The 917,009-nt window shown below is 66.0% G+C and carries 861 protein-coding genes, 11 tRNA genes, 1 other RNA gene, 11 pseudogenes and 2 riboswitches (2 of these 886 only partly in view); of the genes and pseudogenes, 497 read left to right on the forward strand and 387 right to left on the reverse strand.

Annotated elements, in window-relative coordinates; translation table 11 throughout:
* The 5 genes from guaA to LQ955_RS00885 form a co-directional block, all read left to right on the forward strand.
* Positions 1–374, forward strand: partial view of a glutamine-hydrolyzing GMP synthase gene (guaA, locus tag LQ955_RS00865; RefSeq protein ID WP_449342980.1) — the 3' portion only. Its footprint begins 1,234 nt before the window's first position; only the last 374 of its 1,608 coding nucleotides appear in the window; its start codon lies off the left edge, out of view; the stop codon is at positions 372–374.
* Between the two features lie 145 nt (positions 375–519).
* Positions 520–828, forward strand: coding sequence for a ribbon-helix-helix domain-containing protein (locus LQ955_RS00870; RefSeq protein ID WP_313788372.1), 309 nt, complete (start codon positions 520–522; stop codon positions 826–828).
* 138 nt (positions 829–966) lie between these two features.
* Positions 967–1,668: a TetR family transcriptional regulator gene (locus LQ955_RS00875; RefSeq protein WP_231026364.1), complete on the forward strand. Its 702-nt coding sequence runs from the start codon at positions 967–969 to the stop codon at positions 1,666–1,668.
* Positions 1,665–3,401 carry an ABC transporter ATP-binding protein gene (locus LQ955_RS00880; RefSeq protein WP_231026365.1) on the forward strand — a complete coding sequence of 579 codons (1,737 nt, stop codon included), beginning with the start codon at positions 1,665–1,667 and terminating at the stop codon, positions 3,399–3,401. The genes LQ955_RS00875 and LQ955_RS00880 overlap by 4 nt, the downstream gene beginning before the upstream one ends.
* Complete coding sequence (locus LQ955_RS00885; RefSeq protein ID WP_304961263.1) at positions 3,398–5,383, forward strand: ABC transporter ATP-binding protein; 1,986 nt, start codon at positions 3,398–3,400, stop codon at positions 5,381–5,383. The genes LQ955_RS00880 and LQ955_RS00885 overlap by 4 nt, the downstream gene beginning before the upstream one ends.
* A gap of 219 nt (positions 5,384–5,602) precedes the next feature.
* On the opposite strand, the gene LQ955_RS00890 is transcribed toward LQ955_RS00885, so the two are convergent.
* On the reverse strand, positions 5,603–6,397 hold the full coding sequence (locus LQ955_RS00890; protein ID WP_231026366.1) for a Bax inhibitor-1/YccA family protein: 795 nt from the start codon (positions 6,395–6,397) through the stop codon (positions 5,603–5,605).
* Between the two features lie 141 nt (positions 6,398–6,538).
* On the opposite strand from LQ955_RS00890, the gene LQ955_RS00895 reads away from it, so the two are divergent.
* Positions 6,539–7,552 (forward strand): glycerophosphodiester phosphodiesterase family protein, encoded by a 1,014-nt coding sequence (locus LQ955_RS00895; RefSeq protein ID WP_231026367.1) that lies wholly within the window; start codon positions 6,539–6,541, stop codon positions 7,550–7,552.
* A gap of 77 nt (positions 7,553–7,629) precedes the next feature.
* Positions 7,630–10,161: an ATP-dependent helicase gene (locus LQ955_RS00900; protein ID WP_231026368.1), complete on the forward strand. Its 2,532-nt coding sequence runs from the start codon at positions 7,630–7,632 to the stop codon at positions 10,159–10,161.
* A 131-nt stretch (positions 10,162–10,292) separates the two neighbouring features.
* Here the strand turns inward: LQ955_RS00900 and LQ955_RS00905 are convergent, their stop codons facing one another.
* Together LQ955_RS00905 and LQ955_RS00910 are read right to left on the reverse strand one after the other, a co-directional pair.
* Complete coding sequence (locus tag LQ955_RS00905) at positions 10,293–11,102, reverse strand: oxygenase MpaB family protein (protein ID WP_231026369.1); 810 nt, start codon at positions 11,100–11,102, stop codon at positions 10,293–10,295.
* Positions 11,074–13,086, reverse strand: coding sequence for a hypothetical protein (locus LQ955_RS00910; RefSeq protein ID WP_231026370.1), 2,013 nt, complete (start codon positions 13,084–13,086; stop codon positions 11,074–11,076). The genes LQ955_RS00905 and LQ955_RS00910 overlap by 29 nt, the downstream gene beginning before the upstream one ends.
* 235 nt (positions 13,087–13,321) lie before the next feature.
* Here LQ955_RS00910 and sucC point away from each other — a divergent pair, with 235 nt between their 5' ends.
* From sucC to LQ955_RS00955, 9 genes are all read left to right on the forward strand, one after another.
* Positions 13,322–14,491 (forward strand): ADP-forming succinate--CoA ligase subunit beta, encoded by a 1,170-nt coding sequence (sucC, locus tag LQ955_RS00915; protein WP_231026371.1) that lies wholly within the window; start codon positions 13,322–13,324, stop codon positions 14,489–14,491.
* Between the two features lie 12 nt (positions 14,492–14,503).
* Positions 14,504–15,406, forward strand: a complete 903-nt coding sequence (sucD, locus tag LQ955_RS00920) for a succinate--CoA ligase subunit alpha (protein WP_231026372.1) — start codon at positions 14,504–14,506, stop codon at positions 15,404–15,406.
* A 144-nt stretch (positions 15,407–15,550) separates the two neighbouring features.
* A complete protein-coding gene (locus LQ955_RS00925) occupies positions 15,551–16,111 on the forward strand; it encodes a hypothetical protein (RefSeq protein WP_231026373.1) in 561 nt (186 codons plus the stop codon).
* 13 nt (positions 16,112–16,124) lie between these two features.
* The gene (locus tag LQ955_RS00930; RefSeq protein ID WP_231026374.1) at positions 16,125–17,465 is read left to right on the forward strand and encodes a cell division protein PerM; all 1,341 of its coding nucleotides are present in this window, start codon (positions 16,125–16,127) and stop codon (positions 17,463–17,465) included.
* A gap of 9 nt (positions 17,466–17,474) precedes the next feature.
* Positions 17,475–18,071 carry a phosphoribosylglycinamide formyltransferase gene (gene purN / locus LQ955_RS00935; RefSeq protein ID WP_231026375.1) on the forward strand — a complete coding sequence of 199 codons (597 nt, stop codon included), beginning with the start codon at positions 17,475–17,477 and terminating at the stop codon, positions 18,069–18,071.
* On the forward strand, positions 18,068–19,711 hold the full coding sequence (gene purH, locus LQ955_RS00940; RefSeq protein WP_231026376.1) for a bifunctional phosphoribosylaminoimidazolecarboxamide formyltransferase/IMP cyclohydrolase: 1,644 nt from the start codon (positions 18,068–18,070) through the stop codon (positions 19,709–19,711). Before purN ends, purH begins: the two co-directional genes overlap by 4 nt.
* A 62-nt stretch (positions 19,712–19,773) precedes the next feature.
* Positions 19,774–20,982, forward strand: a complete 1,209-nt coding sequence (gene ddaH, locus LQ955_RS00945; RefSeq protein WP_304961264.1) for a dimethylargininase — start codon at positions 19,774–19,776, stop codon at positions 20,980–20,982.
* Positions 20,983–21,172: 190 nt separating this feature from the next.
* The gene (locus LQ955_RS00950; protein WP_231026377.1) at positions 21,173–22,945 is read left to right on the forward strand and encodes an ABC transporter ATP-binding protein; all 1,773 of its coding nucleotides are present in this window, start codon (positions 21,173–21,175) and stop codon (positions 22,943–22,945) included.
* Positions 22,942–24,756 (forward strand): ABC transporter ATP-binding protein, encoded by a 1,815-nt coding sequence (locus tag LQ955_RS00955; RefSeq protein ID WP_231026378.1) that lies wholly within the window; start codon positions 22,942–22,944, stop codon positions 24,754–24,756. The genes LQ955_RS00950 and LQ955_RS00955 overlap by 4 nt, the downstream gene beginning before the upstream one ends.
* Positions 24,757–24,804: 48 nt before the next feature.
* On the opposite strand, the gene LQ955_RS00960 is transcribed toward LQ955_RS00955, so the two are convergent.
* Genes LQ955_RS00960 through LQ955_RS00970 form a run of 3 tightly spaced genes read right to left on the reverse strand, consistent with a single transcriptional unit; the run spans position 24,805 to position 26,026 of the window.
* On the reverse strand, positions 24,805–25,215 hold the full coding sequence (locus LQ955_RS00960; RefSeq protein WP_231026379.1) for a hypothetical protein: 411 nt from the start codon (positions 25,213–25,215) through the stop codon (positions 24,805–24,807).
* 8 nt (positions 25,216–25,223) lie between these two features.
* Positions 25,224–25,550 (reverse strand): MGMT family protein, encoded by a 327-nt coding sequence (locus LQ955_RS00965; protein WP_231026380.1) that lies wholly within the window; start codon positions 25,548–25,550, stop codon positions 25,224–25,226.
* Positions 25,551–25,573: 23 nt separating this feature from the next.
* Positions 25,574–26,026, reverse strand: a complete 453-nt coding sequence (locus LQ955_RS00970; protein ID WP_231026381.1) for a GNAT family N-acetyltransferase — start codon at positions 26,024–26,026, stop codon at positions 25,574–25,576.
* Positions 26,027–26,204: 178 nt separating this feature from the next.
* Here LQ955_RS00970 and LQ955_RS00975 point away from each other — a divergent pair, with 178 nt between their 5' ends.
* Complete coding sequence (locus LQ955_RS00975; RefSeq protein WP_231026382.1) at positions 26,205–27,425, forward strand: NADP-dependent isocitrate dehydrogenase; 1,221 nt, start codon at positions 26,205–26,207, stop codon at positions 27,423–27,425.
* Between the two features lie 22 nt (positions 27,426–27,447).
* Here the strand turns inward: LQ955_RS00975 and nagA are convergent, their stop codons facing one another.
* The gene (gene nagA, locus LQ955_RS00980; RefSeq protein ID WP_231026383.1) at positions 27,448–28,623 is read right to left on the reverse strand and encodes an N-acetylglucosamine-6-phosphate deacetylase; all 1,176 of its coding nucleotides are present in this window, start codon (positions 28,621–28,623) and stop codon (positions 27,448–27,450) included.
* Entirely contained in the window at positions 28,620–28,976 is a 357-nt protein-coding gene (locus LQ955_RS00985) for a YrdB family protein (protein ID WP_231026384.1), read from the reverse strand. The genes nagA and LQ955_RS00985 overlap by 4 nt, the downstream gene beginning before the upstream one ends.
* A 135-nt stretch (positions 28,977–29,111) precedes the next feature.
* Here LQ955_RS00985 and LQ955_RS00990 point away from each other — a divergent pair, with 135 nt between their 5' ends.
* Positions 29,112–30,566 (forward strand): MFS transporter, encoded by a 1,455-nt coding sequence (locus tag LQ955_RS00990; RefSeq protein WP_231026385.1) that lies wholly within the window; start codon positions 29,112–29,114, stop codon positions 30,564–30,566.
* Here LQ955_RS00990 and LQ955_RS00995 read toward each other — a convergent pair.
* Positions 30,494–33,127 carry a sigma-70 family RNA polymerase sigma factor gene (locus LQ955_RS00995; RefSeq protein ID WP_231026386.1) on the reverse strand — a complete coding sequence of 878 codons (2,634 nt, stop codon included), beginning with the start codon at positions 33,125–33,127 and terminating at the stop codon, positions 30,494–30,496. The two genes, LQ955_RS00990 and LQ955_RS00995, sit on opposite strands and share 73 nt — an antisense overlap.
* A gap of 122 nt (positions 33,128–33,249) precedes the next feature.
* Positions 33,250–33,331: riboswitch (ZMP/ZTP riboswitch) on the forward strand.
* A gap of 43 nt (positions 33,332–33,374) precedes the next feature.
* Here LQ955_RS00995 and glyA point away from each other — a divergent pair.
* Positions 33,375–34,682 carry a serine hydroxymethyltransferase gene (gene glyA / locus LQ955_RS01000; RefSeq protein WP_390623412.1) on the forward strand — a complete coding sequence of 436 codons (1,308 nt, stop codon included), beginning with the start codon at positions 33,375–33,377 and terminating at the stop codon, positions 34,680–34,682.
* A gap of 8 nt (positions 34,683–34,690) precedes the next feature.
* On the forward strand, positions 34,691–35,632 hold the full coding sequence (locus LQ955_RS01005; RefSeq protein ID WP_231026387.1) for an aldose 1-epimerase family protein: 942 nt from the start codon (positions 34,691–34,693) through the stop codon (positions 35,630–35,632).
* A 170-nt stretch (positions 35,633–35,802) separates the two neighbouring features.
* Here the strand turns inward: LQ955_RS01005 and LQ955_RS01010 are convergent, their stop codons facing one another.
* Positions 35,803–36,039, reverse strand: coding sequence for a hypothetical protein (locus LQ955_RS01010; protein WP_231026388.1), 237 nt, complete (start codon positions 36,037–36,039; stop codon positions 35,803–35,805).
* Between the two features lie 173 nt (positions 36,040–36,212).
* Between LQ955_RS01010 and LQ955_RS01015 the strand changes: the two genes are divergently transcribed.
* Together LQ955_RS01015 and LQ955_RS01020 are read left to right on the forward strand one after the other, a co-directional pair.
* Positions 36,213–36,707, forward strand: a complete 495-nt coding sequence (locus LQ955_RS01015) for a glutathione peroxidase (RefSeq protein ID WP_231026389.1) — start codon at positions 36,213–36,215, stop codon at positions 36,705–36,707.
* Between the two features lie 25 nt (positions 36,708–36,732).
* Positions 36,733–38,370 carry an MFS transporter gene (locus LQ955_RS01020; protein WP_231026390.1) on the forward strand — a complete coding sequence of 546 codons (1,638 nt, stop codon included), beginning with the start codon at positions 36,733–36,735 and terminating at the stop codon, positions 38,368–38,370.
* Between the two features lie 29 nt (positions 38,371–38,399).
* On the opposite strand, the gene LQ955_RS01025 is transcribed toward LQ955_RS01020, so the two are convergent.
* The gene (locus LQ955_RS01025) at positions 38,400–38,681 is read right to left on the reverse strand and encodes a hypothetical protein (protein WP_231026391.1); all 282 of its coding nucleotides are present in this window, start codon (positions 38,679–38,681) and stop codon (positions 38,400–38,402) included.
* A gap of 29 nt (positions 38,682–38,710) precedes the next feature.
* Positions 38,711–38,971 carry a DUF3892 domain-containing protein gene (locus tag LQ955_RS01030; protein ID WP_231026392.1) on the reverse strand — a complete coding sequence of 87 codons (261 nt, stop codon included), beginning with the start codon at positions 38,969–38,971 and terminating at the stop codon, positions 38,711–38,713.
* 180 nt (positions 38,972–39,151) lie between these two features.
* Between LQ955_RS01030 and LQ955_RS01035 the strand changes: the two genes are divergently transcribed.
* Positions 39,152–40,213 (forward strand): SDR family oxidoreductase, encoded by a 1,062-nt coding sequence (locus LQ955_RS01035; RefSeq protein ID WP_231026393.1) that lies wholly within the window; start codon positions 39,152–39,154, stop codon positions 40,211–40,213.
* Positions 40,214–40,258: 45 nt separating this feature from the next.
* Here the strand turns inward: LQ955_RS01035 and LQ955_RS01040 are convergent, their stop codons facing one another.
* Positions 40,259–41,218, reverse strand: a complete 960-nt coding sequence (locus LQ955_RS01040; RefSeq protein ID WP_231026394.1) for a quinone oxidoreductase family protein — start codon at positions 41,216–41,218, stop codon at positions 40,259–40,261.
* An 82-nt stretch (positions 41,219–41,300) separates the two neighbouring features.
* On the opposite strand from LQ955_RS01040, the gene LQ955_RS01045 reads away from it, so the two are divergent.
* From LQ955_RS01045 to LQ955_RS01060, 4 genes are all read left to right on the forward strand, one after another.
* A complete protein-coding gene (locus LQ955_RS01045; protein WP_231026395.1) occupies positions 41,301–41,735 on the forward strand; it encodes a MarR family winged helix-turn-helix transcriptional regulator in 435 nt (144 codons plus the stop codon).
* Positions 41,736–42,014: 279 nt separating this feature from the next.
* A complete protein-coding gene (locus LQ955_RS01050; RefSeq protein WP_231026396.1) occupies positions 42,015–42,566 on the forward strand; it encodes a GNAT family N-acetyltransferase in 552 nt (183 codons plus the stop codon).
* A gap of 37 nt (positions 42,567–42,603) precedes the next feature.
* Entirely contained in the window at positions 42,604–43,713 is a 1,110-nt protein-coding gene (locus tag LQ955_RS01055; RefSeq protein ID WP_231026397.1) for a hypothetical protein, read from the forward strand.
* Positions 43,714–43,793: 80 nt separating this feature from the next.
* On the forward strand, positions 43,794–44,945 hold the full coding sequence (locus LQ955_RS01060; protein WP_231026398.1) for a hypothetical protein: 1,152 nt from the start codon (positions 43,794–43,796) through the stop codon (positions 44,943–44,945).
* Between the two features lie 693 nt (positions 44,946–45,638).
* Here LQ955_RS01060 and LQ955_RS01065 read toward each other — a convergent pair.
* Positions 45,639–46,415 (reverse strand): IclR family transcriptional regulator, encoded by a 777-nt coding sequence (locus tag LQ955_RS01065; RefSeq protein ID WP_231026399.1) that lies wholly within the window; start codon positions 46,413–46,415, stop codon positions 45,639–45,641.
* Between the two features lie 131 nt (positions 46,416–46,546).
* On the opposite strand from LQ955_RS01065, the gene hutH reads away from it, so the two are divergent.
* The 5 genes from hutH (at position 46,547) to hutI (ending at position 53,865) form a co-directional block, all read left to right on the forward strand.
* Positions 46,547–48,100, forward strand: coding sequence for a histidine ammonia-lyase (gene hutH, locus LQ955_RS01070; RefSeq protein ID WP_231026400.1), 1,554 nt, complete (start codon positions 46,547–46,549; stop codon positions 48,098–48,100).
* A gap of 99 nt (positions 48,101–48,199) precedes the next feature.
* The gene (gene hutU, locus LQ955_RS01075) at positions 48,200–49,945 is read left to right on the forward strand and encodes a urocanate hydratase (RefSeq protein WP_231026401.1); all 1,746 of its coding nucleotides are present in this window, start codon (positions 48,200–48,202) and stop codon (positions 49,943–49,945) included.
* The gene (locus LQ955_RS01080; protein WP_231026402.1) at positions 49,945–51,216 is read left to right on the forward strand and encodes an allantoate amidohydrolase; all 1,272 of its coding nucleotides are present in this window, start codon (positions 49,945–49,947) and stop codon (positions 51,214–51,216) included. Before hutU ends, LQ955_RS01080 begins: the two co-directional genes overlap by 1 nt.
* The gene (locus tag LQ955_RS01085) at positions 51,213–52,733 is read left to right on the forward strand and encodes a formimidoylglutamate deiminase (RefSeq protein ID WP_231026403.1); all 1,521 of its coding nucleotides are present in this window, start codon (positions 51,213–51,215) and stop codon (positions 52,731–52,733) included. Before LQ955_RS01080 ends, LQ955_RS01085 begins: the two co-directional genes overlap by 4 nt.
* The gene (gene hutI / locus LQ955_RS01090) at positions 52,723–53,865 is read left to right on the forward strand and encodes an imidazolonepropionase (protein WP_231026404.1); all 1,143 of its coding nucleotides are present in this window, start codon (positions 52,723–52,725) and stop codon (positions 53,863–53,865) included. Before LQ955_RS01085 ends, hutI begins: the two co-directional genes overlap by 11 nt.
* A gap of 180 nt (positions 53,866–54,045) precedes the next feature.
* Here the strand turns inward: hutI and LQ955_RS01095 are convergent, their stop codons facing one another.
* Positions 54,046–54,888: an SDR family oxidoreductase gene (locus LQ955_RS01095; RefSeq protein WP_231026405.1), complete on the reverse strand. Its 843-nt coding sequence runs from the start codon at positions 54,886–54,888 to the stop codon at positions 54,046–54,048.
* Between the two features lie 156 nt (positions 54,889–55,044).
* Here LQ955_RS01095 and LQ955_RS01100 point away from each other — a divergent pair, with 156 nt between their 5' ends.
* Together LQ955_RS01100 and LQ955_RS01105 are read left to right on the forward strand one after the other, a co-directional pair.
* Complete coding sequence (locus LQ955_RS01100; RefSeq protein WP_231026406.1) at positions 55,045–55,923, forward strand: helix-turn-helix transcriptional regulator; 879 nt, start codon at positions 55,045–55,047, stop codon at positions 55,921–55,923.
* A gap of 43 nt (positions 55,924–55,966) precedes the next feature.
* Positions 55,967–56,770, forward strand: a complete 804-nt coding sequence (locus LQ955_RS01105; RefSeq protein ID WP_231026407.1) for a MerR family transcriptional regulator — start codon at positions 55,967–55,969, stop codon at positions 56,768–56,770.
* Between the two features lie 27 nt (positions 56,771–56,797).
* On the opposite strand, the gene LQ955_RS01110 is transcribed toward LQ955_RS01105, so the two are convergent.
* Complete coding sequence (locus LQ955_RS01110) at positions 56,798–57,778, reverse strand: SDR family NAD(P)-dependent oxidoreductase (RefSeq protein WP_231026408.1); 981 nt, start codon at positions 57,776–57,778, stop codon at positions 56,798–56,800.
* Positions 57,779–57,827: 49 nt separating this feature from the next.
* A complete protein-coding gene (locus tag LQ955_RS01115; protein ID WP_231026409.1) occupies positions 57,828–58,736 on the reverse strand; it encodes an alpha/beta hydrolase family protein in 909 nt (302 codons plus the stop codon).
* 126 nt (positions 58,737–58,862) lie between these two features.
* Here LQ955_RS01115 and LQ955_RS01120 point away from each other — a divergent pair, with 126 nt between their 5' ends.
* On the forward strand, positions 58,863–59,498 hold the full coding sequence (locus tag LQ955_RS01120) for a TetR/AcrR family transcriptional regulator (RefSeq protein ID WP_231026410.1): 636 nt from the start codon (positions 58,863–58,865) through the stop codon (positions 59,496–59,498).
* Here LQ955_RS01120 and LQ955_RS01125 read toward each other — a convergent pair whose 3' ends face one another.
* Positions 59,499–60,458 (reverse strand): aldo/keto reductase, encoded by a 960-nt coding sequence (locus tag LQ955_RS01125; RefSeq protein WP_231026411.1) that lies wholly within the window; start codon positions 60,456–60,458, stop codon positions 59,499–59,501.
* A 77-nt stretch (positions 60,459–60,535) separates the two neighbouring features.
* Between LQ955_RS01125 and LQ955_RS01130 the strand changes: the two genes are divergently transcribed.
* Positions 60,536–61,096 carry a TetR family transcriptional regulator gene (locus LQ955_RS01130; RefSeq protein ID WP_231026412.1) on the forward strand — a complete coding sequence of 187 codons (561 nt, stop codon included), beginning with the start codon at positions 60,536–60,538 and terminating at the stop codon, positions 61,094–61,096.
* Between the two features lie 73 nt (positions 61,097–61,169).
* Here the strand turns inward: LQ955_RS01130 and LQ955_RS01135 are convergent, their stop codons facing one another.
* Together LQ955_RS01135 and LQ955_RS01140 are read right to left on the reverse strand one after the other, a co-directional pair.
* Positions 61,170–62,009 (reverse strand): SDR family NAD(P)-dependent oxidoreductase, encoded by an 840-nt coding sequence (locus LQ955_RS01135; RefSeq protein WP_231026413.1) that lies wholly within the window; start codon positions 62,007–62,009, stop codon positions 61,170–61,172.
* A gap of 67 nt (positions 62,010–62,076) precedes the next feature.
* Positions 62,077–62,787: a helix-turn-helix transcriptional regulator gene (locus LQ955_RS01140; RefSeq protein WP_231026414.1), complete on the reverse strand. Its 711-nt coding sequence runs from the start codon at positions 62,785–62,787 to the stop codon at positions 62,077–62,079.
* 173 nt (positions 62,788–62,960) lie between these two features.
* Here LQ955_RS01140 and LQ955_RS01145 point away from each other — a divergent pair, with 173 nt between their 5' ends.
* Genes LQ955_RS01145 through LQ955_RS01155 form a run of 3 tightly spaced genes read left to right on the forward strand, consistent with a single transcriptional unit; the run spans position 62,961 to position 65,528 of the window.
* The gene (locus LQ955_RS01145) at positions 62,961–63,884 is read left to right on the forward strand and encodes an RNA polymerase sigma-70 factor (RefSeq protein ID WP_231026415.1); all 924 of its coding nucleotides are present in this window, start codon (positions 62,961–62,963) and stop codon (positions 63,882–63,884) included.
* Positions 63,881–64,282, forward strand: a complete 402-nt coding sequence (locus LQ955_RS01150) for a sigma-70 family RNA polymerase sigma factor family protein (protein WP_231026416.1) — start codon at positions 63,881–63,883, stop codon at positions 64,280–64,282. Before LQ955_RS01145 ends, LQ955_RS01150 begins: the two co-directional genes overlap by 4 nt.
* A complete protein-coding gene (locus LQ955_RS01155; RefSeq protein WP_231026417.1) occupies positions 64,275–65,528 on the forward strand; it encodes a low temperature requirement protein A in 1,254 nt (417 codons plus the stop codon). Before LQ955_RS01150 ends, LQ955_RS01155 begins: the two co-directional genes overlap by 8 nt.
* Here the strand turns inward: LQ955_RS01155 and LQ955_RS01160 are convergent.
* Together LQ955_RS01160 and LQ955_RS01165 are read right to left on the reverse strand one after the other, a co-directional pair.
* Entirely contained in the window at positions 65,518–66,279 is a 762-nt protein-coding gene (locus LQ955_RS01160) for an SDR family oxidoreductase (RefSeq protein ID WP_231026418.1), read from the reverse strand. The genes LQ955_RS01155 and LQ955_RS01160 overlap by 11 nt on opposite strands.
* Positions 66,276–67,052, reverse strand: coding sequence for an SDR family oxidoreductase (locus LQ955_RS01165; RefSeq protein ID WP_231026419.1), 777 nt, complete (start codon positions 67,050–67,052; stop codon positions 66,276–66,278). Before LQ955_RS01165 ends, LQ955_RS01160 begins: the two co-directional genes overlap by 4 nt.
* A gap of 168 nt (positions 67,053–67,220) precedes the next feature.
* On the opposite strand from LQ955_RS01165, the gene LQ955_RS01170 reads away from it, so the two are divergent.
* Positions 67,221–67,772, forward strand: a complete 552-nt coding sequence (locus LQ955_RS01170) for a hypothetical protein (RefSeq protein WP_231026420.1) — start codon at positions 67,221–67,223, stop codon at positions 67,770–67,772.
* 105 nt (positions 67,773–67,877) lie between these two features.
* Here LQ955_RS01170 and LQ955_RS01175 read toward each other — a convergent pair whose 3' ends face one another.
* Positions 67,878–68,174 carry a GNAT family N-acetyltransferase gene (locus LQ955_RS01175; protein ID WP_231026421.1) on the reverse strand — a complete coding sequence of 99 codons (297 nt, stop codon included), beginning with the start codon at positions 68,172–68,174 and terminating at the stop codon, positions 67,878–67,880.
* A gap of 232 nt (positions 68,175–68,406) precedes the next feature.
* Positions 68,407–68,682 carry a type II toxin-antitoxin system TacA family antitoxin gene (locus tag LQ955_RS01180; protein WP_231026422.1) on the reverse strand — a complete coding sequence of 92 codons (276 nt, stop codon included), beginning with the start codon at positions 68,680–68,682 and terminating at the stop codon, positions 68,407–68,409.
* 126 nt (positions 68,683–68,808) lie between these two features.
* Here LQ955_RS01180 and LQ955_RS01185 point away from each other — a divergent pair, with 126 nt between their 5' ends.
* The 3 genes from LQ955_RS01185 (at position 68,809) to LQ955_RS01195 (ending at position 70,247) form a co-directional block, all read left to right on the forward strand.
* Positions 68,809–69,390 carry a uridine kinase family protein gene (locus LQ955_RS01185; RefSeq protein ID WP_231026423.1) on the forward strand — a complete coding sequence of 194 codons (582 nt, stop codon included), beginning with the start codon at positions 68,809–68,811 and terminating at the stop codon, positions 69,388–69,390.
* A 270-nt stretch (positions 69,391–69,660) separates the two neighbouring features.
* On the forward strand, positions 69,661–69,906 hold the full coding sequence (locus LQ955_RS01190) for a CopG family transcriptional regulator (protein ID WP_231026424.1): 246 nt from the start codon (positions 69,661–69,663) through the stop codon (positions 69,904–69,906).
* On the forward strand, positions 69,900–70,247 hold the full coding sequence (locus LQ955_RS01195; protein ID WP_231026425.1) for a type II toxin-antitoxin system PemK/MazF family toxin: 348 nt from the start codon (positions 69,900–69,902) through the stop codon (positions 70,245–70,247). The genes LQ955_RS01190 and LQ955_RS01195 overlap by 7 nt, the downstream gene beginning before the upstream one ends.
* Before the next feature lie 598 nt (positions 70,248–70,845).
* Here the strand turns inward: LQ955_RS01195 and LQ955_RS01200 are convergent.
* Positions 70,846–70,918, reverse strand: a tRNA-Lys gene (locus LQ955_RS01200).
* Between the two features lie 84 nt (positions 70,919–71,002).
* Positions 71,003–71,407 carry a phage holin family protein gene (locus tag LQ955_RS01205; RefSeq protein ID WP_231026426.1) on the reverse strand — a complete coding sequence of 135 codons (405 nt, stop codon included), beginning with the start codon at positions 71,405–71,407 and terminating at the stop codon, positions 71,003–71,005.
* Positions 71,408–71,520: 113 nt separating this feature from the next.
* On the opposite strand from LQ955_RS01205, the gene LQ955_RS01210 reads away from it, so the two are divergent.
* The 4 genes from LQ955_RS01210 to LQ955_RS01225 all read left to right on the forward strand — a co-directional run bounded on the left by LQ955_RS01210 (position 71,521) and on the right by LQ955_RS01225 (position 74,281).
* Positions 71,521–72,150, forward strand: a complete 630-nt coding sequence (locus LQ955_RS01210) for a DNA-directed RNA polymerase subunit beta (RefSeq protein WP_231026427.1) — start codon at positions 71,521–71,523, stop codon at positions 72,148–72,150.
* 157 nt (positions 72,151–72,307) lie between these two features.
* A complete protein-coding gene (locus tag LQ955_RS01215; RefSeq protein ID WP_231026428.1) occupies positions 72,308–72,703 on the forward strand; it encodes a hypothetical protein in 396 nt (131 codons plus the stop codon).
* A 97-nt stretch (positions 72,704–72,800) separates the two neighbouring features.
* Positions 72,801–73,394: a sigma-70 family RNA polymerase sigma factor gene (locus LQ955_RS01220; RefSeq protein ID WP_231026429.1), complete on the forward strand. Its 594-nt coding sequence runs from the start codon at positions 72,801–72,803 to the stop codon at positions 73,392–73,394.
* A complete protein-coding gene (locus LQ955_RS01225) occupies positions 73,391–74,281 on the forward strand; it encodes an anti-sigma factor (protein ID WP_231026430.1) in 891 nt (296 codons plus the stop codon). The genes LQ955_RS01220 and LQ955_RS01225 overlap by 4 nt, the downstream gene beginning before the upstream one ends.
* Here the strand turns inward: LQ955_RS01225 and LQ955_RS01230 are convergent.
* The 5 genes from LQ955_RS01230 to LQ955_RS01250 all read right to left on the reverse strand — a co-directional run bounded on the left by LQ955_RS01230 (position 74,278) and on the right by LQ955_RS01250 (position 79,868).
* Entirely contained in the window at positions 74,278–75,291 is a 1,014-nt protein-coding gene (locus tag LQ955_RS01230; RefSeq protein ID WP_231026431.1) for an endonuclease domain-containing protein, read from the reverse strand. The two genes, LQ955_RS01225 and LQ955_RS01230, sit on opposite strands and share 4 nt — an antisense overlap.
* 206 nt (positions 75,292–75,497) lie before the next feature.
* Positions 75,498–76,277, reverse strand: coding sequence for a phosphate ABC transporter ATP-binding protein PstB (gene pstB, locus LQ955_RS01235; protein WP_231026432.1), 780 nt, complete (start codon positions 76,275–76,277; stop codon positions 75,498–75,500).
* Between the two features lie 49 nt (positions 76,278–76,326).
* Positions 76,327–77,427 carry a phosphate ABC transporter permease PstA gene (gene pstA, locus LQ955_RS01240; RefSeq protein WP_231026433.1) on the reverse strand — a complete coding sequence of 367 codons (1,101 nt, stop codon included), beginning with the start codon at positions 77,425–77,427 and terminating at the stop codon, positions 76,327–76,329.
* Positions 77,424–78,617, reverse strand: a complete 1,194-nt coding sequence (gene pstC / locus LQ955_RS01245) for a phosphate ABC transporter permease subunit PstC (RefSeq protein ID WP_390623413.1) — start codon at positions 78,615–78,617, stop codon at positions 77,424–77,426. The genes pstA and pstC overlap by 4 nt, the downstream gene beginning before the upstream one ends.
* 126 nt (positions 78,618–78,743) lie before the next feature.
* Complete coding sequence (locus LQ955_RS01250) at positions 78,744–79,868, reverse strand: phosphate ABC transporter substrate-binding protein PstS (protein ID WP_231026434.1); 1,125 nt, start codon at positions 79,866–79,868, stop codon at positions 78,744–78,746.
* A 421-nt stretch (positions 79,869–80,289) separates the two neighbouring features.
* On the opposite strand from LQ955_RS01250, the gene LQ955_RS01255 reads away from it, so the two are divergent.
* A complete protein-coding gene (locus tag LQ955_RS01255) occupies positions 80,290–81,084 on the forward strand; it encodes a tyrosine-type recombinase/integrase (protein ID WP_231026435.1) in 795 nt (264 codons plus the stop codon).
* A gap of 35 nt (positions 81,085–81,119) precedes the next feature.
* On the forward strand, positions 81,120–81,647 hold the full coding sequence (locus tag LQ955_RS01260) for a DUF2510 domain-containing protein (protein WP_231026436.1): 528 nt from the start codon (positions 81,120–81,122) through the stop codon (positions 81,645–81,647).
* A gap of 61 nt (positions 81,648–81,708) precedes the next feature.
* Here the strand turns inward: LQ955_RS01260 and LQ955_RS01265 are convergent, their stop codons facing one another.
* Entirely contained in the window at positions 81,709–81,939 is a 231-nt protein-coding gene (locus LQ955_RS01265) for an AsnC family protein (protein ID WP_231026437.1), read from the reverse strand.
* Positions 81,940–82,640: 701 nt separating this feature from the next.
* On the opposite strand from LQ955_RS01265, the gene LQ955_RS01270 reads away from it, so the two are divergent.
* A complete protein-coding gene (locus LQ955_RS01270) occupies positions 82,641–82,808 on the forward strand; it encodes a hypothetical protein (RefSeq protein ID WP_231026438.1) in 168 nt (55 codons plus the stop codon).
* A 46-nt stretch (positions 82,809–82,854) separates the two neighbouring features.
* Here LQ955_RS01270 and LQ955_RS01275 read toward each other — a convergent pair whose 3' ends face one another.
* From LQ955_RS01275 to LQ955_RS01375, 21 genes are all read right to left on the reverse strand, one after another.
* Positions 82,855–83,328: a hypothetical protein gene (locus LQ955_RS01275; RefSeq protein WP_231026439.1), complete on the reverse strand. Its 474-nt coding sequence runs from the start codon at positions 83,326–83,328 to the stop codon at positions 82,855–82,857.
* A gap of 248 nt (positions 83,329–83,576) precedes the next feature.
* Complete coding sequence (locus LQ955_RS01280; RefSeq protein ID WP_231026440.1) at positions 83,577–85,613, reverse strand: SGNH/GDSL hydrolase family protein; 2,037 nt, start codon at positions 85,611–85,613, stop codon at positions 83,577–83,579.
* A gap of 65 nt (positions 85,614–85,678) precedes the next feature.
* Positions 85,679–86,251 (reverse strand): hypothetical protein, encoded by a 573-nt coding sequence (locus tag LQ955_RS01285; protein ID WP_231026441.1) that lies wholly within the window; start codon positions 86,249–86,251, stop codon positions 85,679–85,681.
* A 13-nt stretch (positions 86,252–86,264) separates the two neighbouring features.
* The gene (locus LQ955_RS01290; RefSeq protein WP_231026442.1) at positions 86,265–86,606 is read right to left on the reverse strand and encodes a hypothetical protein; all 342 of its coding nucleotides are present in this window, start codon (positions 86,604–86,606) and stop codon (positions 86,265–86,267) included.
* 9 nt (positions 86,607–86,615) lie between these two features.
* Entirely contained in the window at positions 86,616–87,107 is a 492-nt protein-coding gene (locus tag LQ955_RS01295; protein ID WP_231026443.1) for a hypothetical protein, read from the reverse strand.
* 32 nt (positions 87,108–87,139) lie between these two features.
* A complete protein-coding gene (locus tag LQ955_RS01300) occupies positions 87,140–87,940 on the reverse strand; it encodes a hypothetical protein (RefSeq protein WP_231026444.1) in 801 nt (266 codons plus the stop codon).
* Between the two features lie 65 nt (positions 87,941–88,005).
* Positions 88,006–88,641, reverse strand: coding sequence for a hypothetical protein (locus LQ955_RS01305; protein ID WP_231026445.1), 636 nt, complete (start codon positions 88,639–88,641; stop codon positions 88,006–88,008).
* Between the two features lie 15 nt (positions 88,642–88,656).
* Positions 88,657–89,547, reverse strand: a complete 891-nt coding sequence (locus LQ955_RS01310) for a hypothetical protein (RefSeq protein ID WP_231026446.1) — start codon at positions 89,545–89,547, stop codon at positions 88,657–88,659.
* Positions 89,540–90,676 carry a hypothetical protein gene (locus tag LQ955_RS01315; RefSeq protein ID WP_231026447.1) on the reverse strand — a complete coding sequence of 379 codons (1,137 nt, stop codon included), beginning with the start codon at positions 90,674–90,676 and terminating at the stop codon, positions 89,540–89,542. The genes LQ955_RS01310 and LQ955_RS01315 overlap by 8 nt, the downstream gene beginning before the upstream one ends.
* Before the next feature lie 160 nt (positions 90,677–90,836).
* Positions 90,837–91,664 carry a hypothetical protein gene (locus tag LQ955_RS01320; protein ID WP_231026448.1) on the reverse strand — a complete coding sequence of 276 codons (828 nt, stop codon included), beginning with the start codon at positions 91,662–91,664 and terminating at the stop codon, positions 90,837–90,839.
* Positions 91,664–94,066: a hypothetical protein gene (locus tag LQ955_RS01325; RefSeq protein WP_231026449.1), complete on the reverse strand. Its 2,403-nt coding sequence runs from the start codon at positions 94,064–94,066 to the stop codon at positions 91,664–91,666. The genes LQ955_RS01320 and LQ955_RS01325 overlap by 1 nt, the downstream gene beginning before the upstream one ends.
* 205 nt (positions 94,067–94,271) lie before the next feature.
* Positions 94,272–94,682 carry a DUF7426 family protein gene (locus LQ955_RS01330; protein WP_231026450.1) on the reverse strand — a complete coding sequence of 137 codons (411 nt, stop codon included), beginning with the start codon at positions 94,680–94,682 and terminating at the stop codon, positions 94,272–94,274.
* A gap of 78 nt (positions 94,683–94,760) precedes the next feature.
* On the reverse strand, positions 94,761–95,465 hold the full coding sequence (locus tag LQ955_RS01335) for a phage tail tube protein (RefSeq protein WP_231026451.1): 705 nt from the start codon (positions 95,463–95,465) through the stop codon (positions 94,761–94,763).
* 97 nt (positions 95,466–95,562) lie between these two features.
* Positions 95,563–96,006 (reverse strand): minor capsid protein, encoded by a 444-nt coding sequence (locus tag LQ955_RS01340; RefSeq protein WP_231026452.1) that lies wholly within the window; start codon positions 96,004–96,006, stop codon positions 95,563–95,565.
* On the reverse strand, positions 96,003–96,368 hold the full coding sequence (locus LQ955_RS01345; RefSeq protein WP_231026453.1) for a minor capsid protein: 366 nt from the start codon (positions 96,366–96,368) through the stop codon (positions 96,003–96,005). Before LQ955_RS01345 ends, LQ955_RS01340 begins: the two co-directional genes overlap by 4 nt.
* A gap of 9 nt (positions 96,369–96,377) precedes the next feature.
* The gene (locus LQ955_RS01350) at positions 96,378–96,701 is read right to left on the reverse strand and encodes a hypothetical protein (RefSeq protein WP_231026454.1); all 324 of its coding nucleotides are present in this window, start codon (positions 96,699–96,701) and stop codon (positions 96,378–96,380) included.
* Positions 96,698–97,150: a hypothetical protein gene (locus tag LQ955_RS01355; protein ID WP_231026455.1), complete on the reverse strand. Its 453-nt coding sequence runs from the start codon at positions 97,148–97,150 to the stop codon at positions 96,698–96,700. Before LQ955_RS01355 ends, LQ955_RS01350 begins: the two co-directional genes overlap by 4 nt.
* Before the next feature lie 63 nt (positions 97,151–97,213).
* Positions 97,214–97,633 (reverse strand): hypothetical protein, encoded by a 420-nt coding sequence (locus LQ955_RS01360; protein WP_231026456.1) that lies wholly within the window; start codon positions 97,631–97,633, stop codon positions 97,214–97,216.
* Positions 97,630–97,998 carry a hypothetical protein gene (locus LQ955_RS01365; protein ID WP_231026457.1) on the reverse strand — a complete coding sequence of 123 codons (369 nt, stop codon included), beginning with the start codon at positions 97,996–97,998 and terminating at the stop codon, positions 97,630–97,632. The genes LQ955_RS01360 and LQ955_RS01365 overlap by 4 nt, the downstream gene beginning before the upstream one ends.
* Positions 97,999–98,018: 20 nt before the next feature.
* On the reverse strand, positions 98,019–98,867 hold the full coding sequence (locus LQ955_RS01370; RefSeq protein WP_231026458.1) for a P22 phage major capsid protein family protein: 849 nt from the start codon (positions 98,865–98,867) through the stop codon (positions 98,019–98,021).
* 18 nt (positions 98,868–98,885) lie between these two features.
* Entirely contained in the window at positions 98,886–99,548 is a 663-nt protein-coding gene (locus LQ955_RS01375) for a hypothetical protein (protein ID WP_231026459.1), read from the reverse strand.
* 86 nt (positions 99,549–99,634) lie between these two features.
* Here LQ955_RS01375 and LQ955_RS01380 point away from each other — a divergent pair, with 86 nt between their 5' ends.
* The gene (locus tag LQ955_RS01380; protein WP_231026460.1) at positions 99,635–100,423 is read left to right on the forward strand and encodes a hypothetical protein; all 789 of its coding nucleotides are present in this window, start codon (positions 99,635–99,637) and stop codon (positions 100,421–100,423) included.
* On the forward strand, positions 100,423–100,635 hold the full coding sequence (locus LQ955_RS20140) for a helix-turn-helix domain-containing protein (RefSeq protein WP_390623414.1): 213 nt from the start codon (positions 100,423–100,425) through the stop codon (positions 100,633–100,635). Before LQ955_RS01380 ends, LQ955_RS20140 begins: the two co-directional genes overlap by 1 nt.
* On the opposite strand, the gene LQ955_RS01385 is transcribed toward LQ955_RS20140, so the two are convergent.
* From LQ955_RS01385 to LQ955_RS20155, 33 genes are all read right to left on the reverse strand, one after another.
* Positions 100,591–100,806 carry a hypothetical protein gene (locus LQ955_RS01385; RefSeq protein WP_231026461.1) on the reverse strand — a complete coding sequence of 72 codons (216 nt, stop codon included), beginning with the start codon at positions 100,804–100,806 and terminating at the stop codon, positions 100,591–100,593. The genes LQ955_RS20140 and LQ955_RS01385 overlap by 45 nt on opposite strands.
* Before the next feature lie 11 nt (positions 100,807–100,817).
* On the reverse strand, positions 100,818–101,984 hold the full coding sequence (locus LQ955_RS01390) for a phage minor capsid protein (RefSeq protein ID WP_231026462.1): 1,167 nt from the start codon (positions 101,982–101,984) through the stop codon (positions 100,818–100,820).
* A complete protein-coding gene (locus LQ955_RS20145) occupies positions 101,947–102,480 on the reverse strand; it encodes an HNH endonuclease signature motif containing protein (RefSeq protein ID WP_390623415.1) in 534 nt (177 codons plus the stop codon). The genes LQ955_RS01390 and LQ955_RS20145 overlap by 38 nt, the downstream gene beginning before the upstream one ends.
* A gap of 20 nt (positions 102,481–102,500) precedes the next feature.
* The gene (locus LQ955_RS01395) at positions 102,501–104,084 is read right to left on the reverse strand and encodes a phage portal protein (RefSeq protein WP_231026463.1); all 1,584 of its coding nucleotides are present in this window, start codon (positions 104,082–104,084) and stop codon (positions 102,501–102,503) included.
* A gap of 16 nt (positions 104,085–104,100) precedes the next feature.
* Positions 104,101–105,372 (reverse strand): PBSX family phage terminase large subunit, encoded by a 1,272-nt coding sequence (locus LQ955_RS01400; protein WP_231026464.1) that lies wholly within the window; start codon positions 105,370–105,372, stop codon positions 104,101–104,103.
* On the reverse strand, positions 105,365–105,808 hold the full coding sequence (locus LQ955_RS01405; RefSeq protein WP_231026465.1) for a hypothetical protein: 444 nt from the start codon (positions 105,806–105,808) through the stop codon (positions 105,365–105,367). The genes LQ955_RS01400 and LQ955_RS01405 overlap by 8 nt, the downstream gene beginning before the upstream one ends.
* 70 nt (positions 105,809–105,878) lie before the next feature.
* On the reverse strand, positions 105,879–106,382 hold the full coding sequence (locus tag LQ955_RS01410) for a hypothetical protein (protein WP_231026466.1): 504 nt from the start codon (positions 106,380–106,382) through the stop codon (positions 105,879–105,881).
* A 33-nt stretch (positions 106,383–106,415) separates the two neighbouring features.
* Entirely contained in the window at positions 106,416–106,586 is a 171-nt protein-coding gene (locus LQ955_RS01415) for a hypothetical protein (protein ID WP_231026467.1), read from the reverse strand.
* A 141-nt stretch (positions 106,587–106,727) separates the two neighbouring features.
* Entirely contained in the window at positions 106,728–107,237 is a 510-nt protein-coding gene (locus LQ955_RS01420) for an HNH endonuclease signature motif containing protein (RefSeq protein WP_231026468.1), read from the reverse strand.
* Between the two features lie 184 nt (positions 107,238–107,421).
* On the reverse strand, positions 107,422–108,078 hold the full coding sequence (locus LQ955_RS01425; RefSeq protein WP_231026469.1) for a DUF7341 domain-containing protein: 657 nt from the start codon (positions 108,076–108,078) through the stop codon (positions 107,422–107,424).
* On the reverse strand, positions 108,075–108,524 hold the full coding sequence (locus LQ955_RS01430) for a DUF4326 domain-containing protein (protein WP_231026470.1): 450 nt from the start codon (positions 108,522–108,524) through the stop codon (positions 108,075–108,077). Before LQ955_RS01430 ends, LQ955_RS01425 begins: the two co-directional genes overlap by 4 nt.
* 494 nt (positions 108,525–109,018) lie before the next feature.
* Complete coding sequence (locus LQ955_RS01435; RefSeq protein ID WP_231026471.1) at positions 109,019–109,675, reverse strand: DNA cytosine methyltransferase; 657 nt, start codon at positions 109,673–109,675, stop codon at positions 109,019–109,021.
* Positions 109,672–110,082 (reverse strand): hypothetical protein, encoded by a 411-nt coding sequence (locus tag LQ955_RS01440; RefSeq protein ID WP_231026472.1) that lies wholly within the window; start codon positions 110,080–110,082, stop codon positions 109,672–109,674. Before LQ955_RS01440 ends, LQ955_RS01435 begins: the two co-directional genes overlap by 4 nt.
* Positions 110,082–110,342 (reverse strand): hypothetical protein, encoded by a 261-nt coding sequence (locus LQ955_RS01445; protein ID WP_231026473.1) that lies wholly within the window; start codon positions 110,340–110,342, stop codon positions 110,082–110,084. The genes LQ955_RS01440 and LQ955_RS01445 overlap by 1 nt, the downstream gene beginning before the upstream one ends.
* Complete coding sequence (locus LQ955_RS01450) at positions 110,339–110,725, reverse strand: DUF3850 domain-containing protein (protein WP_231028225.1); 387 nt, start codon at positions 110,723–110,725, stop codon at positions 110,339–110,341. Before LQ955_RS01450 ends, LQ955_RS01445 begins: the two co-directional genes overlap by 4 nt.
* Positions 110,725–110,934: a hypothetical protein gene (locus LQ955_RS01455; RefSeq protein ID WP_231026474.1), complete on the reverse strand. Its 210-nt coding sequence runs from the start codon at positions 110,932–110,934 to the stop codon at positions 110,725–110,727. The genes LQ955_RS01450 and LQ955_RS01455 overlap by 1 nt, the downstream gene beginning before the upstream one ends.
* A complete protein-coding gene (locus LQ955_RS01460) occupies positions 110,931–111,215 on the reverse strand; it encodes a hypothetical protein (RefSeq protein ID WP_231026475.1) in 285 nt (94 codons plus the stop codon). The genes LQ955_RS01455 and LQ955_RS01460 overlap by 4 nt, the downstream gene beginning before the upstream one ends.
* On the reverse strand, positions 111,212–111,379 hold the full coding sequence (locus LQ955_RS01465) for a hypothetical protein (protein WP_231026476.1): 168 nt from the start codon (positions 111,377–111,379) through the stop codon (positions 111,212–111,214). The genes LQ955_RS01460 and LQ955_RS01465 overlap by 4 nt, the downstream gene beginning before the upstream one ends.
* 202 nt (positions 111,380–111,581) lie before the next feature.
* Positions 111,582–112,151, reverse strand: coding sequence for a hypothetical protein (locus tag LQ955_RS01470; protein WP_231026477.1), 570 nt, complete (start codon positions 112,149–112,151; stop codon positions 111,582–111,584).
* Between the two features lie 369 nt (positions 112,152–112,520).
* Positions 112,521–113,033: a hypothetical protein gene (locus LQ955_RS01475; protein ID WP_231026478.1), complete on the reverse strand. Its 513-nt coding sequence runs from the start codon at positions 113,031–113,033 to the stop codon at positions 112,521–112,523.
* Positions 113,026–113,892, reverse strand: a complete 867-nt coding sequence (locus LQ955_RS01480; RefSeq protein ID WP_231026479.1) for an acetate and sugar kinases/Hsc70/actin family protein — start codon at positions 113,890–113,892, stop codon at positions 113,026–113,028. Before LQ955_RS01480 ends, LQ955_RS01475 begins: the two co-directional genes overlap by 8 nt.
* Positions 113,889–114,368 (reverse strand): NUMOD4 domain-containing protein, encoded by a 480-nt coding sequence (locus tag LQ955_RS20150; protein WP_390623416.1) that lies wholly within the window; start codon positions 114,366–114,368, stop codon positions 113,889–113,891. The genes LQ955_RS01480 and LQ955_RS20150 overlap by 4 nt, the downstream gene beginning before the upstream one ends.
* The gene (locus LQ955_RS01485) at positions 114,365–115,174 is read right to left on the reverse strand and encodes a PD-(D/E)XK nuclease-like domain-containing protein (RefSeq protein WP_231026480.1); all 810 of its coding nucleotides are present in this window, start codon (positions 115,172–115,174) and stop codon (positions 114,365–114,367) included. Before LQ955_RS01485 ends, LQ955_RS20150 begins: the two co-directional genes overlap by 4 nt.
* Before the next feature lie 112 nt (positions 115,175–115,286).
* A complete protein-coding gene (locus LQ955_RS01490) occupies positions 115,287–116,252 on the reverse strand; it encodes a DUF7666 domain-containing protein (RefSeq protein ID WP_231026481.1) in 966 nt (321 codons plus the stop codon).
* Positions 116,253–116,394: 142 nt separating this feature from the next.
* Complete coding sequence (locus LQ955_RS01495) at positions 116,395–116,559, reverse strand: hypothetical protein (RefSeq protein ID WP_231026482.1); 165 nt, start codon at positions 116,557–116,559, stop codon at positions 116,395–116,397.
* Positions 116,556–116,927, reverse strand: coding sequence for a hypothetical protein (locus LQ955_RS01500; RefSeq protein ID WP_231026483.1), 372 nt, complete (start codon positions 116,925–116,927; stop codon positions 116,556–116,558). The genes LQ955_RS01495 and LQ955_RS01500 overlap by 4 nt, the downstream gene beginning before the upstream one ends.
* A gap of 297 nt (positions 116,928–117,224) precedes the next feature.
* On the reverse strand, positions 117,225–117,419 hold the full coding sequence (locus LQ955_RS01505; protein WP_231026484.1) for a hypothetical protein: 195 nt from the start codon (positions 117,417–117,419) through the stop codon (positions 117,225–117,227).
* Positions 117,416–117,616, reverse strand: a complete 201-nt coding sequence (locus LQ955_RS01510; RefSeq protein ID WP_231026485.1) for a hypothetical protein — start codon at positions 117,614–117,616, stop codon at positions 117,416–117,418. The genes LQ955_RS01505 and LQ955_RS01510 overlap by 4 nt, the downstream gene beginning before the upstream one ends.
* Positions 117,617–118,081: 465 nt before the next feature.
* Positions 118,082–118,348: a helix-turn-helix transcriptional regulator gene (locus LQ955_RS01515; RefSeq protein ID WP_231026486.1), complete on the reverse strand. Its 267-nt coding sequence runs from the start codon at positions 118,346–118,348 to the stop codon at positions 118,082–118,084.
* A gap of 5 nt (positions 118,349–118,353) precedes the next feature.
* On the reverse strand, positions 118,354–118,638 hold the full coding sequence (locus tag LQ955_RS01520) for a hypothetical protein (RefSeq protein ID WP_231026487.1): 285 nt from the start codon (positions 118,636–118,638) through the stop codon (positions 118,354–118,356).
* 190 nt (positions 118,639–118,828) lie between these two features.
* On the reverse strand, positions 118,829–119,143 hold the full coding sequence (locus LQ955_RS01525) for a helix-turn-helix domain-containing protein (protein WP_231026488.1): 315 nt from the start codon (positions 119,141–119,143) through the stop codon (positions 118,829–118,831).
* The gene (locus LQ955_RS01530) at positions 119,143–119,988 is read right to left on the reverse strand and encodes a phage antirepressor KilAC domain-containing protein (RefSeq protein WP_313788373.1); all 846 of its coding nucleotides are present in this window, start codon (positions 119,986–119,988) and stop codon (positions 119,143–119,145) included. Before LQ955_RS01530 ends, LQ955_RS01525 begins: the two co-directional genes overlap by 1 nt.
* A gap of 9 nt (positions 119,989–119,997) precedes the next feature.
* Positions 119,998–120,279 carry a helix-turn-helix domain-containing protein gene (locus tag LQ955_RS20155; RefSeq protein WP_390623417.1) on the reverse strand — a complete coding sequence of 94 codons (282 nt, stop codon included), beginning with the start codon at positions 120,277–120,279 and terminating at the stop codon, positions 119,998–120,000.
* Between the two features lie 127 nt (positions 120,280–120,406).
* On the opposite strand from LQ955_RS20155, the gene LQ955_RS01535 reads away from it, so the two are divergent.
* Positions 120,407–120,850 carry a hypothetical protein gene (locus tag LQ955_RS01535; protein ID WP_231026489.1) on the forward strand — a complete coding sequence of 148 codons (444 nt, stop codon included), beginning with the start codon at positions 120,407–120,409 and terminating at the stop codon, positions 120,848–120,850.
* Positions 120,851–120,870: 20 nt separating this feature from the next.
* Here LQ955_RS01535 and LQ955_RS01540 read toward each other — a convergent pair whose 3' ends face one another.
* The 4 genes from LQ955_RS01540 to LQ955_RS01555 all read right to left on the reverse strand — a co-directional run bounded on the left by LQ955_RS01540 (position 120,871) and on the right by LQ955_RS01555 (position 125,708).
* The gene (locus LQ955_RS01540) at positions 120,871–121,806 is read right to left on the reverse strand and encodes an NUDIX hydrolase (RefSeq protein WP_231026490.1); all 936 of its coding nucleotides are present in this window, start codon (positions 121,804–121,806) and stop codon (positions 120,871–120,873) included.
* The gene (locus LQ955_RS01545) at positions 121,803–123,983 is read right to left on the reverse strand and encodes an RNA degradosome polyphosphate kinase (RefSeq protein WP_231026491.1); all 2,181 of its coding nucleotides are present in this window, start codon (positions 123,981–123,983) and stop codon (positions 121,803–121,805) included. The genes LQ955_RS01540 and LQ955_RS01545 overlap by 4 nt, the downstream gene beginning before the upstream one ends.
* 68 nt (positions 123,984–124,051) lie before the next feature.
* Positions 124,052–125,047, reverse strand: coding sequence for a mycothiol synthase (gene mshD / locus LQ955_RS01550; protein ID WP_231026492.1), 996 nt, complete (start codon positions 125,045–125,047; stop codon positions 124,052–124,054).
* Positions 125,016–125,708, reverse strand: a complete 693-nt coding sequence (locus tag LQ955_RS01555) for a response regulator transcription factor (RefSeq protein WP_231026493.1) — start codon at positions 125,706–125,708, stop codon at positions 125,016–125,018. Before LQ955_RS01555 ends, mshD begins: the two co-directional genes overlap by 32 nt.
* 76 nt (positions 125,709–125,784) lie before the next feature.
* Here LQ955_RS01555 and LQ955_RS01560 point away from each other — a divergent pair, with 76 nt between their 5' ends.
* The 4 genes from LQ955_RS01560 to LQ955_RS01575 all read left to right on the forward strand — a co-directional run bounded on the left by LQ955_RS01560 (position 125,785) and on the right by LQ955_RS01575 (position 129,602).
* Positions 125,785–126,033: a hypothetical protein gene (locus LQ955_RS01560; RefSeq protein WP_231026494.1), complete on the forward strand. Its 249-nt coding sequence runs from the start codon at positions 125,785–125,787 to the stop codon at positions 126,031–126,033.
* 164 nt (positions 126,034–126,197) lie between these two features.
* Positions 126,198–126,794, forward strand: coding sequence for an FABP family protein (locus LQ955_RS01565; RefSeq protein ID WP_231026495.1), 597 nt, complete (start codon positions 126,198–126,200; stop codon positions 126,792–126,794).
* A 53-nt stretch (positions 126,795–126,847) separates the two neighbouring features.
* Complete coding sequence (gene ygfZ, locus LQ955_RS01570; protein ID WP_231026496.1) at positions 126,848–128,125, forward strand: CAF17-like 4Fe-4S cluster assembly/insertion protein YgfZ; 1,278 nt, start codon at positions 126,848–126,850, stop codon at positions 128,123–128,125.
* 373 nt (positions 128,126–128,498) lie between these two features.
* Positions 128,499–129,602: an FUSC family protein gene (locus LQ955_RS01575; protein ID WP_231026497.1), complete on the forward strand. Its 1,104-nt coding sequence runs from the start codon at positions 128,499–128,501 to the stop codon at positions 129,600–129,602.
* Between the two features lie 124 nt (positions 129,603–129,726).
* On the opposite strand, the gene LQ955_RS01580 is transcribed toward LQ955_RS01575, so the two are convergent.
* Positions 129,727–130,683, reverse strand: a complete 957-nt coding sequence (locus tag LQ955_RS01580) for a class I SAM-dependent methyltransferase (RefSeq protein ID WP_231026498.1) — start codon at positions 130,681–130,683, stop codon at positions 129,727–129,729.
* An 81-nt stretch (positions 130,684–130,764) separates the two neighbouring features.
* Here LQ955_RS01580 and LQ955_RS01585 point away from each other — a divergent pair, with 81 nt between their 5' ends.
* Positions 130,765–131,517: a phosphoglyceromutase gene (locus LQ955_RS01585; RefSeq protein WP_231026499.1), complete on the forward strand. Its 753-nt coding sequence runs from the start codon at positions 130,765–130,767 to the stop codon at positions 131,515–131,517.
* Positions 131,518–131,602: 85 nt separating this feature from the next.
* On the opposite strand, the gene phoU is transcribed toward LQ955_RS01585, so the two are convergent.
* On the reverse strand, positions 131,603–132,259 hold the full coding sequence (gene phoU, locus LQ955_RS01590) for a phosphate signaling complex protein PhoU (protein WP_231026500.1): 657 nt from the start codon (positions 132,257–132,259) through the stop codon (positions 131,603–131,605).
* Positions 132,260–132,471: 212 nt separating this feature from the next.
* Here phoU and LQ955_RS01595 point away from each other — a divergent pair, with 212 nt between their 5' ends.
* Together LQ955_RS01595 and LQ955_RS01600 are read left to right on the forward strand one after the other, a co-directional pair.
* Positions 132,472–133,623 carry a sensor histidine kinase gene (locus LQ955_RS01595; RefSeq protein WP_231026501.1) on the forward strand — a complete coding sequence of 384 codons (1,152 nt, stop codon included), beginning with the start codon at positions 132,472–132,474 and terminating at the stop codon, positions 133,621–133,623.
* A 22-nt stretch (positions 133,624–133,645) separates the two neighbouring features.
* Complete coding sequence (locus tag LQ955_RS01600) at positions 133,646–134,326, forward strand: response regulator transcription factor (RefSeq protein ID WP_231026502.1); 681 nt, start codon at positions 133,646–133,648, stop codon at positions 134,324–134,326.
* Positions 134,327–134,366: 40 nt separating this feature from the next.
* Here the strand turns inward: LQ955_RS01600 and LQ955_RS01605 are convergent, their stop codons facing one another.
* Positions 134,367–134,900, reverse strand: a complete 534-nt coding sequence (locus LQ955_RS01605) for a hypothetical protein (RefSeq protein WP_231026503.1) — start codon at positions 134,898–134,900, stop codon at positions 134,367–134,369.
* Positions 134,901–135,077: 177 nt separating this feature from the next.
* Between LQ955_RS01605 and LQ955_RS01610 the strand changes: the two genes are divergently transcribed.
* The 4 genes from LQ955_RS01610 (at position 135,078) to rlmB (ending at position 139,371) form a co-directional block, all read left to right on the forward strand.
* Positions 135,078–135,560 (forward strand): CarD family transcriptional regulator, encoded by a 483-nt coding sequence (locus LQ955_RS01610; protein ID WP_188674974.1) that lies wholly within the window; start codon positions 135,078–135,080, stop codon positions 135,558–135,560.
* 71 nt (positions 135,561–135,631) lie between these two features.
* Positions 135,632–136,828: a 2-C-methyl-D-erythritol 4-phosphate cytidylyltransferase gene (gene ispD / locus LQ955_RS01615; RefSeq protein WP_231026504.1), complete on the forward strand. Its 1,197-nt coding sequence runs from the start codon at positions 135,632–135,634 to the stop codon at positions 136,826–136,828.
* A gap of 43 nt (positions 136,829–136,871) precedes the next feature.
* On the forward strand, positions 136,872–138,290 hold the full coding sequence (cysS, locus tag LQ955_RS01620) for a cysteine--tRNA ligase (protein ID WP_231026505.1): 1,419 nt from the start codon (positions 136,872–136,874) through the stop codon (positions 138,288–138,290).
* Positions 138,283–139,371 (forward strand): 23S rRNA (guanosine(2251)-2'-O)-methyltransferase RlmB, encoded by a 1,089-nt coding sequence (rlmB, locus tag LQ955_RS01625; protein ID WP_231026506.1) that lies wholly within the window; start codon positions 138,283–138,285, stop codon positions 139,369–139,371. The genes cysS and rlmB overlap by 8 nt, the downstream gene beginning before the upstream one ends.
* Before the next feature lie 83 nt (positions 139,372–139,454).
* Here the strand turns inward: rlmB and LQ955_RS01630 are convergent, their stop codons facing one another.
* The 4 genes from LQ955_RS01630 to LQ955_RS01645 all read right to left on the reverse strand — a co-directional run bounded on the left by LQ955_RS01630 (position 139,455) and on the right by LQ955_RS01645 (position 143,029).
* Positions 139,455–139,895, reverse strand: a complete 441-nt coding sequence (locus tag LQ955_RS01630) for an OsmC family peroxiredoxin (RefSeq protein WP_231026507.1) — start codon at positions 139,893–139,895, stop codon at positions 139,455–139,457.
* 70 nt (positions 139,896–139,965) lie between these two features.
* Positions 139,966–140,424 carry a MarR family winged helix-turn-helix transcriptional regulator gene (locus LQ955_RS01635; RefSeq protein ID WP_231026508.1) on the reverse strand — a complete coding sequence of 153 codons (459 nt, stop codon included), beginning with the start codon at positions 140,422–140,424 and terminating at the stop codon, positions 139,966–139,968.
* 76 nt (positions 140,425–140,500) lie between these two features.
* Complete coding sequence (locus tag LQ955_RS01640) at positions 140,501–141,793, reverse strand: DUF4032 domain-containing protein (protein WP_231026509.1); 1,293 nt, start codon at positions 141,791–141,793, stop codon at positions 140,501–140,503.
* A 132-nt stretch (positions 141,794–141,925) separates the two neighbouring features.
* Positions 141,926–143,029, reverse strand: a complete 1,104-nt coding sequence (locus LQ955_RS01645; RefSeq protein ID WP_231026510.1) for an ABC transporter ATP-binding protein — start codon at positions 143,027–143,029, stop codon at positions 141,926–141,928.
* A 207-nt stretch (positions 143,030–143,236) separates the two neighbouring features.
* Between LQ955_RS01645 and LQ955_RS01650 the strand changes: the two genes are divergently transcribed.
* The 3 genes from LQ955_RS01650 (at position 143,237) to LQ955_RS01660 (ending at position 145,358) form a co-directional block, all read left to right on the forward strand.
* Positions 143,237–144,133: a DsbA family protein gene (locus LQ955_RS01650; RefSeq protein ID WP_231026511.1), complete on the forward strand. Its 897-nt coding sequence runs from the start codon at positions 143,237–143,239 to the stop codon at positions 144,131–144,133.
* An 89-nt stretch (positions 144,134–144,222) separates the two neighbouring features.
* Positions 144,223–145,179, forward strand: coding sequence for an SGNH/GDSL hydrolase family protein (locus tag LQ955_RS01655; RefSeq protein WP_231026512.1), 957 nt, complete (start codon positions 144,223–144,225; stop codon positions 145,177–145,179).
* A gap of 103 nt (positions 145,180–145,282) precedes the next feature.
* Positions 145,283–145,358, forward strand: a tRNA-Thr gene (locus LQ955_RS01660).
* A 68-nt stretch (positions 145,359–145,426) separates the two neighbouring features.
* Here LQ955_RS01660 and LQ955_RS01665 read toward each other — a convergent pair.
* A complete protein-coding gene (locus LQ955_RS01665) occupies positions 145,427–146,002 on the reverse strand; it encodes a TetR/AcrR family transcriptional regulator (protein WP_231026513.1) in 576 nt (191 codons plus the stop codon).
* A 27-nt stretch (positions 146,003–146,029) separates the two neighbouring features.
* Between LQ955_RS01665 and LQ955_RS01670 the strand changes: the two genes are divergently transcribed.
* Positions 146,030–146,995 carry a ketopantoate reductase family protein gene (locus tag LQ955_RS01670; protein ID WP_231026514.1) on the forward strand — a complete coding sequence of 322 codons (966 nt, stop codon included), beginning with the start codon at positions 146,030–146,032 and terminating at the stop codon, positions 146,993–146,995.
* 60 nt (positions 146,996–147,055) lie between these two features.
* On the opposite strand, the gene LQ955_RS01675 is transcribed toward LQ955_RS01670, so the two are convergent.
* Entirely contained in the window at positions 147,056–147,880 is an 825-nt protein-coding gene (locus tag LQ955_RS01675) for an SDR family NAD(P)-dependent oxidoreductase (RefSeq protein ID WP_231026515.1), read from the reverse strand.
* 86 nt (positions 147,881–147,966) lie between these two features.
* Between LQ955_RS01675 and LQ955_RS01680 the strand changes: the two genes are divergently transcribed.
* Positions 147,967–148,557 (forward strand): TetR/AcrR family transcriptional regulator, encoded by a 591-nt coding sequence (locus tag LQ955_RS01680; RefSeq protein WP_231026516.1) that lies wholly within the window; start codon positions 147,967–147,969, stop codon positions 148,555–148,557.
* 205 nt (positions 148,558–148,762) lie between these two features.
* A complete protein-coding gene (locus tag LQ955_RS01685; protein ID WP_231026517.1) occupies positions 148,763–149,440 on the forward strand; it encodes an endonuclease/exonuclease/phosphatase family protein in 678 nt (225 codons plus the stop codon).
* Positions 149,441–149,578: 138 nt separating this feature from the next.
* On the opposite strand, the gene LQ955_RS01690 is transcribed toward LQ955_RS01685, so the two are convergent.
* From LQ955_RS01690 to LQ955_RS01705, 6 genes are all read right to left on the reverse strand, one after another.
* A complete protein-coding gene (locus LQ955_RS01690; RefSeq protein ID WP_231026518.1) occupies positions 149,579–150,187 on the reverse strand; it encodes a class I SAM-dependent methyltransferase in 609 nt (202 codons plus the stop codon).
* A gap of 210 nt (positions 150,188–150,397) precedes the next feature.
* Positions 150,398–150,973 carry a hypothetical protein gene (locus LQ955_RS01695; RefSeq protein WP_231026519.1) on the reverse strand — a complete coding sequence of 192 codons (576 nt, stop codon included), beginning with the start codon at positions 150,971–150,973 and terminating at the stop codon, positions 150,398–150,400.
* 170 nt (positions 150,974–151,143) lie between these two features.
* Positions 151,144–151,443, reverse strand: a complete 300-nt coding sequence (locus LQ955_RS20160) for a DUF732 domain-containing protein (RefSeq protein WP_390623504.1) — start codon at positions 151,441–151,443, stop codon at positions 151,144–151,146.
* Positions 151,444–151,706: 263 nt separating this feature from the next.
* Positions 151,707–152,135, reverse strand: coding sequence for a putative quinol monooxygenase (locus LQ955_RS20165; protein WP_390623418.1), 429 nt, complete (start codon positions 152,133–152,135; stop codon positions 151,707–151,709).
* 134 nt (positions 152,136–152,269) lie between these two features.
* Positions 152,270–153,100 (reverse strand): class II glutamine amidotransferase, encoded by an 831-nt coding sequence (locus tag LQ955_RS01700; protein ID WP_231026520.1) that lies wholly within the window; start codon positions 153,098–153,100, stop codon positions 152,270–152,272.
* Positions 153,101–153,238: 138 nt separating this feature from the next.
* Positions 153,239–153,772: an alpha/beta fold hydrolase gene (locus LQ955_RS01705; RefSeq protein WP_231026521.1), complete on the reverse strand. Its 534-nt coding sequence runs from the start codon at positions 153,770–153,772 to the stop codon at positions 153,239–153,241.
* Between the two features lie 142 nt (positions 153,773–153,914).
* On the opposite strand from LQ955_RS01705, the gene LQ955_RS01710 reads away from it, so the two are divergent.
* Positions 153,915–155,174: a serine hydrolase domain-containing protein gene (locus tag LQ955_RS01710; RefSeq protein WP_231026522.1), complete on the forward strand. Its 1,260-nt coding sequence runs from the start codon at positions 153,915–153,917 to the stop codon at positions 155,172–155,174.
* Between the two features lie 18 nt (positions 155,175–155,192).
* Here LQ955_RS01710 and LQ955_RS01715 read toward each other — a convergent pair whose 3' ends face one another.
* Entirely contained in the window at positions 155,193–155,759 is a 567-nt protein-coding gene (locus tag LQ955_RS01715) for a GrpB family protein (protein WP_231026523.1), read from the reverse strand.
* A gap of 83 nt (positions 155,760–155,842) precedes the next feature.
* On the opposite strand from LQ955_RS01715, the gene LQ955_RS01720 reads away from it, so the two are divergent.
* On the forward strand, positions 155,843–156,184 hold the full coding sequence (locus LQ955_RS01720; RefSeq protein ID WP_231026524.1) for a YciI family protein: 342 nt from the start codon (positions 155,843–155,845) through the stop codon (positions 156,182–156,184).
* Between the two features lie 104 nt (positions 156,185–156,288).
* Here LQ955_RS01720 and LQ955_RS01725 read toward each other — a convergent pair whose 3' ends face one another.
* A complete protein-coding gene (locus LQ955_RS01725; protein WP_231026525.1) occupies positions 156,289–157,749 on the reverse strand; it encodes an ATP-binding protein in 1,461 nt (486 codons plus the stop codon).
* Positions 157,742–158,422, reverse strand: coding sequence for a response regulator transcription factor (locus LQ955_RS01730; protein WP_231026526.1), 681 nt, complete (start codon positions 158,420–158,422; stop codon positions 157,742–157,744). The genes LQ955_RS01725 and LQ955_RS01730 overlap by 8 nt, the downstream gene beginning before the upstream one ends.
* Positions 158,423–158,734: 312 nt before the next feature.
* On the opposite strand from LQ955_RS01730, the pseudogene LQ955_RS01735 reads away from it, so the two are divergent.
* Positions 158,735–159,442: pseudogene (locus LQ955_RS01735) on the forward strand (glycosyltransferase family 87 protein); the annotation flags it as partial.
* Positions 159,443–159,701: 259 nt separating this feature from the next.
* On the opposite strand, the gene dinB reads toward LQ955_RS01735, so the two are convergent.
* A complete protein-coding gene (dinB, locus tag LQ955_RS01740) occupies positions 159,702–160,898 on the reverse strand; it encodes a DNA polymerase IV (protein WP_231028227.1) in 1,197 nt (398 codons plus the stop codon).
* A gap of 244 nt (positions 160,899–161,142) precedes the next feature.
* Here dinB and LQ955_RS01745 point away from each other — a divergent pair, with 244 nt between their 5' ends.
* Entirely contained in the window at positions 161,143–161,361 is a 219-nt protein-coding gene (locus tag LQ955_RS01745) for a hypothetical protein (protein WP_231026527.1), read from the forward strand.
* Between the two features lie 28 nt (positions 161,362–161,389).
* On the opposite strand, the gene LQ955_RS01750 is transcribed toward LQ955_RS01745, so the two are convergent.
* From LQ955_RS01750 to LQ955_RS01810, 13 genes are all read right to left on the reverse strand, one after another.
* Positions 161,390–161,890, reverse strand: a complete 501-nt coding sequence (locus LQ955_RS01750; RefSeq protein ID WP_231026528.1) for a DUF1801 domain-containing protein — start codon at positions 161,888–161,890, stop codon at positions 161,390–161,392.
* A gap of 80 nt (positions 161,891–161,970) precedes the next feature.
* A complete protein-coding gene (locus LQ955_RS01755) occupies positions 161,971–163,155 on the reverse strand; it encodes a variant leucine-rich repeat-containing protein (protein WP_231026529.1) in 1,185 nt (394 codons plus the stop codon).
* Positions 163,152–165,095, reverse strand: coding sequence for a cation:proton antiporter (locus tag LQ955_RS01760; protein WP_231026530.1), 1,944 nt, complete (start codon positions 165,093–165,095; stop codon positions 163,152–163,154). Before LQ955_RS01760 ends, LQ955_RS01755 begins: the two co-directional genes overlap by 4 nt.
* A 53-nt stretch (positions 165,096–165,148) precedes the next feature.
* Complete coding sequence (locus LQ955_RS01765) at positions 165,149–166,336, reverse strand: AI-2E family transporter (RefSeq protein WP_231026531.1); 1,188 nt, start codon at positions 166,334–166,336, stop codon at positions 165,149–165,151.
* A 34-nt stretch (positions 166,337–166,370) separates the two neighbouring features.
* Positions 166,371–167,768, reverse strand: coding sequence for a DUF2252 domain-containing protein (locus tag LQ955_RS01770; RefSeq protein ID WP_231026532.1), 1,398 nt, complete (start codon positions 167,766–167,768; stop codon positions 166,371–166,373).
* Positions 167,768–168,196: an SRPBCC family protein gene (locus tag LQ955_RS01775; RefSeq protein ID WP_231026533.1), complete on the reverse strand. Its 429-nt coding sequence runs from the start codon at positions 168,194–168,196 to the stop codon at positions 167,768–167,770. Before LQ955_RS01775 ends, LQ955_RS01770 begins: the two co-directional genes overlap by 1 nt.
* Before the next feature lie 53 nt (positions 168,197–168,249).
* Entirely contained in the window at positions 168,250–169,095 is an 846-nt protein-coding gene (locus tag LQ955_RS01780) for an MIP/aquaporin family protein (RefSeq protein ID WP_231026534.1), read from the reverse strand.
* A gap of 16 nt (positions 169,096–169,111) precedes the next feature.
* The gene (locus tag LQ955_RS01785) at positions 169,112–169,777 is read right to left on the reverse strand and encodes a GAP family protein (RefSeq protein ID WP_231026535.1); all 666 of its coding nucleotides are present in this window, start codon (positions 169,775–169,777) and stop codon (positions 169,112–169,114) included.
* 28 nt (positions 169,778–169,805) lie between these two features.
* Positions 169,806–170,207: an SHOCT domain-containing protein gene (locus LQ955_RS01790; RefSeq protein ID WP_313788374.1), complete on the reverse strand. Its 402-nt coding sequence runs from the start codon at positions 170,205–170,207 to the stop codon at positions 169,806–169,808.
* An 81-nt stretch (positions 170,208–170,288) separates the two neighbouring features.
* A complete protein-coding gene (locus tag LQ955_RS01795; protein ID WP_231026536.1) occupies positions 170,289–171,215 on the reverse strand; it encodes a formylglycine-generating enzyme family protein in 927 nt (308 codons plus the stop codon).
* The gene (locus LQ955_RS01800) at positions 171,205–172,719 is read right to left on the reverse strand and encodes an arylsulfatase (RefSeq protein ID WP_231026537.1); all 1,515 of its coding nucleotides are present in this window, start codon (positions 172,717–172,719) and stop codon (positions 171,205–171,207) included. The genes LQ955_RS01795 and LQ955_RS01800 overlap by 11 nt, the downstream gene beginning before the upstream one ends.
* Positions 172,720–172,768: 49 nt before the next feature.
* Positions 172,769–175,120 (reverse strand): arylsulfatase, encoded by a 2,352-nt coding sequence (locus LQ955_RS01805; RefSeq protein WP_231026538.1) that lies wholly within the window; start codon positions 175,118–175,120, stop codon positions 172,769–172,771.
* Positions 175,121–175,122: 2 nt separating this feature from the next.
* The gene (locus tag LQ955_RS01810; RefSeq protein ID WP_231026539.1) at positions 175,123–175,380 is read right to left on the reverse strand and encodes a hypothetical protein; all 258 of its coding nucleotides are present in this window, start codon (positions 175,378–175,380) and stop codon (positions 175,123–175,125) included.
* Positions 175,381–175,622: 242 nt separating this feature from the next.
* Here LQ955_RS01810 and LQ955_RS01815 point away from each other — a divergent pair, with 242 nt between their 5' ends.
* The 3 genes from LQ955_RS01815 to LQ955_RS01825 all read left to right on the forward strand — a co-directional run bounded on the left by LQ955_RS01815 (position 175,623) and on the right by LQ955_RS01825 (position 178,869).
* Positions 175,623–178,142 (forward strand): LuxR C-terminal-related transcriptional regulator, encoded by a 2,520-nt coding sequence (locus tag LQ955_RS01815; protein WP_231026540.1) that lies wholly within the window; start codon positions 175,623–175,625, stop codon positions 178,140–178,142.
* 105 nt (positions 178,143–178,247) lie between these two features.
* Positions 178,248–178,706, forward strand: coding sequence for a DUF6325 family protein (locus LQ955_RS01820; protein WP_231026541.1), 459 nt, complete (start codon positions 178,248–178,250; stop codon positions 178,704–178,706).
* Position 178,707: 1 nt separating this feature from the next.
* Positions 178,708–178,869 (forward strand): hypothetical protein, encoded by a 162-nt coding sequence (locus tag LQ955_RS01825; protein WP_231026542.1) that lies wholly within the window; start codon positions 178,708–178,710, stop codon positions 178,867–178,869.
* Positions 178,870–178,976: 107 nt separating this feature from the next.
* On the opposite strand, the gene LQ955_RS01830 is transcribed toward LQ955_RS01825, so the two are convergent.
* Positions 178,977–179,885: an alpha/beta fold hydrolase gene (locus LQ955_RS01830; protein WP_231026543.1), complete on the reverse strand. Its 909-nt coding sequence runs from the start codon at positions 179,883–179,885 to the stop codon at positions 178,977–178,979.
* A gap of 154 nt (positions 179,886–180,039) precedes the next feature.
* On the opposite strand from LQ955_RS01830, the gene LQ955_RS01835 reads away from it, so the two are divergent.
* Positions 180,040–180,588: a GNAT family N-acetyltransferase gene (locus tag LQ955_RS01835; RefSeq protein ID WP_231026544.1), complete on the forward strand. Its 549-nt coding sequence runs from the start codon at positions 180,040–180,042 to the stop codon at positions 180,586–180,588.
* Complete coding sequence (locus tag LQ955_RS01840) at positions 180,585–180,797, forward strand: hypothetical protein (RefSeq protein WP_231026545.1); 213 nt, start codon at positions 180,585–180,587, stop codon at positions 180,795–180,797. The genes LQ955_RS01835 and LQ955_RS01840 overlap by 4 nt, the downstream gene beginning before the upstream one ends.
* Here the strand turns inward: LQ955_RS01840 and LQ955_RS01845 are convergent.
* A complete protein-coding gene (locus LQ955_RS01845; protein ID WP_231026546.1) occupies positions 180,708–181,490 on the reverse strand; it encodes a lipase family protein in 783 nt (260 codons plus the stop codon). The genes LQ955_RS01840 and LQ955_RS01845 overlap by 90 nt on opposite strands.
* A gap of 222 nt (positions 181,491–181,712) precedes the next feature.
* On the opposite strand from LQ955_RS01845, the gene LQ955_RS01850 reads away from it, so the two are divergent.
* Complete coding sequence (locus LQ955_RS01850; RefSeq protein WP_231026547.1) at positions 181,713–182,663, forward strand: AraC family transcriptional regulator; 951 nt, start codon at positions 181,713–181,715, stop codon at positions 182,661–182,663.
* A gap of 76 nt (positions 182,664–182,739) precedes the next feature.
* On the opposite strand, the gene LQ955_RS01855 is transcribed toward LQ955_RS01850, so the two are convergent.
* On the reverse strand, positions 182,740–183,042 hold the full coding sequence (locus LQ955_RS01855; protein ID WP_231026548.1) for a DUF7882 family protein: 303 nt from the start codon (positions 183,040–183,042) through the stop codon (positions 182,740–182,742).
* 223 nt (positions 183,043–183,265) lie between these two features.
* Here LQ955_RS01855 and LQ955_RS01860 point away from each other — a divergent pair, with 223 nt between their 5' ends.
* Entirely contained in the window at positions 183,266–183,583 is a 318-nt protein-coding gene (locus tag LQ955_RS01860; protein ID WP_231026549.1) for a hypothetical protein, read from the forward strand.
* Between the two features lie 513 nt (positions 183,584–184,096).
* A complete protein-coding gene (locus LQ955_RS01865) occupies positions 184,097–185,713 on the forward strand; it encodes an HNH endonuclease signature motif containing protein (protein ID WP_231026550.1) in 1,617 nt (538 codons plus the stop codon).
* 59 nt (positions 185,714–185,772) lie between these two features.
* Here LQ955_RS01865 and LQ955_RS01870 read toward each other — a convergent pair whose 3' ends face one another.
* Both LQ955_RS01870 and LQ955_RS01875 read right to left on the reverse strand, forming a co-directional pair.
* Entirely contained in the window at positions 185,773–186,378 is a 606-nt protein-coding gene (locus tag LQ955_RS01870; RefSeq protein ID WP_231026551.1) for a hypothetical protein, read from the reverse strand.
* 111 nt (positions 186,379–186,489) lie between these two features.
* On the reverse strand, positions 186,490–187,062 hold the full coding sequence (locus tag LQ955_RS01875) for a TetR family transcriptional regulator (RefSeq protein ID WP_231026552.1): 573 nt from the start codon (positions 187,060–187,062) through the stop codon (positions 186,490–186,492).
* Positions 187,063–187,195: 133 nt separating this feature from the next.
* Between LQ955_RS01875 and LQ955_RS01880 the strand changes: the two genes are divergently transcribed.
* The 3 genes from LQ955_RS01880 (at position 187,196) to LQ955_RS01890 (ending at position 189,160) form a co-directional block, all read left to right on the forward strand.
* The gene (locus LQ955_RS01880) at positions 187,196–188,092 is read left to right on the forward strand and encodes an SDR family oxidoreductase (protein ID WP_231026553.1); all 897 of its coding nucleotides are present in this window, start codon (positions 187,196–187,198) and stop codon (positions 188,090–188,092) included.
* A gap of 129 nt (positions 188,093–188,221) precedes the next feature.
* Complete coding sequence (locus LQ955_RS01885) at positions 188,222–188,755, forward strand: metallophosphoesterase family protein (RefSeq protein ID WP_231026554.1); 534 nt, start codon at positions 188,222–188,224, stop codon at positions 188,753–188,755.
* Between the two features lie 9 nt (positions 188,756–188,764).
* Positions 188,765–189,160 carry a hypothetical protein gene (locus LQ955_RS01890; protein ID WP_231026555.1) on the forward strand — a complete coding sequence of 132 codons (396 nt, stop codon included), beginning with the start codon at positions 188,765–188,767 and terminating at the stop codon, positions 189,158–189,160.
* A gap of 4 nt (positions 189,161–189,164) precedes the next feature.
* On the opposite strand, the gene LQ955_RS01895 is transcribed toward LQ955_RS01890, so the two are convergent.
* Positions 189,165–190,247: a helix-turn-helix domain-containing protein gene (locus tag LQ955_RS01895; RefSeq protein ID WP_231026556.1), complete on the reverse strand. Its 1,083-nt coding sequence runs from the start codon at positions 190,245–190,247 to the stop codon at positions 189,165–189,167.
* 78 nt (positions 190,248–190,325) lie between these two features.
* The gene (locus LQ955_RS01900) at positions 190,326–191,330 is read right to left on the reverse strand and encodes an alpha/beta hydrolase (protein WP_231026557.1); all 1,005 of its coding nucleotides are present in this window, start codon (positions 191,328–191,330) and stop codon (positions 190,326–190,328) included.
* Positions 191,331–191,487: 157 nt separating this feature from the next.
* Here LQ955_RS01900 and LQ955_RS01905 point away from each other — a divergent pair, with 157 nt between their 5' ends.
* Positions 191,488–191,853: a DoxX family protein gene (locus LQ955_RS01905; protein ID WP_231026558.1), complete on the forward strand. Its 366-nt coding sequence runs from the start codon at positions 191,488–191,490 to the stop codon at positions 191,851–191,853.
* Between the two features lie 13 nt (positions 191,854–191,866).
* Here the strand turns inward: LQ955_RS01905 and LQ955_RS01910 are convergent, their stop codons facing one another.
* From LQ955_RS01910 to LQ955_RS01920, 3 genes are all read right to left on the reverse strand, one after another.
* Positions 191,867–192,343 (reverse strand): DUF805 domain-containing protein, encoded by a 477-nt coding sequence (locus LQ955_RS01910; RefSeq protein ID WP_231028229.1) that lies wholly within the window; start codon positions 192,341–192,343, stop codon positions 191,867–191,869.
* Positions 192,344–192,496: 153 nt separating this feature from the next.
* Positions 192,497–194,383 (reverse strand): DEAD/DEAH box helicase, encoded by a 1,887-nt coding sequence (locus LQ955_RS01915; protein ID WP_231026559.1) that lies wholly within the window; start codon positions 194,381–194,383, stop codon positions 192,497–192,499.
* Positions 194,380–194,955 carry a sigma-70 family RNA polymerase sigma factor gene (locus LQ955_RS01920; RefSeq protein ID WP_231026560.1) on the reverse strand — a complete coding sequence of 192 codons (576 nt, stop codon included), beginning with the start codon at positions 194,953–194,955 and terminating at the stop codon, positions 194,380–194,382. The genes LQ955_RS01915 and LQ955_RS01920 overlap by 4 nt, the downstream gene beginning before the upstream one ends.
* 132 nt (positions 194,956–195,087) lie before the next feature.
* Between LQ955_RS01920 and LQ955_RS01925 the strand changes: the two genes are divergently transcribed.
* The 9 genes from LQ955_RS01925 (at position 195,088) to LQ955_RS01965 (ending at position 204,874) form a co-directional block, all read left to right on the forward strand.
* Positions 195,088–195,801 carry a response regulator transcription factor gene (locus LQ955_RS01925; RefSeq protein ID WP_231028230.1) on the forward strand — a complete coding sequence of 238 codons (714 nt, stop codon included), beginning with the start codon at positions 195,088–195,090 and terminating at the stop codon, positions 195,799–195,801.
* On the forward strand, positions 195,788–196,909 hold the full coding sequence (locus LQ955_RS01930; protein WP_231026561.1) for a sensor histidine kinase: 1,122 nt from the start codon (positions 195,788–195,790) through the stop codon (positions 196,907–196,909). The genes LQ955_RS01925 and LQ955_RS01930 overlap by 14 nt, the downstream gene beginning before the upstream one ends.
* A 264-nt stretch (positions 196,910–197,173) precedes the next feature.
* The gene (locus LQ955_RS01935; protein ID WP_231026562.1) at positions 197,174–197,425 is read left to right on the forward strand and encodes a hypothetical protein; all 252 of its coding nucleotides are present in this window, start codon (positions 197,174–197,176) and stop codon (positions 197,423–197,425) included.
* 291 nt (positions 197,426–197,716) lie between these two features.
* Positions 197,717–198,886 (forward strand): inorganic phosphate transporter, encoded by a 1,170-nt coding sequence (locus LQ955_RS01940; RefSeq protein ID WP_231026563.1) that lies wholly within the window; start codon positions 197,717–197,719, stop codon positions 198,884–198,886.
* 2 nt (positions 198,887–198,888) lie between these two features.
* Positions 198,889–199,152 (forward strand): hypothetical protein, encoded by a 264-nt coding sequence (locus LQ955_RS01945; RefSeq protein WP_231026564.1) that lies wholly within the window; start codon positions 198,889–198,891, stop codon positions 199,150–199,152.
* 139 nt (positions 199,153–199,291) lie between these two features.
* A complete protein-coding gene (locus tag LQ955_RS01950) occupies positions 199,292–201,604 on the forward strand; it encodes a glycoside hydrolase domain-containing protein (RefSeq protein ID WP_231026565.1) in 2,313 nt (770 codons plus the stop codon).
* Complete coding sequence (locus LQ955_RS01955) at positions 201,601–202,899, forward strand: glycosyltransferase (protein ID WP_231026566.1); 1,299 nt, start codon at positions 201,601–201,603, stop codon at positions 202,897–202,899. Before LQ955_RS01950 ends, LQ955_RS01955 begins: the two co-directional genes overlap by 4 nt.
* 152 nt (positions 202,900–203,051) lie before the next feature.
* Positions 203,052–204,206: a MarR family winged helix-turn-helix transcriptional regulator gene (locus LQ955_RS01960; protein WP_231026567.1), complete on the forward strand. Its 1,155-nt coding sequence runs from the start codon at positions 203,052–203,054 to the stop codon at positions 204,204–204,206.
* A gap of 227 nt (positions 204,207–204,433) precedes the next feature.
* Complete coding sequence (locus LQ955_RS01965; RefSeq protein ID WP_231026568.1) at positions 204,434–204,874, forward strand: hypothetical protein; 441 nt, start codon at positions 204,434–204,436, stop codon at positions 204,872–204,874.
* Between the two features lie 84 nt (positions 204,875–204,958).
* Here the strand turns inward: LQ955_RS01965 and LQ955_RS01970 are convergent, their stop codons facing one another.
* Positions 204,959–205,891, reverse strand: a complete 933-nt coding sequence (locus LQ955_RS01970; protein ID WP_231026569.1) for a Ppx/GppA phosphatase family protein — start codon at positions 205,889–205,891, stop codon at positions 204,959–204,961.
* A 129-nt stretch (positions 205,892–206,020) separates the two neighbouring features.
* On the opposite strand from LQ955_RS01970, the gene LQ955_RS01975 reads away from it, so the two are divergent.
* The 3 genes from LQ955_RS01975 (at position 206,021) to LQ955_RS01985 (ending at position 207,829) form a co-directional block, all read left to right on the forward strand.
* Entirely contained in the window at positions 206,021–206,755 is a 735-nt protein-coding gene (locus LQ955_RS01975) for an alpha/beta fold hydrolase (protein WP_231026570.1), read from the forward strand.
* Positions 206,756–206,851: 96 nt separating this feature from the next.
* Positions 206,852–207,352 carry a GNAT family N-acetyltransferase gene (locus tag LQ955_RS01980; RefSeq protein ID WP_231026571.1) on the forward strand — a complete coding sequence of 167 codons (501 nt, stop codon included), beginning with the start codon at positions 206,852–206,854 and terminating at the stop codon, positions 207,350–207,352.
* Positions 207,353–207,496: 144 nt separating this feature from the next.
* Positions 207,497–207,829 (forward strand): hypothetical protein, encoded by a 333-nt coding sequence (locus LQ955_RS01985; protein WP_231026572.1) that lies wholly within the window; start codon positions 207,497–207,499, stop codon positions 207,827–207,829.
* A gap of 34 nt (positions 207,830–207,863) precedes the next feature.
* Here the strand turns inward: LQ955_RS01985 and LQ955_RS01990 are convergent, their stop codons facing one another.
* The 3 genes from LQ955_RS01990 to msrB are packed head-to-tail and all read right to left on the reverse strand — an operon-like array spanning position 207,864 to position 209,305.
* A complete protein-coding gene (locus LQ955_RS01990; protein WP_231026573.1) occupies positions 207,864–208,328 on the reverse strand; it encodes a GNAT family N-acetyltransferase in 465 nt (154 codons plus the stop codon).
* A gap of 29 nt (positions 208,329–208,357) precedes the next feature.
* The gene (locus LQ955_RS01995; protein WP_255713674.1) at positions 208,358–208,894 is read right to left on the reverse strand and encodes a nitroreductase family protein; all 537 of its coding nucleotides are present in this window, start codon (positions 208,892–208,894) and stop codon (positions 208,358–208,360) included.
* 9 nt (positions 208,895–208,903) lie between these two features.
* The gene (gene msrB, locus LQ955_RS02000; protein WP_231026575.1) at positions 208,904–209,305 is read right to left on the reverse strand and encodes a peptide-methionine (R)-S-oxide reductase MsrB; all 402 of its coding nucleotides are present in this window, start codon (positions 209,303–209,305) and stop codon (positions 208,904–208,906) included.
* A gap of 91 nt (positions 209,306–209,396) precedes the next feature.
* Between msrB and LQ955_RS02005 the strand changes: the two genes are divergently transcribed.
* From LQ955_RS02005 to LQ955_RS02030, 6 genes are all read left to right on the forward strand, one after another.
* Positions 209,397–209,879 (forward strand): GNAT family N-acetyltransferase, encoded by a 483-nt coding sequence (locus tag LQ955_RS02005; protein WP_231026576.1) that lies wholly within the window; start codon positions 209,397–209,399, stop codon positions 209,877–209,879.
* Between the two features lie 85 nt (positions 209,880–209,964).
* A complete protein-coding gene (locus tag LQ955_RS02010) occupies positions 209,965–210,252 on the forward strand; it encodes a DUF3263 domain-containing protein (protein WP_231026577.1) in 288 nt (95 codons plus the stop codon).
* Positions 210,253–210,312: 60 nt separating this feature from the next.
* Positions 210,313–210,831 carry a LytR C-terminal domain-containing protein gene (locus LQ955_RS02015; protein WP_231026578.1) on the forward strand — a complete coding sequence of 173 codons (519 nt, stop codon included), beginning with the start codon at positions 210,313–210,315 and terminating at the stop codon, positions 210,829–210,831.
* 176 nt (positions 210,832–211,007) lie between these two features.
* A complete protein-coding gene (locus LQ955_RS02020) occupies positions 211,008–211,211 on the forward strand; it encodes a cold-shock protein (protein ID WP_104242705.1) in 204 nt (67 codons plus the stop codon).
* A gap of 140 nt (positions 211,212–211,351) precedes the next feature.
* Positions 211,352–212,971 (forward strand): chaperonin GroEL, encoded by a 1,620-nt coding sequence (gene groL, locus LQ955_RS02025; protein WP_231026579.1) that lies wholly within the window; start codon positions 211,352–211,354, stop codon positions 212,969–212,971.
* Positions 212,972–213,425: 454 nt separating this feature from the next.
* Positions 213,426–213,923 carry a hypothetical protein gene (locus LQ955_RS02030; RefSeq protein ID WP_231026580.1) on the forward strand — a complete coding sequence of 166 codons (498 nt, stop codon included), beginning with the start codon at positions 213,426–213,428 and terminating at the stop codon, positions 213,921–213,923.
* Positions 213,924–214,023: 100 nt separating this feature from the next.
* Here LQ955_RS02030 and LQ955_RS02035 read toward each other — a convergent pair whose 3' ends face one another.
* From LQ955_RS02035 to LQ955_RS02055, 5 genes are all read right to left on the reverse strand, one after another.
* Entirely contained in the window at positions 214,024–215,817 is a 1,794-nt protein-coding gene (locus tag LQ955_RS02035; protein WP_231026581.1) for an ATP-binding protein, read from the reverse strand.
* 28 nt (positions 215,818–215,845) lie between these two features.
* Positions 215,846–216,535, reverse strand: coding sequence for a response regulator transcription factor (locus LQ955_RS02040; RefSeq protein WP_116419165.1), 690 nt, complete (start codon positions 216,533–216,535; stop codon positions 215,846–215,848).
* 51 nt (positions 216,536–216,586) lie between these two features.
* Entirely contained in the window at positions 216,587–218,227 is a 1,641-nt protein-coding gene (locus LQ955_RS02045) for a DNA repair helicase XPB (RefSeq protein WP_231026582.1), read from the reverse strand.
* A gap of 63 nt (positions 218,228–218,290) precedes the next feature.
* Positions 218,291–220,117, reverse strand: a complete 1,827-nt coding sequence (locus tag LQ955_RS02050; RefSeq protein ID WP_231026583.1) for a helicase-associated domain-containing protein — start codon at positions 220,115–220,117, stop codon at positions 218,291–218,293.
* Positions 220,114–220,362 (reverse strand): hypothetical protein, encoded by a 249-nt coding sequence (locus tag LQ955_RS02055; protein WP_231026584.1) that lies wholly within the window; start codon positions 220,360–220,362, stop codon positions 220,114–220,116. The genes LQ955_RS02050 and LQ955_RS02055 overlap by 4 nt, the downstream gene beginning before the upstream one ends.
* A 91-nt stretch (positions 220,363–220,453) precedes the next feature.
* Between LQ955_RS02055 and LQ955_RS02060 the strand changes: the two genes are divergently transcribed.
* Together LQ955_RS02060 and LQ955_RS02065 are read left to right on the forward strand one after the other, a co-directional pair.
* Positions 220,454–220,834, forward strand: a complete 381-nt coding sequence (locus LQ955_RS02060; RefSeq protein WP_231026585.1) for a cold-shock protein — start codon at positions 220,454–220,456, stop codon at positions 220,832–220,834.
* A gap of 4 nt (positions 220,835–220,838) precedes the next feature.
* The gene (locus tag LQ955_RS02065; protein ID WP_231026586.1) at positions 220,839–222,074 is read left to right on the forward strand and encodes a DUF3027 domain-containing protein; all 1,236 of its coding nucleotides are present in this window, start codon (positions 220,839–220,841) and stop codon (positions 222,072–222,074) included.
* Between the two features lie 123 nt (positions 222,075–222,197).
* Here the strand turns inward: LQ955_RS02065 and serC are convergent, their stop codons facing one another.
* Positions 222,198–223,316 carry a phosphoserine transaminase gene (serC, locus tag LQ955_RS02070; protein WP_231026587.1) on the reverse strand — a complete coding sequence of 373 codons (1,119 nt, stop codon included), beginning with the start codon at positions 223,314–223,316 and terminating at the stop codon, positions 222,198–222,200.
* Positions 223,317–223,439: 123 nt separating this feature from the next.
* On the opposite strand from serC, the gene LQ955_RS02075 reads away from it, so the two are divergent.
* The 5 genes from LQ955_RS02075 to LQ955_RS02095 all read left to right on the forward strand — a co-directional run bounded on the left by LQ955_RS02075 (position 223,440) and on the right by LQ955_RS02095 (position 228,289).
* The gene (locus LQ955_RS02075; RefSeq protein WP_231026588.1) at positions 223,440–224,132 is read left to right on the forward strand and encodes a metal-dependent transcriptional regulator; all 693 of its coding nucleotides are present in this window, start codon (positions 223,440–223,442) and stop codon (positions 224,130–224,132) included.
* 314 nt (positions 224,133–224,446) lie between these two features.
* Entirely contained in the window at positions 224,447–225,529 is a 1,083-nt protein-coding gene (locus LQ955_RS02080; RefSeq protein WP_231026589.1) for a C40 family peptidase, read from the forward strand.
* A 118-nt stretch (positions 225,530–225,647) separates the two neighbouring features.
* On the forward strand, positions 225,648–226,400 hold the full coding sequence (locus tag LQ955_RS02085; RefSeq protein WP_231026590.1) for a C40 family peptidase: 753 nt from the start codon (positions 225,648–225,650) through the stop codon (positions 226,398–226,400).
* 178 nt (positions 226,401–226,578) lie between these two features.
* Positions 226,579–227,385 (forward strand): hypothetical protein, encoded by an 807-nt coding sequence (locus LQ955_RS02090; RefSeq protein WP_231026591.1) that lies wholly within the window; start codon positions 226,579–226,581, stop codon positions 227,383–227,385.
* 406 nt (positions 227,386–227,791) lie between these two features.
* Positions 227,792–228,289, forward strand: coding sequence for an HNH endonuclease (locus LQ955_RS02095; protein ID WP_231026592.1), 498 nt, complete (start codon positions 227,792–227,794; stop codon positions 228,287–228,289).
* A 103-nt stretch (positions 228,290–228,392) separates the two neighbouring features.
* Here LQ955_RS02095 and LQ955_RS02100 read toward each other — a convergent pair whose 3' ends face one another.
* A complete protein-coding gene (locus LQ955_RS02100) occupies positions 228,393–229,769 on the reverse strand; it encodes a C40 family peptidase (protein ID WP_231026593.1) in 1,377 nt (458 codons plus the stop codon).
* A 303-nt stretch (positions 229,770–230,072) separates the two neighbouring features.
* Positions 230,073–231,428 carry a coiled-coil domain-containing protein gene (locus tag LQ955_RS02105; protein WP_231026594.1) on the reverse strand — a complete coding sequence of 452 codons (1,356 nt, stop codon included), beginning with the start codon at positions 231,426–231,428 and terminating at the stop codon, positions 230,073–230,075.
* Positions 231,429–231,667: 239 nt separating this feature from the next.
* Here LQ955_RS02105 and LQ955_RS02110 point away from each other — a divergent pair.
* The 5 genes from LQ955_RS02110 (at position 231,668) to LQ955_RS02130 (ending at position 234,682) form a co-directional block, all read left to right on the forward strand.
* Positions 231,668–231,739 (forward strand) — tRNA-Arg (locus LQ955_RS02110).
* A 247-nt stretch (positions 231,740–231,986) separates the two neighbouring features.
* Positions 231,987–232,868, forward strand: a complete 882-nt coding sequence (locus tag LQ955_RS02115) for a ZIP family metal transporter (protein ID WP_231026595.1) — start codon at positions 231,987–231,989, stop codon at positions 232,866–232,868.
* Positions 232,869–232,872: 4 nt separating this feature from the next.
* Positions 232,873–233,034: a hypothetical protein gene (locus tag LQ955_RS02120; protein WP_231026596.1), complete on the forward strand. Its 162-nt coding sequence runs from the start codon at positions 232,873–232,875 to the stop codon at positions 233,032–233,034.
* Positions 233,015–233,443: an MmcQ/YjbR family DNA-binding protein gene (locus tag LQ955_RS02125; RefSeq protein WP_231026597.1), complete on the forward strand. Its 429-nt coding sequence runs from the start codon at positions 233,015–233,017 to the stop codon at positions 233,441–233,443. Before LQ955_RS02120 ends, LQ955_RS02125 begins: the two co-directional genes overlap by 20 nt.
* Before the next feature lie 186 nt (positions 233,444–233,629).
* Positions 233,630–234,682, forward strand: a complete 1,053-nt coding sequence (locus tag LQ955_RS02130; protein WP_231026598.1) for a helix-turn-helix transcriptional regulator — start codon at positions 233,630–233,632, stop codon at positions 234,680–234,682.
* 44 nt (positions 234,683–234,726) lie between these two features.
* On the opposite strand, the gene LQ955_RS02135 is transcribed toward LQ955_RS02130, so the two are convergent.
* On the reverse strand, positions 234,727–236,280 hold the full coding sequence (locus tag LQ955_RS02135; protein WP_313788375.1) for an MFS transporter: 1,554 nt from the start codon (positions 236,278–236,280) through the stop codon (positions 234,727–234,729).
* Between the two features lie 51 nt (positions 236,281–236,331).
* Here LQ955_RS02135 and LQ955_RS02140 point away from each other — a divergent pair, with 51 nt between their 5' ends.
* The 6 genes from LQ955_RS02140 (at position 236,332) to LQ955_RS02165 (ending at position 245,880) form a co-directional block, all read left to right on the forward strand.
* On the forward strand, positions 236,332–237,054 hold the full coding sequence (locus tag LQ955_RS02140; protein WP_231026599.1) for a TetR/AcrR family transcriptional regulator: 723 nt from the start codon (positions 236,332–236,334) through the stop codon (positions 237,052–237,054).
* Positions 237,055–237,206: 152 nt separating this feature from the next.
* Positions 237,207–239,555 (forward strand): FUSC family protein, encoded by a 2,349-nt coding sequence (locus tag LQ955_RS02145; RefSeq protein WP_231026600.1) that lies wholly within the window; start codon positions 237,207–237,209, stop codon positions 239,553–239,555.
* A gap of 223 nt (positions 239,556–239,778) precedes the next feature.
* Positions 239,779–242,097, forward strand: coding sequence for an NHL repeat-containing protein (locus LQ955_RS02150; RefSeq protein WP_231026601.1), 2,319 nt, complete (start codon positions 239,779–239,781; stop codon positions 242,095–242,097).
* 47 nt (positions 242,098–242,144) lie between these two features.
* A complete protein-coding gene (locus LQ955_RS02155) occupies positions 242,145–242,429 on the forward strand; it encodes a GNAT family N-acetyltransferase (protein WP_231026602.1) in 285 nt (94 codons plus the stop codon).
* A gap of 111 nt (positions 242,430–242,540) precedes the next feature.
* Positions 242,541–243,299 (forward strand): HAD family hydrolase, encoded by a 759-nt coding sequence (locus LQ955_RS02160; protein WP_231026603.1) that lies wholly within the window; start codon positions 242,541–242,543, stop codon positions 243,297–243,299.
* A 73-nt stretch (positions 243,300–243,372) separates the two neighbouring features.
* A complete protein-coding gene (locus LQ955_RS02165; RefSeq protein ID WP_231026604.1) occupies positions 243,373–245,880 on the forward strand; it encodes a glycoside hydrolase family 65 protein in 2,508 nt (835 codons plus the stop codon).
* Positions 245,881–245,923: 43 nt separating this feature from the next.
* Here LQ955_RS02165 and LQ955_RS02170 read toward each other — a convergent pair whose 3' ends face one another.
* The 3 genes from LQ955_RS02170 to LQ955_RS02180 form a co-directional block, all read right to left on the reverse strand.
* Positions 245,924–246,796: a hypothetical protein gene (locus LQ955_RS02170; protein WP_231026605.1), complete on the reverse strand. Its 873-nt coding sequence runs from the start codon at positions 246,794–246,796 to the stop codon at positions 245,924–245,926.
* 81 nt (positions 246,797–246,877) lie between these two features.
* The gene (locus tag LQ955_RS02175; RefSeq protein WP_231026606.1) at positions 246,878–247,438 is read right to left on the reverse strand and encodes a dihydrofolate reductase family protein; all 561 of its coding nucleotides are present in this window, start codon (positions 247,436–247,438) and stop codon (positions 246,878–246,880) included.
* A 51-nt stretch (positions 247,439–247,489) separates the two neighbouring features.
* Positions 247,490–247,978, reverse strand: a complete 489-nt coding sequence (locus LQ955_RS02180; RefSeq protein ID WP_231026607.1) for a MarR family transcriptional regulator — start codon at positions 247,976–247,978, stop codon at positions 247,490–247,492.
* A 26-nt stretch (positions 247,979–248,004) separates the two neighbouring features.
* Here LQ955_RS02180 and LQ955_RS02185 point away from each other — a divergent pair, with 26 nt between their 5' ends.
* The 3 genes from LQ955_RS02185 to LQ955_RS02195 all read left to right on the forward strand — a co-directional run bounded on the left by LQ955_RS02185 (position 248,005) and on the right by LQ955_RS02195 (position 252,549).
* On the forward strand, positions 248,005–248,781 hold the full coding sequence (locus LQ955_RS02185; protein ID WP_231026608.1) for an NAD(P)-dependent oxidoreductase: 777 nt from the start codon (positions 248,005–248,007) through the stop codon (positions 248,779–248,781).
* Between the two features lie 230 nt (positions 248,782–249,011).
* Complete coding sequence (locus LQ955_RS02190) at positions 249,012–251,117, forward strand: adenylate/guanylate cyclase domain-containing protein (RefSeq protein WP_231026609.1); 2,106 nt, start codon at positions 249,012–249,014, stop codon at positions 251,115–251,117.
* A gap of 10 nt (positions 251,118–251,127) precedes the next feature.
* Entirely contained in the window at positions 251,128–252,549 is a 1,422-nt protein-coding gene (locus tag LQ955_RS02195; protein WP_231026610.1) for a mechanosensitive ion channel domain-containing protein, read from the forward strand.
* Positions 252,550–252,663: 114 nt separating this feature from the next.
* Here LQ955_RS02195 and LQ955_RS02200 read toward each other — a convergent pair whose 3' ends face one another.
* The gene (locus tag LQ955_RS02200) at positions 252,664–253,323 is read right to left on the reverse strand and encodes a nucleoside/nucleotide kinase family protein (protein WP_231026611.1); all 660 of its coding nucleotides are present in this window, start codon (positions 253,321–253,323) and stop codon (positions 252,664–252,666) included.
* A 74-nt stretch (positions 253,324–253,397) separates the two neighbouring features.
* Between LQ955_RS02200 and LQ955_RS02205 the strand changes: the two genes are divergently transcribed.
* Complete coding sequence (locus tag LQ955_RS02205) at positions 253,398–253,589, forward strand: hypothetical protein (RefSeq protein WP_231026612.1); 192 nt, start codon at positions 253,398–253,400, stop codon at positions 253,587–253,589.
* A gap of 105 nt (positions 253,590–253,694) precedes the next feature.
* Here LQ955_RS02205 and LQ955_RS02210 read toward each other — a convergent pair whose 3' ends face one another.
* Together LQ955_RS02210 and LQ955_RS02215 are read right to left on the reverse strand one after the other, a co-directional pair.
* Positions 253,695–254,249 (reverse strand): NUDIX domain-containing protein, encoded by a 555-nt coding sequence (locus LQ955_RS02210; protein ID WP_313788376.1) that lies wholly within the window; start codon positions 254,247–254,249, stop codon positions 253,695–253,697.
* A 221-nt stretch (positions 254,250–254,470) separates the two neighbouring features.
* The gene (locus LQ955_RS02215) at positions 254,471–254,863 is read right to left on the reverse strand and encodes a DUF1304 domain-containing protein (RefSeq protein ID WP_231026613.1); all 393 of its coding nucleotides are present in this window, start codon (positions 254,861–254,863) and stop codon (positions 254,471–254,473) included.
* A 156-nt stretch (positions 254,864–255,019) separates the two neighbouring features.
* Here LQ955_RS02215 and LQ955_RS20065 point away from each other — a divergent pair, with 156 nt between their 5' ends.
* Positions 255,020–257,437 carry a hypothetical protein gene (locus LQ955_RS20065; protein WP_304961288.1) on the forward strand — a complete coding sequence of 806 codons (2,418 nt, stop codon included), beginning with the start codon at positions 255,020–255,022 and terminating at the stop codon, positions 257,435–257,437.
* A gap of 192 nt (positions 257,438–257,629) precedes the next feature.
* Here the strand turns inward: LQ955_RS20065 and LQ955_RS02235 are convergent, their stop codons facing one another.
* Positions 257,630–258,415 (reverse strand): alpha/beta fold hydrolase, encoded by a 786-nt coding sequence (locus tag LQ955_RS02235; RefSeq protein WP_231026616.1) that lies wholly within the window; start codon positions 258,413–258,415, stop codon positions 257,630–257,632.
* A gap of 175 nt (positions 258,416–258,590) precedes the next feature.
* Between LQ955_RS02235 and LQ955_RS02240 the strand changes: the two genes are divergently transcribed.
* Genes LQ955_RS02240 through LQ955_RS02255 form a run of 4 tightly spaced genes read left to right on the forward strand, consistent with a single transcriptional unit; the run spans position 258,591 to position 261,364 of the window.
* Positions 258,591–258,842, forward strand: a complete 252-nt coding sequence (locus LQ955_RS02240; RefSeq protein WP_231026617.1) for a BatC protein — start codon at positions 258,591–258,593, stop codon at positions 258,840–258,842.
* Complete coding sequence (locus tag LQ955_RS02245; protein ID WP_231026618.1) at positions 258,842–260,101, forward strand: cupin domain-containing protein; 1,260 nt, start codon at positions 258,842–258,844, stop codon at positions 260,099–260,101. The genes LQ955_RS02240 and LQ955_RS02245 overlap by 1 nt, the downstream gene beginning before the upstream one ends.
* A 19-nt stretch (positions 260,102–260,120) precedes the next feature.
* Complete coding sequence (locus tag LQ955_RS02250; RefSeq protein ID WP_231026619.1) at positions 260,121–260,279, forward strand: hypothetical protein; 159 nt, start codon at positions 260,121–260,123, stop codon at positions 260,277–260,279.
* The gene (locus LQ955_RS02255; RefSeq protein ID WP_231026620.1) at positions 260,276–261,364 is read left to right on the forward strand and encodes a sucrase ferredoxin; all 1,089 of its coding nucleotides are present in this window, start codon (positions 260,276–260,278) and stop codon (positions 261,362–261,364) included. Before LQ955_RS02250 ends, LQ955_RS02255 begins: the two co-directional genes overlap by 4 nt.
* Positions 261,365–261,473: 109 nt before the next feature.
* Here LQ955_RS02255 and LQ955_RS02260 read toward each other — a convergent pair whose 3' ends face one another.
* Positions 261,474–262,586 carry an NUDIX domain-containing protein gene (locus tag LQ955_RS02260; protein ID WP_231026621.1) on the reverse strand — a complete coding sequence of 371 codons (1,113 nt, stop codon included), beginning with the start codon at positions 262,584–262,586 and terminating at the stop codon, positions 261,474–261,476.
* A gap of 97 nt (positions 262,587–262,683) precedes the next feature.
* On the opposite strand from LQ955_RS02260, the gene LQ955_RS02265 reads away from it, so the two are divergent.
* Positions 262,684–266,436, forward strand: a complete 3,753-nt coding sequence (locus tag LQ955_RS02265; RefSeq protein ID WP_390623420.1) for an AAA family ATPase — start codon at positions 262,684–262,686, stop codon at positions 266,434–266,436.
* A gap of 81 nt (positions 266,437–266,517) precedes the next feature.
* On the opposite strand, the gene LQ955_RS02270 is transcribed toward LQ955_RS02265, so the two are convergent.
* From LQ955_RS02270 to LQ955_RS02285, 4 genes are read right to left on the reverse strand one after another with little or no spacing between them, the layout of a single operon-like run.
* On the reverse strand, positions 266,518–266,760 hold the full coding sequence (locus LQ955_RS02270) for a hypothetical protein (RefSeq protein ID WP_231026623.1): 243 nt from the start codon (positions 266,758–266,760) through the stop codon (positions 266,518–266,520).
* A gap of 45 nt (positions 266,761–266,805) precedes the next feature.
* Complete coding sequence (gene mscL / locus LQ955_RS02275) at positions 266,806–267,288, reverse strand: large conductance mechanosensitive channel protein MscL (protein WP_313788377.1); 483 nt, start codon at positions 267,286–267,288, stop codon at positions 266,806–266,808.
* 22 nt (positions 267,289–267,310) lie between these two features.
* Positions 267,311–267,682, reverse strand: a complete 372-nt coding sequence (locus tag LQ955_RS02280; RefSeq protein WP_231026624.1) for an FmdB family zinc ribbon protein — start codon at positions 267,680–267,682, stop codon at positions 267,311–267,313.
* A 37-nt stretch (positions 267,683–267,719) separates the two neighbouring features.
* Positions 267,720–268,298: a 5-formyltetrahydrofolate cyclo-ligase gene (locus LQ955_RS02285; protein ID WP_231026625.1), complete on the reverse strand. Its 579-nt coding sequence runs from the start codon at positions 268,296–268,298 to the stop codon at positions 267,720–267,722.
* 83 nt (positions 268,299–268,381) lie between these two features.
* On the opposite strand from LQ955_RS02285, the gene galU reads away from it, so the two are divergent.
* From galU to LQ955_RS02315, 6 genes are all read left to right on the forward strand, one after another.
* A complete protein-coding gene (galU, locus tag LQ955_RS02290; protein ID WP_231026626.1) occupies positions 268,382–269,269 on the forward strand; it encodes a UTP--glucose-1-phosphate uridylyltransferase GalU in 888 nt (295 codons plus the stop codon).
* Between the two features lie 42 nt (positions 269,270–269,311).
* A complete protein-coding gene (locus LQ955_RS02295) occupies positions 269,312–269,965 on the forward strand; it encodes a GNAT family N-acetyltransferase (protein ID WP_231026627.1) in 654 nt (217 codons plus the stop codon).
* Between the two features lie 151 nt (positions 269,966–270,116).
* Positions 270,117–271,145 (forward strand): hypothetical protein, encoded by a 1,029-nt coding sequence (locus LQ955_RS02300; RefSeq protein ID WP_231026628.1) that lies wholly within the window; start codon positions 270,117–270,119, stop codon positions 271,143–271,145.
* Between the two features lie 87 nt (positions 271,146–271,232).
* Complete coding sequence (locus LQ955_RS02305; RefSeq protein WP_231026629.1) at positions 271,233–272,237, forward strand: aldo/keto reductase family protein; 1,005 nt, start codon at positions 271,233–271,235, stop codon at positions 272,235–272,237.
* A gap of 142 nt (positions 272,238–272,379) precedes the next feature.
* Positions 272,380–272,452 (forward strand) — tRNA-Ala (locus tag LQ955_RS02310).
* 178 nt (positions 272,453–272,630) lie between these two features.
* The gene (locus LQ955_RS02315; protein ID WP_231026630.1) at positions 272,631–273,836 is read left to right on the forward strand and encodes an MFS transporter; all 1,206 of its coding nucleotides are present in this window, start codon (positions 272,631–272,633) and stop codon (positions 273,834–273,836) included.
* A 10-nt stretch (positions 273,837–273,846) separates the two neighbouring features.
* On the opposite strand, the gene LQ955_RS02320 is transcribed toward LQ955_RS02315, so the two are convergent.
* Positions 273,847–274,341, reverse strand: a complete 495-nt coding sequence (locus LQ955_RS02320) for a MarR family winged helix-turn-helix transcriptional regulator (protein ID WP_231026631.1) — start codon at positions 274,339–274,341, stop codon at positions 273,847–273,849.
* 83 nt (positions 274,342–274,424) lie between these two features.
* Between LQ955_RS02320 and LQ955_RS02325 the strand changes: the two genes are divergently transcribed.
* On the forward strand, positions 274,425–275,216 hold the full coding sequence (locus LQ955_RS02325) for an SDR family NAD(P)-dependent oxidoreductase (protein ID WP_231026632.1): 792 nt from the start codon (positions 274,425–274,427) through the stop codon (positions 275,214–275,216).
* Positions 275,217–275,296: 80 nt separating this feature from the next.
* Complete coding sequence (locus tag LQ955_RS02330; protein WP_231028234.1) at positions 275,297–276,055, forward strand: MerR family transcriptional regulator; 759 nt, start codon at positions 275,297–275,299, stop codon at positions 276,053–276,055.
* A 167-nt stretch (positions 276,056–276,222) separates the two neighbouring features.
* Here the strand turns inward: LQ955_RS02330 and LQ955_RS02335 are convergent, their stop codons facing one another.
* Positions 276,223–276,603 (reverse strand): nitroreductase/quinone reductase family protein, encoded by a 381-nt coding sequence (locus LQ955_RS02335; RefSeq protein ID WP_231026633.1) that lies wholly within the window; start codon positions 276,601–276,603, stop codon positions 276,223–276,225.
* Between the two features lie 139 nt (positions 276,604–276,742).
* On the opposite strand from LQ955_RS02335, the gene LQ955_RS02340 reads away from it, so the two are divergent.
* The 3 genes from LQ955_RS02340 (at position 276,743) to dacB (ending at position 280,706) form a co-directional block, all read left to right on the forward strand.
* The gene (locus tag LQ955_RS02340; RefSeq protein ID WP_231026634.1) at positions 276,743–277,294 is read left to right on the forward strand and encodes a PadR family transcriptional regulator; all 552 of its coding nucleotides are present in this window, start codon (positions 276,743–276,745) and stop codon (positions 277,292–277,294) included.
* 110 nt (positions 277,295–277,404) lie between these two features.
* Positions 277,405–279,084: an ABC1 kinase family protein gene (locus LQ955_RS02345; protein WP_231026635.1), complete on the forward strand. Its 1,680-nt coding sequence runs from the start codon at positions 277,405–277,407 to the stop codon at positions 279,082–279,084.
* A gap of 41 nt (positions 279,085–279,125) precedes the next feature.
* Entirely contained in the window at positions 279,126–280,706 is a 1,581-nt protein-coding gene (gene dacB / locus LQ955_RS02350; protein WP_231026636.1) for a D-alanyl-D-alanine carboxypeptidase/D-alanyl-D-alanine endopeptidase, read from the forward strand.
* Between the two features lie 18 nt (positions 280,707–280,724).
* Here dacB and LQ955_RS02355 read toward each other — a convergent pair whose 3' ends face one another.
* Genes LQ955_RS02355 through LQ955_RS02365 form a run of 3 tightly spaced genes read right to left on the reverse strand, consistent with a single transcriptional unit; the run spans position 280,725 to position 283,101 of the window.
* Positions 280,725–281,591 (reverse strand): mycofactocin-coupled SDR family oxidoreductase, encoded by an 867-nt coding sequence (locus LQ955_RS02355; RefSeq protein WP_231026637.1) that lies wholly within the window; start codon positions 281,589–281,591, stop codon positions 280,725–280,727.
* A gap of 45 nt (positions 281,592–281,636) precedes the next feature.
* On the reverse strand, positions 281,637–282,446 hold the full coding sequence (locus tag LQ955_RS02360; RefSeq protein WP_231026638.1) for an alpha/beta fold hydrolase: 810 nt from the start codon (positions 282,444–282,446) through the stop codon (positions 281,637–281,639).
* Positions 282,447–282,489: 43 nt separating this feature from the next.
* Positions 282,490–283,101: a TetR/AcrR family transcriptional regulator gene (locus tag LQ955_RS02365; RefSeq protein WP_231026639.1), complete on the reverse strand. Its 612-nt coding sequence runs from the start codon at positions 283,099–283,101 to the stop codon at positions 282,490–282,492.
* Positions 283,102–283,221: 120 nt separating this feature from the next.
* Between LQ955_RS02365 and LQ955_RS02370 the strand changes: the two genes are divergently transcribed.
* The 4 genes from LQ955_RS02370 to LQ955_RS02385 are packed head-to-tail and all read left to right on the forward strand — an operon-like array spanning position 283,222 to position 286,268.
* Entirely contained in the window at positions 283,222–283,968 is a 747-nt protein-coding gene (locus LQ955_RS02370) for an SDR family NAD(P)-dependent oxidoreductase (protein WP_231026640.1), read from the forward strand.
* A complete protein-coding gene (locus LQ955_RS02375; protein ID WP_231026641.1) occupies positions 283,965–284,486 on the forward strand; it encodes a MarR family winged helix-turn-helix transcriptional regulator in 522 nt (173 codons plus the stop codon). The genes LQ955_RS02370 and LQ955_RS02375 overlap by 4 nt, the downstream gene beginning before the upstream one ends.
* Complete coding sequence (locus LQ955_RS02380; RefSeq protein ID WP_231026642.1) at positions 284,479–285,228, forward strand: SDR family NAD(P)-dependent oxidoreductase; 750 nt, start codon at positions 284,479–284,481, stop codon at positions 285,226–285,228. Before LQ955_RS02375 ends, LQ955_RS02380 begins: the two co-directional genes overlap by 8 nt.
* Complete coding sequence (locus LQ955_RS02385) at positions 285,225–286,268, forward strand: zinc-binding dehydrogenase (protein ID WP_231026643.1); 1,044 nt, start codon at positions 285,225–285,227, stop codon at positions 286,266–286,268. Before LQ955_RS02380 ends, LQ955_RS02385 begins: the two co-directional genes overlap by 4 nt.
* A gap of 278 nt (positions 286,269–286,546) precedes the next feature.
* Here the strand turns inward: LQ955_RS02385 and LQ955_RS02390 are convergent, their stop codons facing one another.
* Together LQ955_RS02390 and LQ955_RS02395 are read right to left on the reverse strand one after the other, a co-directional pair.
* Complete coding sequence (locus LQ955_RS02390) at positions 286,547–286,993, reverse strand: hypothetical protein (RefSeq protein ID WP_231026644.1); 447 nt, start codon at positions 286,991–286,993, stop codon at positions 286,547–286,549.
* Between the two features lie 9 nt (positions 286,994–287,002).
* A complete protein-coding gene (locus tag LQ955_RS02395) occupies positions 287,003–287,839 on the reverse strand; it encodes a diiron oxygenase (protein ID WP_231026645.1) in 837 nt (278 codons plus the stop codon).
* A gap of 133 nt (positions 287,840–287,972) precedes the next feature.
* Between LQ955_RS02395 and LQ955_RS02400 the strand changes: the two genes are divergently transcribed.
* Both LQ955_RS02400 and LQ955_RS02405 read left to right on the forward strand, forming a co-directional pair.
* Positions 287,973–288,452, forward strand: a complete 480-nt coding sequence (locus tag LQ955_RS02400; RefSeq protein ID WP_231026646.1) for a DUF2975 domain-containing protein — start codon at positions 287,973–287,975, stop codon at positions 288,450–288,452.
* Complete coding sequence (locus tag LQ955_RS02405) at positions 288,452–288,658, forward strand: helix-turn-helix domain-containing protein (protein WP_231026647.1); 207 nt, start codon at positions 288,452–288,454, stop codon at positions 288,656–288,658. The genes LQ955_RS02400 and LQ955_RS02405 overlap by 1 nt, the downstream gene beginning before the upstream one ends.
* Before the next feature lie 144 nt (positions 288,659–288,802).
* On the opposite strand, the gene LQ955_RS02410 is transcribed toward LQ955_RS02405, so the two are convergent.
* From LQ955_RS02410 to LQ955_RS02420, 3 genes are all read right to left on the reverse strand, one after another.
* Positions 288,803–289,099 carry a putative quinol monooxygenase gene (locus LQ955_RS02410; protein ID WP_231026648.1) on the reverse strand — a complete coding sequence of 99 codons (297 nt, stop codon included), beginning with the start codon at positions 289,097–289,099 and terminating at the stop codon, positions 288,803–288,805.
* Positions 289,100–289,165: 66 nt separating this feature from the next.
* A complete protein-coding gene (locus LQ955_RS02415; RefSeq protein ID WP_231026649.1) occupies positions 289,166–290,149 on the reverse strand; it encodes a bacteriorhodopsin in 984 nt (327 codons plus the stop codon).
* Entirely contained in the window at positions 290,136–290,459 is a 324-nt protein-coding gene (locus LQ955_RS02420) for a DUF7882 family protein (RefSeq protein ID WP_231026650.1), read from the reverse strand. Before LQ955_RS02420 ends, LQ955_RS02415 begins: the two co-directional genes overlap by 14 nt.
* A gap of 47 nt (positions 290,460–290,506) precedes the next feature.
* Here LQ955_RS02420 and LQ955_RS02425 point away from each other — a divergent pair, with 47 nt between their 5' ends.
* Positions 290,507–291,520 carry a hypothetical protein gene (locus LQ955_RS02425; RefSeq protein WP_231026651.1) on the forward strand — a complete coding sequence of 338 codons (1,014 nt, stop codon included), beginning with the start codon at positions 290,507–290,509 and terminating at the stop codon, positions 291,518–291,520.
* Positions 291,521–291,688: 168 nt separating this feature from the next.
* On the opposite strand, the gene LQ955_RS02430 is transcribed toward LQ955_RS02425, so the two are convergent.
* Positions 291,689–292,981 (reverse strand): wax ester/triacylglycerol synthase domain-containing protein, encoded by a 1,293-nt coding sequence (locus LQ955_RS02430; RefSeq protein ID WP_231026652.1) that lies wholly within the window; start codon positions 292,979–292,981, stop codon positions 291,689–291,691.
* A 106-nt stretch (positions 292,982–293,087) separates the two neighbouring features.
* Between LQ955_RS02430 and LQ955_RS02435 the strand changes: the two genes are divergently transcribed.
* The 3 genes from LQ955_RS02435 to LQ955_RS02445 all read left to right on the forward strand — a co-directional run bounded on the left by LQ955_RS02435 (position 293,088) and on the right by LQ955_RS02445 (position 294,819).
* Positions 293,088–293,417, forward strand: a complete 330-nt coding sequence (locus tag LQ955_RS02435; protein WP_231026653.1) for a DUF7882 family protein — start codon at positions 293,088–293,090, stop codon at positions 293,415–293,417.
* Entirely contained in the window at positions 293,414–293,674 is a 261-nt protein-coding gene (locus tag LQ955_RS02440) for a hypothetical protein (RefSeq protein ID WP_231026654.1), read from the forward strand. The genes LQ955_RS02435 and LQ955_RS02440 overlap by 4 nt, the downstream gene beginning before the upstream one ends.
* A gap of 92 nt (positions 293,675–293,766) precedes the next feature.
* Positions 293,767–294,819: a PLP-dependent cysteine synthase family protein gene (locus tag LQ955_RS02445; RefSeq protein ID WP_231026655.1), complete on the forward strand. Its 1,053-nt coding sequence runs from the start codon at positions 293,767–293,769 to the stop codon at positions 294,817–294,819.
* Positions 294,820–294,885: 66 nt separating this feature from the next.
* On the opposite strand, the gene LQ955_RS02450 is transcribed toward LQ955_RS02445, so the two are convergent.
* Entirely contained in the window at positions 294,886–295,527 is a 642-nt protein-coding gene (locus tag LQ955_RS02450) for a TetR/AcrR family transcriptional regulator (RefSeq protein WP_231026656.1), read from the reverse strand.
* 183 nt (positions 295,528–295,710) lie between these two features.
* On the opposite strand from LQ955_RS02450, the gene LQ955_RS02455 reads away from it, so the two are divergent.
* The 3 genes from LQ955_RS02455 to LQ955_RS02465 are packed head-to-tail and all read left to right on the forward strand — an operon-like array spanning position 295,711 to position 297,832.
* Positions 295,711–296,304, forward strand: a complete 594-nt coding sequence (locus tag LQ955_RS02455) for a DUF6230 family protein (protein WP_231026657.1) — start codon at positions 295,711–295,713, stop codon at positions 296,302–296,304.
* Positions 296,304–296,978: a DUF6114 domain-containing protein gene (locus tag LQ955_RS02460; protein ID WP_231026658.1), complete on the forward strand. Its 675-nt coding sequence runs from the start codon at positions 296,304–296,306 to the stop codon at positions 296,976–296,978. The genes LQ955_RS02455 and LQ955_RS02460 overlap by 1 nt, the downstream gene beginning before the upstream one ends.
* Complete coding sequence (locus LQ955_RS02465; protein WP_231026659.1) at positions 296,975–297,832, forward strand: hypothetical protein; 858 nt, start codon at positions 296,975–296,977, stop codon at positions 297,830–297,832. Before LQ955_RS02460 ends, LQ955_RS02465 begins: the two co-directional genes overlap by 4 nt.
* 238 nt (positions 297,833–298,070) lie before the next feature.
* On the opposite strand, the gene LQ955_RS02470 is transcribed toward LQ955_RS02465, so the two are convergent.
* Complete coding sequence (locus LQ955_RS02470; protein ID WP_231026660.1) at positions 298,071–299,312, reverse strand: zinc-binding alcohol dehydrogenase family protein; 1,242 nt, start codon at positions 299,310–299,312, stop codon at positions 298,071–298,073.
* A gap of 10 nt (positions 299,313–299,322) precedes the next feature.
* Positions 299,323–300,456, reverse strand: coding sequence for a saccharopine dehydrogenase family protein (locus LQ955_RS02475; RefSeq protein ID WP_231026661.1), 1,134 nt, complete (start codon positions 300,454–300,456; stop codon positions 299,323–299,325).
* A 145-nt stretch (positions 300,457–300,601) separates the two neighbouring features.
* On the opposite strand from LQ955_RS02475, the gene LQ955_RS02480 reads away from it, so the two are divergent.
* Complete coding sequence (locus LQ955_RS02480; protein ID WP_231026662.1) at positions 300,602–301,225, forward strand: TetR/AcrR family transcriptional regulator; 624 nt, start codon at positions 300,602–300,604, stop codon at positions 301,223–301,225.
* A 198-nt stretch (positions 301,226–301,423) separates the two neighbouring features.
* Here the strand turns inward: LQ955_RS02480 and LQ955_RS02485 are convergent, their stop codons facing one another.
* The 3 genes from LQ955_RS02485 to LQ955_RS02495 form a co-directional block, all read right to left on the reverse strand.
* Positions 301,424–301,783 carry a hypothetical protein gene (locus LQ955_RS02485; protein WP_231026663.1) on the reverse strand — a complete coding sequence of 120 codons (360 nt, stop codon included), beginning with the start codon at positions 301,781–301,783 and terminating at the stop codon, positions 301,424–301,426.
* 86 nt (positions 301,784–301,869) lie between these two features.
* Complete coding sequence (locus LQ955_RS02490) at positions 301,870–302,352, reverse strand: response regulator transcription factor (protein ID WP_231026664.1); 483 nt, start codon at positions 302,350–302,352, stop codon at positions 301,870–301,872.
* Positions 302,353–302,430: 78 nt separating this feature from the next.
* On the reverse strand, positions 302,431–303,495 hold the full coding sequence (locus LQ955_RS02495; protein WP_231026665.1) for an alpha/beta hydrolase: 1,065 nt from the start codon (positions 303,493–303,495) through the stop codon (positions 302,431–302,433).
* Between the two features lie 143 nt (positions 303,496–303,638).
* Between LQ955_RS02495 and LQ955_RS02500 the strand changes: the two genes are divergently transcribed.
* Entirely contained in the window at positions 303,639–304,658 is a 1,020-nt protein-coding gene (locus LQ955_RS02500; RefSeq protein ID WP_231026666.1) for a GGDEF domain-containing protein, read from the forward strand.
* A 16-nt stretch (positions 304,659–304,674) separates the two neighbouring features.
* Here LQ955_RS02500 and LQ955_RS02505 read toward each other — a convergent pair whose 3' ends face one another.
* Positions 304,675–305,418, reverse strand: a complete 744-nt coding sequence (locus tag LQ955_RS02505) for a 4'-phosphopantetheinyl transferase family protein (protein WP_231026667.1) — start codon at positions 305,416–305,418, stop codon at positions 304,675–304,677.
* 430 nt (positions 305,419–305,848) lie between these two features.
* On the opposite strand from LQ955_RS02505, the gene LQ955_RS02510 reads away from it, so the two are divergent.
* Entirely contained in the window at positions 305,849–306,748 is a 900-nt protein-coding gene (locus tag LQ955_RS02510) for a hypothetical protein (RefSeq protein ID WP_231026668.1), read from the forward strand.
* 130 nt (positions 306,749–306,878) lie between these two features.
* Here LQ955_RS02510 and LQ955_RS02515 read toward each other — a convergent pair whose 3' ends face one another.
* Positions 306,879–307,937 carry an LLM class F420-dependent oxidoreductase gene (locus LQ955_RS02515; protein WP_231026669.1) on the reverse strand — a complete coding sequence of 353 codons (1,059 nt, stop codon included), beginning with the start codon at positions 307,935–307,937 and terminating at the stop codon, positions 306,879–306,881.
* A 237-nt stretch (positions 307,938–308,174) separates the two neighbouring features.
* Between LQ955_RS02515 and LQ955_RS02520 the strand changes: the two genes are divergently transcribed.
* The gene (locus LQ955_RS02520) at positions 308,175–308,693 is read left to right on the forward strand and encodes a hypothetical protein (RefSeq protein WP_231026670.1); all 519 of its coding nucleotides are present in this window, start codon (positions 308,175–308,177) and stop codon (positions 308,691–308,693) included.
* 64 nt (positions 308,694–308,757) lie between these two features.
* Here LQ955_RS02520 and LQ955_RS02525 read toward each other — a convergent pair whose 3' ends face one another.
* Positions 308,758–309,678, reverse strand: a complete 921-nt coding sequence (locus tag LQ955_RS02525) for an Fpg/Nei family DNA glycosylase (protein ID WP_231026671.1) — start codon at positions 309,676–309,678, stop codon at positions 308,758–308,760.
* A gap of 146 nt (positions 309,679–309,824) precedes the next feature.
* On the opposite strand from LQ955_RS02525, the gene LQ955_RS02530 reads away from it, so the two are divergent.
* Positions 309,825–310,115, forward strand: coding sequence for a hypothetical protein (locus LQ955_RS02530; protein WP_231026672.1), 291 nt, complete (start codon positions 309,825–309,827; stop codon positions 310,113–310,115).
* A complete protein-coding gene (locus tag LQ955_RS02535; protein ID WP_231026673.1) occupies positions 310,099–310,449 on the forward strand; it encodes a ribbon-helix-helix domain-containing protein in 351 nt (116 codons plus the stop codon). The genes LQ955_RS02530 and LQ955_RS02535 overlap by 17 nt, the downstream gene beginning before the upstream one ends.
* Positions 310,450–310,514: 65 nt before the next feature.
* On the opposite strand, the gene LQ955_RS02540 is transcribed toward LQ955_RS02535, so the two are convergent.
* Positions 310,515–311,528 (reverse strand): LLM class flavin-dependent oxidoreductase, encoded by a 1,014-nt coding sequence (locus LQ955_RS02540; RefSeq protein WP_231028235.1) that lies wholly within the window; start codon positions 311,526–311,528, stop codon positions 310,515–310,517.
* Between the two features lie 84 nt (positions 311,529–311,612).
* On the opposite strand from LQ955_RS02540, the gene LQ955_RS02545 reads away from it, so the two are divergent.
* A complete protein-coding gene (locus LQ955_RS02545) occupies positions 311,613–312,611 on the forward strand; it encodes an alpha/beta hydrolase (RefSeq protein WP_231026674.1) in 999 nt (332 codons plus the stop codon).
* A 49-nt stretch (positions 312,612–312,660) separates the two neighbouring features.
* Entirely contained in the window at positions 312,661–312,843 is a 183-nt protein-coding gene (locus tag LQ955_RS02550) for a hypothetical protein (protein WP_231026675.1), read from the forward strand.
* Between the two features lie 23 nt (positions 312,844–312,866).
* Here the strand turns inward: LQ955_RS02550 and zwf are convergent, their stop codons facing one another.
* A complete protein-coding gene (gene zwf / locus LQ955_RS02555) occupies positions 312,867–314,333 on the reverse strand; it encodes a glucose-6-phosphate dehydrogenase (protein WP_231028236.1) in 1,467 nt (488 codons plus the stop codon).
* 194 nt (positions 314,334–314,527) lie between these two features.
* Between zwf and LQ955_RS02560 the strand changes: the two genes are divergently transcribed.
* On the forward strand, positions 314,528–316,030 hold the full coding sequence (locus tag LQ955_RS02560) for an ABC transporter permease (protein WP_231026676.1): 1,503 nt from the start codon (positions 314,528–314,530) through the stop codon (positions 316,028–316,030).
* 46 nt (positions 316,031–316,076) lie between these two features.
* Positions 316,077–316,799 (forward strand): ABC transporter ATP-binding protein, encoded by a 723-nt coding sequence (locus tag LQ955_RS02565; RefSeq protein WP_231026677.1) that lies wholly within the window; start codon positions 316,077–316,079, stop codon positions 316,797–316,799.
* A gap of 144 nt (positions 316,800–316,943) precedes the next feature.
* On the opposite strand, the gene LQ955_RS02570 is transcribed toward LQ955_RS02565, so the two are convergent.
* Positions 316,944–317,240, reverse strand: coding sequence for a DUF1905 domain-containing protein (locus tag LQ955_RS02570; protein ID WP_231026678.1), 297 nt, complete (start codon positions 317,238–317,240; stop codon positions 316,944–316,946).
* Positions 317,241–317,242: 2 nt separating this feature from the next.
* The gene (locus tag LQ955_RS02575; protein ID WP_231026679.1) at positions 317,243–317,662 is read right to left on the reverse strand and encodes a DUF3052 domain-containing protein; all 420 of its coding nucleotides are present in this window, start codon (positions 317,660–317,662) and stop codon (positions 317,243–317,245) included.
* 140 nt (positions 317,663–317,802) lie between these two features.
* Here LQ955_RS02575 and LQ955_RS02580 point away from each other — a divergent pair, with 140 nt between their 5' ends.
* From LQ955_RS02580 to LQ955_RS20300, 6 genes and pseudogenes are all read left to right on the forward strand, one after another.
* Positions 317,803–318,363 (forward strand): hypothetical protein, encoded by a 561-nt coding sequence (locus tag LQ955_RS02580; protein ID WP_231026680.1) that lies wholly within the window; start codon positions 317,803–317,805, stop codon positions 318,361–318,363.
* Between the two features lie 63 nt (positions 318,364–318,426).
* Entirely contained in the window at positions 318,427–319,167 is a 741-nt protein-coding gene (locus tag LQ955_RS02585; protein ID WP_231026681.1) for a helix-turn-helix domain-containing protein, read from the forward strand.
* The gene (locus LQ955_RS02590; protein WP_231026682.1) at positions 319,164–320,066 is read left to right on the forward strand and encodes a Fic family protein; all 903 of its coding nucleotides are present in this window, start codon (positions 319,164–319,166) and stop codon (positions 320,064–320,066) included. Before LQ955_RS02585 ends, LQ955_RS02590 begins: the two co-directional genes overlap by 4 nt.
* A gap of 103 nt (positions 320,067–320,169) precedes the next feature.
* Positions 320,170–320,466, forward strand: a pseudogene (locus tag LQ955_RS20290) (DUF7059 domain-containing protein); the annotation flags it as partial.
* Positions 320,467–320,988: 522 nt separating this feature from the next.
* A pseudogene (locus LQ955_RS20295) lies at positions 320,989–321,540 on the forward strand (methyltransferase); the annotation flags it as partial.
* Between the two features lie 555 nt (positions 321,541–322,095).
* Positions 322,096–322,407: pseudogene (locus tag LQ955_RS20300) on the forward strand (DUF7782 domain-containing protein); the annotation flags it as partial.
* A 128-nt stretch (positions 322,408–322,535) separates the two neighbouring features.
* Here the strand turns inward: LQ955_RS20300 and LQ955_RS02600 are convergent.
* On the reverse strand, positions 322,536–323,975 hold the full coding sequence (locus tag LQ955_RS02600; RefSeq protein ID WP_231026684.1) for a threonine/serine exporter family protein: 1,440 nt from the start codon (positions 323,973–323,975) through the stop codon (positions 322,536–322,538).
* Between the two features lie 133 nt (positions 323,976–324,108).
* Between LQ955_RS02600 and LQ955_RS02605 the strand changes: the two genes are divergently transcribed.
* Entirely contained in the window at positions 324,109–324,321 is a 213-nt protein-coding gene (locus LQ955_RS02605; RefSeq protein WP_231026685.1) for a hypothetical protein, read from the forward strand.
* Between the two features lie 466 nt (positions 324,322–324,787).
* Here LQ955_RS02605 and LQ955_RS02610 read toward each other — a convergent pair whose 3' ends face one another.
* The 7 genes from LQ955_RS02610 to LQ955_RS02640 all read right to left on the reverse strand — a co-directional run bounded on the left by LQ955_RS02610 (position 324,788) and on the right by LQ955_RS02640 (position 333,843).
* Positions 324,788–326,467 carry a dipeptide ABC transporter ATP-binding protein gene (locus LQ955_RS02610; protein ID WP_231028237.1) on the reverse strand — a complete coding sequence of 560 codons (1,680 nt, stop codon included), beginning with the start codon at positions 326,465–326,467 and terminating at the stop codon, positions 324,788–324,790.
* A 109-nt stretch (positions 326,468–326,576) separates the two neighbouring features.
* Positions 326,577–327,653, reverse strand: a complete 1,077-nt coding sequence (locus LQ955_RS02615; protein WP_231026686.1) for an ABC transporter permease — start codon at positions 327,651–327,653, stop codon at positions 326,577–326,579.
* A 2-nt stretch (positions 327,654–327,655) separates the two neighbouring features.
* Positions 327,656–328,753 (reverse strand): ABC transporter permease, encoded by a 1,098-nt coding sequence (locus LQ955_RS02620; protein ID WP_231026687.1) that lies wholly within the window; start codon positions 328,751–328,753, stop codon positions 327,656–327,658.
* Complete coding sequence (locus LQ955_RS02625; RefSeq protein WP_231026688.1) at positions 328,750–330,405, reverse strand: ABC transporter substrate-binding protein; 1,656 nt, start codon at positions 330,403–330,405, stop codon at positions 328,750–328,752. Before LQ955_RS02625 ends, LQ955_RS02620 begins: the two co-directional genes overlap by 4 nt.
* A gap of 210 nt (positions 330,406–330,615) precedes the next feature.
* Positions 330,616–331,404 (reverse strand): dienelactone hydrolase family protein, encoded by a 789-nt coding sequence (locus LQ955_RS02630; RefSeq protein ID WP_231026689.1) that lies wholly within the window; start codon positions 331,402–331,404, stop codon positions 330,616–330,618.
* 89 nt (positions 331,405–331,493) lie between these two features.
* Complete coding sequence (locus LQ955_RS02635; protein ID WP_231026690.1) at positions 331,494–332,165, reverse strand: hypothetical protein; 672 nt, start codon at positions 332,163–332,165, stop codon at positions 331,494–331,496.
* 130 nt (positions 332,166–332,295) lie between these two features.
* Positions 332,296–333,843 (reverse strand): glycosyltransferase 87 family protein, encoded by a 1,548-nt coding sequence (locus LQ955_RS02640; protein ID WP_231026691.1) that lies wholly within the window; start codon positions 333,841–333,843, stop codon positions 332,296–332,298.
* 39 nt (positions 333,844–333,882) lie between these two features.
* Between LQ955_RS02640 and LQ955_RS02645 the strand changes: the two genes are divergently transcribed.
* Positions 333,883–335,319: a molybdopterin-dependent oxidoreductase gene (locus tag LQ955_RS02645; RefSeq protein WP_231026692.1), complete on the forward strand. Its 1,437-nt coding sequence runs from the start codon at positions 333,883–333,885 to the stop codon at positions 335,317–335,319.
* Positions 335,316–335,795 carry a hypothetical protein gene (locus tag LQ955_RS02650; protein WP_231026693.1) on the forward strand — a complete coding sequence of 160 codons (480 nt, stop codon included), beginning with the start codon at positions 335,316–335,318 and terminating at the stop codon, positions 335,793–335,795. Before LQ955_RS02645 ends, LQ955_RS02650 begins: the two co-directional genes overlap by 4 nt.
* 83 nt (positions 335,796–335,878) lie before the next feature.
* Here LQ955_RS02650 and LQ955_RS02655 read toward each other — a convergent pair whose 3' ends face one another.
* The 3 genes from LQ955_RS02655 to LQ955_RS02665 all read right to left on the reverse strand — a co-directional run bounded on the left by LQ955_RS02655 (position 335,879) and on the right by LQ955_RS02665 (position 338,699).
* Positions 335,879–337,162 (reverse strand): LCP family protein, encoded by a 1,284-nt coding sequence (locus LQ955_RS02655; RefSeq protein ID WP_231026694.1) that lies wholly within the window; start codon positions 337,160–337,162, stop codon positions 335,879–335,881.
* Positions 337,163–337,290: 128 nt separating this feature from the next.
* Complete coding sequence (locus LQ955_RS02660; protein WP_231026695.1) at positions 337,291–337,998, reverse strand: methyltransferase domain-containing protein; 708 nt, start codon at positions 337,996–337,998, stop codon at positions 337,291–337,293.
* Positions 337,995–338,699, reverse strand: a complete 705-nt coding sequence (locus LQ955_RS02665; RefSeq protein ID WP_231026696.1) for a TIGR04282 family arsenosugar biosynthesis glycosyltransferase — start codon at positions 338,697–338,699, stop codon at positions 337,995–337,997. The genes LQ955_RS02660 and LQ955_RS02665 overlap by 4 nt, the downstream gene beginning before the upstream one ends.
* A gap of 396 nt (positions 338,700–339,095) precedes the next feature.
* Here LQ955_RS02665 and LQ955_RS02670 point away from each other — a divergent pair, with 396 nt between their 5' ends.
* Positions 339,096–340,709, forward strand: a complete 1,614-nt coding sequence (locus tag LQ955_RS02670; RefSeq protein ID WP_231026697.1) for an HNH endonuclease signature motif containing protein — start codon at positions 339,096–339,098, stop codon at positions 340,707–340,709.
* 45 nt (positions 340,710–340,754) lie between these two features.
* On the opposite strand, the gene LQ955_RS02675 is transcribed toward LQ955_RS02670, so the two are convergent.
* Both LQ955_RS02675 and LQ955_RS02680 read right to left on the reverse strand, forming a co-directional pair.
* Positions 340,755–341,465, reverse strand: coding sequence for a glycosyltransferase family 2 protein (locus tag LQ955_RS02675; RefSeq protein ID WP_231026698.1), 711 nt, complete (start codon positions 341,463–341,465; stop codon positions 340,755–340,757).
* Positions 341,462–342,766, reverse strand: coding sequence for an NAD-dependent epimerase/dehydratase family protein (locus LQ955_RS02680; protein WP_231026699.1), 1,305 nt, complete (start codon positions 342,764–342,766; stop codon positions 341,462–341,464). Before LQ955_RS02680 ends, LQ955_RS02675 begins: the two co-directional genes overlap by 4 nt.
* A gap of 268 nt (positions 342,767–343,034) precedes the next feature.
* Between LQ955_RS02680 and LQ955_RS02685 the strand changes: the two genes are divergently transcribed.
* Together LQ955_RS02685 and LQ955_RS02690 are read left to right on the forward strand one after the other, a co-directional pair.
* The gene (locus tag LQ955_RS02685) at positions 343,035–343,418 is read left to right on the forward strand and encodes a YidH family protein (RefSeq protein WP_231028238.1); all 384 of its coding nucleotides are present in this window, start codon (positions 343,035–343,037) and stop codon (positions 343,416–343,418) included.
* On the forward strand, positions 343,415–343,786 hold the full coding sequence (locus LQ955_RS02690; protein ID WP_231026700.1) for a DUF202 domain-containing protein: 372 nt from the start codon (positions 343,415–343,417) through the stop codon (positions 343,784–343,786). The genes LQ955_RS02685 and LQ955_RS02690 overlap by 4 nt, the downstream gene beginning before the upstream one ends.
* Before the next feature lie 24 nt (positions 343,787–343,810).
* On the opposite strand, the gene LQ955_RS02695 is transcribed toward LQ955_RS02690, so the two are convergent.
* Both LQ955_RS02695 and LQ955_RS02700 read right to left on the reverse strand, forming a co-directional pair.
* Positions 343,811–344,794 carry a bacteriorhodopsin gene (locus tag LQ955_RS02695; protein WP_231026701.1) on the reverse strand — a complete coding sequence of 328 codons (984 nt, stop codon included), beginning with the start codon at positions 344,792–344,794 and terminating at the stop codon, positions 343,811–343,813.
* Positions 344,795–344,802: 8 nt separating this feature from the next.
* On the reverse strand, positions 344,803–345,144 hold the full coding sequence (locus tag LQ955_RS02700) for a DUF7882 family protein (protein ID WP_231026702.1): 342 nt from the start codon (positions 345,142–345,144) through the stop codon (positions 344,803–344,805).
* Positions 345,145–345,323: 179 nt separating this feature from the next.
* Between LQ955_RS02700 and LQ955_RS02705 the strand changes: the two genes are divergently transcribed.
* From LQ955_RS02705 to LQ955_RS02725, 5 genes are all read left to right on the forward strand, one after another.
* Positions 345,324–346,403 (forward strand): AAA family ATPase, encoded by a 1,080-nt coding sequence (locus LQ955_RS02705; protein ID WP_390623424.1) that lies wholly within the window; start codon positions 345,324–345,326, stop codon positions 346,401–346,403.
* Between the two features lies 1 nt (position 346,404).
* Positions 346,405–347,787, forward strand: coding sequence for a DUF58 domain-containing protein (locus LQ955_RS02710; RefSeq protein ID WP_231026703.1), 1,383 nt, complete (start codon positions 346,405–346,407; stop codon positions 347,785–347,787).
* Complete coding sequence (locus tag LQ955_RS02715; RefSeq protein ID WP_231026704.1) at positions 347,784–350,183, forward strand: transglutaminase TgpA family protein; 2,400 nt, start codon at positions 347,784–347,786, stop codon at positions 350,181–350,183. The genes LQ955_RS02710 and LQ955_RS02715 overlap by 4 nt, the downstream gene beginning before the upstream one ends.
* A gap of 184 nt (positions 350,184–350,367) precedes the next feature.
* Complete coding sequence (locus LQ955_RS02720; RefSeq protein ID WP_231026705.1) at positions 350,368–352,137, forward strand: APC family permease; 1,770 nt, start codon at positions 350,368–350,370, stop codon at positions 352,135–352,137.
* 10 nt (positions 352,138–352,147) lie between these two features.
* Complete coding sequence (locus LQ955_RS02725) at positions 352,148–352,633, forward strand: peroxiredoxin (RefSeq protein WP_231026706.1); 486 nt, start codon at positions 352,148–352,150, stop codon at positions 352,631–352,633.
* Between the two features lie 116 nt (positions 352,634–352,749).
* Here the strand turns inward: LQ955_RS02725 and LQ955_RS02730 are convergent, their stop codons facing one another.
* On the reverse strand, positions 352,750–354,531 hold the full coding sequence (locus tag LQ955_RS02730; protein WP_231026707.1) for a glycoside hydrolase family 15 protein: 1,782 nt from the start codon (positions 354,529–354,531) through the stop codon (positions 352,750–352,752).
* Between the two features lie 58 nt (positions 354,532–354,589).
* Here LQ955_RS02730 and LQ955_RS02735 point away from each other — a divergent pair, with 58 nt between their 5' ends.
* The 4 genes and pseudogenes from LQ955_RS02735 (at position 354,590) to LQ955_RS02750 (ending at position 358,543) form a co-directional block, all read left to right on the forward strand.
* Positions 354,590–355,762 (forward strand): acyl-CoA dehydrogenase family protein, encoded by a 1,173-nt coding sequence (locus LQ955_RS02735; RefSeq protein WP_231026708.1) that lies wholly within the window; start codon positions 354,590–354,592, stop codon positions 355,760–355,762.
* Positions 355,759–356,265: pseudogene (locus LQ955_RS02740) on the forward strand (gamma carbonic anhydrase family protein); the annotation flags it as partial. The gene LQ955_RS02735 and the pseudogene LQ955_RS02740, both read left to right, overlap by 4 nt.
* A gap of 137 nt (positions 356,266–356,402) precedes the next feature.
* A complete protein-coding gene (locus tag LQ955_RS02745; protein WP_231026709.1) occupies positions 356,403–357,686 on the forward strand; it encodes a glycoside hydrolase family 3 N-terminal domain-containing protein in 1,284 nt (427 codons plus the stop codon).
* A gap of 50 nt (positions 357,687–357,736) precedes the next feature.
* Positions 357,737–358,543, forward strand: coding sequence for an SOS response-associated peptidase (locus LQ955_RS02750; protein ID WP_255713675.1), 807 nt, complete (start codon positions 357,737–357,739; stop codon positions 358,541–358,543).
* Between the two features lie 164 nt (positions 358,544–358,707).
* On the opposite strand, the gene LQ955_RS02755 is transcribed toward LQ955_RS02750, so the two are convergent.
* The 5 genes from LQ955_RS02755 to LQ955_RS02775 all read right to left on the reverse strand — a co-directional run bounded on the left by LQ955_RS02755 (position 358,708) and on the right by LQ955_RS02775 (position 362,566).
* Positions 358,708–359,163: a MarR family winged helix-turn-helix transcriptional regulator gene (locus LQ955_RS02755; protein ID WP_231026711.1), complete on the reverse strand. Its 456-nt coding sequence runs from the start codon at positions 359,161–359,163 to the stop codon at positions 358,708–358,710.
* Positions 359,156–359,959: a response regulator transcription factor gene (locus LQ955_RS02760; RefSeq protein WP_231026712.1), complete on the reverse strand. Its 804-nt coding sequence runs from the start codon at positions 359,957–359,959 to the stop codon at positions 359,156–359,158. The genes LQ955_RS02755 and LQ955_RS02760 overlap by 8 nt, the downstream gene beginning before the upstream one ends.
* Complete coding sequence (locus LQ955_RS02765; protein WP_231026713.1) at positions 359,956–361,230, reverse strand: sensor histidine kinase; 1,275 nt, start codon at positions 361,228–361,230, stop codon at positions 359,956–359,958. Before LQ955_RS02765 ends, LQ955_RS02760 begins: the two co-directional genes overlap by 4 nt.
* 85 nt (positions 361,231–361,315) lie before the next feature.
* Positions 361,316–361,834 (reverse strand): hypothetical protein, encoded by a 519-nt coding sequence (locus tag LQ955_RS02770; RefSeq protein WP_231026714.1) that lies wholly within the window; start codon positions 361,832–361,834, stop codon positions 361,316–361,318.
* Positions 361,835–361,891: 57 nt separating this feature from the next.
* A complete protein-coding gene (locus tag LQ955_RS02775; protein ID WP_231026715.1) occupies positions 361,892–362,566 on the reverse strand; it encodes a Pr6Pr family membrane protein in 675 nt (224 codons plus the stop codon).
* A gap of 77 nt (positions 362,567–362,643) precedes the next feature.
* Between LQ955_RS02775 and LQ955_RS02780 the strand changes: the two genes are divergently transcribed.
* Positions 362,644–364,413 (forward strand): pyruvate dehydrogenase, encoded by a 1,770-nt coding sequence (locus LQ955_RS02780; protein WP_231026716.1) that lies wholly within the window; start codon positions 362,644–362,646, stop codon positions 364,411–364,413.
* Between the two features lie 6 nt (positions 364,414–364,419).
* Here LQ955_RS02780 and LQ955_RS02785 read toward each other — a convergent pair whose 3' ends face one another.
* Positions 364,420–364,896 carry a hypothetical protein gene (locus LQ955_RS02785; RefSeq protein ID WP_231026717.1) on the reverse strand — a complete coding sequence of 159 codons (477 nt, stop codon included), beginning with the start codon at positions 364,894–364,896 and terminating at the stop codon, positions 364,420–364,422.
* 146 nt (positions 364,897–365,042) lie between these two features.
* On the opposite strand from LQ955_RS02785, the gene LQ955_RS02790 reads away from it, so the two are divergent.
* Positions 365,043–366,038 carry an aldo/keto reductase gene (locus LQ955_RS02790; RefSeq protein WP_231026718.1) on the forward strand — a complete coding sequence of 332 codons (996 nt, stop codon included), beginning with the start codon at positions 365,043–365,045 and terminating at the stop codon, positions 366,036–366,038.
* Positions 366,039–366,111: 73 nt separating this feature from the next.
* Here the strand turns inward: LQ955_RS02790 and LQ955_RS02795 are convergent, their stop codons facing one another.
* The 3 genes from LQ955_RS02795 to hrpA form a co-directional block, all read right to left on the reverse strand.
* Positions 366,112–366,936 (reverse strand): aldo/keto reductase, encoded by an 825-nt coding sequence (locus tag LQ955_RS02795; protein ID WP_231026719.1) that lies wholly within the window; start codon positions 366,934–366,936, stop codon positions 366,112–366,114.
* A 115-nt stretch (positions 366,937–367,051) separates the two neighbouring features.
* Positions 367,052–368,257 (reverse strand): MFS transporter, encoded by a 1,206-nt coding sequence (locus tag LQ955_RS02800; RefSeq protein WP_231026720.1) that lies wholly within the window; start codon positions 368,255–368,257, stop codon positions 367,052–367,054.
* Between the two features lie 61 nt (positions 368,258–368,318).
* Positions 368,319–372,317 carry an ATP-dependent RNA helicase HrpA gene (gene hrpA, locus LQ955_RS02805; RefSeq protein ID WP_231026721.1) on the reverse strand — a complete coding sequence of 1,333 codons (3,999 nt, stop codon included), beginning with the start codon at positions 372,315–372,317 and terminating at the stop codon, positions 368,319–368,321.
* A 27-nt stretch (positions 372,318–372,344) separates the two neighbouring features.
* Between hrpA and LQ955_RS02810 the strand changes: the two genes are divergently transcribed.
* Entirely contained in the window at positions 372,345–374,102 is a 1,758-nt protein-coding gene (locus LQ955_RS02810) for a thioredoxin domain-containing protein (RefSeq protein WP_231026722.1), read from the forward strand.
* Here LQ955_RS02810 and LQ955_RS02815 read toward each other — a convergent pair.
* The gene (locus LQ955_RS02815; protein ID WP_231026723.1) at positions 374,033–374,980 is read right to left on the reverse strand and encodes a sulfurtransferase; all 948 of its coding nucleotides are present in this window, start codon (positions 374,978–374,980) and stop codon (positions 374,033–374,035) included. The genes LQ955_RS02810 and LQ955_RS02815 overlap by 70 nt on opposite strands.
* Positions 374,981–375,162: 182 nt before the next feature.
* Between LQ955_RS02815 and LQ955_RS02820 the strand changes: the two genes are divergently transcribed.
* Positions 375,163–376,305, forward strand: coding sequence for an ATP-binding cassette domain-containing protein (locus LQ955_RS02820; protein WP_231026724.1), 1,143 nt, complete (start codon positions 375,163–375,165; stop codon positions 376,303–376,305).
* Positions 376,302–377,129: an ABC transporter permease gene (locus tag LQ955_RS02825; RefSeq protein WP_231026725.1), complete on the forward strand. Its 828-nt coding sequence runs from the start codon at positions 376,302–376,304 to the stop codon at positions 377,127–377,129. Before LQ955_RS02820 ends, LQ955_RS02825 begins: the two co-directional genes overlap by 4 nt.
* 4 nt (positions 377,130–377,133) lie before the next feature.
* Here the strand turns inward: LQ955_RS02825 and LQ955_RS02830 are convergent, their stop codons facing one another.
* From LQ955_RS02830 to LQ955_RS02840, 3 genes are all read right to left on the reverse strand, one after another.
* Entirely contained in the window at positions 377,134–380,646 is a 3,513-nt protein-coding gene (locus tag LQ955_RS02830; protein ID WP_231026726.1) for an AfsR/SARP family transcriptional regulator, read from the reverse strand.
* Between the two features lie 114 nt (positions 380,647–380,760).
* Positions 380,761–381,360 carry a CoA-binding protein gene (locus LQ955_RS02835; protein WP_313788378.1) on the reverse strand — a complete coding sequence of 200 codons (600 nt, stop codon included), beginning with the start codon at positions 381,358–381,360 and terminating at the stop codon, positions 380,761–380,763.
* Positions 381,361–382,653, reverse strand: coding sequence for an O-acetylhomoserine aminocarboxypropyltransferase/cysteine synthase family protein (locus tag LQ955_RS02840; RefSeq protein ID WP_231026727.1), 1,293 nt, complete (start codon positions 382,651–382,653; stop codon positions 381,361–381,363).
* A gap of 108 nt (positions 382,654–382,761) precedes the next feature.
* On the opposite strand from LQ955_RS02840, the gene LQ955_RS02845 reads away from it, so the two are divergent.
* Positions 382,762–384,333, forward strand: coding sequence for a long-chain-fatty-acid--CoA ligase (locus LQ955_RS02845; protein ID WP_231026728.1), 1,572 nt, complete (start codon positions 382,762–382,764; stop codon positions 384,331–384,333).
* 119 nt (positions 384,334–384,452) lie between these two features.
* Here LQ955_RS02845 and LQ955_RS02850 read toward each other — a convergent pair whose 3' ends face one another.
* Positions 384,453–385,541: a YeiH family protein gene (locus tag LQ955_RS02850; protein ID WP_231026729.1), complete on the reverse strand. Its 1,089-nt coding sequence runs from the start codon at positions 385,539–385,541 to the stop codon at positions 384,453–384,455.
* Complete coding sequence (locus LQ955_RS02855; protein WP_231026730.1) at positions 385,532–387,301, reverse strand: dolichyl-phosphate-mannose--protein mannosyltransferase; 1,770 nt, start codon at positions 387,299–387,301, stop codon at positions 385,532–385,534. The genes LQ955_RS02850 and LQ955_RS02855 overlap by 10 nt, the downstream gene beginning before the upstream one ends.
* Before the next feature lie 252 nt (positions 387,302–387,553).
* Between LQ955_RS02855 and rsmI the strand changes: the two genes are divergently transcribed.
* Positions 387,554–388,414: a 16S rRNA (cytidine(1402)-2'-O)-methyltransferase gene (gene rsmI / locus LQ955_RS02860; RefSeq protein ID WP_231026731.1), complete on the forward strand. Its 861-nt coding sequence runs from the start codon at positions 387,554–387,556 to the stop codon at positions 388,412–388,414.
* A gap of 20 nt (positions 388,415–388,434) precedes the next feature.
* On the opposite strand, the gene LQ955_RS02865 is transcribed toward rsmI, so the two are convergent.
* Positions 388,435–388,917 (reverse strand): DUF3885 domain-containing protein, encoded by a 483-nt coding sequence (locus LQ955_RS02865; protein ID WP_231026732.1) that lies wholly within the window; start codon positions 388,915–388,917, stop codon positions 388,435–388,437.
* A gap of 211 nt (positions 388,918–389,128) precedes the next feature.
* On the opposite strand from LQ955_RS02865, the gene metG reads away from it, so the two are divergent.
* From metG to LQ955_RS02885, 4 genes are all read left to right on the forward strand, one after another.
* On the forward strand, positions 389,129–390,883 hold the full coding sequence (gene metG / locus LQ955_RS02870) for a methionine--tRNA ligase (protein WP_231026733.1): 1,755 nt from the start codon (positions 389,129–389,131) through the stop codon (positions 390,881–390,883).
* A 69-nt stretch (positions 390,884–390,952) separates the two neighbouring features.
* Positions 390,953–391,870 carry a TatD family hydrolase gene (locus tag LQ955_RS02875; protein ID WP_231026734.1) on the forward strand — a complete coding sequence of 306 codons (918 nt, stop codon included), beginning with the start codon at positions 390,953–390,955 and terminating at the stop codon, positions 391,868–391,870.
* A 362-nt stretch (positions 391,871–392,232) separates the two neighbouring features.
* A complete protein-coding gene (gene rsmA, locus LQ955_RS02880; RefSeq protein ID WP_231028241.1) occupies positions 392,233–393,069 on the forward strand; it encodes a 16S rRNA (adenine(1518)-N(6)/adenine(1519)-N(6))-dimethyltransferase RsmA in 837 nt (278 codons plus the stop codon).
* A 142-nt stretch (positions 393,070–393,211) separates the two neighbouring features.
* Positions 393,212–394,147, forward strand: a complete 936-nt coding sequence (locus LQ955_RS02885; protein WP_231026735.1) for a 4-(cytidine 5'-diphospho)-2-C-methyl-D-erythritol kinase — start codon at positions 393,212–393,214, stop codon at positions 394,145–394,147.
* 179 nt (positions 394,148–394,326) lie between these two features.
* Here LQ955_RS02885 and LQ955_RS02890 read toward each other — a convergent pair whose 3' ends face one another.
* Entirely contained in the window at positions 394,327–394,860 is a 534-nt protein-coding gene (locus LQ955_RS02890) for an adenine phosphoribosyltransferase (RefSeq protein ID WP_255713676.1), read from the reverse strand.
* A gap of 38 nt (positions 394,861–394,898) precedes the next feature.
* On the opposite strand from LQ955_RS02890, the gene LQ955_RS02895 reads away from it, so the two are divergent.
* The gene (locus tag LQ955_RS02895; protein ID WP_231026736.1) at positions 394,899–396,725 is read left to right on the forward strand and encodes an ABC-F family ATP-binding cassette domain-containing protein; all 1,827 of its coding nucleotides are present in this window, start codon (positions 394,899–394,901) and stop codon (positions 396,723–396,725) included.
* Positions 396,726–396,802: 77 nt separating this feature from the next.
* On the opposite strand, the gene LQ955_RS02900 is transcribed toward LQ955_RS02895, so the two are convergent.
* The gene (locus LQ955_RS02900) at positions 396,803–397,303 is read right to left on the reverse strand and encodes a MarR family winged helix-turn-helix transcriptional regulator (protein ID WP_231026737.1); all 501 of its coding nucleotides are present in this window, start codon (positions 397,301–397,303) and stop codon (positions 396,803–396,805) included.
* 117 nt (positions 397,304–397,420) lie between these two features.
* On the opposite strand from LQ955_RS02900, the gene LQ955_RS02905 reads away from it, so the two are divergent.
* The 4 genes from LQ955_RS02905 to LQ955_RS02920 all read left to right on the forward strand — a co-directional run bounded on the left by LQ955_RS02905 (position 397,421) and on the right by LQ955_RS02920 (position 400,374).
* A tRNA-Gln gene (locus LQ955_RS02905) sits at positions 397,421–397,492 on the forward strand.
* A gap of 29 nt (positions 397,493–397,521) precedes the next feature.
* The gene (locus LQ955_RS02910; protein ID WP_231026738.1) at positions 397,522–399,081 is read left to right on the forward strand and encodes a bifunctional UDP-N-acetylglucosamine diphosphorylase/glucosamine-1-phosphate N-acetyltransferase GlmU; all 1,560 of its coding nucleotides are present in this window, start codon (positions 397,522–397,524) and stop codon (positions 399,079–399,081) included.
* Entirely contained in the window at positions 399,082–400,059 is a 978-nt protein-coding gene (locus LQ955_RS02915) for a ribose-phosphate diphosphokinase (protein ID WP_231026739.1), read from the forward strand.
* 45 nt (positions 400,060–400,104) lie between these two features.
* Positions 400,105–400,374: a mycoredoxin gene (locus LQ955_RS02920; RefSeq protein WP_231026740.1), complete on the forward strand. Its 270-nt coding sequence runs from the start codon at positions 400,105–400,107 to the stop codon at positions 400,372–400,374.
* 130 nt (positions 400,375–400,504) lie between these two features.
* On the opposite strand, the gene LQ955_RS02925 is transcribed toward LQ955_RS02920, so the two are convergent.
* From LQ955_RS02925 to gndA, 3 genes are read right to left on the reverse strand one after another with little or no spacing between them, the layout of a single operon-like run.
* Complete coding sequence (locus tag LQ955_RS02925; RefSeq protein ID WP_231026741.1) at positions 400,505–400,942, reverse strand: hypothetical protein; 438 nt, start codon at positions 400,940–400,942, stop codon at positions 400,505–400,507.
* A 52-nt stretch (positions 400,943–400,994) separates the two neighbouring features.
* A complete protein-coding gene (locus LQ955_RS02930) occupies positions 400,995–401,927 on the reverse strand; it encodes an SDR family NAD(P)-dependent oxidoreductase (RefSeq protein ID WP_231026742.1) in 933 nt (310 codons plus the stop codon).
* On the reverse strand, positions 401,927–403,330 hold the full coding sequence (gene gndA, locus LQ955_RS02935; protein WP_231028243.1) for an NADP-dependent phosphogluconate dehydrogenase: 1,404 nt from the start codon (positions 403,328–403,330) through the stop codon (positions 401,927–401,929). Before gndA ends, LQ955_RS02930 begins: the two co-directional genes overlap by 1 nt.
* A 263-nt stretch (positions 403,331–403,593) precedes the next feature.
* Between gndA and guaD the strand changes: the two genes are divergently transcribed.
* From guaD to LQ955_RS02965, 6 genes are all read left to right on the forward strand, one after another.
* Positions 403,594–405,021: a guanine deaminase gene (gene guaD / locus LQ955_RS02940; RefSeq protein WP_231026743.1), complete on the forward strand. Its 1,428-nt coding sequence runs from the start codon at positions 403,594–403,596 to the stop codon at positions 405,019–405,021.
* 15 nt (positions 405,022–405,036) lie between these two features.
* Entirely contained in the window at positions 405,037–405,987 is a 951-nt protein-coding gene (locus LQ955_RS02945) for an antibiotic biosynthesis monooxygenase (RefSeq protein WP_231028244.1), read from the forward strand.
* 139 nt (positions 405,988–406,126) lie between these two features.
* On the forward strand, positions 406,127–406,735 hold the full coding sequence (locus LQ955_RS02950) for a 50S ribosomal protein L25/general stress protein Ctc (protein ID WP_231026744.1): 609 nt from the start codon (positions 406,127–406,129) through the stop codon (positions 406,733–406,735).
* Between the two features lie 81 nt (positions 406,736–406,816).
* The gene (gene pth, locus LQ955_RS02955; protein ID WP_231026745.1) at positions 406,817–407,443 is read left to right on the forward strand and encodes an aminoacyl-tRNA hydrolase; all 627 of its coding nucleotides are present in this window, start codon (positions 406,817–406,819) and stop codon (positions 407,441–407,443) included.
* Between the two features lie 217 nt (positions 407,444–407,660).
* Positions 407,661–411,527 (forward strand): transcription-repair coupling factor, encoded by a 3,867-nt coding sequence (gene mfd / locus LQ955_RS02960; protein WP_231026746.1) that lies wholly within the window; start codon positions 407,661–407,663, stop codon positions 411,525–411,527.
* Between the two features lie 112 nt (positions 411,528–411,639).
* Positions 411,640–412,479, forward strand: a complete 840-nt coding sequence (locus LQ955_RS02965; RefSeq protein WP_231026747.1) for an LbetaH domain-containing protein — start codon at positions 411,640–411,642, stop codon at positions 412,477–412,479.
* Between the two features lie 9 nt (positions 412,480–412,488).
* Here LQ955_RS02965 and LQ955_RS02970 read toward each other — a convergent pair whose 3' ends face one another.
* The gene (locus tag LQ955_RS02970) at positions 412,489–413,331 is read right to left on the reverse strand and encodes an EamA family transporter (RefSeq protein ID WP_231028245.1); all 843 of its coding nucleotides are present in this window, start codon (positions 413,329–413,331) and stop codon (positions 412,489–412,491) included.
* Positions 413,332–413,555: 224 nt separating this feature from the next.
* Here LQ955_RS02970 and LQ955_RS02975 point away from each other — a divergent pair, with 224 nt between their 5' ends.
* Positions 413,556–413,975: a YciI family protein gene (locus LQ955_RS02975; RefSeq protein WP_231026748.1), complete on the forward strand. Its 420-nt coding sequence runs from the start codon at positions 413,556–413,558 to the stop codon at positions 413,973–413,975.
* Complete coding sequence (locus LQ955_RS02980; RefSeq protein ID WP_231026749.1) at positions 413,953–415,218, forward strand: RNA polymerase sigma factor; 1,266 nt, start codon at positions 413,953–413,955, stop codon at positions 415,216–415,218. The genes LQ955_RS02975 and LQ955_RS02980 overlap by 23 nt, the downstream gene beginning before the upstream one ends.
* Positions 415,219–415,306: 88 nt before the next feature.
* On the opposite strand, the gene LQ955_RS02985 is transcribed toward LQ955_RS02980, so the two are convergent.
* Positions 415,307–416,671, reverse strand: coding sequence for a Na+/H+ antiporter NhaA (locus LQ955_RS02985; RefSeq protein WP_231026750.1), 1,365 nt, complete (start codon positions 416,669–416,671; stop codon positions 415,307–415,309).
* A gap of 153 nt (positions 416,672–416,824) precedes the next feature.
* On the opposite strand from LQ955_RS02985, the gene LQ955_RS02990 reads away from it, so the two are divergent.
* Both LQ955_RS02990 and hisS read left to right on the forward strand, forming a co-directional pair.
* Positions 416,825–417,649, forward strand: a complete 825-nt coding sequence (locus tag LQ955_RS02990) for a MazG family protein (protein WP_231026751.1) — start codon at positions 416,825–416,827, stop codon at positions 417,647–417,649.
* A 241-nt stretch (positions 417,650–417,890) separates the two neighbouring features.
* Positions 417,891–419,165, forward strand: coding sequence for a histidine--tRNA ligase (gene hisS / locus LQ955_RS02995; RefSeq protein WP_231026752.1), 1,275 nt, complete (start codon positions 417,891–417,893; stop codon positions 419,163–419,165).
* A gap of 722 nt (positions 419,166–419,887) precedes the next feature.
* Here hisS and LQ955_RS03000 read toward each other — a convergent pair.
* Both LQ955_RS03000 and LQ955_RS03005 read right to left on the reverse strand, forming a co-directional pair.
* Positions 419,888–420,448 carry an SHOCT domain-containing protein gene (locus tag LQ955_RS03000; RefSeq protein ID WP_231026753.1) on the reverse strand — a complete coding sequence of 187 codons (561 nt, stop codon included), beginning with the start codon at positions 420,446–420,448 and terminating at the stop codon, positions 419,888–419,890.
* Positions 420,449–420,479: 31 nt separating this feature from the next.
* Positions 420,480–420,656, reverse strand: coding sequence for a hypothetical protein (locus LQ955_RS03005; RefSeq protein ID WP_231026754.1), 177 nt, complete (start codon positions 420,654–420,656; stop codon positions 420,480–420,482).
* Positions 420,657–420,911: 255 nt separating this feature from the next.
* Here LQ955_RS03005 and LQ955_RS03010 point away from each other — a divergent pair, with 255 nt between their 5' ends.
* The 9 genes from LQ955_RS03010 (at position 420,912) to LQ955_RS03050 (ending at position 428,896) form a co-directional block, all read left to right on the forward strand.
* Positions 420,912–421,349, forward strand: a complete 438-nt coding sequence (locus LQ955_RS03010) for a MarR family winged helix-turn-helix transcriptional regulator (RefSeq protein WP_231026755.1) — start codon at positions 420,912–420,914, stop codon at positions 421,347–421,349.
* A gap of 2 nt (positions 421,350–421,351) precedes the next feature.
* Positions 421,352–422,749: an MFS transporter gene (locus LQ955_RS03015; RefSeq protein WP_231026756.1), complete on the forward strand. Its 1,398-nt coding sequence runs from the start codon at positions 421,352–421,354 to the stop codon at positions 422,747–422,749.
* A gap of 154 nt (positions 422,750–422,903) precedes the next feature.
* Positions 422,904–424,184, forward strand: a complete 1,281-nt coding sequence (gene eno, locus LQ955_RS03020) for a phosphopyruvate hydratase (protein WP_231026757.1) — start codon at positions 422,904–422,906, stop codon at positions 424,182–424,184.
* Positions 424,185–424,260: 76 nt separating this feature from the next.
* Positions 424,261–424,833, forward strand: a complete 573-nt coding sequence (locus LQ955_RS03025; protein WP_231026758.1) for an FtsB family cell division protein — start codon at positions 424,261–424,263, stop codon at positions 424,831–424,833.
* A gap of 6 nt (positions 424,834–424,839) precedes the next feature.
* Positions 424,840–425,349, forward strand: a complete 510-nt coding sequence (locus LQ955_RS03030; RefSeq protein ID WP_231026759.1) for a DUF501 domain-containing protein — start codon at positions 424,840–424,842, stop codon at positions 425,347–425,349.
* 170 nt (positions 425,350–425,519) lie between these two features.
* Complete coding sequence (locus tag LQ955_RS03035) at positions 425,520–426,938, forward strand: NAD(P)/FAD-dependent oxidoreductase (protein WP_231026760.1); 1,419 nt, start codon at positions 425,520–425,522, stop codon at positions 426,936–426,938.
* A 79-nt stretch (positions 426,939–427,017) separates the two neighbouring features.
* Positions 427,018–427,091 (forward strand) — tRNA-Leu (locus tag LQ955_RS03040).
* Between the two features lie 267 nt (positions 427,092–427,358).
* Positions 427,359–427,595, forward strand: a complete 237-nt coding sequence (locus tag LQ955_RS03045; RefSeq protein ID WP_231026761.1) for a hypothetical protein — start codon at positions 427,359–427,361, stop codon at positions 427,593–427,595.
* Positions 427,596–428,194: 599 nt separating this feature from the next.
* Positions 428,195–428,896, forward strand: a complete 702-nt coding sequence (locus LQ955_RS03050) for an SMI1/KNR4 family protein (protein ID WP_231026762.1) — start codon at positions 428,195–428,197, stop codon at positions 428,894–428,896.
* 37 nt (positions 428,897–428,933) lie between these two features.
* On the opposite strand, the gene LQ955_RS03055 is transcribed toward LQ955_RS03050, so the two are convergent.
* Positions 428,934–429,545 carry a hypothetical protein gene (locus LQ955_RS03055; protein ID WP_231026763.1) on the reverse strand — a complete coding sequence of 204 codons (612 nt, stop codon included), beginning with the start codon at positions 429,543–429,545 and terminating at the stop codon, positions 428,934–428,936.
* A gap of 268 nt (positions 429,546–429,813) precedes the next feature.
* On the opposite strand from LQ955_RS03055, the gene LQ955_RS03060 reads away from it, so the two are divergent.
* On the forward strand, positions 429,814–430,518 hold the full coding sequence (locus tag LQ955_RS03060) for a hypothetical protein (protein ID WP_231026764.1): 705 nt from the start codon (positions 429,814–429,816) through the stop codon (positions 430,516–430,518).
* Positions 430,519–430,591: 73 nt separating this feature from the next.
* Here LQ955_RS03060 and LQ955_RS03065 read toward each other — a convergent pair whose 3' ends face one another.
* Entirely contained in the window at positions 430,592–431,416 is an 825-nt protein-coding gene (locus LQ955_RS03065; RefSeq protein ID WP_313788379.1) for a tyrosine-type recombinase/integrase, read from the reverse strand.
* Between the two features lie 102 nt (positions 431,417–431,518).
* On the opposite strand from LQ955_RS03065, the gene LQ955_RS20110 reads away from it, so the two are divergent.
* Positions 431,519–431,905, forward strand: coding sequence for an IS3 family transposase (locus tag LQ955_RS20110; RefSeq protein ID WP_313788380.1), 387 nt, complete (start codon positions 431,519–431,521; stop codon positions 431,903–431,905).
* An 84-nt stretch (positions 431,906–431,989) separates the two neighbouring features.
* On the opposite strand, the gene LQ955_RS03075 is transcribed toward LQ955_RS20110, so the two are convergent.
* The 4 genes and pseudogenes from LQ955_RS03075 to LQ955_RS03090 all read right to left on the reverse strand — a co-directional run bounded on the left by LQ955_RS03075 (position 431,990) and on the right by LQ955_RS03090 (position 437,073).
* Positions 431,990–432,925 carry an MBL fold metallo-hydrolase gene (locus LQ955_RS03075; RefSeq protein ID WP_231026767.1) on the reverse strand — a complete coding sequence of 312 codons (936 nt, stop codon included), beginning with the start codon at positions 432,923–432,925 and terminating at the stop codon, positions 431,990–431,992.
* Between the two features lie 210 nt (positions 432,926–433,135).
* Positions 433,136–434,104, reverse strand: a complete 969-nt coding sequence (locus tag LQ955_RS03080) for an IS481 family transposase (protein WP_231026768.1) — start codon at positions 434,102–434,104, stop codon at positions 433,136–433,138.
* Between the two features lie 219 nt (positions 434,105–434,323).
* Positions 434,324–435,772: pseudogene (locus LQ955_RS03085) on the reverse strand (carotenoid oxygenase family protein); the annotation flags it as partial.
* Between the two features lie 35 nt (positions 435,773–435,807).
* Positions 435,808–437,073 (reverse strand): PucR family transcriptional regulator, encoded by a 1,266-nt coding sequence (locus tag LQ955_RS03090; protein ID WP_231026770.1) that lies wholly within the window; start codon positions 437,071–437,073, stop codon positions 435,808–435,810.
* 127 nt (positions 437,074–437,200) lie between these two features.
* On the opposite strand from LQ955_RS03090, the gene LQ955_RS03095 reads away from it, so the two are divergent.
* Positions 437,201–438,829, forward strand: a complete 1,629-nt coding sequence (locus LQ955_RS03095) for an aldehyde dehydrogenase family protein (RefSeq protein WP_255713679.1) — start codon at positions 437,201–437,203, stop codon at positions 438,827–438,829.
* A 148-nt stretch (positions 438,830–438,977) separates the two neighbouring features.
* Complete coding sequence (locus tag LQ955_RS03100; RefSeq protein ID WP_231026772.1) at positions 438,978–440,435, forward strand: benzaldehyde dehydrogenase; 1,458 nt, start codon at positions 438,978–438,980, stop codon at positions 440,433–440,435.
* A gap of 82 nt (positions 440,436–440,517) precedes the next feature.
* Here LQ955_RS03100 and LQ955_RS03105 read toward each other — a convergent pair whose 3' ends face one another.
* Both LQ955_RS03105 and LQ955_RS03110 read right to left on the reverse strand, forming a co-directional pair.
* The gene (locus tag LQ955_RS03105) at positions 440,518–441,339 is read right to left on the reverse strand and encodes a fumarylacetoacetate hydrolase family protein (RefSeq protein ID WP_231026773.1); all 822 of its coding nucleotides are present in this window, start codon (positions 441,337–441,339) and stop codon (positions 440,518–440,520) included.
* 2 nt (positions 441,340–441,341) lie between these two features.
* The gene (locus LQ955_RS03110; RefSeq protein ID WP_231026774.1) at positions 441,342–442,271 is read right to left on the reverse strand and encodes a VOC family protein; all 930 of its coding nucleotides are present in this window, start codon (positions 442,269–442,271) and stop codon (positions 441,342–441,344) included.
* Between the two features lie 190 nt (positions 442,272–442,461).
* Here LQ955_RS03110 and LQ955_RS03115 point away from each other — a divergent pair, with 190 nt between their 5' ends.
* The 12 genes from LQ955_RS03115 to LQ955_RS03170 all read left to right on the forward strand — a co-directional run bounded on the left by LQ955_RS03115 (position 442,462) and on the right by LQ955_RS03170 (position 455,796).
* The gene (locus tag LQ955_RS03115) at positions 442,462–443,250 is read left to right on the forward strand and encodes an IclR family transcriptional regulator (protein WP_231026775.1); all 789 of its coding nucleotides are present in this window, start codon (positions 442,462–442,464) and stop codon (positions 443,248–443,250) included.
* Between the two features lie 195 nt (positions 443,251–443,445).
* On the forward strand, positions 443,446–443,946 hold the full coding sequence (locus LQ955_RS03120; RefSeq protein WP_231026776.1) for a DUF3237 domain-containing protein: 501 nt from the start codon (positions 443,446–443,448) through the stop codon (positions 443,944–443,946).
* Positions 443,947–444,024: 78 nt separating this feature from the next.
* Positions 444,025–445,332 (forward strand): ABC transporter substrate-binding protein, encoded by a 1,308-nt coding sequence (locus tag LQ955_RS03125; protein ID WP_255713680.1) that lies wholly within the window; start codon positions 444,025–444,027, stop codon positions 445,330–445,332.
* Between the two features lie 68 nt (positions 445,333–445,400).
* A complete protein-coding gene (locus tag LQ955_RS03130) occupies positions 445,401–447,413 on the forward strand; it encodes an ABC transporter permease (RefSeq protein WP_231026778.1) in 2,013 nt (670 codons plus the stop codon).
* Positions 447,406–448,227 carry an ABC transporter ATP-binding protein gene (locus LQ955_RS03135; RefSeq protein ID WP_231026779.1) on the forward strand — a complete coding sequence of 274 codons (822 nt, stop codon included), beginning with the start codon at positions 447,406–447,408 and terminating at the stop codon, positions 448,225–448,227. Before LQ955_RS03130 ends, LQ955_RS03135 begins: the two co-directional genes overlap by 8 nt.
* Positions 448,224–448,955 carry an ABC transporter ATP-binding protein gene (locus LQ955_RS03140; protein WP_231026780.1) on the forward strand — a complete coding sequence of 244 codons (732 nt, stop codon included), beginning with the start codon at positions 448,224–448,226 and terminating at the stop codon, positions 448,953–448,955. The genes LQ955_RS03135 and LQ955_RS03140 overlap by 4 nt, the downstream gene beginning before the upstream one ends.
* Positions 448,948–450,570 (forward strand): FAD-dependent monooxygenase, encoded by a 1,623-nt coding sequence (locus LQ955_RS03145; RefSeq protein ID WP_231026781.1) that lies wholly within the window; start codon positions 448,948–448,950, stop codon positions 450,568–450,570. Before LQ955_RS03140 ends, LQ955_RS03145 begins: the two co-directional genes overlap by 8 nt.
* Before the next feature lie 5 nt (positions 450,571–450,575).
* Complete coding sequence (locus tag LQ955_RS03150) at positions 450,576–451,964, forward strand: FAD-binding oxidoreductase (protein WP_449342978.1); 1,389 nt, start codon at positions 450,576–450,578, stop codon at positions 451,962–451,964.
* Positions 451,961–452,833, forward strand: a complete 873-nt coding sequence (locus LQ955_RS03155) for an SDR family oxidoreductase (protein ID WP_231026783.1) — start codon at positions 451,961–451,963, stop codon at positions 452,831–452,833. Before LQ955_RS03150 ends, LQ955_RS03155 begins: the two co-directional genes overlap by 4 nt.
* Positions 452,830–453,588, forward strand: a complete 759-nt coding sequence (locus LQ955_RS03160) for an SDR family NAD(P)-dependent oxidoreductase (RefSeq protein ID WP_231026784.1) — start codon at positions 452,830–452,832, stop codon at positions 453,586–453,588. The genes LQ955_RS03155 and LQ955_RS03160 overlap by 4 nt, the downstream gene beginning before the upstream one ends.
* A gap of 28 nt (positions 453,589–453,616) precedes the next feature.
* Positions 453,617–455,290, forward strand: coding sequence for a thiamine pyrophosphate-binding protein (locus LQ955_RS03165; RefSeq protein WP_231026785.1), 1,674 nt, complete (start codon positions 453,617–453,619; stop codon positions 455,288–455,290).
* Positions 455,291–455,292: 2 nt separating this feature from the next.
* On the forward strand, positions 455,293–455,796 hold the full coding sequence (locus LQ955_RS03170) for a VOC family protein (RefSeq protein WP_231026786.1): 504 nt from the start codon (positions 455,293–455,295) through the stop codon (positions 455,794–455,796).
* Between the two features lie 78 nt (positions 455,797–455,874).
* Here the strand turns inward: LQ955_RS03170 and LQ955_RS03175 are convergent, their stop codons facing one another.
* Positions 455,875–456,780, reverse strand: coding sequence for an HAD family hydrolase (locus tag LQ955_RS03175; RefSeq protein ID WP_231026787.1), 906 nt, complete (start codon positions 456,778–456,780; stop codon positions 455,875–455,877).
* A gap of 247 nt (positions 456,781–457,027) precedes the next feature.
* Here LQ955_RS03175 and LQ955_RS03180 point away from each other — a divergent pair, with 247 nt between their 5' ends.
* Entirely contained in the window at positions 457,028–458,599 is a 1,572-nt protein-coding gene (locus LQ955_RS03180; RefSeq protein WP_231026788.1) for an HNH endonuclease signature motif containing protein, read from the forward strand.
* A 218-nt stretch (positions 458,600–458,817) separates the two neighbouring features.
* The gene (locus LQ955_RS03185; RefSeq protein WP_231026789.1) at positions 458,818–459,069 is read left to right on the forward strand and encodes a CBU_0592 family membrane protein; all 252 of its coding nucleotides are present in this window, start codon (positions 458,818–458,820) and stop codon (positions 459,067–459,069) included.
* An 11-nt stretch (positions 459,070–459,080) separates the two neighbouring features.
* Here the strand turns inward: LQ955_RS03185 and LQ955_RS03190 are convergent, their stop codons facing one another.
* Complete coding sequence (locus tag LQ955_RS03190; RefSeq protein ID WP_231028032.1) at positions 459,081–460,073, reverse strand: IS481 family transposase; 993 nt, start codon at positions 460,071–460,073, stop codon at positions 459,081–459,083.
* 287 nt (positions 460,074–460,360) lie between these two features.
* Between LQ955_RS03190 and LQ955_RS03195 the strand changes: the two genes are divergently transcribed.
* The 4 genes from LQ955_RS03195 to LQ955_RS03210 all read left to right on the forward strand — a co-directional run bounded on the left by LQ955_RS03195 (position 460,361) and on the right by LQ955_RS03210 (position 463,285).
* Positions 460,361–460,741, forward strand: a complete 381-nt coding sequence (locus tag LQ955_RS03195; RefSeq protein WP_231026790.1) for a VOC family protein — start codon at positions 460,361–460,363, stop codon at positions 460,739–460,741.
* A 158-nt stretch (positions 460,742–460,899) separates the two neighbouring features.
* Positions 460,900–461,109, forward strand: a complete 210-nt coding sequence (locus LQ955_RS03200) for a dihydrofolate reductase family protein (RefSeq protein WP_304961761.1) — start codon at positions 460,900–460,902, stop codon at positions 461,107–461,109.
* Positions 461,110–461,165: 56 nt separating this feature from the next.
* Complete coding sequence (locus LQ955_RS03205; RefSeq protein WP_231026792.1) at positions 461,166–462,005, forward strand: hypothetical protein; 840 nt, start codon at positions 461,166–461,168, stop codon at positions 462,003–462,005.
* 50 nt (positions 462,006–462,055) lie between these two features.
* Entirely contained in the window at positions 462,056–463,285 is a 1,230-nt protein-coding gene (locus LQ955_RS03210; protein ID WP_231026793.1) for a toxic anion resistance protein, read from the forward strand.
* Positions 463,286–463,301: 16 nt separating this feature from the next.
* Here LQ955_RS03210 and LQ955_RS03215 read toward each other — a convergent pair whose 3' ends face one another.
* The 4 genes from LQ955_RS03215 to LQ955_RS03230 all read right to left on the reverse strand — a co-directional run bounded on the left by LQ955_RS03215 (position 463,302) and on the right by LQ955_RS03230 (position 466,917).
* A complete protein-coding gene (locus LQ955_RS03215; protein WP_231026794.1) occupies positions 463,302–464,156 on the reverse strand; it encodes a hypothetical protein in 855 nt (284 codons plus the stop codon).
* Positions 464,157–464,230: 74 nt separating this feature from the next.
* Entirely contained in the window at positions 464,231–465,055 is an 825-nt protein-coding gene (locus tag LQ955_RS03220) for a heavy metal-binding domain-containing protein (RefSeq protein WP_231026795.1), read from the reverse strand.
* Between the two features lie 49 nt (positions 465,056–465,104).
* The gene (locus tag LQ955_RS03225; protein ID WP_231026796.1) at positions 465,105–466,043 is read right to left on the reverse strand and encodes a heavy metal-binding domain-containing protein; all 939 of its coding nucleotides are present in this window, start codon (positions 466,041–466,043) and stop codon (positions 465,105–465,107) included.
* A 4-nt stretch (positions 466,044–466,047) separates the two neighbouring features.
* Positions 466,048–466,917 (reverse strand): SGNH/GDSL hydrolase family protein, encoded by an 870-nt coding sequence (locus tag LQ955_RS03230; RefSeq protein ID WP_231026797.1) that lies wholly within the window; start codon positions 466,915–466,917, stop codon positions 466,048–466,050.
* A gap of 141 nt (positions 466,918–467,058) precedes the next feature.
* Between LQ955_RS03230 and LQ955_RS03235 the strand changes: the two genes are divergently transcribed.
* Positions 467,059–468,273, forward strand: coding sequence for an FAD-dependent monooxygenase (locus LQ955_RS03235; RefSeq protein WP_231026798.1), 1,215 nt, complete (start codon positions 467,059–467,061; stop codon positions 468,271–468,273).
* Positions 468,274–468,301: 28 nt separating this feature from the next.
* Positions 468,302–468,688 carry a nuclear transport factor 2 family protein gene (locus LQ955_RS03240; protein ID WP_231026799.1) on the forward strand — a complete coding sequence of 129 codons (387 nt, stop codon included), beginning with the start codon at positions 468,302–468,304 and terminating at the stop codon, positions 468,686–468,688.
* Between the two features lie 15 nt (positions 468,689–468,703).
* Here the strand turns inward: LQ955_RS03240 and LQ955_RS03245 are convergent, their stop codons facing one another.
* A complete protein-coding gene (locus LQ955_RS03245; RefSeq protein WP_231026800.1) occupies positions 468,704–469,303 on the reverse strand; it encodes an SRPBCC family protein in 600 nt (199 codons plus the stop codon).
* Positions 469,304–469,441: 138 nt separating this feature from the next.
* Here LQ955_RS03245 and LQ955_RS03250 point away from each other — a divergent pair, with 138 nt between their 5' ends.
* Genes LQ955_RS03250 through LQ955_RS03260 form a run of 3 tightly spaced genes read left to right on the forward strand, consistent with a single transcriptional unit; the run spans position 469,442 to position 472,451 of the window.
* Positions 469,442–470,395 carry a DMT family transporter gene (locus tag LQ955_RS03250; RefSeq protein WP_231026801.1) on the forward strand — a complete coding sequence of 318 codons (954 nt, stop codon included), beginning with the start codon at positions 469,442–469,444 and terminating at the stop codon, positions 470,393–470,395.
* Between the two features lie 23 nt (positions 470,396–470,418).
* A complete protein-coding gene (locus LQ955_RS03255) occupies positions 470,419–470,688 on the forward strand; it encodes a hypothetical protein (RefSeq protein WP_231026802.1) in 270 nt (89 codons plus the stop codon).
* Between the two features lie 23 nt (positions 470,689–470,711).
* The gene (locus tag LQ955_RS03260; RefSeq protein ID WP_231026803.1) at positions 470,712–472,451 is read left to right on the forward strand and encodes a SulP family inorganic anion transporter; all 1,740 of its coding nucleotides are present in this window, start codon (positions 470,712–470,714) and stop codon (positions 472,449–472,451) included.
* Positions 472,452–472,567: 116 nt separating this feature from the next.
* On the opposite strand, the gene LQ955_RS03265 is transcribed toward LQ955_RS03260, so the two are convergent.
* On the reverse strand, positions 472,568–473,848 hold the full coding sequence (locus tag LQ955_RS03265; protein WP_231026804.1) for a 5'-3' exonuclease: 1,281 nt from the start codon (positions 473,846–473,848) through the stop codon (positions 472,568–472,570).
* A 215-nt stretch (positions 473,849–474,063) separates the two neighbouring features.
* Complete coding sequence (locus tag LQ955_RS03270; protein WP_231026805.1) at positions 474,064–475,518, reverse strand: ATP-binding protein; 1,455 nt, start codon at positions 475,516–475,518, stop codon at positions 474,064–474,066.
* Between the two features lie 102 nt (positions 475,519–475,620).
* Here LQ955_RS03270 and LQ955_RS03275 point away from each other — a divergent pair, with 102 nt between their 5' ends.
* Both LQ955_RS03275 and LQ955_RS03280 read left to right on the forward strand, forming a co-directional pair.
* Positions 475,621–477,633 (forward strand): ABC1 kinase family protein, encoded by a 2,013-nt coding sequence (locus tag LQ955_RS03275; RefSeq protein ID WP_231026806.1) that lies wholly within the window; start codon positions 475,621–475,623, stop codon positions 477,631–477,633.
* A complete protein-coding gene (locus LQ955_RS03280; protein WP_231026807.1) occupies positions 477,630–478,094 on the forward strand; it encodes a hypothetical protein in 465 nt (154 codons plus the stop codon). Before LQ955_RS03275 ends, LQ955_RS03280 begins: the two co-directional genes overlap by 4 nt.
* Here LQ955_RS03280 and LQ955_RS03285 read toward each other — a convergent pair.
* Both LQ955_RS03285 and LQ955_RS03290 read right to left on the reverse strand, forming a co-directional pair.
* A complete protein-coding gene (locus tag LQ955_RS03285; RefSeq protein ID WP_231026808.1) occupies positions 478,064–480,469 on the reverse strand; it encodes an HAD-IC family P-type ATPase in 2,406 nt (801 codons plus the stop codon). The two genes, LQ955_RS03280 and LQ955_RS03285, sit on opposite strands and share 31 nt — an antisense overlap.
* 61 nt (positions 480,470–480,530) lie before the next feature.
* Complete coding sequence (locus LQ955_RS03290; protein WP_231026809.1) at positions 480,531–482,009, reverse strand: protein kinase domain-containing protein; 1,479 nt, start codon at positions 482,007–482,009, stop codon at positions 480,531–480,533.
* 177 nt (positions 482,010–482,186) lie between these two features.
* On the opposite strand from LQ955_RS03290, the gene LQ955_RS03295 reads away from it, so the two are divergent.
* Together LQ955_RS03295 and LQ955_RS03300 are read left to right on the forward strand one after the other, a co-directional pair.
* Positions 482,187–482,588 carry a hypothetical protein gene (locus LQ955_RS03295; RefSeq protein ID WP_231026810.1) on the forward strand — a complete coding sequence of 134 codons (402 nt, stop codon included), beginning with the start codon at positions 482,187–482,189 and terminating at the stop codon, positions 482,586–482,588.
* A 31-nt stretch (positions 482,589–482,619) separates the two neighbouring features.
* Positions 482,620–483,387: an SDR family NAD(P)-dependent oxidoreductase gene (locus tag LQ955_RS03300; protein ID WP_231026811.1), complete on the forward strand. Its 768-nt coding sequence runs from the start codon at positions 482,620–482,622 to the stop codon at positions 483,385–483,387.
* Between the two features lie 115 nt (positions 483,388–483,502).
* On the opposite strand, the gene LQ955_RS03305 is transcribed toward LQ955_RS03300, so the two are convergent.
* Positions 483,503–484,003, reverse strand: coding sequence for an NUDIX domain-containing protein (locus tag LQ955_RS03305; RefSeq protein ID WP_231026812.1), 501 nt, complete (start codon positions 484,001–484,003; stop codon positions 483,503–483,505).
* 55 nt (positions 484,004–484,058) lie between these two features.
* A complete protein-coding gene (gene lpdA, locus LQ955_RS03310) occupies positions 484,059–485,459 on the reverse strand; it encodes a dihydrolipoyl dehydrogenase (protein WP_231026813.1) in 1,401 nt (466 codons plus the stop codon).
* A 142-nt stretch (positions 485,460–485,601) separates the two neighbouring features.
* Here lpdA and LQ955_RS03315 point away from each other — a divergent pair, with 142 nt between their 5' ends.
* Positions 485,602–486,510, forward strand: a complete 909-nt coding sequence (locus tag LQ955_RS03315; protein WP_231026814.1) for a cation diffusion facilitator family transporter — start codon at positions 485,602–485,604, stop codon at positions 486,508–486,510.
* A 4-nt stretch (positions 486,511–486,514) separates the two neighbouring features.
* Here the strand turns inward: LQ955_RS03315 and LQ955_RS03320 are convergent, their stop codons facing one another.
* Positions 486,515–487,132, reverse strand: a complete 618-nt coding sequence (locus LQ955_RS03320) for a nucleoside deaminase (protein ID WP_231026815.1) — start codon at positions 487,130–487,132, stop codon at positions 486,515–486,517.
* A 105-nt stretch (positions 487,133–487,237) separates the two neighbouring features.
* Between LQ955_RS03320 and LQ955_RS03325 the strand changes: the two genes are divergently transcribed.
* On the forward strand, positions 487,238–487,879 hold the full coding sequence (locus LQ955_RS03325; RefSeq protein WP_231026816.1) for a hypothetical protein: 642 nt from the start codon (positions 487,238–487,240) through the stop codon (positions 487,877–487,879).
* Between the two features lie 92 nt (positions 487,880–487,971).
* On the opposite strand, the gene LQ955_RS03330 is transcribed toward LQ955_RS03325, so the two are convergent.
* A complete protein-coding gene (locus LQ955_RS03330) occupies positions 487,972–488,991 on the reverse strand; it encodes an FKBP-type peptidyl-prolyl cis-trans isomerase (RefSeq protein ID WP_231026817.1) in 1,020 nt (339 codons plus the stop codon).
* A 165-nt stretch (positions 488,992–489,156) separates the two neighbouring features.
* On the reverse strand, positions 489,157–489,483 hold the full coding sequence (locus tag LQ955_RS03335) for a hypothetical protein (RefSeq protein ID WP_231026818.1): 327 nt from the start codon (positions 489,481–489,483) through the stop codon (positions 489,157–489,159).
* Between the two features lie 133 nt (positions 489,484–489,616).
* Between LQ955_RS03335 and LQ955_RS03340 the strand changes: the two genes are divergently transcribed.
* On the forward strand, positions 489,617–490,381 hold the full coding sequence (locus LQ955_RS03340; RefSeq protein WP_231026819.1) for an SOS response-associated peptidase: 765 nt from the start codon (positions 489,617–489,619) through the stop codon (positions 490,379–490,381).
* A 101-nt stretch (positions 490,382–490,482) separates the two neighbouring features.
* Here the strand turns inward: LQ955_RS03340 and LQ955_RS03345 are convergent, their stop codons facing one another.
* From LQ955_RS03345 to LQ955_RS03360, 4 genes are all read right to left on the reverse strand, one after another.
* Positions 490,483–491,739 (reverse strand): sugar ABC transporter permease, encoded by a 1,257-nt coding sequence (locus LQ955_RS03345; protein ID WP_231026820.1) that lies wholly within the window; start codon positions 491,737–491,739, stop codon positions 490,483–490,485.
* Positions 491,739–492,707 carry an ATP-binding cassette domain-containing protein gene (locus LQ955_RS03350; RefSeq protein ID WP_231028246.1) on the reverse strand — a complete coding sequence of 323 codons (969 nt, stop codon included), beginning with the start codon at positions 492,705–492,707 and terminating at the stop codon, positions 491,739–491,741. Before LQ955_RS03350 ends, LQ955_RS03345 begins: the two co-directional genes overlap by 1 nt.
* A 143-nt stretch (positions 492,708–492,850) precedes the next feature.
* Positions 492,851–493,957 (reverse strand): sugar ABC transporter substrate-binding protein, encoded by a 1,107-nt coding sequence (locus LQ955_RS03355; protein WP_231026821.1) that lies wholly within the window; start codon positions 493,955–493,957, stop codon positions 492,851–492,853.
* Positions 493,958–494,059: 102 nt separating this feature from the next.
* On the reverse strand, positions 494,060–495,241 hold the full coding sequence (locus LQ955_RS03360; protein WP_231026822.1) for an ROK family transcriptional regulator: 1,182 nt from the start codon (positions 495,239–495,241) through the stop codon (positions 494,060–494,062).
* A 120-nt stretch (positions 495,242–495,361) separates the two neighbouring features.
* On the opposite strand from LQ955_RS03360, the gene LQ955_RS03365 reads away from it, so the two are divergent.
* A complete protein-coding gene (locus LQ955_RS03365; RefSeq protein ID WP_231026823.1) occupies positions 495,362–495,793 on the forward strand; it encodes a hypothetical protein in 432 nt (143 codons plus the stop codon).
* Positions 495,794–495,820: 27 nt separating this feature from the next.
* Positions 495,821–496,582: an alpha/beta fold hydrolase gene (locus LQ955_RS03370; RefSeq protein ID WP_231026824.1), complete on the forward strand. Its 762-nt coding sequence runs from the start codon at positions 495,821–495,823 to the stop codon at positions 496,580–496,582.
* Here LQ955_RS03370 and LQ955_RS03375 read toward each other — a convergent pair.
* Both LQ955_RS03375 and LQ955_RS03380 read right to left on the reverse strand, forming a co-directional pair.
* Complete coding sequence (locus LQ955_RS03375; RefSeq protein ID WP_231026825.1) at positions 496,515–497,657, reverse strand: glycoside hydrolase family 76 protein; 1,143 nt, start codon at positions 497,655–497,657, stop codon at positions 496,515–496,517. The genes LQ955_RS03370 and LQ955_RS03375 overlap by 68 nt on opposite strands.
* Entirely contained in the window at positions 497,654–500,299 is a 2,646-nt protein-coding gene (locus tag LQ955_RS03380) for a hypothetical protein (RefSeq protein ID WP_231026826.1), read from the reverse strand. Before LQ955_RS03380 ends, LQ955_RS03375 begins: the two co-directional genes overlap by 4 nt.
* A 177-nt stretch (positions 500,300–500,476) precedes the next feature.
* Between LQ955_RS03380 and LQ955_RS03385 the strand changes: the two genes are divergently transcribed.
* The 8 genes from LQ955_RS03385 (at position 500,477) to LQ955_RS03420 (ending at position 510,443) form a co-directional block, all read left to right on the forward strand.
* Positions 500,477–501,073 (forward strand): TetR/AcrR family transcriptional regulator, encoded by a 597-nt coding sequence (locus LQ955_RS03385; RefSeq protein WP_231026827.1) that lies wholly within the window; start codon positions 500,477–500,479, stop codon positions 501,071–501,073.
* On the forward strand, positions 501,070–502,401 hold the full coding sequence (locus LQ955_RS03390) for an MFS transporter (RefSeq protein WP_231026828.1): 1,332 nt from the start codon (positions 501,070–501,072) through the stop codon (positions 502,399–502,401). Before LQ955_RS03385 ends, LQ955_RS03390 begins: the two co-directional genes overlap by 4 nt.
* Before the next feature lie 41 nt (positions 502,402–502,442).
* The gene (locus LQ955_RS03395; protein WP_390623505.1) at positions 502,443–503,714 is read left to right on the forward strand and encodes an alanine racemase; all 1,272 of its coding nucleotides are present in this window, start codon (positions 502,443–502,445) and stop codon (positions 503,712–503,714) included.
* Entirely contained in the window at positions 503,711–505,033 is a 1,323-nt protein-coding gene (locus tag LQ955_RS03400; RefSeq protein WP_231026829.1) for a D-arabinono-1,4-lactone oxidase, read from the forward strand. The genes LQ955_RS03395 and LQ955_RS03400 overlap by 4 nt, the downstream gene beginning before the upstream one ends.
* 52 nt (positions 505,034–505,085) lie before the next feature.
* The gene (locus tag LQ955_RS03405; RefSeq protein WP_231026830.1) at positions 505,086–506,525 is read left to right on the forward strand and encodes a glycoside hydrolase family 1 protein; all 1,440 of its coding nucleotides are present in this window, start codon (positions 505,086–505,088) and stop codon (positions 506,523–506,525) included.
* Positions 506,526–506,643: 118 nt separating this feature from the next.
* A complete protein-coding gene (locus LQ955_RS03410) occupies positions 506,644–507,210 on the forward strand; it encodes a LemA family protein (protein WP_231026831.1) in 567 nt (188 codons plus the stop codon).
* Between the two features lie 60 nt (positions 507,211–507,270).
* On the forward strand, positions 507,271–508,143 hold the full coding sequence (locus LQ955_RS03415) for a M48 family metalloprotease (protein ID WP_231026832.1): 873 nt from the start codon (positions 507,271–507,273) through the stop codon (positions 508,141–508,143).
* A gap of 1,232 nt (positions 508,144–509,375) precedes the next feature.
* A complete protein-coding gene (locus tag LQ955_RS03420) occupies positions 509,376–510,443 on the forward strand; it encodes an endonuclease domain-containing protein (RefSeq protein WP_231026833.1) in 1,068 nt (355 codons plus the stop codon).
* A 194-nt stretch (positions 510,444–510,637) separates the two neighbouring features.
* Here LQ955_RS03420 and LQ955_RS03425 read toward each other — a convergent pair whose 3' ends face one another.
* Positions 510,638–511,927, reverse strand: a complete 1,290-nt coding sequence (locus LQ955_RS03425; protein WP_231026834.1) for a winged helix-turn-helix domain-containing protein — start codon at positions 511,925–511,927, stop codon at positions 510,638–510,640.
* A gap of 104 nt (positions 511,928–512,031) precedes the next feature.
* On the opposite strand from LQ955_RS03425, the gene LQ955_RS03430 reads away from it, so the two are divergent.
* Positions 512,032–513,273 carry an AI-2E family transporter gene (locus tag LQ955_RS03430; protein WP_231026835.1) on the forward strand — a complete coding sequence of 414 codons (1,242 nt, stop codon included), beginning with the start codon at positions 512,032–512,034 and terminating at the stop codon, positions 513,271–513,273.
* Positions 513,266–514,519 carry a threonine ammonia-lyase gene (gene ilvA / locus LQ955_RS03435; protein WP_231026836.1) on the forward strand — a complete coding sequence of 418 codons (1,254 nt, stop codon included), beginning with the start codon at positions 513,266–513,268 and terminating at the stop codon, positions 514,517–514,519. The genes LQ955_RS03430 and ilvA overlap by 8 nt, the downstream gene beginning before the upstream one ends.
* A gap of 187 nt (positions 514,520–514,706) precedes the next feature.
* On the opposite strand, the gene greA is transcribed toward ilvA, so the two are convergent.
* Positions 514,707–515,195: a transcription elongation factor GreA gene (gene greA / locus LQ955_RS03440; protein WP_231026837.1), complete on the reverse strand. Its 489-nt coding sequence runs from the start codon at positions 515,193–515,195 to the stop codon at positions 514,707–514,709.
* Between the two features lie 66 nt (positions 515,196–515,261).
* Positions 515,262–515,738, reverse strand: a complete 477-nt coding sequence (locus tag LQ955_RS03445; protein ID WP_231026838.1) for a DUF4307 domain-containing protein — start codon at positions 515,736–515,738, stop codon at positions 515,262–515,264.
* Between the two features lie 120 nt (positions 515,739–515,858).
* Between LQ955_RS03445 and mca the strand changes: the two genes are divergently transcribed.
* Both mca and LQ955_RS03455 read left to right on the forward strand, forming a co-directional pair.
* Complete coding sequence (mca, locus tag LQ955_RS03450) at positions 515,859–516,794, forward strand: mycothiol conjugate amidase Mca (RefSeq protein ID WP_231026839.1); 936 nt, start codon at positions 515,859–515,861, stop codon at positions 516,792–516,794.
* Positions 516,791–517,171, forward strand: coding sequence for a hypothetical protein (locus LQ955_RS03455; protein WP_231026840.1), 381 nt, complete (start codon positions 516,791–516,793; stop codon positions 517,169–517,171). Before mca ends, LQ955_RS03455 begins: the two co-directional genes overlap by 4 nt.
* Here LQ955_RS03455 and LQ955_RS03460 read toward each other — a convergent pair.
* A complete protein-coding gene (locus tag LQ955_RS03460; protein WP_231026841.1) occupies positions 517,168–517,860 on the reverse strand; it encodes a DJ-1/PfpI family protein in 693 nt (230 codons plus the stop codon). The genes LQ955_RS03455 and LQ955_RS03460 overlap by 4 nt on opposite strands.
* A gap of 33 nt (positions 517,861–517,893) precedes the next feature.
* The gene (gene trhA / locus LQ955_RS03465) at positions 517,894–518,595 is read right to left on the reverse strand and encodes a PAQR family membrane homeostasis protein TrhA (RefSeq protein WP_231026842.1); all 702 of its coding nucleotides are present in this window, start codon (positions 518,593–518,595) and stop codon (positions 517,894–517,896) included.
* A gap of 70 nt (positions 518,596–518,665) precedes the next feature.
* On the opposite strand from trhA, the gene LQ955_RS03470 reads away from it, so the two are divergent.
* From LQ955_RS03470 to LQ955_RS03480, 3 genes are all read left to right on the forward strand, one after another.
* Entirely contained in the window at positions 518,666–519,451 is a 786-nt protein-coding gene (locus LQ955_RS03470; RefSeq protein WP_231026843.1) for an isoprenyl transferase, read from the forward strand.
* Between the two features lie 40 nt (positions 519,452–519,491).
* The gene (locus tag LQ955_RS03475) at positions 519,492–519,725 is read left to right on the forward strand and encodes a hypothetical protein (protein ID WP_231026844.1); all 234 of its coding nucleotides are present in this window, start codon (positions 519,492–519,494) and stop codon (positions 519,723–519,725) included.
* Between the two features lie 199 nt (positions 519,726–519,924).
* Positions 519,925–521,265 carry a PhoH family protein gene (locus LQ955_RS03480; protein ID WP_231026845.1) on the forward strand — a complete coding sequence of 447 codons (1,341 nt, stop codon included), beginning with the start codon at positions 519,925–519,927 and terminating at the stop codon, positions 521,263–521,265.
* Positions 521,266–521,318: 53 nt separating this feature from the next.
* Here LQ955_RS03480 and LQ955_RS03485 read toward each other — a convergent pair whose 3' ends face one another.
* From LQ955_RS03485 to xseA, 6 genes are all read right to left on the reverse strand, one after another.
* Positions 521,319–521,756, reverse strand: coding sequence for a prepilin peptidase (locus tag LQ955_RS03485; RefSeq protein WP_231026846.1), 438 nt, complete (start codon positions 521,754–521,756; stop codon positions 521,319–521,321).
* A gap of 67 nt (positions 521,757–521,823) precedes the next feature.
* Positions 521,824–523,230 carry a class II fumarate hydratase gene (locus tag LQ955_RS03490; RefSeq protein WP_255713797.1) on the reverse strand — a complete coding sequence of 469 codons (1,407 nt, stop codon included), beginning with the start codon at positions 523,228–523,230 and terminating at the stop codon, positions 521,824–521,826.
* Between the two features lie 65 nt (positions 523,231–523,295).
* On the reverse strand, positions 523,296–523,916 hold the full coding sequence (locus LQ955_RS03495) for a carbonic anhydrase (protein ID WP_231028249.1): 621 nt from the start codon (positions 523,914–523,916) through the stop codon (positions 523,296–523,298).
* Positions 523,917–523,957: 41 nt separating this feature from the next.
* Entirely contained in the window at positions 523,958–524,662 is a 705-nt protein-coding gene (locus LQ955_RS03500) for a DUF4245 family protein (protein WP_231026847.1), read from the reverse strand.
* Positions 524,655–524,909, reverse strand: a complete 255-nt coding sequence (locus LQ955_RS03505; RefSeq protein WP_231026848.1) for an exodeoxyribonuclease VII small subunit — start codon at positions 524,907–524,909, stop codon at positions 524,655–524,657. Before LQ955_RS03505 ends, LQ955_RS03500 begins: the two co-directional genes overlap by 8 nt.
* Before the next feature lie 101 nt (positions 524,910–525,010).
* The gene (xseA, locus tag LQ955_RS03510; protein WP_231026849.1) at positions 525,011–526,294 is read right to left on the reverse strand and encodes an exodeoxyribonuclease VII large subunit; all 1,284 of its coding nucleotides are present in this window, start codon (positions 526,292–526,294) and stop codon (positions 525,011–525,013) included.
* Positions 526,295–526,352: 58 nt separating this feature from the next.
* Between xseA and LQ955_RS03515 the strand changes: the two genes are divergently transcribed.
* The 3 genes from LQ955_RS03515 to LQ955_RS03525 are packed head-to-tail and all read left to right on the forward strand — an operon-like array spanning position 526,353 to position 529,757.
* Entirely contained in the window at positions 526,353–527,384 is a 1,032-nt protein-coding gene (locus LQ955_RS03515) for a 4-hydroxy-3-methylbut-2-enyl diphosphate reductase (RefSeq protein WP_231028250.1), read from the forward strand.
* Between the two features lie 43 nt (positions 527,385–527,427).
* Positions 527,428–528,198, forward strand: a complete 771-nt coding sequence (locus LQ955_RS03520; protein ID WP_231026850.1) for an ABC transporter ATP-binding protein — start codon at positions 527,428–527,430, stop codon at positions 528,196–528,198.
* On the forward strand, positions 528,180–529,757 hold the full coding sequence (locus LQ955_RS03525) for a transporter (protein ID WP_231026851.1): 1,578 nt from the start codon (positions 528,180–528,182) through the stop codon (positions 529,755–529,757). Before LQ955_RS03520 ends, LQ955_RS03525 begins: the two co-directional genes overlap by 19 nt.
* Positions 529,758–529,778: 21 nt before the next feature.
* Here LQ955_RS03525 and LQ955_RS03530 read toward each other — a convergent pair whose 3' ends face one another.
* On the reverse strand, positions 529,779–530,456 hold the full coding sequence (locus LQ955_RS03530; RefSeq protein WP_231026852.1) for a DUF6264 family protein: 678 nt from the start codon (positions 530,454–530,456) through the stop codon (positions 529,779–529,781).
* Positions 530,457–530,546: 90 nt separating this feature from the next.
* Positions 530,547–531,599: a class II fructose-bisphosphate aldolase gene (gene fbaA / locus LQ955_RS03535; protein WP_231026853.1), complete on the reverse strand. Its 1,053-nt coding sequence runs from the start codon at positions 531,597–531,599 to the stop codon at positions 530,547–530,549.
* 99 nt (positions 531,600–531,698) lie between these two features.
* On the opposite strand from fbaA, the gene glpX reads away from it, so the two are divergent.
* Complete coding sequence (gene glpX / locus LQ955_RS03540; RefSeq protein WP_231026854.1) at positions 531,699–532,682, forward strand: class II fructose-bisphosphatase; 984 nt, start codon at positions 531,699–531,701, stop codon at positions 532,680–532,682.
* Positions 532,683–532,741: 59 nt separating this feature from the next.
* Here the strand turns inward: glpX and rmuC are convergent, their stop codons facing one another.
* Entirely contained in the window at positions 532,742–534,295 is a 1,554-nt protein-coding gene (rmuC, locus tag LQ955_RS03545; protein ID WP_231026855.1) for a DNA recombination protein RmuC, read from the reverse strand.
* A gap of 110 nt (positions 534,296–534,405) precedes the next feature.
* Between rmuC and LQ955_RS03550 the strand changes: the two genes are divergently transcribed.
* From LQ955_RS03550 to LQ955_RS03580, 7 genes are all read left to right on the forward strand, one after another.
* Positions 534,406–535,908 carry a CoA-acylating methylmalonate-semialdehyde dehydrogenase gene (locus LQ955_RS03550; protein WP_304961348.1) on the forward strand — a complete coding sequence of 501 codons (1,503 nt, stop codon included), beginning with the start codon at positions 534,406–534,408 and terminating at the stop codon, positions 535,906–535,908.
* Between the two features lie 454 nt (positions 535,909–536,362).
* Positions 536,363–537,439, forward strand: a complete 1,077-nt coding sequence (gene ychF / locus LQ955_RS03555) for a redox-regulated ATPase YchF (RefSeq protein ID WP_231026856.1) — start codon at positions 536,363–536,365, stop codon at positions 537,437–537,439.
* 106 nt (positions 537,440–537,545) lie between these two features.
* The gene (locus LQ955_RS03560) at positions 537,546–538,007 is read left to right on the forward strand and encodes an aromatic ring-opening dioxygenase LigA (RefSeq protein ID WP_231026857.1); all 462 of its coding nucleotides are present in this window, start codon (positions 537,546–537,548) and stop codon (positions 538,005–538,007) included.
* Between the two features lie 230 nt (positions 538,008–538,237).
* Positions 538,238–538,699: a phage tail protein gene (locus LQ955_RS03565; RefSeq protein WP_231026858.1), complete on the forward strand. Its 462-nt coding sequence runs from the start codon at positions 538,238–538,240 to the stop codon at positions 538,697–538,699.
* A gap of 196 nt (positions 538,700–538,895) precedes the next feature.
* Positions 538,896–540,554: a ribosomal protection-like ABC-F family protein gene (gene abc-f / locus LQ955_RS03570; protein WP_231026859.1), complete on the forward strand. Its 1,659-nt coding sequence runs from the start codon at positions 538,896–538,898 to the stop codon at positions 540,552–540,554.
* 82 nt (positions 540,555–540,636) lie between these two features.
* Positions 540,637–540,831, forward strand: a complete 195-nt coding sequence (locus tag LQ955_RS03575) for a type II toxin-antitoxin system VapB family antitoxin (protein WP_231026860.1) — start codon at positions 540,637–540,639, stop codon at positions 540,829–540,831.
* A gap of 3 nt (positions 540,832–540,834) precedes the next feature.
* Positions 540,835–541,203: a type II toxin-antitoxin system VapC family toxin gene (locus LQ955_RS03580; protein WP_231026861.1), complete on the forward strand. Its 369-nt coding sequence runs from the start codon at positions 540,835–540,837 to the stop codon at positions 541,201–541,203.
* Between the two features lie 38 nt (positions 541,204–541,241).
* Here LQ955_RS03580 and LQ955_RS03585 read toward each other — a convergent pair whose 3' ends face one another.
* Positions 541,242–541,433: a hypothetical protein gene (locus tag LQ955_RS03585; protein WP_231026862.1), complete on the reverse strand. Its 192-nt coding sequence runs from the start codon at positions 541,431–541,433 to the stop codon at positions 541,242–541,244.
* A gap of 51 nt (positions 541,434–541,484) precedes the next feature.
* Between LQ955_RS03585 and LQ955_RS03590 the strand changes: the two genes are divergently transcribed.
* Complete coding sequence (locus LQ955_RS03590; RefSeq protein WP_231026863.1) at positions 541,485–542,879, forward strand: FAD-binding oxidoreductase; 1,395 nt, start codon at positions 541,485–541,487, stop codon at positions 542,877–542,879.
* A gap of 24 nt (positions 542,880–542,903) precedes the next feature.
* Here the strand turns inward: LQ955_RS03590 and LQ955_RS03595 are convergent, their stop codons facing one another.
* On the reverse strand, positions 542,904–543,095 hold the full coding sequence (locus LQ955_RS03595; protein WP_231026864.1) for a hypothetical protein: 192 nt from the start codon (positions 543,093–543,095) through the stop codon (positions 542,904–542,906).
* Between the two features lie 53 nt (positions 543,096–543,148).
* Here LQ955_RS03595 and LQ955_RS03600 point away from each other — a divergent pair, with 53 nt between their 5' ends.
* The 6 genes and pseudogenes from LQ955_RS03600 to LQ955_RS03625 all read left to right on the forward strand — a co-directional run bounded on the left by LQ955_RS03600 (position 543,149) and on the right by LQ955_RS03625 (position 550,296).
* The gene (locus LQ955_RS03600) at positions 543,149–543,403 is read left to right on the forward strand and encodes a DUF4190 domain-containing protein (protein ID WP_231026865.1); all 255 of its coding nucleotides are present in this window, start codon (positions 543,149–543,151) and stop codon (positions 543,401–543,403) included.
* 147 nt (positions 543,404–543,550) lie between these two features.
* Positions 543,551–544,324 carry a copper resistance CopC family protein gene (locus LQ955_RS03605; protein ID WP_231026866.1) on the forward strand — a complete coding sequence of 258 codons (774 nt, stop codon included), beginning with the start codon at positions 543,551–543,553 and terminating at the stop codon, positions 544,322–544,324.
* Between the two features lie 154 nt (positions 544,325–544,478).
* Positions 544,479–544,584, forward strand: a riboswitch (glycine riboswitch).
* A 203-nt stretch (positions 544,585–544,787) separates the two neighbouring features.
* Positions 544,788–546,038, forward strand: coding sequence for a glycine cleavage system aminomethyltransferase GcvT (gcvT, locus tag LQ955_RS03610; protein WP_390623436.1), 1,251 nt, complete (start codon positions 544,788–544,790; stop codon positions 546,036–546,038).
* A gap of 2 nt (positions 546,039–546,040) precedes the next feature.
* A pseudogene (gcvH, locus tag LQ955_RS03615) lies at positions 546,041–546,427 on the forward strand (glycine cleavage system protein GcvH); the annotation flags it as partial.
* 90 nt (positions 546,428–546,517) lie between these two features.
* A complete protein-coding gene (gcvP, locus tag LQ955_RS03620; protein ID WP_231026867.1) occupies positions 546,518–549,391 on the forward strand; it encodes an aminomethyl-transferring glycine dehydrogenase in 2,874 nt (957 codons plus the stop codon).
* A gap of 56 nt (positions 549,392–549,447) precedes the next feature.
* Complete coding sequence (locus LQ955_RS03625; RefSeq protein ID WP_231026868.1) at positions 549,448–550,296, forward strand: pentapeptide repeat-containing protein; 849 nt, start codon at positions 549,448–549,450, stop codon at positions 550,294–550,296.
* 17 nt (positions 550,297–550,313) lie between these two features.
* Here the strand turns inward: LQ955_RS03625 and LQ955_RS03630 are convergent, their stop codons facing one another.
* Positions 550,314–551,120 (reverse strand): CPBP family intramembrane glutamic endopeptidase, encoded by an 807-nt coding sequence (locus LQ955_RS03630; protein ID WP_231026869.1) that lies wholly within the window; start codon positions 551,118–551,120, stop codon positions 550,314–550,316.
* A 277-nt stretch (positions 551,121–551,397) separates the two neighbouring features.
* Between LQ955_RS03630 and LQ955_RS03635 the strand changes: the two genes are divergently transcribed.
* From LQ955_RS03635 to LQ955_RS03660, 6 genes are all read left to right on the forward strand, one after another.
* Positions 551,398–553,020 (forward strand): peptide ABC transporter substrate-binding protein, encoded by a 1,623-nt coding sequence (locus tag LQ955_RS03635; RefSeq protein WP_313788381.1) that lies wholly within the window; start codon positions 551,398–551,400, stop codon positions 553,018–553,020.
* A gap of 120 nt (positions 553,021–553,140) precedes the next feature.
* Positions 553,141–554,070 (forward strand): ABC transporter permease, encoded by a 930-nt coding sequence (locus tag LQ955_RS03640; protein ID WP_231026870.1) that lies wholly within the window; start codon positions 553,141–553,143, stop codon positions 554,068–554,070.
* Positions 554,060–555,040 carry an ABC transporter permease gene (locus tag LQ955_RS03645; RefSeq protein WP_231026871.1) on the forward strand — a complete coding sequence of 327 codons (981 nt, stop codon included), beginning with the start codon at positions 554,060–554,062 and terminating at the stop codon, positions 555,038–555,040. Before LQ955_RS03640 ends, LQ955_RS03645 begins: the two co-directional genes overlap by 11 nt.
* A gap of 8 nt (positions 555,041–555,048) precedes the next feature.
* Positions 555,049–556,791, forward strand: a complete 1,743-nt coding sequence (locus LQ955_RS03650; RefSeq protein ID WP_231026872.1) for a dipeptide ABC transporter ATP-binding protein — start codon at positions 555,049–555,051, stop codon at positions 556,789–556,791.
* A 96-nt stretch (positions 556,792–556,887) separates the two neighbouring features.
* On the forward strand, positions 556,888–558,801 hold the full coding sequence (gene typA, locus LQ955_RS03655) for a translational GTPase TypA (RefSeq protein ID WP_231026873.1): 1,914 nt from the start codon (positions 556,888–556,890) through the stop codon (positions 558,799–558,801).
* Between the two features lie 111 nt (positions 558,802–558,912).
* Complete coding sequence (locus tag LQ955_RS03660) at positions 558,913–559,476, forward strand: hypothetical protein (protein WP_231026874.1); 564 nt, start codon at positions 558,913–558,915, stop codon at positions 559,474–559,476.
* Positions 559,477–559,676: 200 nt separating this feature from the next.
* On the opposite strand, the gene LQ955_RS03665 is transcribed toward LQ955_RS03660, so the two are convergent.
* Positions 559,677–561,731, reverse strand: a complete 2,055-nt coding sequence (locus tag LQ955_RS03665; protein WP_390623437.1) for a bifunctional 3'-5' exonuclease/DNA polymerase — start codon at positions 561,729–561,731, stop codon at positions 559,677–559,679.
* Positions 561,732–561,921: 190 nt separating this feature from the next.
* On the opposite strand from LQ955_RS03665, the gene efeU reads away from it, so the two are divergent.
* The 3 genes from efeU to efeB are packed head-to-tail and all read left to right on the forward strand — an operon-like array spanning position 561,922 to position 566,177.
* Complete coding sequence (gene efeU / locus LQ955_RS03670) at positions 561,922–563,589, forward strand: iron uptake transporter permease EfeU (RefSeq protein WP_231026875.1); 1,668 nt, start codon at positions 561,922–561,924, stop codon at positions 563,587–563,589.
* A gap of 14 nt (positions 563,590–563,603) precedes the next feature.
* Positions 563,604–564,803 (forward strand): iron uptake system protein EfeO, encoded by a 1,200-nt coding sequence (gene efeO / locus LQ955_RS03675; RefSeq protein ID WP_231026876.1) that lies wholly within the window; start codon positions 563,604–563,606, stop codon positions 564,801–564,803.
* A gap of 3 nt (positions 564,804–564,806) precedes the next feature.
* Positions 564,807–566,177 carry an iron uptake transporter deferrochelatase/peroxidase subunit gene (gene efeB, locus LQ955_RS03680; protein WP_231026877.1) on the forward strand — a complete coding sequence of 457 codons (1,371 nt, stop codon included), beginning with the start codon at positions 564,807–564,809 and terminating at the stop codon, positions 566,175–566,177.
* Positions 566,178–566,296: 119 nt separating this feature from the next.
* On the opposite strand, the gene LQ955_RS03685 is transcribed toward efeB, so the two are convergent.
* Positions 566,297–567,217 (reverse strand): EfeM/EfeO family lipoprotein, encoded by a 921-nt coding sequence (locus LQ955_RS03685; protein ID WP_231026878.1) that lies wholly within the window; start codon positions 567,215–567,217, stop codon positions 566,297–566,299.
* 138 nt (positions 567,218–567,355) lie between these two features.
* On the opposite strand from LQ955_RS03685, the gene LQ955_RS03690 reads away from it, so the two are divergent.
* The 4 genes from LQ955_RS03690 to LQ955_RS03705 are packed head-to-tail and all read left to right on the forward strand — an operon-like array spanning position 567,356 to position 570,738.
* Positions 567,356–567,874: a hypothetical protein gene (locus LQ955_RS03690; protein ID WP_231026879.1), complete on the forward strand. Its 519-nt coding sequence runs from the start codon at positions 567,356–567,358 to the stop codon at positions 567,872–567,874.
* 37 nt (positions 567,875–567,911) lie between these two features.
* Positions 567,912–568,238 (forward strand): ferredoxin, encoded by a 327-nt coding sequence (fdxA, locus tag LQ955_RS03695; protein WP_231026880.1) that lies wholly within the window; start codon positions 567,912–567,914, stop codon positions 568,236–568,238.
* A 14-nt stretch (positions 568,239–568,252) separates the two neighbouring features.
* Positions 568,253–569,389 (forward strand): succinyldiaminopimelate transaminase, encoded by a 1,137-nt coding sequence (dapC, locus tag LQ955_RS03700; protein WP_231026881.1) that lies wholly within the window; start codon positions 568,253–568,255, stop codon positions 569,387–569,389.
* A gap of 53 nt (positions 569,390–569,442) precedes the next feature.
* Complete coding sequence (locus tag LQ955_RS03705; RefSeq protein WP_231026882.1) at positions 569,443–570,738, forward strand: citrate synthase; 1,296 nt, start codon at positions 569,443–569,445, stop codon at positions 570,736–570,738.
* 140 nt (positions 570,739–570,878) lie between these two features.
* Here LQ955_RS03705 and dapD read toward each other — a convergent pair whose 3' ends face one another.
* Positions 570,879–571,850, reverse strand: a complete 972-nt coding sequence (dapD, locus tag LQ955_RS03710) for a 2,3,4,5-tetrahydropyridine-2,6-dicarboxylate N-succinyltransferase (protein ID WP_231026883.1) — start codon at positions 571,848–571,850, stop codon at positions 570,879–570,881.
* A gap of 80 nt (positions 571,851–571,930) precedes the next feature.
* Between dapD and dapE the strand changes: the two genes are divergently transcribed.
* From dapE to LQ955_RS03725, 3 genes are all read left to right on the forward strand, one after another.
* Entirely contained in the window at positions 571,931–573,028 is a 1,098-nt protein-coding gene (dapE, locus tag LQ955_RS03715) for a succinyl-diaminopimelate desuccinylase (protein WP_231026884.1), read from the forward strand.
* Between the two features lie 27 nt (positions 573,029–573,055).
* Complete coding sequence (locus LQ955_RS03720) at positions 573,056–574,372, forward strand: hypothetical protein (protein ID WP_231026885.1); 1,317 nt, start codon at positions 573,056–573,058, stop codon at positions 574,370–574,372.
* A gap of 71 nt (positions 574,373–574,443) precedes the next feature.
* The gene (locus tag LQ955_RS03725; RefSeq protein ID WP_104244821.1) at positions 574,444–574,617 is read left to right on the forward strand and encodes a DUF3117 domain-containing protein; all 174 of its coding nucleotides are present in this window, start codon (positions 574,444–574,446) and stop codon (positions 574,615–574,617) included.
* A 132-nt stretch (positions 574,618–574,749) separates the two neighbouring features.
* Here the strand turns inward: LQ955_RS03725 and LQ955_RS03730 are convergent, their stop codons facing one another.
* Positions 574,750–575,379, reverse strand: coding sequence for an O-methyltransferase (locus LQ955_RS03730; RefSeq protein WP_231026886.1), 630 nt, complete (start codon positions 575,377–575,379; stop codon positions 574,750–574,752).
* A gap of 85 nt (positions 575,380–575,464) precedes the next feature.
* Here LQ955_RS03730 and LQ955_RS03735 point away from each other — a divergent pair, with 85 nt between their 5' ends.
* The gene (locus LQ955_RS03735) at positions 575,465–575,953 is read left to right on the forward strand and encodes a Sec-independent protein translocase family protein (protein WP_231026887.1); all 489 of its coding nucleotides are present in this window, start codon (positions 575,465–575,467) and stop codon (positions 575,951–575,953) included.
* 200 nt (positions 575,954–576,153) lie between these two features.
* A complete protein-coding gene (locus LQ955_RS03740; RefSeq protein ID WP_231026888.1) occupies positions 576,154–577,890 on the forward strand; it encodes a cation:proton antiporter in 1,737 nt (578 codons plus the stop codon).
* A 9-nt stretch (positions 577,891–577,899) separates the two neighbouring features.
* Here the strand turns inward: LQ955_RS03740 and LQ955_RS03745 are convergent, their stop codons facing one another.
* The 3 genes from LQ955_RS03745 to LQ955_RS03755 all read right to left on the reverse strand — a co-directional run bounded on the left by LQ955_RS03745 (position 577,900) and on the right by LQ955_RS03755 (position 580,904).
* Positions 577,900–579,042 carry a P-loop NTPase gene (locus tag LQ955_RS03745; RefSeq protein ID WP_231028020.1) on the reverse strand — a complete coding sequence of 381 codons (1,143 nt, stop codon included), beginning with the start codon at positions 579,040–579,042 and terminating at the stop codon, positions 577,900–577,902.
* A 61-nt stretch (positions 579,043–579,103) separates the two neighbouring features.
* The gene (locus LQ955_RS03750) at positions 579,104–579,631 is read right to left on the reverse strand and encodes a DUF1003 domain-containing protein (protein ID WP_231026889.1); all 528 of its coding nucleotides are present in this window, start codon (positions 579,629–579,631) and stop codon (positions 579,104–579,106) included.
* Positions 579,600–580,904 (reverse strand): magnesium transporter MgtE N-terminal domain-containing protein, encoded by a 1,305-nt coding sequence (locus LQ955_RS03755; RefSeq protein WP_231026890.1) that lies wholly within the window; start codon positions 580,902–580,904, stop codon positions 579,600–579,602. Before LQ955_RS03755 ends, LQ955_RS03750 begins: the two co-directional genes overlap by 32 nt.
* A gap of 82 nt (positions 580,905–580,986) precedes the next feature.
* Here LQ955_RS03755 and LQ955_RS03760 point away from each other — a divergent pair, with 82 nt between their 5' ends.
* Positions 580,987–581,598: a general stress protein gene (locus LQ955_RS03760; RefSeq protein ID WP_231026891.1), complete on the forward strand. Its 612-nt coding sequence runs from the start codon at positions 580,987–580,989 to the stop codon at positions 581,596–581,598.
* Between the two features lie 159 nt (positions 581,599–581,757).
* Here LQ955_RS03760 and LQ955_RS03765 read toward each other — a convergent pair whose 3' ends face one another.
* Entirely contained in the window at positions 581,758–583,353 is a 1,596-nt protein-coding gene (locus LQ955_RS03765) for an aminopeptidase P family protein (RefSeq protein WP_231026892.1), read from the reverse strand.
* Between the two features lie 61 nt (positions 583,354–583,414).
* Between LQ955_RS03765 and LQ955_RS03770 the strand changes: the two genes are divergently transcribed.
* Entirely contained in the window at positions 583,415–584,338 is a 924-nt protein-coding gene (locus tag LQ955_RS03770) for a PHP domain-containing protein (protein WP_231026893.1), read from the forward strand.
* 175 nt (positions 584,339–584,513) lie between these two features.
* On the opposite strand, the gene LQ955_RS03775 is transcribed toward LQ955_RS03770, so the two are convergent.
* Both LQ955_RS03775 and LQ955_RS03780 read right to left on the reverse strand, forming a co-directional pair.
* Entirely contained in the window at positions 584,514–585,836 is a 1,323-nt protein-coding gene (locus tag LQ955_RS03775; RefSeq protein WP_231026894.1) for a DUF445 domain-containing protein, read from the reverse strand.
* A gap of 44 nt (positions 585,837–585,880) precedes the next feature.
* Positions 585,881–587,620, reverse strand: coding sequence for a DEAD/DEAH box helicase (locus LQ955_RS03780; RefSeq protein ID WP_390623466.1), 1,740 nt, complete (start codon positions 587,618–587,620; stop codon positions 585,881–585,883).
* 343 nt (positions 587,621–587,963) lie between these two features.
* On the opposite strand from LQ955_RS03780, the gene LQ955_RS03785 reads away from it, so the two are divergent.
* Positions 587,964–588,680, forward strand: a complete 717-nt coding sequence (locus tag LQ955_RS03785) for a ferritin-like fold-containing protein (protein WP_231026895.1) — start codon at positions 587,964–587,966, stop codon at positions 588,678–588,680.
* Between the two features lie 3 nt (positions 588,681–588,683).
* Here the strand turns inward: LQ955_RS03785 and LQ955_RS03790 are convergent, their stop codons facing one another.
* The 3 genes from LQ955_RS03790 to LQ955_RS03800 are packed head-to-tail and all read right to left on the reverse strand — an operon-like array spanning position 588,684 to position 590,506.
* Complete coding sequence (locus LQ955_RS03790; protein WP_231028022.1) at positions 588,684–589,958, reverse strand: kynureninase; 1,275 nt, start codon at positions 589,956–589,958, stop codon at positions 588,684–588,686.
* Positions 589,955–590,257: a hypothetical protein gene (locus LQ955_RS03795; RefSeq protein WP_231026896.1), complete on the reverse strand. Its 303-nt coding sequence runs from the start codon at positions 590,255–590,257 to the stop codon at positions 589,955–589,957. Before LQ955_RS03795 ends, LQ955_RS03790 begins: the two co-directional genes overlap by 4 nt.
* A 24-nt stretch (positions 590,258–590,281) precedes the next feature.
* Complete coding sequence (locus tag LQ955_RS03800) at positions 590,282–590,506, reverse strand: DUF3107 domain-containing protein (protein WP_231026897.1); 225 nt, start codon at positions 590,504–590,506, stop codon at positions 590,282–590,284.
* 171 nt (positions 590,507–590,677) lie between these two features.
* Here LQ955_RS03800 and LQ955_RS03805 point away from each other — a divergent pair, with 171 nt between their 5' ends.
* Positions 590,678–594,361, forward strand: a complete 3,684-nt coding sequence (locus LQ955_RS03805) for an ATP-dependent DNA helicase (protein ID WP_231026898.1) — start codon at positions 590,678–590,680, stop codon at positions 594,359–594,361.
* Between the two features lie 56 nt (positions 594,362–594,417).
* On the forward strand, positions 594,418–597,726 hold the full coding sequence (locus LQ955_RS03810) for an ATP-dependent DNA helicase (RefSeq protein WP_231028023.1): 3,309 nt from the start codon (positions 594,418–594,420) through the stop codon (positions 597,724–597,726).
* Positions 597,727–597,742: 16 nt separating this feature from the next.
* Here the strand turns inward: LQ955_RS03810 and LQ955_RS03815 are convergent, their stop codons facing one another.
* Positions 597,743–598,795, reverse strand: coding sequence for a phosphotransferase (locus LQ955_RS03815; RefSeq protein WP_231026899.1), 1,053 nt, complete (start codon positions 598,793–598,795; stop codon positions 597,743–597,745).
* Between the two features lie 62 nt (positions 598,796–598,857).
* Between LQ955_RS03815 and nudC the strand changes: the two genes are divergently transcribed.
* The gene (gene nudC, locus LQ955_RS03820; RefSeq protein ID WP_231026900.1) at positions 598,858–599,868 is read left to right on the forward strand and encodes an NAD(+) diphosphatase; all 1,011 of its coding nucleotides are present in this window, start codon (positions 598,858–598,860) and stop codon (positions 599,866–599,868) included.
* A gap of 98 nt (positions 599,869–599,966) precedes the next feature.
* Positions 599,967–601,667, forward strand: a complete 1,701-nt coding sequence (locus LQ955_RS03825; RefSeq protein ID WP_231028024.1) for an ATP-dependent helicase — start codon at positions 599,967–599,969, stop codon at positions 601,665–601,667.
* Positions 601,668–601,671: 4 nt separating this feature from the next.
* On the opposite strand, the pseudogene LQ955_RS03830 reads toward LQ955_RS03825, so the two are convergent.
* Positions 601,672–602,424 (reverse strand): annotated as a pseudogene (locus LQ955_RS03830) (TOMM precursor leader peptide-binding protein); the annotation flags it as partial.
* Positions 602,425–602,500: 76 nt separating this feature from the next.
* Positions 602,501–603,862, reverse strand: a complete 1,362-nt coding sequence (locus tag LQ955_RS03835) for a zinc-dependent metalloprotease (RefSeq protein WP_231026901.1) — start codon at positions 603,860–603,862, stop codon at positions 602,501–602,503.
* A gap of 178 nt (positions 603,863–604,040) precedes the next feature.
* On the opposite strand from LQ955_RS03835, the gene LQ955_RS03840 reads away from it, so the two are divergent.
* From LQ955_RS03840 to LQ955_RS03850, 3 genes are all read left to right on the forward strand, one after another.
* Positions 604,041–605,099: a YlbL family protein gene (locus LQ955_RS03840; RefSeq protein WP_231026902.1), complete on the forward strand. Its 1,059-nt coding sequence runs from the start codon at positions 604,041–604,043 to the stop codon at positions 605,097–605,099.
* 316 nt (positions 605,100–605,415) lie between these two features.
* The gene (locus LQ955_RS03845; RefSeq protein WP_255713767.1) at positions 605,416–608,310 is read left to right on the forward strand and encodes a UPF0182 family membrane protein; all 2,895 of its coding nucleotides are present in this window, start codon (positions 605,416–605,418) and stop codon (positions 608,308–608,310) included.
* A gap of 152 nt (positions 608,311–608,462) precedes the next feature.
* Positions 608,463–608,536, forward strand: a tRNA-Met gene (locus LQ955_RS03850).
* A gap of 163 nt (positions 608,537–608,699) precedes the next feature.
* Here LQ955_RS03850 and LQ955_RS03855 read toward each other — a convergent pair.
* Both LQ955_RS03855 and LQ955_RS03860 read right to left on the reverse strand, forming a co-directional pair.
* Entirely contained in the window at positions 608,700–610,049 is a 1,350-nt protein-coding gene (locus LQ955_RS03855; protein ID WP_231026903.1) for an LLM class flavin-dependent oxidoreductase, read from the reverse strand.
* 404 nt (positions 610,050–610,453) lie between these two features.
* Positions 610,454–610,951, reverse strand: a complete 498-nt coding sequence (locus LQ955_RS03860; RefSeq protein WP_231026904.1) for a GNAT family N-acetyltransferase — start codon at positions 610,949–610,951, stop codon at positions 610,454–610,456.
* A 135-nt stretch (positions 610,952–611,086) separates the two neighbouring features.
* Here LQ955_RS03860 and LQ955_RS03865 point away from each other — a divergent pair, with 135 nt between their 5' ends.
* The gene (locus LQ955_RS03865; RefSeq protein ID WP_231026905.1) at positions 611,087–611,641 is read left to right on the forward strand and encodes an AAA family ATPase; all 555 of its coding nucleotides are present in this window, start codon (positions 611,087–611,089) and stop codon (positions 611,639–611,641) included.
* Between the two features lie 64 nt (positions 611,642–611,705).
* On the opposite strand, the gene LQ955_RS03870 is transcribed toward LQ955_RS03865, so the two are convergent.
* Positions 611,706–612,281: a TetR/AcrR family transcriptional regulator gene (locus LQ955_RS03870; protein WP_231026906.1), complete on the reverse strand. Its 576-nt coding sequence runs from the start codon at positions 612,279–612,281 to the stop codon at positions 611,706–611,708.
* A 104-nt stretch (positions 612,282–612,385) separates the two neighbouring features.
* Here LQ955_RS03870 and LQ955_RS03875 point away from each other — a divergent pair, with 104 nt between their 5' ends.
* The 3 genes from LQ955_RS03875 (at position 612,386) to LQ955_RS03885 (ending at position 617,064) form a co-directional block, all read left to right on the forward strand.
* Positions 612,386–612,844, forward strand: a complete 459-nt coding sequence (locus LQ955_RS03875) for a nuclear transport factor 2 family protein (RefSeq protein WP_231026907.1) — start codon at positions 612,386–612,388, stop codon at positions 612,842–612,844.
* A 353-nt stretch (positions 612,845–613,197) separates the two neighbouring features.
* A complete protein-coding gene (locus LQ955_RS03880) occupies positions 613,198–614,133 on the forward strand; it encodes a hypothetical protein (RefSeq protein WP_231026908.1) in 936 nt (311 codons plus the stop codon).
* A gap of 129 nt (positions 614,134–614,262) precedes the next feature.
* Entirely contained in the window at positions 614,263–617,064 is a 2,802-nt protein-coding gene (locus LQ955_RS03885; protein WP_231026909.1) for a LamG domain-containing protein, read from the forward strand.
* 128 nt (positions 617,065–617,192) lie between these two features.
* On the opposite strand, the gene arfA is transcribed toward LQ955_RS03885, so the two are convergent.
* From arfA to LQ955_RS03915, 6 genes are all read right to left on the reverse strand, one after another.
* On the reverse strand, positions 617,193–618,719 hold the full coding sequence (gene arfA / locus LQ955_RS03890; protein ID WP_231026910.1) for an arabinosylfuranosidase ArfA: 1,527 nt from the start codon (positions 618,717–618,719) through the stop codon (positions 617,193–617,195).
* A gap of 30 nt (positions 618,720–618,749) precedes the next feature.
* Positions 618,750–619,775: a glycoside hydrolase family 43 protein gene (locus LQ955_RS03895; protein ID WP_231026911.1), complete on the reverse strand. Its 1,026-nt coding sequence runs from the start codon at positions 619,773–619,775 to the stop codon at positions 618,750–618,752.
* Positions 619,772–620,593 carry a carbohydrate ABC transporter permease gene (locus LQ955_RS03900; protein WP_231026912.1) on the reverse strand — a complete coding sequence of 274 codons (822 nt, stop codon included), beginning with the start codon at positions 620,591–620,593 and terminating at the stop codon, positions 619,772–619,774. The genes LQ955_RS03895 and LQ955_RS03900 overlap by 4 nt, the downstream gene beginning before the upstream one ends.
* Entirely contained in the window at positions 620,590–621,543 is a 954-nt protein-coding gene (locus LQ955_RS03905) for a carbohydrate ABC transporter permease (RefSeq protein ID WP_231026913.1), read from the reverse strand. The genes LQ955_RS03900 and LQ955_RS03905 overlap by 4 nt, the downstream gene beginning before the upstream one ends.
* Positions 621,544–621,630: 87 nt before the next feature.
* Complete coding sequence (locus LQ955_RS03910; RefSeq protein ID WP_231026914.1) at positions 621,631–622,872, reverse strand: ABC transporter substrate-binding protein; 1,242 nt, start codon at positions 622,870–622,872, stop codon at positions 621,631–621,633.
* 94 nt (positions 622,873–622,966) lie between these two features.
* Positions 622,967–623,878 (reverse strand): family 43 glycosylhydrolase, encoded by a 912-nt coding sequence (locus LQ955_RS03915; protein ID WP_231026915.1) that lies wholly within the window; start codon positions 623,876–623,878, stop codon positions 622,967–622,969.
* A gap of 50 nt (positions 623,879–623,928) precedes the next feature.
* On the opposite strand from LQ955_RS03915, the gene LQ955_RS03920 reads away from it, so the two are divergent.
* The 3 genes from LQ955_RS03920 (at position 623,929) to LQ955_RS03930 (ending at position 627,091) form a co-directional block, all read left to right on the forward strand.
* Entirely contained in the window at positions 623,929–624,936 is a 1,008-nt protein-coding gene (locus tag LQ955_RS03920; RefSeq protein WP_255713682.1) for a LacI family DNA-binding transcriptional regulator, read from the forward strand.
* Positions 624,937–625,200: 264 nt separating this feature from the next.
* Positions 625,201–626,016 carry a hypothetical protein gene (locus tag LQ955_RS03925; RefSeq protein WP_231026917.1) on the forward strand — a complete coding sequence of 272 codons (816 nt, stop codon included), beginning with the start codon at positions 625,201–625,203 and terminating at the stop codon, positions 626,014–626,016.
* Positions 626,017–626,122: 106 nt separating this feature from the next.
* Positions 626,123–627,091, forward strand: a complete 969-nt coding sequence (locus LQ955_RS03930; protein ID WP_231026918.1) for a hypothetical protein — start codon at positions 626,123–626,125, stop codon at positions 627,089–627,091.
* Here the strand turns inward: LQ955_RS03930 and LQ955_RS03935 are convergent.
* The 5 genes from LQ955_RS03935 to ku form a co-directional block, all read right to left on the reverse strand.
* Positions 626,991–628,670 (reverse strand): MFS transporter, encoded by a 1,680-nt coding sequence (locus LQ955_RS03935; protein WP_231026919.1) that lies wholly within the window; start codon positions 628,668–628,670, stop codon positions 626,991–626,993. The two genes, LQ955_RS03930 and LQ955_RS03935, sit on opposite strands and share 101 nt — an antisense overlap.
* 109 nt (positions 628,671–628,779) lie before the next feature.
* Positions 628,780–631,050 carry a leucine-rich repeat domain-containing protein gene (locus LQ955_RS03940; RefSeq protein WP_231026920.1) on the reverse strand — a complete coding sequence of 757 codons (2,271 nt, stop codon included), beginning with the start codon at positions 631,048–631,050 and terminating at the stop codon, positions 628,780–628,782.
* A 62-nt stretch (positions 631,051–631,112) separates the two neighbouring features.
* On the reverse strand, positions 631,113–631,880 hold the full coding sequence (locus LQ955_RS03945; protein ID WP_231026921.1) for a DUF305 domain-containing protein: 768 nt from the start codon (positions 631,878–631,880) through the stop codon (positions 631,113–631,115).
* The gene (locus LQ955_RS03950; RefSeq protein ID WP_231026922.1) at positions 631,877–632,554 is read right to left on the reverse strand and encodes a DUF3105 domain-containing protein; all 678 of its coding nucleotides are present in this window, start codon (positions 632,552–632,554) and stop codon (positions 631,877–631,879) included. The genes LQ955_RS03945 and LQ955_RS03950 overlap by 4 nt, the downstream gene beginning before the upstream one ends.
* A 133-nt stretch (positions 632,555–632,687) precedes the next feature.
* Complete coding sequence (gene ku / locus LQ955_RS03955; RefSeq protein ID WP_231026923.1) at positions 632,688–633,545, reverse strand: non-homologous end joining protein Ku; 858 nt, start codon at positions 633,543–633,545, stop codon at positions 632,688–632,690.
* A 71-nt stretch (positions 633,546–633,616) separates the two neighbouring features.
* Here ku and LQ955_RS03960 point away from each other — a divergent pair, with 71 nt between their 5' ends.
* Both LQ955_RS03960 and LQ955_RS03965 read left to right on the forward strand, forming a co-directional pair.
* Positions 633,617–636,196 carry an ATP-dependent DNA ligase gene (locus LQ955_RS03960; protein ID WP_231026924.1) on the forward strand — a complete coding sequence of 860 codons (2,580 nt, stop codon included), beginning with the start codon at positions 633,617–633,619 and terminating at the stop codon, positions 636,194–636,196.
* A gap of 38 nt (positions 636,197–636,234) precedes the next feature.
* Entirely contained in the window at positions 636,235–636,465 is a 231-nt protein-coding gene (locus tag LQ955_RS03965; RefSeq protein ID WP_231026925.1) for a hypothetical protein, read from the forward strand.
* A 90-nt stretch (positions 636,466–636,555) separates the two neighbouring features.
* On the opposite strand, the gene trxA is transcribed toward LQ955_RS03965, so the two are convergent.
* Together trxA and LQ955_RS03975 are read right to left on the reverse strand one after the other, a co-directional pair.
* Positions 636,556–636,954, reverse strand: coding sequence for a thioredoxin (gene trxA, locus LQ955_RS03970; protein WP_231026926.1), 399 nt, complete (start codon positions 636,952–636,954; stop codon positions 636,556–636,558).
* Positions 636,955–636,968: 14 nt separating this feature from the next.
* On the reverse strand, positions 636,969–637,469 hold the full coding sequence (locus LQ955_RS03975; RefSeq protein WP_231026927.1) for a hypothetical protein: 501 nt from the start codon (positions 637,467–637,469) through the stop codon (positions 636,969–636,971).
* Between the two features lie 69 nt (positions 637,470–637,538).
* Between LQ955_RS03975 and LQ955_RS03980 the strand changes: the two genes are divergently transcribed.
* Positions 637,539–638,378 (forward strand): carbon-nitrogen hydrolase family protein, encoded by an 840-nt coding sequence (locus tag LQ955_RS03980; RefSeq protein ID WP_231026928.1) that lies wholly within the window; start codon positions 637,539–637,541, stop codon positions 638,376–638,378.
* Between the two features lie 28 nt (positions 638,379–638,406).
* Here the strand turns inward: LQ955_RS03980 and LQ955_RS03985 are convergent, their stop codons facing one another.
* Complete coding sequence (locus LQ955_RS03985) at positions 638,407–639,603, reverse strand: pyridoxal phosphate-dependent aminotransferase (protein ID WP_231026929.1); 1,197 nt, start codon at positions 639,601–639,603, stop codon at positions 638,407–638,409.
* Between the two features lie 166 nt (positions 639,604–639,769).
* Here LQ955_RS03985 and LQ955_RS03990 point away from each other — a divergent pair, with 166 nt between their 5' ends.
* Both LQ955_RS03990 and LQ955_RS03995 read left to right on the forward strand, forming a co-directional pair.
* Positions 639,770–641,554: a S1C family serine protease gene (locus LQ955_RS03990; RefSeq protein WP_231026930.1), complete on the forward strand. Its 1,785-nt coding sequence runs from the start codon at positions 639,770–639,772 to the stop codon at positions 641,552–641,554.
* A 188-nt stretch (positions 641,555–641,742) separates the two neighbouring features.
* Positions 641,743–642,819 carry a glycosyltransferase gene (locus LQ955_RS03995; RefSeq protein ID WP_231026931.1) on the forward strand — a complete coding sequence of 359 codons (1,077 nt, stop codon included), beginning with the start codon at positions 641,743–641,745 and terminating at the stop codon, positions 642,817–642,819.
* Positions 642,820–642,827: 8 nt separating this feature from the next.
* Here the strand turns inward: LQ955_RS03995 and LQ955_RS04000 are convergent, their stop codons facing one another.
* From LQ955_RS04000 to LQ955_RS04010, 3 genes are all read right to left on the reverse strand, one after another.
* Positions 642,828–643,184: a hypothetical protein gene (locus LQ955_RS04000; RefSeq protein ID WP_231026932.1), complete on the reverse strand. Its 357-nt coding sequence runs from the start codon at positions 643,182–643,184 to the stop codon at positions 642,828–642,830.
* A gap of 53 nt (positions 643,185–643,237) precedes the next feature.
* The gene (locus LQ955_RS04005) at positions 643,238–643,564 is read right to left on the reverse strand and encodes a hypothetical protein (protein ID WP_231026933.1); all 327 of its coding nucleotides are present in this window, start codon (positions 643,562–643,564) and stop codon (positions 643,238–643,240) included.
* Positions 643,565–643,634: 70 nt separating this feature from the next.
* Positions 643,635–644,579, reverse strand: coding sequence for a hypothetical protein (locus LQ955_RS04010; RefSeq protein WP_231026934.1), 945 nt, complete (start codon positions 644,577–644,579; stop codon positions 643,635–643,637).
* 167 nt (positions 644,580–644,746) lie between these two features.
* Here LQ955_RS04010 and LQ955_RS04015 point away from each other — a divergent pair, with 167 nt between their 5' ends.
* The 4 genes from LQ955_RS04015 to LQ955_RS04030 all read left to right on the forward strand — a co-directional run bounded on the left by LQ955_RS04015 (position 644,747) and on the right by LQ955_RS04030 (position 650,300).
* The gene (locus LQ955_RS04015) at positions 644,747–646,498 is read left to right on the forward strand and encodes an ABC transporter ATP-binding protein (protein ID WP_231026935.1); all 1,752 of its coding nucleotides are present in this window, start codon (positions 644,747–644,749) and stop codon (positions 646,496–646,498) included.
* Positions 646,474–648,045 carry an ABC transporter permease gene (locus LQ955_RS04020; protein ID WP_231026936.1) on the forward strand — a complete coding sequence of 524 codons (1,572 nt, stop codon included), beginning with the start codon at positions 646,474–646,476 and terminating at the stop codon, positions 648,043–648,045. Before LQ955_RS04015 ends, LQ955_RS04020 begins: the two co-directional genes overlap by 25 nt.
* Positions 648,046–648,067: 22 nt before the next feature.
* On the forward strand, positions 648,068–648,370 hold the full coding sequence (locus LQ955_RS04025; RefSeq protein WP_231026937.1) for a DUF3039 domain-containing protein: 303 nt from the start codon (positions 648,068–648,070) through the stop codon (positions 648,368–648,370).
* Between the two features lie 334 nt (positions 648,371–648,704).
* Entirely contained in the window at positions 648,705–650,300 is a 1,596-nt protein-coding gene (locus tag LQ955_RS04030) for an HNH endonuclease signature motif containing protein (RefSeq protein ID WP_231026938.1), read from the forward strand.
* 157 nt (positions 650,301–650,457) lie between these two features.
* On the opposite strand, the gene LQ955_RS04035 is transcribed toward LQ955_RS04030, so the two are convergent.
* The gene (locus tag LQ955_RS04035; RefSeq protein ID WP_231026939.1) at positions 650,458–651,768 is read right to left on the reverse strand and encodes a nicotinate phosphoribosyltransferase; all 1,311 of its coding nucleotides are present in this window, start codon (positions 651,766–651,768) and stop codon (positions 650,458–650,460) included.
* 52 nt (positions 651,769–651,820) lie between these two features.
* Here LQ955_RS04035 and murI point away from each other — a divergent pair, with 52 nt between their 5' ends.
* From murI to LQ955_RS04055, 4 genes are all read left to right on the forward strand, one after another.
* A complete protein-coding gene (gene murI / locus LQ955_RS04040) occupies positions 651,821–652,645 on the forward strand; it encodes a glutamate racemase (protein WP_231026940.1) in 825 nt (274 codons plus the stop codon).
* An 8-nt stretch (positions 652,646–652,653) separates the two neighbouring features.
* On the forward strand, positions 652,654–653,460 hold the full coding sequence (rph, locus tag LQ955_RS04045) for a ribonuclease PH (RefSeq protein ID WP_231026941.1): 807 nt from the start codon (positions 652,654–652,656) through the stop codon (positions 653,458–653,460).
* Between the two features lie 12 nt (positions 653,461–653,472).
* Positions 653,473–654,162 carry a non-canonical purine NTP pyrophosphatase gene (locus tag LQ955_RS04050; RefSeq protein ID WP_231026942.1) on the forward strand — a complete coding sequence of 230 codons (690 nt, stop codon included), beginning with the start codon at positions 653,473–653,475 and terminating at the stop codon, positions 654,160–654,162.
* 66 nt (positions 654,163–654,228) lie between these two features.
* On the forward strand, positions 654,229–655,152 hold the full coding sequence (locus LQ955_RS04055) for a cation diffusion facilitator family transporter (protein ID WP_231026943.1): 924 nt from the start codon (positions 654,229–654,231) through the stop codon (positions 655,150–655,152).
* A 115-nt stretch (positions 655,153–655,267) separates the two neighbouring features.
* Here the strand turns inward: LQ955_RS04055 and LQ955_RS04060 are convergent.
* From LQ955_RS04060 to LQ955_RS04075, 4 genes and pseudogenes are all read right to left on the reverse strand, one after another.
* Positions 655,268–656,383, reverse strand: a pseudogene (locus tag LQ955_RS04060) (cation:proton antiporter); the annotation flags it as partial.
* 6 nt (positions 656,384–656,389) lie between these two features.
* On the reverse strand, positions 656,390–657,181 hold the full coding sequence (locus LQ955_RS04065; RefSeq protein WP_231026944.1) for a DedA family protein: 792 nt from the start codon (positions 657,179–657,181) through the stop codon (positions 656,390–656,392).
* 94 nt (positions 657,182–657,275) lie between these two features.
* Positions 657,276–657,357: transfer RNA gene (locus tag LQ955_RS04070), tRNA-Leu, on the reverse strand.
* Between the two features lie 41 nt (positions 657,358–657,398).
* On the reverse strand, positions 657,399–658,628 hold the full coding sequence (locus tag LQ955_RS04075) for an MFS transporter (RefSeq protein ID WP_231026945.1): 1,230 nt from the start codon (positions 658,626–658,628) through the stop codon (positions 657,399–657,401).
* A gap of 57 nt (positions 658,629–658,685) precedes the next feature.
* Between LQ955_RS04075 and prfB the strand changes: the two genes are divergently transcribed.
* From prfB to ftsX, 3 genes are all read left to right on the forward strand, one after another.
* The gene (gene prfB, locus LQ955_RS04080; RefSeq protein WP_231028026.1) at positions 658,686–659,792 is read left to right on the forward strand and encodes a peptide chain release factor 2; all 1,107 of its coding nucleotides are present in this window, start codon (positions 658,686–658,688) and stop codon (positions 659,790–659,792) included.
* 95 nt (positions 659,793–659,887) lie between these two features.
* Positions 659,888–661,126 carry a cell division ATP-binding protein FtsE gene (gene ftsE, locus LQ955_RS04085; RefSeq protein ID WP_231026946.1) on the forward strand — a complete coding sequence of 413 codons (1,239 nt, stop codon included), beginning with the start codon at positions 659,888–659,890 and terminating at the stop codon, positions 661,124–661,126.
* Positions 661,123–662,040: a permease-like cell division protein FtsX gene (ftsX, locus tag LQ955_RS04090; protein WP_231026947.1), complete on the forward strand. Its 918-nt coding sequence runs from the start codon at positions 661,123–661,125 to the stop codon at positions 662,038–662,040. Before ftsE ends, ftsX begins: the two co-directional genes overlap by 4 nt.
* 85 nt (positions 662,041–662,125) lie before the next feature.
* Here ftsX and LQ955_RS04095 read toward each other — a convergent pair whose 3' ends face one another.
* The gene (locus tag LQ955_RS04095) at positions 662,126–662,281 is read right to left on the reverse strand and encodes a hypothetical protein (protein WP_231026948.1); all 156 of its coding nucleotides are present in this window, start codon (positions 662,279–662,281) and stop codon (positions 662,126–662,128) included.
* Between the two features lie 243 nt (positions 662,282–662,524).
* Here LQ955_RS04095 and LQ955_RS04100 point away from each other — a divergent pair, with 243 nt between their 5' ends.
* On the forward strand, positions 662,525–663,016 hold the full coding sequence (locus LQ955_RS04100; protein ID WP_231026949.1) for a DUF4190 domain-containing protein: 492 nt from the start codon (positions 662,525–662,527) through the stop codon (positions 663,014–663,016).
* 54 nt (positions 663,017–663,070) lie between these two features.
* Here LQ955_RS04100 and LQ955_RS04105 read toward each other — a convergent pair whose 3' ends face one another.
* Positions 663,071–664,285 carry a S1C family serine protease gene (locus LQ955_RS04105; protein ID WP_231026950.1) on the reverse strand — a complete coding sequence of 405 codons (1,215 nt, stop codon included), beginning with the start codon at positions 664,283–664,285 and terminating at the stop codon, positions 663,071–663,073.
* A gap of 96 nt (positions 664,286–664,381) precedes the next feature.
* On the opposite strand from LQ955_RS04105, the gene smpB reads away from it, so the two are divergent.
* Entirely contained in the window at positions 664,382–664,858 is a 477-nt protein-coding gene (gene smpB, locus LQ955_RS04110) for an SsrA-binding protein SmpB (RefSeq protein ID WP_231026951.1), read from the forward strand.
* A gap of 109 nt (positions 664,859–664,967) precedes the next feature.
* On the opposite strand, the gene LQ955_RS04115 is transcribed toward smpB, so the two are convergent.
* Complete coding sequence (locus tag LQ955_RS04115; protein WP_231026952.1) at positions 664,968–665,897, reverse strand: oxidoreductase; 930 nt, start codon at positions 665,895–665,897, stop codon at positions 664,968–664,970.
* A gap of 119 nt (positions 665,898–666,016) precedes the next feature.
* Between LQ955_RS04115 and ssrA the strand changes: the two genes are divergently transcribed.
* Positions 666,017–666,419, forward strand: a transfer-messenger RNA (tmRNA) gene (gene ssrA, locus LQ955_RS04120).
* Positions 666,420–666,431: 12 nt separating this feature from the next.
* Here ssrA and LQ955_RS04125 read toward each other — a convergent pair.
* Entirely contained in the window at positions 666,432–666,815 is a 384-nt protein-coding gene (locus LQ955_RS04125) for a hypothetical protein (RefSeq protein ID WP_231026953.1), read from the reverse strand.
* Positions 666,816–666,864: 49 nt separating this feature from the next.
* Between LQ955_RS04125 and LQ955_RS04130 the strand changes: the two genes are divergently transcribed.
* A complete protein-coding gene (locus tag LQ955_RS04130; protein ID WP_231026954.1) occupies positions 666,865–667,011 on the forward strand; it encodes a hypothetical protein in 147 nt (48 codons plus the stop codon).
* A gap of 41 nt (positions 667,012–667,052) precedes the next feature.
* Here LQ955_RS04130 and LQ955_RS04135 read toward each other — a convergent pair whose 3' ends face one another.
* Together LQ955_RS04135 and LQ955_RS04140 are read right to left on the reverse strand one after the other, a co-directional pair.
* Positions 667,053–668,288 (reverse strand): IS256 family transposase, encoded by a 1,236-nt coding sequence (locus LQ955_RS04135; RefSeq protein WP_231028027.1) that lies wholly within the window; start codon positions 668,286–668,288, stop codon positions 667,053–667,055.
* Positions 668,289–668,566: 278 nt separating this feature from the next.
* Positions 668,567–669,721, reverse strand: coding sequence for an FUSC family protein (locus LQ955_RS04140; protein ID WP_231026955.1), 1,155 nt, complete (start codon positions 669,719–669,721; stop codon positions 668,567–668,569).
* A gap of 29 nt (positions 669,722–669,750) precedes the next feature.
* Between LQ955_RS04140 and LQ955_RS04145 the strand changes: the two genes are divergently transcribed.
* Both LQ955_RS04145 and LQ955_RS04150 read left to right on the forward strand, forming a co-directional pair.
* Entirely contained in the window at positions 669,751–670,281 is a 531-nt protein-coding gene (locus tag LQ955_RS04145) for a MarR family winged helix-turn-helix transcriptional regulator (RefSeq protein ID WP_231026956.1), read from the forward strand.
* A gap of 35 nt (positions 670,282–670,316) precedes the next feature.
* The gene (locus tag LQ955_RS04150; RefSeq protein ID WP_231026957.1) at positions 670,317–671,786 is read left to right on the forward strand and encodes an amidohydrolase family protein; all 1,470 of its coding nucleotides are present in this window, start codon (positions 670,317–670,319) and stop codon (positions 671,784–671,786) included.
* 74 nt (positions 671,787–671,860) lie between these two features.
* Here LQ955_RS04150 and LQ955_RS04155 read toward each other — a convergent pair whose 3' ends face one another.
* Positions 671,861–672,538 carry a phosphonatase-like hydrolase gene (locus tag LQ955_RS04155; protein WP_231026958.1) on the reverse strand — a complete coding sequence of 226 codons (678 nt, stop codon included), beginning with the start codon at positions 672,536–672,538 and terminating at the stop codon, positions 671,861–671,863.
* Positions 672,539–672,650: 112 nt separating this feature from the next.
* Here LQ955_RS04155 and LQ955_RS04160 point away from each other — a divergent pair, with 112 nt between their 5' ends.
* From LQ955_RS04160 to LQ955_RS04180, 5 genes are all read left to right on the forward strand, one after another.
* Positions 672,651–673,796, forward strand: a complete 1,146-nt coding sequence (locus LQ955_RS04160) for a TIGR03364 family FAD-dependent oxidoreductase (RefSeq protein ID WP_231026959.1) — start codon at positions 672,651–672,653, stop codon at positions 673,794–673,796.
* A gap of 134 nt (positions 673,797–673,930) precedes the next feature.
* The gene (locus LQ955_RS04165) at positions 673,931–675,073 is read left to right on the forward strand and encodes an ABC transporter substrate-binding protein (RefSeq protein WP_231026960.1); all 1,143 of its coding nucleotides are present in this window, start codon (positions 673,931–673,933) and stop codon (positions 675,071–675,073) included.
* Positions 675,073–676,005 (forward strand): ABC transporter permease, encoded by a 933-nt coding sequence (locus tag LQ955_RS04170; protein ID WP_390623467.1) that lies wholly within the window; start codon positions 675,073–675,075, stop codon positions 676,003–676,005. The genes LQ955_RS04165 and LQ955_RS04170 overlap by 1 nt, the downstream gene beginning before the upstream one ends.
* A complete protein-coding gene (locus tag LQ955_RS04175; protein ID WP_231026961.1) occupies positions 676,002–676,871 on the forward strand; it encodes an ABC transporter permease in 870 nt (289 codons plus the stop codon). Before LQ955_RS04170 ends, LQ955_RS04175 begins: the two co-directional genes overlap by 4 nt.
* Before the next feature lie 38 nt (positions 676,872–676,909).
* Positions 676,910–677,995 (forward strand): ABC transporter ATP-binding protein, encoded by a 1,086-nt coding sequence (locus LQ955_RS04180; RefSeq protein ID WP_231028029.1) that lies wholly within the window; start codon positions 676,910–676,912, stop codon positions 677,993–677,995.
* A 5-nt stretch (positions 677,996–678,000) separates the two neighbouring features.
* Here the strand turns inward: LQ955_RS04180 and LQ955_RS04185 are convergent, their stop codons facing one another.
* Positions 678,001–679,197 carry a MarP family serine protease gene (locus LQ955_RS04185; RefSeq protein ID WP_231026962.1) on the reverse strand — a complete coding sequence of 399 codons (1,197 nt, stop codon included), beginning with the start codon at positions 679,195–679,197 and terminating at the stop codon, positions 678,001–678,003.
* Between the two features lie 105 nt (positions 679,198–679,302).
* Between LQ955_RS04185 and LQ955_RS04190 the strand changes: the two genes are divergently transcribed.
* The gene (locus LQ955_RS04190) at positions 679,303–681,999 is read left to right on the forward strand and encodes a phosphoenolpyruvate carboxylase (RefSeq protein ID WP_390623438.1); all 2,697 of its coding nucleotides are present in this window, start codon (positions 679,303–679,305) and stop codon (positions 681,997–681,999) included.
* A 62-nt stretch (positions 682,000–682,061) separates the two neighbouring features.
* Here LQ955_RS04190 and LQ955_RS04195 read toward each other — a convergent pair whose 3' ends face one another.
* The gene (locus LQ955_RS04195) at positions 682,062–682,427 is read right to left on the reverse strand and encodes a UBP-type zinc finger domain-containing protein (RefSeq protein WP_231026963.1); all 366 of its coding nucleotides are present in this window, start codon (positions 682,425–682,427) and stop codon (positions 682,062–682,064) included.
* Between LQ955_RS04195 and LQ955_RS04200 the strand changes: the two genes are divergently transcribed.
* Entirely contained in the window at positions 682,426–684,201 is a 1,776-nt protein-coding gene (locus tag LQ955_RS04200) for an FAD-dependent oxidoreductase (protein WP_231026964.1), read from the forward strand. The genes LQ955_RS04195 and LQ955_RS04200 overlap by 2 nt on opposite strands.
* On the opposite strand, the gene LQ955_RS04205 is transcribed toward LQ955_RS04200, so the two are convergent.
* Positions 684,202–684,534 (reverse strand): DUF7882 family protein, encoded by a 333-nt coding sequence (locus LQ955_RS04205; RefSeq protein ID WP_231026965.1) that lies wholly within the window; start codon positions 684,532–684,534, stop codon positions 684,202–684,204.
* Positions 684,535–684,931: 397 nt separating this feature from the next.
* Here LQ955_RS04205 and LQ955_RS04210 point away from each other — a divergent pair, with 397 nt between their 5' ends.
* The 6 genes from LQ955_RS04210 (at position 684,932) to LQ955_RS04235 (ending at position 691,180) form a co-directional block, all read left to right on the forward strand.
* Complete coding sequence (locus LQ955_RS04210; protein WP_231026966.1) at positions 684,932–685,621, forward strand: NUDIX hydrolase; 690 nt, start codon at positions 684,932–684,934, stop codon at positions 685,619–685,621.
* Between the two features lie 55 nt (positions 685,622–685,676).
* On the forward strand, positions 685,677–686,948 hold the full coding sequence (gene nadA, locus LQ955_RS04215) for a quinolinate synthase NadA (RefSeq protein WP_231026967.1): 1,272 nt from the start codon (positions 685,677–685,679) through the stop codon (positions 686,946–686,948).
* Positions 686,945–688,681, forward strand: coding sequence for an L-aspartate oxidase (nadB, locus tag LQ955_RS04220; protein WP_231026968.1), 1,737 nt, complete (start codon positions 686,945–686,947; stop codon positions 688,679–688,681). The genes nadA and nadB overlap by 4 nt, the downstream gene beginning before the upstream one ends.
* Positions 688,682–688,794: 113 nt before the next feature.
* Positions 688,795–689,721: a carboxylating nicotinate-nucleotide diphosphorylase gene (gene nadC / locus LQ955_RS04225; protein ID WP_390623468.1), complete on the forward strand. Its 927-nt coding sequence runs from the start codon at positions 688,795–688,797 to the stop codon at positions 689,719–689,721.
* The gene (locus LQ955_RS04230) at positions 689,718–690,860 is read left to right on the forward strand and encodes a cysteine desulfurase family protein (RefSeq protein ID WP_231026969.1); all 1,143 of its coding nucleotides are present in this window, start codon (positions 689,718–689,720) and stop codon (positions 690,858–690,860) included. The genes nadC and LQ955_RS04230 overlap by 4 nt, the downstream gene beginning before the upstream one ends.
* A 158-nt stretch (positions 690,861–691,018) precedes the next feature.
* Positions 691,019–691,180, forward strand: a complete 162-nt coding sequence (locus LQ955_RS04235; RefSeq protein ID WP_231026970.1) for a hypothetical protein — start codon at positions 691,019–691,021, stop codon at positions 691,178–691,180.
* A gap of 115 nt (positions 691,181–691,295) precedes the next feature.
* Here LQ955_RS04235 and epsC read toward each other — a convergent pair whose 3' ends face one another.
* The 5 genes from epsC to aroA all read right to left on the reverse strand — a co-directional run bounded on the left by epsC (position 691,296) and on the right by aroA (position 696,273).
* Entirely contained in the window at positions 691,296–691,838 is a 543-nt protein-coding gene (epsC, locus tag LQ955_RS04240) for a serine O-acetyltransferase EpsC (protein WP_231026971.1), read from the reverse strand.
* Positions 691,839–691,852: 14 nt separating this feature from the next.
* Positions 691,853–692,788 (reverse strand): cysteine synthase A, encoded by a 936-nt coding sequence (gene cysK, locus LQ955_RS04245; protein ID WP_231026972.1) that lies wholly within the window; start codon positions 692,786–692,788, stop codon positions 691,853–691,855.
* Positions 692,789–692,841: 53 nt separating this feature from the next.
* Positions 692,842–693,675 (reverse strand): inositol monophosphatase family protein, encoded by an 834-nt coding sequence (locus LQ955_RS04250; RefSeq protein ID WP_231026973.1) that lies wholly within the window; start codon positions 693,673–693,675, stop codon positions 692,842–692,844.
* Between the two features lie 119 nt (positions 693,676–693,794).
* Positions 693,795–694,847: a ribosome small subunit-dependent GTPase A gene (rsgA, locus tag LQ955_RS04255; protein ID WP_231026974.1), complete on the reverse strand. Its 1,053-nt coding sequence runs from the start codon at positions 694,845–694,847 to the stop codon at positions 693,795–693,797.
* Positions 694,848–694,875: 28 nt separating this feature from the next.
* Positions 694,876–696,273 (reverse strand): 3-phosphoshikimate 1-carboxyvinyltransferase, encoded by a 1,398-nt coding sequence (aroA, locus tag LQ955_RS04260; protein WP_231026975.1) that lies wholly within the window; start codon positions 696,271–696,273, stop codon positions 694,876–694,878.
* A gap of 136 nt (positions 696,274–696,409) precedes the next feature.
* Here aroA and LQ955_RS04265 point away from each other — a divergent pair.
* The 3 genes and pseudogenes from LQ955_RS04265 to LQ955_RS04275 all read left to right on the forward strand — a co-directional run.
* A pseudogene (locus LQ955_RS04265) lies at positions 696,410–697,000 on the forward strand (sigma-70 family RNA polymerase sigma factor); the annotation flags it as partial.
* Between the two features lie 191 nt (positions 697,001–697,191).
* The gene (locus tag LQ955_RS04270; RefSeq protein ID WP_231026976.1) at positions 697,192–697,434 is read left to right on the forward strand and encodes a zf-HC2 domain-containing protein; all 243 of its coding nucleotides are present in this window, start codon (positions 697,192–697,194) and stop codon (positions 697,432–697,434) included.
* A 315-nt stretch (positions 697,435–697,749) separates the two neighbouring features.
* Complete coding sequence (locus LQ955_RS04275; protein WP_231028032.1) at positions 697,750–698,742, forward strand: IS481 family transposase; 993 nt, start codon at positions 697,750–697,752, stop codon at positions 698,740–698,742.
* Here the strand turns inward: LQ955_RS04275 and LQ955_RS04280 are convergent.
* Entirely contained in the window at positions 698,739–702,590 is a 3,852-nt protein-coding gene (locus LQ955_RS04280) for a multifunctional oxoglutarate decarboxylase/oxoglutarate dehydrogenase thiamine pyrophosphate-binding subunit/dihydrolipoyllysine-residue succinyltransferase subunit (protein ID WP_231028033.1), read from the reverse strand. The two genes, LQ955_RS04275 and LQ955_RS04280, sit on opposite strands and share 4 nt — an antisense overlap.
* 149 nt (positions 702,591–702,739) lie before the next feature.
* Between LQ955_RS04280 and guaB1 the strand changes: the two genes are divergently transcribed.
* The 3 genes from guaB1 (at position 702,740) to LQ955_RS04295 (ending at position 706,753) form a co-directional block, all read left to right on the forward strand.
* Complete coding sequence (gene guaB1, locus LQ955_RS04285) at positions 702,740–704,179, forward strand: GMP reductase (protein WP_231026977.1); 1,440 nt, start codon at positions 702,740–702,742, stop codon at positions 704,177–704,179.
* A gap of 145 nt (positions 704,180–704,324) precedes the next feature.
* Positions 704,325–705,719: a hemolysin family protein gene (locus LQ955_RS04290; protein ID WP_231026978.1), complete on the forward strand. Its 1,395-nt coding sequence runs from the start codon at positions 704,325–704,327 to the stop codon at positions 705,717–705,719.
* Positions 705,716–706,753: a hemolysin family protein gene (locus LQ955_RS04295; RefSeq protein WP_231026979.1), complete on the forward strand. Its 1,038-nt coding sequence runs from the start codon at positions 705,716–705,718 to the stop codon at positions 706,751–706,753. The genes LQ955_RS04290 and LQ955_RS04295 overlap by 4 nt, the downstream gene beginning before the upstream one ends.
* 127 nt (positions 706,754–706,880) lie before the next feature.
* Here LQ955_RS04295 and LQ955_RS04300 read toward each other — a convergent pair whose 3' ends face one another.
* Positions 706,881–707,984 (reverse strand): NADH:flavin oxidoreductase/NADH oxidase, encoded by a 1,104-nt coding sequence (locus LQ955_RS04300; protein ID WP_231026980.1) that lies wholly within the window; start codon positions 707,982–707,984, stop codon positions 706,881–706,883.
* A 61-nt stretch (positions 707,985–708,045) separates the two neighbouring features.
* On the opposite strand from LQ955_RS04300, the gene LQ955_RS04305 reads away from it, so the two are divergent.
* Positions 708,046–709,086 carry an ADP-dependent NAD(P)H-hydrate dehydratase gene (locus tag LQ955_RS04305; RefSeq protein WP_231026981.1) on the forward strand — a complete coding sequence of 347 codons (1,041 nt, stop codon included), beginning with the start codon at positions 708,046–708,048 and terminating at the stop codon, positions 709,084–709,086.
* Here the strand turns inward: LQ955_RS04305 and LQ955_RS04310 are convergent.
* Positions 709,076–709,765 carry a YceI family protein gene (locus tag LQ955_RS04310; protein WP_231026982.1) on the reverse strand — a complete coding sequence of 230 codons (690 nt, stop codon included), beginning with the start codon at positions 709,763–709,765 and terminating at the stop codon, positions 709,076–709,078. The two genes, LQ955_RS04305 and LQ955_RS04310, sit on opposite strands and share 11 nt — an antisense overlap.
* 158 nt (positions 709,766–709,923) lie before the next feature.
* Here LQ955_RS04310 and LQ955_RS04315 point away from each other — a divergent pair, with 158 nt between their 5' ends.
* From LQ955_RS04315 to LQ955_RS04325, 3 genes are all read left to right on the forward strand, one after another.
* Positions 709,924–711,171 carry a glycosyltransferase 87 family protein gene (locus LQ955_RS04315; protein ID WP_231026983.1) on the forward strand — a complete coding sequence of 416 codons (1,248 nt, stop codon included), beginning with the start codon at positions 709,924–709,926 and terminating at the stop codon, positions 711,169–711,171.
* Positions 711,172–711,286: 115 nt separating this feature from the next.
* On the forward strand, positions 711,287–711,589 hold the full coding sequence (locus LQ955_RS04320) for a thiamine-binding protein (protein ID WP_231026984.1): 303 nt from the start codon (positions 711,287–711,289) through the stop codon (positions 711,587–711,589).
* Positions 711,590–712,009: 420 nt separating this feature from the next.
* Entirely contained in the window at positions 712,010–713,236 is a 1,227-nt protein-coding gene (locus LQ955_RS04325) for an MFS transporter (RefSeq protein ID WP_231028034.1), read from the forward strand.
* Here the strand turns inward: LQ955_RS04325 and LQ955_RS04330 are convergent, their stop codons facing one another.
* The 5 genes from LQ955_RS04330 to LQ955_RS04350 form a co-directional block, all read right to left on the reverse strand.
* Positions 713,237–713,941, reverse strand: a complete 705-nt coding sequence (locus LQ955_RS04330) for a response regulator transcription factor (RefSeq protein ID WP_231026985.1) — start codon at positions 713,939–713,941, stop codon at positions 713,237–713,239.
* 54 nt (positions 713,942–713,995) lie between these two features.
* Complete coding sequence (locus LQ955_RS04335; RefSeq protein WP_231026986.1) at positions 713,996–715,261, reverse strand: hypothetical protein; 1,266 nt, start codon at positions 715,259–715,261, stop codon at positions 713,996–713,998.
* Positions 715,258–716,397: a sensor histidine kinase gene (locus LQ955_RS04340; RefSeq protein ID WP_231026987.1), complete on the reverse strand. Its 1,140-nt coding sequence runs from the start codon at positions 716,395–716,397 to the stop codon at positions 715,258–715,260. Before LQ955_RS04340 ends, LQ955_RS04335 begins: the two co-directional genes overlap by 4 nt.
* Before the next feature lie 46 nt (positions 716,398–716,443).
* Entirely contained in the window at positions 716,444–717,649 is a 1,206-nt protein-coding gene (gene metX, locus LQ955_RS04345) for a homoserine O-acetyltransferase MetX (RefSeq protein WP_231026988.1), read from the reverse strand.
* A gap of 105 nt (positions 717,650–717,754) precedes the next feature.
* The gene (locus tag LQ955_RS04350) at positions 717,755–719,080 is read right to left on the reverse strand and encodes a bifunctional o-acetylhomoserine/o-acetylserine sulfhydrylase (protein ID WP_231026989.1); all 1,326 of its coding nucleotides are present in this window, start codon (positions 719,078–719,080) and stop codon (positions 717,755–717,757) included.
* A 135-nt stretch (positions 719,081–719,215) separates the two neighbouring features.
* On the opposite strand from LQ955_RS04350, the gene LQ955_RS04355 reads away from it, so the two are divergent.
* The 5 genes from LQ955_RS04355 to LQ955_RS04375 all read left to right on the forward strand — a co-directional run bounded on the left by LQ955_RS04355 (position 719,216) and on the right by LQ955_RS04375 (position 722,732).
* Complete coding sequence (locus LQ955_RS04355) at positions 719,216–720,010, forward strand: SDR family oxidoreductase (RefSeq protein WP_231026990.1); 795 nt, start codon at positions 719,216–719,218, stop codon at positions 720,008–720,010.
* Positions 720,011–720,045: 35 nt separating this feature from the next.
* Positions 720,046–720,558 carry a phosphoribosyltransferase gene (locus LQ955_RS04360; protein ID WP_231026991.1) on the forward strand — a complete coding sequence of 171 codons (513 nt, stop codon included), beginning with the start codon at positions 720,046–720,048 and terminating at the stop codon, positions 720,556–720,558.
* 15 nt (positions 720,559–720,573) lie between these two features.
* Positions 720,574–721,323, forward strand: a complete 750-nt coding sequence (locus LQ955_RS04365; protein WP_231026992.1) for a Type 1 glutamine amidotransferase-like domain-containing protein — start codon at positions 720,574–720,576, stop codon at positions 721,321–721,323.
* 100 nt (positions 721,324–721,423) lie between these two features.
* Positions 721,424–722,074 carry a uracil-DNA glycosylase gene (locus tag LQ955_RS04370; protein ID WP_231028035.1) on the forward strand — a complete coding sequence of 217 codons (651 nt, stop codon included), beginning with the start codon at positions 721,424–721,426 and terminating at the stop codon, positions 722,072–722,074.
* A 79-nt stretch (positions 722,075–722,153) separates the two neighbouring features.
* A complete protein-coding gene (locus LQ955_RS04375) occupies positions 722,154–722,732 on the forward strand; it encodes a GNAT family N-acetyltransferase (RefSeq protein WP_231026993.1) in 579 nt (192 codons plus the stop codon).
* Between the two features lie 2 nt (positions 722,733–722,734).
* Here the strand turns inward: LQ955_RS04375 and LQ955_RS04380 are convergent, their stop codons facing one another.
* Positions 722,735–723,235, reverse strand: coding sequence for a DinB family protein (locus tag LQ955_RS04380; protein WP_231026994.1), 501 nt, complete (start codon positions 723,233–723,235; stop codon positions 722,735–722,737).
* Between the two features lie 47 nt (positions 723,236–723,282).
* Between LQ955_RS04380 and LQ955_RS04385 the strand changes: the two genes are divergently transcribed.
* The 3 genes from LQ955_RS04385 to LQ955_RS04395 all read left to right on the forward strand — a co-directional run bounded on the left by LQ955_RS04385 (position 723,283) and on the right by LQ955_RS04395 (position 726,819).
* On the forward strand, positions 723,283–724,734 hold the full coding sequence (locus LQ955_RS04385; RefSeq protein WP_231026995.1) for an amidase: 1,452 nt from the start codon (positions 723,283–723,285) through the stop codon (positions 724,732–724,734).
* A gap of 90 nt (positions 724,735–724,824) precedes the next feature.
* Entirely contained in the window at positions 724,825–725,322 is a 498-nt protein-coding gene (locus LQ955_RS04390) for an SIP domain-containing protein (protein WP_231026996.1), read from the forward strand.
* A 99-nt stretch (positions 725,323–725,421) separates the two neighbouring features.
* A complete protein-coding gene (locus tag LQ955_RS04395) occupies positions 725,422–726,819 on the forward strand; it encodes an HNH endonuclease signature motif containing protein (RefSeq protein WP_231026997.1) in 1,398 nt (465 codons plus the stop codon).
* Between the two features lie 154 nt (positions 726,820–726,973).
* Here the strand turns inward: LQ955_RS04395 and LQ955_RS04400 are convergent, their stop codons facing one another.
* The 6 genes from LQ955_RS04400 to LQ955_RS04425 all read right to left on the reverse strand — a co-directional run bounded on the left by LQ955_RS04400 (position 726,974) and on the right by LQ955_RS04425 (position 732,351).
* A complete protein-coding gene (locus LQ955_RS04400) occupies positions 726,974–727,801 on the reverse strand; it encodes an SDR family NAD(P)-dependent oxidoreductase (RefSeq protein WP_231026998.1) in 828 nt (275 codons plus the stop codon).
* Positions 727,798–728,190: a Fe-S oxidoreductase gene (locus tag LQ955_RS04405; protein WP_231028036.1), complete on the reverse strand. Its 393-nt coding sequence runs from the start codon at positions 728,188–728,190 to the stop codon at positions 727,798–727,800. The genes LQ955_RS04400 and LQ955_RS04405 overlap by 4 nt, the downstream gene beginning before the upstream one ends.
* A gap of 7 nt (positions 728,191–728,197) precedes the next feature.
* Positions 728,198–729,658, reverse strand: a complete 1,461-nt coding sequence (locus LQ955_RS04410) for a dihydrolipoyl dehydrogenase family protein (protein WP_231026999.1) — start codon at positions 729,656–729,658, stop codon at positions 728,198–728,200.
* A 9-nt stretch (positions 729,659–729,667) separates the two neighbouring features.
* On the reverse strand, positions 729,668–730,501 hold the full coding sequence (locus tag LQ955_RS04415; RefSeq protein WP_231027000.1) for a crotonase/enoyl-CoA hydratase family protein: 834 nt from the start codon (positions 730,499–730,501) through the stop codon (positions 729,668–729,670).
* A 119-nt stretch (positions 730,502–730,620) separates the two neighbouring features.
* Positions 730,621–731,526, reverse strand: a complete 906-nt coding sequence (locus LQ955_RS04420; RefSeq protein WP_231027001.1) for an arginase family protein — start codon at positions 731,524–731,526, stop codon at positions 730,621–730,623.
* Between the two features lie 147 nt (positions 731,527–731,673).
* A complete protein-coding gene (locus tag LQ955_RS04425) occupies positions 731,674–732,351 on the reverse strand; it encodes an NADPH-dependent F420 reductase (protein ID WP_231027002.1) in 678 nt (225 codons plus the stop codon).
* A 105-nt stretch (positions 732,352–732,456) separates the two neighbouring features.
* Here LQ955_RS04425 and LQ955_RS04430 point away from each other — a divergent pair, with 105 nt between their 5' ends.
* Positions 732,457–733,254 (forward strand): gamma-glutamyl-gamma-aminobutyrate hydrolase family protein, encoded by a 798-nt coding sequence (locus tag LQ955_RS04430; RefSeq protein ID WP_231027003.1) that lies wholly within the window; start codon positions 732,457–732,459, stop codon positions 733,252–733,254.
* A gap of 28 nt (positions 733,255–733,282) precedes the next feature.
* Here LQ955_RS04430 and LQ955_RS04435 read toward each other — a convergent pair whose 3' ends face one another.
* Complete coding sequence (locus LQ955_RS04435) at positions 733,283–733,441, reverse strand: hypothetical protein (RefSeq protein ID WP_231027004.1); 159 nt, start codon at positions 733,439–733,441, stop codon at positions 733,283–733,285.
* A gap of 328 nt (positions 733,442–733,769) precedes the next feature.
* Here LQ955_RS04435 and LQ955_RS04440 point away from each other — a divergent pair, with 328 nt between their 5' ends.
* The 4 genes from LQ955_RS04440 (at position 733,770) to LQ955_RS04455 (ending at position 737,443) form a co-directional block, all read left to right on the forward strand.
* Positions 733,770–734,252, forward strand: a complete 483-nt coding sequence (locus LQ955_RS04440) for a MarR family winged helix-turn-helix transcriptional regulator (protein WP_231027005.1) — start codon at positions 733,770–733,772, stop codon at positions 734,250–734,252.
* Between the two features lie 151 nt (positions 734,253–734,403).
* On the forward strand, positions 734,404–735,855 hold the full coding sequence (locus tag LQ955_RS04445; protein WP_231027006.1) for an MATE family efflux transporter: 1,452 nt from the start codon (positions 734,404–734,406) through the stop codon (positions 735,853–735,855).
* Positions 735,856–735,890: 35 nt separating this feature from the next.
* Positions 735,891–736,745 (forward strand): thioesterase family protein, encoded by an 855-nt coding sequence (locus LQ955_RS04450; protein WP_231027007.1) that lies wholly within the window; start codon positions 735,891–735,893, stop codon positions 736,743–736,745.
* Complete coding sequence (locus LQ955_RS04455; protein ID WP_231027008.1) at positions 736,742–737,443, forward strand: RraA family protein; 702 nt, start codon at positions 736,742–736,744, stop codon at positions 737,441–737,443. The genes LQ955_RS04450 and LQ955_RS04455 overlap by 4 nt, the downstream gene beginning before the upstream one ends.
* A 35-nt stretch (positions 737,444–737,478) precedes the next feature.
* Here LQ955_RS04455 and LQ955_RS04460 read toward each other — a convergent pair whose 3' ends face one another.
* Together LQ955_RS04460 and LQ955_RS04465 are read right to left on the reverse strand one after the other, a co-directional pair.
* Entirely contained in the window at positions 737,479–737,919 is a 441-nt protein-coding gene (locus tag LQ955_RS04460) for an SRPBCC family protein (RefSeq protein ID WP_231027009.1), read from the reverse strand.
* Between the two features lie 326 nt (positions 737,920–738,245).
* A tRNA-Arg gene (locus LQ955_RS04465) sits at positions 738,246–738,320 on the reverse strand.
* An 86-nt stretch (positions 738,321–738,406) separates the two neighbouring features.
* Between LQ955_RS04465 and LQ955_RS04470 the strand changes: the two genes are divergently transcribed.
* The 4 genes from LQ955_RS04470 (at position 738,407) to LQ955_RS04485 (ending at position 742,986) form a co-directional block, all read left to right on the forward strand.
* Complete coding sequence (locus LQ955_RS04470) at positions 738,407–739,201, forward strand: transglutaminase-like domain-containing protein (RefSeq protein WP_231027010.1); 795 nt, start codon at positions 738,407–738,409, stop codon at positions 739,199–739,201.
* Positions 739,202–739,277: 76 nt separating this feature from the next.
* Positions 739,278–740,957, forward strand: coding sequence for an arginine--tRNA ligase (gene argS, locus LQ955_RS04475; RefSeq protein ID WP_231027011.1), 1,680 nt, complete (start codon positions 739,278–739,280; stop codon positions 740,955–740,957).
* A gap of 321 nt (positions 740,958–741,278) precedes the next feature.
* The gene (locus tag LQ955_RS04480) at positions 741,279–742,040 is read left to right on the forward strand and encodes an LmeA family phospholipid-binding protein (protein WP_231027012.1); all 762 of its coding nucleotides are present in this window, start codon (positions 741,279–741,281) and stop codon (positions 742,038–742,040) included.
* Positions 742,041–742,140: 100 nt separating this feature from the next.
* A complete protein-coding gene (locus tag LQ955_RS04485; RefSeq protein WP_231027013.1) occupies positions 742,141–742,986 on the forward strand; it encodes an LmeA family phospholipid-binding protein in 846 nt (281 codons plus the stop codon).
* A 149-nt stretch (positions 742,987–743,135) separates the two neighbouring features.
* Here LQ955_RS04485 and LQ955_RS04490 read toward each other — a convergent pair whose 3' ends face one another.
* Positions 743,136–743,585, reverse strand: a complete 450-nt coding sequence (locus tag LQ955_RS04490; RefSeq protein ID WP_231027014.1) for a hypothetical protein — start codon at positions 743,583–743,585, stop codon at positions 743,136–743,138.
* Between the two features lie 253 nt (positions 743,586–743,838).
* Here LQ955_RS04490 and lysA point away from each other — a divergent pair, with 253 nt between their 5' ends.
* The 20 genes from lysA to LQ955_RS04590 all read left to right on the forward strand — a co-directional run bounded on the left by lysA (position 743,839) and on the right by LQ955_RS04590 (position 765,535).
* Complete coding sequence (gene lysA, locus LQ955_RS04495; RefSeq protein WP_231027015.1) at positions 743,839–745,257, forward strand: diaminopimelate decarboxylase; 1,419 nt, start codon at positions 743,839–743,841, stop codon at positions 745,255–745,257.
* A 57-nt stretch (positions 745,258–745,314) separates the two neighbouring features.
* Positions 745,315–746,655: a homoserine dehydrogenase gene (locus LQ955_RS04500; RefSeq protein ID WP_231027016.1), complete on the forward strand. Its 1,341-nt coding sequence runs from the start codon at positions 745,315–745,317 to the stop codon at positions 746,653–746,655.
* Entirely contained in the window at positions 746,655–747,761 is a 1,107-nt protein-coding gene (thrC, locus tag LQ955_RS04505) for a threonine synthase (RefSeq protein ID WP_390623439.1), read from the forward strand. Before LQ955_RS04500 ends, thrC begins: the two co-directional genes overlap by 1 nt.
* 38 nt (positions 747,762–747,799) lie before the next feature.
* Positions 747,800–748,756: a homoserine kinase gene (gene thrB, locus LQ955_RS04510; protein ID WP_231028038.1), complete on the forward strand. Its 957-nt coding sequence runs from the start codon at positions 747,800–747,802 to the stop codon at positions 748,754–748,756.
* A gap of 207 nt (positions 748,757–748,963) precedes the next feature.
* Positions 748,964–751,672, forward strand: coding sequence for a transcription termination factor Rho (gene rho, locus LQ955_RS04515; RefSeq protein ID WP_231027017.1), 2,709 nt, complete (start codon positions 748,964–748,966; stop codon positions 751,670–751,672).
* 6 nt (positions 751,673–751,678) lie between these two features.
* Positions 751,679–752,761 carry a peptide chain release factor 1 gene (gene prfA / locus LQ955_RS04520; protein ID WP_231027018.1) on the forward strand — a complete coding sequence of 361 codons (1,083 nt, stop codon included), beginning with the start codon at positions 751,679–751,681 and terminating at the stop codon, positions 752,759–752,761.
* A 61-nt stretch (positions 752,762–752,822) separates the two neighbouring features.
* Positions 752,823–753,698, forward strand: a complete 876-nt coding sequence (gene prmC, locus LQ955_RS04525) for a peptide chain release factor N(5)-glutamine methyltransferase (protein WP_231028039.1) — start codon at positions 752,823–752,825, stop codon at positions 753,696–753,698.
* A gap of 593 nt (positions 753,699–754,291) precedes the next feature.
* Positions 754,292–754,885, forward strand: a complete 594-nt coding sequence (locus tag LQ955_RS04530) for a hypothetical protein (protein ID WP_231027019.1) — start codon at positions 754,292–754,294, stop codon at positions 754,883–754,885.
* Between the two features lie 115 nt (positions 754,886–755,000).
* On the forward strand, positions 755,001–755,831 hold the full coding sequence (locus LQ955_RS04535) for an L-threonylcarbamoyladenylate synthase (RefSeq protein ID WP_231027020.1): 831 nt from the start codon (positions 755,001–755,003) through the stop codon (positions 755,829–755,831).
* A gap of 1 nt (position 755,832) precedes the next feature.
* Positions 755,833–757,026, forward strand: a complete 1,194-nt coding sequence (locus LQ955_RS04540) for an MraY family glycosyltransferase (RefSeq protein ID WP_231027021.1) — start codon at positions 755,833–755,835, stop codon at positions 757,024–757,026.
* A 2-nt stretch (positions 757,027–757,028) separates the two neighbouring features.
* Positions 757,029–757,538 (forward strand): hypothetical protein, encoded by a 510-nt coding sequence (locus LQ955_RS04545; RefSeq protein ID WP_231027022.1) that lies wholly within the window; start codon positions 757,029–757,031, stop codon positions 757,536–757,538.
* 206 nt (positions 757,539–757,744) lie between these two features.
* Positions 757,745–758,557, forward strand: a complete 813-nt coding sequence (gene atpB / locus LQ955_RS04550) for a F0F1 ATP synthase subunit A (protein WP_390623469.1) — start codon at positions 757,745–757,747, stop codon at positions 758,555–758,557.
* Between the two features lie 121 nt (positions 758,558–758,678).
* Positions 758,679–758,903: a F0F1 ATP synthase subunit C gene (atpE, locus tag LQ955_RS04555; protein ID WP_229715247.1), complete on the forward strand. Its 225-nt coding sequence runs from the start codon at positions 758,679–758,681 to the stop codon at positions 758,901–758,903.
* Between the two features lie 41 nt (positions 758,904–758,944).
* Entirely contained in the window at positions 758,945–759,547 is a 603-nt protein-coding gene (locus tag LQ955_RS04560; protein WP_231027024.1) for a F0F1 ATP synthase subunit B, read from the forward strand.
* Between the two features lie 2 nt (positions 759,548–759,549).
* Positions 759,550–760,350 carry a F0F1 ATP synthase subunit delta gene (locus LQ955_RS04565; protein ID WP_231027025.1) on the forward strand — a complete coding sequence of 267 codons (801 nt, stop codon included), beginning with the start codon at positions 759,550–759,552 and terminating at the stop codon, positions 760,348–760,350.
* Positions 760,351–760,407: 57 nt separating this feature from the next.
* Positions 760,408–762,045, forward strand: coding sequence for a F0F1 ATP synthase subunit alpha (gene atpA / locus LQ955_RS04570; protein WP_231027026.1), 1,638 nt, complete (start codon positions 760,408–760,410; stop codon positions 762,043–762,045).
* Positions 762,046–762,048: 3 nt separating this feature from the next.
* Positions 762,049–762,948: a F0F1 ATP synthase subunit gamma gene (locus LQ955_RS04575; protein WP_231027027.1), complete on the forward strand. Its 900-nt coding sequence runs from the start codon at positions 762,049–762,051 to the stop codon at positions 762,946–762,948.
* 54 nt (positions 762,949–763,002) lie between these two features.
* Positions 763,003–764,487: a F0F1 ATP synthase subunit beta gene (gene atpD, locus LQ955_RS04580; protein ID WP_231027028.1), complete on the forward strand. Its 1,485-nt coding sequence runs from the start codon at positions 763,003–763,005 to the stop codon at positions 764,485–764,487.
* Positions 764,488–764,489: 2 nt separating this feature from the next.
* On the forward strand, positions 764,490–764,771 hold the full coding sequence (locus LQ955_RS04585) for a F0F1 ATP synthase subunit epsilon (protein WP_231027029.1): 282 nt from the start codon (positions 764,490–764,492) through the stop codon (positions 764,769–764,771).
* Positions 764,772–764,776: 5 nt separating this feature from the next.
* Positions 764,777–765,535 (forward strand): YaaA family protein, encoded by a 759-nt coding sequence (locus tag LQ955_RS04590; RefSeq protein ID WP_231027030.1) that lies wholly within the window; start codon positions 764,777–764,779, stop codon positions 765,533–765,535.
* A gap of 139 nt (positions 765,536–765,674) precedes the next feature.
* On the opposite strand, the gene LQ955_RS04595 is transcribed toward LQ955_RS04590, so the two are convergent.
* Positions 765,675–766,265, reverse strand: a complete 591-nt coding sequence (locus LQ955_RS04595) for a DNA-3-methyladenine glycosylase I (RefSeq protein WP_231027031.1) — start codon at positions 766,263–766,265, stop codon at positions 765,675–765,677.
* 122 nt (positions 766,266–766,387) lie between these two features.
* Positions 766,388–766,984, reverse strand: coding sequence for a methylated-DNA--[protein]-cysteine S-methyltransferase (locus LQ955_RS04600; RefSeq protein ID WP_231027032.1), 597 nt, complete (start codon positions 766,982–766,984; stop codon positions 766,388–766,390).
* 126 nt (positions 766,985–767,110) lie between these two features.
* Between LQ955_RS04600 and pdxH the strand changes: the two genes are divergently transcribed.
* Positions 767,111–767,833, forward strand: a complete 723-nt coding sequence (gene pdxH / locus LQ955_RS04605; RefSeq protein WP_231027033.1) for a pyridoxamine 5'-phosphate oxidase — start codon at positions 767,111–767,113, stop codon at positions 767,831–767,833.
* A 4-nt stretch (positions 767,834–767,837) separates the two neighbouring features.
* Here the strand turns inward: pdxH and LQ955_RS04610 are convergent, their stop codons facing one another.
* From LQ955_RS04610 to LQ955_RS04620, 3 genes are read right to left on the reverse strand one after another with little or no spacing between them, the layout of a single operon-like run.
* Entirely contained in the window at positions 767,838–769,424 is a 1,587-nt protein-coding gene (locus LQ955_RS04610) for an NAD(P)/FAD-dependent oxidoreductase (protein WP_231027034.1), read from the reverse strand.
* A gap of 25 nt (positions 769,425–769,449) precedes the next feature.
* A complete protein-coding gene (locus tag LQ955_RS04615) occupies positions 769,450–770,910 on the reverse strand; it encodes an aspartate aminotransferase family protein (RefSeq protein ID WP_255713684.1) in 1,461 nt (486 codons plus the stop codon).
* Between the two features lie 3 nt (positions 770,911–770,913).
* Positions 770,914–771,381, reverse strand: a complete 468-nt coding sequence (locus LQ955_RS04620; RefSeq protein ID WP_231027035.1) for an Lrp/AsnC family transcriptional regulator — start codon at positions 771,379–771,381, stop codon at positions 770,914–770,916.
* Positions 771,382–771,597: 216 nt separating this feature from the next.
* Between LQ955_RS04620 and LQ955_RS04625 the strand changes: the two genes are divergently transcribed.
* The 5 genes from LQ955_RS04625 (at position 771,598) to LQ955_RS04645 (ending at position 776,864) form a co-directional block, all read left to right on the forward strand.
* Positions 771,598–772,404 (forward strand): PP2C family protein-serine/threonine phosphatase, encoded by an 807-nt coding sequence (locus LQ955_RS04625; RefSeq protein ID WP_231027036.1) that lies wholly within the window; start codon positions 771,598–771,600, stop codon positions 772,402–772,404.
* 209 nt (positions 772,405–772,613) lie between these two features.
* Entirely contained in the window at positions 772,614–773,846 is a 1,233-nt protein-coding gene (locus LQ955_RS04630; protein WP_231027037.1) for an ABC transporter substrate-binding protein, read from the forward strand.
* Positions 773,846–775,030 (forward strand): ABC transporter ATP-binding protein, encoded by a 1,185-nt coding sequence (locus tag LQ955_RS04635; RefSeq protein ID WP_231027038.1) that lies wholly within the window; start codon positions 773,846–773,848, stop codon positions 775,028–775,030. Before LQ955_RS04630 ends, LQ955_RS04635 begins: the two co-directional genes overlap by 1 nt.
* Positions 775,031–775,035: 5 nt before the next feature.
* Positions 775,036–775,968 carry an ABC transporter permease gene (locus LQ955_RS04640; protein WP_231027039.1) on the forward strand — a complete coding sequence of 311 codons (933 nt, stop codon included), beginning with the start codon at positions 775,036–775,038 and terminating at the stop codon, positions 775,966–775,968.
* Positions 775,965–776,864, forward strand: a complete 900-nt coding sequence (locus tag LQ955_RS04645) for an ABC transporter permease (RefSeq protein WP_231027040.1) — start codon at positions 775,965–775,967, stop codon at positions 776,862–776,864. The genes LQ955_RS04640 and LQ955_RS04645 overlap by 4 nt, the downstream gene beginning before the upstream one ends.
* A gap of 14 nt (positions 776,865–776,878) precedes the next feature.
* Here LQ955_RS04645 and LQ955_RS04650 read toward each other — a convergent pair whose 3' ends face one another.
* On the reverse strand, positions 776,879–777,961 hold the full coding sequence (locus tag LQ955_RS04650; protein ID WP_231027041.1) for an asparaginase: 1,083 nt from the start codon (positions 777,959–777,961) through the stop codon (positions 776,879–776,881).
* 115 nt (positions 777,962–778,076) lie between these two features.
* Positions 778,077–779,465: a 4-aminobutyrate--2-oxoglutarate transaminase gene (gene gabT / locus LQ955_RS04655; protein WP_231027042.1), complete on the reverse strand. Its 1,389-nt coding sequence runs from the start codon at positions 779,463–779,465 to the stop codon at positions 778,077–778,079.
* A 127-nt stretch (positions 779,466–779,592) separates the two neighbouring features.
* Here gabT and LQ955_RS04660 point away from each other — a divergent pair, with 127 nt between their 5' ends.
* Both LQ955_RS04660 and LQ955_RS04665 read left to right on the forward strand, forming a co-directional pair.
* A complete protein-coding gene (locus tag LQ955_RS04660; protein ID WP_231027043.1) occupies positions 779,593–780,072 on the forward strand; it encodes an OsmC family protein in 480 nt (159 codons plus the stop codon).
* Positions 780,069–781,427, forward strand: coding sequence for an MFS transporter (locus LQ955_RS04665; RefSeq protein ID WP_231027044.1), 1,359 nt, complete (start codon positions 780,069–780,071; stop codon positions 781,425–781,427). The genes LQ955_RS04660 and LQ955_RS04665 overlap by 4 nt, the downstream gene beginning before the upstream one ends.
* Here LQ955_RS04665 and LQ955_RS04670 read toward each other — a convergent pair.
* Entirely contained in the window at positions 781,424–782,776 is a 1,353-nt protein-coding gene (locus LQ955_RS04670) for a M1 family metallopeptidase (protein WP_231027045.1), read from the reverse strand. The genes LQ955_RS04665 and LQ955_RS04670 overlap by 4 nt on opposite strands.
* Positions 782,776–786,957 (reverse strand): Pls/PosA family non-ribosomal peptide synthetase, encoded by a 4,182-nt coding sequence (locus tag LQ955_RS04675; protein ID WP_231028041.1) that lies wholly within the window; start codon positions 786,955–786,957, stop codon positions 782,776–782,778. Before LQ955_RS04675 ends, LQ955_RS04670 begins: the two co-directional genes overlap by 1 nt.
* A 304-nt stretch (positions 786,958–787,261) precedes the next feature.
* Between LQ955_RS04675 and LQ955_RS04680 the strand changes: the two genes are divergently transcribed.
* The 9 genes from LQ955_RS04680 to LQ955_RS04715 all read left to right on the forward strand — a co-directional run bounded on the left by LQ955_RS04680 (position 787,262) and on the right by LQ955_RS04715 (position 796,074).
* Complete coding sequence (locus LQ955_RS04680; RefSeq protein ID WP_231027046.1) at positions 787,262–788,272, forward strand: FKBP-type peptidyl-prolyl cis-trans isomerase; 1,011 nt, start codon at positions 787,262–787,264, stop codon at positions 788,270–788,272.
* A 34-nt stretch (positions 788,273–788,306) separates the two neighbouring features.
* Entirely contained in the window at positions 788,307–789,431 is a 1,125-nt protein-coding gene (dxr, locus tag LQ955_RS04685; protein WP_231027047.1) for a 1-deoxy-D-xylulose-5-phosphate reductoisomerase, read from the forward strand.
* 119 nt (positions 789,432–789,550) lie between these two features.
* The gene (locus LQ955_RS04690; RefSeq protein WP_231027048.1) at positions 789,551–790,897 is read left to right on the forward strand and encodes a M50 family metallopeptidase; all 1,347 of its coding nucleotides are present in this window, start codon (positions 789,551–789,553) and stop codon (positions 790,895–790,897) included.
* 140 nt (positions 790,898–791,037) lie between these two features.
* On the forward strand, positions 791,038–792,426 hold the full coding sequence (locus tag LQ955_RS04695) for a sensor histidine kinase (RefSeq protein WP_231027049.1): 1,389 nt from the start codon (positions 791,038–791,040) through the stop codon (positions 792,424–792,426).
* A gap of 92 nt (positions 792,427–792,518) precedes the next feature.
* Positions 792,519–793,229: a response regulator transcription factor gene (locus tag LQ955_RS04700; RefSeq protein ID WP_231027050.1), complete on the forward strand. Its 711-nt coding sequence runs from the start codon at positions 792,519–792,521 to the stop codon at positions 793,227–793,229.
* 286 nt (positions 793,230–793,515) lie between these two features.
* A complete protein-coding gene (locus LQ955_RS04705; protein ID WP_231027051.1) occupies positions 793,516–793,929 on the forward strand; it encodes an SHOCT domain-containing protein in 414 nt (137 codons plus the stop codon).
* A gap of 21 nt (positions 793,930–793,950) precedes the next feature.
* The gene (locus tag LQ955_RS20010; protein WP_255713700.1) at positions 793,951–794,079 is read left to right on the forward strand and encodes a hypothetical protein; all 129 of its coding nucleotides are present in this window, start codon (positions 793,951–793,953) and stop codon (positions 794,077–794,079) included.
* A gap of 9 nt (positions 794,080–794,088) precedes the next feature.
* Positions 794,089–795,240: a flavodoxin-dependent (E)-4-hydroxy-3-methylbut-2-enyl-diphosphate synthase gene (ispG, locus tag LQ955_RS04710; RefSeq protein WP_231027052.1), complete on the forward strand. Its 1,152-nt coding sequence runs from the start codon at positions 794,089–794,091 to the stop codon at positions 795,238–795,240.
* A gap of 159 nt (positions 795,241–795,399) precedes the next feature.
* Positions 795,400–796,074, forward strand: a complete 675-nt coding sequence (locus LQ955_RS04715) for a GNAT family N-acetyltransferase (RefSeq protein WP_231027053.1) — start codon at positions 795,400–795,402, stop codon at positions 796,072–796,074.
* A gap of 233 nt (positions 796,075–796,307) precedes the next feature.
* Here the strand turns inward: LQ955_RS04715 and LQ955_RS04720 are convergent, their stop codons facing one another.
* On the reverse strand, positions 796,308–797,897 hold the full coding sequence (locus LQ955_RS04720; protein WP_231027054.1) for an HNH endonuclease signature motif containing protein: 1,590 nt from the start codon (positions 797,895–797,897) through the stop codon (positions 796,308–796,310).
* Between the two features lie 105 nt (positions 797,898–798,002).
* On the opposite strand from LQ955_RS04720, the gene LQ955_RS04725 reads away from it, so the two are divergent.
* The 11 genes from LQ955_RS04725 to rbfA all read left to right on the forward strand — a co-directional run bounded on the left by LQ955_RS04725 (position 798,003) and on the right by rbfA (position 814,388).
* On the forward strand, positions 798,003–798,464 hold the full coding sequence (locus LQ955_RS04725; protein WP_231027055.1) for a MarR family winged helix-turn-helix transcriptional regulator: 462 nt from the start codon (positions 798,003–798,005) through the stop codon (positions 798,462–798,464).
* Between the two features lie 85 nt (positions 798,465–798,549).
* Positions 798,550–799,920 carry an MFS transporter gene (locus LQ955_RS04730; RefSeq protein WP_231027056.1) on the forward strand — a complete coding sequence of 457 codons (1,371 nt, stop codon included), beginning with the start codon at positions 798,550–798,552 and terminating at the stop codon, positions 799,918–799,920.
* Between the two features lie 70 nt (positions 799,921–799,990).
* On the forward strand, positions 799,991–801,688 hold the full coding sequence (locus LQ955_RS04735) for a trypsin-like peptidase domain-containing protein (protein ID WP_231027057.1): 1,698 nt from the start codon (positions 799,991–799,993) through the stop codon (positions 801,686–801,688).
* 153 nt (positions 801,689–801,841) lie between these two features.
* On the forward strand, positions 801,842–803,611 hold the full coding sequence (locus LQ955_RS04740) for a proline--tRNA ligase (RefSeq protein WP_231028042.1): 1,770 nt from the start codon (positions 801,842–801,844) through the stop codon (positions 803,609–803,611).
* A 118-nt stretch (positions 803,612–803,729) separates the two neighbouring features.
* On the forward strand, positions 803,730–804,770 hold the full coding sequence (locus tag LQ955_RS04745) for a 3-oxoacyl-ACP synthase III (RefSeq protein ID WP_231027058.1): 1,041 nt from the start codon (positions 803,730–803,732) through the stop codon (positions 804,768–804,770).
* Positions 804,770–807,868, forward strand: coding sequence for an alpha/beta fold hydrolase (locus tag LQ955_RS04750; RefSeq protein ID WP_390623440.1), 3,099 nt, complete (start codon positions 804,770–804,772; stop codon positions 807,866–807,868). Before LQ955_RS04745 ends, LQ955_RS04750 begins: the two co-directional genes overlap by 1 nt.
* Positions 807,865–808,914 (forward strand): NAD-dependent epimerase/dehydratase family protein, encoded by a 1,050-nt coding sequence (locus tag LQ955_RS04755; protein ID WP_231027059.1) that lies wholly within the window; start codon positions 807,865–807,867, stop codon positions 808,912–808,914. The genes LQ955_RS04750 and LQ955_RS04755 overlap by 4 nt, the downstream gene beginning before the upstream one ends.
* A gap of 155 nt (positions 808,915–809,069) precedes the next feature.
* A complete protein-coding gene (gene nusA / locus LQ955_RS04760; protein WP_231027060.1) occupies positions 809,070–810,227 on the forward strand; it encodes a transcription termination factor NusA in 1,158 nt (385 codons plus the stop codon).
* A gap of 65 nt (positions 810,228–810,292) precedes the next feature.
* A complete protein-coding gene (locus LQ955_RS04765) occupies positions 810,293–810,562 on the forward strand; it encodes a YlxR family protein (protein ID WP_231027061.1) in 270 nt (89 codons plus the stop codon).
* An 89-nt stretch (positions 810,563–810,651) separates the two neighbouring features.
* Positions 810,652–813,720 carry a translation initiation factor IF-2 gene (infB, locus tag LQ955_RS04770; RefSeq protein ID WP_231027062.1) on the forward strand — a complete coding sequence of 1,023 codons (3,069 nt, stop codon included), beginning with the start codon at positions 810,652–810,654 and terminating at the stop codon, positions 813,718–813,720.
* 149 nt (positions 813,721–813,869) lie between these two features.
* On the forward strand, positions 813,870–814,388 hold the full coding sequence (gene rbfA, locus LQ955_RS04775; RefSeq protein WP_231027063.1) for a 30S ribosome-binding factor RbfA: 519 nt from the start codon (positions 813,870–813,872) through the stop codon (positions 814,386–814,388).
* Between the two features lie 96 nt (positions 814,389–814,484).
* Here rbfA and LQ955_RS04780 read toward each other — a convergent pair whose 3' ends face one another.
* The gene (locus LQ955_RS04780) at positions 814,485–815,501 is read right to left on the reverse strand and encodes a ketopantoate reductase family protein (protein ID WP_231027064.1); all 1,017 of its coding nucleotides are present in this window, start codon (positions 815,499–815,501) and stop codon (positions 814,485–814,487) included.
* A gap of 99 nt (positions 815,502–815,600) precedes the next feature.
* A complete protein-coding gene (locus tag LQ955_RS04785; RefSeq protein WP_231028044.1) occupies positions 815,601–816,500 on the reverse strand; it encodes an HhH-GPD family protein in 900 nt (299 codons plus the stop codon).
* A gap of 74 nt (positions 816,501–816,574) precedes the next feature.
* Between LQ955_RS04785 and LQ955_RS04790 the strand changes: the two genes are divergently transcribed.
* From LQ955_RS04790 to LQ955_RS04845, 12 genes are all read left to right on the forward strand, one after another.
* Entirely contained in the window at positions 816,575–817,216 is a 642-nt protein-coding gene (locus LQ955_RS04790) for a nucleoside/nucleotide kinase family protein (RefSeq protein WP_231027065.1), read from the forward strand.
* 53 nt (positions 817,217–817,269) lie between these two features.
* On the forward strand, positions 817,270–818,193 hold the full coding sequence (gene truB / locus LQ955_RS04795; protein ID WP_231027066.1) for a tRNA pseudouridine(55) synthase TruB: 924 nt from the start codon (positions 817,270–817,272) through the stop codon (positions 818,191–818,193).
* Entirely contained in the window at positions 818,190–818,558 is a 369-nt protein-coding gene (locus LQ955_RS04800) for a hypothetical protein (RefSeq protein WP_231027067.1), read from the forward strand. The genes truB and LQ955_RS04800 overlap by 4 nt, the downstream gene beginning before the upstream one ends.
* A gap of 67 nt (positions 818,559–818,625) precedes the next feature.
* Positions 818,626–819,147: a hypothetical protein gene (locus tag LQ955_RS04805; protein WP_313788384.1), complete on the forward strand. Its 522-nt coding sequence runs from the start codon at positions 818,626–818,628 to the stop codon at positions 819,145–819,147.
* Positions 819,144–820,073, forward strand: coding sequence for a bifunctional riboflavin kinase/FAD synthetase (locus LQ955_RS04810; RefSeq protein ID WP_231027068.1), 930 nt, complete (start codon positions 819,144–819,146; stop codon positions 820,071–820,073). Before LQ955_RS04805 ends, LQ955_RS04810 begins: the two co-directional genes overlap by 4 nt.
* Positions 820,070–821,422 carry an MFS transporter gene (locus tag LQ955_RS04815; RefSeq protein WP_231027069.1) on the forward strand — a complete coding sequence of 451 codons (1,353 nt, stop codon included), beginning with the start codon at positions 820,070–820,072 and terminating at the stop codon, positions 821,420–821,422. The genes LQ955_RS04810 and LQ955_RS04815 overlap by 4 nt, the downstream gene beginning before the upstream one ends.
* Positions 821,419–822,426, forward strand: a complete 1,008-nt coding sequence (gene deoC, locus LQ955_RS04820; protein ID WP_231027070.1) for a deoxyribose-phosphate aldolase — start codon at positions 821,419–821,421, stop codon at positions 822,424–822,426. The genes LQ955_RS04815 and deoC overlap by 4 nt, the downstream gene beginning before the upstream one ends.
* 12 nt (positions 822,427–822,438) lie before the next feature.
* Positions 822,439–823,896 carry an aldehyde dehydrogenase family protein gene (locus LQ955_RS04825; protein WP_231027071.1) on the forward strand — a complete coding sequence of 486 codons (1,458 nt, stop codon included), beginning with the start codon at positions 822,439–822,441 and terminating at the stop codon, positions 823,894–823,896.
* Entirely contained in the window at positions 823,893–824,753 is an 861-nt protein-coding gene (locus LQ955_RS04830; protein WP_231027072.1) for an aldehyde dehydrogenase family protein, read from the forward strand. Before LQ955_RS04825 ends, LQ955_RS04830 begins: the two co-directional genes overlap by 4 nt.
* 29 nt (positions 824,754–824,782) lie before the next feature.
* Positions 824,783–825,739, forward strand: a complete 957-nt coding sequence (locus LQ955_RS04835) for a spermidine synthase (RefSeq protein ID WP_231027073.1) — start codon at positions 824,783–824,785, stop codon at positions 825,737–825,739.
* 258 nt (positions 825,740–825,997) lie between these two features.
* Positions 825,998–827,563, forward strand: a complete 1,566-nt coding sequence (locus tag LQ955_RS04840; protein WP_231027074.1) for an SDR family oxidoreductase — start codon at positions 825,998–826,000, stop codon at positions 827,561–827,563.
* Positions 827,564–827,612: 49 nt separating this feature from the next.
* Entirely contained in the window at positions 827,613–828,191 is a 579-nt protein-coding gene (locus LQ955_RS04845; protein ID WP_231027075.1) for an SGNH/GDSL hydrolase family protein, read from the forward strand.
* A 25-nt stretch (positions 828,192–828,216) separates the two neighbouring features.
* Here LQ955_RS04845 and LQ955_RS04850 read toward each other — a convergent pair whose 3' ends face one another.
* Positions 828,217–829,404, reverse strand: a complete 1,188-nt coding sequence (locus tag LQ955_RS04850; protein ID WP_231027076.1) for a citrate/2-methylcitrate synthase — start codon at positions 829,402–829,404, stop codon at positions 828,217–828,219.
* Positions 829,405–829,504: 100 nt separating this feature from the next.
* On the opposite strand from LQ955_RS04850, the gene LQ955_RS04855 reads away from it, so the two are divergent.
* A complete protein-coding gene (locus LQ955_RS04855) occupies positions 829,505–830,812 on the forward strand; it encodes a citrate/2-methylcitrate synthase (protein WP_231027077.1) in 1,308 nt (435 codons plus the stop codon).
* 48 nt (positions 830,813–830,860) lie between these two features.
* On the opposite strand, the gene LQ955_RS04860 is transcribed toward LQ955_RS04855, so the two are convergent.
* Positions 830,861–831,943, reverse strand: a complete 1,083-nt coding sequence (locus LQ955_RS04860; protein ID WP_231027078.1) for a carbohydrate kinase family protein — start codon at positions 831,941–831,943, stop codon at positions 830,861–830,863.
* A gap of 1 nt (position 831,944) precedes the next feature.
* The gene (locus LQ955_RS04865) at positions 831,945–832,880 is read right to left on the reverse strand and encodes a pseudouridine-5'-phosphate glycosidase (RefSeq protein WP_231027079.1); all 936 of its coding nucleotides are present in this window, start codon (positions 832,878–832,880) and stop codon (positions 831,945–831,947) included.
* An 18-nt stretch (positions 832,881–832,898) separates the two neighbouring features.
* Here LQ955_RS04865 and LQ955_RS04870 point away from each other — a divergent pair, with 18 nt between their 5' ends.
* The 3 genes from LQ955_RS04870 (at position 832,899) to LQ955_RS04880 (ending at position 837,357) form a co-directional block, all read left to right on the forward strand.
* The gene (locus LQ955_RS04870; protein WP_231027080.1) at positions 832,899–833,390 is read left to right on the forward strand and encodes a DUF6804 family protein; all 492 of its coding nucleotides are present in this window, start codon (positions 832,899–832,901) and stop codon (positions 833,388–833,390) included.
* Between the two features lie 197 nt (positions 833,391–833,587).
* Positions 833,588–835,708, forward strand: coding sequence for a DEAD/DEAH box helicase (locus LQ955_RS04875; protein ID WP_231027081.1), 2,121 nt, complete (start codon positions 833,588–833,590; stop codon positions 835,706–835,708).
* A 104-nt stretch (positions 835,709–835,812) separates the two neighbouring features.
* Positions 835,813–837,357, forward strand: coding sequence for a stealth family protein (locus LQ955_RS04880; protein ID WP_231028046.1), 1,545 nt, complete (start codon positions 835,813–835,815; stop codon positions 837,355–837,357).
* A 10-nt stretch (positions 837,358–837,367) separates the two neighbouring features.
* Here the strand turns inward: LQ955_RS04880 and LQ955_RS04885 are convergent, their stop codons facing one another.
* Entirely contained in the window at positions 837,368–838,321 is a 954-nt protein-coding gene (locus tag LQ955_RS04885) for a phosphodiesterase (RefSeq protein ID WP_231027082.1), read from the reverse strand.
* A gap of 211 nt (positions 838,322–838,532) precedes the next feature.
* On the opposite strand from LQ955_RS04885, the gene LQ955_RS04890 reads away from it, so the two are divergent.
* Together LQ955_RS04890 and LQ955_RS04895 are read left to right on the forward strand one after the other, a co-directional pair.
* Positions 838,533–839,666, forward strand: a complete 1,134-nt coding sequence (locus LQ955_RS04890) for a magnesium and cobalt transport protein CorA (RefSeq protein WP_390623441.1) — start codon at positions 838,533–838,535, stop codon at positions 839,664–839,666.
* Between the two features lie 72 nt (positions 839,667–839,738).
* Entirely contained in the window at positions 839,739–841,235 is a 1,497-nt protein-coding gene (locus LQ955_RS04895; RefSeq protein WP_231027083.1) for an FAD-dependent oxidoreductase, read from the forward strand.
* 115 nt (positions 841,236–841,350) lie between these two features.
* Here LQ955_RS04895 and LQ955_RS04900 read toward each other — a convergent pair whose 3' ends face one another.
* Both LQ955_RS04900 and LQ955_RS04905 read right to left on the reverse strand, forming a co-directional pair.
* A complete protein-coding gene (locus LQ955_RS04900; protein ID WP_231027084.1) occupies positions 841,351–842,790 on the reverse strand; it encodes a maltokinase N-terminal cap-like domain-containing protein in 1,440 nt (479 codons plus the stop codon).
* Positions 842,791–842,893: 103 nt separating this feature from the next.
* The gene (locus LQ955_RS04905) at positions 842,894–845,107 is read right to left on the reverse strand and encodes a S9 family peptidase (protein ID WP_231027085.1); all 2,214 of its coding nucleotides are present in this window, start codon (positions 845,105–845,107) and stop codon (positions 842,894–842,896) included.
* Positions 845,108–845,180: 73 nt separating this feature from the next.
* Here LQ955_RS04905 and LQ955_RS04910 point away from each other — a divergent pair, with 73 nt between their 5' ends.
* Together LQ955_RS04910 and LQ955_RS04915 are read left to right on the forward strand one after the other, a co-directional pair.
* Positions 845,181–846,731 carry a CYTH and CHAD domain-containing protein gene (locus LQ955_RS04910; protein WP_231027086.1) on the forward strand — a complete coding sequence of 517 codons (1,551 nt, stop codon included), beginning with the start codon at positions 845,181–845,183 and terminating at the stop codon, positions 846,729–846,731.
* A 476-nt stretch (positions 846,732–847,207) separates the two neighbouring features.
* Positions 847,208–848,830, forward strand: a complete 1,623-nt coding sequence (locus tag LQ955_RS04915) for an HNH endonuclease signature motif containing protein (RefSeq protein ID WP_231027087.1) — start codon at positions 847,208–847,210, stop codon at positions 848,828–848,830.
* A gap of 96 nt (positions 848,831–848,926) precedes the next feature.
* Here the strand turns inward: LQ955_RS04915 and LQ955_RS04920 are convergent, their stop codons facing one another.
* Positions 848,927–849,121, reverse strand: coding sequence for a hypothetical protein (locus LQ955_RS04920; protein WP_231027088.1), 195 nt, complete (start codon positions 849,119–849,121; stop codon positions 848,927–848,929).
* 158 nt (positions 849,122–849,279) lie between these two features.
* Here LQ955_RS04920 and LQ955_RS04925 point away from each other — a divergent pair, with 158 nt between their 5' ends.
* The gene (locus LQ955_RS04925) at positions 849,280–850,431 is read left to right on the forward strand and encodes a potassium channel family protein (RefSeq protein ID WP_231027089.1); all 1,152 of its coding nucleotides are present in this window, start codon (positions 849,280–849,282) and stop codon (positions 850,429–850,431) included.
* Here LQ955_RS04925 and LQ955_RS04930 read toward each other — a convergent pair.
* The 4 genes from LQ955_RS04930 to LQ955_RS04945 form a co-directional block, all read right to left on the reverse strand.
* Positions 850,364–852,424, reverse strand: coding sequence for an APC family permease (locus tag LQ955_RS04930; RefSeq protein ID WP_231027090.1), 2,061 nt, complete (start codon positions 852,422–852,424; stop codon positions 850,364–850,366). The genes LQ955_RS04925 and LQ955_RS04930 overlap by 68 nt on opposite strands.
* Positions 852,425–852,536: 112 nt before the next feature.
* A complete protein-coding gene (locus tag LQ955_RS04935) occupies positions 852,537–853,574 on the reverse strand; it encodes an alpha/beta hydrolase family protein (RefSeq protein ID WP_231027091.1) in 1,038 nt (345 codons plus the stop codon).
* Positions 853,558–855,303, reverse strand: coding sequence for a cation:proton antiporter (locus LQ955_RS04940; protein WP_231027092.1), 1,746 nt, complete (start codon positions 855,301–855,303; stop codon positions 853,558–853,560). Before LQ955_RS04940 ends, LQ955_RS04935 begins: the two co-directional genes overlap by 17 nt.
* Before the next feature lie 129 nt (positions 855,304–855,432).
* Positions 855,433–856,932, reverse strand: a complete 1,500-nt coding sequence (locus LQ955_RS04945; RefSeq protein ID WP_231027093.1) for an MFS transporter — start codon at positions 856,930–856,932, stop codon at positions 855,433–855,435.
* Positions 856,933–857,012: 80 nt separating this feature from the next.
* Between LQ955_RS04945 and LQ955_RS04950 the strand changes: the two genes are divergently transcribed.
* From LQ955_RS04950 to LQ955_RS04970, 5 genes are all read left to right on the forward strand, one after another.
* Positions 857,013–858,059 (forward strand): Gfo/Idh/MocA family protein, encoded by a 1,047-nt coding sequence (locus LQ955_RS04950; protein ID WP_231027094.1) that lies wholly within the window; start codon positions 857,013–857,015, stop codon positions 858,057–858,059.
* The gene (locus LQ955_RS04955) at positions 858,056–858,943 is read left to right on the forward strand and encodes an SDR family oxidoreductase (protein WP_231027095.1); all 888 of its coding nucleotides are present in this window, start codon (positions 858,056–858,058) and stop codon (positions 858,941–858,943) included. The genes LQ955_RS04950 and LQ955_RS04955 overlap by 4 nt, the downstream gene beginning before the upstream one ends.
* A 33-nt stretch (positions 858,944–858,976) precedes the next feature.
* Positions 858,977–860,395, forward strand: coding sequence for a carboxylesterase/lipase family protein (locus LQ955_RS04960; RefSeq protein ID WP_231027096.1), 1,419 nt, complete (start codon positions 858,977–858,979; stop codon positions 860,393–860,395).
* A 30-nt stretch (positions 860,396–860,425) separates the two neighbouring features.
* On the forward strand, positions 860,426–861,874 hold the full coding sequence (locus tag LQ955_RS04965) for an aldehyde dehydrogenase family protein (RefSeq protein ID WP_231027097.1): 1,449 nt from the start codon (positions 860,426–860,428) through the stop codon (positions 861,872–861,874).
* Between the two features lie 104 nt (positions 861,875–861,978).
* On the forward strand, positions 861,979–863,532 hold the full coding sequence (locus LQ955_RS04970) for an aspartate ammonia-lyase (protein WP_231028048.1): 1,554 nt from the start codon (positions 861,979–861,981) through the stop codon (positions 863,530–863,532).
* On the opposite strand, the gene LQ955_RS04975 is transcribed toward LQ955_RS04970, so the two are convergent.
* A complete protein-coding gene (locus tag LQ955_RS04975; protein WP_231027098.1) occupies positions 863,471–864,562 on the reverse strand; it encodes a YihY/virulence factor BrkB family protein in 1,092 nt (363 codons plus the stop codon). The two genes, LQ955_RS04970 and LQ955_RS04975, sit on opposite strands and share 62 nt — an antisense overlap.
* Positions 864,559–865,044 (reverse strand): DUF6328 family protein, encoded by a 486-nt coding sequence (locus tag LQ955_RS04980; RefSeq protein WP_231027099.1) that lies wholly within the window; start codon positions 865,042–865,044, stop codon positions 864,559–864,561. Before LQ955_RS04980 ends, LQ955_RS04975 begins: the two co-directional genes overlap by 4 nt.
* A gap of 78 nt (positions 865,045–865,122) precedes the next feature.
* On the opposite strand from LQ955_RS04980, the gene LQ955_RS04985 reads away from it, so the two are divergent.
* Together LQ955_RS04985 and LQ955_RS04990 are read left to right on the forward strand one after the other, a co-directional pair.
* Positions 865,123–867,435, forward strand: a complete 2,313-nt coding sequence (locus LQ955_RS04985) for a HelD family protein (protein ID WP_231027100.1) — start codon at positions 865,123–865,125, stop codon at positions 867,433–867,435.
* Between the two features lie 41 nt (positions 867,436–867,476).
* Positions 867,477–867,848, forward strand: coding sequence for an FKBP-type peptidyl-prolyl cis-trans isomerase (locus LQ955_RS04990; protein ID WP_231027101.1), 372 nt, complete (start codon positions 867,477–867,479; stop codon positions 867,846–867,848).
* A 144-nt stretch (positions 867,849–867,992) separates the two neighbouring features.
* On the opposite strand, the gene LQ955_RS04995 is transcribed toward LQ955_RS04990, so the two are convergent.
* Complete coding sequence (locus LQ955_RS04995; RefSeq protein WP_390623442.1) at positions 867,993–869,435, reverse strand: MFS transporter; 1,443 nt, start codon at positions 869,433–869,435, stop codon at positions 867,993–867,995.
* 163 nt (positions 869,436–869,598) lie between these two features.
* Between LQ955_RS04995 and LQ955_RS05000 the strand changes: the two genes are divergently transcribed.
* Positions 869,599–870,048 carry a PaaI family thioesterase gene (locus tag LQ955_RS05000; RefSeq protein ID WP_231027102.1) on the forward strand — a complete coding sequence of 150 codons (450 nt, stop codon included), beginning with the start codon at positions 869,599–869,601 and terminating at the stop codon, positions 870,046–870,048.
* A 6-nt stretch (positions 870,049–870,054) separates the two neighbouring features.
* Here LQ955_RS05000 and LQ955_RS05005 read toward each other — a convergent pair whose 3' ends face one another.
* Complete coding sequence (locus LQ955_RS05005) at positions 870,055–870,294, reverse strand: hypothetical protein (RefSeq protein WP_231027103.1); 240 nt, start codon at positions 870,292–870,294, stop codon at positions 870,055–870,057.
* Positions 870,295–870,335: 41 nt separating this feature from the next.
* Between LQ955_RS05005 and LQ955_RS05010 the strand changes: the two genes are divergently transcribed.
* From LQ955_RS05010 to LQ955_RS05035, 6 genes are all read left to right on the forward strand, one after another.
* On the forward strand, positions 870,336–870,827 hold the full coding sequence (locus LQ955_RS05010) for a fluoride efflux transporter FluC (protein WP_231027104.1): 492 nt from the start codon (positions 870,336–870,338) through the stop codon (positions 870,825–870,827).
* A complete protein-coding gene (crcB, locus tag LQ955_RS05015) occupies positions 870,824–871,210 on the forward strand; it encodes a fluoride efflux transporter CrcB (protein ID WP_231027105.1) in 387 nt (128 codons plus the stop codon). Before LQ955_RS05010 ends, crcB begins: the two co-directional genes overlap by 4 nt.
* A gap of 163 nt (positions 871,211–871,373) precedes the next feature.
* Positions 871,374–872,702 carry an FAD:protein FMN transferase gene (locus LQ955_RS05020; protein WP_231027106.1) on the forward strand — a complete coding sequence of 443 codons (1,329 nt, stop codon included), beginning with the start codon at positions 871,374–871,376 and terminating at the stop codon, positions 872,700–872,702.
* Positions 872,703–872,704: 2 nt separating this feature from the next.
* Entirely contained in the window at positions 872,705–873,262 is a 558-nt protein-coding gene (locus LQ955_RS05025; RefSeq protein ID WP_231027107.1) for a ferric reductase-like transmembrane domain-containing protein, read from the forward strand.
* Between the two features lie 5 nt (positions 873,263–873,267).
* Positions 873,268–874,608, forward strand: a complete 1,341-nt coding sequence (locus LQ955_RS05030; RefSeq protein ID WP_231028050.1) for an NADH-ubiquinone oxidoreductase-F iron-sulfur binding region domain-containing protein — start codon at positions 873,268–873,270, stop codon at positions 874,606–874,608.
* Positions 874,608–874,886, forward strand: coding sequence for a ferredoxin (locus LQ955_RS05035; RefSeq protein WP_231027108.1), 279 nt, complete (start codon positions 874,608–874,610; stop codon positions 874,884–874,886). Before LQ955_RS05030 ends, LQ955_RS05035 begins: the two co-directional genes overlap by 1 nt.
* 51 nt (positions 874,887–874,937) lie before the next feature.
* Here the strand turns inward: LQ955_RS05035 and LQ955_RS05040 are convergent, their stop codons facing one another.
* Positions 874,938–876,176, reverse strand: a complete 1,239-nt coding sequence (locus tag LQ955_RS05040) for a sensor domain-containing phosphodiesterase (protein WP_231027109.1) — start codon at positions 876,174–876,176, stop codon at positions 874,938–874,940.
* 169 nt (positions 876,177–876,345) lie between these two features.
* On the opposite strand from LQ955_RS05040, the gene rpsO reads away from it, so the two are divergent.
* The 9 genes from rpsO to LQ955_RS05085 all read left to right on the forward strand — a co-directional run bounded on the left by rpsO (position 876,346) and on the right by LQ955_RS05085 (position 884,825).
* Positions 876,346–876,615, forward strand: a complete 270-nt coding sequence (rpsO, locus tag LQ955_RS05045; RefSeq protein ID WP_104243121.1) for a 30S ribosomal protein S15 — start codon at positions 876,346–876,348, stop codon at positions 876,613–876,615.
* Positions 876,616–876,703: 88 nt separating this feature from the next.
* Positions 876,704–877,315 carry a hypothetical protein gene (locus LQ955_RS05050; protein ID WP_231027110.1) on the forward strand — a complete coding sequence of 204 codons (612 nt, stop codon included), beginning with the start codon at positions 876,704–876,706 and terminating at the stop codon, positions 877,313–877,315.
* Positions 877,316–877,460: 145 nt separating this feature from the next.
* Positions 877,461–879,773 (forward strand): polyribonucleotide nucleotidyltransferase, encoded by a 2,313-nt coding sequence (locus LQ955_RS05055; protein WP_231027111.1) that lies wholly within the window; start codon positions 877,461–877,463, stop codon positions 879,771–879,773.
* A gap of 161 nt (positions 879,774–879,934) precedes the next feature.
* Positions 879,935–880,927 carry an NADP-dependent oxidoreductase gene (locus LQ955_RS05060; protein WP_231027112.1) on the forward strand — a complete coding sequence of 331 codons (993 nt, stop codon included), beginning with the start codon at positions 879,935–879,937 and terminating at the stop codon, positions 880,925–880,927.
* Positions 880,928–880,976: 49 nt separating this feature from the next.
* Positions 880,977–882,368 carry a M16 family metallopeptidase gene (locus tag LQ955_RS05065; protein ID WP_231027113.1) on the forward strand — a complete coding sequence of 464 codons (1,392 nt, stop codon included), beginning with the start codon at positions 880,977–880,979 and terminating at the stop codon, positions 882,366–882,368.
* Positions 882,369–882,370: 2 nt separating this feature from the next.
* Complete coding sequence (locus tag LQ955_RS05070; RefSeq protein ID WP_231028051.1) at positions 882,371–882,973, forward strand: histidine phosphatase family protein; 603 nt, start codon at positions 882,371–882,373, stop codon at positions 882,971–882,973.
* A gap of 8 nt (positions 882,974–882,981) precedes the next feature.
* Positions 882,982–883,455: a GNAT family N-acetyltransferase gene (locus LQ955_RS05075; RefSeq protein ID WP_231027114.1), complete on the forward strand. Its 474-nt coding sequence runs from the start codon at positions 882,982–882,984 to the stop codon at positions 883,453–883,455.
* A 49-nt stretch (positions 883,456–883,504) separates the two neighbouring features.
* Complete coding sequence (gene dapB / locus LQ955_RS05080; RefSeq protein WP_313788385.1) at positions 883,505–884,344, forward strand: 4-hydroxy-tetrahydrodipicolinate reductase; 840 nt, start codon at positions 883,505–883,507, stop codon at positions 884,342–884,344.
* A 28-nt stretch (positions 884,345–884,372) separates the two neighbouring features.
* Entirely contained in the window at positions 884,373–884,825 is a 453-nt protein-coding gene (locus tag LQ955_RS05085; RefSeq protein WP_231027115.1) for a tetratricopeptide repeat protein, read from the forward strand.
* 66 nt (positions 884,826–884,891) lie between these two features.
* On the opposite strand, the gene LQ955_RS05090 is transcribed toward LQ955_RS05085, so the two are convergent.
* The 3 genes from LQ955_RS05090 to LQ955_RS05100 all read right to left on the reverse strand — a co-directional run bounded on the left by LQ955_RS05090 (position 884,892) and on the right by LQ955_RS05100 (position 886,936).
* Positions 884,892–885,824: a TIGR01777 family oxidoreductase gene (locus tag LQ955_RS05090; RefSeq protein ID WP_231027116.1), complete on the reverse strand. Its 933-nt coding sequence runs from the start codon at positions 885,822–885,824 to the stop codon at positions 884,892–884,894.
* A gap of 84 nt (positions 885,825–885,908) precedes the next feature.
* Positions 885,909–886,454 (reverse strand): DUF4395 domain-containing protein, encoded by a 546-nt coding sequence (locus LQ955_RS05095; protein WP_231027117.1) that lies wholly within the window; start codon positions 886,452–886,454, stop codon positions 885,909–885,911.
* Positions 886,451–886,936, reverse strand: coding sequence for a TlpA family protein disulfide reductase (locus tag LQ955_RS05100; protein ID WP_231027118.1), 486 nt, complete (start codon positions 886,934–886,936; stop codon positions 886,451–886,453). Before LQ955_RS05100 ends, LQ955_RS05095 begins: the two co-directional genes overlap by 4 nt.
* A gap of 107 nt (positions 886,937–887,043) precedes the next feature.
* Here LQ955_RS05100 and LQ955_RS05105 point away from each other — a divergent pair, with 107 nt between their 5' ends.
* From LQ955_RS05105 to LQ955_RS05125, 5 genes and pseudogenes are all read left to right on the forward strand, one after another.
* On the forward strand, positions 887,044–888,360 hold the full coding sequence (locus tag LQ955_RS05105; RefSeq protein ID WP_231027119.1) for an alpha/beta hydrolase: 1,317 nt from the start codon (positions 887,044–887,046) through the stop codon (positions 888,358–888,360).
* Positions 888,357–891,089: a bifunctional lysylphosphatidylglycerol flippase/synthetase MprF gene (locus LQ955_RS05110; RefSeq protein WP_231027120.1), complete on the forward strand. Its 2,733-nt coding sequence runs from the start codon at positions 888,357–888,359 to the stop codon at positions 891,087–891,089. Before LQ955_RS05105 ends, LQ955_RS05110 begins: the two co-directional genes overlap by 4 nt.
* A gap of 157 nt (positions 891,090–891,246) precedes the next feature.
* Positions 891,247–892,986: a 2-isopropylmalate synthase gene (gene leuA / locus LQ955_RS05115; RefSeq protein ID WP_390623471.1), complete on the forward strand. Its 1,740-nt coding sequence runs from the start codon at positions 891,247–891,249 to the stop codon at positions 892,984–892,986.
* A 263-nt stretch (positions 892,987–893,249) separates the two neighbouring features.
* A pseudogene (recO, locus tag LQ955_RS05120) lies at positions 893,250–893,972 on the forward strand (DNA repair protein RecO); the annotation flags it as partial.
* A 254-nt stretch (positions 893,973–894,226) separates the two neighbouring features.
* Entirely contained in the window at positions 894,227–895,030 is an 804-nt protein-coding gene (locus tag LQ955_RS05125) for an isoprenyl transferase (protein ID WP_231027122.1), read from the forward strand.
* Between the two features lie 146 nt (positions 895,031–895,176).
* On the opposite strand, the gene LQ955_RS05130 is transcribed toward LQ955_RS05125, so the two are convergent.
* Positions 895,177–895,662 carry an aminoacyl-tRNA deacylase gene (locus LQ955_RS05130; protein WP_231027123.1) on the reverse strand — a complete coding sequence of 162 codons (486 nt, stop codon included), beginning with the start codon at positions 895,660–895,662 and terminating at the stop codon, positions 895,177–895,179.
* A 90-nt stretch (positions 895,663–895,752) separates the two neighbouring features.
* Here LQ955_RS05130 and LQ955_RS05135 point away from each other — a divergent pair, with 90 nt between their 5' ends.
* From LQ955_RS05135 to LQ955_RS20115, 8 genes are all read left to right on the forward strand, one after another.
* Positions 895,753–896,442 carry a DsbA family oxidoreductase gene (locus LQ955_RS05135; protein ID WP_231027124.1) on the forward strand — a complete coding sequence of 230 codons (690 nt, stop codon included), beginning with the start codon at positions 895,753–895,755 and terminating at the stop codon, positions 896,440–896,442.
* A 17-nt stretch (positions 896,443–896,459) separates the two neighbouring features.
* Complete coding sequence (locus LQ955_RS05140) at positions 896,460–896,609, forward strand: hypothetical protein (protein ID WP_231027125.1); 150 nt, start codon at positions 896,460–896,462, stop codon at positions 896,607–896,609.
* Between the two features lie 61 nt (positions 896,610–896,670).
* Positions 896,671–897,861 (forward strand): tRNA dihydrouridine synthase DusB, encoded by a 1,191-nt coding sequence (gene dusB / locus LQ955_RS05145; RefSeq protein WP_231027126.1) that lies wholly within the window; start codon positions 896,671–896,673, stop codon positions 897,859–897,861.
* A 19-nt stretch (positions 897,862–897,880) separates the two neighbouring features.
* Entirely contained in the window at positions 897,881–899,179 is a 1,299-nt protein-coding gene (locus LQ955_RS05150) for a deoxyguanosinetriphosphate triphosphohydrolase (RefSeq protein ID WP_231027127.1), read from the forward strand.
* A gap of 8 nt (positions 899,180–899,187) precedes the next feature.
* Entirely contained in the window at positions 899,188–901,338 is a 2,151-nt protein-coding gene (gene dnaG, locus LQ955_RS05155) for a DNA primase (protein ID WP_231027128.1), read from the forward strand.
* A gap of 194 nt (positions 901,339–901,532) precedes the next feature.
* A complete protein-coding gene (locus tag LQ955_RS05160) occupies positions 901,533–902,342 on the forward strand; it encodes an ATP-binding cassette domain-containing protein (RefSeq protein WP_231027129.1) in 810 nt (269 codons plus the stop codon).
* A gap of 83 nt (positions 902,343–902,425) precedes the next feature.
* Positions 902,426–902,498: transfer RNA gene (locus LQ955_RS05165), tRNA-Asn, on the forward strand.
* 136 nt (positions 902,499–902,634) lie between these two features.
* The gene (locus tag LQ955_RS20115; RefSeq protein ID WP_313788386.1) at positions 902,635–902,853 is read left to right on the forward strand and encodes a hypothetical protein; all 219 of its coding nucleotides are present in this window, start codon (positions 902,635–902,637) and stop codon (positions 902,851–902,853) included.
* A gap of 259 nt (positions 902,854–903,112) precedes the next feature.
* On the opposite strand, the gene def is transcribed toward LQ955_RS20115, so the two are convergent.
* Positions 903,113–903,682 (reverse strand): peptide deformylase, encoded by a 570-nt coding sequence (gene def, locus LQ955_RS05175; protein WP_231027130.1) that lies wholly within the window; start codon positions 903,680–903,682, stop codon positions 903,113–903,115.
* An 85-nt stretch (positions 903,683–903,767) separates the two neighbouring features.
* Here def and LQ955_RS05180 point away from each other — a divergent pair, with 85 nt between their 5' ends.
* Both LQ955_RS05180 and LQ955_RS05185 read left to right on the forward strand, forming a co-directional pair.
* On the forward strand, positions 903,768–904,685 hold the full coding sequence (locus tag LQ955_RS05180) for a DMT family transporter (protein ID WP_231027131.1): 918 nt from the start codon (positions 903,768–903,770) through the stop codon (positions 904,683–904,685).
* A gap of 66 nt (positions 904,686–904,751) precedes the next feature.
* Positions 904,752–906,083, forward strand: a complete 1,332-nt coding sequence (locus LQ955_RS05185) for a glycosyltransferase (RefSeq protein WP_231028052.1) — start codon at positions 904,752–904,754, stop codon at positions 906,081–906,083.
* A gap of 85 nt (positions 906,084–906,168) precedes the next feature.
* On the opposite strand, the gene LQ955_RS05190 is transcribed toward LQ955_RS05185, so the two are convergent.
* Both LQ955_RS05190 and LQ955_RS05195 read right to left on the reverse strand, forming a co-directional pair.
* On the reverse strand, positions 906,169–907,428 hold the full coding sequence (locus LQ955_RS05190; protein WP_231027132.1) for a flagellar basal body-associated FliL family protein: 1,260 nt from the start codon (positions 907,426–907,428) through the stop codon (positions 906,169–906,171).
* Positions 907,429–907,432: 4 nt separating this feature from the next.
* A tRNA-Ile gene (locus LQ955_RS05195) sits at positions 907,433–907,506 on the reverse strand.
* A gap of 258 nt (positions 907,507–907,764) precedes the next feature.
* Here LQ955_RS05195 and LQ955_RS05200 point away from each other — a divergent pair.
* A complete protein-coding gene (locus LQ955_RS05200) occupies positions 907,765–908,718 on the forward strand; it encodes an alpha/beta fold hydrolase (protein WP_231027133.1) in 954 nt (317 codons plus the stop codon).
* Positions 908,719–908,778: 60 nt separating this feature from the next.
* Here the strand turns inward: LQ955_RS05200 and LQ955_RS05205 are convergent, their stop codons facing one another.
* Both LQ955_RS05205 and LQ955_RS05210 read right to left on the reverse strand, forming a co-directional pair.
* Positions 908,779–909,363, reverse strand: coding sequence for a septum formation family protein (locus tag LQ955_RS05205; protein ID WP_231028053.1), 585 nt, complete (start codon positions 909,361–909,363; stop codon positions 908,779–908,781).
* 151 nt (positions 909,364–909,514) lie between these two features.
* On the reverse strand, positions 909,515–910,081 hold the full coding sequence (locus LQ955_RS05210; protein ID WP_231027134.1) for a PadR family transcriptional regulator: 567 nt from the start codon (positions 910,079–910,081) through the stop codon (positions 909,515–909,517).
* 222 nt (positions 910,082–910,303) lie between these two features.
* Here LQ955_RS05210 and LQ955_RS05215 point away from each other — a divergent pair, with 222 nt between their 5' ends.
* Positions 910,304–910,807, forward strand: a complete 504-nt coding sequence (locus LQ955_RS05215) for a DUF3145 domain-containing protein (RefSeq protein WP_231027135.1) — start codon at positions 910,304–910,306, stop codon at positions 910,805–910,807.
* Positions 910,808–910,985: 178 nt separating this feature from the next.
* Here LQ955_RS05215 and LQ955_RS05220 read toward each other — a convergent pair whose 3' ends face one another.
* The 6 genes from LQ955_RS05220 to aceE form a co-directional block, all read right to left on the reverse strand.
* Positions 910,986–912,221 carry a beta-ketoacyl-[acyl-carrier-protein] synthase family protein gene (locus LQ955_RS05220; protein ID WP_231027136.1) on the reverse strand — a complete coding sequence of 412 codons (1,236 nt, stop codon included), beginning with the start codon at positions 912,219–912,221 and terminating at the stop codon, positions 910,986–910,988.
* A gap of 161 nt (positions 912,222–912,382) precedes the next feature.
* Positions 912,383–912,631 (reverse strand): acyl carrier protein, encoded by a 249-nt coding sequence (locus tag LQ955_RS05225; RefSeq protein ID WP_231027137.1) that lies wholly within the window; start codon positions 912,629–912,631, stop codon positions 912,383–912,385.
* An 88-nt stretch (positions 912,632–912,719) separates the two neighbouring features.
* The gene (locus LQ955_RS05230) at positions 912,720–913,724 is read right to left on the reverse strand and encodes a beta-ketoacyl-ACP synthase III (protein ID WP_231027138.1); all 1,005 of its coding nucleotides are present in this window, start codon (positions 913,722–913,724) and stop codon (positions 912,720–912,722) included.
* Between the two features lie 87 nt (positions 913,725–913,811).
* The gene (locus LQ955_RS05235) at positions 913,812–914,726 is read right to left on the reverse strand and encodes an ACP S-malonyltransferase (RefSeq protein WP_231027139.1); all 915 of its coding nucleotides are present in this window, start codon (positions 914,724–914,726) and stop codon (positions 913,812–913,814) included.
* 108 nt (positions 914,727–914,834) lie between these two features.
* Positions 914,835–916,046, reverse strand: a complete 1,212-nt coding sequence (locus LQ955_RS05240) for a PucR family transcriptional regulator (RefSeq protein ID WP_231027140.1) — start codon at positions 916,044–916,046, stop codon at positions 914,835–914,837.
* A 14-nt stretch (positions 916,047–916,060) separates the two neighbouring features.
* Positions 916,061–917,009, reverse strand: partial view of a pyruvate dehydrogenase (acetyl-transferring), homodimeric type gene (gene aceE / locus LQ955_RS05245; RefSeq protein ID WP_231028054.1) — the final stretch only. The gene runs 1,781 nt beyond the window's last position; 949 of the gene's 2,730 nt are visible here — the last part of the coding sequence; the start codon falls outside the window, past its right edge; it ends in the stop codon at positions 916,061–916,063.

Here is a 917,009-nt window from a genome sequence, read left to right on the forward strand (position 1 = left end):
TCCCCGGCCCCGGGCTCGGCATTCGCATCGTGGGCGAGGTGACGTTCGAGCGCCTGGAGCTGCTGCGAGCGGCCGATTCCATCGTGCGTGCGGAACTCACCGCGGCCGGCCTCGACGGCGAGATCTGGCAGTGTCCTGTGGTGCTGCTGGCCGATGTGCGGTCGGTCGGCGTTCAGGGCGATGGGCGTACCTACGGGCATCCGATCGTCTTGCGGCCCGTCTCGTCTGAAGACGCGATGACGGCAGACTGGACCCGCCTGCCGTACGATCTGCTCGCGCGCATCTCCAACCGCATTACGAACGAGGTCGCCGGTGTCAACCGCGTTGTGCTCGACGTCACGTCGAAGCCGCCGGGCACTATCGAGTGGGAGTAAGCGAGGGCGGGGCGCCGCGGGCCGCCTGAACGGCGGCTCGCTCTATGCGCCGCGCATTGATTTGGGCGTGCGGAGTGGCCTGGGGCATTCTTGTTGACTCGGCTGTGACTGAGAGACGTGCGTGAAGTCGTGATATCCTCATTTTATGACACTTCTCGACAGCGCTGCAATTTCGTATTACGGTATTGATATGAATGCTGACGAAACCATTCGCGGGGCGCCGGTCACCGAAGAGCAGATTGCAGCGTGGGCGGCCGAAGCAGAGGCAGGCTATGACGTCGATGCTCTGAAAAAGCGGGGCCGCGGGCGCCCTGGTCGCGGCGCCGAAGCCTCGCAAGTGGTGACGCTACGACTTACGCTGAACGAGCTCGCCGCGATCGACGCCAAGGCGCAACGAGAAGGCAAGACGCGCTCTCAGGTCATCCGCGAGGCGCTGGTGGCTTCTGCTGCGTGAATGAAACGAGCTGGTGATCCACGCGATGAAAGCACGTCTGCAAATGGAACGACTCCTGCCGTAGAGAACCCGGCAAGCACCTTGATCCGACAACCAATATGATTGTGAGTGAGCGCTCACTCAGGTACGCTCGAACGCATGACGCAGACAGACCTCGATCGAGCGGCCGAGAGGCTGCGAACGGAGGCGCGATCCCGCCGAGCCCCTGCGATGGCGCTTGAGGATCGCCGAGCATCCATCATCGCCGCCGTCACGCCATTGCTCATCGAGCACGGCCGGCAGGTCACGAGCGCACAGATCGCAGCAGCGGCGGGCATCGCCGAGGGAACCATCTTTCGGGCGTTCGGCGACAAAGAGACGCTCATCGACGCGGCGATCGCAGCCCACCTCGACCCCGAGCCGTTTCGCGGTGACATGCGGGCCATCGATCGCACGCTTCCGCTCGAGGCGAAGGTGCACCGGCTCATCGAGCTGATGCGCAAGAGGTTCGTCACCGTGTTCCAGATGATGAACTCACTCGGGCTCGCCGGGCAACGACCCCAGCACAGCGCGCAGAGCGACTTCGTGCGCCGTATTGCGGACCTGCTCGACGGCGAGGAGGGGCAGCTGCGGTTTTCTGCCGACCGCATCGCCCAGCTCATCCGCATGGTGGCGCTCTCTGCGTCGCTGCCGCACGTCATCGGCGACTCTCCCATCGACAACGACACCCTGACCGAGTTCGTGCTGCACGGAATCACCACGAACCCGCCGACGGCCACGCGCTCAACGCGCGGCGACGCCATTGTCAGTGGTCTGCGCGAAGATAAACGAGAAGAAATCACGAAAGAAGGCACGGAATGAAACTCGTCCGGCTCATCGGCACCTACGTCAGGCCGCACTGGCGGCTCGTCGTCGGCGTCTTCGTCTTTCAGCTGGCGCAGGCCATCGCCTCGCTCTACCTGCCCACGCTCAACGCCGACATCATCGACAACGGTGTGGCCACGGGCAATACCGGCTACATCTTGAGCATCGGCGGGCTCATGCTAATGATCACCCTCGCCCAGGTGATCTGCGCGATCGTGGCGGTGTACTTCGGCGCCAAACTCGCCATGGCCCTCGGCCGCGACCTGCGCCTCTCGGTGTTCACCCGGGTGGGCGAATTCTCCGAGCGAGAGGTGTCGCACTTCGGGGCGCCGTCGCTCATCACCCGCACCACGAACGACGTGCAGCAGGTGCAGATGCTCGTGCTGCTGACCTGCACCATTCTGGTCAGCGCGCCGATCCTCGCAGTGGGTGGCATCATCATGGCGCTCTCGCTCGATGTGCCACTGTCGGCGATCATCGCGGTCGCGGTTCCGGTGCTGCTCATCGTTCTGGCCCTGATCATCGTGCGCATGGTGCCGCTGTTCCGCCTGATGCAGCAACGCATCGACAAGGTGAACGGTGTTCTGCGTGAGCAGTTGACGGGCATCCGAGTCGTTCGGGCATTCGTGCGAGAGCGTATCGAGACCGAACGTTTCGCGGTGGCCAACCGCGACGTCACCGACACCGCGCTGAGGGCGGGGCGGCTGTTCGCGCTGATGTTCCCGATCGTGCTGCTGGTGATGAACGTTTCAAGTGTTGCGGTGCTCTGGTTCGGGGCGTTCCAAATCGACAACGGGGCTATTCAAATCGGTACCCTGACGGCGTTCTTGACCTACCTCGTGCAGATTCTGATGGCGGTCATGATGGCGACCTTCATGGCGATTCTGATTCCGCGGGCATCCGTTTGCGCCGACCGTATCACCGAGGTGCTGCAGACGCCGCCGTCGGTCATCATGCCTGCCGTGGGCGTCACCGAACTCAGCGAGCACGGTCTGATCGAGCTCGACGATGCGAGCTTCGCCTACCCGGGCGCGGCCGAGCCGGTGCTGCGCCACCTGACGTTTGTTGCCGAGCCGGGTCAGACCACCGCCATCATCGGCAGCACGGGGTCGGGCAAGACCACGCTGGTCAACCTGCTTCCGCGCCTGTTCGACGCGACAGCCGGCGAGGTTCGCATCGATGGGGTGAACGTGAAAGACCTCGACCCTGACGTGCTGTGGGGGCGCATCGGTCTCGTGCCGCAGAAACCGTACCTGTTCTCGGGAACCATCGCGAGCAACCTGCGCTACGGCAAGCCCGACGCCACCGACGAAGAACTCTGGCAGGCGCTCGAGACCGCGCAGGCGCGCGACTTCGTGTCTGAGATGACCGAGGGCCTCGAGTCGCCCATCGCGCAGGGCGGCACGAACGTGTCGGGCGGCCAGCGTCAGCGACTGGCCATCGCACGGGCGCTCGTGAAGCGGCCCGAGATCTACGTGTTCGACGACTCGTTCTCGGCGCTCGACCTGGCGACGGATGCCCGGCTCAGGCGCGCGCTTCGAAGAGACGTGAGCGGCGCGACCATGGTGGTGGTGGCGCAACGCGTCTCGACTATCATCGACGCCGACCAGATTCTGGTACTCGAAGACGGCGTCATCGTCGGCCGCGGCACCCACAGCGAACTGCTCGAATCGAGCGAGACGTACCGCGAGATCGTTCACTCGCAGATGACGGCGGAGGAGGCAGCATGAGCGACGAAGCGCAGCCCATCGAGAAGGCGCCGGCCGTTCCGCGGCCGCCCGTGCGCCGCGGCCCGGGCGGGGGAGGCGGTCCGTTCGGCGGCGCCGGTATGCCCGCCGAGAAGTCCAAGGCCTTCGGGCCCAGCGCCAAACGACTGGCGGGCCGACTGCGGCCCGAGCGCATGCTCATCGGCCTGATCACGCTGCTCGCCGTGGTGAGTGTGACGCTGTCGGTGCTCGGGCCGAAGATGCTCGGAAATGCCACCAACGTGATCTTCGCGGGTATTTTGTCGAACCAGTTTCCGGCCGGAACCACGCAGGCTCAGGCCATCGCGGGCCTCGACGCGGCCGGCCAGTCGCAGCAGGCCGATCTGCTCAAGAGCGTGACGTTCACCCCGGGCCAGGGTATCGACTTCACCCAGCTCGGCATGATCCTGCTCACGGTGCTGGCGATCTACGTCTTCGCGTCGGTGTTCAGCTGGATGCAGTCGTACTTGCTCAACGGTGTCGTGCAGCGCACCGTGTACCGCCTGCGCGAAGACGTCGAAGAGAAGATCAACCGGCTGCCGCTGGGGTACTTCGACCGCATGCCGCGCGGTGAGCTGCTGAGCCGGGTCACTAACGACATCGACAACATCTCCCAGAGCCTGCAGCAGTCGCTCTCGCAGATCATGACGTCGCTGCTGACAGTGATCGGCGTCATCACGATGATGTTCATCATCTCGCCGCTGCTGGCGCTGATCGCGCTGGTGACGATTCCGCTCACCCTGCTCATCACCACTGTCGTGGCGAAGCGCTCGCAGAAGCTCTTCGTCGCTCAGTGGAAGCACACCGGCGAACTGAACGCGCGAATCGAGGAAGGCTACAGCGGCCACGCGCTCGTGAAGGTGTTCGGCCGTCACCGCGAGATCAACGAGGTCTTCCGGCAGAAGAACGACGAACTCTACCGGGCGAGCTTCGGCGCGCAGTTCGTCTCGGGCATCATCATGCCGTCGATGATGTTCATCGGAAACCTGGTCTACGTCGCCATCGCGGTGGTCGGCGGGTTGATGGTGGCGAGCGGGTCGCTCAGTCTCGGTGATGTGCAGGCGTTCATCCAGTACTCGCGTCAGTTCACGCAGCCGCTCACGCAGCTCGGTTCGATGGCCAACGTGCTGCAGTCGGGTGTCGCTTCTGCCGAGCGGGTGTTCGAGTTGCTCGACGCCGACGACCAGAGCCCGGATCCGGTGCCCGCGGCGACCCCGTCGAACGACGAGGGCCGACTCGTCTTCGAGAACGTGTCGTTCAGCTACAGCCCCGCTAAGCCGCTCATCGAGAACCTCTCGCTCACGGCGCTGCCGGGGCAGACAGTGGCGATCGTCGGGCCGACCGGTGCGGGCAAGACCACCCTGGTGAACCTCATCATGCGGTTCTACGAGCTCGACGGCGGGCGCATCACGCTCGACGGCACCGATATCGCTACGATGACGCGGGATGACCTGCGGGGCCGCACCGGTATGGTGCTGCAAGACACCTGGCTGTTCGGCGGCACGATCCACGACAACATCGCGTACGGAAACCCCTCTGCGTCAGAGGAGGAGATTCTCGCCGCAGCCCAGGCGACCTACGTCGACCGTTTCGTGCACTCGCTGCCCGACGGCTATGACACCGTGCTGAACGACGAGGCCGACAACGTGTCGGCCGGAGAGAAGCAGCTGATCACCATCGCGCGGGCGTTCTTGGCGAAGCCGTCGGTGCTCATTCTCGACGAGGCCACGTCGTCGGTCGACACACGCACCGAGGTGTTGGTGCAGCGCGCCATGTCGGCGCTGCGAGCCGATCGCACGAGCTTCGTGATCGCGCATCGTCTCTCGACGATTCGGGATGCCCACCTCATCCTCGTCATGGAGGCGGGCCACATCGTGGAGCAGGGAACCCACGAGTCGCTGCTCGCCGCCGACGGTGCCTATGCCAACCTCTACAACGCCCAGTTCGCGGCGGCGATCACGGACTGATCCCGCGGCTGAACTCCTGACCCGTCGACAAAAAAGGAAATACGCCCCGCCGAACCACATGGAGGTTCGGCGGGGCGTATTTCCTTATGTAGTGACGCCAACCGAGATCAGTCGAAAGCGGCGGCGTGTACGTCGCTTTCGGCGTTGGTAGCGGCCCATACTTCAGTGCGATGAGGCAGTCGCACTGTGCGCCGCAGAGGCGGCGGCGCAGCAGACCATTCAGTTCCTTGCGATGGCGAAGAAGCGCAGCAGCTCGAGGTAGAGCCAGACGACGGTGACGACCAGGCCGAAGGCGGCCGACCAGCTCTGGTTGCGCGGGGCGCCGGCCTTGACCGCACGCTGAATCTGGTCGAAGTCGAGCACCAGCGAGTAGGCGGCGAGCAGCGTGACCAGCACACCGAGAATCAGGCCGATCGGAATGCCGAAGATGGTCGCGCTCGAGAGCCCGAACGCGTTCTGGTTGACGCCGGTGACGATGAGCACCACGTTCACGAGCGAGAACACCAGGTAGCCGATCATGGCGATCAAGAAGATCTTCGTGGCTCGCTTCGACGCCCGCACCTTACCGAAGGCGAAGAGCACGAGCGTCACGGCGAACACGCAGATGGTCGCGATGACGGCCTGCACGACGACACCCGGATAGCGCGCTTCGAAGACGCTCGACACGGCACCGATGAAGAGACCTTCGACCGCGGAGTAGAGCAGGATCAGCGGCGGTGACGGCTGCTTCTTGAAGATGTTCACCATGGCGAGCCCGAAGCCGATGAGCGCGGCGGGCAGGGCCAGCACGGGCACGTTCCACCCGATGGCGGCGAACGCCACCAGCACAACGAAGTTCAGCGCGGTCTTGACGATGACGTCGTCGTAGCTGATACGCCCGGTCTGCGCCGGCGTGGCCGACGGGGCGTCGTACATCGTCTCAAGGCCCTCGGCCGAGATCGGAGTGACAGGGGCAGCGGGCGCCTTGCCGTTGAAGGCAGGGTTGCGCGAAAAGGCGGGATTGTTGGAAGCCATGGTTTCCTCGAGTCGGTGATGCTCGCAGCTGAATGGATGCACATCAAACCTACCGGCGAAATCCAGATGTTGGCTGGATGTTCGCGAACGTTAACAAAAAGGCGCCCACCGCGGCGGGCGGCCTCGTTCTAGGCTCTTTCCGTGGTGATTTCTGCTGTTCAGCGACTGGATGCCCGCCCCCTCGTCATCGGCCACCGAGGTGCGAGCGGGTACCGCCCCGAGCACTCCGCCGCGGCCTACGAGCTGGCGTTCGAACTGGGCGCAGACTGCGTGGAGCCCGACGTCGTGGCCACGCGCGACGGGGTACTGGTGATCCGCCACGAGAACGAGATTTCGGGCACCACAGATGTGGCCGGGCATCCGGAGTTCGCCGGCCGGCGCCGCACGGCCTCGGTCGACGGCGTGACCCACACCGGCTGGTTCACCGAAGACTTCACGTGGGCTGAACTGCAGACGTTGCGCTGCGTCGAACGGCTGCCGGCCCTGCGCCCCGGCAGCGCTGCGTACGACGGTCACTTCGGCATTCTGCGGTTGAGCGACCTCTTCTCGCTCGTAGAAAGGGCAGCGGATGCCCAGCAGCGCCCGCTCGGGATCGTCGCCGAGATCAAGCACGCCACCCACTTCGCTCGGCTTGGTCTGCCCCTCGACGAGCTCTTCGCGGCCGAGGTGGAGGCGGCTGGATGGAACTCCGGCGACGGGCGACTCGTGGTGGAGAGCTTCGAGCCGACGGTGCTCGAGCGTGTTCGTGCCCGCGGAGTGCTCGCCCCTTCGGTGCTGTTGGTCGAGGCCGAGGGGGTCCCGGCCGACCTGGTGGCCGCACGGGGTGCCTCTGCTGCCGACTATGCGTCGTTCCTGACCCCAGACGGCCTGCGCGGTTTGAGCGTCGAGGGAATCAGTGTGCCGAAGCAGCTGCTGCTCCATCCCGGGAGCAGGCTGGTCGACTCTGCGCACGGCGCGGGGCTCGAGGTGTTCACGTGGACCCTGCGCCCCGAGAACGAGTTTCTCGACACGCGGTTTCGGGTCGGCGCCGACGAGGCGGCGTGGGGTGCGTGGCGCGACGAGTTTTCGCGCGTGATGGCCAGCGGGGTCGACGGGGTGTTCGCCGATCATCCTGATCTCGCGGTGGCGGTGCGAGCGGAGTTCGCGGGGCGCTGAAACACCGGATCGTGTGTCTTCGCTGTCGGCGCAGTTCGGAGCCGATGTCAGAGGCGGGCGGGTAGAATTGAAGCCACATGACCACGCTCAACGAATCGCAGGATCGAACCGCCGTGCGCCCCGGCAAAACCGGCGCAGACCGGCCGTCGAGCGTGCCGATTATCTTGGACGGGCGCGAGCCGGGGCATCCGGGGGCGGGGCCGGGTGCTGCCGGCGAGACCGAAGATCCGCTGCTCGTCGGGCTGAATCCCGAGCAGCGCACCGCCGTCGAATACCGCGGGCCGGCCCTGCTCATCGTGGCGGGGGCGGGTTCGGGCAAGACTCGGGTGCTCACGCATCGCATTGCCAGCCTCATTCAGAGCCGAGAGGCGTGGCCCAGCCAGATTCTGGCCATCACGTTCACGAACAAGGCCGCCGCCGAGATGCGCGAGCGGGTCGGCGCGCTGCTCGGGCAGGTGGCCGACGGCATGTGGATCTCGACGTTCCACTCTGCGTGCGTGCGTATTCTGCGGCGCGAGGCCGAGAACTTCGGTTTCACGAAGAGCTTCACCATCTACGACTCGCACGACTCGCGCACGCTCATCAAGCGCATCATCAAAGACCTCTCGGCCGACACCTACGGGTTCACCGTTGCGGGTGTCGCGGGCAAGATCTCCAAGCTCAAGAACGAACTCGCCGACGCCGACAGTTATGCGCGCACGGCGAACTTCAACGACCCGCAAGAAGAGATGTTCGTCGAGATCTTTCGGCAGTACACCCGCAGCCTGAACGCTGCGAACGCCTTCGACTTCGACGACCTCATCGGGCAGACCGTGTTTCTGTTCCGGGCCTTTCCGCACGTGGCGGAGCACTACCGGCGGCGGTTCCGGCACATTCTGGTCGACGAATACCAAGACACCAACCACGCGCAGTACGCGCTGATTCACGAGCTGACTCGTCCGGTGGGCGAGGGTGATGAGGCGAGCATCCAGGCGTCTGGTCAGCAGTCGGGCCAGCGCACCGCCGGGCTGCCGGGTGCCTCGCTCACCGTGGTCGGCGACAGCGATCAGTCGATCTACGCGTTTCGCGGGGCGGATGTTCGTAACATCGTGGAGTTCGAACGCGACTTTCCCGGTGCCACCGTCGTGCTGCTCGAGCAGAACTACCGGTCGACGCAGAACATTCTGGCGGCCGCGAACGCGGTGATTCAGAACAACTTCGACCGCAAAGACAAAAAGCTCTGGACCGACATCGGCGACGGCGACAAGATCACCGGATTCACGGGCTACAGCGGGCACGACGAGGCGCAGTTCGTGGCCGACGAGATCGGCAAGCTGCACGACGAGGGCACGGCATACAAAGATATTGCGGTGTTCTATCGCACCAACGCCCAGACGCGTGCGCTTGAAGAGATCTTCATCCGTTCGGCCGTGCCGTACCGGGTGCTCGGCGGTACGCGGTTCTACGAACGCGCGGAGATCAAGGATGTTCTGGCGTACCTGATCGCGGTCGCGAACCCGCGCGATGCCCTTGCTCTGCGGCGCATTCTGAACACGCCGAAGCGCGGAATCGGGCCCGCCACCGAGACGGCGCTCGCGGTGTTCGCCGAGAACAACGACGTCAGTTATCGCGAGGCGATGCGGCGATCATCCGATCTCGGCCTCGGGCCGAAGGTGACGGGAGCGATCCTCGACCTGGCGAACCTGCTTGACGAGGCTACGGAGATGCTCGACCCCGAGCGGCCCGAGGGTGCGGCGACGGTCTCAGAGATTCTCACGCTGCTGCTCGAACGCAGTAAATATGTGCAGACGTTGCGCGCGGGCCGTGATCCACAAGACGAAGCGCGCGCCGAGAACGTCGAAGAGCTCGTGGCGGTCACGAAGGAGTTTCAGAAGAACAACCCCGAGGGCGGGCTGATCGATTTTCTCACCGAGGTGTCTCTGGTGGCGGCAGTGGATGAACTCGACGACACGAGCGGAACCGTCTCTCTCATGACGCTGCACACGGCGAAGGGGCTCGAGTACGAAGCCGTTTTTCTCACCGGCGTCGAAGAAGACTTGTTGCCACACCGCATGTCCGCCTCGGAGCCGGGTGGCCCGGCCGAGGAACGGCGACTGTTCTATGTGGGAATCACTCGCGCCCGGCGGCGGCTCTACCTGTCGCTGGCCATGACGCGGGCGCAGTACGGCGAGACCGCCGTGGCGATGCCGAGCCGGTACCTGCAAGAGATTCCGGCCGATCTCATCGACTGGAAGCAGTCGCCGGGCATGGCGAATTCGCGTGGTGGCACGCAGCCGCGTGCGCTCAACTCGAGTCGGCCGGGCGGCGGGTACAACTCGCGCAGCGCAATTCGGGCGAGCGATTCGCTGTCGTTCCGCGATCGTGATCGTGGGGGTGAGTACGGCGAGCCCCGGGTCAAGGCCGAGTGGCCGAACCGCGTCACGGCGCAGGTGCGCGACAACGGCGACCTCGAGTTGCACGCGGGCGACCGCATCCGCCACGCCGACTTCGGCGAGGGCCGCGTGAGTGCGGTCACAGGCGAGGGCACCAAGAAGGTCGCCCACGTGGCCTTCGACGCGGCCGGCGCCAAGAAGCTCCTCATCAAGATCGCCCCCATCGAAAAAATCTGAGCCGCAGAACGCCTGAGCCGCTGAACGCCTGAGCCGCGCAATCGAGCTGCGAGTTTGTGCGGGTGGAGCACTTCGCCACCCGCACAAACTCGTAGCTCGATCGCACAAGTACGGGGTCGGGGGAGGGATGCTCAGGCTAAGGAGCGACGCAGGCGGGCCATGTAGCGGTCGCGCGGCAGGTGGCGGAGCATCTGCGGCAAGTGCGGATACACGACCGACGCCAGCGCGAAGACCCGGTCGAAGCGGCGCTGGCGGCGTTCGTTCCAGGGCAGCACGAAGGCCCGGCGCAGCTCGGGCGTCAGTAGTCCCGTGGTTACCAGCCTAACCAGGGGCATCACTACTCGCAGCCAGGGTGGAGCTGTACGGGGATGCAGGAGGTCGCTCGCGACACGACGCGCATCGTCGCTCACCGCCAGGGCAGCGACGGCATCTGCCCAGTAGACGTCGAAATCGGCGAGCGTGGCGGGCCAGAGCCGGCGGGGAACCTGCAGGGCGGTGCCCAGCACCGCGTACTGCTGATAGACGTCTTCTGCATCGTCGGCATCGAGTGCGCCGAACACCTTCTCGTACACCGTGGCGGCCGATTGATAGAGAGTTGCCGCCACCCACAGCTGCTTCGCCGCATCGAACGCGTCGTACGCCGCCGCCCCGGTGACAGGCGCGGCCCCGACGGTGGCCGTGCGGCGGGAGCGAGGGCTGTGCACGGGACCGTGAGCTCGGTTGACGCGGTCGATCACGGCGCGGAGTTCGGCGGGGGTGCCGAAGACGGTGGCGTAAGCGTACGTGACGGTGTTGGCGAAGCGGTCGAGCGGACGGTTCGCGAAGTCGCTGTGCCGAGCCACTCCCGCGCCGACGGCGGGATCAGCGATCTGTAGCAGAATCGCCCGCCCGCCGCCGGCCAGCAGAACAGCTTCAGCGGCGAGGTCGGTGAACACGCTCATGCTTCGAGCCTAAGCGGTGACGCCTGTGCATCCACCCGAGCGTGATGACCGTCGATCCGATCGCCGTTGCAAGGAGTGCCCAGATCGCCCAGGGCGCGCCGGCCGCCAGAGCGCGCCCGGTCTCGGCGAGCACTGCGGAGCCACCGGATGCCGCCGCCAGCGGTGTACTCGGCGGCACGACGGCGGGCGCGGGTGGGCTGAACGAAGGGCTGTTCGGAGGCGTCGGGCCCGGCGAGGCCGGAGCGGGGCTCGGGGTGGGGGTCGGAGTCGCCGGCGGTGGCGGAGGTACCTGACCGAGAGTCGACTCTGCCGCCTCCGCGAAGCTCGAGCTGAAGGCCGCGATGCGGTCTCCGCCCTGCGCCGTCGATGTCTTTGCCGGATCGATGGTGTCGACCCAGACGTAGTAGCCGGCAGCCGGCAGCACACAGTCTGGGCTCGAGTACCGGCCAGGGCCATGGTCGGCGACCCGGTCGACGGTGCACACGACGTGAGCACCGGCCGGAACGGTGGCAGAGGGGGAAGGCTGGTTCGCGAACGGCCCCAGCAGCGTGCTGGTGATCGTGACCGGTACCGGCTGCAACGACCCGTCGGGCGCCGAATACACTCCCCACTCGTTAAGCCACGGCCCGGCGACGCTCGGCGTCGAGAGCGATTGGTCGTCGCCGTCGTCTGTCGCCGTGTCTGTCGTCACTGTCGCGCCGGTTTGCGAGCTCTGCGGGGTAGCCCTGGAAGGCGCCGAACTGTCGGGTGCCGAGCTGGCGGACGGCTCCGAGCTCTCGGGGGCCGAGCTCTCGGGGACCGAGCCGGCCGAGGGAACCGCGCTCTCGGGCACCGCGCTCTCGGGCGCCGAACTGTCGGGTGCCGAGCTCGGCAGCGCCGCGCCGCTCGGTGGTGCCGAGCTCGTGGGGGCTGCGCCGCTCGGTGGCGCCGAGCTCGTGGGGGCCGCGCCGCTCGGTGCTGCCGAGCTGTCGGGCGACGCGGCGATCGATGCTGTCGCCTTGGGCGCTTTGACCGAACCCGGGTCGAGGCCGAGCTCGAGGTGGTCGTACACCGACGCACCGACGTCGGCGAGTTGCGTACTTGCCTGCGTCGTGACCATGGGCTTGAACGGCAGCGGCGAGACATCGCCTGCGTGCGCGTGAGCGCTCGCGTTCGTAACGGTTCGGCCGGGCACCAGCAGCACCTGGGCGTCGGGCGGGCCTTGCGCCACCGAGAAGTTGTCGCCGTACGGCAGGTTCGGGAAAGTGACGTCGGCCGAAACGTCGTTGAGGGCCGTGCCCGAGTCGGCCTCGACAGAAATGGTGACGCCGTTCAGAACGACCATGCGTGTGGAACCGTCGGCGAAATGAGCGCCCGTCAACGTGAGGGTTCCCCCGTTCTGGCCAGCCGGAATGGTGGTGGGCCCGCCGCCGATGAAGTCGACGACGAGCTCGGTCGAGACGGTCGACGGATGATCGGGGGCGAGGGAGAGCGAGACCTTCGCCGACACGGATCTCGACGCGCCGAACGGCTTGTCGAGGTCGACCAGCATCTGCCGGGCGGTCGCCAGCACCGCACCGCGATCTTCGTTCGCTCGCAGGGCGTAGTACCACTGATCGTGCGAGCCGAGCCCGCTGATGGTCCACACGGCCAGCTGTGCCGCCGCCATTCGCTCACGATCGGTCGTACCGGTTATGAAGTGCCGACCCACGAAGGCGAGTCGAGCCGAATCGTCGACGCCGAAGCGCCCCGTCTCGACTCCGTCGACGTAGCTGTAGTCGTGCCCCTCGGGGGGACTTTTGGTGACCTCCAGACACAGACCGGCATTCCCGTCAGCCAGGGTGTGAGAGCCGATCCAAGAGCGCCCGTCGGAGGCAGAGAGGTAACCGACCCCGTGGCCGAGAGCGGCGAGGGCGGAAGCGGAGCCGGCACTGAGGAACAGCGTGCCGACCATGGTCGCGCAGACAAGGCCGACGGTGAGGCAGCCCGTGAGACACGCAGACAAGAGAAGAAGTATTCGTTTCATGCCACCACCGTGGTGCCGCCGGGCATCCACTGCGTGAGAAAAACGTCACTCTGTGCACAGCTGTGAAGGGTCGTCAACTGTGGATAGTAGGCTGTATGACGGTTTGGATGTCTCGATCTCAAGACATATTGAGAGTCTCATCCGGCTACCTCTCTTTTCTAAAAACCAGGCAACGCGCGCGTGCTGCGGCGGCGCGCGGATGGGATGAGCAAGCGTGGATCTATTTGAATATCAGGCCAGAGACCTGTTCGAGAGCTACGGCGTACCGGTGCTACCAGGCATCATCGCCGACACACCCGAAGAGGTGAAGGCTGCCGCCGAGAAGCTCGGCGGTGTGACGGTCGTCAAGGCCCAGGTCAAGATCGGCGGCCGCGGCAAGGCCGGCGGCGTGAAGGTGGCGTTCTCACCCGAAGACGCCGAGGAGAAGGCGAAGAGCATTCTCGGCCTCGACATCAAGGGCCATGTCGTCAAGCGCGTCATGGTCGCGGGCGGCGCGAACATCGACAAGGAGTTCTACTTCTCGGTGCTGCTCGACCGGGCCAACCGCTCGTACCTCTCGCTCGCCAGCTACGAGGGCGGCATGGAGATCGAAGAGCTCGCCGTCGAGCGCCCCGAAGCATTGGCCCGCATCGAGGTGGATCCCATCGCGGGCATCGATCTCGAGACCGCCACGAAGATCGCGGTCGAGGCGAAATTCCCCGCCGAACTCGTCGACAAAGTCGCGCCGGTGTTCGTGAAGCTCTGGGACGTGTACAAGGGCGAAGACGCCACGCTGGTCGAGGTCAACCCGCTCGTGCTCACGAAGGAGGGCGACATCATCGCCCTCGACGGCAAGGTCTCGCTCGACGAGAACGCCGACTTCCGTCACCCGAACCATGAAGCGCTCGAAGACGCCGAGGCGGCCGATCCGCTCGAGGCGAAGGCCAAGAAGCTCAACCTGAACTACGTCAAGCTCGACGGCGAGGTCGGTGTCATCGGCAACGGCGCCGGTCTGGTGATGTCGACGCTCGACGTCGTGTCGTACGCCGGTGAGAAGCACGGCGGCGTGCGGCCGGCCAACTTTCTCGACATCGGCGGCGGAGCATCGGCTCAGGTCATGGCCAACGGTCTCGATGTGATTCTCGGCGACGCGCAGGTCAAGAGCGTGTTCGTCAACGTCTTCGGCGGCATCACGGCGTGCGACGCCGTCGCCAACGGAATCGTCGGTGCCCTCGAGGTGCTCGGCGACACCGCCACCAAGCCCCTGGTCGTGCGACTCGACGGCAACAAGGTCGAGGAGGGTCGCCGCATTCTTCAGGAGGCGGCGCACCCGCTCGTGACACTGGCCCTCACCATGGACGAAGGCGCCGACAAGGCCGCCGAGCTCGCCGCAGCGGCGAAGTAGAGGAAGAACAACATGTCGATTTTTCTGAACAAGGACTCCAAGGTCATCGTGCAGGGCATCACCGGCGGTGAGGGCAGCAAGCACACGGCCCTCATGCTGAAAGCCGGCACTCAGGTGCTGGGCGGTGTCAACGCCCGCAAGGCCGGCACCACCGTGAGCCACACCGCGGCAGACGGTTCTGCCGTCGAGCTGCCGGTGTTCGCAAGCGTGGCCGAGGCCATCGAGAAGACCGGTGCCGACGTTTCCATCGCGTTCGTGCCGCCGGCGTTCTCGAAAGACGCCATCATCGAGGCCATCGACGCCGAGATTCCGCTGCTGGTCATCATCACCGAGGGTATTCCGGTGCAGGATTCGGCCGAGGCCTGGGCCTACGCCAAGCAGAAGGGCAACAAGACCCGCATCATCGGACCGAACTGCCCCGGCATCATCACGCCCGGTGAGGCTCTCGTCGGCATCACGCCCGCGAACATCACCGGCAAGGGCCCCATCGGCCTCGTCTCGAAGTCGGGAACCCTGACCTACCAGATGATGTACGAGCTGCGCGACCTGGGCTTCTCGACCGCCATCGGCATCGGCGGCGACCCCATCATCGGCACCACGCACATCGACGCGCTCGCCGCCTTCGAGGCCGACCCCGAGACGAAGGCGATCGTCATGATCGGCGAGATCGGCGGCGACGCCGAAGAGCGTGCCGCGGACTTCATCAAGGCGAACGTCACCAAGCCGGTCGTCGGCTACGTGGCGGGCTTCACCGCTCCCGAAGGCAAGACCATGGGCCACGCCGGCGCCATCGTCTCGGCCGGTGCGGGCACCGCTCAGGGCAAAAAAGAGGCCCTCGAGGCAGCCGGAGTCAAGGTCGGCAAGACGCCGAGCGAGACCGCCGCGCTGTTGCGTGAGGTCTACGCCGCGCTGTAGTTCGGTCAGGCGAGAGCGGATGCCCGAGCATCCACTCTCGCCGCGAGAGCAATCGGGTGCCGCAGTTGCGCCACCCGCACGTAACGGCCCTCCATTCCGGTGGAGGGCCGTTACGTTTGTACTGATGATGATCGGAGCCACAGCGTGAGCGCAGATACGCCCTTCTCTGCCGAGGGCCAGCCCGACGGCGCGGTGGATGCCCGGGGCGAACACCTCTCGTCCTATCGAAGCACTCGTGCCCGCCTCGTCACTCCCCAGGCCATCTACGGCACCCTTCTCGTCAGCGCGATCATCGGCACAGCGGCCGATGACGAAAAAGACCTCGACATTCTCATCACCACCCTCGGCACAGTTATCGTGTTCTGGATCGCTCACGTGTTCGCCGAGGGCATCGCCCACTACGGCACTCCGAAATCGGTCGGCCTGCCGATGCTCGCCTCCCTGAAGCACAGTCTGAATTCGGCGGCAGGGCTCCTGTACTCCGCTATCGTGCCGTGTTTCTTTCTGTTGCTCGGCGCTCTCGGCGTCATGGACGAGGGCACCGCCTATCGCATTTCGCTCTGGATTCCCGTGGTCTTGCTAGCCGCACTCGGCTGGCTCGCCATAGCCGATCGCGGCGGCACCTGGTGGGCTCGCATCTTGGCATCGCTCGTCACCGGGCTGCTCGGCCTTTTCGTCATTCTGCTCAAGATCGTTTTCCATTGAATCGACCCACCACGTGAATCGCCCCACCACCGCCGTTCTCGCCGCACTCGACGCGCTGCTCTGCGTCGCCATCGGCGTCGGCATTCCGCTTGTGATGCTCACCATTCTCTGGGCCGCGCAATTCGATCTCGCCGTCGACTGGACCGCCTTCTGGCGCGCCTCGACGGACTTCTGGATGCTCGGCAACGGTGTCGACCTGCTGATCACCATCGACCCCCAGACCGCGGCCCAACTCGGTCTCGAACAGGCCGCCGTGCCGTTCGTCATCGGCATTGCGCCTCTCGGGTTCGCCCTGCTCACGGTGGTTCTCGGCCGCCGCTCGGGATTGCGCCTGGGGCAGTCGCCCTACCCGGTGTTCGGCGCGGTGGTGGGTGTCGTCACCGTGCTCGTGCTGGCCGCGCTCGTCTGGCAGAGCGCGCAGTCGACAACCGCCGCGGCGCCGTTCTGGCAGGCGATCGTGTTCGTTCCGGCGCTTTATGCGCTCGGCGCCGTCGCCGGTGCGTGGAGCACCCTGGTGCGTCTGCAGTCTCCTCTCGCCGAGCGGCTTCTCCGTGTCACCGATGTGCTCTCCGACGAGGTGCGCTCGCTCACCGCGCTGGCGCTGCGCGGGGGAGCGATCATCGCGACGGCGATGGTGGCGGTCGGCGGCCTGGTCGTGGCGCTGCTGCTGGTCATCCACTATTCCACGGTCGTCTCGCTCTACGAGTCGCTGCAGTCGGGCATCGCGGGCGGTGCCGCGCTCACCCTCGGCCAGATCGCCTTCATGCCGAACCTCGCCGTGTGGGCCGCGAGCTGGCTGCTCGGCCCCGGGTTCGCACTCGGCACGGGTTCGTCGATCTCGCCGCTGGGCACCCAGGTCGGCCTCATTCCGTCGTTGCCGGTCTTCGGCGCACTGCCGCAGAGCTCGGTGCTCGGTTACGCGGCGCTGATCGTGCCGGTGGTCATCGGGCTCGTGGTGTCGGCGGCGTTGCGCTCGCGGTTGAACGAGCCCGGCGAGTTCTCGCTGCGGCAAGCCGGCCGGATGCTCGGCGCAGGTGTCGGCATGGGCATCGTGGCGGCGGCCATTCTGGCCCTGCTCGCGGCCGTCTCGGGCGGTGAGCTCGGGCCGGGGCGCCTCGCCGACGTGGGGCCGAATCCTGGCGCCGTGTTCGTCTGGGCGCTGGTGATCTTCGCCGTCACCTCGTCGATCGGGCTCATCGCCAACGGCCTGCGGCGACGGGGGTCTGCCGACACGTCGGCGTCGGCATCGGCATCGGCGACAACGCCGTCGCCGGCCAAAGCTCGAGCCACCGAAGAGCCGACCACGCAAGCGCGAGCGAACGGCTCACAGGAGAAGGCGACAGAGCCCCGCTAAGCTTTCAGGGTGTTCTCGATTGTCGTTCTGATCTCGGGCGGAGGGTCGAACCTCCGCGCGCTTCTCGAGGCCGCTGCAGACGCCGATTTTCCGGCGCGCATCGTCGCCGTCGGCTCCGATACCGACGCACCCGGGCTCGAGCACGCCGAGGCGTTCGGCGTGCCCACGTTCACCGTCGTGCCGACCGCGTTCGCGGATCGAGCGACGTGGGGCGATGAACTGCTGACGCACGTTCAGAGCTGGTCGCCCGATCTGGTGGTGTGCGCCGGTTTCATGCGCATTTTGCCGCCCCGCTTCGTGGCCGCCCTCTCGCCGAACCTCATCAACACCCACCCGGCACTGCTGCCCGCCTTTCCGGGCGCGCACGCGGTTCGGGATGCCCTGGCCGCCGGTGTCAGCGAGACCGGTGTCACGGTGCACATCATCGACGAGGGCGTCGACACCGGACCGGTGCTGTTGCAGCGGGCGGTGCCCGTGTTGTCGGCAGACACCGAGCACGACCTGCACGAGCGCATCAAGATCGTCGAGCGGAGTCTGCTGGTCGAGGCCGTCGCCGACATCGCCACGGCTCACATCACTACCGAACAACAGGAGACAGTCTCATGAGCGGCCCCAAACACGATCCTTCGCTTTTTCACCACCGCGACCTCGTTCCCATCAAGCGCGCCCTCGTCTCGGTCAGCGACAAATCCGGTCTCGTCGAGCTCGCTGCCGCGCTCTCCGCCGCCGGCGTCGAGATCGTCTCGACCGGCTCGACCGCGAAGACCATCGCCGCCGCAGGCTTCGAGGTCACCGAGGTCAGCTCGATCACGGGCTTTCCCGAGTCGCTCGACGGCCGAGTGAAGACGCTGCACCCCTCGGTGCACGCGGGCATCCTCGCCGACCTCAGGCTCGAGTCGCACATCGCTCAGCTGCAGGAGCTTGAAATTCAGGCGTTCCAGCTCGTTGTGGTGAACCTGTACCCGTTCGCCGAGACCGTCGCGAGCGGCGCCGAGGGTGACGACGTCATCGAGCAGATCGACATCGGCGGCCCGGCGCTGGTGCGCGCATCGGCCAAGAATCACGCGAACGTGGCCATCGCGGTCTCGCCGAACACGTACCCGCAGATCTTCGAAGCCCTCGAGTCGGGCGGCACCTCGCTCGCCACGCGCCGCAAGCTCGCGGCAACCGCCTTCGCGCACACCGCCGCCTACGACACGGCCGTCGCGACCTGGTTCGCCGAGCAGCTCGGTGCAAGTTCGCTGCCGGTCGAGGGCGTCTTCGACCCGACCGCGCCGCTGCCTGCCTCCGGGTACCCGAAGCTCATCGAGCGTAGCGTCTCGCTCTCGCACACGCTGCGGTACGGCGAGAACTCGCACCAGTCGGCCGCCCTCTACCTCGAGCCCAACGGCCGCGGAATCGCTCAGGCCACCCAGCTGCACGGCAAAGAGATGTCGTACAACAACTTCGTCGATGCCGACGCCGCCCTTCGCGCCGCGTTCGACTTCAGAGCTCCGGCCGTCGCCATCATCAAGCACGCGAACCCCTGCGGAATCGCCGTCGCGTCACCCACCGCTCTCGACCCCATCGCGTCGGCCCACCTGCGGGCGCACGAGTGCGACCCGGTCTCGGCTTTCGGGGGCGTCATCGCGGCGAACCGCACGGTCACGCTCGGCATGGCCGAGGCCGTGAAAGACATCTTCACCGAGGTGCTGGTCGCGCCCGATTTCGAAGCGGACGCCCTGAAGCTGCTGCAGACGAAGAAGAACCTGCGTATTCTGCGCCTGCCGGCCGAATACGCCCGCCCCTCTGTCGAACTCAAGCAGATCAGCGGCGGCCTGCTGGCGCAGCAGGCCGACTCGTTCGTGGGCTACAGCACGGCGAACTGGAAGCTCGTCACCGGCCAGCCCGCCGACGCGGCAACCCTCGCCGACCTCGAGTTCGCCTGGAAGGCGTGCCGCTCGGTGAAGTCCAATGCGATTCTGCTGGCCTCGAACGGGGCGTCTGTCGGGGTCGGAATGGGGCAGGTCAACCGGGTCGACTCGTGTCACTTGGCCGTCACGCGGGCCGGCAGCCGGGCATCCGGTTCGGTCGCAGCCTCAGACGCTTTCTTTCCGTTCGCCGACGGGCTGCAGGTTCTGCTCGACGCCGGCGTCAAGGCCGTGGTGCAGCCTGGCGGTTCGGTGCGTGACGACGAGGTGATCGAGGCCGCGAACGCTGCCGGAATCACCATGTACTTCACGGGCGAGCGCCACTTCTTTCACTGATGAGTTTTCACTGATGAGTTTTCGCTGAGTAGTCATTGCAACCAAACAGAGAGTCGACCATCATGTTCAGGCCCCGCACCATTGTCGCGTCGATCGTCTCGGCGGTCGTCGTCGCCGCCATCGCGCACGTCGCGATGCTGCTGGCCTTCTTCATCGTGAAGGGCTTCGACGCATCGGTGTTCGGCGTCGTGAACTCGTTCTTCGTTCCGCAGACGCTGTTCGTGCTGCTGTTCTCGGCGATCTTCGCCTGGATCGGCGCCTATCGTCGCTGGTATCTGGCGCTCATCGCCGGCTTGGTCTCGGGTGTACTCGGCGCGTTGGTCGGCACGGGAATTCCGGTTCTCGCGGCCGGTAACGCCCTCGATGGCCCCGTGATCGACTACCTCATCGGCACGCTGGTCGGCATCAATCTCGTGTTCATTCTCGTGGTGATTCTCGCTTCGGTGACCATCGGGCGACGCGTCTACTTCGGCATCGACCGAGAGGATGCCCAGCAGCCCTTCGCCGCCGAACGCCGAGTCGCGATCATCCGCCGTCCGCCCGCCACTCTCGCCGACGGTCACGTCACCCACATCGAGAAGAGCGACATCGACTTCGATCTGGCCGAAGAGCAGTGGGAATCGTACGTTTCGGTGCTCGAGACGAACGGGTGGGAGACCGTCGAGGTCGATGTGGCTCACGATCTGTCTGATTCGGTGTTCGTCGAAGACGCCGTGGTGATATTCGGAGACGTCGCCGTCATCACGAGCCCCGGTAGTGAGCACCGCATCGCCGAAACCGAGGCGGTGGAGAAGACCGTGCGCGAGGTGGGGCTGCAGGTCGCCCGCATCGCGGTGCCCGGCACTCTCGACGGCGGCGATGTTCTGAAGGTGGGCAGCACGGTCTACGTCGGGCGCAGCGGGCGCACGAACGCCGAGGGCATCCATCAGCTTCGGCGCATTGTCGCAGCGCTCGGCTACACGGTCGTGGCGGTTCCGCTGACGAAGGTGCTGCACCTGAAGAGCGCCGTGACTGCGCTGCCCGACGGCACCGTGATCGGCTATCTGCCGCTTGTCGACGACCCGAAGATCTTCGACCGCTTCTTGAGCGTGCCCGAGGAGGGCGGCGCTCACGTGGTGAAGCTCACCGACGATACCGTGCTCATGGCGGCGTCGGCGCCGAAGACCGCCGAACTCATCGAGAACCTCGGCTACCGCGTGATCTCCGTCGACATCAGCGAGTACGAAAAGCTCGAGGGCTGCGTCACCTGCCTCTCTGTTCGCGTGCGCTGACCCGCCCTTCGACTTTGCGAAAAGGCCCCGAAGACGCGGGTTTTGGGGGCCTTTTCGCAAAGTGGATGCCCGCTCGAAACTTGCGCCACGGCGCACTCTGTGTGTAGCCTTCAAGGCTGCCCAGAAACTCTCAGCCCCACGAGGGCGAAACCCCACACGCATCCACCTTCTGTTGTTGAGGACCCCGTTTATGCCTGCCCCACAAGGCCAGTCGACGTTCCGTACGCTCGCTCGCTTGTACGTCTACGCCAAACCGGCGATGCCCCGCATCTACGGAGCCATGGCGGTTTCGCTCACCGCGAGCCTCGTCTCGCTGGCGATTCCGCAGGTTCTCGCGGTGCTGATCGACGGGCCGCTCGCCGACGGTGATTCCTCGCAGATCTGGCCGGTCGTGCTGCTGGTGCTCGCGCTCGGTGTGCTCGAGGCGATTCTCATCGCGCTGCGCCGAGTGCTCGTGCTCACGCCGGGAACGCACGTCGAAGCCAGCATGCGCAACGGCCTCTACACGCACCTGCAAGACCTCCCGGTGGCCTTTCACGACCGGTGGCCGAGCGGCCAGCTGCTCTCGCGGGCGGTCAGCGATCTCAACCTCATCAGGCGATGGATCTCGTTCGGCATCGTGATCATGGTCGTGAACGTGGTGACCATCTTCATCGGGTTCGCCATTCTCATCAGCATCAACTGGGTGCTCGGGCTCATCTTTCTCGTCGCCTCCATTCCGGTTCTGGCCTACAGCTATGTGTTCGAGGGCCGGTATTCCGAGGCCGCCCGGCGTAGTCAAGACCAGGTGGGCGACTTGGCGACCGCGGTCGAAGAGTCGGTGCACGGCATCCGTGTGCTCAAGGCGTTCGGCCGGGGGTCGTTCGCCCTCAAGAAGTTCGAACGGCAGGCCGAGCAGCTGCGCGGAACCGAGATCGAGAAGGCCAAGGCCGTGGCCAGCATCTGGCTGTGGCTGCTGCTCATCCCCGATGTGGCGTTCGCCGCGTGCCTGGTCGTCGGCGTCTGGCTCGCCTCGACCGGGCAGACCTCCGTGGGTGAGCTCGTGGCGTTCTTCGCCACGGGCACCGTACTGCTCTTTCCGGTCGAGTCGATGGGCTACTTTCTGGCGATGACCTTCGACGCGAAAACGGCGACGGCACGGTTCTTCGACGTGCTCGACTCGGTCAATACCATCACCGACCCCGAGAATCCCACGATCATCCCGAACCCGCGTGGTCAACTCACGTTCGACGACGTGCACTACCGCTATCAAGATGCGCCCGACCGGTTCACCGATCTGCTGAACGGAGTCGACCTGGTCATCGAGCCGGGAGAGACCATGGCTCTGGTCGGCCTCACGGGGTCGGGCAAGACGACGCTCACCGCCCTGACCACCCGGCTGTACGACGTGAGCTCGGGATCGGTCAAGCTCGACGGCGTCGACATTCGCGAACTGACGCGCACCGAACTGCGCACGAACATCGCGATGGCGTTCGAAGACGCGACGCTGTTCAGCGCGACCGTGCGGGAGAACGTCGTTCTCGGCCGGCCCGACGCCAGCGATGCCGATGTCGCCGAGGCGCTCGAGATCGCGCAGGCCGGGTTCGTGTACGAGCTGCCCGACGGTCTCGACACGCGCGTGGGCGAAGAGGGCCTCAGCCTGTCGGGCGGCCAGCGTCAACGGCTCGCGCTCGCGCGGGCCATCGCGGCCAAACCGAGGGTGCTGGTGCTCGACGACCCTCTCTCGGCGCTCGACGTCGATACCGAGGCCCGTGTCGAAGAGGCGCTGCGCCGCATCCTGGTGTCGACAACCGCTCTCATCGTGGCGCATCGCCCTTCCACGGTGTCGCTCGCCGACCGGGTGGCGCTTCTTGAAGACGGGCGCGTGACTGCTGTCGGCACCCACAGTGAACTGCTGGCGTCGAACGATCACTACCGGTTCGTCATTTCGAGTTTCGACCACGAGAAGGAGGTGCCCGCATGAGCCAGACGGCCGTTTCTGGTGTCGGGGGAGAAGAGCGCGACGACTTCACCCGCGCCGAGAGCAAGCAGATCAGGCAACGTTCGGTGCGCCTGCTGGGATCTCTGCTGCGCCCCGAGCGCTCGCGCCTCATCGTGAGCCTCGCGGTGGTCGTCATCAGCACGGCCGCGCAGGTCGCGGGCCCCGCCCTCATCGCCTACGGTATCGACAGCGGCCTGCCCGCCCTGCTCGCGAACGACTGGATGCCCGTGGCCTTCGCCGGCATCGCGTACCTGTTGGCAGGCATCGTCGGCGCGGTGCTCATCTCGTGGTTCACCGTGCTCACCGCGCGCATCTCGCAGGCCATTCTGTTCGATCTGCGCAAACGTGTCTTCGTGCAGACGCAGAAGCTCAGTCTCGAGTTTCACGAGACGTACACGTCGGGCCGCATCATCTCGCGCCAGACGAGCGACCTCGACGCCATCCGCGAGTTGCTCGATTCGGGCATCAACCAGCTCGTGCAGGGGCTGCTCTACATGCTGTTCATCGGCATCGCGCTGTTCGCGCTCGACTGGGCGAGCGGGGTCATTCTGGTCGTGTCGCTCGTGCCCTTGCTTGTGCTCACGCGGTGGTTCCAGTTGCGCTCGCAGGCGCTGTTCCGCCTCACGAGAACCGCCTCGGCGAAGCTGATCGTGAAGTTCGTCGAGACCATGACCGGAATTCGCGCCGTGCAGGCGTTTCGCACCGAGAAGAGCAACGAGGCCGAGTTCGCCGAGTTGACCGAGGATTACCGCTCGTCGAATGCCAAGGTCATCCGTCTGTTCGGCATCTTCGACCCGGGGCTGGTGCTCATCGGAAACGTGACGGTGGCCGTCGTGCTGTTGGTGGGCGCTTTCCGCGTTGTCGACGGCCAAGTCGCGGTCGGTGTGCTGCTCGCCGCGGTTCTGTACACACGACGTTTCTTCGACCCGATGGAGGAGATGGCGATGTTCTACAACTCCTACCAGTCGGCAGCTGCGGCGCTCGAAAAGATCTCGGGTGTGCTCGAAGAGCAGCCGAGCGTTCCCGATCCGGTGAAGCCCGTCGACCTCTATCACTCCAACGGCGAGATCGACTTCGACGAGGTCGAGTTCGGTTACCAGAACCGCCGTGTCATTCTGTCGAACTTCACCCTGCGCATTCCGCCGGGGCAGACGATCGCCCTCGTGGGTTCGACCGGAGCGGGCAAGTCGACCCTGGCGAAACTCATCTCACGGTTCTACGACCCGACGCATGGCCGAGTGCTGCTCGACGGCGTCGACCTTCGCGATCTGCACCCCAAAGACCTGCGGCGCGCCATCGTGATGGTGACCCAGGAGGCGTACCTCTTCTCGGGAACGGTGGCCGACAACATCGCCATCGGCAAGCCCGGCGCTTCTCTTGACGAGATCATCGCGGCGGCGAAAGCGGTGGGCGCGCATCCGTTCATCGAGGCCCTGCCGAACGGCTACGAGACCGACGTGAACAAGCGCGGCGGCCGGGTATCGGCCGGGCAGCGCCAGCTCATTTCGTTCGCGCGGGCCTTTCTCGCCGACCCCGCGGTGCTGATTCTCGACGAAGCCACGGCGTCACTCGACATTCCGAGTGAGCGGCTGGTTCAGGATGCCCTGCAGACCCTGCTCGCCGACCGCACCGCCATCATCATCGCCCACCGGCTCTCGACGGTGGCGATCGCCGACCGCGTGCTGGTCATGGAGCAGGGCCGAATCGTCGAAGACGGTACACCGGCCGAGCTGATCGGCGGAACGGGCCGGTTCGCGCAGCTGCACGCGTCGTGGCGGCAGTCGCTGGTGTGAACCGCTGGTGTGAGCGTTCGGGCTGAGTCGCCGGAGGCCTTCGCGGGCCTACGGCGTCCAGCCGTACCAGGCCCCGTTGAGGGGAAAGATGTGCCATGCCCCCGTGCACACCACGCCGGCAGGGTCGACCGATTGCGGCCACCACGTCTCGTCGAGCCCCGCCGTCGTGTTCTGTTTGACGGTCGGGTCACTGCCGGCAGCACAGGGGGTGTACTGAATCGGCGTGGCCCCGGGGCTGAACGTCAGAATGGTGGCGTTCTTCGTCTCGTCGGTCTTGATTCGAATGTTCGTGGCATCGGCGGGAACCCACGACGGAAGCGCCACGGCACCCGTGACGCCCGCCGCGTCGGCGGGTGAGGCGTAGATAGCCGCCTGGAACGGCGGAGCGACGACGTTCGCGATGGCGCAGCCCGAGAACAAAGACGATGCGGCAACGGCCAGCGACAGACTTACCAGCACACGTCGCTTCACAGATTCTCCGGTTTCCACATTGCCACAGCGTAGTCGACGCGGTAGCCCAAACCTGTAGACGAGCTTAGAAGCGGGGTGTGTTCGGCGTCGTAGTGCGGCCGGGCATCCGCTTCGAGGCCGCGGGGTGGATGCCCGCCGCTGCGTACCACGCGCCACCAGGGATGACCCCCACCCGAACGCGCCATGACGGTGCCCACGGCTCTGGCGGCGCGCGACCCGAGCAGCGCTGCGACATCGCCGTAGCTCAGCACCTGGCCCGGTGGAATCGCGTCGACGATCTCGAGGACGAGCGCTCCGAAGTCGTCGGCGGGGGCGTCGGACACGTGCGCGGGCTCAGGATCTCAGTTCAGAGGGTGAGTGCGGCGATCGTCTCGCCGAACTGGGTCTCGCCGATCGGAACGAAGCCGACCGCCAAGAAGAACGCCTCGGGGCCTTCGTCGCCGGGCTCGAACATCACGGTCAGCCGATCGAAGCCGCGCGAACGCGCTTCGTCGGCCAGTGCCGTCACCGCGAACCGGCCGATTCCGCGGCCCTGTGCGGTCGCGGCGACGTTCATGCGCCAGATGCAGCCGCGGAATTCGTCGTGCGGGCTGTCGGGGTCGAAGTTGCCCATGATGAAGCCGACGACCTCGTCGCCATCAAGAACGACCCGCGGCCATGCGGTCGACGGATTGACGTAGGCCTCGGCGATCGAATGCGACACGGGCGCGACGAACTGCTCTTGCCCGGGCTTCAACGTCAGCGTGTTGGCGGCAACGATATTGCTAGCCGACAATTCTTCAAGTCTCAACTCAGCCATGATCACAGGCTACTGGGCGGCGCTCGCAGGCGCCACAGGGTGAGCGTGTGCAACCTGTGGATCGGTGCAGAATCTGAGTGTCAAACTGTCTCTATGTCAAGATAGTTCTGAATGCGGGTAAGCTACTCCTTGGCTTTGTTTTCGGGCCCACGAGGCCCTTTCGCGGTAAGGAGATTGAATGTCGAAAATCCATGTTGAGGGAACCGTCGTCGAGCTCGACGGAGACGAGATGACTCGCATCATCTGGCAGTCGATCAAAGACACGCTCATCTACCCGTACCTCGACATCAACCTCGAATATTACGACCTCGGCATCGAGCACCGCGACGCGACCAACGACCAGGTCACCGTCGATGCAGCGCTCGCCATTCAGAAGCACGGTGTCGGCGTAAAGTGCGCCACCATCACTCCCGACGAGGCCCGCGTCGAAGAGTTCGGCCTGAAGAAGATGTGGAAGAGCCCGAACGGCACCATCCGCAACATTCTCGGCGGCACCATCTTTCGTGAGCCCATCATCATCTCGAACATCCCGCGCCTGGTGCCCGGCTGGAACAAGCCGATCATCGTCGGCCGTCACGCGTTCGGCGACCAGTACAAGGCCACCGACTTCCGCTTCGAAGGCAAAGGCACGCTGACCATCTCGTTCCAGCCCGAAGAAGGCAGTGACGCCGAGCCACAGTCGTTCGAGGTCTTCCAGTCGCCCGGTTCGGGTGTGGCCATGGCCATGTACAACCTCGACGACTCGATTCGCGACTTCGCCCGCGCCTCGCTGAGCTACGGCCTGAACCGCAAGTACCCGGTGTACCTGTCCACCAAGAACACCATCTTGAAGGCCTACGACGGCCGTTTCAAAGACCTCTTTCAGGAGGTCTTCGACGACGAGTTCGCTGCCGCTTTCGCCGAGGCGGGCATCACCTACGAGCACCGTCTCATCGACGACATGGTCGCTGCGGCGCTCAAGTGGGAGGGCGGCTACGTCTGGGCCGCGAAGAACTACGACGGCGACGTGCAGAGCGACACCGTGGCGCAGGGCTTCGGCTCGCTCGGCCTCATGACGAGCGTGCTCTTCACCCCCGACGGCAAGACCGTCGAGGCCGAGGCCGCTCACGGCACCGTGACCCGGCACTACCGCCAGCACCAGGCGGGCAAGCCCACGTCGACCAACCCGATCGCCTCGATCTACGCCTGGACCCGCGGGCTTGCCCACCGCGCGAAGCTCGACGACAACGCCGAGCTGGCGACCTTCGCCGAGACGCTCGAAGACGTCGTCATCAAGACGGTCGAGTCGGGTGCCATGACGAAAGACCTCGCGTTGCTCGTCGGGCCTGACCAGAAGTGGCAGACCACGGAGGAGTTCCTCGCGACGCTCACCGAGAACCTCGCGACGCGGCTGAGCTGATTCGCTAGCCGCGCTGGCATCGTCAGCGCGCAGGTACGAATTCCGTCTGGGTCACCGGTTCGCCGGCGGCCCAGACGCGTTTAACGGCCCAGTTCTCGTCGAGCAGAACGGCGTCAGAAGCGTATCCGGGTGCGAGGTAGCCGAAGCGGGCATCCAGTCTCAGGGCCCGGGCCGGTGACGCGGTGACCGCCCGTACCGCGAGCACGGGGTCGACGCCGGAGTCGACGATGGCCGAGCGCAGGGCAGCATCTTGCGTCAGCGTCGAGCCCGCGATGGTCGGCGTGCCGACAACCGTTGCTCGGCCGCCGACGACCGATACGCTCAGATCGCCGAGGGTGTACTCGCCATCCGGTGCCCCCGCGGCAGCCATGGCGTCGGTCACGAGAACAATCCGCTGGGGGGCGGCGTAGAACGCCAGGGCGGCGACCTGCGGATGCACGTGAACTCCGTCGAGAATGAGTTCGATGGCGACCCGAGGGTCGTCGAGCGCCGCGGTCACCGGCCCCGGTTCGCGATGGTGGATGCCCGGCATCGCGTTGAAGGCGTGCGTGAGCATCGTGGCACCGCGGTCGAACGCCTGCCTCGCGAGATCGAATCCCGCCTCGGTGTGGCCGATCGCGACGACGACGTCGGCGTCGGCCAGCTGTTCGATAGCGTCGAGCGCGCCGGGCAGCTCAGGAGCGATGGTCAGCTGCCGCAGGGTTCCTCGTGCAGAGTCGAGCAGGCTCGAGATCTCGCCCGGGTCGGGGGAGCGCAGGTACTCGGGGTTGTGAGCGCCTCGGCGCCCTGGCGCGAGAAAGGGGCCTTCGAGGTGCGAGCCGAGGATGAGCCCATCGGTCTCGGTCAGGTGAGCGATGATGCCGAGGTTCGTGCGCAAGACATCGTGCGGGCTCGCCACGAGACTGATCACCGACCGAGTGGTGCCGTGCGCCCGATGCACCGCAACCGCTCCGCGAATCGCGTCGGCACCGTCGTCGAAGGCGAACCCGCCTCCGCCGTGACCGTGCACGTCGATGAAGCCGGGGGTGAGCATCCCCCCGTCGGCGTCGAGCACGCTCGCACCGGGTGCTGTCGCCCAGCCCTGCCAGCCCCGCCCGGTACCCGCGGCGAGAACGGTGTGCTCGCCCAGGGCGACCCAGAAGTCGTCGACGATTCCGTCGGCGTCGACTTTCGTCGCGCTGTGGATGACGACGCTCACGCGAATTCCTTGCGGCCCGAGATGACGCCGGTCACCACGGCGAGCACACCGAACACGATCGCGACGAGCCACTGGCCCATCACGAGCCAGGCAAGCGCCGCGGATCCCATGATGACAATCTCGACGAGCGCCTTGCCGAACGGATCGATGCGGATCACGGCCTTAGGCGAACGGAAGAGGCCCCACAGCACGATGGCGAACAACGGTGCGCCGATTCCGAACACGACGTTCAAGAACGGCGGCCACGCCACGAAGCCCCAAAGCCCGAGAGTGAAGAAAGCGAACAGCTCCAGCAGAAACCGAAGAACGTCGAGGGGGCCGATTCGCACGGGTTGGGTGGCTTGCTCATTCACGAATGCAATGCTACTTGCACCCCTGCCGCTCGCGTCGCCGTTGCGGTACGATTGAGTTTGGCTGACGGATATCGTGCGGCCCCGGGCGTACTGACGAACCAGTGCCTGCCGCTTCGCCCAGAACTGGTTTCTCTCGTGACGACTACCGTCAAAGCCCCTTCGACCCCTGTTAAGCCCCGATTCCCCTACGCCGGACTCTTCATTCTCGCCATCGCTGTCTTCATCAGCGTGACAGCCGAGATGATGCCGACCGGCCTGCTTCCGCTCATGAGCGCTGAACTCGGCGTCGGCGAGGCTCAGATCGGCTTGCTGGTCACCTTCTTCGCCCTGTCGGTGGTGATCACGAGTGTTCCGCTCGTCGCCCTGACTCGCCGCTTCTCGAGACACAGCCTCATCGTGGTGGTGCTGTTGGTCGTTTCGGCGGCCGCACTGTTCTCGGCGCTCGCCCCGAGTTACCCGTGGCTTGTCGGTGCTCGTCTGCTGGGCGGAGTCGCGCACGGACTCTTCTGGGCCGTGGTCGGCGCGTACTCCGCACACTTGGTGCCCAAGGAGTACATCGGCCGTGCGGTCGCCGTCGTCACCTCGGGTGGCACGCTGGCGCTCGTTTTCGGTGTTCCGCTGGCGACCGTCGCGGGGCAGAACTTCGGGTGGCGCGCGCCCTTCGCCACCCTCGCTGTGCTCGGCGTCTGCGCGGCGTTTCTGATTCTGCGCTTTCTGCCGCGCGTCAACACCCCCGAGCTGTCGAAGCGAACCGCGGGGTCACCGGCGGATGCTCGCCCGGCGCAGCAGCGCGGCAAGCGCCGAATCGACCCGACGATCGCCGGTGTCGTACTGATCTGTGTCACGACGGCGGTCATCATGGTGGGCCACTACTCGCTCTACACCTATATCGCGCCCTTCTTGACGACGTGGGTCGGGGTGCCGGCCGACCACGTCGGCGCAGCGCTTTTCGCTAACGGACTGGGCGGAGCGCTGGGGCTCGTGCTCGTGGCCGTGTTCTTCGGCAAGCGCCCGATGCTCGGCATCGTGATCGGCGTGGTGACGACGGCGGTCGCCGTCACGGTGATGGCCTTCGTCTCTCCGACCGTCGAGATCGCGATTGGCGCGTTCGTGCTCTGGGGCGCTGCGGGCGGTCTGCTGCCGTCGCTGTTGCAGGCGCGCCTTCTGCATGTCGCTTCGGCGCGCATCCGCGACACCGCGACCGCGTTCTTCTCCACGTCGTTCAACGTCGGCATCGCGTCTGGCGCCGTGCTCGGCGGCGCTCTGCTCACAAACGTCGGGCTGTGGTCGCTGCCGCTGGCTTACCTCGTTCTGCTGGGTGTCGGCCTCGGACTGCTCGTCTGGTCGGCCCTGGGGGCTCACCGACGCCGCGGTGCGGGTGCTGTGCCCCTCGCCGACAGCCCAGCCCTCGCCGACAGCGACAACGCCGTGGCGCGTGGCGAATTCGTCGGAGTCGGTTTCGCCGCCGAGGGATTCACCGGGCTCGATGATGCTCCGGCTTCCGAGGCTTCCGAGTCTCACGTGGCAGGGGCGAAGGTCACGCTGACCGATTTCTCTGGCCCGAAGCGGCCCGCAGACGAATCGCTGTAACGAACCGAGATGGTCACCGGGCCGGCCGAGGTCGTATCGGGCAGCCTGAGCTGAACCGACGCGTTGCCGTCGGAATTCAGCGGCAGCCCGGTGGCTGCGCTGACACCATCGACGATCACGTCGAAGAACGATTGAGCGTCGCCAGACGCGGCCAAGACGTAATCCACGTCGTCGAGTGTCGCGCCTGCCGTCGGCGACAGGATTCTGATGTCGTCGAGCACGACGGCCGTGCTCGACGTCGCGGCTGAAGCCACGCCCGCGTCGGAGACCTGGCGTACCGCGAGCCGATGGGTTCCGAACCCGAGTCCGGGAAAATCGCGCAGGCCGAAAGACCCCGAACCGTCTGCCACGGTCTGAGCTACCACCTCGGCGCCGACCGCCGTCTGATCGACGACCTCGACAGTCGCGCCAGGATTCGCTGTGCCCGCGAGGATCGGGTACAGCTGATTGTTCTCATCGAGCGTGAATTGCGCCTGCGGAGGTTGCGGCGCCTCGTCTGTCGGCGGAGGGGTCGTGGGTGGCGCAGTCGGCGGCGCGGTCGGCGGTGGTGAAGTGGGTGGTGGAGATGTCGGCGGTGCCGTTGGCGGCACAGTCGGCGGCACTGACGGCGGTGGAGACGTCGGCGGTGGGGACGCTGGGGGTGACGCGGGCGGCGGTGATGCAGGCGGGGGAGACGTCGGCGGCGAGGTCGGCGTAGAGCCACCGCCCGGTTGAGTGCTCGCGCCTCCGTTCGTCGGTGACGACTGCGTCGGATCGCCTCCCGCAGTGCCTGTGCCGGAGCCCGATGACCCTGATCCGGACGACCCTGACCCGGACGACCCTGACCCGGACGACCCCGACTCGGACGACCCTGACCCGGACGTGCCCGCGCCCGAGTGCGCAGACTGGCCACCCGCGCCCGACCCGGCGCCGTCGGCTGTGGTGTTCGCGGCGGCCTGTGCGGCGGCGGCTGCGGCCTGCGCGGCTGTCGCGGCCGCCGCTTGCGCAGTTGCCTCGGCGGCGGCCTGTGCGGCAGCCGTGCGAGCCGCGGCACCGGGCTTAGGCGCACCGTACAGCGCATTCGCGTCGAACTGTCGTTCACCACCCGAGGATTGCGCGGCCGCCACCTCGGAGATCGGGGTCGTCGCGGTGTGACTCGCCAGCGGACCGAGCACAAACGCGGCACCGATGGCTGCCGCTACGGCGAGCCCGATGCCCGCCAGCACACCCGGCGACGGCATGATCGAGGGAACGTTCGCCGGGGTGGGCATGCGGCCAACCGCGCGGTCGACGGGCGCTGCGGTGGCGGCGTGGCTCCCAGCGCGGCTAGCCGCTCGGCCGGCAGCGTGGCTCGCGGAGTGGCCTGCGGCGTGACTCGCGGAGTGGCCCGCGGCGCGACTCGCAGTGTCTCCACCGACAGCATTCGCATCGTGGATGGGTTCAGGGCCGCTGCTGCCGAGGGAGTGCGAGGTGTTCGAGTGGGTGTTGAACGCCTGCTGCATCTTGGCGGCGGCGTCGGCGCCAACCGGAGCGGAGCCGCCGCTGACGACCGAAGCGGACCCCGCCGCACCCGACCCCGCCGCACCCGACCCCGCCGCACCCGATCCCGCCCCGCCGGTGCCGACCGAGGCCGACCCCGCCGCACCCGATCCCGCCCCGCCGGTGCCGACCGAGGCCGACCCCGCCCCACCCGCGACGACAGAGCCCGACCCGGCCCCACCGGGGCCCACTCCACTCGCCAACGCGCCCAGCGTCGCGGCCGAAGCGCTGCTGCCGCCCTGCAGCCACACCGTGTAGGCGAGCGCACCGGCGATACCGGCCGCGAGCGGCAGCATCACCAGAGCGAGCCGCGACCCGATGTCTTTGGCCTCTTCTTCGACAATGGTGCACGACGGGCACCCGGCCAGGTGCGCCTCGACACGTTTCGACTCGCGCGGGCCGAGACTGCCGCGGGTGTACGAACCGAGCTTTTCGATGACCGCCGCGCACTCGGTATCGGCCGAGCGAACCAGATGAGCCTGAATCCATGCCTGGCGCAGGCCCTCTCGAGCGCGGAAGGTCAGCGCCGACACCGCGTTCGACGTCATGCCGAGCAGCGGTGAGATCTCTTGCGACGAGAGCTGCTCGACCTCGCTGTACCAGAGTGCCTCTTGCCAGCGGGTCGGCAGCGAGCGAAAAGCCTGTGCGGTGAGGCTCTTGTCGAGGGCCAGCAGAGTCTCGGAGTCTTCTGACGAGGGGTCGGCCAGGGCATCCAGTTCGTCGCTCGCGTCGACGATGCTGGCCTTGCGCCACTGCATGGCCACGTTGCGGATGGTGCTGAACAGGTACGGCCGGAACGCCGCCGTGGGCCCGCCGCCGCCCTTGATGGCCTGCAGAACTTTTGCGAAGCTCTCGGCGACGACGTCGTCGGGGTCGAGGGCGTAGCTGCGGGCGACCGTGCGGCCGGCTCGAGAGTGCCGGTTCCACAGCTCGCCGAAGGCGCGCGAGTCGCCTTCGCGGGTGCGTTGCACCAGCTCGAGATCGCTCGGGCCGTTCTCGTCGCCGAGCACCGCGTGCGCGCCGACCGGCCCTTCGTTGGTCACGGGTGTACTGCCCTTCTAGAATCGGTCTTCGAGGTCTCGCTGCTCGCCGCTGACATTTCGAGAAATATTCGACGAATAGTGAATGATACTCACACCACGTGAGAAAAGCAACGCTGCTATGCTGGCCTGGTCGCAACTGGCGTTCAGATGGTTACCATCGGGAAGCGACTGACACGGATTCGGCCGCTCGCCTGGGTCGCTACGGAACCACCGCACCATTCCGTCCTGTCGAAACCAAGGAGTCACCGTGACCATCAACGCCCCGGCCGCCGCTACCAGCTCGCTGCCCTCGACCTTCAACGATTCGCTCTCGAGTGTCGACCCCGAGATCGCCGCCGTGCTGCAGCAAGAGCTCGGCCGTCAGCGCAACACCCTCGAGATGATCGCGAGCGAGAACTTCGTGCCGCGCGCGGTGCTGCAGGCGCAGGGCTCGGTGCTCACGAACAAGTACGCCGAGGGTTACCCGGGCCGCCGCTACTATGGCGGCTGCGAGTTCGTCGACATCGCCGAAGACCTCGCCCGCGACCGCGCAAAGGCGCTGTTCGGCGCCGAGCACGCCAACGTGCAGCCGCACGCCGGCGCGCAGGCGAACGCCGCCGCGCTCATGGCTCTGGCGACCATCGGCGACACCATTCTCGGCCAAGAGCTCTCGCACGGCGGTCACCTCACCCACGGCATGAAGCTCAACTTCTCGGGCAAGAACTACAACGCCACCGCCTACGGTGTCGACCCCCAGACCTACCGCGTCGACATGGATGTCGTGCGCGCCAAAGCCATCGAGTACCGGCCGACCGTGCTCATCGCGGGCTGGTCGGCCTACCCCCGCCAGCTCGACTTCGCGGCCTTCCGTTCCATCGCCGACGAGGTGGGCGCAAAGCTCTGGGTGGACATGGCGCACTTCGCCGGTCTTGTTGCGGCAGGTCTGCACCCGTCGCCCGTTCCGTTCGCCGACGTGGTGACCTCCACCGTTCACAAGACGCTCGCCGGCCCGCGCAGCGGTGTCGTGCTGAGCAAGGCCGAGTACGCGAAGAAGGTCGACTCGGCCGTGTTCCCCGGCCAGCAGGGTGGCCCGCTGATGCACGTGATCGCCGCCAAGGCCACGGCGTTCAAGCTCGCCGGCGAACCCGAGTTCAAAGACCGGATGCAGCGCACCATCGACGGCTCGAAGATCGTCGCCGAGCGCTTGATGGCCGCCGACTCGGTGGCAGCCGGCGTCAGCGTGCTGACGGGTGGCACCGACGTGCACCTGGTGCTCGTCGACCTGCGCAACGCCCCGATCGACGGCAAGCAGGCCGAAGACATTCTGCACGAGGTCGGCATCACCGTGAACCGCAACTCGATTCCGTTCGACCCGCGCCCGCCCATGGTCACCTCCGGCCTGCGCATCGGTACTGCGGCGCTCGCGACCCGCGGTTTCGGTGACGCCGAGTTCACCGAGGTCGCCGACATCATCGCGCAGGCGCTCAAGCCCTCACCCGATGTCGAGGCGCTGCGAGCCCGCGTGGTGAAGCTCACCGACGGTTACCCGCTCTACGACGGCCTCGAGAACTGGTAATCGAAAACGTGGCAGAAGCCGTCACCGGGCAGCAGTTCACGCTGCGGTATGCCTCCGCCGAGCATCCGCAGGCCGCCGAATCGACCGCCATCGTCACCGAACTGGCCGCGTCCCTTCGCCAGCTGGTGCTCGAGGGCGTCGAATCGGTCGAAACGCACTCGGCGGGGGTTCTGCCCCCCATGGGCGCCGGAATCGTGCTCGTGCCCTGGCCCAACAGAATCGCGGATGCCCGCTGGATTCTCGACGGAAAGCCCCAGCAACTCGACATCACCGAACCGGCGACGGGCAACGCGATTCACGGGCTGCTGCGCAACACGGCCTACCTGCTCACCGACTCGGCCGAGAACTCGGTGACGCTCAGTGCCACGGTGTTTCCGCAGCACGGTTACCCGTTTCTGCTCGACACGAGTGTGCAGTACCTGCTCGACGACAGCGGACTCACGGTGACGCACCGACTGCACAACCGAGGCACCGCAGCCGCCCCGGTGGCGGTCGGAGCGCATCCGTATCTGCGGGTCGGTGACGTGCCCATCGAAGACCTCGTGCTGACGGTCGACGCCGGTACGCAGTTCGAAGTGGATGCCCGGGCGATTCCCACCGCCGAAGTCAGCCTCGACGGGTCGGCCTTCGACCTGCGGGCAGGGCGCCCCATCGGCGGTCTCGCCATCGACCACGGATACGGCTCGGTCGGCTTCACTGACGGCATCGCGGTGCACTCGGTGACCGCCCCTGACGGTTCGGGCACCGAACTGTGGGGCGACGAGAGCTTCGCTTTTGTACAGGTGTATACGCCGCACAACTTTCCCCGCGAGTCGGGGCCGGGTTACGCGGTGGCGATCGAGCCGATGACGGCGCCCGCAAATGCGTTCAACACGGGGGAGGGCCTTCGCTGGCTCGAGCCCGGTGAGACGTTCACGGCGAGCTGGGGCATTCGGCACCGCTCGGCGTAGCCCCCACCCCACTCGGCAGCCCGCGAGAGCGACTCTCCCGGACGAGAGGAGCCGCCGCGCCCATCGCTTTCGACCGGAAACGTCGCGCTCACTCGACTAACGATGTTGCGCGGTCGGAGACAGCAAAGGGCCGGCCCCCTCGGGGAGCCGGCCCTCTTCTGTTCGAAAGGTCAGTTCTCGACGTTCGGCGGAGTCGCGTCGACCTCGCCCACGAAGTTGTACGGAATCGGTTCGACGGTGCCTTCGCCGAGGGCCCAGGTACGAACGGAGGTGGCGCCGTCGGCCTCGAAGGTGAGTTCGACGAGATCTTGGTAGGCCCCGTCGACGTACGGCAGTTCGATGACCTCGGCGTTGCCGACGGTTGTCGGGCCGATGAGTTCTGCTTTGTAGGTGCGTTCGTCGGTCATAGCTTCCTTGCTCTTCTCATGTGCTCTGTGCGCGTCGCTGCGTATTCCCAAGCGTAAGGGGCACGCGGCGGGCGCGTAAGGGGCCCCGGTTGCACGTTCTCTCAAAATATCGGTGCAGCACTTCGAATAAACTAGTGGTGTAGCGACCGCACCGGTCGCGGTGAGGGTGAACGATGACGTCGACGCTGTATGACATTGAATTCCAGACCGCCGAGGGTGAAACAACCACCCTCGACGCCTATCGCGACAAGGTGGTGCTGGTCGTGAACGTGGCATCGAAGTGCGGCCTCACGCCGCAGTACGCCGACCTGCAAGAACTGCAGCGCAGCTACGCCGACCGCGGTTTCAGCGTCGTCGGTTTTCCGTGCAATCAGTTCAATGGGCAGGAGCCGGGCACCGACGCCGAGATTCAGGAGTTCTGCTCCACGACCTTCGGCGTCGACTTTCCGGTCTTCTCGAAGATCGAGGTCAACGGCGAGGGCCGGCACCCGCTGTATTCCGAGCTCGCCGAGGCTCAGGATGCCGCGGGCGAGGCCGGTGACGTGCAGTGGAACTTCGAGAAGTTCTTGATTGCGCCCGGGGGAACGGTCGTCTCCCGGCTGCGGCCCCGCACCGCCCCGAGCGACCCGGAGTTCGTTGCTCTGATCGAAGAGAATCTACCCGCCTGACTTCGCGCGCTGCCATACTCTCTGCATGAGTAAGTGGGGCGCTGTCATCATTCTGGGTTTGGCGCAGTTCGTCATGGTGCTCGACAGCACCGTGATGAACGTGTCGATCTCGACGGTCGTGAAAGATCTCGACACGTCGGTCGCGGCCATGCAGGGTGCCATCACGTTCTACACCCTCACCATGGCCGCGATGATGCTGCTCGGCGCGAAGCTCGGCGACATCTGGGGTCGCCGCCGCGCCTTCGTCATCGGTGCGATCGTGTACGCGCTCGGATCGCTGATCACGGGGCTGGCGCCCAACATCGTGATGCTCTTTCTCGGCTGGTCGGTCATCGAGGGTTTGGGCGCGGTATTGGTCATCCCGGCCATCGCCGCGCTTGTCGCCAACAACTACCAGGGCCGTGATCGCGTCACCGCGTATGCAATCATCGGTGCCATCTCCGGTGGCGCCGTGGCTGCCGGGCCGCTGATCGGTGGATTCGTCACCACCTACTTCAGCTGGCGATACGTCTTCTTCGGCGAAGTGGCCATCATGGTCGTGGTGCTGCTGCTGTGCCGGCGCGTCACCGACAGCAGCGTGCCGCAGAAAATCCGAGTGGATGTTCTGAGCGTTCTGCTCTCGGCGCTCGGCCTCGTGGCGGTCGTCTTCGGAATGCTGCAGAGCAAGACGTGGGGCTGGATTCTGCCGAACCACCCGCCCGAGATCGGCGGAAACCCGGTCGAGCCGCTCGGGTTGTCGCTCGTTCCCTACTTCATCGTGGGCGGCGCGGCGTTGCTGTGGCTCTTCATTGTGCGCCAGCGGTACCTTGTGCGAACGAACCGGCCGCCACTGGTGCACGTCTCGATGTTCTCGATCGCGCAGCTTCGAGCGGGACTCTCGGTGCTTGCTGCGCAGTACGCCATCACCGCGGCCATCTTCTTCATGATTCCGGTCTACCTGCAGATGACGCTCGGGCTCGACGCGCTGAGCACTGGGCTGAAGATCTTTCCGCTCTCGATTTCGCTCATCGTGTTCTCGATTGTCGGAACCCGGCTGACGGCGATCTGGTCACCGCGCCGCATCGTGCGACTCGGTCAGATCATCTTGATCGGGGCGTCGCTCTTCTTGCTCTCGTCGGTGTCGCTCGACCTCAAATCGGTGCCGTTCGCCGTGGGGATGTTCTTCGCCGGCGCCGCCCTCGGCCTGCTGGCTTCGCAGCTGGGCAACGTGAACATGTCGGCGGTCACCGAAGAGCAGACCAGCGAGGTCGGCGGCCTGCAGGGAGTGTTTCAGAACCTCGGTTCGTCACTCGGAACCGCGCTGATCGGCTCGGTGCTGATCGGGTCGCTGGCCTCGGGATTTCTGGGTGCCGTCAGCTCGAGCGACCTGCCCAGCACGGTGAAGTCGCAGGTCAGCGACAGCACTCAATCGGGCGTGGAGATCGTGCCGGTGACGACGGTGACGGCCATCGCCGAAAAGGCTGGTGTGACGAGTGCTCAGGCCGCTCAAGTGGAATCGCTGTACGGCGACTCTCAAGTGTCGGCGCTGCGGCTGTCGTTTTTCGTGCTCACCGTGATCGCCATCGTCTCGCTGTTGTTCTCGAAGAACATTCCGACCCAGTTGGTCGGGGGAGAAGGCGGTGGCCGCTCGAAACGGCGCCGACCTGAAACCGCGACGACCTGAAACGGCGATGACCTGAAACGGCGATGACCTCAGACGGCGACGTCGGCGGAGGGCGCGGGCCGGTAGAACCGGCAGATCGCTGAAGCGGCGATGGCGAGTGCGAGAGGCAACGCGCAGAACACCAGCAGGTCGGAGGTCTGCAGCTCGCCTCGTGTCGTCGCGTTCAACAACAGGCCAAGCGCGCTGATGATCGCGGCGTCGAGGGCGAGCACGATGGCGATCCGGTTGCCGTCTCGAAAGCTGTAGACGGCGGCGCCGAGGCTCGCGAAGAAGATGACGAGCGACACCAAGAAAGACCAGAGCGAGATCACGAGGTCAGCCTAGCAACAGCGGCGCGTGGTCAGCAGTCCGGCAGGTCGAGCAGATTGTTGCGCGGGCTGTCGTCGAGGTCGGCTCGCAGATAGCCGCCGCCCGCGTCGACGGCGTGCAGTACGGTGGCGCGGCGGGTGGGCCACGACACCACATACGTGCATCCGCCCACCTCGATGTCGAGAATGGCGTCGGCCGCCGAGATCAGCACTCCGGGCTGGTCTTCGCAGCCGAAGTGGGTGACGTACCCGTTTGCGCTTTTTCGAGTTGCTGTGACACGACGAACAGTCATGGTGTGTGCTCCCGTTAGCCCGGGGCCCGCGTACTTCGCGCGGGCTCTCGTGAAACACCACAGTAGAACTTTCTCTGGCACCCGCAACCCGATCGGCAGCTGTCTGAGAGCTCACTCAGCCGCTCGTAACGTAAACCGACACAATGAGGTACGACGTCGATCGGCAGAACAGAGGTGCACATGCCCGGTGAACGAGTGCTGGTGACCGGAGGCACGGGGTTCATTGCCGCGCGCTGTATTGTGCAGCTGCTGGAGGCCGGGTACCGGGTTCGCACCACCGTTCGCGACGCGTCTCGCGAGCCGGCGGTGCGTGCGCTGGCGGCCGCGGCCGACGTGACGGGCGCCGCCGCCGGCGCCGACCGGCTCGAGATAGTCGAAGCGCACCTTCTGTCGAACTCGGGCTGGCCCGAAGCCGTCGCCGACTGCCGCTACGTGCTGCACGTGGCATCACCGTTTCCGCTCACCTCGCCCACGAACGAAAACGATCTTGTGGTTCCGGCCCGGCAGGGTGCTCTGCGTGTACTGCGGGCCTCGCGAGACGCCGGAGTCGAACGCGTGGTACTGACCTCCTCGTTCGCCGCCGTGGGGTACGGGCGAGCCGATCCGGGCCGCCCCTACACCGAAGACGACTGGAGCGATCTGAGCGCAACGTCGACGGGCGAGGTTACGCCCTACATGAAGTCGAAGACGCTCGCCGAGCGCGCGGCCTGGGCTTTCATGTCGAAAGAGGGCGGTGCGCTCGAACTGGCGGTTGTGAATCCGGTCGCCGTCTTCGGCCCACTGCTGGGGCCGAAGCTCTCGAGCTCGGTCGCCCTCGTGCTGAGCCTGCTGCGCGGCGACGTGCCTGCGGTTCCGCACATGTTCACCTCTGCCGTCGATGTGCGCGACGTCGCCGATCTGCATCTGCGGGCCATGACGCATCCGGATGCCCGGGGCGAACGATTTCTCGCCGTGACCGGTTCGCCGCTCAGCTATCTGCAGCTCGCGCACCTGCTTCGTTCGAGGCTGGGTGAAACGGCTTCTCGCGTGCCGAAGCGGCAGTTGCCCGATTGGATGGTGTCGCTCATGGCCCCGTTCACCCCGCAGCTCGAAGAAATCCGCCCGCTGCTCGGTTTGTCGAAGCCCGCAAGCAACGCCAAGGCGAAACGGATGCTCGGCTGGGCGCCGCGCCCGAACATCGAGGCCATTCTCGCTTCGGCCGAGAGTCTCGTCGAGCTCGGTCTCGTTCCGCGCAGGCCCTGACGCTCGCCCTCTCGAGACCCGGTGGGGGAGTCAGGCGTCAGGGGGTCAGGGCGTGAGTACGAGGCGTTGCGTCGCGGTTGTGGGCTCGGCCCAGACCGCCTCGACTTCGGAGAGCGGCCTCGCCACGACGGTGAGGGTGAACGCGCCTGCGACGATCTGCTCGACCAGCGAGGGGAGCGTGGCGAGAATTCCGCGCGCGCTCGCCGAACCCTGCCCGCTGCCGAGAAAGTGCACGTTCGCCTGGCGCAAGACGGCTGACGGCAGGGCGATCGATTCTCCCGCAACCGCCCCGATCTGCACCCACGAGAGCAGGCGGGCGCGATCGTCGCGCCCGCGCACCAGCGGCAGGATGGCCGCCTCGGCCGGCGCACCCCACAGGTAGTCGAGCACGACGTCGACGTTCGCCGCTTTCGCCTCGAGCTCTGCGGCGACCACGTCGGGCGCGGCAGCGATGTCGATGGTGATATCGGCACCGAGCGCCGGCAATGAAGCGAGCCGCGCCTCGCCACGCCCCGCCGCGATCACGGTGCTCGCCCCGAGGTGCTTGGCGACCTGAATCGCGAGCTGGCCGGCTGATCCGGTGGCCCCGAGAATCAGCACGGATTGGCCGGGCTCGAACGAGATTCTGTTCTTCAGCGCGACCCACGACGACATGGCGGGGTTCATCGCAGCCGCGAGCAGCAGCGGGTCGGCATCCGTCGGCAGGGCGACGCTGCGCCGCGCGTCGATCACCGTCTTCTCGGCCAGGGCGCCGTACAGCGTGTCGGGCAGGATGAAATAGGCCAGTGATCCGTCTGCCCGCCGCGCCACCCCGTCGATGCCCGGAATGAGCGGAAGCTCGTCTGTCGACGTGTAGTGCGACCCCGCCGCCTGAGAGCGCACTCGCGGATGCAGCCCCGATGCGATGACCGTGACCAGCTCTTCGTCTGCACTCGCCGGCACCGGTTCGGCGAACTCTTGGTACCGCGGTGGCTGACCGAAGGTGTTCACGACTGCGGCGTGCATGCTGGTCTTCTTTCGTCGAGACTAGTTGGTGATGCAAACTATATTACTTTGTGTCACCAACTAAATCAACTACGATGGGTGTATGCCAGCACCGGTCACCTCGCCCACGGTCGACGCCCTCGTGCAGTTGAGTTTCGCCGTGCATCTCGCTCTCACCCGCATCGCAGGGCAGTTCGACCTCTCGGTCACCCAACTCCGTCTGCTCGGAATTCTGCGCGATCGCACCCCGAGCATGGCGGCCATCGCCGACTTTCTCGAGCTCGATCGTTCGTCGATCTCGGGCCTCGTCGACCGTGCCGAACGCCGAGGCCTCGTGGCGCGGCGTGCGTCGACAGTGGATGCCCGGGTCATCCTCGTCGAAGCGACACCCGAGGGCCTGGCGGTCGGTGCGCAGATCGCTCAGGGCGTCTCATCGGCGCTCGAGCAGCTGATCGGCGACGCCACCCCCGCCGACATCGACGCCGTGGTGCGCCTCGCGGCCTCCCTTCAGGCCCGCGCCGACCGCGACATGACCTGAGCCGTCTGTAGCCGTTCGGAGCGACGCGCGTATCGTCAGTGGAATTGCTGAGAAAACCTTCGGTTAGGTTGCGGTGAGCTCGCCTTTCATGAATCATTGAAGACATGACTCCGATCGTTACGCTCGTTCGCCCAGGCGACACGTCTCGCGAAGTTGTCGGCAATGATGGTCTCACTGACACTGAACGCGAGGAATTCGCTACGGCGTATCGCGAAGGCGTCGGTAGCCGGGTGATCAGCGCGTCTGCCTTGCGCCGTGCTGCCGAGCTACGCACGAAGCGTGCCGAAGGCTGAGTCGTATAGCTGGGTAGACGCCGCGCCCGAACACGTCACTGCTCTGCAACACTTCATTTGTGCCGATCCGCCGAAGGCCGCTTACGGTGGCTCACGCGAAAAGTACCACCCTCGTCCCTGGGAACTCGAAGTGCAGTCTGGTCTACGCGACCTGCGGCTTCCGCTGCCCGACAGTGAGCGATTGGTCATCGCACTCGACAGCGCGCATGAGGTCGCCGGAGCAGTGCGCCTGTCGTTCGATGTCACTGGCGAGCAGATGATGATCCTGGCAATAGCGACGCGCCACGATCTTCAGCGGCAAGGCATCGCGACAAGGGCACTGGAAATCGCCGTGGACATCATCGAACGCACCAGGGTCGCGTATGAGTTAAATTGCGATATCTGGGCCAAAATCCATCGTGAGAACCTTCGCAGTCAAAAGGTTTTTGCGGCGGCCGGGTTTGAATGGATCGAGTCGGTCGACGAGTCAGGGCTCGACTACTGGGCCAAACTCTTCGTTGCTCCCGACCCGCTTGGGCGCAAGGTTGCAGGTGTATAAAGAGCAGAAGCCCACCGTACGAAGGAGTTCACTCGACATGTCTACCGATGAGGTTTCGTTGAGTTCTGCCGGCCCGCTGCTGTTCGCGCCCGAGGTCGCCGACGACGGCACGGCCGTACTCTTCGTCTCCGACGTGTCGGCCGCAACGGTGTACGCGTTCGAGCTCGCGCCCGAGACACCCAACGCAGGCGAGTCGGATGTTCGGGTCGACCAGCTCGACGCGAAGCTGGCGTCGCTGCTCGGTGTTGAGCGCGGCGATGCGGTCATCAGAGGGATGGCCGTGCATCCCGTGTCGCGCTCGGTGTACCTGTCGATTGCGCGCGGGCACGGTGCCGAGGCCGGGCCGGCGCTCGTGCGAGTGGATGCCGACGGTTCTGTGACGGTGGCCGAGGTCGACGGGCTGACGGTCACGTCGTTCGAGCTCGACGACGCGCCCGACGCCGACGACGAGCGTCAAGACGTGTGGCTCGACGGCAGCGACGCCTCGGCGGCACCCCGCGAGATCTACGGCGTAGAGCTGAGCATCGCCCAGGTTCCCGCCCGCCGGTCGACCATCACCGACCTGGCCTGGGTCGACGGTTCGCTGTTCGTCGCCGGGCTCAGCGACGAGGAGTTCTCGTCGCGACTGCGGCGCGTCTCGTACCCGTTCGACGGTTCGGCGCGCGAGACGTCGGTCGAGATCTTTCACGTCGACCACGGAAAGTACGAGACGCAGTCGCCGATCCGTGCGCTCACGTCGTTCGACGGGGGAGCGGGCATTCTCGCCAGCTACACGTGTACTCCCGTCGTGCATTTCGATCTCGACGACCTCACCGACGGCGCTCTGGTACGCGGGCGCACGGTGGCCGAACTCGGCCCGATGAACCAGCCCTTCAGCCTGCTTTCGTACGAGCGCGACGGCGAGGAGTTTCTGCTCGTGTCGAACACGCGGCATCCGCTGCTGAAGATCGCGGCGTCGTCGATCGCCGGTCAGGCAGCGCTGACCCAGCCGATGTCAGAAGACGGGGCGTCGATGGGTATTCCGCGCGAATCGCTGGATCACCCGGGCGTCACCTGGATGGCGAACCTCGACCGCAGCAACATCGTCGTGGTGCAGAACCTCGACGGCGAACTTCACCTGCGCACGCTCGAGGCGGCCGTTCTCTGAGGCACCCGAGCGAGTCGCGCGTCGACGGGCCGGGCTCCGCGCCCGCGCCTGCGCCGGCGCCCGCGCTTCGGGCCGAGTGGATGAACGGGGCCGCCGTCATCCGTGCCCCCGAGCTGCCCGCATTGCTCGCCGTCGTGCCGGCCGATACACCGCTGGGCGACGGCCTCGTTGCAACTGCCGGCACGTGGACGCGCGACGGTGCTCCCGATGGTGCACGCGGCGGTGCGCGCGATGCTGCGCTCGACGCTGCGCGCGGCGGTGCGCCCGACGGTGCAATCGATGGCTCGCGCGATGATGCTGTCGCACGCTTCACGCCCCGCTTCGCCGCGCCGCCGGGTACGGTCTACACGATCCTCGCGCGCGACGCAGCGACCGGCCCGTGGAGGCGTTTCGCCGAGGTGCAGGTGCCCCGAGCATCCGTCGACCGCAGCACGGTCGTCGAAACGATCGACCCCGGCGTCGACGAGATCCCTGCGAACCTGCTGCGCTTCTCGGTGACCTTCTCGGCGCCGATGAGCGAGGGCGGGGCGGCAGCGGGAATCCAGCTGCGTGACGCCGCCGGCGTCGACCTACCCGGGGCCCTGCTCGACATGCCGCCAGAACTCTGGGATCGCACGCACCGCCGCCTCACCCTGCTGCTCGAGCCCGGCCGCATTAAGCGCGGCCTGCAGCCGAATGTGCAGGCCGGGCCGCCGCTCATCGAGGGCTCCACAATCACCCTCGTCATCGACCCGCAGCTGCAGGATGCCCGGGGCCAACACCTCGCGGCCGGCGCCGAGCGCGTTTACCGAATCGGGCCGCCGCTGCGGTCACGCATCGACCCCGCGCTCTGGCACATCACCTGGCCTGTTCCGACGGCAGCCGCGTCGGGCGCTGCAGCGGTACCGGCCGCCGATGCCGACGGCGCGACAGCCGACATCGACGCTGTCCGAGGGGGCGCGGCAGCAACGCTGGTCGTGCGCTTCGACCGGTCGCTCGACCGTGCACTCTGCCGCCGCTACCTGCGCGTGCGAGACTCGGCCGGCCGAGTCGTCGAGGGCTTCGCAACCCTCAGCGCCGACGCGACGACGTGGACGTTCGTGGCCGCCGCCCCGGGCATCCACTGGTCTTTGCACGTCGACACCCGCCTCGAAGACCTCGCCGGAAACTCGGTGCGCCGGGTCTTCGACCGCGACCTCTCGAGCCCGGCCGACGACGGCATCACCGCGTCGCACGTGGTTCTGGAGCCGTAAGACACCGCGGCTCAATCTTTTCCATCGACCGGAATCGTGAGCGCTGATCAGCGGCGCGAATAGTCACTATTACCGAATTCGATCTGACGAAGTCGCTGCAGCATGCTGCCGATTTCCGGCACCACGAGCATCCACCACCTGCGGCAGAACCTGGCCGCTCAGCAGCTCCGCCTCGCGCCCGGCGAGGGCGAGGCGCTGGATGCCCTGGGCTAATCGCTCGGTCGAAGTACCCCGCGCGGTAGAAGGTGGTCGAGCCTTGCGAGGGGCGACAGGCCTTGGTCTGCTGATCGGGCATGCCCCGAAAACGGAGGAGATTTCGCAGGGGTGCCCGCATATGGCGCTTACCCCTCCGGAATCTCCTCCGGTTTTGCGCGGGCCGCGCCGAGCGGAGCTCTCGACGCGCGGTGGTTTGGCGCGGCCGCACTGGTTCGAACTACTGCGGATGCGCCAACACACCGCGCCCGCGCCCGAAGTACCGCGGGCGCGCCGAAGTACCGCGGGCGCGCCCGAAGTACCGCCGGAGCGCCGAAGTACCGCGGATGCGCCAAACGCCGCGCCCGCGCCCGAAGTGCCGAGGGCGCGCCAAGACACCGCGCGTGCCGGAGGGGCGCCGCCGGGAGCCGCCTGCCGGGAGCCGCCTGCCGGGACCACCTTCCGCGACGGCCGCCGTGCCGAGCCGAGGTGCGAGCGCGGTCAGGCCGTCGCGCCCCGAATGCGCCGCGAGAGCTCGTCGGCGTAGTGGCGTATCTCGGCGGCCAAGTCCGGCCAGCGCTCGGGGTCGATGTGGTCGCGCGCAAACGTGACGGCGATGCCCGCGGCCGGCCAGCCCGAGTGATCGCGCACGGCGACGGCGACGGATGCCAGCCCCTCGGTGACGTCTCCGTCTTCGGCAGCGAATCCGTTGCTGCGCACCCGGGCCAGAACTGCGCGCAGGTCGCGCAGCGAATACGCGTCTCGCGCGGTGCGCACCGTGAACGCCTCGGAGTTCGGAAAGAGGGCCCGCAGCTGCGCGGCCGGCAGCGTCGCGAGCAATGCCCGCCCGCTCGCCGTCACGTGGCTGGGCAAGCGCACTCCGACGTCAGTGATGAGCGCGGGCCGGTGCGGGGCTCGCTCTTCGACGAGGTAGACCACGTCGCGGCCGTTCAGCACGGCGAGGTGGGCGCTTTCGCCGATCTTGTCGACGAGGGCGGCCAAAATGGGCGCCCCCAAACGCGCCAACGGTTCCTGCCGCGTGAATCCCGAGCTGAGCTCAAAGGCGGCGATGCCGACGCCGTATCGCTGCGCCTCGGGGTAGTGGATCGCGTACCCGTGCTCCACGAGAACGCCGAGCAGCCGATAGACCGTCGAGCGAGGCAGCCCGAGCGCCGACGCGACCGACGCCGCGGCCGTCGGCCCGCGCTGGGTGGAGAGAAACGTGACGATCGAAAGAATCTGGTGCGCCGCGGGCGCTGCCGCGCGAGGGCTTGTCATCTGCATCCTCCCTCAGCGCGGGCCGCTGCTGCCGCCCCCGCCGTGTTGCGGTCGCGTTAACAGTCTCACATCTGAGACACCGGATGCCCGTGGGCCCACATTTCGCGGCCCCCGATGTATTTGATGGGCTCATGACCACCACGATTTCCCCCGCCGTCGTTCTCGGCGCGGGCGCCCCGTCGATCGACGAGGTCGTTCGCATCGCCCGGTTCGGTGCGGCAGTGACCCTCGCCGACGACGCGCTCAGCGGCATGGCGACAACGCGCTCGATCGTCGAGCATCTCGCCGACGACCCCGAACCGCACTACGGCATCTCCACCGGCTTCGGCGCCTTGGCGACCACGTTCATCACGGCGGAGCGACGGCGGCAGCTGCAGCAGAGCCTCGTGCGATCGCACGCCGCCGGCTCGGGGCGCGAGGTCGAAACCGAGGTGACGCGTGCGCTGATGACGCTGCGGCTCTGCACGCTGCTGACGGCTCGCACGGGCATCCGCCCGCTCGTCGCCGAGACCTACGCCGCGGTACTCAACGCGGGCATCACCCCCGTCGTCTTCGAATACGGCTCGCTGGGCTGCTCGGGCGACCTGGCGCCGCTGGCGCACTGCGCCCTGGCGCTGATGGGCGAGGGCACCGTTCGCACCCGCGACGGCGAGCTGGTCGACGCGTCAGCGGCACTTGCCGAGGCCGGCATCACGCCCGTGGTTCTCGCCGAGAAAGAGGGGCTCGCGCTCATCAATGGCACCGACGGCATGCTCGGCATGCTGGCCCTCGCGATCACCGCCCTCGACCGGCTGATGACCACCGCCGACATCTCAGCGGCCATGAGCGTCGAAGCGCTGCTCGGAACCGACGCGGTCTTCGCGGCCGATCTTCAGGCGCTGCGCCCGCAGTTCGGCCAGAGCGTGTCGGCACGAAACATCGCCCGGATGCTCGCTTACTCGCCTCTCGTCGCGAGTCACAAGGGCCCCGAATGCACGCGCGTGCAAGACGCGTACTCGCTGCGCTGCGCGCCCCAAGTGCACGGCGCCGCGCGCGACACCATCGCTCACGCCCGCCTCGTGGCCGAGCGCGAACTCGCGTCGGCCATCGACAATCCCGTCGTGACGCTCGACGGCCGGGTCGAATCGAACGGCAACTTTCACGGCGCTCCCGTCGCCTACGTGCTCGACTTTCTCGCCATTGTCGTAGCGGATGTCGCGAGCATGTCAGAACGCCGCATCGACCGGATGCTCGACCCTCGCCGCAACGAAGGCCTGCCGCCGTTTCTCGCCCACGAGATCGGGGTCGACTCCGGGCTGATGATCGCTCAGTACACCGCGGCCGGCATCGTCTCGGAGCTGAAACGACTCGCGGCACCGGCGTCGGTCGACTCGATTCCCTCGTCGGCGATGCAAGAAGACCACGTATCGATGGGCTGGGCGGCCGGCCGCAAGCTGCGGATCGCTATCGACGGTCTCGCCCAGGTGCTGGCGATCGAGGTCATGACCGCCTCGCGGGCGCTCGATCTGCGCGCCCCGCTGCTGGCAGGGCCCGCAACCGGAGCCGTTCGCGACCGGGTCAGAACCGTGGTGGCCGGGCCTGGTGCCGACCGGTATCTCGCGCCCGAGATCGCCGCGGTCGTCGAACTCGTCGCCGACGGCTCCGTGCTGGCGGCCGCGAGCACGGAGCTCGGCGCGCTCGAGTGAGTCCCGTGTCGCTGCCGCTGCCGCTTCCACATCACCTCACCGCATTCCACTGAGAAGCCTCCCCACCCCACACCTGTCACACCACCGATCGGACACCTCATGACCACCCTCGACCCCCGCCGGGCATCCGGCCCCCGTGTCGTTCACGCCGCCCACGGCACCCAGCTCTCGGCGAAGAGCTGGCAGACCGAGGCGCCGCTGCGAATGCTCATGAACAACCTCGACCCGGAGGTCGCTGAGCGCCCCGACGACCTCGTGGTGTACGGGGGCACCGGCAAGGCGGCGCGCAGTTGGGAGGCGTATGACGCGATCATCCGTACGCTCGAAGACCTCGACGACGACGAAACGCTGCTGGTGCAATCGGGCAAACCTGTCGGAGTCTTTCGCACTCATGTGTGGGCCCCGCGTGTGCTGATCGCCAACTCGAATCTCGTGGGCGACTGGGCGACGTGGCCCGAGTTCCGCCGGCTCGAGGCGCTCGGGCTCACGATGTACGGCCAGATGACGGCCGGTTCGTGGATCTACATCGGCACCCAGGGCATCTTGCAGGGCACCTACGAGACCTTCGCCGCCATCGCCGACAAGCGCTTCGGCGGCTCCCTCGCCGGAACCCTGACTCTTACGGGCGGCGCCGGTGGAATGGGCGGCGCCCAGCCCCTGGCGGTCACCATGAACGAGGGCGTCGTGCTCATCGTCGACGTCGACCCGGCGCGACTGCGGCGCCGCGTCGATCACCACTACCTCGACGAAATGACCGACGATCTCGACGACGCGCTCGCCCGCGTGCTCTCTGCGAAGGCCGAACGGCGGCCGTTGTCGGTCGGTCTCGTCGGCAACGCTGCCACCGTCTTCACCGAATTGCTCGAGCGAGGCGTCGCGATCGACATCGTCACCGATCAGACGTCGGCACACGATCCGCTGGCCTACCTGCCCGAGGGTGTCTCGGTGGCCGAGTGGCCGGCGCTCGCCGCCGCCGACCCCGAGACGTTCACCGAGCGCTCGCGCGCCTCGATGGCCAAACACGTCGCGGCGATGGTCGGGTTTCAGGATGCCGGTGCCGAAGTCTTCGACTACGGAAACTCGATTCGCCGCGAGGCCGAACTGGGCGGCTGCGAGCGGGCGTTCGACTTTCCCGGATTCGTTCCCGCGTACATCCGCCCGCTCTTCGCCGAAGGCAAGGGGCCGTTCCGCTGGGTGGCGCTGTCGGGTGACCCCGCCGACATCGCGGCCACCGACAGGGCGATTCTCGAGCTGTTTCCGAACGACACGAAGCTGCACCGCTGGATCACCCAGGCGGCGGAGAAGGTGTCGTTCGAGGGGCTGCCGGCACGAATCTGCTGGCTGGGGTACAAAGAGCGCCACCTCGCCGGGCTGAAGTTCAACCAGATGGTCGCGTCGGGCGAGCTGAGCGCACCGATCGTGATCGGGCGCGACCACCTCGACTCGGGATCGGTGGCGTCGCCGTACCGGGAGACCGAGGGCATGGCAGACGGCTCGGATGCGATCGCCGACTGGCCGCTGCTGAACGCGCTGCTGAACACCGCCTCGGGGGCGACGTGGGTGTCGATTCACCACGGCGGTGGGGTCGGCATCGGGCGCAGCATCCACGCCGGCCAAGTCTGTGTGGCCGACGGAACCGCGCTCGCGGCCGAGAAGATCGAGCGCGTGCTGGTCAACGACCCGGGCACCGGGGTCATGCGGCACGTCGACGCGGGGTACGAGCGGGCGCGCGAGGTCGCTCGCGAGCGAGGGCTGCGCATCCCGATGGAGGAGGCCGCCGGTCGTCACCCGGGCGCGGGCATCGATGAGGGCGCTGTGCTGGATCAGCGCGCGGGCGGCGCGTGATGCCGTCGACCGCGAGTGTCAGTGGTTCGGGCCTGTTGCCGGGTCTGCGCGAGATCGAGGATGTCGGCCGAGGCGGCTCGCGGACCGGCGGCGGCGCACGCGGCGGGTCGCTGGGCGGCTCGCGCGCTGGGTACCACCGTCACCTCTTCGATGACGCCGAACTCGACCTGCGCGCCTGGTTCATCGAGCGAGCCACCGCTGCAGGTCTCGCCGTCGAGACCGATCGCAACGCGAACATCTGGGCGTGGTGGGGCGTGCCAGGCCCCGACGCGGTGGTCACCGGCAGCCACCTCGACTCGGTGCCGGGCGGCGGAGCCTACGACGGGCCGCTCGGGGTGGTCTCGGCCCTCGACGCCGTCGCCGCGTTGCGCGCGGCCGGCTTCGCCCCGAGCCGACCCTTCGCCGTCGTGGTCTTCGCCGAAGAAGAAGGATCGCGGTTCGGGGTGGCGTGCCTCGGCTCCCGTCTCATGACCGGGCAGCTGAATCCCGAGCGCGCACGCGCCCTCCTCGACCCCGACGGCGTTTCGCTCGCCGAGGCGGGCTCGCGTGCGGGCTTCGACGTGGCTAACCTCGGCCACGACCCCGAGGCCCTCGCGCGGATCGGCCTCTTCATCGAGCTGCACGTCGAGCAAGGGCGCGGGCTCATCGACCTGGGTGCGCCCGTCGCCGTCGCGTCGTCGATTCTCGCGCACGGCCGCTGGCGTCTCACCTTCACGGGCCAGGCGAACCACGCCGGCGCCACGCTGATGCACGGTCGCCGCGATCCGGTGGTTGCGGCCTCCCGTGCGATCGTCGGGCTTCGCGATATCGCTGCCTCGCACGCGGCTCAGGATGCCCGGACGACCGTCGGGCGTTCGAACTGGGCTCCGGGCGGCACGAACGTCATCGCCGCCGAAGCGTCGGTGTGGCTCGATGCCCGGGCGGCGACGGATGCCGATACTCGCGCCCTCGTCGCCGAGATCGTCGAGGCATCCCGAGCATCGGCGGCGCTCGAGGGCTGCGAGCTCGACGTGGCCGAAGAGAGCTGGAGCGGCGCCGTGCGGTTCGACGTCGGCCTGCGCGAGCGGTTCGCTGCGGCGCTCGGCGATGTTCCCCGGCTCAGCACCGGCGCCGGTCACGATGCGGGTGTTCTTGCCGGCGTCGTTCCGACGGCGATGCTGTTCGTGCGCAACCCCACCGGCATCTCGCACGCGCCGGAGGAGTTCGCCGAGCACGCCGATACGCTGGCGGGCGTCGAGGCGCTGACGAGCATCCTGCGGTCGCTGCTGTGAGCGGCTCCGGTGGCGCCGAGCGCGAGGCCCGAGCCGACCGCGACGCTGGAGACGGCACCGGTGGCGCCGGCGACAGCGCCGCGTCGGCACGCGCGCAACGGCTCACGCGAGCAGACCCCACGGCCCCGGCGTTCTGGTGCGACACCGCCCTCGTGGCGGGTCGAGCCGTGCGATCGGTGCGGCTGGAGACCGACACGAGCGGCCGAATCGCCGCCGTGACCGGCGGAGTCGCGCCGCTCGGCGGCGACACACAGCTGGGAACCGTGGTTGCCGGAATGGCGAACGCTCACTCGCACGCCTTCCACCGGGTTCTGCGCGGGCGCACTAACGCCGGCAGCGGTGACTTCTGGGGTTGGCGCACCCGCATGTATGCGGCCGCGAACGCCCTCGATCCCGATCTCTACCGCGCACTCGCCATCGGCGTCTTCGGCGAGATGCTCGCTGCCGGATACACCGCGGTGGGGGAGTTCCACTACGTACACCACCGGCCGGATGCAACGCCCTACACGCCGCCGCACGCCATGGAACTCGCGCTCGCCGAGGCCGCCCACGCCGTTGGCATCCGGCTCGTGCTGCTCGACACGCTCTACCTCACGGGCGGAATCGATTCGCCCCTCGAGGCCGAGCAGCGACGCTTCGGCGATGGCTCCGCTGAGCGGTGGCTCGTCCGCTGGTTTTCGCTTCGTGACGAACTCGCGCGTTACGCGCCGCTTGTCACTCTGGGTGCGGCCGTGCATTCGGTGCGCGCCGTGCCACCGGATGCTCTCGCCGTCGTTGCGCGCCAGCTTGCCCCCGACGTGCCCCTGCACGTGCACGTCTCGGAGCAGCCGCGCGAGAACGACGAATGCCTCGCGCGTTATGGAGCCACGCCGACCAGGATGCTCGCCGACGCGGGCATGCTGAGCCCGCGCTTGAGCGTCGTTCACGCGACTCACCTCACCGACGGAGACGTGGCTCTGCTCGGCGCTGCCGGCGTCACTGTCGTCATGTGTCCGAGCACCGAGGCCGACCTGGGCGACGGAATCGGCCCCGCCCGACGCCTCGCCGATTCAGGATGCCGCATCGCTCTCGGCTCCGACCAGAACGCCGTCATCGACCCCTTTCTCGAAATGCGCGGTCTCGAAGCGGGGGAGCGGCTCGCCTCGGGCCGGCGCGGGCGGTTCTCGCCCGCCGACCTGCTCACCGCTGCGGGGCCCGACGGTTACGCCTCGCTCGGGCTCGGCGGCGGCCTGGCGGCGGGAGCCTGGGCCGACTGGGTCGAGGTCGAAACCATGTCGGTTCGCACCATCGGCGGCGACATCGAGCAGCTCGCCCTCACTGCGACGTCGGCCGACGTGCTCCGCGTTTTCGTGGGCGGTGTCTGCGTCGCCGGCAGCGGCAGCGGTGCACGCGTCAGTGCCGCCGACCGTGCCGCGCGCACGGCCCGCAGCGGCGCCCCAGACACCCCGGCCCACGCCCTCGGTCGGGCCATAGCCGAGATCGACCGACTTATCCAGAGGCAGCACCATGGCAACTGAGCTCATCACCAATATCGGCGAGCTGACGACGAACGTCGGGCCCCGTCTCATCGATGCGGCCGTCGTGCTCGACGGCGAGAGCATTGTCTGGGTGGGCAGCGCTCGCCGCGCCCCCGCCGCCGACACGGCGGTCGATGCGGGTGGCGCATCCGTTCTGCCCGGCTGGGTCGACTCGCACCTGCACCCGGTTTTCGCCGGCGACCGCGCAGCCGAATTCGAGGCGCGCATGCGCGGCGAGAAGTACAGTGCGGGCGGAATCGCCTCGACCGTCGCCGCGACGCGAGCCGCGACATCCGCCGCGCTCGAGCAGAACCTCGTGCGCCTGCTCGCCGAAGCCACCGCGCAAGGCAGCACGGCTTTCGAGGCCAAGACCGGCTACGGGCTCGACATCGCCACCGAAGCCCGTTCGGCCGAGATCGCCGCGCGGCACGTCGAGACCGTCACCTTTCTCGGTGCCCACCTCGTGCCGCCCGGGGTGGATGCCCGCGACTACCTCGACCTCGTCACCGGCCCCATGCTCGCCGCAGTTCTGCCCTGGGTTTCGGCCATCGACGTGTTCTGCGAGGCAGGCGCTTTCGACGTTGAGCAGAGTCGCGAGGTGCTCGCTGCAGGTGCGGCCGCAAAACTCGCCCTTCGGGTTCACGGCAACCAGCTCGGTCAGAGCGGCGGCGTAGCGCTCGCCGTCGAGGTCGGGGCTCTCAGCGTCGATCACTGCAACCATCTCTCGTCGGCCGACATCGACGCGCTGGCCGGCTCGCTGACGGTCGCCACGCTGCTGCCGGCCTGCGACCTCTCCACTCACGAGCCGTTCGCCCCTGCCCGCCGACTTCTCGACGCCGGCGCCACCATCGCTTTGGCGACGAACTGCAACCCGGGTTCGTCGTACACCACCTCGATGCCGTTCTGCGTGGCGACCGCCGTGCTGCAACTCGGGCTGACCGTCGACGAGGCCGTCTGGGCGGCGACCGCGGGGGGCGCTGCCGCGCTGGGTGTCGACGGCATCACCGGCACCATCGAGGTCGGCGCGCGAGCCGACCTGCAGCTTCTGGACGCGCCCTCCGTCGCGCACCTGGCGTACCGCCCCGGTGTGCCGCTGGTCGAGCGGGTGTGGCGCGCGGGCCGTCACCAATAGCCGACACCCTTCAGCCCCAACCAGGGTGCCGTTTTCACGTGTCGTCTCCCGCTGCAGCGGTTGCACCCCAACGCCATCAATGGCGCGGAATCAGCGGCTTCACCCTCGGCGACAACGTGACTATCGACGTCAAGCTCGACGTCGAACTTCACGAACAGGCAATCCGCGAAAGTGTCAGAATCATTCTCCAGCGGGGAAATCGGTGGCCGAAGCGGAGTCCTGCTGAGCCTGCACGTCTGCGAGGCGTGCGGTCAACGCGCCGGTGATCATGTTGAACGAGTCGGTTCCCAGCACGATGCGCTTCGGCGCCGGATTCTGGTCGGCGCTGGCAATGATCGCCTCAGCCATCTTCACCGGGTCACCGGGGGAGAGCTGGGTGCCGCTCTCGATCATCGTGCGTGCGAAGGAGGCGGGGGATGCGGCGTAGGCGTCGATTGCGGGGCCGAGTTTCGCGCTGCCGTACCGGAACGCGGTACGGGCGCCGCCCGGCTCGACGATCGTGACGCCGATTCCGAGTGGCGCGACCTCCTGGCCGACGGCATCGACGAATCCTTCGATACCCCACTTCGTAGCGTGGTACATCGACCCGCCCGGCAGCGCGGCCTGCCCGCCGAAGGTCGAGATCTGGATGATTCGGCCAGAGCCTTGCCCCCGGAGGTGCGGCAGCGCCGCGCGGATCACTTGGATGGAGCCGAGGAGGTTGGTGTCGAGTGCGTCTTCGACTTGCTCGTCGGTGAGTTCTTCGGCCGCACCGAAGAGGCCGTATCCAGCGTTGTTGACGATCACGTCGACGGTGCCGAGGTCGGTGAAGGCCTTGTCGACAAGGGGCCGGATGTCTGCGGTGTCGGTCAGGTCGAGCGTCTCGACCCAGAAGTTCTCGCCGTACGTCTCCGAAAGGTCGTTCACTGCGTCACGTTTGCGCACGGTGCCGGCGACGCGGTCGCCGCGTTCGAGGAGCTGCTCGGTCATTGCGCGGCCGAAGCCGCTGTTCACTCCGGTGATGAACCAGGTGCGCTGAGTCATGTCGTTTTCCCTTTACTTGCCTGTGAGCACTTGTCGCTGAGCGGTCGTTCCGCCATGAGCCCAGTGTTCAGCCGATCTGAGAAGTTAGCGATTGCCTGGTGAGACCCCTCCTGCCAGGGATACCCATGTCTTCGGTGGAGTGCTTACGGTTAGGTCATGACCCCGAACGTGATTGGCGACTATCTGCGCGCACGACGCGAACAAGTGCGCCCCGAAGACGTGGGCCTGGTCGACAACGGCCGCCGCCGCGTGCCCGGACTCCGCCGCGACGAACTGGCGATGCTCGCGGGAATCAGCACCGAGTATTACACCCGTCTCGAACAGGGCCGCGATCAGCATCCCTCGACCCAAGTGCTTGAGGCGGTGGCCCGTGCGCTTCATCTCGATGACGACGCCCGTGCGCATCTTCACCTGTTGGCCAGCCCCAGGCCCGGCACGTCTCGCGCGACACGACGCACCGAACGTGTGCGCCCCAGCGTGCAGCAACTGCTCGACTCGTGGACTGAAACACCGGCATACGTGCACGGGCCTCTGCTGGACGTCATCGCCTCGAACGCACTGGCCCGCGCCCTCTCGCGGATGTTCGAACCGGGCATGAATGTACTTCGATCCACCTTTCTCGATCCGGCCGTGCACGAATTGCTGCCCGATTGGGAAACCAAAGTCGTGACTCTCGTGGCAGCCCTCCGCGCCATGGTCGGGTTCGATGTCGAAGACGTCCGGCTGACCGAACTCGTGGGCGAGTTATCGGTCAAGAGTTCCGCATTCGCCCGCCTCTGGTCGCGCCACGACGTGCGCCCACAATCCGGCGGCGGACTTCACGTGATGCATCACCACAGTGTGGGAGAGCTGCAGCTCACTTACGACAAATTCGAGGTCGCCGGCAGCGACGGGCAGACACTCGTCATCTATCACGCAGACGCGGGCAGTGGCACGGCGCAGGCGCTTCGCCTTCTCTCGACGCTGGCCGCTGACGCTGCTGTGCCGACAATTCCCGAGGATCGCCCGGTCATTCAGAGGCAGGATCCGCGCTAGTCAGCGAGGATTCCCCTGCGGTTTAGAGAGTGACCGGCGTGTTGTGGATGATGACGAGACTCACGATCTTGCCATCCTGTCGCCGACAACCTCTTTCTCCACTCACTGTGTACTCCTACTCCATAGGCGCAGGCCTGTCGTGCGCCTCGACAACTACGTAGCCGCCGCTGCGCAGGTCATCCGCCGATTCCGAGACGTGAACATACCGCTCGACGAGATCGCCGCGGTCATTCGGGCACCAAATCTCGTCAGTCGCGATCGACTGATCAATGCGCATCTTCAGCGGCTGCAGAACGAGTTGACAGCGACGCAGGCGGCCGTCGCTTCGTTGAGCGATTTACTCCTAGCCCCCGTCGCGATCGCCCCGAACATCCGTCATCACAGCATCCCTCCCACGCGCGTGGCAGCCATCACCGCAACGGTAGGCATGGCAGAAGTAGGTCCCTGGTGGCAGGGTGCGCTCGGGGAGCTACGGGCGAGCCTGCGAGCACAGAACACATCGCTGGGGCTTGCAGGCGGAATGTTTGCGCACGAATTGTTTACCGACGAGCGCGGCCTCGCGACGATGTTCGTGCCTGTGGAGAAGTCGATCGCCGCGGTCGGCAGAATCACCGAAGTGGTATTGCCTGGGGTGGAGCTCGCGACGATCGTTCACGACGGCTCACCCTCAGAGATCGATCGATCGTACGGCGCGCTCGCCACATACGTTGCCGAACATGCCATTGGCGTCGAGGGCCCGATTCGCGAGTACTACCTGATCGGCGCCGATGAGACGAGCGATCGGTCTGCGTGGAGAACGGAGATCGGCTGGCCCATCTTCAGAACGCACGCCGATCAGAGCGACTGAACGGCGCGGTTCGCACGCAAGCCGCTTTCATCGGGTGAGGAGCTCCTCGCTGAGCATCCAGAGCCGGCGGGCGTCGTCGGCATTGAGCATGGCCGAGTTCGCATCGGACGGGATGCTGGTGGCCGTGAGGGGCCGCACTTCGTCGTCGAGCTTCGCGACGTCGCTGTCTTTCAGGTAGACCCCGCCGACCCCGTCGAGGAGTGGGCTCGCAGCACCGAACACCAGGTTCGCCGCCCCCTGCTCGACGGTTTTCTTACCTCCCTCGGGATCGATGATCGTGATGCCGTTCTCGTCGATGAGCCCTTGCTCGCGGTAAGACGCGACGCGGCTCGGGTCGTGGGGCCCGGGCCCGATGATCACTCCAGGGTGCGCGGCGAACGCGCGGATGCCCTCGCCTGCGTAACGGCGATCGAACTCGACCGTGAAGAGAACATTGGCGCGCTTGGACTGCCCGTAGGCGGCGCCGGCGTTGTAGCCGCGCGAGAAGGCGAGGTCGTCCCAGCGGATCTCGCCGCCTCGGGCTGCTCCCGACGTGACGGTCAGCACTCTCGCGCCGTTCGCTTGTCGGAGGGCCGGCAGGAGTGCCTGGCTGAGCTGGAAGTGGCCCAGGTGAGACGTCGAGAACGAGAGTTCATTGCCGCGGGAGTCGAGGCGCAGCTCGGGGGTGAAAAGCATGGCCGCGTTGTTCACGAGGGCGTGCAACGGTCGGCCGGAGGCCATCCATCGGTCAGCGAACGCCTCCACCGAAGCCGGGTCGGTGAGATCGAGCTCGTCGACGACTACGCCTCGGATGCCCGCTACCACCGCCCTGGCGCGTTCGACATCGCGCGAGGCGACGGTCACTGACGCCCCTGCAGAGGCGAGAGCCCGGGTTACTTCGCGCCCGAGACGACCGTGGCCGCCGGTGACGATCGTGTTCCGGCCGGTCAGGTCGATGCCGTCGAGTACATCGGCGGCGGTGGAGGCAGCGGTGAATCCGGTGCCGAGGGGATGCTGGTTGTCGATCACGGTGGTGCGACCTTTCAGTGTTCGATGGCGATGGCGATGGCGACGCCGACTACTTCGAGTCGATGTGCCCGACGGGTTCGGCCGCCGTGGCCGCCGTGGCGTCCCAGGCAGCGGCATCGATGCCGAGGGCCGTCTTCAGGAAGGCGGTCGTGCTGCGGCGCACGAGCTCGACGCGCTCCGGGCTCTCGTCGGTCGTGGCGGTGGAGGAGTAATCCTGGATCCCGCCGAGGCCGTGCTCGCCGCCGTAAAGCGTGACCAGGTGACGCGCTCCGGGGCTCAGGTAATAGACGTCGGTGAACCAGTCCGGGCCCCGTGTGGAGAGGGGCGACTGGTCGTGGTCGCCGGCGACGACGATGCTCGGTGTGTTGAGCTGCGTGAAGTCCGGGCTCATGAACGCGAAGTTCGCTTGTGCGAAGGGGCTGAGATCTCCTCGAGCGATGCCGGTCGTCGAAAGCAGCACGCCGGCCTTCACCCGCTTGTCGGTTCGATCCTCTCCGGGCTGCCCCTCGGAATCGAGCACCCGGGCACCGAGCAGCATGCCGACGGACTGGCCTCCCCATGAGTGCCCCGCGACGGCGAGGCGCTGCGTGTCGACCCGGCTCGGGAGGCCCGGAACGGCGGCGATGATGGTGTCTAGTTCGTCGATGACCTGCTCGAGATCGTCGATGCGGGTGCGCCAGATGGTCGGATACCGCGGGTCGGTGGGAAGCAGCCCGAGGGTCGCGGAATCGAGGAACGTGGGCTGCACGACCACGAATCCGTTCGCGACCCAGTAGTCGACGAGCGGATCGGCAGCCATCATGGACTGGCTGAACCCGTGCGCGAAGAGGATCACGGGTAGATCCGTGCCCTCGGTCGGTGCCGTGATGCGCACCTGCAGGTTCGTACCGCGATCCGGTGCGGCAAGCGTTACCGGCCGCACGCTGATGACTTGGGCGGATGTTTCGAGGGGAGACATGAGAGGCCTTTCGCGAATGACGGTCAAAACGGATCGCCGTTCCGTACGATACGGAACATTGGTTCGTTTCGCAAGTCAAAACGGATCTAGGTTCCGATAAATGATCCGCTGTGCGATGATCGAGGGATGACGGCTGCCGCCCCTCTCGACGACGCGCCTCGACGACGCGACGTGGAGCGCAACGAGCGGGCGCTCCTCGATGCGGCCGCTACGGTCTTCACCACGTCGGGCGTGAACGCTCCCGTACGTGAGGTCGCCGCTGCCGCCGGGGTCGGTGTGGCGACCCTCTACCGGCATTTCCCGACCAGATCCGATCTTGTGGTCGCCGTCTACCGTCACCAGATCGACGCGTGCGCCGAAGCCGGGCCCCTGCTGCTCGCCTCGGAGCCGACGCCGTTCGCGGCCACGTTGAGCTGGGTGCACGAATTCGTGGACTTCCTCGGCACCAAGCACGGCCTTGCGCGCGTCTGGGAGGGCGACGCGGCCGGCTTTACGGCGCTGCATGTGCTCTTCGTGGAGCGGCTCGTCCCGGTGCTTGCCGAACTGCTGCAGGCGGCCCGGACGTCGGGCGAGGTGGTCGCCGACGTGACACCCTATCAACTGATCCGCGCCATCGGCGATCTCGTGGCCTTCAGCCCCCGCGACCCCCACTACGACGTCAGACGGATGGTCACGCTTCTCGTCACCGGACTGAAACAGCAGCAACCTCTCGACGCATCCAGGGCGCCGACGGGCACGGCGAACCGACACGCCTCGGGGTGATCACCGCCAGGTGGGCATGTTCTCTGGGGTGTAGCGCGCGCCGAATCCACCGGCGGGCAGGATGTGTGCGATGCGTTCGAGCTGCGCCTGTGTGAGCTCGAGAGTCGCGGCGGCCGCGTTCTCGGCGACGCGCAGCGGGTCGCGGCTGCCGGGGATCGGAACGATGTGTTCGCCTTGGGCGAGCAGCCAGGCCAGCGCGAGTTGCCCGACGGTCGCGTTCATCGTTGCAGCCAGGCTCTGCAGTTGCTCGGTTGCGGCGAGGTTCTTCTCGAAGTTTCCGGGCTGCCACCGCGGGTCGGTGTTGCGCATGTCGCTGTCATCGTAGTCTCCGGCCGGCTTCGCGGTTCCGGTGAGGAATCCGCGGCCGAGAGGCGAATATGGCACGAGTCCGATTCCGAGTTCTGTGAGCAGCGGAAACAGCTGTTCGACGTCTCGTTCGAACAGCGAGTATTCGGTCTGCAGAACAGATACCGGATGCACGGCGTGAGCCCGACGGATGGTGTCTTCCCCTGCCTCGCTGAGGCCGAAATACGTCACGTCTCCCGCGTCGACGAGGGACTTCACGGTTTCGGCGACGTCTTCGATGGCAACGGTGGGGTCGAAGCGGTGCTGGTAGAGCACGTCGATGTGGTCGGTGCCCAAGAAGCGCAGGCTGCTGTGAACCACCTCACGGATGTGCTCGGGACGACTGTCGAAACCGTAGTCGTGGGTGAAACCGAACTTCGTTGCGATGAGCACCTCGTCACGGAAGGGTGCCACCGCGCGGCCGAGCGCTTTCTCGTTCTCGCCCCAGCCGTACAGTTCCGCGGTGTCGAAGAGGGTGATGCCGCTGTCGAACGCGGCCGTGATCGCGGCTGCGCCGGAGGTGTCACCGTCTCCGTAGGCCATGGAGATTCCCATGGCGCCGTATCCGATCGCTGATGTTTCGAGGCCTTGTGCGCCGAGGGTGCGTGTCTGCATGGTCTTGTCTCCTCATGTAAGTAATTACTTACTTCAATACTAACGCAGGTAAGTGAACGTTTCACTACGATGGGCGGATGGCACGAGACGCTGATGCAACGCGAGAACGGATCCTGGCCACCGCGGCCGACGAGTTCGCCGAACGGGGATTGGCCGGCGCCCGCATCGACCGCATCGCCTCCGGAGCGGCATCCAATGTGCGTCTGATTTACGCCTACTTCGGCAGCAAAGAGAACCTCTTCGGTGCGGTGCTGAACCGTGAGCTGACGGCGTTGGCTGAGGCCGTGCCCGTCGATGTCGACGATCTGCCGGAGTGGGTCGGGCGCCTCTTCGACTACCACCGGGCACACCCTGCCGCCGTGCGCATCAGCTTGTGGCGAGAGCTTGAGCGACCCGAACTCGGACCAGACCACTCACCGCTCTACGCCGTGAAAGTCGCTGCGATAGCCACGACCGTCAACACTGCTGACACGGCAGTCGATCTGCTCGTGCTGCTGTACGGCATGGCCCAAGCCTGGTTCTTCGCGCCCGTAGGACTCAAACGAGCAGACGGTTCTGACCCCGAAACCGACAAACGGATCAGCGCCCACCGTCGCACCCTCGTCGCCGCGGCCCGCGCACTGATCGAGCAGCTATAGACGAGACGGTGGCGGTGTCGCCAGCTGTCTGACCCGGTCGGTTCCGGCGGTGATGGATGCCCCGGGCATCGGGTCAGCTGACCTCTCCGAAGCCGACCATGGTGCTGCTCGCTTCCCACAATTCGCGCGCAAGTTCGACAGAGCCGGCTTGCGGGTTGGTTTTGCGGGCGGGGCGCCCCTTTTCGAAGTAACTGCCGGGCTGCCATGCGGTGCCGGGGTCGGTGGTCGCCAGCCAGACGAGTTGGGCTGCACCCTTGGCGGGCGTGGTGATGAGGCGACGGATGATCGGGTTGCCGTAGACGAACCGCATGGCCCTGCTCGGTGTGTCGGAGGCGAAGTTGGTCGCGACGGTGCCGGGATGGAAGGCGGCGGCGGCGATGCCCTGGTCTCCGTACCGACGCTGCAGTTCGGCAGTGAAGAGGATGTTCGCGAGTTTCGCATCGCCGTAAGCCCTCGTTGGTGTTCGGCCGGCGGTGTTGTTGAGGTCGTCGATGACCAGTTTGCCGGTGATGCGGGCGGCGTCGCTGGAGGTCTGGATGAGGGTGGCTCTGCTGGAGGTCAGGCGAGGCAGCAGCAGGTTGGTGAGCAGAAACGGGGCGAGGTGGTTGATCTGAAAAGTCTTCTCGAACCCGTCGGCGGTGGGCGCCTTGTCTCCGAAGACGCCGCCGGCGTTGTTGGCGAGCACGTCGATGCGGGGATAGTGCGCGGCGAGATCTGTGGCGAGGGTGCGAACATCGTCGAGACAGGCGAAGTCGGCGATGAAGTAGTCGCTTCCGAGCTCGCGGGCGATGGCCTCTGTCTTTGCGGCAGACCTGCCCACGATGACGACGGTGTGGCCGTCGAGCGAGAGGCGGCGGGCGGCAGCGGCACCGATTCCGTCGCTGGATCCGGTAATGACGATCGTTTTCGGCATGGGTGTAGCTCCAAAGGGGTTCGGGGAGAGAGTTCGGGGGGGGTCTGGGAACGTCGAGACGCGGGCTTCAGCGAGGCTGAGTGACGCCTTTCCCTGCGGCGGTTCGCGCTGCGGCGTCGGGCCGGCGCAGCGCGGCGAGCAGCAGCAGCGCCTGCTGCGACGGCGTTCCCGGCTCGGCGGTGTAGATGCACAGGCGTTGGTGGTCGCCCGGAATCTCGAGGGCTTCGCAGTGCACGGTGATCTCGCCCATCTGCGGGTGCCGGTAGGTCTTCGAGCCGTTCGAAAGCGAACGTACATCGTGGCCGGCCCACCAGCGGGCGAATTCGGGACTCTGCTGCGCAAGGTCGTGAATCAGCTCGGGCAGCTGCGGGTCGTTCGGGTGCTGCCCGGCATCGTGACGGAGGGTCGCGACCGCCTCTTCAGCGACGGCCGCCCAGTCGCTGTGGATGGTGCGCGCTTCGGGGTCGAGAAAGATGAACCGGGCGAGATTGCGGCCGTTGGCCGGGCGGGCGAGGTCGATGAGGTGCTGCCGCTCGGCGGGGTCGAGGCGCAGGGCTCGGGCGACGGCATCCAGCACCGAAAGCGACACGTTCGGCAGCCTGCCTTGCTCGAGGCGAGCGTAGTAGTCGACATTCACGCCGGCGAGCGAAGCGACCTCTTCGCGCCTCAGCCCGGCGACGCGGCGCATTCCACCGCCGATCAGCCCGACGTCAGCGGGCTGGAGCTTCGCGCGTCTTGTTCGGAGATAGTCGCGCAGAAGGTGGCGGGGATCGTCCATGATGGCAAGTATGCGCCCGATCGTGAGGGCCTGGCAGGGGCTGATCGGCCTCCCCAAAACCGGCCGGAACACTTTCTTCGACGGTGGTCACAAACCGGCCGGCTACTCGGTCTTACCTGACGAGAGCTCTGTTTGCAGGGCCGAAACGTACGCACAAGAGACAGGACGGCCTGATGGTGGAGAACACAGCAGACACAGGCGATGGCGTGGCGGGGCGGCCAGTATGGTCGACGATTTCGGAGGCGACCGACGTCTTCAGCGCCGCCCGGCCGCGGCTGTTCGGCATCGCGTACCGCATGCTCGGCAGTGTCTCTGAGGCCGAAGACATCGTGCAGGAGTCGTGGCTGAGGTGGCAGGCCACCGATCGCAGCGTGGTGGAGAACCCGAACGCGTTCCTGGCGACGATCACCACCCGACTGGCGATGAACCTGGCCCAATCCGCCCGCGCCCGGCACGAGACCTACATCGGGCCTTGGCTCCCCGACCCCGTCGACACCAGCGCGAACCCGGCGCTGGGAGCTGAGCGGGGCGAAGCGCTCGAGTACGCAGTGCTCATCTTGCTCGAGAAGCTCACACCGGCTGAGCGGGCCGCGTACGTGCTACGAGAGGCGTTCGACTACCCCTACGAGCTCATCGCCGACGTCGTGCAGGCGACGGAGCCGGCCACCCGCAAGCTTGTGAGCCGGGCGCGTAAACATCTGGCCGATGAACGCCGCAGACCCGCGCCGGCGGCAGAGCACAAGCGGCTGCTCAGCGCATTCTTGACGGCGGCGCAGTCCGGTGACGTCGCCGTGCTCGAGAAGCTGTTCGCCGATGATGTGGTGAGCTACTCCGACGGCGGCGGTGTGAAGCTCGCGGCGCGCATCCCCATCATCGGCCGTTCGCGCGTAGCGAAGTTCGTTGCAGCGTTCTCGTCGCATTTCTGGACGGGCGTCGACCTGCGCTGGGTCGAGGCGAACGGGCGGCCCTCGGTGGAGCTCTCGCGTGACGGCGTGCCGTTCACCATCGTGACGGCGACCACCTCTGCCGACGGCATCGATCAACTGCTGTGGTTGATGAACCCCGCGAAGCTGCGCCCGATGACCAGCGCGTCATGAGCTACAGCGACGAATGGCTGGGCGGTCGATCGGCCGTCGACGCAGACGAGCACCGTCGAGGGGTGCATGCGCTGTGCGTGGCGGCCGAGAGTGGTCAGCCGGGCATCCTGAACCGAGTGCTCGACCCGTCGGCTCGTATGCTGACCGACGCTGCGGGCTCTGTTGCGATCGACAGGCAGACAATCGTCGGCGCGTGTTCCGTTTCGGCGACGATCTGTGAGGTGCTCGCCCGTCACCCGATGCAGATCAGCGAGCACGAAGTCAACGGACAGACGGGGCTCGTGCTGCGGCGCCACGGCCGAGTCATCGGCATCGCGAGTGTCGACGTGCAGGGTGGCCTCGTCACCGACCTGTGGATCGTGCTGAACCCTGACAAGCTGCGGCACTGGAATGAGTAGCGCTGAAAGCACCGGGGTCGCCGCCGCCCGCGGCGGCCTTCGGGTCAGGATGCTCGCCCGCGACACCGACGAGAAAGGCCGTGCATCGACCTCGCTCGAGCTGTTGTTCGACCTCACGTTCGTCGTCGCGATCGCCAGCATCACCGCGCAGCTCGCGCACGGGATCGTGAGCGGTCACGCCGCCGAGACGCTCGTGCCGTTTCTCGAGGTGTTCTTCGCGATCTGGTGGGCGTGGATGAACTTCACCTGGTTCGCCTCCTCGTTCGACACCGATGATGTGCCCTACCGTCTGCTGACGATGCTGCAGATGGCCGGGGTGCTCGTTCTCGCCGCGGGAGTGCCGGCCGCGTTCAACGACGCAAACTTCACCGGCGTCACCCTCGGCTACCTGATCATGCGCATCGGACTGGTGGCGCAGTGGGTGCGGGCGGCCCGCGACGACGCGCAGAGCCGGCGCACGGCGAGCCGCTACGCGGTCGGAATCGTCATCGTGGAGGCGGGCTGGCTGCTGCGTCTCACGCTCGCCGACGGTGGAGTTCTGCCGACGGCATGGTTGTCGCCGGTCTTCCTGCTGCTCGTGGTCGCCGAGCTCTCGGTGCCGCTCTGGGCGGAGCGCACCGGCCACACGCGCTGGCACCCGCATCACATCGCAGAACGGTACGGGCTGTTCACGATCATCCTGCTCGGGGAGAGCGTGCTTGCCGCGTCGACCGGGCTGCAGGGCGCCCTGAACGGCGGCGGCGTGAGCGGCTCGCTGATCGTGGTGGCCGTCGCCGGGCTGATGCTGCTGTTCTCGTTCTGGTGGCTGTACTTTCTCGAACCGAGCGGTTCGGGTTTGGCCGCCCGGCCGAATCGCTCGTACCTGTGGGGGTACGGGCACTACGGCATTTTCGCTGCTCTCGCCGCGCTGGGCGCGGGCCTGGAGGTGGCGGTCTCTGCCGCAGAACACTCCGAGGTCTCGGTGACCATCGTGGCCTACGCAGTTGCGTTTCCTGCGGGTGCGTTTCTGGTGTTGTTGTGGGCTGTGCACGCGCCGATCGTGGCTCGCCCGGTCATTCGGCCCGCTGTCATTCTCGTGGCGGCAGCGGTGACCCTGGTGCTGCCGTTAGGCGCCGAGCTCGTCGGCCTGGTCGCCGTGGTGTGCTGCATTGCTTTCGTTTCGGCGTTCGTCGTAACGATCACCCTGGCGCTGGGGCGGTTGCGGGCAGCTGCCTCGCAGGCCGCCCCAGCATCACTCACACTGTGACGGGCTGGTGGTGGAGCCAGTCGGCGTAGCGGGTTGAGAACAGCCTCGCCTCCGGTGCGGGCAGCAGCTCGGTCTCGGTGAGGGAGCTGCCGAAGTACCGGGCCAGCGGGTCGGTGATGATGTCGCGCGGATCACCGCGGTAGGCGAGGTCTTGTCGCACGAATTCCGAGAGCCGGTACTGGTCGGGGCCCGCGATCTCTGTCGTGCGATTCGTCGGCTCTGCGGTCGCTGCGTCGGCCAGCGCTGTGGCTACGTCGTCGGCGGCGATCGGGCGAACCTGTGCCTCTGACAGCAGAACACGCTTCTCGACGGTTGCCGCGTCGGCGATGCTGCGCACGAATTCGTAGAACTGCGTCGAGTGCACGATCGAGAACGAAGACCCCGAGTCCCTGATCAGCCTCTCCTGTTCGTTCTTGGCGAAGAAGTACCCGCGTTCGGTTGCTGCCAGCCGGTCGGTGCCGACCACCGAGAGGGCGACATGGTTCTTCACGCCGGCCGCGGCCCCGTAGGTGAGCAGGTTGAGGGTCGACGCGTAGAAGAACTCGAGCGCCCCGGCCTCGTCGAAGTACGACGAGTTCGACACGTCGACGATCACGTCGGCACCGTCGAGTACGTCGGCCAGCCCGTCTGCGGTGAACGAGTTCACGCCCGTGCGACGGGATGCCGCGACAGCGGTCACACCGCGCTCGGTGAGTTTTTCGACCACACGTGAGCCGATGAGGCCGTGGCCGCCGATGACGACGATTCTCATGAGGCGGGAGTCGCTTGCGTCGTTTGCGCTGCTTGCGTCTCGAGCCACTCGTCGAACGTCGTCGAGAAAATGGTCGCATCCGGGCCGGGCACCAGGGTGCGCTCGGCGAGAATCGCACCGAAGTACGGGGCGTCAGCGTCGGCCACGACCTCGCGAGGGTCCCCGCGGCGGGCGAGAGCGCCACGCACCAGGTCGTCGAGGCTGATCTCGTCGGGGCCGGCGATGTCGAGGGTGCCGTTCAGCGGGGCACCGGCGGCGGTGCGAGCGACGGTGGTCGCGACATCCTCTGCGGCGATCGGGCGAACCAGGGCGTGCGAGAGCCGCACGGTGTTGCCATCGGTGGCGGCTGCGGCGATGCTCTGCACGAACTCGTAGAACTGGGTGGCGTGCACGAGCGAGAATGGGATGCCCGAATTCTTGATGAGCGTCTCTTGAGCGACTTTGGCGCGCATGTAACCCGAGTCGGGCAGCCGGTCGGTGCCGACCACAGAGAGAGCGACGTGGTGGGTGACGCCGGCGAGCTTCTCGGCTTTGAGCACATTTGTGGTGGAGGTGGTGAAGAAGTTCATCACGTCGTCGTCGGCGAACGAGGGAGAGTTCGACACATCGACGACGACCTGGGCGCCCTCGAGCACCTCGGCGAGGCCCTCGCCGGTGAGGGTGCTGACGCCGGAATTCGGTGACGCGGGGATGGCTTCGTGGCCGTGCTCGGTGAGCTTCGAGACGACCTTGGAGCCGATGAGGCCGGTTCCGCCGATGACAACGATTTTCATGGTGTGCCTTCCGTTTCGCCGCCGACTGATGCCGTGCGGTCACAAGCTAGGACAGAACTGCTGCCCGGTTTGTGACGCATTCGCGCAAAGTGTTCTCGGTTCGCTCGTGAATGCGCCGATCATCCCGTCGCGGTCACAGGATGCCGGGCTGCACGGTCTTTCTTGGTGATGAACATTAATTCGCTGCTCCCTGATGCCGGCTACCGCATCCACGCAGAGACGACCGTTCGCGCCCGCCCGCAACAGGTGTGGAACGAGTTGCTCGCCCTGACGATGCGTGATCTGCCATGCTCGTTCGCGTTGACGCTGCTGCGGCATGCCCCGGCGGTGCTCACCCGTCGCGAGAGGCTTCCCTCACGCGACGAGACCTTCCTCGCGGCCACGCCGATTCCGGTCGTCTTCACTGACGCCCCGCACCTCATCGTCTCCGCGGGCGTAAGTCAGCCCTGGAGACTTTTCGGCGGCGAGAGACCACCGGTCATCTCTGGCGACGAGTTCGCCGGCTGGCACGAGCCGGGCTGGGTGAAGGTGGCCATGCAATTTCGTATCGAGCCGCAGGGGCCGGATTCCCGGCTCATGACCGAAACGCGCATCAGCGCTACGGATGATCGTTCCGCGCGCTTGTTCGCACCCTACTGGTACACGATTCGTGCCGGGAGCGTCATGATTCGGCGTGAAGCAATCCACACCGTCGCGACGCGGGCGGGAGGGTGCTCGTGATGCGCGTCGCTCGCCGCATCATCGTCTGGTTTCTCTCGGCCGTCGCCCCGGCTAACGCGGGAATCGTCGCTGCAGGATCCCGGTGATCGTGGGCGACTTCTGGAGTTATCTCGAACGCTCGGCAGGTTGCACAGCGCCAATTGTCTCTTCGGCGTCTTTGACCAACAGGTACATTGCCGCATCATTTGCCATGGGCATAGATTCGAAGCCGGATTTTCGATAGAGGTTGGCCGCAGATTCGTTCAGCGCGTCGACAATGATCGCACGGATTCCTACGGAGACAGCTGCTTCAACACACTTGAGCAAGGCATCCTGAGGCAGGGACGCGCCCAACTCGAAACCATTGAATCGCTCGTCGACTGCGAGTCGGCCAATGAGCACGACCGGAATCGGCAATGGCATGTTTCGACGCGGCTTGCCTGGCGCGACGTCGAGCGAGAGCGAGTTGGCCGATACGGAGTAAAGCCGGCGATCACCCCGCTGTCGCGCTCGACAGTCACGAATGTTCGGCTTGCGCCGGTGGCTTCGTGCTTGATGGCGCGACCGGAGAGCCAGAAGTCGAGCGACGTATCGCCGCAATCGAAGCCCGCGACAGGGTCGGTTCCGTCGAGCCCTCGCAGCCTCGAGAACGTACTCAATCGGAGAAGACGCTCGGGCGCGAGAGAAGATCAGCGAGCCCGCTGACAGGCTTCGCGGGCTGGTCGAGGATCTTGTTGAATGCATCCCAGGAGCGCTTGGCGAGGTTCGGTTCACGATCGACTCGAATGACTTCGCTCGCCTCCCTGACGAGTACCGGCACCGAGAAGTCGGTAACTGACCGCCCAGAGAGCGCAGCGGCCTGCTCGATCGCTGCCTTCTGTTCTGGCGTGAGGAGGAGTTCGAGTCTATCCGACTTGGTTGCGATGCTCATGACTCGGTTGTACAGCAAATCTCTGTACATTGCGTACGGTCGAAGCGGGAGTTCAGCCCAGACGACCGACACAAAATCGTCGGTGTGTTGCACTTTAGCTCTGGTCGGCGCATAACTGGAGTTGATATGAAAACAGTCACCTTCGATGAACTCGTCACCACTATTCGCGAACTGACTGTGGAGGGTCGACCATCAATAGGTCGACCATCAATAGTGGGTGTCGATGGTTTCGGTGGATCTGGAAAAACAACACTTGTCGTGCGGCTCGTCAAAGAGCTTGGTGACTCCGCCATTGTCGCCATGGACGACTTTGTGGTCAAGAAGGCGATCGATGATTCGTCTTGGGAACACGTCTGGGACCGAAATCGCCTGGCTCGACAAGTACTCGAGCCTCTGGCTCATGGTCATCGATCGGCATATGAACCGCTCGATTGGGAGTCAGGTGGGTTCGGCGCCCCAATTGATCTGCCCGATGCTCGCTATGTGTTCATCGAAGGGATCACCTCGCTTCATCCGACATTGCGACACTTTTATGACTCTTCCGTCTGGGTGAATACTCCCATCGAGATTGCGATGAACCGTGGCCAGGCGCGGGACGCCGGAAATGAAAATGAGCGGGGTTGGAAGCAATGGGCGCAAAACGATCTGCACTACCTGAGCGAGACGCGCCCTGATCAGTTTGCCGATGCCGTCATCGAGAATGCGTAAACGTTCGGCCCCTGGATTTCGTGGAATCGAGCCGCGCGACTTTACGCTGTCATGGGTGGGCCCCGTCGGGCTCGAACCGACGACCCACGGATCAAAAGCTATCGGCAACCCGACGAAGGCCCCTGATTTCGAGGGGTCTTTCCAGTGATGGTGCGGACGTCGCGTCTTAGGTGATCACCTGAGATGTGCCTCGTTCATGCACGGTTGTGGGCATTTCGTGGGCGCGCCTATTTACTCGCGTCATCTGGTATGAATGGTTATACTCTGAGTATGAAGACGGCGATATCAGTTCCCAACGGTGACTTCGAGCGTTTCGAGCGTGTGGCCGACAAGCATGGTATGAACCGGTCGGAGTTCTACCGACTTGCTGCGCAACGGCTCGCCGACGAGTTGGAGGGCGCGTCGGAACTGACTGCGATTGCGAATGCGGTCCTGGCTCGTACGGGACAACCATCGGGTGACGGCTTGTTCCTGCGTGAGTCGGAGCGTGTGATGCGTGATGGAACCGAATGGTGACGGCGCGCGGCGATGTCGTCTGGGTCGACTTCGGCACGCCGAGGGGGTCGGAACCGGCGAAAGTTCGGCCGGCGGTCGTAATTCAGGAAGACTGGCTCTTGGCAACGAGCATCGCCACGGTGCAGGTCGTTCCACTGACCTCGAACACCGGACTTGAGGCGTTTCCCGGCAACGTTCTGCTTCCTGCAGAGGCGTCGGGGCTCGAGAAGGACTCCGTCGCCGTCGTCTCCCAGGTCGGGCCAGTCAGCCGCGAGTTCCTCGATCCCTATCCGGCGGGCCACGTTCCCTCGTATTTACTCTCCGAGATCAGTTCAGGAATTCGACTCGTTCTTGGACTGTAGACCGGGCAGCGAAGCAGGGGTCGAAAGGATGTCGATAGTTCTGGAACGGCCCTTCCCTGTCATCCCCAAGCTCCCACAGCCGTCCTGTCTTAGAAACCCCTAGAACAGGAGGGAGACAGGCGTGATTGTAAGATGAGTTCTTGAGACAAACCGCATCTGCGGATTCTCGGGACATTTCTCCACTGGTCACCGGCGGCGCATATGCCTCGTTAAGGTTTAGGTTTTCAACACACTGGAACGTGAACCGGCAGCTCTGAACCCCGTTGGTACCCTGGGGCTGGTCATCTTGGAGTCGATTATCTAGAGATGGCTGTAGGCATCGTCTCGTGAGCTCACGAGCGCGCTGAGCCCAGTGACGGTGAGAGACGCGATGTCACAGGGGCGGTGGGTAGCAGCAAGTTGAGCGCGCTGGTATCCGTCTAGGCCGTCGTCTGCGGTCCTCACCGCCGAGATTTACGGCCGCTCTCGGCGGCTGGCTCAACTTGGTCCAAAAGCAGGACGGTTTGGTTCGTATCTTTCAGTTGCGGGAAGAATGTGGGCAAATAAAATCGAGATTGAATCAATTTCGCGGAAAACTGCCACTGACCAGCCATTTGGGTGGGCCCCGTCGGGCTCGAACCGACGACCCACGGATTAAAAGTCCGATGCTCTACCAACTGAGCTAGAGGCCCTTGACGACTAATCTACCGGGTTCGCGGCCGAGGCCGAAATCACGAATCTGCCCGAGCCGCGATGAGCAGAAGCGCAGAAGCGCCCTACCGCGCCGCCTTCGGCCGCTGGCGGTCAACCGCGGGCAAGAAGAACCGGGCGAGCACGAAGCTGGCGATCGCGGTGATGAGCCAGAGCACCAGCGTCGCGAGCACCCACCCGGCCAGACCATTGATCTTGATGCCATTGGCGAACAGCGACGCGATGATCAGCGACACGAGCGTCGACACGATGCCGATGCCCCCGAGAAAGGCGGGCGCATTACGCGTCACGAGCTTCAGGATGATCGGCGACAAGATGCTCTGGGCGAGTGCAAACACCACCACCGTGATGAGAAAACCCTCCCAGGTCAGCGTCACGGCCGGCACCAGCAATGCCGCCACGACGAGCCCGACGCACGCCGCCGCGAGCGATACGCCCGCCCGAATCAGCAGCACTTTGATCTTGGTCACGGTGCGCCCCTCTCACTACTCTCGCCTAACAGTAGTGGCCGCACGGCAGCCCTGCAGCTTTGTGAAGTAGCGTGGTTTCGCACGATTACGAAGCAGTAAAGGGAGGATGTTCGGTGGCCGACGAGTTCCACAAGCCGACGCTGTTCGCCGGCTCGACCTTCGAAGCCTTCAAGGGCGGCGACGACCCGGCGCAGATCAGCCGTATGGCCCACGACACCGCCGCTGCGCTGCTGAGCCGCGTGCGGGCCGATCCTGACGCGGCCGTCATCGACAGGCTTCTCGCGTACACCGACGAGCACGGCATCGACGCTATCGCCGAACTGTGGTCTCGGGCATCCGCTCGGTCTCTGCCGGGGGCCCTGTGGCGTATCTACCTGCTGCGCGCGTTGACCCGGCAAGACCCCGAGCAGTCGAGTTATGTGTTTCAGCGCGGTGCCGAGTTGTCTGCGACGATCGACCCTGTGGTCGCGGGGGCGCAGACGCCCACTGGGCCCGAAGAGATCACCGCGCTCGCCGACCAGATTCTGCGAGGGTTGTTCGAGGGCGATTTCGCGGTTGCGCTCGACCGGGCGGCGGCGTTCTGCCGGTTGATGGCCACCGGATGCGCGAGCCTCGCCGACGACGCCGAAGTGCTCTCACCCGCGCGCGCCAGCGAGCTCACCACCCGCGCGCTGCGCTTTCAGACCATCGCGGGCGAACTGACCGCCTGCGCGAGCCTGTGGCGGCGAGAGAGCCTCGATTGACGTTCGACGAGTTGGCGGTGCCCGAACCGACCACCCAGAAACCCTTGGTAAAGTGTTCTAGCCGGGCCGCAGTAACCCCGGGCTCCAAATTTAGCCGCTCCGAGCGGCCTCGCGCCGAGAGGCGTTTCTGCGGCCTGGCTTTGCACGGGGCCGTCGCGTGAGGCCGTTTCGGTTTGCCGCCATATTGTGGACCATCATTGCGCTGCTGCTGAACGCGTACATCCACTTCTCTCTGGCGCCGGGCGTATCTGACGTCACCGGCAGCCTCATGAGCCTCAGCACCCTGTACTTCATCGAGGCGGCCGTCAACGTGCTGGCCGCGCTGTTTCTGCTCGTACGACCGCGCGTCTGGTCGGCCGTGTTCGCCATCGTGGTCGCGCTCGCCGGGCTGATCACGCTGGTGGCCTCGGTCTGGATGCCCCTGCATCTGCCTGGTGGCCTGCCCACCGTTCCGATGAGTTCGTGGACCACAGAGAAGGCCGTTTCGGCCGCCGCGCAGGTGTTCATCGTCATCAGCGGCTCGATGGTGGCCGCCACGGGCCGTCGCCGCTGAAGTTTTCAGCCAATCGGCAATCCGATTTCGAACGCTGCTTCGAATACCCGATGTCAAGACCAAACCCGGTCTCACGTCGAAGAGGTGGAAAACTGAGATGCTTAAGCTCGTGACTCCCCACATCGAACGTGACGACCCTGCGCCGGAGGTGAGTCTGGACTCCCTTCTCGAACGGGTGGCCACGGCCGACCAACGGGCGTTCTCCGAGCTGTACGACAGGGTCGCTCCTCGGGTTTTGGGCCTCGTCAGAAGGCTGCTCGTCGACCACGCTCAGTCTGAAGAAGTGACTCAAGAGGTTTTTCTCGAGATCTGGAAAACGGCGCCCAAGTTCGACACCGAACGTGGGGCGGCAATGTCGTGGATCCTCACCATGGCGCACCGCCGGGCAGTCGACCGGGTTCGTGCGTCGCAGGCAAATCACGTTCGCGACCTCAAGATCGGCATTCGAGACCTAGAGCGCGAGTACGACCAGACCTCTGAAACCGTAGAAATACGAATCGAACACGAGCGAGTGAAGAAGGCGATGGGGCAACTCACCGAGTTGCAACGTCAGGCCATCAGCCTCGCTTACTATGGCGGCTACAGCCACAGTGAAGTAGCAGAACTTCTTCATGTGCCAATCGGCACGGTGAAGACTCGATTACGCGACGGAATGATCCGCCTGAGAGATGAGATGGGGGTGACCAAATGACCCGCGATGATGAATACCTGTCGTCTGGTGCCTATGCCCTGAACGCGATGACGGCCGACGAACTGCGCGCTTTCGAGCGTGCGTTGGCTGAGTCGCCCGAGCTGCAGCGCGAAACCGACGAGCTGAGCGCCACGGCCACTCTGCTGGGATTGGCGACCGCGCCGGTCGAGCCGCCCGCGTCTCTGAAGGCCTCGCTGATGGCGAAGCTCGCCGAAACTGCTCAGGATGCTCCGGCCTCACCGCGGGCATCCACCCCGTCGAGCGTTGCCGACACCGAGCAGACCGAGACGCACGAAATCTCGGCGGGCGAGGGCGCGAGCGTGCCGGAGTACGACATTCCGTCGACGCCGGAGATCGCTCCCGCATCCGCCAACGGGTCGGGTTCTGCCGCCGCCAAGGCCAACGCCCGCTGGTTCACCAAGCCGATGGGCGTTCTCGTTGCCGCTGCTGCGGCCGTCGCCCTGTTCGTCGGCGGGGGAGTGGTGGGAAACGCGCTCACCTCGAGCCCTCCCGCGACCTCGCAAGACGCCTCGGCCAGCTCGCTCGCCCAGATCTTCTCGGCCGCCGACGTGCAGAGCACCCACACGTCGGTCGAAGGCGGCGGTCAGGCGACCGTCGTCTGGTCGAATTCGGTCGGATCCGCCGCCGTTGTAGCGCAGGGCATGCCCTCGCTGCCGGCAGACAAGACCTACGAGGCCTGGTACATCAGCGGCAGTTCGGGAGTCGCGACTCCCGCCGGAACGTTCGTTCCCGGCGGTGACGCCACGACCTGGCACGTGCTGAGCGGCAGCCTGACCGCCGGAGACACCATCGGCGTCACCGTCGAGCCCGCCGGCGGCTCTCAAACCCCCTCCACCACCCCCATCCTCGCCGTCAGCGCCGCCTAACCCTCTCCCTCCTCTTGCACCTCCGTCGAGTTTGCGAAAAGTGCTCCAACCTGGCGTGGTTGGGGCACTTCTCGCAAAGTGGATTGCGTCGCCACGGCTCGAGTGAGAGCATCCGTGATGTCACGAATAGTTCGTGAGGGGTGGGTGAAGAGCCCGTCGTCGTGAATGCGCAGTACGTCCCAACCCGCGCGCATGAACCGTTGCCAGCGAATCACGTCTTTGCGGTACTGGGCCTTCTTCGTGCGGTGCTGATCGCCGTCGTACTCGACGATCACGCGATGCTGCCGAAAGACGAGGTCCGCCCGGCCGATGCGGCCCGTGGCATCGTAGATCACAGGGTTCACCGCGGGTTCGGGCAGCCGAGCATCCCGAATGAGGAGTCGCAGTAGCGTCTCGGGCCGCGACTCGGCACCCTGCCTCACCAGTTCGAGGGCAGCGGATGCCCGTGCCTTACCCCGCCCGTGAAACTCAGCCGTTCGTGCGCGCAGCTCGGCCAAAGCGACATACGGACGGGGATCGGCGCGATCTTGAACCTCTGGCTCCAGAACCAGGTGGTCACCCGCAACCACCAACTCCTTCAACGAGAGTTGCGCGGCTAGGCCGAGCCAGGTGTCAGCAGCGTCGGAACAGGGGAGCCCGAAGCGCCGAACCACAGACCGTGGAGACGCGGTGTCTTTGCTCTGGTGCCCTCGAACCCCACGAACCCGTGACGCGGCTCCCGGAGCCGCGATGGTCACGTGCACCTGCTCCGCTCTTACTCGCCAGGGCGGCAGCGGAACGAGCCACAGTTGCGCCGCAGATTCATGACTGAACCATTCTCGGGGCCGAAGGCGTGGAGCGAAGGCCTGGATGGCCGTGGCGGTCGAACGCGGTGGCAGGCGTACCCCGGGGAACGGGCGCTTCAGATCGCGGCCGCGAAGCCGTGACCGCGAGAGCCCGCGCAGGCGGGCCTTCTTGACGCTGAACGGATCGCGCTGAAGAGGATGTGGCAGCAGTACATGTCGTGGCATGCCCCCATAGTGCCCATCCCCAGCCTCCACCCCCTCGACTTATCCACACCCCTCTCTGCCCTCCCCGCGTGCCTAACCTTCTCGTGCCCCTCCCGCCGAGCATCCACTTTGCGAAAAGGCCCCCAAGAACTCGATCTTGGGGGCCTTTTCGCAAACTCGACGGGATGGGGGAGGGGGAGGAGAGGGAGAGGGAGGGGGGCCCGGGGTTAGCCGAAGCGGCCCGAGACGTAGTCCTCGGTTTCTTTCATGGTGGGGCTGCCGAAGATGGTGGTGGTCTCGTTGAACTCGATGAGCTTGCCGGGCTTGCCCGTGCCGGCGATGTTGAAGAACGCGGTGCGGTCGGAGACGCGGCTGGCCTGCTGCATGTTGTGGGTCACGATGACGATCGTGTACTCCTCTTTCAGCTCCGTGATGAGGTCTTCGATCGCGAGCGTGGAGATGGGGTCGAGGGCCGAGCAGGGCTCGTCCATCAGCAGAACGTCGGGCGAGACCGTGATGGCGCGCGCGATGCAGAGACGCTGCTGTTGTCCGCCCGAGAGGCCGCCGCCGGGCAGGTTGAGGCGGTCTTTCACCTCGTTCCACAGGTTCGCGCCGCGCAGGCCCTTCTCGACCAGCTCGTCGGCGTCGCTCTTGGCCAGGCGGCGGTTGTTCAGCTTCAGACCGGCGAGCACGTTGTCGCGAATCGACATGGTGGGAAACGGATTCGCGCGCTGAAACACCATGCCGACCTGGCGGCGAACAAGCACGGGGTCGACTCCGGGTGCGTAGAGGTTGTTACCGTCGATCAGCACCTCGCCTTTGACGTGGGCACCGGGGATCACCTCGTGCATGCGGTTGAGCGTGCGCAAGAACGTGGACTTGCCGCATCCCGATGGCCCGATGAAGGCGGTGACGGTTCGGGGCTCGATGGTGATCGATACCCCTTCGACGGCGAGAAAGTCGCTGTAGTACACGTTGAGATCGTTGACTTCGATGCGCTTCGACACGGGTTTCCTTTGTACGTTGGTTCGTGAAAGTCGGGGAACGGATGCGCGTTTAGCGCATGCCCTTCGGAGCGAAGATCTTCGCGCAGACCCGCGCGATGAGGTTGAAGATAACCACGAGAATCACCAGCAGCAGAGCGGCACCCCACGCCGAAGCATTCGAGGCGGCGATGTCTTTGCCGGGAAAGGCGTAGCCGGTGTAGGCGAGCACAGGAAGGGTCTGCATGGGGCCCTCGAACGGATTCGCGTTGAAGTTGTCGGTGAAGCTCGCGGCGATGAAGATCGGCGCGGTCTCGCCGATGACGCGGGCGACAGCAAGCATGATGCCCGTGATGAGCCCGGCAATGGCCGTCGGCAGCACGATCTTCACGATGGTCGAGAACTTCGACACCCCCAGCGCGAAAGACGCTTCGCGCAGGTCGTTCGGAACCAGCTTCAGCATTTCTTCACACGAGCGCACCACGGTCGGAATCATCAGCACACACAACGCGATCGAGGCCGAGAAGCCGCTGAACGCTTTCGGGCCGACGATGATCGAGAACAGCGAGAACGCGAACAGACCGGCGACAATCGAGGGGATGCCCGTCATGACGTCGACCAAGAACGTGACGGCGCGAGCAAGCCCCTGTTTGGGCAGCGCGTATTCGACTAGATAGATCGAGGTCAGCAGCCCGATGGGAATCGAGATGAGGGCGGCGATACCCGTGATGATCAGGGTGCCCACGATGGCCTGCAGAGCGCCGGGCGTCTGGGTGACGGTCAGTGTGTTGGGGTCGAACGACGAGCTACCCACCGACGTGATGTAGCTCCAGCTGATCTCTCCGGCACCCTGAGCGATCACGGTAGCCAGTGTGGATACCAGCGGAATCAGTGCGAGCAGGAAGGCTACCGTGACCAACCCGCGAACGACGCGGTCGGTCGCCTTGCGACGGTTCTCGACGACGCTGGAAAGAATCGCCAGCGCGATGAGATAGATCACGGCCGTGAGTACGAGCCAGCCGACGATGCTGAAACCGACGAGCAGCAGCAGCAGGGCCGAGACGAGAAGCGAGCCGCCCAGAATGTAGAACTCGGCAAAACGGGGCAGCTGGCCGGTGGTCAGCGAGTTTGCGACGGGGCCGGTGGGCTTGGTGCGCGGGCTGAGAACGCTCATTTGCCTGCTCCTTCGACGTCGTCTTCAGAAATATGCGGTTCGGTGTCTACGTCGCTCGCGCGACCGTCGCGGTTGACATCATCGAGAGTGACAATCACAGCGGAATCGCCGGAAGGCAGCTGACTGAGCGGGCCGGGGCCGCTCGACTTGCTGCCGCCCTTCTTGCGTTTGCCCCTCTTGCCGCCGACGATCGCCCGGGCGATGGAGTTGACCGCGAGCGAGATCACGAACAGCATCAGACCGGTGCCGATGAGGGCGTCGCGCTGCAGTGTCGTGGCGATCGGAAAGTTCAGGGCGATGTTCGCGGCGATGGTCTGCGAGTTCTGGCCCTCGGTGATGAGCCGAACCGAAACCAGGATGGCCGGGGAGATGATCAGCGCAATGGCCATCGTCTCGCCGAGCGCTCGGCCCAGGCCGAGCAGAGTGGCGCTCACGATGCCCGACTTCGCGTAAGGAAAGACCGACAGGCGAATCATCTCCCAGCGCGTCGCTCCGAGAGCGAGTGCGGCCTCCTCGTGCAACCGAGGCGTCTGCAAGAAGATCTCGCGCGAGATCGAGGTGATGATCGGCAGAATCATGACCGCCAGCACCAGTGCGCCGGCGAGGATGGTCGAACCGGTCGTTGTGACGGGACCGCCGAACAGTGGAATCCAGCCCAGGTTCGCGCTCAGCCAGTCAGACAGCGGCAGCAGAAACGGGCGGATGACGATGATGCCCCAGAGACCGAACACGATCGAGGGCACCGCAGCCAGCAGGTCGACGAGGTAGCCCAGGAGGCTGGCCAGACGGCGCGGCGCGTAGTGCGAGATGAAGAGGGCGATGCCGATTCCCACCGGGGCCCCGAAGAGCAGCGCGATGGCCGCGGCCCAGAGTGTTCCCCAGATGAGCGGGCCCACGTAGGCCCAGAAGTTGGGGAAGGCGGCTGTGGGGCCGGTGTTCAGATCGCTGTTCGTCGACCAGTCGGCCGTGATCGCGGGGATAGCCGAGATGATGAGAAAGAGGGCGACACCGGCCAAGATGACCATGATGAGAATGGCCGAGCCGGTGCTGAGGCCCTTGAAGATGAAGTCGCCGAAGCGAAAGCTCCCGGTCGACCGGGTGGCGGAGCCGTCTTTCGGCGGCTCGCCACCCGGTCGGGTGGAACCAGGTGCTTTGGTCGACCCGGACGAGCTCGTGGGAGCAGATTGCACTGAAGTTTTGTCGCTCACAGCGTTCTTTCTTGAGAGTTCGTGCGGGTCGGTGGAGCCTAGGATAGCGGCGAAAATTCGTGCCGCGCTAGGGGAGGGGCGCCCGTTCAGGACGCCCCTCGCGCTCGCTTATTTGACGTTCGCCAGCGATGCCTGAATCTGCGTCAGCATCGAGTCGGGGATCGGAGCCGAGCCGGCGTTCTTCGCGGCGATCTGCTGGCCGATGGTCGACGCGACGTAGCCGACGTACGACTTGGTCAGCGAGGCCTGGGTGGCGTCTTTGAACGTGGAGCAGACGATCTGGTACGAGATCAGCGGGATCGGGTAGATGGTCGCGCCGGTCAGCTTGCTGTAGTCGAACTTCTGCGACAGGTCACCCGTGGTGGTGGGAACCGTGGTGGCGCCCGCGGTGAAGGCTGCGGTTGCGGCATCCTGGCTGAAAGCGACCTTGTTGATCGTCGCGGCGGTCGCGTTGCCGATCGCGCTGTGGTCGGCGTAACCGATGGTTCCTACACCGGCGCCGACGGCCTGGACAACGCCCGAGCCACCCTTCTGCGCGCTGGTGCCGGCGACGGGCCAGGTGTTGGCGGCCGGGTACGGCCAGTCGGTCGGGTCGACAGCGCTGAGGAAGTTGGTGAAGTTCTGCGTCGTACCCGATCCGTCTGAACGGGTCACCGTGGTGATGGCCGTCGTGGGAAGAGTCACGCCGGGGTTGTCAGCAGCGATCGCCGGGTCGTTCCAGGTCGTGATCTTGAGGTTGAAGATCTGGGCGATCGTGGCGTTCGAGAGGTTCAGCGTGCTCACGCCGGGAAGGTTGTAGATGAGCGCGACCCCGTCGAGGTAGACCGGGAAGTTGAGCCCGCCACCCGTGCCGCAGATGGCCTGCGAGCTGGTCTGCTGGGCGGCTTTGAGGGGGGAGTCGGAGCCGGCGAAGTCGTAGCTGCCAGCGAGCCAGTTGGTGACGCCACCGCCCGAGCCCTGCGACTTGTCGTAGTTGATGGTCACACCGGCGACCTGAGCCGTGTAAGCGGTGCTCCAGGCGTTCTCGGCGTTGGCCTGTGCGCTCGAGCCACCTGCGGTGATGGTGCCTTTGAGTGTGGAGTCGAGCGTGGACGTGACCGCCGCGCTCGTCGAGGTTGCGGTCGATGCTGCGGTGCTCGATCCGGTGCTGCTGGTCGATGACGAGCAGGCGGAGAGCGCGAGGGCGGCCGCTACGAAGACGGCTCCCGTCGCAGCTACATTCTTGAACTTCACTGTGTTCCCTTCAATTGGGTAGTCATCAGCACGCTGCTTGACGATTCGGGCGCAGGTGCTGGCAGGCCGGTGCAGGCCCTTGACGAAGGTAAACGCCGACCGTGACCACGTTCCCCCCACATGGTGAACAGGAGGTTACGAGTCTGCGAACAAGCGGGGCGGCAGTATGGATAACGTAACGTCGCTCGCTTCCCGCCGAAAGGTGTCGTGAAAAGTGACGAAACCAGTCGCATTCTTGTTTCCCCAGGATTTAGCCGAGGTTCCTCCCACAGTAGAGACTCTTGGCCCTCTAGAACTAGCTCCCAGTACTGGGAGTGTCCCCCAAACGCAGGACACAACAGACTCCGCATACGGCACTCCCACGAAGGGGAGCAATTTGCAGGGGGGAACAATGGTGTTCACGTCTTATCAGAATCACTTGATGGCAAAGAGGCAGTCGGAGCTCACAATCAAGCTGAGACTCTTCCACATGAGAGCGTTGGAACGGTCGCACAAGGATCTGTTCAAAGTCACCCCAGTGCAACTCGACCGGTACCTTGCTCAGCACCCGCAGTGGTCGGCTGAGTATTGCGGGTCGGTGATCGCGTCGTTCCGGTCGTTCTATCGGTGGGCGGTCATGGCGAAGAAGGTTCGAACGAATCCGGCCGAGTATCTGCAGAAGCCGCGCATCGACGAGAAAGAAGCCGTGGTCATTCCCGACGCGGTCATTGAGGCAGCGCTCGAGCGGTGCACCCTGGACGAGGCGGCCATGCTTTTGCTGGGTCGCCAGTGCGGGCTGCGGCGGTCGGAGATAGCTGGGCTCAAGCTCTCCGACCGGACGAGTCGTCAATTGATGGTGCTTGGCAAGGGAGGCAAGACGCGGTTCGTTTCCGTGGGTGGGGACCTCCTCGACTGCCTCGAAGCCATGGAGCGCCTTGACCCTGACCGGAAGTACTACTTTCCGGGCCGCTACGGCGGCCACGTGACCGGTGAGCACATCCGCCACCACGTGCTGACGCTCACTGGCTACAACCCGCACTCGCTCCGTCACGCGGCCGGCACGGCGTTCTACGAGCGTACGAAAGACCTCCGGCTGACGCAGGAATTCCTAGGACACTCATCGTCCCGGACGACGGAGAGGTACACGCACGTGAGTCGCGCCGCGCTCATCGAGGCCACCGAGATGGCCGGGGTGCGATCGATTGGAAGGTTCAAGCCCACCCAGCAAGCGGCGTAAGAGTATGCTTTCCCTCATTAATTCGAGGGGGAGTCATGGCGTGGTCGGCGGGCTGGTATCCGGAAGAAGGCGGCGGCGAACGGTACTGGGACGGTAACGGGTGGACGCAAGCCACTCGCGGCCCGGGGGTGCCGCCAGCGCCGAAGCCGCGGTTCAAGTGGTGGTACGCCCCGATCATCATTTTCGGGTTGATCGGTTTGGCATTCGGGGCGGCATGGATTGTGGGACAGTCGCACCACACGACCGCCACTGCGCCTCTCGCGGCCGCCCCGAACATTCCGACGGGATTCACGGACATGGGCGGCGGTGTCGCGATCGAGTGGGACAACAACCCCGACTGCAGCTACTACACCGCGTGTGTCGAGTTGACCGCGTACGCGTACCAAGACTGCTCGAACGGTCTCTACATTGAGGCGAACGTGCTCGACTCCGACAAGACAATCGTCGACACCACAAACGACCTCGTCTCGTCAGTACCGGAAGGGCAGAAGGCGAAGTCTGTTCTGGGGTGGATGAACGCTGCAGGGACGGGCGTTCACGTGACGAAGATCAACTGCTACTGACGCCCAGACGCCTGAAACGAACGAAACGAGCCCCTACTCTGCCGATGATGGCGGGTAGGGGCTACTTGTATTTTTCCCACGCGGACTGCTTGCTTGTGCCGAGCGCGGCACCGATGGACTCCCACGATTCGCCGAATGAGCGGGCGGCTTCGACTTCGTTCTTGGTGAGCTTGTCGAGTTCGGTTCGAATGAGGGTGAGGTGCTCGAGGCGCGTGGTGGTGGAGGCGTCGTCGGGGGCGAGAGTTTCGCTGATGGTTCCGAGGAGGTTGCGGAGTGACTGGTTGATGTCCATGCACTAAGTATCGTCAGGATTGCCTGACGTGTCAAGGTTTCCTGACGAGCGGTTTTCGTGATGTCGCCGCCCACTTGTACCCTGGGACTCACGCGCAGGCCGGTGCGCTCCGAACGATGGGAGCGAGCATGGCAGCAGAGAATGACAGGGGCGGATACCCGGCAGGCACGAACTGGGATTCGACAGACGACTTGTGGTTGGAGACGGGTTCGATCCCGCCGAGGTTCCGGCACTACGACGACGGCGTGTGCGTCTGGCCCGGTGCTGACGGAAAGACCCCCGAAGGCTGGGACGGGGAAGTATCCGCCCATTCAGGCGTTCGTTGTGCGGACCCGCAGGAGTGGCCGGAGTCGACGGCCGGTAACGACGAAAAGCCCCGCCCCCCACCTCGTGAGAAGTGAAGAGCGGAGCTACGTTTCAACTTTGTACCCCTTTAGTGGGGGGTGGGCTTTGAGTTCGGTTCACATTAATGTGAGTGGCCTACCATGGGGGAAATAATTGCTCACCACAACACGGCCCGAACCGAGCCACTACGAACAGGTCACCGCGAAGATACGGGCGCTCAAAGTTGAGCGACGCGCATCCGCACAGCAGTACCGGGCTGAGCTGCGAGCATTGAAAGATGAACGCAAGGCCGGCCCCGGAATGGCGGAGTAATGACTCTGGGGGCGTCTAGCACCACGCCGGCTAAGAAGTTGGTCGTGTGCTCGAAGTGCGGGCACGCCCCGACCGGACGAAAGACGAGCGGGCTGCGGGCATGGCTCACCCGCAGCCCGAGGTCGACGCGCTGCGATCATCTCGTGGTCGAACAGGATGCTCTCGCCGACCAGTGGGAGTACTGCGACTGCACCGACAAGTCGCACCACTGATATAGACAAAGGAACGCCCCACCTTTTCGGATTGGTGGGGCGTTCCTTAGAATCCGTACTCCGTTTTCAAGCTTGCTACCTGGGTTGTGCGGTCCGTGCTGGTCATCGCGAAGGGCCAGTAGATGACCTTCTTGATGTCGCAGTTCGAGAACGTGGTGCCGAATGCGCCCAGCGACAGCACTGAACCGAGCCCTGACCCTGCGTCGCCTGTAACCTCGGTGAGGTTGTCGAGACGCGACACTGAGGACGTGCCGTTGAACACGGACAGGTAGACGTGCCACGGTGAACCGATCGTCGCCGCGACGGTCAATGCCGTACCCGAATACGTGCGCATTCCAGTGTTGGCCGAGTTGCCTTGCACGTTCACTGCGGGAACACCTGAACCGGTCGCCGCCTCAAGCACGGTCGCGGATGCGGTGTGCCACCTGACGACGGTTGCGACCGTGTGGGGGGTGACGCGAGCGAGCGCGCCGCCTAACGAGTTCGAGTTCGCTTTCACGAAGTGGACGAAGAAGTTCACCCCATCATCTGACCCGAGGGTAGGCGCAGTCGCCCCGACAATCGTTGAACCGGATGCGGTCAACGCCACACCCGAACCCGCCGCGTCCACCCACGATGTAACTGGGTCGAGTGCGTTCCCGATCGGATACCGGGAATCGTAAACACGGGTCGACCCTGGAATAGCTACGGTCGGAATCCCAACAGGCAGAAGGCTCAGGTTCGAACCGGTGAAGGCGAGTGGTGACTGTTGCGAAATGCCTGTTGCCATTAGATGACCCTCGTTCCGAGATGGGCGGGAATGCCAAGCGCTTTGACGGCCTGACCCTTAGTGTTGAGGTGCACGTTGTTCGGGGTTTCGGTTGATGCGATGTAGCGGGTGTCGAGTGTTCCGCCCGCGGTGGCCTCTACTTGATGTCCTGTGTCGAACGCCTGCACGGCACCGCCTGCGAGGGCGCGGTTGGATTCGTTGAACGCCAACCTGACCGTTTCTCTGGCGCTGTCTGTTGCGGTGCCGTTCCGTGGGGAGACGGTGCCGTAGAAGATCGCGTTGGAGAAGTTCGCGCGGAGGATACCCATGACGACGTTCTGTGATGCCTGCACGGTCGCGAGGGAGTTGCCGTTGAAGATGTCATTCGAGCCGAGATCCTCAAACACGGCGTCTGGCAGGCTGAGACCGTAGTACTTGGCGTACTTCCACGCGGTCGAGTCGTTCCATGTCGCATACAGCGAGCCATGGTTGGCGAGGATCTGCGCGAAGCAGCCGTTGGCGAGTGCCCAACGGGTCGCATAGGAGTCGTATACCGGGATCGTGGACTCAGATGCTGCGGTGAGTGAATCGCCGTGGAACATGACGACATGCACCTTGGAGTCGATTTCGCATTCAATCCACACGTCGAGGGGTGTGTACTCCTGCAACGTCTGACCCGACACGGCACCGACCGTCGCAGCGTCAGTGGATGCGGCGGAAGTCCAACCCCCGCCGACGCCTTTCTGGTTGTTCTGCGCCGCGCACGTATACCCGAGGGAGATCATGTGTTCGGCGTAGGGCACGAACTGCGAACCCGCCGCGGTGACCCATCCTGAGACGTATTCGGCACCAGCGGCGTCAGTCGTGAATGCGCCTTGCACCTGGGTTGGTGCGGACGCCCACTGACCCGACAGCGACCCGTCAGAGTTCACAACTTGCGTACCGAACCAGATACCCGTCACGCTCAACGAACCCGTGTATGCGGTCGCTGCCCGGTCGCAGAAGTTCCGGATATGCACCCGCCACCGGTTCGTTTTGACCGCCAGCTTTTTCGGCCAACGGATCTGCACGTTCGTTTGCGTGTCGATAAACGGGGCGACGTTCGACGCGGAGCAGTTCAACGGTGTGCCTGCGAGACGGAAGGTTGAGCCGACGCTCGCCGGGTAGTAGCCGTTCGTGCCCGCGCGGGCGAACCACTCCTTCAGAACCTCGTTCGGGGTCATCCCGTCGACGCCAATTACATTCTGAGCCCACCGACGAGTTACGGGGTCGAATGTGCCGCCGAGGTACGGCGCATTGTTCGTGATCGGTGTGCCAGACCATGGCGCGATAAGCCCAGCCGGCGCGACGACTTCGCCTGTGATCAGGTCGTACAGGCTAATGCGTGCGCGAGCATCGGTCCACGAGTGCGGCGGCGTGCCGAGGTAGACGGGAACCCTCGGGTTCCCGTTGAGGCTGGTGTTGACTTGGCCGGGAATGTCCGCAGCAGTAACAGCTGCGGGGACTGCTGTGTTCACCGCGCTCGTGACGGCGGCGGTTGCGCCCGCGGCCGATGTTGCTGCCGCCGAGGCAGACGTTGCCGCCTGCGCTGCGGACACTGCCGCTGCACCAGCTCCCACGACGCCCGCTTGAGCCTCCGCCGCCGCATCCTGCGCGACCTGCACGGCGATAGCAGCCTGAGCGACGAGCGTTGAGGCGTCGCCAGGGACGTTGAGCGTCAGCACGGGCACCATGCCACCGAAGTACGGCACAGGGGTGCCCGCAGCACCCGCGGGGAACGTCTTCACGGTCGAGACGGTGCCGGCGAACTGCCCGAACGTATCCATCACGCCCATGGTCGTGACCCACTGCACTGGGTTGCCGGACGAGTCGGTGTCGTCCATGCCAGTGACGGTGAGGGTGCCGCCGTGGAACGTGTACGTCACGGGCAGGGGAAGGTGAATCTTCCCCGCCGAATCGACATACTCAGCCGCAGGCGCGATCGCCACGTTCGTGTTGTCGGCAATGGTCGACGACGGCCCGACGAGAGCAGAAATGGTCATGATACGAGCGGCCATCTTGACTCCTTTGGGCAAAGCGAAACGCCGCCCAGAATTGGACGGCGCGAGGGTGAAGCGGGGTGTTACTGGACGTTCGCCGGGTCGGCGGGAACCGCAGGCACGGGGTCGCTGGTGACGATCGCTGTGAGGGGCGCTGACGGGTCGGCAGGAGACTCCTGGACAACCGGGGCGAGTTCGGGTTCCGGTGCAGCCACAGGCTCTACGACGGGCGGAGCCGGGGCAACCTCGGGGACGGTCACGGCGCTCACGGTGTCGGTCGGCGTCAGATCAGCAGGCGGCGACGCAACGAGTGACTGTCCCACGGGATTCTCGACCGGCAGCGAGGTGATGACCGCGGGCGCGCTCGAGCTCGCAGTGCCCGCGTCGACCGGGGCGGTGTACGCATCCGGCAGCCCGTGAATGAGGATGTCACCCGCCGACAGTGCGCCAGCCAGCACCGACATGATGACCACCGCGGCGACGGTCAGGAGCACGAGGAACCAGTCGACGGTCAGTAGCGAGCCTGCGGTGACGACGACACCGCCGGTGACGAACAGGGCGATGCTGGCGCGGGCGGTCTGCCATGCGGTGCGGAGAAACGCGGTGAGCGCGGCCTGCCGGTTCGCGGCAGGGAACAGCGTGGTAGCGAGGGACATGGGGGGATTCTCCTTAGTTGGGGTTCTGTTCCCGGAGCTTGCTGCTCGGGGATGGTTCTTTGCGCTGCGGCCACGGCATCAGGCTGTCGATGGGCACACCCAACGACACGAGTTGCACACGGAGCGCCTGCGCGTACTCCGTCATTTGGCCGCGGAAGTCAGCCTCTGAGTCTGCGCGGGCGAGCGCCTCATCGCGTTGCTGGATGATGTCGACTTTGCGTTTCGTTTCACGCGCACTCATGCCACCACGGAGTTTCAGGAGCCCGTCGACGATGTCGCGGATGAACGCACCGAAACCGCCGACACCGATGACAGCGACGACAAGGCCGATGAAGTTGGGGTCAGTGAAATTCACGCCAGCCCCCTAGTGTTCGCGTGGGACGGCGTTCTCTGTCCTTCTCCGCAGTGCACTACGCACTCGGGTGAGGAAGGTGCCAGACCCGGGGTCGTATGTGAAAATTTGCAGTTCGATGTAACGGCGAACAAGGGTGAGTGTCGCGATGACCACGAGGATCACGGCAACGAAAATGGTGAAGTTGCTGAGCGCCACATAGCCGAGCACGAACGCGTAGATCAGACACCCGGAGATCGCAGCACCGGTGCCTGGCACTTCTATCGCCCACACCCGCGACAGGCGGCCCACAAACCCCAGCAGGCCGCCCAGCAGCAGCAGGATGCCCCAGAGGACGATCAACCATTCCAGGCCCGCGAGAGCCTTGGAAACTGTCGCTGGGGTGGCGAGTACAGCGAAGCTCCCGGAGCAGAAAACGCCGAAGTAGATCACCAAGTCGATGACCCGGATTACGGCTTCTTTCGTTTTCCGGGATTCGTTCATTCGAGGGTCAGTTGCGACCATCAGTGCGCCCCTTCCAAGGGATCGGAGAGGTGCTACTGCTTCGCGGCGAGTGCTTTGAGGATCTTGTTGATGTCGGCGCGCATGTCGTTCATGGCCCGCTGCATCTGCGCGAACACATCCGACGACCACGCAGGGGAGTCACCCGCGGGGGTGTTGTTCGGGTCACGCACGTACGCGGTCGTGCCGTGACCGACTGCGAGGGCTGCGACGCTGATCGCGAGGCGCTCCTGCAAGGAACTGAACCACTGCGCGGGGGTGCCTTCACCGTTCGCATTGTTGATCGGGGTGGTGAACACGGCTAGAGCGGCGGCGGCCGCGACCTTCTTCACGTCGTCATCTGAGAGTGGCATGTCGTCATCCGTTTCTTGATCGAGGTTCACTGAGGGGTTGCCGGTCACGGCTGCGTGCCACGACTCGGAAGAGATGGTGCGGGCGAGACCGACCTGCGCCATTACGGCGTCGCGGGCGGCCTCGTTGTTCGTGTTCGAGTCGATAGCGCCGATGTCCCACTCGCCGTGATTCGAGGTGCCGGGAGTCGCGGCCGATGGGGTCGAACCGTTGTCTTGGCGTCCGAGCTGGTACCACTGGTTGCCGTCGCCGGTCGAGGTGGTGTGCGCCAGAGCCTCATTCGTGGAGGTGTCCGCTTGACCAATCGCACGGTCTGCGGGAACGCCCAGGAACCGGTAGCCCTGGTTGATGGTGAACGCGACGCCCTGCGCGGCGAGAGTGTCGTCGACCCATTTCACGCGGGCGAACATGCTCGGCGAGAAGTACGAGCCCTTGTAGAACACCAGGGCCGATTTCGGTGCTAGACCGTTCGCGAACCAGACCATGAGACACCTTCCGGATGCACAAAAAAAGCCCGCACATGGCGAGCAACAACGAGATGAGCGAGGGGTCAGTACTGGCCTGCGTAGTAGACGTTCCCGACCGCCGTCACCCGGAAGTAGGTCGGGTCGCCGCCGACCTGGACGGTGTTGATGGCGATGGATGCGTTCGCGCCGGCCGCGATCGACACAATGCGTTCGAGCGAGTAGGAGTACCATTTCGTCGCGTTGATGACGTCGATGGTTTCGTCGAAGCTGACACCGGTACGGGAGATGGTGCAGTTCGTCGGAGACATCGCAATGCCCGAGCCCTGTGTCGAATGCGCAGTCGCACCCGTGGTACCCATCACCCGCAAGGTGATGAGGCGGGCGAGCGCAGACGTACCGAACGCCATCGTGATCAGGGTCGTGCCGTTCGCGGCGTTATCCTGCGACTTATCCGCGTAGAACAGCTGCTTGTCGCCAGGAACGGACGTGAGCACCCATGAGGTGCCGATGTAGATGAACTTCGCACCGAGAGTGGTGTCGAACCACTCCAGGCCGGGCTTGGCGTACGCGAAAGCGTTGCGCTGCGTGGTCGTGCCGATGAGGGTGTTGCCGCGGGTGCCCGCGTACGCCGTAGCCTCGCTGAGGTCAGCACCCGACGCAGGCGCGCCCGTGCCCGAGTAGACCGGGTCGCCGTTGCTGTTGTAGCCGTTGTTCGCCACGGGGGCTCCTTATTTTCAGTACGTGCTTGTGAGTCGGATGGCACCCGATTGGCCGTCTTGAGCGAGAGAAGACAGCGTTGAGTAGCCGCCGTGGTTTACGCCGACACCGAACTGTCCGCCGCCTGCTTGCAGTGAGGAGGCCCACGAGAGCGGCAGTTCGACCCACCCACCAGCGAGGGGGATGGTTTGTGATGACCCGTACGACGGTGCGCCGCCCGGTTTGGTTTGGTAGGCGTGCAACGCGAACAGCGGGTCAGCGCCATCCACGGACTGGATCGACACGTACAGCTCGAGCTTCGACGGCACCGCGGACGCGGGTACCGTGTCGGGGACTTTCGACCCGTAGAACCAGCACCCCTGCCAGTGATCGGCGGCGAGCACCTGCGACTGATTCCAGCCGCCGAACGACGACGAGTACGACCCTGCGTCGAGTGCCGTGAACACGTCCACATGCTGCGTGACAGCCGGTGCGGGCGGGTCGGGTGGTGTTGGCGGGGTGGGTGCGTACGAGAGGGGTGTGACGGCGTAGGGGCCGCCCTGCCACATGATCGCCCACACATCCCCGACCGTGGGGATGATGCCCGCCATGAACGGTGCCCGAACAGTACCGAACGTGGTCGTCAAATTCACGACGTTCCCGTCAACGGATGCGACGACACCTTGGCCTGCGTGTTGCTCGGCGGAGCCCCACATGAACGCGACCTCATCGATGAACAGAACATTCACCGACTCACCGATGATCGGCAAGTATCCGGTGCCTTTGCACGGCACACGCCCGGTGCCGTTGTTCGACACGTCGACCACGAAACCGGTGCCGTTGATGCCGACGACACGCCCCACCATGGGGGTGACTTTCGATTTCGCCTGGACGAGTTTGAGGATGAGCTGTTCAGCCTGGTCATCCATTGCCGACCGCCAAAGTGGTTTGCTGTGTCGCCGCAGATGTCCGGTTCAACGCCGTTACGCGCGCGGTCGCGGTGTCTTTCGTGCGCCCGTCAACCATCCGGTGAATCGTGAGGACATCCCCGACCATGCGGAGGGGGTTGAATATCTCGGTGACGGTGACTTTCACGGCTTTCATCTGCGACACCCGGGGGAGGTTCGTGGTCGCGTAGCGTTGCGCCTGCGCCGCCGTCGTGATGTATTGCGACGAGTAAAACAACGGCACCCTGCGGTAGGGACTGAGTGACCCGTCCGGGTTGGCTGCCCGCAACGGCCCGTCGGTGATCTCAGCGGACGCGAGCACGTTCTGGCTGCCCGTCGATGAGCGAACAACGATCTTGTTGTACACCTCGTCGTTGATCATCACACCCGCATACGACACGAGCGTTCCCTGGTCGCCGGACTGCAGAACATCCACCGGGTCAGGCCACGCGTTGGGGCGCATCGAGACAGTGCCGTCTGGGAGCATGCATGCGGTCGCATCGAGCACGGTGGCCAAATCGTAGACGGCCTGCAACTTGTCCTGCTGGTATGCGACAGCCGCCGTGATAGCCCCGTCCGTGATCGTGCGGGTGACGGGCAGGCCGGTGAGGCGTTGCACCTCCGCCCACACCGACACCAACGACGGGGGTGTGCCGGGAATGTCGAACCGGTCACGACTGACCCCGAAAAACAGGTCCTGCAAGTCCAGGTCGATGAGGTCACCGTTCGAGATGATCGTGTCGTCAAACAGAATCCAGCCCTGAGACAGAATCTTCGGCGTCTGAGTGATCTGGTACTTCCCCATCGGGATGCGTTCCATGAACCCGGGGCCCGCCGAAACGATCACGTCGAGGTTGATTTGCGCGCCGAACGGCGAGAGGTAATCGCCTATGCGAGAGGGTGCCAACGACTCCGCGAAATCGCCCTGGTACGCGACCGTCAACGACGCGGTGCCCTGAATCAGCGAACCGCCATCATCACTGATCTGCACATTCGTGACGGGGCAGTCTTTGACAACCCGGGTGCCGTCGTAGAACACGTCGATGACGTACCAGAAGTCGAACGACCCCAACCGGAGCACGTTCATGAGGTCTTCGGTGCCGTAGCGCATGACACCGTCCTCGGGTAGAATTGATGAAGATCCAGGGCGCGCAAGCGAGTCGTCGAGCTGTGCACGGCGGAACGGCTAGCTCGTCACATATCAAGGCAGGGAACCGACTAATTACCGGCTATCTGTTGGCCGATGTGACGAGCGGCCCTGGTGACTAACCTCATGAGGCCAGACCCGCCTTGCTGTAGTCCGAGTCCTGCTGGATGCGGGTGCTGTACGCCGCATCCATGGCCGCCCGGGTGGCGTAGGCGGCGTCGAGGTCATCCCGTGTCAGCGCGGGGATCACGAGCCCTGGTGCGGGCGGTAGGACCTCTGTGACGGTCATCTTGTAGACGAGCATCACGTTCACCCCGGAGATGACCTCGTGAGGGTCAAGAGTCGACGCGAACAACAGGCGCGGCAGCCTGAGCGGTGGTGGGGTGCGGATGCACAACACTGCTGGGTAGTCCTGCTGGTAGTCGCCGAGCATCTGCCGGAACGTATCCGCGTCGTCCGTCGAATACAGCCTGACGTTCAACTGCAGGCCGACGAGCCCCTGCCGTCGGCCGCCGATGACACGACCCACGGTCGCACCCTCGGTGAACACCACAGTGCCGGGGTTGGGGCGGGCGAAGTCGTTCGCGGAATCCATCATCACCCGACACCGCACACCCAAAGTCGGGTTCAACGGTTGCGTGATCCACGAGTCGGTGACGTACAGGCTCACCGATGTTGTGTCCGTGAAACCCAATGACACGTCGGACGAGTTGAACTGCTCCGCCTGATACGTGGCCGTGACACCAAAAGGGGCTTCGGAGTCCATCACGAACGCCCCACCGACCGCGAAGAGCTTCACACCGCCGCGGACCTGAAACTGGCGCCCCTCAGACACCCGATACACGTTGATGTACTGGGTGCCCGACGCGACAGTCGCAAACTGCACCAGCACGCGCGGGGCGAGATGGTTCGACGAGTCGATGAACGGGGTGAGGGTAGGGGCGAACGCCATCACGCACCTATTTTCTGGCTACCCGTCGACACTGAGGTCGCACGCGATCTTGCCGACTGGTTCACGACGAGCTGAGCTTGCCCGTTCGCGATTTCCTGCACCCACCCGAACAGCGTGCCGTCCTGCATCAGGATCGGGCGCGCTGACTGTGCAGCTTGTGGTGCCACGGCGGCTTGCGCGACCGCGTACGGGTCGATACCCGCGTTCATCATCTTCAACTGGGGCCGGAACTTCTGCGCGTACGGCTGCTGAATGACCTCTTCACCCACCGACAGCATCGCGGGCACCGAGTCGGACTTCGACGAGCCTTTGCCCCACACCGTGCCAGCCTCACCACCACCAGCGAAGTGCGATGCGATCGTGCCACCGTACGCGTCGTTCGCACGCGCGGCCGGAGCGCCTACCTCGTTCGTTTCGACGTAGTGGTACTCGGTCATGACAGTAGAGATGCTGCGCGGGACACTCGCGTACTGGCTGATCAGTTTCTGCACGTCAGCCTGCGCCGCGGCCGTGGTCGCATGGAATACCGTCGACACCTCAGGTTGCACCTGATCGTTGGTCTCGATGTACGCCTGCACCGCCGGGGTAAGAAGCCCCTGAGCCTGCAACGTCTGCTCGAGCGCGATACGTGACTGCGCGAGAGCTTCCGTGCCCGCCTGCGTTGACCCGGTCGCCTTCGCGGTCGCCTCAGCGGCAGCCTGGTCGGCCTGAATCTTCGCCTGAATAGCCTGTTGGTTCGCGACGGCCGCTTTCGAGTTCCCGTCGATCTCGGTACCGTTCTTCGCGAACGAATCCGAGAGCGAGTTCATCGCCGCAGCCTGCCCCGTCTGCGCCTGCGCGAGCGACAACGTCCCACCATTCAACAGCGTGAGTGCGTTGGTGAGCAGCCCAGCCGCGTCACCCTCGGCTTGCATTTGCGCTGTCGCCGCCTGAGATGAGGTCAGTTGAGCGACACCCGCATCAGCGGTCGCAGACACCGCACTCGCGAGCCCAGTTTGGGCGGCGGTGGCACCGTTCGTCGTGTCAGCCGTTGATGCTGTCGTGATACCGAGGGTGCCGAGAATACCGTTGAGTCCGCCGAATACCGACAAAAGATTCTGGATCGGGTTCAGAGCATTCTCGATGGGGGTGAGGATGTCGTTGATCCACTGGTTGCTGCTTTTCAGTCCAGTTTCGGCATCCTCAATCGAGTTCAGCCCTTTCGCGAGCAGGGCAGCGTCGTCTACGAGTTTCAACATGCTGTCGCCGGTAGGCGCAAGAGACTCGCCAAGCCCAACCGCGGCGTCTGTCAGGTCTCCGAGGGTCTGAACAACGACCGGCAGTTCTGCCTGGGCGTAAGACACGAACGACTGCAAGCCACCGTTATGCGTCCATTCGTCGAAAGATGACGCCATGTTGTCGACAACACCAGCGCCCTCCACGAACAAGGGGTTCAACACCTGCAGACCGGTGACTGCACCATCGACTACAGAGTTCAGGCCATCACCCAGCAGACCGGTGAATTCGGCGACCTCGGAGTTTAGAGCGGGCAGGCTCGCAGTGATGGTCTCCTCTGCCTTCGCGAAGCTGCCCAGGAATTCGGTAGCTGCTGTGCCCGAGAGTTCGTCGAGATCGTTCTTTAGATCGTGAAGCTCTGCCGTGTATTGCAGGCCGGTGGCAGAGCCCTCATCCATTGCGTTCTTGATGCCTACGACAGCGAGAATACCGGCCGCGCCCATTCCCGCCAGGCCACCACCGAGACCGACAGCCGCGGCGGTCAATGGCCCGATAGTTGATGCGAGTGCGACGACTCCGCCAGCCATACCCAGAATTTTGCCGTTGGTGATGTCAGCAGCTGCGCCTGCGGCGATAGTCGAAACCGAGTCCGCGTCGTGAGCGGCAGCCTCTTCCGCCGCGGTAGCTGCTGCCTGCTTCTGGGCCTCAGACAGCGCCTCAGATGCGGCGGTAGCTTTCACGGCTGCTGCTGCCGCACGGTTCGTGCTCTCCGTGACCGCGAGTTCTGCGGCCGCCAAACGCGAACCTGAACTCGCCCCGGATGAACGGACTTCATCGAGCCGCATTTGTGCGATGCTGGCGCGCGACGCCGCCGTCTCCGCAACGGTCAGTGCCGCGGCGAGACGCGCCTCGGCCGCGGTCTCGGCGTCCGTTTTAGACGTGTCCCCGCCCGACGTGACCGTGTTCACCCGAACCGTGGTGGTAGTTTCGCCGCCGAGCGACTTCTCAGCCGCCTTCACCGTCTCGATAGCCGCAATCGCCTCAGAAACGCCCGCGGTGTCCACCTTCACGGTGGGGTTGGTGGCGGCGAGTTCCTTCGCTTTCGCTTCGGCCTTGTCTAGTTCCGCGTTCCAATCAGACGGGTCGGCCTTGATGCGCGCGACAATGGAACCCTCTTCGACGGCCACAGTTACTCCGTCCGGGTTTTCGCGAAATGTCTAGCGAGTCGGGTGTTGGCGGTCAGCAGACCTGTGATGCGGGTATCGAACCAACGCCACGACTGTGTCGCCGTGATCGGTTCGAGCTCGACGCCGTACTCCGAATGAAAGTCGGACACAATCAGCGGCCACTGCTCAAGGATGTCGGGCCACTCAAGCGGTTCGCCCGGCGTTTCTACTTCTTCTGGGAGCTCGTACCACTCGTACCGGCCCGTCGCCTCGTTGAAGTCGCCTTGCCCGTACTGGGCGATGGCGTCGAAGCCGGTGAGGGTTCGGGTGCTTTTGGGCGGCCACCCTCATCCCACAGCAGTTCGGCTGCTGCACGGTTGGATCGGAAGTCGAGCATGGATGCCTGCGCGGCGAGAACGATCGCACCCTTCGGCACACCATCCTCGAGCATTTCGGCATATGCCGTACCGAGCATGAGCGTGAAGAACTCGTCATCCGACATGGGGTCGTCTTTGAGTTCACCGGCGAGCAACGCCGTGACCGTCTTACCGCCGTCGATGGACAGGCCCGGGATCGTGTATGTTCGATCGCCGACGGGGAGGCGGAGGAGGTCGGCGACTTCGTAGTAGTTCTTCAACTGGGGATTCTCCTACTGGGGATGTTGGGGATGAGCCTGGCCGCGCCGAATCCCCACTCGTACGCGGCCAGGGGTCTATCAGGTGCGGTTGTAGCCGAGCGAGTTCGAGGCACCAGCCGCCGTGGTGACGAGGATCGGGGCCGAACCGGCGGAGCCGGCAGGCACCTGGAAGGTGATCGCGTTATCGGAGACGACGTTCCATGACGTCGCATTCACGCCTCCGATCTTCACACCCGTCGTCACGACGGGGCCCGTCAGGTACTGGCCGATGACAGTGACGAGACCGTTGAGACCAGCGCCCGAGGGCGACGCCGAGACCAGCACCGGGAGGGGCTGCGCGGGGACGGTGATATTCGCGAGGTTCGTGAGCGCACCGTCCCCGGTGAACGTGATCGCGACGGAGTTCAGGTCGGGCACGCCCGTCTTGTCTTCGTTCCACTCGACGATCGCGCGACCCGACTGCGCCTCAGCGCCCGTGAACTTGTCGTAGGTGCGCACGTAGAGACGGATGTTGTCGCCGAACGTGCCCTGAGTGAGGCGGCACAGTTCCTGAGCGGGATCGAAGACGCCCGCGGTGGGCTGCCGCAGAACCTTCGTGACCAGCGACCATGACTGCAGGGTGACTTCGGTGTTCGTCCACCCGTTCGAGTCGAACGTGGTCGAGTCGATCTTGTTCGGGCTGACCTGCTTGTTGCGGTCGGTGACGGCTGCGAGACGCAACCATGTGGTGTTGTCGGACGAAACATCGACCGCGTAACGGCGGGCAAGAGCGGTGCTGGGCATGCGTGCCTCCTAAGGCATCAGGGCATAGAGAAAAGCCCCAAGACGGACGCCGAGGGGTTGAGATGCCACGGATGTGGCGACCTGTGGGGGAGGTGGTCTAAGAGGGCCGGTACACCGTCGCTGGGTAGTCGACGTCGAGCCAGTACTTGTCGGCGCGTTCGTTGCGGATGTTCTCGTCTTGACCCATCGGGACAGCGGAGTCGCGGTTCATCTGGATCACGTGCGCGGTACCAAAGGTGAGATCGGTGCGACCGTGGAGTACACCGAACACGGCGTCCATGAGGCTGTCGACGTCGAGCGCGTTGTTGCGCAGCCCGCGGCCGGCGACTTGCAGCAACACACGCCCAACAGCGACAGTGATGTAGTCCGACATCGGGATGATGTTCAACACCAGCAGCCGGTCGGGGGCGGCAGGCATCGTGAGGAAGAACACGCCCGTCTCGCCCGCTGTGTAGGGCGCGTTCGCCCGATAGGTGACGCCGATACCCGCGTTGTCGAGCAGACCTGCGATGCCGGTCAGGAGGTCGGTTGTGACGCTCACAATGCCTCATTCACGGTGTCGGCGATGATCTGGATCACCGCGTCTTTCTCGGTGACCATCGGCTGCTGCAGGAAGAACGATTGCCCGTGTGTGTGACGCAGCGGCGCACCAGTGCGCCCGTGCCGGTAGTAGACGCCTTCGTGCTGGTACAGGGCGTAAGGGCCCGGATATGTGATCGTGCCGTCTTCACCGTTGACGACGATGGACGCTGAACCCACTAGATGCCCGGACTCGACGGGCACCAGAGGCGCGGACACTGCGCGGATGTGCTCGAGCGCACGCCCTACCGCGATGGGTAGCGCGTCAGCCATGGCTTTGCGGGCGCCGTCGAAGTCGACGTTGATCTCCCACTCGATCGACATCAGAGCCTCCTACGTGAGTGCCACAGCCAAATGATCGGGGAGCCCGAGACCACCGGAGTCGTTGAGGTTCGCTTTGATCACCGTGGAAACCGACCCGTCAGGGCATGTGACCAACGAATCCGGGAGAAACAAGGCCGCGTTCGCGGGCGGGCAGTAGAACGTCGACTCCGACACCACCTGCTCACCCGTCGCCGAGCGCACCAGTTTGCGGGACCCGTCGAGGAACCCGAGCACGGGCACAGGGTCGGCCTTGACTGCACCGTTCGCGCCGTTGCCCTGCAGCGTTGCGACCGTCACGGTGTGCTGCCAGAAGTCTTCGAGTTCGTCGGTCATCCGAACATCCACACCGATGTGCCGAGCAGGTTATTCGCTTGCAGGATGCGGATAGCCGAGGGGACGAGCTCGTTGGCCGCGGCAGCTTTCGACGCCGCAACATCCGCGGTGCCCACATACGTGATGCGGGCTGTCGCGATGCCTTTCGACTCGACCTCTTTCGCGGTCACGACACCGCCGGACAGCGGGTCGTAGCCGATGATGTTCCACGCGGCGGCCTGCGCGCACGTGGCGTCAGCGAGAGCCTTCGCGGCCTGCGTATCAGTCGCGAGCCCCGTTGCAGTGTCGACGTCGTAGTAGGCGCCCTCCGAGGCTTCAAGAACAAGCCGTGTCGCCTCGCGGAGGAGCACGTCAGCATTCGTCGGCAGCGTTGCGCTTTCACCGAGGAACGTCTGGAACTGGGCAGAGGTCGCGAGTGTCGACGGGACAACGAAGTCGGGGAAGTACACGACGCCTCCAAGGTGTTGGGCTGGTGGGGTGCGTGAGCGGGTGTCTGCGCACCCCACCGGGTCTTACTGTGCGGTGCCAGCCTCAACCGACTGGATAGCCAGATCGGGGGCAGCATCGATGGCGACCTGCGCCTCAGCCTCAGGCTGCGACAGGGTCTCGGATGCCTGATCGACACCGAACTTCTCGATGAGATCCTGCTTCGTAGCCGCCTCAGCGAGATCGGGGGTCATGCCGTTCACGACAGCCCAGCCCACCCATGTCGCCTTGTCGGCGTTCAGTGGCGGGCGTTTCGTCGGCGGCCCGGGGATCACACCGTCATCAGCGGTCTCGACGGCGATGGGGCTGCCGTCTTCCTCAACACGGGTGAGGTAGCCCTTGCGGAGCCGGTCTTCGATGCTTTCGTGGAGGGGGAGGTCCAGCTTGAACACTGAACCTCCCTCGCCACGCACGAAGACGTGTGGGGCGTCTTCGGTGTCGGTCATGCGGAGCGGCGTCCGTCGATGATGAACGCGGTGACCGTCATGATCACCGACGTTTCGATCGCGTACGAACCGTCAGCCTGGGCGTGACGGGCGGACTCGAACGGGCCGACCCACTGGGTGCCCGAGTTCGCGACCGTGATCAGGATCGGGCCCTGGCCTGCCGAGATAGCCGCGGTACCTGCGCCGGCGAGCAGCGACACGGTGCCGGAGCCGCCCGACGCGTTCGCGACGCGGAGGAACACGACAGAGGAGCCCTGCGACGGCAACGTGAAGCCGTTGCCCGCGCCAGCGACCGATGCGGTACCAGCCGGGTCGGCGATACCAGCCGCCGTGAGGGCGGTGGGGGTGAGTGTTACACGAGCCATGAGGGTTACCTCTTCCTGGCTTAGGAGACGGTGACGAGAGCACTCGCCAGCGAGTCGGGGCGGACGTTCTTCGCTCCGTACAGGAGCAGACCCTTCACGGCGTCAGAGAAGCTCGACTGCGGCCGGTAGGCCTCGGTCTTGCTGATCTGCTCCGCGAAGGTGATCGCACGGTCGTTGCCCGCGATGGTGGCGAACTCGTTGCCGGTCGTGTTCGGGGCGTTGTTGCTGAGCAGGATGTCGAACCCTGCCGCGCGCCCAACCATGCCGTTGCGGAGACCGTCCGACGTGCCGGACTCGTTGACCTTCACGAAGCGTGCGTCGCGGAGGAGGCAGCCGTGGAGGTCGGGGGTGATGACCACCGAACGGGACGGGGTTGCCACGTTGGCCTTGTCGAGCTTCACCTTGAGCGGCACGAGCACCTTGTCGTACGCGTCCGTCGGGGTCGTGGCCGAGTTGACCGTGATCGAACCGAGCTGGTTCGCGGCCTGGATCGACGTGTAGAACGACGAAATGTACTGGTCGACGACGTCGGCGAGACCGAACGCGGCCTCATCCTTCAGCTGATCCATGATCCCGCCGAGCGCCTGACGCTTGTCGACGTCATCGACCTGCACAGCGAAGTACTTCGCCTGGTCGACGACGAGGGTGCGCTGCGTGTCCGCGACGGTTTCCGGCGAGATGGTGGTGACGCCGGGAACGTAGTTCGCGATCGTGGGGCGACCAACGGAGGTGATGCGAACGGTGTCGCCTGCCTCCGCGATCTCGCCCTCGTAGTCACGGTTCGTGAAAGCCGTGTACACGAGAGCTTTGCGCAGGGCGACCAGGAGCAGAGGGCTCCAGATCTCCGGCTTGAACTTTTGGAAGGCCATGATGGCTTCTCCTTTGGGTTAGGAGAGCAGGTTCTTCAGAAGCCCCTTGTCGTAGGCTTCGGAGATCTGCTCGGGTGTCATTTGCGCGAGCTGCGCTTCGGTGATTTGGCCGACTTCTCCGCTCCCGGCGGGGGTGTCGATCGCACTCGCGCCAGCCGCCCGGGCTGCCTTGAGAGTTGAGTCAGCGTTCACGGCGGCCTCGATGGCGGTCTTGAGCGCTGCCCCATCAGACGGGTCGATCCCGTTGATGGAAGTCAGGAACGAAGCCCGGTCGAGGAGCTTCGTGGGGTCCGCGCCAATAGCGGCGGCGGATTTGAACACGGCGAGTTCGCGGCGCGCGGCGGCGGCCTCCGCCTTCGAGGTCTTCGCGACCTCTACCGGGTCTGCCTCATCTGCCTTGATGCCGGCGGCGACGAGAATGGCCTGCTTCTGCTGTTCGAGCGTGGTTGCTTTCGTGCGGTGTGAGGCGGCTTCGGCGCGTGTGTCGGTGATGATCTTCTGTGCCCACACGGGGAGGTCTTCGACCTTCTCCACCACCGGCGCGGTCTGCGTGGCCGCCTGTGAGCCGTTCGCGGCGTCACCTGTGGCGGTCGTGGCTACCTGCTGCTGATCGGCGGTCTGTGCGGCCGTGGTTGCTTCTGTGGTTGTCGTACCGGTCGCGGTGTCTGCTTCGGGGGGCATGATGTTGTTCTCCTTTGAGCGCCTGGCTCAGTCGGGGGATGGGGATTAGATCGTCAACGGAAAGCGACGAGATGGTACAATTTGGTATGGAATCACACGGAATTCAGAAGGCATGGCGTGATGATGAGTACGGCTTCATGGAGGAACATCCGACGTGGACGGCGCAACAAATTGCCGAAGAACTCGGGCGGTCTCTCTCGTCCGTGAACTCGAAACGGGCCCAACTACGCAAGGGATGGGTGCCTGTCGTGGAGAAAGGCGACACGTGGTCATCATGGGAGGATGAACAGATATTGGCTGATCCGACCGCTACGGCTGGCGAGATCGGCGCGCGTATCGACCGGTCTGCGAAGGCAGTCGCGCGTAGGCGTTTCCGTCTAAGGCACGATTCGGGGATTCATGTGGTTTTCTCGGCCGGTTTGAACCGAGACCCTAACTCGCTTGGGAGTCGCCCGCTGATCGCGAAGACCTGCCGAAAGTGTGGCCTGCTGCTGCAAGCGGGATGGTTTCGTCTGAACACCAAGTCCGGAAGTTGGACGGCTGTTTGCGGTCGCTGTCGGGATAGAACCCACGACCGGCAAAATAACAGCGACCGAAGCAAGACCATGCGGAGAAAGAGTGTCGAGAAATTTCAGTCGCTCACTCTGCCCGGGGCGACGAATGCCGGACAGCCATGGTCTGAGTCCGAGATGCTGGTACTCGCAGACCCAGACCTTACCGTGCTCCAGAAGGCACTCAAATGCCACCGTTCATACAAGGCCACGCTCGTGGCCTGCTCCCGATTCGATTTCCGCTCTAAGGTGGGGCTCGGTGATCCTGAACGCGACCAGTGGCATATCGACAACCCGAACGCACCGGAAATGCTGGCAAGCTGATGAATGTGAACTTGCCACCCGAATTAGAAGGCCGCTTGACCATCAGCGTTACAGAGGCCGCGAAGGTGCTCGGCGTCAGCCGTGATCAGGCGTACCTCGGTGTGCGAACAGGCGAGATACCCAGCCTGAAGATCGGGGCCCGAATCGTTGTGCCGGTCGCTCCGCTCTTACGCCTGCTCGGCGTTGAACCGCCGGAGCAGGGCGCGGAATGACCCTTTGGCTCTCAGCGGCATAACAGTCTCTCCTTGCGTGAGAACTGTTTGACGCGATTGGGCCATCCGAATGATGTAGTCGGCCTCAGCCTGGCTCAACTCGGCGCCGCGCAGACTGTCGCCGATGGCCTTGTACTGCGGTCGAATGTCGTTGCGGTCGTTCACGATCATGGCGGGGACTCCTATCGGATCGGGGTGGGGAGTTTGATGCTGTGGTCGGTCATGTTCAGCTGTTCTCGCCGTGACTGGCGCAGTAGACCGTTCGCGGCGACGAACTCGCGCACCTTCGCCTGAGCGAGACGCACGTCGGCCTGGGCTTTCCGCTGCGAGTCTGGGTCGATGGCGTACTCGAGCGCCCGCTTCGCCTTCCGAACCTGCAACTCAAGGTGTCGCTGCCTCTGTGTGAGCGCATACCCGGCCTGCAACTCCGGTGTCCACTCGCGCGGCTCCGGCAGCACCGTCACGCCAGGGAACACGGGGATGAGAACATGCCGACACTGGGGGTGAAAAAGTCCCGCAGCGGTCGCCTCAGCGATCGTGCCGTCAACAGGCATCTCCGGATCAGCGACAACCCCATCCGTGAGCACCTTGCCCTGCCACGGGAAACACAGCGGGCACGGGTGGCCATCGTCAGGCACCGAGAAGTAGTCGACGTTGAGCGCGTGCATGCGCTGCAGGTGACTGTCGTTGTACGCCCGCGTTGATGCGGTGCGAACAGCCATCTCCACGTAGGACGAGAGCGCCCAGTCCCGGCCACTTCGGTCGGTGAACCCGGTGATACCCTGCGACGTGAACACCCGCCACGCCATCGCCTGCGCCTGAGCGGGTGTCACATCGTTCGCGAGCACCTGCCGGATCGCACCATGCGGGGCAATCCACTTGTAGATGTCGTCCGGTAGGCGGGTGATGCGGAACCGCACATCTTCGAGCTCGGACGTGATGTCGTCTCGGATGGCTTGCGCGGCACGCTCACCGTGAGGCATCGACAGATCGAACGGCTCATCAGGCAACGCCAGCCCAGTGCCAGGCGGCATCCGGTCACCACCACGCCCGCCGAGCGCGCGTTCGACAGACTTCTCAGCGTCGTTCGCACCCTCAGTGACAGCGGCGGTGATCATCCGGTCAGCGAGCGGATTCGACTGATACGCCAACCGTGCAGCGACCTGACGAGCCAGACGGCGCAGCTTCGGCACCATGGCCTGCTGCCCATCCAACGTCGCCTGTGTGCGACGCAGAATCGACGACGCCCCCGACAACAGCTGCTGCTCAGCGAGCACATACAGTGCCGCCAGCTGGGCTGCGAGTGAGTCGCTAGACGGATGCTCCTGCGAGGGTTGCGTGTCCGACACGGTCCCTCGCTCTCTGCTCCTTGAGTCGGCTGCATTCGCGGCAGAACCGCGCACCCCGCCAGACATAAGTGTTCGCGTCGGTGTATTCGTGACCGCGTGGGCAATGAGTAATAAGCGCCGTGCGACGCTGATTGTTCTCGGCGTTCGTGACTGGTTCGAGGTGCGCCGGGTTCACGCACGACCGAACGCGACATAAATGATCGATCTGCAGGCCATCGGGGATCGGGCCGATGTTGATCTCGTACGAGACACGGTGTGCGTAGTACTGAAACGACGCGACCGCAGGGCCGATGCCGAACGTGCCGTAACCGTTCTCTTTGATGGCCGCCGACCAGAGCCAGCATCCCGACTCATCGACACGGTATTTCGTGGAGAATCGGGCAATCACGCGCTCATCGATAGGCGGGTGACTTGGACGAGTTCGGGTACCATTCACGGTAACCCTCCAATCAACTTCTACTTGATTCAGGGCGAGGCCTCGGGAGTGTTCCACCACTCTTTGAGGCCGTCTTCATTCTACTCCGCAGGGTCAGGATCGAACGGCGACATCTGGGGGCTCGGCATCGGATGCCCGAACTCTTCTTTGATGCGCGCAACCTCAGTGGCGACATCATCCTCGTCGAAGTCGGGGTGGAGGATCGTGACACGCTCATGCACCGACGCGGACTCTGCCGTGTACAGCGCCTGCACGGTCTGCGCGAGTGCGAGCTGAGTTTCCTGCACCCCATCGGTGAACTCGACAGCGAGATCAGTCGTCACGTTGTGGGCGCTGAACAGGGCGTTATCGACGTCGAGAAGTTTCGTGAGCAGAACCTCCAACTGGGGGCGCCACTCACGGATCTTCCGCGATCTGGTCATGAGCGAGCGGCGTTCTTTCGACTCGATCTCCGTAGCGGTACGCACCGTGCCCGTGTCGCCGACACCGAACGTCTGCATCGAGTAGCCGGCCATCTGCAGGATCTGCTCAATGAGGGTCTCCGCGGTGGCCTGGTACTGCTCGTACTCGACCTTCGCCTGCACGTATTCGATGCTGTCCGACATGGGAGTGTCTTTGCCAGCGAGCGAACCGGGGAGTGCTGTGTACGCTTCCTGCTCGAGGTTCCCGATGACACCCTGCCCGGGGCCCGCAGTGTTGAGCAGGCTCTTCGCGATGAAGATGCGGGCCTTCGCGAGCCGGATGGCGCGCACCCACGCGGTCATGACCTCGGCGAGCTGATCCATGAGGTGCTCGACACCGTCAAGGTCGGAGCGGCCCAGGTTGCGGCCGATGGGGTCGGTGCGCCATGACCGGTTCGGGGTCTGGTTCGGGACGTACACGACAGCGAGTCCCGGTGAGAGCGTCGAGATGGTGCCCTCGTCGTTCAGGTCGATGCTCGCGGCGAGCGGCGCTGTTTCCGGCAGAGTGGTGAGGCTCACCCGAATGCCGAGGGTGTCGTTCGTGCCCTCGTACAGGCCGTGACGGATCACACCAACACCGGTGCCGTCGAGTTCGTGACGTTCCAGATGCCGGTACGTCAGCTTCCCGACCGTCGACACGACCGACCAGAACGTCACCGCAACGAGACGACCCCACTTGAACTCGGGGATCGCAGTGTCAGCGTCGATCGAGGTGAGGAACGGGCCATCCGGCATGACCGAGGTGTCCCACGTGACCCGCAGATACACGCCACCAAGCGCAGCGCACACCTCAGCAGCCTCAGCGAGAGTCGCATGCAGGTTGTCGTCCGCGAGCTCGTTCACACGCTCCTGCGTGTCGTCGTCATCGATGATGATCGTCACCGGGTCAGCGAACAGCAGATCAGCGGACACCTGGCACATCTCCGACGCGATCGGCACCGGCAGTTTCGTGTTCCGTTCCGGGCCGACAGTCGGCTGACCAACGAAGAAGCGTTGCAGAGTGCGCCCAACGGTCGCACGAATACCGCCCTTGTCGGATGCGAAGAACCCGGTACTGTCAGCGGTCGTCCCGCCGCCGTACGCGGCCTGCAGTTTCTCCAGGTCACCGGAGTACCACGCCGACCACTGCCCCATCTTCGCGAGGATCGGGGTGAGATTCGCGGGCGGCCATACAGCTTTCGGGTCTGATTGGGGCAAAGGCACGTTTGCCCCTTTCGGTTTAGAAGCTGACTGCTGTGGGGGCGAGTTCTTCGCGCCAGAGTGATTCGGTCGTGCAGATGGCGTAACGCATGGCGTCGAGGCTGTCGTCGTTCGACTTGACCGGTTCGTCTTTGCCGAGGAGCGCTTTCTTGTCGTCCCATGAGTACCCGGGCGCCTCAGCGATAACGCCTTGACAGTGGTCGGAGACCAGTAGTTGACCGGAGCCGAGGAGTGAGGCGATGAGGCTGATGCCGTACTTCACGTCTTTGTCGGCACCCATCGTGTTGATGCCGTCTTCGAGGAGCTGCGACCGGAGAGACGCGCCGGCCTGGTCTGCGATGACGTACTCGGGTCGCATGCCCGTCGCTTCGGGTGCGTGCTGTTGCGGCAACCATTCCTTGATGCGAGCAGATTGCTTCGCGTCGGTGAGGCGTTCCTTCATGACCTTCGGGTCAAGCCTTAGCTCGTCGACCAGATACAGCTTCCGGTCATACCCGAGGCATAACGCGACCGCCGACGTCGCATGCTGTGTGCCGTAGTCGATCGCGATCGCAAGCATGCGACGCATCGGCGGCAGATCATCCCACTTGACCACGTGGCGGGCTGGGTCCCACATGTCGTACACGGCGCCCTCAGCAGCGACCCACTCGCCGAGCACGTTGCGGCGGTAGTACAGGCCCGTGTTCTCACGCCGGATGCCCTCTTTACGAGCCTCTGACAGTGCCGGGTTGTCGTCGAGGAAGAACTTCCAGACCTTCCAGTCGGGGAGTTCGCCGCTGTTCCACCGGTCGATGAACTTGACCTTGAGCCAGTGCGCCGGGTTGTCGGGGTTGGTGGTTGCGAATATCTTCGCGCCTTCCCAACGACGGTTCAGGAGTTGGGTGAAGAAGTCCTCTTGCAGCAGCGTCGCTTCATCGACATACGCGCCAGCACAGGTGAGGCCCCGGAGCGTGTTCTCCGACCGAACATCCGATGAGCCGAGAACCCACACCTTGCGGCCGAGGATTGTCGCAGCCTCGGCCCCCGGGGTGTAGGAGACGTACTGTGACCACTCACCGAACATCGTCGGGTCCATCAGTGGGGCGAACACATTCCGGGCCGCTGAGCCACGTGTGCGGCTGATGACGACCAGTTCACCGCGCACCGTCGAATTCGCGATGTACAGCAGGAACCGCATCAGCGACGCGATCGTCTTACCCGACCTGACCGAGCCTTCCCACAGGTTGATCGATGCCGTGGAATCCTTGATCGAATGGAGCTGCTTCGGAGACGGCTCGAGACCGTCACTCATCAGCGAGGCCCAACGCCTCAGCCATCTTCTCCATCATCGACCGCACTTTCGCCAAGCCAGGGTCAGCGAACTGAGACTCGATCTTCTGAGCCGACACCAGATACGTACTGATCGACGACGACAGGTTTCGTTCAGCGTCCGCTGGCGGATCGTCATCGTGCACCAACTCGGAACCGAACTCAGTCGGCATCCGGTAGGTGTACGTGTCCGCCTCAAGCCGATCGAGGATCTTCTCCGACCGTGCATACAACCGCTCGACGATAGCGAGCTTCCGTGCCTTCAGATCAGTGACGCGCGCCGACGTCGCAGCCTTCGTAGCCGAACGATCGAACGACAACCCCATGTCGACACACAGCTTGGTTACCGTGCCAGCAGAAACACCAACAGCGGCCGCGATCTGATTCCGGCCCAGACCCTCACCGAACAGTCGTTTCACGTGCGCGCGTTGCTCGTCGCTGACCGGTCGTGTCATTGGTCATTCACCTCATCGGCAGCGCCTGGCTGCGTTAGGGGGAGACTGTGGGTGTCTCGGGTGGGTTCGGGAAGTAGTTGGGCTCGTTCAGCCGTCTGAGGTGCTCTCGGTGAATGTTGGCGGCTGCTTTAGGGATGATGTAGCCGTTGTCCAGCGGTGCGGGGATCATCGAACCGTTGCCTGTGTTCACGACCAGACCGCCGCTGGCGACACTGGGAATGGTGACAGTCAACTCGGCTGGTTTGTAGTCCGGGTCATAGTCGGGGTTCTCTTGGCGGACGTATGTGTGGTCGGCGGTGTTTACTCCGAGGCATCCGTCTTCGTCGTATTCGAGGAACCCTGCGCCGATGAGCTTGTCTGTGAGTTCCTGCCACTCGGCTGTGTAGAGATCTCGTGATGCGATCCATTCGGGCGAACGGGGCACCTTGACGTTGATGGTCTTCGGGTTCGGGTCTTTCAGGAATGGCGCCATGACCGTGCTGCTGCGGATCGAGTCGAGGGCGCCTTCTGACCATATTTCGGGGATGAACGGTTGCACGGTGGTGTTGCCTCCAGTGGGGATGGAAGAGGTTCAGCGTGGGCCGTCTGGGCCTGTGGTGGTCACGATCAACTCGTCGTCGATGATGCGGCATTCGTGGCCGAGGGCTTCGTACTGGTCGCGGGCCTGCTCGAGGCGGGCTAGCGAGGTTGCCCGGATGGTGATCATCACGGCTTCGGGCGGTGTTGGCCCTGGGTGGGGCATCCGGGGTGGTTCGGCATCGTTGCCTCCGGGGGTGTCTGGCAGGGTGCGCAGGGGTGCTCTCGCCGGAAAGGTGCGGGTCTTCGAACACGAACCCTTCGACGTGCAGTGGGGCGTCGTTGACGCACCCTGCCAAGATGTGGGTCAGGCGGCCAGTGCTCGCCTGCGCAGATACGCTTCGTGTCGAGATATCTTCAAGCACGCCTTGCATCGGCGGTGATCTTTGCCGTCTACGATCTGGGTCTGCGTATTCTCAGGCGTGTACTCGTGACCGTGTGGGCAATGAGTTTTGGCGCCATTCACACCGCGACGAATGTTTTCTTCGCGCGTGACGGGTTCCATGTGCGTTGGGTTCATACAAGCCGTGGTTCGGCATAGATGGTCGATTTGGAGCCCGTCAGGGATGATGAGGCCGAAGTCTCGGTACGCGACGCGGTGAGCCGGGTATTGCGTGCCGCCGACCTTGAATGTCGCGTAGCCATCCACGAAATCGCCTGACCCGTATATCCAACACTCCTCATCGTCGGTTATGAGGCGAGACAGCGGATCGTTGAGGTATGGTCGGCCACCATGACGATTGACTCGGCCCCAGAAGCGTTCGGCGTCGAACTCGTCTAGCAGCCATTGGGCGTCGTCGGGAATAGTATTGGTCATATCAGCACTCCAATGCTGGTCACGCCCGGGCTGTTGGTAGCAGCGCCGGGACTTTTTGGCACAAAAAAAGGCCGCCCCTGTGGAGGAGACGGCCTTTCTTGAAATCAAGAAGCCCCGGAAATTGACATGAATCACCGAGGCACTTCAAGATACCACGTTTTGAACTACACGCGTGTAATTCGTTCTATCCGTGCGCGTCGGCGTGTTGCTTCAACTCCTCTGCGAGCTCGGCGACCGCGTCGTACCCTTTCCACACGGTCTGGCATGCCCTGCACAGCGCTTGCGGGGCGATCGCGTCGCCTTCGTCTTTCGGCGCCCGGTACTCGACGATGACGGGGAACAGGAGTTCGTTGCCGTCCTGGTCGGTGTACGCGCGTTTCCCGCACACCGGGCAGGGTTCGGTGATCTCGATTCTCTTGGGGGGTTCGAGAATGTTGCGGATGAGGGTCGCCCAATGCCGGAGTTCGTCGATGTACCACTGGGGTTCGTTGTCGTACTGCTGGAACGCGACATACCAGCGCCGCAAATCGGTGATGGGGTTCCGGGTGCGGTCGGCTTTGAACGCGTTGCACCATGAACCGATCGCGGATGCCATTTTCGAGTACTCGTACAGGGCGTCGGAGTCGATGAGGTTCCGGGTGGAGGCGAGTGCGGAAGAGCCGGCGGCGGTATTTTTCGACGGATTCACGGCCTCACGGAGGCGTTCGAGGAGGGGCGGGTGGGTGACGGTGTGTGTTCGGACGTAGATCGGCGCCCGGTAGACGCCGTAGTCGGACATGATGACGTGATGCTCGGACTCCGGTTTCGTCAGCGCGTCAACGGCGGAAAGCAGGTCGGTCACGGGTGATCTCCGTTCACTGGCGATACTGAGATTTTAACAGAGACACCCGATACGGGGCTCATTAGTTGTTTCTCCTTCACACGCTCAACAAGGGGTGACGGGTTCGCGAGTTCGAGCAGCACGTCGGCATGGCACGGCTGATCGGCTGGGCACCAGCAGCAGAGATCTCGACCGCGAATGAGTGGCAGATAGGGTCGCGGCCAGTCGTCCACGTCGACAACGCCATTCATCCAGTCGCGGAAGTATGCGACGGCCTGTTCGTTAGTTTCCGTTTCGATATTCCCGCGCTGGATGCGATCTCGGCCTCTCCACCACACGGGCACACGCACCCCGATCGCAAACGGGTTACCGAACTGGCCGGGTCGGGAGACCGAAATTGCGCCCTCTGGCTTCCGCCAGCCCTTCTTGCGGCTCAACTGAATTCGTTTCGGTGTCTCGTCAGTCATGAGGGGTCACCGCTGGGCGAATGCCAAGGCCAGACAAGTTGCCGTACTTCCCAGTGAGGGTCGCGTGAGGGTCGATTCAGTTCGACATACTTCTCTGCGTCGGTCTGCGACGGAAATGGGCCGATGATCCCGAACGGCGAGATGATGACGCACTCTGCGGGGAACGGTTCGCTCATTTGTTCTGCTCTCCCGGTAACTGAGATGAAGGGGTGGAAGCGGTCACCTGATAGCGAATGTTGATCGAAAAACAGTTGGGGCACACTTCCGATTTCGAAGACCTACCCGTCGCCCAGCCCTCACCGCAATCGCGGCACTCGAACTCGTAGATCATTGCTCTGTCCTTTGTTCGTCGGTCTTACCCGGTAACCCGATACGAGAAGGCGGAGCGGGGATGTGTGTGTCCATGTCTTCCTGGCTGTTCGGACGAAAGCCGCACTCGCATTCGATGTAGCTGGCGAAGCTGAAGCCCACCTCGAACCATTTATGCATCCCGCTCATGCTGCGACCGCCAATTGAGTGATCAGCGCCGAGCCGATGTGTTGCGTGTACGCCGGCGGTATCGATTCTGCGAGTTCGTGCCGGTCAGATGTCCAGTCGATCCCCAACGCGTCCTGCCACTGCTTCACGCTGCCCTTACCGCCACCGTTCCCGTACGGGGCGACATATGGGCCGTCGAAGTACTCTCCATGCCGCCAGCCAGCCACACGGCCCCGATGAGGCACATGTGCCGGTGCGGGCATCGACCAGTTGCCCAGCTCGAAGTACCGGTGACGGATCACACCAAGCCCGAACATCTCCCCACACAACGTCAGGTCACGTCGGACAGGTGAACCCTGCACATTCTCAATGACATACGGGCCGCCCCACGCGTCGAGAGCTTCGCGTACCGGCTCGATCAGCTTCGGCCATTCGTTGCCGTGCACAGCCGCCAGAGCCGTATAACCCTGGCATGGTGGTGAAGCATGGATCGCATCAAACTTGTCGAGATAGTACAAGTCCTTCAGAACCATCATCGCGTTCGCCTCAAAGAACGAGAACGGGTAGTTCGGTTGCGGCTCAATGTCGACTCCGACAACCTCGAACCCCGCCCGCGCATACCCTGTACCGGCACCGCCGGCGCAGCAGAACAGATCCAGAATTCGCGGCTTCACGACTCGTCTCCTTGTTCTTCCCCACCAGGGGTGACAGAAGGGGCAAAGAGGAGCGTCACGGGTAGATACGCCCACACGTCGGAATCGTTACACCCGACCATCGTCCATTCATCCTCGAACTTGACCCACACCTCGCGATCGCGGTCTCGCACGACGCTACCCACGGGCAGCGCATCCAACTCTTCGACCGTTGTCACTCCCCTTGGGAGTGCGGCCTCCAACTCGGCAATGACGGCGTTTTTCTCCGCGACGATTCGTTGCATGTACGCCGATGATGCGATCCGTCCATGCTCGGCCTCAAGGGCGTCAGCGAGACGCTCAATCAGGTATGCCGTCGAGTAGCCGTACTTCGGCAGCGCCTTTCGGGCTTCGGCGATCAGTTTCGTTGTGTCGTACTCAGTAGTCATCAGGAGGTCTCCGGCGTTTTTTCGATTGTGGCGGCGCGTTCCCACAGCCACCTGTTTATGTTGTGGCGACCGGGCATCCAGTTCGGCAGATCGTTCGCGGCCGATTTCAGAGTCTCGGCTTTGATACGCCGGTCATGGTCAGCAAGAAAAGTGGATTCGAGAATCGCCTGCGCCATCCAGACGTCCTGAATTTTCGGGATGCCATCACGCCCGGGTAGGCGGTCAGCGATGATCTTCGTCAGTTCTTCGCTCTCGGTCATTTCGTTTCTTCTTTCGTTTGGTCATACCCCGGGACAGCAGGGCCGGAGACGTATGGGTTCTTGAACCAACGCGGGTTCTCGTACGAGTGTCGAGATGCTTGAATGGCCGCTTCCCACCCCTCGGCCTTGTCCGCCTCAGCTTTCGCATCGGTTCGGTCGGCGATCGACAGAGCTACCCAGTTTTCCCGCAGGCCGTTGTAGGCCAGTACGTGAGTGACGACCCGTCGCAGTTCTTCACCTGTGTAGATGCCGTCCTCTGTCTCCTTGAGCAGGAGAACGTCGCCCACCTGGTAGTCGCGGTCGTTGAACCTGATTTCGACCGTCTTGCGGCCTTCTGCGACCGCTGGGAACCATTCACGGTCGAGCTTCAATTCGTGAACCATCACGGTTTGTTCTCCTGTTCGGGCTCTAGTTCCGCCTCTTCGCGCGTACGTTGCAGAAGCGCCTGCCAAAAGTTGGCCTCTGCCCGCAATTCCACGAGGCTCATCGAATCGGGGACGAACAGCCGCCCGTCGCAATGCCAGACGCCACCGTCGAGCGTGACCGCCGGCAGATCGGCGACTGGTGTGACCACGAACTGTGCAGATTTCACGGTGTTGTCTCCTCAGTAGGGGTGGGGGTGGGAATTGATGCACCCTCTAAAATCCGTACAAGAATCAAGACTTCCGGGGCCGTTATTGACCAACCGATCTTGAGCGACCTCTCGATGTAGTCCGAGTCGAGGACCCGCCTGATCCGATCGGCCAACAACTCTGCCTCATGAACCAACCGCCATACCATCGATAGTTCGGTGACGCCGGTCTCCCGGGCGAACCGTTCGAGGGTTTTCTTCTGCTCCGGGGTGAAGTCCTCGAGCGGGTAGATCTGGGTCATGCTGATTTCCTTTCGTGGTTCGCTGCCCGCATCTGTGCACGCAGCATTTCGGTTTCTTCGTCGTAGATCTGTTGGCCGAGGTAGGGGCTCACGATGAACCTTTCGTGAATGACGGCACGGGTGCGGGTGCGGAGGAACTCTTCGAACTCGATATCGACCGACAAGACCCGTTCACCACCCATCGCCGTGGAAGGTGTGAGTAACTAATTTGGGGTTATCCACAGGGGTCGGTGCATCAGAGTTCAAAGCGGGGTGTGAATAACTTTGAATCTCGACAACCGCATCTTCTTTAGAAGATGGTGTTAGGTGTCTGGTGTTAGGTGTTAGGTGCAAGGTGTTTGCGACCCCTAAAGTGACCTCGTTCATCTACCTGTTTGCTACCTCTCTAGGCACCCCTAAAGGCACCCCTAAAGTGACGGGTAACTCGACCCCTAAAGGCCATTCGAGTTCGGTGTCGATCTCTTTCGCGTTGACCGGGTTCTGTCGGAGAACGGTCTTCATTTGCGGTGAATCCCATGCCGTCAAATCGGGCTGTTCCGAACGGAGCTTCATCAGTTCGTGAACGAGCACGCCGCGGAGTTTGTTCGACCCGATCGAACCGAATGCGTTAGCTACAGCGACTCCCATACGGGGCTGTTTCAGGATGCCGTCGTGTCTGACGAATGACCGCACCAGCACCTCCTCCGTGTCTTGATCGAACACGAGGAAGAACTTGTCTGAGCACTCACCCGCCGCGATCATCACATCGGTGAACGTCCACTCGGCGGCGAACTCTTTGATGCGACCAGGCCGCCAGTCCAGCAGGCCGGCGAGCGACCTTTCCGGGTGAGTCAAAACGAGCAGGTAGAGGTGTTGCCCTGCGACGGTCATGCGTCGCCACTCGTCGTCCAGCCACATCTCGGAACGGATCTGAGAGAACCGTTTCTTCGCCGTCACCGAGCGCCCCCTAGACGCGCTCGGATGATCGCGTCGGCGCGGCCCGTGCACTTTCGGCGAGGAATCGACTTATCGGCCAACGCCTCAAGGTACGCGGCCTTCCACTGCTCAACAGTGCAGCCAAGTTCGTAGAGATCCCACGTGGCGGGAGGAAAGCTGCTCTTCAGTGTGTACGAGGGTGCGACCTGATGCCACGCGGTAATGATGGCCTCAGAATATTCGGGGTATGAGATGTCCATTACTCATCCTCTCTCTTGTCGAATTCGCCGTTTTGGATGCGGCTGATGAGCCCGCCCGCCAACGATGCGATGAGTAGGTTCCGGTGTGACGACCACCCTTTGAGGTAGGCGACGAGGAGTTTCTTATCGATCACGAGCCACCACCCGCAGACATCAGCGCCTCGGCCCGATCCTCAGAGATCTCCTTGAAGTCGCCGTCGTTGTCGTACAGCACCCACGCCGCCCTCACAGTACCGATACGGGTCGAGATGTACCGGCGCGTGATCGTGACCCGGAAGTACGGTGTGGTGAGTTTGTCGTACCGGATCGTCGCCCCGGGCTTCTCCATGTGTGCTGGGTCGTCGTCGGGTACGACGTGGGCGCTGATGCCGCGGTCTGAGCCGACAGCGTCGTATATGACCTTGAGCATGGGAGCAAGGTTGTCGAGGTCGCGTTTCGCCCGGGTTTTGACGACCCATTCGACGTCGACGCGGCACCGGTACATGGTCGGGACTTTCGCCGACATGACCTTGTAGTAGACGAGCGACCGCAGTTCTTTGGTGGCGCGGGCTTTCGACCAATGGCTCGGGCGGTCGTTCGCGTGCAACCCCTTCGGAGGGCGCGGCATGTCGAGTGTTATGACCCATCGTTCGCCGTCAGGCATCAGGGGTCACCTCCCCGCGTTCTACGGCCGCCTTGTACTCGGCGTCCGCGATCAGGTCGTAGTCGTCGGCAGGCGGTGGTACGGCCTTCGTGCTCGGCGGGATGACAACCGTCTGATCGGGGAAGAACTCTGTCGCTGGGATGCCGTCTTGCGAGATGGATGTGTAGATGCGTGCGAGCTCGGCGAGTTCGGCGGGCTGCAACCTGGATTGCGGTTTCCCGAACTTCGTCTCGATCTGCGTGGGTGTCACGCCGAGGCGCGTGAAAGCCCCCACAGCCTCTTTCTGTCGCACGTCGAGGGGTTTGCCATCGCCCTGCTCGAGCGTACGTCTGAGGACCGCCTCAGCCTCTGCGAGGAACCATCCGGGGAGGACAGTGAAGATGACTTCACGGACTGCCCGTGCGCCGGTGTTCTGGTTGTTGAGGTAGATGTCGGAGAGGTCGGTGAGCGCCTGCCGTTTGCCTGCCTTCATGCGTTCGTGAGGCTGGATGAACGACCGGACGGAACGAACATTGGATTCGACATCCCAGCACCAGACGGTCATCTCAGATGTTCCGAGAGCGTCATCGCGAGCTAATTCGCGGACACCGTAGTCGATGTTTTGCCAAATCCGGGCGAGTTCACGCGCGATGTGCACGCTCATTCCAGCGCCGCGATTCGGCACCGCGTAGAAGGCGCGTTGCGCGACCGCGAGACGACTGCATAGCTCACGCATCGCGTCGGTCGCTTCTACCTGGCTTCGGGGGAATTGCCTAGCGACAGAGACCGCCGCAGCCACCTCAGCAGCGGCTCGCGTTTGCTCTACAACTGTGCCTTGCGATGCAGGTACCGGCTGATTCGGTAGCGCGATGTCACTCATATTGATTCCTTTGTTCGTGCTCGGTTCGCTCGAACTGCTGATAGTCGGCAAGCCCGGCATCCGCGATTTCCGCGCGGAGTAATGTAGGTGTTCGCTTCGTCGTACGCGTGACCACGCGGACACGCCGTCTTCCGAGCGTTCTCGTGGGTGCCGTGGCGTCGGATATCGCGCATATTTTCGAGGCGCGTGTCCCATCTGAGGTTGTTCAACCGATTGTCGAGACGATCACCGTTGTTGTGACATGCTTCCGCGCCATCGATGGGTTCGCCTTGAAATGCCCTCAGCACGAGCCTGTTCACTCGATGCGTTGTCGGGCGATTACCAGACCACAGATCAACGATGAGGTAGCCCTGGCTATTGGGCGTGAGACTCCGAACGCGGCCAGACTTGCTCTTTGCGAATGATCGGATACGCCCAAGGTCGGAGACTTCGTAGCGACCCATGAACCCGGGAACTGCCTTCCATATTTCGGTCATTCGTATTTCTCCGCGTCTTGGTACACAAGCCAGGTTGGGGGGATGACGAGTTGAACCTCGTCGGGGTAGCCGGGCCACACGCCCGACTCGGTGCACTCCGCGTAAATCTCTCGGGCACGGCGGGCTTTCAGGTGCCCCATGTCGGCGAAGATGCGGTCGAGTTGATGCACGGCCACAAGGTGAGGCGGGTTGGTTTCGACGACGACGAACACGAGTTCCCGGGTTTCACCGGTCGCGAACCGCAGCGTGTCGAGGTAATGCCCGCGCTGCGTGTCGTACCCGAACGACGCAACGGTCTTCGCGAACGTGTCTTTCGACGCATCCTTAGCCGTCGTTTTCAGGTCAGCGCACACTGGAGCGAACCAGTCGAACCGGGCCCGCAGCGGAACGCCCGTGGTCGGGTCGGTGGCGAACACGGATGCTTCCGCAATGCCGTCTTGCTCGAAGATCTGCCGCGCCGTCTTGTGGCTCAGGATAGCCTCAGACATTTCGTCGACCGGGCCGAGCTCGTGCGGGAGCATCGGAATCAGCCCCGCCGCATACGTTTCGTCTCGGGCGATCTGTGCGTCTTTCGACCGCCACGACTCGAAGTTCAGAACCTCAATCCCGTACCCGACACCGAGCACTTTCGAGTGCACGGCCGAACCGAGATCGAACGCTTTCTTCGGTGCTTGGGGGTGTGTCCTGGCGTACTCGAACCGTGCCGGCGAGTCGAGGATCTGGCGGGCTTGCGTTGAACTGAGTTCGGGTCGGGCGTGGTAGGTGGCCTCGTTCATGTCGGTCACGAGGGCGAGAGTGTCGCTCATGCTTCAGCACACTCCCCGCGGTGCATCCCGTACGAACCGCCGCAGCTCACACATACGAGGGGTTCGCGGTAGTTCACGAATTTCGGGCCGTAGTCGTAGGCGTCGTCGTCACTCATGCCTCGACGACCTTGCGCCCGCGGAGGGCGTAGAACGTGTCGGCTTTGATCGCCTCACCGTCAACCTTGCGGGACTGGATATCGAGAATGTTCCAGTCCGAGTCGCGCTCGGTCAGAACAATCCAGTTGCCGAGAGTTCCCTTCGCCCGGCCTCCGCGGCCAGTAACCACAGCCACCGTCTTTCGCCCAGACGCGGTGGCCGCACCATAGTCCCCAGACGCGGTGGCCGCACCAGAGTCCCCAGACGCGGTGGCCGCACCAGAGTCCCCAGACGCGGTGGCCGCACCATAGTCCCCAGACGCGGTGGCCGCACCATAGTCCCCAGACGCGGTGGCCGCACCAGAGTCCCCAGACGCGGTGGCCGCACCATAGCGCCCAGACGCGGTGGCCGCACCATAGTCCCCAGACGCGGTGGCCGCACCAGAGTCCCCAGACGCGGTGGCCGCACCATAGTCCCCAGACGCGGTGGCCGCACCATAGTCCCCAGACGCGGTGGCCGCACCAGAGTCCCCAGACGCGGTGGCCGCACCATAGCGCCCAGACGCGGTGGCCGCACCGTTCGCCTCACCAGTACCGGCCTGCCCGTTCGCCGCCTTGGTCGTCGCACCCTTCACTGGCTTCGAATTCGCGAACACGAACTCCACCTGTGCTTTGATCAGTGCGGGGAGGCTGATCTTCGCACCGATCTTGATCACACGGCCCGATACCTTTGAGTCATCATCAGCGCGCGGGCCGTCGACCTCCGCAACTTCAACCTGGTGATAAACGGATGTCGCGGGCGGGTAGTAGCGGAGAACGTCAATCGGCTGGATAACAGCATGGAACCCGGTGCCACACAGCACGGCGGGCTGATCCTGCGTGTACGTCTCGCCTTCGACGTACTGAAAGCCGCGGCATTGCAGGTTCTGGTCGAACCCTTTGAACGCGGAGATCGTCTTCGATGGCGTCTTTTCGGTGGTCATTTCAAGCCTTTCGGTGCCCATAGGGCGATAACAAAACAGGGAACAGAGAGCACCCAGCAGTCGAATGCGATGCCAGAGGGGAGCGGCGAGAAGATGAGCGCCGCGAGGATGAACAGGCCACCGAGAGCCGCAGCGATACGCTTCATGGGCCGACCTCGACCACGTGGTAAATCTCGGCACCCTCTTTGAGGCACCCGATGTCAGCGGCCCGGTCGGCGGCTTCGAACGTGTCGTGCTCCGATATGAGGTCGTTCTCACGCGGCCAACCGTCAACGTCCTCGACAGTGCGCCACACCTCGAACGTCATGAGGTGCCGCCGTTGATCGCGCGGGCCAAATCGGCATGCGTTCCGATGTCTGCGATTTTCTCGGGCATAACGTCGGGCTCGTCGTCGTTGAGGCCGGAGTTGACCATGGCGCAAGCTCGCACTGCCGCGTTCCACCGCTTGACGCCATCCAGCAGGATCGCGAGTTGAGCGTCGATTGTGCGGTGCAGGGTGACGATCAGCTCATCGTTCGTGAGCGGCGACACGGACTGATCTGGCTCCAAATAGCTCCGCGCCGTATCGCCGGGCGACTCTTCGCAGAGGTAGCCATTGAGCTCGAAATAACCGCGCTCGGATTGCATGGCCGTCAACTTCTCGATCGCCTTCGCGATCTCTTCGAGCGCACTCACGGCATCCCACCAATCCTCGAAAGTCCGACCAGTGACAGCCCCGACATGATCACCGCGACAACCACAGCGGCCACGGCGAGACGAACCATTGCGTGCATCATGAGGCCACCGCGTTATCTGCCCGATATGCGGCGAGACAATCAGCGCACGTCACGCCGTTGATGAAGTTGACGCCCGACACTCGACGCCTGCCGCAATACGCTGCGCCCCGAACGAAATAGTGAATCGTGTTCGCTGTGGTTTTCGCGGGCGCTTCGGCCTTCATGCCGTCGCGCCATCTCTGAATCGGCCCTGCGCTCATGCGAGTTCTAACCCTTCGTTGATGAGTCCGGCAAGTTCGGTCTCGTGATCGGGCATGTCGCCCTGAGCCGCGACGAACGAATGCCACCGAATTAGGTTCGAGATACGCAGTTGTTCGGCGATCTCGGTGAGCATGAAAAGCTCGCACCGGGAGTGCTGCAGTTCCCACGGGTCCAGCTGCGGGCGTGTCATGAGATGCCCTTCGATTTGGCAATTGCCAGAAGCTTGTCGATGATGCGTTTCTCGCCAGCGTTGAACCCGTCGAGCACCATCAGAGGCACACACAGACCAAGCATCACCGCGAAAACACCCAGCCAGAACTCGCCGTCCACAAAGAACTCGACACCCGCCTGCACGAACAAGGCGGCGAAGACCAACGGCAGAAACATGAACGACCACCGACGCGCGAACCTCGCCACGCGCCTCATCACGACACCCCCAAAACGATGAGGACCACAGCAGCCACGGCCATGCCTGCCGCCAACGTGATCAGCAAGCCGATAGCGATACCCCGGAACAGGGAAACCGCTTCTTCACGCTCGCTCATGAGTTCGCCGCCTTAGCCCGGCACTTCGCGTTGCTCACACGCGAACACTCACGACACCGCTTGTGCGGGCCCTGCCATGTTGTGTTCTCCGGTGTACGGTCGTGCCCATTCCGGCACTTCTCTACCACCGGCGCCGGGGCTACCAAACTGAGCGCGTCCAGCAGGTCATCGAACCCGCGACGCAGCAGCATGCCCGCGACCTTCGACCGTTCGAAATCACGCTGCTCCTGCTCAGACAGGCGCGGGCGCGGGTCATCAACACGCAAATCCATGTCCTGACGACTGCGGGTCGCCATACTCCCCGCGCTCATGACTGCACCACTTTCAAAAGCGAAGCCGAGAGGTCGGCTACCCGCGCTCGAAACAGTGCTTCGGGGCTAAGCCCGCCACTCGACAAGAATTCGTCGATGGAGAAGCACAGATGCTGGGACAGCAGCAGCAGCTCGTCTACCGCGAGACTCCTTTTGCCGGTTTCGAGCTTGTGCACCGACTGCTGCGCAAGTCCGATGAGAGCACCGAAAGCCTCTTGGCTGAGGCCTGCGCCGTTTCGCAAAGCGATGATCTTTTCAGGCATGTCGTTCACGATGTCGCTGCCTGAAGCTCAGCTACCAGCGCGTTATGGCCCGAGAGCGCTTCCGCCTCCGTGTGATAGCGCCAACCTTCTTGATCGCGCGGGCCTCCGAAGATCATCGACTCGAACAACACGGGCTCACCACGCCCAAAGCCGTGATCGATGACCAGGAACACGGTCGAAACCTCGGCTTCACCGACCTTGGTCAGGGCGACGGTTCGATCCTTCGAGAACTCTTTGACGTAGCCGTCGAAGCCGATCTTTTCACCCGCCCGGTTGTAGTAGTCGCTCATGACCGTCCCCCTGTCAGGCGTGCCCACAACGACCGCACCAACGGGTCGTCCGACAGCGCCGGGTCAGCGACAGGGTCAAGATCAGGCGACGGCAGAAGGGTGTCGAGTTCCTCGTTCATCCGCGCCATGGAATGTGTGAACACCAACTCCGAGAAAATCGGGGAATCATCTGGCCATAAAGGCGAACACATCAGGCGACCTCGCTTTCGGATCGGAAACCGAATACTGCAATGTCCCCAATTGCCGACAATCGACTCATGAGATCTCGAACGTCCCTCCCATGGGGCACAACTGGATCAAGTTCCGGAGCGAGATAGAGGGCAGAGCATTCCAGCGCAATCGCGAATCGCACGAGTTCGGAGACAGTGATTTCTGACTTCCGGCCGTTCTCGATGTTCGCGATGACTGACCTCGAGCTACCGGTCTTGTCGGCCAGTGCCTCGGCCGACATTCCGAGCACCTTCCGGGCCTCTTTGATGCGTGCGCCGACGTTTGGAGTAGGCATCAGGCACTCACCACCGCTTCGAGATGACGGCCCGCGAGACGCTGCGAGAGACGGTTCACGCCCTTCGCGGTCACACGGATCTGCGGCACATCCACCACACGCTCACCCGTCGCCGGGTGGTAGTGAAACTGCAGCTTCGTCGCGATGTAGCCCTTGTCCACGGCGTGCTGGTAGCAACGCCACTTCGTGTCAGCACCACGGAACACCCAGTTGATCTGGTGCATGAACTCGAACAGCCGTTGCGAACCGATCGCGTGCCCGTTCCGGCTGATCGTCTTCGCCGCATCCGCCACCGAGAAGTCACCCTCAGCAGACGCCAACGCATCCCATGCGGTCGCACGCGGCGCCAACTCCTGGTTCTCAAGGGTGAGCGCCACATTCGCGCGCTCCCGCTCGATAAGCGCCTCGAGAGCCGAGAGGTAGTCGTGGGGGAGCGCGAGGTCAGGTTCGGCGGCCGCCGCCGCGTATGTACCTGTCTTGCGGATGGAGGGGAGAACGTCACGCGTGACCCAGCGGCGAAACTCCTTGGCGTCCGGCTTGTCTGATCGGATGATCAGTTCATACAGAGCCGATTCATCAAGGATCGTCGCCGACTGGGTGCGGCCCATGGTGTCGATGACGTCAGCCAGGCTGACCCCATCCTGATCGAGGCGGGAGATCGCCATCCGACCGTTCACGAACCCGAGGGCTTTCGTGACGTCGGCGGCTACCCACCATGGCTCTCCGTCGACGAGCACGACGCGAATATCTGCGCCATCTCGTCGGAAGATGCTAATGTTTGCGGTAGACATACTTTCTGATTCCTTTCGGATCGTCGCCCCCGCTGTTCGAGCAGACGGGGGCATTTTCTTTGGCTAAGCGGCGTCCGAGGACACGAAAGAAACCCCCGACGTCAGACCGCTGGGGGAAGCGGCCACGTTGGGGGTCGTTGGGAGGATCGTGTCCGCAGAGAGTCCGAGAACTGCTGCGATGCGCACGAGGGTGGTTCCGTTGGGGACGTGCCCGTTGAGTTCCATGCGTGCGATGGTGCTGGTGGAGGTTTTGGCTTGGCGCGCGAGTTCTTCGCGAGTCAGTCCGATTTGCTCCCGTGCAGATCTGAGACTGGCACCTGTTTTGTCATTTGTCAGAATTGCCATGTGTCAACCATGCGGGTTCCGCTTTGACATGTCAAGCTTGATCGCATAGCATTTCTGACATGTCACAGATGACTAGCTCGAAGTCATCTGGCGGCGAGCACCCCCAGACCCCAGAAAGGGCCCACGAATGTCCGCCTCCTCGAAACGCGTCGTAGAACTCCTCCCACGCATCAAGCCACGCGTGCTCACGCTGGGGGAGTCGTTCATTCTGGCCCTAGACAAGGTCCCGCGCGGCCGGGGGCTGACGCGCGCGTACGAGCACATAGAAACCGTCGTCGGAAACCTCTACGGCACCCGCAACACCTTCGGGAAACTGACAAGCGCTGAGAGCTTCGGTGACCTCAACACCAAAGACCGCACACGGGCATGGATACTCATGGCAACCCTCGGTGTGAACCCCGCCGAGTTCGGCGCCAATGACGATGTCCCGCTCGAGAACATCGACTCGCTACGTCGCCGGCTTCTGCTTCCCGAGCTCGCGCCGGTTCGCGAAGGCGAAATGCCCGCCGAATGGAGTGCTACGGCCCGCGATGCCAATGCTGGCGCGGTAGATGCCCAACCAGGAGGTTAACGAGAAGCGTCGGTTGAGGGTCAGCCTGCGAGTTGCGGCACGTGCGTCTCGATCGCGATGATGCCGGAGCCCGGCTGATCGAGCGAGAGGTGCAGCACCGAGAAACCGGCGACGGGAAGGTCGCCCGCGCGGCTCAGCGATGCCTGGCGGGTGCCCCCGGCGGCGAGACCGACCTCGCGCACGATCTCGGGCAGTACGGGCCCATGGGCGCAGAGAATCGCGCTCTTCAGTTTGCGCACTCGCTTGGCGACGACGTGCCGCACGTCGCTGCTGCCGTCTTCGAAGGCGTCTTGACTGATCAGCGGGGTCTTGCGGATGCGCGTCTCCGTCGCCTCCGCGAACGGGGTCAGAGTCTCGATACACCGCCGCGCGGTGCTCGATACGAGAACGTGCGGGCCGAAGGCACGCAGGGCCGGAACGATGACGTTCGCCTCGGTACGCCCGCGGTGCGTGAGCGGCCGCAGAGCATCCGGCCCGTCGAATTCACTGCCGGGAATGGTCTTGGCGTGCCGGAGGGCGATGATCGAGAAGGTGCGAAGAACGCCTTGGTCGACGAGCAACTGAAAGCGTTCGAGCACCTCGACGTCGCGAACGTAGCTGAGCGCCTTCTTGGCTCGCCGCAGCGACATCCACTCGCAGCCGGCGACCTCCTCATTCGGTTCGAACTCCGAGGTTCCGAAGGCGCCGTCGGTCACTTCGGCGGCCCAGTAGTACACGACCTTGTCGCGGTTGTTCGGCATCGTATAACTCGTGACGCCGAGCGGCACTCCCAGGTCGACCGCGAGCCCCGTCTCTTCGAGCACCTCGCGAACGGCCGTTTCGGGCAGGGTTTCGCCCGGCTCGACCTTGCCCTTGGGTAGCGACACATCGTTGCGCTGGGCGCGATGGATGATCAGAACCCGAACCTTACCGCCGACCATCCGCCAGCAGACCGCCCCCGCCGCATAGATGGTCAACGAAGAATTCCCGGGCGCTTTCGGCGAGACGTGAGGTACATCAAGCGGTCTTGCAGGTCGATGAGCTTCTCTCCCGCTTCGTTCTCGGTGTGCCGGGTCCACTCGCCGTCGCTGTCGAGCCACCAGGAGGTGACCGCGTCTGACATGGCGAGGTCGAACAGGGTGCTGATCTCCCGCAGGTGTTCGGGACTCGTCAAACGCACCAAGGCCTCGACGCGACGGTCGAGGTTGCGGTGCATCATGTCGGAGCTGCCGATGAAGATCTGCGGGTCGCCGTCGTTCGCAAACGAGAAGATGCGCGAGTGCTCGAGGTACCGGCCGAGAATCGAGCGCACTCGAATCGTTTCGCTGACGCCGGGCACGCCCGGCTTGATGCCGCAGATGCCGCGCACCCAGATGTCGATCGGCACGCCGGCCTGGCTGGCCCGGTAGAGGCCGTCGATGATGGCCTCGTCGACGATGGAGTTCAGCTTGATCTTGATGCCAGAGGGCAGCCCGGCCTCGGCGTTCGCCGCCTCTTGCGCGATGCGCTTGAGCAGGCCCTTGCGCAAGTGCAGCGGGGCCACGAGAAGACGCTTGAACTTCTTCTCGATGGCGTATCCCGAGAGCTCGTTGAAGAGCCGGGTGAGGTCTTTGCCCACCTGGTCGTCGGCCGTGAACAGGCCGAAGTCTTCGTAGATGCGCGAGGTCTTCGGGTTGTAGTTGCCCGTTCCGATGTGGCTGTAGTGCTTGAGCTTGCCCTTTTCGCGGCGAACCACGAGGGCGAGCTTGCAGTGGGTCTTCAGCCCGACGAGCCCGTACACGACGTGCACGCCGGCCTTCTCGAGCTTGCGCGCCCAGGTGATGTTGGCCTGCTCGTCGAAGCGCGCCTTGATCTCCACCAGGGCCAGCACCTGCTTGCCCGATTCGGCGGCCGCGATGAGCGCCTCGACGATGGGGCTGTCACCGCTGGTGCGGTAGAGCGTCTGCTTGATGGCCAGCACGTCGGGGTCTGCGGCGGCCTGCTCCAGAAACGCCTGCACGCTGGTGGCGAAGCTCTCGTAGGGGTGGTGCACGAGAATGTCTTGCCGGGCGATCGCCTTGAAGATGTCCGGCCGCGCATTGGGCTCGGGCGGAAGCAGGTAGACGTTCGTGGTCGGCACGTGCTTGGGGTACTTCAGGTCGGGCCGGTCGATCTTGCTCAGTTCGAACAGGCCGCCGAGGTCGAGCGGGGCCGGCAGCCGGTACACCTCTTGTTCGGTGACATCGAGTTCACGAACGATGAGGCCCAGGGTGACATCATCCATGTCTTCGGTGATCTCGAGACGGATGGGCGGGCCGAACCGGCGCTTCAGCAGTTCTTTTTCGAGCGCTTGAATGAGATTCTCGGTCTCGTCTTCTTCGATCTCGACGTCTTCGTTGCGCGTGACGCGAAAGACGTGGTGTTCGAGCACCTCCATACCCGGAAAAAGGTGCAGCAGGTGGTTCGCAATGAGGTCTTCGAGGCTGATGAAGCGCACGTCTTTGCTGCGCTCTTTCGGGTTCACCCGAACGAAGCGGGGGAGCACCTGCGGCACCTTGAGGCGCGCGAACTCCTGCCTGTCTGACTTCGGGTTGCGTACGCGCACCGAGAGGTTCAGCGACAGGCCCGAGATATACGGGAACGGATGCGCGGGGTCGACCGCGAGCGGCATGAGCACCGGAAAGATCTCGTCGCTGAACACCTCGGTGAGGTGGTCTTGCTCGGTCTGGTCGAGCGAGTCCCAGGTGACGATGTGGATGCCCGCCTCATCGAGCGCCGGCTTCACGAGGTCTTGGTAGGCCGCCGCGTGCCGCGCCTGCAGTTCGTGCACCACGAGCGAGATGTCGTCGAGCACCTCCTGCGGCCCACGACCCACGTTGGTGGGAACGGCGAGCCCGGTGAGAATGCGACGCTTCAGGCCGGCGACTCGAACCATGAAGAACTCGTCGAGGTTGCTCGAGAAGATGGCGAGAAAGTTGGCGCGTTCCAGCGCGGGAATCGAGGGGTCTTCGGCGAGTTCGAGCACCCGCCGGTTGAAGGCGAGCCAGCTCAGCTCGCGGTCGAGGTAACGGCCTTCGGGCAGAGCTGGGTCGTTGGGGTCTTCGATGATCTCGAAGTCGTCGTCGAGATAGTCGCTACCCACGCCAGCGTCGAGGGTGATGTTGTCGCCGTCCATCTGATCATCATGTCACTCACGGAGCACCGGTGAGAGTAAACGCCAGGTGAACGGGGCGCCGAGGCTGCTCAGCGCGCTTTGTACTGAACGTCGACCGTGTAATCGGTGAAGCCCAGGCTGCGGTAGAGCGCGACGGCCGACGCATTGTCGTCGTCGGTGTAGAGAGCTGCGACCGTGCATCCGCGGGCCGCCAGGCGGTTCAGGCCGGCGTGCATGAGGGCTCGGCCGAGCCCCGCTCCGGCCGCCTCGGGGGCGACACCGATCACGTAGATCTCGCCTGGCTCCTGCGCTGCCTCGGTCGTTTCTTCGCTCGTGGGCGATGTTTCGATCTTCAGCCAGTTGTACCCGACGAGCGCGCCGCTGTCGTCGCGGGCGACGAGAAAGTCGGAGGCGTCGAACCACGGCTCTGCCATGCGCGCGTGCAGGTCGTCGAGGGTGATCTTGCCCTGCTCCGGATGCCCGGCGAACACCCGGGCGTTCAGAGCGATCCACGCCTCGTCGTCGTGGCCGGGAACGAAGCCGTCGATCGTGTACCGGCCGGGCGTCTCGGGGTAGGGAGCGGCGAGGGGCGTGCGCAGCTGCAAAAGCGTGCGCACGGGCTCGAAGTGGTACTTCTGGGCGAGAACGGCGGCGGCGGGGTGATTGCCGTGCGACCAGGCCAGGGTCGGAATGGCTATCGGCACGTCGTACTGAAACGGCTCGAGCAGCCGCGACAGATACGACACGTGCGGCCGGCGGCGCCGCGCCAGCACGGAATCCTCATCGAGCATGTGCGCGGTGAGGGCCGCACCGAGCTCACGGCCGCGCAGGGCGGGAGCGATGACGAGTTCGAGTGTGTCGCCGTTCACGACCGCAGCACCGGCGAGAGTGTCGCCGAGGTAGGCGAGGGTGAACACACAACGGCCGGCACGGGCATCCACCAGCGTCTGGTCGTTGAACGGAGGCTGGCCATCTGCGGCGACGGCCTCGGCGCCGAGTTGTACGAGGTCGAGGTACCCGTGCGACGCCAGCAGGGCCTCTCGGTCGCCGGCCCTAAGCGTTTCGAGCTTGAGCGAGTCGCTCATTCTCATCCTCGAAGAAGTTGAAGCGGTAACCGACGTTGCGCACCGTGCCGATGAGCGACTCGAGGTCGCCGAGCTTGGCGCGCAGGCGTCGCACGTGCACGTCGACGGTGCGGGTGCCGCCGAAGTAGTCGTAGCCCCATACTTCGCTGAGCAGTTGCTCGCGGGTGAAGACCCGTGACGGGTTGAGCGCGAAGAAGCGCAGCAACTCGAACTCTTTGAACGTGAGGTCGAGCGGGCGGCCGTGCACTCGAGCTGAATAGCTCGCTTCGTCGATGACGACCCCCGACGCCTGGATCTTCGACGACGACTGCTCTTGCACCTGCCGGCCGATGGCCAAACGGATGCGCGTGTCGACCTCGGCGGGCCCGGCGCTTTCGAGCACGACGTCGGCTGCGCCCCACTCCGCGCTGACGGCGGTGAGGCCGCCCTCGGTGAGCACCAGCACGATAGGAACACCGATTCCCGTGGTCTTCAAGATCTTGCAGAGCGACCGGGCGCTCGCGAGGTCACGCCGGGCGTCGATGAAGATCAGGTCGCAGTTGGGCGTGTTCACCAATTGCGAGGCCTCGGCAGGGATGTGCCGCGTGCGGTGACTGAGCAGAGAGAGCGCGGGAAGGACTTCTTTGTCGACCGCAGAGGTCAGGATCAACAACTGCGCCACAGAGATCCTCCAGATAATGCCTGTCGTAATACTAGCGGCTTGACCCAGACGACGTACGACAGGGCAGAATGGCACTGTGAACCTACTGGTCAAGAGCGTGACACCCGTCTGGCTGCTGGCGCTGATCGGCGCGGTGCTGGTGGGGGTGCTGTCGCATCCGGGCCAGTATTTTGTGATGCTGCCCGTCGTGCTGGGCGTCATCGTTATTCTCACCTTCGTTGTGCAGTTGCTGATGGTGCAGCCATCGGGGTTCGTCGACCGAGTCGCCGCCAGCATCGCCGGGTCCATGGTGATTCTGGCCATCGCGTCGCTTGTTCTTCTTTAGCGCGAGGCTCCTCTAGAATTGGCGCATGTCATATGTGCCTCTTGAACTGTTCTATCTCGGGCTGCTCGGTCTCGCGGGTATCGGCATCGCCTTCACCTCGGTGGTCGTCATCTTGAGGCTGTTCCGCGGCCAGCGCTGAACGCTCTACGACGAAGCCAGTCGCTGTGATCGAGATCCCCACCGGGTTGCCGCCCGAGATCGTTCCCCTGTCGTGGTTGCTCGGCGTCTGGGAGGGCACGGGCGTCATCGATTACACGATCGGCGACGAGAAGGTCAGCCACGAATTCGGCCAGCGGGTCAGCTTCAGCCACGACGGTCTGCCATATCTGAACTACAGCTCGTACGCCTGGCTGCTCGACGAGAAGCAGACTCCGCTCGTCACCGAGATGGGGTATTGGCGGCTCAGCCGGCCTTCGGTCGAGGGTGACCCGGGGCCGGGCATGCTCCCGGGCGCCGACCCGCGTCCGTTCGCCTCCACCGAAGCCGTCGAAGGTCTGCGCAACGCCGACGAGGGCTTCGACATCGAGGTGTCGCTGCTTCACCCCGGCGGCGTCGACGAGCTCTACATCGGGCAGGTCAAGGCCGCTCGCATCGACCTCGCGACCGACGCGGTGATGCGCTCGCACTCGGCGAAGGAATATTCGGCGGCGACTCGCATTTATGGATTGGTACAGGGCCACCTTCTGTGGGCCTGGGACATCGCCGCTCTCGGACAAGACCTGCGCACGCACGCGTCGGCCCGGCTCGCCCGCGTCGACTGACACGCTCGCCGCACTCGGCGGGTTCGCTCGTTTCACCTGCAGAAAGCCGCACCATGACCGCCTCACCGTTTCTCGCCCTTCCCGGGGCCGTTGCCGGCAGCGGTGTCGACTCCTCGGTCGCGGCGCACTACGGCAACCCTCTGCGCGAGCAGCGTCTGCTGCTGGGCGGCGGCATCGTCGACCTGTCGAATCGCGGAGTACTCTCGGTGACCGGACCCGACCGGCTCAGCTGGCTCGACTCGGTGACCAGCCAGAGCCTCAAGGGCCTGCCCGTCGGCGGCTCGGCCGAGACGCTGCTGCTCGACCCGAGTGGGCGCATCGAGCACGCCATCCGGGTCTTCGACGACGGCGTGACGGCGTGGCTGCTGGTCGACCAGGCCGAAACGCAATCGCTGTACACCTGGCTCGACCGCATGCGCTTCATGCTGCGTGTTGAGGTCGCCGATCGCAGCGAAGAGTTCGCGACGGTGGGGTGGATGCCCGCGGGTGACTCCTCGCTAGAGAGTACTTCTGGCGCGGGCGTCGCCGGCAGCGCTGCCGCCGTCGAGGCTTTCACAGCGGCCCCGAACGGTGTGCCGCTGGTGTGGCGCGACCCGTGGAGTGCGGTCGTCGCAGGGGGTCATCAGTATGCCGAGATCGACGAGCATCCGGGAGCATCATACGGGTGGTGCGAGGTGCTGGTCGAGCGAGACGTTCTGCCGGCGCTCGCGGCCGCGGTTTCGCGCGGAGACGTCGAGGTCGCCGGAACGCTGGCCGCCGAAGCGCTGCGCATCGCGGCGTGGCGACCGCGGCTGGCGACGGAATCCGACGAGAGGCTGATTCCGCACGAGGTCGACTGGATCCGTTCGGCGGTGCACCTGAACAAGGGCTGCTACCGCGGGCAGGAGACCGTTGCCAAGGTGCACAACCTCGGGCATCCGCCGCGCCGGCTCGTGCTGCTGCACCTCGACGGTTCGGACTCGGTGCTGCCGGCCCCGGGTGACGAGGTGTTCGTGGGCGGGGAGCTCGGCGGTGCGGAGGCCATCGCGGCGCCGGGTGGTGCGGGCGCGGATGGTGCGGGCGCGGATGGCGTCGCGGGCGCCCCGGCTCCGGCTGGAGCGGCTGCGGTGCCGCAGTCGGTCGGCGTCGTGACCGCGAGTGCGCAGCACTTCGAACTCGGGCCGATTGCGCTCGCGATCGTGAAGCGCACGACGCCCGTCGACGCCGAACTGGCGGTGGCGAGCGACGGCATTCTCGTGGCGGCCGCGCAAGAGGTCATCGTGCCGCCAGAGGCGGGTGCCGCTGTCGGCCGCATCCCGCGCCTGCCGCGATTGGGTGCGCAGCGCCGCTGACGCGGCGGGCGACGGATGGTCCGCCGTGACCACAGAACCGCCCGCGGAGCCTAGCGAGCCGCCCTCACGAGACCCGGGCTCGCCAGACCCAGGCTCCGCAGACCCGGGCTCCGCACGGCCCGGTGTGCCGCTTTCGCGCCAGCCTGCGGCTCCACCGCCACAGCGCCCGGACCCGCTCCGATCCGACTCTGCCGCGAGAGATGCCGAATCGGACGAGGGGGACAGGTGGGGCGGTCGCTCTCGTCCGACATCGCCGCTCTCGCCGCCGCTCACCCCCGCGTCGAAGACCGCGGCCGACGCGCCGGGTACCCGCGGTGGGCAGGCGGCGCCCGCGGGCCATGCGGCGGCCCCGCGACCACGGGTCGACCGGGCGATGAGGTCGACACGCGCCAGCACGCGCGCGGGGTCGCGCTGGTTGCGGTTCGCCACGCGCGCGGGGGTTCGGCGGTCGGCGGCGTCGGCCCCGGCCATCCTGCAGCTGACGATTGCCGTGGTTGCTGCGTATTCGGTGGCGCACTATGCACTCGGGCATTCCGCCCCCATCACCGCCGTCACCGTGACGCTGTCGAGCCTCGGCTTCGTTCGTGATGCGCGGCCGGTGCGCGTGCTCGAGACGGCACTGGGCGTCACGCTCGGCATCGCGCTCAGCGAGGTGATTCTGCTGTTCTTCGGGCAGGGCATCTGGCAGCTCGCCCTCAGCCTCGTCGTGACGTTGTTCGCCGCACGACTCATCTCGCCCTCGCCGGGGTTCGCGATTGTCGCGGGAGTGCAGTCGGTGCTGGTCGCAATGCTGCCGATCGTGCCGACGAGCCCCTTCTCTCGTACGCTCGACGGCCTCATCGGCGGTGCCATCGCGCTGATCGTGACCGCCCTGGTGCCGCGCGATGCGAGCAAGGCGGCGCTGAAGGATGCCCGCAGAGTGCTCCGCACGGTCTCGCGCATCGTCGATGATCTCGTGATCGAGCTGCGTCGCGGAACCGAGAACGACGTCGGGCGTGTACTCGAAGCCGCGCGCTCCACCCAGCCGATGATGGACCAGTGGCGCACCTCACTCGAATCCGCCATCGGAATCGCCACGATCTCACCCTGGCTGCGGCGGCGCCTGCCCGACCTCACCCGGCAACGCGGGCTGTTTCGGGGTATGGATCTCGCCGTGCGCGACCTGCGCGTCGTAACCCGGCGGCTCATGGTGCTGATGCGCGACGGCAAGCCGCGCCCGGAGTTCGCCGACCTCTTCTCGGGGGTCGTCACCGCGGTCAACCTGCTCGGTCAGAGCCTCGACGACCCGATGGTGCGCCCGCTGGTACGGCAGAACCTCATTCTCGTCGCCGTGAAACTCAACCCCGACGAGTCGTTTCCCGACGGCACCCTGCTCGAAGATTCCGTCGTGATGGACCTGCGCCCCCTCGTCATGGATCTCCTCACCGCCACCGGCCTCACTGAAACCCAGGCCCGCGCCGCCCTCCCGCCTGTCTGACGAGCATCGACTTTGCGAAAAAGCCCCCAAGAGGCGAGTTTTGGGGGCTTTTTCGCAAAGTCGATGGTGGGGTGGGGGTGAGGGGTGCGCGCGGGGGTGAGGGGCGGGGGCGCCGGGGGTCGGGTCAGGGGTAGGCGAAGCCGAGGGGGGAGACGGATGCCCAGGGCAGGGTGAGCTCGCCGAGGCGCCAGCGCGCGGCGGGGCCGAGCACCGGCCAGCCGGCGGCCGCCAGCGCGTGGATGCTCGCCACCCAGCGCTGCCGTGGCCCGTACACCGACAGCGGCGCATGACGCTGCCACGCCTCATCGAGCTCGGTGAGCAGCGAGTGGATGCGCTCACCCTCCACATTGCGATGAATGAGTACCTTCGGCAGCCGTTCCGCCACGATCGACGGCTTCTCAAGCCCGGCGAGCCGCAGCGAGAGGGTGAAGGTCTGCGGCCCCGCGGGCGAGAGCGCGACCCAGCTCGACACGCGGCCGATCTCGTCGCAGGTACCTTCCACGAGCATCCCGCCCGCCGCGGTACCGCCAGCCGAGATACTCCCAGCCGCGCCGCGCCGGGTTGCGCCGCCGCCCGCAGAAGCGTTGCTGGCCGAAACGCCGCCGGAGGGTTGGCCACCGCGCGGGGCCCCGCCGGGTATCCCGCCGCCCTGCAGTCGGCCTGCCATGCGCTGCCACGCCGCGACGACCTCGCCCTCGTCGTACTGTCGCAGCACGTTGAACGCCCGGATGACCGCTGCCCGCCGGCCCCGCGGCAGGGGCGTCTCGAACCCGCCGAGAGCAAAGCTCACCCGCGCGTCGGGCGCGAACGGGGTGGCGCCCGCGCGCACGGACTCGAGTTGGCGGTTCGCCGTGGCGACCCGCTCGGGCGAGATCTCGAGGCCGATCACCTCGACGTCGGCTCGCGACTTCGCGAGCCGCTGCTGCAGTTCGAGTGCCGTTACGCCGCTGGCGCCGTATCCCAGGTCGACCACGAGTGGGTCGTCGGTGCGGCGCAGCACGGGCTGGGCGGCGATCCAGCGGTCGACGCGGCGCAGGCGGTTCGTGTTGGTGGTTCCGCGCGTGATGGCACCGATCGGCATAGCGCGATTCTACGGTCGGATGCTCGGCTAGAGCCCTCGCGCGGCCCGGAACGGGCATCCGCTGCTCGCTAGACTGGAGCCATGACTGAGCCCTACACCTTGATCTTGCTTCGCCACGGCAACTCCGAATGGAACCAGAAGAACCTGTTCACGGGGTGGGTCGACGTGGGGCTGAGCGAGCAGGGTGTCGGCGAGGCGAAGCGTGCGGGGGAGCTGCTGGCGCAGTCGGGCCTCACGCCCGACATCTTGTACACGTCGCTGCTGGTGCGTGCCATCAACACCGCGAACCTCGCCCTGGCCGAGTCCGGTCGCCTCTGGATCGACGTCAAGCGCTCCTGGCGCCTCAACGAGCGCCACTACGGTGCCCTGCAAGGCAAAGACAAGGCGCAGACGCTCGCCGAGTACGGGCCCGAGCAGTTTCAGATCTGGCGTCGGTCGTACGACGTTCCGCCGCCCCCCTTGGCCGACGACGACGAGTTCTCGCAGGTGCACGACCCGCGCTATGCCGATCTCGGTGACGCCGTGCCGCGCACCGAGTGCCTGAAAGACGTCGTCGAGCGCATGCTGCCCTACTGGCACAGCGACATCACGGTCGACCTGGCTGCCGGAAAGACCGTGCTCGTCACGGCTCACGGCAACTCGCTGCGTGCCCTTGTGAAGCACCTCGACAACATCTCGGACGACGACATCGCCGAGCTGAACATTCCCACGGGCATCCCGCTCGTGTACAAGCTCGACGAGTCGTTCACCCCGCTCGAGCCCGCGGCCTACCTCGACCCCGAAGCTGCCGCCGCCGGTGCCGCCGCAGTTGCGGCCCAAGGCAAGAAGTCCTAATCGCCGGTTTGCGCAGAAGCACCTAAAACGCTTGGGTTAGGTGCTTCTGCGCAAAACGGAGGGGCGTGGATGCCCGGGGGAGCGCCTAGCGCTGGCCGGAACCCGTCCACTCGCCAGTGGCGAGGTACTTGACCTTCTTGGCGATGGAGACCGCGTGGTCGGCGAAACGCTCGTGGTACCGCGACGCGAGGGTGACGTCGACGGTGTTGACAGAGGTGCCGGCCCACGTCTCGCTGAGCACGGTCTCGAACACGCTGAGGTGCAGGTCGTCGATGCGGTCGTCGATGTCGCGCATCTCGTCGGCGAGGGCGAGGTCTTCGGTCTCGATGAGCCGGCTGAGCTTCTCGGCGACCTCGACGTCGAGGCGGCCCATCTCGTTGAACGTGCCGAGGAGGCGCTCGCCGGCCACCTTCTCGGGGTAGCGGTAACGCGCGAGCTGCGCGATGTGCTGGGCGATGTCGCCCATGCGCTCGAGCGACGCGCTCATGCGCAGGGCGCTGACGACGATGCGCAGGTCTCGAGCGACCGGCGACTGCAGTGCCATGATGCTGATCGCGAGCTCGTCGAGGTCTGAGGCCAGCGCGTCGATCTTGGGGTCGTCGGCGATGACCTGTTCGGCCAGCGACACGTTCGACTCGTTGAATGCTGTGGTCGCGTTCGTGATGGCGACGACGACGAGCTTGCTGATCTCGACGAGTCGCTCTTGAACCTCGCGCAGCTCTTGCTGGAATACCTCGCGCATGTGACTGATGAATCCTCTCTGCGGTGCTTTTCGTGCAGCTGTGGCGCGGTCGCACCGAACCGATGTCGGCGCGACAGGCGCCGGACACACGTCGCCATCCTGCCCGCCTGAGGTTAACAACAGGTGCAGAACTCGTGAACATGATGCTGCCGGGCCGGGCCGCACCAACAAAGAAGTCAGGCGGCACACCGCGAGTCATTAGTGTAGTCGCTATGGATTCAGGCTCGACGGTGCTGCTCTCTGTGGCCCTCGGTCTGGCCATAGGATCGGGCTTCGTGTTCATTCTCTTCGCGGCGTCACGCCGGAGTGAACGCGCGGCCACCATCGTCGATCCCTCCGTTCCCGACGGCGTCGACCAGGTGATCGACGCGCTCGACTCCGCCGGAATCGTGCTCGACCCCTCGAACAACGTGGTGAAGGCGTCGCCCGCCGCGCTGTCGTTCGGCCTGGTCTGGAACCAGGGTCTCGTGCATCCGGAGCTCGTCTCGATGGCAGACTCTGTCAGACGCACGGGCGTGCCCGTCTCGGCCGACGTCAGCCTGCCTCGCGGGCCGTTCGGTGACGCGACCATCCACTTGTCGGTGCGTGTCGCCCGGCTCGGCAGCCGTTACCTGCTGCTGCTGGCCGACGACCGCACCGAGGCGCACCGACTCGAAGAGGTGCGCCGCGACTTCATCGCGAACATCAGTCACGAGCTGAAGACTCCGATCGGTGCCATCTCCCTGTTGGCCGAGGCGCTCGAGCCGGCCTCAGACGACCCGCCCCAGGTGCGCAAGTTCGCCAAGCGCCTCGAGACCGAGGCCCTGCGCCTCGGCCGCATCACCCGTGAGATCATCGAGCTCAGCAGGTTGCAGGCCTCTGACGTGCTCACCGGGGCCGCGCTGGTCGACGTCGACACGGTGGTCGCCAACGCCATCGACCAGAACCACGTGCAAGTGGATGCCCGTATGGTCACTGTCGTCAGCGGCGGCGACGCGGGTGCCGAAGTGTTCGGCGACGAGGGCCTGCTGGTGCTGGCGCTGCACAACCTCATCGCGAACGCGGTGCAGTATTCGGGGGAGGGAACCCGCATCGGCGTGGGGGTGCGCGTACACGACGGCATCGTCGAGATCGCTGTCACCGACCAGGGCATCGGAATTCCCGAAGAAGATCTGAGCCGGGTGTTCGAGCGCTTCTTTCGCGTCGACCAGGCTCGCTCGCGTAACACCGGCGGCACCGGCCTCGGCCTCAGCATCGTCAAACACATCATCGAGAACCACGGCGGCGACATTCGTGTCTGGTCGCAACCGGCGCACGGCTCGACGTTCACCATCCGGCTTCCGGCAGCCTCGCACGCCGCGACTGCCGCCCTCCCAGCCTCATAGCACCACTTAGGAGCAATAAACAGTGATCCACATTCTGCTGGTCGAAGACGAAGCTTCGCTGAGCGAGCCGCTGGCCTACCTGCTCAGCCGCGAAGGGTACGAGGTCACCGTGGCGCCCGACGGGCCGAGCGCGCTGACCGAGTTCGATCGCGGCGGCGTCGATCTCATTCTGCTCGACCTCATGATTCCGGGTATTCCGGGCACCGAGGTGTGCCGTCAGATCCGCACGCGGTCGCAGGTGCCCATCATCATGCTCACGGCGAAAGACTCCGAGGTCGACGTCGTGGTGGGGCTCGAACTCGGCGCCGACGACTACGTCACGAAGCCGTACTCGTCACGCGAGCTGCTGGCGCGCATCCGGGCCGTCATGCGACGGCGCACCGAAGCGGATGATCTGGGTGAACCCGTGCTCGAGGCCGGCCCCGTGCGCATGGATGTCGAGCGCCACACCGTTGCGGTCGGCGGCGTCGAGACGGCCATGCCCTTGAAGGAGTTCGAGCTGCTCGAGCTTCTGCTGCGCAACGCGGGCCGGGTGCTCACCCGCGGTCAGCTCATCGACCGCGTCTGGGGATCCGACTACTTCGGCGACACCAAGACGCTCGATGTTCACATCAAGCGCATCCGCTCGAAGATCGAGAAGGCGCCCTCAGACCCGGTGCTGCTGGTAACAGTACGCGGCCTCGGCTATCGCTTCGAGGCCTGAGCTGAGCTGAGCTGAGCTGAGCGTGAGCCTCAGCTGAGCCTCAGCCGCCGATGGCAGCGTCAGCCGGTGCGAGACCCTTGAACTGCGGCCAGTCGGAGGTCAGCACCGGAACGAGCAGCTTGGTGCCGGTCTCGTTGCCGTACTGGAAGTAGACGGGAAACAGTGTTCCGGCTTTCACATCGAGACCGGTGAAGATGATCTTCGAGTCGGTGACGCCGCCGATGGTGACCGTGTTCGAGATCTTCCCAGGGGCCCCGCTCTCGTTCGCCTTGTTCACGTAGGCGTTCTCGGTGACTGTCGTTCCGGCGGCATTCACATACTGGATGTTGACCAAGATGCCGGTCGTCGTGTCGGTGTTCACGAGAGTGGCGATGAGACTGGCGGTCTTGCCGTCGTCACTGATCAGCGTCACGTTCCTCATCGACAGGTTCGGATCGACGTTGCCCTCGACGCCGTCGGCCGCTTCTTTGATGCTCGTCGTCGCCTGGGGCGTAATGAAGGCGCAGCCCGAGGCCCCGACGCTGAGCGCCAGTGCAACCACAATGGATGCCGCAAACCGTGACCGTGCTCTCACAAAACCCTCCAGAAGTGGATGCCGCTGCCGCGTCACCGGCCTCGCAGAGAGGCAAGTTACACAGGCGGTAAAACGCTTTGAGTTTAGCCTATAGGCACGACGACCTCGAGACGGTTAGGCGAACCTTACTACAAGTCGCCTGTGGTAAACTTGACAGTCTAGAAGGGACATCACTACATGCTTTTTGAGGTTGGCGAAACTGTCGTTTACCCGCACCACGGTGCGGCGACGATTTCAGAGGTGAAGACCCGCATCATCAAGGGTGAGGAGAAAATCTACCTCAAACTGCGCGTGACGCAGGGCGACCTCACCATCGAAGTTCCCGCAGACAACGTCGATCTGGTCGGCGTTCGCGACGTCATCGGCAAAGAAGGCCTCGACAAGGTCTTCGAAGTTCTGCGTGCACCGTTCACCGAAGAACCCACGAACTGGTCGCGCCGATACAAGGCGAACCTCGAGAAACTCGCCTCTGGCGACGTCATCAAGGTGAGCGAGGTCGTTCGCGACCTGTGGCGCCGTGATCAAGACCGCGGTCTGTCTGCCGGTGAGAAGCGCATGCTCGCGAAGGCGCGGCAGATCTTGATCTCCGAGCTCGCGCTCGCTGAGAAGACCGACGAAGAGAAGGCCTCGCTCGTTCTCGACGAGGTTCTGGCCTCGTAGTCGTTCCACGACACGGCGCCGCGACACACTCCATTCCGACCGACTCCACTACTCGAAGCCGCGCCGATCACGTGACCGTCTCTGTTGCCGTCATCGTGGTCGCCGCGGGCAGTGGATCACGTCTCGGGTACTCGTTGCCCAAAGCGCTGGTCGGTCTGGTGCAGCGCCCCATTCTGTCGCGCTCGCTCGATCCCATTTTCGCGCTCGAGCGCGAGGTGCAACTCGTGGTCGTCGTGCCGCGACAGCACTCGGCACTGGCCGAGCAGATCGTTCGTGACACGGCCGGCCGGGCATCCACGTCGTGCACCGTCGTCGTGGGTGGTTCTAGCCGGCAGGAGTCTGTGGCAGCGGGCCTCGCGGCCCTCACGCCGGGCATCGAGGTTGTTCTCGTGCACGACGCGGCACGGGCGCTCACCCCTGTGGCGCAGTTCGAGGCGATCATCGACGCGGTCGAGACCACGGGTCTGGCGGCGATTCCGGGCCTGCCGGTGAGCGACACCATCAAGCGAACCGATGGATTCGGCAAGGCCGTGGCCACGGTCGACCGCTCGGAGCTCTCTGCCGTGCAGACGCCGCAGGGGTTTCCGCGGGCGCAGCTCGAGGCGGCCTATTCCGGCGCCTCGGGCGACTTCACCGACGACGCTGCGCTGGTGGCGGCCGCCGGGCACGACGTGACCATCATTCACGGCGACCCGCTCGCCTTCAAGATCACGACTCCGTGGGACTTGCGGCGTGCCGAGCAGCTGCTCGCCGCCACAGTGCCGGTCGCGCTGCCGCGCACGGGGCTCGGGGTGGATGCCCACGCCTTCGTGGCGGTCGACGCAGCCGCTGCAGCCGCTGGCGGTGCGAAGGTGCTCTGGCTGGCCGGCCTGCCGTGGCCGGACGAAACCGCTCTCGAAGGTCACAGTGACGGCGACGCCGTCGCCCACGCGATCTGTGATGCGCTGCTCTCTGCCGGCGGGCTGGGCGACATCGGCAGCGTGTTCGGCACGAGCGACCCGCGGTTCGATGGCGCGCACGGCGACGTGTTTCTCACCGAAACCGTTCGGCTCGTCACCGAGGCGGGCTTTCGCATCGGCAACGTGTCGGTGCAACTGATCGCCGCGCGACCACGGTTCTCGCCACGGCGGGCTGAAGCCGAGGCGGTGCTGTCGGGCATCCTGGGTGCCCCGGTGAGCGTCTCGGCGACGACGACCGACGGGCTCGGGTTCACCGGGCGCGCGGAGGGTGTGATGGCGATCGCGACAGCGCTGGTCTACCCGCGCTGACGCTTGAACGTCATGAAGGGCATCCCTCTCCTAAACTGAGCGGGTGACTCTACGCCTTTATGACTCCAAGCAGCGCGCGCTGGTTGACTTCGTTCCCCTCGTTGCCGGCAAGGTGGGAGTCTACGTCTGCGGCCCGACGGTGCAGTCGGCCCCGCACATCGGCCACCTGCGCTCGGCGCTCGCCTACGACCAGCTGCGCCGCTGGTTCAGCTACAGCGGCTACGACGTCACCTTCGTGCGAAACGTCACCGACATCGACGACAAGATTCTGATCAACGCCGCCGCGTCGGGTGAGGAGTGGTGGGCGCTCGCGTACCGCACCGAGCTCGAGTTCACGGCCGCGTACAACGCCATCGGCGTCTTGCCGCCCACCTACGAGCCGAGGGCGACCGCGAGCATCCCCGAGATGATCGCGATCATCGAACGGCTCGTGGATGCTGGGCACGCCTATGCCGCAGAAGACGGTTCGGGCGATGTCTACTTCGATACCGTCTCGTGGCCGCAGTACGGCGAGCTCACCCACCAGAAGCTCGACGATATGGCTTCGGCCGCCGACTCCGAAGAGCGCGGAAAGCACGACGTGCGCGACTTCGCGCTCTGGAAGGGGCACAAAGAGGGCGAGCCGCTCACCGCCGCCTGGCAGAGCCCGTGGGGCGCCGGCCGGCCGGGCTGGCACATCGAATGCTCGGCGATGTCGACGAAGTACCTCGGCACCCAGTTCGACATTCACGGCGGCGGGCTCGACCTGCGGTTTCCGCATCACGAGAACGAGCTGGCGCAGTCGCACGCGGCGGGCGATCCGTTCGCGAACTACTGGCTGCACAACGGGCTCGTCTCGGTGGTCGGCCAGAAGATGAGCAAGTCGCTCGGCAACTCGGTGTTCGCCTCCGAGCTCATCGCCAGCGCTCGGCCGCTCGTGCTGCGCTACTACCTCGGCGCCAACCACTACCGGTCCACGCTGGAGTTCCACGATGGAGCTCTGGCCGAGGCCGAAGCCGCTCTCGGGCGCATCGAAGGGTTCGTCGAACGGGCCGTCAGAAGGCTCGAGGGCACGCGTTTCGCCTCAGAGACCGTAGAATTGGTTCCCGACGAGTTTCGCGAGGCCATGAACGACGACCTCAGCGTTCCCCAGGCGCTCGGAGTGCTGCACGAAACGGTGCGCTCCGGCAACGCCGCGCTCGACTCTGAAGACTTCGCCGAAGCGGCAAGACTTCTCGGCCAGGTGTACGCCATGACCAGCATTCTGGGCATCAACCCGCTCGACACACAGTGGTCGGCGGGCGAGGCGAGTTCGATGGCCAGCGCGCTGTCGAGTCTGGTCGAGCGGCTTCTCGAAGACCGCGAGATCGCACGCAAAGCACGCGACTTCGCCACAGCAGATCGCATTCGCGAGGAGCTGGCGCAGGTCGGTATCACGATTGAAGACACCTCAACGGGTGCACATTGGAGTTTTGATGGCTAGTTCAGGCAAGAAGCCCGGCCGCCCCGGCGCGGTCCGCCGCACCAGCAAGGGCCCCGCCGTGGGTTCGGGCGGGCAGGGCCGCCAGGCCCTCGAGGGCAAGAAGCCCACGCCCAAGGCCGAAGACCGGCCGTACCACCCCGCGGGCAAGGCGAAGGCCGCCAAAGAGCGCTACGCCGCCGCGGGTGGCAAGGGCAAGCCCGGCCAGCCCGAGAAGCGTCAGCGCATCGCGGGCGAGGGTCGCGCCGGTGCCGGTCGTCCTGGTGGGCGCGGCACGGGCCCGCAAGACCCCTCACGCCAACAGCGCCGCCCGGCCGCCAAGGGGGAGGAGAGCGAAGTCGTAACGGGCCGCAACTCCGTCGTCGAGGCGTTGCGCGCCAAGATCCCCGCGACCGCGCTCTACATCGGCACTCGCGTGGAGTACGACGAGCGCGTGAAAGAGATTTTGTCGCTCGCCAACAACCGGGGCATCCCGGTGCTCGAGGTCATGAAGCCCGAGCTCGACCGCCTCGCCGGGTTCGACTCGGTGCACCAGGGTGTCGCGTTGAAGGTTCCGCCGTACGAGTACGCCCACCCCGTCGACCTCTACGACGAGGTGCTCGCACGCCGCGAGGTGCCATTACTGGTGGCACTCGACGGCATCACCGACCCGCGCAACCTGGGTGCGATCATCCGTTCGACCGCCGCGTTCGGCGGCCAGGGCGTCATCGTGCCCGCGCGCCGCTCGGTAGGGCTCACCGCTTCGGCCTGGAAGACGTCTGCCGGCGCCGCCGCACGCACGCCTGTGGCCATGGCCGCGAACCTCACGCAGACGCTCAAGGCGCTGAAGCAGAAGGGTGCATTCGTGCTCGGCCTCGACGGCGACGGCGACGTGCAGCTGCCAGAACTCGCTCTCGCGAACAGCCCTGTGATCATCGTGGTCGGCAGCGAAGGCAAGGGCCTCTCGCGGCTCGTCACCGAAACGTGCGATGCCATCGTGTCGATTCCCATCAGCGCCACTACGGAATCGCTCAACGCCGGTATCGCCGCCAGCGTCACCCTCTACGAGATCTCGCGCCTGCGCACCCTCGCCGCCAAGCGCTGACGCCTCGACCTCGCCTCCTTCAGATCACGAAAAACGCCCCAAAACACTGGTTTTAGGGCGTTTTTTGTGATCCGAGCTACGGGTTACTGCTCGAGAGTGGCGTCGAGGGTGATGTCAACGCCGGTGAGAGCCTTGGAGACGGGGCATCCGGCCTTGGCGTCGAGCGCGGCGGCCTGGAAGGCGGCGTCGTCGATGCCGGTGACCTCGCCCGACACGGTGAGGTGGATGCCCGAAAGCTTGAACCCGCCCGCAGAGTCCGGCCCGAGCGTGACGTCGGCCTTCACATCGAGAGCCTCGACCGTTCCGCCGGCGGCACCGAGAATGGCCGAGAACTGCATGGCGTAGCACGCGGAATGCGCGGCGGCCAGCAGCTCCTCGGGGCTGGTGAATCCGTTGGCCTCGTCGGCGGCGCGCTTCGGGAACGAGACGTCAAAGGTAGCGAGCTTCGAGCTACTGAGCTCGACCTGGCCTTCGCCGGTCTCGAGGCTGCCGTTCCAGGCGGTGCGTGCGGTGCGTGTGGGCATGGTGTTTCTCTCTTTCGATGGGTGGATGGGTCGGTGAGAACGGGTCGGTGAAGCGGGTTCGTGTGAACGGTCAGACAGAACTGCGTACGTTGTCAGCGAAAGCGAAGACCTGGTCGCGCAGCGCACCGATGGCCTCGACGCTGAGACCGGATGCCCCGCACACCAGTTCAGGAAACCGAGTGGTCTGCGCGCGCAACTCGTCGCCGGCCGGAGTGAGCGAGACCAGCACAGAGCGCTCGTCGTTGACGCTGCGGTTTCGCGTCACGAGCCCGGCCGTCTCGAGGCGGCGCAGCAGGGGTGACAGCGTGCCCGAATCGAGTTGCAGGCGCGCGCCGAGGTGCGACACCGTCACCGGCTCGGACTCCCAGAGCACGAGCATCACGAGGTACTGCGGGTAGGTGAGCCCGAGAGGCTCGAGCAGCTCACGGTAGCGCGCCGTCATCGCCCTCGAGGCGTTGTACAGCGCGAAGCAGATCTGCTCATCGAGCAGGGGCGCGACGTGTTGGGGGGCGGATCCTCGGCTGGCCATGAACCGAATCTAACACATTGTGCGCAACCAAGTTGCACACAACCGATCTTCGGGAGTTCGGAATCGTGGCGGCGGGTCAGACGGTGAGGCGCCAGTCGTCGTCGGCGACGGCGCCCGCCTGCACGGTGATGGGCAGCGTGATCATGCCGGTGGGCGGCCCGACCACGGTCGCCTCGTCGCGGCGGTGCCGCAGAATGTCGTTGATGTAGGAGTTGAGCGCCTCCGACAGCGGCACGTCGCGGTTCTGCTGTTGGCTCATGAACCAGCGGTGCTCGAGGAGCTGGTGAAACACCTCGGCCGGCTCGAGTTTGCCCTTGAGGTCTTTGGGAATCGCTCGCACGACCGGCTCGAAAACCCGCGCCAGCCACTCGTGCGCCAGCATCTCCTCGTCAGAATCCTTACGCCCGAAGCGCAGCGTGTACGAGTCGAGATCGTTCAGCAGGCGCCTCGCCTGGTTCTCACCGGCGTCGAGCCCGGTGAGGCGCAACAGGCGGCGCTGGTGGTGCCCGGCATCCACCACCTTCGGCTGAATGCGCACCGTGCTGCCGTTCGCATCGGTCTTGATCGCGAGTTCTTCGATGTCGAAGCCGAGGTCGTTCAGGCGATCGACGCGCTCGTTGATGCGCCATCGCTCGGAGGAGGCGAACGACTCCGAGCCGGTGAGCTCTTTCCAGAGCGACCGGTAGGCCGCCACGATTCCATCGCTGATGCGAATTGGGTCGAGTTCGTCGGCGACCTTGCCGCCGGCCTCGAGGTCCATCAGCTCGCCGGCGATGTTGACCCGGGCGATCTCGAGGTCGTTCTCGCGTTGTCCGTTCGAGAGACCGCCGTCGTAGAGCTGGCCGGTCTCGGCGTCGACGAGGTAGGCCGCAAAGGCGCCGGCATCACGCCGGAACAGCGTGTTCGAGAGCGAGACGTCACCCCAGAAGAAGCCGATGATGTGCAGGCGCACCAGGAGTACTGCCAGAGCATCCACCAGCCGTGTCGCCGTGTCGGGGCGCAGGGTCTGCGAGAAAAGGGCGCGGTAGGGCAGCGAGAATTTGAGGTGACGTGTAACCAGCACCGAGTTCAGGTCGTCGCCGTTCGTATCTGTGCGGTTCGTGATGACCGCGAGCGGGTCGACGCACGGCACATCGAGGCCCTGCAGGGTGCGCAGCATGGCGTATTCGCGCTTCGCCATCTCGTCGGTGGTCTCTTTGATGGCGACGACGTGGCCGCTGAGGTGCGCGAACCGCACCAGGTGGCGTGAGATGCCCTTGGGCAGCGAGGCGATGTTCTCGTTCGGCCACTCGTCGAGTGGCAGGTGCCAGGGCAGGTCGAGCAGCGCGGGGTCGACCGTGGCTGCGGTGATGTTCAGTGAGCCGGTCAAGGGATGCTCCTCAGCTCCGGTGGGTTTCGATGCTGCATGGCGCGGTACGTTGTGGTGCCGAAAATGCGTCGGGCCTGACGGTCACTGCTGCGGTGGCAGCAGAACTCGGCAGGCCCGACGGGGTGTCGTTGACTACGCGGCGACGACCGGCTTGTTGCCGACGCGCTGCCCGGTCTCGTTGTCGAAGAGGTGCAGGTGGCCGGGCTTGGCGGTGAGGTAGACCTTCTCGCCCGCGTTCGGGTGAACACGACCATCGACTCGCGTCACCAGGTCGGTGCGCTTGCCGTTGACGTCGGAGTGACCGTAGAGGTAACCGTCGGCACCGAGCTCTTCGATCAGGTCGATGTCGACCGGCAGGCCCTCGCCGAACGTCTGAGCGACCACGATGTCTTCGGGGCGAACGCCGATGGTGACCGTCTTGGCGTTGACAGAAGCGAGAAGCTCGCGCTCGACCGGAATCACCGAGGTGCCGAACTGCACACCGCCGTCGACCACGTCTGCGACCAGCAGGTTCATGGCCGGGCTGCCGATGAAGCCGGCGACGAACACGTTCTCGGGCTTCTCGTACAGGTCGCGCGGGGTGCCGACCTGCTGCAGCAGGCCGTCTTTCAGTACGGCGATACGGTCGCCCATGGTGAGCGCCTCGGTCTGGTCGTGCGTGACGTAGACCGTGGTGACGCCCAAGCGACGAACGAGCGACGCGATCTGGGTGCGAGTCTGAACGCGCAGCTTGGCGTCGAGGTTCGACAGCGGCTCGTCCATGAGAAAGACCTGGGGCTGGCGCACGATGGCGCGGCCCATGGCGACGCGCTGACGCTGACCACCCGAGAGCGCCTTCGGCTTGCGGCCGAGGTAGGGCTCGAGGTCGAGCAGCTTGGCGGCCTCGAGCACGCGGGTGGCGCGCTCTTCTTTGTTCACGCCGGCGATCTTGAGCGCGAAGCCCATGTTCTCGGCGACCGTCATGTGCGGGTAGAGCGCGTAGTTCTGAAAGACCATCGCGATGTCGCGGTCTTTCGGCGGAACGTCGGTGACGTCGCGGTCGCCGATGAGAATGCGGCCCGAGTTGACCTCTTCGAGGCCCGCGAGCATACGCAGCGAGGTCGACTTTCCACAACCCGAGGGGCCGACGAGAACCAGAAACTCGCCGTCGGCGGTTTCGAGGTTGAGCTGGTCGACCGCGGGGCGGGTCGATCCCGGGTAGAGCCGGGTTGCATGGTCGAAAGTGACTGATGCCATGGTTGTACTACTCCTTCACCGGCAGGTACGTGCCGGACGATCCGTTGTGATGGATAAGCGAGCCAGCGACGGTGGTGGCCCACACCCAGTATGGCACGGGTGCCGTCTGGCGCATTCCCAGACAGATTCATTACTATCTATGGATGCCCGCTAGCGGTTTCGGCGCCGGCAAACCCTTTCTTTCATCCCGAATCCCGGAGTACCACCATGACCAACGGCAGTGCAGACGACCGCCAGAACAAGAACCAGCGGCGGGAGGCCGCTCGCGAGAAGGCGAAGGCACTTCGCGAGGCCCAGCACAAGAAAGACGTGCGCAACCGGGCCATTCTGTTCAGCGGAATCGGCGTGGTGGTCATCGCCATCATCGTGTGCGTGGCGCTCATCCTGGTGAGCTCCATGAAGACGGCCGGCCCCGGCCCCGCCAACATGGCCAGCGACGGCATCAAGATCGGCACCAACAACGTCGCCGTCACCACGCCGGCGCTGGCGGCCGGTCAGCAGCCCACGCCGAGTGCTACCAACGCCGCGGGCGTGCTCGACATCCGCGTCTACATCGACTACATGTGCCCCTACTGCGGCCAGTTCGAGACCACCAACCTCACCCAGATCGACAAGTGGGTGAATCAGGGCGCGGCAACCTATGAGGTGCATCCGCTGTCGCTGCTCGACCGTTCGTCGCTCGGTACCAAGTACTCCACCAGGGCGGCCAATGCTGCCGCGTGCGTCGCGAACTACTCGCCGAACAACTTCTTCGACTTCAGTTCGCTGCTCTTCGCCAACCAGCCGCAAGAGAATACCTCCGGGCTGACAGATGCCCAGTTGCAGGGGTTCGCGACGCAAGCGGGCGTCAGCTCGAGCGACCAGATCAACGCCTGCATCACGAACGGCGACTTCAAGAACTGGGTGGCAGACGCGACAACCCGCGCGACGACAGAACCGTTGCCGGGCTCCACCGTGTCGAAGGTCACCGGAACACCGACCGTGCTCGTGAACGGCCAGCAGTACCAGGGCTCCTTGACCGACGCCAACGCGTTCGCGAACTTCGTGCTGCAGGTGTCGGGTCAAGAATCGACCGCGACGCCGACCCCGACGCCCAGCTCGTAACAGGGCCACGGGCGGGGGAGTGCGGTCTCTGCCGGCGGTAGAATAGTTCGTATTAAGCAACTATCTCCGGTGAGGGGCGATGCAACCGCATGACGAGCGTGACGCAGCAGAGCACCGCTAGACGTTCGATTCTGCGAACGGGTCTGCACGGCGTCACGACGGCGGGCGCGTGGATGCTCGCGACCACCGTTGTGCTGAGCCTGGTCTCGGTGGCAGAGGGGTTCGTCGCGTACCGCCGGCTCTCGAGAACCCGACTCACGGTGAAACCGTCGCGATCGGGCATCATCGGTGAGGGTTTGGGCGGGCATCCGCTCTCGTTCGCCGTGCTCGGCGATTCGCTTGCCTACGGCTACGGTGCGGGCGACCCCGACCAGAGCGTGGGGGTGCTTCTGGCCAACGGACTGTCGCAGGCATCGGCGCGCCCGGTGAAATTGCGCAACGTCGCTGTGATCGGTGCAGAGTCGCGCGACCTCGACCAGCAGATCGACCTGCTCGTCGACGAAGGGCTCGAGCCCGGTGTAGCGCTCATCGTGATCGGCGGCAACGAGGTGATGCGGCTGCACAGCGTCACCGATTCGGTCTGGTATCTCGGGCAGGCGGTGCGTCGCCTGCGAGGGCTGGGCTGCCGCGTCGTCGTTGCGACCTGCCCCGACATGGGAACCGTGCGTCCGTTCGTGCCGCCGCTGCGGTTCGTGGCGCACTGGCTCAGCCGGGTGCTCGCCACGGCGCAGACCATCGTCGTGCTGCGCGCCGGCGGTCGAGCTGTGTCGCTCGCCGATACGGTCGGGGCGGTGTTCCGCTCTGACCCGCGCACCATGTTCGCCGAAGACCACCTGCACCCTTCGTCGGCGGGCTACGCCCGGGCGGCGGATGCTCTGCTGCCCAGCATCTGCGCCGCGGCGGGTTTTCGGCAGCCGACTGCGCCCGACGACCGCGTGCCGCATCGCGTCTACCGGCACGGGCGCACCAGCCCGATGCTCGTGTGGCTCGCGTTCCGCGCGTCGCAGCGCGGTGGCACCGAGTCGGTGTCGCTGCCGCGGCGGTAGCGGGCGTTGGCGTGGTGCTAGCGGGCGCTGGCGTGTGCGCGGGCGATGCTGCCGTGCACGGGCATCCGCTCGACCGTGTCTAGAATGGGGTGTTGTTCGACGTGCCGGCGTGGCGCAATTGGTAGCGCACCGCTCTTGTAAAGCGGGGGTTGCGGGTTCAAGTCCCGCCGCCGGCCCCACACCCCTTGTAGACCCCTTGTAGAGATCGGGATCCGCGGCTATCGCCGCATCTCAGGGTCAGTCGCCGTCATGATGGCGCTTTTCTGAGGCCGGCGAGAAGTAGTTCGACAGCCGCACGCGATTCCTGTTCCCAGAGTGGCCGGTCGGTTGCGGATCCGATGCCGTGCAGCACGATCATTACCGCCCCGACAGCCACGTCGTTTCGGATGGCGCCGTCGCTGGCCGCACGGGTCAGGAGGTCGGCGACAGTGCGCTCGAGTTCGATTCCGCCTTCGGCCTGCGCGGCCGGGTCTACGACGGCTGCGAGCGTGCGCGCGAGCCCGATGTGCGCGACCACGTACTCCACGAAACCGCGCAGAAACGCATCGAGGTTCTCACCAGCAGACCGAGCCGGGTCGCGAGCCTGATCGCAGAGCGCGGCTACCTCTTCTTCGTATACCGCCGCAGCCAATTCCTCTCGTGTGGGGAAGTTGCGATAGAGCGTTCCGACTCCCACGCCGGCACGCGCCGCGAAATCATCGAAGCGTATGTGCTCGTTCTGATCGAACACGTTCCGGGCGGCCTCCACAATCGCATCCCGGTTGCGGCGCGCATCCGCTCGCTGCGCTCGTATCGCGGCCACGATGAGACCTCTCGTTGACAATTGGAGATTGTCTCCATATTCTCGTAAATGGAGACAGGCTCCATCTTAGCGAAGGAGCAACACATGCGTATTCTGATGTTCGGTCGCGGAGTGATCGCGACGATCTATGGTCGTGTTCTTCACGCGGCTGGGCACGACGTCGAGTTCTACGTGCGACCGGGTCGCGCTGCGGAGTATGGGGATGCGGTGCAGCTGGATTGGATCGACGGGCGCCGCAAGCCGGTCGGCCGACGGGTTCGGGAGTCGTTCCGAACCCCGTTGCGAGAATCCATCGACGCAGGCGACGGCTTCGATGTGATCGTGCTCAGCGTCGGGCACCATCGGCTCGCGGAGGCCGCCCGGTTTCTCGCTCCCCGGGTGGGCACCGCGACGATACTGGTGTTCGGCAATCTCTGGCAAGAACCGCTCGCCGCAGTCGCGCCGCTCCCGGCCGATCAACTTGTGTTCGGGTTTCCGCAAGCGGGCGGCGGTTTCCGGCAAGACGGCGTGTTGTCGGGCGCGCTGTTGCCATCGGTGATCATCGGCATGACGGCCGCCTCGCTGACGCAGCGGGAACAGGCGGTGATCATGGCGTTCCGGCACGCAGGTCTCGCCGTTCGGCAGGAGGAGGATATGCGTGGATGGCTGTGGCTGCACTTCATCGCCGACGCCGGCATGTTCGCCCAAGCGATGCGGAGCGGTTCACTGGCGAAGATGATCGGAGACCCCCGAGCGCTGCGCGAAGCGTTCGTGACCACTCGCGAGCTGCTGCCGGTTCTCGAGGCCCGGGGTGTCGACCTCCGCCGGCACCGCGCCGCGATGCTGCCGTATCGGCGGCCCCGGCTGGTCGCAGCGGTGTTCGGGTGGGCGAGCATGCTCATCCCGATCGCCCGGCGGAGCCTCGAAGCACACACCGATCCGCACGCCGCGGAGGCGGTGGCCGTCATCGATGACACGCTACGTGAAGCGCACCGGCTCGGCATCCCCGCCCCGCGGCTTCTTTCGCGACGATGAATGCGGTGAGCGCGTCGATCCACTGCTCGAACGCGTCGAGATGGGCGTGACGCGAGGCATTCAGTGGGACGCGGATGAGGTAGCGCGGCGTGCTGGGTCGGTCATCCGGTGCATGATGGTGGCTGTGGATCGTCGCGGGATGAAGGCCAGTAGCGGTGCGGTGATTCTGTTGGTTCCGCCGTCGATCACGCTGGGTCCAGGGTTGCGCTTCGCGAGATGGCTGAGTGCGGTTGCGACGACCTGGTCTGGCGAGCGCATTTTTGCGCCTGCGGTCGCGTCGTCGGTGCCGACGACGGCGTTGAATTCGGAGCTCGTTGCACCGGGTGAGAGGGCGAATACGGTGACTCCGGTTCCGCGAGTTTCAGCCCACAATGATTCTGTGAAGCTCAGGATGAATGCCTTCGCCGCGCCATAGACGGCCATTCGAGGCGTCGGCGTGTAGGCCGCCATGCTGGCGACGTTGATCAGAAACCCGGAACCGGCAGCGATGAAGCCGGGCAGGAATGCGGAAGTCAGCCGCACAGGTGTCAGCACGTCGACTGTCAGTTCCTGAGTCAGTCGGTCGGGGTCTTCTGTCGTGAATGACCCGAAGGTTGCAAAACCGGCGTTGTTGATCAGAGACGTCGCAGTGAGGCCTGCGGCGGTGATGGATCTCACGAGATCGGCGGCGGCTGTCGGGGACGCAAGATCTTGCGCGATCGGCGTCGCGTTGATGCCGTACGCCTCATGGAGCTCGGCTGACAGTTGCTGCAGCCGATCGAGTCGTCGGGCGACCAGGATGAGGTTCGCTCCACGTTTCGCGAGTGCCAGGGCGAACGAGGCGCCGATGCCTGAACTGGCGCCCGTGATGAGAACGGTGTGCTCGTGGAAGTCGTTGAGAGACATGTGGCTCCAATACGCGGGTTGTAATTTGACACTGTACGCCGCACTGACACCGAGTGTCAATGAGGCATCGAGGGTAGGATGGCGTCATGAGTACCGAATCGTCGTTGTGGGCCCGATCGCGGCAAGCTGCGTTCGCCGAGATCACGAGCGTTGCAATGCGATTGTTTCTCGAGAACGGTTTCGAACAGACAACCATCGACGAGATAGCGTCGACCGCGGGAATTTCGCGCCGGTCGTTCTTTCGATATTTCGGCACGAAGGAAGACATCGTGCTCGGTGATTTGGCGAACCAAGGCGCTCTCGTTCGAGACGCCTTGGAAGCCGTGCCGCTCACCGTCGGACCATGGGATGCTCTCAGCGACGCCATGAATGCCGTCGGCGCCCTTGAAGTAGATCCAGGTGCCACGCTCAAGATCTCCAAGATGATGTACAACACTCCGTCGCTTCGATCGCGCAGGATCGAAAAGCATCTGCAGTGGCAATCGCTACTGGTACCCAACATCCGTCTCCGGCTCGGCACCGAGGCGGACGATCCGCAAGACCCCGCCGCAGATGCGATCGTCGCGACAGCGATCGCATGCCTAGACGTGGCCGGAGAAATCTGGACACGAGGCAACGGAATCACAGACCTCGCCGCGCTCTACGAAAAGTCCCTCCGCGCGGTGAGAGACCGATAGGCTCGCCGTCGCCTTCTGAAACGTCAGGCTGAGCTTTAGCCAAAGCGTGTTACCCGTAATCGACGCAAACGTTCCCGCTCATCCACATTTGGAGAAGTCGACTCGGCGTGCCTCGAACATTGCCGTATCGTACGCTCGGAACAACCCGACGCGTGCGAGCGAATCCACGCGTACCACCAGGGCCAGGAGGGGCAGGAGATCCGCTGTGCTGAAAGTGCTCAGCTACAACTTGTGGCATGGTCGCGCCCAGCGCGAGCTGGGGTCGCTCATCACGACCTACGCGCCCGATGTGCTCTGCGTTCAGGAAGCTTACTCATCGAGCCTGCCGACCCGGCTCGGCGACCTGACGCTGGCATCCGGTACGACCGGCAACCGTCTGGCAGTGGCGCTCTACGTTCGCTCCGACCGCTTCGTTGTCGAGGCGGCAGCCAAGGTCAAGCTGTCGATGTCGCGGCATGACCGACTCGTCGGCGGAACCGATCACCGACTGGTCACAGCGCGAGTGCATGACAGACAGACGGGCCGGCGCTTGGTTCTGGGGTCGTTCCACGGCACACCGTTCACCGACTCCAATTCATTCCGACGCCTCCAGGTCGACGACGCCCACGAAGCTCTTCGGAGGCTGGGGCCGGGCCTGCCGACGGTGATGGCCGGCGACTACAACCATCCCATTTTGCTCAGCATGCTCCGTCGCCACCTCAAACGTCGCGGCTTCACGGTAGCTCGCACAGCCACCAGCACCTTCCACAAAAACCGGAGCCTCGTGCGAGGTAAGTTCGACCTCGCCACCATCTCCGGCCTTGATGTCAGCCACGCCGAGGTGCTGCCCCGAGGAGCATCAGACCACCGCCCGGTACTCTTCACCTTCGAATACTCCCGCTGAACGGACGATCAGCATGTTCGGAAGGAACGCTATCGCGCAAGCCCGTGCACGGGGGCTGGGCGGCGCAGGTCGGGTAGGTCAGGTAAGCGATCCTGTTACCGTCGGGGCTGATCGAGACGTACCTTGTCGGATCCCTGCTCAGCGGGGATCCCTGCGTCGAGCGCTGATCGCGGCTTGAGGGCGCTGGCCCGCAGTTTTCCGCACATGCGATTCGACAACGTCGAAGCCAGCGCGGCCCAGCTCGGCACTGATCGCGTCCACGGGCCACCGGTAAGCCGGTGTGACCGCGTGTTCGAACTTCTCGACCGCCGGTCCCTCGAAGAACCCGACCAGCAGTGTGCCTCCAGGTTTGAGCACGCGGCTGAACTCGTGCAGGGGAACCTGGATTTCGTCGGGCGCGTAATGAATGAGTGAGTACCACGCCAGAACCCCACCGACCGAATTGGTGCCAGCATTGATTGAATCCAGATTCTCCGGTGCGAAATCAGCGCTAGGGAATGCGTTTGTGGCATGAGCGATGAATTCAGGCACGTGATCGATGCCCCGAGCGATCAGGCCCTGCTGCATAAGGAAGTTCGTCCAATGACCCGGGCCGCAACCCGCATCGATGATGTCGCCATGCACGTCGCTCGCCCACGTAGACACGATCTGCAGATCCGATGGATGAACCGAACTCATCGAGCCCAATAGGTCGATGTACTCCGCCGCCCTGCCGGAGTATGCGGCGCGACTCACTTCGACGGGCATGCCACCAAGTCTAAGCAGACCTCATCGGGATGCCCACAAGCCGGGACTGGATGCGGCAGCGTGCACGAAGACGCCGACGTACAGCACGAGCATCACGAGGATGCAGCCCAAGAAGCACTCGTTACCTGCTCTTTACGACGAGCGGCAATTGACACTTAGCGCGGGAGGGGACCCTCGTCCTGAAGGGGTGCCAGGGGCAAGCCAGGCGGGCTAGCGCCGTTCCGTTCGTTGGCTCTCGTTGAGGGCGGCTAGCAGTGCGTCGCCATCTTGAACGTCGTAAAAGGCCATCAACATGGGGCTTCCGATTCCATCTGTTCCGGTATTTCCAGGCCAGGGTGCTCGCCGCGAGTTGAAGAAATTTCTGGTGCCTTGCCTGTTGTTGTTCCAGACCACCGACACGTGCCGCCGGTCTTGAGCCCACGTCGTCGTGCGATCTGCAACCGCCAAGCCCGTTTCGACGACTCGTCTCCCGTCGGTCAAGAAAGCACGACGGTCGGTGACGGCGTAGGCCGTGGTTCGTTTTCGATAGGCCTTTGTGAAGAACCGGCCGACGATCAAGTACAGCCCGACCAGCACGAACGCTCCGCCGAAGACGAGGAAGAGGGGGCCGCTGTTTTCCGTGACAGCTTGAGTCTCCCAGAAGATCGCGAAACCACCCCAGAGAAGGCTGAAGGGGACAAGCAAGAAATCTGCCCGGGTGAACAAGACGCCGGGGTCACCGCTTCCCGTCCATCGGACGATCTCGCCCGGATGAAGCTCCTTCGTGACGAGGTCAGATATGTTCACACGTCGCAGAATATCAATCGCACGTGGCGACTGACGGAGTCACATTTCGCCAGACCGTGGTGCGTCAGGCCATCGAAGCGCCGTGATTGCAGCTCGCTAGGGGCTCCGAATCCGCGCGCAGCCTATTCACCGACTGCAGCAGCCTCGTTGTTGTGCGATTGGCTTGCTCTTCATCTCCCGCGCAACCCATTAGGGCAATACTCACGTGCGGCCGACGTCACCACAGCGGTTGCAAGATTACTGCCGACTCCTTCTGCGGTAAGTCTGTCCGCAAGATCTGACTGAGTGGCTCGTCCCGAGACGAGCAATCCGCATGCCTGGTGACCCATAAGTATGAGCGCCTCGTCGGTCCGGGTTCCGATCTCGTCGGACGCCGTCGCCCGAACTTCAGCCACGAATGTTTTGTCCACCTGTGCGGGTCCGCCCGAAAGATCGAAAACGATTGTTCCACCGACATAAATGACCGTCATAAAGGCCAGCAGACCCAGAAAGGCGAGGACATAATGCTTTTGACCCCACGTGATTCGGCGTTCCAGATACGCCGAGAAGGCCCAAAATGCTCTTCGCCTCCGCGTCACTCTGCGGCCAGCATTGTTGGGGCTACTCACGTGATCAACTTATCCAATGTGGAAATCAGGGAAGACCGCACTCCACGCAGATGGAATCACTGTCCGCCGTCGGCCAAGGTGAGCATCCGACGAGCCGTCCTCCGTCAAGCTTCACCGAGGGGCCCTTATTGAGACAGTCCCGTGATCGAGTACCGACGCTCGATCTCCGCTGTCATCTGTCCCCACTCGCTACTCGCGCCCCTTTCCTGATGGGTCCTGAATACCGTTTCATCCTCGAAGTGCTCTTCGACTCGCCAGATCAATGGGTTAGTCGTCGGCGTAACGTTGAACGCGAGACAGCCCGGCTCGGCCCTTGTCAGACGGATATGCGCCGGGAGATACTCCGCTACCAGGCGCACTTCGTCGAGGTTCCTACAGACCAGTTCACCAGTCAGACGCACACCACTCGTTTGTCGCGACGACCGGTATGTCACCGGTGATGCCGCCGGCGGGGGAGTGCCAGACGCCCGTCGTCCGAGTCGGCTGCTCGAACAATGCTTGTCACGCGTTTGCGCATCAGGCCCTTCAGTTTCTAGGAATCTCGAGGTAAGCACCTACCAACTCGACTCGTGATTGCCGGCTCGTCGGTGAATCTCTAACCAATCTAGTCAGATCCGTTCGTTGCGTTCGGAATCGATTCGAAGGCAGATTCGGCGCGCCCTGCGAGGTTTTCGGAGCGCCCCCAGCGTTACCAGGCCCTGCTGGGAGCAAAGGCGAATTGGGCGAGCTCATCCCCGATGACCAGAGCACTACCGGCCGGCACTTCGCGCCACATTCCGGGAAGGTCGACGAGGGGTTCGGAGACGACCACTCTGGCTGTTTCGGAAAGGTGCGTGAGTCGTTCGCGTTCGGGGTAGAGCATTTGAACCGAGTGAGCGTCTTCGCTGACGAAGAGTGTGTTCGTCACGGGGCCGCTGGAGTAGCGGGCCGCGTACAGCTTTTCGCCGTCGGCCAGACCGATCGTCATTTGCAGTGGTGAATCGATTCCGGCTGCTTCGGCGGTCGCCTCGACGAAGCCCGCCATGCGCTCTAATCCGCCGATCGGGTCGCTTTCTAAACCGAAGGTCAGCGCGAGGTGGAACATCAGTTCTGAGTCCGTTGATCCCTGAATGCTGCTGAACAGGCTCGGATCGACTGCCATGAGCAGCTCGCGCCGAATGCGGGCGAAGTCTGCGATGTATCCGTTGTGCACGAAGAGCCATGTGCCGTAGCGAAACGGGTGGCAGTTGGTCTCTTGCACGGGCGTTCCGGTGGCCGCGCGCACGTGGGCGAGAAACAGTCCGGTCGAGACCTCAGATGCCAGTTCCCGCAGGTTCGCATCGCCCCACGCAGGTGCTTCGCTGCGAAAGAGCGCCGGCTCCGTACTGTGGCCGTACCAGCCCAATCCGGTGCCGTCACCGTTCGGAAGGCCCACGGCGGCCGAGTGCCTTCGGCTTTGCTCGATCAGCGATCGTTCGGTGTCGTAGAGCAGTTCGCGCGGCTCGATGGGAGCGCCGATATATCCGAGCCAGCGACACATGTCGGCCTCCTTGCCACAGTGCATTCAGTCTGACAGGTTTCGTAATGCACGGGGTTTCGGATGCACGGGGTTCGACGTTTCGCGCAACGAGTCGCCTGACGTGCTGCCGACGTGCTCTCGCCGCGAAAGTGCCGCGAGCTAGTCCCAGTCGAGGTAGTCTTCGATCGCCCAGGCGGTCTCCCCGGCACGCGTCTCTGGAAAACGGTGACCCCCGCCTTCGATGGTGACCACGCTGACGAGACCCGGAGTGGCGTCCCGCAGGGCTTCGCCATTTGCCGGGGGAGTGGTTTCGTCGTCGCTCGCTTGAACGACCAGCACCGGGATGCCGGCTGCCGACGGTGACGCGTAGGGTTCCACTCCGAGCAGCAACACTCCGTTCACGCGTTCGTGGTGCTCGATCGCGGCAATGCGCGCGATGATTCCGCCGCTGCCGTGGCCGCCGATCCACGCATGGGCGATGTCGAGATGGTCGAGTACGGCAAGAACATCCTCCGCTCGGCTCGCCTGGATTCTCACAACGCGGAAGTCCGCCGACGACACCAAGTGCGAGAGCGTCGCTAGAGCGTCGAGGTCGGAGCCCTCATCGATCACGAGGGCAAGCGCAGGACCGGCCCCTTCGACGGCGAATGCGATCGTGAGACCATCCGACTCGAAGAACTGCTTGTCACTCATCCCGCTCCCATTCGATTTGTGTGCTCGGCCCGACAGAGGGGCACAGGCCTCGAGAAGGATATAGGAACGAGCGCAAGGCGAGACTAATGTTGGTCGCAGTTTGCCGTGGGGCACGCTGAATTGTTGAGAGCGAAATACCCGAATGAACACTCGCAGCCGGTCTTCCGGGCGCTTTACCGTCATCGTCTCTGCCGCCATCGCGCTCATTCTTGTCGTCGCCGCGACGGTGGGCTGGGCGGTGAACCAGAACCGTTCGACCGCGGCAACGCCGGCCGACTACACATCGGAGGCGAGCGAAATCGCCGCCGTCGTTCAGGATGCGATGCAGACGTCCAGCCTTCAAGCTGTCATCGTTCGGGTGACGAAGGGTGACGATGTCGTCACGGAGCAGGCTTTCGGAAACTCGATGACCGGTATGCCCGCGACGACCGACATGCACTTCAGGAACGGTGCAGTGGCATTTGCCTACATCAGCACGCTTCTGATGGAGTACGTCGACGCTGGCACGGTGAGCCTGGATGACACGATCGACAAGTGGAGCCCCGAACTGCCCGAGTCGAACACGGTCACTCTGAAGATGCTGGCCAATCAGACGACGGGTTATCCAGACTTCGAAAGCGATGTGAACTGGACTGCCTCGTACAACGCGAATCCGTTCCAAGTCTTCAGCTACCAATCGCGCCTCGACTATGCGTTCGACCGTCCGATGGAGTTCGCGCCGGGCACCAACTGGAGCTACTCTCACACCAATTTCATGATTCTGGGAGACATTCTCTCGAAGATCGGCGGCCAGCCGCTCGACGTTCTGCTGCAGAACAAGGTTCTCGGCCCGATGGGGCTCACCCAGACTGCCGCATATGACACCGGCTACATTCCCGAGCCCGTGCTGCACGCGTTCAGTTCCGAGCGGCGTGTGGCGCTCGGGATTCCCGCGGATACCGGTTTCTACGAAGAATCCACGAACTGGAACCCCGTGTGGGGAACTCCTATCGGCGCGGCCGAGACCACGGACATCCGGGACATGACGACCACTGCTGCGGCTATCGGCACGGGCAGTCTGCTGAGCGACGCCAGTTATCACGCGATGACCGATGCGAATCTGATCGGATTCGGGCAGAAACTGCCGGTGTGCGCCGGCGCGTGCTTCACGCTGAGCAACCTCTACAACTACGGGCTCGGGGTGGTGCGTTCGGGGCCGTGGATTCTGCAGAACCCGTTGCTGAGCGGATACAGCGCAACCGAGGCCTACCTCCCCTCGGAGAAGGTCTCGATCGCCGTCGCGGTCACGTTTGCGCCCGGGGCGTTCGCCGCCGATGGAACCTACCCGAACTCCAGCGATTCTCTTTTTCGCGCAATCGGCGCCGTGGTTGCACCCGACAACGCCCCGCCGACCAAGAAGTAACAGCGTCGAGGTGATGGCTCAGGCCCCGCGAGCCGCCCGCGCTCGTGCCTTGATGGCATCGATGACCTCGGTCTTGGCGTCGGCGTAATCGTTCATGTCGCGCCACTGCTTGTTCAGCAAACGCCTCTTGGTGCTCTCGTACAGGGCGCGGTCGTCTGCGTTCGAGCGCAAATGATCGCGGAGCAGAATGTACTCGTCTATGGCAGGATCACCGCGTTCGAGCAGGTGAACATGCACGTCGCGTGCCGCCGTGCGCACGAGGCGGTGGCCCGGCTCGCGAACGCGCAGCTCGTATCCGGCTGCAAGCAGGGCATCGAGGTAATCCTCTTCGGCCGTGATGTCGTCGATGATGACCACGATGTCGATGATCGGCTTAGCTGCGAGCCCGGGCACTGAAGTGGATCCGATGTGTTCGATGTCGACGTGAACCGCGGCGAGAGCATCCCCGATCCGCCGTCGATGGTCTGCGTAGATGGCTGCCCACCGATCGTCGTAGCTGTGCAGCCCCACCTCGACTGCCTCCGCGCCGCCCACCAGTTCGACTGTCGTGGCGTCTGGTCCGCTCGGTTTGCTGCTCTCACTCACACAGAGATCATCGCATCCCGTTCGAGTCTTTCGGCCCAGGAATCCCGGTGGCAAGATGAGGGGATCGACGAGAGGATGCCGACGTGACCTTCTATCTGATCTCCTTTCCGAGCGCAGCGATGCAGCTCGACGCATCGGAATTCGCAGCAGCGGAACGCGATTCTCACGCCGTCATCGCCGAAATGAAGCTCGCGGGCGTCTACCGGTTCGGCGGCGGCATCGATGAGGATGTCGCGGCGGTGCAGGTTGCCGCCGACGGAACGGTCACCCAGCAGACCTACTCGCAGAGCCGCGAACTCAACGGCGGCATGACGATCATCGACGTCGACACTCGGGAAGAGGCCCTCGAGTGGGCGCGCAAGACGACGGTCGGCTGCCGCACGGTGCAGGAGCTGCGGCAGTTCATGGACGACCCCGCGATCTGAGCGTGAAGCGTACCGTCGTGCTTTGTGATGGTCTGCCAGAAGCGGCATACAGAAGCGGCATCCCGAAGCGGCATACCGAACGAAACGAACTCGCAGTTAGCTGATCACGGGGTCGCCTCAGGCGGGCCGGTCGGGATGTCGAGGCGGAACTCGGCGCCGTCGTCTCGGGGTACCGCGCTGAGGTGGGCGTGGTGGTTGTGAGCGATCTGCCGGGCGATGGCGAGTCCGAGTCCTGTTCCTCCGGCAGTGCTGTCGCGGGCCGAATCGAGGCGCACGAGCCGGTCGAAGATGCGCTCTTCTGACCCGGCAGGAAGGGGCGGGCCGTCGTTGCGCACGGTCAGTCGGGCGGTCGATCCGTCGCCGAGTCGAGCGAGGGTGATGTCGATGCGAGTCGCGGCGTGGCGATCGGCGTTGTCGAGAAGATTGCTGACCAGTCGCTCCAGATCGCGTTCGCGACCCCGAACCGTGATGCCCGCACGGATGTCGCGCGCGATCGTATGGCTGAAGACCGACTGGTCTGCGACCGCGCCGATGAGCTGCCCGAAGTCGACGGGGGCGAGATCGGCTGACTGTTCGCTTTCGAGGCTGGTGAGAAGCAGGAGATCGTCACTGAGCAGCTGTAGTCGGCGCGCCTGGCGGATCGCGGCCGCGAGCGTGTCAAACCAGTCGACCGCGTCGGGGTATCGCTCGGCGACCTCAAGTGTGGTGAGGAGCGAGGTGATCGGGCTGCGCAGTTCGTGGGCGGCGTCGTCGAGGAAGCCGCGCTGCAGGGCGTCGCTGCGGTCGAGCCTGCTGAGGAGCGAGTTGAGGGTGATGGCCAATTCTTGTACTTCGTCGGCCGTTCGGGGCACCGGGATGCTCTCGCCGAGGCGCGCGCTGGTGATGGTATTCACGCGCCTGCTCATTCGGGCGATCGGCTGCAACGCGGAGCCGACGCTGAACCACACGGCGATCGCGAGCACGACGACGGCTGCGGGAACGGCGATGGTGATCAGGGTCTGGGTGTCCCGGAGCAGGCTGTTCGTGTCGATGGGAGTCATGACGACGATCACCCGCACGGTCGTTTTGTCTGGCAGGCCGGCCAGGGCGGCTTCGGGAGCGCCGATGTCGGTGTACGCGTCTATCGTGTGAAGAGTCAGACCGTCGAGACGGTTCGACGATGAACCGTGCGTGCGGAGTTGCAGAGTTGTCTCGCGGTAGAGGAATCCGTCGCCGCTGGCGATCAGCGGGTCCCAGCTCTCGGCCGCGATCGGGCCCTGGGTCTGGAACTCGGTGAGATCCCCGCTCGTGGCGAGGATGCGGCCGTCTTGGGTCGAGACTTCGTACGGCAGATCGCCTTGGTAGTTCGCGGGCAGAGTCGCGTCGCTGAGCAGCCCCGTCATGCTCTGCGCCTGGGCGAGGGCGGTCGCTTGCACCGCGGCCTGCTGAGCGCCCGCGACCGCGGTGTAGCCGAGCAGGCCGGCGGGAACCAAGATCGCGGCCGCGACGAGGGTGGCGACCGCGGTGATTCGAATCCGGGTGCGACCCCGAGTGAACCTGCGGGTAGCGGGAGGGCGCTCAATCACGTGCGGGCCGGTCGGCGATGAGACGGTATCCGTGCCCGCGCACCGTGTCGAGCGAGTGCCGCCCGAACGGGGTGTCGATCTTGCGGCGCAGCGACAGGATGCGGGCCTCGAGCACGTTCGGATCCGGTTCTTGTGCGGGCCAGAGCAGGGCGAGAAGGCGGCTCTTGCTCACGGGTTCGTGGGGGGTGCGGGCCAGGATCTCGACGATGCCGAACTCCAGCGGGGTGAGGCTGATCGGGGTGTCTCCGCGCAGGCACGTGCGATTCACCGGATCGATCACGAGATCGCCGACCTCTCTTGTCGACGAGGCGGGTGACGCTCGGCGCACGAGTGCTCGGAGACGCGCCAGGAGCACCGGAAAGAGGAACGGCTTCGTCAAGTAGTCGTCGGCTCCGGTATCCAGCGCCTCTGTCTGGTCGAGCACCCCCGACTTTGCGGTCAGAACGAGAATAGGGGTATCGAGGCCGAGGGTACGCAGCTGGCTGATGACCGAGTATCCGCTCTGATGCGGAATCATCAGGTCGAGAATGATCGCCGCGTACTCGCCATCGAGAGCGAACTGCACCGCAGCCAAGCCGTCGCGGCACACGTCGACCGTGTAACCCTCTGCGCCCAGACCCACTTTGAGGGCCGCGGCGAGATCGGCTTCGTCTTCTACCACGAGCACTCGCATGCTTCGAGTATGACGGGCGCTCCTCAACCGAAACTGATGCGGCCTGACATTTTCGTCAGCGGCGGTCAGTGCGGAGGCCAGAGCACGGCAGAACATCGACTCGTGCAAACTTTTCGACACCTCATTGCCCGCCTGCGACATCCCGCGGCTCTGGCTTCAGCCGTCGTTTTCGTCGTCTGGGTCATTGTCACGTGGGTGACCCGAGTGAACCCGGTCGACTTTCTCGTCTACCGGTATGGGGCCGAGGCGGTGCTGAACGGCGCAGACCTCTATGCCGGCAACCTCTTCGGGCCGATGATGCCCGTCGGCGGGATGCCCTTCACCTACACACCGTTCGCCGCCATCGTGCTCACACCGACCGTGCTTTTCGACCCGCGAACCGCTTATCTCCTGTGGTCGCTGTTGAGCGTCGCCGTCGTCGCTTGGGCGGCTAACCGGTTCACTCCGCACGGGATTCGACGGCGCACCCTGACCGTGGTCGGACTCACTCTGCTGCTCTCCGCAACCACGATGGTCACGCAACACATCTCGTTCGGCCAGATCAATCTGGCCCTGATGGCCCTCGTGCTGATCGACGTCTTGCGCACCGACGCTGGGCGTTTCTCCCGCGTCGTTCCGCGCGGGCTTCTCGTCGGAGTCGCAGCGGCCATCAAGCTCACCCCAGCTCTGTTCGTGCTCTACTTTCTCGTCACCCGGCAGTGGAAAGCGGCCCTCTGGTCGGCGGTCGGCGGCGCCGGCGCAACACTGATTGCGTTCGCATTCGCGCCGAAGATCAGCGTCGAGTTCTGGACCGATGTGCTGTGGACGCTGAACTCCCGAGTCGACTTCAGCGGCAGCGGATTCGCCAGCTACGGAAACAACTCCCTGCAAGGCATCCTTGCCGCCGCCGCACCAGGTGCTCAGGCGATCGCCATCCCGCTCGTTCTGATCGCCGGCCTGATCGCTCTTCTGCTGGCCAGGCGGGCTTACCGACAGGGGCGGCACGTGGATGCCGCTCTCATCATCGGGCTCACCGCGCCACTGTTGTCACCGATCAGCTGGATCCATCACTGGGTCTACCTCATCCCTGCCGCCGTCGTACTGATCTTTCGCGGAACCCGCCGTCTCCGGATCACTGCGCTCGTGATGATCGTGTTACTGATCCCTGGGCCTCAGATCGGAGAACTGATGATCTCGGCGTCATTCCTTCTGGCCCCACTCGGTTGGGTGATGCGAGAATCCCTGGCCGTCTCGAGCATCGTTTGCATCGCCCTTCTCGCCCGGCAACCTCGGCGGGGGCCTACTCGTGTTCCGGAAGCACTGGCGACGACCATCCTGGATCGCGGCCCAGCTGCGCGGCCCGTGAAACGGATGCTGCGCCGAAGCGGTCGCGAACGGCGTCGAGAACCGTATCAAGGCGTGCCTCGTCGTTCCAGTCGATCGGCAGCTCGGGAGTGAGACTGTCGGCCCGCGCGAGCTGCGACAGGGAGATTCCGATGAGGGTGATGCCGCGCTCGGTGATCTGCGGTTGCGCAGCGGCCAGAAGTTCGTGTGCCACGGCGAGCAGAACCGCCGTGCGGTCTGACCCGGAGCGCACGGTGCGCGAGCGGGTGGCCTTGGCGAAGTCGCCGTAGCGCAGCCGCAACACCACCGTGCGGCACACGCGATCGCCGTCGCGCAGGTGCCGGGCGAGCCGGTCGACGATCTGGGTCAGAATGACGTCGAGTTCGTCGGCTGTGCGCGTGCTGCTGCCGAGCGCGCGCTGCGAACCGATGGAGGAGCGGCGACGCGTCGTGTCGACGGGGCGCGGGTCTTGCAGCCGGGCCAGGGCGTGCAGGTGTGCGCCCGACGCTCGCCCCAGCACCCTCTCAGCGGTCGAGGCCTCGAGCTCGGCCAGCTGCCCGACGGTCGTGATGCCTAGCCGATGCAGCTTGTCGGCGGTCGCTGCGCCGACTCCCCACAACCGTTCGACCGGCAAAGGGAGGAGAAAGGCCTGCTCCTGCTCGGGTTCGACCACGAGCAGCCCGTTCGGCTTGCTGACCGCGCTGGCGACTTTGGCGAGAAACTTCGTTCGCGCGACGCCGACCGAGATCGCGAGCCCGACCTCAGCATGCACCCGCTGCCGCAAGCGCGCGGCGATCTGCTCGGGCGAACCCGCGATACGGCGCAGGCCGCCGACTTCTAAGAACGCCTCGTCGATCGAGAGCCCTTCGACGAGCGGCGTCGTGTCGTGAAAGATCGCGAAGACGTTTCGGCTGGCTGCAGTGTACGCATCCATGCGGGGCGGAACCACGATGGCATCAGGGCAGAGCTCACGCGCCTGCCGACCGCCCATGGCGGTGCGAACCCCTCGCGCCTTGGCCTCGTAGCTGGCCGCCAGCACCACGCCGCCGCCGACGATGACCGGTCGGCCCCGCAGCGCAGGGGCATCACGCTGCTCCACCGACGCGTAGAAGGCGTCGAGATCGGCGTGAAGCACGGTCGCCTCGCCACGCATCTGCCACCTCCCGCCGATCATCCGTTCGCGCATCGTTTCACGCACCGGCGACACTGGCCGCCCGGAATGGCCACCCGGCCGCCAAACGGCCGTCGGTTCCACGAGCGCAGTCATGGGGGTTTCGCGCGAGCGAATACGACGACCTCGACTTTGTGCGAACGTGGCGATCGTTCCTCGACTCGCCCGAACGCTACTTACGGCACCTCGCTACCGACGGCTGAAGGGGCGAGGGTAAGTTGAGACCATGACTAACCGTGCTGCTCGAATAGCCCTCGTGGTTGTCGGCGTGATCGCTCTCATCGTGGGCGTCGTGTTCGCTGGGCAGGGGGCGAATCTCATCCCCGGCAGTTCGATGACCGGTGATCGCATGTGGTTGTACATCGGAGTCATCGTCGGGGTGGTCGGCATCGTTCTGATCGTGCTCGGTCTGCGCCGACCGAGGCGCGACCGAACAGACCTCTGACGCGCGGTGCCGCCGAGGGAGAGGAGACCTACCGTCTCGCGCCGCCGGTACCGGGAACCGAGGTGATCTGCCTCATCCAGGCGGCCACCTGAAGCTCGTCGAGGTCGTTGACGGCCGCGAGTTCTATTCCCCGCGTCGCCTTGCCCATGCCGACGGGGGTGACGGGCGGCACGGGATCCAGCAGCGTCGCCCCGTTGACGAACATGAGTTTCACGTGTCCGGCGAATCCTCCGCAGCTGAAGCACCACCCCTCGCCGGCCCCGTAATACGCCATGCCCCACTTGATGGCTCTGTGCAGATCGGGCACTGTCTTCGCGGCCAGAGCGTCTATGGCCTCGGCGATACCGCGCTGCGGCTGCGGCAGGCTCGCGATGTAGGCGAAGACCGGCTTGTCGCCGACAGCCGCTTTCGCCGAGCTAGCCTTGCCGGTCATGGCCTCCGGCAACGGCTCGGTGCGATCGCTCTCTGCCGAGCCGGCTGAACCGCCCACCACGCGCACGTCCCGGATGCCGTCTTCGCTCTTGACCATTTCGAAAGCCACCTCACTCCAGACGACTGACCCCTGAAAGTAAACACTGTACACATAACACCGTGACGACGCCACCGCAGTCAGGGCTTGACGTCGATGAGGTTCTGTTCTGCCCGGTCTTGAATACCGTCGATCACGGAGTCGGAGACGGCAGCCTCATCGGCTTCGGCCACGAAGATCTCAGTGCGCATCACCAGGTTGTCGTGGCGCATGTCGACAACGTAGAGCTTGCCTGCGGCACCACCGAAGGTTCCGTCGATGATCCATGACGCGTGCGGAGTGATCGTGCCGGCAATGTCTGAAGACATCGAGCCGCGAAGGTTGCCCACATCGACAGTCGTGCAACTCGACACGGCGCGTTGCAGGCGCGAGATATACGCGCCGGCTTCTTCCGCGTTCGAAAAGACTCGGGCCGATTGGCTCACCGTCGATGAGGTCGCCAGCTTCGCCGCCTCTGCGACACTCGAGACGACCTCGGTGGCCGCCCCCGACTTCTCATCGCCGAAAACGGGCACTGTCGATGCGGCGAATCGGCACGTCGTGTCTGCCGGCTCGGCGGCTCCGGTCGCCCAGAGTTGCGTCAACTCGGCCGACGATTCGCCGACGGTCGAACGGATGATCGTGGCCGTGCCGGCCCGGCCGAAACCGGCTGCCTGAGTGGGTGTGAAGAACGCGTCGCTCACCGCCGCGCTGCCGAAAACCGCCTCACCCGGTGCCGGGGCATACGGGTCTGCCGCTGGTGAGTTTCCCGCCTGCGAGTCTCCCGCCTGCGAGCCTCCCGCCGGCGGGCCGCTGCTCGCGCTCGGAGTGGTGTGCGACGTTCCCGCACCCGTGGCTGCCTTCACCACGCCGTCGGCCAGCACCGTCGCGGTCACGATCAACACACCGACCACGACGATGCCCATGGCGATCGCCAAGGCCGCCAGCGGTGACGCCCCTGGCCCCTTTGGCTTCGGTGATTGCGGCGACGGGCTCGATGACGCGCCGGCCGCAACCGCCGGCGGCGCGATCGGATTCCGGAGTGCGGCTGGCACGGCCCAGGTCGCGGCCGGTTGTGGTTGAGCCAGAATCCAGTCGCGCAGCCCCGCGTAGGTCGACGGATTGGCCAGGAGTACGCCGCGCAACTGCGGGTATCGGTAAGCGATGTCTGCGAGCATCCGGGGGTCTGTTCGCGGGTCGGCCGCTGCGTACGCGGCGGCGGTGGCATTCGCCGAAGCGTTCCGCGCGTCGCCGTGCCTCCAGCCCCCATTGGCGGAATTCGTCACGAGTCCACCGCGCGGCTGTCTACGGCATCGAGCGAGATCTCCTCCGAGTCGAGGGCAGTGCGAAGTACGTCGATCGCCTCCGACGAGAACGCCCCCCGCTCGTACGCGTCGCGCAGGGCCTCTCGTTCTGCGACGAGCTGCACGCGGCGCAGCGTTTGAAACTGCGCGACTTGATTCTCCGGGTCGGCGAGGTCGGCGTTCGCCCAGATCTCGAGGCGCCCGACCCACATCTGCCCTTGGGCGTTCACCTCGTCGAGCACACCCGGTTGAATGGGGGCACCGGATGCCTCGGCCTCGGCAACCGCGGCCGTGATAGCCGAGTCGCCGGCATCGTTCATGAGTTTGCGCAGTTCGTAGACCTCGGCTCGCTCGTTTCCGGGTGCGTCGCCGGCCGGACGCAGCCGTCGCACAACCGGGGGCAGCAGAAGGCCCTGCACGACGAGCGTGATGATGGCGACGGCGAAAGCGACGAGGATGAGGGACTCGCGCATGGGCTGATCGTCGGGAATGGTCTGAACGGCAGCGACCGTAACTACACCGCGCATTCCGGAAAGCCCGAGAATCACGCCGTCTCGCCAGCCGAGGGCCTGGTCGCGTTCGGCGGTGAGGTCGTTGTTCTGCTGGTCGAGCCGCTTGCGAAAGTTCTGGAACGTTCGGGAGAAGCGCGCACGTGCCGTCTCGTCGATCTCGACAGGCACCGCCGGGGGATTCTTCTCCAACTCGGTCATCCGGGCGACGATATCGTCGCGGGCAGCCTTGTCTTTCTTCGTGGTGAGCCGGAGGCTCGCCCGCAGTCCGCGGGTGAAACTCTTCAGCGGAGACTGCTTGATGCCGAGCTGTCTGAAGTTCGCGGCGCGTTGCTGAAAATCCTCCTCAGTGACGTTGTCGAATCGCCCCTGCGTCTGATCTGCCCGTTCCGCGCGCTTTCGGTAACGCCGGCGGATGGTCCAGAGCAGCGGCGGCATGGCCGCGAAGCGAACACCGACGAGCAGCACGATGACCAGCCCCGCGACCATCAGCGTGCCCAGCAGCTCGTTCTGAGCGGCGACCTCGCTCACGATCGGCCAGAGCTGAAAACCCATGAACAAAAAGACTGCGTTTTCGACCAGAAGCGTCACGATGCGCCAGGTTCCCGCCTCCGTGAGGCGAAACGACGCACGAATACGGTAGGCCCCCTGGTTGCCGACGAGGATGCCCGCAACCACCACCGCCACGACACCGGACGAGTGCGAGAACTCACCGGCGAGGTAGGCGACGAACGGCACCACGAGCGAGATGGCGGCGTCGAGAACCGGGTCGGTGATGCGTCGACGAAGCGCGACCGCCGCGGCCCCGATGATCACCCCGATGAGCACGGCACCGACGACGGCCCAGAGAAAGGTGAGCGCGATCATCCACCCGTTGGGAGTCGCGGTCGTCGTGGTGACGATGGCGAGCATGGTCGACAGCAGCACGAGAGCTGTCGCGTCGTTGACGAGACCTTCGCCTTCGAGAATGGTGACGATACGCGGCGGAAGCCCCAGACGCTTGCCCAGGCTGGTCGCGGCGACCGCGTCGGGAGGGGCGACGACGGCGCCGAGCGCGATCGCGAGAGCGAGCGGCACCGTCACCCACAACAGGTGCACCATCACCCCGACCAGAACCGCCGACACCACGACGAGCACGATCGCGAGAAATCCGATCACCCGCAGATTGCGGCGGAAGTCGACGAAGGGCACCTGTCGTGCCGCTGCGTACAACAGCGGCGGCAGGATGATCGTCAGCACGATCGCCGGTTCGACCTCAAAATGCGGCAAGCCCGGAACGGCACCGATGCCGACACCCACGACCGTCAGCGCCAGTGGGGCGGCGACGCCGATGCGATTCGCGAAGAAAGAGACGACCCCGATGACCAGCACGACGCCGATCACTACAAGCGTGACGAGTTGGGTGCTCTCCATGAGATCAGGCTACCGGGGGCGACGCTCTCGTACGCTCGGCCTTCGTCTCGACGCTATTCGGGCGTCGTGGAATCATCGTCGGCAGGCGCCCGAAGCGCATGCTTCTCGGCCTTCAACGCCCGCCTCTGGTTCTTCGCCTCGACATCGTCGGACTTCATGAGTTTTCGCGTTTCATCCGTCGGCCCCATCGCCGGTCTGTACCAGAGCGCCGACGGGTCGGAATCGATCAAGATCGTCTTGCCGAGCAATGTCAGCGGAATCGCCAGAATCGCGCCGATCGGGCCGATCACCACGGCCCAGAACAGCACAGAGAAAAAGGTGATGGTCTGGCTCAGCGACACCGCGTGGCCGACCACCCGAGGCTGGATGACCGACTGAATCACTGCGTTGATGACGCCGTAGACGATGACGACGGCGATGACGGTCGGCCAGCCTCCCACCAGAAACCCGAACACGATGGGCGGAATGATGGCGAAGAAGTAGCCCACGTTCGGAATGAAGCTGCACAGAAATGCAAGCAGCCCCCAGAGCAGCGCTGCGGGCACGTGCATGATCGCCAACGCGAGAGCGTTCAGAACGCCCTGCGCAACGCCGAGCAGCGTGGTGACCACCATGTACCGCCGCACGTTCGAGGTGTATTCGCCGAGGGCGCGCACCATGTGCGGCTGGCGGTCGCTCAGCTGCTTCAGGATGGTCGGTGCGAACACCGCGTCTGCAGGCATCAAGATGATCATGGTGAAGATGATCACGAGTGCTCCGGTGATGCTCACCACGCTGCCGAACGCCCCGGCCACGACACCCGCGACATTGCTCGGGTTGACGCTCTGCGCGGCGGCCTGTACCTGAGCCTGGCTGATGCCGATGCTCGACAACCAGTTGCCGATGTTGGTGCCGATCTCGGCGAACTGAGAGGAGTAACTCGGCAGCATCGCCACGAACTGCCCGAGCGCCACGAACACGATGTAGAAGAACCCGCCCAAGAGCACGAAGACCGAGAGCATGACCGCCAGCGTTGCCACTCCGGAGGGCACGCCGCGCTTCTCGAGCGCCACACGAACGGGGCTCACGCAGATCACCAGAATGAGGGTGAGGAGCACGGGTGCGAGAATGCCGCGAATGCCGCTGATTCCGATGGCGACGACCGTGAACGACGCGAGGCCGACCAGGATGACCGTGCCGCGCGGGAAGCGTGTCGGTGTTCGTTCAGGCGTGCCCGGTAGACCCGGTGATTCGGCTGACATGATGGGCTCCTCGGTTGCTGATGATCGTAGTGGTCTAGAGACCGGGTGTCGCGTACAGTCGGCCGCTCTCGACGGCAGCGACGAAGGCGTCGTAGTCGCGTTGATTCTGGTCGGCGTAGTCGGTCGCGAAGGCGGCGATCGCCTGATCGAACCGATCGCTCGCCCCGAGATAGGCGGCGATGGCGACCCGGTCGCCCGCGCGGGCGTGAGCGCGGGCGAGCGTTTCTCCGCACATCTTGGCGTAGAGCTTCGCGCCGCTGGCCCGCAGAGTCTCGACGTCGACGGAGCCCTTCCAGTCGTGCAGTTGCCGCACGTAGAAGTCACGCTCTGCGCCGTCGATTCCGGTCACCCGCTGCCAGCCGAGAAAGATGTCGCTCGACGACTGCATGAGGCGCTGGCCGCGCACGACACGCTCGCCCTGATTCTCGTAGGCGCTTGCGCCCACGAATCGCGCGAGCACGGACTCGTTTGCTTCTTTCGCCTGCAAGATGAGCGGGTCTTGCTGGTTACGCCCCTGAAAGAGCAGAATCCAGGCCCTTGTTCCGACGCTGCCCACACCGACCACCTTGCGGGCCATGTGCCGGTAGCTGTACTCCCGAATCGGGTGGTTCTGGCTGATCAGAGTCGTTTGGTACGCCGCAATCAGCGCCTTCATCGCCTCTTCGTCGACCTCTCGGGTGTGCGTGTCGTCGACCAGGTCTTCGATCGGCACGATGAGGGGAGCGCTGGCCAGAATACGCAGATGCCCGTCGACGAGACCGACGAGCTTCGAGAAAGCCGTCATGCTGTCTTTCGTGCGGGCCTTGGCCACGACGTCGGTTGTTCGCTTGACCTGCTTCTTGCTGGCCTCTTTGGCCTGCCGGGCAGATCGCACCCACCCCTCGAGCTGCGAGACGTCGAGTCGGTCGTACCAGGCCTTCATGACACCGGATTCCGCCGACTTACGCATCTGCTCGCGATAGGCGCGGGTCACTTCGAGCGTGATGGCCGTGCGGTCGGCATCGGAGAATCCTCGGTAGCGGCTCGTGATCTCGAAGCTGGCCGCGAGACGTTTGACGTCCCACTCCCACGGGCCCGGCAGAGTCTCGTCGAAATCGTTGATGTCGAAGATCATCGAGCGTTCGGCCGACGCGAAGAGGCCGAAATTCGAGAGGTGGGCGTCACCGCAGAGCTGAACGGTGATGCCCGAGTTCGGCGTGTGCGAGAGATCCGAGGCCATGATGAGCGCTGCACCACGATAGAACGTGAGCGGCGAGACCATCATGCGCCCGTACCGAATGGGTACCAGCTCGGGCACTCGGGTGCCGGCCTGCTCTTCGAGCAGAGCGACAGGATCCGCTCGATCGGGGCTCGCCGACCATCCGGCGTGGGCCGCACGCGGAACCGCGATGCGGGCGTTCTTGCCGGTTTCAGCGCGCAATTCGAAACTCATCAGCTGGCCATCGCCTTCGGCAGGTCGAGAAGGTGGCCGGTCTCGGTCTTCAGCTCGGCGCTGATGATCGGCGTGGTGATCCACATGAGCCCGGTCGCCTCGTTGTCGAGGATGTACGTGACCTCGGTCGATGTCGGTGACAGTTCTTTCAGCTGATAGGAGCCGTGCGGTCTCGCCGGGCCGTCGATGACCTCGAAGTCGAGGCGAGTGGGGGATTCGAAGCGGGTGATGCGGTAGTCCGCCGGCACCGAGAGCCCGCCTACCCCTTTGCGCGACACCGCATACTCGGCGCCGAGGCCTTCGCCCGAGAGGAGATGCGTCTCGCTGATCTCGGGTCGCCACTTCGGATTGTTCAAGCCGTCGCTGAGAAAGGCGAAGACGTGCTCGATGGGGTGGTCGACAGTGACCGTTTGTTGAGCGTGAGACATGTGATTTTCCTTTCGTGTGCTGACGGGCCGACGTGTTGAGGCCGGTCGTTTGTTCAGGCCTGCTCGGGCAGCGCGACCTCGGTGTCGAGTGCGCCCTGCGCCGCGCCGGATCCCGATCGGCCGCCGCCGTGGCCGCGCAGAATGAACGCGACTCCGACGGCGATGACCGCGCCGGCGATCGGCCCGAGAATGTAGACCCAGTAATCGGTGAAGTTTCCCGACACGAAATCGGGGCCGAAGGTGCGGGCGGGGTTCATCGAAGCGCCCGAGATCGGGCTGCCCCACAACCCCGCCAGCGCGATGTAGGCACCTACGCCGAAGGCGCCGGCGATACCGACGTTCTGCGCGCCCGAGGCTGTTCCGAGAATGACGCTGACGAGTCCGAACGTGAGAACGAGTTCCATCACGAAGGCGTTGCCACCCCAGTATCCGGCCGCGGGGTAGTTCGACCCGTACGACGACGAGACGTGCACGACGCCCTCGAGAAACCACGCCGCGAGTGAGGCGCCGATGAGCTGAGTGACGATGTATCCCGGTACCCGCCACCAGGGAAAGTCACCGCGCAGCGCGAAGGCGATGCTGACGGCCGGGTTGAGGTGTGCTCCCGATACTTTGCCCATGAAGAGGATGATCGCGAACACCATCAGCGCAGGCGCGACGACCGCATCCGTTCGGGTAATGGTGTTCGGAAAGGCCTGGCTCATCATTCCGCCGCCTGCCGCCACCAAGACGAGAAAGAACGTTCCGAGGAGCTCGGAGAAGAGGCGACGCCATTCTTGCGACGAGTCGTGAAAGTCGACGATCGACTGGTTCAGTGTCATCGGAATGTGGGTGAAGCGCCCGTGAACAACGTCGGAGATCACCGTCTCGGTCTTCTGGCGGTCTGTCGTGGTGGTCATGGTGTGGCGCCTTTCTTTACAGATCGGACAAGCCGGAGCCGAAGATGACGACGCCGATCATGAGCAGAATCACTACGGTGACGATGTGGCTGTTCGTGGTGAGCCACGAGCGCGCGGTGACAAGTCGTGGTTGCATGCCCACAGGATTAGCCAGCGTGAAGATGATCGGCAGCGCCACTGTCGATGCACCGATGATGGTGTAGATGGCGATGGTGACAGCCGCCGAACCGGGCGTCAGATTCGCGGCGTGAACGGCCAGGCCGGCCGCGAGGCCGAGCAGAAAGCCCTTCGGTCTGAAGTTCAGGGCGAACGCGATTCCGAAAGCGGGAAGCGCCCCGACAGAACCGACCGCCCGAAGCCAGGCCGGGTCTTGGCTGGCTCGCTCTTTGCCGCGGCCGACGCGCCACGAGATGACGGCGAGCGTCATCATTGCAACGCCGATGACGATCTCGCCGACAGCCAAGTAGGGCGTCTTGCGGCGCGACGATTCCGGCAGCACGTTGGCCAGCAGGTCGACCAACACCACGAGCAGCGCCATGCCCAGCACCCAGCCGACGAGAAACGGAACGGCTGTCGTGTTGCGCTTGGGCGACAGCAGAATCAGAATCGTGGCCGTGATCGGAACCGAGCTGATCGCAATCGCGAGCGCGAGCGGTAGCAGGTGTCCCAATGCCTGAAGCATGGCGCTACAGCGGCTTAGGCCGGGGTGCTCAGGCCAGCGCCTTGCTCTTCAGCTGGTCGTACTCGGCCTGCGTGATGGTGCCGGAGTCGAGCAGTGCCTTCGCCTTTGCGATGTCGTCGGTTGCCGACGTGCCCGCTGCCGCCTTGATGTAACTGCTGGCCGCATCTTGCTGAGCCTTGGCCGCAGCGAGAGCACGCTCTTGCATGCCCTTGTGGCGCGCGATCAGGTAGACCAGCGCACCGGCGAACGGAATGAAGATCAAGACCAGAATCCAGATCGCCTTGGCGACGCCGTGCAGTTTGTGGTCGCTGAAGATGTCACGGAAGATCGAGAACAACACCATCAGATACGCGAAGAAGATGTAGATCCAGAAAAGGTCTACAAGAAAATCCCAGAAGTTCATAACAAGCCCCACACGTTGCGGGGTCACGCTGCCCCGATAGTCACCAAAATAGGGCTAAACACCGTGCTGCTGCATCATCCTGTGTGGATGAGCTAACGCGCTAACGCACTAACGCACGATGCAGCGGAACCCGAGGTGCGAAGTCGAGGTGTCGACGTGCTGAGGCATGCGCGCGGCTGGCCGGTAGCGCTGACAGTAGTTGGGCGAGCACAGATGTGAACCACCCTTCATGACCCGGCGCGGAATGGCGATGCCGGGCATCCCCGGGTCGACGCTGAGCTCTTTGAGCCCGCCGCGGGGGTTCTCGATGGTGCAGCAGCTGCTGGCGATGTCGGCGTGGTGCGCGTACCAGTCACTGGTCCACTCCCACGCGTTGCCGATCATGTCGTAGAGGCCGTAACCGTTGGCCGGAAACGAGCCGACCGGGGCCGTGCCCTCGAAACCGTCGTCGAGCGTGTTGGTCATGGGAAAGTCGCCTTGCCACGTGTTCGCCATGAACACTCCGCCCGGGTTCATCTCGTCACCCCACGCATACGGGGCGCCGTCGAGCCCGCCTCGCGCGGCGAACTCCCACTCGGCCTCGGTCGGCAGCGTCTTGCCCACCCAGGCGGCGTACGCTTCGACGTCTTCCCAGGCGACGTGAACGACCGGATGCTCAGCCCGCTCATCGATCGAACTGCCGGGCCCTTGCGGGTGGCGCCAGTCGGCACCAGGCACGTACCGCCACCAGTTGTACGGGCTGCTCAGATCGACGCGCTGCAGCTGTTTCTCGAAGACGCTCGAGGCGGGCACGAGCAGCGCCGGGTCGGCTCCCGGATAGTCCGCAGCATCCGGAGCCCGTTCGGCGACTGTGACGTGACCGGTCGCCTCGACGAACGCAGCGAACCGCCGGTTGGTCACCTGAAATGTATCGATGTAGAAGCCGTCGACGGTCACCGGATGCGCGGGGGACTCTTCGGGGTAGTGGCTATCTGAGCCCATGACGAAAGTGCCGCCCGGCACCCACACCATTCCGGGATGTTCGTCAGTTGCCATGTCGCTGAGCCGCTGCTTCTACCACCATGTCGACGATCGCCTGCGGGTTGAAGTCCGGCGGAGCTTGGGTCGGGGGGAATTCGGTGAACGTGGCGATGTGCTGTTGCACGATCGCCGCTGCCGGCAGCACCGTCCAGAGCTTCTCGCCGGCGTAAAGCGGATATGCCGGATCTTGCATATGCCGCTCGAACGGGTCGACCCGCAGGTTGACCGGCTGCGGCACCGTGCTTTTCACGATCGCACCGTGGAACCAGTCGTCTTTGGTCTGAAAGTGCACCTTCCAGTTGTTGTATCGCAGTGCGAACAGGTCGCGCTCGCCGTAGTAGAAGAACTCGTGGCGCGGCGACTCTTCGACCTCGCCGGTGAGGTAGGGCAGCTGGTTGTAGCCATCGATGTGCACCCGAAAGTGCTTGTCGCCGAAGTCTGCACCCTCGAGCAGCTCTTCTTTGATGTCGGGCTTGCCGACGGCGGCCATGACGGTCGGCAGAATGTCTTCGAGAGAGAAGATGCCGTTCAGCACCTGGCCCTCGGGAATCTTGCCGGGCCAGCGGATCGCGAGCGGCGAACGGAATCCGCCCTCCCAGCCGAGACCCTTCTCGCCGCGGAACGGTGAGGTTCCGCCGTCGGGCCAGGTGAAGGCCTCAGAGCCGTTGTCGCTGGCGAACACCACGAGAGTATTGTCGGCGATGCCGAGATCGTCGAGTTTGGCGAGCAGTTCGCCGACCACCCAGTCGAGTTCTTGCATTCCGTCAGCGTAGACGCCGAGGCCGGTCTTGTCTTTCCAGCGCTCGGAGAGGTGGGTCCACACGTGCATTCGGGTGGTGTTGTGCCACAGCAAGAACGGCTCGTCGGCCGCGACCGCGCGGTCGATGAAGCCGAGTGAGTGCTCGAGCAGGTCGTCTTCGATGGTCTCCATGCGTTTGCGGGTCAGCGGCCCGGAGTCGCGGATGGTCTGCTTGCCGATGGGCCCGAATCGAGGATCGACGGTGGGATCATCCACGTCTGTTGCGGTGCACTCGAGCACACCGCGGGGCATGAACAGCTGCTGAAAGATGGGCAGCTCTTTCGGGTACTCGGGCTGCTCCGGCTCTTCTTCGGCGTTGAGGTGGTAGAGGTTGCCGTAGAACTCGTCGAACCCGTGCACGGTCGGCAGAAACTTGTTGCGGTCGCCGAGGTGGTTCTTGCCGATCTGCGCGGTGCGGTACCCCTCGGGCTTGATGAGTTCGGCCAGCGTGGGGTCGGAGTCTTGGATGCCCTGCTCAGCCCCCGGCAGACCGACCGTGGTGAGCCCCGTGCGCAGCGGAATCTGCCCCGTGATGAACGCAGCGCGCCCCGCCGTGCAACTCGCCTGCGCGTAGCTGTCGGTCAGCATGGCGCCCTCGGCCGCGATGCGGTCGATATTAGGGGTCTGAGTGCCCATGATGCCGCGGTGATACGCGCCGACGTCGAACCAGCCGATGTCGTCGGCCAGAATCAGCAGGATGTTCGGCTTATCGGTAACCAAAGTGTTTCCTTTCGGCAAAGCACGGGGTCATGCGTTCGTAAAGCGCGGTCTACTGAAGGGCGGTGGCGACGCGCATGCGGTCTTCTGCGCTGATGAGGTGATCCTGCCCGTCGACTCCGGCCTGCAGTTCGACCCAGTTGACGGCTCCAGTGAAACGCACTTCGGCTTCGTAATCTTCGCTCACCGGGGTGCCTGTGTCGAGACCGATGTCGAGCGTCTCATCGCCCGAGTAGATCATCGGAATCGTGGCCCCGATGCGCCCGTTGCCGACCTCCGCGCCGTCGATGAACAGGGTCGCGAGGCCGCCCTTCGCCAGGCCGCCGCCGTCGTAGGCGAACTCCATACGCACCTGGTGGGTGCCGGGCGAGACCACGTCATCGCTGGCCGCGTAGAAGCGCATGAGTCCCGCCAGGTTGTGGCAGTACTTCGGCTTGCCCTCGTGCAGGTACAGGCTCCAGCCGGCGAACGCCCCGCCCTGAGACACGATGACGCCGTTGGCGCCCGACTCGGGAACGACGATCTCGGCCGTGACGGAGTGCGACTTGTTCTTGATGTTCAGCACGGAGTTCTCGCTGAGCCGCGACATGCTGCCGTAGATCAGCTGCGATTCGCCCTTCACCAGCTGGGGCCGACCCGCGATGTCAGAGTTGAAGCGTTCGATTCGCCGGTCATCCAGCGGCAGCACGTTGTACTTGACCGCCTCGATGAGCCAGAGCCGTTGCAGGTCTTTGAGCTTGTCAGGATGCTCGGCCGAGAGGTCGTGCGCCTGCGACCAGTCGGTCGTAGTGTCGTACAGCTCCCACACATCGTCGTCGAGCGCCGGAAGCGTCTCGCCGAACAACCAGGGGTTGCTGTGCCGCGTGACGGCGGTCCAGCCGTTGTGATAAATGCCGCGGTTGCAGGCCACCTCGAAGTACTGGGTCTTGCGCTGGTCGTCGGCGGCGCCATCGTCGAAGGCGTAGGCCATCGAGACGCCGTGGTACGGCATCTGCTGGATGCCGTTGACGAACGTCGGCTCGGGGATGCCGGCGACCTCGAGAATGGTCGACGCCACGTCGATGAGGTGATGGAACTGCGGACGGATCTCGCCCTGACTCGTGAAGCCCTTCGGCCAGTGCGTGATGGCGCCCACGCGGGTGCCGCCGAAGTGCGACGCTACCTGCTTGGTCCACTGGAACGGCGTGTTCATGGCGTGCGCCCAGCCCACCGCGTAGTGGTTGTACGAGTCCGTGCCGCCGAACTCGTCGATGCGCGCGGCCATGAACTCCTCGGTCTCGAGGGCGGCCATGCCGTTCAGCGAGATCATTTCGTTGAAGGTGCCCTGCGGGGTGCCCTCGGCGCTGGCGCCGTTGTCGCCAATGATCAGGTAGACGAGGGTGTTGTCGAGAATGCCGAGGTCGTCGAGTGAGTCGAGCACCCGGCCGATCTCGTGGTCGGTGTGCTCCATGAAGCCCGCGTAGAGCTCCATCTGGCGGGCCAGCACCGGCTTGAGGCCGTCTGAGACGTCGTTCCAGGCGCCGATCGCTTCGGGGCGCTCGGTCAGCGCAGTGCCCTCCGGAACGATGCCGAGCGTGATCTGCTTGGCGAGCGTCTCTTCACGCTGCGCGTCCCAGCCTTTGTCGAACTTGCCCTTGTATTTGTCGCTCCACTCGGTGGCCACGTGGTGCGGTGCGTGCGTGGCGCCGGGGGCGAAGTAGATGAAGAACGGCTTGTCGGGCATGAGCGACTTCTGCTGGTGCATCCAATTCACCGCGTGATCGGTGAGGTCTTCGGTGAGGTGATAACCCTCTTCGGGCGTCTTGGGCGCCTCGATGGGGGTCGTGCCCTCGTACAGCGCGGGGTACCACTGGTTCGTTTCGGCACCGACAAAACCGTAGAAGTAGTCGAATCCGCTGCCGGTGGGCCACTGCTGGTAGGGCCCTGCGGGGCTGGTCTCCCACACCGGTACCTCATGACACTTGCCGAACTGGGCGGTGGCGTAGCCGTTCAGGTTCAGCGTCTGGGCCAGTGGCGCGGCACTGTCGGGGCGAACCGAGTTGTAGCCGGGCGCCGAGGTGGCGATTTCGGTGATTCCACCCATTCCCACGGCGTGGTGGTTGCGGCCGGTCAGTAGCGCTTGACGCGAAGGTGAACACAGCGCCGTCGTGTGAAAGCGGTTGAAGCGCACACCGTGCTCGGCCAGACGCTCGGCGTTGGGGGTGTAGCAGGGGCCACCGAAGGCCGACGACGAGCCGAAGCCGGCGTCATCGATCAAGATGATGACGACGTTGGGCGCGCCCTCGGGCGCGGCTGGAGAGGTGATCGCCGGAAATTTGGTGTCAGGGTCTTTCGCGTCGAAGGTGATGAGACCGACATGCTCGCGGTGCGGAATGGGCAGATTCGATCGTGAGATATCGGGCATGACTACTTCCTTGTGCTTGTGCCGTCATCACGGCGAGTGGTGGTGTGCGGAACGGGGTTGACCGAGATGAGCTCGATGGTGAGTCGCTGAAAGAGCTGAAAGAGCCCGTAGAGGCGCGCTTGGTCGGGCACCGAACCGACAAAGTGCGTTCGACCCCCCTCGACGTGGTCGACGGTGAAGCCCTGTGCGGTCTCGATTGCAGAGGTAAAGGTGGGGCTCAGCGTTCCATCGACCACGACTTCGTAGGTTCTGGCTCGCACTGCACACCTCTCGTCTCGTCTTCGCATAGAGCGAAGGCGACTCACTGAGCATGGCGGTTGAACAAGCAGGGGTCGTCAGTCTCAGAGGTTGATTCGGCCGACTCGACCTCGGCTGCAAGAGGCCGCGTTGCTGGCATTTCGCGACACGGTGGGGTTAACTGAACGTCAAGGGGTTGTGAAATATGGTCGCGGTGCAGTACTTACCGAATCGGACTGTCGACCGACCTCATTTGAGGTCTCGTTTGGATCGAGCTCTCGAGCGTCGCCTCACCGTTGTCGTCGCCTCGGCGGGAGCGGGCAAGTCGGTGCTGCTGAGCCAGTGGGTTCAGTCTCGGCCCGATGTGTCGTACGTGTGGATCTCTCTGGTGCCGGCCGACGACGACGCGGCACATCTCGCGAATCGGCTTCTAGCAGAGCTCTGTGTTCTGAACGAGTCGTTCCGAAGCCTGGCGCCCCTCGTCGCATTGGGCGCGGGCGGCCTCGGCCGGCCCTTCATCGATGAGCTCAGCGTGGAACTTCGCGGGTACGGCAAGATCTGTGTGGTCTTCGACGACTTTCACGTGCTGGAGAACCCGTCGGTCATAGCCGATCTCGAGACCCTCATCGATGAGTTGCCCCACAACGCGCACATCGTGCTCTCGAGCAGGTCTGAGCCGCCGAGTGATCTGAGCCGTTTTCGCCTGCGCGGCGAAATGACAGAGTTGCGGCAGGTCGACCTGGCCATGACCTACGCGGATTCTGCCGAGCTTCTCGAGAATGCGGTGGGCCATCGCCTCTCGGCCGACAACGTGAGTGCCTTGGTCGACAAGACCGAAGGCTGGGCAGCCGGTCTCCAACTCGCGGGGCTGACGATCAGCCTGAAGCAAGACGCCGACGCCTTCGTCGCCGACTTCAGCGGCTCCGATCGACTCGTGAGCGACTACCTCACCCAACAGATCTTGCGGTCGATGCCCGATGCTCAGCGCCGCGGAGTTCTGCAGCTCGCCGCTCTCGACACCATGAGTGCCGAGCTCATTCGCGACGTGATCGACGACCCCGATGCGCACACGACCTTCGATCGTCTGGCACGTGATACGCAGTTCGTCATCGCGCTGGATGACCGGCGCGAGTGGTTTCGTTTTCACCACCTCTTTCGCGACCTGCTGCGCTATCACCTGCGGGCTGAACTTCCGCGAGTCGAGGAGCAGACCGCCGAGCGGGCTGCGCAGTGGCACCTGGACCGCGGTCATGTCGGAACCGCTGTGGACTACCTGATCAGAACCCAGAACTGGGAGCGCATGCTCGACGTCGTGCTCAGCCGCGGCTCTGACGTGTTCGAGCGCGGGCAGCTCGCCACGGTCGTCGCGTGGCTGGAGCAGGTGCCAGCTGCCGTTCGCGCAGAGAATATCGAAGCCGGGTTGTTTCTCGGTATTCTGGTCGGCCTGCTCGGGCAGGGTGCACGAGCCGACGACATACTCTCTCGAATCGCGAACGATCCCCGGGCATCCTTCGGGCAGGTCGCCTGCGCCTCGGCATTTCTCGCCGCTCTCGTGCAGACCCGACCCGACCCGTTGCGGTCGATCAGGGCGGCCCGTCGAGCGCTCGAGTTGATTACGGCAGGCTCGCAGGAGGTTTTTCCGGATGTTCTCGGGATGACCAGTCGAAAATCGCTCGAGACCGTCGCCATCGTCTCGGGCGCTCGGGGCTACTTTCTCAACGGCAATTTCGCCGAAGCCAAGCGCTGGCTCGCTCGCGGTCTGGCCAGCGACGGTGCCATGTATTCGCTGTGGCGAATCAACGCGTTGGGCGCGCTCGCCCTCATCGAAGCCTGGGCGGGCGATCTCGTTCGTGCAAACAATCTGGCGACCGAGGCGCTTGAAACGGCACGGGAGGTCGGCCTGCTCTCGCACTGGGGATGCGCCGACGCCTACGTGGCGCTCGCGCATGTCGCCATCGAGCGGGGTGAACCCACGCAGGCGGCTCTGGCGCTTCACGAGGCCTTACTTCGCGCCGACGCGACGCAGCGCACTCAACAGCTCTGGGTGCTGCACTACGAGCGCTCACTACTCATGGAGGCTTCCGCCGGCGAACAACAGACAACGACGCCGGCCGGTTCGCCACCGCCCGTCGTGCTCGACCGGCTGAATGCCCAGAGCGTGCGCCTGAACCGTGCCGGAAAGGTCTCGACGCACCGAGCGACAGAGACGGGGCGAGCCGGTGACGAAGACGCTGCGGCCGTCTGGTTCGAACGAGCACTTTCCGCCCTCGCGCAGAACCGCCGCGAACAGTTCGTTTTCTGCTTCGAGAAGGTCGAGGCGGGCGACGGCAGCCAGATCGAGGGTGCCATTCAGTACCGCCTGCTGTCGGCCCTCGATCCATCGCACGGGGCGCAATCCACTCGTTCGACACGCTGTTTCAACGAGGCACTCGACCTGGCCGACGCTCAAGGGTCTGTCGAGCTGCTAGTGCGGGCCGGCCCCGAGGTGATCAGCAGAATTGCCGCCTCGACGCACGCGAGCCCCGGGTTTCGCGAGAAGGTCTTGCAGCGTGCGAAAGACGCCGAGATCGCTCTGCCGGGCTCCGATCTCGACGAGCCGCTCACGAGACGCGAGCTCGAGATTCTCTCGTACCTGCCCAGCCGATACACGAACAACGAACTCGCCGAGATGTCGTTCGTGTCGGTCAGCACCATCAAGACTCATGTGCTGCACATCTATCAGAAGCTCGGGGTCGGCACTCGAAAAGAGGCGATCGACCGCGCCCGGGAGCTGGGACTGCTCTGAGGTTCAGCCCTTAAGGGTGATGCCGAGCATCCGGGGCCCTCCGTATGCTCGCCTCGTCGGATGCTGACAGCAACGTTCAGCACGATAGTGACGAACGGACGAAATATGAGTGACGCAGTATTAGACGAACTCGGCCCAGTCGACTTCATCATCGTGGAATTCCCGGTGGGCGAGAGTTCGTTCAACGGCGAGATGATCGAAGAACTCGTGAAGCTGGTCGACGCGGGCACGATTCGTGTCATTGACATGCTTATTCTCACGAAAGACGAGAACGGCGAGATCGACGCGATCGAGCTGTCAGATCTGGATGATCTGGGTGCTCTCGAGCGCATCGAAGCAGAACTGGCCGATTTTCTGGCCGCAGACGACGTCGCCAATCTCGCGGCGGCGATGGATCCGGGCAGTGTCGCCGGTGTGCTCGTCTACGAGAACCTGTGGAGCGCACCATTCGCCTCGGCCGCTCGTCGCGCGGGCGGTCAGTTGATCGCCAACGGCCGCATTCCCATCCAGGCCATCATCGCCTCGCTCGAGGCCGATGCCGAACTCGAAACCGTAGGAGACTGACATGCCGCTCAGACCAGCACGCATCGGACGCGTCGGCGTCGTTCGCGCACCCATCGCCAAAGCCGCCGTTGTCGGCGCTGCAGTCAGCCCCGGCCGTTCGCCGGTCGCGAAGGCCGCTGTCGTCGCCGCGGTCGTCACCCCGGGTCGTCGTCGCCGCATCTAGCTCGACACCTCTTTCGACACGCACAGGATGCCCGCCCACCGTTCGCTCGGCGGGCGGGCATCTGCGTTCAGCCGGTGGCTGGGCGGATCGCTCACGTGCTCAGCGTGTCACTCGGCCTGCGGGTGCAGCGATCCGCGGTGAATCTCGAACACCTTGGAATGACCGGGGGAGTCGGGGTCGTCCACGATCGGCTTGTCGGCCATGAACAGCCGGGTCACGTTAGCGAGCTCGCCCGGGTTACTGAAGTTGATGGCGTGGGCAGCGCCCTCCACCACGACCACGAGAACGTGATTGTCGCTTTGGCTGGCGATCTGTTGAATTCGATCGGGGTTCGGCATGAGGGGATCACGGTCGCCGATGACCACGAGCGTCGGAATCTTCAGCGCGAGCAGCCGTTCGAGCGACGGGTAGCTCGTGAGCGCCCTGAACATGCGCACGGTACTCGGTATGCCGAACCGGAGGTAGTCGGGAGTGGCGACGGTGACCATGCGCCGGGGTTCTCGGCCGCCGTCGCGTGCCAACTGCGCGACGGCTCGGCGAAGCGGCTGGTTGTTGATGCCGCCGGCCGGTGAGACGAGAATCGCTCGGTCGAGCCGCTCGGGGTAATGGTATGCGAATTCGCAGATGACCGGGCATCCCATCGAGTTGCCGATCAGGCTGACCTTCTCGATGTTCTGGGAGTCGAGAAACCGGGCGGCGGCATGAGCCAGGTCGGGAACGTCGAGGGGCTTGGGCGGTTTTCCGCTTCGCCCGAAACCGGGCAGGTCGGGCACCAGTGTGCGGAACTCGTCTTGCAGCAGTTCTGCGGTTGGAAGCAGGTACCGGCCCGAGAGCCCGAAGCCGTGCAGATGCATCATCACGGGGGCGTCGAGGTCGACCTTCGCCGATTCCCGGTAGAACACGTCGATGCCGTCGACCCGAGTCCAGCGTTCGGCCAGCGCCGACGCGGGTTTGCGCGGAAGGCGACGTGCCGGGCGCTCGGGCACTGCCGCGGGGTCGTGCGAATGTGTGGCCACCGGCGTACTCCTCGTCTTCACGGATTGCTGCCCATTGTTGCGCGCCCGCCAGCGGCCTGCGTCATCCCTGTGGGTTGATACGTCGATTGCGTGGCGCTGCGCGTGACACAGGGCGTGACGCAGCGCATGACACTGCGCGTGACACGATGGTCTCGTGACCTGGCCCGCTGCAGAACTTCTCGAGACGAGCCGGTTCACCCTCGAGCCTCTCCGGCTGCAGCACGCCGACGAGATGGTCGACGTGCTCGGCGACGAGGCGCTGTATCGATTCACCGGCGGGCAGGCGCCCTCCCTCGAGGTGCTGCGGGGTCGTTATGCCAGGCAGGTCGTCGGGCACTCGGTTTCGCGGGATTCGGGGTGGCTGAACTGGATCGTCCGCTCGAAGGCCTCCGCTCAGGCGATCGGATTCGTGCAGGCGACGCTCTCTGGCGTCGGCGAGCATCGGCGCGCCGAACTGGCCTGGGTCGTCGCGCCCGCTGCGCAGGGTGCGGGGGCCGCGACGGAGAGCGCAAGCGCCGTGCGCGCCTGGCTGAATGGTTCAGGCATCCAGCGGGCGGGCGCCCTGATCCATCCCGACAACATCGCCTCGCAGCGGGTCGCCGCGCATGTGGGCATGCACGAAACCTCGACGATGGTCGACGGCGAGGCGCTTTGGCAGACCCATTTGCCGCGGCCTTCGAAGGGGGTTAGCGTTCAAGTATGACTAGCAGGCCCCCCTCACGCTCCAGTGGAGGGCGAGGGCGCGAGCCGATGTGGCGCAACCTGCTCATCGGCGAAGGTGTGTTTCTCATCGTGATTCTGGCGATCTTCAGCACGGATTACTCAGCGGTCGTCTGGCTGGCGGTCGCCGTCTTCGCCGTGACCACCCCGATCGTGGTCGTCGGTCTGCTGCGTTCCCGCGGCCGCGACTGACCCCGTCTTCGGCTCGGTCGCCGAGCCGGCACCGAGCACGAGCGCGACGACCTCCGGCTGAGCCAGAATGCGAAAATGTCCGCCGGTGGGCAGCATGACGTTGTGGGCTGCAGTCAGCCCGCTGCCTTCGGGAATGTGCGGATCGAACTCGCCGTACACCGACACGATGCGGGCGTTCACGTCTTTGCTCTCGGCGAGCATCCGCATCGTCGCGTCGCTCGGCGAAAGTGCCCGCAGGGCCGGCAGAACCAGGTACGCGGCGTAGCCCGATCCCGAAAAAGGTGCGCAGACCGCGACCATGCGCGAGATTCGCCGTGAATCGTCGAGAAACGCCATGGCGTATTTTCCGATCAGGCCGCCTTTGCTGTGCGCGACGATCAGCACGTTTTTCAGGTTTCGAGAAACGAGCATGGCGCTGACGAGCTCGGCCGACTCCGCGACGGGTCGAGCGTTGTGGCGGAGCGCCGAAATGACGAACACGGGATGCCCGGCGGCATGCACCTTTTCGATGAGTGGGCGCATGAACCCCCACGTCTCCCAAATGCCGGGTATCACGACGACGGGATCGCGCTCGCCGGTCTCGTAGCGCCGAGCATCGCGGCTGCTGAAGGCAGCCCGCACCTGCCAGTGCAGGGCGAATGCGTAGTCCGCCGCCCACCACCCCGCGCGCTGCGCCAGCCTCCGGGGCGTCACGGGCGCGCGGGCGAGGTAGGCACAGAACCGACGCTACGCCAGTGCGCGGCCTTCACGCTACGGGAGTGCCCGCCGACCGGCGAGACGCAAGCGAACGTTTGACGAAGTCGCTACGCGAGAGTCATAATCCCTTTATCGATTGCCCCAGACCCTCGGCAGCGTGAACGGGTACGTCCGCAGTGCACGTGCACGCGGCCAGCCAACAGCATGACGAGGGAGACCGTGTTCACTGAACCAACCCCGCGGCTCACCGAGCGTGTCGATTGGCGTCTTTCAGGCCAAGTCGGTCTCGACCAAGCGCCCGGTCACGCCACGAGTCCCAATCCCGAGGCCTTTCATTCGGTCGGCAGCCGGTGGACGTTCGGCGACGGGCTCGCGGTGTCGACAACCCTTCAGAGCCCCTTCGTCGTGAACGTGGGCGACGAAGCAGAAGCAGATGCCGAAGGGATTTACGTGGTGTTCGTGCGTTCGGGCGCGTGGCGGCTCACCGAGAACGGCCAGACCTTCGGCTTTCGGGCCGGCGAAGCGGGATTCATCAGCCCGACGCGGCCCGTGCTCGGACAGAATCTGTCGGTGTCGACCCTGACCACCATCTCGCTGCCCCGCGAGACGATCAGCCAGATCGGGGCCGACGTGCCCTCCGGGGTCGGGGGATTCCGGCTGTCGGGCTTGCGCGACCCGTCGCTGTCGTTCATTCTCGGCGTGACCGCGGCGGCCGGAGAAACTCCGATACCCGCGGCGCCTGCGGCCGCGCTCATCGGCCAGCTGATCACGGGGCTCTTTCTGGAGCATCAGGGTTACCGCATGGACTCCGGCAGTGTCACGTCAGGTCTCTGGGCACGGGGGCAGGCGCTGATCGCCGCCCAGTCGGGCGACAGCGACCTCACTCCTACGGCGATCGCAGCGCAACTGAACGTGTCGGTGCGTCACCTGCAGCGTGCGTACGCGGCCACCGGCCAAACTCTCGCCGAGGCGATTCGCGCTCGGCGGCTCGATCGTGCGGTCGTCGAGATCACCGGAACCCACCGCTCGTTCTCCGAGATCGCCGGGCGTACGGGATTCGCGACGGTAGCCGAACTCCGCCGTGCTCTTGTTGCCGTGCACTCGGTGACCGCGCGCGACCTGCGCAGCGCAGGGCGGGTTCCGCAAAACGAAGGCACGGGCATCCGCTGACGGGCAGTGCTTGTCGGCCTCGTTCGGCACGCCTCATGCGGCAGGCCTCGTTCGGCACGCGTCGCGCGAGATCGGGCTACCCGTCGGTGGGCTCTGGTACGACGCGGAGCCCGTCGCCGCTGTTCGCCGTCGCCATCAGCTGTTCGATCCACGCTCTGTTCAGCGGCGTTCGTTCTCGGCCGTCGAATTGGAACTGCAACTCGATCGCAGGGTGCAGCCACACCGCGCAACGACCCTGCTGGTCGATGCCGTTATCCCACGACAACGTGAACTTCTCGTCGCGCCGGAGCTTGGCAACGATGACGGATTTCAGGTGCGCGAGAAGCCGATCGTCGAAGACGGCCTCTGTTCCCGTTGCCCCGTAATAGAGTTTTCCCATTTTCGTTCGAAGGCCCCTTACTCGTCGGCTGCGGCCCGTTGTGCAGGCCGACAGACGACTGAATCCGATCTGTCATCTCTAAGACGTGCTGACCGAGCGATTCGTCACGCCGAATCCGAGATTTTTCTACCCGTTGACGCTGCGCGGAAGATGGAGCAATAATCCCAGTAACGATTGCCCCGGACCCTTGGCAGTGCGTCTCACCGCGACGAGGGGATACGAGATGGCCGAATCACAAGCTCACCCGATGGTGGGCGGCTCAGCAGCCGTGTCGGCATATCGCAGTGACGATCTGCTGCTCATCCCGGTGTGCGATCACTGCTGGCGCGTGAATGCGGCTCGAGCCGACAGTGCGGCCGCCAGCGAGGTGCTCGGTTTTGTCGAGCAGCGCGCCGAGTTCGCTTTCGAGGTGATGCAGCTGGGCCGGAGTTTCACGTGGACGATGTTTCCCACCCTCGACGAGGCGCTGAGCTACCTTTGGCGTGGTTCGCGCGCGGCCTTGGCGGGAAAGGCCGCGGGGGAACTCTCCTGGGTATCGTGACCGGTGGTCGAGGACGAGGCGTCGGCGCTGCTGCGTGAACGCTGTGACCACTCTGTCGCGCCAATCGGGGCTGTGCCGTCGGGGAGTGCAGTCGCGCCGCTCCGCGGGGGCGCTCCCGGGCATCCACTTTTCGAAAAGGCCCCTATAGCGGGCGTTTTAGAGGCTTTTTCGCAAAGTCGATTGATCGCGATGCACTAAACAGCCGTTGTCGCTGAAGATGGTTCGGCTCGCGGGTCGACTTCTTCGGGCTCTGTTCTTTCGTGGGAGTGCGGGTTCCTTGGGTTCTTGCGTGGGAAGGGGTCTTCGTGGTGACCGTCTCGGGGAGGTGACGGGCGGGTCTCGCTGTCGGTGGCTGCTGGTATTTTTGGTGGTGCGGTAGGTCGTTTGGTGGCAAGCCCGGCAGGGCGCGGCAGCCTCGGGATGCCCGGGGTGGGTGTTTCGGGGTGCGGATTCCCGTGGTCCGGGGGCCACTCTGTTAGTGAGAATACCTCGTGATTGTGGTATGATCGGTCTATGTCCGCAACACCTCCTCCGCCCACCGGCAGCCCGGCCGGCAGCACCGACGGTGCTGCTGACGAGCATGTTCGGGTGTCGTTGGGTGTGCTGTTAGCGGAGGCAGTTGCGGCGTGTGGTGAGTGTGGGGTGTTCCGGGCTGCCGCGCCCTGCGGGCTTGCCGACGAAGAATTATTGGCCGGTCTGGTTGCGGTGGAGCGGCTGGGCAGGTTGGTGGACGGGTTACGTACGCAGGTGGCTGGGGATGTCGCAGACCGGAGCAGACACGAGCTGGGGGAGGAGTCACTCGCACGGAAACAGGGGTTCGCGAACGCGGTCGAATTGATCGTCGCGTCAACGTCGGTGTCGAGGTCGACGGCGAGAAGCCGGATCAAGCTGGGTGCGCAGGTGCTGCCCTCGGTCGTGGTTGGGATGCTGGTCCCGTCGAAGTTCCCGGAGGTCGAAGACGCTCTGCGGTCGGGTCTGATTGGTGTCGATACCGCCGACGCGATCGTTCGTCCGCTGTCGGAGGCTGCCCCGAACTGCGGCACGGAGGAGATTCGTGCGGTCGAACGGCAACTCGTTGAGTGGGCTGTTGATGGGGTCGGTGGGGTGTCTCTACCGGCGGATGATATTCGTGGGCTCGCTGTCCGGGCGAGGGAGTCGCTGGACGCGGACGGTGCGGAACCGCGGTACAAAGATTTGGAAGCGAAACGCGGTCTGACGTTCTCGAACACCCGCTCAGGCTGTGTTCGTGTGAATGGGGTGCTGACGCCGGAGCAGGGTGGGGTGTGGATGGCGGTTGATCACGCGATCTCCAGCCCCCGCGTCGCCGGACACATCCCGTTCGACCCCGGCACACCCCATGCCGACGCCGGAGCCAGCACCCTCGCTACCGCTACCGCTACCGCCACTACCGCCACGGCCACCGGTGCTGATGCGGCGGCTGATGCTGAGGCGGTAGCGGTGGATACGCGTACGCTGCCGCAGCGTCGGGTGGATGTGTTCACGGAAGTCATCCGGGTCGCAGCAGGCTTGCCGGGGATGCCGCAGATCAACGGCGCCCGCCCGGTGCTGAACATCCACGCCACCCTCGACGATGTTGTCTCTGGGCGGGGTGTGGGGTGGATCGACGGCATCAACGAGCCCGTGCCCGCGTCGGTGGTCGCGCAGACTCTCTGCCACGCCGACATCGTCACCACACTGTTCGGTGCGCACGGGGAAGTACTGCACCTCGGGAAAACGCGCCGCCTGTTCAGCGCGGCGCAGAACCGGGCGTTAGCGAACCGTGATGGCGGGTGTGTGTGGAAGGGCTGCAACCGGCCCCCACAGTTCTGCGAGAGCCACCATGTCGTGGACTGGAAAGACGACACGTACGCACCGGGTGTGACGGATGTGTGTAATGGGGCGTTGTTGTGCAAGTTCCACCACAACCATCTACACACCGCCGACTGGCGGCTCGTCATGGTTGACGGGGTGCCGCATCTGATTCCACCGAAATGGGTCGACCACGAGCAGCGACCCCAGAGATGCCGACAAACCTCAGACCGATTCACCAACCCTGGCCCACCAGACGTGTTCAATCGACGAAGACGCGACAGCACACCCGCACGCCCGAGATTCACCGACACCGACTGACTTTGCGCCGCCGACTCTGACTGAACGCCGGACGGCTTCAGCGGCGTTGCCGCACGCGGTCAGCGCAGCGGCAGTGCTGGAGCCGCTAAGAACCTCAGGCGCCCGAGCCGAGGGCGAAGCCACGAGTCGACAGCCCAGGTCGAGCCGGCGGCAGCGAAGAACAGGGCGAGCGACGCGAAGATGTAGCCGACCGACGGGCCCAGGTCGGTCATGCCCGAGCGCGTCCAGGGCAGGTGAAAGCCCTCGGCACCCGACCAGATACCGAACGACAGCAGAGCGCTGCCGAGAAAGGCGACGTTCGAGAAAGTGCCGGTGATCAGGGCGATGGCAACGAGGGTCTCGACGATCGCGATGAAGATCGCGAAGGCGGGCGGGTTTGCTGTGCCGACCGAATTCACGAACACGAGGTACTGGTGAATGATCGGGGTGTCGACCTTCTCGTAAGCGCCGAGTTCGTCGCCGAGTGTCTGCCCGTTGATGAACCCGGGCAGCCACTTGAACACGGCGTCGATCGCCCATAGCACTCCGAAGAGAATTCGTACGATCGCTGCGCCGTGCAGCCATCTGATCGAAAAGACGCCAGAGCGGGGCAATGCTGTCGCCGGGGTGCCGCTGCCGAACGGGGCGGCGCTGCTGCTCGGGGTGGAAAGCTCGGTCGTGGTCATGATGTGCCTCTCGAATCGTGATGGTCGGGCATCCATTGGTTAGGTGTGCCTAACCTAACTACGAGACGCCCTTACGATTCGTTCAGCCGATCCCAAGAATCTTTTCGAGGGTCAGGGTGACAGTGACCGCAGCGCCTCGAACAGATCTCGCTCGATCTCGGCGAGCGTCGCTACTGAGCCCTCTGCGATCCACTGGTCGAACGACAGCCTGAACACGGTCACCCCCGACTCTGCCGCCAGCGTCGCCGTCGGCTCGGTCACGCCGCGCGCACGCAGGGCCGAAGCGAGCGTGCCGGCGAGAGATGCCATCTTGAGCAACTCGCGCTCTTGCAGCTCCGGATGCTCGGCGATGACCTTCTGGCGGAGGCGCGAGTGCGGGCGCCGTTCTTCGGAGAACATGCCCGTGGGGGCGCAGACCGCCGCGACGGCGTCGGCGACGATGTCGAGGGCACGGGCATCCGCTGGTGCCGAATCGACCGCCTCGGTGAATCCACCCTGAAAGATGTCTTGACCGCCGAACAGAACCTCGCGTTTGTCGGCGAAGTGCCGGTAGAACGTGCGCTCGGTGAGCCCGGCGACCGCGGCGATGTCGGCGACGGTCGTATCGTCGAATCCGTTTGCCAAGAAGAGCTCGAGCGCGGCCTTCTGCAGTCGCTCGCGGGCTTCGGGTTGCCATCGCACCATAACTCCATGCTACCGGTTCAAACGAAGTGATGACAGACTCTGACATAAGCGCTACAGTGAGAAGCGAGCCGATGACAGGCTCTGACATCACCTTAGCCCGCCGTCAACGCGGGCGCGGAAGAAAGAAGCACTCATGCGTGTATTCATCACCGGCGCATCCGGCTGGATCGGGTCGGCCGTGACCGACGAACTCCTCGCCAACGGATACGACGTGCTCGGTCTCGCTCGTTCCGACGAGTCTGCGGCCCGACTCGAGGCCAAGGGCGCTCAGGTGCTGCGCGGCGACCTCGACGACCTGGGCGCGCTGCGATCGGGTGCGAGCGACACCGACGCGACGATCCACTTGGCCAACAAGCACGACTGGGCTCACCCGGAGGTCTCGAACAAGGCCGAGCGTGAGGCGGTCGAGGCCATCGGAGAGGCACTGGCGGGCTCGAATCGAAAGTTCTTGCTGGCATCGGGCGTGGCCGGGGCGGTTCCCGGCCGGTCGTTGACCGAGAACGACGCTTCGCCGTTCCACGGTCTCGAGTCGCCCCGCGGCGGCAGCGAGAACCGCGCACTCGAGTTCGTCGAGCAGGGCGTCGGTGCGGTGAGCGTGCGCTTCGCACCGACCGTGCACGGCGCGGGCGACAAGGGTTTTGTGAAGTTCATCGTCGACGCCGCGAAGGCGTCGGGCGTGTCTGGTTACATCGGCGACGGCACGAACCACTGGCCGGCCGTGCACCGAACGGATGCCGCGCGCGTCGTACGCCTCGGGCTCGAGAAGGCGGCTCCCGGCACCTTGCTGCACGCCATCGGCGAAGAGGCGATTCCGACCCGCACCATCGCCGAGGCCATCGGTCGCGGGCTGGGCCTGCCGGTCGAGTCGATCGCGTCCGAAGATGCACAGGCGCAGTTCGGCACGATCGGCGGCTTCTTCGGCATGGATATTCCGGCGTCGTCGGCGATCACTCGACAGCTGCTGGGCTGGACGCCGACCGGCCCCACCCTCATCGAAGATCTCGACAGCGGGGTGTATTTCACCAGCTGACGCTGCTTCACGAGCTGACGCTGCTTCGTGAGCTGGCGCCGCCTGCGCGGGCGGACGCTACCCTCGTGAGCCGTGAGCCGTGAGCCTCGAGCCGCGCGCACGGCGCGAGCCGACGCGGTACGGTCGAGCATGGCTCTGAAGCTGGTCATGCTCGCCGACACACACCTGCCCAAGCGGGCGAAGGCCCTGCCCGGGCAGGTGTGGCGTGCGGTCGACGAGGCCGATGTGGTGTTCCACGCCGGCGATTGGGTCGACGTGGCAACCCTCGACGCGCTCGAGTCGCGTGCGGCCCGGCTCGTCGGAGTGTTCGGCAACAACGACGGCCCAGAGCTGCGGGCGCGACTGCCCGAGGTGGCGCGAGTCACGCTCGACGGGCTGCGCTTCGCGATGGTGCACGAAACCGGGGCGGCGGCCGGCCGGGAGCAGCGCGCTGACCGCGACTTCGCCGATACCGATGTGCTGGTGTTCGGGCACAGCCACATTCCCTGGAACACCCGCACGCCGGCCGGAATGCTGCTGCTCAACCCCGGGTCGCCGACCGACCGCCGTCGGCAGCCGGTGGGCACCTTTCTGACGGCCGAGGTCGTCGATTCGCAACTGCGGAATGTCGTTCTTGTGCCCGTCGGCGTCGACTCCGAGCCGCCTTCATCCGGCGCCGGATAGGGTGTGGGCATGTTCATCCGTAAGAACCGCAAAGAGACGACCCCGACCAGCCCGCGCGAAGAGTCGGTCGGGGTCGGCGCCCTCGTCACGGTGACGGGAGGTGCATCCGGTGCATCCGGTGACTCGGGCTGGGAGGGGGAGCCCACGGGCGTCGTGATCGGGCCCGGCGACAACGAGATGGCGGGATACCCGGGCCTGGCCCCGGGCGGCCCCATCAGCTGGCTCATCGCCTTCGCCGAACCGGCTTACAAGGTGGGCAATGCGGTGCCGTTCGATGAGGCGACCGTGGCTGCGCGATTCGTCACGCTGCTGCCGAGCACTGTGGCGAGCGATGACGATGGCGCGGGTGATGACGGTCGCCACACCGACCCGACTGCCCACGACTCCGGCACCGAGGCGCTGTAAGGCGTCAGCCGAACACGTTCGTCGAGAGGTAGTACAGCCGAAGGGCGAGTTCCAGACGCGTCTGGCCGCTCATGGTGCGCACATCGAAGCCGAGCGCCTGGGAATAATCGGCGACCCTGGCCTGCACGGTCGAATGGTGCATCCCGAGTTCACGGGCGGCGGCTCTGGCGCTGCCGGTCGCGACCATCGCTTCGACGAGATCGCGCGCGGCTCCCGGCGACCCGATCAGGCGTTTCAGAGCGAGCACGTCGGGGTGGTCGCCATCACGCTCGTCAGCGGCCTCCGCCAGCATCAACACGGCCCCGAGGTCGTCGGCCTGCACCACCGGCTCCCGCTCGCTCGTCATGCGCAGGGCCAGTAACGCCGAACTCCACGATCGGTCGAGTTCGCCCGGCGGTACTGCGAAGCCGACGCCAACGCGCTCCACAAAGGGCACCGCGACGGGCTCAGCGACGGGTCCATCGACGGGCTCAGCGACGGGATCAGCGACGCTCGCGTTGGTCGTACCATGGCGGGCCGGCCGGATGACCGCCCGCACCGCTCCGACCCGGGTCACCATCACGGTCTGATGGCCACCCGGCGCCGAAGACAGCGCCGGCATCGCGCTCACGCAGTAGTCTGCGGTCATGTCGAGTTTGAGCTGAGTCGCTGCCGTCAGCCGATCCGCGCGCGGAGCAGCGAAATCCACGACCGTCTCCACTGCCCTTCGCGCAGCCACGACGGGCGCCGAGCGCTCGAACGTGATGCTCAACGCGATCACCAGGCGCTCGAGAATCATCTCGTCGTTGGCATGCGCCGGCCCCACCCGCTCGAGCCACGCGTACCCGCCGTCACCGAGCGGATGCCGCGGCCACAGTGGGGGCGACGCTGTGGCGTCGACGGGCGAACGGATGCCCGTGGCATCCACTCGCCGCTGAGTGCCCGCAGCGGCGAATCCCGCCGCGCACCCGCTCAGCACCGCCGCCCCGCGCAGAAGCACCTCGGTGTTCGCGTGGCCGTCGACGAGCGCATCGAAGTACGCGATGACCTTCAGGCTCTCGCTCGCCTCTGGATCGAGCGCGGTGAGGCGCCCCACGAGCTGATGCATCTTCGCCACTCATCTCACGAACTGTTGCGCCCACCCTACCTCTGTCGTCGCGGCGACAGAAGGGGTGGGCGCCTCGCGTCACGCGCCGAGCAGCCGCCGCACCCAGGCTGTGCGGGTCTCACGCATGGCCACCGAAAGCGCGGCCTGGGGAGCCATCATGTCGAAGCCGTGGAACCCGCCCGGCCAGACGTGCAGTTCGGCGATGCCGCCGTCGGCCCAGATCTTCGACGCGTAGGCGACGTCTTCGTCGCGGAACACCTCAGACGACCCGCAGTCGAGGTAGGCCGGCGGCAGGTTCGACAGGTCGGTCGCCCGCGAAGGTGCGGCGTAGATCGACACGGCATCGGTCTTGCGTCGATCGCCGAGCAGGGCATCCCACCCGGTGTCGTTGCTGCCGCGATCCCAGACGCCGATCTGGTCGATCTGGTGGCTCGAGACCGTCTCGTTGCGATCATCCAGCATGCCGTAGATGATCACTTGGCCTGCCAGCGCGGGGCCGCCCTTGTCACGTGCCAACAGCGTCACGCCCGCGCAAAGGCCGCCACCCGCGCTCGCACCGGCGATGATCAGTCGGCTGGCGTCGAAGCCGAGCTCGTCGGCGTGTTCGGCGGTGTACACCAGGCCGGTGTAGCAGTCGTCGACGAGGGCGGGGTCAGGATGCTCGGGGGCGAGCCGGTACTCCACCGTCACCGCAACGGCGTCGAACTCTTCCACCCAGTCGAGAATCGTGTCGATGCCGGTGAAGCGGTCGCCGATGATCATGCCGCCGCCGTGCGTGTGATAAATGCCCGGCCCTCCTGCCACATGGTCGGCCCGCTTGAAAATACTGATGGTGATGTCAGGCGCGCCGGCCGGGCCGGGAATGGCTCGATCTTCGCGAACCACGTCTACAGAGCGAGCCGCGAGCACCTCGTCGATGGGCGGCGTGACGTTCGCCGAGCGCATCGGGCCGATCATCTCCGTCGTGAGAGTCGACGGCATCTGGGCGCCGAGAACCGCGAGCACGGCGGCGAGTTCGGGGTCGAACGGCGGGGCCGGGCGGTACTCGGTGGTGGGGGTAGTGGGGGATTCTGCAATGGACATCAAGGCCTCCGTTGGTCTCGCGGCCACCTCACTGTGGCCGTGTACTTCAGCATGCACGTCTCGCCGGGTAGCTGTCGAGCCGCCAGGCGGGCAACCTTTCGGCCGAATACTGGCCGGGTGGCGGGCGGGCGCTTTCGGCCGGGGCACAATGAGCAGTATGGAGATTGCCTACTGGATCGTCGCCGGCGTACTTGCTGTGTTCTACCTGTACTCGGGCGCCATGAAGATCGCGCGCAACCGAACTCAGCTGAAAACGATGATGAAGTGGGTCGAAACCGCGCCGATGCCGGCGGTCAAGCTCATCGGAATCCTCGAGGTGCTCGCTGCGATCGGCCTCATTCTGCCCCCGCTCACCGGCATCGCGCCGTGGCTCGCGCTCGCGGCAGCCATCGGGCTCGTGCTGGTGCAGATCGGGGCGATCATTCTGCACCTGGCACGCAAAGAAGCGCGACAGCTCGGGTTGAACGTCGCGCTTCTTGTGCTTGCGGTGGTCGCCGTGTGGTTGGCGACCGTCTGGCTGTAGGGCGTGCCTCGCCTTAGCTGGTGGGTCGGTCGAACCGTGCGCCTTCGGGCTTCGGGCCGGTGAGAACGAACACCAGCAGAATGATGCCGCCGACGAGCGGGATCAGGGCGATGAAGATCCACCAGAAGGAGTGGTTGGCGTCGTGCAGGCGACGCGAAAGCAGCGCGAGTCCCGGAATCAGAATCACGAGGGCCCACACGAGGTAGATGATGTAGACGACGGTGCCGCCCGCTGTCATTCCGTTGCCGTTCATGTTGTTTCCGCCAGTGGCCTGCAGAATGATGCTGAAGATCACGCCGATCACGGCCGACACCAGAAACCACCACCAGTACTCGGCGCGGCTCGCGCGGCCCGAGAACGTGGCGTACTTGGTGAAGAAGCGTCTGACGGCGACGCCGAACGGCGCGTTGTAATACGGAGCCCAGAGCGGCACCGGGCCGCTCGGAACGTTCGAGGCCTGCTGCGGCGGAAGAGGCGGCGGCGGTGGCATGGTCACGATGTGATTCCCCAGTTTCTGTATTCGCGATCGAATGTCGACGGCGCCACCATACTGGCATCTCCTCGCTCGCTGGGGGGTGAATCAGCTCACTTCGCGTGTCGGGCGGCTGCGCCGCCTGTCATTTGTACGGCCTACGTGTATTGGCTACTTGTGTCGGGGCTTGCGTGTCGGGCGGGTGTCGTTACCGTCGAAGTCGGGCCGGCCCGGTCGGTCGTAGCTGCGTGCGCCGCCGCCACGGCGGTCGGGCTTGATCTCGATGAGCTTGCCACTGATGCGGGTGTCGCGAAGCTTCTCGAGTACGCGGCTGGGCATATCCGCAGGCAGTTCGACGATCGAGAAGTCGGGTTTGATGTCGATGTGCCCGAAGTCCTCTCGGCTGAGGCCGCCCTCGTTGGCGAGGGCTCCGACGATCTGGCGCGGCTCGACCTTCTGACGCTTTCCTACTTCGATGCGGTACGGCGACATGGGCTTCGAGCCGCGCGGAGCCCGGTCGGGGCGCTCGCCCCGGGCATCCTGCCCGCCGTAGCCACCGGATGCACCGCCGCGCGAGTCGCGGGCGCCTCTGTCTTCTCGGCTCGGGTAACCACCACTCGCGCGGTCTTCGCGGTTGTCGCGCTCGAAGCGCTGGGCGCGGGAGTCTTCGGGTTCGAGCAGCAGGGGAGTGTCGCCCTGAGCCACCACGGCGAGGGCCGCCGCGACGTCGCCCTCGGGAACATCGTGGTGCTCCACGTAGTGGCCCACGATGTCGCGGAACGCGGAGATGCGGTCTTGCTGCGAGAGCGCGGCCGTGATGGCGTCGTCGAACCGGGTGAGCCGCGTGCTGTTGACGTCGTCGACCGAGGGCAGCTGCATCTGTGTGAGGGGCTGGCGCGTGGCCTTCTCGATGGCGCCGAGCAGGCGGCGCTCCCGCGGGGTCACGAAGCTGATGGCGGCTCCGCTGCGCCCGGCGCGACCCGTGCGGCCGATACGGTGCACGTACGACTCGGTGTCGATGGGAATGTCGAAGTTCACCACGTGGCTGATGCGGTCGACGTCGAGGCCGCGTGCCGCGACATCCGTTGCGACCAGAATGTCGAGCTTGCCGCTCTTGAGCTGGTTGACCGTTCGTTCGCGCTGGGCCTGGGCGACGTCGCCCGAGATGGCGGCGGCGGAGTATCCGCGGGCGCGCAGCTTCTCGGCGAGCGTCTCGGTCTCGCTCTTGGTGCGAACGAACACGATCATGCCCTCGAAGTTCTCGGTTTCGAGAATGCGGGTCAGGGCATCCACTTTCTGTGGATACGAGACCACCAGATAACGCTGCGTCGTGTTCGCCGAGGTGGTGGTCTTGTTCTTGACCGTGATCTCTTCGGCGTCGTGCAGGTACTGCTTGGAGATGCGGCGGATGGGCGCCGGCATCGTGGCCGAGAACAGGGCGACCTGCTTGTCGTCGGGAGTGTCTGCGAGAATCGTCTCGACGTCTTCGGCGAAGCCCATCTTGAGCATCTCGTCGGCCTCGTCGAGCACCAGGTACTTGAGCTCGGAGAGGTCGAGCGTGCCCTTGGCGAGGTGATCCATGATGCGGCCGGGCGTGCCGACGACCACGTGCACTCCACGGCGAAGCGCCGAGAGTTGCACGCCGTACGCTTGGCCGCCGTAAACAGGCAGCACGTGTACTCCCCGCATCTGCGAGGCGTACTGCTCGAAAGCCTCACAGACCTGAAGCGCCAGCTCGCGGGTGGGGGAGAGCACCAGCGCCTGCGGCTTCTTCTGCGACACGTCGAGCCGGGAGAGGATGGGCAACGCGAAGGCGGCCGTCTTGCCGGTTCCGGTCTGGGCCAGGCCGACGACGTCGCGGCCCGCCAGCAGCGGGGGGATCGTGGCGGCCTGGATGGCCGAGGGAGTCTCGTAGCCGATCTCACGCACGGCCTTCAGTACCGCGTCGCTCAGACCCAGGTCAGCGAACGTGACGGCATTCTCCCCGGATGTGTTCTCGGAGTTCTCGTCGTCGTTCGTTTTCGCCTGCTCGGCCGCGGGGGCCACGTCTGTACTCATACCCAAACGGTAGTCGCATTGTGCTCCTGCAGTAGCACGCGAAGGGCCGCCAGACCACGCCGGATGTGCCAATTCGCCGTGCTCAACGGAATCCCGAGGCACCGCGCCACCTCGGTACGGCTCAACTGCTGCAGAAAACACAGCTCGATGGCCCGTCGCTGAGCCTCCGGAAGCGTGTCGAGGGCGCCCAGCACCCGCTCGAAATCGAGTCGCACCTCGACCACCTGCGCCGGGTCGTCTGCAACCTCGGTGAAATCGCGAATGCCGATGCGCACGTCGCGCAGGCGACTCGACTCGGCGGCTCGCACACGGTCGATGGCTCGCCGACGGGCGATCATCTTCATCCAGGTGGCAAGGCCCGACCTGCTCGAATCGAACCGTGCGGCTGTCTGCCACACCTCCACCAGAACCTCCTGCGCCACCTCCTCCGACTGCGCGTGATCGAGCAGAATAGCCTGCACCGCGGCGAGCAGGGGCTGGAACATTCCGCGATAGAGCGTGTCGAAGGCCACACCGTCGCCGCGTCGCACGTCGGCGAAAAGAGCTTCTCTGTTGTCGATGGTCAGGCTCATGAAACCGACGCTATGTCGAGCGCGACTGTCGTTCACGGCCGCAAAGCTTACGAAATGCGGACGGATGCCCGTACCGAGACCACCGCGTGCTCGCCGAACCGTACTGTTGAAAAGGTGAACACTATTCCGGCGATGCGAGACCTCGCCGATCGTCGTGTTCTGGTGGTCGAAGACGACCCGACGGTCTCTGAAGTCGCTGCGACCTACCTTCGGTCGGCCGAGTTCGTGGTCGATACGGTCACCGACGGATTCTCTGCCCTCGCCCTCATCGAACGACGGATGCCCGACCTCATCGTTCTCGACCGCATGCTGCCCGGCGTCGACGGAGTCGAGGTCTGTCGCCGGGTGCGGCTCGGGTCGGCGGTGCCGATCATTCTTCTCACGGCGCTCGGAAGCGAAGAAGACCGTATTCTCGGGCTTGAAGCCGGTGCCGACGACTACCTGACCAAGCCGTTTTCGCCCCGCGAACTGGTGCTGCGGGTGCAGTCGATTCTGCGTCGATCGCTGGGGGAATTCACGGCCGAGACGGAATTCGAGTTCGGCGGTTTTGTGCTCGATCCGTCTGCCCGAACGGTGACGCGCGACGGTGATCCGATCGCCCTCACCGCGCGCGAGTTCGACCTGCTCGCGTTCTTCTTGAAACGACCTCGGCAGGTGTTCAGCCGAAGCGAACTGCTGCGCGCGGTGTGGGGGTGGACGCACGGCGACATGTCGACCGTCACCGTGCACGTGCGCCGGCTGAGAGAGAAGATCGAGGTCGACCCCCGAGCGCCTCAGCTGCTATGCACCGTGTGGGGTGTCGGTTATCGTTTCGACGCCGAAGCGAGTACCGATGCCCTGGTCTGATCTCGGGGCCGCGGCGGCCATCGCCTTTGTCGCGACCGCCATCGTGGGCGTGCTCGCGGTGGGTGTGCTGCTGCTCATCCGCCGGGCATCCGTGCTCATTCAGCTCTGCGTCGTGGTGCTCGCCACCACGGTCGCGGTGGTGGCGAGCATGATCAGTGTCGCCAACGCGATGTACCTTTCTGCCCATGACCTCACGGTCGCCGTCACCGTGGCGACCATGGCGGGAGTCGTTTCGCTTGCGCTCGCCGCCGGGCTCGGCTGGATGATCGTGCGCAACTCCCGCAGCCTGTCGGCTCTTACCCGCCGCATCGGCCGGGGCGAAACGGTCGACCACGCGGGCCGTCACCAGTCGGCAGAACTCATCGAACTGGCCGACGAGCTCGTTCTGGCGAGCAAGCGTCTTGCCGAAGCGCAAGCACAGGCCGCGCAACTCGAGGCGTCGCGCCGCGAGCTCGTGGCGTGGATCTCGCACGACCTGCGCACACCGCTCGCCGGCATCCGTGCCATGTCGGAATCGCTCGAAGACGGCCTCGTCAGCGACCCGACGCGGTATCACCGTCAGATCAGGTCGCAGGTCGAACAGCTCACTCGCCTGGTCGACGATCTGTTCCAGCTGTCGAAACTCGACTCGGGCACGCTGACCCTCACGCTTGAAGACGTGACTCTGTTCGACATTGTCAGTGACGCCGTCGCCGATGTGCGGGCCTTCTCGGGTGGCCGCGACATCCGGGTGGCCACCGAGCTCGGCCGAGACATCGTGGTGCGGGCGGATGCTCGTGAGCTGACCCGCGCCATCTCGAACCTGCTCGTGAACGCCGTGCAGCACACCCCGCCAGGTTCACTCGTCACGGTCTCGGTGCAGCTGCAGCACGGTCGGGCCGCGGTTTCGGTGATCGACTCGGGCGACGGTATCGCCGAGAGCGACCTCGAGCGCGTGTTCGACCCGGGATGGCGTGGCCACGCGGCGCGCACCCCGACGCCGACGGGCGGCGCAGGACTCGGCCTGGCCATCGTGCGCGGCATCGCCGAAGCTCACCACGGCGCCGTGTCGGTGCAGAACGTGCCAGGCGGCTGCCGCTTCGACCTGATGCTGCCCACCGCGGTCTGACGGGGCCCTTCGTTCGGGTTCTCGTCGATGTCGAGGTATGCTCAGCTCATGAAGGGTTCTGGAAAAGCATCTCGCAAGATCGGTGCCAAAGCACTGGGCGCGGTCGGCGCTGTGCTGATTGCCTCCATCCTCTTGACCGGTTGCACATCTCGGACTGCTGGAGAAACTGATACGAATCCCGCACCGACTGCAGCGTCGACGACGCAGGCATGGAACCCCACGGCGAGCCCACTCGAAACCGCCGCACACGATTGCTTCACGGCGGTGAATGACCCCGTACTCGCCGATTGGGCTGATCTCGCTTCGCAGGGACTCGCTCCTCAGAGAACCGCCGCCGGCACGGAGTTCACACAGGTCAGTTCAGACGGCGTGCTCGTGTCGACGGCGAATCTCGTCTCCGACGACTCGTGGGTCAAGATCGAGGTCGAAAGCACAGACAGAACGGTCGGCCCCGCCATGCTCGCGCTGACGACCCCGCTCCTCGCCGAGGTTTCGGCCACGCTTCACGGCCGTTGACCTCGCGTCGGCCGCGAGAGTGACTTTTGCGGTCGAGATGAGCCGCTGGGGCGGTCGCTTTCGTCCGAAGGTGTCGCGCTCGCCGCCGCAATTCGCGGGTCGCGGGTCGCCAGTGGCCATGGATGGCATCGCACCGTCCGAGGGGGCATTGTCGACGGAAACGGGGGCGTGTCAACCACCCGGGGGAGTTAATGCCGTGTTCACTTTGCGCTTTTAGCGTGGCCGCCGAACGAGCCAGGGCAGGCAGTCGAGAGCTGCTTGCCGCCGCGCAAACCAAGGGATGCACACACCATGGATGTTCTCGTCGTCGTCGTTCTCGTCGTTGTCGTCGCCCTCGTCTTCGACTTCAGTAACGGCTTTCACGACACCGCAAACGCTATGGCGACCTCGGTCGCCACGGGCGCGCTCAAACCCCGAGTCGCAGTACTCATCTCGGCCGTCTTGAATCTCGCCGGCGCCTTCATCTCTACCGAAGTCGCTCAGACCATCTCGCAGGGCATCATCAAGGAAGGCCCGAACGGTGTCGAGATCACACCCACGATGATTTTCGCCGGCCTGCTCGGCGCCGTCATCTGGAATCTCGGCACGTGGTACCTCGGGCTGCCGTCGAGTTCGACGCACGCACTGTTCGGCGGACTGATCGGCGCGGCCATCATCGGCGCGGGCTTCGGATCGGTCGACTACGGGGTGTTGTTGTCGAAGGTCGTGATTCCCGCTCTGCTCTCGCCCTTCATCGCGGGTGCGATCGCTCTGGTAGCGACATATGCGGCGTACAAGATCACCAAGCAGACCCTGGCACGAGGCTCGGATCGCGGATTCCGTCACGGCCAGACCGTCTCGGCCTCGCTGGTCTCGCTCGCGCACGGCACCAACGACGCCCAGAAGACGATGGGCGTGATCACTCTCACGCTGATCGCTGCGGGGTACCAGGCGTCGAACACCGCTCCGCAGCTGTGGGTGATTCTGTCGTGCGGCCTGGCGATCGCTATCGGCACCTATGTCGGCGGCTGGCGCATTATGCGCACGGTCGGTAAGCGCATCACCGACGTGCATCCGGCCCAAGGATTCGCGGCCGAAACGAGCTCGGCGGCGACCATTCTCATCTCGTCGAAGCTCGGCTTCCCGCTGTCGACGACGCAGGTCACTTCGGGAGCGGTGGTCGGTTCAGGGTTGGGCAAGCGGCTCGCTCTGGTGCACTGGGGCGTCGTCGGCAAGATCGCGCTGGGCTGGGTGTTCACCCTGCCCGCCGCGGCGCTGGTCGGCGGTGTGGCCGCGTGGGCGGCGAGCAGCAGCACCGCCGGCTTGGTGATCGTGGTTGTTCTGGGTGCCGCGGCGTGCCTGACATTCTTCATTCTCGCCCGGCGTCACCCCGTGAACCAGAACAACGTCAACGACGACGAAGACCTCGATTCGGCCGCACCGAAGCTCCGTTCATCCGATACCGCGAAGGCAGGAGCCTGACCATGTCCAACATCAACTGGGGAGCATTCGTCGTCGTGGCGCTGGTCTCTTTCGCGGCCGCTGTCATCGTGGTGATCTTCTATGCGCTGAGCCTGCGGCTACTGGCGACGGGCTCGGCCGACGACACGGAATCAGACGGCACCGTCACGAGTTCTGCGGCGTCGCACCGCCCGCTGGCGGCGACGGTCGGCGGGTATGCCTGCCTCGCCGTCAGTGCGGCAGCGGTGCTGTACGGGCTGTACCTGATCATTCCGCAGTTCCACTAGGTGAACCCGCCGGTCGGCCCCACGATTCGGCCCCCACCATTCGCTGGCCGTCGAACTTAATAAGACCGAAACGCGCGGTTCATTCAATAGACGCTCGGTGAGCCTAACGTCACCATATGCAACTGGGATACGAGGGTTCATGACCGGAAAAGTCGACCCGTTCATCGGCTCAGAAGCGACACAGTTGCCGCCCGCCAGCGGCCTCGCGGCCACGTGGTGGTGGCCCAAGCCTCAGATCGGCAATACGCATCCCGGCGCGACGTATCCGCTCGGCATGGTGTCGGCGTGCGGGTACTCGGGCGCATACCCGACGGGCTATGGGCGCTACGACCTGAGCCTCGAGGGGGTGCCGTCGACCATCCACGACAGCCAGCTCATCTCGGGTTTCACACATTTTCAGCAGTCGGGTACCGGCGCCATTCGCAAGTACTACAACTACTTTCGGGTCACGCCCATGATCGAACCACTGGATGCCCTGGGGCGCCTGTGGCAGATCACCGACGAGAGTGCCGAACCCGGCTGGTATTCGGCAACGCTCGACTCGGGCGTGACCGGCGAGGTCACTGTGGGGCCGAAGAGCGCTGTGCACCGCTATACCTTTCCCCGCCACGCGAACGCCCGCATCGTCATCGACTTCTCGCTGGGCGGACTCTCGATTCCGCATGGCACCACCACCCCGCTACGCGCACACCTCGAGTCGCACGAGCCCGGCGTCGCGTCGGGCGAAGTGGTCGTCGAAGGCGCCCCGATCTCGGTGTACATCGAGTGCGACAGCCCGCAGTGGCGCCAGATGCTCTGGTACGACCGGCGGCTGATGCCCGGGGGCAAGCGGCTCGACTTCGGGCACATCAGGCCCACCACGCTGCGGCCGTTCGGTCTGATGTGGGCCGGCCCCAGCCAGCCGGGCGAGACGATCGAGCTGCGCATCGGCTTCTCACTCAGGGGTGTCGAGCAGGCGAAGCAGAACCTCATCGACGACGTCGGTTCGGGCGAGAACCGGTTCACCGCCCGCCGCGAGAAGACGGCGAAGGTCTGGCGCAAGCAGCTCAAAACCATCGCCGTCGACACTCCCTCGGTCGAGCGCAAGACGGTCTTCTCGACCGCGCTCTATCACTCGCTCATCAAGCCGTGCCTCGCGCCGGGCGAAAGCCCGTTCTGGCCCGTCGACGGCCCGTTCGCCTTCGACTTCAGCACCATGTGGGACATCTACCGCACCCAGCTGCCCCTGCTCACGACGCTGATGCCCGAAAAGGCTGTCGAGATCGCGAACGCGCTGCTCACCATCTGCGAAGAAGAGGGCAACTTTCCCATCGGCTACCGCATGGCCAAGGGCAGCGACCGCTTCTCCCGGCAGGGCAGTGCCCTCGCGCACACCTTCCTGGCCGATCTCTGCCAGCTCGGGTTACCCGGCATCGACTGGGAGTGGGCGCTGGTGCACATGTCGGATGATCTGCGGCGCACCTACGGCGAGGAGTTTCTGCTGCAGGGCGAGGCCCACCCCATCAGCCACACGCTCGACCTCGCCTTCGGCTACTGGTGCACGGCGAAGGTCGCCCAGCGGGTCGGAGACAAGGCGATGGCCGAGCAGCTCGCTCCGCTGGCCGAGCGCTGGGCGAACGCGTACAACCCCGACACGGGGCTGCTCAAAGACTCGAACTACTACGAGGGAACCCGCTACAACTATTCGTTCCGATTGGTGCACGACATGGCCTCGCGCATCGAATTGAGCGGGGGAGTCGACGCGTTCATCCGGCAGCTCGACGAGTTCTTCGGCTACGGCGCCGAACCCGCCGTGCAGCCGGGCAACAAGCCGAGCGTCGCCGAGATGCTCGCGGGCTACCAGCTCGGCCGCTTCGAGGGCCTCAACAACGAGCCCGACATGGAAGCGCCTTGGGCCTACCACTATGCCGGGCGCCCCGACCGCACCGCCGAGATCGTGCACAACGTGCTGCTGCAGCAGTTCGGCACCGGCCGTGGCGGGCTGCCGGGCAACGACGACTCCGGCGGGCTCAGCTCCTGGTACGTGTGGGCCTCGCTCGGCATTTTTCCGGTGGCGGGCCAGAATACCTTCCTGCTGAACGCACCGTCGTTCGCCGAATCGTCGATCGCCGTCGGCGATGAGAAGTTCAGCATCCAGACCCGCAATTTCATCGAGCCGACTCACGGCGGCCCCGTGCAGTACGTGCAGTCGATGCAGCTCGACGGCGAGCCGCTCGAACGCAGCTGGATCAGCGGAACCGAACTGCACCGCGGCGGCGAGCTGCTCGTCGAACTCGGCCCCGAGCCGAGCGACTGGGCCACTACCGTCGTTCCGCCGTCGAGACCCTCGCCTCTCAACGCAGTGCCCCTCGGCGCAGTGCCCCTCAACACAGTGCCTCTCAACGCATCGCCCCTCGGCGCGGTGCCCGCTAGAACCTCAGCCCAGCCCCTCACACCGGGAGAATCATCGTGAACGCTGTCGAAAACCGTCTCGTGATCGTCGTGCGCGCCGATCCTGTCATCTGCGGGCACTCCGTCGAGGCCCGCAACCTCGCCGAAACCGCTCTGCAACGCGGCTTCGACGAGGTTCGTATCGTCACCTGGCCCATCGACAAGCTGCAGCAGGCCGGCCTTCCGCTGAAACCGCTCGACTCGGTGCTGCCGTACTCTCCTGGCATCATCGTCGAGCGGCCTGCGCCGGTCGGCGATTACAAGGTTCCGGATGGTCGGTACCTCGCCGGCATCACCGGGCGCTTGATCGAACTCTTCACCGACGGGGTTCCGACGGTCTGCCTGTCGCTCTACCTGAGCCCGCACACCATCGCGGTGGCCGACGCCATGCGTGCCGCGTGGAGCACCGGACTGCCGGTCAACGTGACCACCATCGCGGAGGCGGTCGGGTCGGATGTCACCAACGTCGTCCGCACCGCCGTCGAAGAGGGCCGGCTCGGTGCCGCCGCGCACATCTTGTCGAGCTACCTCAGTCAAGACCACTGCGTCGCCGTCTCGGAGTACACCAAGCAGCTCATCATCACCGAATCCGCTGCGCTCGACGCCCAGCACGGCACCCGGTTCGCCGAGCAGTGCCGCCAGCGCATCTCGGTGTCGTACCCCGCCATCGACGCCGACGCCTACCTGAACCTCGACGACAACATCCTCGACGACGTGCTGGCCGCTCGCGGGCTTGAGCGCGACGAATACGTGCTCTTCTTGTCACGGCTGATGCCGGCCAAGGGTGTTGAAGACCTCATCGCCGGGTACGAGCTGAGCGGGGTGCACGCCGACAAAGAACTGATCATCGCGGGGCGCGGGCCGCAGGCCGAGGTACTGCGTGAGGTCGCCGCGGCATCATCGGTGAGTCACCGCATCCGTTTTCTCGACGATGTCGGCGACGCAGAGAAGCCGTACCTGATGGCCGGATGCGCGGCCTTCGTGCTGCCGAGCAAACCCCGCCCGGAGTTCGTCGAGACGTTCGGAATCGCGCTCGCCGAGAAGATGCTCGCCGGCGGCGGCCCCGTGATCACCACCGTGACCGGCGGCATCGGCGAGGCGACAGGCGACCACGCGCTCGTCGTTCCGGTCGAAGACCCGGCTGCGATCGCGGCCGCCTTGGTACGCGCGGTCGTCGACACCAGCCGCGAGGAGCGGGCCGAATGGGCCGAGCGCGCCCGCGAGTACGCCCTGCAGTTCGACCGCCGCAACGTTTTCGATCGCCTCTTCGCGAACGTGCCCCGCTCGCGCGTCGAGTTCCAGCCCAACACGCCGTAGTCCGTCGGCCCCACGCACATCGAGCTACGGGTTTGTGTGGGCGTTTGCCACTCGCACCCGCACAAACTCGCAGCTCGATCGTGACTCGAGCCGCTGACGGGTCTTACGCTCGAGGTATGTCGGGTGAGGTGCGCTCTTCGTGGGTGACGCGAATGTCGCAGCTCCTGGTCGCGTTCACCATCGAGGTCGACAACGAATTCGAGCAGTGGATGCCCCATCGCACAGCCGCGACTCGGGCCGCCGGAATCGCGGCGCGTGGACCGTGGCTGGCTTCGCTCGCGATGTGGCTGAACTTTCTGCAGTACATTCCCGACCCGCATACGCCTGACGGCATCTCTCTCGCCGACCTGCGGCAGGTCTCGCACCTCACGAAGCCCCAACTCAGCGGCATGGTGCGCTGGGGCTACGTCACGGTGGGCGGCGCCAGCGGCACTGATGCCAGTGCGGTGCGAGCGGCGGTCGCGGCCGGGGGAGTCATTCACCGAACATCCGCCGGCTCGAAGGCCGCCGCGCACTGGAGGGCAGCCCTCGCCGACGTGGAGTCGCGATGGCGAGACCGCTACGGTTCCGCGCTGATTGCCGACCTGCGCGCCGCGCTCGTCGGAATCGCAGCCTCACTCGAGCCCGCCGCTTCCCCCGCCGGCCTCCCCGACTACCTGCCCGAGGTCGGTCCGGGCTTCTGGATGAAAGACGGCCTTCTCGCCTCGCTGCCATCGCCATCGGCACCGGCACCGGCAGTTCCGCCGCACGCAGACGTCGCTGGCGTTGTCTCCCTTCCGACCGCGATGTCTCGCGCGCTGTTGCTCTTCGCGCTCGACTTCGAGCGCCGTTCGCCCGTCTCGCTTGTGCTCTACGCCGACTTTCTGAGCGCCTTCGCTCAGGGACCGGTACGGGCATCCGATCTCTCCCTCGCCACGGGTGTCACACCGACCACCGCCCAGACGGCCTGCGGCTTTCTCGAACGCTCAGGGTGGATCACCACCCGGCCCGACCCCGTGCTGCCGCGAAGAAAGCTCTACCAGCTCACCCCCGCGGGCACCGAGATGGCGCGGCGTGCAGCAGCTGACTACCGCGAGGCACTGGACTCATTCCGGGCGAATCCCGCCGGCATCCTGATCGCTGTAGCCGACCGGATGCACGCCGTCGGCCCCGCACCGCTCGCCGCTGCCCTGGCGCCGCCCCTCGCTGCCTGGCGCGCCAGCATTCCGTTCGCCGCCCACACGAGCGCCGTGCGTGCCGATCCCTTCGCCCACCTGCCGCGTTTTCCGCTGGTCACCCACCGCGGCGGCTATCCCGACGGCAGCTGACCGGGACGGACAAAACGGCGGCGAATTCACGGGGGTAAGGCGGATAGGTGCCCGCCCTAGCGAATTCTCCGCTGTTTTCGCACGACTCGACCCGGTTTCGCTAAGCTGGCTCTCCTCCCGCTGCTGCAACCCGCATCGGCCCGACGATGGCCCACGTCTGCCGCGAAAGACGTTCATATGGACACATCACTCACCCCCGACAGCAAGGGCGGCTCTTCGCCCCTCTCGTGAACCGGCGTTGGCGGCCGACGAGCCGCCCCGCACTGTGGGCACCGCAGGGCGTCGAGCCTTTGCCGAATCCGTTCGATCCGCTGCTCGAAGACGAGGGGTTGCACCGCCGCGATGGCGCCGAAGCGGGTGACTTCGTCGGGCTGGCCGCCGAGACCATTCGTCATGCCGTCAGTCGGCCGCTGAATTCCGTCTCGTTGCACTCGGTGGCCGAACGGATGGTCTTCACCGACGCCGAACAGATCGCCGAGTTGCTCCGTCTGCTGCGATTCGAGAAACGCATCAGCGAGCTTCGTGCGGCCGAACTCGCGCGGTGGCTCTGTCGCTTCGGAACACGCCCGAGTCATTGGGCCGGCGGTGCCGCTCTGCTCGAGATGTTCGGCTCTGGCAGCAAGTGCGATCAGGCCCTCGTGGCCAATTCGACCTCCGAACGCTGCTGATGCGAAGGTTGGGCGCGGCACTAGCTGCCCGGCCGCACGGGGAGGTGGGGTCACACCGCGCTGAGGAGGCGCGGCCCGATACCGCTACGCCCCCTGCAGGTGATCGAAGCGGCGCAAGATGAGGCCCTCCCGAAGGGCCCAGGGGCAGATCTGGGCGGCGTCGATACCGAGGCCGGCCATGGCCTCTTCTGCCACGAGCGCGGCTGCGAGCAGCTGTTTGGCACGAACATCCGAGACACCAGGCAGGTCGGTGCGATCGGCCGACGACATCGCCGCGAGCCGCGACGACCACAGGCGCAGGTCGGCGAGCCGCAGTTCGCGTTTGACGTAGGGCCCGGCGGCGCGGGGCGCCGCGCCGGTGATGCGCGCCAGCGATCGAAAAGACTTCGAGGTCGCGGCGACCACGTTGGCAGGGTCGAGTTCGGCGAAGGCGGCGATCGGCTCCTCGAGCATCGACCTGATGTACTTGCGGGTGGCCTTCACACTCTTGGCGGTCGGCGGGTCGGCCTGCAGATGGTCCCAGGTGAGACGCCCGGCCCCCAACGGCACCGAGAGTGCGAGCTCCGGATGCTCGTCGGTACCCATGGCGAGCTCGAACGAGCCGCCGCCGATGTCGAGGTTGAGAATGTTGCCCGCGCCCCAGCCGTACCACCGCCGCACCGCGAGAAAAGTGGATGCCGCCTCGTCGGGGCCACTGAGCTCTTCGAGTCGTATGCCGGTTTCGGCATACACCCGCGCCAGCACCGCGTCGCCGTTGGCCGACTCCCGAATGGCCGAGGTGGCGAAGGCGAGCAGATCTTCTGCGTTGTTGGTGCGGGCGAAGTCTGCGGCCTCGCCGATGAAGTCGAGCAGTTCGCGCTGCCCCTCCTCAGAGATGGCTCCGTCGGCGTCGAGATAGGCCACCAACTGCAGCGCCCGCTTGTGCGAACCGAACGCCACGGGGGCGGCCCCCGGGTGCGCATCGACCAACAGCAGATGAACAGTATTCGAACCGATGTCGAGAACCCCAAGTCGCATGAATCGAACCTATCGCGCGCCGGGCCGCCGGGCGTATGCTGCGGGCAGGTGAGCGCGCTCTCACTCGGACGTAACCGGATCACAAGCACGATCACAATCGCAGATCACGAGTCTTGAAGGGGTACAACCATGACCAAACCCACCATCGTCTTGGTGCACGGAGCCTGGGCCGACGGCTCGAGCTGGAACGCCGTCTCGAAAGAGCTACAGGCTCAGGGCTTCACGGTGCTGACGCCGCCGAACCTGCTGCACGGTGTTGCGAGCGATGCCGCCTACGTCGCCTCGTTCCTCGCCCAGCGCACCTCGGGCCCGGTTGTGCTCGTTGGGCACTCCTACGGCGGCGTGGTCGTCACGAACGCCGGCTCGGAGGGCGGAGACGTGCGCGCTCTGGTTTACGTCGACGCGTTCATCCCCGAGATCGGTGAGACCGTCTTTCAGATTCTCGGCGGATCGGGCTCTGCGCTCGACGTACCCGACCCGACGGCTGTGCTCGACATCGCAGGCTACCCGGGCGCACCCGAGGGCGACGCCGAGGCGTTCTTGAAGCCCGACACGGTGCACAACTCCTTCGCGCAAGACCTTTCGGAAGCCGATCGCTGGCTCATCGTGGCGAGCCAGCGGCCCATCACGCTGGGTGCCAACACCACTCCGTCTGCGATTGCGGCCTGGAAGAGCATCCCGAGCTGGGCGGTCGTCGGCACCGAAGACCGCGTGATTCCGCCGGCCACGCAGCGCAGCATGGCCGAGCGTGCGAATGCCACCATCACCGAGGTCGCCGCCTCACACGTGTCGATGGTCTCGCACCCCGACGTGGCGCTCGCGGCCATACTCGCGGCGGTCGCCTCGCTCGACCTCGGCGACTGACCGGCGTGGCTGACCGGCGCGGCTGACGGCCGCGGCTCACGGGCGTGGATGCTCGACTCCTAGACTGAGGGTGAACACTCGAGGAGGGGAGTCTGCATGCTGATCCGTGAGGCCGCCGACGCCGATCTGCCCCAGTTGCTCGCGATTCACAACTACAACATCGAGCATTCGACCGCCATTTGGACTGACACGCTTGCCACCCTCAGCGAACGCCGGGCGTGGCTCGATGCGCACCGCAGCGCCGGTCAGCTCGCGCTGGTGGCGGCGGAGGGCGACGACGGAGACGACGTCGTCGGCTACGCCACCTACGGCCCGTGGCGTGCCAAAGAGGGTTACCGGCACACGGTCGAGAACTCGGTCTATGTGCGCCATGACCGCACGGGGCAGGGCTTCGGCGAGGCGCTCATGATCGAGCTCATCGCGCGCGCGTCGGAGGCGAGCTTTCACGTCATGATCGCGGCGATCGAGGCGGGTAACGCGGGCTCGATCCGGTTGCACGAACGCCTCGGCTTCGAAGACTGCGGCGACATCAAACAGGTCGGTTACAAGTTCGAGCGCTGGCTCGATCTGAAGCACATGCGCCTGCAGCTCGACTGACGCGGTCGTGGTCGCGAGGCACGCCTCGGCACCGGATGCCCGGAGAGCGCGACCACCGCCAGAATGCTGCCGTTTTGCGACATCCTCTAACGCTCACCCGCGATCGTGCGGCGTTTTGTCAGGGGTTCGACATATCCTGATGCCGTGAGCACCCCAATCGGTACCACCGCAGACCTCGGCCAGACGCAGCCGCACGTCGTCTACGCACCCACTCCGTGGAGCGACGATGTGTGGTTTCTGGCGCACGACGGGCGCTGCCTCAGCTGGATCCGTCGCTACAGCGACGGCCCGCTCATCCTCTTCGGGGTCTACACGCACGGCTGCGACGAGAGCGGCCTTAGGGTCTGGGTAACCTCCACACCGACGCTCTCCGAGGCGTCGCTGTACGTAGCCGAGCACGTGCACGAGTTCATCGACGCTTCGGCCAGGCTCTCGCCAGACCCGGTCAACCCGCTCGGGCTGCACGCTCGCCACTGAACGCCGAGCCGACCGCCGAGTCAGCCCCTGACCGCTAGCGCAGCGGCAGCTCGTAGTGCCGATAGGTGCTGTCGGGCATCCACCCGAGTGATTCGTAAAGCGTCTGAGCCGGCGTGTTGTCGAGCGCGGTCGACAGTTCGAGGCGAGAGGCGCCCGTCTTCCGGCCGTGCGCGCCGGCGGCGGTCAGCAGGGACTGCGCTACGCCCCGGCGGCGTGCCCGCGGGGCGACGAACAGGTCGTACAGCACGAAGATCGGCGCGAGGTCGAGCGAGCAGAACGACGGGTACAGCTGGCTGAACCCGACCGCGCCCTCGGTGTCGTCGAGGTAGGCGAGCAGCACGACCGATTCGCCCGCCTTCAGGCGCGCCTCGAGGTAGTCGCGCGCTGCCGCGGCGTCGGCGGGGTAACCGTAGAACTGCCGATACGAGTCGAACAGCGCCGCTGCCTCGTCGAGCTGCCGGATGCCCGCCCGGCGCACGACCGCAGCGCCGGATGTCACGCCAGCAGGTTCGGCTTGCCCGTCGCCCACTACAGCTCGCTCAGGTGATCCGACGGGTTCACGCGCTTACGCCGAAGCTCGCGCGGACCACCGGGAGCGTCGCCCACGTACAGCCAGCCGAGCAGCTGCTCGTTCGGCGCCAGTCGGTGCATGCGGCGCACCGGTTCCGTACGTGTCAGATGACCGGTACGCCACATCACGCCCCAGCCGGCTTCGTCGAGCAGCAACGAGAGGTTGTGGGTCACGCCCGCGGCGACCGCCTCCTGCTCCCAGTCGGCGATCTTGCTGCTCGGCCGCGTCGATACGACAGCGGCGATCAGCAGGGGAGCCCGGCGGGCCTTCGAGATGTACTTGACCACATCGCCGCCATCCGCCTCGGCGAACGCCTCACCCAGCCGGTCACGCTGCTCGCCGCGTAGCGAGATGAAGCGCCACGGGTGCAGTGAGCTGTGATCGGCGACGGTACCCGCCGCATCGACGAAACGCAGGAGCTCGAGGTGCGAAGGGGCTGTGGGCCCCACCTTCGAGAGAGAGCGCCTCCGTAAGAGACTGTCGTAGGCCGACACCCCGCTGGCTCAGGCCGTCTCGTCGAACGACAACGACACCGAGTTCATGCAGAACCGGTCGCCCGTGGGGGTCTGGGGAGCGTCGTCGAAGAGGTGACCCAGGTGCGAACCGCAGTTCGAGCAGCGCACCTCGGTGCGCAGCATGCCGAGGCTGCGGTCTTCGATCAGCTCGACCGCGTCAGACTCTTTCGGAGCGTAGAAGCTTGGCCAGCCGCAGTGCGAGTCGAACTTGGTGTCGCTGCGAAAAAGCTCCTGCCCACACGCCTTGCAGCGGTAGACGCCCTCGCGCTTCTCGTCGAGCAGCTCACCCGTCCACGGGCGCTCGGTAGCGGCCTCGCGCAGCACGGCATACTCCTGGCGGCTGAGTTCGTCTCGCCACTCGGCGTCGCTCTTGGATACGTCGTACGTCATTTTGCCTCTTCTATTCGCCCCGGAATCGGTGCGTGCTCAGTCGAACTGCAGCGCTCGGATCGCCATCTATCATCACAGTAAACTGGCCCCCGTGCCTGACAATTCCATCATTCAGAAGTCGTGGAGCGAACTCACAACCGACGAGCTCTACGCATTTCTCCGCCTGCGCACGAACGTCTTCTACGTCGAACAGAAAGTCGACGAAGAAGAACTGGATGACCGTGACAGAGAGCCTACGACCGTTCACTTCTTCATCGCCGACGGAAACCGCACCGACGGCAACCGCATCGTTGCGTACCTGCGGGTCATCGAAGACGACGAACCCGAGCAATTGGATGCCCGGCACCTCATCGGCCGCGTCGTCGTCGACGCCGAGTACCGCGGCCGGGGGCTCGCGCAGAAGCTGATCCAGAGCGTCATAGAGCAGTACGGGCATCTGCCCATGCTGTTGCACGCGCAGAGTTATATCGTTCCGCTGTACACCGGGTTCGGTTTCGAAACCCTGGGTGACGAATTCGTCGAAGCGGGCATCCCGCACCGTTCGATGTACCGCTCTGCCGTGGCATTCACCTGACACCAAGGCGCCCCACCCTAGAATGATGCACACCGCGGCGCGCCGCCGCTGGTCTGTGCGAGCGAGTTCGGGCGAAGGGAACAGTGTGGCGAAGGCAGAACCCCAAGCCCACACCGAGGCCCCCGCACTCGACGATCGTGATCGCCGCGTGCTCGAATTCGAGCGCGGCTGGTGGCAGCACGCCGGGTTGAAAGAGCAGGCGGTTCGCGCCGAGTTCGGCCTTTCGGCCACCCGCTACTACCAGATTCTAAATCGACTCATCGACGACCCGGCGGCGCTCGCTTTCGACCCGATGCTCATCAAACGACTCAGGCGGCTGAGAGATACCCGACTGGCAGCGCGCGCTGCCCGTCTGCTGCCGCGTGGCGAATAAGCGAACCAGAACGGCCCCTCCTCTTCTATGGCAACACAACAACGAGACTCGTTTGATCGCGTGCCCACCGATCTCGCTCGTCGCGGCGCCCACCGCGGCCCGAAGCGGCGCGGGCGCGGCTGGATCACGTTCGCCTGGGCCGCGCTGGCCACTGGTGTGCTCGTGGGCCTTGGCGTGGTCGGGCTCTTCGCGGTCGACAACAGCAATCAGTTCACGAGTGCTATCGGCGGCGGGTCGAGTGCGGCGTCGAGCGACAGCGCGACTCCGGTGCCCACGGTCGAGCCGACCACCGATCCCGCCGCGACGGTGACGATTCTGAACGGCACGACCACGAGCGGTCTGGCCACGCGAGCCGGCGATCGGGCCACCGCAGCCGGATGGACGGTGGGGGCCGAGGCCAATGCAAGTACCTCCGACATCACGACCTCGACGGTGTACTACTCCGATGCGGCGAGCGAGGGTGCAGCGAAGGGCTTGGCAGCCGCGCTGGGAGGAATTTCCATCTCGCTTTCCGACCAGTTTCAGGGCGCCACACTCACCGCTGTGCTCGGCACGGACTACGTCGACCCTGCCGGCTGATTCGGCCCCGGCTCGAGCAGAATCGTGCCGATTTCAGCCTGAGTATTTCCGGTTTGTTTAATTCTTGTTGAATTGTGGTCACACCACCCTGTTTTGCCGAGCCGCACCGTTTTACTAGAAAAACGGGTCACTTCAATCGAAGCGACGGGCACGTAACACAGTAATTGGGAGTAACAATGGCGAACGGAACCGTCAAGTGGTTCAACGCTGAAAAAGGCTACGGCTTTATCACGGTAGAAGGTGGCGGGCAGGACGTTTTCGTTCATTACTCAGCCATCGACATGGGTGGGTACAAGGTTCTCGAAGAGGGCCAGCAGGTCATCTTCGAGGTCGGCACCGGGTCGAAGGGCCCGCAGGCGGAGTCCGTTCGTTTGGCATAACCCCGAACATCCTTCTCGTCGCCTGGGCGTTACTTGCACTCTCACCATGTGAGTGCCAGTATTGGTCTTAGCACTCGGACCATCTGAGTGCTAAACCTTTATGAATCTTTCATGACGCCCGGGAGGGACGAGAAACACACATGGCAAAGATTATTGCTTTCGACGAAGAGGCCAGACGCGGCCTCGAGCGTGGACTCAACATTTTGGCCGACGCGGTCAAGGTGACACTCGGCCCGCGCGGCCGTAACGTCGTACTCGAGAAGAAGTGGGGCGCGCCCACCATCACGAACGATGGTGTGTCGATCGCCAAAGAGATCGAACTCGACGACCCCTATGAGAAAATCGGCGCTGAGCTGGTCAAAGAGGTCGCGAAGAAGACCGATGACGTCGCTGGCGACGGAACCACGACGGCTACCGTTCTGGCTCAGGCTCTGGTTCGCGAAGGTCTGCGCAACGTTGCAGCCGGCGCCGACCCGATCAGCCTGAAGAAGGGCATCGAGAAGGCTGTTGCAGCCGTCATCGCCGAGCTCGTCAACAACGCTAAAGAGATCGAGACCAAAGAAGAGATCGCGGCGACCGCCTCGATTTCTGCTGGTGACCCCGAGATCGGCGCGCTGATCGCCGAGGCGATCGACAAGGTCGGTAAAGAGGGTGTCGTCACCGTCGAGGAGTCGAACACGTTCGGTACCGAGCTCGAGCTCACCGAGGGTATGCGCTTCGACAAGGGTTACCTGTCGCAGTACTTCGTGACCGACCCCGACCGTCAAGAGGCCGTCTTCGAAGACCCCTACATCTTGATCGTCAACTCGAAGGTTTCGCAGATCAAAGACCTGCTGCCCATCGTCGACAAGGTCATCCAGGCCAACAAGCAGCTGCTGATCATCGCTGAAGACGTCGATGGCGAAGCACTCGCCACGCTCGTCGTCAACAAGATCCGTGGCATCTTCAAGTCGGTCGCCGTCAAGGCTCCCGGCTTCGGCGACCGCCGCAAGGCTCAGCTGCAAGACATCGCCATTCTCACCGGCGGCCAGGTCATCTCTGAAGAGGTCGGCCTCAAGCTCGAGAACGTCACGCTCGACCTCCTGGGCCGCGCACGCAAGGTCGTCATCACCAAAGATGAGACCACCATCGTCGAGGGTGCCGGCGACGCCGACCTCATCGCCGGTCGCGTGCAGCAGATCCGCAACGAGATCGAGAACACCGACAGCGACTACGACCGTGAGAAGCTGCAAGAGCGCCTCGCGAAGCTGGCCGGTGGCGTTGCCGTCATCAAGGCCGGCGCTGCGACCGAGGTCGAGCTGAAAGAGCGCAAGCACCGCATCGAAGACGCCGTGCGTAATGCAAAGGCAGCAGTCGAAGAGGGCATCGTCGCCGGTGGTGGCGTCGCTCTCATCCAGGCCGGCAAGACCGCGTTCGAGAAGCTCGAGCTCACGGGTGACGAGGCAACTGGCGCGAACATCGTCAAGGTCGCTATCGACGCTCCGCTCAAGCAGATCGCCGTCAACGCGGGCCTCGAGCCCGGTGTAGTCGCCGAGAAGGTGCGCAACCTGCCCACCGGTCACGGCCTCAACGCCGCAACCGGCGAGTACGTCGACATGCTGGCCGCCGGAATCAACGACCCGGTGAAGGTGACGCGCTCTGCCCTGCAGAACGCTGCATCGATCGCCGGTCTGTTCCTGACGACCGAGGTCGTCGTGGCCGACAAGCCCGAGCGCAACCCGGTTCCCGCGGGTGACCCGACCGGCGGAATGGACTTCTGAGTTAGCTGCGAAAAGCGGTCGGCCCTTTCGGGCCGGCCGCTTTTCTATTTTGCCGCCCCCCGTGCGGCAAAATGCCGGCATGTCTGGTGGCGCCAACCTGATTGCGCCGCAGGCCACGGAATTCGCCGTCGAGGCCGCCGAATTCCGCCGATATCGCGGGCCAGTACGAAAGAACGGTTGCGCGCTGTCTGATTTGCGCGCTAGGGTGGGCAACCGCGGGCGAACGTTCCGCACAGACTTCGAATGCATGGGGAGGTGAACCAGGATGATGATTTTCACAACAGGGCCGACTTCGGCAGGGCCAGCAGCGTTTACTCGCGCAGCCACTCGATCTGCAGCATTTCGCGCAGTGACCCCCACTCTCATCCCGGCGCTTCCCCCACACGGTACGTTCGCAGCATAGGCTGCGCGAACCAGGAAGCGCCTCCGCTACATCTTTCGGAGGAAGTCTCCCGTGTTCCGTGTATCTCAACGTGCCGACGACCAGTCGGTACTCAATCTCTCAACCCGCGATCCGATCGCGTGGGTCGATGCCGAGCAGTACGGCATCGAGCTCGCCGCCGGTCGCGTGCGCCGCGAATGGACGTGGCTCGCGTTCGTCGACGACGATCCCGACGCTCGTCCGGTGGCACGCGCCATCTGGTGGGGTCCGGTCGCGTCGGTACACCCCGTCGAGCTGCGCTGCCTCATCGTGGCGCCGTCACTGCCTCATCCTGAGCTGTGGGGTGCGGCGATCATCCGCTCGGCCCACCGCTCGTTCGCGGCGGCGGGTGCCTTGTTCGTGCCCGAATTCATCGTGTCGGTCGACCCGGCAGGCCGCGGTGATGCTGCCACCGAGCGCGCCGTGGCGTGGCGCCGCGAGGCGGCCCGCCAGGCCGGCGTCAGCCTGGTAGTTCGGGAGGCTCGGCCCGTCGCTTCGGCTGCCGACCGGAGTTCGTTTGCGGCTTTGTGAGGTCGCCCCGTCTGTTCTGAGGTCGTTACACCGGCCTCAGAACAGACGTAACTGCCTCACCACGATCGGACCGTGCAGCGCGAGTTGGGGCGCTGAGCGGTTATTGCGCCAAAGGCAGGGTGACGCGGAAGGTCGCGCCGCCACCTTGCGTCTCGACGGCTTCGACGGTGCCGTTGTGGGCGGCGATGATCGACGAGACGATGGCGAGGCCCAGGCCGCTGCCGCCCGTTTCGCGGGTGCGTGACGAGTCGGCGCGCCAGAAGCGCTGAAAGATCTTCTCGCGAATCTGCGGGGGGATGCCCTCGCCGTGGTCGATGACATCGAGTACCGCGACGTGCCGAGCCTCGTCGACCTGCACCGACACCTCGATGGGGCTGTCAGACGGCGTGAAGCGCAGCGCATTGCCGATGAGGTTGGCCACGACCTGGCGAATCTTGTTTTCGTCTGCCATGACGACGGGCGCCACGCCGTCACGCGGGTCGGAATCGATGTTCGACAAGGCGAGGTCGGTGGCGGTGATTTCCGCGGAATCGCCCGAATCCGCCGATTCCGCACCGTCGAACGTCTGCACGGCACCCGTGTCTGCTGGCGCACCGGTGGCGCCGGGCGTGCGCGGCCGCCGGCGCAAGCGCGCGAGCGTGGCTCCGGCGAACCCGATCGGCCCGGTGGCGTTTCCGGCGGCGGCCCTGTCGTCGATCGTCACCGACGCATCCGCCTGCGCCTCAGCACCCGTGGTGAGCAGCAATTGTGCGGCCGTCGCGCCGAGTGATGCATCCACCGCCGGCGCGAAGCTCACCGGCTGCGACGAGCGAGGCAGGATGATCGAGACCACTCGTTCGGGGCTGGAGGCCCGGGCATCCAGAGCCGCGTCGACCGCGATGGGAACCAGATCGATACGAGTGAGGTTGAGCGGCTTGGTCTCGTCGAGTCGGGCCAATTCGAGCAGGTCTTCGACGAGCGCACCCATGCGAATCGCCTCTTTTTCGATGCGGTCCATGGCCTTCGCGACCTCTTCGGGCGTCGTCAGCGCGCCCATGCGGTACAGCTCCGCATACCCGCGCACCGACACCAGGGGAGTTCGCAGCTCGTGGCTGGCGTCACCGACGAATCGACGCATCTGGTCGATGGTCTTCGCGCGATCTCGAAAGGCGCTGTCTATTCGGCTCAACATCGTGTTGAGCGAACGATTGAGTCTGCCGACCTCGGTGTTCGGCGTGCCGTCGGCCATGCGCTGGCTGAAGTCGCCGTTAGCGATCTCGGCCGCCGTCTTCTCTACCGCGCGCAGCGGAGCGAAGGTGCTGGTCACGAGCAGCCGCGTGAGCATGGCGCCCAGGATGACCACGCCGATGCTGAAGGCGAGAAAGATCGACAGATACGTGGTGGTGATGCGGTCGGTATTGTCGAGCGACGACGCGATGACCAGCGTGCCCGAAGAGTTGTCGGCGAAATTCACCGACTGCACAATGGCGTGCCACTCCGACTTGTTGCCCGTCGAACTGACCGAGTAGATGGGCTTCTTCGCCACCTCGGCCGAGGTGGGAGACAGCGGGATGTTCGTGAGATTCGGTTGCTCGGCGACGGGTTGCGAGCCCCAGTTGCTGGCGGCCAGCGTGCCGTCGGAGGTCAGTAGGCCCACGTAGTACTCCTGAGGCGCGCTCGTCACGTCGCTCAGCAAGAACGTCGTGCGCGTCGCCGTCGGCCCCATGAACGACGAGTAGTCGTCATAGGCGGTCGACAGCGACGAATCGATCTGGTTGAGCAGATACGACCGCAGCACGGTCATCGTTCCGACCCCGGCGACGACAAGACCCAGCGTCAGAAGCAGCACTGTGACACCGGTGATCTTGGTGCGCAGTGAAATCGAGTTCCAGAACGTGGAGGGTGTGACGGCCATGAGTGGTTACAACAGTACGGCTACCGCCTTACGCCTTGCTGACCTTCAGCATGTAGCCGAAGCCGCGCTTGGTCTGAATGAGCGACTCTTCGCTGTACTGGTCGAGCTTGCGCCGCAGGTACGAGATGTACGACTCCACGATGCCGGCGTCGCCGTTGAAGTCGTACTCCCACACGTGGTCGAGAATCTGCGCCTTCGAGAGCACACGGTTCGGGTTCAGCATGAGGTACCGCAGCAGCTTGAACTCGGTGGGGCTGAGCTCGATGGCGGTGTCGGCTACGAAGACTTCGTGCGTGTCTTGATCCATGGTGAGTTCGCCGGCGCGGATGATGGCGTCTTCGTCGGCTTGCATGGTGCGGCGCAGAATGGCCTTGATGCGGGCGACGATCTCGTCGAGGCTGAACGGCTTGGTGACGTAGTCGTCCCCGCCCACCGTGAGGCCGGTGATCTTGTCTTCGGTGTCGTCTTTCGCCGTGAGAAAGAGAATCGGGGCGGTGTAGCCCGCGGCGCGCAGCCGCTTGGTGACGCCGAAGCCGTTCATGTCGGGCAGCATCACGTCGAGAATGATGAGATCGGGCTCTTCTTCGAGCACGGCAGAGATGGTCTGTGCCCCGTTGCTCACGGCGCGCACAGCAAAGCCGGCGAAACGCAGGCTGGTGGTGAGCAGGTCGCGGATGTTGGGCTCGTCGTCGACGATGAGAATGCGAGGTCCGGTCATGACACCATTATCTGCGGGTTCGCTGGGTGCTGCCTGTGAGCCGGTCGAGCGTCAGGCGGCGACGTGCTCGGCGTCGAGAATGGTGTAGCTGTACCCCTGCTCGGCGAGAAAGCGCTGCCGGTTCTGGGCGAAATCCTGATCGACGGTGTCGCGCGCCACGAGGGTGTAGAAGTTGGCGGAGAGACCGGATTCCTTCGGGCGCAACAGCCGCCCGAGCCGCTGAGCCTCTTCTTGGCGAGACCCGAACGAGCCCGACACCTGAATGGCGACCGTCGCCTCGGGCAGATCGACCGAGAAATTCGCGACCTTGCTCACCACGAGAATGGGCTCGTCGCCGTCACGGAACGCCTGATACAGCCGCTCCCGTTCCGCGATGGGAGTCGAGCCGGTGAGCTCGGGCACTCGCAATTCGGCGGCCAGGGCATCCAGTTGGTCGAGGTACTGCCCGATGACCAGGATGCGTTCGCCCGCGTGCTTGGCGATGAGTTCTTTCACGACCTCGAGCTTCGCGGGCGCGGTGGCGGCGAGCCGGTAGCGTTCGTCGTCGCTGGCCGCGGCGTAGACCAGACGCTCGTTGTAGGGCAGGTCGATGCGCACCTCGAAGCACTCGGCGGGGGAGATGAAGCCCTGCGCCTCGATCTCTTTCCACGGTGCGTCGAAGCGCTTCGGGCCGATCAAACTGAACACGTCGCCCTCGCGCCCGTCTTCGCGGACGAGCGTCGCGGTGAGGCCGAGGCGGCGGCGAGCCTGCAGTTCGGCGGTCAACTTGAATACCGGTGCCGGCAGCAGGTGCACTTCGTCATAGATCACCAGGCCCCAGTCGAGCGCATCGAGCAATTCGAGGTGGGCGTAGGCGCCGCCGCGCTTGGCGGTGAGAATCTGATACGTCGCGATGGTGACCGGCTTGACCTCTTTGACCTGGCCGGAGTATTCGCCGATCTCCTCTTCGGTGAGTGAGGTGCGCTTGAGCAGTTCGCTGCGCCATTGCCGGGCAGAGACGGTGTTCGTGACCAGGATGAGCGTGTTGGTCTTCGCGGTGGCCATTGCTCCCGCACCGACCAGCGTCTTGCCCGCGCCGCACGGCAGCACGACCACGCCCGAACCGCGCTCGAAGAAGTTGTCGATGGCCTTCTGCTGATAGTCGCGCAGTGCCCAGCCGTCTTCGAACAGCGTGATCTCGTGCGGGGTGCCGGGCGTGTAGCCCGCGTGGTCTTCGGCCGGCCAGCCCAGCTTCACCAGTTCTTGCTTCAGCTGCCCTCGTGCCCACGGTTCGATGACGTAGGTGTCGGCATCCAGTTTCGACGGCAGCAGGGGAGCGATGCGCTTGCCCTTGACGATCTCGGTGAGAACCGCGGTATCGGTGGCGCGCAGGGTCAGCACGCCGTCGGGCCGGCGTTCGATGACGAGTCGGCCGTAGCGCGCGACCGTTTCAGCGATGTCGATAGTCACCGACTGCGGAATGGCGAACTTCGAGTACCGTTCGAGCGTGCCGAGTATCTCGTCGGAGGTGTGGCCGGCTGCGCGGGCGTTCCACAACCCGAGTCGGGTGATGCGATAGGTGTGGATGTGCTCAGGCGCCCGCTCGAGTTCGGCGAACACCGCGAGTTCGTGCCGGGCGTTGTCGGCGTCGGGGTGCGCCACTTCGAGCAGAACAGTGCGGTCGCTTTGAACGATCAGGGGGCCATCGGGCATAACTGTCAAGTTTACCGGGCGCTTCGGTGTGCTCGGCCCGTCGGCCCGATGTGCGCGGCCGATCTACGAGACCGAGCTGGCGGCCGCCACCTGCGTGATGCTGGCCAGGGGCAGGGTGCGTTCCACGCCGGCCTTCTGGTCGGTTCCGCGCATGCGGCCGCTCGCGACGCTGGTGGGCACCATCGGAAAGACGACCTCGGTGCCGTTGGGCATCGTGACGGTGACGAGAACGGTCGACTTGTTCTTCACGGCGGCGTCGAGTTGACGCACGAGCCACGCCTCTTCGGTGTCGGCGTTGCCCTGCACTCCGCTGCCGCGCAGACGATTGACGAGTTCCGCGACGGTGTGGGTGGGCTGCGCGGGTGCCGGAGGTGCCGGCTGCGACCGGGTGAGGGTGGTCGGATGCCCGGATTCGGCCTCGGCGATCACGGGGTAGCGGGCATCTACGAGCATCCAGTACACCGTCTCGAGCTCGAACCGGCTCACCAGTCGAAGCGGATTCACGAACACCAGCCCGAGCGAACTGAGACTCTGATCGACGGCCACGGTGTGCAGCAGCGAGCGGTCGTCAGAGCGAACGTAGCTGCCCGCCTGCTCACCCGACTCGGCCACGATGCGCCCGGCCCGAAGCAGACCGTAGCGCGCGCTCGATTCCGCGATGAGGTACTCGAGCGGCTGTGGAATGCCCGTGACCGAGATCTCTGCGAGAAAGGCGCGGATGCTCTCAGCCGAGTACCCCGCACCGAGCGCCTTCGCGATCGAGCCTGACGAGAAGCGGTACGACGAGGCGACCTGGTGGCTCTCGATCTGCGTCATGGCGCGCAGGGTGGCGTCGAGATCGGGGCGCAGCGGGCCGGGCGCGACCACGGTGAGGTCGTGCTGGAGATAAACCGTGCTGACCTCGGGCGGCAGTTCGTGCCGCATGGTCTGCACTGCGGCGGCTTCACCGTCGACGAGCAGCGCGTTGCCGGCGGCGCTGGTGCGATTCATGGCTGTCGTCGTGTCGGCGCCGGTGATGCCGAGGCGGTCGGCGTCGTCGAGCAGGTGGTTCGTCTCAGAGAGCAGCGCCTCGCCACCGGCTGGGTACAGCCAGCGGAGGTAGTCCACGACGTTCTGCGCCCAGTAGGAGTCGTTCATACCGCGCAGCACGCCTGCGATCTCGGTCGGCAGCGCCTGCAGCCAGGCCGCGGCCAGTTGCCCCCACCGCTCGGCGAGCGGCAGCATCACCCAGCGCCGAGCGTGCGCGGTGGCGTGCCAGCTCAGCCCGTCGCGCTGCGCCAGACCGGCGAGCCGGGCGAGACGGATGATCGCATTCACATCGTCGGCCGCGAGCCCGGTGGCTGCCGACAGCCGCTTGGCGTCGGGAACTGCCACACCGCCTTTCGCGAGTTCGCGGGCGGGAGTCGTCTCCAGTGCGATCACGAGCTCGGTGACGGCGACGGTGGTAGCAAGGGCGCGTTCGGCGCTCACCCGATCGACGACGGCACGCTGCTCGGTCGACGAGGGCGCAGGCACCTCTGGTGCTGTGACGCTCGAAAGCTCTGCCACGCTCGGCAGGCCGAGGTTCGGCCACGAATCCAGCACGGCGACCACGGAATCGTAGGGAGTGACCTGTGCCTCGACATCGTGGGCGAGCATGAGGGCGACGGCCCCGGTCAGCGCACTCGAGGCGGTCGATACGGGAGTGTCACCGGCGGCAAGTGCGGCGAGGGTGGGACGGTCGAGTTTCGACAGGGCATCCTGAATCGAATCGGGCGTCAGCAGAGCATCGGCAAGATCGAAGAAGTCACGCAGGTCTCGCCGGGCCAGATGGCGCGCTGTTAGCAGCCAGACGAGAGCATCATCGCTCTCGAGCTGCAACCGGCCGGCCAGTGCGAGCGTGTCGCTCATCCGTCGTTACGAGCCTCGCGGGATCGACGGATGGCGTACATGACGACGAGAACGACGATGAGCAAGACTCCGATCGGCAGGCCGATGAGCGGAAAGATCAGAATCACGGGCAGCAGAGTGAAGTGGGCGAGCTGAGAGACGAACGCGGCGATCATGCACAGGATCGACAGCCCGATGATGCTCGCGATCATGAACGTGAGCGATCGCTCCGCCCGGTGTATCACGGGTTTATTTGCATTGGTCACGACTCCAACAATACGGCCAGTGCGGTGAGCGAATAGGCTTACCTGTGGCCGAAGCGCTCTTTTTCGGCAAATCACTTGAGGAGATTCACAAATGCCAACCGGCAAGGTCAAGTTCTACGACGACGAGAAAGGCTTCGGCTTCATCAGTTCCGATGACGGCCAGGAGGTCTTTCTGCACGCGTCAGCCCTGCCCGCTGGGGCTACCGTCAAGGCGGGAACCAAACTGGAGTTCGGCATCGCCGACGGCAAGCGCGGCGTGCAGGCCCTTTCGGTGCGTGTACTCGAGGCGCCGCCCAGCATGGTCAAGCTGAGCCGCAAGCCTGCCGACGACATGGCGATCATCATCGAAGACCTGGTGAAGGTGCTCGACGGCATCGGCACGAACCTCAAGCGCGGTCGGTACCCCGAGGCGTCGCACAGTAGAAAGATCGCTGCGCTGCTTCGCAAGGTCGCCGACGAACTGGATGCGTAAGGGTTTGTCAGACGCTGGAGTTTTTGAAGACGGGTCTGCTGAGGCGAGTGTCGGGCCCGCAGCTGAGCCGAGTGTCGAGCCCGAGGCTGAGTTGCAGGCTGAGCGCGTCGCCGAGCCACGGGCCGAGGTGGTCGAAGAGGTTCTCGCTGTCGAGGCGGTGACCCTTGACGCGGAGTTCGTGGAGGTGGCGACCGAGCCGAGTTCGCAGCCCGAGACGGATTCGACCGGTCGCGACGCGGAGTCTCCCGCTGCTGACGTCGACGCGACCGCGCCCGAATCAGACGCGTACTCGCCCGAGACGGATTCGACCGCGGCCGACGCGGATTCGACCCAGCCCGACGCGGATTCGACCGAGCCCGACGCGGATTCGACCGAGCCCGACGCGGATTCGGTCGTGCCCGAAGGCGACACGGAGTACGAGGTCGCCGAAGTCGTCGAACCCGACGGTTCGATCGCCGAGGTGGTCTACGAGGCCGACCCCGTGCTGCTCGCCGCCGTGGATCAGGCTCGCTCGGCGCTCGCCGAGGTGACCCCCGCCTCGTCGATCGGCGAGCTGATCGGGCACATCGTCGAGGGCGAGCACGTGCTCAGCCTGCTGTTCGAGTCGAAGCTTGCTGGGTATCCCGACTGGCACTGGACCGCGACCCTTTCGCGCACGGGTGCCGACGGCGATGGCGACGGCGAAGGCGGCGAGCCGAACGTGCTCGAGGTCGAACTGCTTCCGGGCGATGGTTCGATCCTCTCGCCGGCGTGGGTGCCGTGGGCCGACCGGGTGACGCCGGAGTCGCTCATCGACGACTCCGAGAACGAGTTCGCCGACGACGACGTGGATGACGACGTGGACGACGACGCCGACGATGATGACGACGATGATGACGACGAATCCGACGACGCGCATGCGGACGACTCCGACGGCGACGATGACGACGACTCGGATGATGATGATGACGACGACGACTCGGATGACGACGAAGACGAAGATGACGAAGGCGACGACGTCGCCCCGGAAGTCGTCGCAGCGTTAGCGCTGCGCCGCGACCGTGACGGAATCGACATCGACACCATCGCCGAAGAGGGCCTCGACATCGACGGCCTCGACGAGGGCGAACTCGACAGCCAGCGCCTGATCGAAAAGCTCGACGACGCCGTCGGCCTCAGCGAGGAATCCCTAGCCGTACACCCCGACTTCGACGACACCCTCGAAGAAGACCCCGACGCCGAGGTAGACCGCACCTACTGACCTGCCCCCCCTCCCCCTTCCTCCCTCCACGGCGTCGAGTTTGCGAAAAGTGCCCCAAATCTCAGATTTTGGGGCACTTTTCGCAAACTCGATTGCGCAGGTGGGGGAGAGGAGAGGGAGGGGTCAGGAGGAGAGGTGCTCCACGACGTATTCGATCGAGGAGATGAGGGCGCGAACATCCGCGGGGTCGATCGCGACGAAGGTCGCGATGCGCAGCTGGTTGCGTCCGAGCTTGCGGTACGGCTCGGTATCGACGATGCCGTTCGCGCGCAGCACCTTCGCGACCGCCGCCGCGTCGATCGAGTCGTCGAAGTCGATGGTCACGACGACCTGCGAGCGGTGATCGGGGTTGGTCACGAAGGGGGTCGTGTAGCTCGTGGCCTCGGCCCACGCGTAGAGAGCGTTCGACGACTCGGCGGTGCGAGCGGATGCCCAGGCGAGGCCGCCTTCGGAATTGATCCACTGGGTCTGGCTCGACATGAGCAGCAGTGTCGCGATGGCCGGGGTGTTGAGCGTCTGGTTCAGTCGCGAGTTGTCGATGGCGTTCTTCAGGCTGAGGAACTCGGGAATGTAGCGTTCCGACGCGGCGATGCGCTCGACGCGCTCGATGGCGGCGGGGGAGAAGAGACCGATATAGAGGCCGCCGTCAGAGGCGAAGTTCTTCTGCGGCGCGAAGTAGTAGACGTCGGTCTCGGCGATGTCGACGTCGATTCCGCCGGCGGCACTCGTCGCGTCGATGACGGTCAGAGCATCCGGGTCTGCGTGCACGCGCTTCACGGGTGCCATGACGCCAGTGCTCGTCTCGTTGTGCGGCCACGCGTAAACGTCGACGCCTTCGAGAACCTCGACCTCGCTGCGCGATCCGCCCGGTGCGGAGATGACGTGCGGCGCGGTAAGAAAAGGAGCAGCTGCGGCGGCAGCGAACTTCGAGCCGAATTCGCCGAAGGTGAGGTTCTCACTGCGGTTCTCGATGAGACCGAAGGCGGCGGCATCCCAGAAGGCGGTCGATCCGCCGTTGCCGAGCACGACTTCGTACCCGTCGGGCAGCCGGAACAGCTGCGAGAGGCCCTCGCGGAGCTCGCCGACGAGGTTCTTCACGGGCGCCTGGCGGTGCGAGGTGCCGAGAATGGATGCTCCGCGAACCGTGAGGTCGGTGAGCTGTTCGGCGCGGATCTTCGAGGGGCCGCAACCGAAGCGACCGTCGGCGGGCAAAAGGGTACTGGGAATCTGCAGAGCGGGCATGACTGCAAGTGTACCGAAGCCTCCCTACCCGCTTCTCGGGAGTGTCATACTGCGAAGTGCCGTAGCAACCATGCGGAACACTAGGCTTGTCAACTACGTGCGCAACAAAGCAGGGAGCGGCCGTTGGCGGATTTGATCGACACCACCGAGATGTACCTCCGAACGATTCTGGAGCTCGAAGAGGAGAACATCACACCCCTGCGCGCCCGCATCTCAGAGCGCCTCGGTCACTCGGGCCCCACCGTGTCGCAGACCGTCGGTCGTATGGAACGCGACGGTCTCGTCGTGGTCTCGACCGACCGTCATCTCGAACTCACCGTGCCGGGTCGTCGTAAGGCCGTTCACGTGATGCGCAAGCATCGGCTGGCCGAACGTCTCTTGAGCGACGTGATCGGTCTGGACTGGGAGTACGTGCACGAAGAAGCATGCCGCTGGGAGCATGTGATGAGCGAGCAGGTCGAGCGTCGCATTCTCGACATGCTCGACCACCCCACCGAGTCTCCTTACGGCAACCCGATTCCGGGGCTCGAGGAACTAGGCGACACCGAGGCGATTCCCTTCACTCGCGGCGTTGTGAACATCGTGACGCTGGTGCACGGCGCCGTCGGGCCGCAGACCAAGATCATCCGCCGGCTGGGCGAGCCCGCGCAGGTCGATCCCGAGCTGCTGCTTCAGCTGAAGCAGTCGGGCGTCGTGCCCGGCAACAGTGCCGCCTTCTCGTCGGCTGGTTCCTACGTTCTCGTCGAGGTCGAGGGCTTCACGCAGGGCCTCGAGCTGCCCAACGAGGTCGCTTCGCACATCTTCGTCGGCATATAGACCACCCTTCGCAGCGATACCCCTATTCGGGGGGCGTGTGACCCCACATTTAGTGGGCGGATGCTTCGCAGACCACAACCAATTGTTAAAAAGCGCGACAATCTCCGTTACCAATTTGTTGCAAAAGGGTGTTTCAGGGTGACAAACCACGATGCCTCCCGTATTCTCTAACAAGTCCGAGAGGCGGGAAATCGCCTCTACGAAGCAATATCAAGACACTGACAAACCTGACCGGCCCGCATCCTTACCCAGTGCGACCCGCCGTTCGGGGTGGCACGATTTCGTTGCCGCACACCGTGCCGGAGGAATACATTTTGCCCTTTTCGAGCGAAACGCCCGACTCACCCGAGTCGCAGCCCAACCCGAAAACCCCAGACAGTGCCACCACCCCGGTACACCCGACCCGGCGATCGCTTCGCGAGGCTCAGGACCGAAGCGAAGCGCAGGCGCCCAGCACTGCTGCTGTAGCGACCAATGCCGCGATCGAGACGGGCCCGGCAGCGATTGCGGCCAGCGTCGCCGCTGAGTCTGCATCCGTCGCAGTGACCAGCTCCGCTGTCGAGCTGAAGAAGGCCGCTCCCGTCGCCGTCGCCCCGACCGCTGTGGCCTCCGCCGCGAAGCCGCTAACAGCCGCGAAGCGGGTAGCAACGGTGCCGCCGGTCGCGACCAAACCGCGATTCAAGCGCCCGACCAAGCGCGGCATCATCAGCACGGTCGTCATGACCGCCGCCGCCGCGCTCGTGGCCACTATGGCGATTCCCGCCTACGCCTTCTCCACCAACGGCGCGTTCGACCCCAGCACCTCGACGCAGTCGATCCTCACGGGCCAGCAGACGCTCGAGGTCGACGCCTCTGCCGCCAACGCGACCGTGGGCCGCGACAACTACCAGGCGCCCACCAAAGACGAGCTGGCTGCACAGCAGCAAGCCGCCGCGGCTGCCGCGGCAGCGGCCGCCGCCCAGGCTGCAGCGCTGAAGGTCACCGCCGTCGTGTCTGCTGCCTCCAGCGGGGCCTCGGCGGCCGTCGTCGATAACGCTCCGGTTCAGCCCTACGACGGCAATGCCGTGGTTGCGTACGCCAAGCAGTTCGTCGGCGTCGTGCCTTACGGCAACGGCAACAGCCCCGACACCAGCTTCAGCTGCGACGGCCTCGTGCAGTACGTGATGAAGCACTTCGGCATCAACCTGCCGCGCACCGTCAGCAACCAGGCCGCCATGGGTGTACGCATCCCCGCTTCCGAGGCCCAGCCTGGAGACGTGATGATCTACCCCATCGGTCACACCGAGATCTACGCCGGCAACGGCATGGCCGTCACGGCGCCCGACTGGGGTCGCATGGTCGAGTTCGACCCGGTGTGGGGCAGCTACTACTTCGTGCGGTACTACCCGAACTCATAACCCGCCGAGGTTGATTCGAGCCGCCGGGATGGGCGGCGCCGTTACGCGAATGTGACAAATGATGAAAGCTCGCGTATTCTATTGATGTGCCTTTCTTCGGCACACGAAAGAAGACGTTTTGCTTACACCACCCCGTCTCGCCCGTCGCGGAGTCGTCAGCGCCATTGTCGTCGCAGCCGTAGGGGCGCTCGTTGCAACCATGGCGTTGCCGGCGTTCGCCTTCTCGACGGCAGGCGCATTCGACCCCGGCAGCTCCGGTCGTGCACTCGCCACCGGTCAGCAGTCGCTGCAGATCGGTGCGAATGCCGCCGCAGCGCCCGTCAGCCGCGATGACTACCTCGCCCCTACAAGAGAAGAGCTCGCCGCCGCCAAGGCCAAGGCGGCCGCCGAAGCAGCGGCCGCGGCAGCAGCGGCTGCTGCGCAGGCCGCAGCGCTTCGGGTAGCGACGGTCGCGAGCGCCGCCACGACTGGTGCGAGCACCCCCGTTGCCGTCGACCCGCCTTCGGGCCCGTACAGCGGTCAGGCCGTCGTCGACTATGCGATGCAATTCGTCGGCAAGGTGCCGTACGGTGCGGGCGCCAGCCCCGACACGAGTTTCGGGTGCGATGGACTCACGCAATATGTATTCGGACAGTTCGGCATCTCACTGCCGCGCACCGTGAGCAGACAGGCGGCCTTGGGTACTCGAATCGCTCCCGAAGACGCGCAACCGGGCGATCTCATGATCTACCCGATCGGGCACGTCGGCATCTACGCGGGCCCCGATCCGACGACGGGTCGCCAGATGATGATTCATTCGCCCGACTGGGGCCGATACGTCGAATACGACCCAGTGTGGGGCAGCTACTACTTTGTAAGGCTGGGCATCTGACGTTCCGTGCGTTTACTGCGGAGCCGAACCTACGACTAGGCATATGGGCGTGTTGATGAGAAACTGAGTGCTTGATCAGTTCTCCTCCTTCCCCCTTCGGTCAATGCCCTAACGGCCATCGCCCTCTCGACGGTGACGCGTGAAAGCTCCGTCGAGGCGCCTGGCCCAGGTGCTCGTCATGACCGCCGCCGTGGGGCTCATCGCCACGATGGCGATTCCGGCCTACGCGTTCAGCACGAGCGGGGCGTTCGATCCGTCGATGCAGGAGGCGATCGGCGGCGCGCAGTCGGTGACGAGCGATGAGCTTCAGTCCGCGCCGCAAGTGAGTCGCGACGCTTACGATGCGACAACCGAGGCTGAGCTCGCCGCCCAGAAGGCAGCGGCCGCAGCTGCCGCGGCTGCAGCTGCACAGGCCGCTCTGCTCAAGCTGTCTTCGAGCAGCGCCGTCACTGCTTCGACGTACCCGTCGACCGTCTCGCCCGAGGTTCAGGCGCTGGCGCAGCAGATCATGGCGGCGGTGGGCACAGGCCAGCTCGTCGGCTCGAGGCCCGACCACATCAAAGAGATCAACTACCTCGCGCAAGGCCAGGTCGTGCCGAACTGCGGCGTTGATTACCGCATTCTGCAGACCATCAAGGTGGCGCTCGACAACTTCAGCAAGGTCGGAGTGAGTGACATCAACAGGGCGTGCACGGGGCAGCTCGAGGGTGCCGGATCCATCTCTCCGCACAACCGCAACGGCGGCGGGCACGCGGTCGACTTCTACATTCTGAACGGGCACAGCCTGACCGGCGGCGACTCCGACTCCATGAAGCTGTTGCGAATACTCGACCCGCTGGTGCCGCCCAACTCCAATGTGGGCCAGAGCGAATGCCGGTCATCCGGTTCGGGCTTCGTGAACCTCTCCGAGTTCAACGACTCGTGTTCGCATCTGCACATCGACTTCATCAGCGCGCGGGGCGCTTCACTGCTGCCCGAGCAGTGAGGTCGGCGCGGCACTCAGTGCGCGGCGACCGGATGCCCGGGCAGGGCCCTTTGTGAACAATCGGTTACAGCTTGCCGAAACTCCCGCCCGGAAAATATGCGCACGCAACTTTGTTTGTTAGCCTGATGCCCTGATATTCATCGAAGTGCCCAAGGAGAGCTTGTGATCGAGCCAGGCAGCATCCCCACCAGGGGTGAGCGCCTGCTTCGCGCGCGAATACTCACCGGCATGCATTCGCATCGGATACACACCGTTCGCACCTTTGTGCGTGCGTGAAGGCGTTGTCATTGTGACAACGCCTTTTTTTGTGCATCCGCGGCCCATGCTCGCCAATTCTGCAGCACCCGACGACTGTCACCGCACATCGAATACTTGGTAGCCGACCAGGCATTGCGAAAGGAAAAAGATGCGAACGCTGGTGCTGAACGCGGGATACGAACCGCTGGGTGTTGTCTCATATCGTCGAGCACTGGTGCTCGTCATGAACGACAAGGCGAAGATCGTCGAGGCCGACGACGATGATCCGGTGTGGGCGACGTCTGGCGCCTACGACCGGCCGTCGGTCATCCTGCTCACGCGCTACGTGAAGATCCCCTCGTCGCGGCAAGTGCCGGTGAGCCGCAGGGGAGTGCTGCGCCGCGACAACCAGCGCTGCGTCTACTGCGGGGCGAACGCCACGACGGTCGACCACGTGCAGCCTCGGTCGCGCGGCGGCAAAGACACCTGGGAGAACCTGGTGGCGTGCTGCCTCAAGTGCAACAACGTCAAGAGCGACAAGACTCCCGCCGAGATGGGCTGGAAGCTGAAGAATCCGCCGCGCATGCCGCACCACGCAGGCTGGTTCGTTCGCGGTGTGGAACGGGCTCAGCCCGAGTGGGAGAACTACCTGCAGGCGGCGGCCTGAGCATCCGTTCGCCTCGCGCAGGTTCGCCTGCCTGAGCGTTCGGCCGGTGACGGATGCCCGCGGCTCGCACGGGCGTGCCGCGGGCGCCGCTCGGCCGGGCCCGCTAGACGATGCGAATGAAGATGTAGCTGCCCCAGAGGCCCGGGTTGTGGGTGACGTAGCGGCCCCAGTCGGGGGAGTGGATGACTCCGCCGTTTCCGTCGTAGATGCCGATGTGCTGGTTCGGCCACACCACGAGGTCTCCGGCGCGAACCTCAGACGAGGACACCTGGATTCCCATGGCGGTCTGGCGGCTGACGAGGCGGGGCAGGGCGATTCCGAAGTGGCCGTAGACCCACTGGGTGAGTCCGTCGCAGCCGAAGCCGGCGCTGGGTGAGGCGCCCGCGCTGTAGGGAACGACTCCGACGTACTGTTCGGCGTAGGCGACCACGGCCTCGCCGTCGAACTGCTGGGTGGGGGCGTCGTTGACCGCGCCCGATGAACCGCTACCGGAGTCGCTGCTGCCCGAACCGCTGTCGCCGCTCGAACTCGAGCCGGAGTTGTCGGATGAATCGCTGGAGCCGCCCGAATTGCCCGAGTTGTCTGAGCCGCCCGACGAACTCTGGCTCGGTGCCGGGTTCGCAGCGGCCTGTGCCGCAGCGGCAGCGTCGGCGGCGGCTTGTGCGGCTGCTGCGGCCTGTTCGGCCGCGACCTGTGCCTCACGAGCGGCTTCGACGCCGGCGTTGTAGTCGGCTTCGGTCTTCATTGCGGTGTCAGTGAGCGCGGCAAGCTGAACGGTGAGTTCGGCCTGGTGGCTGTCTTGCTCGAGCAGCGCAGACTTCAGGGTCTGCTGGGCGCCGACGGCGTCGTTCAGAGCGGCCTGTGCGGCATCGGCCAGCGCAGAGAGAGCGGCTTCGGCCGTGTCGGCCTGAGCGCTGAGCGAGGTGGCGTCGTTGGCGTCTTTCGTCGCCTGCGCGAAGATCTTCGACGAGGTCTCGCTGAGCTTGCTCATGGCGCCGAGCTGGTAGAGCAGGTCTGAGCTCTTGTCGCCGCCGACGAGCAGCTGCATCGAGAGGTCACCGCCTCCGGCCGAACGCGCGAACTGGGCGGTGAGGGCCGTGGCCTGCTTGCGGGAGGCGTCGGCCTGCGCTTTCGCTGCGGTAGCCTGCTGCCGCAATTGGTCGGCCTTGCGCTTGCCGGCGTTCAGGGCATCCTGAGCCGCCTGGTTATCGGCCCAGGCCTTGTCTGCGGCTGCTTGCGCGGCGTCGACCTGCTGCTGCAGGCCCGCGATGAGGGACTGCAGCTGCGACATCTCGGTGGCGGTTGCCGCCGCGTTTCCGCGGGCTGCGACGACGTCGTTCCAGCTCGGGTAGTTCGTGGCGTAGACCGGGCTGCCCGGCGTGATGGCGGCGGTCAGCGCGACCGCGACGATGGTGGCGGTGACCACGAGGGCTCGCCAGCGCCTGCTCACACGGGGCTCGCGGGGGATCGTGGACTGCATGCACTACCTCTGACTGTTAACTCTCGTAACAGGAGTCACACACACAACGTGAGTCACACCTATAACACCAACAACAGAAATAACAGTAGCAACACACCGGCGTTTCGCGAACAAAAGTTTGCGCGCCCGAAACATGGGCGTGGGCAGCTAGGGCGAGACGCGCGCCCTTTTGGCGCTTCTGCGGTGGTTCGAACTACCGCGGGAGCGCCGAACTACCGCGGGAGCGCCGAACTACCGCGCAAGTGCCGTACTAACGCGGTAGTGCCGAACTACCGCGGAATGCCGGTCGGCGGGAGAGAGGGGCTAGAAGTCGTCGACGTGCAGGTGGTCGCAGGTGTCGGAGAAGCCCGAGAAGTTCTGCGTGCTCACCGAGGTTCCCGCGGCCGCGCGGCACTCGCTCTGGCCGAGGCCCGATCCGTAGGGCATCATCGGGTCGAGCGTCTTGATGAGCGCGATGGAGGCGTTGTTCGCGCCGTCGAGGCGCATTCCGCCCACTGAGGTGAAGTCGACCGCGTGGCCGCCGCCGTTGCGGTAGTGGTTGGAGTAGATGCCGGCGCCCTCGATCTGACCCGTGCAGCGGCGGTTGATGTCACTCACGCCGGCGCTGCCGAACGCGCGCACGGCCGTGACGAGGGCCTGCAGAATGGTGACGTCGATGCCGCAGTTCTGCACCTCTTTGCCCTGGGCGATCCAGGCGATCTCGAAGATGTGGTCGGGCGTCGAGCCGTGGAACGTGCCGTCGGCGACGTCGCCCATGAGCTCCTGCGCCAGCGCTTGAGCGTCAGAACCGACGTTTCCGACGACGACGGCACCTCCGCTGCCCCGGGCGGCTGCTGCCGCGGCGGCGGCTGCTGCGGCAGCGGCCGCCGCGGCAGCAGCTCGCGCCGCGACCCCCGCCTGGTACTGCGCTTGGGTGGTCGCCAGGTTCTGCTGCAGCGAGGCGAGCTGCGCGTTCAGCTCATCTTGGTGCGCCGTCTGCTCTTGCAGGGCGGCGATCATGTCTTGCTGAGCCTTGGCGGCGGCCTGCAGTGCGGCCTGGGCCGCTGCTGCAAGGCCGGCAAGGGCATCCTTCGCCACCTGCGCCTGCTGGCTGACCGAAGCGGCCTCGTTGCTGTCTTGCTTGGCCTGGTTGTAGATGTCGGTGACGGTCTGCGTCAGTTTGCCCATGGAGCTGAGCTGCGAGAGCAGGTCGCTCTGCTGCTGCGAACTGCCGCCGAGCAGCAGGCTGGTGATGTTGTTTCCGCCGCCCGAACGCGCGAGCTGCGCCGCAATCAGGGCGGCCTGTCGGCTCGAGGCGTCGGCCTTGCTCTTCCAGCTGGCGGCGCTTGCCGCGAGTGAGTCGGCCTTGCTCTGGCCCGCTGCGAGGGCGGCTTCGGCCTTGTCGTCTTCGTCCGTGCGCTGGGCGACGAGCTGTTGGGCCGCGACGACCTTCGCCTGCAGGTCGCTGATGATGTTGTTGATCTTCGTGATCTCGTCTTGCTTCGCCGACTCGTTCGCCTGCGCGGCTTGAACATCGGCCCAGCTCGGATAGTCGTCGGCAGAGGCCGCCGGTGCCGCGACCACGGCGGTCGTCACGACAAGCGCGGTCGCCAAGAAGCCGACCCCGATCATCCGGAGTCGGGAAAAAAGGCCGCGCTGGGTACTGGATGGTCTCGTCATGACTGTGCCATGTCTAACATCCGGCCCGCGTGTCACCCGGTTGGGGTGGCGGCGTTGCGTGAAGCTGGCCGCGGGCTGTGCGCGAGGTGTGCGTCGCGTGCTGCGTGCGCGCGGTGTGCGGCGTGCATGGTGCACGGTGTGCGGTGAGGCGCGGGGTGCTGCGTGGCCGCGGCCGGCGAGTGGATGCTCGTGCAGGCTCGTACGCACAAGTGGCCGCTCTTGCTAAACTCGTGCGGTCAGCCTCTGTAGCTCAATGGAAGAGCAAGTCCGTCCTAAGGATTAGGTTGGGGGTTCGAGTCCCTCCAGGGGCACTCAACGTTCGTCACGAGAACCCTGATCCCTCAGCGGTTCGTTCAGATTGGACTCTACGTCCCACTTCTCCACGACCGAGACACATCGAGCTCTGAGCGAGTTGAATCGTCTTCTCAACCTCGAATGTCGGCTGCTTACGCCGCGCGCCCGCTGTGACATCGTGAGATTTCTCACCCACGTCGCCTCGGATCGACGCGAGGTTCTCGGGGTGACTCGGACGTGTCGGCCGTAGGATAGCCTTACCTAATGAGTTCGGTGGGCATCGTTGTGTTGGGGGTGCTTGCGGGGGCGACGATATTCATTGGTTTGCCCATTGGGCGGTTGAGGAACAAGTCCACTAGTCTGCGGGCGACCTTGAACGCGGTTACCGTCGGGATCCTTCTTTTCTTGCTGTGGGACGTTCTCACCCATGCTGTTGATCCGCTCGAGTTAGCCCTCACGGAGGCCACAACGGGGAGTGGTTGGGGCCCGTTTGGTGCACTCGCGATCATCTTCTTCGGCTCGTTGGCGGTAGGCCTGCTCGGCCTGGTCTCGTACGACCAGTGGATGACGCGCCGCGCCCACGATCAAGACTCGGCGGTCGGCACCTCGGCATCTACCGACCGCTCGTCAGCGAGCAACCGTACAGATGTTGCTGGTTTTCAGCTCTCTGGCCCGCTCCGGTTGCGCGAACCGGCGAGCCGTTTGGCGTTTCTGATTGCTGTGGGGATTGGACTGCACAACTTTTCCGAGGGCCTGGCTATCGGTCAGTCTGCGGCGAGTGGACAGATCAACTTGGCTCTCGTTCTCGTTGTCGGCTTCGGGCTCCATAATGCGACGGAAGGATTCGGCATCACCGCACCGCTGGCCGGTGATTCACGCCGACCGTCGTGGTTGCAGCTCTTCATCCTCGGCGTGATTGCTGGCGGTCCGACATTTGTCGGTACAATTCTCGGCCAGGTTTTCATCAACGATTTCGTCTCGACAGCGTTCTTGGCGTTGGCCGCAGGGTCGATCATTTACGTGATCCTGCAACTTGTCGGGGTTGCCCTCAGATTCGGAAAACCGGCGCATTTGTATGTCGGGCTTCTGATCGGGCTGTTCGCCGGCTTCGCCACAGATTTCGTGATCGCCGCCGCGGGCGTGTAGTAGCGTGCTCGTGCTGAACAGGCTGTCGTCAGATCTGCTCGACAAGGTCGAGGCCGTGCTCGATCTCTTCACGGAACAGCCATTCATTCCGCTAGGGGCACCAGAAGCTCATGCCGCTGCCGACAGCCGGGTGTTACGCTCGCGTCATGAAGGCAACGCCGGCTGACATCGCGCTGATCTGCGACGGGCTGCCCGAGGTCGAGCTCGGCACCTCGTGGGGCGATCGGCCGACGTACAAGGTGCCGCGCGGGCCGAAGGGCAAGGGGTTCGTCATCTATCGGGCGCCCGGCAAGACCGCCATCGACCCGTCGAATGGTGAACCGTTCACCGACCTGCTCGTCATCTCGGTGGCCGACGAAGACGCCAAACTGGCGCTGGTTCAGGATGCCCGGCTGCCGTTTTTCACCATCGATCACTTCAGCGGGTACAACGCCGTGCTGGTGCAGCAGAGCAGACTCGGCGAGCTCGATCGAGACCGGCTCGTCGAGATCCTCACGGAGGCGTGGGCGGCCAAGGCGCCGAAGACGCTCGTAGACGAGTACTTCGCCGACGGTTCGACTCGCCGTCTCGGCTGACCGTGGATGATCGTGCCGACGGGCGCGTTCTCTGGCTCGCGAGGGCACGCGCCGCGCGACGGTGATTCTTGCGATCTGCTGAGCGTTCGGTAAGAATTGAGGCTCAGCCCATCGCACTGCCGCCGTCGGCCGCGATGAGAGCGCCTGGCGCGCAATTGCAGCAGAGCGGTTTCTTCGTGGAGACCCATGCCTGCCGATTCCCCCCTCACCGCGAAGATCGCGCCGCTCTTGCGCGTGGCCGAGGCCACGGCACACGAGGGGAGAACGGATGCCGCGACCAACGCCTTCGCCGAGCTGGCGCTGCTCAGCCTTCGCCGCGGCGACTGGAACCAGGCGGAGGTCTTCGCCGCGCGAGCGACAGAGCTGGCCCAGCTCGCCCCCACAGGCCCCGCCGCACCAGCCGCCCTGCTCGCGTCTGCCCTCGTGCCGGCGGGGCGCGGCGAGCTGTCTACCGCCTTCGGCGCGCTGGACGCGGTGAAGGGTCTGCCTGTCGGCGCGAGCCCGACCATCGTCGAACCGCTGGCGTTGCACATTCAGCTCATCGTGCTCATCGGGCTGAACGACTGGTTCGAGCTGGGGCGGCTCACCGAGCGATCGGAGGGCACACCCGTGACCCGATACTTTCAGCGCAACGAGTGGTTGGCGCTGCGGCTTCTCGCCGCCTGGCACCTGAACGACGTGGTGCTCTCCGACGCCATTCTCGCGGAGTGGGGTGACACGCTCGACGTCGATTCCGACCCGTACTTTCACACGTTTCGCGGGCTGCTGCTGGATCGGGACGGCCGGCACGTCGAGGCGATCGCCGCCATCCGTCGCTCGATCGAACTCGTCGGGCCGGCCGAAGACCCGCTCGGCCGCACGTGGATTCGCCTGGTGGCAGGCAGCGCCCTCACGCGGCGCGGCGACACTCCCGAAGAAGGACTCGGCCTCTACCGCGAGGCACGCGAGGAGCTCGACAGGCTCGGGGCCCGCGTGTTCGTCGCGCGCTGCGACTCCATCATGGCGACGTCGCTGAGGCGGCTCGGGGCGTCGGTGGCGCAGAATCCGCTTTCAGCGCTGAGCCCGCACCAGCACCGCGTGGCGACGCTGGTGGCCGACGGGCACACGAATCGCGAGATCGGTCAGGTGCTGGGCGTCAGCACGAAGACGATCGACTTTCACGTCGGCAACATTTTGGCGCGGCTGAGCCTGCCGAGCCGGCGGCACATCCGCGATCTGCTTCATCGTTCGCACCAGTGACGGCTGCGCTACTCGTATCTGCCGCGCTCCTCGTAACCGCTGTGCTACTCGACATCGGCGCCGCGTTCGTCGACGCGTATCGCTGAGGCGGGCGCGCCCTCGAGTTCGACCGCGACTTCGACTTCGACCGAGCTTTCATCGTCGACCGCGGCCTCGTCTGCGGTGCCCCGGCTGCGTGCGATGGCCCAGCCCACGAGCGCGGCCGATACGACGGTGAGTATCAGCGCCGAGAGAGTGACCGCCGACTGGAACTGCGCCGTCTGTTCGCTGCTCCAGTTCGAGGTGGCGATGTTGCCGGTGAAGAGCGCGGCGATGATGGTTCCAGCCACGGCGATGCCGACGCCGGAGGAGACCTCGGTCGCGGTGTCGGTGAGCGCGGCACCGATCGACGTGCGATTCTTCGGCAGCCCGGTGATCACGTTCATGGCGGCGACGACTCCGACGACACGCAACCCGGCAGCGACCAGTGCGAGCGAGATCGCAATGTAGACGTAGCCGTAGCTGTTCAGCACCGCGTAGACGCCGAGCCCGACGACGACCGTCGCCCCGCTCATCCACGCCGCCTTCTTCAGGCCGACGCGCTGCACGAAGGGATTCACGAACGGGCCCGCACCGAGCAGAACGACGACCTGCGGCAGCATGCCGAGAGCGGCGAGCGCAGGCGGCCACCCCCAGTCGAGCTGTAGTTGCAGGGTGACGAGGTAGCCGAGCCCGGCGGTCGCGAGCCCGGCGGCGGCCTTGATGGCGAGGCCGCTCGAGACGAGGGGCCGGGCGACGAGTGCGAGGTCGAGAAGCGGATGCTCGGCAGAACGCTCACGCAACACGAACGCGACGGCGCAGACCACCGCTGCCGCGGTCGCCGCCCAGGGCGCCCACGACGCTGCGCCGTCGTTGACGAAGAGCGTCGGCGCGACGAGGGCGAGCACGATGGTCGCGGTGCCCAGAACGGCACCCAGAACATCCACGGGGTCGCGGTGCAGCTCGGCGGGGTCGTCGGTGGCGACGCCGAAGCGGATGCCGATGAACGCGAACGCTGCGATCGGCACGTTGATCAGCAGCAGTACCTGCCACGGCGCGACGGCGAGCACGAGGCCGCCGACGGTGGGCCCGATGGCGAGGCCGACCAGTCCGACCGTCGAGATCAGGGTGATCGCACGCACGCGCAGGCTCTCGGTGCCGAACAGGCGAAACGCGAGGGCCATCGAGAGCGGTGTGGTCATCGCTGCCGCGAGGCCCATGACAGCCCGAACGACAATGAGTTGCTCGGCCGTCGTGACGAAGGCGGTCGCAAGGCTCGCGAGGCCGAGCAGCACGAGGCCGATGAGCATGATGCGGCGGCGGCCGAACCGGTCGGCAATGGCGCCGAACACCAGCATCAGACCGCCGAAGACGACGGCGTACGCGCCGGTGACCCACTGCAAGGAGACCGTGGAGGCGTGCAGGTCGCGGCCGATGGTCGGCAGGGCGACGTTCAAGATCGAGTTGTCGAGCATCTCGAAGAGAAAGATGGCGGAGAGCCCGGCGAGGGCGATCCAGGCCTCGCGCAGGGTGGCGGGGGATCGTCGGGGGCGAGGGGACGAACGCTGTTCGATGTTCACGAACTAAGTTATACGCTGGGAACGATGTTCGTGTCAAGGTACGATTGGCTCATGTCCGCCGATCCGAAACAGCGCCGTGCCGCTCGGCACGCCCCTTCCGTTCTCACCACCGCGCAACCCGTGCCGCGCAAAGCGCCCATCACCGTCGAGCGCATCACCGATGCCGCGCTCGAGATCGTGTCGGGTCAGGGCTACGACGCGCTGACGATGCGCAGCGTGGCAGCCCTGCTCGACACCGGCCCCGCCTCGCTGTATGCGCACGTGGTGAACAAAGCCGATATCGATGAGCTGATCATCGGGCGGCTCTGCGCACAGCTGACGTTGCCCGAACCCGATCCGCTCTCCTGGCGAGAGCAGATCTTCGACGTCTGCGCTCAGCTGCGCGATCAGTATCTGGCATACCCGGGTGTCTCGCGTGCTGCGATGGCGATGGTGGTGACAAACCTCGACGTGCTGCGGGTGAACGAGGGGATGCTTGCGATCGTGCTCGCCGGCGGCATCCCGGCACAGACCGCCGCGTGGACGATCGACGCCCTCACGCTGTACGTCGGCGCCTACACGCTCGAGATCTCGCTGAAGACCCGACGCGCGAGCCAAGGTGACGACGAGTGGCTGGTCGGCAGAGAGGAGCGCGACGAGGTGATCCGGCGCTTCGAGGCCCTGCCCGACGACGAGTTTCCGCTGACCCGGCGGTATGCGCCCGAGCTCACCTCCGGCACCGGCCATGAGCGTTTCGACTTCGCGCTCGCTCAGATCGTCGGCAACCTGGGTTAGGAGACCTCACTTACCGATGGTTATCGGTATAACCATCGGTAAGACGGCCAGCTCGAGCACGTACTGCGCCGCGGGGAGGGCGCCTCAGGTCGAAGCCCCAGCGTGCGCCGAGCGAACTACGATGCTGGTAGCAGGCAGACGGGGGAGGTGACGTGCGGTTCTGGAGATGGCTCGGCCGCCGCGATCCGGTGTACGCGGCGCTGCGCCGCGCGACGCGCACGGCGATCATCATGCCCACGCTGTTCGCCGTCGGCGCCCGGGTGATCGGCGACGCAGAAGTCGCCACGTTCGCCGCCTTCGGGTCGTTCGCGATGCTGTTGCTCGTGGATTTCAGCGGACCGATGCGGCAGCGTATCGAGGCGCAGATCGCGCTCGCCGTCACGGGAGCGGTGTTCGTGGTGCTCGGCACGCTCGTTTCGTCTCCGGTCTGGCTCGCCGCCCTCGCGATGGCGGCGGTAACGTTTGCGGTGCTTTTTGTGGGCACGGTGAGTTCGGTGCTGGCGTCGGCGAGTACGTCATTGCTGCTCGCGTTCATCCTGCCCGTCACGCTGCCGGGCGGTGTCGAGCAGATTCTGCCCCGACTGGCCGGGTGGGGGCTCGCCTCAGTGGTCGGCGTGTTTGCCATCGCTCTGCTCTGGCCGGCCCCGGTACGCGAACCCTTGCGCGCGGGTGCCGCGCGCGCGTGCCAGGCCTTGGCCGCGCGGCTGCACGCCGACGTCGACTTCATTCTGAGCGGCCGTGATCCGCAGCTCGGAGCCGAGTACGACCGGGCAACAGTTCACTCTGACGAGGCCGTCGCCGCATTGCACACGGTCTTTCTCGCCACGCCCTACCGCCCCACGGGCCTCAGTACCTCGGCCCGCACGGTGGTGCGGCTCATCGACGAGCTGAACTGGCTGCAGGCGATCGTCGCTCAGTCGCCCAGGTACGATCCGTCGGCGCCCGATCCCGCTCGCAGCGCACACGTCACCGCCTGCCGGGTGAAGTCTGCTGCCGCAGCCGTGCTCGAGACCGGGGCCGAGCTTCTGCTGCAGACCGGCGGCGCACCGGCCGAGCTCGAGGCGGCGCTGGCGCGGCTGACGGATGCCCGCAGAGCAGTCGAGGTGAGTGCCACCATGCAGGTACCGGTGCCGCATGCGTCGGCGTCGGGTGACTCGTCGGGGCCCAGCCTCGACGGCGCGGCGGCCGGCGTCATGGATCGACCCGCCACAGCAGCACCCGACCGCGTGCACGACTTCATTTCGGCCCTCGACCCGCGCTTCCGCGCCCAAGAGCTCAGCTATGCGGTCTCGCAGGTCGGCACGAATATCGCCCTCACCGCAGAGGCCGAACGCCGAACGTGGTGGCAACGACTGCTCGGGCGGCAGCCGGGCAACCTCGTCGGTACGTTCAGCGCCGGGGCGCAGCGGGCGGCGGCGCAATTCGAGTGGCATTCGGTGTGGTTGCACAACAGCATCCGGGGCGCAGCGGCCCTCGGCATCGCCGTATTACTCGCCGACGTGAGCGGTCTGCAGCACTCGTTCTGGATCGTGCTCGGCACCCTCTCGGTGCTGCGCTCGAACGCGTTGAGCACCGGGCAGAACGCGCTGCGCGGCGTGCTCGGCACCGTGATCGGCGTGGCCATCGGCGCCGCGGTGCTGTTCGCGATCGGGCCGAACAGCACCCTGCTCTGGGTCTTGCTGCCGCTGGCGATTCTCGTCGCGGGCGTGGCTCCGACGGTGATCTCGTTCGCTGCGGGGCAGGCCGGCTTCACCGTGACTCTGGTGTTGCTGTTCAACATCATCTCGCCCACGGGCTGGAGTGTCGGCTTGTTCCGCATCGAAGACATCGTGCTCGGCTGCGCAGTGAGCCTCCTGGTGGGGCTGTTGTTCTGGCCGCGCGGGGCGGCAGCCGCACTGCGCACAGCGCTCGCCGAAGCGTACGCCGAGACCGTCGCGTATCTCACCGCTGCCGTCGCGTTCGGGGTCGGTCGATGCGACACGACGGCCGTCGCCAGACCGGCGCCGACCGCGCAGGCTCAGCGAGCGGCGGCAGCCTCACGGCGGCTGGATGACACGTTCCGCACGTACCTCGCAGAGCGCGGACCGAAGCAGGCTCCGCTCGCCCAGGTCACGGCGGCCGTCGCCGGGGTTGCGGCCATGAGGCTCGCGAGCGACGCGATCCTCGACGTCTGGCAGGGTGAAGACGGAGCGACAGATGCCGAGCGGGCGATGGCCCGCATCGCGCTCGAGATGACGACCGACGAGCTGAAGGAGTGGTTCCGCGACTTCGGCGAGAAGCTCGTCGCGCGCGAGCCGCTGCCCTCTCCGCTCGGCCGTGATCCCGCCGCCGACGACCGGCTGGCCGAAGCAGTTCGCCGCGACCTCAGCGACGAGTCGGGCAACGCGACGGCTACCGCCGTGCGCATCATCTGGACCGGCGACTACCTCGACGTCGTGCGCCGCATCGAGCCCGTCATCGTGGTAGGCGACCTCTCCCTTCCCCCTACCCCCGCCCCGTGACCACACTTCGCGCCCATCGACTTGTCGAAATGTGCTGAAAAACGAGAGTCTTCGGGGCTTTTTTGCAAAGTCGATCGTGAGCCGCGCGGGAGGCGGAGGGAGGGGCAGGGGCGAGGGAGGGGCAGAGGCGAGGGAGGGGCAGAGGCGAGGGGGTGTGGGGGTTCACGGGCAGCCCATAGAATGGCCGCATCGAGTCGGGGGCGAGCAGAAGCGAGGCGACGTCGTGGGCAGAGGGTGGATGATCGGGGCGCTGGCGGTGGCGGCAGCCACGCTCGTCGGGGTGGCCACGCCCGCGGCGCCTCCGGCCTCGGCGGTTACGGTCGCGAGGGCGATCACGACGGCGAGCACCGTGCAGGGCACCCTCGCCACCGTCGCCGCGGGCGGCATGTCCGGCGGGTGGCTGGGCTGGACGATCGAGGTGCTCGTGTCGGGCAATGCCGATCCAGTCGGCGAAGGGGCGGCTGCTGCCGACGGCAGCTTCACGATCGGGGTCGACGATGCGGTGCCGCAAGACGGGGTCGCGTACGTCGTTGCACACGCGCCGGCCGCCGCCGGGCATCCGGATGCGCCCGCCGCCGCGTTCGCGTCGGTGTTCCCGGGGGCGCTGCCGACCGAACCCGTGGTGCTGAATGAGCGCACGACGGTCGCGTCTGCGGTCGCCATGGCCCAGTTCGTGAGCAACGCCGGCGTCTCGGGAACGGCACCCGGTCTCGTGAATTCGGCGGGAATGGCGGCGAATCTCGCGGACCCGTTCACGGGCGCGCTGGCGGAGACGCTGACGACCTCGCCAAACGGCAGCGAGACGTCGACTCTGGCCGAATTCGACTCGCTGACGGCGGCGCTCGCGAGCTGCGCGACGGCCCCGTTCGCCGACCCTGTGCGGTTCGCCGACGGCACCTGTGCCGAGCTGCTCGACGTCGGATCGGCCGCGGGCAGCCCGAGCGGCGCGGTGCCGGTCGACACCTTTCGGGCGTTCGCCGAGATCATCCGCAACCCCGGCGTCAGCCCCGAGCGCCTGTTCGATGTCAGCCAGACCGGGGCGCTGGCCGACGGCTCGCCGGTACTCGACCGCGCGCCTGTCGCCTGGACCGTCGCCCTGCGGTTCGACGGCGACGGGCAGTCGCTCGCGGGCCCGGGCAACTTCGCGGTCGACTACCAGGGCAACATCTGGGTCATCAACAACTATCAGTACAACGCCGACCCGCACACTCCGGTCTGCGGCTCAGACAAGCTGTTCAAGTTCTCACCGACGGGAGCCATGACCACGTTCACGGGCGGCGGCCTTTCGGGAGCGGGTTACGGCGTCGACATCGACCCGCACACGGGAAACGTCTGGGTGGCGAACTACGGTTTCGCGGCTCCGGCACCCGGATGCCCGGCGGCAGATCAGCCGCCGCACAACAGTGCCTCGCTGTTCACCGCGGCCGGCTCCGCGCTCTCGCCGGCGACGGGATATACCCAGGGCGGGCTGAACTGGCCGCAGGGCGTGGCCATCGACCCAAACAGCTCGGTATGGTTCGCGAACTGCAACACCGACACTGTGACGATCTACCCGAAGGGCGACCCTGCTGCGGCGCGCACCATTCCGGCCGATCAGCTGAACCTCACGCAGCCGTTCGATGTGGTCGACAACGGTAGGTCGATGTTCGTCTCCGGAATCGTCAACGACTCGGTTGACACGATCGGGTACGACGGGTCGGTGCTGGCGAGTTCGCCGGGCGTGAATGCGGCGTTCGATCATCCGATGGGCCTGGCGGCCGACGCGGGCGGAACCGTCTGGGCGGCGAACTCGGCCGTCATTGCGTTGCCCTGCCCCACGGTGCCGAACCCGCCGAGCAGCGACGCGGCTGACCCGACCGCCGGATTCCAGGCGATCCTCGGCACCACCTTCGACAGCCGCGGCATGTATACCGGGGGAGCGAACCCGTACATCGGCTCGATCGCCGCTATTTCGCCCGATGGCGCGCGCGTCACGCAGTACACCGGCGGTGGCGCGACCGTTCCTTGGGGAATCACCACCGACGGCGATGGAAACGTCTGGGTTGCGAACTTCGCGGGCAAGCGCCTCTCGGCATTCTGCGGCACCGACGAAGCGAGCTGCCCGGCGGGCAAACGCACGGGCGACCCGCTGTCGCCCGATCTGACCGGCTACTACTTCGACGGCTTGGTGCGCAATACCGGCGTCGCCGTCGACCAATCGGGCAACGTCTGGCTCGCGAACAACTGGGACGAGGTGCCGATTCAAACCAACCCGGGCGGACACCAGATCGTGGCGTACCTCGGCTTGGCCGCGCCCGTTACGATCGCGGCGCCCGCTGCCGTCGTCGTACCCACTCCAACGCCGACGCCCACCCCCTCAGCGCCAGCGGCCGCCTCGACGACTTCGACGGCGGCTCCCGGAGCCGCGCTCGCCGCGACCGGCGCGTCGGCCGGCCCGCTTGCGGGTGCCGCGGCGCTCGCTCTGCTCTTCGTCGTCGCCGGCCTGTTCGCGGTGCGCACTCGGTTGCGCAGCCGTCCCACGAAGACATCTGCCAGACGTTGAGTGCACCGACAGGTCGCAGGGTGAGCGAGCAGACGTAGCATGGAGGCATGGCGCACGAACTGATCCATGACACCGAGAAGAAGCGGTACCTGCTGCGTGTCGACGGAGCGCTGGTGAGTGCCGCCGATTACGTGCTCGGACCCGAGAGCATCTCGTTCACGCACACGTTCACCGACCCGAAAAAGCGCGGCCAGGGGTTTGCGGGGGAGGTCGTGGATTTCGCCATCGACGATGTCGAGCAGAACACCGCGTACCGCGTCATTCCGATGTGCTGGTACGTCGGCCAGTGGTTCGACGAGCATCCGGAGCGCGCCGGGCTGCTGACCCGCTGAGTACGCACCGAGAACGAAGAGATCGGCCGTAACGGGAGCGTAACTCAGACCCACTATGGTGTGATCAGCGGGCGATGGTGACCGACCGATCTTTCGAGGAGTTGAGTACCCGTGCCAGCCGATGATGCTTCACCGTTCGACCCGATCAAGGCCGTGCTCTTCGACCTCGACGGCGTGCTGACGCCCACGGTCGACATTCACGTGGTGGCCTGGTCGCGGCTGTTCGCACCGTATTTGGCCGAGCGCGGCATCGCGCCGGCGTACAGCGACGACGACTATTACACCTACATCGACGGGCGCCCGCGCGTCGACGGGGTGCGCGCGCTGCTCGCCTCGCGCGACATCGTGGTGCCTGAAGGCACGCCCGACGACGCGCCGGGCAGCAACACGGTGTGGGGTCTCGGCCTGCGCAAGAACGACGAGTTCTTCAAAACCCTCGAGGCCGACGGGGTGATCGCCTACCCTGGTTCGGTCGACTTTCTCGACGCATCGATTCGCTCGGGCCGGCAGGTCGCTGTGGTGTCGAGCTCGCGAAATGCCGTGAGCGTTCTCGCCGCGGCTGCGCTCGACGACCGCTTCACGATCGTCGTCGACGGCTTGGTCGCCACCGACGCCGGCCTTCCCGGTAAGCCGGCCCCCGATACGTTCGTCTACGCCGCCGAGCTGCTCGGCCTCACCCCTGCCGAGTGTGCGGTGATCGAAGACGCGCACTCCGGCGTGCAAGCCGCGCGTGAAGGAGCCTTCGGCCTGGTGGTCGGCGTCGACCGCGGCGTGGGCGCGGATGGTCTGCTCGCCTCCGGGGCCGATATTGTTGTTTCCGATCTAGCCGAGTTGGTCGACGACGTCGTCACCCCCTGCCGAAGTAGCTGAACCGCTCACACCGCTCAGACCCCGCGGAGCAGCCGAGCATCCACTTGCCTGACGTTCGAAAAGAGGCCTTTCCATGAACCCTGTCAGCTCTGACCCACTTGACCGGTACCGCTTTCCGCTCGACGAATGGGCCCTCACCGAATCGCAGTTCGATGCGGGTGACCAGGGGCACACCGAGACGCTGTTCGCGGTGGGTAACGGCTATCTGGGCATGCGCGGCATCGCCGAAGAGGGCTATGGGGGCTACTCGAACGGCACCTTCATCAACGGCTACCACGACACCTGGGCCATTCGCCACGCCGAGGAGGCCTACGGATTCGCGCGGGTCGGCCAGACGATCGTGAACGTTCCGGATGCGAAACTGATTCGGTTGTACGTCGACGACGAGCCGTTCATTCTGGCCGAGGCCGATTGTGTCAGCTACGAACGCCGGCTCGACTTTCAGAACGGGGTGCTCGCGCGGGAACTCGTGTGGCGGGCTCCGTCGGGCAAGCGTGTGCTGATCAGGTCGCGCCGGCTGACGTCGTTCACCGACCGGCACCTCGCCGTGGTGGAGTACGAGGTCACGATGCTCGACGCCGATGCGTCGATCGTGCTGTCGAGCCAGATTCTCAACCGGCAGGACTGGGTCGACGAGTACGCAGCCGCGGCCGCCTCCGAGCATCCGATCGACGACCCACGGCGTGCGGCCGCCTTCTCTGACCGAGTGCTGCAGCCGCGCTTCAAGAGCGCGCACGATGGCCGGTTCATTCTCGGCTATCGCGCTGCGAACTCGGGAATGACGCTCGCGGTGGGTGCGCAGCACGCGCTCGAAACTCAGAACGAGTGGAGCGAGCACTCGGAGATCGACGACGACCTCGCCAAGCAGGTGTACAGCATCACCGCCCAGGCCGGCGTGCCCATTCGCCTGGTGAAGACGATCGCCTATCACACGTCGAAAGCCGTGCCGACGCGAGGGCTGGCCGACCGCTGCGACCGCACCCTCGATCGCATCGCCGCGTCGCCGATCGAAGACGTCTTCGACCGACAGCGCGAGTGGCTCGACGCGTTCTGGCAGCGGTCGGATGTTCGGGTGCCCGGCCAGCCGGCGATCCAGCAGGCGACACGGTGGAACATTTTTCAGCTCGCCCAGGCGACGGCTCGAACCGACGGAGGCGGAATCGCCGCGAAGGGCGTTTCGGGGTCGGGATACGGTGGTCACTACTTCTGGGACACCGAGATCTACGTGCTGCCCTTTCTCACCTACACATCACCCCAGGTCGCCCGCAACGCGCTGCGCTTCCGGCACGGGATGCTCGACCTCGCCCGTGAGCGGGCGCGTGAACTCAACCAGCGCGGCGCTCTCTTTCCCTGGCGCACCATCAACGGGCTCGAAGCGGGAGCGTATTACGCGGCCGGAACGGCGCAGTACCACATCGACGCCGACATCTCTCATGCGCTTTCGCAGTACGTTTCGGCGACCGGCGACGTGGACTTTCTGATCGCCGGCGGCGCGATCGACATTCTCGTCGAGACCGCTCGTATGTGGGCCGATCTCGGGTTCTGGCGCGGTCACGAGAACCGTTCGTTCCATATCCATGGCGTGACCGGGCCCGACGAGTACACGACGGTCGTCAACGACAACCTGTTCACGAATGTGATGGCCCGGGCGAACCTGCGCGCGGCGGTTCGGCGGCTGCGAGCGGTGCAGCAGACCGATCCCGAGGAGTTCGAACGTCTCGCTCTGAGGCTCGAGTTGCGTGAAGACGAGATCGTGGAGTGGGCTGCGGCCGGCGAGGCGATGCATATTCTGTTCGACGAAGAGCTGGGCATCCACCCGCAGGATTCCCAGTTTCTCGAGAAAGAGCTCTGGGATCTCGAGAACACTCCGCCCTCGCAGCATCCGTTGCTGCTGCACTACCATCCGCTCGTGATCTACCGCTTTCAGGTCATCAAGCAGGCCGATGTGGTGCTGGCGCTGCTGCTGCAGGGCGACGAGTTCACCGAAGAAGAGAAGCGCAAGAACTTCGAGTATTACGACGCCCTGACGACGGGAGACTCGACGCTGTCGGCGTCAACGCAGTCGATCGTGGCGGCGGAAGTCGGTTACCGCGACTTGGCCTTGGAGTATTTCACGACCGCCCTGTTCGTCGACCTCGGCGACCTGCACCACAACAGCGCGGACGGCGTGCACGTCGCGTCGACCGGCGGGGTGTGGAGCGCGCTCGTGTTCGGGTTCGGCGGCATGCGCGACTACCTCGGCACGTTCACCTTCGACCCGCGGTTGCCCGAAGAATGGGAGACGCTCGAATTCAACGTCACGATTCTGGGCGCGCGACTGCACGTGACGGTGTGCGCCGACGTGATGACGTTCGAGATCGAAGAGGGCGAGTCGGTGCTGGTCTACGTGCGCGAGAAGCGTGTGCAGGTCGTGGCGGGATCGGTCTCGACGGTCAAGCTCGTCGACGACGGGCCGGTGCTCGAAGGGGCTCCGACGACGAGTGACATCGAGGGCAGCCTGCGGGCCGACGGGTCGGTGATCACGGCGACGATTCCGACGCTCGACGAGGACTTCGTGAGCGACGCTGTCGCGTACGACTGAGGCGCGCTCGGCCCTACCAGGCCACTGTGCTCTCTGCTCGGCCCTACCAGGCCGACGAATCAGCAGCCACGATCGGCACGTCGACGCCGTGCCAGATGCTGCCGTAGCCGTAGTGCGAGCTCGCCCACGGTGACGCTTCGATGGCCGCGACGGTGGTGGCGACCGGGGCGGATGCGGCGAAGTCCGCGATGATCTCCGAGTAGACCGAGTTCGTGCCCAGGTTCAGCGCCGCGTCGCGGGCGGCTGTCACGAGCTCGGGGTAGCTGCCGAAACCTGCGCCGCCGCCCGATCCGTAGCCGTTATTCAGCGGATTGTTGCGCAGCCACCAGCTCTGCGGGCTGTTCTCGGAGTCCATCCACTGCAGAATCACGGTGACGTTGTTGTCGGAGGCGGGCCAGCCGCCGTCGACCAGCACGAGCGCCGCCCAGTCTTTGTTCGTCGAGCTGCCGGGCGCGATCGTCGCCTCGGTGGGCTTGTTCACGGTGTAGTCGTCGCGGTCGGCTGACACGCCGCCGACGGATGCACCGGCCGCCAGCACCTGCGCTGCGGTCGGCCCGGGGGCGAGAGTGCCGGCGGCAGCACGGGCATCCAGTTCGCCCGCATTCGCCGCGGGTGCGATGAGAAACACGGGCAGCAGACTGAAGCACGCGATCGCTACGGCGAACACGGGCCGCTTCTCGCGTCGCGCCGCCGCGCGCCGGGTGGATGCGCGAGTTGCGGATGCCCGAGTTGCGGATGCTCGCGGTGCGGATGCCCGGGCTGCTGACCCCCGCAGCGAATCCGACTCGATCGCCTCGTCGCCCGGGGCGGTTGCGGTTGCCGTCGTGATGCGAGCCGCCGAGCGTCGACGATTCGGATGGGCCGGCGCCGAGGGAGTGGCGTGGGCGTCAGGAGCTTGGTAGGTAGAGCGGCGCAAATCTGCTTTTCGGGTTCAGGGGTGCGTTCGGGTGTCGCCGTAGCGATTCGAAAACGCTACCTGCCCCACCTGACTACAACCTCACAGTGCGCCGTAACGCACGAAGACGACGCCGTTGGTGAACTGGCGCGTCTCGAGGAGGGTGAGGGGCACCCGGGCGTCGGCGGGAAAGAAGGGGTTACCGCCGCCGACGGCGATGGGGGAGAAGAAGAGCTGGTACTCGTCGACGAGTCCGCCGCGGATGGCGGCTGCGGCCAGGCCCGGGCCGCCGATCGAGAGGTCGAGGGCGCAACTGACTTTGAGCTCACGAATCTCTTCGACGTCGAAGCTCCGCACGAGTTGCGTGCGCGGAGTCGAGATGGCGGAGTCGGAGAGGGTGGCGGAGTAGACCCGTTTGTCGGCTCCGCGCCAGAGGGTTGCGAAGTCGGCGATGACGGGTGGTTCATCCGTTGTGTCCCAGGTCTGCCAGACCGACATCACCCCGTACATCCGGCGCCCGTACAGGTAGGTGCCGACGGAGCGCTGCAGGTCGTTGACGAAGGCGTGCACCTCTTCGTCGGGTGCGCTCCAGTCGAACGCGCCCGACGTGTCGGCGGTGAAGCCGTCGATCGACATGATGCTCGAATAGATGAGTCTGCCCATGTGTCTCTCCTCGTAGTCGGCCGGTCTTGTTCAGGTCAGGTGGTCTGGTGTTCAGGTGCTCGGCTCGTCGAGGTCGGCGGTCGCGCGCACTCCTGCCGCGGTGACGCGTTGCAGGAACTGGGCGATCAGCACGAGTTCGTCGGTGTCGTACTGGTCGCAGATCTGATCGATCAGGCCATTCATGCCCTCGTAGAGCCGGTAGATGTCGCGGCTGCGATCGGGCTGAGTGCGCAGCACGACCGCGCGCCGATCGGCGGCGTCGCGCTCGCGAACGACCCAGCCCCCACGCTCGAGTCGGTCGATCACTCCGGTCATGGTGGCGGGATGCAGACCGGCCAGTCGCGCGAGCGAGCTCGCACCGATGGGCTCGTTCTGCGAGATGAGGTCGAGGCAGTCCAGGTCGATGTCGCGCAGTTCAGCGCGGGCACCCACGCGGTAGTTCAGCATCGAGAGCTGCACTCGGAGGTTGCGCAAGTCGTCTCGAACGGCTGTCGCGGCGCGTCGCTTCTGCCGAGGGTCGAGTGGTATTTCAGAAGACATATGGTATGGTTCTCGTATTATATGGAATGTTGACAACAGTGTACCCGGCAGCGTACTCGTTCAAGGAGCAGAAGACCATGCGCATCATCGTGTTCGGCAGCAATGGCCCCACCGGGCGACTCGTCGTGAGAGACGCCGTCGCGGCCGGGCATGCGGTCACAGCGTTCACCCGACATCCCGCCGGGTTCAGTGTGCCCGGCCTTCGGCTGCCGGATGCCCGGGTCGCTGTCGTCGAGGGTGACGTGTACGACGTGGCGGCCGTCGAGCGCGCCGTGGCCGACCACGACGTCGTCATCTCCACGCTCGGGGTGCCGTTCGGCAAGGCGCCGATCACGGTGTATTCGGCAGGAATCGAGGCGATCCTCCGCGCGATGCACGCTGCAGCGGTGAAGAGGCTGATCTGCGTGAGTTCGAGCGCGGTCGACCCGAGTGCCGGCGCACATGGCGGGTGGTTCTTCGAGAAGGTGCTTCAGGGGTATCTCGTCACCGTGATGGGTAAGACCCTGTACGCCGACATGAGGCGGATGGAGCAGGTCGTGCAGGCGAGCGACGTCGACTTCACCATCGTGCGGCCCTCTGGTTTGTTCGAGACTCCGCAAGCGACCGACTATGCCGTGGCCGAAAACTTCGTGAAGAGCAAATTCACGTCGCGGGCAGACCTTGCTGCAAGTCTGCTGGCGCAGGCGAGCGACCCGACATTCGTTCGAAAAGTCATGGCTGTCGGTACGGTTCAGGTGCAACCGAGCATGCTGCAGCTGCTCTGGCGTGAGGGTATTCGCAAGCCGCGCCCGAGCGTGGCCTGAGCCGTGCGCGCAGTGCATCGCCGGCCGCGCTCGGTGCCGAGCTCAGTGCCGCGGTCTGTACCGTGTCCGGTGTCGCAGCGTGTGCCTCGTTCGGGGGTGATTTCGGTAGAAGCGCGGTTACGTCATAATCAAGAGAAGTATGCGACTCCAACACCTGTCACACCCGTCACAGGTGCGGGGGCCGCTCGTGGGGGAAGGCAGCTCTTTTGGCGAACCGCTTGGCTACGGGAGTGTCGTCGAATTCGAGGCGACCGGGGTTCAGCATCCAGTCGAAGCTGCTCGTCATGCTGCTCGGGGTGAGCATCGGTTCGTCGCTGGTCGTCGGTCTCGTCGGGTACGCGTCGGGCTCTGATTCGTTGCGACAGGCCGCCTTCGACCGGGTGACCGAGATGCGTCAGTCGAAGGCCACACAGATCACCGACTTCTTCAAGACCACCGAAGACTCGCTCGTCGTCTACACCCGCGGCACGACGGCGATCAACGCCGTGAAGGCGTTCACCGCCGGGTACAACGAGCTGCAGACAAAGCCGGCCAGCGCGGCCGACACGTCGAAAGTCGATGCTCTGTACACCAACACCTTCGCACCGCAGCTGGCCCAGCGATCTGGTGCCGACACCGATCCTGCGGCCTTCATTCCGGCGGATCCGGCCGAGGTGTATTTGCAGTCGCACTACACCGATCCGGGTCTCGACGGCACAAAAGCACTCGCAACCCAAGACGCCGCCGACGGCAGCGCCTGGTCGGCCGCGAACGCCGCCTATCAGGACTACTTTCGCGAGATCATCCAGCGTTTCGGGTACGGCGACGCCCTGCTGATGGATACCGACGGCCACGTGGTCTACTCGGCGAAGAAGAACGTCGACCTCGGAACCAACCTCGACTCGGGTCCGTACAAGGGCACGAGCCTCGCCACCGGCTATCAGGAGGCCCTGCACTCCAATGAGGTCGACTATGTGGGAATCACGGACTTCGAGCGTTACCAGCCGTCGCTCGGTGCTCCCGTGGCGTGGATCATGTCGCCCGTCGGCGAGAATGGCGTCGCCAGCGGGGTGATGGCGTTGCAGGTGCCGATCGACGCCATCAACTCCATCATGACCTCCGACCAGAACTGGGCGGAAGCAGGCATGGGGCAGACGGGCGAAGTGTTTCTCGCCGGGCCCGACCAGCTGATGCGCTCCGTGTCACGGGAGCTCATCGAGAACCCCGAGCAGTACCAGAAAGACGCGATTGCAGTGGGCACTCCGCCCGAGGTGGCCGCGCGTGCCGTGCAGGTGAAGGGCAGCATCCTCATCCAACCGGTGCACACAACGGCAGTGCAGAACGCCCTGGCCGGCCAAACCGGAACCCTCATCAACACGGGATACCTGGGCAATGAGAACATCGTCGCCTACGCACCGCTCGACATTCCGGGGCTGCAGTGGGTGATTGTCGCGCGAATCGACACCAGTGAGGCGTTTGCGGCGGTGAACGACTTCACGCGCAACTTGATCCTCTCGATCGTGGCGCTCATTCTCGTGGTCTCTCTGCTCTCGCTGGTGCTCGCCCAAGTGTTCGCCCGCCCGGTGCGGCGCCTGGTGAGCGCCGTGCGACAGGTCGCTGCGGGCGACCTCGCGGTCGAAGTGCCGCAGGGCGCGCGAGACGAATTCGGCGATCTGGGCAACGCCTTCAACGACATGTCCAGGTCGCTGCGCATCAAACAGTCGCTCATCGACGAACAATCGAGCGAGAACGAGAAGCTGCTCAGCACGCTGATGCCTGCCGCCGTCGCCAAGCGTTACAAAGAGGGCGAGGAGACCATCACCGACGTGCACCAAGACGTCTCGGTGCTGTTCGCCGACCTCATCGGCTACAACGACTTCGCCGCGGACCTCGGGCCCGAGCGAGAGCTGTCGCTGCTCAATGGCATCGTCGCCAGTTTCGACGAGGCCGCCGCTCGCATGGGTGTCGAGACGGTTCGTACCCTGCGCGAGGGTTACTTGGCCAGCTGCGGTCTCGTGGTGCCCCGGGTCGACAATGTGAGACGCATGGTGGAATTCGCCCTCGAGATCCGCAAGATCATCGAGCGGTTCAATGCCCAGCACGAAACCGAGCTGAGCCTGCGTATCGGCATCGACGCCGGAACGGTCTCGAGCGGTCTGGTGGGCCGCACGAGCCTCGCCTACGACATGTGGGGTGAGGCGGTGAACTTGGCGAACCGGGTTCGCCGGGCATCCGGTGCCGCAGGCATCTTCGTGAGCCAGTCGGTGCGCGACCAGATGCGCGACGCCGTCGGTTTCGTCGAGGCGGGCACCGTCGAAACGTCAGACGGGGTTCAGACCGTGTGGAAGATCCAGTAGGCGGCGAATCATGGCGCAGATCTGGAATGAACCGTGGTTCGGCCTCGCGCTGACCATTGCCATCGGGCTGCCGATTCTGCTGGTGATTCTCACGGAGGTGCTGGCGTGGCTGGTGCGGCGCGAGCATCCGGCAGCCAAGCCCGTGCGCCTGCTGCGCAACCTCGTGCTGCCGGTCGGGGCGCTGCTCGCTCTGCTCAGCCTCGCCTCGAACAGCACCGTCGAGCTCACGTGGACCCGGGTGGTGGCGACGGCGTTCGGCTTCCTGGTGATTCTGTTGGTGTTGTCGAGCGTGAACGTGGTGCTGTTCGGCAACCCCGAAGAGGGCAGCTGGCGAGAGCGGTTGCCGTCGATCTTCATCGATCTGGCCCGTCTGGGCCTCATTCTCGTGGGCCTCGCGCTGCTGTTCTCGTGGGTCTGGGATGCCGACGTCGGAGGGTTGATCACAGCGCTCGGTGTGACGTCGATCGTGATCGGCCTCGCGCTGCAGAACGCGGTGGGCTCGGTCATCTCGGGTCTGCTGTTGTTGTTCGAGCAGCCCTTCAAGCTCGGAGACTGGCTCGACACCGGCAAGGTGGTCGGTCGTGTCGTCGAGGTGAATTGGCGCGCGGTGCACATCGACACGGGCAACGGCATTCAGATCGTTCCGAACGCGTCGCTCGCCGGGGCTTCGTTCACCAACCTCAGCCAGGCGCCGGGCGCGTTCATGTCGGAAGCCACGGTGAAGTTCTCGACCGACGATCCGCCGCATCAGGTGCTCGATCTGATGCAGAAGGTCGCGGCCGGGCTGCCGATGCGGCAGCGCTCGCAGGCGATCGAATCGTCGTACGCCGGGAGTGCCACGTATTCGATCTCGATTCCGGTCACCGGGCCGGCGGAAGCGCCGGCGGCGGCAGCTCTGTTTCTGGCGTGGCTCTGGTACGCGGCCCGCCGCGCCGGGCTCGCGCTCGACGGCGACGCGACCGACCCGGTGCAGACACCAGAGCGGCTCGAATCGGCGATCGCTGCGGTCGGCACGCGCCTGCAGCTCACGGTCGAAGACCACTCCTGGCTTCCGGCCGAGTGCCGGCTCGAGCAGTACGGTCACGGCGAGATCATTCACGTTCCGGGCACGATACCCGACGCCTTTCGGTTCGTCATCGACGGCGCAGTGCGACTGTCGGCATCCACTCCGCTCGGTGACGTGGGGTATCTCACGCTCGCCGCAGACGAATTCTTCGGGCTCATGGCGCTCAGCCGCCAGGTCGACCCCGGGTCGGTCGTCGCCGACGGAACCACGACCGTTCTGCGAATCACCACGAGCGCGGTCGACAGGCTCATCAGCGAGTATCCGTCGCTGGCACGGCAGATCGGCCGAGTCATCGACTTGCGCATGCAGACGGCTCGCGACGCCGTCGCGGCGCTCGGTATCGAGAGCGGTACGACTGGCGCGTGACCGGCGGGCGGCGGATGCTCGCGGTAGCGGCCGCGGCGGCGGGCGGTAGCGGCGGCGGGCGTGGGCGGTAGCGGCCGCGCGCGTCAGCGGCGGCGACGGGCGTGAGCGGCGGCGTCAGCGTGCCGTGAAGTCGACGACCACGTCGGCGAGCGCGGCAGGGTCTTCCCGCGCGAGAAAAGCGTCTTCTTGCGCGGCCCACATCTGCCAATGCGGTTCGTACGCCGCACCATCACGATCGAGCGCCCGCCGACGGCGAGTTGCATCGTCGAGTTCGAGCCACACCGCGAAGGTGGCGGACCCCGCGTTCGCCCGGCTCAGGCTTCCGATGCCCTCGATGACGAGCGGTCGGCGCGGGTCGACGGATGACCATTCCGCAGGTCGTTCGCCGGCCCAATCCCAGCGCTGCCACCGTGGTGGCTCGCCGGCGAGCAGCTCGTCGTGCACGTGCTGGCTGGCGGCGTCGAGGCCGCTCCAACCCGGATAGATGTCGTCGAGGTGCACCAGCTGTGCGTCGAGGGCGGCGGCGAGGGCGGTCGCCAGCACGGTCTTACCCGATCCGGAGCGGCCGTCGATCAGCAGCACGGGGCCGGCGAAGGCGGGGGAGGCAGGGGAGCGTGGGGAGCGTTCGGGCCGCGCGGCGGGGGAGCCTGCGGGCGGCTCGGCGAGGGATGCCCGGGCCTGGGCCTCTGCGATGAGGGGGAGCAGAGCATCCACTGCCCCGCTGGTGCTGTCGACGCGCAGCACTCGCTTGGCCGCGGGGGGCGATCCGTGCACGTTTTGCCCTCCGAACGGGGGCCCTCCTAAAAGGGGGACTGACAAGTGACGATGATTCGGGCAAAATTGTCGAAATGCCTACTCCTGCCCCCCAGACACAGTATCCGACCCGGCGCAGTCTGAGGCCGAAAGACTTCTCCCGACCGGAGTTGACCAGCGGGTGGCAGAAGTTCAGCGGCAACGTCGCCGTTCGGGTGAGCGCTGCCGTGGTGCTGCTGGGCGGCACGGGCGCGCTCGTCGTGGCCGCGGTCAGCCTGGCGAGCTGAGTCGAGGCGCGCTGAGTCCGGCTCGCTGAGTGCAGGCACGTTGAGTCCGGGCGCTGAGCGCTGACGCTCTGGGCCCGGCGTTTCGCACGGTCGTGCTTCGCCGACTCAGGCGTCGGACAGGCCGTTCGTGGCCGCCCACTGCAGCAAGACGACCGTCTTGGCGTCGACGATCGTACTGCCGATGGCGGCGAGCGCCTCGTCGAAGTCGAGTTCGATTTTCTCGATGTCTTCGCCCTCGTGAGCGAGTCCGCCGCCGTGACCCGACTGGTCGGCCGAGGTGAACCGAGCTGCGAAGTAGTGCAGTTTCTCAGTGACGGAGCCCGGGCTCATGTAGAGGTCGAAGAGATGCCGGGCACCCACGATGGCGAAGCCCGTCTCTTCTGCGGTCTCGCGCACGATTGCCGTGAGCGGATCGTCGTCGTCGAGCAGGCCGGCGGGCGCCTCGAGCAGGTACCCGTCGGCGTGGCCGTTGACGTACGCCGGGTAGCGGAACTGCCGCGTGAGCAGCACGGTACGCTGCTCGACGTTGTAGAGGAGCACGACGGCCCCGTCGCCGCGGTCGTAGGTTTCGCGCCGCTCGGTGCTCCAGTGGCCGTCACGGTGCCGAAACTCGAAGGTCGTGTTTCGCAGCACGAACCAGTTCGACGAGAGCAGTTTCACGCGTGTGACTCTGACGTTCGGGTTCGCGGGCAGGTCTTCGGGAATCGCGTCGAGGCCGGTGCGCCCGCGCGCATCGGGAACGTCGACGCCGGGAATGCCGGGCGCGCTTGGGATGCCCGTGGTGCTTAGGGTGCCGGGCGTGGCTGCGGGGCTTGTGCCGTCGGCAATTGCGTCGGCCGGGGTTGCACCCGTCGGGGTTGCGCCTGTCGGGGCGGCGCCGTTCAGGGGTGCACTCCCGCGATGAGCAGAAACACGAGCCCGAACAGGGCCGGCACGCCCTGCAACGCGGCGGCGCGAAGACGTTCGCGGCCCGTGCTGAGCAGCACCAGGGCGGCGGCGACGATCGAGGCCGAGGCGAAAGCGGCGAGCGCGAACCCCGCCTCGTTTGCGGGCGAGTAGTACAGCACCAGCCCGACTGCGGCGCCGATCGCCAGAAACAGGTTGTAAAAGCCCTGGTTGTAGGCGAGCGGTGCAGTCGTGTCGGCGTCGGCCTGGCTGGTGAGCCCGAAGCGCTTCCAGATAGCCGGGGTGCGCCACTGGATGCTCTCCATCACGAAGATGTACACGTGCAGCAGCGCGGTGATGCCGATGAAGACTGTCGCGAGGATCGCCATGCGCCCAGTCTAAGGGCGCCGGTGGCGACGGCTCCGGATGCCCGGGGCGGGCCCTTCTCGCGCCCTCCGCGTGCGTTCGGGCGTGCGCTCTGCATCGCCCGAACGTTCGCTGAAACATGCTCAACACCGCCGGTGGATCGTAGTAGAGTTTTGCTCATGAAGAAGTGGGTTCGTTCGCTGGTGGTCTGTGGTGTCGCCGCTGCCCTTGCCGTGCCAGCATTCGGTCTCGCCGTCGGCGCGGGTGCCGAGCGTGCCGCTGCTGACCCCACTCCGCTTTCGCTGACCTCGCCGGCGGCGGGTTCGGTGTTCATCGCTGACGAGTCTTCGGCAGTCGACGTCGTGTTCGCCGGAGACGCCGCATCGGGGCAGACGATCACCGTGTCGACGGTGGCGACGATCGACGACGATTCGGGTTCCGAGACCACGCTCTGCACCACCGTCTCTCAACCCGACTCGAGCTGGTCGTGCGAAGTCACCTCTCTGCCCGACTTTCACGACACCGTTTTTGTTCGTTCGGGCGCTGAGACGGTCACCGAGACGCTCGGGGCGTTGAATCCGCCTTCCATAACCTCCCCTGTCGAGGGTGCCACGGTCGACGCATCGACGTCGCCCGGGCCCGTGGTCGTGACGGGTAGCGGCGCGCCGGCCGCGACGGTCACGGTGCTGCGTGGCGGTGTCATGGCCTGCTCGGTCATGGCTGCCGACGACGGAACCTGGAGCTGCGACTTCTCGCTGACCGACGCCGATGCGGGGTCGAACAGCCTGTCGGCCGTTCAGACGGTGACGTATACGGCATTCGAATCCGCCCCCTCGACGACCGTCGGGTTCGATTACGAACCGCTGCCGGCGGCGCCCATCACTCCGATCGTGCCGATAACTCCGGTTTCGCCGGTCGATCCGGTGACACCGGTGACGCCCGTCGTTCCTGTGATGCCGGTCGCTCCGCTCGATCCGGGTTCGCCCGCTGCACCGGTCACCAGCGGGCAGGGCGATGCCTCGGGGGGAGGCAACTCCGCTGTGTCAGCGCCGGGCGGAGACGCATCGGGCGCCGATAACGGCGGCCGATCCGGTGCCGCAGAGGCGGGTTCTTCGAGTACGACGGGCGCGGGTGATTCGGGCTCCGCCGACGCGGGCACGAGCGCGTCGGCTCCTCCGGGAGGCGCCGATTCGTCGAGAGGGTCGAATTCGGCAGGGGGGTCGAGTAGGACTGCGGGCACCGGCGCATCCCCCAGCGGCGCGAGCGGAGCAGCCGGCGTCGCAGATGGCGCCGACGGCGCCGACTCGCGACGTGACGGTGCCTCCGGCGGGGTTGGCAACCACCTGAACGGCACCGCCGATGCGCAGCAGCAGGTTGGCGCCGCAGGGTCGGCCGGCGGAATCAGCGCCGCGTTCGCCAGCCTGTGGTCCGGCCCGTTCAGCGGGGCCGAGTGGGCTGCGCCGACGGTGTTCGGAACCTCGATGCGTTCTCTCGGCGCGCTGAACTTCACTGTTCCGGCCGCGGCCTCGCTCGCGATCGTCGCGGCAGGGTTCTTGTTGTTGCTCGCGCTTCCTGCCGAACTGCTGCAGTCGACCATCCGTGAGAACTATCACCGCCTTGCGCCCATCGTGTCCCCGGTCGAGCGTGCGGCTGCTGCCGTTCGGCGTCGAATACCGGGGTCGACGTCATCGTGGCAGCGCCAGCTGGGGCTGCTCGTGGGTGCCGCTGTCATCATGTCGTTCGCCGACCCCAGCACCGGCTTCGACCTTCGCTCGATGCGGCTCGTCCTGGGCCTGACCATCGTGCTCCTGCTCGTGAACTACCTCGGTGTGTTCGTGACACGCATCCACGCCCACGCGGCCTATCGGGCCGCTGGCGAGATCGTTCTTCGTCCGTGGGCACTCGCGCTCATGGCGGTGACCGTGGTCATCTCCCGCTTTGCAGACCTGCAGCCGGGCATCGTGTTCGGGCTCATACTCGGGGTCGAGATCGGCGTAGGCGTCGCAGGCAGGTTGCGGCGTGACGGCGAGGCCAAACTGACGGTCAGCGTGACGCTCGCCATGATGGGCCTCGGTGTCGGCGCCTGGCTCACCTACAGCGCACTCGGAATGCAGGGCCAAGGCGCCACGACGTTCGGCAACCAGCTTCTGTCAGAAGTGCTGACGGGTCTGGCCGTCGAGACGCTCACCGCTCCGGTCATCGCTCTGATTCCGTTGACCTTCCTCGACGGTCGGATCGTCTTCACCTGGTCGAAGCCGGTCTGGATCGGCCTCTACGCGGTCGCGGCCACGGTCTTCGCGCTAGTGCTTCTCCCGCTGCCGTCCAGCTGGGTTCAGGTGCCGTCGCTGCTCTCGCCCTGGGCGATCGCCTTCGCGGCGTTCACCCTCGTGAGCGTCGCGGTCTGGGCGGCCTTCCGCCTCGTCCCCGACGGCGGCCCCGGCGATGGCGATGACGGTCCAGGCGACGGCGCTGACGCCGACCATCCAGGCCACGGCGCTGACGCCGAGCCTCCAGACGACAACGGAGGTGCCGAGCCTCCACGCAGCAGTGATCCGCAGACCGCCGACGCCCACGACTCCGCGAACGCACCGTACTAAGCGCTCATCCGGAACAATTGCGCCCGTTTGGAAGATCCGCGCCTGCTCGAGGAGGGGCGGATCTGCCAAAGGGCGCGCGGGCAGGAGGGGCGGGCACGTGGAAGCGGTGCGCGAGCGCCGGGCACACGCGTCGGCCACGAGGCGTCAGCTGATGGCGCGCGACCCGGCGCGAGCGCCCGACACGCAGAAGCGTCAGCGGATGACGCGAGCTACCTCCCGCGCCAGGGCCGGGCGCACGAAGTGGTCGTTCTTCGGCACCTCGTGTACCGTGACGTGCTGCAGGCGTGCCAGGCGCTCGATGCCGTCGCCGACCAGAACCTGGTCGCGCGATCCGTAGACCACTTCGACCGGCGCTGTGATCTGCGCGATGTCGGTGATCGTGGTCTGCCCCTCGATGCAGTGCTCCATCGACAGTGAAAAAGCGCCCCAATAGCGTTCTTCAATGAGCAACGCTTTGACCGGAATGAACCGATGTAGCCATGCGGCCCGCCGCATGGTCTGCTCCTTGTTCGACCGCAAGAACTTGTACGCGCGCAGGTAGCTCTTCACCACCGTGCGGTCGCCGAACTCGGTGATGTAAGCCTCGTTCGCATAGATAGGCGGAGCTACGAGCACGACTTGAGCGATTTCGCGCCGGTAGATCGCCGCATACCGGCTCGAGATGAGGGCACCGAGACTGTGCCCCACGAGAGTGAAGCGCCCCTTCAAATGAAGCGAACGGATGGTCGCATGAAGCGCCGCCACGTGTTCGTCGAGCGTGAAGGTCGCCTCCGCCGGCGCCACCGACTTGCCGAACCCGAGCAGGTCGATGGCGATGACCCGGTACAGCGGCGAGAGCAGTGGAACCACGTTGACCCAGCTCTCAGAAGACGAGTTGATTCCGTGGATGAGCACGACGATCGGCCCCTGACCTTCGTCGATCGCGACGTTCAGTAACGGGGCCGTTCGTGACGGCCAACCGAATCTCGGTTCTCCCATCGACGTCTTCTTTCGCTCGGGGCCTCACATTCATGCTGAGACAAGCTCATAATACCTCATTAGCGTGTCTGAAGCTGTGAAACAAGAGGACACGGGGGTTACCTCTCACCCCCAAGATCGGCGTACGCTCAGAGAGCACTCGGCACGCCGCCGTGCAGTTACCGAAAGGACGACTATGGCTATCAATGACGACGACATCACCACCGAACAGGGAGCGGGCGGAGAGGGTCCCGCGGATGGCGGCGCAAACCCGAATGGACACGACGGGGGAGCCGATGGCTCTGCCGGCGAAGGAACTGCCGACGGCGGTGCGAACCCGGGCGGCCACGATGGTGGCGCTGACGGTTCGGCCGACGAGGGGGAGGGCACCGCTGATGGCGGCGCTAACCCCGGCGGCCACGATGGTGGGGCCGACGGTTCCGCCTGATGTCTTCATTCGAGCGCGGGTCGGGCGACCGGCCCGCGCTTTCTCGTTGTGTGGGAATTGATCGTGCCGCGACGTTCGATCGAGACTACTGGGCCGTACGCCCGCTGCTCAGCACCGCAGAAGAATTGCCTGCGGGCTTCGACGACCTCTTCAGCGCTGAGGCTGCCGATGACCTGATCTCGCAGCGCGCGCTGCGCACCCCGTTCATGCGCATGGCGCTCGAAGGGTCGGTGCTGAACGCCTCGAAGTACACCGCTCCCGGCGGTTTCGGCGCCGAGATCGGCGACCAGGTTTCGAGCGAGAAGGTGCTGGCCGAGTTCGCCGCCGGTGCCACCATCGTGTTGCAGGGCCTGCACCGCACCTGGCCGCCGCTGATCGAGTTCACGCGTGCGCTGGTGGATGAGATCGGGCATCCGGTTCAGGTGAACGCGTACATCACCCCGGCGAGCTCGCGCGGATTCGATCCGCACTATGACGTGCACGACGTGTTCGTGCTGCAGATTGCGGGCGAGAAGCACTGGAGCATTCACGAGCCGGTGCATCCGTCGCCGTTGCGCAGCCAGCCCTGGGGCGACCATCGCGATGCTGTGGCGAAGCGCGCAGAGGGCGAGCCCTACATCGACGCGGTCTTCCGCCCGGGTGATGCCCTCTACCTGCCGCGCGGCTGGATCCATTCGGCCGAAGCGCTGGGCGGGACATCCATTCACCTCACCATCGGCGTAGCCGCCTACACACGCGCCGATGTGGCCGAGGTCATTCTCGCGCGGCTCGGCGAAACCGAAGCCCTGCGCACCGCGCTGCCGTTCGGCATCGACTTCACCGACGTCGAGCAGGTGCTGCCGATCGTGCAAGACGTTCTGTCCGAGCTGCAGTCGACGCTGTCGACTCCGGATGATCGCGCCACAGCCGTGGCCCGCGCCCACGATGTGAGTGCCTCCCTCGCGCGCAAGCTCTCGGGGGCGATCCGCCCTGAGCCGGTGTCGCCGATCGCGACCGTCGACGCCATCGCCGCGCTCGGCGGCTGGAGTGCGGTTCGTTGGCGCGGCTCGCTGCGGGCCACTGTCACGAGCGACGAGAGCTCGGTGCGCATCAGCACCGGCGGCCGCACGGTGGTGCTGCCGGTCGAGGCTGCCGATGCCGTGGAACGGCTGCATCAAGGCGATGCTGTCGCTGTAGAAGAGCTGCCGGGTCTCGACCTCGATTCTGCCCTCGTGGTGGTGCGACGCCTGCTGCGTGAGGCGATCGTCGTTCCGGCGTGAGCCGGCCGACGGCGCAGCTGTGAGCGCAGTGCGTGTGGGCGGCATGCTCGTGGGCGGCGTGACGGAGAGTGCCGTGGCCGCAAGCGACGTGACCGAGAGTGCCGTGGGCGCAAGCGACGTGGCCGCAACGAACGTGGCCGCAAGCGCGGCGACAGCGTGGGGGAGCGTGCGGGCGTGACGAGTCAAGTCGTCGAGTGGGCCCCATGCAGCGACCGCTCGCGCGAACGCGACGACCCTCTCGCGGCGACGGCGTCGCGCGGTCTGCAGTGGTTCTTAGTCGAAATCGAGGGCTCCTGGGGGGCCAACGCGTTCACCTCGACTGCGCTCGGCCGCGAACTCGGGCAGGCCATCGTGCACAGAGTCGAGGCCGCCGGAATGCGGCCGCTGGCCATCCGCCGTGTCGCCCGGGCCGCGCACTCGCCTGCTGCGCGACCGGCGCAGCAGGCTGAAGGCGACGCACCCGCGCCCGCGCCCGCGCGGGATGACGCCACGTCGCGTGCGACCGACGCGGCCCATGCGGCGGGCGGGCCATCCAGTGGGGCACGCAAGCCACGCTGGCGCTGGGCATTCGTCGACTCGCGGCCCGGCTTCGAGCAGGTGCGCTGGGGCGAGGTGGATGCTCCGCAGGAGCTGCTCGATGTTCCGCTCGACGGCTCGACGGGCATCCGCTCGCCAGACCCTGTGTACTGTGTCTGCACACATGCCAAGCACGACCAGTGCTGTGCCGTACACGGACGCCCCGTTGCACTGGCCCTCGCCGAGGCCTACCCCGAGCAGACCTGGGAGTGCTCGCACCTCGGCGGCGACCGGTTCGCCGGAACGATGGCGATCTTTCCCGGCGGCCACTACTACGGTCGTGCCGACGATGCCGAGACCGTCGACATCGTTCGCGACTACCTCGACGGCCGCGTCGACGGGCGGTACTACCGCGGCCGCAGTTCGCTCTCGCACCCCGCACAGGCGGCCCAGCACTACGCTCGACTGCAGCTCGGCGACGACCGCCTGGCGTCGTTCGCCGTGGTGAGCGAGCGGATGCTCGGGGCCGACGCCCCCGCAACCACCGAGGTTCTGCTAGCCGCACCCGCCCCGACGCTCGCTTCCGCTGCCGACCTCGCGCCCGTTGCCGCCGCCGCGCAGCCCGCGCTCGTGCGCGTCGTCGTCGCCGAGACGCTCTCCCAGCCCCTCCTCAGCACCTGCGCCGCCACCCGTTTCGGCCGCGTGCGCGAATACGCCCTGATCTCCCTCGCCCCGCCGCCCCCCTGACCCGCCAGCCCGACCCACCGCACGGCATCGAGCTACGAGTTTGTGCGGGTCGGCGTCTTCAGCACCCGCACAAACTCGTAGCTCGATGCCGCGGGAGCGGGGTGGGGCGTCAGTCGAGTTCGTCGAGGAGGGCCCAGAGCCAACCGGGGCGACGCACGCTGGCCCCGAGGGCCTCGACGCGGGAGGTGAGTTCGCGGTCGGCCGTCACAACGAACACGCGCGGCGCGAGGGAGTCGCGGGATTCGGCGTACCCCTGCACGATATCGACGATCTGCTGGTCGCCATCGTGCTCGGCCGCCACGATGCGCAGCGCGCCGCCGGCCGTGTGCGCTGAGTTCGCGCTCGCCGCCGCGTCGCTCGCCGCCCTGTCGCCTGCGGCGTCGCCCGACGTGGCGCCGCCCGCGGTCTCGCCCACCGTCGCACCGCCCACTGCAGGTGCCTGCACCCCCGCTGCCTCGACCGTCCCCGCACCCACCGCCGCCCCGCGTGCCTGCCCCTCGACCACGAGCACCGTCTGCGGCCACCACTGAGTGCGCGCCAGCCCGATGCCGAGCGACTCGCCCGAGAACCCGAGGCGGCCCCGTCGTTGCAGGAGCCCGGCGAAGGTCGACGTCGCGCCGAGGCGATCTTTCCACCAGCCGTTCGGCCGCGATCCGACGACGTTGGCGGAATCCACCACCAGAACGATCGGCCGGGTCAGCTCAGCGCGCAGCTCGCCCCATGCGGCCTCGAACCCCGGATGCAGCGGCAGCGCCGCCACCTCGTCGATAGGCACCCAGCGAATCTCGATGCTCTCGGCGTCGGCGACGGCGGCGTCGAACGGCTCGGTGACGTCGACGACGACAGTCGTGTAACTCCAGAAGCCGAGGTCGAGTGTTGAGGTGAATTTGAGCTGCAGGGCATCCGTCGGCACGCCAGCCTCTTCGTTCGCCTCACGAATGGCGCCGTCGACGGCCGTCTCGCCGGCGTGTTTGGCGCCGCCGGGCAACCCCCAGGTACCGCCGAAGTGGCTCCAATTGGCGCGGTGCTGCAGAAGAATGCTCCCGCCCGCTCCGGAAGTGGATGCCCGGCTGCCGTCGAACGCGAGCAGACCTGCGGCGCCGAACCTCCCCCAGAACTTGCGGCCGGTTCCGTCTTCGACCCACCCGTCACCGCTGTCGCGCGGCCCCACGCGGGGCGGCGGAACAAAAGAATGTGGTGAACTTTCCGCCGCTTCGGCCATAGTTCGATTCTATTCGGCACGCCACGGGAGCAATGCACATCGCAAAACTCGGCGTTCGTTACCAGCATTTGCTCAGTGCACCGCATAGGGTGACGGTGTGTGGCGCGCCGATAAGAAACGAGATTCAGACTCTGAACTGTCTGAGGCCGACGAAGCAACGTCGGTGTGGGGCCGCCGAGGCGACTCTGAGGGTGACGATTCCGGTGTGCGTACGGGCCAGGTCTTCTCCACCGACGACCTGATCGAGCCCGCCCGCGAGCACTGGCGCGAAGAGCTCGCGCTCATCGGCGGCACCTCCCCGCTCATCCATTTCGACGACGCCCCACGCACTCGTGTCGACCTCACGACGACGCACCCCAGCGGTCTGGCCCAGTTCATCACGGGCAATGCCACGCTGCTCTCGAGCCTCATTCGCGACGAACTGGCCCTGCGCAGCGCGCGCATCGCCGCCGGAGCCATCACCGACAAGGGCGTTGAGCTTCGCGCCATTCGCGGCATCGACTCCGTACACCTCGCCATCGGACTTGCCGAATGGAAGCTCGACGACCAGCCCTACGCCGCCCCCGTGCTGCTGCGGCCCTTGAGCATCCGGCGTTACGGCCGTGACTTCGAACTCAAGCTGCGTGGCAACGCCTTCGTGAATCCCGAGCTCGCCAGAGCGCTCAAAGACCAGTTTCAGATCACGCTCGACACCGACCAGATGGTGGCCTTGGCCGCGACGAACGGCGTCTTCAAGCCGCAGCCGGTCATCGACCACCTGCGCGCCGTCACCTCGCACCTCGCCTGGTTCAGCGTCGCCCCGCGTCTGCTGGTCTCGTCGTTCGCCGACGTGGCGCCGTCGATGGTGGCGGATGCACGGCAGCTCGATCACCCCGTGCTCGACTCGCTCGCCGGCAGCCTGACGGCCCGGCGCGGCGTGCAGGAGTCGTACCACCCGGTCGAAGCGACCGCTCAGGATGCCCGGCCGCCGTCAACCGACACCCTTCTGCTCGACGCGGACGCCGAGCAGGAGAACGTCATCGCGCAGATAGCCGAGGGCAACTCCCTCGTCGTGAAGACTCTGCCCGGCACCGGCGGAACCCAGACCATCGTCAACGCGGTCGGCTCGCTCATCGGGCAGAACAAGCGTGTTCTCGTGGTGAGCCCGCGCCGGCTGAGCCTGCGCGGCATCGCCCGCCGGTTCAACGACGTCGGCCTGCCCGGTGTCGCCGTGTCGCCGCGAACGCTGCGCCGCGATCTGATCCAGTCCATCGGTCGCAACGAGAAGGCCATGCAGCCGCACGTCGACGACGTCGACGAAGCACTCGTGCGCTTGCGGCATGTGCTCATCGACTATCGTCAGTCGCTGCAACGGGTCGACCCGCTGCTCAAAGTCTCGGTACTGGATGCCCTGCGTGAACTCGCTCGCCTATCGCTGCTCCCGAAGCCGCCTGCCACCACCGCGCGCCTGAACCGCCCCTCGCTCGAAGCCCTGGCCAACGGCCGCAGCTACGCCGCCAAGACGCTCATCAAGGCCGCGGCGCTCGGCGAATTCCGCTACGGACCCGACGATTCGCCGTGGTACGGCGCCACCTTCGACTCCGCAGACGAGGCCGCCCAGGCGCACGCCATCGCGAAGCGCCTGCACCGCACCGACCTGCCCACCCTGCTCACCAAGGCCTACGAACTCGTCGGTCAGACGCACATGCGCCAGTTCACGACGCTCTCTGAACTCGGCTCGTACCTGCGGCTGCTGCTCGACCTGCGTGAGACGCTCGACAAGTTCCTGCCGGTGGTGTTCGACCGCTCGCTCACCGACATCATCGCCGCCACCGGTCCGCGTCGCGACTCGGCGCAGATGACCGGAACGAGTCGCCGTCGCCTGCGGAGCCTGGCGAAAGAGTACGTGCGCCCGGGTGTGCACATCGGCGACATCAATGCCTCGCTGCGCCGCATTCAGCAGCAGCGTGTGCTCTGGCACCGCTTCGCCGCGGCCGGCATTCCACCCGAAGTACCGACGGGTCTCGACGACGTTCAGGTTTCGTTCCAGAGCATGAGCGAAGACCTCGCCCGACTCGACCTGCCCCTCGGGCTCGCAGGTACCGCGCGTCAGTTGAGCGAACTCCCCATCACCGAGCTGATCGAGTTGCTCGAAGGTCTCGCCGCCGACTCCGAGGTTCTGGCGAACCTGCAAGAGCGCACGGCCCTGCTCGACACCCTGCGTGAACTCGCGCTCGACCCGCTGCTCACCGACCTGTCGCAGCGACACATCCCTGAGGGAGCCGTCGCTGACGAGCTCGAACTCGCCTGGTGGCAGTCGGTGCTCGAGCTCATGCTCGCGAACGACCGCGCGCTGCTCGGCGCGAACACGGGCATCCTCGACCGTCTCGAATCAGACTTCACGCTCGTCGACGAGGCGCACGCTTCGGTGAGCGGCCAATTGCTGGCGTGGCAGCTCGCCGAGACGTGGAGCGTCGGCCTTGCCGACCACGCCGACGAGGCCGCTGCTCTGAAGGCGCTGTTGCGCACCGATACCGTCGATTCGGTTCGGCTGCATCGCGCCGCGCCCTACCTCAGCAAGGTGCTGGCGCCGGTCTGGCTCGCCTCGCCGTACGAAGTCGCCGACATCACCGACGACGTGGTTTTCGACGCCGTCATCTTGGTGGATGCCGGTGCCACGACCCTCGCTGAGAACGCGGCCGCGATCCGTCGTGCCCGCCAGGTGGTCGCGTTCGGCGACCCCGTCACGCAGACCCCCTCGTTGTTCGAGATCGCTGTACCCGCCATCGTGCAGCCCGCGTCGAGTCGTGCCGTCGAGGCCGATGCCGCTCGCTCGATCGAAGAGCTCGCGAGCGACTCCGCAATGGCGCGGCTCGCCGAACTCGTGCCGACGCTCTCGCTCACGCGCAGCTACCGCGCCGGCGGCGAAGACCTCGCCGAACTCGTGAACCACCGCTTCTACAACGGCAAGATCGACTCGTTGCCCTGGGCCGGAACGTTCCTCGGCCACGGCAGCCTCACCCTGCACTACCTCGACGGGGCCGGCGGCATGCCCGACAGCGAGACGGGCGCCGTCGAAAGCGTCGACGCCGAGGTCGAGCGCGTCGTGTGGCTCGTGATGGAACACGCGCAGAAGTACCCGCGCGAATCCCTCATGGTGATCACGGCGAGCGCCAAGCACGCCGTGCGCGTGCAGCAGGCTGTTCTGGCTGCGTTCGCCAAGCGCAGCGACCTCAGCGACTTCATTCTGAAAGACGCAGCCGAGCCGTTCATGGTGGCGACGCTCGAGCAGTCCGTGGCGCAGAGCCGGGACCGCGTCATCTTCTCGGTCGGGTACGGACGCACACCGCACGGGCGCGTGCTCACGAACTTCGGAGCCCTCGCGAAGCCGGGCGGAGAACGTCTGCTCGCCGTGGGCATGACCCGCGCCCGCCGCTCGATGGATATCGTGAGCTGCTTCAAGCCCAACGACATCGACGAAGAACGTATGACCTACGGGGTCGTCGCCCTGCGCCAGATTCTCACCGAAGCCGAGAACGGGCCGACGCCCGACACGTTCTCGAGCCCGGGGGATGCCCTGCTCATCGATCTCGCCCGCCGACTCGGTGCGCGTGGGCTCGAGGTCGCGTTCGAACACCGTGGCAAGCTGACGCTGGTCGCCTCGTACGAGGGCCGGGCCATCGTGGTGGAGACGGATGCGGTGGTTCACTCGATGAGCCTGCGCGAGTCGTTGCGGCTGCGCCCCGACATGCTCAAGCGCCTCGGCTGGCACTACCTTCGTGTGCACAGCTTCGAGCTCTTCACCGACCCCGAGGCGGTCGCCCAGCGCATCGCCACCGTGATCGGCGTGCGCCAACTCTCGGCCGTGTGACTCTGAACCTTCCAATCGACTTTGCGAAAAGGCCCCCAAGACTTCGAGTTTGGGGGCCTTTTCGCAAAGTCGATAGTGTGGTCAGCCCCAGTGCGGGGGTTTGTCGGCGCGCAGGCGGGCGTCGTTGGGGCCTGCGCCGGAGGGGGGAGCGTCGCGGGCGTCGTCGGAGTCTTCGCGAGCCTTGACGACGGCCAGCTCGGGGCTCAGGGTCGCGCTGGATTGAGGGCGGGCATCCGTGCCGTCGACGGGGTCGGTCTGCACACGACGACGCCCCACGCGCCGAACGGGCAGGTGGGGCGACGAGGTGGGGGAGTCTTCAGCCACTCGGAGTCTCCGGGTAGGCGAAGTCTTCGGGCACGCGGTCTTGGGTCACTCGTTGGGCCAAGGTGGGCCGCTCACTTGACCGGCCGCATTCGACAGCCCGGGGCTGGGCGACACGGGCGTCGTGCGCTGTGCTGCTGCGAGCAGGTCGCGAATCTCGGTCAGCAGCTCGAGGTCGGTCGGCGGAGTCTCGGCGACGACCTCTTCTTGCGGGCTCTGCTTGCTCTTGAAGAACGACACCTTCTTGAGGTGGTTGATCGGCAGCACGAACACGAAGTACACCACCACGGCGACGAGCAGGAACTGGATGATCGCTGCCAGCACGAGCCCGAACTGCAGGGTACTCGCACCGATCTGCACCTGGAACGCGTCAGCCAGGTCGTTCGCGTCGAAGATCGCCGCGATCAGCGGATTGAAGATGCCGTTGACGATCGCGCCGACGATGGCCGTGAACGCAGCGCCGATGACAACGGCGACGGCCAGATCGATGACGTTACCGCGCAGAATGAACTCTTTGAAGCCTTTGATCACGTGCTATTACTCCTTGGGGTGTCTACTTGGCGGCTGCGGCAGGCTTTGAGGACGACGAGCCCGACGACGAACCCGAATCGCCCGACGACTTCGCGGGCGCCGAACTCGAACCGGAGTCGCCGCCGCTCTTGGACGAGCCTTCGCCCGAACCGCCCGACTTCTCGCCGCCAGACTTCTCTCCACTCGACTTCTTCGGCCCGTCAGACGTGCTCGACGCCGCGCGCGAGTCGTTGCGATAGAACCCTGAGCCGTTGAACGTCACACCCACGGCGCCGAACACCTTGCGCAGCTTTCCGCCGCACACGGGGCACACGGTGAGGCTGTCGTCGGTGAAGGCCTGCTGAATGTCGAAGGCGTTGTCGCATTCGGTGCAGCGGTACGAATAGGTGGGCACAGAGACTCCTGGTTGAACAATGGGAAAACAGTGAAAATCAAAAGGTGAGGATGCGCGACGGGGTGACGACCCCGTTCACGGGCTGGTCGTGCACCTCGCGCGGCACCGAATCCAGCAACTCATCATCGTAGATCACTGCGTAGACCGGCGGGCACTTCTGCATGGATCCGAGGGTTTTGTCGAAGTATCCGCGCCCCCAGCCCATGCGCATTCCGCCGCGATCGATGGCGGCGGCGGGAATGATGACGAGGTCGACGTCGTTGATTGCGATCGGCCCCAGGGGCTCGCCGACCACTTCGGGCATGCCGTGCGGGCCCTCGGTTTCGGTCTCGCCGTCGCCGTGCGCCCAGTCGAGCAGCCCGTCTTCGCGCGAAATCGGAAGCAGCACCTCGACGTCGTTCGCCAGCGCCCAGTTCAAGAAGGGCCGCGTATTGGGCTCGTTCTGACCAGACAGATAACACGCCACGCGCTTCGCACCGGTCGAGCCGACCAACGACACGAGGTTCGCTGTGAACGCCGTTGTGTCACTCTGCCGTTCGGTCGACGTGCGGGTTCGCCGTCGTTCACGAAGCTCCGCGCGCAGTGCGCGCTTGATGTTGCTCGTCGAAGACAGCATGCCTCGATTTTACCCTCGCCGTATGTCCCCGATGTTTCAGCACCGCCCCAAGAGAGGGGGCATTTTTCGCTAATGTAACCCTTATGACCTCACCTATCACCAAAGTAGTGATTCCTGCGGCCGGTCTCGGCACCCGTTTTCTGCCCGCCACGAAAGCGATGCCGAAAGAGATGCTTCCGGTGGTCGACAAACCGGCCATCCAGTACGTCGTCGAAGAAGCGGTCGCTGCGGGGCTGGTCGACGTTCTCGTGGTGATCGGTCGCAACAAGAACGCCCTCGCGAACCACTTCGACCGCAACACCGAGCTCGAGTCGAACCTCGAGGCGAAGGGTGACAACCACCGGCTGAAGATGGTCGACGACGCGTCGAAGCTCGCCGATGTGCATTTCGTGCGCCAGGGCGACCCCAAGGGCCTCGGCCACGCGGTGCTGCGGGCCAAGATGCACGTCGGCAACCAGCCGTTCGCGGTGATGCTCGGCGACGACCTGATCGATGCGCGCGACGTGCTGCTGAGCCGCATGCTCGATATTCAGAACGACAAGCAGGCCAGCGTGATCGCCCTCATGGAGGTCGAGCCCTCGCAGGCGCACCTCTACGGCATCGCGTCGATCGAAGACACCGACGAAGAAGACGTGGTGCGCATCACGGGTCTCGTCGAGAAACCCGATCCGGGTACCCAGCCCTCGAACTACGCCATCATCGGGCGGTACGTGCTGTGCCCCGAGGTGTTCGATGTGCTCGAAGAGACCGAACCCGGCAAGGGCGGCGAGATCCAGCTCACGGATGCCCTGCAGACCATGATCGCGGGCCCCATCGCCGGTGGCGTCTACGGTGTCGTCTTCCGCGGCCGCCGGTACGACACCGGTGACCGGCTGGACTACATCAAGGCGATCATCCGCCTGGCCAGCGAACGCGAAGACCTCGGCCCAGACCTGCGCCCCTGGATCAAGGAATTCGCAGCCGACCTGTGAGATTTGCACGTCGAAGGCTCGCGTAGCTGATTATCATTGCCTATGTTCGTTCCGAGCCTCGCCGAGGGTGCCATTGGCATTCGTCCCATTCGAATCCGCGATTCAAAGGCACTGGAGAACGAGCTCATCGCCAACCGTGCGTGGCTGCGCAAGTGGGAGGCCACCAGCCCGAACGCTCCGCTGTCGTTCGACACCCGCGCGAGCATCCGGTCGCTGCAGCAGAACGCTCGGGCCGGTTATGGTCTGCCGTTCGTCATCGAATACAAGGGTGAGGTCGCCGGGCAGCTGAACGTGTCGTCGATCAGCTACGGGTCGGTGTCGTCGGCGAGCATCGGGTACTGGGTCGCCGAGCGGTTCGCGGGGCTGAACATCACCCCGACGGTTGTGGCGCTCGCGACCGACCACTGTTTCTACTCGGTGGGGCTGCACCGCATGGAGATCTGCATCCGCCCCGAGAACGGGCCGAGCCTGCGCGTCGTCGAGAAGCTCGGGTTTCGGTACGAGGGTCTGCGGCGGCGCTACATCCACATCAACGGCGACTGGCGTGATCACTTCTGTTTCGCCCTGGTGGGGGAGGAGCTGCCCGTCGGCGTGCTGCGGCGCTGGAAAGAGGGCGGCGTGCCACCCGGGCAGGGCAGCGTGCCCGAGGCCGACCGGCGTGAGGCGCTGACGCAGATTCCTACGCGCAACCGCTGAGGGCGGTTCGCGCGGCGTTTGCCGGCTCGGGATGCCCGGCAGCGCATCTTCGTATGAAGTGCCTGATCCGCGCCTGTGCGAATTGCCTGATTGGCCGACACGCGCCCTCCGCTTGGGCCGAATCGCGCGGTGAGCCTCGTACCGTAGACCCATGACATCAGACTGGCTGGGCGGAGGCCTCATCGTCGGCCTCGCGGCCGTGCTCTGGCTCATCTACCTGCTGCCGACCTGGTTTCGCCGCAATGAGTTCAACGCCACCGAGCGTAATGTCGTGCGCCTGCAGCAGACCCTGCGCATTCTGGCCGAGACGGCCGAAGTTCCCGAAGAAGTGCGCGCCGAGACGAACGCGAAGAGCGTGGCCGAGCAGCAGCGAGTGCTTCGTCAGGCGACTATCAAGAGCATTCCGCCTGCGGTGCGTGCCGCGGCCAAGATCCGCCGGGCTCGTGCCGTGACCTCGGCGATTCTGGTCGTCTCACTCGCTGTCATCGTGCTGGGGTCTGTGCAGGTTGCTGTGAACGGCGCCTGGATCGTGCTCGTGGCCGGTGTGCTCGCCTCGGTATTGTGCCTCACGCGGCTCAGCCGGCTGGCGAAACTCGGCCGGGCGCTGAAGCTCCCCGCACGCGATGCGAGCACCATCGATTCCTTCGTCATCGTGGGGGCCGGGTCGTCTCTCGACTTCGCCGGCAGCACGTCGCTCGTCGGTTCCGGCGCGGGCGTCGAGGCCGAATTCGCTGAAGCCGAGGCCGACGAAGACGGGGCAGCGGATGCTCTGGCCGACGACTCGGGATGGACGCCGGTACCCCTGCCCAAGCCGCTCTACACCGAGCGTCGACGTCTGCGTCAGCTGAACATGGGGCAGCCCGACGCCTCCTCGTTCGGCCCGTCGAGTTCGACGTCGGTCGGCTTCGCGCAGCAGACCGCCGAGCACGCGGAAAGCGCCCTTCGAGCGGCGGCGGCTACGTCAGAAGCCGCTCTGCGCGCGAGCTACGCGGCGGCAGATGCGGACGCGGCCACGGGTGCAGCCAGGGGCGCGGCGGCGGCGGATGCCGTCACCGAGGTCGCTCCGCAGTCGGCTGCCCCGGTCATCCCGAGCCGCTTCAGCACGATGGGTATCGTCGACGATCTCGAGACGGGCCCGCTCGACGTCGATCGAGTTCTCGCCCGCCGTCGCGCAGGGTAACAACCTCGCCGCCGTCCAGGATAGCGACCCTGTCGGCCCCGAACCAGCGCTGAACGGGCATCCCTTCGCCGGTGTAACGTTTCATTCATGCGCTACAGATACCTCGGCAACAGCGGCCTCAAGATCTCAGAACTCACCTACGGAAACTGGCTCACTCACGGCTCGCAGGTCGAGAACGACACCGCGAAGGCGTGTGTGCGTGCGGCCCTCGACGTGGGAATTTCGAGCTTCGATACCGCCGACGTCTATGCCAACACGCAAGCCGAGGTCGTGCTCGGCGAGGCTCTGAAGGGCGAGCGCCGCGAGTCGCTCGAGATCTTCACGAAGGTCTACGGGCCCACCGGTCCGAAGGGTCACAACGACACGGGGCTGTCGCGCAAACACATCACGGAGTCGATCAACGGCTCGCTGAAGCGTTTGCAGACCGATTACGTCGATCTGTACCAGGCGCACCGCTATGACGTCGAGACTCCGCTCGAAGAGACCATGCAGGCGTTCGCCGACCTCGTGCGGGCCGGCAAGGTGCTCTACATCGGCGTGAGCGAGTGGAACGCCCGCCAGCTTCGCGAGGGTCATGCGCTTGCGCAGCAGCTGGGCATCCAGCTCGTTTCGAACCAGCCCGAATACTCGATGCTCTGGCGTGTGATCGAGCAAGAGGTCGAACCCGTTTCGCGCGAACTCGGCATTTCGCAGATCGTCTGGTCGCCCATCGCCCAGGGCGTTCTGACGGGCAAGTACACCGCGGGCGGGCCGCTGCCCTCGGGCAGTCGGGCGACCGACGAAAGCGGCGGCGCGGCCATGATCAAACGCTGGCTGCAGGATGACGTGCTCAACGCCGTGGCCCGGCTCGCGCCGATCGCCGCAGACCTCGGCCTCACCCAGGCCCAGCTGGCCCTGGCGTGGGTGCTGAGCAACGACAACGTCGCCGCCGCGATCATCGGTGCCTCGCGCCCGGAGCAGGTCACCTCGAACGCCGAGGCCTCTGGCGTGACGCTCGACCCCGACGTGCTAGCGCTCATCGACGAAATCGTCGGCCCGCTGGCCACCACAGACCCCTCCCTCACCCAGATGCCGGCCGCGCGCCAGGTGTAGGCCGCGAGCGCGACCTTTTCGGACGAGCTGAGCCGCCGCGCCCGTCGCTCTCGTCCGAAAATGTCGCTCTCGGCGGTGCTCCGCGGAGGCGGTGGTTTTCTGTGGGGGCAGCTTGCGTGATAGTCTGCTGAAGTTGTTTTGAGGGGCTATGGCGCAGTTGGTAGCGCGCCTCGTTCGCATCGAGGAGGTCAGGAGTTCGAATCTCCTTAGCTCCACACCTCACAACACTCAGAAGGGCCCGTTCGGTTGAACGGGCCCTTCTTGTTGCCTCGTGCTCGGCGACGAAACAGGGGAATGGATGCGCGCACCAACGGCTTCTAGCCTGCTGTGACCTTATCTGCTGTGACCTCATCTGGGGCACCCCTATCAACCGAACGTCGCGGATGGCTGGGTGTGCTTTCTGTGGCACTCGGTTCGTTCGTACTCGTGCTCTCGGAATTCTTGCCCATCGGGCTGCTGCCCTCCATCGCCTCTGACCTGAATGTGAACATCGGCACCGCCGGGCTCATGGTGGTGGCAACCGGACTCGTGGGTGCGGTGGCGGCCCCCGTCGTGACCGTTGCGACGTCGAGCGTCGATCGCCGTGTTGTACTCCTCGCCCTCACGGTGCTGTTGGTCGTGGCAGACGCTCTCGCGGCTGTCGCTCCGAGCTTCGGAGTGCTCCTCGTGGCCAGAATGCTGCTCGGGGTGGGCATCGGCGGGTTCTGGGCGATCGGCGCCGGCATAGCGGGCAGACTGGTGAAACCGTCGTCGGCGATTCGTGCCACATCGTTCATTACCGCCGGTGTCTCGGTTGCGACAGTGGTCAGTCTTCCGCTGGGTGCGTTCGTGTCGTCGCTGGCGAGCTGGCGGCTGGCGTTCGTGATCGGCGGAGTGCTCGGATTGATCGCACTCGGCCTGCAGCTCGCGCTGCTGCCGAGCATCCCGTCGGTTCACAGGGTTCGGTTCGCCACGCTCGGTGGGCTGCTGCGAATACCCCGAGCGAGGGTCGGCCTCATCGCGACCGCATTCATCTTCGTTGCGCAGTTCGCCGCCTACACCTACATTGCTCCGTATCTGACTGAGCTCGTCGGTGTCGGGGCCGACACGATCACGGTTGCACTTCTGGCGTTCGGTATTGCAGGCATAGCCGGCAACTTCTTGGCAGGCATCACGCTCAGCCGCAGCGTGATCGGCACTCTGGGCGCGTCGAAGCTCGTGCTCGCGGCCGCTCTTGTGCTGCTGCCGTTCCTCGCTCAATCGATGGTCGGTGTTTTTGTTCTGCTGATCATTTGGGGGCTCGTCTGGGGCGCGCTGCCTCTTGGTACGCAGACCTGGATGGCCGCAGCTTCGCCGAACGGATCCGAGAGCGGCCTCGCGCTCTTCGTAACGACCATTCAGCTCTCGATTGCCGCCGGCTCCATCGCCGGAGGTATCGCGGTCACGTCGTTCGGGCTCGCGGCAGACTTCTGGTTCTCGGGTGCGATTGCGGTCGTCGGAGCCGCGGTGTTGCTCGGGCTCGGCTTTCGGCGGTCGAACGCGCTCGAGGCTGCGGTTCCATCGCCTGTACCCGCGCGCACGCCGGCGGCAGACGTTCCGTGCGAGCCCGCGCCCTGCTGAGCGAGTGCGCTCAGGTCGGTGTTGGCGGCTGCCAGCCTTCGTCGGCTCTGATGGCGGTCTGAATACGTCGGGTGATCTCTCGAAGCTGCTTCTTCTGGGACTGCGTCAGCGGGTCGAGCACCAAGTGCGTGACGGTGTGAACGTGACCGGGAGAGGCCTCGGTGAACTTTTGCTCGCCAGCCGAGGTGAGGAGGGCGAGCGTGTAGCGCCCGTCTTCGGGATCGGGCTCGCGAAGCACCCACCCGCGCGCCTCGAGGCGCGCGACCGCGCGGGAGAGCCTCGAGAGGGAGCTGTTCGCGTAGCCCGCCAGCACGCTCATGCGAAGCGTCACTTCGGGCGCGTTCGCCAGGGCGTACAGAATGCCGTACTCGAAGTGGGTGATGTCTGAGTCGCGAAGCAGTTGTGTGTCGAGCGCAGAAGGCAGCCACTCGAGCACGGTCGCCAAGCCGGCCCAGGTTGTGAGGTCGTCGCCGGTGAGGGCGGTCTGCGAAATGGGGTTGACCATGGCAACAGAATACCGATGATTGACTTGACTGAGCAAGTCAAGGTGCTAGCTTTTAACTTTACCAAGCAAGTGAAAGAGCAATCATGGAACTGAATCTGACAGCCAAACGCGCCTTCGTGAGCGGTTCGACGAGGGGCATCGGGTACGCGATCGCGAAGGCCCTCCTGGCCGAGGGGGTGGCCGTGACGATCAACGGGAGAAGCGAGGCGGCGGTTCGCCAGGCCGTCGGCACCCTGGAGAAAGACCTACCGGGAGCAACGGTCTCAGGCGTCGTCGCCGATTTCGAGCATCCGGCCGACGTGGCCAGGCTTCTCGAAACGCTCGCAGACGTCGACATACTCGTGAACAACGTCGGACTCTTCGAAGTCGCACCCTTCGGCGACATCACCGACGCCACCTGGCAGCGCTACTTCGACGTCAACGTCATGAGCGGAGTGCGCCTCTCGCGGCATGTTCTACCCCGCATGCTCGCCCAGAACTGGGGCCGCATCATCTTCATCGGCAGCGAATCGGGCGTGAACATTCCCGCAGACATGGTGCACTACGGCATGACCAAGGCCGGCATGCTCGCCCTCAGCAACGGTCTCGCGAAGCTCACCGGCGGCACGGCCGTCACGGTGAATACCGTGCTGGGTGGGCCGACCTACTCCGACGGTGTCGCGCAGGCCGTCACCGAGATTGCTCGGGCGCAGGGGATGCCCGAGCAAGACATGAAGGCTGCACTCTCCGCTGCGAACACGACCTCCCTGCTGCAGCGGTTCATCGAACCCGAAGAGATCGCGAACCTCGTGCTGTACCTGGCGAGCCCACTCTCCTCTGCCACCAACGGCGCAGCCGTGCGCGTCGACGGTGGTGTACTGACGTCGACTACGTGATAGTCGCTGCGTATCGCTGACCCGCTTGACCTTGACGTAACGTCAACCCTTATCGTCTTTCAGTGAAGGGAGGGTTGCTCATGGAGTGGAGCATTCAGCAGATCGCGCGCCTCGCCGGTAAAACGAGTCGCACGCTGCGTCACTACGACGACGTCGGGCTCGTGCCGCCGAGCCGGGTCGGCGACAACGGGTATCGCTACTACGATTCCGACGCGCTGGTTCGGCTGCAGCGGGTTCTGCTGCTGCGCGAGCTCGGGCTCGGCATTCCGGCGATCGCCGGCATTCTGGCGGGGCACGACGACGACACCGTCGCGTTGCGCGCACACCTCGAGTGGCTCACCAGCGAGAAGCAGCGCCTCGATCGCCAGCTGGCGAGCGTGGCGCGAACAATCAGTGATTTGGAGAAAGGCGAAAAACCCATGGCAGAGAAGATGTTCGACGGATTCGACCACACCGTTTACAAGAACGAGGTCGAGGAGCGTTGGGGCAAAGACTCGTACGCAGTGAGCGACACGTGGTACACCTCGATGTCGCAGACCGAGAAAGACGACTTTCTGGTGGCGGCGGCCGCGCTTGCGTCTGACTGGACGAGTGCGGCCACGAGCGGCGTAGCGACCGACGGCGCCGAGGCACAGGCCCTCGCCCAGCGCCAGTGCGACTGGTTGGCCGGCATCCCGGGCGCCCCGAAGTCGGCCGACGGGCGCCCGACCAAGCAGTACTTCACCTGGCTCGGCGACTCGTACGTCGACGACGAACGCTTCGCCGTGAACTACGGCGGGGTCGCGGGCGCAACCTTCGTGCGAGACGCCATGCGCGTCTTCGCCGACACGAACCTCTAGCGCACAGGAGAGCGGGGCGCGGCCGTCGGGAGGGGCGGCGGTCCGCCGGAGGGCGTCGCTACGGTCGGAGCTGACGGCGTATGTCCGCGTAGGGCGCCCCCTGTGTGCTCAGCTCCGACCGAAGCACCCCCGTCGCGCCGCCACCTGCGCGGAGACAGCGTCGACGGTCATCCAGCTGGTGTGAAGGTCACCTCGACGAGCGGGCTGTCTTCGATCCACGTTGCGGCCGGGTACGTCTCACCGAGGTCGCCGAGCGGCGGCAGGATGCCCGCGAAGAGCTCTTCGCGCTCCGAGTGGTCGGTGATGGGCCGCGCCGTCGCCGGCAGGTCTGCCGTTGCCGACTGCTTCAGGTGAAAGGTGAACTCTGGGTGTGCGACGAGGTTCGCGTACCACGAGCGCGGCCGGTTCGGCGTGCCGGTGATGTAGTAGCGCCCGCCGAGGCGGTGATACCAGATCTCGATGCGGCGGGGCTCATCCGACTGCCGCCCGATTGTGGTGATGTCGATGACCTGGTCTTGTGCCAGTGCGTTTGTCACGTCGTCCGTCATGTTCGCTGCCTTCTTCGTCGTAAGGTCTGTCGTCCTGACCAACGATGAGAGGTGCCTGAGCATTCCGCAAGCCCCTATCGTTGTCGCATATCGTTATATATCGTTGAGTATCGTTCGTAGGCAGACTGAGGAGGTCGTCATGGCTGGTTCGTTTCCAACCGGAGGGTTCGGTATGGGTAATCCCGCAGAAGGAATCTGGGAGGCGATGCAGCAGTTGCGCTCGGGCTTCGAGAAGCGCGTAGGCACTCGCGTCGGTCGCGGTGAGGTGCGCTCAGCAGTGCTCGCCCTGCTGGCCGAACAGCCCATGCACGGCTACCAGATCATCCACGAGATCGAAGAGCGCAGCGGCGGCAGCTGGAAGCCGAGTGCCGGCTCGGTCTACCCGACGCTGCAGTTGCTCGCCGACGAGGGTCTCATCACGGCCGAAGAATCCAATGGCCGCAAAATCTACGCGCTGACCGAAGCGGGCCGTGAAGAAGTGGCCGGCGCCGAGACCAGCGAGTCGTCGCCCTGGGACTCGAACACCTCGTCTGACAACACGCGGTTCAGCGCCCTGCCCAAGGCGGGCGTCGAGCTGGCTCAGGCGGCAGCCCAAGTGGCCCGCACCGGGTCTGCCGAGCAGGTTCAGCAGGCCGTGACCGTGCTCGACGAGGCGCGCAAGCGGCTCTACTCGATTCTCGCTCAGGACTGACGGGGGTGCCGCCCGGTCGACAGGGCCCCGATCAGCCGAAAAGCGCCAATCAGCGAACAAGCCCCAATCAGCGAACAAGCCCCAACCGGGCAATAACCGCTGACGAGCGGATGCCCGGGGCCGTCAATGCCCGCGCCCGCTATCGCCGCATCTTGCGGTTCGCCGCCTGGAACCTCGCAGTGACCTGGTGGTACGAACTGCTTCTGCCGCGCATCGGGCTCACCCGTATCGCGGAGCGCACGCGGTCGAAGCGCATGCAGCGCTTTGCGCGGCGCTTTCATGTGCTCGCCGTCGAACTCGGCGGGCTCATGATCAAGGTGGGGCAGTTCATGTCGTCGCGCCTCGACGTGCTTCCGCCCGAGATCACCAAAGAACTCGAGGGTCTGCAAGACGAGGTGCCGGCCGTTCCCTTTCCGCAGATCCGGGCCTTGGCCGAAGAAGAGCTCGGGGTACCACTGTCGTACGCATTCGCGGAGGTCGACGAGACACCCGTCGCCGCGGCATCCCTCGGCCAGGCCCACCGGGCCCGGCTCGCGCCGCTCGCTGCCGCAGATGCCGGGCTCGACGGCGTGGTGCTGAAGGTGCAACGACCGGGCATCGACGAGATCATCGAGGTCGATCTGGCCGCGCTGCGCAGGGTGGGCGGCTGGCTCAGTCACGTGCGGCTGGTCTCCGATCGGGTCGACATGCCGTCGCTGGTCGAAGAGTTCGCACAGACGAGCCTCGAAGAGATCGACTATCTGCACGAGGCGGCGAGTTCCGAGCGTTTTGCGGCGGACTTCGAGGGCGACGATCGCGTGAGCGTGCCCGCGGTCGTGTGGGAACGCACCACCCGGCGTGTGCTCACGCTCGAAGACGTCACCGCCATCAAGATCACCGACGCCGAAGCACTGGCCGCTGCGGGAATCGACCCGAAAGAGGTCGCGCCCGTCTTCGCGGCGGTCATGTTCGACCAGCTCTTCACGAACGGTTTCTTTCACGCCGATCCGCACCCCGGCAACATCTTCGTCACGCCCGTGACGGCCGCGCCCGGCGAGCGGTCGTGGAAGCTCACCTTCATCGACTTCGGCATGATGGGCGAGGTTCCCGCGAACACGCGTTCCGGTCTGCGCAAGCTGCTGATCGCCGCGGCCTCCCGCGACGGTAAGGGGCTGGTCGACGCGATCCGCGATGTGGGAGTTCTGCTGCCCTCGGCCGACACGCGGGAACTCGAGAAAGCGATGACGCAGCTCTTCGCCCGGTTCGGCGGCATGGGCTTCGCTGAGCTACGCGAGGTGGATCCCAAGGAGTTCCGCGCGTTCGGCGACCAATTCGGAGACGTCGTGCGCACGCTGCCGGTGCAGCTGCCCGAGAACTTTCTGCTGATCATCCGTGCGATGTCGCTCACCTCGGGCGTCTGCAGTGCTCTCGACCCTGCGTTCAACCTGTGGGATTCGGTCGAGCCCTACGCCCAGCAGCTCATTCGCGACGAGCGCGGCAACGTGGTGCAAGACATCGCCAAGCAAGCGCTCGAGACGGCGGGCGTCGCCGTGCGGCTGCCGAAACGACTGGATGCCCTGGTCAGCCGCTTCGATGAAGGAACGGTCGCGGTCACCACCCCGGCCGTCGAACGCCGTATCGCCCGGCTGGAACGCACCGCTCGTCGTGTCGTCTCGGCCATTCTGTTCGGCGCCTTGCTCATCGCCGGGGCGGTGCTGCATTCGAGCGATGCCGTCTTCGGCACGGTGCTCATGATCGTCTCGGTGCTGCCGCTGTTGCACGCTCTGCTGTCGGGGCGCCGCGGCCGATAAGGTGCTCGCGGCGACCGCGCCGAGTGTGGGATTGTTGACGCATGAGGCGCAGAAACGTCAGGCTGGCGGCGACGGTGCTCGCGGGCATGCTCGTCGCCGTTGCGGTGACGTCGTGCACCCGGTCGTCGAGCAACGAAGAGTACGGGTCGGTGGCGGGTCTGCCGCACGCGGCGCTCGCTGTGATGAATCAGCCGCAGTATGCGAACGGGCGCTGGCTCATCTCGGTGCGTGACCTCGACAGCGGCAAACAGCTCATCAACCTCGACGGCGACAAGATGGCCGAGCCCGGCTCGTTCGTCAAGACCTACAGCACGGGTGCTGTCTGGCTGAAGTGGGGCCCCGACCATACGATCAGCACGCCGGTGAAGCGCACCGGAGAGGTGGTCGACGGAACACTGAACGGCAACCTCGTGCTCGTCGGCAAGGGCGACCTCACGATGGGTGGCCGCACGAAGGCCGACGGCACGGTGGACTTCACGAACCTCGACCACAACGACGCGAACCCGCTGCCGGGCTCGACGCTGACCCGCGAAGATCCGCTCACGGGGCTGAACGAGCTCGCCGAGCAGGTCAAGGCGTCGGGCATCAACGCGGTGAGCGGGCAGGTCGTCGTCGACGACCGCCTCTTCGACGGCACCCTCGGCGGGCAGCCCGTCACCCCGATCATCATCAACCAGAACCTCATCGACGTGCTGGTGACTCCGGGCGCGGTCGGTCATCCCGCGAGCATCCAGATGACCCCTGCGGTGGCGCCGTGGAAGGTGACGAGCTCGGTTCAGACGGTGGCCGCCGGCGGCACCACGAAGATCTCGGATCCGAAGTCCGGCCAGAACGGCGAAATAGTCGTCAGCGGCACCATCGCGGCCGACAGCGTGCCGCAGCTGAAGGTCTATGCCTTCACAGACCCCGCAACGTTCGCTCGAACCGCGTTCATCGAGGCGCTCGGCCGGGCCGGCGTGAAGGTCACCGCAGACCCGCTCGCGACGAACTCGACGGCGGCGCTGGCGCCCGAGAACGAGGTGGATGCCCTGCCCTCCGTGGCGCAGCTGCAGTCGCTGCCGCTCGCACAAGAGGCCACCTACGTGATGAAGATCAGCTACAACCGCGGTGCCCAGACCTTCGTCTGCCTGCTGGCGGCCGACGCCGGCTCGAAGGATTGTGACGACGGCATGGGTATCGCGGGCGAACTCTGGGCCGACGCCGGGTTGAACACCGCCGACGCGGCGCTCATCGACGGGTCGGGCCTGCCCGGCAACCTCATCACACCCGACAATGCGGTCGAGGTGCAGACCATCATGGCCAAGCGCCCCGACGCCGCCCGATGGAAGGCGACGCTGCCGATTCTCGGTGTGGATGGCTCGCTTGCGACAGTGCAAGCCGATAGCCCTGCGGCAGGCAAGGTGTTCGCCAAGACCGGGTCGCTGTTGGCCGTCGATGATTTCAACGGCGGGCGCATCCGTCTCATCACGAAGACGCTCGGCGGCGTCATGGACACCAAGAGCGGGCACCATCTCGCCTTCACCATCATGGTGAATCAGGGCTTCTACCCGACCGTCGACGGGGTGCTCGAGGCCAACAACGACGTGGGCAAGGTCGCCGCGCTCATCCAGCAGGCGTACTGACCGCGGCGACCGCAGGGCCTAGGCCGGCGCGCCCGAGGTCGTGCCGGCCAGCAGCGCGCCCGCGTCGACCTTCAGCTGCAGGCCCGTGACATAGCGAGCCTCGTCTGAGGCCAAGAAGAGCACCGCGTTGCTGATGTCGACCGGTTCGACGAACCCGATCGGCATCGGCTGCATCGCGCCGAACGCGGCCATCGCATCTTGCTGCGTGGGGTTCTCGAGGTCGGGGCGAAAGACCTTGTACATCGGTTCGCTCATCAGCATGTCGGTGTTCACGTTGGTGGGATGCACGGCGTTCACCCGGATCGAGTGCGGAGCGAGTTGCAGGGCGAGGTCGTGCACGAACCGTGCCACACCGCGTTTGGCGTGCGAATACCCCGCGCCACCGGGGCCGTTGGCGGGGTTGTCGGTGCCGCCCGGCATGAGTCCTGCTACCGAACCGGTGCAGACGATAGACGCCCCGGCCGACAGGTAGGGCAGCGCCTCGGAGACCGCATTGATGACGCCGACGAGGTCGACCTGCACGGCATCCAGAAACCCTTGCGGCGCAACATCGGCGCCGAGCGGGCAGATGCCTGCGTTCGCGATGACGAGGTCGAGGTGGCCGAGCTGCGCGACGCCCTCAACAAGAGCGGCCCGCAGCTGCGACGGTTCGCGTACGTCAGCCTTGAAGGTGACGACGCGGCGGTCGAGCGCTTCGATCTGGCGCGCGGTCTCGGCGAGATCGGATTCACGCGACAGCGGGTAGTGGTTCGACTCGATGTCTTCGAGAATGTCGACCGCGATGATGTCGGCGCCCTCTTGGGCGAGGCGAATCGCGTGACTGCGACCCTGACCGCGGGCGGCTCCGGTGACGAAGGCGACTTTGCCTTCAACTCTTCCTGGCATTGGTGATGCTCTCTTTCTTTGTTGGCGGATCTTTCGGCGCGCGCCTCAGCGCGTCAAGAACTCGGCGGCTCGCCCCCCCCAGGTGAACAGGTCTTCTTGCGTCTCAGAGACGTGCAGTTCAGACCCGGCGATAGCGGCATGCAGCTTCTCTGCCGTCGACACCGGATGCCCGGGGTCGCTCGCCCACGCAAGGATGAGTGTCGGCTGTGTGATGCCCGCGATGGTTTCGAGAGGTGGTAGATCGGCCAGGCCGGCCCCGCGGAACACCGTCGGCATGAGGTCGTTCTGAATGTCGGGCGCGGGCGGGTAGCCCGGCAGGCCCTGGAAGATGGGCGGAATCGGGGCCTGGCTCATCATCGCGGCCAGTGTCTCCGGGTCGCTGGTCTCTACCAGATCGGCCATGGTGCGGTACATTCCGGCTTGGCCGGCGCGGGTCTGCCACGCGGTCGGCGGCGCCGTGAGTACGAGGCGGTCGAACTTCTGGGGGCGCTGGGTGACGGCGTGCAGCAACGTGCCGGTACCCATCGACGAGCCGATCGCCGAGACGGGTGCGTCGGGGGAGAAGTGGTCGGCGAGGGCGATCATGTCTTCGGCCAGCGACGCCCAGGTGTAGTGCTCTTCGTGCGGTGTGCCGGGCGTCTCGCCGTGCCCGCGGGCGTCGTACGAGATGAGGCGGCGCCCGGCGCGGGCGACCTCGGCGAAATCGGCCAGACCCAGCGCGCGATTGCCGGCTCGGCTCAAGCTGAGTCCGTGGGCGCTCAACACCACCGGGCCCGCGCCCTGATCGGAGTACGAGAAGGTGATGCCTCTCAACTCGACGTGTTCTGACTCAGCGGCGGGAGTGGTCGTTGTCACAGCCGGATCCTTCTTCCTCGAAAAAGATTATTGACACTCTATCTCATAATCGGGAGAGCGCGTCGAGACTGAAGCCGCTGCGAAGGCCTGCGAATGCGGTGGCGAGCGCTGTGTCGGGGCGGCGCTGGTCGCTGGCCGCCCAATAGGTGAGGGCCGACCATCCGGCGTTCCAGACGCAGCGGCTCATCACCATCGGCAGCAGATCGGTGGCCGAGGCGCTCGAGCGCGCCGCAATGAATTCCGCCATGATCGAGACCCATTCGGCCGAACGACGGTGGGCGTGGCCCTGAACGGCAGGCACGGAGGCGATGATCGTCACCTGGGTGCGCAGCAGGTCGAGATCGTCGTCGGCGTATTGCAGCAGGCGAGGCAGGATGTCGCAAAGCACGTCGAGGGGTGGGCGATCTGGGCTGGCCGTGGCGAGGGTGTGGCGCAGTTCATCCGCTTCTTCTTCGTAGCGATCCCACACAATGTCGGTCTTCGAGCGAAAGTAGCGGAATAAGGTGGGCCGGCTGATGCCGGCGGCGTCGGCGATGTTCTGCATCGTGGTTTCGTCGTAGCCGTCGCGCTCGAACATGCGAAGAGCCAGCGCGGCGACGTCGGAGCTCAGGGCTGCACGTGGCCGGCCCGGCCCTGGCTGCTGTTGGGGCTCCATATCGAGAAATGTACACCGGCGGAGGGCGGAGCAGGCCCGCCGAGCGGCATATGATGTCGTAAAGACACTAAGTCGTGTCGCAACTGTATTCACGACATTTCACTCACCGAAGGATCGAACATGCTTCTCGAAGGCAAGAACTCACTCATCACCGGCGCCGGATCGGGCATCGGTGAAACCACCGCCAAGCGCATGGCGGCCGAAGGTGCCAAGGTGCTGGTCGTCGACGTCAATGATCAGGGCGGCCAGCGCGTGGTCGACGAGATCACCGCGGCGGGCGGAACCGCGCTCTTCTTGCACGGCGATGTGACGAAGGTCGACGAGGTCGACGCGATGGTCGCGTTCGTGGTCGACACCTGGGGCAGCCTCGACCTCGCAGTGAACAACGCGGGCCTTGCCGAAACGCCAGGGCTGATGCACGAGCTGAGCCCCGAGGCCTGGTCGAAGACGATCGGCATCGACCTCACCGGAACGTTCTTGTGCATGCGCGCCGAGCTGCGCCAGTTCGTCGCCCAGGGCGGCGGCGTCATCGTGAACACTGCGTCGGGCGCCGGGCTGAAAGCCACTCCTGGCCTGACCGCCTATTCGGCAGCGAAGCACGGCGTGGTGGGCCTCACGCGTACGGCGGCCATCGATTATGTGAAGCAGAACATCCGGGTGAACGCGGTCGCCCCGGGCACCATTCTCACTCCCGCGATGTCGTCGTTCGGTGACGAGCAGGTCGCAGCGTGGTCGCAACTGATGCCGACGGGTCACATGGGCACCACCGACGAAGTCGCGGCTGGTATCGTGTGGCTGCTCTCTGACCAGTCGTCGTACACCACGGGGTCAGTGCTCGAAATCGATGGAGGGTTCATGCAGGTATGACACAACCGCACGGTTCGCTGTTCGACTCCGAACTGCTCAGCAACCTCTCAGAGCTCATCACTCGGCTCAATTCCTACCGGTTTCAGGCCGCGCACGCCTCGCGGCTCAGTAATGAGTTCGACTTCACGTCGAACCGCGTTCTGTACCTGCTGGGCACCGAAGGCGCCAGCCGGCCATCGGTCTTGGCGGCGCAGCTGACTACCGGGCGATCGAACATCAGCAAGGTGTTGAAGCGGCTCGAATCCGACGGTCTCATCGTCTCGAGCGTGGATCCGGCCGACTCTCGGGCAACCCTGGTCTCGCTCTCGGAGAAGGGCGTCGCGTTCAGTCACGAGGTCTTCACGATCGGCGACGACATGATGGGCGAACTCACCGCCGATTGGAGCGCCGCAGAGTCCGAGCAGTTCAGTGCCTTGCTCGCTCGGCTGAATGCGGCCGCGGCCGCCTACGAGAGCCGGTTGAGCACCGCGATGAAGGTGAAACCGCGAACCAGGCGAGGGAACACGGCCCATGACTGAGCCACTCGACCCTGTGCACGCGGTGATCATCGGCGCGGGCCCCGGCATCGGGGCCTCCGTGGCGCGCCGCTTCGCGCGGGAGGGGTATCGCTTGACGCTGCTCGCGCGCAACGCCGAGCGGCTCGAGGCGCTGGCCACGAGCATCCGGAGCCAGGGCACGACGGTTGACGTTCGGGCTGTCGATGCGGCCGAACCCGGTTCGTTGCGGGTCGCCCTCGAAGCGGTTCGTGCGCAATCGGCGGGGCCTGCGGTTCTCGTCTACAACGCGGCGATGCTCGTGCCGACCACACTTCTGAACGTGTCGGCCGACGAGTTGCTCGAGGGCTACTCGGTCGACGTCGTCGGCGCGATCGTTGCCGCGCAGGTCTTCGTGCCGGCTATGCAGCGGGCGAAGACCGGTACGGTCATCTTCACGAGCGGCAGTGCAGCGGTTCGGCCGAGCCCCGGCATCGCAACGGTTTCGCTCGGCAAAGCGGCGTTGCGTTCGGCCGCCACGATGCTCGCTGACACCGTTCGCGACGACGGCGTGCACGTGGTCAGCGTGACGGTGAGTGGTGCGGTCAAGCCGGGCACGCCGTTCGACCCCGACCTGATCGCTGACACGTACTGGCGGCTGCATCGGCAGCCTTCAGCCGAGTGGATGCCCGAGGAGCCGTTCGACGGAGTGTTCGACGACCTCGCCGCCCACACCTCTGCCGCTGCAGCAGGCTCCGCCCGGGCATCCGATCGGCCGAGCGCGTGAGGGCGGCGGTACTGCACGGAGCGGGCGATGTTCGGCTCGAGACGGTTGCGACTCCGATGATACTGGATGCCCGCGACGCCGTGGTGCGCATCACGGCGTCATGCGTGTGCGGGTCTGACCTGCACCCGTATCGGCAGGGCCTCGGTTCGGCGGTTCCGAAACGGGCCGGGCATGAGTTCGTCGGCGTTGTGGAGGAGGTCGGGGCCGGCGTTCGTACGCTGAGCCCCGGAGACTTCGTCATCGCGCCGTTCGCCATCAGCGACAACACCTGCATCAACTGCCGAAACGGCATCACCACCTCGTGCTTGCACGGGTCGTTCTGGGGCGGAACCGACCACAACGGCTTCGCCAACGACGGAGGTCAGGGCGAGTACGCTCGCGTTCCGCTGGCCGACGGCACCCTGGTTCGTCTCGACGGCACCCCCGAGCATGACCTTGTTCCGCACCTGCTCGCTCTCTCTGACGTCATGGGCACGGGCTACCACGCGGCCGTGACCGCGAACGTGCAGCCCGGGTCGACGGTCGTGGTCGTCGGTGACGGAGCCGTCGGGCTCTGCGGCATTCTGGCCTCGCGCCTGCGCGGCGCAGAACGCATCGTGGTCATGTCGCAGAACCCCGCTCGGCAGGCGATCGCGCGGCAGTTCGGCGCCACCGACCTCGTCGAAACGCGAGGCGACGACGGCGTGGCTGAGATCGCCGAGCTGCTGGGGGTTCCGGGCGCCGACGCGGTGCTCGAATGCGTGGGAACCGAGCAGTCGATGACCCAGGCGGTGGCCGTCGCCCGGCCCGGCGGAACGGTCGGTTTTGTCGGCGCCCCCTCCGGCACGCTTCCGACGGGCGCGCTCTTCGGGCGCAACCTGCACTATGCGGGCGGCGTGGCGCCCGTGCGCGCCTACCTGCCCCTGCTGCTCGAGTCGGTGCTCGACGGCACCCTGCGGCCGGGCGCGGTCTTCGACCGCACCCTGCCCCTCGAAAGCGCCGCCGAGGCCTACCGCCTCATGGACACCCGCGAATCCATCAAGGTGCTCCTGACCCCCTGACCCCTTCACCCCCTGACCCCCTGACCCCCTGACCCCCTGACCCCCTGACCCCTGACCCCCTGACCCCTTCGCCCCCTGACCCCCTGACCCCCTGACCCCTTCGCCCCCTGACCCCTCGCCCCCTCCTTTCTCCTCCTCCGCCCTTCCTCCCCTCTCGCGTTCCAATCGACTTTGCGAAAAGGCCCCCAAGATTCGAGTTTTGGGGCCTTTTTCGCAAAGTCGATTGGAACGGGAGAGGGGAGAGAGGGGAGAGGAGGGAGAGGGGAGAGAGGTAGGGGTCAGTTGCAGGTGGTGCTACCGCTGTAGCAGGGCTGGTACGAGGAGGGCAGGTCGGGTTGGGGCGCGGGGGTGGGGCGCAGGATGCCCTGCGGCCCGGTGAGCAGGGCGGCCACGATGACGGCGCCGACCAGCGCAGCCCCGCTCAGCGAACCGAAGACGACGCCCCAGCGCCCGCGGATGATCACCGCAACCACCACGGAGCCCAGCGCCGCGAGCACCGAGACGGCGGCGCAGACGTCGATTGCCGCGAGTTCGGAGCCGGTCGGATTCGCAACGGTGCCGGCCAACGCGAAGTACGCGCGGAACGCGAACCACACCGCGGCGATCGCGAACACTCCGCTTGCGAAGAACAGCAGCACGTTGAGGGTCATGAGTCCGCGGTGATCACGGCTCGGCGGTGTTACGAAGTGCGGGCGTTCGTGCTGGTTGTCAGGTTCGGCGCTCACCTCAGCCAGTTAGCTAGCTGGCGAATGATTTGTCAAGGCGGCGGGGGTCACGCTCGGGCCGTGAATCAGCTCGGCGTCGCCGTCGAGCAGAAAGGCCGACCGTGCTGCGCGACCGAAGGTACCGAGCGCGCGACGCCAGAAAAGACCGCGGCCGAGCCCGCAGGCGCGCATGGCGGGCCCGTGATCGATGGCGACTACGGTGGCTGCCGCAACGGCGACGACCGAGGCGGCGAGGGCAGCGAGCATCCGCCCTACCCGCGGGGTGGTCTCGAAGCCGACCCGCAACTGGTCGATCTGAAAGCGGATGTGCTCGATCTCGTCGGTGGTCACTCGACGCGCGACGCCGCGGATGACCGGGTCTGCGCTTCGGCCGAGCGCGTCGAAATACCCCATCGCCGTCGTCTCGGCGATGAGAAACAGGGTGATCTCAGTGCGCAGGCCCATCAGGCGGCGCAGCACGACGAACGCCGCGTCGGACCAGTGCGAGGTGAGGCGGTCGGCGCCGAACCGCGTGAGGGCCGCGCCGAACAGCGCGGAGTGTTTCTGTTCTTCGGCGATGAACAGGGTGAGGGCCGCATCGTACGAGGCGTCGCCCAGGCGGCGTGCCTTCGCCCGCAGGTTCTTTCCCTCTCCGCTCTCGCCGAGCTCGAAGCGCTGCAGCGAGCGTGCCAGCGCCACGACGGTGGCTCCGGGCAGTGTGGATCTCGACGACCAGGGAATCAGGGCGTCGAGACGCTCATGACGGCTGACGTTCGCTTCGAAGTAGCGAGCCCAGACGGCGAAGCGCGATGCACCGGATCGCTGTTCCTCGTTCGTCTCGACTTCGGTGGGGGCAGTGTCGGTCATGTCGGCTCCTCGTGTCAGGCACGCCGGAGCCGAGGTGGCTCTCAGAACGTGCTTGCGGTAGTGTGATGAGCGTTAACGTATCGAATAACGATACGAATTGCACGTTATTCGATATTTTGACTGAGGAGGCCTCGTGTCCCGTCCGATTCTGATCGTGTTGCGCGTTCTGCTGGTGACACTGTTTCTCGGCTTCGCCGTGGCCGCCGTGTTCGCCCCGTCGTTCGTGCTGTCGGTGTTCGGCGAGCCGGTCGGCCTGGCGCTCGCCGTAGTGCTGCTCGCGGGTGCGCTGTGCGTCGAGCTCGTGCTGGTGAGCGTGTGGATGCTCGTGACGATGGCCCACGACGACAGCATCTTCGACGACCGGAGCCCCGCCGACCGCTGGGTGAATCTCGCCATCGGCGCGCTGACGGCGGGGGCGGTGGTCTCGCTGATCGGACTCGTGTATTTCGTGGCAGCGCAGATCGCGAATCCGTCGTCGGCCACTCTCGCGGTGCTCGTCATCGCGGCGGCAGCGACGGGGGCGAGCGCGGCGCTCGCCCTGCTCGTGGTGGTGATGCGTCGCCTGCTGCACAGTGCGATGCAGCTGCGCAGCGAGCTCGCCGAGGTCATCTGATGCCGATCGAAATCAACCTCGACGTTGAGCTTGCGAAAAAGAAGATGTCGGTGACTGACCTTGCGGGCGCGATCGGGCTCGCGGTGGCGAACGTGTCGATTCTCAAGAACGGCCGCGCGAAGGCGATCAGGTTCTCAACGCTCGACGCCATCTGCGAGGCGCTCGGCTGTCAGCCGGGCGACATTCTGCGGTACGTGCCCGACTGACGCGGCCGCGGCGCGAACACTGCACGCGCGCCGCGGCGCGAATACTGCACGCGCGCCGCGAGTATTGCGCGCGCGCCGCGGCGCGAGTATTGCGCGCGCGCCGCGGCGCGAGTACTGCGCGCGAGCGGGGCCCGCGCGAACGACTCAGATCTCGTCGTGCAGTTCGGTGCGCGTCAGCGTCGGCATCGACGCCACGATGGCACCGAGGTCTGATGCGCCCTCGGGAGTCGCGCGCCAGGCGCGGTAGGCGTTGTCGGCTTCGATCGACGCCCATTTCTCCACCAAGACGAAATGCGTGGGGTCGTCGACGTCGACGGTCACGTCGACCCCGAGGTTTCCTTCGCGGGCGCGAGTCGCCTCGAGGGTCTGGTGAATGTTGGCGGCAGCGGCCTCGAGTGCGTCGGCTTTGACGTGCAGGTCGAGAAAAGAGAGAACAGTCATAAGTTCACACTATTCCTGTCGAAAGGGCACTGCGTGCCGAAATGCCGCAACGCCACGCAAATCGCGTCAGTAGCCGCCGTCGAGAGGAGTGCTGTCGGGCGGCAGCGGCGCCTCGGGCGAGGCGACGGCGGCGCTGGTCGGCGGCTTCGTACGCCGGTCATGAACGGCCGCGCCCTCGGCGAGATACACCTCACGCGGCAGTCCGGCGTCGGACTGCTTCACCGATGAGATCCAGATGGACTCCGGATGCACGTCATCACCGGCGCGCACGTCTTCCGCCGTGCGCAGCTTCGCCACGCGGTGCGTCTGGGTCGAGAACCCGAGCTTCACGATGACGTCAGCCACCGTGAGGGTGATCAGAATCGTCGTCGTCAGGCCACCGCTGGCCCCGAACAGCGGCAAGAAGTACACGATCGGGTAGACCACCCAGCCGGCCAAGAGAACGATCGCGGCGCTCTTCAACATGGTGTGCGACTCGGGCGTCAGCGTGGGCAACGATTGTCTGACCGCCCGGATGAGCACGACATTCGCGATCACCCAGAATACGCAGCTGATGACGGCCCAGAGAATGAACGCACCCGTGTTCGTTCCGTTGTCGATCACGATGGCGCCGAGAAAACCGCAGAAGATCATGGCTCCCGTCGCGGTGACCGCGATGGCGGTGTTTCGGCGGGCCTGCACTCCGAGTGTGGCGCAGACAGCGAGCAACTCGATGGTCAGCAGCGGAACGCTGACCGTCCACTCGATGTACCTCGTCGAGAAGATGTTGATAGCGCCGTCGTTCGGCACCCAACCGCCGGCGGTGCTGTCGTACCCGAGCAGGAAGGCCACGATGATGAGAATGTACGCCAGCAGGGCGACTCCGAGCATCCCGAGCCGGGCGGAGACGGCCGTACGGTAGCGCGAGCCGACCTCGTTGCGCGTGATGTAGGTGCGGATGAATCCGGCGACGAACGCCAGGGCGGCGACGACGAGAAAGTAGAAGATGAGCTGGTGTTCGGCGTTGCTGAGAGTCGCGCCCCACGGAACGCTGACGTTAGTGAGCCGCAAGACGATCCTTCGCTGACGGTTCGGCGGTGAAGAAGAGGCCTCCACCGCTGTTCGCCGAGTTCATGAGCACGTCGATCCATTCGCGGTTGATCGCCGGAACGCGGCTGCCGTAGAACCGGTAGAAGATCGTGCTCGACGGGTCGAGCCAGATGGAGCTGCGGCCACTGCCGATATCGGCCGAGTCTGCCCACGAGAAGATGAAACTCTCGCGGCGGCGAAGCTTCGCAGTGATCACGATCTGCAAGTGGGTCAGGGCGCGGTCGTCGAAACTGACTTCGATGCTGGGACTGCCGTACATCAACATGCCCATGGAGGGCCCCCTGCCGTTGCCCTAACCCTAGTGGGTACTCTCGGGTGATGGACGTGGAGAGTGTCGCTCGCGAGCTGTACCGGTTGCCGCCGGCGCACTTCACCGCGGCGCGAAATGCGCGGGCGAAACACGTAGCCGCTGCCGGAGACAGGGAGCTTGCCGACGGAATACGCAAGCTCGCGAAGGCTTCGCCTGCAGCATGGGCCGTGAACCGGGTGCTGGCCGATGAGCCCGAGTTGAAGGGCGAGGTCGTGCGGCTCGGGGAGACGCTTCGAGAGGCGCAAGAGCATCCTGATCGCCAGACGCTGACGGAACTGAGCGAGAAGCGCAAAGGCCTCGTGCGGCGGGCGACGAACCTCGCCATCGACGGGGCCGAACGAGACGGCGTCGGGGTGAGCGGCGCTGCGCAAGCCGAGATCGAGCAGACGCTCTTCGCCGCTGTCGCCGACTCCGGGGCAGCAGCGGCCGTGTTCAGTGGTCGACTCGTCCGAGCGCTGCAGTCGACCGGGTTCGAGCAGGTCGACACCTCGGGTGCGGTGGGCGGCCCGCAGGCGGAACCGATCGTGTTGGCTGCGGGCGGGGCGGCGGATGCCCGGGGCGGGCGCATCGGGCCGAGGTCTGCCGAATCGGCGAGGGGTGTGGGTGCGCGGTCGGCCGGTGCCGGTGCTGGTGCCGGTGGTGGTGCTGCGGCGGAGGCGGAGGAGGAGGAGGCAGCGGCGGAGGCGGCGGCTGCGGAAGCGGAGGCCGCACGTAAGCGCGCGCACGAGGAGGCCGTTCGAGTAGCCGAAGCAGCCCGACAGACCGCTCGCGACGCCGCGCGGAAGGCAGACGACCTGGCCGGCACGCTGAGCGGGTACGACCGTGAGGCGCGCGAGGTAGCGGCCGAGATCGACGATCTGGAGTCACAGCTCGAGGCGCGCCACGACCGGCAGCGTGAGCTCGGCGCGCAGCAGCGAAAGGCCGAACGCGAACACCGCGACGCCGTCACGACGGCCGGGCGAGCGGCCCGCGACGCCGATGCTGCGGCGGCACGCGCCGTTGATCTGTCGTCCGCGCGGTAGTTCGGCGCCGCCGCACCCGTTCGAACTACCGCGGCTGCGCCGAACTACAGCTGGTGCGCCGAACTACCGCGGGTGCGCCGAAGCACCGCAGCTGCGCCGAAGCGCCGCGGGTGCGCCGAAACCGTGGCGACGAGCGCCGAAACCGCAGCGACGAGCGCCGAGGCAGGTTCAGCGCGAGAGGGCGGCCGTGCGCAACTCGGCGTAGGCGGCGCCGGCGTCGTCGGCGAGGTCGGAGATGCCCGGCAGGGCGGTGGGGTCGGTGCAGAATCCGATGCCCACGGCCGTGGCGTTCGAGATGGCCGAGATGCGCAGGGCGTGGTGGGTGGCCGGCTCAGACGAGGTGAAGAGCTCGTCGATGCGCCGCCCCGCGACGGCAACGGGCACGCGCGGGCCCGGAACGTTCGAAATCGCCACGCTGAACTCGCGCGGGCTGCCCGCGATGCGGTGCACCAGCTCGTCGGCCGGTGCGACTCGGCCGAGCGCATGAAAGAGGTCGTACAACAGAGAGGCGTCGTCGAGTTGTTTCTCGGTGCGGGTCTGGGAGCTGATGTGATCGAGCCGGCGCAGCGGATCGGGCTCTGACAGCGGCAGATCGACGTTGATGAACGAGTCGTGGTTGCCCGAGTCCGCCGCATCTTCGTCACGATGGTGCAGACTCACGGGCACCTGGGCGCGAACATACCGAGCCCGATGGCGGCTGCCGAGCCAGCGGTGCAACCCGCCCGCCACCACGGCGAGCAGCACGTCGTTGACGGTGGCATGTGCCGGGCGCGAGGCGCCGATGGCCTTGAGCTCGTCGAGGGGAGTGCTCACGAAAGCCAGGTCGCGGGCCACCGTAATGGGCTTGTCGAACGGCGACCGGCCGCCGGGGTGCGCGAGTTCGCGCCAGGCCGCCCCGGGCATCCGGAGCCACTCGTCGCCGCCGGTCGAACGGATGCTCGTGGCCCGTGTGCCGACGGCATGCATCGGTACGTCGTGCGGGTCGAAGAGAATTGCGTCGAGAAAGCGCATGCCGGCGATTCCGTCGACCATCGCGTGGTGCATGCGCGCGGCGATGGCCTCGGTGCCGTCGGCCAGGGGGCCGATGAGGTCGAGGGTCCAGAGCGGGCGGTCGCGCGGCAGGTGCTGCGACATCAGGGCGCTCACCGCACGCCGCAGGTCGGCTCGGGTTGCACACTCTGTGCCGGAGTGCCGTCTCACGTGATCGGCGATGTCGAACTGCTCGGCCGGCACCCAACGCGGGTCGATCGACGTACCGTCGTCGGCCGCCGTTGCGACTCGTTCGCGCGCTCGCGGCTGGTCGACGAGCCTCTCGCTCACCCGCTTGCGCAGAGCTTCGAGGTCGACCGGCGACCCGGGCTCGAGAATCATCAGCTTGAGGGTGTGACCGGTGAGCGTGGCCGACTCCAGGGCCAGAATGCGTGCGTCGTCGGGGGAGAGACGCTGCGACTGCTCGGTCATGGCGCCAGTTTAGGGTGCGCGGCGAGGGCGCGGTTAGACTTGGCGCCGCACGTGCAGCGAGGCGAACGTCAGCGCTCGCGGTGCGACACACGTCGGAGGGATGATCATGGGAACGTTCAACTACGACACCGTACTCAAGGTCGACTTCGACGACCGGGTTCTCGCGCACATCCAGATCGTGGTGGGCGCGAAGCTGCGGCGCGGCGAGTCGTGCTACTTCAGCTGGCGTGATGACGACGGTGTCGGTGATGGGCGCACAACGGTGTGGCTGCACCCGGCGCTTCCGCTGGTGTACAAGTACTTCGGCAGCAAGATGCCGCGTATCAATCCGGCATGGATCGAGCTTCTGACCGAGTCGGCGAATTCGGCCGGTGGCCTGCAACTGCTGCCGGAGCCCGAGATGGCGACCATGTCGGTGGCTGGTGGCGAGCGATGAAACGCATCAACATCGTCTACGGCGGCCAGCCGTACAGCATCGGCGGCAGAGAGCTCGAAAGCGTGCTGAGCGAGATCGGTCTCGGTCTGCAGTCGGCAGAACCGCGGTGGCTGACCGTCAACTACGGCGAGGGCGTTCCGCGCACCGCGCATCTCTTGTTGGCCACGGGTATCGACATTGCGATCATCCCCGTTCCGGGCGTAGACGAAGACGCCGACCAAGAGTCTGCGGAGCAGCCGCCCCCGCGTGCGCGCTGACGCCCAGCCGCGCGTCACGCCGCGCGTCACGTCGCGCCTCGGGCGCACCAGCCCGCTCGGCCCGTTCACCGCGGGCTCGCTAAGGTGGCGGTATGGTTTCGAACCGACGCTGGACCACCGAGGCGATTCGTGAGCTGACCGCCGATAGCACGCGCAGCGCCGACACGCATCTGCTGCGGTTCGCGTTGCCCCGCGCCTGGGGTGTCGACCTGTACTTCAAAGACGAGTCCTCGCATCCGACCGGTTCGCTGAAGCACCGGCTGGCGAAGTCGCTGTTCATCTACGGCCTCGTCGGGGGTCGCATCCACGAACACACGACCGTTGTGGAGGCCTCCAGTGGGTCGACGGCCGTCTCGGAGGCGTATTTCGCCCAGCTGCTGGGTGTTCCGTTCATCGCCGTGATGGCCACGTCGACGAGCCGGCGCAAGATCGAGCTCATCGAGGCGTATGGCGGCCGGTGTGTGCTGGTGGCGACGGCGGGCGAGGTCTACGCCGAAGCCGAACGGCTCGCTCGCGAGTGCGACGGCTACTACCTCGACCAGTTCACGAACGCGGCCGTCGCGACCGATTGGCGCGGTAACAACAACATCGCCCGATCGATCTTCGACCAGATGGCGGGGGAGCGGCATCCGGAGCCCACCTGGATCGTGGCCGGCGCGGGCACCGGTGGCACCTCGGCGACGATCGCCCGATACGCCCGGTATGCCGGAACCAGCACCCGCATCGCAGTGGGCGACCCCGAGGGCTCGGCCTTCGAGGAGGCCTGGCGCACCGGCCGACGTGACGTCACCGCGCGCGGCTCGCGCATCGAGGGAATCGGTCGCCCGCGAGTGGAGGCATCGTTTCTGCCTGACGTGATCGATCTCGTCACGACGGTTGCCGACGCCGCGTCGATCGCAGGTATGCACGTGGTCGCCGAGAAACTCGGGCGCGCGCCCGGCCCTTCCACCGGCACGAATCTGGTGCTCGCGCTCGATCTGGCGCGCACGATGGCGGCGAAGGGCGAGGCCGGAAGCATCGTCACGCTGCTCTGCGACGGCGGCGACCGGTACTCCGACACGTACTACGACGACGGCTGGGTGGCCGCGCAGGGCTTCGACATCGAGCCGCACCTCGCCGAACTGCGGGAGCGCCTCGACGCGTGAGGTTTGGGCCTGAAGTTTGGGTCCGTGGCGTGAGGCTCGAGCGGCGAGCGGATGCCCGGCCGGCGCTCAGGTGACGGCGGCGTTCGCGTGCAGGCCCTCGACGATCGTCGCGTTTGCGGGGTCGGCTGCACCGACGATGGCGACCAGCGTGTTCGAGAGAAAAGCGACGATCTCGTCGTCGGGCATCTCGGTCTTGAGCGCACCGTCGACGAGGGTCTGCTCGGCAAAAGCGACCCACGAGCGAAGGGCGACTCGCAGCAGGTTCGAGTCGGGCATGCCGAGTTCGCTGAAGAGCACGAACACACGCTCGGCCTGCGCGGCACGGGCTTGTTCGATGACCTCGCGAACTTCGGCGTCACCGCTGGCCGTGCCGCGCACCAGCGAGTAGAACGTGCTCTCGTGCTCGCGAGCGAACCGAACGGTGCGCGCCAGGGTCGAGCGCAGGCGCTCGCCGGGAGGCACATCGGGCGACGGCTCCGTGGCGTGCAGCATGCTGTCGCGGGCGGCCCGCACGATCTCGCGGTGAAAGCCCTGTTTCGAGCCGAAGTGGTAGAAGAACAAGCCCTTCGAGACTCCGGCCTGCTTCGAGATGCCTTCGATCGACACAGCCTCGAGCGAGCGGTCGGCGAGTGCGGCCACTCCGAGCGCCACGAGCTGGGCTCGACGCTCGTCGGGCGTGAGGCGCGTTCGTCGCAGCTCTTGGGCCATCTCCACAGTTTATGGGCGGGCGTTCGCAGATTTCTGCACGAATGCCTCCAAACGATCATCCCCTCGTTACTGACTCGTGAACAGTAGTTATTGACCGGGGCACAGTTAGCTATTGACAAGCGGTCAGTAACTGCCCTAGCGTCGCTGCTGTTGCACCCACTTCATTCGTATCAAGGAGGATCCATGAAGTTCAGTTCAGTCACGGGCTCACGCGCCGGCCGAGTCGCTCTGGCCGCCGTTCCGGTCACGATCGCCGCCACCCTGCTGATGGGAAGCGTCGCGAACGGCGCCGTTCCCGTCTCGTTCGCGGTGTCGGGCAGCCAGTTCCAGATCGGCGCATCGCAGCTCGACGGCACCGCGTTCTCGCAGTATTCGGGTGTGGCGATGGACGGCACGGGTGTGCCGCATCCGGTCGCCATCGCCAACATCGGCTCTGCGACGCTCGCGAACCTGTGCCAGTCGGTCGTCACCGACACCCCGCTGGGCAAGGTGGGGTTGCTCATCAACGCCGGCGGCGGCGACACTCCCGCAACGGCGAGCAACCTGCAGCTGGGCATGACCGACCTCAAGGGTGACGCGACGTTCAACAACATCCGCATCGGTGTCGACGCGTCGAAGGTGAACACGACGGCGAAGGGCAGCGGCGGAGACTTCGCCCAAGACGCCGATTCGCTCACCATCAAGAACCTGCAGCAGACCGCGTGGAGCACGCAGGCCTCGGTGTTCAACCTGAACGGGCTGCACATGCAGATCACCAACGGAACGACGTGCTTCTGATGAGCGGATTCGTGGGATGGTACCGGCGGCGCCCCTTCGTGGGCGGATGCCTGTCGATTCTGGCCGGAGTGGAAATGTTCCTGTCGAGCCAGCTCGACCTCGGCAACATGCACATTCAGGTGGGAATCGAGGGGTTGCAGGCGACCATTCTGCCGATTCTGCTCGTGCTGCTCGGTCTGCTGAGCATTCTGATGCCGGCACAGCGCATCTTCTACGGTGTTCTGATTCTCGTGATCGCCGTGTATTCGCTGGTCGGGGTCAATCTCGGCGGCTTCTTCATCGGCATGCTGCTGGGCATGGTCGGGGGAGTGATGGTGGTGTCGTGGATGCCGCGCCGCGGCCGTGGCCCGCGCGCTCGGCACGCTGGTGACGCGGTGGCGGGTGCGGAGTTGGCGGCCGGCGCGGAGCTGGTTGGCACGGAGCTGGCTGGTGTAGCGCGGGTCGATGCGGAGCTGGTCGGCGCCACGACTGCCGGCACCGAGACTGCCGCAGAGTCGGCCGGCGCGGAGTCGGCCGGCGCGGAGAGTGCCGGCGCAGAGAGTGCCGGCGCAGAGACTGCTGGCGTAGAGACTGCTGGCGCCGAGCTGGTCGGCGTCACGACTGCCGGCGCAGAGTCAGCCGTCGATGCGGTGCACCACGAATCGGCCGGCGTCGGAGTCGCTGCAACAGTATGACGGTCGCCCAGCAGCTCATGCGAGTCACGGTGGTGTTGGCAGTGGCGGTCGGTGTGGCCTCGTCGATCGGGGCCGCACCGATGCCGGCCAGCAGTTCGGTCGCCGTCCCAGCGACGGGCACTGCGGCGCGGCAGGGAATCTGTCTTCTGGGTTTCATCGACTGCGCGGCGGCGCCTGCGACAAGTGTGCCATCGTCGTCGGCTGTTCCCGGAGATCCGGCCACGTCGATGCCGACGCCAGTTCCTGTAGCGGTGCCCGTGCCAAGTGGCGTTTCGGGCGGGGATCCCGCGGGCATCCCGACGCCGGTGCCGGCGATACCGGGCGTGCCTGCGGTGCCTACTGTCGCACCGACGGGGGCGGCGGCGCCGTCTTCGCCGTCGCCCGGGGCCCCCGCGAAGTCCACCGGGCCACTAGCCGAAGTGCTGGCCCCGGCCGACCCGAACGCCATGCCGCTCACCGACAAACCCGCGACGATGGGCGCGGATACACTGTCGATTTCGGGTCTACAGAGCATCGGCGTGGTGACGGTGACGTTGCCGAACGGCGACACCGCTCGGCACATCCGGCTCGAGGCCGACCACATCTCGATCGACGGATTCTCGCTCGACACGAGAGACACTGACGGCCACGGCGTGCTCACGACGGCGTCGAACATGACCGCCGATGGAACCGTTGTGGTGTATCTCGACTCCATCGCGGGTCTGCTGGCGAGCGGAGCATCGGCTTTGTTCGACGTTCTGCACACGCTGCCGACGGCGGCCGATCTGGCGGGACTGACGGCGCTGAAGCTCGACCTTTACGGGCTTTCGGGCAATACCCTGACGCTGACCGGCTCGCACGAGGCACTCTCGTAGTTGCGTGCGCGCCGCACATCGCTCGCCGCCGCCGGGGAGCCGCTCCGCCGGCAGTCGGCCCGTGGGTGCCGCTCCGCCGGCAGCTGGCGCGGGGGAGTCGTCCGGCGGAGTCGGTCCCGCAGCGGTCGGCCGGAGGGCGTCGCTACGGTCGGAGCTGACGGCGTATGTCCGCGTAGGGGGCGCCATGTGCGCTCAGCTCCGACCGAAGCACCTCCCCATCGCGCCGCCACGTGCCTGGCTAGAGCGTCACGACGAGCTTTCGGGCTGAGACACCGCGGCGCAGTGCATCCAGAGCGGGTTGCACCGACGCCAGTCCCGAGCCGACGACCTCGGCCGCCGGCGCCGCGACGTACCGGCCGTCGGCGAGTGCCGCCGGCAGAAACTGCTGCCAGAGCATCGGGCCGACCTCGTTGTTCATGAGCGTGCTGCCCCAGACGAATTTCGCCCGGATGCCGTGCCTGCGGCAGCGCAACTCCAGGGCCACGTTGCTCGCCACGAGCGCGGCGCCCACGCGGGCGAGAGCGATGCTCGGCCCGCGGCGCCGGGGGAGCCCGTCGAGCGAGACCGACGGGGTGGCGAGACTGACGCGTTTTGCGCCAGTGGCGATGGCGATCGTCACTGCGTGCTCGGCCGATCCGGTGCCCACCGCGAAGATACCGGCGACCGTCGCGCCATCGATCGCCGCGATGAGGTCGCGCACGACCGTGGGGCTCGCGTAGTCGAAGACCGCGGCGGCACCCAACCGCCGCAGGGCGTCGTGGTTGTGCGGCGACGCCGTTGTGACCACGTCGTAGCCGGCTGCGGCCGCGAGCTGAATGGCGTTGCTGCCGACGCTCGTCGACCCGCCCCAGACGACGACGGTCTGGCCGGTCGCGGCCGCGCCACTCGTCGTCGACAGGGTCGCGCTCGCCCCGGTCGCGGCTGCCGATCCGGTCGTGTTCGCGCCAGTCAGGGGCGCCGACGCGGTCGCGGCCGCCGGTCCGGTTGAGCTACCGTGCCCGGCCGACCCAGCGACCGGATGCCGCAGCCCCAGCTGATCCTGCTGAAACAGCGCCGACGCCGCGGTCGAGACCGCCAGCGGCAGCACAACGGCCTCTTCGAAGGGCATCGAGTCGGGCAACGGAGCCGTGAGCGACTCGCGAACGACGGTGTGGAGCTGAAACCCGCCCTCCGCCGCGTGGTCGCGGCCCTTCTCCATGCCGACGGCGTAGGCGAGCACCCGGTCGCCCACGCCGAATCGAGTGACTCCGGGGCCGAGTTCGACCACCTCGCCTGCAACGTCTTCGCCCAGGATGCTCGGGTACGGCATCCAGCGGTACATGAGGTCACCGGTCGACTGCTTGATCGCGTCGAGCGGATTCACCGCGATGGCGCGGTTGCGAACGACGATCTCCCCGGCGCCGGGTGTCGGGTACGGCGCCGTTCGCACGACGAGATCGGCGTGCCGGGCATCCAGCCAGGCGGCGATGTTGGTGGGCATGACCGTTCTCCTAGCGCGCTGACGCGGTCGACGGTGCGGATTCGGTGACGAGGTACTCGCCGCCGAGCGATTCGGCGAGCTCGGTGCCGAACAGAGCGCCGGGGGTGTGGGCTCCGGGGCGACCTTCGCCGCGCGCCAGCCGCAGCGCGACCTCCGTCATCACATCGGCCGTGAAGACGCCGCCGTCGCCGACTCGCAGCCACACCTCGCGTGACTCACCCGAGTTCCATTCGGCGACGGCGTGCCCCCACGACGACCGGCGGGCCATCGGGCCGGCGTGCAGTTTCACCCGAGCGATGCGAGCGCTGACGAACGAGTGCATTCCGGGCATCCGGATGACCGCCGAGAGCACGGGCAGCACCAGCCGCCGCAGCACCGCGCCCGTCGGCGCCGCGGTCGAGGCAGCGATCACCGTGTCGGCATCGGTGGCCCGCCAGGCCGATAGCAACTCGCCGCTGGCTCCGCCGCCGGTGTTCAGCTCGTCGCCGTCGGGTGTCACGAGGCGAAGCGGATGCTCGCCGGTGCGCGATCGAACGAGACGACCTTCGCGCACCTCACGCCCGCCGAACTCGAGCACCTCGACGATGCTGCCGGCCAGTGCCGCGCCGACGCGGCCGTCGTTGAGGGCGAGTGAGGCCAGGGCATCCACTCGCACCCGTGTGGGGCGGGGGCGATCGGCGCGGGCCCGCAGCGCGGCGGACTCGGTGCCCAGCACGCCGAACCCGGCTCCCGTCACCAAGACTTGGCTGTTGAGCTGAGCCTGGCGGTCGAGGCGCAGAATGTCGTCGACGGCCGAGAACTCGTTGGCGATGTCGAGGTAGTGCGTGCCGGGCGGGCAGGCGCGGGCGACCCGGAGGCTGGTGTCGGCGAAGGGCCCGACGGTGTTGACCACGACTCGGGGCGCCGCGCCACCGTGAGCGTTCAGAGGTTGCGGCGAGGCCGGCTCGGCGGCGAGTGCGGCCAGGTTGTCGTCGAGGGTGCCGACGAGCATCCGGTGCCCGCCGCCGAGCTGCGCATTGAGCGTTTCGAGGCGAGCCTTGGATCGGCCGGCGAGAACCAGCGATGCGCCAGCGGCGTGCAAACGGCGGGCGACGTCGCCGCCGGTGCGGCCGGTGGCCCCGAGAATCCAGATGTCAGTGCTCATGTAAAGGCCTTTGTTCGGTGGTTGGGAAGGGAGTCGGGTACGGGCTTGGGCAGGTGATCGGTGGCGAGTGATGACATGCCGTGTCATGACCATAACACTGACGACACGCAATGTCATCACCGGGTTTCGGCGCTACACTCGGGGCATGAGCAGATGGCAGCCCGACGCGCGTGAGCGGTTGGAGAAGGCCGCGCTCGAGCTGTTCACCGAGCAGGGATTCGGTGAGACGACTGTTCCGCAGATCACGGCTCGGGCCGGGCTCACGACGCGCACGTTCTTTCGCCACTTCGCTGACAAACGCGAGGTGCTTTTTGCCAACGACGTCGACGTTCCGGCACTGGCGAGCCGGATGATCGCCGAAGCGCCGCCGTCACTCACCCCGCTGCAGATCGTCGAGGGCGGCCTCGAGGTCGTCGCGGCCGCCCAGTTCGCCGAGGGGGTCGAGTACTTCGAGAGGCGCAAGGCGGTGATCGAATCCGACCCCGGCCTTCGCGAGCGGGAGCTGCGCAAGATGTCGGCCCTGGCCGACGCGCTGCGGGCGGGCTTCATCGCCCGGGGGGTCGACGAGCTGACCGCGACGCTGTCGGCGCAGGTCACGACGATGGTGTTCGGCACCGCGATCGGGCGCTGGCTGCAGACTCGGGGGTCGCAGCCGTTGCCCGACCTGCTGCACGACACGCTGAACCAGCTTCGGGCGCTGCTGGGCGGCGGGCTCGCCGCGGCTCCGGGTGGCTCGGTCGATGAGGCCGCGGTGCAACACATCCCTTGACCGTCGCAGACCCAACGCGACCGAGTACCGGGGCCTCACTCTGCAGGCGTGAGCGCCCAGGTAACGCAGATGCACCTTCGCGGCTTCACGAGGGTGCTTCTGCGCAACCCTGGCCGATCATCCGTTGGTTGGAGGAGGCGGGGAGGCAAGCAGGCAAGCAGGCAAGCAAGCGGGCGGGCGAAACCTCCGACGCGCGACCTACGAGGCCGGGCCGAGCAGAATGGCGAACATTGCGGCGGCACCGCCGACGATGAAGAAGAGGGTGCCCAGCTGCATGGTGCGGGTCTTGTTGCGGTCGGCGACGGGCACATTCACCTCGAGAATGGGGCAGCCCGACCACCCGAAGAGAGCGATGCTGAGTGCCACTAGCGCAGAGCCGATCCACCAGATGATGGCGAGTCCGGTCGGCAGGGTGTCGGGGCGCCAGCCCGTCGACAGCAGAAATCCCATGACGACGGCCACCGAGCCGACCGATACGCCGAACCAGGCTGCGCCGATCCACATGATTCGCTGAACGTTCTTCTCGGGGGTCATCAGATCGTGCAGGGGAGTCGACATCGGGGCTTCTTTCATCGGTGGGCTTCAGTTTATAACCGCTGTCGCGACGGCTCATTCCCCCAGATTTCACCGCCCACCACGGCCTGTCAGCGCCGCGCAGACCCGGCGTACTCGATGCCCTGAACCAGGGCCGTGAGACGGTCGGCGACTTCTTCGAGGCTGAACGGCTTCGTCATGTAGTCGTCGCCTCCGGCCATGTAGGCGTCGACGCGGTCGGCCGTCGAGTCGAGCGCCGTGAGAAAGAGCACCGGCGTCTGGTCACCGGATGCCCGCAAAGCACTAACGACACGAACACCGTTGAGGTCGGGCAGCATGACGTCGAGCACGATCGCATCGGGGTTGAACTCCCGCGCTTGTTCGAGCGCGGATGCACCGTCGGCGACCTCGCACACGTTCCACCCCTCGAGGCGCAACGCTCGCCCGAGCAGGTCGCGCAAGGGTTCGCCGTCTTCGACCACGAGGATTCTGATCGGTTCGGGCGGCGTCGCTGCCGGAGCCGGGGCCGCCGCCGCAGCCGGGGCCGCTGCCGTAGCCGAGGCCGACGTTGAGCGTGTGGTTGTCGTTGTCATGCGTCAAGGCTGCGCCACTGCCCTGTGCGCCGCCGTTCATCCGGCAATGAACCTGCCATGAGCCAACGACGACGGCTCTCAGCGAGCTGCGGTTGGCGACGCCATGCTGGCCGTGACCGGTGCGGTGACCCGCTTGATGAACTCGGTGAGCCGCTCGTACACGGTCTGCGACTCCGCGAACCGGTAGTTCTGCTGCCAGGTGTGCCGCGCGTTGCGATGCTCCCGGTCGAAGATGAGCGTCTCCACAGGCACGAAGGCCGCCCGCAAGCGCGTGATGAAGCGCAGGTTCGAGGCGTAGAAGTAGTCGCGTTCGGAGGTTGAGACGAAGACCTCCGGATGCCCGGGTTTCACCCATTCGATGGGCGACAGGTAGCTCGCAGCAGCCTGCAGCGACCGGCTCGCCGCGGCGACGCGGTGACCGCGCGGGTGGAGCAGCCGCACGAAGTTCTTGCTCAGAATGGGTGCCTTGTCGAACAGCTCGGTGAGATCGACGGCACTGCAGTGCAGCACGAGCCCCTGAACGCCGCCGAACCGCGGCGTCGCGGGCATGCCGAGGTGCTCGCGCAGTTCGCCGTTGCTCGAACTCGCGGTGAACAGCGCCGCGATGTGGCCGCCGGCGGAATCGCCGCCGAGCACCACCCGCGACGGGTCGCCGCCGAAGCGACCGATATTCTCGTGCACCCAGTGCACGGCTTCTTCGGCGTCTTCGATCAGGTGATTCATCTGAAATCGCCCGGCTTTGCGGTAGTTGACGTTCACGACGACGACGCCCGCGGCGGCTTGGTGGGCGCAGTATTTCGTGACGGTGGACTTGTCGCCCGACGTCCAGCCGCCACCGTGGAAGTACACGTACACGGGCAGTGCGTCTGAGCTGGCGACCGGGGCTTCGGGGGCGAGAACGTCGAGACGGTGCGAGGCGTGCCCGTCGCCGACGTAGTCGATGTCGTTCGTCGCTCGCACTCCCTCGATGGGGTCGACGTTCATCCGCTTCGTCTCTGAGCCCTGGATGAAGAACATGCCGGCTCGAAAAGCCCACACGGGTGTTCCCTTGAAGATGGAACGCAAAACGAGGTGCCAACCGGGGACGGCCGAGGTGACAGTCGAGCTGGCAGCGCTGACGACGGCTGCCGGTGAATCGTTCATGACCTTGAGAATACGAACCGAGTTTGGCTGTGAGCAGTGATTCAGCTGGTCATGTTCTGCGAGTGTGGTGTGGCCCGCGTTCGGGGGAAGAGGGTAAGTTCAAACCAGCACACCGACGATCACCCGTTGCCCGAGAAGGACCCATGATGACTGCACCGACGGCGCAGCCCGCTGCCGACCTGTCGCAGTTGATCTTCCGTTCGCGAGTAGTGCAGATTCTGGCCGTCGAGACGGCGGTTCTTTATGCCATCTTGGCGCTGTTCGTCGACCTGCACCCGTTCTGGGTTCGACTGGTGCTCGGCTTCTTGGCGACGAGTGCGGCGGTCGTTGCTCTCGCGGTTCGCGGCCGGGTCATTCCGTCGCATCTGCCGGGGCGCATTCTCATCGTCTCTGCCATGGTCTGCGTGAGTTTCGTCGCCTACGCCATCAGCAACAGCGGTATTCCGGTCATCATCGCTTTCTCGATTCTCTCGCTCACTATGGCCGCAACAGTGCTCGATACCTATCGCGTGGGTATCGTCATCAGCGGCGTGGGCTACCTGCTCGCGCTCAGCGTCATCGTGCTGCGCAGCGCTAACGCGCTGTCGGCCGTACTCGTGTTTCTCGGGCTGGCGGTGACCAGCAGCTTTCTGCTGATCAGACAGCGCCAGTTTCTCGAGCAGGCGCGAGATGCCGCACTCAACCTGGCCGTGACCGATTCGCTGACGGGGTTGCTGAACCGGCGCGGCATGGAGATTCAGGTGCCGCTGCTCGATAGCGTCTCACGCCGCACCGGGCAGCAGCTGGCGTGCATCCTGCTCGACCTCGACCACTTCAAAGCCATCAATGACAAGTTCGGGCACGCGGTCGGCGACGTGGTTCTGCAGACCACCTCGCGAACCATCGTGACGGCGATGCGCGAGGCCGATGTGGCGGTGCGCACCGGCGGTGAGGAATTCGCCGTGTTCTGCCTGGTTTCGGGCAAGGCCGACATGGTGCTGCTCGCGGAGCGGCTGCGCGGGTGCATTGCGCAGCAATCCTCGGAGCCGCGAGTGACGGCGAGCATCGGTGCCGCCATCGGCTCCGGCGCCGACGAAGTCGCCATTTCGGAGCTGTCTGCGCGGGCCGACAAGGCGCTCTACGCGGCCAAGCAGGGCGGTCGCAACACCATTCGCGCCGCCTGAGGCGGGCGGATGCTCGTTAGTTCGCCGGCGCGAAAACCCCATCTGAGCGGTTCACGGTGATCTCGACGGATTCCGTCGTGAGAATGGCGAGGGCTGCGGCGTAGCCGGGCTCGAGGTCGAGGTCGGCCAGCTGAAGCGCGGCAATAGCGCGGGGATACGCCACGAGTCGAGGAGCCTCGTCGGGCCTGGAGACGATAACGGATTCTGGAGGCACACGCAGGCCGTCGCCGGTCGCTTTGACGACGGCCTCGGTGCGGCACCAGGTGCGAAAGAAGTCGGGGGCGGAGGGCGGCTTTATGCCGTCTGGCTGGATGCCGTCTGGCTGGATGCCGTCTGGCTGGATACCGTCTGGCTGGATACCGTCTGGCCGGATGCTGCCGGGGAAGTCGCTGCCGGTTCTGAGCGCGGGGTCGATGAGCTCGACATCGAGGCCGACTGCTGCGGCCCGCGTGATCGCCACCGCAACGAGGTCGGCGGAGTGCGAGATCGAGAGGTGCACGCCCGTTCCAGGCAGGCTGGGCTTTCCGTGCGGTTCGCCGCAGCGCTCGCAGGTGCGGTCGAGGTGCACGTGCTCAGGGGCGAGGCCGAGCATCCGCCCTGCCAGCCGGCGTGACAGCGCCACTCCGAGCGTGAATCGCGAGCGGTCGGCGGCGAAGAGATACCGGTCGCGGCGCGCCAGCTCGACGGGATTCAGCAGCGCGAGGTCGGCGGTCGTTTCGGCGGCGAGCCCGGACATCCAGATCTCGCAGCGTTCGGTCACAGCCCCAACGGTACAGCGGCGGCGGTGCGATGTGTGTTATGGTTACGGCTGCGAGTCAGGGTGCTGTAGCGCCACTCGCTGGGGGAGCACGGAACTTTCTGACCGAGATTCCCTCCACACTCAAGCCTCACACCGAATCCTGCGATTCGCAGCACGGTAGAGAGCGTCACTGATTCTTTGATAACTCGTGGCATTCTCTGAAAAAGCGCCGATCAATGCGGTTCGACCAGAGGCTTGTGCGTTCGACGAGCAAAGCGATTTCCTTCTCCGGGCTGACGGAGCAGGAAATCGCAGCCGTGGGCTCGGTCGTGTTCTTGCCGTGGGCTCGGTTGCGTTAAGCCGTGGGCTCGGGCGCGTTTCGCCATGGGTGACAGCCGTGAGTGAGCCGTAGATGACGGCCGAGTGACAGTCGTGCGCGAGAATTGACGTGATGATCTCGCCGCCCTACCTCTATGCGCGGGGCAGGCGTCGCCCGCCCGACGTGCTGCTGCGGTCGATTCCGCCGTGGTTCGGCAGCTACGTCGAACCGTTCCTCGGCGGGGGAGCGCGGGCGATCGCCGTGATGCAACGCTTCACCGACACGACCGTTCGCCTGAACAGTCAGAGCGCCGAACAGCTGCTGGTCTGGGCGGAGCTGCAGAACGAATCCGAGACGCTGATCGACCTGGTCGAAGAGCACGCTGCCCGGCACGATTCGAGGCACTTCGACGAGGTGCGGCGGTGGGGCAGCGACGGCACGCTGGCCGCGAAGAGCGACGCCGAGCGGGCGGCCCGATTCGTGTACCTCAGTGGCACGGCCGCGGGCAACGCTCTCGCCGGAGCGGTCGACGATTTCGCAGATGCCACTCTGGCCCGCGACACGGTGGCATTCGACCCCGTGAATCTGCGGGCGCTTTCGCGGTTGCTGGTCGGGCGCGACGTGCGACTGGATGCCCGGCCGCTCTTCGACCTGCTGCCGGTCATCCACGAAGACGACGTGGTCTCGCTCGAACCGCCCGCCGGCGCATCACCCCGAGAGCTGCGGAGCTTCGTGGGTTCGGTCACCGCGAAGGGCGCGTTTTTGCTGCTGAGCGGTCCCGGCGGCTCTGGTCGCTCTGGCGGTGCGGGTGCGGGTGGCGGGGGTGGCTCTGGTGGTGCGGGTGCGGGTGGCGGGCGTTGCTCTGGTGGCGCGGGCGCGGGTGTCCCGGGCTCCACCCGAGGCTCGGCGCCCTGGTTCGATTCCGATGCCCCGGCGAGCTGGCCCGGCCTCACCCGCGTCGACGGCGCCCCCGGCGACCCGCCGGAGTGGCTGAACGGCGCCCTTTCCCGGGCCCTGCGCGCAGCGCGCTAGCCGCGGCCGCCTGCGCCCTCCGCCGCCGCGCGGGCGCTGGCGGCGCTGAGAGCGACACTTGCGGACGAGATGAGCCGCCGCGGACGTCGCTCTCGTCCGCAAGAGTCGCGCTCGTGCGAGAAGCCGGGGGTCAGCCCCGCGGAACGAGCGCGCGCACGGCCTCGATGGAGGCGATGCGCCCCGCGGGGGACTGCGCCAGGGGCTGCACGAGCAGAGTCGTCGCGCCCGAGGCCTCGAACGCGGCGAGGCGATCGCGCACCTGGGTCTCGTCGCCGATGAGCGCGGTCGCCCGAACGAGGTCTTCGGGCACGGCTTCTGCCGCGGCATCCTTCTCGCCCGCGAGATAGAGCTCTTGCACCCGAGCGGCTTCGTCGGCGTAACCGTAACGCACGGCGAGATCGTTGTAGAAGTTCGCCCCGCGCGCACCCATGCCGCCCACATACAGGGCGATGCGCCGGCGGTAGGCGTCGAGCATCCGATCGGCGTGGTCGCCGATGTACAGCGGAACGGCAACGATCGTGTCGAGTGCACCCAACCCGGGGTCGCGTTTGGCGAGGCCGGCCGCAAGCGCGTCGCCCCAGGCGGCCTGAGCGTGGTCGGGGTGGTAGAACAGCGGCAGCCAGCCGTCGGCGATCTCGGCCATCTGCGTCACAGCGCGCGGCGTGAGCGCTGCGATCGAGATCGGGATGCTCGGCCGCACCGGCTCGTTGATGATCTTCAGCGGCTTGCCAAGTCCGGTTCCCTCGTCGGCGGGCAGCGGAATGCGGTAGTTTTTGCCCTGGTGCTCGACGCGCTCGCGGCGCCACACCGAGCGGCAGATCTCGACGGTCTCGCGGAGGTGCCCGAGCGGAGCTGTGAACGGAACGCCGTGAAAGCCCTCGATGACCTGCGCGCCCGATGTTCCGAGCCCCAATTCGAAGCGCCCCTTCGACACGGAATCGAGCCCGGCCGCGGTCATGGCGATGAGGGTCGGCGTGCGCGAATAGATGGGCAGGATGGTCGAGGTGAGGGTGATGGTCGAGGTGACAGCCGCGAGGTATCCGAGCCGGCTCACGGCGTCGAACGAGTACGCCTCGGAGACGGCGACGACCTCGGCACCGACCCGTTCGAACTCGACCGTCTCGGTGGCCGCCTGCGCAAAATCGTCGGAATAGTCGATCGTGACGCCGAGTCGCATCGTTGCACCCATTTCTGCTCGCTGCCGCCGTACTGACCGGCGCACAGGTAGCGTACCCGACGAGCCGGCGTCTCGGACGTGTCGGCGGTCTCGCGTGGTGTGGGCGTTCTGGCATGGTGTCGGCGGTCTCGCGTCGCGTCGGCCGCCTGGCGTCGTGTCTGCCGTCTGGTGTCGTGTCTGCCGTCTGCTGTCGTGCAGCCGACCAGGTGCGGCGCTGACGCGTGAGAGGCTGGGGCAGGGAGGTGGGTCATGATTCAGAACAACGCGGCGCCCCGGATGGCAGACGCCTGTGCCGCCTTGTGCGCGATGGCCGACCGTCTGGCGCAGGCGCGAGGGCAGGAACAGACGCAGTCGAAGGCGCGGGCTCAGGCTCAGGCGCAGGCGCCCGGCACGGGAGATGCAGCGGGCGGCGAGCGCCGTTATCTCGTCGAATTCGGGCGTGCTGGTGCGGGCATCCCCGCGGGACCGCTCTGGTTCGTCGCCGCCGGTGCAGGTGGCCGCAACGTCTTTCGCGGCCGCGGATTCCGTCCCGAACTCGACGACGGCTCGAACGGGCAGGCGCGGCACTTCGCGGGCATCGTGGCTGCGGCCGCGCGCATCGGCGCGCCCGCGACGCGGTGGATCTCGATTCACGTTCGGCGCGACGGCCTCGAGACGGCGGACGGCCGACTCACCGAAGTGGCGCTCGAGTTCGTCACGGGCATCCGTTCGGGCGACATCACGCCTGCCGGCGCCTCGACGTGGCTGCGTGCTCGCCTCTGCGCCTGAGACGTGACCGCCGTGCCCGCGTGGCCTGTCACGTTGGGCTTCGCAGGCGAGCCGCCGCGAGAAGTTACTTGAGCAACCGCGACAGCACCCGGTCGGCCAGCGGCTTGCCGCCGGTCTGGCAGGTGGGGCAGTACTGCAGCGACGAGTCGGCGTACGTCACCTGCCGCACCGTGTCACCGCACACGGGGCAGGCCTCGCCGGTGCGGCCGTGCACCTGCAGGCCGAGCTTCTTCTCGCGCTTCAACTCGGAGGCCGCGAGGCCGTCGGATCGTTCGATCGCGCCGCGCAGGGTCACCAGCATGGCGTCGTACAACCGCTCGACCTCGTCGTCGGCCATCGCGGCCGGCTTGAAGGGTGACATCTTTGCGGTGTGCAAGATCTCGTCGGAGTAGGCGTTGCCGATGCCGGCGATCACCGACTGGTTGCGCAACACGCCCTTGATCTGGGCGCGGCCGGCGGCCCGCAGGATGCCCGCGAACTGGTCGAGCGTGAACGTGGGGTCGAGCGGGTTTGGCCCGAGACGGGCGATTCCGGGCACGTCGTTCGGGTCGCGCACCACGTAGATCGCGAGGCTTTTCTTGGTGCCGGCCTCGGTGATGTCGAGCCCCGATCCGGGCGGATCACCGCTCTCGTCGAGCACGAGCCGCGCCGCCAGCGGCCCGCTTCCAGCGCCCGGGCGCCCGCCGCGGCCCGGCTTGACAACGGGTGGGCCTTCGCGCCACCGGATCCAGCCCGCGCGGGCCAGGTGCATCACGAGGTGCAGCTCTTCGCCGGGGCTCGAGTCTGCGTGCGGAGTGAACGTCAGATCGAGAAACTTGCCGTGCCTCGTGACCCCCACGATCATCCGCCCGGCCAGCGCCGACGTCGGCGGGTCGAAGGTCTTGAGCGCGGCGAACGACACCACGTCGAAGCGCTCGAGCGTGCGCCCCACGAGGCGCGCGCCGAGGTCGGCGACGAGCGCGTACACCTCTGGTAACTCAGGCACCCCTCAAGTATGCCGCCGCCCACCGACACCCTGCCCTTCTCGAGACGAGTTTGTCACGTCGGTACTCAGCACAGATAAGGTGACGTTTAGTCATTTAAGATCTGGCAGCAGTAAACGGCTACAAAATGGGGACACAGAATGGTATCGTGGTGGCACCGAGATGGACCGAATCAAGTTGGAAGCATGGCATCGATCGTCTTGATCAGGTTTTTGCACTGGCTAACGCAACGTTTGTGGATGAACTCGATCAGCCTGAAACCGATGGGGGTCGCGTGAGAATTTACATCGGCCCCCGGCATTCGCAAACAGACGACGAGATTGAGCTTCTCGTGAAGTACTTTCCCGACGGGCGTGAGGCGGTCGTCTTTCACGCGATGCGGCTCGGTCCGAAATATCGACGATATCGAGAAGAGCACTCTGATGGATTCCGAAGCTGATTACGATGCACTTGCTGCCTTGCTCACCGACCCTGATGCGCCCGTTCGAAGTGCGGGAAAAGCACTGCACGGAGCCGCCGCGGCAGCGGCTGGCCGCGAGTTCTTGTTGCGCGAGTACGGCAGCGAAGAGGAGCTACGCGCTGCGCTACGCCCTGGCCGCCCACGCATCGGAGCGCCGTCCGCAAGTGGCGAGTCGCCCACGGTGCGAGGCCGCATATCCGAGCGTGACTATGCCGCCTTCAAGACCCTCGAGTCGAAGACGGGCAAAAAGCAAAGCGAGCTAGTGCGAGAAGCGATTCACTTGCTGCTTGTGGAGAACAAGCTCGCCAGCTGATGCCCCGAGACGTGCGAGAGGGGAGCGGCCGCCAGGTGTTACGGGGCTCCAGCCCTTAGCGGCCGTCAGACCGAGGCGCCGAGCATCGCGTCGGCGGTCAGCTCGACCGAACGGAGGCGTTCGGCGACGTGCTGCGACTGGTGCGCGACGATGAGTTCGTCGGCGTTCGCGGTGGCTGCGAAGTCTTCGAGAAAAGCCCGCACCTCGTCGCCCGTACCGGCGACGGAGTACTTCATCATGTTCGCGAGGTGATGACCGTTCGGCGTGAGTAAGAAGTCATCGATCTGCTCGTCGCTGTATTCCGGCGTGGCCGGCCCGCGCGAGATCATGCCGCGCACGCGGGCACGGCGTGTGGTGAGGAACTGTTCGCGGGCGTCGGCGGCGTCATCCGCTGCGATCACGTTGGCGCCGGCGATGACCCACGGCTCGCTCAGAACTCCGTCTCCGGTGAGGTCGGCGGGCTTGAACTCGCGGCGGTACAGGGCCACGGCTTCGTGCAGAGCATCCGGTGAGAAGTGCGACGCAAAGGCGTAAGGCAGGCCGAGCATGGCAGCGAGCTGGGCGCCGAACAGTGACGACCCGAGAATGTACAGCGGCACGCGAGTGGATGCCCGGGGCGCGGACTGCACGCCAGGAATACGCGATTCGCCCCAGAGATACCCCTGCAGCTCGACCACGTCTTGCGGAAAAGAGTCCGCCGACATCGGGTCGCGGCGCATCGCCCGCATGGTGGTCTGGTCGCTGCCCGGGGCGCGCCCCAAACCGAGGTCGATGCGACCCGGAAAAAGCGTCTCGAGGGTGCCGAATTGTTCGGCGATGATGAGGGGAGCGTGGTTCGGCAGCATGATGCCGCCGGCGCCGAGACGGATGCTCGAGGTATGAGCGGCGACGTGCCCGATGAGTACGCTCGTGGCCGACGACGCAATCGTCGGCATGTTGTGGTGTTCGGCGTACCAGACGCGCCGGTAGCCGTTCTTCTCCGCGGTCTGGGCGAGCGCAACGCTCGCCGCGAAGCTCTCTCGCGCCGTTTCGCCGGGTGCGATGGGGGCGAGGTCAAGAATAGAGAGAGGTATCGACATGCTCTTCTCAACCATCACGGCGCTCAGTTCCTTCCCGCTTTTTCTTCCTGCGACGGGTGCGTGGCGCTCGATAGGGTGAGAGGCATGGCAGGCCGCATCCTCAGACCATGGCCCGCTATCGGGTTGATTCGTCGGCTGTTCACGAAGGGCGCTCGTGACACCGTGGCCGAGATGCAGCGGCACGCGGTCGACGCGCCGCTCGTCGAACACCCGGACGTGCCGTACGGGGCCGGGGGAGCAGTTGGTACCGGGGCTGCAGGGCCGACACTGAGCGTCTTCGCGCCGCGTGGCACCGAAAGCAGTGACATCGACGACCTCAGCGATACCAGCGCCCTCCCCACAGTCGTCTGGATCCACGGCGGCGCCTGGATCTCGGGCGTCAAAGAAGACGTCGACCCCTACCTGCGGCTGCTGGCGCAGCGCGGCCTCACCGCAGTGAGTCTCGACTACAGCATCTCGCCCGAGGTGACGTATCCCACAGCGCTCGCCGAACTGAACGCCGCCCTGGGGTTCTTGTCGCTGAACGCCGAAACCTTCGCAGTGGATGCCCGGCGCTTCATACTCGCGGGTGATTCCGCCGGCGCCAACCTCGTCACCCAGCTTGCTGCCCTCACCACCGACCCCGACTATGCCACACAGGTCGGCATCGAACCGGCCCTCGCGGCCGAGCAGCTTCGAGCGGTCATCCTGCACTGCGGCATCTTCGACGTGAGCGAGATTCCCGAAGCTCCCGGGCTCGGCGGCTGGGGATTTCGGCGGGCTCTTCGTGCCTACCTCGGCCAGAAAGAGTGGGCCAGCACCGCCGGAGCCGGGCAGATGTCTACGCTGAACCACGTCTCTGCCGCTTTTCCGCCCACGTTCATCTCTGCCGGAAACGGTGACCCGCTCACGGCGAGCCAGTCCCGCCCGTTCGCCGAGCGGCTGCGCGCGCTCGGGGTGCCGGTCACGGAACGCTTCTATCCCGACGATCATGTGCCTGCGCTGCCGCACGAGTACCAGTTCCACCTCGACTTCGCGGATGCCCGTGTCGCTCTTGATACGACCGTCGAGTTCGTGCGCGAACACGCCGGCCTCGCAACCTGACCCTGCGGGAGTCTGGAGTATCGGCACTCGACGCCGATAGGCTGGCGACATGTCGAACCTCAAGGCCCAGGCCTACCTCAAAGAAGCCCGCGAAAGTGCCAGTCTCGCCGCCTACGACGTGCAGAAATTCGAGTCGGACACGCCCGAGCGCCAGGCGATCCACAACCTGCTCACCGCTCTCGACAAGGTCATCGAGACCCTCGACGCCCTCGCCGACGACGAGCCCGCCTGAGCGGCCCCGCCGAGCCTGGCGTCTCAGTCTTTCGACGGCCGCCAGGCGCGCTCGAAGGGCAAACGCCAGGCGTTCGGAGCAACGAGCTGGTGGATGGCATTCGGGCCCCAGGTTCCCGGAGCATATGTGCGCACGGGCGGCGGGTCTTCGAGCAGCTCCCCTGAGATCTCCCAGAGCCGCTCGATGCCCTCGGCCGTGGTGAACAGCGTGTGGTCGCCGCGCATCGCGTCGAGAATCAGGCGCTCGTACGCCTCGAGCACGTCGCCCGCCCGCTCGTGGTCGTGCAGCGCGAACTGCATCGAGAGCTTGTCGAGCTTCATGCCCGGCCCCGGGCGCTTGCCGTAAAACGACAGCGACACCTTCGACGCGTCGGCGAGGTCGAAGGTGAGGTGGTCTGGCCCGCTCTTTCCGACGCCTGACCCGGCCGGAAACATGCTCTTCGGCGGCTCGTGAAACGCGATCGAGATGATGCGCTGCCCCTCGGCGAGCTTCTTTCCGGTGCGCAGATAGAAGGGAACGCCCGCCCAGCGCCAGTTGTCGATCTCCACCTTCAGCGCGACGAAGGTCTCGGTCTCCGACTCGCGTGACACCCCGGGCTCGTCGCGATACCCGCCGTATTGCCCGCGCACCACGTTCGCCGGGTCGATGGGCCGCATCGAGCGAAAGACCTTGTTCTTCTCCTCGCTGATGGCTCGCGGCTCGAGGGCGGTCGGCGGCTCCATGGCCATGAACGCGAGAATCTGAAAGAGGTGCGTCACCACCATGTCTTTGAACGCGCCGGTCGATTCGTAGAACTCCGCGCGGCGGTCGAGCCCCAGCGTCTCGGGCACGTCGATCTGCACGTGCGCGATGAAGTTGCGGTTCCAGATCGGCTCGAACAGACCGTTGGCGAAACGGAACGCGAGGATGTTCTGGGCCGGCTCCTTGCCCAGAAAGTGGTCGATGCGAAAGATCTGCGCCTCTTTGAACGTCTCGTGCAATTTCGCGTTCAGCGCCACCGCGCTCGGCAGATCGGTGCCGAACGGCTTCTCCATGATGACGCGGGAGTGGTCCACGAGGTCGGCGTCCGACAGCATCTTCACGACGGCCAGTGCGGCCTTCGGGGGAACGCTCAAGTAGTGCAGCCGGCGCGCACCCTCGCCCAGCAGGGCCTCGGCGGTGCGCACGGCCTCGGCCAGGGCATCCGGACCCTCGTTCTGCCCGACATACGTCAGGCGCGACGCGAAGCTCTCCAGCTGCTCGTCAGAAAGCGGCCGGGTGCTGAATTCGTGACACGCCTCGATGGCGAACTCGCGGAACGAATCGTTGTCATACGGCTCGAGCGACGTTCCCACGATGCGGATGCTCGGGGCCAGCGACGAGAGCACGAGATGCGCCAGGCCGGGTATGAGTTTTCGCCGCGCGAGATCGCCCGTGGCGCCGAACAGCACGACGACGTGCGGGGCGATGGCGGTCGAGAGGTCGAAGTGGTCGGGTTCGTCGGGAATCATGCTCACTGTCGAATAGTGGCAGCGCAGAGTGGCCGGCGGGGTTGCCGCAAACAAACCTTCACGTGAACGAAACATGCCCGTATCGCAGAGCCAGATGAAAACCTCACTTTTGCATACGCCGTTCATAGAACCGGCATAGTTTCGCCATAGGGCGCCTTCGTACCGTCAATTCAGACCCCATACGAAGGAGCCCCATGTTCGGTACATACCTCAGGCGAGAGCTCGTCAATCGGCGAAAACAGACCATCATCATTTCGATCGGCATGGCCCTGGCGATCGGCCTGGTCATTCTGGTCAACTCGATCTCGGCCGGCGTGCAGGGCGCGCAGGCCTCGGTGCTGCAGTCGGTTTACGGCGTCGGCACCGACATCACGATCAGCCAGGCGGCGGCCGCACCGACCGCGGGGGCGAACCCCGGCGGCCAGTTCAACTTCGGCTCGGGATCCGGATCGACCTCGGGCGGCACGACGACCCTGGCGCAGTCGACCCTCACCGCGAGCCGCACCGAGACGGTCTTCGCCGACACCGCACTCGCCACCGTGCAGGGCACGTCGGGCGTCTCGGCCGCGACGGGAACGCTCTCGCTCACCAACCAGACCTTCAGCGGGCAACTGCCCGACCAGTCCGCCTCCGGCTCGACCGGCGGCGCCGGCGCTGCGCCCGGCTCGGGTACCGACTCGACTCAGACGATGCCGACGGGCGGCGCGGATGGCGCCGGCGGAAGCGCGTTCGACGTCAACAGCTTCACGGTGCTGGGCCTCGACCCCACCGGGAGCTCCGTCGGCCCGCTCTCGGCCGTGACCCTCGCCACCGGCCGCCTGCTCGACGCCTCCGATGTCGGCACCGACAACGTCGTTCTCGACAGCAGCTACGCCACCTCGGCCTCGCTCGCCACCGGCGGCACCATGGACATCGGCGGAACGACCTTCACCATTGTGGGCACCGTCTCATCGACGGGTTCCGACAGCGTCACTGCCTCGAACGCCTACATTCCGCTCGACGTCGCTCAGACCCTCTCGAGCAACGCCGGCATGATCAGCAACATCTACGTCACCGCCGCCAACTCGGGCGATGTGGATGCGGTCGCGGCCGCGCTGCAGACCGCCCTGCCCGACGCGACCGTCTCGACGCAGGCCGACCTCGCATCGACCGTCTCGGGATCACTCTCCACCGCGTCGTCGCTCATCGCGAACCTCGGCACGTGGTTGTCGCTTCTCGTTCTCGCTGCGGCCTTCTTGATCGCGATTCTGTTCACGATCTCGGGCGTCACCCGTAGAACCCGTGAGTTCGGCACACTGAAGGCCGTCGGCTGGAGCAACCGCCGCATCGTGAGCCAGGTCGCCGGTGAATCGGTGGTGCAGGGCCTCATCGGCGGGGTGATCGGTATCGCCGTCGGGCTGGTCGGCATTCTCGTGGTGAACATCATCGCCCCGACGCTGAGCGGTTCGGCTGCCTCGACCACGGCTGCTGCCGGTGGCCCCGGCGGCGCGGGCGGAGGCCCCGGCGGTGGTGGCTTCGGCGCTGCTGCGCAGGCCGCCGCTTCGACCACCACGGTGGCGCTGCAGGCGCCGGTGACGATCGGCATCATCCTCATCGCCGTGGGGCTGGCTGTGCTGGGCGGACTGCTGGCAGGCGCAATCGGCGGCTGGCGTGCAGCCCGGCTGCGGCCCGCTGAGGCGCTGCGGTCGGTCGGCTAGTACCACGGGCATCCGGAACCAGACGAATTCATTAGGAGAAAAGCACATGTACGAACTGAAGAACGTCACGAAGACCTACAACGCTTCAAAACGAAAGGTCACGGCGCTCGACGGCGTGACGCTGAGCATTCCCGACGGGCAGATGGTGGCCATCCAGGGGCCGACCGGTGGAGGCAAGTCGACCCTGCTGCAGATGCTCGGCGCGCTCGACCGGCCGACCTCCGGAGAGGTTCAGCTCGGGGCGTCGATGCTGTCGAAGCTGGGGGATCACAAGCTGGCCGAGATCCGTGCGAAAGAGATCGGGTTCGTGTTTCAGGGTTTCAACCTGATTCCGACGTTGACCGCGCTCGAGAACGTCGAGACAGCGCTTGCCCCGCTGCCTGTCTCGGCGGCCGATCGTCGTCGTCGTGCTCACGAGGCACTCGAGTCCGTCGGGCTGGCGGAGCGTGAATCGCATTTGCCCGCCGAACTGTCGGGCGGGCAGCAGCAGCGCGTCGCCATTGCGCGTGCGCTGGTGAAGTCACCGGATGTTCTGCTCGCCGACGAGCCGACGGGAGCCCTCGACGAGGGTACTCGCGACGAGATCATGGACCTGCTCGAAAGTTTCTGGCGAGACCAGGGCCTGACGCTCATCATCGTGACGCACGACTCCGCCGTCGCCCGTCGCGCCGAGCGCCGCCTGCACATCAAGGGCGGCAAGGTCACCGAGGTGGGCGCCTCTCCGTCGGCGGCCTCGCGCGCCGCCGCCCCCGCCCCCGCGGTGGCCTAACCCGGCGAGCGGCGTCGAGAGCGACGTTTTCGGACCAGAGCGACCGCCCCGGCGGCTCATCTCGTCCGAAAACGTCGCTCTCGGCGCCGGTCCTCCGCACGGGGTGGCGTGGCGGCAACCGCGCAGTCGATCGCGCAAGTCGCGTCACATCTGCGTTTCTACTCCGATGCGCACGGTGTCGCCGAGGTCGACGCGCTCGGATGCCCGCACCGAAGCCTTGATCGGAACGACGTAGGCCGAACCGTCGGGAAAGATCGACGTCGACCAGCGCGACGCGCCGAGCGTGACCTGCACTTTGACCGAATTGAAGCCGGCGGGCGGGTGCGGCTGATCCGTGATCTCGGCGCTGATGTCGTCGGGCAGGCGGGCGAACACCCACTTCTCGCGCCGCGCCGCCCACTGGTACAGCTCGGCTTCGAACTCGTAACGGATGCCAGCCACGGTCAGCTCCTCTTCTCGCCTGGCGCGGTGGGCGCCGCGCCGACCCCGCGGTTCTCCACCCGCCACACGAACTTCAGCGCCGACCAGTCGGTGTCGAGCGCCGCCACCTTCACATCGACCAGACCGAACTCGAGCGCGGCCCCGCGCACTACCGCGTCGCCGAGATCACTGACGTGGCCGCCGGCTTTGCGCGGCCACGCGATCCAGAGTGCACCAGCGGGAAACACACGCCGCGCCAGGCTGGGGATGCGGGGCGACAGTTCGGCGGCCCGCCGCACGAAGGCGACGATGATGTCGGCGGGCTCCGCTGCCGAAACCTCGACGAGACCCGCGGGCGGAGTGTCGAGCATCCACCCGCCCGGCGCCTGGTCGAGACAGACTCGCAGACCCGGCTTGAGGCCGAGTTTCTGCGCCTGTGTCATGGCACGATTCTAGGCGAGCGAAGGGCGGCCGAGCGCGGCACCGAGACGAGTCGACTGACGCAAAATGTGTCGCTTATAACCACAAGACGTGCCCTCCGCAACAGCTTGCCGCATCGTCGGCACCGCGAGAGAGTATTGCGATGAGACGCATTTCGTACGCAGGCGAATCGTTCGTCACGTCAGACGGCGTCGCCGACGCGCTCCTGCGACTCATCGCCGCGCTGGGGGTCAACCACACGTCAGCGGCTGTCGAGATTCCGGTCTTTCACGTGCGGCAGGGCGGGCGGATGCTCGGCGGAGCCCTGAGCGCGGGCCTCAGCCGTGCCAACCAAGGCCGCGCCGGGCTCAGCCGGGCAGGTCGGGCCGGATTCAGTCGCGCGGGCATCAGCAGCGCTGGTCGAGCCGGCCGCGCCAGCCTCAACCGCGTCGGTCGGGCCGGCCACGCGCTGGCCGGCCGCCGGTCGCTGGGTGGTTTTCAGGTCGAGATGGTGCGGTTGGTCGCCGGCCCGTCGACGGCTATCGTCAGCCGTGTCGAAGAGGTCGGGCACGCCGCCATCGGCGAGGAGTTCAGCGCTGATGCGCTCGCCGCCATCGAGCGGCTCGACGAGTATACGGATTCGCTCGGGGGAGCGCGGGCGATCATCCACGCGCATCCGCACGGCGAAGTGGGCTTCGACTACGACGGGCTCGAGTCGATCTGACTCGGGCGGTGGCGGTTGTGGTTACGTTGCATTTATGCAACGTCTGGCGATAGAATTGCATATATGCAACGATTCGAGATTTTCGACGCCTGGATGACCGCGTCTGGTCTCAGTGCTGCCGAAATCGCGCGACGCTCCGGACTGTCGGCGTCGACCATCCACCGCATCCGGCGCGGCCTGGCCGACCCTACTGTCGGCACGCTTCGTGAAATCGCCATCGCCTGCGGGTTCGACCTGAACTTCGAGCCCCAGGCGCTCAGTGACCCGCATGCTGCCGCCGGCGCGCGCCTGCTTCTCGAAAGCGGTTATGCCTCTCTCGACCCGAACTCAGTCGAATGGGCGGCACGCCTCACTCGGTTGGCGCCGGAAGAGAGCCCGCTCGAGGTCGTTCTCGCGGCCAGTGCCGCGTCGAATCCGCTGGCGCGCCCGGGTGCCGTTCATCTGTCCGGTCGAACGACGACCGGAATGCTCGCGTCGGCGGCGTCGAATACCGCCTCCGAGTGGGCGATTTCCGGGTCGCCCGGCATCGATCTGCCTCCTCGCCAAGCGGTCCTCGAGGGGCACGCTCTTCTCTGGACCAGTGATGTCACCCTCGTCAGCAGCCTGCTGCACGAGTCGTTGCGCGTCGTGCCGCACCCGGCCATCGCAACAGTCACAATTGTCGCGGCCGAATCGCAGCTGTTCACAGGCTCGTTCGACTTCGACGCGATCACGTTTGCGGCTCCGTTGCAGATCATGCTCGACTGCTTTGCTATCGGCGGCGACTCCGCGGCTCAAGCACGGGAAATTGTGAGCACCTGGTGAGCGATTCGAAAGAGCCGAGCCGCGCAACTGGCGCCCGAGGCGCTGGCAGGGGTTGGGCGCAGACCGCCAGCGAGTATGTGCAACGGCGATCCACGGTAGCCGCTCGGCGGCCGACGGGTTCGCTTCCGGCACGAGACGACGCCGCTCGTCGACGAGAGCAACTCGATCTCACGGGAATCACCTGGGGCGAGGTCGACTTCTCGCCGATCACGGCGTCAACGACCGATCGGGCTCGCGCGCGTTTTCGTGCCCGGTTACCCGAACTCATCTGGAACACCGCCGCCTTAGAAGGCAACGCGTTCACCCTGCCCGAAGTTCGCACTCTGCTCGACGGCGTCACGGTCGGTGGTCGGCGCACCGACGACGAGCGGCAGATTCTGGCGCTCAGCGAGGCCTACAGCTCGCTCGACGAGATGGTCGCAACAGGCGGCTTCGCTCTCGACAAGGTCACCTCTGACCGACTTCACTCTGAGCTCGCCCTCCACGAGTCCATCGAATCAGGGCACTTCCGGGGCCAGGGCAGCGTTCACGGTGGCGGTTCTGTCCGGTTGTCGAATGGAGGCTTCGTCGAAGGCCTCGATGCCGGGGCGAACGGCGAGACGCTCGTCGAGTTGCATCAGAACCTACTCGGCCACCTCGCCACGATTCCGGATGCCCGACAGCGCGCTCTCGTCTACAACGCCGCCGCCACGCGGTACCAGTTCTACTTCGACGGCAACAAGCGCACCGCACGACTCCTGATGACGGGCGAACTCATGACGCACGGCTTCGACGCCACCAACATTCCCTTCGCGAGGCGACTCGAGTACAACTTGGCGCTCGACACGCTCTTCGAGACGGCCGATGCGACAGAACTGCTGAGTTTTCTCGTGTCTTGTGCTTCTGTGCGCGTTTCCTGAGCGCGGGCTGGTGGTGTTGGCGCTGCCAGCGCTGCTGGTGCCGCCGCCGCTCGCGTTGTTGCCGTCGCGCGAGCGCGGTGCGCGACTGAGGTTGAATGGAGGGGTGAGTTCTTCCCTGATAGCAGCGCTACGGCGCGACCTGGTCACGTCGTCGTTCAGCGTCGAGACGGTGGGTGAGCTGTGGGGCGAAGATGCCGCGGCGGCCCTCTTTCGCGGGCAAAGGCTGCCGGCCATTCGCGCTCTCCGGCGGCGGCGGCGTGACGGCCTCGCGCTGTCGCGGGCGGAGACGCTCGCCGCCCTGTTCGTGCTGAACGTGCCGGTGCCCCGGGCCGACGTGGATGCCGCGCTCCCCACCCTCGGTTCGGCGGGCGCCGAGCAGCTGGGCCTCGTCGGCCCGGCGCCGGCGCCGGCCGCTGCTGCCGCCGCTGCTGCTGCTGCTCGTGCTTCTGCTTCGCCCGTCGCCCTGGCCGCCCGTGCCCCTGCTCCTGCTGCACCTGCACCGGCTCCGACCGTCGTTGCCGGCGCCCCGGTCGCGAAAAACAGCGAAGATTTCGAGGGGGAACCCGCTATAGGCGGCCACGCCCCCGAAAGCTCCTCCGTTTCCGCGGCGTCTACGACCGCGCCCGCCGGTTCCGACATGCGTGCTTCCGCCGCGACATCCTTCGCCGATGCGCGCGCCACCGCCGCATCGCCGCCCACCGACAGCGCCGTGCCCGCTGACGGCACCGCGCCCGACCCCCGCACCGCTGCCTCCGGCGCCGGCGCCACCGCGCCCGAAACCGACGGCGCCGTGCCCGCCGACGGCACCGCGCCCGCGTCCGAAACCGGCACCACCGCGCCCGAAACCGGCACCACCGCGCCCGAAACCGGCACCACCGCGCCCGACACCCTCGCCACCGCGCCCGACACCCTCGTCGCCCTGCTCGACCTGCGCCCCTACAGCTTCGTCGACACCTTCGGCGCGGGCAGCTGGTGGATCGCCTCCGACCTCGGCGAGGTGGCCCTCGGCGGCCGCCCGCTCGACGAAGACCATGTGCTCGGGGTCGGGGGAGCATCCACCACCCTCAGCGGCCTCATGATCAACCAACCCGTGGGCCGGGTGCTCGACCTGGGCACCGGATGCGGCATTCAGGCCCTGCACGCCTCGCGGCACGCCCGCGCGGTGATCGCTACTGATATCTCTGAGCGAGCCTTACATCTGGCTCGCTTGAACGCCGAGCTCAACGCGATCGACAACATCGAGTTTCGGCTCGGCAGCCTGTTCGAGCCGGTCGCGGGGGAGCGCTTCGACCAGATCGTGTCGAATCCGCCCTTCGTCATCACTCCTCGCCGCGAAGGAGTGCCCGTGTACGAGTACCGCGACGCGGGCTTCGTGGGCGATGAACTGGTGGCAACGGTCATCCGGGGCTGCGAAGAGCACCTCGCGCCCGGCGGAATCGCGCAGTTGCTCGGCAACTGGGAGTACCGCACCGGTACGGTATCGGCCGCAGGGTCGGCCGCTCCCGCGACCGGCGCCACCGCCTCGGGTGCTGCCGTGTCGGGAGTTGGTGCGGTATCGGCGGCAGGTCCTGCCGCTCCCGCGACTGGCGTCGCCGCCTCGGGCGCCGCCGTTGCGGGCGCCGCGGCCCCGCGCGCCGCGACCCCGGCCGCCGCCTCAGGCGCCGCCGACGGACTCGACCGAGTGCGCGACTGGCTGCAGGGCAGTAGCCTCGACGCCTGGGTCATCGAGCGCGAGCTGCAGGATGCTCCGCAGTACGCCGAGACCTGGATCCGTGATGGCGGCACCCGCCCCGGCACCCCCGAATTCGACGAGTTGTACGCTGCCTGGCTCGACGACTTCGAGGCGCGGGGCGTCTCGCACGTCGGATTCGGCTACGTGCTGCTGCGCAACAACCGCAACAACCGCAACAGCACCGCCGGATCGCCCCCGATGCGCCGTTTCGAAGAGCTGAGCGGCGCGCGGGGGTCGAATCCGGCGGGCCTCGGGCAGTACTTTCAGACCAGCCTCGAGGGCTACGACTGGCAGAAGTCGAAGAGCGACGAGGCCCTGCTCGCCTCGACCGTGACCTACGCGCCAGACGTCACCGAAGAGCGCCACTACTGGCCCGGCCAAGAGAACCCCACCGTCATGACGCTGCGCCAGGGCAGCGGATTCGCGCGCACGGTGCCGCTCGGCACGGCACTCGCCGCGCTCGTGGGAGCCTGCGACGGCGAACTCACCATCGGCCAGATCTGCGGCGCCATCGCCCACCTGCTCGACGTGAATGAGCTCGAGCTGCTCGTCGACGTACTTCCGCGCATGCGCGACCTCCTAACTGACGGCTTCCTCCTGCCCCTCTAACTTTCTCCCCCTCCCACCCGATCGACTTTGCGAAAAAGCCCCCAAGATCGCGGGTTTGGGGGCCTTTTCGCAAAGTCGATCTCAGAGGGGGGGCAAGGTGGCGAGGGGAGGGGAAGAGGGAGGGGGGCTCAGGAGGGCACGCGGCGGGAGCGGGTGAAGTCGCGGGTGAGGCCCGTGCCCACGAGTATGCCCAGGGCGATCGAGAACAGCGAGATACCCGTGTTGACGAGCGTCGTTACACTTGCCGCGCCCGAGCTCACCGAGGTTCCGCCCGCGCTTTCGCTGATGCCGATGAACCCCAGCGCGCCGGGAACCAGCAGCCAGAACGACGCGAGCATCATGACGGTCGCAGGCGGTGCGGTGCGAAACCGCGTCAGAAACAACGCCAGCGGAACGACCACGAGCGCGCCCACGAAACCCGACAGCAGCGGTCCCAGAAATATCGCCCCGATCGTCTGTGCGCCGTACGACGCGAACAGGGCAACGAGGATCCACAGGAACGATCGCCTCGGCGCCGACAAGAAGAACACGAATCCCACCCCGACCAGCGCGACCCCCGCCAACGCAGACCACCAGCCGAGTCCGTGGCTGGTCACGACCTCGGTGCCGCCGTGGGTCACGGTCAGCCCGGCGATCACACCGAACGCCAACAGCAGCAGTTGCGCGACCCCGTAGACCACGCGGCTGGCCCCGGCGATGATCTGGTTGCTGGTCAGCTCGATCGACGCGACCGTGAGTGTCAGTCCGGGCAAGAAACTCACGAGCGCCGGAGCGATGAGCTTGAGCGGGCTGTCGCCCGCTGCCCCGGCGAGAAAGAGGGTGGTGATCACGGTGACGATGAACGAGGCGAACACCGGCATCGCGCTGCCGAGCGTGGGCAGGCGTTTTCCGAGCAGCAGCAGCCCACCCACGATGGCGCCCAGCAGAATGTACGCGGGAATGGCGGCCGCGGTGGGGTTCAACGTCAGCCCGAAACCGAGACAGAGCACGGTGTGGCCGACCACGGTCATCCACGGCCCGAATCGCGGCGGGGAGGTACGGATGCTCGCGAGCCTGTCGAGCGCCGCATCAGGGTCGAGCGTGCCGCGGCGGGCGTCGTTCACGAGCTCGTCGATGGCGGCCGCCTGGTCGAGCCGAATCGACAGCGTGGCGACCGTATCGAGGTCGGTGCGCCCCGGCCTTGCCACCAGGTCTTCGGCGCTGTACTGGCCGAGCGGACGTTTCGTGTGCGGGCCGACGGCGCGTTGCGACCCGGTTTCGGTCGACACTGCTCCCGCCACGGGAGCCTCGCCCGGTCCCGCGACCGCGTCGAGCTGCAGGATGACCAGGGTCGGCAGCACGGCTATGCGGATGCCCGTGAGATTGTAGATCTCAGCGATCTCGTAGAGCGTGGCTTCGACATCATTGGTTGCCTGGCTCGAGGCGAGCATCGCCACACCGAGGGCACGCAACATCGTGAGAATGGCCGTGTCTTTGGCCTCCTCGTCGTCACGCTCGGGCGCCGGAGCCGGTGGCTTGAGCGTGCGCCCCCACTGGTGCTGCAGTGTGCGCCACGGATTGAAAGCCATACCTGCATCCTCCCAGATTCAGTGATCCAGCAATGCAATCCGTCAAGCTCTCGTGACTGCCTACCACCGCCGATAGGCTCGAGAGAGATCGACCGGGTGCACCCGCGCCGGCGACATCGACAAGGAGAAACACGTGAGCGACACCGTCTACACCGCCATTCTCGACAGCGGCAGCAGCACCGAATCGATCGAACTCGAGTTCATCGAGGGCCTGCCGCAGAAGTCGCTCGTGCGCACCGCAGACATCGACGGCGAGCCAGCCGAAGTCGTCTGGGAACTCGACCCCGACGCGGCCGAGTACACCTATCGCCCCACCGAGATCCAAGAGGGCGCCGACGCTGTATAGATTTGTGCGCCGCCGCGTGCTTATTTCGTGCGCCGCCGCCTCTGCGGCGCGCTGCCGGCGGTTGTTTTGACGCCGTGGTAGTTGCGCCGGGAGACGAAGAAAGCGACGAGCGTCGTCGCCGCTTTCTTCCGATTCCGTGGGTGCGACGCCGCGTCACTGAGCCTGGGTTTCGCACCCTTTGGCAAGACGGCACCCGTTCGAAGGGGTGCGATCTTGCCAAGCCCGGCGGATGCCGCGGAGACGCACCGCGACCGCGGAGCGGACAAGGCCGATCGGCGGTAGTTTGGCGCAAATGCGGTAGTTCGAACTACCGCGCGGGCGCCGAAATACTGCGCGAGCGCCAAACTACCGCGCATCCGCCGAACTACCGCGTAGGGATCGCACGACCGCCCGGGCGCCGAACCACCGCGCGGGCGCCGAACTACCGCGCAGGCGCCGAGCACCCACCGCGCGACCCGCGAGCGGCTCAGGCGGGCTCGGCGGCGCGGAGGGCGCGCAGCGCCTCGCGGCGGGAGGCCTGTTCCACGGGGTCGGGCACGGGGAGGGACGCGAGCAGCCGCTGCGTGTAAGGGTGCTGGGGAGCACCCAGAACCTGGGCACCCGTGCCCTCTTCGACGAGCTTGCCGCGATACAGCACCGCGATGCGATCCGCGAGCAGGTCGACGACGGCGAGATCGTGGCTGATGAACAGCGCCGCGAACCCGAACTCCTTCTGCAGCGAAGCGAACAGTTCGAGCACCCGCGCCTGCACCGACACGTCGAGCGCCGAGGTGGGCTCGTCGGCAATCAGCAGCGTCGGTTCGAGCGCGAGGGCACGGGCGAGGCTGGCGCGCTGGCGCTGTCCGCCGCTGAGTTCGTGCGGAAAACGGTCACCGTACGAGGCGGGCAGTTGCACGGCTTCGAGCAACTCGTTGACGCGGGGGCGGGCCCCGCGGGCATCCCGAGCCCGGCCGTGCACCACGAGCGGCTCGGCCACACAGTCGGCGATGGTCAGCAGCGGGTTGAAGCTCGAGCCCGGGTCTTGAAAGACGAAGCCGATGTCGCTGCGGGTCTTCTTGAAGGCTCGCTCGCGAACGCCGTTCATTTCGTGCCCGAGCACCTGCAATGACCCGCCGCTGACGCGAGTCAGGCCCGCGATGGCACGCCCGATGGTGGTCTTGCCCGATCCGCTCTCGCCGACCAGCCCCAGCACTTCTCCTGCGCGAATCTCGAAGCTCACTCCGTCGACCGCGACGAATGGGCTGCGCCCGAAGCGGCCGGGGTACTCGATGCGCAAGCCCGAGGCGGTGACGACGGGTGCGGCCTGGGCCCACGCGGCGTCGCGACCGGATGCCCGTTCCGCCGTCTGCAGCGAACCCTGCCCCACGTGCGGAACGCTGGCGAGCAACCGCTTCGTATAGTCGGCCTGCGGGCTCGAGAACAGCGTGACCACGTCGGCCTCTTCGACGAGCTCGCCCTGATACATCACGGCGACCCGGTCGGCCAGATCGGCCACGACACCCATGTTGTGCGTGATCAGTACGATGGCCGCACCGAACTCGTCACGGCAGCGGCGCAGCAGGTCGAGAATCTCGGCCTGCACGGTGACGTCGAGCGCGGTCGTCGGCTCGTCGGCCACGATGAGACCGGGGTTCAGCACCAGCGCCTGCGCAATGACGACGCGCTGCTTCTGCCCGCCCGAGAACTGGTGCGGGTAGTAGTTGACGCGCGTCTCGGGGTCGGGAATGCCGACGCGGCCCAGAATCTCGATCGCCTTGGCCTTCGCCTCGGCGCGCGAGTACTTTCCGTGCGCGCGCAGCGCCTCGCCGATCTGCCAGCCCACGGTGTACACCGGGTTGAGCGCCGTCGACGGCTCTTGGAACACCATCGACACCTGCTGGCCCCGGATGCTCCGCAGCTGTTTTCTCGAAAGCTGAACCACGTCGTTCGAGACACCGGCGCTGGTCAAGACGATCGCGCCCCGCGCGGTCGCGGTCTCGGGTAGCAGGCCGAGGATCGACTTCGCCGTAACCGTCTTACCCGACCCGCTCTCGCCCACGATGGCGAGTACCTCGCCGGGGTTCACGTGCAGGCTGACCCGGTCGACGGCCTTGATGGCACCGGCGTCGGTGGCGAACGACACCTCGAGGTCGCGAATGTCGACCACGGGCGTGACGGGGGTGGCTGTCGCGGCACCGGAATCGACGCTGCCCGAGACGGCCGCGGGGCTCAGCGCAGCCGCATTGCTCGCAGCGGGCGTTTCACCCGCAGATCGTTCATCGGTCACGGTCGTCGCCTCCTTCGGTGTCTTCGAGCCCGGCGAGTCCGCCCGGCCCCGCCTCGAGCGGCCCGCCCGGCACAACCGAGGTCGCCGCAATCGAACCCGATGCCGCAGCAACCGCACGACGGCCACGCAGGCGCGGGTCGGCGAGGTCGTTCAGGCTTTCGCCGACGAGTGTCACGCCGAGCACCGAGAGCACGATGGCGAGGCCCGGGAAGATGGCCGTCCACCAGATGCCACTGGTCACGTCGCTGAGCGACTTGTTGAGGTCATAGCCCCACTCGGCCGCGGCCGTCGGCTCGATGCCGAAGCCGAGAAAGCCGAGCCCGGCCAAAGTCAGCACCGCCTCGGACGCGTTGAGCGTGAAGATCAGCGGCAGCGTTCGGGTCGAGTTGCGCAGCACATGACGGAACATGATGCGCGGCGTCGACGCCCCGATCACCATGGCCGACTCGACGAACGCCTCGCTCTTGATGCGCACCGCCTCCGACCGGATCACCCGGAAGTACTGCGGAATGTAGACCACCGTGATGGAGATCGCGGCCGCCAGAATTCCGCCGTAGAGGTTCGACTGACCACCCGAGATGACGATCGACATCACGATGGCCAGCAGAAGCGACGGAAAAGCGTAGATCGCGTCGGCGATCACCACGAGAACCCGGTCGAGCCAGCCGCCGAGGTAGCCCGACACGAGCCCGAGGAACACACCGACGAAGATCGACAGGATGATCGCCACGACCATCACCTCGAGCGCCGTCTGGGCGCCCCAGATGACCCGCGAGAACACGTCGTACCCGCCGACCGTGGTGCCCCAGATGTGGCTGGCGCTCGGCGGCTGCTGCGAGCCGAACGGCCCGCTGGCGTCGCGCAGTTGAGCAAAACCGTACGGCGCGATCCACTGCGCGAAGACCGCGCAGATCACGTAGACCGCGGTGATGATCAGCCCGGCGACGAGCATTCCGCGCTGCAACCCGACGCTCTGCCGCAGCTGATGCACGACGGGAAGCCGACTGAACAGGCTGGGCTTAGGCGGTTTCGACGACAGAACGGGGGGAGTTGTCGTTGCAGTCATGCTCAATACCTCACCCTCGGGTCGATGATGGCCGCAGCGACATCGACGATGAAGTTGGTGATGGCGACGATCACCGCGAGCAGGGCGACGATGCCCTGCACCGCGACGAAGTCGCGGGCGCCGAGGTACTGGGCCAGCTGAAAGCCGAGTCCCTTCCACTCGAACGTCGACTCCGTCAAAACTGCGCCGCTGAGCAGAAGGGCGATTTGCAGACCGATGACGGTGATGATGGGGATGAGTGCGGGCTTGTAGGCGTGCTTGCGCACGAGCCGGTATTCGCTGACGCCGCGCGAGCGTGCAGCATCCACGTAGTCGGTGTTCAGGGTGCCGATGACGTTGGTGCGCACGAGCCGCAAGAAGATGCCCGCGGTCAGCAGGCCGAGGGTGACGGCCGGCAGAACCGCGTGCAGCAGCACGTCGCTGATGACGGCCGGGTCGCCGGTCTGAAAGGCATCGATGAGGTAGAAGCCGGTGGTATGCGGCAGGTCTTGCATCTCGAACTCGCTGCCCGTACTGGCTCTGCCCGCCACGGGCAGCACGTTCAGCCACACCGAGAAGATGAGCTTGAGCAAAATGCCCGCGAAGAACACCGGTGTCGCGTAACAGAGAATCGCGAAGACGCGCAGCACCGCGTCTTGGCCCTTGTCGCGGAAATACGCGGCGACAAGACCGAGCGGAATGCCCACGATGAACGCCACGATGAGCGCGTAGAACGCCAGCTCGAGCGTGGCGGCGCCGTAGGTGACCAGAATCGTGGTGATCGGCCGGTTGTCGCTGATGCTGGTGCCGAAGTTGCCGGTGGCGATCTGGCCGAGGTATTCGAAGTACTGCACCAGAATCGGCCGGTCGTAACCGGCGGCATGGATGCGCTCGTGAAGCTGCGAAGCGTTCAGGCGACCGCCGAGGGCCGCCGTGATCGGATCGCCGGTCAGCCGCATCAAGAAGAAGACGAGCGTGACCAGAATGAAGATCGTCGGAATGATCAGTAAGAACCGAACGATGATGTAGCGGCCGAGGCCGCCCCCGTTACGCTGCTTCTTGAAAGTCGTTGTCGACTCTGCAGCGGTCTCGGGGGCAGCCTCTGAGATGAGAGAACTCAACCCTTCGACAGCGCCGCGTAACGGAACTTGAACGAGGCGTCGAGCGTGTCAGCCGCGCCGTTCACGTTCGAGCCGACGACGGCGACCTGAGCACCCTGAAGGTACGGGATGGTCGACAGGTCGCCGGCCACCTGCTTCTGGATGTCTTCGATCTCGGCGGTGCGAGCCGCAGGATCTGTCTCGCCGACCTGCTTCGTGATCTCGTCTTGCACCGTGGTGTTGTTGTAGTGGTTGGCGAGGAAGTTGTCGGCTGAGAAGAACGGCGTCAGGTAGTTGTCTGCGTCGGAGTAGTCCGGGAACCAGCCGAGCTGGTACTCGGGGTACACGTCGTTCGTGCGGTCTTTGGAGTACTGCACGTAGTCGGTGGTCTGCAGGTTTACGGTGAACAGGCCGCTCGACTCGAGCTGGTCTTTGATCAGCGCGTACTCGTCGGCCGATGAGGGGCCGTAGTGCTCGGAGACGTACTGCAGGTCGAGCGTGACCGGTCCGGTGACGCCGGCGGCGGTCAGTGCAGCCTTCGCCTTGTCGAGGCTCGGGCCGCCGTTGCCGTCGCCGTACATGTCTTTCAGCACCGTGGTGGCGCCGGTCAGACCCGCGGGAACGTACGAGTACAGCGGCGTATAGGTGTCTTTGTAGACCTGCGTGGCAATGGCCTGCCGGTCGATGAGATCGGCCACGGCCTGGCGAACGGCCAGGGCCTTCGCAGGGTCGGCGTCAGTCGCCGTTGCGCCGTACGGCATCGTGTTGAAGTTGAACACGATGTAGCGGATCTCGCCGCCGGGCCCGTCGACGACCTTGACCTTGCTGTTCGTGCTCAGGTCGGCGATGTCGGTGGCCGAGAGGCTGCGGAACGCCACGTCGATGTTGTTCTGCTGAATGTCGAGCTTGAGGTTCGCCGACTCTGCGTAGTACTTGACGTTCACCGTGGGGGTCTTCGCCGCACCGAGCAGGCCCTGGTAGTTCGGGTTCGCCTTGTACTGAATCGTATTGTTGAAGTCGTAGCTCGTGATCGTGTACTGACCGGCGAACGCGTTGCCCTTGACGATGTCGTTGTCGGGCGTGAGCGCGGTGGCTGAGAAGACCTGCTCGTCGACAATGGGGCCGGCGGGGCTCGAGAGCACCTGCGGGAAGGTCTGGTCGTTGGGGGTCTTCAGGGTGAAGACGACCGTGGTGGGGTCGGGCGCCGCCGTGCTGACGAGGTTGCCGAGCAGCGAGGAGGGGCCGTTCTCGTCGGCGATGCTCACCACGCGATCGAAGCTGAACTTCACGTCAGACGAAGTCAGGTCGTCGCCGTTGGCGAACTTGAGGCCCGACTTGAGCTTCACCGTGTATTCGGTGGGGCTGGTGAAGGTGCCGGAGACCGCGATGTCGGGCTTCACGTCGGGGCTGCCGTACGGCGTGTTCATGAGGAACGGGTACACCTGGTTCTCGACGGCGAACGAACCGTTGTCGTAGGAGCCCGCAGGATCGATCGTGGTGATCTTGTCGGTGGTGCCGACCGTGATCGAGCTGGCGGAGGCACCGCCCGTCGACGAGCTGTTGCCGCCGCCGGAACAACCGGCGAGCACGAAGGCGGAGGCCGCCAGTGCGGCCGTCACCCCGATCAGACGTTTGGTGCGCGGGCGCGCATCGATGCGGGGCAGTGACGGCATTGGCGTCTTCCTCTTCTTGTGGGGTGCACACGGGAGATATACACGGGGCTACAAAAAAATGCGCGCGGGAAGAAGATTGTTCATCCCGCCGCGCATTGCTGTGTAGACAGTATTAACCCCCCGGAGAGGTGCCGCCGTTCGATACGCAGGATTTTGTTGCCAAACGCAAACTTCTCGCGCGATCTGTGCAAATGCACAGGATTTCGGCGTCTAATCCAGCCCAGACAGAGCTTCTTCGAAGAAAGCCAGGGTTCGCTGCCAGGAATCCTCTGCGGGGGCGGCCCGATAGGCGACTTCGTTCGAGTCATTGAAGAAGGCGTGGCCCGCTCCCGGGTAGACCACAGCGGTGAAGCTGGTGCCCGATTCGCGCATGCGCGCGTTCAGCGTGGGCAGGGCATCCATCAGGGGTGCGTCGTCTTGACCCACGAAGTACAGAATCGGGCACGAGATCTCGCGCAGCAGTTCGGTGCTGTAGTTCGCGTAGCCGTAGTACGGCACGGATGCCCGCACCCGGGTTTCGGCCAGCGCGAGGCTGAAGGCATAGCTGCCTCCGAACGAGTAGCCCGTGACCGCGATGCGCCCGTCGATGCCGTTCTGTTTCTCGAGGTACTCGACGGCGGCGATGAGGATGGTCAGCGCCCGGGTGGCGAACTCCGGTGCGGCGACGGGCGCCATCAGCTCGCCGAGTCGTGTTTGGGCACCGCGCTGAACCTCGGGGTCGGCGTCGCTGAGACCCCGCTGCAGTTCGCTCGCGACCGCGGGGTCAAGGGCGGCATCGCCCATCAGGTCGGGCGCGAGCGCGAGGTACCCGGCGGCGGCGAACCGATCGGCGATTCCGGTGATCTGCGGAGTGAGCCCCCACACCTCGTGGATGACCACGACGCCGCCCTTGAACTCGTCCAGCGGCAGTTCCGGTGCGGCCAGGTAGGCGTCGAAAGGCACGTCATGCGACCCGAGACGGAGGAACGGAGAAGACGACGGGGAGCCTGATTCTGACACCAGACGAGTCTAGGGTGCACGAACGAAACGGGCCCCGCCGTGATGGCGGGGCCCGTTTCGGGGGATGGTGCTGTGCTGTGAGGTGCGTGCTACTTCGTGTTGACCGTGATCTTGGCGATGCCGACCTCGAGCTTGTCGGTGACGGCCGTGGTGCCGTAGGTCTTGTTCAGCAGTGCAGCAGCGTCAGGCGACACATAGACCGTGGTGCCCTCGAGAATGGCGGTGTCACCCGAGGTCTGCAGGGGCTTCAGCGTCGAACCGTCGAGGTTGAACAGGTAGGCCTGCTTGGCGACTGAGGCGCCGTTCGCTGCGACGTCACCGTACAGCTTCGAGGTGCCGGGGTCGATCGTGAAGTTGGTCAGGTCGACCTCGATGCCGCCACCGGTCAGCGACAGGCCGGATCCTTCGTGCTCGATGCTGCCCTGAACGTACGGGCGGTAGGACTGGGTCGGGTCGTAGTACTTCACGTTGCCGCCCGTGATCGGAAAGGCGAGAACGCCGGCGTCGGAGAGGGTCGCGGTGCCGAGCACGCCGGGCGTGAGTTTCAGCGTCTTCAGTGCGGCGAGGAAGCCGGGGTCGACGGTCACCTCGGTGTCGACGCCGGTCAGGTTCGGAATCGAGGCGACCGGAGTCGGAGTCGAGGAGGTCGAAGCGGAGGGCGACGAAGCGGTCGACGTCGACGATGACGAGCAGGCGGCGAGCGAGAAGGCGAGTGCGCCAGATGCAGCGACGGCCAGAACGGCGGTGGTGAATTTACGCATGGGATGGAATCCTTTTCTGTGGGGAGCGACCCGGTGGGCCGATCCGTTGGTGTCGGTGATTGCCTGACACCATGAGTTCGGCCTGGTGCCCGAAAAGGGTTGGAAATCCGTTTGCGCGTACAGGTTGCGCTCAGGTTCGATAGACCCGACGGTAATAGGTGCGATAGCCGAGGCCGGCGAGCACTACAACGATGGCCAGGGCGAAGGAGACTCGCGCGACGGCGAGCGTGGGAACAAGAAGCTGGGCCGTGAGGGCAGCCGGAACGGCCATCCACTCCCACCGCCGGCTGAGCACGACGAACGGAACGAGCAGCAAGGCGTACCACGAGTAGTGCGGGGTCACGACGAGCATCGTGGTGCCGATCATGACGACCTGGCCGAGCCAGGGGTTCTCGGGGTCGGTGCGCCGCCACACCAGCACGGCGGTCACGAGCAGCAGGATGCCCGCCAGCACGATGGCGACCGGCCCCGGTGCAACGATCGAGAGCAGCGCGAACCGGCTGCCGTCGTCGTAACCCTCTTCGGCGAGGTAGCCGGGCAGAAAGCCGATCACGGCGATTCCGGTGGCGAGAACGTAGGGCACGTACAACACCGCGAAGGTCAGCATGGCGGGAATGGCGACCTTCAGCGGATGCCGGCGCAGCAGCGCGGGGGCGCCGATCACCGGCACGAGCTTCACCGCGATCGACAGGCCGAGCACCACGCCGCCGACGATGGTGCGTGCTGTGCGTGCTGTGGCTGCGCGAGAGGTGGAGGCCGCGGGTGTGAGGGCGCCGGGGTCGCGCACCGCGCCGGGCGCCGATCCTCGCGCGACGAACAGCGTGGCGAGCAAGAGCAACAACGCCGCCAGGGCATCGACGTGGGAGTTCGTGACGGCCTCGGTCGCCACGAAGGGGCTGAAGGCCCAGAGGGCGGCCCAGCGGGCATCCATTCGCCGGCGCAGCAGAGCGAGCACGAGCACGATGCTGATGCCCACCGAGATCAGCGCGCCGGTGAGCTGAAACGGCCAGTACTCCGCGGTGGTCGGCACCCAGAACCGCACTCCGGCGAAGTACAGTTCGGCACCGGGCGGGTAGATCGTGTGCACCTGCGGGCGGTTGATGACTGTGCAGATGACCTGGAACGACGGCAGCGAGACCGAGCGCTCGATGCGCGGGCTGGTAGGGCACTGCGGATGCCCGGCGCTGTCGTTCACGGCGGGAACGAACAGCCAGGTCGTGCGAAACTGCGCCAGCGCGTCGTCGGCCGGAACGTACGTGTAGGGCGAGACGCCCTCGTTCTGCACCATGCCGTCGAGCGCGTACCGCGCGGAATCGGTGCTGGTGTTCGGCGGACCGGCCAGCGCGGCGCCCGAGAGCACGGCCGACCCGGCGATGATGAGCACGATGGCTGCTCGCCTCGGAACTCGGCGCAGCAGAAGTGCAACAGCGACGAACAGCAGCCACAGGGCGATCGTGTACCAGACGATTCCGCCGGCGTCGGAAGGATCGAAGAACCCGAGCGTCGAGACCGAGAGAACCGTGAGTGCTGCCATGACGGCGAGCACGAGCGCCGTCAGCGCGGTGAAGGCCCGAGCGTGCGGCAGCCGCGGTGTAGCAGTGCGGGGGGCGGCGTGGGGGCTGCTGTGCGGCTCGCCCGCAGGCTGAGCGTCGGCGCTCGGATCGCGGGTATCTGGCACGGCCCTATCTAAACACCCTGCCGCTCCGAATACGGGAACATGCAGCAACAGCCTGTGCGACGTCTGCTTCTGAACATGCAGCGGGCGGTCGCAGCCCCCACGCGTAACCCTCGGCTCGCCGTGGTGCTCGGCCGACTTCTCGCGACGGCATTTCTGATCTGCTTCGCCACGGGGCTCTACAGCCACTTCTTGCAGCAGCCGCTGCCGTGGATGCGCTTTCCCACGTGGCCGGCGAACCTCTACCAGGTGACGCAGGGCATCCACATCACCGCGGGCATCGCGTGTTTTCCGCTGATCTTCGGCAAGCTGTACACCGTCTTTCCGAACCTCTTTCAGACGCCGCCAGTAACGGGGCTCAAGGGCCTGCTCGAGCGCGGGTCGATCGCGCTGTTCGTCGGAGCCTCGCTCGTCGAGATCGTGATCGGGCTGCTCAATACGTACCAGTTCTACCCGTGGCCGTTCGGGTTTCGCGAGACGCACTTTGCGCTCTCGTTCGTCATCATCGGGTCGCTGGCCATTCACATCGGGGTGAAGCTGCCCATCATCGCGACGTACTGGCGCAAGCGCGACGGGTACGCGCCGGCTCTCGCGCAGTCAGCCGAAGAGCAGGCGCTGGTGGATGCTCCGCTCATCGACGCCGTACCGCCGGCCCTGCAGGCGGCACCCGGTGTGCGGCAGGCCGCGGGCCTCACCGGGCGGCTGTTCCGCTGGATCGACTCGACGCCGTCGCTGGATGACGTTGCGCCCGAAGACGTTGCGCCCGAAGAGGTGGTGGCCGAAGAGGTGGTGCCCGAAGAGGTGGCGCTCAGCGAGACAGCGCCGGCCGACGGCATCGACCCCGATCTGCAATCGGATGCGACGGAGCCCCAGTCGCGGGCATCCGTCAGCCGACGTGCGTTTCTGATCACGATCGGTGCGTCGGTGGCTGCAGTCGTTCTGCTCACCGCCGGTCAGTCGTTCGCTTTTCTGCGCCCGTTCAACGTGTTCGCGCCGCGCGAGAAGGGCATCGGCCCGAACCAGTTGCCGATCAACCGCACGGCGGCGGCGGCGCAGGTCACGAAGACGGCCGTCGATCCCGCGTGGGTGCTGACCGTGTCGAACGGGTCGCGCTCGCAGACGTTCTCGCGGGCATCCCTGCTCGCCCTGCCGCAGACCACGGTCGACCTGCCTATCTCGTGCGTGGAGGGGTGGAGCCAGATGGCGACGTGGAGCGGCGTGCGCCTGCAGAGTCTCGTCGCCATGGTCGGGGCGAGCCCTGACTCGGCGCTCACCCTGACGAGCCTCGAGAAAGAGGGCGGTTACCGTGTCACGCAGATGGGCTCGGAGTACGTCAGCGACCCCACGACTCTCGTTGCTCTCACGCTCAACGGTGAGACGCTCGACATCGACCACGGGTTTCCGGCACGCATGATCGCGCCCGGCCGGCCCGGAGTGCTGCAGACCAAATGGCTGAGTTCGCTGGAGGTAACCTCGTGACCGAATCGCGACTGACCGAACCGCAGATCGTCGTATCGCCGGCGATGGCGCGAGTGCGGGTGCTGCTCATCGGCGCGGGTGCGGCAGTGCTGGTGCTCGGCGCCGTGGTGCTTTTTGCGCTGCAGAGCCCCATGGCCATTCTCGGTGTCGTGGCGTGGTTGCTCGGTGCGATCATTCTGCACGACGCCGTGCTGTCGCCCATCGTGCTCGGCGTCAGCGTGCTGGCCCGGCGCGCCGGGCGCCGGGTTTCGCGCGTGGTGCTGCTGATCATCCAGGGTGCCGTCATCGTAGGAGCCATTCTGACGCTGCTCGTGGTGCCCGAGATCTACGCCAAGACGCTAGGCCCGGCGCCCACCGTTCTGCCGTTCGACTACGTTCTACGGCTCGCGCTGATGTGGCTCGCCCTCATCGTGGTGACCGCCGCCGTCTGCGTGCTGTACCTGCGCCGCGCTCGCGCTACGGCCGCCCGCGGTTGAGTTCGCGCGTCGTTTTCGGCCGCAAAAAGCCTCGGAATGCGGCCAAAACCGACGCGCGAAACGGGTGACCGGATGCCCGCGAGCTAGTTGTTGCCGACGGTGCAGGTCTCTTCGGCCGCCGTCTGCCCGCTCACGTTGGTGGGCAGCGCCACCGAGGTGTCGGTCGGAGTCGGAGTCGAGGTGTCACCCGGCGTCGCCGTGTCGGTGGGCGTCGTCGTGTCGGCCGGAGCCGACGTATCGGTCGGGGCGGGCGTCGCGGTCGTCGACGGATCGGCTACCGCCGCGCGACCCACGCCACCGGTCAGCGTCAGCGGCGAATCGCTCGCCAGCGCCGCATTCAGCACGGCGACCGAGGCATCATCGGCGATGACGCGGTTCACATCGTCGGGGTCGGTGATGACCGGATACTGCACGAAGACGAGATTGCTCAGGCTGACGTTCTTGAGTGCGAGAGCGATCGCGACCATGGCCGCCGGGTCTTTCAGCGTGGTCGAGAAGGTCATGTTCTCAACGGCCGCGTTCGCCAGCGAGAACAGCGCGATGGGGTTCGCCAGCACGCCGGCGCTGGTGATCTTGCGCATCAACGCCGAGAGAAAGACCTGCTGGTTGCTGATGCGTCCGAGGTCGCTGCCGTCGCCGACACCGTGTCGGCTGCGCACGAACGCCAAGGCCTGGTCGCCGACCAGCGTCTGCTGACCGGCCGCGAGGTCGAGGCCCGTGAACGGGTCGGTGACCGCTGTCGCGAGGCACACGCTGACACCGCCGACAGCATTCGACATGGCGATGACGCCGTCGAAGCTGATCTCGGCGGCATACGCGATCTTGAGTCCCGTGAGCGCTTCGGCCGTCAGAACGGTGCACGCTAAGCCCCCACGCGAAAGGGTGGTGTTGAACATCGCCGCGTCGGTTCCGCTGACGGTACCGCCGTCACCATTCGGGTCGGGGCAGTCGGGAACCGCGGTGATGAGGTCACGCGGAATGCTGATGACCGTGGCGTTCGTGTGGTCTGCCGAGATGTGCAGCACCATCGTCACGTCGTTATTACCCGCACCAGATGATGCGTCTTGGTTCGCCGCGTCACTGAACGCGTCGCCCTGGTCGGTTCGCGTGTCGGTTCCGGCCAGCAGCAGGTTCACGCCGCCCTCGATGGCGCCGACACTCGGAATAGCAGCGGCCGTCGCGTTGGGGTCGGCGAGCTGGATGCCCGGGCCGATCTTGCTCAGCGTCTGGTACACAGCGATCGCAGCGACCGACGTCGAACTCACCGCGAAGACCACGACGACGGCCACCAAGATCTTCAGAAAGGTGCCGATGGGGCTCTGAGAGGGGCGTTTCGAGTGCTTGAGCGGCGAGTGTGGGGAAGTCATATGCGTCGGCCGGAATGCCCTCTCGTTACGGTCGGTGATTTCACCATGTTGCCGTACGAGCGTATGAATTTCGGTTCAAACAGGCGTTTCCGCTGCAAATTCCTTGACAAGTCCCAGTTTTTGCGATGTTACGAGCGCATCAGTCTCGCGAAGCTGCGACCCTGTCGCTGCCAGCTCTCGCTCACCCGCAACCCGGCACCGGATGCACGGCGTTCCAACGCCGTCACGCCGATCTCGCTCCAGGGAAAGAGGTCGCTTGCGGTTCCGTCGTCTCCGACGACGCGGCAGTCGAAGGAGCGATCCAGCTGCGGATCGTTGTGCACCTCGACGAGCGCGCATCCGGTGGCAGAGAGCAGCTCTGCGCACCGCCGCAACAGAGCGGAGGGATCGCCGCCGATACCGATGTTTCCGTCGACGAGAAGCACGGTCATCCACTCGCCTTCGTGCGGCAGTGTGTCGAAGACCGACGCGCGCAGGGCGGGGATGCCCGACCTCCGTGCGAGGTCGACGGCGGCCTGCGACACATCGACGCCGAGGGCGGCGTATCCGATGGTCAGAGCGGCCGCCACCATACGACCGGGGCCGCAGCCGATGTCGAGCAGCGGGCCGGAGCCTTCTTCGATGAGGCTCATGTCGGTGGCGTCGGCGCCGCTGCTCCAGCGGCGAACATCCATCACCGCGGTGTCGACGAGACGGTCGTCGGCCACCAGGCGCAGCAGCCCGCTGTTCTGCAGGGCACGCGTGTAGGGCTCGCCGCCGCCGCTGCCGAAGGTGGCTGGGGAGGGCGCGGCTCCGGTCACGGGCGTGATGCCGGTCACGGGCGTGATGCCCGTCACGGCCGCGCCGCCGTGTGGGCGACGACCGGGCGGGTGGCCGGTGCGGGCACGAGTTCGGGGGCGCGCACGGCCGCGGCGAACGCCCGCGCGAAGCGTGAGTGCGGCGCGAGGGCGGCGACGTCGACCGCATCGGCGAACGTGTCAACATCGATCAGCTCGGAGAGCAGCGACACCTCGAGACCAGCGTCGAGCAGGCGCTCGAGCTGAACGCGCCCGGTGTTGTGCTGTGACATGGCGACGCCGCGGATGTGGTCGCCGTCGGGGTGGGTCATTCCAAGCGCCCAGAATCCGCCGTCGTTCGCGAACCCGAGCCAGGCGCTGGCCGCATCGCCGTGCTGTGCGGCCAGCTGCATGCCCCGTGCCGCCGCATTCAGGTCGGCCGCGGTCAGCTGGGGCGTGTCCATGCCGACGAGAAGCGTCGGCCCCGTGCACTGGTCGAAGATCGCGGCGAGCCGGGTGTCGAGACCGCCGCAGGCCTGCTGAATGATTTCGAAGCCATCTGCCTCGTCGGGAGCGTTGTCTGGGTTGCCGTCGAAGGCCAGAATCCGACGAGTCGCCGCAATGTGATTGACGGCTTCGAGGGTGTCGGTGAGGCTCGCGAACGCTACGGATGCGGCCTGCTCGTAACTCAAAGCGGGCGTGAGCCGGGTCTTCACTCGGCCGGGAACGCACTCTTTGGCGATAACGACAACGGTGAGCATGGTGTCTCCTGACGATTGATGAAGAACACCTGCATGCATCCCTCGGCATATGTTCGGAGCGGAGATGGGGATGGATGGTTCGGCCAGCGGTCACTGTGCAAACGCACAGGGAGCGGGGAGGAGATGGCTCTCGAAACCCTCGCCGTTCGCCATTTCGCGCTCGTTCGATCGTTGGTGCAATCGCACGCTCTTGGTGACCGTCTCGGGGAGGTGACGGGCGGGTTTCGGTGTCGGTGGGTGGTGGTATTTGTGGTGGTGCGGTAGGTCGTTTGGTGGCAAGCCCGGTAGGGCGCGGCAGCCCGGGATGCCCGGGGTGGGTGTTTCGGGGTGCGGATTCCCGTGGTGCGGTGCCACTTTGGTAATGAGAATACCTCGGTATTGTGGTATGATCGGTCTATGTCCGCAACACCTCCCAACACCCCTGGCAGCACCGCCGGCGGCCCCCACGATCCCGACGTGGCCGATGCCGCGCGGGTGTCGTTGGGTGTGCTGTTGGCGGAGGCGGCCCGGGCGTGTGGTGAGTGTGGGGTGTTCCGGGCTGCCGCGCCCTGCGGGCTTGCCGACGAAGAATTGTTGGCCGGTCTGGTTGCGGTGGAGCGGCTGGGCAGGCTGGTAGACGGGTTACGTACGCAGGTGGCCGGAGATGTCGCCGACCGCAGCAGACACGAACTCGGTGAAGAGTCACTCGCACGCAAACAAGGGTTCGCGAACGCCGTCGAACTGATTGTCGCGTCAACGTCGGTGTCGCGGTCGACAGCTCGGGCGCGAACGAAGCTCGGTGCGCAGGTGCTGCCCTCGGTCGTGGTTGGGATGCCTGTCCCGTCGCAGTTCCCGGAGGTCGAAGACGCTCTGCGGTCGGGTCTGATCGGTGTCGACACCGCCGACGCGATCGTTCGCCCGCTGTCGGAGGCTGCGCCGAACTGCGGCACCGAGGAGATCCGTGCGGTCGAGCGGCGACTCGTTGAGTGGGCTGTTGACGGGGTCGGTGGGGTGGGGTTCGGTGCGGATGATATTCGTGGGCTCGCTGTCCGGGCGAGAGAGTCGCTCGACGCTGACGGCGCCGAACCGCGGTACAAAGACTTGGAAACGAAACGCGGTCTGACATTCTCGAACACCCGCTCAGGGTGCATCCGTGTGAACGGGGTGTTGACGCCGGAGCAGGGCGGGGTGTGGATGGCGGTTGATCACGCGATCTCCAGCCCCCGCGTCGCCGGACACATCCCGTTCGACCCCGGCACACCCCATGCCGACACGGGAGCCGGCACCCTCGCCGCCACCACCGCCACGGCCACCGCCATTGATGCTGACGCTGAGGCGGTGGCTGATGCGGAGGCGGTAGCGGTGGATACGCGTACTTTGCCGCAGCGTCGGGTGGATGTGTTCACGGAAGTCATCCGGGTCGCCGCAGGCTTGTCGGGGATGCCGCAGATCAACGGTGCACGGCCGGTGCTGAACATCCACGCCACCCTCGACGACGTCGTCAGTGGGCGTGGGGTGGGCTGGATCGACGGCATCGACGAACCCGTGCCCGCGTCCGTTGTCGCGCAGACTCTCTGCCACGCCGACATCGTCACGACCGTGTTCGGAGCGCACGGGGAAGTGCTGCACCTCGGGAAAACGAGGCGCCTGTTCAGTGCCGCGCAGAACCGTGCGTTGGCGAATCGTGATGGCGGGTGTGTGTGGAAGGGCTGTAACCGGCCCCCGCAGTTCTGCGAGAGCCACCATGTCGTGGACTGGAAAGACGACTCCCACATGCTTGGTGTGACGGATGTGTGTAACGGGGCGTTGTTGTGCAAGTTCCACCACAACCATCTCCACACGGCCGACTGGCGGCTGGTCATGGTGGATGGGGTGCCGCATCTGATTCCACCGAAATGGGTCGACCATCAACAACGACCCCAGAGATGCCGACAAACATCAGACCGCCTCACCAACCCCGACCCACCGACGGTCTTCAACCCACGAAAACGCGGCGCACCCCCGCGCCCGAGATTCACCGACGCCGAATAGCCGACGGGCGCCCCCGCGCCGAAGGCCAAGCCCCCGCGCGCAGAGTCAAGCCTGGCCGCCCCCGCGTTTGACGGCAGCCAACAGGCGCGACATGTCGTTGATGGCGACGATGGTGCCGCGAAGGGTACCGGTGACTTTGGAACGGCCGACTCGGGGCGAGTACGAGGTGTCGAGCTCGGCGATGCGCCATCCGGCAGCGGATGCTCGCAACACCATCTCGAGCGGATACCCGCTGCGGCGATCCTGCAGTTCGAGCGTGAGCAGAGGCTCACGCCGAGCGGCACGCATGGGACCGAGGTCGTGCAGGCGAATGTGGGCACGCACGCGAATCAACGTGCTCAGCGCGCGGTTGGCCAGCCGCGCGTGCAGCGGCCAGGATCCCCGGGTGGTCGGCCGGCGACGACCGAGCACAAGATCGGCCGTGGCGTCGCCGGTCAGCAGGGCGACCAGGCGCGGGAGCTCGGCCGGATCCATCGAGGCGTCGGCGTCGCAGAAGGCCACGATCGGCGCGGTGGCGGCGAGCAGGCCGGCGTGGGCGGCCGAACCGAAGCCGCGGCGGGATTCCGTCACGACGAGGGCGCCAAGATCGCGGGCGACCGCTGCCGAGTCGTCGGTCGAGCCATTGTCGACCACGATCGCACGGTAGCCCGGGGGCAGGCGGCCGAGCACCCAGGGCAGCGCGGCGGCCTCGTTGAGGCACGGCAGAATCACGTCGACCAACGCCAGTCCACCGGTCGCCTCGCCGGTGTCGCTCACGAGCTGACCGCGGCGCGCAGGGGAGCCGTCGCGAACTCGCGCATGCCGTCGTCGAACGACATGGTGGGGTGCCAGCCGAGCTCGCTCCGCAGCCGTTCAGATGATGCGGTGATGTGCCGAACGTCGCCGAGCCGGAATTCGCCGGTGAACACGGGTTCGGGGCCGCCCGCGAAGCGGCTGAGCGCGGTGGCCAGGTCGCCGATGGTGTGCACGTCGCCGCTGCCCACGTTGTAGGCGCGAAAGCCGGGCGCATCCGCCATAGCGCCATTCGCCGCGCCGCCATCTGCCGCGCCGCCATTCGCGGCGCCCGCGTCGGTGCCCATCGCGTCTGTGCCCATCACTTCTGCGCCCATCACGCCCGCGCCACCGCCGGTCGCGTCGATCGCGGCGAGGTTTGCGCCCGCGATGTCTCGCACGTGCACGAAGTCACGGCGCTGGTTGCCGTCTTCGAAGACCCGAGGCGCTTCGCCCCGCTCGAGTGCGGAACGGAACAGCGACGCGACTCCTGCGTAGGGCGTGTTCTGCGGCATTCCCGGCCCGTAGACGTTGTGGTAGCGCAGGGCGATCACGCGTCCGCCCGTCGAGCGCGCCCATGCCGAGGCGAGGTGCTCCTGTGCCAGTTTGCTCGAAGCGTAGACGTTACGGGGGTCGAGCGGGTCGTCTTCGTTGATGAAGTCGGGGGCGAGCGCTTCTCCGGTGACGGGATCGACGGGGTCGAACCTGCCCGCTTCAAGATCTGCGATTCGTCGAGGAGCCGGGCGCACGGCACTCGACGCGGGTGTGCCCACGGCAGCGGCGCCTGCGCCAGAAGCGTCGTCGACGGTGGATGCCCGGCGGTACTTTCCCTCGCCGTAGACCACCATCGACGAGGCCAGCACCAGCCGCTTGAGGCCGGCGCGCGCCATCGCCGCCAGCAGCACCGCGGTGCCGAGGTCGTTGCTCGCGACGTAGTCCGGTGCGTCGGAGAAGTCGACACCGAGGCCCACTTTCGCCGCCTGATGGCTGACGACGGTGACGCCCTGCAGGGCATCCGCCACGGCCGCAGGGTCGGTGACGTCACCGAGCCGGAAGTCGACCCGCGGGTCGGCGAACGGGCTCACGAACGGGCTCACGAACTCGGTGCCGGTCGCGGGCTGCGCTGCGTGCACGTCGGCGCGCAGGTTGTCGAGAACGCGAACGCGCCAGCCGGCCTCGAGCGCCTGGTTCACGATGGCTCCGCCGATGAACCCCGCTCCGCCGGTGACGAGCAGGAGGCCGCGATCACTCGTGATCGTGGTCGCGTCGGCGGGGGTAGACACCATAGCCCCACCGTAACAGGGCGCCGAGTTTCGGCAGTGGGTCGCCGAAGGGGTTGCGCAAAGGGTTGCACAGGTGGCCGGGCGGGCAGGGGGCCCGGCGGTGCACCCGTGCACCGGTGCGCCGGTGGCGCGCGGCCGTCACGACCGACGACAATGGGGGAGTGATGTCACCGTGACCGAACCTGCCGACGAGACGCCGCCTGCCGCTGGGCCCACGCCGCCCCTGGGCGAGGCCTCACTCGTGCAAGCCGACGCGGTGCAGGCTGGCGCGGTGCAGCCCGATGCGGCTCGCCGGTTTCCGCAGGGCGTCTACGGTGTGGGTGACGAGCCCGACCCGCGCTTCTCCTTGGCGAATGAGCGCACGTTTCTCGCCTGGATCCGCACGGCTCTCGCCCTCATCGCGGCCGGTGTCGCGCTCGAGGCCTTCGGGCTGTCGCTCAACTCCGGGTTTCGGCTCGTTGCTGCGCTTGTGCTGATCGTGGCGGGCATCCTCACCCCGTTGCAGGCGTGGTTCGGCTGGATGCGCACCGAAAAGGCCCTGCGTCAGAACCGCCCGCTGCCCGCGCCGGTTGTGGCCGGGCCGCTCGGCGTCGCCGTTATTCTCGCCGGACTGCTGGTGGTTCTCGGGCTGCTGTTCGCGAGCGGCCAGCCGTGAGTCGTGCCCGCTCGCTCACCGACGCGCCTTTCGACCGGGGACTCCAGGCCGAGCGAACGGCGTTGGCGTGGCGGCGCACTGCTCTCTCGCTCGCACTCGGTTCGCTGGCCGCAGCCCGCGTGCTCGCGGCCGCCTTCGGCCTCTGGTCGTACGCGATCGGGATGCTCGGCTTGGCCGCATCGGCACTTTTCTTGTTCTCAGCCGATCGTCGCTACCGCCGAGCGCACGAATCGCTTGTCGCCTCGTCGGCAGCGCCCACGGGAGCTCGGCTCGCATCGGGCGGACTGCTTCTGGCGGCCCTGACCGTCATCGCTCTTGCGGCGGCAGTGCTGGGTACGATCTTCGTCATCGTCGCCGCAACACGCTGAGCCCGAAACACGCTGAGTAGCCGGTCAGAGCCCCGGGATGTCGTCTTCGGCGTCGCGATTGACGATGTCGTCGGGCGCGACATACGGCTGCGTCGATGCCACGGCCGCGCTCATCGGCGGCCGGGCCTGCCGCGGATGCACGTGGGCTCCTTCGGCGAGGTGCACCTCGAGCGGCTGACCCGCGTCTGACTGTTTGACCGACGAGATCCAGATGGACTCCGCATGCACATCGTCGCCGGCGCGCACGTCTTCTGCGGTGCGCAGTTTCGCCACCCGCTGGATGAGCGTGCCGAATCCGAGCTTCACGATCACGTCGGCCGAGCACAGGGCGATCTGCATGGTCGCGGCCCAGCCGCCACCGGTGCCGAAGATCTGGATGACGAAGACGGCCGGGTAGACGATCCAGCCCGACAACAACAGAATGGTCGCGTTGCGCATCAGGCGCGCGGCGGTCGGCGTGACACCGGGGAGTGAACGTACAACCGCATGAATCAAGATCACATTCGTGAGAATCCAGAAGACGCAGCTGATGCCGCCCCAGATCAGCAGCGTGGCCGTGTCGATTCCGCCGTTGATGACGATCGCACCCAAGAAGCCGCAGAAGATCATCGCGAAGGCGCTGGCGCCTGCGAGAAACTGCGCACGGCGCGCCGCGACACCGATGAGCGTGCAGACCGCGAGCAGCTCGAAGGTGAGCAGGGGAACGCTGACCGACCACTCCATGTAGCGCAACGACCAGAGAGACTGAGCCCCGTCGGTGGGAGCAAAGCCTCCCGGGGTCTTCGTGTACGCGGTTGCGAACGTGAGCAGCAGAAACAGATAGGTGAGCGTCGCGACAGCGGTGATCGAGAGCCGGGCGACGACGGCCGGGCGAAACCGCGAGCCGACTTCGCTCTGCGTTATGACGCTGCGCACGAATCCCGCGAACAACGCCAGGGTCGCCACGGTCAAGAAATAGAAGACGAGCTGGTGCTCGGCGTCGGTGAGGGGCGCTTGCCAGGGTGCCATCGTGCCTCCTACGAACGGCCGCGCGGCGCGGACGGCGTCGTGTGGCCGGCGGTGCCAGGTTCCGGTAAGAAAAAGAGGCCCGACCCGCTGTTGGCCGATTCCATCAAAATGTCGATCCACTCGCGATTGATGGCGGGCACCCGGCTGCCGTAATAGCGGTAGTACAGAGTGCTCGAGGGATCGAGCCAGATCGAACTGCGCCCGCTGCCGATGTCGGCCGAGTCGTTCCACGAGAAGACGAAACTCTCGCGGCGCCGGAGTTTCGCGGTGATCACGATCTGCAGATGCTGGAGAGCCCGGTCGTCGAAGCTGATCTCGATGCTCGGGCTGCCGTAGAGCAAGAGCCCCACTAGTTCGTCGCCTTCATACGTCAAAAATACGCGGGCCGACGAGCGCAGAAGCGCAGAAGCAGGGGGACTTGTGCTAAACCGGTCGCCGCCGATAATGTTTCTGGCTCACTGCGGAGTTTGCCGGGATACAATCATGCGCACACACCGGAGGTGGCACGCACTATGACCAACGTGGCAGCATGACCAACATGGTTGGACAGCAGTCGTCAGGCGCCTCACGGCGCCCTGGCGCAGTGCTGGCGCAGGCCGGCCCCGATGGGCTGACGGAGTTCGGTGAACTCTCCTCGGCCATCCTGGCCAACCTGCAGCGGGTGATCAACGGTAAGAGTGAGATCGCTCGGCTCTCGCTCGTCGTGCTCTTGGCCGAGGGCCACCTTCTCGTCGAAGACGTGCCCGGGGTCGGCAAGACCACGCTGGCGAAGGCGCTGGCGCGGTCGGTCGGCTGCTCTGTGAGCCGCATTCAGTTCACCCCCGACCTGCTGCCGTCAGACGTCACGGGGGTGTCGATCTACAACCAGCACGAGCGCGAATTCGAGTTCAAGCCCGGTGCCGTGTTCGCGAACATCGTCATCGCCGACGAGATCAACCGCGCGTCACCCAAGACCCAATCGGCTCTGCTCGAGTGTATGGAGGAGCGCCAGGTTTCGATCGACGGGCAGACCTACTTTCTCGACGCGCCGTTCAGTGTTGTCGCTACGCAGAACCCCATCGAGATGGAGGGAACGTACGCGTTGCCCGAAGCGCAGCGCGACAGGTTCATGGTGCGCGTCTCGATGGGTTACCCCGATGCCAAGGCAGAGCTCGCGATGCTGCACAACCGTGAGTTGCAAAGCCCGCTCGACACCATCGACGCCGTCGTCACGCGCGAGCAGCTGATGCACATGATCGAGGTCGCTCGCAGCGTCTTCGTCTCGCCCGCCGTGGAGCAGTACGCGGTGAATCTCGCTCAAGCGACACGAAAAGACCCCGACATCCGGCTGGGCGTGAGCCCGCGGGCCACCCTGCACCTGGTGCGTGCGGCGAAGGTCTCTGCCGCACTCGACGGGCGCGATTATGTGCTGCCCGACGATATCGACGAGCTGGTCATCCCGGTTCTGGCGCACCGCGTTCTGCTCACCAGGCGGTCGCTGGCCGACAACCGCGCGGGCGGAATCGGTGCCGGGGGTTCCGGCAGCGGTGCAAATCGTGCGGTCGACGAGGTGCTGCGGCGCATCGTGGCGAACACCTCCGTACCGCTCGTGGCGGCCCGGAAGGCCTGAGATGGCCGCCGCCGCTCGCCTTTTTCGCCGGCTGCCGCGGCTGACGCTTCGGGGCTGGGCATTCCTCGTGACCGGAATCGCCGTGTTTGTGGTGATGGAGGTGCTGCAACGGCGCGAGTTCGCGTTCGTCGGCATCTTCCTCGTGGCTCTGCCGGTGCTGGCCGCGTTCGGGGTCTCGCTCTACCGACTTCCCTTCACCGTTGAGCGACGGTTCTCGCCAGAATTGGCCGCCGCGGGAAGCGTCGTCGCCGTTCGGCTGATCGTGCGTAACTGGGGCAGCATGCCGGGGCCGGAAGGTGCCTGGTTCGACGCTGTTCCGGCGCCCCTTAGGGCAACGGCACCGGAGTCGTTGAAGCGCATTCGTGGCTTCCGCTCGTCGGCGACCGAGGCGCCAGAAGCGGTGTCGCTCGGTTACGAACTCGATGCCGGGCACCGCGGGCAACACGCGATCGGGCCCTTCACCCTGCTCATCACCGACCCGTTCGGCATGGCGGTTGGTCGCCGGCGGGTGGGAGGAACGGACGTGCTCACCGTGACGCCCTCGACCGTTCCCTTGCCGCACGGAGCTCTGCGCCTCGCCTCGGGCTCCGGGTCTGCCCGGCAGTCGCGCCGGCTGGGCGCGGGCGGCGAGCACGACGTCATTTCGCGCAAATACCAGACGGGCGACTCGATGCGCCGGGTGAACTGGTCGGCGACGGCGCGGTTCGGCGAACTGATGGTGCGTCAGGATGATCAGCAGAACGATCAGCACGCGGTGGTCATTCTCGACTCGGCTTTCACCAGCTATGCCGGCAGCTCGCATACCGGTAGCGCGCACGCCGGCAGCACGGTTGCGCCTCCTTTTTCTCGTGAGTTCGAATGGGCCGTCTCGATGGCGGCCTCGATCGGATTGCACCTGGTGGGCGAGGGCTTTCACGTACGCATGATCGACTCGTCAGACGTCGCGGTGAAGAGTCACGACGATGCTGCTGTCACGGTTGCTTCACGGCGAGCCGGTCACTCCAACGGGCAGCGGTTCGAACCGCACTCCGGTGACGAAGCTCTGCTTCTGCACACGGCGCACTCTGCGCTGATCGACGCGTTCGAGGTGGATTACCGCGTGGCGCTGTCGCACAACGACGGGGGAGCACTCGATCTGCCTCCCGTTTTCGCCGTTGTGGGTGATCTCTCGGCGCCCTCGGCGCGATCGCTGGCGGCGTCGGCTCGGCTCAGCTCGGGCGCGGTGGCCATCATCGTGGTCGAGCCCGTGCACGGCGATCCGGCCTGGGCGCTCGACCTGCGCGACGAACTCGAAGCCGGCGGGTGGGTCGTGAACATCGTTCACTCCGATGAAGCGCCCTCGGTCGCCTGGGGCAGCCTCGACGGCGAACGGCTCGTGCTGTGAGCGCAACGCTCCGGCCGCACGACCTGCCCGCGCGCGCCGACGCTTCGGCCTCTCGCCGGGGTTCCGCGGCACCGGGCTCGTCGAAACAACGTCGCGGCGCGCGACGAGACGCATCCGCCCCACCGTCGCGAGCACGCGAAGCGGCCCTAGCGCCGGTGCTCTTTCTGCTGCTGGTGCTGCCGCTCGGCGGAATCGGCTCTCTTCTTTCGGGCGACAACTGGTGGTGGAGCACCGCGTTCGTCACCGGTGTGGTGCTCGCCGTCGCGGCCCTGACCCGCCTGTTCCGCGTGCCCGGAGTGGTTCCATCGCTCGCGGCCTTCGTCGCCTGGGTCGTGACCATCACGGTGATGTTCGCTCCCGACGAGGCGCTGTTCGGAGTGCTGCCCAGCTTCGACACCCTGCGCACGATTCGCGGCGGCCTCGCCGACGCGGGCGCCTCCATCGCGGTGCAGAGCATTCCGGCCGATCCCGTGACGTCGATCGTCGCCCTGCTCGGGCTGTCGTTCGGTCTGCTGGCCTTGCTCGCCGACGCGCTCGTCTTCGCCGTGCGGATGCCCGCCCTCGCCGGACTCGTTCCGCTGGCGATTCTCAGCGTGCCCTACGCGATTCACCAGCAGGTTTTCGACACCACGCTCTTCGCCTTCATCGCCGCGCTCTATCTGCTGTTGTTGTGGCTCACCTCGCGCTTCGGCGTGGCTGCACGCCTTCCGGAACCGCCGAGCATCCGCGGCGGTATCCGAGCCGGTCGTAACGGCCTGCGCGCCGTGCTGTCGGGGGTGCTCGCCATCGCCTTGGCCATCGTTCTGCCTGCGGTGACCCCGGGGCTCACGCCGGAATCGTTCCACACGCCCCTCGCCGCCCAGCTGCCTTCGGTGTATTCGAGCGGCGTCGACCCGACCATCCAGCTCAGCCTCGATCTGCGGCGTTCGAATCCGGTGTTGTCGTTGTCGTACACGACCACGTCGACGAGCGGGCTCTACCTCAAGCTGGTGAACATCGACGACTTCACCGATGGCGCCTGGCAGCCCGAGAGCACTGATGGGTCACACGCGCTGGCGTCGGGTCTGGATGCCCCCGACGGCCTCGCGAGCGACGTCACCACGTCGAACATCACCACCTCGGTGCAGGTCAGCGGGCTGCGCAGCGACTGGCTGCCCTTGCCCTACCCGGCCACTGCTGTGAGCGGGTTGAGCGGAGACTGGACTGTCACTCCCGGCAGCCTCACCGTGACCAGTGTCGACAACAATTCTGACGGGCAGAACTACTCGGCGACGAGCCTCGATCTGCAGCCGACCGCGGCGCAACTCGAATCGGCTGACCCGACGGTGCCCGAGGCGCTGTCGAGCTTCGTCGCTCTGCCCGACGACATCTCGCCGTTCATCCGCAATACCGCGCGCAGCGTGACGGCGGGCGTGTCTTCGAACTACGACAAGGCCGTCGCGCTGCAGAAGTACTTCACCTCGGGAGCCTTCACGTATTCGGTGACCGCACCGGTCGAGGGTCACTACGACGGCGGAAACTTCGCCGCGGTGGCGACGTTCTTATCGGCGAAGAGCGGCTACTGCATCCACTTCGCCTCGGCCATGGCGGTGATGGCCCGCACGCTGGGAATTCCGGCACGCATCGCGATCGGCTACCACCCCGGCAACCCGAAGTCGACGCAGGCCGACGGTACGACGAGCTACGACGTCTACAGCGACCAGCTCCACGCCTGGCCGGAGCTGTGGTTCGCCGGTATCGGCTGGCTGTCGTTCGAGCCGACCCCGGGACTCGGGCTGGTTCCGCCGGCGTACTCGCTGGCCAACTACGCGGCGGTTTCGGCGACGGCACCGACGCGCGACAGTGCCGGCAGCACTGCGGCACCCACCACGCCGAAGGCGAAGGCGCTCACCGACCCCACGGCCGGACAGGTCGTCGACCCGCAGGTGCAGGCGGCCGAGCAGGGCCGGGCCTGGCTGATCGCTCTTGTCGTCGTGGTTCTCGTCGTGCTGTTGGCTGCGATTCCCGCGGTGGTGCGTAGGTCACGGCGCTGGCGACGCCTCCGCGCGATGATGCGCTCCGAGAGCCCGGCAACGCTCGGCTGGGCCGAGGTCGCCGACACCCTCAGCGACTATCGGTTCGAGGTGGTGCAGGGCGAGACGGCCCGAGCCTTCGCGGCGCGGGTGGGCAATCTCTACCACATGCCCCCCGAGCCGGTCGCCGACCTGCTTCGGGCGGCTGAACTGGAGCAGTTCGCGCGGGCGGGAGCCGGCACGCTCAGCGCCGAGCGGCGAGCCGAGCTGGTGGCCGACGTGCGTCGCATCCTCACAGCGGTGAGCGCTCAGGCGAGCACCTCAGACGACCGCAAGGCCGTACTGCTGCCGCTTTCGCTGTGGGCGCGCATGCGCGCGTTCTAGAAGACTGCCAGCACCGGCCCCGTCGGAGGTGTCGTTCGAGAGGTCTGCAGCCATGGTCAGTGTCGATCGAATCGGCACGGCAACAGTTTTCACAGAAGGAGCGCGCGCGAAACACTTTCTCGTGTAGATTCTTGCCAATCTCACGCCTCGTGAGGGGTTTGATGCTCTCAGAACGGCGGACATCATGACGACTGTGCCAGCGAATTCGGCTTCGACCAGCGGCGGGGGCGCGTCGGGAGGCAGCGGCCCCGGTGCATCCGGCAGCGGCGGTACGGTCGACAGCAAGGGCCTCAAGACGGGATCGCTCGGGCTGGTCTCGAGCATCGTGGTCGGCATGTCGTCGACCGCCCCGGCGTACAGCCTCGCGGCGAGTCTCGGGCTCATCATCGCCACGGGCGGCACTCTGCTGGCCGGGGTGAAGGCTCCGGCGATCGTTCTGCTCGCCTTCATTCCGATGTACTTCATCGCTGTGTCGTACCAAGAACTGAACAAGGCCGAGCCCGACTGCGGCACCACCTTCACCTGGGCGGCGCGCGCTTTCGGGGCGAAGACCGGATGGCTCGGCGGGTGGGGCATCATCGCGGCCGACGTCATCGTCATGGCGAACCTGGCGCAGATCGCCGGGTCGTACTCGTTCACGTTTCTCGGCGAACTGGGCATACCCGGCATCGCCGATCTGTCGACGAACACCGTGGCGACGACGCTGGTCGGCGTGGCCTGGATCGCGATCATGACCTTCATCTGTTATCGCGGCATCGAGGTATCGGCGCGCCTGCAGTACTTCTTGCTGGGCTTCGAGGTGATCATCCTGATCGTCTTCGCGGTGTTCGCCCTCGTGCGGGTCTACTCCGGCACGGCCGAATCGTATTCGCTGATTCCGCAGCTCGACTGGTTCTTGCCCACGGGGCTCGACTTCGGCACCATCATCGCTCCCGCGCTGCTGACCGGCATCTTCATCTACTGGGGCTGGGACACCGCAGTAGCCTGCAACGAAGAGAGCGACGACCCCGGCAAGACGCCCGGGCGCGCCGCGGTCATCTCGACTCTGCTGCTGCTGGCCACCTACGGCATCGTCTCGGTGGCGACCGTCGCCTTCGCGGGTGTGGGCACCGATGGAATCGGCCTCGGCAACCCCGACAACTCGGCTGACGTGTTCAGCGCCATCGGCAGCCAGCTCTTCGGTGACTCGCCCATCGGCGTGATTCTCATGCTGCTGCTCTCGGCGACCATTCTGACCTCGGCCGCGGCGTCGACGCAGACCACCATTCTGCCGACCGCGCGCACCGCCCTCTCGATGGCCGCGTACAAGGCCATTCCCGAGAAGTTCGCGCGCATCCACCCGAAGTTTCTGACGCCGACTTGGGCGACGGTGGCGATGGGCGTGATCTCGGTCGCCTTCTATCTGCTGTTCACCTTCATCAGCCCGTCGCTGCTGTTGGCGCTGATCGGCTCGGTCGGTCTGATGATCGCGTTCTACTACGGTCTGACCGGATACGCGTGTGCGTGGTTCTACCGCAAGACGCTGACGACGTCGTTCCGCAACTTCATCATGCGCGGGGTCGTTCCGTTGCTGGGCGGCCTCATTCTCACCGCCGTCTTCATCTTCGGGTTGTACAACTACGCGCAGCCCGACTGGCTGGTCGACGACGACGGCAACAACGTGACGATCTTCGGAATCGGCGCCGTTGCGGTGGTCGGCATTGGAGCCATGATCATCGGCGCGGTGCTCATGGTGATCTGGTGGCTGCGGGCGCCCGACTACTTCCGCGGCAAGACGCTCGAGAAGCGCTCCGACGACCTGGTGCTCGCCCAGCCCGATCTGTTCGTGCCGACGCTCGGGCTGCCCGATTCGGGCGACCGCCCGGTGATCATCGCACCTGACCTGTCTAACCTGCCGCCGGGTGCGAAAGCGGTCAGCACCGAAACCGGCGAGGAGTTCACGCGCGGGGAGTAGTGTGCGGCCTATGGCAAAACTCGCAGAGATCGGTACCCCCGCCCCCGACTTCACTCTTCCCGGCCTCTTGCTCGGCAGTGACGGCACGGTGACCCGAGCCGACTACACGCTGAGCGCGGCGAAGGGCCGGCCGCTGGTGCTCGCCTTCTACCCGGGCGACCAGAGCAAGGTCTGCACGGCGCAGTTGTGCTCGTATCAGTCCGAGCTCGCCGAGTTCACCGAGATGGGCGCCGAGGTATGGGGAATCAGCCCGCAAGACCTCGAGAGCCACGAGAAGTTCGCTCTCAAAGAGCGGCTGGAGTTTCCGCTGCTCGCCGACCCGGGCCTCGTGTCGGCGAAGGCGTTCGGCATCACGGCTCCGGTGCTCGGCCTGCGCCGCGCCGTTTTCGTGATCGACGCGGAGGGCATCATCCGCTGGAAGCACGTCGCCGTCGTCGGCGCCACTTTTCAGAGCGCGAGCGTCATCCGCGAGCAGATCGTCGCGCTCGCGGCGTAGAACGGCGGCTTAGAACACGGCGTAGAACACGGCCTCAGGTGCGAGACCGGGCGATGTCGGCATAGCGCCGGCTCAGCGCCGGCTCAACGCTGGGTCAGCGCGGGGTCAGCGCGGGGTCAGCGCTGGGTCAGGGCATCCGCTGCCCGAACGAGCGCCAGGTGCGAGAGCGCCTGCGGGGTGTTGCCGGCCTGCCGACCGGCCGTCACGTCGTACTCCTCAGAGAGCAGGCCGACGTCGTTGCGCAGGGCGAGCAGCCTCTCCATGAGCGCGATCGCGTCGTCGGTGCGGCCGGTCTTCGCGTACTGCTCCACGAGCCAGAAAGAGCAGGCGAGAAACGGATGCTCGCCGGCGGGCAACCCGTCGACCCCCGTCTCGGTGCGGTACCGCATCAGCAGCCCGTCGCGCATGAGTTGCTTCTCGAGCGCGGCGACGGTTCCGAGCATCCGTGGGTCGTCGTAGGCGAGGTAGCCGACCTGCGCCAGTTGCAGAAGTGAGGCGTCGACGGCCGTGCCGTCGAAGACCTGAGTGTACGTGCCGAGTTCTGTGTTGAATCCATGCTCTTCGATGGCGTCGCGCACCTGAGCTCGAAGCGTTCGCCAGGTTTCGACGGGCCCGCGCATGCCGTGCTCTTCGACCGCTCGTACTCCTCGGTCGAGGGCCGCCCAGATCATCACGCGCGAGTGGGTGAAGTACTGGTTCTCGCCCCTGATCTCCCAGATACCGGAGTCTTTGCGGTCGATATTCTGCTCGGTGAACCCCAGCAGGGCGCGCTGTAGTGCCCACGCGTCGAGGCTCTGCTCGGCGCCGGCTTCGCGCGCCTTGTGCAGGCCGACCATCACTTCGCCGATGACATCGGCCTGGTATTGGTCGACAGCGCCATTGCCGACCCGAACCGGCGACGCCCCTTCGTACCCCGGCAGAGTCGTGATCTCGCGTTCGGGCAGCCAGCGCTCGCCGGCGATGCCGTACATGATCTGCACATCGTTCGGGTCACCGGCAATGGCGCGCAGCAGCCAGCCCTGCCAATCCGTGGCCTCGGTCTTGAACCCGTGGTCGAGCAGCACCATCAGCGTGAGCGAAGCATCGCGCAGCCAGACATAGCGGTAGTCCCAGTTGCGCTGACCGCCGAACGACTCAGGCAGCGACGTGGTCGCGGCCGCGACGATTCCACCCGTGTCTTCGTGGGTGAGCGCCCGCAGCACGAGCAGCGAACGGATGACCGCGGATTTGTACGGGCCGTCGTGCGTGCTGTTCGATCCCCAGTTCTCCCACCAGTCCGTGGTGTCGGCCAGCACGCGGTCGACGTCGGCCGGAACCGGCAGCGGTCGGTGCGAGGGGAACCACGTCATCACGGTGTCGACGGTCTCTCCTTCGGCGATGGTGAAGTCGCGACCGTGGGCGTGGTTGCGCGGGGTGAGTTCGGGGCCGCGAAAGACGAGTGCGTCGGGTCCCGCGATGGCCACCAGGGAGTTGCGGGCATCCGCCCCCTCGCCCTCGGAGATCTGGCGTACCCACGGAATCGCGCTGGAGTAGGCGAAGCGCATGCGCAAGTCGACGGTCATCTCGACGCTGCCCGACACGCAGCGAACCCGGCGCACGAGATCGGCGCGGCGATCGCCGTGCGGCATGAAGTCCGTGACCTCGACGACACCAGTCGAGGTGGTCCAGATGGTCACGAGGTTGAAGGTATTGCCCGTGTACTCGCGGCGGGAGTGCGCGTTCGGGTCGGTCGGGGCGATCAGCCACCGCCCGTGGTTCTTGTCGCCGAGCAGGGCGCCGAAGGTCGAGGGGGAGTCGTAGCGCGGCAGGCAGAGCCAGTCGATGCTGCCGTCTTTGCCCACGAGTGCTGCCGTATGGCAATCGCTGATCAGTGCATAGTCTTCGATGGGGAGTGCCATGTCACCATCTTGCCCGCTCGACCTGCGCGCGCCCGGTATCTGCACCTAGGCTTGACGGGTGAGTTCGAACCCGGGTTTCGAAAGTGTCAGCATCGTCAGCGATGAGCTGCTGCAGCGCATCCGCTCGCGCGCCGCCGGGTACGACGAAGCGAACGCCTTCTTTTTCGACGACCTCGCCGAACTGCGCGACGCCGGGTACCTGCGGATGTTCGCTCCCACCGCGATCGGCGGTCTCGGTTTCGGGCTCGAACGTGTGGCCCGCGAGCAGGTGCGGCTCGCGACGGCGGCACCCGCGACGGCCCTCGCCCTCAACATGCATCTCGTCTGGACGGGCGTCGCCAAGACGCTGCTCGACCGCGGGGACGACTCGCTGCTGTTCGTGCTGCGCGAGGCGGCCGAAGGTGAGCTTTTCGCCTTCGGCAACAGCGAGGCCGGCAACGACCTCGTGCTGTTCGGCTCGAAGACGCGGGCCGAACCGCAGCCCGACGGCGCCTACCGGTACTACGGAACGAAGATCTTCACGTCGCTCTCGCCCGCCTGGACTCGACTGGGTATCTTCGGGCGCGACGACTCGGCTCCGGATGCTCCGCTGCTCGTGCACGGATTCATCACCCGTGACACCCCCGGTTACACGATTCTCGACGACTGGAACACGCTCGGCATGCGTGCCACCCAGAGCTCGACCACGGTGCTCGACGGCGCCGAGGTGCCTGCAGACCGCGTATTTCGAAAGCTCCCAGCGGGCCCGAGCGCCGACCCGCTGATCTTCGGCATCTTCGCGAACTTCGAGATTCTGCTCGCCGCGGTGTACACCGGCATCGGCGAGCGCGCCCTCGAGCTGGCGGTCGAGGCGGCCAAGCGGCGAACGTCGATGAAGAACGACGGGCGGGCGTATTCCGACGACCCGGACATCCGCTGGAAGATCTCTGAGGCGGCCATCGCGCAAGACGGCATCTACCCTCAGCTCGACACTCTCGCCCGCGATGTCGACCAGCTCGCGAATCACGGGGCACAGTGGTTCCCGCGGCTCGTCGGGCTCAAGGTGCGCGCCACCGAGAATGCGCGATTCGTCGTAGATCAGGCCCTTCGTGTGTCGGGTGGATCGTCGCTGTCGGCGTCGAGCGAGCTCGGCCGGCTGTACCGCGACGTGATTGCGGGTATCTTTCATCCATCTGACGGGGAGTCCGCGCACTCCACCGTCGCCAATGCCTGGTTGGGGCCGATCGCATGACCATCATCTCCTTCGATGGAAACACCCCGAAGATCGACGCCACCGCCTGGGTCGCTCCCTCGGCCACGCTGATCGGGCAGGTCACGCTGGCCGCAGAGTCGAGCGTCTTTTATGGGGCCGTGCTGCGTGCCGACACCATCGGCATTTCGCTGGGCGCCGGCAGCAATCTGCAAGACAACGTGGTCGTGCACGCCGACCCCGGCTTTCCGGCGAGAATCGGCGCCGGTGTGAGCGTCGGTCACGGCGCTGTGGTGCACGGCTGCACCATCGGCGACAACACGCTGATCGGCATGAACGCGACCGTGCTCAACGGGGCGGTGATCGGTGAAGAGTGCCTGATCGCGGCGGGTGCGCTCATTCTCGAGGGAACCGTCGTTCCGGCCGGATCGCTCGTGGCCGGAGTCCCCGGCAAGGTGCGGCGCGAGCTGACCGCCGAGGAGCGGGAGGGCGTTCGAGGTAACGCTTCACGTTACGTTGCGATGAAGACCCGGCACCGCGATCTGGCGGTCGAGGTGACCGAGGCCGCGAGCGTCGGCGGCGCTGCGGGCGGCGGCGCTGCCGGCGCATCAGCCGGCAAATCTGCCGGTACCGGCTTCGTCGGCGACGGGTCGGCCGCCGGAGTGAGGCCCGGAGAAGTCGGGTGAGGGTTCGCCGTCTTCGCAGAGCGCGCCCGGCGGTTGCCGTGCTCGCTGCTGCGGTGATGGTGTGTCTGGCGGGATGCGCCACAGCGGGCGGCTCTGCGACGGGTTCGGCAGGCGCGACGGCGGTAGCAGGCGCAGCGGATTCGACACCCTCGGCGACGGATCGGGCATCCGGTGGCGAAACAGGCGTCACCGAAACCGGACTCGGAAGCCAAGCCGGAAGCGCAACTCCCGCACCCACGCGGTACCTGCCGACACCCGCCGAACTCGACCGCACCTTCGCGACCACGCGGATGAGGTCGATGAGCTTGGCCGACAAGATCTCGACGATGTTCATGGTGGAGATCTCGGGAACCGACCCGGCGCCGATGCAGGCCTATCTGCAGGCCGACAAGCCCGGCGGGTTCTTGCTGCGGGCCGACAACGTTCCGGCGTCGGCCGAGGCCCTCGGTGCTCAGCTCTCGGGCATCTCGCTGTCGCCGGGGCTCAGCCCGCTGATCTCCATCGACGAAGAGGGCGGCGACGTGGCTCGACTGCCGCAAGACACGCTTCCCGGCGGCGAGTTGCTGCGGTCGATGCCGGTGAGCTCGACGACCGACGCCTTCACGAAGCGCGCGGCACTGCTGAAGCAGGCCGGGGTTTCGGTGAACTTCGGCACCATCGCCGATGTCACGGCCGACCCGAACTCCTTCATCTACGACCGCGTGCTCGGAACCGACGCCGAGGCGGCCAGCCAGCGCGTCGCCGCTTCGGTGGCCGCCGAGCAGGGGGTGGTGTTCTCGACGCTCAAGCACTTTCCGGGCCACGGCGAGACCGAGGCGAATTCGCACACGACTATTCCGAGCACCGACCTGCCCGTCGATCAGTGGGCGGTTCGGGATGCCCCGCCCTTCGAGGCCGGCATCGCCGCCGGGGCGGAGCTGGTGATGTTCGGGCACCTCGAGTACACCAGCGTCGATTCCGTTCCCGCGACCCTCTCGGTGCGCTGGCACGAGATGCTGCGCGGTCAGCTCGGATTCACCGGGGTGGCGGTCACCGACGACATGCAGATGCTCGAAGATTCGGGTCAGCCGCAGTACGCCGATCGCACGACGAACGCGATCGCCGCGATTCGAGCGGGCAACGACCTGTTGCTGTACAACAACGACATCGATCTGCCGCCGCTGGTCGCCGCCATCGCGGCTGCCGTGCAGGCGGGGCAGATCTCCGTGGAGCAGATCGACGCGTCGGTCGTACGCATACTCACGCTGCAGCGGCAGGCGTGGCAACGCAGCCACGCGTGACGAATGTCAGGTGTCGCTCGTAAACTCGACATCGAACAGGGAGGTGCGACATGTGCGGCAGGTTCGCCATGAACAAAGAGACCGACGACCTGATCCTCGAGTTCATTGCGCGCGGGGGCGACCCGCAGGAGTGGAGGCCGAGCTACAGCGTCTCGCCGACCGATGAGGCCCCGATCATCCGGCAGCGGGCGCCGAAGGCGGATGCGGGGTCTGCCGAGGCGGCGTCTGCCGAGACGGGGTCTGCTGGGGCGGCTGCGGGCGAGACGCGGGAGATCGAGCTCGCGCAGTGGGGGCTGAAGCCGGCTTGGGCCAAGCCGAAGGGGCCGGCGCCGATCAACGCGCGGCTCGAGACCGTGGCGACGAACGGAATGTTCCGCAGCGCTTTTGCTTCACATCGGTGCATCGTTCCGATGATCGGGTATTACGAATGGCAGCAGCAGGACGATGGTAAGCAGCCATACTTCATCCACGGCGATGCCGACGTGCTGGCTGCCGCAGGGCTCTACAGTGCGCGCAAAGACGACGCCGGCGAGTGGAAGGTGACGTTCACCATCGTCACGCGTGAGGCGGCCGATGCGTCGGGGGCGATCCACGAGCGCATGCCGGTGTTTCTCACTCCCGATCTCTGGGCGCCGTGGCTCGACCCCACGAAGATCACGAACGCCGACCCCGTGCTGACCGCGCTCGACCGCAGTTCTCTGGCCGTCGCGAAGTCGATCACGACCTATCCGGTGGCGCGAACCGTGAACAACTCGCGCACGCTCGACCCCTTCGACGCCCACCTCATCGAGCCGATCGAGCTCGACGACGACCTGGCCGGGGTGGATGTTCGTACGGGCGAGTTTCTCGACGGCTGACGCCGTGCCGCTCCACCCGTGCCGCATCATCCACTTGGCGAAAAAGCCCCCAAAATCGCTCGGGAAGGTGCTTTTTCGCAAAGTCGGAGGCTAGGCGGAGGGGGGCGCGCGGGAGGGGGGCGCGGGCGAAGGGGGGCGCGCGGGAGAGGGCTCAGGCAAGCAGGCTAGGCGCTGACGGCGCTCACGGCGGCGGCCTCGAGGGCGGGCAGGGCCGCGAGGATGAGGGCGAGCTGCTCGTCGGGCTGCTCGGCGAGCATGGTGCGCACGCGCTCGCGCCGCGCCGAGCCGGCCGCAGCGAGCGCGGTCAGTCCGGGCTCGCTCACCCGTAACAAGAACGACCGGCCGTCGAGCGGATCGGCGTCGCGCTCGACGAGGCCACGGTGCTCGAGATCGGCGACGATTCGGGTCATGGTAGGCGCCGCGACGTGCTCGAGCCGGGCCAGGTCGCTCGGCCGGATGGGCCCGGCAGCACGCACGCTCGAGAGCGCTGAGAGCAGCCCGTGACTCAGCTCGTCGCCCACCGGGCGGATGCGCCGGCTCAGCCGGCTCACGACCAGCGTCAATCGTTCGGCGACTTCGTCTCGGCTCAACGCTGCTCCACGCACTTCTGCTTCAGGCATTTTTCGACCCTACACTGCCGTCGACACCGTCACTGGCACCGGGTGCCGCGAGTGCGAGGGCGATCGCTTGAGCGCGGTCACGCACGTGCAACTTGGCGAACAGAGCGTTGATGTGCGTTTTCACCGTGGCCACACTCACGAACAGGCGCGCGGCGATCTCCGCGTTGTTGAGCCCGGTCGCCATCAGCTCGAGTACTTCACGTTCGCGGTGGGTGAGCTGCGGAAACCGGATGCCCGGGGCCGCCGAATTCGCAGCAGCAGCGGTGGCATCGGCACTAGTGGCTTCGGTGGTGGCATCGGCAGTGGCGGCAGTGGCCGTAGTGGCGGTATCGGCCGCGGGGGCATCAGCCGAGGCGGCGTCAGTGGTGGTGGTGAAACTGCCGATCAGGCGCGCCGCCACCTCCGGCGCGAGAGTGGTCTGCCCGTTGGCGACCGACCGGATGGCCGCCGCGACCTCTGCTCGGGAGGCGTCTTTCGTGAGATACCCGCGGGCGCCCTTCTGCAGTGCCCCTGAGATCGATGCGTCGTCAGCGAAGGTGGTGAGCACAAGAATCGCAGTGTGCGGGTGGTCGCGCACGATCTCGGCGGTGGCTGCCGTGCCGTCGAGCACGGGCATCCGCAGGTCCATCAGCACCACATCGGGGTGCTGCTCGGCGACGAGCCGCACGGCTTCGGCGCCATCGGCTGCCGAGCCCACGATCTCGATGTCGGGCAGCAGCGAGAGCACGGTCACGAGCCCGTCGCGAATGATCGCCTGGTCATCGGCGACAAGCACTCGAATGCGCGGTTCGGTCATGACAGAAGCATGGCAGTTGCCGTGACCACGAACGTGCCGTCTTCTGCCTCGACGCTGAGTGTGGCGCCGGGCAGTGTGGCAAAGCGCTCACGCATGCCGGCGATGCCCCGCGACCCGCCGGAGCTGCCGACGACGACCCGCGGGGCGGCAAGCGGATTGGCGACTCGAAGCAGCACGGCCGAAGGCGCCACCTCGACCTGCACGTCGACCGCGGCGCCGGCGGCGTGTTTGCGGGCGTTGGTCAGCGCCTCTTGCAGTGTCCGTCGCAGGGCGTGAGCCGCCTCACCCGAGAGCAGGCCGTCGTCCGCTGCGGGTTCGGTGCTGTGCACGGTCAGCGTCACGACAGAGCCCAGGGCACGATCGGCGCTCACCAGCTCGTCGAAGCTGGTGAGCAGTGCCGCCGGCGAAACGGAAGACGATGCGTCTGGCTCCCGCAGGGCATCCACCGCCCGTCGAGCCTCGGCGAGCCCCGACGCGGCGAGGCGTCGCGCGTCGTGAATACGATCGGCGGCCGCGTCGGTCTGGCCCGCCTCGAGGAGGGCATCGACGGCGTCGAGCTGAATTACGAGCCCGCCCAGGCTGTGCGCCAGCACGTCGTGAATCTCGCGGGCGATGCCCTGCCGATCTGAAAGGGCCGTGAGGGCGGCCTGCTTCTCGACAGCGACGAGGTGTTCTTCGCGAAGGTGTTCGGCCTGCAGTTCGGCCAGCCGGAACTGCCGCCGACTCAGCCCGCCGAGGGCCGAGATGACGATGCCACCCTCGATAGCGAGCAGGCCACCGGGCGAGAGGTCTGCGGAGAGGCCGGCACCCGACGAAGTCACAACCGCGCCCACCGCAACGAGGGCTGCCGACACGACGCCGAGCAGAAGGCCCCACCAGAGCGGCCACTGAACGGTGCCGATGGTGCGGATGAGCGCAGCAACCGTCAGTGCGATGCCGAGGCCGAGGGTGGGGCCGGCGATGAAGGCTCCGCAGAGAGCGGCGACGGTGAGAGTGACCAGGATGACGCGGGGCAGCGCACCAGCCGGCGCGCCGGGCAGAGCAGGGGGAAGTTCGAGGTGACGCGAGGGAGCACCGCTGACGACGCCCCTCGTGAGAGCTATCGAGGCCATCAGAGAAACGAGCCAGGCGACGAGACCGACCGTGCCGATGGCGACCAGGGCGGGTGCAATGACGGGGGCGAAAGATGCGAAGAGGGCATAGCCGACCAGGGCGACGCCGGCCAGGTTGAGCGCCAGGCTCAGCCAGCCGGTTCGCGGTGCAGAGTTCACCACCCCATTCTCGCCCGGTCGGCGCAGAGATGGCGGCGGGCATCCGTTCTCAGGCGCACGCCGTGGTTCAGGTGCTCGCTGTGGTTCACGCGGTGACGTGGCTCAGGCGGCCGATGCGCGCCGAGAACACGGCCGAACGAGCGGCGCGGTTGGCAGCCAGCAGAATCAGGATGACCGCGGTCGACGAAGCGATCTGCGATCCCATGGCGCCGGCGCCCGCATCGATGCCGATGCGCAGGGCGATGAAGCCGACCCACAGGGCGAACCCCCACCATCCGGTGCGGCTCTCGAGCGTCGCGGTGCTGTCGTCGCGGGCTGCGGCGCGGCCTTCGGCGGTGATCGGCCGGAACTTCGCCATGACCCCCATCGCTGCGCCGACTCCGAGCGAAACCACGATCTCGAAGACCAGAACTGCGACATCGAAGGTGCTGAGGTGAGCCAAGTTCGTCGAGTTCGCGAGGGTGACGACGCCGATTCCGCCGAGGATGACCGGTCCGCGCCACATGCGGGCGATTTCGACCGGGCGCCAGTTGACCTGACGCAGGCCCATGTAGCCGACCAGAACGATGATGACGAGCGCGTTGACGATGATCTGAATGTTCATGTCTTCATGCTCGTCGGGCGGCGCGCCGAGCGGCTCGGCCCACGGGTGGAGATGGGGTCAGGTGCGGGTGGAGATCGATCGTCGCGAGACCCAGATCACACCCACCCCGATCGCGCAGATGACCAGCGCGATGAGCAGCACGTAGAACGCCACCGAGAAGTACCCGTTCGCCGAGAGGGTCGGGTTGAGAAACGGATAGGGGTACCACGGCTTGCCCGTCGTGCCATCGATGGCCAGCGGCCCGCGGATGAGCGTGTAGATCACCCAGGCGATGGGAAACGACACGATGGCCCACAGCCTGCGGTAGTTCAGCGGGATGCGCCCCGGCGCGAACAGCCAGTCGAGCAGTAGGTAGATCGGGCCGACCACGTGCAGAATCTCGTTCGACCACTCGAGCGTCTGGCCCTGGGGCAGGGCGATGCCGCGCAGCAGCAGGTTGTAGACGATGCCCGTGGTCACCATGTACGTGACGACGCAGGCGCGAACGGTGGTGAACAGCAGCGGATCGGGCCCGCTGCGCCGGATGGCCAGCCCCGCACCGACGAGCAGAACCACGACGCTGGCCGCGTTGGAGTCGACCGTGAAGAAGCTGAAGAAGTTCGTGATGTAAAAACCCGCGTCGAACCCGGTTGTGCCTTGCAAGAAGCTCAGCGAATGCGCCAGCTGGGCCACGATGGCCACCGTGATCGCCGCCGCGACCACGACACGCAGAATCACGAAGAGGAGTCGCATGGGTCACAGCATATGGTGTGCGCGCAAGGGCCGAGCCGAGTCGGGCGTTTCGCGGCAGCGGCGTGTTGAATGGAGCCATGGCAGACACCGTTGCAGACCAACTCATCGCCCAGCTCGTCGACGCGGGCGTGCGGCGCATCTACGGAATCGTGGGTGACAGCCTCAACCCGGTGGTCGACGCCGTGCGCCGCACCGGTGGCGCGGCGAAGGGCGGCATCGACTGGATTCACGTGCGCAACGAAGAGGCAGCGGCGTTCGCCGCCGGAGCCGAGGCACAGCTCACCGGCCGACTCGCGGTCTGCGCCGGCAGCTGCGGGCCGGGCAACCTGCATCTCATCAACGGTCTCTTCGATGCGCATCGCTCGGGGGCGCCGGTGCTGGCGATCGCCAGCCATATTCCGTCAGAACAGATCGGAAGCGAATACTTTCAAGAGACGCACCCTGACCGCCTGTTCGTCGAATGCTCGAACTATCGTGAGCTCATTTCCACGCCGGCGCAGAGTCCGCGCGTCGTGAACTCGGCGCTGCGGCATGCGGTGGCGCTGCGTGGGGTCGCTGTGGTCAGCCTTCCGGGTGACATCGCACAGTTGCCGGCCGAGGGTTCTGCGCCCGCTTTTGTGCTGCCCGGGCATCCGGTGCTCGTGCCTGCGGAGACGGATGTTCGGGCCCTCGCCGACGCGATCAACGCCGCCAAGACCATTGCGATCTTCGCGGGGGCCGGAGTCGAAGGCGCGCACGACGAGGTTGTTGCGTTCGCCGACCTGCTCGCCGCTCCCGTGGGGCACACGCTGCGGGGCAAGGAGTGGATTCAGTACGACAACCCGTTCGACGTGGGAATGACGGGGCTGCTCGGTTACGGAGCCGCGCACGCGGGCATCCATGACGCCGACCTGCTCATTCTGCTCGGCACCGACTTTCCGTACACCCAGTTCTTGCCCGAAGGCGGTACCGGTCGCGGTGAGGTCGTCATCGCCCAAGTGGATGCCCGGGCCGAGCATCTGGGCAGGCGGGCCTCTGTGCAGGTTCCGGTGCACGGAGATGTTCTTGCGACGATCGCCGCTGTGACGCCGCTCGTCTCGCGCACGGCGGACCGCGGATTTCTCGACAAGACCCTCAAGCGGCACCAGAAGCTGCTCGGCAGCGTGGTCGGCGCGTACGCGAAGAACGTCGAGAAGAAGACGCCGATCCACCCCGAGTACGTCGCATCCATACTCGACGACGTCGCTGCAGACGACACGATCTTCACCGCCGATACCGGCATGTGCAATGTGTGGACGGCCCGTTACATCAACCCGAACGGGCGGCGGCGCATCATCGGCTCGTACCTGCACGGTTCGATGGCGAACGCGCTGCCGCAGGCTCTCGGCGCGCAGATCAGCCATCCGGGCCGGCAGGTCGTCTCGGTCTCGGGCGACGGCGGCCTGTCGATGCTTCTCGGCGAGCTCGTGACCGTGGCCGCATACAAGCTGCCCGTGAAGATCGTGGTCTTCAACAACTCGACACTCGGGCTGGTGAAGGTGGAGATGCTGGTCGACGGGTACCCCGACTTCGGCGTCAATGTGCCGATGGTGGACTACGCCGCGCTGGCGAACGCGCTCGGCATCTACGGCCAGAGAGTCGAAAAGCCCACCGACGTTCGGGAGGCTTTTGAGAGGGCGTTCGCCCATGACGGGCCGGCGCTGGTCGATGTGGTGACCGATCCGCTGGCGTTGTCGCTGCCGCCGACGATCACGGCCGGCCAGGTGAAGGGATTCAGCCTCGCGGTGTCGAAGATCGTGATGAACGGGGGAGTGGGAGAGGCTGTGCAGCTGGCCAAGACCAACCTGCGCAACATCCCCCACCCGTAAGACGGGTTAGGCCGCTTTGGCGAAACCGCTGTCGGTGCTGGTGGTGCTGCGCACGGCGCTGGTGCCGGACTGGGGGCCGCCGAGGGTCGGGCGAGCCGGGGCGCTGCGTGCGACCAGTTCTCCGTCGGCGATGGTGGTGTCGTGCGGCACGTGCATGCCGTCGGTGATCACGGCGCGGTCGCCGATGCGGGTGTGGCTGCCGATCTTCGCGCCGCGGCCGATGCGGGCGTCTTGCCCGACGTGCACGCCTGCGCCGATGAACACTCCGGCGCCCACGACGGCGCCCCGGTCGATCCAGCTGCCGGCGCCCACCCAGGCGCCCTGGCCGAGCTGCGCCTCGGGTTCGACGTACGCCGACGATTCGACGAAAGCGGTGGGGTGCACGACCGAGGTCGCGGAGATGAATCCGCGCCCGTTCGAGTGGTGCTTGTACCGGGCGAATTCGCCGTATTCGTTTTCGATCTCTACATAGATTTTGCTCAACTGCGTCTCCTTGCTGTTGTGCGGAGCCTTATCGAGTATTCGGAGCCCGCAGGCAGATCTGCGTGCTCTTGTACCCTTGCTACACACAACAACGCAAGGGCCTGGTCGATTCCCTACAGCAGCATCTGCGTAGCTAGGCTGAGCGAATGCACTCTCGCGAACTCGGCAGAACCCACAGAACCGTCTCGAGCATCGGCCTCGGCACCTGGCAACTCGGCGCCGATTGGGGTGACGTGCAAGAAGCGGATGCCCTGGCGGTACTCGATGCGTCGGTCGAGGCCGGCGTCACCTTCTTCGACACGGCCGACGTCTACGGCGACGGCCGCAGCGAGCAACTGATCGGGCGGTATCTCTCGGAGAACCCCGGGCACGGCATCACCGTTGCCACCAAGATGGGGCGCCGCCAGGAGCAGGTGCCCGAGAACTACGTGCTCGACAACTTTCGCGCCTGGACGAACCGGTCACGCACCAACCTGGGCGTCGAGACGCTCGACCTCGTTCAGCTGCACTGCCCGCCGAGCCAGGTGTTCGAGAGCGATGAGGTCTACGACGCGCTCGAGACACTCGTCTCTGAGGAGGTCGTTTCGAACTACGGATTCAGCGTGGAGACCGCCGATCAGGCGCTCGCCGCCATCGCTCGGCCGGGCACGGCGACCATCCAGATCATTCTGAACGCCTTCCGGCTCAAGCCGCTGGATGCTGTGCTCCCCGCCGCGCGCGACGCTGGTGTCGGCATCATTGCTCGCGTGCCGCTCGCGTCGGGGCTCTTGACCGGAAAGTACACGGAGCAGACCACGTTCGCGGCTTCGGATCACCGCACGTACAACCGCGACGGCAGTGCGTTCGACGTGGGGGAGACGTTCTCGGGCGTCGACTTCGAGACCGGCGTCGCTGCGGCGCGGGAATTCGCCGCACTCGTCGCCTCGGTCGGGCCTGAGGGCGTGACACCCGCGACCGCCGCCCTGGCGTGGGTGGCGCAGCTGCCGGGTGTGAGCACGGTTATTCCTGGTGCGCGCAACCCGGGGCAAGCCGAGGCGAACGCTGCCGCCGGGTCGGTGCCTTCGTTGGGTGCCGCCTTCGACGAGGGCGTGCGACGGATTTACGACGAGTACTTTCGGCAGAGCATACACTCGCGCTGGTAGCGCTGGGGCGAGGGGCTGGCATCCGGTCGGCGCTCGCCGGGCATCCACTCGCGCTGGTGGCACGAGTAGCGCGTCAGCCCTCGAAGTCGGGATCGCGGCCGGTGCGCTCGCCCGTCTCCAGGGTGGCGATGAGTGCCATGTCGTCGGTGTCGAGCGCGAAGTCGAACACGTCGATGTTCTCGGCGATGCGTGAGGGCGTGATCGACTTCGGAATCACCACGTTGCCGAGCTCGAGGTGCCAGCGGATCACGATCTGAGCGGGGGACTTGCCGTACTTCGCGGCGAGTTCGTCGAGCACCGGGTTGCCCAGCACGCGCCCGCGGGCGAGTGGCGACCAGGCCTCGGTCTGGATTCCGTGCGCAGCGTTGTAGGCGCGCACCTCGGCCTGGGGCAGCCACGGGTGCAGCTCGATCTGGTTGATGGCCGGAACGATGCTCGTTTCGTGGGCCAGGCGCTCGAGGTGGTGCGGGTGAAAGTTCGACACGCCGATCGAGCGGGCCAGCCCGTCGGCCTGGATCTTCTCGAGCGCACGCCAGGTTTCGACGTACTTGTTCTGCGTGGGGGCGGGCCAGTGGATGAGGTACAGGTCGACGTACTCGAGGCCGAGGCGCTCAAGGCTCTCGTCGAAAGAGGCGCGCGTCTCGTCATAACCGTGGCGGTCTTGGTAGACCTTCGTCGTGACGAAGAGTTCTGCGCGCGGCACGCTCGTGCGGGCGACCGCCTGGCCCACACCCACCTCGTTGTCGTAGAGCGTGGCAGTGTCGACGTGCCGGTAGCCGAGGTCGAACGCGGCTGTCGCGGCGGCGGCGGCCTCAGCATCGGTGGCCTTGTACACACCGAGCCCCAGTTGAGGGATGGTGTGGCCGTCGTTGAGGGTGAGGTTCGGCGCGAAGATCATGTCTCCATTATCCCGGGCCGGTGCGTGGCAAAAACGTAGGAGGATTCGGCACGGTGCCGCCCTATAGGGCTTACCGCCGCGAAATCTCCTACGTTTTCGCGTCGCCCGCTGCAGGTCAGGTGACCGTCATCACGGGCTCGGTGTCGGCGAGGGGGCTGGCGTCTTTTCCGCGCAGGTCGGGGTGCCAGCGATGGCCGAGCACGGGCACCACGAAGCCCACCGCAGCGAGCGACGCGGCGACGTAGAAGGCTCCCGACGGCCCCACGGAGTCGATCATGAACCCCGCGAGGGCCGACCCCACGGCCGCTCCGATGAGCTGACCGGTGCCGACCCAGCCGTACGCCTCAGCCGTGTCGCTGAATCGCACGCTCGACGAGACGATCGAGAACATCACCGCGAGAGCCGGAGCGATGCCGACACCCGCGAGAAACAGGAACACGCCGAGCCACCAGACGTTCAGCGAGATCGCCGAGATTCCGATTCCGACGAAGACGATCAGCATGCGCTGCGCCAGCGCCCACGATCCGATGGGCAGATGCCCCAGAGCGAGTCCGCCCACCAGCGAGCCCACCGCGAAGACCGCGAGCACGATGCCGGCCTCGGCTCCGCCGTTGCCGAACGTCGAAACCACGCCGGCCTCGACCGAAGCACAGGTGGCGACGAGCAAAAAACCGACGATCGTCGCAAGCAGCACCGGCGGCTTCTTGAGCACCGCACCCAGCCGGCGTCGGCTGCGCGGAATACGTACCCGGCCGAGCTCGGGGCTCGTCAAGAACCAGCCGCCGCCGACGACTAAGAAGATGACGGCGAGCAGAATACCCTGCACGGTGCCGATCTGCGTCGCGGTGAACGTCGTGATGACCGGTCCGACCACCCAGATGATCTCTTGTGCCGAGGCGTCGAGTGAGAACAGCGGCGTGAGCTGCTTCGAGTTCACCATCTTGGGGTAGATCGTGCGCACCGCGGGCTGAATGGGCGGCATCGTGAGCCCGGCGATGAACGCCACGGCCATGGTCATCGGGATGCTCATCGGCACCAGCGCGATGGTGGAGATCGCGATGGCGCACACCACGATGGTCGAGCTGATCACCTGCCGCATGCCCCAGCGGCCCATCAGCCGACTCGTCAGCGGGCCCGCGATAGCCTGGCCGATCGAGAGCGCAGCAAGCACGAGTCCGGCGGAGCCGTAGGAGTCGTGCACCCGCTCGATATGCAGCAGAAACGCCAGCGAAAGCATGCCGAACGGAAAGCGCGCTAGCAATTGGGCAGCCATAATGCGCCCGACACCGCGGGTTTTCAGAAGACTCGAGTAGCTGTTCACAACCTCACTAGTGTACCGGGTAGACGGTGCGGTTCTTCCCCTCCGCCCGACCCTGACGGCGTCAGGACGCGAGGGCCTTCTGGATGCGCTGCAGGGAGACGGGGCCGTCGGTGCCCAGAGACTGGGCGAAGAGGCTGATGCGGAGTTCTTCGAGCATCCAGCGCACCCGCAGCAGCGGCGGGCTCACGAGGGCGAGCGCGTTCGCGGGCAGGGGGAGCGGGCCACCCGCTGCCTCGTAACGTGCTGTGGCATTCTGTACCTCCGTCATCCAGGCCCGGTCTCGTGCCGGGGCGTCAGGCAACTTTTGCAGGCGCTGCTCGATGCCTGTCAAGTACCGTGGATAACTTTCGAGCTGGGCCGTTCCTGTGGAGGAAACGAATCCGGGGTAGATGAGCGCCTCGAGCTGCCCGCGCGCGTCGCTGAGCGCAGACAGCAGCGAGACGCTTGTGGCGGCCTTCAGGGCGCGTTCGGCATCCCGAGCCTTCGTCAGGCTGGCTGCGACGAGGGCGACCGTCGCGTACATCTGGTTCATGAGTCCTGCCGAGAGGCGGTCGCGCACGGTCTCGAATTCGGCCTGGGTGAAGAGCAGGCCGTCGGGATGCGACTCGCGGATGACCGCATCGGCGCAGGCGCGCAGGCAGTCGTCGAAGAGCGCCTGGATGCTCGGGTACGGACTCGTGGCGAGAATCAGCTTCTCGTTCTGAGTGAGGTGCTCGCGCACGTACGACACCGGCGACGGCACCGCGAGCAGCAGCAGGGCTCGAACGCCGACCTGTGTCAGCCGGTCGGCCTCCTCGCGGGTGCTCATCAATCGGATCGAGACGGAGCCGGAGTTATCCACAATCGCCGGATACGCGCGAATTACACTGCCTGGCATTTTCGTGTCGATGTGGCGCGGCAGTTCCGTAAAGTCCCAGGCAGTGATTCCGCTTCGCTCGACGTGGCTGGCGGTGGCACTGGATGCACGGGCGACGCTCTCACGGGCGACGGATCGGTAACGCGACTGCAGTTCGGCCAGGTCTTTCGAGGCCGCGATGGTTTTACCCCGTTCATCCACGACCCGGAAAGAAACAGAAAGGTGTGAGGGAATGCGAGATCTGTCGAAGTCGGCGGCGGTCACAGGAGTGAATCCGAGGCGCGACATGGTGTGGGCGAGGTCTGCGAGAAAGGAGTCGCCGCCAGGGTCGCCGGCCGGCGACTGCTCGAGGGGCAGCGCGGCGAGCAGTTTGACCGCCCAGTCGGTGGCCGGCACGAAGTTCTTACGAATGTTCTTCGGCAGCGAGCGGATGAGCGCGGTGACGAGTTCCTCGCGGAATCCGGGCACCTGCGACTCGAATGCCTGCGGCTGCAGTCGCGGGAGAAGCGCCAGCGGCACGGTCACGCTCACGCCGTCGTCTTCGGTTCCCGGCTCGAACCGGTAGTTCAGCGCCAGTTTCTGGTCGCCCTGCTGCCACGAGGTCGGAAACTTCGTCTCGTCGATCTCGGGTGCGCCTTCGGGCACCAGAGATTCCACCGTCATCGTCAACAGATCGGGAGTGTCATGCCGAGCCATTTTCCACCACCCGTCAAAACTGCGGGCAGTGTTCACATCACGCGGAACACGGGCGTCGTAGAACTCGAACACGGCCTCATCGTCGAGCAACAGGTCGCGGCGGCGGCTGCGTTCTTCTATCTCCGCGAGCTCACTTCGAAAACGTCGATTCGCTCGGTCGAATGCGTGCTGCGACTCCCATTCGCCGTCGACGAGTGCGTGCCGAATGAACAGTTCGCGCGCATACGACGGGTCGATGCGCGCGAACTGCACGCGGCGCTTCGGCACGATCGGCACGCCGTAGAGCGTCACCCGTTCGAATGCGACGACGGCGCCCTGCTTCTTCTCCCAGTGCGGTTCAGAGAACGTGCGCTTGCAGAGGTCTCCGGCCAGGCCCTCGGCCCACGCCGGGTCGATGGCCGCGTTCATACGAGCGAACAACCGGCTCGTCTCCACGAGTTCGGCGCTCATCACCGCGTTGGGCTGTTTCTTCGCCAGCGCAGAGCCGGGAAAGATGCTGAAGCGGGTCTGGCGGGCTCCGGCGTAGTCTTTCTTCGCCAGGTCTTTCAGACCGATGTGCGACAGCAGCCCCGAGAGAATCGACCGGTGGATTCCGTCGGGGTTGACCGAGGGTTCGCCGATGGTCAGATCGAGCGGCCGGGCCAGCTGGCGCAACTGCCGGTACACGTCTTGCCACTCGCGTACGCGAAGGTAGTTGAGGTGCTCGGCCTTGCACAGCCGCCGAAACGCGCTCGACGACAGCTCGGCCTGCTTGGTCTCGAGGTAGTTCCAGAGGTTGAGCAGCGACAGAAAGTCGCTCGTCTGGTCGGTGAAACGCGCGTGCAGCTCATCGGCGCGCTGACGCTTCTCCAACGGGCGTTCGCGCGGGTCTTGCACGGTGAGCCCGGCCACGATGATCATCACCTCGCGGCTCGTCGAGTGCTTTTTCGACTCGACGACCATGCGCCCGAATCGCGGCTCGATGGGAATGCGCGAGAGGTCGCGGCCGACCCGTGTGAGCGTCGGGGTGTCATCCGACGGCGTGGCGGCATCTCGCCCGGCGCGACCTCGCGCGTTTCCACCGGCGAGATTCACCGCACCGAGTTCGCTCAGCAGGTCGAGACCGTCTTTGATGCCACGCGAGTCGGGCGGCTGCAAGAACGGGAACGAGGCGATGTCTCCGAGTCCCAGCGAGATCATCTGCAGAATCACGGCGGCGAGGTTGGTGCGCAGAATCTCGGGCTCGGTGAACTTCGGCCGCGCGAGGTAATCGGCCTCGGAATACAGGCGGATGCAGATGCCGTCACTGGTGCGACCGCTGCGGCCCGCGCGCTGGTTCGCCGAGGCCTGCGAGATGGCCTCGATCGGAAGGCGCTGCACCTTGGAGCGCACGCTGTATCGGCTGATGCGGGCGGTGCCGGTATCGATGACGTATTTGATTCCGGGCACCGTCAGGCTCGTCTCGGCGACGTTGGTCGCCAGAACGATGCGCCGGCGGATTCCCGGGGCCGACGACTTCTGAAACACCTTGTGCTGGTCGGCCGCCGACAGCCGTCCGTAGAGCGGAAGCACTTCGGTAGCAGCCCCGAGCGCGCCACCACCAGAGTTGAGTCGGCCCCGAATCGCTTCTTCGGCATCGCGAATCTCGTTCTCGCCCGAGAAGAACACCAGAACGTCTCCGTCGCCCTCGCGTGCGAGCTCGTCGAGGGCGTCGTTCACGGCGTCGAGCGGATCGCGGTTCGCGGTCGAGTTTTCGCTCGCGCGGCCGGGGCCCGGGCCGGGGCCGGAGCCGGGGGCGGCGCTGCGCCGACCGAGGCCAAAACTCGAGTCACCTCCGGCGCGAGACCGTGGGGCAGGCGCGTCGTCGACATCGTCGAGCGCGAAGTCATCGTCAGCACCGTCATCGTCGGCACCGGCAGCCCAGCCGGCGTCAGCGTCGGCCACCAACGGCCGGTACCTGACCTCGACCGGGTACGTGCGCCCCGACACCTCGATGATGGGTGCCCCGCCGAAGTGGCGCGAGAAACTCTCGGGGTCGATGGTGGCAGAGGTGACGATCACCTTGAGATCGGGGCGTTGCGGCAGCAGCTGACGAAGGTAGCCGAGCAGAAAGTCGATGGTGAGGCTGCGCTCGTGCGCCTCGTCGATGATGATCGTGTCGTACTTCTTGAGCAGACGGTCGCGGTGAATCTCGTTGAGCAGAATGCCGTCGGTCATCAGCTTGATGCGGGTGTCGGCACCGACCTTGTCGGTGAACCGAACCTGGTACCCGACGAGTTCGCCGACGCTCTGCCCGAGCTCTTCGGCGATACGTTCGGCTATGGTGCGCGCCGCGATGCGCCGGGGCTGCGTATGCCCGATGCTCGTTCTGCCGAGTTCGAGGCAGATCTTCGGCAGCTGCGTGGTCTTGCCCGAGCCGGTCTCGCCTGCGACGATGACCACCTGGTTCGCCGCGATCGTGCGCGCGATTTCATCGCGCAGCTGACTGACGGGCAGTTCTGGCGGAAAGTAGATCGAGGCAGGAATCATCAGCCCTTCAGTGTAATGCTGGTGAGTATGGTCAACAGGCTTGCCGGCGTTATCAGTCCGTATCTGCGTTCGCACGCCGACAATCCCGTCGACTGGTTCGCCTGGGGTGAAGCGGCGTTCGCCGAGGCGAAACGCCGCGACGTGCCGGTGCTGGTGTCCATCGGCTACTCCACGTGCCATTGGTGCCACGTGATGGCGCGCGAGAGCTTCAGCGACCCGGTGCTCGCCGCCCAGCTCAACGACGGATTCGTGGCGATCAAGGTCGACCGTGAAGAGCACCCTGAGGTCGACGCGTTCTACCTTGCGGCGGCGGGTGCGTTCACGCAGAACCTGGGCTGGCCCCTCAACGTGTTCACGACACCGGATGCCCGCCCGTTCTTCGGCGGAACGTACTCTCCACCGATCGCGGTGCAGGGCAACCCCTCGTTCACGCAGGTGCTTGGCGCTGTGACAGACGCCTGGGCCACTCGCCGCGCCGACGTCGAAGACACGGCCGAGCAGCTGACAGCGGCGCTCGCGGCCGCGGGTGAGATCGTGCGAGGTGGAGGGGCTGAGGCCGGCAGTGCCGCGCCCAGTGAAGCCCGCGTCTTACCGGTGTTGCCGGCGGTGCCGACCGCCGACCAGTTCGCGAAGGTCACGAGCGAGCTCGAGGCCTACGAAGACACCGTGCACGGCGGCTTCGGCGGGGCCCCGAAGTTTCCGGTGGCGCCCGTGCTCTCGTTTCTGCTGCGGGCGGATGCCCCGCTGGCGTTGCGCACCCTGAAGGCCATGGCAGCCTCCGACCTGAGAGACCCCGTCGAGGGCGGCTTCTTTCGGTACGCTACCCGCGCCGACTGGAGCGACCCGCACTATGAGCGCATGCTCTACGACAACGCGCTGCTGCTCGACGCGTACACGACAGCAGCCGAGCTTCTCGACCCCGACGACAGCTCTTGGGCAACAGCCGCCGCGGCCGGAATCGCCGAGTACCTCATCACCGTGCTTCAGGTCGATGCCGGGGGGTTCGCGTCGGCACAGGACTCCGAGAGCGTGGTGGCCGGCCAGCAGTCGGAGGGCGGTTATTACGCCCTCGACGCCGAGCAGCGCTCCGCCGAGGTTCCCCCGAAACTCGACCAGAAGATTCTGACCGGCTGGAACGGACTCGCCATCGGCGCGCTCGTCCACGCCGCGGTCGCTTTCGGCAACGAACGATGGATGCTCGCCGCGCGCTCGGCGGCAGACTACCTGCGCGAGCATCACCTGCGTGCCGACGGTACCGTCATTCGAGCCTCACTCGGCGGTCGCACGTCGGATGCCCGTGCGACCCTCGAAGACTACGGAATGCTCGCACTCGGCCTGGGCCGGCTGGCAGCCGCGACGGGCGACGACGGCTTCCGTCGTGTCGCCCACCAGCTCGTCGACGCGTGCATTCACGCCAATGGCTCGACGGCAACCTCGGCTCCGTCGGGTCGCGCGCGGCCGTCGGCGCCCGGTGCGGTGTTCACGGTGCCCGGCGGGGGAGACCCCGTGCTGGCAGCGCACGGCCTGCTGGCTGAGGGTGACGTGTCTGAAGGCGCCTATCCGTCGGGGCTCAGCGCCATGGCGACCGCCGCGTTCGAACTCTTTCTGGCGACCGGTGAGAGCGTCTACGTCACGGCGTCACGAGCCGCGGTCGTGCCGATTGCCGCTCAAGCGCTGGCTCGACCGATCGGTTTCGGCGCGACCCTCGAACTGCTCTATCGACTGGCGGCCGAAACCACCGGCGCCGACTCATCGGCGACCCACTCGTTGAGCGAGCCGTCGTAGACGGCGACGTTCGTCTCGCCGAGCAGAACGAGGGCAAGCGCGTCGGCCGCCGCCGCGATTCCCGCGCCGCAGTACAGCACGATGCGACGGCCGGAAGGCTGCGCCAGGTCGACGGCGGCATCCGTACCCTCGCCGAGCACCGCAGCGAAGGCCTCCCGAAGCGCGTCACCCTTCAACAGCACGTGCGAGGCACGGTCGGCCAGGCGACCGGCGGTTACGTTCACGCTGCCCGGAATGTGTCCGAGTCGGCTGCGGGGGCCGGCGGTTCCCGCGAATTCCGCCGCGGGCAGCGCGCAGACCAGCCGAGCATCCGTTCGCCCGTCGACAACAGACTCGACATACGGCTTGTCGACCCAGAGTTCGGGGCGCTCGCCGGCGGCGAAGGGTTCGTCAGAGAGTTCGGGCTCGATGTATCCGGTCTCCACGGGTCGCTCGTCGAGATTCCACTTGGTGAGCCCGCCGTCGAGCACCGCGACCCGGTCGTAGCCGAAGGCCCGGAACAACCACCAGAGACGTGCGGCCCACTGCCCCAGCGCGTTGTCGTAGATCACGACGGTCGACGAATTCGTGATACCGAGCGCGGTCGCCGCCGCCTCGAACTGTGCGGCGGAGGGTCGTGCGAATCCGTAGGGCTTGTCGGTGTCAGAAAACGCTTCGAGCAGGTCGGCGAACAGGGCGCCCGGAATGTGGCCGTCGATGAGATAGGCGTCGAGTCCGCTCAACCAGGTGGGCGAACCGTCGAATGCGGCGACAGAGAGAACCGTCGCGTCGAGCACAATCAATCCGTCGGAACCGAGGTGGTCGCAGAGCCACTGTGTCGAGACGAGGGGAGAAGCGAGAACCGGCGAGGCCGAGGTCGTGAGCGATGAAGTAGTCACGCGTCAACGGTAGCCGCGTGACGCCTCGCGGGCCTGTGTATTGCACTATAAAGTCACGATTCCGTAACAGAGGCTTCACACTTGCCAGGCGTGAGCGCCATGTAAGCGGTCTGTGAGCGCCGCGTGAGCGGGCCGAGCGAGAGTTATGTCATCAGTTCGTGACCTACTGAAAGGGCTCACACATGACAACACTTCTTTCCGGGGGCGCGGCTTCCGGCGGCGTGGCTTCCGCAGGCTTGGCACCCGCAAACCACGCCGACTCGAACTCCGAATGGGCGGTCGAGGCCAACGGCCTCGTCAAACTGTTCGGCGCCAACCGTGCCGTCGACGGCGTCGATCTGCGCGTCAAGACCGGCACCGTGTACGGGGTTCTCGGGCCGAACGGCGCCGGCAAGACCACGACCATCCGCATGCTCGCGACCCTGCTCAAACTCGACGGCGGCGAGGCCACTATCTTCGGTCACGACGTTCGGCGCGAGCCGCAGATCGTGCGTCAGCTGATCGGCGTGACCGGCCAGTATGCATCGGTCGACGAGAACCTCTCGGCCACTGAGAACCTCGTGCTCTTCTCCCGGCTGCTCGGGCTGAGCCGCAAGCAGTCGCGGGCCAAGTCGGCCGAGTTGCTCGAGCAGTTCGGCCTCACCGAGGCCGCCAAGCGCCCGCTCAAGCAGTTCTCCGGTGGCATGCGCCGCCGGCTCGACCTCGCGGCCAGCCTCATTGCGCAGCCTCCGCTGATCTTTCTCGACGAGCCGACCACGGGGCTCGATCCGCGCACGCGGGCTCAGATGTGGGAGACCATTCGTGAGCTCGTGTCGACTGGCTCGACCGTGCTGCTCACTACGCAGTACCTCGACGAGGCCGACCAGCTCGCCGACCGCATCGCGGTCATCGACCGCGGAACCGTCGTGGCCGAAGGCACCACCGACGACCTCAAATCGTCGATCGGCTCGTCGTCGCTGCAGGTTCGCGTAGCCGACCCGAAAGAGGTGGTGGATGCCCGCGAGATCATCGAGCGTGTGCTCGGTGCAACGGCCGTCGTCTCGCCGGAGGGCTCGCGGATCACGGCCCCCATGGAAAAAGTCTCGGCGGTCACCGACCTGCTCCTGGTGCTGCGCGAGCGCGGCATCGAGCTGAGCGAACTCTCGGTGCAGAAACCAACCCTCGACGAGGTGTTCCTTTCGCTCACCGGTCACTCGGTCAGCGACGAAGAAGCCGAAGACGCGGCAGCCGCGGCCGCAGCCGCAGCCGCGACCGACGGCACCGGCACCGGCCCCGATTCATCCACCTCCGAAACTCCTACCCCGAAAGCACAGGTCAACGCATGAGCTCCCTCACCCTGCGCCCGACGATCACGCCCGGCGCTCAGCGCGAACTCAAGAACCACGTCACGTTCAGCCAGAGCGTGTCGAACGCCCTCTCGATGGCCGGTCGCGGCCTGATCAAGGTTCGCCGAACCCCGGAACAGCTGTTCGATGTCACCCTGCAGCCGATCATCTTCACCGTGATGTTCACCTACATCTTCGGTGGCGCCATCTCGGGCAGCGTGCAGAACTATCTGCCGCTGATCATTCCCGGAATCCTGGTGCAGACGGTCATCACGACCTCGGTCGTCACCGGCGTTCAGCTTCGAGAAGACATGGACAAGGGCGTTTTCGACCGCTTCAAATCCCTGCCGATCGCTCGCATAGCGCCGCTCGCAGGCGCGCTGCTCGCCGACACGCTGCGCTACGCCATCGCGACGACCATCACGTTCATCACGGGATTCATCATGGGCTACCGCCCGGCCGGTGGCATCTGGGGCGTGCTGGGCGCGGCCCTTCTGGTGATCGCCTGCTCATGGGCCATCAGCTGGATCTGGGCGTTCTTCGGCATGATCGGCCGCAGTGCATCCAGTGTTCAGGGCATCTCGATGATGATTCTGTTCCCGCTCACGTTCTTGTCGAACGCCTTCGTGCCGGCCAACACCATGCCGAGCTGGCTCGAGTGGTTCGTGAACATCAACCCGGTGTCGTACTTGGTCACCGCCGTGCGCGACCTCACGAACAACGGCGCTATCGGCTACGACGCGCTCTGGGCACTCGTCGGTGCGATCGCCGTGGTTGTCGTGTTCGCTCCGCTCACCGTGCGGGCGTACATGCGCAAGGCCTAAAGGGTTACCAACGTAAAGCGCGGCTCTCCTTCAGCAGTTCGAAGGCCAGGGCCGCGCTTTGTCGTGGGTCGAGGTCGGCGACTCCGGCCCGCGCGGCTGCCACTCTCTCGGGCCCGCAGAGAGCGGATGCCCGGGCGAAATGCTGATCGCGATAGATCGCCGGGGAGTCCTGCCTCGACCCCAGCTTCTCGGCCAGGGCCAGCAGCGGCAGAGCCTCGTCGGCGTGGCGGGTCAGCAGCCGTGCAGACAGCCCGACCAGCGCGCAGCCGAGCACCGGCAGATCGAGATACTGCGGTCTGATGCGATGAGTCGCCAGAATGCGAGACCGGATGCGGCGCATCAGGCCGTCGGCGAACACCAGCTCATCGGGGTCGTCGATACCGTCGAGCGTGATGGCGCAGAGGTAGACGCTGCTCAGCATGAGGTACCACGGCGAGCTGCGCTCGCGGGGAGAGGCGAAAAAGTCGAGCGCGCGGTGAAAGTTGGCCAGCGCCGAGGGGGTGTCGCCGTTCATCCGATCGATTTCGGCCTGACCCGACCATCCGATCGACACCGTGTCTCGAGAGAACATGTCAGGCGAGACCGTGCCCTCGGGCGAGTTCGAGCGTTCGGTGAGCACGCGCAGAGCGTCGCTGGCGTCGTCGCTTTCGCCGACCATCAGACGGTTCATGGCGATGAGCCATTCGAGTTGCTGCAGGTCGTCGTCGGCGTTCAACTCGACGAGCCCCGTGCGCGAGAGGGAGGCCCAGTGCAGCGCCTCGTTCGGATGCCCGGACTGGCTGTGCAGCTGGGCGAGCATCGAGGCCATCATCGCTTGCGTCCACACATCTTCGGCGATAAGCGCCTGCTCGTACCCACGCGCTCCGTACTCGAGCGCGTCGCGAATGTCGCCCGAATTCTCGGCATATTGCGTACTAGTGAGCCACGCATACGACGACGTCATCGGGTCACGCGACTCGCGGGCGTCGCGCATCAACGACTGCAGGGCAGGCTCACTGCCCGCGTTCATCACAAACCGCGCGGCTATGCGCATGCGCTCGTTGGTCACTTCATCGATGCGGGTGAGGCGCTGCAGCCGAGCACGAGCCGTAGCGCCGGTGCGCAGGTCGCTGAACAGGCCCACCGCGCCTACCATCGCCAGGCAGCGAACCGAGGCCTCCACCGCGTCGACGATGTGCCGATCATCCACGGGCCGCGCCGGGTCGACCGCCTCGGGATCGTAGGCGCGGGTGGCCTCGAGAAAGGGGCGACCGAAGCCCATGACCTCCCAGTGCGCGCCCCGCATGGTCCAGTAGGCGCAGAGAACCGAGAAAGCGAATGTGGCCGTCTCGCCGTCGTGCAGGTCGAGGGCGCGGCGCAGAATGTCGACGAGATTGTCTTGTTCTTCGGTGACGAGTTTGAACGCCGTGATCTGCGTGGCGCCGTCGAGCAGCGGGGTCGTCGCGCGGGCGAACGAACAGGCCCAGCGAGCCATGCCCACCGTCACGGCCGTGTCTTCGCCGGCGTCGACAAGAGCCATCTGGCCGAACTCGCGAACCGTCTCGAGCATGCGGTACCGCATCGCACCCGTCAACTCGCTCTCGGTGACGGCGACGAGCGACTGGTTGACGAGGGCATCGAGCAGGTCGGCGATGGGCGGGTCGGCGGCGGTCAGGTCGGTATTGGATTCGCCGCTTGCCCGTGCGTCTCTCGTGCTCCCTGCCGGCTCGAGAGCGCCACCGACCCATTCCGCGGCGGCCTCGCTGAAGCCGTCGGGAAACAGCGAGAGGCGCCGCAGGAGCTGCCGCTCGGCGTCGCCCAACAGATTCCAGCTCCAGTCGATGACCGCCAGCAGCGTCTGATGCCGTTCGGGTGCCGTGCGGTCGCCGCCCGTCAGCAGCGCGAACCTATTCGTCAGCCGCCGCTCGATCTCGTCGACGGTCATCGACCGCACGCGGGCCGCCGCCAGTTCGATGGCCAGAGGCATCCCGTCGAGGCGATCGCAGAGGCGCTCGACGGTCTCGAGCCGCAACACTACGGATGGTCGTGCCGCACGGGCGCGTTCGTAGAAGAGCTGCACGGCGGGGCCGACCGGCTGCGAGGCGTCGAAATCGCCGACCGTCGATCCGACCGTGCTGCCCGAGCCGCTCAGCAGCGGGCCGAGGCTGTACACGCGTTCCGCCGCGACCTGCAGCGGCGAGCGGCTGGTGGCGAGCATCCGGAGCGTCGACACCTGCTCGAGCGTGTGCGCCGCCCAGACCGCCACGGATTCCACGATGTGCTCGCAGTTGTCGAGAACGAGCAGGGTCGGCCGTTCGGCGAGCCGACCACGAATGCGTGTGTCGAGATCGTCGCGCACCGGCGTCTCGACGAGGCGCGTGGCCGCTTGCGCTTCGCGGATTCCGCTGGCCTGGGCAACGGCCAGAAGCAGGTCGTCGGGGCTCCGAACGCTCGCGAGTTCGACGAAGATGACCGAGCTGGAGCCGCGCGCCTCGTCGCCCGCCAGCGCCTGGGAGAGCCGCGTTTTTCCGAGGCCGCCGGCGCCCAGAATGGTCACCAGGCGAGCCGTCTTGAGCATCTCGTTCACCGCCTCGACGTCGTCGTCGCGGCCGATGAGCTCGTTCGGTGCGGCCTTCACGCCGAGGCGCAGGGGTTTTGCCGCCGGAGCCTCGACCGGCCTCCTCGGCGCGACGGTTGGCGTGGCGCCGACGGCCGGCCCGGCCGTATTCGCACCGCGTGCGCCGGGTGCGACGCCCGAGTCGCTCTCGCGCAGCAGCGCCGCATGCGCCGCCAACACTTCAGCGCTGGGGGTTGCGCCGAGTTCGTCGCGCAGCCGGCGGCGATGTGCCTCGAAGGCCGTCAGCGCCTCGCCCGGGCGACCGGTCGCAGCGAGCGTGGTGATGAGGCGCAGCACGAGCCGATCGTCGAACGGATGCTCGAGCAGCAGCGAACGCAGCACACCGATCGCTCGTTCGTACTCGCCGGCCGACGAGAGCAGGTCGGCGTACAGTCGATCGAGCGCCTCGCGCGCGGCCTCCGATCGTGTACCGAGTTCGCTTCGCAATTCGCTGTCGCCGAGATCGGGCCCCGCTTCGCCGCGCCAGAGATCGAGGGTCGAGCGAATCGCCCGGGTCGAGATTCCGGGGGCCGCACTGGAGAGAAACCGCTCGGCTCTCACCAGGTCGATCTGATCGGGCCGACAGGTCAGCCGATACCCCGAGGCCGAGGTCTCGATGAGGCCGTCGGCACACGCGGCGCGCAACCTCGACACCAGCGTCTGCAGAGCTTGCCGAGCCCCGGCGGGCGGATGATCTTGCCAGAGTTCGTCGACAAGAGTGGCCGTGGCAACGGTGCGCCCTCCGGCGAGGGCGAGCACCGCGATGAAGCGCTTCGCGAGCATCCCAGCGGGTTCGACCAGAACGCCTGCACGGGAGAGCACCTCGACGGGCCCCAGCACCGCGACGCTGAGCTCGGAAGCCGCCTCGGCAGCGGGCGAGCCCCGGCCGACGGTCGGCCCTAGGTCGGCTTCAGACGTCACCAGTCGATGTTAGCGCCGGGGGCTGACGACGGGCCGCGAAGCCGCTCGCGTTATCCCGCGGCCAGTCGTCTCAACGCTCGGCCGAACCGACGAGTCCGAACCGAGCTGCCGGTCTCAGCGCAGCTGCTTGCGCGCCGAGATCTGGCCGGTGTCGAAGCCGAGCAGGTGCAGACCGCCGTGAAAGCGCGCGTGCTCGACCTTGAGGCACCGGTCCATCACCACGGTGAGGCCCTTGCTTTCGCCGTACAGGGCGGCATCCTGATTCCAGATGCCCAGCTGTACCCAGACCGTCTTCGCGCCGATGGCAAGAACGTCGTCGATGACCGAAGGGATGTCGCTCGCCTTGCGAAAGACGTCGACGATGTCGGGCACCTCGGGCAGTGACGCGAGGTCGGGGTACGCCTTCTGGCCCAAAATCTCGTCGGCGTTCGGGTTCACGAAATACACCCGGTAATCGCTCGACTGCAGCAGGTAGGTACCCACGAAGTAGCTCGAGCGGGCGGCGTTCGGCGACGCGCCCACGATGGCGATCGACTTCGCCTTGCGCAGAATCTTGAGGCGATCCTTTGCGCTCGGGCCCACCCAGGTGCGCTGCGATTTGAGCAGCTTCGCCAGCGGTGAGCTCGCGGGCACGCTGCAGGTCAGCCCGTTGGCGTACTGCGCGGTGATGGTGTCTTCGGCGACCGGCGCCGATTCATCGATAGTGAGTGACATCTACTTGCCCTCCGTTGCTTTGGTCAAAGCCTGGTCAAGGTCGTAAACGATGTCGTCGGGGTCTTCTATTCCCACCGAGATGCGAACGACACCCGGAAGAACGCCCGCATCGAGCAACTGCTGCTCGGTGAGCTGGGCGTGCGTGGTCGACGCCGGGTGGATGACCAAGGTCTTCGCATCGCCGATGTTGGCCAGATGACTCGCCAGGTCGACCGATTCGATGAAGGTTCGCCCGGCATCCCGACCGCCCTTCACACCGAAGCTGAACACCGAACCCGGTCCCTTCGGCAGATACTTGAGGCCGCGCTCGTAGTGCGGATGCCCGGGCAGGCCGGCCCAGTTCACGAACTCGATGCGTGGATCGGCATCGAGCCACTCGGCCACGATGCGCGCGTTGTCGACGTGTGCCTGCATGCGGAAGGGCAGCGTCTCGACGCCCTGTGCGAGCAAGAACGCCGAGTGCGGCGCGAGCGTCGGGCCGATGTCGCGCAACTGCTCGGCGCGCAACCGGGTGAGAAACGCGTACTCGCCGAAGTTGCCCGACCACTGCAGCCCGCCATAGCTCGGAACGGGCTGGCCGAACAGCGGAAACTTCTCGCTGTGCCAGTCGAACAGGCCGCTCTCGACGACCACGCCGCCGAGTGTGGTGCCGTGGCCGCCGAGAAACTTGGTGGCTGAGTGGATGACGACGTCGGCGCCCCACTCGATGGGCCGGTTGAGGTACGGCGTCGCGATGGTCGAGTCGATGATCAGCGGCAGGCCGTGGGCGTGCGCCACCTCGGCGAGGCCCTCGATGTCGGCGATCTCTCCCGACGGATTCGCCACCGTCTCGGCGAAGATCAGCTTGGTCTTGCCGGTGATCGCGGCGGCGTAGTCGGCCGGATCCGAGCTCTTCACGAACGTGGTGTCGACGCCGAATCGGCGCAGCGTCACGTCGAGTTGGGTGATCGAACCGCCGTAGAGATTCGCCGACGAGACGATGTGATCGCCGGCGCCGACGAGCGACGCGAACGTGATGTACTGCGCGGCGAGGCCGGATGCCGTTGCAACGCCACCGAGGCCGCCCTCCAGGCTGGCGACCCGCTCCTCGAATGAGGCGACGGTCGGATTCGCGAGCCTGCTGTAGATGTTGCCGTACTTCTGCAGGGCGAAACGTGCCGCGGCGTCAGACGTGTCGTCGAAGACGAAGGCAGAGGTCTGATAGATGGGCAGCGCCCTCGCTCCCGTCACGGGGTCAGGAATGTTGCCAGCGTGGATTGCCCGAGTTCTGAAGCCGTATTCGCGATCTGCCATGGCTCCACGCTAACGGAGAGCCTGCTGTGACTCGGGCCCGGCTGCCCCATTCCGTAACAAATGCCGAGTTAGACTTCAGAGGTCAAAGTCGACTGAAAAGAGTGCCCGATGAGTACAGGTTTTGCCACTGTTTCCGTAGCTTCGATCCTCGTCGAGGCGGCCAAGAGAACACCCGACAACGTGGCCCTGGTGGTCGGCCCCACCGAGACGACCTACGCCGAACTCTGGCAGCAGACGAGGCAATACGCCGGTGCGCTGCGTGACCGCGGTGTGCAGCCCGGAACACCTGTCGCGATGCTGATTCCGAACGTCGCCGATTTTCCGCGGGTGTATTACGCGATTCTTGCGCTCGGCGGTGTCGTGGTGCCGATCCATGCCCTGTTGAAGGGCAAAGAGATCGAATACGTGCTGCGCGACAGCGGGGCCGAGCTGCTGGTCTGTGCGGCGCCGCTGCTCGCCGAAGGAGCCAAGGGTGCCGCGCTCGCGGGTGTGCCCGTGCTCAGTGTGCTGCTGCCCGAGGCCGACCCCGAGTTGCCGCCCCGTCTCGAAGACGAGGCCCGAGCATCCGTGCCCATCGAGACGTACGTGCAGCGTGGGCCGTTCGACACGGCGACCATTCTCTACACCAGTGGCACAACCGGAACCCCGAAGGGCGCAGAAGGCTCGCACTTCGCCCTGGTCGAGCAGGTGAATGTCTCGCTGATGACGACGTTCGACATGAAAGCGGGCGACCGGGTGCTCGGAGCCCTGCCGCTCTTTCACACCTTCGGCCAGACCTGCACCATGAACACCGTCTTCCGCGCCGGCGCCACCATCGTGATGGTGCCGAAGTTCACGGGCGACGCGGCCCTGCAGGTGATGAACGAGCAGGCCTGCACCATCTTCATGGGCGTTCCGACCATGTACTTCGCGCTGCTCGACGCGGCGACACGAACGGATGCCCGGCCCCCGTTGCGCTACGGAATCTCCGGTGGCGCCGCCCTGCCCGTCGCAGTGATCGACAGGTTCCGCGAGGTCTACGGCACCGAGATCCACGAGGGGTACGGACTCACCGAGACCTCTCCTGTCGCCACGTTCAACATGGTCGGTGTGCCGCCACGCCCCGGAACCATCGGAACTCCGATCTGGGGAGTCGACGTCGAGATCGCCGACGCCGAGATCGCCGACCGCATCTCGATGATGCCCATCGGGGAGCTCGGTGAGGTCGTCATCCGCGGGCACAACCTGATGAACGGGTACCACAACCGCCCGGAAGACACCGCCAAGGCCGTCGTCGACGGGTGGTTCCGAACGGGCGACCTGGGGCGCAAAGACGAAGACGGCTACCTCACCATCGTCGACCGCACGAAAGACATGATTCTGCGCAACGGCTACAACGTGTATCCGCGTGAGGTCGAAGAGGTGCTGGCCGGGCATCCGGCCGTCTCGATGGTGGCGGTCTACGGGGTGCCGCACGAGACGCACGGGCAAGAGATCGTGGCGTCGGTCGTGCTGGCGAGCGGGACATCGGCCACACCCGAGGAGCTCGGCGACTTCGTGCGCGAAGACGTGGCGGCGTACAAGTACCCCCGGCACATCGAGATCGTGGAGGCCCTGCCGCTCGGCCCCTCGGGCAAGGTCTTGAAGCGTGAACTCGTGGCGACGTGGGTCGCGCGCGAGGAGGCATCGGCCTCGGTCTGACGCCGGTTTCGGTCTGACTTCGGTGTCGTTCTGACTTCGGTGTCGGTCTGACGCCGGTTTCGTTCTGACACCGGTTTCGTTCTGACACCGGCATCGCGTCGGCGGTGCCGGTGGGCGGGTCAGGTCAGAATCGCGACCGCGCCGAGCGACATGGTGGCGATGAGGGCCCACGAGGTGAGTCCCACGATGAGGGCGCGCCAGCCGGTGCGGGCGAGCGTGGCGAACCGGATGTTCGACCCCAGCGCGAACAGCGCCATCGCCAGCAGCGTGGTCTGCAGCGTGTCGGCGAGCGAGAGCAGCTCGTCGGGCAGCGGAACGAAGGTGCGCAGTACCACCGCAGCGAGGAATCCCGCGATGAAGAGCGGCACGATGGCGGGGCGCCTGGCGCGCGGCGGGGTGGCGGTTGCGTCCGTCGCGGTGGCGCCCGTGGTGGTGCCGTCCGCGGTGTTGGGTTTCGCCGCAGCGGCCACCTCCACGCGGTCGGCGCGGCGGTCACGGCCACGCTCGATGAGGCCCACGATCGCCACCATCGGCGCCAGCGTGAGCACTCGGGTCAGCTTCACCACCACCGCGACGGCGAGAGCGGTGGGCCCGACGATCGTGGCTGTCGCCACGACCTGACCCACGTCGTGCACGCTGAGCCCGACCCACAGCCCGAACTGTTCGGCGTCGAGTCCGAGCGGTAGGCGCAGGGCGGGCAGGATGAAGATGGCCAGCGTTCCGCACAGCGTCACGAGAGCGATCGGCGTGGCCTGGTCTTCGTCTTTGCTGCGGGTGACGGCGCTCATCGCGCCTACCGCGGAGGCCCCGCAGATCGAGAAGCCGGCCGCGATGAGTATCGGCTGTGTGCCGGGAAGGCGCAGCAGCTTGCCGAGGCCCAGCGTTGCCGCGAACGTAATGCCCACGATGAGCACAATGACCACAATCGTGGCCCAGCCGAGCCCCGCAATGTCGAAGAGCGAGAGCTTCAGGCCGAGCAGCACGATGCCGATACGTAGCAGCCGGCGCGCGGCGACGGCGATGCCGGGCTTCAAGACGGTATCGAGCAGGCGCTGAGTTGCGGGGATCTGCCCCACGAGCATCCCGAGCCCGACGGCTGCGGTGAGCAACGGGATGGCGGGGACGAGAAGGTGCAGGCTGAAGGCGACGAGCGTGGCGAGGCCGGCCACGGCGACGCCCGGCAGCCAGCGCGGCGCTCCTAGCGCCACGAAGGCAGCCAGTAGTGCAGGGTGAGCAGCCAGCCGGGGATGGGCTGGGCGGTCCAGACGGGGTAGAAGAACACGGTGACGAGCACCGCGAGCAACAGGTAGGCGCCCACGATCCACAGAGCTCTCGCCCGTTTTCGGGGCGGATCCGTTCGTTTACCGAGCGCGAGCCCGATCACGAACACCAGCCCGAGAATCATGTACGGCTCGAACGCGATCGTATAGAACTGGAAAATCGTGCGGTTGATGTACAGCAGCCACGGGAGATACCCCGCGACCATGCCCATCAAGATGAGCCCGACCTGCCATTCGCGCTTTCTGATCAGCCGGTACACCAGGTAGAAAATGGCTGCGGTCGCTGCCCACCAGATGGCCGCGTTGCCGACCGAGGTGATGTTCGCGTAGCAGGTCTGCGCGCCGCAGTTGCCGGTGCCGTCGTTGAACGTGCCCACGTACATCTGCGTCGGCCGGATCATGAACAGCCAGGTCAGCGGATTCGCCGCATACGGGTGCGGGTCGTGCTCGTTGACGTTGAAGTTGTACACCGACACCTCGAAGTGCCAGAAGTTCTGGATGACCAGCGGCACCCATGAGAGCGACCCCGTCCACGGCTTTCCGTCGGTCTGCGCCCAGTTTCGGTAGTAGCCGCCGTTGGTGACGAACCAGCCGGTCCAGGTGACGAGGTAGCTCGCCAGATACAGCGGAACAGTGAGGATGACCGTGGCCACTCCCTGCTTCAAGATCGAAGCGCTGAGCCAGAACGGAATGCCCGCGCGGCGGCGGGCCAGGGCATCCACCAGCACCGCGTACAGCACGAAGGCCACGAGAAAGTACAGCCCGGACCACTTCACCGCGCTGGCGAGGCCGAACGCCACGGCCGCCGCCATGAGCCACGGCCGCCACCACAGGGTCGGACCCCAGGTGGGCTCCCTGCCCTCGTCTTCGCGCCGGGCGACCCAGGCCGCCAGGCGCCGCAGATGCCACTCGCGGTCGAGCAGCACCGCGCCGAAGCCGAGCAGCAGGAACAGCATCAGAATGCCGTCGAGAATGCCTACCCGGCTCATCACGATGGCGTGACCGTCGATGGCGAACAAGAAGCCCGCGATGGTGCCGAGCAGCGTCGACTTGAAGAGCTTTGTGCCGATCAGCGAGATCAGCAGCACGGCGAGAATGCCGCAGACCGCCACCGAGATGCGCCAGCCGAAAGCGTTCTGGGCGCCGAAGACGGCCTCGCCCATGGCGATGATCCACTTGCCGAGGGGCGGATGCACGACGTAGCCCGGCGCGGTGGTGAACTGATTCACGTTTCCGGCCGCAAACGAGGGATCGACGCCCGACGGCCAGCTGCCCTCGTAGCCCAGGTGCAGCAGCGACCAGGCGTCTTTGACGTAGAAGGTCTCGTCGAACACGAGGCTCTGCGGGTTGCCGAGGTCGTACAAACGCAGCACGGCCGCGAGCAGGGTCACCGCGATGGGCCCGCCCCAGCGCCAGAGTCGTTGGCGGCCGGGGGTGTACATCAGCCGGGTCCACCATCGGTCGAGGCGGCTGCCGAGCGGTTCGCGGTAGTCGTAGTCGGGATCGATCGCGGCCCGCAGTGCGGCGGTGCGGTCGGCGCGAGCGGTGGTGGAGCCCGCCGCGGACTCGGCCGCCGCTGCGGCGTCTTCGGGCGTGATGCTCCAGGGCAGCGTATCGACGCCGGGCGCGCCGGAAGAGTCGCTATCGGGCGCCGGCACGGGCGGTTCTGAGTCGGTCGCTGGGCTCACCCGCCCCATGCTATCCACATGAGGCTGCGAGGCCGATGGTGCACCGCGCTTCCTGTGCAAACTCTCGCCCATCACGAGGCTGTTGAACCACCGTGCCGCTGCCGTGCGTCTGCCGTGCCGCTGCCGTGCCGCTGCCGTGCCGCTTCGATGCCCGCGGGAGAACGGTCGGAGCTGGCGCGATATCCGGGCAATACGTGCCCATACCGGCTCTGCTCCGACCGTTCTCCCACCGGCATCCGGCACACTGGGCTCATGATCATCCTTGCGGCCACCCCCATCGGCAACCTCAAGGATGCGTCGGTGCGCCTGATCGAGACGCTTGAGGCCGCCGAGGTGGTCGCCGCCGAAGACACCCGCGTCACAGCGAAGCTGCTGCGCGCCCTGGGCGTCGAGAACCGGCCGCGACTGATCGCGCTGCACGACCACAATGAGCGCGAGAAGTCCGCCGAACTCGTGGAGCTCGCGCGCACCACCGATCTCGTCGTGCTGAGCGACGCCGGCATGCCCACCGTCTCCGATCCCGGCTTTCACCTCGTGCAGGCCGCGGTGGCGGCGGGGGTGGATGTCACGATCATCCCCGGCCCGTCGGCCGTCGTGTCGGCGCTCGCCGTGTCGGGCCTTCCCACCGACCGTTTCACGTTCGAGGGCTTTCTGCCCCGCAAGCAGGGCGACCGGATGACCGTGCTCACCGATCTCGTGCGCGAGCGCCGCACCATGGTGTTCTTCGAGTCGCCGAACCGGCTCGCCGCGTCGCTGGCCGACATCGCCGCGGCCCTGGGCGATGACCGGCGGGTCGCCGTGTGCCGCGAACTCACGAAACTCTACGAAGAGGTCAAGCGCGGGGGAGCGGCCTCCCTCGTGCGGTGGGCCGAGGCGGGCGTGAAGGGCGAGATCGTGCTCGTCGTCGCCGGTGCGGAGCCGCTGGAGGTCACCCTCGCCACCGGCCTCGCCCAAGTGCTCGAACTCGTCGCCGACGGGTCGCGCCTGAAAGACGCCTCTGCCGCCATCGCCGAGGCCACGGGGCTCAGCCGCCGCGACCTCTACGAGGCGGCGCTGCAGTCCCGCGCTACTTCTGCCGCTCCCGCCCGCCCCACTCGGCCCGCCGCCCCCTGACGCAGTCGGCCAATCGCGGTTCACAACCCGTCAGCTCGGGCCGAGAGCCACTCGGCGTGGCGATCCCGCAGCGTATCCCGTGCTGACGCCGTCGGCGCGATCGCATCACCTCCGCCGGGGTAGGGACCGTACAGCCACCCGACCGACTCGTCAGTCACGATGCAGCTACCAGCCGCACCCTCGTCATTTGCGATCAATCGGATGAGGGCGGTCAGACCGCCCGAGCCGGCGAACGTCCGACTGACGCGGATGAACGACCGATCGTCTTTTTCATCATCAGGCTCGAGGGTTTTCCACAACCACGACTCGGGAAGGGCTCGCTTCGTCCAGCCGTGGGCGGCGTCTCGTCGGGGATAATCCTGTGCAAGCACCATCAAGTTGCCGCCTCCGAACTCGTCGCGCAACTCATCGATGATGCAGCAATGGCGCCGAATAAGCTCTTGCCATTCCGCTCCCGTTTCGGCGTACTGCTTCGAATCGGCAGGCTGTGAAATCTCACCCATCGATCGCGAAGGTCGTGTTTGAGCAGGTACCGAATCGGGCGGGCCTCGCCCCATAGCCGCTTCCAGAGATCAGAAAGAGCGTCGGATCTAGATAAGTCGAGCATTCATCGAGTATATGGCGCTTCGCTCAACAGACGGCGAGGCGTCGCAGAACTCCACAGCCTCGTAACAGGGCGCCACCGGCATCCCCCGCGGCTTTAGGATGATCGGTATGTCTGACGGCTCTTCGTTTTATATCACCACGCCCATTTTCTACGTGAATGACGTGCCCCACATCGGCCACGCCTACACCGAGGTGGCGGCCGATGTTCTCGCGCGCTGGCACCGTCAGGCCGGCGACGACACCTGGTTTCTCACGGGAACCGACGAGCACGGGCAGAAGATTCTGCGCACCGCAACCGCCAACGGCGTCACGCCGAAAGAGTGGGCCGACCGCCTCGTCGAGACGGCCTGGCAGCCGCTCTTGAAGACCATCAACATCTCGAACGACGACTTCATCAGAACGACAGATGAGCGGCACGAGGTCAACGTGCAGCTCTTCTTGCAGCGCCTGTTCGACGCCGGCTACATCTACACGGGCGAGTACGAGGGTGCCTACTGTGTGGGCTGTGAAGAGTACAAGCAGCCGAGCGACCTCATCGACGGCGTCGGGCAGTACGAGGGCCAGCAGGTCTGTGCCATCCATTCGATTCCCGTCGAACTGCTGCAAGAGCGCAACTACTTCTTTCGCATGAGCGACTTCACCCAGCCGCTGCTCGACCTCTACGAGTCGAACCCCGACTTCGTGCAACCCGAAAGCGTGCGCAACGAGATCGTCAGCTTCGTCAAGCAGGGTCTCACCGACCTCTCCATCAGCCGGCAGACCTTCGACTGGGGCATCAAGGTGCCGTGGGACGACTCGCATGTCGTCTACGTCTGGTTCGACGCGCTGCTGAACTACATCACCGCGGCCGGGTACGGCTACGACGACGAGCGCTTCGCCGAGCTCTGGCCGGCCACCCACATCGTCGGCAAAGACATCGCGCGCTTTCACGCCGTCATCTGGCCCGCCATGCTCATGGCTGCCGGCATCGAGGTGCCCAAGCAGGTGTTCGGCCACGGCTGGCTGCTGGTGGGCGGCGAGAAGATGTCCAAGTCGAAGCTCACCGGCATCGCGCCGAACCAGATCACCGACACGTTCGGTTCAGACGCTTTTCGGTACTACTTCATGAGCGCCATCAACTTCGGCCAAGACGGCTCGTTCAGCTGGGAAGACCTCTCTGCCCGCTACCAGGCCGAGCTGGCGAACGGGTTCGGCAATCTCGCGTCTCGGGTGCTTGCACTGGTGAATCGCTACTTCGACGGCGAGATTCCCGATCCGGGAATCTCTGAGGGCGCCGACGAGCGCGTTCGCACCACCGAGCGCCGCGTGGCCGATGAGGCCGATGCCGCCATCTCGCGCCTGGCCATTCACGAAGCCCTTTCGGTGATCTGGCAGCTGGTCGACGAGCTGAACGGCTACATCACCGCCCAAGAGCCGTGGGCCCTGGCCAAGAAGCCTGAAATGCTCGACCGCCTGCAGACGGTTCTATTCACGGCCATCCGTGGCCTGGGCACGCTCGCCGTGCTGCTGTCGCCGGTGATTCCGGATGCCGCTGCCAAACTCTGGACAGCACTCGGCGGCGTCGGCGCCATCACCGACGTGCCGCTGCGCACCGCGTACCACTGGGAGACCGACGGAAAGGTCTGGCCGCTCGAGCCCTTGTTCCCGCGCATCGAGAACATCGATGGCGCCGATGGCAGCGCGGCGGCAGCAGCGTCGAGCACGCCGAAGGCACCCTCGGGCGGCCGTGGTGGCGCCGGCAGCGGTGGCGCGGGCAGCGGCGGCAGCAGCGACGGCAACGGCAGCGGCGACACGAAGCGTGGCCCCGAGTCGCGCGATGCGGCCACCAAAGCTCCCGCAGTGCACGTTGCTCCCGCATCCTGAACCGCATCTCGAAGGATGGCCGCGGCGGGGCCACCCGGCGAAACCACTGCGCCCCGTTAAGCTCGAACCATGAGTGAAGGTTCGCCGTACATCCGCCAGCGCGACGCGTCGCCGGGCCGCGACCTCAGCTACCCGCCGCTTCCGCCCGCGCTGACGGTGCCCGTCTACGACAACCACACGCACTTAGAAATTGCCGATGGCGACGAACCACTGAGCTACCGCGAGCACCTCGACCGGGCATCCAGTGTCGGCGTACGCGGAGTCGTTCAGGTCGGCGGCGACGTCGAGACCTCACGGTGGTCGGCCGAACAAGCGCTGCGCGAGCCGCGGATGCTCGCCGCCGTCGCCCTGCACCCCAACGAGGCTCCCGTCTACGACCTGGCGGGCGGCCTCGACGACGCCCTGGCCGTGATCGCCGAGCTCGCCACCCGGCCGCGCGTCGCCGCCATCGGCGAGACCGGGCTCGACTTCTTTCGAACGACGGGCGACGAGGCCATCGCGGCCCAGTACCGGTCGTTCGAGGCGCACATCGAGATCGCCAAAGAGAACAATCTCGCCATGCAGATTCACGACCGTGATGCACATGCCGAGGTCATCGCCACCCTGAAACGAGTTGGCGCGCCCGAGCGCACGGTCTTCCACTGCTTCTCCGGCGACGCCGAGCTGGCTGAGATCTGCGCCGAGAACGGCTGGTACATGTCGTTCGCCGGCAACGTGACGTTCAAGAACGCCGGCAACCTGCGCGAGGCGCTCGAGGTCGCTCCGCGCAATCTGCTGCTGGTCGAGACGGATGCGCCGTTTCTCACCCCTGTGCCGAACCGCGGCCGGCCGAATGCGCCGTACCTGATTCCGTACACCTTGCGCGCGATGGCCGACCACCTCGGAACCGACGCTTCGATGCTCGCGGCGCAGATCTCGTCGAACACCGAGCTCGTCTACGGCTCGTGGAATGCCGAGCCCGTCGTCTTGCCCGACTGGAACGACTGATGCCCGCCGATTCTGCCGAGAAGCCCGCCAGGCCCGACAAGCCTGCCAGGCCCGAGAAGCCCGCCAGGCCCGATAAGCCTGTCAGGCCCGATAAGCCCGAACGGCCCGCCAAGACCCGAAATACTCCCTCGGCCCGAGCCCGTCGTCGTGCCGCCGCCGCGGAGGAGGCTGATCCGCCGCCCGCACGGTCCGCCGCCGCTGAGGCCGGCAGCACCCCGCCGCAATCGCGCGCCACCACATCACCCGCCGCCCAACCACGAGCCGCCAAACCACCCGCCGCCCAACCGCGCGCCACCACACCGCCCGCCGCCCAACCGCCCGCCGCCACTTCACCCGCCACGCAGCCTGCCGACAAGGGCGTCTTGCTCGGCCCCGCCGAGGTGCGCGACCTCGCCGAATTGCTGAACCTCACCCCCACCAAAAAGCTCGGCCAGAACTTCGTCATCGACGGCAACTCGGTGCGCCGCATCGTGCGCATCGCGGGTGTGCAGCCCGGCGAGACCGTGGTCGAGATCGGCCCGGGCCTCGGCTCGCTCACCCTCGGCCTGCTCGAGATGGGCGCCGAAGTCATCGCCGTCGAGATCGACAAGCGCCTCGCCGAACAGCTCCCGCTCACGGTGAACATGCTGCAACCGGATGCCCGGCTCACCGTCATCCGCGACGACGCCTTGCGCGTCTTCTCTCTTCCCGGCGCACCCACCCGCCTGGTGGCGAACCTGCCGTACAACATCTCCGTACCCGTGCTGCTGCACTTTCTCGAGCACTTCTGGGGAATTCTCTCGGGCGTCGTGATGGTGCAAGCCGAAGTCGGTCACCGCATCGCCGCGCCGCCCGGGTCGAAGGTCTACGGCAGTCCGAGCGTCAAGGCCGCCTGGTACGGAACCTGGCGAACGGCAGGCTCGGTAAGCCGCCAGGTGTTCTGGCCGGTTCCGAACGTCGACTCGGTGCTCGTGGCGTTCGAGCGTTCGAACACGAGTCTGGCCAGCGAAGAGCTGCGCATCGCGACGTTCGCCCTGGTCGACGCGGCGTTTCAGCAGCGCCGCAAGATGCTGCGCCAGTCCCTGTCGAGCGTGTTCGGCGATTCGAAGACCGCGGCGGAGATCATCCAGGCCGCGGGCGTCGACCCGACGTCACGCGGCGAGCAGTTGACGGTGCACGACTTTCTGGCCATCGCCGAGGAGGCGCTGCGCGAAGACTGAGGCCAGCGGCGACGCCGGCCCCGGGCATCCGCTCGCCGCGGCGAGCACCGTGCCCAGCCACCGCGCCCAGCCATCGCGCCCAGGCACTTAGCACACCGCAACGAGCGATAAACGTGAGCCGCTGCTGGGCTAGGTTAAATGCATGACAGTGAACACGGGTCTCCGAACGGTTCATGTCAGGGCCCCGGGCAAGATCAACGTCTTCTTGAAGGTCGGGGCCGTCATGGACGACGGTTACCACGACGTCGCCACCGCCTACCAGGCCGTCTCGCTGTACGAAGATGTGCGCGCCTACCAGGCCGACGACTTCTCGGTGTCGTTCAGCGGGCCCATCGACACGAGCGAACTGGTGACCGACGGGTCGAACCTCGCCATTCGCGCGGCACGCATGGCCGCGCACAAGGCGGGCTATCGCGGGGGAGTGCACCTCGAAATCGTCAAGAACGTGCCCATCGCCGGCGGCATGGGCGGCGGGTCGGCGGATGCCGCGGCCACCCTCCTGGCCTGCGACACCCTCTGGGGCACCGAGCTCGGCCGTGAAGAGCTGCTGCTGCTCGCTGCCCGCCTGGGAGCCGACGTTCCGTTCGCCTTCACGGGCGGAACGGCCATCGGCACCGGCCGCGGCGACCAGCTGAGCCCCGCGCTGGCCAAGGGAACCTTCCAGTGGGTGCTCGCCCTCGCCGACTTCGGCTCGAGCACACCCGAGGTCTACCGCGAACTCGACCGGCACCGTGACCGGCACGCGCAAGACATCTTTCCGGCGCAGATGCAGCCGTCGGTCGATGCGGATGTTCTGCAGGCCCTTCGCGCCGGCGACCCCCACATGCTGGCGGAGTCGCTCTACAACGACCTGCAGGCCCCGGCGCTGCACCTCGCGCCCTCGCTCGCGAAGGTGCTCGAACTCGGCGAGGCGAACGGTGCGCTCGCGGGAATCGTCTCGGGCTCCGGACCGACGGTCGCGTTCCTCGCGGCCGACCTCGACGGCGCCCTCGAGCTGCAGATCGCCCTCTCGGCCGCGCGCTACACCGTCGTGCGGGCCACCGGCCCCGTACACGGCGCCCGCGTCATCTCCGACTGACCGCTCCGCCCACCCGTCCGCCCCACCGGCCCCCCACCCCGTCCCGTCCCGCCCCGTCGCTTGGGTAGCCGCGGTACTTTGGCGCGTCCGCGGTAGTTCGAACTACCGCGCGCGCGCCGAATCACCGCGCGCGCGCCAAACCACCGCAGGTGCGGCGCGAGGAAGCGGCGCGAGGTAGGTCAGTCGATGGGGAGCAGGGCGTTGACGGGGTAGCCGGGCACGGCGGCGCGGCCGTCGAGGGCGGTGAGCTCGATGGCGACGCCGAGCCCCGTCACGATGTAACCCGCGCGCTCGAGCAGACGGATGGCCGCCGCCATCGTTCCGCCGGTGGCGAGTACATCGTCGAGCACGTAGACCCGCGAGCCGGGCGCCAGCGCGTCGGGCTGCAGTTCGATGGTGGCGGTGCCGTATTCGAGGTCGTACGTCTCCGCGAGCACGGCACCCGGAAGTTTTCCGGCCTTGCGAATGGGAAACACGCCGATACCCCGGCGAAGTGCCGCCGCCGAGGCGAACAGAAACCCTCGGGCCTCGACGCCGACCACGGCATCGACATCGTTCGGAATAGCCTCGAGCAGAGCATCCGTCACCGCCGACAGCGACGGCCCATGGGCCATCACCGCCGTCAAGTCGCGAAACAGGATGCCCGGTTCAGGAAAATCGGGCGTGGTGGTCATTCGGGCGCTGATCAGCTCGCCGATGCTCGTAGTCGTCACCGGTCAACGCTACCCCGCCGGTGTGGTCAACTTGAGTCATGGCACATCTTCTGGGAGCCGAAGGCATCCGTCTCGAGTATCCGACCCGCGTGATCTTCGAGAACGTCACCCTCGGCATCAACGAGGGCGATCGCATCGGCATCGTCGGGCGCAACGGCGACGGCAAGTCCACGCTGCTGCAGCTCATGTCGGGTCGACTCGAGCCCGATGCGGGCCGCGTCACCCGGCGCAACGGCGTCACGCTCGCGGTGCTCGACCAGAGTGACACGCTCGACGACGCTCTCACCGTCGGGCAGGCCATCGTGGGCGACATCGACGAGCACGTCTGGGCGGGCGATCCCATCGTGCGCGACGTCATCGCGGGTCTCGCCTCCGACATTCCGTGGGAGGCGAGCGTCAAAGACCTCTCGGGCGGCCAGCGCCGTCGTGTCGCGCTCGCGGCCCTGCTCATCGGCGACCACGACATCATCTTTCTCGACGAGCCCACCAACCACCTCGACGTGGAGGGAATCGCCTGGCTCGCCGGGCACCTCAAGCGCCGCTGGTCGACGAACTCCGGCGGACTCGTGGTCGTGACACACGACCGGTGGTTTCTCGACGAGATCTGCACGGCCACGTGGGAGGTGCACGACCAGCTCGTCGAGCCCTTCGAGGGCGGATACGCGGCGTACATCCTGCAGCGCGTCGAACGCGACACCATGGCGGCGACGATGGAGTCGAAGCGGCAGAACCTCATGAAGAAAGAGCTCGCGTGGCTGCGCCGCGGGGCACCCGCCCGTACGGCCAAGCCGAAGTTCCGCATCGAGGCGGCGAACGCGCTCATCGAGAACGAACCGCCCGCTCGCAACTCGATCTCGCTGGCCTCGATGGCCATGCAGCGGCTCGGCAAAGACGTGGTCGACCTCGAGAACGTGTCGGTGGTCTACGACGGCCGAGGCGATGCCGCCCCCAAAACCGTATTGCACGACATCACCTGGCGTATCGCTCCGGGCGAGCGCACGGGCATCCTGGGCGTGAACGGCGTCGGCAAGAGCACCCTGCTCAGCCTCGTGTCGGGAACGCTGCAGCCCACCACCGGGCGCGTGAAGCGCGGCAAGACCATCAAGGTCGCCACGCTCACCCAGCAGCTCTTCGAACTCGACGAGATTCTCAACGACCGAGTCAGCGAGGTCATCGGCCGCCAGCGCAGCACCTACGTCAGCGGCGGAAAAGAGATGACACCCAGCCAGCTGCTCGAACGGGTCGGATTCTCGAGCGCCCAGCTCTCCACTCCCGTGAAAGACCTCTCCGGTGGTCAGAAGCGACGCCTGCAACTGCTGCTCATTCTGCTCAGCGAGCCCAACGTGCTGATTCTCGACGAGCCGACCAACGACCTCGATACCGACATGCTGGCCGCCATCGAAGACCTGCTCGACACGTTCCCGGGCACGCTGCTCGTCGTCTCGCACGACCGGTACCTGCTCGAGCGCGTCACCGACAACCAGTACGCGGTCATCGAGGGCGGCCTCATCCATCTGCCGCGCGGCGTCGACCAGTACCTCGAGGTGCGCGCTCTGCAGCAGCGCACCGAGACGCGCGGGTCGAGCGACAGTCCGACAGCGGCGGCAATTTCGGCCTCGGCCCCGCCGACCTCGCCCAAACTGAACGGGGCGGAGTTGCGGAACGCCCAGAAAGAACTCGCGTCGGTGAACCGTCGCCTCGAGAAGTACGGCACGCAGGTCAACGAGATTCACAACCGCATGGCCGCCCACGATCAGAGCGACTACACCGGCCTCGGTGCCCTCTCGGCCGAACTGGATGCCACGCAGAACACCCTCTCGGACCTCGAGCTGCGCTGGCTCGAGCTCAGCGAGCTGCTCGCCTGAGCCGAGGCTTCGCCCATTTTGCGAACATGCACCCAAAATCGCGAAAATGGGTGCTTCTTCGCAAAACCGAGGTCGGGTCAGTCGAAGTCGCGCGAGAGTTTGCGCAGCAGGGCAGCGAGCCGGTCTTGGTCGGGGCGGGAGAGGCCCGAGAGCAAATCCGCCTCCGACCCCACGAGCTCGCTGATGGCGGCATCGACCCGGGCCACGCCGTCGGTTGTCATGGTGACGAGGATGCCGCGCCCGTCGTTCGGGTCGGTACGCCGTTCCACGAGCCCGCGTGTCACCAGGCGGTCGATGCGGTTCGTCATCGTTCCCGACGACACGAGCGTCTCTTCGAGCAGCGCTTTCGGACTCAACTGGTAGGGCGCCCCCGCGCGCCGCAGCGCCGAGAGCACGTCGAACTCCCACGATTCCAGGTCGCTCGTCGAGAAAGAGTTGCGCCTGGCCCGGTCGAGATGACGCGAGATGCGCCACACGCGCGACAGCACCTGCAACGGAGCGAAGTCGAGATCGGGCCGCTCGCGCATCCACGCCTCGACGATGCGGTCGACGGAGTCAGCGGATTCGGAGTCGGGCATCCCTCCATTATCCCGGGCCCGACACCGAGAATCTGTGCGGCTCGGCTCACATTGCGTTCGCGGCGCCCCCGAAGCTCTGGCAGAATGGCTTACTGGCCGCAGGAGCAGGCGTGCCATTCCGCCTTGGTGTAACGGCAGCACGACAGCCTTTGGAGCTGTTAGGACTAGGTTCGAATCCTGGAGGCGGAGCGCAACACGACGGAGACAGGGAGAGTTTCGTGACCGACTCCAAGCTCGCGATCATCATCTTGGCAGCAGGCCAGGGAACGCGAATGAAATCCGCTACCCCCAAACTTCTGCACACCCTGGCGGGCATTCCCATTGTGAGCCACGTGCTCGCCACGGCCCGCGAACTCGACGCGGCCTATACGGTCGCCGTCGTGCGGCACGAACGTGATGCCCTCGTCGAGGTCATCGTCGACGAGTTGCCGAACGGCCTCGTCGTCGACCAAGACGAGACCCCGGGCACCGGCCGAGCTGTCGAGCAGGCCGTTGCGTCGCTTCCCGCCGACTTCGACGGTGACGTGCTCGTCATCAACGGCGATACCCCGATGCTAGATGTTCAGACCCTCGCCGGGCTCATCAACGAGCATCGACACGGCGGGGCCTCCGCCACCCTGCTCTCAGCGTTTCTCAACGACCCGTCGGGTTACGGCCGCATCGTGCGCACACCAGACGAGCCCGAGCAGGAGTCGGCGGCCGATACCGCAGCGCGGGCATCCACGCCCCTCTTCGGGCGCCGCGTCACGGATCGTAACGGCCGGGTCGACCGCATCGTCGAGCATCGTGACGCCACCGACAGCGAGCTCGCCATCGCCGAGATCAACGCCGGCGTCTATCTCTTCGGCGTCTCCGAGCTGCGCGACCTTCTGCCGCAGCTCACCATGCACAACGCCCAGGGCGAGAAGTACCTCACCGACATGGTGGAGCTGCTGCGCCGCGCCGGCTCGGAGGTCACCGTGCTTCCTGTCGCGGAATCCTGGCTCGTGGCCGGCATCAACGACCGGGCGCAGCTGAGCGAGGCCGCCGCCAAGATGAATGCCCTGATCATCCGGGGCTGGCAGCTGGCCGGGGTGACCGTGCAAGACCCGGCGACCACGTGGATCGACCTCAAGGCCACCTTCGAACCCGACGTCACGATTCTGCCCGGCACGCAGATCAAGGGGGCGACCACCGTCGCCAGAGGCGCCATCGTCGGCCCCGACACGACCCTGGTCGACTGCGAGATCGGCGAGCGTGCCGTGGTGAAGCGCAGCGATGCGACGCTCAGCGTCATCGGAGCCGACGCGACGGTCGGCCCCTTCTCCTACCTGCGGCCGAACACGATTCTGGGCGCACACGGAAAGATCGGCGCCTTCGTCGAAACCAAGAACGCTCAGATCGGCGACGGCAGCAAGGTGCCGCACCTGTCGTACGTCGGCGACGCGCACATCGGCGTCGATTCGAACATCGGCGCCGGCTCGATTTTCGCGAACTACAACGGCGTCACCAAGAGCGAGACCGAGATCGGCTCGAACGTGCGCCTCGGCTCGCACAACGTGTTCGTCGCGCCCGTTAGAATTGGCGACGGAGCATACAGCGGCGCCGGAACAGTGGTGCGCAAAGACGTGCCGGCGGGTTCGCTCGCCATGAACGTCGCTCCGCAGAGAAACCTCGAAGGGTGGGTTGCGACCCATCGCGCCGGCAGCGCTGCCGACGTGGCGGCGCAGGCTGCCTTGGCCCCACAGAACGCCGTCGAGGCGTCAGCAGAACAGCCCGCCGAACGAACCGGAGAATAAGTGTCAGAGATCACCTCGAACGGCGAAAAGCACCTGGTTCTCGCAACCGGCCGGGCACACCCTGAACTGGCTGAGGCCATCGCCGCAGAACTCGACACCACCCTCATCGGATCCACCTCCCACACCTTCGCGAACGGCGAACTCTACGTTCGTTTCGACGACAGTGTGCGCGGCAGCGACGTGTTCGTCATCCAGTCGCACTCGACGCCCATCAACGAGTGGCTCATGGAGCAGCTCATCATGGTAGATGCTCTGAAGCGCGCTTCGGCGAAGCGAATCACCGTCGTGGCGCCGTTCTACCCCTACGCCCGGCAAGACAAGAAGCACCGCGGCCGTGAGCCGATCTCGGCGCGCCTCGTGGCCGACCTGTTCAAAGCGGCCGGCGCCGACCGCATCATGTCGGTCGACCTGCACGCCCCGCAGATCCAGGGGTTCTTCGACGGCCCGGTCGACCACTTGTTTGCGATGCCCGTGCTCATGGAGCACGTACGAGCGACGTACGACATGGCCGAGCTCACGGTCGTCTCTCCCGACATGGGTCGCGTACGGGTCGCCGACGTGTGGAGTGACAAGCTCGGAACACCGCTGGCGATCATCCACAAGCGCCGCGACCCCCTGGTGCCGAACCAGGTCTCGGTGCACGAGATCGTCGGTGACGTGAGCGGGCGCTGGTGCCTGCTGGTCGACGACCTCATCGACACGGGCCGCACGATCGTCGCCGCGTCGGAGGCGCTGAAGAACGCGGGGGCGAAGGGCGTCATCGTGGCGGCCACGCACGCCGTGTTCTCCGACCCCGCCAGCGAGATTCTGCAGAGCGACTTCATCGACTCGGTGGTCGTGACAGACACGCTGCCCATCCCGGCCGAGAAGCGCTTTCCGTCGCTCACGATCCTGCCGATCGCGCCCCTGCTCGCCCGCGCCATTCACGAGGTCTTCGACGACGGCTCGGTCACCTCCATGTTCGACGGCGACGCCTGAGCGAGCTTTCGGAATGATTCGGTTCTGAGTCAGGTTGATGTGGATATGACGACTACCACCGACTTCGTGCCTGCGGCCGAATCCATCACGATGTTCTCCACCTCGTGGTGCGGATACTGCAACCGCCTCAAGAAGCAGCTCGACAAAGACGGCATCGCCTACACCGAGGTGAACATCGAAGAGGTCGAAGGCACTGCAGCCCTCGTCGAATCGCTCAACGGCGGCAACCAGACCGTGCCCACCGTGCTGTTTCCCGACGGCTCGAGCGCCACGAACCCCTCCGCCCACGAGGTGAAGGTGCGCCTGGGCCTCTAGCCCGCGCCTCGCGCCCGCTCGCGAGAGCGATGTTTGCGGACGAGATGAGGCGCCGCGGCGGTCGCTCTCGTCCGAAAGTGTCGCGCTCGCAACGGCAACGGCAACGGCAACGGCAGAGGCAGAGGCAGCGTCAGCTGTCGAGGGCCGGCGCCTCGGCCGGAACGGGAGCCGGGTAACTCGGAATGAGCCCGAGCATCGCCACGGGCATCCGGTCGCCCCCGTACGCCCCCACCGTGTAGCACTGCCAGCCCACGCCGCCCGGCCCGAAGAACTCGAACTGCACGCGTGAGCCCGACGCCGTGACAGTGCGCGAGAGCTGCGCCACTGTGGCCGCGCACGCCGCCTGCGCCGTCGACTTCGCGAGGCTGTACGTGGTGAGGATGCCCGGCAGCACCAGCGCGACGATTCCGAGCAGCACCACGATCTGCATGGTGCGCTGGCGACGCGGGCTACGGGCCCCACGCGGTTCGTGGGGCTCGTAGCCGGCCAACTCGGGCTCGTCGTAGTATTCGGCCATCAGTCGCTCGGCGCCCAACCCGTCGGCGCCCGCCCCGTCAGCGCCTGCCATCTTGGCGTCGAGCAACCCGGCCGCGCCGTCACCGCGCCTCCGGGCCCCGTCATCAGACCACCCAGCCCGCCGTGGCGCCCGTCACGACGCTGCCGTCGAGGTCGCGCAACTTCATACCCGCAAACGCCGTCGCGGCGTCAGACGACTGCAGCCGCAGCGGAACGTCGTCGCCGATCAGCGCTCCCACGATGACGTCGGCCACGCCCTGTGCTTCTTGCGCGTTCGCAAAGGCGCCCCGCGTGCGCTCGATGTAGTGGTCGAACGCCTCACCGTACGGCCCGGATGCCCGCACCGCACTCTCGCCCACACCCACGTTGTCGACAAAACTCGTTGCAACCGGCCCCGGCTCCACGATGACGACACGCACGCCTACCGCCGCGGCGACCGGATGCAGCGACTCCATCATTCCCTCGACGGCGAACTTGGCGGCGCAGTACGCCTCGTTGAACGGCTGCCCGACCACGCCGCCCACACTCGACACGGTGACGACCGAGCCACTGGATGCCCGCAGGTGAGCCATCGCGGCCTTGGTCACGTTCACGACCCCGAAGTAGTTGACCTCCATGACGGCGCGGATCGCGTCGAGGGAATCTTCTTCGACGGTGCCGACGTGACCTGAGCCCGCGTTGTTCACAACGGCATCGAGCCGGCCGTACTGCGCAGCCACGTCGTTCACGAGCGACTCGGCGGCTGCCGCATCGGTCGTGTCGAGCATCCGTACCGCCACGCGGTCAGCGACGCCGTACGCCTCTGCAGTGGTGAGCAGTTCGGCCTCGCTTCCAGCTCGCCGCACGGTGGCGACGACCTGAAAACCCGCTTGCGCGGCGGCGACCGCCGTGGCGAGCCCGATTCCCGTCGACGTGCCGGTGACCAACGCGACCGGCCGCTGGGCCTCTTCTGGCGCGCCGTCGGCGGCGGTGACTGTGCCTGCGTCAGTGCCAGTGCCTGTGCCTGCGCCTGCGTCAGTGCGAGCGTCAGAAGCCATCAGTGCGAGCTGCCCTCTGACTCGATCTCGCTACGGTCGCCCGACCACAGCGTGTGGAACGTGCCCGGCATGTCGACCCGCTTGTACGTGTGCGCTCCGAAGAAGTCGCGCTGCGCCTGCACCAGCGAAGCGGGAAGCCGCTTCTCTGCGAGCGAGTCGTAGTAGCTCAGTGCCGAGCTGAAGCCGGGAACCGGGATGCCCGACAGCGCTGCCGTCGAGACGATACGCCGCCACGCCGCCTCACCATTGGCAACCGCCGAGGCGAAGTACGGGTCGGCGAGCAGGGTCTTGAGGCCGGGATTCTTGTCGTACGCCTCGACGATGCGGTTCAAGAACTGGGCGCGAATGATGCAGCCGCCGCGCCAGATCTTGGCGATGTTGCCCTTATTGATGTCCCACCCGTACTTCTCGGCGCCCGCGATGATGGCGTCGAAGCCCTGCGCATAGGCGACGACCTTCGAGGCGTAGAGCGCCGCGTTCACGTCGTCACTGAACGACGAACCGACCTCGACCGGCGTCGGGCGCGACGCGATGACGGCCTGAGCCGCCTCGCGCTGCTCGGGGTGCGAAGACACGGCACGGGCGAACACGGCCTCGGCGATACCGCCGACCGGAACGCCCAGATCGAGGGCGTTCTGCACGGTCCAGACGCCGGTGCCCTTCGAGCCCGCCTGGTCGAGCACGATGTCGACGAACGGCTTGCCCGTCTTGGCGTCGACCTGCTTCAGCACCTCGGCCGTGATCTCGATGAGGTACGACTCGAGGTCGCCCGAGTTCCACTCGGTGAACACGTCGGCCGCGGCGGCCGGCGTCAGCCCGCCGATCTTGGTGAGCAGGTCGTACGACTCGGCGATGAGCTGCATGTCGGCGTACTCGATGCCGTTGTGGATCATCTTCACGAAGTGACCCGCGCCGCCGGTGCCGACGTGCGTCACGCACGGCTCGCCCTCGGCGACCGCCGCGATCGACTCGAGAATCGGGCCGAGCGTCTCGTACGACTCGTTCGAGCCGCCGGGCATGATCGACGGGCCCTTCAGAGCGCCCTCTTCGCCGCCCGAGATTCCGGTGCCCACGAAGTGGATGCCCTTGGCCGTCACGGCCTCTTCACGGCGGATCGTGTCGGTGAACAGCGCGTTGCCGCCGTCGACGATGATGTCGCCCTCTTCGAACAGGTCGGCGAGCTGCGAGATGACGGCGTCGGTGCCCTTACCGGCCTGCACCATGATGATCGCGGTGCGCGGTTTCTGAAGCGAGGCGACGAAGTCTTCGATCTTCTCGGAGGCGACGAATCCGGCCTCCGGATGCTCGTCGGTCAGCAACTGGGTGCGTTCTGGCGACCGGTTGTACACCGCTACCGTGTTTCCTTCGCGGCTCGCCAGGTTTCGCGCTAGGTTTGAGCCCATCACCGCTAATCCGACAACACCGATGTTCGCCGTCGCTTCGCTTGTTTCAGCCAATTTTTTCCTCCTGAGTACGTCGAATCCAGCGTAGCGGTTCGCCTCTGACGACGGCGTCGTGACGTCTGCCCCGGGCATCCTCTCCGCACCCGCAGCGACGAAAAGGCCAGACCCGAACGAGGGGTATTTGTGGGCACTTCGGCCCACTAACATCGTGAAGGGGTGCCAGATTTCAACCCTTCATCTGAAATCGAGCGAAGGACTGATCTGTGACCACTCACGCCATCCGAGGAACCTTTTTCGACTTCGTCGACGACCCGTGGAAGCACGTCGGTGACGAAGAAGCCTCGGCCCGCTTCGTGGCAGACGGTCTGCTCGTCGTCGAAGACGGCATCATCACCGCTTTCGGCCCCTACACCGAGTTGAGCGCGCAGTACGGCGACGTCCCGACTACGCACATCGAGCACCGCATCATCACGCCCGGCTTCATCGACGGGCACATCCACTTTCCGCAGACCCGCGTGCTCGGCGCCTACGGCCTGCAGCTGCTGCCGTGGCTGCAGAAGTGGGTTTTTCCCGAAGAGGCCCGCTACGCCGACCGCGACTACGCCAAAGACGGCGCCACGCGCTTCTTCAACAATCTGCTCTCGTCGGGCACGACCACCGCTCAGGTGTTCACGAGCACGGCCCCGGTCTGTACCGAAGAGCTCTTCGAAGAGGCGACCCGCCGCAAAATGCGCATCATCGGCGGCCTCACGGGCATCGACCAGAACGCTCCGGAGTACTTCGCCGACACCCCCGAAAGCTTCTACGAGAACAGCAAGATCCTCATCGAGAAGTACCACAACGTGGGCCGCAACCTCTACGCGATCACGCCGCGCTTCGCCTTCGGCTCGAGTCCCGAGCAAATGGAGAAGTGCGAGCAGCTCAAGAAGGAATACCCCGACACCTGGGTGAACACGCATATCTCCGAGAACCCGCACGAGATCCGAGGCGTGCTCGCCCTGCACCCCGAGTGCGACGACTACCTCGGCGTGTACGAGAAGTACAACCTGGTCGGCCCCAAGTTCTCGGGCGGGCACGGCGTCTGGCTCTCCGACGACGAGTTCCAGCGCATCCATGATAAAGACGCCTCGGTCACGTTCTGCCCGCACTCCAACCTGTTCCTCGGCAGCGGGCTGTTCCGCCTCGGCAAGGCGACCGATCCGGATGCCCGTATCCGCATGTCATTCGGAACCGATATGGGTGGCGGCAACCGTTTCGGCATGCTCGCGGTGCTCGACGGTGCCTACAAGGTCGGCATGATCAACAACACCATCCTCGACGGCAGCATCGATCCGTCGCGCATGGATGTGGCGCAGTCCGAGCGAAACAAGCTCTCGGCCTACCGAGCTTTCTGGTCGATCACCCTGGGCGGTGCCGAGGGCCTCTACATCGACGACAAGGTCGGTAGCTTCGAGGTGGGTAAAGAGGCTGACTTCGTCGCCCTCGACTGGACGGCCGGCCCCGCGGGCGCCGACTGGCACTCGCAGCTCATCGCCGACGGCGGCGACCCCGTCACGGTCGACGACGCGGCGAACATGCTGTTCGGCATCATGATCGTGGGCGACGAGCGCGCCGTCGACCAGACCTGGATCATGGGCGAGAAGGCCTACCAGAAGTCGATCACCGTCGAGTCGACCTTCGCGACCGCGTAGTACGCCGTGACCACGATGAGTCCGGATTCCGCCACACCGACCTCGGGGGGCCCGGTTTCGCTCATCATCGAGCGACGGGTCATTCCCGAGAGCGACGACCTGTATCGCGACTGGCAGAAGCGGCTCGGCGTGGTCATGGCCACCTGGCCGGGTTTCATCGACCGTAAGGTCATCGAACCGTCTCCGCCGACGCAAGACGACTGGGTGCTCATCCAGCGGTTCGTCAACGCCGAGGCGGCTCGCACCTGGCTGCAGAGTGCGGAACGGGCATCCTTCATCGACCAGATCAAGGGTCACTTCGTCGGTCAAGAAGACATTCACCTCGTCACCGAAGACTCCTCGACGAACAAGGCCGCCTCGATCATCGTGACCAGTCACGTCGAGCCGGGCGGTGAGGATGCTTTTCTCGCCTGGCAGCGCAAGATCTCCGCCGCGGAGTCGAGTTATACCGGGTTCGTCGGGCACAAGATCGAGCGGCCGACTCCCGGTGTGCAAGAAGACTGGACGGTCATCCTGACGTTCGACACCGACGAGCACCTCGAGGCCTGGCAGAACTCGCCGCAGCGGGCGAAGCTGCTGAAAGAGGGTGAGGCGTACAACTCGAATGTGCGCGTGTCGAAGTCGAGTTACGGCTTCGGGTTCTGGGAGCCGGGGCGGCAGAGCCGCGCCACCATCTTCAAAGACAACCTGCTCGTGCTGCTCGTGCTGTACCCGATCGTGTTTCTCTTCAGCGTGTTCATCGGCAATCCGCTGCTGGGCGGAATACCGTTCTGGGCCAGCCTGTTCATCGGAAACGTGGTGAGCACACAGCTGCTGGGCTGGCTGGTCGCGCCCTGGATCTTCAAGGTCTTCGACTGGTGGCACAAGCCCGGGGCCGGGGTGCGGCGCAACGTCTACGGGTACCTCATCATCGCGGTGCTCTACGCGATCAGCATGGGCGTGTACGCGTTACTGCTCGGTGTGTAGTAGGCTTGGCCACTGACTTCGGCGAGGGATGCCCGGCATCCGTAATCGACGCGGCGGACGAAGCAATTTGGGTTTCTGAACCTGGCTCTTCCTCACGCAGACGCGTTCGAGTTGAACACCATTCCAGAGGAGAAAACCCATGACTGACGACGACAACAAGATCGTTGCCGAACAACGCACCCAGTTCGGCAAGGGCGCGGCGCGCAAGCTGCGTGCCGCCGGCAAGATTCCGGCCGTGATCTACGGCCACGGTGCAGAGCCGCAGCACGTGAGCCTTCCGGGCCACGAAGTGTTCCTGCTCATCCGTAAGTCGAACGCTCTGCTCGAGCTCGACATCGACGGCAAGCAGCAGCTCGCGCTGGTGAAAGACGTTCAGAAAGACCCCGTACGCCAGATCATCGAGCACCTCGACCTCATCGTCGTGCGCGCCGGTGAGCGCGTTCAGGTCGAGGTCACCGTGCACGTCGAAGGTGAGCCGGTCTCCGGTACCACCGCCGACCTCGACACGTTCTCGCTGCTGCTCGAGGTGCTCGCCACGAACATCCCGACCCGCGTCATCGTCAACATCGAGGGCGCCGAGGCCGGCACCCAAATTCTGGCGAAAGACATCACGCTGCCCGAAGGCGCCGTTCTCGTCGGCGACGAAGACCAGCTCATCGTGGCTGTGTCTGTGCCCGAAGAGCAAGACCTCGGCGACAGCCTGTCGGCCGGCGACGCGTCGACCACCGACGCTCCGACCCCCGCGTAACCCACCTCTCGGCGGCTCACGCCGTCGACTTTGCGCAAAAGCACCGATACTTCGCCGTTTCGGTGCTTTTGTGCAAAATGGATGCTGCAAGCAAGGAGATCTACGGTGGCGGGCGACGACCTGTGGCTGGTGGTGGGGCTCGGCAACCCTGGGCCGGAGTACGCCGGAAATCGGCACAACGTGGGGCAGATGGTGCTCGACGAGCTCGCCTCGCGGCTCTCGGCCTCGTTCTCGTCGGGGGCGGGCCGCGTGAATGCCCGCGTCGCCACGGGTCGGGCGACGCCCGGTGGGCCGCGATTCGTGCTGGCCAAGCCGAACAGCTACATGAACAACTCCGGCGGACCCGTCGCCGCGCTGCTGTCGTACTACGACGCCTCGCCGTCGCACCTCATCGTGGTGCACGACGAGCTCGACATTCCGTTCGACACCCTGCGCCTGAAGTTCGGCGGGGGGCACGGCGGACACAACGGAATTCGTGACATCGCTGCCGCCACTGGTACGTCCGACTTCGCGCGGGTTCGTGTGGGCATCGGTCGCCCGCCCGGCCGCCAGAGCGCGGCAGACTTCGTGCTGCGCGACTTCACCCCCACCGAGCGCGCCGCCCTGCCGAACCTGCTCGCCGACGCGGCCGATGCGGTCGAGCTCATCGCAACCGACGGCCTCACCGCGGCCCAGCAGCGCTTCCACGCCCCGCCGCCCTCCGCGTAACAGCCCTGGCGCGCCCGCGCCTCTTCCGCCCACACCCTCCGGCAACACGTAGGGGATTTCGTCACCGTGGGGCCGCATAGCCTTCACCGTGTCGAAATCTCCTACGTTTGCACTTCGCCGGGTGCCTCGGCGGGTTCGTGTCGAGCGTGGGCGGCGCGCGCGAGTGCCGGGGTGCCTGACGGGCGAGCGTGTCGGAGGGTGCCCGTAGACTTGCGTGGTGATCCTTCAGGGCTTAATCGCTGCGCTTTCGCGCGCCTCGACGTTCGAGCGCGCCCTCGATGAGTCGGGTCGCGACGCCGACTTCTCGCTTACCGACGGGCTGCGTGCCCCGCTGCTCTCGGGCCTGCTCGGCCGCCGCGCCGAGAAGGGTCTGCCGCAGGTTCTGCTCGTCGTCACCGCCACCGGGCGCGACTCCGAGACCATGCGCGCCGGCCTCGCAGCGCTCGCGCCCGAGGCCGAGGTGCTCGAGTTTCCCGCGTGGGAGACCCTTCCGCACGAACGACTGAGCCCCAGCGCCGAGATCGTGGGCAAGCGCATCGCGGCTCTTCGCCGCCTCGCCGCCTGGTCTGCCGAGACGGCAGCAGCGGATGCGGCCGGTCTCCCGCCGCAGTGGTCGCCGCCCGTCGCCCCGAAGCGCGCCAAGAAGTCCAGCACGTCGGTCGAATCCAGCGCCTCGTCGGCGACGCGGCCCGCTAACTCTGCCGCCACGACGCGGCCCGCGACCTCCGTGGGCGCTTCCGCATCCGCCGCAGCACCCTCCCGCCCCCGCCCGCTCATCGTGGTCGCCTCGGTGCGTGCCGCACTTCAGCCGCTCGCCGACAACCTCACCGAGCACGAACCGGTTCGCCTCGTGCGCGGCGGCCGCGGTTACGACCTCGCCCGCCTCACCGCCGATCTGGTGGACCTGGCCTACTCGCGCGTCGACATGGTGACCCGGCGGGGGGAGTTCGCCGTGCGCGGCGGCATTCTCGACGTCTTTCCGGCCGTGTCCGAGCATCCGGTGCGTGTCGACTTCTTCGGCGACGAGATCGAAGAGCTCAAGCTCTTCTCGGTCGCAGATCAGCGCTCCATCGACGACTCGACGAGCGGACACGGCAGCGGCGCCAGCAGCGGCAGCGCCAGCAGCGGCCCCGGCCTCGAGCTGGTCGAGCTGCCGCCGAGCCGCGAACTGCTGCTCAGCGAATCGGTGCGCCAGCGTGCCCGCGAGATGCAGCACGAGTTTCCGAGTCTCGCCGGCCTGCTCGAGAAGATCGGCCAGGGCATCCCGGTCGAAGGCATGGAGAGTCTGGCTCCGGCCCTGCTCGATCGCCTCGTCACCGTCACCCACTATCTGCCCGAGGGTGCCGCCATCGCGGTGATCTCGCCCGAACGAGTCGCGAGCCGCGCCGTGAGCCTCTCTGAGACGAACCGCGAGTTTCTCGCCGCCGCCTGGAGCGCCGCGACCGTCGGCGCCGAGGCGCCCATCGACCTGGCATCGGGGGAGTTCATCACCCTCACCGACCTCAAGTTCGCCGCCGGGGTGAACCGCCCGTGGTGGACCCTCAGTACGTTCGACAGCGGTACAGCATCCGTCGACGAACATTTGCAAGCCATCGTCGACACTGACGCACACTACGTGCGCATCGCGGCCGATGCCGTACCCAGCTTTCAGGGCAACGTCGACGGTGCCCTCGAGCACGTCGCCGCCCGCCTGCACGACGGCTGGAGCGTCGCGGTGGTCGCCGCCGGAAACGGACTCGTCGAGCGCGCCGCCGACGTTCTGGCCGGCCGCGAGCTGGCCGCCCGAATCGTCGACGACTTTCCGGCGAACCCTGAGCCCGGCATCGCCTACCTCGTCAAAGCGACCGTCGAGAGCGGATTCGAGCTGCCCGAGGCGAAACTCGCCCTCGTCAGCGAGTCTGAGTTCTACGGCCGCAGCGCCGGTTACGACGCCCGCCAGGTCAAGAAGCTGGCGACCCGCCGCAAGAACGTCGTCGACCCCTTACAGCTGAAGCCCGGCGACATCGTCGTGCATCAGACCCACGGCATCGGCAAGTTCATCGAACTCACCCAGCGCGAGGTCTCCAGCGGCGGCCGCAACCCGGTCAAGACGACGCGCGAATACCTGGCCCTCGAATACGCGCCGTCGAAGCGCGGCTACCCGGGCGACAAACTCTACGTGCCCACCGACCAGCTCGATCTTCTCACCCGCTACGTCGGGGGAGAAGCGCCCGCCCTGTCGAAGATGGGCGGCAGCGACTGGTCGAGCGCCAAGTCGAAGGCCCGTAAAGCCGTGCGCGACATCGCGGTCGAACTGGTGAAGCTGTACAGCGCGCGCATGGCGTCGAAGGGCTACGCGTTCGGCCCCGACACGCCCTGGCAGCGAGAGCTCGAAGAGGCGTTCCCGTTCGCCGAGACCCCCGATCAGCTCACCACCATCGACGAGGTCAAGGCCGACATGGAACGGCCCATCCCCATGGACCGCCTGCTCGCCGGCGACGTCGGCTTCGGCAAGACCGAGGTCGCGGTGCGGGCCGCCTTCAAGGCCATTCAAGAAGGCAAACAGGTCGCCATGCTCGTGCCGACCACTCTGCTCGTGCGCCAGCACCTCGAGACGTTCAGCGGGCGCTTCGCCGGGTTCCCGGTGCACACCCGCGCCATGTCTCGGTTTCAGACCGACAAAGAGGTGCGCGAAACCGTCAAAGGTCTGGCCGACGGCACCGTCGACATGGTCATCGGCACCCACCGCATTCTCACCGAATCGCTTGCGTTCAAAGACCTCGGGCTCGTCATCATCGACGAAGAGCAGCGCTTCGGGGTCGAGCACAAAGACAAGCTCAAGAAACTCAAGACCAACGTCGACATTCTGTCGATGAGCGCCACGCCCATCCCGCGCACGCTCGAAATGGCCGTCACGGGCATCCGCGAGATGTCGACCCTCGCGACCCCGCCCGAAGACCGGCACCCGATTCTCACCTACGTCGGCCCGAACTCCGACCGCCAGATCGCCGCGGCAATTCACCGCGAAATGCTGCGCGAGGGCCAGGTGTTTTTCGTGCACAACCGCGTGCAATCCATCAACCGGGTCGCCGCGCACATCGCCGAGCTGGTTCCGGATGCCCGCATCGCTGTTGCTCACGGCCAACTGCCCGAGCACGTGCTCGAACAGGTCATCGTCGACTTCTGGGAGCGCAAGTTCGACGTACTCGTGTCGACCACGATCATCGAAACCGGACTCGACATTCCGAACGCCAACACGCTCATCATCGACCGTGCCGACAAGTACGGCCTGTCGCAGCTGCACCAGTTGCGGGGTCGCGTCGGCCGGGGGCGAGAGCGTGCGTACGCCTACTTCTTGTACGACGAGGGCAAGCCGCTCAGCGAGACCGCGCACGACCGGCTTTCGACGATCGCTGCGAACAACGAGCTCGGCTCGGGCATGCAGGTCGCGCTGAAAGACCTCGAGATCCGCGGCGCCGGCAATCTGCTCGGCGGCGAGCAGTCCGGCCACATCGCGGGCGTCGGGTTCGATCTCTACCTGCGCATGATCGGCGAGGCTGTGTCGACGTTCCGCGGCGATGTAGCCGAGGGGCAGACCGAGCTGCGGCTCGAACTGCCCGTCGACGCCCACATTCCCGAGGACTATGTCGACAGCGAGCGTTTGCGGCTCGAGGCCTACCAGAAGCTCTCGTCTGCCACGTCTCCCGCCTCGCCCGAGGGCCAGATCGACCAGGTTCTCGAAGAGCTGATCGATCGTTACGGCGAACCGCCCGAGCAGGTCACGAACCTCATCACGGTGTCGAAGCTGCGCCGGCTCGCCCAGCGCACCGGGCTCTCCGAGGTGGTGGCCATGGGTTCTAACCTGCGTGTCGCGCCCGCGAACCTGCCCGACTCGGTGCAGGTGCGGCTGCGCCGCATGTACCCGTCGGCGAAGTATCTCGCCGCCGCGTCGGCGCTTTCGGTGCCCATGCCGGTCGTGAACGGTTCCCCGCTGCCGGATGCCGAACTCATCTCCTGGGTCGAGAACCTGCTCGCCGCCATCTTCCCGCCGCCGGCCGCCGCTGCTGCCTCGCCAGCCGCCGACGCTGCTGCCGCCTCGGCCTGAACCCTTCCGCCTCGGCCTGAACCCTTCCGCCTCGGCCTGACCCCGCCCACTCCTTGCCGCTTGAATAAGGTGATAAACTCTCGAGTAAACATCGTCCACGGCAAGAAACCATATGAATTCGCAGCAGCCCACCTACGAACTGAGCGAGTACTCGCGACGCGCAGCTAACGGCGTTCTCTTGCATCGCGTTCGTGCCCTGACGAGCATCAGGAGTTCGGTGCGTGCGGGCGACCTCGGCGGGTGGCTCGAAGGAGCAACTACGCCCGACGGGCGCCCGCGCCTCTCGGGCGAAGCGTGGGTAGCCGACAACGCGATGCTTCTCGGCGACGCGGTTCTGACAGGCCGGGCGCTGATCGCTGACGAAGCGATCGTTTCGGGTCGTGCCGAGATCGGTGAACGTGCCGTTGTCTCGGGGGCGAGTGCGGTGGGTGACGACGTGCAGATCTCGGGTGATGCGCGCATCCGCGACCAGGCTCACATCGGCGAATGGGCGACGGTTCACGGCACCGCGACCGTCGAAGGTCGCGCCCGAATCAGCGGCTCGTGTCAGATCTGCGGCGACGCGACCGTGGGAGACGACGCACGTGTTGGCGGAGCCTGCTGGGTTCGGGGTGATGCGCGGGTCGGAGGTTTCGCCGCGGTCGGCGGCGACGCACGAATTGCCGGCGATGCCCGGCTGTTCGCAGACGCGGAGGTGCTCGAAGAAGACCAGATGGCCGTCGTCGGCCCCATCGGCTCTGAGAACGTCGTCGCAACCCTCTATCGAACGCGCTCGGGCAGATGCTGGGTCGACCTCGAGTGCTGGCGCGCAGACCTGGATTCGCTCTGGCCCGAGGTAGAGAAGCGGCGGCTCGTGTGGCACCGGGGTCCGCAAAAACACGAGATGTGGTTGCAGCAGTATCGTGCGCTCATCGCCTTCGGCTCAGCCCTGCAGTCGGGCTGGAGCGCGTAACCGGGTCGCCTAAGCGACGCCCTGCGCCACCTCCTGCCGCGCCCGCACGGAGGCCGCACGCACCGCGCCGATGCTCGCCGCAATCACCAGCACGATCGCCACACCCTCCACCCAGGTCAGCTGCTGCCCCAGAATCACGAGCCCGGCCAGCGCCGCGATCGCCGGCGCGAGGCTCATCAAAATCGAGAACGCCGCCTCCGGCAGCCGGCGCAGGGCGATCAGCTCGAACGCATACGGAATCGTCGACGACAGCACGGCCACGGCCAACCCGAGCAGCAGCGCGGACGGCTGGATGATCGATCCCCCCGCCGAGCCGACCCCGAACGGCAGCGATACCACCGCCGCGACCGCCATCGCGAGGGCGATTCCATCGAGCTTTGCGAACCGCCGCCCCGACCTCGACGACAGCAGAATGTAGCCGGCCCACGCGGCGCCGGCGCCAGCAGCGAACGCGACGCCGACGGGGTCGAGAGCATCCGCACCGCCCTGACTCAGCAGCACCACGCCGGCGAACGCGAGCACCGCCCAGAGCCAGCTCGACGCACGTCGGCTCACTGCGACCGACAAGACCAGCGGACCCAGAACCTCGATTGTGACGGTCGTTCCGAGCGGCAGCCTGGCGAGCGCTTCATAGAACAGCATGTTCATCGTGGCGAGTACGACGCCGAACCCCACCACGGTCATCCAGTCGCCGCGCGAGTGCCCGCGCAGTTTCGGGCGGGCGATGATGAGCAGGATGATCGCCGAGAACACCAGACGCAGCGTGACCATGCCAAGCGCTCCGACCAGCGGAAACAGCACAACAGCGAACGAGGCGCCCACCTCTTGGCAGGCGAGCCCGGCGATGACGATGCCGACCGGCCAGAGCGTCGCGGGGCCGCGTGGCGCGGCACCGCCCGAGCGTGCGGGCGGAGAGCCGGCGGCGGGGGAGGTGGGGGCGGTCACCCGTCAACGCTACCCGTCACTCGCTCGACCTTTTTTCGAAGCGTGTCGATTTCTGCTCGCGCTGTTCGACCTGTAGATGAGAAGGTCGACTGGCGACCTTGCAGCACTGAAACAGAAAGACAGGAAGCACCATGCCGAAGTACATGCTGATCTGGCGAGCAACCGACGAATCGCTTGCAGCGATGATGAACACCGATTTCGCCGAGATGGTCGATTCGATCGGGCGCTTCAACGACGAACTGATCCGGGCGGGCGTGCTGCTCGCCGCGGAAGGCCTCGACGACCCGAATGAGGGCGTCGTTGTCGACTTCAGCGGTGAGATCCCGGTGGTGACCGACGGGCCGTACGGCGAGACGAAAGAGCTGTTCAACGGCTATTACGTGCTCGACGTCGCTTCGATTCAGGAGGCCGTCGAGTGGGCCAAGCGGGCGCCGATGGTGAGCGGGAGCAAAACCGAGATCCGCCGGGTGACGCAGATCGACGAATTTCCGCAAGACAACGAATGGGTGCAGAAGGAGCGCGCCTGGCGTGAGCAGACCGGGCAGCTCTGACGCTCGCAGTGCCGTAGAGGCGGTGTGGCGCAGGGAATCTGCGCGCATCGTCGGGGCACTGGCGCGTTATACGGGAGACTTCTCGCTCGCCGAAGATCTTGCCCAGGAGGCGGTCGCCGAAGCGCTCGTCTCCTGGGCCGTCGACGGTGTTCCGGCCGAACCCACCGGCTGGCTGCTCACGACGGGCCGGCGCCGCGCCATCGACGCCTTTCGCCGCCGTGGCGCGCGTGACGAGAGATACGCTTTGCTCGCGCGCGGCCTCGACGAGGCCACGCCGGGGCCCGACGCGCTCTTCGACCCCCACGCAATCGATGACGACGTGCTCGCCCTCATGTTCGTGTCGTGTCACCCGTTGCTCTCGAAAGAGGCGCGCATCGCGCTCACACTCCGGATGATCGGCGGGCTCACCACCGAAGAGATCGCTCAAGCGTTTCTGGTGCCGGTGGCCACGATCCAGGCGCGCATCACCCGCGCCAAGAAGACTCTGTCTGCGGCGCGAGTGCCCTTCGCTGTGCCCGAGCCCGACGAACGCCCCGCGCGCCTCGGATCGGTGTTGCACGTGGTCTACCTCATCTTCACCGAGGGATCATCGGCTTCGAGCGGCAGCGACGTGATGCGCGCCGACCTGGCGGCCGAGGCGCGGCGTCTGGCCCGTTCGCTCGTCGCGCTGCAGCCCGAGCCCGAGGTGTTCGGGCTGCTCGCTCTGCTCGAACTCACCGCGGCACGGTTTCCGGCGCGGCAGGGCGACGATGGACGCGTTATTCTCCTCGAAGACCAAGACAGGCGGCTGTGGGATCACGCCGCAATCCGGCGCGGGCAGGCCGCTCTCGCCCATGCCGTCGCCGCCGGCCGAGGGCTGGGCGCCTACGGCCTACAGGCCTCGATCGCCGAGTGCCACGCCGTCGCGCCCTCGGTGGCCGAGACAGATTGGCAGCGCATCGTCGTTCTCTATGAGGCTCTCGGCCACCTCTCGCCGTCACCGATCATCGACCTCAACCGCGCTGTGGCCGTGGCGATGGCGTCGGGGCCTGCGGATGCACTCGCTATCGTCGATGAGCTGGTTGTGCGCGGCGAACTGGGTGGATCGCACCTGCTTCCCGCCGTGCGGGGAGAGCTGCTGTGGCGACTCGGGCGCACACTCGAGGCACGCGCGGAATGGGCGCGTGCCGTGGAGTTGTGCGGCAACGCCGCCGAGCGCGCGGTGCTGGAGCAGAAGATCGCGGGAGCAGACGCCGCCGTGTAAGTGCCGCCGCGCGCCGCAGGCTAAGGCCAGTGCGCGTCCGGTTGCGGCTGACGGCGTCGGGTGTCGGGTGTCGGGGTCGTTCGACTAGTCAGTCGGCGAAGGGGGAGTCTGCCGGTTCGGCGTCGAGCTCGAGGTCGGGGTCGCTGCGGGCACGGGCGCCGCTGCTGTCGGCGTCGCGGCGGGTATGGGCGCCGGTGCCGGTGCCGCCGCTGGTGTGGGCGTCGGTCGTACCGGTGCCGCCATTCGCCCCAGGCTCGCCCCGGGCATCCGTCGCCTGCCGGTATGCCCGTGACCGCTGGGCCACCAGCACCGACGCCACCACGATCGACACCGCCGAGCCCAACAGCACGGCCAGCGTGCCCTCGTCGATCACCTCGTCGAAGCCCTTGAACGCCAGTTCGTTCATCAAGAGCGAGACCGTGAATCCGATGCCGCCGAGCCCGCCGATCATCACCAGATCGGGCAACGACAGCACGCTCGACGCAGGCGCGCGCTTGCCCACGAATCGGCTGCCGAGCCAGCCCGCCACGGTGATACCGACCAGTTTGCCGACCGGCAGCGCCACCAGAATGCCCCAGAACGCCGGGCTCAACTCGCCGATTCCGACCGACGGAATCGCCACCAGCGCCGCCGAGAACGCGAACAGCGGCAGCACGATCGCGTTCGACCACGGCTGCAGCGCGTGGGCGGTGCGTGCGGCCGGCTTCGCCGACATCACGAGCCCGAGCGCGACGCCGGCGATCGTGGCGTGAATGCCTGATTGGTAGGTCAGATCCCAGGTAAGAAGTGCGATCAGCACCATTACGATGCCGATGGCGATGCGAACGCCACGGTGGGTGAGGGCACCGGATGCCCCCTCCCGCCGACCTCGGCCGAGCATCCAGCTCAGCACACCGAACACCGCGACACAGACCGCCGCCGACAGCAGCGCGGGCACATTGAGCGACGTCGTGAAGAACACGGCGATGATCAGAATGGCCACCAGGTCGTCGAGAACCGCAAGGGCGAGCAGAAAGACCCGTACCTTCGTGGGTAAGGCGCGACCGAAGATGGCAAGCACACCCAGGGCGAAGGCGATGTCGGTGGCGGTCGGAATCGGCCAGCCGTCGGCGTACGGGCTACCCAGGTTGAAGAGCAGAAACACCCCGGCCGGCACGACGACGCCGCCGAGTGCGGCGATCGCCGGCAGCAGTGCCTTCGCCGGCGTGTTCAGCGACCCGGCGACCAGCTCGTGCTTGAGTTCGACGGCCACGATGAAGAAGAAAACCGCGAGAAGCCCGTCACTCGTCCAGTGTTCGACCGAGAGATCGAGGTTGATCGAGGCGAAGCCGATGTGTGCGGCGTTGATCTGCAGCAGCTCTGCGCCGATGCCCGTGTTCGCGAGCACCAGACCGAGCGCAGCAGCCACCAGCAAGATGGCTGCCGCGTTGCGCTCGGATCGCAGAAAGTTCATGCGCTCATCCTCTCAGTCTCTCTGCGCACATGGTGGCAGCTACAGTCGATTGTGGAGAGAATGGCCGCTCGCCACCCTGTGGAATTCGTTTGCCTGCGCACGCCGCACGACGCCGTGACGCTCAGCTGTCGGGCCGTCTGAACTGGAGGATCTGTGAGCAACGAATCGAAGCTCGACGAACTGATCGCTGTCACGGCCCGTCTTCGGGCGCCGGGTGGATGCCCGTGGGACGCGGAGCAGACGCACGAGTCGCTCGTAAAGTACCTCATCGAGGAGTCGCACGAACTCATCGACGCCATCGAGACCGGCACGCGTGAAGACCTGCTCGAAGAACTCGGCGACGTGCTGTACCAGGTGCTCTTTCACGCCGATCTCGCCGCGCACACCGCGGGGGAGCAGTTCGACATTCAGGATGTAGCCGCGCAGATGACCGCGAAGATGGTCAGCCGGCATCCCCACGTCTTCGGTGATGTGTCGCTGTCGACGGCCGACGATGTGGTGGCGATCTGGGACGACCTCAAAGCCGTCGAGAAGCCCGGCCGCACTAGCGTTCTCGACGGGATTCCGCAGGGCATGCCGTCGCTTGCTCTCGCCGACAAGCTGCTCGGTAAAGCGCAGAAGATCGGGTTGCTCGACGCGGATGCTTCGCAGAGCATCCCGGTGTCGTCTGAAGACGAACTCGGGCCGCTGCTGCTCGCCATCGTGGCATCTGCCAAGTCGCAGGGCCTCGACGCCGAGCGTGCGCTGCGTTCGACGCTTCGTGACCTGCAGACCGAGATCCGCGAGGCCGAGTCCGAAGCGGCGGCAGGGGATGCCCGGCAGCAGCAGCGCTCGGCCGCCCCTGCAGACGCCGCCGCCGCCGCAGACCCCGCCGCCGCCGCAGACCCCGCCGCCGCCGGCTCCGTGGCCGCCGCAGACGCCGCGGCCGCCGCAGACCCCGCCGACGCCGGCATCATCGCCTTCCCCGTCGACGACTGACCGCGACTGAGGGGGAGTTTCGTCGGAGCAGAGCGCGCATCCCGACAATACGCAGACATGCAGGCTCTGCTCCGACGAAACTCCGCTCGGCTCCGACGAAACTCCGCTCGGCTCCGACGAAACTCCGCTCTGCTCCGACGAAACTCCGCCCTGCTCCGACGAAACTCCGCTCGGCGCGAAGAGGGTCGGGTTCGGGTCAGGATCGGCGGAGCATCCTGCGCCGGCCTGGCACAATTGAGGCATGGCTCAAGCAATAACCCCGCCTCGCGGCATGCGCGACTTTCTGCCCGCCGAGAAGGCGGCCCGCGAGCGTGCGCTCGGCATCATCCGCCGCTCGTACACCGCGCACGGCTTCGACGAGATCGAGACTCCCGTCATGGAAGACATCGAGCGCCTGCACTCGGGCCTCGGCGGTGACAACGAGAAGCTGAGCTTCAGCGTGCTCAAGCGCGCCATCCCCGCAGCCGAGCTGGCAGCGGCGGCAGAACAGGATGACCCGCAGAGCCTTGCCGACCTGGGGCTGCGATTCGACCTCACTGTTCCGCTCGCCCGGTTCTACGCCAGTCACCGTGGTGAGTTGCCGAGCGTGTTCCGTGCGATTCAGATCGCCCCGGTCTGGCGCGCCGAGCGCCCGCAAAAGGGCCGTTATCGCCAGTTCGTGCAGTGCGACATCGACATCATCGGCGAGCCGAGCCAGCTCGCCGAGGCCGAGATCATCACCGCCACCCTCGCCACGCTCGACGCGCTCGGGCTCGAGGGCTGCACCATTCGTATCAACGACCGCCGGCTGCTCACCGCGATGCTCGAGGTGTTCGGATTCGCCCCCCACGAACATCTGCAGGTCTTGATCACCGTCGACAAACTCGACAAGGTGGGCACCGACGGCGTCGTGGCCGAGTTGCGCGAACGCGGAGTCACCCCCGCCGCCGTCGACGCCCTGGACGCTTTCTTTCACCGCGTCACCACCATGGAGTTCAACCCCTTCGGCGTGCGTGCCATCACCAAAGCGCTGCCGCACGGCGTCGATCCGGCGCTCATCGACGAGCTCGCCGCTCTCGCTGACGTGATCGACCCCGAAGTTCTCGTATTCGACCCGTTTCTCGTGCGCGGAATGGGCTACTACACCGGAACCATCTTCGAAATCGCCCACCCCGACTTCTCGTTCTCGCTCGGCGGGGGAGGGCGCTACGACGGCATGATCGGCCGCTTTCTCGGCCAAGACGTCGCCGCCTGCGGCTTCTCCATCGGCTTCGAGCGCATCGTCGACCTCCTGCAGGCCGAGGCCTCCGGGGCGACGGATGCTCTGCTGCTGCTCCACGAACCCTCCGCCTCCCCGGCTCAGCTCGTGGGCCTCAAGACGCAACTCATCGCCGCCGGCACCCGCGTTCGCCTCGAGCGCCGCACCAAGAACACCAAAGCGCAACTGGACCGCGCCTCCGCCGCCGGCTTCACCTCCTTTGCCTTCGTCACCCCCTCCACCCACGACCTAGCCGACCTGGCCCCCAAGCCCATCTAATCCGAAGAGTCGGTTTGCGGCCGAGAGCGCTCGGTCGATGCTCAAGGGCCGAGAATCTTGACTTTTTGTGCTTCGAACTCAGTCTGAGTAAGGATGCCCCGATCCCTTAGCACTGCGAGTCTCTCGAGGAGCGGGGCCATTTCGGCGAGATCGTCTGCGCCCGTCTTTTTCTGAAGATCGCTAGTGAAGACGGCGGACACTTGTGGGGCAGCATTCGCCGCGTCGTCTCTCGTCGCCGGTAACTCGACGGGCCGTCCGTTCAACATAACAGTGCGATGGGGCGCGTGGATTGCCGCAGAGCCGCCCGAACTCGAACCGCGCCCCACGGTCGAAGAGGACTGCCTCATCACACCTGCAGTGCCGTTCGACACATCGCCCCACAGAATACGAAACCGTGTCGGACGCGTCGGATCGATGGAAGCAGGCAGGTCCATCCCCACCTCAGGCCAGACGGTTGTAATGAGAGAGGCCTCATATCGCGCGGAGGTCGGAGCCACGGAGGGGCCCTGAAGGATAAGGTGCATGACGACCTGGCCGGTACGTCTGCCCTCGTAGTGACCGCGGCTGTTAATTGAGATGACCCGAGCGGTACCCATAACGCCGTTGCGCAGTGGTTTGGGCCGTGCGCGGTGAGTTCCTACCGTGACCGCCCACCAGAACAGCAGAACAATGCCGACGGGGATCCATACCCACCACGGAATCTGTTCAAGGACCGACACCGCTCAGCCTTTGCTTTGCGTCGAATTGAGGATGTGTTCTTTCTGTTCGGCATATTCCGCTTCGCTCACTTCGCCGCGATCACGCAGAGCGGCGAGCTGTTCGAGTGATGCCACGACTATCCCTGCTGGCGAGTTCGGGTTCGTGATGGGCTCGGTCGCCGCGACGGCCACACCGCGCATACGCTGCTGAAGCTCGTAAGCCCGCTTTCGGGCGAGTTCAGCAGGATCAGGAATCGCGTCCCAGTCGATCACGACGTCATGGATCTTCTTAGGATCGAATACACAGGGCAACTCCATTCCTGGTTGTGGCCATGTGTGGGTGAAGATCGACTGTTCGTATAACACTGCGGTTGGCTGGATGCCCGGCCCACTGACGACGAGGTTCATCGTGCAGAAGCCTTGGGGGCTGTCGGCCAATCGATCTCTCGTGTCGACTGACACGACGTGCGCGCTGCCGATGACTCCATGACGAACGGAGGAGGGTCGACGACGCCTAATGGAGGTGATGATGCCGAGCACGGTCAGGGCGGGAAGCACGAAGCTGAGAACGTCGGTGAGAATCAAGTTGTTTTGCCTTTCGCTAATCTGTCTTGCATCAGATCGAGAGCTTGTCCGTCTGCTCCACGAACTCAACATCGTTGAGAAAGCCGCGGTCGTGCAGCATCGTGAGCGCCTTGAACCCGTAGGGAGATGGCGCGTAGGCAGCTACCGGGCTTGATGTTCCGGTGCAGCCGCCCGCTGCTCGCGTCAGCGTTCCCGTCGGATGGGCCAAGCGACCAGTTGGTGGAGCCGCTAGAGCTGACGATGAGCAACCGCGCACCATCAACGCGTGCCCGAGCGCCCACTCGCCGAGCGGCTGATGAAGTAACATGACGTGGCTCCTGAAGTCGAAGAGCGCGGTGTCGAGTGATCAGCGGCCCATAAGCCGAGAATACATCACTAGCGAGCAAACCTCGAGAAACTCGCCTGAGTATGCGCTGAGCGAACGGTTTTGGAATATACATAGTTCGGCTATACAATAAATCAAGTGAACAGCGAATTAAGTGCACTTCTCGGTGACCTCGTCACGGTCACCCACCGTCTTACCCGTCTCGCGGCCCAGGCCACGGGAGAAACCACCTCACCCGCCTCGTGGCGAACGCTGAGCGTTCTGACATCTGCCGGCCCCATGCGGCTCGGCGAACTCGCGGCCGCGAGCCGTGTGAGTCAGCCCACGATGACCAAGATCGTGCGCAACCTCAACGAGCTCGAGTGGATCAAGCGCATCGCCGACAGTTCGGATGCCCGCGCCTGGCTCATCGCCATCGCGCCGAAGGGCGAACGAGCCCTCGACGATTGGCGCTTCCGGCTCGGCGTCGCCCTCGAACCCCTCTTTGCCGACCTGTCGAGCCGTCAGCTCGACGTTCTAGCCGAAGCGACCGACCTGATCGGCGACCGCATCGGAGTACAGGAGCTAGCTGCCTAATCATGTCTATCAGGCCCTCTGAACAAGGCTCCCTGACGACCCCCGCCTCACCATCGACGAAGGCCGCCCCAGCCCAACCAACCAACCCGCATAACACCACCGCACACGGCACCACCGCACACGGCACCACCGCACACAGCACCACCGCACACAGCACCAACGCACACGCCCCGCACGGCGGCGGCGGAGCATCCATTCTCCATCAGCCCAAAGCCGTCTGGGCCGTAGCCTTCGCCAGCGTCATCGCCTTCATGGGCATCGGCCTCGTCGACCCGATTCTGCCGGCCATCGCCGAGAGCCTGAAGGCCACTCCGACCCAGACCAGCCTGCTTTTCACGAGCTACTTGGTCGTCACCGGCCTCGCCATGCTCATCACGAGCTTCATCTCGAGCCGCATCGGCGCCAAAAAAACCCTGCTCATCGGACTCGCCCTCATCGTGGTGTTCGCCGCGCTCGCCGGCGCCTCGGGCAGCGTCGAGGCCGTTATCGGCTTTCGTGGCGGCTGGGGCCTGGGCAATGCGCTCTTCATCTCTACGGCGCTCGCGACGATCGTCGGCGCAGCCAGCGGGGGAGCCTCGAGCGCCATCGTGCTCTACGAAGCCGCTCTCGGCCTCGGCATCGCCATCGGGCCGCTGCTCGGCGGACTGCTGGGCTCGATCAGCTGGCGCGGTCCGTTCTTCGGCACGGCCGTTCTCATGGCCATCGGCTTCGTCGCCATCGCGGTGCTGCTGAAGAAAGACAACAAAGCCGATCGCAGCCCGACCCGATTGTCGGCGCCGATTCGCGCCCTCGGTGTGCCGAGCATCCGCCTGCTGGCCTTCACCGCACTCTTCTACAACATGGGCTTCTTCACCCTGCTGGCATACACGCCGTTTCCGCTCGGCCTCAGCGCCATCGGGCTCGGCTTGGTGTTCTTCGGCTGGGGCCTCGGTGTCGCCATCACCTCTGTGTTCGTCGCCCCGATACTGACGCGCCGGATGAAGCGCACTACTGCCCTCACGGGAGCCTTGGTGCTGCTCGCCCTCGACCTCATAGCGGGCGGAGTGCTGATCGCCTCCACGACAGGACTGATCGTCACCATCGTGGTCGGCGGCCTGCTGCTCGGTGTCGTGAATACCGTGCTCACCGAATCGGTGATGATGGCGAGCGACCTTCCCCGAACCGTGGCGTCGTCAGCGTATTCTTCCGTGCGCTTTCTCGGCGGAGCCATCGCGCCGCCCGCCGCAGCCGCACTCGCAGTGGCCGTTTCGCCCGGCTTTCCCATGTACGCCGCCGCCGGCTCCGTGGTCATCGCCGCCCTGTTCGTGGTCTTCGGGCGCAAGACGCTCGCCCGCGTCGACAACGGGGGAGAAGAGTCCGAGATCGTCGAGGCAGAAGCGCTGAGCGTCGGCGAAGAGTAGGCGCACGCAGATGAGTTATGCACAGTCGCCGGCTCCGGATGCTCATGCACAGCTTTCGGCGTCGGTGACACGCCTTCTCGGCCTTCGTTAGACTGGGCGGCGGATGAACGCCTCACGCGTCATCCGTCATTTTGAACCCTGAGGAGACAATCCAGTGGCATTGATCGAAGCTGTAGGCGCTCGCGAGATCCTTGATTCGCGCGGCAACCCGACCATCGAGGTCGAGGTTCTGCTCGACGACGGCGTGGTCTCCCGCGCCGCCGTTCCGTCCGGTGCATCGACCGGAGCCTTCGAAGCCTACGAACTGCGCGACGGCGACAAGAGCCGCTACCTCGGCAAGGGCGTGCTGAAGGCTGTCGACTCCGTCATCGACGAGCTCGGCCCGGCCCTCGAGGGTTTCGACGCGAGCGACCAGCGCCTTGTCGACGGCGCCATGATCGCGCTCGACGGCACTGAGAACAAGAGCCGTCTGGGTGCCAACGCCATCCTCGGCGTCTCGCTCGCCGTCGCCCGTGCGGCAGCCGACTCGGCCGACCTGCCGCTGTTCCGGTATGTCGGCGGCCCCAACGCGCACGTACTGCCGGTGCCGATGATGAACATCATCAACGGTGGTTCGCACGCCGACTCGAACGTCGACATTCAGGAGTTCATGATCGCGCCGATCGGTGCCGACACGTTCGCCGAGGCGCTGCGTTGGGGTGTCGAGACGTACCACGCGTTGAAGTCGCTCATGTCGAGCAAGGGCCTGTCGACCGGTCTGGGCGACGAGGGGGGATTCGCTCCCAACCTCTCGAGCAACGCCGCGGCGCTCGATCTGATCGTCGAAGCGATCTCCAAGGCGGGCTTCACGCCCGGCAAAGACATCGCTCTGGCCATGGACTGCGCCGCGAGCGAGTTCTACAAAGACGGCGCCTACCAGTTCGAGGGCAAGGCCACCACGGCACAGGAGCTCAGCTCGTACTACGAGAACCTGCTCGCGAACTACCCGCTCGTCTCCATCGAAGACCCGCTCGAAGAAGACGACTGGGAAGGCTACCAGCACCTCACCGGCGAAATCGGCAGCAAGGTGCAGCTCGTCGGCGACGACCTGTTCGTCACCAACCCCGCTCGCCTCGCCAAGGGAATCTCCCTGGGCGTCGCCAACTCGCTTCTGGTGAAGGTCAACCAGATCGGCACGCTCACCGAGACGCTCGACGCCGTCAGCCTCGCTCAGCGCAGCGGCTACACCACGATGATGTCGCACCGCTCGGGTGAAACCGAAGACACCACCATCGCCGACCTCGCCGTCGCCACGAACTCGGGTCAGATCAAGACCGGTGCGCCTGCCAGAAGCGAGCGAGTCGCTAAGTACAATCAGCTGTTGAGGATCGAAGAAGAACTGGCCGAGGCCGCCGTGTACGCGGGTCGCTCCGCGTTCCCGCGCTTCAAGGGCTGAGTCGCCTGCTTCTGTCACAGGGCCAGCGGCCGTGTGGTGTTCCTCGAACTGATCGTCGATACGTTTGAGGAACACCATGCCGCCACCCGCCAAGCCAAGAACCCGGGGTGCGTCGCGCCCGGCCGCCGGTTCGGCGGGCGGAGCTGCATCGACGAACTGGTTGCGTAGCATCCGGTTCTCCGGATTCACGGTGCTGATGCTGGTCGTTCTCGTCTTGTTCGTCGTGGTCGTGGCGCCGGGCGCTCGCATCTTCATCGAGCAGCGCCAGCAGATCGCCGACCTGCAGAACAGCCTGCAGTCCGCTCAGGCGCAGAATGCCACCCTCAACTCGCAGGTCGCGCGGTGGGGCGACCCGGCGTACATCCGGGCCGAGGCGCGTGAGCGGCTCTACTTCGTGATGCCCGGTGAAACGGCGTTTCTGGTGCTCAACGACACTCAAGCCGGATCAGCTGCTTCATCGGCGCCGGTGAGCACGAGCATCCAGTCGACCCAGACCAACTGGATGGCCGCACTCTTCGCCTCGGGAATGACGGCCGGTCTCAGCACAGAGACCGCCGGTCAGCTCGGTGCCACGGGCCAGCTCGGGTCTGGAACCGGTGCGGCCTCGACCGACCCGGCAGCGACGCCCACACCGACCCCCACTCCTTAGGAACTCATGACCACCCCACCGTTCGATGCCCCGACCGAGGCCGATATCGCCACGGTGTCGGCACAGCTCGGCCGGCCGGCTCGCAACGTGCTCGGTATAGCAGCGCGTTGCGTCTGCGGTGCGCCCACCGTGGTTGCCACGGCGCCACGGCTCGACGACGGAACCCCGTTTCCGACGCTGTACTACCTGAGCCACCCGGCAGCGACCGCCGCGATGTCAGACCTCGAAGCCACCCAGGTGATGCCCGAGTTGCAAGACCTGCTGACTTCCGATGAAGCAGTCGGCGATGCGTATCGGGCCGCCCATGCGCAGTACTTGGCAGACCGTGAGTCAATCGCGATCGTGCTTGAGATCGCCGGCATTTCGGCCGGGGGCATGCCCGTTCGCGTGAAGTGTCTGCACGCGCTCGCCGCCCACGCGCTCGCAGCGGGGCCGGGAGTGAATCCCATCGGTGATCTCGCGCTCGAACGCGGCGACTGGTCGCCGCTTGTATGCGAATGCATTCAATATTCGTAGAACAGCCCCAAGGGGCGGGGCATCCGGTATCCTTAGTAGTGAGGCCAGTGCGGGCCAATAACCAGCTCCGTCACACAGACCTCGGTTGGGCTGCCTTGTGCGGTCGTTCCGGGGGCAAGTGACGGAGGTAGTAGCCTATGGCTATACCTTCACTGAGGAGATCCTTTACTGTGCCCAAAATCCTGATCGTCGGCGGCGGTTACGCCGGTTTCTACACCGCCTGGAAGCTCGAGAAATGGCTTCGCTCGGGCGAGGCCGAGGTCACAGTTGTCGACCCTCTGCCGTACATGACGTACCAGCCTTTTCTGCCCGAGGTCGCTTCGGGCTCCATTGAGCCGCGTCACGCGGTCGTCTCGTTGCGTCGTCACCTCAAGAAGACGAAGGTCATCGCGGGCAAGGTCGAGAAGATCACCCACGCCGAGAAGACCGTTACGATTCTGCCGAACGCGGGCGAGCAGTACGACCTCGAGTACGACATCATCGTGGTCACCGCCGGTGCGGTTTCGCGCACGTTCCCCATTCCCGGTGTTGCAGACGAGGCCATCGGCCTGAAGACCATCGAAGAGGCGGTCGCCATTCGCGACCGCATCCTGACCAACTTCGACAAGGCTTCGCAGTTGCCCGAAGGCCCCGAGCGCGATCGCCTGCTCACCTTCGTCGTTGTGGGCGGTGGATTCGCGGGCATCGAGATCTTCGCCGAAATGCGTTCATTCGCCAGCGCATTGCTCGACCGCTACCCCGAACTCGCCTTCGAAGACACGCACTTTCACCTCATCGAGGCCATGGGCCGCATCATGCCCGAGGTTTCGATCAAGACCGCCGACTGGGTCATCAAGAACCTCGCCGAGCGCGGCGCCGAGATCCACCTCGACACCCAGCTCAAGTCGGCCGTCGGCGGAGTCATCGAACTTTCGACCGGCGAGAGCTTCGAGTCGGACACGGTCGTCTGGACGGCCGGGGTCATGGCCAGCCCGATGCTGAAGAACACCGACCTTCCGATCGAAGAGCGCGGCCGCCTTCGTGTTCGCCCCGACCTTCGTGTTCACGACGAGAACGACGAGGTCGTCATCGACGCTTGGGGTGCCGGCGACGTCTCGGCCGTCCCCGATCTGTCGGGTGGCGGTGTCGGCGGTTTCTGCGTTCCGAACGCTCAGCACGCCGTTCGCCAGGGCAAGCGCCTCGCCAAGAACCTCGTCGCCGAACTTCGCGGCGAAGACCTCGAGGACTACTTCCACAAGAACGCGGGCGCGGTCGCCGGCCTCGGCCTCGGTGTCGGTGCCTTCCAGAGCGGCAAGATCGGCGTCACAGGCCTTCCCGCCTGGTTCATGCACCGCGGTTACCACGGCCTGGCAATGCCGAGCTGGGAGCGCAAGTTCCGCGTCATCTGGGGGTGGGTGCTCAACTTCTTCCTCGGTCGTGACATCGTTTCGCTCGAGGCCCGAGTTCACCCGAGGGCAGCGTTCGAAGAATTCGCGTCACGGCCCCGGCCCGCTGTTGCTGCCGTGGCTGAGCCCGCCTCTGCTTCGGCCGGGCATCCGGGCCCTGCAGGCGCGCCCGTGTCCGTCGGCGGAGCCGTCTCGAAAGAGTGACCGTCGCGGCGCCGTGACCTGCGTTCATTCGCGGTCTCGGCGTCGTCGGCTCGCGATGCAACAGCGTCAGCTGGCTCGCGCCCCCATAGCCCAATTGGCAGAGGCAGTCGACTTAAAATCGACACAGTGAGGGTTCGAGTCCCTCTGGGGGTACGAAGCTCGAAGGCCCTACTTCCCCTTATTCATGCGGAAGTAGGGCCTTTCTCTTGCTCCGAGAATCGCGTTTTGGACACATTTTGGACACACTTCAATTCGAGACGTTGTCATTTGAGACGTTCCAAGTGATCTCGGCGGCAGTGAAAAGCGATGCCCTCACTACAAAACTCTGCTTGAGGGAGTGAATCTTGCGCCGAGTTGCAGGGTCCCGAGTGCGTCACTAGGCTGACTCTCCACGGTTTCGTGGCCTGATAGGTGGATCTCGTGCCCGAGCCGTTCGAAGACGAACCTCTCGAACTAGCAAGCTGGCAGATGATCGTGGGAATTCTTCGGTCGGAGGATCTTCCGGATCTCGCCACCGACGCTTTGGTTCGAGGTGTCGATAGTCCGTCTCTCCGAGTCCTTGCGGGAGCCGATGCCGATGACGTCCGAGAATCACGTGACCTCTTCGTCGACGCTCTTGCGGAGTTGAATATCTCGATTCTCGACGAAGACGCGTAACGGTGGAAGTTAGTTCGGGCAACTGCCAAGGCGATCATCGCTGGCTCCGTGGATCCACAGGCCGGGGCCGAGTTCATTTGGCACACGGCAGCTTGGCAGGTGCGCGAGGGGGGTGATCTACGTATCTTCGTCGGATTGGCGTCCCAGTTGCAGGACTATCCCGCTGACGCAGATCCACTTGAGCGCGAGATCGTTGATGCGGCGCGAGAGCTGCTCAATCGATCGGCTCCGCGCCGCTGGATTCAGCTACGAGCGTCACTCGCAGGTTCCCCTCTCAGCCGTTCGGGCCCCTCAGGACACCAAGGTATCTTGGTGGCAGACACGCCCATCAGTGACCGTCTCAAACTGGCTCTTACCGAATGGAACGAGAGCTACCGATCATTAATCGGAGAGTGGCCGGCCCGGGGTGGATTCCTCTCCGAGGACGAGGCAGAGTTGTTCGTGTTGGCGGGCCGAGGACTCGCGGAGGACCTTCAAACGGAGCTCGGGCCAACGTATCGCGTCGAATATACGCAGGAAGCTACACGTGCGCCTGGATTGAAACTGGCGCGCCGCAATCGACTAAGTCGCCGCTGGCGTAGAGATGGGAGGATTCCGTCATGAAGACAGCAGCGACGATGGCGATCAGGCTATTCAGGCGCGCTGGTATTCCTCTTGATCCGGGCCTCTCCGAGGAGCAGATCCGAGCCTTTGAGGACGAGTTCGGATTTGAATTCGACGCCGACCATCGTGAGCTGCTCATGCTAGCTGTACCGACGGGTCGTGGGTGGTTCGATTGGCGACGCAGCACGCGCGAAGACATCGAGTCCCGGCTTGCCTGGCCGGTCGAAGGCATTCTTTGGGACGTTCATTACAACGACTTCTGGCCGACAGTCTGGGGGCGAAAGCCCTCAGGAGCTCCCGCTCTCGAATCGACAGCTCGTCAGCACCTCGCGGCGGTGCCGAAACTCGTGCCGCTTTTCAGGCACCGGTTCATGGCGGCAGCCACGCGAGGAGGGGGAGCGCCGGTCTTCTCGGTCGTGCAGGCCGACGTCGCGCTGTACGGTGAGAATCTTGTCGACTATGTCGCGCGCGAGACCGGTTCGACGAAGCGGTACCACTCGTCACCCCATCGACGCATCGAGTTCTGGTCGCCGCTCGCCGAACTTGATCCGCGATACATCATTTGGCCCGAGGGGGAGCCGCGGCTGTTTTGGAATCGAGCAATCGAGGGCGGTTTCGTGCATCCGACACACGTGACGAAGGAGGGCGGCCCGCTCCCGGTGGGCTCACCGATCGAGTACAAGGCGTACCGCACGTGAGTGAACTTGATGCTGGTCTCCCTTCTAACGACGCGAATCACTCGGGCCGAACGTCGCCATGCCAGCCGAGCGGACCGGCGAGAAGGCCAAGTCGGTTGTGGGACTCTTGCTTCGAGTGCTGCCATCCGTAGGGCTCGACCAGTACGTAACTCTCACCTGACGTTGAATCGCGTGTCCGACTGGCCCCAAGACCATCCGTGAAGACTTCCTCATCGATCCAGACAAATAGCTGGTGCACCCAATCGACGGCATCGCGGGGAATCGCGTAAAGCCACGGTTGCGTCACTTGGGCGGAGGGGAGGCCCAGTTTGAGTCTGGCGCTCAATCCCGATCGCTGCGCGACTTCGACGTCGACCTCACCCGTAGTCCATCGAAAGTCGCGCAACTCGTAATCCGATTCCGGCACGCTTCCACTTCGGGCTGACCCGACAACCGCGAACGCCTCAACAATCTCGCTATCTTCGATCACCGCCCAATGTTGGCACGTCTTGCGACTCGATGCTTGGCGCGACCCCCTCCACAATTCATGCTGTCGAAACGTGCTCGCATCGCCGGATTCGAGCAAGGAGGCGAATTGGTCTCCCGTCAGCCTCGCAATCTTGAATTCGGCGGCCTTGCCGGCGACAGCATTGTCGTCAGAAACTATCACCCGATTACTTCAGCCGTGAGTTCGGGATTCGAGACGTCCGATACAACGAGACGCCTCGGTTCGGCCCGAGGTCGCGCCGCCGTGGTTGTACTTCGATATGAGCGTCGACGTCGACTGAAGGTGTTCACGCTCGCGTGCGCTGGCAATTTGTGTCCAACATACGTGGCTAACGACGGAGGGCCTCTCCCTGATAGCTGACGATCGAGTAAATGACCTGTCGTGCTTTCTACGCGAACCGAAGCCCTCCAGCAGAGATACGCTGAAGGTGATGCATACTCGAGTCGGTGATTTCAGCCGAATCAACAGCCAGACATCTGATGTCAGTTTCTCCGGTGGTGAACGTCGCACGTGCGTACTTATCTTCTCGAGAAGTTGGAAGACGGTCAGAGTCGGCGAGACTGTCCTGAAGAGACTCCATACTGACTTTCCGTTTCCGGATCGCGGTGGTTGGTTCGCCGACGCCGGTGGTGCTGCCTATTTAGTGGACCTCGTCAAATTGTTTTCTGCCCGACTAGATCCGGGGTTGTTGGCGAGGTCAGATGTAAAACTCGTCACTCGGTTCATATCGGGCTCACCTCGTATCGATGAAGAGGCGGTGGATGCCCTTGAGAAACTCACGAGAGCCCGCTTCTATATTCGACGACGCCAAACCACGGCACCCGTCTCCGATCCGGCAGAACGCCGCACGATTCGGTTTTTCCCAGATTACGGTTCCTACGCAACGATTTGGGAAGTTGGCGGGCTCACTAGCGCCAAAGCGCTCGGCCTCTCGCGCGAACTGACCAAGAGTATTCGTCGTTGGTATGAACACTGGGAAATCCATTTCGCCAGACAGATGGCATGGGATTCGGCCGACCAGCACGACACGTATGTGCGAGAAGGGAGAATCGTTGCGGCGGGCCTTTCGCAGGAGGTTCGGCATTTCGCCGTCGTCGAGTCAAGGTTCGAAGATTTTTACCCTTACCCGTCGTAGAGACGATGCGCGGGGGTCTGGATGGAGGATTTTAGAGCCGTCGGGCTAGCCATCGAACAATATGACCGACGGATCATCCTGCGGCGTTGAAATTCCTCGACCGAGACCGAGCCTGGTCGAGGGCATCGGCAACCGCGTCGAGGTCGTCGTCGAAAAGGTCTGCGTAGGTGTCGAGGGTCATGGCGGCTGACTTGTGCCCGAGCATCCGTTGCACGGCCTTCACGTTGGCTCCTGCACTGATCGCCAGGCTGGCGGCAGTGTGTCTGAGGTCGTGCAGCGTGATGCGAGGGAACGACGGATCGTCCTTCTGCAGCCGGCGAATCGCGTACTCGTACCAGCCGTCTCGGGATGATGGAGTTCCGAGATGCGTGTTGCCGTCACCGAACACGAGCTGCTCGCGGGACTTTCCTTCGCAAAACCGCGCCAGCGGCTCGGCGAAAAATGAGGGATAGGGCACGCTTCGAGCTTCGTGCCCTTTCGGAGTACCGATGACAATTCGGCCGCCGACTCGTGGCGCGTTCACCTGAACGAGAACCCGGCGACGCAGTGTGTCGAGCGAGCCGACTCGCATCCCGATTGCCTCGCCCCACCGCAGACCGGTGTAAGCGAGGAAGAGCACGAGCGTTTCGTTCTGGCCGCACTCTGCAGCCAGTCGGTCTACCTGCTCGTGCGCGAGGTAGACGCGACGTTTCGGCGTCTTTCGGGGGAGGTTCACCCCTCGGGCTGGATTGGCGAGCATCCGTCTGTCGGCAACTGCGGAGTCAAGAATGGATGCGAGCACACCGTGGGCGCGCAGCACAACCGAGGCGTTCTTGCGGCTATTCAGCTCTGTTACCCACGCCTGCACCTCGCTGGGCCTGATTCCGCCGACCGCTCGCTCGGCCCAAAGCGGCGCCACGTGAAGTCGGTAGGCGCGTTGGATTGGGTCGAGGCTGCTCGGCTTCAGATGCGTTTGGTGCTGTAGCCAGCCGGCCGCCAGGGTGCCGACGGTTACTCGTGCATGACTCTCGTCGATCCACTGGCCACGTGCCATCGAGACTTCGTTCTCGGCCAGAAACAGCTCGGCCTCGCGTTTCGTTTTGAAACCGTTCTTGCGGGTCTGGCTGTGGTCAGGCTTTCGGTATCTGACCCGATACCGCTTGCCGGCTGCCGATTCGTACGACATGCCATGGCCGAGGCATTCAACTCGCTATTCAAAGCCGAACTGATCCGTAACCGCGGCCCGTGGAAGAGCATCGACGACCTCGAAATCGCTGTCGCCGAGTACATCGACTGGTTCAACCACCGCCGCCTACACGGCGAGCTGAGCCACGTCCCACCCATCGAGAAAGAAAACGCCTACTACACACAAACCCCCGCCCCTCAACTGAGAGAACGGGTCAACTAAAGCCTCCACCAAACCCGGGGCTAGACAAATTGAATGCGTGCAGCAATGCCCCGAAATCGGGCGAACGCTCCAACTGACCCCGGGTCAGTCGATCCGGTAGTGCTCGCCGTCGGAGTGCACGTGGCCGCAGGTGGGCGGGCCGAAGTGGGTGCCGAGAACGAGGGTTCCCGAGTCGGCCCATTCGGCGACCAGGCGCTTGCGGGTGGCGCGGGACTGGTCCATGTCGGTGTCTAGCTGGGACGACCATTCGGGGCGGGCGACCTGGTAGATCGAGTGGGCCATGTCGCCCGTGATCACGGCGGATTCGCCGTTGGACTCGATCACGACGCAGACGTGCCCGGGGGTGTGCCCGGGCGACGGCACCAAGCGCACACCCGGGGCGATCGTCGCATCCGATTGGACCAGCTCCATCAGGCCCGCGTCGGCGATCGGGCGCACGGAGTCGTTGAACACGGCGGCGCCGTCGACCATCTGACGTGCCCAGTCGGAGGTGTAACCGCTGCCAGCCTCGGGGTCGTCGGCGTAGCTCTTCCAGTGCTCGTACTCCGATCGCACGAAGTAGTAGCGGGCATTGGGGAACGTGGGGCGCCACTCGCCGTCGACCAGGATCGTGTTCCAACCCGTGTGGTCGATGTGCAGGTGCGTGCAGATCACACCGTCGACGGTCTCGGGTGACCAGCCGATCTCGGTGAGGCGGTCGAGGAAGTCGGTATGCAGGCCGGAGAACATCGCGGCGGCGCGCTGTTTGTCGTTTCCGATGCCGGTGTCGACGATCAGGCGCTTGCCGTCGGGAGTCTCGATCAAGAACGAGTGCACGCCGGCCGCGATCTCACCGGCCTCGTTCATCCACGTCGGCTCCAGCCAGTCCTTCATGGCGAGCACCTCCTCCAGCGACCCGCTGTCCCAGCCCTGTGCGATCGCCGGGCTGAGCGGCGACCAGTACAGCATCTCGACGTGTTTGGTGATCGGGATCTCCCCGATCAGCCAGTGGTCTGCACCCGTGGTGGCCCCTGCATCCATCGTGTCTCCTCATCGAGCGGCGGATGCTCGCACTTTATCGGGCGGGGGAATCACAGGTACAGGACCGGATGGGCAACGCAGAATTGTCGATCGGGTCGTGATAGAGCATCGTCGATGCCCGGACATGGTCTTGCTTCTGCGATCGCGACGGTGATGCTTGCGCGCGTCCTCGCACTGCACGTTGCTTGGTGGACTAGTTGTACTTGGCCATCAGGTTGGTGTCACGCGGTTGATGGGTGTGGTTCCGATGCCGGTGTGGATGCGTTCAGTGTTGTAGTAGTTCAGCCAGGGCGCAAGGGCGCGCGCACGTTCGGTGTTGCTGGTGAACGGGCGGGCGTACGCCCATTCGGTGGCGAGGGTGCGGTTCAGGCGTTCGACTTTCCCATTGGTCCAGGGGCAGTGCGGTTTGATGAAGCGTTGCACTGCGCCGAGCTGGGCGACTGCCGCCTTGAACGCAGTCGAGTGCCGGTACGCGAAAGCGTTGTCGCTGATCACGCGTTCGATTCGTGGGATGCCGCAGCTGGCGAAGAACTCCGCAGCGCGCAGGAGCACCCCGGCAGCGGTAGCGCCCTTCTCGTCGGCACAGATTTCGGCGTACGCGAGCCGGGTGTGGTCATCGATCACAGCGTGCACGTAGTCGTAGCCAACCCGGCCGCGGCTGGTCTTGTGGTTCCGAGACGTTTGAGCAGGATCGGCCCGCCATCCGCCGCCGTTAGGGATCCGGCCAAGCTTTTTCACATCGACATGCACAAGCTCGCCGGGGCGTTCTCGTTCGTACCGGTTCGCTGTCGCCCGGGTGGCTCGGATGGGCTGCCCGGAGACGGGGTCGCAGTCCGCGAGCGGGGGTATCTCGTGACGGGCAAGGATCCGTGACACGGTCCGAGCGGCAACGGTGGTTTCGGCTGCGATCCGTGCGGGCCCGCACCGCAGCCGGGCACGAGCGTCGAGGACGGCTTCCTCTCGGTCAGGACTCGTGCGAGTCGGTGTGTGGTGTGGCCGACTGGACCTGTCGACCAAACCGGGAAGGCCCTCGGCGCGGTAGCGGCGCACCCACCGGTACGCGCACTGCCTCGAGATGCCGAGTTCCTTCGCAACGTGGGCCGCAGGACGGCCTGAGAGAACGCGTTCTACGAGCAGAACCCTGCCGCGAACAGTGAGTCGGGCATTAACGTGGGACATGAGGACCTCCGTGACCTGAAGAGATGTCAGATACCTCCACTAAGCCCCGGAGGTCCTCCTCAAATCAAGCCCCGAACGTCACCAACGTCATGGCCAAGTACACCTAGTTCAGGCGGCAGTGGTCATGCTGGCGATACTGCTTTCGAGGACTTGTTGGCTTGCCCAACTACCGTGGAAGCCGAACGGAATGCGAACCGGCAATGCCACCCGGGCGAGAGGGATCCGTGTGAAGTTCGAGGCGTCGTGAACCAGCAACTCGCTGAGTTCGGTCTCGGGATTCCACCAAATCGACAGGATGTATCCATCGTCCTCGACGGATGCTCCATCGCGCGCGACGAAGACCGGTTCGCTCGGGCTGGTCAGATTGTCGGGGCCTTCAACGACGACCGTCGAATCCGCCACGTAATCGTGTTTCGCCAGACCATCGCTCATGGTTGCGGGGCTCAATGATCTCGTGGTCACGAAGTAACCGAAGCGGTGCTGTATGCCGAGGTACGCGTCATTGATCTTCGGGAATTCGCCGGCGATACCTGAGAGCATCGTGTCGGCTACTTTTCCGGTCTTGACGTTGACGCGCCATTGCCACGGAAGCGCCGGAGGGAACCATTCGTGAGACGACAATGGCGTGTTGCCGTGGGCGGGGTTCCCGAGGCGTGAAATTCGATGAAGATCGATCACGACCTCGTCGCCGATCTCATACGCGTTGTAGAAGTGAGTCGGACCGAAGATCCCATTTGCTTCGTACCAGGTGACTTTCTTAGTGCGCCGGTCCATCAACACGATCTGAGTGCCGTGCGGGAGTGCGCTTTCGTCCCAAATCACGCCGGGGCGACCCTGCATGATGAGATCGAGTCGGAACAGCGACGGGGTCACGAAGAAGATCGCGTAGTTGTCGCTGACCACGAAGTCGTGCATCAGCACGGGCAGCCCTATGTCGATCGAGTGGGTTTCGATGATCTGCCCCGACGTCACGTCTGCCCGGTACCAGGTTATTATCGGCCCCTTTGCGGCGAAGAACAGCATGTCGCCGCACAGGCGATCGATCTTGTAGTGCGCTGTGCAGAGGGTGTCTATTCCACCGTGAAAATCATAGGTGCCTTGTGTGGCCAGAGTCTCGGGGTGCAATTGATGAGGAAGGCCACCTTCGAAATACACCAGCAGTCGATCGTCGAAAATGCCGACGTTGGTATTTGCAACGTTCTTGGATGGCGGCGCGCCGAGGGGAGCTCGACCGGGAGTGCCGCCATTGACGAAACCGCTGTAGACAGCTTCGCCTTGCTCGATCTCGACTTTCATCGAATCCGTCTCGACCCAGCGTGTGCGGTAGGCGACTCTCCCGTCGCGAATGTAGACACCGCATACCATTCCGTCACCTTCCCACCAGTGGTACCGATCGGTGTTGCGGGGCTCGAACCGAGGGTTTGACGAGATGCGGAAAAGTGCGCCAGCGAGGTCGGAGGGGATTTCACCGATGATCGGCAGGTCGAATGCTTCCGATTCTGTCGTCCACGGGGAGAACGGCCCGTTGAGAAATTTGTTGTCAGTCGGCCACAGCGTCATTGGTAGGTCCTTTCGGGCGCTCCTCCTGTGCGCTTCGGCACGCACAGCAGGTTCGCGATTAGATCCTCCTTCGAAGAGCAGAGTGCTGCCAGCGTTCTGGTGACACATTTTCGGGCCTGAACTGCGTTCAGAAGTCAATCCCGCTATGACGCATCGTCCAGGGTGGCCGACTCCAGTGCGACAAGCAACTCGAAGGAGCGATCATCGATTTCGTGTCCGAGGAGTTCGGATGCACGCCGGACGCGAGCGGCGACGGTGTTCGGAGCGATATTGAGTCGTGAAGCTGCGGCAGCTCGACTTCGGCCGGATTTGAGGTACAACCGAAGTGTCTCTCGAAGCTCCCGCAGCCGTGGGTCCGGCCCGAGTAGTGGTGCGATCTCGATCCGTGCGAATCGCTGGGCTGCTTCTCGGTTCAGCGCAAGAAGCGCAGAAAAACCGTTGTCTCGGAAGGCCCAGAAGCGCCGAACGTCTGAGTGTCCAGCGAGGGCGCGCAGATCTTGTGCGCATCGGTAGCCAGTGCGAACTCCGGCCTGTCCCTGACCGGCCGGTCCGAGTGCCAGACGCATCCAGGATGGTCGAGGTACGGCGGAGATGATCTTGTCGACGTGGTGGGGAGCGTCGCCTGAGTATCGCCACCAGAGAACGGTCACTTCGTCGAATCCGATCGCAATCGAACCGTGAGCGTTCGTTGCTGCGGCAATGTCGGAAAGTATTCGCTGCATCTCGGCTTCACGATCTGGAACAAACGAGCCAGGCGTCGCCCAGGCGAACGCAATGAGGTGTGTTCCAGTGAGCCGAATGCCCAGAATGGATTCAGCGTCTGGTGGAGGAGTGTCTCCGGCGACAATGACATCGAGAACCGAGCGCCGAAGGGCCGGAATGCGACCATTCCAGAGCCTTTGTTCGTCGTCGTAGGCGTTGCTCAGATCGCGGATGTAGACGTTGGCGTACGCAAACATGCGCGCATTGATCTCCCGCACCGCGTCTACGAACTCCACGGCTCTGAGTTCATCTTGCATGACGGCGAGCAAGGCGTCTTGAACCAAAGTGTGTGACACCCACACGGTTTGCAGCACCGCACCGACTCCGACACCTTGCCGAACTGCCGCGCGGGCATTGTCGATTGCACCGGCGGGGGCAAGCATGTGTTGCGGATCTGCATTGACAAACAGCGCGATGAGTGTGGAGAGGATGCATTCTTCGCAGCCTTGACGTTCGCGACCGGTCACCATGGTCGGCAGTTCAGACACCGAGGCAGTCACATCGGCGACCACTCGCACCGCCGTCTCAACGGCCCAGGCGACCATTTCGGGTCCGAGAATGTCGACTGCCCTGCTGCGTTCGGCTGCGCCTGCGGCAGAATTGGCAAGGAGGCTTGCCCAGTCAGCTGATGAATGAAGACCGCGCATCCACTCCGAAGTCTTTGTGTTCACCGGCTCGGGTCAATCTCCTCTCGGCGACGGTCGGGTAAGAAATCCCGCGATCTGGCCTGCAAAAAGCATAGGCGAGACGGCGAGTATGGGCTGGAAATTCTAAATGGTCCTGAATGTCAGGGTAAAGTGTCTCTATTGTAGGACTAAGGCAGTTCAACGAGCGTCGACTCGGCCCGCGCGGTCGGCGCGTTCAAGGAGGTTAGCAGTGACCAACGTGACAACGGCGATCAAGAAGTCTGTATTGCTCACCGCTCGGGGGTGGACAGGTGAGGCGTACTCGGGCGGCTGGTTCCGCGGTGCCGGAGACCAGATGCCGGTGATCGAGAAAGCCACCCTCTCTCAGCTCGCGGTAGTCGATCAGATCACGACTGCCCAGCTCGATCAGGTTGCTGAGCGCGCGAGGGATGCACGTAAGGGCTGGGCGGCTGACCCCCAGTTGCGCCGCAGTGTTCTCCTTCGAGCCTGCGAGATTCTCGAAGCCAACCGCGGGGAGGTCGTCGAATGGATTGTCCGTGAGTCGGGAAGCATCCCGGCGAAGGGCAACGGCGAGGTCACCGATTCGATTGCCGAGCTAGCAAACGCCGCCGACCTGGCGACGGAGGAACACGGCGTGATTCTGCGCAAGGGTGGCACGGAACTGACAAGTGTGGCCGAGCGAGTGCCTTATGGCACGGTGGGAATCATAACCCCGTGGAACGTGCCACTGTTGCTCGCGATGCGTTCCGTCGCGCCAGCCTTGGGGCTTGGCAACACGGTCATTCTCAAGCCCGACAATCAGACGGCGATCAGTGGGGGAATTCTGATCGCCAGAGTGCTCGAAGAGGCTGGGGTGCCGAGCGGGGTGTTCAATGTGGTGCCCGGCGCGGGTACGGTGATTGGCGAGGCGCTCATTCTGCATCCGCTGGTCGGACTCGTCAGCTTCACGGGTTCTACCATGACGGGTCGACGCATCGCGAGCTTGGCGGCTCCGCTCTTGAAGAAAGTCGCTCTCGAACTTGGCGGCAAGAATCCGCATGTGGTGCTCGCAGATGCAGATGTTGATGGTGCTGCGGCCTCAGGCGCCTGGGGAACGTTTCAGCATCAGGGACAAGTGTGTATGGCAATCGGCCGGCATATCGTCGATTCTGAGGTGGTCGATCGCTACACCTCGAATCTGGTTGCACGCGCCGCGATCTTGCGGCAAGGTGATCCCTTCGTCGACGAAGTCGAACTCGGCCCTCTCATCAACGAGCGTCAGGCCGCTCACGTCGAGGAAATCGTGGAAGACGCGCGTGCGCGCGGTGCCGTCGTCGTTGGTGGCGAGCGGCACGGGGCATTTATGCCGCCGACCGTCATCAGTGGCGTTGTTCCGGGAATGCGCGCGTACGGTGAGGAGATCTTCGGGCCGGTAGCCGTCGTGATTGCCGCAAAGAGCGACGAAGACGCGATCCGTATTGCGAATGACACAGAATACGGTTTGTCCGCGTCGGTACACAGTGCCGATCTGCTCCGGGCCAATTCTGTCGCAGACCGGATTCGCTCTGGGATGGTGCACATCAATGCTCAGCCCATCAACGACAACCCATGGTCTCCCATGGGGGGTCTTGGCGCATCCGGAAGCGGCGGAAGATTCGGGGGTCCAGCGAATGTTGAGATGTTCACGACGTGGCGATGGCGCACAACGCGCACGGTGCCCGAACGCGGTTTCTTCCCTGAACCGAAATCGCAATCGGGTCACGTGTCGCTCGATTGACCTGTCCGTCATTGTGTCGTAGAGTCTCGTATGTCAACACTATTGACCTGTTTTACAGGACACATGTGAACCAAAGAAGGTTCACCGCGTCGGGTGATCGTCGAGCTTGCACGAGGCGACAGCACCCTACCTATATATAGGAGGAAGAATGGGCCTGCTCGATGGCGGCAACTGGAACGGCAAGATCTTCGTCGACGGTTGGATAGACGGCGGCGGCGGCGTCAGAGATGTCGTGGAACCGGCGACCGGCGCGGTACTCGGATCCATCGGCATCGCGGATGCATCCGACGCTGCGCGTGCAGCAGAGTCTGCCTCGCGCGCCCAAAAAGCCTGGGCTGCAACTCCACCGGAGGAACGTGCGGCCGTCCTCCGACGGGCGGGCCAGCTGTGGGAACAGCATCAGGATGAAATTGATTCCTGGCTTATCCGTGAAGGTGGCTCGATACCTCCGAAGGCGCAACTCGAGACGCATCGCGCTGCCAACGACTGCTACGAAGCCGCCGGTCTCCCTACCCACCCCCACGGTCTGGTTCTGCCGACGAACGGGCCGCGATGGAGTTTTGCTCGCCGTCGTCCGTCAGGCGTGGTGACCGTCATTGCTCCATTCAACTTTCCGCTGATTTTGTCCATCCGTTCCGTGGCCCCAGCGCTCGCCCTTGGCAATTCCGTTCTGCTGAAACCGGATCCTCGTACTGCAGTCAGTGGGGGAGTCTCGATCATGCGTATCTTCGAGGAGGCTGGCTTGCCTCCTGGAGTATTGCAACTGCTTGTCGGCGGTGCAGATGTGGGGGAGGCGGTTGTTGCCGCCCCCGAGGTGTCGGTGGTTGCCTTTACCGGATCCACCAACGCCGGGCGAGCCGTGGGCGCCCTTGCCTCTCGCCACCTCAAGCGGGTGCACCTTGAGCTCGGCGGGAATAACGCCCTCGTCGTACTGCCGGGTGCAGATCTCGCGCTTGCAGCCTCGGCGGGAGCATTTGGTTCTTTCATGCATCAGGGTCAAATCTGCATGACGTCGGGGCGACACCTGGTTCACGAAAGCCTCCATGAACAGTACGTAGAGATACTCGCAGAGAAGGCTCAGCACTTGCCCGTCGGTGACCCCTTCGCTGAACAAGTCGCACTCGGCCCCATTATCGACAGTGGCCAGCTCAACCGAATCGACGCAATCGTCAAAGAGACCGTAGCTGCGGGTGCCACTCTCTCTGCTGGTGGAACGTACGACGGCCTCTTTTACCGGCCCACTGTGCTCTCCGGCGTGGAGACTTCGATGCGTGCCTGGACGGATGAGATCTTTGGGCCCGTTGCTCCGGTCACGGCCTTCTCCACCATCGACGAGGCGATCGCCCTGGCGTCCGAAAGTGAATACGGCCTGTCGCTCGGAATTCTCGGCGACGTTGGTCTGGCCATGAAGGTGGCCGATGGCGTGCCCAGCGGTATCGTTCACATCAACGAGCAAACCGTCGACGACGAGCCAAACATTCCGTTCGGTGGAGTCGGAGCGTCTGGCAATGGCTCGCGATTCGGTGGCGCGGACGCCAATATCGATGCTTACACGAATACGCAATGGCTTACCGTCCGCTCAGAAATCGCTCCCTACCCGTTCTGAAGCGCAGCCCGCTACGAGAAGGGCCCGCCGCTCCCACTTTGGGGGAATGGCGGGCCCTTCTGCCGTGAGCGTCAGTTCGGGTCTACTCCGCCACGCAGTTGTTGGTGATGCTACCGACGCCGTCGATCTCCACGGTCACTACATCGCCGTCGAAAAGAAACAGCTGCGGCTCTCGTCTGTATCCGACGCCTCCAGGCGTTCCTGTGAGAATGATGTCACCCGGTAAGAGCGCAGTGAATTCCGAGATGATATGGATGAGTCGAGGAATGCTGAAGATGAGATGGCTCAGGTCTGAATTCTGTACTTCAACCCCGTTCACGGTCGTACGGATGCCCGCCGATGAAACGTCCACCTCGGGTGGCGTGACAAGTACCGGCCCAATCGGCGTGCTGTTGTCCCAGGACTTTCCTTGCATCCACTGGTGGGTTTTGTACTGGTAGTCACGCATTGTCACGTCATTGGCTGTCGAGTAGCCCAAGATGTGATGCGCGGCCGATTCCTCGCTTATTCTGCGACCCCCTGTGCCGATCACAACGGCGAGTTCGCCTTCATAGTCCACCTGGCTTGACTCCGGGGGGAGGGTAATGGAATCTCTGGCGCCGATGAGGCTTCCCGCGAACTTCGGAAAGAGAACGGGATAGTCAGAATCGGCCCGTTTCGTCTCGGCGACATGGGAGGCGTAATTGAGTCCTACACAGAAGATGCGGGGCGGATTCGGTACAACCGGGCGGATGCGTGCTTCATCAAGATCGAACGCGGAAGATTCCAGACGCTTCGCAGACGACAATCTTGCCAATGGTGTGTCTTTGCCGAGTTCAGTGAAGCCTTCGAGAGGAATCACACTGTTCCCGATCAATTGCCCCACACCTGCGCGGCCGTTCATTTCATAACTCAGGTATGGCATCGTCAGTTCGTCTCGCTCATCTTGCGCCAGTTCGGCAGCTGACCGCCCCAGAGGTTCACTGTTGTCGGGGCCGGTGTCCAGCGGCGTGGCACATACGTCACGCGGTCGTCCCAGAACTTCTCCATCTCGGCAGAGAGTTCGATGTGATTGCCGGCCGGGTCGTCAAAGAAGACGAAGAGGTTGTTCCCTGGCCCGTGACGGCCCGGTCCCCAGGTCACCTCTACGCCAGATTCGGATAGCCGGTCACACCAGGCCTTGAAGTCTTCCCATTCGGCGAGATCGTAAGAGTAATGATCGATGTCGCCTCCTTTTCCGACGACGACGATGGCGAGGGTGTGATGGTCGTGATCGCTCCGAAGCCAGGCAAACCGCCCGTCTTTCAATTGGTCGGAGAGACGGAACCCCACCGTGTTGACGAAGAAGTTGATCATGGGCTCCAGGTCTGTTGTTCCCAGAGTGGTGTGCTGAAACTTGATGGGGCGCCGCCCTGTGTCAGCGGCGTTCTCGCCCTGGCGCCGCACGGCATTGTGGAAATGAACGGCAGTGCCATCGGGATCGAGTACGTGGATGCCGATCGGCTCACCGACGGCTTCGTCGATGAAGGACTCGTCTAGCTGTGACACCTCGTATCCTGCGTCAGAGAGCCGCTGCGTTATTCCCGCAACTCCGTCTTGATCCCTGACCTCGAATCCATAGTGATCTAGCCCTTGTTCGCCAGGCAGCAAGTCCATCACATGATGGCCGAATCCCCAGCCCAATCGCACACCCCCGTCGGGCAGATCGGCCTGGCGCACAAGACCCAAGATGCGACTGTAAAAGGCCTCGGTCGCGGCGACGTCGGGTACGCGAAATCCAATGTGAGAAACAGAGGTTTCACGAAGGGTTCCCGCCGCGTCCTTTTCTTCGAGAACGATTCTTTGTGGTTTGTCCATGATTATTCCTTAGTTCGTCCTGCCGGGCCGGCACCGACCACGGTGACATCGAACTTTCGTGCGAATCGGCCCCCATGGAATGCGCCTCTGCTCTCTTCTCGTGGTCGATGATCACAGTACGGTAGCTTTGTCCTGTATGCAAGGACGACTCTATTGATAAATAGGACTTAAGCCTAGCTAGAATGAGTCCATGATAGAGGAAGCGGTCAACAGCGGTTATCGTGAGAGCAACTCCACGGCGGACCGCGCGCTGACCATCCTGAATATGTTCGACGATCGTCGGTTGGTCGTCTCTGCCAACGAGGTCGCGTCGACATTGAGCGTCGCGCGGTCGACCGCGTATCGATATCTGCAATCGCTCGTCACCAGCAAGTTCTTGGAGGAGGCTCCTGGCGGAGGATTTCGACTCGGACTTCGACTGCTGGAGTTGGCGAAGCTCGCCCGAAGAGGATACGGACTGAGCGACGCAGCGTTACCGCTGATGCAAGACCTCGCAGAGCGATTCCATCAAACCGTCTTGCTCACTCGGCGAGTGGGTTCGAGCATCGTCTGCGTCGAACGGGAGGAGGCTGACGGGCAATACGTGCGGCTGTCTTACGAGCGCGGCACCACACTGCCGATCAACGCCGGCGCTTCAGCTCTCATTCTTCTCGCATGGTCGCCAGAAGACGAGATCCGATCCTTGCTCAGTAGTCAGCAGCTCCATAAATTCACTCCGAATACGGTTGTCGATGTCGGCCAGCTGATGGAACGACTGGAAGCCATTCGCGCGCAGGGATACAGCGTCACGCACGGCGAGGTAGATCCCGACATGATGGGCGTCGCGGTCCCCGTCTTTCGTGAGGATGGAGTTGTTGTGGCCTGCCTCAGTTTCGTCGTGTTCGAAAACCGACTCCAAGGCGTGACCGCCGAGAAGCTCATCGCGGCGCTGCTTGTGTCAGCCCGCCAGCTGGGCGCGGTGCTGGAGCTTTCCAGCTAAGAAGTTCATCCCCCTTCGCTCGGGGGTGGGTCTGATTGCCGGCTGATCAGCCCGGCTTATTGGCGCGCCCAAGACATCTGCCCAGCGCATTGCTAAATAATCGTTGCCGTTCTAGTATTCGATAAATAGAACACCTGTCCTGAGTATCAGGCTTGGCTACGGAGCCGAGACGGCCGATTTTCTGTGAGGAACGCAATGACGCAATTCGCACCCGCTGATCGGGCTACAGACGTGAGAGACGGAGGAACCGCCTACGCGTTCACGCTCGATGTGCATCTGGCTCCTCCGCTCGAGGTTGGTGCCGTACCCGGTGGGCATCGGCGCATCATCCCGATCACCGGTGGCACCTTCTCCGGGCCGATGCTTTCTGGCGAAATCATGCCTGGAGGAGCCGACTGGAATCTCGTGCGCCCGGATGGCATCGTTCACCTTTGGGCTCGATACACCTTGAAAACAGATCATGACGAGTACGTCATGATCACGAACGAGGGCTGGGGAACCCAAGACGACGCGACAATGCAACGGATTTTCTCCGGCACGTTCAACGAAACTGATTCGTGGTATTGCCGAACTCAGCCGCGTTTCGAAACGGGTTCGGCACGGATTGAGTTCCTCCAGCGCTCGGTCTTCGTCGGCTCGCTGCGCCCGCCCACCCGCCCCGACCGCGTCATGGTCGACATCCATAAGCTTCTTTGACCGTTTTTCATTGCACCAAACAGTCAGCACCTTCCACCCTGAACGCAGCATCGTCGCTGCACAGAAAGAGAGAACACAGTGAAAAGGAAATTCGGCAAACAGAGCGCTGGAGCGGCGGTCGCGCTCGGCGTCGCGCTCTGCATTGGCCTCAGTGGGTGTTCCGGAGCCTCCGCGCCGGCAACGTCGGCCTCATCCGCAGCGGCAAGCATCAGTGCATCCGACCTGACGCTGGCCGCGAAGTACACCGGCGGAGCCGCCGGAGCAGCGGACTCCTCCAAGTCGCCCATCAAACTCGGCTTCATCAACTTGGACGGCGGCACTCCGTCATTCCCCGAATCAACAGAAGCAGCACAGGTCGCCGTGCAATTCCTGAACGAGAAACTGAGCGGAATCGGCGGTCACCCCATTCAAATCGTGCAGTGCAACGTCGTACAGGGAGACGCTGATGCGCAGAAATGTGCGCAGCAAATGGTCAATGACTCGAGCATTCAGACGGTAATGCTCGGCATGACCGTTACCGGCACTGGCCCGATCTATTCGACCATCGGCGACAAGAAGAACCTCGTGGGTATCGGAACCTTCAACCCGGTAGATCTCGACCAGGCTGGCGTGAACTTCCTTCAAGGTGCCGCCTTCGTCACCGGACCCGGTGTCGTTCAATACGCGAGCCAATACCTCAAAGCGAAAACTCTCGCCCTTACCTACGATGGAACCGACCCGGGAGCAGCTGCCGCTGCCCAGGTGATCGCCAAACTCGGTCCGCAGTTCGGAATAACGGTCACATCGGTACCGGTTTCTGATGCTTCCCAATGGTCTACTGCCCTCGTCTCCGCGGGCGCTCAGACAGCAGATGCGGTCGCGATCAGTGCGGGAACCGCCGCCTGCGTTCCTGCGGCTCAGGCATTGCAGCAGACGGGCATCACTGCGCCCGTGCTGACTTTCGGTTTCTGCCAGGACGCGAATGTTGCGAAGACGCTCGGGGACTACCCGAAGTGGACGTACGTTCAGCCGAATAAGAGCCCGATCGGCGTCGACGATCCCGACGTCACCCTGTACAACGACATGTTCTCTACCTACGCTCCTGACGCCAACCGTGCCGGAGGGGCCGCTGGAACCGCGCAACTCATTTTCCAGGTCGCTCAGGCAATGAACAAGGTGGGCGCCGACTCGCTGTCGGTCGAGTCCGTTCGAGACGCCGTGCACACCGCCACCGGACCGTTGTTCATGGGACCGGCCACAATCGCTTGCGGCAGTTTCGCGGCTGATGGAGCACAGAGCGTCTGTGACACCCACGTCTTCCCCGTCGTCTACGAAGGTGACGGCAAGTGGACAGACCCGACCAACGGCCAAGGCATCGACACTAAAGGCATCGGCTTCAAGAGCTAGACGCTACATCGTTCACAGGGGCCGCCCAGACGCTGTTTGGGCGGCCCCGCTATGAAGGGAAAAACATCATGCAGATCCTCGTGATCGTGCTTCTGAGCCTCGGCGCAGGAGCGCTTGTAGCGACGATGGCGCTCAGCTTGCTCTTGACGTATCGCTCAAGTGGTGTCGTGAACTTCGCCGCTGGTGCGACCGCTGGGTTCGTCGCCTACACATACTGGGACCTCACCACCCATGGGCATCTGTTTATCGGAGTGGATATTCCGATACCGGGTACACCCGTGGCGCCTATTCCCGCGCTTCTCATCTGCCTTCTCATCTCCGCCCTGCTCGGATACGCACAATATTTTCTCGTCTACCGACCCCTGCGGAACGCCGGCCCGCTTGCGAAGGTGGTCGCATCGTCGGGCGTGCTCCTCGTTCTCGAGGCGCTCGCCATCCTGGCCTTCGGATCAACCACACTCGTGGTGAAACCACTTCTCCCGTCTACCACGATCCCTCTCGGTTCGGTCGGAATCCCACTGGACCGAGCCATCATCGTGGGCATCGCGATTGTGCTCGCGATCGCGCTTTCGCTTGTGTACCGACTCACCCCTTTCGGTATCAAGACGCGCGCCGTGGCTGACAATCGAAAAGGCGCCCTGTTGTTGGGCGTAAACCCCGGGCGCCTCGAAGCGTTGAACTGGATCATCGCCTCGACTATGACGGGAGCCATCGGCGTTCTCGTCAGCCCGCTCATCGGCCTGTCGCCGACATCTCTCAGCTTGTTCATCGTGCCCGCCCTCAGCGCGCTCCTTCTGGCTGGTCTTCGCTCGTTCGGTATCGCTGCAGCGGTGGGAATCGCGATCGGTGCGGCACAGGCCCTCATCACCTTCGCGCAGGGTGCAACGTGGTTCCCGAAGTCGAACAATGCACCCGTCCCCGGTATTAAAGAGGCGCTGCCGTTCGTGATCATCGCGATCGTGCTCTTCATTCGGGGAAGGAATCTGCCCGACCGATTGACGGAACGCACGCGCTTGCCCCGTGCGCCCAGGCCCAACCGTCTGGTGCTCCGGTTCGGAATCGCCATCGTGCTCGCCTTGGGCATGATCACGTTCGCGCCGTTCGGCTGGCGCCAAGCCCTGATCACCAGTCTGATCGGAGCGATCATGTGCATGTCGATCGTGATCGTCACCGGCTATCTCGGGCAAGTGACCCTGGCCCAGACCGCGATCGCTGGTGCGTCTGGGTTCATGCTGTCGAAACTCGCCCTCGCTCTGGGCTGGGGATTTCCGTTGGGTGCCGTCGTTGCAATCCTCGGTGCGGCGGCGGTGAGCCTGATCGTCGCACTCCCGGCATTGAGGATGAGGGGAATGCAATTGGCGATCGTCACGCTCGCGGGCGCCGTCGCGATCCAATCGTTGTGGTTCCTCAACCCGGACTGGGGAGGCGGCACAACAGCAGCCAGCGTTCCGCCGCCCAGTTTCTTGGGGATCAAGCTCGGAAGCAGCGACTCCTTTTGGAACTTCGGTGACAGTGTTCCCTCGCCAGGTTTCGCGCTGCTCGTGCTCGCAATTACGTGTCTGGTAGCCCTCGGTGTGGTTACGGTGAGGCGGAGTGCGTTCGGTGCGCGGCTTCTCGCAGTGCGATCCGACGAAGCGGCTGCCGCTGCTGCCGGCGTGAACGTGAGCCGCACGAAGGTGTTGGCGTTCGGCATCGCTGGCGCCGTCGCCGGCGTGGCGGGCGTGCTGTACGGATACGACTTCGGTCTCGTCACCTCGGGCCAGTACGACCAGTTCACAGCGATCGCATTCCTTGCCATCGCATACCTCGGCGGATTGACCACGGTATCGGGAGCCGTCATCGGCGGGCTGCTTGTGACGCAGGGCGTGATGATGTACACGATCACGACGCTTTTCGGGATTCCCTCGGAGTTCCAGCTTCTCATCGCCGGGGTGGCCGTCATCACCACCGTCATCGGCAATCCTGACGGGATGGCCGGATTCTTCCGCGACCGCTTCGCGCGGCTTGGGGAGCGACTTCATCGGTCGAAACCACAACAAGCCGCGACCGTCATCAGCGAAAGGAGCGAGTCACATGCCTGAGGCAGTACTCATCGGAAAAGGACTCTCGGTCGCGTATGGAGGCGTGAAGGCGCTGTCCGATGTCGATATCGAAGTGCGCCGCGGTGAAGTTGTCGGCCTCATCGGGCCGAACGGAGCCGGAAAAACGTCGTTCATCGACGGCGTCACCGGGTTCGCCACCATGTCGGGTGACCTGCGCCTCGACGGCACGTCGTTGACGGGGGTGCGAGCGCACCGCCGTAGCGGGCTCGGGCTGAGCCGCACGTGGCAGTCGGTAGCGCTCTTCGATGATCTGACGGTTCGCGAGAACGTCGCCGTCGCTGCAAAGCGTGGTGCTCGACGCTCCGGGGCGCAAAGTCATGCCGACCGGGTGCAAGGGGCGATGGATCGGGTCGGCATCGCTGAACATGCTTCTCGTCTTCCGGGCGAGCTGTCTCACGGACAGCGCGTTCTTGTCGGAGTGGCGCGTGCCATCGCCGCCGAACCTCAGGTTGTTCTAATGGATGAACCTGCAGCTGGTCTCGATGATGCGGAGGGCCGGGAACTGGGTCTGTTCATTAGGAAGTTGGCTTCGGAGGGCATGGGCATCCTTCTCGTCGACCACGACATGAATCTCGTGCTCGACGTGTGCGATCGCCTCTACGTGCTCGACTTCGGCCGACTGATCGCTTCGGGATCGCCTCAGGAGATTTCGAACGACCCTGCTGTCATCCGCGCGTATCTAGGCGGAGGAGACGAAGTCGACTCTGCTGATCCTGATGTGGTGACACCAGCCGACATCGCAGATGCCGATGAGATCGAGCTTGAACCGGTGGACATCGAGGAGGAGAAGTGAGCGCGAATTACCAAGCACAGGCTGAACCGCTGCTGCAGGCGACGTCGTTGTCCGTCGGCTATTCGGGCACAGCCGTCGCGCACGATCTGAACCTGTCAATCGGCACGTCAGAGATCGTCTGCCTGCTGGGCCCGAATGGGGCCGGAAAGACCACGACGTTGCTGACCCTCTCTGGTCTGCTCGAGCCGATAGCTGGTTCCGTCACCCTGCACGGCAACGACCTCAAGGGCGTGCGCCCTGACGTGCGAGCCAGGCGGGGAATCGTTCAAGTGCCGGAAGATCGGTCGTTGTTCGGGTCGCTCACGGTGAAAGAGAATCTTCAGGTCGCTTCGCGCGATGAAAAGGAGCTCGACAGGGTCTATTCGTATTTTCCGAAGCTGCGAGACATCCAGGATCGTCGCGCAACGGTGCTCTCGGGGGGCGAGCAACAGATGCTCGCCCTTGCACGCGCCCTGATGCTCAGACCGGAATTGCTCATTGTCGATGAAATGAGTCTGGGACTGGCGCCGATCGTCGTCGAGGCGATCTTGCCTGTTTTCCGTCGTATCGTCGACGAGACCGGAGCGTCTGTTCTCATGGTCGAGCAGCATGTGCATCTCGCCCTCGAAGTCGCCGATCGGGCATATGTCATGTCGAGGGGCAGGATCATTGCATCCGGAACGGCCTCCGAGATCTCGGAATCTCTCGACGATCTGCGCGGCGGCTATCTTGGTGTGCAGAGTGACTGACGTTCGTGAAGCGACCATTCCCGTTGCAATAGTGGGAGCGGGGCCGGTCGGTCTCACCCTCGCCGCTCTTCTGTCTGCGCGAGGTGTGAACGCATGTCTCATAGAGCGTCGATCGGGCGCAAGCGACGAGCCGAAGGCCATCAGCATCGATGACGAGTCGCTGCGCACCTATCAACATGCCGGGTTACTGCCGGAGCTTCTGCGGATTGTCGTGCCGGGCACCGGAACCCGGTACTTCGACGCTGACGGCCGACCTCTGTTTCAGGCCGGTGCTGAATTTCCGGGGAGGCTGACGCTGCCGTTCAAGAATCCATTCGCTCAACCAGATCTTGAACGCGTGCTGTACAGCGCTGTCGAGAGGGATGACGCGATCCAGCTTCGGCTCGCAACCGAGGTGACGGGCCTCTCTCAAGGGGAGGACGGCGTGCGGCTGGAGCTACGATCTGACGGCGTAGATCAATCTCTCTGTGCGGCATACGTCGTGGGCGCTGACGGAGGTCGCTCGACCATTCGGGCGGCGGCGGGAATCGGTATGACAGGTCGAGCTCTTCGCGATGATTGGCTGGTGGTCGATACTGTCGGCGATACCCACCGCGAACGGCACGGAATGCACTATGGGATTCCCGAGCGGCCAATGGTAATCGTCCCTGGGCTCGCGGGGCGATGCCGGTACGAATTTCGATTGTTTGCGGGCGAAGGGGTGGCAGGCGAGCGTCCTGAATTCTCACTCATCGCCAAGTTGCTCAGCCCACACCGAACAATCCACGAGAACGAAATCGAGCGCGCGGTGGTTTACCGGTTCAACGCATTGAACGCCGACACCTACCGTTCCGGCCGTCTGATGCTGGCCGGTGACGCGGCGCACATGATGCCGCCCTTTGCAGGGCAAGGCCTCAACTCGGGCATCCGCGACGTCGAGAACCTGGCGTGGAAGCTCGCCGCTGTCATACAGGGGCAGATGCCAGAGCAGATCCTCGATTCGTATACTGACGAACGTCGCCCTCAGGCCGGAGCAGTCGTTGCCTCGTCCGCACGTTTGGGTCGAGTCGTTATGAGCACGTCGAGACGCGTAGCCGAACTGCGAGACCGCCGCGTTCGCGCGGCGTTGGTCACAGACGAAGGCCGCGACTTTTTCGAGAATATGAGATACCGACCGGCCAATCGTTTCGAGCGGGGACTCCTCATTCCCGGCCAGGGTGTCGGATCGCCATTGGCTCAACCCTGGGTGTTCGACATGCAGGCCGCAAAGGTGCATCCGTTGGATATCGCTTGCGGACCCGATTGGACTCTCATCGGCGTCGATGTGCAAGCTGAAGAATGGCCGCACGTCGAAACGGTCCGGGCCGTTAGCCGGGCGCATGCGGTACACGCGGTTCTCGGCGAAGAACTCCCCAGACGCTTGGCCGGCATAGACCTGATAGCCGACCTCGATGGTTCGCTTCGACGCGAACTTCTGCCTAACGCTGGCAAGTTCATGCTGATCCGCCCCGATCGTGTCATCGCCGCGATTTTCGGGGTGAACGACATCGCCGGAGTTCACCTCGTCATCGATGATTGGTTTGTCTCTGACCGTGCCATCGATACTCCCTCATCTTCCATCTACCGAGAGGCATAGTTCTTGTGAGCCAGCGACTAACAATCGAGGGGTTTTCCGGTCAGGTTCTGCTGCCGGGAGACCCGGAGTACGACGAAGCACGCACCATCTGGAACCGGATGATCGACCGCCGGCCTGAGATCATCGCGCGGTGCCTCACCGTGACAGACGTCGTCACGGCCGTGAGGTGGGCCCGCGCAGAGGGTGTTCCTCTCACTGTGCGAGGAGGCGGCCACAGTATCCCGGGGCACAGCGTCATCGACGACGGCCTCGTCATCGATCTCACGGGCATGAACGCTGTCGAGGTTGATCCCGCCGCGCGTTTGGTGAGGGTGCAGGGCGGCGCTCTCCTCGGCGACGTCGACCGGGCAACGCAAGAGTTCGGACTCGCGACACCGGCGGGTGCAATCTCACACACCGGGGCAGGTGGACTCATTCTCGGTGGCGGGCTGGGGTGGACGATGCGCAAATACGGATTGACCGTCGACAATCTCATCGCCGCGCAGCTTGTCACAGCTGAAGGTGATGTCATCGTTGCCGATCGGAACGAGCACCAGGACTTGTTCTGGGCTCTGCGCGGTGGAGGAGGGAATTTCGGTGTGGTGACCGAATTCACCTTGAAGCTCCACGAGCGCGGACCGGTGTATCTCGCAGCGCACGCGTTCGAACTCGAGGATGCTGCCGCCGTGCTTCGTGGGATGCGAGACATCATGCCGACCTCACACGACGATCTCGTCTGGTCAGCCTTCTTCCGCATGCTCCCCGATTGGGACTGGGCGCCGGCTGGGCGAGTCGGCGATCGAGTTCTGCTTGCGCCTCTTGCCTGGTTGGGTGATCACGATGAAGGGCGCGCAGTCATCGACGAATATCTCGCCCATCTCGGCGTCACGCCGCTGGCTCAGTCGCACGGTTCGATTCCTTATGTGGAGTTGCAAAGCCTCAACGACGATCTGAACGCGCACGGTCACTTCAACTACCACAAGTCGAGCTTCTTGAAACAACTTGACGACGACACAATCGACGTTCTCGTGCGCCAAGGATCGCGCATCGCGTCGGCCAATTCGCAACTGGAGGTTCTCTCGATGGGCGGAGCAATTGCCCGCATTCCCGAAACTGAGACAGCGTTCGCACACCGCACAGCGCTCTGGCCAGTGAACGTCTGCGGAATTTGGAAACCGCACGAGGACAGCCAACTGAATAAGGATTGGGTCGTGAACACCTTCAACGAGCTCCGCCCTCATCTCGGCGATGGGTCTTACCTCAACTTCGGAGGCAGTGATGCGACGGAAGTCGAGTCACATGAGGGATACGGGGACCACTGGCGTCGGCTCCGTGAGGTGAAGACAGTCTACGATCCGGGCAATATATTCCGGCACAATGCCAACATCCCTCCCCTCAGCGAGGCCGACGCATGAAGATCGGGCCCGAAACGACTGCATTGGTGACGGGAGGCGACAGCGGCATCGGCTTCGGCATCGCACAAGCTTTCGTGCAGCGCGGGGCACGCGTGGTCATAGCGGGTTTGTCTGAAGAAGCGCTTGCCGAAGCGGCGAACCAGCTCGGCGGTCGCGTCTCCACGGCGGTCTTGGATATCAGGGATCGCGAAGGCTGGGCCCAGCTGGCAGAGCGGCTGTGGGCGGACGGTGGTATTGACGTGCTCGTGAACAATGCGGGAGTGGGGTACCTCACGCCCGCTCTTGAAACGAGCTTCGAACAGTGGGACTGGCTCATCGACATCGACCTCACCGGAACTTTCAACGGAGTGCGCTCGATCGTCCCACGGATGCTGAGAACCGGGAGCCCAGGCAGAATCGTGTCGACCGCATCGATCGGGGGACTGCTGGCGGCGCCGGGATCCGTCTACGCTGCGGCCAAGGCCGGAGTCATCGGATTCATGGAAGCTCTGCAAACCGAGCTGTGGGATACGCAGATCGGCGTAACCATTCTCGTTCCCGGAATCGTGCGTTCGAACATCGCCAACGGGTTGCTGCCCCCCGGCGAATCTCAGGGCGTTCAACCGGGTGGGGCTGGCCTCGACGTGCTTTACCAAGAGCCGATGGAGCCCAAAGAAGTAGGTGAGCGCGTCATCCGCGCGATTCAGAATGACGCGTTATACGTCGTCACTCACGCCGAACACGGCCCACTCCTGCAGCGACGATTTGATGCAATACGTCGCGCGGTGCCGCTCGAGACTCCGCCCGAAGCGAGGGCCGCGGTCGAGCGGATGGTTCTCGAGCATCCGATCTATGACGCCGTTCGTGCACGAATCGAGGAGGGGGAGTGAGCGAGAGTCTGTTGCGCGATCGAGTCGTATTCGTCACCGGTGCCGGTAGCGGGATCGGACGCGCGGCAGCCCAACTCTTCGCAGAGGAAGGGGCGGCGATTTTCGCCATCGACCGAGATGAACAGTCGCTGGATCAGGTAGTAGGGCACATCGTCTCCGCCGGCGGCCGGGCTGGTGGTCAGGCGTGCGATGTCGCGAGATTGAACGACGTCGCTGACGCCGTGAACGCTGCAGTCTCGAAATTCGGACGCATTGATGGAGCATTCAACAATGCCGGCATAGCTCCCCCCGCCGTCGACACATCGCTCGTGGATCCACTGCTCTGGCAGAAGGCTTTCGACATCAATGTCGCCGGAATCTGGCACTGCCTGCGCGCAGAGCTCACGGTTATGGAGCCAGGCGGATCTATCGTCAACACGGCGTCGGTTGCTGGAATGGCGGGATTACCAGGGTCAGCCCTCTATTCTGCAACGAAGCACGCAGTCGTAGGGCTCACTCGCAGCGTCGCGGCTGAGTATGGGCCACGAGGAATACGAGTGAATGCGATCGCTCCCGGGCTGACACGCACCGCGATGGTGGCGGCGCTGATCGAGAACGGCGATATGGATCCCGAGGCGTTGGTCGCCCACTCGCCGCTTCGGCGAATGGCCGAACCTCGTGAGATCGGCGAAGCTGCGTTGTGGTTGCTCAGCAACCGATCCAGCTTCGTGACGGGTCATGTACTAGCAGTAGACGGCGGAGAGTTGGCGGTATGAGTTCGGATCTGACAGCAAAGGAACAATCATGACAGTCTCAACCGGTGGACAGATGGTAATCAGCACGCTCAAGCGGGCTGGAGTCGACACCGCATTCGGTATCAATGGCGCCCACGTCGACAGCATCTATCAGGCTGCGCTCGACGACGGGTTTCGCATCATCGACGTCAGGCACGAAATGAATGCGGGGCACGCAGCAGAAGGGTATGCCCGCGTACGAGGGGATGTCGGTGTCGCCATTCTTACGGCCGGCGGCGGGTTCACCAACGCCGTGACGTCGATGGCCAACGCGTTCTTGGATCGAACGCCTGTCGTCTACATAGCCGGTTCCGGACCGCTCTCACTCGACCAGTCGAACGACTTGCAATCGGGTATCGACCAAGTGGCGATGGCAAGCCCCGTGACGAAGTGGGCCCACCGCGTCACTCGCACGGAACTCATTCCGCGTCTGCTTGCCCAGGCGGTTCGGGTCGCGCGCTCGGCGCCGGCCGGGCCCGTGCTCCTCGACATTCCCTGGGACGTTCTCAGAGAGTCCGTGGAATTGCCTGAAGACGTGAACCGGCTGAACCTGGATGGTCACGGGGCAGCTGCACCGTCGTCGCTCGATGACATCGAGCGACGCATCCGTTCTGCGGAGCGCCCGGTCGCGCTCATCGGCAAACCATTCGCTGCCGACTCCGACCGCGCGGCCTTACATCGTTTTGCCGAGCGAAGCGGAGTGCCGTTAGTCTCCGATTACGACGGTCTCGGAGCGATTCTCGGCACGCCCCAGGGCATCGGGTTGGTGCAGATCCTGGCTACACTCCCTTCTGACGAGAAGCCAGACCTCATCATCATGCTCGGGGTGCGCTTCGGACTGACCACCGCACTCACATCGGGCACGCTGATTCCGCACGGGATCCAGATCGTGCAGATCGATTCGTCAGGAGCGGAACTTGGTCGCCTAGAAACCGTCGCCCTCGCCATCCAAGCAGACCCAGGGGCAACCGTATCCGCCTTGGCCGAGCGATTCGAGCGGCCCAGCGCCCCATCGACGTGGACGCAACGGCTATCCCGCGTGGCCGAAGAGCGCACCGCGGCCGTTATGGCTGAAAAAGTGCCAGGAGATCGGATTCACCCTCTCGACGCAGTTACCGCCATTGCCACATCGTTGCCGAGTGGGTCGACCGTGGTCGCAGATGGTGCCCTCACCTATCTCTGGCTTTCTGAGACGATAGCGAAGAGCAACGTTGCGCACTATCTCTGCCACGGATATCTCGGATCGATGGGCGTCGGCATGGGCACCGCACTCGGTGCTCAGAGCGCGCGACCGGGTGAAATCACGGTATTGGTCACCGGTGACGGAGCGGTCGGCTACAGCCTGGCGGAATTCGACACGATGGTTCGTGCCGAACTTCCCGTCGTCGTCATTGTGCTCAACAACCGGGCGTGGGGTGCGACCTGGCACGCCCAAGAAATCGTACTCGGGCGAGATCGAGTGACGAACAATGCCCTGTCTAACGGGTCATACAGTGCCGTCGCGCGCGCGCTCGGCGCCGATGGTTATGAGGTCACCCGCTTGAACGAGCTGGCCGATGCGATCACGAAAGCGATAGCGGCGGGGCGCCCGGCCTGCATAGACGTGCAGGTGGATCTCGACCCCATACCTCCGGAGGAGAAGGTGCTGATGGGCGGTCTTCCGTTTGGCGCCGGGGAGGCGTGATCATGGAATTTGGGTTTGGGCAGCCGGATGACTCCATTATTCAAATCGCCTTCGTCGTTGAAGATCTCGACGTGGCGATGCGTGAGTTCAGTTCCCGCTTGGGTGTAGGGCCCTGGACCGTGATGCGCGATTTTGCGGGGGAGAACCCCAGATATCACGGATTACCTACTGAGGCCCGCGCAAACGTCGCCCTCGGATTCGGTGGACGCATGCAGTATGAGCTTATCCAGCCGCTCGACGATCTACCCTCCGTTCATCGTGACGTCATCGAGGAGAGGGGCTATGGGTTTCATCATTTCGGATACGCTCGGCCTGACTTCGATGCGAGCGTGGCACACATGCGCGCCCAAGGCTACGAACCGGTTTTCGAAGCTCGGGTAGGTGGCGATGGGAGAGTGGCTTATTTCGATACCCGTGACGTTCTCCCCGGAATGGTTGAGTTCATAGAGGCGGGACAAGCCTTAGATACCGACTTCACGGCGATGTATCTCGCCGCGCGGCATTGAGGGGAGTTCGGTTACGCCGGTTCCATTTGTGTGATGGCGGGTTTCTGTCTTGTCTCTGTCGGCCGGGTAGCGCTGCGCTTATACGCGTTCGATGTGGCCAAAGACGGTGTTCCAATCGTCTTTCACGCTGACGACGGTCCAGCCCAGTTCCGCGGCCCGGGCGAAAGATTTCTCGGCACCAGAGGTGTAGGCGAATTCGCGAGCGTCGTCGTTGTGCTCGACGATGATCGCGAACGTCGCCGATTCGAGCAGCTCGATATCCACATCCGCATTGCCACCGGCGAACACGGGCAGCCGCCCGGTCTGGGCGAAGACGTGCTCGGGCTTGCCGGGGCCGATGTCGAGGCCGCCGAGGCCCTCTTCGGCGCGGATGATCTGGCCGTCGATGTACCGGTAGTCAGCGGCGGTGCCGATCACATTCTCTTTGTAGATGCCCCAAGCCTCTTCGGCGAAAGTGCGCATGAAGTCGCGACCGCCGCCGGAGCACACGAAGACGCGAAACTCGTTCGCTTTCAGATATTCGATGAGTTCGAGCATCGGTTTGTAGATCAACTCGATGTACGGCACGCCGAATTTGGGCTGCTTGACCGTCTCGAGCCATACCCGCACTTCGGCGTCGAACTGTTCAGGCGTGCTGCCCGTCCACGACCGGCTGAACGCCTTCAGTAGCGTCTCGATCGTGGCGGGGTCTTGGGCTGCGACCCCGGCGAAGAAGCTCATGTCGTGCTCGACGAGGGCCTTGTACGGCTGAATCGCCGCGAGGCTCGGGTCGGATTTGACTTCTTCGCCCCAGCGACGGAACACGAAATCGAACTGTGGTGGAAGTGGCTGCTCCGACCATAAAGTGCCGTCGTTGTCGAAGGCCGCGATGCGGTCGGCAACCTTCACGAAGTCGGCACCGGGCGTGGTGGCCCTTGCCACGAAGTCGAGGATGGCCTGTTTCGTGGCACCCTCATTCCAGCTCGGCAGTGCGTCGTCGGTCACGAGAAATCCTTTCGATGGGGGCACGGCCAACTGCAACCCTTCAACAGGCAGGGATGGCCCGACACCGTGGTGCATGCGCCCGAACATGAATTGATCATCACGCCGTCTCGACGAACACGCAAGAGCACCGCCTCGAACGGTCTATCGCGGGTGAGTGCACAAATAGTCAGCAGTCGAGTTCTCCACAGTTCTGGAGTTTTCGGCAATTCAGTGAGTTTTACTCGAACATATGTGCGAAAATGGATGCATGAACGAAACCCGCGCAAACGCGCCAGCCGAGCAGCTCACCGCTGACCTCGACGTTGCGCGCGAGCTTCTGTGTCGGGTTCGTACGCTGCTCGATGCCGGTACGCTCACCGACGACGAATTGCTGTGCGTTGCTGCGTCAGCTGCTGAAGTCGGGCAGGCCTGTGGCTCGATCGACGTTGCTGTCGCGGGCGAAGTGGCCGAGCGTTCACGGCGACAGCTGGGTGGTGAACGGCTGTGCGCGCGCAAGGGGTGCAGAAATGCCGTCGAACTCGTTCAGCGCATTTCTCGCGTCTCGTCGGCGACGGCAGCGAAGCTGCTGCGAGTCGGCGAGGCAGTTCGACCGGTCGTCTCGCTCACCGGGCAATCGTTGCCCGCGCGCTTTTCGACGCTCGGTTCCGTGCTTTCCACCGCCGGCATCAGCGTCGACGCTGCGAATGCCATCGTCACCGGGCTCTCGGTGTCTTCGCTGAAGGCCGACCCCGCAACGATCGCCGCCGCCGAAGTTGAGCTGGTGCGAGCCGCGCTGGGCGAGAGCCTGGAGTGTCCTGTGCCGGCCACGGCCGACGACCTTCGCTTGCAAGCAGCGGTGTGGCGGTCGGTCATCGATCCCGACGGTGTCGAGCCCGATGAAGAGCGGGCGATGCGCCACCGGTCGTTGACCCTGGGGCGTGCAACCTCTGCCGGGGTGCCGCTCTCCGGCATGCTGTTGCCTGAAGCCGCGGCACGGCTGCAGCGCATCTTCGACGCGTATCTCTCACCGGTGACGAGTCCGGTCGCGTTTCCGGCCCTTCGGGGTGAAGCGGATGCTCGTGGGGCTGCTGTTGCTGGCGACGCTGCCGACACTGCGAACCTTGGCGCCGCTGCCGACGCCGACGCTGAGGCTGCTGACCCGCGCTCGAGTGAAATCGACGGAGAATCAGCTCGAGACGCCGGTGCTCTTGACGTTGCCGTCGAGGGTCGGTCACGGCCGCAGCAGCAGCACGATGTGTTTCTCTCGATGATCGAGAGCGCGAGCAGGGCGGCAGATACGCCGTCGATCGGTGGCGCTCCCGCAACCGTCATGGTGAGTGTTCGCGAGTCAGACCTCGCGGCAGGCACCGGAGTCGGCTGGGTCGACGGTTGCGAGGTGCCGCTTTCGGCCCGTACGGTGCGTCAGTTGGTGTGCTCCGGTGGTGTTCAGCGGGTCATTCTCTCCGATGAGGGGCGCGTCGTTCAACTGGGCGGCGAGCAACGCTGCTTCACAGGGCGACAACGCCGCGCGATCACGTTGCGCGACGGCGGGTGCATCATTCCGGGATGCTCGGTTCCGGCTTCGTGGTGTGAGATTCACCATGTTGATGAACACTCCGGCGGAGGCCCGACGCACTCAGACAACGGGGTGCTGCTGTGCTGGTTCCATCATCGAACCATCGACCAATCGGGGTGGGAGATCCGCATGCGCAGTGGCGTGCCGCAGATAAAAGCCCCACCGTGGATCGATCGAAGACATCGCCGCTGGGCACCCAGCACAAAATCGAGAACTCGACTTGCCCAAGAGCTCGTCGATCGCCCCCACCGACGGGGCGCCTGACCGCGACGGCTCACGGCGCCAGACCGCAAGGGCCCGAGCTCGAACGCCCGAGCACGAACGCCCGAGCTCGAACGCCCGGGCTCGAACACGCATGGTTGATGCCTGCACAGGGTTTGCTCACGCACGCTTGCTATTCTCGATATCAGTTGGTCAGTGCGGCCACCTCTGGACGAACATCAACGTACCCAGCACGACGACGTTGTTACCTGGAGGTCGTCATGCACATGGCAATACAAATCGGTGGGTCGCTGCTTGTTCTCGCTGGCTTCGCGCTCGCGCAGTGGGGTGTGCTCGATCTGAAATCTAAGCGGTATCTCGTGCTCAATACGGTGGGTTCCGCTGTGTTGGCCGTCGACGCCGTCATCGGCCAGCAGTGGGGCTTTCTGCTGCTCGAGGGTGTCTGGGCGATCGTGTCTGGCATCAGCCTCATCGCCGTGCTCTCCGGCCGCACTCCCCGCGCCGCGCACTAGCGCAGCACGCACTAGCTGTACTGCTCAGGGAGGTTGGTTAACCGGCTGATGGGTGGGTGGCTTCCGATGGCGGTGTGGGGTCTGTGGTGATTGTATTCATGGAGCCATGCGGGGAGGGCGTTTCGGCGCGCGGTTTCGGTGGGGTAGAACCGTTTGTAGGCCCACCCGTCGGCGAGGGTGCGGTGGAATCGTTCGATCTTCCCGTTCGTTTGGGGCCGGTACGGCCGGGTCTTTTTCGGTGTGATCCCGAGTTCCGCGCAGGTATCGCGCCAGAGATGCGACTTGTACGCTGACCCGTTGTCGGAGAGCACTCGTTGCACAGTGACGCCGCGGACGGCGAACCAGGACACCGCCCGCTGCAGCACGGCCACGGCGGTGGCGGCGGTTTCATCGGCGTGGATCTCGGCGTACGCGACCCGGGAGTGGTCATCGATCACGGTGTGCACGAACTCTTTCCCCGGCCGGGGTTCATAACGAGCATCTCTGACAATCCCGACGGTAGCGGCCCGGTTCCGGCGACCTTGCTGCCGGCCAACGTATCGGTGCCCGCCCCCGTCAGGAATGTTGCCGAACTTCGTGACATCGACGTGGATCAACGAGCCCGGAGTGTCATGTTCGTAGCGGCGGACGACCTCACCGGTGTGTTTATCGATGTAGCCGAGCCGGTTCAGCCGACACCGCACGAGAACGGCGTGCACTGTTGATGCTGGCATCCCGAGCTTCGCGCCGATCGCGACCGGGCCCAGGCGCTGCTTCCACCGCAGATGCCCAATTTTCCGCACGAGCTGCTGCCGGGTCCTGGTTGGGCTGTAGTGCGGGCGAGAAGAACGATCCACGACACCCGCTGCGCCCATCGCCGCGTATCTGTCGGCCCAACGCTTCGCCGTAGGCCAGGAAACATTGAATTGCGCCGCGGCATGAGCGACGGGCCAGCCGTCATCGATTATCAGGCGCGCGATGCGGAGACGGTGACGTGGGGTGAGAGCTGCGTTAGCGTGAGACACGAGGGCCCTTTCAGGTCGGTAAGTGGTTGACTGAGCAACTCCACTTTCGCCCCGGGGGCCCTCACCCCATTCCAACAACTACAGCGAGTCGTCACACCGAATCAACCAACCTCCCTGAGCAGTACAACTAGCGCAGCACGCACTAACACAGCACGCACTAGCGCAGCACACCGGTCACGCATCGGAACAATGCTGCCGCTCTGAGTGCGCGGGCAAGCCATGCGCGCGACCGACCCGACCATGAGCGATGCCTTGCGGGCGGGCGTGGGTGGGAGCACTGTAGACCCATGGGTAACCCGATCGTGCACGTCGAGCTCATCGGCCCGGAGCCGGCGCGACTGCGGCAGTTCTACGGCGCGCTGTTCGGGTGGGATGCGCCACCGGGTGCTGCCGTCGCGTCGGCGATCTCTGACACGGCGCAGTATTCGTTCATCGCGCCCGAGGCCGACGGCGAGCCAGCGGCGGGCGGAATCGGGGGTGGGGCGGGGTTCGCTCCGCACGCGATCTTCTACGTGGGGGTCGAAGATGTGGCTGCGACGCTCGATCAGGCCGAGCAGTTGGGGGCCACGATCATCCTGACTGCCCAGCTGAACGAGGGTGGGCACGTCACGGTGGGGCACTTTCGAGACCCGGCGGGCAATCTCGTCGGTGTCGCTGGTCCCGCCTAGGTGTATTCCAACGCCTCGAGGCCACCTCGAGGCGGTCACGCCGGTTCACGGCGAACGAGAGGATAAGCGGTCATGGCAACCATCGTGGTTCAGGAATTCATCACGCTCGACGGTGTGGTGCAGGGCGGCGGCGGCCCTGACGAAGACCGTGACGGCGGATTCGACGTCGGGGCAGTACCGTGCTGGTGCGCACGCTTGCCGAACACGACCTCATCGACGAGTATCGGCTGGTCGTTTGTCCGCTCGTGCTGGGCACCGGCAAGAAGCTCTTCGCCGACGGGTTTCCGATGTCGAAGCTCGCCCTCACCAGTACCCGGCAGCTGCCGACGGGGGTTCAGATGAATATCTACCGCCGCTCAGCACTGTGAGGATGTTCGTGGCTCACACGGAGCCGCGGGCCCCGATTCGGGCATAAACTCGGCTCATGCCCGGGCAGGTACTCGCACTAGACGATCCGCAGGGGTTTCTGGGCGGGCTCGTCGAGGCGGTGCAACGAGTGCTGCCCCGAGACGTGGCCGAGTCTTCGCTGACGGTCGTGCGGCGTCGATCGATCGGTGATCGGGTTGCTCTACGCAAGGGGTCGATCAGCTCGATCTGCTTCGTCACGAGGGGCTACGTGATGGAGCTCGTCTGCACCCCCGATCAGCGGTACACGGCCGAAACGCGCCGTGTCGTGCGCGGAATCGTGGTGAGCCGCCGCAACCAGAACCTGGGGGAGTGGCTCGAGGCGTTCGCCGGGCGAGTGGCCGTTGCTGCGGGTGCTTCGCGTGCTTCCGGTGCTGCGGGTGTTGCAAACGGCACTTCCGCATCGGTAGACCCGCTGCAGTTGCTCGGCATCTCGGTGTCGGGCCCGCGCGTCACCGTCAGCGACGAGAATATGCTCGCCGACCTCCGCACCTTGCCGTTCAAGGTGCGCGGCCGGATCCCGCCCGAAGCGTCGACGGTGTTGAAGCACATCATCGAGTTGCTCATCGAAACGCTACCGAGGGTCGTGGCGGGGTACGAGCTCAAGACGAACGCGGAGCGCACGGCGACGGTCTACCTGCCTGAAACGCTGCGGGCCTATCTTGCTCTGCCGACCGACTGGGCAAAAAATCACGTCTACACCGATGGCAGCACACCGGCAACCGCGCTGCTCGAGCAACTCTCGATGATCGAGCAGGCGGCGACAGAAATGCACGATGCCGCGCTTCGCGGCGACGCCGATGTGCTTTTGGTCAACGGTCGCTTTCTCACCTACAAGTTCGGTGATCTGGGTCGCTAGGGTGATCTGGGCCGTGAGATTTACGCTGAAGTGCACTCGATAGGAGAACCGTGTCTGAACTCGACCTCAGCCAACCGCTGACGCCGCCCGAACCGCAGCCGCAGAGCGAGATCGTGCTGACTCCGCCGGCGGCCGTACCCGAGGTCGAGGGTGAGCAGGCGACGGGCATGGTGCCCGTGCCCTCCGACACCCGTTCCAAGCTTCGCGAGACTGCGCGCACGTTCGTCGCCGGGCTCGCCGAGCATCCTCCCGGCAGTCCGGGGTTCGCGGCGAAGGTCAATGACATCACGAAGATGGGCGAGCAAGAGATTCGGGCGAGCGCCGAGACCTCGAACCGGATGCTCAGCAGACCCTCGTCGTCACTGGCTGCTGCCCGGGGCAAGGGCCCGGCCGCCGACCCACAGGTCAAGGTCGCCCACACCCTGCAAGAGCTGCGAACCACGATCACCGACCTCGACCCTGCCCGCGCCGATCTCACCGGTGCCAAGAAGTTGTTCAGTCGGCTGCCGGGTGGCAATAAGCTCACGCACTACTTCGCCCGGTACCAGTCGGCTCAGAAGCAGCTGGATGCGATCATTGCGGCGCTCGTCTCGGGTCAAGACGAGCTGCTGAAAGACAATGCGGCTATCGAGCAGGAACGAGCCAATCTCTGGGTGACGATGGGCAAGCTCGGTGAGTACGCGGCGCTGGCCGCCGATCTCGACGAGGCGATCTCGGCGCGAGCCGAGGCCGTGCGACCGACGGACCCCCGGCTGGCCGACTCGCTGGTTTCCGATGCGCTCTTTCCGATTCGCCAACGCCGGCAAGACCTGACGACGCAGATCGCGGTGTCGGTTCAGGGTTATCTCGCGCTCGACATGATCCGCAAGAACAACCTCGAACTCATCAAGGGCGTCGAACGAGCACGCACGACGACGGTCGCGGCTTTGCGCACGGCCATCATCGTCGCTCAGGCGCTCGCGAATCAGCGGCTGGTTCTCGACCAGATCGGCGCTCTGAATGAGACCACGAACTCGATGATCGAACGCACGAGCGAGGCGTTGAAGCAGCAGACGGCGATGATCCACGAGCAGGCCGCCTCGTCGGGGGTCAGCGTCGAGACGCTGCAGCGCGCCTTCGACAACGTGTTTGCCACGATGGATGCGATCGACGGCTACCGAGCGAAGGCCGTCGACTCGATGGCGGCGACCGTCAACGCTCTCGAGGGCCAGGTAGCCCGGTCTCGCAGCTACCTCGACCGTTCGCGCGCCGGGGACGAGCCTGACGCGTTGTCGCGCTGACGCGCACGGCTGATCGTCACGAAAGGTCGAGGCTCGACACCGCGAACCGGTCGGTGAGAAAGCGGCCGTTGACAAGCAGGGCGTTCGCATCGTTCGACACCGCCGAGTCGCGCAACTTCGAAACCGCGTCGAGCAGTATGCCGAGCTGGGTGGTGAGTGCACTGTCGGGGGTCGAACCGTCGGCGAAGACGTGCGCTCGAGCCCAGTCCGCGGGCAGCGCCACGTAGGCTTGCAGAGTATCGGGCAGGTAGACGGTCGCGGCTCGGCGCACGACAGCGCCGGTTTCTGCGCTCGAGCCGACCCGCGGCACGGTGTCGAGCAGCAGGTCCACGATGCGAGCGACCTGAGCCTGGGCATCCGTCGGCAGACGACCGGCGAGGCGACCGGGCAGACTTCGCAGATCGGTTTCGAGGCTCGCTGCACGCACCGATAGATCGGTGGCCGAGTGGATGCCGAGGGTCTGCAGAGCACGGCTCGAGGCGGCGGCGTCACCGACCGCATCACCCGCGACGGCGGCGACGCGACCGGCGAAGGCGCTCAGCCATTCGCCGAGCGGCTGTGAGCGGCGCGCAATGACGACTCCGCCCGAGACCCGCTGCGTTTCGGCGACCCATTGAGCGCGTGCGGCGGGCCGCAGCGACATGATCTCTCCGTCTGAGGCGAGTCGTACTTCGGTGATCGTTCCGGGGCGCCCCGCGAGGCGGTCGCCCAGAGTTCTGTTGCGCTCGACGCTCAGCACACCGGCCGCGACGGGTTCGGTGAGGGCCCGGGTCGCGCCGTCGATGAGGGAGGTCAGGAACGCCTGCGGATCGGCCCCCGCCGTAGCAACCGACGGGCCGGGCGTTGCCGCAGACGGCCTGACGGGTGGCAATGCGGGTGGCAATGCGGCCGGTACCGATGCGGCCGGTGCCGATGCGGCCGACGGGGAGGGCGCGCTCGGATCGCTCACCATCGGCCGCCGTCGGTGAGCGGAAGCACGAGGCTGGGCGTCGCGATCACGTGGTCGGGCCGCAGCGACCGAACGGCGCTGCCAATGGCGAAGAACTCCGTGGTGTGACCACCCCACCGGTGAGGCAGTGAAAGTAGCTGTACGCCCACGATTCCCTCGGCATCCAGTGTCTCTGCTTCGGTCTGCATACGGCCCATGGCCAGCTCGCGCGCGTTGTAGAGCGCCTCGGTGAATTGGGTGATCTCGACGTTCGCGCCGATGTTGTTGAGCGAGGACATCATGCCCTGGTGGGCGATGTGATAGACGCAAGTGCCCATCACGAGGCCGAGGGGTGCGTAGCCCGACTGGATGAGCGTCCAGAAGTCTTGACCCGACAGGTCGGAGGTGAAGGGCAGCCCCTTGTTGTTGCGCCAAGTACCGTTCTCCGGTGGCTTCTCGCCGATGACGGCTGTGCCGACGGCCACGAACTCCGCAAGATCGTTGCCGTACTCTTTGAACTCGATCTCGAGCCGTACTCCCACGATGCCGTCGGCGCCGAGGGCGTCGGCTTCGGCCTCCATGCGTGTCATCGCCAGCTCCCTGGCGTGGTACATCGCACTGCTCAGCTTGTCGAGCTCCATGTTCTTGCCCCAGCGGCGCGCCTGGATGCCGACGTGGTAGACGCTCGAGCCCAGAACGAGGCCCACGGGGTGAAAGCCCGCCTGTTTGACGAGCAGGAACTCGTTCACCGAGAGGTCAGAGGTGAAAAGGTTCTTCTTGCCGTCGGCCAGGCGCAGGCGGGCATCTTCGGGAAGTGTGATTCCAGAGAACGGGTCGGTCATCGAGAGGTCTTTCTTTCGGAGGTCGTTACGCGGCTTCTTTTGCGCGTCATCATGCGCCGGTGCGCCTTGCCGGTCGCGGGGGAGCATCGCGCAACGGCAGAATCGTCAAAGCGGTGGCGCCGCTCTGCCGCCGTCGGGCACCGGGAATCGACAGCAGGGTCGTGCCCACGACGATCGACTCCGCGTGCAGGTCACGGCCGTCTTGACCGCCGCAGACGGTCTCGAATTCTGACAGGCCCATGCTCGTGACGGCGAGCTCGGCGCTTCCGGAATGGGTGGCGCGGGCGGCGAGCCGCTCTCGTGACTCGTCGCGGGCGGCCTGAATCAGGTGCGTCATGCCCGAGACCTCGCCGTTGACCCAGCTCGATCTCTGCTGGCGCAGCTGCCAGTCTTCGTGCTTTGTCGACACCGATACCCCCAGCACGAGCTCGCGCGGTTGGTAACCCGACAGAATCGCCGCGGCGCAGTCTTCGCCGCTGAGGTTGGTGCTCCACACCTCACCCTGGGTGCGCGGAATGGGCGAGAGTGCCGGGTCGACCGACCGCACTGCCGTGCCGAGGGCGCTGAACTCCCACGAGCTGCCCTCGAGCTGTCGGCGAACGATGCGCACTCCGAGCACCCCGTGCGCGCCGAGCGACACGGCCTCGACCATCATGCGCTTGAGTGAGCCGTACCATGCCCGTTCGAAGGCGTTCACGTAGGGCGCGAAGCTCCCGTACTTGCCGCCGTCGCCCGACGTCGTGACGGGCGAAATGTTTCCCATGTTCGACATGCCGAACCCGCCGGTGTTCCACCACGAGCATCCGCCGCCCGTCCAGCCGAGGTTCATCACGACGCAGCCGAACACCTCACCGACCGGCACGAGCCCCGCGCTCTGGATGCTCGCCGCAGCCGGCGCCGAGAGCAGAGACCCGGCGGTGTGACCTGCCTTCTGCCGCGCAATGCGGTCGTGTGCTGCCGGCGGGAGTCCGTCGATCCAATCGTTCACGCGTTTATCCAACCACTCGCTGCTGAGTGATGTCGGCGTCGATCGCGGCTGCGAGGTGCACCAGACCCTGAGCGGTGGGATGCACGTCGTCACTCTGCATGAGATCGGGCTCGCCGGCCAGCGGTTGGCCGATATCGATGTAGGTCGCGCCGGTCGCCGCGGCAGCGTTCTGCAGGTCGTTGTCGATGTCGGTGAGCTGCGGGGGAGGAGCGGTGTCGCCCCAGAAGGCGCTCAGGGCGACGATCTGCGCGTTCGGCAGCTGGGCGCGCAATGAGGCCATTGTCGCGAGGGTGGCCTGAGCCAGGGTGTCGGGGTCTTGGCCGAGATCGTTGCTGCTCGCCGAGATGATCACCACCGTGGCATCCATTTCGCCCGCCTCGACGACTTGCGACTCGAAGGTATTACCGTCGTTGCCGAGTTGCACGAAGCCGGTGCCGTCGATCGAGAGGTTGGTGAGCTGCCAATCGTTCGCCTCACTCACGAGTACCGGCCACGCTTGATCGGCACCGACATTGTGGCCGTCCATGATCGAGTCGCCGATCGCGGCGACGACCGGCCGTTGCGAGGCCTCGGCCGAGGCCGTGCCGGTGGGGGCGGGAGTGCCGAGCTGGGGCGTGAACGCAGTGCCGGGTGTGCTGGGCGCGGGCGCGGCGGCCGTGCTCGGCGCGCTGGGTGCGGCGGTGCTGGGTGTGGCGGTGCTGGGTGTGGCCGTACCGGGCGTGCTCGCGACGCTCGTGGCCGTTGTGGTGGTCGCGGTCGCCGCGGCGAACGGATACACGGGGCCGGCCTGCGCCGAAGCCCCGGCGTTGTCGGCCAGCGCGAGAACGGCGGCGATCACGATCGCCGAACTGATACCCGCCGTTCTGCGACGCATGCGCATACTCGATTCTACGTCGCCACCCCCGGTATGCACGGATGCTCTCATGACGCAACCCCGACGAGGTGCGAGGCTTTTCTGCAAGGCTGCTTTCGTCGCCATGCGCAAACGAATCTGTTGTGCACAGAAAGGCCGTTCATGCCCCGTCAACCCACCGTTCTGATCTCTGGCGCGAGCATCGCCGGGCCGGCCCTCGCCTACTGGCTGGGCCGATACGGATGGAGCTGCACGGTCGTCGAACGCGCACCCGAGCTTCGCCGCGGTGGGCAGAACATCGATGTTCGCGGCGCCGCCCGCGAGGTGCTGCGCCGAGCCGGGCTGGAAGAGACGGTGCGTGCCGCGAATACCGGCGAGGTGGGCACCCGCTTCCTCGGCGCAGGCGGGGCGATCGTGGCCGAGTTTCCGGTTCGGGCGGGTCAGACGGGCGGGGCGACGGCCGAACTGGAGATTCTGCGCGGTGACCTCGCCGAAATACTGGTCGAGGCGAGCGGCGAACAGACCGAGTTCGTCTACGGCGACCAGATCACGGCAATCGACGAGCACGAAGATCACGTCGAGGTGAGCTTCGAGCACGGCGATCGGCGTGAGTTCGACCTCGTCATCGCCGCCGACGGCATGCGCTCGAGTACTCGCGACCTGGTTTTCGGCGACGACGCGTCGATCCGGCCGCTCGGCATGGAGATGACGTACCTCACGGTAACGCGCACCGAATCCGATACCCCGTGGTGGAACTGGTACAACGAACCCGGCGGCCGCGCCGTGACGTTGCGCCCCGACCGGCACGGAACCACCCGCGCCGTCTTGTCGTCGGTGGTCTACGGCCCACGGCGAGCGGATGCCCGGGGCGATCGCCGCTCGGCCGCCGAGCAGAAGGCGCTACTGCGCAGGCAGTTCGCGAACGTGGGCTGGCAGGCGCCGCGCATCCTCGATGCTCTCGACGACGCGAGCGACATCTACTTCGAGACGATCGGGCAGGTGAAGGCGCAGACGTGGTCACGCGGCCGGGTGGTTCTCGCCGGAGACGCCGCGTGGTGCGCCTCCCCGGTGAGCGGCATGGGAACAAGCCTCTCGCTCGTCGGCGCCTACGTGCTGGCGGGGGAGCTGGCCGCGCATGTGCATCACAGAGACGCGTTCGCCGGTTACGAGCGCATCATGCGCCCGTACGTCGAGCAGGCGCAGCAGCTTCCGCCCGGAGTGCCGCAGATCGCCAACCCGAGAACGCGGGCCGGCCTCGCGGCTCTGCACGTCGCGCTGCGGGCCGCATCCACGCCCCTCGTCGGCAGACTCGGCGCGAAGTTCTTCACCCCGCCGGCCGACAAGATCGACCTGCCAGACTATTCGCACCTGGGTTGACGGCTCGGGGTCGACGAGGGAGGGCGCGGTGCCTACGGAAAATACGATCAAGGCGACGATCGAGCAGCACTGGCTCGCTTCGGAACGCGGTGATATCGTCGCCGAGCACGCGATGTACGCCGAGCAGGCTGTGCTCGACTACCCGCAATCGGGTGAGCGGTTTCGAGGGCGCGAGACCATCGCTGCTCAGCGCGGCGAGCATCCGGCCGACCGTCATTTCACGGTGCTGCGCATCACGGGTGGCGGCGCCGTCTGGGTGAGTGAATGCGTCATCACCTACGACGGGGCGCCGACGTACTCGGTGTCGATCATGGAGTTCGCGGGCGGGGAGGTGACGCACGAGACGCAGTACTTCGCCGACCCGTTCGACGCTCCGGAATCGCGGCGGGCGCTCTCCGAAGGCATGCCCGGATAACGAGCACGCCGCTGTTTATCGACGCGAAACGGACTGAGATTCGCTGATGCGCTGCGCGACGACGACCACTGCGATCACAGCGATTCCGAAGAGCGCGACTCGGCGCAGGAGGCCGTGCGAGGCGCGTTTGGGAGGCTTCTGATCGGCTTCGGTCGGTTGCAGGTCGCCTGTCAGCTCGCCGCCCGCCTTGGCCTCGGCCATGAACGCCAGGCGTTTCAGCGTCTCGACGTTGCGGATGAACAGGGCGACGTCGAGCGCGGTGCGAGGCAGAAGCGTGCCGGGCCCTTTGACCGCGTGCTCGACGATGGTCACCCGGCAGCCCTTCGTGTGCGGTTTCACCTCGACGACGACGCGCGCTTCGCCGAGGGGCCAGCCCTTCGGCTGCATCACGACGCGATGAGGCGGATCCCACTGCAGGGAGGTGGTCTCATCGTTGATCAGCACCGGCCAGACACCGAAGGAATGGTGCAGGTGCGAACCGACGTGCGGCCAGGTCTCGTCGACGTCTCGCATTCGTGAGGCGCCGACGACCCAGGTGGGAAAGAACCAGCCGTTCGCAATGACGGTGAACACGTCTTCTGGGGCGCACTTCATGGTGCGATGATTTGTAGCCACGACTTCACCGTACGCACGCGCCCCGGTCGGCGCATCGGGTTGCGCTGCTGCCGAATTTTGCGTAAGTGGGCGCGTGAAGGCCGAGCCTACAGCGAGGCGCGGTCGTGAGAGCATCCACAGGCGTGTGAGTATGGGTGTATGCCTGTCGAGTTTGCCTCCCTCAGCCCCCTGCAGGCGCTGGGGATTCCGATCGCGCTGATCGGAGCCGTCTTTCTCGCACTCGGGGCAGAATTCCAGCATCGCGGCGTCAACAAGGTAGATGCCGCGACCACCGGCAACGCGAAGTCGGGCCTGAACGTCGCCCAGTTGTGGGCTCTCGTGAAGCGCCCCTCCTGGGTCATCGGCACGGTGATGATCACGCTGGCCATCATCTTTCAGCTCGTCAGCCTCTACCTCGCGCCCCTCACCGTGGTTCAGCCGCTGGGTGCGGTCGCGCTCGTCATCACGGCCATCGTGAATGCGCGAGTGAACAAGCGAAAACTCGACCGCGCCACCATTCGGGCCGTGGCCTTCTGTGTCGGCGGAATCGCTCTGTTCGTGACGATCGCAGCACTCACCACCTCGACTCTGCCGATCAGCGAGTTGCAGCTGGTCGTGGTGCTCATCATTCTTGCGGTTGTGCTGGGTATCGTCACGACCGTCTTCCTGCTGTACCGCACCCGGGCCACGACGGTGTTCTACATCGTCGGCGCCGGTATTCTGTTCGGTTTTGTGGCAACGCTGGCCAAAGTGGTGATCGAGCGGGTGCAGACCCTCTTCATCGGCGGGTTCCACATCGGGCCGAACGACTGGCTGACCATTCTCTGCTTTCTCGGCCTCATCGCTGCAGGCCTCGCCGGCACGTACTTCGTACAGACCGCGTATTCGACGGGGCCGCCTGACCTCGTTGTCGCTGGGTTGACCGTCATCGACCCGATGGTCGGTGTGACCATCGGTATCGTCGTGCTCGGCGAGGCGAAGTCGGCGCCGTGGTGGGCGGCTGTGCTGTTTGTCATCGCAGGCGCTGCTGCTGTCTACGGAGTGTTCCAACTGGCGCGGCGCAACAGCGTTCTCGAAGCAGAACCCACGGAGCCGGCGCCGAGCGAGACCTAGCGGGAAGGGGTACCCTTCAAGGCATGCCGAAGTCGAAGCTCTCCATTCGTTCGTCGAACTCCGTGCTCTCGATCGCCTCTCGCAATTCGATGCTCTCGATCGGTAGCGTCGGGTCGTTCGGATCGATCGGCAGCGTGGGCTCGTTCCTCTCGATCGGCGGCCTCGGAACCGCGCTTTCGGTGCTCTCCGTCGCCTCGTTCCTGAGCCTCGGGGCGGCCTTCAGCTCACGGTCGCGCTGGTCGGCCTTCGCTCACGCCTCGCGTCGCAGCTCTTTCACGTCGCACGACAGGTAATCACGACGCGTACTACAGCGGAGATGTCTCTAGATGTGCGGCCGAGCCGGCGAGCGTGGTTCGCCCCGAGCATCCGGAGCTACAGCGGCGCGAAGCTGCAAGCCGATCTGCTGGGTGGACTCACCGCCTCGGCCGTGATTCTGCCGCAGGCGATGGCCTACGCCACGATCGCTGGATTGCCCGTGCAGATCGGCCTCTATACGTGCATGGTGCCGGCCGTTGTGTACGCGCTGCTCGGCGGGTCTCGTGCGCTCAACGTGTCGACGACGTCGACCATCGCAACGCTGACGGCCTCGAGTCTGCTCGCCGCATCGGCGGCGGCGGCGTCGAGCGACCCGGTGCGCGATCTGGTCACGCTCACGCTGATGGTGGGCGTTTTTCTGCTGATCGCGCGAGTGTTGCGGCTCGGGTCGCTTGTCGAGAACGTCTCCGAAGCCACTCTGATCGGTATTCGCGCGGGCACCGGGCTCACCATCGCGGCATCTCAGCTGCCGAAGCTGCTCGGCATTCCGGCGCCACCCGCCGGCTCGGGATTCTTCGCGACGCTCGGATACAGCATCGCGCACCTCGGCGAGACCAACGGCGCAACGGTCGTGCTCGCGATCGCAGCGATACTGCTTCTTCTGCTCTTTGCACGGTTCGTGCCGCGTATTCCCGGGGCGTTTATCGTCGTGGTCGCCGGAGTCGTTCTCGTCGCCTTCGCGGGTCTGGCGCAGGCGGGGGTGGCGCTGATCTCGCCCGTGCCGAGCGGTCTGCCGGGCATCCGGATGCCCGAACTCGGCGTGGTGGGCGCGCTTCTGCCCACGGCCGTCGCCGTCGCGATCATGGCGTTTCTCGAGTCGATCTCGGCCGCGCGCAGCGTGAGAGCCGCCGGCGAACCCGACATCGACGCCGACCAGGAGCTTTTTGCACTGGGGGCGGCGAGCGTCGTCTCGTCGTTCACCCAGGCCCTGCCGGCCGGCGGCGGATTCTCGCAGGCCGCTGTCTCTCGGGCGGCGGGGGTGCGCTCGCAAGTCGCGAGTCTGGCCACGGCCGTCATCGCCGTTCTCGTGGCGCTCTTTCTGGCCCCGGTGCTGAGCGACCTGCCGCAGGCTGTGCTCGGGGCGCTGGTGATCGTGGCTGCGGTCGGACTGGTGAAGATCGCCGACTTTCGACGGCTGGCGCGCATTAGCCCGGTCGAGGGCTGGCTTGCGCTCGCGACTGCTGTCGTCGCCGTGACGGCGGGACTTCTGCCCGGGGTCATCGTCGGCGTGCTGATCACGCTGGTGCTCGTGTTGCGCGAGCTCAACCAGCCTCAGGTGCGGCCGATCTTTCGTCGAGCGTCGGGCGCCTGGTCGATCGTGGCGCAGCCGGGCGACCGGATGCCCGACCCTCGAGTCGTGGCGCTGCACCTCACCTCCGGGCTGTACACCGCGAACGTGAAGCCCACGACCCGTGCCGTGCTTGCGGCGACTGCCGATGCGTCGCGCGTCGTGGCGTTCGAGGTAGCGAGCCTTCCGTATGTCACGGTGACCGTGCTCGACGGGCTGCGCGATCTGGATGCAGCGCTCGCAGCCCAGGGCAGCACGCTGTACCTCGTGGGGTTGCCCGAAGCGGCCGTGCAGCGAGCGCGCAACTCGCAGTGGTTCGCCGGGCTCGACGGGGCTGGGCGCATCCAGCCCACCATCGACGCCGCGCTCGCTGCGGCCGGTGTGGATGATGCTGCGCCAGCGCCGCTGCCCCCGCCGCTGCCCCCGCCGCTGCCTCCGCCGCGAGAAACGTAGGAGAATCCGGCACCGTACCCGGCTATAGGGCGCAGAGGCTCGAATTCTCCGCTGTTTTCGGCGCGTCCCGGGGTTGGCGGCCGGGGGTGGCGCGGCCGGGGTGGGCGTCGGGCGCCTCAGGCGGCCGCGGTGGCCCGCGCGTTGAGGGCTTTTGTCGCGCGGTCGGCGGAGCCTCCGAGGTTGTACCGTTCCGACAGCGCGGCGATGGCCGACCGCTGATCGTCGGTCAGGGGGCGGATGCCCGCGTCGGCTTCAGCATCGAAGCCGTCGAGCGCGAGGTCGCGCACCACTTCGACGACCCGCGGCGCTACGGCGAGGTAGTCGGCTGCGGCCGCGAGCTTGGAGCGCAGTGAGGCCGACAGCGGCGGCGCCTCGGGGCGAGCGGGCGCCTGGGCATCTGCGCGAGCATCTGCGCGAGTGTCTGGATGAGCTCCCGGGTGAGCATCCGACGGGCCTGCCGATGGAGTGTGCCCGGTGGCTTGCGTCCCGGCATCCGACGGGCCTGCCGATGGAGTGTGCCCAGTGGCTCGCGTCCCGGCATCCGACGTTTCGGCATCCGACGCGCCGGTCGCGGCCGAAACCATCGCGGCAACGTCGCCGTACTCGCGCACGAGCGTGGCCGCGGTCTTCTCGCCGACGCCGGCGACGCCCGGCAGCCCGTCGGAGGTGTCGCCGCGCAGCACGGCGAAGTCGACGTACCGTGCTGCTGGTATGCCGTACTTGGCCTGAACTACCGCGTCCGTGACCAGCTCGAGTTTGCTCATGCCGCGAGCGGTATAGACGATGCGCACGTCGCGCTCGTCGTCGGCGAGCTGAAACAGGTCGCGGTCGCCTGTCACGACATCGACGGGCACACCGGCCGCGGCGGATCTCGTAGCGAGGGTTCCGATCACGTCGTCGGCCTCGTGGTCGGGGGCACCCACGATCGGAATGCCGAAAGCCTCGAGGGCGGCGCGGATGGTCGGAATCTGCTGCACCAGCCCCGGGGGCGTCTCTTCGATGTCGACACCGCGGTCTCGTGTCGGGCCGGTGCCGTTGTTCGCGCTGCCGCCGCTCGCCGTGCCACTGTTGCCGGTCGTGCCGTTGCTGCCGGTCGCGCCACTGCCGAAGTTCGCGCCGCCTGCCCCGCCGGCACCAGGGTCGTCCACGAACTCGGCTACCCGGTGCAGCTTGTAACTCGGAATGAGGTCGACCCGCCAGCGCGGGCGCCAAGCGTCGTCCCAGCAGGCGACCAGGGCGGTCGGCTCGAAGTCGGTCACGAGGCGAGCGATCATGTCGAGCAGGCCCCGCACGGCGTTCACGGGTGTTCCGTCGGGTGCGCGCACCGTGTCCGGCACTCCGTAGAAGGCGCGAAAGTACAGCGACGCGGTATCGAGCAGCATCAGTCGTTGAGGCACCCCCCGATCATCCCACGCCGACCGCCGACTCGTATCGGACGCTCGCGCACTTCGGAGCATCCGCGCCCGCTCGAGCAGGGGCAGATACGCCAAAGTGTGCGCGTGCCGGCCCGGAGTGCGCGTGCGGTGCCCGAAGTGCGCGCGCGGTGCCCGAAGTGTGCGGGGCACTGATCCGGGGCCGTGCCGCCGCCGCGGGGGAGGCTAGTCGCGCAGAGCTAGTCGCGCAGCGGCACCGGTACGTCGATGCCGCCCTCGACGGTGATGCGATCGCGAACCTGCACGATGGCCGGGGCAGGGCTGAATCCGCCCGCGAAGAGGGCCTCGCCCTGGCGAAAGTTCGGCGATTGCGCCAGCAGTGCCTCGGGGGCGTACCCGAACACCGAGCCGAGCTCGGCCAGGTCGAGCGGAGAGCTCATCTTCATGAGGGCGAGGTTGTCGCACTGCGAGATGATGCTGGGGTGGATCTTCGACGGCCGCTGTGTCGAGAGCAGCAGCCACAGGCCGAATTTGCGGCCTTCGGCGGCGATCTGCGTGATCAGTTCGCGGATCGCGACCTGAAGCGGGCTGGTGAGTTCGGGTGAGCACAGGTTGTGCGCCTCGTCGATCACGATCAGAACCGGGCGGCGCTCTTCGCGGCGCGCCCACAGGTCGTCGAGCACCGAGAGCGCCGCGATCAGCGGTTCTTCGGCGGCTTCGAACCCGCCGAGGTCGAGAACGGTCGCGTTCGGCCGTTCGACCACGATCTCGGTGGCCGCCTTCTCGTCACGAGCCCAGACTTGCCAGTTCAGGATGCCCAGATTCTCGATGCGCAGCGCGAGAGCCCGATCGGCAGGCCTGGTCGAGGCGACCAGTGATTGCATGAACTCCGCGGTGTCTTCGACCTGCAGCCGGGAGTCGAGGTGCATGAGCGTGTTGTACTCGTCGCGGTCGAGCAGCGGATCGAGCCGAAGCAACGCCGCACGAACGCGAAGCGGCAGCGACAGAAAGCGCGCCCGCAGGTGTTCGCCGTCACCGCCCGGTCGCAGCACGCGAATCTCGCGGGAGGCCAGCCGTTGCACTTCAGCCGGGTCGGCGGAGGGCACGGTCTGGTTGAGCTTCACGAAGTCGGAGTTCGGGTCGAAGATGACGACCGGCAGATCGGTATGCGAGAGCAACTGCTCGATGAGCACGCCGAGCGCATAGGTCTTGCCCGATCCGCTCTGCCCGCACCAGAACGTGTGCCGGTTGAAGCGATGCGGCAGCAGCTTCGCGGCGACCGCTGGCGCTCCTACGAGCGTTCCGATCTGCAGGCTCGCGCGGTTCGCGTCGTAGAGCCGGTCGATGTCGTCGGCGGTGGCCTCGGTGACGAGGGCCTCGGCGAACGGGCGGGTGCCGCGCGAGATCAAGCGGTCGTCGGCGTCGACCACGCCCAGCAGGCGTCCGCTGCCCACAATGCTGCCCCGGGCATCCGCAACCGTCTGCTCGACGAAGCCGAGCGCGCGGTGACCCTCTGGATCGCTGAGCGACACGAGTTCGCCGGCCACGATGGGGGTACCGTCGGCCAGGGCGAACGTGAACGACCTGCCGTCGAGCGAGCGGGCCACGGATCGGGCCTCGGCAGGGTTCGCTGCCTTCGCAGCAGAGTCAGCCGAGTCAGCAGGGCCAGCGGGCGCAGTCTCAAAGTCGGTCACGAATCACACCGTAGCCGAGTGGATGCCCGGCTCGCGCCGTTCGGGAGTGCGGGTCGTTAGACTTCGAGTCACCGACGTGCCGCAAATAGGGGAGCAACTGCCGTGTTCGAAATCGTCATTCTGGTCATCCTCGGCATTCTCTCTGCGGTCTTCGTAGGGTTCGCGTCGCGGCGAGTACTCGGTGTTCCCATCGGCTGGCCGCGCAGCATCGTTGTCGGCATTCTGGTGTTCATCTGCGGGCTGCCGTTCGCTACCTGGGTGCTGCGCGAGACCGGCGCTATGAGCGGTACGCAGGCGGAAGCTTCTGACGCGGTCATTCTGACGCTCATCGTGTTGTCGATCGCCTGGGTGTTCGCGCTCGGCGTCGGGCTGCTCGTGATTCTCGAAGCGGTGTTTCCGACGACGAGCTTGCGCAACCCGATCGACGTGGTGCGCGCCGGGTTGCAGCAGCAGAAGCGCACCCGGCGGTACCTGCAGATTCTCGAGATCGCCTCGCGCAACGGAGCGGGCTGGCTGTTTCGCGGGCGCAACCGCAACGACGCCGACCTGAACACGTCTGAGCAGCGTGCGGCGGCCATCGTTCGCACCATCAACCAGTCGGGCGTGACGTTCGTCAAGCTCGGGCAGGTGCTCTCGACTCGCCGCGACATCGTGCCCGAGCCGTACCTCACCGCGCTCGCGTCGCTGCAGTCGAGTGCCACGACGATTCCGTGGCCCGCGGTGAAAGCCGTCATCGAAGAAGAGCTCGGCCGGCCGATCTCCGACGTCTTTCAGGCGATCGACGAGTCTCCGCTCGCGGCGGCGTCGGTCGCGCAGGTGCATACGGGCATCCTGCTCGACGGCACGCAGGTCGTGGTGAAGGTGCAGCGGCCGGAGGCGCGGGCACAGGTCGCGGCCGACGTCGACATCATTCTGCGCCTGGCGAAAACGGCAGAGGTGCACACTCAGCAGGGGCGCGATCTGCGCGCCGAGTCGGTGGCGAAGGGGTTCACGCAGACGCTGCTCGACGAGCTCGACTATCGCATCGAGTACTCGAACACGGAGATGATTCGGCAGACCCTCGTGGAGATCGCCAAGCACGCCGACGAGAAAGACATCACCATCGACGTGCCGACGGTGTATCCGCAGGCGAGCACGCGGCGCATGATCACGATGGACCTGGTCGACGGCCAGCCGTTGAGCCGGGCATCCGCTGCCCTCGGTGAGATGACCACCGAGGCTCGGCACACGCTCGCGGTGGGGCTGATGAACGCGGTGCTCGAGCAGATCATCGTGTGCGGCGTCTTTCACGCCGACCTGCACCCGGGAAACGTGATTCTGCGCGAAGACCAGAGCCTCGGGCTCATCGACTTCGGGGCCATCGGCATCATCGAGAAGAGCGCGCGCGAGAACCTGGCGGCGCTGCTGCTGGCGGCGTCGAGCGAAGACGACATCGCGGCGACGGATGCGCTCATGCTCATCGTGGATGTGCCCGAGACCGCCGACATCGAGAGCTTTCGCCACGACATCGGGCTGGTGCTCACCACGGTGCGGTTTCGGCGGGGAGGCGGCGGGTCGATCTTCTCCCTCATGCTCGACGTCATTCGGCAGCACCACATCGCGCTGCCCGCCACGCTCTCGTCGGCGTTCCGCAGCTTCGCCACGCTCGAGGGCTGCCTCAAGGTGATCGTGCCTGACTTCGACCTCGTCACCGAGGCGTTTCCGCGCGTACCCACGCTCATGCGCCGGATGCTCGACCCCAAGCGCCTCGCCATCGGAGTGCAGGCACAGCTCGCCGTGGGCCGCGCGTTGCTGCGCAAGTTTCCGCGGCGCATCGACTCCATCATGGCCAAGCTCGACTCGGGCGATTTCGGAATCCGCATTCGCTCGTTCTCCGAGGGTGACGATCGGCAGTGGCTGAACGGCGTCGTGTCGGAGTTCGTCGGGGTGTTCGTGTCGGTCGCGGCGGTGGTGATCTCGATCATTCTGGTGATCAACGGGGTGGGGCCGCTCATTGCGCCGAACCTGCACCTGTTCGACCTGCTCGGGGCCGTGGTGGGCTTCTTCGGCTTCTTGGGCATCATGCGCTCGGTGCTGCGGGCGTTCTTCGCGAACCGGGGGAGGGTCGGGCGATGAGCGCGGACCTGTCGATCGAGGAGCCACGACGGGCGCCGGCGAGTGTCATCGCGGTGGTGGTGCTGACGTACATCGTGGGGGTGCTCGACATTCTGGCGGGCATCCTGGTCATCTTGCTGCGTTACGCCGACGATATCGACGAACTGGGCGGGCAACTGCCGATCACGCTCATCGGAGCATCGACGCTACTGCTCGGGCTACTCACGATCGCCATCGCGTCGGGGCTGTCGCGCGGCGATTGGATGGCGCGGGTCGCCGCCACCGTGATCTTCGGCATCACTCTCGTGATCGGAGTGCTGGCGCTCGTCGTCGTGCTGCTCGCGCTCGCGACCGGCACAGCGGTCTCGACCTCGACCCTGGTCGCGACGATCGTCGAGGTCGTGCTGGTGGCCAGCGTCATCGTCGCGCTCTACATCGGCCCGGCGGCCCGCTACTTCGCGCGAGCCAGTATTCGAGCCTGACTGCGGCGCACGTAACGCACGTGCACGAACCGTACGATCTCGATGGCGCCGATCGTGAGCGCCGAGATCAGGATGACCAGCAGTGCGGTCGTGAGTGACGGGTTGACCAGCTCGAGAAAGTTCGACACGAGCGGTATCGAGTACACCAAGACGAGGCCGATCATCATGGCCCCGATGATGAGCGTCTTGATGCCGTCGATGGGCCGTGAGAGCACGATGAGAATCCACAAGCCCACGATCGCGAGAATCAGCGTCGACCCGGTGCGCAACTCGGCCTCGCCGATGCCGGCATCGGTCGAGAGTCGCACGTAGAGCGCCAGGGCCAGCGCGATCACGATACCCGCGGGAATCGCGAAGCTGAGCGACCGGCGCAAGAACCCCGGAATGTACCGCCGCGAGTTGGGCATCAGCGCCAGAAAGAACGACGGCAGCCCGATGGTCAGCCCGTCGACAACCGACAGTTGCCGCGGCAGAAACGGAAACTGCAGCAGCAGCGCGCCGAAGATGATCGCCAACCCCGTTGCATACGCGGTCTTGGTGAGAAACAGCATCGACACACGTTCGACGTTCGCGATGACCTGCCGCCCCTCGGCAACCACGCCCGGCAGCCGCGAGAAGCGACCGTCGAGCAGGATGATGCGCGCCACGGCCTTGGTGGCCTGCGAGCCCGAATCCATGGCGATGCCGATGTCGGCTTCTTTGATGGCGAGCGCATCGTTGACGCCGTCGCCGGTCATCGCGACGGTATGGCCCGCCTGCTGCAGGGCGATGACGATGTTCTTCTTCTGCGCCGGGGTCACGCGGCCGAAGACAACGTGCTCTTCGAGCACCTTCGCGAGGGCATCCAGGTCGTCGGGAAGCTCACGCGCGTCGAAGCCGTCGACGACTTCGAGTCCGACCTCGCGAGCGATGGCGGCGACGGTGTGCGGGTTGTCGCCCGAGATGATGCGCACCTGAACGCCCTGGCTTGCGAAGTAGTCGAGCGTTTCACGGGCATCCGGTCGTACCTTCTCGCGAAAGGTCAGCAGCACCACGGGCTCGACCACGCCGGGCAGCCGCTCGAGGTCGACGTCTTCGGAGGTCAGCCGCGTCGGGGTGTGCGCCAGCACGAGGGTGCGGCGGCCGGACGAGGCCAATTCGGATGATCGGCGGCGCAACTCCGCATGGTCGGAGCCCGAGAACACCATCTCTGGGCCGCCGAGCACCCAGGTGCCCTCGGCGGCCGCGCCGAAACTCACGGCGCTCCACTTGCGGGCCGACGAGAACGGAATGCGCGCCTCGGGCTCGACCTTCGCGGTGATCGGGTAGGGAACGCTCAGGCAGCGGGCGGTCGCGTTGGCGTCGGGTTCGGCGCCGTACCAGGCGAGCACCGTCTGCCAGCCGGCCGCGCCGCCGATCGGGTGTACCTCGTCGAACACGATATCGCCCTCGGTCAGCGTGCCTGTCTTGTCGAGGCAGATGAGGTCGATGCGCGCGAGCCCCTCCACCGCGGCGAGTTCTTGAACCAGAACCTTCTGCGTCGACAGCTTCACGGCGCCCACGGCGAACGCGATGCTCGTCATGAGCACCAGCCCGAGCGGAATCATCGCGACGACCGACGCGATGGTCGACACCGCTCCGTTGCGCCACGACCCTGACTGAATCGCTTCGGGCCAGCCGCCCAACGCCACCATCTGCGCATTCAGCACGAGCAGCGCCACCGGTCCGATGATCCAGGCGATCCACTTCAGCACCCGGTTGATGGATGATCGCAGCTCACTCGTGACCAGCGAGAACTTCTTCGCGTCGCTGGCGACACGGTTCGCGTACGAATCCGCACCGACGTGCGAGACACGTGCAATTCCCTCGCCGCCGACGACGATGGAACCGGAAAGTACCGTGTCGCCCGCTGTTTTGTCGACGGCATCCGACTCGCCCGTGAGCATCGACTCGTCGAGCTGCAGCCGGGTCTGGTCGACGACCACGGCATCGGCCGACACCTGGTCTCCCGCGCGCAGCACCACGATGTCGTCGAGCACCAGACCGGCGACGGGAATGTTCTGCTCGGCGCCGTCGCGCATCACCCGGGCCGTGGGTGCATGCATCAACGCAAGGCGGTCGAGCGAGCGCTTCGCCCGGAACTCCTGAACCGACCCGATGACGGTGTTGGCGATGGCGCTGAACCCGAACAGGGCGTCTTGCCAGCGGCCCAGAACGAGTAGCACGAGAAAACAGGCCGCGATGATGCCGTTGAAGAGCGTGAAGAGGTTGGCGCGAACGATGCTCCAGGCGCTGCGGCTCGATGCCGCGACGTAAGCGTTGTCGTGCCCCTCGGCGACGCGCTGCTCGACCTCGGCGGTCGACAGGCCTGGCTGCATCGTGGCGACGTCGGTCATGGCAGTTCCCCTCCAGATGATGCCGTCAGTGCAGATGATGCCGGCAGTGCAGATGGCGGCGTCAGTGACTCAACGGTAGTCCCTGGCTCACGTCGCTGGTCGTGCGCAACCCCACCTGGCGCAACTCGAGCTGTGAAACCACGAGGGCGGCGAGGTCGTTGAGGTTCTCGACCTCGGCGTCTGTCGCCTCGCTGGGCGCAAAATCCATCACGGCGAGGGTGCCGATGAGCTCGCCGCTCGTGCGTTTCAGCGGCACGCCCACGTAGAACCGCATGCCGACAGGGCCGGTCACGAGCACGTTGTCAGACGTGCGAGAGTCGAGCATGCCGTCTTCGATGACCACCGCGTCCACCTGCGGCGCCATGAGCGTCGAGAGATCGAGGTCGTTTGCGAGGCGCTCGAGGTCGCGCCGGTCGATGTCATCGCGGTCGACGTCGTCGGCATAGTGCGACTTGAACCACACCCGGTCGCGGTCGACCACGCTGACGATCGAGATCGGCGCCGAGAACAGCCGCGCCGCCATTGCGGTGACGCGGTCGAGCGCTTCGTCGGGCAGGGTGTCGAGAATGGATGGCCGCGGCGTCAGCGCTGCTCGCTTCTCGCCGGGGGCGAAGAGCGGCTCCATCGCCTCGTCTTTGTGCCGGCCGCTTTCGGCGATCACGACCTGCTTGAGCGCTGCCACGAGCTCGTGGCGAACCGGACGCGCCTCGGGGTCGCGGGCGGTCATCGCGGCGAGAAGGTGCTGCCAATAGTCGGGTAGATCATCCGGAATCACCGGATCGCGCGAGAGCCGGGCGAGGGCCGACTCGACCACGCCGCCCCCGAACTCGAGGTGCCGGGTGAAGCATTCGAGCAGCACCAGGCCGAGCGAGTAGACGTCGCTCGCCGCAGTGATGGGTTTTCCCGAGGCCTGCTCGGGGCTCAGGTAGCCCGCCGTGCCGGTGGTGGTGCCGTCGACGGTGAGGCGTTCCATGTCGTCGGCGATGGCGATGCCGAAGTCGGTGAGTTTGGCGCGGGCGCGCGGCGATCCGTCGCCGTAGTCGACCAAGAGGATGTTCGAAGGCTTGATGTCGCGGTGCACAACACCCTTGGCCTGAATGTAGTCGAGCGCTTCGGCGAGGTCGTAGCCGATCTCGGCGATGTGCCGTGAGGTGAGCTGGGTGTGCGAGATGCGTTCGTGCAGGTCGCTGCCGTTGACCAGCGCCATCACCAGGTAGCGGTTGTTGCGGCCGTACTCGTCCACGTCGACGCCGGCGTCGTGAATCTGCACGAGGGCGTGATGATCGAGGCCGGCGAGCAGGGTGAGCTCGGTCTGCTGACGACCGGATTCGACGGCGCTGCTGTGGAACAGCTTTACGGCGACGTCGCGCCCGAGAGTAAGGTCGTGCGCGAGAAAGACGGTAGCGAGGCCGCCCTGGCCGATCGGCGAATCGAGGCGGTACCGGCCGCCGAGAACGCGGTGGTGCGGCTCGGGCTGCGGTTCGGCGTGCGGCTCGCTTGGGGGAGTCTCGCCCACGTCGCCTGCCTTTCGGTTACTCATTCGAGAGCCGAATCAAGTGTGCCCTTAGAATACCTGGAGCACGCGTCTGGCGGGTGGTGACTCGCTGCCCATTGACGAGCGGGCCGGTCGTGTGCAAACGGGCATCCGACATCCCTTTCGGTGGATATCGCGTGACGGAGCAACGGCCAAGCGTGGCCGTCTGCCAGTATGGCAACCATGAGTTCACGCCCCAATACCTCCAAGAGCAGCCAGTACCACAAGAACGCCCAGGGCGGCGGCTCCACCCAGCACACGGCCCTCGAAGACGGGCGTCGCGGCGGCTGGGGTGCGTTCGCCGGGCTGATCACGTTCGTTCTGATCGCCTTTCCGCTTTCGGCGACCATCGCGTTCGCCACGAACCCGCAGACGCAGAAGCTGTTCGGCAGCCACCTCGCCGACGCGAGCCAGTTCGGCTATCGGGCGTTCTGGTGGTTGCTTTCGCTCGCCCTTCTCGCGTTGCCGTTTCTGGTGGGCTACGGTCTCATCCACCTCGGCAGCCGCGGTATCAAGATCGCCGGTGCGGTCATCGCGCTGTTCGTGATCGCCGTCGTGATTCTGGGCCAGCTCTTCGTCTACTGACATGCCGTAAATTCGCACTAAGGGAGGGCTCATGAAGGGCAAGGTCGCGATCGTCACGGGCGCGAGCAAGGGGATCGGGCTCGCGATCGTGCAGGCGCTAGTCGCCGAAGGCGCGCACGTGGTCGCGGGTGCTCGGTCGTCGTCGGCGGCGATCGACGAGCTGGTAGCCGACGGGTCGGTGACGTTCGTGGCGGTGAATCTGGCCGAGGTGGATGCCGCGGCGGCGCTGGTTTCGGCGGCGGGCGGTCGCGTCGACATTCTGGTGAACAACGTCGGTGCCACGAAGACCCGCGTGGGCGGTTTTCTGAGCGTCACCGACGACGAGTGGCTGGAGTCGCTCACCCTGAACCTGTTGGCGGCAGTTCGTACGACGAGGGCGGTGCTGCCGGGCATGATCGAGGCGGGGGCGGGAAACATCGTGAACGTCGCTTCGGTGAACGCGTTTCTGCCCGACCCGGCGGTCATCGACTACAGCGCGGCGAAGGCGGCGCAGCTCAATTTCGCGAAGTCGTTGTCGAAGGAGGTCGGTCCGCACGGCATCCGGGTGAACAGCGTGAGCCCCGGCCCCGTCGAGACCGACCTGTGGCTCGGAGCCGGGGGAGTGGCGGCGACGGTGTCGGCCGCGAGCGGGGTCGACCCGGCGGCGGTCGCGGCCTCGGCGGTCGCCGGATCGGCGACCCAGCGATTCACCCACCCCTCCGAGGTCGCCGACGTGGTGCTCTTTCTCGCCGGCGATCGTGCCTCGAACATCACGGGTGCGAACATCACCATCGACGGCGGTCTCGTCACCACCCTCTAACGCGGACGCGAGAGCGACTGGTCCGGACGAGAGCGACCGCCGGGGCGGCTCTTCTCGTCCGAATAAGTCGCTCTCACCTGACGCAGCGGCGCAACCACGAGCCGCCGCGGCGGACTCAGGCGCCGCCGAGGTGCTGCCGCAGGGCATCCAGCACTGCGACTTGACCCTCGACGAGCAGGTTCGCCGCCTCGGCCAGCGGCAGCCAACGGGCCTCGGCGATCTCGGGAAACTCCTGCTGGCGCCCCGAGCGCGGGGGCCACTCGGTGCTGAAGGTGTTGCTGCCGACGAAGGCGAGGGAGGCGGCGTGCGGCACGACGCCATCGGCGCCCGGTGCGTCGGCGCGCGCGGTGAACACGCGCACGATCTTGCCCGACTTCTGCCGAAAATCGCCGAGCAGTTCGTAGGGGAGTGGTGGGGCATCCACCCCCACTTCTTCGCGAAACTCGCGCCGGGCCGTGGCGAGCGACTCTTCGTCGCCCTCGTTCAGCCCCTTCGGCAGAGACCACGCACGCACCTTCGAAGCGGGCCAGAACGGCCCGCCCATGCGCGCGATGAACACCTCGGGGGCGTCGGCGGGGCCGCGATACAACAGGATGCCCGAACTCACGATAGGCATACGACACCGTTCGCGCGGCGGCGGTCGGGCATCCGTGGCCCGGAAAGTACCCGAGTCACAGGTTGATCATGTGGCCGACGAGCCCGTGGAAGGCGTCTTGCATCGACTCCGAGAGGCTCGGGTGCACGTGCACGTTGCGGGCGAGTTCGTTCGCGGTGAGGTCCCACTTCTGCGCGAGGGTGAGTTCGGGCAGCAGCTCGGAGACGTCGTGCCCGATGAGGTGCCCGCCGAGCAGCTCACCGTAGGTCGCGTCGGCGACGAGTTTGACAAAACCGCTGGGCTCGCCGAGGGCGTGCGCCTTGGCATTCGCCGTCATCGGGAAGGTCGACACCTTCACGTCGTACCCCTCGTCGCGCGCCTGCTGCTCGGTGAGACCGAAGCTCGCCACCTGCGGCTGGCAGAACGTGGCGCGCGGCATCATGCGGTAGTCGCCGAGCGGCATGGTCTCGGCGCCGCCGATGGTCTCTGCCGCCACGATGCCCTGCGCCTCGGCGACGTGCGCGAGCTGCAGTTTCGCGGTGACATCGCCGATGGCGTAGATGCCGGGCACGTTCGTACGCATGTACTCGTCGATGGCGATAGCGCCGCGCTCGGTTAGCTCGACGCCGGTGTTCTCAAGGCCGAAGCCGTCGACGCGCGCGGCGAAGCCGATCGACATCAGCACCTTATCGGCTTCGATCTGGCCGGGGGCGCCGTTCTTGTCGACGTAGCTGACGGTGACCGAGCTGCCGTTGTCGACCACGGTCTCGACGCGAGTCGAGGTGAGAATGGGCACGCCCAGCTTCTTGAACTGCTTCTCGACCTCTTTGGAGATGTCGGCGTCTTCGTTCGGCAGCGCGCGCGGCAGAAACTCGATGATGGTCACCTCGACGCCGTAGTTGGCCAGCACGTAGGCGAACTCGATGCCGATGGCCCCGGCGCCCACGATGGCGATCGAAGCAGGCAGTTCGCGCTGCATGATCAGGGTCTCGTAGGTCACGACGTTCTCGCTCAGCGAGGTGCCGGGCAGCAGTCGCACGGTCGAGCCGGTGGCGATGATGGCGTTGTCGAACGTCAGCGTCTCAGAGCCCCCGGCCGTCAGCTCGACGTTCAGCGAGTGAGCGTCGACGAAGGCGCCGCGACCGTCGTACTCGGTGACCTTGTTCTTCTTCATCAAGAAGTGCACGCCTTTAGAACGCCCGTCGGCCACCTTGCGGCTGCGGTCGAATGCGACGCCGTAGTCGAACGTGACGTCACCCGAGATGCCGAACGTGTCGGCCTCCGAGTAGAAGATGTGCGCCAACTCGGCGTTGCGCAGCAGTGTCTTCGCGGGAACACAGCCGATGTTGAGGCACACGCCACCCCAGTACTGCTTCTCGACGATCGCCACACTCAGACCGAGCTGCGCGGCGCGCACAGCGGCGACGTACCCGCCGGGCCCGGCTCCCAGAATGACGACGTTGTAGTGAGCGGCCACGGCTGATCCTCCTGGTTGAGTTTTCGAACGTCTCCCATTCTTCTCCTATTCCAGCGGCCACGGCGCCCCTCGCCGATACCCGATGACGGATGCCCGGGGTTTCATTAGGCTGAACCCACTGCCGGTACGAAAGGGCGTTTGCATGGTCGTCGTACTCGCGTTCATCGCGAACATTCTGGTCGCGCTGGCGAAGACGGCTGCTGCCGCCGTCACCGGATCCGCCTCGCTCGTGGCCGAGGCGTCGCACTCATGGGCCGATGCGGGCAACGAGGTGTTCTTGCTCGTCGCCGACAAGCGCTCGGCGCGCTCGAGTGATGACGAGCATCCACTCGGTTACGGGCGTGAGGCCTACGTGTGGTCGTTGCTGGCAGCCGTCGGCGTGTTCACCGTGGGGGCCGTCATTTCGGTGATGCACGGGGTGCAGGAGCTCTTCAATCCGGAGCCGGCGTCGAACTTCGGCATCGCGTATGCGGTGCTGGGCGTGTCGGCAGTGCTCGAGGGCGCCTCACTCGTGCAGTCGCTGGTGCAAGCCCGGCGCGGCGCCTCGAAGTACCAGCGCGACCCGGTCGACTACGTCGTGAACGGTTCGGATGCCACGCTGCGCGGTGTCGTCGCCGAAGACTCTGCGGCCATCGCCGGTCTGGTGATCGCGTTCGTGGGCATTCTGCTGCACCAGGTCACCGGCAACCCCGCATATGACTCGATCGGGTCGATACTGATCGGGCTGCTGCTGGCGGGCGTCGCGATCATCTTGATCAACCAGAACCGGCGTTACCTGGTCGGGCTGAATCCGCCCGAACGGTTTCGGGTGGGAGCTGGCAAACAGCTTCTCGCGGTGCCCGAGATCTCGCGCGTGACGTACCTGCATCTCGAGTTCGTCGGGCCGGGCCGGGTGTTTCTGGTGGCGGCCGTCGATCTCACGGGCGACCTGCCCGAGGAGCAGGTTGCGGTGCGCATCCGCCGCATCGAAAAAGAGATCGAGAAAGACGAACTGATACAGCAGGCGGTGCTCACGCTCTCGGTGAGCGACGAGCCGTCACTGGTGTTCTGAGGCGTCAGCTCTCGGGAATGACCACGCCGTCGCCGCCGCGCGCGTTGTACACCAGGGCGTTCGACCGACCGTAGGCCGCGAAGACCGCCAGCGCCGCCTCTCGCCCGACGTTCTGGGTGACCGAGATGCCGCGCGCCTCGAACTGCTCGGCCCAGTCGTCACGCATCGGCCCTTCGTCGAACCCGGTGAGCTGCTCGAGTTCGGGGCCCGCTCCGGCCACCACGAGGTGACGGATGCCCGACCACAGTGTCGAGCCGTAACACATGACGCACGGGCGCCAGTTGACCACCAGTTCGAGCTCGCGCTCACGGTCGGCGCCGAGATCCCAGCTGCCCACAGCGGCTTGCGCGAGGCTCAGTGCCATGAACTCGGCGTGCGCGCCCGAGAGGCCGGACGACAGCACGACATTGACGCCGACCGAGATGATCTCGCCGGTCTGGCGGTCGGCGACCAGCGCCGCGAACGGGCCGCCGTTGCCTTCGACGTAATTGCGCGCGGCGAGCTCGTTCACCAGCGCCATGCGCTCCTCGCCTGTAGCGAGCGTGCTCGGCAGGGTGGCCAGTTCGTCGATCAACCAGGCTGGCAATGCGATCGAAAGCGCCGACTTCATGTGGGTCACCATTTCTCGAGGGTTATGCCACGATAGACGAAAGGGGGCGGGTTGCGCCTTCACCGTGTATGCGTGCCCCACTGCCTCGGCGCGAGGGCGCGTCGAGGGGGAGAATCCATGATGTTTTCGACGCGAGCGTCTCGCGCCTTCACTATTTCGGCAGCCACGACGGTCGTGGGCTTGTCGATCGCCGCGCTGACCGGATGCTCGTCAGGCAGTTCGACGCCGACGCCGGCCCCGACGGTCACGGTGACGGTCACGCCGACGGCCACCCCCACCGCCACATCGAGCCCGACCTCGTCACCCACGAGCGCCGCGGCGACGCCCGTCGACATCGCGTGCAACCAGCTCGTCTTCGACTCGATCGTGACCGACTTCAGCCCCGGGCTCACGCTCGACTCGTCGTACACGCCAACCTCGGGCTCGACCTTCCAGACCATGGCCGGCCTCGACGGCACGGTGTGCCACTGGGCCGACACCGATGGCGGGTCGGCGACCCTGACCGTGGGCGTGGCCAAGCCCTCTGCCTCGGCGCTGGCGGCACAAGAGGCGACGCTCTCTTCCGCCGGCTACGGCACCAGCGAGCTGCCCGGATCCCCAGCGAACCGCGGTTACGAGGCGCGCACCGCTTCGACTCCCGAGCTCGACATGTTCACCGAGTCGGGCTATTGGATCGCCGTAGCCTCGCCAGGCTTCACCAAAGACAGCGACTCCAACACGTTCTTTCAGAACGTGCTGCAGACGCTGCCCTCGGGCTAGAGCACGAGCTAGCCCCGCTATTTCAGCGGAGATTTCGAGGGTGTAGCCGCTCTACGGCGACGCACCCTCGAAATCTCCGCTCTTTTGCGTGTTTAGGCCGCGGCCGTCGCGAGAATGTCGATGACGAACACGAGGTCGTCGGTTCCGCTGATGCCGGCTGAGGCCTGGCCGGCCTCGCCGTAGCCCTGGTCGGGCGGAATCACGACGAGCACCTGCGATCCGACGGTGTAGCCCACCAGCGCAGCCGAGAAGCCCTTGATCACGGCGTCGGTAGTGAACGTCGCCGGCTGGCTGCCCCAGCTCTGGTCGAACACCTTGCCCGTCGTCCAGTTCACGCCCTGATACTGCACGGTGACACTGTCGCCGTCGCCGACCTTCGCGCCGGTGCCGAGCTTCAAGGTCTCGACCTGCAGGGTGGTCGGCGGCGGTGTGCTCGGAATGGTGACAGTCGGTGTGCCGTCGGGGGCGATCGCCACGGTCGGCAGGCCGGCCACGGGTGTCTGATCGGCGCCGGTCGCCTTCAGAGGCATGTTCGGGTCGAGTGTGGGCGTCGGGGTGGCGGTCGCAGTCGGTGCGGCTGCGACGGCCTTCACATCGAGCACAAAAACGACGGTGTCGGTAGCCGCGACGCCGAGGGTCGTGTTGCCGCTCTCGCCCCAGGCGTCGGCCGGAGGAACGACGGCCACGATGCGCGACCCCACGGTGGCGCAGTCGACGGCCTTCACGATTCCCGGCAAGAACTTCGCCGCATCGACCGTGATGTCTTGAGAACCGACCTCGGCATCGGTGGTGGTGAACAGCTGCTGGCCAGAGGTGCCGTTGTACAGAGTGAAGTCCACCGTCGCGACAGAGCCGTCGGTGACCTGGTCGCCGGTTCCGTTGATGAGCACCGTGCGCTCGGTGGCCGTTGCCGTCATCGGTGCCGTGAACGTCGTCACCGGGAGGGTGTCGAGGGCGCCGGTGGCCTTGACCGCGGCGGAGTTGGCGCCCGGGGCGGTCAACGTGCATCCACCCGCCGCCGGCGTCGACGTGGCGGAGCTGCCCGCAGAGCTACAGCCCGCGAGAGCGAGGGCGACGGCGGCTGCCGCGGCGAAAAGGGCGATTTTGCGCATGGATCCTCTAAGAGTCGGTTTATAACGGGGCCAGTCTGCCGTGCGCGGCTATGAGCAAGCTGTCTGCGCGCTGGGAGCCGGCCCGCCCGAGCAGCTCGCTGGGAGAGCAGGCGCGCTAGGCGCCAGCCCGCCCGAGCAGAGCGACGGGCAGCATCCCCGCTCTGGTCAGGCGCGCACCTGACTCGCGGCGATGATCAGGATGCTCACCAGCGCCACCGCGGCGATGCTCAACATGAGTGCGGCGAGAATACCGAGACGGGCGCGACCGCGCCGGGTCAGCAGCTGAGTGATGACCATCGCAGCGTACAGCAGCACCACGATGGCGAGAGCGACGCCGGCCAGGCCGTGCGGGGGCAACGGCAGTAACCAGATCAGTACTCCCGCGGCGATCAGGGCGAACAGACCGCCCATGACCAGCCAGATGCGCCCGGTGGAACTGGTGAGCGACGGTTGGTTGGTGACCTTCGTCGGGTCGAGCTCGGGGTCGCTCATGCGCCCTCCTCTTTGCCTTCAGCGTACGCGCCGTGAAACACAACGGAGCGAGATGTCGATGCGGGTGAATTGCAGGGTGAAAGTGGTGCAGGCGACCCAGCCCTTGCCGCGCCACGGCGATACGCTGAGCGAAATGCGCACCAGATTCGCCCTCACCGAAACCCCTGATCGACTTGCAGCCGTCTTCGGGGCGTCGGCATCGAGCACAACAGGGTGGAAGCCCTCGTACAAGTTCGCTCCGGCGCGCAAGATCATCATCGTGCGCAGGCAGCCGCAGCTACAGCCGCATTCTCAGCTACAGCCGCATTCTCAGCTACAGCATTCTCCGGCGCACGCGGATGCCCGGGGTGACGCGCGCGAGCTGATCACCGCCTCGTGGGGTTTCACCCCGACCTGGTTGACCGGGGAGGTACCGCCGATCATCCGTGTCGGCATGGAACGCATTCTCAGCAACGGCTATTTTCACGATGCGTTTCTCAATCGACGGTGCCTCATCCCCATGCTCGGATATTACGACTGGCAGAACACCCCCGATGGCAACGTGCAGTCGTACTTCGTTCGGGGCCCCGGCCAAGTACTTGCCGCCATGGGCGTCTACAACGTGCGTGAGAACGGATCGCGGCCGCACGTGTCGGTGGCCCTGGTCACCCGAGACACCGGATCGACCTTGGATGATCGGGTGCCGTCGGTGCTCGATGAACCACTCTGGGGCGAATGGCTCGGTGGCGGTACGCCGGCCCTCGACGACCGCGGCGCAGAAGATCTGCTGGCGCGCGTGACGACTCGCTCCCACGACCTCGCCGAGACGCTGACGCGCACCCGGGTCGGAGACACCATCAACTCGCCCTACGCCCGCGACGCGGTGAGTCTCATCTCACCGCTGCGGATGCGGGCGTAAGGGATGCGGGCGTAAGAGGGTCTAGGCGTACAAACCCGAAAAACCCCGGCCCGCTCGAAGGAATCGAGTGGGCCGGGGTTTTTCGGTACTGCGGGAAGCGGTTACGCCTGGCCGTGGCTGGCCCGTGAACGCCGTGACAGCGAGTCGATGATGACGGCGAGCAGCAGAACCGCACCCGTGATCATGTATCGGATCGACGAGTCGAGGTTGAGCAGCGTCAGGCCCGACGAGATGGACTGGATGACCAGAATGCCGAGCAGAGCGGAGTACGCGCTGCCGCGACCACCGAAGAGGCTGGTACCACCGATGACGGCGGCGGCGATGGCGTTCAGGTTCGTGTCGCCACCACCCGACGAGAGGCTTGCGCTGGTGAGACGAGCCGACGCGAGCAGACCGCCGAGGGCGGCGAAGGTCGAACAGAGAATGAACACTGTGATGTAGATGCGGTTCACCTTGATACCGGCTCGACGCGCGGCCTCCACCGAACCACCGACCGCGAAGACCGAGCGGCCCCAGCGGGTGCGGGTCAAGAAGAAGTTCATGATGATCACGAGCAGCACGAACAACAGGAACGATGCACCCAGACCGCGATCGGTCGCGAGGTAGGCGACGGCCGCGACCAGCACGATCAGCAGCAGAATCGCCTTGATCAGCGTGACCGACAACGCACCGGTCGACAGGCCGGCCTTACGACGACGACTTGCGCGGCGGATGTCACCGAAGAACAAGCCGGCCGCGGCGATGAACGCCAGAGCGTAAGCGGCCCACGGCGGCAGGAACGCCGAGGTGGCGAACTGCACGATCCACGAGTCGTAGGGCAGGTTGATCGAGCCTGTCGGACCGAGAATCTTCAGCTGCAGGCCCAGGAAGGCGAGCAGACCGGCCAGGGTGATGACGAAGCTGGGAACGCCGAATCGGGTGAACAGCAGACCGTACAGGTAACCGATCGCAGCACCGACGACGAGAGCGACGATGATGGCGATGGCCACGGGCCAGTTCTGCTGGGTGAGGCCGACACCGAGGATGGCCGCGGCCAGACCGCTGACCGAACCGACCGACAGGTCGATCTGGCCGAGCAGCAGCACGAGCACGATACCGATGGAGATGGTGCCGACGGCCGCACACTGCAGGGTGAGGTTGACCAGGTTGTTCGCCGAGAGGAAGTTCGGGTTGAGAATCTGGAAGATCGCGCAGATGACGATCAGACCGATGACGACGGGCAGCGACCCGAGGTCACCGCCGCGAACGCGCTGGCGGAAGGCGAGTACGGCACCGCGCACGCCTTCGGTGCGCACGAGACGTTCGTCTTGCAGATCGGCTGCGCGCTCTGCCGGTGTTTCAGTGGGCGTGGTAGTCATCAGCGGGTCTCCTCGCTCTGGTCATTGGTACTGGCGTCGTCGATACCTGTTGCGTTGTTGGGCAGGGGTTCGCTCACTGCACCCGCACTGGGCGCGGCTGGCGCGTTCGCAGCAGCGGCAGGAGCTTCGACGGCGACGGCGGTAGCCGCTGCGTTGTCAGCCGCTGCATCGACGGCGTGGGCGCTGGCGCGCCGGGTCACGACGTTGTCGGTGGCACCGGTGATGGCAGAGATGATCTCTTCGTAGCTCACGTCGGCGACGTGGAAGTCACCGTTGTTGCGACCGAGACGCAGCACGGCCACGCGGTCGGCGACGGCCTGCACGTCGGCCATGTTGTGGCTGATGAGCAGCACGCCGAGGCCGCGTTCACGCAGGCGCTCGACGAGGTTCAGCACTTCGGCGGTCTGGGCCACTCCGAGGGCGGCCGTCGGCTCGTCGAGAATGACGACGCTGGGCTCGCCGATGAGCGATCGGGCGATGGCCACGGTCTGGCGCTGACCACCGGAGAGCGAGGCCACAGCGATACGCACCGACGGAATCTTGGCAGAGAGCTGGCGCAGCAGGCTCCAGGAGCGCTGCTCCATCTCTTCTTCGTCGAGGGCCACGCCGTGCACGATCTCACGACCGAGAAAGAGGTTCGAGACGACGTCGAGGTTGTCGCACAGAGCGAGGTCTTGGAACACCGTGGCGATGCCGAGCGCGCGAGAGGCGGTCGGGGTCGGAATGGTGACGATCTGGCCGTCGAACTTGATGGTGCCGGAGTCCTGCGGGTGCACCCCCGCCAGAATCTTCACGAGCGTGGACTTGCCCGCGCCGTTGTCGCCCACGATGGCGACGACCTCTCCTGGGTAGATGTCGAGGTCGATGTCGGTCAGGGCGCGTACGGCACCGAAGCCCTTCGAGACGCCCCTGAGCGAGAGAACGGGCTCACGCGTGGCACTCGTGGGTTCAGCGACGGCGGATTCCATCGTCACGGTTACTCCTTTGTATAGCGTTGGTCAAAATGTTTTGTGCGCTGGGCCCAAAGTAAACCCGGCCGGGGCGTGTGTACACACCCCGGCCGGGCCATACTCGGTTTTTACTGACTCAGTTTGTTACTTGATGCCGGTTGTTACTTGATGCCGGCGGTGGCGCAAGCCGCTGCGTAGTCTGGCGTGCAGATCTGTGCGGCGGTGTAGAAGCCATCGGCGACGACGGTGCTCTCGATGTTGTCAACGGTGACGGCAACCGGTACCAGCAGGAACGAAGCGATCTTGGCGCCCTTTGCGGTTGCGGTCTCGCTGGTTCCGTTGATGGCCTGGCCCTTGGCAAGCGCGACAGCCAGGGTGGCCGCCTGCTCTGCTTCCGGCTTGAGTGCCTTGTAGACGGTCATGTACTGGTCGCCCGAGAGGATGCGCTGGATACCAGCGAGCTCAGCGTCTTGACCGGTAACGGGAGGCAGCGGGCTGACGTTCGCGCCCTTGAGTGCTGCGATGGCGCCACCTGCGGTGCCGTCGTTCGCGGCGTACAGACCCTTGATCTGGCTACCGAACTGCGTGATCTGGCCGGCGACCCAGGTCTGAGCCTGTGCCGGGTCCCATCCGGGTGTGTCGTACTCGGCGAGAACCTTGTAGCCCGACGTGTCGATGACCGAGTGGGCGCCCTTCTTGAACAGGGTGGCGTTGTTGTCCGTCGGCGAACCGTTGACCATGATGATGCCCGATCCGGCGGCAACGCCGGTCTTCTTCAGCTCGTCGACCAGAGCCTGGCCCTGGAGTTGCCCGACCTTCTCGTTGTCGAACGAGATGTAGGCGGACGAGTCGGGGCTGTCGATGAGGCGGTCGTACGAGATGACCGGCACGTTCTTCGCCTTGGCTTCGCCGACGATGGCTGCTGCGGCCTCGCCGTCGAACGGGTCGAGAACCAGAACGTTGACGCCCTGCGTCAGCATCGATTCAGCCTGCTGCTGCTGCTTCGAAGCGTCGCCGTCGGCGTTTGCATAGAGAACCGTGCAGTCGGGGCACAGGGCGGTGACCTTGGCCTCGAAGTACGGCTTGTCAGCGCTCTCATAGCGAGCGGTGACAGAGTCGGGGAGCAGCAAGCCGATCTTGGCGCTTGATGCGGTTGCCGTCGCGTTCGACGAACCGTTCGATGATCCGTTCGAACATGCTGTGAGCGAGCCGGCTGCGAGCAGGAGCGCGGCCGTGGCAATGACCGCTCTCGTGGTGGCGATCTTCATTGAGAAACCTCCGTAATCGTGCCGCCCTCTTTGGCGGCTGGAGCGAGCTTGGCATCTTTCGATGTTGTCGTCAAGTCTTGAAGCCAACCGAAAGATAACAAGTTAAGCACTTCTGTCTTCGGGCACGATGTTCACGCTGTCGACGGCGTAAACCGCGGCCCCCAGGGTGGCGGCTCGGGCGCCGAGCTGGCCCTGAACGATTTCGGGCATCAGGTCTCGGCCGACGATGATCGAGCGCTCGACCGCGTGCCGCAACGGGCCGAGCAGCAATTCGCCGGCCCGCGCCAGTTCGCCGCCGACCACGATGCGCTCGGGGTCGAGAAGATTGCAGAGATTCGCTGCCGCGACGCCGATGTGCCGCCCGGCATCGGCAAGGGCGCGCATCGATGTCGATTCGCCCGACATGGCACGAAGCACGACGTCGTTGAGCTTGACGGTGCCGAGTTCGTCACGCAGGTTGTCGAGCAGTGCCGGCCCGCCCGCGATGGCCTCGAGGCACCCCCGGTTGCCGCAGCGGCACAGCGGCCCGTCTTCGAGGATGGTCGTGTGCCCGAATTCGCCCGCGACGCCGTTGTGGCCCCGAAAGATGGCGCCATTCAGTATCAGCCCGGCCCCGATGCCGTCGCCGATGTCGAGAGTGACGGAGTTGGATTTGCCTCGCGCGGCCCCGAGTCTGAACTCCGCGAGCGCCGAGAGGTTCGCGGCATTGTCGACGTAGACGGGGCGCTTGAGCCGGCGCTGCATCACCTCTGCGACATCGACGCCGTCCCAGCCGCGCATGATGCCGCTGCGGGCTGTCGTTCCGGTCTCCCTGTCCATGGGGGCGGGAACGGCGATGCCCACGGCGAGAATCTCGGGCATCGTTGCATCCACTGATTCGAGCATGTCGGCCAGCAGCAGTGTGGTCTTGTCGAGTTCGTTGTCGGCGCGGTGGTCTTTTGCAAGCGGCATGTGGTGTTCGGCCACCACAGTGTGGGCGGCATCGGCCAGCGCGATGCGCATGTGCCGGGTCGAGAAGTGCACGCCGACGAAGAGGCCCAGCGTGTGGGCGAGGGTGACGTGCTGAGCGCGTCGACCGCTTCGTGTGATGGTCGCGGTGTGCAGTAGGCCTGTGCCGACGCCCTCTTTGACGATGTTCGACACCGTGGCGGGAGACAGGCCCGTAGCCCCGGCGAGTTCGACCTGGGTCAGGCCGCCATGCTTCTTGATGGCGTCGACAATTCGAGCCCGGTTGGCTTCACGAAGTGAAGTCTGTGATCCCGGAGTGCGCCGTTGGTCTTCCACCAGAACAACATACAGCGCCTGTCAATGGGCATCTTGTGAGAAAAAGTTATGAGATCGTCACCCAGCCACACGACACCCGGTATCCAGCTATCCGGCACGGCGTGGCCCGATAATGAAGCAATGATCTCTCCTCAGCTTGCGCGCGCGCTTCGGGTCGCCGGTCTGCGATGGCAGCCGACCACGGGCGACAGGTTCATCATCGACCAGCCGGGCTTCGAGGGCGACGTGTTCGCCGTCAGCGACATGACAATCGAAGCCCACGAATTCTCGACCGGAACCATTCTCGGGTTCAACGGCACCACAGAGTGGGCGCTCGACGAGGTCGCGCTCGACGATGCCCTCTGGCTGCCCGCCGAACACCAGCTCAGGGCCCTTCTCGCGGCCACGTTCAGAGCGCTGCGTCGCACGGCGGAGGGCTACGAAGTCGAAACCGTTCTGGCTGGTGAGACGTCGGTTTTTGCCGCCGACGACCCGGCCGACGCGTATGCCGGCGCGCTGCTCATGCTCATCGGGGCATCCGTCGACGAATTCGACGCCGACTTCGGTTACTGACCGCCTTCAGATTGCGGAGGCGATCGAATGAACCGCCTGCAGAAGGCCGGGTACTGGATGCTCGACTACGTCTACAGCTTCGGCGACGAAGTCTGCGCAGCTCTCGACGGGCGCTCGGCCGAGCAGTACTTCGAGGCTGTCGACGTGCCCGACGATGAGCGGTGCGTTGTTCGTGACGACCGACCGGTCGTGCTGGTACCCGGGCTCGCAGAGACCTGGACGGTTCTGCGCAGGGCGGGTGCCGAGGCACGCAGGCACGGGCATCCGGTGCACGTGGTCTCGGCGCTCGGCCGCACGACCGGCACCGTCGAGGCGGAGGCTCGCGTGGTGGCGCAGTATCTCGAGACGAACGACTTGCGCGACGTCATTCTGCTTTCGCACAGTAAAGGCGGTCTGATCGGCAAGTATGTGATGGTGCGCTTCGACACCGACGCGCGCATCGACGGCATGATCGCGATCAACGCCCCGTTCTCGGGGTCGCAGTGGGGTCGCGTGGTGCCTCTGCCGAGCGTGCGTTTGTTCGCTCCGAACGACCGGATCGTGCGCTTTCTCGCTGCCACCGCCGACGTCGATGCCCGCGTCGTGTCGGTGTACTCCACTTTCGACCAGAACGTCTGGGCCGGTAGCAGGCTCGAGGGGGCACGCAATGTGCGGCTGAACGTCGCCGGACACTCCCGAATTCTGGGTTCGAAGCGGTTAGTGCGTGTTCTGCCCGAGGCGATCAGCTGGCTGCCGCGGCGATCGTCGTTTCGAACCTCGAGCGCGCCTCCAGGGCCATCACCGCGCTGAGTTCGGTCGAGAGCGCAACGGGAGCCGTGGCGAATTCACGCCAGTCGTCGGCGGCCAGCAGACTCGGCGAGAAGGTCTGCCAGAGCAGGTCTGTGGCGTGACGCAGAGCGCTCTCGAGAGCGGCGACGGGCGCGGCGAGGCCGGTGCTGTCGGCACTGCTCGTGCGGTCGCGCAGCTCGGGCACGCAGAGCAGGTCGGCGAGATAGCGGTAGAAAATGCCCTTGAATAAGCCGACATCACCCCCTCCGCGTGCCTGGTGGTTGACGTTTTCATTGGTGAAGACACCGGAGTCGGTGAGTTGCTCCACGGTGGCCAAGGCCGTGCCCACCGCGTCGTCGAGATGCACCGTGTCACCCGTTCGCCGAAAGGCGAGCGTTTTCAGGCCGAGATACAGCCCCTGGTTGTAACTGAACAGCCAGTCGGTGTCGATCCGCCCGTCGCCGGCGCGATTGAGGCCGTCGGCGATCAGTGCGGTCTGTTCGTCGCGCAGGGTGTTCTCGAGAAAAGTGCGCGAGGAGTCGGCGAACTGCGCAGTTACGCCCCCACCGCCGCGCTCGTACAGGCGCTCGCTCACGATGCCGAAGGCGCCATTCGTCGGCGCATTCAGGTACGACGGTTGGCTGACGCGCCACGCCACCGCTTTGCCATGACCGGCATCGGCTGCCGCCGCGCCGCGCTGGGCGATGCGCTGCCAGAGCGCATTCGCGTCACGCAGATACTGCTGCTCTGCGGTTGCGTCGAACAGCCGGAGCGCGGCGAGGGCGAGCCAGCTCATATCGTCGAAATACGAGTTGAACAGCGAACCGCGATTGCGCCGGCGGATGCCCGCGTAGGTCTGGCGGGCGAGAACGAGCCAGCCCGACCATCCACTGCGTTCGTAGGCGTCGACACGCACTTCGACGGCGTGCGCGAGCCACCAGTAGTTGAAGGCGGCGAGCTCCGTCACGCGCGGGGGACTGTTGGAACGCAGCGAGCCCGGTCCGAGGCCACCGAAGTGCCGGCTGAGTCCGGCCTGGGCGCGGTCGGCGTAACGAGCGAACGGGGTCGTCTGAAACGCGGTGGGGTGACCGCTCATTCGTGCAGCGCCGGGTTGTTGCGAGTCTGGTTGTTGCGAGTCTGGTTGCTGAGGGGCCGGTCGTCGGGCGCCGGATCGTCGAGGGTCGGTGCGATGAACGTGTACCAGACCCACACTGAGAGACTCACGGCCGCGAACGCCACCGCGATCACGACGGTCTGGGCGAGTGCGAAGCTGCGGCCGGCCTGCTCGAACGAGGGGGCCACGACGGCGGCGAGCAGCGTGAACGAGACGAGCGTGAGGCCGAGCCAGATGGGTTTCGACCATTCGTACACCGCACGGCCGGCGAGACTGCCGAACGGCAGCACGAGCACCGCAGTCGCACCGAACGCGCCGAGCACGATGGTGGTGAGCGTTTCGTTGGCGAGAGCCGCGACGGGGTTCGCCGTGGCATTCGCACCGGCGATGCCGGGCAGCCAGACGAGCGCGAGCCAGGCGACGGTGCCGAGTCCAAGCAGCGCGCCGAGCTGCAGACCGGCGAGGCGTGCGGCCTGCCGGCGGCTGAGGCCGACCGCTGTCACCAGCGAGAGAACGATGCCGAACAACAGCGCCGGCTGCAGGTCGAGTAGTCGCGATATCACCGACAGAGCGACGGCGACGAGCAGGTAGCGCGGAGAAACGACGAGCTGCGCGGTGACACCCAGCCAACGCCTCGCGAGAACTCGGGGCAGCACGACTGCCACGGCGTTGAGGGCAGCGAACGCGACGCTGATCGCGACGAAGAGCCGCAGATAGGCGGGCTGACCGGCGACGGGCCCCGAAAGCATTCCGATGGCGGCGCTCAGCAGCACGCAGGCCGAGGCGATCAGCCACGGGCTGAAGGTGATCTCGAAGGCGGAATCGAAGTCGCCGGTCGGCCGGTTTCGGCCGGTGAAACGCGAGCGTTTCAGCGTTGAGCGCAGCAGTCGCGTGCGGGTCGCCGCGTCGAGGGCCCCGCGGGGGCGGCCGGTGGGCAGGGCCAGGCCAGAGAGGCGCGGTATGCCTCGTATCGGCGACACTGACCGCGGCGATACTGACCGTGGCGACGCCGACCCCGCCGATGCAGGCGAAACGAGCGCTGGGAAGTGCGCGGAGTCGAGATCGCGCCCGCGACGGCGAGCGAGGGCGGCCGCAAGCAGGCGCCCGGGCGCCGCGATGAGCACGATTGCCGCGAGCGCGGCGGCCAGGGCGATGAGCCAGGTGGTGAGGGGCGAAGACGACAGCACGGGCTGCAGGGCCGCCGTGAATCGTGTTGCGCTCGCCCAGGTGTCGGGAGCGGGCGCGGCGGGGGTCACGGCACCATCGCCGGGGGAGTTCTGGCCGCCAGAGGAGCCACCGCTTCCGCCGGCGGATCCGGTGCCGCCGCCGGGGGCCGTGGCTGAGCCGCCGCCGCCCGAGGATGCTCCGCCCGAACCCGGGGTGCCCGAACCCGATCCACTTGCCGCACCGCTCGGTGACGGCGACGAATTGCCGTTCGGGATCGGCGTCGCGGTAGCCGTGGAAGCTCCCGAACCGCTGCCCGTCGCGCTGCCGGAAGCGGAGGCGCTCGGCGTCGGAACACCCGACGCGCTGAACGTCACGGTGAAGGGCGTGCTCTCGTCGCTCACGTTGCCAGCCGCGTCTTGCTGCATCGCCGAGACTCCGAACGAGCCCGCCGGCACGGTTCCGGTGGTGCACGACCACGCGGTGCCCTGCACGGTGGCGGTGCAGGCGGCAAAGGTCCCGGCGAAGACGGTGACCAGGGCCCCGTTTTCGCCCGTGCCCGAGATCGAACCGACCTGAGCGACCGTCGCGCCGGCTTTCGGCGAGGTCACCACGGGCGGTGACGGCACGGTGGAGTCGATCTGCAGGGTGAGCGTGTCGCTTGCCGAACTCGCCCCGTTGCTCCAGCCCGTGGTCTGGGTCGCGGCGACCCGCAGCGTGCCGCTCGGGATGTTCGTGCCCAGGTTGCACGCCCACGAGCCCTGCCCGTCGGCGATGCCCGAACACGAGTACGCCGCGGCGGTCGCGTTGACGGTCGCGCCGGGGTAGGCCGTGCCGCGCACGGTGCCGTATCCGGTCGAGACCGGCCCGTTCGATCCCGACGACAGCGTCGGAGAGTTCAGCACGTTCACAGCTATCGCCGTGTGCTTGTCGTCGTATCCGCTGACGAGTTGCACGACAGAGAGCTGCACGTTCGGGCCGCTCGGAAGCCCCGAGCTCGAGCAGGCGAACGATCCGTCGCTGTCGGCGCTCACCGTGCACAGCGGGTCGGATTGTGTCGAGCTCTGCACCTGGATGTCGCTGCCGGGCTCAGCGGATCCGCGTATCGTGACGGCGCCTCCCAGGGTGTCGCCTGCCGACGGGCTCGCGATCCGCGGATCGGCGATGGGCGCCTGGCTCGGCGGCGGGGTCGTTGGCGGCGCCGTTGTCGGCGGGTCGGTCGGTGCCGTTGTCGGAGGATCCGCAGTGGCGGCGGGAGCCTCGGGAGGTGTCGCGACAGACGGGGTGGCCGTAGGCGCGGAAGCGTCTGACGGTAGCGCAGCAGCGCCGAGACCCACGCCCGCTGCCAGCAGGAGCACGAGCGGCAGCGCGAGGGCGGAGAAGGCCCGCCCGGGCATCCGGACTCGCGAAACTCTGGTGGCCGAACCCCTCGGCACACCCCGGTTGGTGCTCTGTTTCACGACTCCCACGTTCTTCCATTTAGCAAGCAATAACGGGCGATGTCAAAGCCCCATGCGGTTGTATGTAGTGGTTCGTCATGCGGGGAGCTCGCAAGACAGCCCGCAAAACGATAGACAAAGCGCTCGTTCGCGGGTCATAATCTCTCAACTGGGTCAAATGACCCACATGGAGGATCGATGACCAGGCTCCCCGTCGCCGAACGACGCGAGTTGCTGCTCGACGCCGCGCTTCGCGTCGTGGCCGAGCACGGCATCCAGGGGGCCACCACGCGGGCCATCGTCGCCGAGGCCGGTGTCTCGCTCGCGAGTTTTCACTACGCCTTCGCCAGCCGAGACGAGCTGATCGCCGAACTGGTGAACTCGGTCATCGCGGGGGAGCAATCGGTCTTCGAGCGCCTCGAACTGCGCGGCGGCTCGATGCGCGACACCCTGCGAGAGGGTCTGCTGCACTACTTCGATGTTCTGCGCCGTGATCCGCTGAGAGAGAAGGCCATGTTCGAGCTCACGCAATACGCCATGCGTTCCCCCGAGCTGCAACCGCTCGCGCGGGTGCAGTACGAGCGCTATTACGCGCTCGCCGAGCAGGCCCTCGATGTGGCCGCGGCTTCGACCGGCCTGCGCTGGAATCGGCCGCCGGCCGAGATCGCGACCTTTCTCGTGGTGCTGACCGACGGGCTCACCATCGGCTGGCTCGTCAATCGAGACGATGAGGCGGCGCTCGCGATCATCGACTTCGCCGCCGACTCGCTCGGCGCGCTGGCGGTGGCGGCATGAGCGGCGAAGGCGCGGGCGACGTGTCGGCTGCCGGCCGGGCATCCGCTGGCCATACAGATTCGAGCGCGCTCGGCGGTGTCGGTGTGCTCGGTCTCTTCAGTGAACCGACCCAGCGCCTCAAGGGCGGCTGGATCGCCCTCTTCGCCATCGCCTGGCTCGGCATCTGGATGGCGCAGCTCACCCCCGTGCAGCTCTTGCTGCCGCTGCAGGTCGCGAACCGGGTCGACACGGGCAACTGGATCGACACCGTGGTGGCGTTCGGCGTCATCTCGGGTGTCTCGGGCGTCGCCGCACTGCTCACCTTTCCGCTGACCGGAGCGATGAGCGACCGCACCACGTCGCGTTTCGGCCGCCGTCGCCCCTGGATCGCCGGCGGCACGCTGCTCTTCGCCGTCTCGCTCGCTCTGCTCGGGTTGCAGACCTCGCTGATCGGCGTCGGGGTGTTCTGGACCCTCGCCATCATCGGCTTCTGCATTCTCACGGCCGCCCTCACGGCCACCATCTCCGACCAGGTTCCCGTCGGCCAGCGCGGGTACGTCTCGGGCTGGCTCTCGGCGCCGCAGGCCATGGGCATCATTCTCGGGCTCGTACTGGTGACGGTGTTGTTCACGACTCTGCTCGCGGGGTATCTGTTCGTGGCGGTCGCGCTGGTCATCCTGGTCGCCCCCTTCTGCATCTGGATGCCCGACGCCGTGCTGCCCAAAACAGAACGGGCTCGGGTCACGGCCCGAGCCTTCATCGACGGGTTCTGGATCAGCCCGCGGCAGTACCCCGACTTCGGATTCACGCTGCTCAGCCGCATTCTCGTGAACATCGGCAACGCGCTCGGTACGGCCTTGCTGCTGTACTTCTTGCTCTACGGTCTCAACGACGCCGACGCCGAGAACGACCTCATCGTTCTGGTGCTGATCTACATGGTGTTCGTGATCATCGCCTCCCTCGGTGCGGGGTTGCTCTCTGACCGGCTCGGCAGGCGCAAGGTGTTCGTGCTGGTCTCGTCGGTGTTGCAGGCAGTCGCTGCGTTGCTGCTGGCGTTCGTGCCGGCGCTGCCCGTCGCGATGGTGGGCGGCGCCTTGCTCGGCCTCGGCTACGGCTGTTTTCTGTCGGTCGACCAGGCGCTGGCCACTCAGGTGCTGCCCGACCCGGCCACTCGCGGCAAAGACCTCGGCATTATGAACATCGCCACCGCTGTTCCGCAGGCGATCGCGCCGCTGCTCGGCGCCGGTGTCGTGGCGCTGTTCGGCGGTTTTGCCGCCCTGTTCGTTCTGTCTGGTCTGTTCGCCATCGGCGGCGCTGTCGCCGTGGCCCGAGTGAAATCGGTGCGTTGATGCCTGCCACCCTGCCTGACGCTTCATCGGTGTCTGCCACCCTGCCTGCCACCCCGGCTGTCGCAGCGCCGTTCGCGCTCACCCGCGAATCGGCTGCGCCCTGGCTGAAACCGGCGCAATTCTGGGGTGACCTCACGCGCGCCACGGCCGACGTCGACACTCCGCTCGCGGCGATCAGCCTGCAGGCGCTCGCGCACAACGCGTTCTCGATGCTCGACCGCGCCGCCGGAAAACCCATTCGCGTAGCGAGTAAGTCGGTTCGCGTGCGCTCGGTGCTCGATGCCGTGCTCGCTCTGCCGGGCTATCACGGTGTGCTCGGCTACACGCTGCCCGAGGCGCTCTGGCTGGCCGAGACCATCGACGACGTCGTGGTCGGCTATCCCACGGCTGACCGCGCGGCCATCGCACGGCTGGCGGCGGATGATCGGCTCGCCTCACGCGTCACGCTGATGGTCGACTCCGTGGCCCAGCTCGACCTGATCGACTCGGTCGTCGCGCCCGGGGCCCGCCCGAGCATCCGCGTCTGCCTCGAACTCGACACGTCGTATGTGACCCGTGCGCTCGGGCACATCGGGGTGTGGCGCTCGCCGGTGTTCACCGTCGACGAGGCGCGCGTTCTGGCGCAGGTCATCGCGTCGCGGCCCGGTTTCACCCTGGTGGGGCTGATGGGGTACGAGGCGCAGATCGCCGGGGTCGGCAATCGGCCGCGCGGCAACCCGGCCCGGGCGCGGGTGCTCGATTGGATGCAGCACCAATCCATCGCTGAGCTCGCCGATCGCCGGGGAGCCGTGGTGCGGGCGGTTCGCGAGGTGGCCGACCTCGAATTCGTCAACGGCGGGGGAACGGGGTCGCTCGAGAGCACCTCTGCCGATGCATCCGTCACCGAGATCGCCGCCGGCAGCGGGCTGTTCGGCGGGCACCTGTTCGACACGTACTCGCGCTTTCAGCCGGCTCCGGCGGCAGCGTTCGCGCTCTCGGTCGTGCGCAAGCCGACCCCGAAGATGGCCACTCTGCTCGGCGGCGGCTGGATCGCCTCCGGGCCCGCTCAGCCCGACCGGCTGCCCGAGATCGTCTGGCCCCTCGGCCTGAAGATGCAGGATCGCGAGATGGCCGGCGAGGTGCAGACGCCGCTCTCCGGCGCCGCGGCCGAGACGCTGCGGGTCGGCGACCGGGTGTGGCTGCGGCACACGAAGTCCGGCGAGCTGTCGGAGCACGTGAACGAGATGCAGCTCGTCGACGCTGCGGCGCACGGCGGCCCGCAGATCATCGCGACGCTGCCCACGTATCGCGGCGAAGGCAAGGCGTTTCTGTGAGCGGTGCGGGCGCAACGGGAGCCGTCTGGCGCAACTGGGGCCGTACCGAGGCCGTGAAACCTGCACGTGTCGAGCGGCCGACGAGCATCCCGGCCGTGCAGCGTGCGGTCGTGGCGGCGGCGACGTCGGGAATGCGCATCAAGGCCGTCGGCGCCGGCCACAGCTTCAGCGGAATCGCGGTCGCCGGGGGAGTGCAGCTCGACCTCGACGGTTTGCGCGGGCTGCTGGCGGTCGACACGGCGCGGCTTCAGGTGACGCTCGGCGGCGGAACCTACCTGCACGAGATTCCGCGGCTGCTGCAGCCGTTCGGGCTCGCCATGCAGAACCTCGGCGACATCGACAGGCAGACCATCAGCGGGGCGATCTCGACCGGAACGCACGGCACCGGGCGGACGTTCGGCGGCATCTCGACGCAAGTCGTGGGCGCGACGCTGGTGATCGGCGACGGATCGCTGCTCGTGGTGAGCGAGACATCGAACGCCGAGCTGCTGCCGGCGGTGGCGCTCGGGCTGGGTTCGCTGGGCATCCTGGTGAGCGTCACCGTGCAGTGCGTTCCCCTGTTCGTGCTGAAGGCGACCGAGGCCGCCGAGCCGCTCGACCGGGTGCTCGAGGCTCTCGACGAACGCGTCGAGGGTGCCGATCACTTCGAGTTCTACTGGTTTCCGCACACGTCAACCGCACTCACGAAGACGAACGAGCGGATGCCCGGGCACACCCCGCGTAAACCGCTCACGCCGTGGCGGCGATTCGTCGACGACGAACTCGTTTCGAACCAGGTGTTCCGGGCGACCTGTCTGGCCGGACGCGCCGTGCCGGCGCTCATCCCGCGCGTCAACCGCGCGGCCGAGAAGCTCACCGGAACGCGGCAGTTCAGCGACTTCTCCGCCCGCGTGTTCGCCACCAAGCGCACGGTGCGGTTCGTCGAGATGGAGTACGCGGTGCCCGCGGCCGACATTCCGGGGGTGCTGCGCGAGATCGACGAGTTGATCGAGGGGCGCGGCTGGCGCATCTCGTTTCCCATCGAGGTGCGCTTCGCCGCGCCCGACGCGCTCTGGCTCTCGACCGCATCGGGCCGCGAAACGGGATACATTGCAGTGCACCGTTACTACCGAGACGACCCGGCAGAATATTTTCGGGCGGTCGAGGAGATCATGATGGCGCACGGCGGCAGACCGCACTGGGGCAAGATGAACACCCGTGACGCTTCGTCGTTGCGTGAGGTGTATCCGCACTTCGACGAATTTCTGGCGGTGCGCGACCGGCTCGATCCCGAGCGACGGTTCGCGAACCAGTATCTCGAGCGGGTGCTGGGGCGGTGAGCGGGTTCACGGGTTCGCCGCATCTGGGCGTGGGGTTTTCGGGCGGCGCACGATGAACGCCCGCGACGACGCGATGGCCGAGGCGGAGGCGTTCGCCACGATCATCCCGCCCGGTTTTGTCATCGGCGCCGCGACGGCCGCCTTTCAGGTCGAGGGCGGCGTGCACGACGGCGGCCGGGAGCTCTCGGTGTGGGACGAATTCACGCACCAGTCGGGTCGAATCCTCGGCGGTGCGAATGCCGATGTCGCCGCCGACCACTTTCACCGCGTCGGCGAAGATGTCGCGCTAATGGCCGACCTCGGCATCGACTCCTACCGCTTCTCGTTCGGCTGGCCACGCCTGCAGCCGGGCGGCAGCGGCAGCCTCAACCGCGAGGGCATTGCGTTCTACGATCGGCTGCTCGACGAGCTGCTCGCGGCGGGCATCAGTCCGATGGCGACGCTGTTCCACTGGGATACTCCCGTCGAGCTGCGCGGCAGCTGGCTCAACCGCGACACGGCGGGCCGATTCGGCGACTACGCCTACCAGGTGGGGGAGGTGTTCGGCGATCGGGTCGATCGCTGGGTGACCATCAACGAGCCGGCGACCGTCATGCTGAACGGGTATGCGCTGGGCATCCACGCGCCCGGAACAACGCTGTTGTTCGATGCCGTGCCGGCCGGCCACCACCAGCTGCTGGGCCACGGACTGGCCGTGCAGGCGCTGCGCGCGGCATCCGTTCGCGGGGAGATCGGCGTGACGAACGTGCATTCGCCCGTCTCGGCGGCCACCAGCACCGACGAAGACGAGGCCTACGCAGCTCTGTTCGACATCGTGCACAACCGCATGTTCGGCGACGCGACCCTGCTCGGCCGGTACCCCACGATTCCGGAAGAGTTCGCAGTGGCGCTGCGCCCGCTGGTCGAGGTTTCGCCGGAAGATCTCGCGATCATCCACCAGCCCCTCGACTTCTACGGGCTCAATTATTACTTTCCGACGCGAATCGCGGCGGGCACGGGGTCGTCGTCATCGCCCGACGGCGAAGCGCCGGCGCTCAGCGCGCTGCCGTTTCACCTCGAGCCCTGGCCCGAGTTTGCGCGCACCGGATTCGGCTGGCCGAACGCGCCCGAGTTCTTGGGCGTCGCGCTCGCAGAACTCGCCTCGCGGTACGGCGAGGCGTTGCCGCCCGTCTACATCACCGAGGGCGGCGTCAGCCTGCCCGACACGGTGCTGCTGGATGCCGACACCGGCGTCGCCCGCATCGCCGACTCGGCACGGATCGACTACCTGTCGGCCCACCTTGAGTCCGCGCTCTCGGCGACGGCGCCGGGCGGCGCGGCGTCGGCGGTCGATCTGCGCGGATATTACGTGTGGTCGCTGCTCGACAACTTCGAATGGGCGGCGGGATACAGCCAGCGCTTCGGGCTTGTGCACGTCAACTTCACGACGCTCGATCGCACACCCAAGCAGTCCTTCGGCTGGCTGCGGCGGGTGCTGGAGGCGCGGTCGTAGCGCCCGTCGCGTGCGAGGTCGTGCGGGCGGGCATCCACTCGCCGGCGATGCTGCCCGATGGCTGAGAGCTTGCCTCGACGCTGCTGTGTGAGGGTCGCTCACTCGTTATAGTTGTCGCATGGGCTGGTTAATCGCACTGATCGTCGTTGTTGTTCTCGTCATCATCATCGGTATTTACCTGTGGGCGACCTACAACTCGTTAGTGACTCTCAACGTTCGTGTCGACGAAGCGTGGAGTGACATCACCGTTCAGCTGAAGCGAAGAGCCGACCTGCTGCCCAACCTCATCGAGACGGTGAAGGGCTACGCGGCGCATGAAAAAGGCGTATTCGAGGCGGTCACCAAGGCTCGCGCAGAGACGCTGAGCGCGCAGAACCCCGCTGAGGCCTCCGTGGCCGAGAACCACATGCAGACCGCCTTGAAGAGCATCTTCGCCGTAGCCGAGGCCTACCCGCAGTTGCAGGCGTCGCAGAACTTCTTGCAGCTACAGGCCGAGCTGGTCGACACCGAAGACAAGATCCAGGCCTCGCGCCGGTTCTACAACGGCGGCGTGCGAGAGCTGAACACGAAGATCAAGGTGTTCCCGAACAACGTGTTCGCCAAACGCCTCGGCTTCACTGCCCGCGACTTCTTCGAGGTGGCCGACTTGGCCGCCATCGCCGAGCCGCCGCGCGTGCAGTTCTAACCGCCCGCCCCGCCCCTACCCCCCCCGCGTTATCCGTTTACTCGCTGACCCGAAACAGGCATGTACAAAGCAATAGCGGCGAACAAGCGCAACACCGTCATCATCCTGGTGCTGTTCGTCATCATCATCGGTGCGCTCGGCTGGCTCGCGGGGTACCTCTACCGCAGCACCGGGCTGACGGTGGTCATCCTGGTGTTCGCCATCGGGTTCGCCATCTTCCAGTACTTCTTCGCGGGCGGCCAGGCCATCGCGCAGAGCGGTGCCGTCGAGATTCAGAAGTCCGACAACCCCCGGCTTTGGCGCGTCGTCGAGAACCTCGCCATCACCACCGGGCAGCCCATGCCGAAGGTCTACATCATCAACGACCCGGCGCCCAACGCCTTCGCCACTGGGCGTGATCCTGCGCATTCGGTGGTTGCGGTGACAACCGGGCTGCTCGACATCATGACCGACTCCGAGCTCGAGGGCGTCATGGCGCACGAGATGGGTCACGTTCAGAACTACGACATCCGCGTCTCGCTCATCGTGTACGGGCTTGTTGTCGCCGTCGGCCTCATCGCCGACATGTTCTTTCGCATGGCGTTCTTCGGCCGCAACAGTAACAACAACAACCCGCTCGTTCTCGTGCTCGGCCTCGTGGCGGCGGTCATCGCGCCCATCATCGCCACCGTGGTGCAGCTCGCCGTTTCACGACAGCGCGAATACCTCGCCGATGCGACCAGCGCCATGACCACGCGGCATCCGGATGCCCTCGCCTCTGCCCTCGCGAAACTCGAGGCCTACGGCAAGCCCATGCAGAAGCAGTCCACCTCGATGGCGCACATGTGGATCGCCGACCCCCTGCGCCCCGGCCTCATGAACCGCCTCTTCGCGACCCACCCGCCCATTCCCGACCGCATCGCCCGCCTCGAGAAAATGGGCGGCGAGTTCTGAGTTTATGACGCGCCCTTCGGGCGCCGCCGTATGAAACTCTGCAGCGCTTGAGGGGTGCGGCTGCGCCGCGTGGCGGGCCGTGCCGCGCGGGGTGCGGCTGCGCTGCCCTCGGGTTTGGAGGTTGACGCGCCTTGCGGGCGGCACCGTATGAAGCTCGGCAGCGATTGAGGGTGCGGCTGCGCCGCGTGGCGGGCCGCGACGCGCGGGGTGCGGCTGCGCCGCCCTCGGGTTTGGAGGTTGACGCGCCCTTCGGGCGCCGCCGTATGAAGCTCGGCAGCGATTGAGGGTACGGCTGCGCCGCGTGGCGGGCCGTGACGCGCGGGGTGCGGCTGCGCTGCGTGGCGGGTCGCAACACTGGCGGTGCGGCTGCGCCGCGGGTCGGGCCTTGACGCGGCGGGGTGCGGCTGCGCTGCCCTCGGGTTTGGAGGTTGACGCGCCCTTCGGGCGCCGCCGTATAAAGCTCGGCAGCAATTGAGGGTGCGGCTGCGCCGCGTGGCGGGCCCTGCCGCGCGGGGTGCGGATGGCGCCGCGTGGCGGGCCGTGACGCGCGGGTGCGGATGCGCTGCGTGGCGGGGCGCGGCGGCGTCGCGTTACGGGCCGTGAGGGGCGGGGTGCGGCTGCGACGCGCGGCGGGCCGTGACGCGCGGGGTGCGGCTTGGCCGCGTGACGGGCCGCGACGCGCGGGGGCGGCTGCGCCGCGTGGCAGTCGCGGCGGCGTGTGAAACGTAGGAGATGTTGAGGGGGTGGCCCCGTATGGCGTCCACCGGGGCGCATTCTCCTACGTTTCTGCTTTTCTCCGGGCGGTGCGGCCCGCCGGCGGTGTCCTGCCCCGCCGGGGGTGGGGACGGTGACAGCTGGCGGCCACCGCAAAAACGTAGGAGACTTCGACCGGATGTCGCTGTCTTGCGCCCACGGTTGCCGAATCTCCTACGTTCCTGTGGAGCTCGTGGGACGGCTAGCGACATCGGCTGTCCGTTCGCCAACCGGCGCGCCGCGTGCCCATTGGTAGCGCGAGCTGTCTGCTTGCGGCGCGCCACCACCCACCACCCACCACCACCCACCCACCCACCCACCACCACCACCCACCCACCCACCACCACCACCCACCCACCCACCCACCACCACCACCCACCCACCCACCACCACCACCACCCACCCACCCACCCACCCACCACCACCACCGAGCACCGACGACCGACCACCGACGACCGACCACCGACGACCGACCACCCATGACCGACCACCCCCGGCTGCCCGGGCTAGGGGCCAAGGCCGCGTGTTTTCAACCGCTGCCGTGTACGGCGAGTTATGCACAGAAGGGCGTTCGCGGGCATCCGCGGCCCGAGTGGCGGGGCACGATGAACGACATGGACGTTCCATCGACAATCGTGCGCTTTGGCGGAGTCGCCGACTATGCGGCACTCGCCACGGCAGGCGCTTCTCGCCTGCACGTGCGGCGCGCTCTCGATAGTGGCGCGGTGTTCCGCGTACGAAACGGGTGGTTCGCCGTGCCGGGGGCGGCGGAGGAACTCGTGGCGGCGGTTCGCGTGGGTGGCACTCTCTCGTGCGTCTCGGCCCTGCGTCGAGCAGGCATCTGGTGTCTCGATGACACACTTCTTCATGTGTGCGTCGACCGTCATGCTCCGTACGTCGCGTCGCCGAGACACCGGCGAACCCCTCTGGGTGCTCCGAGCGCGCACGCGGTCGCGCTGCACCGCGGCCATCGTCATCGGGGCGACACTCCGACACCGGCGTGCGAGACACCCGCCGTCGCTCTCGCGCACCTGTTCGCGTGTCGGCCTCGAGCGGAGGTCGTCGCTTCCCTCGACTCGGCGCTGAACAAGAAGCTCGTCACAGCGCACGAAGTGTGTCAGCTCGTGGATGCTCTGCCCCAGAAATACGCCCCGTATCTCTTGGCCGTCGATGCTTCGGCGCAATCGGGCACCGAGACCTTTGTGCGGTTGCAGCTGCGCCGACTAAGAATCGCGTTTCGCACCCAGGTAGCGATCGAAGGCGTCGGGCGCGTCGACTTCGTCGTCGGGCAGCGCTTCGTCGTCGAAGCCGACAGCACCGCGTGGCACGCGGGTTATGCTGCATTCGCAGAAGATCGTCGCCGAGACCTTGAGCTTCACACGCTCGGCTACATCGTGCTGCGGCTGAGCTACTGGCAGGTGATCGACCACCTCGACGATGTCGTGGCTGTCATTCGTGGCGTCGTGGCGCGCGGTGAGCATCTCTGGGCCGCGCGCCACCGTCATCGAGGGTTGGGTCTCGCCTCGACGAATGGCGGGGATCGGTGATTTCCGAGGAGATATCGACACTGTGTCGCCTATACCGGTTGACCATCGCGAATCCGCCTCTTTTTCGCGATGCCGACGAAGCGAACCACGTGGGGCACGCAGCGTCTTCGCCGCGCCGGTGGCGCACTATGGGAAGGTGGGGGCCGTCGCTGGTGGCGCGTAACGGGGAGGCGAGGGCCGCCGCCGGTGCAGCGCTAGGAGGAGGCGAGGGCCGCCGCGAGGGGCGCGGCGAAGGTGCCGCGGGGTACGACCTCGACGTCGGTGAGGTTCTGCCAGGCGGCGGTTTGGCGCAAGACGACGGCGAGACGGGCGGCGGCTTCGATCGTGTCGGGTCGGCCGCGACGGCTGCTGCGGCTGCGACCGTCGCCGCTGCCGCTGCCACCGCCGCTGCCGGCCCCACCGAGAGAGCCGGAAGCCAGCAGGTCGGGCTCCGCCCAGGCGGCCTGAACGCGCAGCACGCCCGCCTGGCGGTCGTTCTTGAGGTCGACGCGGCCGACGATGCGGTCGTCGAGCAGCACGGGAAGCACGTAGTACCCGAACACGCGCTTGGACTGCGGGGTGTAGATCTCGATGCGGTAGTGAAAGTCGAAGAGGCGCTCGGCCCGATCCCGTTGCCACACCATGGGGTCGAAGGGCGAGAGCAACGCCGTGGCCGAGATGCGGCGTGGCAGGCGGGCGTCGCGGTGCAGCCACGCGGGCTTGGTCCAGCCGTCGACCGAGACCGGCAGAAGCTCGCCCGAGTCTTCGAGCGCGCGGATGGCCGGCAGAGCATCCACGCCCTTCAACCGAAAGTAGTCGGCGAAATCGGCGGCCGTGCCGATACCGTGCGCGCGGGCCGAGAGCGACACGAGCGAGCGCATGGCCTCGTCGCGGGGCACGTGTCGGTCGCGCACCGCGGCAGGAAGCACGTGCTCAGGCAGCGCGTAGACCCGCTCGAACCGCGTGCGACCGGCTGCCACCACGTCTCCCCAGCGAAAGAGCGTCTCGAGCCCGATCTTCACGTCTGACCAACCCCACCACGAGCCTTTGCCCTTGTTCGCCTCGTGCTCGACCTGGCTCGCGGCGAGCGGACCCTTGTCGGCAAGCTCCGCCAGCAGCCACCGGATCATTTCGGGGTTCGCCAGCGCCCACGAATCGTTGCTCGCCAGGCTGCGGGCCCGAAAATCGTCCATTCGCCAGCGCAGCAGCGGCAACGTGTCGACCGGGATGAACGACGCCTCGTGCGCCCAGTATTCGATCATGCGCTTGCCGTAGGTCAGCCGGTCGAGATCGGTCTTCGCGTACGGCCCGAGCCGCGAAAACGCCGGCATGTAGTGACTGCGTTCGAACACGTTGACCGAGTCGATCTGCAGCAGGGCGAGCCGATCGACGAGAGACGTCAACTGCCGCAGCCCCGGCGAAGTCGACGAGCGGATGCCCGCGCCGAAGCCCTGGGCGCCGAGCGCGATGCGACGGGCAAGGGCCGGGCTGATTGCTGAAACCACCCTCGAAGCGTAGCGAACACCGCCGACACGCAACGCCTGGAGCAAACCTTCGGGCCCGCCGCAAACCCCAGGAACGGCCCTACCGGGCTACATAGACTGAGAGCATGTCAGATCCTGCAGCGCCGAAAGACCGTTCCAGCTTCTTCGCCCGTCGACGGGCGGCCGTTCTGAAGGCGCAGGCCGCGCAAGACTTGGCGCAGGCCGAAGCGCTCGCCCGAGTCGCCGACGATTCCGTCGGCGCATCCGGTTCGGCAGCAGGCGACGGCGGTGCTCTCGTGCCCCCCGCGATGCAGGTTGCGGGTGCCTGGGCCTGGCGCATCGTGGTGATTCTCGCGGCCCTCGCGGCCCTGCTCTGGGTCGTTTCGCAATTCAGTCTCGTCGTCATTCCGCTGCTCGTGGCGGTCGTGCTCTCAGCGCTGCTCGTGCCCTATAAGAACTTCTTGCTGCGGCACCACTGGCCGAAATGGACGGCCATCGTCGTACCGCTTCTCACGGTGTTCGTCATCATCGGAGCGCTCGCGCTTCTCGTCACCACGCAGATCTCTTCGGGCTACGACGACCTCAAGACGCAGAGCACCGCGTCGTACAACGCGTTCATCGAGTTTCTGAAGACCGGCCCGCTGCACCTCACCGACGACCAGATCAACAGCTACATCGGCCAGGCGTGGGAGGCCATTCAGAACGACAGCTCAGCCCTCTTCAAGGGCGCTCTCAGCCTCGGAACGACGGTCGGTCATGTGCTCACCGGTGTACTGCTGGTGCTGTTCTCGACGCTGTTCATCTTGATCGACGGCAAAGGCATCTGGGGCTGGCTGGTGCGGGTCTTTCCGAAGCGCGCCCGCGCTGCCGTCGACGGTGCCGGCCTCTCCGGCTGGAACACCCTGCAGAGCTTCATCAAGGTGCAGATTCTGGTCGCGTTCGTCGACGCCGTCGGCATCGGGCTGGGCGCGTTCATCCTGCAGGTTCCGCTGGCCATCCCGATCGCCGTGCTGGTGTTTTTGGGCTCGTTCATCCCGGTGGTGGGTGCTGTATTGACGGGCGCGTTAGCCGTTTTTGTGGCGCTGATCTACAACGGTCCCGTCGTCGCGCTCATCATGCTCGGGGTCGTGCTGCTGGTGCAGCAGATCGAGGGGCACGTGCTTCAACCACTCGTTATGGGTACGGCCGTGCGCGTGCATCCGCTCGCCGTGGTTCTGGCCGTAGCTGGGGGCAGTATTATCGCTGGTATCCCGGGTGCGTTTTTCGCCGTGCCGATCGTCGCCGTGCTGAACGTCATGATCACCTACGTTGCGAGTGGCGCCTGGCGAGGCAGACCCGACGTGAAAGAGCCACAAACCCATGCCTGATTCTCCCGCACAGACCGTCTCCGCCATCCCGCCGTTGGCCGAGATCGAGTCTGCGCGGATGATCGTGGCCCGGGCAGCGCAAGAGACACCCCTCGAGAGCTCACGCTTTCTCGCCGAAGTGCTCGGCTCTGAGGTGCTCATGAAGCTCGAGAACCTGCAGCGCACCGGGTCGTACAAGATCCGCGGCGCGTACTACCGCATGTCACGGCTGAGCGACGAAGAGAAGGCGCGCGGCGTCGTCGCCGCCTCGGCCGGAAACCACGCTCAGGGTGTCGCCTTCGCCGCGCGCGAGCTCGGCATCAAGGCCACCATCTTCATGCCGCTCGGCGTCGCCTTGCCGAAGCTCCAGGCCACGCGCGATTACGGGGCGGATGTTCTGCTCCGCGGCCACACGGTCGAAGAACCGCTGCGGGCCGCCGCCGAATACGCCGCGTCGACCGGTGCGGTACTCATTCCGCCGTTCGACCACCCCGACGTCATCGTCGGGCAGGGCACGCTCGGTCTCGAGATCTTCGACCAGGCCGACAACATCGACACGATCATCGTGCCGATCGGCGGGGGAGGCCTTATCTCGGGTGTTGCCAGCGCGGCCAAGCAGCGTGCCGCGGCTGAAGGGCGCAGCATCCGCATCATCGGGGTTCAGGCCGCCAATGCTGCCGCCTACCCGCCCTCGCTCGAGGCCGGGGCCGCCACCGAGATTCGCACCACGGCCACCATCGCCGACGGCATCGCCGTGGCCAAGCCCGGTCTGTTGAACTTCGAGATCATTCGTGAACTGGTCGATCAGATCGTGACCGTCACCGAAGCAGATATCGCCCGGGCGATTCTCGTGCTGCTCGAGCGCGCGAAGCTCGTGGTGGAGCCCGCGGGCGCCGTCGGGGTTGCGGCGATTCTCGCCGGGCAGATCACGAATACCGGAAAGACGGTCGTGATTCTCTCGGGCGGAAACATAGACCCGTTGTTGATGCAGCGGGTGATCAGCCACGGATTGGCGGCCTCTGACCGCTATCTCAAGCTCAAGATCATGCTGCCCGACCGCCCGGGGCAGCTCGCTCGCACGGCGGAGATCGTGGCCGAGGCGAACGCGAACGTCATCGAGGTGCTGCACACCCGACACGGCGGCGGCATGCAGCTGAGCGAGGTCGAACTCGAGCTGAGCGTCGAAACCCGCGGCCCCGAGCACCGTGCCGAGGTCATCGCGAAGCTGCGCGACGCCGGTTACGCCGCCCGCATCTCCGTCGACTGAGCCTCAGCCCGCCGCCCGGTCGCCCCCGCCCCGTCGCCCCCCCCGTCGCCCGCGTTCCGCGGTGGTTTGGTGCATCCGCGGTGGTTCGAACTACCGCGCGGGCGCCGAACTACAGCGCAGGCGCCAAAACACCGCGCACGCGTGGGGGCGGAGGCCAGGCGCCGGGATCCGGACGAGCCGGCAGGCGTCAGCCGGTGTAGTTCTCGACCGCGGTGACTTTCACGGTGATGGCGCGCCCGTTCGGCGCTTCGTACGTGGTCGACTCGCCCACCGAGAGGCCCATGATGGCGGTGCCGAGCGGGCTCTTCTCCGAGTACACGTCGAGGTCGCTCTGCCCCGCGATCTCGCGGCTGCCGAGCAGAAACACCGTCTCGTCGCCCGCGATGTCGGCGGTGATGACGGTTCCGGGAACAACCACTCCGTGGCTCTCGGGCGCCTCGCTCACTTGCGCGGTCTTCAGCAAGTTGGTGAGAAAACGGATGCGCGCCTCTTGTTTACCCTGCTCGTCTTTGGCCGCGTGATAACCGCTGTTCTCCTTGAGGTCGCCTTCTTCGCGCGCCGATTGGATCTTGTCGGTGATCTCTTGCCGCCCGGTTGTGGTCGCGTACTCGAGTTCGTTCACCAGACGGTCGTACGCCGCCTGCGTCAGCCAGCTGACTTCTGCTTCGCCTGCCATGGAGTTCCTTACGTCGTGGAAATACGTCGTGGTATTACGTCGTGATGGTGCGTCGTGATGCGGGTCTCAGGTGAGCCAGCAGCTGTCGAGCACACCCGTCACCGCTGGTTCTGTGGTCAATACAGTAGTGGTGATCTGCTGCGAACGCTGCGTCGAGGCAGGCACGTCGATCACTTTGAAGCCCACTACGGCGTGGGATTCGTTCTGCGCTTCGACCGCGCACGACACCGTCTTGCCGCTGGCGACCGACACGTTCAGCGTGAGGTCGACACGGGTCGGACCCACCACCGTGTAGGCCTGATCCTGAGCATCCACTGTGGAAGCAGTGCCGTCGAAGCCGGCCCAGATCACCCAGGTTCCAATCACGAGCACCACCGCAGCACCGAAGCCGATGGCCACTGCCCGCCCGCGCTTGCGCGAGTTCGGCGTGCGACCATAACGTTCCGCGCGCACATCTGACGCCGGGGCCGCTGCGGAGGCGGGCGCGAGGGGCGCGCTCGAGGCGGCGAACGGGCCGTCTTCGCTCAGCTCGTCTTCGTTCACGTGTTCGAATCCCTCTGGTTCTAGCGATTAGTCTTGATCAGTGCAGAAATTCCCCGCACAATCCATTTCACTAGGGTAGTTCGCTTACCTGAGGAGTTGAGACACCTGGCTTTACGTCTCATGGCCGTGCACGCCCATCCCGACGATGAGTCGAGCAAGGGTGCAGCGACCTATGCCTATTACGGCCACCGCGGCGTCGATGTCATGGTGGTCAGTTGCACCAGCGGTGAGCGCGGCAGCATTCTGAACGAGAACCTCGAATCCCGTTCGTGGGCCGAGCGCGACATTGCGGGGCTGCGTCGGTACGAGATGGCGGCGGCGCAGGCCGCGGTCGGCTTTCAGCACCGCTGGCTGGGGTACGCCGACTCCGGGCTGCCCGAGGAGGGTGACCCGCTGCCGGCCAACGCGTTCGGCGCGATTCCCACGCACCTCAGCGTGCGACCGCTCGTAGCGCTCGTGCGCGAGTTCAAGCCGCAGGTGCTGCTCACCTACGACGAGAACGGCGGCTACCCTCACCCCGACCACATTCGCTGCCACGACATCTCGGTGCTGGCCTACGAACTCGCCGCCGATGAGTCGTACGCACCCGAACTCGGGCCGGCCTGGCAGGTGTCGAAGCTGTACTACGACCGCATCTTCAGCTACCAGCGCATGCAGTCGATCTACTCGTTGCTGCTCGAAACCGACCCCGAGAGCCCGCTGCTCGAGTCGTTCACCGAGATGAAACGGTGGATGACCGAGGCGCCGTTCTTGGCGACGACGCAGATTCCCGCGGGGGAGTACTTCGAGTCGCGTGACGCCGCCCTGCTCGCGCACGCGTCGCAGGTCTCGCCCGACAGCTCGTTCTTCTTCTGGCCGAACGAGTTGCAGCGCAAGGCGTGGCCGTATGAGGATTACCAGCTCATCGACTCCAAGGTGGCCCTGCCCGAACGCGGCGAGGCGCTGGAGTCGGACTTCTTCGAGGGCATCGTCGACGACGAGTCTGTGCCCAACGCCGCCGCGAACGGCGACGACGCCGCGAATTCCGTCACCGAGACCGAGGTGCCGGCCTCGTGATGCACGTCGCAGCGGCGCACCTGACGACCGCTTTTCTGTGGCTGGCCGACGACTCGACGCCCACACCCTCGGTCGCTCCGACCCCTGATCCCGACAGCGTCACCCCGGGCATCCTGGGCTTCGTGATCACCCTGGGCGTGACGCTCGGCGCAGTGGCGCTGATCATCGACATGGTGCGCCGTATTCGCCGGGTGAACCTGCGTCAGCAGGCCAAAGAGAAGGTCGACGCCGAAGTCGCTGCCGCGGCTGCTGCGGCCGGCCGCTCGGGCGGCGGCAAGCGCGGCGGTTCGATCGGCGGCGCTCGGTCAGGCGGCGGCTCGGCATTGGGTGGTTCAGGATCGGGTGGTTCGCTACCGCCTGACGACGACTCGCTCTAGCCTGCCTCGAGCCTCTCGACGGCCTTCGCCACCGCAGGCCCGCGCAGCCGCTCCATTTCGCTCAGCGTACGGGCGACCTGGCCGGGGTCGGCGTCGGGGCGGCGAGGCGAACCGGCGTCGAACGGCGGCTGCGGATCGTATTCGATGGCGAGCTGAGCGCGCTTGGCGACGTCGTCGCCGTACAGCTCGGCCGCCAGCGTCAGCGCGAAGTCGATTCCGCTCGAAACTCCCGCTCCCGTGATGATGTTGCCATCGCGCACGACGCGTTCGGCCGTCGGGATCGCGCCGAACCGGTGCAGCAGCGCCAGCGAGCCCCAGTGGCTGGTGGCGCGGCGGCCGGCGAGCAGACCCGCCGCAGCCAGGGCGAACGACCCGGTGCAGACGCTGGTGACATAACGGGCATCCGCCGCCTGACGGCGAATGAAGTCGAGGGCCACGTCGTCGTCGAACAGGTCGAAAGCGCCCTGACCCCCGGGAACAAAGAGCACGTCGGCCGGGGGAGCATCATCGAAGGTCGTCGTCGGAACGATGGCGAACCCGGCATCGGTTGGCACCGGCTCGATGCGGTGCCACACGAAGTGCTGTTCGACGCCGGGCAGCCGTGAGAACACCTGCGCGGGCCCGGTCAGGTCGAGCTGGGTGACGTTCGGAAAGAGCAGGGAGACGATGCGAACGGAAGAAGCAGCCACTCTCATATTCTCGCGCGAGGCGGTGCCGTGCGGCTACGCGTTGTAAGCCGGATTCACGGCGAGCAGCATGATGCCGGTCCAGTGGCAGGCGAATGCGATCAGCGTGAGTGCGTGAAAGATCTCGTGAAAGCCGAACACGCCCGGCAGAGGGTTCGGTCGCTTCAGCCCGTAGCAGAGCGCGCCGATGGTATAGGCGATCCCACCCGCGAGCACCAGCGTCATCGTGGCCGCATTGGCAGCGAAGATGTCCCCGGTGAAGATCAGGGCCGCGAACCCCATCAGCACATAGAGCGGTGTGTAGAGCCAGCGCGGTGCGTCGATCCAGAACACGCGGAATCCGATACCGAGCCCGGCGGCGATCCAGACGAGCACGAGCAGCAGAGTGCCCTTCGAGGGCGGCAGGGCGAGCACGGCGATCGGTGTGTAGGTGCCGGCGATGAGCAAGAAGATGTTCGCGTGATCGATGCGCTTCAAGACGCGCTTGGTCGTCGGCTTCCAATTGAAACGGTGGTAGAGCGCCGAGTTGCCGAACAGCAGCAGCGAGGTCAGGGCGAAGACCGCGCAACTCCATTTCGCGGCCGGCCCGTCGGCGACGCACACCAGCACGATGCCGGCAGCGATGGCCAGCGGAAAGGTCACCGCGTGAATCCACCCTCGCCACGTGGGCTTCACTTCGAGGGGAGGGATGTTCTCGCTGGCCTCGAGCAGAGGCAGGGCATCCGGATGTTCGGGCATGCCCCTAACACTAGAGCGCGCCCCGCGCAGCCCGCTGTGAGTTTGGCCGCGCTGACGGTAGCGTAGCTTCGTGGCAAACAGGCAGGGCTCACCGGCACGGGGGTTGCTTTACGGGCTCTACCAGAAGCGATTGCGCCGCGAACTCGAGACCGGGGACATGCCGCATCATGTGGCGATGATCATCGACGGCAACCGGCGCTGGGCCAAACAGAACTTTCTCGCCACCGCGGCCCACGGGCATCGGGCCGGCGCGGCCAAGGTCGCCGAGTTTCTCGAATGGTGCGACGACCTCGGAATCTCGGTCGCAACCCTGTATCTGCTCTCGACCGACAACCTGAAGAGCCGCAGCACCGATGAGCTCACCGAGTTGATCGAGATCATCGCTCAATTGGCAGAAGAGCTTGCCACCTACCGCAACTGGCGCATCAAACACGTCGGCAGCAACGACGGGCTGCCGCAGCGACTCGTCGACGCCTTGGCCGCTGCAGAGGCGAAAACCCTGAACAACACCGGCCTGCACGTGAACCTCGCCGTGGGGTACGGCGGTCGCAGCGAGATAGCAGATGCCGTGCAGAGCATCATCCGCGCGCACCAGGCCGCGGGCGACTCGCTCGAAGATCTCGCCGCCAACCTCGACGAAGACCTCATCAGCGCGCACCTCTACACCGGAGGGCAGCCCGACCCCGACCTGGTCATCCGAACATCCGGTGAGCAGCGGCTCAGCGACTTCATGCTCTGGCAGAGCGCACACAGCGAGTTCTATTTCATGGAGGCGCTCGGCCCCGACATTCGCGAGGTCGACTTTCTGCGAGCGCTGCGCGATTATTCTCGCCGTCACCGCAGGTTCGGGTCGTAAACTGACCCTTCACCGAAAACTTTCGAAGAAAAGAGCTGCCATGAAAGTCAAAATTCTCATTGCTGCGGGTTTCGGCGTCGGATATCTGGCCGGCTCGGCGAACGGCCGTCGTCGAATCGCCGAACTCACCAGCAAGGCGAGCGAAGTGCTGAACGACCCGAAGCTCAAGAAGACCGTCAAAGACACGGCTTCGAAGGTGCGTGAGGGTGCAGAAGAAGCCGCCTCGAAACTGCGCGAGGGCGCCGAAGACGGCTACAAGAAAGCCACCTCGTAACACAGTGTTAACCTTCGGCGGCGTGTTCGTAACCGAACTCGCAGGTGAGCGCCTTACTGTGAGTCTCATCAGGTATGGCACCTGATCGAAGCGGCCACATAAGTACGTTTCGATACCAACCGGGTCTTGAAAGAGATCAGGGGCCGCTTCGCCGGAAAGAGATCCGGCGCCGCGTCAGCGGGCCGGGGTTGGAGTACTTGTGCCCGATCAGAAAACTCAAAAGTCCGTCACCACCAGCGCAAAACAAGCCGAGCGTACCTACGTGTTAGATACCTCGGTTTTGTTGTCTGACCCGAAGGCGATTTTCCGGTTCGCCGAGCATCCCGTGGTCTTGCCGGTCGTGGTCATCTCTGAACTCGAAGCGAAACGCAACGACCCGGAGATCGGATATTTCGCGCGTCAAGCACTGCGAAACCTCGACGAATTACGCGTGCTGCACGAGCGGCTCGACTTTCCGATCTCGGTGGGTGAAGCCGGCGGCAGCCTCCGCGTCGAGCTGAATCACTCGAACATGTCGGTGCTGCCATCGGGACTGCAACTGAACGACAACGACTCGCGCATTCTGGCGGTGGCGCTCAATCTCTCGAACGACGGGCTCGATGTCACGGTCGTCTCGAAAGACCTGCCGTTGCGCGTCAAGGCGGCGTCCATCGGCCTCGCAGCCGAAGAGTACCGCGCAGAACTCGCGGTCGACTCCGGATGGACGGGGCTCGACGACATCACACTGAGTGCTGCCGACATGTCCAAGCTCTACGAGCAGGAGCGACTGGAAACCCCGCTCGTTGAAAAGATGCCGATCAACACGGGCTTGGTCATCCACTCCGACCGAGGATCGGCCCTCGGCCGCGTGACCGGCAAGCACAGCTTTCAGCTGGTGCGTGGCGACCGCGACGTGTTCGGGCTGCACGGCCGTTCGGCCGAGCAGCGCGTGGCGATCGACATGCTGCTCGACCCCGAGGTCGGCATCGTCTCGCTGGGGGGTAGGGCCGGTACAGGGAAGTCTGCCATTGCCCTCTGCGCGGGTCTTGAAGCGGTGCTCGAAAAGCAGCAGCACAAGAAGATCATGGTGTTCCGGCCGCTGTACGCGGTCGGCGGCCAGGAGCTCGGCTTCTTGCCCGGTGACGCTTCGGAGAAGATGAACCCGTGGGCGCAGGCGGTGTTCGACACGCTCGGCTCGCTGGTGTCGCAGAACGTACTCGACGAGGTGGTTGAGCGGGGCATCCTCGAGGTGTTGCCGCTCACGCACATCCGCGGGCGGTCGCTGCACGATGCGTTTGTCATCGTCGACGAGGCACAATCGCTCGAGCGTAATGTTCTGCTCACCGTTCTGTCGCGCATCGGACAGAACTCGCGGGTGGTGCTGACGCACGATGTCGCCCAGCGCGACAACCTGCGCGTCGGCCGGCACGACGGTGTCGCGTCGGTCATCGAGACGCTGAAGGGTCACCCGCTGTTCGGGCACATCACCCTGACGCGCTCGGAGCGCTCGGCCATCGCCGCCCTCGTCACCGAGATGCTGGAGTCGAACGAGCTGGCCTAGCTGTGGGCCGGCTCGGCGAGGATGGTGCCTAGCCGGCGAGCCGGCTCAGAAGCTCACACCAGAACGGCCAGCCAGAACCCGGCGAGAAGAAAAGGGCCGAGGGCGATAGTGCGCCGGCCGTAAGCAGAAGCGACAATCGCCGCGGGTGCGACCAGCAACAGGGTCGACCCCGCGGCGATCGCCAGCAGGGGCGGTGCGTTGGCGCTCGGCAGCAATTCGAGGCATCCGGCGAGCAGACCGATCAGTTTGACGTCGCCCATGCCGATGGCCCCGAGCAGAGAAAGACAGCTCACCCCGCCCAGCGCGACGAAGCACACGAGCATCGGTGTCGGCTCGCCTCCTGTCGCCGGCCTCAGCGCCGCTGAAACGGCAAAGGCGATATACCCCGGCAGCAGCAACACATTAGGTAGCCGCCACGCGGTGAGATCGGTCACCGCCAGGGGAACGCTTATCGCCGCGAGAACAAGAAGAGGGCCGAGCCAGAACAACATGGCTCGACCCTAAATCAACCGCCGAACGGCACCCTCGAGTTATGCACAGGTGCCGTTCGGGGCGTGCCTACTTCGCCAGCTGCGGCGGCCGCGTCATCGACAGCACGTCGAGCGCGGTGTCGAGCTGCTCGAGGGTGACCTCGCCGCGATCGACGAAGCCGAGGTCGATCACAGCCTCGCGCACGGTGATGCCCTTAGCCACGGAGTGCTTGGCGATCTTCGCCGCAGCTTCATAGCCGATGATACGGTTCAGCGGAGTCACGATCGACGGCGACGACTCAGCGAGTGCGAGAGCGCGCGCGAGGTTCGCCTGCAGGCCGTCGACGGTCTTGTCGGCCAGCAGCACCGACGAGCTCGACAGAAGCCGGATCGACTCCAGCAATGCGGTACCCATCACCGGAATCGCAACGTTCAGCTCGAAGGCGCCCGAGGCGCCCGACCAGGCGATGGTGGCGTCGTTGCCGATGACGCGCGAGCAGACCTGCAGCACGGCCTCCGGGATGACCGGGTTGACCTTGCCGGGCATGATCGACGACCCCGGCTGCAGGTCGGGGATGTGCAGCTCGCCGAGACCCGTGTTCGGGCCCGAGCCCATCCAGCGCAGGTCGTTGCAGATCTTCGTCAGGCTGACGGCAAGAACGCGCAGCGCGCCGGAGGCCTCGACGAGGGAGTCACGGGCGCCTTGCGCCTCGAAGTGATCGCGGGCCTCGGTGATGGGCAGCTCGGTCTCGGCCGCGAGCAGCTCGATGACCAGCTGCGGAAAGCCGGCGGGGGTGTTGATGCCGGTGCCGACGGCGGTGCCGCCGAGCGGGACCTCGGCTACGTGCCGCAGGGTTCCTTCGACGCGCTCGATGCCGAGGCGAACCTGCGAGGCGTAGCCACCGAACTCCTGGCCCAGGGTGACCGGCGTTGCATCCATCAGGTGCGTACGACCCGACTTCACGGCCGTCTTCCAGAGCTCGGCCTTGACCTCGAGCGCTTCGGCGAGGTGCGTCAGCGAGGGAATGAGGTCGTTGATCAGCGCGCCGGTGACGGCGACGTGAACGGAGGTGGGAAAAACGTCATTCGACGACTGCGAGGCGTTGACGTGGTCGTTCGGGTGCACCTTCGAGCCGAGGCGGGTCGACGCGAGTGACGCCAGCACCTCGTTCATGTTCATGTTCGTCGACGTGCCACTGCCGGTCTGGTAGATGTCGATCGGAAACTGGTCGGCGTACTTTCCTGAGATCACGTCGTCGGCCGCGGCGGCGATGGCCGAAGCGATCGGTTCGTCGAGCACGCCGAGCTTCTCGTTCGCCAGCGCTGCGGCCTTCTTGATGCGCGCAAGAGCGGTGATCTGAGCAGCTTCGAGCACATCGCCCGACACGGGAAAGTTCTCAACAGCACGCTGGGTCTGCGCACCGTAAAGGGCGCTTGCAGGTACCCGCACCTCGCCCATCGTGTCGTGTTCGATGCGGTACTCGGTTTCGGGGATGTTCTCCACCACTTCGTGGCCTTTCGTCGGTAGTAAACAGGGCTTTTGTCAGGGAAACAGGTAGATCAGGGAGTGACGAGCCCGACCGCCATGTCGGGTACAGCGCGGCCCTCGGTCAGGCGATAGTTGGCGCCCACAATGCCGAGGCGGCCCTCGGCGATGGCCTCGGTGACGATCTCGGAGTTCTGCAGCAGCTCCGCCACGGTGTCTCGCAGGTGATACCTGCCCACCTCGTAGGGGTCGAGATCGCCCGGCTTGTTCACGCTGCCGGGGTTGCGTGCCTCCGTGACGTCGGCGACCTGCCGGATGGCCGGAATGATCTTGTCGACGAGGTGCGCGATGTGCGGTGGCAGCGGGGGAGTCTCGGGGTCTTGCGAAGCGATCGCTGCCGCGACGGCACCGCATTCGTCGTGCCCCAGCACCACGATCAGCTGCACGCCGAGCACACTGACGGCGTACTCGAGGCTGCCGAGCACCGACTCGGAGATGACCTGACCGGCGTTTCGGATGACGAAGAGGTCGCCGAGGCCCTGGTCGAAGATGATCTCGGCAGCAAGCCGGGAGTCGCTGCAGCCGAAGAGTGCCGCCCGAGGAGCCTGCCCCAGCTCGAGCTGGTGCCGCCGGTCGACGTCTTGGCGCGGGTGTCTCGGTTCGCCGCGCACGAAGCGCTCGTTTCCGCGCACCATTTCGGCCCACACCGTGGCCGGGGTCTGCTCCTCGGGAATGCTCACTGTGACACCTCCGCGGTGGCCGGCTGCGCCTGGATGTTCGTGGTGATCGCCGAGGCCACCTGATCGAATTCTTCGGTGCTGGCCGTACCCAGCAGCACGTAGGTACTGGCACCCGACTGCGTGGTGAGGGCGTAGCTGGCGTTGCCCACGTCGTTGGCGGTCTGCCGGTTGTCGTAGACCGTCCATTGGATGCCGTCGATCGTGGTCACGTCTATCGCCGCCGTGTTGTGCACCTGCTGGGCCACCCAGTCGTCGATGTTGCCGGTACTCGCCGTGCTGACTGCTTGTTCGAGACCGAGATAGGCGCCCGACGGAGTGGTGAAACCGATGTACCAATACGGAATAGCGGTCGACCCCGAGCCACTGGTGCGAATCTCTGCAGCGTTCGCGCTGTAGGTGGCGGGCAGGTCGGGCGACGCGACCGGAACCGGAAACGCGGCCTGTGCGCTCGACGCGACAGATCGGTAGTCGACCGTCTGCAGGTGCGACGTGTTGTCGCGCGGAACGAGCAGCACGATCACGATGACCACCGCGACGCAGACGATGAGCGAGAGCCAGAGGTTGTTGATGGTCTTATTGGCTCGGTACTTGCGAGAGTTCTCGGCCTTGCGGGCAGACGTCTCTTCAGGCGTCTCGGGGCGCCCGAGTTCGGCGACGACGGCGGGCGGCTTCTGCCGTCTCGCACCCAGGCCTTCAGACATCGCGGCCGTTCGGGCCGGCCCCGGCGTTCGCTGCGCTCGCGGCGCGAGCCGCGTCGAGCCGGGTCTTCGCGCCGATCAGCCATTCTTCGCAGCGCGCGGCGAGCGCTTCGCCTCGCTCCCACAGGCCGAGCGACTGCTCGAGCGTCGCGGCACCACGCTCGAGTTCGGCCACGACACGAACGAGTTCGTCTCTGGCCTCTTCGTAGCTGAGCGAGCCGACTTCTGGCTCGGTTGGAGTCGTGGGCATGACTTCGATCCTATCGAAAGCTGGGTGAGAGATTGATGGGGGCCGTAACCTGTGCAGAGTTCTCGGGGCTCAGCGATTGTGGAAACTGACGGTTGTGAGAACTAACGATTGTGCGAACTGCTGAGCTCTCCTTCTGAGCGCGCCTTCAGGGCACCGCTGGCCAGGGTCACGGTCAGCTCGGTGCCCTGCGGAGCATCCACGGGCCTCCGCACGATGTGCCCCGAACCCGCGCCCTGCTGCACGATGGCATACCCGCGGTCGAGCGTGCTCTGCGGCGACAACGCCCGCAGCCGAGCGCTGAGCTCGCTGGTCGTCGTGCCCGCCCGCTCGAGCACCCGGCTCATCAGCTCGACACCGCGCGAAACATACCGGGTGAGATCTTCGGCGCGCGTATCGACGATCCAGGTCGTGTTCGAGAGCACCGGTCGCGAGCGCACCTGTTCGATGCGGTCGATCTCGTGCCGCACGAACGCGGTGACCCGCAGGCTCAGCCGTGCCCGGGCCTGCTCGACTTTGTTCAGCTCTTCTGACACGTCAGGAACGACACGCTTGGCCGCGTCGGTGGGGGTGGATGCCCGCAGGTCTGCCACCTCGTCGAGGAGTGGCCTATCGGCCTCATGCCCGATGGCGCTCACCAGGGGAGTGCGGCACGCCGCCGCGGCCCGAAGCACCGACTCGTCGCTGAACCCCATCAGGTTCTGAAAGTCTCCGCCGCCGCGAGCGACGATGATGACGTCGACCTCGGGGTCGTCGTCGAGCGCCGCTAGAGCAGCCACGACTTCGCGCGGCACCCGATCGCCCTGCACCGCCGTGTGCACCACCCGGAACGACACCGACGGCCAGCGCAGCTGCGCGTTGCGCAACACGTCTTTCTCCGCATCGCTGTCTTTGCCGGTGATGAGCCCGATGCGCCCGGGCAGAAACGGTAGGGGCTTCTTGCGCGCCGCGTCGAACAGACCTTCTGAGGCGAGCTGGCGCCGCAGTCGCTCGAGCCGCTCGAGCATGTCGCCGAGCCCCACGTGTCGCATCTCGAACACCTGCATGGTGAGCGTGCCGCCCTTGAGCCAGTAGTTCGGCTTCACGAGGGTGAGAACCCGGTCGCCCTGCTTGAGGTCGGCCGGAATCTTGGCGCGCACCGACGACCAGATGTTGAACCCGATGGTCACGTCTTCGGTGGTGTCTTTGAGTTTGCCGTACACATTGCCGCCGCTGACACCCCACTGGGTGATCTCACCCTCGACCCAGGCGGTGCCCAAGCGGTCGATGTAGGCCTTGATCCTGCCCGAGAAGTGGGCGACCGGCCAGGGGTTCTCGAAGGTCGGCGGCCCGTCGACGGTACGCTCGGCGACCGCGCCGGCCCGATCGGCACTGCGTTGATCGGCCATGGCCGTACCTCCTGCCCGTAGAATCGAAAGAGTGAGCGACACAACCATCAGCCTGCCCATGCCGAGAATGCCCGGCGTTCGCAACAGGCTAAAGGATACCCCCGTCATCGGCGCCAAGCGGGTGCTGCTGGCGGCGCCCCGCGGCTATTGCGCGGGGGTCGACAGGGCCGTCGTCGCGGTCGAGAAGGCCCTCGAGCGGTATGGCGCACCGGTCTATGTGCGTAAACAGATTGTGCATAACAAGCACGTCGTCGCAACTCTGGAGAAAGCCGGCGCCATCTTCGTCGAGGAGGTCGACGAAGTGCCCCTTGGCTCGCACGTCGTCTTCAGCGCACACGGCGTTTCGCCCGCTGTCGTACAGGGTGCGGCCGACCGCAATCTGCAGGCCATCGACGCCACGTGCCCGCTCGTCACGAAGGTGCACCGCGAGGCCGTGCGGTTCGCACGCGACGACTTCGAGATTCTGCTGATCGGCCACGAAGGCCACGAAGAGGTCGAAGGCACGGCCGGCGAGGCGCCCGAGCACACCACGCTCGTCGGCAGCCCCGACGAGGCCGACACCATCGTGGTGCGCGACCCCGACAAGGTCGTCTGGCTCTCGCAGACCACCCTGAGCGTCGACGAGACCATGGAGACCGTTCGGCGCCTGCGCGCACGCTTTCCGAACCTGCAAGACCCGCCGAGCGACGACATCTGCTACGCCACCCAGAACCGCCAGGTCGCCATCAAGAAGGTCGCGAAAGACAGCGACCTGGTCATCGTGGTGGGGTCGGCGAACTCGTCCAACTCGGTGCGGCTGGTCGAGGTGGCGCTCGAGTACGGGGCGAAGGCCGCCTACCGGGTCGACTATGCGCACGAGGTCAAACAGGAGTGGCTCGACGGTGTCAACACGGTCGGCGTGACATCCGGAGCATCCGTACCCGAAGTGCTCGTGCAAGAGCTGCTCGACGACCTCGCGGGCGCCGGTTACGGCGACATTGAGACGGTGCAGACGGCCGAAGAAGACCTGATCTTCTCGCTGCCGAAAGAGCTGCGCCACGACCCGTCGGGTAACACGGATGCCCGTGCCATCGGCGGTCGACGCATGTGAGTTCACTCACGTAGGGTGAAGAGTGACGACAAGGAGATCGCTCGTGCAATCTGACCTCCCAGTAGCCGCCCTCGAGCTGCGCGGCCTCACCAAGCGGTTCGGCGAGAAGCTCGCCGTCGACGACCTCAGTCTGAGTGTTCCGGTCGGGTCGCTCTACGGTCTGGTCGGCCCGAACGGGGCGGGCAAAACGACCACGCTGTCGATGGCGACGGGTCTGTTGCGACCGGATGCCGGGCAGTCGTTCATCCACGGCGTCGACATGTGGCAGAGCCCGCTCGAAGCGAAGCAGCTCGTGGGCAACCTCTCCGACGGCGTCAAGCTGTTCGATCGCCTGACGGGCGAGCAACTCGTCACGTACAACGGCCTGCTCTTCGGAATGGATCGGCAGACCGTCGCTGAGCGCGTGGCCGATCTGCTGCGGCTGCTCGATCTCGAGAGCGCGGCCGGCACGCCTGTGGTGGACTACTCGGCCGGCATGACGAAGAAGATCGCGCTCGCCTGTGCTCTCGTGCACGCGCCGAAACTGCTGGTGCTCGACGAGCCGTTCGAATCGGTCGACCCGGTGTCGGCCGCGAACATCCGCGACATGCTGACCGAATACGTCGAGGGCGGCGGAACGGTCATCGTCTCGAGCCACGTGATGGATCTCGTGCAGCGCATGTGCAACCGCGTCGCGGTGGTCTCGGCCGGGCGTGTGCTCGCGGAGGGAACCGTCGACGAGGTGCGCGGATCCGCCTCGCTCGAAGACCGTTTCGTCGAACTGGTCGGCGGCCGGCACCACTCGGAAGGGCCCGAATGGTTACGGCACTCCTGAGGCTGCGGTTTCGCGTTCTCGGCAACACCCTGCGCCGCAGCCCCTGGCAACTCGTCGCGGTCATCATCGGGGGGCTGTACGGGCTCGGGGTGCTGTTCTTCGCTGTCATCGGTCTCGTGGCGCTCGGCTTCGCCCCGATCGAATTGGCGAGCACCATCGTCGTGCTGGCCGGTTCGGCGCTCATTCTCGGCTGGATTCTGGTGCCGCTGGTCGCAACGGGCATCGAGCAGACGCTCGAACCGGCGAAGCTGGTGCAGTTTCCGCTGCCGATGTCGAAACTGCTGCTCGGGCTGACGCTGGCGGGGGTGCTGGGCATCCCGGGCATCATCACGTCGATCGCCGCGCTCGCGACGGTGGGCACGTGGATCCGGTACCCGCTCGCCGCCGTCGCCGCGCTGGTCTGCGCGGCGCTCGGCGTGCTCATCTGTGTCGTCGGTTCGCGACTGGTCGCGGCGCTCAGTGTGTCGCTCTCGTCGCGCCGCCGCTTCAGGGAGCTCTCGGGCATCCTGATCTTCATTCCGCTGATTCTGCTGGGGCCGATCATCTTCTTCGTGGCTCAGGGCGTGCGAACGTCAGCCGATGCGCTGCCCGCGCTGGCCGGAGCACCGAGCTGGAGCCCGCTCGGCGCACCCTGGTCGGTGCCGGCCGACATTGCTCGCGGCGACGCGGGTGCTGCCGCCCTCAAATTCGTCATCACGCTCGTGACGCTCGCGCTGCTGGCCGTACTCTGGCGGCGCAGCCTCGCCATCGCTCTCGTGACACCGGCGTCGAGCGCGCGCAAGCGTGTGGCGCGCGGCAAGATCGGGCTCTTCGGCGTGTTTCCGGCAACGCCAGCCGGTGCCGTTGCCGCGCGTTCGCTGACCTATTGGCTGCGCGATCCGCGTTACGCTCGTCAGCTCATCGTGGTTCCGCTTATTCCCGTCTTGTTGTTGTTCTACTCGTATAACTTCCATTCGCTCACGCTGCTCAACCTCACCGGGCCCCTCATAGCGTTTCTGCTCTCGCTCAGCACCTACACCGACGTCTCATACGACGGCACCGCGTTCGCCACGCACGTCGCCGACGGGGTGCGGGGGAGGGATGATCGGCTCGGCCGTGCCGTTGCGCTCGGCATTATCGCCTTGCCGCTGGTGCTGCTCGCCACCTTCATCACCGTGGCCGTCACCGGCTCGTGGGGGCTGCTGCCGCCCATCGCCGGGCTGGCGATCGGAGCGATGCTCTCGGGAATCGGCCTGTGCGCCGTGTCGTCCGCGCGCATCGTGATTCCGGTGCCCGCTGCGGGCGACAACCCGTTCAAGTCCGCACCCGGCGCGGGGTTCACGACGGCGCTGAGCGCGTTCGCCATCTGGGGCATTCTGCTGTTGCTGACGCTGCCCGAGATTCTGCTGGCCGCTGCCAGCATGCTGTTCGGCATCGCCCTGCTGGGCTGGCTCGCGCTGCTCGTCGGTGTTGTTCTCGGGGTGGTGTTCGCGGTCGTCGGCATCCGCCGAGGCGGGGCGCTCTTCGATAACACCGCACCCGAGCTGCTCGGGCGCCTCAAGATGCTGCGCGGCGCCTGAGGCGTTACGGGCGTTCAGGCCCTACGGCGCCTTCGTCGACATGACCTGCTGCAAGAAGGCGGGGTCGCTGAAGAAGGCGAACACGATGGCCGCGATCCACACGGCGAACGTCAGGATGCCCAGGCCCAGCACGAACGGAAAGGCGAGCTTGCGGCGCTGCAGTCGGCGCACGCCGATCACGATGGCGAGCAGCTGCAGCACGATCGTCACGACCGCCGCGATGATGCCGGCCGTGCTCGATGACGACGACGCCTCGAAACCGGTGTATCCCTGAGCCGCTGCGGCCTGAGCGAGCACGGTATTGAAGTCGAACAGGGCGGGCAGCATGCTCGCCGAGAGCAGCACGCCGAGAAACAGCAGGACACCCGTGACGGCGACGTCGACCGTGTTGATCGGCTTGGGCGCGGTCGTTCCCGGGCCGGTACCGGTGCCGGTGCCCTGCCCTGTGCCCGGGTACGCGCCAGAGTGACCCGTAGGCGGTGCATACGGCTGCGGCGGCGCGCTGTACGGAGCGGCGGGGCCTGACGGGCTGTCGCCGGAGGTGCCCGGCGACCCGGCGGCCGGGCCGGGAGCGCCGTAGGGGCCCACACCCGACGTCGCCGGTACGTCGGAGTCGTTCGCCGGGGGCGCGGGCGGCTGCCAGGTCCAGCCGGGGGGAGCCAGTTCGCCGTACTTCGGTTTGGGTCGTTCGTCGCTCATGTTCGGCTCACCGGGCCGAGGCCCTTGTTTTTGTGCTGATGTGTCGTGTCTGCGGGCCGAAATCGTCGAACCGGCCCGCAGACACCCGTGCTACTTGCCCGAGTGGCCGGCGGAACCCAGCTGCTCGGTGGCCTCGACCACGCGCGCCGCCATAGCGGTTTCGGCGATCTTGCCCCAGGCGCGCGGGTCGTAGATCTTCTTGCTGCCGACCTCGCCGTCGACCTTGAGCACACCGTCGTAGTTCGTGAACATCGTGCCCGCGATCGAGCGGGTGAAGGCGTACTGGGTGTCGGTGTCGATGTTCATCTTGATGACACCGTTGCCCACGGCCTCCGAGATCTCGGCGTCGCTCGAGCCCGAGCCGCCGTGGAACACCAGGTCGAACGGCTTCGTGTTGTCGCCGAGCACGGAGGCGTACTTCGCGTACACCCCGTCTTGGATCTCCTTCAGCAGTTCGGGGCGCAGCTTCACGTTGCCGGGCTTGTACACGCCGTGCACGTTGCCGAACGTGAGGGCCGCCATGTACCGGCCGTTCTCACCGAGTCCGAGTGCCTCGACGGTGGCCAGGGCATCCGCCACCGAGGTGTAGAGGTGCTCGTTGATGTCGTGGCTCACGCCGTCTTCTTCGCCGCCGACAACACCGATCTCGACCTCGAGAATGGCGTTGATGGCCTTCGTGCGCTTCAGCATGTCTTCGGCGATGACGAGGTTCTCGTCGAGGGGAATCGCCGATCCGTCCCACATGTGCGACTGGAAGATGGGCTCGCCGCCGGCCTTCACGGCCGCCTCAGAAGCTTCGATGAGCGGCAAGACGAAGGTGTCGAGTGCGTTCTTCGGGCAGTGATCGGTGTGCAGGGCGATCGTGATGGGGTAGTTCTTCGCGACTTCGTGCGCGAACGCGGCGAAGGCGAGGGCGCCCGTGGCGCGCGCACTGCCGGTAGGCGAAACGGCACGCTGGCCGGCGAAGTAGTCGGCACCGCCGGTCGTCACCTGGATGATGCCGTCGGAGCCCGCGTCAGAGAGGCCCTGCAGCACGGCGTTCAGGGTCTGCGACGACGACACGTTGACGGCGGGGTAGGCAAAACCCCCTGCCTTTGCTTTGTCGAGCATTTCAGCGTACTGATCGGGGGTTGCAATGGGCATGTCATCTCCTTTGGTGGGCGCGATGGCAGCGCGCCGGCCTGCGTACAGACCTGAGTCTAGCGAAAGCGAGTGAAGTGACTCGAGCGATAAGCTGGCGTCATGAGCGCCGACAGCACACCTCTCTATGAGCACCCCGACCGCAACCTCGCCCTCGAGTTGGTGCGAGCCACGGAGGCCGCCGCCATTCGAGCGCAACCGTTCATCGGAAAAGGCGACAAGAACGCCGCCGACGGCGCCGCAGTCGACGCGATGCGCGCTTTTCTCGGCACCGTCGACTTCGACGGTGTCATCGTCATCGGTGAGGGCGAAAAAGACAAGGCCCCGATGCTCTTCAACGGCGAGCACGTCGGCACCGGCCGAGGGCCGTCGTGCGACATCGCCGTCGACCCGATCGACGGCACTTCGCTCACCGCCGCCGGGCGCCAGAACGCCATCTCGATGCTGGCCGCATCCGACCGGGGAACGATGCTCGACGCCTCTTCGGTCTTCTATATGAACAAGATCGTGACCGATGGCGACGGCATCGGAGTGATCGACATAGACCGGCCGATCGGCGACAACATCCGGGCGTTCGCCAAGGCGAAGGGCAAGGCGGTCGGTGACATTCGGGTGGCCGTGCTCGATCGTCCGCGCCACGCGCAGCTCATCGAAGACATCCGCGCGACAGGTGCCGGCACTCGGCTCATGCTCGATGGTGACGTGGCGGGTGGCATCAACGCGGCGCGGTACGGCACTCGCATCGACATGTGCGTCGGCATCGGGGGCAGCCCCGAGGGCGTCGCCACAGCCTGCGCCATCAAGGCGCTCGGCGGGTTCATTCAGACTCGGCTCGCCCCGAAAACCGACGACGAACGCCAGAAGGGCATCGACGCCGGCCTCGACATCGACAAGCTCTACGAGGCGAACGACCTGGTGGCGGGTGACAACACCTTCTTCGTGGCTACGGGCGTGACAGATGGCGGCCTGGTCGCCGGTGTGAAGCGACTCGGCCCCATTCTGCGCACCGAGTCGATCGTGCTGCGTTCGCATTCGGGCACGATCCGCCGCATCGAGGCCGACCACCTCGCCTCACGGTGGCTCTAGCCGTCGCTGCTTAAGGATTAGATCGGGCAGGCTGCGCGCCCCGATCGGGCGGAGCAGGCTTAGATCAGGCGCGGCTGCGGTGAGCGGTCGTCGACGCTGTTGAGGTCGTCTTCGAGTTCGAGCTGGGCCACCAGCTCGGGGCTCGTCAGGTCGCGGGCCTTCTCCTCGATGGGTTCGAGTGGCTTGAGCACGATCGACTCGTCGAGGGAGTTCAGCTTGCGCGCCGTGGAGTACACGTTGCGCTCGAACGACCCGATGAAGGCGTTGTAGTGCTTCACCGTGCGGTCGATGGTGCTACCCAGCTTCTCGATGTGCGAGGCGGTCACGGCCAACCGCGAGTACAGCTCTTTGCTGAGGTCGAACAGCGTCTTGGCCTCGTGCGTGAGCACGTCTTGCTGCCAGCTGAACGCCACCGTCTTCAGTAGCGACCACAGCGTCACGGGCGACACCAGCGCCACGCGCTTGCTGAACGCGAAGTCCATGATGCTCGGATCTGCTTCCATGGCCGTCGAGATGAGCGACTCGCTCGGGATGAACGCCACCACCAGCTCGGGCGATGCATCCAGCCCCGCCCAGTAGCCCTTCGTACCGAGCGTCGTGATGTGGTCGCGCACGGCCTTCACATGCGCCTTGAGCAACTCGGCCCGGCGTGCGCCTTCGGCGCCGGTTGCGGTAGCCGGAATCTGGCTCGCCTCGAGGTATGCGTTGAACGGCACCTTCGCGTCGACGGCGATGTTCTTGCCGCCCGGAAGGTGTACCACCATGTCGGGGCGCCCGGCTCCGTTGTCGCTCGTGAGGCTGGATTGCACCTCGAAGTCGACCCGGTCGAGCAGCCCGGCCGCCTCCACCACGTTGCGCAGCTGCGTCTCTCCCCACACCCCGCGGGTGCTGTTCGAGCGCAGTGCCGACGCGAGCGATTCTGCGGTGTTGCGCAACCGCTCTTCGGATTCGGTGGCCGACTTCAGTTGCTGGCTGAGTTCGCCGTGCTGCTGGCGGCGCTGCTCTTCGAGTTCGGTGACCTTCGCCTGCACCAGGCGCAGACTCTCTTGCACGGGGCTCAGCGCCACCAGCACCTTGCCGTCGGACTTCACCCGCTCGGCTTCGGCGCGCTGCACATCGGCAAGACGCTGCTGGAACTCGGCCAGCCGCTCTTCTTGCTGGGCGATCTGGTTGCGGTACTGCGCGTCTGCGGTGCTGATCTGCTCGCGAAAGAGCAGTTCTTGTTCGCGCAGGCGCGCGGCGAACTGCTCACGGGCCGAAGCGAGCTGGGCATCGCTGTTCTCGCGCGCCTCAACCACTCGCAGGCGTGAATCGGTGAGCTGGGCATCCGTCTGCTCGCGAAGTTCGAGCGCCCGCCCGCGGGCCTCTTCTGCCTGCACCACGGCCCGTGCTTCTGCCTGGGCGAGCTGTTCGCGCAGGCCCGCGGCTGTTACCTCGGCTGTTGCCTTCAGCGTCTGCAGCTCGACGAGCTCGGCCAGCCCCGCGGCCGCCGCAGCGTCGCCTGCCCCGCCGCCGACGGCGCTCGAACGCCGCGCTCGAATGAGCCATCCCACGAGAAACCCGAGGGCGAGACCGATGGCGAGGCCTATCAGAACGGTTACCAATGCATCCATAGAAGCAGTGTCGCAGCACCCTCCGACACTGGCCGTGAACTCGGTCGGCCAGCCGTCACGAATGCGTATTAGGGTGTTCGAGTAACCGTCAGAAAAGGAACGTCTCCGCCATGTCAGACACCGCGCTGCCCGTCGTCAACCACTACATCAACGGGGCCGAATCCGTGAGCACCAGCGGTCGTACCGCACCCGTGTACGACCCCGCGCTCGGCCAGCAGACCAAGAGCGTGGCGCTTGCAGACGCCGCCGAGATCGAGGCCGCCATTCTCGCGGCCAAGGCCGCGTTTCCGGCCTGGCGCGACACGTCGCTGGCTCGCAGGCAGCAGATCATGTTCCGGTTCCGCGAGTTGCTCGCACAGCGCACGGGGGAGCTGGCCGAGATCCTCACCAGCGAACACGGCAAGGTGCTCTCCGACGCGGCCGGCGAGATCTCCCGTGGCCTCGAGGTCGTCGAATTCGCCACCGGGTTTCCGCACCTCATCAAGGGCGAGTACTCAGAGAACGTTTCGACAGGCATCGATGTGTATTCGACCCGGCAGCCGCTCGGTGTGGTCGGAATCATCAGCCCGTTCAACTTTCCCGCCATGGTTCCGCTCTGGTTCTTTCCGATCGCCATCGCCGCCGGGAATACCGTGGTGCTGAAGCCGAGCGAGAAAGACCCGTCGGCGGCCAATTGGCTCGCCGCGCTGTTCACCGAGGCGGGGCTTCCAGACGGCGTGCTGAACGTCTTGCACGGCGACAAAGAGGCGGTGGATGGTCTGCTCACCAGCCCCGATGTGAAATCCATCTCGTTCGTCGGTTCGACCCCCATCGCGCACTACGTCTACGAGACGGCCACCCAGCACGGCAAGCGTGTTCAGGCCCTCGGCGGAGCGAAGAACCACATGCTCGTGCTGCCCGACGCCGATCTCGATCTCGCGGCCGATGCCGCCGTCAACGCGGGCTTCGGCTCGGCTGGCGAGCGCTGCATGGCGATCTCGGTCGTCGTTGCCGTCGAACCGGTCGCCGACGACCTCATCGAAAAGATCACCTCGCGTGTGGCGGGGCTCGTCGTCGGTGACGGCCGGCGCGCCTGCGACATGGGCCCGCTCGTCACCGAAGCGCACCGCGACAAGGTGTCGTCGTACCTCGACATCGCCACCGCCGACGGTGCGACGGTCGTCATCGACGGTCGCGGCATCGAGGTCGACGGCGACGAAGCCGGCTTCTGGCTCGGCCCCACCCTCATCGACAAGGTGCCCATCACCTCGCGCGTCTACACCGACGAGATCTTCGGCCCCGTGCTTTCGATCGTGCGCGTCGCCTCCTACGACGACGGGCTCGAACTCATCAACGCCTCCCGCTACGGCAACGGCACCGCCATCTTCACCAACGACGGCGGAGCGGCCCGCCGCTTTCAGAATGAAGCCGAGGTCGGCATGATCGGCATCAACGTGCCGATTCCCGTGCCCGTCTCCTATTACTCATTCGGCGGGTTCAAAGACTCCATCTTCGGCGACACCAAGGCCTACGGAGCCGACGGCTTCCGCTTCTTCACCCGCCAGAAGGCCATCACGAGCCGTTGGCTCGAGCCCTCCCACGGCGGCATCAACTTGGGTTTCCCGCGCAATTAACGTTTGTGCGCCGCCCCCGCGGTGTTGATTGGTGCGCCGCCGCCTCTGCGGCGCACGCGTGCGACGGGATGCTCGGTTCTGGGTATTGGCCGCTACCAGCGCGGAACGCGACGAGCGCGGTCGCCGCGTTTCGCCGACCTCGTCGGGTGCGCCGCGGTGTTGATTGGTGCGCCGCCGCCTCTGCGGCGCACGCGTGCGACTGCATGCTCGGTGCTGAGTGTTGGCCGCTACCAGCAGAGAAAGCGGCGAGCGCGGTCGCCGCTTTCTCTCGATTCCGTTTGGTGCGTCGCCGCGAACCCGACAGACGTGGCCGAGGCCGGCGCGTGCGGCCGAGATCTGCACGTGTGCCTGCCGATCTCGGCCGCGCGTGACTGTTTCGTTCGCGCGGTGAGGCCACGGGCATCCGGATGCCCGGCGGAGCACTGTTCGCTCACCCCCGGTACGATAGACCCTCGTGGCTCTAACTATTGCGATCGTCGGGCTGCCCAATGTGGGCAAGTCCACCCTGTTCAACGCACTCACGAAAAACCAGGTTCTGGCGGCGAACTACCCGTTCGCTACTATCGAGCCCAACGTGGGCGTGGTGAACCTGCCCGACGCGCGCCTCGAGAAGCTCGCCGAGCTCTTCTCGAGCGAGCGCATTCTGCCTGCCCCCGTGTCGTTCGTCGACATTGCGGGCATCGTGAAGGGCGCCAGCGAGGGGGAGGGGCTCGGCAATAAGTTCCTCGCGAACATCCGCGAGGCCGACGCCATCGCGCAAGTCGTGCGCGGGTTCGCCGACCCCGACGTGATACACGTCGACGGCAAGGTCGACGCTGCCAGCGACCTCGAAACCATCAACACCGAACTCATTCTCGCCGACCTGCAGACCCTTGAAAAAGCTGTCGCCCGGTACGAGAAAGAGGTCAAGACCAAGCGCATCGAGCCCGTCGTGCTCGAGACCGCGAAGGCTGCGCAAGCCATTCTCGACGCGGGTCAGCCCCTGTCATCCGCCGGCAAACTCGACCTCGAACCCATCCGCGAACTCGGCCTGCTCACCGCCAAACCGTTCATCTACGTCTTCAACATCGACGAGGCCGTGCTGAACGATTCGGATGCTCTTGCCGCCCTCTCTGCGCTGGTCGCCCCCGCGCCCGCCGTCTTTCTCGACGCGAAGCTCGAGTCGGAACTCATCGACCTCGACCCCGCCGACGCTGCCGAACTGCTCGCCTCGACCGGCCAAGAGGAGAGCGGCCTCGACCAGCTCGCCCGCATCGGCTTCGACACCCTGGGCCTGCAGACCTACCTCACCGCCGGCCCCAAAGAAACCCGCGCCTGGACCATCGGCAAGGGCTGGACGGCCCCCCAGGCTGCCGGCGTCATCCACACCGACTTCCAAAAGGGCTTCATCAAGGCCGAGATCGTCTCGTTCGACGACCTCGTGGCCGCCGGCTCCGTAGCTGAGGCTCGTGCCCGCGGCAAGGCCCGCATCGAGGGCAAAGAGTACGTCATGCACGACGGTGACGTGGTCGAGTTCCGCTTCAACGTTTAGCCCTCATCGTCACCGGATCTCGGCTGCGCCAGACGGTCGAATTCGCTTACAGTCGGAATGCGCGCAGTGTGGTTCCCGCGCATCCCGCGCCACGAAAGGATGATCGATGACGACTCTGCCCGCTGAATCCGTACTTCGCCGCGTTGGAGGTCTCAGCATCGCCACGGGTTCGTTGTTCCTCGCCGTCGGCGCGGGCGCATGGTTCACCGTCACGAAGCAGTTGCGAGACGAAAAGATCACGGTTCCGGGCAACGCGCCGGCCCTTGCGGGTAAGCGTGTGCAGGGCCCGGCGACGGCCTACGCCGAAGCGCTCGTCATCAAGAGCAATGCCGAACGTGGAGCCGGCGGCCGCACTTTTGCCGACATCAGTGACGCGTTGCGGGGTGTCGACGCGAGCAGCGACGAAGCGGGGGAGCTGCGCAAACAGGGCTCGGCACTCTCGACGGCTGCATCATTGCGCACCTCGTTGATGACGTCGGTGCTCGCCTACGGGGTGAGCGCCTTCGTTGCCGGCCTCGGCGCGTTCCTCCTGATCGTCGGTTCGCAGCTGCGTCAGGCCGACGAGTGACGAAGCCGCGCTAATCGACGCTCACGACAGCCGCAACATGTGCCCGTCGAATACGACGGGCACACCTTCGTTCACTCTGAGGTGGATCACGCGAGCAACGTGCAGCGAAGCTGCGGGGGTCGACCTGCACTGTGCTCTGCCGGGCATCCCACACGCGAGCAGGATTCGAGAAGTGCCGACACCCCATCTCGCGCTACCGTGGGGGCATCACCACAGATCAGGAGATCCCCATGCCGTACGCCGTCGACTTCGTCAACGTCTCAACCGAAGGCCTCGAGTCGTCTCCGGTCGTCGAGCCGCTGGCCGGCCTGCGCGCCAACGAAGCGCGCTACTACAAGAACAAGTACGACCACGTCTTCACGGTGAGCCCCGTCAGCGAGGCCCCCGAAGCCCTCGACCGCGTCGCGAGCATCCTGAAGCGCGAGCGCGACATCGTCATCGAATCGCGCCCGCTCGAAGCGACCGACTTCGAGGTCGAGGGCCTTCGAATGACCTACGTGTTCTACGAGTCGGGCCTCGCGATCAACGTCATGTATGCCCTCGAAGACGGCGGCAAACGCGCCGTGGGCTTCAAACTCTCCGACGGCATGGAGATCCCCGACGAACTGTCGAAGTTCAAGTTCGCCCGCCAGAAGTCGAAGCTCGCGGGCACCATCCGCGGATCCTACTTCGTCATCAAGGGCGAGCACTGACGCCCAAGCCCCAGGCGACGGGGTCGCGGATGCCCGTTCAGGAGTAGAACGTAGGAGAAACCGCACCTGCAGCGCCTATGCGGGCCCACCGCCTCGAATCCTCCGCTGTTCTCGCCGAGGCCCCGCGCCAGCGAGGCCGCAGCAGCACGGCCCGCGCCAGCGGGCCCGCCCAGCCGACCCCGCTATCGTCGACACCATGAGCCTCATCAGAATCACCGACGTCAGCGTCAGCTTCGAGAACACCCAAGTGCTGCGCGAGGCGTTCTTCCGGCTCGAAAAGGGCGACCGAGTCGGGCTCATCGGGCGCAATGGGTCGGGCAAGTCGACACTGCTGAAGCTGGCTCTCGAGCAGGTGACTCCGGATTCCGGAACCGTCGCCCTCGAAGACGGCCTGAAGCTGGGGTACTTCTCGCAGTTCTCCGAGCTCGACGGTTCGGCGTCGATCGTGGATGTTCTCGAGGGCCTCTTCGCGAACATCCACCTCATCGAGGCCGAGTTGGCTGCAATCGACGCCGCCGTAGCGTTAGCCGCCGCCCCGAACGCCGTCGCCGCCGAAGCAGAAGCGCAACCAGCGGAATCCCTCGACGCCCTCATCAACCGCCAGGCCGACCTCTTCGCCGAGATGGATCGCCTCGACGGCTGGGACTACCAGCGCCACATCGATACCGCCCTGACGACCCTCGGCTTCGAGCAAGCCCACCGCGTCTGTCCCATCGACGACCTCTCGGGCGGCTGGCGCAACCGGGCCGCGCTGGCGAAGATTCTGCTCGAGAATCCGGATGTTCTGCTGCTCGACGAGCCGACGAACTTTCTCGACATCGCCGGGGTCGAGTGGCTCGAGAGCTGGTTCCGCGACTTTCGCGGCGCCGCGATCATCGTGTCGCACGACCGCACCTTTCTCGACGCGGTGGTCACGCGAATCATCGAGCTCGAGAACTTTCATCTGCACGAATATCCGGGCAACTTCGACGAATACGTGGTGCAGAAGCAGTTCCGGCTGAAGACGCTCGAGCAGCAGTACCTGCACGAATCCGAGCTGCTGGCGTTCGAGGCCGAGGGTATCTCCGATCGACGCGAGGCGGCGAAGGCCACGAGGGCCGCGAAGTCAGCGCAGTCGGGCAAGCAGAACAGCCTCAACAAGCAGCTTTCGGGCATCAAAAAGTCTCGCGCGCCACGGCCGGTCGACGAGATCATCACCGAGATCTACGGCGGTCTGCACGTGAAAGACGTGCTCTGCCGCATCGATTCGCTCGGCAAATCGTATGGCGACAAGACGCTGTTCGAGGGCCTGACCCTCGAGATTCGGCGCGGATACCGCATCGCCGTTCTCGGCGCCAACGGCAGCGGAAAAAGCACCCTGCTGCGCGTGCTCGCCGGCGAAGAGCGCCCTGACGAGGGTACCGTCGACTGGCCGAAGGGCGTCAAGGTCGTCAGCTACAACCGGATGCTCGCCGAGCTCGACGACGCAGACACCCTCACTCACGCGGTCAATGCCCTCCCCGACAGTCTCGCTCTCACCGCGACACGCAAATCCGTGGGGCGCTTCTTGGCGATGTTCCAGTTCTCTGAGGCCGACCTCAAGCAGCGGCTCGGCAACCTCTCGGGCGGCCAACGCGCGCGGGTCGCGATGGCGCAGTGCCTACTGTCGGGCGCCTCGGTGCTGCTGCTCGATGAGCCCACCAACCACCTCGACATGCCGAGCATCCAGGTTATGGAACGCGCCCTCACGCACTTTCCCGGCGCCGTGGTCGTCGTGAGCCACGACCGATTCTTCACCGACAAAATCGCCACGCGCACCCTCACTTTCGCCCCTGACCCCGCTCGCCCCGGCGCTCTCGCCCTCAGCGGCGCCTGACATCCTTGCGTCGAACGAGTGTGGAGTGCATAGAATTCTGCATCAAGTGATGCTAATATCCGTGTAGAAAAAGGAGGCGCGAATGAGAACGACGATCACACTCGACGACGATCGACTGGCGAAGGCTGCCGCCCTGAGCGGAATAACGGAGCGCTCCGCTCTTGTGCGTGAAGCACTCGAGGCGCTCATCGAGCGTGAGAGCGCCCGGCGCCTGGCACTTCTCGGCGGTAGCGATCGGCACGCTGAATCCGCACCCCGAAGGCGACCTGCCGCCTGAGTCATGATTCTCGTCGACACATCGGTCTGGGTTGACCATCTCCATGCCGCCGAACCAGAACTCTTGAGGTTGCTGAGAAGCGGCTTCGTTTGGCAGCATCCCATGGTCGTGGGCGAGCTGGCAATGGGCTCGCTGCGTGATCGAGGGTCGTTCCTCGATCTGCTGAGCAATCTTCCGGCCGTGACGCTCGCGCACCATGACGAAGTGATGGGTCTCATCGAGCGCCGAAAATTGTACGGCCGGGGGCTCAGCCTGGTCGATGCTCATCTGCTGGCGGCGGTGACACTCTCGCCCGGCACGACGTTGTGGACGAGAGATCGCCGCCTGCACGACTTCGCGAAGCAGCAGCAGGTGGCATTCAGCGAAGCCTAGTTGTCGGCGACCCGACAGAATCGACCCGCCGACGACGCCTACGGCAGGGGAGTCGAGCGGGGGCCGATGAGGCCTCGGCTCGAGTCGGCGGGCTGGGCTACCTGAAAGCCGTCGCGCACCTGGAGGGCGTGGTCGCGGCAGATGGCGTAGACGAGCAAGAGGCCGTTGCTGTCGACGGTCAGCCGCTCGACGGGATCACCTGAACAGCCCTCGACGACACACTCGATCATGGGCCAACTCTAGAACGGCCCGGAGTGCGAGACGCCACTACGATGACCACCGTGACCGAAATCCCCAGCGAGACTCCGAGTGCGGCTCCGAACCGGTTGCTCCCGGCAGACGGCGGTTTCGCCGCAGCCGCTCGTGACGGGTTGTTCAACACCCTGCAGCCGGCCGAGACACCCGCGCTCATCGTCACCCCACACACCGAAGCCGAGGTGGCGCAGGCTGTCTCCGATGCGGCGCGCGCCGGCACGAAGGTCGCCATCCGCTCGGGCGGGCACAGCTGGATCTCCGCCTCGCTGCGCGAGGCGAGTCTGCTCATCGATATGGCCGCCTTCGACGGCATCGAGGTCGACGTCGAGGCGCGCACCGCGAAGGTGGGCCCGGCCGTGCGTGGCGAACGCCTTTCGAAAGAGCTCGCGGCGCACGGGCTCGCCTTTCCGGTCGGGCACTGCGGCAATCCGGCCGTCGGCGGATTTCTGCTCGGTGGGGGCCTGGGCCTGAACTGGGGCGAGTGGCTGCCGTCGTGCTTCTCGATTCGCAGCATGCGCGTGGTGCTCGCGAGTGGCGACGTGGTGGTCGCCTCCGCCGACGAGAATGCCGAGCTGTTCTGGCTCGCTCGCGGCTCCGGCCCAGGCTTTCCCGGCATCGTCACCGAGTTCGAGGTCGGGCTGAAGCCACTGCCGCAGGGCATCCGGTTGGCCACCTGGATGTTCGACCTCGCCGACCTCGCAGAGGTCACCGCCTGGGTGGGCCGGGTATCGGCCGCGCTGCCAGCGAGTGTCGAGGTCTCGGTGGTGCTGGCCGGGCCGCAGCGCCCGGGGGCGACGAGCGACTCGGCCGCTCACATCGTGAACGTCATTGCGACCGCGTTCGCGGCCGACGAAAACACCGCGCTGGCGGCACTCGCGGCCTTCGACACCGAACCGCTGCCCGACGCGCGCCTCATCGATCACCTCGACCCGGTGGAGGTCGCTTTCGAGAACCTGCACGAGGGCGTCGATGCCACGTATCCCGAGGGTTTTCGCTACCTCGCCGACACGTTCTGGCTGCCGACCGACCTGCACGACGCTTTGCCTCCGCTCGCCGAGATCATGCGGCGTGCGCCGTCTGGCCACTCCTACCTGCTCACCGGCATGCCCGGCAACGGCGTCGGCGCGACCCTGCTCCCGAAGGGCGAGGCGGCATACGGGATGCACGACCGCAGCCTGGTCGTGCCCTACGTGATCTGGTCAGACCCCGCCGACGACGAAGCGAACCACGCGTGGCTGGCCGACCTGCGAGCCGTGCTCGAGCCACTCGCTAGCGGACACTTCATCAGCGAGGCCGATCTGCGTCACAGCGCCGAGCGCGTGAGCCGGTCGTTCGCCGCCGACGATTGGCCGCGCGTGCAGCAGCTGATCGCGACCTTCGACCCCGACGGTGTGTTCTGCGGCTTTCCGCAACCGAGCTAGCCAAACCGAGCTAGCGCAACCGAGTCAGCGCGACTGCCGCAGCCCGAGCAGGCCGTGCTGATCGGAGCGGTACTCCGAATACGTCGCCCCCCAGCGCATCTCGGTGGCGTGAGCGAGACACACGGAATACACCAGTGACAGGCCGTTCACCTCGACGGTGATCTCGTCGTCGGGCTCGGCCGTGCATCCGATCACGAGACAGGTCACATCACCCATGCGCACACCTTACATAAAGTCGCTGGTGTCTGGGAGTGCATTACTGTGATGCCATGACCACACCCTCGGGCGCCCCCGCCGGCCGCACCAACTTTCTGGCCTTCGCGAGCCTTGTCGTGAGCGTCATCTCGCTGTTCTTGAACCCATTCGTGGTCATCAGCATCGTCGGCGCTGTGCTCGGCTACTTCGGCCTGCGGCAGTCGCGCGTGACGGGTGCGGGGCGAATTCTGTCTCTGGTCGGTCTCTGGCTCGGCGTCGCGTCGGCGGTGGTCACGCTCGTGTTGATCTTCGTGCTTCCCACGACCTGACGGAAGACCCACGGCAACCTGACGGCGACCTGACGGCGGCACCCGAAGCTCAGTTTCGGCTCAGCGGAATGCTCGTTAGCCGGTAGTCCGCTGAGCATCCGCTCTCAGCGCCCGTAGCGCTGACGACCTGCCGGTTATCGTTGGATTGTGCGAATTCCACCCCTGACGAACCGGCGTGCAGCCCGTATCGTGGGGCTGGGGCTGCTCGCCGGCCTCGCGATCTCGGCGGCCTCGGCCGCAGCCGCCGCTCCGGCGTTCGCGCACGACACTGTGGTGTCGTCGAGCCCCTACAACGGCGAGACCGTCACGACGCCCATCGACACGGTCACCGTCAGCTTCAGCGACGAACTGCTCTCGCTGGGGGCGGATGCCTCGGGGTTCGCTATCGAGATCACCGACACCGACGGGGGTCACCACGAATCGGGCTGCGTCACTGTCGACGGCGGCGATGCCAGCACGGGCGTTGCGCTCGGTGAGGCCGGAGAGTACAACGTGACCTGGCGGGTCGTCTCCGAAGACGGGCACCCCATTTCGGGCCGCTACTCCTTCACCTGGCAGCCGACGGCCGTCACCGTGGCTGCACCGGCCTGGAACGCCGCGCCGGCGTGCGGTGCTTCGTGGTCGGGCCAGCCCGCGACGGTGTCGTCGACGGGAACACCCGCCCCGGGCTCCGCCGTAACCGACCCCACAGGCTCTGCAACACTGGCTCCCGGCGAAGCCGCAACCGTCGATCCCGGCGCGGTCGCCGACGTGCCCGAGCCCACCATGACGATCTTGTCGGCCGTGCCCGCCGACGCGAGCAACGATTCCGGTCTCGCACTGCCGCTGGCCATCGTGGTCGGCGTCGGGTCGCTCGTCGCACTCGCTGCCGTACTCTTCGCCGTGGTGCGCCGTGCCCGCGGTGACCGGCCGGCGCGGTGATCTGTCGCCCCGACCTCAGCGCCCTGACCTCAGCGCCCTGACCCGAGCACCCTGGCCGAGCGGGCCCGGCCTGGCGCCGCCCCGACACGCCCGAGCGTGCCCAGAAGGGCGAGGCACGCTAAGCTGGCCACACAACTAAAGACTGTTCGGCCGAAAGGTCGGCGCGGGAGAGCCCGGCGCAACGGCGAGAGCCGAATTCCGGGCACCGAAGGAGCAATTCTCTCCGATAATCTCTCAGGTACGTGTACCGCGTCGAACTGGCCACTCTGAAAAGCAGCCCGCGCTCGGCTTACGAGCGGTCGCGGTCTCGCCCACGGTGAAAGCACTTGTTCGAGGCGTAGGCCGCGGGGTGTGAATCTCTCAGGCACGATGACAGAGGGGGAGTTCTCGTCGATCACTTCGATCGGCGCGACCAACACCGGCCTGTCGATTCATTGCAGGCAGGTAATGATCAGGAGAACTCGTGACCCCCGCCGACTCTGCACCGCCCGCTGCACCCGAAGCCGCTTCATCCGAACCCGCTTCGTCGGCCCAGCCGGTCTTCTCACCCCTGCACGACACTCACGTCGCCGCCGGAGCCCTCTTCACCGACTTCGCCGGCTGGCAGATGCCGGTTCGCTACACGAGCGACCTCGCCGAACATCACGCCGTGCGCATGGCGGCCGGCCTGTTCGACCTCTCGCACATGGCAGAACTCGCCGTTCGCGGCCCGCAAGCGGCCGAGTTTCTCGACTACGCCCTCGCCGGAAAGCTCTCGGCAACAGCGGTGGGCCAAGCGAAGTACAGCATGCTGCTCGCCGAATCCGGCGGAATCATCGACGATGTCGTGGTCTATCGCCTCGCCGACGACGACTTTCTCGTCGTGGCCAACGCGGGCAACCACGAGGTCGCCTACAACACCCTCCTCGAGCGAGCAGCTGCCTTCGACGTGACCGTCGCCGACGAGAGCGACGGCGTCGCCCTCATCGCCGTGCAGGGCCCCCGCGCGCTCGAGATTCTCATGAACACCGCCGGTCTGGTGACTCCGGATGCCCGTGACCTCGCCGCGCTGAAGTACTACTGGTCGCAGCCGGCCACGTATGCGGGTGAAGACCTCCTCGTCGCACGCACCGGCTACACGGGCGAAGACGGCTTCGAACTGTATACGCCCGTGGCGCTCGCCACACAGCTCTGGGCAGACCTCATGGCAGCAGGAGAGCCCTTCGGGCTCGTTCCCGCGGGCCTCGCCGCACGTGACACCCTTCGGCTCGAGGCCGGTATGCCACTGTACGGTCACGAACTCGGGCTCGATACGCTGCCGGCCCAGGCGGGCCTCGGTCGCGTGCCGAACCTCAGCAAGGGCGACTTCGTGGGGCGCGCGGCCCTCGAGCGGGCATCCAGCAACCCGACGAGCGCGCACGAGCGTGTACTCGTCGGTCTGCTGGGCGACGGCAAACGCGCCGCGCGGGCCGGATACGAGCTGTTCGCCGCCGACGCAGCTAGCGCCGACGCAAACGGTGCCGACGCAGCTGGCGCCGAGACGGGCGCCCGCGCTCAGCCGATCGGCGTCGTCACGAGTGGAGTGCTTTCGCCCACCCTCGGTCTTCCCGTCGCGATGGCCTACATCGACCCGCGCTACAGCACTGCCGACACCCTCGTCTGGGTCGACGTGCGCGGCAAACGTCTGCCGTTTCGCATCACCCCGTTGCCGTTCTACAGCAGAAAGAGAGACTGACCGTGACCGACTACTCCGCCCTGAAATTCACGCGCGAGCACGAGTGGATTCGCCTCGAACCCGCCGCTCCCGGCTCTCCGACCACGGCCACCATCGGAATCACGTCCTACGCCGCGGGGCAGCTGGGCGACGTCGTTTTTGTCGACCTGCCCGAGGTCGGCGCCGAGCTCACCGACGGTTCTGTCGTGGGCGAGATCGAGTCGACCAAGTCGGTCGGTGAGCTCTTCGCCCCGCTGACCGGCATCGTCATCGAGAAGAATTCCGCCGTCGAAGACGCGCCCGAACTCGTCAACAGCGACCCGTTCGGCGAGGGCTGGCTGATCAAAGCCGAGTTCACGGCACTGCCCGAGTTGCTCACCTTCGACGAGTACCAGGCGCTGCTGGGTGACGACGCGCTGAGCGTCGACCTCGACGGTGCTGATTTCGACGGTGCCGATTCCGACGGCAGTGCCGAAGTCGATCGGGCCGGTGCCTGATCGATGAGTGTTCCCTTTGCAGAACGCCACATCGGCACCGATCGCGCCGCGCAGGCGGCCATGCTCGAGGTTCTCGGTTACGACTCGGTGACCGCGCTCGTCGAGGCGGCGGTTCCCGCGTCGATTCAGGCACAGAGCCGAGGCGCCGGCTCGGTCATCCCGCAGCCGGCGACAGAGCGTGAGGTGATTGCCGAACTGCGTGAGCTCGCCGCGCGCAACAGCGTGAAGCGCTCGATGATCGGCCTCGGATATTACGACACCATCACGCCCGCCGTCATCAAGCGCAACGTCTTCGAGAACCCGAGCTGGTACACCGCCTACACGCCCTATCAGCCCGAGATCTCGCAGGGCCGCCTCGAGGCGCTCATCAACTTTCAGACCATGGTGGCCGAACTGACCGGCCTCACCACCTCGAACGCCTCCATGCTCGACGAGAGCACTGCCGTCGTCGAGGGCATGCTGCTGGCCCGCCGCGCGAGCAAGTCGACGTCGCCCGTATTCGTGGTCGACGCGGATGCCCTGCCGCAGACGAAGGCCCTGCTGGCCACTCGCGCGCAGGCCGTCGGCATCGAGCTCGTCGAGCTCGACCTGGCCACGCTGGCCCCGGCCGACCTGCCCGCCGCGTTCGGCGTCTTCGTGCAGTACCCGGGCGCATCCGGACACGTCTGGAACCCCGCGGAGGTCATCACCGCCGCACACAGCGCCGGCGCGCTCGCCGTTGTCGCGGCCGACCTGCTGGCCCTCACCCTCATCACGTCGCCCGGAGAACTCGGAGCCGACGTCGCCGTGGGCACGAGCCAGCGCTTCGGCGTGCCGATGGGCTTCGGCGGCCCGCACGCCGGCTACATGGCCGTGCGTAAGGGGCTCGAGCGCCAGTTGCCCGGCCGCCTCGTAGGGGTGAGCGTGGATGCTGTCGGCAACCGCGCCTATCGCCTCAGCCTGCAGGCTCGCGAACAGCACATCCGCCGCGAGAAGGCCACCTCGAACATCTGCACCGCGCAGGTGCTGCTCGCCGTGATGGCCGGCATGTACGCGGTCTACCACGGTCCCGACGGGCTGGTGCGCATCGCCCAACAGGTGAACGGTCGCGCGAAAGATCTGGCCGCCCTGCTGACGGCGGGAGGGCTCGGAGTCATACACCGCGCCTTTTTCGACACCGTAACCGTGCGCTTGCCTGGTCGAGCCCGAGTCTTGGCAGACCGAGCGCATGAACGCGGGTACCTCCTCCACGTGGTCGACGATGACACCCTCAGCATCTCGGTCGACGAGACCACTACGGCAGCAGACGTCAAGCTGGTTGCGGGTGCGCTCGAACTCCGAACCGGCGAGAGGGGCCCCTTTCGACCGGTGCGTAACCTGCCGGCCGACCTACTCCGTACGAGCGAATTTCTCACGCACCCGGTGTTCAACACGCACCGTTCGGAGACGAGCATGATGCGCTACCTCAAGCGCCTCGCCGACTCCGACTACGCGCTCGATCGGGGCATGATTCCGCTCGGCTCGTGCACCATGAAGTTGAACGCAGTCACCGAGATGGAGGCCGTGAGCTGGCCGGAGTTCGCGGGGTTGCACCCGTTCGCACCGCGGGCCGACGTCGAGGGGTACCTCGAGCTGATCGACCAGCTCGAGACCTGGCTCGCCGAGGTGACCGGCTACGACACGGTGTCGCTGCAGCCGAACGCAGGCAGCCAGGGCGAGTTGGCCGGTCTCCTGGCGATTCGCGGCTACCACCACTCGCGCGGCGATGTCTACCGCACGGTATGCCTCATCCCGTCGAGCGCTCACGGCACCAACGCCGCTTCGGCTGTGCTTGCCGGCATGCGTGTCGTGGTCGTGGCGTGCGACGAGCTCGGCAACGTCGACCTTCATGATCTGCGGGCCAAGATCGCCGAACACAGCGCTGCGCTGGCGGCTCTGATGGTGACGTATCCCTCTACTCACGGGGTGTACGAGCACGACATCGTCGATATATGCCGTTTGGTGCATGAAGCGGGCGGGCAGGTCTACGTCGACGGCGCCAACCTCAACGCGGTGCTCGGGTTCGCCCGGTTCGGTGAGTTCGGTGGCGACGTCTCGCACCTGAATCTGCACAAGACGTTCTGCATTCCGCACGGCGGCGGCGGGCCGGGAGTCGGCCCCGTCGCGGCGAAGTCGCACCTGGCACCGTTTCTGCCCGGGCATCCGTTCGCCCAGAAGGCCGAGCACCCCGCCTCGGGCGACGGCACGGTGGTGCACGGTGGGGGAGCGGTCTCGGCGGCTCCCTACGGCAGCTCGAGCATTCTGCCGATCAGCTGGGCCTACGTGCGTCTGATGGGCTCGGACGGGCTGAAGGAGGCCACGGGCGCCGCCGTTCTGGCGGCGAACTACGTCGCAACTCGACTGCGCGAGCATTTTCCCGTGTTGTACTCGGGTGATAACGGACTTGTCGCGCACGAGTGCATTCTCGACCTGAGGCCGCTGCGCGAGGCCACCGGCGTAACGGTCGACGATGTCGCCAAGCGGCTGATCGACTACGGGTTCCACGCGCCCACCATGAGTTTTCCGGTCGCCGGAACCCTCATGGTCGAGCCCACCGAGAGTGAAGACCTGGCCGAGATCGATCGTTTCATCGATGCGATGATCGCGATCAAGATCGAGGCAGAGCTCGTCGCTTCGGGCGAGTGGCCTGTAGACGACAATCCGCTGGTGAATTCGCCGCACACCGCTCAATCGATCGCCCAGGGCGAGTGGAGCCATCCGTACGATCGCGAACGAGCTGTGTTTCCCGTGACGTCGCTCATCGCGCACAAATACTGGCCCCCGGTGCGCCGCATCGATCAGGCGTACGGCGATCGCAACCTGTTCTGCGCCTGCCCGCCGCCGGAGGCCTTCGAGTAGGCGGTTGCACCCGCTCTTCACAGGCGAGAGAAACTCAACCCGATAGAATCGACTCGATGTTCTCTCTGCTGAAGTCTGCCCTCGTCGTCGGTGTGGCCGCCGCGGCCCTTGTCGGTGTCGGCGGCGGTGTCGGGCTGGGGGTCGTGGGCGGATCCGCCGGGGCATCCGCCTCGACGATTGCCGACGTGACGCTTGCCGACGTGACGATTGCCGACGCGACGCTTGCCGACGTGACTCCGGTCTACTCGCACGACGGTTGCGTCATCAACCACAGCATCGACGGGGCTGTGGCGGGCGGCAGCAAGTGTGCCGGAGTAGACCTCAGCGGTCAGCACCTGGCGCAGTCCGACTTCGACGGGGCCGACCTGACCGGCACCGATCTCAGCTCTGCCGACGTTCAGGCCTCCACCTTCAAGGGTGCCACTCTCACCGGCGCCGACTTCACCGGCGCGCGGGTGGTCAGCGCCGACTTCACGGGGGCGGGAATCGTGCCCGACACCCTCGACGTCGCTGCGGTCGACTCGAGCGGGGCGCCCGTCACGTTCGCCCCGGCGCTGCCGACCGGGCTCACGATGACCGGGTGCAGCATTGCGGGCGACCCGGTCGCCTCGGGTGCCGTGTTCCCGCTCGGGCAGACCGGCGTCGTGTGTTCGTTCGCGTCGTCGCGGCCCAACGAGGTTGCGACGGCCGTCGTGACCATCACGGTGTCGAGCCCGCAGACGGCTGCGCCGCCGGTTCCCGTCTTCTCGGATGCCCCGACGACTCCTGCGGCGGCAGCTACCGCCGCGACGCAGGGCCTCAGCCCGCAGACCATGCAGGCGCTCGTCGCCGGCGCCGGGGTGGTGGTGCTGCTCGGAATCGTGGCGCTGATCATCCGTGGCGCTCGCGGCAGAAAACGGGTCTAGCTCGCCAGAACGCGCTCTCAGCTCGGCAGGTTGAACAGCTGCGGAAAGGTCGACACGGCCCACGCGTAGCCGACGAACGACGCGATGTCGAGAATCCAGTGCGTGATGACGAGCGGAACCGTTCGGCCCCAGCGCGTGTAGAACCAGCCGAAGACAACCCCCATCACGAAGTTGCCGAAGAACGGGCCGAAGCCCTGGTAGAGGTGATAACTGCCGCGCAGGGCGGCGCTGGAGGCGATGATGACCCACTTGTTCCAGCCGAGTCGGCCCAGGCGCTCGAAGAGGTAGCCCACCACGATGAGTTCTTCGGTGATCGCGGCTCGCAGCGCCGAGAGAATGAGGATCGGCACGGTGTACCACGCTGAATCCAGTGGTGCCGGCACCACGTTCACGGTGAAGCCGAGCGCTCGCCCCAGAAAGTAGAACGCCAGGCCCGGAATGCCGATCAGCAGCAGCAGAAAGAGCCCGCGGCGAAGGTCGCGGAACGGCTGAGTCGCGTCGAAACCGAGGCGCTTGAACGGATTCACCCCGGAGAGTGTCAGCAGATAGAACACCAGCAGCACCGGCGCGATGGCGAACGCGATTCCGAGAAATTGGTAGGTCAGGTCGAGCCACGCCCGGTCACTCACCGTTCCGTTGATCGTCGCGGTCTGCGAGCCCAGCGAGGTGGGCCGAGTGAGCAGATCGATGAGCTGCACGATGGAATAGACGGCCGATGACCCGAGCGAAAGCGCCAGAACGACGACGATCTCGAAGCCGATTCGGCGCCTCGTGAAAAGGGGCCCGGAGGGGGCCTCGGGCGGGGTCTGAGGCGTCGTGGTCATACCGCCGCTTTCTTGCGTAATGGGCTATGAATTCACAAAGATTGTGCAAAGAGCACAACAATCCGGTGAAATTAGTTTCTAGTATGTAACTTTTTCCACGGGCATTTGGTTCTGAGCCACGCCCCTTTTAGGGTACTCGGTAGTCATCGAGCGCGCCGTTCACCTCGGCGTGCTCGATTTGCGAGGCATTCACACGCACCGCGAGCGACACATTCCATTCGAACGCACCGGCCACAAGTCGTGTGTTCGATTTTCCCAGTTTGCACAGGAGGAAACCTTGAGAATCAATCGTCGAATCGGAGTGGGCGTCGTCGCTCTGGCAGCAGCCAGCGCGCTCGTGCTCACCGGGTGCTCGTCAGGCGGCAGCAGCAGCACGCCTACCGCGAGCGCGAACCTCTCGGCCATCATCACGGCCAACGGTTCCGAGCCGCAGAACCCGCTCATCCCCACGAACACCCAGGAGACGGGTGGTGGCCGAATCGTCGACTCCATCTTCGCCGGCCTCGTGTACTACGACGCAACGGGCAAGCCGATCAATGACGCTGCCGACTCGATCACCACGACCGACTCGCAGACCTTCACCATCAAGCTCAAGCCGAACCAGACCTTCAGCGACGGCTCGCCCGTCACGTCGAACTCGTTCGTCAAGGCCTGGCAGTACGGCGCCCTGCTGAGCAACGCCCAGCTGAACCAGTCGTTCTTCGCTCCCATCGAGGGCTACAGCGCCGACGCCGACAGCCCGCTCACCGGTCTGACCGTCGTCGACGACACCACGTTCACCGTGAAGCTCAGCGCTCCCCAGGCCGACTTCCCCCTCGAGCTCGGTTACGACGCGTTCTACCCGCTGCCTGACAGCGCGTACGCCGACATGACCAAGTTCGGTACCGACCCGATCGGTAACGGCCCCTACAAGCTGGCGTCGCCCACCGCATGGCAGCACAACGTTCAGATCGACCTCGTTCCGAACACGAGTTACACCGGTGGCCGCAAGGTGCAGAACGGTGGCCTGACCATCAAGTTCTACGCCGACCTCGGTGCTGCGTACGCCGACCTGCAGGGTAACAACCTCGACGTGCTCGACTCGATTCCGAGCGCCGACCTGGCCACCTTCGAGTCCGACCTCGGCAGCCGCGCGGTGAACGAACCCACCGCCGTGTTCCAGTCGTTCACGATCCCGGGCCGCGACGCACACTTCAGCGGTCAAGAGGGCCAGCTGCGTCGTCAGGCGCTGTCTGAGTCGATCGACCGCGACACCATCACGAAGGTCATCTTCAACGGCACCCGCACCCCGGCCAGCGACTTCACGTCGCCGGTCATCAACGGCTGGACCGACAGCCTCTCGGGCGCGAGCGTTCTGAAGTACAACCCCGACGACGCGAAGAAGTTGTGGGCCGAGGCCGACGCGATCTCGCCGTGGAGCGGTACCTTCCAGATCGGCTACAACGCCGATGGCGACCACCAGGCCTGGGTCGATGCCGTATCGAACAGCATCAAGAACACCCTCGGAATCGACGCATCCGGCGCACCCGTGCCGACCTTCGCCGCCTTCCGCACCTCGGTGACCGACAAGTCGATCTCGACTGCCTTCCGTACCGGATGGCAGGCCGACTACCCGGGTCTCTCCGACTTCCTCGTGCCGCTGTACGCAACGGGTGCAAGCTCGAACGACGGAGACTACACGAACCCTGCCGTCGACGCCTTGTTCACCAAGGCTGCTGCAGAGACCACCACCGACGCAGCCAACCAGGACTACCAGGACGCTCAGAACATTCTTCTGAAAGACCTGCCGGCCATTCCGCTGTGGTACTCCAACATCACGGGTGGCTTCGGCACCTCGGTGTCGAACGTCTCGTTCGGTTGGAACTCGGAGCCGCTGTACTACGCGATCACCAAGAGCTAGTATCGTACGCTGACCCAGGGGGGCGGCAGCATCGCGCTGCCGCCCCCTTTGGTTTGACTACCAAATAAGGTCTACTTACCCGTATGCGCATTTTCTCCAGGTTGCGAGGCTGATCCCGTCATGGGCGGTTATATTCTCAGGCGCCTGCTCCAGGCAATCCCTGTCTTCTTCGGTACAACGTTCCTCATCTACTTCATGGTCTTCGCAATGCCGGGAGACCCGATCATCGCCATGTTCGGCGACAAGACCCCCAACCCGGCCCTGGTGGCCCAGCTCCGCGCTCAGTACCACCTCGACCAGCCGTTCATCGTGCAGTACTTCATCTACATCGGCGGCATCTTCCGCGGTGACTTCGGCATCTCGTACTCCGGTGTTCCGGTCGGCGACATCTTGCTGCGCACTTTTCCTGTCACCTTGAAGCTGGCCGTCATCGCGCTCTTCTTCGAGACCGTCTTCGGCATTCTGGTCGGCCTCATCTCGGGGCTGCGCAAGGGCAAGCTCTTCGATGCCAGCTCGCTGGTCATCAGCCTGATTCTCATCTCGCTGCCGATCTTCGTGATCGCGTTCGTCGGGCAATACGTCTTCGGCGTACAGCTCGGCTGGGCCCGAACCACGGTCGGCCCCGGTGCGCCTATCGGCGACCTGATTCTGCCCGCGCTGGTGCTGGCGAGCATCAGCTTCGCCCAGATCGTACGACTGACACGGTCATCCGTCATCGAGACCTCGAGCCTCGACTTCGTACGCACTGCGTACAGCAAGGGCCTCAGCCGAAACCGCATCGTGCCCGTGCACATTCTGCGCAACTCGCTGATTCCCGTCGTCACCTACCTCGCCACCGACTTCGGTGTGCTGCTGGTCGGCGCAACCGTCACCGAGGGCATCTTCAACGTGCCCGGTGTCGGTAACACGCTCTACCAGGCCATCATTCGAAGCGAAGGCCCGACGGTCGTGTCGTTCGTCACCGTGATGGTGTTGCTCTACCTCGTCGTCAACCTCATCGTCGACCTGCTCTACGGTCTGCTCGACCCAAGGATCCGCTATGTCAAATGACCTCACAGAACGTACCGTCGACGAGGCGACACCGCCGTCGGCCAATCACTTCGTCGCTCCGCTCGAAGAGACTCCGCTGCTGGCGATCGACGTCGTCAAAGTCGCCGACAAACCCAGCAACCTGTGGATCGACGCGTGGCGCGACGCCCGCCGCCGCCCCATCTTCTGGATCTCGGGCTTCTTCATCGTCCTGGTCTGCGTGGTGGCCCTGTTCCCCGGGCTCTTCACCAATGTGGCCCCGAACAACGACTGCCAGCTGATCAACAGCAACGGCGGCCCGACGGCCGGTCACATCCTGGGCTTCACCAAGCAGGGCTGTGACGTCTATTCGCGCATCATCAACGGCACCTCGACCTCCCTCGCCGTCGGCATCATCGTGATCGTGCTGACTACTGTGCTCGGCATCATCTTCGGTGCCTTCGCGGGCTTCTACGGCGGCGCGGTCGACGGGTTCCTCTCGCGCATCGGCGACATCTTCTTCTCGATTCCTTACATCTTGGCCGCGGTGGTCATCATGTCGGTTCTCGTGAACTATCGCAGCGTCTGGACGATTTCGTTGGCCATCGGTATCTTCGCGTGGCCGGCCACAGCCCGTGTGTTGAGGGCCGAGATCTTGAGAGTGAAGAACTCCGACTTCGTCATGGCGTCTGAAGCCCTCGGCGTCTCGAGCCTGCGCATTCTGATGCGCCACGTGCTGCCCAACTCCATCGCGCCGGTCATCGCCATCACGACGATCTCGCTCGCGGGCGCGATCGTCGCAGAGGCCACCCTGTCGTTCCTCGGCGTCGGCCTCGGCAGCAGCATCATGTCGTGGGGTAACGACATCAATCAGGCTCAGAAAGACCTGCGTACCAACCCGCAGACTTTGATCTACCCGTCGCTCGCACTCTCGCTCACCGTGTTCGCGTTCATTCTGATGGGCGAAGTCATTCGAGATGCGCTCGACCCGAAAGCGAGGGCTCTCCGATGAGTTCGACCATGCCAGCCCCGTCGTCCGCCGGGCAGGCGGATGATCGTGTTCCCCTGCTGCAGATCAACAACCTCCAGGTGGGTTTTCAAACGCAGACCGGCGTCGTTCCAGCTGTGCGCGGGGCGAGCCTCAGCTTGCACGCCGGCGAGACGCTCGCCATCGTGGGGGAGTCGGGTTCGGGAAAATCGACCACGGCTCACGCCATCATCAACCTGCTCCCGGGTTCGGGAAAGGTCACCGGCGGCGAGATTCTCTTCGAAGGCCGCGATCTGACCAAGATCTCTGAGAAAGAGATGCAGCAGATCCGCGGCAAGTTGATCGGCTTCGTTCCCCAAGACCCGATGGCCAACCTCAACCCGGTGTGGAGCGTGGGTTTTCAGGTTCAGGAGGCGATCAAGGCCAACGGCATCGCGAAGGGCAAAGCCGATGTCAAGAAACACGCCATTCAGGTGCTCAAAGAGGCCGGTCTGGCCGATGCCGACAAGCGGCTCAAGCAGTTTCCGCACCAGTTCTCGGGCGGTATGCGCCAGCGTGTGCTGATCGGAATCGGCCTGTCGTCGCGGCCCAAGCTGCTCATCGCTGACGAGCCCACCTCGGCGCTCGATGTGACGGTGCAGCGCACGATTCTCGACAACCTCGAGAAGCTGACTCGTGAGATCGGCACCGCGCTGCTGTTCATCACGCACGACCTCGGCCTTGCCGCCGAGCGTGCCGAGCACCTGGTGGTCATGTACAAGGGGCAGGTCGTCGAATCCGGCCCCTCGCGCGAGATTCTGGCCAACCCGCTGCACCCGTACACGCAGCGCCTGGTCGCTGCGGCGCCGAGCCTCGCTTCGCGGCGCATCCAGTCGTCGGTGCACAAGCTGGCCGAGCTCGACTACTCGGCGACCGACGTGACCGAAGGCCTCGACCTGATCGAGACCGCCGAGGTTCGTGCCGAAGCGGCCGCCAACGCGTCGAAGCGAGAAGACGCGATCGTCGTCAAAGACCTCACCAAGGTCTACAAGATCCGCGGAAATAAAGAGGCGTTCACCGCCGTCGACAACGTCTCGTTCAGCATTCAGCGCGGCACCACGATGGCGCTCGTCGGCGAGTCGGGCTCCGGCAAGTCGACGGTGGCCAAGATGCTGCTGCGACTCGAAGACGCGACCGAGGGCCAGATTCTCATCAACGGAACCGACACGGCGCCGCTGAAAGGCCGCGCTCTGCTCGACCTGCGCCGCAAGATGCAGCCCGTCTTTCAAGACCCCTACGGTTCGCTCGACCCGCTGCGCAACATCGGCAACACCATCTCTGAGCCGCTCAACACGCACAAGGTGGGCGACAAGAAGTCTCGCCGCGAGCGGGTCTACGAGTTGCTGGAGCAGGTCTCTCTTCCGAACGCGCTGGCCAGTCGTTACCCCGGCGAGCTGTCGGGTGGGCAGCGGCAGCGCGTGGCGATCGCTCGTGCGCTCGCTCTGAAGCCGGAGATCGTGATTCTCGACGAGGCCGTTTCGGCTCTCGATGTGCTCGTGCAGGCGCAGATTCTGCAGCTTCTGTCTGATCTGCAGACCGAACTCGACCTGACCTACCTGTTCATCACGCACGACCTGGCGGTGGTTCGAGTCATCGCCGACCACGTGACGGTGATGCAGCGCGGCAAGATCGTCGAGCGGGCTACGACCGACGAGGTCTTCGACAACCCTCAAATGGACTACACTAAAGAGTTGCTGAATGCGATTCCCGGGGCCGGTATAGCGCTTCGGGTCTGACGATCACAGCACTCCGCGGGCGTTGCCGCCCGACCGTTTATTCGTCGGGCTCGTTATGAAGAGGTGAGTCCGCATTACTTTTGAGGACGATCATCCATGGCGTCAGCCACCCGCGATGACCTACGTAACGTAGCCATTGTCGCCCACGTCGACCACGGCAAGACCACGCTCGTCGACGCAATGCTCAAGCAGACCAACTCGTTCGACGCCCATTTCGAGGGCGAAGACCGCATGATGGACTCGAATGACCTTGAACGCGAAAAGGGCATCACGATTCTCGCCAAGAACACCTCGGTGCTCTACAGCGGTAAGCATGCCAATGGCAAGTCCATTGTCATCAACGTCATCGACACCCCGGGCCACGCCGACTTCGGTGGTGAGGTCGAGCGCGGCCTCAGCATGGTCGACGGTGTCGTTCTGCTCGTCGACGCCTCTGAGGGCCCGCTGCCGCAGACGCGCTTCGTGCTGCGTAAGGCGCTTGAGGCGAACCTGCCGGTCATCCTGTTGGTGAACAAGACCGACCGACCCGACGCGCGCATCGACGAGGTCGTCGCGGAGTCGCAAGACCTGCTGCTGGGGCTCGCCAGCGACATGTCTGACGACCACCCCGACCTCGACCTCGACGCGGTGCTCGATGTGCCGATCGTGTACGCGTCCGGCCGTGCCGGCGCTGCCTCGAACAACAAGCCCGAGAACGGCACGCTGCCCGACAACGACGACCTCGAGCCGCTCTTCGAAGCGATTCTGAAGCACGTGCCGGCGCCGACGTACGACGACGAGCACCCTCTGCAGGCGCACGTCACCAACCTCGACGCGTCGCCGTTCCTCGGCCGACTGGCTTTGCTGCGAATCTTCAACGGACACCTCAAGAAGGGCCAGCAGGTCGCATGGGTGCGCCACGACGGTTCGGTTCAGAACGTCAAGCTCACCGAACTGCTCATCACCAAAGCCCTCACGCGTTTTCCGACCGAAACCGCCGGCCCCGGTGACATCGTGGCCATCGCCGGCATCGGCGAGATCACCATCGGTGACACCATCAGCGACCCCGACGATGTTCGGCCGCTGCCGATTATCACGGTCGACGATCCCGCCATCTCGATGACCATCGGCACGAACACGTCGCCGCTCATCGGCCGCACCAAGGGCTCGAAGGTCACCGCCCGCATGGTGAAAGACCGTCTCGACCGCGAGCTCGTCGGTAACGTCTCGCTCAAGGTCGTCGACATCGGCCGCCCCGACGCGTGGGAGGTTCAGGGCCGCGGAGAGCTCGCGCTGGCCATCCTGGTGGAGCAGATGCGCCGCGAAGGCTTCGAGCTCACCGTGGGCAAGCCCCAGGTGGTCACCAAGCAGGTCAACGGCAAGACGCACGAGCCCTACGAGCACCTCACGGTGGACGCCCCGGAGGAGTTCCTCGGCGCCATCACGCAGCTGCTCGCTGCCCGCAAGGGTCGCATGGAGACCATGCAGAACCACGGCACCGGCTGGATCCGCATGGAGTTCATCGTTCCGTCGCGTGGCCTCATCGGGTTCCGCACCGAGTTCCTCACCACCACGCGCGGTACCGGCATCGCGAACGCCATCTCGCACGGCTACGACGCGTGGGCCGGCCCCATCGTCACTCGTAACAACGGGTCGATCGTCGCCGACCGCGCTGGTGTGGTCACTCCGTTCGCCATCGTCAACCTGCAGGAGCGCATGTCGTTCTTCGTCGAGCCGACGCAGGAGGTGTACGAGGGCATGGTCATCGGCGAGAACTCGCGCGCCGACGACATGGACGTGAACATCACCAAAGAGAAGCAGCTGACGAACATGCGCCAGTCGACCTCGGACACGTTCGAGCGCATGACGCCGTCACGCAAGCTGACGCTCGAGGAGTCCCTCGAATTCGCTCGCGAAGACGAGTGCGTCGAGGTCACGCCCGAGTGGGTGCGCATTCGCAAGGTCGAGCTCTCGGCTCAGGCCCGTCAGCGCAGCGCCTCGCGCGTCAAGTCGCAGAACGCGAACGCCTAACGCTGCTCGACCACTTAAGCGCCCCGGGCTTCGCGGACCGGGGCGTTTTTCTGCGTCGTACGCCGAAATCTGCGGCTTCGCGTCGTGGCTCTGCGGGTGTACAGTAATTGAGTGAAACTCACTAGACCTGCATTCAATCGCCTATCAAGAATTGCCTTTCTGACCGGAACTGCGGCGATCGCGTTGTCGCTGACCGGTTGTGCGGGGTTCAACCCGGTTTTCAATCCGGATTTTCACCCCGCCGCGGGTCTGCCCAGCTCCGCGAACTCTGCGGGGCTGCCGGCAGATCTTGGAGGCATCATCCTTCCGGGGCAACTTCCGGGTGACTTCCCTACTGCAGATGTCCCGATCGAGTCCGGCCAGATGTTGGGTGGAATTGTCCAGACGAACGGAACGCCGGAGAAAGACTGGCTTTTCGACGTGTCGGTCAATGGCACAGTTGACGACGCGATCGCGACGGCCAAGTCCGACTTCGCGCATGCTGGCTACGATTTCGAAGATGTGGGTAGTCAAGTGAAAACGTGGGAACATCGCGACACCTTCTATTACGACCCGAACGCCCATGCGATTGGCCTGAAGTTTACGAAGGACGGATTCATGGTGTTCGTGACCGTGAGCGCAGATCTCCAAGGGGGTACTTTGGTGGGATACGTGGTCGAAAGATCTCCCGCCTAGGCAGTGTCTAGCTCGGCGCCGGTGATGAGCTGGTTCGGGCACTTCTCTCACGGCTCGGCCGGGCCAGGAGCACGACGTCACAGAGACCAGGCGTTCGGATTCGATAGGGTGAGTGTCGGGGAATTCACCGAGGTGTTGCCCCTACGGAGGCAGGTCAACGGGTGGCTGGCACAGGGCCGGCGCGCGGCGTTGGGTGCGCGCTAAGCGGCGTCGGCGTAGGAGTCGACGATCGAGAGGTCGAGCGGCACGTCGAGCGGAAACGTGCCGAAGAGCAGGCGGGTTGCCGCTGCGGCGGAGGCTCGCAGAGCATCCGCCACCGCCTCGGCGTGCACGGCGGGGGTGTGCACGATGACCTCGTCGTGCAAGAAGAACACGAGGTGCGGCCGGGCGTCGAACGGCGCCGCGGCCCAACCGCGAGCGGCGACGTGGTTCGTGCCGGGAGCGGGAGCGGCGACGTAGTTCGCGCCGGGAGCGGGAGCGGCGACGTGGTTCGCGCCTGGAGCGGGAGCGGCGACGCCGTTCGCGCCGGGTGTAGCGGATGCCGCGCCCAGCTCGACGGGCGCGAACGCCGCCAGGGCGCGGCGCAGGTCGGCCATCCAGCACAGCGCCCAGTCGGCAGCGCTCGCCTGCACCACGAAGTTGCGCGTGAAGCGGCCCCAGTCCCGCGCTTCTCGGCGTGCCCGGGCAAGCTCTGCCTCGTTCGCCGCGCCCTCGGATGCCCGGGCCTGCGTCTCCGACCACGACTCACTCGGCCGGGGTGAGCTGCGCCCGAGCCTCGAGGTGACGACCTCGCCGCGCTCACCGGCCCGCGCCGCGTTCTCGACGAACGCCAGCGCGGTCGGAAAGGCTCGCGCCAGCCGCGGCAGCAGCCGCCCGCTTTCTCCCGTCGTTGCGCCGTACATGGCTCCGAGCATGGCGACCTTGGCCTCGGCGCGGGTCGAAACGGCACCGCTGGCCACGATTCCGGCGTACAGATCGCGGTCGCGACCGGCGGCTGCCATCACGTGGTCGCCCGATATTCCGGCGAGGATGCGCGGCTCGAGCTGTGCGGCATCGGCCACGACGAGCTTCCAGCCGTCGTCGGCGGTCACCGCCCGGCGCACCTGCTTCGGCAGCTGTAGTGCGCCCCCGCCGCGCGTCGCCCAGCGCCCGGAGACAACGCCGCCCGGCACGTACTCGGGAGTGAATCGGCCGTTGCTGACCCACTGCTGCATCCACGACCATCCGTTTGCGCTGAGCAGGCGCGAGAGCTTCTTGTATTCGAGCAGCGGCGCTATCGCCGTATGCCCGAGCTGCTTCAGCTCCCACGAGCGAGTCGTCGTGACAGTGAGCCCGGCAGAACGCAGCGCGCGCAGCACCTCGGCGGGGGAGTCGGGATTGAGGCCGGAGACACCCGTCTCGGCCCGGATCTGCGCGGCGAGTTCTTCGAGTCGTGCCGGCCGCAACCCCGGGGCGACCTGGGGCCCGAGCAGCTCGGTCAGCAGTCGATCGTGCACGTCTTCGCGCCAGGGCAGCCCGGCGTGCGACATCTCGGCGGCGATCAGCGCACCTGCCGACTCGGCGGCCAGCAGCAGGCGCAGCCGGTTGGGGTCGGCCGCGCTCGCCACGGCGTCGAGTTGCAGCGCGAGTTCGGCCACGGCATCCACGGCCCCCGGGCGGCGGCTGCTCTCGGAACCGTTGCCGTCGGAGGCGTCTGCCTCCGTATAGCCGTCGTGTGAGCCGCCATCCTCCGTGCCGCCGCCCTCCGTGCCGCCACCCTCCGTGCCGCCGCCCTCCGTGCCGCCGCCCCGCGTGCCGCCGCCCCGCGTGCCGCCGCCCCGCGTGCTGCCACCCCGCGTGCTGCCACCGTTCGCAAATTCGCCGCCCTCGAGTTCGAAGAGGGTGCTCTCTTCGCGCTGAGCCCCCTGTTGCGTCGACGCGACGACCGCCGTCTGCCACGGCGAGGTGGATGCCCGTGCCAGCGCCGACTCGGCGGTGAGGCTCGACGACCGCAGTATCGCCCAGCAGAGCCGCAGGTCGTGACACCGATCGACACGCACACCATGGGTGAGCAGCAGAGGATAGACACTCGCCGTGTCGGCCCACACCCAGCGCGGCTGTTGCGATTCGGCCGCGAGCACCCGAGCGGCCAGCTCGTCGCGCGTGACCTGGATGACATCGCCCTGCGGTCGGCCCCGATTGTCGCACGGCGTCAACGTGAACGATGTCGTCGATCGCACTGCACCGTTCGAGACGGCTGCGATGACGATGTACACCCCTCTATTGTCGCCGCAACGACTGACGCTGCAGTGGCTGCGGGCCGTGACGATGTACGAAGGTGACAGAAAAAGTTAAGACAGGCGAACCTTAGTAAGTGTAGGCTTACCTGGGTAGAGCCGAAGATGGCCTGCCACCCGATCCCAATGCCTGAGTTTGAGGCATTCCCCGTCCCGCTGGAGTCCATTCGTGCTTGCCACCTTCGTCATCGGCCTTCGCGAAGGTCTCGAAGCGGCACTCATCGTCGGCATCATCGCAGCCTTCTTGAAGCGCAACGGGCACTCGCTCAAATCGATGTGGATCGGGGTGTTCGCGGCGATCGGTCTGAGCATCGCCGTCGGTGTCATCCTCGAGATCATCTCGGTGAACCTGCCCCAGGCCCAGCAAGAGGGTATGGAGTCGATCATCGGCATGGTCGCCGTGGTCATGGTCACCTTCATGATCGTGTGGATGAGCAAGCACGCCCGCAACATGCGTAAAGAGCTCGAATCGACGGCGACCGATGCCCTGAAGCAGGGGTCGGTCTTCGCCCTGGCCGGCATGGCGTTTCTGGCGGTGTTGCGCGAGGGCTTCGAGACGTCGGTCTTCTTGCTGGCCGCCTTCCAGTCGTCGGTGAGTCCGCTGACCGCAGGTCTGGGCGCCGTTCTCGGGCTGCTGCTGGCCGTCTGCATCGGTTACGGCATCTACCGCGGCGGCGTGAAACTCAACCTCGGCAAGTTCTTCACCGTGACGGGCGTGTTCCTCGTGTTCGTCGCGGCAGGCCTGGTGATGAGTTCGCTGCGCACGGCGCACGAGGCCGGGTGGATCACCATCGGGCAAGACGCGACCCTCGACCTCTCGTGGCTGGCCCCGGCGGGATCGGTGCAGGCCGCCCTCGTCACCGGAGTGCTGGGCATCCCCGCCGATCCGCGCGTGATCGAGGTGCTGGGCTGGGCGATGTACCTCGTGCCTGTGCTTCTCTTCGTGCTCTGGCCGCACTCGATGCGCCCCGGCAAACGGGCCTACCGCGTGCAATTCGGCATCGCTGCGGCGTGTGCCGCCGTCGCGATCACCCTCATCGCCGCCGTGCCTGCCTCGGCCCAACCGAATGTGGGTGACGGCACGATCGCGATCATCGCGGCCGACGGCAGCCAGCTCGGCACCGCGCGGCTGACGGGCTCGGCCGGTGATCTGGCGCTGCAGACAACGGTGCTGGAGCAGACCTCGACCGTCGCGCTCGAGGCGTCGGCCGCGACCACCTCGAATCATCTGGGTGAGGATGCCCGAACCTGGTCGATCACCACCGACGTACCCGTCACGAGCCTTCCGACCACCCTCACCCTCGCGCAGCTCGCCACGCTGAACGGCGGCCGTACCCCGGTCGGTGTGAGCCCGGTGACGAATCCGGGGCCCTTCGGCGCCGAATGGCAGGCGACGCAGACCACACAGGTCTGGGTCGTGGGAGATACGCTGCTCGACGCGACGAACGCTGCCGTCACCACGCTCACCCTGTCGGGCGGCGGACTGTCGTCGACCCGCACGGTCACGGTCTCGGGTGGAGACACGGCTCCGCAATCGCTCTCGTGGGCGGTCGCCACGCAGCAGGCCGAGCAGAACGCCGCCGCCATCTCTGAAGCGCAGTCCAGCGCGGCCGAAGCGGCGCTCTTCAAGCTCTACCTGCCGATCGTGCTGCTGATCGCCGCCCTCGTGCTCTGCGCCTTCGGCGCCCGAGGGCTCAGTGAGGCCCGGCGCGCCGATCGTGACGCGTCCACGCGGCTAGGCGACGACGCCGGCACGTCAGCCGCCCCCGACTCGGCTGCGCCCGACTCGTCCCAGACACCTTCCGACCTGACCCCTGCACACAGCACACACCACTAGGAGTAGCACTTCACATGAATTCACTGATCACGAGCCGTCGCGCGCGCCTCGGTCTGCTCACCGGTCTCGTCGCCGGCAGCCTTCTTCTCGCCGGCTGCAGCAGCTCGACGACGGCCGGCTCGACCGCGGCCGCCACCGACGGCAGCGCACCGGTGTCGAACGGTGCCGCGCAGGTGAAGGTCACCCTGACCGGCTCTGACTGCACGACCGACTTCACGAGTGCTCCGGCCGGTCCGGTCACGTTCACGGTCACCAACACCGACGCGGCCGGCCTCAGCGAGGTCGAGTTGCTCAGCGACAAGCGCATCATCGGTGAGCGTGAGAACATCGTCGCCGGCCTGCAGCCCGCGAACTTCACCGTCACCCTGACCGGCGGCACTTACACGCTCAACTGCCCGGGTGCCTCCACCGAGAACACGAGCTTCACCGTGATCGGGGCGGCCGCCACCACCGCGAGCGACACGCAGAGCCTGCTCGCCGCCGGAACCACAGGCTACGGCGCCTACGTCGAAGACCAGGCCCAGGCGCTGGTCACGGCCACCCAGACCCTCGACACGGCCATCCAGGCCGGCGACGTGACTGCCGCCCAGAACGCGTACGCTGCGGCTCGCCCGTTCTACGAGCGCATCGAGCCCGTCGCGGAGAGCTTCGCCGATCTCGACCCCGAGATCGACGCGCGCGTCGCCGACGTCGACCCGGGCACGCAGTGGACCGGATTCCACCCCATCGAGCAGGCGCTGTTCACCAACCAGGCGATCACTGAAGACACCAAGGCGCTCAGCACCAAGCTCGTCGCCGACGTCACGCAGCTGCAGACCCTCACCACCGGCCTCACCTACAAGCCCGAAGAGCTCGCGAACGGTGCCTCGGGGCTGCTCGACGAAGTTCAGTCGTCGAAGATCACCGGTGAAGAAGAGGCGTACAGCCACATCGATCTGCTCGACTTCGCCGCCAACGTCGAGGGTTCTGAGCAGGCCTTCGAGTACCTCAAGCCGGGTCTGAACTCGATCGACCCGGCCCTGACACAGCAGATCTCCGATCAGTTCACCGCGGTGGATGCTCTGCTGGCCACCTACAAAGACGCCAACTCCATCGGGGGCTACGTGCTCTACACCGACGCGCTGAAGGCCTCTGACGCGACCAAGCTGACCCAGGCCATCCAGGCCCTGCAGGCACCGCTCTCGCAGATCTCCGAAAAGGTGGCGACCGCATAACCCATGCGTAAACGCCGTAACGACGAGGCCGGCGCACCCGCAGAGGGTGCGCCGGCCGAGCCGGTTGACCAGCAGCCGGCTTCGCCCTCCGATGCCCAGGCTCCGGATGCAGCACCGACCGCTGAGGCGGCCGGCATCTCCAGGCGTGCCTTCTTCGGCGGCGCGGTGGCCAGCGCGGCCGCGGGCGCTGCGATCGGTGTCGTCGCGACCGGCGTGACCGATCAGGCGGCCGAAGCGAGCGAGTCCACCGCGAACCCCTCGCCGAACGACACGAGTCTCGACTTCTACGGGGTGCACCAGGCGGGCATCCAGACCCCGCCGCAAGACCATCTCGTGCTCATGGTGTTCGATGTCACGACCACCTCGGCGTCGGAGCTGCAAGTGATGTTGGCCAAGTGGTCGGCCGCGATGGCGCAGTACACGAAGGGTCTGCCGGTCGGTGCTGTGGAGCCCGACCGCGATCAGGCCGTTCCGGGCGATACGGGTGAGGCCTACGGCATGGGGCCGAACGAGCTCACGCTGACGCTGGGCTTCGCGCCCTCGATGTTCGATGAGCGGTTCGGCTGGGCGAAGTACAAGCCGGCCGCGCTGAACCCGCTGCCGGCGTTCGCCAGCGACGCGCTGACGCCGGAGTTCACGGGCGGCGACATCTGCATTCAGGCGTGTGCTGCCGATCCTCAGGTGGCCTACCACGCGATTCGCAACCTCGCGCGCATGGCCCGCACTACCGCGACGACACGGTGGACCGTGCAGGGCTTCGGCCGGGCATCCGCGGGTCAGGGTCAGACCACGCCGCGCAACCTGATGGGCTTCAAAGACGGCACGCGCAACATCAAGGAGCAGACTGATCTCGACGAGTTCGTGTGGGTCGGCAGCGGCAGTGACCAGAGCTGGATGACCGGCGGCAGTTACCTCGTGGCCCGCAAGATCCACATGCTCATCGAGACGTGGGATGCCGACTACATCGGCGACCAGAACACGGTGTTCGGCCGCAGCAAGTCGTCGGGGGCGCCGTTGACCGGCTCGGGCGAGTTCGACACGCCCGACTTCACGGTGAAGGGTGCCGACGGTCAGCAGGTCATCTCGCCGACCGCTCACGTGGCCCTCGCGGCGCACGAGAACAACGGCGGGGTGAAGATTCTGCGTCGCGGTTACAACTTCACCGACGGCATCGACTCGGTGGGAAGACTGGATGCCGGACTCATGTTTCTGTCGTACCAGAAAGACCCGGCGCAGTTCGTGACGATCCAGTCGCGTCTGGGCTCTTCCGATCGCCTCAACGAGTACATCCGCCACGTCGGCTCCGGCGTCTTCGCGGTGCCCCCTGGCCTCACCGGTGCCGGTGACTATTACGGCAAAGCGCTGTTTATATAGGTTCGCCGCCGCCCCTGCGGCGAACAGTGCGACTGGATAATCGTGGATACGTATGGGCCGCTACCATCACGGAACGCGACGAGCGCGGTCGCCGCGTTCCGCCGACCTCGTCTGGCGCGTCAGCCTGCGGGGGAGGGTGACGGGGTGGCCGTAGCCGGGGCCATGGTGGTGGTCACGCGGGCGAGGGAGTCGCCCAAGGCCTTGACCTGGGATCGCAGGGAGGCGAGGTCGCCGCGGCTGACCTGGTCGTAGGGGGTGAACGCGACGCCCGAGCGCTGTGCGTTCAGGCTGTCTTGCAGGCTGCCGAACTCGTGGTCGAGGGTCGTGGCGAGGGCGGCGTCTTGGGTGACGAGAACGACGCGGATGCCCTCGAACACCAAGTGCGCCCCGTCGACGTAGCCCTGCAGGTCGGAGATGTCGCTGCCGGAGCCGGGGTCTTGGGTGCCGTTCGCGGCAGCGACCGCGAGCGTCTGCATGAGAGCTGCAGCGCCCTCGGTCTGCTCGTCGACGGTCGGGCGCAGCCCGATGATCTTCTCGTAGAGCGAATGCGTATCGCTTGTCAATTGTGTCGCGAGTGCCGCGCGCTGCTCGGGGCTCAGCGGTGTCGCGTTCGTCGCGGGGTACAGATCTTGCTCGATGGCGTGCCATCCGGTGAAGGGTACGCCGGCAGGCAGATCGGCTTGCTGCCCGTCGATGCTGGTGGCGAGGTCGGAGAACGAGCTCTGCACGACGAGCATGCGGTTGTAGAACATGCGCGTCGGCGCATAGAGCGCGCGAGCCAGGTCGTCGTTTCCCGAGGAATAGGCGGCCGCGAACTCAGCGGTGCCGCCGTCGAGTTGCTGCACCTGCTGTCGCAAGTACGTGACGACATCGCTCGTCGACTCGTTCAGTTCCAGCGCGACCGATACGCCGCCGCCCGCCGCCTGACCTGCCGATTGCGGAGCCTGCGCCGATTTCGTGGCACAGCCGGCCAGCAATCCGCCGACCACCAGAGCGGCGAAAAGGGCCGCTGCCGCGCGGGTGGTGGTTCTGAATGTCACGAATGGTCTCCGTGTGGGTCGCTTGAGCTGCCGAATTGCCGAATTGCCGAATGGCTGGGGGCGGCGCCATTGCCCCTTTCACGGTACAGCGTTCAGGTAGCCTCGCTAAATTGATGGCAAGAACGAAAGGCAATTGTGATGTCTCTTGCAGAATCCGCACCGTCGGGTGGCGCCGGCGAGGTGCGCAGCAGCGAATTCGCCGCTGCCGAGCCGGCCGTCGGCGAATCGTGGCTGGTGCGGGTAGGTAGCTGGGTTGTGGCGCTTCTGCTGGGCGTGGTGTTCGGCATGATCGGCACCGTGGTCAACCAGGCGACGATCAGCGTCTTCGGCTGGTTCACGCTGCCCATCGGGCTCGTGATGGCCATTCTGGCCAGCATCCTGCTGCTCGTGGGTCTTCGGCTGATCCTGCCGACCCGCACCCTTGCGCTGCTCGCCGCCATCGGACTCGTCGGCATCGTTGCGGCGCTCACCCTGCAGAGCCCGGGCGGGTCGGTGCTGATCCCCGCCAACGTGTACGGGTACATCTGGACCTTCGCGCCCACGATCATCTCGCTCATCGTGCTGGCCTGGCCGAACCGCCTCGCCCGCCGCACGCCCGCCGCGGGCATCCGTGCCACATCGTCGGCGGCGGCGGAGCCTGTCGTACCGAGCGAATAGACTTGACTTCGTTCTGCTTCGAAGGGATTTCACCACAGTGACCTATGTCATCGCTTTGCCGTGTGTCGATGTCAAAGACCGGGCGTGCATCGACGAATGCCCCGTCGACTGCATCTACGAGGGTGAACGGTCGCTGTACATCCACCCCGACGAGTGCGTCGACTGCGGTGCCTGCGAGCCGGTGTGCCCGGTCGAGGCCATCTACTACGAAGACGACCTGCCCGAAGAGTGGGCCGACTACTACAAGGCCAACGTCGAGTTCTTCAACGACCTGGGTTCACCCGGCGGGGCGGCGAAGGTCGGCGTGATCGCCAAAGACCACCCCGTCATCTCGGCGCTGCCGCCGCAGGGCGAGCACGTCTAGAACCCGCACACCCCATGAGCCTCGCAGCGCTTCCCGATTACCCGTGGGAGCAGATGAATCCCTTTGTGGCGCGTGCTGCCGATCATCCGGGCGGCATTGTCGACCTTTCGATCGGCTCGCCGGTCGACCCGACTCCCGCCCTGATTCGTGAGGCGCTGGCGGCGGCGACGGATGCCCACTCCTACCCGCAGACAGCCGGAACCCCCGCACTGCGCGCCGCCATCGTCGACTGGTTCGCCCGGCGGCGGTCTGTGCCCGGTCTCAGCGAGGCGCAGGTGCTGCCCACCATCGGCTCGAAAGAGCTGGTCGCCTGGCTGCCGTTCATGCTGGGGCTCGGCGAGGGTGACCTCGTCGTGCATCCGAAGGCCGCGTACCCCACCTACGCCATCGGTGCCACGATCGCGGGTGCTCGTTCGGTGGCAGCGGATGATCCTTCCGAGTGGCCCGAGGGCACGAAGCTCGTCTGGCTCAACTCGCCGGGCAACCCCGACGGCAGTGTGCTCGATGTGCAGCAGCTGTCGGCCGCTGTGGCACGGGCCCGTGAACTCGGGGCGATCATCGTCGACGACGAGTGTTACGCCGAGCTCGGCTGGGACGGGCGCTGGGCCGATGAACCGGTGCCGAGCATCCTCGACCCGCGTGTCACCGGCGGTGACACGACCAACGTGCTCGCGGCCTACTCGCTCAGCAAGCAGTCGAACCTCGCCGGGTATAGGGCGGCGTTCATCGCGGGAGACGCGGTCTTGATCGCGCAGCTGCTGAACGTGCGCAAGCAGGCGGGCATGATGCCGCCGGCGCCGGTGCAGACGGCCATGACCGTCGCCCTGAGTGACGACGCTCACGTACAGGCTCAGAAGCAGCTCTATCGCGCGCGGCGTGCTGCCTTGAAGCCCGCGCTCGAGCAGTGCGGATTCCGCATCGATCGCAGCGAGGCCGGGCTCTATCTCTGGGCCACCGACGGGCGCGATTGCTGGCAGAACATCGCCGAACTGGCCGATCTCGGCATCGTCGCCGGGCCCGGGGTGTTCTACGGCGACCACTATCCTGATCATGTTCGTTTTTCGCTGACCGCGACCGATGAACGCATCGAAGCAGCCGTGATCCGACTGCATGAAGTATCTCGGCATCGAGATACCCGTCGAGTCGTTTAGGCTGTGACCGTAACAACGTTCACAGGTTGATAGTTAATGCACAAGGAGGCGCCGTGGGCGACACTGATGGCCAGCAGCAAAAAGCGACGCTGACATTCCCCGGCGGTACCGCCGAATTCCCCATACTCGATAGCGTTGCTGGCGCCTCGTCGATCGACCTTTCGACGCTGACGAAGCAGACCGGTCTGACAACCCTCGATTACGGATTCGTCAACACGTCGGCGACGCGGTCGAGCATCACGTACATCGACGGCGACAAGGGCATTCTGCGCTACCGCGGATACCCCATCGACCAGATCGCCGAGAACTCGACCTACCTCGAGACCGCCTGGCTGCTGATCTACGGCGAGTTGCCGACGCCAGAGCAGCTCGACAAGTTCGACAACGAGATTCGGCATCACACGCTGTTGCACGAAGACCTCAAGCGCTTCTTCGACGCCCTGCCGCACAACGCGCATCCGATGTCGGTGCTCTCGGCCGGAATCTCGGCGCTGTCGACGTACTACCAAGATTCGCTCGACCCGCGTAACCCGGAACACGTCGAGATTTCGACCATCCGGTTGCTGGCGAAGTTGCCGGTGATGGCCGCGTATGCGCACAAGAAGAGCCTCGGCCAGGCGTTCTTGTACCCCGACAACTCGCTCAGCTTCATCGACAATTTCTTGCGGCTGAACTTCGGCACCATGGCCGAACCGTACGTGGCCAACCCGGTGCTGTCGAAGGCGCTCGAACGCCTGCTCATCTTGCACGAAGACCACGAGCAGAACGCTTCGACGTCGACCGTGCGGCTCGTCGGCTCGACCGAGGCCAACATGTTCGCGTCGATCTCGGCGGGTATCAACGCGCTCTACGGCCCGCTGCACGGCGGGGCGAACGAAGCTGTGCTCACCATGCTGGCGCAGATTCGCGACTCCGGCGAAGGGGTCGAGAAGTTCGTCGAGCGGGTCAAGAACAAAGAGGCCGGCGTGCGGCTGATGGGCTTCGGCCACCGGGTCTACAAGAACTACGACCCCAGGGCTGCTCTTGTCAAAGAGTCGGCCGACGAGGTGCTCGCGGCGCTCGGTGTGAAAGACGATCTGCTCGACATCGCCAAAGAGCTCGAGGCCATCGCGTTGGCTGACGACTACTTCATCTCACGCCGCCTGTACCCGAACGTGGACTTCTACACGGGCGTCATCTACAAGGCGATGGGTTTTCCGACCCGCATGTTCACCGTGCTCTTCGCCATCGGGCGTCTGCCGGGCTGGATCGCCCAGTGGCGCGAAATGCAGCTCGACCCGGCCACCAAGATCGGGCGCCCGCAGCAGCTCTACGTGGGCCCGCCGCTGCGCGACTTTCCCACGCGCTGAGCCACCGCCCCCGCTCACCCGACTGACCACCTGACTCCGCGTCTTCGGTTTTGCGCAGAAGCACCCGAACGAGCGTTTTCGGGTGCTTCTGCGCAAAACGGCGGGCCGGAGGCACGGGGCAGGGGGCAGGGGTCAGAGCCTCAGGCGTGCAGGGTGGCGTTGAGGGTGACGCCGGAGCCGGTACGAGAGAGCACTTCGACCGCGCCCGAGACGGAGTTGCGGCGAAAGAGCAGGTTCGGCACGCCCGAGAGCGCGACGGCTTTGGTGGTGGGGGTGGTTCCGTCGGCCTTCGGCGGGGCTCCCACGAGCACCACTTTGGTGCCTGCGGTCACGTAGAGGCCGGCCTCGACCACGGTGTCGTCGCCGATCGAGATTCCGACGCCCGAGTTGGCGCCGAGCAGCGCCCGCTCGCCGATAGCGACGCGCTGGGTGCCGCCGCCTGAGAGTGTTCCCATGATGGATGCTCCACCACCCACATCCGACCCGTCGCCCACCACGACACCCTGCGAGATGCGGCCCTCGACCATCGAGGTTCCGAGGGTGCCCGCGTTGAAGTTCACGAAGCCCTCGTGCATCACGGTGGTGCCTGGGGCGAGGTGGGCGCCGAGGCGCACGCGCGAGGCATCCGCGATTCGTACCCGCTCGGGGCTCACGTAGTCGAGCAGGCGCGGAAACTTGTCGATGCCGTGCGCCGAGATTCCGTGCCGCTGCAGGGTGGGGCGCAGCCGGTCGAAGTCGGCGGGTGAGACCGGGCCGGCGTTGGTGAAGACCACGATCGGCAGGTGCGCGAAGATGCCGTCGAGGTTGATGGTGTTCGGCGCCACGAGCAAGTGCGAGAGCAGGTGCAGCCGCAGGTACGCGTCGGAGGTCGTCTGCGGGGGCGTGGTGAGGTCGATCTCGACCGTGACCACTTCGGTGTGCACGTTGCGCCGAGCATCCGGCCCCTGCCCCTCTTCGAGCTCGGCGGGCACGACCCACGGCTCGGTGGCGTCGCTCAACCGGCCGAGCCGCGGGGTGGGGTACCAGGTGTCGAGCACGGTGCCGTCGCCGGCGATCGTGGCGAGGCCGTAGCCCCAGGCGAAGGTGGTGGCGGCAGGTGCGGGCGCGTTCATGCTTCCAGGCTAGCGCCGTCGGCATGGATGCTCGGCGACATGTCACGCGCCGCACAGGGTGCTCTGCGTAAACTTGTGGCATGGCTTCGACCGATATCGCTCTGCCCGTGCTCGACCTGGGGGCGTCGTCGATCGACCTGACTCGGCAGATCTGCGACATCGAGTCCGTCTCGGGCAACGAGACCACGCTTGCCGACGCCATCGTGCGGAGCCTCGAGGGGTTTGCGCACCTGGAGATCATTCGCGACGGTGACACCGTCGTCGCCCGCACGAACCTCGGGCGTGAGCAGCGCGTGGTGATCGCCGGGCACATCGACACCGTTCCGCTCAACAACAACCTGCCGACCCGTTTCGAGACCATCGACGGCCGCGAATACCTCTGGGGCCGCGGAACCGTCGACATGAAGGCGGGTGTCGCCGTGCAGCTGAAGCTCGCGGCCGAGCTCGCGGATCCCAGCGTCGACCTCACGTGGATGTGGTACGACCACGAAGAGGTCTCGGCCGCACTGAACGGCCTCGGCCGGCTGGCCGCGAACAGGCCCGACCTGTTCGTGGGGGACTTCGCGATTCTCGGGGAACCGAGCAACTCGCAGATCGAGGGCGGCTGCAACGGCAATCTGCGTATCGAGGTGCGTACGTTCGGCCTGCGAGCCCACTCGGCCCGGGGCTGGGTCGGCGACAACGCCGTGCACAAGCTCGCGCCCGTTCTGAACACGCTCGCAGGCTACAAGGCGCGAGAGGTCGAGGTCGACGGCCTGGTGTATCGGGAAGGCCTGAACGCCGTGGGCATCAGCGGGGGAGTCGCGGGCAACATCATTCCCGACGAGGCGATGGTGCACATCAACTATCGTTTTGCGCCCAACCGCTCGGGCGACGAGGCCATCGCGCACATGCACGAGCTGTTCGGCGAGTACGACATCACCGTGGTCGACCTGGCCGAGGGCGCGAGGCCCGGACTCGACGCGCCTCTCGCGCAGCAGTTTCTGGCTGCGGTGGGCGGCGAGGCGAAGCCCAAGTACGGCTGGACCGACGTCGCCCGCTTCTCGGCACTCGGCATGCCTGCGGTGAACTTCGGCCCGGGCGATCCCCTGAAGGCGCACGCCGACGACGAGCGCGTGCTGACCAGCCAGATCACCGACTGCGAAGACGCCCTACGGGTCTGGCTGACGCGTGACTGAGGCGACACAGCCCAGAGGCGTTCGACGATGACGTACGCGGTCGACGACCGGCATTCCGACGACCCTGACTCCGACGGCCCGAACTCCGACGACCCGACCACCGAGGGCAGGAATGCGGGGGCGGTGGTGACAGCAGAGGCTGAGCCGGGCATCCGGAGCCGCTTTCTGCCGCGCTGGTGGTACTCGCGCTGGTGGCTGAGCGTCATTATCATCTTCGCGGGCGCGCGAGTGATCACGACGACGATGCTGCTGGTGCTCGCGAGTGTGCAGGGCAAGAATCCGTGGACGGGAGCCCAGCCCTCGTACTGGGATTACGCGTCGATCTGGGACGGCACCTGGTACAAGATCATCGCGTATTGGGGCTACCCGAGTCAGCTGCCGCTGCAGACGAACGGGCACATCGCTCAGAACGCGTGGGCGTTTTTGCCCGGGTATCCGTTTCTGGTTCGCGGGCTGAGCGAGATCACGACGGCGCCGTGGGAGTACGTCTCCGTCATCGTGTCGCTCGCCTTCGGTCTCGGCGCAGCGCTGGTGTTCTACAAGCTGATGCGCATCGCGCTGCCCGCCGGAACCTCGATGTTCGCGGTGGTGCTGTTCTGCATCGGCCCGGTATCGCCCATGTTCCAGGTGGCGTATGCCGAGTCGATGTTCATCTTCTTGCTCGCTCTGGCCCTGTACTTTCTGGTCAGGCGAAGGTACGCGCTGCTGTTCCCGATCATCCTGGTGATGTCGTTCACTCGGCCGAGCGGGCTGGCCTTCGCGCTACTTCTCGTGATGCACTTCGCCTGGCGGTGGTGGCGGGCGCGCCGCGACAACGAGCCGTTCCCGTTGCGCGACCAGGTGCTCGTGGGCGCGGCGGCCGTTTTCAGCGGCCTGACGGGCATCGCCTGGAACCTCATTGCGTGGGGGGCGACGGGGTACTTTTCGGCATACACCGAAACCGAGCTGGCCTGGCGGGCCACCTACATCGGCTATGCCCCGCTGCTGCCGTTCACGGCGTGGATTCAGGGCGGCAACTGGTGGCTCGGCGCCCCCGCCGGCGCCATCGTGGTGGTGCTGCTGGTCATCACGTTCGCGTTGGTGATGGCCACTCGCGGCGTGCGACGGCTGCCGATCGATCTACGGTTCTGGTTGATCGCCTACGCGGTGTACCTGCTCGCTGTGTTCTTTCCGCAGTCGAGTACGTTCCGACTACTGATGCCGATGTTTCCGCTGCTCGGCGTGATCGCGCTGCCGAAGTCGCGCATCTACCGCGTGGCGCTTGTCACCGTGTTTCTGGCCGCCCAGTGGGGCTGGCTGCTCATCTGCTGGGGCGTCGACGGATACGACTGGACTCCGCCGTAAATCGGCCAGGTTCTCTCGCCGCCCGTCGATACGAGATAATAGAAGAACGACACCACGAAAGGGGATGCCGCATGGCCGCCATGAAACCAAGGACCGGAGACGGCCCGATGGAGGCTGTTAAAGAAGGACGCCTCATCATCGTGCGGGTGCCGCTCGAAGGCGGGGGTCGCCTCGTCGTCTCCGTCAACGACGCAGAGGCACGCGAACTGCACGACGCGCTCGCTGGAGTAGTCGCGCCTGCCTGAATTTATGGTCTTTGATCGGCAAGCCGATCAAAGCCTGAAAGCCCCGCCGAGCACGCTCGACGGGGCTTTTTCGGGAGTCAGCGCGTATTGGCGGCGGTCGGCCGTGCCCGGCTCGGCCGCCACTCGCGCGTTTCAGCCGACGAGTTTGGTGACCTGAAGCAGACCGTCGCCGATGGGGGAGAGAGCGGTGATGACGGCCGCCGACTGCGAGAGCTCGCTCAGCAGGCTGCGAAAGTCGGCGACCGTATCGTCGCGCTGCGCGGGGTCGGCCACACGGTCGCGCCAGAGCGCGTGCGGCACCAGCACGGTGCCGCCGACCCGCACGAGTCGCAGTGCGTGTTCGACGTATTCGATGACCGACTCCGCGTCGGCGTCGACCAGCACGAGATCGTAGGTGTTCTCGTTCATGCGAGGCAGTACATCGCGCGCCTTGCCCGTGATGAGCCGAATGCGGTTGGCCGGGATGCCCGCTTCGAGGTACGCCGCCCGCGCCGACTGCTGGCGGTCGATCTCGGTGTCGATGGAGGTGATGGTGGCCTGCGGGGCGCCCGCGAACATCCACAGCCCGGAGACGCCGACGCCGGTGCCGATCTCGACGATGGTTTTCGCGGCGGAGGTGCTGGCGAGCACCGCGAGCTGCGCGCCGATGCCCGGAGACACCGACTCGACGCCGAGCTCGAGCGCGTGTGCTCGCGCTGCCGCGATGACGGCGGGTTCAGTGACGAAGTCTTCTGCGTACTTCCAGTTGGTCTCTTTAGACAAAAGTTGTGGCCTCCGGTGTGAAGTTTAGGTTACGTCTGGGTCTGCTCCCCGAAGGCTCGCAGGGGCGAGAGGGTATGGTGGAGTCATGTTCGGGTTGACCTTCGAGAAGCTGATCATCGTCGGCGTTATCGCCGCTTTTGTGATCGGCCCTGAGCGCTTGCCGCTCTACGCCAGCAAGCTGGCCGCGTTCGTGAAGCAGATCCGTGGCTTCACGAATGACGCGAAGTCGCGCATGAAAGAAGAGATGGGTCCCGACTTCGACGAGGTCGAGTGGAAGAAGCTCGACCCTCGCCAGTACGACCCGCGCCGCATCATTCGTGATGCCCTGCTCGAAGACCCGGCTGAGGCGGCGCCTTCGCCCGTGAAGCCGTCGGCGCCCATGGCGGCTTCGGCCCTAGCTCCTGCTGTGAGCGCTGCCCCGCCCGCGCCGGAGGGCGACGCCGTTCCGGTGACGTTGACGCGCCCCGAACCGGCGTACTTGCAGCGCAAGAAGAAGCTCGAGGCGGCCGCCGCGGCGAATGGTACCGACGGGGTGGCTATGCCGCTGTCGCCGTACGACTCCGAAGCGACCTGAGCCGCCCGCTTTCCGCCGTACTACCTCCGGCCGCGACCTAGCCGACTCGACACCCCTCGCCACCGCCTGATCGGCGGTTGACGGAGTTCATGTCGGCGTCGCGCTCACCGACGGGTGCCGCTACCGCGTCGAGGGCGTCGAGGCGCGTCGCTGTGCGCCTTCGTGTGAGTACTCACAGACTCCGCGGTAAACTGAAACGCATGGAACTGGGGATCTACGCGGTCGTCGGTGTCTCTGTGATCGTCGCGGTGGCCGCGTTTTCGAAGCGGCTCGGGGTGGCTGCGCCGATCATCCTCGTCGTTGTGGGTGTCGGCCTGTCGTATCTGCCGGGTGTTCCGTCGATCGAGATTCCGCACGAGTGGATTCTCGACGGGCTGCTGCCACCCATTCTCTACGCCGCGGCGATTAGCGTGCCGGTGGTCGACTTTCGGCGCAACCTCGGCACGATCACGTCGCTCTCGGTGGTTCTGGTGCTCATCACGGCCTTCGGTACCGGCTTTCTGCTCTACACGATGCTGCCCGACCTGAACCTGGCGGCGGCGATCGCCCTGGGTGCGATCATCAGCCCGCCCGACGCTGTCGCGGCAACATCGGTGGGTCGTCGGCTCGGGCTGCCGCCGCGACTGCTCACGGTGCTCGAGGGCGAGGGGCTGGTCAACGACGCGACGGCGCTCGTGCTGCTGCGCACCGCCACGGCGGCCGCGGTCGGCGCGCTGTCGAGCCCGTGGGAGGGCGTGACCGACTTCATCTTCGCGGTGGTCGTCGCCATCGCGATGGGCCTGGTCGCGGGCTTCGTGACCGTGTTCGTGCGGTCGAAGCTGAATGATCCCGTGCTCGACACCGCCATCTCGTTCGCCGTGCCGTTCGTCGCGTTCATGCCGGCAGAGGGGCTCGGGGCATCCGGAGTGCTCGCCGTCGTGGTGGCGGGCCTCTACACCGGGCACGCCGCGCCCGCCCGGTTCAGCGCACAGTCGAGAATCAGCGACCGCATCAACTGGCGCACGGTGCAGTTCTTTCTCGAAAGCGGCGTGTTTCTGCTGATCGGGCTCGAGATTCGTCCGCTCATCGACCACGTCACCGATGACCCCGGCGAACTCGGCGTCTGGCCGGCGATCGGCATCGGAGTGCTGGCGACCATCGCCCTCATCGTGTTGCGCTTCGTCTGGGCGGGGCCTCTGGTGCTCGGATTGCGGCTGAGGGCGCAGCACGCCGAGAAGGTCACGCTGCGACGGCGCTTGCACCTCGACTACCTGCATACGATTCCGATTCGGGATGCCCGGGGGCGCCGCCGGCTACGACGAGCCGAGCGGCTGTACATGATCCGCCGCTCCGATCTCGAACAGCTGCGAACCGAGGGCATCGACTGGCGCGGGGGAGTCGTGCTCGGCTGGTCGGGAATGCGCGGGGTGGTGACGCTCGCCGCCGCGCAGTCGCTGCCCGAAGACACTCCGTATCGAGACCAGCTCATTCTCATCGCGTTCACGGTGGCGTTCCTCACGCTGGTCGTGCAGGGCAGTACCCTGCCTGCCGTGATCAGGCTGGTGGGCATCCAGGGTATCGATGTGGTCGAAGACCGCCGCGAGCTGGCCCTGCTGCTCGATGAGATCAGCAACAAGGGGCTGGAGGTGCTCGACGACCCCGGGGGAGCGCTCGGCGAGACGACTCCGGTCGACCCCGACGTGGTGGAGCGGGTGCGGCAGTCGTCGTTCTTGCGCACCGAGCTGGCGTGGGAGAGGTCGCGGCAGCTCAGCAGCGGAACCGACGAGACCCCGCACCAGCTCTACCGCGAGCTGCGGCTCGTGGTGATGGAGACGGAACGCACCGCGCTGCTCGAGGCGCGCAGTCGCGGCGCCTACACCTCGCGGGTGCTCACCGAGGCGCAGGCCATGCTCGACCTCGAAGATACGCGGCTCCGCTCCCGCGGCCCTGGCCACTGAGTTCTAGGGTCAGCGGGGGGAGACGGGGAGCTTGAGGCCGGCGAGGCCGCGTGGGCGGGCGGCGAGCTGGTCCGCTACGTGCAGGATGGCGACGGCAGCGGGGTCGAGCGGGTCGGTGAGCACGATCGGGGCGCCCGTGTCGCCGCCGGCGCGCAGGGCCACGCTCAGGGGAATCGAGGCGAGCAGGGGCACGGGAGCATCCTGACCGGCCGACAGCCGCCGCACCACCTCGGCGCCACCGCCCGAACCGAACAGCTCGAGCACGCTGCCGTCAGGCTGTGGCAGCCCCGCCATGTTCTCGATGACGCCCACGATCTTCTGCCCGGTCTGCCGCGCCACGACGCCCGAGCGCTCGGCGACATCCGCGGCGGCCGGCTGCGGGGTGGTCACCACGAGCACCTCGGCGTGCGGCAGCAGCTGCCCCACCGAGATCGCCACGTCGCCGGTTCCGGGCGGAAGGTCGAGCAGCAGCACGTCGAGGTCGCCGAAGTACACGTCGGTCAAAAACTGCTGAATCGTGCGATGAAGCATGGGGCCGCGCCAGGCCACGGCGGCGTTGTCGTCGACGAACATGCCGATCGAGATGACTTTCACGCCGAACCCGACGGGCGGCAGAATCATGTCGTCGACTCGGGTCGGCTTCTGCGCGGCGCCGTCGCGAACGAGGCCCAGGATGCCCGGAATCGAGAACCCGTAGACGTCGGCATCCACGATGCCCACGGCCAGCCCGCGCGCCGCCAGCGCTGCGGCGAGGTTGGCGGTGAGCGTGGACTTGCCTACCCCGCCCTTACCGCTCGTGACGGCGTAGATACGGGTGAGGGAGTCCGCACCGAATTGCATCTGGCGCGCCCCACCCGGGCCGCGCAGCTTCTCGGTGAGCGCGGCTCGTTCGTCGCGGGTCATCACGGAGACGTGGATGTTCGCGGCCGTCACCCCCGTGACGCCCAGTGTGGCCGCCCGAACGTCGCGTTCGATGGTGTCGGCCGCCGGGCATCCGACGATCGTGAGCTTCACGTTCACCAACGCCGCACCGCCCTCGTCGACCGTCACGTCGCCCACCATGTCGAGCTCGGTGATGGGTTTGCGAATCTCGGGGTCGAGTACGCGGCCCAGTGCCGCGCGCACGGCGTCGGCCAGGGGTTCGACCGGCACGCCAGTTTCCAGCGGCCCGCCCGGCACGCCGGTCTCTGGCGGCCCGCCCGGCGCACCGAACTCAGGCACTCCCGGTCTGCTTCGCCTCGTCGTCGGCCGTCAGCTCTTCGAGCAGCGCCTTGAGCTCTGCGCGAATGAAGTCTTTGCTCGCCATGTCTTGCATCGCCAGGCGCAGCGCCACGACCTCACGTGCCAGGTATTCCGTGTCGGCGAGGTTACGTTCGGCGCGCTGGCGGTCTTGCTCGATCTGCACCCGGTCGCGGTCGTCTTGCCGGTTCTGGGCGAGCAGGATGAGCGGGGCCGCGTACGACGCCTGCAACGACAGAATCAGGGTCAGCGCCGTGAACCCGATGGCCGCCGAGTCGAAGCGCAGGTTCTCGGGGCCGTAGGTGTTGAACCCGATCCAGAGCACCACGAACCCGGTCAGAATGATGAGAAACCACGGAGTGCCCATTCCGCGGGCGATCGCCTCGGTCGAGCGGCCGAAGCGGTCGCGACTGGTTCGGCGCGCGGGGAGCACCCGCGTGCGCATGCCCTTCGGGGCGTCTAACCGCGCGTCAGGAGTTCGATTGGGCGAGGTGCGTGCCATTGGGTGATCTCCTTCCGCGGTTTACTGGGGTGTGTTCGCCTTCGTCGTGACTTCGCCAGTCGTCGGGCAGCAGGTAGTCGAGAACATCGTCAATGGTCACCACCCCGACCAATCGATGGTTCTCGTCGACGACGGGAACCGAGACCAGGTTATAACTCGCCAGGATGCGCGAGACTTCAGCCGCACTCGTCTCAGCCGTGACGGGGTCGAGCCCGTCGTCGACGAGCGCGCCGAGGCGTTCATGCGGCGGGTAGCGCAGCATGCGCTGAAAGTGCACCATGCCCAGAAACCGGCCCGTCGGCGGCTCGTAGGGCGGAAGCGTCACACAGATCGCCGCGCCGAGCGCGGGAGCCAATTCGTGCCGCCGGATGAGCGCGAGCCCTTCGGCCACGGTGGCGTCGGCCGACACGATGATGGGCTCGGTGGTCATCAGGCCACCCGCGGTATCCGGCGCATACGCGAGCAGCATACGCACGTCGTCGGCCTCTTCGGGCTGCATCAGCTTGAGGAGCGCCTCGCCGCGAACTTCGGAGAACTGCGCGATGAGGTCTGCCGCGTCATCCGGCTGCATCTGGTCGAGCACGTCGGCGGCGCGGGTGTCGTCGAGCTGGTTCATGATCTCGACCTGGTCGCTCTCGGGCATCTCTTCGAGCACATCGGCGAGCCGGGCATCCGGAAGCTCTTCTGCCACCTCGAGCCGGCGGCCCTGCGGCAGGTCGAGCAGCGTGTTGGCAAGGTCGGCGGGCTTCATGTCGCCGTAGGTTGCGATGAGCTGTTCGGCCGACTGCGACTGCGCAGACTTGCCCTGCTCGCGCACCTCGCTCCAGGTGGCGAAGACCGTCGGGCCCTTGCCGAACGGGCTCGCGCTCGTCTTCGGGCGGCGCACGAAGAGCTGCGACACGCTCCATTCGCCGGGACCCGACTGCTCGATGGCGACGTCTTCGATGGTGCCCTCACCCGAGCCGTCGACGAAGGCCACCTTGCGGCCGAGAATCTCGGCAATGACACGCACTTCGCCACCGCGCTGCTCGAAGCGGCGCACGTTCATGAGGCCAGTGGTGATGATCTGGCCGCTGCCGATGCTGGTCACGCGGCCGATGCTCACGAATACGCGGCGCTTGCCCGGAATCTCCACGATGAGGCCGACGAGCCGAGGCGAATCGTTGTTTCGGTAGACCACGAGAACGTCGCGCACCTTGCCCAGGCGGTCGCCCGCGGGGTCGAAGACGGTGCACCCGGCCAATCTGGCGACGAAGACTCTGGTGGCACTCACAAATCAAACTTAGTGCGTCAATCTGAATGCTAGGCCGTCGGTGTTCTGTGCGGGCGACGGATGCTCGTGAAAGACTGAACATGTGACCAATCAGATGCCCGTTTCAGGCCGCGGCTCACGCCAGGCGCCGCGTATGCCGCGCGGCGACGTGGTGCTCACCTGCGAGACGTACGAAGAGGCACAGGCAGCAGTAGATGTCTTGGCGAAGGCGGACTTTCCCGTGAGCCGCATCGCTATCGTGGGCAGCGATCTCAAGACCGTCGAGGTCGTGACGGGCAAGCTGAGTTACGGGCGCGGCGCGCTGGCCGGTGCGTTCACGGGGGCGTGGCTTGGGCTGTTCATCGGGCTGTTGCTGGTGATCTTCTCACCCACGGGCACGTCGGTGTCGTTCGTCGTGGCCGCGGTGCTGATCGGCGCCGGGTTCGGTGTGCTGTTCGGCATCGTGTCGTATGCGCTGAACCGGCGGCGGCGCGACTTCACCTCGAACATCCAGGTCATCGCCACGAGCTACCAGATCATCGCCGACCCCGACGTGGCGAACCGCGCCCGCAACCTCGTGGCGCCCGGTTCGGCCTGGGGTGCCGCTGCTTCGACCCCGGCGCCTTCCTCAGGTTTCACGCCCCCGCCGGCCCCCGCGCATCCCTCCGACCCGCCGCCCGCGCCCGTTTCCGACCCCCCGCCCCCGCCCTCCTGATCCCGCCCCCTGTTTCCCGCCCCCCCTGTTCCTCGCCCTCTCCGGAACATCGGTTTTGCGCAGAAGCACCCAACCGGGCGGATTTGGGTGCTTCTGCGCAAACTCGACGGAGGAAGAGTGGGTGAGAGTCAGGGGCGGAGGCGGGCGAGCGTGCCGCGCTTAGAGCGAGCGCCCGTTCAGGGCGCCCGCTGCGCTCACCCACGCCTCGACGTCGTCGGCGGTGCGGGGGATGGCCGCGGAGAGGTTCTCGGCGCCGGTGGGGGTGACGAGAATGTCGTCTTCGATGCGCACGCCGATGCCGCGGAACGACTCGGGCACGGTCAGGTCGTCGGGCTGAAAGTAGAGGCCGGGCTCGATGGTGAACACCATGCCCGCCTCGAGCACACCGTCGAGGTACATTTCGCGCCGCGCCTTGGCGCAGTCGTGCACGTCGAGGCCGAGGTGGTGACTCGTGCCGTGCACCATGTAGCGGCGGTGCTGCTGGTTCTGCGGCTGAACGGCCTCTTCGGCCGACACAGGCAGCAGGCCCCACTCGGCGGTCTTGCGGGCGATGACGCCCATCGCCGTAGCGTGGATCTCACGGAAGCGAATGCCGGGGCGCACGATGGCGAAGGCGGCGTCGGCGGCCTCCCGAACGGCTTCGTAGATCATCCGCTGTTCGGGGCTGTACGTGCCGCTGACCGGCAGCGTGCGCGTAATGTCGGCGGTGTAGTACGAGTCGAGTTCGACCCCGGCGTCGACGAGCATGAGGTCGCCGGGTACGACGGGGCCGTCGTTGCGGGTCCAGTGCAGGATGCACGCGTGCGGGCCCGAGGCGGCGATGGTGTCGTAGCCCACCGCGTTGCCGTCGGCACGGGCACGGGAATTGAACACGCCCTCGACCAGACGCTCGCCGCGCTCGTGAGCGGTGATGCGGGCGAAGTCGCGGATGATGTCGTCGAAGCCCGCGGCGGTCGCCGCGATGGCGAGGCGCATCTGGCCGATCTCGTATTCGTCTTTCACGAGGCGCATCTCTGAGAGGTCTTGCTCGAGCTGGGCCGACTCGTCGACCTCCTCTTTCTCGCCGGATGCGGGGCTGAACGCGATGGTCGGCAGGGCCGCCTCGTCTTGCGCCTCGATGACTGCGGCGGCGACACGAGCATCGACAAGCGCCGTCAGCTCGGGATCGGCCTCCCGGATGATCAGGGTGTCGCCATCGACGGCTTCGAGAACCGCATCGAGGTCGGCAATGCCGTGGGCGGTCAGGGCGAGATCGGCGGCGACCTGAGCCAGTGACGGGCGCGGCCCGATCCAGAATTCGCCGATCTCGGGGTTCGCGTAGAACTCGTCGGAGTCTCGGCCGGCGCGCTCGCGAAAGTAGAGCGCGGCGTCGTGACCGGCCGCGCCGGCACCAGACTCGGATTCGGATTCGGATTCGGACTCGGCCACGGGCTCGAGCACCAGCACCGCGCCGGGCTCGGAATCCGAGCCCCACCCAGTGAGGTAGCTGAACACCGTGTGCGCGCGGAACGGAAAGTCGGTGTCGTTCGAGCGCTGCTTCAGCCGGCCGGCGGGAATGATGAGCCGCTTGCCCGGGTACTTCGCCGAAAGACGGGCGCGGCGTTCGGCCGCAAAGGCGGCCTCGTCGCGGGCCGGGGGCAGAACATCCGTTCGTTCGGCCCAGTTGCTCGAGATGTACTGCTTGAAGGAGTCCGAGCCGGGCGTGGTGGAGCGGTTCGAGGTGGCGCGGGGTGCGGTGTCGGTCTGTTCAGCCATACTCCATTGTCGCGCGCGGCGGCACGGAAGGCCACCTCGCCAGAACGGCATACGATGAGGTATGCCCGACGCCGCACCCGCCTTTGGCGCACCCATCGATCTGCACACGCACAGCAGCGCGTCAGACGGAACCGAAACGCCCTATGACGTCATTCGGTCGGCGAGCGAAGCGGGGCTCGGAACGATCGCGCTCACCGATCACGATACGACGGCGGGCTGGGCATCCGCTGCCCAGGCGGCGCACGATTTCGACCTCACCTTCATTCCGGGTATGGAGTTGAGCACCCGGCTCGAACACACGAGCATTCACGTTCTGGCCTACCTCATCGACCCCGCGAACCCGGCGCTGCTGGCCGAGACCGAAACGATTCGGGATGCCCGGCTCGCCCGCGCCGAACGAATCGTCGATCGCATCGGCCGCGACTACGACCTCACCTGGCAAGACGTGCTCGCGCAGACCACAGAAGGCGCGACGGTCGGCCGGCCGCACATCGCCGACGCGCTCGTGGCGAAGGGGCTAGCCGAGAACCGCAGTCAGGCGTTTCAGGGCATTCTGCACTGGCGGGCCGGGTATTTTCAGCCGCACTACGCCCCGACGCCGCTTGCCGGTGTCGAGCTGGTCGTCGCCGCCGGGGGAGTGCCGGTGCTCGCGCATCCCGGTACCGGCGGCCGAGAGCGAGTCGTGCCAGAGGCGCGGCTGCGCAAGCTGGTGGATGCCGGGCTCTTCGGTCTCGAAATCGAACACCGCCAGAACACGCCCGACGGCAAGGAGCGGCTTTACGAGCTCGCTGCGAAGTTCGGCCTCGTGGTGACCGGGTCGAGCGACTACCACGGCGAGGGCAAGCCCAACCGCCTGGGTGAGAACCGCACCTCGCCTGAGGTGCTCGAGCGCATCATCACCCGCGCCACCGGCACGCCGCCCGTCTACGGAAGCCGCACCTCGGGGTCAGCCCCCGCCGGCGGCGAGCCCGCCCGCACCCTCTGACCGGCTCCAGCTCGACGCCCTTCGCCCTCTCGCCCCCTTCGCCTTCTCGCCCCCCTCGCCTTCTCGCTCCCCTCGCCGACCTCGCCGAATTTGCGCACAAGCACCCAAGATCTCGCGAACAGGTGCTTCTGCGCACAGTGGAGCGGCGGAGGTCAGCCGAGTGGAGCGGCGGAGGTCAGCCGGCTAGGGCGAGCAGGGCCTGGGCCACGGTGAAGATGGCGAGGCCGGCGAGGGAGCCGACCACGGTGCCGTTGATGCGGATGAACTGCAGATCTTTACCGACCTGGAGTTCGATCTTCTGGCTGGTCTCGGCGCCGTCCCAGCGCTCGACCGTCTCAGAGATCACGGCCGCGATGTCGTGACGGTAGTTCGCTACGAGATGGGCGGCGGCGTTCGCGACCCAGGCGTCGACCTTCGAGGCGAGCAGAGCATCCGTCTGTAAGCGCAGCCCGGTGTCGATGAAGGTCGACTCTGCGGTATGCCGCAGCGGGCTGTCGGGGTTCGCCAGCGACGAGACCAGCGCGTCTTTGAGCGACTGCCACGCGAGCGAGGCGATCTCGCGCAGGCGCGGGTCGTCGATGAGCTGCGCCTTGGCCGCCTCGAGGCGATCGCGCATCACCGGATCGTGCTGCAGATCGGTCGCCAGCTGGCGCAGGTAGTCGTCGAGGGCGAGACGCAAGCGGTGATTCGGGTCGTGCTGCACGGCTTGCACGAACTTCAGCGCCTCGTAGTAGACGCGTTCGTCGACGATGCGGTCGACGAACGACGGTATCCAGCTCGGTAGCCGCTTCGACACGAGCTCAGTGAACGCTTCGGGATTGCGGGCCAGCCACTCCTCGGCCCGGTCGATCAGCAGATCGACGGCGAGGTGATGGTGCCCCGACGCCACGATCTTCTCGGCAAGCGAGCCGATCTCGGGCGACCAGTCGCGATCGACCAGATGCGTGCGGGCAAGCCCTTCGATGACGGTGCGAATGTCGTCGTCGCTCAGCAGCGCCATTGCCCCCTGTGCCGCACTGGCGAGCTCGTCGGTGAGGCGTTTTGCGTTCTTCGGGGTGGCGAGCCAGCTGCCCACTACCCGAGAAACACCCACCGATGCAAGCTTCTCGCGCACGACGGCCTCGGAGAGAAAGTTCTCTTCGACGAACTCGCCGAGGCTCGCCCCGATTTCGTTCTTACGCGTCGGGATGATCGCGGTGTGCGGAATCTTCAGCCCGAACGGATGCCGGAACAGAGCCGACACCGCGAACCAGTCCGCCAGGGCGCCGACCATTCCGCCCTCGCTCGCGGCGCGCACGTACTGCAGCCACGGGTAGCGCCCCTGCAGCGCAAACGACACCGCGAAGATCAGCGCCATCAGCACCAGCAGCCCGGTGGCGATGAGCTTCATGCGCCGCAGAGCGTGCAGCTTCACCACCTCGCCCGGGGTGAGTCCGGCTTCGGGGCCCGAGGTGGCGGGAGGTGCTGCGATGGTGGCGGCGCGTGACAGGCCGCTCATGATGACGCTGACATTGTGCGGGCCATGAAGGGGATGCTCGGCGGTTACTCGGCGCGCGGCGCGCGGTTGCGCGAGCGGTTGCGCCGGCGCGGCGCGCTGTTGCCGTCGTGGTGCTCACTCGACCCGTGGCCGGTGCTGCCGTGGGTCTCAGAGGAGCTCGCGGCGTCTGTGCTCGCGGCGCCTGTGCTCGCGGCGCCTGTGCCCGCGGGGGTGGATGTCGCGGCAGACGCCTCGCCGCCTGAGAAACTGACCGCGGTGGTGCTGCCGGTCATCCCGCCGCCGTCGACTGTCGTCACCGAGCCCGGGCCGCCCTCGGCAGCGCCGTGACGACGACGATTGCGTGAGCGTGGGGGGCGAGCCGCGCCGTCGCGGGATGCGGCGGAGTCCGCGTCAGACGTGCCGCCGCCCTGGCTGCTCGAATTGCCACGACCGCCGCCCTGGCTGCTCGAGCCCGAACCCGATGCACGACCGCCGCCCTGGCTGCCGCCCTCGCGCGGGCCGCGCGGCGGCCGAGTGCCGGCCTCAGGACCCTTCGCGGCGGGAGTCGGCTTGAGCCGGCCCTTCACGCCGACCGGAATGTCGAGGTCCGAGAACAGGTGCGGTGATGAGGAGTAGGTCTCGACCGGCTCGGGCTGGCCCATCTCGAGCGCGCGGTTGATGAGCGCCCACTTGTGCATGTCGTCCCAGTCGACGAAGGTGACGGCGATTCCGGTCTTGCCGGCGCGACCGGTGCGCCCGGCGCGGTGCAGGTAGGTCTTCTCGTCTTCGGGAATGGTGTGGTTGATGACGTGGGTCACGTCGTTGACGTCGATTCCGCGAGCGGCAACATCGGTTGCAATGAGCACGTCGCGTTTGCCGGCCTTGAAGGCGGCCATCGCGCGCTCGCGCTGCTCTTGGTTGAGGTCGCCGTGCACGGCGGCGGCGTTGAAGCCGCGGTCGTTCAACTCGTCGACGAGCTTTGCTGCCGCGCGCTTGGTGCGGGTGAAGATGACGGTCTTTCCGCGGCCGTTGGCCTGCAGGATGCGCGCGATGACCTCGTCTTTGTCGAGGTTGTGGGCGCGGTACACGACGTGCTTGATGTTCGCCTGCGTCAGGCCCTCGTCGGGATCGGTCGCGCGAATATGGATGGGGCGGCTCATGAAGCGACGGGCGAGCGCGACGACGGGGCCGGGCATCGTGGCCGAGAACAACATCGTGTGGCGCCCGGCCGGGGTCTGAGCGAAGAGCTTCTCGACGTCGGCGAGAAAGCCGAGGTCGAGCATCTTGTCGGCCTCGTCGAGCACCATGACACGCACGTTCGCGAGGGAGAGCAGGCGCTGGCCGGCGAGGTCGAGCAGGCGGCCGGGGGTGCCGACGACGACTTGCGCGCCGGCTTTGAGCTGCTCGATCTGGCCCTCGTACGCCTTGCCGCCATAGATGGCGATCACCGTGGTCGGGCGGTTCTTTGCAGCGAGCTGGAGGTCTTCGGTGACCTGTACTGCGAGTTCGCGGGTCGGCACGACGACAAGCGCCTGCACACCGGGCTCGGGGTTCGGGCCGAGTTCCTGCAGCAGCGGCAGCCCGAAGCCGAGCGTCTTGCCGGTACCGGTCTTGGCCTGACCGATGATGTCTTGCCCCTCGAGACCCAGGGGAATGGTCTGCACCTGGATGGGGAAGGCGTGGATGATGCCCTTCGACGCCAGCGCGTCGACGAGGTCTTGTTCGACCAACAGATCACTGAACGTCGTCTCGAGGACGGGCGCGGCCTCGGAGAGCGGGTCGGGGGCGATGAAGTCGATCTCGATGAGATCGTCTTCGCTCGGGTCTGTCGTTATGGGTTCGTTGGATTCTGCTTCAGTGAAAGTCACAGTGTGAGGGCCCTGTCATGATGGGCTACGCCCGAGGAGATCGTGCTGCAAGACGTGGGCAGCGGTGGTGGCCGGCGATGGCGCCTGGCGGGGCGTAGGATGCCCCGATTCGTGTCAGGGCACGTTCAGTTTAGCCGTGCATCCGGTCGCCAGGTGCGAAACGACGCACGGCGCCCTCGGTTCGGTCACGCCTCAGGCGAACGCACATATTCCCCCGGAGGCATGAATGCCGCTCGAGCCCGATCGGTGAGCCTCAGACCGAGCCGGTAGACTCGGGGCCGTGTTCGACGTTTTTAAGCGCCCAGCGGCGCGCCTCGAGGTTCCTCGGCTGAAGCCTCGGCGGCCCGCTGACCAGACGCTGCGCGTCAACCTCGCAGAGATCACTCCCGAGGTGATTCCCTACCTCGGGCAGGCCGCGTACATCCAGCTCTCCATTTTCGAGGCGCTGGCGAGAACCGTCATGCTGGCGCCCACCGTGGCCGCGAAAGAGGTGCTCGGCCCGGCCTCGGGCTTTGCGCTCGAGAAGCACGAGAAGCTCGTCGCCGAGCTTCGCCGGCTGGTCGGCGAATCGTCAGTGGTCATGGCTCAGTTCGCCCCCGCCATCGAGCACTACAACGACGTGGTGCGCGGTTCGGACTGGTACGAGTCACTCACCAGTGTTTATCTCACCGCCGGCATTCTCGACGACTTCTTCGTGCTGCTCGCCGCCGGAATCGACGGCGACGTGGGGCCCAAGGTCGCGCGTATCGTCAGCTCGCCTTCGGGTCGCGAAGGCATCGAAACGCTGCTCGGCGATGCCATCTCCGAAGACGCCACGCTCGGCTCGCGGCTTGCGGTTTGGGGTCGGCGCCTCGTCGGTGACACGCTGCTCGTGGCGCGTTCGGCCATCCACCACAGCGGCAACGTTCGCACGGACGAGCAGCGCATCGAGCCGGTCTTCACTGAACTCATCGCGAACCACAGCCGGCGCATGGACGGCCTCGGCCTCACCGCGTAGTACTCAGCCCGCGGGCGACTGGAGCGCCGCGCGCACGGCGAGCAGGCCCGTCGCCAGCTCAGTGAAGCTGGTCGAGAGCGGCGAGAGGCCCACGCGCAGCCCGAACGGCGCGCGGAAGTCGGGAAGCACGCCCTGCTGCCATAACTCGGCGACGACCCGCCGAAACTCCGGATGATCGAGGGTGACGTGACTGCCGCGGCGCCCAGCGTCTTGGGGCGACGTGATCACCACGCCGAGCGGAGTCAGCAGTTCGTCGGTCAATTCGATCGTGAACTCGGTCAGCGCCACAGACTTCGCGCGCACCGAATGGATGCCCGCCTGCCCGATGAGCGCGATCATCTCGCGCATCGCGAGCATGCCGATCACCGGCGGAGTACCGCTCTGAAAGCGGGCCATGCCCGCGGCCGGCTCGTAGCCCGGGCCCATGGCGAACGGATCGGCATGCCCGAACCAGCCCTGCACGGGCTGCCGCAACTCACCTTGAAGGTCTCGCCGCACATAGACGAAGGCCGGGGAACCCGGGCCGCCGTTGAGGTATTTGTACGTGCATCCGACGGCGACATCGACGTTTGCTGCGTCGAGTTCGAGGGGAACGCTGCCGACCGAGTGGCAGAGATCCCAGACGACGAGCGCGCCGGCCTCGTGGGCGATGCTCGTCAGCTCGGCAAGGTCGGTGAGGTACCCGGAGCGATAGGCGACGTGGCTGACCAGAACGACGGCGGTCTGCGGCCCTACGGCGGCAGCGAGCTGGTCGGTGGTGAGACCCGAGTCGGGTGCGGTGGTGATCCAGCGCACGGTGAGGCCGCGCTCGGCAGCGATGCCCTCCACGAGGTACCGGTCGGTGGGAAAGTTGTCGGTGTCGACCACGATCTCGGTGCGGTCGGGTCGGGCCGCGGCGCACGCCCGCAGCATCTTGTAGAGCAGCACGGTGGTCGAGTCGCCGATGAGCGTCTGACCCGAGGCGGCTCCGAGGCAGGCCGCGGCGAGTTCGTCTGCGATGAGGGTGGGCAGGCGCATCCACTGCTCGTCCCAGCCGCGGATGAGGCGGCCGCCCCAGGCGCCCTCGACAAAGGCGGCGAGCAGAGGCCCCACGGTCTTCAGCGGGCGACCGAGCGAGTTGCCGTCGAGGTACGAGACGACGACGTCGGCGGAGGCGGCAGCGCCGCCCTCCGCAGCTGCGTCGACACCGACGAATAACTCGCGATAGACCGCGAGGTGGTCGTCGGCGTCGAGCTGCGCAGCGCGTTCGAGTACGTGCGCGAGCTGCTGGTCGCTCAGGCGCGGGCCTTACGCGACAGTAGCGCGGTGAGCTGGGCGCGATCGTGGTCGCGCCGCACTCGCCCGAGTACCGGAGCCGTGATGCCCACGACGAGAGCGGTCACCACGAGCGTGACGACCCAGATCCAGCCGTCGCTCCAGGCCCAGCCCAGCCAGGTCAGTATCTCCCAGATGACAGCGGAGGTGATGGCGCCGACGGCGGGCAACAGCACGACCCCGTGGGTGTCACGCAGCGGAAAGAGGTAACGCGCCACGCCGCCCATGATGAGGCCGGCCAGAATGACGAAGAGCAGTTCCATGGTGCTGAGAGACTCGCTCGGCGGCTAGCCGACGAATCCGATGCGACGGTTCTCTTCAGAACCGATCTCGACGTACGACAGGCCGACGACGGGAACAAGGTACAGCTTGCCCTTGGTGTCTTTCAGCGACAGGTGACCGGTGCCGGTGGCAAGGGCCTCAGAAACGGTCTGCTCGATTTCTTCGGGCGACTGGCTCGATTCGAAGCTCAGTTCGCGAGGAGATTGTGCAATGCCGATACGAATTTCCACCAGGTGTGCCTTTCAACGTTGATGTGTCGCGGGCCGCCGGAGTGTTCCAGTGTGCCCACCTCAAGAAGATTACGGCAGATCGGATGCCCGGCAGCGCCCTCACGCCCCCTGCGGCCCTCGCCGTGAGCGAACACGTGCCGGCTGTCGGCGGGTGGCGATAGCTTAGCTGTCGTGACTACTCCCGAAGCCGCGCCGCTCGACGCCTCGCAGCGGGCCGTGGTCGACCTCGCCGACGGCGTGACCGTTGCCGTCATCGGCGCACCCGGCTCGGGCAAGACACGCACTCTCGTCGAGCTCGTCGCCGATCGGGTGCTGCGCCGGGGCCTTCGTCCGTCGCAGATCATCGCGCTCACCCCGACACGGCTCGCTGCGACGCGATTGCGCGACCGGCTGGCGCTGCGGCTGGCTGTTCCGACCAACGGGCCGATGGCGCGAACGGTCAACTCGCTCGCCTTCCAGATCGTGCAGGCGGCGGCCACTGCTTCGGGTGCTGCCGCTCCTTCTCTGTTGACGGGAGCGGAGCACGACCGCATCATCGCCGAGATGCTCGCCGGGCACGAGGCTGAGGCATCGGATCCGGGCGGCAGCGGGCCGCAGTGGCCCCATCCGCTGACCGCCGACGTTCGTGCGTTGCGCGGCTTTCGTACCGAGCTGCGCGAACTGATGATGCGCGCCACCGAAGACGGTGTGTCGCCGCACGAGCTGAGCGAGCTCGGCCGGCAGCACGGCGTGCCCGAGTGGGTGGCCGCCGGCGAGTTCGCTGCAGAATACGGCGAAGTAGTGGCCGGGCTGGCCGACACGCACCTCGACGCCGCCGAACTCATTGCGGCTGCGCGACTCGCGGTCGTACAGGGGGAGCTCGGGGTGCTGGCCGGTGTGCGGATGATCGTGGTAGACGACTTTCAAGAACTCTCTGCTGGCGCGGTGAACTTCTTGTCTACGCTCGCTCGCCGTGGGGTCGCTGTGGTGGCGTTCGGTGATCCCGACGTGGCGACGAACACGTTCCGTGGCGGCGAGAAAGACGGGCTCGGCCGCTTGGGGTCGGTGCTCGCGGTGCCGGCAGCCGAGCCGCTGTACCTGACGACGGTCTATCGGCACGGGCCGGGCATCCGGAGCCTCGTCGACCGGGCGACGACCCGCATCGGGGCTGCGGCCGCCGGTCGGCAGCGCGCGGCGCGGTCGGCCGCCTCGGCTCGGGCCGAGGTTGAGCCCGTGCGTCGTATTCTCGCCACCTCCAGTGCGGGCGAGATCGCCGCCATCGCGCATCTGCTGCGTGAGCACCACCTGCTGCGCGGAGTGCCGTGGGGCGATATGGCCGTCGTGGTTCGCTCGGGCGCGCTGCTGTCGTCGATGACCCGAGGCCTTGCGCTCGCCGAGGTGCCGACCAGCACGACCACGGGCGGAATCGCACTGCGCGACGACTATGCCGCCCGCCACCTGCTGATGGCGGTGATGCTCGCCACCGGCGCGCTCGAGCTGACCGACGATCGTGTCTCCGACCTGTTGCTCGGCCCCTTCGGCGGTCTCGACGGTGTCTCGCTTCGGCGCCTGCGCCTGTCGCTTCGGCAAGAAGAACTGGCCGGCGATGGTCACCGCACGGCCGAGCAACTGCTGCGGGATGCCCTCGAGAACCCCGGTCGTCTCGCCACCATCGATTCGGCACCCGCGCGGCGCGTTGCGCGCCTGGCGGAGCTGCTGCACCGGGTGCGCACGCTCGACCAGCACGGAGCCAGCGCCGAAGAGCTGCTCTGGCTGCTGTTCAGCGGCAGTCGGCTGGGCACGGTGTGGGCGAAGCAGGCGCAGGGCTCCGGAATCCTCGCCGACGAAGCCAATCGGTATCTCGACGGCGTGGTCGGAGTCTTCACGGCGGCGAAGCGATTCGTCGAGCGCACGCCCAATCGGCCCGCCGGCGACTTCTTCGTCGGGTTGCTCGAGGCCGAGGTGGCCGAAGACTCGCTCTCACCACGCTCGGCCGGCGACGCGGTGGTCGTGTCGACACCGAACGGCGTCATCGGGGCCGAGTTCGAGGTCGTCGTCGTGGCGCGCCTGCAGGAGTCGGTCTGGCCCAACCTACGTCTGCGCGGCTCGCTGCTGCACCCCGATCGGCTGAGCGCGGTCGTAGCCGCACAATCCGTTGCCGACGTCGATGCTCGCGCAGAGGTGCTCGGCGACGAGTTGCGGATGCTCGTGCTCGCCGTCTCGCGAGCAAGCACACAGGTCGTGCTGACCGCCGTGCAGAACGACGACGAGCAGCCTTCGGCCTTCGCCCGGCTCGTGCCCGACGACGACCGCGGCATCGACGACGACCGCGGCGTCGACGACCGCGGCAACGACGACGACCGCGGCGTCGACGACCGCAGCAACGACGACGGGCCGGGCGGTGGCGCACGGGGTGCCGCGATGCCGCTCGCCACCGCGGCGGCCGCTGCCGTGACGCCGGCTGCCGTCACGCCTCCTACCGCGGCGCCGGCTGCCGTCACACTAGCGGCGGCCCGAGCCGACACGAGCGGACTCGTCGCCCTGTTCGATTTCGACGACGACGGCGAGGTCGTGGAGGTCGCTGAGGTGAGTGCGGTCTCTGAGAGGGGTGCGGTCTCCGAGCGAGGTGCGGTCACCGAGGTGGATGCGGTTTCCGAGCTCGCACCTTCCGGCGAGGTGCGCGTCCGAGAAAGACCCGTGGGGGAGGCCGACGAGAGACCTGCGACGGTAGCCGGCGAGGGGGTCTCGGCGCCGGCGTACGGGCGCAGTGCTGCCGGGCATCCGCTCTCGTTGCGGGGGCTCGTGGGCGAGCTGCGCCGTCGGCTGGCCGAGACGGGCGACCCGGGGGCGGCCGCTGCGCTCGCGCGGTTGGCCGCCGAGGGGGTGCCGGGCGCGCATCCGGAGTCGTGGTACGGGCTGCGCGAACCGTCGACTCTCGACGATCTGGTCGACCTCGACGACCCGGAGAACTACGTCGACGTGTCGCCGTCGAAGCTCGAGACGTTCGAGAAGTCGCCGCTGGCGTGGTTCGTCGACAAGGTGTCGGGCGGCACCTTCGGCGTGCCGGCGGGCATCGGCACCCTGCTGCATTCGGTGATGGAAGAGGTGTCGAAGCGCACCGACCCCGATCTGAGCGTCGTGGCGCTCTGGAACGAGCTCGACGAACGCTGGAACGAGCTGCACTTCGAGTCGCCGTGGCTCGGCGAGCGCGAACGGCGGCGCACCGAGAAGAAGGTGCTCGGTCTTTCGGAATACCTGCAGCAGTTCGAGCGCGACGACGCCACGCTGCTCGGCGGGGAGCAGAGCTTTGCCCTCGACATCGGCCGCGCCAGGCTGCGCGGCACGGTCGACCGGGTGGAGCGGCACGCGAACGGCCACGTCAGCGTGGTCGACCTCAAGACGGGAAACTCCGCACCGTCGGCGTCGGCCGTTCGCGACCACGCGCAGCTCGGCAGCTACCAGCTGGCGCTCGCCGAGGGGGCGCTCGTGGCGCCCGAGGCGGCTGGCGGCGAAGGCGCCGCGGTTGAACGTGCAGCCGCCGTGCCAGCAATCACCGAGCGCGCTGGCGCCGACCCGGCCGCCGCCGAACGTGCAGCCGCTGATGGCCGCGCCGCGCCCGAGAACCTCGTCAGCGACGGGGCCGTGCTGCTCTACGTGGCCGTCTCGTCGGGCAGCGGCGCCAATAAGGTGCACTACAAGCTGCTGGCACAGGCCCCGCTGACCGACGAGACCGAGGCCGAGTTCCGCCAGCGCATCGAGACCGCTGCCGTGGGCATGGCCGGCTCGGTGTTCGCCGGCCGCGAGGGGCTCGACGAGCGCGATCCGCACGGGCGCTGGAACTACCGCATCCACCTCGTGAAGGCGGTGAGCGCGTGAGCGAGGAGCAGGCCGCGACAAGCGCGTCGATCGCAGCCGGCCACCGCGACGCAAACGTGGCGCCCGGGCCGAATCGCACTGCCGGGCATCCGGTCACCGCGAGGCTGAGTGCCACAACCATCGCAGACGCTCTCGGCCTGCCCCGACCCACCGCGCAGCAACGCGCCGTGATCGAGGCACCGCTCGGCCCGAGCATCGTCATCGCCGGCGCGGGGAGCGGCAAGACCGAGACGATGGCCAACCGGGTGGTCTGGCTGCTGGCGAACGGCCTCGTGTCGCCGACCGAGGTGCTCGGCCTCACCTTCACCCGCAAGGCCGCGGGGGAGCTCGCTCAGCGCATCCGCTCGCGTATCGACCAACTCGACGCCGCGCGGCTGACTGAGATCGAGTTCGATCCGTTCGACGCCCCGACAGTCGCCACTTACAACTCCTTCGCGAACACCATCTTTCGCGACAACGCCCTGCTGATCGGGCGGGAGGGCGACTCGAGCATCTTGAGCGAGGCGTCGGCGTGGCAGATCGCCCGGCGGTTGGTGACGGCGAGCACGGATGATCGGTTGCTCGATCTCGATCGTTCACTCGACTCGATCACCGAGGCCGTGCTTCGCCTCAGCCGCGCCATCAGCGAGAACGTCGTCGATCCTGCCGACGTGGTGGCCATGGCCGGCGAGTTCTCGCTGCTCGGCGCACTGCCGACGGGCAAGACCGGGGCGGCGGCATCGACCCTAAACGCCGTGCTGCGCGACAGCATGCAGACCGTCTCCGGTCTGCCGGTGCTGGTCGACCTCGCGGAGCAGTTCGGTCGCGAGAAGATTCGGCGCGGGTTCGTCGAGTACTCCGACCAGGTGGCGCTCGCCTTGGCGATCACCGAGCGGGTGCCGCGTGTGGTCGATGAGTACCGGCGTCGGTATCGGGTCGTTCTGCTCGACGAATACCAAGACACCTCAGTCGTGCAGACTCGATTGCTCGCGCGGCTGTTCGCCGGGCATCCGGTGATGGCGGTCGGCGACCCGCATCAGTCGATCTACGGCTGGCGCGGGGCGAGCGCCGCGAACCTGGCGACCTTCGCACTCGACTTCACCGGCAACGCGGCGGGCGCGGCCGAATTCGCGCTGTCGACGAGCTGGCGCAATCCGGTGCACGTGCTCGACGCCGCCAACACGCTGGTCGCGCCGTTGACGGCGGCGTCGCGGGTCGCCGTGCAGCGGCTCGAGGCCCGGCCCGACGCCGGGCGCGGTACCCTCGACGCGGTCTTCGCCGAGACGGTGAACGACGAAGCGGCCGCCGTCGCCGACTGGCTCGCGCTGCAGCTTGCCACTCCGAACGCCAAGGGTGAAACCCGGTCGGCCGCCATGCTCTGCCGCTCGATCAAGAAGATCGACGCGTTCACCACCGCCCTCACCGAGCGCGGGATTCCGTTCCACGTGCTCGGGCTGGGCGGCCTGCTCGAAGAGCCCGCGGTGGCCGATCTCGTGTCGGCGCTGCGGGTCATCTACTATCCGAGCGCGGAGTCCGAGCTCGTGCGCCTGCTCACCGGGGCACGCTGGCGAGTCGGGGTGCGCGACATCTACGCCCTCAGCCGGGTGGCTTCGTGGCTGGCCGAACGTGACCACCGGTTCAGCCCGCTCGGCGACGACGTGAAACAGCGGCTGCGATCATCCGTCGCCCCCGACGAGGGTCGTTCGCTCGTCGATGCGCTCGACTTCGTCGCAGAAGCGCCCGACGGGCACCGGATGCTCGACCAGTTCACCGAGGCAGGGCTCGAGCGGTTGCGGGCGGCGGGCCGGCAGCTCGCCTCGCTGCGCACCAGAACCGGACTCGACTTGCTCGACCTCGCCAACCTGGTGAAACAGGAACTGCTGCTCGACATCGAGGTGGCCGCCAACGAGCGCTCGTACCTCGGTCAAGCGAGCCTCGACGCGTTCTCTGAGCAGATCACGGCGTTCGTGGCTGCCGATTCGACGGCCGGGCTCGGTACGTTCTTGTCGTGGCTCGACGAGGCGGAGAAGCGCGACAAGCTCTCGCCCCAGTCCGACGAGCCCGAGCCCGGCACCGTGCAGATTCTGACCATTCACGGCTCGAAGGGCCTGGAGTGGGACACGGTGGTGATTCCGCGCCTGGTCGAAGACGAACTGCCGGGCCGGCCGCTCAGCAAACAAGGCTGGCTCGGTTTCGGTGAGCTGCCCTTCGAGTTTCGCGGCGACACCGCCGAGTTGCCGTTTCTGCCGTGGCGCACGGCGGCCAGCCAGGCCGAGTTCGCGGCGTCGAAGGGTGTCTTCAGCGCGCAGATCGTCGATCAGTTCGCCGACGAGCAGCGGCGACTCATCTACGTTGCGGTGACCCGTGCGCGCGAGGGCCTGCTGCTGGCGGGATCGTTCTGGTCGACCCAGCTGCAACCGCGTCGGCCCGGGCTGTTTCTGCGCGAGCTCGCCGAGCACGGGCTGATCGACGCGGATGCTCTTCCCGATGCTCCCCGGCACGACGAGAATCCGCTGCCCGCCATTCAGCTGCTCGTGCCGTGGCCGCTCGATCCGCTGGGTTCGCGTGAACCGCGTGTACGCGCCGCGGCCGACGCTGTGCTCAGCGCAGACCCGAGCGCTCCGAACGCCTGGACGCACGACATCGACCTGCTGCTGGCCGAACGACGGTCACTGCTCGAAGAACAGCAGCTGGGCATCCCGACCCGCGTCGCCGCGTCTCGCTTCAAGGATTACGTCACCGATGCCGAAGGGGTCGCCCGCCAACTGCGTCGCCCGATGCCCGAGCGGCCGTACCGCCAGACCAGACTCGGCACACGGTTTCACTCCTGGGTCGAGAACCGCTATTCGATGACCGGTGGCTCGGAGCAACTCGATGCCGCGCTGACGGAGCTCGATGGAGCGGACGAGGCGGATGACCGGCTGACGTTCGACGACTCCCTTATCTCTGGCGCGCGAAGCGACGTCGAGTCGTCGGATGCCGGGCCGCTCGATCTCGAAGACGAAGCTGCTCTTGCTGCGCTGCAGGTCACATTCGAATCCTCACCGTGGGCGAGCGTTGCCCCCGAGGAGGTCGAGGTCGAGATTCATCTGCCGCTCGGCGACAACATCGTGATCTGCAAGATCGACGCGGTGTTCCGGCGCGGTGACCGTTTCGAGGTCGTCGACTGGAAGACCGGGCGTCCTCCCGCCGACGCTGACGATCTCGAGGTGAAGCAGCTCCAACTGGCCCTGTACCGTCTGGCCTACGCGAAGTGGCGCGGCATCGATCCCGACCTGATCGACGCCGTCTTCTACTTCGTCGGCGTAGATCAGATCATCGTGCCCCAGCGCCTCTATTCCGAAGGTGAACTGCTCGACCTGTGGAGGCAGACCGCCGTTCGCTAGTGCCGCTCGCTCTCGGTCAGTCGTCGTCGCTGATGCGGGCTGCGTTCGCGTGGTCGCGGGCAGAGACGGGTTCGGGGCGCGGCGTGCTCTTCAGCATCTCTTCGACCTCGTCAACCGCCATGACACGGCCGGTGTCGGTCGAGAGCGGGTTCACGAGGTCGGCTTGTGCTGTCGTTGCGAGTCCGGCGAGCATGCCGACCGCGTCGTCGATGATCGCGCTGTCACGCAGGTCGGAGCCGTGCACCAGCCATTTCGCTATTTCGAGCTCGGCGTACAGTCGCGCGCGCTTTCGCAACTGCCGGTCGACCGGCCCGAGCCGGCCCGTGTTGTAGCCCGCGAACACGCGGGTGGCCGACTCTTCGCGCGAGACAGAGCTGAGCCAGTACAGGTCGGCGGCGGGATCACCGACTTTGAAGTTCGACCAGTCGAGTATTCCGGTAACGTGCTCGCCGGCGATCAAGAACGATTCCGGGCCCAGGGCGCCGTGGATGACCGTGGGCTGGAACTGCCAGAGCGCGCTGTCTTCGACCGCCAGCGACCAGCGGGTGAGTAGTTCCGTGGGAACTCTGCCCGTGGCGGCCGCGCGGTCTTTTACGGTTCGCGCCGTTCTGGCGGCCTCGGCCGCGCTCTGCACCGGAAGCCCCGCGTCGGTGATGACCGACGTGGGAAGCGAGTGGATGGCCGCGATGGCCCGCCCGAACGACTCGGCGAGCTCGACGCTCACTTCGAGGCTGTCGAGCGTGGCAGGGTAACCCGGAATGTACCGGTAGACGATTCCGCGTGTCTCTCCGATTGGCGCCTGCCCGAGAAATTCGGGCGCCTCGAACGGCAGCCGCTTGCGCGAGCCGCCGGTGAGCGCTCGCAGCGCCACCAGATCGCTCGACTGCTCGATCTCGGCCTCGCGGGCTGTGGGAACACGCACGACGAGCTGGTCGCCGCCCCGGATGTTCAGCAGCGCCGAGTCGAAGCGGCCACCTTGATCGTTCGACAGCGGGGTGGTCGATACCACGTCGAGGCCAGCGACTGCCGCAGTGGCGAGCGCGGCTAGAGTGAGAGAAGATCTGGCCATGCCCTCAGGGTACGGCCGGCTACTGCGCTCGCTGGCTTTCGCCACGCACGATTGGTCAACCCATGCTGAAGACTTTGCTCACCGAGCTGCCCCTGTCTCGTTTCGAGATCGACCGCGATCACGCGACGCGGGCGCTGCCGAACCTGTTCGAGACGCTCTGGGCCGACGAGACGACTCGAGTGCTCGCCGTCAACAACGGAAAAGCCCTTCTCGCCTCCGGTCACGCGAGCGAGACGGACTGGGCTCGCGACGCGCAACCCGTGGGCGGCGACCTGCCCGCCGAGCATCCGAAGCTCGCGTTCGTGCCTGCATCGGCGGTGCCGTCGTTCGAGCTGCGGATATACCTCGGCTTCTCGATCTCGACTACTGCAGTCGAGCCCGTCGGCACCCGTCTTGTCGCTGCCGTTCTCTCTGACGAAGCCGCCCATGACCTCGAACCCGACGAGTCGCGCTGGGTGAACCTGCGTAATGTCGCATCGACGCTCGACGATCGTGACGCCGGGGCGTTCACCGAGACGCTCGGCATCATGAACTGGCATCGCTCGCACACACACTGCCCGCGTTGCGGGGCAGCTACGGTCGTGGAGATGGGCGGTTGGGTGCGGCGCTGCCCCGTGCAAGACATCGAGATCTTTCCGCGCACAGACCCGGCCATCATCGTGGGCATCATCGACGCGCACGACCGCATCTTGCTCGGTTCGAATGCCCTGTGGGAGAACAATCGGTACTCGCTGCTCGCCGGTTTTGTCGAACCGGGGGAGTCGCTCGAGGCGGCCGTCGTTCGTGAGGTCTTCGAAGAGTCGGGAGTGCGCGTCGTCGACCCCCAGTACCTCGGTTCGCAGCCGTGGCCGTTTCCGGCGTCGCTGATGTGCGGCTTTCTCGCCCACGTCGACCCGGCGACCGCCGACAGTCTTCTGCTGCCCGACGGTGAAGAGATTCTCGACGTGCGCTGGTTCAGCCGTGAAGACCTGACCGACCCGGAACGCGCCCCCCTGCTGCCCGGTTCGGCATCGATCGCCCGCTCGATCATCGAGCACTGGTACGGCGGACCGATCGCCGCCGAAACCTGGTGACGGTGGCGCCAGGAACCGAACCACCGCGCGCCGAACCATCGCGCGCCGAACCACCCGCCGCGGAGCCGTCGGGCGCCGAGCCACCCAGCGCCGATGCGCTGCTCGCCGGCCTCGACGCCGAGCAGCGGGTCGTCGCGACGACCCTGCTCGGGCCGGTCTCTGTGCTCGCGGGAGCCGGCACGGGCAAGACCCGAGCCATTACGCATCGCATCGCCTACGGCGTCGCGACCGGGGTGTTTCCGCCGAACAAGGTCATGGCACTGACCTTCACCTCGCGTTCGGCTGCAGAACTCAGAGCTCGGCTTCGCCCTCTCGGCGCCGGGGGAGTCGCCGCACGAACTTTTCACTCGGCGGCCCTCTCCCAACTCAATTTCTTCTGGCCGCAGGTCGTCGGTGGAACGGTTCCGCGTCTCATCGACAGCAAAGCCCGGGTGCTCGGGCAGGTCGCCGAGCAGCTCAAGCTGCGCATCGACACTGCGACGCTGCGTGACCTGGCCGCAGAGATCGAGTGGCGCAAGATCTCCAATCTCACCATCGAGCAATACGAACGAGCCGCGCGAACGTCGAGGGCTCAGCCCGGCTCGCTGACGGTGCAGCAGGTGCTCGAACTGCAGGTGGGGTACGAGAGCATCAAAGACGAGCGCCGGCAACTCGACTTCGAAGACGTGCTGCTCGCGACAGCCGGCATGATCGAGAGTGAACCCTCGGTAGCCATGCAGGTGCGGGAGCAGTACCGCTTCTTCGTGGTCGACGAGTTTCAAGACGTTTCGCCCTTGCAATACCACTTGCTGTCGCTGTGGCTGGGCGACCGTCGAGACCTGTGTGTCGTCGGCGACGCCAGCCAGACCATCTACTCGTTCGCCGGCGCACGCGCGGACTTCTTGCTCTCGTTCGCCTCGCAGTTTCCGGCGTCGGCCGTCGTTCGACTCGAACAGAATTATCGCTCCACCCCGGCGATCGTCGACACCGCTAACCGGCTCATGCGTGGCCGGCCCGGTGCCCTCACTCTGCGTGCCGCGAGCACGGTGACCGCCGGCCTGCCGCCGACGATCACGGGCTACCCCTCCGACGCGGCGGAGGCGCGCGGTATCGCGGCTGCGATCGCGGCCCTCATCGCCGACGGCACTCGGCCGCACGACATCGCCGTGCTCTACCGCATGAACGCCCAGGCCGCGGCGCTCGAAGGCGCTCTCGCCGAGGCGAATGTTCCCTACCAGATTCGGGGCGCACAGCGCTTCTTCGACCTGCCAGAGGTGAAGCAGGCGGTCATGTCGCTTCGCGCCGCGTCGGTGTCGATCATGGGTGAGCCGCTCTTCAAGTCGGTGAGCGACGTTCTTCGCTCGCTGGGCTGGTCGCAGAGCCCGCCAGAGGGCCGCGGCGCGCTGCGCGACCGCTGGGATTCGCTGAATGCGATCATGGGCCTCGCCGAACAGCAGCCACCGCGAACGACGTTTCGCGCTTTCACCGACGAACTTCTCGAGCGGCAGTCGGCACAACACGAACCGACCCTTGCGGCGGTGACGCTGGCGACCCTGCACTCTGCGAAAGGGCTCGAATGGCCGGTGGTGTACGTCGCCGGCCTCTCGGAGGGGCTGGTTCCGATCTCGTACGCCACCACGCTCGACCAGATCGACGAAGAACGCCGCCTGCTCTACGTGGGCATCACACGGGCACGGCAACGGCTTGCCCTGTCATACTCCCAAACGGGCGCTGGCCGGTCGCAGTCCCGGGCCCCGTCACGCTTTCTGCAAGAACTCGGCACCCGCACTCCGGATGCACGCTCCGCCGTGTCTCGGTGACGACGCCGGTTTCGGCGTTCACGTGAATCACCGCTCCCGGCGTCAGGCCCCTCGCGTCACCCGCGAGGTGGCTGCGCACGAGCCGCGCAGTGATGGCGGTCACTGACGCCACGAGCAACGGTTGCTCGGTGGGCGCTTTTCGGCCCAGTAGCTGGCTCGCAATGGCCGGCCAGGACGGGTCGCGCTCGATCGCCCAGCGTTCCACGCAGTGCAGGCATGGCCCCTCGCCCGGGGTGACCAGCGGCCCGATTCGGGCTTCGTGGTCGCTGAAGACCACGGGCAGATGCACGATGTCGCGGTTGAGCCAGCGCGCCGAGACGGTGGGGAGAACGGCCCAGGCGCTCACGATCACGACGACATCGGGCTCGCTGTCGAGAGCGGGCGGAACGCCGGTCTGCCCGACGAGTTGAGCGAACAATCGGCGCAAGCTGGTCGCAGCGGGTGAGTCGCCCTCGACGTCGATGCGAGCCGCCCGGAACGGCGACGCGCGCCGCGCGTCGAGCGCTGGCTCGAGGCGTTCTAGGAACCGGAGCGCCGGGTCGTGCCCGCCCTCACTGGTTTCTGGCCCGCTGCCCTGCGCGAGCATCCGGAGCCCGTCGATCGCCACGCCGACCCTGAGGGCATGCAGCATTCGTTCTTCGGTGCGCGAGATGCTCTCGAAGCGCACGCGGGCGGTATCGACGCCGATCTGCGCGGAGGTCGGCGAACGCCAGACGAGGGGAAAGCGAGGGTCGAGCCGGTAGCTGTGAAATGTCATGCACCCATGCTGCCCTCAACAGCAAAACGGCCCGCGGAGTTATCCACACGCCGTCTTGCATGAGGGAAGCAGCGGGCTACACGACGGGTGGTGCTGGCGTGTCGTCGCCGGTGCTCGCCCCGCCCGACTCCTCTTCGCGAAAGAAGTCGGCGATCGCCTGATCCATCTCGTCGGGCTCCGGCTCGCCCGCGAGCAACCGCGCCACGAGGCCGGCCGGGTTGTCGATGTCTTCGGAGGTCGGCACCACGTCGGGGTGCGACCAGAGGGCATCACGCCCCTCGGCCCCCACCGCGTCAGTGACGGCCTGCCACATGGCGGCCGCTTCACGCAGACGGCGTGGGCGCAGCTCGAGCCCTACCAGCGTCGAAAACGCTGATTCGGCGGGGCCGCCCGTCGCCCGGCGGCGACGCACGGTCTCGGCGACCGCGTCGCGCTTGGGCAACCGCACGGTCGCAGCGGCCGTGACCACGTCGACCCAGCCCTCCACGAGCGCAAGCGTCGTCTCAAGCCGCGCCAGCGCCTGCTCCTGGGCCTCGCTCTTCGGCGGGATGAGCGCGCCGCTCACCATCGCCTGCCGCAGTTCTTCAGGGTTCGACGGGTCGAAACCGCTCGCCAGCTCTTCGAGCCGGTCGGTGTCGATCGAAATGCCGCGCGCGAACTCGGTGATCGAGCTGATCATGTGCAGTCGTAGCCACTTCGCGTGCCGAAAAAGCCTCGCATGGGCGATCTCGCGCACCGAGAGGTAGAGCTGCACCTGGTCGGGCGCAATGTCGAGACCATCGCCGAACTCCGCGAGATTCTGCGGAACCAGCGCCGCCTGCTGGTCGCTCAGCAGCGGGATTCCCACGTCGCCGCCCGACACCACCTCGGTCGACAGCTGCCCGACCACCTGGCCGAGCTGCATGGCGAAGAGCGCGCCGCCGATATTGCGCATCAGCTGGCTGGCTCCAGCCATCATGCCCGAAAGCTCTTCGGGCGCCTGCTCTTTGAGAACGCGCGTGAGGGCGTCAGCGATGCTCAGGGCCACGGGCTCGGCCAGCTGCGTCCACACCGGCATGGTCGCGGTCACCCACTCCTTGCGGCTGAGCAGCTTGGGAGTGGCCGCCAACTCCGTCACGAACGTGACTTCGTCGAGCCAGAGTTCGGCAACGTGCAGGGCCTGTTCGAGGGCCGAGCGGATGCCCGGGTCGATCGACACCGCATCTTTACCGGCGATCTCCTGCGCCGCCTCGAGCGCCACTTTCCAGTCGACACCGTCACCGGTGTGCTGCATGGCGCGCTGCAATTGCCGCATCAGCTGGGCCACTGCGGCCGGGTCTGAGGGCAGCCCGGCAGCGCTCGCCAGTTTCGACGGGTCGAGGTCGGAATTGCCCGACAAGAACTGGCGCAGCATGTCGGCGAACTCGTCTTCGGGGTTCTTGTCTGGTTCGTCGCTCACGGTGCCGTACTCCCGGTTGTCTCCATGGTGCCTATCAGCAACCACTTCTACGCTAACCCGTGGCCCATCAGCCAAGCTGGGATTTCTCATATGCTGGGGTGCCGACGCGTGCGCCTGTGGCGAACAGCGCTGCAGCTCGCAGCACAGAGTCGGCGAGTGTATGAAACGAAAGGGCGACGTGAGACGGCGCAGAACCATCGGCTGGGTCAGCCTTATCGCAGCCCTGGCGCTCGCTCTCGGAATGAGCTTCATTCCGTCGCCCTATGTCATCGAACAGCCCGGACCCGTGTTCAACACGCTCGGCACGAGTTCGCACGACGGAACCGAGACGCCACTCATCTCGATCAGCGGCGCGCCCACTTATCCCACAGCCGGCACCCTCGACATGCTCACGGTTTCGGTCGTCGGTACTCCGCAGAGCCTCCCCAGCTGGGCTGAAATCGTGGGGGCGTTCTTCAACCAGACCAAGGCCATCGTTCCGGTCGACGCCATCTACCCTCCTGACGTTTCGGTCGATGAGCAGAACCAAGAGAACCAGACCATGATGGTCGACTCACAGCAAGAGGCCATCGCTGCCGCGCTGACTAATCTCGGCATCGCCTTCACGACCCAGATCACCGTGGCGCAGCTCGCCACGAATTCGCCGGCCACGGGCATCCTGCAGGTCGGCGACACCATCGATTCGGTGAACGGCACAGTCATCACGAGTGTCGACGGGCTCCGTGCGGCCGTGACGGCGAACGGGGATGCCCAGCCGGCCAGCATCGTCATCACCCGTTCTGGCGCCCAGCAGACCGTGCAGGTCACGCCCGTCAAGGCCAGCGACGGAAGCATCCTGCTCGGCATCGGTGCCGGCGCGACCTACACGTTTCCGTTCGACGTCACGATTCAGCTCGACAACGTCGGCGGCCCGAGCGCCGGAATGATGTTCGCGCTCGGCATCATCGACCAGCTCACTCCCGGCCAGTTGAACGGCGGCAAGAATGTCGCGGGTACGGGAACCATCAGCGCCGACGGCACGGTCGGCGCCATCGGGGGTATTCGGCAGAAGATGTTCGGTGCCGTCGCCGCCGGAGCGAGCTACTTTCTCGCGCCGGCGTCGAACTGCGACGAGGTCACTGGGCACGTGCCGAGCGGCCTCCGGGTGTTCGCCGTCAAAACGCTCACCGACTCGCTGACCGCTTTGAAAGACATCAGCACGGGCACAGGGCTCGACTCGCTGCCCACCTGCAACTGACCCACCCCCACACCGACGGAAACCATCGCCCCAACCCTGCCGAAACCGTCGTCGCGAGCGGCCGCTTCATAGGGCGCTGAAAGATTCGTTACCGACGCGTGACTGAAGTGTCAGGGCTCTGGGAGGTTGGCGAGGCTGACACGCAGCAACGGTTGTCTAGGATTAGCTGACATCCACAGCTAACTCAAGAGGCCTTAACGTGACTTCCTCCTCAGTGCCTTCTAACGGCGGGCCCTCTAACGGCGGCCCGAACTCGGGCGGCTCGACTGGCGCGCAGAACGGCGCAGGCAACCCGGCGCGCAGGTCGAGAACCGTCATCGCGATCGCCATCGCCATCATCGCGGTTCTCGCGATTCTGTTCTTCGTCTTCACGAACCTCTACACCGAGGTGCTCTGGTTCAACCAGCTCGGCTACCTGAGCGTGCTCACGACGCAGTGGGTCGCCGGTGGCGTCATGTTCTTCGTGGGCTTCTTCGCCATGGCCATCCCGGTGTTCGTGAGCATCGATCTCGCGTTCCGGTTCCGGCCGGTCTACGCGAAGCTCAACTCGCAGCTCGACCGCTACCAGCAGGTCGTCGAGCCGCTGCGGCGCCTGGCCGCCTTCGGCATTCCGGCACTGCTCGGGCTGTTCGCCGGCATCGCCACCGCCACGCGCTGGCAGGTCGTGCTGATGTACCTGAACCGAACATCCTTCGGCCAGACCGACCCGCAGTTCGGCCTCGACATCTCGTTCTACGTCTACGACCTGCCGTTCTGGCAGAGCGTCGTCGGCTTCGCCTCGGCCGTCGTGCTGCTCTCGGGTATCGCGGCGCTCGCGACGAGTTACCTCTACGGCGCCATTCGCTTCGGCCAGCGCGAGGTTCGCATCTCGAAGACGGCGCGTATTCAGATCGCCATCACCGCCGGCGTCTACCTGCTGCTGCAGGGCATCAGCATCTGGCTCGACCAGTACGCCACGCTTACATCGAGCGGCGGGCTGCTGACGGGTGCTTCGTACTCCGACGTCAACGCCACGATTCCGGGCCTGCAGATCTTGTCGGGAATCGCCATCCTCGTGGCCCTTCTGTTCTTCGTCGCGGCCTTCGTAGGGCGGTGGCGTCTTCCTGTCATCGGTACGGCGCTGCTCATCGTGAGCGCGCTCATCCTCGGCTCGTTGACGCCGTGGGTTGTTCAGCGCTTCCAGGTCGATCCGTCGGAGCGTGCCCTCGAGGCTCCGTATCTGCAGCGCAATATCGACATGACACGTGACGCGTACGGCGTCGCCGATGTAGACACGATTCCGTACGACGCCACCACCACGGCTCAGGCCGGTGCTCTACGTTCCGACGCGGCGACCACCTCGAGCATCCGGATTCTCGACCCCGCGCTCGTCTCGAGCACCTTCGCCGCTCTGCAGCAGTTCAGGCAGTACTACCAGTTTCCGACCGATCTGAACGTCGACCGCTACGAAGTGAACGGGCAGAGCCAAGACACGGTCACTGCGGTTCGCGACCTCAACCTCACCCAGCTGGGCACCTCGGCGAGCTGGTACAACCAGACCGTCGTCTACACGCACGGGTACGGCGTCGTCGCGGCCTACGGCAATCAACGCTCGGCCGACGGCCAGCCCGTCTTCGCTGAGTCGGGCATCCCGAGCACCGGCGTGCTCGGCACCTACGAGCCGCGCATCTACTTCGGCGAGAATTCGCCGACCTACTCCATCGTCGGTGCGCCGGCAGGGTCGTCGCCGACCGAGCTCGACTACCCGTCGGGAACAGCGGATGCCCAGCAGACCTACACGACCTTCAGTGGCGATGGCGGCCCGAAGCTCGACAACATCTTCAACAAGCTCGCTTACGCCCTGAAATTCCAGTCGACAGAGATCTTTCTCTCGTCGGCTGTGAATGACGACTCGCAGATTCTCTACGACCGTGACCCAGCAACACGCGTGTCGAAAGTGGCGCCGTACCTCACCATCGACTCCGACCCGTACGCGTCGGTCGTCGACGGCCGCGTCGTCTGGATCGTCGACGGCTACACCACGAGCGCGAACTACCCGTACTCGAAGACCGAAGGGCTGAGCGCAGCGATCGCCGACACGTACACGCCGAAACCGGGGTACGCGGTCGACAACAACATCAACTACATCCGCAACTCGGTCAAGGCGACGGTCGACGCCTACGACGGCAAAGTCACGCTCTACGCGTGGGACAGCACCGACCCTATCTTGCAGACCTGGCAGAAAATCTTTCCGGCCACGGTCAAGCCGATGAGCGACATGAGCTCGCAGCTGATGAGTCACGTGCGTTACCCGGCCGACCTGTTCAAGGTGCAGCGCGCCATTCTCGGTCAGTACCACGTGACCGATGCGGGTTCGTTCTACTCGCGCGAAGACGCCTGGACCACGCCGAACGACCCCACCTCGTCGGCGACGAATCCGACTCTGCAACCGCCGTACTACCTCACGCTGCAGATGCCGGGTCAAGACCAGCCCGAGTATTCGCTGTATTCCACGTTCATCCCGCTCACGGGTGAAGACACGTCGAAGAGCCTCAACGGCTATCTGGCGGTCGACTCGAACGCCGGAGACGTCGCGGGGCAGAAGTCTGCCGACTTCGGCAAGCTCAGGCTGCTGACCCTGCCGAAAGACGCCACTGTGCCCGGCCCCGGTCAAGAGCAGAACAAGTTCAGTTCCGACCCCACCGTGTCGCAGGCACTCAACCTGCTGAAACAGGGCTCGACAGAAGTGCTGAACGGCAACCTGTTGACGTTGCCGGTGGGTGGAGGTTTGCTCTACGTGCAGCCGGTCTACGTGCAGTCGCGTGGTGAGACCAGCTATCCGCTGCTGCAGAAGATCCTCGTCGGCTTCGGCGACAAGATCGCCTTCGAAGACACCCTCGACGCCGCTCTCGACGACCTCTTCGGGGGTGACTCCGGAGCGACAGCCGGAGACGGCAGCACGCCCACCACGCCCTCAACGGGCGCCGGAACCGGCACGGGCACGACAACGAACAATGCGGCCCTCCAGCAGGCTCTCGACCAGGCTCAGGCCGCTCTCACGGCTCGCGACGCCGCCCTGAAGGCAGCCGACTGGTCCGCCTACGGGGTTGCGGATGCCCAGCTCAAGGCTGCGGTCGACGCCGCCATCGCGGCCAGCGGTGGTACCGCCGCGACGCCGGGAACCGACAGTACGGCGACCCCCACGCCCACTCCGACCTCCACCGGCGGATAGCGAGCTGCTTCGTGCCGCACGAAAGAGTGTTTTCCGGACGAGAGATGCCGTTTGAACTGCATCTCTCGTCCGGAAATGCCGCTCTCATTCGCGTCACTTCGCGCCCTGCGGTCACGAGCACTCATTCCGTCTGGTAGTGTTATCTCTTGTGCCGCGGGGTGGAGCAGTTCGGTAGCTCGCTGGGCTCATAACCCAGAGGTCGCAGGTTCAAATCCTGTCCCCGCAACAAAATGAAAGAAGCCCGGCCACATGGCCGGGCTTCTTTCATTTCCACAAGGAGTCAGGGGAGGGCGCCCCGCAACGCAGTGCAGCTTTGGGTGATCCGCCCGCAGCTACGCACAAGAGTATGCGCAAGACCTCTCAGGTCTCGTCGGGGGCTCCGCAAAGCTTCATGATTGACCATCGTCTGCGGTCGGAGTCTGGTCGTACTTCGTCAGGCCCAGGTGATCGCGCAGGTGGGCGCCGGTGTACTCGGTGCGGAATGCTCCTCGGCGCTGGAGTTCGGGCACGACCAGCCCGGTGAAGTCTTCTACGCCTGTCGGGTAGTGTGTCGGCACAGCGAGGAATCCATCGCAGGCTCCGGCTTCCCGCCATTCCTGCATCGTGTCCGCGATAGACGCGGGTGATCCGATCATTTTGAGGTAGCTGCCTTCGGCGAAATACCGTGCCGTCTCAATGACCGACAGGTTCTGGTCTCGGGAGACGGACATGATCGCTTCGCGGTGCGACTTTCCGGCGTTCGACTCCGGCAGCTCTGGCACGGGCGCATTGAGGTCGAACTCCCTGAAGTCGACTCCGCCGGCGAGCGGCTTCAGATTGCTGAGCGCCAGGTCGTCGGGGATCAGGGCCATCATTCGAGCCGCCAACTCCCGGGCATCCTCGTCGGTCGTGCCGACGATCGGCGTCATCCCGACAAGGATCTTGATTTTCTCCGGGTTGCGGCCGAACCGTACAGCGCGGGCGCGGATGTCGTCACGAAACGCCTTCGCTTCGACGATGTCGGACTGCAGGGTGAACACGACGTCTGCCGTACGGGCGGCTAGTTCTCGACCGGGTTCGGATGACCCGGCCTGAAAGATCACCGGGCGCACCTGAGGGCTTCGGCCGGTGGTGAGTGGGCCCCGAACTGTGAAGTGTTCGCCCGCATGCTGGAGAAAGTGCATCTTCTCGATGTCGAAGTAGGAGCCCGTTTTTTTGTCTCGGGTGATCGCGCCTTTCTCCCATGATTCCCAGAGGCCCGTGACGACGTCGACGAATTCGCTCGCACGTGCATAGCGGGCGGCGTGTGCAAGGTGGGCGTCGAGGCCGAAGTTCTGGGCCTCGTCTTCGTTGAACGAAGTCACGAGGTTCCAGCCCGCTCTGCCGTGGCTGAGAAAGTCGAGGGTCGAGAATCGCCGCGCCAGGTTGTAAGGGTCGTTGAAAGTGGTGGTGGAGGTCGCAGCGAGCCCGAGGTGCGTGGTCACCATGGCGAGAGCCGGAAGAACCATGGTCGGGTCGAAGTGGATCGACCGCGGGTTCGCTGCGCCGTACGTGTCGCCGGCGAGAATGTCGTTGCTGCGGCGGACGGCGGCTTGGTCTTCGAAGAAGATGGCATCGAGCTTGGCTTCTTCCGCGAGTTTTGCTGCTCGTACGTAGTGCTCAATAGTGAGGTCGAGTTCTGGAACGGCATCAGGCAGGCGCCAGGCGCCGAGGTGATAGCCGGGAAAGAGGAAGAGCGCCAGGCTCAGCATTTTGGTCATGAGGGATCCTTTTTTGGGGTTGATTGTGGGCCCGGATACACGGGCGACTCGGGCCGACGGTGCGGCCGCAGGGAAGTGGGTTCGACTCGCCGGACATGTCGTGGGGACGAGGATGATGGCCGTGCCTGAAGGGTGCCGGGCGGTCCAGGCCGAGGCGTCACAGTGACCAGCCGCGACGGAGGGGGAGTCCGCCGCTACGCCAGGTTGGGTTCTATGCCCCGTGCGCGATTGCGCCGCGGTTCCAACACGAGACGCGGTGCGAGGAGTAAATGGTCATCAACTCGCCTTTCTCGTCGTTGTTACGCGGTGTCTAAACGCAAGCGTACAAAGCCGTTGTTACAAACAAGTTTCCGTCTCGGCTCAGTGGAACTGATCGTGGAGATCACCACGGCTGCGAGGATCCTTCAGCGGGCGGCGCGGCGCATGCGTAGCTCGCGAATGTTGTCTTCAACCTTCACGGTTCCATCCGTCACGAAGCCGTGCTTCCGGTAAAACGCCTGAGCTCGTGGAACGGGATCTCCTACCCACAGAACAGCAGGCTTGGTCTTGTCGAGCACTGCATCGAGAAGCGCCGTGCCTATTCCGGCCCCGTGGTGCTGGGCGGAGACGTACAGCACAGAGAGGTGTTGGATCCATTCCTCACCGATGACCGGCCCTGACATTGCGATTCCGACCAGTTCGCCCTCGACTTCGGCAACGCGAACTCGGTTTGCGGCCCATCGCTGATCGGTCAGCGCGGTCGCCCAAAATCGCTCCCGACTCGGCAGAAAGTCAGGGGAGTCGAGCACGACGTCCGACACCAGCGTCCCCCGGTACGTCTCGCGCCAGGAGGTGACGTGCACCGCGGCGATGTTCGCCACGTCGTCTGGAATGGCGGGCCGGATGACAAAATCGCTCGACATGCCAAGAAGGCTACCGAGTCGCGCGGGATGCAAACGCCCGATTCGGGTCCTAAAGCGAAGAGTTGGAGACACGCTCAGAATCCTCGAGCACGCCTCGTGTTCGTTGGCTGTTACTGTGGCTCGGGTGGGGGCGAGTTGAGCGGGACGGCAGGCGGTCACCTCCCGGCGGCGCCGGCGCCTGCGCTGATCCTGATGTGTGGCCGATCGTTTTCTGGCAAGACCACCGTCGCCCAGATGCTTGGCGCTGCCCTCAGCGCCGAGATCGTCAGCCTCGATTCGATAAACGAGGAACGCGGGCTCTTCGGCGGTCAGGGCCTCCCGATCGAGGAATGGATCCGAACAAACGAAGAAGCGGCCCGCCGGGTTACAACGATCTTGACGGGCCGTGGCCGTGTTGTCGTGGATGACACCAGTTCGCCACGCTTCCTGCGGGACAACTGGCGCACCCTCGCCGCGACTACGGCGTCGAAGTTCGTGCTGGTCTACCTGAATACTCCGGAGAACGTCGCCCGCGATCGGCTCCTGCAGAACCGACGGGAATCGCACCGCAACGATGTCCTCGATGAGGTGATGGCTGATCACCTGGACGGTTTCGAACCTCCGGACGCTGATGAGGAATGCCTCACAACGAGTTCGGCGAGCGAAGAAATGTCGTGGCTCAGGGAATCAGTTCGACGACGCATCGAATAACGAGTGGAAGTCGGTGCTGCCGCGGCTAGCTGCCAGGCAGACCGCGATTCGCTCAGCGCGAAGCTCAGCTCGTGCGTGCGCTGAGCGACGTGAGAACGAAGTCGATTAGAGAGTCGAGTTCCTGGTCGTTCATGGGTGCGCTGCGCTGAAACGCTCGGAGGATGAATGTGCCGACGATCATGTCGGCGATCAGATCAGGGGCGAGCGACGGGCTCTCATCTGCAAGAGCATCAGCCAGGCTGTTGTGCAACGGCGCGCCGAACGCGCGGTTGAGCTGTTGTGTAAGGCCGGCGTCTTCTGCCGATGCGCTAGCCAGCGCAAAGAACAGTGCGGCCCCGCGCTCATCGTGCAGCCACGTCTCCAGCCCGCGACTCCACGAGCGGAGATCAGCGCGTAGCCCGTTCGGCGTGCGCTTCAACGTGAGATCAGCTACTTTCGTGCTGTCATCGAGAATCGCTTCTGCCAGAACGGCCGCCTTCGAGGGCCACCACCGGTAGACGGTTTGTTTTCCCACACCTGCTCGTTGGGCGATTTCGGCAACGCTGAGCGTGTCGTAGCCCGACTCGGCGAAGAGCGTCTGCGCCGCCGTCAGGATCGCGGCCCGAGCGTTCTCGTCTCTCGGTCTGCCCGGTGCACTCATTGTTCGAGCGTACGCGAATGGTTTGCGGATCACTGCGAAGTCCTGATAGCTTGAACCAATTCGAGACTGTTGTCTCGTAATTGAATCTCAATGAGGAGACACCCATGACGCAGAAGCTGAGTCCGGAAGAAGTAGTACTCGCCTGGAACGCAGCGTATGTCGCGCACGACATCGACACGACGCTCACCTACATGTCAGAGGACTTCGTGCGGCTCGGCGACTCGACGCAATGGCAGCCGACCGACAAGGAGACCTGGGGTCGCACCATGAAGGCGTTCCTCGCGGCGTGGCCGGACTGGTCTTGGGATCTGACGACGATCACCTCGTCGGGAAACCTCGTGGTCTGCGAATTTCTCGAGCACGGCACGTGGACGAAGCCGATGGAGCTTGCCCCTGGCGTCGTCTTCGAGCCCACCGGCGAGTATTTCGAAGACCACGACGCCGACTTCTTCGTCATCGGCGACGACGGTCTGATCAAGGAGATCAGGGCCTACATCACCAACAATGTCGAGCGTGTCTACGGGCTGTCAGCGCGAATCGCTGCACTCGGTAACGCTCAGTAGAGAAGGGTCTGACGGGTCTTCGCTGGCGAAGTCGAATACACGAGGATGCACCAGTCCCTGAGTGGTGTGCAGGCCGGCTCCCGAAGCGTTTCGCGGCTGCCAACGGCTGATCACCTACTGCGCCGAATCCGGGTCGCGATTTCGCGAAGCGCTCCGTGATTTCGCACACGGCGACCTCACTTCTGCGCCCTGAGCCGTTCGCTACCTCACATAACTCAGCGACAAACTTCGGTTATCGCGGCGGCGTCGAGGCGAAGAACTGGTCGATTTGTTTGTGGGTATGCCGAACATCCACAATTGCGGCAGGTCACAAACGATGTGGGGTGTGCGTGAGGACGTTGGTTGAGCTTCAGGTGAAGCGGGCGCCGCGCAAGTCGTCGGCAGCTGTTGCGGATATCGCGGTGGAGAAGTCTGCTGACGAGGTCGTGGAGTGGGTGACTGAGTTGCTCGCCGGGTCGGTGTGGGATCCTGGCGCGAAACTGGAGGTGGAGACGCTTGCGGCGCTTCTGAAGCGGGCAGCCACAGTGGCGAAGTCGCCGGGCAGCGGCGGCCTCCGTCACGTCGAAGCGGAAGCGATTGTCGACGAGCTCGACTTGGCTCTGTCGGGCACGATGCAGAACCTGGCGGTGAACACGTTGGTGTTGTTGTCGCAGGTGAGGCATGGCATCGAGATCGGTCAGATGAGGCCAGAGCATCTGATTCCGCTGTACGACGGGCTCGAGGGGTGTTGGGGGTTGATCAGTGTTGACCGTTTCCGTGTCGATGTTCGGGTGCGCACGGAGGATGTCAACCGCCTGGAGGAGGCGACGGAGCGGCTGCTGGGTGCGTTGGAAATCGTCCCTGACGAAGCGAAGTCGGTGCAGCGCGCCCTGAACACCGCCCACATCGCGATCGTCTTGATGGATCACGCGGCGCATCCGGCGCGGGAGGTGTCTCGTGACGGTGGGCCTAGCCGTGAGGGAGTGGTTCACGTGCTGGGGCGTCTCGGCCGGGTGGGGTACATGCTGAGGCGGCCGCTTCCGCTGGCGTTGGGCCTCACGGCGTTGGCTCTACTTCTTGTCTCGCTCGGCATCCAGCTGTTCGAGGTGCTCACGTTGCCGGCTGCTGGACCTGTGGTGGTGACGGCGGAAGAGAGCTGGCGGGTGTGGCTGCATTCGCTGGTCGACAAGCTTCTGACTACCTCGTTGTGGGCGTTCGTGTTGGCGTTCGCAGAGCAGGTGCGGCGTATGGGGCGCCACCCGCGTTCTGGTTCTGAGCGCAAACGTGTTCTGATTACGTGGGGTCGTTAGGCAGGGCTGGCTTGACGGTTCAGCAGGTGATTTGGCCGATCGCCGACGGCATCTTGTAACGATACAGGCATTCACTGTATCGTTACACACACTACCTAGCTTCAGTCAATGTCGACGAAAGGAATGTCCATGCGAAGGTCCCTCAGAGTGGCAGCGGCGGGGGTGATCGCCGTGATTGCACTGGCCGTTTCGATGCTCACGGCAACCGCCGCCTCCGCCGCACCGTGCACGACGTACTACGTTTCTTCGGCTTCAGGAGTCGACAGCAACGACGGATGCAGCAGCGCGACCGCGTGGCGCACGCTCGCAAACCTGAACACGACGACCTTCGCAGCAGGCAATCAGATTCTGTTCCAGAAGGGTGGCTCGTGGACGGGCGAGCTGCAGCCGGCCGGATCCGGCGACTCCGGCAATCCGATCGTCATTTCGACCTACGGCACGGGCGCGACCCCCATCTTGGCCGGCGGGGGAGCCGCTGCGACCGTCTACTTGCACGATCAGCACGACTGGACGGTGCAGAACCTCGAGATCACCAATACGAGCACCACGGCAGCGAACAGGGCCGGCATCCTCGTTCAGAACGATCTGACGACAACACTGCACGGCATCCACCTGTCGAACAATCTGATCGACAATGTCGACGGATCCTGGGCGCAGGGCGATCCGCAGCCGGTGACGACATCGGCGATCTCGTTCGACCTCACCGACAGCAACACCACCGCAGGGTGGGACGACGTTCTCATCTCGGGCAACACGCTGACCGACGACGATGCCGGCGGCATCTATCTCGGCTCGCCGAACGGCGTGAACCACAACATCTCGAGCACGAACGTCGTGATTCAGAACAACACCATCAGCAACGCCGGCGGCAACTCCATCGTCTGCGTCTTCTGCGCCTCGCCGCTCATTCAGTACAACGTGTCGACCGATAGCGGCTACCGCGACTCCGGGGCCTCGATGTGGGGCGGATGGACGACGAGCGCGGTCTGGCAGTACAACGAGGTGGCGCGCAACTGGCGGGCACTGGTCGACGGGCAGGCTTTCGACGTCGATAACAACACCCGAGACACCGTCTTGCAGTACAACTACAGCCACGACAACCCGTTCGGCTTCATGGAGTTCTGCTGCAGTTCCACCTTCGGAACGCTCGGGAACTCGGTCATCCGGTACAACGTGAGCCAGAACGACGGCGCCTCCTACGCCGTGTTCGGCACGCTCGGCGGCCTCGAGACGGGCGCAACGGCGCAGGTCTACAACAACACGGTGTACATGGGTGCCGGAGACGACGGGGCGGTCACCATCGGCACTCCACCGCCCGGCTCGTCGATAGCCTTCTCGAACAACATCATCTACAAGCTCGGCACGGGCGGCTACACCAGCACCCGAACGACGTGGTCGCACAATCTCATGTACGGAAACCATCCCGCGTCTGAACCGACCGACGCGGCGAAGGTCACCTCCGACCCGCTGTTCGTGAAGCCCGGCGGGGGAGGCGATGGACTCGCGAGCGCCTCGGCCTACGCGGTGACAACCGGATCGCCGGCCGTGGGTGCCGGAGCTCTGATCTCTGGTAACGGTGGCCTCGACTACTTCGGCAACGCCGTCTCGAGCACCGCCGCACCGAACATCGGTGCGTACAACGGTGCGGCGGTGTCGACGCCGGCGGCGACTCTAGGCGCCTACTGGCGACTGGATGAGGGAACGGGAACGGCCACCGCGGACTCGACGGGCGACGGCAACAACGGCACCCTTCAAGCGGGCGCATCCTGGACCACCGGTCAGCTGGGAACGGGCGCCGTAGCACTCACCGGCGCATCGAACAGCTTTGTCGACATTCCCACACCGGCCGTCAATACGAGCGGCAGCTACACGGTATCTGCGTGGGTGAAACCGAACACCCTCACGGGCAACCAGACGTACGCGAGTATCGACGGATCGAGTATCAGCCCGTTCTACTTGCAGCTCACTGCGGGCAAGTTCGCTTTCACCGTTCGAAGCGCGGATTCGACCACCGCGTCGTACACCCAGGTGCTCGGCCCGGCCCCGACCGCGGGAACCTGGTACGAGCTCACGGGCGTGTACGACAGTTCGGCCCACACGGTGAAGCTCTACGTAAACGGCGTGCTGCAGGGCACGTCGGCGTTCTCCTCGGCCTGGACGGCGACGGGGCACACGGAGATCGGCCGGGGAAAGTGGAATGGCGCCGCTGTGGATTTCGCGAATGCGAGTATCGACGACGTGCACATGGTGAGCTACGCCGCCACCGATCGACAGGCCTTCGCCTTCGGTACGGGCGCGACAGCGTACTATGCGTTCGATGAGGGCACGGCGCGTCGTTTCACCGACTCGACCGGAAGCACTCCTGCCGGTCGATTGGAGGGCAACGCATCGTGGGCCGGAAGCGGTCATGTGGGAACGAATGCGCTGACTCTCGACGGAACGTCGGGCACGTTTGCAGAAATGCCTGTGGCCGCAGTCGATACGAGCAAGAGTTTCGCTGTCGGAGCGTGGGTGAAGCTGAACTCGGTGACGGGCGGAAATCAGACCTTCGCCAGCATGTCAGGTGCCGCGGTGAGTCCGTTCTATCTGCAACTCGCGGCGGGAAAGTTTCGGTTCACGCTCAAGAGCGGCGATTCGACGGGCGCTTCTGGTACCGATGCGAACGCGCTGGCGGCCGCTACCGCGGGCGCGTGGTACCACGTGCTGGGGGTCTATGACTCGACGGCCGGCACCATCTCGCTCTACGTGAACGGAACGCTGCAGAGTTCGGCAGCGTATACGACTCCGTGGAAATCGGCCGGCCCCACGGTTATCGGGGCCTCCGAGTGGAACAGGGTTCCCGTCGACTTCACCAATGGCTCCATCGACGATGTGCACTTCTACAACCGGGTTCCCAGCGCCAGCGAGATCACCACTCTGGCGACTCCCTGAGTCGAAAGAGGGCGCGTTCGGTCGTTCAGGCCGGGCGCGCCCTTTCTTGTGTGCTCAGGATGCTCGCACCCCGTCACGCGCAGCGAAGAGCGCGGGCGTGGGTGTCGAACTCGAACGCAGGGCGCCGGCTAGGACGGGTCGACGCGCGCGGGTACCACCAGCGAGACGGCGGCCCAGGAGATCGCGGGGAGGGCGACCTTCAGAATGCCGTTCTCGACTCGAGCGGCGACAGGCTTCGGCAAGACGCGCGTGGGAGCATCCATCGTATTCGTCGCCCAAGGATCGTCGTCGTGCATGAGCGCACTCTCGACAATGGTGATGTCACCCGCGGGGGAGAAGGCCGAGACGTCGACTTCGAGGTTCGCCTCGTCGTCGAACGATCGATTGAGCAGCAGCACCGACAACCGGCCGGTCTCTTCATCCCAGGTCGCGACAGAGTCGACCGCCGCGATCTCGCCGAATTTCGAGGTGGAGATCGTCTCGCCCGACACCGGCATCTGCAGGGTGACCCCGCGCGCGAGCCTTGCCGTCAACGAGAAAGGATAAAACGTCGTCTGCCGCCAGACGGGCCCGCCCGGCTCACTGCGAATCGGCGCGATGACGTTGACGAGTTGAGCGAGGCACGCCATCTTCAGCCGATCGCTGTGACGCAGAATCGTGATCAGCAGCCCACCGAGGGTGACCGCATCGAGCACCGTGTAAACGTCTTCTAAGAGACGAGGATGTTCGGACCACGGCCGTTCGACCCCCTCGACGACGGGCGGCTGGGGGTACCAGATGTTCCATTCGTCAAGCGAGAGCATGATCTTCTTCGGGCTGTGCAGCTTCGCCCCGACGGCGTCAGCAGTGGCAATGACCCCGCGGATGAACGCGTCGAGATCGACGCCGGCCGCGATGAAGCCCTTCGCATCCTCGCCCTCCCAGTAGTACTGATGCAGCGAGACGAAGTCGACCTCGTCGTAACACTGCTCGAGTACCGTCGACTCCCACTCGCCGAATGTCGGCATGTGGGAGTGCGAGCTGCCGCACACGACGAGCTGCAGACCGGGGTCGATCTGCCGCATCGCGGCGGCAGTCTCACGCGCCAGTCGACCGTACTCCTCGGCTCCTTTGTGGCCGAGCTGCCAGGGCCCGTCGACCTCGTTGCCGAGACACCACAGCGTGATTCCGTGCGGCTGCGGCACACCGTGTTGCACCCGCAGGTCAGAAAGAGCCGTGCCGCCGGTGAAATTGGAGTACTCCAGAAGGTCGAGCGCATCCTGAACTCCGCGGGTACCCAGGTTGACGGCCATCAGGGGCTCGACTCCTGCCCGCGCGGCCCAGTCCATGAACTCATTCAGACCGATCTGGTTCGTTTCGATCGAGTGCCAGGCAGCATCCAGCCGAACCGGCCGCTTCTCGCGCGGGCCCACGCCGTCTTCCCAGCGGTAGCCCGACACGAAGTTGCCGCCCGGGTAGCGCACCACCGTCACGCCGAGCTCTGCCACCAGGTTCAGCACATCTCCGCGGAAGCCGTCGGAATCGGCCGTGGGGTGGCCGGGCTCATAGATGCCCTCGTAGACGCCCCGACCGAGATGCTCGATGAACGAGCCGAAAACTCGCCGATCGATTGCGCCGATCGTGAAGCCGGGATGCACGAGTGCGGTGATCTGCATGACAGAGAAGCGCCTTTCGGAGGTGTCTTTTCAGAGGTGTATGGGGTCGTGGGTGACGATTCGGGAGGCGTCGTCGTCGAACGCGCGAAGCAGTCGCTCGCGCTCATCCGCAGTGATCGCCAGCAGTGATCCGTGCCTCGCGCCCGGCGGCATCTGAGCAGATTCCACAAAGCTCCAGTGGCCGGAGGCGAGGTCTGTCGACTCGAAGAGCGTGTAGCCGCGAAGCAAGAACTCGTCGATGAGCAGGTACCAGCTGTTGCCATCGAGTGCCTGAGCGACGGCGGGGCCTTCGCCCCGTTCGATGAAGCCTTTTCCCACGTCGACAGCAAGGGTCGAGAAGTCTCCCGTCAGCGACTGACCGCGCTCGACGAGAATGTGATGGCCGGTGTCGGCGCTGCCTCCCGCCACTTGTTCGCTGGCCGAAAAGCGGTACCAGTCGTCTCCGTCGTTCAAGAACGTGGCGTCGATGACGTTGAAGCCCGCGTCGAGATACACTTCAGGCTCGCTGAACGTGCGGAAATCCGTCGTGGTCGCCCTCATCATGCGCTGGTACTGCTGCTCGGTGCGTTCATCGCTTCGATCGTCATTGCGATCCGAGGTCTCGTAGAGCGCGGAGGCCCAGAAGACCAGCCACGCGTCGTGCTCGACCGACCAGAAGGCCTTCGGCGCCCAGGCATTTCCAGCCTCGGGCGGTGCGACCTGCACCAGTCGGGGCGCCGACCAGGTGACGAGGTCGGCCGACTCCCAGATCACCAGAGATCGACTGCCGTGCGCCGTCGACCGAGCCCAGTCTTCTGCCGGACCGATTCGGAGGTCGGTCGCGAGCACGAAGAAGCGGCCGCGCCGAGAGTCGCGCACGATGAACGGATCGCGCACTCCGTGCTCACCGATGTCTGACACCAGTATGGGCTGCCCGTCGCGCAGCTCACTCCAGGCGACTGGAAGCGGCCCGTCGCTCACGGCGAAGCGAATCTGCTCACCGTTCAGCTCGCGTTCGCCGGTGAAGTAGACGAACAAGAACCCCGCATTTTCGGCCACGACGTGGTTCTGGGTCATCCCTTCACACTGCCGTTCACGAGCCCGCTGACGATGTGGCGCTGCATGAAGATGAAGAAGATGAGCATGGGAATGAGCACGATCACGGTCATCGTCATGAACGCCGGCCAGTCGATGGTGAACTGACGCACGGCAGAGTAGACCTGCAGCACGAGTGTCTGGTTCTGCGGCGAGCTGATGAACACGTTCGGAGTGATGAAGTCGTTCCAGACCCACATCGTCTCGAATACGCCGACCGTGACCAGAATCGGCCGGATGAGCGGCAGAACGATCTGCCCGTAGATGCGGAAGAGTCCCGCGCCATCGATTCGAGCCGCCTCGATGATCTCCATCGGCACCGTGCGCATGTAGCCCTGGATGAGGAAGTAACAGAAGATCGCGCCGGCACTGTAGAGGGCGATGAGCCCGGTCAGGGTGTCGACGAGCTTGACGTTCACCAGCAGCTCGTACAGCGGAATCAGTGTCGTCTGAAAAGGAACGATGAAGCCGACGAGCAGAAGCACGCCGAACAGGCGGTTCAGCCGCGTGTTGCGCATGATCATGCCGAACGCCGCCAGGGAGCCGATGATCAGCATCAACGCTACTGAGAACGCGGTTACACAGAGGGTGTTGAGAAAACCCTGCAGCAGCGGAATGGTCTTGAAGATGTTGACGTAGTTGTCGAGGTAGAGGCTGGACGGCAGAGCGAGCGGTGACGCGGCAGCTTCGGCCTGGGTCTTGAACGTATTCACGAGGATGAAATAGAACGGCAGACCCACCACGCAGGCCAACGGGATCATGAGCACGCTGGTGATCCACGACGTCTTCTTGGTCTTCATGAGAACCTCTTCTCTACGCGGCGAGTGATCACGAGTTGAGCGATCACGATGATCGCGACGAACAGCAGAAAGACGACCGCCAGCGCCGAACCTTGGCCGAATTTGGCTTGAGCAATGCCGTTCTGAATGATCGATTGCGTGATGGTGAGCGTGGCGAACCCGGGCCCACCCCCGGTCAGAGTGAAGGGCAGATCGTAGACCTTCAGCCCGTCGGTCATCAGGAGCAGCGTGCTCACCGTGATGGCCGGCGTCAAGAGCGGAAGGGTGATCGAGAAGAATCGCTGCCTGGCCGACGCGCCGTCGATCATGGCGACCTCGTAGTAGTCGTCGGGAATGGACTGCAGGTAGGCCAAATACAAGATCGCATGCCAGCCCGTTTTCGACCACACGCCGACGATGATCACCGAGAGCTGGGCGAGGGTGTTGTCGGCCAGCCACGGAATGGGTCCGATGTTGAACAGGGTGTGAAGCACCGTGTTGAGTGCGCCCGAGCCGAGCGGATTGAAGATGAACCCCCAGACCAGCCCGAGAATCGCGATGCTCGGAATGGCGGGAAAGAAGAAAATGGAGCGCACGAAGTTCTTGCCGTGAAAGGCCCGGTTCAGGATGACCGCCAGAGGTATGGCCAGCGCGGTCACCAGCACGGTGGTGCCGATCGTGTACAGCAGCGTGAAGTAGAGCCCGGAGAGCATCGACGTGTTGGTGAAGACCTTCACGTAGTTCTGCAACCCGACGAAGTCGGCGTTGTTCGAATAGCCGTTGAAGTCGGTCAGGCTGTAGTAGAACGACTGCCCCAGCGGAATCAGGAACAGCACGACGAGCACGATCGCGATCGGAACGAGAAAAACCTGAGCGCCGGCGGCCTGCCGCAGCCGCACCAGTCTCGCCGAGCTCGTTGTGCGCGCCGCACGTGGCTTTGTCGCCTGGCTAGCCGCCATGTTGTATGCCATCAATCCACCTTCGATTTCTTCGATAACGCCGGGGATGCGGCCGAGATGATGTCGATCATGGCATCATCACGGCCGCATCGGCACTGCCTAGGAGCTCTGCAGCTCTTTCAATTTCTGATCGAGTAAGACTCCGACCTGGTCTGCGGGAATGGCCCCCTGAATGAACTGCTGCAACACCGAGGTGGTGTACACCGAGAGCGCGTCTTGGTTGCTCGGCCACCACTCCGACGGGAGATAGATCGATCCACCGACCACCGGCGGAACCATTGTCGTCAGCGACGGGTCGACCACCGGAGTGAAGGTGCTGGTCGTCGTGATGGAACTGGTACCGCTGTTGTACAGCTGAGAGCCGGTCTTGCTCGAGAGGAACGCCAGCCACTTCTCTGCCTGTGGCAGGTTCGGCGTCTTCGCGTTGATGGCGTAGGCGGGTGAGGCGGCTCCGGCCCAGTAAGTGTCACCAGACGTCGTGCCCGGCACGGCGAAGAAGCCGACGTTCATGTTCGGTGCCCCTGCTTTGACCGTGGCGAGGTTCCACGAGCCGGTTCCGATCATCGCGACGTTGCCTTTCACGAATTCGTCTGTCGTCTGCGTTCCGGTGAGACCGGCCACGGCTCGATCTTCCAGGCCCTGATCGAAGAGCTCGCCCCAGGTCTTCACACTCGGTGTCCACTCCTTCTCGAAGCTCGACGTGCCGTTGAAGATGTTGGCATCCATTTTGTCGTTCTCCGCCTTGTTCTGCAGTCCGAGCAGCGCCGACAGCACAACGCCCACGCCGTCACCGGGCTCGTAGAACGGATTGATGCCAGCCGCTTTCAGCTTGGAGCACAGGTCGAGGAACTCGCTCCACGACTGCGGGGGAGTGGTGTACCCGACCTTCGCCAGAAGGTCTTGGTTGTACATCACACCGCCGCCCCATGAGGCGACCGAGAGCCCGTAGTTCTTTCCATCGATCGTGTAAGCGTCTTTGTTGAACTGTGCAGAGTCGGCCATGAAGGGCTCATTCGTGAGATCTTTCACGCTCTGGTTCTGAACGAGCTCGCCCTTGTTCTCGGCGGTGATGATGAAGGTGTCGGCAGCCGTGCCCGCGAGCAATCGGGTCTGCAACGTCGACACATAAGTGGCGACGGGCGGAGAGTACGAGAAGTCGATCGTGATGTCGGGATTCTGCTTCTGGAACTCGTCGATGAGCGGTTGCATCACGGCCTGAGTGTCCCACGAGAAGAAACTCAGTTTGGTCGATCCTGCCGTGGCGGAGCTCGAGCCTGAACTCGCGCATCCGGCGAGTACGACGATCGACGCGGCTGTGAGTGCCGCGGTTGCGGCCTTCATGACGACGCGCCGTCGGCCGGATGCACCGACCGCCTCACCGCGATTGCTTCGAGGCCTTCTGATAAGCGACATTGCTTGCCTTTCTCTTGTGCTGCTATGAGCGGGGCGGGATGGGAATGCGCAAGGGTTCGCGCGTTGGTACGACGGGCTCTATGGTCCCGTCGGCTCTGTGCACCAAGCGGTCGATGACGACCTCTCGGTGAAATCCGTCTCCGTGCGGGATGGCGAATCGGTGATAGGCGATCACCCAGTCGTCAGTGCCCGGAACACGAAGTATCGAGTGGTGTCCGGTGGCGCGGATGCCGCGCTGGGGCACTTTGGCGACCAGGGTTCCCCGATCCGACCACGGGCCGAAGGCGGTTGGACCTGTCGCATACCTGACTCGATAGTCCTCCTCGCGGGTGTCGTTCTCCGACCACGAGAGATAGTAGACCTCACCGCGACGGTGCACCCAGGCAGCCTCGCGGAAATTCGTCGGCTTCCACGAAAACACTGCGGCCGGGTCGAACGACTGCATGTCGTCGCTCAAGCGCACCCCGTGTGCCACGGAATTTCCCCAGAAGAGGTAGACCGTGCCGTCGTCGTCGGTGAACACGCTCGGATCGATGGCCGTGCCTTCGAAATCGCCGTCGGCGACGAGGGGGTGACCCAGGTCGGTGAACGGCCCCGTGGGCGAATCCGACACAGCAACGCCGATGTTGTTCTCGGCGGTGAAATAGAAGTAGTACCGCCCGGAGCGCTCGGCGATCGCCGGTGCCCACGCACGATGATCTGCCCACGCGACGTCGCTCGCGAGGTCGATGATCACACCGTGATCGCTCCAATCGACCAGGTCTGGCGACGAGAACACCCGAAACGTCGTGGCCTCCCACCCCTCGACTCCGTCGCTCGTGGGGTAGAGATAATATCGACCGTCGAAGGCCATCAAGTGCGGATCGGCGTAGTAGCCTCGCAGGGCAGAGGGCTGCTCGTCACTGGTCGGGGCGCCCAGTCCGTCGGCGATCATGACAGACTTCTTTCAGCGGGGAGGTCAGACGAAGGTTGAGAAAAAGCAAAATGGTAACGATACACGACGTGGCCAGACACGCAGGAGTCTCTGCGATGACGGTCTCTCACGTCATCAACGAGCATCCTCATGTCAAAGACGCGACGCGCGAACGGGTTCTGCAATCGATGACCGAACTCGACTACCGAGTGAACGTCGCCGCTCGAAATCTGAGAACGGGTCGCACGGGAACGATCGGGCTCGCGGTTCCCGAAGTCAACCGGCCCTACTATGGTCAGCTCGGCGCTGCGATCATCGAAGAGGCGGCCCGGCATTTTCTGCACGTCGTCATCGAACAGACCGGGGCATCCAGAGAGAACGAACTCGATGCCCTCGCCCTGTCGAGAAACCGCATGTACGACGGGCTCATTCTGAGCACAGTCGGTCTGGGGCCGGCCGACACCGATCTGTTGCGCGTCGACTACCCCGTGGTCATTCTCGGCGAGCGCATCTTCGACGGCCCCGTCGATCACGTCGCGATGCCCAACGTCGCCGGTGCGAAAGCCGCTGTCGCACATCTCGTCGAGGCCGGATGCACGGCTATCGCCTTGGTCGAAGGCGTCGACTTTCAAGAGACGAGCGTCTCCGGCCTGCGCATGGCGGGCTTCGAGAGTGCTCTCGCCGAAGCGGGGATCGAAGTGGACCCCCAGCTGATCATCAGCGTCGACGTATTCTCGCTGGCCAGTGGAGTACGCGCCGCTCAGCAGCTCGTCGCCTCGGGCAGAGTCTTCGACGGAGTCTTCTGCATCACCGACACCATTGCTCTCGGCATGCTTCGTGGCCTGCACGAACTGGGCGTCAGAGTGCCCCAAGACGTCAAAGTGATCGGTTTCGACAATATCGAGGAGGGCGGCTACAGCGTTCCCTCGCTCTCTACCGTCGACCCGGACCACGCTTTCATGGCGAAGCGAGCTGTCGAACTCTTGGTGCGCCGCATCGCGAGCGGATCGAGCGGAGTCGACCCCCAAGAGGTCACCAGCGCCTTTCGCGTCGTGGCCCGAGAGTCCAGTTCCGGGTGAGTGCAGGTTCGGCATCGAGCGAGCGGCTCCTTGAGGTAGTCAACGGTGACAACAGCGCATTCCGGGTGAATCGGCTGAGTTCATGTATCGTTACATATTCTGGCGCAGAGGGCAAGACGGCATAGCGATTGTGCCGATTAGGCATGAGCTGTATCGTTACAGCACGGTCTCTCTCAGCGTCGACGAAGGGCAGTTGTGGCAGCACGTAAACGGGCAAAGCGAGAATTTCGACGACGCTCGAAAATCACGATCGTCGTATGCGCCGTGAGCGGAGCGCTCTGCGCGGCACTCACGATCGTTGCGGTATCCGTTGGTCTCGAACAGACCTCGAGTGCCGCGACGGCGTCTGAGGCGAGCCCTTCACCGGCGCCGACTGCCGCATTCTCTCTGGCTGCCGATGCCGCCGTGGCGACAGTGAACGGGCACGACATACCCCTCCGCGAGGTGGCGGTCTTTCTCAGTAAAGATCGGTCGGAGACGATCGCGTACTTCACGGATCGCCACGATGCATCCGACAGCCCGACGTTCTGGACGACCCGCTTCGCGGGGGAGACTCCCGCTTCACATCTGGTGTCGGTCGCGTTCGTTGACGCGGAGCGCGCCCAGCTTCAGCTCGACGAGGCCGCGAAGTATTCCCTTCTGCCTGTCGGCGACTACAGCAGCTTTGTCGCATCCTGGCGCGCCGAAAATGCGCGCAGGCAGCAGGCCGTCGCGGCCGGTCAGCCCATTTATGGGCCGCAACAATACTCCGAGGGGGGATACCTCGAGTACACGCTCGGCAACTTTGCTTTTGATCTGCCGCCCCTGCTCGCTGCAGACGGAACCATCCCTCTGAATGACGACCTTCTGCGCTCGTACTTCAATGCCGATCCGCAGGCCTTTCGTGCCGCAGACGCACAAGCGGCGGCCGATTTTGACGACGCCGCCACAAAAGAGCAGGTGCGACTCGACTATCTCGGCTCCCAGTACACCCGAGTGATCGATACGTTGGTCGCTGGAGCAGCGTTCTCGCTCACAGACGACGGCCGACTGCTGGCCGATTCGGCGTGTGTGGGTCAGGGAACCTGTCTCGCGCAATAACAGCGCGGGTGGTGCGGGCGCATAGGCTGCTTCTATGTCGTTCCGAAGCGTGGTCGTTCGTGTTCCTGGGGCCCGAGCGATATGGCGAGTAGCACGGCGGGTCACGGTGATTCGCAGGGCAGATCAGGCGCCTGTCGCCGAAGGGCCCCTCGACCCGTCTCTCGCGATCGATACTCCGACGGTTGAGGTGAGCCGCGACATCCGCCGGTTGCGCTGGAACAACAGGTTCTCGTTGCGGCCGGTCACGAGCAAGAAGTCATCGGTGGTCGCCACCATGACCACTCATGGCGCCCGGGTGAACCAGGCCTATGTGGCCATCGAGTCGATTGCGCGCGGCTCGAGGCGCCCGAACCGGTTCATTCTCTGGATCGACGACCCGGCCATTGCGCAGAACCTCCCGGCGGCGTTGCGCCGGCTGCGGCGGCGGGGTCTCGAGATCATCGAAGTCGATCCTGGCCTGAGAGTGCACACGAAGTACCGCTATTACGTCGAGTCGAGTTCGGCGCATCGCTTCGACATGGTCACCTGCGATGACGACATCATCTATCCGAGTTCCTGGTTGCTCGGTCTCGAGCGGGCACGGCTTCGTCACCCCGACGCGATCGTCGCGTATCGTGCGCACCGAATTCTGACGGAGGGCGATGCGGTGGCTCCGTACTCGACTTGGCCCCCGAATACGAGCGATGTTCCCAGCCTGCTGCACTTCGGAACCTCTGTTTCGGGCCAGCTGTTTCCGCCCGCATTTCTCGACCTGGTGCGCGATGCAGGTCGGGGTTTTCTCGAGGTCAGCCCGACCGGTGACGATGTGTGGCTTCACTTTCTCGCGGCCGAATCCGGCGTTCCCGTGGTGCAGGTGACACAGCAGCCCGTGCTCTTTCCGTTCGTTCCCGGCTCGCAGGCCGACGGCTTGTACCGCGAGAACGGCTGGAACGGCGGCAACGACCGTCAGATCGCCGCGACCTACACGGCTGAGGTCATCGAGCGACTGCGACGGGCGGAAAGTAGTGCGACTCGACCGGAGCCGACGAGCACAGAGCGCTCACGGCATCCCGAAACTCCCGGTCGCGACCGGTGAGCCGTTCGGTCTGCTGGCGCCGGTATTCCGACCACGATGAGACGACGAACATTTCCAGAAACTCGTCGGCGACCTCCCCGCTGCGATAGAACCGCCACCGTGCGGCTCCCGTGCGGCGCCTCGACGAGCCGAGTGCGGCCATCGCCGCCCGGAAGGCCTCGGCATCCGCAGCCTGCACCCGGTAGCGCACCAACACGGTCACTGGCCCGTCGGTCGGGTCGGGCTCGAAGACCAGGGTCGGCATCGGCCACGACATGCTGATGCTGCGGTCGACGGTTCCGGTGCCGTTCAGCAGAGGCAGAAACCGGATGCTCGCCGCAACGCCCACGAGCAAAACCACCGTGACGGCCAACGCGGTGCCCGTGCCGACCAGCTGCGCCACGAGGCCCCACACGAACGACCCGGCGGCCATGGTGCCCATGAAGACGAGGATGTAGGCGGCAGCACCTCGCGAGCGCACCCACTGCGGCAGCGTGAGCTGCAGCGCGGCGTTCAGCACGGTGAGCGTGCCGATCCAGGCGATGCCCGAGAGCGCGAGTAGCACAAGCGTTATTCCGAACGGCAGAAATGCCGCCGCAACAACGCCAACCGCATACAGCAGTGCGCTCAGAACCAGGATCACGTTGTCGCTGAGGCGTCGCCGGGCGATCGGCAACACGAAGATGCCGATGATCGCCCCGACCCCCAGAGATCCGAGCAGAAAGCCGTAACCGGCACTGCCGAGACCCATTTTCGCGGCAGTGATCGGCAGAAGCGCCCAGAGCGCGCTGGCGGGAAAGGCGAACAGTGCCGAGCGCAGCAGAATGCGCCTGATGAGATGCGCCGAAGCGACGTAACGCAGCCCGGCGCGCAGGGCGGCCCAGGCCGGCTCCGGGTCGTCGAGCCCAGTCTGGGGTGCCCTGCGCCACCAGAGGAGCGCCGCTACGGCCGCGACGAAACTCGGCGCGTTGATGCCGAACACCACTGCGGTGCCGGTCGTCGCCAGCAGAACTCCGGCAAGCGCCGGCCCGACCGCCCGGGCTCCGTTCACCGTGATTCCACCGAGGCCAGACGCGGCTGCTATCTGGTTGCGCGGCACCAGCTCGGGCTGAATGGCCTGCCAGGCCGGCCCTGTCACGGCAGCGGTGACACCGAGTACGAAGGTGAAAGCCAAGAGCAATACCGGCGTGAGGGCGTTCACGGCGGTCAGTGCCGTAAGTGCTGTCGCGACCGCGGCGCTGGCCAGCGAACCCCAGATGAGCAGTCGCCGTCGATCCACAGAGTCCGAGAGAACCCCGGCAGGCAAAGAGAACAACAGCGATGGTGTGAGGCTCGCCGTCTGCACGAGGGCGATGATCGTCGCCCCCGCCGCGCTCTCGACAAGAAACCACTGGGCCCCAACGGTCTGCATCCACGTGCCGATGTTGCTGCCGAGCTGGGCGAACCACAACACCCGGAACACGGTGATGCCCAGCGGGGCCCAGGGCGATACTGCCACCGCCGGTATACGTGAGCCCGAGGCCGCCGCCGCACCAGATGCTGAGCCGTTCGATGCTGCCCCGTTCGATGCTGAGCCGTTCGATGCTGAGCCGTTCGCCATGGATTCAGGGTACGACGACCCTTCGCGGTACAGCAGCGATGCGCCGCCACCGGGGTGACCCTGACGCGGCCACCCGGCTGCGCGAGACGCGGCCGCGAGCGATCCGCCGCTATTTCGGCACGCCAACCGCCACAGGTTTGCTCGTGGAGGTGACGGTGGTGAATCCCGACTTCTTGCCGGTGACGGTCACCGAGAGCACCAGACCGGCGTCTGCGGCGGGAATCGTGAATGTGGCCGCTGTCGCGCCCGGGATCGCGGTCGTGATCGGTGTTGCGCCGGCATCGTTCGCGGGGTGCGTCGTTACATACCACTGATAGCTCAAGACGACGGGTGCGGGAGTCCAGGTGCCGCTGACGGCGGTCAGCGTCGATCCGGCGGCGGCCGTACCGGTGATCGTCGGCACAGGAGTCGCCGTGAGTACCTGAGGTACGGCGACGGCCGCGCTGGTGGTCGATGCAGTGGTGAACGATGCCTTTGTGCCCGTGACCTTCACCGCGATCGAATGCCCTGCGTCTGCCGTCGTGAGCGTGTGATAAGACGACGTGGCGCCGGAAATCACCACCCCGTCGCGTAGCCAGGCGTAGGTCAAGACCACCGGAGCGGGGCTCCATGCGGCTGTGCTGGCCGTCAGTTTCTGGCCCACCGCCGGCGTGCCCGATAGGGTCGGGGTGATGACGGTCAACATGCCGCCTGTTACAAGGGCTGTGCCCGTGCTGGTCTGCGAGGCGGTGACGAATCCCGGCTCAGTTGCGGTGACTCGAACCGAAATCGCCTGACCGGCATCGGCGTTCGTGAGCGCGTAGGTGTGAGCGGTCGCGCCTGCGATCGATGTTGTGCCGCGCATCCACTGATAAGCCAGAGTCACGGGTGCCGGAGTCCAGCTTCCCGGCACGGCGGTGAGCGTATGCGACACCACTGCCGTTCCTGAGATGGTCGGCGTCGGGGTCGCCGTGAACTGTTTGAGAGGGGAAGAAGCGATCGCGACGGCGGCACTCGTCTTCGCGACGGAGGCGTACCCGAACTTCGAGCCGGAAACGCGCACACTGAGCGATTGCCCGGCATCGGCCGAGGTCAGCGTATGTATCACCGAGGTCGCGCCTGCGATGGACGATCCGTTTCGAAGCCATTGGTAAGCGAGGGTGACGGGTGCTGGGCCCCAGGCGCCGGGCACGGCGGTGAGTACTTGGCCGGGATAGGTCAGACCGCTGACCGACGGCGCGCCCGTGGTGAGTGTGCCCGCTGCGACGGACTGCGTCACTCGTCCGCTGAAGGTGGTGAACAGTCCGGCCGAACGAAACGGAACGGTGAGCTGCCATGAGAGCGTTCCGACGCCCGTACCAGACCACGTGACCTGATTTCCCGGCGCCACAACCGCGTCGACGTTCGAGCCCGGGTCGACGATCACGCTCACGGCAGTGCTGTCGGTGCTTGTCACCGGCGCCGCGCTGGCGATGCCGACAACGGCAGGCGGCAATGTCGCAGATTGGTTGTCGATACGCAGAACGCTCAGGCCGGGATTCAGGAGGCCTGAAGCATTCGTGAGATGGTTGTTCGAGAGGTCGAGTTCGGCGAGGGCCGGCAGGGCCAGCGTGCCTGCGGCAGACGCAATGGCGTTATGGTCGGCGATTACAGCAGTGAGCGCCGTGTCTTTCGTCAGTGGAGCGAGCGATACCACCTGGTTGTCGCTGATGCTGAACGTCGTTAGGTTCGTTCTGTTCTCGAAACCACTCACCGACGTCAGGGCGTTGTATTCGCCCTCGAATGTCGTCAGCGAGGGCATCCCCGAAACGGCCGTGACATGCGCGAGCCAATTGTGCCGAACGACCAAGGTCGACAGGTTGGTCAGCGTCGCCAGCGCATCGATGCTCGTCATCCGGTTGGATTCGAGGTCGAGCCTGGCGAGGTTCGTGAGGGTTCGGAGTGGCGAGACGTCGGTGATCGAGTTGAACCCCAGCGAGAGCACCGTGAGGTTCTTGAGGGAAGACAGTGGCGAGACGTCGGTGATCGAGTTGCCGGCGAGGCTGAGCGTGGTGAGGTTCGTAGCGGCCGAAATGCCGGTGACACCGGAAATCTGTTTGTTGCTGCAATCGAGCGTGGTGAGGGCGAGCATCTGGGTCGCGGTGATGTCTGAATTCGACGGCACACTGAGCGCGCTCGCGACGCAGGCCTTGAGCTGCGCATCGGTGAAGGTGACCGTGCCGGCCACCGACGTGCTCGTGGCGGCTGACGCAGCATGCGGGGTGGCCGCAAGGGTTACGAACGGAGTCACCAGCAGGGCCGCGAGCGCGGCGACAATGAGGCGGGACGGCCGGCTGCCGCGCGCGAGCAGAGGCTGTGAAGGTACCTGACGGGCCGGGTTGCGAAGTCGAGAGAGAGGCATGACTCAAGTATGACGAAATCTCACCAACTGTCTAGCATTTAGCGAGAAAAAGTCATCACATGTCAGCTGCGTGCCGCCAAGAGCTGCTGCATGTACGTGATCTCGCTGGTCTGGGCGGTGATGATGGTATTGGCCAGGGCTACCACGTCGGCGTCGGTCGACCGCGCTACCAGAGCCTCGGCCATCTCGACGCCGCCCTGGTGATGCGCGATCATCAGCGTGAGAAAGAGCTTCTCGGCGTCGACCCCGGTCAGCGTCTGCAGCTTCGCCAGATCGGCCGCGCTGGCCATTCCCGGCATGGTGGGCGACGCCGCGATCGTCGCGTCGGTCGCGGCCATCGAGGCCATGTTCATGCCGTGTTCGGCCTGTGACTGGTCGAGCGTCGGCAAGGTCATCCAGGTCATCTGCGGTACCGGCGACACCTGGGGGAGGCCCCACAGGTTGAGCCAGGCATACATCTGGCCGGCCTGCTGGCCCTGTGACGTGGCGATGTCGTAGGCCAGCTGCCTGATCTCCGGGTCGGTGGTCTCGTCGCGCACCGTGAGTGCCATGTCGATCGCCTGCTGGTGGTGCACCTGCATGTCTCGGGCGAAGCCGGCTTCGGCGCTCAGGGTGTCGGGCGTCGTCGCCACGGGCGTCGTGACACGACCGACCACCAAGCCCACCACGAGAAGCAACACGGCGCCGAGGATGAGCGCGATGCGCAGGCGCAGAGCGCGGGAGCTCGACGGGGCAGGCGGATGATCGTGGCCCCGATCATCCACGATGCCGTCGTCCGCGTCGATGTCGCCTGCGTCAGTGCCGTCTGCCTCAGGGCCGACCGTGGTCACGCCGACACGTACCCCGGTGCCGTCACTCCGCCGGTGCACGCGGCGCCCGGCTCCGGAGCGTTCGGGGACTGCCAGTACGTCTTCAAGAAGTCTTGCAGCCGAGCGTCATCGGGGCCCGTCAGCTGAATCTGCGCTCCCCAGGCCGAGGCCACCACCGGTGAGGGCAATCCGACGTACGGCGACAGAATGATGTAGGTGTTGGGCAGTTCGCTGCGCAGCTTCGTGAGCGCGTCGCCGGTGACCTTCGTGGCGTCGTAGGTCACCCACACGGTGCCGTGCTCGAGGGAGTGCACCGCGTTCTCGTTCGGCACCGCCTGGTCGTAGATACCGCAGTTCAGCCACACAGGGTTGTGATCGCCGCCCACCGGAGGAACCTGCGGGTAGGTGACCGGCGTCGTCACGTGGTTGCGCGTGAGCCCGGCGAACGTCTGCACCCCGTCGGCCTGGGTCGCGACGGGCGCGGGTGCCGACGAGCTGCCAGTGACGACGAAGACGATCACGAGCACAACAATCAGCGCCGCGGCGCCGACGACCGAGCCGATGGTGATGCGCCGGTTGCGCGTCGCCTTCGCCTGCGCGCGGCGCATCTGCTCGACTTTCTCGGCCCTGCGCGCCTCTCGCTCTTGCTTGACGGTCAGCTTGGCTGCGGGCTTCTTGTTGTCGTTGCTGGGCACGACCCGAGAGTATCGGCGCAAATTGGGAAAAAACCGTTAAAGGTACAACCAACGGGCAGCGGATGCCCGACCATCCGCTCGCCGCGTGCGAGTTCGAGTTCTGGTTCGAGCGGCGAACTGCCTCACGGCCTCGTCAGGCCGGCTTCTTGGCAGCCGTCTTACGCGGTGCACGAGTGGTGGAGGACTTCTCCCCACCCTTCGCCCGGCTCTTCTCCACACTCTGCCGAAGGGCCTCCATGAGGTCGAGCACCTCGCCGCCGGAATCCTCGTCGTTCTTGGCCGATTCGCCGAAGGTCTCCTCCGTGTCGACAGCGTCGCCGGCCTCGAGCTTGGCGTCGATGAGCTGACGCAGCTGTACCTGATACTCGTCGGTGAATTTCGAAGGCTCAAAATCGGCAGAATAGGAGTCGACCAGGCGCGCCGACATCTCGAGTTCTTTCGCTGAGACCGTGGGGCGGTCGTTCAGCGAGGTGAACTTCGCGTCGCGCACTTCATCGTCCCAGAGCAGTGTCTGCAGCAGCAGCACCTCGCCCTGAACGCGCAACGCCGCCAGCCGCGACTTCTGCCGCAGGGCGAACTGCACGATGGCGGTGCGGTCGGTCTCTTCGAGCGTGCGCCGCAGCAGCACGTACGCCTTCGACGATTTCGAGTCGGGCTCGAGGTAGTAGCTGCGGTCAAAGCGAATAGGGTCGATCTGGTCGCTCGGCACGAACTCGACCACATCGATCTCGCGGCTCTTCTCGGCCGGCAGCGAGGCGAGATCGTCGGCGGTGATGATGACGGTGCGCTCGCCGTCGTCGTACGCCTTGTCGATGTGGGCGTACTCCACGACCTTGCCGTCGATCTCGCAGACCCGCTGGTAGCGGATGCGCCCGCCATCGGCATCGTGCACCTGGTGCAGCGAAATGTCGTGGTCTTCGGTGGCGCTGTAGACCTTGACCGGCACATTCACCAGCCCGAAGGTGATCGCGCCCTTCCAAATTGATCTCATAACCCTCAGTTTTCCACCAACGCGCTGTCAAGAGCTAGTGGTTGCCCTTCGCACTCGCGCACAATATGGCTATGACTCCGGCACGCACGAGCGGCTCGAAAGGCGATGTGCTCGTCGACGTCGACGGTCACCGCCTCAAACTGACGCACCTCGACAAGGTGATCTACCCCGAGACGGGCACCACGAAGGCGGATGTTCTGCAGTACTACTCCGAGATCGCCGACGTGATGCTGCCGTACGTTCGCGACCGCGCCGCCACGCGCAAGCGCTGGGTGAACGGTGCGGGCACCGCCGAGCATCCGGGCGAGATGTTCTTTCAGAAGAACCTCGGCGACGGCACCCCCACCTGGGTCAAGCGGCGGGCGATCGAACACTCGACGCACGACAACGAATACCCGCTCGTCAACAATCGCGCCACGCTCACCTGGCTGGCCCAGATCGCCGCGCTCGAGATCCACGTGCCGCAGTGGCGGTTCGGGCGCAACGGGGCGCGCAAGAACCCGGATCGTCTGGTGCTCGACCTCGATCCCGGAGACGGCGTCGGCCTGCCGGAATGCGCCGAGGTGGCCCGGCTGGCGCGCACGATTCTGCAGGGCATGGGGCTCGACCCGATGCCGGTCACGAGCGGAAGCAAGGGCATCCACCTCTATGCCGCGCTCGATGGCTCGCAGACGAGCGACCAGGTGTCGGCGGTCGCCCACGAACTGGCGCGCATTCTCGAGGCAGACCACCCCGATCTCATCGTGAGCGACATGAAGAAGTCGCTGCGCGGCGGCAAAGTACTCGTCGACTGGAGCCAGAACAACGGCTCGAAGACCACGGTGGCGCCGTATTCGCTACGCGGGCGCGCCCACCCGATGGTGGCGGCTCCGCGCACCTGGCGCGAGCTGGCGTCGAAGTCGCTCGCCCAGCTCGACTACACAGAGGTACTTGCGCGGGTGAAGCGGCGGGGTGATCCGCTCTCGGTGATTCTCGAGGCCGACGGCGGCGAGGTGTGGCTGCCGGACGAACCCGGGGGTGGCGTCGATGGCGGCGTCGTCGATGGCGACGGCGCGACGGGCGCGGCTGGCGTGGCCGAGACGGATGCGCCCGACCGCCTGCACCGCTACCGCTCGAAACGCGACGGCCGTAAGACGCCCGAGCCGGTTCCGGATGCCCGGCCGGCGCCCGGCGAAGGAAACTCGTTCGTCATTCAGAAACACGACGCAACGCGCCTGCACTACGACTTTCGGCTCGAACACAACGGGGTGCTCGTGTCGTGGGCGCTGCCGAAGGGTACGCCGACCGAAACCAAGGTCAATCATCTCGCCGTGCAGACCGAAGACCATCCGCTCGAGTACGGCTCGTTCGCCGGCACTATTCCGAAGGGCGAGTACGGCGGCGGCACGGTCGAGATCTGGGACGAGGGTGTCTACGACCTCGAGAAATGGCGCGAGGGCAAAGAGATCATCGCCACCTTGCACGGCACGAAAAAGGGCGGCCTCGGCGGTGCACGTAAGTTCGCGCTCATCCACACCGGCTCCGGCGGCGGCTCGAAAGCCGACCAGAATTGGCTCATCCACCTGATGGAGCCGCACTACAGCGCCGCCAGCGAGAAGCGGCACGAGTCCCTGCCCCCGCAGCCCGACGACGAGGCGCCGGCGATCAACGCGGCGGTTTCTCGAACGACCCCGGCCGCCCCCAGCACACCGATCGCGCCGATGCTCGCCACCCTCGGCTCCGAACGTGACCTTCTGCGCGCCGACGAGTGGGCCTACGAGATGAAGTGGGACGGTATTCGTGCGGTGGCCTACATCGACGGGTCGGGCGTGCGCTTGCTCACGCGCAACGGAAACGACGTGAGCGCCCAGTACCCCGACCTCGCCGAGCCGCTGACCCGGGCATCCGCTGGCCACGAACTCGTGCTCGACGGAGAGATTGTGGCGCTCGACTCGAAGGGCCGGCCGAGCTTCAGCCGGCTGCAGCAGCGTATGAACCTGCAGGGCGAAGCCGACGTCAAACGCGCGCTCGCGGCCGTGGGGGTGCACTACCTCGTCTTCGACGTGCTGAACCTCGACGGGCGCTCGCTGTTGCGGCAGACGTACGACGACCGCCGTATGGCGCTCGAAGAGACGGTCAAACCGGATGCCCGTTCCCTGGTTCAGGTGCCCGCCGCCTTCGCCGGCGACTTCGCGGCAGCCTTCGCCGCGAGCAAGAGTCTCGGCCTCGAGGGCGTCATGGCGAAGAAGCACGAGAGCACCTACACGGCGGGGCGCCGCTCGAAGTCATGGATCAAGGTGAAGCACCACCTCACGCAGGAAGTGGTGATCGGCGGGTGGCGGCCGGGAAACGGCCGGCGCGCCGAGGGAGTCGGGTCGCTTCTACTGGGCATTCCCGACGATGGGGGCCTTCGTTACGTCGGTCGGGTCGGAACCGGCTTCAGTGATGCCGATCTCGACCGCCTGAAGCAGCGCGTCGCGACGCTCGCACGCACGACTTCGCCGTTCAGCGACGTTCCGCGAGACGTCGCTGCAGACGCGAACTGGCTGAGCCCCGAACTGGTGGGCGAGGTCGAATTCGCCGAGTGGACGGGCTCTGACCATCTGCGGCAACCGAGCTGGCGCGGCTGGCGAACTGACAAGTCCCCGAGCGATGTCAAGCGTGAGTCGTAGGCGAGCGCGCGGGTGCGAGTGGCCCTAAGATAGATGCCATGACTCAGTTAGGTAAGGGCCCCGTCGAGACTCGGCAGTCGACCGGGGGAGTGGTGACCGTCGTCACACTCATCGTCTCGCTCGTGTTGTTCGTCGGCGGAATGTACCTGTTCGGTCTGGCGTTCCAGTTTCCCGACTTCGCCACGCTGATCTTCTCGTCTGGCCTGGTCGCTGTCGTGCTCGGTGTGTTCATTCCGCTGCAGTTGCTTCGGCACGTAGACGGTGCTTAACCGCACCGCATGACCGGCCGACGCCGGCAACAAAAAAGCTCCCGATTGCTCGGGAGCTTTTTTCATGCCCGTGAGGCGCGTGGCATCCGGTTACTCGGCTGCCACCGCCGCACCGGATTCGGCCTGGCGCTTCGCCATGGCCTCGTCGTACTCCTTGCGTACCTCGGTCATGTCGAGCTCACGAACCTGTTCGATGAGGTTCTCGAGCGCGGGCTGGGGAAGGGCGCCGGGCTGGCCGAAGATGGGGATGCCGTCGCGGTAGACGACGAGCGTCGGAATCGACGTGATGCCGTAGCTGGCGGCCAGCGCCTGCTGGTCTTCTGTGTCGACCTTCGCGAAGGTGATGTCGGTGTTCTTCTCGCTGGTGGCTTCGAAGACGGGCCCGAACTGGCGGCACGGGCCGCACCAGGCAGCCCAGAAGTCGATCAGAACGATGCCGTCGGCCACGGTCTGGTCGTGGTTGTCCTGGGTCAAAGTTTGCGTGCTCACACTGAGTGAAACAGCTATTCGGTCAGGGTATTCCCGGTGCCGGCCGGCATCGGCTTCACGAACACGCGGCGCATGTGGTCAGACGAGAGATAGTCGGCGACCCCGATGAGCACCAGGCTGAAGAGAATCTGCTCGGTGATCATCCAGAGCGGGTACAGACCCGGAATGGCCGCGATGATGAGCGTCACGATCGGAAAGATCTTGCTGAACAGGCGCAGTCGCGAGTACGCCCAGTAGTACCCCTCGCGTGCCCGCCAGGCGAAATAGAACAGGGTCGTGGTGATGCCGAGAACAACGACTCCGCGAAACCAGACGGGCCAGGCGACGGGCTGGCCGTTCATGGTGAGAATCCACGCGATGAGAAGCGCTGCCAGGCCGAGAACGAACTCGACGGCGAGCAGCCAGGTGATCGCCGTGAAGGCCCGTCTCGTGCGCGGGTGGCCGAGCAGATCGTCGTCGACGCGGTAGCCCGCGTGGCGGCCTGCGGCCAGCCGGTCGACTCGCTCGAAAACCATACGTCGAGTGTACGCGCGCTGGCCCGCTCGGCCGGTGGATGGCCGGGGCCGAACGAATAGGCTAGGCAGATGACCGACCAGGCCGCACCGGCATCCGCAACTCTCCCGGCACTCGGTGTAGCGGTCGCGCAGTTCGCCCCGACGGCCGACGTCGACGCGAACATCGCCGAAATACGGCGGCTCACCGAAGTCGCGGTCACGCGCGGTGCCGCACTCGTGGTCTTTCCCGAGTACTCCTCGCACTTCGCGGCACCGCTCGGCCCGACAGCGCTCGCGGCGGCGCAACCCCTCGATGGCCCGTTCGCGGCCGCCCTTTCGGCGATCGCGCGTGACCACGGTGTGCACGTCGTCGCGGGAATGGTCGAAAGCGCCGATGGTGCGCACTACTTCAATACGCTGCTGGCGTTCGATCCTGCCGGCACTCTCGTCGCGACGTACCGAAAGCTGCACCTCTATGACGCGTTCGGTGGCCGTGAAAGCGAGTGGATGCGCGCGGGGGTCATCGAGCATCCGCAGACCTTCTCGGTCGGGCCCTTCACGGTGGGACTGCAGACCTGTTACGACGTGCGTTTTCCCGAAGTAACACGCTGGCTCGTCGACGCAGGGGTGGATCTGGTGCTGATTCCGTCGGAGTGGGTGCCCGGCCCCGCGAAAGAACGGCACTGGAACACGCTCGTCACCGCCCGGGCCATCGAGAACACCGTTTTCATCGCGGCGGCAGATCACACCGCGCCGGGAGGGGTGGGGCTCAGCATGGTCGTCGACCCGATGGGTGAGGTGATCGCGAGCATCGGCGCACAGGCCGACGTCGCGGTGGCCTTCATCGATGCCGAACGATTGGCGGCGGTGCGGCGCACCAACCCGGCGCTGGTCTTGCGCAGGTTTCGCGTCGTGCCGAAAGAAGACTAGCGGCCGAAAACTAGCGGCCGAAAGAAGACTAGCGGCCGAGCCGAGCCAGCTGGGCTGCCGCGAGTTCGAGCACCTCGACACGCTTGCAGAACGCGAAGCGCACCAGCGAGGAGTATTCGCCGGCCAGCTCCTCGTGGCAGAACGCCGAGATGGGTACAGCTACGACGCCGGCCAGTTCGGGCAGCTCGCGACAGAGGGTGATGGCGTTGTCGTAGCCCAGCGGGGCGGCATCTGCGACGACGAAGTACCCGGCCTTCGAATCGAAGACCTCGAAGCCTGCCTTCTCGAGCCCGTGACTGAGCACGTCACGCTTGTTCTTGAGGGTCGCAGCGATCTCGGCGAAGAACTCGTCGGGCAGGGCGAGACCCGTTGCGATAGCAGGCTGGAACGGCGCGCCATTGACGTAGGTCAAAAACTGCTTGACCGTGAGAATGGCGGTGATCAGTTTGGCCGGGCCGGTGATCCAGCCGATCTTCCAGCCGGTGGTGCTGAACGTCTTGCCGCCCGACGAGATGGTGAGGGTTCGCTCCCACGCTCCTGGCAGACTGGCGATCGGCACGTGCGGCTCGTCGAAGGTGAGGTGCTCGTAGACCTCGTCGGTCACGATGAGGGCATCGTGCTCGTGCGCGAGCTCGACGATGAGTTCGAGGATGTCGCGGCCGAGAATGGTGCCGGTGGGGTTGTGCGGCGAATTGATGAGAATCAACCGGGTGCGGTCGGTGATGGCGGCACGCAGGTCGTCGGGGTCGGGCTGAAAGTCGGGCAGTCGCAACGGCACGGTGCGGTGCTCACCGCGGGCGAGCGAGATGAGTGCGCCGTAGGCGTCGTAGAACGGCTCGAGGGTCACGACCTCGTCACCCTCGTCGACGAGGCCCAAGATCGTCGCGGCGAGTGCCTCGGTTGCGCCGGCGGTGACCAGCACCTCGGTGTCGGGCTCGACATCGATGTCGTAGAACCTCTTCTGGTGGTCGGCGATAGCCGTTCGCAGCTCGATCGTGCCGCGGCCCGGCGGGTATTGGTTGACTCCGCGCTTGATGGCCCGGCGCGCGGCATCGATCACCTCATCGGGGCCGTCTTCGTCGGGAAAGCCCTGACCGAGATTGATGGCGCCGGTCGCCTCGGCGAGGGCGCTCATCTCGGCGAAGATCGTCGCGCTGATCGTACCGTCGGGCGCTAAGAGGCCCGCTCCTTCTGCCGCGCGTTGCCACGGACCGCTGATTGACATTCCTCAAACTTACCGGCACTCGGAACGGCCGACCGCCGGTGGCTGCACATGCGACCGCGTCATTCTCTTCAGCCGTGTTCAACCTGGCAGACCGCCTTCAGCCCTTACATATAGAACGCTCAGCAAAGCCGGGAATGCTGAGCATGCTTGAAAGGAGCACCATCCCGTGTCAGACAGCACTGAGAACGACAGCACCCCCGAGGCAGTGACGCCTCCCGAGCCAGAGCAGCAGCACGCCGCCGCTCAGCCCACCGAGGTTCAGCCGACCGCAGAGTATCCGACCGAGGTTCAGCCCACCGAGGTTCAGCCGACCGCAGAGTATCCGACCGAGGTTCAGCCCACCGAGGTGCTGCCTCCAGCACCTCAGCAGCCCGAGGTTCAGCAGCAGAACGCGCAGCCCAGCCAGACGCAGCCGACTGTGCCGTACGTTGCTCCTGCGGCAGCTACACCGCGGGAGGTCGTTCCGCCGGCTCCCGTCGCGCCCACGGCTCCCGTTGCACCCACAGCGCCCGTCGCCGGCATTCCGCCGTACGGCCAGCAGACGCCCACCCCGCCTGTCGCAGGCCAGCCCGCTCAGCCGCAGTACGGCCAATACGCGCCGGCCCCGGGCATCGCTCCGGTCGCGCCCACCGCCAACTACGGCAATGGTTCGTTTGGTCAGCCCCCGGTGGGGCCCCCGCAGTACGGCCCCGACGGGCAGCCCCTCGCCGCAGCCCCCGCCCCGGCGAAACGACGCGGGGGAGCAGCCCTGGTCGCTGCACTCGTCATCGGCGCACTGATCGGTGGAGCATCCGGTGCCGGCATCAGCGTGTGGGCGCTCTCGCAGAACGACAACGGTTCGACGCAGGCCTCGAGCCCGCAGACCATCACCGTGAACAACCCGAACAGCGTCACCGACATCACCGCGGTCGCCGCCAAGGCTTCGCCGTCGGTCGTCACCCTCTCGGTGACCGACAACTCGACGACCTCGGGCACTGGTTCGGGCGTCATTCTCTCGGCTGACGGCTACGTTCTCACCAACACCCACGTGGTGACGCTCGACGGCGCCACGGCGAGTCCCACCATTTCGGTGACCGCCGCCGACGGCAAGATCTACGTCGGAAAGGTCGTCGGCACCGATCCTGTCGCCGACCTCGCCGTTGTGAAACTGCAAGACGCCAGCGGGCTCACTCCCATCGAATGGGGTGACTCGTCCAAGCTCAACGTGGGTGACACCGCCATCGCTATCGGCGCACCGCTCGGTCTGTCGGGCACCGTCACGAACGGCATCGTCAGCTCGTTGAACCGCAGCATCACCGTCGCTTCGTCGGCCGCCCCCGACACCTCAGGTGAGCAGGCGACACCCGACCCCAACAGCACGGGCAGCCCCTACGACTTCTGGAATTTCGACATTCCGGGCCAGGGCACGCAGAGCCAGACGCCGTCGACCGCGAGCAGCACCATTTCGCTCGCCGTCATTCAGACCGATGCGGCCATCAACCCGGGCAACTCGGGCGGGGCGCTGCTCAACTCCAACGGACAGCTGATCGGCATCAACGTGGCGATCGCCAGCGCAGACAGCTCGAGTTCGTCGTCGACGAGCCAGTCGGGCAGCATCGGAGTCGGCTTCTCGATTCCGGCGAACTTCGCCAAGCGCATCTCTGATGAGATCATCGCCAACGGCAAGGCCACGCACGGCCTGCTCGGCGCTTCGATCGCTGCCGCCGGCACTTCGTCGCAGACGGTCGTCGGTGCATCGGTCGCCGATGTCACCAGCGGGGGCGCTGCCGCCGCTGCGGGCATTCAGAAGGGTGACGTGATCACCGCGTTCAACGGTATTGCGATCACCGACGCGACCGACCTCACCGCGCAGGTACGTGTGCTGCCGGCGGGCGCCACCGCCTCGGTCACGTACCTTCGTGACGGCAAGTCGAATACGGTGACGGTAACGCTCGGCGCACTCGCGAGCTGATCGACCGTCGCGACCTTCGCGGTCGTCGCGGTGTTCGCCCTGAGGCCTGGCCCGCGCGAGCGTTGCGGGCTGCTGGTAGGCTCTTCGTTGCTTTGGCGCGAAGGGCCTACCGGTCTGTTTGCACCTCGTCGATACGGCGAAATCAACAAGGCGAAATCACCCAAGGCGACTAGTACCGAGCGGAACAGATGACCGACCCCACGCCCACCACTCATGTCTTGCCGCCCATCACCGCGATTCTCGTGGTGCGCGATGACGTGACGACCGTCGAGGCGGCTATCGCCTCGGTGCGCGCGCAAGACTATGCGCCCGGCGTCGACATCGTGGTCGCCATTGCGCCCAGCTCCGACGGCACCGCGGATGTCGTGCGCGCGCTCGCCGCGAGCGATGCGCGACTCACGATGCTCGAGTTCTCGTCGACGTCTCTCGTCGTGGGTCTGAACGAGGCCATCGCTGCCGCTCGTACCGCTGTGATCATTCGCGTCGACCCGCGGTCGGTGCTGGCCCCCGATTTCGCGGTCAACGCGGTGCGAGCCATGGAACGAACGGATGCCGCAGCCCTCGTCGCGCGCACGACGCCCGTCGGGCGCACTCCCTTCGTGCGCGCCGTCGCGACCGCACAGCAGCATCGCCTCGGATTAGGCGGCGACCCACTCACGCCGCGCGGGCCGGAGGCGCAGACGCAGTCGGCCCAGGCTCACGTCATTCGCCGGCGCAGCTTCATCGACATCGGACTGTACAACGAAGAGATCAGGCACGGTCAGGGCTGGGAGCTCAACGAACGTCTGCGCGAAGCCGGAAACACCGTCTGGTTCGCGCCCGATCTCACGCTGGAGTACACGCCGCCCACCCGCGTCGTGCAACTCACCCGATCGCTTTTCGCCGAAGGATTGTGGCGAGGCGAGTTCGCCCGGGCCTTTCCTGAAGAGAAGGTCTTGCGCTTCGCCCTGCCTCCGGTCATCGTTCTGACGACGATCATCGGATTCATTCTGGGTGCGATCGGCTTTTTCGGCGGGGTAGCGGGTGCTCTCGGCCCCGCCGCTGTCGTCTCCCTCGTGCTGTTCGCTCTGCTGGTGGTGCCGCTTGCCTACGTGGTTGTCGTGCTCGTACTTGCGGTGTCGGTGATGGTGCGGTCGGGTTTTCGAACGGGGTTGTGGTTCGCGGCGGTGCTGCCGTTCATCCACTTCAGTTGGGGCTTCGGGTTCATCGCCGGATTCGTGAATCTCGAAGGTGCGGCCGACACGGTCATCGTCGATTTCGACTAGGCAGCGGTTTATCGGTCGAACCGGTCGAACCGGTAAGTCTCGGTGAAACGGGCTCCGGCGCTGTCGACGACACCGACTCGAAGAAGGCAGGGGCCGTCGTGGCGGGTCACTCGCACTCGCGCCCGCCGATTCAGCGCCCGCACCGATGTCGCTCGAGCCGACGACCACGCGGGTGTCTCGTCGTCGAGGCCGGCATCGGTCACGACGTGCCACGTGCGCACCGGCAAACCGCGCGGAGACAACTCGTCGAGCAGTTCGACGGTGGCCTCGATCGATTCTGCTTCGGGCAGGTGCCAACAAATGGCTACGGATAAAGCGGCTCCCGAACGAACGTGGCCGTCAGATGAAGATGGTTTCTTGTGCATGAGGCATTAAAGCATCAGGCACAGACACTCCCCATCTGCGATGCTTCGCAGCCCTAGAAGCTGACCCGCCAGAGGTACTCGTCGCCCGAAGGGCGAAACCATCGAACGACAAGCACGGTTCGGCGAGCGAGGTCGTCGCCCCGGATCACCACCTCGATGGCGGCGCCCACATCGAGGGCCCGGGGAGCAGCCGAGGGCATGGCGCCCGAACCCAACAGCGACATGGTCACACCGACGAGAGGCTCGTGCCCGATATTGAACAGGCGATAACGCGGAGCTTCGCTTCGGTCGACGCGAAGCGGCACGGCGTACGCGGGCTCGGCGGGCGCGCTCGCATGGTCGTCGGGGTGAAACCACGGTGAGTGCAGCGCTTGTCGCATGCCGAGATGATAAGTCGACCCGGTGACGCGGTGTCTGCGCTGAGCCGGGGGCGACGCAGACCTGTGCAATTCACATCGAAGTCGATGCCTGTGGAGGGTTGTCTGCCGGCAATCCGTAATTCACCACGCGCTCAGAAGAAGGCTGCCGGGGCGGCTTCGGTGGTTTGCGCTGCTTCGGCGGCTTCGGCACCGTCGAAGGCTTCGGAACGGTCTTCTCCGCACGCAGTCTCGGCACTCTGCCGCGCTTGGGCTTGGCCTCGTCGGCCGAAGGCGACGCGGATGACGTCGATTCGGGCATCCGAATGGTCTGTTCGAGTCCGACGGGAAACACCACAGGAGCCGGGCCGAATGCCGTTCGGGCATTTTTCACCACGCGTCGGCCCAAAATGTTGTTGCCCGCGCCGCCGATGACGGCCCCGATGCCGAACGGCATCAGCCGCCCCACAGCAGTGGATCCGGTCCACGCGATCAGATGCTTCAGAAAGGTCTTCTTCACCTGGTCTGCGACGGGCCCGACGGCTGCTGCGGGCAAGCTGCGGGCCACGATTGTTCCCCAGAATTCGGTACGGGCGACTCCGCCACCGCCGACCTGCTTGGCGAGCTGCTGCACGAGATCTACCCCGCCGCTCCCCATCATCAGCGTCATCACCAGTGCGCGGGCGCGATCGGGGTTCTCGACCGCTATGCCGTGCACCTCGGTGATCGACTGCGCGAAGAGCGCGCTCGCTTCGAGAAATCCGAGGGTCTCAACGCCGGTCAAAGCCAGCGAGGTGCCCGTGCCCACGGCCGGGATGACCGAGGTCGCTCCCACTGCCGCACCGCCCGATGTGACGGCCGTGAGGTAGTGCCGCTCGAGAATCGTAATGAGTTGTTGGGGGCTCGAACCGGGGTGACGCTTGCGCAGCCCGCGAATGTGAGCGAGCACGACCGGGCGGTGGATGCTCAGAACTCGGTCGATTCCACGTGTAACCCGTGGGCTCACCGGGGTGTCATCGATCGGCGACTGTGCGGTCATGGTCTGTGCCCTCCCGAACGCGGTATGAACGGCCAATTGTATGTCGATGAAGACGGATGATCGAGGCTCAGGTTGGTCGCCGGGCGCTGTGATATACATGCTGCAGTCGAAGGTTCTGCGAAAGACTTCTGACAGCGGGGTTGAACGGGGATTGATAGGTTGATGTAGTGAGTTCCGACACAGATCGCCAAGGCGAAGACAGCGAGCACTCCGACGTGAGCACGTCGGAACGCACCTCGCTGCCCGCCGGCGCGGCTACGGCGGCTCGCTCTACGACGGGCACCGTTCGTACCCCCGTGCGGCGTGCTCCGCACGCGCGCGCGGCGTCGACACGGGTGACGCCCGGCACGACACCGAAGAAGCCGACTGCCGCTGCTGCGAAAGCGACGAGCGTGTCGGCTACGGCGACGAGTGCGCCCGCGGATTCGTCTTCTGCCGTCGATCCGGCGCCCCAAACCCACTCTGGTTCTCCCTCAACTCCTGCGCCGAAGACTCCGGCACGCAAGCCGGCCGCCGCGAAGCGGCCAGCGGCAGCGGCAACGCCCCGCACGCCGACGGCCCGGGCCACCACCGCCCGAACACCGGCGGCACGCGTTACGCCCCCTCGAACATCCACGCCGCGCAGCGCCGCGGTCAAACCGACGACGGCACGCCCCGCAGCCAAGGCCCCCGCGTCGAAGTCGCCCGAACCCGCCGTGACCGAAGTTCTGCCTGTCGAAGCGGCACCTACCGAGGTGCTGCCCACGCGGGTGTCACCCGACACCGAGGTCACGCCCCTCGACCGCATCGAGCAGGCGTTCGACACCGCAGTAGTCGAGACGGTCGATGTGAAGGTGCTCAGCGACGATGCGGTGCACGCCGTCTCTGTTGTTGCCGTGACTGTCGACTCCGCGGTCGTCGACGAATCGGTCGTCTACGAGCCGGTCGTTGACGAGCCGGTTATTGATGAGCCCGTGATTGACGAGCCCTCTTTCGACGAGCCCGTTTTCGAGGCGACCGTCGTCGACGAGAGCGTGGTGCTCGACGACCTGTCGGTGGTGAACTTCGACGCCGTCGCCGACGAGCGGGTGGATGTTGTGGCGCTCGACGAGGGTGAAGCCCAGCACGGTGACGCCGAGCAGGGTGACGCCGAGCAGGGCGTTGCCGGCAGAACAGCCTCCGAAGCGGTTCTCTCGCTCACGGGCCTGGTTAAACGCTTCGGCTCCACGATCGCGGTCGACGGCGTCGATCTCGAGGTGCAACGCGGCGGGTTCTACGGTATCGTCGGCCCGAATGGCGCCGGCAAGACCACGACCCTGTCGATGATCACCGGGCTCGTTCGCCCCGATGAAGGCATCGTGCGCGTCAACGGCCACGACGTCTGGAAAGACCCGGCCGACGCCAAACGCATCATCGGAATCCTTCCCGATAAGTTGCGCCTGTTCGATCGACTCACCGGTCGTCAGCTGCTGCACTATTCCGGCTCGCTTCGTGGCCTCAACGGGCAGACCGTGCGCGAGCGCGCCGACGAACTGGCCGAGGCGTTCGGCATTCAGGATGCCCTCAACCGTCTCGTCTCCGACTACTCGGCAGGCATGACCAAGAAGGTCGCCCTCGCGGCCTCGATGATCCACTCGCCCCGACTGCTGGTGCTCGACGAACCCTTCGAATCGGTCGACCCTGTCTCGGCCGATACCGTCACCGACATTCTGCAGAAGTATGTCGCCGCCGGGGGCACCGTCGTGCTCTCCAGCCACAGCATGGAGATGATCGAGCGGGTCTGCGACGGCGTCGCCATCATCGTGCACGGGCGGGTTCTCACCAGCGGCACCGTCGACCATGTCAGAAACGGCTCCACCCTCGAAGATCGGTTCATCGAACTCGCGGGCGGCCACAAAGCAGTTGAAGGCATGGAATGGTTGCTGAGCTCTTTAGACTGAGGCTCGCGCTTCTCCGAAACATCTTCATCGGCACAAAGACCCGTGCGTTCGGGGTCGCCGTCGGGTTGCTCGTCGGGCTGATCGCGCTGATCGTGGTGAGTCTTCAGGTTGCCGGGTTGTCTGGTTCGAAGGCTTCGACCAGTGAGACCGAGCTGGTGATCGCGGGATCGGTCATCGTGCTGGCTTTTGCCGTCGCCCCGCTCATTCTGCAACGCGCCGACCCCGTCGATCCGCGTCGCTTTGCTTTGTTCGGCGTCGCTCCGCGCAGTCTTGCGGCTGGTCTCGCGATCAGCTCGATCGTGGCGCTTCCGGTCGTCGCTGTGACGATCTTCGGTATCGCAACCGTGGTGGCGTGGTCGCACGACCTGGGCCTGGCTCTGCTGGCTGTAGTGGGTGCCGCGCTCGCGGTGCTGACGTGCATCCTGCTCGGCAGGCTGTCATCGTCGCTCGCCGCCTTTCTGCTCTCGACACGTCGGGCCCGTGAGGTCGCCGGCGTTGTGGGCGTGCTGATACTCGTGCTGCTCGCCCCTGCCGTGGTGCTCGCGTTGAGCGTGAACTGGGGCGAATCCGGAGCCACCGTCGGGCAGAACATTGCTGCATTCTTGAGTTACACACCCCTGGGCGCAGGGTGGGCACTGCCCGCCGCAGCCGCCACAGGGCAGGGCGGGGCGGCGTTCCTCAGCTTCATCGTTGCCGCTGTCACGGTGATCGTGCTGTGGTTGGCCTGGCGGTCGCTCGTGACTGTGATGCTGCTCTCGAACCGTCGCGACGACGCTCGCGCCGAGCCCGTCGGCCTGGGATGGTTCGCGAGTCTGCCGTCGACACCGGCAGGTTCGATCGCGGCTCGCAGCCTGACGTACTGGTCTCGCGATCCCCGGTACTTCGTGCCGCTCGTGATCGTGCCGATCGTGCCGATCATCATGGCGATTCCGTTTGTGCTGGTGGCATTTCCGCTCACCATCTACGCTTTGATTCCGCTGCCGGTAATGTGCCTGTTCCTCGGTTTCATGATTCACAATGACATCGCGCTCGATAGTTCTGCGGTGTGGCTGCACATCGTTTCGGGTAAACGCGGTGTCGCCGATCGGGTGGGGCGTATGGCACCTGTGCTGCTGATCGGCCTGCCGTTGATCGGCATCGGATCGGTCGTCACCGTGTTTCTCGCTGGCAACAGCGCCGCGCTGCCGTCGCTGCTCGGAGTGAGCACCTGCCTTCTGCTCTCAGGCATCGGCCTCGGAAGTGTCATTTCGGCGCGTTTTCCGTACGCGGCGACCCGGCCAGGTGACAGCCCCTTCGTTCAGCCGCAGTCGACCGGCTCGACCTCGGTCTTCGTGCAGATCGGCACTGTCGCCGGAACGCTGCTGCTTTCGGCTCCGAGCATCTATTTCGGCATCATCGCTGAGTTCGGCAACGCTGAGGCACACACGGCGGCGCTGTGGTGGGGCGTCGTCACCGGTCTCGTCGTGGTGGTTCTCGGGGCTGTGGCCGGGGGAGCGATCGTCAATCGTCGAGGGCCGGAAATTCTCGCCACCTCGCTGCGGGCCTAAAGCGCGGCGGTAGAATTTCGGCATGACGATTTCGCCCCGATCATCCATCGCCGAGCCCGGAGGCCCGGGCGCCCTGCCCGAGGGCGGGGGCACCGCGACCCTCGAGCGCGAGCTCGAAGAACTTCTTGAGAACGAACACTTCGAACCCGGCGACCACGAGCGGTTCTCGCACTATGTGCAGAAAGAGAAGATTCTCGAGTCGGCAATGACTGGAAAGCCGGTCAAAGCCCTCTGTGGCAAAAAGTGGATCCCAGGTCGCGACCCCGACAAGTTTCCGGTCTGCCCGACCTGCAAAGAGATCTACGAGAAGATGCAAGACGAGTAACTACGAGCAGCGCGCCGGGTTTAACTTCACCGGTCGCTCGGCCTGTGCCGGGCCGGGCTGAGCTGGGTTTAATAAAGCCAGGATGAGGTTTGCCAAATAGTCGCTCTGTCGTTGGAGCGAACTTATTTTCGAGGTGACCATCTCGAAATGCGGGGTGACCCTCGGGTGTCGGTGGGTGGTGATATTTATGGTGGTGCGGTAGGTCGTTTGGTGGCAAGCCCGGTAGGGCGCGGCAGCCCGGGATGCCCGGGGTGGGTGTTTCGGGGTGCGAATTCCCGTGGTTCGGAGCCACTTTGTTAGTGAGAATACCTCGGGATTGTGGTATGATCGGTCTATGTCCGCAACACCCCCTCCGCCCACCGGCAGCCCCGCCGACGGCCCCAACGATCCCGACAATGCTCGGGTGTCGTTGGGTGTGCTGTTGGCGGAAGCGGTCGCGGCGTGCGGAGAATGTGGAGCGTTCCGGGCTGCCGCGCCCTGCGGGCTTGCCGACGAAGAATTATTGGCCGGCTTGGTTGCGGTGGAGCGGCTGGGCAGGTTGGTAGACGGGTTACGTACGCAGGTGGCTGGAGATGTCGCAGACCGCAGCAGACACGAGCTGGGGGAGGAGTCACTCGCACGCAAACAGGGGTTCGCGAACGCTGTCGAACTGATCGTCGCCAGCACGTCGGTATCACGCTCGACAGCGCGAAGCCGGATCAAGCTGGGGGTGCAGGTATTGCCGTCGGTTGTGGTTGGGATGCCTGTCCCGTCGAGGTTCCCGGAGGTCGAAGACGCGTTACGGTCGGGCCTGATCGGTATCGACACCGCTGAAGCCATTACCCGCCCGCTGTCGGAGGCGGCCCCGAACTGCGGCACCGAGGAGATCCGTGCGGTCGAACGGCAACTCGTTGACTGGGCTATCGACGGTATCGGTGGGGTGCGGTTCGGTGCGGATGATATTCGCGGCCTCGCTGTCCGGGCGAGAGAGTCGCTCGACGCAGACGGTGCGGAACCCCGGTACAAAGACTTGGAAGCGAAACGCGGTCTGACATTCTCGAACACCCGCTCAGGGTGCGTTCGGGTGAACGGGATACTCACGCCGGAGCAGGGCGGGGTGTGGATGGCCGTTGATCACGCGATCTCCAGCCCCAGAGTCGCCGGACACATCCCCTTCGACCCCGGCACACCCAACGCCGACGCCGACGCCGACGCTGGAGTCGGCGCCACCGCCACCGCCACCGCCACCGCCATCGATGATGATGCGGAGGCGGTAGCGGTCGATACGCGCACGTTGCCGCAGCGTCGGGTGGACGTGTTCACCGAGGTCATCCGGGTCGCCGCAGGGTTGTCGGGGATGCCGCAGATCAACGGTGCACGGCCGGTGCTGAACATCCACGCCACCCTCGACGACGTCGTCAGTGGGCGTGGCGTGGGGTGGATCGACGGCATCGACGAACCCGTTCCCGCGTCGGTGGTCGCGCAGACTCTCTGCCACGCCGACATCGTCATGACCGTGTTCGGTGCGCACGGCGAGGTGCTGCACCTCGGGAAAACGAGGCGCCTGTTCAGCGCTGCCCAGAACCGGGCATTGGCGAATCGTGATGGCGGGTGTGTGTGGAAGGGCTGCAACCGGCCACCACAGTTCTGCGAGAGCCACCATGTCGTCGACTGGAAAGACGACACGTACGCACCGGGTGTGACGGATGTGTGCAACGGGGCATTGTTGTGCAAGTTCCACCACAACCATTTACATACCGCTGACTGGCGGCTGGTCATGGTTGACGGGGTGCCGCATCTGATTCCACCGAAATGGGTCGACCATCAGCAGCGACCCCAACGGTGCCGACAAACCTCAGACCGACTCACGAAAACCGGGCCACCGAACATTTTCGAACGACGAAGACGCGACAACACACCCGCGCGGCCGAGATTCACCGACACCGACTAGCGGCGATACCGATACCGCCACCGATACCGATACCGATGCATCGACGCGCTCGCTCTTTGGGAGACAGCGTCGGGAAGGCCGGCCAGGCGGACCCCAGCAGACCGAGCGGGGGCGAACCCTACGAAACAGGCGCGAACGGCGGTCGCGACAGTCCGCCCTACGGGTTCACGTACTCCGTGGGGATGACCGGCTCGCCGCCGCGCGCCAGCCGCAGTCCCTGGTCGGGGAGTTCTTGCATGACCTCGGCGTGGTGCGCTCGGGCTTGTTCGACTCCAGCTGCACCCGTGAAGCGATCGTCGATCTCGCCGCTGCGAACGAGCTCGACCCCGAGCGTGCGCGAGCCGCCGGATTCCGCCACGGGAGTGTCGATGTAGAGCACCTCGGCGGTGGCCCGGCCGTCGGATCCGAGCCGGCGAACGGCCGTCTTGCGACCGCCGACCGAGGTCTTTTTCGCCGAGCGCTTGGCCACAGACACCCACTCGCCAGTGGAGTTCTGATGGGCGACGAGCTTGTACACCATACCTGCGGCGACGGATCCGCTGCCCGTCACCACCGACGTGCCGACACCGTAGGAGTCGACGGGGGTGGCGGCCAGTGCGGCGATCGTGTATTCGTCGAGGTCGCTCGTGACGGTGATCTTCGTGTCGGTGTTGCCCAGGGCATCCAGTCGGCGTCGCACCGAGGCCACAAGCGCTGGCAGGTCTCCGGAGTCGAGTCGCACGGCACCCAGTTCGCGACCGGCGACCTGCACGGCGAGGTCGGCGCCGGCGTCGACGTCGAAGGTGTCGATCAACAAGGTGGTACCGGGGCCCATCGCTTCGACCTGCGAGCGGAACGCGTCTTCTTCGGTGTCGTGCAGCAGCGTGAAGGCGTGGGCTGCGGTACCCATCGTCGGTATGCCCCAGCTGCGCCCGGCTTCGAGGTTCGACGTGGCAGCGAAGCCGGCGATGTACGCGGCTCGGGCTGCGGCGACCGCCGAGTGTTCGCCCGTGCGGCGCGATCCCATCTCCGCGAGCGGGCGGCCGTTTGCCGCGGAGACCATGCGTGACGCGGCGCTGGCGACCGAGGAATCGTAGTTGAAGACGCTCAAGATGAGTGTCTCGAGAATCACTCCTTCGGCGAACGACGACTCGACGGTGAGAAGGGGCGAACCCGGAAAGTACAGTTCGCCCTCGCGATACCCCCGAATGGTTCCGCTGAAGCGATAGTCGGCCAGCCAGTCGAGCGTGGCTGCGCTCACCACGCCGTTCGTGCGCAGCCAGTCGAGTTCTGGTTCGCCGAACCGAAAGTCTCGGATGAGCTCGAGCACGCGCCCTGTTCCCGCGACGACGCCGTAACGCCGATCGTGGGGGAGCGACCGTGCGAACACCTCGAAAAGGCACTGGCGATTCGCGGTTGTGTCGCGCAGTGCGGCGTCGAGCATAGTGAGCTCGTAGCGGTCGGTGAGAAGTGCAGTTGAGGAGCCCACGCACCGAGCCTACGGCACCCGCTCCCGGCCAACGCGTATAGGCTAGGTGCCCGTGAGCGACGCACCGATTGGCATTTTCGATTCCGGCGTCGGGGGTCTCACGGTCGCCCGTTCTGTGCGCGACCAGCTGCCGCGCGAATCCATTCTGTATGTGGGCGATACCGCGCACTCGCCCTACGGCCCGAAACCGCTCGCAGAAGTTCGCAGCTACGCCCTGGCCGTGCTCGACGACCTGGTGGCGCAGGGCGTGAAGATGCTCGTCATCGCGTGCAATACCGCGTCTGCCGCCATGCTGCGGGATGCCCGGGAGCGCTATTCCGTACCCGTGATCGAAGTCATCCAGCCTGCGGTGCGTGCGGCCGTGCGCGCCACGCGCAACAACCGGGTCGGCGTCATCGGCACCCTCGGCACCATCAACTCGCGCGCGTACAACGACGCGTTCGCCGCCGCCCCGCACCTCGAGCTCTTCTCAGCGGCCTGCCCGCGTTTCGTGGATTTTGTCGAGTCGGGCGACACCTCGAGCCCGGAGCTGCGATCCGTCGCTGCCGAATACCTCGCACCTCTCAAAGCGGCCGGGGTCGATACGGTGGTACTCGGCTGCACGCACTATCCCTTTCTCAAGGGTGCGATACGCGTCGTGATGGGCGAAGACGTTTCGCTGGTGTCGAGCGACACCGAGACCGCGAACGATGTGTACCGCGTGCTGGTGGAGCTGGGCATCCAGCGCACCAGCCTCAGCCAGCCGACGTATCGTTACGAAGCCACCGGCGAGAGCGCCGAGGAGTTCTTGCGGCTCGCCCACCAGTTTCTCGGCCCACAGGTGTCGAGTGTCGACCTGGTCGAGACCGGCGTCATCTCATTACCACCGCTCGTTTAGGAGACCTCATGACCGACCCCCAGACCGTTACCCCCGGCACAGCAGGCGCAGCCGGCACAGCAGGCGCAGCAGACACCCCCGCGCTCGTTCGCAAAGACGGCCGCTCGGTGACCGACCTGCGCGAGGTCACCATCGAACGCGGCTGGAGCAAGCAGGCCGAGGGGTCTGCACTCATCTCGTTCGGCAACACCCGCGTGCTGTGTACGGCCTCGTTCACGAACGGCGTGCCGCGCTGGATGCAGGGCAAAGGCAAGGGCTGGGTCACCGCCGAGTACTCGATGCTGCCGCGCTCGACCAACAGCCGGATGGACCGCGAATCGGTGAAGGGCAAGATCGGTGGCCGCACGCACGAGATCTCACGCCTGATCGGCCGGTCGCTGCGCGCTGTCGTCGACATGAAGGCGCTCGGTGAGAACACCATCGTCATCGACTGCGACGTGCTGCAGGCCGACGGCGGCACCCGTACCGCAGCGATCACGGGCGCCTATGTGGCCATGGTCGACGCCATCGAGTGGGCTCGCGGCAGGAAGTTCATCGGCCAGAAGTCTCAGCCACTCATCGACAGTGTGTCGGCCGTCTCGGTCGGCATCATCGATGGCACGCCGATGCTCGACCTGGCCTACGTCGAAGACGTGCGCGCCGAGACCGACATGAACGTCGTGGTCACCGGCCGCGGACTCTTCGTCGAGGTGCAGGGCACCGCCGAGGGGGCACCCTTCGACCGCAGCGAACTGAACGCGCTGCTCGACCTCGCGCTGGCCGGAGCCGACGACCTCGCCGAGCTTCAGCGACAGTCGCTCGGCACCGAGAAATAGGGAAATACGACGGTGACCGTTCGCGTCGTTCTGGCGACTCACAACCAGCACAAGGTCGACGAGTTTCAGAAGATCTTGCAGGCGCGCCTTCCCGAGCTCGAGATTGTGAAGTACGACGGGCCGGAGCCCATCGAAGACGGCGTGACGTTCGCCGAGAACGCCCTCATCAAGGCGCGCGCTGCGGCAGAGTTCACCGGACTCCCGGCGATGGCCGACGACTCCGGCTTGTGCGTCGACGTGCTGAACGGCGCACCCGGCATGTTCTCGGCGCGCTGGGCGGGTCACGGTAAGGGTGACGTGGCGAACCGCGAGCTGCTGCTCGACCAGCTCGCCGACATGCACGAGGAACACCGGGGGGCGGCATTCGCCTGCCACATCGCGCTGGTGGTTCCGGCTAGCACCGCTCTGGTGGTTCCGGCTAGCACCACTCTGTCGGCAGAGGGCACGGCTCCGGATGCCCGTTCCGACCGCTCGACTCGAAGTGCCCCCTTCGAAGAGGTCGCCACGGGCCTCTGGCGCGGCACGCTCGCCCGCGAATCGCGTGGTGCGTTCGGGTTCGGCTACGACCCCATCTTCGTACCCGACGGATTCAGCGTCACGGCCGCCGAACTGCTGCCCGATGAGAAGAACGCTGTCAGCCATCGGGCCCTCGCTTTCGAGGCCCTCATCCCCCTACTGAGAATGAGCGTCATTCCTATCTAAGGCCCGCGACCCGAAAAGCGGCCCGGTTCGCTGGTGAACGACCCCGGGCATCCCTAGTGTTGAACCATGGGCGCCCCAACCGAAGGTCATTCGCACGCGCACGGTTCGACGAACCGTACGCGGCTGGCGATCGCCATCGGTATTGTCAGCGTTGTTCTGCTGGTCGAGATCGGCGGTGCGCTGGTCAGCGGATCGCTCGCGCTGCTCGCCGATGCCGGCCACATGTTCTCCGACCTCTTCGGGCTCATCATCGCTCTTGTCGCCTCGATCATCGCGCTGCGGCCCGCGTCAGACCGGCACACCTTCGGGTTTCAGCGCACCGAGGTGCTCGCCGCCCTGGTGAACGGGCTCATTCTGGTCGTGGTCGGGGTGTTCGTCTTCGTCGAGGGCATCTCGCGGCTGCTGTCGCCAGAGACCGATCACGTGCAGGGCGGCATCATGCTGCTGATCGCGTCGATCGGGTTGGTGGCCAACATCGTCGCACTGCTCGTGCTGCGCGGCGGCGACACGAAGTCGTTCAACATGCGCGGCGCCTATCTCGAGGTGCTCGGCGACACGATCGGATCGCTCGCGGTGATCGTCGCGGCCATCGTGATTCTGCTGACCGGGTTCGTGCAGGCCGACGCCATCGCATCGCTGGCGATCGCCGTGATGATCGTTCCGCGCGCGGTGATGCTGCTTCGTGACGTCGTGGCAGTGCTCATCCAGTCGACGCCGAAAGAGACGAACGTGCAGACGATTCGTGAGCACATTCTCGGCACCGACGGTGTGCTCGACGTGCACGACGTTCACGTGTGGGCGATCACCTCAGGCGAGGCGGTGTTCTCGGCGCACGTCGTGGTCGACGACGAGACGTTTGCAGAGCGCTCTACGGGCGCTCTTCTGGATCAGCTGTCGGAGTGTCTGTCGGAGCACTTCGACGTGGGGCATTCGACGTTTCAGCTGGAGCCTGCTGAGCACGCGGGTCATGAGCACGAGCAGCATCGCTGAAGCCGAGACCCAGATCGCGGCCGCGCTGTGAGAACGGGAGGGCGGTCGTCGATGACGGCACCAGAGCAGGCGCAGCAGCGCCATCGCCTCCCTTGCCCAGAATCGTGGCTGCGATCGGAAAGAGCAGTACCGAAAGCGCGCCCGCACCGACGATGCTCGCCTCTGCCGCCTCGGTCATGGCGCCGTTCTCGACCCCGAGCTCGGTGAGTGCGACCAGCAGTGGCAGGGCGGTGGCCGCGAAGAACATCAACTGCAGTCTCTCGCGCACCGCGAGATCGTTGCGGTACCAGAACAGCGCCGGCGCTCCGCGGATCAGCAGCATGGCGAAGAAGAAGATGAACAGGGGAACCGGATTCTGCATGATCGACACGACGTCGAGCGTCATGCCGGAGTAGATGAAGAACAGCGGAATGAAGAACCCGTATCCGACCGCGTCGAGCTTGGTCTCGAGGCTCTCGGATCCGCGGGGGGTCCAGTGCCGCAGAAGCATGCCCGCGGCGAACGCGCCGAGCACGCTGTCGAAGCCGAACGCATTCGAGACGAACAAGAGCACGAAGAGCAGCGCGATCACGAGGCGCAACACGAGCTGCGAGGTGGAGTGCCGGCGCTTCTCCACCATCTCGAGAAACCATTTCGGCAGCAGGGCGAACCGAGCGAGAGACGCGAACGCGACGAGGACGAGAAAGATGACCAGAGCGATGAGCGCGGTGATCGTGCCGCGGGTACCGAGGAACAGCGCCATCGCGATGATCGGCGCCAACTCGCCGACCGCACCCGTGGCGATCACATACCGGCCGAACCGCGTGTCGAAGATGCCTTGTTCTTTCAAGATCGGGATCAGCGTGCCGAGCGCCGTGGTGCTCAGGGCGATGGTCAGCACGATGGGCGAGTCCACGATGTGCACCGCGTAGAGCACGAACACGACGACCGCACCGAGGGCGATCGTGACGAGCCACGCCCACAACGCCAGCTTTCCGGCCCGCTCGACGAAGATCTTCGGGTCGAGTTCGTAGCCGGCGAGCAGAAAGAGAAAACCCATGCCGATGGTCGAGAACAGCGAGATGTCGGTCGGGTCGGCGAGGTTGGCGACCTCGGGCCCGATGATGACACCGCCGACGAGCAACAGCGCGACCTGAGGAATGCGAACCGGGCCGGGAATCAGGTCGACGATGAGCGGCGCCGCGGCCGCCAGCAGTACAACGACGACCAGCGACGAGAACGCCTGGTTCACGACGAGTTACTCTGCGCTGTTCTGCTTGTCAGGGGTGTGAGCGCCGTGGTGACGGTCGAATACTCCGGGGTCGAGCAGCAGCTCTTCGGCGGCCCCAGTGGCCTCGACGGTTTCTTCGTCAGCGGCAGCGGCTAGCCTGCGCGACTTACGCGACGCGTTGATGGTGTGGATGATCGTGGGAACGAGTGTGACGACCACCACAGCGATCAGCACCACGTCGAGGTACTTCTCGGTGAAGTCGCGCACGACGGGAATCTGGCCGAGAAAAAAGCCGAGCACCGTGAATCCGCCGGCCCAGATCAGCGCACCGATGGCGTTGTACAGGCTGTATTTGCGGTAGTTCATCTTTCCGACGCCAGCTGCGACCGGGGCGAAGGTGCGCACGACCGGCACGAAGCGGGCGATGACGACCGCGAACCCTCCGAACCTCTCGAAGAAGGCGTTGGTGCGTTCGACGTTCTTGATGCTGAAGAAACCGGATTCTTTACGCTCGAAAATGCGCGGGCCTGCCTTGCGGCCGATGAGATACCCCACCTCACCGCCGATGAAGGCCGAGATGGCGACCGCCGGCGCAACCAGATAGATGGGAAACCCGATCACGCCCGTGAAGGTGAGCAAACCGGTCACGAACAGCAGTGTGTCGCCAGGCAGCACAAATCCGACGAGCAAACCCGTCTCGGCGAAGATGATGAAGCAGACCACCAGCAGGGCCCACGGGCCGAACGTCGTGATGATCTGCTGTGGGTCGAGACCCGGAATCAGGCCAGCGAAGACCGCCGAGTGGATGGCTGCGTGCATGGTGTGACTCCAGTCGTGAGGGGTCGGGGCGGCGGCTCTGAATAAAGTTGTGCTGCGTGAAATGGATGTGCGTGACGTGGCGATGAATCTGCCGTGCGGGAGAAGGGACTTGAACCCTCACGCTCGAAAGCACAGGTACCTAAAACCTGCGTGTATACCAATTTCACCACTCCCGCAGAGAAACACCCCTCAGTGTATTGGGTCACAGTGTAACCGGTCAGCGCGCGAGCTTTCGGGGAACATACCGGGGAACGTTGCGAAGCAGAATCGCCGCACCGGCGAAACCGACGACTCCCATGAGGCCCACCGCGAGGGGCAGCGAAGCGACCGCCACGATCAGGGCAACGGCGAGCGGGGCCGCCGCGGTACCGGCGTCACTCGTGAAACGGAACGCACCGAGGAACGGTGCGGGGTTGCCCCTGGGGGCCAGATCGGCGCCGAGCGTCATCATGATGCCGCTGCCGATTCCGTTGAAAAAGCCGAGGCCGATGGCGATCACGATGAACCACACGACCGCTCCCGGCAACGTGTGCGTGAAAGCGAGCACGATAAGACACAGGCCCATGCCGGTCATCGATGGAATGGCGCTCCAGAGCCGGCCGAAGCGATCCATGATCTGGCCGCTGGTGTAGAACAGGGCGAAGTCGATGGCTCCGCCGATGCCCACGATCAGGGCGGTGTTCGCCTCGCCGAGGCCGAGGCTGACCGCCCAGAGCGGCAGAATGACCATGCGGCTGGCCCGCAGAGCACCGACGACCGCGACACCGGATCCGACTCTCAGCAACAACCCCCGATAGTCGAACAGGGTCTTGAAGAGACCCGCAGACTCCTCGGCCACGAACTTCTCGCCGGCATCCGGTTTCGACAGGCCTTCGGTGGGGTCGGGAATGACGAGCAGCAACACGATCACCGCCAGGGCGCAGATGGCCTGAATGTAGAACACGGCCTGCGAGGTTCCCGTCAGGGCGATGACAGCCGCGCCGAGAAACGGGCCGATGAACCAGCCCAGGCGAAACGTTCCGCCGAGCGTCGAGAGAGCGCGCGCCCGATATTCGATCGGCACGAAGCTTGTCATGAAGGCGTGCCGGGCGAGAGCGAAGGTCGCGGCGGCCAGGCCGATGAAGAAGATGCCGATGCCGAACACCAGAGGGGTGGTCGCGAGCATACACACCACGACGGCGAGGATCGCGAGCAGTGCCGCATAGATCATCGCGCGGCGTTCGCCGATGCGGCTCACCACCCAGCCGCTCGGAATGTCACCGGCGAGCTGGCCGAGCATGGTCATTCCGGCGATGAAACCGGCCACGGCGAGAGTCGCGCCGAGATTCGAGGCGATAGCGGGGATGACCGGGATGACGGATCCCTCACCGATGGCGAACAACAACGACGGCACGAGGGCGGGTAAAGCTATCGAACGGAACGTGAAGGTCTGGTCGGTAGTACTCATTGGTTAACGACTTTACCCGGGCTGAGTACCCAGGCGGCGCCGGTAGGCTGGATGACCGTGCTAGAACTTGACTTATCAGAGCAGATCGCGGCCCTCCGCTCGACGTTCAGCGACATCCGATCGGTCGTCGATGTCGACGGCCTCACGGCTGAGATCGCCGACCTCAGCGAACAGGCGGGCGTGCCAGACCTCTGGAACGACACCGAGAAGGCGCAGAAGGTCACCAGTGCGCTTTCGCACCGGCAGGCCGAGCTCGCCAAGATCAACAGCATCGACTCTCGCCTCGACGACCTCGAGATCATGGTCGAGCTGGCCAACGACGAATCCGATGAAGATGCTGTCGCCGAAGCCCAGGCCGAGCTGGTGAGCCTGACGAAGGTGCTGGGCGAGCTCGAGGTGCAGACGCTGCTGAACGGTGAGTACGACCCTCGGGCTGCTGTCGTGACGATTCGCGCCGGTGCCGGGGGAGTCGACGCGGCCGACTTCGCAGAGATGCTGATGCGCATGTACCTGCGCTGGGCAGAGCAGCACGGGCATCCGACAACCGTGCTCGACACCAGCTACGCCGAAGAGGCCGGCATCAAGAGTGCAACCATCGAGATCGACTCGCCGTACGCCTTCGGCACGCTCTCGGTCGAGGCGGGAACACATCGCCTCGTGCGCATGAGCCCGTTCAACTCGGCAGGCAAGCGGCAGACGAGCTTCGCGGCCGTCGAAGTCGTGCCGCTCATCGAGCAGACCGATGTGGTCGAGGTTCCTGAGAGCGACATTCGCGTCGACGTGTTCCGCTCCAGCGGTCCCGGCGGCCAGTCTGTGAACACCACCGACTCCGCCGTGCGCATCACACACCTGCCCACCGGCATCGTGGTGAGCTGCCAGAACGAGAAGAGCCAGATTCAGAACCGCGCCGCAGCGCTGCGGGTGCTGCAGTCGCGACTGCTTCTCTTGCAGCGTGAGCAGGAGAACGCCACGAAGAAAGAACTGGCCGGAAACATCACGGCGAGCTGGGGCGACCAGATGCGCAGCTATGTGCTCGCGCCCTACCAGATGGTGAAAGATCTGCGCACGGACTACGAAGTGAACAACCCGTCGCACGTGTTCGACGGCGACCTCGACGGATTCATCTCGGCGGGTATCCGCTGGCGCAAGCGCAAGCAAGACTAAAGACTGCACACCCGTCGCTCAGGGTTCTCCAAGCCTTCGCATTGGGCGAGTCGCTGTGCCCCGATGGGGGAGTCGCTGCTTAGGCTCGTCACGAAATGATTCGATTCGACCAGGTTTCCAAGATGTACAAGGGCACGGCAAAGCCGGCGCTCAATACGATCGACCTCGAGATTCTGCGGGGTGAGTTCGTCTTTCTCGTCGGGGCCTCCGGCTCCGGCAAGTCGAGCTTTCTGCGGCTCGTGCTGAAAGAAGACCGGCCCACCAGCGGCAGCATCCACGTGCTCGGGCAAGACCTCGGGTCGATCTCGTCGCGCAAGGTGCCGTACTTCCGCCGCAATCTCGGCGTCGTCTTTCAAGACTTTCGCCTGCTGCCGAACAAGAACGTGTTCGACAACGTCGCCTTCACGCTTCAGGTCATCGGCAAGTCGCGCGGGTTCATTCAAGAGGCCGTTCCCGATGTTCTGGCCATGGTCGGGCTGGCCGAGAAAGCCAATCGGCTGCCCCATGAACTCTCGGGTGGTGAACAGCAGCGTGTGGCCATCGCCCGTGCGGTGGTGAACAAGCCCGCGATTCTGCTGGCCGACGAGCCGACGGGTAACCTCGACCCGGTCACCAGCGCCGGCATCATGAACGTGCTCGACCGCATCAATGCCGGCGGCACGACCATCATCATGGCTACGCATGACAACGCCATCGTCGACCAGATGCAGCGCCGCGTGGTCGAGCTCGTCAGCGGTTCTGTCGTGCGCGACGACCGCGAGGGCGGCTACGGCGTCGTCACCGACGTCAGCCTGCAAGACAGCGGCATGACGGCCGAGATCACCCGGCCCGATCCGCTCTCGCTGCGATCCCAGGCCACGGGCGCGACTGGCTCCATCGAGCGGCCCACCGCGGCCGCGCTCGCGGCTGCTGCTGCCGCCCGCGCCCCTGGGGCGGTTGCGACCGCGGAACCGGCCGCGGCGACGGTCGCCCCTGGCGCAGAGTCGTCGGCTCCGGTTGTGCCACGCGTTCCGACGTCGTTTCCGGCGCCGGCCGCCATACCGGTTTCGACGTTGCCCACTGACGAACCGCTGTTCTTTCCGCCGGCGCAAGAGGAGGTTCTGCCTCCCGCCGACGCACCTGTCGGTGACCAGGCCGGGCCCGCCGAGGTCATCGATCCGGCCACCGGAACACTCGTGCCCGAGCATCCGGTGCCCGAGGCCCCTGCCGGCACCGGCGACCCCGTCGAAGACCTCACCACCGGGCAGATCAGCCTCGCCGAAAAGCTGGGCCTGCGTGCGCCCGGTGTGAGTCACGATCCCACCGCAGACCAGAATGTAGGCCCCACGTCGTGAGATTCGCACTCATTCTCGGCGAAGTCGGCACCGGACTCCGCCGCAACATGGCCATGGTCATTTCGGTGGTTCTCGTCACGTTCATTTCGCTCACCTTTGTCGGTTCGGCCATTCTGCTGCAGATGCAGATCGGCCAGATGAAGGGCTATTGGTACGACAAGGCCCAGGTCGCCGTCTACATGTGCACGGCCACCTCGTCGAGCGCCAACTGCGCGAACGGCGAAGCCACCGACGACCAGATCGCCGCCGTCGACACCATGCTGAAGGGCTCGACCCTCGCGCCCTTCATCAAGACCTACGAGTTCGAGAACCACGAGCAGGCCTATGAGAAGTTCAAGGCGCAGTTCGCGGGCAACGACGTGGCGCAGTACGTCACGCCCGACCTGCTCAACCAGACGTTCTGGATCAACATGGTCGACCCGCAGCAGAGCGACGTGCTCGTCGAGAGCCTGTCGAGTCAGCCCGGCGTCGACAGCGTGGTCGATCAGCGCAGTTATCTCGAGCAGATCTTCAACATTCTGAACGCAGCGAGCTACACCGCCATCGGAATCGCGCTGCTGATGCTGGTGGCGGCGGTGCTGCTGATCGCCACCACCATCAGGCTGTCGGCCTTCTCACGAAGACGGGAGATCGGCATCATGAGGCTGGTCGGGGCATCCAACCGGTTCATCCAGACGCCGTTCATTCTCGAGGGCGTGATCGCCGCGCTCATCGGATCGATTCTGGCCGGCGCCACGGTGTGGGCGATCGTGCACTTCTTCGTGCAGGGCTACCTGCAGCAGTCGCTTCCGCTCACCGCCTTCGTGACGGTTCAGGATGCCCTGTGGATCGTTGCGCCGATACTCATCGTGCTCGGGGTGATCTTGGCCGCCATCTCGGCGAAGTTCGCCATCACGCGGTACCTGCGGGTCTAGCCTCGGCGGCGGGTCTGGTTTGTCCGCGGGTCTGGCTTGTCCGCGGGGCTGGCTTGCCGGCGGCCCGGGCCCGCTTGCGGCGTTGTCAGGCGCGCGAGCGGATGTACCGGATGAGTGCCGCGATCGCTCCGATCAGAATCACGGCGATGCCGATGTAGATCAAGATCTTGGCGGCCTCGATCGCGACGCCGAAGACAAGCAGAATGATGCCGAGAATGACGATGCCGATGAAAATACCCATGGCCCCATTGTCGAGCGTCGAGAAGATGCGCGGCAGTGCTTGTCGCGCGAGGCGCGCACCGATATGGTGGCCGGCTCACGAACGGTGATTTGCTCACGTACGGTGATTGGCTCGCGCATGGTGGTCGGGTCACGCGGGTCGCTGGTGCGAGGCGCAGCATGGTGAAAGCGGGTGGCTGCGCGGCGCCGCGTAGAGTGAAACGATCGCCACGGGGCGACCGGAAACCGCAGGGGGATTCAGAAGATGACCGACACCACGCCCACGCCGCCCGAGGGAGACGTTCCGAACACGCCACCGGCGCCGCCTGCCGATGCGCCCTCGTATCAAGCGCCGATCGCCGAACCGCCTGCTGTTGCGCCCGTCTACCAGGCGCCGCCCGCGCCGCCCTCGTACCAGGCGCCGGGTGTCCCGCCCTCGTACCAGGCGCCCGGTGTCCCGCCGGCGTACCAGCCCGGCGCCTACCCACCCGCACCCGGCATGCCGCCGGGGTATGGCCAGCAGACGCAACGACCGCCGTTCAGCAGGCTGGTGATCGCGGGGTTTGTGCTCTCGTGCGTGAGCATCTTCGTCTTCGGGTTTCTCGGCGTGCTCGGCGTTGTTCTCGCGTCGCAGGGTCTGCGCGCCGTGCGCCGCGGTCTGGCACGGGGCCGCGGTCTCGCGATCGCGGCGATGGTCATCGGCGTCGTCGGGTTCGTGTTCTATGCGGTGGGGCTGATTCTGAACGCGACACGGTAGCCGGGCATCCGCTGCCCGTGGCCGGCAGCCCGGAAGAGTGTCAGCGCGGCACTATCAGCTCGGCGGAGTGCCGAGCGTGACTGTTGTGTCGGTCGAGGTTCCCCCGCGTACGTAGGTGACGGCGATCGTGTCGCCGATCGACTTGATCTGGGTGATGCGGGTGATGACGTCGTTGCCCGTGGCGGGTGATCCGTCGATCTGGGTGACGATGTCGCCGGGGCGGATGCCCGCTGCCGCAACCGGCCCACCGCTGACGACCGATTCGACGAAGAGACCGGGCGCGACGCCGAAGCGCTGGGCGGTGGCTGCCGGAATCGGCGTGACGTCGACTCCGAACCACGGATAGAGGGCGGCGCCCTTCGTCTTGAGCTGGTCGACGATGGTGTTCATGAGGTTGACGGGCACGGCGAAGCCGATACCCACGCTGCCGCCGCCCGCCTGCCCCGCCGAATTGGGCACGCTGGCAATGGCGGTGTTCACTCCGATGAGTGCGCCCGAGCAGTCGACGAGTGCGCCGCCTGAGTTGCCCGGGTTGATCGCGGCGTCGGTCTGGATCGCCCCGACCAGCGTCGTGGTGGTGTTGTTATCGCTGGGGGCCTGAACGTTGCGGTCGAGTGCGCTCACGATTCCGGCGGTGACCGTGTTCGACAGACCGAGAGGTGCTCCGAGCGCGACGACGGGCTGCCCGACGTCGATCTTCGCCGAGTCGCCGACAGCGATGGTCGGCAGCGCCCGGTCGGGGGAGACCTTCAGCACGGCGAGGTCAGAGACGGGATCCCGCCCGACGAGCGTCGCAGGGGCCGACTCGCCGCTGCTGTAGAGCACGCTGATGGTTCCCGAAGTCGCGGCGCTCGAGATGACGTGGTTGTTGGTCACGATGTAGCCGTCGCTGGTGAGAATCTCGCCCGTTCCGACTCCGTTGCCGCTGGCTCCGGATGCCCCACCACCCTGCACCGAAACGGTGACCACGGCCGGCAACACTCTGTCAGCAATCGACACCGCGTCGCAGCTGCTGCCGGTGTGGCCGGCGTTGGCCGCGAATGCGCCGACGACTCCGCCGCCGACGGCGATCACGAGGGCGGCGAGAATGGCGAGGCCGATGACCAGAGTGCGGCGGTGATCCGGCGTAGCGACCGGCACCGGTCGCTCCGACACAGGGGTCTCGGGCAGCGGGGTTTCCGGCACCGGGGTTTCCGGCACCGGCGTCGCCGAGGAATCTGTCACGGCTGGTCGCTCGGGGTCGGGCCCGGCGGAATCAGAAGTGCTCATGCGACGAACATTACCGGTTCGGGCGCTCGCCGGTGAGATGCCGGAGTGTTGCTAGACTATTGGGCTGCCAACCCATCGATCTGTACAGGAGTAACCGTGCCACGCGAACGCGGAGAGAAGGTCGTCGCGACCAACCGCAAGGCGCGCCACGACTACACCATCGAAGACACCTATGAGGCGGGCCTGGTGCTCACCGGCACCGAGGTCAAGTCGCTGCGGGCCGGGCGGGCATCCTTGGTCGACGGCTACGGCTACATCGACGGGGGAGAAGCGTGGCTCGACGCCGTGCACATCCCGGAGTTCAATCAGGGCTCGTGGAACAACCACACGCCCCGCCGCAAGCGCAAGATGCTGCTGCACAAGGCGCAGATTCTGAAGATCAACAACAAGGTGAAAGAGGGCGGTTACACGCTCGTTCCTCTGCGCCTGTACTTCAGCGACGGCCGCGCCAAGGTCGAGCTCGCGGTGGCCAAGGGCAAACGCGAGTACGACAAGCGCCAGACCCTGCGCGAGCGTCAAGACAAGCGCGAGGCCGACCGCGCCATGGGCACCCAGCGCCACTTGGGCGAATAGTCGCGCCGCGCTGCGGTTCGTCGATCTCGCGAACGCGACAGTTTCGGACGAGATGAGCCGCCGGGGCGCTCGCTCTCGTCCGAAACTGTCGCTCTGGCGGCTGGGCCCGTCAGAAGCGCAGGGGCACACCCGTCATGGTCTCGGCCATGTTCCAGAGTTCGGTGGCGGTGTGGATGTCGCGGGCGCGGTTGCGGGCGCGCACGATGGTGGGGCTGCCTTTCAGCTGCCGCCATCCGCTCGGACCCCAGTACTCTCCGCCGCGCGCTACGGGGTCGGCGGCCGCCCGCACGGTGGGCAGGGCGCCAGCGTCTTTGCCCTGAGCAAAAGCGCCGAGCGCAGTTCGCGTGAATGTGTTCGAGGGCCTGCCATTCGTGATGCCCGGCCGGGCGGCGCTGAGGCCGTCGAGTGAGAATCCGGGATGCGCGACGAGACTCTCGGTCGATAGTTTGGCTGCGCGCAGGCGTCGATCGAGCTCGAACGCGATCAGCATGACACCGAGCTTTGAACGGCTATACGCGCGAAAACTGTCGTAATTCTGATCTCCCATGACGTCAGTCAGATCCATCTCGTTGAACTGATGTGCGATGCTGCCAAGCGACACGATGCGTGACTTCTCGGTCGAGAGCAATGTCGGCATCAGTCGCGCTGTGAGCGCGAAGTGACCGAGCACGTTCGTGCCGAACATGAGCTCGAATCCGTCGGAAGTGAAGCCCCGATTCTTGGCTCCCAGAACACCCGCGTTATTGACGAGTACGTCGATGGGCTCGGCGGCGAGTTCGGCAGACGCCGTTTCAACGCACGCCAGGTCGGCCAGGTCGAGCTTGACCCAGCTCACATCGGCCCGGGGCGCGCGAGAGAGTATCGATGCAATGGCCCTGGTGGCTTTCTCCTCACTGCGCGCGGCGACCACCACGGTTGCACCTCGACGGGCAAGAAACTCCGCAGTCCAGTAGCCGAGCCCCGCGTTCGCACCTGTGATCACGACGCGCTTACCGGCGAGAGAGGGCAGACGGGCGGGAGTCCATGCGGGAGTCGTCATGCAGCGAGATTAGTGCATATACTGGAGGGCTGCCTGATAAGGCGGTTCGCATCTAGACAACTCAACAGCGCGTGACAGTGGCCCGCAGCCAGCCTCGATCAGGGGCGGTCGCATTGCAGGGGGATGATCGGTTTCGACATTGCCTGAGTGAGTGTGAGAAGCGGGCCGAGGACGCACGGTTATCTCGTAAACGATCCGTGCAAACAATAAGTGCCAATTCAAACAGCACTGTTCCGGCTCAGGCCAAGGCTTCTTTCGCTCTCGCAGCGTAAGACCCTTCTGACCTAGCCACAAGGAACCGTCAGTCCGGGAATGCCCTCTACCCGGTGCCTGGCGTTATCTAGAGGGATTGCTTGTGCGTTGAGCCTCAGGGCGCACAGGGACCCGCACTGAGACTGGGCTCGTCGATCTAGCTGCCAGTGGCAAAGATCGGAGCCGAGTAGAACGCTTGCACTGGCTACACCCGTAGAAGGCACACGACCACAGCAGTGGACGGGGGTTCAATTCCCCCCATCTCCACCACCAGAGGCCACGTCACGCGTTGTTGAGCTCGTTGTTTTCGGTGCCGTCACCCGGCTCGTCGCCTTCGCCCGGCTCGAGGTTAGTGGGCGCGGTGTGAGCCGGCGAGGGGTGAGCTGGCGCGGTGTGAGCCGGCGCGCGCCGCACACCAGCGGCTGCGGTTTTCGCGAACTTTCGGTGCGCAGCTTGCCGCGACGTGCCTAGTACCAGGCTGATGACCTGCCAGGAGTCTCCAGCGGCGTGGGCGGCCGAGACCGCGTCGTCGAGCGCCTGTTCAGCCGCTTCGAGTGCAGTGAGCGCCTCGCCGATTCGGCGGAGATTGGAGCCGTCGGTCATGCGCGAAGTGACGGGATCGAGCGAATCGAGCCAGTCCTCGGCTCCGGAGCTTGTTGCATTCATAGTGGTCACCTCACAGGTAGTGGTAGAACTTCGGCCGAAGAATGTCGGCATGGATGATTCGGGCCGGGCGATTCGAGGGCACGGCCACTATTTCGAGAAAACGACCTTGCCGGTCGGTTCCGATGATGAAGACCCGTGGTTCGTTGTCATACTCCTGCTCTATGTATCGAAGGATGTTTGGTCACGTCCCGCGTAGTGGTGGAGTTTCTTGACACCGTGCGGGGATCAATTCATTGATTATGCGGCAGCGAGTTCTGGGATAACAACCACCTCCTCGACCTCGTTGAGTGTGGTGTCGAGTTCCTTCATTGAGGCTTCGGAAAAGTAGCGTCGCTCGCCGGCTTCCCATTCGTCGTGCTGCTCGACGAGGACAGATCCGGCGAGGCGGAGCATCGCGGCGGGGTTCGGGAACACGCCGACGACGTCGGTGCGGCGTTTGATTTCTTTGTTCACCCGTTCCAGCGGGTTCGTGGACCAGATCTGACGCCAATGCTTCGGCGGGAAGCTCGCGAACGCGAGCAGGTCCGGGCGGGCGTCGTTCAGCATCGTCGCGACTTTCGGGTGGGAGCGTTCCAGCATTTTCGTGACCTCGTCGAACTGGCCATTCACATGCTCTTTGTCGGGTTGGGCGAAGATCGTGCGAATGATCGAGCCAACCATCTCCTGCGATCCTTTCGGGATCACCGCGAGCACGTTGCGCATGAAATGCACCCGGCACCGCTGCCACGACGCACCCTGCACCGTCACGGTGATCGCCTTGATCAGGCCGGCGTGCGCGTCGGAGATCACGAGCCTCACGCCGTTCAGGCCGCGGGCTTTCAGGCCGCGGAGGAACTCGGTCCAGAATGCCTCGTTTTCGCTGTCACCGACGTCGAAACCGAGGACTTCACGGTGCCCGTCAGCGGCGACACCGACCGCGACAACGATCGCCTGTGACACGACCCGATGATTCACGCGTGCTTTGCAATACGTCGCGTCGAGGAACACGTACGGGTACGCCTGCCCGGTCAGGTCACGATCCCGGAACGCAGCAACCTCCTGGTCGAGGTCAGCGCAGATGCGTGACACCTCCGACTTCGATATGCCCGTGTCAGCGCCGAGCGCTTTCACGAGGTCATCGACCTTTCGGGTCGAGACGCCGTGCAGGTACGCCTCCATCACGACCGCGAACAGTGCCTGATCAACTCGGCGGCGTCGTTCCAGCAGCGACGGGAAGAACGTGCCCGCCCGCAGTTTCGGGATCTTCAACTGCAGATCCCCAGCCGTCGTGGTCAGCAGGCGTTGCCGGACCCCGTTTCGTTGCGTGACCCGATCGGTACTGCGTTCGTAGGGTCCGGCGCCGATGAACGCGGCAGCTTCCGCGTCGATCAGTTCCTGGTACAGCGTTTCGGTCGCGACCCTGACCCGGTCGCTGACATCAGTGAGTTTCAGTTGGCCAAGCAGCTCGAGCAAGGCAGAATTATCCAGAGCCATCGTGCGTGAGTCCATTCCATGAGTAGCTTTAGTCGGTGCTCATCGACCATCGCACGATGGCTCACCACGTCGACAACACGACGCTCAGGCGGTCCGAAATTCCACCACTCACGGGGACGCAACCGGATGTTTCTCAGCGCGCACTCGATGTCTGCGGGCGCAATGCCGTGTTTTCGTGCACTTGTTGCGATCTCCATTATGTCATCATCTTGTTGACACTAGTACATTTACGAGGATTAATCATTGAACTAGACCATTCGCATGAGCGGCACCGACTCTCAGCCCACGCGGCCCTCGCGCCCACGCTCGCGGGCGGTGCGGATGCCCGACCAGACGAGAGCGACGACCACCGCCACAAGGGTGCCGAGCACCGTCTCGAGGCCGCGATCGGTGATGAGGGCGGTGGGGTCTGTCGGGTGGGCCATGCTGACCATCACGAGAGCGAGCGGCGTGATGAAGATGAGCGCAACGCCGTAATTGCGCAAGATCATGAGCTCGGCGGCGATCTGCAAGGCTACGACGAGCAGAATCGCCCAGAGTCCAGCCGGGTGCAACAGCAGCAGGCCCCAGGCGACTACGAGCCCGACGAGGGTGCCGAGTACACGATGGGCGCCGCGCACCATGGTCTGCGCGAGGTCGAACGCGACCAGCGGAACGACGGCGGCGACCATGGCCCAATACGGATGCCCGATCTGCAGCAGCGTCGAAAGCGATCCGGCGACGGCGAGCGCCACGCCGAACCGTGCCGCCGACAGCAGCGACTCGCGGGAGCCCAGTACGCTGCGCAGGCGCGTGATAGCGGCGCTTCCGGTTGGGGAGGGCGTCGAAGGCGCGGCGATCGAGGCGGAGGGTGCGCGCAGCACAGCATGCGCCTGCCCTACAAGCAGCGCGAACGCGGCCGAGGCGCCGCTCACTACCACAGCGACGAGAACGTTGACGCCGGCAGGGGAATTCGCTCCCGTGACCGACGGCACCGGGATCGACGCGACGGCACACAGGGCGAAGACCGCGAACAGCGGGCCTGGGGGAGTCCATCGCGCGGCCTGCGAGATGAGCGCCACGATCATGGCCCAGACGGCACCGAGCAGCACGGTCATCCATTCGCTCGCCGGCGCCGGCGCCGGAGCTACGACCGAACCGAGAGCCACTGAGACGACCATGACCACGGCCGCGACGGTCTGCATGCGAAGCCGGGCGCCGCGCAGCACGGTGCGCCCGTAAACCGACGTGAACGCCCCGAAGGCGCCGAAGATCGACCACTCGGGGTGACCCAGGGCGTAGAGCACGACAAGGGGCACCAGTACAGACACTCCCACGCGCAGCGCCGCTCGAGGGGCCGAGGCGTCGCGCCCGATGGTCACCAGCGAACGGGAAAACGAGACGGGCGCGGGCGAGTGCGGCTGCGAGGTTACACGGGTGTGGATTGCTGACATCAGAAGTATTTTACCAGTAAAGTATCTGGATGACCACCCGATCAGCTGACCTGAACAGTGCATCGACTTCGCATCGAGACGCGATCGACCGATTGCGCGCCCAGTGGGCTGTGACCCGACCCGAACTCGATACCAGCCCCGCCGCCACCATCGGGCGGCTGCTGCGCGTGGCGAAACACGTCACGTCGCTGAGTGACGCCCGGCTGGCCGAGTTCGGCATCAGCCGCGGCGAGTTCGACGTACTCTCGGCGGTGCGCCGCGCGCCGGCACCGCCGACTCCGACGGAACTGGCGAAAGACCTGCTTGCCTCGAACGCGTCGATCACCAAGAGGCTGGTTCTGCTCGAGAAGTCGCAGCTCGCCGTGCGAATACGAAGCGCGTCCGACGGCCGCGTGGTGACGGTATCGCTCACCCCGGCGGGCGTCGCGCTCATCGATCGTGCCCTCCCGGCCCAACTCGGCGTAGAAGCCGCACTGATCGACGTGCTGGGCGAAAACGAGCGTGACCAGTTCGAGTCGACGCTGCGGCGGCTGTTACGAGAGTGCGAAAACCGCCCGTAACCTGATCGTCTTTTTGCTTCGGTACGGTCGCAGCTATGCCCCAGAACACCCCCGCGGACTCCCGCATGCTGACCATCGTGAACGCCATCATCATTCCGATGGCTGACGGTTCCGACTGGTTCAGGGGGTGGATGACCGTGGGGAACGATGGCTGCATCACCGGTCTGGGCGAGGGTGAACACCCCGATCATCCGGTCGCCCACGCCCACGCCGACGCCGACAGCGGCACCGGCACAGACGCCGACGGTCCGGCCACCCGCATGCGCGCCCGCACCGTGATCGACGCGCACGGCGCCTTCGTCGCCCCCGGGTTCATCTCGGCGCACAGTCACATCTTCACCTCGGGCATGCGCGGTATGACCCCGGGTGACAACCTCTACGGCTGGGTGGGTACGCAGTCGGCGTTCATCTCGGGCGCGGGCGAAGACGACATCTACTGGTTCACTTTGCACGGCTGCCTCGACTTCATCGGCAACGGCATCACGAGCGCCTACAACTTCACCGATTCGCGGGTCGTCGGCCGCTATGATCCGGTGACCGACCGGCGCGAGATCTACTCGATCCGCGATGAGCGGTACCTGCAACGGCAGGTGGATGCCGCCCGCGACTCCGGGCTGCGAGTGCTGAACTCGATCCGGCTCGACAGCGAGTTCCAGCCCGTGGAGCAGGCGTTCGAGGTGTTCGCCGATGCCGTGGCCTACGTCGAGAGCAGTGTGCCGGCCGAGCTCAACCTCGGCACGAGCGTGTTCGGCGCCGTGCAGTGGTCGGAGACAGAGCAGGCGGCGCGCGACGAAGTGCGCGCGATGGACGCCCACGGCATCGGCAACCAGGCCCACTTTCTCGAGACGAGCGAGGCGCTCGACCAGCAGCGCGAGAAGTTCCGCTGGTACGAAGACGCCGGTGCCCTGCGTGAGGGCTTCTTGTTCGGCCACTTCGTGCACCCCGACACCGACATGGCCGAGACGGCCGCGCGCTCGGGAAGCGGCATGGTGTGGCAGCCCACCTCGAACGGGCGGCTCGGCTCGGGCGTCGCCGACATTCCGCGCTACCGCGACCTCGGAATGCCCATCGGCGTCGGCCTCGACGACCAGTCGTGCACCGACATCAGCGACCCGTTCCAGAACATGCGCATCGGTATGTACACCCAGCGCGCGGTGCACCAGGATGCCTCGATTCTGCTGCCGCGCGACATGATCCGCCTGCACACGCTCGGCTCGGCCGAGGCGCTGGGTGTGGCCGATCGGGTGGGCAGCCTCGAGATGGGCAAGTTCGCGGATTTCGTGGTGGTGAATCCGTCGTCGCCCGACACCGGCCCCGTGTGGGACGTCTACGCCAGCTACGCGTTCGCTTGCGGGCTGCGAAACCTCGAGCAAGTGTACATCGGGGGAGTACTCGCGGCCGAGAACGGCCGCCCCGTGCATCCGGCGGCCGCCGAGGCCTCGTCGCAGCTGCACGAACGCGTGCGTTCTGCCGCCGGCCGCACCGGCCTCACCCTCGCCTGGTGAGAGCGACAGATGCGGACGAGACGAGCCGCCCCGGCCGTCGCTTTCGTCCGCAACACTCGCTCTCGCGGGCGTGATCAGCCGAGGTAGCGGATGATCTCGGCGGCCGAGTCGATGATGGCGAGGTGCGGATGCTCGGCGAGCGCCTCCCGGGTGAGCCCTCCGGTGAGCACCCCGACACCCGCGACGCCCGCGTTGTGCGCCGCCTGCAGATCGACCACCGTGTCTCCGACGGCGAGTACTGTCGCGACATCGGTGGCCCCGGTCAGCTCCATGGCGTGCTGGATCAGGTACGGCGCCGGCCGCCCCGCCCGCACGTCTGAGGTCGTCACCACGGCGTCGAGCAGGTCGTCGGGCCCGGCACCCGTGCTCCAGCCGAGCGACGCGAGCAGCGGGCCGGCCACGTCGTCCGAGAAGCCGGTGGTCAAGGCGACCTTCACGCCCCGCCGGCGGAGCTCGCGCAGGGTCTCTTCGACCCCGGGCAGTGCGACCGGTGGATGCCCGCGGTACGCCTCACCGAGCAGAACCTTGAAGCGCACAAAGGCCTTCGCGACCCCGTCGGCTGTTGGCTCGACGCCGCCCAGGTTCATCAGTGCGCCGATGGCCGTCACCTTGTCGGTGCCCATCCAGCGCTGCAGATCGGCGTCGGCCACGCTCGCTCCGGTTTCGACGACCGCCCCGGCCAGCGCGTCGTAGACCAGTCCGTGGTCGTCGATAGTGGTGCCGGCCATATCGAAAGCGACGAGTTCGATCACGGAGTCATTCGATCAGTGCAGCGTGAACTCGAGATGAATGCAGAGCGGCCACTCGTCGCATTCACCGTGGCGTGCCTTGACAGCCGTTTCGGCTGCCCGCAGGGTCAAGATCGTGAATTCAGCAAACCTTCTCGCAGAGTGCGATGTCGTGATCGTCGGCGCCGGCATCGTGGGGCTCGCCCACGCCACCGAGGCGCTCAGGCGAGGGCTCTCGGTCGTCGTGATCGACAGAGACTCCCGCGCCGTCGGCGCCTCGGTGCGCAACTTCGGGCACTGCTGTGTCACCGCCCAGTCGGGCGACCTGCTCGAGCTGGCGCAGTCGGCCCGCGAGCGATGGCTGCACTACGGTGCGCTCGCCGGCTTCTTTCACGTGCAGTCGGGCGGACTGGCCGTGGCCCGCAGCGCCGAGGAGCTCGCCGTGCTCGACGAACTCAGCGCGTCGCGAGAGCGTGGGCAGGTGCGCCTGATCTCAGCACCCGAAGTGCTCGACCAGCTCGGCCGCAGCGACGACGACCACGCGCATCCTGCGGTGCTCGGCGGCGCGGTGCTACGAGACGACCTGCGCGTCGACCCGCGACAGGCGGCTCGCTCGCTGGCTGGCTGGCTCGACGAACAGCCGGGCGCGCGCGTGCACTGGCGAACATCCTTTCTCGGATTCGACGGCACGCTCGCCCACACGTCGCGCGGCAGCATTCGGGCGCAGAAGGTCATCGTGTGCGTCGGCCACGATCTCGACTACCTGCTGCCCGACGTGGCCGATCGGTTCAACGTGCGCCGGTGCTCTCTGCAGATGGCGTTGATCGAGGCTCCGGATGCTCGGCGCATCACTCCGGCCGTGCTCACCGGCACATCGATGCTGCGGTACCCCGCTTTTTCCGAGACGCAGGCGGCGACCGCATTGCGCGCGACGCTGACGGCCGAGGCTCCCGAGCTGATCGACATCGACGCGAACGTGATATTCACCCAGCGGCCCGACGGCAGCATCATCGCCGGCGACAGCCACGACTACGGCGAGTCGGTCGACCCGTTTCTCATCGAGGCGACCAGCGACCTGCTGTTGGCGAATGTCCGCCGAGTTCTCGGCGCGCCGACGGCGCGAGTCCTGCAGCGCTGGCAGGGAATCTATGCGTCGAGCCCCACCCAGAGTTATCTCATCGAACACGTCGACTCGCGGCTGACCGCGGTCTCGATCACGTCGGGGGTCGGTATGACCATCGGTTTCGGTGTGGCCAAGCGCACGCTCGACTCGTTCGGCTGAGCGTCGCCGGGTGTTCACACGGTGAGTGCCTCCCCTTCACCGGCGCGGGTGAGCATCAGGTGATCGGTTCGGTGTCACCACGTCGCCTGCCCTAGAGCGCACGGCCGGGCGATCATCCAGGAGGACACAGTTCAGTGAACAGTAAACGTCTCATGATCGGCGCCGCTTTCGCGGCAGCCGTGGCGATCTCGCTCACCGCCTGCGCGGGCGGGTCGAGCACGCCCTCGAGCACCGCAGAAACCAGCGCGAAGACCGCGACCAGCGCGGCAGACCTCGGCGGCATGGATGCGCTCGTGTCGGCAGCCAACGCCGAGGGCCAGCTCAACGTCATCACCCTTCCGCCGTCGTGGGCCAACTACGGCGCCATCATCGACGGCTTCGAGAAGAAGTACCCGAGCATCAAGATCAACTCGGCCAACCCCGACGGTTCGAGTGCCGACGAGGTTTCGGCCGCAAAGGCGCAGAAGGGGCAGTCGACCGCACCCGACGTCTTCGACATCGGAACGGCCGTCTTGCAGCAGAACCTCGACCTGGTCGCGCCGTACAAGGTGGCCAACTGGGCCGACCTGCCGGCGGACTACAAAGACGCTTCGGGCAAGTGGTACTACGACTACACCGGTCTCATGTCGATCGGCTACGACTCGAAGGTCATCACCAACCCGCCCACCTCCATGAAAGATCTGCTCGGCTCGGCCTACAACGGAAAGGTCGCCATCAAGGGCGACCCGACGCAGGCCAACGAGGCCGCCAGCGCCGTGTACCTCGCCGCGCTGCAGAGCGGCGGCAGCGCCGACAACATCCAGCCGGGAATCGACTTCTTTCACTCGCTGAAGCAGGCGGGCAACTTTCTCGCGGTGACTCCCACGCAGGCGACCGTCGCTTCGGGTGAGACTCCCGTGGTCATCCAGTGGAGCTACAACAACCTCGCTTGGGGTGCGGCGGGCGGAACCAGCGGCAACCCCGACTACAAGACGGTTGTTCTGCCCGGCACCGCGCTCGGCAGCTACTACAACCAGGCCATCAACGTCGACGCTCCCCACCCCGCGGCGGCTCGGCTCTGGGAAGAGTACATCTACAGCCCCGAGGTGCAGAACCTCTACCTCGCGTCTGGTGCTTACCCGGCGACGCTGGCGGCCATGCAGTCCGCCGGTACCGTCGACAAGACCGTTCTCGCCACCGTGGGCGAGCCGCCGGCGAGCTTCGTGCAGCTGACCGCAGACCAGGCGACCGCGGCCGCCGCTCTGCTCAAGTCGGGCTGGGCTACGGCGATCGGCTGATTGTGACATCGACTGTCGTCGCACCCGTGACGCCGGCCGACCAGACGCGCGGTGCCGAGGTCTCGACCCCTCGGCGCCGCGCCGTCACGTGGCTGGGTCTTGTTCCCTTCGGGGTGTACGTCGTTCTTTTTCTCGCGGTTCCGGCGGTGCTGGCCATCGCCAGCGGGTTCTTCGACGGCTCGGGTGCCTTCACCCTGGCCAACTTCGCCGCCTACACCAACCCGACCATTCTGCAGAACTTCTTCGCCTCGATCTGGATCTCGGCACTCACTGCCGCACTCGGAGCGGTGTTCGGCGCGATCATCTGCTTCGCCCTGCTCGGCACTCGGCCCGACCGGATGCTGCGCTCCGCCGTCGATTCGGCCAGCAGCGTGCTGGCGCAGTTCGGCGGCGTGATGCTCGCCTTCGCGTTCATCGCCACGATCGGCGCACAAGGCGTGCTGACCAAGTGGCTCGTCTCGATCGGATTCACGGCGAATGTCTTCAACAACTTCAACGGCAGTGGGCCTCTGCTCTACCAGATTCCCGGTTTGGTGATTCCGTATCTCTACTTTCAGATTCCCCTCATGGTGCTGACCTTCATGCCGGCCATGGAGGGGCTCAAGAGCACCTGGGCCGAGGCGAACGCCACCCTGGGCGGAACACGCTTCACCTACTGGACGCGCATCGGCATGCCGATTCTGGCTCCGGCCTTCTTCGGAAGCCTCATTCTGCTGTTCGCCAATGCGTTCTCGTCGTATGCCACGGCGGCGGCGCTCATCTCGCAGGGCGGCATCGTTCCGCTGGCCATCCGTCAGCAGCTGACCAGCGAGACCATCGTCGGCGTCGCCAACGTCGCGGGCGTGCTCGCGCTCGGGATGGTCGTGGTGATGATCGTGCTCATGACGGCCTATTCGGCGCTGCAGCGGCGCGCGTCGCGGTGGCGCCGATGAGCGCCACACGGGCGACGCCACGGCTGGCAGCGACGCGGCCAACGCCGCCGAAGCAGCGCGCGCCGCGTTATGCCGCGGCGCCCTCGAGAACGACACGCTCGATCATCCTCGTCATCACCGGGGTCGTCTTTCTGATCCCGATTCTGTCGATGCTCGAGTTCTCGCTTCGCCAGGGTCAGACCGGCGCGCACGGCTTCGACCACTACGCGGCGATCTTCACCGCCGGCAGTGCCGGAACGTACGATGTGCTGTTCCAGGGCATCGCCAACTCCATCGCGATCTGTCTGGTGACGGTGCTGATCGTGCTGGTGCTGTTGTTGCCGACCATGATTCTGGTCGAGGTGAAGTACCCGAAGCTGCGCGGAATTCTCGAGTTCGTCTGCATCATTCCCATCACCATCCCGTCGATCGTGCTCGTCGTGGGCTTCATTCCGGTGTACTCGGTGGTCGCCGGCATCTTCGGCAGCCAGCCGTGGACGCTCGGCTTCGCGGTAGGAATCATCGTGCTGCCGTACGCGTACCGTCCGATCGCGTCGAACCTGGCGGCGGTCGAGGTGGTGACGCTGAGCGAGGCGGCCCGGGCACTCGGTGCGGGCTGGCTGCAGGTGCTGTGGCGGGTCATTCTGCCGAACCTGCGGCCGGGCATCCTGTCGGCCTGCTTCATCACGATCGCCGTTGTGCTCGGCGAGTATACGATCGCGTCGTTTCTCAGCCAGAACACCTTTCAGACGGCACTGGTGCTCGTGCAGCACACCGACCCCTACGTCGCGGTGATCTTCGCGGTCTTCGCGCTGATCTTCGCGTTCATTCTGCTGCTGGTGATCGGGCGGCTGGGCGCGCTCGGCCGCAGCCGCTCGCGCGCATGAAGAGAGAAACCGTTATGACCTCAGAATCGAAGACCCGAATGAACTCCACCGACTCGCTGTCGACCGGTACCACCTTTGCTGCTCGCGAAGGCGCTCGGGTCGACCTGTCGAATGTTGTGAAGTACTACGCGAGTCAGCGAGCGCTGAACGGCGTGAACCTGTCGATGGCGCCGGGGGAGTTCGTCGCTCTGCTGGGGCCGTCGGGCTGCGGTAAGACGACGGTGCTGCGCGCTCTCTCAGGGCTCGAGAGCATCACCGAGGGCCGCATCGTGATCGACGGCGTCGACGTGGCGAACACCCCGGTGAACAAGCGCGATATCGGCATGGTCTTTCAGGCGTACTCCCTGTTTCCGCACCTCACGGTGACGCAGAACGTCGAGTTCGGGCTGCGGATGCGCAAAGTGGATGCCGCGGCCAGGCGCCGCCGGGCATCCGAAGCTCTCGACATGGTGGGCCTCGGCGACTTCGGGGGGCGTTATGCCCACCAGCTCTCGGGCGGCCAGCAGCAGCGTGTGGCGCTGGCTCGCGCGCTCGTCACCCGGCCGCGGGTGCTGCTGCTCGACGAACCCCTGTCGGCACTCGACGCGAAGGTGCGGGTTCAGCTGCGCGATGAGATTCGCCGCATTCAGACCGAACTCGGCATCACGACGCTCTTCGTCACGCACGATCAAGAAGAGGCGCTCGCTGTGGCCGACCGGGTCGCGGTGATGCGCGCGGGCAACATCGAGCAGATCGGCACGCCCGAAGACCTCTACACGCGGCCCGCTACCTCGTTCGTCGCCACCTTCATCGGGCTGAGCAACGCACTGGATGCCCGGCTCGCCGGCAGCACCGTCACCGTGCTGGGTACCGACCTGCCGCTGCTCGGCACGGGGCCCGCCGACGGGATGGTCACCGCCTACATCCGCCCCGAAGATGTGTCGTTCGTTCCCGACGGCTCAACCGGCGCGATCGCGGCGACGGTCGTCGCGTCGAGCTTTCTCGGCTCGTTGCGGCGCACCCAGGTTCGGCTCGACACCGGCGACCTGCTCTTCGTGCAGCACGACGTGCAGCTGCACCCCCTCTCCGGCGAGCGCGTCGCGGTCGCCCTCCGCGGCGGCCCGGTGGCGGTCGACGCCGCCTGACGCCGTTATTCGCTCTGGCAGGCGCCGGAGGAGACGGGGGTTGAGGCACCTGCCTCGTCGATGACCGGCTGCGCCTCGCTCAGCGTGAGGGCGTAGCCCGTCTGATCGTCGGTGGTGGAGCGGGCGAACACCACGCCGACCACCTTGCCCGAGGTGTCGAACAGCGGGCCGCCGGAGTTGCCGGGCAACACGGTGGTGCGCAACGAGTAGATCTCACGCGTGACCGTTGCCGAGCCGTAGATGTCGAGTCCGACCGCCTCGACCACCTGGCGAACCCGGGCGGTGGCGCTGGTGAACGGGCCGTTCTCGGGGTAGCCGGCCACCACTGCCGAGTCGGAGGGGCCGAGGTTCGAGCCGAGGGTCAGGGGCGAGATGCCGAGGCCTGCGACGTCGAGCACGGCGAGGTCGCGCTGCGGGTCGTAGACGACGAGTGTCGCGGGCAGTAGTGAGCCCGAACCGCCCGCTTGCACGAAGATTTCGGTGCCGCCGGCTACGACGTGGGCATTCGTGACGATGCGGTCGTCGGCGACCACCCACCCGCTTCCTTCGGAGTCGTTGCCGCAGTTCGGCGCGGAGGTGAGCACTTTCACCACACCGTCTGACGAGGCCGTGACGGCACTCGGAACGGTGGAATCCGGCGCCTGCGCACCGGCGATGAACTCGGCTCCGTCGGCGAATACCGTGGGAAACCCCGCGTTGCCGAGCGCGGTGTCGAGCGTGCCGAGGGCAGCCGTCGCGGGAATCGGCGCCATCGAGTTGAGCGTGCGCACGACCTGCGACGAGTTGACCAGCTGCGTCGCCTGCAACTGCCCCGTCGACAGCAGAAAGCCGCCGGCCAGCCACACCACGACGGCCCAGGCCAGAATTCCCAGCACCGCGCCGCCCGCCGAGTCGAGCTTGCGCACGACCCGAACGCGCCCGACAGCGCGACGCATGAGCGTGGCCGCCGCCCCGAGCACCGAAGACCCGATGACGATCGAGAGCACAAACACGGCGCCCGCGGCGATCGACCGCTGCAGCGTGCTGGTCCAGCCGTATTGCACCAGCCAGTCGACCACGATCGGTGCGACGAGGGTGGCCACCCAGGCCCCGACGGCGATGCCCGCGAGCGATGCCGCCGTCACCAAAGCCCCGCGCGCCCACCCGCCGGCGACCGCGAGCACGGCGGCGACGATCAAGACGATGTCGACGGCCAATTGCATAGCCTTCAATCTCTCTTGTCAAGCTGGGTGAAGGCTGTTGGCGTCTGGCATTTCTCGGGCGGCGCCGAAACATGCCGTCAATGTTGAACCGCTACCGTATTGCTTGTGACTATCGACGACCAGCCCCCAACCGCAACAACCACGGCGGGTTTAGACCTCAGCCGCAGCGCCATCAGCGACGAGGTCGACGAAGACCTGCGGTCTGATGTGCGGCTGCTCGGCAGCCTGCTCGGCCGGGTACTCAGTGAATCCGGCGGCCCCGAGTTGCTCGCAGACGTCGAGAAACTGCGCGCCCTGACCATCGACGCCTACGAGCACGAGCACAGCGCGCACGAGAACGACGCTTCGATCGAAGATGCCGAGCAGCTCGTCGAGTCTTTCACGCCCGAACGCGCCGAGCAGGTGGCGCGGGCGTTCACCTGCTACTTCCACCTCAGCAACCTCGCCGAAGAGCACCACCGCGTGCGGGTGCTGCTGGCTCGGGATGCCCGGGGTGACGCCCAGGCCTCTGACTCGCTCGCGGCGGCGATCACTCAGTTGCAGGCCGAGGTCGGCGCCGACGAAACAGCCTCACGGCTCGCGAACCTGCGTTTTCACCCCGTACTCACCGCTCACCCCACCGAGGCGCGCCGGCGCGCGGTCGCCTCGGGCATCCGGCGCATCAGCGAGCTGCTCGCCGAGCGCGACGTGACACAGCCCGGCACTCTGAACGCCGCCGAGAACGACCGCCGTCTGCTCGAAGAGATCGACGTGCTCTGGCGCACGTCGCCGCTGCGCACCACGCGGCCCACCCCGCTCGACGAGGTGCGCACGGCGATGAACATCTTCGACCAGACGCTCTTTCAGATCGTGCCGCGGGTCTACCGGCTGCTCGACGACTGGCTGCTGGCCGCCGATGCCGGCGCGAAGCCCGTCACGGCCCCTGCGTTCATGCGCCTCGGAAGCTGGATCGGCGCCGACCGCGACGGAAACCCCTACGTGACCGCCGCCGTCACGAAGTCGGCTGCAGCGATCGCCTCCGAGCACATTCTGCTCGGTCTCGAGCACGCCGCGACCCGCATCGGCCGCACGCTCACGCTCGACTCCGCCGACACCCCGCCCGACGCCGCGCTCAAGGCGCTCTGGGAGCGCCAGCGCAGCTTCGCCGGTGACGTCACGGCCCAGATCGGAACGCGCGCGCCGAACGAACCGCACCGCCGGGTGCTGCTGGTGATCGCCGAGCGAATCGCGGCGACGCGCACGCGAGACGCCGACCTCGCGTACGCCCGGCCCGATGAACTGCTCAGTGATCTGCGCACCATTCAGGCCTCGCTGCGCTCTGCGGGAGCCGAACGCAGCGCGAACGGCGAACTGCAGAACCTCATCTGGCAGGTCGAGACCTTCGGCTTCCATCTCGCCGAGCTCGAGGTGCGCCAGCACTCGAAGGTGCACCGGCAGGCGCTCGAAGAGATCCGCGCGGGCGGCCCGCTCAGCGACATGACGAACGAGGTACTCGACGTCTATCGCACCATCTCGTATCTGCAGGGCCGCTACGGAGTGAAGGCCGCGCATCGGTACATCGTGTCGTTCACGCAGTCGTCAGAAGACCTGGCGAACGTCTACGCCCTCGCGGAGGCGGCGCTGGGTTCGGCCGAGGCTGCGCCGACGCTCGACGCGATTCCGTTGTTCGAAACCTTCGACGATCTGCGCGCCAGCACCGAGATCCTCGCCGAATACATCGAGTTCGAGCCGGTCAAGGCACGATTGGCAGCTACGGGCCGCAAGCTCGAGGTCATGCTGGGCTACTCCGACTCGTCGAAAGACGTCGGCCCGGTATCCGCGACGCTCGCGCTGTACTCGGCGCAGGCGAAGATCGCGCAGTGGGCGAAAGACAACGACATCGAGCTGACGCTCTTCCACGGCCGCGGCGGTGCCCTCGGCCGCGGCGGCGGCCCCGCGAACGAGGCCGTGATGGCCCAGCCGCCCGGATCGGTCGAGGGCCGGTTCAAGCTCACCGAGCAGGGTGAGGTGATCTTCGCGCAGTACGGCGACAAGACCATCGCTGCCCGGCACATCGAGCAGATGGCGGCGGCCACCCTGCTCGCCTCGAGCCCGTCGAACGAAGAAGAGAATCGCGCCGCGACAGAGGCCTTTGCGGAGGTCGCGGCGACGATGGATGTTCGCTCACGCGAGCGCTTCTACGAACTCATCAAGGCCGACGGTTTCGCGCCCTGGTTCGCGCAGGTCACGCCGCTCGAAGAGGTCGGTCTGCTCGCGCTGGGTTCTCGCCCCGCGCGCCGCGGGCTCTCGATCGAGTCGCTCGAAGATCTGCGCGCGATTCCGTGGGTTTTCGCCTGGACCCAGGCCCGTATCAACCTCACCGGCTGGTTCGGCCTGGGCAGCGCACTGGCAGCCGTGGGCGATGTGGATGTTCTGCGTGACGCCTACGCACGCTGGCCGCTCTTCACGGCGATGATCAACAACGTCGAGATGTCGCTGGCCAAGACCGACGACCGGCTGGCCGAGCGCTACCTCGCCCTGGGCGACCGCGACGATCTCGCCGGGCTGGTGCTCGAAGAGATGGCGCTGACGCGTGAGTGGGTGCAGCGCACGACCGGGCATTCCGAGTCGCTCGAGGCCCGCCCCGTGCTGCGCCGGGCGGTTCGCCTGCGCAGCCCGTATGTCGACGCCCTGTCGCTGCTGCAGCTTCGTGCGCTCAAGTCGATCCGGGCATCCGGCAGCGCAGACCCGCTCGACGAGCCGCATCAGCTGTTGCTGCTGGCGGTCAACGGCGTCGCCGCCGGCCTGCAGAACACCGGCTAGCGGGTGCCGGCGGGCCCCGTTCCGGGCCGGGTGCTGCGCATCTTCCGTTTGGTGCCGAGCGGTTAGTTGAGCAGCTGTTCCCAGTTCGGCGGCACGTGACCCTCGGGCCCCGGCGTCGGCTGGTCGAGCGGGTGGTGCACGGGGGGAGCTAGGGCGGGGCCGTCGGCGAAGGCGTTGGTGCGGTAGTTCCACATCCACGATTCGCCGGGCTCGAAGCTCTGCATGATCGGGTGCCCCACCGCGTGAAAGTGCTTCGTGGCGTGCTGGTTCGGCGAGTCGTCGCAGCAGCCCACGTGCCCGCACTCGGCGCAGCGGCGCAGGTGCAGCCACCAGCCGGTGTTGGGGTCACAATCGGCACACCCTGGCCCGCTCGGGGTCACTTCGACATCGATTCCGTTGACTGCGCTCACAGTAGGATCGTAATCCATGACCGACATTTCGGACGTCTCGCAGGTACCCGAAGATTCGCGCAGGGCGCTGGCCGCCGGTTCCGCCGCGGCAGGCCTGATAACCCCCCTCTCGATGCCCGATGCGGCTTCGGCGCCGCTGTACGCGCCGTTTCTGAAGGCCGAGGCGTATCCGACGCTGACGGATGACCAGCTGAGCCGACTGCGCGCGTACGGCGAATCGCATTCCACCGCCGTCGACGACATCATCTTTCGGGCCGGCGACACCGAACTCGACCTGATTGTGGTCGAAGCAGGCGCCGTAGAGATCAGCCAGGTCGCCACCCTCGACGCAGGCGAAGAACTCGTCAACCGGTTCGAGGCTGGCCACTTCATCGGCGAACTGAACCTGCTCACCGGTCAGACCCTCTACCTCACCGCGCGAGTGGTCGCGGCGGGCAGCGTCACCCACATCTCTCCGCTGCGCTTTCGTGCGCTGATGGCCGAAGAGCCCGACCTCTCCGACCTGCTGCTGCGCGCGTTCATCGCCCGGCGCAAGAAGCTGCAGCACGGCGCGGGGGCCCGCAGCATCGAGATCGTGGGCTCCGCGCTGTCGGCGGCGTCGCTCGCCCTCCGCACGTACGCCGCCAGGCAGCAGCTCGCGCACCTCTGGTTCGACTCCGACAGCGTGGCCGGCCAGTCGCTGCTCACCGTGGCAGAACTCAGTGCGGCAGACCTTCCCGCGGTCATCCTGCCCGACACGGTGCTGCGTAACGCAACTCCGGGCGAGCTCGCCGAGCACGTGGGGCTCTCGTACCGCAGAACGGGCGACGAGGTCGTCGACCTCACCGTCATCGGGGCGGGCCCGGCGGGATTGGCGGCGGCGATGTACGGCGCATCCGAAGGCCTGTCGACCGTCTTGCTCGACGAGATCGGCACCGGCGGCCAGGCGGCGGCGAGTTCACGTATCGAAAACTACCTCGGTTTTCCCTCGGGGCTGAGCGGCGCCGAACTGACGTCGAGGGCCGCCGTGCAATCCGAGAAGTTCGGTGCCCGGTTGTTCACGCCGTGCAAAGTGGTCGACCTGGATGATCGGGTCGGCTTCTTGCGGGTGTATCTCGATGACGGCACGACCATCTCGACGCGCTCGATCATCATCGCGACCGGGGCGCACTACCGCTCGCTCGAGTTGCCGAACTGGAGCCAGTTCGAGGGTGCCGGCATCTACTACGCCGCCACCGAGATCGAGGCGCGCGCCTGCGGCAAACGCGCTGTCACCGTGATCGGCGGCGCGAACTCGTCGGGTCAGGCGGCCCTGTTTCTCGCCGGGCACGGCAGCGCCGTGACGATCGCTGTGCGGCACCACGACATCGGGCGCGGAATGTCGTCGTATCTCGTCGATCGGCTGCAGGCGCATCCGAACGTCACCATCAAGGTGTCGACCGAGGTGACCGAGCTGACCGGTGATACATCGCTGACCGGCGTCGTGCTCACCCGGGCGACGGGCGAGACCGAACAGACGGAGTGCACCGGGCTGTTCTGCTTCATCGGCGCCACTCCCGAAACGTCGTGGCTGTCGGGGGTGGTGACCGACGACAACGGATTCGTGCTCACCGACGTCAGTCTCGAGCCGAGCGACCTGCCGGAGTGCTGGGCGAGCCTCGGGCGTTCTCCGCTGCCGTTCGAGACGAGCATCCCCGCGGTGTTCGCGGCCGGAGACGTGCGGCTCGGGTCGATGAAGCGGGTCGCTGCAGCGGTGGGCGAGGGTGCCAGCGCGGTGCGATCGGTGCACCAAGCTATCGGCGCTCGAGTCTGATCAGGCAGACGATTTCGGCAGGGGAGTTGTTCGGTCGCCGGGCTCTTCGATGAACGTCAGGCCGGCCCCGCTATTGGCTGAGGCGGTCATTACGGTGATCCAGTCGCGGTTGATCGACGGCACCTTGGTGGCGCTGTAGCGAAAATACAGGGGAACCGAGGAGTCGAGCCAGATGCTGCTGCGGCCATCGCCGATAGCCGGATCGTCTTTCCACGAGAAGAAAAAACTCTCGCGCCGCCGCAACTTCGCGCCGATGACGATCTGCAGGTGCGTCAACACCCGGTCGTCGAATTCGATCTCGGTACCCGAATCACCGTAGACAAGCTTTCCCATGACACTCCTTGCGGCTAAGAATACTGTGCCGATCGCGCATCTGGTGAGAAGAGGTGTGGTCTGGCTTCGGACTACCCGATTGTCGGAAGCCAGACCACGGGAATTCGAGAAACCAAAGGCGTCAGAACTCGCACAATGATTATTCGGGAACTCCGATCGCGGTGTCTTCGTGGGGGAGAGACAACCGCGTCATGACAAAACTATGGCCGCATTCGACGGCGATTTCAAACTTGGCTCTTGCCCTTGACGAAGGCAGATGTGACCCCTATTCTGGGGGGTCTTTTTTGCGTTCCGGAGTTTCGCTCGTGCGAAGACAGTCGTCGATTGCCGTTAAAGCAAAAAGAGTTGTATTATCAGTTCAAGTCAATTGCACCTTTACTCGAATCCGGTATCCACTGTGAACAGTCAAGCACCAACGCTCGCCGTCTCCACGGTGATTTTCGCGTTGCGTGCGACGGATTCAGACGAGGGCACCCCCGCCACTCTCTGGCTGCCGCTTGTGCGGCGCATCCGTGAGCCGTTCGAGGGCCGCTGGGCGCTGCCGGGTGGCCCCATCGGCGGCGACGAGAGCCTGGCCGACGCTGCCGCCCGAAACCTGCTCGAGACCACGAGCCTCACCTCGCGGTACCTCGAGCAGCTCTACGCCTTCGGCACCGTCGACCGGTCGCCGAGCCAGCGCGTGGTCTCCATCGTGTACTGGGCGCTGGTGCGACCCGATGAGGCCGAACGGGCGGCTGAGAGCGAGAATGTGCGCTGGTTCGCCGCCGACGACCTCCCTTCGCTGGCGTTCGACCACAACACCATCGTGGAATACGCGCTCTGGCGGCTGCGCAACAAAATGGAGTACAGCCGCATCGCCCACGCGTTTCTGGGCGAGCGGTTCACCCTCACCCAATTGCGCGAGGTGTACGAAGCGGTTCTTCGAAAACCGCTCGACCCCGCGAACTTCCGCCGCCAGATCGAGTCCACGAAGTCGGTGGTCGCAACGGATGAACGGCTCGCCGGCGGGCGTCACCGCCCTCCACGGCTCTACCGCTACAACGAGTCGTTCGATCTGGCCGATAACGGCCCCCTCCCTGTTCTGTAAGACCACCCGTTTGTATTACCACCCGAGCAACACCCCTGTGCAAGAGGAGCACGACATGCCATCTGTCGATACCACCATTCAGCTGATCCGCCCCGGCGGAAAAGTCACCAGCTGCAGCCCCGCGCTGAAAGATGCGCCGTGGAACTTCGACAAAACCCCGGCTCCCGAGTACGGACCCGGGTCGTCGATGTACGACGTCGCTCCCGCAGACACGCCGCGACAGGGTGAGATTCCGCTGGAATACCGCCTCGCCAGTAACGAAGAACTCGACGCCCGCATCATGGCAGCGAAGGCCACCCTCGGCGACCGGCTGGTCATACTCGGCCACTTCTACCAGCGCGACGAGGTCGTGAAGTACGCGGACTTCGTGGGCGACTCGTTCCAGCTGGCCAACGCGGCCAAGGCGAAGCCCGAAGCCGAAGCGATCGTGTTCTGCGGCGTGCACTTCATGGCAGAGACCGCCGACATTCTCGCCGGCCCGCAGCAATCGGTCATTCTGCCGAACCTGGCTGCCGGATGCTCGATGGCCGACATGGCCGACATCGACTCGGTGACGCTCGCCTGGGAGCAGCTCGAAGAGATCTACGGCACCGAGCCCGATGCCAGTGGTCGAGTGCCGATCATCCCCGTCACGTACATGAACTCCTCGGCTGCGCTGAAGGGTTTCTGCGGCGAGCACGGCGGCATCGTCTGCACCTCGTCGAACGCGGCCACGGTGCTGAAGTGGGCGTTCGAACGCGGGCAGCGGGTGCTGTTCTTTCCCGACCAGCACCTCGGCCGCAACACGGCGAAGGCCATGGGCGTGCCGCTCGAGCGCATGCCCATGTGGAACCCGCGCAAGCCGCTCGGCGGAAACGACGTCGACGGGCTGGTAGATGCCCAAGTGATTCTCTGGCACGGTTTCTGCTCGGTGCACAAGCGCTTCAACGTCGCTCAGATCGAGAAGGCTCGCGCCGAATTTCCCGGCGTGCGTGTCATCGTGCACCCGGAATGCCCGATGCCCGTCGTCGACGCCGCAGACGAGGCGGGCTCGACCGATTACATCAAGAAGGCCATCGAGGCGGCGCCGGCCGGATCGACCTTCGCGATCGGCACCGAGATCAACATGGTGCAGCGGCTGCAGGCCGAGCACCCCGAGCACACCATCTTCTGCCTCGACCCGGTGGTCTGCCCGTGCTCCACGATGTACCGCATTCACCCCGGCTACCTGGCCTGGGTGCTCGAGGCATTCGTGAACGGCGAGGTGCTGAACCAGATCACGGTGCCTGACGATGTAGCGGTACCGGCCCGTGTGGCCCTGGAGCGGATGCTGGCGGCTCGGCCATGACCACGACACCGTTCGCCCGGCCTACGGCAATCGTCGTGGGCAGCGGAATCGCCGGGCTCGTCGTAGCCCTTCGCGCGACCCGCACGCACGAGGTCACGCTCATCACCAAGGCCGAACTCGGCGAGAGCAACACGCGCTACGCGCAAGGCGGCATTGCGGCGGCGCTGTTCCCCGATGACAGCGTCGAGTCGCATGTCGCCGACACTCTCGTTGCGGGCGCTGGACTGAACCGGCTTTCGGCCGTAGAAGTACTGTGTGCCGAGGGTCCGCAGCGCATCCGCGACCTCATCAGCTGGGGCGTCGAGTTCGACCGCGCGGTCGATGCCGCTTCGGGCGACGACGTCATTGCGGGGCTCGCGCGCGGCCTAGAAGCGGCTCACTCGCACCCGCGCATCATGCACGCCGGCGGTGACGCCACCGGTGCGGCCATCGAGTCGGCGCTCGTGCGCGCCGTGCGTGCCACCACCTCGACGCTGCTCGAATACACCTTCGTGGCCGATCTGCTGGTCGATAAAAGTGACGAGTCGAGCGCTGATGAAGCTAGCGCTGATGAAGCTGGCGCTGCAGGCGCCGCGCGCCGCGTGGTCGGCGTCTCCGTGATCGGCCCCGACGGCGTCGCGCGCGAGCTGCACGCAGACGCGGTGATCCTCGCCAGCGGGGGAGCCGGCCAGCTCTTCGCGCACACGACCAACCCCGAGGTGACCACCGGCGACGGTGTGGCGGCGGCGTACCGCGCGGGTGCTCAGCTCGCTGATGTCGAGTTCTACCAGTTCCACCCGACGTCGCTCGCGGTTCCGGGCAACTTCTTGATCTCCGAGGCCGTGCGCGGGGAGGGCGCTGTGCTGCGCGGCAGCGACGGTCGCCGATTCATGCCGGCCGTGCATCCGGATGCCGAGCTCGCGCCGCGCGACGTCGTCGCCCGCGCGATCGCCGAGCAGATGCACCGCCAGGGCGGAGCGCCCGTGCTGCTCGACGCCACCGCGCTCGGCGGGGAGTTTCTCGCCCGCCGGTTCCCGAGCATCACCGAGGCGTGCCGTCGCAACGGGCTCGACTGGGCCGCGGCGCCCATCCCCGTGACGCCCGCAGCGCACTACTGGATGGGCGGGGTCTTGACCGACGACTGGGGCCGCACCTCGCTGCCGGGCCTGTACGCGGTCGGCGAGGTCGCCTGCACCGGAGTGCACGGCGCCAACCGTCTCGCCTCGAACTCCCTGCTCGAGTCGGTCGTGTTCGCCTGGCGCTGCGTCGAGGCCCTGCAGCTCGTGCCCGCCGGCGCCCCCTTCGCTGGCGAGGGCGACTTTTCCGGACGAGATGAGCTGTTGCGCGGGTCGCTCTCGTCCGAAACTCTCGCTCTCGACGCGGAAGCGCAAGCGGGCGCGGGCGCGGGCACGGGGTTCAGCCGGCTCGAGTTGCAGCAGTTGATGTGGGACAACGTGGGGGTGTACCGCGACGCCGAGACCCTCGAACATGCGCTTTCGACGCTCGAGAGCTGGGCATCGAACGGGGCACAGAGCACTTCGGCCGAGACTGCGCGGGGCGGCGCTACGCTGCACGACCGCGAGAACGCGAACCTGCTGCTGCTCGGTACGCTCATCACCCGCTCGGCGCTCGCTCGCGAGGAGTCTCGTGGGGCCCACTTCCGCTCCGACTTTCCCGAACCGCGCGAAGAGCTCCGGCACCACATCGTCTCGGCTCTCGAGACCTCCGAACGAAAGGTTACGGTCAGCCTGTGACCAGCACCACTCCCGCGCCGGCCGTCTCGGCGCCCGCCACTCCCGCGCCGCCTGCCACTCCCGCGCCGGCCGCCGCGCCACTCGTGAACTCGCGCCCGACCGTCGACCCGGGCATCCTGACCCCCCTGCAGATCACGCCGATCGTCACGATGGCGCTCAACGAAGACGCACCGTGGGGCGACCTCACGTCGCAGACGCTGATTCCGCTCGACGCGACGGCGGATGCCCGGCTGGTCGCCCGCGAACCCGGTGTGTTCAGCGGCGGCGCCGTGTTCGCGGCGGCCTTCGCGCTGCTCGACCCCACTGTCGACGTGCGGCTGTTGCTCGCCGACGGATCCCGTTTCGACGCCGGCGCCACCCTGGCCACCGTTTCGGGACCGGCGCGCTCGGTGCTGCAGTCCGAACGTGTCGCGCTCAACTTCGTGCAGCGGCTCTCGGGCATCGCCACCCTCACCGCCGCCTACGTCGCCGAGACCGAGGGCACCCAGGCGCGCATCGTCGACACCCGAAAGACCACCCCCGGCCTGCGTGTTCTCGAGCGCCACGCCGTGCGCTGCGGCGGCGGACACAACCACCGGTTCTCGCTCTCAGACGCCGTGATGGCCAAAGACAACCACCTCGCGGTTCTGACTCGCGACGGCCGTCGCTCGCTGACGGATGCCCTGCTCGAGGTTCGCGCGAAGCTCTCTCACACGACCCATCTCGAGGCCGAGGTCGATCGTCTCGACCAGGTCGAACCGGTGCTCGCTGCGGGCGTCGACACCATCATGCTCGACAACTTCAGCCTGCCCGACATGCGCGTCGGCGTGGCCCAGGTCGCCGGCCGCGCCATCGTCGAGGCCAGTGGATCGGTGAATCTCGGCACCGTGCGATCCATCGCCGAGACCGGGGTCGACGTCATCTCGGTGGGCGCGCTCACCCACAGCGTGCGGTCGCTCGACCTCGGTCTCGACGTGACGCTCACCGCGGAGGGTGCGGCGCCGGCCGGCAACGCGGACGACGCCACCTACGGCACCACGGCCGGCCCCGGCACCCCGTGATCTACCTCGACAGCGCCGCCACCACGGCGGTGCGTCGCGAAGTGCTCGAGGCGATGTGGCCCTACCTCACCGGCGACTTCGGTAACCCGTCGAGCACACATTCGCTGGGGGAACGGGCCGCTGACGCGTTGGCGGAGGCCCGGGCATCCGTCGCCCGCTCGATCGGCGCACGGGCCAGCGAGGTCATCTTCACCTCGGGCGGCACCGAGGCCGACAACCTGGCCATCAAGGGCATCGCGCTGGCGACCCCGCGCGGCCGGCACATCGTCACCAGCCCCATCGAGCACGAGGCCGTGCTGGAATCGTGCGACTACCTGCGGCGTCATCACGGGTTCACCGTGTCGTTGGTGGGCGTCGGCTCTGACGGGCTCGTCGACCCCGACGAATTCGCCGCGCTGCTCACACCCGACACGACGCTCGCCACGATCATGTACGCGAACAACGAGATCGGCACGGTGCAGCCCATCGCCGAACTCGCCGAGCGGGCTCGGGCGGCGGGCGTGCCGCTGCACTCCGACGCCGTGCAGGCGGCCGGCTGGCTCACCCTGAACGTGGCGGAGCTCGGCGTGGACGCGCTCACCCTCTCGGGCCACAAACTCGGCGCACCGAAGGGCATCGGAGCCCTCTACGTGCGTGGCCGCGTCGCCCTCGAACCTGTGCTGCACGGCGGCGGACAAGAACGCGGCGCCCGCTCGGGCACCGAGAACGTCGCCGGCGCCGTGGGCCTGGCGGTGGCGCTGCAGCTGGCCGAGACGACCCGAGAGGCAGACGCTGCTCGGGTCAGCACCCTGCGCGACGAGTTCATTGCCGGGGTGCTGCAGGGGGTTCCGGATGCCCTGCTCACCGGCCACGCCACCCACCGCCTGCCGGGGCTGGCCTCGTTCTGTTTCGTCGGCACCAGTGGTGAGGCGGTACTGCTCGAGCTCGAACGTCAGGGCATCGTCTCGTCGAGTGGATCGGCCTGCGCCGCCGGCAGTGACGAACCCTCGCACGTGCTCGTGGCGGTCGGTTACGAACCCGAAGTGGCTCAGACGGCCGTGCGGTTCACCATGGGCCCGGGTATCACCGACGATGAGGTGCGCGAGGCCGCGGGGGCGGTTGTTTCGGCCGTTCGGGCCGTCCAGGGCATCGCGCGCTGACCGGCCACCGGCGGCCCAGGCCGCAGGTGAGAAAGCGCGCTCAGGTCTCAATACCCCCTTCGACCGCCTGGGCGCAAGGCCCCCCTCATTCTGGTGCCAGCTACTAACGTGGGGGTCGCGGTTACCGCCGCACTACATCTCGGGAGGGATACAACACCATGAATATTCTCGTAGCGATCATCGCGATCATCGCGATCGTTCTGCTCATCACAGGCGGGATATCTTCGTCACTCAGCTTCTTGATCTGGGTCGGAGTTGTGCTGCTTGTCATCGCCCTCATCGTTTTCTTGCTGCGCTTCATCACGGGTCGCCGCGTCTAGCGCTGCACCCCGCGAGCACAGGGCCTCACCGACGAACGGATCGTCGGCGAGGCCCTTTTTTCTGCTTCTCGGGAAAAGGGGCGCGGCGAACGGGGGCGCAGGGCGGCGCCGGGCGTCAGCGGGGGCGGAAGGTCGCCGGCACCCCGATGGCGAGGGAGTTCGGCGGAACATCCACGAGCACCACGGCATTCGCGCCGACAGCGCAGCCGTCGCCGATGTGGATGGGCCCGAGCAGCTTCGCCCCCGCCCCGAGCAGCACGTTGTTGCCGACGTGCGGGTGACGCTGGCCACCCTTCGGAGCAGTGCCGCCGAGGGTGACACCGTGGTAGATGAGCACGTCGTCGCCGACCGTCGCCGTCTCGCCGATGACCACACCCATTCCGTGGTCGATGAAGACCCGCCGGCCGAGTACCGCGCCGGGGTGGATCTCGACGCCGGTCAGAAAGCGGGCGAACTGCGACACGAGGCGCGCCGGCAGCCGAAGCCCGTCGCGCTGCCACAGGGCGTGCGTCAGGCGGTGCAGCCAGATGGCGTGCAGGCCGGAATACCCGAAGAGAATCTCGACCTTCGACCGCGCCGCGGGGTCGCGACGTTGGGCAGTGGCCAGGTCTTCACGCAGGCGTGCGAAAAAGCCCGTGTTCCCACGTGCGCTGGGCACGGCGGCGGGGCCGCTCAGCCGCGGATGTCGTCGTACAGCACCGACGAGACATACCGCTCGCCGAAGTCGCAGACGATGGCGACGATGGTCTTGCCGGCGTTTTCGGGGCGCTTTGCCAACTCGAGGGCCGCCCAGAAGATGGCTCCGGTGGAGATGCCCGCCAGAATGCCCTCTTTCGCTGCGAGCTCTCGCGAGACGCGAATGGAGTCGGCGAGGCTCACATCGATGATCTCGTCGTACACCTCGCGGTCGAGAATCTCGGGCACGAAGTTGGCGCCGATTCCCGCGATCTTGTGCGGCCCGGGGGCTCCGCCGTTCAGAATCGGCGAGTCGATGGGCTCGACGCCCACGATCTGGATGCCCGGCTTCTGCTCGCGCAGGTAGTGCCCGGTACCGGTGATCGTTCCGCCCGTGCCGATGCCCGCCACGAAGATGTCGACGGCGCCGTCGGTGTCGCCCCAGATCTCGGGGCCGGTGGTGGCGTAGTGGATGGCCGGGTTCGCCTCGTTCTCGAACTGGTGCGCCAGAATCGCGCCCTCGGTCTCGGCCGCAATGCGGTTCGCGGTCTCGACCGCGCCCTTCATGCCGTCGGCTCCCGGCGTCAGAACCAGTTCGGCTCCGTAGGCGCGCAGCACGACGCGGCGTTCCATGCTCATGGTCTCGGGCATGGTGAGAATCACTTTGTAGCCGCGGGCCGCGCCCACCATGGCGAGGGCGATGCCGGTGTTCCCGCTTGTGCCCTCGACGATGGTGCCGCCGGGCTTCAGCGCACCCGATTTCTCGGCTGCGTCGATGATCGCGACGCCGATGCGGTCTTTCACGCTGTTGGCGGGGTTGTAGAACTCGAGCTTCGCGAGAAGAGTGGTGTCGATTCCCTCGGCGAGCCGGTTGATACGAACGAGCGGGGTGTGGCCGACGAGATCGGTGATGTTGTCGTGAATCTGTGACATGGGTTGCATGCTCCATCTGTGAACGTGTGGCCGCCATCGGCCCACGCATAAGCCTAGCTTTCGAGTAACTCCACAAACGCCTCTTGCAAAAGCCCGTTCGTCGCCAGCGCGTCGCCGGCCCAGAGCGGATCGCCGCCGCCGAGGCTCGTGAAGGCGCCTCCGGCCTCTCTCACGATAGGAATGAGAGCCGCCACGTCGTACGCCTTCAGGTCGAATTCGCCCACCGCGTCGACGAGGCCCTCGGCGAGCAGCATGTACGCCCACATCTCTCCGTACGCCCGCGTGCGCCACGTCGCGCGGTTGAGCCGGGTGAGGGCGTCGAGGTGGCCGGCTTCGTCCCAGCCCTGAAAGGAGTTGTAGCTGAACGAGGCACCCGCCACGTCGGCGACCTTCGAGACGGCCAGGCGCTGCGGCTGCGGGCCGGCGTACGCGGTGGCGTGCACGGGGTCGGCGTGCGAGCCGGTGCGGTCGATCATCCACGCCCCGTCACCCGTGGATGCCCACCAGCGCTTTTTCAGCGCCGGAGAGCTGGCGACGCCCACCACCGGCACCCCGTCGACCACGAGGGCGATCAGAGTTCCCCAGATGGGTACACCGCGTAAGAAGTTCTCGGTGCCGTCGATGGGGTCGATGATCCACTGACGGTGCGCGTGCGCGTCTTCGCCTTCGCCGCCGTACTCTTCGCCGAGAATGGAGTCGCCCGGGCATGCGGCCTCGAGCCTCGCGCGGATGGCGCGCTCGACGGCCTTGTCGGCGTCGGTCACGGGAGTTCGGTCGGGCTTCGTCTCGATCACGAGATCGAGGGCCTGAAACCGCCCCAGCGACACCTCATCGGCCGCGTCGGCCAGGTCGAGGGCGAGCTGTAAATCGTCAGCGTATTCGGTCACGCCTCCAGCGTACCGAGCCGAGCGGCCACCTCCGGCGAGAGCGACACCTGCGGACGAGAGCGACCGCCCCGGCGGCTCATCTCGACCGGAAACATCGCTCTCGCCCGGGAGGGCCGCGACTACTTGGCGAGGGTGGTGATGATCTTCTGCAGGGACTCGAGGCGGGCTTTGCCGCTCTCGCCGAGCTCGCCGGCTTCGATGCGGTCGACGATCTCCCAGTCGTGGGCCTCCGTCAGCGGGATTCCGTCGGCCTCGGGCGGCAGTGTCGCCGCGGGAATGGCGTAGTTGGCGAACGAGCGCAGGATGTTCTCGGGGTTGACGTGCCCGAGCCCGAAGGAGCGCACCCCAGGGGTATCGATGATCCAGCCCGGGTCTCCGTTCGCGTCGCGCACGCGCAGGCACACCGTCGAGGAGGAGGTGTGCCGGCCCCGCCCGGTGACGTCGTTCACTCGGCCGACGGCGCGGTCGGTGCCGGGCACGAGGGCGTTGACCAGGGTGGACTTGCCCACACCGGAGTGCCCCACGGTGACGGTGGTGCGGCCGACGAGCAGGCTCTTCAGGGCATCCAGTGGGAAGTCGTCTTTGGCGCCGGAGATGATCTCGAGGTCGAAACAGTCGAACTGCTCGAGAAAGTCGCTCGGGTCGGCGACGTCGGTCTTGGTGATGCACAAAATCGGCGCGAGTCCGGCGTCGAAGGCGGCCACGAGATACCGGTCGATGAGGTTCGCACGCGGCTCGGGATTCGCCGCGGCCACCACGATGAGCATCTGATCGGCGTTGGCCACGATCACCCGCTCGACGGCATCGGAGTCGTCGGCGCTTCTCCGCAGCAGAGTCGTGCGCTCGTCGACCCGCACGACGCGGGCGAGGCTGCCGTCGGCGCCGCTGGTGTCGCCCACCAGCTCGACGAGGTCGCCGGTCACGATGCCGAGACGGCCGAGCTCCCGAGCCCGCGACGCTGTGATGATGGCTTCGTCGGGCTCGTTCTCGCGCACCAGCACACCGAACCGGCCGCGGTCGACCGAGAGCACCCGGCCGCGCACGGCGTCGTTGTGCTCCGGGCGAATCTTGGTGCGCGCCCGGTTGCCCTTCGGGTTCGGCCTGATGCGGATGCTCGACTCGTCGAATTCGTCGTACTCGTCGGGCTCGTCGTCATCGGAAAGCCAGCTCATGCAGCGCTCCGAACCACGAGGTACCGGCTCACGCGGGCAACCCCAGCGACGAGATCGACGCCGTGCTGGCAGAGTCGCCCGCAACCATGCGGCTCCACAACTCGGCGAACTCCGGCAGCGTCTTGGCCGTGGTCGCGATGTTCTCGACGATCACGTCATCGACCGCGAGCCCGATGATCGCGCCCGCGTGCGCCATGCGGTGGTCGTCATAGGTCTGCCACACTCCGCCGTGCAGCGGTCGCGGCTCGATGTGCAGACCGTCGTCGAGCTCGGTCACATCGCCCCCGAGCCGGTTGATCTCTGCGAAGAGGGCCGCGAGTCGGTCGGTCTCGTGGTGCCGGATGTGCCCGATGCCGGTGAGGGTGCTGGGGGAGTCGGCCAGGGCCGCGATGGCGACCAACGCGGGTGCGAGCTCGCCGCCCGTGCTCAGGTCGAGGTCGGCACCGTGGATGCCCGCTCCTGCGCTCACCGTCACCCGGTCACCCTCGCGGCTCACTGCGGCGCCGAACCGCGGCAGCAGCTCGAGCAGGTCGTTGCCCACCTGAGTGGTCGACCCCGGCCATCCGCTGATCGAAACGGACCCGCCGGTGACGAGCCCGGCCGCGAGAAACGGTGCGGCATTCGACAGATCGGGCTCGATGCTCACGTCGGCACCGGCGATCGCCCCGGGTTCGACGACCCAGGTGCCGGGCTCGGGCGAGGTCACCGTCACACCGCGATTCGCCAGGGCTGCGATCGTCATCTCGATGTGCGGCATGCTCGGCAGGCGCTCGCCCTCGTGCCGCAACGTGAGGCCGTTCTCGAAGCGGGCCGCAGCGAGAAGCAGCCCCGAGACGAACTGCGACGAGCTCGATGCATCGATGACGATCTCGCCGCCCTCGACCCGGCCCGAGCCGTAGACGGTGAACGGCAGGTTCGAGCGCCCGTCGGCGTTGATGTCGACGCCGAGCGCCCGCAGCGAGGAGATGGTGGTGGCCATCGGCCGCCGCCGAGCGCCCTCGTCGCCGTCGAACACGATCGGGCCCAGGGCGAGAGCTGCGACCGGAGGCAGGAAGCGCATGACGGTTCCGGCGAGGCCGCAGTCGATGGTGGTGCTGCCGAGCAGCTCGTCGGCGGGGGTGATGAGCCAATCCGGCCCGAACCGGCCGGCTCCCGCGATCTCGGTGATCGACACTCCGAGCGAGCGCAGTGCCTCGACCATGAGCGTGGTGTCGCGGCTGTGCAGCGGCGCTCGAAGGCGGGAGGGGGCATCCGCCAGCGCAGCCAGCACCAGCTCACGATTCGTGAGACTCTTCGAACCCGGTAGCGACACCGTTGCGGCCAGCGGCCCGTGCGCGCGGGGAGCAGCCCAGTCGGGATTCGGCTCGCCGGGGGCGGAGTCGCCGTACGGGTTGAAGTCGGGTGTGGAATATCTCGAGATCAGCATCAGTTGTCTAGGGTATCGGCCCATGCAGAGAAACGAGAAGGAGTTGACTGTGCCACCGCTCACCAGCGTCATGGAACGCCCCGCCCGGCATTCTCCTATCATCGGCCTTTCTCCCATCATCGTAGACTTAGCGGTGATGACAACCGTGAAATCCGACCCCCGCGCGCTCTTCGAGGAGCAGGCGATTCCTTTTCTCGATCAGCTCTACGGTGCTGCCCTGCGCATGACGCGCAACCCCGCCGACGCGCAAGATCTCGTTCAAGAGACGTTCGTGAAGGCCTATGCCGCATTCGCTCAGTTCGAACAGGGCACCAACCTCAAAGCGTGGCTGTACCGCATTCTGACGAACACGTTCATCAACGTGTACCGCAAGAAGCAGCGCGACCCGTACCAGGGCACCACCAGCGACCTCGAAGACTGGCAGCTCGGCAATGCCGAATCCGCCACGGCCACCGGCACGTCGTCGCGCTCGGCCGAGGCCGAGGCCATCGACCACCTGCCCGACAGCGCGGTCAAGGATGCCCTGCAGTCGATTCCCGAAGACTTTCGTCTGGCCGTGTACCTGGCCGACGTCGAAGGCTTCTCGTACCAAGAGATAGCCGACATCATGAAGACCCCCGTCGGCACCGTGATGAGCCGCTTGCACCGCGGCCGTCGCCTGCTGCGAGGGTTGCTCTCTGAATATGCCGAGGGCAGGGGTGTGCCGGTCAAGGCCGCAGCGTCGTCTGCCGTTGGCACCGACGCCGCTGCCAGTGCCGACGCCGCTGGCGCGGGTGCGGACTCTACCGCCGCCTCGGCGGCCGAGGCCACGGCGGCTGCTGTCGCCGCCGACTCGGCGAGAGCCAAATCAGCCAAGAAGGCACCCTCGCGCTCGAAGTCCGTTGCCGCGAAGACCGTGCCCGTGACAAGGAGCAAGAAATGACCGACTGCGGCTGCTCGAAAGCCAAAGCTGAACTCGAAGAGTATCTGCACAACGAACTCGCCAGCACCGACGCTGCCGACATTCGTGAGCACATGCAAGGCTGCACCGACTGCTCCTCTGAGCTGCACGTCGGTGTCGTTCTCACCGAGGCCGTACAGCGCGCCTGCAAAGAGGTCGCCCCCGAGCAGCTTCGCGACCAGGTCTTGCTCAGCATCCGCCAGATCCAGGCCACGCACTAGCTGCTCCTACTAGCGCGCCACCACCTCTGGCTGACGGATCCCCGGCCTCATCCCGGTCGGCGTGAATCGAGTTTGCGAAAAAGCACCTAACCGGGCCGGTTTAGGTGCTTTTTCGCAAACTCGAACCGAAAAGGGCCCCTTCCGTGATGGAGAGGGCCCTTTTCGCGCAACCTTCGGCAGGGGGCTAGTTGTACTGCTCAGGGAGGTTGGTTGATTCGGTGTGACGACTCGCTGTAGTTGTTGGAATGGGGTGAGGGCCCCCGGGGCGAAAGTGGAGTTGCTCAGTCAACCACTTACCGACCTGAAAGGGCCCTCGTGTCTCACGCTAACGCAGCTCTCACCCCACGTCACCGTCTCCGCATCGCGCGCCTGATAATCGATGACGGCTGGCCCGTCGCTCATGCCGCGGCGCAATTCAATGTTTCCTGGCCTACGGCGAAGCGTTGGGCCGACAGATACGCGGCGATGGGCGCAGCGGGTGTCGTGGATCGTTCTTCTCGCCCGCACTACAGCCCAACCAGGACCCGGCAGCAGCTCGTGCGGAAAATTGGGCATCTGCGGTGGAAGCAGCGCCTGGGCCCGGTCGCGATCGGCGCGAAGCTCGGGATGCCAGCATCAACAGTGCACGCCGTTCTCGTGCGGTGTCGGCTGAACCGGCTCGGCTACATCGATAAACACACCGGTGAGGTCGTCCGCCGCTACGAACATGACACTCCGGGCTCGTTGATCCACGTCGATGTCACGAAGTTCGGCAACATTCCTGACGGGGGCGGGCACCGATACGTTGGCCGGCAGCAAGGTCGCCGGAACCGGGCCGCTACCGTCGGGATTGTCAGAGATGCTCGTTATGAACCCCGGCCGGGGAAAGAGTTCGTGCACACCGTGATCGATGACCACTCCCGGGTCGCGTACGCCGAGATCCACGCCGATGAAACCGCCGCCACCGCCGTGGCCGTGCTGCAGCGGGCGGTGTCCTGGTTCGCCGTCCGCGGCGTCACTGTGCAACGAGTGCTCTCCGACAACGGGTCAGCGTACAAGTCGCATCTCTGGCGCGATACCTGCGCGGAACTCGGGATCACACCGAAAAAGACCCGGCCGTACCGGCCCCAAACGAACGGGAAGATCGAACGATTCCACCGCACCCTCGCCGACGGGTGGGCCTACAAACGGTTCTACCCCACCGAAACCGCGCGCCGAAACGCCCTCCCCGCATGGCTCCATGAATACAATCACCACAGACCCCACACCGCCATCGGAAGCCACCCACCCATCAGCCGGTTAACCAACCTCCCTGAGCAGTACAGCTAGAGCGTGAGCGCCTTCTCTAGGAGCTCGGTTTGCTGCTTGGCGTGACGCTTGGCGGAGCCGGCGGCGGGAGAGGCCGACGCCGCGCGGGAGACGACGCGGATGGTGCGGCCGGCGGGCAGACGCGGCGCGAGCTCGAGGCAGACGAACGGCCAGGCGCCCTGGTTCTGCGGCTCGTCTTGCACCCACACCAGCTCAGCGTTCGGGTAGCTCTCGACGACGGCCCGCAGCTCCGACTCGGGCAGCGGATAGTACTGCTCGAGGCGAACGAGAGCGATCTCGTCGTTGGGCGTCTTCTGCAGCTCGTTGAGCAGGTCGTAGTAGACCTTGCCCGCCATGAACAGCACGCGCTTCACATTGGCCTTGTCGATGGTGCTCTCGGCGCCCAGCACGCGCTGGTCGTCGAGCACGGGCTCGAACTTGCCCTGCGTGAGCTCGTCGACCGAGCTGGTCGCTCCGCGCAGACGCAGCATGGCCTTCGGCGTGAAGACGATGAGCGGGCGGCGCGGGCGAGCGTACGCCTGGCGGCGCAGCAGGTGGAAGTACGACGCGGGCGTCGACGGCCGAGCGACCGTCATGTTGTTCTGCGCGCACAGCTGCAAGAAACGCTCGATGCGAGCCGACGAGTGGTCGGGCCCCTGCCCTTCGTAGCCGTGCGGAAGCAGCAGAACGAGCGACGAGCGCTGGCCCCACTTCTGCTCGGCCGAGGCGATGAACTGGTCGATGATGATCTGGGCGCCGTTGGCGAAGTCGCCGAACTGAGCCTCCCAGAGCACGAGCGCATCCGGCCGTTCCACCGAGTAGCCGTACTCGTAGCCCATCACCGCGTATTCGCTGAGCAGCGAGTCGTAGATCCAGAATCGGGCCTGGTTCTCGCTCAGGTTGATGAGCGGCAGCCATTCCTGACCGTTCTCTCGGTCGTGCAGCACCGCGTGCCGCTGAACGAACGTTCCGCGCCGGCTGTCTTGGCCCGAGAATCGCACCGGGGTGCCCTCGAGCAGCAACGAACCGAGCGCGAGCAGTTCGCCGAACGCCCAGTCGATGTTGCCGTTGCGGCTCATCTCGAGGCGCTTCTGCAGCAGCTGCTGCAGCTTCGGGTGAACGGTGAACCCGGCGGGCGGGTTGTTGAACGCGTCGCCGATGAGCGCGACCGTCGATGCCGGCACGCCCGTGGTCTCGGGCTCGCCCGCGCTGCTGTCATCTTGTTGCGCTTCGGGGCGCTCGAGGTCGGCGACGGCGTTCATGTCGGCGGTGATGATGGGAATCGACGAGGTCTGGGCGGCGTGCGTCTCGGCGAACGCGCGCTCGAGGCGGTCTTGGAAGTCGCGGTGCGCGGCCTCGTACTCCTCTTGGCTGATGTCACCGCGGCCGATGAGCGACTCGGTGTACAGTCGGCGAACCGAGCGCTTAGCCTCGATGAGGTTGTACATCAGCGGTTGGGTCATCGAGGGGTCGTCGCCCTCGTTGTGACCGCGGCGGCGGTAGCAGATGAGGTCGATGACCACGTCGAGGTGGAACTCCTGGCGGTACTCGAACGCGAGCTGCGCCACACGCACCACGGATTCCGGGTCGTCGCCGTTCACGTGGAAGATCGGGGCCTGAACCGACTTGGCGACATCGGTCGAGTAGACGGATGACCGGGCATCCGAAGGCCTCGTGGTGAAGCCGACCTGGTTGTTGATGTTCACGTGGATGGAGCCGCCGATGCGGTAGCCGCGCAGCTTCTCCATTTGGAAGGTCTCGTAGACGATCCCCTGGCCGGCCATGGCCGCGTCGCCGTGCACGAGAATCGGCAGCGTCGAGTACGTGCCCTTGGGCTTGCGGTCTTGCTTGGCGCGCACGATGCCCTCGACCACGCCGTCGACCGCCTCGAGATGCGAGGGGTTGGCTGCGATGTACACGGGGATCTCGGTGCCGTTCGTTCCCGTGAAGGTGCCCTCGGTGCCGAGGTGGTACTTCACGTCGCCCGAGCCCTGCACGGTGCGCGGGTCTTGGGTGCCCTCGAACTCGCGGAAGATCTGGCCGTAGGTCTTGCCGGCGATGTTCGTGAGCACGTTCAGGCGGCCGCGGTGGGCCATGCCGATGGCGACCTCGTCGAGCCCTTCGTCGGCAGCGGCCTGGATGACCGCGTCGAGCAGAGCGATGGTGGACTCGCCGCCCTCGAGGCTGAACCGCTTCTGGCCGACGTACTTGGTCTGCAAGAAGGTCTCGAACGCTTCGGACTCGTTGAGTTTCTCGAGGATGCGCATCTGCTCGTCGTGCGTGGGCTTGGCGTACTTGCGCTCGATCTTGTCTTGGATCCAGGCGCGCTGCGCCGGGTCTTGAATGTGCATGTACTCGACGCCGATCTTGCGGCAGTACGAGTCGCGCAGAATGCCGAGGATGTCGCGCAGCAGCGCCGTGCGCTTGCCGCCGAGGCCACCCGTGATGAACTCGCGGTCGAGATCCCACAGCGTGAGCCCGTGGCTCTCGATGTCGAGGTCGGGGTGCGAGCGCTGACGGTACTCGAGCGGGTCGATGTCGGCCATCAGGTGGCCGCGCACGCGGAACGAGTTGATGAGCTCTTGCACGCGCGCCGTCTTGTCGACCGCGTCGAAGTCGACGCTGATGTCGGGCGCCCAGTGAATGGGCTCGTACGGAATGCGCAGCTCGGCGAAGATGTCCTGGTAGAAGTTGCGCTCACCGATGAGCAGCTCGTGCACCTTCTTCAAGAACTCGCCAGAACCCGCGCCCTGAATGACGCGGTGGTCGTAGGTGCTGGTCAGGGTGATGACCTTGCCGATGCCGAGGTCGGTGAGCGTACGGATGCTCGACCCCTGGAATTCGGCCGGGTACTCCAGCGCCCCGGCGCCGATGATGGCGCCCTGGCCCTTCATGAGGCGAGGGACCGAGTGCACCGTTCCGATGCCGCCCGGGTTGGTGAGCGAGATGGTCGCACCCTGGAAGTCGGTGGCCGCGAGCTTGCCGTTGCGGGCCTTCGCCACCAAGTCGTCGTAGGCGCTGAGGAACTCGCCGAACGTCATGGTATCGGCGCGCTTGATAGCGGGAACGACGAGCGAACGCGTTCCGTCGGGCTTGGGCATGTCGATGGCGATGCCGAGGCCGATGTGTGCGGGGGAGACCACGACGGGCTTGCCGTCGATCACGTCGTAGAAGACGTTCTGGCTCGGAAAGTCTTTCAGCACCTGAACGAGCGCCCAGCCGATGAGGTGGGTGAACGAGACCTTGCCGCCGCGCGAGCGCTTCAGGTTCGAGTTGATGACGATGCGGTTGTCGATGAGCAGCTTGGCCGGGATGCTGCGCACGCTGGTCGCCACCGGAATGCTGAGGCTCGCCTCCATATTCGTGGCCAGCGACTTCGCCGGCCCGCGCAGTGGGGTGACCTTGTCTTGCTCGGCAGCCTCGGCGTCGGCGCTGCGGTCGCGGACGACCGCCTCTGCCGGAATGGGCTGCGGGGAAGCCTGCTTCGAGGTGGTGCGGGCCACGGGTGCGGTCGACGGGGTGGTCGCGATGGGGGTGATCACGGGCCCGACGGCCGTGGGAGCGGAAGGCGCAGCGGGTGCGGCGGCCGGTGCTGGTGCAGCCGGGGCCGCGGGGGCCGGGGCATCCTGGCTTGGAATCGCACTGGGAACCTGCGGCTCACCCGAACCAGCCTCACCCGAACCAGCCTCACCCGAAGCCAGCTCACCCGAGCTCGGCTTGTAGTGCTCGAGAATCGCCCACCACGACTGGTCGACCGAATTCTTGTCGACCACGTACTGCTCGTAGAGTTCGTCTACCAGCCACTCGTTGGCGCCAAATTCGCCCGACGAACTGTCGTCGGTTCCTGTTCCGGTCAACTGGCTCGACACTAGCCGATCGCCCACTTTCGTCACATCACGTATGGAAGACGTGCCAGACAGCTGCGCAGCAGAGATTCACGCGCCGACACGTGCTTGTCAAGCTTAAACCCATCAGAAGCTCACCCGCCGCATGTGAGCATCAGGGCTAGCGTAAAGATATGCAGTTCTTGACTGAGACACACAAAGACGACCTCACCTATTCCGACGTCTTCCTGGTGCCGAGCCGTTCCGACATCCGCTCGCGACTCGACGTGTCGCTCGCGCCAGAAGACGGCACGGGCGCGACGATTCCCCTGGTCGCCGCGAACATGAATTCCGTCACCGGGCCACGGCTGGCTGCCACCCTCGCCCGCCGCGGCGGTCTCGGAGTGCTGCCCCAAGACATGCATCTGCAAGACCTCGACGCGGCCATCCGCTGGGTGAAGTCGCAGTCGGTCGAGTACGACACGCCGTTCGATTTTCGGCCGGATGCCACGGTCGAAGAAGCTCTGACCGTGCTGCCCGCCGTGGCCGGCCAGGGCATCGTCATCCACGATCACGACGGCACGTTCCTCGGCTGCATCCCCGCCCTGCGGCTCGCGTCGGCGCTGCCCGACGCTCGGCTCGGCGACCTGCTGCACGGCCCGCTCACGTCGCTCGAGGCCGACGATCTCGACTCGCCGCGAGCCGCCTTCGACGCGATGGTGGCCGCAGATCTCGATTTTGCAACGGTCACCCGGCACGGGCGCGTCATCGGCACGCTCAGCCGCACCGGCGCGCTGCGCTCGACCATCTACGAGCCGGCGGTGGATGCTCACGGGCGCCTGCGCGTCGCCGCGGCCATCGGCATCAACGGTGACGTCGCAGCAAAGGCCACGGCTCTCGCGTCGGCCGGGGTCGACGTGCTCGTGCTCGACACCGCGCACGGTCATCAAGACGCGATGGTGGATGCCCTGCGATCCGTTCGCGCAGCGAACCTCGGTCTTCCCATCGTGGCCGGCAACGTGGTCACCGCCGACGGAGTGCGCGACCTCGTCGAGGCGGGGGCGGACATCATCAAGGTGGGCGTCGGCCCCGGCGCCATGTGCACCACGCGCATGATGACGGCCGTGGGGCGCCCGCAGTTCTCCGCGGTGCTCGAGACCGCGGCGGCGGCCACGGTCTACGGCGCGCACGTCTGGGCCGACGGGGGAGTGCGCTACCCGCGCGACGTCGCCCTGGCCCTCGCCGCCGGTGCTGCCTCGGTGATGATCGGCTCGTGGTTCGCCGGAACGATCGAGGCTCCCGGGGTGCTCAAGCACGATGCCGCAGGCCGGCTGTACAAGGAGAACTACGGCATGGCGTCGGCGAAGGCGGTCACCGACCGATTCGGCCGACTGGGCGCGTACGAGTTGGCGCGCAAGCAGCTGTTCGCCGAGGGAATCTCGAGCAGCATGATCTACCTCGATCCTCTTCGCCCGTCGGTAGAAGACCTGCTCGACATGATCACGTCGGGTGTGCGCAGTTCGTTCACGTATGCGGGGGCTGCGTCAGTAGAGGAGTTTCAGCAACGGGCTCGGGTGGGCATCCAGTCGGCCGCCGGCTATGAAGAGGGCAAAGCCTTACCCGTGAGTTGGTGAACGAGGTTCGCTGAGTGGGTAAACCCCCAGATTTGCCAGGTGTGATTCTGTAGTATTGCTCAGACACTATGGATGACCCTCCCTCACCCGACCGGGCCGAACAGGCCGCCCTTTCTGCCGAGCAGCGCGAGGCGGTTGACGCAGCATGCTGACCGACTGGCTGCTGCTCGTCGGCGGCCTGATCTTGACCGTGGGTACGGGCTTCTTCGTGGCCAGCGAGTTCTCGCTCGTGAACCTCGACCGTTCCGATCTCGAGGGCCGGCAGAACCGCGGTGAAAAGGGTCTCGGCGCCACCATCGCCGCCCTGAAGATCACGTCGACGCACCTGTCGAGCGCTCAGCTCGGCATCACGCTGACGACTCTGCTCACGGGTTATCTCATGGAGCCCGCGATCAGCAACCTGCTGCGCCCGTTCTTCGACGGCCTGGGCATCGACGACGCGGTCACGGTCGTCATCTCGTCGATCGTCTCCATTGTGATTGCGACGCTGCTCTCGATGATCGTCGGCGAGCTGGTGCCGAAGAACTTCGCCCTCGCGCTGCCGATTCAGACGGCGAAGCTGGTCATTCCGTTCCAGCGCGCCTTCACCATGGTGTTCAAGCCCGCCGTGTGGGTGTTGAACAGTAGCGCGAACGCGATCATCCGGGCGTTCGGAATCGAGCCGAAAGAAGAGCTCTCGGGGGCACGCACTGCCGACGAACTGTCGTCGCTGGTTCGGCGTTCGGCGCTCGAGGGCAGCCTCGACGTCGACACGGCTACGCTGCTCAACCGCACCCTGCTCTTCTCGGGCCACGACGCCAGCGACGTTATGACGCCGCGGCCCCGCATCGCCTCGCTGAAACGAACGGATTCCGCCGCCGACGTGCTGCTGCTCGCGCAGTCGACCGGGTACAGCCGCTTTCCGATCATCGACGAGAGCATCGACGACGTGGTCGGTGTGGTGCACATCAAGCAGGCCGTGTCGGTGCCGCGTGGTCGCCGCGCAGAGGTGCCGGTCGTCGCACTCTCGTCGGAGCCGCTGCGGGTTCCCGAGACCATGAACCTCGACGTGCTGCTCGGCGAGCTGCGCAGCAAGAGCTATCAGATGGCCATCGTGCTCGACGAATACGGCGGAACCGCCGGTGTGGTCACCCTCGAAGACCTGGTCGAAGAGCTCGTCGGCGAGCTGAACGACGAGCACGACCGCTCGCGCGTGGGCGTTGTGAAGGGGCGAGACACGATTTCGTTCCCCGGTCAGCTGCGGCCCGATGAGCTGCTCGACCGGGCGGGAGTCACCGTGCCAGAAGACGGCCCGTACGAGACGGTGGCCGGCTTCGTGATGAGCGAGCTCGGCCGGCTGGCGACGGTCGACGACGTGGTACCGATCGCCGACGGCGAGTTGCGAGTCGAACGAATGGATGGCCGGCGCATCGATCGCATCAGATTCACCCCCACACCCGTCGACGTGCTCGTCGACGTTCCCTCCTCCGCTGCAGCGCGCACCGGTCCGGTTCGATCTGTCGGCGGCAAGAGCGGCGCGACGAAGGGCGGCCAGCGATGAGCGACTGGGCAGGACTCGCGTGGCTCGTCGTGCTGCTTCTCGTGAACGGCTTTTTCGTCGCGGCCGAATTCGCGGTGATCTCCGCTCGGCGTTCGCAGATCGAGCCGCTCGCCGAAGCCGGCTCTCAGCGCGCCAAGACCGCCCTCTGGGCCATGGAACACGCCACCCTCATGCTCGCGACCAGCCAGCTCGGCATCACGGTCGCTTCACTGCTCATTCTGAATGTGTCTGAACCGGCCATCCACCATTTGCTCGAAGGCCCGCTCGGCCTCACCGGCTGGAGCGAAGAGGTGATCGGGTCGGTCGCCTTCGTGATCGCGCTCGTCGTGGTGTCGTTCTTGCACGTGGTGATCGGCGAGATGGTGCCGAAGAACCTGTCGTTCTCGGTGCCCGACCGCGCCGTGCTGCTGCTCGCGCCGCCGCTGGTGTGGATCGGCCGCGCGCTGAAGTTCGCCACGGTCGCCCTGAATGCCACGGCCAACGGCGTCGTGCGGCTGTTCGGCGTCGAGCCCAAGAGCGAGGCGGCCAGCGCCTTCACGCTCGACGAGGTCTCGAGCATTGTCGAGCAGTCGACCCGAGAGGGCGTGCTCGACGACAACTCGGGAGCCCTGCACGCGGCGTTCGAGTTCACCTCGAAGACCGTTGCGACGGTGGCGGTTCCGCTCGACAAGCTCGTCACCGTGCAGCGCTCGGCAACACCCGCCGACATCGAGCGCGCGGTGGCGCGGTACGGGTTCTCGCGGTACGTGATGGTGGATGCCCAGGGCAACCCCGAGGGCTACCTGCACCTCAAAGACGTGATCGACCTCGACGACGACGATTTCGACGAGCCGATTCCGGCCAAGCGCATTCGCCAGCTCGCCTCGATCTACGACGGCACCGAGCTCGAAGACGCGCTCGCCACCATGCGCCGCACCGGCGCCCACGTGGCACGCTCATTCACCGCGACCGGCACCACCACGGGCGTGCTCTTCCTCGAAGACGTCATCGAAGAGCTCGTCGGCGAAGTGCAAGACGCGACCCGTCGCGACTGACCGCCCGCTCACCCGCCCGCTCGCCCACCCGCCCGGGTCCGGCGAGAGCGACTTGTGCGGACGAAAGCGACCGCCCCGGCGGCTCGTCTCGTCCGAAAGCGTCGCTCTCGCGGTGTCAGCGTCAGCGTCAGCGCCAGACGGCGCGGGTGTACTGCGGGGGCCAGTAGTCGAGGGTGACGCCCAGCTCGTGGGCGGCGCGCAGGGCGAAGTGCGGATCGCGTAAGAACTCGCGCGCCATCATCACGGCATCAGCCTGGCCCGAGGTGATGACCTGGTCGGCCTGAGCTGCATCGGTGATGAGTCCGACGGCGCTCGTCGCCACTCCCGCGCCCGCGCGAACCTGCGCTGCAAACTCGACCTGGTAACCGGGGCTCAGCGGAATCGTGACGCCGGCGACGTTGCCTCCGCTAGAGATGTCGAAGAAGTCGGCACCGGCCTCGCGAGCCCAGCCGGCCACGGTTGTGGTCTGCTCGACATCCCAGCCGCCCGCCTCGACCCAGTCGGTCGCCGAGAGCCGAACGAAGAGCGCAACCGCGTCACCGACCTCCTCGCGAATCTCGGTGACCACGCGCAACAGCAGCCGCGCCCGGTTCTCGAGGCTACCGCCGTAGAGGTCTGTGCGCGTGTTGCTCAGCGGCGAGAGAAACTGGTGCAGCAGGTACCCGTGCGCGGCGTGCAGCTCGAGCACGTCGAATCCGGCCGCCACCGCGCGCCGAGCCGAGGCGCGAAACGCTGCAACGACCTCGTCGATGCCCCGGGCATCCAGTTCGGCCGGCTCGTCATAACCCGAAAAAGCGATGGCCGACGGCGCCACGGCGCGCCAGCCCCCCTCCGCCACAGGAATGGTGCCGTGCTCGCCGGCCCAGGGGCGATAGGTCGACGCCTTGCGCCCGGCGTGCGCGAGCTGGATGCCCGCCTTCACGCCCTGGGAATGAATCAGCTCGACGATGCGCTCGAAGGCGGCTTGCTGCTCGTCGTTGTACAGCCCGAGGTCTTGCGGTGAGATGCGACCTTCGGGGTTGACGGCCGTCGCTTCGGTGATGATCAGCCCCACTCCGCCCGAAGCGAAAGACCCCAGGTGCGCGAGGTGCCAGTCGGTCGGCACCCCGTCTTGTTTCTCAGCCGAGTACTGACACATGGGGGCCACCCACAGCCGGTTGCGAAAAACCGTGTCGCGAATCGTGTACGGGTCGAAGAGCTGCGCTGCAGCGGAATTCTCTGGTGGAGTCACGAGAGAAACAAGCCCGATTCGGGCGCGAGTATTCCGTCGGCAGACCTCCTATCGTTGAACCATGACCACCGATCACGATTCGCCGGCTGACGTCGCGCCGGCCGGCGTCGCGCCCGCTGACCTCGCCCCGGCCGACCTCTCGCCGGCAGCCGACGCTCAGCAGACCAGGTGGTCGTCGTTCGGCCCAGCGGATGCCCGGGGCTGGCTTACGGCGCCGAAACCGTCCGACGACAAATACTCGCGCGGTGTTCTGGGCGTGATGACCGGTTCCGCTGCCTACCCGGGCGCTGCGGTGCTGGGCGTCGAAGCTGCCAGCCGCGCCGGAGTGGGCATGCTGCGCTACCTCGGCCCGAGCCGTGCGACCCGTCTGGTGCTGCAGCGCCGGCCCGAAGTGGTGACGTCAGACGGCCGCGTGCAGGCCTGGCTTGTGGGTTCGGGCATGGATGCGGCCGCCCGAGACGCCAGCGTCACGGCAGCGTTGACCGAGTCGCTCGGGCAGGGGCATCCGGTGGTCATCGACGCCGGCGCCCTCGACCTCATCGGCTCAGCCACGGGGCCTGTCGTCATCACGCCGCATGCGGGTGAGCTGCAGAAGCTGCTCGCGAACCGCGGAGTCGACGCCACCCGTGAGCAGATCAGCGCCGACCCGGCGTCTTGGGCCGAACGCACTGCGCGGATGCTCGGCGTGACCGTGCTGCTCAAGGGCCACACGACGCACGTGGTCGGGGTGTACGGCGGCGCGGCTGACGCGGCTGACGCGGCTGACGCGGGTGGGGCGACCGGCTTTCGCGTGACCGCCCCGACGACGGAACTCGCAACGGCCGGTTCGGGCGACGTGCTCGCGGGCATCCTGGGCGCCCTGGTGGCGACGCATCACGAGGCGCTGCAGGCCGACCCCGGCGTGCTGGCCCGGCTGGCGGCCACGGCCGCCGTTCTGCACGGTCTGGCGGGCGAGAAGGCGTCGGCGGGCGGGCCGATCGTGGCGCTCGACATCGCCGAGGCGGTGCCCGCCGTCATCGCGGGCCTGCGCACTACCCCCCTGCGCACTACCCCCCTGCCCACGACCCCCCTGGCAACTACCCCCCTGCCAACTACCCCTTGACCGCGTTGACCGCGAATTGCACCGTCGCGCCGCCGTCGCCCACAGCGAACCCGAAGTCGGGCCCCGTCACGTCGTAGTCGGCGAGGGAGATCGGGATGCTGCCGCTGATGCGCGCACCAGTCGCGCCGAAGGTGGTCTGCAATTGCACGTTCACCTCGTGCGACACACCGTGCAGGGTAAGAGTGCCGCGCCCCGTGACCGTCTGGATCTGACCGGCCACGGCGGAGAGCGCGACGTCGATCGGCTGATCGAGCTCGAAGGTCGCAGTCGGGAAGTCGTCCGCCTGCAAGGCGACGTTGCGCAGGTACCGATCGGCCTGGGCGTTGCCGCAGCTGAGGGAATCCACATCGACGGTGATCGCGGCCGCCGAGAGCGTGTCGTCGGTGATGGTCAACGCTCCACTGACGCTGTCGGTGGTGCCGGTCAGCGCTGCGCCTTCGGCAGACGCGAACTGGTAGCCGGCGGTCGAACCCGCCGACACTTTCCACTCGCCGCTGATGTGCATGTCATCGGCGATAGACGCCGAGGAACCATCGGCCACCCGCGGAATCACGCTGGCGGTCTGGCCACCGGCAATTGTCACGTCTTGATAAAGAATCGGCGCAGCAACGGCCGCCACGAGACCCACCGCCAGAGCCATCGCGACGAGCGCGAGACTGATAGTGACGGGCTTCTTCATCGTGATTTCGAGCAAAGCAGCGCAGCTTGACCAGAGGCTGAGAGCGCACGGAGCGTGGGCTGTGTTTCACCTGCGGGAGTGCCGCAAAGGTTCGGCCCAGCGGCTCGGCCTAAGATGGCGGGGTGCTACGACTGGCTAAAACTCCCTGGGTACTCTGGTTGGCGTTCGTCGTCGTACACGCGTGGCTCGGAATCGTCGGGCTGACGGCCTCCACGCTGCCCTGGGGCGACGTCACCCTGGTGTACAGCGCCTGGATCGAGAACGGCCTCAACGGCTACTGGGTGGGCATCGACGGCCCCTGGGTGTATCCGCTGCTGGCGCTCGTGCCGATGATCGCCGCCATGGGGCTCGGCCCCTCCCTGTACGGCATCGGGTGGCTCTTTCTCGTGGTCATCGCCAACGGCGCTGTGCTGGCGTTCATCCTGAACTCGCGAGCGACGGCAGAACCTTCGGCCGAGGTCAGCGCGGCTGATCGTGTCGGCTTCACCCCGAACATCCGCTTCGTCGCCGCCTGGTGGTGGCTTGGCTTCTTGCTGCTGCTCGGGCCCGTGGCGCTCGGGCGTATCGACACGTTCGAGGTCGACCTGGTTATCGTGGGGCTGCTGCTCGCCATTCGCCGGCCCGCGATCTCGGGCGGGCTGCTGGCGCTGGCCATGTGGGTGAAGGTCTGGCCTGCCGCGCTCATCGTCGCCGTGGTGATCGCGGTGAAGCGTCGGGCGGTTGTGGCGATCGGTGCCGCCGTCACCGCCATCGGAGTCGCCATCGTGGGCCTGCTGCTCGGCGCGGGGGCGAACCTGTTCAGCTTCGTGACGCAGCAGACCGGTCGTGGTCTGCAGGTGGAGGCTCCGATCAGCCTGCCGTGGATGTGGATGGCCTACTTTCGCCTGCCGAATTCGCGGGTGTACTACGACGACGACATTCTGACCTTTCAAGTGAAAGGCAACGGCGGCCCGGTCGCCGACTTTCTGACGACGCCGCTGCTGGCGATCGCCGTGGTGTGTGTGCTCGCGCTCGGCATCTGGGTCGTGCGGTCGGGCGCATCCGCTACCCGCGTGCTGCCGAGCCTGTCGCTCGCGCTGGTCACGGCGCTGATCGTGTTCAACAAGGTGGGATCGCCGCAGTTCATGCTGTGGATCAGCGCGCCGATCATCCTCGGGCTCATCTGGCAGGGCCGCGAGTTCAAGCGGTTCGCGATCATCGCCGCGGTGCTCGGCGCGCTCACCCAGCTCATCTACCCGTACCTGTACGACTGGCTGCTCTCGCTCGACCCGTTCATGCTGACGGTGCTCACCGTGCGCAACCTGCTGGTGATCGTGTTGTTCGCGCTCGCGGTGCGGTCGGTGTTCCGGGCGCGAGTGCGTTCGAAATCGATCGAGTTCGCGCCGAGCGAGAAGGTGGCGATCTGATGTGCGGGTCGGCGCGCGAGCACGGCGATCTGATGCGCAGTGGCGATCTGATGCGCGGGTCGGCTGGCGCGCGGGCAACGACTGCGCGGGCAACGACGGAAAGGCCGGTTCTCTGATGCTGGTTGCGTTCTCTGTGGCTCCCTCCGGTGGCGACAATCCGGATGCCTCGGTGCACGACGCAGTCGCGGCTGCCGTGCGCATCGTGCGTGAGTCGGGCCTGCCGAATCACACCGACTCGATGTTCACCACCATCGAGGGCGAGTGGAACGAGGTGTTCGACGTGATCCGCCGTGCCACCGAGGCCGTCGGCGCCTTCGGCCCGCGGGTCTCGCTCGTGCTCAAGGCCGACATCCGCCCCGGTCACACCGGCGAACTGACCGGCAAGCTCGAGCGCCTCGAAACCGCCCTCGGCGAGTAGCGCCTCGCCTCTCACAGACCGTGAGAGAGGTACTTTCGGACGAGAGATGCCGGTGCAACCCACTCTCTCGTCCGAAGGAGCATCTCTCGCGAGAGGAGGTTGGGGCGCCGACGATGAGCCGGGCGAAGTGGGCGGGTGTGAACAGCGTGTAACGCGCCATCGAATCGATTCGAATTCACGGGGGAGCGCGGGTAGAGTTGTTGCGTGAGTACAACTTCTTCCCGCGCGCACGACGCGAGCGCGCACGACGCGAGCGCGCAGGGCGCAGGCGCGCAGGGCGCAGGCTCGCACGGCGGAGGCGCGCAGGGTGCAGGCGCTCCGCAGGGCGCAGACGCGCCGCACGCAGACGCGCAGCGCGCAGACGCGCAGCGCGAGAGCGCACAGGGTGCAAGCGCACCGCACGGGTTCTCGCCCACGCGGGTGCGCCTGGCGCTGCTCGCGCTCACGCTGGGCGGGTTCGGCATCGGCTGCACGGAGTACGTTGCGATGGGCCTGCTGCCGAACCTCGCCCAAGACCTGCTGCCGGCGCTCTACTCGGTGTCGTCAGAGCAGGCCAACGCGCAGGCCGGCCTGCTGATCACTGCCTACGCGGCGGGTGTTGTGGTCGGCGCTCCGACCATCGCCGCCGTCGCCGCACGGTGGCCGCGCAAGATCGTGCTGATGTGCCTGCTCGGCATGATCATCATCGGAACGGTGGCCTCCGCCGTGCTGCCGTCGTTCGGCCTCATCGTGCTCGCCCGCTTCATCTCCGCCCTGCCGCACGGGGCCTACTTCGGCATCGCGGCACTGGTCGCCGCGACCCTCATGGGCCCCGGAAAACGCGGGCGGGGGGTGGCGCTCGTGCTCGCGGGGCTCACGGTGGCGAACGTAGTGGGTGTGCCGCTGATCACCTATATCGGCCAGACCACCAGCTGGCGTGTCTCGTATCTAGTCGTGGCCGGCATCTTCGTGCTCGCGCTCATCGCAGTGCTGCTCACGGTGCCGAACCTGCCCGGCGACCCGAGCGCCACCATGAAGCAAGAACTCAAAGCCTTCCGGCGACCCCAAGTCTGGTTCGCGGTGGGCATGGGGGCCATCGGATTCGGCGGCTTCTTCAGCATCTACACCTACGTCTCACCCATCGTCACGTCGATCACCGGGCTCTCCGTGACGATTGTGCCGATTGCGCTGATCGTCATCGGTATCGGCATGACGATCGGCAACCTTTTGGGCGGCTGGTTCGCCGATCGCAACCTGAAGCGTTCGATGCTCGGTTTCTACGGCATGGTGTTGCTCACGCTCATCGAGTTGCTGCTGTTCGCGTCGAACCCGGTCGGGCTGTTCGTCGGCCTGTTCGTGCTGGGCATCTCGGCGTCGGCGATCTCCCCGCTCATCCAGACCCGGCTGATGGATGTCGCGGGCGACAGCCAATCGATCGCCGCCGCCCTGAACCACTCGGCCCTGAACTTCGGCAATGCACTCGGCCCATTGCTCGGCGGAATCGTGCTGACGATGGGATTCGGCTACGTCGCGCCGATCTGGGTCGGCATTCTGCTGACCGTGCTGGGCATTCTCATTGCCGTGACGTCATTCAGCGTCGAGCGCAGAGAACGTCGCCGCATCGCTCTGGCGGTCGCCGCGCAGGCGATGCAGTCGGAGCTGGTCTAGCTAGTCGGCCGGTGTCGTCGCCGACTCGTTCGCCTCGCTGGTGTCGAGGTAGTCGTCGTGCAGCAGCAGGCCGTCTTGAATGGCGCGGCGACGGAGGGCGACCTTCGTGCCGACGTCGATGCCGAGAACGCGGTACTTCTCGCGAATGCGCTTGAGGTAGCTCTTGGCGGTCTCTTCAGAGATGCTGAGCTGCTCGGCGACCTGCTTCACCGGCTCGCCGCCGCCGTAGAGCGCCATGACCCGGCGCTCCTGTGCGCTCAGTTTCGGCGCGCCGCCGAGTTCTTGGGCGCTCAGCGCGATGTCGAGTTCACTCGAGATGAACGGCTCGCCTTTGGCCGCGGCACGAATGGCCTCGACGATCATGTCGGCCTCTTCGCTCTTCACGAGATAGCCGAGTGCGCCGGCGGCGAGCGCCTCCCGGATCACGACGGGTTCGGAGTACGTGCTCATCAGCACGGTCTTCACGCCCGCAGACTTCAGCGCCCGCAGCTTCACCGAGATGGGCAGGTTGTCTTTGAGGTCGAGGTCGAGCAGCACGACGTCGACGGGGAATTCGGGGTGCGTCAGCAGGTCGGGCCAGGTGGTGACCGCAGCGACCATGCTGATGTCACTTGCCGCGCCACGAATCCATTCGGTGAGAGCACCGAGGAGCATCCGGTGGTCGTCGACGATCGCCAGTCGAATGTTGTCATGCGTGACCGCCATGGGTGACCCTCCTGCTTGGCTTCAGTTTATGTCTGGGGCGTGCGTTTGCGGCGCTTACGATTCCGGGGTGTCGACATGCACGTGCATCTGAATTCGCAAGCTGCCGGCTCGGCCGCTCTCGAGGTGCGGGCCGACCCGGTCAAGTGCCCCCCAGATCGTGACGTCAATGCGACGCCGCGGTATTCCGTCGACAGAAATGTCTATCGGAAAGGCAATCCTATCGGTTTCGGTCGAGCCCGAGGTATCGGATTGCGGCCCGACCGTGATGGTGATGCGCGGCTGCTGCCGGGTCGCGGTGGCCGCCATCAGCCAGACCGCAGAGAGCAGCCCTTCACGCTGATCGGGCTCGAGGTAACCCGCGAGACCCTCGGTGTCGATCAGAGCAACCGTGGGGCTGAGCACCTCGGAGTCGTCGATGGCGTGCTGCAGCCAGGTCTGCTGCCGGCCCGCCACGAGTCGCAGCCGCAGTTCGGTGGCCAGAGCCGAGGCGGCCGCCGATTGCTCTTTATCGAGGGGTAGCGAGATGCGCCCAGAGGCAACGTCGCTCAGCAGTTCTTCTGCGCTCTGGTCGAGTCGCACGAGCTCGTCGGAGCCCTGGATGCCCACACCGAACCGCGGCGACGAGATCGTGCTCGATACCAGCGTTCTGTCGAGCTCACGGTCGATGAACCGGCTGAACGACCGCACGATGAGAACACCGATGAGGGGAGGCGCGATGGCGGCGACGATGACCTCGATCTGCGGTCGCTGACCCGGCGGCAGAGAACTCACGCCCGCGATGGTGATGGCGAACAAGAAGGCGGCGAGCACCAGACTCGCGAGCAGCAGCTGGTTGAGCGGGCGATAGGCGACGAGAGCGAGCAGTGCAGCGCCCGCCCCCACGATGACCGTCACCTCGGGGATCGGCGTCGCGAATCCGCCCGACGACACCAGGTCGAGAATCACAGCGACAGAGAGAACAACCAGTAACACGACAAAGGCGGGAGTCGGCAGATGGCTGCCGCGGGAGTTGGCGATCAGAACGGCGCCGATCGTCGCGAGGGCGACCATCACCCAGGCGATCAGGGTGAGCCACGGATTGCTGTAGGCCGACCAGTTGAAGGCGAACGTCGCGATACCGCGCAGACTCAGCACCACGGCCGCCACGATGGCACCGGTGCCGATGTACCCGATGCCGATGCGCGAGTCAGAGGCCACGTCTTTGCGCAGCGCTTCGAGCGCCTCGGGCCCGAGAGTGCGGGCCCGCACGAGCCGGGTCAAGAGCCCGGTGGTGCCCTCATCGTCGTGATCGTCGCGGTTTCGCGAGAAGTCGTCGCTCATCGCGGCACCTCCAGCACCACGGTCGTGCCGGCGCCCGGGGCAGAGAAGATGCGAGCGTTGCCGCCGACATCTCGGATTCGCGCCACGACCGATTCGGTGATGCCGAGCCGCCCGCTGGCGACGTCTGCCGTGTCGAAACCGACCCCCGAGTCGGTGACCATCGCCCGCACGCCGCCGGCGTCTTGCGAAATGGTGACGTCGGCCTGGTCGACCCCGGAATGCCGCCGAACGTTCTCGAGACACTCCGACAGCGACAGCAGAAACGCGCTGCGTACGAGCGGCGGCAGAGTCACGTCGCCCGCACCGTGCCAGTGCACCGTGAGCCCGCGCCGTTCGAACCGTTGCTGCAGTTCGCGAATGTTGTCGGTGACCGCAGCGACCTCGTGGGCGCGCAGGTTGTAGTCACCGGATGCCCGGGGGGCCGGAGTCTCGCCGAGCCGCAGTTGTCGCAGCAGCACGGCGTCTTCCGCGGCCTGAATGCGCAGGGCCTCGGGCTCCACCCCGCGCCCGGAGTGTGCGAGCAGTGTGAGCGTGGCGAGCACGGTGTCGTGCAAGAGACGAGCGCTCTGCCGTCGCTGCGCTTCGAGTTCGCTGGCCCGCCGTTCGGCCTGGTGCGCGGTGCCGAGCCGGGCGATGCGCTCGCGGGCGCGGCGCACAGAGTCGCTGATCCAGATGCCGACCAGCACGTTGACAGACCAGCCGACGATGAAGATCGTCAGCGCCTGAACGAGATCGTTGCCGTTCATGAACGGCAGCGTCACGGCGAGATTGGCCACGAACATGCCGATGAGGTAGACGCGCCCGACTCCAGTGCTCTGCAGCACGATGGCCATCGCGCCGAGCCCGCCGCCGGAGACGAGCAGAATCGCGCTCAGCACGGAAGGGTTCTCGCCGCTGAGCGAGCCGAGAAGCAGGCTGATCGAGAGTCCGATGACGGTGGTGATCACGATCCACCAGACCGACGACGAGCGACCCAGCATGAAGTAGGTGAACAGCATCACCACGTAGAGCACGATGGCGAGTGTCAGAGTGAACAGCGGCACGCCGGCGATCGCCAGGCAGGCGAACGACGACACGGTGAACACCGTGCCCTCCAGCCAGGCCGCCGTGCCCAGCAGCGGTTCCTGGTGCCTCACCGCGACCCATCGATCATGAGACTGATGCTACCGGCAGGGCGCGCCGTCACTCGGCAAGCAGGCGCTCGAGCTGCTGCGCGACCAGCTCGAATTCGATCAAGAAGCCGTCGTGGCCGAACTTGGAGCTGATGACTGTCGCCTCGTCGCCGTCGATGTTGCCGGGAACGTGCTTCGCGATCAGTTGCTGATCGGGCACGGGAAAGAGCCGATCGCTGTCGATGCCGATGATCAGCGACCGGGCGGTGACCCGCCGAAGGGCCTCGATGATGCCGCCGCGACCGCGACCCACGTCGTGCGAATTCATCGCCTCGACGAGAGTTATGTAGCTGTTCGCGTCGAAACGCCGAGTGAACTTGTTGCCGTGAAAGTCGAGGTACGACTCCACCGCGAACCGGCCGCCACGGCCAAGCGGGCTGATGCCGCTCTGCCAGCTGCGCTCGAAACGGTCGTTGAGCTCGGTGGGGCTGCGATAGTTCAGAAGCGCCATGCGCCTCGCCAGCGCCAAGCCGGAATGCGGCCCTTCGCCGACTTTGGCGTTGTAGTACGCCCCGTGGTGAAAGAGCGGATCGGCCCTGATCGCCTCGATCTGCACCGAGTTCAGCGCGATCTGGTCGGCGCTGGAAATCGGGGGAGCGGCGATGATCGCCAATCGCTCCGCCGCCTCGGGGTATTCGATGCCCCATTCGAGCACCTGCATGCCGCCCATCGACCCGCCCACGATGGCGTGCCAGCGGCTGAGGCCGAGGTGCGACATGACACCGTGCTGTGCGCGTACCTGGTCGCGAATGCTGGTGTACGGAAAGCGCGCACCCCACTCTTCGCCCTCGGCATCGAGCGACGCCGGACCTGTCGTACCCTGGCAGCTGCCGAGCATGTTCGGCGCCACCACGAAGTACCGGTCGGTGTCGAGCGCGAGGCCCGGCCCCACGATTCCGCCCCACCAGCCGGCGGTCGGATGCCCGGGCTCGGCCGGTCCCGTGAGATGCGAGTCGCCCGTGAGGGCGTGCGCCACCAGCACCGCGTTGTCGCCCGCCGCGTTGAGGGTGCCGAACGTCTCATAGGCGATCCGGGCATCCTCGACGACCCCGCCGTTCTCGAACGTCACGTCGCCGATGTGCGCGAACTGGCGCCGACCCACCGGGTCGCCGTCGCGCCAGGCGCCGGTGGCCGGAGGCTTGCCCAGAATCGACCGGATCTGCGCATCGGTGATGAAATCGCTCGGAACGGTGTCTTCGGGTATCTGCCAGTCCATGGTTCTCTCATTCTGGCGAACGAAAGAGGCGGACGCGTGACTGTTACGTCACGAGCCCGCCTCTGGCGATCATCCGTTCGCGGCGCGAAGCCGCCGGGGGAGGATTTACAGCGCGTTCGCCCGAGCGACCTCACGGGCAGCGGCGAGGCCGCCGGCCAGGTCGGCCTTGATGTCGTCGATGTTCTCCAGGCCCACCGAGAGACGCACGAGGCCGGGCGTGACACCCGAGGTGAGCTGCTGCTCCGGCGTGAGCTGCGAGTGCGTGGTCGACGCGGGGTGGATGACCAGCGAACGTACATCGCCGATGTTCGCGAGGTGCGAGAAGAGGCTGAGGTTGTTCACCAGCGCGCGGCCGGCATCCACCCCGCCCTTGAGCTCGAACGACAGCACTGCACCGACACCCTTGGGCGCGTACTTGTTGGCCGCGCCGTACCAGGGGCTGGAGGGCAGACCGGCGTAGTAGACCGCGGCGACGTCTTCGTGGCTGTCGAGCCATTCGGCGACCTCTTGCGCGTTCTGCACGTGGCGCTCGATGCGCAGGCTGAGGGTCTCGATGCCCTGGATGAGCTGCCACGCGCTCGCGGGAGCGATCGACGAACCCAGGTCGCGCAGCAGCTGCACGCGCGCCTTGATGATGTAAGCGATGCCGTCGCCGAGCGCCTCGGTGTAGGTGACGCCGTGGTACGACTCGTCGGGGGTGGTGAGGCCCGGGAACTTCTCGGAGTTCTCGCTCCACTTGAACTTTCCGCCGTCGACGATGACGCCGCCGATGATGGTGCCGTGGCCGCCGAGGAACTTGGTGGCCGAGTGCACCACGATGTCGGCGCCGTGCTCGAACGGGCGGATCAGGTAGGGCGTGGCGATGGTGTTGTCGACGATCAGCGGAACGCCGTTCTCGTGCGCGACTCCTGAGACGAGTTCGATGTCGAGAATGTTGATCTTCGGGTTGCCGATGGTCTCGGCGAAGAACAGCTTCGTGTTCGGGCGAACGGCGCGCTGCCACTCGGCCGCGTCGTCTTGGTTCTCGACGAACGTGGTCTCGATGCCGAGCTTCGCCAGCGTGTACTTGAAGAGGTTGTAGGTGCCGCCGTAGATCGACGAGCTCGAAACGATGTGGTCGCCGGCCTGCGCGATGTTCAGCACAGAGAACGTCTCGGCGGCCTGACCCGAGGCGACCAGCAGCGCTGCTGTTCCGCCCTCGAGAGCTGCAACGCGCTCTTCGACCACGTTCTGGGTGGGGTTCTGAATGCGGGTGTAGATGTTGCCGAACTCGGCGAGAGCGAAGAGGTTCTTGGCGTGGTCTGCGTCGTTGAAGACGTACGAGGTGGTCTGGTAGATCGGTGTGGCACGCGCGTTGGTCACGGGGTCGGGAGCGGCACCCGAGTGGATCTGTTTGGTCTCGAACTGCCAGTCGGCGGAGTTGTCGGTCATGGTGTGTGTCCTTTGGTCTGACGAGAAATCGGTGGGCGAACTCTCGCAACAGTAAGCACGCACTCGGTACGGGTCAATGGTCACTGCAACACGGGGTAAGAATCGGTCGTGCATCCATTGAGCTAGCGTTGAACCATGGCAGATAATCTCAGGCGCGCGGTCGTCACAGGCGCAAGTTCGGGCATCGGTGAAGCGACAGTGCGGGCGCTGCGGGCGCACGGCTGGCAGGTCGTGGGGGTGGCGCGGCGCGAAGACCGGCTCAAGGCGCTCGCCGACGAGACCGGCGCCACGTACTTCGTCGCCGACCTCACGAAGCAGCAGGATGTGGATGCCCTGGCCGCCCATCTCGAATCCACCGGCGGTGTGAGCACTCTCATCAACAATGCCGGGGGAGCAGCCGGGCTCGACACCGTCGAAGCGGGTGACGCCGACGACTGGCGGTGGATGTACGAGGTCAACGTCATCGCGGTGAAACAGGTCATCTCCGCGCTCCTGCCGCTGCTGCGGGCCTCCGTTGCGGGTGCGCCGACGGGAACTGCGGTGGCCGACATCCTCACGGTTTCGTCGATCGCCGGCCATATCGCCTACGAGAAGGGCGGCGGTTATAACGCGGCCAAGTTCGCCGTGGCGTCGATTCTCGACGTGCTGCGGCTCGAGCTGAGCGGCGAGCCGATCCGGGTGCTCGAGATCGCGCCGGGCATGGTGAAGACCGAGGAGTTCTCGCTGAATCGGCTGAAGGGCGACCAGGCCGCGGCCGACGCGGTGTATGCCGGCGTTCCCAACCCGCTGACAGCAGAAGACGTCGCTGAGACGATCCGTTTCATGGTGGAGCTGGCGCCGCATATCAGCCTCGACCAGGTCGTCATCAAGCCGGTGGCGCAGTCCGCGGCGTACAAGGTGTTCCGGGGACCGCTGGCCGTCAGAGAGTAACGCGTGTCGCGCGAGATTACCGGTACCGTAGTCGGATGGCTGAGAGCGCAGAAGTGACCGAGATCGCAGAAACACCCGCCCCCGAACGCGAGGTGCTGGGCTGGCTGGAATTCGGCGACGCTTCCCGTGTGCTTGCCACGATGATTCTCGAGAGCGGCTTTGTTCCCGACTTCGTGATCGCCATTGCCCGCGGCGGTCTGCTTCCCGCCGGTGCGCTCGCGTACGCGACCGGCACCAAGAGCTGCGGCAGCCTCAACGTGGAGTTCTATTCCGACATCGAGACGACGTTGCCCGAGCCGATCATCCTGCCGCCGATGCTCGATAACACCGCGTTGATCGGCAAGCGCATTCTGCTCGTCGACGACGTTGCCGACTCGGGCCGCACCTTGCGTCTGGTGGTCGACCTGCTCGAGAAGATCGGCGTGATCGTGAAGACCGCGACCTTGTACTCCAAGCCGCGTTCGGTGATCGAGCCCGACTTCTTCTGGCGTAAGACCGATCGCTGGATCGTCTTTCCCTGGTCGGCACTGCCGCCCGTCTCGGTCTGAGTTCGGGCAGGCCGTATGGGCATCCATTTGGTGGGCGGCGGCTGGCCGCCAGAAGACGACGGCGCGGTCTACCGCGAATTCTTGTCGGAGGCGGCCGAGCTCGCGCTTCAAGAGGGGCGACTCGACGGGCCACGAGTCGCCATCGTTCTGGTGCGTGACGGCGACGCACCCGAGACCTACGCGGCGCTTCAGGCGGCGCTCGACGCGATCACCGAATTCGAGCCGGTGCCCGTGCTGTCGCCAGAAGGCGTGGCGATAAACCCGGCGGCGCTCGCCGGGGTGCACGGCATTCTCGTCTGGGGCGGTCTGACTCCGGCGTACCGCGACAGTGTCGACCCTGCCTTCGACGAGATCAGGAGGCAGGTCAGCGCGGGGGTGCCGTACCTCGGCTTCTCGGCAGGCGCCGCCATTGCCTCCGAGCGGGCGATTCTGGGCGGCTGGAAGATCGGGGAGGTGCCCGTGGCGCCTCAAGAGGCTTCCGAAGACCTCGAAGAAATAACCCTCGGTGAAGGCATCGGGCTGATCGACCTCGCCGTCGACGTGCACGCCGCACAGTGGGGCACGCTCTCGCGGCTCATCGCCGCGACAGAGGCCGGTCTGACCGAGAGCGGCGTCGCGATCGACGAGCACACCGCGCTGATCGTCGGCGACGGCACGCTGCGCGTGGTCGGCCGAGGCAGCGTCTGGACGGTCACGCACGACAACGGCGGTGTACGCGTGGCCACCATGGGCGAGATGGGCGAGATGAGCGAGGGCGAGCATTGAGCCCCAAGACGCTGCGCACTCGGGTGATTGACGAACGGGGAGAAATGGCGGGCGAGCATTGAGCCCTAAGACACTGCCCGAGCTGGCCGAAACGGGCGAAATGGATGCCGGCTGGGCCGAGGCGCTCACGCCGGTGGCCGGCGACATCGCCCGCATGGGCGACTTCTTACGAGCCGAAGTCGCGGCCGGGCGCGGCTACCTGCCCGCGGGCGCGAACGTGTTGCGCGCTTTTCGGTACCCGCTCGACGGCGTTCGGGTGCTCATTGTGGGGCAAGACCCGTACCCCACCCCCGGGCATCCGATCGGCCTCTCGTTCGCGGTGGAGCGGCACGTGCGCCCGGTTCCGCGCAGCCTCGCCAACATCTACAAGGAACTGAATGCCGATCTCGGCGTGACACCTCCGGCACACGGCGACCTGACGGCGTGGTCGGCTAACGGCGTCATGCTGCTCAACCGAGTGCTCACGGTGCAGCCGGGGGTCGCCGGGTCGCATCGGGGCAAGGGCTGGGAGGCCGTGACCGAGCTCGCCATCAAGACCCTGGTTGCGCGCGGAACTCCGCTCGTCGCCATTCTGTGGGGTCGGGATGCCGCCAACCTCAAACCGTGGCTCGGCGGCGTGCCGGTCATCGAGTCTGCACACCCCAGCCCGCTTTCGGCGAGTCGGGGGTTCTTCGGTTCGAAGCCGTTCAGCCGCGCCAACGCCGCCCTCGAGGCGCAGGGCGCTGCCGCCGTCGACTGGTCGCTCGAATAGCCCGTCTTTCAGCTCACTCGCTTTTCCGCTCACTCGCTTTTCAGCTCACTCTGCACCTCTCACCGTTAGGATCGTGCCCATGCTCGAAGAGGAATATCAGCCGAGGCGAAAGCTGCCCACCGCCCTGCGGCCGCCCTCGCCGCCGGTCGAGACGTTCTCGTTCAGCATTCGCGACGCGACGCTCGCCGACATGCCCGCGGTGCGGGAGTTGTACAACCACTACGTGGCCAATACCGTGGTCACGCTCGACGAAGACGCCATGTCGCTGAAGGAGTGGCGCTCGAAGTTCGAGTGGGTGTCGAGACTGGGCCTGCCGTTTCTGCTCGCGGTGTCGGCCACCGACCAGATGATCGGTTTCGCGTACGTCTCACCGTGGAAGCAGAAGGCCGCCTACCGGCGCACGGTCGAAGATTCGATCTACCTCGGGCCGGCCGCAACCGGCAAAGGTCTCGGCAAGGCGCTCATGAAAGAGCTGCTGGCACGCAGCAAAGCCGCCGGGGTGAAAGAAGTGCTCGCCGTGATCGTCGACAAGGGGGCCGAGGGGTCGATCCGCTTGCACGAGAGCCTCGGCTTCAAAGAGGTCGGGCGGCTTGGCAAAGTCGGCTTCAAGTTCAACCGGTGGCTCGGCACGGTGCTCTTGCAGAAACATCTTAAGTAAACTCACTCACCCGTTACTCCGTCGAGCAGTTCGCGCAGAATGTCGATGTGGCCGAGGTGGCGCGCCGTCTCCTCGATCAGGTGCAGCATGATCCAGCGCAGCGTGAAGCGCCCCTCGCGGCCTGCACACACGTCGTCGAGCGAATGGCTGGCGATGACCTCGTTCGACTCCGCCCAGACCGCCCGATAGTCCGCAAGGATCGCAGCGAGCGAGTCGTCGGCCGTCACGCGGAACTCACCATCGGGGTCGGCCTCGCTCCAGCGATACTCGATGCCCGTTTCGCCGTTCATCACCTCGCGAAACCAGCTGCGCTCCACGTCGGCCAGGTGCCGGATGAGTCCAGACACGGTGGTGATCGACGGCAATAACACTCGGGCTGCGTCGGCATCGCTCAGTCCCGTCGCCTTCACGACGACAGACTGGCGCTGCAACGTCAAGAACTCTTCAAGGCTCTGCCGGTCATCCGCTCGGCCCGCGGGATCGATGCGCGTAATGGTACTCATCGAGCCAGCCTACGAGAGCACCGGATGCCCGGCGTAGGCTCGAGGGTATGGCAGAGCTTCACGACCTGACCGCGCTCGAACAATGGCGATTGCTGCAGAAGGGCGAGGTCGGCGTGCTCGAACTCACTGAGCACTACCTCGCCCGCATCGAGCGGCTGAACCCGTCGCTCGGCGCGTTTCACGAGGTGACGGCCGACCGCGCCCGCGCGCGTGCTCGGGAGGTCGAGGCGACCGTGCCGCGCACGACTACCCTGTGGGGGCTGCCGTTCGGCGACAAAGACCTGGTGCGCCGGCGCGGGGTGCGCACGACCTTCGGGTCTCGGGTGTTCGAGCAGTTCGTGCCCGAGGAGTCCGACGAGATCGCCGAGGTTCTCGACGAAGCCGGGGGAGTGAGCCTCGGCAAGACCGCGACGCCCGAGTTCGGGCTGCCGAGCTACACCGAGAACCTCGTGGCGCCGCCGGCCCGCAACCCTTACGACACCGACCTGGGGCCTGGCGGTTCGAGCGGTGGGGCGGCCGTGGCGGTCGCTGCCGGGCTGCTGCCGTTCGCGCCCGGTTCCGACGGCGGCGGGTCGATCCGCATTCCCGCGGCGGCCACCGGGCTCGTGGGGCTGAAGCCGACTCGAGGTCTGATTCCCGCCTCGTCGGGTATCGGAACTCTGGCCGGGCTCGGCGTCGGCGGCCCGCTGGCGAGAACCGTCGCCGATGCCGCCCTGCTGCTCGACGGCATGATCGCCCCCTCGGGCGGAGCACCACGCCACCACTTCTCGCTGCGCGCGCCGTCGAACGTCGAGGGACCCTACCTCGGCGCGGCCATCCGCGGAGAAGGGCGGTTTCAGATCGGCGTGCTGCTCGACTCGCCGTGGCAGCTCGACTACGAGATCACCCTCGACCCCGAGGTGCGTGAGACGTTCGAGCAGACTGTCGAGCTGCTGGCCGAGCTCGGACACGGGCTCGAGACGCTCTCGCTGCTGCCGTCGCCCGAATACGGCCCCGCCTTCCGCACCATCTGGCAGGCCGGCGCGGCCATGCTGCCGGTCGACGACACGAACGAGCATCTGCTCGAACCCCTCACGCTCTGGCTCATGCACCGCGGCCGCGAGCTGCCCGCGACGGCGCTGATGGATGCCCTGCAGAAGCTCTCGGCGTTCGAACGCTCGGTCATCGCGCAGTTCTCCTCGTTCGACGCGGTGCTCACGCCCACGCTGGCGATGCCGCCGCGCCCGATCGGCTGGTTCGACCCGGCGGATGCCGAACTCAATTTCGCGCAACAGGTGCAGTACACGCCGTTCACGTCATTCGTGAATGTGAGCGGGTTGCCCGCCATCACGCTCCCGGTCGGTGCGACCCCTGCTGTCGGTTCGGCTGCGGGCGGTCTGCCCATCGGCATGCAGCTGATCGGGCGTCCGGGTGGAGAAGCCACGTTGTTCGCTGTGGGGCGGCAGCTCGAGCGGGGGCTGCAGTGGTACGACGTTCATCCGCCGGCTTTCTCAGCCTAGAGATCGTCTGAGATCTCATTCTGTGAGTTCTCATACACACCGCGTCAGGTGGTTGCACGATTAGGTTAGGCAACCCTATGCTTGAGACAAATGAGCGTAGTACTGACTAGCCCCGAAGCCGCAATGCGAGCATCCGGTGTCACCGAGACGGGCGGCCAGATCGCCACTCTGCGGGGACGAGTTCTGCTCGCCGCGGAGGTTTCGTCGCTCGACGCCGTGCGTGACGTCATCGCGCACATTCAGTCAGTGCAGACCCGCACCAATCGCACCCGCGGCCAGGTCTTCATCGAAGTCGCCTCCGCTGAGCAACTCGAGCAGATCACCCTGCTCGAGCCACTCGAAACCCCCGAACTGATCACCGTGACCTGGCTCGCGCGCGACGTGCGCAGCGGGGCCCCGGGTACCGGCGAGTCGTGCCGTGCCGGAGTCGCGCTCGGACGAGCCGTTCGTGCCTGGGTGAGCGAGATGACCACGGGCGACCCCGAGATCGACGGCGATGAGCTCTCAGCCGTGGTCTTCGGCGACTCACCGGAGATCGTCGACCTGCGCCTCGACCTCATCTCGACGCTGGGCCTGCTCGCGGCCTGAGCGACTCCCTGTCTGGGCACCTCTCCGTCTGGGCAACTCTCCGTCCACACTGTGGTAGCGGGTATCCACGATGTCAGTGGCTCATGGTGAACTTATCTCATGAAAGATGAACCTCACTGCGAAGGGCACGAAGCCGGTGACGGCGGCGAATCCGGCAACTCGCTGCAGCGACGCGAGCGTTTCGCCGACGCTGTCGGCGACGTCGTGCGCTGTGCGAAAGAGGTCGCGGCGGCACACGCTCGACAGGCCGACGCGGTCGAGCGGGCCCGGCGCGCGGGAGCTGCTCTGGGGGCGGTGGATTGCGCGACGGGAGGCCCGCTCTGGTCGCCCGAGGCGGTGACTCAGCGCATCGTGGTGACCGAGCTCGCCGTGGCGCTTCGTCTCAGCGAAACCGACGCCCGTCGGCTCGTCGACACGGCCGAAGGTCTCGCGGGAGTGTTTGTCGCCACGGGTCGCGCTCTCGAGTCCGGCGCGATCTCGTACCGGCATGCCGAGAAGATCGTTCAGCACAGCGCCGCTTTGCCACCCGAATGTCTGCTCGACTATCAAGGCCGTCTGCTTGAGCTGGCGCCCCGAGTATCGGTTCAACGGCTGGTGCGTCACGCTCGCGGTGCGGCTGAAGAGGCACAGCCTTCTACAGCCGTGCAGCGCCACTACGCCGCGACCACCGAAAGACGATTGTCGCTCGATCCGGCGGCCGACGGCATGGCGTTTCTCACTCATTACCTGCCGGCCGTCGAAGCCGTCGCCATCTTCAATCGGGCAACCGAGCTGGGTCGCTCCGTGAAGCAGTCCGGTGATCCGCGAACTCTCGCTCAACTGCGAGTCGACACGCTCAGCGACCTTTTACTCAACGGTGAGCCGAAGATTCCGGGCGCGAACCGCGGCGTGCGTGCTCACGTTCGTGTGACGGTGCCGATGTTGACCATGCTCGGCACAGGCGACTCGGCGCACCTCGATGGGTATGGGCCGATCGATCGACTCACTGCTCTTGAACTCACTCGGCAGGCTCCGGGGTTCATGAGAGTGCTTACCGACCCCGTCACCGGCATCGCACTCAACTACGGCCGAACGCGATACAAGGCACCTGCCGATCTCGACACGTTGATTCGAACCGTTCACACCGAGTGCACGTTTCCCGTCGATTGCTCGTCGTCGGCCACCGCAGACCTCGACCACACACGGCCATGGAACGACGGCGGCGACACGGCATTCCACAATCTCAGCCCCCTGTGCAGTAGCCATCACAAGGTCAAACACCACACCGATTGGAATCTGGAGCAAGACCCCGGCGGTTCCGGAGCTCTCGTCTGGACATCTCCGGCCGGCTTCGCCTACGTCGTGGCACCCACGCCTATCGCGCGCCCGGCCCCGAGGTTCTCCCCAGCCTCCCCGCCGAAGAACCCGACTGTGAAGAACCCGACTGTGAAGAACCCGACCGCACATCTGCCCGAAAGCGCCGATCCGTCTGGCGGTGAGGGCGCGGCGCCCTTCTGACGAATGGGTCCCACCAGGTATTCGCAGAAGCGACTACATCAGTGCGCAATAGATTCGGTGCGCGGTAGCTGCGTGGCAGACCGCTGTGCGGCAGAGCGCTGCGTGGCGGAGCGCTGCACGGCAGAACGCTGTGCGGCAGAGCGCTGTACGGGCGTCAGGCGACCTCGCGGGCCGAGACCGCCCAGAGTTTCGCGGCGAAGTCGGCGTCGTTGGCCTGACGAGCGGTGTGGCCGTTCGGCTTCAGCTGGTCGAAGAAGGTGCCGCTCGGGGCATCCACCTCGTCTGCCGAGGCGAGGTGAACCAGGGGAGCGGCGCCGGCCTCGGGAGTCAGGCCGAGGCGACCGCCGAGCAGCCCGTTCGAGATCTTCAGCGGCAGGGTGTCGGCGCCGAACGACGTCGACACGAACCCCGGGTGAAACGAGTACGCCGAGATGCCGCTGCCTGCGGTCTGCCGAGCGAGTTCCTTGATGAACAGGATGTTCGCGAGCTTCGCCGCCCCGTAGGCCGGCCAACCTCCCAGCCAGCGCCGGTTGCGCAGGTCGAGGTCGTCGAGCCGGATCTTTCCGAGAGTGTTCGCGCTCGACGCCGTCGAAATGACGCGCACCGGCGACACCGCTGCGTTCTCGCGCAATCGCGGCAGAAGCAGCGTGGTCAGCAGAAACGGCGCAAGGTGGTTGCTCTGAATGGTGCGTTCGTGCCCATCGACCGTCAGCGCACGCTTCTTGACCAGCCCGCCGGCGTTGTTGGCCAGCACGTCGATGCGGTCGAAGCGGTTCAGCAGCGCATCCGCCAGCGCCCGCACATCGTCGAGTCGGTCGTAGTCGGCGAGAAACGCCTCGCCCCCGATGTCAGCCGCCACCGACCGCGTGCGCTCGGGGCTGCGACCCACGACCGCGATCGTGTGGCCCTGCGCGGCGAGCGTGCCGGCTGCCGACCGACCGATGCCCGAACTGCCCCCGGTGATCACGATGACTTTGCTCACCGGTAGCCGCCTTTCTCGAGCCCGGCTTCGATCTCGAAGCGGTTAGTGAGTGGGTCGCTTCCGGCCAGAAAGTACATGAACGGAAACGTGAGGCCGTACTTCTGCCACTGTAGCCGGTGCACGGCCTCGTGCTCGAGCACGATGGGGCCCGCGTTTGCATCGGTGAGGTAGACGCCGCCGATGCATGATCCGCCTCGCGAAAACGCCCAGGTCGGCAGACCGGTGCAGACGAAGAGGCCGTCGACACGGCGAATGCGCCCTGTGCTGAGCACGGCACCCCAGACCAGCCCGACGAGTGTCGCGTACAGGTATCCGGCGCGCGCGAGCGGCGGAGCCAGCAGCACGGCGCGAACGATGACGACGATGGGCGTGAGCAGCAGGCGTGCGATCTTCACCTCAGAAGCTCGAGTTGTCGCGGCCGTAGGTTTCGAGCAGTCGTAACCACACCTCGCTGAGGGTCGGATACGACGGCACGGCATGCCACAACCGATTCAGCGGAACCTCGCCCACCACGGCGATGGTCGCCGAGTGGATGAGCTCACCCACGTCTTGACCCACGAAGGTCACCCCCAGCAGCACCTGGCGTTTCTCGTCGACCACCGCCTTGGCACGGCCGACGTAGTTCTCGCTCGTCACGCTCGCGCCGGCAACCCAGCTGATGTCGTATTCGACAGCCCGTACCGAGTAGCCGGCCTTCTTTGCGGCTGCCTCGGTCAGACCGACCGACGCCACCTCGGGATCGGTGAAAGTCACCTGCGGAACCGACTCGTGATCGGCCGTCGCAACATGCGCGCCCCAGGGCTCGACGGAGAGCTTATTGCCGAGAGCACGTGCTGCAATGACGTCGCCGGCCGCGCGCGCCTGGTACTTGCCCTGATGGGTCAGCAGCGCACGATGGTTCACGTCTCCGGTCGCGTAGAGCCAGTCACCCTCGAGGGGCGCGCCGTTCTCATCGAGCACGAGCAGCGTGTCGTCGGTCACCAGCCACTGGTTCGGCTTGAGTCCGATGGCCTCGAGGCCCAGATCGCCCGTGCGCGGCGACCGCCCGATGGCCACCAGAATCTCGTCGACCACGAGCGTACCGCCGTCGTCGAGCGTGATGGTGACTTCGCCCCCCGCCCCGTTGCGCTTGACGGCCGTCGGCGACACACCGATGCTGACCCTGGCGCCGAGCCCGATGAGCGAGTCGCGAACCAGTTCACCGGCGAACGGCTCCTGGTTGCTGAGCAGGCCTGACCGCGACAACAGGGTGACATCGGAGCCGAGCGAGGCATACGCGGTGGCCATCTCGCAGCCGACCACTCCGCCGCCCAGAATCGCGAGCCGCTTCGGCACGACCTGCGACGAGGTAGCGTCTCGGCTGGTCCACGGACCGGAATCGGCGAGACCGGGTATGTCGGGCAGCAGCGCGGCCGACCCGGTAGACACCGTGATCGCGTGCCGGGCGACGAGATGCGTGACTTCACCCTGCTCATTTGTCACGTCGAGCTCTTTCGGCGCCGTGAACCGGGCGTAACCCCGAACGAGCGTGATGCCCGCGCCGGCGACCCAGTCGACCTGGCTCTCGTCGTTCCATTCGTTCACGACGGCATTGCGCCGTTTGAACACGGCGGCGGGGTCGAGGATGCCCGTGACCGCCTCCCGCGCGCCCGCGACATTCTCGGCTGCACGCAGCGCGGCACCGCTTCGCAGCAGGGCTTTCGACGGCATGCACGCCCAGTACGAACACTCACCGCCGACGAGCTCGGTTTCGACGATGGCGACCGTCAGGCCGCCCTGTACGGCACGGTCGGCGACGTTCTCGCCCACCGCCCCGGCGCCGATGACGATGAGGTCGTAAGTCTCGGTGGTAACCATGACCTCACACTACCTGCCGACAAAGTCCGCCGGCTGGCGGTTGACGAACGCCTGCATTCCGCGCACGGAATCTTCGGTGGCCACCAGTCGAACGAGTTCGGGCTGCAGGGCGACGGCCGCGGCCACCTGCCCGGCGTCATCACCAGCGCGTTCGGCGAGACGTGCGTTCGCGAGAGTCGCTTGAACCGCGAGGGGCGCCTGGGCGGCGATGCGCTCGGCGATCGCGAGTGCGGCGTCGAGTTGCTCGCCGTCGGGCACCAACTGTTGCACGAGGCCGATGCGATGGGCTTCAATCGCGTCGAAGGTGTCGCCCGTGAGCATCCAGCGCATCGCGTTGCCCCAGCCGACGGCACGGGGAAAACGGATGGTCGCACCCCCGAAGGGCAGAATGCCGCGGCTCACCTCGATCTGCGCGAATCGGGTCGACTGCGCGGCGACGGTGACATCGCTGGCGAGCATGAGCTCGATGCCGAGTGTGAGGCAGGTTCCGTGCACGGCGATCACCACGGGCTTGGTGCGCGGCGGACCGGTGGGGCTGACCTGCCAGGGGTCGACGCCGCCCTCGGCCACGATGTCGAGACCCGCCGCCGTGATGCGCGGACCCACGTCGGCGAGGTCGAGGCCCGCCGTGAAATGCTCGCCGACCGCATGAACCACACCGACCCGCAGCTCGGGGTCACGTTCGAGCTCGCCGTATGCCAGCGAGAGCTGCCGCAACAGTTCGAAGTCGGCGGCGTTGCGTTTCTCGGGCCGGTTGAACGCCATCAGCAGAATGTGGCCGCGACGTTCGACCAGTATGCGTGGAGAGACGGACGGGTTCTCGGAAGGGGTGTGCTCTGTCATGCGACGACGATAACTCCGCGGGCGATCAGTCCGCTTTGTCGTTGTGGGATCTGTGCAGAACTCGGTGCTCAGTGGCCCTGTGTACTTAGTGGCCCTGTGTACTTAGTGGCCCTGTGCACTTAGAGGGCGCGCGTAAGCGCCGAGATGATGCGCAGAACGGCCGACAGATCATCTGACGCGGCGTCAGGGTTGGCCGGGGCGAACTGTGTGATCGCGGCTCCGACCACGGTGAACCGTCGACGCACGGCGACGATGTTCTCGACCAGGGCCGCGACGGTCAGGCCGAACGGCTCGGGGTAGCTCAGCCCCGTGATCTCGGCCGGATCGAGCACATCGAGATCGACATGCAGGTACACCTCGGTCGCGCCCGTCGCCGAGATCGCCTCGACCAGTGCGTCACCACGCTCGAGTTCTTCGCTCTGCTGCAGGTCGTCGATGCTCACCTCGGTGATGTGGTTCTCATCGATATAGGTCTGTTCGTCGTCGTCGAGCGAACGCACTCCGGCGAGAATGACGCGCGAGGGTGAGAGGGTCTGCGCGAAATCGGGAACGAGCAGCTCTGTTCCGTCGCCGAGCAGCGTTCGCAGTACCATGCTCGAGAACGGCCCGCTGACCGACGGGGCAGTTCCGGAGCCCGATGATTCGGGGGCCACCAGGTCGGCATGGGCATCCAGCCAGACCACAGCCAGCTCGGGATGCAGCCGCTTCGCCTCGGCGATCGGCGCCAGCTCGACACCGCAGTCGCCGCCGATGGTCACCACCAGATCGGGCCGAACGGCCCCTTCTGCGGTAGGTTCGAGAGCGTCGTTCAACGCACGCGTGACCGAGTCGCGGATGCTCCGCAGCACACTCACGCGTGCCACCCCGCTGCCGAGGCTCTCGCCGGCACCCAAAGTGATCTCGAGGCGCCGTGTCACGCTCGCCGGCAGGTCTCCCGCGATCGCGTCGGCTCCGTCGATGAGCTGCATCGCGCGAGACGAACCGGAACCCTGCCACTCGGGCACGATGAGAAAAGTTGCGACCATGCGAATAGCCTATTGGGCGGCCGCGGCCGCCGTGTCGAGCTCGGTGAGTCTCCATAACCTCCGTGCGAACCGCCGGCGGGAACCAAGCGACCGCGCTCGGTCGGTTCCCGCGCGTTCGCCCGGCGGGGACGGGCGAAGCCAGAAAACTTACTCGTGTGTGCCGAACTCGTTCGGAACCATGTCGCGGTAGCGCTTGGCGTTCGCCAGGTCGGCAGTGATCTCGTCGACCGTGCGGTACCCCGCCACGTAACCCGGCTCGTCGCGCTGAATGCGCCACCCCTCGGCGAGCGGTCCGGCGTCGACGGCGTCGAATCCGAACTCGTCGAGCAGGGTCGCGACCGTTGCCTTCGAGGCTTCGTCGTCGCCGGCGATGACGAGCGCTCGCCGACCGAGCGAGCCGGCTGGCTTGCCGTCGGTTGTGATCTGGTCGAAACGGATGTGGTTGAACGCCTTCACCACGTGCGAGGCGGGCAGGTGCTGCTGCAACAGCTCCGACACCGTGGTGCTTTCGTCGTCGAGTTCGGCGATGTGCCCGTCGCGTTCGAAGTAATAGTTGTTCGTGTCGAGCACGACCTTGCCGGCGAGTTCTTCGACCGGCACCTCGGTGTAGGCGATGAGCGGAATCGAGACGACAGCGATGTCGGCGGCCGCAGCCGCTTCGGCGGCCGTGCCGGCTGATGCCTGGGGCCCGAGTTCTTCGACGAGTTCGGCGAGCGTCTCCGGCCCGCGCGAGTTGCTGAGCACGACGGTGTAGCCGTTCGCCACCGCAAGACGGGCGACCTGGGCGCCGATGTGGCCTGATCCGATGAATCCGAGAGTAGTCATGACCATTTGAACCTCGCGGCCGCACAGATTGTTCCGGGCGACTCAGTATTGCGAAACATTACCCGAGCCGGTGCCGGATGCCCGGGCGGATGCTTATATGGAGGTATGGCCATCTCGATACCGACTCCACGCGAGCACGCGTCGCGGGTTCAGGAGTCGCAGACTCGGGCACCGCGTCTGGCCGTTGTCGAGGTCACCCGGTCGCGGCCTCACGATTCCGACTACCACTCTTACATCGACCTGCTCAATTCGCGGGTCGTGAGCGCCGCTTCGGCGCAGGGGTACTCGGTGACCCGCAGCGCTGCCGCCGACGTCGGGGTCGAATCATTGCTCGAGGCGACCAGAGACGTCGACGCCATCGTCGTGATGGGCGGGGAAGACATCGCTCCCGAGTACTACGGGGGAGCATCCGGTTACCCGTCTGAGGGCCGTCATTACACGGCCGCCGACGAAGCGCAGATCGCTCTCGTGCGCAGAGCCGTCGCTACTGCGACCCCGCTGCTGGGCATCTGCCGCGGCCTGCAGGTCATCAACGTGGCGCTGGGCGGCACGCTCGTGCAAGACATCGGAACGCAGACGATTCACAAGAACCTCGACGTGGTGGCTGCCGAGACGATGGCCGGGCATCCGGTCGCGGTCGACTCGGCCAGCCGTCTGGCCGGCGCACTCGGCGAAGAGGTCATCGTGCAGAGTGCTCATCACCAGGCGGTGCAGACGCTCGGCTCAGGACTCGTGGTCGTCGCGACGGCGGCCGACGGACTGCCCGAGGCGGTCGAGCACGTCACGGCCCCCATTCTGGGAATTCAGTGGCACCCAGAAGACCCTGGCGCTCCGGTAGGGCAGCTGGAACAGTTGCTTCGAGCGCTGGGCGACCACGCGATCAGCGACGCCTTCGCGGCCTGACCGATGACGTTCAGCGCCTGATGGCTGTTCAGCGCGTGATGGTGCCGACGCTGCCGGTCGGATTGGCCTGAATCCGACGAAGTTCATCGCGCTCAGCGAGACGCGGAATACGGCCGATGATCAACGCGATGGGCAGTGACACGATCACCCAGACCGTGCCGACGACAACGATCAATGCGAGCGTCATGTGGGACTCCTTCTGTGCTTCGTCGAGTGGGAATGATCCGTCGGCGAGCTTCGAGAGCCTGGCCCGACGCTGGGTCACTGGTGCGTTAGTTGAGAGCATAACTGCGTAAATCCGCACGACACGCGACATGCGGGGTTTCTGCGGGATTTGTTTGCTTTTTTCTTGACCTACCCCAGAAATGAGGCCATCATGCCCCCCGAACGGGGGCGATTCCTTCACGGATCACATTGACCCTTGACAGACCACGATTGCGGGCCCGTTATCGGCCCCTCTCATGAATTTAGTTTGATGGTTGACAGTTAGAGATCGAACTATTAATGTTCTAAACATGAACGAATCGTTGAACGCCAAGCCGACCGGCACGGAACACGAGCACGAGCTGACCCTGACAAGCAGTCTCGAGCTGGTGCGCTGGATCGGCTGGGCTCAGCGTAAGGTCGGCGAAGACTGGATCAAGGCGCGTGAACTCAGCCACGAGCAGGCTTTCGCGCTCGGCTTTCTGGCCCAGAACCCCGGATCGATTCAGCGCGACATCGCGCAGATGACGCGAACGAGCGCGGCAAGCGTCTCGAGCCTCCTGCAGGGGCTCGAGCGGCGCGGTCTTATCGAACGTCGCACCGAAGGTGGCAACGAACGCAGCAAACGCGTCTACGCCACGCCCGAGGGCGTCGAACTGATCGCGGGGTTCGAAACCGCGATGACGGCCGCAGACGACACCATTCTCGCCCCGCTGAATCAGGCGGAACGCGAGACGCTGCACGCCCTGCTCACGAAGGTGACCTCGGTGCTGCCGCAGCCGACCCGGGGCTGACCACCCTCAGTAGACAGCGCCGCAGCAGACAGACCCCCAGACGGCGTTCGGGCGGGTGACCCGACCGAGCATCCTGAACCCTTCACACATTCTCACGCCGTGCCGGCGTCTGTCGGCGCGCCCTCGACTCTGCCCGAAAAAGGAGCACATCATGAGCACCTCGAACTCCGCTACCCCTCCCGCTGCTACGCAAGCCGACGCTGTCGGCACGAACCGCTGGTACCTCTCGGCCGCCCCGATCATCCGCGCCCTCGTGCACCTGTGTGTGCCGATGGCCGCCGCGATGATCGTCGGCGCTGTTTACAACGTCATCAACGCCGGATTCATCGGCTCGTTGCACGACGCCACCCTTCTTGCCGCCATCACCTTCGGCACCCCCTTGCTCGGCCTCGTCATGGCGGTCGGCGGGGTCTTCGGCGTGGGTGGCGGCGCGCTGATCTCGCGTCTGCTCGGTGCGGCCGAGCACGAGCCGGCCAAGGCCGGCGAGATCAAGCACGTCTCGTCGTTCGCCCTCTGGGGCGCGGTGATCACGGGCGCCGTGCTGGGTGGTGTCGGGCTGCTGCTGAATCCGCTGGTCTCGGTGCTCGGGGCCGACTCGTCGGCCGTCGCCGCGACGAGCTCCTACGTCGCCGTGATGCTGGCCTTCGTGCCCGTGCTCGCCGCTGCCTTCTGTCTTGAGCAGATCGTGCGAGCGGAAGGCGCCGCGCGCCAGGTGATGATCGGGCTCATCGCCTCGACCGTGGCGAACGTCATCTTCGACGTGCTCTTCATCTTGGTGTTGCACTGGGGTGTCGGCGGAGCAGCGCTGGCCATGGGTCTGTCGAACCTCGGCGTCGTCATCTACTTCATCGTCTGGCTGCAGCGGCACAGCGAGAACGTCAGCTTGTCGCCGCGCTGGTTCACCCTCTCGCCCGCCGTACTCAAGCCCGTCTTCGGGGTGGGTATCGGCGAGCTGCTGCAGGCGTCGTTTCTCATCGTGACCTCTCTTGTGCTCAACAACCTCGCGGTCGCCTACGGCGACAGTGCCCTGGCCGCGATGGGTGTGGCCGTGCGTATCGCGCAGGTCCCCGAATTCTTGGTGATGGGTGTCACACTCGGGGTGCTGCCGCTGCTGGCCTACTCGTACGGCAAGGGTGATCGAGAGCGGCTGCGCTCGGCGCTGCGGGTCTCGGCGATCACCGTCGGCGGCATCGTGCTGATCTCGGCGGTGGCCGTATTCGCCTTCCGTGATCAGGTGTTCTCGGCCTTCGTCGCGGATCCCTCCGTGCTGAGCATCGGCGTCACCATTCTGACGGCTCAGTTGGTGGCCATGATCGTGAACGGATTCACGGGGCTCATCACCTCGCTGTTTCAGGCCACGGGGCGTGCCTCAGCCGCGATCGTGATGTCGATGGCGCAGGGTGTGCTGTTCATTCCGATCGTGCTGCTGGGCAACCTGTGGTTCGGGCTCGCCGGAATCATCTGGTCGCTCACCGTCTCCGAGGGTCTGGTCTTTGTCGTCGGCGTCATCATGTGGCTGGCATCGCGGCATGCGATCGATCGTGGCTTGGCCGAGGGAAACGCCGAGCGTGCGGAGCAGGTGCTCGAGCAGGCAGCGGCCTGACCAGCGGTTGCTCCGCGGTTAAACTTCGAATCACCATGAGTGCCTATTTCGAAAGAACCGCCGCTGACCGCTACCGCCCCACGACGCATGCCGGGGGAGCGTGGAACGACTCCGAGATCCACTTCAGCCCGCTCGGCGGCTTGATCGTTCACGCGATCGACCGGCACCGGACTGCGCAGGCCGACGGCGGGCAGGCGCCTCTCGACACACAGCCTCTCGACACACAGCCTCTCGACAAGCAGCCTCTCGACAAGCAGCTCGGCCGCATCAGTTTCGACATTCTCGGGTTCTTGGCCGCCGACGAGTGCACCATCAGCGTCGAGACCATAAGGCCCGGGCGCACCATCGAGTTGATCGAGGCGACGGTCACGATCGCCGGCCGCGCGCCCGTGCTCGCTCGCGCGTGGTTCATCGGAGCCGTCGACACGACGACGGTCGCCGGGGGAGTGCCCGCCGCGCTGCTCGGTCCCGAGACGCTGACCTCCTGGCCGATGAATGAAACGTGGACGGGTGGCTACGTGTCGTCGCTCGACGTGCGGCCCCTGAGCCCGCCGGTACCGGGTCGCACGACCGCATGGCTCGGCACGGGCATCCACCTCGTCGAAGGCGAAGAGGTCAGCCCGCACGCATCGTTCATCACCCTCGTCGACACCGCGAACGGCATCGCCGTGCGTGAGCGGCCGACAGAGTGGCTCTACCCGAACCTCGATCTGACCATCCACCTGTACCGTCAGCCCGCCGGGCGCTGGGTGGGCCTCGACACCACCGTCACCTTCGGGCCGGCCGGGCACGGGCTCACCAGCAGTGTGCTGCACGACACCACGGGGCCGGTCGGGCGTGCCGAACAGATTCTGACCATCCGCCCGGTGCAGCAGGAGGCCGGCCGATGAGTCAAGTCGATCTGCGGGAGTTCAACAACCTCACCACACCGCACGTCGCCGACGCGCTGCTGCGTCTGGGCATCCCGGTCCGCTGTGCGCCGGCATCGGTGCATCCGCTCGCCCAGGGCACACACCTCGTCGGCCGTGCAGTCGCTGTGCGTCACTACGGCAGCGTGGATGTCTTTCTCGAGGCGCTCGAAACCGCCGAGCCGGGTGATGTGCTGGTCGTCGATAACGCAGGCCGCGACGACGAGGCCTGCGTCGGTGATCTCGTTGCGCTCGAAGTGGCGCGTGCGGGTCTTTCGGGAATCGTGATCTGGGGCCTGCACCGCGACACGAGCGATCTGCACGACATCGGCCTCCCTCTCTTCAGCCAGGGCGCACTACCCGTCGGTCCGCAGCGTCTCGACCCCCAAGAACCGGATGCCCTGACCTCAGCCCGCTTCGGAGCCCACACCATCACAGCCGCCGACTTCGTGCTCGGCGACGACGACGGTGTGCTGTTCGCTCCTCTCGATCGGGCGGCGGAGATCGCCGCGGCCGCCGGCGCCATCCGCGACACAGAGCGCCGTCAGGCCGACCGCATGCGCCGCGGAACCAGCCTGCGCTCGCAGACCCGTTTCGCCGAATTCTTGGCGGCGCGCGACGCTTCCGGGCTCACGTTCCGGCAGCACCTGCGCCGGGTGGGCGGTGAGATGGAGGAGTAACGGGTTCGCAGCTTTACGGCGCTGTTCATTCGATGTCAGGCGGCGAGCGTCGTCTCGAGCGCATCGAAGTTGAGCTGCCAGGCGAGCGTCACAGCTTCGTACTGTTCCGGTGTCAGGTTGCCGCCGGTCTGGCTGAAGCGCAACTGGGTACCGCCGTCGAGCGCAGTGAGGGTAACCGAGATGAGTTCGCGTGCGTCTCCGGGCTCATCGGTCATCGTGAAGACGAGCTTGTTCGGGCGATCGACCTCCACGTACTCGCCGTAGAAGCGGTAATCGGGCGTGCCGTCGCCGAGAAGCATGGTGGCCTCCCAATGGCCATCGGGTCGAGCATCCAAGGTCAGAGACTCGAGAGGCACCTCGACGTCGGTGCCGCCCCACCAGAGGGAGAAGGTCGGCGGCGAGACCCAGGCTTCGAAGACCTGCTCGGGCGTGGCGGCGAACGTGCGGGTGATGGTTGAGGCGAGGGAATCGGTCATACTCGTGCCTTTCGTCGTTGTGCCGGGGCTCGTTCTGTGGCGACGTCATGTGCAGCCGGTGCACACGGCCCCGAGGCATACCCGCGATGCCACCCGTGGCGCACAGCCCTAGTACTTGATATCAGTACATCCGGATCGCCGGTATGGGCGCGCTCCCTGGCCGGGTCGCGGGAGCGGCGGGGAGAACGGTCGGAGCTGAGGCAACAAGCCGACAATACGTCGACATGTGAGCTCTCGTCCGACGAAAGCCCCGGGCTGACGACGGACGCCGACGGCGGACGACCGACGGTGGGCGCGCCCGCACTGCGCTGGTGCGGCAGTGCCGCTGGTGGCCCCACGCAGATTCGAACTGCGGCCCCTGCCTCCGGAGGGCAGTGCTCTATCCCCTGAGCTATGGGGCCAGGAGTGCGGGGTACACATTACCATCGCGTGACGGGTGCCCGCTCACGGCACAAGCGTTACCGGGTTTCATGACAGCATTAGAGGCATGAAGCGAACGGTCAGCGCCCACCTCGAATGTGACATCGATGCGCCCGCCAACCTGGTCTTTTCGATAGCGATCGCGGCAGGGCTCAGCGCCAGTACCGAGACGGTCGAATACGTGTTCAACGGGCATCCGATCACGCCCGTCGAAATCGGCGACGTGCACGGTACACGCCTGCACGAGTTCAACGTCGGCAAGGGCACGCTCATCGCCGACTACTGGGCCGTCGTCGACGGAACGGCCGCCCCGGCCGCCGTCACGAAGAACGACCTCATCACGTACTTGCGTCCCAGCCGCTACTGCGAGAGCGACATTCTGCTGCCCACCGCGCGCTCGGAATTCGCGGGGCTCGAGGGGCGCATGCTGCTCGACAGCGTGAGTTCGTGGGTGGGCGACAAGCTCAGCTACGTTCCGGGGTCGAGCCTGCCGACCGACGGTGCCGTGCGCACGCTGTTGTCGCGGCAAGGAGTCTGCCGTGACTACGCGCACCTCGTGGTCGCATTGCTGCGCGCTCTGGACGTGCCGGCGCGCCTCGTGTCGGTATACGCGCCGGGCCTTGACCCCATGGACTTTCACGCCGTAGCCGAGGCGTACGTGAACGACGAGTGGTACGTCGTCGACGCGACGGCCCTCGCCCCTCGGCAGAGCCTCGTTCGCATCGCCACGGGTCGAGACGCCGCAGACACGGCGTTCCTCAGTAACCACGGCGGCTGGCTCGCCCTGAACAAGCTCGAGGTCACCGCCACCGTGGATGCCCTGCCGCGCGACGACACCCGCGAGCTGGCCCAGCTCCACTAACCCCGCACTCCACATCCGTCGCCTCCCGCGGGAGCACGCGGGAGGCGGTCAGGGCGTCGCGATAGGGTAGAACACCGTGACTCCCGAAGACCTCTCCAGCGCCCTGTTCGACATCGTGACCGCCCGTCTCGACGCTCGACGAGTGGGCGAAGCGGATGCGGCTGCCGTCACCATCTCGGTCGTCGACGTTCAGCTCGAGCGCCCGCGCAACCGCGACCACGGCGACTGGACCACGAACATCGCCATGAAGCTCGCCAAGTCGCTCGGCACCAACCCGCGCGCCTTCGCGGCAGAGATCGTGCCCGAGATCGAGGCGCTCGACGGCGTCGCGAAAGTGGATGTCGCGGGCCCCGGCTTCATCAACATCACCCTCGAGACGGCCGCAGCCGGCGAGATCGTGCGCACGATCCTCAACGCCGGCGACTCGTACGGTCACAACCACGTGCTCGACGGGCTCAGCGTCAACATGGAATTCGTGTCGGCGAACCCCACCGGGCCCCTGCACCTGGGGCACACCAGGTGGGCCGCTCTGGGCGATGCAATCGCGCGGGTGCTGAGTGCATCCGGTGCCGAGGTGACGACCGAGTACTACATCAACGACGCCGGCAACCAGATGGACAACTTCGGCGCCTCGGTGCTGGCAGCTGCCAAGGGCGAGCCCACGCCCGAGGGCGGGTACCCGGGGGAGTACATTCAGGAGCTCGCGGCGAAGGTGCTCGCGCAGGTGCCCGATCTGCTCGACCTGCCCGAGAAAGAGGCGATCGCGGTCGCTCGCGACCTCGGTTACCTGCAGCAGCTCGAAGAGATCAAGACCTCGCTCGAGAACTTCAACGTGCACTTCGACGTGTTCTTCTCCGAGCGCACTCTGCACGCCCCCGACCCCGAGACGGGAACGAGCCTCATCGACCAGGCCGCCGTGCGACTGCGCGAACAAGGCCATGTGTACGAGAAAGACGACGCCGTCTGGGTGCGCACCACCGACTTCGGCGACGACAAAGACCGCGTGCTGACGCGTGGCAACGGCATCGTGACGTACTTCGCCGCCGACGCGGCGTACTACCTCAACAAGAAAGACCGCGGCTTCACCGAGAAGATCTACCTGCTCGGCGCCGACCATCACGGCTATGTCGGGCGACTCAAGGCGCTCGCGGCGGCGGCCGGCGACGACCCCGATGTGAACATCAAGATTCTCATCGGACAGCTGGTCAACCTCAACGGCGCGAAGCTCTCGAAGCGCGCGGGCAACATCGTCGAACTCGACGATCTGCTCGACTGGGTCGGGGCGGATGCTCTGCGGTACTCCCTCGCCAGGTACCCCGCCGATTCGCCACTCTCACTCGACGGCGAGAAGCTGCGCGAACGCACGAACGACAACCCGGTTTTCTACGTGCAGTACGCGCACTCGCGCACGCGTTCGGTGGCGAAGAACGCCGCGGCGTCTGGGGTCGACCGCAGTGCCTTCGAGCCTTCGCTTCTGACGCACGAGACCGAGACCGAACTCCTCGGCTCGCTGCAGGAACTGCCGCGCATCGCGGCCCAGTCTGCCGAGCTACGCGAGCCGCACCGCGTGGCGCGCTACCTCGAAGAAGTCGCCGGGCACTACCACCGCTGGTACGGCGCTTGCCGTGTTCTGCCGCTCGGTGACGAGCCCGTCACCGATCTGCATCGCACGCGGCTCTGGCTGAACGACGCGACGGGTCAGGTCATCCGCAACGGGCTGGAGCTGCTGGGCGTTTCGGCTCCGGATCGCATGTAAGGCACTCTTCGTGCGGGTATGGGTGGCACTGAGCAGGCCATCGCCGAGGGTGCCAACGCTGGCCCCACAATTGACGCAATTCCCTTACCGATCTCCTATGTGAGCTTGGCTGTGGGGTGTTGGGGTTGGTGAGCAGGCCGTCGCCGAGGGTACCGACGCTGGCCCGACATTTGACGCAATACCTATACCGATCTCCTGGGTGAGCTTGGCAGCGGGGGTGTTGCGTCGATGAGTAAGCCATCGCCGAGGGTGCCTGGGCGCGTTACCGCTCGTTCATGCGGAGTTGGCCTGGGGGTCGAGGGCCGCACGTACGGTGCGGGGATGGGTGAGGGCGAGCAGAGGCGGCGACCGATCGCGGCCGTTCTCGTGGCTCTCGTTGCGCTGGTGCTGGTGGTGTTCATCGGCGGTGACATCGTGACCCGCGCTTTTGTCGAAGCGCGCATCCGCACGGGTATCGTGGCTCAGCTGCCCGACGGCCTCGCAGGAGACGTGAATGTGCGCGTGGGTGGCGCACCGATGCTGCTGCAGTTCGTCAGCGGCTCTTTCACGCAGGTCACCGTCGTGAGCAAGGGGATGCTCGTCCGCGGTATTCCCTTTCAGTCCACTGTCGTGGTATCGAACGTGCCCTTCGACCCGGCGAAACCCATCTCGCGGGTCACCGCGACGGTCTCGCTGAGCGACGAAGCGGCCACTGCTCTGAGCGCTCTTCCTGGTGCGGTCACGGTCGCTTTCGGTGACGGAACGATCGTGTACCGGATGCCCGGCCAGACCACCACGGGCGCCCCGGAATCCGCGGCAACCGCAGAGACCACGACTAGCGCGGCAACCACGTCTGGCGCGGCAACCGCCAGCGTCACCCCGGCGGTCTCGGCCGACGGAACGAGCGTCGTGCTCGCAACCAAGGGCAGCCCGACCGATGCCGACCAGGCGGCGTCTGTTTCGGTCTGCATCGCGAAATTCCTGCCCGCCGGAATTCACCTCACCAGCATCACCCCGACGGTCGGCAGTCTTTCGATGACTGTCGAGGGCGACAACGTGTCGTTCTCACGAAGCGCTTTGGCGGTCGCGGGCACCTGCCCGTGAGCAGCCACCTCGACTAGCGGGGCGATGTGTTCGACTCACGCGACGGGGCTTCTTCCGCATCACACGGAGACCTCAGCCCGGCGGCGGTATGCTCCTGACCATGACCACCCCACCGCCTGTCTCGCCGTCGCCCCGGTCGTCGGGAGCGTCGTGGTCGCCGGGTGGGCCGGGGCAGCCCGGCCCGGCGACGGCTTCGGCTGCTCGACCCGGGCGGCCGCGCAAGCGCGGGCGCATCATTGCCATCGTCGCGGGCACCGTTGTGCTGCTCGCGATCATTCTGGTGGCCCTCGACTTCGGCCTCCGCGCCTACGCCGAGTCGCAGGTGAAGTCGGCCGTGCTCGAAAATCTGCCCAGCACGGTGACGGGTGACGTCGATGTGAACATCGGCGGCGGCCCCTTCTTGGTGCAGTACCTTTCCGGAACGTTCAGCGACGTCACGTTGACCAGCAAGAACATGCAGGTGAACGGCGTGCCAGTGCAGATCAGCGTGACGGCGAACGACGTATCGACCGATTCATCGAAGCCGGTGCCCCGGGCATCCGCGACCCTGACGCTCGATCAGGCAGCCGTGAACACATTTCTCAGTGTGCCGGGAAGCAACCAGATCATGCTCGGCGACGGAACCGTGGGGTATTCGGGCACCGTGAACGTGTTCGGGCTGACGCTGGGTTATGACGCGACGGCGACGGCAACACCGCAGGGCCCGGATGTTCTGCTCACGCCCACCGGAGCTCAGCTCAGCGCCGGCTCGGCCTCCATCGACGTGAGCGGGGCCCTCAAGTCGGTCGTGTCGAAGCCGATCTCGATTTGCGTGGCGCAATACCTGCCAGAAGGCGTGCAAATCACCTCGATCACGCCCACGGCAGGCAGCGTGACGGTGACCGCCGAGGCGACCAACCTCACCCTGAGCGAAGAGGCCCTGAAGACCACAGGCAGCTGCGACTGACCCGCTGCCGGCTCGCGCCCCGCCCCGCCCCGCCCCGCCCCGCCCCGATGCGAGGGCACCACTGGGGCGAGCGCGACTCTTTCGGACGAAATGAGCCGCCGCGGCGGCCGCTTTCGTCCGCATATGTCGCTCTCGCCGCGACACCCGCGTCACTGCTTGGGGTGGTCGTCGACCTTCGTATCGATGTGGAAGTCGGTGCCGTGCACGTTGCTGATGGTGGTGGTGGAGTCGTAATGCACGTCGGGGTTGTCGGTAGCGCTGAAGTCGCAGTGCACGACGGCACCCTCGACGATGTCGATCTGCGCGGTGCCGCAGTCGACCACGGGCGTCACATTGAGCTGTTTCTGAAACTGGTCGGTGACCTGTTTGGCGAAGTCGGTGGGCGACATGGTGACGTTCGAGTTGAATGAACAGCCGGCGAGGGCGGTCGCGGCGAACAGCAGTCCGGCGACCGAGGCGGCGAGTCGTGCGGAGCGCGACGACCGATAAACGGAGGGGCGCGCCGTGCGCGACGACCGATAAACGGAGGGGCGCGCCGTGCGCGACGATCGATACACGGATCGCCTGGCAGGGGAGTCGAAGGGTGTGAGTTTTAACATGATTAATGCTCGCATAAAACGGAGCTTTGCTCAAGCCCACTGCGACGAACTGCGCCGAATGCACCGTGACGCGAAAAACCAGGGCTCGGCGATCTCCGATAGGATTTTCTCGACCCCCAGCACCGCACACGCACCATCGCGCCGGGGTCGACGGCTTCAGGGACCAATCCGGGTTCGCTCGCCCGCTCCTGTCGCGCACCCCGCTCGTCGTAAGGCCTGCCGGGCGCCCCGTTACATTCGCCGAAGGTTTTTGATGACTGCCAACCCGCTCGCTCCGCCGTGGCTCGCCGTGCCCGACGACGCCAACGACCTGCCGCGCGCTGTCTGGCCCTCCAGCTCCGCCCGAACCGACTCTGGCGAGCTCACCCTCGGTGGCGTCGCCGCCTCTGAGCTGCTGGCGCAGTTCGGCAGCCCGCTGTACGTGGTCGACGAAGCGGATGCCCGGGGCCGGGCCCGCACTGTGCGCGAGGCGTTCGAGCGAGCATCCACCCGCATCGGTACCGACGTCACCGTCTACTACGCAGGCAAGGCCTTTCTCTGCGCGGCGGTAGCCGAGTGGATGACCGACGAAGGCCTCTCGATCGATGTCTGCAGCGCGGGGGAGTTCGCGGTCGCCCTGGCAGCGGGCGTGACGCCGGCCCGCATCGGGTACCACGGCAACAACAAGTCGCTCGCCGAGATCGACTCCGCGGTCGAGAACGGCGTCGGAGCCATCGTGATCGACAGCGCCATCGAGGTCGAGCGAGTCGCCGCGACGGCGGCACGGCACGGTGTCGTGCAATCGGTCAGGCTGCGCGTGAACAGCGGCGTGCACGCGCACACGCACGATTTTCTGGCCACCGCCCACGAAGACCAGAAGTTCGGCGTCACCCTCGACGACGCCCCGACGCTGGTCGCGAGCATCCGGTCGTACCCGTCGTTGCGTTTTCTCGGGCTGCATTGCCACATCGGTTCGCAGATCTTCGGGGCCGACGGTTTCTCGGAGTCGGCCGCGCGTCTGCTGGGCGTGCACGCGACTCTGCTCGAGGGCGGCGACATTCCCGAGCTCAACCTCGGCGGCGGCTTCGGCATCGCCTACACGACCGCCGACGACCCGACCTCGATCGACCTCTTGGCCGACCAGATCGCCGACATCGTGGCGGCGGAATGCGCACGTCTGGGCATCGCCGTGCCTCACCTCGCCTTCGAGCCGGGCCGCCTCATCATCGGGCCGAGCGGAGTGACCCTCTACACGGTCGGCACGATCAAGCCGGTGTCGGTCGGCGATGCCGTGCGAACCTACGTCAGCGTCGACGGCGGAATGAGCGACAACGTTCGCCCCGCCCTCTACGGCGCCGACTACTCGGTGCGCCTCGCGAATCGCGTCTCTGCGGCCGACCCTGCCCTCGTGCGGGTGGCGGGAAAGCACTGCGAGAGCGGCGACATCGTGGTGCACGCGGACTACCTGCCTGGCGATGTCGAGCCGGGCGACCTGCTCGCCGTGCCAGTCACGGGCGCCTATTGCTGGTCGATGTCGAGCAACTACAACTATCTCGGGCGCCCGCCGGTCGTGGCCGTCGTCGACCGGGAAGCGCGACTCATCATGCGCGGCGAGACCGTCGACGACCTGCTCGCCCGCGACCCCGGAGTCGGGCGTCAGACCCGCAAGGCGCCGCTCGTCGCGACGCACTGACGTCGTTATGCCCCACGTCGTTATGCCCCACTTTTTCTGTACACCGAAGAAAGCATCATGATCGAATACCGAAACCTCAAGATCGCGCTGCTCGGCGCCGGCACGGTGGGCGCCCAGGTCGCCCAGTTGCTGCGCGAGCACGGCGACGAGCTCGCCTCCCGCGTCGGTGCGGGGCTCGAACTCATCGGAATCGCGGTGCGCGACGTCGACGCCGTGCGCGACGTCGACCTGCCGCACGAGCTCTACACCACCGATGCCGAGTCGCTCATTCTCTCGGCCGACATCGTGATCGAGCTGATGGGCGGCATCGAGCCCGCCCGCACCTACATTCTGCAGGCGCTGCACTCCGGCGCCGACGTGGTCACCGGCAACAAGGCGCTTCTCGCGCTGCACGGCAGCGAGCTCTTCGAGGCCGCCGACCAGGTGGGTGCGCAGCTGTACTACGAGGCCGCCGCCGGGGGAGCGATTCCGATCATCCGCCCGCTGCGCGACAGTCTCGCGGGCGACCGCGTCAAACGCATTCTCGGCATCGTGAACGGCACGACCAACTACATTCTCGACCGAATGGATGTCGACGGCGACACCCTCGACGCGGCGCTCGCCCGCGCCACCGAACTCGGCTACGCCGAGGCCGACCCGACGGCCGACATCGAAGGCTACGACGCTGCACAGAAGGCGGCCATTCTCGCCCGGCTGGCGTTCCACTCGGCGGTTCCGGTCGAATCGGTCTACCGCGAGGGCATCACCGGCGTCACGGCAGAACTGGTCGACCAGGCGCGTGCCTCGGGGTACGTCGTGAAGCTGCTGGCCATCTGCGAACGCTTCACCGACCCTGAGACGGGCGTGGAGGGAATCGCCGCGCGGGTGCACCCCGCGCTGGTGTCGCGGCTGCATCCTCTCGCGGCGGTGCACGGTGCGAAGAACGCCGTGTTCGTCGAGGCGGAGGCAGCGGGGGATCTCATGTTCTACGGTGCCGGAGCCGGGGGTCTGGAGACGGCATCCGCTGTGCTCGGCGACCTCGTGTCGGCCGCCCGCCGGCACGTCGCCGGAGGCCCGGGCGTGGCGGAATCCGTTGCGGCCCACCTGCCCATTCTCGGTCTCGGCTCGGTGCGCACCCGCTACCAGATCACCCTCGAGGTGGCCGACGAGCCGGGTGTGCTGGCGCGCATCGCCGGTCTATTCAGCGAACACGGTGTGTCGGTCGAAGCGGTGCAGCAGTCGTCGGGCCGACAGGCCGGCTCGACGGTGAGCGCACCGTCGGGTGCCGCCAGCACCGCTACCCTTGTCATAGTCACGCACGAGTCGACCGAGGCGGCGCTGCGCGCAACCGTCACGGCGCTCGCAGACCACGCCGCCGTCGCCAGTGTGACGAGTGTAATGAGAGTTGAAGGAGCCTGATGGCCGCCGAAAGTGCCCGAATCGTGTCGCGACAGTGGAAAGGCGTGCTCAACGAGTACGCCGATCGCCTGAACATCAGCGCCGCGACCCCCATCATCACGCTCGGTGAGGGTGGCACGCCGCTGATCCCCGCGCCCGCGCTCTCTGCGCGCACGGGCGCGAAGGTGTGGGTGAAGTTCGAGGGCATGAACCCCACGGGTTCGTTCAAAGACCGTGGCATGACCATGGCCATCTCGAAGGCCGTCGAGCACGGCGCGAAGGCCGTCATCTGCGCTTCGACCGGCAACACCTCCGCCTCGGCCGCAGCGTACGCCGCGCACGCCGGCATCACCGCCGCCGTGCTCGTGCCCGAGGGCAAGATCGCCCTGGGCAAGCTCAGCCAGGCCATCGCGCACAACGCCGAGCTGCTGCAGGTGCAGGGCAACTTCGACGACTGCCTCGACATCGCCCGCGAGCTCGCAGACCACTACCCCGTGCACCTGGTGAACTCGGTGAACCCCGACCGCATCGAGGGCCAGAAGACGGCCGCGTTCGAGGTCGTCGAGGTGCTCGAGGATGCGCCGGACTTCCACATCGTGCCGGTCGGCAATGCGGGTAACTACACCGCCTACTTCCGCGGCTACAGCGAAGAGCTCGAGCGCGGCGCCACCACGAAACTGCCCCGCATGTTCGGCTTTCAGGCCAGCGGCAGCGCCCCCATCGTGCTCGGACACGTGGTGAAGCACCCCGAGACCATCGCCAGCGCCATCCGCATCGGCAACCCGGCGTCGTGGAACCTTGCAACCGCCGCCCGAGAAGCGAGCGACGGGTACTTCGGCGCCATCGACGACGCGAAGATTCTCGAAGCGCACCGCATTCTCTCGGCCGAGGTCGGCATCTTCGTCGAGCCCGCGTCGGCGATCAGCGTCGCCGGTCTGCTCGAACGTGCAGAAGCCGGGCAGATTCCGGCCGGCGCCACCGTCGTGCTCACGGTCACGGGTCACGGCCTGAAAGACCCCCAGTGGGCGCTGCGCACCGCCGACGGCGGCGACATCACGCCCACCGTCGTGCCGGTCGACGCCGCCGAGATCGCCGGAGTGCTCGGCCTCGTCAAGGGTGCCGAGTGACGGCGGAACGGGCTGACGCTGCTGCGGCCGCGCAGCCTGTGACGCAAACCGCCGCCGGGCATCCGCTTGCCGCCGGCCTGTCGGTCAGCGTTCGCGTTCCCGCGACCAGCGCGAACCTCGGGCCCGGCTTCGACACCCTCGGGCTCTCGCTCTCGCTCTACGACGAACTCACGGTGACCGTGCGCGACGCGCCCGGTGCGACAGTGGATGTTCGTGGTGTCGGCGCCGGAGAAGTACCCACCGACGAATCCAACTTGGTGGTGCGTTCGATCGCGCACACCTTCGCTGCGTACCAGCAGCCCATGCCGGGCCTCGACCTCATCGCGCGTAACTCGATTCCCCACGGTCGCGGGCTCGGATCATCCGGTGCCGCCATCGTGAGCGGCATCATGGCCGCCAAAGGCTTGCTCGAGGGCATCGTCGAGATCGATGCGCTCGGGCTGCTCGCCCGCGCGACCGAGCTCGAAGGGCATCCTGACAACGTGGCGCCCGCGCTCTTCGGCGGGCTCACCATCGCGTGGGTCACGCCAGAGGGTCCGCAGTTCAAGAAGTTGATGGTGCACCGCGGTGTCTCTCCGCTCGTGCTCGTGCCGAAGGCGACCATGTCGACCGCGCTGGCCCGCAGCCTGCAGCCGGCGACGGTGCCGCACGAAGATGCCATCTTCAACGTGTCGAGATCGACGCTGCTGATCGCCGCGCTGATTCAGAGCCCCGAGCTGTTGTTCGCGGCCACTGAAGACAAGCTGCACCAGAGCTACCGCGCTGCCGCGATGCCCGAGACCGACCGGCTCATCGGGCTGCTGCGCGCGCAGGGCTTTCCTGCTGTCGTGTCGGGCGCCGGCCCGAGCATCCTGGTGCTCTGCAGCGACCCGGGTCAGCGGCTGGCGGCAGCGGAGCTGGTGGCTCAACACGCCGATACACCCTGGGATTCACTGGTACTGGCCGTCGACTTCAAAGGTGCTACAGTGATACCGCACCCGGCCGAAGCCGCGTAGATCAAAACGCCGCGAACCACTCGGTTTCCGAACTCCAGTTCGAGTAGCTTCAGTTCTCAAACCGATTCGCCGGTCGCACATCCTCCACATTACCGCTGACGTCTGCAGTGCCGTGGAGCCACGACTCGTGGCCTCCGCCGACGCATCCAGGCGCGTACAGCTCTCTTGCCGCAACTCATAAGACGGCAGAGGAAGGAAATCACCTTAGTGACTGACACCAATCTCCACGCTCCCAGCGCGGAATCCGCCGGTGCACCTGCAGACCTCTCGACCCTGAAGGTCTCCGAACTGCAGACGCTGGCCGCCGCACTCGGCATCGCCGGTGCCTCCAAACTCCGCAAGGGCGAACTGGTCGCCGCCATCGCCGGCGCGCAGCCGAACGGCGCTGCTGCTGCCGACGCGACTGTTGCCGACGCTCCTGTTGCTGACGCGCCCGTTGCCGACGCTCCCGTTGCCGAGGCGCCTGTCGCCGACGCTCCTGCTGCCGCCGCTCCTGTTGCCGACGCTCCGGCCGCCGCCGCGGCACCCGCAGCCAACGACGCCGCGGCCGCCCCTGCCGCAGACGTTGCCGCCACCGCACCGCGCCGCCGCGCCTCGCGCCGCGTCACCTCCGCAGAGCCCACCAGCGCTCCGGCCGCGGCACCCGTTGCTGCCGCCAGCACCCGCGAGCCCCGCTCGGGTCGAGTCGGCGCTGCGTCGCACGTCAACGCCGGCGTCGCCGAGCACGCCCCGCTCGTTCCCGCGAACGACGAGACTCCCGCGAGCGACCAGACTGCTTCGACCGACCAGAACGCTTCGAACGGCCAAAACGCTTCGAACGGCCAGACTGCTTCGAACGCAGCCGCTCCGTCCACCGAAACCGGCTTCGATGTCGCCAGCGCCGTCGTTGGCGACCCCGCGCTCACCTCCATCGACACGAGCGCCCTCGACGCTGTACTCGACGCGGCCATCCTGAACGGCCGTGGCTCGTCAGCCACCGGCACGGATGCCCGTTCCGGCCGCAATCGCAACGACCGTAACGGCGCGGACCGTAACGGTGCTGACCGCAACAACTCCGACCGCACCAACACCGAGGCCGAGCGCACCGATGTCGCTGCCGACGCCACCCAGACCGACGGCAACGTCACCCGCGACGGCAACGGCGGCGGCAACCGCAGCGAACGCCAGGTTCGCAGCCCCCGCCTCACCCGCGCCCAGCGTGCGGCTCAGGCCGCTCGCGACGCGGCGTCCGACGACGATGTCGCGGCACGCACCGAGTCGATTCTGCCGAACCTGCCTATCGTCGGCGAGTCCGACACCGACAATGCAGCCGACGGTACCGACGGCAGCGACTCCGACCAGCGCGAACAGGGCGAGGGCCGTCAAGGCAACCGCAACCGCAACCGTCGCGACCGCAACCAGAACGCCAACGGCGGCAACCAGAGCGGTAACCAGAACGCGAACGCCGCCAACAACGCCAACGCAGCGGGCGGTAGCGCCGCAGGCGGCGCCACCAACCAGCGCGGCGCGAACGGCAATCAGCGCAACCAGCGCAACGACCGCCAGAACGAGCGCGACGAGGCCAGCTTCGACGAGCAGCAGCTCGACGAGCTCAACGGAGGTGGCAGCGACCGCGATCGCGGCCAGGGCCAGCCCAACGACCGCAGCGCGCGCAGTCGCTACCGCGACCGCAAGCGTCGCGGCCAGGGCCAGAGCGACGACTTCGAGCCCGAGATCAGTGAAGACGACGTCTTGATCCCCGTCGCGGGCATCCTCGACATTCTCGACAACTACGCCTTCGTGCGCACCAGTGGCTACCTGCCCGGCAACAGCGACGTGTACGTGTCGCTCGGCCAGGTCAAGAAGTACAACCTGCGCAAGGGTGACGCGGTGGTCGGATCGATCCGCCAGCCGCGTGAGGGCGACAACAACGGTCGCCAGAAGTACAACGCCATCGTCAAGGTCGAGTCCATCAACGGTCTTCCCGTCGAAGAGGCGGCGAACCGCGTCGAGTTCTCGAAGCTCACTCCGCTCTACCCGCAGGAGCGTCTGCGCCTCGAGACCGAGCCCGGTAAGCTGACCCAGCGCATCATCGACCTGGTCTCGCCCATCGGCAAGGGCCAGCGCGGCCTCATCGTCGCACCGCCCAAGGCCGGCAAGACCATCGTGATGCAGCAGATCGCCAACGCGATCTCGACCAACAACCCCGAGGTCCACCTCATGGTCGTTCTGGTCGACGAGCGGCCCGAAGAGGTCACCGACATGCAGCGCACGGTCAAGGGCGAGGTCATCGCCTCCACCTTCGACCGCCCCGCCGAAGACCACACCACGGTCGCCGAGCTCGCCATCGAGCGCGCGAAGCGCCTCGTCGAGCTGGGCCACGACGTGGTCGTGCTGCTCGACTCCATCACGCGACTCGGTCGCGCGTACAACCTGGCCGCGCCGCCCAGCGGGCGCATCCTGAGCGGCGGTGTCGACGCTGCGGCGCTCTACCCGCCGAAGCGCTTCTTCGGTGCTGCGCGCAACATCGAGAACGGCGGATCGCTCACCATCATCGCCTCGGCGCTCGTCGAGACCGGTTCGAAGATGGATGAAGTGATCTTCGAAGAGTTCAAGGGCACCGGCAACATGGAGCTGCGCCTCTCGCGCCAGCTCGCCGACAAGCGCATCTTCCCGGCCGTCGACGTCAATGCGTCTGGCACCCGCCGCGAAGAACTGCTGATGGGCGTCGACGAGACGAAGATCACCTGGAAGCTGCGCCGCGCCCTCGCCGGTCTCGACCAGCAGCAGGCGCTCGAGATCGTTCTGGGCCGGCTGAAAGACACCACGAGCAACGTGGAGTTCTTGATGCAGGTGCAGAAGTCGACCCCGACCACCGGCGCAACCAACGGCCACACCGCCGCACACAGCACCCACAACGGTCACAAAGAAGATTAGGCAGTCATGTTCGAATCAGTAGAAACCCTGCTGATCGAGCATGATGAGCTGCAAGAGCAGCTCGCAGATCCAGCGCTTCACTCGGATCCCGCTCGATCCAAAAAGGTCAACCGTCGTTATGCCGAGCTCAGCCGCATCATCGCGGCCTATCGGGAATGGCAGCAGCTGACCGACGACGTCGCTGCGGCCACCGAGATGGCGGCCGAAGATGCGTCGTTCGCGGCCGAGCTCCCCGGCATGACCGAGGAGCTCGAGGCGGCGACCGAAAAGCTCCGCCGGCTGCTCATTCCCCGTGACCCCAACGATGGCCGTGACGTCATCATGGAGATCAAGATGGGGGAGGGCGGCGCCGAATCCGCTCTTTTCGCTGCGGATCTCTTGCGCATGTACCTGCACTACGCCGAGAGCAAGAAGTGGAAGACCGAGATCATCGAGCAGACCTCGAGCGACCTCGGCGGCATCAAGGATGTTCAGCTCGGCATCAAGGGCAAGTCGACCGACCCCGCAGAGGGCGTCTGGGCACACCTGAAGTACGAGGGTGGGGTGCACCGCGTGCAGCGGGTTCCGGCCACCGAGTCGCAGGGGCGCATCCACACCTCCGCCGCCGGCGTGCTGGTCTTTCCCGAGGTGGATGAACCCGAAGAGGTCGAGATCAACCCGAACGACCTCAAGATCGACGTGTACCGTTCGAGCGGCCCCGGCGGCCAATCGGTGAACACCACCGACTCCGCCGTTCGCATCACCCACCTCCCCACGGGAATCGTGGTGGCGATGCAGAACGAGAAGAGCCAGCTGCAGAACCGCGAGGCCGGTATGCGCGTGCTGCGTGCCCGCGTGCTCGCGAAGCAGCAAGAAGAGATCGACGAGGCCGCGTCGGCGGTTCGTAAGAGCCAGATCCGCACCATGGATCGCTCCGAGCGCATTCGCACCTACAACTTTCCCGAGAACCGCATCGCCGACCACCGCACCGGCTACAAGGCCTACAACCTCGACGCCGTCATGAACGGGGCTCTCGAGCCCGTTGTCGAGTCGTGCATCCAGGCCGACGAAGAGGCCCGCCTCGCCGAACTGGGCAGCACCGCAGAGTGAGCGCGCATACGGTCGAACCCGAGAGCGCGGCATCGGTCGCGATCGAGCGGGCAGCGTGAGCGTGCTCTCTCTCGACCGGCCTCCTACCGTGCGAACCGTGCTCGAGCACTCGGTAGCGATTCTCGCCCGAGCTGGCGTTCCGACCCCTGACGTCGACGCCGAACTGTTGATCGGCCACGTGCTCGGTGCCAGCCGCGGTCAGGTTCAGGCGATGACCGTCACCGATCGCGCGATCTCGGTCGACGAGGCCATCAGCATCAGCGAGGCGGTCGAACGCCGGGCCGCCCGCGAGCCGCTGCAGCACATCACCGGTCTCGCGGCGTTCCGCACGCTCGAACTCGCCGTCGGCCCCGGAGTCTTCGTTCCGCGCCCCGAAACCGAGTTCGTGGCCGGTCTCGCCATCTACACCCTGCGAGCGGATGCCTCGTCGTCACCCCTCGCCGTCGACCTCGGCACCGGCAGCGGTGCCATCGCGCTCTCGCTCGCCACCGAAGTACCGCACGCCAGCGTCGTCGCGGTCGAGAACTCGACGGCCGCCTTCATCTGGGCGAAGCAGAACTTCCGAACTGTGGATGCCCGCAACGCCCGCCTCGTATTCATCGACCTCGCCGTGGCCCTGCCCGAGCTCGACGGTCTCGTCTCCGTCGTCATCTCGAACCCCCCGTACATCCCCTCCGGAGCCATCCCGCGCGACCCCGAGGTGCGGCTCTTCGATCCCGAACACGCCCTCTACGGCGGCGAAGACGGCCTCGATGTCGTGCGCGACGTCTCCCGCACCGCCCAGCGCCTCACGCGGCCCGGCGGCACCCTCGTCATCGAGCACGGCGAACTGCAAGGAGCGAGCATCCGCTCCCTCCTCGCCGCCGACGGCTGGCACGCCCCCTCCACCCACCGCGACCTCACCGGCCGCGACCGCGCCACCACCGCCCTCCGCTAACCCGCCCCGCCCGCCGCCCCCCGCGGTGCCCCCGCCTCTCGCCCCGTGTCCCGGTTTTGGCGAGAGCGAGGTTTTCGGACGAGCGCGACCGCCCCGGCGGCTCATCTCGTCCGAAAACCTCGCTCTCGACCACACGGCCCGACGCGTGCACGTTGTGCACCGCGCCGTGACCTCGGCAGGTTATGCACAGATTGGCGCTCAGCGTGCTGGCGTTCCATCGCCGTGCGCGAATCTGAGGCATGCCCACCTCAGCGCCATTACACCTCGTTCGTGAACTCAACCGCGTCGGAGAAAGCGATCGCGCGCTCAGACGAGCAGCGTTCTCGGGAGAGATGCTCCGGGTGCGCCGCGGTGCCTACGCCAGAACAGACGAATGGTCGCATCTCGACAGTTTGGGACGGTATCGCACTCGAATCGATGCAGTTGTTCGCACGAGGCGCGAACAACCGGTGCTTGGGTTCGAATCGGCGGCAGCCATCTGGGGTTGTGATCGTTGGGGCGACTGGCCGTCTCTCGTGCATCTCCTCGTCGATCCGGGGTCAGGCCCAGCCCGGCCGGAGGGCGTATCGGTCCACCGGAGCCGAGTCGACCAAGTGGTCGAAAGAGAAGGATATCTCGTCACCGACTACCTCAGAACACTCATCGATCTCGCTAGAACGTCGCCGATGGCGCAATCGATCATCGTTCTCGACCAGTCGCTGAACCGCAGCCGCGTGGGGTCTCTTCGAGTCACCGATCATGACGCATTGCTCGAAACGTTGGGCACATCGACTACCTCACGGGGACGAGCCAAGGCACTGCGCGCGGTGCGTTTCTCCGACGGAGCCGCAGCCAACGGGGGCGAGTCGTATGCGCGAGTGCTGATGCACCGTTTCGGCTTCCCTCCGCCGGCACTGCAGTCACAACACCCGAACCCGCGAGGCGGAAATTACTTTGCCGACTTCGAATGGCCGGAGTATCGGCTCGTCGGTGAGTTCGATGGCGTATCCAAGTACCTCAAACCTGAGTATCTGCGTCGAATGACACCGGGCGAGGCCGTCGTCGAAGAGAAGATTCGTGAAGACCACATTCGCGCCCAGGGCTTTCGCTTCGTGCGATGGGGAATGCCCGATCTGCGCGATCCGCACCGCCTTCGGGCGCTGCTGCTGGCGGCCGGTCTGCCAGAGCGACCCTTGCGGTCGACATGAGTCAAAGGGGCGGTCGCTCTCGTCCGAAGGTGTCGCGCTCACCCGAGGACGCGCCGGGGAGGCGCGGCGGTGCGCGAGGGGGCGGCCAGCGGCGCAAGCTATCATGGTCAGCGATATGGCTGCCATCTACGACTGCACGGTTCCGGCCGAACTTCTTGCCGGAATGCGGCTCGCGCGGGCGGCGATCTCCCGTGGCGAGCTCGCGGTGATCCCCACCGACACGGTCTACGGCATCGCCGCCGACGCGTTCACGCCCGCTGCCGTGCAGCGCCTGCTCGATGCGAAGGGCCGCACGCGGCAGTCGCCGCCGCCGGTGCTCATTCCGAACCTCGCAACACTGGATGCCCTCGCCGAACACGTCAGTGATGCGGTGCGCTCGCTTGCCGAAGCGTTCTGGCCCGGCGGCCTCACGATCGTGGTCGACGCGCGTTCGTCGCTGCTGTGGGATCTCGGTGACACCGACGGAACCGTCGCCCTGCGCATGCCGGCCGACCCGATCGCCCTCGAGTTGCTCGCCGAAACGGGCCCGCTGGCCGTGTCTTCGGCGAACCTCACGGGGCAGCCCGCCGCTCTCGATGCCACCGAGGCACAGCGGATGCTCGGAGACAGCGTCGAGGTGTACCTGCAGGCCGCGCCCCCCACGCCGTCACCGACGAGTTCCTCCACCGCCGGTATCGCCTCGACCATCGTCGACGCCACCGACCCCGAGCACATCACGATCATCCGTCACGGCGTCATCACCGAAGAGCAGCTGCGCAGCGTGATCGGCGATGCGCTGATCACCGCGCCCGCCGTGCCTGCCGAGCCGACCGACAGCGCTGCACCCGCCGAGCCGACCGACAGCGCCACGCCTGCCGAGCCGACCCACAGCGCCGCGCCCGCCGAACCGTCGGCCCCCGCGCCACCGTCAGCTCCCGACGCCCCCAGCGCCGCCGAACCGGCCTGACGTGCGTTTTTACCTGCTCGTCGGGGCCCTCTCGGCGATCGTGACGTTCCTGCTCGCGATCGCGGTCTACAAGCTGAGCATGAAGTACCGGCTCTACCCCAAGATCCGCGAGCGTGACGTGCACACCCGGCCCACCCCGCGGCTGGGTGGTGTCGCAATGTTCCTCGGCATCGTCGCCGCCACGGCCATCGCCTCGCAGATCAGCTGGTTCGATCTCATCTTCATGAACCCCGGGCCGATTCTCGCCATTCTCGGCGCCGCGCTCATCGTTGTGGTACTGGGCGTAGCCGACGACATCTGGGATCTCGACTGGGTAACCAAACTCGCCGGCCAGGTCATCGCGGCTCTTCTGCTGGCTTGGCAGGGCGTGCAGATCGTTTCTCTGCCCATCGGCGGCCGCACCATCGGCTCGAGCGGTATGTCGCTGTTCATCACGGTTCTCGCCATCGTGCTGGTGATGAACGCTATCAACTTCATCGACGGCCTCGACGGGCTCGTCGCCGGCGTCGCGATCATCGCCAACAGCGTGTTCTTCTTCTACAGCTACATGCTCGCCAAGCTCACGAGCCCCACCGACTACTTCAACCTGGCCTCGCTCATCACGGCCGTGCTGATCGGTGCCTGTATCGGCTTTCTGCCGCTCAACTGGCATCCGGCGAAGCTGTTCATGGGCGACGCCGGGTCGATGCTGGTCGGACTGCTCATGGCGACGAGCGCAATCGCGGTGACCGGCCAGATCGACCCGACACCGCTCGGCCGTTCGCAGCTGCTTCCCGCGTTCATCCCGATCCTGCTGCCGTTCGCCATTCTTGTGCTGCCCCTGCTGGACTTCGGTCTGGCGGTTTTTCGCAGGCTGCGGGCCGGCAAGAGTCCGTTCAGCGCCGACCGAAAGCATCTGCACCATCGGCTGCTCGACATGGGCCACTCCCAGTTGCACGCGGTGCTCATCTTCTATGCTTGGACTGCCGTGGTGTCGATCGGCTGCCTGCTGTTCTTCGTGCTGAACCCCTACTGGCTCGCGTTCGTGTTTCTCGGGGTCGGTGTGGTCATCTGCACCGTGCTGACTCTGGCACCACTCACGCGGCGCAAGGCGCTCGAAGCCACCGTGCAACTCGCCCCCGCGCAGAGTGTCATTTCCACCGAAGGTGCCGGCCTCGATCCGCTCGATCAGGCCAGCGATGAAAAGGATGTCTAAACGTGTCGACCGCTGACCACCTGCCGGAGGGCAACACGCCGGATGCCCGCCCGGGCGCCCCTGGCAGCACGCCGGCCGTGACGCTGAGCTCGACCCTGGTATTGACGCGGGCGCTGAAGCTCGCGGGCATCCTCACCATCGCGCTGATCATCGTCGGGGGAGTGATCGGCTATTTCGCCGACTCCTGGACCGGCGTGCTGAGCGCGGTCATCGGCGCGGCTATGGCCTTCGTCTTTCTGGGCATCACCGCCGCGAGCATCCTCATCGCCAACCGGTCGTATTCATCTCCGCTGTACACCGTGATGTTCTTCGCCATCGTGCTCGGCTCGTGGCTGCTCAAGTTCGTCATCTTCATCGTGGTCGCGCTGCTGCTTCGCGACCAGCCGTTCATCGACAAGTACTTGCTGTTCGGGTTTCTCATCGTGGGAGTCATCCTGACGCTCGTGATCGATGTCGTCGTGGTCGCTCGAACGCGGCTTCCGTACGTCAGCGACGCGACTCTTCCCCACTAACTTCTACCGATTGTCGAAATTAGGCCCAAATAGGCCCGAATCGGCGAAATAATGCCGAACTCGATTGGTTCTGGGGCCGAATATGTTGATAGGCTGAAGATCGTTCGTTTCGCTGCCCGTGGCTGTATTCTTGCCCGGTTCGCAGCACACCCCCACCGTTCGTCGACGCGAGAGCTGAGCTCCACGCCCCGATACAGGAGAAAGCGCTGATATCTAACGCTGTAAACCTGCTAGCCCCGTTAGCAACCGATGATGGTAGCTTCACGGGTCCATCCATCAATGAATTCTTTCCCGATGTGTTGCTCTTCGCGGGCACCCCCTTCGAGATCAACCGCATCATGATCATCCGCTTCATCGCGGTTGCGGCGATCGTGCTGATCTTCTATATCGGCACCCGCCGCATGAAGATCGTGCCCGGGCGGTTCCAAAGTCTCGTGGAAATGGGCCTCGACTTCGTTCGAGTCAGCATCGCCGAAGACCTGCTCGGCAAAAAAGACGGTCGACGCTTCTTGCCGATTCTCACGACCATGTTCTTCATGATCCTGTTGTTCAACCTGACGGGCATCATTCCGTTGCTGAACATCGCGGGCACCTCGGTGATCGGTGTGCCGATCGTGCTGGCCATCGTGTCGTACGTCTGCTTCATCTACGCCGGTGTTCGTAAACACCCGGGGGCGTTCTTCAAGAATGCGCTGTTCCCGCCCGGAGTTCCGCTGCCGCTGTACATCATCGTCGCGCCCATCGAGTTCGTTTCGACGTTCATCCTGCGCCCGGTCACGCTGACGCTGCGACTGCTGATGAACATGGTGGTCGGTCACCTTCTGCTGGTGCTGTTCTTCTCGGCGACGTCGTTTTTCTTGTTCACCGCCGGCGGCTGGTTCGCCCTGTTCGGCATCGGAACACTCGCCTTCGGTTTCGTCTTCACGCTCTTCGAGATTCTGGTCGCCGTGCTGCAGGCATACGTCTTCACTCTGCTGACCGGTGTCTACATCCAGCTCGCGCTGGCCGACGAGCACTGATCCACTCAGACCTAGCAACACCCCACATCTAGCAACACCGCACACCTAGCAACACCCCACAAACGCAGGCTGGCGGGCATCCGCTCGTACAGCCCCAACGGAAGGAAACAACGTGGCAGACATCTCGACCCTTGCGGAGCTGAGCGGCAACATCGCAACCGTCGGTTATGGCCTCGCAGCCATCGGCCCGGCGATCGGTGTCGGTATCGTGGTCGGCAAGACCATCGAAGGCGTCGCGCGCCAGCCCGAACTGGCCGGCCGTCTCCAGGTGCTGATGTACATCGGTATCGCCTTCACCGAGGCGCTGGCGTTCATCGGTATCGCCGTCGGCTTCATCTTCACCTAAACCCTGCCTCACGAAACCACAGAGTTTAGAAAGGAGGCACGATGTCTTATTCACTGACCACAGTGATTGCGGCTGAAGAAGCGACCCACAACCCGATTCTGCCCGAAACCCCAGACCTGCTCTGGGGTGCAGTGTGCTTCATCGTCTTGTTGGTGTTCTTCTGGCGCCTGGTTCTGCCGCGCATGAAGAAGCTGCTCGACGACCGCGGTGAAGCCATCGAGGGCAATATCGAGAAGGCCGATGCGGCGCAGAAAGAAGCCGACGCGCTTCTGGCGCAGTACACGGCACAGCTGTCGGATGCCCGCGTCGAAGCCGGCTCGATTCGTGAGCAGGCCCGTACCGACGGCCAGCGTATCCTCGCGGAGCTCAAAGAGCAGGCGAACGCAGAGGCAGCGCGCATTGCTGCGACTGCACAGTCGCAGATCGAAGCAGAGCGTCAGGCGGCCGTCGTGTCGCTTCGAAGCGAAGTCGGCTCGCTCGCGATCGACCTCGCGTCGGGCGTCATCGGTGAGAGCCTCACCGATGACAAGCGTTCGGCTGCCATCGTCGACCGGTTCCTCGCCGATCTCGAAGCGAGCGAAGCTGCGGCCAGCGCCGCTGCTCCCAGTAACGGGGCTCCCAGCACCGGGGCGGTGTCGTCGTAAGCATGGGAAGCGCAAGCAGACTAGCTCTGACGTCGTCGAACGCCGCTCTTGCGGCCGTCGCGCCGGGTGCGTTGACGTTGTCGGTGGGCGAAGACCTCTTCGCCGCCGGCCGCATCATCGGTGCCTCGGCTCAGTTCCGCGGCCTGCTCAGCGACCCGTCGATCGAACAGGCCGAGAAGTCCGGACTCATCGAACGGGTGTTCGGCAACGACCTGAGCACAGACGCGTTGTCACTGTTGACAACCATCGCCTCGGCGACGTGGTCGAATACGGATGATCTGCTCAGCGGCATCGAAGAGGTGGCGTTGCGCGTCATTGCGACGAGTGCCCCGGCTGGTCTCTCGATCGAGGCCGAGCTGTTCGAGTTCGGTGAGATCGTGTCGTCGGACTCTGCGCTCGAGCTGGCGGTGAGTTCGAGCTTCGGTCCGCCGGAGTCGAAGGTCGCTCTGATCAACGCGCTTCTGCAGGGCAAAGCCTCCGAACAGACCGTCGTCATCGTGCGGCACCTCGTGCTGCAACCCCGCGGGCGTCGTATCGAAGAGCTGCTGAACACCGCGGCATCCATCGTCGCCGACTCGAACGGGCAGTCGATCGCCACCGTCACCAGCGCCACGCCGTTGGCCGCGACGCAGGTCGAGCGTCTGCGCACGGCCCTCGGCCGAACCTACGGGCGCGAACTTGCGATCAACCAGGTCGTCGACCCGTCGGTACTCGGCGGGCTGCGCGTGCAGATCGGGGCCGACGTCATCGACGGCAGCGTCGAGTCGCGTCTGAACGATCTTCGACAGAAATTGACGGCCTGACCCGCCTGCCGGGTTACACAGACCGCATACTTTTACCTATACATCAAAGGATTGGCAATGGCAGAACTAACGATCAGCCCCGACGAGATCCGCAACGCGCTCCAAGATTTCGTCAAGTCGTACGAGCCCACCGCCGCTAGCGCCGTGGAGGTCGGTACCGTCATCGACGCCGCCGACGGTATCGCCCACGTGCAGGGCCTGCCGGGTGTCATGGCGAACGAGCTCATCACGTTCTCCGACGGCACTCTGGGCTTGGCGCAGAACCTCGAGCAAGACGAGATCGGTGTCATCGTTCTCGGCGAGTTCAGCGGCATCGTCGAAGGCATGGAGGTGAAGCGCACTGGCGAGGTGCTCTCGGTTCCGGTCGGCGACGCCTACCTCGGCCGCGTTGTCGACCCGCTGGGCAAGCCCATCGACGGTCTCGGCGAGATCGTGACCACCGAGCGCCGCGCTCTCGAGCTGCAGGCACCGGGCGTCATGAGCCGCAAGAGCGTGCACGAGCCCATGCAGACCGGTATCAAGGCGATCGACGCCATGATCCCGATCGGCCGCGGCCAGCGCCAGCTCATCATCGGCGACCGCCAGACCGGCAAGACGGCCATCGCGATCGACACGATCATCAACCAGAAGGCCAACTGGGAGTCAGGCGATACCAACAAGCAGGTGCGCTGCATATACGTGGCCATCGGCCAGAAGGGCTCCACCATCGCTTCGGTGAAGGGCGCCCTCGAAGACGCAGGGGCTATGGAGTACACGACGATCGTCGCGTCTCCGGCATCCGACCCGGCCGGCTTCAAGTACCTCGCCCCCTACACCGGCTCGGCCATCGGCCAGCACTGGATGTACGACTCCAAGCATGTTCTGATCATCTTCGATGACCTGTCGAAGCAGGCCGAGGCCTACCGCGCCGTGTCGCTGCTGCTGCGCCGCCCGCCGGGACGCGAGGCGTACCCCGGTGACGTGTTCTACCTGCACTCCCGTCTGCTCGAGCGTTGCGCCAAGCTCTCCGACGAGCTGGGTGCCGGTTCGATGACCGGCCTGCCGATCATCGAGACCAAGGCGAACGACGTCTCTGCATACATCCCGACCAACGTGATCTCCATCACCGACGGCCAGATCTTCTTGCAGAGCGACCTGTTCAATGCCAACCAGCGCCCCGCGGTCGACGTCGGCATCTCGGTGTCGCGCGTCGGTGGTGACGCCCAGGTCAAGAGCATCAAGAAGGTGTCCGGCACGCTGAAGCTCGAGCTGGCCCAGTATCGCTCGCTCGAGGCGTTCGCGATGTTCGCCTCCGACCTCGACGCGGCCTCTCGCCGCCAGCTCGCCCGAGGCGCACGCCTCACCGAGCTGCTCAAGCAGCCGCAGTACTCGCCGTACCCCGTCGAGAACCAGGTCGTCTCGATCTGGGCCGGCACGAACGGCAAGCTCGACGAGGTTCCGGTCGAAGACATTCTGCGCTTCGAACACGAGCTGCTCGACTACTTCGGTCGCAACACAGACGTGCTCACCAAGCTCCGTGACACGAACGTGCTCTCTGACGACGTGGTGGAAGCTTTGGAAAAGGGCGTCTCGGAATTCAAGAAGGAGTTCCAGACCGGCGAGGGCAAGCCGCTCGCCTCGGTCGGCAGCGAGAAGTTCGACGCTTCTGCAAAAGAAGACGTCAACCAAGAGAAGATCGTCAAGGGTCGTCGCTGAGCCATGGCCGCACAGCTGAGGGTCTACCGGCAGAAGATCAAGTCTGCCCAGACGACCAAGAAGATCACTCGGGCGATGGAGCTCATCTCCGCCTCCCGAATTCAGAAGGCCCAGGCCCGGGTCGCGGCATCATCTCCCTACGCGCGCGCGGTCACCCGTGCCGTGTCGGCGGTTGCCACGTACTCGAACGTCGACCACATTCTGACGACGGAGCCCGAGAAGGTGGAGCGTGCGCTTGTCGTCGTCTTCGCCTCCGACCGCGGTCTCGCCGGTGCCTTCAGCTCGAGCGTTCTCAAGGAGTCCGAACAGCTGACCACGCTGCTGCGCAGCGAGGGCAAAGAGGTCGACTACTTCGTGGTCGGTCGTAAAGCTGCCGCGTACTTCGCTTTTCGCAAGCGTGTCGCTCTGCAGACGTGGACCGGCGGAACAGACCAACCCACGTTCGAGGTCGCGAAAGAGATCGGCGACGCGCTGGTCGAGATCTTCGTGAAAGATGCGGCCGAGGGCGGCGTCGACGAGATCCACATCGTGTACAACCGCTTCGTGAGCATGGTCTCTCAGGTTCCCGAGATCGTGCGGCTGCTTCCACTCGAGGTCGTCGAAGAGATGGAGACGCCCGGCCCCACCGAGGTGCTTCCGCTATACGAGTTCGAGCCCGAGGTCGGCGACGTTCTGGATGCTCTGCTTCCGGTCTACATCGAAAGCCGTATCTTCAACGCCATGCTGCAGAGTGCGGCCTCCGAGCACGCCGCTCGTCAGCGGGCTATGAAGTCGGCCAGCGACAACGCCGACAAGCTCATCCGGGACTACACCCGCCTCGCCAACAACGCCCGCCAGAGCGAGATCACGCAGCAGATCTCCGAGATCGTGGGCGGCGCCGACGCGTTGACGCCCGCACGTTAGCCCCACCCCGCACGCTCGCCGGGCATCCGAAGTTTTAGAAGAAGGAAAGAAGTTATGACACCGACAGCAACCGATACTTCGCCAGCTGCCGCCGAGACGAAGGCGCCCGGCATCGGCCGCATCGCCCGCGTCACCGGCCCGGTCGTTGACATCGAGTTTCCGCACGACGCGATTCCGGGCATCTACAACGCCCTGAAGTCGACCGTGACCATCGAGGGCGAGACTCGCGCGATCACGTTCGAGGTCGCTCAGCACCTCGGCGACGACCTGGTTCGCGCCATCTCGCTGAACCCGACCGACGGTCTGGTTCGTGGCCAGGAGGTCACCGACACCGGAGCGCCGATCTCGGTTCCCGTCGGCGACGTCACCAAGGGCAAGGTCTTCAACGTCATCGGTGACGTGCTGAACGCCGACCCCGACGGAACGATCAACGGCGAGAAGATCGAGATCACCGAGCGCTGGCCGATTCACCGCCAGCCTCCGGCGTTCGACCAGCTCGAGTCGAAGACGACCCTGTTCGAAACCGGCATCAAGGTCATCGACCTTCTGACGCCGTACGTGCAGGGTGGCAAGATCGGCCTGTTCGGCGGTGCCGGTGTCGGCAAGACCGTGCTCATCCAGGAGATGATCCAGCGCGTGGCGCAAGATCACGGTGGTGTGTCGGTGTTCGCCGGTGTCGGTGAGCGCACCCGTGAGGGCAACGACCTCATCATGGAGATGGAGGAGGCGGGCGTCTTCGACAAGACCGCCCTTGTCTTCGGCCAGATGGACGAGCCGCCGGGAACGCGTCTTCGTGTCGCTCTGTCGGCTCTGACGATGGCGGAGTATTTCCGCGACGTGCAGAAGCAAGACGTGCTGCTCTTCATCGACAATATCTTCCGCTTCACGCAGGCCGGTTCCGAGGTTTCCACGCTGCTCGGCCGCATGCCGTCGGCCGTGGGTTACCAGCCGAACCTCGCCGACGAGATGGGCGTTCTGCAGGAGCGCATCACCTCGACGCGCGGTCACTCGATCACTTCGCTGCAGGCCATTTACGTTCCCGCTGACGACTACACCGACCCGGCTCCGGCGACGACCTTCGCGCACTTGGATGCAACGACCGAGCTCTCGCGCGAGATCGCGTCGCGCGGCCTCTACCCGGCCGTCGACCCGCTGACCTCGACCAGCCGTATTCTCGACCCCCGCTACTTGGGTGCCGACCACTACAACACGGCTGTTCGCATCAAAGCGATTCTGCAGAAGAACAAAGAACTGCAGGAGATCATCGCCATCCTCGGTGTCGACGAGCTCTCTGAAGAAGACAAGATCACCGTTTCACGGGCTCGTCGTATTCAGCAGTTCCTCTCGCAGAACACCTACATGGCCAAGAAGTTCACGGGTGTCGAAGGATCGACGGTTCCGCTGAAAGACACCATCGAGTCGTTCTCGGCCATCGCGAACGGCGAGTTCGACCACGTGGCCGAGCAGGCCTTCTTCAACGTCGGTAACATCTCCGACGTCGAAGAGAAGTGGGCTCAGATTCAGAAAGAAGACGGCTAACCATGGCCGATGTTTCGGATTCCGCGCCGCTCCAGGTGAGTGTCGTCGCCGCCGACCACGAAGTGTGGTCGGGCGGTGCGCGCCAGGTGATCGCGAAGACCTCCGAGGGCGAGATCGGTATTCTGCGCGGACACGAGCCGCTGCTCGCCATCTTGGCCGAGGGTGAAGTTCGTGTCACCCTGGTCGATGGCCAGCGCATCGTAGCTCAGGCTGACGAGGGCTTTTTGTCGGTCGAGAACGATCGCGTGACCATCGTTGCGCGGGCTGCAGAGCTCGTTTCTTAGTACCGTTGCTCATCGTTCTGCCCCCGTCTGAGACGAAACGAGACGGCGGCGCGGATGCTCGGCTCGACCTGGCCTCCCTTCGCTTCGCGAAGCTGAGGCCGCGTCGGGCCGAACTCGTTCGTGCCGTGCGTACCCTCGCGCGTGACCCTTCTGCGACGATCGCCGCTCTCAAGCTGGGTCGCACTCAGCACGACGAGGTCATCCGCAACCGCCGGGTGACGCTGTCGCCGACCATGCCGGCGCTCGACCGCTACACGGGCGTGATCTTCGATGCTCTCGACGCACCGACGTTGTCGTCTGCGGCTCGAGCGTTCGCGGGCGAGCATCTGATCATCCAGTCGGCCCTCTTCGGCCCGATCGGGGCACTCGATGCCATTCCGGCGTACCGCCTATCTCACGACTCCCGCCTTCCGTCTGAGGTGCTGACGAGCGGCTCGCTCAAGAAGCACTGGGCGCCGCTCGGTTCGCGCGCCCTTGCCGGGGAGCCGGGCCTTCTGCTCGACTTTCGCTCCGAAGGTTACGTCGCTCTTTCGCCGGTGGATGCTCGCCCCAACTCGTACTTCTTGCGGGTCGTCACGGCAGGGGACGATGGCGCGGTGCGAGCGCTCAATCACTTCAACAAACACGCTAAGGGCGAGCTGACTCGTGCCCTGCTCGAGTCTGGGGTGGACTTCGCGACGATCGGTGAAATCATCGATTGGGCACGGTTGAGCGGGCTCGACCTCGCTCAGACCGGCGAAGGCGAGATTTCGCTGACGGTGTAGTCCGTGTGGGACTTCGCTGACGGTCTTGCGTATGTCAGATTTCGCTGACGGTTTTACGGGTGTCAGATTTCGCTGCGGGTTTCGCGCGTGTGAGATCTCGCAGCGCGACGGGATCGCCCGCGCGAGTCGATCTCAGGGTTCAGTCGACAGCCAGGAAGCACCCCTCCACGTGGTCGTCGACGAGCCCGGCGGACTGCATGAGCGCGTACATGGTGGTCGGTCCGACGAACTTGTAGCCCAGCCTTCTAAGCTCTTTGCTGAGCGCCACGGACTCTGGGGTAGTCGCGACGAAATCGTCTAGCGTGCGGGGCCGTGGTCGTTTCTCGTGGGGCTGGAAGCTCCAGACAAGAGCATCGAGCGCTCCGTCACCTCGTTCCTCCACAAGCTGCCGCGTGACGTTGGCGTTGTTGATGGCCGCTTGGATCTTGCCACGGTGTCTGATGATGGAGGCGTCTGTCACGAGTCTTTCGACGTCGTCGTCGGTGAAATCAGCGACCGTTTCGATGTCGAAGTTCGAGAACGCCGCGCGGAAGGCGGGCCTGCGCCGCAGAATGGTGATCCACGACAGCCCGGCTTGAAACCCTTCGAGGCTGATTTTCTCGTACAGCGGGCGGTCGCCGTGGAGCGGCTTTCCCCACTCGTTGTCGTGGTACGGCCGGTAGTCGGGGTCGTTGCCGGCCCAGATGCAGCGTGCTTTGCCGTCGTCGCCCACCGCGATGGCTTCGCGCACTGCGTGCGCAGTCGCAGTCGCAGTTCCAGTCGCAGTCGCACTCGCAGTCGGCGTCGCCGTCGCAATCCCCGGGGCGATCGCGGCGCCCGATGGTTTCGCGCCAGCCTCAGGATCGTGCTCGCTCACAGGTGCCCGATGCTCTCGTGGTCGAGCAGCCAGACCTTGGTGGGAATGCCGTTGCCGCCGCTGTAGCCGGTGATCTTCTGGTTCGATGCGAGAACTCGGTGGCAGCCGACGATGATGGGGATCGGATTCGCCCCGACAGCACCACCCACCGCCCGGCCCGAACCCGGTCTGCCTGCGGCCAGCCCGAGCTCGCCGTACGACACGAACTCGCCCCAACCGACTCGCTGGAGCTGAGCCCAGACCGCCTGCTGAAACGGGGTGCCCGCCATCTTCAGCGGGAGGTCGAACTCTCTGCGAGTGCCCGCGAAGTACTCGGCGAGTTGCCGCAGCGCTTCGTCGAGCACCGGATTCGTGCGCTCAGCGAGGTCGTCGTGGGGGAGCGTATCGACCCGTTCCATACTGAGCGACGTAATCGCCTCGTCATCGGCGGTGAGTTCGATGCGCCCAATCGGGCTGTCGGTGCGTACGAGGAATTCGGGTACGGGCGTACCGGGCACGGGTGTACCGGGCACGGGGCTACCGGGCACGGGGCTACCGGGTACCGGCTTAGCGAGGCCCGCCTCGGCCTCGGATTCGAGTGTTATTGCTGTCATGCTCCGACTGTATAACCGCCCGTCGGCAGGTGGCTCGCTGAGATCAGACATTGTGCATAACCTCCGCCGTCAACCATCTGTGTACAACTGGAGTGCCGCCGCGATCACGGGTAGCGTTGGCCTGCCATGGCTGACTCACTCGACACGCAACGCTCACACGACACGCAAGACTCACACGATTCTCTGCACACCCATCGCGATTTCGGCGAAACCCCCCTCGACGAGTCCGACCTCGACGCCGACCCGTTCGTGCAGTTTCAGGTGTGGTTGGGGGAGGCCGAGGGGGCCGGTCTGTCCGAGCCGAATGCTATGGTGCTCAGCACGGTAGACGCCGAAGGCACCCCGAGCAGCCGAACGGTTCTGTTGCGGGGTGTTCGTGCAGGCGGCTTCGAGTTCTTCACGAACTACGACTCGCGCAAGGGTCGGGCGCTGGGCGAGCATCCGGTGGCCAGCGCGTTGTTTCCGTGGTACCTATTGCAGCGCCAGGTGATCATCGAGGGGAGCGTCGAGCGGGTCAGTGCGGCCGAGAGCGATGCGTACTTCGCTGGCCGGCCGTACAAGTCGCAGATCGCCGCGATAGCGAGCGCTCAGTCGCAGCCGCTCGGTGCGCGGGCCGACCTCGAGCGGCGGGTCGCTGAGCTCGGTGCTGCGCATCCTGAGGGCGGGCCCGTGCCGCGTCCGGAGCACTGGGGCGGGTATCGGCTGATCCCGTCGCGCATCGAGTTCTGGAAGGGGCGGCGTTCACGCCTGCACGACAGGCTCGTCTACACGCCGGCGCCCGACACGCTCGACGGCCCTTCGTCAACACCGGATGCCCGTTCCTGGCAGGTCACGCGCCTTCAGCCCTGACGCTTCAGTGGCCGGTGAGCGGCCCGAGCAGCTTCGCGGTGCGGGAGGAGCGCCCGGTCAGACGCTCTTCACGGTCGGCGAGGTCGGCGGAGGTCAGGCCCAGGTTGGCTCCGATGAAGCGCAGCGGTTCGGGCTCCCAACGGGGTGAGAGGTGGTTGACCCACGGCAGCCGAGTGAGGTCGTAACCGCGGATGTAGGCAGCCGCGTGGCCCGGGCCGGTGTGCGGGCCGGTCGCCCGGGCGGTCGAGGGCGCGACTGCTTCCGGTGCCAGGGTGCCTGTCAGGTCTTGACCGGTCATGAGGGCCGTCAGCGTGCGCCCGGCCAGGTTGGTGGTGCTGAGGCCGTCGCCCACGTAACCGCCCGCGAAGGCGATTCCGGTGCGCGGGTTGAACGCCGCCGAGGCGTGCCAGTCGCGCGGAACACCGATCGGCCCGCCCCAGCGATGCGTCACGGCTGCATCGAACGCGTCGGGAAACAGGTCGACGAGCGTGTCGCGAAGGTGACGAAACACCTGATCCACCTGGTCGTAGGCGGGGCGGATGCTCGATCCCAAGTGATAGCGGGCGCCACGTCCGCCGAACGCGAACCGGTTGTCTGCCGTGCGCTGGCCGTAGATGAGCAGGTGCCGATAGTCGCTGAAGGTGCTGCCGTGGGGGAGTGCGGCCTGCTGCCAGAATTCGTCGGGCAGCGGCTCGGTGGCGATCATGAGGGAGTACAACGGCAGGATGCGACGGCCGACGCCGGGCAGCTGCGATCCATAGGCCTCGGTGGCGATGACGATGCGGTCGCAGCGCACCGTGCCCCGCGCGAACTCGACCCGGCGCGGCTCCCACCCGGTGACCTCGGTGTGCTCGTAGATCGTCACCCCGAGCCGTTCGACGACGCGCGCGAGGCCCTGCACGAGCTTCATCGGGTGCAGCCGCGCGCACGCGGGATCGAATGACGCTCCCAACGCGCCGGCAGGATGCCCGTTCCGCTGCTGGTGGGCCTCCCGTTCGGCGAGAGCGACCCCTTCGGACGAGAGCGATGTGCGGGGCGGCATCTCTCGTCCGGAGAGGTCGCTCTCGCCGGATCCGGAGGCGGGGGCGGGCGGCGCGGCGAAGGCGCGTGGCGCGGCGAAGGCGCGATAGGCGAGCGCGTCGACGCCGAAGCGGGCGGCCTCGGCGACGTCGGCACGCGCGGCGGCGACCTGCACGGGATTCATCGCGAACGTGAGGGTGCCGCCCTGGGCGAAGTCGCAGTCGATGCCCTCGGCCGCCGTCACGGCGCCCACTTCGGTCACGGTGTCGACCATCGCGCGGCGCATGGCGACCGCCGCGTCGAAGCCGTAGGTGCGCTCGAGCGAGGCCGCCGAGCGCGGGAACAGCGCCGAACACCAGCCGCCGTTACGCCCCGAGGCTCCGAACCCCACCGTCTGCTTCTCGAGGATGACGATCGAGTGGGTGGGGTCGGCGCGGGCGAGGTAGTACGCGGTCCAGAGCGCCGTGAGGCCACCCCCGACGATGCACACGTCGGTGTCGAGGTCGGTTTCGAGCGCGGCCCGCGGATGCCCGGGCGGAGCCGAGTCGGCCCAGTAGCTGACCCCGGTCATCCGTTCTGCCCGCCTCGCACCCACCTCAGAGCTGCGCCCACGCCTCGGTGAGCACTGAACGCAGAATGCCCTCGATCTCGTCGAACTCGGGCTGGCCGATGGTCAGCGGTGGGGCGAGCTGAATGACGGGGTCGCCCCGGTCGTCGGCCCGGCAGTACAGCCCCGCTTCGAACAGCGCCTTCGACAAGAAGCCGCGCAACAGCCGCTCGGACTCGTCGTCGTCGAACGTCTCTTTGGTGACCTTGTCTTTGACCAGCTCGATGCCGAAGAAGTAACCATCGCCGCGCACATCGCCCACGATCGGCAGGTCGTTGAGCTTCTCGAGCGTCGAACGAAAGGCGGGCGAGTTAGCCCGCACGCGTTCGTTCAGCTTCTCTTCTTCGAAGATGTCGAGGTTCTCCAACGCGACCGCGGCAGAAACCGGATGCCCGCCGAAGGTATAGCCGTGGTAGAACGAGGTCTGGCCGTGCTTGAACGGCTCGTAGACGCGATCTGAAACGATCGTGGCGCCGATGGGGGAGTAGCCGCTCGTCATGCCCTTCGCGCAGGTGATCATGTCGGGCACAAAACCGTACTCGTCGCAGGCGAACATGTGGCCGATGCGACCGAACGCGCAGATGACCTCGTCGCTGACCAGCAGCACGTCGTACTTGTCGCAGATGGCTCGTACGCGCTGAAAGTATCCGGGAGGCGGCGTGAAGCAGCCGCCGGAGTTCTGCACGGGCTCCAAGAACACCGCGGCGACCGTCTCGGGGCCTTCGAACTGGATCATCTCTTCGATGCGATCCGCCGCCCACACCCCGAAGTCTTCGAGATTGTCGGCGTGCTCGGTGGCGCGGTAGAAGTTCGTGTTCGGCACACGGAACCCGCCCGGGGTGACCGGTTCGAACATCTCTTTCATAGCCGGAATGCCGGTGATGGCCAGAGCGCCCTGCGGGGTGCCGTGGTAGGCGACCGCACGCGAGATGACCTTGTGCTTGGTGGGTCGGCCCTGCAGCTTCCAGTAGTACTTGGCGAGCTTGAACGCGGTCTCGACCGCCTCGCCGCCGCCGGTGGAGAAGAAGACGCGGTTGAGGTCGCCGGGCGCGTAGCCGGCGAGCCTGTCGGCCAGCTCGATGGCCGACGGATGCGCGTACGACCAGAGCGGAAAGAACGACAGCTCAGCGGCCTGCTTCGCAGCAACGTCAGCCAGGCGCTGCCGCCCGTGCCCGGCGTTCACGACGAACAGGCCGGAGAGGCCGTCGAAGTACTTCTTGCCCCTGCTGTCCCAGATGTGGTGACCGTCGCCCTTGACGATGATGGGCACCCCGGCACCGCTCTCCATGACGGATTGGCGGGCGAAGTGCATCCACAGGTGGTCTTTCGCCTTCTGCTGCAGGTCGGCCTCGTCGAACTTGCTCGAGATCGAAGAATCGGTGGGCGACGAATCGGTGGGCCCGGAGCCCGCGGCAGCAGCGGCAGCGGCGGTGGATTCGGTGATGGTCATGAGTTATCTCGTTCCCCAGTTGTAGAGCTGCTTGTGCAGTTTCAGATAGACGAATGTTTCGGTAGAGAGCACGCCGGGCAGCGTTCTGATGTCGGAGTTCAGCAGCGTGATGAGGTCGTCGTCGTTCTCGCAGACCACTTCGACCATGATGTCGAAGGTGCCGGCGGTGAGTACGACGTAGTCGACCGCAGAGAGGGCGGCAAGCGCATCCGCGACGACCCTGGTGTCGCCGGTGACCTTGAGGCCGATCATGGCCTGCCGGTAGAAACCGAGCTGCAATGGATCGGTGACGGCCACGATCTGCATGACGCCGGTCTCGGTCAGTTTCTGCACACGCTGCCTCACAGCGGCCTCGCTCAGGCCGACGGCTTTACCGATTTCGGCGTACGAGCGGCGGCCATCGTCTTGCAATTGCTCGATGATCGCCTTCGACGTGTCGTCGAGATGCGCTGTGCGCGGCTTGGGGCTCATGGCTCGATTCTGTCAGTGGATGGATGCCTCGGCAAGCGGATCCGTAGCAATCCCTCGATTCTGCCCTCGAAATCGATAGTTTGCCGCGCAACGACGACGCCAGCCATCGACACCCGAACAGGTCACACCGGTGTGCTTGCGCGGTGGCGCGGTCGTCTACAGTTGTGACGTGGAGCTGTACACCCGTAACAGCAGCTGGTCAGAAAGAGAATTCGCGTGACGCAGATCGGCGAGAGAACAGCGACGTTCCGTGTCACCAGCCCGGCTGATCCGACCAGGTCGTTCGACGTATCGTGGGCGGCGCTCACCGATGTCGGCAAGCGGCGCGCCGTCAACGAAGACAGTGTGGTCGCGCATCCGCCGATCTTCGCGGTGGCCGACGGCATGGGCGGCCACGCGGCGGGCGATGTGGCCAGTGACGCCGTGGTCAAGCGGCTCGGCGCGGTGGGCGACGCCCCGTTCACGACAGGCGACGTCATAGACGACGCGCTGTCGCAGGCGCTGACCGACATCGATCTAGTCGGCGACGCGACCACCCTCGGCACCGGAACGACCGTCACCGGCGTCGCGCTCAGCCTCGTCGACGGCGACCCGAAGTGGGCCGTCTTCAACATCGGCGATTCGCGGGTCTATCAGTTCGTGAACGGTGCTCTGCACCGGCTCACCGTCGATCACTCCGTGGTGCAAGAGCTGGTGGATGCCGGGCTCATCACCGCCGAACAGGCCGAGACTCATCCCGACAGCAACATCATCACCCGCGCCGTCGGCTTTCACGAGAAGCCCGTGCCCGACTACTCGCTGCTCGAGCTGCAGGCGGGGCAGCGCATTCTGATCTGCAGCGACGGACTCACCAAAGAGCTCACCGACCACGGCATCGCGCACTACCTCGGCCGCGAGGGTTCGGCATGGGATGCCGCTTCGGCGCTGGTGGGCGCCGCGCTGACGAACGGGGGGCGCGACAACGTGACGGTTCTTGTCATCGATGTCGCCACCGCCGATTCCGACGCAACTCGCGATAACTGACGCTTATCGACTTCACGAAGGCACAGACAACGAATTCGTCGGTCAAATCACGAATTCTGTGCTGATTTCGTAAAGATTATGTTTCGAGATCGCGCTTTTCGTGTGCGCGACTGTGAAACCGCTACGGCGTATGCAAGTATCGAGACACTGATTTCGGCCCCTGTCTGAGAACAGGCCCGCTCACCCACAGCCCGAGGAGTGACTCACCGATGCCGTTGCAACCCCCACAAGACCCGATGATCATCGAGGCGATCAAGCACTCGCAGGCCATGCAGAAGGCGAAGAGGCTCAGCATGAGCCGCCGCGGCTTTCTCGGCACGCTGGGTCTTGGCGCCGGCGCGCTCACGCTCGCCGCATGTGCACCGCAGACCGCTGCGAAGGCCGCCCTGACTCCCGCCACCGACGTCTCGGCCACCGACAAGACGCTCGTCTGGGACAACTGGCCGGCCTACATGGACGAAGACGACGAAGGCAACTACCCCACGCTCGTCGCGTTCCAGCAGCAGTCGGGCATCACGGTCACGTACAACGTGGCCGTCGATGACAACAACACCTATTACGCCAAGGTGAAAGACCAGCTCGCCCTGGGCCAAGACATCGGCACCGACACCGTGTGCCTCACCGACTGGATGGTGGCGCGCCTCGTGCGCCTCGGCTACCTGCAGACCCTCGATCACGCGAGCATCCCGAACATCAAGAACCTCAGCTCGGCGTTCGCCAACCCCGACTTCGACAAGGGCCGCCAGTTGTCGCTGCCCTGGCAGGGCGGCTTCGCGGGCATCTGCTGGAACACCGAGAAGGTGCCCAACGGCCTCAAGAGCATCGAAGACCTGTGGAGCCCCGAGCTCAAGGGCCGCGTCGGCGTGCTGAGCGAGATGCGAGACACGATGGGCCTCATCATGCTCTCGCAAGGCGTAGACATCACCGGCAGCTGGGGCGACAGCGAGTACGGCAAGGCCGTCGATGCCTTCACCGAACAGGTGTCGAACGGCCAGGTGCGCAACATCAAGGGCAACCAGTACCTCAACGACCTGCAGAACGAAGACACGTTCGCGGCCATCTGCTGGTCGGGCGACATCACGTCGCTCAACGCGACGGCCGGTGACAAGTGGCAGTTCGCCATTCCCGACTCGGGCGGAACGCTCTGGAACGACACCTTCGTGGTGCCGATGGGGTCGAAGCACAAGGCGAACGCCGAGGCCGTGATGAACTACTACTACGAGCCCGAGGTCGCCGCCGAGCTGGCCGCATGGGTGAACTACATCACGCCGGTCGACGGGGCAAAAGAAGCGATGGATGCCATCGATCCCGATCTGGCCTCGAACCAGCTCATCTTCCCTGACGCCGACACTCTGTCGACGGTGCACGTCTTCCGCACGCTCACGCCGACCGAAGAGACGAACTACGAGGCGCAGTTCCAGAAGATTCTGCTGGGTTCTTGATGGCTACCGGTACCTTCGCCGAGAAAGGCGCCGACCTCGAACTGGTCGGAATCCAGAAGCGTTTTCCGGGCTTCACGGCCATCGAGTCGCTGGATCTGTTCATTCCCGAGGGCTCGTTCTTCGCGCTGCTGGGCCCGTCGGGGTGCGGCAAGACCACGACCCTGCGGCTGGTCGCCGGCCTCGAAGAGCCGACCGAGGGCCGCATCATCATCGGCGGCAAAGACGTCACCTCGACCAAGCCGTACCAGCGCCCGGTCAACACCGTTTTTCAGTCGTACGCGCTCTTTCCGCACATGACCGTGCTCGAGAACGTCGCCTTCGGCCTGCGCCGGCGAAGCATCGCCTCGCCCGTCGAGAAGGCGCACGAGGCACTGCGCCTCGTCGAGCTCGACCACCTGGCGGCGCGCAAGCCGGGCAGCCTCTCGGGCGGTCAGCAACAGCGCGTCGCTCTCGCCCGCGCCATTGTAAATCGGCCGGCCCTGCTGCTGCTCGACGAACCGCTCGGCGCGCTCGACCTCAAGCTGCGCCGCCAGATGCAGCTCGAGCTGAAAGACATTCAGACCGAGGTCGGCCTCACCTTCTTGCACGTCACCCACGATCAAGAGGAAGCCATGACCATGGCCGACACCATCGCGGTCATGAACAAGGGCCAGATCGAGCAGATGGGCGCCCCCGAAGAGCTCTACGAACTGCCGCGCACGGCGTTCGTCGCGAACTTTCTCGGGCAATCCAATCTGTTCACGGGGCCCGTGTCGGGCACGACTCCGGATGCTCTGACCGTCGCTGTTGGCGCAGCATCCATCACCGTTCCGTATGCCCGTGCCCCGCGTCGCTCGGGCACCGTCACCGTCGGCGTGCGCCCCGAGAAGCTCACGCTGCTCACCGAAGCTCCGGCACCCGTAGCCGGGCGCAACGTGCTCGGCCCAGGGCGCGTGATCGACGTGTCGTTCAGCGGCGTGAGTACCCAGTACGTCATCGCGATTCCGGGTGTGGGCGACGTTATCGTGTTCGCCCAGAACATGGTGTTCGGCCCGGTCGTGCACGTGGGCGCCGAGGTCTGGGTGAGCTGGGCCGTCGAGCACGGCTTCGGGCTGGAGGATGCTCCGGACGAGGTCGCTGCGGGCATCCACGACGCCGCGGTCGCGGCCGGACTCACGGCCGACGACGCGCTCGAGAAGGCGTAACGACCATGGCATTCACCGCGTTCTCATCGGCGCCGACCAGTACGGGCGGGGCGAACGGTACTGAGCCGGCGGGCCGCAAGCGCAGCTGGATCGCGCTCGTGCTGCTGCTGCCGGGCATCCTGTACCTGCTGTTGTTTTTCATCGCGCCGCTGATCTCGCTGATCTTCACGTCGTTTCAGCAGCCGGTGATCGACGGCGACATCGGGCAGTATTCGGCCGGTTTTCAGTGGCAGAACTACACGGATGCTGTGGGGCAGTACCTGCCGCTCATCTTCCGGGCGTTCGGTTATGCGATTCTCGCGACGGTGTTCGCGCTGGTGATCAGCTACCCGATGGCCTACTTCATCGGGGTGAAGATGCGGCGCTGGCCGCTGGCGCAGAGCCTGCTGCTGACGCTCGTGATCGCTCCGTTCTTCATCAGCTTCTTGCTGCGCACGCTCGCTTGGAAGCAGCTCTTCTCCGACGAGGGGCCGGTGGTGCCGGTGCTGAAGGCGCTCTCGGTGCTGCCGACCGACGGGCACATCACGGGCACTCCGTTCGCCGTGGTGTTCGGCCTCACCTACAACTTCATTCCGTTCATGACGTTGCCGCTGTACGCCGTGCTCGAGCGGATGGACACGCGGTACATCGAGGCGGGCGCCGACCTGTACGCGTCGCCGTGGACCACCTTTCGAAAGGTGACGGTACCGCTGTCGATGCCGGGTATCGTCTCGGGAACGCTGCTCACGTTCATCCCGGCTGCCGGCGACTACATCAACGCGAGCAACGACTTTCTGGGCAGTTCGCAGACCTCGATGGTCGGTAATGCCATCGAGGCGAACTTCTTGGTGCTGCAGAACTATCCGATAGCCGCGGCGCTCTCGATCGTCTTGATGGCGGTCATTCTCATCATCGTCGGCATCTACGTGCGCCGGGCCGGAACGGAAGACCTGATATGAGCGCCACGACTTCTCGAGCAGGGTATGCGTCGTCGACGCCGGGCGGGCTGGCGTCGACGCTGGAGGCGCCGCTGCCGGCCTCGCCGCGTCGGCGTTCGCGCATCCGTTTTCGTGGGCTGGGGCTGCCGATCTACACGGCGCTGGCGCTCATCTTCTTGCTGATTCCGATCGCGTACACGTTCATCTTCTCGTTCAACAATTCGGGCAAGCTCAACATCGCGTGGCAGGGCTTCACGCTCGACAAGTGGACGCACGTCTGCGATGCCCAGGGCGTGTGCGACGCGTTCGTGAACAGCATCATCGTGGGTGTCGTCGCGACCGTGCTGGCGACCATCCTGGGCACGGCGATCGCGATCGCGCTGGTGCGTTACCGCTTCCGGGCGCGCTCGCTCATCTCGTTGCTGCTGTTTCTGCCGATGGCGACCCCCGAGGTCGTGCTCGGCGCGGGGCTCGCGGCGCAGTTTCTGTCGCTCGGAGTGAACAAGGGCCTCGGCACGATCATCATCGCGCACACGATGTTCTGCATCTCGTTCGTGGTGGTCACGGTGAAGGCACGGGTGTCGTCGCTCGACCCGGCGCTCGAGGAGGCGGGGCGCGACCTGTACGGCTCGCCTTCGGCCGTGTTCTGGCGCATCACGTTTCCGCTGCTGATCCCGGGTATTGCGGCGGCCGCGCTGCTCTCGTTCGCGCTGAGCTTCGACGACTTCATCATCACGAACTTCAACTCGGGTGCGGTCGATACGTTTCCGAAGTTCATCTACATCGCGGCGGCCCGCGGAATCCCGGCTGAGGCCAACGTGATCGCGTCGGCGGTGTTCATCCTCGCGATCGTGATCGTCGTCGTGGCGCAGGTCACCCGCGCGGCTCGCGCGAAGAGGTTGGCGCGCACGCAGTAGCGAGAGGTCAGCGGCTACACGTTGGGGGAGACGCGGATGGCGCCGACGGGGGCTGTGCCGCCATACACCGTGAGGTCGAGGTGGGGGAGCAGGGCATCCAGTTGCGCCTGCGTGAGGGCCCCGACCGAGACCAGCAGCGTGAGGCCGACGAGCGACGCGGCACGGAGGTTGCCGTCGAGCATCTTGAGGGCGACGGTGGTGCCGGCCGAGGCTGCAGTTTCCGATGACGCGGGGTGCTGGGCGGGCGCTGTCTGACTCGTGACCGACATCACCATGACGCCCTCGGCGCCGAGCTTGGCGAGCACGTGCAGCTCGTCGATGACGAGGGTGTTGGCGCGTCCGGGGCCGTCGATGGCCCAGCCGTTGGCCAGCACCGATGCCGTCAGAGTTGCCGCAGGGCCCTCGGTGGCGGCCGTGATGCGGCCGATTCCGCGGGCGAGACCGATCAGCGAAACGGCATGGATGGGGGCCCCGCAGCCGTCGATTCCCGTCGCCGTAATGGGTTCGCCCGTAAGGCGCTCGACGGTCTGCGCGATGCGCTGCTGCAGGGGGTGATCGAGTTCGAGGTACGTTTCGGTCGGCCATCCGTTCAGCCGGCAGGCGTAGAGCATGGCGGCGTGCTTGCCCGAGCAGTTCATGTAGACGGATGCCCGCCCGGCACGTTCGCGCACGAGTTCGTTGCGCGCGTCGGAGTCGCCGGGCCAGTCGGCGGGGCACTTCAGGTCTTCGCGGCCGAGCCCGCCCTTCGTGAGGATCGAGTCCACCACTTCGACGTGCCGCGCTGTTCCGGCGTGGCTCGCGGTGGCCAGCACGGTCTGCACGGCATCGAGGTCGACGCTGGTCGCAGGGGTGGCGTCGGTTGCAAGGGTGGTGCTGCCCGCGTGGCCGGCGATGGCCTCGAGCACGGTGAGCGCCTGGAACGGCTTGAGGCACGAGCGGGGGAACACGGGCGCCGAGGGATCGCCGAGCATCCGCAGCACCGCCCCGTCTGGGCCCACGACGACGGCCGACCCGATGTGCCGCGACTCGACGAACCCGCTGCGCTCGACGACCGCGAGCTCGACCGCCTCACCCGCCTCGAATGTGCCGCCGCTCACCTGTCGCCGCCCCTGCCGCCCCCGCAAGCATGGCGACTTTGCGAAAAAGCACCTTTCGGAGCGTTTTTAGGTGCTTTTGCGCAAAGTCGATCGTGAAGGCGCGGCGAGGAAGTGATCACGCGGTGGGGGTGGAGGCAGAGGCAGCGGCGGTGAGGCTCGCGAAGCCGGCGTCGAGCACGCTGAGGGCGTCTTCGAGGAGGGCGTCGGTGATGGTGACGCTCGGCAGGAAGCGCAGCACGTTGCCGTAGGTTCCGGCGGTGAGGATGAGCACGCCGTTCTGGGCAGCGTAGGCCGCGAGTGCCGTGACCGCTGCCGCGTTCGGCTCTTTGGTGGTCTGGCCGGTGCCGGGCTGAACGAGTTCGATGGCGATCATGGCGCCGATGCCGCGCACGTCGCCGATGATGTCGTACTTCTTCTGCAGCTCGAGCAGGCCGGTCGAGAGGGTCTGCTCCACGCGCGTCGCCTCGGCGAGCAGGCCGCGGCGTTCGATCTCGCCGAACACGGCGACGGCGGCTGCGGCGGCGACGGGGTTGCCGCCGAAAGTGCCGCCGAGCCCGCCGGGAAGGGCGGAGTCCATGATCTCGGCACGCCCGGTCACGGCAGCGAGCGGGAGACCGCCCGCGATGCCCTTGGCCGAGAGCACGAGGTCGGGCTCCAGACCGAAGTGCTCACTCGCGAAGTACGCGCCGGTGCGGGCCATTCCGCTCTGGATCTCGTCGGCGACGAACACGATGCCGTTCTCGGTGCACCACGCCTGCAGCGCCGGCAGGTATCCGTCGGCGGGCACGACGAAGCCGCCCTCGCCCTGGATGGGCTCGACCACGAGGCAGGCGAGGTCATAAGCGCCGACGGTCTTCTCGAGGTAGCCGATGGTTCGTGCGGCCGCTTCGGATCCGCTGAGGCCGTCGTGGTAGGGGTAGGAGTTCGGCGCGCGGTACACGTCGCCGGCGAAGGGACCGAACCCCGTCGAGTACGGCGCCGCCTTGAAGTTCATGGCCATGGTGAGGTTGGTGCGGCCGTGGTAGGCGTGCTCGAGCACGGCGACGCCCACGCGGCGGGTGTACTTGCGGGCGATCTTCACCGCGTTCTCGACGGCCTCTGCGCCCGAATTGGCGAGCATGGTCTTCTTGGCGAAGTCGCCGGGGGTGTGCTCGGCGAGCAGCTCGGCGACCCGCACGTATTCTTCGTAGGGCGTGACGGTGAACAGGGTGTGGGTGACGTTCTGCAGCTGCTCGGTGGCGGCCTCGACGACTCCGAATTCGGTGTGCCCGACCGTCGTCACGCCGATGCCCGCACCCATGTCGATGAACTGATTGCCGTCGACGTCGACGAGAATCGCGCCGTTGGCGCGGGCGATGTAGACCGGCAGCACCGATGAGACGCCGACCGGCACGACGGCCAGGCGACGCGCATGCAGGGCATCAGACTGAGGGCCCGGAATCGCGGTGATGATCTTGCGCTCCTGCGGCACGGTGTAAACGTCGGTCGGCACGGTGTCTGTCATGTCTCCAGGGTACCCGACGACTACCGTCTGAGCGGTACAGTACACACCGGATGTTCGGGGTGGAGCACCGCATTTTCGGGTTGGAGCACCGGATGATCGGGCCGAAGCACCGGCTAGGCTGACACTCGTGAGCGCTCCATCCCAGCAAGCACAGCACCACTACTCTGTGAGCGTCGAATGGCAGGGCAACCGCGGATCCGGCACGAGCGGATACCGCGACTACAGCCGCGCGGGCGTCATCCGAGCCCAGGGCAAGGTCGAGCTGCCGTCGTCGGCCGACCGCACCTTTCACGGCGACCGCGACCGCTGGAACCCCGAAGAGCTGCTGCTCGCCGCCCTCGCCGAGTGTCACATGCTCTCGTACTTGCACGTCGCCGTGCAGCACGGTGTTGTCGTGACGGCCTACGAAGACGCGGCCGTCGGCACCATGCAGCAGGTCGGTCAGGGTGGCCACTTCACGAGCGTGACGCTGCGGCCCTTGGTGACGCTGGCCGATGAAGCGCAGCGCGAACTCGCCGATTCGTTGCACCACGAGGCCAGTGAACTGTGTTTCATCGCGCAGTCGGTGAACTTTCCGGTGCTGCACGAGCCGCGGTCTTCTTCTTGACCACCTACCAGCGCCGCGTGCTGATCGTCGCGATACTCGCGTCGTTCATCTCGTTTCTCGACGGCACCGTCATCAACGTCGCGCTGCCGGCGATCGAGCGGGAACTCGGCGGCGGGCTTGCCGGCCAGCAGTGGGTGGTCGACGCCTACCTCATCACGTTGACCGCGGTGATTCTGCTCGCCGGGTCGTTGTCAGACGCATACGGGCGCCGCCGCGTCATCTTCTGGGGGCTGATCGGGTTCGGAGGGGCATCCGTTCTCTGTGCGATCGCGCCGACCGACGAGTTTCTCATCGTGTCGCGCGGCATTCAGGGCATCGCGGGCGCGCTGCTGGTGCCGAGTTCGCTGGCTATCATCATCTCGAACTTCGACGGGCCGAAGCGGGCCCGCGCCATCGGCCAGTGGACCGCCTGGACCAGCACCGCGTTTCTCGCCGGCCCCTTGCTCGGCGGTGTTCTGGTGGACTTCGCGTCGTGGCGGCTCGTTTTCGCCATCAACGTGATTCCGATCGCCCTCACGCTCTGGCTGCTGCGGGGCATCCACGTCGAGCCGCCGAAGCCGGTCAAGCCGCAGATCGACTACCGCGGGGCGGTGCTGGGGGTCTTCGGGGTGGGGTTACCGGTATTCGCGCTGATCGAGCAGCAGCGGCTCGGCTGGGGCAACCCTGTCGTGTGGGGGGCGATGGTGATCGGGGTGCTCGCCTTCGCGGGGTTCATCTGGAACGAGCGGCACGTGAAGCAGCCGATGCTGCCGCTCAGCCTGTTCGCGGTGCGCAACTTCTGGGTGGGCAACCTGGCGACGGTGTTCATCTATGCCGGGTTGTCGCTCGGCAACTTCTTGCTGACGATCTTCTTGCAGCAGGTGGCGGGCTACTCGGCGACGGAGGCCGGGCTCGCCTCGCTGCCGTCGACCATCATCAGCATCTCGCTCTCGACCCTGTTCGGCACGCTGGCCGGAAAGTACGGCTCGCGCTGGTTCATGGCGGCAGGCCCCGTGATCGGGGCGGTCGGCTGGGTGCTGCTGTCGCAGGTCACTCCCGAGGCGAATTACCTCACGCAGGTGGTTCCGGGCACGGTGGTGTTCTCGCTGGGGCTCGTCATGACGGTGGCGCCGCTGACCGCGGCGGTGCTGGGAGCGATCGATCCGGAGCGCGCCGGCATCGCCTCTGCCGTGAACAACGCGGTGTCGCGCGTAGCGGGGCTCGTGGCCACTGCGGCGGCGGCGCTCATCGTGGGCGACGCCCTCACAACCGGCGGATTCTCGCGCGGGGCGATCACCACGGCCATCCTGCTCGTGGCGGGCGGCGTGGTCTCGGCCATCGGCATCCAGAACGCCAAGCGCCCCGCCAAGGTCTAAATGGCGCTCTTGCGGGGGAGTTTCGGCAGGCTGGGGCGGTCGAGCCAGGAGGCGAAGAGCGCGCCGACGGGGGCCGCGGCGTAACGCTCGACGAGCGCGATGAACTCGGGCGTCGAAACCGAGCCGTGCCGATGGGTCGCCACCCACTCGCGCAGCAGGGCGAAGAACGACGCGTCGCCGAGGATGCGCCGAATGGCGTGCAGCGTGAGCGCGCCACGCTTGTAGACCCGGTCGTCGAACATGTGCAGAGCGCCGGGGTCGCCGACGAGCAGGTCTTTCGGCAGCCGGTTGAGCTTCGCCCAGTGCGCCTCGGCGCAGGCGTCGGCGGTGGGGCCCCCCGACTCATCCGACCACAACCATTCGGCGTAACAAGCGAAGCCTTCGTGCAGCCAGATGTCGCGCCAGAGCGAGACGGTGAGGCTGTTGCCGAACCACTGGTGCGAGAGCTCGTGGGCGATGAGCCGCTCCGAGCCGCCGACGCCGTCGATGTGGTTGCGGCCGAAGATGGCAAGCCCCTGTGCCTCGAGCGGAATCTCCAGATCGTCGTCGGTGACGACGACGGTGTAGTCCTCGAACGGGTAGGGCCCGAACAGACGCTCGAACAGTTCCATCATGCGCGGCTGCGGCTCGAAGTCGGCCAGCGCGTTCGGGCGCAGGTCTTCGGGCAGCAGCACGTACTGGGGCACCCCGCTCTGCGAGACGCCCATGGTCTCGTAGAGGCCGATCTGCACGGTCGCGAGGTAGGTCGCCATCGGTTCGTGACTGTGGAACTCCCACTGCGTGCGGCTCGCCCGCTGCGACTTGTGCACGAGTTCGCCGTTGCAGAGCACGCGGTAGGCCGTCTCGGCCGAGAACTTGATGGTGTAGGTGGCCTTGTTCGACGGATGATCGTTGCAGGGAAACCACGATGGCGCGCCGCTCGGCTGGCCGGCCACAATCACCCCGTCGGAGAGCTCCTCCCAGCCCACCTCGCCCCACTGGCTGCGCACCGGACGAGGCAGCCCGGCGTACCGCACCGTCACGGTGAACTCGGCGCCGTTGTTCAGGGGAGTGCCCGGGGTGATGACGAGCTTGCGCGCCGTCTGCTGCAGGTGCGCCGAACGCACTCCGTTGACGCTGACCTTGCTGGCCACGAGACCGGCGAAGTCCATGCTGAACTTGCTGAGCCGCTGCGTGGCGACGGCGGTGATGGTAGCGGTCGCGGTGAGGCGGTTGCTCGACACCCGGTAGTCGCAGTCGAGGTCGTAGTGCAGCACGGTGTAACCGCCGTTGCCGCTCGTGGGCAGGTAGGGGTCGCCGAACGTGCGGGCCCCTTCGGAGGCCAAAGCGGTCGACGTGTTGCGCGGCATCAGGTAGCAGCCCCAGACACTGGCGTCGCCAGACCGGCCACCGCGGCATCCGTCGTCAGCGTGTCGCCGGAGTCGTCGTGCACGACCCACGGCGCAATGGGGTTGCCCGCCCAGCGTGAACCCGCCGGAACGTTCTCGCCGCGCATCACGAGTGACGCCGGGCCGACCGTCGCGTGCTCACCGATCGAGGCCGCCGGCAGAATCACGCCGTGCGGCCCGAGCGTCGCCCCGTCGTCGAGTTCGACGCCGTCGAGGCTCATCACCCGGTCGTGAAAGAGGTGGGTCTGCACCACGCAGCCGCGATTGACCGTCGATCCGGTGCCGAGCGAGACGAGGTCGGCCTCGGGCAGCCAGTAGGTCTCGAGCCAGGCGCCGCGGCCGATGCGGGTGCCGAGCGAGCGCAGCCACCAGGCGAGCGCGGGCGTGCCAGTAGCCGCGTTCGCGAACCACGGAGCAGCAACCATCTCTACAAAGGTATCCGACACTTCGTTGCGCCAGACGAACGACGACCACAGGGGGTGCTCGTCTGCTACTATCCGCCCGACCAGCGCCCACTTCGCGGCCGTCGTCACCAGCGCAGCGACCGCTCCGGCCGCGAGCAGCACCGCACCCGAGAGCACGATCGCCCAGCCGAGCCCGAACGCGTCGAGCAGCAGTTCGAGCACGACAGCGACGCCGAGTCCGATCGCGACGCTGATCATCACCGGCACGAGGCGGCCGAGTTCCCAGAGGCCGCGGGCGAGTTTCAGACCAGCGGATGGTCGGAAGGTGCGCCCTTCATCGAACTCGTTGACCTGGCGCCGCAGCCGCACGGGCGGGTTGCCCAGCCACGACGACCCGTTTTTGGCCTTGCGCGGGGTGGCCGAGAGCACCGCCACCAGCCCGTTACGCGGCACGGATCGACCCGGCGCGGTCATGCCGCTGTTGCCGAGGAACGCCCTTTTTCCGACCCGCGCTTCGTCGATGCGCACCCAGCCGCCGCCGAGCTCGTATGACGCGACCATCGTGTCGTCGGCGAGAAAAGCGTGGTCGCCGATGGTGGTCATGGCGGGGAGAAGCAGAACCGTCGAGGCTTCGACGTTCTTGCCGACCTTCGCCCCGAGCATCCGGAGCCAGACCGGGGTGAACAGGCTGGCGTAGAACGGGAACAGTATCGTTCGGGCGGCATCGAGCAGCCGTTCGGTCGCCCAGACCTGAAAGCCGACACGACTGCGCACGGGGTAGCTGCCGGGCCGGATGCCGAGCCCCAGCAGTCGCGCCACGATCACGGTGAGCCCCGCGTACACGATGCCCGCAGCGACGGTGGCCAGCGGCACCGCGGCGAGTACACGCCAGGCGGCATCGGCGAGCGACGGCAGGGTGGCCGAAGCGCCGACGGGTGCGGTCGCCAGACCTGCGACGGTTGTGCCGGTGCCGGTGCCGGTGCCGATGCTCGCGGGCGCCAGGCCCGACTGCCAGAGCCCCAGGAACAGCCCGGCGACAGCAGCGCCGGCCAGCACCGCGAGCACGGGCAGCAGCGACAGCGCCACCGATCCTGCCGCGTAGGCGAAGAGCCACCGAGTGTTGCGCGGCGGCCGCTGCTGCGGCCAGTCGGGCCGGGCCTTGCCGACCCGCTCGGCCGGGCTGCCCTCCCAGAGCTGGCCCGCCGGTACGCGGCCCGATACGGCGGAACCTGGCGCGATCTCCGCCCGGCGCCCGACGCGAGTGCCCGGCAGCAGCGTGCTGCGGGCGCCGACGGCCGCGTCCGCGCCGATCTGCACGGTGCCCAGGCGCAGCACGTCGCCGTCGATCCAGTAGCCCGCGAGGTCGACTTCGGGCTCGACGGATGCTCGTGCCCCGATCTTCAGCATGCCGGTGATGGGCGGCAGCGAGTGCAGGTCGACCCCCGGCGCGATTTTCGCCCCGAGGGCGCGGGCGTACGTGATGATCCACGGCGCGCCCGCGAGATTGGTGGCGCCGACGAGATGGGCGATCTGCTCGGCCAGCCAGAGCCGCACGTGCACGTTTCCGCCGCGCGGATGCTCGCCGGGTTCCACCCCGGCCAGCAACGCACGCGCCGCCAGCACCGAGATCGCCATGCGGCCGAACGGTGTGACCAGCAGGATGAAACCGACGAGAATGGCCCACCACGAGATGGTCGGTGCCCACGGAAACACGCCGAAGACCGAGAGGATGTTGTTGGCCGCGAGCACGTAGACGAGCCAGCGCAGCCCCACGAGAACGTACAGCGGAATGCCGAGCAGAGTCTGCGCCAGTTGGGTGCCGAACGGGGTCGGCCGCACCGGCTCCCGGCTCGACACGGCAGCAGGCGCTCGGCTGTCGAGTTCGGCCGCGAGGGCCCCGATGCGCGGGTGATCGTAGATGTCGGCCACGGTCGTTTCGGCGAAGCGTGTGCGAATCGCCGAGACGAGCTGCGCCGCTGACAGGCTGCCGCCGCCGAACGCGAAGAAGTCGTCGTCGGCGCTCTGCACGGGGGCGCCGAGAATGGCGGTCCAGTGTTCGGCGAGCCAGACCCCGGTCGGGCCGAGGGCCTGGGAGAGGGCATCCGGATGCCCGGCGGCACCCGCTGCATCAGCGTGCGTCTTGTCGCCGCCGTCGGCTGCGGACGCCGCGGATGCCCCGTTGAGAGTAGTCGTGGGCAACGGCCACGGCAGCGCCGCCTTGTCGACCTTGCCCGACGTTCGCGTCGGCAGCGACTCGACCACGGCCAGCAGCGGAATCAGCGCCGCGGGCAGTTCTTCGCGCAGCTGCGCCGTCGCAGCGGCCGTGTCGAACGGCACTCGTTCTGCTCCGGGCGCGGGTTCGCTCGGTGCGATATAACCCACGAGAATCTGGTTGCCGGCCGCGGTGCGCTGCACCACGACGGCGCCGCCCGCGACGCCCGGCAGGGCTTGCAGCGCCGCTTCGATCTCGCCGAGCTCGATGCGTCGCCCGCCCAGCTTGATCTGATCATCCACGCGCCCCTGAAAGACGAGACCGTCGCTGTCGAACACCACGAGGTCACCGCTGCGATAGGCGCGCTGCCAGCCGAGCGTGGGCATCGGGGCGTACTTCTCAGCGTCTTTGGCGGCGTCGAGGTAGCGAGCGAGGCCGACGCCGCCGATGATGAGTTCGCCGATCTCGCCTTCGCCGACCGGATGCCCGTCGCCGTCGACCACGGCCAGATTCCACCCGTCGAGCGGCAGCCCGATGCGCACGGGCGGCTCGCCGGTGAGGGGAGCGCCGCATGCCACGACGGTGGCCTCGGTGGGACCGTAGGTGTTCCACACTTCGCGGCCGTCGACCGCGAGCCGGGCGGCGAGTTCGGGCGGGCAGGCCTCGCCGCCGAAGATGAGCAGCCGCACGAGCTCGAGCGACTCCGGCGGCCAGAGTGCGGCGAGGGTCGGCACGGTGGAGACGATGGTGATGCCGTGCGCGATGAGCCAGGGCCCGAGGTCGACGCCCGAGCGCACCAGCGAACGGGGTGCGGGCACGAGGCAGGCGCCGTGCCGCCAGGCGAGCCACATCTCTTCGCACGAGGCGTCGAAGGCCACCGAGAGGCCGGCGAGAACGCGGTCGCCCGGGGCGATCGGGTCGCTCTGCAAGAACATACGCGCCTCGGCGTCGACGAACGCGGCGGCAGAGCGGTGCGTGACGGCGACGCCCTTCGGCGTGCCTGTGGAGCCCGAGGTGAAGATGATCCACGCGTCGTCGTCGATCGTGGGGCCGCCGACCACGGGCAGGGTGCCGGTGGGGCTGCCCAGGGTCGGCGTCGAATCTGTCGTGTGGGCTGGTACAGCTCTGTTCAGCACGATCTCCCCGCTCGCGCCGATGACACCGGCCACGGCCGCCTCGGTGAAGACCAGCGTCGCGCGCTCTTCGGGGTCGTCGGCATCGACGGGAACGTAACTGGCGCCCACCGCCAGCACCGCGAGAATCGAGATGTACAGCGTTCGGGTGCCCGACGGAATGCGAATGCCCACCCGGTCGCCGCGCCGCACACCGGCCGTGGCCAGCCGGGCCGCAGAGGAATTCACGGCCCGCAGCAACTCGCGGTAGCTCAGCGTTCCGCCGGTGTCGGCCAGCGCCGAGGCCTGCGGATGCTCGGCGGCGGTCGCCCGCAGAATCTCCATCAGCGTGCGCGGCTCTGGCGCGCGGTCGCCGGCGAGCAGTAGTCCGGGCCCTGCTAGCACTGGGCGCATGCCCCCGGCGGGCACAGGGCGCATGCCGCTTGTACCGGGGGCCGTGGGGGCACCGGGGGCACTGGGGTCGGGCATAACGGGCATCCTCTGGTCGGCTACGTCGTCGGATTGTACCGGTGCCGTCTGTCTCGGCAGTTAACGACTCGGCAGTTAACCACTCGGTAGTCAACCACTGGGCAGTTATCCCGCTGGGCTATTGTGGACTCTTCTTACACGGTGAGGTTTCATGCGCAGATTTGTTTCACCTCGGTTTGTTCCACCTCAGTTTGTTCCACCTCGGTTTGTCTCACGCAAGCGCGGTTCGATGCTGGTCACGATCGCAGCCTCTACGGTACTGCTCGGCGCTCTCGCCGGCTGCAGCGGCTCTCCGGCGCCCTCGCCCAGCGCGTCGGCACCCTGCTCACTCACCGCGCCCGGCCCGGCTTCAGACGCGGTGAAGGTCAGCGGCGACTTCGACACGCATCCCACGACCACGTTCACGGCCCCGATCACGACCGACATCACCGAACGCACCGTCGTGATCACCGGCACCGGCCCGGTGGCGAGCAACGACTCGCAGGCGACCATCGACTTCACGCTGTACAACGGCACGACCGGCGCCGAGCTCTACACCACGCTGAAAACCGGCGGCGTGCCGATTCCGGTGACGGTCGACGAATCCCAGTTCTTGCCGGGTCTCGTCAAGGCGGTGTCGTGCTCGCCGGTCGGCTCTCGGGTCGTCGCCGTCGTTCCGCCCGGTGATGCCTACGGTGCCAACGGAAACGCGAGCCTCGGCGTGGCCGCCACCGACACGCTGGTGTTCGTGGTCGACGTGAAAGACGACGGCCCGGTACCCTCGGCCACTCCGTCGGCGACGCTCGATCCGAACATCCCCACCTCGGCGACCGGCGCTCCACAGGCGGCACCCGTAGGCTTTCCCACGGTGACGCTCGCGGCCGACGGCAAGCCGACGGTCGCCATTCCCGCAGGCGACCCGCCGACCACCTTCGAGAGCGCCGTGCTGAAGAAGGGCGACGGGGCTACTGTCGCGAGCGGAGACGGCGTCGAGGTGCAGTACCAGGGCCTCATCTGGCGCACGGGAACCGTGTTCGACGAGAGCTGGGGCAAGCAGCCCGCCACCTTCAGCGTCGGCACCGGCCAGGTGATCGACGGGTTCAGTCAGGCCCTCATCGGGCAGACCGTGGGCTCCCAGATCATCGCGATCATCCCGCCCGCCCAGGGCTACGGCACGCCGGGTCTGCCCGCCGCGAACATCAACGGCACCGACACCTTGGTGTTCGTCGTCGACATTCTGGCCACCACGCCCGCCAGCTGACTCCGCCTGCGCCGGGCCAGCTAGGGTCGTTGACATGAGCACCACGTCTAGCACGAGCAGCGAAACTCCCCGCCGCGTCATCATTCTCGGCAGCACCGGGTCCATCGGCACCCAGGCGCTCGACGTCATCCGCGCCAACCCCGAGCGGTTCGAGGTCGTCGGCCTGGCCGCGGGCAGCAATCGTGGGGCACTGGATGCCCAGGCCGCCGAATTCGGCGTCACCGACGTTGCTCTCGGGGCCGTCGAGGCCGAGCAGCTCGTGCGCGGCATCGATGCCGATGTCGTGCTGAACGGCATCACCGGCTCGGTAGGACTCGGCCCGACCCTCGCGGCACTCGAAGAGGGCCGCACCCTCGCGTTGGCGAACAAAGAGAGCCTGATCGTGGGCGGTGAGCTCGTGAAGTCTCTCGCGCGGCCCGGCCAGATCGTTCCGGTCGATTCCGAGCATTCTGCCATCGCGCAGGCCCTGCGCTCGGGCACGGCGAACGAGGTCGCCCGCCTCGTGCTGACGGCGTCGGGTGGGCCGTTCCGAGGTCGCAGTCGGGAGTCGCTCGCCGCGGTGACGCCGCGCGAGGCCCTCGCGCATCCCACCTGGGACATGGGCCTCGTGGTGACGACGAACTCGGCCACGCTCGTGAACAAGGGGCTCGAGGTCATCGAGGCGCATCTGCTGTTCGACGTGGCGTACAGCCGAATCGTGGTGACCGTGCATCCGCAGTCCGTCATTCACTCGATGGTCGAATTCGTCGACGGCTCCACCATTGCGCAGGCGTCGCCGCCCGACATGCGGCTGCCCATCTCGCTCGGGCTCGACTGGCCGAATCGTGTCGCCGGTGTCGGCGTGCCCCTCGACTGGACTCAGTCGCACGAGTGGACCTTCGAACCCCTCGACGTGTTCGCCTTTCCCGCCGTGAAGCTCGCAAAACAAGTCGGGCGGACCGGATCGACGTACCCTGCGGTCTTCAACGCCTCGAACGAACAGGCCGTGGCGGCGTTTCATGCCGGCCGCATCGGTTTTCTCGACATCGTCGACACGATCGAAGCCGTGGTGCAGCGGCATGAGCCCGTCGACGCGACTCTGTCTCGCGGATCCCTCACCGAGGCGGAACTCTGGGCCCGGGCCGAGGCCGACCGCATCATCTCGCACGTGCAGCGCTAGCGGCGTCGCAGTAGGTCGTCGCAGCAGGGACCTCGCAGCAGCGCCTCACAGCGCGACCTCACAGCCGGAGTTCAGCGGGCATCCAGCGCACAGCGAAGCCCCCGGGGTAACGTGATCGGGTGCAAAACGTGCTGCTCTTCGTCATCGGTGTCTTGATCATCGCCGTAGGTCTCGGCGTGTCGATCGCCCTGCACGAGGTCGGCCACTTGGTTCCGGCGAAGAAGTTCGGCGTCAAGGTCACGCAGTACATGATCGGCTTCGGGCCGACCATCTTCTCGCGCCGCCGCGGTGAGACGCAATACGGCGTCAAGGCGTTTCCGCTCGGCGGCTACATCTCGATGGTGGGCATGTTCCCGCCCGCCAAAGAGGGCGGCAAGCTCCGCCGCACGAGCACCGGGTTCTTCAATTCTCTGGTGCAGGATGCCCGCAAAGCGAGCACCGAGTCGGTCGGTGACGACGACAGCCGCGCCTTCTACAAGCTCCCGGTGTGGAAGCGAGTGGTGATCATGCTCGGCGGCCCCACGATGAACCTGCTGCTGGGCATTTTGTTCTTCGCCATCGTGCTGTGCGGGTTCGGCATCGCCGGCGCCAGCACCACGGTCGGCTCGGTGAGCGCGTGCGTGCAGCCCGCGTCGACCACGACTACGAGCACCAGCACCACCTGCGCCAGCACCGATCCTGTTTCGCCGGGGGCGGCCGCGGGCATCCTGCCCGGTGACAAGATCGTGAGCATCAACGGCACCGCCATCAGCACCTGGGATCAATCGACCGACATCATTCGCCAGTCGGCCGGCGTGCCGCTGACCTTCGTCGTGTTGCGTAACGGCGCCGATGTGACGCTCACCGTGACCCCGCTGCTCACCGAGCGCGACGTCACCGAGATCGTCAACAACCAGAGCGTCGTCAAGACCGACGCCTCGGGCGCCGCGGTGACCGAGCAGGTCGGCTTTGTCGGAATCGGCTACGCCACCGAGCTGCAACCCCAGCCCATCACGGCGGTTCTGCCGTTCGTGGGCGAGAACGTCGCCGGTGTCGCCAACACCATCTTCAACCTGCCCCAGCGCCTCAGCGGCGTGGCCCAGGCCGCATTCGGGGGCGGAACCCGCAGCGCCGACAGCCCGATGAGCGTGGTCGGCGTGGGCCGCGTGGCCGGCGAGATCGCCACCATCGACATTCCCTTGCAGTCGAAGGTCGCCACCCTGATCGGCCTGCTCGGTTCGGTCAACATCGGCCTCTTCGTGATCAACCTCGTGCCGCTCATGCCTCTCGACGGCGGCCACATCGCCGGTGCCCTCTGGGAGGGTCTTCGCCGCCGCGTCGCCAAGCTCTTCGGCCGACGTGATCCCGGCCCCGTCGACACCGCACGCCTGATGCCGCTCACCTTCGTGGTCGTGGTCTTTCTCGGCGGTGTCAGTGCGCTGCTCATGTACGCCGACATCGTAAATCCGGTGAACATCTTTGGCTAGGCGCGGTGTCATGGCTGGTTCCCTCGTCGCGTCTTCTGTCTCGACCCCCTCGACGAGTCCCTCGGCTACGCCCCAGGGAGTACTCAGCACGCTCCGTCGAGCGGATGCCCGGCGGCAGCGACCCGAATACGATCGTTCTCATGCCAGCCTCTGACCAGCCCGCGCGCGGCGGCGCTTCGCCTGCGCGCGAGATCCCGCCGTGGGTCTCCGAGGCCCGGAGGTTCGATCGTTCACGAGGCGGTCGCGTCGGGCCGCCGCGCGCCCTCTTCCTGTGGCTGCCCGTCGTCATCTCGTTCGTCGTGCAGGTTCCGGCCGCCCTGTTCCAGGCCAGGCAACATCCCGAGTGGGGCTCCGCCGCGGTGTTGATGGTGCTGCTCGCACTCGTCGGCCCCGTCGCGTTGATCTTCGCCCGGCGGTTTCCGGGGCCCGTCGTGGCGATCGCCGCCGCCGCGGCCTGCGCCGACCTCGTGTTCACTCCCGGCTCGGGGGCGCCCTACCTCGCACTTGCCTTCGCCATCATCTCGGCGATGGCTCGCGGCGCCCGGGTCTGGGCGTTCGCATCGGTCAGCCTCGGCTGGATTCTCGCGCTCATCGGATCGGTCGTGATGGGCGTCGCGTGGCATCCGGCGCGCGTGATTCTGACCACCATCGGCATCGTGATCGTGCTCATCATCGGCGAGTCGATCCGCACCAGGCGCGACCGGGTGGCCGCGTATCAAGAGGCGTTCCGCAAGCGCCGAGACGACGTAGCTCAGGCCGAACGCGAACGAATCGCCCGCGAATTGCACGACGTACTCGCGCACTCGCTCTCGCAGATCAACGTGCAGGCGGGGGTCGGCCTGCACCTCATCGACGATCATCCGGAGAAGGCCGCCGAGGCCCTCGCGAGCATCAAGGCCACCAGCAAGACCGCCCTCGACGAGGTGCGCGGGGTCTTGGGGTTCTTGCGTTCAGAAGGTGATCGCGCGGGCGGTGAGAATTCAGCTTCGAGAGAGGTTCGATTCAGCGTTCCCGAGCACGCCCCGCTGGTTCCTCAGGCCGATCTCGCACGACTGCCCTCACTCATCGACTCCATGTCGAATGACACCCTCGAGGTCACTCTCGACAACCGCCTCACGTCTGATCCGCCGCCCGGCGTGCAGCTGGCGCTGTATCGCATCACCCAAGAGAGCCTCACGAACGTCACTCGGCACGCGAACGCCGGGCACGTACGCGTGACGCTCGATGAGCGCGCCGACGACTACCACCTGAGCGTGGTGAACGACGGCATCGCGGTTTCCGATCGTCACTCAGCCGACGGCGGCCGCGCCGATCGTTACTCGGCAAATACCGACTCGGCCAATACCGCCCCGGCCAATTCCGACTCGGCCAATACTGACCCTGCCAATACCGACCCGGCCCGCTTCGGCAACGGTCTGCTCGGCATGACCGAGCGCGCCGAATTGCTCGGCGGGCACCTCGAGGCCGGCCCCGTGGCATCCGGTGGCTTCGCCGTGGTCGCGACCGTTCCCCGCGTGGCCCGCCGATGAATGGGCCGGAAGCGGCATCGCCCGCTGCGCCCTTACCGACGGCGGCCTCCTCAGCTGCGCCCTTACCGGCGGCGCCTTCGCCGGCCGCGCCCTTGCGCGTCGTCATCGCTGACGACCAGCACCTCATCCGCGCCGGATTCACCGCCCTGCTCGAAAATGAGCCCGACATCGACGTGGTCGGTTCGGCCGCCACAGGCACCGAGGTCGTCGAGGTCGTGACGCGGCTTCGGCCCGATGTGGTTCTGATGGACATCCGGATGCCCGAGGGCGACGGTCTCTGGGCGACCGAGCAGATCGTGGCCGACCCCGCGCTGGGCGACGTGCACATCATCATCGTCACCACCTTCGAACTCGACGAGTACGTCGGGCGCGCTATTCGTGCCGGCGCCAGCGGATTCCTCGTGAAAGACACCGAGCCGGTCGAACTGATCCGCGCCGTTCGTGTGGTCGCGGCGGGGGATGCTCTGCTCTCGCCGAGCGTGACGCGGCGCCTGCTCGAACGGGTCGCCGGCACGCTCGTCGACGAGGCTGAGCCCGGTCAGGTCGTTCCGGGTGTGCCGGGGCGAGGGGCGAGGGTGTCTGCTCTCGTTGCGGCGCTGACCGAGCGGGAACGTGAGGTTCTTGCCCTCGTCGGCACCGGTCTCACCAACACTGAGATCGCGACGAAGCTGTTCTTGAGCCCGCTGACCGTCAAGACCCACGTCTCGCGAACGATGTCGAAACTCGCGGCGCGTGACCGTGCGCAGCTTGTCGTCGTGGCCTACGAAGCCGGGCTGGTTCGCGCCGGCACTGCGCGGGCGTAGGTCTCCGGTACCACGCCGGCGGAGTCGTGCCGGTCATCCGACGCTCATCTGTCGCTCAGCCGTCGGCCCGCGGGCCCGCTTTCGGGCCGAACATCGCCACCCGGGGGAGTACGGAGCTGCTTCCGCCAGCCGATGTGCGACGGGCTCGCTGCGACGAGTCTTGACGTGCGGTCGATCGACGACCGCAGGCCCCTTCAGACAGCTCGGCTGACGACATTGCAGCCGACGTCACCATAGCCTGAAGACATCGCGGCCTGACTGTCACGTCTCGAAAGGACGATTCATCATGTTGGTTTCAAGTGCACTCGCCGCACCAGCCGCCACCGCCCTCGCCTATTGGGGGCCCGGAGGCTTTCACCCGGGAGGTTTCGGATTTCTGTTCCTGCTCATTCCGCTGTTCTGGATCGGCGTCGTCATTCTGATCGTGAGCCTCGTGACTCGCCGTCGCCGGCGCTTCTGGGCGGCGAACGGCGGTGCTCCGTGGGCGCGTGGCGGGTACGGCGGCGGCGGTTACGGCGGCGGCGGGTACGGCCCGTGGGGCGGTTTTGCAGCACAGCAAGGCGGCTCGAGTGAGGCCGAAAAGACCCTCGCCGAACGGTTCGCCCAGGGCGACATCGACGAGGTCGAGTACCGCGCCCGCCTCGAGGTGTTGCGCGCGAATCAGCCCAGCCCGACGCCGCCGGCACCGCCCGCCGCCTAGTTCGGGGTCGCCGGGGCGTGGATGCGCGGTACGGAAGTACGGGCATCCACTCGCCCCGGCGCGGCCCTGCGGCGAGCATCCATTCTGCCGCCCTACACCGACCCTGGGCATCCGCTCGCCACAGGGCTGCGGTGTCTGCACTGCGGGTAAGCTCAAAACGTGGCTGCAATCAACTTAGGGATGCCCAAGGTCGTCGAGACTCTCGCACCCCGTCGCAAATCCCGTCAGATCAAAGTCGGCAAGGTACTGGTCGGTGGAGACGCTCAGATCAGCGTGCAGTCGATGTGCACCACTCCGACCACGAACATCAACGCGACGCTTCAGCAGATCGCCGAGCTCACCGCTTCGGGCTGCGACATCGTGCGGGTCGCGGTGCCATCGCGTGACGACGCCGAGGCGCTGCCGATCATCGCCAAGAAGAGTCAGATTCCGGTCATCGCCGACATTCACTTTCAGCCCAACTACGTGTACGCGGCCATCGACGCCGGGTGTGCTGCCGTTCGGGTGAACCCGGGCAATATCCGCAAGTTCGACGACCAGGTGGGCAAGATCGCGGCGGCCGCGAAGGCGGCGGGCGTGAGCATCCGTATCGGTGTCAACGCCGGGTCGCTCGAGCCGAGCATTCTTGCAAAGTACGGCAAGGCCACGCCCGAAGCCCTCGTCGAGAGCGCCGTGTGGGAGGCTTCGCTGTTCGAAGAACACGACTTTCACGACTTCAAGATCTCGGTCAAGCACAACGATCCCATCATCATGGTGAAGGCCTACCGGCAACTCGCCGAGCGCGGCGACTGGCCGTTGCACCTGGGTGTGACCGAGGCGGGCCCCGAGTTTCAGGGCACCATCAAGTCGGCCACGGCCTTCGGAATTCTGCTCTCAGAAGGTATCGGCGACACCATCCGCGTCTCGCTCTCGGCGCCTCCCGCGCAAGAGGTCAAGGTGGGTCTGCAGATTCTGCAGTCGCTCAACCTACGCGAACGTAAACTCGAGATCGTGTCGTGCCCCTCGTGCGGTCGCGCGCAGGTCGACGTCTACACGCTCGCGAACGATGTCACCGCGGGACTCGAAGGCATGACGGTTCCGCTGCGCGTTGCGGTAATGGGCTGCGTCGTCAACGGGCCCGGTGAGGCACGCGACGCCGACCTCGGCGTGGCATCGGGCAACGGCAAGGGGCAGATCTTCGTTCGTGGTGAGGTCATCAAGACCGTTCCCGAAAGCGAGATCGTCGCCACCCTCATCGAAGAAGCGAACCGCCTCGCGGCCGAAATGCCTCCCGGCGAGCTCGGCAGCCCGCAGGTCGTCACCGCGGGTTGAGGTGGGTCGGCTGAGGTGGGCGTCGGTTGACGTGGGCCGTAACCACTGCCGTAGTGACTCCGCCGACCCTGTGGGTGGCCAGCGGATGATCGGCGCCAACAGATGACGGAATCCGCCCTGGCCGCTCCTTGGCGGTCCGCGCCAGACTTCTCCCTTCGCGTGCCCACTGACGATGACGCGGCTGTGTGGTTCCAGCTTTTCAACGACCCCGTGGTGATGCAGTACATCTCGGGTGGACAGGCTCAGCCTCAGGAGTGGTATCACGCCTTCGTCTCGCGCCAACAAGCGCTGGCTGCCGCGACCGGTGTGTGTCTCTTCGCGCTTGTCGTGCCCGCGGTGGTAGCCCCGGCTGCGGACATCACACCGGCATCGGGCACTCCAGCGGCTGCGGGCGCCGCACCGGTTTCGGGCACGGTGCCGGCTGCGGGCGCCACGCAGGGTGCGGCCCCGACAAAGGATAGAGATGCGACTCCGCGTGAACTTGCGATGCCAGGTGCAGGCGCGAGACCGGTAGCAGGCACCGACTATCCAGCCGCAAGGGCGCACCGAGGTGCGGGGTTTGTCGGCCTCCAGCCGTGGACGCGCCCGTGGGGCCCCGTTGGACGCATCGAGATCGGCTGGCGCCTCGGCGTGGCGTTTCAGGGCCGTGGACTCGCAACCGCCGGCGCACAGGCTGCTCTTGAACGAGGCCGTGCGGCCGGTATTGACTCTCCCGTGGCCTTGATCGACCTCCGAAACGCACCCTCGATCGGTGTTGCTACGAAGCTCGGAATGACGTGCGAGTGCGAGTTCGATGCTCCCGACGGCGTTCGGGTCGGCATGTGGAGCCTGTAACAGCGTCGCCGCGGCCGCGGCCGCGGTCGCGATGTGAGGTCGTCGGGCGTGGGCGCAGTCGCGATGTGAGGGTCGTCGGGCGTGGGCGTGGTCGCAGTCGCGACGTCAGCGTCGCGATCGTGGTCGCAACCAGCGTCGAGGAGGAGAGCGACACCTGCGGACGAGTGCGATAGGCACACGTCTCGCTTTCGTCCGAAGAAGTCGCTGTCGCGAGTACGGGAGGCGCGCAACGCTTAGAAGGGCGCCAGATCGTCATTCGGGCGGGACGATTCGGCGGTGGTCGTTGGAATCTCCGGACCCGGACCCGGAGGCGAGTTCGCACCCGCAGGCGAGTTCGCACCCGAACGAGAGCTCGCACCCGAAGGCGAGTTCGCATCCGAAGCAGAACTCGCACCCGCAGTCGAGTTCGCACACTCAGGCGAGTTCGGTGACTGCGAGCTCGGTGACTTCGATTTCGGTGACTGTGGTTTCGGTGACTGAGGTGTCAGCGAAACGGCGAGCGTCGCGTACGCCTTGCCTGCGGGGGACTTCCAACTCAGAGTTCGATATCGGTCGATTGATACGGACCACGCGGTTTCGTGTTTCAGATGATGGTGTTTCGGGCAGAGATGGGCGAGATTTGTGAAGTCGGTGGCCCCGCCGTGCTGCCAATCGAGAGTGTGGTCGATATCGCAGCGCGCGGCACGCCGTGAGCAACCGGGGAACCGGCAGGTCTGATCGGCCACGTGCAGAGCCAACTTGAGGTCGGCAGGCGGCCGGTACTGGTCGCGGCCGACTGAAAGAGTCGCCCCCGTCTCTGGATGGGTGAGAATGCGCATGAACGAGGGCGCGTGGCGGCATAGCTCGCGCGCCGTCACGGGATCGATCGGGCCGTAGCCGTCGAGTGATGCAGGTGTTTCGGAGTGGCCGAGCAACGTCATGACCGGAACCGTGACGATGACCGTCGGTCGCAGAGGCAAAGGCTCGCCGGTGGCTGGATCGCTCAGGATCAGGTCGCGCAGAACATCGGACTTCAGCTGTGTCAGCGTGCGAGTCTCGGGTTGCTCGTCTGAAGGCGATCCGGCAGAAGAAGATGAAGAAGAAGGAGACGAGCCCGAGTTGGCAGTCGCGCCGTGACGCAGCCCGCGTGCCAACTGGTCGAGAGTGTCGTCGATACGCACGGCATCGACCGCCGGCAGATAGTGATGCAGCCAGGCCATTCCGTCGCGATCGGGTTCGAAGGATACATGCCGGTCTTCGGCCGCCTTCAGCGCTCGCGTCACCATCGACTCGGGGTGTAACTTCTCTCGCTCTGCGCGGGCTTTGCGCGCGAACTGACTGGCCGTGGTCGTCAGAGCACCGGGGAGCACCGCCGACTCGAAAGCACCGCGCGCCGCCGGAGGAAGCGAACGCGCCTGATCGATGACCACCTGGGCGTGGCGGTAACTCAGCGCACCCGAACTGAGCGCCGCACGAGTCTCAGGGAGCTCATGAACGAGCGATTCGCTCTCGTCGAGCAGGCGGCCGGCCGTGATGTCGGGCAGTCGCAGGGCGCACGCGATCTCGGATGTCAGCGAGCGACGCGACAGTTCTTCGCGTTTCGCAGCCGAGAACGTCGCCGAGAACGATGCCGAGAACGATTCCGAAACGACGGCATCGACGGCCATATCGGACCACTGCCGCGCCTGATCGACGAGCCACGACTTTCGCGCCTGCAGCTTCGTGATCTCGTGCTCCAGCTCGACGAGTTGATCGACGAATCGGCCGACGATCTGCGCAGCCCGCGCGGGCGCGTCGCCAGCCGGCTCACCGTCGGCCAGAGCCGCAACAGAAGAAATGGTCATGCACTGAGTATAGCTCATATATTCGAACTGATGTTCGAATAGAAAAAGAAATCGAGAGAGATTCGCAAATTCCGTTAGCCATGCTAATGAGCTAGGCTAAAGATCATGGGAGACGCGGCCGGCAGCACTACCGAATCGACAGAAGCGCCGGCCGTCGTCGAGCTCTCGGAGAACCTCCGCCCGGCCATCCTTCGGGTCTCGCGCCGACTGCGTGCTGAGAAGGCAGACCACGAGCTGAGCGACTCGCAGACGTTCATCCTGGCCTACCTGCACAATCACGGGCCGAGCACTCCGGGCACGCTGGCGGCGTTCGAGCGCGTCACGCCGCCGTCGATGAATCGCACCATCAATGCGGTGGTCGAGGCCGGATACGCGGTGCGCACCCCCTCGGCAGACGACGGCCGAAAGGTGGTCATCTCGCTCACCGCCGCCGGTGTGGCAATCGTCAAGGAAACACGGCGCCAACGCGACGAATGGCTCTACAAACGACTCGCAGAGCTCTCTGTCGAAGACCGGCGAACGCTCGACCGTGCCGCGGGCATCCTGCGCACCTTGGCCGACAGTTGATGGCCCCGATATCACGACAACCGCGGGCCGCAAATGCCGACCAGTGCTCGTGGCGCAGGCAGCGCCGTGCGTGTCAGGCGGCCCGATGAGCTCGATGTTCCGTTCGCTCAGCGATTACAACTACCGCATTTGGTTCGGCGGCGCCCTGGTGTCGAACATCGGCACCTGGATGCAGCGCACGGCCCAGGACTGGATCGTGCTCACCCACCTCACCAACAACAATGCCGTCGCTGTGGGAGCGGTGATGGCGCTGCAGTTGGGCCCGCAACTGCTTCTGGTGCCGTGGACCGGCCTCGTCGCCGACCGCTTCGACCGCCGCAAACTGCTCATGCTGACGCAGGGTGTGATGGGCATCCTGGGTCTCGGGCTCGGGCTCATTGTGCTCAGCGGTGCCGCTCAACTCTGGCAGGTGTACGTCTTTGCGCTGCTGCTCGGTATCACGTCGGCCTTCGATGCCCCCGCTCGGCAGTCGTTCGTGTCGAACCTCGTCTCTGATCGCAACCTGTCGAACGCGGTCGCCTTGAACTCGGCTTCGTTCAACGGAGCACGGATGGTCGGCCCCGCCCTCGCGGGCGTGCTGATCGCGCTGGTGGGGGCCGGCTGGGTGTTCTTGCTCAACGCAGCCAGCTTCGCTGCCGTACTCATCTCCCTCAGCCGAATGCGCCAAGAGAGTCTCAAAGTGCGCAAGACCGCGCGAGGCGGGCCGGGTCAGTTGCTGGGTGGGTTCCGGTATGTGTCGAAACGCTCGGACATCGTCATCGTTCTGGTCGTCATTGCCATTATCGGCACCTTCGGCCTCAACTTTCAGATCTTCACGGCGACCATGACGACGGTCACCTTCCATTTGGATTCGACCGCTTTCGGAGTGCTGTCGTCAGTGCTCGCGGTCGGCTCGGTATTCGGAGCGCTGCTCTCGGCCCGCCGCGAGACTCCTCGCATGCGGCTCATCTTCGCGTCATCAGCGCTGTTCGGTGTCGCCTGTCTGCTCGGCGCTCTCGCACCGTCGTACATCACCTTCGCCATCACCCTTGTGCTCCTCGGGTTCGCCAGCCAGACCCTGATGACGACCGCGAACAGCACGGTGCAGATGACCACGGCGCCGGAATTCCGCGGCCGAGTGATGGCACTGTACATGGCGATCTTCATGGGGGGCACGCCGATCGGAGCGCCCATTGTCGGCTGGGTCGCCGACAGTCTCGGCCCACGCTGGGCCATCGGGGTCGCGGCAGCAGCCGGGTTCGCCGCTGCGCTCGTCGGGCTGATATGGATGATCGCGCATCAGCACCTCAGGCTCGCCGTGCACCGGCACGGCTCGCCGCATTTTGTGCTCAGCCACGACGGAGACGGGCGCAGTATCGAGCTGATGGAGGCGGGGGATGATCGTGTGCCGGCGCTCGACGAACGTGAGCAGTTACGCGATGACGTGATCAGCGAAGAGATCTCAGAAAAACGGTGACCTGAGCAGACCTCATATTGTGTATAGTGAGAATTCCTTCATTCACATCTCACTAGCTTCGGAGGTTCGTGTGTCGCTCCCTGCCCCGCACCAAACCGCGCGTCGCCGCGCGTTCCCTCTTGGTCGTTCTCTCGCTCTTGCACTGATTGTCGGCGGCGCCGTCGTGGCGTCGGGCGGCGCCTTCGGCTCCGTCTCGCCGGCCCATGCCGCTCCCGCAGACCTGCCGCAAGAACAGATCGCGGCGATCGGCGAGGCGGGAACCGTGTATCTGAGCGGCACCTGGTCTGGCTTCGTGAACTTTCCGAAAGCCGACGGCAGCACGGCCTGGTCAGATGAGGTCGACGCTTCGTTCAGCTGCAGCGGATTCGTGGCCAGCTCCGACGGCTCTGTCGTGACGGCCGGCCACTGCGCCGACGTCGAAGAGGGCAAGACCTCCATCGTGGACGAGTTCTTGTCGAGCGAGGTGGCGAACGGCGACATCACACAAGACGATGCTGCGGCGTACGTCGCGGCGGGGGCGGAGACGAACTGGCCGGTCGAAGGCCAGAGCGCGGGGCAGCCGCCGGTGCTCGCCATGAAGGTCTACCCGGCGATCACCATCACGGCCGACGACTCGACCTCGTACCCTGCGGTGCTGGTAGACGATCGTCCCTTGGGCCAGGGTGACGTCGCGCTCTTCAAGATCGACACTCCGTCGCCTTTGCCGGTGCTCGTCGTGTCGCAGACTCAGCCGGCCACGGGCCAGCAGGTGGATGCGATCGGGTATCCGGGTAACGTGACCTCACTGGTGAGCGGAAACCCCGAGCCGACCTTCGCGCAGGGCCAGGTGAGCGGCAGGCAGCAGACCGACGGGGGTCCGTTCACGCAGATCGGCGTGGCCATGAGCCCGGGGATGAGCGGCGGCCCGGTCGTCGACGGCACTGCCGACGTGGTCGGAACCGTGAGTTTCGGCCCGTCGAGCGACACTCAGCAGCTGAACTTCGCGGCGGCACCCGAAACCATTTCGGCACTGCTTTCGCGCAACGGGGTGAAGAACGAGCTGGGCGACGGCGACAAGCAGTTCCGAGCGGGCCTGGATGAGTATTTCGCGGGAAAGTATCACGCGGCAGCCGACGACCTCGGTAAGGCACTGGCCACGAACCCCGACAACGCGATCGCGCAGCAGTACCAGACGAAGGCCATCGCGGCATTCCCTCAGGAGAACACCACGGGGTGGGTGCTGTGGGTGGTTCTCGGTGGTGCGGCGCTGCTGCTCGTGGTGGTGGTGATCGTCGTTCTGCTGGTGGTGCGCGCGTCGCGGCGGCGTCGACGCGGTGCGGTCGTTGCGGCGGGCCAGCAAGCTGCGGCGTGGAATACCGCGGCACCGGATGCTGCAGTGCCGAATGCTGCGGTGCCGAATGTTGTGGTTCCCAACCCTGTGATGCCGGATGCTGCGGTGCCGGGTGTTGCGGTGCCGGATGCCGCGGTTCCCAGCCCTGTGGTGCCGGATGCCGCGGTTCCCAGCCCTGTGGTGCCGAACGCTGCAGTGCCGCAGACGGCGGGTGCGCCGGTGATGCAGATGGCTGGTGCTGAAGCCGAGCCGATGAGCTCACCGGATGGTACAACGCCACTTCCGGCGCCCGCGGTTGATGCGGCACCACCGTTCACGGCACCACCGGTTCCGGCAGCGGTGGCGCCAGAAGCGGCGGTGGGGCGCTGCGGGAGCTGTGGAGTGCAGAACACGAGCGACGCGCGGTTCTGCGCGAGCTGCGGGCATCCGCTGGGTTGAGCATCGGGGTGGGCGCAGGCGGGCTGTACCAGCCGACAGGGCGTACAACGCGACAGCCCGACGGCCCGTACAATCCGGCAGCCGTAAGACCCGGCAGCCGTACAACCCAGAAGCCCGTACAACCCGAGAGCACAGTGCAAATAGACTCGTATGGTGCCAACACGCCTCACCAACTACTTTGTCAAGACCCTCCGCGAAGATCCTTCCGACGCCGAGGTGACCAGCCACCGTCTGCTCGTGCGGGCGGGGTACATCCGGCGGCAGGCGCCGGGCATCTTCGCCTGGCTGCCGCTGGGGCTTCGGGTCAAGAGCAAGATCGAAGCGATCATCCGTGACGAGATGACGAATGCGGGCGCTCACGAGGTGCACTTTCCGGCCTTGCTGCCGAAAGAGCCCTACGAGGTCACCAATCGGTATGTCGAGTACGGCGACGGAATGTTCCGCCTCAACGACCGGCGCGGTGCCGGCTATGTGCTCGCTCCGACGCACGAAGAAGTCTTCACCCTGCTGGTGAAAGACCTCTACAACAGCTATAAAGACCTGCCGCTGTCGATCTACCAGATTCAAGACAAGTACCGCGACGAGGCCAGGCCCCGCGCGGGCCTCCTGCGCGGCCGCGAGTTCACGATGAAAGACGCGTACTCGTTCGACTACACTGATGCCGGGCTCGACGCTTCATATCAGGCCCAGCGCGACGCCTACGAACGCATCTTCACCCGCCTCGGTCTCGAGTACGTCATCGTGAAGGCAGACGCGGGCGCAATGGGCGGATCGAAGAGCGAAGAGTTCTTGCACCCGACAGCCGTCGGCGAAGACACCTTCGTGCGGTCGGCGGGTGGATACGCAGCGAACGTCGAGGCGTTCACCACACTCGCGCCGCCGGAGAGGTCGTTCGAAGGCCTGACCCCGGCCGAAGTCGTCGATACCCCCGACACCCCCACCATCGCGACGCTGGTCGAGGCTGCCAACGCCGTGCATCCGCGGCCCGACGGCACGCCCTGGAACGCCGGCGAGACACTGAAGAACGTCGTGCTGGCGCTGACGCACCTCGACCACACTCGCGAGATCGTCGTCGTCGGGCTGCCGGGCGACCGCGAGGTCGACCTGAAGCGTGCCGAGGTGGCGTTCGCTCCGGCTGAGGTCGATCCTGCAACCGACGACGATTTCGCGCTGCACCCCGGGCTCGTCAAGGGCTACATCGGGCCCTGGTCGCCCGAAGGCGCGGTTCTCGGCGAGAAGTCGAGCACGGGCATCCGTTATTTCGTCGACCCTCGAGTCGTGAGCGGCAGCGGGTGGATCACCGGGTCGAACATTCACGGCAAACACGTCTTCGGTCTGGTTGCCGGGCGTGACTTCACGGCCGACGCCACGATCGAGATCGCCGAGGTCAAGGCGGGCGACCCCGCTCCCGACGGCTCCGGGCCCGTCGAACTGGCCCGCGGTATGGAGATCGGGCACGTCTTTCAGCTCGGTCGTAAGTACGCCGAGGCTCTCGGGCTGAAGGTTCTCGATGAGAACGGCAAGCTCGTGACGGTCACGATGGGGTCGTATGGAATCGGTGTGACGCGCATTCTGGCGATCATCGCCGAGCTGAACAACGACGACAAGGGCCTCATCTGGCCACCGGCCGTTTCGCCGTTCGATGTGTACGTGGTCGCGGCCGGGCGGGCTGGAAAAGACGACGCCATCTTCGAAGCCGCCGAGACGATCGTGGCCGATCTCGAGCGCTCGGGTCGGTCGGTGTTGTACGACGATCGCCCGAAGGTGTCGCCGGGAGTAAAATTCGGCGATGCCGAGTTGATCGGAGTGCCGAAGATCGTGATCGTCGGCAGGGGAGTGGTCGACGGAACAGTCGAGCTGTGGAACCGTGCGAGCGGCGAACGTCTCGAAGTCGCCGTGGGCGCCGTAGCCGACGCGCTGTAACTCACACCCTGCAGTAAACCTCGGGGTGGCGGGCCGGGCAAACTCCCAATCTGCTCAACTTAGACTTGAAGGATGCAAATGGCCGGGTTTCGGCCGTTCACGCTTTACGAAGGATTTCATGACCGCTCAGAATGCCACCTTCCGGCATCAGAACTCTGCGCTTCTCGCCGTCAAGGCGCACCTCGCACCGCTGGTCGTCACCAGCGAAGAAATCGACTCGCGCCTCGCTGAAGCGCTCACCAGGCTCCGTCTTCCCACGGGGCTGTTGCAGCGTGTTGCCGGTGTCATCTCGCGGCGCAACTGGGATGAATCCGAGGGCGGTGGCGGCATGACCTTCGACGGCGCCGCCGCAGCTGCCGCAAAGTCGGCCCTGGCCGAAGCGAACGTCGACCCCAGCGAGGTCGGCCTGCTCATCAACACGTCGGTGACGCGTAAGCACTTGGAGCCGTCGGTTGCGGTGGGCATCCATCACGCCCTCGGGCTGCCGCCGTCGGCGATGAACTTCGACATCACGAACGCCTGCCTCGGGTTCGTGAACGGCATGACGCTCGCCTCCCAGATGATCGACTCCGGCCAGATCAAGTACGCGGTGATCGTCGACGGTGAAGACTCCAACGAGATTCAGGCGAACACGATCAACCGGCTCTCGCAGCCCGGCATTTCGCGAAAAGACTTCGTAAACGAATTCGCTTCGCTCACCCTCGGTTCTGGTGCCGCTGCAGCCGTGATCGGCCCGGCGGATGCTCACCCCGAAGGTCATCGCATCATGGGCGGTATCTCGCGGGCCGGCACCGAGCACCATTTGCTCTGCGTCGGCGACAAAGACGGAATGTTCACGCACACGAAAGAGCTGCTCGCGGGCGGCATGGCGCTCGTCGTCGAGGCCTGGAAAGAGGCCAAGAGCTCGTGGGATTGGCAGAAGATGGATCGCTACATCTTGCACCAGGTCTCCGACGTGCACACCGACTCCATCGTGAAGGCGGCGAAGCTCGACCGCAAGAAGATTCCGCTGACCTACCCGATCTTCGGCAACGTGGGCCCGGCTTCTCTGCCGATGACACTCGCGCTTGAGGTCGAGAAGCTCGTGAAGGGTCAGCGTGTTCTGTGCATGGGGGTCGGGTCGGGCATCAACACCGCCATGACCGAAATCGTCTGGTAGTGGCGGCTGGGTCGGCCGGGCGCGGGCACGGGCGCGGGCAGGCGCGCGGGCAGGGCGGCACGGGCGGTAGCGCGGCGTCGTATCCGCCAGCAGGGCTGCCGGGGCTGAACGAGCGCTGGTCGAAGCTCGTCACGACGCCCGATTCGAGCGGGGTGCCGCGCACCTGGCATCTGCTCGACAACGAATCCGAGCTGGCGGCGGCCGGGTTGACACCGACGGGCACGATTCTGTGCGTGCACGGCAACCCGACGTGGTCGTATCTGTGGCGGTCGGTGCTGGCAGAAGCCGTGCGGGCCGGTGCGGGTGCGGATGCTCGTGCGACAGGCGATAGCGGTGGGCGCGCGGGCGCGGGGGAAGCGGCAGGCAGCGCGCAGGTCTGGCGGGTCATCGCGGTCGATCAGCTCGAGATGGGCTTCTCCGAGCGCTCGGATGAGACCCGCACGCTAGCGCGCCGCATCGCCGATCTCGGGGCACTGACCGACACACTCGGTCTCGAGGGGCCCGTGGTCACGCTCGGGCATGACTGGGGCGGAGTAGTTTCGCTCGGCTGGGCGGTCGATCATCCAGAACTTCTCGCCGGGGTCATGCTGCTGAACACCGCTGTGCACCAGCCCGAGCAGTTTCCGCTGCCCGCTGCGCTGCGCCTGGTGCTCAAACGGTCGATGCTGACGTCGACCACCGTGCACACGACGGCGTTTCTCGACACAACACTGGCTATCGCGCATCCGTCGTTGGCTCCGGATGTTCGGCGAGCCTTTCGCGCACCGTACCGCAGCGCGGCACGGCGGGCAGGCATCGGCGCCTTCGTCGCCGACATTCCCGTCGACGAGTCGCACGTCAGCTACGCCGAATTGACCCGGGTGGCGACGGGGGTTGCGGCGCTGACCGTGCCCGCGATCATGCTCTGGGGCCCGCGCGATCCGGTGTTCAGCGACCGCTACCTCGGTGACCTCATGGAGCGGCTGCCGCAGGCCGATGTCACCCGGTTCGAGAATGCGGGGCACCTCGTCGGCGAAGACGTGGCGGTGGCGCCGATACTGCTGAGCTGGCTCGGCGAGCGGGTTGGAAGGGCCGGCGGTGGGCAGGCTGCCTCAGTCGAAGCTGGCTCCGCCGAAGACGGCCTATCCGAACATGGCTCGGTCGAAGACGGCCCCGCCGAAGACGGCACGGTCGAAGACGGCCTGGTCGAAGACGGCTTGGCCGAACACGCGCCAGCCGAGTACAGACCGCTGTGGGCCACGCTGCTCGAGCGGGCCGCCGACCCGGCGGCCGCAGTGGTCGAGATGCTCCCCAAACGCACGGGCGGTGGCCAGCGCACGGTCAGCTGGCGCTTGCTCGCCTGGCGCGTGGACGAGATCGCGGCCGGGCTACGGGCGGTCGGAGTCGCGAAGGGCGACCGGGTGTCGTTGCTGATCCCGCCGGGAGCCGACCTCACGGCGGTGCTCTACGCCTGCCTGCGCATCGGCGCGGTTGTCGTCGTCGCCGACGCCGGCCTCGGCGTGCGCGGTCTCAGCCGAGCGGTTCGCGGAGCCCTCCCGCAGCACGTCATCGGTATCGAACGTGCTCTCGCGGCCGGCCGCGCGCTCGGCTGGCCGGGGCAGAAGATTTCGGTGCATACCCTCTCTCGTACCCTCGCGGCGACGCTCGGTGTGCAGCACTCCCTTGCCGACCTCGCGCGATTGGGCCGTGCTCGACTCGCGGCCGGCGGTGCCTCCACGGGTGGCGGTTCAGTTGGCGGGGTTGCAGCGGGTGGCGATGCAGCTCGTGGCGATGCAGCGAGTGGGGTTGCTGCGGGTGGCCAACGGATGCCCGCGCCAGACGACACCGCAGCGATCCTGTTCACCTCGGGATCGACCGGGCCGGCGAAAGGCGTCGTCTACACGCATCGACAGCTGAGCGCTCTGGTCGCAGTGGTGAGGGAGCGATTCGGCATCGACGGGTCGACCGGGCTCGTCGCGGGATTCGCCCCGTTTGCCCTGCTGGGTCCGGCGCTCGGCGCCACGTCCGTCACTCCCGACATGGATGTCACCGCTCCGAAGACCTTGACTGCGACTGCCGTCGCCGATGCCGCCCGTGCCGTCTCGGCGACCGTCGTCTTCGCTTCTCCCGCTGCTCTCACGAACGTGGTGGAGACGTCGGCCGTGTTGACCCTTCCGCAGCGGCGAGTGCTGGGACGGGTGAAGACGGTGCTCTCCGCCGGGGCTCCGCTGCCGGTGCCGCTGCTCGAAGCGGTTCAGTCGCTGATGCCCGACGCGAGCATCCACACCCCGTACGGAATGACCGAGGGGCTGCTGATGACCGACATCACGCTCGGCGAGATTCTGCGGGCGGAAGCAGAAGCAGAGGCGCTGGCAGAGGCGCAGCAGGAAGCCCGTCGAGACGACTCGACAGACTCAACAAGCGCGCATCACCCTGGGGGAGTCTGCGTCGGCAGGCCGATCGCGGGTGTGCACATTCTGCTGAGCCCGCTCGACGACGAGGGCCGTTCGGTGGCCGACTTAACGGAGCTGCCCGGAGTGACGGGCGAGATCGTCGTGTCGGCGCCGCACCTGAAGAACAACTACGACCAGCTCTGGCTGACCGATCGCGAGGCGACGAGGCAAACCCCCGCGGTGGGGCGCTGGCATCGCACCGGCGACGTCGGGCACTTCGACGCAGCCGGCCGGCTGTGGGTCGAGGGTCGCCTCGTGCACGTCGTGACGACCGCCTCGGGCGTGCTGACCCCGGTCGGCATCGAACAGCGTGCCGAGAGTCTGCCCGATGTGCGGCGGGCTGCACTCGTGGCGGTGGGCCCGGTGGGCACGCAACAGCCTGTCGTCGTGGTGGAGCTTGCCGCCGACCACGTGCGCCACGACGGCAGCGGTTCGGGTCGTGGCCTGCGCGCCCGCGGCGGCCACCTGGCGTCGACGGAGCTGGTGCAGAAGATTCGCAGAGTGACGGGCGTCGATGTGGTCGCGGTGCTCGTCATCGGCGAGATGCCCACCGACATCAGACACAACTCCAAGATCGATCGTGCGGGGCTCTCCCGTTGGGCGACTGCGTTGCTCGCCGGCCGGCGCCCGCCGAAGCTCGGCACGCCCGGCCAGGGCATGCCGTGACCGTTCTCGTCACGGGGGCCAGCGGGATGCTCGGCAGGGCGGTCGCCACCGAAGTGGTTGTGCAGGCCGAGCGTGCGGCGAGTCGCGGCGAAGCGGTAGCTCGAGGCGAGATAGTGCGCACTTTTCAGCGCGGCGAATCCGGACTCCGTGGAGTCGTGCCTGGGGTCACGGATGCCCGGGGCTCACTGACCGACCGTGCGAGTGTGCGGGCGGCCGTCGAGGGCGTCGACGCGGTCATCCATCTCGCCGCGAAGGTGTCGATGGCCGGCCGGCCAGAGGAGTTCGACGCGGTCAACGTCGAGGGAACCCGCACGTTGCTCGAGGAGTGCCGAGCGGCCGGAGTGAGCCGATTCGTGATGGTGTCGTCGCCGTCGGTGGCGCACGCGGGGCTCTCGGTGGTGGGCGACGATGCGTTGCCGGCCGATCCGGAGCGGGCGCGCGGAGAGTATGCCCGCAGCAAGGCCGAAGCCGAGTTGCTGGCCCTCGCGGCAGACGAGCCCGGCTTCGCGGTGGTGGCGGTCAGGCCGCACATCGTTTGGGGGCCGGGCGACACTCAGCTCATCGAGCGCATCGTCGAGCGTTCTCGCCGGGGCCGGCTCCCGTTGCTGAGCGGCGGCCGTGCGCTCATCGACACCACGTATATCGACAACGCTGCGACGGCCATCGTCGCTGCACTGAACCGGGTCGAGGCGGTACACGGTCAGTCGTATGTCATCACGAATGGTGAGCCGCGCACCGTCGCCGAGCTGCTGGGCGGTATCTGCCGGGCCGCGGGCGTGCCCGGGCCGCGGTTCAGCGTGCCCGCGCCCTTGGCGCGAGAAGCCGGGGGTCTCATCGAGCGGGTCTGGAACCTGCGCGTGCACGATGACGAGCCGCCGATGACGAGATTCCTCGCCGAGCAGCTCTCGACCTCGCACTGGTATGACCAGCGCCGTACCCGACACGATCTGCAGTGGCAGCCGAGCGTCAGCCTCGACGAGGGGCTCGCGCGCCTGGCGGAGTGGTACCGCGTGAATGGGCAGCGGGTGAATGGGCAGCGCGGGTAGCGCGTGAGCGGGCAGCGTGGGTAGCGCGTGAATGGGCGGCGAGCGGATGGGCGGCGAAGCGATGCGGGTGCCGCGCGGCCGATTGTCGGCTATTCTGGGTAGCTGGGAGAAGCACCCACCCACCCAATTGAATACAGAAAAGAAGGAGGCCGGCCGTGGATATCGACCTCAGCGTGCTCAAGCTCATGGAGCGCGAGCGAGACATTCCCTTCGATGAGCTTGTGCAGATCATCGAACAGGCGATTCTGACCGCCTACCTCAAGCACACCGGTCAGAGCGATCGCGGTCCGGGCGATCGCGGTCCGGGCGAACACCAGGGCGCCGCCGGTTCAAGCCATGCCGGTGCGGGCCATGCCGGTGCGGGCGCGGGTTCCGCTGCCGCCGGCCACGGGCATCCGTCAGCCGTGCATTCGTCGGCTGCGCATTCGTCGGCAGCGCATTCGTCAGCAGACGAGCCCGCCAAGGCCCGCGTGCACCTCGACCGAAAGACCGGTCACGTCAGTATCTTCGTGCCCGAATACGACGACGAGGGCGCCGTCATCGGCGAGAGCGAAGACAACCCGAGCGACTTCGGCCGCATTGCCGCCTTCGCGGCGAAGCAGGTCATCAACCAGCGGCTGCGCGACATCGCCGACGACGCGGTGCTCGGCGAGTTCAAGGGCCGAGAGGGCGACATCGTCGCCGGCGTCATTCAGCAGGGGCCGAACCCCCGCATGATCCACGTGGACCTCGGCACGGTCGAGGCCATCATGCCGCCCGAAGAGCAGGTGGCCGGCGAGACCTATTCGCACGGCAACCGCATCCGGGTGTATGTCACGGCGGTATCGAAGGGGCTCAAGGGCCCGCAGATCACCGTGTCGCGCACGCATCCGTCACTCGTTCGCAAGCTCTTCGCGCTCGAAGTGCCCGAGATCGCCAGCGGGCTCGTCGAGATCGTCTCGCTCGCGCGCGAGGCGGGTCACCGCACCAAGATCGCGGTGCGCGCCACCGAACCCGGCATCAACGCGAAGGGCGCCTGCATCGGTGAACTCGGCCAGCGAGTTCGTGCCGTCACCGCCGAACTCGGCAACGAGAAGATCGACATCGTCGACTACTCGGATGATCTGCCCACGTTCGTCGCGAATGCGCTGTCACCGGCGAAGGTCACCAGCTCGTTCGTCATCGACGCGTCGTTGAAGGCGGTGCGCGCACTGGTGCCCGACTACCAGCTCTCGCTCGCCATCGGCAAAGAGGGTCAGAACGCGCGCCTTGCGGCGAAGCTGACCGGCGCGAAGATCGACATTCAGCCCGATTCCATTCTCGAGGGTGACTGAGCTGAGCGTGCCGCGTCACATCGTGCGTGGCGCTTACAGTCGTACAGAAAATTGGCAGTGCTAGAATGGAACCTGTAAGAACGTGCGTCGGATGCCGAGCACGCGCCGAGAAATCTTCTCTTTTGAGGGTTGTGGCCCAGAATTCAATCCTGGTCGTCGATGAGACGGCCACATTGCCCGGGCGCGGTGCGTATCTGCACGAGACTGCAGCGTGTTTTCAGAACGCTGTGAAACGCAGGGCTTTCGGGCGTGCGCTTCGCATCGAGTCGTCAACTGGGTCACCACTTGACACGGCCAACCTACAGACAAGGCTGAACGGCATTGTGAACAACTAATGAGCGACAACTAATGAGTGACTCGAAATGAGTCCCGCACGTAGCTGAGGCCTGCCCCTGTTCGGGAGTAGGCCCGAACAAGGAGAATTGTGGCAAAACCACGCGTACACGAGATCGCGAGCGAACTCGGCGTCGACAGCAAGGTCGCTCTGGCCAAGCTGAAAGAAATGGGTCAGTTCGTCAAGGGCCCCTCATCGAGCATCGAGCCCCCGGTCGCCCGCCGGCTCAAAGAAGCACTTCAGGCCGAGAGCGCTGAGGCTAAAGCCAGCGGTGGCGCGGGCACGCAGTCGGCAGGTGCGCAGTCGGCAGGTGCGCAGTCCGGCGGTTCGGCGAGTGCGTCGGGTAGCGTCGCTGCCGCCACCGCCGTGCGCCCGGGCACCCGCCCCGGCCCTGCGACTCCGGGCTCATCCACCTCCGGTGGATCGACGACCGGCCCCGGCCGCACCCCCAGCGGTGCACCGAGCTCCGCCCGTTCGGGTGGCTCGTCTGCTCCGACACCGTCGCGACAGGGCAGCACGACGGCAGCTCAGACGAGCAGCCCCGCGCCCGCTTCCCCTGCATCGGCGGCTCCCGCTGCTTCAGGTTCGGCTGCGTCAGGTACTTCGGCTGGGTCCGGTACTTCGGCGCCGACGTCGCCTGCTGCTGCGCCCGGTGCTTCTGCGACCTCAGCTGCTCCGGCAGGTTCCGCACCTGCGGCGGCGTCTGCACCGACATCCTCTGCTTCGGCGGCATCAGCGGCAACGACCGGCGCGACCGCCGGTGGCGCTCCCACGCCTGGCAGCGTTCCGCGCCCGGGCGGTCCTCGCCCCGGCAACAACCCGTTCGCTTCGAGTCAGGGCATGCAGCGCCCCGGCGCACCACGCCCGGGCAACAACCCGTTTGCGAGCCAGCAGGGCATGTCCAGCGGCCAGGCCCCCCGGCCCGGCGCGCCGACACCCAGCAGCACGCCCAGTAACATTCCTCGCCCCGGCGCGCCGCGCCCCGGTGCACCTCGCCCGGGCGCCCCGCGCCCCGGCGGAGCAGGCCAGGGCGCGCGCCCCGGCGGCTTCGGTGCTCGTCCGGCCGGTGCCGGCGGATTCCGTCCCGGTGGCGCCGGTGGCGCTCGTCCGGCTGGTGCCGGCGGGTTCCGTCCCGGTGGCGCTCCCGGTGCCGGCGGTGGCAACACCTTCGGTGCACCGCGCCCCGCAGCAGGAGCCGGCGGCCGCGGCCGTGGCCCCGGCGGCGGTACCGCAGGTGCCTTCGGTCGTGGTGGCGGGCGTGCGAAAGCGCGCAAGTCGAAGCGTACGAAGAGAGCAGAATTCGAACTGAGAGAGGCTCCCTCGCTCGGTGGTGTGAGTGTTCCTCGCGGTGACGGCACCACGATCATCCGGTTGCGCCGCGGCGCGTCGATCACCGACTTCGCCGACAAGATCGACGCGAGCCCGGGCAACCTGGTGACCGTGCTGTTCCACCTCGGTGAGATGGCCACGGCGACCGAGTCGCTCGACGAGGCGACCTTCGGCGTGCTGGGTGAAGAACTGGGTTACAAGATCCAGATGGTCTCGCCCGAAGACGAAGACCGCGAGCTGCTGCTCGGCTTCGACATCGACATCGATGAAGAACTCAGCCTGGAGACCGACGAAGAGCTCGAGATCCGCCCGCCGGTCGTCACCGTCATGGGTCACGTCGACCACGGTAAGACCCGCTTGCTCGACGCCATTCGTAACGCGAACGTCGTCGCCGGTGAGGCAGGTGGCATCACCCAGCACATCGGTGCCTACCAGGTCATCACCGAGCACGAGGGCATCGAGCGCGCCATCACCTTCATCGACACACCGGGCCACGAGGCGTTCACCGCCATGCGTGCCCGTGGTGCGCAGGTCACCGACATCGCGGTTCTGGTTGTGGCGGCCGACGACGGCATCATGCCGCAGACCATCGAGGCTTTGAACCACGCCCAGGCGGCCAACGTGCCGATCGTGGTCGCGGTGAACAAGATCGACGTTCCCGGCGCCAACCCGGCCAAGGTGCGCCAGCAGCTCACCGAATTCGGCCTCGTCGCCGAAGAATACGGCGGAGACGTCATGTTCGTCGACGTGTCGGCGCGTAACAACACGAACATCGACAAGCTGCTCGATGCCGTGCTGCTCACCGCAGACGCAGGCCTCGACCTGCGGGCCAACCCGAACAAGGATGCCCGAGGGGTCGCCATCGAGGCGAAGCTCGACAAGGGGCGCGGTGCGGTTGCTACCGTACTCATCCAGTCGGGTACCTTGCACGTCGGTGACGCCATCGTGGCCGGAACGGCCTACGGCCGCGTTCGGGCGATGCACGACGAGAACGGCAAGACGGTCGAGACCGCCACGCCGTCTCGCCCCGTGCAGGTTCAGGGTCTGTCGTCGGTGCCTCGCGCCGGTGACACCTTCCTGGTCACCGAAGAAGACCGCACCGCCCGCCAGATCGCTGAAAAGCGTGAAGCCGTCGAGCGCAACGCCCTGCTGGCCCGTGCCCGCAAGCGCATCTCGCTCGAAGACTTCACCAAGGCGCTCGAAGAGGGCAAGGTCGAGTCGCTCAACCTCATCATTAAGGGTGACGTTTCGGGTGCCGTCGAGGCGCTCGAAGAGTCGCTGCTCAAGATCGAGGTCGACGATTCGGTTCAGCTGCGCATCATCCACCGCGGTGTGGGTGCCGTCACGGCATCCGACGTCGACCTGGCGACGATCGACAATGCGATCATCATCGGGTTCAACGTGCGCCCCGACCCGAAGGCCCGCGAACGCGCGGCCCGCGAGGGTGTGGATGTTCGGTTCTACTCGGTCATCTACAACGCGCTCGAAGACATCGAGAACTCGCTCAAGGGCATGCTCAAGCCCGAGTTCGAAGAGGTGCAGTCGGGTGTCGCCGAGATCCGCGAGATCTTCCGCTCGTCGAAGTTCGGCAACATCGCCGGTGTCATCGTGCGGTCGGGAACGATCACGCGAAACGCCAAGGCGCGCGTCATCCGCGAGGGTGTTGTGGTCGGAGACAACCTGGCCATCGAGTCGCTGCGTCGTTTCAAAGACGACGTCACCGAGGTTCGTACGGACTTCGAGGCCGGTATCGGTCTTGGCAAGTTCAACGACATTCAGATCGGCGACGAGATCGAGACGATCGAAATGAAAGAGAAGCCCCGGGTTTAATCGGTGGTCGCGGGGTCCCTGTCGATTTCTCTCCTGAGAAACGACGGGGACCCCTACCCCGAGTTTCCCAAGAGAGAAATCGACAGGGACCCCGCTCGCGATATCACCCTGTGGTGTAAAGGGTTGGGGCGAGAGAAGTGGAGCAGGAAGTGGTTGACGAAGCCAGGGCCCGCAAGTTGGCGGACCGCATCAAAGTCATCGTGGCCAAGAAGCTCGAGCGCGGAATCAAAGACCCGCGCCTGGGCTTCGTCACCATCACCGACGTGCGCGTGACGGGTGATCTGCAGCACGCGTCGATCTTCTACACGGTGTACGGCACCGATGAAGAGCGCGCCGACAGCGCCGCCGCACTCAAGTCGGCGACGGGCATGCTGCGCACCGAGGTGGGCAAGAACATCACGTCGCGGCTCACGCCGTCGCTGGAGTTCATCGCCGACGGCATTCCCGAGAACGCGAAGCTCATCGATTCGCTGCTGAACGAGGCTCGCGCCCGCGACGCCGAGGTCGAGCGGCTCGCGAAGCAGGGCAGTTATGCTGGCGACGCCGATCCGTACGTCAAGCCCCGGGTGTTGAGTTCCGAAGCCGAGGAGGCCGCTCTCGAAGAGGCCGCAGGCTTCGACGAGCAGCCGCCGGTCGGGTTCGCGGCAGAAACGGATTCGTCGAAATAGTTTCGAGGGAGATTCGTCGGAGCACACGGCACATGTCGACAATACGTCGGGATGCGGGCTGTGCTCCGACGAAACTCCCGCGCGGCTGAGGCCGAGTTACCCTGCGGTGGCGGAGAGGGCGGCAGCAACCGCCGCTACGACGGCCTCGGGGGTCACGAAGTCTCCGCTGCGCTCGACGCCGTGCACCAGGTCGACCAGAACCTGGTTGATCGCGGCCGTGCGACCCGCCGCGCGAGCCTCGGCGACCACGGCGCCGTTGAGGTAGTCGATCTCGGTGAGCTGACCGCGACGGATGCTCTGCAGCGTCGATCCCGGATTCGGCGTCTCGCCCATGCGGCGCGCCATCAGCCGCGGCAACGCACCGCCGACCCGCAGCGGCGCAGCAGCGAACACCCGAAGCAGCGTGTTGCTGAGGCCCTGCACCTTGCCGTAATGGATGCCACGGGCGAAACCGGTTCGCACCGCCTCGCGCATGCTCGCAGTGATGACGGGGTTGAGCAGCGGATGCGTCAGCGTCTGCTGTGCGCTGAGCCCGGTGATCGCCGGCATGGCGTTGACCTGGTTCACGATGAGCTTGGTCCACTGCGCACCGCGGAAGTTGCCGATCGCCTCGGCCGGAATGGCGCCCGCCAGCACGCCGGTTGCGGCCCGGATCGCCGGGCTCGGCGCATCGACTCCGGCGCCGACATATGTGGGCCCCGAGGTGGTCACCGTGATCTCGCCCGGCGCAAGGTAGCTCGTGGCGTAGAGGGCGAGAGCGCCCATCCAGGTGGCGTCGGGCAGAGCCGCTTCAGCCGTGTCGAGCGCCTCGAGGCCGTTCTGCACGATGACGACAGGAAGGCCCCGCAAGACATCGGCGTTCGCCTCGATGGCCGCCCGGGCATCCTGAGCCTTGGTGCAGACGAGAGCGAGCTCGGGCCGCACGGTGAGGGTCTCGTTCGCGCTCACTCGGGCGACGTGCTCGCCCCAGGCTCCGCGCAACCGGATGCCCTGCTGCCGAATCACGGCCAGATTCTCTCCGCGTGCTGCGAGTTCGACCGAGTGACCGGCCCGATCGAGTGCGGCGGCGATGCTGCCACCGATAGCACCGGCGCCCACGATAGCGATCTGCATGTCTTCCAGGCTAGAGGGTGTTGCGTGGCGAGATGACCCTGCGAGCCCCGGAGGCCCGGTGACCCTGGTGACCCTGGTGACCCTGGTGACCCGCGAGGTTCACGGCAGGGTGAAGCCGTTCGGTGCTTCGACGGCAAGACCGTCGGCAAGCAGACCGGTCAGCGCGCGAGCGAGCTGCACCGGATCGGGCCATAACGCGTCGAGCTCGTGACGCGGCACCGACGTCGAGGTGTCGTGAGCTACGCGCAGCGCGGCGAGAACGATGCCTCGCACCTGGCGGTCGGAGCCCTCGTACTTCTTCTGCACCGCTTTTCGCGGGCCGCTGTAGCCGGGGTAGCCCGCCGCACGCCAGGCGCAGACGCTGATCAGCGGGCAGAGCTCGCAGCGCGGCGCCCGGGCGGTGCAGATGACGGCGCCGAGTTCCATCATGCCGGCGTTGAAGGAGCGCGCCTCGGCGTGGCCTTCGGGCAGCAGAGCGGTCATGGCCGCGAGGTCGGCGCGGGCGGCAGGGGGCCCCGGCTCGGCGTGCCCGGCGACCGCGCGGGCGATCACCCGGCGGATGTTCGTGTCGACCACCGGGTGCCGGTCGCCGTAGGCGAAGGCGGCGACGGCGCGAGCCGTGTAGTCGCCGACTCCGGGCAGGGCGAGCAGAGCATCCACGTCGCGCGGAACCACGCCGTCGTGCCGCTCGACGATCGCCACGGCGGCAGCGTGCAGCCACAGCGCGCGCCGCGGATAACCGAGGGACTGCCACGCACGCACGGCGTCGCCGGGGGAGGAGGCCGCGAGATCGGCCGGAGCGGGCCAGCGATCGAGCCATTCGGCCAGACGCGGAATCACGCGCGAGACGGGGGTCTGCTGCAGCATGAACTCGCTGACGAGGGTGCCCCAGGCGGTGAATCCGGGGCGGCGCCAGGGAAGGTCGCGGGCGTTGACCGCGAACCACGAGATGACGGCGGCGTCGAGTGAAGCGTCGTTCTGCTGCGGGGCGATCGACATCTCAGCGGGCACTGCCCCAATCTAACAATGCCAGGGCACGACCCCGCGGACTGTAGCGCTCGTAGACTGGAACAATGGTCTACCCACCGACGCCCCGCAGTGAATTCTTCGACGCCCTGGCGAACGAGATTCTGCACAATTACGCCAAGGGGCGGGTGCTGGTCGCGATCGATGGCGTGTCGGGCGGGGCCGCATTCGGCAACGACCTCGCGGTCGCCCTGCGAGAGAGTGGGCACGTTGTGTTTCGGGCCTCGATGGGCGACTTCTTGAAGCCCCGCGCCGTGCGCGCACCCCGCGGCGACTCGTCGGCCGAGGCGTATTACTCCGACTGGTTCGACTATTCTGCGTTTCTGCGCGTACTCGTTCAGCCGTTCCGCATGGGCGGCAGCGCCGGCTTCAGTACGGCGTACTTCGACGCCGCTCGTGATGTGCCGCGCGAGACGCGCTGGGTGACGGCGGGTCAAGACGCGATATTGCTCGTCGACGGACCGTTTCTGCAGCGTCCCGAGATTCGCGGCAACGCCAACTTCACGGTGTATCTCGAAACTCCCGCCGACCCGACCGCCGCGGGCCTCGACGCGCAGGAGGCGGGCGCAGCTGCGCTCTACGAGACTCAGGTGGGTCCGCGGATGCTCGCCAGCGCCATCGCGTCGCCCGGAGACACCACGACCGCCGACGGGGCCCCGCCGAAGCGGTTGTTCGCCGACCGCTGCTGACGCCGAGCGAGGCCGACGCGGGGCGAAGCGCTGCGGGCTGTTAGCGTTGGCAGGTGACATCTTCGGGCCGCACCAGCGGCATTCTGCTTCTCGACAAGCCACGAGGGCTGACCAGCCACGACGTGGTGGCACGCACTCGTCGCGCGGCCGGCACGCGAAAGGTCGGCCACGCCGGAACCCTGGATCCCATGGCCACCGGCCTGCTCATCCTCGGCCTGAACAGCTCGACCCGTCTGCTCACCTATGTGGTGGGTCTCGACAAGCAGTACGACGCCACCATTCGGCTCGGGGCTGCAACGACCACCGACGACGCCGAGGGCGAGATCACCGTGCGCGCTGAGGCGGGAGTGGTGGATGCTCTGCAGCACGCCGCCGTCGAAGCCGCCTTGGCGCAGCTCACCGGCGATGTGCTTCAGCGGCCGAGCTCTGTCAGCGCCATCAAAGTCGACGGCAAACGGGCTTACGCCCGGGTTCGTGAGGGTGAAGAGGTCGTGTTGAAGGCACGGCCGGTCACCATCGCCGCCATCGACCTGCTCGCCACCCGCCCCGGGCTCGACGGCGAGTCGCCGGTGCTCGACCTCGATGTGCGCGTGACGTGCTCGTCGGGAACGTACATCCGTGCCATCGCCCGTGATCTCGGCGAAGCGCTCGACGTGGGCGGGCATTTGACGGCGCTGCGGCGCACCCGCATCGGTCCGTTCGGCCTCGACCGCGCACACGAGCTCGAGCATCTCGACCCGCAGAACGACCTGCTGCCCCCGGCCCAGGTCGCCGCAGAACTGTTCAGCGTCGCTCTACTGGACGCCGCGCAGGCGGCGGATCTGCGCAACGGCAAGAAGATACCGTTCGACGGCGCCGCCGGCACCACGTTCGCCGCCGTCGACCCCGAGGCAGACCTGATCGGCCTGTTCGAAGTGCGTAACGGCCTCACGAAGGTGCTGGTGAACTTTCCGGCCGATGAGACAGGTGCCGCATGATCGACTGGTTCTCGTACGTGCAGATCGCGGTGGCGCTGCTCGCCGGCGTGTTCTGCCTGGTCTCAGGATTCGCCCGCCGGGCGCCGAACGACTACACACTCGGCGCAACTGCGCTGGTCGAGCTTCTGCTCGTTGTGCAGTTCGTGATCGCGCTCGTCTCACCGGCGGCCGGCAACCCGCCGAGAGGTGACGTGCTGACCTTCTGGGTCTACATGGTCTCTGCGCTGCTGCTGCCCGCCGCGGCGGCCTTCTGGGCGCTGATCGACCGGTCGCGCTGGAGCACGGTGGTTCTCGGGGTCGCCTGTCTTGCCATCGCCGTGATGGTGTTCCGCATGAATGAAATCTGGGTCTCCCCAAATGGCTGACCCCGGCCAAACGTCTGACCCCGCCCGAAGAGCCGACCCCGGCCGAGCGTCTAAACTCGACAGTGCCATGCCATCGACCACTGACACCCCCGCCTCGTCGCCCTCCGGCGAACCACGCCCTGCTGGCCAGCCGAACGCTGCCGGTGAGGCATCACCCGCAGGCGCGATCGTGCGCCCTCGCGTCGCGGGGGTCGGCCGCGTGCTGGTGGTGGTGTACGCGATTCTGGCGCTGGGCGCTTTCGGTCGTTCGCTGGTGCAGATCACCGAACAGTTCAACGACGCTCCGGTGGCCTATACGCTTTCGGCGGTGTCGGCGGTGGTATACATCGTCGCAACCATCGCGCTCGTGGCGCACGGTGTGGTCTGGTACCGAATCGCGTGGGTCACGATTTCGTTCGAGATGCTGGGCGTGCTGGTTGTCGGCACCCTCAGCATCGTGCAGCCGGAGCTGTTTGCGCACGCGACGGTGTGGTCGATCTACGGAATCGGCTACGGATTCGTTCCCCTGGTGCTTCCCGTGCTCGGCATGATCTGGCTTTCGAAGAACAGACCGGTGAGAACCGGCGCAGTGGCCGGTGGTGCGGCGTGAAGGTATTCACCTCGGTTTCCGAGATTCCGGCTGACTTCGGGCCGTCTGCCGTCACGGTCGGAAAGTTCGACGGCGTGCACGAGGGCCACCGGGCCGTCATTGCCGAGCTGCTCTCGGTCGCACACACGGACGGCTTGGTAGCGACCGTCGTCACCTTCGACCGTCACCCGGCGCGTCTGCTGAATCCCTCGCGCGCGCCGATCGCGCTCGTCGGCAACGAGCAGAAGCTCGACCTGCTCGCTCAGACCGGCGTCGATGCGACACTCATGCTGACGTTCGACCAGGCCCTCGCCGACCTGACGCCCCTCGAGTTCGTGCAGCTCATTCTCGTCGAGGGGTTGCACGCGAAGGTCGTTCTCATCGGCGGCGACTTTCGATTCGGCCGCGCCGGTGCCGGCAACGTCGACACGTTGCGCGAACTCGGTGCCCGCTTCGGTTTCGAGACGCGCCTGATTGCCGATGTGAAGCCCGGTTCCGATCGCCGGGTGTCGTCTACGTGGATCCGCGAACTGCTGGCCGAGGGAGACGTCATACGCGCGACCGAACTCCTCGGGCATCCACCTGCGGTGCAGGGCGAAGTCGTGCACGGCGCAAAACGCGGACGAGAGCTCGGTTTTCCCACCGCGAACCTCTCTCCGCGGTCGGAGGGGCTGATTCCCGCGGATGGCGTCTACGCAGGCTGGCTCACCGACGGTGACAAGCGCTATCCGGCGGCCATCTCGGTCGGCAGCAACCCGACATTCGACGGAGTGCCTCCCAAACAGGTCGAGGCCTTCGTGCTCGACGAGACGATCGACCTGTACGGTCACAACGTGCTCATCTCGTTCGCCGACCGTATTCGGGGCATGGTGAAATTCACCGGCATCGAGCCTCTCATCGAACAGATGAATGACGACGTAAAGCAGGTCAGAGAGCGCCTGGCGTGACCTCGGGTCACCCGGCGGTCAGCAGACCGTTGTGGGCCGGGCGCGCGCTTGCGCTCGTCGGTGTCGTGCTGGTCGCGATCAACCTCCGCACGGCCGTTTCGGCGTTGTCGCCCATTTTCGGGGCCATCGAGGTGGATGTTCCGCTCGGCAGTCTCGGCATCGGTCTACTCGGCACGCTGCCGCCACTGTGTTTCGCCGTCTTCGGCTTGCTGACGCCGCTGTTCCAACGGCGGCTGCGACTCGAATCGCTGGTGATCGTGGCTCTGGTGGTCATGGTGCTCGGCGATCTCGGCCGTGCGTTCTCCGGTTCGTATCTCATGCTCGTCGTCAGCAGCATTGTGACGTTCGGTGCGATGGGTACCGGAAACGTGCTGCTTCCGCCGCTGGTCAAGAAGTACTTTCCCGATCGAATCGGGCTTGTCACGTCGTTGTACGCGACCGCGATGGCGCTGTTCTCGCTCTTTCCGCCGTTGGTCGCCGTTCCTGTCACAGACGCGGCAGGCTGGCGGGTCGCCGTCGGGCTCTGGGCTGTTTTTGCTCTCGCCGCCATGGTGCCGTGGGTCACGTTGTTCGTTCGAGAGCGGCGTCGCAGCGAGCATCCCGAGCATCCGACGGCAGGCCGGATCGACGCGAGTGCGCCGCAGAGCGATGGAGAGGCGGGCGACGGGCAGGCGGGCGATGGGCAGGCGGGCGACGGGGAGGCGAGCGCTGGAAAGGCGCGCGACGGGGCGGCGATCGGGCGGGTCTGGCACTCGGGGTTGGCGTGGTCGCTCGCCATCATGTTCGGCTTCACCGCGTTGAATGCGTACGCCTTCTTCGCCTGGCTGCCCGAGCTGCTGACCGACCGCGCGGGGGTGGATGCGGCGCAGGCCGGCTCTCTGCTGGCGTTGTATGCCGCGGTGGGAATACCGATGTCGCTGATCGTTCCGGTTCTCGCCGTGCGGTTGAAGAACATCGGTCTGCTCGTCTGGTTCGGTGTGGTCTGCTACATCGCGGGCGACCTCGGGCTGCTGCTGGTGCCTTCGGTCGCGACCTGGCTCTGGGTGGCGCTCTGCGGACTGGGCCCGTTGTTGTTTCCGCTGTCACTGGTGCTGGTGAATCTGCGCACGCGAACTCAGGCCGGATCGGTTGCTCTGAGCGGGTTCATGCAGGGTCTGGGCTATCTGATCGGGGCGTCTGGCCCGCTCGTCGTCGGCATCTTGCACCAGAACTCGGGGTCGTGGACGGGCCCGCTCATCTTTCTCACCGCGACGATACCCGTGGTGCTCGTGGCCGGTCTGTTCGTGGCTCGGCCCAGGATGCTCGAAGACGGGTGGCATCGCGGTACGCGCCGTACACTTGATCGGTGAGTATCGACAGAGTTGTGAATTCGGCCCCGCGGGCCATCGAAGTGCTGGGCGGTGACCTCACCGAATCCAGTTTGAAGCGTTATCTGAACGGCATTCCGGGCGTCGACGCCGTCGGGCTCGAGGCCCGAGCGGCCGATCTCGGCACCCGCTCCATCAAGACCACGTCGAAGGCCTGGGCCCTCGATACGATCATCTCGTTGATAGACCTCACCACTCTCGAGGGTGCCGACACTCCCGGCAAGGTACGTTCCCTCGTTGCGAAGGGTCTGACGCCAGATGCGGGCGACCCCAGTTGCCCGCGGGTTGCCGCCGTCTGCGTGTACGGCGACATGGTGCCCTACGCGGTCGAGGCACTCGGCGCTTTTCATGGCGACTCGATCGAAGGCGGCGTCAACGTCGCAGCCGTCGCAACCGCCTTTCCGAGCGGACGAGCATCACTCGCCGTGAAGCTGGCCGACACCGCAGATGCTGTAGCAGCGGGCGCCGACGAGATCGATATGGTCATCGACCGCGGCGCGTTCCTGTCGGGGCGGTACGGTCTCGTGTTCGACGAGATCGTGGCCGTGAAAGAGGCCTGCCGCCGCGCCGACGGCACCTTCGCCCACCTCAAGGTGATTCTCGAGACCGGCGAACTGACTACCTACGACAACGTGCGCCGGGCATCCTGGCTCGCCATTCTCGCCGGCGCCGACTTCATCAAGACCTCGACGGGTAAGGTCGCGCCGGCGGCCACGCTGCCCGTCACCGTGTTGATGCTCGAGGTCGTGCGCGACTGGTATCGGCTCACGGGGGAGAAGATCGGCGTGAAGCCGGCCGGCGGCATCCGCACCTCAAAAGACGCCATCAAGTACGCCGTGGCCGTCGCCGAGACGGCCGGTGAAGAGTGGTTGCAGCCGCACCTCTTCCGATTCGGCGCCTCGAGCCTGCTCAACGACGTTCTGCTGCAGCGCCAGAAGCTGGCCACCGGCCACTACTCCGGCGCCGACTACGTCACCATCGACTGAGAGACCCGTTACATGTCATTTCTGGAATATGCTCCCGCCCCGGAGTCGACCGCGCTGCTGAACCTGCAGTCGGAGTACGGGCTCTTCATCAACGGCGAGTTCGTCGCGGGCTCCGACCCCACGTTCTCGACCATCTCACCGGCCACCGAGAAGCACATCGCGACGATCGCCTCGGCGTCGACGGGCGATGTGGATGTCGCGGTCGCCGCGGCGCGCAGAGCCTACGAGAAGTCGTGGTCGACACTCTCGGGCCGTGAGCGCGGAAAGTACCTGTTCCGCATCGCCCGTCTCGTGCAAGAAAGGGCGCGCGAGCTCGCCGTCGCCGAGAGTCTCGACAACGGAAAGCCGATCAAAGAGAGCCGCGACGTCGACGTTCCGCTGGTCGCCGCGTGGTTCTTCTACTACGCCGGGTGGGCCGACAAACTCGACTACGCCGGTCTCGGCGCGAACCCGCGGGCGCTGGGCGTGGCTGCACAGGTCATCCCGTGGAACTTTCCCCTGCTGATGCTGGCGTGGAAGATCGCGCCCGCTCTGGCGGCCGGCAACACCGTGGTCTTGAAGCCGGCCGAGACGACGCCGCTCACCGCGCTGCTGTTCGCCGAGATCGTGCAGCAGGCGGGGCTGCCCGCCGGCGTCGTCAACATCGTCACGGGCGCCGGGGAGACCGGCCGTGCGCTGGTCAATCACCCCGACGTCAACAAGGTCGCTTTCACGGGCTCGACCGCAGTCGGCCGCGAGATCGCTCGCTCGGTCGCGGGAACCTCGAAGCGGCTCACGCTCGAGCTGGGCGGCAAGGGGGCGAACATCGTCTTCGACGATGCGCCGATCGATCAGGCAGTCGAGGGCATCGTACGCGGCATCTTCTTCAACCAGGGGCACGTCTGCTGCGCCGGGTCGCGGCTGCTGGTGCAAGAGAACATCCACGACGAGGTGGTGGAGCGGCTCAAGGTGCGGCTGCAGACGCTTCGGGTGGGTGATCCGCTGGATAAGAACACCGACGTGGGGGCCATCAACTCGGCAGAACAGCTGCAGCGCATCCGGCAGCTCTCCGACATCGGTGAAGCTGAAGGTGCGGAGCGCTGGAGCCCCGCGTGCGATCTGCCTACGGAAGGGTTCTGGTTCGCGCCGACCATCTTCACCAACGTGTCGACCAGCTCGCGCATCGCGCGCGACGAGATCTTCGGGCCCGTGTTGTCGGTGCTGACGTTCCGCACTCCGGCCGAGGCGATTGCCAAGGCGAACAACACGCCGTATGGCCTGTCGGCCGGTATCTGGAGCGACAAGGGCAGCAAGGTTCTCGCGGTCGCCGACAAGCTGCGCGCGGGGGTGATCTGGGCGAACACGTTCAACCAGTTCGACCCCGCGAGCCCGTTCGGTGGGTACAAAGAGAGCGGTTACGGGCGTGAAGGCGGCAAGCAGGGGCTTGCGGCGTACCTGCAAGCAGCCGCAACGAAGGAGGTCGCGCGATGAGCCGGCTCGCAGTGCTGAAGACGTACAAGCTCTACATCGGCGGAAAGTTTCCGCGCAGTGAATCCGGTCGGGTGTACGAGATCGTCGACGCGTCGGGGGAGTTCGTGGCGAATGCGGCGCTGGCCTCGCGAAAGGATGCCCGCGACGCCGTCGTGGCGGCCCGCGCAGCCGTGTCGGGCTGGTCGAAGGCCACCGGCTACAACCGCGGCCAGGTGCTCTACCGCATCGCCGAGCTGCTCGAAGGACGCCGTGCCCAGTTCGTGGAGGAGATCGTCGCGGTCGAGGGCGTGAAGTCCGCCGTTGCGACGGCGCAGGTCGACGAGGCCATCGACCGGTGGATCTGGTACGCCGGCTGGGCCGACAAGTACGTGCAGGTCGCCGGTAACGCGAACGCTGTGTCGGGGCCGTTCTTCAACCTCTCGGTGCCGGAGCCGACCGGTGTTGTAGCGATCATCGCGCCGCAGAATTCGTCGCTGCTCGGGCTGGTGAGCGTGATCGCGCCGGCGCTGGTTTCGGGCAATGCGGTCGTGGTCGTCGCGTCGCAGCGTTTTCCGCTCTCGGCCATCAGCCTCGCCGAGGTTCTCGCGACAAGCGACGTGCCGGGCGGAGTCGTCAACGTCTTGACCGGCTCGCCGGCCGAGATCGCGCCGTGGCTTGCTTCGCACGCCGATGTGAACGCGCTCGATCTGGCCGGCGCGGGAGAACTCGACTGGGTCGATCTGCAGATCACCGCGGCAGAGACACTCAAACGCGTGCTGGCACCCGAGGGTGGCGCCTCGGCCGCTCTGCCATCGCTCGAGCGGATCACGGCCTTCACAGAGACCAAGACGGTGTGGCACACGAAGTCACTGATCTGAGTATTGCTCAGCTCGTGTAGGCTGCAGGCATGGCATCACATCTGGCCTCGGCTGAGAGCCGAATCGTTTTCACCCTCGAGCTCGGCGACCGAGGGGCGGGTGAATCGGGTGCGGCGGGTGCGTCGGGTGCGTCTGGTGAGTCGGGTGAGCGGGGTGCGTCGGTAGCGACCCTCGAGTGCCTCGATGAGGCGAGTGAGACGTACGAACTCCGGGTCGATGCCATACCGCAGTCGCAGGTGTCGCTGAGCGACCCGGTGCACTTGGAGTTCGACTACGTTCGGCACATCGGGCGAGTGATCGACGCGTGGGTACCGGCCGGGCATCCGCTCGCCGTGGCGCATCTCGGCGCGGGGGCGCTGACGCTGGCGCGGTATGTGGCCACCACGCGGCCCGAAGCCCGGCAGGTGGTCGTGGAGCGCGAACGTGCGTTGTGCGAGGCGATGCTGCGGGCGCTGCCGTTTGCGGGTCTCGACATTCGCTACGGCGATGCGCGCGAGATCGCGGAGTCGGGCGGGGCGGATGGCTGGCGCGACGCAGACGTGACGGTGGTCGATCTCTGGGCGGGGGCGGTGATCTCGGCGCGGGTCGCGAGCGAGGAGTTCTATCGCGCGGTGCACAAACGGGCATCCGGTGACGCCGTGGTGGCCGTGAACCTGCTCGATGGCCCGGGGTTCGTCTATGCGCGCGGTCAGGCGGCGGCCCTCCGCGCTGTGTTCGACGATGTCGCTGTTGTTCTCGACGAGCGGATGCTCGGCGGAACCCTGCTCGGCAACGTTCTGCTGCTCGCCAGCACCAGGCGCCAGGCGTTCGTGCACATCGCCGAGTGGTTCGCGGCCGAGTCTGCGCCGCCGTTCGTCGTGGCGCACGACATCGACCGCTGGATCGGCGACACCGCGCCCGTCACCGATGCGACGGCGTGCGACTCGCCTCCACCCGACGAGTCGCACTTCGAGAAGTACTGGGCACAGCCGTTCTGGCCGCGGTAACGCGCCAGACTTCAGTGCCAGCCCAGACTTCAGTGCCAGCCCAGGCTTCAGTGCCAGCTCACTCGGTCGGCGGTTTCGGTGGCATGGTTCCCATGGTGGAGGTCTCCTTTCTGCGATTCGCCCCTGCGTGAATTCATCCCACCCGCTCAGTATATGAGCATTGCTCGCTACGTTGGCCAGCGCATGAAACTGTGAAGCAGACGAGGGTCGTGTTGTCGAGGGTCACCGAAAAAGACTCGGCGGCGTAGCCTGTATGAGGTGAGCACACAACCTGAAAGCACCCAGCGAACCGCCTTAGTGACCGGAGCGACGGGCTACGTCGGGGGCCGGCTTGTGCCGCGGCTGCTCGACGCGGGTTTTGCCGTGCGTGTGCTGGTTCGTTCGCCCGTGAAGCTCGCCGACGTGCCCTGGGCCGACCGGGTGCAGATCGTGAAGGGCGACCTCAGCGACCGCGACTCGCTCGAGGGCGCCTTCGACGGCATCGACGTGCTCTACTACCTCGTGCACTCCATGGGCAGCTCGGGCAACTTCGACGGCACCGAACTGGCGAGCGCGAAGAACGTCGCCTCGGTTGCGCTGCACAGCGGGGTCAAGCGCATCGTCTACCTGGGCGGCCTGCACCCGCGAGGGGTGGAGTTGTCGCGGCACCTGCGGTCGCGAACCGCGGTGGGCAGCATCCTGTTGCAGTCGGGCGTGCCGACGGTCGCCCTGCAGGCCGGTGTGGTCATCGGGTCGGGCTCAACGAGTTTCGAGATGATCCGGCACCTGACCGAAGTGCTGCCGTACATGCCTGCGCCCAAGTGGGTGCGCAACCGCATTCAGCCCATCGCGATTCGAGACGTGCTGTACTACCTGGTCAAGGCGGCAGACATCGAGGTGCAGTTGAATCGCACCTTCGACATCGGCGGTCCCGATGTGCTGCGCTACGGGCAGATGATGAACGGCTACGCGGTCGAGGCCGGGCTGAACCAGCGACCGATCGCGTCATTGCCGGTCTTCACGCCCTGGCTCGCTTCACAGTGGGTGAACCTCGTGTCACCGATTCCGCGCAGCCTTGCGGTGCCCATCATCGAGTCGTTGCAGTTCGAGTGCGTCGCGAGCGAGCACGACATCAGGGCGTACATCCCCGACCCCGCCGGCGGGCTGACCGGGTACCGGCGGTCGGTGCGACTGGCTCTCGAGAAGATGCGTTCGGGTCAAGTCGAGACCAGCTGGCAAGACAGCGATGTTCAAGGCGCCCCGGCCGATACGCTGCCGAGCGACCCGGACTGGGCCGGTCACACCGTTTACACCGACCTGCAGGTACGCGAGACGGATGCCCGCCCGGGTGACGTCTGGCGTGTCATCGAAGGCATCGGCGGTGACAACGGCTGGTACTCCTTCCCCCTCGCCTGGGCCGTGCGCGGCTGGGCCGACAAGGTGGTCGGCGGGGTCGGGCTGCGCCGCGGCCGGCGCAATCCCGATCACCTGCACACGGGCGACGCGCTCGACTTCTGGCGCGTCGAACAGATCAAGCGCGGCAGTTTTCTGCGATTGCGTGCCGAGATGCGGGTGCCGGGGCCGGCCTGGCTCGAGATGGGTGTAGAAGCCCGTGAGGGCGGCGGCTCGGTGTACACGCAGCGGGCGATCTTCTTTCCGCGTGGGCTCGCCGGGCGACTGTACTGGTACTCGATTCTGCCGTTTCACGGCTTCATCTTTCCGGGAATGGCCAACCGCATCACGCAGACCGCCGGGATCGAGGCCGACCGTAAGATCGGCGCGGCAACGGCCTCCGGTAGCACGCCGAGCGGCGCTCATCCTGACACCGTCGATAAGGCCCGGTAGACTGGCCAATCCACCGGATGCTCGCGTAGCCCTTTTATTGGAGGCGCACATGGCCGAAAAATCAACTCTCGTCTTTCTCGGCGACTCGCTCACCGAGCACGGAAGGTGGCAAGAATGGTTCGGCGACTACGAGGTACACAACCTCGGTGTCGGCGGAGACACCACCGATGACGTGCGGGCCCGACTCGACGATGTCGTGGCGTTGCAGCCGTCGACGGTCGTACTGCTGATCGGCACGAACGACCTCGGCAAGCGTCGCTCGGTCGAGCACATCGTGCAGAACATCGAGACGATTCTCGCGACCCTGCGCACCGAGCTTCCCGACGCCGAGATTCTGCTCGAGTCGGTCATGCCGCGAAGTGCCGAGCTCGCCGAAGAGATCCGCGAGATCAACCGGCACATCTGGCAGTTCGCCTCGAGCGTGCGCACGCACTACCTCGATCTGTGGCCGGCTCTGGCAACCCGCGACGGTGAACTGAACCCGGAATACACCGAGGATCAGCTGCACCTGAACGACCTCGGTTACGAGGCGTGGCTCTCGGAACTCGAGCCTGCGCTCGAACGCGTGTACGGGCTCCCGCCGAAGAGTCGGCCCATCCGGTTGCCCGAGCTGCGGCAGCAGGAGTAGCGCGCCCGAGACCTCGCGCTTGCGTTCAGGCAGCTGAGCGGGCATCCGTTTCGCTCGGAACCGGCTGAGGAGCGGCCGGGCCGACGTAGCGCGCCGACGGCCGGATGATCTTGCTGTCGTCTGCCTGCTCGAGCACGTTCGCGCTCCAGCCGAGCAGGCGCGCGACCGCGAACGTCGGGGTGAAGAGCTCTCGATCCAGGCCGCAGAGTTCCATCACCACCGCGGCGTCCCACTCGAGGTTCGTGTGCAACTGGCGACCCGGTTTGAACTTCTCGAGCAGCACCGGAATGCGCTCTTCGACGGCGACAGCGAAGTCGACGCGGGCACCGCCGAAGCGCTGTGCGACCTGCTTGAGCAGCGTGGAACGCGGGTCTTCGGTGCGATAGACCGGATGCCCGAAACCCATGATCCGTTCACCGGCCTGCAAGCGGCTCATGACGAACGTGTCGATGTTGTCGGTGCTGCCGATCTCGTCGAGGGTGTCGAGTGCGCGGCTCGGTGCTCCGCCGTGCAGCGGGCCCGAGAGCGCGCCGAGCGCCCCGACAAGGCAGGATGCGGCGTCGGCTCCCGTCGAGGCGATGACCCTCGAGGTGAAGGTCGAGGCGCTGAATCCGTGGTCGATCGCCGCGACCAGGTAAGCCGAAAGGGCCTCGACCACGTCGGGGGATGCAACCCGCCCCGTGAGCATGTACAGGTAGTTCGCCACGTAGCCGAGCTCGGGGCGCGACTCGACGGGGGCGTGCCCGTGTTGTATGCGGTGCTGGGCGGCGATCACCGTCGGAGCCAGAGCAGCGAGCCCGATGAGGTCGCGCCGACGCTCTTCGCGCGTCAGGTCCAAGAGCGGCCGCAGACCGGCGCTCGCGCCCTGTAGTGCCATCGCCACGCGCAGACCAGCCAGGCTGTCGGCGCGCGTAGTGGCGGCCGCGATCAGGGGCAGGGCGTCGCTCACGGTCCGCCCCAGTCGTGAGGCTGAGGCGATCTCGGCGGCGAAGGAAGCACGCTGATCGGTGGTCGGCAGGTCGCCGTCGAGCAGCAGGTGCCATACGTCTTCGACCGACCGGCTGCGAGCGAGGTCGACGGCCGAGTACTGGCGGTAGTGGTAAAAACCCTCCTGGCCACGAACGTCGCTGAGCCGAGTCTCGGTGACCACCACGTTCGTGAGCCCGCGGGGAACCTCGATGGGGGTGTTGTTCAGCCGGTGCGCAGACTTCATTTTCTTCTCCTCGCGCGGGTGGGTATCGTCTATCGGTAGAACACCACCGACATTGATCCGAGGCAAATCTATGTTGATCGAATCAACTACCCAACACCGCGTGACGGCATCAGGCGCGCCCCGGTTGACGTCGGCGCAGGTGGCGTCCCGGCTGAACGTCAAGCTCGAAACGCTCTACGCCTACGTGTCTCGGGGGCAGCTGGTCGGCGAGCGAGCAGAAGACGGCGGATCGACTTTCGACCCGCTCGACGTCGAGGCCTTCGCGGCACGGCGACGCCGTAGGGCGGGTGCCGGCGATGCACGCAGAGGCGCACCCGGCCGGCCGATCATGGTGCTCGACTCCGAGCTGGCGTTGATCGAGAACGACGAGCTGTACTTTCGGGGCCGTCCCGCCGGGCAGCTCGCTCGTCGGTTGACGTTCGAGCAGGCGGTCGAGTTTCTCTGGCGGGCTCCGGCATCCGGGCGGGCTTCGGTTCTCGGGCAGACACCGGCAGCGCCCCGTGATGGCGAGAACGACTTTCTCAGCCGGCGAGAGGTGGTGTCGGCGGCGCGGCGTGCCGCACGAGCGTTGGGGCCTTCTGCGCACGTGGTCGATCAGCTGAGCATGGCGGTGACCGTCTGCGGTTCGTGGGACGAAAACCGACAGAACGTTCATCCGGCTGCCGTTCGCAGCGCGGGCAGGCGGATGATCGCCACCATGGTCGACGCGCTCACAGACAGACATAGCGACAGCGACAGGGGCGAGCCTGCCCCGCGATCGGCGCCGCTCGCCGAACGGCTGTGGCCGAAACTCTCGTGTGCCGCCCCGACGGCCGCCGACATTCGACTGGTGAATTCGACGCTGGTGCTGTGTATGGAACACGATCTGGCGATCTCGACGATGGCGGCCCGGGTGGCGGCGTCGGCGCGGGTCGATGCGTATGCGGCCGTCGCGGCGGCTCTGTGCAGCTTCGACAGCACGATGCACGGTGCCGCGAGCGTGGCGGCAGCCGAGATGATCGACGAGACGATTCGCACAGGCAACGCCGAAAGGGCGCTGGCGGCTCAGCTCGCGGAATCGCCGGTGATTCCGGGGTTCGGGCATCTCGTCTACCGCACCCACGACCCGCGGGCCCGGTTTCTGCTGCAGGCCATGCGCCGGCACGCCGGCTTCGAGCCTGTCGTCGAGGCAGTCGACAGGCTCGAAGCCGTCGTGGCGTTGCGCAGCCCGCGCGTCATCAACCTCGACCTGGCGTTGGGCGCTTTCGTGGTCGGAGCCGACCTGCGACGCGATGCGGGTGAGTTGCTGTTCGCTGTCGGGCGCACCGCGGGGTGGATCGCCCACGTCATCGACGAGTACGCCCAGCCGGCGTTGCGACTCCGGCCCGAGGCGCGGTACACGGGCCCGCGGGCGTCGGCAGACGGTTGACGGTCGTCGGCTGACGCCGTCGGGGTGCGCGGACGTGCGCCGTCGGGGCTAGGGCGTATTAAGGCCGTGGTGGTGCGTCTTCACCCCGACCGGGCGCGCCCCGACGTTCTCGATCGCCCGGGCGGCGGCCTCCACACCCTGGGTGGCCGCGCGCAGCAGACGCGCCGAAAGCCCATCGCCGGGGGAGAGCGCGTGGTCACCGGCGTGGGTTCCCTCGAACAGGCCCGAGAGAAAGCCGGCGTTGAACGCATCGCCCGCACCCGTGGTGTCGCGTGGCTCGACCGGCACGCACTCGACGACGTGCCGAATCGGGTTCGGCGAACCGGGAGCGCCGGCCGCGACGACGGCTCCGGCTCGGCCCAGAGTAAGGGCGACCACCGGAAAGTGTTCGGTCAGAGCATTCACCAGCTGCAGCGCCGTTGCCGCTGGTGATTCTGCGGGTGCCGCGCCGGGCGCGAGAGTGAGCCCTGTGAGCGCGACGGCCTCGTCGAAGTTGGGAAAGAGAATGTCGACGCCGCTCACCGTGTCGAGAAAGACCGACGCACCGTGGTCGGCGATGAACCCGGCAGAGGCGGGGTCGATCGAGACGGTGACGTCGTGCATCCGCGCCCGTTCGATGAGGCGCACGAACCCGTCGCGCGGCTGGCCGCTGAAGATCGTGTACCCCGTGAAGTGCAGGTGGGTGGCGACCCGCAGCAGCGAATCGGTCACGTCGTCGGGGGAGGTGAGGGCGTTCGCGCCGCGCTCGGTGAGCATCGTACGGGTGTCGATGGTGGCTTCGCCGTTCGCGCCGACGGCTCGTTCGACGATGACCACGATGGTTCCGGTGGGCAGGATGCTCTCACCGAGCAGATGCGGAGTGACCCCCGAATTTCGCAGAGCAGTCTCGTGCCGCGCGGTGTCGACGAGATTCGTGCGGCCGACGAAGTCCACTTGGGTGCCGAGCGATCCGAGCCAGGCCGCCGTGTTGGCCGCGGAGCCGCCCGGGCGGCGCTCGATGGCGGCCAGGGTGTCGGTGTCGGTGCGCACCGGCCCCGACGGCGTGACGATGACGTCGTCGAAGATGTCGCCGATCACCACGACGCGCACCGGCAGGTGCGGCGCGGAGGGCGGTCGAGAATCGTCAGGCATGTCAGGCACGATGCGCCGCGGAGTTCGAGGCGAGTGCGCTCCAGGCTGTCGCGATCTGGCCGGCGAGCCGAACGTTGTTGCGGGCGATGTCGAGGTTCACCTCGAGGCTGCGGCCACCGGATGCCCCCACGATGTACGACAGCAGAAACGGTGTCACGGCCTTACCGCGGATGCCCCGGGCATCCGCCTCTGCCAGCGCCTCGAGCAGCACGGCGTCGTGCTCGTCGGGCTCCCACTGCAGCTCGGGCGGCAGAGGATTGGCCACGATGATGCCCTGACCGTGGCCGAGCTGGTCTTGACTGGCCATCACGTCGGCGATCTCGGCGGGGGAGTCGACCGACCAGTCGATCTGCTCGCCCGATTCGGTGAGCCAGAAGCTCGGAAAGTTCGTGGTGCGGTAGCCGACCACCGGAACGCTGAGCGTCTCGAGCCGTTCGAGCGTGCCGGCGATGTCGAGCACCGATTTCACCCCGGCGGCGACCACCGTGACCCCGGCGATGGCGAGCGAGCTGAGGTCGGCCGACTCGTCGAAGGTGACGTTGGCACCGCGGTGCACGCCGCCGAGGCCACCCGTGGCGAAAACTCGCACGCCTGCCTTGCCGGCGAGGTAGGCGGTGGCAGCGACGGTCGTGGCCCCGCTGACCTTCTTCGCCATGAGAATCGGCAGGTCGCGCACGCTGGCCTTGACCATGTCTTCGTTGGCGATGCGCGCGACGCCGTCAGCGTCGAGTCCGATCTGCGGTACGCCGTCGAGTACGGCGATCGTGGCCGGTGTGACACCCGCCGACAGCAGAATCTCTTCGAATTCCTGCGCGGCTTCGAGGTTGCGCGGCCGCGGCAGACCGTGCGAAATGATGGTGGATTCGAGCGCGACGACCGGCGAACCGGCGTTCAGGGCGTCGCTGACGGCTGCGGAGATTACGAAAGGCGAAGGCATAGATCTAGGCTAAGGGCTATGGCCAGCAGCAAACGTACGAGTGAGCAAGAGGCTGCGCTGCGGGCGCGCCAGCAGGCCAATCAAGCCGCCAAGGCACAGGCCTCCACCCTGCGAGCAGGCCAAGCAGGCGGCAACAAGAACAACCCGATGGTGCGCGATCCCAAGACCGGCAAGACGGTTTCGCGGTACCCCTCGTACACCAGAACGGCGCTCGCCCCGGGGTTGCTGGGCGCCATCGCGTTGCTCGCCGCGGTCGCCGTCATCGACACCGGCTGGTTCACGATTCTGCAGTACGCGATCGCCATTCTGGCCCTCATCATCTGCGTCTTCGCGTGGCAGGCGAAGCAGTGGTGGTGGATCATCGGGCTGGTGCCGATCGCGGTCATCTGGAACCCGGTCGTGCCGCTTCATTTCGACCCGCCTGTCTGGTACGCCTTTCACCTCGCTGCGGCGATCGTGTTCGTGGCGTCTGGCTTGCTGATCAAGATTCCGGTGCCGCAAGACAAGTGAGTCACGCGTCGTTCACGCCTTGTACATCGGGTAGAATGAAGCTGCACGGGGAAATTCCGCTCTCGCGTCGACCGTGGCCTGGTCTGCTCATCACACAGCTTCGATTAGTGATGTTTTGATTCTCGCCGCGTTGCTCGACCACGAAGTCTCCGTGATTTCTTGCGTTGATATTTACGTTGAGACTCCACAGGAGGAGCATGTCACGATCAGGCGTACGCCGATCCACTCGCACGGTAGACAACACCGGCCTCATTCCGATTCTCGCGCGCAAGGTGCGCGAGGTCGAAGCGGCCGCCCAGCGCGGCAAGGTCGTTCCCTCGAATCGTACGAAGTTTCTCGTCGTTGCGCTGCTCATGCGCGAAGAGCGGGCCCGCATCAAGGGTGATGCCGAGCTCAGTGACGCCGAGCGCGCCGAACAGCTCAAACGGCTCGACGGCATCGCGGGCATCCTGGCTCAGACCGCCGCTCGCGATACGTCGCTGATCACGCTGCTCGAGAGCGACGCGGCCGTCTCACCCGTCGCCCAGCGGTTGCGCCGTGAATACCTGATGGATGCCGGCATCGACGTCGCCGAAGAAGAGGCCCCGGCCCCGGCGCCGACCTCGCCCTTCGCTTCGGAGCTGTTCTCCGAACGCCAGGTCGTTCCGCAGTCGGTCAAGGCCCGTCAGCTGGCGAACCCGTTCCTCGCGCCCGACTTCAGTGCCGCCACCGCGCAGAAGCCGATGTCGCGAGGCCGGCTGTCGAGCTGGGAGCTGCTCGGCCCGCTCTACCGTGCGTTCGAGTACGGCTCTGGCGGCACCGTCGCCAGCATGGAGCTGCCGGACGCGCCGAAGATCGACCGCATCTCGCCCCCCGGTCATGAGCTCATGCACCACCAGGCGCGGTTCATCGCAGCCGTCGCTGCCGGGCACCGCTCGTTCTTGCTCGCGGATGAACCCGGCCTCGGAAAGACGGCGCAGTCACTGCTGGCCGCATCCGTCTCCGACTCGTACCCGTTGCTGGCCGTGGTGCCGAACGTCGTGAAGATGAACTGGGCCCGCGAGGTGGAGATCTGGACCCCGCAGCGCCGGGCCACGGTCATCCAGGGTGACGGCGCCAATCTCGACGCCTTCGCAGACGTGGTGATCGTGAACTACGACGTGCTCGACCGGCATCTCGCCTGGCTCGGCACGCTCGGGTTCAAGGGCATGGTGGTCGATGAAGCGCACTTCATCAAGAACCTGCAGTCGCAGCGCTCGAAGAACGTGCTCGCCCTGGCCGACCGCATTCGCAAGTACGCTCCCGGCGGCGACCCGCTCATGATGGCGCTCACCGGAACACCGCTCATCAACGATGTTGACGACTTCCGAGCCATCTGGCAGTTCCTCGGCTGGATCGACGGCGACAAACCCACCGCCGAGCTCATGGCCAAGCTCGAAGACACCGGTCTCACCCCCGCCGACTTCGGCTTCTTCGCCGAGGCCCGTGAGGCCGTCATCGACATGGGCATCGTGCGCCGCAAGAAAGTGGATGTCGCGGCAGACCTTCCGGCGAAACGAGTGGTCGACCTTCCGGTCGAGCTCGATGACGACCTCGGGCGTTCCATTCGGCAGGCCGAGGCCGAGCTCGGCAAACGACTCGTCACGCGCTACCGCCGTGCGGCATCCGGCGCCCTTGGCAGTGGATACGACACGAGCGACGGGCCGAACAAAGAGCTCATGCGCTTGGTCGCGAAGGCCGAACTCGAGGAGTCGAAATCGTCGTCGACCGGCGAGAACGTCTTCACCATGGTGCGCAAGATCGGCCAGGCGAAAGCCGGCCTCGCGGCCGACTACGCCGCTCAGCTCGCTCGTTCGGTGGGCAAGGTGGTGTTCTTCGCCAAACACATCGACGTGATGGATCAGGCCGAAGAGGCCTTCGCGCGCCGAGACCTCAAGACCATCTCGATTCGGGGCGACCAGACGCCGTCGTTCCGACAGGCGCAGATCGACGCGTTCAACAACGATCCGGATGTCTCAGTTGCGGTGTGCTCGCTGACCGCGGCCGGTGTGGGGCTCAACCTGCAGGCCGCGTCGAACGTGGTGCTCGCCGAGCTGTCGTGGACGGCCGCCGAGCAGACCCAGGCCATCGACCGCGTGCACCGCATCGGTCAGGCCGAGCCGGTGACCGCCTGGCGCATCATCGCCGCGCAGACCATCGACTCGAAGATCGCCGAACTCATCGACAGCAAACAGGGCCTCGCCGCGCGAGCGCTCGACGGTTCAGACGCCGAAATCGGTTCGAGCGACAGCGTGCAACTGGAGGCTCTGGTCAGCCTGCTCGAACGGGCGCTGTCTTGACCGCCGCCTTCGGGCCCGCCGCCTTCGGCACTGCTGCCACGGGCAGCGCAGCGACGCACAACGTCGCACTCGAAGAGGCCCTCGAACTCGAGTCGCCCGAGGAGCTGTTCGGTGTCGTCTCGGGCAAGCTCGGTTCCCCTCGATCGTGGCCCAAGAGCCACGGGCGAAGCGATGTCATCGTTCGCAAGGGTCTGCTGGCGCTGGTCAACACGTCTCACACGCCGCACGAGGCGATGGTCGACGATCTGCTGTTCATTCGTCGTGCGTTGATCGCTTCGTCGATTCCGTTCTTTCTCATTCGGGGCAACGACGAGCGCCCGGTGGTCGTGGTGGATGCCGCCCGCCGGCGTCGGCTCGAACGTGCACTCGCCCGCGCCTGCGTCGACGAACCGATGTACTCGAAGACCATCGACGGCAAGAAGCGCCCCCCGGTGCTGGTCTGCGACGGCGAGCTGTCGGAGAACCGCAAGGCGCGCATCTTCCGGTTGTACCGGCCTCGGGTCGCGCCCATCGGAGGGCTCACCTACGGTTCGTCGACGGGAATCGAGCTGCAGCTGTGGAGCTTCGAAGACAACGTCATCATCTGCCCGGTCGAGAACTCGCTCACTCGTCGTGAACTGCCGCGCTCCGAGGCAATCGCGAGCACGGTCGACCTGTACGGCGTGACGTGGAACAGTCTGCGCGGAATGTTCGACGTGCAGGCGAACGACGTCGTGTTCGACATCGACATGGTGTTCTCGTGGGTCGACGGCAACGACATCGAATACCAGCGCCGTCGTCGTGCCCAAGCGGCCGATTCGGTGGTGGGCGACGGTGACGACTCGGATGCCCGCTACCGGCAGATCGACGAACTCAAGTACGCCTTGCGGTCGGTGTATACCTTCGCGCCCTGGGTGCGGCGCATCTTCGTGGCGACCGACTCGCCCCGGCCTTCGTGGCTCGCCGATCATCCGCGGGTCACCTTCGTGCGCAGCGAGGATTTCTTCAGCGACCCCACCGTGTTGCCGACCCACAACTCGCAGGCCGTCGAAAGCCAGCTGCACCACATTCCGGGCATCAGCGAGCACTTTCTCTACTCGAACGACGACATGTTCTTCGGGCGGCCGGTGCAGCCGAACATGTTCTTCAGCTCCGGCGGCGTCACCAAGTTCATCGAGGCGACGACCCGCATCGGGCTGGGCGAGAATGCGGTCGAACGCAGCGGGTTCGAGAACGCGGCGCGTGTGAACCGGCGCCTGCTGTTCGAGAAGTTCGGCCGCATCATCACGCGGCACCTCGAGCACACGGCGGCGCCGCTTCGGCGCAGCATCATGAGCGAACTCGAAATGGAATTCGCCGACGACTTCGAGCGCACCTCGGCCAGCCGCTTTCGGTCGAGCACCGACATCTCGGTGACGAACTCGCTGTACCACTACTACGCGCTGATGACCGGGCGAGCGGTGGTGCAAGAGAATGCGCGCGTTCGTTACGTCGATACGACGCTTCGTGCCGGCCTCGCCATGCTGCCGGGCATTCTGCGCAAGCGCTCGTTCGACTTCTTCTGCCTCAACGACGGCAGCTACCCCGAGGTCTCTGCCGACGAACGCACCGCGACCGTGCAGTCGTTTCTCGAGCAGTACTTTCCGTTCAAGGCCCCCTGGGAGAACTGAAGCTGGGTGGTCAGACCTCTGCGAGCGTCGCGGTCGTCAACACCGGGATGACCAGCGGAGGCTCGGCGGGCACGTGCGGATTGACCGGGGGATCGATGACGACGTTCGCGTCGGCGAGAATCTTCTGGGTGGCCGCGGCGTCGGTGTACGAGACCTGCGCGTAGTGGCCGATGGGCACGACGGAGTGCAGCACGGTGTTCTCGTAGACGTGCACGAGGTTGAAGGCCTGCGCGCCGTCGCGGGCGAGCGTGCCGCCGACGGGAACGTTGAGGTCTTGCGTGTAGCACGTGGCCGACGCAACCGACACGGGAACACCGGCGAACATGGCGGTGGAGGAGTAGTGCAGGTGGCCGGCGATGATCGACCGAACATCCGACCCCTGAATGACCTCGGCCAGCGAGGCCTGGTCACGCAGCTCGACCATCACGGCGAGGTCGAGCACGCTGGGAACGGGCGGGTGGTGCATGGCCAGAATGGTGCCGTGCGGGGCGGGGCTGGCGAGTTCTTCGGCCAGCCAGTCGAGCTGCTCGGGGGTGACCTCGCCGTAGTGCGAACCCGGAACCGTGGAGTCGAGCGTGATGATGCGCAGGCCGTTCACGTCGTAGACCCGGTCGACGGGCTTCATCGACGGCAGCTGGTCGAGCAGGCCCGCGCGGAACGCGGCGCGGTTGTCGTGGTTGCCCATGACCCAGATGACTTGGGAGCCCATTGCGGCGGCGGCCGGCTCGACCATCGCACGCAGCTTCTCGTAGGCCTTGGGGTCGCCCTTGTCTGCCAGGTCGCCCGTGAAGATGATGGCCTCGGGCCGGGCGCCGGAGGCCGCGAGCTCGGAGAGAATCTCGACGAGATGACCCTCGGCGTCGACTTTGCCGTAGAGCGGCCCGTCGGTTCCGATGAAGTGCGTGTCGCTGAAGTGGAGAACGAAGTGGTCAGGGCGTGGATACTGCGCCGACGTCGCGGTCATGAAGGTCTGTCGTTTCGGGTAGGGTTCCCGGCGAGAAGGCGAACGGCAGTTGGCGCACGACGGGTGGTTCTGAAGCACAACCCAAGCAGAGAAACCTGAACGAGCGGTTAACGCCACGCGGGAGAATGGCGAACGTGTGATGCCGTGATTTGTGCCTGAAGAAGTATGGCAGTCTGAGAGCGATTCGGCTAGAGGAAGGCAGCGCTGGGGCATGAAGAGCATGAGATTCTCGAGCATGATCAAGGGCATCACTCAGGTGCGCCCCAGCAGCCGCCCCATCACTCCGGCACCTGACGACACGCCTGCCGAGCCCTACGAGCCGCATTCCAGCATGGTCGACAACGCCATCTACCTTCACGGCAAGCGTGTTCTGTCGCCAGACGGTCCGGCGGCCGCCATCGCTGCGCTCAACAAGACGCCGGGCGGCATGGCCTGGATCGGCCTGTACCGGCCCAGCGCCGATGAACTGCTCGAAATGGAGAACGACTTCGACCTGCATCCGCTGGCCATTGAAGACGCGGTCGGCGCCCACCAACGCCCCAAACTGGAGCGTTATGCCGAGGTCTTCTTCGTGGTGTTGCGCTCTGCGCTGTACGTGGATGATCGTGAAGAAGTCGAATTCGGCGAGTTGCACCTCTTCGTCGGCCCCAACTTCGTGATCTCGGTGCGGCACAGCGAATCGCCCGACCTCTCGGTGGTGCGCCGGCGCATGGAGGGCGACCCCGATCTGCTCGCGCTCGGCCCGATCGCCGTGCTGTACGCGATCATGGACGCGGTCGTCGATCAGTACGCCCCGGTCGTGGCCGGGCTCGAGACCGACATCGACCAGATCGAGGCTCAGGTGTTCGAAGGAGACCCGAAGGTCTCTCGTCGAATCTACGAACTCTCACAGGAAGTGCTCGACTTTCAGCGCGCCACGCTTCCTCTCAGCGCGATGCTCGAAGCACTGCGCAGCCAGTTCGACCAAGTCGAAGGCACGCTCGAACTCAAGCGGGCGTTCCGTGACGTCGCCGACCATGTTTCGGTCGTGAACGACAAGGTCGATGGCTTTCGGCAGACTCTGCGCGAGATTCTGACGGTGAACGCGACATTGGTCGCTCAGCGTCAGAACGAAGACATGAAAAAGCTCGCCGAGACGAGCAACCATCAGAACGACGAGGTCAAGAAGATCTCGGCCTGGGCGGCCATCTTCTTCGCACCGACCGTGGTGACGGGCATCTACGGCATGAACTTCGACTTCATGCCAGAACTGCACTTCGTGTGGGGGTATCCGGCGGCGATCGGGTTGATGGCGGCGCTGAGCATCGGGTTGTACATCATGTTCAAACGAAGAGGCTGGTTGTAGCAGACAGCTCAGTCGATGGCTAGGCCCCCTGGCTTTCGGCGGGAGAGAAAACGCAAAGCGTAGGGTCAAAACATGACCTCCCTGTGGCTGGCGACATCGCGTGACATCGGAACCGACGAGTTCGCAGAGGGCGCCCGTTACGACGAGGTGATCGTCGGGGGCGGGCTGACGGGGCTCGTCACCGCAGTGCTCTTCGCTCAGGCGGGCAAGCGTGTCGCAGTGCTCGAGTCGCGGTTCATCGGCGCCGTCGCGACCGGAAACACGTCGGCCAAGCTCTCGCTGCTGCAGGGCAGTCACCTGCAGAACATCAAGCGGCACACCTACCAGGCCATCGTGCAGGCTTACGTCGACGGCAACCGGGCGGGCCAGCAGTGGATGCTCGACTACGCCGCCGAGCGCGACATTCCGGTTCAGCGTCGCGACGCCGTGAGCTACGCGGGCACTCCCGATGGCACGGAGACGGTCGAGCGAGAGTTTCGGGTGGCCCGGTTGGTGGGCCTCGACGTGCGGCTGAAGGCCGAACTCGACCTGCCCTTCCCGACTTTCGGAGCGGTCGTACTGCCCGACCAGGCGCAGTTCGACCCGATGGATGTTCTGGGGGCACTCGTCACCGACATCCGCGAGCTCGGCGGCGTGATCATCGAGAACGCGCGCGTCACGGGTGTTGCCGCGAAGGGCGGCCCCGGTGGATGCGCGCGGGTGCGCACGGCGCAGGGCGACGTGTTCGCCGACCACGTTCTGCTCACCACGGGAACACCGATTCTCGACCGCGGGCTGTACTTCGCCAAGCTGAAGCCGCAGCGCTCGTACGTCACCTCGTACCGGGTGCCGGGGCCGATTCCGTCGGACATGTATCTGTCGGTGGACTCGCCGAGCCGCTCACTGCGCACGGCAGCCGATTCGGGCGGCGACGAGCTGCTCGTGGGCGGCAACGGACACGTGACCGGCCGCGAGGTGTCGGCGAAGGCCCGCGTCGACGACCTGCAACGCTGGACCGAGCGCTACTTTCCCGGCGCCGAACTGACCCACTCGTGGAGCGCCCAAGACTACGAGACCCCGCACCGGGTGCCGTTCGTGGGCTACCTGCCGCGCGGTCGCGGCCGAATCTACCTCGCCACGGGGTACGACAAGTGGGGCATGACCAACGCGGTCACGGCGGCGCTCACCCTCGTCAGCGACATTCTCGGCGACAGCCCCGACTGGGCAGAGGCGATGCACCACCGGGTCACCCTGCCTGCCGCCATCGGTTCAGGCATCGGTTCGGGCGCCGCGGTGGGCTGGTGGGCCGTGAAGGGCTGGGCCGGCGCCCTGACGGGTCCGCGAGTGGATGCACTGCAGCCGCCGAACGAGGGTGCCGGCGTGATCGGGCGGGCGGGCATCCGGCCTGTCGGAGTCTCGACCGTCGATGGCGCGACCTGCGCGGTGTCGGGAATCTGCACGCACCTCGGCGGTGTGCTCAGCTGGAACGACGCCGAGGCCTCCTGGGACTGCCCCCTGCACGGCTCACGCTTCTCGTCGACCGGTGCGCTGCTCGAGGGCCCCGCGACCCGAGACCTCACCGCCCGCTGACGCGCCCGCCCCGCCTCGGGTCGGCACGAGAGCGACAGCGACAGCTGCGGACGAGATGAGCCGCCGGGGCGGCCACTCTCGACCGCAAAGGTCGCGCTCGCTCGCGCGAAACGCGTTAGGCCGGGGTGGCGAGGCGGGCGATGGCGGCGACGGGTATGGGTAGCCAGGTGGGGCGGTTGCGCGCCTCGTAGATGGCCTCGTAGAGCGCCTTGTCGATCTCAAAGGCGTCGAGCAGGGTCTGCACCGCGGTGAGGTCGAGGCCGGAGCGCGAGACGTAGCCGCCCAGAAAGGCCTGCCGGGCATCCTGAGCCCAGGCGGCGGCCGACTCGGCAGCGGATTCGCCCGGGTTCGAGTGTGCGTGCGAACCGGCGGCGTAATCGAACGACCGCAGCATTCCGGCGACATCGCGCAGGGCGAGATCGGGCTGACTGCGCTCGACCATCGGGCGCAGCGGCTCGCCCTCGAAATCGACCAGCACCCAGCTGCCGAACGATCCATCGTCGCCCGATGACCCGGCATGCCCCGGAGGCACCGCCAGTACCTGGCCCAGGTGGTAGTCGCCATGGATGCGCTGCAGCTGCGGCCACGGGCTGTTCGCGGCGGCCTCGAAGAGACGCTCGATCGCGGCATTGTGCTCCGCGAGTTCGGGCACCTCGTGCACGGCTCCGGCGTGGCGGCGGCGCATGCTCGCAAGCACCCCCGCGACGAGATCGTCCGACGGCGGTACGGTCGGCATGACGGCTGCCAGAGTCTCGTGCACCTCGGCGGTCGCCGCACCGAGCGCGGCGGCTTCGGCCGTGAACAGTCTGCCCTCGTCGACTGCTTCGAGCGCGACCCGCCAGGCGTCGCGAACGCCGGGCAGAAACTCCTGCGCGAAGGCGAGGTGGCCCGAGGTACGGCCGTCGGGCATCCGCTGGTCTGGCCATTGGCCGACGACACTGCCGATCGACGCCGGTACTCGGGTCGAACCGGCGGCAGCCAGGGCCGACTGCAACACCACGTCGGGGTTGTTGCCGTGGTGCAGCACCCGGAACACCTTGCAGATGACCGGGGCCGCGGCGGGGCCGGGCGTGCCGTCGCCGTCGGGTGCGACGACCGACATGATGATCGAGGTGTTCGACTGCTCTCCGCTCAGTACCCGGGCCGCGCTCACTGCGAGCGGATGCCCGGGCACCTGACTGCGCCCCGTCGCCGTGGTGGCACCGGCCCCCGAGGTGGCCGCGTCGCCCGTGATCAGCGCCAGCAGCGCGTGGGCGTACGCGGTGTCGTTCGGGCCGTCGTAGACGTGCAGGCCGTTCTCGAGGGTGGTGATGTGGGCGGCACTGAGTTCGGGAGCGGGCTCTGCGCGCAGGGTGAGAGGCACGTGGTAGAGCGTGGGCTGTTGTCCGCCCTCGTCGAGCAGCAAGGCGGTGGTGATGTCGACCCCACTGGCGCCGCTCGGCGGCGTGAAGTCGTAGCTGCCGACGTGCCTCAGTGCGGGCGTCGTACCTTTGCCGGCGAACCAGCGCTGGTGGGGCATCCACTCGGAAAGGGCGGTCAGCAGCTCAGGAGTCACCTGTTCACACTACGGGGCGGGCGGCGCAGGAAGAAGTGGCTGCATCGACGACCGAAACGGTGTAGAGGGCGTGCTGTGGCGACACGGCCGATGTCGCTGCGACCTAGTCGGCGAGGCCGAGCACGTCGAGCACCCAGGCGTACTCGTACGCCGTCTCTTTCCAGCGCTCGTAACGCCCGCTGACGCCGCCGTGCCCGGCCGACATCTCGATCTTGAGCAGCGCGGGAGCGCCGGCTTCGCGCAATTTCGCGACCCACTTCGCCGGCTCGACGTAGAGCACGCGGGTGTCGTTCAGGCTCGTCACGGCGAGAATGCGCGGGTACCGGATGCCCGCGTGAACGTTCTCGTAAGGGGAGTACGACTTCATGTAGGCATAGACCTCGGGGTCGTGCAGGGGATCGCCCCACTCGTCCCACTCGATCACCGTGAGGGGCAGCGACGGGTCGAGAATCGACGTCAGCGCGTCGACGAACGGCACCTGCGCCAGAATGCCCGCGAACAATTCGGGCGCATCGTTCGCCACCGCGCCCATCAGCAGCCCGCCGGCGCTGCCGCCCTGTGCGACGAGCAGCTCGGGGGTCGTCTCGCCGATCTCGATCAGGTGACGCGCCGAGGCGATGAAGTCGCTGAAGGTGTTGCGTTTGGTGAGCGTCTTGCCGTTCTCGTACCACCAGCGGCCGAGTTCGCCGCCGCCGCGCACGTGCGCGATGGCGAAGACGACACCGCGGTCGAGAAGGGAGAGCCGGGCGACCGAGAAGTAGGGGTCGATGCTCGCCTCGTACGATCCGTAGCCGTAGAGCACGAGCGGTTTCGGTGCGGGCGCGGGATGCTCGGCGGCGCTTGCGGCAGCAGGCGCGGTCGTGCCTGTGCTCGTGCTCGTGCCCGTGCTTCCTGGTGTGGCGTCGCCGTCTGCGTCGAGGCGGTACACCAACGAGATCGGTACTCTCGTGCCGTCGGGCGCGACCGCCCACTCGCGGCGCTGGCCATAAAGCGACGAGTCGTAACCGCCGAGCACGGGCTGCTGTTTCAGCTGGCGCAGCTCGCCGGTGGCGACGACGTAGTCGTACACGGTCGACGGGGTGACGAACGAGGTGAAGCCGACCCGCAGGGTGGGCTGATCGAATTCGGGGTTGCCGCCGGTTCCGACGGCGAAGAGCGGCTCGTCGAAGGGCAGCTCGAGCGGCTCGGAGTAGGGCCAGCCAGACCCGACCTGAGCGGGAGCCAGCGTGATGACGGCGACGCGGCTGAGCGCGTCGCGGCGGTACTCGATGCTGAGGTGGGTTGCGAAGGCGTCGACGCTCTCGAGCCGCACCTCGTGGCTGTGCGCCAGAATGGTGTGCTGGCGTTCGGGGTCGGTCGGGGCATCCAGTGCGACCTCGACGAGCTCGAAGTTCTCGCCGTTGGCGTTATGCGTGATCAGCAGTCGGTCGGTGCCCGCGACCACGGCGTGCTCGACCGAGTACTCGACTCCCTCGACGCGTGGCCACACCACGCTGAACTCGCCCTCGGGGGTCGAGGCGTCGAGCAGCAGGGATTCGCTCGTGATGCTCGAACCGATGCCGATTTCGAGGTACTTGCGGCTGCGGGTGAGGCCCACGCCGATCCAGTACCGTTCGTCTGGCTCGGTGAAGACCACGACGTCGTCGCTCGCCGGGGTTCCGACTCTGTGTCGCCAGATGGTGTCTGGTCGCCACGACTCGTCGACGGTCGGGTAGAAGATGAAGCGCGCGTCGGGGGAGAAGGTCGCCCCCGGGGCGGTGTTCTCGACAACGTCGGCCAGGTCGGCCCCGGTCGCCAGATCGCGGATGCGCAGCGTGTACCGCTCGTCGCCTTCGGTGTCGACCGCGTAGGCCAGCAGTGTCGCGTCGGCGCTCACGTCGAAGCTGCCCAGAGAGTAGAACTCGGTGCCCTCCGCCTCGATGTTGTCGTCGAGCAGCACCTGTTCGCCCGTGATGGGCTGGCCGGCCTCGAGCACGGGCGGAGTCCAGTCGTCGGGCGCCGCGATGGGGGCCCGGGCGTGGATGCCGTACTGCTTGCCCTCGAGAGTGCGGGTGTAATACCACCAGTCGCCCTCGCGAACCGGCACAGAGAGGTCGGTTTCGAGCGTGCGGTTCTTGATCTCGTCGAAGATCGAGTCACGCAAGACCGCCAGGTGGGCGTTCTGCTGCTCGGTGTAGTCGTTCTCGGCAGAGAGGTGGGCGAGTACGTCGGGGTTTTCTTTGTCGCGCAGCCATTCGTAGTCGTCGACGAACTCGTCGCCGTGGTGAAGGCGGGTCAGGGGCTGTTTGCGGGCGACGGGCGGAGTCAGTGGAGCCATAGCTCAACCGTAGCTCTCGTGACCCGCAGCGCGGATGCGTTACCGTGGAACCCCGGGAGAAGGTGCGGAATAGATGGCCCATGAGGTTCACGTCGAGATCGAGCGCAAGTACGATGTCGACGACACGGTCGGTGTTCCAGACCTCGCCGGGGTCGCCGCGGTGGCCCGTACTTCGCAGCCGGAGACGGCGACTCTGCACGCCGTGTATTACGACACCGATCGGCTCGACCTCGCCTCGCAGCGCATCGTGTTGCGTCGCCGTGCCGGGGGCGCCGACGAGGGCTGGCACATCAAGCTGCCGGCCGATGAAGGCCGGCTCGAACTGCACTGGCCGCTCGGCGAAGAGTCTCCCATTCCCGAACCCGTGCTCGACCTCGTGCTCGTGCACGTGCGTGATCGTGAACTCTCGCCCGTCGCTCGCCTGACCACGACCCGCACCACCTATTGCCTGTTCGATTCGGCCGGCACCGACATCGCCGAGGTCGCCGACGATCTGGTCTCGGCGGTCGACGAGACCACGGGGCAGCTGCGTGTCTGGCGCGAGTGGGAGGTCGAACTCACCGACAACGCTCCAGGGTCGCCGAAGAAGCGGGAGGCGCTGCTCGACGCCATCGAACAGCGCCTGTTCGAGGTCGGCGCAAAGCCGTCGGCGAGCATCTCCAAACTGGCGCACGCGCTGGGCCGCGAGAAACTGGGCGTCGCGCCACCGCGCTGGAGCCTCACGAGCAAGAGCACGGCCGGCGATGTGTTGCGCGAGGCGATCTCGTCGCTGACCGAGCGGCTCAAGACCGCCGACCCGCTGGTGCGCCAAGACGAAGCGGATTCGGTGCACTCGATGCGGGCATCCGTTCGCCGCCTGCGCAGCGTTTTCGCGACCTATCGGCCCCTGCTCGCCTCGACGGCCGCTGCACATCTCGAGAGCGAGCTCGCTGCTCTCGGCACAGTGTTGGGCGACGCGCGTGATCCGCAGGTGATGCACGACCGGGCGCGCAACCTGGTGCGGTCGCAGGCCAACAAGAAGATGCACGAGGCCGTGCTGCAGCGGGTCGTCACAAGTAAGAACGCCGAATACCACAAGGCGCTCAACTACCTTCGCGTGATCATGTCGAGCACGCGGTACTTTCGGCTGCTCGACGACCTCGAGGCGTTCGTTACGACGGCCACGTTTGCGAAGGCGTCGAACAAGCCCGCTTCGAAGGCGCTGGCTCGGGGGCTCGCGCACGACTACTCGCGAGTGCGAAAGCGGATGAACGCGGTCGACGACGCCGCAAACCCCGCCGAGTGGCACGAACGTGTGCACGCGGTGCGCAAGGCAGCGCGCCGCCTGCGGTTCGGCGCCGAGGCCGTGACATCGGGCGAGACGGCGATCTTCGGCGACAAGGCCCGGCGTCTGGCGCAGGCCGCCGAACGGGTTCAGGACTCGCTGGGGGAGTACCGCGACAGTGTCACCCTGCAGGAGCTGCTGGTGACGAGCGCCGAGATCGCCCACACCGACGGAGAGAACACCTTCGGTTATGGGCGCCTGCACGCGCTCGAGCAGCAGCGGGCCGACATCGCCCTCGAGGAGTACAGCCGCGCCGCGGGCGAGTTTCGTCGTGCGAAGCGCTGGGTGCCCAAGCGCTGAGCCGCGGGCCCTGCTCGCGCGCCCTGGCCCGTGCCGCGCGTCCCGTGCCCGGGCCGCGTGCCCGGGTCTCGGGGCGCCCCCGAGCATCGACTTGGCGAAAAAGCCCCTATTTCGCGCGTTTTGGGGGCTTTTTCGCCAAGTCGATTGGCCATGACGCGCTGAACAGCCGTTGTCGCTGAAGATGGTTCGGCTCGCGGGTCGACTTCTTCGGGCTCTGTTCTTTCGAGGGAGTGCGGGTTCCTTGGGTTCTTGCCTGGGAAGGTGTCTTCGTGGTGACCGCCTCGGGGAGGTGACGGGTGGGTCTCGGTGTCGGTGGGTGGTGGTATTTATGGTGGTGCGGTAGGTCGTTTGGTGGCAAGCCCGGCAGGGCGCGGCAGCCCGGGATGCTTCGGGGTGGGTGTTTCGGGGTGCGAATTCCCGTGGTTCGGGGCCACTTTGTTAGTGAGAATACCTCGGTATTGTGGTATGATCGGTCTATGTCCGTAACACCTCTACCGCCCACCGGCAGCACCGCTGGCGGCCCTAATCATCCCGATGGGCACGATGCTGTTCGGGTGTCGTTGGGTGTTCTGTTGGCGGAGGCGGTTGCGGCGTGTGGTGAGTGTGGGGTGTTCCGGGCTGCCGCGCCCTGCGGGCTTGCCGACGAAGAATTATTGGCCGGTCTGGTTGCGGTGGAGCGGCTAGGCAGGTTGGTGGACGGGTTACGTATTCAGGTGGCTGGGGATGTCGCCGACCGCAGCAGACACGAACTGGGTGAAGAGTCACTCGCACGCAAACAAGGGTTCGCGAACGCGATCGAGCTGATTGTTGCGTCAACGTCGGTGTCACGGTCGACAGCGAGAAGCCGGATCAAGCTGGGGGTGGGCGTGTTGCCGTCGGTCGTGGTCGGGATGCTGGTCCCGTCGAAGTTCCCCGAGGTCGAAGATGCTCTCCGGTCGGGTCTGATCGGTGTCGATACCGCCGACGCGATCGTTCGTCCGCTGTCGGAGGCGGCCCCGAACTGCGGCACCGAAGAGATTCGTGCGGTCGAACGGCGACTCGTGGAGTGGGCTGTCGACGGTATCGGCGGGGTGTCCCTACCAGCGGATGATATTCGTGGGCTCGCTGTCCGGGCGAGGGAGTCGTTGGACGCGGACGGTGCGGAACCGCGGTACAAAGATTTGGAAGCGAAACGCGGGCTGACGTTCTCGAACACCCGCTCAGGCTGCATCCGTGTGAACGGGGTGTTGACGCCGGAGCAGGGTGGGGTGTGGATGGCGGTTGATCACGCAATCTCCAGCCCCCGCGTCGCCGGACACGTCCCCTTCGACCCCGGCACACCCCATGCCGACACGGGAGCCGGCACCCTCGCCGCCACCACCACCGCCGCCACGGCCACCGCCATTGATGCTGACGCTGAGGCGGTGTCTGATGCGGAGGCGGTAGCGGTGGATACGCGTACTTTGCCGCAGCGTCGGGTGGATGTGTTCACGGAAGTCATCCGGGTCGCAGCAGGGTTGCCGGGGATGCCGCAGATCAACGGGGCCCGGCCGGTGCTGAACATCCACGCGACCCTCGACGATGTTGTCTCTGGGCGTGGGGTGGGCTGGATCGACGGCATTCAGGAGCCCGTGCCGGCGTCGGTGGTCGCGCAGACTCTCTGCCACGCCGACATCACCACGACCGTGTTCGGTGCGCACGGCGAAGTGCTGCACCTCGGGAAAACGAAGCGGCTGTTCAGTGCGGCCCAGAACCGTGCCCTCGCGAATCGTGACGGCGGGTGTGTGTGGAAGGGCTGCAACCGGCCACCACAGTTCTGCGAGAGCCACCATGTCGTCGACTGGAAAGACGACACCCACGCGCCTGGCGTCACGGATGTGTGTAACGGGGCGTTGTTGTGCAAGTTCCACCACAACCACCTCCACACCGCCGACTGGAAACTTGTCATGGTCGACGGGGTGCCGCATCTGATCCCACCGAAATGGGTCGACCATCAACAACGACCCCAACGGTGCCGACAAACATCAGACCGACTCACGAAAACCGGGCCACCAGACGTGTTCAATCGACGAAGACGCGACGGCGCACCCGTGCGCCCCAGATTCACCGACGCCGACTGACTGCGGCGACTCTGACTGACTGCGGCGACACCGACTGACTGCGGCGATGCCGTGGGCGTTGCCGACGGCGCCTGAGGAGACGTCGAGCGGAGCCGGTCAGGCGGCGGGAGCGGGGCCGTCAGTGGGGGCGGCGTCGGGAACGGGCAGCAGGCCGTCTGCTTCGATGGATTTGTTGAACTGCGCTTCTTCGCGCTTGTCTTCGTCTTCTTCGATTTTGTCGAGGTCGGAATCGTCGAGGTCGGAATCGTCGAGGTCGGAATCGTCGGGTGCGGGGGTGGTGGTGTCACTCATGCCTCTCAGAGTAATCGCCCGGGCATCCGCATCGCACCGTAACACGGCGGAAACGTGCGGGAACCGTGGTCGCACTATGCTCGGGCCATTCTGAAGTCGGTTTCGCACAGTACGCACACCACTCGACAGGCGCGGGGCCACGAACGACGGGGCATGGCATGACGATCCGCACGACGAGAAAGACGCACCTTGAGGCGGCTCCCCGTGGCCGAGGAGCGGCGACGTCGCCCGCCTCATTCGGAATGACCCAGGCCGAACGCGAGGCGGAGGCGGCGGCGATCACCGATCGCATCACCGACGTGCTGACCGAGGCGCTGCCAGGAACGACGGCCGACGACGAGCTGACGGGTGAGCCGCTGACCGGAAGCGCGGCGCACCATCGGTTCTTCGGTTTCAAGCGCGGTGAGGAGGGTCAGGCGCACTGGAACTCGTCGGTCGAATGGCCGCTGACGTTCGTGTCGATCATCTTCTTGGTCGTGTACTCGTGGGATGTGATCGGCAACCTCAAGGGCCAGCAGCAGGTGATCGCCGAGGTCATCATGTGGGCGGTGTGGGGCGTCTTCATGGTGAACTACATCGCGAACCTGGTGCTCGCGCCGAAGCGCTGGCGCTGGTTCTTCACGCACATTCTCGAGTTCCTGATCGTCGCTCTGCCGATGCTGAGGCCGCTGCGGCTGCTGCGTCTGGTGATGCTCTGGACGGTGCTGCAGCGCACTGCCGGAACGGCGTTTCGGGGCAAGGTCGCCACCTACGTCATCGGGTCGGCCGGGTTGCTCGTGATCATCGCGGCACTGGGTATTCTCGACGCCGAGCAGAATGCTCCAGGGGCAGACATCACGAACATCGGCGACGCTCTCTGGTGGGCGTTCGTGACCATCACAACGGTCGGATACGGTGACTACACGCCGGTGACCTTCGAGGGTCGGCTGATCGCGGTGGGGCTGATGATCGCGGGCATCGCCCTGCTCGGTGTGATCACGGCAACGCTGGCGAGTTGGCTGGTCGACAGGGTGCGCTCCGACACCGCTGCGCAGAACGCGAACGTCGACCACATCGACGCGCTGTCGCAGCAGATCGCGGCTATGCAAGACGAGATGGCTCGTTCGCGCGAAGCCTTCGCCGACGAGCTGGCCGCGTTGCGGCGCACGGCGAAGCCGTCGCGTCAGCGCGCAGGCGTCGTGACGGGTAGCGTCAGCTCGCGTGCGCGGCGCGGTTCGGAGGGTGCAGGTTCAGGTCTTTCGGTCAGCTCACGTGCACGGCGGGGCGCAGCTTCAGGTCTTTCTCGGCTTCCCGCAACACCTCTCGAGTGACGGGCGCGACCTCGCCGCCGCCCGTGATCAAGAACTTGAGCATGTTGCCGAGCGGGTTGCCTTCGGTCCATTCGAAGTAGATCTCGGGCACGACACCGGTCTCGTCGCGAATGGTCAGAAGCACCACCGCAAGCGTGTTCGGAATGTTGCCGCTGCGTACTTCGAGCACCCGGTAGCCGTGTTTCATGACTCCGCGCACCACGAGATCTTCTTCGAAGTTCGACGAGTCCGCGGGGTAGACCTCGACGAAGATGACCTTCGTGCCGAGCGGAATGTGACTGTCGTGCCGCTCTTCTTTGTTCTTGACCCGGTATTCCAGGGCGCTGCCATCGTCGGGCTCGTTGGCGATGAGGTGAATCTGCCCGCGAGCGGCGTCTTGACGCACGAACTCGAGCGCCGATTCGTCGAGCGTGACGCTGGTGGCTCGCAGCTGGAACGAGCGCTGTATGCGCGACACCAGTGACACGACCAGAATCGCCAGAATGAACAGTGCTGCGATGCGCACACCATCGGGCCGCTCGAACACGTTCGCGACAGTCGTATACAAGAACACGACCGAGACGATGCCGAAGCCGATGGTGCGTTTGCGCTGACGTTGGCGACGGGCCGAGAGCGTCACCGCGACCGAGGCCGACGTGATGAGCACGAGGACACCGGTGGCATATGCGCCGCCCTGGGCATCCACACTGGCCTGAAAGACGAGGGTGATGATGAATGCGATTCCGGTGAACACGAGAACCAGCGGCCGCACCGCCCGCACCCACTGCGGCGCCATGCCGTAGCGCGGCAGGTAACGCGGCACCAGGTTCAGCAGGCCGGCCATCGCCGAGGCTCCCGCGAACCACAGAATGGCGATGGTGCTGAGGTCGTACACCGTGCCGAATGTCGGCCCGAGATATTCGTGCGCGAGGTAGGCCAGCGCGCGTCCGTTCGCCTCCCCGCCGGGCTGGAATTCGGCCTGCGGAATGAGAAACGTCGTCACGACGCTCGAGGTGATGAGAAAGACGCTCATGATGAGCGCGGCGGTGGTGAGCAGGCGCCAGGTGCCCCGAATGCGGCCCCGCGGGTTCTGCGGAGTGTCGTCTTTTCCGCCGGTGATCTGCGGCATGACCGCGACACCGGTCTCGAAGCCCGACAGGCCGAGAGCGAGCTTCGGAAAGACGATGAGGGAGATTCCCACCATGACGAGCGGGTTGCCGTGTTCGGCGTTCAGCGCGGCCCACCAGTCGGTGATGACCACCGGATGCCCGAACACCTGCCCGAGCGAAACGAGAATGACCACCAGGTTCAGAGCCAGGTACACCGCCACGAGTACGGTGGCGATACCGATCGCCTCTTTGAAGCCGCGAATGAACACCGCCCCGAGCAAGGCGATCAATATCAGCGTGATGATCACGTTGTTGCCGTGGAAGAACGCCGGAGCGAACGGATTCTCGATGGCGTGCGCCGTGGCGTCGGCCGCCGAGAGGGTGATGGTGATCATGAAGTCTGTGGCTGCGAACCCGAGCAGCACCAGTACGAAGAGCTTGCCGCCCCACCAGGGCAGCAGTCGTTCGAGCATGGCGATGGAACCTTCGCCCTTGAAGCTCTCACGAGCCACCCGGCGGTAGACCGGAAGCGCGCCGAACAGCGTCAGAGCGACCAGTACGATGGTGGCGAACGGCGAGAGCAGTCCGGCGGCGAGGGCCGCGATGGCCGGCTGATAGCCGAGGGTCGAGAAGTAGTCGACGCCGGTGAGACACATGACCCGCCACCAGGTGTGCGTCTTCTCGGCCACGGCGCTGTACGACCCTTGGTACCGGCCGGACTGGTCGACGAGGCCTTGCAGCAGCCAGTGTCTCACCCTGCTGTGAGGCTGTTGTTCGGGGTCGACGAGCACATGGTGAGCTACGTTCGGGCTCGTGGTGTCAACCGGAACCTGAGCCGAGACGGGTCCGGGTGTCGCCGCGGCCATGGGTGCGGCGGGTGAGGTGTCGTCGGAGGAGTGAGGCATGATCATCCTTCGTGGATCCCGAGTGGCGCCGGTATGAGTGGCTGTGCTGACGCGGCAGCCGCCGTGTTACAACAATAGGGCCCCGCGGTCTGACTGCGGTTCGACGTGAGGTTCAGTGCACGTTCCAGGCCGGCACGATGTCGAAGCCGTCGTCGATCAGCCCGCGGCGAAAGAACGCCTCGAGATCGGCCAGAGCGCGCCCAGAGTGAGCTACCGCTCGCGGATAGGAGGCCCAGCTGAGCACCGTGGGCGGGTATTCGATCTCGCGAACGGCGACTCCGGCCTCGCGCAGCAGTACCGCGAGGTTCTCATCGGCGAGTTGCGCGGAAGTCGTGGTGGCGCGCTGCACGAGCGTGGGCGGCAGTTCGCTCAGTCGGGCGACGAGCGACGTGACGAGGGCCTCGGCGGTGGCGGGCGGCCCGGCGATGAGGCTGAAATCCGGGGCGATCAGGGCCTGGCGCAGGAGGTGCGGCGTCGCCGTCGGTGTGTCGCCTGGGCCGCGTCGCAGCTCGTCGCGGCTGTTCTCGTCGCGGGCGATCATGGCGGCCCGGGCGGCGAGCGAGCCGCCGTCGGCTGCTCCGAGGATGGCGAGCGGGGCATCCGGATGCTCGGCGGCAGCCCACCGCACGGCCGCGTAGGCCGCCTGATGGGCATCGACCACCCCTGAGCCGACAGCGACACGCACGACCACCACCCCGAGGCGTTGGGACAGTGAGCCGCACAGCCACTCGCCGGCGCGGTGCCGCAGGGCGTCGAGTTCTGCCGACGCGGGAAAGTACACGATGACGGCTCGCGCCGATTCGGTGCCGGGGTGGTAACTGCGCACGTCGACCGAGGCGAACGGCTCGGCAAGCCGACTGTCGGCCACGGTGACGCCAGAGGGGCGTGGGGCGGCTGACAATCGGGCGGCGACGGCCCAGTGGGCGACGGCCCAGGTGCGCGGGCCGGCGGCGGGCGGGCCTACCGGCTTCACCGGTTTGCCGGGCGTCGGGCCCTGCAGCGCCCGAGCACGGCTTCGTTCGGCGCGGGTCGGTTCGCCGGGTGCTGCGGGTTCGCCGGGTGCCGCGTGGTCGCCGGGTTCGGTGTGGTTGCCGGGCTCCGTGGCTCTGCCGGGTTCGGTGGGTTCTGGGGCGTCATTCCCGGCTTTCATCGGCCCGCCCATCCTGACCCTGTTCGGCGCGCGTGCGCGTGAACGTCGAGGTGTCGAGAGCGAGTTGTTCGGCGTCGATGCCGCGCAGTACGCTGCGCATCACCTCTTCGTCGAGCTCGCCCGAGTTGCGCTGGCGCACCGCGATGCTGCGCCGGTGGTCGAGCAGTTCGCTTCGCAGTTCAGTGAGTTCGGTTCCTGAGAGGCGAGGCTCGCGCACGACGGCGGTGTCGATCGCCTCTTCGATCGGGGTGGCGTCGAGGTCTTGTTCGTCGAGCCCGTTCTCTTCGAGCAGCACGGCGACCTGACGCGCGTACTGGTCTTTCAGAATCTGTATCGAACGGTCGAGCTTCTCGGTGCCGTACTTCTCGGCCCATTCGTCGTGGTGCTCATCGATGTAGTCGCTCGTTTCGCGAATGCTCAGCTCGAACACGCGAACCTCGTCTTCGGTGTCGCGTTCGACCTGACCCTCGTCGACCACACCCAGCGCCTTGATCACACCGGGCAGGCTGAGCCCCTGTACGAGCAGCGTTCCGACGGTGACGGCGAACGCGACCAGCACGATGGTGTCGCGCCCGGCGACATCGCCCGACGCCGTCGTGACAGGCACCGCAGCGGCGGCAGCAAGAGTGACCACGCCGCGCATGCCGGTCCACGAGATGACGGTGAGCTCTCGCCAACTCAGCTCGGGCTCGGAGCGGTCGCGCAACCGGCGCAGCAGTGGCAGCTTTCGCCTGGTCGATTCCCATTGTTTCGTTCGGTAGTAGGCCGCGAACACGTACACCGGCCGAATCAAGACCACCACCACGAACACCACTCCGGCGAGGGCGAGAGAGGGGCCGAGCCCCAGCGAACTCTGTGCCACGTCGCTGGCCACCTGACTCATCTGCAGACCGATGAGAGCGAACACGAAGCCTTCGAGCAACAGGTCGATGGATGCCCAGACCGGGCGTTCCTGCAACCGGGTCTGGTACCCGGTTCGAGGCGAGTTGTAGCCGATGTAGAGCCCCGCGGCGACGACGGCGAGCACGCCGGAGCCGTGCAGTGCCTCGCCCGCGGTATACGCACCGAACGGCACCAGCAGACCGAGCGTCGTGCCGACGAGCGAGTCACGCACGTGCATCCGGATGTACTGCACGACGATGCCGATGACGAGCCCCACGGCGATGCCCACCACGATGGTCACGATGAACAGCCAGGCCACTCCGCCGAAGCTCAGCATCTCGCCGCCGATCACGGCCAAGAACACCTTGAACAACGTCAAAGACGCCGCGTCATTGATCAGGCTCTCGCCCGAGAGCACCGTCATCACCCGGCGCGGCAGGCCGAGGCGCCGCCCGATGGCGGTGGCCGAGACGGCGTCGGGCGGTGAGACCACCGCGCCGAGCAGCAGTGCGCCGGGCAGTGTCAGCGACGGAACCAGCAGGTAGGCCACGCCGCCGACCACCAGCGCCGTCACGACGACCAGACCGATGCCGAGGCGCCTGATCTGCCGGGCGCTCTCTCGGAAGTTCTGGTACGAGACGTCGAGTGAGGCCGAGTAGAGCAAGGGGGGCAGGATGACCGTGAGAACGACCTCGGAGTCGATCTCGATGCTCGGCACACCGGGAATTAACGACACGGCGAGGCCCACTGCGACGACCAACAGGGGAGCGGGCCAGCCGCGCCAGCGTGCGAAGGCGCTGACCGCCAGCGACCCGGCGAGAATGATGAGCAGCTCGCCGGTCTCCATGACACCTCACCTTACGGAAAACCCCCGCGGTGTGTGGGGGATTGACGCGGTGAAGGCGGCGCAGATCGTGCGCGACGCATCGAGTGCGCGGCACATCGTGTGCGCGCCGCATCGTGTTCGCGACAGGCGCTACGAGAGCGCGGGCTCCTTCGCTGCGACGACGGGGATGCTCGCCGTCTCGCTTCCTGCCTCGAGGCGGGGAAGGAAGAACGCGGCGATCACCCCGGCGAGAGCAACCGCGCCGGCGATGGCGAAGCACAATTGGAACGCTCCGGCCGTGGGAATCGCGTGTCCGTCGGAGACGACCACGCTTCCCGACAGAATGAGCCCGAGCACGGCCGCCGCGATGGTCGAACCGAGACTGCGCATGACCGAGTTGAGGCCGTTCGCCGCAGCCGTCTCGGTTGCCGGTACCGCTCTCATGATGAGGGTCGGCATTGCCGCGTAGGCGAAACCCACACCGAACCCGACAATCGTCGCGACCAAGATCGCGTTCCACACCTGCGTCATGAATCCCACAGCGAATGCGTAGCCCAAGAAGATGATCACGCCGCCCAGAATGAGGCTGGTGCGGGGCCCCCGCGTCGCGATCAGGCGCGCCGCCACCGGCGACATGAAGAACATGACCAGGCCGCTCGGCATCAGGCAGAGGCTGGCTATAAGCAGAGTCTGGCCGAGCCCGACACCGGTCGTGGTGGGCGATTCGAGAAGCTGAGGCAGAATGGCGGCCGTTGCGAAAAAGCCGAAGCCGACGGTGATCGACGTCAGGTTGGTCAGCAGAACCGGCCGGCGTGCGGCGACGCGCAGATCGACGAGGGGATTGCCCGTGCGCAGCTCGAAGAAACCCCAGATGACGAGCACGACGACGCCTCCGACGAGCATTCCGAGCGTCAGCGGGCTGCCCCAGCCCCATTCGCCGCCCTTCGAGACGGCGAGCAGAATCGCAATGAGTCCGATGGCGAAGCCGACGGCGCCGATGAAGTCGAACGAGCCGCCCGTGCGCAGGGTGCTCACGGGCACGATGGTGAACATCAGCACGATGGCGATGAGCCCGAGCAGAGCCGACAGCCAGAACAGCATGTGCCAGTCGAAGTTCTGAGCGATCAGGGCCGAAATGGGCAGACCGATCGACGCCCCGATTCCGAGCGTGGCGCTGACCAGGGCGACCGCCGCGCCGAGGCGCTTCGGGTGAAGCACATCGCGCAGAATGCTGATGCCGAGCGCGATGACGCCGAGACCCATGCCTTGCAGGGCCCGCCCGGCGATGAGAACGATGACATCGGTCGACAGCGCGCAGAGCACGGATCCGGCGAAGAGCAGAACGAGCAGAACGAGTGCGATGCGGCGTTTGCCGAACATGTCACCCAATCGCCCGGCGATCGGCGTCGTAATGGCGGCGGCCAGCAGCGTGGCGGCGAGCACCCATGAGGCGTTCGACGTCGAGGTGTTCAGAAGCGTGGGCAGCTCGGGAACGATGGGGGTGACGAGCGTCTGCATGAAGGCAGCGATCAGCCCGGTGAACGCCAGAGTGAAGATGATGGCGCGCTCGTTTTCGGGCTTGCTGAGGCGTTTTCGTTGGCGGGCGGTGAGAATGCCAGGGGCATCGGGAGTCGGTGTCGTTGGCTGCACAAGGTTTGCAACTGCTAACTACCGTGTGAAATTCCCAGTCGGCGTTCAGAATTCTGGCCCGCCTGGCTAGTCTGGGGTTCATGCCGGTCAGTACCTTCAGTTCACCCGTTCGCACCGGGCTCATCGGCTTCGGGTTGGCCGGCAGCGTCTTTCACGCTCCGTTTCTCGGCGCAGACGGTCGGTTCGATCTCGCCGCGATCGTCACCGGCGACGCGAAGCGGCAGGATGCGGCTCACGCCGGCTATCCGCAGGCGACCATCGTCGCCACCACCGCAGAGCTTTTCGAGAAGGCCGACGACCTCGATCTGGTGGTGATCGCGTCACCGCCGGGTTCGCACTACGGGCTCGCTCTGGCTGCCATCGAAGCGGGTCTCTCCGTCGTCATTGACAAGCCGTTCGCCGCCACGGTGGCGCAGGCGACCGAGCTGATCGACCTCGCCGAGCGGCGAGGCGTCGCGCTCACCGTCTTTCAGAACCGGCGCTGGGACGGCGACTATCTGACGCTGCGCGGTCTGCTCGATGAGGGGGCGCTCGGCGAGGTGTACCGCTTCGAGTCGCGGTTCGAGTGGTGGAAGCCGCAGGGCGCGCGGGAGTGGAAACGCGGGGCGACCGTCGGCGAAGGCGGCGGCATCCTCTTCGACCTCGGATCGCACCTCATCGATCAGGCCCTGCAGCTGTTCGGGCCGGTCGACGAGGTCTACTCCGAAGTCTCGACCCGGCTGCCGAGCGCCGGCGCAGACGATGACGCGTTCGTCGCGCTGCGGCACCTGTCGGGGGTGAGCAGTCACCTCTGGATGAATTCGCTCGCGGCGCAGAAGGGCGCGCGCTTTCACGTGCTCGGCTCGACGGCGGCGTATACGAAGTGGGGCCTCGACGGGCAGGAGGCGGCCCTGAAAGCGGGCGCTCGGGTGACCGATGACGATTTCGGGGTCGAACCGGAGTCGACCTGGGGTCAGCTCGGAATAGACGCGTCACTCACGACGGTGCCGACCGAGCGCGGCGACTACCGCAGCTTTTATGGCATTCTGGGCGATGCCCTGACCACGGGGTCGGCGCTGCCGGTGGATGCTCGGAGTTCGCTGGAGACGCTGGCGATCATCGAGCAGATTCACGGAGAGCACGCATGACGGTCGTCGGAATCACGGGAGTCACCGGCCACATCGGCGGCGCTGTCGCGAGGCTGCTGGCGGCGGATGCCCGTGTCGACGGTTCCGCACAGAGCCTGCGTCTCATCGTGCGCGACGCGGCGCGGGTGCCTGATTTGCTGGCGGGGCGAAGCGATGCTTCGGTGCCGCCGCCCGACATCTCGGTGGGAGTGACAGAGTACCGCGACGAGCACGCCGGCCGGCGTGCTCTGGAGGGCGTGGATGTTCTGTTCATGGTGTCGGCGGCCGAGTCACCCGATCGGGTCGCCGAGCATGTGCAGTTCATCCAGTCGGCCGTCGACGTCGGCGTCTCGCACGTCGTGTACACCTCGTTCGTCGGTGCCGGCCCGCACGCGGCCTTCACGCTCGCACGCGACCACGGCGACACCGAAGAGGTACTCAGGTCGTCGGGGCTCGACTACACGTTCTTGCGTGACAACTTCTACCTCGACCTGCTGCCGCAGTGGGCCGATGAGAACGGCGTGATCCGCGGCCCGGCCGGCGAGGGGCGCATCGCCGCGGTTGCGCGCGCCGACGTGGCCGATGTCGCCGCCGTGGTGCTGCGTGACCCGGCGGCGCACCGTAATGCGGCCTACGCGTTGACGGGCGGCGAAGCGGTGAGTTTCGCCGACGTGGCTCGGCGCACCTCCGCGGCGACCGGTCGAAACGTGACGTTTCTCGACGAGACGGTGGAGGAGGCGTACGCCTCGCGCGCCCATTTCGGTGCCCCGGCGTTCATGGTGGACGCCTGGGTGAGCACGTACACGGGCATCCGCGACGGCGAACTCGAGGCCCTCAGCCCTGACGTGCAGCGGCTCACCGGCCACGCGCCGCGTACGCTCGAAGACGTGCTGGCGGGGCGCTGAGGCGATATCGATGACGGGTATTTTGGAGCAGAGATGACGATGGAAGCAGAAGACAAACAACTGGCGTCGCCCGACCAGGCGGCCGACGCCGGGTTTCAGCACGCTCCGGCCGACGCGCCGACCGTCGACGTCGAGACGCCTCTTGGCACACTGCGAGGTTCGATCGAGGGCGACCTGATGCGCTTTCGTGGCATTCGGTATGCACACGCCGACCGGTTCGAGCCACCTCACCCCGTCGAGGCGTGGAGCGGAGTGCGCGACGCGCTCGGCGACGGCCCGATGTGCCCGCAGCCGAGGTTCGCGATGACGCTGCTGGCGCTTCCGAAGCGTATTCCGCCGATGGATGAAGACTGCTTCTACGTCAATGTCACCCGCCCGGCGGCCGAAAGCGATTCACCCCGCCCCGTCATGGTGTGGATTCACGGCGGAGCCTACGTGAACGGTTCCGGCAGCGGCGAGATCTACGACCCGTCACGCCTCGTGCGCGACGGCGACGTCATCGTGGTGGGGTTCAACTACCGCCTCGGCGTCTTCGGCTTTCTGCCCATCGACGGCGTCGCGCAGGCCAACCTCGGCCTGCTCGACCAGCTCACCGCCCTCGAGTGGGTCAAGCAGAACATCGCCAGCTTCGGTGGAGACCCCGATAACGTCACCCTGTTCGGGCAGTCGGCAGGGGCGGATTCCATCGCGCATCTGCTGAGCATCGTCGAGGCAGACGAGTACTACCACCGCGTCATTCTGCAGAGCGCTCCACTCGGGCTGAATGTGGGGCGCGAGACGCTCGCGCCAGAGCTGAGCGAGAGATTTCTGGCAGAACTGAAAGCGGACCCGAAAACGGCGTCGGTGCACGACATGACCCAGGCGCAGGTGGCCGCCATGAAGGGCCTCACCGGAGACCTGCTCACCAAGGGCATGCCGTACGCTCCGACGCCCGGAGTCTGGCCGGTGCCGGCGACGAGTGACGTTGCCGGCCTGCTCGAGCGGCGCGCGGGGGCTGTCGAGGCCATCATCGGCTACAACCGCGACGACTTCAGCCCGTTTCTCGAAGACGTTCACGCGCTGCACATCGCACGATCATCCGCTGTTCTCCGACCCCTCACCCAGCCGCTGAACTACGGCTTCACCAGGCGTGCGTTCGGTGGCCCCGCGCTGAAGCTGGCCGAGCTGCTCGAGCGTGGCGGTGCCCAGGTGTACACGTATCGGCTCGACTGGCGGCCGGCCAAGACGCAATGGGGCGCCTGTCACTGCCTCGAGCTGCCGTTCTTCTGGGCCGATGAAGAGTTCTGGCGCGGGTCGCCGATGCTCGGCGGCACGGCCTGGGCCGATCTCGACCGGTTCGGCTCGGTGTTGCGACGGCTCTGGGCCGGCTTCGCCCGAACCGGGCGGGCGAAAGACATTTCGAACCCGAATTTCTCGCTGAAGAAGCTGGCTTCTCAACCCACGAAACTGTAACGACGCGCGACAGCAGGCCTACGATGAATTATGAGCATCGACGCTTCTCCTGTTGCACCTGAAACGCATCGTTCGGCGGTCGCCGACGCCGCTTTGCGAGACATCCCGGGCGTTGTCACGCAGTTGCGTGCCACGTTCGACGCGGGTCTCACCAAACCGTATGCCTGGCGCATCCGGCAGCTGAAGGCGCTCAAGGCTCTCTTGCTCGAGAACACGCCTGCCATCGAGGGAGCCCTGCTGGCCGATCTGGCCAAGAACCCGGCAGAGGCGCAACTCACCGAGATCGGCTTCGTTCTGGCAGAGATCGAACACACGATCTCGAACCTGAAGAGCTGGCTGCGCCCGAAGCGGGTGCCGTCGCCGTTGCTGATTGCGCCGGCCTCGGCCAAGACGGTGCGCGAGCCGCTCGGCGTCGTGCTGGTGATCGCGCCGTGGAACTACCCCGTGCAGCTGTTGCTGGTGCCGATCGTCGGGGCACTGGCGGCCGGCAACGCCGTGTTGGCGAAACCGAGCGAGCTGGCTCCGGCGACCTCTGCGGTCTTCGCCCATCTTTTCGAGCAGTACTTCGATTCACGCGCGGTGACCATCGTCGAGGGCGGCGTGCCCGAGACCACCGAGCTGCTGAAGCAGCGCTTCGACCACATCTTCTACACGGGAAACGGTCGCGTCGGCCGCATCGTGATGCAGGCCGCGGTCGAGAACCTGACGCCCATCACGCTGGAGCTCGGCGGAAAGTCGCCGGTGTATGTCGACGACACCGTCGATCTGCGTGTGGTGGCCCACCGGGTGGCCTGGGGCAAGTTCATGAACGCCGGTCAGACCTGCGTCGCGCCCGACTATCTGCTCACCACGCCAGCCATCGCCGCCAAACTCGAGCCGCTGCTGGTCGAGGTGATCGCGGAGTTCTACGGCTCGAACCCGGCGCAGAGCGACAGTTACGGCCGCATCGTCAACGACGGCCAGTTCGAGCGTCTCACGGGCCTGCTGGCCGGTGAAGACGTGGTGACCGGGGGCGATTCGGATGCCCGTACACGCTATCTCGCTCCGACGGTGCTGCGCGGGGTGAGCCGCGATGCCCCGGTCATGGCCCAAGAGATCTTCGGACCGATTCTGCCGATCGTCACCGTGAACTCACTCGACGACGCGATCGCCCACATCAACGCCGGTGACAAACCGCTGGCGCTCTATGTGTTCAGCGACTCGAAGGCGGTACGCCGGCGCTTCATCACCGGTACCTCCTCGGGTGCCCTCGCGTTCGGTGTTCCGGCGGCGCATCTGCTCGTTCAGGGGCTGCCGTTCGGGGGAGTCGGGGCGAGCGGAATGGGCGCTTACCACGGCGAGCGCAGTGTCGCGGTGTTCAGTCACGACAAGGCTGTGCTGAGCAAGAGTTTGAAGCCAGACACATTCAACTTGGTGTATCCGCCGTTCACACACAAGAAAGATGCGTTCATCCGCGGTTTCCTACGAAAGCTCACCTAAGGCGAGTAAAGTCGCAGGCCGTGCACACCTCGACTCAGCCCATTCCCACCGCTAGCCCCACAACCACCTCCGCCGCGACCGTCAAAGAAGACGTCGCTGCCGATATCGCCCACCCGCGTACTCGTACAGAGACCGATTCGCTGGGCAGCGTAGAGATTCCGTATGAGGCGTACTGGGGCATCCACACCGCACGTGCGCTCGAGAACTTTCCCATCAGTCGGCGGCCGATCTCCGTCTACCCCGATCTGATCGATGCGCTGGTCATCGTGAAGCAGGCCGCGGCGCGGGCCAACGCCGAGATCGGCGTGCTCGACCCCACGAAGGCCCGGTACATCGACGAGGCCTGCCAGCTCGTACGCGACGGAAAGTACCACGACCAGTTCGTGGTCGGCGTGATTCAGGGCGGCGCCGGCACCTCGACGAACATGAATGCGAACGAGGTGCTCACCAACGTGGCTCTCGAGCTGATGGGCAAGCCGAAGGGCAGCTACGACGTGCTGCATCCGCTCGACGACATGAATCGCAGCCAGAGTACGAACGACGTGTACCCCACGGCCGTCAAGCTGGCCCTCTGCTTCGGCCTGCAGCGCCTGCTGGTCGAGCACGAGCTGCTGCGCGATTCGTTCGCCGCGAAGGGTGTCGAGTTCGCCGATGTGCTGAAGATCGGCCGCACCCAGCTGCAAGACGCGGTGCCGATGACGCTCGGCCAGGAGTTCCACGGCTTCGCCACGACTCTGACCGAAGACAACCAGCGTCTGGCCGAGACGGTGCCGCTGCTCTGGGAGATCAACCTCGGGGCGACCGCCATCGGCACCGGCATCACGGCCGACCCGCGCTATGCGGATTCCGTTCGGCGGCACCTGCGCGAGCTGACCGGGTTCGAGTACGTCACCGCGCCCGACCTCATCGAGGCAACGAGCGACGCCGGCGTGTTCATGCAGCTGTCGGGCATCCTGAAGCGCAGCGCCATCAAGTTGAGCAAGATCTGCAACGACCTGCGGCTGCTTTCGAGCGGGCCGCAGGCGGGCTTCGGTGAGATCAACCTGCCGGCGCGGCAGGCGGGCTCGAGCATCATGCCCGGCAAGGTGAATCCGGTCATTCCCGAGGTCGTGAACCAGATCGCCTTCTCGGTCGCCGGCGCCGATGTGACCGTCACGATGGCGGCCGAGGGCGGGCAGCTTCAGCTGAACGCGTTCGAGCCGGTGATCGCGCACTCCCTGCTGCAGAGCCTGGCCTGGATGACACAGGGTTGCCTGACCTTGCGCATCAACTGCATCGACGGCATCACGGCCAACCTCGACCGGCTCGACCGGCTCGTGTCGACCTCGGTCGGTGTGGTCACGGCGCTGACGCCGTACATCGGCTACTCCGCGTCGTCGGCCCTGGCGAAGACCGCGCTGCTCACCGGGCGCAACATCGCCGACCTCGTGGTCGAGGCCGATCTGATGTCGCGCGAACGGGTCACCAAGCTGCTGTCGCCGGCCCGGCTCTCGGGGCTCGAAGCCATCACGAGCGCGATTCCGATCGTCGACGCACACGGTGTTGTGGGGGCACACGGTGTCGTGGGCGCACACGGTGTTGTCCGAGGCTCGGTGGTCAGCTCCGACGCGGAGGCGCTGGCGGCGGCTGCTGCAGACGAGCGGCCTCTTCGCGAATAGCCAGGCCCTGCTCGACGTCTCGGTGGTGCCGGGCGAGCAGAATACGAATGCGCTTCGTGTCACGCAGGCCGACCAGAATGGTGCCTTCAGATTCCAGGCCTGCGAGCAGCTGGCGGGCGCGCGTGAACTCGGCATCCACCTCCACCCCGAAGACGAGCATCAGGTTCGAGAGAAAGAGCCAGACGAGCGTGATGATGGCTCCCGAGAGCAGCCCGTAGAGGCGATCGTATCCGGCGAACGTCGATACGTAGATGTAGTAGCCGGCCGTGGTCGCAGCCCAGGCGGCGATGGCGAACGTCGCGCCGATAGACACCCAGCGCACTCGCGGGCGGCGCATGTTCGGTGTGCCGTAATAGAGCACGATGACGGTGAAGACCGCGAACAGAACGAGCAGGGGCCACTTGAGATAGCTCCACACATCGACGGCGAGCAGCGGCCAGCCCATCGTGAGCACAACCGCGCGGGCGACCTCTGGCGTGACGATGATGATGACGATGATCACGGCCAGCAACACGACCAGAGCAACGGATTCGACCAGCATGAGCAGGCGCAACTTGATGAAGCGGCGCCCTTCGGTGACCTGATAGACGGCATTCACCGTGCGACCGAAGGCGGTGGCGTAGCTCGCACCGGCCCAGATGGTCAGCCCCAGGCCGATGGTGAGGGCGAGTACGGGCTCGGGAATGTGTGTGAACTGCTCGAGCGCGAGCCGGGTGGTCTGCGTCGTTCCCTTCGGGGCGAAACTGTCGACCACGTTCAGAACGACACGCACGGCGTCACCGTTCGGGTCGAGCAGGCCGACGATCGAGACGACGGCCAGCGACGCCGGAAAGAAGGCGAGCGCGGTGTAGAACGTGAGCGCCGCACTGGAGTCGATTCCCCGGTGCAGAAAGAAGCCGAAGTAGGCCCGTCGAACGGCGTACCAGACGGCTACCCGGTCGAGGCGTCGGCGGTCACTGCCGGTGAGCAGAGTGTTGAGAGGCACCTCGGGGCTTTCGCCGGCACCCTCGGCCTCAGCGCTACCGCTCACGGGGTCGGCACTCTTCGGCGCATCGAGAGCGGCAGGGCCAGCCAGAGCAGGGCGAGAACGATCAGCGCCACGACGCCTGCCACGATGCCGGCGGTGTCTCCGACGACGATGTCGAAAATGAACACGATCGTGCCGGTGAGCACCAGCGAGATGACGACGAGTGTGACTAACGCCAGCCGGTTCGCCGTCTCGACGATCTGCTGCTTTTCGTTGCGGCGAAAGAGCAACCGGTGCAGGCTCACTGGCGCCAGTGCAAGTGCCGTCGCAAGTGCCGAGCCGCAGACGAGGCAGAGATACAGCGTGGTCTGCAGCGACGTCAGCGACGAGAACTTCGCCTGAAACGGCAGCGTCAGCAAGAATCCGGTGAGAATCTGTGTTCCGGTCTGTATGACCCGAAACTCCTGAAGCAATTCGCTCCAGTTGCGTTCCACCCGAGCGGTGGGCGTCTCACCCGTCGCTGACGATTCTGAAGTTTCGGTCATGCTGCGATTTTAGGGCGGGGGAGAAGAGCTCTACGCGCGAGCTAGACTGATTAGCCGGATTTTTGAGGGGTAACAAACGTGGTTTCAGCTGAACTCGATCGTGAACGCGACTACGTGGCGAAGCTGTACGAACGGCTCGACGAGCTGCGCGCAGACGCCCAACGGCAGCTCGCGCGAGTGCATTCCCAAGACGTCGGCGGCAATCACCAGAGCCGCTCCGAGCGCGACGCATTCGCCCGGGTTTTCGAAGACCGCATCGTGCAGCTGAACGATGTGGATGAGCGGCTCGCCTTCGGGCGACTCGAGATCGCTGCGCGCGAGAGCGACGCCGATGGCGACGCCGACGCGGACTCCGACGTGGAGAACGACTCGACCGGCGACTCGGCCTACCGCTACATCGGTCGCATCGGCCTGCGTGACGAGAATCTGAAGCCGATCTTGCTCGACTGGCGTGTACCCCAGGCGGGCCCCTTCTACCAGGCGACCGCAGCGACACCGATGGGCATCCGCTCGCGCCGGCACCTGCTGAGTAAGGGCCGGCGCATCGTGAAGATCGAAGACGAGATCTTCGACAGCAGCGAGCTCAGCGCTGAAGAGGCCAGCTCGCTGCAGGGTGAGGGCGCGTTGATGGCGTCACTGTCGACGCAACGCACCGGGCGCATGCACGACATAGTGGCCACCATTCAGGCGGAGCAAGACCGCATCATCCGCTCGCCCCTGCAGGGCGTTCTCGTCGTGCAGGGCGGCCCCGGCACCGGCAAGACCGCGGTGGCGCTGCACCGTGCTGCGTACCTGCTGTACTCCTACCGTGACCGTCTGAAGTCGTCGGGTGTGCTGGTGGTGGGCCCGTCGCGGGCGTTTCTGCAGTACATCGAGGCGGTGTTGCCGAGCCTCGGTGAGTCCGGGGTGGTGCTCGCGAGCGTGGGGCAGCTGTACCCGGGAGTGGAGGCGACGCTCGAAGATCTGCCCGAGGTGGCGAAGGTCAAAGGTGAGACGGGTATGGCGGCGCTCATCGAGCGTGCTGTGCGCTCCCGTCAGCGGGTACCCGCCGAGTCGCAGGTCGTCGATGTGAACGGCGAGCAGCTCACGGTCGAGCCGAGTGTCATCGCCGCTGCGATGAACCGGGCTCACGAGAGCCGCAAGCCCTACAACGAGGCCCGGGTGATCTTCGTGAAAGCCGCGCTGGCCGAGCTGACCCGCCTGCTGGCGGCGCAGCTGCGTGCGCACGGCAACACGGTCGACGAAGACGACTACGGCTGGCTGCGCGAAGATCTGCGGCAGTCGTACGACATTCGCGTGGTGCTGAACACGGCGTGGATTCCGCTCAGCCCGCAGAAGCTGTTGCAAGACCTGTACGCCCGGCCGCAGTGGCTGGCCGAGCTCACGCCCACCTGGGAGCCGGCCAAGCGCGCCCTGCTGCGCCGCGACCGCGAGGCGCCGTTCACCGTGTCCGACATAGCGCTGCTTGACGAGGCAGCTGAACACCTCGGTGAGCACAACGAGCGCTCGGCCGCGCTCGATCGGGAGACGAAACAACAGCGCAAGCGCGACATCCAGAACGCCGAGCAGGCCATCAAGAACATGGATGTCGAGGGCATCGTACGGGCAGAAGACCTGGCCGACACCTTCGCTGAGCAGGCCTCCCGAGGCACCACCGCCGAGCGGGCGGCCGCCGACCGCACGTGGACCTATGGGCACATCGTGGTCGACGAGGCCCAGGAGCTCTCGCCGATGCAGTGGCGGCTGCTGCGCCGCCGCGGCCCGCTGCGGTCGTTCACGATCGTCGGCGACATCGCCCAGGCCAGCGCTGCCGCCAGCGCGAATAGCTGGCGCGAAGCGGTCGCCCCGCTGGTGGGGCGCTCCCGCCAGGGCGACGGCTGGCGCCTCGAAGAGCTCACCGTGAACTACCGCACTCCGAGTCAGATCGCGGATGCGGCGCAGCAGTTCGCCGAAGAGCAGGGTCTGCCCGTGACGCGCTCGACGTCGGTGCGAGAGAGTGAGTGGCCGATAACGACGGTGCGGGCATCCGGTGTTTCAGACGAAGCGCTGAACCGAGCGGTATTGGATGCCGTGACCGCCGACCGGGAGATCGACCCCGTCGGCACGGTCGGGGTCATCGTCGTACCGGCGGCGCTGTCGGCGACCTTCGAGTTTCTGTCGGCCGAGCTGCCCGGCGAGGTCGGTCTCGGGGCGGTCGGACTGACCCGTTCCGTGGCCGTGATGACCCCGCAAGAGGCCAAGGGGCTCGAGTTCGACTCGGTCGTCATCGTCGATCGGCAGCGCATCGTGGCAGAGATTCCGCGCGGGGCCTCGGCGCTCTACGTCTCGATGACGCGCCCCACGCAGCGCCTCACCTTCGTCGAGCCGGCGCCGGGTGCGCTGACGGCGTAACCGCTTTGACTTTCGGGTGCCGACCCCGGTTGGATGGAGCCATGACAGATCTCACTACCAAGCCCGAACTCGACGCCCCCGAGGGCCCCGCTCCCGAGACGCTCGAAATCGTCGACATCGTCGAGGGTGACGGCCCCGAGGCCACCGCCGGCTCGACCGTCGACGTGCACTACCTCGGTGTCGACTACGAGTCCGGCGACGAATTCGACTCGTCGTGGAGCCGCGGCACCTCCATCAACTTTCCGCTTCGCCAGCTCATCGCCGGCTGGCAGCAGGGCATTCCCGGCATGAAGGTCGGCGGCCGTCGTAAGCTGACCGTTCCGCCCGAGCTGGCCTACGGCCCCGCCGGCGGTGGCCACAGCCTCAGCGGTCGCACCCTGATCTTCGTGATCGACCTGAAGGGTGTGAGCTGATTAATTTGTGCGCCGCCGCCTCTGCGGCGCACAGTGCGGCTGGTTGCTCCCGAAAGGGTATTGGCCGCTACCAACGCTGAAAGCGACGTACACGCCGCCGCTTTCAGCCGATCACGTTTCGCGCAGAACCCCTTGTCGTGGCTCTTACGGCATGGGGTTCTGTGCGTCGTAATGGCGGAAGCCCGGGTTGGCGCGAACCAGGATGCCGATGAGAACGATGATGATGATGCCACCGAGCAGCGGCGGGAACCAGACGGCGGCGAACGCCGAGAGAATGCCGATGTAGGCGTCACCGACCCGGGGGCCACCGGCCACCACGACCGTGAACACGCCCTGAATGCGGCCGCGCATTCCGTCGGGAACCGCCGCTTGCAACAGCGTCGATCGGAAGATCGCACTCACATTGTCGGAGGCTCCCGATCCGGCCAAGAACACCGTGGCGGCAATCAGAGCCACCAGGTTCACGCCGGCGATCGACTCCGTCACCGCGTGCAGTTGCAGGTTGTTCTGGATGCTCGTCACGAGCAGCACCGCGCCGAACAGCGCGATGAAGACGCCGTACACTGTGATGGCCCGCCCGATGGCCGTGCCCTGCCAGCGCACGTGCCCGAGCCGCCCCGAGAAGACGCTGCTGAGCAGAGCACCCACGGCGACGGCAGCCGTTAGAATTCCTACCGTGATCGCCCCGCCGCCGATCAGCACCGCACCGACAGCAGGTAGCAGAACACGGGGCTGGCCGAACGTCATCGCGACGATATCGACGATGAACGACATGCGCACATTGGGCGCCCCCTTCAAGAAGCGCAAACCATCGACCACCGCCGAGAATCCGGCACGCCCGCTGGTGCCTTCGGGAATGATCTTCGGGAGCGAGAAGATACCCGCGAAGGCGGCGATGAACAGGATGACGTCGACGGTGTAGGTCCATTGGATGCCGACGGTTGCGACGAGCACGCCCGCCAGCGCGGGCCCGACGGTGATCATCAGCCCCATGCTGATGCCGTTCAGCGCGCTGGCCGCGGGCAGCAGCTCTTTCGGCAGCAGCCGCGGAACGATGGACTGCCGCGTGGCCCCGATCACCGTGCTGCCCACCGCGATGAGCACGGCCAGCACGTAGTACGGCCACACCACGTCGACCTGCGCCCAGGCGATCGCCGCGAGTGTCGCCGTTGAGACCCACGAGACGATCGCGGCGACGAGAGCAACCAGACGCCGATCGAAGGTGTCCGCGAGAACCCCGCCGTAGAGCCCGAAGATGATCATCGGCACCAGGGTGAAGACGCCCACGAGAGCGACGGCGAGCGTCGAGGAGGTGAGGTCGTAGATGTGCAGCCCCACCGCGACGATGGTCATCTGGCCGCCGATGCCCGAGATGGCGGCACCGGCCCAGAGCCGGGCGAAGGGTGGGCTCCGCCGCAGGGGAGTGAGGTCAACGAAGCGGCTGCGCCGGGTCAGCGGTTCTGTGCTGCCCGGTTCTGTGTTGCCCGGTTCTGTGTTGCCCGGTTCTGTCGCCGCGCGCTCGAACGGTTCCGCACTGTGCAGCGAGTCGACCGGTGCGAGCTCGTCGCGGCCGTCGTCGGCGTTCACGAGGTGGTTTTCACAGGGCAGTGCTAACAGCGGAGATCACAGAATTCCAATTCTCGGTTGTGGAAAGTGTCTAATGCATTCCGAAGACGCAGGCGAATCGCTATAACGTCTAGTTTCGACAGCACAACTAATCACACCACGACTACATCACGAGGGAGTCACCGTGACACTCGCCGACGAAGCGGGCCCCGGCCTGTCAGGCATCGAACAACTGCGCGCGCTGATCAAGATCGGCGTGCAACCGCCGATCGGGCAGACCATGGAATTCGACCTGGTCTCCATCGAAGAGGGCCGCGCGGTGTTCACGGGTACCCCCAGCGAACGTATGTACAACCCCATCGGCTCCGTGCACGGCGGTTACGCGGCGACCCTGCTCGACTCGGCCTGCGGATGCGCGGTGCACTCGCTGCTCACGGCCGACCAGGCCTACACCACCCTCGAACTCAAGGTTTCGTACCTGCGCGCCATCACGAGCAAGACCGGCACCGTGACGGCCGAAGCGACCGTCATCAAGATGGGCGGCCGTGCCGCGTTCACCGAGGCGAAGCTGGTGGATGCCCGCGGAACTCTGCTGGCCACCGCGACGTCGACGCTGCTGGTCATCCAGCGCTGACGCTCGCTATTTGTTGTTGTTCCAGTCGTCGGCGCGCTCGACATAGCCGCTCAGCACCTCGAGAGAGTCGTTGTCGGGCACGTAGCTCGGGTCGGCGACGATCTTGTCGAGCTCGGTCTGCAGCCGGGCGATCTCTTCGTCGATCTCGAGCACGACAATGGCGTTGTTCTGCACGTTGTCGAGATTCACCAGCATGTCGAGGGCTTTTTCGATGTCTGCTCGACCACCGAATTCGTAGTTGCTCATGCCCAGAGTTTAGGGGTCGGCGCACCTCCTAAGCTGTAGGCGTGACCGAATCCGCAGACGAGCGCAACGATCTGCCGATCGATAGCGACGCCTACGCCGAAGCGGCCGCGCACTCCGCTCAGGCTCCCCGGCCGGCTCAGCTGCAGCCGCTGAACATCGCGCTGGTTTTCGTGGGTGGCACGGTCGGCACAGCTCTCAGGTTCGGGTTGATCGAGATTTTCCCCGGGGTCGGGTCGCTGCCCGTGACGGTGCTCTTGATCAACGTGATCGGTGCCTTCGCGCTCGGTCTGCTGCTCGACACCCTCGCGCGCCGCGGCCCCGACCGAGGAAGGCGTCAGCGGGTACGCCTGCTGATCGGAACGGGGGTGCTCGGCGGCTTCACGACCTACAGCACACTCGCTGTCGGAACCGTCGTGCTGCTACATTCCGGTCTGGGTTTCGTCGCGGTCGCCTATGCCTTGGGCACCCTGGTCGTCGGAGCGCTGGCGACGTTCGCCGGAATCACCCTCGGCGCCACCCGGAGGGCCCGATGACCCCGCTCGAATTCCTCGCGATCGCGCTAGCCGGCGGGGTCGGTGCGGTCTGCAGGTTCGTGCTCGACGGGGCGATCCGCTCGGTGTTCAAGACCAGCTACCCCGTTGGCACCACCGTCATCAACGTGACCGGCTCGTTCCTGCTGGGGCTGGTCACTGCCATTGCGCTCTCGGCGGTTCTCGATTCGAACTGGGCGCTCATCATCGGCACAGGCTTTCTCGGCGGGTACACCACCTTCAGCACGGCCAGCTTCGAGACGGTGCGTTTGGTGCAGTCACGACGCTATGCGGCTGCGTTGTCGAACGGGCTCGGCATGCTCGTGGTCTCGATTGCCGCCGCCGCCCTGGGTTACTGGATTGGTTCCCCCTCAATCGGTTCATAGACTCCTCCAGTGTTTCTTGCAGACACGAGGCGCATGCTTGGTGAAACGGAAGGAGGGCTGACGAAATGAACCTGCGAGAGTCGGGCAGACGCCGCGCAGCCCTCGTGACCGTGGCGGTGAGCGCCGCGAGCCTGATCGCTGCCGGAGCAACGAGTGTCGCGTTGTGGGCGAGCACGCCGCTTGCCTCGACGTCGAGCTCGACGACCTCGAGCTCCGACACGGGTGCGTCCGGCTCTGGTACGTCCGGCTCTGGTACGTCCGGCTCTGGCACGTCGAACTCTGGCACGTCGAGTTCGGGCACCACGGGTTCAGCCGAGTCCGGATCGTCGCCTTCGGGCTCCAGCTCTTCGGGGTCGAGCTCTTCAGGGTCGAGCTCTTCAGGCTCGTCGTCGGTGAGCTCCGGATCGGGTTCCTCGTCACACGCCCGGTCGTCGGGTTCGTGATGATGAGTATCGCCGAACCGACGGCGGCCGCCGAGTGGTCGCAGTGGAGCACCACGATGCGGCTCGTCGTGACCGAGCCGGCGCTGCTCGGCCCCGCACGTCGTCAGGTCGATGCCGTGCTCGCCGCGGTGGCAGGCGCTTGCGACAGGTTCTGCGCAACCTCCGAAATCAACCGTCTGCACGGATCCCTGTCGCAGGGAGCCGTCGTGAGCGGCACCCTGTCCACACTCGTGCGCACGGCCCTCGACGCTGCGCAGCAGACCGACGGTGACGTCGATCCGACTCTGGGCGGTCTGCTCGCCGACCTCGGTTACGACCGCGACTTCGGGCTGGTGCTGTCAGCGACCAGCGAGGCGAGCACGGCGCGTGCGGCAGCCGCCACGAGCCTGCACACGGGCATCCCCACAGGCCTCCACACGGGCATCCGCGTGCCCGGCTGGCGCCGCGTGAGCCTCGTCGGCAGCACGTTGACGGTGCCCGCAGATCTCACGCTCGACCTCGGCGCCACCGCGAAGGCCTTCGCTGCCGACCGCGCGGCGGCCGAGGTGTTCGAGCAGCTCGGCTGCGGGGTGCTGGTGAGTCTGGGCGGCGACATCGCCACGGCGGGGCCCGCGCCCGACGGAGGCTGGCAGGTCAGCGTTCGTGACCTCGACGAAGACCCCGAGAGCACCGTCACGCTGTCTGCAGGGCACGCCCTGGCGACCTCGAGCACCCAGAAGCGGCGCTGGCAGCGTGGTGGTCGTAGCCTGCACCACATTCTCGACCCGCGCTTCGGAATTCCGGCCGAACCCGTGTGGCGAACGGTCACGGTCGCCGCCCCGAGCTGCGTTCTGGCCAATACGATGAGCACGGCCTGCATCGTGCGCGGTTACCGCGCGGTCGGCTGGCTCGCGGGCGCCGAGACCGCCGCACGACTCGTCGACGCGAGCGGACGCGTGCTGACGCTCGGCGGCTGGCCCGACGAGAACAGCGTGCACGTGCTGGCGCCCAGCCCGATGCTGGCTTCCAGCCCGATGCTGGCTTCTAGCCCGATGCTGGCAGGGCGGTAATCGTGGATGCCGCGCTGTGGGCCATCGGCCGCGGAACCGGAGTGGTGGGGCTGGTCGCGCTCACGCTTGCGGTGCTGCTGGGCATCCTGACCCGCTCCGGGCGGCCGTTGCCCGGGCTGCCGCGTTTCTCCATAACGCTGGTGCACCGCAATCTGTCGCTCGTGGCGTGCGTCTTCGTGCTGATTCACATCGTTTCGCTGTTCTTCGATTCGTTCGCCCAGCTGACGCTGCTCGATTTCGTGGTGCCGTTCTTCGGCAGCTTTCTGCCGTTCTGGCAGGGCCTCGGCACCGTCGCTGTCGACCTGCTGATCGCTGTCACGGTGACCGCTCTGCTCCGCAACCGCATCGGATTGCGCGCGTTTCGGCTCGTGCACTGGCTGACCTACGCGATGTGGCCGATCGCGCTGGCGCACGCTATCGGCAACGGAACCGACGGCACCAGCCCGTGGTTCTTGTGGCTGGCCGGCATCAGCACGCTGGCGGTCGTCGCCGCGCTCGCCTGGCGGGTTTCGGCGCGATTCGTCGAGTTTCAATCGGTTCGAACGGGGGAGACGTCGTGACGGTGATGGATGCCCTGCCTCCGGTTCACGGAGCACCCGGGCCCTCGGCTGAGACGACCGCACCGCTTGCCGGTGGCGTCGTGCCGCCGGCCACCACGGCTCGACTATTTCTCGCCGCAGACCCCACGTTCGCGGCCCATCGTGCGGTGTACGGGCCGATGCCGAGCATCGAGCATCCGAATGCCCTCGTCGACGAACTGCGGCTGTCGGGACTGGACGGGCGTGGCGGTGCCGGCTTTGCGGTGTGGCGCAAGGTCGCCGCAGTGCGGAACTCGAGCGCACGGCGTTCGAAGCGCCCGATCGTGGTGGCGAACGGCTCGGAGGGCGAGCCGCTCAGCCGCAAAGACGAGACCCTGATGCGCCGCGCTCCGCACCTGGTGATCGACGGGCTGTTGGCCTGCGCGGCCGTGGTCGGGGCGACGGATGCGACGCTGTACGTCTCGACCGAGGGCGCGAACGTCATGCGCGCTGCGATGGCCGAACGCGCAGACGCGGCTCATGTCGCGGTCGTCGTCGCACCCGACGGTTTCGTCACGGGAGAGGCGACCGCGGTCGCCAACGCACTCGAGCACGGAGTGAGTGTTCCCCGCGACCATGTCGTGCACCTCAGCGAGTCGGGGGTCAGGGGTCGCCCGACTCTCGTGCAGAACGTCGAGACGCTCGCGCAGCTCGCCCTGATCGCGCGCTTCGGCGCGGCCTGGTTCCGTTCGATCGGAACAGCGGACGAGCCGGGAACCCGCGTGGTGACCGTCAGCGGTGCCGTCGACATTCCGCAGGTGATCGAGGTGGCCGGGGGCACTCCGATTCGGGCCATCATCGATGCGTGCATGCGGCCCGACCACACGCTCGCCGGCTCTCTGATCGACGGCAGCGCAACGCCCCTCAGCGCGACCGAGGGACGCCCGTCGCCTGTGCGAGCCGTGCTCGTGGGCGGCTACCACGGCGGCTGGGTGCCAGGCGACCGGTTGTCGGTGCCCCTCTCGCGAGCGGAACTCGCTCCCTACGGCGCTCAGCCCGGAGCGGGCGTGCTCTTTGTGCTCGGCGCCACGGCGTGCGGGCTCGAGACGTCGGCGAACATCGCTGCGTACCTCGCGGGTCAGTCGGCAGGTCAGTGCGGGGTGTGCGTGAACGGCTTGCCGGCCATGGCCGACGTGCTGAGCCGCCTCGCCGCACGGCACCGCGATGCCCGGCTGCCGGCCGAGATCACCCGGCTTGCCGACCTGGTCACCGGCCGAGGTTCGTGCTCGCACCCCGACGGAACGGCGCGGTTCGTGCTGTCGAGTCTCACCGCTTTCGAGACGGATGTTCGCGCGCACCTCGAGGGCCGCTGCGAGGTGCACGGCTGATGGCCGCGAGACGGCTCGAGAGCACGTCCGGTGCGTCGCGCGACGGCACTGCCGGCCGGATGCCCGTGCGCCTGCACATCGACTGGACCCGCTGCGACGGCCGCGGCCTCTGCACCGAGTTGCTCGCCGACCAGCTCACCCGCGACGAGTGGGGGTACCCGCTGGCGCGCCGAGCAGACGATGCCTCGAACGTGCCGATCCCCGCGGCTCAGCTTGACGCCGCACACGACGCGGTCGCGCTCTGCCCGCGCCAAGCGCTGCGACTGGTGGCCGAATAGCCTCTGGCCGACGAGATCGGTGCGCCAGAGTGGTGACTTCGGCAACACGGCCTAGAGCCGCTCCATCAGCGAGCGTGCGGCCGCGATGGTGATCGCCCGATCGTGAGTGAGCACGAATTCGAACTGCGCCTTCTTGTCGTCTCCGGCCGATTGCGGCAGCTCGCGAGCGGCGAGCAGGGCGGCGAAGTCGGGCGTCAAGACCGCGACGCTCCACTCGTTCTGCAGGGCATCCTCGTCGCCGATCGATGACATGTGCAGTCGACCCATCGACGCGTCGGGTTCGAGTCCGGTGCCGAGCACGGCGGCCAGAGCGACGGTTTCGCTGAGCTCGCGATACCGCGCGGCCACCTCGCCCGAGAAGTTCGCGGCGCGCTGAAAGGTCGACAACACGACGGCGGTGTCGCCGGCAGCCAGGGCGCGTGCCTCGAGATGTGTGCTGATCTCGGCCAGCAGATCACGGCTGTAGGCGCGGGCGACCCGCTTGCTGGCCGCGATGGTGAACGGCGTCGAGCCGGCCGGCTCGGTGAGCGTCTCGACCGGAGAAGGCAGCCCGGTGATGGTCGGCAGGGGGGTGGGCAGGTCGTCGGGCTTGCCGAACAGCCAGCCCTGACCGAGGGTCGCCCCCATGGCACGGGCGTTGTCGAGATGACGTTCGGTCTCGATGCCTTCGGCCACGATGATGGCGCCGGTCGACTCCGAATGGGCGGTGATGGCGTTCATGATCTTCGCTATGTGCTGATTGGGCATGTCTCGAACGAGGCCCAGGTCGAGCTTGATCACCTCGGGGCGAATGAGCGCCAGCAGCGCGATCGATGCGGAGTCGGCGCCGACGTCGTCGAGCGCCACGCTCCAGCCGAGGTCACGAACGTGGTCGATCGAGCGCAGCAGTTGTGCGGGGTCGCCCGTGATCTCGCGCTCGGTGATCTCGAGCACCATGGCGGGCGTGGTGGGCCGAACGTCGGTTGCGAGAAGCGCAAGGGCCTCGGGTTCCGAGTTCACGAACAGCCCCCGGGGAGTATCGAGCCCAGCGGCGAAGGCCGTGCGAAACGCCTCGACCCGGCAGGCCGAGTCGAGTTCGGCGAGTCGGCCCTCGGTGCGCGCGGCGGCGAACAGGGCATCCGGATGCTCGAGGGCCGAGCCGAACGGCCCGCGAGTGAGGGCTTCATACGCCACGACGGCGCGGCTCTCGAGCTCGACGATAGGCTGGAACACCGTGCGCAGGCGTGCCTCGCGCAGAATCTCAGCGAGCTCGTCGCCGAGATTCTCGCCGGTCGGGCTAACGTCTGCCATAGATCAAGCCCTCACGTATCGATTACGGTCATTGTATGGCCACAAGCCGCTTTCGCTCGAGAGTGAACAAATCTGCTAAACTCTCAAGGTTGCCGTCTAACGGCCGCGGATCAAGAGAGCCCACACATCAGGTGTCGGGCACCGCGCAACGAGAGAAAAGGGGTCATCTATGCCATTAACGCCAGATGCCAAGAAAGCCATCATCGACGAGTACGCCACCCACCCAGGTGACACCGGTTCTCCCGAGGTTCAGGTCGCCATGCTGACGACCCGCATCCTCGATCTCACGGAGCACCTTAAGTTTCACAAGCACGACCACCACTCACGTCGTGGCCTGTTGCTGCTGGTCGGGCAGCGTCGCCGACTTCTCGGTTACCTCCAGAGCGTCGACATCGAGCGTTACCGCTCGCTGATCGCTCGCCTCGGACTGCGTCGATAACCGGCCTCGCCGATACCTTTCGAGCTGGCAAAGGGCCGTCTTCCTGCGGGAGGGCGGCCCTTTTTCGAACACGTCGAACACGTCGAACATGAACACTAAACGCGTAAAGCTGCCGCTCTGGCGCTGGGATCCTTTTCTGCTCGGCGTGCTGATCGTGGCCTCACTGATCGGCACCGTCTTCGAGCGCCTCGCCGTGCCTGTACTCACGCCGATCGGCCTCACGGTGGTGCTGACCATCGGCGCCGCCGCGGCCGTGCTCATCGTTCTGCCGCTGTTCGTGCGGTCGTTGCGCCGAGATGGCGAAGGCACCCTCGAGCTCGGGCCCGGCATTTCGCTCGAGGAGGTCGCGGCCAGCGACTCGGATACCGTGCTGCCCGTGGTCGACGGCAAACGTATGCAGGGCAGCATCGAAGCTGCCGTCGCACACGGCGACGCGCCGTTCACCGCCGTTCTCGTGCCGCGCGCCACGGCCTGGCTCGGGCGCGACTACCGTGTCGCCGTCGACCTTCTGGTGGGCGGCAAGCTCTACCGTGCGGGTTACCTGCCGCGCGAGATCGACCAGCGCGTGGATGCTCGGCTCACCCCGCTCGCCCGCAGCGCGCAGTACGTGATGGTGCCCGCGAGCATCCTGAACCCCAAGAAGCCATTCACTGTTCGTGTGGCCGTCGGCACGTCGCTAGGCGCATCTGACCCTCGCTGATAGACTGAGGGGGTTACACATGGAGCGGCTGCGGCACTTTCTCAAAATATGCCCCTGCTCCCAGGAGGATCGTGTTCCACACGGGAACGCGACGTTCTTCGCGCCGGTATGGTGCGGAACAACACAATAAGGAGAAAACCCCCATATGGAGGGTCCAGAAATCAAATTCGCCGAAGCCGTTCTTGATAACGGTTCGTTCGGCACTCGCACGATCCGGTTCGAAACCGGTCGTCTCGCGCAGCAGGCACAGGGTGCCGTCGCCGCGTACCTCGATGAAGAAACCATGCTGCTGAGCGCAACCAGCGTCTCGAAGCACCCGAAAGACAACTTCGACTTCTTTCCGCTCACTATCGACGTCGAAGAGCGTTCGTATGCAGCCGGCAAGATTCCCGGCTCGTTCTTCCGCCGCGAAGGCCGCCCCTCCACCGAGGCCATCCTCGTCTGCCGCCTGATCGACCGGCCGCTGCGGCCGTCGTTCGTCACCGGCCTCCGCAACGAGGTTCAGGTCGTCATCACCGTGCTGTCGATCGCCCCGGGCGAGTTCTACGATGCACTGGCGATCAACGCGGCATCCGCCTCGAGCCAGATCTCGGGCGTTCCGTTCTCGGGCCCCATCGGTGCCGTGCGCCTCGCGCTCATCGGCAAGCAGTGGGTGGCGTTCCCCACGTTCGACCAGCTCAAAGAGGCTGTCTTCGACATCGTGGTCGCCGGTCGTGTTGTGACCGACAAGAACGGTAACGAAGACGTCGCCATCATGATGGTCGAGGCCGAGGCCACCGAGCACAGCTGGAACCTCATTCAGGCCGGCGCCACCAAGCCCGACGAGGCCGTCGTCAGCCAGGGACTCGAGGCGTCGAAGCCCTTTATCAAGCAGCTCGTGGGTGCGCAGGTCGTTCTGGCCCAGCAGTCGGCGAAAGAGATCGCGCACTACCCGGTGTTCTTGCCGTACTCGAAAGAGACCTACGACAACGTCGCCGGCCTCACCTACGACAAGCTCGTCGACGTGTACCAGATCGCCGACAAGATCGAGCGTCAGAACGCCGACGACGCGGTGAAAGACGAAGCGAAGATCGCGCTCACCGAGAAGGTGGAGGCGGGCGTTCTGCCGGCCAGCGTTCTCACCGAGTTCAGCGCTGCGTACAAGTCGGTCACCAAGGTGGTCGTTCGCGGCCGTATTCTGCGTGACGGCATCCGCATCGACGGCCGTGGCCTCAGCGACATCCGTCCGCTGGATGCCGAGGTCGAGGTCATTCCTCGCGTGCACGGTTCGGCCATCTTCCAGCGCGGCGAGACCCAGATTCTGGGCGTCACCACGCTGAACATGCTGAAGATGGAGCAGCAGATCGATTCGCTCAGCCCCATCACCAAGAAGCGCTACATGCACCACTACAACTTCCCGCCCTACTCGACCGGTGAGACCGGCCGCGTCGGTACCCCGAAGCGTCGCGAGATCGGGCACGGCTTCCTCGCCGAGCGCGCCCTCGTGCCGGTACTGCCGTCGCGTGAAGAGTTCCCCTACGCCATCCGCCAGGTGAGCGAGGCCCTCGGGTCGAACGGCTCCACCTCCATGGGCTCGGTCTGTGCATCCACCCTCTCGCTGCTGAACGCCGGTGTGCCGCTGCGCGCGCCCGTTGCCGGCATCGCGATGGGCCTCGTCTCCGACACCGTCGACGGCGAGACGCGCTACGCGGCTCTCACCGACATTCTCGGTGCAGAAGACGCACTCGGCGACATGGACTTCAAGGTCGCCGGTACGAGTGAGTTCATCACGGCCATCCAGCTCGACACCAAGCTCGACGGTATTCCCACGTCGGTGCTCGATGGCGCACTGGGCCAGGCCAAGGCTGCCCGCACCGCGATTCTCGAGGTGCTGAACGCCGCGATCGACACCCCCGACGAGATGGCCCCGACCGCGCCCCGCGTGATCTCGGTTCAGATTCCCGTCGACAAGATCGGTGAGCTGATCGGCCCGAAGGGCAAGACGATCAACCAGATCCAAGACGACACCGGCGCCGACATCTCGATCGAAGAAGACGGAACCGTCTACATCGGTGCGGTCGACGGCCCGTCGGCCGAGGCGGCTCGCATGGCGGTCAACGCCATCGCGAACCCGCTGAACCCCGAGGTCGGCGAGCGCTTCTTGGGTACGGTCGTCAAGATCGCCACCTTCGGCGCGTTCGTGTCGCTCATGCCCGGCAAAGACGGCCTGCTGCACATCAGCGAGGTTCGTAAGCTCGCCGGTGGCAAGCGTGTTGAGAACGTCGAAGACGTGCTCGGCGTCGGCCAGAAGATCCAGGTCGAGATCACCAAGATCGACGACCGCGGAAAGCTGTCGCTCGCCCCGGTGATCGACGAGGCCGCCCTCGAGGCGAACACCGTTGCAGAGCCCGCCGACACCGACGGATCCAGCGCCCACAGCGCCGGCCCCGTCGAGCCGGCCGAAGGCGCTGTCGTCTGAGTCAGCTAACAACCCGTCAGGTTCGTTCCTGACTGGCGCCACCATCGGATGCCCGTCACCCTCTCGTTCGCGAGAAGTGGTGGCGGGCATCCGTCGTCTGCACACCCTGACCTCGAACGCAAGGCCTGAGAGATCTGGGGGTGCGGGCAGATGATGAGGCCATGACCCGCATTCCGAACAGTACGCAGACCGTTCAATTCAGTGAGTTCGGGGGTGTCGACGTGCTTCAGCTCGTCGAAATCGAGATGCCGCACCCCGGGCCGGGCGAAGTGCTCATCGAGGTGCTCGTGGCCGGAATCAACCACATCGAGGCCTACATTCGCCAGGGGCTGTTCGCCGACGACATACCCACGTCGGCGAACCAGACCCAGGGCAGCGACTTCGCCGGCATCGTGATCGAGGTCGGGGAGGGGGTCACCCGTTTCAAGCGCAATGCCGAGGTGCTCGGTCACGCGCGATTGTCGTCACAGGCCTACCACGTGGTGGTTTCGGCCGACAATCTGGTTGCGAAACCCCGGCAGCTGTCGTGGGAGGTGGCCGGCTCGCTGTTTCTGGCCGGTCTCGCGGCCCACGACCTGGTCGAGGCGGCGCAGATCACGCCCGGCGATACGATCGTGGTCTCGGCCGCGGCCGGGGGAGTCGGCAGCATCGAGATACAGCTGGCGAAGCTGCGCGGCGCGACCGTCATCGGTACCTGCGGTGAGCGCAATTTCGACTATTTGAGGCAGCTCGGTGTGAAGCCGGTGGTCTACGGCGACGGGCTCGCCGAGCGCATCGAGCAGCTGGCGCCGGGCGGAGTGGCGGCGTACCTCGACAACTTCGGCCAGAATGGCGCCGATATCGCGGCCGAGCTCGGCGTCGAGTCGGAGCGGTACGCCTCGAGCGACGAGCGCAAGCGCATCGAGCTGGCGGCGATCGATCCCGACGCCCACGAGGCGGCGCGGAACACCCTCGTGCTGGCCCGACTGGCCGAGCTCGCCGCGACGCAGAAGATCTCTGTGCTGATCTCGGGTTACTACCCGTTCGGGCTCGTGCACGAGGCTTTCGAAGACCTCGAGACGCGGCACGCGCGGGGCAAGATCGTGCTCGGAATGAAGCCGGCGCACAGCTACGGCGTCGTCAAGGCGCGCTCCTACGCCGACGCCGCGGAGTAATCAGTTACACAGGGTTCGTTCACCGCACAGTCGGTTAGGGTGAAGGGTGATGAACGGTGCTGTTGCTCTTCCCCTCGACCTGCCCGAACTCTCGTTTACCGCATCGGGTGATGCGCTGGTGCGGCGTTCGGTTCTTCCCAGTGGTATCCGAATTCTGAGCGAGCGGGTGCCCGGCTCCCGCAGTTCGACGGTCGGCTTCTGGGTGGCGGTCGGTTCGCGTGACGAGCTCAGTGCGCTCGGCACGACCCCGTCGCGCTACGGTTCCACGCACTTTCTCGAGCATCTGCTGTTCAAGGGCACGCCGAGCCGCACCGCGCTCGACATCGCCGTCTCGTTCGACCAGGTCGGCGGTGAGCACAACGCTCTCACCGGCAAGGAATACACCTGCTACTACGCGAAGGTGCAAGACCGCGACCTGCCGATGGCTGTGTCGGTGCTCGCCGATATGTTCACTTCTTCTGTGCTCGACGCGGCCGAATTCGAGAACGAGCGCGGGGTCATTCTCGAAGAGCTCGCGATGGCCGACGACGACCCCAACGATGTAGTGGGCGAGAGGCTGTTCGAGGCCGTGCTGGGCGATCATCCGCTCGGCCGCCCTGTGGGCGGCAGCGCCGACACGATCAAAGCCGTGACGCGTGACGCCGTGTGGCAGCACTACGGCGCCAACTATCGCCCGCAAGACCTCGTGGTGACCGTGGCCGGTGCCGTCGACCACGACGAGCTGGTGGCGCAGGTCACGGCTGCGGTGGCGAGTGCCGGCTGGGATCTGACCGCGCTCTCCCGCCCCGTCGAACGGCGCACGGCAGCGCTGGCCGAGGTGAGACGCGGCGAGGCGTTGTCGCTGACCCGGCGCCCGAACGAGCAAGCCGTCGTCATGCTGGGCTACCCCGGCTTCGCCGCGGCGGATGATCGGCGATCGGCTCTCGGAGTGCTCAACTCGGTGCTGGGCGGCGGCATGTCATCGCGCCTGTTCCAAGAGGTGCGCGAGAAGCGCGGGCTGGCGTACTCCGTGTACTCGTTCGCCTCGGGCTACTCGGATGCGGGGGTGTTCGGCATGTACGCCGGCTGCTCACCGAAGAACGCCGGCACCGTGGCTGAGCTGCTGCTGGGCGAGTTCGGCCGGCTCGCCGCCGACGGAATCACCGACGGCGAATTGGCTCGCGCCCGCGGGCAGCTCTCGGGTTCCGCAGCCCTCGCGCTCGAAGACTCCGACACGCGCATGTCGCGGCTGGGCCGCTCCGAGCTCACGACGGGGGAGTTCACCGACCTCGACGAGGCCCTGCGCCGGCTCGACGAGGTCACCCCGGCCGACGTACGCGCTCTTGCCGCCGAACTCGCCGGGCGCGCCCTCTCGGTGGCAGCCGTCGGCGCCCTCGACGCCGAGGTATTCGCCGGGCTCGTCGAGACCGATGAACCCGAACCGCTGAAGGCAGTGTCATGACCATGGGCCACGTTCTCTACCTGGTGCGCCACGGCGAACAGGTCGACGCCGAGTACGGCGTGAGCGACGGTCCGTTGTCGCCGCGCGGTGAACGGCAGTCACGGCTGATCGCCGACCGGCTCGGCGGAGTGCCGTTCAACAACGTCTGGCATTCGCCGCTGCAGCGCGCCGCCGAGACCGCCGCGATCATGGCCAAACAGCTGCCGGCGCTCGACCCCAAGCCGACACCGCTGCTGTTCGACTGTGTGCCCACCGAGTACTCGCCCGAGATGCCGCACGCCTTCGAGCCGTTCTTCAATGCGGTCACTGAAGAAGAAGTCGATGCAGGGCGCGCCCAGATGTCCGACGCCGTGGCCGAGTTTCTCACCCCGTCACGCGAAACCACGCACGACCTGCTCATCACGCACAACTTTGTCATCGGCTGGTTCGTTCGTGAGGCGCTCAGCGCACCCGGCTGGCGCTGGGTGGGCATCAACCAGGCCAATTGCGGGCTCACGATCATCCGGTACCGAAGCGGGCGCGTGCCCGAACTGGTGACGCACAACGATCTGGGGCACCTGCCTGTCGAACTGCGCACCGGTCTCGCCGACGCGCAGCCGTACTGAGGCGCACGGTGAGACTGCGCGAGACAGCGGTGACGTCGCCTGACGCTGTGCGGCTGCTGACCGAGTACTTCGAGAGCCGTGAGCTAGGGTTTCCGACGAATCAAGGCGCCTACAAGGTGACGTTTCCGCCGCCGGAGCATTTTGTGCCCCCGGCCGGAGTGTTCGTCGTGATCGATTCTGACGAGGGCGTGCCGGTCGGCTGCGGCGGTATTCGGCGCATCGCGGCGAGCGAGCTCGGGCTCGTGCGCTACGAGGTGAAGCACGTCTGGGTGGAGCCCGAATACCGGGGGCACGGCTGGGCGGCAGCGCTGATGGCCGACCTCGAAGCACGAGCCAGCGCCTTCGGGGCCGACGAAGTGGTGCTCGACACGAATGCGAGCCTCGAGGCAGCCGCGCGTCTCTACGCGCGATCGGGGTACCGCCCGATCGAGCCTTACAACGACAACCCGAACGCGACGAACTGGTACGCGAAAACGCTCTGAGGTCGCACGTGGGGCAGGCGATCAGCTGGCTCTTGATAGATTGGCAGGCATGAGTACGAAGGTCGCCATTGTTGGGGCATCAGGCAAGATGGGCCGGCTGGTGAGCGGCATCGTCGCCGAGCACCCCGAGTTCGAGGTGTACGCCGAACTCGGTTCGGGCAGTGAACTCTTCGAGATGAACGGCGCCGATCTGGTGGTCGACGTCACCGTTCCCGGGGCGAGCCAGAGCGTGGTCGACTATGCCGTGTCGCAGGGTATCAACGTGCTCGTCGGCACCTCAGGATGGTCGGGCGACCGCATTCTGCGCCTCGAACACTCGCTCGCCGCCCACCCCGACACCGGCGTTGTCATCGTGCCCAACTTCTCGCTCGGCTCTGTGCTGGCGACCGCGTTCGCCACCATGGCCGCGCAGTTCTACAACTCGATCGAGATCGTAGAGGCGCACGGCGCCACCAAGCTCGACTCGCCCTCGGGCACCGCGGTGCGCACGGCAGAGCTGATTTCGAAGGCTCGCGCCGGGGTCGGTCCGGTGTCTGCCCCGCACACCGATCAGCGGGCGCGGGGGCAGCAGGTGGCGAGCGTGCCGATCCACAGCCTTCGGCTGCAGGGCGTGGTGGCGAAGCAAGACGTCATCTTCGGGGGCACGGGAGAGGTGCTCACCCTGAGCCACGAGACCATTTCGTCGAGCTCGTACAACACGGGCATCCTGCTCGGCCTGAAGGCCGCACGCACGACCCGCGGCGTCATCGTGGGGCTCGACAAGCTTCTCGACCTCGACCGTCTGCTCGCGGCCGGCGCCTCGCAGGCTGCGCCCGCCGAGCGCGGTGCCGACTGGGTCGCAGAGCCTGAGAAGGTGTCGGGGCAGGCCGCCCAGGCGACCATCGCATGACCGGCTCTGTCGTGAGCGGGAGTCTGCGGTGAAGGGGCGCATCGCCGCGCTGGTGATGGCGGCCATTCTGGTGCTCTACTTCATCGTGGTGCTGCAGCATGCGCTGCTGTTCATCGGCACCGGTGTTCCGGCCGGAATAGGCATCGGTCTGGCGCTCATCATCATGCCCATCATCGGCGCCTGGGCGCTGTACCGAGAGCTGATGTTCGGCTTTCGCACCCAGAAGCTCGTCGGAATCCTGCGCGACAACGATGAACTGCCGGTGGATGATCTGCCCAAACGCCCGAGCGGGCGCCCCTACCGCGACGCGGCCGACGCCGACTTCGACACGTATCGCGACGAGGTCGAGCAGAGCCCCGAGAGTTGGAAGGCCTGGTTTCGGCTGGGACTCGCCTACGACGCCTCGGGCGACCGCAAACGCGCCCGTAAGGCGCTGCGCCAGGCGATCACTTTCTACCAGGCGCAGCCGCAACCGGCCTGACGGGCCGGCCAAAGGCGAAAGCCTGACGGGCCCCGCCTCACGTGCGAGTCCGACCTGCCACGCCGGTCAGGCCGCGGCGAGTGCGCCTTCGAGCGTCTCGTCGAGCGCGGTGTCGCGAAAGCCGAATCCGTCGGCCACCAAAAGCTGCGACGACTCGTTCTGATCGGCGAGGATGAGCTCACGCCCCGCGTCGGCGAGGGCGCCCTTGATGGCCCACGAGGGCGCGGGCAGCCAATACGGCCGGTGCTCGACGCGCGCGATGGTCTTCATCACGTCGCCGGCCGTTGCGGGGTTCGGTGCGGCCAGGTTGACCGGCCCGGCCAGGTCGGAGTCGACGATGAGATGCCGAATCGCCGCGGCCTCGTCGTAGAGGCTGATCCACGGCCAGTGCTGGGTGCCAGAGCCGAGCGGGCCGGCCCCGCCGACCTTCGTGATCAGCTTGAGCGTATTCACCAGCCCGCCATTGCCCAGCACAACACCGGTGCGCGGGTTCACCACGCGGGTCGCGCCGGAAGCCTGCCGCGACGCCTTCTCCCACGCATCGACGACTTTGGGCAGAAACCCCTCGCCGATCGGACTCTGTTCGGTGAGAACTTCGCCCGGGCGATCGCCGTAGTAGCCGACCGCCGACCCGCTGACAAAAACGGCCGGCGGGTTGTTCGCCTTCGAGATCGCCGTGGCGAGCGTGGTCGTCGCGTTGACCCTGGATTCGAGAATGGTGCGCTTGTAGGCCAGAGTCCACGGCAGGCGCGAGATCGAAGCGCCCGAGAGGTTGACGACGGCGTCGGCGCGCTCGACGGTCTCGGGGTTCAGCCAGCCGGCATCCGGATCCCACATACGCTCATCGGGGTTGTGCGTGGCGTGTCGCACGAGAACGACGACACGATGGCCGTGATCGCGCAGCTGCTGAGTGAGTTCGGTTCCGATGAATCCGGAGCCCCCGGCGATGAGAATCGTGAGAGCGCCCGGCGTACCGGAGGTAGCGCCGGGGTCACTCATGACGGCACCCGATTTCGACGTCTTGCGCTGTCATGACCTGACCTCCGGCCTCGTGGTTCGGTGAGCCCAGACTAGCGCCACTGGTTATACGGCGGCACTCCCTTGACGAACGACGCCGGCGCGGGTCAACAGCAGATACAGCTGGCAGCCGAGGCAATACCCGAACACCGAGTTCAAGAAGGCGGCGACGAACGCGGCGGCCGCGCAGATGACGAGAGCATACGGAACGCCGAGAAGCGCGAGCACAACTCCGATGACTGTCACGAACAGACCGACGCCCTGAGCGAAGGTCGGCGGCTTCGGGTCTTCGAGCTCGGCCGGCGGCCCGAGCCTCGGGCGGATGACCTTCTTGAAGAAGAGGCCGTACGGGTGCCGGGCGACGCCGGCGAACGAACCCCACGCGAAAATCGCGGCAATGACGGCCAGCAGGATGAACGCCGGGTCGGCCGCACGTTCGCCCACCGTTGCTGCGGGAGTCGCCGCCGTCGGAATGCCGAGCAGCAGAACGACGATGAGCAGCACCGCGGTGATGCCGGCGCCGAATCGCGGACCACGCGGATCGATGCCCGGTGCTGCCGGGGTTGTGCGGGCGGGTTGTGCGATCTCGGGGTTCGTGTTTTTTGAGCTCATGTGTTTTCTCCCACACTGAGTTCGCCCACAAGGGCGAGTTGGCGTTCGACGACATCACGGCGCGTGGCGCCGCCGATGCGGGCGACCAGGGCGCCCCGGCCGTCGAGGATGAACGTGGTCGGCGTCTGCAAGATGCGGTACCGGTTGGCGAGGTCGCCTCGGTGCGTGAGGTCGACGTCGACGTGTGTCACTCCGTCTGTTCGCGCGGCGATCTCGCCGAGCATCCGCCTCGTGGCCGGGCAGGTCGAGCAGAACTCGGTCGAGAACTGCAGGAGCGTGGCTGTGCTGCCGAACGACGCGAGGGAATCGGCGGTCGTCACGTCGAGCGGCTGGATGATCGTGGCGCTCGGCTGCGCAGGCGTGCCGTTCTGGCCGGCCACCGAGACCTGCTTCGCTGTACCCTGCCGTCGCTTCCAGAGCAGACCGACCAGCGTCGTCGCGACGATGAGCGCTAACACCAGATAGACAGCATTCAATGACATGGTGATCGAAACGGTACGCTGCTGTGCGCAGCAGTGGCGGAATGTGACACGACATGACGCACGACGCCGTGCCTGTGGGGGCTGCTCTGTTCGAATGAGGTAAGTGCATGGGTTCGCTCGGAACCGTCAGCATCGTCGACGGGGGCCTGGTCGTGGCGCTCTACGTCGTCGCCGCCGCGCTTCTGCTGGTGCAGCTGGTGTTTCGGCCGGGGGCCGGCTGGAAGCGCCGCCGCTGGCTCGTGACCTGCCTCATCGCGCTGGTGGTCGGGGCAGGGCTGGGACTCGGGGCGACCTGGGTGACCACCGAATGGTTCGATCTCTTCGGCGTGGGCCTGTCGCTTGCCGCCTACCTCTGGATCGCCGCCGGATTCGCCGCCATCGCGGTGTGCGTCTGCTCGTTCTTCGGCTCGCGCTGGCCGCGTACGGTGCTCTCGGCCGTTTCGATCGTGGTGTTCGTCGCGACGACGGCCATGAGCATCAACATCGATATCGGAACCTATCCGACCGTGAACTCGGTGCTGGGCATCAGCCCGTTCGCCGAGCGGGCACTGCCGCCACTGGCCAGTCCGAGCGCTACCAACACCACGGCGACTCTCGGCAGCAGTTGGGTGGCGCCCGCAGATCAGCCCGCAGTCGGCACGGTGAGCGAGGTCGAGATACCCTCGACCGTGAGCGGATTCGTAGCGCGCGACGCCGAGGTGTATCTGCCGCCGGCGGCCCTGACCGAGCATCCACCCGCCCTGCCGGTGGTCATCACCCTCTCGGGGCAGCCCGGGCAGCCGTCGGATCCGCTCGTCTCCGGTCACCTCGAAGCGTCGCTCGATGCCTACGCGGCGGCGCACCACGGGCTGGCGCCGATCGTCGTGTCGCCCGACCAGATCGGCGACCCCGCGAACAACCCGATGTGCGTCGACGGCGCCCTCGGCAACTCGGCGACGTATCTGACCGTCGATGTGGTCTCGTGGATCAAGGCGCACCTGCCCGTGGCCGCGGCGCCGGGCGGATGGGGTATAGCCGGCTTCTCGCAAGGCGGCACCTGTTCGATTCAGCTCGGTGCGGCGCATCCTGAACTGTTCGGTTCGATTCTCGACGTATCGGGCGAGCTGGTGCCGAGTAACGGAGACGAAGCTACGACGATTGCCGGCGGCTTCGCCGGCAATGCGGCGGCCTACGAAGCCGCTAAGCCCGTGAATATTCTGAAAAAACACTCACCTTTTACCAGCACGTTCGCAGTATTCTCGGTCGGTGAGACCGACGATGTTTTTCGGCCCTACGCCGAGCAGATTTCGGCTGCGGCGAAAGCGGCGGGCATGACCGTGACCTACTTCGTGGCGCCGGGCAGCGGCCACGACTATACGACCGCCTCGTATGCGTTCCAGCGGGGGTTCTCGTTGCTCGCCGACCACTTCGGGCTGGCCTCGTGAGTAGAGACGTCAACACCGCGCCGGCTGTGCGTGTTCAGCCGGCCGCGGGCCAGCCAGACCGGGCGGGCCGCCCACGCAGCTCAGGCCGGCCACGCCGGGCGCTGCGCGCGGTCGGGCGCTGGGCCGCGTCTATTCCGTTCACGCTCGTCATCGCCGGCATCGCCGTCGTCATCGGCGTGCTGCAGCTCGTTTTTCGCGCGCCGGTCTACCGCCTCTTCGACACCCTTCTCTCGCTGAGCTTCGACTCGGTGGTGACCCAGCACCACGTGTTCGCGTCGATCACGTCGGTGCTGTTCGCCGCTCGTGCTCTGCACATCGTGATCGTGGTGCCGCTCATCCTGATTCTGCTGGGTGCCGCAGAACGACTGATGGGCACCTGGCGGGCGATCGTCTCGTACGTCGTCGTGGCCGTGCTCGGCGTGACGCTCGGGCTCGTGGTGCAGGGCATCGGCCTGTGGCTCGGGCTGCAGGCGGCGGTGCAGAGCCGGGCGAACCCGACAGTAGACCCGATCATCCCGATCGTGGGAACCCTCATGGCGGCCAGCGCCTTCGCGGGGCCGCTGCTTCGCCGGCGCATTCGCATTCTCGGGCTCACCGTTCTGCTGATGTTCGTGCTCTATTCGGGCATGCCTGTCGACATCTACCGCACGTTCGCCGGGCTGGTGGGTCTGATTCTGGGCATTGTGCTGTGGAAGCTGCGCCGTGAAACTCGGCAGGCGCGAGCATCGAACAAAGCGCGAGCGGCGGTGCCGGCCTTGCGCCGCAGCACGCATCGCGAACAGCGTTCCCTGCTCGCGGCCCTGGTCGCCATCACCGCTGTCGGACCCCTGATCACCATCGTCGCGCCGAACGGATTCGGGCCGCTGCAGCCACTGGGACTGGTTTTTCGCGACACGCTCTCCAACCCGGCGGCGATCGCGGCGCAGTGCTCGACGGTCGGCTACAGCGACGTGTGCTCCGAGGCGTACGCCACCGCCCGCCTCGACGGGCTCGGGCCGATTCTCGTCACCGTATTGCCGCTCGTCGTGCTGCTGATCGCCGCGCTGGGAATTCTGCGCGGGCGTCGCGTCGCTCTGTGGCTCGCCGTCGCTGTCAACGTTTTTCTGTCGGTTCTCGGCATCGTCTACTACGGCGTCTTTCCGGCCATCGGCTCCAATACCTTCTTCGACACCACGAACGGCTCCTTCAACCAGAACAGCGTCTCTGTGGTGTTCTCGGTGCTGCTTCCGCTCTTCATCGCGGGCTTGCTGGTGTTCAGTCGGCGCATCTTTCCCGCCGATTCGCAGTTCGGGGCGACGCCGCGGTTCTTCATCATCATCTTCAGCGCGCTGATCGTCATTTCGGCGGTCTATCTCGCGGTGGCCTACACGCTGCGCGACCAGTTCACCCCGCCGGTGAGCCTCGGCGATCTGCTCAACGATCTGCCCGAGCGATTCATGCCGGTCGGGTTTCTGTCGTTGGAACGGGTCGATGTCTTTCCGTCGGGCGACGCGGCGCGGTTCGTCTACGAGTGGGTGGGGCCGCTGTTCTGGTTCGTCGTGGCCGTCACCGCCGTGATGTCGGTGTCACGCCATCGGCTGGGTCAGCTGGCAGGCGATGAGGCGCGCATCCGGTCGCTGCTGCACGCCGGCGGCCGCGGATCGCTGTCGTGGATTGCGACCTGGAGCGGCAACCACTACTGGTTCGCTCCCGATCGTGATGCGGCCATCGTGTACCGGGTGGTGAACGGCATCGCGATCGCGACGGGGGAGCCGCTCGGGGTCGGAGGTTCGGGCGATGCGGGCGGCGGTTCTGGTGCGGGCGGCGACACGAGTGGTGACGGTGCGGGCGGGGCGGCGGATGTCCGGGCCTCCGTCATCGCCCAGTTCGCTGCCTTCTGCACCAACCACGGCTGGACGCCGGTGTTCTACGCCGTCTCAGCCGACCTCGCCCCGACCTTCGCGGGCCTGCACTGGTCGATGATGCAGATCGCCGAAGAGGCGCGCATTCCTCTGGCGTCGTTCTCCCTCGAGGGCAAGAAGAAGCAAGACGTGCGCACGGCCATCAACAAGGCGAAGAAGGTCGGCCTTCGCGCCGAGTGGACCTCGTACCAGCGTCTGCCGAGTGCCGTGGTGAACCAGGTGCGCGAGATCTCCGAGCTCTGGGTGGCCGACAAGAACCTGCCCGAAATGGGCTTCACGCTCGGCGGTATCGACGAGCTGATCGACCCGGAGGTGCGCCTGATGCTCGCGCTCGACGCCGACGATCGGCTGCTGGGGGTGACGAGCTGGCTGCCGACCTACCGCGACGACGAGGTGGTGGGCTACACGCTCGACTTCATGCGGCGCCGGCCCGACACTGCGAACGGGGTCATGGAGTTCATCATCGCCACGAGCATCCTGCAGTCGAAAGATGCCGGGCTCGAGTTCGTGAGTCTGTCGGCCGCGCCGCTGGCCCACACGTCGAGTGTGTCGTCGCCCGCTGCGTCGCATGCTGCGGAAGGGGAGGTCGTCGGAGCGGGCGCGCGGGCGGCTCTGCTCGATGTGCTCGGGCGCGCGCTCGAGCCGGTGTACGGGTTTCAGTCGTTGCTCGCGTTCAAGCAGAAGTTCCGGCCCGAGAACGTGCCGCTGTATCTGGCGTACGCCGATCCGCTCACCCTTCCGGCCGTCGGGGTGGGGCTTGCGCGGGCCTATGTTCCGACACTTTCGGCACGCCACGCCATCACGCTGCTGGCAACGCGCGGTTCGTGATACTCTCGAAGGGTGTTTTTCGGTCTGCTCCTTCTTAGCTGCCGCGACGAGCTTTCATAAAGCCTTCCTCGTCGCGGAGTTCGTCATTGGCTGAAACCATTGAAACGAAACCAGACTTGAGGAAGATCTCGTGAAGAACAACCAAATCGCCACCGCCATGCCGGTGCACAAGTACCGCCCCTACCGCGAAACCCTGGGCGTCGACCTGCCCGACCGCACCTGGCCGTCGAAGACCATCACCCAGGCGCCGCGCTGGTGCGCAGTCGACCTGCGCGACGGCAACCAGGCGCTCATCGACCCGATGAACCCCGAGCGCAAGCGCATCATGTTCGACCTGCTAGTGCGCATGGGGTACAAAGAGATCGAGGTCGGCTTTCCGAGCGCGAGCCAGACCGACTTCGACTTCGTGCGCAGCCTCATCGAAGAGAACGCGATTCCTGACGACGTCACCATCCAGGTTCTGACGCAGGCGCGCGAACACCTCATCGCTCGCACGTACGAGTCGCTGGTCGGCGCGAAGCAGGCCATCGTTCACCTCTACAACTCCACGAGCATCCTGCAGCGTGATGTGGTGTTCAGAAGCGACAAGCAGGGCATCGTCGACCTGGCGCTCGAAGGCGCGCGGCTGTGCCGCGAGTACGAGAAGACCATTCCCGAGACCACCGTGTACTACGAGTACAGCCCCGAGAGCTACACCGGCACCGAGCTGGAGTTCGCGCTCGAGATCTCGAACCAGGTCATCGAGGTGTTCGAGCCGACGGCCGAGCGCAAGGTCATCGTGAACCTGCCGTCGACTGTCGAGATGGCGACGCCGAACGTCTACGCCGACTCCATCGAGTGGATGTCGCGGCGCCTCGCCCACCGGTCGAATGTGATCTTGTCGCTGCACCCGCACAACGACCGCGGCACTGCCGTCGCTGCCGCCGAACTGGGCTACCTGGCCGGAGCAGACCGCATCGAAGGCTGCCTGTTCGGCAACGGTGAGCGCACGGGCAACGTCGACCTGGTGGCGCTGGGCATCAACATGTTCACGCAGGGCATAGACCCGCAGATCGACTTCTCAGACCTCGACGGAATCCGCCGCACGGCCGAATACGTCAACCAGCTGAAGGTGCACGAGCGCAGCCCCTGGGCCGGCGACCTGGTGTACACCGCCTTCAGCGGGTCGCACCAAGACGCCATCAAGAAGGGCTTCGAGGCCATGGAGGCCGACGCCGCTTCGCAGGGCGTGCACGTCGACTCGCTGGTGTGGGCCGTGCCCTACCTGCCGGTCGACCCGAAAGACCTGGGCCGCTCGTACGAGGCGGTCATCCGCGTCAACTCGCAGTCGGGCAAGGGCGGCGTCGCTTACCTGCTGAAGAACGACCACGCACTCGACCTGCCGCGCCGGCTGCAGATCGAGTTCAGCGGTGTTGTGCAGGCCAAAACCGACGCCGAGGGCGGCGAGGTGACGAGCGACCAGATCTGGGACATCTTCCAAGACGAGTACCTGCCGGCGCCCGCGTCGCGTGCCGAAGACAAGTGGGGCCGGTTCGAGTTGACCCGCACCTCGACGTCGAGCAACCTCACGGGGGCCACCTCGCTGGCCGTCGACCTGCGGGTCGGTTCGGAATCGCGTTCCATCGTCGGCGACGGCAACGGGCCGATCGCGGCGTTCCTCGACGTGCTGGCGCAAGAGGGCGTCGAGGTGAAGGTGTTCGACTACGTCGAGCACGCCCTGAGCGCCGGGGGTGACGCTCTGGCCGCCGCCTACGTCGAGTGCCAGGTCGAGGGCGTCACCTACTGGGGCGTCGGCATCGACGCCGACATCTCCACGGCGTCGCTGAAGGCCGTCGTCAGCGCCGTCAACCGCGCCATCCGCGTCGCCGGCCACGACCGCGAGCTCACCTCGGTCTGACGCCGTGTCGCGGTCCGGCTCGGTGTCGCGCCCGGGCGCGGGCGCCCTCCGCCACCGTTCCTCTGCCTTCCGCTCCTCTGCCGTCCGCCCAGTTTGCGCAGAAGCACCTCAACGCCTCGATTTGGGTGCTTCTGCGCAAAACGGATCAGCTCGGGGGATGGGAGGGGACGGGACGGAGAGGAGCGGGGGGAACGGTGAGCGTCGGCGCGCGGGGCGGGGCGGGCATCCGGCGCAGCGTCGGGGGAGGCAGCGATAATGGAGGGGTGCCCCTATACCGTGATGACGTCGTCGTGCTGCGCACCCACAAGCTGGGCGAAGCCGACCGCATCGTGACGATGCTGTCGCGGCAGCACGGCAAGATCCGTGCGGTGGCGAAGGGTGTCAGGCGCACCGCCTCGAAGTTCGGCGCACGCCTCGAGCCCTTCATGGTGGCCGACGTGCAGTTCTACGAGGGGCGCAACCTCGACACCATCACGCAGGCCGAGACCATCGCCTCGTACGGCGCCGAGATCTCGGCCGACTACGCGAGCTACACCGCGGCCAGCGCCATGGTCGAGACGGCCGACAAGCTGACAGAGGCGGATGCGACACAGCAGCAGTACCTGCTGCTGGTCGGCGCGTTGCGCTCACTCGCGCGCAACGAGCACGGCTCGAGCCTGACCCTTGATTCGTACCTGCTACGCGCGCTCTCGATGGCCGGCTGGGCACCGAGCTTCTTCGACTGCGCAGTGTCAGGCGTCGCCGGACCGCACTCGGCGTTCGTGGTGCAACTCGGCGGCGTGGTGAGCGACGAATACGCCCCGCCCGGCACACCCCGGCTCGACGCGGCGACGCTCGGGTTGCTCGGCGCACTGCTCTCCGGCGACTGGGCCGCAGCGGATGCCTCGGGCGAGCGTGTGCGGTCGCAGGCCAGCGGCATCGTGGCGGCCTACACGCAGTGGCATCTCGAGCGCGGCCTGCGTTCGCTGCAGCACGTGGATCGCACCACGCAGAACTTCGCCCCGCGGCAGCGCGTGCGTCCGGTCGACACAGTGCCCTCACTCCCCGCTGCGCTTGACGCGACCCCGGCGTTCGCAGCCGCCACCGCCGCGCCGACCCGCACCGCCGCACTGACCGCCGCTGCCGGGGCGACCTCAGCCACCCCGCCGTTGCCAGCCGCCACCGCACCCATCTCCGCCACCCCGCCGTTCACCGCCGCACCGACCGCCACCGCACCGCCCGCAACCGAAAGCACCACCGCATGAGCCGAGTAGGCAAGACCCACCCCGCCGCCGTCGACTTCAAGTCGCTCGATTACACGGGTGTCTACCCGCCCGACATTCCGCGCGCCGAGGTTCCGGCGCACGTTGCTGTCGTGATGGACGGAAACGGACGCTGGGCCAATGCCCGCGGCCTCACTCGCGTCGAGGGACACAAGGCCGGCGAGGCGGCACTGCTCGACGTGGTCGCCGGCGCCATCCAGATCGGCGTGAAGCACCTCAGCGTCTACGCCTTCTCCACCGAGAACTGGAAGCGTTCGCCCGACGAGGTGCGCTTTCTCATGGGCTTCAACCGCGAGGTACTGCACCGGCGCCGCGACCAGCTGAACGAGTGGGGGGTGCGCGTGCGTTGGGCCGGGCGCAGGCCCCGGTTGTGGGCATCCGTCATCAACGAACTGCAGTACGCCGAGCGCCTCACCGCCGCCAACTCGAAACTCACCCTCACCATGTGCGTCAACTACGGCGGCCGCAACGAGCTGACGGATGCCGTGCAGCGCATCGCCGCCGAAGTCGCCGCCGGGCGGCTCAAGCCGTCCGGGGTGAGCGAGAAGCTCATCCAGAAGCACCTCTACGTGCCCGACCTGCCCGATGTGGATCTCTTCGTGCGCAGCTCCGGCGAACAACGCACCAGCAACTTCATGCTCTGGCAGTCGGCCTACGCCGAGATGGTGTTTCTCGACCGGCTCTGGCCCGACTTCACCCGTACCGACCTCTGGGAGGCCATCGAGTACTACACCGGCCGCACCCGCCGCTTCGGGGGCGCCGTCGACGCCCCGAAGGTCTGACGGTCTGACGGTCTGACGGTCTGACGGTCTGACCATACGCTGCCGGCTCTCGCGCGTCGTTTTCTGCCGTTTTGGCCCGGCAATAGCGGCCGAAAACGACGCGCGAGAAAGACAGAAGGCCGGGCGCCACGACGACGCGCCGAAGATCAGCTGCGGGGCTTGAGGGGGTCGGTGATGTCGGCGACGGTGGCTCCGAGCGAGGCGAGTAGAGCATCCGCGTCGACGAGCAGACTGTGGCCGTGCTCACCGGCGCCCAGCGCGACACGTTTGCCGACCATCCGTTCGTCGGCGAAGACGGGCAGCGCGTTGGTGCTGCCGAGCGGAGTGATCGTGCCGCGTTCGTACCCGGTCGCCTCGAAGGCGAGCTCGGCGGCGGGCAGCGAGAGCTTGTTCACTTTGAGCAGCGTGCGCAGCTTCGACCAGCTGATCTGCCGGTCGCCGGGAGTGAGCGCGAACAGGTAGTCGCCGTCGTGCCGCTTGACGACGAGCGACTTGATCACGTCAGAGGGCTCGAGCCCGAGCAGCGCCGCGGCCGACTCGAGGCTGTCGGCGGCCGGCCGCTCGACGATCTCGATGGTGAGGCCTCGTTCCCGGGCATCCTGTTCGACTCGTTGCGTACCGGTAAGCGTCATAGTTCTATCTAACCGGATGCCCGGGGCCGAGCATTCCCGGCCTCTCAGTTGTTCGGGAATAGCTCCGGCGGCCGTGTCGTTGTGCTGGATATGACGCAAGCAATCAAAGTCGACGTGTGGTCTGACGTCGCCTGCCCGTGGTGCTACATCGGCAAGCGCAAGTTCGAGAACGGGGTGACCGAATACAACCTCAGCGCCGCGGGCGAGGCCGCCCCCGTGGAGGTCGTTTACCACAGCTTCGAGCTCTCGCCCGATACTCCGGTGGACTTCGATGGCAGCGAAATCGACTTTCTCGCCAAGCACAAGGGGTTCGCACCGGAGCAGACCATCGCGATGCTCGACCGCGTGACCGGCATCGCCGAAACAGTCGGCTTGCACTACGACTTCGACGCGCTGAAGCACACGAACACCATCAAGGCGCACGAGGTGATTCACTACGCGAAGGCGCACGGTGTGCAACTCGAGATGAAGGAGCGCTTGCTCAAGGCCTACTTCGAAGAGGGCCGACACGTCGGCCGCGACGAAGACCTCGTCGACCTGGCTGCAGAGATCGGACTCGACCGTGACGACGTGCTGCGAAGCCTGCGCGAGCACGAGTTTCTGGCGGACGTGAAGGCCGATCAGGCTCAGGCCATCGAATACGGCATTCAGGGTGTGCCGTTCTTCGTGTTCGATCAGAAATATGGCGTCTCGGGCGCGCAAGACGCCTCGACGTTCGCTCAGGTGCTGACGCAGATCACGCAGGAGCGCGCGGCCGAGCCCGAGGAGGCGACGGTCTGATGGTAGACGCGGTTGACGTGACGAAAGTTACTGTGACGAAGATCGGGCAGTCGTCTCCGGTGTTCACGATGATCGGAGCAGTCGACACGCCCGACGGTGCCGTGTGTGGCATCGACGGCGTGTGTGTCGTGCCCGGGGAATCATCCACAGACGCTCGCGCTGAATAGTTCTGCACAACCGGCCGCCGTCTCAGGGCGGCCGCCGGGATTGTCTGGGAGAATAGAACAAATGTCTTCCTCCACCGTTCTCACCCGCACGCCGCGGCTCACCATCGGCCCGATCGAACTCGACGTGCCGGTCATTCTCGCGCCCATGGCCGGCATCACGAATACCGCCTACCGTCGCCTCTGCCGCGAATACGGCGCCGGGCTGTACGTGAGCGAAATGATCACCTCTCGGGCCCTCGTCGAGCGCACCGCCGAGTCGCTGCGCCTCATCACGCACCACGAGTCAGAGACGCCGCGCTCCATTCAGCTCTACGGCACCGACCCGAAAACCATGGCAGAGGCAGTGACCATGCTGGTCGCCGAAGACCGCGCCGACCACATCGACATGAACTTCGGCTGCCCGGTGCCGAAGGTCACTCGCAAGGGCGGCGGAGCCGCTCTGCCGTGGAAGACAGACCTGTTCCGCGCCATCGTCGAGGCCGCAGTGGGCGCGGCGGGCAGCATTCCGGTCACGGTGAAGATGCGCAAGGGCATCGACGACGACCACCTCACCTACCTCGAGGCGGCCCGCGCAGCCGAAGGCGCGGGTGTCGCGGCCGTCGCTCTGCACGCGCGCACTGCGGCCAAGTTCTACTCGGGGCACGCCGACTGGGCCGCCATCGCCACGCTGAAAGAGACCATCACGAGCATTCCGGTGCTCGGTAACGGCGACGTCTGGTCGGCCGACGACGCCCTGCGCATGGTCGACGAGACGGGCTGCGACGGCGTGGTCGTGGGCCGAGGCTGCCTGGGCCGCCCATGGCTCTTCGGCGACCTCGCGGCCGCGTTCCGCGCTCGGTACGGCGAGATCAGCGAGGCCGAGGCGCTCGAAGCACGCGCCCACCCGCCGCTCGGCGTGGTCGCCACTGCGCTGCGCCGGCACACCGAGTTGCTCGTCGACTTCTTCGACAGCGAAGAGCGCGCCTGCCGCGACATTCGCAAACACGTCGGCTGGTACTTCAAGGGGTACCCGGTGGGCCACGAGGTGCGTGCGGCTCTGGCCATGGTCACGTCGCTGGCCGAAATGGATGCTCTGCTCGCCACTCTCGACCCCACCATCGAATACCCCGGGGTCGACGCCGAGGGCCCCCGCGGTCGCGCCGGCACCCCCAAGCGGCCCGCGCTGCCGAACAACTGGCTCGAGTCGCGCACGCTCGACCAGCCGGGCCGCGCCGAACTCGCCGGCGCCGAACTGGAGCACAGCGGTGGCTGAAGCGGGCACAGCAGAAACATTGGATGAGGCTGTCGCGGTGTCGGGGCGTCGGGTGTCGGGGCGTACGACGTCGGGCTACACAGAGCACGACACCGAGCGCCCGCTGCCCGAAGAGCACTACACGAGGCGCAGCGATTTCGCTCGCGACCGGGCGCGCCTGCTGCACTCCGGCGCGCTGCGGCGCCTGGCCGCCAAGACCCAGGTGCTCTCTCCGACGGCCGACCTCGATTTTGCGCGCAACCGCCTCACGCATTCCCTCGAAGTGGCTCAGGTCGGTCGAGAGCTCGCCGCGAGCCTCGGGCTCGACCCCGACGTGGTCGACACCGCCTGCCTCGCGCACGACCTCGGGCATCCACCGTTCGGTCATAACGGCGAACGGGCGCTCTCGGAGTGGGCCGACGACATCGGCGGGTTCGAGGGCAACGCGCAGAGCCTGCGTATTCTCACCCGGCTCGAACCGAAGGTCTTCGACGACGACGGTCGCGGCTACGGCTTGAACCTCACTCGCGCCAGCCTCGACGCCAGCTGCAAGTATCCGTGGCCCGCCACCGAGGCGGTCGCCGACGCCAGCGGGCGGCAGAAGTTCGGGGTCTACCCCGACGACGAGCCGGTGTTCCGCTGGCTGCGCGAGCAGGCGCCAGACGGCCGGCTCTGCATCGAAGCGCAGGTGATGGATCTCTCTGACGACATCGCCTACTCGGTGCACGACTTCGAAGACGCCGTGCTCAACGGCTACATCGATGTGCCGGCGCTCGGCAGCCGAGTCGATCACGATGCGCTCGTCACCAGCATGCAGGCGTGGGTGGGCGAGGCCTTCGGTCACGACGAGCTGGTCGCTGCTTTCGACCGGCTCGATTCGCTCGACATCTGGATCGACAGTTACGACGGCAGCAGGATTGCGCAGGCGCGCCTGAAGAACCTCACCAGTCAGCTGATCGGGCGATTCTCGGGCTCGGCGACGCAGGCGACACGCGCTGCCTACGAAAGCACGAGCCTCACCCGGTACCGGGCTGACGTCATCGTGCCGCGTTCGGTAGCGGCCGAGATCGCCGTGCTCAAGGGGGTCGTCGCGGCCTTCGTGATGTCGAGCAGCAAGCGCAAGCCGCTCTACCGTGGCCAGCGGGTGCTGCTGGTCGAACTCGCCGAGCTGCTGCTCGCTGCGGGAGATGCGCACCTCGAGACCTCGTTCGCCGGCGACTGGGCCGTTGCCGACGACGACGACGCACGTAAGCGCGTCATCGTCGATCAGGTCGCGAGCCTCACCGACCAGTCCGCGCTCGCCTGGCACCGCCGCCTCACCGCCGGCGACAAAGCGTAGGCCCGCGCATGGCCGGCCGCATTCTGCGCAGCGACATCGACGAGGTGCGTGCGCGTATCAACATCGCCGACGTGGTGGGGGAGTTCGTCACGCTGAAGAGCGCGGGAATCGGCTCGATGAAGGGTCTGTGCCCTTTTCACGACGAGCGGTCGCCGAGCTTTCATGTGCGACCTCAGGTCGGCTACTACCATTGCTTCGGCTGCGGAGAAGGAGGCGACGTCTTCACCTTTCTGCAGAAACTCGACCATGTCTCGTTCGCTGAAGCGGTCGAACGGCTCGCCGGTCAGATCGGTTACGAGCTGCACTACGAAGACGGCGGTCAGGCCACCGACCACAGCAACCGTGCACGCCTGCTTGCGGCCAACGAGGCCGCTCGGCTCTGGTTCACCGAGCAACTCGGTACGGAGGGTGCGGATGCCGGGCGGCGCTTTCTCGGCGAACGCGGTTTCGACGCCGCCGCCGCGCAGCGCTTCGGCGTGGGCTACGCGCCGCAAGGCTGGGACAACCTCGGCAAGCACCTGCGCGCGCTGGGATACACGGCAGAAGAACTGAGCACAGCCGGGCTCACCTCGACGGGGGAGCGCGGCAGTTACGACCGCTTTCGCGGCAGGCTCATCTGGCCCATCCGCGACCAGACGGGGCAGACCGTCGGGTTCGGTGCCCGCCGCTTGTACGACGACGACAAAGGCCCCAAGTACCTCAACACACCCGAGACGCCGGTCTATCACAAGTCGCAGGTGCTCTACGGGCTCGACCTGGCCAAGCGCGACATCGCGCGCAGCCGTCAGGTGGTGGTGGTCGAGGGCTACACCGACGTCATGGCGTGCCATCTCGCCGGAGTGACGACGGCCGTCGCGACCTGCGGTACGTCATTCGGCGTCGACCACATCAAGGTGATGCGCCGCATCCTGGGCGACGACACCACGGGCCTCGGCGAGGTCGTGTTCACGTTCGACCCCGACGCGGCCGGCCAGAAGGCGGCCATGCGGGCCTTCAGCGAAGAGCAGCGCTTTGCGGCCCAGACCTACGTGGCGGTCGCGCCCGACGGTCTCGATCCGTGCGACCTGCGGCTCAATCGCGGTGACGACGCGGTGCGCCGGCTCATCTCATCGAAGAAGCCGATGTTTGAGTTCGTCATCAAGCAGAAGCTGTCGCAGTACAACCTGAACACCGTCGAGGGCCGTGCCGCCGCACTACGCGATGCCGCTCCGGTCGTCGCCGACATTCGCGATCCCGCCCTGCGCCCGGGTTATACGAGGGAACTCGCTCGGTTGCTCGGGGTCGACATCGGTGAGGTGTCACGGGCGGTCGAAGCGAGCAGCAGAACACAGTCCACAACAGCCTCAGCGGGCTCTGGAGGGTCGTCGCGCGCGGCGTCATCAGGTTCTTCTGGGGCGGGCTCATCGGGCTCGTGGGGGTCGTCTGCGGGCGGCAGGCACTCGGCGGGTGCAGCCCACGCGGGCGCGAGCCCAGTCGGTGCAGGCTCCGTCAGTGCAGGCCAGGTGGGTGCAGGCCAAGTGGGTTCAGGCCAAGTGGGCGCCGGTCAGGGCAGCGCACGCGCCGGCTCCGGACAGGGCACTTCAGGTCAGGCCACCTCGGGTCAGGGAACTTTCGGTCAGGGCGCCGCCGCGTACGGCGCGGAGCAGTTCATTCCCGCCACGATCATCCCGTCGGCGACGCCGGCGGTGTCGCTGACGTCGTTGCCGGCGACGACATCCGCCCGCCTCGAGCGCGATGCGCTGATGGCGATGCTGCAATACCCCACCTCGGTGGGCCGCGAGCTGATGGCACGGGCATCCGGTGTCGGCTACAGCAACGCTGCGCTGGCTGCCGTTCGCGACGCGATCGCACTGTCGATCGACTCGTTCGAGGCGCCCGACTGGGTCGGAATCATCGTCGGCGCAGTGCAGCCCGAGTACAAGGGCCTTGTCGAGCAACTCGCCGTGGCGCCGATTCCCGAGCGCCCCGAGCGTGAACTAGACGTGTACTTGCGCCGCGTGACCTCGTCGCTGATCGAGCGACACCTCGTGCGGCGCAAAGAAGAGGTGCTGGGCCAGCTTCAGCGAACGGATGCAACGGCAGAGCCCGACGCGTATCGCACCCTGCAGCGCGAACTCGTACAGCTCGAGGCCGATCGGCGCACCATCCACGCCGACTGAGCCGCACCACGCGGGGGGCGCCACCGCGGCACCGCGCGGGGGCGCGATTCGTGAAAGCGACCCTTGCGGACGAGAGCGACCAGCGCGGCGGTCGCTCTCGTCCGCACATGTCGCTCTCGTTGCGCCGATCGTCGAGTTGCGGCCCGCCGCGGTAGGTCGGAGCCAGCACTGCGTGGCGTTGTTAGGCTCGCAGAATGAGTGAGCCCGTACTGCTGGCGTCTGACGTCACCATCGAGTACCCCGCGCACAGCGTGAGCCCCGCCTACACGGCGGTGCGCGGTGTGAGCTTGCGCATCGAGCCGGGCGAGATCGTCGGTCTGGTCGGTTCGAGCGGTTCGGGCAAGTCCACATTCGCTCGCGTGGCGGCAGGCCAGGCGACGAGCGGAAACCGCGAATCGACCCCGCGCGTCGTCGGCGGTTCGCTCAGCGTTCTCGGTTACGACTTGCGAAAAGGCGTGCACGGTCGCAAACTCAACCGGCTGACGTTCGGCGTGGGGTACCTGGCCCAAGATTCGTCGAGTGCGCTCACATCGAATATGACGATCGCCGAATCGGTCGCCGAGCCGCTCTTCGCCCGAGACCGGCGGTACAACGAAAAAGACGCCAGTCTCCGTGTCGCGACCCTGCTCGACGCCCTGCTGCTGGCGAACGGTACGGCGCTGAAACTGCCGCACGAGCTCTCGAGCGGGCAGCGTCAACGGGTCGCGATTGCGCGGTCGCTCATCCTCGACCCGGTCTTTCTGGTGGTCGACGAGCCGACAGCCGGGGTCGACGTATCGGTGCGCGGCCCCGTCATCGACGTGATCTCGAAGCTGCAGCGCGAGCGCGGGGCCACGGCCCTCATCGTGAGCCACGACCTCGAGGTCCTGCGCAAGTCGGTCGACCGCATCGTGGTGCTGCACGAGGGCGTCGTCGTGGGGCTGGGCACGATCGACGAGGTGCTGGGCGATCCACGGCATCCGTATGTCGCCGGATTGGCCAAAGCGCGCGAAAAGCGGGCCTGAACGCGACGTTTGCGAGCAGGCTGAGGGTCGCTCGATTTAGTGATGCGGTGTTTCGTGATAATGTAACCAAGCTGTTTCAGCATTCCTCGATAGCTCAATTGGCAGAGCAGCCGGCTGTTAACCGGCAGGTTCTTGGTTCGAGTCCAAGTCGGGGAGCGAAAAGGTCGTCAGGGCTCCACCCCGGCGGCCTTTTTCTCATCTCCCAGCGAATTCCTGGGCTCGTAACCGGCATAACCCCGAATTCCTTCGGGCGCAACGTGTCGGCTTCTGGCTCACCGGTTTCGTCGTGTTCGTGGGCTGGAACATCACGACCGTGATCGGCGACGTGAGCGCCTACGGACTCGCCGCCGCCGCCGCGGCCTTTCTCGGGCTGCTCTGGCCCCGTCTGAAGCATCTGCAGGCTCCGGCCGTCGCAGTGGCCGCCGGGCTCGTTGCGGCCCTGCTGACGCCTGTTCTCGCGCCGGTCTGCCGCTCACCGTCGCCGCTGTGGTCGCGGTGGGGGTCGGGCTGACGAATTGGCTCGGCCCACGATCTCATCGCGGCAGTGGCGAGCCGCCCGACACCGCGGAGATCGCTCCGATCGAGGGGATGCCCTCGTGACGATGTGGCAGCTCATCATTCTGGCGTCTCTGGCCTGTTTCGCGCTCGGTTCGCCGGCTACCTGATTCCGCCGGCCGTGTTCGCGCGGCCTACGCCCGCCCGAGTCGCCAATCTGCTCACGATCGGCTTGCTCGCCGCGGGGCGCGCCGCCGCGCAAACCCTGGCCGGGGCTACGCGCCGCCGTCGAAGGTGTCGACGCCGGGCATCCAGCTCTGCCCAGGGGCACCCCAGCTGCGCTTGCGGGCGATCTTCGCCGCCGCCTTGGCGTAGGGGTATTCGAGCCGGTCGATGTACAAATACCCGTCGAGGTGGTCGTACTCGTGCTGAAAGATGCGCGCCAGCCAGCCGTCCGTCTCGATCTCGTAGGGAACGTTGTCGATGTCGACCGCCCGAAGCAGCGCCGTGCTCGAGCGCACCAGAGGAAACCGTTCACCGGGAAACGACAGGCAGCCCTCGGAGTCGGATTCCTCGGCCTCGACTACCGGCGGCGGGCTGATCAGCAACACCGGGTTGATCGCGGTGCCCTCGTGCTTGACTCCGTCGCCGTCAGTGAATTCGTACACGAACAGCCGCAGCGGAACGCCGACTTGGGGAGCGGCGAGGCCGACGCCCGGGGCGAGGTGCATCGTCTCCACCATGTCGGCGACGAGCGTGCGCAGGTCGGAATCGAACTGGGTCACCGGGGCCGCGGGTGCGTGCAGCACCGGGTCGCCCGAGATGCGGATCGGAAGAACGGCCATTCGCCAAGTTTATGGGAACGCTCCGTGCCGGGCTGCCTGGCGTGCCTGCCAGCCCTCCGCCAGCAAATCGCGGTACTGTCGGAAAGTGTCCCTCGACCTCGCTCTGGCCTCAGCACAGCTGAGCCTGAACCCCGCGCAGTTCCTGGGCATTCCTGTTGCTCTGCTCGGCGCCGTGTTCTTGTCGTTCGGCGCGCAACTGCAGCACAGCGGCGTCAAGAAGGTCGAAGCGCGAAGTACCCGCAAGGTGACCGGCGGGCTGGATCTCGGTCAGTTCGGTGCGCTGTTCAGCCGCCCCTCGTGGGTTTTCGGCACCCTGATGCTCGGCGGCGCGATCGTGCTGCAGCTGGTCGCTCTGAGTCTGTCGCCGCTCATCGTGGTGCAGCCCCTCGGTGCAGTGGCGCTGGTCATCACGGCGATTCTCAATTCACGGGTCTCGCACTCCAAGCTGAACCGGGCATCCGTGATCTCGGTCATCATGTGCGTCGGCGGGGTTGGTGCTTTTGTCTTGATCGCCGCTTTCAGCGCCGTCGACACCCCGGTGAGCGACCAGCAACTCGAAACGGTCGCCAGCATCATGGCGATTGTTCTCGTGGTGTTCGTCGTGGCGTTCGTGCTGTTCCGCAAGCGCATGAAAGCGGTCGCCTACATCGTGGGTGCCGGTGTGCTCTACGGCTTCGTCGCCACCCTCGCCAAGGTGGTCATCAGCCGCATCCAGCAGGGCGATTTCGAGTGGCTCACCTTCATCTGCCTGCTCGGGATGATCGTGGGCTCCGCCGCGGGCGCGTACCTCATTCAGACGGCCTACACACTGGGCCCGCCCGACCTCGTGATCGCCGGTCTCACCGTGATCGACCCGATCGTCGCGGTCGGAATCGGCATCGTCGTGCTCAACGAAGCGTCGCAGGCCCCAACCATCGCACTTGTCGGCTTTGCCTTGACGGGAATCTTGGCAATACTGGGTGTGTTCGGTCTGGCCCGATATCATCCTCAGAGCGAACACTAGGAGCCCTACTTGTCAGATACTTCCGGAACCAACACCGCCCCCTCGGCGGCGCGCCCCGAGAAGCCTGTGCAGCCGCGTGCCGAAACGGGCATCACGGCGCGCACCGACAAGCCGCTCACGGTCGTCATCGGCGCAGACACGTTCTCGCCGAACGTCAATGGCAGCGCCCGGTTCTCGCAGCGTCTCGCGTCGGGCCTCGCCGCTCGCGGCCACGACGTGCACGTGGTGGCGCCTGCGGCTACGCGCAAGCACGGCACCTGGGTCGAAGAGTACGACGGCCAAGACATCACAGTGCACCGGCTGCGCAGCTACCGCTGGTATCCGCATGACTGGCTGCGCTGGTCGGAGCCGTGGTTCATCAATAAGAACAGCGACCGCATTCTCGACGAGGTCGACCCCGACGTCGTGCACTTCCAGTCGCACATCATCGTGGGTCGTGGCCTGTCGATCGCCGCGCGCAAACGCGGTGGCGTTCGTATCATCGGCACCAACCACTTCATGCCCGAGAACCTGCTCGAGTTCACGCTGCTGCCGAAGTCTTGGCAAGAGCGAGCCGTGGGCATGGCCTGGCGCGCAGCCAAACGCACCTTCGGCCGGGCCGACGTGGTCACCACACCGACGCAGAGCGCGGCAGACTTTCTCGAGAAGTACACCGGGCTCGACGGCGTGCTCGCCATCTCGTGCGGAATCGACGCCGAGAACTACACACCCGACTTCACCCCGCGCACCGAGAACCGCATTCTGTTCGTCGGCCGGGTCACGGGCGAGAAGCAGATCGACGTGCTCATCAAGGCGATGACGCTACTGCCGGCCGACCTCGACGCGAAGCTCGACATCGTGGGCGGCGGTGACCTGCTCAAGCACCTCGAGAACCTCGCCAAGCAGCTCGGGGTGGCCGACCGCGTGAACTTCACCGGTTATGTCACCGAAGACGAGCTGCGCGCGGCCTACACGAACGCCACTGTCTTCGCTATGCCGTCGATCGCCGAGCTGCAGAGCATCGCCACCATGGAGGCCATGGCCTCCGGCCTGCCCGTCGTCGCCGCGAACGCCATGGCGTTGCCCCACCTCGTCAAAGACGACCAGAACGGCTTCTTGTTCCAGCCCGGCGATGCTCAAGAGCTCGCCGACAAGCTGGAGCGCCTGCTGCGGCTTCCGCAAGAAGAACTCGACACGTTCAAACGCGCGTCGCTGCGCTTCATTCAGGCCCACGACCTGCAACGCACCATCATGACGTTCGAGCAGCTCTACCGCGGGGCATCCGAGATCGACGTGCCCGCACTCGAGGCCGAACTCGCCGCCGAGGCGACGGCCGGGGCGAGTGCCGGGGCGGCTGTGCCCGCTGCACCGGATGCTCTGCAGCACGTTCCCGTCGACTCCACCGACGCGGCCCACTAGCCGCGGCGTTAATGGCTGCGGTCGCGGCGCCCTGAGCTCTCAGCGGCGTCGCGCCGCCAGGCCGGCAGGGCAGCCCGGATCTGCGTCAGTGGCACTGACCTGCCACGGAGATCTGGTCGTCGGTGGGGCGCCCGTAAGCCTCGATGCCCGAGCCGGGCACGTCGAACCCGTAGCTGATCGACCAGGCGGTCGCCCAGGTTTCGTCATTGCGACTGAAGCTCGGCCCCGAGTACTGCGGCCAGCAGCGGTACATCTGACTGTGGCCAACCTCGTGAGTGACGAGCGCCCGAGCATCCGGGCCGTCGTTCCAGGCTTCTTCGACGGAGTAGTTCAGACTGATGATCGCGTAGGTATACTCGACGCTGCCAGGGCCATTGCTGCCGTTGGTGTCCCAGGTCTGGGTGGTGCCCGACAGCCAGTCTTCGCCATACCCCGCCACTTCAGGCGCCCAGACGAACTCGAGGGCGACACCGTCGCTCAGCGAACGGGCGTAGCTCTCGATTTCGTTGCGCACCGACCACGCCGGGTCGTTCAGATGGGCCTGGTTCGTGGCCTGCGAGTCGCGCACGCGCGCCTCGGCGTCGACCATCGAGGTGAGAAAGGTTCCGTCGCGAGACGCACTCATACTCGGATTCTGCGCCTCATCGATCAGCTCGGTGAGGGGTGCTTGAATGGAGCGGTTCGACAGCGGGCTATCGGTAATGGTGGCGTTGGCGTGTGCAGCCAGCGCCGCGAAGTAGGCGGCTTCTGCTGAGGCGAGGGTGCGGCCGGCGTCGGCAGTCTGGGCGGCTGCCGTTCTGAGATCGGCGGCGGCTCGTTCTGCGGCGGCAGCCTGCGACTCGAGGTGCTCGGCGTCGGAGGTCAGCTGCCACGGCCAGCGGTAACCGGCGGTTTCACCGGCGGGCTCGTTCGGAGTAGTCGTGGCAGGCGGGTCTGCGGGTGCGGCCTTGGCCAGAGCATCCATCGCCGACAGTGCTGCGCCCAGCGGTGCGGCCTCGGCGAGTGCATCGGCTGCAAAATCGGAGCTTTCCACAACGGAATGGATGCGCGTGGTGACGCCTTGCACAGCGCTCAGCCGGGCGTTGAACGCGTGGGCTGCGTCGATCTGTGCCTGGAGTTGCGTCTGCACACTGGTCGCTGCCGCAGTCTCGCGGCTCTGGGCCGACGCATTCCACGCCCAGTACCCGCCACCGAGGCCGGCGGCCAGCACGACTGCAATTGCCCCGATGATGATTCGCCGGCGCAGCCGTGGGTGACGTTTTTTCTCGGTGGTGGTCGCCGTCGGGGCCGCTGTCACTTCGTCGGCGTCGTCGTCGTTCACTGCTGGGCCTGGTTCATCGTTCATCAGGTGGGGCGTGCGGGACTTGAACCCGCGACCGACGGATTATGAGTCCGCTGCTCTAACCAGCTGAGCTAACGCCCCTGAGCGCCGCTTCGCACCGGGCTGAAGAGGCTGCACGTCCACGATACAGGCTCGCACTGGGTGCTGTGTCGCAGGAGCGGGTGTCGCGTCGCGCCGCATTCGACAAAACGTCAGGTTCGAATTGACGTGGTGGCGCTGGCAAGCTAGCGTATCGATGGCCGCGAATCGCAGGGCGCGGTCTTAGGGGATGCTTCGAACATCGGCGGTCGACGCCTGCGCGCGTCGGCACGCCCTCACTATCTTCGATGAGGCGTTTTCATGACCTACCTGACCTATGACATTCCCGTCGCCGGCGGCCCGCTGCGTGTGGGGGAGTGGCGGCCCGAGAACACCACCGAGTCGGCAGGGGATGCTCCGGTCATCCTTGCTCTGCACGGAATGACGGGCTCGCACCTCTCGTGGCAGTTTCTCGCGGCCGAGTTTGCCGAGGCGCGCATCATCGCACCCGATCTGCGGGGCCGCGGGCTCAGCGCCGAGCTTGCCGAGCCCTATGGAATCGCGCAGCACGTCGCCGATGTGAGAGCCATCGTCGAAGCCCTTCGGCTCGACTCCGGCGACCATCGGCGTGATCTAGTGATCGTCGGGCACTCGCTCGGTGCATTCGTGGGCCTTTCGGTGTTGCGCGCCATGCCGTCGGTCTTCAGCCGCGCGTTTTTCGCCGACGGTGGTCTGCCGCTCACCGTTCCCCTGAACATCGATGACGTCGATCTGGTCGAGGCCGTGCTCGGTCTTGCCGTCGCCAGACGCACGGAACTGACGTTCACGAGCAAAGCCCTCTACCGCAAGTTCTGGCGCCTGCACCCCGGTCTCGCCGCCGCCTGGAGTGAAAGGCTCGGTCTGATGGCCGACTACGACCTCGTCGAGATCTTGGCGGCCGACGGCAGTCTGCGGTACCGGCCGGTTTCACGCAGGGAAGCCATCGAAGCCGACGCGCGCGAGCTGTACGGCAGCCACGCGATTCGAGAGCTGTTGACGGGGTTCGGCGAGGGCGGGGCGGATGCACCGACGATCAGCGTGCTCACCGCGCCACGCGGACTGCTCAACGAGGCGCCCGGCGTGTACAGCGAGTCCGAGCTGGCGGGGTGGAAGAGCGAATTCCCCTTCATCACGTTCGTCGAAGTGCCGAATGTGAACCATTACAGCCTCGTACTGGCCGCCAAGGGTGCGTCGGCTATCGCCGCCGAACTACGACGAGCGCTCGCTTGCGTCTAGGGCCCTGCGTCTGAGCCCCTGCGTCTGGGGCACCCGGGTCTGGGGCCCGTGAGTCTGGCGTCAGCGGGCGGCTCCGGCCAGCGATCCGGTGGTCTTGCCGTTCGGGTCGCCCACGACACAGCTGACGGTGCGGTCACCGCTCGACCACGATTCTTGGGTCGGCGTGTACTCCGTGAAGTCGAGAGCCGAGTCGGCGTAGGCGATTCCCACGAACGAGTCGAACTGCGCCTGACAGCCTGCCTTCGCGGCGTCGCTCACCACCGAGTCACCGGGAAAGACATCACCCGTGAGGTCGAAGTCGTAGAACACTTCGAGGTCATGGGGAGCCGCGCAGTCGACGGTCGGCACATCGGTGACTTCACCGACCGATGTGCCGTTCACGCAGTCTCCGACGGTGAGCGAGAACACATCTTGTGTCTGCGGTGAGCTCTCTGCGCTGGAGCCGGTGTCGGAAACGTCGCCAGCGGCCGACGAATGTGAGGATGCCGACGAGTGCGAGGTGGTCGACGATGACGTCGAGCCGGATGCAGACGCCGAGGTCGAGGTCGATGCAGGCTGCGCCGGCTGAGCCGAGTTCGCTGAGCCCGAGCATGCGGTCAGGCTCAAGGCGCCGGCACACACGACGGCGGCGAACACGATGCCCATCACTGATCGAGCGGAGGCGGATCGAGCGGAGGCGGATCGTGCACGGGGGCGGTGAGGTCGAGACATGAGAATGCTCCAATCGAGTCGAGGCGAAGCTGAACGAGTCTCAGTTTACATAACTGAGCATCATTCAGGCATCGACTACCCTCGATCAGACCTGCATCAAAGCGGGGCGCCGGCCGCGGCGCGGCCGCTTGGTGGACGGCCCGGTCGGGGCAGGCGGGCGCAGCACGACTTGGTCGAGCCAGGCCAGTGCAGATTCGGCGAGCATCCGCTCTGCCTGCCCGCGAAGCGAACCCGGGTCGCGCCCCTCGTCGTTGAAGACGGGGGTCTCGTCGACGATGCTGCGCCAGTTCTGCCGATACGACTCGACAAGGCCCGCGACGTCGCCGTGAGGCAGCGACGACACGATCAGCACGTGATCGACCATCTCGTGCCAGCTTGCGCGAGCCGCACCCGTGGTCGGCTCGGCTGTCGTGAGCCAACGCTCGGCCTCCGCCCGGCCATCCGTCGTCAATTCGTAGAGTGGAAGGCCGTCGCGAGTGAGCTCGGCCGCCTCGACGAGGCCCGAAGTGCGAAGACGGGCGAGGGTCGAGTAGATCTGGCCGACGTTGATCTCGCCGATGCGTTCGCTGCGGGTTTCGATCTCCGTGTGCACCTGCAGACCGTAGGCCGCACCGAGTGTCAAGACCCCCAGGATGCTCGCACGAACCGACACAGACGAGCCTCCTTCACGTAGCACCTCTGAGTATACGAAGAGCAGAGTTACAGCCTTGTGATTTACCCGTCGCGCCGTCATACTGGGGAGGTCGGCAGGTGTCGACTTGAAGCAGAACACACAACCGAAAAAGCACGGCACGCGCCATGAGCGAGCATCCGGAGGGTGCACATCCATTCATAGGTCGTTGGGGAAGACGTACCTCACGAATGGAGAAAACACATGGTCGCATCAGTCGCACGCGGAGTGGTCTACATCCACTCCGCCCCTCGCGCGCTCTGCCCCCACGTCGAGTGGGCCGCAGGTCGCGCTATTGGTCGTGCCGTGAACTTCGACTGGATCGAGCAGCCCGTGCTGCGCGGGTCACAGCGCTCCGAGTTCTACTGGGAAGGCGCGGCGGGCACCGGGGCGGCCATCGCGTCGGCTCTGCGCGGCTGGGAACACCTGCGTTACGAGGTGACCGAAGACCCCGCACCCGGGCGTGACGGCGGTCGATGGATGCACACTCCAGACCTCGGCATCTACTATGCCCAGACCGACAGCGCCGGCAACACCGTCATCCCCGAAGACCGCATTCGCGCCGCGATGGACGAAGCGGGCACCAACGCCCTCGAATTGCACCGAGAGCTGCGCCTCGCCCTCGGGCAGGCCTGGGACGACGAACTCGAGCCCTTCCGCTACGCCAGCGACTTCGCCCCCGTGGTCTGGCTGCACTCCGTCGGCTAACCCGCAGTGTCGGCTGACCACCCGGCGTCGGCTGACCACCTCTTCGCCGTAGTGAGGCGGTTAGCGTCGTTCTGAGGTCGTTACAACCGCCTCAACTCCGTCGCAACGGCCTCAACTTCGCCGCCGCGCCCTCACGTGACTTCAGAGTTTCGCCGCGAGGGCGCGGCGGCGCCGCACCCTACAGGGTCTTGAAGGCCGCGACGGCGTTGTGACCACCGAAGCCGAACGAGTTGCTGATGGCGAGCAAGTCGCCGTCGGGCAGCGCCCGCGGTTGCGTCACGACGTCGAGGTGAATCTCGGGGTCTTGTTCGGTGAGGTTGATAGTCGGGGGAGCGACGCGCTCGAACAGGCTCTTGATGACGAACACCGCTTCGATGGCGCCCGCACCGCCGAGCAGGTGGCCGGTCGACGCCTTCGTGGCCGACACGGGGATGCCCTCGACGGCGTCGCCGAAGACGCGGCGCAGAGCGTTGTATTCCGCGATGTCACCCACGGGGGTGGAGGTGGCGTGCGCGTTGATGTGAGCGACGTCGGCCACCGAGTAGCCGGCGTTGGTGATGGTCGTGAGCATGGCCCGGGCGGCGCCGGAACCCTCGGGGTCGGGTGCGGTGATGTGATAGGCGTCGCTCGTGACCGCCCCGCCGAGCAATTCGGCGTAGATACGCGCGCCGCGAGCGATGGCGTGTTCGTAGGTCTCGAGCACGACTGCCGCACCGCCTTCGCTGAGCACGAACCCGTCCCGGGAAACGTCGTACGGGCGCGACGCGGTCGCCGGCTCGTCATTGCGCTTCGAGAGAGCCTGCATGGCCGCAAACGACGCGATCGGCAGGGGGTGGATGCACGCCTCAGAGCCGCCCGCCACGATCACATCGGCGAGGCCCGCCTGCAGGTGGTCGAACGCATTGGCGATCGACTCGGTGCTCGACGCGCAGGCCGACACGTCGGTGCGGCTGAAGGCCCGGGCACCGAGATCCATGCTGATGGCGGCCGCGCCGCCGTTGGGCATGAGCATGGGAACGGTCATCGGCAGCACACGGCGTGGCCCGCGTTCGCGCAGGGTGTCCCAGGCGTCGAGAAGCGTCCATAGACCGCCGATTCCGGTGGCCCAGTCGACGCCGAGGCGCTCGGGCTCGACCTCCGGTGCGCCCGCGTCGGCCCAGGCTTCGCGCGCGGCGGTAAGAGCGAACTGGCTGTTCGGGTCGAGCCGCTTCGTCTCCTGCCGAGTGAGCACCTCGGCTGACGGCACGAGGGCTTGACCGGCGAAAGTGATGGGGATCTGCCACTTCTCGACCCATTCCGCCTCGATCGTGCTCGCCCCCGACTTTCCGGCGAGCAGAGCCTGCCAGCTGTCTTCGGCGTTTCCGCCGAGGGGGGAGGTTACGCCGATGCCGGTGACAACGATTCGTTTGGTCATGAGAAGAGCTTTCTGTGGATCAAATGAACTGCGCCGAGTGGTGCGAGCGCATCACGAAAAGACCGGAGCTGTCGAAAAGACGAAGCCCCGGTCATCCGCATTACTGCAGGCCGACCTGAAGTCGGTCGGCCCTGAAGTGGTGGTCAGCCCTGAAGAGGAGGTCAGGCCTGCGCGTTGGTGATGAAGGTCACCGCGTCGCCGACCGTCTTGAGGTTCTTGACCTCTTCGTCGGGAATCTTGACGTCGAACTTCTCTTCGGCGTTGACCACGATGGTCATCATCGAGATGGAGTCGATGTCGAGGTCATCGGTGAACGACTTGTCGGCCTCGACCGTATCGGCAGCGATACCGGTCTCGTCATTGATGAGCTCGGCGAGGCCGGCAAGAACTTCTTCGGTGGACAATGCCATTTTTGTTTTCTCCTTGGGTTTTTGAGGCGACACTAAGCTTAGGTCAGGGGCGGCGACGCCGTTGTGCACGGCGCGACACGGCGGGCCGTTACGGCAGAACGACGACCTGCGCGCCGAACACCAGGCCGGCGCCGAAGCCGATCTGCAGCGACAGGCCACCGGATGCCTCGGGGTGTTCTTCGAGCAGCCGGTGCGTAGCGAGCGGAATCGAGGCGGCCGAGGTGTTGCCGGTCGTGGCGATGTCCCGGCCGATGAGCACGTTCTCGGGCAGTTTCAGTACCTTCGCGAACTCGTCGACGATGCGCATATTGGCCTGATGAGGAACGAAGGCAGTGAGATCGGCGGCGGTGATGCCCGCAGCGTCGAGAGCCTGCTGAGCGACCTTCGCCATCTCCCAGACGGCCCAGCGATACACGGTCTGGCCCTCTTGCGACAGCGTCGGCCATTCGTTCTCGCCGTTGCGGTAGCCCACGTAGGTGCCGCTCATCTTGATGGTGCCCCACTTCGACCCGTCCGATCCGAGGATCGACTGCGAGATGCCGGCGAAATCGCTCGGCCCCACGACCGCCGCGCCGGCACCGTCGCCGAGCAGAAACGAAATGGAGCGTTCTGTCGGGTCGACGAAGTCTGAGAGCTTCTCGGCGCCGATCACGAGCACGTACTCGGCGACTCCGGCGCGGATGAGCGAGTCGGCCTGCGCGATGCCGTACGCGTAGCCGGCGCACGCCGCCTCGATGTCGTACGCCGCTGCCGTACCGGCCCCGAGGTTCTCGGCGACAAGAGTGGAGATCGAGGGAGTGACGACGGGGTTGCTGATGGTCGCGACAATGACCGCGCCGATCTGAGACGGCTGGATGCCCGCTCGCTCGATCGCTTCGGCCCCCGCCGTGGTGGCGAGGTCGACGGCCGTGATCTCTTTCGACGCACGACGTCGTTCGATGATGCCGGTGCGCTTGCGAATCCACTCGTCGGAGGAGTCGATGGCCTCGATCAGCTCGTCGTTGCCGACCACGAGGTCGCCCCGCGCGGCACCGAACGCATAGATGCGGGTGAATTCGGGTCCGTGCGATTGCTGCAGTTCGGGGCGGGGCATCTGGTTCCTAACGGGGCGGTCGGGCGTGATGAGCGGGTCAGCGGCGCGGGCGAGCGAGAGCAGGGCCTGCTGCGTGCGTGACCAGCGTCATGAGGTGAGCAGTTCGATGGCGTTCTGCAGGTCATCCGGAGTCTTGACGGCCACCGCCGGCACACCCTTCAGCCCACGCTTGGCGAGGCCGGTCAGAGCACCGGCAGGAGCGACTTCGATGATACCGGTGACCCCGGCGGCAGTGAACGCCTCCATGCAGCGGTCCCAGCGCACCGGAGACGAGACCTGGCCGACGAGCAGATCGACGAAGCTGTCGCCGGAGTCGACGACGCCGCCGTCACGATTGGTCCAGATAGGGAGGGTGGGGTCATGCGGCGTGAGCCCTTTGGCGACTTCGGTGAGTCGTTCGACCGCCGGTTGCATGTACTTCGTGTGAAAAGCGCCGGCCACCTGCAGCGGAATCACCCGGGCACCGCGCGGTGCAGCTTCTTTGAGTGCTTCGAGAGCAGTCAGCTCGCCGGCGACCACGATCTGGCCGCCGCCGTTGAAGTTGGCCGGGAACAGCCCGAGATCGTCGAGCACGGCGAGCAGTTCGGCTTCGTCGCCGCCCACGACCGCACTCATGCCGGTCGGCTGCAGTGCAGCCGCCGCTGCCATGGCGGCCCCGCGTTCGGTCACGAAGGTGACCGCGTCGACTTCCGTCAGAATTCCGGATGCCGCGGCAGCGGTGATCTCGCCGACCGAGTGCCCCGCGACACCGCCCACGCGCTTCTCGCGACCGTCTTCGAGCAGGGCGCGCAGCGTGATCAACCCGGCGGCGACGATGAGCGGCTGGGCGATCTTCGTATCGCGGATGGTATCGGCGTCACTCGTGGTGCCGTGCTTCAGCAGATCGATTCCCGCGCAGTCTGAAATGGCCTCGAGGTGCTCGCGAAAACGCGGTTCGGCGACCCAAGGGTCGAGAAAGCCGGGGGTCTGAGAGCCCTGGCCTGGGCAGACGATCACGATCATTGGTTCAGTCTTTCAAGAGTCGAGAAGAAATCGGTGTCGTTTTCTGACGAACGTTCGCCGGAATCGTTGTATGTGTCGCACGCACACGTGCACACACACCCGGCCCGTTCACCGGCGCCGTGAACCCGGATCGGGCTCGTTCATCGAACCCAAGATGAGCGCGGACTGCAGAATGAGTGCCTCACGGGCCCCCGTCGCATCCCAGCCGATGACCTGCGACACCCGCTTGAGGCGGTAGCGCACGGTATTCGGATGCACGAACAGTTCGCGCGCGGTGCCTTCGAGCGAGCGGCCGTTGTCGAGGTAGCACCACAGCGTGGTCATCAGTTCCGGGCTCTGGTCTTGCAGCGGGCGGTAGACCCGGTTGACGAGAGTCGAGCGGGCGAGCGGGTCGCCTGCCAGAGCGCGCTCGGGCAGCAGATCGTCGGCGTAGACCGGGCGCGGGGCGTTGCGCCACGACTTGGCCACGGCGAAACCGGCGAGGGCCGCCTTGGCGCTTCGTGACGCATCGACCAGGCTCGGCACTTCGTGCCCGAGCACCAGGTGGCCCGGGCCGAAGCCCGGCTCCAGCGCCTTTGCGATCTCCATGAACGAGAGGGCAGGCGGCGCGGGCGTGGCCGCGGTGATCTCCTCGTCTTCGGGTGATCCTGCGGCCGGCTGTGATCGGCCGATGACCAGCACCAGCCTGCCGCCCTGTACCCCGATGAGCACGTCGGCCTGTAGGTGCCGAGCCGTTCGCCGAAGCTGGTCGACGTCGAGCATGCGGGGAGTGGTTCCGACGAGAACACTGACTTCGCCGTGACCGTGCCAGCCGAGCGCCGCGATGCGGCTCGGCAGCTCGTCGTCGTACTCGCCCGAGAGAATGGAGTCCACGACGAGAGCCTCGAGCCGGGCATCCCACAGCCCGCGTGCTTCGGCGGCACGGGCATAGACGTCGGCCGAAGCGAAGGCGATCTCGCGCGAGTAGAGCAGAATGGCCTCGCGCAGGTCTTGGTCGCCGTTCGCGATGCGTTGTTCGACGACCTCGACCACCACGCGGATGAGTTGCAGCGTCTGCTGCAGGCTGACCGAGCGCAGCAGCTCGCGAGGGGCCGAACCGAAGACGTCGGCGGCGATCCACGGCGTCGTGGTGGGGTCGTCGTACCAGCTGATGAAGCTCTTGATGCCGGCCTGGGCTACCAGGCCGACGGCCGAGCGCCTCCCTGGCGGCATGTCGCCATACCAGGGAAGCGTCTCGTCGAGTCGCTTGATCGTCGCTGTCGAGAGTTCACCCGACACCGTTCGCAACCATGCGAGGGTTTGTTCTTTCGTTTTGGCCATGGGCGCCGTGAGCGTCAGCTCTCCCCGCCGGCCGAGCCCGATGTACCTGCAGCGACATCGTGCAGGCTGTACTTGTCGATCGCCCAGGCCGGCGCATTCACGTCGACCTCGCCGCGAGCCGCGAGTTGTTCAAGAACACGAACGACCACGGAGGGCCCGTCGATCTTGAAGAAGCGGCGAGCCGCGGGGCGCGTGTCGCTGAAGCCGAAGTCGTCGGCACCCAGCGTTGCATACTCGCCCGGAACGAACTGGCGAATCTGATCGGGAATCGCGTGCATGTAGTCGCTGACGCCGATGAACGGGCCAGAAGACCCCGACAGCTTGTCGGTGAGGTACGGCACGCGCTTCTCGGTGTTGGGCTTCAAGAAGTTGTGCTCTTCGGCCTTCAGGCCGTCGCGGCGCAACTCGGTCCAGCTGGTCACCGACCACACATCGGCCGAGACGCCCCAGTCGGCGGCGAGCAGTTCCTGCGCCTCGAGCGCCCACGGCACCCCCACTCCCGAGGCGAGGATGTTCGCCTTCGGCCCCTCGGCCTGGCCGGCCTTCAGGTAGTGGATGCCCTTGATGATGCCCTCAGCGTCGACGTTCTCCGGCTCGGCCGGCATCACCATGGGCTCGTTGTAGAGCGTGATGTAGTACATGACGTTGGGATCCGTGTGCGTGCCGCCGTACATCCGCTCGAGTCCCGAGCGCACGATGTGCCCGATCTCGTAGCCGTACGCGGGGTCGTACGACACTACGGCCGGGTTGGTCGACGCCAGCAGGTGGCTCTGACCATCCGCGTGCTGCAAGCCCTCGCCCGTGAGCGTGGTGCGACCCGCGGTGGCGCCCATGATGAACCCGCGGGTCATCTGGTCGCCGGCGGCCCAGAGGGCGTCGCCGGTGCGCTGGAAACCGAACATCGAGTAGAAGACGTAGACCGGGATGAGCGGCTCGCCCTGCGTCGAATACGAGGTGCCCGCG

Origin of the sequence: Subtercola endophyticus (assembly GCF_021044565.1) — a bacterium.
Taxonomy (GTDB): Bacteria; Actinomycetota; Actinomycetes; order Actinomycetales; family Microbacteriaceae; genus Subtercola; species Subtercola endophyticus.

Coding starts and splice junctions, on each gene's coding strand:
- LQ955_RS00870 (WP_313788372.1), top strand. CDS start 520: ATGACACTTCTCGACAGCGCTGCAATTTCGTATTACGGTATTGATATG.
- LQ955_RS00875 (WP_231026364.1), top strand. CDS start 967: ATGACGCAGACAGACCTCGATCGAGCGGCCGAGAGGCTGCGAACGGAG.
- LQ955_RS00880 (WP_231026365.1), top strand. CDS start 1,665: ATGAAACTCGTCCGGCTCATCGGCACCTACGTCAGGCCGCACTGGCGG.
- LQ955_RS00885 (WP_304961263.1), top strand. CDS start 3,398: ATGAGCGACGAAGCGCAGCCCATCGAGAAGGCGCCGGCCGTTCCGCGG.
- LQ955_RS00890 (WP_231026366.1), bottom strand. CDS start 6,397: ATGGCTTCCAACAATCCCGCCTTTTCGCGCAACCCTGCCTTCAACGGC.
- LQ955_RS00900 (WP_231026368.1), top strand. CDS start 7,630: ATGACCACGCTCAACGAATCGCAGGATCGAACCGCCGTGCGCCCCGGC.
- LQ955_RS00905 (WP_231026369.1), bottom strand. CDS start 11,102: ATGAGCGTGTTCACCGACCTCGCCGCTGAAGCTGTTCTGCTGGCCGGC.
- sucD (WP_231026372.1), top strand. CDS start 14,504: ATGTCGATTTTTCTGAACAAGGACTCCAAGGTCATCGTGCAGGGCATC.
- purH (WP_231026376.1), top strand. CDS start 18,068: ATGAGCGGCCCCAAACACGATCCTTCGCTTTTTCACCACCGCGACCTC.
- ddaH (WP_304961264.1), top strand. CDS start 19,774: ATGTTCAGGCCCCGCACCATTGTCGCGTCGATCGTCTCGGCGGTCGTC.
- LQ955_RS00950 (WP_231026377.1), top strand. CDS start 21,173: ATGCCTGCCCCACAAGGCCAGTCGACGTTCCGTACGCTCGCTCGCTTG.
- LQ955_RS00955 (WP_231026378.1), top strand. CDS start 22,942: ATGAGCCAGACGGCCGTTTCTGGTGTCGGGGGAGAAGAGCGCGACGAC.
- LQ955_RS00970 (WP_231026381.1), bottom strand. CDS start 26,026: ATGGCTGAGTTGAGACTTGAAGAATTGTCGGCTAGCAATATCGTTGCC.
- LQ955_RS00975 (WP_231026382.1), top strand. CDS start 26,205: ATGTCGAAAATCCATGTTGAGGGAACCGTCGTCGAGCTCGACGGAGAC.
- LQ955_RS01010 (WP_231026388.1), bottom strand. CDS start 36,039: ATGACCGACGAACGCACCTACAAAGCAGAACTCATCGGCCCGACAACC.
- LQ955_RS01015 (WP_231026389.1), top strand. CDS start 36,213: ATGACGTCGACGCTGTATGACATTGAATTCCAGACCGCCGAGGGTGAA.
- LQ955_RS01020 (WP_231026390.1), top strand. CDS start 36,733: ATGAGTAAGTGGGGCGCTGTCATCATTCTGGGTTTGGCGCAGTTCGTC.
- LQ955_RS01030 (WP_231026392.1), bottom strand. CDS start 38,971: ATGACTGTTCGTCGTGTCACAGCAACTCGAAAAAGCGCAAACGGGTAC.
- LQ955_RS01035 (WP_231026393.1), top strand. CDS start 39,152: ATGCCCGGTGAACGAGTGCTGGTGACCGGAGGCACGGGGTTCATTGCC.
- LQ955_RS01040 (WP_231026394.1), bottom strand. CDS start 41,218: ATGCACGCCGCAGTCGTGAACACCTTCGGTCAGCCACCGCGGTACCAA.
- LQ955_RS01045 (WP_231026395.1), top strand. CDS start 41,301: ATGCCAGCACCGGTCACCTCGCCCACGGTCGACGCCCTCGTGCAGTTG.
- LQ955_RS01055 (WP_231026397.1), top strand. CDS start 42,604: ATGTCTACCGATGAGGTTTCGTTGAGTTCTGCCGGCCCGCTGCTGTTC.
- LQ955_RS01060 (WP_231026398.1), top strand. CDS start 43,794: ATGAACGGGGCCGCCGTCATCCGTGCCCCCGAGCTGCCCGCATTGCTC.
- LQ955_RS01065 (WP_231026399.1), bottom strand. CDS start 46,415: ATGACAAGCCCTCGCGCGGCAGCGCCCGCGGCGCACCAGATTCTTTCG.
- hutH (WP_231026400.1), top strand. CDS start 46,547: ATGACCACCACGATTTCCCCCGCCGTCGTTCTCGGCGCGGGCGCCCCG.
- hutU (WP_231026401.1), top strand. CDS start 48,200: ATGACCACCCTCGACCCCCGCCGGGCATCCGGCCCCCGTGTCGTTCAC.
- LQ955_RS01080 (WP_231026402.1), top strand. CDS start 49,945: ATGCCGTCGACCGCGAGTGTCAGTGGTTCGGGCCTGTTGCCGGGTCTG.
- hutI (WP_231026404.1), top strand. CDS start 52,723: ATGGCAACTGAGCTCATCACCAATATCGGCGAGCTGACGACGAACGTC.
- LQ955_RS01095 (WP_231026405.1), bottom strand. CDS start 54,888: ATGACTCAGCGCACCTGGTTCATCACCGGAGTGAACAGCGGCTTCGGC.
- LQ955_RS01100 (WP_231026406.1), top strand. CDS start 55,045: ATGACCCCGAACGTGATTGGCGACTATCTGCGCGCACGACGCGAACAA.
- LQ955_RS01115 (WP_231026409.1), bottom strand. CDS start 58,736: ATGTCTCCCCTCGAAACATCCGCCCAAGTCATCAGCGTGCGGCCGGTA.
- LQ955_RS01120 (WP_231026410.1), top strand. CDS start 58,863: ATGACGGCTGCCGCCCCTCTCGACGACGCGCCTCGACGACGCGACGTG.
- LQ955_RS01125 (WP_231026411.1), bottom strand. CDS start 60,458: ATGCAGACACGCACCCTCGGCGCACAAGGCCTCGAAACATCAGCGATC.
- LQ955_RS01130 (WP_231026412.1), top strand. CDS start 60,536: ATGGCACGAGACGCTGATGCAACGCGAGAACGGATCCTGGCCACCGCG.
- LQ955_RS01135 (WP_231026413.1), bottom strand. CDS start 62,009: ATGCCGAAAACGATCGTCATTACCGGATCCAGCGACGGAATCGGTGCC.
- LQ955_RS01140 (WP_231026414.1), bottom strand. CDS start 62,787: ATGGACGATCCCCGCCACCTTCTGCGCGACTATCTCCGAACAAGACGC.
- LQ955_RS01145 (WP_231026415.1), top strand. CDS start 62,961: ATGGTGGAGAACACAGCAGACACAGGCGATGGCGTGGCGGGGCGGCCA.
- LQ955_RS01150 (WP_231026416.1), top strand. CDS start 63,881: ATGAGCTACAGCGACGAATGGCTGGGCGGTCGATCGGCCGTCGACGCA.
- LQ955_RS01155 (WP_231026417.1), top strand. CDS start 64,275: ATGAGTAGCGCTGAAAGCACCGGGGTCGCCGCCGCCCGCGGCGGCCTT.
- LQ955_RS01160 (WP_231026418.1), bottom strand. CDS start 66,279: ATGAGAATCGTCGTCATCGGCGGCCACGGCCTCATCGGCTCACGTGTG.
- LQ955_RS01165 (WP_231026419.1), bottom strand. CDS start 67,052: ATGAAAATCGTTGTCATCGGCGGAACCGGCCTCATCGGCTCCAAGGTC.
- LQ955_RS01170 (WP_231026420.1), top strand. CDS start 67,221: ATGAACATTAATTCGCTGCTCCCTGATGCCGGCTACCGCATCCACGCA.
- LQ955_RS01175 (WP_231026421.1), bottom strand. CDS start 68,174: ATGCCATTGCCGATTCCGGTCGTGCTCATTGGCCGACTCGCAGTCGAC.
- LQ955_RS01180 (WP_231026422.1), bottom strand. CDS start 68,682: ATGAGCATCGCAACCAAGTCGGATAGACTCGAACTCCTCCTCACGCCA.
- LQ955_RS01185 (WP_231026423.1), top strand. CDS start 68,809: ATGAAAACAGTCACCTTCGATGAACTCGTCACCACTATTCGCGAACTG.
- LQ955_RS01190 (WP_231026424.1), top strand. CDS start 69,661: ATGAAGACGGCGATATCAGTTCCCAACGGTGACTTCGAGCGTTTCGAG.
- LQ955_RS01195 (WP_231026425.1), top strand. CDS start 69,900: ATGGTGACGGCGCGCGGCGATGTCGTCTGGGTCGACTTCGGCACGCCG.
- LQ955_RS01220 (WP_231026429.1), top strand. CDS start 72,801: ATGCTTAAGCTCGTGACTCCCCACATCGAACGTGACGACCCTGCGCCG.
- LQ955_RS01225 (WP_231026430.1), top strand. CDS start 73,391: ATGACCCGCGATGATGAATACCTGTCGTCTGGTGCCTATGCCCTGAAC.
- LQ955_RS01230 (WP_231026431.1), bottom strand. CDS start 75,291: ATGCCACGACATGTACTGCTGCCACATCCTCTTCAGCGCGATCCGTTC.
- pstA (WP_231026433.1), bottom strand. CDS start 77,427: ATGAGCGTTCTCAGCCCGCGCACCAAGCCCACCGGCCCCGTCGCAAAC.
- LQ955_RS01255 (WP_231026435.1), top strand. CDS start 80,290: ATGGCAAAGAGGCAGTCGGAGCTCACAATCAAGCTGAGACTCTTCCAC.
- LQ955_RS01260 (WP_231026436.1), top strand. CDS start 81,120: ATGGCGTGGTCGGCGGGCTGGTATCCGGAAGAAGGCGGCGGCGAACGG.
- LQ955_RS01265 (WP_231026437.1), bottom strand. CDS start 81,939: ATGGACATCAACCAGTCACTCCGCAACCTCCTCGGAACCATCAGCGAA.
- LQ955_RS01280 (WP_231026440.1), bottom strand. CDS start 85,613: ATGGCCGCTCGTATCATGACCATTTCTGCTCTCGTCGGGCCGTCGTCG.
- LQ955_RS01285 (WP_231026441.1), bottom strand. CDS start 86,251: ATGTCCCTCGCTACCACGCTGTTCCCTGCCGCGAACCGGCAGGCCGCG.
- LQ955_RS01295 (WP_231026443.1), bottom strand. CDS start 87,107: ATGGTCGCAACTGACCCTCGAATGAACGAATCCCGGAAAACGAAAGAA.
- LQ955_RS01300 (WP_231026444.1), bottom strand. CDS start 87,940: ATGGTCTGGTTCGCGAACGGTCTAGCACCGAAATCGGCCCTGGTGTTC.
- LQ955_RS01310 (WP_231026446.1), bottom strand. CDS start 89,547: ATGGATGACCAGGCTGAACAGCTCATCCTCAAACTCGTCCAGGCGAAA.
- LQ955_RS01315 (WP_231026447.1), bottom strand. CDS start 90,676: ATGCGCTACGGCACCGAAGACCTCATGAACGTGCTCCGGTTGGGGTCG.
- LQ955_RS01320 (WP_231026448.1), bottom strand. CDS start 91,664: ATGGCGTTCGCCCCTACCCTCACCCCGTTCATCGACTCGTCGAACCAT.
- LQ955_RS01335 (WP_231026451.1), bottom strand. CDS start 95,465: ATGCCCAGCACCGCTCTTGCCCGCCGTTACGCGGTCGATGTTTCGTCC.
- LQ955_RS01345 (WP_231026453.1), bottom strand. CDS start 96,368: ATGTCGATCGAGTGGGAGATCAACGTCGACTTCGACGGCGCCCGCAAA.
- LQ955_RS01350 (WP_231026454.1), bottom strand. CDS start 96,701: ATGACCGACGAACTCGAAGACTTCTGGCAGCACACCGTGACGGTCGCA.
- LQ955_RS01360 (WP_231026456.1), bottom strand. CDS start 97,633: ATGACCGACACCGAAGACGCCCCACACGTCTTCGTGCGTGGCGAGGGA.
- LQ955_RS01365 (WP_231026457.1), bottom strand. CDS start 97,998: ATGGCTCGTGTAACACTCACCCCCACCGCCCTCACGGCGGCTGGTATC.
- LQ955_RS01370 (WP_231026458.1), bottom strand. CDS start 98,867: ATGGCCTTCCAAAAGTTCAAGCCGGAGATCTGGAGCCCTCTGCTCCTG.
- LQ955_RS01375 (WP_231026459.1), bottom strand. CDS start 99,548: ATGCCCCCCGAAGCAGACACCGCGACCGGTACGACAACCACAGAAGCA.
- LQ955_RS01380 (WP_231026460.1), top strand. CDS start 99,635: ATGGAATCACACGGAATTCAGAAGGCATGGCGTGATGATGAGTACGGC.
- LQ955_RS20140 (WP_390623414.1), top strand. CDS start 100,423: ATGAATGTGAACTTGCCACCCGAATTAGAAGGCCGCTTGACCATCAGC.
- LQ955_RS01385 (WP_231026461.1), bottom strand. CDS start 100,806: ATGATCGTGAACGACCGCAACGACATTCGACCGCAGTACAAGGCCATC.
- LQ955_RS01400 (WP_231026464.1), bottom strand. CDS start 105,372: ATGAGTGACGGTCTCGAGCCGTCTCCGAAGCAGCTCCATTCGATCAAG.
- LQ955_RS01415 (WP_231026467.1), bottom strand. CDS start 106,586: ATGCCCCACCCAGGGCCAACACCGCCCGAAGCCGTGATGATCACCATC.
- LQ955_RS01420 (WP_231026468.1), bottom strand. CDS start 107,237: ATGACCAATACTATTCCCGACGACGCCCAATGGCTGCTAGACGAGTTC.
- LQ955_RS01430 (WP_231026470.1), bottom strand. CDS start 108,524: ATGACTGACGAGACACCGAAACGAATTCAGTTGAGCCGCAAGAAGGGC.
- LQ955_RS01440 (WP_231026472.1), bottom strand. CDS start 110,082: ATGACTACTGAGTACGACACAACGAAACTGATCGCCGAAGCCCGAAAG.
- LQ955_RS01445 (WP_231026473.1), bottom strand. CDS start 110,342: ATGACCGAGAGCGAAGAACTGACGAAGATCATCGCTGACCGCCTACCC.
- LQ955_RS01450 (WP_231028225.1), bottom strand. CDS start 110,725: ATGGTTCACGAATTGAAGCTCGACCGTGAATGGTTCCCAGCGGTCGCA.
- LQ955_RS01460 (WP_231026475.1), bottom strand. CDS start 111,215: ATGACCCAGATCTACCCGCTCGAGGACTTCACCCCGGAGCAGAAGAAA.
- LQ955_RS01475 (WP_231026478.1), bottom strand. CDS start 113,033: ATGCCTGACGGCGAACGATGGGTCATAACACTCGACATGCCGCGCCCT.
- LQ955_RS01480 (WP_231026479.1), bottom strand. CDS start 113,892: ATGAGTGACATCGCGCTACCGAATCAGCCGGTACCTGCATCGCAAGGC.
- LQ955_RS20150 (WP_390623416.1), bottom strand. CDS start 114,368: ATGACCGAAATATGGAAGGCAGTTCCCGGGTTCATGGGTCGCTACGAA.
- LQ955_RS01485 (WP_231026480.1), bottom strand. CDS start 115,174: ATGAGCGACACTCTCGCCCTCGTGACCGACATGAACGAGGCCACCTAC.
- LQ955_RS01490 (WP_231026481.1), bottom strand. CDS start 116,252: ATGACCACCGAAAAGACGCCATCGAAGACGATCTCCGCGTTCAAAGGG.
- LQ955_RS01495 (WP_231026482.1), bottom strand. CDS start 116,559: ATGACGTTCGAGGTGTGGCGCACTGTCGAGGACGTTGACGGTTGGCCG.
- LQ955_RS01505 (WP_231026484.1), bottom strand. CDS start 117,419: ATGACACGCCCGCAGCTGGACCCGTGGGAACTGCAGCACTCCCGGTGC.
- LQ955_RS01510 (WP_231026485.1), bottom strand. CDS start 117,616: ATGTTTCTGCCGTTGGTCTTCGCCGCCTTGTTCGTGCAGGCGGGTGTC.
- LQ955_RS01515 (WP_231026486.1), bottom strand. CDS start 118,348: ATGCCTGAAAAGATCATCGCTTTGCGAAACGGCGCAGGCCTCAGCCAA.
- LQ955_RS01520 (WP_231026487.1), bottom strand. CDS start 118,638: ATGAGCGACTACTACAACCGGGCGGGTGAAAAGATCGGCTTCGACGGC.
- LQ955_RS01525 (WP_231026488.1), bottom strand. CDS start 119,143: ATGCCTACTCCAAACGTCGGCGCACGCATCAAAGAGGCCCGGAAGGTG.
- LQ955_RS01530 (WP_313788373.1), bottom strand. CDS start 119,988: ATGCCCCCGTCTGCTCGAACAGCGGGGGCGACGATCCGAAAGGAATCA.
- LQ955_RS20155 (WP_390623417.1), bottom strand. CDS start 120,279: ATGGCAATTCTGACAAATGACAAAACAGGTGCCAGTCTCAGATCTGCA.
- LQ955_RS01535 (WP_231026489.1), top strand. CDS start 120,407: ATGTCCGCCTCCTCGAAACGCGTCGTAGAACTCCTCCCACGCATCAAG.
- LQ955_RS01545 (WP_231026491.1), bottom strand. CDS start 123,983: ATGGACGGCGACAACATCACCCTCGACGCTGGCGTGGGTAGCGACTAT.
- mshD (WP_231026492.1), bottom strand. CDS start 125,047: ATGAGCGACTCGCTCAAGCTCGAAACGCTTAGGGCCGGCGACCGAGAG.
- ygfZ (WP_231026496.1), top strand. CDS start 126,848: ATGACCGCCTCACCGTTTCTCGCCCTTCCCGGGGCCGTTGCCGGCAGC.
- LQ955_RS01575 (WP_231026497.1), top strand. CDS start 128,499: ATGAGGTCGACACGCGCCAGCACGCGCGCGGGGTCGCGCTGGTTGCGG.
- LQ955_RS01580 (WP_231026498.1), bottom strand. CDS start 130,683: ATGCCGATCGGTGCCATCACGCGCGGAACCACCAACACGAACCGCCTG.
- LQ955_RS01585 (WP_231026499.1), top strand. CDS start 130,765: ATGACTGAGCCCTACACCTTGATCTTGCTTCGCCACGGCAACTCCGAA.
- phoU (WP_231026500.1), bottom strand. CDS start 132,259: ATGCGCGAGGTATTCCAGCAAGAGCTGCGCGAGGTTCAAGAGCGACTC.
- LQ955_RS01595 (WP_231026501.1), top strand. CDS start 132,472: ATGGATTCAGGCTCGACGGTGCTGCTCTCTGTGGCCCTCGGTCTGGCC.
- LQ955_RS01610 (WP_188674974.1), top strand. CDS start 135,078: ATGCTTTTTGAGGTTGGCGAAACTGTCGTTTACCCGCACCACGGTGCG.
- rlmB (WP_231026506.1), top strand. CDS start 138,283: ATGGCTAGTTCAGGCAAGAAGCCCGGCCGCCCCGGCGCGGTCCGCCGC.
- LQ955_RS01630 (WP_231026507.1), bottom strand. CDS start 139,895: ATGCCCACACGCACCGCACGCACCGCCTGGAACGGCAGCCTCGAGACC.
- LQ955_RS01635 (WP_231026508.1), bottom strand. CDS start 140,424: ATGGCCAGCCGAGGATCCGCCCCCCAACACGTCGCGCCCCTGCTCGAT.
- LQ955_RS01645 (WP_231026510.1), bottom strand. CDS start 143,029: ATGGCATCAGTCACTTTCGACCATGCAACCCGGCTCTACCCGGGATCG.
- LQ955_RS01650 (WP_231026511.1), top strand. CDS start 143,237: ATGACCAACGGCAGTGCAGACGACCGCCAGAACAAGAACCAGCGGCGG.
- LQ955_RS01655 (WP_231026512.1), top strand. CDS start 144,223: ATGACGAGCGTGACGCAGCAGAGCACCGCTAGACGTTCGATTCTGCGA.
- LQ955_RS01670 (WP_231026514.1), top strand. CDS start 146,030: ATGGAGACAGGCTCCATCTTAGCGAAGGAGCAACACATGCGTATTCTG.
- LQ955_RS01675 (WP_231026515.1), bottom strand. CDS start 147,880: ATGTCTCTCAACGACTTCCACGAGCACACCGTTCTCATCACGGGCGCC.
- LQ955_RS01680 (WP_231026516.1), top strand. CDS start 147,967: ATGAGTACCGAATCGTCGTTGTGGGCCCGATCGCGGCAAGCTGCGTTC.
- LQ955_RS01690 (WP_231026518.1), bottom strand. CDS start 150,187: ATGCCCGTCGAAGTGAGTCGCGCCGCATACTCCGGCAGGGCGGCGGAG.
- LQ955_RS20160 (WP_390623504.1), bottom strand. CDS start 151,443: ATGACGGTCATTTATGTCGGTGGAACAATCGTTTTCGATCTTTCGGGC.
- LQ955_RS01700 (WP_231026520.1), bottom strand. CDS start 153,100: ATGTGTCGCTGGCTCGGATATATCGGCGCTCCCATCGAGCCGCGCGAA.
- LQ955_RS01705 (WP_231026521.1), bottom strand. CDS start 153,772: ATGAGTGACAAGCAGTTCTTCGAGTCGGATGGTCTCACGATCGCATTC.
- LQ955_RS01710 (WP_231026522.1), top strand. CDS start 153,915: ATGAACACTCGCAGCCGGTCTTCCGGGCGCTTTACCGTCATCGTCTCT.
- LQ955_RS01730 (WP_231026526.1), bottom strand. CDS start 158,422: ATGCGAGTGCTCGTGGTAGAAGACGAAGCCGATCTCGCCGCGGCCCTC.
- dinB (WP_231028227.1), bottom strand. CDS start 160,898: ATGCGTGGCGAGGCGACCGTGCTTCACGCCGATCTCGACGCCTTCTAC.
- LQ955_RS01745 (WP_231026527.1), top strand. CDS start 161,143: ATGACTAACCGTGCTGCTCGAATAGCCCTCGTGGTTGTCGGCGTGATC.
- LQ955_RS01750 (WP_231026528.1), bottom strand. CDS start 161,890: ATGGTCAAGAGCGAAGACGGCATCCGGGACGTGCGCGTGGTGGGCGGT.
- LQ955_RS01760 (WP_231026530.1), bottom strand. CDS start 165,095: ATGGAGAGCACCCAACTCGTCACGCTTGTAGTGATCGGCGTCGTGCTG.
- LQ955_RS01765 (WP_231026531.1), bottom strand. CDS start 166,336: ATGTCAGCCGAATCACCGGGTCTACCGGGCACGCCTGAACGAACACCG.
- LQ955_RS01770 (WP_231026532.1), bottom strand. CDS start 167,768: ATGAGTTTCGAATTGCGCGCTGAAACCGGCAAGAACGCCCGCATCGCG.
- LQ955_RS01775 (WP_231026533.1), bottom strand. CDS start 168,196: ATGTCTCACGCTCAACAAACGGTCACTGTCGACCACCCCATCGAGCAC.
- LQ955_RS01780 (WP_231026534.1), bottom strand. CDS start 169,095: ATGACCACCACGACAGACCGCCAGAAGACCGAGACGGTGATCTCCGAC.
- LQ955_RS01785 (WP_231026535.1), bottom strand. CDS start 169,777: ATGCTTCAGGCATTGGGACACCTGCTACCGCTCGCGCTCGCGATTGCG.
- LQ955_RS01795 (WP_231026536.1), bottom strand. CDS start 171,215: ATGGCAACTGACGAACATCCCGGAATGGTGTGGGTGCCGGGCGGCACT.
- LQ955_RS01805 (WP_231026538.1), bottom strand. CDS start 175,120: ATGCCCGATATCTCACGATCGAATCTGCCCATTCCGCACCGCGAGCAT.
- LQ955_RS01820 (WP_231026541.1), top strand. CDS start 178,248: ATGAGTGACGCAGTATTAGACGAACTCGGCCCAGTCGACTTCATCATC.
- LQ955_RS01825 (WP_231026542.1), top strand. CDS start 178,708: ATGCCGCTCAGACCAGCACGCATCGGACGCGTCGGCGTCGTTCGCGCA.
- LQ955_RS01840 (WP_231026545.1), top strand. CDS start 180,585: ATGACTAGCAGGCCCCCCTCACGCTCCAGTGGAGGGCGAGGGCGCGAG.
- LQ955_RS01855 (WP_231026548.1), bottom strand. CDS start 183,042: ATGGGAAAACTCTATTACGGGGCAACGGGAACAGAGGCCGTCTTCGAC.
- LQ955_RS01860 (WP_231026549.1), top strand. CDS start 183,266: ATGGCCGAATCACAAGCTCACCCGATGGTGGGCGGCTCAGCAGCCGTG.
- LQ955_RS01865 (WP_231026550.1), top strand. CDS start 184,097: ATGTCCGCAACACCTCCTCCGCCCACCGGCAGCCCGGCCGGCAGCACC.
- LQ955_RS01870 (WP_231026551.1), bottom strand. CDS start 186,378: ATGACCACGACCGAGCTTTCCACCCCGAGCAGCAGCGCCGCCCCGTTC.
- LQ955_RS01875 (WP_231026552.1), bottom strand. CDS start 187,062: ATGGTGCGATGGCAACCCGAAGCCCGCGAGCGACTGCAGAAGGCCGCG.
- LQ955_RS01880 (WP_231026553.1), top strand. CDS start 187,196: ATGCGTGTATTCATCACCGGCGCATCCGGCTGGATCGGGTCGGCCGTG.
- LQ955_RS01885 (WP_231026554.1), top strand. CDS start 188,222: ATGGCTCTGAAGCTGGTCATGCTCGCCGACACACACCTGCCCAAGCGG.
- LQ955_RS01890 (WP_231026555.1), top strand. CDS start 188,765: ATGTTCATCCGTAAGAACCGCAAAGAGACGACCCCGACCAGCCCGCGC.
- LQ955_RS01895 (WP_231026556.1), bottom strand. CDS start 190,247: ATGCATCAGCTCGTGGGGCGCCTCACCGCGCTCGATCCAGAGGCGAGC.
- LQ955_RS01900 (WP_231026557.1), bottom strand. CDS start 191,330: ATGTCCATTGCAGAATCCCCCACTACCCCCACCACCGAGTACCGCCCG.
- LQ955_RS01905 (WP_231026558.1), top strand. CDS start 191,488: ATGGAGATTGCCTACTGGATCGTCGCCGGCGTACTTGCTGTGTTCTAC.
- LQ955_RS01910 (WP_231028229.1), bottom strand. CDS start 192,343: ATGCCACCGCCGCCGCCTCTTCCGCCGCAGCAGGCCTCGAACGTTCCG.
- LQ955_RS01915 (WP_231026559.1), bottom strand. CDS start 194,383: ATGAGTACAGACGTGGCCCCCGCGGCCGAGCAGGCGAAAACGAACGAC.
- LQ955_RS01920 (WP_231026560.1), bottom strand. CDS start 194,955: ATGAGCCTGACCATCGACAACAGAGAAGCTCTTTTCGCCGACGTGCGA.
- LQ955_RS01925 (WP_231028230.1), top strand. CDS start 195,088: ATGCGAGACCTCGCCGATCGTCGTGTTCTGGTGGTCGAAGACGACCCG.
- LQ955_RS01930 (WP_231026561.1), top strand. CDS start 195,788: ATGCCCTGGTCTGATCTCGGGGCCGCGGCGGCCATCGCCTTTGTCGCG.
- LQ955_RS01940 (WP_231026563.1), top strand. CDS start 197,717: ATGGATGTTCTCGTCGTCGTCGTTCTCGTCGTTGTCGTCGCCCTCGTC.
- LQ955_RS01945 (WP_231026564.1), top strand. CDS start 198,889: ATGTCCAACATCAACTGGGGAGCATTCGTCGTCGTGGCGCTGGTCTCT.
- LQ955_RS01950 (WP_231026565.1), top strand. CDS start 199,292: ATGACCGGAAAAGTCGACCCGTTCATCGGCTCAGAAGCGACACAGTTG.
- LQ955_RS01960 (WP_231026567.1), top strand. CDS start 203,052: ATGTCGCAGCTCCTGGTCGCGTTCACCATCGAGGTCGACAACGAATTC.
- LQ955_RS01970 (WP_231026569.1), bottom strand. CDS start 205,891: ATGCGACTTGGGGTTCTCGACATCGGTTCGAATACTGTTCATCTGCTG.
- LQ955_RS01975 (WP_231026570.1), top strand. CDS start 206,021: ATGACCAAACCCACCATCGTCTTGGTGCACGGAGCCTGGGCCGACGGC.
- LQ955_RS01980 (WP_231026571.1), top strand. CDS start 206,852: ATGCTGATCCGTGAGGCCGCCGACGCCGATCTGCCCCAGTTGCTCGCG.
- msrB (WP_231026575.1), bottom strand. CDS start 209,305: ATGACGTACGACGTATCCAAGAGCGACGCCGAGTGGCGAGACGAACTC.
- LQ955_RS02020 (WP_104242705.1), top strand. CDS start 211,008: ATGGCGAACGGAACCGTCAAGTGGTTCAACGCTGAAAAAGGCTACGGC.
- groL (WP_231026579.1), top strand. CDS start 211,352: ATGGCAAAGATTATTGCTTTCGACGAAGAGGCCAGACGCGGCCTCGAG.
- LQ955_RS02035 (WP_231026581.1), bottom strand. CDS start 215,817: ATGGCCGTCACACCCTCCACGTTCTGGAACTCGATTTCACTGCGCACC.
- LQ955_RS02040 (WP_116419165.1), bottom strand. CDS start 216,535: ATGACCGGACCTCGCATTCTCATCGTCGACGACGAGCCCAACATCCGC.
- LQ955_RS02045 (WP_231026582.1), bottom strand. CDS start 218,227: ATGCCCGATGGCCCCCTGATCGTTCAAAGCGACCGCACTGTTCTGCTC.
- LQ955_RS02050 (WP_231026583.1), bottom strand. CDS start 220,117: ATGAGCGACACGCTCGCACTGGCCGGCCGGTTGCAGCTCGAGAGCGAT.
- LQ955_RS02060 (WP_231026585.1), top strand. CDS start 220,454: ATGCCAACCGGCAAGGTCAAGTTCTACGACGACGAGAAAGGCTTCGGC.
- serC (WP_231026587.1), bottom strand. CDS start 223,316: ATGCCCGCTCTGCAGATTCCCAGTACCCTTTTGCCCGCCGACGGTCGC.
- LQ955_RS02090 (WP_231026591.1), top strand. CDS start 226,579: ATGACCGCCGCCGTGGGGCTCATCGCCACGATGGCGATTCCGGCCTAC.
- LQ955_RS02095 (WP_231026592.1), top strand. CDS start 227,792: ATGCGAACGCTGGTGCTGAACGCGGGATACGAACCGCTGGGTGTTGTC.
- LQ955_RS02100 (WP_231026593.1), bottom strand. CDS start 229,769: ATGCAGTCCACGATCCCCCGCGAGCCCCGTGTGAGCAGGCGCTGGCGA.
- LQ955_RS02105 (WP_231026594.1), bottom strand. CDS start 231,428: ATGACGAGACCATCCAGTACCCAGCGCGGCCTTTTTTCCCGACTCCGG.
- LQ955_RS02115 (WP_231026595.1), top strand. CDS start 231,987: ATGAGTTCGGTGGGCATCGTTGTGTTGGGGGTGCTTGCGGGGGCGACG.
- LQ955_RS02125 (WP_231026597.1), top strand. CDS start 233,015: ATGAAGGCAACGCCGGCTGACATCGCGCTGATCTGCGACGGGCTGCCC.
- LQ955_RS02130 (WP_231026598.1), top strand. CDS start 233,630: ATGCCTGCCGATTCCCCCCTCACCGCGAAGATCGCGCCGCTCTTGCGC.
- LQ955_RS02140 (WP_231026599.1), top strand. CDS start 236,332: ATGTCCGCCGATCCGAAACAGCGCCGTGCCGCTCGGCACGCCCCTTCC.
- LQ955_RS02155 (WP_231026602.1), top strand. CDS start 242,145: ATGGCGCACGAACTGATCCATGACACCGAGAAGAAGCGGTACCTGCTG.
- LQ955_RS02165 (WP_231026604.1), top strand. CDS start 243,373: ATGAACCCTGTCAGCTCTGACCCACTTGACCGGTACCGCTTTCCGCTC.
- LQ955_RS02175 (WP_231026606.1), bottom strand. CDS start 247,438: ATGGGCAGACTCATCTATTCGAGCATCATGTCGATCGACGGCTTCACC.
- LQ955_RS02180 (WP_231026607.1), bottom strand. CDS start 247,978: ATGTCTTCTGAAATACCACTCGACCCTCGGCAGAAGCGACGCGCCGCG.
- LQ955_RS02185 (WP_231026608.1), top strand. CDS start 248,005: ATGTTGACAACAGTGTACCCGGCAGCGTACTCGTTCAAGGAGCAGAAG.
- LQ955_RS02195 (WP_231026610.1), top strand. CDS start 251,128: ATGGCGCAGATCTGGAATGAACCGTGGTTCGGCCTCGCGCTGACCATT.
- LQ955_RS02205 (WP_231026612.1), top strand. CDS start 253,398: ATGCCTACTCCTGCCCCCCAGACACAGTATCCGACCCGGCGCAGTCTG.
- LQ955_RS02215 (WP_231026613.1), bottom strand. CDS start 254,863: ATGGCGATCCTCGCGACAGTCTTCATCGGCATCACCGCGCTGCTGCAC.
- LQ955_RS20065 (WP_304961288.1), top strand. CDS start 255,020: ATGAAGAAGTGGGTTCGTTCGCTGGTGGTCTGTGGTGTCGCCGCTGCC.
- LQ955_RS02235 (WP_231026616.1), bottom strand. CDS start 258,415: ATGGGAGAACCGAGATTCGGTTGGCCGTCACGAACGGCCCCGTTACTG.
- LQ955_RS02240 (WP_231026617.1), top strand. CDS start 258,591: ATGGCTATCAATGACGACGACATCACCACCGAACAGGGAGCGGGCGGA.
- LQ955_RS02245 (WP_231026618.1), top strand. CDS start 258,842: ATGTCTTCATTCGAGCGCGGGTCGGGCGACCGGCCCGCGCTTTCTCGT.
- LQ955_RS02260 (WP_231026621.1), bottom strand. CDS start 262,586: ATGGCCGAAGCGGCGGAAAGTTCACCACATTCTTTTGTTCCGCCGCCC.
- LQ955_RS02285 (WP_231026625.1), bottom strand. CDS start 268,298: ATGCTGTCTTCGACGAGCAACATCAAGCGCGCACTGCGCGCGGAGCTT.
- galU (WP_231026626.1), top strand. CDS start 268,382: ATGACCTCACCTATCACCAAAGTAGTGATTCCTGCGGCCGGTCTCGGC.
- LQ955_RS02295 (WP_231026627.1), top strand. CDS start 269,312: ATGTTCGTTCCGAGCCTCGCCGAGGGTGCCATTGGCATTCGTCCCATT.
- LQ955_RS02300 (WP_231026628.1), top strand. CDS start 270,117: ATGACATCAGACTGGCTGGGCGGAGGCCTCATCGTCGGCCTCGCGGCC.
- LQ955_RS02305 (WP_231026629.1), top strand. CDS start 271,233: ATGCGCTACAGATACCTCGGCAACAGCGGCCTCAAGATCTCAGAACTC.
- LQ955_RS02320 (WP_231026631.1), bottom strand. CDS start 274,341: ATGGTCAACCCCATTTCGCAGACCGCCCTCACCGGCGACGACCTCACA.
- LQ955_RS02325 (WP_231026632.1), top strand. CDS start 274,425: ATGGAACTGAATCTGACAGCCAAACGCGCCTTCGTGAGCGGTTCGACG.
- LQ955_RS02330 (WP_231028234.1), top strand. CDS start 275,297: ATGGAGTGGAGCATTCAGCAGATCGCGCGCCTCGCCGGTAAAACGAGT.
- LQ955_RS02335 (WP_231026633.1), bottom strand. CDS start 276,603: ATGACGGACGACGTGACAAACGCACTGGCACAAGACCAGGTCATCGAC.
- LQ955_RS02340 (WP_231026634.1), top strand. CDS start 276,743: ATGGCTGGTTCGTTTCCAACCGGAGGGTTCGGTATGGGTAATCCCGCA.
- LQ955_RS02345 (WP_231026635.1), top strand. CDS start 277,405: ATGCCCGGGGCCGTCAATGCCCGCGCCCGCTATCGCCGCATCTTGCGG.
- dacB (WP_231026636.1), top strand. CDS start 279,126: ATGAGGCGCAGAAACGTCAGGCTGGCGGCGACGGTGCTCGCGGGCATG.
- LQ955_RS02355 (WP_231026637.1), bottom strand. CDS start 281,591: ATGCCAGGAAGAGTTGAAGGCAAAGTCGCCTTCGTCACCGGAGCCGCC.
- LQ955_RS02365 (WP_231026639.1), bottom strand. CDS start 283,101: ATGGAGCCCCAACAGCAGCCAGGGCCGGGCCGGCCACGTGCAGCCCTG.
- LQ955_RS02370 (WP_231026640.1), top strand. CDS start 283,222: ATGCTTCTCGAAGGCAAGAACTCACTCATCACCGGCGCCGGATCGGGC.
- LQ955_RS02375 (WP_231026641.1), top strand. CDS start 283,965: ATGACACAACCGCACGGTTCGCTGTTCGACTCCGAACTGCTCAGCAAC.
- LQ955_RS02380 (WP_231026642.1), top strand. CDS start 284,479: ATGACTGAGCCACTCGACCCTGTGCACGCGGTGATCATCGGCGCGGGC.
- LQ955_RS02395 (WP_231026645.1), bottom strand. CDS start 287,839: ATGACCGACACTGCCCCCACCGAAGTCGAGACGAACGAGGAACAGCGA.
- LQ955_RS02405 (WP_231026647.1), top strand. CDS start 288,452: ATGCCGATCGAAATCAACCTCGACGTTGAGCTTGCGAAAAAGAAGATG.
- LQ955_RS02410 (WP_231026648.1), bottom strand. CDS start 289,099: ATGACTGTTCTCTCTTTTCTCGACCTGCACGTCAAAGCCGACGCACTC.
- LQ955_RS02420 (WP_231026650.1), bottom strand. CDS start 290,459: ATGGGCATGTTGATGTACGGCAGTCCCAGCATCGAAGTCAGTTTCGAC.
- LQ955_RS02425 (WP_231026651.1), top strand. CDS start 290,507: ATGGACGTGGAGAGTGTCGCTCGCGAGCTGTACCGGTTGCCGCCGGCG.
- LQ955_RS02430 (WP_231026652.1), bottom strand. CDS start 292,981: ATGACCGAGCAGTCGCAGCGTCTCTCCCCCGACGACGCACGCATTCTG.
- LQ955_RS02435 (WP_231026653.1), top strand. CDS start 293,088: ATGGGAACGTTCAACTACGACACCGTACTCAAGGTCGACTTCGACGAC.
- LQ955_RS02440 (WP_231026654.1), top strand. CDS start 293,414: ATGAAACGCATCAACATCGTCTACGGCGGCCAGCCGTACAGCATCGGC.
- LQ955_RS02445 (WP_231026655.1), top strand. CDS start 293,767: ATGGTTTCGAACCGACGCTGGACCACCGAGGCGATTCGTGAGCTGACC.
- LQ955_RS02450 (WP_231026656.1), bottom strand. CDS start 295,527: ATGGCCCAAGAGCTGCGACGAACGCGCCTCACGCCCGACGAGCGTCGA.
- LQ955_RS02455 (WP_231026657.1), top strand. CDS start 295,711: ATGAAGTTCAGTTCAGTCACGGGCTCACGCGCCGGCCGAGTCGCTCTG.
- LQ955_RS02460 (WP_231026658.1), top strand. CDS start 296,304: ATGAGCGGATTCGTGGGATGGTACCGGCGGCGCCCCTTCGTGGGCGGA.
- LQ955_RS02465 (WP_231026659.1), top strand. CDS start 296,975: ATGACGGTCGCCCAGCAGCTCATGCGAGTCACGGTGGTGTTGGCAGTG.
- LQ955_RS02470 (WP_231026660.1), bottom strand. CDS start 299,312: ATGCCCACCAACATCGCCGCCTGGCTGGATGCCCGGCACGCCGATCTC.
- LQ955_RS02475 (WP_231026661.1), bottom strand. CDS start 300,456: ATGAGCACTGACATCTGGATTCTCGGGGCCACCGGCCGCACCGGCGGC.
- LQ955_RS02480 (WP_231026662.1), top strand. CDS start 300,602: ATGAGCAGATGGCAGCCCGACGCGCGTGAGCGGTTGGAGAAGGCCGCG.
- LQ955_RS02485 (WP_231026663.1), bottom strand. CDS start 301,783: ATGTCGACTCCCCTGCACGATCTGATGACCCCCGAGAAGAACGTTCAG.
- LQ955_RS02490 (WP_231026664.1), bottom strand. CDS start 302,352: ATGACAACGACAACCACACGCTCAACGTCGGCCTCGGCTACGGCAGCG.
- LQ955_RS02495 (WP_231026665.1), bottom strand. CDS start 303,495: ATGAACGATTCACCGGCAGCCGTCGTCAGCGCTGCCAGCTCGACTGTC.
- LQ955_RS02500 (WP_231026666.1), top strand. CDS start 303,639: ATGATGACTGCACCGACGGCGCAGCCCGCTGCCGACCTGTCGCAGTTG.
- LQ955_RS02510 (WP_231026668.1), top strand. CDS start 305,849: ATGATCTCGCCGCCCTACCTCTATGCGCGGGGCAGGCGTCGCCCGCCC.
- LQ955_RS02515 (WP_231026669.1), bottom strand. CDS start 307,937: ATGGGTGCAACGATGCGACTCGGCGTCACGATCGACTATTCCGACGAT.
- LQ955_RS02520 (WP_231026670.1), top strand. CDS start 308,175: ATGATTCAGAACAACGCGGCGCCCCGGATGGCAGACGCCTGTGCCGCC.
- LQ955_RS02535 (WP_231026673.1), top strand. CDS start 310,099: ATGGATTCCGAAGCTGATTACGATGCACTTGCTGCCTTGCTCACCGAC.
- LQ955_RS02540 (WP_231028235.1), bottom strand. CDS start 311,528: ATGTCGATACCTCTCTCTATTCTTGACCTCGCCCCCATCGCACCCGGC.
- LQ955_RS02545 (WP_231026674.1), top strand. CDS start 311,613: ATGGCAGGCCGCATCCTCAGACCATGGCCCGCTATCGGGTTGATTCGT.
- LQ955_RS02550 (WP_231026675.1), top strand. CDS start 312,661: ATGTCGAACCTCAAGGCCCAGGCCTACCTCAAAGAAGCCCGCGAAAGT.
- zwf (WP_231028236.1), bottom strand. CDS start 314,333: ATGATTCCCGACGAACCCGACCACTTCGACCTCTCGACCGCCATCGCC.
- LQ955_RS02560 (WP_231026676.1), top strand. CDS start 314,528: ATGTTCGGTACATACCTCAGGCGAGAGCTCGTCAATCGGCGAAAACAG.
- LQ955_RS02565 (WP_231026677.1), top strand. CDS start 316,077: ATGTACGAACTGAAGAACGTCACGAAGACCTACAACGCTTCAAAACGA.
- LQ955_RS02575 (WP_231026679.1), bottom strand. CDS start 317,662: ATGACACAGGCGCAGAAACTCGGCCTCAAGCCGGGTCTGCGAGTCTGT.
- LQ955_RS02580 (WP_231026680.1), top strand. CDS start 317,803: ATGAGACGCATTTCGTACGCAGGCGAATCGTTCGTCACGTCAGACGGC.
- LQ955_RS02585 (WP_231026681.1), top strand. CDS start 318,427: ATGCAACGATTCGAGATTTTCGACGCCTGGATGACCGCGTCTGGTCTC.
- LQ955_RS02600 (WP_231026684.1), bottom strand. CDS start 323,975: ATGGCTTTCAATCCGTGGCGCACACTGCAGCACCAGTGGGGGCGCACG.
- LQ955_RS02615 (WP_231026686.1), bottom strand. CDS start 327,653: ATGACTGCAACGACAACTCCCCCCGTTCTGTCGTCGAAACCGCCTAAG.
- LQ955_RS02625 (WP_231026688.1), bottom strand. CDS start 330,405: ATGCCGTCACTGCCCCGCATCGATGCGCGCCCGCGCACCAAACGTCTG.
- LQ955_RS02635 (WP_231026690.1), bottom strand. CDS start 332,165: ATGCGTAAATTCACCACCGCCGTTCTGGCCGTCGCTGCATCTGGCGCA.
- LQ955_RS02645 (WP_231026692.1), top strand. CDS start 333,883: ATGCAGCAACAGCCTGTGCGACGTCTGCTTCTGAACATGCAGCGGGCG.
- LQ955_RS02655 (WP_231026694.1), bottom strand. CDS start 337,162: ATGACTTCCCCACACTCGCCGCTCAAGCACTCGAAACGCCCCTCTCAG.
- LQ955_RS02665 (WP_231026696.1), bottom strand. CDS start 338,699: ATGCTCACCGTTGTCGTTATCGCCAAAGAGTGCGTTCCCGGCCGAGTG.
- LQ955_RS02670 (WP_231026697.1), top strand. CDS start 339,096: ATGTCCGCAACACCTCCCAACACCCCTGGCAGCACCGCCGGCGGCCCC.
- LQ955_RS02680 (WP_231026699.1), bottom strand. CDS start 342,766: ATGGTGTCTACCCCCGCCGACGCGACCACGATCACGAGTGATCGCGGC.
- LQ955_RS02695 (WP_231026701.1), bottom strand. CDS start 344,794: ATGGCACCCTGGCAAGCGCCCCTCACCGACGCCGAGCACCAGCTCGTC.
- LQ955_RS02705 (WP_390623424.1), top strand. CDS start 345,324: ATGACCAACATGGTTGGACAGCAGTCGTCAGGCGCCTCACGGCGCCCT.
- LQ955_RS02710 (WP_231026703.1), top strand. CDS start 346,405: ATGGCCGCCGCCGCTCGCCTTTTTCGCCGGCTGCCGCGGCTGACGCTT.
- LQ955_RS02720 (WP_231026705.1), top strand. CDS start 350,368: ATGACGACTGTGCCAGCGAATTCGGCTTCGACCAGCGGCGGGGGCGCG.
- LQ955_RS02725 (WP_231026706.1), top strand. CDS start 352,148: ATGGCAAAACTCGCAGAGATCGGTACCCCCGCCCCCGACTTCACTCTT.
- LQ955_RS02730 (WP_231026707.1), bottom strand. CDS start 354,531: ATGGCACTCCCCATCGAAGACTATGCACTGATCAGCGATTGCCATACG.
- LQ955_RS02750 (WP_255713675.1), top strand. CDS start 357,737: ATGTGCGGCAGGTTCGCCATGAACAAAGAGACCGACGACCTGATCCTC.
- LQ955_RS02755 (WP_231026711.1), bottom strand. CDS start 359,163: ATGCCTGAAGCAGAAGTGCGTGGAGCAGCGTTGAGCCGAGACGAAGTC.
- LQ955_RS02760 (WP_231026712.1), bottom strand. CDS start 359,959: ATGACCGAACCGCGCATTCGAGTGCTTGTCGCCGATGACCAGGCGATC.
- LQ955_RS02770 (WP_231026714.1), bottom strand. CDS start 361,834: ATGAACATTCAGATCATCGTCAACGCGCTCGTCATCATCGTTCTGGTC.
- LQ955_RS02775 (WP_231026715.1), bottom strand. CDS start 362,566: ATGCGACTCCTCTTCGTGATTCTGCGTGTCGTGGTCGCGGCGGCGATC.
- LQ955_RS02780 (WP_231026716.1), top strand. CDS start 362,644: ATGGCAGACACCGTTGCAGACCAACTCATCGCCCAGCTCGTCGACGCG.
- LQ955_RS02790 (WP_231026718.1), top strand. CDS start 365,043: ATGCACTCTCGCGAACTCGGCAGAACCCACAGAACCGTCTCGAGCATC.
- LQ955_RS02795 (WP_231026719.1), bottom strand. CDS start 366,936: ATGATCTTCGCGCCGAACCTCACCCTCAACGACGGCCACACCATCCCT.
- hrpA (WP_231026721.1), bottom strand. CDS start 372,317: ATGATTCCTGCCTCGATCTACTTTCCGCCAGAACTGCCCGTCAGTCAG.
- LQ955_RS02810 (WP_231026722.1), top strand. CDS start 372,345: ATGGTCAACAGGCTTGCCGGCGTTATCAGTCCGTATCTGCGTTCGCAC.
- LQ955_RS02820 (WP_231026724.1), top strand. CDS start 375,163: ATGACAACACTTCTTTCCGGGGGCGCGGCTTCCGGCGGCGTGGCTTCC.
- LQ955_RS02825 (WP_231026725.1), top strand. CDS start 376,302: ATGAGCTCCCTCACCCTGCGCCCGACGATCACGCCCGGCGCTCAGCGC.
- LQ955_RS02835 (WP_313788378.1), bottom strand. CDS start 381,360: ATGTCACTCACTATCGATGAATCGGCGCCGGTCGCCGAAGACACCATC.
- LQ955_RS02840 (WP_231026727.1), bottom strand. CDS start 382,653: ATGGCAGATCGCGAATACGGCTTCAGAACTCGGGCAATCCACGCTGGC.
- LQ955_RS02845 (WP_231026728.1), top strand. CDS start 382,762: ATGAGTACAGGTTTTGCCACTGTTTCCGTAGCTTCGATCCTCGTCGAG.
- rsmI (WP_231026731.1), top strand. CDS start 387,554: ATGATCATCCTTGCGGCCACCCCCATCGGCAACCTCAAGGATGCGTCG.
- LQ955_RS02865 (WP_231026732.1), bottom strand. CDS start 388,917: ATGGGTGAGATTTCACAGCCTGCCGATTCGAAGCAGTACGCCGAAACG.
- metG (WP_231026733.1), top strand. CDS start 389,129: ATGTCTGACGGCTCTTCGTTTTATATCACCACGCCCATTTTCTACGTG.
- LQ955_RS02875 (WP_231026734.1), top strand. CDS start 390,953: ATGAGTGAAGGTTCGCCGTACATCCGCCAGCGCGACGCGTCGCCGGGC.
- LQ955_RS02885 (WP_231026735.1), top strand. CDS start 393,212: ATGACAGTGAACACGGGTCTCCGAACGGTTCATGTCAGGGCCCCGGGC.
- LQ955_RS02895 (WP_231026736.1), top strand. CDS start 394,899: ATGGCACATCTTCTGGGAGCCGAAGGCATCCGTCTCGAGTATCCGACC.
- LQ955_RS02900 (WP_231026737.1), bottom strand. CDS start 397,303: ATGCCCGACTCCGAATCCGCTGACTCCGTCGACCGCATCGTCGAGGCG.
- LQ955_RS02920 (WP_231026740.1), top strand. CDS start 400,105: ATGACGACTACCACCGACTTCGTGCCTGCGGCCGAATCCATCACGATG.
- LQ955_RS02925 (WP_231026741.1), bottom strand. CDS start 400,942: ATGGCAGGCGCTGACGGGGCGGGCGCCGACGGGTTGGGCGCCGAGCGA.
- LQ955_RS02930 (WP_231026742.1), bottom strand. CDS start 401,927: ATGGCTTCTGACGCTCGCACTGACGCAGGCGCAGGCACAGGCACTGGC.
- gndA (WP_231028243.1), bottom strand. CDS start 403,330: ATGGGCTCAAACCTAGCGCGAAACCTGGCGAGCCGCGAAGGAAACACG.
- LQ955_RS02945 (WP_231028244.1), top strand. CDS start 405,037: ATGAGTCCGGATTCCGCCACACCGACCTCGGGGGGCCCGGTTTCGCTC.
- LQ955_RS02950 (WP_231026744.1), top strand. CDS start 406,127: ATGACTGACGACGACAACAAGATCGTTGCCGAACAACGCACCCAGTTC.
- pth (WP_231026745.1), top strand. CDS start 406,817: ATGCTGCAAGCAAGGAGATCTACGGTGGCGGGCGACGACCTGTGGCTG.
- LQ955_RS02965 (WP_231026747.1), top strand. CDS start 411,640: ATGAATTCGCAGCAGCCCACCTACGAACTGAGCGAGTACTCGCGACGC.
- LQ955_RS02975 (WP_231026748.1), top strand. CDS start 413,556: ATGCCGAAGTACATGCTGATCTGGCGAGCAACCGACGAATCGCTTGCA.
- LQ955_RS02985 (WP_231026750.1), bottom strand. CDS start 416,671: ATGAACTTTCTGCGATCCGAGCGCAACGCGGCAGCCATCTTGCTGGTG.
- hisS (WP_231026752.1), top strand. CDS start 417,891: ATGGCTCAAGCAATAACCCCGCCTCGCGGCATGCGCGACTTTCTGCCC.
- LQ955_RS03015 (WP_231026756.1), top strand. CDS start 421,352: ATGTCTATCAGGCCCTCTGAACAAGGCTCCCTGACGACCCCCGCCTCA.
- LQ955_RS03025 (WP_231026758.1), top strand. CDS start 424,261: ATGCCGCCACCCGCCAAGCCAAGAACCCGGGGTGCGTCGCGCCCGGCC.
- LQ955_RS03030 (WP_231026759.1), top strand. CDS start 424,840: ATGACCACCCCACCGTTCGATGCCCCGACCGAGGCCGATATCGCCACG.
- LQ955_RS03050 (WP_231026762.1), top strand. CDS start 428,195: ATGAAGACAGCAGCGACGATGGCGATCAGGCTATTCAGGCGCGCTGGT.
- LQ955_RS03060 (WP_231026764.1), top strand. CDS start 429,814: ATGCATACTCGAGTCGGTGATTTCAGCCGAATCAACAGCCAGACATCT.
- LQ955_RS20110 (WP_313788380.1), top strand. CDS start 431,519: ATGACTCTCGTCGATCCACTGGCCACGTGCCATCGAGACTTCGTTCTC.
- LQ955_RS03075 (WP_231026767.1), bottom strand. CDS start 432,925: ATGGATGCAGGGGCCACCACGGGTGCAGACCACTGGCTGATCGGGGAG.
- LQ955_RS03080 (WP_231026768.1), bottom strand. CDS start 434,104: ATGTCCCACGTTAATGCCCGACTCACTGTTCGCGGCAGGGTTCTGCTC.
- LQ955_RS03090 (WP_231026770.1), bottom strand. CDS start 437,073: ATGCGCGGTCTTCATTCATCAGCTGACTGGGCAAGCCTCCTTGCCAAT.
- LQ955_RS03095 (WP_255713679.1), top strand. CDS start 437,201: ATGGTCCTGAATGTCAGGGTAAAGTGTCTCTATTGTAGGACTAAGGCA.
- LQ955_RS03100 (WP_231026772.1), top strand. CDS start 438,978: ATGGGCCTGCTCGATGGCGGCAACTGGAACGGCAAGATCTTCGTCGAC.
- LQ955_RS03105 (WP_231026773.1), bottom strand. CDS start 441,339: ATGCCATACCTGAGTTATGAAATGAACGGCCGCGCAGGTGTGGGGCAA.
- LQ955_RS03110 (WP_231026774.1), bottom strand. CDS start 442,271: ATGGACAAACCACAAAGAATCGTTCTCGAAGAAAAGGACGCGGCGGGA.
- LQ955_RS03115 (WP_231026775.1), top strand. CDS start 442,462: ATGATAGAGGAAGCGGTCAACAGCGGTTATCGTGAGAGCAACTCCACG.
- LQ955_RS03120 (WP_231026776.1), top strand. CDS start 443,446: ATGACGCAATTCGCACCCGCTGATCGGGCTACAGACGTGAGAGACGGA.
- LQ955_RS03130 (WP_231026778.1), top strand. CDS start 445,401: ATGCAGATCCTCGTGATCGTGCTTCTGAGCCTCGGCGCAGGAGCGCTT.
- LQ955_RS03135 (WP_231026779.1), top strand. CDS start 447,406: ATGCCTGAGGCAGTACTCATCGGAAAAGGACTCTCGGTCGCGTATGGA.
- LQ955_RS03155 (WP_231026783.1), top strand. CDS start 451,961: ATGAAGATCGGGCCCGAAACGACTGCATTGGTGACGGGAGGCGACAGC.
- LQ955_RS03165 (WP_231026785.1), top strand. CDS start 453,617: ATGACAGTCTCAACCGGTGGACAGATGGTAATCAGCACGCTCAAGCGG.
- LQ955_RS03170 (WP_231026786.1), top strand. CDS start 455,293: ATGGAATTTGGGTTTGGGCAGCCGGATGACTCCATTATTCAAATCGCC.
- LQ955_RS03180 (WP_231026788.1), top strand. CDS start 457,028: ATGAACGAAACCCGCGCAAACGCGCCAGCCGAGCAGCTCACCGCTGAC.
- LQ955_RS03185 (WP_231026789.1), top strand. CDS start 458,818: ATGCACATGGCAATACAAATCGGTGGGTCGCTGCTTGTTCTCGCTGGC.
- LQ955_RS03195 (WP_231026790.1), top strand. CDS start 460,361: ATGGGTAACCCGATCGTGCACGTCGAGCTCATCGGCCCGGAGCCGGCG.
- LQ955_RS03205 (WP_231026792.1), top strand. CDS start 461,166: ATGCCCGGGCAGGTACTCGCACTAGACGATCCGCAGGGGTTTCTGGGC.
- LQ955_RS03220 (WP_231026795.1), bottom strand. CDS start 465,055: ATGACCGACCCGTTCTCTGGAATCACACTTCCCGAAGATGCCCGCCTG.
- LQ955_RS03230 (WP_231026797.1), bottom strand. CDS start 466,917: ATGCGTCGCAGAACGGCGGGTATCAGTTCGGCGATCGTGATCGCCGCC.
- LQ955_RS03235 (WP_231026798.1), top strand. CDS start 467,059: ATGCCCCGTCAACCCACCGTTCTGATCTCTGGCGCGAGCATCGCCGGG.
- LQ955_RS03250 (WP_231026801.1), top strand. CDS start 469,442: ATGCCTGTCGAGTTTGCCTCCCTCAGCCCCCTGCAGGCGCTGGGGATT.
- LQ955_RS03255 (WP_231026802.1), top strand. CDS start 470,419: ATGCCGAAGTCGAAGCTCTCCATTCGTTCGTCGAACTCCGTGCTCTCG.
- LQ955_RS03260 (WP_231026803.1), top strand. CDS start 470,712: ATGTCTCTAGATGTGCGGCCGAGCCGGCGAGCGTGGTTCGCCCCGAGC.
- LQ955_RS03280 (WP_231026807.1), top strand. CDS start 477,630: ATGAGCGCGGACCTGTCGATCGAGGAGCCACGACGGGCGCCGGCGAGT.
- LQ955_RS03285 (WP_231026808.1), bottom strand. CDS start 480,469: ATGACCGACGTCGCCACGATGCAGCCAGGCCTGTCGACCGCCGAGGTC.
- LQ955_RS03290 (WP_231026809.1), bottom strand. CDS start 482,009: ATGAGTAACCGAAAGGCAGGCGACGTGGGCGAGACTCCCCCAAGCGAG.
- LQ955_RS03295 (WP_231026810.1), top strand. CDS start 482,187: ATGAGTTCACGCCCCAATACCTCCAAGAGCAGCCAGTACCACAAGAAC.
- LQ955_RS03300 (WP_231026811.1), top strand. CDS start 482,620: ATGAAGGGCAAGGTCGCGATCGTCACGGGCGCGAGCAAGGGGATCGGG.
- LQ955_RS03305 (WP_231026812.1), bottom strand. CDS start 484,003: ATGCCTATCGTGAGTTCGGGCATCCTGTTGTATCGCGGCCCCGCCGAC.
- LQ955_RS03315 (WP_231026814.1), top strand. CDS start 485,602: ATGGTCGTCGTACTCGCGTTCATCGCGAACATTCTGGTCGCGCTGGCG.
- LQ955_RS03320 (WP_231026815.1), bottom strand. CDS start 487,132: ATGGTGACCCACATGAAGTCGGCGCTTTCGATCGCATTGCCAGCCTGG.
- LQ955_RS03325 (WP_231026816.1), top strand. CDS start 487,238: ATGATGTTTTCGACGCGAGCGTCTCGCGCCTTCACTATTTCGGCAGCC.
- LQ955_RS03330 (WP_231026817.1), bottom strand. CDS start 488,991: ATGCGCAAAATCGCCCTTTTCGCCGCGGCAGCCGCCGTCGCCCTCGCT.
- LQ955_RS03335 (WP_231026818.1), bottom strand. CDS start 489,483: ATGAGCGACCCCGAGCTCGACCCGACGAAGGTCACCAACCAACCGTCG.
- LQ955_RS03340 (WP_231026819.1), top strand. CDS start 489,617: ATGCGCACCAGATTCGCCCTCACCGAAACCCCTGATCGACTTGCAGCC.
- LQ955_RS03345 (WP_231026820.1), bottom strand. CDS start 491,739: ATGACTACCACGCCCACTGAAACACCGGCAGAGCGCGCAGCCGATCTG.
- LQ955_RS03350 (WP_231028246.1), bottom strand. CDS start 492,707: ATGGAATCCGCCGTCGCTGAACCCACGAGTGCCACGCGTGAGCCCGTT.
- LQ955_RS03355 (WP_231026821.1), bottom strand. CDS start 493,957: ATGAAGATCGCCACCACGAGAGCGGTCATTGCCACGGCCGCGCTCCTG.
- LQ955_RS03365 (WP_231026823.1), top strand. CDS start 495,362: ATGATCTCTCCTCAGCTTGCGCGCGCGCTTCGGGTCGCCGGTCTGCGA.
- LQ955_RS03370 (WP_231026824.1), top strand. CDS start 495,821: ATGAACCGCCTGCAGAAGGCCGGGTACTGGATGCTCGACTACGTCTAC.
- LQ955_RS03375 (WP_231026825.1), bottom strand. CDS start 497,657: ATGAGCGGTCACCCCACCGCGTTTCAGACGACCCCGTTCGCTCGTTAC.
- LQ955_RS03385 (WP_231026827.1), top strand. CDS start 500,477: ATGACCAGGCTCCCCGTCGCCGAACGACGCGAGTTGCTGCTCGACGCC.
- LQ955_RS03390 (WP_231026828.1), top strand. CDS start 501,070: ATGAGCGGCGAAGGCGCGGGCGACGTGTCGGCTGCCGGCCGGGCATCC.
- LQ955_RS03405 (WP_231026830.1), top strand. CDS start 505,086: ATGAACGCCCGCGACGACGCGATGGCCGAGGCGGAGGCGTTCGCCACG.
- LQ955_RS03410 (WP_231026831.1), top strand. CDS start 506,644: ATGGGCTGGTTAATCGCACTGATCGTCGTTGTTGTTCTCGTCATCATC.
- LQ955_RS03415 (WP_231026832.1), top strand. CDS start 507,271: ATGTACAAAGCAATAGCGGCGAACAAGCGCAACACCGTCATCATCCTG.
- LQ955_RS03420 (WP_231026833.1), top strand. CDS start 509,376: ATGACCGACCACCCCCGGCTGCCCGGGCTAGGGGCCAAGGCCGCGTGT.
- LQ955_RS03430 (WP_231026835.1), top strand. CDS start 512,032: ATGTCAGATCCTGCAGCGCCGAAAGACCGTTCCAGCTTCTTCGCCCGT.
- ilvA (WP_231026836.1), top strand. CDS start 513,266: ATGCCTGATTCTCCCGCACAGACCGTCTCCGCCATCCCGCCGTTGGCC.
- greA (WP_231026837.1), bottom strand. CDS start 515,195: ATGGCAGGCGAAGCAGAAGTCAGCTGGCTGACGCAGGCGGCGTACGAC.
- mca (WP_231026839.1), top strand. CDS start 515,859: ATGGCCGTGCACGCCCATCCCGACGATGAGTCGAGCAAGGGTGCAGCG.
- trhA (WP_231026842.1), bottom strand. CDS start 518,595: ATGCCCGAACATCCGGATGCCCTGCCTCTGCTCGAGGCCAGCGAGAAC.
- LQ955_RS03475 (WP_231026844.1), top strand. CDS start 519,492: ATGAAAGTCAAAATTCTCATTGCTGCGGGTTTCGGCGTCGGATATCTG.
- LQ955_RS03485 (WP_231026846.1), bottom strand. CDS start 521,756: ATGTTGTTCTGGCTCGGCCCTCTTCTTGTTCTCGCGGCGATAAGCGTT.
- LQ955_RS03495 (WP_231028249.1), bottom strand. CDS start 523,916: ATGGTGCGCGGAAACGAGCGCTTCGTGCGCGGCGAACCGAGACACCCG.
- LQ955_RS03500 (WP_231026847.1), bottom strand. CDS start 524,662: ATGTCTGAAGGCCTGGGTGCGAGACGGCAGAAGCCGCCCGCCGTCGTC.
- LQ955_RS03505 (WP_231026848.1), bottom strand. CDS start 524,909: ATGCCCACGACTCCAACCGAGCCAGAAGTCGGCTCGCTCAGCTACGAA.
- xseA (WP_231026849.1), bottom strand. CDS start 526,294: ATGGCCGATCAACGCAGTGCCGATCGGGCCGGCGCGGTCGCCGAGCGT.
- LQ955_RS03515 (WP_231028250.1), top strand. CDS start 526,353: ATGCCGAGAATGCCCGGCGTTCGCAACAGGCTAAAGGATACCCCCGTC.
- LQ955_RS03525 (WP_231026851.1), top strand. CDS start 528,180: ATGGTTACGGCACTCCTGAGGCTGCGGTTTCGCGTTCTCGGCAACACC.
- LQ955_RS03530 (WP_231026852.1), bottom strand. CDS start 530,456: ATGAGCGACGAACGACCCAAACCGAAGTACGGCGAACTGGCTCCCCCC.
- fbaA (WP_231026853.1), bottom strand. CDS start 531,599: ATGCCCATTGCAACCCCCGATCAGTACGCTGAAATGCTCGACAAAGCA.
- glpX (WP_231026854.1), top strand. CDS start 531,699: ATGAGCGCCGACAGCACACCTCTCTATGAGCACCCCGACCGCAACCTC.
- rmuC (WP_231026855.1), bottom strand. CDS start 534,295: ATGGATGCATTGGTAACCGTTCTGATAGGCCTCGCCATCGGTCTCGCC.
- LQ955_RS03550 (WP_304961348.1), top strand. CDS start 534,406: ATGTCAGACACCGCGCTGCCCGTCGTCAACCACTACATCAACGGGGCC.
- LQ955_RS03560 (WP_231026857.1), top strand. CDS start 537,546: ATGACGACTCTGCCCGCTGAATCCGTACTTCGCCGCGTTGGAGGTCTC.
- LQ955_RS03565 (WP_231026858.1), top strand. CDS start 538,238: ATGCCGTACGCCGTCGACTTCGTCAACGTCTCAACCGAAGGCCTCGAG.
- abc-f (WP_231026859.1), top strand. CDS start 538,896: ATGAGCCTCATCAGAATCACCGACGTCAGCGTCAGCTTCGAGAACACC.
- LQ955_RS03575 (WP_231026860.1), top strand. CDS start 540,637: ATGAGAACGACGATCACACTCGACGACGATCGACTGGCGAAGGCTGCC.
- LQ955_RS03580 (WP_231026861.1), top strand. CDS start 540,835: ATGATTCTCGTCGACACATCGGTCTGGGTTGACCATCTCCATGCCGCC.
- LQ955_RS03585 (WP_231026862.1), bottom strand. CDS start 541,433: ATGATCGAGTGTGTCGTCGAGGGCTGTTCAGGTGATCCCGTCGAGCGG.
- LQ955_RS03595 (WP_231026864.1), bottom strand. CDS start 543,095: ATGGGTGATGTGACCTGTCTCGTGATCGGATGCACGGCCGAGCCCGAC.
- LQ955_RS03600 (WP_231026865.1), top strand. CDS start 543,149: ATGACCACACCCTCGGGCGCCCCCGCCGGCCGCACCAACTTTCTGGCC.
- gcvP (WP_231026867.1), top strand. CDS start 546,518: ATGAGTGTTCCCTTTGCAGAACGCCACATCGGCACCGATCGCGCCGCG.
- LQ955_RS03625 (WP_231026868.1), top strand. CDS start 549,448: ATGTTCTCTCTGCTGAAGTCTGCCCTCGTCGTCGGTGTGGCCGCCGCG.
- LQ955_RS03630 (WP_231026869.1), bottom strand. CDS start 551,120: ATGACCACGACGCCTCAGACCCCGCCCGAGGCCCCCTCCGGGCCCCTT.
- LQ955_RS03640 (WP_231026870.1), top strand. CDS start 553,141: ATGGGCGGTTATATTCTCAGGCGCCTGCTCCAGGCAATCCCTGTCTTC.
- LQ955_RS03645 (WP_231026871.1), top strand. CDS start 554,060: ATGTCAAATGACCTCACAGAACGTACCGTCGACGAGGCGACACCGCCG.
- LQ955_RS03650 (WP_231026872.1), top strand. CDS start 555,049: ATGCCAGCCCCGTCGTCCGCCGGGCAGGCGGATGATCGTGTTCCCCTG.
- typA (WP_231026873.1), top strand. CDS start 556,888: ATGGCGTCAGCCACCCGCGATGACCTACGTAACGTAGCCATTGTCGCC.
- efeO (WP_231026876.1), top strand. CDS start 563,604: ATGAATTCACTGATCACGAGCCGTCGCGCGCGCCTCGGTCTGCTCACC.
- efeB (WP_231026877.1), top strand. CDS start 564,807: ATGCGTAAACGCCGTAACGACGAGGCCGGCGCACCCGCAGAGGGTGCG.
- LQ955_RS03690 (WP_231026879.1), top strand. CDS start 567,356: ATGTCTCTTGCAGAATCCGCACCGTCGGGTGGCGCCGGCGAGGTGCGC.
- dapC (WP_231026881.1), top strand. CDS start 568,253: ATGAGCCTCGCAGCGCTTCCCGATTACCCGTGGGAGCAGATGAATCCC.
- dapD (WP_231026883.1), bottom strand. CDS start 571,850: ATGAACGCGCCCGCACCTGCCGCCACCACCTTCGCCTGGGGCTACGGC.
- dapE (WP_231026884.1), top strand. CDS start 571,931: ATGGCTTCGACCGATATCGCTCTGCCCGTGCTCGACCTGGGGGCGTCG.
- LQ955_RS03720 (WP_231026885.1), top strand. CDS start 573,056: ATGACGTACGCGGTCGACGACCGGCATTCCGACGACCCTGACTCCGAC.
- LQ955_RS03725 (WP_104244821.1), top strand. CDS start 574,444: ATGGCCGCCATGAAACCAAGGACCGGAGACGGCCCGATGGAGGCTGTT.
- LQ955_RS03735 (WP_231026887.1), top strand. CDS start 575,465: ATGTTCGGGTTGACCTTCGAGAAGCTGATCATCGTCGGCGTTATCGCC.
- LQ955_RS03740 (WP_231026888.1), top strand. CDS start 576,154: ATGGAACTGGGGATCTACGCGGTCGTCGGTGTCTCTGTGATCGTCGCG.
- LQ955_RS03750 (WP_231026889.1), bottom strand. CDS start 579,631: ATGGCACGCACCTCGCCCAATCGAACTCCTGACGCGCGGTTAGACGCC.
- LQ955_RS03765 (WP_231026892.1), bottom strand. CDS start 583,353: ATGGCTGAACAGACCGACACCGCACCCCGCGCCACCTCGAACCGCTCC.
- LQ955_RS03770 (WP_231026893.1), top strand. CDS start 583,415: ATGCCCGACGCCGCACCCGCCTTTGGCGCACCCATCGATCTGCACACG.
- LQ955_RS03775 (WP_231026894.1), bottom strand. CDS start 585,836: ATGAGCGGCCTGTCACGCGCCGCCACCATCGCAGCACCTCCCGCCACC.
- LQ955_RS03795 (WP_231026896.1), bottom strand. CDS start 590,257: ATGGAACTGCTCTTCGTCATTCTGGCCGGCCTCATCATGGGCGGCGTG.
- LQ955_RS03815 (WP_231026899.1), bottom strand. CDS start 598,795: ATGGCCAGATCTTCTCTCACTCTAGCCGCGCTCGCCACTGCGGCAGTC.
- nudC (WP_231026900.1), top strand. CDS start 598,858: ATGCTGAAGACTTTGCTCACCGAGCTGCCCCTGTCTCGTTTCGAGATC.
- LQ955_RS03855 (WP_231026903.1), bottom strand. CDS start 610,049: ATGACCAAAATGCTGAGCCTGGCGCTCTTCCTCTTTCCCGGCTATCAC.
- LQ955_RS03860 (WP_231026904.1), bottom strand. CDS start 610,951: ATGTCGAGCGATTTTGTCATCCGGCCCGCCATTCCAGACGACGTGGCG.
- LQ955_RS03870 (WP_231026906.1), bottom strand. CDS start 612,281: ATGAGTGCACCGGGCAGACCGAGAGACGAGAACGCTCGGGCCGCGATC.
- LQ955_RS03875 (WP_231026907.1), top strand. CDS start 612,386: ATGACGCAGAAGCTGAGTCCGGAAGAAGTAGTACTCGCCTGGAACGCA.
- LQ955_RS03885 (WP_231026909.1), top strand. CDS start 614,263: ATGCGAAGGTCCCTCAGAGTGGCAGCGGCGGGGGTGATCGCCGTGATT.
- arfA (WP_231026910.1), bottom strand. CDS start 618,719: ATGCAGATCACCGCACTCGTGCATCCCGGCTTCACGATCGGCGCAATC.
- LQ955_RS03895 (WP_231026911.1), bottom strand. CDS start 619,775: ATGACCCAGAACCACGTCGTGGCCGAAAATGCGGGGTTCTTGTTCGTC.
- LQ955_RS03900 (WP_231026912.1), bottom strand. CDS start 620,593: ATGAAGACCAAGAAGACGTCGTGGATCACCAGCGTGCTCATGATCCCG.
- LQ955_RS03905 (WP_231026913.1), bottom strand. CDS start 621,543: ATGGCATACAACATGGCGGCTAGCCAGGCGACAAAGCCACGTGCGGCG.
- LQ955_RS03910 (WP_231026914.1), bottom strand. CDS start 622,872: ATGAAGGCCGCAACCGCGGCACTCACAGCCGCGTCGATCGTCGTACTC.
- LQ955_RS03915 (WP_231026915.1), bottom strand. CDS start 623,878: ATGATCGCCGACGGACTGGGCGCCCCGACCAGTGACGAGCAGCCCTCT.
- LQ955_RS03920 (WP_255713682.1), top strand. CDS start 623,929: ATGGTAACGATACACGACGTGGCCAGACACGCAGGAGTCTCTGCGATG.
- LQ955_RS03935 (WP_231026919.1), bottom strand. CDS start 628,670: ATGGCGAACGGCTCAGCATCGAACGGCTCAGCATCGAACGGGGCAGCA.
- LQ955_RS03940 (WP_231026920.1), bottom strand. CDS start 631,050: ATGCCTCTCTCTCGACTTCGCAACCCGGCCCGTCAGGTACCTTCACAG.
- ku (WP_231026923.1), bottom strand. CDS start 633,545: ATGAGATCAATTTGGAAGGGCGCGATCACCTTCGGGCTGGTGAATGTG.
- LQ955_RS03960 (WP_231026924.1), top strand. CDS start 633,617: ATGACTCCGGCACGCACGAGCGGCTCGAAAGGCGATGTGCTCGTCGAC.
- LQ955_RS03965 (WP_231026925.1), top strand. CDS start 636,235: ATGACTCAGTTAGGTAAGGGCCCCGTCGAGACTCGGCAGTCGACCGGG.
- LQ955_RS03975 (WP_231026927.1), bottom strand. CDS start 637,469: ATGGTTTTCGAGCGAGTCGACCGGCTGGCCGCAGGCCGCCACGCGGGC.
- LQ955_RS03980 (WP_231026928.1), top strand. CDS start 637,539: ATGACCGACCAGGCCGCACCGGCATCCGCAACTCTCCCGGCACTCGGT.
- LQ955_RS03985 (WP_231026929.1), bottom strand. CDS start 639,603: ATGTCAATCAGCGGTCCGTGGCAACGCGCGGCAGAAGGAGCGGGCCTC.
- LQ955_RS03995 (WP_231026931.1), top strand. CDS start 641,743: ATGACCGACCCCACGCCCACCACTCATGTCTTGCCGCCCATCACCGCG.
- LQ955_RS04000 (WP_231026932.1), bottom strand. CDS start 643,184: ATGCACAAGAAACCATCTTCATCTGACGGCCACGTTCGTTCGGGAGCC.
- LQ955_RS04005 (WP_231026933.1), bottom strand. CDS start 643,564: ATGCGACAAGCGCTGCACTCACCGTGGTTTCACCCCGACGACCATGCG.
- LQ955_RS04010 (WP_231026934.1), bottom strand. CDS start 644,579: ATGACCGCACAGTCGCCGATCGATGACACCCCGGTGAGCCCACGGGTT.
- LQ955_RS04020 (WP_231026936.1), top strand. CDS start 646,474: ATGGTTGCTGAGCTCTTTAGACTGAGGCTCGCGCTTCTCCGAAACATC.
- LQ955_RS04025 (WP_231026937.1), top strand. CDS start 648,068: ATGACGATTTCGCCCCGATCATCCATCGCCGAGCCCGGAGGCCCGGGC.
- LQ955_RS04030 (WP_231026938.1), top strand. CDS start 648,705: ATGTCCGCAACACCCCCTCCGCCCACCGGCAGCCCCGCCGACGGCCCC.
- rph (WP_231026941.1), top strand. CDS start 652,654: ATGACCGACCCCCAGACCGTTACCCCCGGCACAGCAGGCGCAGCCGGC.
- LQ955_RS04055 (WP_231026943.1), top strand. CDS start 654,229: ATGGGCGCCCCAACCGAAGGTCATTCGCACGCGCACGGTTCGACGAAC.
- LQ955_RS04065 (WP_231026944.1), bottom strand. CDS start 657,181: ATGCACGCAGCCATCCACTCGGCGGTCTTCGCTGGCCTGATTCCGGGT.
- LQ955_RS04075 (WP_231026945.1), bottom strand. CDS start 658,628: ATGAGTACTACCGACCAGACCTTCACGTTCCGTTCGATAGCTTTACCC.
- ftsE (WP_231026946.1), top strand. CDS start 659,888: ATGATTCGATTCGACCAGGTTTCCAAGATGTACAAGGGCACGGCAAAG.
- LQ955_RS04095 (WP_231026948.1), bottom strand. CDS start 662,281: ATGGGTATTTTCATCGGCATCGTCATTCTCGGCATCATTCTGCTTGTC.
- LQ955_RS04100 (WP_231026949.1), top strand. CDS start 662,525: ATGACCGACACCACGCCCACGCCGCCCGAGGGAGACGTTCCGAACACG.
- LQ955_RS04105 (WP_231026950.1), bottom strand. CDS start 664,285: ATGAGCACTTCTGATTCCGCCGGGCCCGACCCCGAGCGACCAGCCGTG.
- LQ955_RS04115 (WP_231026952.1), bottom strand. CDS start 665,897: ATGACGACTCCCGCATGGACTCCCGCCCGTCTGCCCTCTCTCGCCGGT.
- LQ955_RS04125 (WP_231026953.1), bottom strand. CDS start 666,815: ATGAATGCAACAAGCTCCGGAGCCGAGGACTGGCTCGATTCGCTCGAT.
- LQ955_RS04130 (WP_231026954.1), top strand. CDS start 666,865: ATGGATGATTCGGGCCGGGCGATTCGAGGGCACGGCCACTATTTCGAG.
- LQ955_RS04135 (WP_231028027.1), bottom strand. CDS start 668,288: ATGGCTCTGGATAATTCTGCCTTGCTCGAGCTGCTTGGCCAACTGAAA.
- LQ955_RS04140 (WP_231026955.1), bottom strand. CDS start 669,721: ATGTCAGCAATCCACACCCGTGTAACCTCGCAGCCGCACTCGCCCGCG.
- LQ955_RS04145 (WP_231026956.1), top strand. CDS start 669,751: ATGACCACCCGATCAGCTGACCTGAACAGTGCATCGACTTCGCATCGA.
- LQ955_RS04150 (WP_231026957.1), top strand. CDS start 670,317: ATGCCCCAGAACACCCCCGCGGACTCCCGCATGCTGACCATCGTGAAC.
- LQ955_RS04175 (WP_231026961.1), top strand. CDS start 676,002: ATGAGCGCCACACGGGCGACGCCACGGCTGGCAGCGACGCGGCCAACG.
- LQ955_RS04180 (WP_231028029.1), top strand. CDS start 676,910: ATGAACTCCACCGACTCGCTGTCGACCGGTACCACCTTTGCTGCTCGC.
- LQ955_RS04185 (WP_231026962.1), bottom strand. CDS start 679,197: ATGCAATTGGCCGTCGACATCGTCTTGATCGTCGCCGCCGTGCTCGCG.
- LQ955_RS04200 (WP_231026964.1), top strand. CDS start 682,426: ATGACCGACATTTCGGACGTCTCGCAGGTACCCGAAGATTCGCGCAGG.
- LQ955_RS04195 (WP_231026963.1), bottom strand. CDS start 682,427: ATGGATTACGATCCTACTGTGAGCGCAGTCAACGGAATCGATGTCGAA.
- LQ955_RS04205 (WP_231026965.1), bottom strand. CDS start 684,534: ATGGGAAAGCTTGTCTACGGTGATTCGGGTACCGAGATCGAATTCGAC.
- nadA (WP_231026967.1), top strand. CDS start 685,677: ATGCCATCTGTCGATACCACCATTCAGCTGATCCGCCCCGGCGGAAAA.
- nadB (WP_231026968.1), top strand. CDS start 686,945: ATGACCACGACACCGTTCGCCCGGCCTACGGCAATCGTCGTGGGCAGC.
- LQ955_RS04235 (WP_231026970.1), top strand. CDS start 691,019: ATGAATATTCTCGTAGCGATCATCGCGATCATCGCGATCGTTCTGCTC.
- cysK (WP_231026972.1), bottom strand. CDS start 692,788: ATGTCACAGATTCACGACAACATCACCGATCTCGTCGGCCACACCCCG.
- rsgA (WP_231026974.1), bottom strand. CDS start 694,847: ATGAGCTGGCTTTCCGATGACGACGAGCCCGACGAGTACGACGAATTC.
- aroA (WP_231026975.1), bottom strand. CDS start 696,273: ATGCTGATCTCGAGATATTCCACACCCGACTTCAACCCGTACGGCGAC.
- LQ955_RS04270 (WP_231026976.1), top strand. CDS start 697,192: ATGACCGACTGCGGCTGCTCGAAAGCCAAAGCTGAACTCGAAGAGTAT.
- guaB1 (WP_231026977.1), top strand. CDS start 702,740: ATGCAGTTCTTGACTGAGACACACAAAGACGACCTCACCTATTCCGAC.
- LQ955_RS04290 (WP_231026978.1), top strand. CDS start 704,325: ATGCTGACCGACTGGCTGCTGCTCGTCGGCGGCCTGATCTTGACCGTG.
- LQ955_RS04295 (WP_231026979.1), top strand. CDS start 705,716: ATGAGCGACTGGGCAGGACTCGCGTGGCTCGTCGTGCTGCTTCTCGTG.
- LQ955_RS04305 (WP_231026981.1), top strand. CDS start 708,046: ATGACCACCGATCACGATTCGCCGGCTGACGTCGCGCCGGCCGGCGTC.
- LQ955_RS04310 (WP_231026982.1), bottom strand. CDS start 709,765: ATGAAGAAGCCCGTCACTATCAGTCTCGCGCTCGTCGCGATGGCTCTG.
- LQ955_RS04320 (WP_231026984.1), top strand. CDS start 711,287: ATGCTGGTTGCGTTCTCTGTGGCTCCCTCCGGTGGCGACAATCCGGAT.
- LQ955_RS04330 (WP_231026985.1), bottom strand. CDS start 713,941: ATGGCGGTCACGCATGACAACATTCGACTGGCGATCGTCGACGACCAC.
- LQ955_RS04335 (WP_231026986.1), bottom strand. CDS start 715,261: ATGAGCGACGACTTCTCGCGAAACCGCGACGATCACGACGATGAGGGC.
- metX (WP_231026988.1), bottom strand. CDS start 717,649: ATGGACTGGCAGATACCCGAAGACACCGTTCCGAGCGATTTCATCACC.
- LQ955_RS04350 (WP_231026989.1), bottom strand. CDS start 719,080: ATGACCGACAACTCCGCCGACTGGCAGTTCGAGACCAAACAGATCCAC.
- LQ955_RS04355 (WP_231026990.1), top strand. CDS start 719,216: ATGGCAGATAATCTCAGGCGCGCGGTCGTCACAGGCGCAAGTTCGGGC.
- LQ955_RS04360 (WP_231026991.1), top strand. CDS start 720,046: ATGGCTGAGAGCGCAGAAGTGACCGAGATCGCAGAAACACCCGCCCCC.
- LQ955_RS04365 (WP_231026992.1), top strand. CDS start 720,574: ATGGGCATCCATTTGGTGGGCGGCGGCTGGCCGCCAGAAGACGACGGC.
- LQ955_RS04370 (WP_231028035.1), top strand. CDS start 721,424: ATGGATGCCGGCTGGGCCGAGGCGCTCACGCCGGTGGCCGGCGACATC.
- LQ955_RS04375 (WP_231026993.1), top strand. CDS start 722,154: ATGCTCGAAGAGGAATATCAGCCGAGGCGAAAGCTGCCCACCGCCCTG.
- LQ955_RS04380 (WP_231026994.1), bottom strand. CDS start 723,235: ATGAGTACCATTACGCGCATCGATCCCGCGGGCCGAGCGGATGACCGG.
- LQ955_RS04385 (WP_231026995.1), top strand. CDS start 723,283: ATGGCAGAGCTTCACGACCTGACCGCGCTCGAACAATGGCGATTGCTG.
- LQ955_RS04390 (WP_231026996.1), top strand. CDS start 724,825: ATGAGCGTAGTACTGACTAGCCCCGAAGCCGCAATGCGAGCATCCGGT.
- LQ955_RS04395 (WP_231026997.1), top strand. CDS start 725,422: ATGAAAGATGAACCTCACTGCGAAGGGCACGAAGCCGGTGACGGCGGC.
- LQ955_RS04410 (WP_231026999.1), bottom strand. CDS start 729,658: ATGGTTACCACCGAGACTTACGACCTCATCGTCATCGGCGCCGGGGCG.
- LQ955_RS04415 (WP_231027000.1), bottom strand. CDS start 730,501: ATGACAGAGCACACCCCTTCCGAGAACCCGTCCGTCTCTCCACGCATA.
- LQ955_RS04420 (WP_231027001.1), bottom strand. CDS start 731,526: ATGGTCGCAACTTTTCTCATCGTGCCCGAGTGGCAGGGTTCCGGTTCG.
- LQ955_RS04425 (WP_231027002.1), bottom strand. CDS start 732,351: ATGACTACTCTCGGATTCATCGGATCAGGCCACATCGGCGCCCAGGTC.
- LQ955_RS04430 (WP_231027003.1), top strand. CDS start 732,457: ATGGCCATCTCGATACCGACTCCACGCGAGCACGCGTCGCGGGTTCAG.
- LQ955_RS04435 (WP_231027004.1), bottom strand. CDS start 733,441: ATGACGCTCGCATTGATCGTTGTCGTCGGCACGGTCTGGGTGATCGTG.
- LQ955_RS04440 (WP_231027005.1), top strand. CDS start 733,770: ATGAACGAATCGTTGAACGCCAAGCCGACCGGCACGGAACACGAGCAC.
- LQ955_RS04445 (WP_231027006.1), top strand. CDS start 734,404: ATGAGCACCTCGAACTCCGCTACCCCTCCCGCTGCTACGCAAGCCGAC.
- LQ955_RS04450 (WP_231027007.1), top strand. CDS start 735,891: ATGAGTGCCTATTTCGAAAGAACCGCCGCTGACCGCTACCGCCCCACG.
- LQ955_RS04455 (WP_231027008.1), top strand. CDS start 736,742: ATGAGTCAAGTCGATCTGCGGGAGTTCAACAACCTCACCACACCGCAC.
- LQ955_RS04460 (WP_231027009.1), bottom strand. CDS start 737,919: ATGACCGATTCCCTCGCCTCAACCATCACCCGCACGTTCGCCGCCACG.
- LQ955_RS04470 (WP_231027010.1), top strand. CDS start 738,407: ATGAAGCGAACGGTCAGCGCCCACCTCGAATGTGACATCGATGCGCCC.
- LQ955_RS04480 (WP_231027012.1), top strand. CDS start 741,279: ATGGGTGAGGGCGAGCAGAGGCGGCGACCGATCGCGGCCGTTCTCGTG.
- LQ955_RS04485 (WP_231027013.1), top strand. CDS start 742,141: ATGACCACCCCACCGCCTGTCTCGCCGTCGCCCCGGTCGTCGGGAGCG.
- LQ955_RS04490 (WP_231027014.1), bottom strand. CDS start 743,585: ATGTTAAAACTCACACCCTTCGACTCCCCTGCCAGGCGATCCGTGTAT.
- lysA (WP_231027015.1), top strand. CDS start 743,839: ATGACTGCCAACCCGCTCGCTCCGCCGTGGCTCGCCGTGCCCGACGAC.
- LQ955_RS04500 (WP_231027016.1), top strand. CDS start 745,315: ATGATCGAATACCGAAACCTCAAGATCGCGCTGCTCGGCGCCGGCACG.
- thrC (WP_390623439.1), top strand. CDS start 746,655: ATGGCCGCCGAAAGTGCCCGAATCGTGTCGCGACAGTGGAAAGGCGTG.
- prfA (WP_231027018.1), top strand. CDS start 751,679: ATGTTCGAATCAGTAGAAACCCTGCTGATCGAGCATGATGAGCTGCAA.
- LQ955_RS04535 (WP_231027020.1), top strand. CDS start 755,001: ATGGCTGCCATCTACGACTGCACGGTTCCGGCCGAACTTCTTGCCGGA.
- LQ955_RS04560 (WP_231027024.1), top strand. CDS start 758,945: ATGTCTTATTCACTGACCACAGTGATTGCGGCTGAAGAAGCGACCCAC.
- LQ955_RS04565 (WP_231027025.1), top strand. CDS start 759,550: ATGGGAAGCGCAAGCAGACTAGCTCTGACGTCGTCGAACGCCGCTCTT.
- atpA (WP_231027026.1), top strand. CDS start 760,408: ATGGCAGAACTAACGATCAGCCCCGACGAGATCCGCAACGCGCTCCAA.
- LQ955_RS04575 (WP_231027027.1), top strand. CDS start 762,049: ATGGCCGCACAGCTGAGGGTCTACCGGCAGAAGATCAAGTCTGCCCAG.
- atpD (WP_231027028.1), top strand. CDS start 763,003: ATGACACCGACAGCAACCGATACTTCGCCAGCTGCCGCCGAGACGAAG.
- LQ955_RS04585 (WP_231027029.1), top strand. CDS start 764,490: ATGGCCGATGTTTCGGATTCCGCGCCGCTCCAGGTGAGTGTCGTCGCC.
- LQ955_RS04600 (WP_231027032.1), bottom strand. CDS start 766,984: ATGACAGCAATAACACTCGAATCCGAGGCCGAGGCGGGCCTCGCTAAG.
- pdxH (WP_231027033.1), top strand. CDS start 767,111: ATGGCTGACTCACTCGACACGCAACGCTCACACGACACGCAAGACTCA.
- LQ955_RS04610 (WP_231027034.1), bottom strand. CDS start 769,424: ATGACCGGGGTCAGCTACTGGGCCGACTCGGCTCCGCCCGGGCATCCG.
- LQ955_RS04615 (WP_255713684.1), bottom strand. CDS start 770,910: ATGACCATCACCGAATCCACCGCCGCTGCCGCTGCTGCCGCGGGCTCC.
- LQ955_RS04620 (WP_231027035.1), bottom strand. CDS start 771,381: ATGAGCCCCAAGCCGCGCACAGCGCATCTCGACGACACGTCGAAGGCG.
- LQ955_RS04630 (WP_231027037.1), top strand. CDS start 772,614: ATGCCGTTGCAACCCCCACAAGACCCGATGATCATCGAGGCGATCAAG.
- LQ955_RS04635 (WP_231027038.1), top strand. CDS start 773,846: ATGGCTACCGGTACCTTCGCCGAGAAAGGCGCCGACCTCGAACTGGTC.
- LQ955_RS04640 (WP_231027039.1), top strand. CDS start 775,036: ATGGCATTCACCGCGTTCTCATCGGCGCCGACCAGTACGGGCGGGGCG.
- LQ955_RS04645 (WP_231027040.1), top strand. CDS start 775,965: ATGAGCGCCACGACTTCTCGAGCAGGGTATGCGTCGTCGACGCCGGGC.
- gabT (WP_231027042.1), bottom strand. CDS start 779,465: ATGACAGACACCGTGCCGACCGACGTTTACACCGTGCCGCAGGAGCGC.
- LQ955_RS04670 (WP_231027045.1), bottom strand. CDS start 782,776: ATGCCGCGCAACACGTCGACCGCTTTGGCCTCCGAAGGGGCCCGCACG.
- LQ955_RS04675 (WP_231028041.1), bottom strand. CDS start 786,957: ATGCGCCCAGTGCTAGCAGGGCCCGGACTACTGCTCGCCGGCGACCGC.
- LQ955_RS04680 (WP_231027046.1), top strand. CDS start 787,262: ATGCTGGTCACGATCGCAGCCTCTACGGTACTGCTCGGCGCTCTCGCC.
- dxr (WP_231027047.1), top strand. CDS start 788,307: ATGAGCACCACGTCTAGCACGAGCAGCGAAACTCCCCGCCGCGTCATC.
- LQ955_RS04695 (WP_231027049.1), top strand. CDS start 791,038: ATGCCAGCCTCTGACCAGCCCGCGCGCGGCGGCGCTTCGCCTGCGCGC.
- LQ955_RS04705 (WP_231027051.1), top strand. CDS start 793,516: ATGTTGGTTTCAAGTGCACTCGCCGCACCAGCCGCCACCGCCCTCGCC.
- LQ955_RS20010 (WP_255713700.1), top strand. CDS start 793,951: ATGCGCGGTACGGAAGTACGGGCATCCACTCGCCCCGGCGCGGCCCTG.
- LQ955_RS04720 (WP_231027054.1), bottom strand. CDS start 797,897: ATGACCATTTCTTCTGTTGCGGCTCTGGCCGACGGTGAGCCGGCTGGC.
- LQ955_RS04725 (WP_231027055.1), top strand. CDS start 798,003: ATGGGAGACGCGGCCGGCAGCACTACCGAATCGACAGAAGCGCCGGCC.
- LQ955_RS04730 (WP_231027056.1), top strand. CDS start 798,550: ATGAGCTCGATGTTCCGTTCGCTCAGCGATTACAACTACCGCATTTGG.
- LQ955_RS04745 (WP_231027058.1), top strand. CDS start 803,730: ATGACCGCTCAGAATGCCACCTTCCGGCATCAGAACTCTGCGCTTCTC.
- LQ955_RS04765 (WP_231027061.1), top strand. CDS start 810,293: ATGGAACCTGTAAGAACGTGCGTCGGATGCCGAGCACGCGCCGAGAAA.
- LQ955_RS04780 (WP_231027064.1), bottom strand. CDS start 815,501: ATGCAGATCGCTATCGTGGGCGCCGGTGCTATCGGTGGCAGCATCGCC.
- LQ955_RS04785 (WP_231028044.1), bottom strand. CDS start 816,500: ATGTCGATCGCCCCGCAGCAGAACGACGCTTCACTCGACGCCGCCGTC.
- LQ955_RS04790 (WP_231027065.1), top strand. CDS start 816,575: ATGGTCTACCCACCGACGCCCCGCAGTGAATTCTTCGACGCCCTGGCG.
- LQ955_RS04800 (WP_231027067.1), top strand. CDS start 818,190: ATGATCGACTGGTTCTCGTACGTGCAGATCGCGGTGGCGCTGCTCGCC.
- LQ955_RS04805 (WP_313788384.1), top strand. CDS start 818,626: ATGCCATCGACCACTGACACCCCCGCCTCGTCGCCCTCCGGCGAACCA.
- LQ955_RS04825 (WP_231027071.1), top strand. CDS start 822,439: ATGTCATTTCTGGAATATGCTCCCGCCCCGGAGTCGACCGCGCTGCTG.
- LQ955_RS04830 (WP_231027072.1), top strand. CDS start 823,893: ATGAGCCGGCTCGCAGTGCTGAAGACGTACAAGCTCTACATCGGCGGA.
- LQ955_RS04835 (WP_231027073.1), top strand. CDS start 824,783: ATGGCATCACATCTGGCCTCGGCTGAGAGCCGAATCGTTTTCACCCTC.
- LQ955_RS04845 (WP_231027075.1), top strand. CDS start 827,613: ATGGCCGAAAAATCAACTCTCGTCTTTCTCGGCGACTCGCTCACCGAG.
- LQ955_RS04850 (WP_231027076.1), bottom strand. CDS start 829,404: ATGAAGTCTGCGCACCGGCTGAACAACACCCCCATCGAGGTTCCCCGC.
- LQ955_RS04860 (WP_231027078.1), bottom strand. CDS start 831,943: ATGCCTGACGATTCTCGACCGCCCTCCGCGCCGCACCTGCCGGTGCGC.
- LQ955_RS04865 (WP_231027079.1), bottom strand. CDS start 832,880: ATGCCTTCGCCTTTCGTAATCTCCGCAGCCGTCAGCGACGCCCTGAAC.
- LQ955_RS04870 (WP_231027080.1), top strand. CDS start 832,899: ATGGCCAGCAGCAAACGTACGAGTGAGCAAGAGGCTGCGCTGCGGGCG.
- LQ955_RS04875 (WP_231027081.1), top strand. CDS start 833,588: ATGTCACGATCAGGCGTACGCCGATCCACTCGCACGGTAGACAACACC.
- LQ955_RS04885 (WP_231027082.1), bottom strand. CDS start 838,321: ATGACCGCGACGTCGGCGCAGTATCCACGCCCTGACCACTTCGTTCTC.
- LQ955_RS04890 (WP_390623441.1), top strand. CDS start 838,533: ATGAAGAGCATGAGATTCTCGAGCATGATCAAGGGCATCACTCAGGTG.
- LQ955_RS04895 (WP_231027083.1), top strand. CDS start 839,739: ATGACCTCCCTGTGGCTGGCGACATCGCGTGACATCGGAACCGACGAG.
- LQ955_RS04905 (WP_231027085.1), bottom strand. CDS start 845,107: ATGGCTCCACTGACTCCGCCCGTCGCCCGCAAACAGCCCCTGACCCGC.
- LQ955_RS04910 (WP_231027086.1), top strand. CDS start 845,181: ATGGCCCATGAGGTTCACGTCGAGATCGAGCGCAAGTACGATGTCGAC.
- LQ955_RS04915 (WP_231027087.1), top strand. CDS start 847,208: ATGTCCGTAACACCTCTACCGCCCACCGGCAGCACCGCTGGCGGCCCT.
- LQ955_RS04920 (WP_231027088.1), bottom strand. CDS start 849,121: ATGAGTGACACCACCACCCCCGCACCCGACGATTCCGACCTCGACGAT.
- LQ955_RS04925 (WP_231027089.1), top strand. CDS start 849,280: ATGACGATCCGCACGACGAGAAAGACGCACCTTGAGGCGGCTCCCCGT.
- LQ955_RS04930 (WP_231027090.1), bottom strand. CDS start 852,424: ATGCCTCACTCCTCCGACGACACCTCACCCGCCGCACCCATGGCCGCG.
- LQ955_RS04935 (WP_231027091.1), bottom strand. CDS start 853,574: ATGAAAGCCGGGAATGACGCCCCAGAACCCACCGAACCCGGCAGAGCC.
- LQ955_RS04940 (WP_231027092.1), bottom strand. CDS start 855,303: ATGGAGACCGGCGAGCTGCTCATCATTCTCGCCGGGTCGCTGGCGGTC.
- LQ955_RS04950 (WP_231027094.1), top strand. CDS start 857,013: ATGCCGGTCAGTACCTTCAGTTCACCCGTTCGCACCGGGCTCATCGGC.
- LQ955_RS04955 (WP_231027095.1), top strand. CDS start 858,056: ATGACGGTCGTCGGAATCACGGGAGTCACCGGCCACATCGGCGGCGCT.
- LQ955_RS04960 (WP_231027096.1), top strand. CDS start 858,977: ATGACGATGGAAGCAGAAGACAAACAACTGGCGTCGCCCGACCAGGCG.
- LQ955_RS04965 (WP_231027097.1), top strand. CDS start 860,426: ATGAGCATCGACGCTTCTCCTGTTGCACCTGAAACGCATCGTTCGGCG.
- LQ955_RS04980 (WP_231027099.1), bottom strand. CDS start 865,044: ATGACCGAAACTTCAGAATCGTCAGCGACGGGTGAGACGCCCACCGCT.
- LQ955_RS04990 (WP_231027101.1), top strand. CDS start 867,477: ATGACAGATCTCACTACCAAGCCCGAACTCGACGCCCCCGAGGGCCCC.
- LQ955_RS05005 (WP_231027103.1), bottom strand. CDS start 870,294: ATGAGCAACTACGAATTCGGTGGTCGAGCAGACATCGAAAAAGCCCTC.
- crcB (WP_231027105.1), top strand. CDS start 870,824: ATGACCCCGCTCGAATTCCTCGCGATCGCGCTAGCCGGCGGGGTCGGT.
- LQ955_RS05030 (WP_231028050.1), top strand. CDS start 873,268: ATGGATGCCCTGCCTCCGGTTCACGGAGCACCCGGGCCCTCGGCTGAG.
- LQ955_RS05035 (WP_231027108.1), top strand. CDS start 874,608: ATGGCCGCGAGACGGCTCGAGAGCACGTCCGGTGCGTCGCGCGACGGC.
- LQ955_RS05040 (WP_231027109.1), bottom strand. CDS start 876,176: ATGGCAGACGTTAGCCCGACCGGCGAGAATCTCGGCGACGAGCTCGCT.
- rpsO (WP_104243121.1), top strand. CDS start 876,346: ATGCCATTAACGCCAGATGCCAAGAAAGCCATCATCGACGAGTACGCC.
- LQ955_RS05050 (WP_231027110.1), top strand. CDS start 876,704: ATGAACACTAAACGCGTAAAGCTGCCGCTCTGGCGCTGGGATCCTTTT.
- LQ955_RS05055 (WP_231027111.1), top strand. CDS start 877,461: ATGGAGGGTCCAGAAATCAAATTCGCCGAAGCCGTTCTTGATAACGGT.
- LQ955_RS05060 (WP_231027112.1), top strand. CDS start 879,935: ATGACCCGCATTCCGAACAGTACGCAGACCGTTCAATTCAGTGAGTTC.
- LQ955_RS05065 (WP_231027113.1), top strand. CDS start 880,977: ATGAACGGTGCTGTTGCTCTTCCCCTCGACCTGCCCGAACTCTCGTTT.
- LQ955_RS05070 (WP_231028051.1), top strand. CDS start 882,371: ATGGGCCACGTTCTCTACCTGGTGCGCCACGGCGAACAGGTCGACGCC.
- dapB (WP_313788385.1), top strand. CDS start 883,505: ATGAGTACGAAGGTCGCCATTGTTGGGGCATCAGGCAAGATGGGCCGG.
- LQ955_RS05090 (WP_231027116.1), bottom strand. CDS start 885,824: ATGAGTGACCCCGGCGCTACCTCCGGTACGCCGGGCGCTCTCACGATT.
- LQ955_RS05095 (WP_231027117.1), bottom strand. CDS start 886,454: ATGAGCTCAAAAAACACGAACCCCGAGATCGCACAACCCGCCCGCACA.
- LQ955_RS05100 (WP_231027118.1), bottom strand. CDS start 886,936: ATGTCATTGAATGCTGTCTATCTGGTGTTAGCGCTCATCGTCGCGACG.
- LQ955_RS05105 (WP_231027119.1), top strand. CDS start 887,044: ATGGGTTCGCTCGGAACCGTCAGCATCGTCGACGGGGGCCTGGTCGTG.
- leuA (WP_390623471.1), top strand. CDS start 891,247: ATGCCGGTGCACAAGTACCGCCCCTACCGCGAAACCCTGGGCGTCGAC.
- LQ955_RS05125 (WP_231027122.1), top strand. CDS start 894,227: ATGAGCCGAGTAGGCAAGACCCACCCCGCCGCCGTCGACTTCAAGTCG.
- LQ955_RS05130 (WP_231027123.1), bottom strand. CDS start 895,662: ATGACGCTTACCGGTACGCAACGAGTCGAACAGGATGCCCGGGAACGA.
- LQ955_RS05135 (WP_231027124.1), top strand. CDS start 895,753: ATGACGCAAGCAATCAAAGTCGACGTGTGGTCTGACGTCGCCTGCCCG.
- dusB (WP_231027126.1), top strand. CDS start 896,671: ATGTCTTCCTCCACCGTTCTCACCCGCACGCCGCGGCTCACCATCGGC.
- dnaG (WP_231027128.1), top strand. CDS start 899,188: ATGGCCGGCCGCATTCTGCGCAGCGACATCGACGAGGTGCGTGCGCGT.
- LQ955_RS05160 (WP_231027129.1), top strand. CDS start 901,533: ATGAGTGAGCCCGTACTGCTGGCGTCTGACGTCACCATCGAGTACCCC.
- def (WP_231027130.1), bottom strand. CDS start 903,682: ATGGCCGTTCTTCCGATCCGCATCTCGGGCGACCCGGTGCTGCACGCA.
- LQ955_RS05190 (WP_231027132.1), bottom strand. CDS start 907,428: ATGAACGATGAACCAGGCCCAGCAGTGAACGACGACGACGCCGACGAA.
- LQ955_RS05200 (WP_231027133.1), top strand. CDS start 907,765: ATGACCTACCTGACCTATGACATTCCCGTCGCCGGCGGCCCGCTGCGT.
- LQ955_RS05205 (WP_231028053.1), bottom strand. CDS start 909,363: ATGGGCATCGTGTTCGCCGCCGTCGTGTGTGCCGGCGCCTTGAGCCTG.
- LQ955_RS05215 (WP_231027135.1), top strand. CDS start 910,304: ATGGTCGCATCAGTCGCACGCGGAGTGGTCTACATCCACTCCGCCCCT.
- LQ955_RS05220 (WP_231027136.1), bottom strand. CDS start 912,221: ATGACCAAACGAATCGTTGTCACCGGCATCGGCGTAACCTCCCCCCTC.
- LQ955_RS05225 (WP_231027137.1), bottom strand. CDS start 912,631: ATGGCATTGTCCACCGAAGAAGTTCTTGCCGGCCTCGCCGAGCTCATC.
- LQ955_RS05230 (WP_231027138.1), bottom strand. CDS start 913,724: ATGCCCCGCCCCGAACTGCAGCAATCGCACGGACCCGAATTCACCCGC.
- LQ955_RS05235 (WP_231027139.1), bottom strand. CDS start 914,726: ATGATCGTGATCGTCTGCCCAGGCCAGGGCTCTCAGACCCCCGGCTTT.
- LQ955_RS05240 (WP_231027140.1), bottom strand. CDS start 916,046: ATGGCCAAAACGAAAGAACAAACCCTCGCATGGTTGCGAACGGTGTCG.